This is a genomic window from Aquirufa originis (assembly GCF_042714495.1).
GTDB lineage: Bacteria > Bacteroidota > Bacteroidia > Cytophagales > Spirosomataceae > Aquirufa > Aquirufa originis.
In genome coordinates this window covers 230,687-1,153,432 of record NZ_JBBKXY010000001.1, presented here as the reverse complement: position 1 = coordinate 1,153,432, position 922,746 = coordinate 230,687, and the positions used below count along the sequence as shown (strand labels likewise).

Annotated in this window: 798 protein-coding genes, 15 tRNA genes, 2 other RNA genes and 1 pseudogene (2 of these 816 only partly in view); 414 read left to right on the top strand and 402 right to left on the bottom strand. The window is 41.4% G+C overall.

Features of this window, described 5'->3' with window-relative positions:
• Nucleotides 1-665: the 5' portion of a Gfo/Idh/MocA family oxidoreductase gene (locus SKC35_RS05050; protein ID WP_377978339.1), read on the bottom strand. The gene continues 370 nt to the left of window position 1, outside the view; only the first 665 of its 1,035 coding nucleotides appear in the window; it begins with the start codon at nucleotides 663-665; the stop codon falls past the left edge of the window.
• 47 nt (nucleotides 666-712) lie between these two features.
• Here SKC35_RS05050 and SKC35_RS05045 point away from each other — a divergent pair, with 47 nt between their 5' ends.
• Nucleotides 713-1,723, top strand: coding sequence for a glycoside hydrolase family 43 protein (locus SKC35_RS05045; RefSeq protein WP_377978338.1), 1,011 nt, complete (start codon nucleotides 713-715; stop codon nucleotides 1,721-1,723).
• 49 nt (nucleotides 1,724-1,772) lie between these two features.
• Here the strand turns inward: SKC35_RS05045 and SKC35_RS05040 are convergent, their stop codons facing one another.
• Together SKC35_RS05040 and SKC35_RS05035 are read right to left on the bottom strand one after the other, a co-directional pair.
• A complete protein-coding gene (locus tag SKC35_RS05040) occupies nucleotides 1,773-2,765 on the bottom strand; it encodes a sugar phosphate isomerase/epimerase family protein (protein ID WP_377978337.1) in 993 nt (330 codons plus the stop codon).
• 83 nt (nucleotides 2,766-2,848) lie between these two features.
• Nucleotides 2,849-4,357, bottom strand: coding sequence for a serine hydrolase domain-containing protein (locus SKC35_RS05035; RefSeq protein ID WP_377978336.1), 1,509 nt, complete (start codon nucleotides 4,355-4,357; stop codon nucleotides 2,849-2,851).
• Between the two features lie 37 nt (nucleotides 4,358-4,394).
• Here SKC35_RS05035 and SKC35_RS05030 point away from each other — a divergent pair, with 37 nt between their 5' ends.
• Nucleotides 4,395-5,744, top strand: a complete 1,350-nt coding sequence (locus tag SKC35_RS05030) for an ATP-binding cassette domain-containing protein (protein WP_377978335.1) — start codon at nucleotides 4,395-4,397, stop codon at nucleotides 5,742-5,744.
• Here the strand turns inward: SKC35_RS05030 and SKC35_RS05025 are convergent.
• A complete protein-coding gene (locus SKC35_RS05025) occupies nucleotides 5,730-6,947 on the bottom strand; it encodes a M24 family metallopeptidase (protein WP_377978334.1) in 1,218 nt (405 codons plus the stop codon). The genes SKC35_RS05030 and SKC35_RS05025 overlap by 15 nt on opposite strands.
• Nucleotides 6,948-7,021: 74 nt before the next feature.
• Here SKC35_RS05025 and SKC35_RS05020 point away from each other — a divergent pair, with 74 nt between their 5' ends.
• Nucleotides 7,022-7,993: a glycosyltransferase family 9 protein gene (locus SKC35_RS05020; RefSeq protein ID WP_377978333.1), complete on the top strand. Its 972-nt coding sequence runs from the start codon at nucleotides 7,022-7,024 to the stop codon at nucleotides 7,991-7,993.
• A 2-nt stretch (nucleotides 7,994-7,995) separates the two neighbouring features.
• Here the strand turns inward: SKC35_RS05020 and SKC35_RS05015 are convergent, their stop codons facing one another.
• The 3 genes from SKC35_RS05015 to SKC35_RS05005 are packed head-to-tail and all read right to left on the bottom strand — an operon-like array spanning nucleotide 7,996 to nucleotide 9,508.
• Complete coding sequence (locus SKC35_RS05015) at nucleotides 7,996-8,967, bottom strand: type II toxin-antitoxin system HipA family toxin (protein ID WP_377978332.1); 972 nt, start codon at nucleotides 8,965-8,967, stop codon at nucleotides 7,996-7,998.
• Nucleotides 8,968-9,294 carry a HipA N-terminal domain-containing protein gene (locus SKC35_RS05010; RefSeq protein ID WP_377978331.1) on the bottom strand — a complete coding sequence of 109 codons (327 nt, stop codon included), beginning with the start codon at nucleotides 9,292-9,294 and terminating at the stop codon, nucleotides 8,968-8,970.
• Nucleotides 9,269-9,508: a helix-turn-helix domain-containing protein gene (locus SKC35_RS05005; protein WP_377978330.1), complete on the bottom strand. Its 240-nt coding sequence runs from the start codon at nucleotides 9,506-9,508 to the stop codon at nucleotides 9,269-9,271. The genes SKC35_RS05010 and SKC35_RS05005 overlap by 26 nt, the downstream gene beginning before the upstream one ends.
• Nucleotides 9,509-9,706: 198 nt before the next feature.
• Between SKC35_RS05005 and SKC35_RS05000 the strand changes: the two genes are divergently transcribed.
• Nucleotides 9,707-10,051 carry a 7(1) septoil knot domain-containing protein gene (locus tag SKC35_RS05000; protein ID WP_377978329.1) on the top strand — a complete coding sequence of 115 codons (345 nt, stop codon included), beginning with the start codon at nucleotides 9,707-9,709 and terminating at the stop codon, nucleotides 10,049-10,051.
• 100 nt (nucleotides 10,052-10,151) lie between these two features.
• Here the strand turns inward: SKC35_RS05000 and SKC35_RS04995 are convergent.
• The 3 genes from SKC35_RS04995 to SKC35_RS04985 form a co-directional block, all read right to left on the bottom strand.
• Nucleotides 10,152-10,224: transfer RNA gene (locus SKC35_RS04995), tRNA-Thr, on the bottom strand.
• Nucleotides 10,225-10,285: 61 nt separating this feature from the next.
• Nucleotides 10,286-12,106: a DUF349 domain-containing protein gene (locus tag SKC35_RS04990; RefSeq protein ID WP_377978328.1), complete on the bottom strand. Its 1,821-nt coding sequence runs from the start codon at nucleotides 12,104-12,106 to the stop codon at nucleotides 10,286-10,288.
• A gap of 19 nt (nucleotides 12,107-12,125) precedes the next feature.
• Nucleotides 12,126-13,607 carry a glycine--tRNA ligase gene (locus tag SKC35_RS04985; protein WP_377978327.1) on the bottom strand — a complete coding sequence of 494 codons (1,482 nt, stop codon included), beginning with the start codon at nucleotides 13,605-13,607 and terminating at the stop codon, nucleotides 12,126-12,128.
• Between the two features lie 120 nt (nucleotides 13,608-13,727).
• On the opposite strand from SKC35_RS04985, the gene SKC35_RS04980 reads away from it, so the two are divergent.
• Nucleotides 13,728-14,594 (top strand): carbon-nitrogen hydrolase, encoded by an 867-nt coding sequence (locus SKC35_RS04980; protein WP_201738107.1) that lies wholly within the window; start codon nucleotides 13,728-13,730, stop codon nucleotides 14,592-14,594.
• 192 nt (nucleotides 14,595-14,786) lie between these two features.
• On the opposite strand, the gene polA is transcribed toward SKC35_RS04980, so the two are convergent.
• The gene (polA, locus tag SKC35_RS04975; protein WP_377978326.1) at nucleotides 14,787-17,612 is read right to left on the bottom strand and encodes a DNA polymerase I; all 2,826 of its coding nucleotides are present in this window, start codon (nucleotides 17,610-17,612) and stop codon (nucleotides 14,787-14,789) included.
• A gap of 62 nt (nucleotides 17,613-17,674) precedes the next feature.
• Here polA and pdxH point away from each other — a divergent pair, with 62 nt between their 5' ends.
• The gene (gene pdxH, locus SKC35_RS04970) at nucleotides 17,675-18,310 is read left to right on the top strand and encodes a pyridoxamine 5'-phosphate oxidase (protein ID WP_377978325.1); all 636 of its coding nucleotides are present in this window, start codon (nucleotides 17,675-17,677) and stop codon (nucleotides 18,308-18,310) included.
• 128 nt (nucleotides 18,311-18,438) lie between these two features.
• Here pdxH and bshB1 read toward each other — a convergent pair whose 3' ends face one another.
• From bshB1 to trxB, 3 genes are read right to left on the bottom strand one after another with little or no spacing between them, the layout of a single operon-like run.
• Nucleotides 18,439-19,134, bottom strand: a complete 696-nt coding sequence (bshB1, locus tag SKC35_RS04965; RefSeq protein ID WP_377978324.1) for a bacillithiol biosynthesis deacetylase BshB1 — start codon at nucleotides 19,132-19,134, stop codon at nucleotides 18,439-18,441.
• Between the two features lie 5 nt (nucleotides 19,135-19,139).
• On the bottom strand, nucleotides 19,140-20,249 hold the full coding sequence (locus SKC35_RS04960) for a peptidoglycan DD-metalloendopeptidase family protein (protein WP_377978323.1): 1,110 nt from the start codon (nucleotides 20,247-20,249) through the stop codon (nucleotides 19,140-19,142).
• Between the two features lie 9 nt (nucleotides 20,250-20,258).
• A complete protein-coding gene (trxB, locus tag SKC35_RS04955) occupies nucleotides 20,259-21,197 on the bottom strand; it encodes a thioredoxin-disulfide reductase (RefSeq protein WP_130896941.1) in 939 nt (312 codons plus the stop codon).
• Nucleotides 21,198-21,312: 115 nt separating this feature from the next.
• Here trxB and SKC35_RS04950 point away from each other — a divergent pair, with 115 nt between their 5' ends.
• Both SKC35_RS04950 and SKC35_RS04945 read left to right on the top strand, forming a co-directional pair.
• Entirely contained in the window at nucleotides 21,313-22,575 is a 1,263-nt protein-coding gene (locus tag SKC35_RS04950; RefSeq protein ID WP_377978322.1) for a cation:dicarboxylate symporter family transporter, read from the top strand.
• Between the two features lie 6 nt (nucleotides 22,576-22,581).
• A complete protein-coding gene (locus SKC35_RS04945; protein ID WP_377978321.1) occupies nucleotides 22,582-24,855 on the top strand; it encodes an NADP-dependent malic enzyme in 2,274 nt (757 codons plus the stop codon).
• Here the strand turns inward: SKC35_RS04945 and SKC35_RS04940 are convergent.
• Together SKC35_RS04940 and SKC35_RS04935 are read right to left on the bottom strand one after the other, a co-directional pair.
• Entirely contained in the window at nucleotides 24,852-26,384 is a 1,533-nt protein-coding gene (locus SKC35_RS04940; RefSeq protein WP_377978320.1) for a M61 family metallopeptidase, read from the bottom strand. The two genes, SKC35_RS04945 and SKC35_RS04940, sit on opposite strands and share 4 nt — an antisense overlap.
• Nucleotides 26,384-27,592 (bottom strand): ABC transporter permease, encoded by a 1,209-nt coding sequence (locus SKC35_RS04935; protein WP_377978319.1) that lies wholly within the window; start codon nucleotides 27,590-27,592, stop codon nucleotides 26,384-26,386. The genes SKC35_RS04940 and SKC35_RS04935 overlap by 1 nt, the downstream gene beginning before the upstream one ends.
• A gap of 82 nt (nucleotides 27,593-27,674) precedes the next feature.
• On the opposite strand from SKC35_RS04935, the gene SKC35_RS04930 reads away from it, so the two are divergent.
• Complete coding sequence (locus SKC35_RS04930; protein ID WP_377978318.1) at nucleotides 27,675-28,793, top strand: exo-beta-N-acetylmuramidase NamZ family protein; 1,119 nt, start codon at nucleotides 27,675-27,677, stop codon at nucleotides 28,791-28,793.
• A gap of 52 nt (nucleotides 28,794-28,845) precedes the next feature.
• Entirely contained in the window at nucleotides 28,846-30,369 is a 1,524-nt protein-coding gene (guaA, locus tag SKC35_RS04925) for a glutamine-hydrolyzing GMP synthase (protein ID WP_377978317.1), read from the top strand.
• Between the two features lie 224 nt (nucleotides 30,370-30,593).
• On the opposite strand, the gene pepT is transcribed toward guaA, so the two are convergent.
• On the bottom strand, nucleotides 30,594-31,862 hold the full coding sequence (pepT, locus tag SKC35_RS04920; protein ID WP_377978316.1) for a peptidase T: 1,269 nt from the start codon (nucleotides 31,860-31,862) through the stop codon (nucleotides 30,594-30,596).
• Between the two features lie 135 nt (nucleotides 31,863-31,997).
• Here pepT and SKC35_RS04915 point away from each other — a divergent pair, with 135 nt between their 5' ends.
• Entirely contained in the window at nucleotides 31,998-33,260 is a 1,263-nt protein-coding gene (locus SKC35_RS04915; protein WP_377978315.1) for a citrate synthase, read from the top strand.
• Between the two features lie 84 nt (nucleotides 33,261-33,344).
• Nucleotides 33,345-33,782, top strand: a complete 438-nt coding sequence (locus SKC35_RS04910; protein WP_377978314.1) for a septal ring lytic transglycosylase RlpA family protein — start codon at nucleotides 33,345-33,347, stop codon at nucleotides 33,780-33,782.
• Here SKC35_RS04910 and SKC35_RS04905 read toward each other — a convergent pair.
• A complete protein-coding gene (locus SKC35_RS04905) occupies nucleotides 33,706-34,353 on the bottom strand; it encodes a 7-carboxy-7-deazaguanine synthase QueE (RefSeq protein WP_377978313.1) in 648 nt (215 codons plus the stop codon). The genes SKC35_RS04910 and SKC35_RS04905 overlap by 77 nt on opposite strands.
• Before the next feature lie 54 nt (nucleotides 34,354-34,407).
• On the opposite strand from SKC35_RS04905, the gene SKC35_RS04900 reads away from it, so the two are divergent.
• From SKC35_RS04900 to SKC35_RS04870, 7 genes are read left to right on the top strand one after another with little or no spacing between them, the layout of a single operon-like run.
• Nucleotides 34,408-34,638, top strand: a complete 231-nt coding sequence (locus tag SKC35_RS04900) for a hypothetical protein (protein ID WP_377978312.1) — start codon at nucleotides 34,408-34,410, stop codon at nucleotides 34,636-34,638.
• A complete protein-coding gene (gene nadE / locus SKC35_RS04895; protein WP_377978311.1) occupies nucleotides 34,635-36,518 on the top strand; it encodes an NAD(+) synthase in 1,884 nt (627 codons plus the stop codon). The genes SKC35_RS04900 and nadE overlap by 4 nt, the downstream gene beginning before the upstream one ends.
• A gap of 19 nt (nucleotides 36,519-36,537) precedes the next feature.
• Nucleotides 36,538-37,305 (top strand): type III pantothenate kinase, encoded by a 768-nt coding sequence (locus tag SKC35_RS04890; protein WP_377978310.1) that lies wholly within the window; start codon nucleotides 36,538-36,540, stop codon nucleotides 37,303-37,305.
• 4 nt (nucleotides 37,306-37,309) lie between these two features.
• Entirely contained in the window at nucleotides 37,310-38,353 is a 1,044-nt protein-coding gene (locus SKC35_RS04885) for an agmatine deiminase family protein (RefSeq protein WP_377978309.1), read from the top strand.
• Nucleotides 38,344-38,985, top strand: a complete 642-nt coding sequence (locus tag SKC35_RS04880) for a hypothetical protein (RefSeq protein ID WP_377978308.1) — start codon at nucleotides 38,344-38,346, stop codon at nucleotides 38,983-38,985. Before SKC35_RS04885 ends, SKC35_RS04880 begins: the two co-directional genes overlap by 10 nt.
• Nucleotides 38,986-39,033: 48 nt before the next feature.
• On the top strand, nucleotides 39,034-41,283 hold the full coding sequence (locus SKC35_RS04875; protein WP_377978307.1) for a peptidylprolyl isomerase: 2,250 nt from the start codon (nucleotides 39,034-39,036) through the stop codon (nucleotides 41,281-41,283).
• A 7-nt stretch (nucleotides 41,284-41,290) separates the two neighbouring features.
• On the top strand, nucleotides 41,291-42,649 hold the full coding sequence (locus SKC35_RS04870; protein ID WP_377978306.1) for a peptidylprolyl isomerase: 1,359 nt from the start codon (nucleotides 41,291-41,293) through the stop codon (nucleotides 42,647-42,649).
• Between the two features lie 253 nt (nucleotides 42,650-42,902).
• Here SKC35_RS04870 and SKC35_RS04865 read toward each other — a convergent pair whose 3' ends face one another.
• Genes SKC35_RS04865 through SKC35_RS04855 form a run of 3 tightly spaced genes read right to left on the bottom strand, consistent with a single transcriptional unit; the run spans nucleotide 42,903 to nucleotide 45,444 of the window.
• Complete coding sequence (locus tag SKC35_RS04865; RefSeq protein ID WP_377978305.1) at nucleotides 42,903-43,697, bottom strand: thymidylate synthase; 795 nt, start codon at nucleotides 43,695-43,697, stop codon at nucleotides 42,903-42,905.
• Nucleotide 43,698: 1 nt separating this feature from the next.
• Nucleotides 43,699-44,136, bottom strand: a complete 438-nt coding sequence (locus tag SKC35_RS04860) for an OsmC family protein (RefSeq protein ID WP_377978304.1) — start codon at nucleotides 44,134-44,136, stop codon at nucleotides 43,699-43,701.
• A gap of 3 nt (nucleotides 44,137-44,139) precedes the next feature.
• Nucleotides 44,140-45,444: an alkaline phosphatase D family protein gene (locus tag SKC35_RS04855; protein ID WP_377978303.1), complete on the bottom strand. Its 1,305-nt coding sequence runs from the start codon at nucleotides 45,442-45,444 to the stop codon at nucleotides 44,140-44,142.
• A 40-nt stretch (nucleotides 45,445-45,484) separates the two neighbouring features.
• On the opposite strand from SKC35_RS04855, the gene lysA reads away from it, so the two are divergent.
• On the top strand, nucleotides 45,485-46,717 hold the full coding sequence (gene lysA / locus SKC35_RS04850) for a diaminopimelate decarboxylase (RefSeq protein WP_377978302.1): 1,233 nt from the start codon (nucleotides 45,485-45,487) through the stop codon (nucleotides 46,715-46,717).
• Between the two features lie 286 nt (nucleotides 46,718-47,003).
• On the opposite strand, the gene SKC35_RS04845 is transcribed toward lysA, so the two are convergent.
• On the bottom strand, nucleotides 47,004-48,434 hold the full coding sequence (locus SKC35_RS04845) for a circularly permuted type 2 ATP-grasp protein (RefSeq protein ID WP_377978301.1): 1,431 nt from the start codon (nucleotides 48,432-48,434) through the stop codon (nucleotides 47,004-47,006).
• Between the two features lie 149 nt (nucleotides 48,435-48,583).
• Here SKC35_RS04845 and SKC35_RS04840 point away from each other — a divergent pair, with 149 nt between their 5' ends.
• Nucleotides 48,584-49,051 carry a methylated-DNA--[protein]-cysteine S-methyltransferase gene (locus tag SKC35_RS04840; protein ID WP_377978300.1) on the top strand — a complete coding sequence of 156 codons (468 nt, stop codon included), beginning with the start codon at nucleotides 48,584-48,586 and terminating at the stop codon, nucleotides 49,049-49,051.
• A gap of 13 nt (nucleotides 49,052-49,064) precedes the next feature.
• Nucleotides 49,065-50,732, top strand: a complete 1,668-nt coding sequence (locus SKC35_RS04835; protein WP_377978299.1) for a PHP domain-containing protein — start codon at nucleotides 49,065-49,067, stop codon at nucleotides 50,730-50,732.
• On the opposite strand, the gene SKC35_RS04830 is transcribed toward SKC35_RS04835, so the two are convergent.
• The gene (locus tag SKC35_RS04830) at nucleotides 50,729-51,451 is read right to left on the bottom strand and encodes an LOG family protein (protein ID WP_130923166.1); all 723 of its coding nucleotides are present in this window, start codon (nucleotides 51,449-51,451) and stop codon (nucleotides 50,729-50,731) included. The genes SKC35_RS04835 and SKC35_RS04830 overlap by 4 nt on opposite strands.
• Before the next feature lie 68 nt (nucleotides 51,452-51,519).
• Here SKC35_RS04830 and rpiB point away from each other — a divergent pair, with 68 nt between their 5' ends.
• Nucleotides 51,520-51,963: a ribose 5-phosphate isomerase B gene (gene rpiB / locus SKC35_RS04825; RefSeq protein WP_377978298.1), complete on the top strand. Its 444-nt coding sequence runs from the start codon at nucleotides 51,520-51,522 to the stop codon at nucleotides 51,961-51,963.
• Between the two features lies 1 nt (nucleotide 51,964).
• On the opposite strand, the gene SKC35_RS04820 is transcribed toward rpiB, so the two are convergent.
• A complete protein-coding gene (locus SKC35_RS04820) occupies nucleotides 51,965-53,332 on the bottom strand; it encodes a DUF6427 family protein (protein WP_377978297.1) in 1,368 nt (455 codons plus the stop codon).
• Between the two features lie 101 nt (nucleotides 53,333-53,433).
• Here SKC35_RS04820 and rbfA point away from each other — a divergent pair, with 101 nt between their 5' ends.
• Together rbfA and SKC35_RS04810 are read left to right on the top strand one after the other, a co-directional pair.
• Nucleotides 53,434-53,829 carry a 30S ribosome-binding factor RbfA gene (gene rbfA / locus SKC35_RS04815; protein ID WP_377978296.1) on the top strand — a complete coding sequence of 132 codons (396 nt, stop codon included), beginning with the start codon at nucleotides 53,434-53,436 and terminating at the stop codon, nucleotides 53,827-53,829.
• A 5-nt stretch (nucleotides 53,830-53,834) separates the two neighbouring features.
• Nucleotides 53,835-55,082: an ABC transporter permease gene (locus tag SKC35_RS04810; protein WP_377978295.1), complete on the top strand. Its 1,248-nt coding sequence runs from the start codon at nucleotides 53,835-53,837 to the stop codon at nucleotides 55,080-55,082.
• Here SKC35_RS04810 and SKC35_RS04805 read toward each other — a convergent pair.
• From SKC35_RS04805 to SKC35_RS04785, 5 genes are read right to left on the bottom strand one after another with little or no spacing between them, the layout of a single operon-like run.
• Nucleotides 55,060-56,298 (bottom strand): dicarboxylate/amino acid:cation symporter, encoded by a 1,239-nt coding sequence (locus SKC35_RS04805; protein ID WP_377978294.1) that lies wholly within the window; start codon nucleotides 56,296-56,298, stop codon nucleotides 55,060-55,062. The two genes, SKC35_RS04810 and SKC35_RS04805, sit on opposite strands and share 23 nt — an antisense overlap.
• Nucleotides 56,295-56,750 (bottom strand): hypothetical protein, encoded by a 456-nt coding sequence (locus SKC35_RS04800; RefSeq protein WP_377978293.1) that lies wholly within the window; start codon nucleotides 56,748-56,750, stop codon nucleotides 56,295-56,297. Before SKC35_RS04800 ends, SKC35_RS04805 begins: the two co-directional genes overlap by 4 nt.
• Nucleotide 56,751: 1 nt before the next feature.
• Nucleotides 56,752-57,024: a hypothetical protein gene (locus tag SKC35_RS04795; RefSeq protein WP_377978292.1), complete on the bottom strand. Its 273-nt coding sequence runs from the start codon at nucleotides 57,022-57,024 to the stop codon at nucleotides 56,752-56,754.
• Nucleotides 57,021-57,692 (bottom strand): hypothetical protein, encoded by a 672-nt coding sequence (locus SKC35_RS04790; protein WP_377978291.1) that lies wholly within the window; start codon nucleotides 57,690-57,692, stop codon nucleotides 57,021-57,023. The genes SKC35_RS04795 and SKC35_RS04790 overlap by 4 nt, the downstream gene beginning before the upstream one ends.
• 21 nt (nucleotides 57,693-57,713) lie before the next feature.
• Nucleotides 57,714-58,877, bottom strand: coding sequence for a class I SAM-dependent methyltransferase (locus SKC35_RS04785; RefSeq protein ID WP_377978290.1), 1,164 nt, complete (start codon nucleotides 58,875-58,877; stop codon nucleotides 57,714-57,716).
• 64 nt (nucleotides 58,878-58,941) lie between these two features.
• On the opposite strand from SKC35_RS04785, the gene SKC35_RS04780 reads away from it, so the two are divergent.
• The 3 genes from SKC35_RS04780 (at nucleotide 58,942) to truA (ending at nucleotide 62,767) form a co-directional block, all read left to right on the top strand.
• Complete coding sequence (locus tag SKC35_RS04780; RefSeq protein WP_377978289.1) at nucleotides 58,942-59,514, top strand: nucleotidyltransferase family protein; 573 nt, start codon at nucleotides 58,942-58,944, stop codon at nucleotides 59,512-59,514.
• Between the two features lie 251 nt (nucleotides 59,515-59,765).
• Complete coding sequence (gene purL / locus SKC35_RS04775) at nucleotides 59,766-61,997, top strand: phosphoribosylformylglycinamidine synthase subunit PurL (protein ID WP_377978288.1); 2,232 nt, start codon at nucleotides 59,766-59,768, stop codon at nucleotides 61,995-61,997.
• Nucleotides 61,998-62,002: 5 nt separating this feature from the next.
• Nucleotides 62,003-62,767 (top strand): tRNA pseudouridine(38-40) synthase TruA, encoded by a 765-nt coding sequence (truA, locus tag SKC35_RS04770; protein ID WP_130923176.1) that lies wholly within the window; start codon nucleotides 62,003-62,005, stop codon nucleotides 62,765-62,767.
• Here truA and radA read toward each other — a convergent pair.
• The gene (radA, locus tag SKC35_RS04765) at nucleotides 62,739-64,118 is read right to left on the bottom strand and encodes a DNA repair protein RadA (protein WP_377978287.1); all 1,380 of its coding nucleotides are present in this window, start codon (nucleotides 64,116-64,118) and stop codon (nucleotides 62,739-62,741) included. The genes truA and radA overlap by 29 nt on opposite strands.
• A 103-nt stretch (nucleotides 64,119-64,221) precedes the next feature.
• Here radA and SKC35_RS04760 point away from each other — a divergent pair, with 103 nt between their 5' ends.
• From SKC35_RS04760 to SKC35_RS04750, 3 genes are read left to right on the top strand one after another with little or no spacing between them, the layout of a single operon-like run.
• Nucleotides 64,222-64,860: a porin family protein gene (locus SKC35_RS04760; protein ID WP_377978286.1), complete on the top strand. Its 639-nt coding sequence runs from the start codon at nucleotides 64,222-64,224 to the stop codon at nucleotides 64,858-64,860.
• An 8-nt stretch (nucleotides 64,861-64,868) separates the two neighbouring features.
• A complete protein-coding gene (gene pheS, locus SKC35_RS04755) occupies nucleotides 64,869-65,894 on the top strand; it encodes a phenylalanine--tRNA ligase subunit alpha (RefSeq protein WP_130896900.1) in 1,026 nt (341 codons plus the stop codon).
• Nucleotides 65,895-65,902: 8 nt separating this feature from the next.
• Nucleotides 65,903-68,881, top strand: coding sequence for a protein O-mannosyl-transferase family (locus tag SKC35_RS04750; protein WP_377978285.1), 2,979 nt, complete (start codon nucleotides 65,903-65,905; stop codon nucleotides 68,879-68,881).
• Nucleotides 68,882-69,058: 177 nt separating this feature from the next.
• On the opposite strand, the gene dnaJ is transcribed toward SKC35_RS04750, so the two are convergent.
• Complete coding sequence (dnaJ, locus tag SKC35_RS04745) at nucleotides 69,059-70,219, bottom strand: molecular chaperone DnaJ (protein ID WP_377978284.1); 1,161 nt, start codon at nucleotides 70,217-70,219, stop codon at nucleotides 69,059-69,061.
• A 6-nt stretch (nucleotides 70,220-70,225) separates the two neighbouring features.
• Complete coding sequence (locus SKC35_RS04740) at nucleotides 70,226-70,735, bottom strand: nucleotide exchange factor GrpE (RefSeq protein ID WP_377978283.1); 510 nt, start codon at nucleotides 70,733-70,735, stop codon at nucleotides 70,226-70,228.
• Between the two features lie 102 nt (nucleotides 70,736-70,837).
• Between SKC35_RS04740 and queG the strand changes: the two genes are divergently transcribed.
• Nucleotides 70,838-71,755: a tRNA epoxyqueuosine(34) reductase QueG gene (queG, locus tag SKC35_RS04735; RefSeq protein WP_377978282.1), complete on the top strand. Its 918-nt coding sequence runs from the start codon at nucleotides 70,838-70,840 to the stop codon at nucleotides 71,753-71,755.
• A 31-nt stretch (nucleotides 71,756-71,786) separates the two neighbouring features.
• Here queG and SKC35_RS04730 read toward each other — a convergent pair whose 3' ends face one another.
• Nucleotides 71,787-72,809 carry a GntR family transcriptional regulator gene (locus tag SKC35_RS04730; protein WP_377978281.1) on the bottom strand — a complete coding sequence of 341 codons (1,023 nt, stop codon included), beginning with the start codon at nucleotides 72,807-72,809 and terminating at the stop codon, nucleotides 71,787-71,789.
• 150 nt (nucleotides 72,810-72,959) lie between these two features.
• On the opposite strand from SKC35_RS04730, the gene SKC35_RS04725 reads away from it, so the two are divergent.
• The 3 genes from SKC35_RS04725 to SKC35_RS04715 are packed head-to-tail and all read left to right on the top strand — an operon-like array spanning nucleotide 72,960 to nucleotide 78,488.
• Nucleotides 72,960-77,006 carry a two-component regulator propeller domain-containing protein gene (locus SKC35_RS04725; RefSeq protein ID WP_377978280.1) on the top strand — a complete coding sequence of 1,349 codons (4,047 nt, stop codon included), beginning with the start codon at nucleotides 72,960-72,962 and terminating at the stop codon, nucleotides 77,004-77,006.
• A gap of 1 nt (nucleotide 77,007) precedes the next feature.
• The gene (locus SKC35_RS04720) at nucleotides 77,008-77,973 is read left to right on the top strand and encodes a zinc dependent phospholipase C family protein (protein ID WP_377978279.1); all 966 of its coding nucleotides are present in this window, start codon (nucleotides 77,008-77,010) and stop codon (nucleotides 77,971-77,973) included.
• Complete coding sequence (locus tag SKC35_RS04715) at nucleotides 77,973-78,488, top strand: metallophosphoesterase family protein (protein WP_377978278.1); 516 nt, start codon at nucleotides 77,973-77,975, stop codon at nucleotides 78,486-78,488. Before SKC35_RS04720 ends, SKC35_RS04715 begins: the two co-directional genes overlap by 1 nt.
• Here the strand turns inward: SKC35_RS04715 and mnmA are convergent.
• On the bottom strand, nucleotides 78,481-79,623 hold the full coding sequence (gene mnmA / locus SKC35_RS04710) for a tRNA 2-thiouridine(34) synthase MnmA (protein ID WP_377978277.1): 1,143 nt from the start codon (nucleotides 79,621-79,623) through the stop codon (nucleotides 78,481-78,483). The genes SKC35_RS04715 and mnmA overlap by 8 nt on opposite strands.
• A 108-nt stretch (nucleotides 79,624-79,731) precedes the next feature.
• On the opposite strand from mnmA, the gene SKC35_RS04705 reads away from it, so the two are divergent.
• The 3 genes from SKC35_RS04705 to hemF are packed head-to-tail and all read left to right on the top strand — an operon-like array spanning nucleotide 79,732 to nucleotide 83,816.
• A complete protein-coding gene (locus SKC35_RS04705) occupies nucleotides 79,732-80,319 on the top strand; it encodes an N-(5'-phosphoribosyl)anthranilate isomerase (RefSeq protein ID WP_377978276.1) in 588 nt (195 codons plus the stop codon).
• A gap of 1 nt (nucleotide 80,320) precedes the next feature.
• Nucleotides 80,321-82,933, top strand: coding sequence for a transglycosylase domain-containing protein (locus tag SKC35_RS04700; RefSeq protein ID WP_377978275.1), 2,613 nt, complete (start codon nucleotides 80,321-80,323; stop codon nucleotides 82,931-82,933).
• Nucleotide 82,934: 1 nt separating this feature from the next.
• A complete protein-coding gene (gene hemF / locus SKC35_RS04695; RefSeq protein WP_377978274.1) occupies nucleotides 82,935-83,816 on the top strand; it encodes an oxygen-dependent coproporphyrinogen oxidase in 882 nt (293 codons plus the stop codon).
• A gap of 55 nt (nucleotides 83,817-83,871) precedes the next feature.
• On the opposite strand, the gene SKC35_RS04690 is transcribed toward hemF, so the two are convergent.
• Nucleotides 83,872-84,270 (bottom strand): hypothetical protein, encoded by a 399-nt coding sequence (locus SKC35_RS04690; RefSeq protein ID WP_377978273.1) that lies wholly within the window; start codon nucleotides 84,268-84,270, stop codon nucleotides 83,872-83,874.
• 17 nt (nucleotides 84,271-84,287) lie between these two features.
• Nucleotides 84,288-85,337, bottom strand: coding sequence for an o-succinylbenzoate synthase (locus tag SKC35_RS04685; RefSeq protein ID WP_377978272.1), 1,050 nt, complete (start codon nucleotides 85,335-85,337; stop codon nucleotides 84,288-84,290).
• 68 nt (nucleotides 85,338-85,405) lie between these two features.
• On the opposite strand from SKC35_RS04685, the gene lpxK reads away from it, so the two are divergent.
• From lpxK to mnmE, 7 genes are read left to right on the top strand one after another with little or no spacing between them, the layout of a single operon-like run.
• Nucleotides 85,406-86,410 (top strand): tetraacyldisaccharide 4'-kinase, encoded by a 1,005-nt coding sequence (gene lpxK / locus SKC35_RS04680; protein WP_377978271.1) that lies wholly within the window; start codon nucleotides 85,406-85,408, stop codon nucleotides 86,408-86,410.
• Nucleotides 86,411-86,419: 9 nt separating this feature from the next.
• Nucleotides 86,420-88,372 (top strand): putative porin, encoded by a 1,953-nt coding sequence (locus SKC35_RS04675; RefSeq protein WP_377978270.1) that lies wholly within the window; start codon nucleotides 86,420-86,422, stop codon nucleotides 88,370-88,372.
• A 23-nt stretch (nucleotides 88,373-88,395) separates the two neighbouring features.
• On the top strand, nucleotides 88,396-88,884 hold the full coding sequence (locus SKC35_RS04670) for a gluconate 2-dehydrogenase subunit 3 family protein (protein ID WP_377978269.1): 489 nt from the start codon (nucleotides 88,396-88,398) through the stop codon (nucleotides 88,882-88,884).
• Between the two features lie 8 nt (nucleotides 88,885-88,892).
• Entirely contained in the window at nucleotides 88,893-90,599 is a 1,707-nt protein-coding gene (locus SKC35_RS04665; protein ID WP_377978268.1) for a GMC oxidoreductase, read from the top strand.
• On the top strand, nucleotides 90,599-93,421 hold the full coding sequence (locus SKC35_RS04660; protein WP_377978267.1) for a PD-(D/E)XK nuclease family protein: 2,823 nt from the start codon (nucleotides 90,599-90,601) through the stop codon (nucleotides 93,419-93,421). The genes SKC35_RS04665 and SKC35_RS04660 overlap by 1 nt, the downstream gene beginning before the upstream one ends.
• Nucleotides 93,422-93,464: 43 nt before the next feature.
• The gene (locus SKC35_RS04655; protein ID WP_130896881.1) at nucleotides 93,465-93,749 is read left to right on the top strand and encodes an SCP2 sterol-binding domain-containing protein; all 285 of its coding nucleotides are present in this window, start codon (nucleotides 93,465-93,467) and stop codon (nucleotides 93,747-93,749) included.
• Nucleotides 93,750-93,752: 3 nt separating this feature from the next.
• Nucleotides 93,753-95,114 (top strand): tRNA uridine-5-carboxymethylaminomethyl(34) synthesis GTPase MnmE, encoded by a 1,362-nt coding sequence (gene mnmE / locus SKC35_RS04650; protein WP_377978266.1) that lies wholly within the window; start codon nucleotides 93,753-93,755, stop codon nucleotides 95,112-95,114.
• Between the two features lie 244 nt (nucleotides 95,115-95,358).
• Here the strand turns inward: mnmE and SKC35_RS04645 are convergent, their stop codons facing one another.
• Both SKC35_RS04645 and SKC35_RS04640 read right to left on the bottom strand, forming a co-directional pair.
• Nucleotides 95,359-96,789, bottom strand: a complete 1,431-nt coding sequence (locus tag SKC35_RS04645; protein ID WP_377978265.1) for an AAA family ATPase — start codon at nucleotides 96,787-96,789, stop codon at nucleotides 95,359-95,361.
• Between the two features lies 1 nt (nucleotide 96,790).
• Nucleotides 96,791-97,900, bottom strand: a complete 1,110-nt coding sequence (locus SKC35_RS04640; protein ID WP_377978264.1) for a vWA domain-containing protein — start codon at nucleotides 97,898-97,900, stop codon at nucleotides 96,791-96,793.
• Between the two features lie 57 nt (nucleotides 97,901-97,957).
• On the opposite strand from SKC35_RS04640, the gene SKC35_RS04635 reads away from it, so the two are divergent.
• Nucleotides 97,958-98,623: a spheroidene monooxygenase gene (locus tag SKC35_RS04635; protein WP_377978263.1), complete on the top strand. Its 666-nt coding sequence runs from the start codon at nucleotides 97,958-97,960 to the stop codon at nucleotides 98,621-98,623.
• Nucleotides 98,624-98,770: 147 nt separating this feature from the next.
• On the opposite strand, the gene SKC35_RS04630 is transcribed toward SKC35_RS04635, so the two are convergent.
• Entirely contained in the window at nucleotides 98,771-99,112 is a 342-nt protein-coding gene (locus SKC35_RS04630; RefSeq protein ID WP_377978262.1) for a P-II family nitrogen regulator, read from the bottom strand.
• An 18-nt stretch (nucleotides 99,113-99,130) separates the two neighbouring features.
• Entirely contained in the window at nucleotides 99,131-100,384 is a 1,254-nt protein-coding gene (locus SKC35_RS04625) for an ammonium transporter (protein ID WP_377978261.1), read from the bottom strand.
• A gap of 101 nt (nucleotides 100,385-100,485) precedes the next feature.
• On the opposite strand from SKC35_RS04625, the gene SKC35_RS04620 reads away from it, so the two are divergent.
• A complete protein-coding gene (locus tag SKC35_RS04620) occupies nucleotides 100,486-102,369 on the top strand; it encodes a family 20 glycosylhydrolase (protein WP_377978260.1) in 1,884 nt (627 codons plus the stop codon).
• Nucleotides 102,369-103,028, top strand: coding sequence for a DNA/RNA non-specific endonuclease (locus SKC35_RS04615; protein ID WP_377978259.1), 660 nt, complete (start codon nucleotides 102,369-102,371; stop codon nucleotides 103,026-103,028). The genes SKC35_RS04620 and SKC35_RS04615 overlap by 1 nt, the downstream gene beginning before the upstream one ends.
• Here the strand turns inward: SKC35_RS04615 and SKC35_RS04610 are convergent.
• Both SKC35_RS04610 and kduI read right to left on the bottom strand, forming a co-directional pair.
• Nucleotides 103,020-104,885, bottom strand: coding sequence for a glycoside hydrolase family 88 protein (locus SKC35_RS04610; RefSeq protein WP_377978258.1), 1,866 nt, complete (start codon nucleotides 104,883-104,885; stop codon nucleotides 103,020-103,022). The genes SKC35_RS04615 and SKC35_RS04610 overlap by 9 nt on opposite strands.
• Nucleotide 104,886: 1 nt before the next feature.
• Nucleotides 104,887-105,717 carry a 5-dehydro-4-deoxy-D-glucuronate isomerase gene (gene kduI / locus SKC35_RS04605; protein ID WP_269001645.1) on the bottom strand — a complete coding sequence of 277 codons (831 nt, stop codon included), beginning with the start codon at nucleotides 105,715-105,717 and terminating at the stop codon, nucleotides 104,887-104,889.
• A 65-nt stretch (nucleotides 105,718-105,782) separates the two neighbouring features.
• Here kduI and SKC35_RS04600 point away from each other — a divergent pair, with 65 nt between their 5' ends.
• The 11 genes from SKC35_RS04600 (at nucleotide 105,783) to SKC35_RS04550 (ending at nucleotide 115,930) form a co-directional block, all read left to right on the top strand.
• Complete coding sequence (locus SKC35_RS04600; RefSeq protein ID WP_377978257.1) at nucleotides 105,783-106,490, top strand: hypothetical protein; 708 nt, start codon at nucleotides 105,783-105,785, stop codon at nucleotides 106,488-106,490.
• Nucleotides 106,480-107,229 (top strand): tRNA (adenosine(37)-N6)-dimethylallyltransferase, encoded by a 750-nt coding sequence (locus tag SKC35_RS04595; RefSeq protein ID WP_377978256.1) that lies wholly within the window; start codon nucleotides 106,480-106,482, stop codon nucleotides 107,227-107,229. The genes SKC35_RS04600 and SKC35_RS04595 overlap by 11 nt, the downstream gene beginning before the upstream one ends.
• 65 nt (nucleotides 107,230-107,294) lie before the next feature.
• Nucleotides 107,295-107,382: transfer RNA gene (locus SKC35_RS04590), tRNA-Ser, on the top strand.
• 62 nt (nucleotides 107,383-107,444) lie between these two features.
• The gene (rsmI, locus tag SKC35_RS04585; RefSeq protein WP_377978255.1) at nucleotides 107,445-108,116 is read left to right on the top strand and encodes a 16S rRNA (cytidine(1402)-2'-O)-methyltransferase; all 672 of its coding nucleotides are present in this window, start codon (nucleotides 107,445-107,447) and stop codon (nucleotides 108,114-108,116) included.
• Nucleotides 108,117-109,220: an Lnb N-terminal periplasmic domain-containing protein gene (locus tag SKC35_RS04580; RefSeq protein WP_377978254.1), complete on the top strand. Its 1,104-nt coding sequence runs from the start codon at nucleotides 108,117-108,119 to the stop codon at nucleotides 109,218-109,220.
• Nucleotides 109,221-111,413, top strand: coding sequence for a carbohydrate binding family 9 domain-containing protein (locus SKC35_RS04575; protein WP_377978253.1), 2,193 nt, complete (start codon nucleotides 109,221-109,223; stop codon nucleotides 111,411-111,413).
• Nucleotide 111,414: 1 nt separating this feature from the next.
• Complete coding sequence (locus tag SKC35_RS04570; RefSeq protein WP_377978252.1) at nucleotides 111,415-112,428, top strand: threonine aldolase family protein; 1,014 nt, start codon at nucleotides 111,415-111,417, stop codon at nucleotides 112,426-112,428.
• Nucleotides 112,429-112,467: 39 nt separating this feature from the next.
• A complete protein-coding gene (gene rhaM, locus SKC35_RS04565; protein WP_377978251.1) occupies nucleotides 112,468-112,782 on the top strand; it encodes an L-rhamnose mutarotase in 315 nt (104 codons plus the stop codon).
• Nucleotides 112,782-113,873 carry a glycoside hydrolase family 88/105 protein gene (locus SKC35_RS04560; protein WP_377978250.1) on the top strand — a complete coding sequence of 364 codons (1,092 nt, stop codon included), beginning with the start codon at nucleotides 112,782-112,784 and terminating at the stop codon, nucleotides 113,871-113,873. The genes rhaM and SKC35_RS04560 overlap by 1 nt, the downstream gene beginning before the upstream one ends.
• A 62-nt stretch (nucleotides 113,874-113,935) precedes the next feature.
• Nucleotides 113,936-114,484: a hypothetical protein gene (locus tag SKC35_RS04555; RefSeq protein ID WP_377978249.1), complete on the top strand. Its 549-nt coding sequence runs from the start codon at nucleotides 113,936-113,938 to the stop codon at nucleotides 114,482-114,484.
• A 60-nt stretch (nucleotides 114,485-114,544) separates the two neighbouring features.
• Nucleotides 114,545-115,930, top strand: coding sequence for an aminopeptidase P N-terminal domain-containing protein (locus tag SKC35_RS04550; protein ID WP_377978248.1), 1,386 nt, complete (start codon nucleotides 114,545-114,547; stop codon nucleotides 115,928-115,930).
• 54 nt (nucleotides 115,931-115,984) lie between these two features.
• On the opposite strand, the gene ssrA is transcribed toward SKC35_RS04550, so the two are convergent.
• Nucleotides 115,985-116,353, bottom strand: a transfer-messenger RNA (tmRNA) gene (gene ssrA, locus SKC35_RS04545).
• 25 nt (nucleotides 116,354-116,378) lie between these two features.
• Nucleotides 116,379-116,849, bottom strand: a complete 471-nt coding sequence (locus tag SKC35_RS04540) for an Lrp/AsnC family transcriptional regulator (protein WP_223130819.1) — start codon at nucleotides 116,847-116,849, stop codon at nucleotides 116,379-116,381.
• Between the two features lie 204 nt (nucleotides 116,850-117,053).
• Here SKC35_RS04540 and ald point away from each other — a divergent pair, with 204 nt between their 5' ends.
• A complete protein-coding gene (gene ald, locus SKC35_RS04535; protein ID WP_377978247.1) occupies nucleotides 117,054-118,139 on the top strand; it encodes an alanine dehydrogenase in 1,086 nt (361 codons plus the stop codon).
• On the opposite strand, the gene SKC35_RS04530 is transcribed toward ald, so the two are convergent.
• From SKC35_RS04530 to SKC35_RS04520, 3 genes are read right to left on the bottom strand one after another with little or no spacing between them, the layout of a single operon-like run.
• On the bottom strand, nucleotides 118,134-119,426 hold the full coding sequence (locus tag SKC35_RS04530; protein WP_377978246.1) for a TolC family protein: 1,293 nt from the start codon (nucleotides 119,424-119,426) through the stop codon (nucleotides 118,134-118,136). The two genes, ald and SKC35_RS04530, sit on opposite strands and share 6 nt — an antisense overlap.
• A gap of 4 nt (nucleotides 119,427-119,430) precedes the next feature.
• A complete protein-coding gene (locus SKC35_RS04525) occupies nucleotides 119,431-121,014 on the bottom strand; it encodes a DHA2 family efflux MFS transporter permease subunit (protein ID WP_377978245.1) in 1,584 nt (527 codons plus the stop codon).
• Between the two features lie 4 nt (nucleotides 121,015-121,018).
• Complete coding sequence (locus tag SKC35_RS04520) at nucleotides 121,019-122,056, bottom strand: HlyD family secretion protein (protein WP_377978244.1); 1,038 nt, start codon at nucleotides 122,054-122,056, stop codon at nucleotides 121,019-121,021.
• 83 nt (nucleotides 122,057-122,139) lie between these two features.
• On the opposite strand from SKC35_RS04520, the gene SKC35_RS04515 reads away from it, so the two are divergent.
• Nucleotides 122,140-122,631, top strand: a complete 492-nt coding sequence (locus SKC35_RS04515; protein WP_377978243.1) for a MarR family winged helix-turn-helix transcriptional regulator — start codon at nucleotides 122,140-122,142, stop codon at nucleotides 122,629-122,631.
• On the opposite strand, the gene SKC35_RS04510 is transcribed toward SKC35_RS04515, so the two are convergent.
• From SKC35_RS04510 to alaS, 4 genes are read right to left on the bottom strand one after another with little or no spacing between them, the layout of a single operon-like run.
• The gene (locus SKC35_RS04510) at nucleotides 122,628-124,058 is read right to left on the bottom strand and encodes an ATP-dependent DNA helicase (RefSeq protein ID WP_377978242.1); all 1,431 of its coding nucleotides are present in this window, start codon (nucleotides 124,056-124,058) and stop codon (nucleotides 122,628-122,630) included. The genes SKC35_RS04515 and SKC35_RS04510 overlap by 4 nt on opposite strands.
• Before the next feature lie 8 nt (nucleotides 124,059-124,066).
• The gene (locus tag SKC35_RS04505) at nucleotides 124,067-124,666 is read right to left on the bottom strand and encodes an aminotransferase class IV (RefSeq protein ID WP_377978241.1); all 600 of its coding nucleotides are present in this window, start codon (nucleotides 124,664-124,666) and stop codon (nucleotides 124,067-124,069) included.
• Nucleotide 124,667: 1 nt separating this feature from the next.
• Complete coding sequence (locus SKC35_RS04500) at nucleotides 124,668-125,633, bottom strand: aminodeoxychorismate synthase component I (RefSeq protein WP_377978240.1); 966 nt, start codon at nucleotides 125,631-125,633, stop codon at nucleotides 124,668-124,670.
• A 5-nt stretch (nucleotides 125,634-125,638) separates the two neighbouring features.
• Nucleotides 125,639-128,263: an alanine--tRNA ligase gene (gene alaS / locus SKC35_RS04495; protein WP_377978239.1), complete on the bottom strand. Its 2,625-nt coding sequence runs from the start codon at nucleotides 128,261-128,263 to the stop codon at nucleotides 125,639-125,641.
• Nucleotides 128,264-128,347: 84 nt separating this feature from the next.
• Between alaS and SKC35_RS04490 the strand changes: the two genes are divergently transcribed.
• Both SKC35_RS04490 and dprA read left to right on the top strand, forming a co-directional pair.
• Nucleotides 128,348-128,710 carry a MerR family transcriptional regulator gene (locus SKC35_RS04490; RefSeq protein WP_130896854.1) on the top strand — a complete coding sequence of 121 codons (363 nt, stop codon included), beginning with the start codon at nucleotides 128,348-128,350 and terminating at the stop codon, nucleotides 128,708-128,710.
• Nucleotides 128,711-128,735: 25 nt separating this feature from the next.
• On the top strand, nucleotides 128,736-129,803 hold the full coding sequence (gene dprA / locus SKC35_RS04485; protein ID WP_377978238.1) for a DNA-processing protein DprA: 1,068 nt from the start codon (nucleotides 128,736-128,738) through the stop codon (nucleotides 129,801-129,803).
• Here the strand turns inward: dprA and pyrE are convergent, their stop codons facing one another.
• The gene (gene pyrE / locus SKC35_RS04480; RefSeq protein WP_377978237.1) at nucleotides 129,804-130,442 is read right to left on the bottom strand and encodes an orotate phosphoribosyltransferase; all 639 of its coding nucleotides are present in this window, start codon (nucleotides 130,440-130,442) and stop codon (nucleotides 129,804-129,806) included.
• Nucleotides 130,443-130,534: 92 nt separating this feature from the next.
• Between pyrE and SKC35_RS04475 the strand changes: the two genes are divergently transcribed.
• A complete protein-coding gene (locus SKC35_RS04475) occupies nucleotides 130,535-131,215 on the top strand; it encodes an NUDIX hydrolase (RefSeq protein ID WP_377978236.1) in 681 nt (226 codons plus the stop codon).
• On the opposite strand, the gene coaD is transcribed toward SKC35_RS04475, so the two are convergent.
• Nucleotides 131,207-131,665, bottom strand: coding sequence for a pantetheine-phosphate adenylyltransferase (coaD, locus tag SKC35_RS04470; protein WP_223130807.1), 459 nt, complete (start codon nucleotides 131,663-131,665; stop codon nucleotides 131,207-131,209). The two genes, SKC35_RS04475 and coaD, sit on opposite strands and share 9 nt — an antisense overlap.
• A complete protein-coding gene (locus SKC35_RS04465) occupies nucleotides 131,652-132,257 on the bottom strand; it encodes a DUF3822 family protein (RefSeq protein WP_377978235.1) in 606 nt (201 codons plus the stop codon). Before SKC35_RS04465 ends, coaD begins: the two co-directional genes overlap by 14 nt.
• A gap of 87 nt (nucleotides 132,258-132,344) precedes the next feature.
• On the opposite strand from SKC35_RS04465, the gene SKC35_RS04460 reads away from it, so the two are divergent.
• A complete protein-coding gene (locus tag SKC35_RS04460; RefSeq protein ID WP_377978234.1) occupies nucleotides 132,345-133,961 on the top strand; it encodes an ABC-F family ATP-binding cassette domain-containing protein in 1,617 nt (538 codons plus the stop codon).
• A gap of 52 nt (nucleotides 133,962-134,013) precedes the next feature.
• On the opposite strand, the gene SKC35_RS04455 is transcribed toward SKC35_RS04460, so the two are convergent.
• From SKC35_RS04455 to queA, 5 genes are all read right to left on the bottom strand, one after another.
• Entirely contained in the window at nucleotides 134,014-135,636 is a 1,623-nt protein-coding gene (locus SKC35_RS04455) for an NADP-dependent glyceraldehyde-3-phosphate dehydrogenase (protein ID WP_377978233.1), read from the bottom strand.
• 300 nt (nucleotides 135,637-135,936) lie between these two features.
• Nucleotides 135,937-137,118, bottom strand: coding sequence for an MFS transporter (locus SKC35_RS04450; RefSeq protein WP_377978232.1), 1,182 nt, complete (start codon nucleotides 137,116-137,118; stop codon nucleotides 135,937-135,939).
• Entirely contained in the window at nucleotides 137,118-139,493 is a 2,376-nt protein-coding gene (locus tag SKC35_RS04445) for an efflux RND transporter permease subunit (protein ID WP_377978231.1), read from the bottom strand. The genes SKC35_RS04450 and SKC35_RS04445 overlap by 1 nt, the downstream gene beginning before the upstream one ends.
• A 3-nt stretch (nucleotides 139,494-139,496) precedes the next feature.
• Complete coding sequence (locus tag SKC35_RS04440; protein WP_377978230.1) at nucleotides 139,497-140,162, bottom strand: 2-C-methyl-D-erythritol 4-phosphate cytidylyltransferase; 666 nt, start codon at nucleotides 140,160-140,162, stop codon at nucleotides 139,497-139,499.
• Between the two features lie 20 nt (nucleotides 140,163-140,182).
• Nucleotides 140,183-141,235, bottom strand: coding sequence for a tRNA preQ1(34) S-adenosylmethionine ribosyltransferase-isomerase QueA (gene queA, locus SKC35_RS04435; RefSeq protein WP_130896843.1), 1,053 nt, complete (start codon nucleotides 141,233-141,235; stop codon nucleotides 140,183-140,185).
• A gap of 120 nt (nucleotides 141,236-141,355) precedes the next feature.
• On the opposite strand from queA, the gene SKC35_RS04430 reads away from it, so the two are divergent.
• Nucleotides 141,356-142,645 carry a cryptochrome/photolyase family protein gene (locus tag SKC35_RS04430; RefSeq protein WP_377978229.1) on the top strand — a complete coding sequence of 430 codons (1,290 nt, stop codon included), beginning with the start codon at nucleotides 141,356-141,358 and terminating at the stop codon, nucleotides 142,643-142,645.
• Here SKC35_RS04430 and SKC35_RS04425 read toward each other — a convergent pair.
• Nucleotides 142,621-143,412: a DUF3108 domain-containing protein gene (locus SKC35_RS04425; RefSeq protein WP_377978228.1), complete on the bottom strand. Its 792-nt coding sequence runs from the start codon at nucleotides 143,410-143,412 to the stop codon at nucleotides 142,621-142,623. The genes SKC35_RS04430 and SKC35_RS04425 overlap by 25 nt on opposite strands.
• Before the next feature lie 126 nt (nucleotides 143,413-143,538).
• Between SKC35_RS04425 and recA the strand changes: the two genes are divergently transcribed.
• The gene (recA, locus tag SKC35_RS04420) at nucleotides 143,539-144,597 is read left to right on the top strand and encodes a recombinase RecA (protein ID WP_377978227.1); all 1,059 of its coding nucleotides are present in this window, start codon (nucleotides 143,539-143,541) and stop codon (nucleotides 144,595-144,597) included.
• Between the two features lie 52 nt (nucleotides 144,598-144,649).
• Here recA and dnaA read toward each other — a convergent pair whose 3' ends face one another.
• Together dnaA and SKC35_RS04410 are read right to left on the bottom strand one after the other, a co-directional pair.
• On the bottom strand, nucleotides 144,650-146,080 hold the full coding sequence (dnaA, locus tag SKC35_RS04415) for a chromosomal replication initiator protein DnaA (protein ID WP_377978226.1): 1,431 nt from the start codon (nucleotides 146,078-146,080) through the stop codon (nucleotides 144,650-144,652).
• A gap of 272 nt (nucleotides 146,081-146,352) precedes the next feature.
• Entirely contained in the window at nucleotides 146,353-147,192 is an 840-nt protein-coding gene (locus SKC35_RS04410) for a diacylglycerol/lipid kinase family protein (RefSeq protein ID WP_377978225.1), read from the bottom strand.
• A gap of 69 nt (nucleotides 147,193-147,261) precedes the next feature.
• Between SKC35_RS04410 and SKC35_RS04405 the strand changes: the two genes are divergently transcribed.
• On the top strand, nucleotides 147,262-147,666 hold the full coding sequence (locus SKC35_RS04405; protein WP_377978224.1) for a MaoC family dehydratase: 405 nt from the start codon (nucleotides 147,262-147,264) through the stop codon (nucleotides 147,664-147,666).
• A gap of 51 nt (nucleotides 147,667-147,717) precedes the next feature.
• Here SKC35_RS04405 and SKC35_RS04400 read toward each other — a convergent pair whose 3' ends face one another.
• Complete coding sequence (locus tag SKC35_RS04400; protein ID WP_130896836.1) at nucleotides 147,718-147,897, bottom strand: histone H1; 180 nt, start codon at nucleotides 147,895-147,897, stop codon at nucleotides 147,718-147,720.
• A 176-nt stretch (nucleotides 147,898-148,073) separates the two neighbouring features.
• Nucleotides 148,074-149,312 (bottom strand): aminotransferase class I/II-fold pyridoxal phosphate-dependent enzyme, encoded by a 1,239-nt coding sequence (locus tag SKC35_RS04395; protein WP_377978223.1) that lies wholly within the window; start codon nucleotides 149,310-149,312, stop codon nucleotides 148,074-148,076.
• 127 nt (nucleotides 149,313-149,439) lie between these two features.
• Between SKC35_RS04395 and ggt the strand changes: the two genes are divergently transcribed.
• The gene (gene ggt, locus SKC35_RS04390) at nucleotides 149,440-151,122 is read left to right on the top strand and encodes a gamma-glutamyltransferase (protein WP_377978222.1); all 1,683 of its coding nucleotides are present in this window, start codon (nucleotides 149,440-149,442) and stop codon (nucleotides 151,120-151,122) included.
• Here the strand turns inward: ggt and SKC35_RS04385 are convergent.
• The gene (locus tag SKC35_RS04385; RefSeq protein WP_377978221.1) at nucleotides 151,116-151,817 is read right to left on the bottom strand and encodes a VIT1/CCC1 transporter family protein; all 702 of its coding nucleotides are present in this window, start codon (nucleotides 151,815-151,817) and stop codon (nucleotides 151,116-151,118) included. The genes ggt and SKC35_RS04385 overlap by 7 nt on opposite strands.
• 1 nt (nucleotide 151,818) lies before the next feature.
• Nucleotides 151,819-153,405 (bottom strand): peptide MFS transporter, encoded by a 1,587-nt coding sequence (locus SKC35_RS04380; RefSeq protein ID WP_377978220.1) that lies wholly within the window; start codon nucleotides 153,403-153,405, stop codon nucleotides 151,819-151,821.
• Nucleotides 153,406-153,502: 97 nt separating this feature from the next.
• Between SKC35_RS04380 and SKC35_RS04375 the strand changes: the two genes are divergently transcribed.
• Genes SKC35_RS04375 through lepB form a run of 5 tightly spaced genes read left to right on the top strand, consistent with a single transcriptional unit; the run spans nucleotide 153,503 to nucleotide 157,699 of the window.
• On the top strand, nucleotides 153,503-154,282 hold the full coding sequence (locus SKC35_RS04375) for a ParA family protein (RefSeq protein WP_130896832.1): 780 nt from the start codon (nucleotides 153,503-153,505) through the stop codon (nucleotides 154,280-154,282).
• A gap of 10 nt (nucleotides 154,283-154,292) precedes the next feature.
• Nucleotides 154,293-155,213 carry a ParB/RepB/Spo0J family partition protein gene (locus tag SKC35_RS04370; RefSeq protein WP_377978219.1) on the top strand — a complete coding sequence of 307 codons (921 nt, stop codon included), beginning with the start codon at nucleotides 154,293-154,295 and terminating at the stop codon, nucleotides 155,211-155,213.
• The gene (locus SKC35_RS04365) at nucleotides 155,213-155,818 is read left to right on the top strand and encodes a DUF5683 domain-containing protein (RefSeq protein ID WP_377978218.1); all 606 of its coding nucleotides are present in this window, start codon (nucleotides 155,213-155,215) and stop codon (nucleotides 155,816-155,818) included. Before SKC35_RS04370 ends, SKC35_RS04365 begins: the two co-directional genes overlap by 1 nt.
• Nucleotides 155,819-155,820: 2 nt before the next feature.
• Nucleotides 155,821-156,534 carry a 4-hydroxy-tetrahydrodipicolinate reductase gene (gene dapB / locus SKC35_RS04360; RefSeq protein WP_377978217.1) on the top strand — a complete coding sequence of 238 codons (714 nt, stop codon included), beginning with the start codon at nucleotides 155,821-155,823 and terminating at the stop codon, nucleotides 156,532-156,534.
• A gap of 1 nt (nucleotide 156,535) precedes the next feature.
• A complete protein-coding gene (gene lepB / locus SKC35_RS04355; RefSeq protein WP_377978216.1) occupies nucleotides 156,536-157,699 on the top strand; it encodes a signal peptidase I in 1,164 nt (387 codons plus the stop codon).
• Nucleotides 157,700-157,732: 33 nt separating this feature from the next.
• Here lepB and SKC35_RS04350 read toward each other — a convergent pair whose 3' ends face one another.
• Together SKC35_RS04350 and SKC35_RS04345 are read right to left on the bottom strand one after the other, a co-directional pair.
• Nucleotides 157,733-158,914: a class I SAM-dependent rRNA methyltransferase gene (locus tag SKC35_RS04350; protein ID WP_377978215.1), complete on the bottom strand. Its 1,182-nt coding sequence runs from the start codon at nucleotides 158,912-158,914 to the stop codon at nucleotides 157,733-157,735.
• 18 nt (nucleotides 158,915-158,932) lie between these two features.
• Nucleotides 158,933-159,817, bottom strand: a complete 885-nt coding sequence (locus SKC35_RS04345; RefSeq protein ID WP_377978214.1) for a zinc dependent phospholipase C family protein — start codon at nucleotides 159,815-159,817, stop codon at nucleotides 158,933-158,935.
• A 51-nt stretch (nucleotides 159,818-159,868) separates the two neighbouring features.
• Between SKC35_RS04345 and rpsT the strand changes: the two genes are divergently transcribed.
• Entirely contained in the window at nucleotides 159,869-160,126 is a 258-nt protein-coding gene (gene rpsT, locus SKC35_RS04340) for a 30S ribosomal protein S20 (RefSeq protein ID WP_223130782.1), read from the top strand.
• 74 nt (nucleotides 160,127-160,200) lie between these two features.
• A complete protein-coding gene (locus tag SKC35_RS04335) occupies nucleotides 160,201-160,875 on the top strand; it encodes a JAB domain-containing protein (RefSeq protein WP_377978213.1) in 675 nt (224 codons plus the stop codon).
• Between the two features lie 147 nt (nucleotides 160,876-161,022).
• On the opposite strand, the gene hisB is transcribed toward SKC35_RS04335, so the two are convergent.
• Entirely contained in the window at nucleotides 161,023-162,135 is a 1,113-nt protein-coding gene (gene hisB, locus SKC35_RS04330; protein ID WP_377978212.1) for a bifunctional histidinol-phosphatase/imidazoleglycerol-phosphate dehydratase HisB, read from the bottom strand.
• A gap of 57 nt (nucleotides 162,136-162,192) precedes the next feature.
• On the opposite strand from hisB, the gene SKC35_RS04325 reads away from it, so the two are divergent.
• The gene (locus SKC35_RS04325) at nucleotides 162,193-163,410 is read left to right on the top strand and encodes a hypothetical protein (RefSeq protein ID WP_377978211.1); all 1,218 of its coding nucleotides are present in this window, start codon (nucleotides 162,193-162,195) and stop codon (nucleotides 163,408-163,410) included.
• A gap of 152 nt (nucleotides 163,411-163,562) precedes the next feature.
• Entirely contained in the window at nucleotides 163,563-165,386 is a 1,824-nt protein-coding gene (locus SKC35_RS04320) for a DEAD/DEAH box helicase (RefSeq protein WP_130896821.1), read from the top strand.
• A 30-nt stretch (nucleotides 165,387-165,416) separates the two neighbouring features.
• Here the strand turns inward: SKC35_RS04320 and SKC35_RS04315 are convergent, their stop codons facing one another.
• Both SKC35_RS04315 and apaG read right to left on the bottom strand, forming a co-directional pair.
• Nucleotides 165,417-165,788, bottom strand: coding sequence for a hypothetical protein (locus SKC35_RS04315; protein ID WP_377978210.1), 372 nt, complete (start codon nucleotides 165,786-165,788; stop codon nucleotides 165,417-165,419).
• Nucleotides 165,788-166,174 carry a Co2+/Mg2+ efflux protein ApaG gene (gene apaG, locus SKC35_RS04310; protein ID WP_377978209.1) on the bottom strand — a complete coding sequence of 129 codons (387 nt, stop codon included), beginning with the start codon at nucleotides 166,172-166,174 and terminating at the stop codon, nucleotides 165,788-165,790. The genes SKC35_RS04315 and apaG overlap by 1 nt, the downstream gene beginning before the upstream one ends.
• 16 nt (nucleotides 166,175-166,190) lie before the next feature.
• Between apaG and SKC35_RS04305 the strand changes: the two genes are divergently transcribed.
• Nucleotides 166,191-166,883, top strand: a complete 693-nt coding sequence (locus SKC35_RS04305; protein ID WP_377978208.1) for a uracil-DNA glycosylase — start codon at nucleotides 166,191-166,193, stop codon at nucleotides 166,881-166,883.
• Between the two features lie 83 nt (nucleotides 166,884-166,966).
• On the opposite strand, the gene SKC35_RS04300 is transcribed toward SKC35_RS04305, so the two are convergent.
• Both SKC35_RS04300 and SKC35_RS04295 read right to left on the bottom strand, forming a co-directional pair.
• Nucleotides 166,967-167,263, bottom strand: a complete 297-nt coding sequence (locus tag SKC35_RS04300) for a DUF4286 family protein (protein WP_377978207.1) — start codon at nucleotides 167,261-167,263, stop codon at nucleotides 166,967-166,969.
• Nucleotides 167,260-170,202: an FAD-binding and (Fe-S)-binding domain-containing protein gene (locus tag SKC35_RS04295; RefSeq protein ID WP_377978206.1), complete on the bottom strand. Its 2,943-nt coding sequence runs from the start codon at nucleotides 170,200-170,202 to the stop codon at nucleotides 167,260-167,262. The genes SKC35_RS04300 and SKC35_RS04295 overlap by 4 nt, the downstream gene beginning before the upstream one ends.
• Before the next feature lie 137 nt (nucleotides 170,203-170,339).
• On the opposite strand from SKC35_RS04295, the gene SKC35_RS04290 reads away from it, so the two are divergent.
• A complete protein-coding gene (locus SKC35_RS04290; protein ID WP_377978205.1) occupies nucleotides 170,340-171,575 on the top strand; it encodes an ABC transporter permease in 1,236 nt (411 codons plus the stop codon).
• An 88-nt stretch (nucleotides 171,576-171,663) separates the two neighbouring features.
• Here the strand turns inward: SKC35_RS04290 and mdh are convergent, their stop codons facing one another.
• Nucleotides 171,664-172,599, bottom strand: a complete 936-nt coding sequence (gene mdh / locus SKC35_RS04285; protein ID WP_223130771.1) for a malate dehydrogenase — start codon at nucleotides 172,597-172,599, stop codon at nucleotides 171,664-171,666.
• Between the two features lie 97 nt (nucleotides 172,600-172,696).
• On the opposite strand from mdh, the gene SKC35_RS04280 reads away from it, so the two are divergent.
• From SKC35_RS04280 to SKC35_RS04230, 11 genes are all read left to right on the top strand, one after another.
• Nucleotides 172,697-173,116 carry a YkvA family protein gene (locus tag SKC35_RS04280; protein ID WP_377978204.1) on the top strand — a complete coding sequence of 140 codons (420 nt, stop codon included), beginning with the start codon at nucleotides 172,697-172,699 and terminating at the stop codon, nucleotides 173,114-173,116.
• 61 nt (nucleotides 173,117-173,177) lie between these two features.
• Nucleotides 173,178-173,381: a Sec-independent protein translocase subunit TatA/TatB gene (locus tag SKC35_RS04275; protein WP_315857617.1), complete on the top strand. Its 204-nt coding sequence runs from the start codon at nucleotides 173,178-173,180 to the stop codon at nucleotides 173,379-173,381.
• A gap of 78 nt (nucleotides 173,382-173,459) precedes the next feature.
• The gene (gene gatA / locus SKC35_RS04270; protein ID WP_377978203.1) at nucleotides 173,460-174,875 is read left to right on the top strand and encodes an Asp-tRNA(Asn)/Glu-tRNA(Gln) amidotransferase subunit GatA; all 1,416 of its coding nucleotides are present in this window, start codon (nucleotides 173,460-173,462) and stop codon (nucleotides 174,873-174,875) included.
• Nucleotides 174,865-176,163: a lytic transglycosylase domain-containing protein gene (locus SKC35_RS04265; RefSeq protein WP_377978202.1), complete on the top strand. Its 1,299-nt coding sequence runs from the start codon at nucleotides 174,865-174,867 to the stop codon at nucleotides 176,161-176,163. The genes gatA and SKC35_RS04265 overlap by 11 nt, the downstream gene beginning before the upstream one ends.
• Nucleotides 176,164-176,165: 2 nt before the next feature.
• Nucleotides 176,166-176,753, top strand: coding sequence for a Holliday junction branch migration protein RuvA (gene ruvA, locus SKC35_RS04260; protein WP_377978201.1), 588 nt, complete (start codon nucleotides 176,166-176,168; stop codon nucleotides 176,751-176,753).
• A gap of 81 nt (nucleotides 176,754-176,834) precedes the next feature.
• The gene (gene sov / locus SKC35_RS04255) at nucleotides 176,835-183,851 is read left to right on the top strand and encodes a T9SS outer membrane translocon Sov/SprA (protein ID WP_377978200.1); all 7,017 of its coding nucleotides are present in this window, start codon (nucleotides 176,835-176,837) and stop codon (nucleotides 183,849-183,851) included.
• Between the two features lie 60 nt (nucleotides 183,852-183,911).
• The gene (gcvH, locus tag SKC35_RS04250) at nucleotides 183,912-184,292 is read left to right on the top strand and encodes a glycine cleavage system protein GcvH (protein WP_377978199.1); all 381 of its coding nucleotides are present in this window, start codon (nucleotides 183,912-183,914) and stop codon (nucleotides 184,290-184,292) included.
• Between the two features lie 45 nt (nucleotides 184,293-184,337).
• Nucleotides 184,338-185,630, top strand: a complete 1,293-nt coding sequence (locus tag SKC35_RS04245) for a dihydroorotase (protein ID WP_377978198.1) — start codon at nucleotides 184,338-184,340, stop codon at nucleotides 185,628-185,630.
• Nucleotides 185,620-186,141 (top strand): hypothetical protein, encoded by a 522-nt coding sequence (locus tag SKC35_RS04240; protein ID WP_377978197.1) that lies wholly within the window; start codon nucleotides 185,620-185,622, stop codon nucleotides 186,139-186,141. The genes SKC35_RS04245 and SKC35_RS04240 overlap by 11 nt, the downstream gene beginning before the upstream one ends.
• A gap of 2 nt (nucleotides 186,142-186,143) precedes the next feature.
• Nucleotides 186,144-186,689, top strand: a complete 546-nt coding sequence (locus tag SKC35_RS04235) for a DUF4199 domain-containing protein (RefSeq protein ID WP_377978196.1) — start codon at nucleotides 186,144-186,146, stop codon at nucleotides 186,687-186,689.
• A 1-nt stretch (nucleotide 186,690) separates the two neighbouring features.
• Nucleotides 186,691-187,380 carry an ABC transporter permease subunit gene (locus SKC35_RS04230; protein ID WP_377978407.1) on the top strand — a complete coding sequence of 230 codons (690 nt, stop codon included), beginning with the start codon at nucleotides 186,691-186,693 and terminating at the stop codon, nucleotides 187,378-187,380.
• Here the strand turns inward: SKC35_RS04230 and SKC35_RS04225 are convergent.
• From SKC35_RS04225 to SKC35_RS04205, 5 genes are read right to left on the bottom strand one after another with little or no spacing between them, the layout of a single operon-like run.
• The gene (locus SKC35_RS04225; protein WP_377978195.1) at nucleotides 187,373-187,975 is read right to left on the bottom strand and encodes an ABC transporter ATP-binding protein; all 603 of its coding nucleotides are present in this window, start codon (nucleotides 187,973-187,975) and stop codon (nucleotides 187,373-187,375) included. The two genes, SKC35_RS04230 and SKC35_RS04225, sit on opposite strands and share 8 nt — an antisense overlap.
• 6 nt (nucleotides 187,976-187,981) lie before the next feature.
• Entirely contained in the window at nucleotides 187,982-188,752 is a 771-nt protein-coding gene (gene lpxA, locus SKC35_RS04220) for an acyl-ACP--UDP-N-acetylglucosamine O-acyltransferase (protein ID WP_377978194.1), read from the bottom strand.
• A 10-nt stretch (nucleotides 188,753-188,762) separates the two neighbouring features.
• A complete protein-coding gene (locus tag SKC35_RS04215; protein WP_130896800.1) occupies nucleotides 188,763-190,157 on the bottom strand; it encodes a bifunctional UDP-3-O-[3-hydroxymyristoyl] N-acetylglucosamine deacetylase/3-hydroxyacyl-ACP dehydratase in 1,395 nt (464 codons plus the stop codon).
• Between the two features lie 8 nt (nucleotides 190,158-190,165).
• Entirely contained in the window at nucleotides 190,166-191,173 is a 1,008-nt protein-coding gene (gene lpxD / locus SKC35_RS04210; RefSeq protein ID WP_377978193.1) for a UDP-3-O-(3-hydroxymyristoyl)glucosamine N-acyltransferase, read from the bottom strand.
• 40 nt (nucleotides 191,174-191,213) lie between these two features.
• Nucleotides 191,214-192,458: an HD domain-containing protein gene (locus tag SKC35_RS04205; RefSeq protein ID WP_377978192.1), complete on the bottom strand. Its 1,245-nt coding sequence runs from the start codon at nucleotides 192,456-192,458 to the stop codon at nucleotides 191,214-191,216.
• An 87-nt stretch (nucleotides 192,459-192,545) separates the two neighbouring features.
• On the opposite strand from SKC35_RS04205, the gene SKC35_RS04200 reads away from it, so the two are divergent.
• Nucleotides 192,546-192,619: transfer RNA gene (locus SKC35_RS04200), tRNA-Ile, on the top strand.
• Nucleotides 192,620-192,662: 43 nt separating this feature from the next.
• Here the strand turns inward: SKC35_RS04200 and SKC35_RS04195 are convergent.
• Nucleotides 192,663-193,916, bottom strand: coding sequence for an NRAMP family divalent metal transporter (locus tag SKC35_RS04195; protein ID WP_377978191.1), 1,254 nt, complete (start codon nucleotides 193,914-193,916; stop codon nucleotides 192,663-192,665).
• A 90-nt stretch (nucleotides 193,917-194,006) separates the two neighbouring features.
• On the opposite strand from SKC35_RS04195, the gene SKC35_RS04190 reads away from it, so the two are divergent.
• Nucleotides 194,007-195,149: a hypothetical protein gene (locus tag SKC35_RS04190; protein WP_377978190.1), complete on the top strand. Its 1,143-nt coding sequence runs from the start codon at nucleotides 194,007-194,009 to the stop codon at nucleotides 195,147-195,149.
• 4 nt (nucleotides 195,150-195,153) lie between these two features.
• Nucleotides 195,154-195,669, top strand: a complete 516-nt coding sequence (locus tag SKC35_RS04185) for a T9SS type A sorting domain-containing protein (protein ID WP_377978189.1) — start codon at nucleotides 195,154-195,156, stop codon at nucleotides 195,667-195,669.
• Here SKC35_RS04185 and SKC35_RS04180 read toward each other — a convergent pair whose 3' ends face one another.
• Nucleotides 195,670-197,757: an outer membrane protein assembly factor BamB family protein gene (locus tag SKC35_RS04180; protein WP_377978188.1), complete on the bottom strand. Its 2,088-nt coding sequence runs from the start codon at nucleotides 197,755-197,757 to the stop codon at nucleotides 195,670-195,672.
• A 109-nt stretch (nucleotides 197,758-197,866) separates the two neighbouring features.
• On the opposite strand from SKC35_RS04180, the gene rhaT reads away from it, so the two are divergent.
• The 7 genes from rhaT to SKC35_RS04145 all read left to right on the top strand — a co-directional run bounded on the left by rhaT (nucleotide 197,867) and on the right by SKC35_RS04145 (nucleotide 206,842).
• A complete protein-coding gene (rhaT, locus tag SKC35_RS04175; RefSeq protein WP_377978187.1) occupies nucleotides 197,867-198,919 on the top strand; it encodes an L-rhamnose/proton symporter RhaT in 1,053 nt (350 codons plus the stop codon).
• Nucleotides 198,919-199,935: a GntR family transcriptional regulator gene (locus tag SKC35_RS04170; protein ID WP_377978186.1), complete on the top strand. Its 1,017-nt coding sequence runs from the start codon at nucleotides 198,919-198,921 to the stop codon at nucleotides 199,933-199,935. Before rhaT ends, SKC35_RS04170 begins: the two co-directional genes overlap by 1 nt.
• Before the next feature lie 118 nt (nucleotides 199,936-200,053).
• Nucleotides 200,054-201,457: a 3-isopropylmalate dehydratase large subunit gene (gene leuC, locus SKC35_RS04165; RefSeq protein WP_377978185.1), complete on the top strand. Its 1,404-nt coding sequence runs from the start codon at nucleotides 200,054-200,056 to the stop codon at nucleotides 201,455-201,457.
• Between the two features lie 21 nt (nucleotides 201,458-201,478).
• Entirely contained in the window at nucleotides 201,479-202,069 is a 591-nt protein-coding gene (leuD, locus tag SKC35_RS04160; protein ID WP_130923267.1) for a 3-isopropylmalate dehydratase small subunit, read from the top strand.
• A gap of 25 nt (nucleotides 202,070-202,094) precedes the next feature.
• Entirely contained in the window at nucleotides 202,095-203,588 is a 1,494-nt protein-coding gene (locus SKC35_RS04155; protein WP_377978184.1) for an alpha-isopropylmalate synthase regulatory domain-containing protein, read from the top strand.
• Between the two features lie 11 nt (nucleotides 203,589-203,599).
• On the top strand, nucleotides 203,600-204,673 hold the full coding sequence (leuB, locus tag SKC35_RS04150; protein ID WP_130896789.1) for a 3-isopropylmalate dehydrogenase: 1,074 nt from the start codon (nucleotides 203,600-203,602) through the stop codon (nucleotides 204,671-204,673).
• 72 nt (nucleotides 204,674-204,745) lie between these two features.
• Complete coding sequence (locus tag SKC35_RS04145; RefSeq protein ID WP_377978183.1) at nucleotides 204,746-206,842, top strand: S9 family peptidase; 2,097 nt, start codon at nucleotides 204,746-204,748, stop codon at nucleotides 206,840-206,842.
• A gap of 96 nt (nucleotides 206,843-206,938) precedes the next feature.
• On the opposite strand, the gene SKC35_RS04140 is transcribed toward SKC35_RS04145, so the two are convergent.
• On the bottom strand, nucleotides 206,939-208,003 hold the full coding sequence (locus SKC35_RS04140; RefSeq protein ID WP_377978182.1) for a M42 family metallopeptidase: 1,065 nt from the start codon (nucleotides 208,001-208,003) through the stop codon (nucleotides 206,939-206,941).
• A 137-nt stretch (nucleotides 208,004-208,140) separates the two neighbouring features.
• Here SKC35_RS04140 and pfkA point away from each other — a divergent pair, with 137 nt between their 5' ends.
• Nucleotides 208,141-209,115 carry a 6-phosphofructokinase gene (gene pfkA / locus SKC35_RS04135; protein WP_377978181.1) on the top strand — a complete coding sequence of 325 codons (975 nt, stop codon included), beginning with the start codon at nucleotides 208,141-208,143 and terminating at the stop codon, nucleotides 209,113-209,115.
• On the opposite strand, the gene SKC35_RS04130 is transcribed toward pfkA, so the two are convergent.
• Nucleotides 209,112-209,858: a YdcF family protein gene (locus tag SKC35_RS04130; RefSeq protein WP_377978180.1), complete on the bottom strand. Its 747-nt coding sequence runs from the start codon at nucleotides 209,856-209,858 to the stop codon at nucleotides 209,112-209,114. The genes pfkA and SKC35_RS04130 overlap by 4 nt on opposite strands.
• Nucleotides 209,859-209,899: 41 nt before the next feature.
• On the opposite strand from SKC35_RS04130, the gene SKC35_RS04125 reads away from it, so the two are divergent.
• Entirely contained in the window at nucleotides 209,900-211,288 is a 1,389-nt protein-coding gene (locus SKC35_RS04125; RefSeq protein WP_377978179.1) for a DUF4369 domain-containing protein, read from the top strand.
• A 2-nt stretch (nucleotides 211,289-211,290) separates the two neighbouring features.
• On the opposite strand, the gene SKC35_RS04120 is transcribed toward SKC35_RS04125, so the two are convergent.
• On the bottom strand, nucleotides 211,291-211,824 hold the full coding sequence (locus SKC35_RS04120; RefSeq protein ID WP_377978178.1) for a septal ring lytic transglycosylase RlpA family protein: 534 nt from the start codon (nucleotides 211,822-211,824) through the stop codon (nucleotides 211,291-211,293).
• 153 nt (nucleotides 211,825-211,977) lie between these two features.
• Between SKC35_RS04120 and SKC35_RS04115 the strand changes: the two genes are divergently transcribed.
• The gene (locus tag SKC35_RS04115; RefSeq protein ID WP_223130737.1) at nucleotides 211,978-212,295 is read left to right on the top strand and encodes a DUF3276 family protein; all 318 of its coding nucleotides are present in this window, start codon (nucleotides 211,978-211,980) and stop codon (nucleotides 212,293-212,295) included.
• Nucleotides 212,296-212,385: 90 nt separating this feature from the next.
• The gene (gene ychF, locus SKC35_RS04110; RefSeq protein WP_377978177.1) at nucleotides 212,386-213,489 is read left to right on the top strand and encodes a redox-regulated ATPase YchF; all 1,104 of its coding nucleotides are present in this window, start codon (nucleotides 212,386-212,388) and stop codon (nucleotides 213,487-213,489) included.
• Between the two features lie 7 nt (nucleotides 213,490-213,496).
• On the opposite strand, the gene SKC35_RS04105 is transcribed toward ychF, so the two are convergent.
• Genes SKC35_RS04105 through SKC35_RS04095 form a run of 3 tightly spaced genes read right to left on the bottom strand, consistent with a single transcriptional unit; the run spans nucleotide 213,497 to nucleotide 218,154 of the window.
• The gene (locus tag SKC35_RS04105) at nucleotides 213,497-214,723 is read right to left on the bottom strand and encodes a type IX secretion system plug protein (protein WP_377978176.1); all 1,227 of its coding nucleotides are present in this window, start codon (nucleotides 214,721-214,723) and stop codon (nucleotides 213,497-213,499) included.
• Nucleotides 214,724-214,727: 4 nt separating this feature from the next.
• Complete coding sequence (locus tag SKC35_RS04100) at nucleotides 214,728-216,593, bottom strand: ABC-F family ATP-binding cassette domain-containing protein (RefSeq protein WP_377978175.1); 1,866 nt, start codon at nucleotides 216,591-216,593, stop codon at nucleotides 214,728-214,730.
• A 1-nt stretch (nucleotide 216,594) separates the two neighbouring features.
• Nucleotides 216,595-218,154 carry an FMN-binding glutamate synthase family protein gene (locus SKC35_RS04095; RefSeq protein WP_377978174.1) on the bottom strand — a complete coding sequence of 520 codons (1,560 nt, stop codon included), beginning with the start codon at nucleotides 218,152-218,154 and terminating at the stop codon, nucleotides 216,595-216,597.
• Between the two features lie 92 nt (nucleotides 218,155-218,246).
• On the opposite strand from SKC35_RS04095, the gene SKC35_RS04090 reads away from it, so the two are divergent.
• From SKC35_RS04090 to SKC35_RS04070, 5 genes are read left to right on the top strand one after another with little or no spacing between them, the layout of a single operon-like run.
• Nucleotides 218,247-219,326: an Ldh family oxidoreductase gene (locus tag SKC35_RS04090; RefSeq protein ID WP_377978173.1), complete on the top strand. Its 1,080-nt coding sequence runs from the start codon at nucleotides 218,247-218,249 to the stop codon at nucleotides 219,324-219,326.
• 1 nt (nucleotide 219,327) lies between these two features.
• A complete protein-coding gene (gene mltG / locus SKC35_RS04085; RefSeq protein WP_377978172.1) occupies nucleotides 219,328-220,362 on the top strand; it encodes an endolytic transglycosylase MltG in 1,035 nt (344 codons plus the stop codon).
• A gap of 1 nt (nucleotide 220,363) precedes the next feature.
• Nucleotides 220,364-220,777 (top strand): acyl-CoA thioesterase, encoded by a 414-nt coding sequence (locus SKC35_RS04080; RefSeq protein WP_377978171.1) that lies wholly within the window; start codon nucleotides 220,364-220,366, stop codon nucleotides 220,775-220,777.
• Nucleotides 220,770-221,684, top strand: coding sequence for a YihY/virulence factor BrkB family protein (locus SKC35_RS04075; protein WP_377978170.1), 915 nt, complete (start codon nucleotides 220,770-220,772; stop codon nucleotides 221,682-221,684). The genes SKC35_RS04080 and SKC35_RS04075 overlap by 8 nt, the downstream gene beginning before the upstream one ends.
• A 1-nt stretch (nucleotide 221,685) precedes the next feature.
• Nucleotides 221,686-222,309 (top strand): L-threonylcarbamoyladenylate synthase, encoded by a 624-nt coding sequence (locus SKC35_RS04070; RefSeq protein ID WP_377978169.1) that lies wholly within the window; start codon nucleotides 221,686-221,688, stop codon nucleotides 222,307-222,309.
• On the opposite strand, the gene SKC35_RS04065 is transcribed toward SKC35_RS04070, so the two are convergent.
• Nucleotides 222,306-223,190: a lysophospholipid acyltransferase family protein gene (locus tag SKC35_RS04065; RefSeq protein ID WP_377978168.1), complete on the bottom strand. Its 885-nt coding sequence runs from the start codon at nucleotides 223,188-223,190 to the stop codon at nucleotides 222,306-222,308. The two genes, SKC35_RS04070 and SKC35_RS04065, sit on opposite strands and share 4 nt — an antisense overlap.
• 51 nt (nucleotides 223,191-223,241) lie before the next feature.
• On the opposite strand from SKC35_RS04065, the gene SKC35_RS04060 reads away from it, so the two are divergent.
• The 10 genes from SKC35_RS04060 to SKC35_RS04015 all read left to right on the top strand — a co-directional run bounded on the left by SKC35_RS04060 (nucleotide 223,242) and on the right by SKC35_RS04015 (nucleotide 232,770).
• A complete protein-coding gene (locus SKC35_RS04060; protein ID WP_377978167.1) occupies nucleotides 223,242-223,838 on the top strand; it encodes a WbqC family protein in 597 nt (198 codons plus the stop codon).
• Between the two features lie 65 nt (nucleotides 223,839-223,903).
• Nucleotides 223,904-226,477: an ATP-dependent Clp protease ATP-binding subunit gene (locus tag SKC35_RS04055; RefSeq protein WP_377978166.1), complete on the top strand. Its 2,574-nt coding sequence runs from the start codon at nucleotides 223,904-223,906 to the stop codon at nucleotides 226,475-226,477.
• Nucleotide 226,478: 1 nt separating this feature from the next.
• Nucleotides 226,479-227,225 carry a 3-oxoacyl-[acyl-carrier-protein] reductase gene (fabG, locus tag SKC35_RS04050; RefSeq protein WP_377978165.1) on the top strand — a complete coding sequence of 249 codons (747 nt, stop codon included), beginning with the start codon at nucleotides 226,479-226,481 and terminating at the stop codon, nucleotides 227,223-227,225.
• A gap of 61 nt (nucleotides 227,226-227,286) precedes the next feature.
• Nucleotides 227,287-228,543: a DUF4403 family protein gene (locus tag SKC35_RS04045; RefSeq protein ID WP_377978164.1), complete on the top strand. Its 1,257-nt coding sequence runs from the start codon at nucleotides 227,287-227,289 to the stop codon at nucleotides 228,541-228,543.
• A gap of 21 nt (nucleotides 228,544-228,564) precedes the next feature.
• Nucleotides 228,565-228,919, top strand: an RNA gene (rnpB, locus tag SKC35_RS04040) — RNase P RNA component class A.
• 90 nt (nucleotides 228,920-229,009) lie between these two features.
• The gene (locus SKC35_RS04035; RefSeq protein ID WP_377978163.1) at nucleotides 229,010-229,690 is read left to right on the top strand and encodes a 30S ribosomal protein S16; all 681 of its coding nucleotides are present in this window, start codon (nucleotides 229,010-229,012) and stop codon (nucleotides 229,688-229,690) included.
• Nucleotides 229,691-229,754: 64 nt separating this feature from the next.
• The gene (gene rimM, locus SKC35_RS04030) at nucleotides 229,755-230,291 is read left to right on the top strand and encodes a ribosome maturation factor RimM (RefSeq protein ID WP_377978162.1); all 537 of its coding nucleotides are present in this window, start codon (nucleotides 229,755-229,757) and stop codon (nucleotides 230,289-230,291) included.
• Nucleotides 230,281-230,955, top strand: a complete 675-nt coding sequence (gene trmD, locus SKC35_RS04025; RefSeq protein ID WP_377978161.1) for a tRNA (guanosine(37)-N1)-methyltransferase TrmD — start codon at nucleotides 230,281-230,283, stop codon at nucleotides 230,953-230,955. Before rimM ends, trmD begins: the two co-directional genes overlap by 11 nt.
• A gap of 1 nt (nucleotide 230,956) precedes the next feature.
• A complete protein-coding gene (locus SKC35_RS04020) occupies nucleotides 230,957-231,871 on the top strand; it encodes an EamA family transporter (RefSeq protein ID WP_377978160.1) in 915 nt (304 codons plus the stop codon).
• Nucleotides 231,868-232,770 (top strand): alpha/beta hydrolase, encoded by a 903-nt coding sequence (locus SKC35_RS04015; RefSeq protein WP_377978159.1) that lies wholly within the window; start codon nucleotides 231,868-231,870, stop codon nucleotides 232,768-232,770. Before SKC35_RS04020 ends, SKC35_RS04015 begins: the two co-directional genes overlap by 4 nt.
• Here the strand turns inward: SKC35_RS04015 and SKC35_RS04010 are convergent.
• Nucleotides 232,758-234,155, bottom strand: a complete 1,398-nt coding sequence (locus tag SKC35_RS04010; protein ID WP_377978158.1) for an APC family permease — start codon at nucleotides 234,153-234,155, stop codon at nucleotides 232,758-232,760. The genes SKC35_RS04015 and SKC35_RS04010 overlap by 13 nt on opposite strands.
• A gap of 240 nt (nucleotides 234,156-234,395) precedes the next feature.
• Here SKC35_RS04010 and SKC35_RS04005 point away from each other — a divergent pair, with 240 nt between their 5' ends.
• The 8 genes from SKC35_RS04005 (at nucleotide 234,396) to SKC35_RS03970 (ending at nucleotide 244,682) form a co-directional block, all read left to right on the top strand.
• On the top strand, nucleotides 234,396-234,965 hold the full coding sequence (locus SKC35_RS04005; RefSeq protein ID WP_377978157.1) for an RNA polymerase sigma factor: 570 nt from the start codon (nucleotides 234,396-234,398) through the stop codon (nucleotides 234,963-234,965).
• Between the two features lie 271 nt (nucleotides 234,966-235,236).
• Nucleotides 235,237-238,224: a SusC/RagA family TonB-linked outer membrane protein gene (locus SKC35_RS04000; RefSeq protein ID WP_377978406.1), complete on the top strand. Its 2,988-nt coding sequence runs from the start codon at nucleotides 235,237-235,239 to the stop codon at nucleotides 238,222-238,224.
• A gap of 11 nt (nucleotides 238,225-238,235) precedes the next feature.
• Complete coding sequence (locus SKC35_RS03995; RefSeq protein ID WP_377978156.1) at nucleotides 238,236-239,903, top strand: RagB/SusD family nutrient uptake outer membrane protein; 1,668 nt, start codon at nucleotides 238,236-238,238, stop codon at nucleotides 239,901-239,903.
• A 69-nt stretch (nucleotides 239,904-239,972) separates the two neighbouring features.
• Complete coding sequence (locus tag SKC35_RS03990) at nucleotides 239,973-241,007, top strand: DUF6807 domain-containing protein (protein WP_377978155.1); 1,035 nt, start codon at nucleotides 239,973-239,975, stop codon at nucleotides 241,005-241,007.
• Between the two features lie 68 nt (nucleotides 241,008-241,075).
• A complete protein-coding gene (locus tag SKC35_RS03985; RefSeq protein ID WP_377978154.1) occupies nucleotides 241,076-242,500 on the top strand; it encodes an MBL fold metallo-hydrolase RNA specificity domain-containing protein in 1,425 nt (474 codons plus the stop codon).
• A 29-nt stretch (nucleotides 242,501-242,529) separates the two neighbouring features.
• Nucleotides 242,530-243,486, top strand: coding sequence for an acetyl-CoA carboxylase carboxyltransferase subunit alpha (locus SKC35_RS03980; protein ID WP_377978153.1), 957 nt, complete (start codon nucleotides 242,530-242,532; stop codon nucleotides 243,484-243,486).
• Between the two features lies 1 nt (nucleotide 243,487).
• Nucleotides 243,488-244,120, top strand: coding sequence for an HAD family hydrolase (locus SKC35_RS03975; protein ID WP_377978152.1), 633 nt, complete (start codon nucleotides 243,488-243,490; stop codon nucleotides 244,118-244,120).
• A complete protein-coding gene (locus SKC35_RS03970) occupies nucleotides 244,110-244,682 on the top strand; it encodes a 1-acyl-sn-glycerol-3-phosphate acyltransferase (RefSeq protein ID WP_377978151.1) in 573 nt (190 codons plus the stop codon). Before SKC35_RS03975 ends, SKC35_RS03970 begins: the two co-directional genes overlap by 11 nt.
• Here SKC35_RS03970 and lpxB read toward each other — a convergent pair.
• Nucleotides 244,658-245,740: a lipid-A-disaccharide synthase gene (lpxB, locus tag SKC35_RS03965; protein WP_377978150.1), complete on the bottom strand. Its 1,083-nt coding sequence runs from the start codon at nucleotides 245,738-245,740 to the stop codon at nucleotides 244,658-244,660. The genes SKC35_RS03970 and lpxB overlap by 25 nt on opposite strands.
• Before the next feature lie 2 nt (nucleotides 245,741-245,742).
• Nucleotides 245,743-246,162, bottom strand: a complete 420-nt coding sequence (locus tag SKC35_RS03960; RefSeq protein ID WP_377978149.1) for a 6-pyruvoyl trahydropterin synthase family protein — start codon at nucleotides 246,160-246,162, stop codon at nucleotides 245,743-245,745.
• Between the two features lie 115 nt (nucleotides 246,163-246,277).
• Between SKC35_RS03960 and rfaD the strand changes: the two genes are divergently transcribed.
• Entirely contained in the window at nucleotides 246,278-247,243 is a 966-nt protein-coding gene (gene rfaD / locus SKC35_RS03955; RefSeq protein WP_377978148.1) for an ADP-glyceromanno-heptose 6-epimerase, read from the top strand.
• Here rfaD and SKC35_RS03950 read toward each other — a convergent pair.
• Genes SKC35_RS03950 through SKC35_RS03935 form a run of 4 tightly spaced genes read right to left on the bottom strand, consistent with a single transcriptional unit; the run spans nucleotide 247,224 to nucleotide 252,937 of the window.
• Nucleotides 247,224-248,207: a glycosyltransferase family 2 protein gene (locus SKC35_RS03950; protein ID WP_377978147.1), complete on the bottom strand. Its 984-nt coding sequence runs from the start codon at nucleotides 248,205-248,207 to the stop codon at nucleotides 247,224-247,226. The two genes, rfaD and SKC35_RS03950, sit on opposite strands and share 20 nt — an antisense overlap.
• A gap of 1 nt (nucleotide 248,208) precedes the next feature.
• Nucleotides 248,209-249,492, bottom strand: a complete 1,284-nt coding sequence (gene hemL / locus SKC35_RS03945) for a glutamate-1-semialdehyde 2,1-aminomutase (RefSeq protein ID WP_377978146.1) — start codon at nucleotides 249,490-249,492, stop codon at nucleotides 248,209-248,211.
• Nucleotide 249,493: 1 nt separating this feature from the next.
• Nucleotides 249,494-251,281, bottom strand: coding sequence for a membrane protein insertase YidC (yidC, locus tag SKC35_RS03940; RefSeq protein WP_377978145.1), 1,788 nt, complete (start codon nucleotides 251,279-251,281; stop codon nucleotides 249,494-249,496).
• 6 nt (nucleotides 251,282-251,287) lie between these two features.
• The gene (locus SKC35_RS03935; protein WP_377978405.1) at nucleotides 251,288-252,937 is read right to left on the bottom strand and encodes a CTP synthase; all 1,650 of its coding nucleotides are present in this window, start codon (nucleotides 252,935-252,937) and stop codon (nucleotides 251,288-251,290) included.
• Nucleotides 252,938-253,040: 103 nt separating this feature from the next.
• Between SKC35_RS03935 and SKC35_RS03930 the strand changes: the two genes are divergently transcribed.
• Genes SKC35_RS03930 through nspC form a run of 4 tightly spaced genes read left to right on the top strand, consistent with a single transcriptional unit; the run spans nucleotide 253,041 to nucleotide 259,240 of the window.
• The gene (locus SKC35_RS03930) at nucleotides 253,041-256,361 is read left to right on the top strand and encodes a UvrD-helicase domain-containing protein (protein ID WP_377978144.1); all 3,321 of its coding nucleotides are present in this window, start codon (nucleotides 253,041-253,043) and stop codon (nucleotides 256,359-256,361) included.
• On the top strand, nucleotides 256,354-256,842 hold the full coding sequence (locus tag SKC35_RS03925) for a C40 family peptidase (protein WP_377978143.1): 489 nt from the start codon (nucleotides 256,354-256,356) through the stop codon (nucleotides 256,840-256,842). Before SKC35_RS03930 ends, SKC35_RS03925 begins: the two co-directional genes overlap by 8 nt.
• Nucleotides 256,843-256,893: 51 nt before the next feature.
• A complete protein-coding gene (locus SKC35_RS03920; RefSeq protein WP_377978142.1) occupies nucleotides 256,894-258,108 on the top strand; it encodes a saccharopine dehydrogenase family protein in 1,215 nt (404 codons plus the stop codon).
• 1 nt (nucleotide 258,109) lies between these two features.
• Nucleotides 258,110-259,240, top strand: coding sequence for a carboxynorspermidine decarboxylase (gene nspC / locus SKC35_RS03915; RefSeq protein ID WP_377978141.1), 1,131 nt, complete (start codon nucleotides 258,110-258,112; stop codon nucleotides 259,238-259,240).
• Between the two features lie 3 nt (nucleotides 259,241-259,243).
• Here nspC and SKC35_RS03910 read toward each other — a convergent pair.
• The 11 genes from SKC35_RS03910 to SKC35_RS03860 all read right to left on the bottom strand — a co-directional run bounded on the left by SKC35_RS03910 (nucleotide 259,244) and on the right by SKC35_RS03860 (nucleotide 269,728).
• Nucleotides 259,244-259,317: transfer RNA gene (locus tag SKC35_RS03910), tRNA-Ala, on the bottom strand.
• A gap of 1 nt (nucleotide 259,318) precedes the next feature.
• Nucleotides 259,319-259,840, bottom strand: coding sequence for a hypothetical protein (locus tag SKC35_RS03905; protein WP_377978140.1), 522 nt, complete (start codon nucleotides 259,838-259,840; stop codon nucleotides 259,319-259,321).
• Between the two features lies 1 nt (nucleotide 259,841).
• Entirely contained in the window at nucleotides 259,842-260,894 is a 1,053-nt protein-coding gene (gene hisC, locus SKC35_RS03900; protein ID WP_377978139.1) for a histidinol-phosphate transaminase, read from the bottom strand.
• Between the two features lie 2 nt (nucleotides 260,895-260,896).
• Nucleotides 260,897-262,159 (bottom strand): histidinol dehydrogenase, encoded by a 1,263-nt coding sequence (gene hisD, locus SKC35_RS03895; protein ID WP_377978138.1) that lies wholly within the window; start codon nucleotides 262,157-262,159, stop codon nucleotides 260,897-260,899.
• A gap of 2 nt (nucleotides 262,160-262,161) precedes the next feature.
• Complete coding sequence (gene hisG / locus SKC35_RS03890) at nucleotides 262,162-263,025, bottom strand: ATP phosphoribosyltransferase (protein WP_377978137.1); 864 nt, start codon at nucleotides 263,023-263,025, stop codon at nucleotides 262,162-262,164.
• A 57-nt stretch (nucleotides 263,026-263,082) separates the two neighbouring features.
• Nucleotides 263,083-264,705, bottom strand: a complete 1,623-nt coding sequence (locus SKC35_RS03885; protein ID WP_377978136.1) for a 2-oxo acid dehydrogenase subunit E2 — start codon at nucleotides 264,703-264,705, stop codon at nucleotides 263,083-263,085.
• A 74-nt stretch (nucleotides 264,706-264,779) separates the two neighbouring features.
• A complete protein-coding gene (lepA, locus tag SKC35_RS03880; RefSeq protein WP_377978135.1) occupies nucleotides 264,780-266,567 on the bottom strand; it encodes a translation elongation factor 4 in 1,788 nt (595 codons plus the stop codon).
• Nucleotides 266,568-266,642: 75 nt separating this feature from the next.
• Nucleotides 266,643-267,932 (bottom strand): aminopeptidase P family protein, encoded by a 1,290-nt coding sequence (locus SKC35_RS03875; RefSeq protein WP_377978134.1) that lies wholly within the window; start codon nucleotides 267,930-267,932, stop codon nucleotides 266,643-266,645.
• Between the two features lies 1 nt (nucleotide 267,933).
• Nucleotides 267,934-268,698: a class I SAM-dependent methyltransferase gene (locus SKC35_RS03870; RefSeq protein WP_377978133.1), complete on the bottom strand. Its 765-nt coding sequence runs from the start codon at nucleotides 268,696-268,698 to the stop codon at nucleotides 267,934-267,936.
• A gap of 61 nt (nucleotides 268,699-268,759) precedes the next feature.
• The gene (locus SKC35_RS03865; protein ID WP_377978132.1) at nucleotides 268,760-269,515 is read right to left on the bottom strand and encodes a 3-keto-disaccharide hydrolase; all 756 of its coding nucleotides are present in this window, start codon (nucleotides 269,513-269,515) and stop codon (nucleotides 268,760-268,762) included.
• A gap of 69 nt (nucleotides 269,516-269,584) precedes the next feature.
• Nucleotides 269,585-269,728 carry a hypothetical protein gene (locus SKC35_RS03860; protein WP_201737843.1) on the bottom strand — a complete coding sequence of 48 codons (144 nt, stop codon included), beginning with the start codon at nucleotides 269,726-269,728 and terminating at the stop codon, nucleotides 269,585-269,587.
• A gap of 91 nt (nucleotides 269,729-269,819) precedes the next feature.
• Here SKC35_RS03860 and hisS point away from each other — a divergent pair, with 91 nt between their 5' ends.
• Nucleotides 269,820-271,181 carry a histidine--tRNA ligase gene (gene hisS / locus SKC35_RS03855; RefSeq protein WP_377978131.1) on the top strand — a complete coding sequence of 454 codons (1,362 nt, stop codon included), beginning with the start codon at nucleotides 269,820-269,822 and terminating at the stop codon, nucleotides 271,179-271,181.
• On the opposite strand, the gene pgi is transcribed toward hisS, so the two are convergent.
• Both pgi and SKC35_RS03845 read right to left on the bottom strand, forming a co-directional pair.
• Nucleotides 271,182-272,828, bottom strand: coding sequence for a glucose-6-phosphate isomerase (gene pgi, locus SKC35_RS03850; RefSeq protein WP_377978130.1), 1,647 nt, complete (start codon nucleotides 272,826-272,828; stop codon nucleotides 271,182-271,184).
• Nucleotides 272,829-272,927: 99 nt separating this feature from the next.
• Complete coding sequence (locus SKC35_RS03845; RefSeq protein WP_130896731.1) at nucleotides 272,928-273,563, bottom strand: peroxiredoxin; 636 nt, start codon at nucleotides 273,561-273,563, stop codon at nucleotides 272,928-272,930.
• Between the two features lie 417 nt (nucleotides 273,564-273,980).
• On the opposite strand from SKC35_RS03845, the gene SKC35_RS03840 reads away from it, so the two are divergent.
• Nucleotides 273,981-274,445, top strand: coding sequence for an Lrp/AsnC ligand binding domain-containing protein (locus tag SKC35_RS03840; RefSeq protein ID WP_130896730.1), 465 nt, complete (start codon nucleotides 273,981-273,983; stop codon nucleotides 274,443-274,445).
• A gap of 76 nt (nucleotides 274,446-274,521) precedes the next feature.
• On the top strand, nucleotides 274,522-275,970 hold the full coding sequence (gene sufB / locus SKC35_RS03835; RefSeq protein ID WP_130896729.1) for a Fe-S cluster assembly protein SufB: 1,449 nt from the start codon (nucleotides 274,522-274,524) through the stop codon (nucleotides 275,968-275,970).
• Nucleotides 275,971-275,972: 2 nt separating this feature from the next.
• Here sufB and SKC35_RS03830 read toward each other — a convergent pair whose 3' ends face one another.
• Nucleotides 275,973-276,812: a 1-aminocyclopropane-1-carboxylate deaminase/D-cysteine desulfhydrase gene (locus tag SKC35_RS03830; protein ID WP_377978129.1), complete on the bottom strand. Its 840-nt coding sequence runs from the start codon at nucleotides 276,810-276,812 to the stop codon at nucleotides 275,973-275,975.
• On the opposite strand from SKC35_RS03830, the gene SKC35_RS03825 reads away from it, so the two are divergent.
• Both SKC35_RS03825 and SKC35_RS03820 read left to right on the top strand, forming a co-directional pair.
• Nucleotides 276,805-277,836, top strand: coding sequence for an RluA family pseudouridine synthase (locus SKC35_RS03825; protein WP_377978128.1), 1,032 nt, complete (start codon nucleotides 276,805-276,807; stop codon nucleotides 277,834-277,836). The two genes, SKC35_RS03830 and SKC35_RS03825, sit on opposite strands and share 8 nt — an antisense overlap.
• Nucleotides 277,829-278,281: a GNAT family N-acetyltransferase gene (locus tag SKC35_RS03820; RefSeq protein WP_377978127.1), complete on the top strand. Its 453-nt coding sequence runs from the start codon at nucleotides 277,829-277,831 to the stop codon at nucleotides 278,279-278,281. Before SKC35_RS03825 ends, SKC35_RS03820 begins: the two co-directional genes overlap by 8 nt.
• Here SKC35_RS03820 and SKC35_RS03815 read toward each other — a convergent pair.
• From SKC35_RS03815 to SKC35_RS03755, 13 genes are all read right to left on the bottom strand, one after another.
• A complete protein-coding gene (locus SKC35_RS03815; RefSeq protein WP_377978126.1) occupies nucleotides 278,276-279,283 on the bottom strand; it encodes a GntR family transcriptional regulator in 1,008 nt (335 codons plus the stop codon). The two genes, SKC35_RS03820 and SKC35_RS03815, sit on opposite strands and share 6 nt — an antisense overlap.
• A gap of 10 nt (nucleotides 279,284-279,293) precedes the next feature.
• Nucleotides 279,294-280,607, bottom strand: coding sequence for a sugar porter family MFS transporter (locus SKC35_RS03810; RefSeq protein WP_377978404.1), 1,314 nt, complete (start codon nucleotides 280,605-280,607; stop codon nucleotides 279,294-279,296).
• A 59-nt stretch (nucleotides 280,608-280,666) separates the two neighbouring features.
• On the bottom strand, nucleotides 280,667-281,515 hold the full coding sequence (locus SKC35_RS03805) for a helix-turn-helix domain-containing protein (protein ID WP_377978125.1): 849 nt from the start codon (nucleotides 281,513-281,515) through the stop codon (nucleotides 280,667-280,669).
• Complete coding sequence (locus SKC35_RS03800) at nucleotides 281,512-282,645, bottom strand: MFS transporter (RefSeq protein WP_377978124.1); 1,134 nt, start codon at nucleotides 282,643-282,645, stop codon at nucleotides 281,512-281,514. Before SKC35_RS03800 ends, SKC35_RS03805 begins: the two co-directional genes overlap by 4 nt.
• A complete protein-coding gene (locus SKC35_RS03795) occupies nucleotides 282,645-283,175 on the bottom strand; it encodes a 5' nucleotidase, NT5C type (RefSeq protein WP_377978123.1) in 531 nt (176 codons plus the stop codon). Before SKC35_RS03795 ends, SKC35_RS03800 begins: the two co-directional genes overlap by 1 nt.
• A gap of 64 nt (nucleotides 283,176-283,239) precedes the next feature.
• On the bottom strand, nucleotides 283,240-284,871 hold the full coding sequence (gene groL / locus SKC35_RS03790) for a chaperonin GroEL (protein WP_130923324.1): 1,632 nt from the start codon (nucleotides 284,869-284,871) through the stop codon (nucleotides 283,240-283,242).
• Between the two features lie 29 nt (nucleotides 284,872-284,900).
• Nucleotides 284,901-285,179 (bottom strand): co-chaperone GroES, encoded by a 279-nt coding sequence (locus SKC35_RS03785; RefSeq protein WP_223130676.1) that lies wholly within the window; start codon nucleotides 285,177-285,179, stop codon nucleotides 284,901-284,903.
• Between the two features lie 132 nt (nucleotides 285,180-285,311).
• Nucleotides 285,312-285,629 (bottom strand): preprotein translocase subunit SecG, encoded by a 318-nt coding sequence (gene secG, locus SKC35_RS03780; protein WP_377978122.1) that lies wholly within the window; start codon nucleotides 285,627-285,629, stop codon nucleotides 285,312-285,314.
• A gap of 2 nt (nucleotides 285,630-285,631) precedes the next feature.
• A complete protein-coding gene (locus SKC35_RS03775) occupies nucleotides 285,632-286,159 on the bottom strand; it encodes a hypothetical protein (protein WP_377978121.1) in 528 nt (175 codons plus the stop codon).
• A 1-nt stretch (nucleotide 286,160) separates the two neighbouring features.
• On the bottom strand, nucleotides 286,161-286,667 hold the full coding sequence (locus tag SKC35_RS03770) for an LptE family protein (protein ID WP_377978120.1): 507 nt from the start codon (nucleotides 286,665-286,667) through the stop codon (nucleotides 286,161-286,163).
• The gene (locus SKC35_RS03765) at nucleotides 286,645-287,931 is read right to left on the bottom strand and encodes a sigma-54 interaction domain-containing protein (protein ID WP_377978119.1); all 1,287 of its coding nucleotides are present in this window, start codon (nucleotides 287,929-287,931) and stop codon (nucleotides 286,645-286,647) included. Before SKC35_RS03765 ends, SKC35_RS03770 begins: the two co-directional genes overlap by 23 nt.
• Nucleotides 287,925-289,340: a tRNA (N6-isopentenyl adenosine(37)-C2)-methylthiotransferase MiaB gene (gene miaB, locus SKC35_RS03760; RefSeq protein ID WP_377978118.1), complete on the bottom strand. Its 1,416-nt coding sequence runs from the start codon at nucleotides 289,338-289,340 to the stop codon at nucleotides 287,925-287,927. The genes SKC35_RS03765 and miaB overlap by 7 nt, the downstream gene beginning before the upstream one ends.
• 52 nt (nucleotides 289,341-289,392) lie before the next feature.
• The gene (locus SKC35_RS03755) at nucleotides 289,393-290,046 is read right to left on the bottom strand and encodes an ABC transporter ATP-binding protein (RefSeq protein WP_377978117.1); all 654 of its coding nucleotides are present in this window, start codon (nucleotides 290,044-290,046) and stop codon (nucleotides 289,393-289,395) included.
• 95 nt (nucleotides 290,047-290,141) lie between these two features.
• Here SKC35_RS03755 and sucC point away from each other — a divergent pair, with 95 nt between their 5' ends.
• From sucC to SKC35_RS03730, 5 genes are read left to right on the top strand one after another with little or no spacing between them, the layout of a single operon-like run.
• Nucleotides 290,142-291,332 (top strand): ADP-forming succinate--CoA ligase subunit beta, encoded by a 1,191-nt coding sequence (sucC, locus tag SKC35_RS03750; RefSeq protein ID WP_130896713.1) that lies wholly within the window; start codon nucleotides 290,142-290,144, stop codon nucleotides 291,330-291,332.
• Nucleotides 291,333-291,335: 3 nt separating this feature from the next.
• Nucleotides 291,336-291,947 carry a fumarylacetoacetate hydrolase family protein gene (locus SKC35_RS03745; protein WP_377978116.1) on the top strand — a complete coding sequence of 204 codons (612 nt, stop codon included), beginning with the start codon at nucleotides 291,336-291,338 and terminating at the stop codon, nucleotides 291,945-291,947.
• A gap of 1 nt (nucleotide 291,948) precedes the next feature.
• On the top strand, nucleotides 291,949-292,389 hold the full coding sequence (bcp, locus tag SKC35_RS03740) for a thioredoxin-dependent thiol peroxidase (RefSeq protein WP_269006303.1): 441 nt from the start codon (nucleotides 291,949-291,951) through the stop codon (nucleotides 292,387-292,389).
• A gap of 9 nt (nucleotides 292,390-292,398) precedes the next feature.
• A complete protein-coding gene (locus SKC35_RS03735) occupies nucleotides 292,399-293,256 on the top strand; it encodes a transketolase (RefSeq protein WP_252622924.1) in 858 nt (285 codons plus the stop codon).
• Between the two features lie 10 nt (nucleotides 293,257-293,266).
• Nucleotides 293,267-294,220, top strand: a complete 954-nt coding sequence (locus SKC35_RS03730; RefSeq protein WP_377978115.1) for a transketolase family protein — start codon at nucleotides 293,267-293,269, stop codon at nucleotides 294,218-294,220.
• 3 nt (nucleotides 294,221-294,223) lie between these two features.
• Here SKC35_RS03730 and tamL read toward each other — a convergent pair whose 3' ends face one another.
• Entirely contained in the window at nucleotides 294,224-296,491 is a 2,268-nt protein-coding gene (gene tamL, locus SKC35_RS03725; protein ID WP_377978114.1) for a translocation and assembly module lipoprotein TamL, read from the bottom strand.
• On the opposite strand from tamL, the gene SKC35_RS03720 reads away from it, so the two are divergent.
• Nucleotides 296,480-297,244, top strand: a complete 765-nt coding sequence (locus SKC35_RS03720) for a TrmH family RNA methyltransferase (protein ID WP_377978113.1) — start codon at nucleotides 296,480-296,482, stop codon at nucleotides 297,242-297,244. The two genes, tamL and SKC35_RS03720, sit on opposite strands and share 12 nt — an antisense overlap.
• Here the strand turns inward: SKC35_RS03720 and SKC35_RS03715 are convergent.
• Together SKC35_RS03715 and SKC35_RS03710 are read right to left on the bottom strand one after the other, a co-directional pair.
• Entirely contained in the window at nucleotides 297,221-297,964 is a 744-nt protein-coding gene (locus SKC35_RS03715; RefSeq protein WP_377978112.1) for a queuosine precursor transporter, read from the bottom strand. The two genes, SKC35_RS03720 and SKC35_RS03715, sit on opposite strands and share 24 nt — an antisense overlap.
• Nucleotides 297,961-299,172, bottom strand: a complete 1,212-nt coding sequence (locus SKC35_RS03710; protein WP_377978111.1) for a pyridoxal phosphate-dependent aminotransferase — start codon at nucleotides 299,170-299,172, stop codon at nucleotides 297,961-297,963. The genes SKC35_RS03715 and SKC35_RS03710 overlap by 4 nt, the downstream gene beginning before the upstream one ends.
• Before the next feature lie 60 nt (nucleotides 299,173-299,232).
• Between SKC35_RS03710 and SKC35_RS03705 the strand changes: the two genes are divergently transcribed.
• From SKC35_RS03705 to pheA, 10 genes are all read left to right on the top strand, one after another.
• The gene (locus SKC35_RS03705; protein WP_377978110.1) at nucleotides 299,233-299,907 is read left to right on the top strand and encodes a hypothetical protein; all 675 of its coding nucleotides are present in this window, start codon (nucleotides 299,233-299,235) and stop codon (nucleotides 299,905-299,907) included.
• Complete coding sequence (locus SKC35_RS03700; protein WP_377978109.1) at nucleotides 299,908-300,444, top strand: hypothetical protein; 537 nt, start codon at nucleotides 299,908-299,910, stop codon at nucleotides 300,442-300,444. It begins immediately after the preceding gene.
• 11 nt (nucleotides 300,445-300,455) lie between these two features.
• Nucleotides 300,456-301,388, top strand: coding sequence for a phosphoribosylaminoimidazolesuccinocarboxamide synthase (locus SKC35_RS03695; protein ID WP_377978108.1), 933 nt, complete (start codon nucleotides 300,456-300,458; stop codon nucleotides 301,386-301,388).
• A gap of 1 nt (nucleotide 301,389) precedes the next feature.
• A complete protein-coding gene (locus tag SKC35_RS03690; RefSeq protein ID WP_377978107.1) occupies nucleotides 301,390-301,815 on the top strand; it encodes an STAS domain-containing protein in 426 nt (141 codons plus the stop codon).
• A 200-nt stretch (nucleotides 301,816-302,015) separates the two neighbouring features.
• Nucleotides 302,016-306,584: a glutamate synthase large subunit gene (gltB, locus tag SKC35_RS03685; protein WP_377978106.1), complete on the top strand. Its 4,569-nt coding sequence runs from the start codon at nucleotides 302,016-302,018 to the stop codon at nucleotides 306,582-306,584.
• 6 nt (nucleotides 306,585-306,590) lie between these two features.
• The gene (locus SKC35_RS03680) at nucleotides 306,591-308,090 is read left to right on the top strand and encodes a glutamate synthase subunit beta (RefSeq protein WP_377978105.1); all 1,500 of its coding nucleotides are present in this window, start codon (nucleotides 306,591-306,593) and stop codon (nucleotides 308,088-308,090) included.
• A 63-nt stretch (nucleotides 308,091-308,153) separates the two neighbouring features.
• Nucleotides 308,154-308,240: transfer RNA gene (locus tag SKC35_RS03675), tRNA-Ser, on the top strand.
• A gap of 11 nt (nucleotides 308,241-308,251) precedes the next feature.
• Nucleotides 308,252-308,325: transfer RNA gene (locus SKC35_RS03670), tRNA-Pro, on the top strand.
• 63 nt (nucleotides 308,326-308,388) lie between these two features.
• Nucleotides 308,389-308,462 (top strand) — tRNA-Arg (locus tag SKC35_RS03665).
• A gap of 110 nt (nucleotides 308,463-308,572) precedes the next feature.
• A complete protein-coding gene (pheA, locus tag SKC35_RS03660; protein WP_377978104.1) occupies nucleotides 308,573-309,649 on the top strand; it encodes a prephenate dehydratase in 1,077 nt (358 codons plus the stop codon).
• On the opposite strand, the gene SKC35_RS03655 is transcribed toward pheA, so the two are convergent.
• Genes SKC35_RS03655 through SKC35_RS03620 form a run of 8 tightly spaced genes read right to left on the bottom strand, consistent with a single transcriptional unit; the run spans nucleotide 309,641 to nucleotide 315,380 of the window.
• A complete protein-coding gene (locus tag SKC35_RS03655) occupies nucleotides 309,641-310,561 on the bottom strand; it encodes a bifunctional riboflavin kinase/FAD synthetase (protein ID WP_377978103.1) in 921 nt (306 codons plus the stop codon). The two genes, pheA and SKC35_RS03655, sit on opposite strands and share 9 nt — an antisense overlap.
• Nucleotides 310,545-311,234, bottom strand: coding sequence for a tRNA pseudouridine(55) synthase TruB (gene truB, locus SKC35_RS03650; protein WP_377978102.1), 690 nt, complete (start codon nucleotides 311,232-311,234; stop codon nucleotides 310,545-310,547). Before truB ends, SKC35_RS03655 begins: the two co-directional genes overlap by 17 nt.
• Nucleotides 311,222-312,010 carry an undecaprenyl-diphosphate phosphatase gene (locus SKC35_RS03645; protein WP_377978101.1) on the bottom strand — a complete coding sequence of 263 codons (789 nt, stop codon included), beginning with the start codon at nucleotides 312,008-312,010 and terminating at the stop codon, nucleotides 311,222-311,224. The genes truB and SKC35_RS03645 overlap by 13 nt, the downstream gene beginning before the upstream one ends.
• Nucleotides 312,010-312,213 carry a DUF3098 domain-containing protein gene (locus tag SKC35_RS03640; RefSeq protein ID WP_130896694.1) on the bottom strand — a complete coding sequence of 68 codons (204 nt, stop codon included), beginning with the start codon at nucleotides 312,211-312,213 and terminating at the stop codon, nucleotides 312,010-312,012. Before SKC35_RS03640 ends, SKC35_RS03645 begins: the two co-directional genes overlap by 1 nt.
• A 1-nt stretch (nucleotide 312,214) precedes the next feature.
• Nucleotides 312,215-313,099 carry a cell division protein FtsX gene (locus tag SKC35_RS03635; RefSeq protein WP_377978100.1) on the bottom strand — a complete coding sequence of 295 codons (885 nt, stop codon included), beginning with the start codon at nucleotides 313,097-313,099 and terminating at the stop codon, nucleotides 312,215-312,217.
• Nucleotides 313,100-313,101: 2 nt separating this feature from the next.
• Complete coding sequence (locus SKC35_RS03630) at nucleotides 313,102-313,671, bottom strand: bifunctional nuclease family protein (protein ID WP_377978099.1); 570 nt, start codon at nucleotides 313,669-313,671, stop codon at nucleotides 313,102-313,104.
• Between the two features lie 43 nt (nucleotides 313,672-313,714).
• A complete protein-coding gene (locus tag SKC35_RS03625) occupies nucleotides 313,715-314,644 on the bottom strand; it encodes an electron transfer flavoprotein subunit alpha/FixB family protein (protein ID WP_377978098.1) in 930 nt (309 codons plus the stop codon).
• Between the two features lies 1 nt (nucleotide 314,645).
• Nucleotides 314,646-315,380, bottom strand: coding sequence for an electron transfer flavoprotein subunit beta/FixA family protein (locus tag SKC35_RS03620; RefSeq protein WP_377978097.1), 735 nt, complete (start codon nucleotides 315,378-315,380; stop codon nucleotides 314,646-314,648).
• A gap of 51 nt (nucleotides 315,381-315,431) precedes the next feature.
• Between SKC35_RS03620 and SKC35_RS03615 the strand changes: the two genes are divergently transcribed.
• Nucleotides 315,432-315,740 carry a tetratricopeptide repeat protein gene (locus tag SKC35_RS03615; protein WP_377978096.1) on the top strand — a complete coding sequence of 103 codons (309 nt, stop codon included), beginning with the start codon at nucleotides 315,432-315,434 and terminating at the stop codon, nucleotides 315,738-315,740.
• Here the strand turns inward: SKC35_RS03615 and SKC35_RS03610 are convergent, their stop codons facing one another.
• The gene (locus tag SKC35_RS03610; RefSeq protein ID WP_130896689.1) at nucleotides 315,741-317,627 is read right to left on the bottom strand and encodes a DNA topoisomerase IV subunit B; all 1,887 of its coding nucleotides are present in this window, start codon (nucleotides 317,625-317,627) and stop codon (nucleotides 315,741-315,743) included.
• 246 nt (nucleotides 317,628-317,873) lie between these two features.
• Here SKC35_RS03610 and SKC35_RS03605 point away from each other — a divergent pair, with 246 nt between their 5' ends.
• Both SKC35_RS03605 and SKC35_RS03600 read left to right on the top strand, forming a co-directional pair.
• Nucleotides 317,874-319,112 (top strand): ABC transporter permease, encoded by a 1,239-nt coding sequence (locus SKC35_RS03605; protein WP_377978095.1) that lies wholly within the window; start codon nucleotides 317,874-317,876, stop codon nucleotides 319,110-319,112.
• Between the two features lie 71 nt (nucleotides 319,113-319,183).
• Nucleotides 319,184-319,267: transfer RNA gene (locus SKC35_RS03600), tRNA-Leu, on the top strand.
• Between the two features lie 35 nt (nucleotides 319,268-319,302).
• Here SKC35_RS03600 and SKC35_RS03595 read toward each other — a convergent pair.
• Nucleotides 319,303-320,778: a xylulokinase gene (locus tag SKC35_RS03595; RefSeq protein WP_377978094.1), complete on the bottom strand. Its 1,476-nt coding sequence runs from the start codon at nucleotides 320,776-320,778 to the stop codon at nucleotides 319,303-319,305.
• 14 nt (nucleotides 320,779-320,792) lie between these two features.
• Here SKC35_RS03595 and SKC35_RS03590 point away from each other — a divergent pair, with 14 nt between their 5' ends.
• Complete coding sequence (locus SKC35_RS03590; protein WP_377978093.1) at nucleotides 320,793-321,548, top strand: ATP-binding cassette domain-containing protein; 756 nt, start codon at nucleotides 320,793-320,795, stop codon at nucleotides 321,546-321,548.
• Here the strand turns inward: SKC35_RS03590 and SKC35_RS03585 are convergent.
• On the bottom strand, nucleotides 321,532-322,302 hold the full coding sequence (locus tag SKC35_RS03585) for a TatD family hydrolase (RefSeq protein ID WP_377978092.1): 771 nt from the start codon (nucleotides 322,300-322,302) through the stop codon (nucleotides 321,532-321,534). The two genes, SKC35_RS03590 and SKC35_RS03585, sit on opposite strands and share 17 nt — an antisense overlap.
• Nucleotides 322,299-322,910 carry a polysaccharide deacetylase family protein gene (locus SKC35_RS03580; RefSeq protein WP_377978091.1) on the bottom strand — a complete coding sequence of 204 codons (612 nt, stop codon included), beginning with the start codon at nucleotides 322,908-322,910 and terminating at the stop codon, nucleotides 322,299-322,301. Before SKC35_RS03580 ends, SKC35_RS03585 begins: the two co-directional genes overlap by 4 nt.
• 11 nt (nucleotides 322,911-322,921) lie before the next feature.
• Here SKC35_RS03580 and ruvC point away from each other — a divergent pair, with 11 nt between their 5' ends.
• On the top strand, nucleotides 322,922-323,497 hold the full coding sequence (gene ruvC / locus SKC35_RS03575; protein ID WP_377978090.1) for a crossover junction endodeoxyribonuclease RuvC: 576 nt from the start codon (nucleotides 322,922-322,924) through the stop codon (nucleotides 323,495-323,497).
• On the opposite strand, the gene SKC35_RS03570 is transcribed toward ruvC, so the two are convergent.
• Nucleotides 323,490-325,409 (bottom strand): thioredoxin domain-containing protein, encoded by a 1,920-nt coding sequence (locus SKC35_RS03570; RefSeq protein ID WP_377978089.1) that lies wholly within the window; start codon nucleotides 325,407-325,409, stop codon nucleotides 323,490-323,492. The two genes, ruvC and SKC35_RS03570, sit on opposite strands and share 8 nt — an antisense overlap.
• Before the next feature lie 45 nt (nucleotides 325,410-325,454).
• Here SKC35_RS03570 and SKC35_RS03565 point away from each other — a divergent pair, with 45 nt between their 5' ends.
• Genes SKC35_RS03565 through SKC35_RS03550 form a run of 4 tightly spaced genes read left to right on the top strand, consistent with a single transcriptional unit; the run spans nucleotide 325,455 to nucleotide 331,648 of the window.
• The gene (locus SKC35_RS03565) at nucleotides 325,455-327,017 is read left to right on the top strand and encodes an NAD(P)/FAD-dependent oxidoreductase (RefSeq protein WP_377978088.1); all 1,563 of its coding nucleotides are present in this window, start codon (nucleotides 325,455-325,457) and stop codon (nucleotides 327,015-327,017) included.
• Between the two features lies 1 nt (nucleotide 327,018).
• On the top strand, nucleotides 327,019-327,582 hold the full coding sequence (locus SKC35_RS03560) for an NUDIX hydrolase (protein WP_377978087.1): 564 nt from the start codon (nucleotides 327,019-327,021) through the stop codon (nucleotides 327,580-327,582).
• 11 nt (nucleotides 327,583-327,593) lie between these two features.
• The gene (locus tag SKC35_RS03555) at nucleotides 327,594-330,335 is read left to right on the top strand and encodes a DNA gyrase/topoisomerase IV subunit A (RefSeq protein WP_377978086.1); all 2,742 of its coding nucleotides are present in this window, start codon (nucleotides 327,594-327,596) and stop codon (nucleotides 330,333-330,335) included.
• Entirely contained in the window at nucleotides 330,335-331,648 is a 1,314-nt protein-coding gene (locus SKC35_RS03550; protein WP_377978085.1) for an MFS transporter, read from the top strand. The genes SKC35_RS03555 and SKC35_RS03550 overlap by 1 nt, the downstream gene beginning before the upstream one ends.
• Here SKC35_RS03550 and SKC35_RS03545 read toward each other — a convergent pair.
• Entirely contained in the window at nucleotides 331,635-332,558 is a 924-nt protein-coding gene (locus tag SKC35_RS03545; RefSeq protein WP_377978084.1) for a LysR family transcriptional regulator, read from the bottom strand. The genes SKC35_RS03550 and SKC35_RS03545 overlap by 14 nt on opposite strands.
• A 109-nt stretch (nucleotides 332,559-332,667) precedes the next feature.
• Between SKC35_RS03545 and SKC35_RS03540 the strand changes: the two genes are divergently transcribed.
• Nucleotides 332,668-333,216, top strand: a complete 549-nt coding sequence (locus SKC35_RS03540; RefSeq protein ID WP_377978083.1) for a peroxiredoxin — start codon at nucleotides 332,668-332,670, stop codon at nucleotides 333,214-333,216.
• Nucleotides 333,217-333,264: 48 nt separating this feature from the next.
• Nucleotides 333,265-333,837, top strand: coding sequence for a carboxymuconolactone decarboxylase family protein (locus SKC35_RS03535; RefSeq protein WP_377978082.1), 573 nt, complete (start codon nucleotides 333,265-333,267; stop codon nucleotides 333,835-333,837).
• A 48-nt stretch (nucleotides 333,838-333,885) separates the two neighbouring features.
• Here SKC35_RS03535 and SKC35_RS03530 read toward each other — a convergent pair whose 3' ends face one another.
• Together SKC35_RS03530 and rpe are read right to left on the bottom strand one after the other, a co-directional pair.
• Nucleotides 333,886-335,907, bottom strand: coding sequence for an OmpA family protein (locus tag SKC35_RS03530; RefSeq protein WP_377978081.1), 2,022 nt, complete (start codon nucleotides 335,905-335,907; stop codon nucleotides 333,886-333,888).
• A 4-nt stretch (nucleotides 335,908-335,911) separates the two neighbouring features.
• Nucleotides 335,912-336,574 carry a ribulose-phosphate 3-epimerase gene (gene rpe, locus SKC35_RS03525; RefSeq protein ID WP_377978080.1) on the bottom strand — a complete coding sequence of 221 codons (663 nt, stop codon included), beginning with the start codon at nucleotides 336,572-336,574 and terminating at the stop codon, nucleotides 335,912-335,914.
• 74 nt (nucleotides 336,575-336,648) lie between these two features.
• Here rpe and ligA point away from each other — a divergent pair, with 74 nt between their 5' ends.
• Genes ligA through SKC35_RS03505 form a run of 4 tightly spaced genes read left to right on the top strand, consistent with a single transcriptional unit; the run spans nucleotide 336,649 to nucleotide 340,272 of the window.
• Complete coding sequence (gene ligA / locus SKC35_RS03520) at nucleotides 336,649-338,646, top strand: NAD-dependent DNA ligase LigA (RefSeq protein ID WP_377978079.1); 1,998 nt, start codon at nucleotides 336,649-336,651, stop codon at nucleotides 338,644-338,646.
• Between the two features lie 2 nt (nucleotides 338,647-338,648).
• Nucleotides 338,649-339,542, top strand: coding sequence for a 4-hydroxy-tetrahydrodipicolinate synthase (gene dapA, locus SKC35_RS03515; RefSeq protein WP_377978078.1), 894 nt, complete (start codon nucleotides 338,649-338,651; stop codon nucleotides 339,540-339,542).
• Between the two features lie 6 nt (nucleotides 339,543-339,548).
• Nucleotides 339,549-339,851: a Dabb family protein gene (locus tag SKC35_RS03510; RefSeq protein ID WP_130896670.1), complete on the top strand. Its 303-nt coding sequence runs from the start codon at nucleotides 339,549-339,551 to the stop codon at nucleotides 339,849-339,851.
• Nucleotides 339,832-340,272, top strand: a complete 441-nt coding sequence (locus SKC35_RS03505; protein WP_377978077.1) for a heavy metal-binding domain-containing protein — start codon at nucleotides 339,832-339,834, stop codon at nucleotides 340,270-340,272. Before SKC35_RS03510 ends, SKC35_RS03505 begins: the two co-directional genes overlap by 20 nt.
• Here the strand turns inward: SKC35_RS03505 and SKC35_RS03500 are convergent.
• Both SKC35_RS03500 and SKC35_RS03495 read right to left on the bottom strand, forming a co-directional pair.
• Nucleotides 340,238-341,620 (bottom strand): alpha-L-fucosidase, encoded by a 1,383-nt coding sequence (locus SKC35_RS03500; RefSeq protein ID WP_377978076.1) that lies wholly within the window; start codon nucleotides 341,618-341,620, stop codon nucleotides 340,238-340,240. The two genes, SKC35_RS03505 and SKC35_RS03500, sit on opposite strands and share 35 nt — an antisense overlap.
• A complete protein-coding gene (locus SKC35_RS03495; protein WP_377978075.1) occupies nucleotides 341,620-344,046 on the bottom strand; it encodes a M14 family zinc carboxypeptidase in 2,427 nt (808 codons plus the stop codon). Before SKC35_RS03495 ends, SKC35_RS03500 begins: the two co-directional genes overlap by 1 nt.
• A gap of 83 nt (nucleotides 344,047-344,129) precedes the next feature.
• On the opposite strand from SKC35_RS03495, the gene fucP reads away from it, so the two are divergent.
• The 10 genes from fucP to SKC35_RS03445 all read left to right on the top strand — a co-directional run bounded on the left by fucP (nucleotide 344,130) and on the right by SKC35_RS03445 (nucleotide 353,529).
• On the top strand, nucleotides 344,130-345,455 hold the full coding sequence (fucP, locus tag SKC35_RS03490; RefSeq protein WP_377978074.1) for an L-fucose:H+ symporter permease: 1,326 nt from the start codon (nucleotides 344,130-344,132) through the stop codon (nucleotides 345,453-345,455).
• Nucleotides 345,455-345,790, top strand: coding sequence for an L-rhamnose mutarotase (locus SKC35_RS03485; RefSeq protein ID WP_377978073.1), 336 nt, complete (start codon nucleotides 345,455-345,457; stop codon nucleotides 345,788-345,790). Before fucP ends, SKC35_RS03485 begins: the two co-directional genes overlap by 1 nt.
• Nucleotides 345,787-347,436, top strand: coding sequence for a UxaA family hydrolase (locus SKC35_RS03480; protein WP_377978072.1), 1,650 nt, complete (start codon nucleotides 345,787-345,789; stop codon nucleotides 347,434-347,436). Before SKC35_RS03485 ends, SKC35_RS03480 begins: the two co-directional genes overlap by 4 nt.
• A 113-nt stretch (nucleotides 347,437-347,549) precedes the next feature.
• Nucleotides 347,550-348,290 (top strand): SDR family NAD(P)-dependent oxidoreductase, encoded by a 741-nt coding sequence (locus SKC35_RS03475; protein ID WP_377978071.1) that lies wholly within the window; start codon nucleotides 347,550-347,552, stop codon nucleotides 348,288-348,290.
• Nucleotides 348,291-348,294: 4 nt separating this feature from the next.
• Nucleotides 348,295-348,969 carry an SGNH/GDSL hydrolase family protein gene (locus SKC35_RS03470; protein WP_377978070.1) on the top strand — a complete coding sequence of 225 codons (675 nt, stop codon included), beginning with the start codon at nucleotides 348,295-348,297 and terminating at the stop codon, nucleotides 348,967-348,969.
• Nucleotide 348,970: 1 nt separating this feature from the next.
• Nucleotides 348,971-349,810 (top strand): fumarylacetoacetate hydrolase family protein, encoded by an 840-nt coding sequence (locus SKC35_RS03465; RefSeq protein ID WP_377978069.1) that lies wholly within the window; start codon nucleotides 348,971-348,973, stop codon nucleotides 349,808-349,810.
• Nucleotides 349,807-350,640, top strand: coding sequence for an amidohydrolase family protein (locus SKC35_RS03460; RefSeq protein ID WP_377978068.1), 834 nt, complete (start codon nucleotides 349,807-349,809; stop codon nucleotides 350,638-350,640). The genes SKC35_RS03465 and SKC35_RS03460 overlap by 4 nt, the downstream gene beginning before the upstream one ends.
• Nucleotides 350,637-351,419 carry an SDR family oxidoreductase gene (locus tag SKC35_RS03455; protein ID WP_377978067.1) on the top strand — a complete coding sequence of 261 codons (783 nt, stop codon included), beginning with the start codon at nucleotides 350,637-350,639 and terminating at the stop codon, nucleotides 351,417-351,419. Before SKC35_RS03460 ends, SKC35_RS03455 begins: the two co-directional genes overlap by 4 nt.
• On the top strand, nucleotides 351,416-352,480 hold the full coding sequence (locus SKC35_RS03450) for a D-TA family PLP-dependent enzyme (protein WP_377978066.1): 1,065 nt from the start codon (nucleotides 351,416-351,418) through the stop codon (nucleotides 352,478-352,480). The genes SKC35_RS03455 and SKC35_RS03450 overlap by 4 nt, the downstream gene beginning before the upstream one ends.
• A complete protein-coding gene (locus SKC35_RS03445; protein WP_377978065.1) occupies nucleotides 352,471-353,529 on the top strand; it encodes a dipeptidase in 1,059 nt (352 codons plus the stop codon). The genes SKC35_RS03450 and SKC35_RS03445 overlap by 10 nt, the downstream gene beginning before the upstream one ends.
• Here SKC35_RS03445 and SKC35_RS03440 read toward each other — a convergent pair.
• Genes SKC35_RS03440 through SKC35_RS03410 form a run of 7 tightly spaced genes read right to left on the bottom strand, consistent with a single transcriptional unit; the run spans nucleotide 353,526 to nucleotide 361,486 of the window.
• Nucleotides 353,526-354,242 carry an SDR family NAD(P)-dependent oxidoreductase gene (locus SKC35_RS03440; RefSeq protein WP_377978064.1) on the bottom strand — a complete coding sequence of 239 codons (717 nt, stop codon included), beginning with the start codon at nucleotides 354,240-354,242 and terminating at the stop codon, nucleotides 353,526-353,528. The two genes, SKC35_RS03445 and SKC35_RS03440, sit on opposite strands and share 4 nt — an antisense overlap.
• 1 nt (nucleotide 354,243) lies before the next feature.
• Nucleotides 354,244-355,959, bottom strand: a complete 1,716-nt coding sequence (locus SKC35_RS03435; protein WP_377978063.1) for an IlvD/Edd family dehydratase — start codon at nucleotides 355,957-355,959, stop codon at nucleotides 354,244-354,246.
• A complete protein-coding gene (locus SKC35_RS03430) occupies nucleotides 355,952-356,590 on the bottom strand; it encodes a hypothetical protein (protein ID WP_377978062.1) in 639 nt (212 codons plus the stop codon). The genes SKC35_RS03435 and SKC35_RS03430 overlap by 8 nt, the downstream gene beginning before the upstream one ends.
• Nucleotides 356,583-357,731, bottom strand: coding sequence for a MalY/PatB family protein (locus SKC35_RS03425; RefSeq protein WP_377978061.1), 1,149 nt, complete (start codon nucleotides 357,729-357,731; stop codon nucleotides 356,583-356,585). The genes SKC35_RS03430 and SKC35_RS03425 overlap by 8 nt, the downstream gene beginning before the upstream one ends.
• A complete protein-coding gene (locus SKC35_RS03420) occupies nucleotides 357,721-358,491 on the bottom strand; it encodes an N-acetylmuramoyl-L-alanine amidase-like domain-containing protein (RefSeq protein WP_377978060.1) in 771 nt (256 codons plus the stop codon). The genes SKC35_RS03425 and SKC35_RS03420 overlap by 11 nt, the downstream gene beginning before the upstream one ends.
• A gap of 1 nt (nucleotide 358,492) precedes the next feature.
• Nucleotides 358,493-359,818: an MFS transporter gene (locus SKC35_RS03415; RefSeq protein ID WP_377978059.1), complete on the bottom strand. Its 1,326-nt coding sequence runs from the start codon at nucleotides 359,816-359,818 to the stop codon at nucleotides 358,493-358,495.
• 6 nt (nucleotides 359,819-359,824) lie between these two features.
• Nucleotides 359,825-361,486 carry an alpha-amylase family glycosyl hydrolase gene (locus SKC35_RS03410; protein WP_377978058.1) on the bottom strand — a complete coding sequence of 554 codons (1,662 nt, stop codon included), beginning with the start codon at nucleotides 361,484-361,486 and terminating at the stop codon, nucleotides 359,825-359,827.
• A gap of 194 nt (nucleotides 361,487-361,680) precedes the next feature.
• Here SKC35_RS03410 and pgmB point away from each other — a divergent pair, with 194 nt between their 5' ends.
• Both pgmB and SKC35_RS03400 read left to right on the top strand, forming a co-directional pair.
• On the top strand, nucleotides 361,681-362,328 hold the full coding sequence (gene pgmB, locus SKC35_RS03405; RefSeq protein WP_377978057.1) for a beta-phosphoglucomutase: 648 nt from the start codon (nucleotides 361,681-361,683) through the stop codon (nucleotides 362,326-362,328).
• 80 nt (nucleotides 362,329-362,408) lie between these two features.
• The gene (locus SKC35_RS03400; RefSeq protein ID WP_377978056.1) at nucleotides 362,409-364,682 is read left to right on the top strand and encodes a family 65 glycosyl hydrolase domain-containing protein; all 2,274 of its coding nucleotides are present in this window, start codon (nucleotides 362,409-362,411) and stop codon (nucleotides 364,680-364,682) included.
• 139 nt (nucleotides 364,683-364,821) lie between these two features.
• Here the strand turns inward: SKC35_RS03400 and SKC35_RS03395 are convergent, their stop codons facing one another.
• Nucleotides 364,822-365,820, bottom strand: coding sequence for a fatty acid desaturase (locus SKC35_RS03395; protein WP_377978055.1), 999 nt, complete (start codon nucleotides 365,818-365,820; stop codon nucleotides 364,822-364,824).
• Nucleotides 365,821-365,980: 160 nt separating this feature from the next.
• On the opposite strand from SKC35_RS03395, the gene dnaK reads away from it, so the two are divergent.
• Nucleotides 365,981-367,873 (top strand): molecular chaperone DnaK, encoded by a 1,893-nt coding sequence (gene dnaK, locus SKC35_RS03390; RefSeq protein WP_252622848.1) that lies wholly within the window; start codon nucleotides 365,981-365,983, stop codon nucleotides 367,871-367,873.
• Between the two features lie 78 nt (nucleotides 367,874-367,951).
• Here the strand turns inward: dnaK and SKC35_RS03385 are convergent, their stop codons facing one another.
• The 11 genes from SKC35_RS03385 to SKC35_RS03335 form a co-directional block, all read right to left on the bottom strand.
• Nucleotides 367,952-368,716, bottom strand: coding sequence for a DUF3050 domain-containing protein (locus SKC35_RS03385; RefSeq protein ID WP_377978054.1), 765 nt, complete (start codon nucleotides 368,714-368,716; stop codon nucleotides 367,952-367,954).
• 1 nt (nucleotide 368,717) lies between these two features.
• Nucleotides 368,718-369,686, bottom strand: coding sequence for an XdhC family protein (locus SKC35_RS03380; RefSeq protein WP_377978053.1), 969 nt, complete (start codon nucleotides 369,684-369,686; stop codon nucleotides 368,718-368,720).
• Entirely contained in the window at nucleotides 369,683-370,756 is a 1,074-nt protein-coding gene (locus SKC35_RS03375; RefSeq protein ID WP_377978052.1) for a cysteine desulfurase family protein, read from the bottom strand. Before SKC35_RS03375 ends, SKC35_RS03380 begins: the two co-directional genes overlap by 4 nt.
• A 66-nt stretch (nucleotides 370,757-370,822) precedes the next feature.
• Nucleotides 370,823-371,167 carry a 50S ribosomal protein L20 gene (gene rplT / locus SKC35_RS03370; protein WP_130896642.1) on the bottom strand — a complete coding sequence of 115 codons (345 nt, stop codon included), beginning with the start codon at nucleotides 371,165-371,167 and terminating at the stop codon, nucleotides 370,823-370,825.
• 80 nt (nucleotides 371,168-371,247) lie between these two features.
• The gene (gene rpmI, locus SKC35_RS03365) at nucleotides 371,248-371,442 is read right to left on the bottom strand and encodes a 50S ribosomal protein L35 (RefSeq protein ID WP_130896641.1); all 195 of its coding nucleotides are present in this window, start codon (nucleotides 371,440-371,442) and stop codon (nucleotides 371,248-371,250) included.
• Between the two features lie 89 nt (nucleotides 371,443-371,531).
• Nucleotides 371,532-372,092: a translation initiation factor IF-3 gene (gene infC / locus SKC35_RS03360; RefSeq protein ID WP_130896640.1), complete on the bottom strand. Its 561-nt coding sequence runs from the start codon at nucleotides 372,090-372,092 to the stop codon at nucleotides 371,532-371,534.
• 80 nt (nucleotides 372,093-372,172) lie between these two features.
• Nucleotides 372,173-374,113 (bottom strand): threonine--tRNA ligase, encoded by a 1,941-nt coding sequence (gene thrS / locus SKC35_RS03355; protein WP_130896639.1) that lies wholly within the window; start codon nucleotides 374,111-374,113, stop codon nucleotides 372,173-372,175.
• Between the two features lie 59 nt (nucleotides 374,114-374,172).
• Entirely contained in the window at nucleotides 374,173-375,063 is an 891-nt protein-coding gene (locus SKC35_RS03350) for a hypothetical protein (protein ID WP_377978051.1), read from the bottom strand.
• Nucleotides 375,054-376,448: an aldehyde dehydrogenase family protein gene (locus SKC35_RS03345; protein WP_377978050.1), complete on the bottom strand. Its 1,395-nt coding sequence runs from the start codon at nucleotides 376,446-376,448 to the stop codon at nucleotides 375,054-375,056. The genes SKC35_RS03350 and SKC35_RS03345 overlap by 10 nt, the downstream gene beginning before the upstream one ends.
• 2 nt (nucleotides 376,449-376,450) lie before the next feature.
• The gene (locus tag SKC35_RS03340; RefSeq protein ID WP_377978049.1) at nucleotides 376,451-377,209 is read right to left on the bottom strand and encodes a hypothetical protein; all 759 of its coding nucleotides are present in this window, start codon (nucleotides 377,207-377,209) and stop codon (nucleotides 376,451-376,453) included.
• Nucleotides 377,210-378,220 carry an AMP-binding protein gene (locus tag SKC35_RS03335; protein WP_377978048.1) on the bottom strand — a complete coding sequence of 337 codons (1,011 nt, stop codon included), beginning with the start codon at nucleotides 378,218-378,220 and terminating at the stop codon, nucleotides 377,210-377,212.
• Nucleotides 378,221-378,305: 85 nt separating this feature from the next.
• Here SKC35_RS03335 and SKC35_RS03330 point away from each other — a divergent pair, with 85 nt between their 5' ends.
• Genes SKC35_RS03330 through SKC35_RS03310 form a run of 5 tightly spaced genes read left to right on the top strand, consistent with a single transcriptional unit; the run spans nucleotide 378,306 to nucleotide 382,507 of the window.
• The gene (locus SKC35_RS03330) at nucleotides 378,306-378,752 is read left to right on the top strand and encodes a DUF2452 domain-containing protein (protein ID WP_223130595.1); all 447 of its coding nucleotides are present in this window, start codon (nucleotides 378,306-378,308) and stop codon (nucleotides 378,750-378,752) included.
• A 7-nt stretch (nucleotides 378,753-378,759) separates the two neighbouring features.
• The gene (menB, locus tag SKC35_RS03325) at nucleotides 378,760-379,584 is read left to right on the top strand and encodes a 1,4-dihydroxy-2-naphthoyl-CoA synthase (RefSeq protein ID WP_130896633.1); all 825 of its coding nucleotides are present in this window, start codon (nucleotides 378,760-378,762) and stop codon (nucleotides 379,582-379,584) included.
• 2 nt (nucleotides 379,585-379,586) lie between these two features.
• Nucleotides 379,587-379,991: an EVE domain-containing protein gene (locus SKC35_RS03320; RefSeq protein ID WP_377978047.1), complete on the top strand. Its 405-nt coding sequence runs from the start codon at nucleotides 379,587-379,589 to the stop codon at nucleotides 379,989-379,991.
• Nucleotides 379,992-379,993: 2 nt separating this feature from the next.
• Complete coding sequence (locus SKC35_RS03315; RefSeq protein WP_377978046.1) at nucleotides 379,994-381,598, top strand: hypothetical protein; 1,605 nt, start codon at nucleotides 379,994-379,996, stop codon at nucleotides 381,596-381,598.
• Nucleotides 381,599-381,601: 3 nt separating this feature from the next.
• Complete coding sequence (locus tag SKC35_RS03310; protein ID WP_377978045.1) at nucleotides 381,602-382,507, top strand: class I SAM-dependent methyltransferase; 906 nt, start codon at nucleotides 381,602-381,604, stop codon at nucleotides 382,505-382,507.
• Here SKC35_RS03310 and SKC35_RS03305 read toward each other — a convergent pair.
• From SKC35_RS03305 to SKC35_RS03295, 3 genes are all read right to left on the bottom strand, one after another.
• Nucleotides 382,504-383,394: a bifunctional 5,10-methylenetetrahydrofolate dehydrogenase/5,10-methenyltetrahydrofolate cyclohydrolase gene (locus SKC35_RS03305; RefSeq protein WP_377978044.1), complete on the bottom strand. Its 891-nt coding sequence runs from the start codon at nucleotides 383,392-383,394 to the stop codon at nucleotides 382,504-382,506. The two genes, SKC35_RS03310 and SKC35_RS03305, sit on opposite strands and share 4 nt — an antisense overlap.
• Before the next feature lie 4 nt (nucleotides 383,395-383,398).
• Nucleotides 383,399-385,888, bottom strand: a complete 2,490-nt coding sequence (topA, locus tag SKC35_RS03300; RefSeq protein WP_377978043.1) for a type I DNA topoisomerase — start codon at nucleotides 385,886-385,888, stop codon at nucleotides 383,399-383,401.
• A gap of 95 nt (nucleotides 385,889-385,983) precedes the next feature.
• Nucleotides 385,984-388,272: a DUF5686 family protein gene (locus tag SKC35_RS03295; RefSeq protein WP_377978042.1), complete on the bottom strand. Its 2,289-nt coding sequence runs from the start codon at nucleotides 388,270-388,272 to the stop codon at nucleotides 385,984-385,986.
• Between the two features lie 179 nt (nucleotides 388,273-388,451).
• On the opposite strand from SKC35_RS03295, the gene SKC35_RS03290 reads away from it, so the two are divergent.
• From SKC35_RS03290 to SKC35_RS03280, 3 genes are all read left to right on the top strand, one after another.
• The gene (locus SKC35_RS03290) at nucleotides 388,452-390,716 is read left to right on the top strand and encodes an aconitate hydratase (protein WP_377978041.1); all 2,265 of its coding nucleotides are present in this window, start codon (nucleotides 388,452-388,454) and stop codon (nucleotides 390,714-390,716) included.
• Between the two features lie 65 nt (nucleotides 390,717-390,781).
• Entirely contained in the window at nucleotides 390,782-391,723 is a 942-nt protein-coding gene (locus tag SKC35_RS03285; protein ID WP_377978040.1) for a ribose-phosphate pyrophosphokinase, read from the top strand.
• Between the two features lie 61 nt (nucleotides 391,724-391,784).
• Nucleotides 391,785-392,351 carry a 50S ribosomal protein L25/general stress protein Ctc gene (locus tag SKC35_RS03280; RefSeq protein WP_377978039.1) on the top strand — a complete coding sequence of 189 codons (567 nt, stop codon included), beginning with the start codon at nucleotides 391,785-391,787 and terminating at the stop codon, nucleotides 392,349-392,351.
• A gap of 84 nt (nucleotides 392,352-392,435) precedes the next feature.
• On the opposite strand, the gene SKC35_RS03275 is transcribed toward SKC35_RS03280, so the two are convergent.
• On the bottom strand, nucleotides 392,436-394,622 hold the full coding sequence (locus tag SKC35_RS03275) for a sodium-translocating pyrophosphatase (RefSeq protein ID WP_377978038.1): 2,187 nt from the start codon (nucleotides 394,620-394,622) through the stop codon (nucleotides 392,436-392,438).
• Nucleotides 394,623-394,688: 66 nt separating this feature from the next.
• A complete protein-coding gene (locus SKC35_RS03270) occupies nucleotides 394,689-397,211 on the bottom strand; it encodes a DUF5686 and carboxypeptidase regulatory-like domain-containing protein (protein WP_377978037.1) in 2,523 nt (840 codons plus the stop codon).
• 89 nt (nucleotides 397,212-397,300) lie between these two features.
• Here SKC35_RS03270 and SKC35_RS03265 point away from each other — a divergent pair, with 89 nt between their 5' ends.
• Nucleotides 397,301-398,506, top strand: a complete 1,206-nt coding sequence (locus tag SKC35_RS03265; protein WP_377978036.1) for an aspartate aminotransferase family protein — start codon at nucleotides 397,301-397,303, stop codon at nucleotides 398,504-398,506.
• Here the strand turns inward: SKC35_RS03265 and trxA are convergent.
• The 3 genes from trxA to SKC35_RS03250 all read right to left on the bottom strand — a co-directional run bounded on the left by trxA (nucleotide 398,503) and on the right by SKC35_RS03250 (nucleotide 403,155).
• On the bottom strand, nucleotides 398,503-398,826 hold the full coding sequence (gene trxA / locus SKC35_RS03260) for a thioredoxin (protein WP_130896622.1): 324 nt from the start codon (nucleotides 398,824-398,826) through the stop codon (nucleotides 398,503-398,505). The genes SKC35_RS03265 and trxA overlap by 4 nt on opposite strands.
• Nucleotides 398,827-398,898: 72 nt before the next feature.
• Nucleotides 398,899-402,465 carry a DNA polymerase III subunit alpha gene (gene dnaE, locus SKC35_RS03255; RefSeq protein ID WP_377978035.1) on the bottom strand — a complete coding sequence of 1,189 codons (3,567 nt, stop codon included), beginning with the start codon at nucleotides 402,463-402,465 and terminating at the stop codon, nucleotides 398,899-398,901.
• Nucleotides 402,466-402,471: 6 nt separating this feature from the next.
• On the bottom strand, nucleotides 402,472-403,155 hold the full coding sequence (locus tag SKC35_RS03250) for a DUF2461 domain-containing protein (RefSeq protein ID WP_377978034.1): 684 nt from the start codon (nucleotides 403,153-403,155) through the stop codon (nucleotides 402,472-402,474).
• 119 nt (nucleotides 403,156-403,274) lie between these two features.
• Here SKC35_RS03250 and trpS point away from each other — a divergent pair, with 119 nt between their 5' ends.
• Together trpS and SKC35_RS03240 are read left to right on the top strand one after the other, a co-directional pair.
• On the top strand, nucleotides 403,275-404,246 hold the full coding sequence (trpS, locus tag SKC35_RS03245; RefSeq protein ID WP_377978033.1) for a tryptophan--tRNA ligase: 972 nt from the start codon (nucleotides 403,275-403,277) through the stop codon (nucleotides 404,244-404,246).
• 3 nt (nucleotides 404,247-404,249) lie between these two features.
• Entirely contained in the window at nucleotides 404,250-404,795 is a 546-nt protein-coding gene (locus SKC35_RS03240; protein ID WP_377978032.1) for a phosphatase PAP2 family protein, read from the top strand.
• On the opposite strand, the gene SKC35_RS03235 is transcribed toward SKC35_RS03240, so the two are convergent.
• Complete coding sequence (locus SKC35_RS03235) at nucleotides 404,768-405,763, bottom strand: acyl-CoA reductase (RefSeq protein WP_377978031.1); 996 nt, start codon at nucleotides 405,761-405,763, stop codon at nucleotides 404,768-404,770. The two genes, SKC35_RS03240 and SKC35_RS03235, sit on opposite strands and share 28 nt — an antisense overlap.
• Nucleotides 405,764-405,874: 111 nt before the next feature.
• Here SKC35_RS03235 and SKC35_RS03230 point away from each other — a divergent pair, with 111 nt between their 5' ends.
• From SKC35_RS03230 to SKC35_RS03220, 3 genes are all read left to right on the top strand, one after another.
• A complete protein-coding gene (locus SKC35_RS03230) occupies nucleotides 405,875-406,222 on the top strand; it encodes a 4Fe-4S dicluster domain-containing protein (protein WP_377978030.1) in 348 nt (115 codons plus the stop codon).
• A gap of 491 nt (nucleotides 406,223-406,713) precedes the next feature.
• Complete coding sequence (locus SKC35_RS03225) at nucleotides 406,714-407,856, top strand: outer membrane beta-barrel protein (RefSeq protein WP_377978029.1); 1,143 nt, start codon at nucleotides 406,714-406,716, stop codon at nucleotides 407,854-407,856.
• 27 nt (nucleotides 407,857-407,883) lie between these two features.
• A complete protein-coding gene (locus SKC35_RS03220; RefSeq protein ID WP_377978028.1) occupies nucleotides 407,884-409,230 on the top strand; it encodes an ammonium transporter in 1,347 nt (448 codons plus the stop codon).
• Nucleotides 409,231-409,467: 237 nt separating this feature from the next.
• Here SKC35_RS03220 and mtaB read toward each other — a convergent pair whose 3' ends face one another.
• Together mtaB and SKC35_RS03210 are read right to left on the bottom strand one after the other, a co-directional pair.
• A complete protein-coding gene (mtaB, locus tag SKC35_RS03215) occupies nucleotides 409,468-410,778 on the bottom strand; it encodes a tRNA (N(6)-L-threonylcarbamoyladenosine(37)-C(2))-methylthiotransferase MtaB (protein ID WP_377978027.1) in 1,311 nt (436 codons plus the stop codon).
• 89 nt (nucleotides 410,779-410,867) lie between these two features.
• On the bottom strand, nucleotides 410,868-411,881 hold the full coding sequence (locus SKC35_RS03210; RefSeq protein WP_377978026.1) for a glutamine synthetase beta-grasp domain-containing protein: 1,014 nt from the start codon (nucleotides 411,879-411,881) through the stop codon (nucleotides 410,868-410,870).
• Between the two features lie 239 nt (nucleotides 411,882-412,120).
• Between SKC35_RS03210 and SKC35_RS03205 the strand changes: the two genes are divergently transcribed.
• The 4 genes from SKC35_RS03205 to SKC35_RS03190 all read left to right on the top strand — a co-directional run bounded on the left by SKC35_RS03205 (nucleotide 412,121) and on the right by SKC35_RS03190 (nucleotide 416,464).
• Complete coding sequence (locus SKC35_RS03205; protein WP_377978025.1) at nucleotides 412,121-414,328, top strand: glutamine synthetase III family protein; 2,208 nt, start codon at nucleotides 412,121-412,123, stop codon at nucleotides 414,326-414,328.
• 6 nt (nucleotides 414,329-414,334) lie between these two features.
• Nucleotides 414,335-414,910: a hypothetical protein gene (locus SKC35_RS03200; RefSeq protein WP_377978024.1), complete on the top strand. Its 576-nt coding sequence runs from the start codon at nucleotides 414,335-414,337 to the stop codon at nucleotides 414,908-414,910.
• Nucleotides 414,911-414,913: 3 nt separating this feature from the next.
• Nucleotides 414,914-415,618: an RsmE family RNA methyltransferase gene (locus tag SKC35_RS03195; protein ID WP_377978023.1), complete on the top strand. Its 705-nt coding sequence runs from the start codon at nucleotides 414,914-414,916 to the stop codon at nucleotides 415,616-415,618.
• Between the two features lie 84 nt (nucleotides 415,619-415,702).
• On the top strand, nucleotides 415,703-416,464 hold the full coding sequence (locus tag SKC35_RS03190; protein ID WP_377978022.1) for an acyl-CoA desaturase: 762 nt from the start codon (nucleotides 415,703-415,705) through the stop codon (nucleotides 416,462-416,464).
• Between the two features lie 46 nt (nucleotides 416,465-416,510).
• Here SKC35_RS03190 and SKC35_RS03185 read toward each other — a convergent pair whose 3' ends face one another.
• On the bottom strand, nucleotides 416,511-417,767 hold the full coding sequence (locus SKC35_RS03185) for a dihydrolipoamide acetyltransferase family protein (RefSeq protein WP_377978021.1): 1,257 nt from the start codon (nucleotides 417,765-417,767) through the stop codon (nucleotides 416,511-416,513).
• A 4-nt stretch (nucleotides 417,768-417,771) separates the two neighbouring features.
• Entirely contained in the window at nucleotides 417,772-419,022 is a 1,251-nt protein-coding gene (locus SKC35_RS03180; protein WP_377978020.1) for a competence/damage-inducible protein A, read from the bottom strand.
• 44 nt (nucleotides 419,023-419,066) lie between these two features.
• Here SKC35_RS03180 and gldC point away from each other — a divergent pair, with 44 nt between their 5' ends.
• Together gldC and SKC35_RS03170 are read left to right on the top strand one after the other, a co-directional pair.
• Nucleotides 419,067-419,420: a gliding motility protein GldC gene (gene gldC, locus SKC35_RS03175; protein ID WP_130896605.1), complete on the top strand. Its 354-nt coding sequence runs from the start codon at nucleotides 419,067-419,069 to the stop codon at nucleotides 419,418-419,420.
• Nucleotides 419,421-419,422: 2 nt separating this feature from the next.
• A complete protein-coding gene (locus tag SKC35_RS03170) occupies nucleotides 419,423-420,457 on the top strand; it encodes a thioredoxin family protein (protein WP_377978019.1) in 1,035 nt (344 codons plus the stop codon).
• Here SKC35_RS03170 and SKC35_RS03165 read toward each other — a convergent pair whose 3' ends face one another.
• From SKC35_RS03165 to SKC35_RS03150, 4 genes are read right to left on the bottom strand one after another with little or no spacing between them, the layout of a single operon-like run.
• Nucleotides 420,458-420,646, bottom strand: a complete 189-nt coding sequence (locus SKC35_RS03165; protein ID WP_130896603.1) for a DUF6728 family protein — start codon at nucleotides 420,644-420,646, stop codon at nucleotides 420,458-420,460. It abuts the gene before it with no gap.
• Nucleotides 420,647-420,649: 3 nt separating this feature from the next.
• A complete protein-coding gene (gene ispG, locus SKC35_RS03160) occupies nucleotides 420,650-422,635 on the bottom strand; it encodes a (E)-4-hydroxy-3-methylbut-2-enyl-diphosphate synthase (RefSeq protein ID WP_377978018.1) in 1,986 nt (661 codons plus the stop codon).
• 30 nt (nucleotides 422,636-422,665) lie between these two features.
• Entirely contained in the window at nucleotides 422,666-423,868 is a 1,203-nt protein-coding gene (gene gluP / locus SKC35_RS03155) for a glucose/galactose MFS transporter (RefSeq protein WP_377978017.1), read from the bottom strand.
• A 4-nt stretch (nucleotides 423,869-423,872) separates the two neighbouring features.
• A complete protein-coding gene (locus SKC35_RS03150; protein WP_377978016.1) occupies nucleotides 423,873-425,225 on the bottom strand; it encodes a Gfo/Idh/MocA family protein in 1,353 nt (450 codons plus the stop codon).
• Between the two features lie 80 nt (nucleotides 425,226-425,305).
• On the opposite strand from SKC35_RS03150, the gene SKC35_RS03145 reads away from it, so the two are divergent.
• The 3 genes from SKC35_RS03145 to SKC35_RS03135 are packed head-to-tail and all read left to right on the top strand — an operon-like array spanning nucleotide 425,306 to nucleotide 427,091.
• The gene (locus SKC35_RS03145) at nucleotides 425,306-425,728 is read left to right on the top strand and encodes a 6-pyruvoyl trahydropterin synthase family protein (RefSeq protein WP_377978015.1); all 423 of its coding nucleotides are present in this window, start codon (nucleotides 425,306-425,308) and stop codon (nucleotides 425,726-425,728) included.
• A complete protein-coding gene (folE, locus tag SKC35_RS03140) occupies nucleotides 425,688-426,389 on the top strand; it encodes a GTP cyclohydrolase I FolE (RefSeq protein ID WP_377978014.1) in 702 nt (233 codons plus the stop codon). The genes SKC35_RS03145 and folE overlap by 41 nt, the downstream gene beginning before the upstream one ends.
• A 3-nt stretch (nucleotides 426,390-426,392) precedes the next feature.
• Nucleotides 426,393-427,091 carry an SDR family NAD(P)-dependent oxidoreductase gene (locus SKC35_RS03135; RefSeq protein WP_377978013.1) on the top strand — a complete coding sequence of 233 codons (699 nt, stop codon included), beginning with the start codon at nucleotides 426,393-426,395 and terminating at the stop codon, nucleotides 427,089-427,091.
• On the opposite strand, the gene SKC35_RS03130 is transcribed toward SKC35_RS03135, so the two are convergent.
• Nucleotides 427,088-428,074, bottom strand: a complete 987-nt coding sequence (locus SKC35_RS03130) for a cation diffusion facilitator family transporter (protein ID WP_377978012.1) — start codon at nucleotides 428,072-428,074, stop codon at nucleotides 427,088-427,090. The two genes, SKC35_RS03135 and SKC35_RS03130, sit on opposite strands and share 4 nt — an antisense overlap.
• Before the next feature lie 26 nt (nucleotides 428,075-428,100).
• Between SKC35_RS03130 and SKC35_RS03125 the strand changes: the two genes are divergently transcribed.
• Complete coding sequence (locus SKC35_RS03125; protein ID WP_377978011.1) at nucleotides 428,101-428,655, top strand: NUDIX domain-containing protein; 555 nt, start codon at nucleotides 428,101-428,103, stop codon at nucleotides 428,653-428,655.
• On the opposite strand, the gene surE is transcribed toward SKC35_RS03125, so the two are convergent.
• Nucleotides 428,626-429,393, bottom strand: a complete 768-nt coding sequence (gene surE, locus SKC35_RS03120; protein ID WP_377978010.1) for a 5'/3'-nucleotidase SurE — start codon at nucleotides 429,391-429,393, stop codon at nucleotides 428,626-428,628. The two genes, SKC35_RS03125 and surE, sit on opposite strands and share 30 nt — an antisense overlap.
• 37 nt (nucleotides 429,394-429,430) lie before the next feature.
• On the opposite strand from surE, the gene SKC35_RS03115 reads away from it, so the two are divergent.
• Nucleotides 429,431-429,907: a GNAT family N-acetyltransferase gene (locus tag SKC35_RS03115; protein WP_377978009.1), complete on the top strand. Its 477-nt coding sequence runs from the start codon at nucleotides 429,431-429,433 to the stop codon at nucleotides 429,905-429,907.
• Here SKC35_RS03115 and SKC35_RS03110 read toward each other — a convergent pair.
• Nucleotides 429,888-430,754 (bottom strand): nucleoside phosphorylase, encoded by an 867-nt coding sequence (locus SKC35_RS03110; protein WP_377978008.1) that lies wholly within the window; start codon nucleotides 430,752-430,754, stop codon nucleotides 429,888-429,890. The genes SKC35_RS03115 and SKC35_RS03110 overlap by 20 nt on opposite strands.
• Nucleotides 430,755-430,795: 41 nt before the next feature.
• Here SKC35_RS03110 and SKC35_RS03105 point away from each other — a divergent pair, with 41 nt between their 5' ends.
• The 3 genes from SKC35_RS03105 to SKC35_RS03095 are packed head-to-tail and all read left to right on the top strand — an operon-like array spanning nucleotide 430,796 to nucleotide 433,081.
• Nucleotides 430,796-431,236, top strand: coding sequence for a hypothetical protein (locus tag SKC35_RS03105; RefSeq protein ID WP_377978007.1), 441 nt, complete (start codon nucleotides 430,796-430,798; stop codon nucleotides 431,234-431,236).
• Between the two features lies 1 nt (nucleotide 431,237).
• Nucleotides 431,238-431,582, top strand: a complete 345-nt coding sequence (locus SKC35_RS03100; RefSeq protein WP_377978006.1) for an iron chaperone — start codon at nucleotides 431,238-431,240, stop codon at nucleotides 431,580-431,582.
• Nucleotides 431,579-433,081, top strand: coding sequence for a serine hydrolase domain-containing protein (locus SKC35_RS03095; protein WP_377978005.1), 1,503 nt, complete (start codon nucleotides 431,579-431,581; stop codon nucleotides 433,079-433,081). Before SKC35_RS03100 ends, SKC35_RS03095 begins: the two co-directional genes overlap by 4 nt.
• On the opposite strand, the gene trhO is transcribed toward SKC35_RS03095, so the two are convergent.
• Both trhO and SKC35_RS03085 read right to left on the bottom strand, forming a co-directional pair.
• Entirely contained in the window at nucleotides 433,072-434,061 is a 990-nt protein-coding gene (gene trhO, locus SKC35_RS03090) for an oxygen-dependent tRNA uridine(34) hydroxylase TrhO (RefSeq protein ID WP_377978004.1), read from the bottom strand. The genes SKC35_RS03095 and trhO overlap by 10 nt on opposite strands.
• Before the next feature lie 36 nt (nucleotides 434,062-434,097).
• Nucleotides 434,098-434,180, bottom strand: a tRNA-Leu gene (locus SKC35_RS03085).
• Nucleotides 434,181-434,252: 72 nt separating this feature from the next.
• On the opposite strand from SKC35_RS03085, the gene SKC35_RS03080 reads away from it, so the two are divergent.
• Nucleotides 434,253-434,621: a DUF3127 domain-containing protein gene (locus SKC35_RS03080; protein WP_130896587.1), complete on the top strand. Its 369-nt coding sequence runs from the start codon at nucleotides 434,253-434,255 to the stop codon at nucleotides 434,619-434,621.
• Between the two features lie 131 nt (nucleotides 434,622-434,752).
• On the opposite strand, the gene SKC35_RS03075 is transcribed toward SKC35_RS03080, so the two are convergent.
• Nucleotides 434,753-435,202 carry a GNAT family N-acetyltransferase gene (locus tag SKC35_RS03075; RefSeq protein ID WP_377978003.1) on the bottom strand — a complete coding sequence of 150 codons (450 nt, stop codon included), beginning with the start codon at nucleotides 435,200-435,202 and terminating at the stop codon, nucleotides 434,753-434,755.
• On the bottom strand, nucleotides 435,183-436,142 hold the full coding sequence (locus SKC35_RS03070; protein ID WP_377978002.1) for a PhoH family protein: 960 nt from the start codon (nucleotides 436,140-436,142) through the stop codon (nucleotides 435,183-435,185). The genes SKC35_RS03075 and SKC35_RS03070 overlap by 20 nt, the downstream gene beginning before the upstream one ends.
• A 103-nt stretch (nucleotides 436,143-436,245) precedes the next feature.
• Between SKC35_RS03070 and dnaB the strand changes: the two genes are divergently transcribed.
• A complete protein-coding gene (gene dnaB / locus SKC35_RS03065; RefSeq protein ID WP_377978001.1) occupies nucleotides 436,246-437,835 on the top strand; it encodes a replicative DNA helicase in 1,590 nt (529 codons plus the stop codon).
• Between the two features lie 159 nt (nucleotides 437,836-437,994).
• Here the strand turns inward: dnaB and rlmD are convergent, their stop codons facing one another.
• Entirely contained in the window at nucleotides 437,995-439,416 is a 1,422-nt protein-coding gene (gene rlmD / locus SKC35_RS03060) for a 23S rRNA (uracil(1939)-C(5))-methyltransferase RlmD (protein WP_377978000.1), read from the bottom strand.
• A gap of 91 nt (nucleotides 439,417-439,507) precedes the next feature.
• Here rlmD and SKC35_RS03055 point away from each other — a divergent pair, with 91 nt between their 5' ends.
• The gene (locus SKC35_RS03055; protein ID WP_377978403.1) at nucleotides 439,508-440,314 is read left to right on the top strand and encodes an SDR family oxidoreductase; all 807 of its coding nucleotides are present in this window, start codon (nucleotides 439,508-439,510) and stop codon (nucleotides 440,312-440,314) included.
• Between the two features lie 60 nt (nucleotides 440,315-440,374).
• On the opposite strand, the gene SKC35_RS03050 is transcribed toward SKC35_RS03055, so the two are convergent.
• Nucleotides 440,375-440,761, bottom strand: coding sequence for a cyclic nucleotide-binding domain-containing protein (locus SKC35_RS03050; RefSeq protein ID WP_223130544.1), 387 nt, complete (start codon nucleotides 440,759-440,761; stop codon nucleotides 440,375-440,377).
• A 130-nt stretch (nucleotides 440,762-440,891) separates the two neighbouring features.
• Between SKC35_RS03050 and SKC35_RS03045 the strand changes: the two genes are divergently transcribed.
• The 9 genes from SKC35_RS03045 to SKC35_RS03005 are packed head-to-tail and all read left to right on the top strand — an operon-like array spanning nucleotide 440,892 to nucleotide 449,326.
• Nucleotides 440,892-443,309, top strand: coding sequence for a heavy metal translocating P-type ATPase (locus tag SKC35_RS03045; protein WP_377977999.1), 2,418 nt, complete (start codon nucleotides 440,892-440,894; stop codon nucleotides 443,307-443,309).
• A 57-nt stretch (nucleotides 443,310-443,366) separates the two neighbouring features.
• Nucleotides 443,367-443,522, top strand: coding sequence for a cbb3-type cytochrome oxidase assembly protein CcoS (gene ccoS / locus SKC35_RS03040; RefSeq protein WP_223130542.1), 156 nt, complete (start codon nucleotides 443,367-443,369; stop codon nucleotides 443,520-443,522).
• On the top strand, nucleotides 443,519-445,645 hold the full coding sequence (gene ccoN / locus SKC35_RS03035; protein ID WP_377977998.1) for a cytochrome-c oxidase, cbb3-type subunit I: 2,127 nt from the start codon (nucleotides 443,519-443,521) through the stop codon (nucleotides 445,643-445,645). The genes ccoS and ccoN overlap by 4 nt, the downstream gene beginning before the upstream one ends.
• 4 nt (nucleotides 445,646-445,649) lie before the next feature.
• Nucleotides 445,650-445,835 (top strand): hypothetical protein, encoded by a 186-nt coding sequence (locus tag SKC35_RS03030; protein ID WP_377977997.1) that lies wholly within the window; start codon nucleotides 445,650-445,652, stop codon nucleotides 445,833-445,835.
• Nucleotides 445,836-445,842: 7 nt separating this feature from the next.
• Nucleotides 445,843-446,586 (top strand): cbb3-type cytochrome c oxidase N-terminal domain-containing protein, encoded by a 744-nt coding sequence (locus tag SKC35_RS03025; protein WP_377977996.1) that lies wholly within the window; start codon nucleotides 445,843-445,845, stop codon nucleotides 446,584-446,586.
• 2 nt (nucleotides 446,587-446,588) lie between these two features.
• Entirely contained in the window at nucleotides 446,589-446,801 is a 213-nt protein-coding gene (locus SKC35_RS03020) for a YgaP family membrane protein (RefSeq protein ID WP_223130538.1), read from the top strand.
• A gap of 35 nt (nucleotides 446,802-446,836) precedes the next feature.
• Nucleotides 446,837-448,222, top strand: a complete 1,386-nt coding sequence (gene ccoG / locus SKC35_RS03015; protein ID WP_377977995.1) for a cytochrome c oxidase accessory protein CcoG — start codon at nucleotides 446,837-446,839, stop codon at nucleotides 448,220-448,222.
• Complete coding sequence (locus tag SKC35_RS03010; protein WP_377977994.1) at nucleotides 448,215-448,661, top strand: FixH family protein; 447 nt, start codon at nucleotides 448,215-448,217, stop codon at nucleotides 448,659-448,661. Before ccoG ends, SKC35_RS03010 begins: the two co-directional genes overlap by 8 nt.
• A complete protein-coding gene (locus SKC35_RS03005; RefSeq protein WP_377977993.1) occupies nucleotides 448,661-449,326 on the top strand; it encodes a sulfite exporter TauE/SafE family protein in 666 nt (221 codons plus the stop codon). Before SKC35_RS03010 ends, SKC35_RS03005 begins: the two co-directional genes overlap by 1 nt.
• Here SKC35_RS03005 and SKC35_RS03000 read toward each other — a convergent pair.
• From SKC35_RS03000 to SKC35_RS02990, 3 genes are read right to left on the bottom strand one after another with little or no spacing between them, the layout of a single operon-like run.
• Complete coding sequence (locus SKC35_RS03000; RefSeq protein ID WP_377977992.1) at nucleotides 449,316-450,371, bottom strand: response regulator; 1,056 nt, start codon at nucleotides 450,369-450,371, stop codon at nucleotides 449,316-449,318. The two genes, SKC35_RS03005 and SKC35_RS03000, sit on opposite strands and share 11 nt — an antisense overlap.
• A gap of 4 nt (nucleotides 450,372-450,375) precedes the next feature.
• The gene (locus tag SKC35_RS02995) at nucleotides 450,376-451,581 is read right to left on the bottom strand and encodes a PAS domain-containing sensor histidine kinase (protein WP_377977991.1); all 1,206 of its coding nucleotides are present in this window, start codon (nucleotides 451,579-451,581) and stop codon (nucleotides 450,376-450,378) included.
• A gap of 32 nt (nucleotides 451,582-451,613) precedes the next feature.
• Nucleotides 451,614-453,725 (bottom strand): penicillin acylase family protein, encoded by a 2,112-nt coding sequence (locus SKC35_RS02990; RefSeq protein ID WP_377977990.1) that lies wholly within the window; start codon nucleotides 453,723-453,725, stop codon nucleotides 451,614-451,616.
• Nucleotides 453,726-453,829: 104 nt separating this feature from the next.
• Here SKC35_RS02990 and SKC35_RS02985 point away from each other — a divergent pair, with 104 nt between their 5' ends.
• From SKC35_RS02985 to SKC35_RS02935, 11 genes are all read left to right on the top strand, one after another.
• Nucleotides 453,830-456,229 (top strand): TonB-dependent receptor, encoded by a 2,400-nt coding sequence (locus SKC35_RS02985; protein WP_377977989.1) that lies wholly within the window; start codon nucleotides 453,830-453,832, stop codon nucleotides 456,227-456,229.
• Nucleotides 456,230-456,237: 8 nt separating this feature from the next.
• Nucleotides 456,238-459,591: a HEAT repeat domain-containing protein gene (locus SKC35_RS02980; protein ID WP_377977988.1), complete on the top strand. Its 3,354-nt coding sequence runs from the start codon at nucleotides 456,238-456,240 to the stop codon at nucleotides 459,589-459,591.
• 16 nt (nucleotides 459,592-459,607) lie between these two features.
• Nucleotides 459,608-459,955, top strand: a complete 348-nt coding sequence (locus SKC35_RS02975) for a hypothetical protein (RefSeq protein ID WP_377977987.1) — start codon at nucleotides 459,608-459,610, stop codon at nucleotides 459,953-459,955.
• A gap of 75 nt (nucleotides 459,956-460,030) precedes the next feature.
• Nucleotides 460,031-462,511 carry a YbcC family protein gene (locus SKC35_RS02970; protein ID WP_377977986.1) on the top strand — a complete coding sequence of 827 codons (2,481 nt, stop codon included), beginning with the start codon at nucleotides 460,031-460,033 and terminating at the stop codon, nucleotides 462,509-462,511.
• A 7-nt stretch (nucleotides 462,512-462,518) separates the two neighbouring features.
• Nucleotides 462,519-464,384, top strand: a complete 1,866-nt coding sequence (locus SKC35_RS02965; RefSeq protein WP_377977985.1) for a proton-conducting transporter transmembrane domain-containing protein — start codon at nucleotides 462,519-462,521, stop codon at nucleotides 464,382-464,384.
• Nucleotide 464,385: 1 nt separating this feature from the next.
• The gene (locus SKC35_RS02960) at nucleotides 464,386-465,963 is read left to right on the top strand and encodes a SulP family inorganic anion transporter (RefSeq protein ID WP_377977984.1); all 1,578 of its coding nucleotides are present in this window, start codon (nucleotides 464,386-464,388) and stop codon (nucleotides 465,961-465,963) included.
• A 10-nt stretch (nucleotides 465,964-465,973) separates the two neighbouring features.
• A complete protein-coding gene (locus SKC35_RS02955; RefSeq protein ID WP_377977983.1) occupies nucleotides 465,974-466,135 on the top strand; it encodes a hypothetical protein in 162 nt (53 codons plus the stop codon).
• A gap of 84 nt (nucleotides 466,136-466,219) precedes the next feature.
• A complete protein-coding gene (locus tag SKC35_RS02950) occupies nucleotides 466,220-467,527 on the top strand; it encodes a glycoside hydrolase family 30 protein (RefSeq protein ID WP_377977982.1) in 1,308 nt (435 codons plus the stop codon).
• The gene (locus SKC35_RS02945; RefSeq protein WP_377977981.1) at nucleotides 467,524-468,888 is read left to right on the top strand and encodes a Gfo/Idh/MocA family oxidoreductase; all 1,365 of its coding nucleotides are present in this window, start codon (nucleotides 467,524-467,526) and stop codon (nucleotides 468,886-468,888) included. The genes SKC35_RS02950 and SKC35_RS02945 overlap by 4 nt, the downstream gene beginning before the upstream one ends.
• A complete protein-coding gene (locus SKC35_RS02940) occupies nucleotides 468,888-471,353 on the top strand; it encodes a PIG-L family deacetylase (protein WP_377977980.1) in 2,466 nt (821 codons plus the stop codon). Before SKC35_RS02945 ends, SKC35_RS02940 begins: the two co-directional genes overlap by 1 nt.
• Complete coding sequence (locus SKC35_RS02935; protein ID WP_377977979.1) at nucleotides 471,353-473,410, top strand: penicillin acylase family protein; 2,058 nt, start codon at nucleotides 471,353-471,355, stop codon at nucleotides 473,408-473,410. The genes SKC35_RS02940 and SKC35_RS02935 overlap by 1 nt, the downstream gene beginning before the upstream one ends.
• A gap of 1 nt (nucleotide 473,411) precedes the next feature.
• Here the strand turns inward: SKC35_RS02935 and SKC35_RS02930 are convergent, their stop codons facing one another.
• Genes SKC35_RS02930 through SKC35_RS02915 form a run of 4 tightly spaced genes read right to left on the bottom strand, consistent with a single transcriptional unit; the run spans nucleotide 473,412 to nucleotide 477,203 of the window.
• Nucleotides 473,412-474,266 (bottom strand): 3-hydroxyacyl-CoA dehydrogenase, encoded by an 855-nt coding sequence (locus SKC35_RS02930; protein ID WP_377977978.1) that lies wholly within the window; start codon nucleotides 474,264-474,266, stop codon nucleotides 473,412-473,414.
• On the bottom strand, nucleotides 474,263-475,252 hold the full coding sequence (locus SKC35_RS02925; protein ID WP_377977977.1) for a phosphotransferase family protein: 990 nt from the start codon (nucleotides 475,250-475,252) through the stop codon (nucleotides 474,263-474,265). Before SKC35_RS02925 ends, SKC35_RS02930 begins: the two co-directional genes overlap by 4 nt.
• Nucleotides 475,252-476,442, bottom strand: coding sequence for an acyl-CoA dehydrogenase family protein (locus SKC35_RS02920; protein WP_377977976.1), 1,191 nt, complete (start codon nucleotides 476,440-476,442; stop codon nucleotides 475,252-475,254). Before SKC35_RS02920 ends, SKC35_RS02925 begins: the two co-directional genes overlap by 1 nt.
• Before the next feature lie 2 nt (nucleotides 476,443-476,444).
• Nucleotides 476,445-477,203 (bottom strand): glucose 1-dehydrogenase, encoded by a 759-nt coding sequence (locus tag SKC35_RS02915; RefSeq protein WP_377977975.1) that lies wholly within the window; start codon nucleotides 477,201-477,203, stop codon nucleotides 476,445-476,447.
• Between the two features lie 74 nt (nucleotides 477,204-477,277).
• On the opposite strand from SKC35_RS02915, the gene SKC35_RS02910 reads away from it, so the two are divergent.
• Entirely contained in the window at nucleotides 477,278-478,234 is a 957-nt protein-coding gene (locus SKC35_RS02910) for a zinc-dependent alcohol dehydrogenase family protein (protein WP_377977974.1), read from the top strand.
• Here SKC35_RS02910 and SKC35_RS02905 read toward each other — a convergent pair.
• The gene (locus SKC35_RS02905) at nucleotides 478,223-478,576 is read right to left on the bottom strand and encodes a hypothetical protein (RefSeq protein ID WP_377977973.1); all 354 of its coding nucleotides are present in this window, start codon (nucleotides 478,574-478,576) and stop codon (nucleotides 478,223-478,225) included. The genes SKC35_RS02910 and SKC35_RS02905 overlap by 12 nt on opposite strands.
• Nucleotides 478,577-478,634: 58 nt before the next feature.
• Between SKC35_RS02905 and SKC35_RS02900 the strand changes: the two genes are divergently transcribed.
• The 3 genes from SKC35_RS02900 to SKC35_RS02890 all read left to right on the top strand — a co-directional run bounded on the left by SKC35_RS02900 (nucleotide 478,635) and on the right by SKC35_RS02890 (nucleotide 485,511).
• Nucleotides 478,635-479,822, top strand: a complete 1,188-nt coding sequence (locus SKC35_RS02900; RefSeq protein WP_377977972.1) for an AraC family transcriptional regulator — start codon at nucleotides 478,635-478,637, stop codon at nucleotides 479,820-479,822.
• 101 nt (nucleotides 479,823-479,923) lie between these two features.
• Entirely contained in the window at nucleotides 479,924-480,430 is a 507-nt protein-coding gene (locus SKC35_RS02895; protein WP_377977971.1) for a T9SS type A sorting domain-containing protein, read from the top strand.
• Nucleotides 480,430-485,511, top strand: coding sequence for an FISUMP domain-containing protein (locus tag SKC35_RS02890; protein WP_377977970.1), 5,082 nt, complete (start codon nucleotides 480,430-480,432; stop codon nucleotides 485,509-485,511). The genes SKC35_RS02895 and SKC35_RS02890 overlap by 1 nt, the downstream gene beginning before the upstream one ends.
• Before the next feature lie 54 nt (nucleotides 485,512-485,565).
• On the opposite strand, the gene SKC35_RS02885 is transcribed toward SKC35_RS02890, so the two are convergent.
• Complete coding sequence (locus SKC35_RS02885) at nucleotides 485,566-486,369, bottom strand: ThuA domain-containing protein (RefSeq protein ID WP_377977969.1); 804 nt, start codon at nucleotides 486,367-486,369, stop codon at nucleotides 485,566-485,568.
• Complete coding sequence (locus tag SKC35_RS02880; RefSeq protein ID WP_377977968.1) at nucleotides 486,366-487,736, bottom strand: M20/M25/M40 family metallo-hydrolase; 1,371 nt, start codon at nucleotides 487,734-487,736, stop codon at nucleotides 486,366-486,368. The genes SKC35_RS02885 and SKC35_RS02880 overlap by 4 nt, the downstream gene beginning before the upstream one ends.
• 213 nt (nucleotides 487,737-487,949) lie before the next feature.
• Here SKC35_RS02880 and SKC35_RS02875 point away from each other — a divergent pair, with 213 nt between their 5' ends.
• A complete protein-coding gene (locus SKC35_RS02875) occupies nucleotides 487,950-488,669 on the top strand; it encodes a DUF4197 domain-containing protein (protein ID WP_377977967.1) in 720 nt (239 codons plus the stop codon).
• Between the two features lie 76 nt (nucleotides 488,670-488,745).
• Complete coding sequence (locus SKC35_RS02870) at nucleotides 488,746-489,357, top strand: pyridoxamine 5'-phosphate oxidase family protein (RefSeq protein WP_377977966.1); 612 nt, start codon at nucleotides 488,746-488,748, stop codon at nucleotides 489,355-489,357.
• A 19-nt stretch (nucleotides 489,358-489,376) separates the two neighbouring features.
• Here the strand turns inward: SKC35_RS02870 and SKC35_RS02865 are convergent, their stop codons facing one another.
• From SKC35_RS02865 to SKC35_RS02855, 3 genes are all read right to left on the bottom strand, one after another.
• Entirely contained in the window at nucleotides 489,377-490,144 is a 768-nt protein-coding gene (locus SKC35_RS02865) for a hypothetical protein (RefSeq protein WP_377977965.1), read from the bottom strand.
• Between the two features lie 23 nt (nucleotides 490,145-490,167).
• Nucleotides 490,168-491,436 (bottom strand): fibrobacter succinogenes major paralogous domain-containing protein, encoded by a 1,269-nt coding sequence (locus tag SKC35_RS02860; protein WP_377977964.1) that lies wholly within the window; start codon nucleotides 491,434-491,436, stop codon nucleotides 490,168-490,170.
• Nucleotides 491,437-491,680: 244 nt separating this feature from the next.
• Nucleotides 491,681-491,753: transfer RNA gene (locus tag SKC35_RS02855), tRNA-Lys, on the bottom strand.
• A gap of 173 nt (nucleotides 491,754-491,926) precedes the next feature.
• Here SKC35_RS02855 and SKC35_RS02850 point away from each other — a divergent pair.
• Complete coding sequence (locus SKC35_RS02850) at nucleotides 491,927-492,628, top strand: hypothetical protein (protein WP_130896475.1); 702 nt, start codon at nucleotides 491,927-491,929, stop codon at nucleotides 492,626-492,628.
• A 3-nt stretch (nucleotides 492,629-492,631) separates the two neighbouring features.
• On the opposite strand, the gene holA is transcribed toward SKC35_RS02850, so the two are convergent.
• Nucleotides 492,632-493,678: a DNA polymerase III subunit delta gene (holA, locus tag SKC35_RS02845; protein ID WP_377977963.1), complete on the bottom strand. Its 1,047-nt coding sequence runs from the start codon at nucleotides 493,676-493,678 to the stop codon at nucleotides 492,632-492,634.
• A 98-nt stretch (nucleotides 493,679-493,776) separates the two neighbouring features.
• Between holA and SKC35_RS02840 the strand changes: the two genes are divergently transcribed.
• On the top strand, nucleotides 493,777-494,289 hold the full coding sequence (locus SKC35_RS02840) for an FKBP-type peptidyl-prolyl cis-trans isomerase (protein ID WP_377977962.1): 513 nt from the start codon (nucleotides 493,777-493,779) through the stop codon (nucleotides 494,287-494,289).
• A gap of 293 nt (nucleotides 494,290-494,582) precedes the next feature.
• On the opposite strand, the gene SKC35_RS02835 is transcribed toward SKC35_RS02840, so the two are convergent.
• Entirely contained in the window at nucleotides 494,583-495,041 is a 459-nt protein-coding gene (locus tag SKC35_RS02835; RefSeq protein WP_377977961.1) for a deoxycytidylate deaminase, read from the bottom strand.
• A 33-nt stretch (nucleotides 495,042-495,074) separates the two neighbouring features.
• Nucleotides 495,075-495,148, bottom strand: a tRNA-Met gene (locus tag SKC35_RS02830).
• Nucleotides 495,149-495,306: 158 nt separating this feature from the next.
• Between SKC35_RS02830 and SKC35_RS02825 the strand changes: the two genes are divergently transcribed.
• The 6 genes from SKC35_RS02825 to menD all read left to right on the top strand — a co-directional run bounded on the left by SKC35_RS02825 (nucleotide 495,307) and on the right by menD (nucleotide 502,331).
• On the top strand, nucleotides 495,307-495,699 hold the full coding sequence (locus SKC35_RS02825; RefSeq protein ID WP_377977960.1) for an START-like domain-containing protein: 393 nt from the start codon (nucleotides 495,307-495,309) through the stop codon (nucleotides 495,697-495,699).
• Between the two features lies 1 nt (nucleotide 495,700).
• A complete protein-coding gene (locus SKC35_RS02820; protein ID WP_377977959.1) occupies nucleotides 495,701-497,140 on the top strand; it encodes an LptF/LptG family permease in 1,440 nt (479 codons plus the stop codon).
• Nucleotides 497,141-497,214: 74 nt separating this feature from the next.
• Nucleotides 497,215-497,490, top strand: a complete 276-nt coding sequence (gene rpsO / locus SKC35_RS02815; protein ID WP_377977958.1) for a 30S ribosomal protein S15 — start codon at nucleotides 497,215-497,217, stop codon at nucleotides 497,488-497,490.
• Nucleotides 497,491-497,605: 115 nt separating this feature from the next.
• A complete protein-coding gene (pnp, locus tag SKC35_RS02810) occupies nucleotides 497,606-499,759 on the top strand; it encodes a polyribonucleotide nucleotidyltransferase (protein ID WP_377977957.1) in 2,154 nt (717 codons plus the stop codon).
• Between the two features lie 63 nt (nucleotides 499,760-499,822).
• Nucleotides 499,823-500,686: a sigma-70 family RNA polymerase sigma factor gene (locus SKC35_RS02805; protein ID WP_109323139.1), complete on the top strand. Its 864-nt coding sequence runs from the start codon at nucleotides 499,823-499,825 to the stop codon at nucleotides 500,684-500,686.
• Between the two features lie 34 nt (nucleotides 500,687-500,720).
• Complete coding sequence (menD, locus tag SKC35_RS02800) at nucleotides 500,721-502,331, top strand: 2-succinyl-5-enolpyruvyl-6-hydroxy-3-cyclohexene-1-carboxylic-acid synthase (RefSeq protein ID WP_377977956.1); 1,611 nt, start codon at nucleotides 500,721-500,723, stop codon at nucleotides 502,329-502,331.
• Here the strand turns inward: menD and SKC35_RS02795 are convergent.
• Nucleotides 502,317-503,060 carry a tetratricopeptide repeat protein gene (locus tag SKC35_RS02795; RefSeq protein WP_377977955.1) on the bottom strand — a complete coding sequence of 248 codons (744 nt, stop codon included), beginning with the start codon at nucleotides 503,058-503,060 and terminating at the stop codon, nucleotides 502,317-502,319. The genes menD and SKC35_RS02795 overlap by 15 nt on opposite strands.
• 74 nt (nucleotides 503,061-503,134) lie before the next feature.
• On the opposite strand from SKC35_RS02795, the gene SKC35_RS02790 reads away from it, so the two are divergent.
• Nucleotides 503,135-503,572, top strand: coding sequence for a peptidylprolyl isomerase (locus SKC35_RS02790; protein WP_223130496.1), 438 nt, complete (start codon nucleotides 503,135-503,137; stop codon nucleotides 503,570-503,572).
• Nucleotides 503,572-503,808 (top strand): hypothetical protein, encoded by a 237-nt coding sequence (locus SKC35_RS02785; RefSeq protein ID WP_130896454.1) that lies wholly within the window; start codon nucleotides 503,572-503,574, stop codon nucleotides 503,806-503,808. The genes SKC35_RS02790 and SKC35_RS02785 overlap by 1 nt, the downstream gene beginning before the upstream one ends.
• On the opposite strand, the gene SKC35_RS02780 is transcribed toward SKC35_RS02785, so the two are convergent.
• Nucleotides 503,805-505,568, bottom strand: coding sequence for a M61 family metallopeptidase (locus tag SKC35_RS02780; protein WP_377977954.1), 1,764 nt, complete (start codon nucleotides 505,566-505,568; stop codon nucleotides 503,805-503,807). The genes SKC35_RS02785 and SKC35_RS02780 overlap by 4 nt on opposite strands.
• 157 nt (nucleotides 505,569-505,725) lie before the next feature.
• Here SKC35_RS02780 and SKC35_RS02775 point away from each other — a divergent pair, with 157 nt between their 5' ends.
• Genes SKC35_RS02775 through trmB form a run of 6 tightly spaced genes read left to right on the top strand, consistent with a single transcriptional unit; the run spans nucleotide 505,726 to nucleotide 514,054 of the window.
• Complete coding sequence (locus SKC35_RS02775) at nucleotides 505,726-508,590, top strand: tetratricopeptide repeat protein (RefSeq protein WP_377977953.1); 2,865 nt, start codon at nucleotides 505,726-505,728, stop codon at nucleotides 508,588-508,590.
• Between the two features lie 5 nt (nucleotides 508,591-508,595).
• Nucleotides 508,596-510,260 carry a TonB-dependent receptor gene (locus SKC35_RS02770; RefSeq protein WP_377977952.1) on the top strand — a complete coding sequence of 555 codons (1,665 nt, stop codon included), beginning with the start codon at nucleotides 508,596-508,598 and terminating at the stop codon, nucleotides 510,258-510,260.
• 2 nt (nucleotides 510,261-510,262) lie between these two features.
• Complete coding sequence (locus tag SKC35_RS02765) at nucleotides 510,263-511,243, top strand: HU domain-containing protein (protein ID WP_377977951.1); 981 nt, start codon at nucleotides 510,263-510,265, stop codon at nucleotides 511,241-511,243.
• Between the two features lie 3 nt (nucleotides 511,244-511,246).
• On the top strand, nucleotides 511,247-512,119 hold the full coding sequence (locus SKC35_RS02760; protein WP_377977950.1) for a hypothetical protein: 873 nt from the start codon (nucleotides 511,247-511,249) through the stop codon (nucleotides 512,117-512,119).
• A 7-nt stretch (nucleotides 512,120-512,126) separates the two neighbouring features.
• Nucleotides 512,127-513,383 carry a bifunctional folylpolyglutamate synthase/dihydrofolate synthase gene (locus tag SKC35_RS02755; RefSeq protein WP_377977949.1) on the top strand — a complete coding sequence of 419 codons (1,257 nt, stop codon included), beginning with the start codon at nucleotides 512,127-512,129 and terminating at the stop codon, nucleotides 513,381-513,383.
• An 11-nt stretch (nucleotides 513,384-513,394) separates the two neighbouring features.
• Complete coding sequence (gene trmB, locus SKC35_RS02750; protein ID WP_377977948.1) at nucleotides 513,395-514,054, top strand: tRNA (guanosine(46)-N7)-methyltransferase TrmB; 660 nt, start codon at nucleotides 513,395-513,397, stop codon at nucleotides 514,052-514,054.
• A 50-nt stretch (nucleotides 514,055-514,104) separates the two neighbouring features.
• Here the strand turns inward: trmB and gap are convergent, their stop codons facing one another.
• Complete coding sequence (gene gap / locus SKC35_RS02745; RefSeq protein ID WP_377977947.1) at nucleotides 514,105-515,097, bottom strand: type I glyceraldehyde-3-phosphate dehydrogenase; 993 nt, start codon at nucleotides 515,095-515,097, stop codon at nucleotides 514,105-514,107.
• A 503-nt stretch (nucleotides 515,098-515,600) separates the two neighbouring features.
• Here gap and SKC35_RS02740 point away from each other — a divergent pair.
• The 6 genes from SKC35_RS02740 (at nucleotide 515,601) to SKC35_RS02715 (ending at nucleotide 520,576) form a co-directional block, all read left to right on the top strand.
• Nucleotides 515,601-516,419 carry a 2,3,4,5-tetrahydropyridine-2,6-dicarboxylate N-succinyltransferase gene (locus SKC35_RS02740; protein ID WP_377977946.1) on the top strand — a complete coding sequence of 273 codons (819 nt, stop codon included), beginning with the start codon at nucleotides 515,601-515,603 and terminating at the stop codon, nucleotides 516,417-516,419.
• A 44-nt stretch (nucleotides 516,420-516,463) separates the two neighbouring features.
• Entirely contained in the window at nucleotides 516,464-517,312 is an 849-nt protein-coding gene (locus tag SKC35_RS02735) for a CvfB family protein (protein WP_377977945.1), read from the top strand.
• An 83-nt stretch (nucleotides 517,313-517,395) separates the two neighbouring features.
• Nucleotides 517,396-517,881 carry a helix-turn-helix domain-containing protein gene (locus SKC35_RS02730; protein WP_377977944.1) on the top strand — a complete coding sequence of 162 codons (486 nt, stop codon included), beginning with the start codon at nucleotides 517,396-517,398 and terminating at the stop codon, nucleotides 517,879-517,881.
• Nucleotides 517,882-518,055: 174 nt separating this feature from the next.
• On the top strand, nucleotides 518,056-518,523 hold the full coding sequence (locus SKC35_RS02725; protein ID WP_377977943.1) for a pyrophosphohydrolase domain-containing protein: 468 nt from the start codon (nucleotides 518,056-518,058) through the stop codon (nucleotides 518,521-518,523).
• Nucleotides 518,523-519,200, top strand: a complete 678-nt coding sequence (locus SKC35_RS02720; RefSeq protein WP_130896525.1) for a response regulator transcription factor — start codon at nucleotides 518,523-518,525, stop codon at nucleotides 519,198-519,200. The genes SKC35_RS02725 and SKC35_RS02720 overlap by 1 nt, the downstream gene beginning before the upstream one ends.
• A gap of 2 nt (nucleotides 519,201-519,202) precedes the next feature.
• A complete protein-coding gene (locus SKC35_RS02715) occupies nucleotides 519,203-520,576 on the top strand; it encodes a sensor histidine kinase (RefSeq protein ID WP_377977942.1) in 1,374 nt (457 codons plus the stop codon).
• A gap of 278 nt (nucleotides 520,577-520,854) precedes the next feature.
• Here the strand turns inward: SKC35_RS02715 and SKC35_RS02710 are convergent, their stop codons facing one another.
• The 6 genes from SKC35_RS02710 to SKC35_RS02685 all read right to left on the bottom strand — a co-directional run bounded on the left by SKC35_RS02710 (nucleotide 520,855) and on the right by SKC35_RS02685 (nucleotide 528,285).
• Nucleotides 520,855-522,300, bottom strand: coding sequence for a tetratricopeptide repeat protein (locus tag SKC35_RS02710; protein WP_377977941.1), 1,446 nt, complete (start codon nucleotides 522,298-522,300; stop codon nucleotides 520,855-520,857).
• Between the two features lie 49 nt (nucleotides 522,301-522,349).
• A complete protein-coding gene (gyrA, locus tag SKC35_RS02705) occupies nucleotides 522,350-524,944 on the bottom strand; it encodes a DNA gyrase subunit A (protein WP_377977940.1) in 2,595 nt (864 codons plus the stop codon).
• Nucleotides 524,945-525,058: 114 nt separating this feature from the next.
• Complete coding sequence (locus tag SKC35_RS02700) at nucleotides 525,059-526,081, bottom strand: LacI family DNA-binding transcriptional regulator (protein ID WP_377977939.1); 1,023 nt, start codon at nucleotides 526,079-526,081, stop codon at nucleotides 525,059-525,061.
• Nucleotides 526,082-526,129: 48 nt separating this feature from the next.
• Nucleotides 526,130-526,486, bottom strand: coding sequence for a dihydroneopterin aldolase (folB, locus tag SKC35_RS02695; protein ID WP_377977938.1), 357 nt, complete (start codon nucleotides 526,484-526,486; stop codon nucleotides 526,130-526,132).
• Nucleotide 526,487: 1 nt separating this feature from the next.
• Entirely contained in the window at nucleotides 526,488-527,357 is an 870-nt protein-coding gene (locus tag SKC35_RS02690) for a DivIVA domain-containing protein (RefSeq protein ID WP_377977937.1), read from the bottom strand.
• A gap of 43 nt (nucleotides 527,358-527,400) precedes the next feature.
• Nucleotides 527,401-528,285, bottom strand: coding sequence for a WD40 repeat domain-containing protein (locus SKC35_RS02685; RefSeq protein WP_377977936.1), 885 nt, complete (start codon nucleotides 528,283-528,285; stop codon nucleotides 527,401-527,403).
• 58 nt (nucleotides 528,286-528,343) lie between these two features.
• On the opposite strand from SKC35_RS02685, the gene SKC35_RS02680 reads away from it, so the two are divergent.
• Entirely contained in the window at nucleotides 528,344-528,943 is a 600-nt protein-coding gene (locus SKC35_RS02680; protein ID WP_377977935.1) for a 4'-phosphopantetheinyl transferase family protein, read from the top strand.
• Here SKC35_RS02680 and SKC35_RS02675 read toward each other — a convergent pair.
• Nucleotides 528,935-529,768 (bottom strand): transglutaminase-like domain-containing protein, encoded by an 834-nt coding sequence (locus SKC35_RS02675; RefSeq protein ID WP_377977934.1) that lies wholly within the window; start codon nucleotides 529,766-529,768, stop codon nucleotides 528,935-528,937. The two genes, SKC35_RS02680 and SKC35_RS02675, sit on opposite strands and share 9 nt — an antisense overlap.
• Before the next feature lie 81 nt (nucleotides 529,769-529,849).
• On the opposite strand from SKC35_RS02675, the gene galE reads away from it, so the two are divergent.
• From galE to rfbA, 3 genes are read left to right on the top strand one after another with little or no spacing between them, the layout of a single operon-like run.
• A complete protein-coding gene (galE, locus tag SKC35_RS02670; protein ID WP_130896414.1) occupies nucleotides 529,850-530,863 on the top strand; it encodes a UDP-glucose 4-epimerase GalE in 1,014 nt (337 codons plus the stop codon).
• Nucleotide 530,864: 1 nt separating this feature from the next.
• On the top strand, nucleotides 530,865-531,920 hold the full coding sequence (gene rfbB / locus SKC35_RS02665; protein WP_377977933.1) for a dTDP-glucose 4,6-dehydratase: 1,056 nt from the start codon (nucleotides 530,865-530,867) through the stop codon (nucleotides 531,918-531,920).
• A 1-nt stretch (nucleotide 531,921) separates the two neighbouring features.
• A complete protein-coding gene (gene rfbA / locus SKC35_RS02660; RefSeq protein ID WP_377978402.1) occupies nucleotides 531,922-532,782 on the top strand; it encodes a glucose-1-phosphate thymidylyltransferase RfbA in 861 nt (286 codons plus the stop codon).
• Nucleotides 532,783-532,787: 5 nt separating this feature from the next.
• Here the strand turns inward: rfbA and chrA are convergent, their stop codons facing one another.
• The 5 genes from chrA to SKC35_RS02635 are packed head-to-tail and all read right to left on the bottom strand — an operon-like array spanning nucleotide 532,788 to nucleotide 536,556.
• A complete protein-coding gene (gene chrA / locus SKC35_RS02655) occupies nucleotides 532,788-533,954 on the bottom strand; it encodes a chromate efflux transporter (RefSeq protein ID WP_377977932.1) in 1,167 nt (388 codons plus the stop codon).
• 3 nt (nucleotides 533,955-533,957) lie between these two features.
• The gene (locus tag SKC35_RS02650; RefSeq protein WP_377977931.1) at nucleotides 533,958-534,926 is read right to left on the bottom strand and encodes an isopenicillin N synthase family dioxygenase; all 969 of its coding nucleotides are present in this window, start codon (nucleotides 534,924-534,926) and stop codon (nucleotides 533,958-533,960) included.
• Between the two features lies 1 nt (nucleotide 534,927).
• Nucleotides 534,928-535,602: a superoxide dismutase gene (locus SKC35_RS02645; RefSeq protein ID WP_377977930.1), complete on the bottom strand. Its 675-nt coding sequence runs from the start codon at nucleotides 535,600-535,602 to the stop codon at nucleotides 534,928-534,930.
• A 16-nt stretch (nucleotides 535,603-535,618) separates the two neighbouring features.
• The gene (gene recR / locus SKC35_RS02640) at nucleotides 535,619-536,224 is read right to left on the bottom strand and encodes a recombination mediator RecR (RefSeq protein ID WP_269006414.1); all 606 of its coding nucleotides are present in this window, start codon (nucleotides 536,222-536,224) and stop codon (nucleotides 535,619-535,621) included.
• A complete protein-coding gene (locus SKC35_RS02635; RefSeq protein ID WP_130896409.1) occupies nucleotides 536,224-536,556 on the bottom strand; it encodes an ATP-dependent Clp protease adaptor ClpS in 333 nt (110 codons plus the stop codon). Before SKC35_RS02635 ends, recR begins: the two co-directional genes overlap by 1 nt.
• A 51-nt stretch (nucleotides 536,557-536,607) precedes the next feature.
• On the opposite strand from SKC35_RS02635, the gene SKC35_RS02630 reads away from it, so the two are divergent.
• Complete coding sequence (locus tag SKC35_RS02630; RefSeq protein ID WP_377977929.1) at nucleotides 536,608-538,065, top strand: sodium:solute symporter; 1,458 nt, start codon at nucleotides 536,608-536,610, stop codon at nucleotides 538,063-538,065.
• On the opposite strand, the gene SKC35_RS02625 is transcribed toward SKC35_RS02630, so the two are convergent.
• Both SKC35_RS02625 and SKC35_RS02620 read right to left on the bottom strand, forming a co-directional pair.
• A complete protein-coding gene (locus tag SKC35_RS02625; protein ID WP_377977928.1) occupies nucleotides 538,042-539,391 on the bottom strand; it encodes an alginate export family protein in 1,350 nt (449 codons plus the stop codon). The genes SKC35_RS02630 and SKC35_RS02625 overlap by 24 nt on opposite strands.
• 84 nt (nucleotides 539,392-539,475) lie before the next feature.
• Nucleotides 539,476-539,547 (bottom strand) — tRNA-Glu (locus SKC35_RS02620).
• Between the two features lie 128 nt (nucleotides 539,548-539,675).
• Between SKC35_RS02620 and glgB the strand changes: the two genes are divergently transcribed.
• Nucleotides 539,676-541,574, top strand: a complete 1,899-nt coding sequence (gene glgB / locus SKC35_RS02615; RefSeq protein ID WP_377977927.1) for a 1,4-alpha-glucan branching protein GlgB — start codon at nucleotides 539,676-539,678, stop codon at nucleotides 541,572-541,574.
• 202 nt (nucleotides 541,575-541,776) lie between these two features.
• Here the strand turns inward: glgB and SKC35_RS02610 are convergent, their stop codons facing one another.
• Nucleotides 541,777-542,184 (bottom strand): DUF2721 domain-containing protein, encoded by a 408-nt coding sequence (locus tag SKC35_RS02610; RefSeq protein ID WP_130896405.1) that lies wholly within the window; start codon nucleotides 542,182-542,184, stop codon nucleotides 541,777-541,779.
• Between the two features lies 1 nt (nucleotide 542,185).
• Nucleotides 542,186-543,010 (bottom strand): orotidine-5'-phosphate decarboxylase, encoded by an 825-nt coding sequence (pyrF, locus tag SKC35_RS02605; RefSeq protein ID WP_377978401.1) that lies wholly within the window; start codon nucleotides 543,008-543,010, stop codon nucleotides 542,186-542,188.
• Nucleotides 543,011-543,076: 66 nt separating this feature from the next.
• On the opposite strand from pyrF, the gene rfbC reads away from it, so the two are divergent.
• The 3 genes from rfbC to SKC35_RS02590 are packed head-to-tail and all read left to right on the top strand — an operon-like array spanning nucleotide 543,077 to nucleotide 545,107.
• Complete coding sequence (gene rfbC / locus SKC35_RS02600; RefSeq protein WP_377977926.1) at nucleotides 543,077-543,616, top strand: dTDP-4-dehydrorhamnose 3,5-epimerase; 540 nt, start codon at nucleotides 543,077-543,079, stop codon at nucleotides 543,614-543,616.
• Nucleotides 543,617-543,641: 25 nt separating this feature from the next.
• Nucleotides 543,642-544,184: a bifunctional pyr operon transcriptional regulator/uracil phosphoribosyltransferase PyrR gene (pyrR, locus tag SKC35_RS02595; protein WP_223130465.1), complete on the top strand. Its 543-nt coding sequence runs from the start codon at nucleotides 543,642-543,644 to the stop codon at nucleotides 544,182-544,184.
• Between the two features lie 2 nt (nucleotides 544,185-544,186).
• Nucleotides 544,187-545,107, top strand: coding sequence for an aspartate carbamoyltransferase catalytic subunit (locus tag SKC35_RS02590; protein WP_130896400.1), 921 nt, complete (start codon nucleotides 544,187-544,189; stop codon nucleotides 545,105-545,107).
• Here SKC35_RS02590 and SKC35_RS02585 read toward each other — a convergent pair.
• Nucleotides 545,080-546,078 (bottom strand): glycosyltransferase family 9 protein, encoded by a 999-nt coding sequence (locus tag SKC35_RS02585; RefSeq protein ID WP_377977925.1) that lies wholly within the window; start codon nucleotides 546,076-546,078, stop codon nucleotides 545,080-545,082. The genes SKC35_RS02590 and SKC35_RS02585 overlap by 28 nt on opposite strands.
• Before the next feature lie 68 nt (nucleotides 546,079-546,146).
• Here SKC35_RS02585 and SKC35_RS02580 point away from each other — a divergent pair, with 68 nt between their 5' ends.
• The 3 genes from SKC35_RS02580 to mtgA are packed head-to-tail and all read left to right on the top strand — an operon-like array spanning nucleotide 546,147 to nucleotide 549,301.
• Complete coding sequence (locus tag SKC35_RS02580) at nucleotides 546,147-547,376, top strand: M16 family metallopeptidase (RefSeq protein WP_377977924.1); 1,230 nt, start codon at nucleotides 546,147-546,149, stop codon at nucleotides 547,374-547,376.
• A 4-nt stretch (nucleotides 547,377-547,380) separates the two neighbouring features.
• Nucleotides 547,381-548,496, top strand: coding sequence for a radical SAM family heme chaperone HemW (hemW, locus tag SKC35_RS02575; protein ID WP_377977923.1), 1,116 nt, complete (start codon nucleotides 547,381-547,383; stop codon nucleotides 548,494-548,496).
• A 25-nt stretch (nucleotides 548,497-548,521) separates the two neighbouring features.
• Nucleotides 548,522-549,301 (top strand): monofunctional biosynthetic peptidoglycan transglycosylase, encoded by a 780-nt coding sequence (mtgA, locus tag SKC35_RS02570; protein WP_377977922.1) that lies wholly within the window; start codon nucleotides 548,522-548,524, stop codon nucleotides 549,299-549,301.
• Here the strand turns inward: mtgA and SKC35_RS02565 are convergent.
• Complete coding sequence (locus SKC35_RS02565) at nucleotides 549,296-549,613, bottom strand: MGMT family protein (protein ID WP_377977921.1); 318 nt, start codon at nucleotides 549,611-549,613, stop codon at nucleotides 549,296-549,298. The two genes, mtgA and SKC35_RS02565, sit on opposite strands and share 6 nt — an antisense overlap.
• Nucleotides 549,613-550,185 carry a DUF3109 family protein gene (locus SKC35_RS02560; protein ID WP_377977920.1) on the bottom strand — a complete coding sequence of 191 codons (573 nt, stop codon included), beginning with the start codon at nucleotides 550,183-550,185 and terminating at the stop codon, nucleotides 549,613-549,615. The genes SKC35_RS02565 and SKC35_RS02560 overlap by 1 nt, the downstream gene beginning before the upstream one ends.
• 58 nt (nucleotides 550,186-550,243) lie before the next feature.
• On the opposite strand from SKC35_RS02560, the gene SKC35_RS02555 reads away from it, so the two are divergent.
• Nucleotides 550,244-551,164 carry a lytic transglycosylase domain-containing protein gene (locus SKC35_RS02555; RefSeq protein ID WP_377977919.1) on the top strand — a complete coding sequence of 307 codons (921 nt, stop codon included), beginning with the start codon at nucleotides 550,244-550,246 and terminating at the stop codon, nucleotides 551,162-551,164.
• Here SKC35_RS02555 and SKC35_RS02550 read toward each other — a convergent pair.
• Both SKC35_RS02550 and SKC35_RS02545 read right to left on the bottom strand, forming a co-directional pair.
• Nucleotides 551,141-551,779 carry an O-methyltransferase gene (locus tag SKC35_RS02550; protein WP_377977918.1) on the bottom strand — a complete coding sequence of 213 codons (639 nt, stop codon included), beginning with the start codon at nucleotides 551,777-551,779 and terminating at the stop codon, nucleotides 551,141-551,143. The genes SKC35_RS02555 and SKC35_RS02550 overlap by 24 nt on opposite strands.
• Nucleotides 551,779-552,549 (bottom strand): class I SAM-dependent methyltransferase, encoded by a 771-nt coding sequence (locus tag SKC35_RS02545; protein ID WP_377977917.1) that lies wholly within the window; start codon nucleotides 552,547-552,549, stop codon nucleotides 551,779-551,781. Before SKC35_RS02545 ends, SKC35_RS02550 begins: the two co-directional genes overlap by 1 nt.
• Before the next feature lie 90 nt (nucleotides 552,550-552,639).
• Between SKC35_RS02545 and rlmB the strand changes: the two genes are divergently transcribed.
• Nucleotides 552,640-553,434: a 23S rRNA (guanosine(2251)-2'-O)-methyltransferase RlmB gene (gene rlmB, locus SKC35_RS02540; RefSeq protein WP_377977916.1), complete on the top strand. Its 795-nt coding sequence runs from the start codon at nucleotides 552,640-552,642 to the stop codon at nucleotides 553,432-553,434.
• Here rlmB and SKC35_RS02535 read toward each other — a convergent pair.
• Entirely contained in the window at nucleotides 553,431-554,180 is a 750-nt protein-coding gene (locus SKC35_RS02535; protein WP_377977915.1) for an SDR family NAD(P)-dependent oxidoreductase, read from the bottom strand. The two genes, rlmB and SKC35_RS02535, sit on opposite strands and share 4 nt — an antisense overlap.
• A gap of 81 nt (nucleotides 554,181-554,261) precedes the next feature.
• Between SKC35_RS02535 and pth the strand changes: the two genes are divergently transcribed.
• Both pth and SKC35_RS02525 read left to right on the top strand, forming a co-directional pair.
• Entirely contained in the window at nucleotides 554,262-554,822 is a 561-nt protein-coding gene (gene pth, locus SKC35_RS02530; RefSeq protein WP_377977914.1) for an aminoacyl-tRNA hydrolase, read from the top strand.
• A 248-nt stretch (nucleotides 554,823-555,070) separates the two neighbouring features.
• Nucleotides 555,071-555,529, top strand: coding sequence for a hypothetical protein (locus SKC35_RS02525; RefSeq protein ID WP_377977913.1), 459 nt, complete (start codon nucleotides 555,071-555,073; stop codon nucleotides 555,527-555,529).
• Nucleotides 555,530-555,759: 230 nt separating this feature from the next.
• Here the strand turns inward: SKC35_RS02525 and metG are convergent, their stop codons facing one another.
• Nucleotides 555,760-557,790, bottom strand: coding sequence for a methionine--tRNA ligase (gene metG, locus SKC35_RS02520; protein WP_377977912.1), 2,031 nt, complete (start codon nucleotides 557,788-557,790; stop codon nucleotides 555,760-555,762).
• Nucleotides 557,791-557,915: 125 nt separating this feature from the next.
• Between metG and rpsU the strand changes: the two genes are divergently transcribed.
• Complete coding sequence (gene rpsU / locus SKC35_RS02515) at nucleotides 557,916-558,110, top strand: 30S ribosomal protein S21 (protein ID WP_130896373.1); 195 nt, start codon at nucleotides 557,916-557,918, stop codon at nucleotides 558,108-558,110.
• A gap of 37 nt (nucleotides 558,111-558,147) precedes the next feature.
• Nucleotides 558,148-559,017 (top strand): tyrosine-type recombinase/integrase, encoded by an 870-nt coding sequence (locus tag SKC35_RS02510; protein WP_377977911.1) that lies wholly within the window; start codon nucleotides 558,148-558,150, stop codon nucleotides 559,015-559,017.
• Here the strand turns inward: SKC35_RS02510 and SKC35_RS02505 are convergent.
• The 6 genes from SKC35_RS02505 to SKC35_RS02480 all read right to left on the bottom strand — a co-directional run bounded on the left by SKC35_RS02505 (nucleotide 559,014) and on the right by SKC35_RS02480 (nucleotide 565,138).
• Complete coding sequence (locus SKC35_RS02505) at nucleotides 559,014-559,949, bottom strand: homoserine kinase (RefSeq protein WP_377977910.1); 936 nt, start codon at nucleotides 559,947-559,949, stop codon at nucleotides 559,014-559,016. The two genes, SKC35_RS02510 and SKC35_RS02505, sit on opposite strands and share 4 nt — an antisense overlap.
• A 1-nt stretch (nucleotide 559,950) precedes the next feature.
• Nucleotides 559,951-562,413 (bottom strand): bifunctional aspartate kinase/homoserine dehydrogenase I, encoded by a 2,463-nt coding sequence (gene thrA / locus SKC35_RS02500; RefSeq protein ID WP_377977909.1) that lies wholly within the window; start codon nucleotides 562,411-562,413, stop codon nucleotides 559,951-559,953.
• A gap of 65 nt (nucleotides 562,414-562,478) precedes the next feature.
• Nucleotides 562,479-562,994: a DUF421 domain-containing protein gene (locus SKC35_RS02495; RefSeq protein WP_377977908.1), complete on the bottom strand. Its 516-nt coding sequence runs from the start codon at nucleotides 562,992-562,994 to the stop codon at nucleotides 562,479-562,481.
• Between the two features lies 1 nt (nucleotide 562,995).
• On the bottom strand, nucleotides 562,996-563,397 hold the full coding sequence (locus SKC35_RS02490) for an ExbD/TolR family protein (protein ID WP_223130447.1): 402 nt from the start codon (nucleotides 563,395-563,397) through the stop codon (nucleotides 562,996-562,998).
• A gap of 4 nt (nucleotides 563,398-563,401) precedes the next feature.
• Nucleotides 563,402-564,154 carry a MotA/TolQ/ExbB proton channel family protein gene (locus SKC35_RS02485; RefSeq protein ID WP_377977907.1) on the bottom strand — a complete coding sequence of 251 codons (753 nt, stop codon included), beginning with the start codon at nucleotides 564,152-564,154 and terminating at the stop codon, nucleotides 563,402-563,404.
• Nucleotides 564,155-564,208: 54 nt separating this feature from the next.
• A complete protein-coding gene (locus tag SKC35_RS02480) occupies nucleotides 564,209-565,138 on the bottom strand; it encodes a Ppx/GppA phosphatase family protein (RefSeq protein WP_377977906.1) in 930 nt (309 codons plus the stop codon).
• Between the two features lie 86 nt (nucleotides 565,139-565,224).
• Here SKC35_RS02480 and SKC35_RS02475 point away from each other — a divergent pair, with 86 nt between their 5' ends.
• Nucleotides 565,225-566,628 carry a tetratricopeptide repeat protein gene (locus SKC35_RS02475; RefSeq protein ID WP_377977905.1) on the top strand — a complete coding sequence of 468 codons (1,404 nt, stop codon included), beginning with the start codon at nucleotides 565,225-565,227 and terminating at the stop codon, nucleotides 566,626-566,628.
• Between the two features lie 77 nt (nucleotides 566,629-566,705).
• On the top strand, nucleotides 566,706-569,534 hold the full coding sequence (locus tag SKC35_RS02470; RefSeq protein ID WP_377977904.1) for a M16 family metallopeptidase: 2,829 nt from the start codon (nucleotides 566,706-566,708) through the stop codon (nucleotides 569,532-569,534).
• Nucleotides 569,535-569,600: 66 nt separating this feature from the next.
• On the opposite strand, the gene SKC35_RS02465 is transcribed toward SKC35_RS02470, so the two are convergent.
• From SKC35_RS02465 to sufC, 6 genes are read right to left on the bottom strand one after another with little or no spacing between them, the layout of a single operon-like run.
• Nucleotides 569,601-570,014 (bottom strand): BrxA/BrxB family bacilliredoxin, encoded by a 414-nt coding sequence (locus SKC35_RS02465; protein WP_130896355.1) that lies wholly within the window; start codon nucleotides 570,012-570,014, stop codon nucleotides 569,601-569,603.
• 33 nt (nucleotides 570,015-570,047) lie between these two features.
• Nucleotides 570,048-570,359 carry an iron-sulfur cluster assembly protein gene (locus SKC35_RS02460; protein ID WP_223131844.1) on the bottom strand — a complete coding sequence of 104 codons (312 nt, stop codon included), beginning with the start codon at nucleotides 570,357-570,359 and terminating at the stop codon, nucleotides 570,048-570,050.
• 31 nt (nucleotides 570,360-570,390) lie between these two features.
• Entirely contained in the window at nucleotides 570,391-570,807 is a 417-nt protein-coding gene (locus SKC35_RS02455; RefSeq protein WP_130923847.1) for a SufE family protein, read from the bottom strand.
• The gene (locus SKC35_RS02450) at nucleotides 570,807-572,033 is read right to left on the bottom strand and encodes a SufS family cysteine desulfurase (protein WP_377977903.1); all 1,227 of its coding nucleotides are present in this window, start codon (nucleotides 572,031-572,033) and stop codon (nucleotides 570,807-570,809) included. Before SKC35_RS02450 ends, SKC35_RS02455 begins: the two co-directional genes overlap by 1 nt.
• Before the next feature lie 2 nt (nucleotides 572,034-572,035).
• Nucleotides 572,036-573,247 carry a Fe-S cluster assembly protein SufD gene (sufD, locus tag SKC35_RS02445; protein WP_377977902.1) on the bottom strand — a complete coding sequence of 404 codons (1,212 nt, stop codon included), beginning with the start codon at nucleotides 573,245-573,247 and terminating at the stop codon, nucleotides 572,036-572,038.
• 1 nt (nucleotide 573,248) lies between these two features.
• Nucleotides 573,249-574,001, bottom strand: coding sequence for a Fe-S cluster assembly ATPase SufC (sufC, locus tag SKC35_RS02440; RefSeq protein ID WP_377977901.1), 753 nt, complete (start codon nucleotides 573,999-574,001; stop codon nucleotides 573,249-573,251).
• A gap of 150 nt (nucleotides 574,002-574,151) precedes the next feature.
• Between sufC and SKC35_RS02435 the strand changes: the two genes are divergently transcribed.
• A complete protein-coding gene (locus tag SKC35_RS02435; protein ID WP_130896345.1) occupies nucleotides 574,152-574,478 on the top strand; it encodes a HesB/IscA family protein in 327 nt (108 codons plus the stop codon).
• A 7-nt stretch (nucleotides 574,479-574,485) separates the two neighbouring features.
• On the opposite strand, the gene SKC35_RS02430 is transcribed toward SKC35_RS02435, so the two are convergent.
• Nucleotides 574,486-575,094 (bottom strand): Maf family protein, encoded by a 609-nt coding sequence (locus SKC35_RS02430; RefSeq protein WP_377977900.1) that lies wholly within the window; start codon nucleotides 575,092-575,094, stop codon nucleotides 574,486-574,488.
• Nucleotides 575,095-575,204: 110 nt separating this feature from the next.
• Here SKC35_RS02430 and SKC35_RS02425 point away from each other — a divergent pair, with 110 nt between their 5' ends.
• The 3 genes from SKC35_RS02425 to SKC35_RS02415 all read left to right on the top strand — a co-directional run bounded on the left by SKC35_RS02425 (nucleotide 575,205) and on the right by SKC35_RS02415 (nucleotide 577,101).
• Entirely contained in the window at nucleotides 575,205-575,669 is a 465-nt protein-coding gene (locus tag SKC35_RS02425; protein WP_377977899.1) for a MarR family winged helix-turn-helix transcriptional regulator, read from the top strand.
• 12 nt (nucleotides 575,670-575,681) lie between these two features.
• Nucleotides 575,682-576,257, top strand: coding sequence for a YceI family protein (locus tag SKC35_RS02420; protein WP_377977898.1), 576 nt, complete (start codon nucleotides 575,682-575,684; stop codon nucleotides 576,255-576,257).
• Between the two features lie 214 nt (nucleotides 576,258-576,471).
• Nucleotides 576,472-577,101: an NAD(P)H-dependent oxidoreductase gene (locus SKC35_RS02415; RefSeq protein WP_377977897.1), complete on the top strand. Its 630-nt coding sequence runs from the start codon at nucleotides 576,472-576,474 to the stop codon at nucleotides 577,099-577,101.
• 48 nt (nucleotides 577,102-577,149) lie between these two features.
• Here SKC35_RS02415 and SKC35_RS02410 read toward each other — a convergent pair whose 3' ends face one another.
• The gene (locus SKC35_RS02410) at nucleotides 577,150-578,589 is read right to left on the bottom strand and encodes a CCA tRNA nucleotidyltransferase (RefSeq protein WP_377977896.1); all 1,440 of its coding nucleotides are present in this window, start codon (nucleotides 578,587-578,589) and stop codon (nucleotides 577,150-577,152) included.
• A complete protein-coding gene (locus SKC35_RS02405) occupies nucleotides 578,590-579,144 on the bottom strand; it encodes an L-threonylcarbamoyladenylate synthase (RefSeq protein ID WP_252622664.1) in 555 nt (184 codons plus the stop codon).
• A gap of 113 nt (nucleotides 579,145-579,257) precedes the next feature.
• On the opposite strand from SKC35_RS02405, the gene argS reads away from it, so the two are divergent.
• Genes argS through SKC35_RS02385 form a run of 4 tightly spaced genes read left to right on the top strand, consistent with a single transcriptional unit; the run spans nucleotide 579,258 to nucleotide 583,949 of the window.
• Nucleotides 579,258-581,027 (top strand): arginine--tRNA ligase, encoded by a 1,770-nt coding sequence (gene argS, locus SKC35_RS02400; protein WP_377977895.1) that lies wholly within the window; start codon nucleotides 579,258-579,260, stop codon nucleotides 581,025-581,027.
• Between the two features lie 46 nt (nucleotides 581,028-581,073).
• On the top strand, nucleotides 581,074-581,655 hold the full coding sequence (locus SKC35_RS02395) for a glutathione peroxidase (RefSeq protein WP_377977894.1): 582 nt from the start codon (nucleotides 581,074-581,076) through the stop codon (nucleotides 581,653-581,655).
• A gap of 1 nt (nucleotide 581,656) precedes the next feature.
• A complete protein-coding gene (gene menA / locus SKC35_RS02390; protein ID WP_377977893.1) occupies nucleotides 581,657-582,565 on the top strand; it encodes a 1,4-dihydroxy-2-naphthoate octaprenyltransferase in 909 nt (302 codons plus the stop codon).
• Between the two features lie 31 nt (nucleotides 582,566-582,596).
• Nucleotides 582,597-583,949, top strand: a complete 1,353-nt coding sequence (locus SKC35_RS02385) for a tetratricopeptide repeat protein (protein WP_377977892.1) — start codon at nucleotides 582,597-582,599, stop codon at nucleotides 583,947-583,949.
• A gap of 34 nt (nucleotides 583,950-583,983) precedes the next feature.
• On the opposite strand, the gene SKC35_RS02380 is transcribed toward SKC35_RS02385, so the two are convergent.
• Nucleotides 583,984-584,757, bottom strand: coding sequence for an AMP nucleosidase (locus tag SKC35_RS02380; RefSeq protein ID WP_377977891.1), 774 nt, complete (start codon nucleotides 584,755-584,757; stop codon nucleotides 583,984-583,986).
• A 67-nt stretch (nucleotides 584,758-584,824) separates the two neighbouring features.
• Between SKC35_RS02380 and SKC35_RS02375 the strand changes: the two genes are divergently transcribed.
• The 4 genes from SKC35_RS02375 to SKC35_RS02360 are packed head-to-tail and all read left to right on the top strand — an operon-like array spanning nucleotide 584,825 to nucleotide 589,145.
• A complete protein-coding gene (locus SKC35_RS02375; RefSeq protein WP_377977890.1) occupies nucleotides 584,825-585,268 on the top strand; it encodes a type I restriction enzyme HsdR N-terminal domain-containing protein in 444 nt (147 codons plus the stop codon).
• On the top strand, nucleotides 585,265-586,857 hold the full coding sequence (gene pafA, locus SKC35_RS02370) for an alkaline phosphatase PafA (protein WP_377977889.1): 1,593 nt from the start codon (nucleotides 585,265-585,267) through the stop codon (nucleotides 586,855-586,857). The genes SKC35_RS02375 and pafA overlap by 4 nt, the downstream gene beginning before the upstream one ends.
• 4 nt (nucleotides 586,858-586,861) lie before the next feature.
• Complete coding sequence (locus SKC35_RS02365) at nucleotides 586,862-588,172, top strand: UDP-glucose dehydrogenase family protein (RefSeq protein WP_377977888.1); 1,311 nt, start codon at nucleotides 586,862-586,864, stop codon at nucleotides 588,170-588,172.
• A 1-nt stretch (nucleotide 588,173) separates the two neighbouring features.
• Nucleotides 588,174-589,145: a UDP-glucuronic acid decarboxylase family protein gene (locus tag SKC35_RS02360; protein WP_377977887.1), complete on the top strand. Its 972-nt coding sequence runs from the start codon at nucleotides 588,174-588,176 to the stop codon at nucleotides 589,143-589,145.
• A 224-nt stretch (nucleotides 589,146-589,369) separates the two neighbouring features.
• On the opposite strand, the gene SKC35_RS02355 is transcribed toward SKC35_RS02360, so the two are convergent.
• Nucleotides 589,370-592,732: a TonB-dependent receptor gene (locus tag SKC35_RS02355; protein WP_377977886.1), complete on the bottom strand. Its 3,363-nt coding sequence runs from the start codon at nucleotides 592,730-592,732 to the stop codon at nucleotides 589,370-589,372.
• Nucleotides 592,733-592,988: 256 nt separating this feature from the next.
• Here SKC35_RS02355 and selD point away from each other — a divergent pair, with 256 nt between their 5' ends.
• Genes selD through purS form a run of 6 tightly spaced genes read left to right on the top strand, consistent with a single transcriptional unit; the run spans nucleotide 592,989 to nucleotide 597,087 of the window.
• Complete coding sequence (selD, locus tag SKC35_RS02350) at nucleotides 592,989-594,026, top strand: selenide, water dikinase SelD (protein WP_377977885.1); 1,038 nt, start codon at nucleotides 592,989-592,991, stop codon at nucleotides 594,024-594,026.
• Nucleotides 594,026-594,787, top strand: coding sequence for an alpha/beta fold hydrolase (locus SKC35_RS02345; RefSeq protein WP_377977884.1), 762 nt, complete (start codon nucleotides 594,026-594,028; stop codon nucleotides 594,785-594,787). Before selD ends, SKC35_RS02345 begins: the two co-directional genes overlap by 1 nt.
• Complete coding sequence (locus SKC35_RS02340; protein WP_377977883.1) at nucleotides 594,784-595,482, top strand: SAM-dependent methyltransferase; 699 nt, start codon at nucleotides 594,784-594,786, stop codon at nucleotides 595,480-595,482. Before SKC35_RS02345 ends, SKC35_RS02340 begins: the two co-directional genes overlap by 4 nt.
• A 2-nt stretch (nucleotides 595,483-595,484) precedes the next feature.
• Nucleotides 595,485-596,126: an MBL fold metallo-hydrolase gene (locus SKC35_RS02335; RefSeq protein WP_377977882.1), complete on the top strand. Its 642-nt coding sequence runs from the start codon at nucleotides 595,485-595,487 to the stop codon at nucleotides 596,124-596,126.
• Nucleotides 596,123-596,836, top strand: a complete 714-nt coding sequence (gene pssA, locus SKC35_RS02330) for a CDP-diacylglycerol--serine O-phosphatidyltransferase (protein ID WP_377977881.1) — start codon at nucleotides 596,123-596,125, stop codon at nucleotides 596,834-596,836. Before SKC35_RS02335 ends, pssA begins: the two co-directional genes overlap by 4 nt.
• On the top strand, nucleotides 596,836-597,087 hold the full coding sequence (gene purS, locus SKC35_RS02325) for a phosphoribosylformylglycinamidine synthase subunit PurS (RefSeq protein ID WP_130896307.1): 252 nt from the start codon (nucleotides 596,836-596,838) through the stop codon (nucleotides 597,085-597,087). Before pssA ends, purS begins: the two co-directional genes overlap by 1 nt.
• A gap of 4 nt (nucleotides 597,088-597,091) precedes the next feature.
• Here purS and SKC35_RS02320 read toward each other — a convergent pair whose 3' ends face one another.
• From SKC35_RS02320 to kdsB, 4 genes are all read right to left on the bottom strand, one after another.
• A complete protein-coding gene (locus SKC35_RS02320) occupies nucleotides 597,092-597,448 on the bottom strand; it encodes a CoA-binding protein (RefSeq protein WP_377977880.1) in 357 nt (118 codons plus the stop codon).
• Entirely contained in the window at nucleotides 597,448-598,401 is a 954-nt protein-coding gene (metF, locus tag SKC35_RS02315; RefSeq protein WP_377977879.1) for a methylenetetrahydrofolate reductase [NAD(P)H], read from the bottom strand. Before metF ends, SKC35_RS02320 begins: the two co-directional genes overlap by 1 nt.
• Nucleotides 598,394-602,152, bottom strand: a complete 3,759-nt coding sequence (gene metH, locus SKC35_RS02310) for a methionine synthase (protein ID WP_377977878.1) — start codon at nucleotides 602,150-602,152, stop codon at nucleotides 598,394-598,396. The genes metF and metH overlap by 8 nt, the downstream gene beginning before the upstream one ends.
• Nucleotides 602,153-602,216: 64 nt before the next feature.
• Nucleotides 602,217-602,969 (bottom strand): 3-deoxy-manno-octulosonate cytidylyltransferase, encoded by a 753-nt coding sequence (gene kdsB, locus SKC35_RS02305; RefSeq protein ID WP_377977877.1) that lies wholly within the window; start codon nucleotides 602,967-602,969, stop codon nucleotides 602,217-602,219.
• 64 nt (nucleotides 602,970-603,033) lie between these two features.
• Between kdsB and SKC35_RS02300 the strand changes: the two genes are divergently transcribed.
• The 5 genes from SKC35_RS02300 (at nucleotide 603,034) to SKC35_RS02280 (ending at nucleotide 607,275) form a co-directional block, all read left to right on the top strand.
• Nucleotides 603,034-603,693, top strand: coding sequence for a hypothetical protein (locus tag SKC35_RS02300; RefSeq protein ID WP_377977876.1), 660 nt, complete (start codon nucleotides 603,034-603,036; stop codon nucleotides 603,691-603,693).
• Nucleotides 603,680-604,540: a septal ring lytic transglycosylase RlpA family protein gene (locus SKC35_RS02295; protein ID WP_377977875.1), complete on the top strand. Its 861-nt coding sequence runs from the start codon at nucleotides 603,680-603,682 to the stop codon at nucleotides 604,538-604,540. The genes SKC35_RS02300 and SKC35_RS02295 overlap by 14 nt, the downstream gene beginning before the upstream one ends.
• Nucleotides 604,541-604,699: 159 nt before the next feature.
• Nucleotides 604,700-605,482: a TIGR02757 family protein gene (locus tag SKC35_RS02290; protein WP_377977874.1), complete on the top strand. Its 783-nt coding sequence runs from the start codon at nucleotides 604,700-604,702 to the stop codon at nucleotides 605,480-605,482.
• Nucleotides 605,473-606,351 carry an aldose 1-epimerase gene (locus SKC35_RS02285; protein ID WP_377977873.1) on the top strand — a complete coding sequence of 293 codons (879 nt, stop codon included), beginning with the start codon at nucleotides 605,473-605,475 and terminating at the stop codon, nucleotides 606,349-606,351. Before SKC35_RS02290 ends, SKC35_RS02285 begins: the two co-directional genes overlap by 10 nt.
• Before the next feature lie 33 nt (nucleotides 606,352-606,384).
• Nucleotides 606,385-607,275, top strand: a complete 891-nt coding sequence (locus SKC35_RS02280) for a DUF3078 domain-containing protein (protein WP_377977872.1) — start codon at nucleotides 606,385-606,387, stop codon at nucleotides 607,273-607,275.
• Here SKC35_RS02280 and SKC35_RS02275 read toward each other — a convergent pair whose 3' ends face one another.
• A complete protein-coding gene (locus SKC35_RS02275) occupies nucleotides 607,276-608,166 on the bottom strand; it encodes a Ppx/GppA phosphatase family protein (RefSeq protein ID WP_377977871.1) in 891 nt (296 codons plus the stop codon).
• Nucleotides 608,163-608,444, bottom strand: a complete 282-nt coding sequence (locus SKC35_RS02270; RefSeq protein WP_377977870.1) for an iron-sulfur cluster biosynthesis family protein — start codon at nucleotides 608,442-608,444, stop codon at nucleotides 608,163-608,165. The genes SKC35_RS02275 and SKC35_RS02270 overlap by 4 nt, the downstream gene beginning before the upstream one ends.
• Before the next feature lie 64 nt (nucleotides 608,445-608,508).
• On the opposite strand from SKC35_RS02270, the gene porX reads away from it, so the two are divergent.
• A complete protein-coding gene (porX, locus tag SKC35_RS02265) occupies nucleotides 608,509-610,074 on the top strand; it encodes a T9SS response regulator signal transducer PorX (protein ID WP_377977869.1) in 1,566 nt (521 codons plus the stop codon).
• A 2-nt stretch (nucleotides 610,075-610,076) separates the two neighbouring features.
• On the opposite strand, the gene SKC35_RS02260 is transcribed toward porX, so the two are convergent.
• On the bottom strand, nucleotides 610,077-610,748 hold the full coding sequence (locus SKC35_RS02260) for a cell division ATP-binding protein FtsE (protein WP_377977868.1): 672 nt from the start codon (nucleotides 610,746-610,748) through the stop codon (nucleotides 610,077-610,079).
• Nucleotides 610,749-610,766: 18 nt separating this feature from the next.
• Nucleotides 610,767-611,423, bottom strand: a complete 657-nt coding sequence (gene fsa, locus SKC35_RS02255) for a fructose-6-phosphate aldolase (protein ID WP_377977867.1) — start codon at nucleotides 611,421-611,423, stop codon at nucleotides 610,767-610,769.
• 180 nt (nucleotides 611,424-611,603) lie between these two features.
• Here fsa and SKC35_RS02250 point away from each other — a divergent pair, with 180 nt between their 5' ends.
• The 3 genes from SKC35_RS02250 to SKC35_RS02240 are packed head-to-tail and all read left to right on the top strand — an operon-like array spanning nucleotide 611,604 to nucleotide 613,585.
• The gene (locus tag SKC35_RS02250) at nucleotides 611,604-612,305 is read left to right on the top strand and encodes a tetratricopeptide repeat protein (protein WP_377977866.1); all 702 of its coding nucleotides are present in this window, start codon (nucleotides 611,604-611,606) and stop codon (nucleotides 612,303-612,305) included.
• A gap of 1 nt (nucleotide 612,306) precedes the next feature.
• The gene (locus SKC35_RS02245) at nucleotides 612,307-612,663 is read left to right on the top strand and encodes a transmembrane 220 family protein (protein WP_377977865.1); all 357 of its coding nucleotides are present in this window, start codon (nucleotides 612,307-612,309) and stop codon (nucleotides 612,661-612,663) included.
• A 1-nt stretch (nucleotide 612,664) separates the two neighbouring features.
• The gene (locus SKC35_RS02240; RefSeq protein WP_377977864.1) at nucleotides 612,665-613,585 is read left to right on the top strand and encodes a sugar phosphate isomerase/epimerase family protein; all 921 of its coding nucleotides are present in this window, start codon (nucleotides 612,665-612,667) and stop codon (nucleotides 613,583-613,585) included.
• A gap of 53 nt (nucleotides 613,586-613,638) precedes the next feature.
• Here the strand turns inward: SKC35_RS02240 and SKC35_RS02235 are convergent, their stop codons facing one another.
• The 5 genes from SKC35_RS02235 to SKC35_RS02215 are packed head-to-tail and all read right to left on the bottom strand — an operon-like array spanning nucleotide 613,639 to nucleotide 621,152.
• A complete protein-coding gene (locus tag SKC35_RS02235) occupies nucleotides 613,639-614,370 on the bottom strand; it encodes a LolA-like protein (RefSeq protein ID WP_377977863.1) in 732 nt (243 codons plus the stop codon).
• Nucleotides 614,371-614,404: 34 nt separating this feature from the next.
• Nucleotides 614,405-615,619, bottom strand: coding sequence for a TCR/Tet family MFS transporter (locus tag SKC35_RS02230; RefSeq protein ID WP_377977862.1), 1,215 nt, complete (start codon nucleotides 615,617-615,619; stop codon nucleotides 614,405-614,407).
• 23 nt (nucleotides 615,620-615,642) lie between these two features.
• The gene (locus tag SKC35_RS02225; protein WP_377977861.1) at nucleotides 615,643-616,521 is read right to left on the bottom strand and encodes a sugar phosphate isomerase/epimerase family protein; all 879 of its coding nucleotides are present in this window, start codon (nucleotides 616,519-616,521) and stop codon (nucleotides 615,643-615,645) included.
• 36 nt (nucleotides 616,522-616,557) lie between these two features.
• Entirely contained in the window at nucleotides 616,558-617,292 is a 735-nt protein-coding gene (locus tag SKC35_RS02220) for a PI-PLC domain-containing protein (RefSeq protein WP_377977860.1), read from the bottom strand.
• Nucleotides 617,292-621,152: a pyruvate carboxylase gene (locus SKC35_RS02215; RefSeq protein ID WP_377977859.1), complete on the bottom strand. Its 3,861-nt coding sequence runs from the start codon at nucleotides 621,150-621,152 to the stop codon at nucleotides 617,292-617,294. Before SKC35_RS02215 ends, SKC35_RS02220 begins: the two co-directional genes overlap by 1 nt.
• 186 nt (nucleotides 621,153-621,338) lie before the next feature.
• Here SKC35_RS02215 and pdxA point away from each other — a divergent pair, with 186 nt between their 5' ends.
• The 8 genes from pdxA to SKC35_RS02175 all read left to right on the top strand — a co-directional run bounded on the left by pdxA (nucleotide 621,339) and on the right by SKC35_RS02175 (nucleotide 631,855).
• The gene (gene pdxA, locus SKC35_RS02210; protein WP_377977858.1) at nucleotides 621,339-622,337 is read left to right on the top strand and encodes a 4-hydroxythreonine-4-phosphate dehydrogenase PdxA; all 999 of its coding nucleotides are present in this window, start codon (nucleotides 621,339-621,341) and stop codon (nucleotides 622,335-622,337) included.
• A complete protein-coding gene (locus SKC35_RS02205) occupies nucleotides 622,330-623,250 on the top strand; it encodes an NAD(P)-dependent oxidoreductase (protein WP_377977857.1) in 921 nt (306 codons plus the stop codon). Before pdxA ends, SKC35_RS02205 begins: the two co-directional genes overlap by 8 nt.
• Nucleotides 623,247-625,688: an endonuclease MutS2 gene (locus SKC35_RS02200; protein ID WP_377977856.1), complete on the top strand. Its 2,442-nt coding sequence runs from the start codon at nucleotides 623,247-623,249 to the stop codon at nucleotides 625,686-625,688. Before SKC35_RS02205 ends, SKC35_RS02200 begins: the two co-directional genes overlap by 4 nt.
• Nucleotides 625,685-626,173, top strand: a complete 489-nt coding sequence (locus tag SKC35_RS02195; RefSeq protein ID WP_377977855.1) for a tetratricopeptide repeat protein — start codon at nucleotides 625,685-625,687, stop codon at nucleotides 626,171-626,173. The genes SKC35_RS02200 and SKC35_RS02195 overlap by 4 nt, the downstream gene beginning before the upstream one ends.
• Before the next feature lie 113 nt (nucleotides 626,174-626,286).
• Complete coding sequence (locus SKC35_RS02190; RefSeq protein ID WP_377977854.1) at nucleotides 626,287-628,026, top strand: hypothetical protein; 1,740 nt, start codon at nucleotides 626,287-626,289, stop codon at nucleotides 628,024-628,026.
• Between the two features lie 71 nt (nucleotides 628,027-628,097).
• The gene (locus tag SKC35_RS02185; RefSeq protein WP_269006470.1) at nucleotides 628,098-628,526 is read left to right on the top strand and encodes an FKBP-type peptidyl-prolyl cis-trans isomerase; all 429 of its coding nucleotides are present in this window, start codon (nucleotides 628,098-628,100) and stop codon (nucleotides 628,524-628,526) included.
• Between the two features lie 3 nt (nucleotides 628,527-628,529).
• Nucleotides 628,530-630,968, top strand: a complete 2,439-nt coding sequence (locus SKC35_RS02180; protein ID WP_377977853.1) for a YfhO family protein — start codon at nucleotides 628,530-628,532, stop codon at nucleotides 630,966-630,968.
• Nucleotides 630,965-631,855, top strand: a complete 891-nt coding sequence (locus tag SKC35_RS02175) for a YicC/YloC family endoribonuclease (protein WP_377977852.1) — start codon at nucleotides 630,965-630,967, stop codon at nucleotides 631,853-631,855. Before SKC35_RS02180 ends, SKC35_RS02175 begins: the two co-directional genes overlap by 4 nt.
• Before the next feature lie 219 nt (nucleotides 631,856-632,074).
• Here the strand turns inward: SKC35_RS02175 and SKC35_RS02170 are convergent, their stop codons facing one another.
• Genes SKC35_RS02170 through SKC35_RS02145 form a run of 6 tightly spaced genes read right to left on the bottom strand, consistent with a single transcriptional unit; the run spans nucleotide 632,075 to nucleotide 639,852 of the window.
• Complete coding sequence (locus SKC35_RS02170; RefSeq protein ID WP_377977851.1) at nucleotides 632,075-632,938, bottom strand: EamA family transporter; 864 nt, start codon at nucleotides 632,936-632,938, stop codon at nucleotides 632,075-632,077.
• A gap of 1 nt (nucleotide 632,939) precedes the next feature.
• Complete coding sequence (hemH, locus tag SKC35_RS02165) at nucleotides 632,940-633,950, bottom strand: ferrochelatase (protein ID WP_377977850.1); 1,011 nt, start codon at nucleotides 633,948-633,950, stop codon at nucleotides 632,940-632,942.
• Nucleotides 633,951-633,985: 35 nt separating this feature from the next.
• Nucleotides 633,986-635,134: a DUF4249 domain-containing protein gene (locus SKC35_RS02160; RefSeq protein WP_377977849.1), complete on the bottom strand. Its 1,149-nt coding sequence runs from the start codon at nucleotides 635,132-635,134 to the stop codon at nucleotides 633,986-633,988.
• 1 nt (nucleotide 635,135) lies between these two features.
• Nucleotides 635,136-637,541, bottom strand: a complete 2,406-nt coding sequence (locus SKC35_RS02155; RefSeq protein WP_377977848.1) for a TonB-dependent receptor — start codon at nucleotides 637,539-637,541, stop codon at nucleotides 635,136-635,138.
• A 56-nt stretch (nucleotides 637,542-637,597) separates the two neighbouring features.
• Complete coding sequence (locus SKC35_RS02150; protein ID WP_377977847.1) at nucleotides 637,598-638,686, bottom strand: complex I subunit 1/NuoH family protein; 1,089 nt, start codon at nucleotides 638,684-638,686, stop codon at nucleotides 637,598-637,600.
• Complete coding sequence (locus SKC35_RS02145; RefSeq protein WP_377977846.1) at nucleotides 638,686-639,852, bottom strand: trans-sulfuration enzyme family protein; 1,167 nt, start codon at nucleotides 639,850-639,852, stop codon at nucleotides 638,686-638,688. Before SKC35_RS02145 ends, SKC35_RS02150 begins: the two co-directional genes overlap by 1 nt.
• Nucleotides 639,853-640,019: 167 nt before the next feature.
• Between SKC35_RS02145 and SKC35_RS02140 the strand changes: the two genes are divergently transcribed.
• From SKC35_RS02140 to SKC35_RS02120, 5 genes are all read left to right on the top strand, one after another.
• Nucleotides 640,020-641,387: a 3-keto-disaccharide hydrolase gene (locus tag SKC35_RS02140; RefSeq protein ID WP_377977845.1), complete on the top strand. Its 1,368-nt coding sequence runs from the start codon at nucleotides 640,020-640,022 to the stop codon at nucleotides 641,385-641,387.
• Nucleotides 641,388-641,395: 8 nt separating this feature from the next.
• On the top strand, nucleotides 641,396-642,721 hold the full coding sequence (locus tag SKC35_RS02135) for a Gfo/Idh/MocA family protein (protein ID WP_377977844.1): 1,326 nt from the start codon (nucleotides 641,396-641,398) through the stop codon (nucleotides 642,719-642,721).
• Nucleotides 642,722-642,992: 271 nt separating this feature from the next.
• Nucleotides 642,993-643,766, top strand: coding sequence for a PASTA domain-containing protein (locus tag SKC35_RS02130; RefSeq protein WP_377977843.1), 774 nt, complete (start codon nucleotides 642,993-642,995; stop codon nucleotides 643,764-643,766).
• Between the two features lies 1 nt (nucleotide 643,767).
• A complete protein-coding gene (locus SKC35_RS02125) occupies nucleotides 643,768-644,067 on the top strand; it encodes a rhodanese-like domain-containing protein (RefSeq protein WP_377977842.1) in 300 nt (99 codons plus the stop codon).
• A gap of 1 nt (nucleotide 644,068) precedes the next feature.
• A complete protein-coding gene (locus SKC35_RS02120) occupies nucleotides 644,069-644,341 on the top strand; it encodes a rhodanese-like domain-containing protein (protein ID WP_377977841.1) in 273 nt (90 codons plus the stop codon).
• On the opposite strand, the gene miaA is transcribed toward SKC35_RS02120, so the two are convergent.
• The 3 genes from miaA to SKC35_RS02105 all read right to left on the bottom strand — a co-directional run bounded on the left by miaA (nucleotide 644,330) and on the right by SKC35_RS02105 (nucleotide 647,095).
• Nucleotides 644,330-645,235: a tRNA (adenosine(37)-N6)-dimethylallyltransferase MiaA gene (gene miaA / locus SKC35_RS02115; protein WP_377977840.1), complete on the bottom strand. Its 906-nt coding sequence runs from the start codon at nucleotides 645,233-645,235 to the stop codon at nucleotides 644,330-644,332. The two genes, SKC35_RS02120 and miaA, sit on opposite strands and share 12 nt — an antisense overlap.
• A gap of 2 nt (nucleotides 645,236-645,237) precedes the next feature.
• On the bottom strand, nucleotides 645,238-646,539 hold the full coding sequence (locus SKC35_RS02110; RefSeq protein ID WP_377977839.1) for a DEAD/DEAH box helicase: 1,302 nt from the start codon (nucleotides 646,537-646,539) through the stop codon (nucleotides 645,238-645,240).
• A gap of 76 nt (nucleotides 646,540-646,615) precedes the next feature.
• Entirely contained in the window at nucleotides 646,616-647,095 is a 480-nt protein-coding gene (locus SKC35_RS02105; RefSeq protein WP_377977838.1) for a hypothetical protein, read from the bottom strand.
• Nucleotides 647,096-647,169: 74 nt separating this feature from the next.
• Between SKC35_RS02105 and SKC35_RS02100 the strand changes: the two genes are divergently transcribed.
• Genes SKC35_RS02100 through acs form a run of 3 tightly spaced genes read left to right on the top strand, consistent with a single transcriptional unit; the run spans nucleotide 647,170 to nucleotide 650,752 of the window.
• The gene (locus SKC35_RS02100) at nucleotides 647,170-648,642 is read left to right on the top strand and encodes an MFS transporter (protein WP_252622576.1); all 1,473 of its coding nucleotides are present in this window, start codon (nucleotides 647,170-647,172) and stop codon (nucleotides 648,640-648,642) included.
• Nucleotides 648,642-648,860, top strand: a complete 219-nt coding sequence (locus tag SKC35_RS02095; protein ID WP_252622574.1) for a DUF6814 family protein — start codon at nucleotides 648,642-648,644, stop codon at nucleotides 648,858-648,860. The genes SKC35_RS02100 and SKC35_RS02095 overlap by 1 nt, the downstream gene beginning before the upstream one ends.
• Before the next feature lie 2 nt (nucleotides 648,861-648,862).
• Nucleotides 648,863-650,752, top strand: coding sequence for an acetate--CoA ligase (acs, locus tag SKC35_RS02090; protein ID WP_377978400.1), 1,890 nt, complete (start codon nucleotides 648,863-648,865; stop codon nucleotides 650,750-650,752).
• Between the two features lie 288 nt (nucleotides 650,753-651,040).
• On the opposite strand, the gene SKC35_RS02085 is transcribed toward acs, so the two are convergent.
• Both SKC35_RS02085 and SKC35_RS02080 read right to left on the bottom strand, forming a co-directional pair.
• Nucleotides 651,041-652,711, bottom strand: coding sequence for a sodium/sugar symporter (locus tag SKC35_RS02085; RefSeq protein WP_377977837.1), 1,671 nt, complete (start codon nucleotides 652,709-652,711; stop codon nucleotides 651,041-651,043).
• Nucleotides 652,712-652,772: 61 nt separating this feature from the next.
• The gene (locus SKC35_RS02080) at nucleotides 652,773-654,302 is read right to left on the bottom strand and encodes an NFACT RNA binding domain-containing protein (RefSeq protein ID WP_377977836.1); all 1,530 of its coding nucleotides are present in this window, start codon (nucleotides 654,300-654,302) and stop codon (nucleotides 652,773-652,775) included.
• Between the two features lie 43 nt (nucleotides 654,303-654,345).
• Here SKC35_RS02080 and SKC35_RS02075 point away from each other — a divergent pair, with 43 nt between their 5' ends.
• From SKC35_RS02075 to SKC35_RS02065, 3 genes are read left to right on the top strand one after another with little or no spacing between them, the layout of a single operon-like run.
• On the top strand, nucleotides 654,346-654,930 hold the full coding sequence (locus SKC35_RS02075; protein ID WP_377977835.1) for an IMPACT family protein: 585 nt from the start codon (nucleotides 654,346-654,348) through the stop codon (nucleotides 654,928-654,930).
• Nucleotides 654,927-655,748, top strand: a complete 822-nt coding sequence (locus tag SKC35_RS02070; RefSeq protein ID WP_377977834.1) for a fumarylacetoacetate hydrolase family protein — start codon at nucleotides 654,927-654,929, stop codon at nucleotides 655,746-655,748. The genes SKC35_RS02075 and SKC35_RS02070 overlap by 4 nt, the downstream gene beginning before the upstream one ends.
• Nucleotides 655,748-657,106 carry an aldehyde dehydrogenase (NADP(+)) gene (locus SKC35_RS02065; protein ID WP_377977833.1) on the top strand — a complete coding sequence of 453 codons (1,359 nt, stop codon included), beginning with the start codon at nucleotides 655,748-655,750 and terminating at the stop codon, nucleotides 657,104-657,106. Before SKC35_RS02070 ends, SKC35_RS02065 begins: the two co-directional genes overlap by 1 nt.
• A 275-nt stretch (nucleotides 657,107-657,381) precedes the next feature.
• Here SKC35_RS02065 and SKC35_RS02060 read toward each other — a convergent pair whose 3' ends face one another.
• The 6 genes from SKC35_RS02060 to SKC35_RS02035 form a co-directional block, all read right to left on the bottom strand.
• Nucleotides 657,382-657,954, bottom strand: coding sequence for a hypothetical protein (locus tag SKC35_RS02060; RefSeq protein WP_377977832.1), 573 nt, complete (start codon nucleotides 657,952-657,954; stop codon nucleotides 657,382-657,384).
• Between the two features lie 6 nt (nucleotides 657,955-657,960).
• Nucleotides 657,961-658,557, bottom strand: coding sequence for a hypothetical protein (locus SKC35_RS02055; protein ID WP_377977831.1), 597 nt, complete (start codon nucleotides 658,555-658,557; stop codon nucleotides 657,961-657,963).
• Nucleotides 658,554-659,189 (bottom strand): hypothetical protein, encoded by a 636-nt coding sequence (locus SKC35_RS02050; RefSeq protein WP_377977830.1) that lies wholly within the window; start codon nucleotides 659,187-659,189, stop codon nucleotides 658,554-658,556. Before SKC35_RS02050 ends, SKC35_RS02055 begins: the two co-directional genes overlap by 4 nt.
• Complete coding sequence (locus SKC35_RS02045; protein WP_377977829.1) at nucleotides 659,170-660,390, bottom strand: hypothetical protein; 1,221 nt, start codon at nucleotides 660,388-660,390, stop codon at nucleotides 659,170-659,172. Before SKC35_RS02045 ends, SKC35_RS02050 begins: the two co-directional genes overlap by 20 nt.
• 400 nt (nucleotides 660,391-660,790) lie before the next feature.
• Nucleotides 660,791-663,391 (bottom strand): ATP-dependent chaperone ClpB, encoded by a 2,601-nt coding sequence (gene clpB, locus SKC35_RS02040; protein ID WP_377977828.1) that lies wholly within the window; start codon nucleotides 663,389-663,391, stop codon nucleotides 660,791-660,793.
• A 112-nt stretch (nucleotides 663,392-663,503) separates the two neighbouring features.
• On the bottom strand, nucleotides 663,504-666,671 hold the full coding sequence (locus tag SKC35_RS02035) for a PAS domain S-box protein (protein ID WP_377977827.1): 3,168 nt from the start codon (nucleotides 666,669-666,671) through the stop codon (nucleotides 663,504-663,506).
• Between the two features lie 72 nt (nucleotides 666,672-666,743).
• Here SKC35_RS02035 and rsmA point away from each other — a divergent pair, with 72 nt between their 5' ends.
• Genes rsmA through SKC35_RS02015 form a run of 4 tightly spaced genes read left to right on the top strand, consistent with a single transcriptional unit; the run spans nucleotide 666,744 to nucleotide 669,736 of the window.
• On the top strand, nucleotides 666,744-667,526 hold the full coding sequence (gene rsmA / locus SKC35_RS02030) for a 16S rRNA (adenine(1518)-N(6)/adenine(1519)-N(6))-dimethyltransferase RsmA (protein WP_223130364.1): 783 nt from the start codon (nucleotides 666,744-666,746) through the stop codon (nucleotides 667,524-667,526).
• 50 nt (nucleotides 667,527-667,576) lie between these two features.
• The gene (mgtE, locus tag SKC35_RS02025; protein WP_377977826.1) at nucleotides 667,577-668,953 is read left to right on the top strand and encodes a magnesium transporter; all 1,377 of its coding nucleotides are present in this window, start codon (nucleotides 667,577-667,579) and stop codon (nucleotides 668,951-668,953) included.
• Between the two features lie 4 nt (nucleotides 668,954-668,957).
• Nucleotides 668,958-669,407, top strand: a complete 450-nt coding sequence (dtd, locus tag SKC35_RS02020; protein ID WP_377977825.1) for a D-aminoacyl-tRNA deacylase — start codon at nucleotides 668,958-668,960, stop codon at nucleotides 669,405-669,407.
• 2 nt (nucleotides 669,408-669,409) lie between these two features.
• Nucleotides 669,410-669,736, top strand: a complete 327-nt coding sequence (locus SKC35_RS02015; RefSeq protein WP_377977824.1) for a nucleotide pyrophosphohydrolase — start codon at nucleotides 669,410-669,412, stop codon at nucleotides 669,734-669,736.
• Here SKC35_RS02015 and SKC35_RS02010 read toward each other — a convergent pair.
• Nucleotides 669,733-670,392 (bottom strand): hypothetical protein, encoded by a 660-nt coding sequence (locus tag SKC35_RS02010; protein ID WP_377977823.1) that lies wholly within the window; start codon nucleotides 670,390-670,392, stop codon nucleotides 669,733-669,735. The genes SKC35_RS02015 and SKC35_RS02010 overlap by 4 nt on opposite strands.
• A gap of 150 nt (nucleotides 670,393-670,542) precedes the next feature.
• Between SKC35_RS02010 and SKC35_RS02005 the strand changes: the two genes are divergently transcribed.
• Genes SKC35_RS02005 through SKC35_RS01995 form a run of 3 tightly spaced genes read left to right on the top strand, consistent with a single transcriptional unit; the run spans nucleotide 670,543 to nucleotide 673,935 of the window.
• Nucleotides 670,543-671,430: a hypothetical protein gene (locus tag SKC35_RS02005; RefSeq protein WP_377977822.1), complete on the top strand. Its 888-nt coding sequence runs from the start codon at nucleotides 670,543-670,545 to the stop codon at nucleotides 671,428-671,430.
• Nucleotides 671,431-671,446: 16 nt separating this feature from the next.
• Nucleotides 671,447-672,691, top strand: a complete 1,245-nt coding sequence (locus SKC35_RS02000) for a DEAD/DEAH box helicase (protein ID WP_377977821.1) — start codon at nucleotides 671,447-671,449, stop codon at nucleotides 672,689-672,691.
• The gene (locus SKC35_RS01995; protein ID WP_377977820.1) at nucleotides 672,691-673,935 is read left to right on the top strand and encodes an alkaline phosphatase family protein; all 1,245 of its coding nucleotides are present in this window, start codon (nucleotides 672,691-672,693) and stop codon (nucleotides 673,933-673,935) included. The genes SKC35_RS02000 and SKC35_RS01995 overlap by 1 nt, the downstream gene beginning before the upstream one ends.
• 295 nt (nucleotides 673,936-674,230) lie before the next feature.
• On the opposite strand, the gene SKC35_RS01990 is transcribed toward SKC35_RS01995, so the two are convergent.
• The 3 genes from SKC35_RS01990 to SKC35_RS01980 are packed head-to-tail and all read right to left on the bottom strand — an operon-like array spanning nucleotide 674,231 to nucleotide 684,707.
• On the bottom strand, nucleotides 674,231-675,148 hold the full coding sequence (locus SKC35_RS01990; RefSeq protein ID WP_377977819.1) for a hypothetical protein: 918 nt from the start codon (nucleotides 675,146-675,148) through the stop codon (nucleotides 674,231-674,233).
• 2 nt (nucleotides 675,149-675,150) lie between these two features.
• Nucleotides 675,151-683,766 (bottom strand): LamG-like jellyroll fold domain-containing protein, encoded by an 8,616-nt coding sequence (locus tag SKC35_RS01985; protein WP_377977818.1) that lies wholly within the window; start codon nucleotides 683,764-683,766, stop codon nucleotides 675,151-675,153.
• A gap of 47 nt (nucleotides 683,767-683,813) precedes the next feature.
• Nucleotides 683,814-684,707, bottom strand: coding sequence for a tail fiber protein (locus SKC35_RS01980; protein WP_377977817.1), 894 nt, complete (start codon nucleotides 684,705-684,707; stop codon nucleotides 683,814-683,816).
• Nucleotides 684,708-684,877: 170 nt separating this feature from the next.
• Here SKC35_RS01980 and SKC35_RS01975 point away from each other — a divergent pair, with 170 nt between their 5' ends.
• Nucleotides 684,878-685,936, top strand: a complete 1,059-nt coding sequence (locus SKC35_RS01975) for a helix-turn-helix domain-containing protein (protein ID WP_377977816.1) — start codon at nucleotides 684,878-684,880, stop codon at nucleotides 685,934-685,936.
• A 56-nt stretch (nucleotides 685,937-685,992) separates the two neighbouring features.
• Here SKC35_RS01975 and SKC35_RS01970 read toward each other — a convergent pair.
• The 5 genes from SKC35_RS01970 to rpoN form a co-directional block, all read right to left on the bottom strand.
• Nucleotides 685,993-686,066: transfer RNA gene (locus SKC35_RS01970), tRNA-Arg, on the bottom strand.
• 74 nt (nucleotides 686,067-686,140) lie between these two features.
• On the bottom strand, nucleotides 686,141-686,917 hold the full coding sequence (locus SKC35_RS01965; protein ID WP_377977815.1) for an enoyl-CoA hydratase/isomerase family protein: 777 nt from the start codon (nucleotides 686,915-686,917) through the stop codon (nucleotides 686,141-686,143).
• Nucleotides 686,918-686,920: 3 nt separating this feature from the next.
• Nucleotides 686,921-687,214, bottom strand: coding sequence for a HigA family addiction module antitoxin (locus SKC35_RS01960; RefSeq protein ID WP_377977814.1), 294 nt, complete (start codon nucleotides 687,212-687,214; stop codon nucleotides 686,921-686,923).
• Nucleotide 687,215: 1 nt separating this feature from the next.
• Entirely contained in the window at nucleotides 687,216-687,497 is a 282-nt protein-coding gene (locus SKC35_RS01955; protein WP_377977813.1) for a type II toxin-antitoxin system RelE/ParE family toxin, read from the bottom strand.
• A gap of 67 nt (nucleotides 687,498-687,564) precedes the next feature.
• Nucleotides 687,565-688,992, bottom strand: coding sequence for an RNA polymerase factor sigma-54 (gene rpoN / locus SKC35_RS01950; protein WP_377977812.1), 1,428 nt, complete (start codon nucleotides 688,990-688,992; stop codon nucleotides 687,565-687,567).
• Between the two features lie 133 nt (nucleotides 688,993-689,125).
• On the opposite strand from rpoN, the gene asnS reads away from it, so the two are divergent.
• From asnS to SKC35_RS01925, 5 genes are read left to right on the top strand one after another with little or no spacing between them, the layout of a single operon-like run.
• Nucleotides 689,126-690,556 carry an asparagine--tRNA ligase gene (gene asnS, locus SKC35_RS01945; RefSeq protein WP_377977811.1) on the top strand — a complete coding sequence of 477 codons (1,431 nt, stop codon included), beginning with the start codon at nucleotides 689,126-689,128 and terminating at the stop codon, nucleotides 690,554-690,556.
• A 10-nt stretch (nucleotides 690,557-690,566) separates the two neighbouring features.
• Complete coding sequence (locus tag SKC35_RS01940) at nucleotides 690,567-690,908, top strand: diacylglycerol kinase family protein (RefSeq protein WP_377977810.1); 342 nt, start codon at nucleotides 690,567-690,569, stop codon at nucleotides 690,906-690,908.
• A gap of 12 nt (nucleotides 690,909-690,920) precedes the next feature.
• The gene (locus tag SKC35_RS01935; protein ID WP_377977809.1) at nucleotides 690,921-691,586 is read left to right on the top strand and encodes a DUF4290 domain-containing protein; all 666 of its coding nucleotides are present in this window, start codon (nucleotides 690,921-690,923) and stop codon (nucleotides 691,584-691,586) included.
• Between the two features lie 6 nt (nucleotides 691,587-691,592).
• Nucleotides 691,593-692,900 (top strand): UDP-N-acetylglucosamine 1-carboxyvinyltransferase, encoded by a 1,308-nt coding sequence (gene murA / locus SKC35_RS01930; RefSeq protein WP_130923522.1) that lies wholly within the window; start codon nucleotides 691,593-691,595, stop codon nucleotides 692,898-692,900.
• Complete coding sequence (locus SKC35_RS01925) at nucleotides 692,900-694,258, top strand: MATE family efflux transporter (protein WP_377977808.1); 1,359 nt, start codon at nucleotides 692,900-692,902, stop codon at nucleotides 694,256-694,258. The genes murA and SKC35_RS01925 overlap by 1 nt, the downstream gene beginning before the upstream one ends.
• Before the next feature lie 138 nt (nucleotides 694,259-694,396).
• Here the strand turns inward: SKC35_RS01925 and SKC35_RS01920 are convergent, their stop codons facing one another.
• From SKC35_RS01920 to SKC35_RS01890, 7 genes are all read right to left on the bottom strand, one after another.
• On the bottom strand, nucleotides 694,397-695,398 hold the full coding sequence (locus tag SKC35_RS01920; RefSeq protein WP_377977807.1) for a M43 family zinc metalloprotease: 1,002 nt from the start codon (nucleotides 695,396-695,398) through the stop codon (nucleotides 694,397-694,399).
• 21 nt (nucleotides 695,399-695,419) lie between these two features.
• Nucleotides 695,420-695,824, bottom strand: a complete 405-nt coding sequence (locus SKC35_RS01915) for a hypothetical protein (protein WP_377977806.1) — start codon at nucleotides 695,822-695,824, stop codon at nucleotides 695,420-695,422.
• The gene (locus SKC35_RS01910; RefSeq protein WP_130896221.1) at nucleotides 695,821-696,348 is read right to left on the bottom strand and encodes a hypothetical protein; all 528 of its coding nucleotides are present in this window, start codon (nucleotides 696,346-696,348) and stop codon (nucleotides 695,821-695,823) included. Before SKC35_RS01910 ends, SKC35_RS01915 begins: the two co-directional genes overlap by 4 nt.
• A gap of 268 nt (nucleotides 696,349-696,616) precedes the next feature.
• Nucleotides 696,617-698,023 carry a dihydrolipoyl dehydrogenase gene (gene lpdA / locus SKC35_RS01905; protein WP_377978399.1) on the bottom strand — a complete coding sequence of 469 codons (1,407 nt, stop codon included), beginning with the start codon at nucleotides 698,021-698,023 and terminating at the stop codon, nucleotides 696,617-696,619.
• A 46-nt stretch (nucleotides 698,024-698,069) separates the two neighbouring features.
• On the bottom strand, nucleotides 698,070-699,602 hold the full coding sequence (gene odhB / locus SKC35_RS01900; protein WP_377977805.1) for a 2-oxoglutarate dehydrogenase complex dihydrolipoyllysine-residue succinyltransferase: 1,533 nt from the start codon (nucleotides 699,600-699,602) through the stop codon (nucleotides 698,070-698,072).
• A 10-nt stretch (nucleotides 699,603-699,612) separates the two neighbouring features.
• The gene (locus tag SKC35_RS01895; RefSeq protein WP_377977804.1) at nucleotides 699,613-702,342 is read right to left on the bottom strand and encodes a 2-oxoglutarate dehydrogenase E1 component; all 2,730 of its coding nucleotides are present in this window, start codon (nucleotides 702,340-702,342) and stop codon (nucleotides 699,613-699,615) included.
• A 251-nt stretch (nucleotides 702,343-702,593) separates the two neighbouring features.
• Nucleotides 702,594-703,487 carry a type IX secretion system membrane protein PorP/SprF gene (locus tag SKC35_RS01890; protein ID WP_377977803.1) on the bottom strand — a complete coding sequence of 298 codons (894 nt, stop codon included), beginning with the start codon at nucleotides 703,485-703,487 and terminating at the stop codon, nucleotides 702,594-702,596.
• Between the two features lie 87 nt (nucleotides 703,488-703,574).
• On the opposite strand from SKC35_RS01890, the gene htpG reads away from it, so the two are divergent.
• Nucleotides 703,575-705,392 carry a molecular chaperone HtpG gene (gene htpG / locus SKC35_RS01885; protein WP_377977802.1) on the top strand — a complete coding sequence of 606 codons (1,818 nt, stop codon included), beginning with the start codon at nucleotides 703,575-703,577 and terminating at the stop codon, nucleotides 705,390-705,392.
• Nucleotides 705,393-705,446: 54 nt separating this feature from the next.
• Here htpG and SKC35_RS01880 read toward each other — a convergent pair whose 3' ends face one another.
• Entirely contained in the window at nucleotides 705,447-705,797 is a 351-nt protein-coding gene (locus SKC35_RS01880) for a T9SS type A sorting domain-containing protein (RefSeq protein WP_377977801.1), read from the bottom strand.
• 51 nt (nucleotides 705,798-705,848) lie between these two features.
• Nucleotides 705,849-707,384 carry an OstA-like protein gene (locus SKC35_RS01875; protein ID WP_377977800.1) on the bottom strand — a complete coding sequence of 512 codons (1,536 nt, stop codon included), beginning with the start codon at nucleotides 707,382-707,384 and terminating at the stop codon, nucleotides 705,849-705,851.
• A gap of 56 nt (nucleotides 707,385-707,440) precedes the next feature.
• On the opposite strand from SKC35_RS01875, the gene tilS reads away from it, so the two are divergent.
• Complete coding sequence (tilS, locus tag SKC35_RS01870; protein WP_377977799.1) at nucleotides 707,441-708,775, top strand: tRNA lysidine(34) synthetase TilS; 1,335 nt, start codon at nucleotides 707,441-707,443, stop codon at nucleotides 708,773-708,775.
• 209 nt (nucleotides 708,776-708,984) lie between these two features.
• Here the strand turns inward: tilS and porD are convergent, their stop codons facing one another.
• Genes porD through SKC35_RS01830 form a run of 8 tightly spaced genes read right to left on the bottom strand, consistent with a single transcriptional unit; the run spans nucleotide 708,985 to nucleotide 716,737 of the window.
• Complete coding sequence (gene porD, locus SKC35_RS01865) at nucleotides 708,985-709,887, bottom strand: type IX secretion system protein PorD (protein WP_377977798.1); 903 nt, start codon at nucleotides 709,885-709,887, stop codon at nucleotides 708,985-708,987.
• Between the two features lie 26 nt (nucleotides 709,888-709,913).
• Complete coding sequence (locus SKC35_RS01860) at nucleotides 709,914-710,240, bottom strand: DNA-directed RNA polymerase subunit omega (RefSeq protein ID WP_130896211.1); 327 nt, start codon at nucleotides 710,238-710,240, stop codon at nucleotides 709,914-709,916.
• 48 nt (nucleotides 710,241-710,288) lie between these two features.
• Complete coding sequence (locus SKC35_RS01855) at nucleotides 710,289-711,179, bottom strand: outer membrane protein assembly factor BamD (RefSeq protein WP_377977797.1); 891 nt, start codon at nucleotides 711,177-711,179, stop codon at nucleotides 710,289-710,291.
• A gap of 18 nt (nucleotides 711,180-711,197) precedes the next feature.
• Nucleotides 711,198-712,949, bottom strand: coding sequence for an ABC transporter ATP-binding protein (locus SKC35_RS01850; RefSeq protein ID WP_377977796.1), 1,752 nt, complete (start codon nucleotides 712,947-712,949; stop codon nucleotides 711,198-711,200).
• Nucleotides 712,936-713,100 (bottom strand): FeoB-associated Cys-rich membrane protein, encoded by a 165-nt coding sequence (locus SKC35_RS01845; RefSeq protein ID WP_130923534.1) that lies wholly within the window; start codon nucleotides 713,098-713,100, stop codon nucleotides 712,936-712,938. The genes SKC35_RS01850 and SKC35_RS01845 overlap by 14 nt, the downstream gene beginning before the upstream one ends.
• Nucleotide 713,101: 1 nt before the next feature.
• Nucleotides 713,102-713,902: an inositol monophosphatase family protein gene (locus SKC35_RS01840; RefSeq protein WP_377977795.1), complete on the bottom strand. Its 801-nt coding sequence runs from the start codon at nucleotides 713,900-713,902 to the stop codon at nucleotides 713,102-713,104.
• Nucleotides 713,902-715,995, bottom strand: a complete 2,094-nt coding sequence (locus SKC35_RS01835) for a carboxy terminal-processing peptidase (RefSeq protein ID WP_377977794.1) — start codon at nucleotides 715,993-715,995, stop codon at nucleotides 713,902-713,904. Before SKC35_RS01835 ends, SKC35_RS01840 begins: the two co-directional genes overlap by 1 nt.
• Nucleotides 715,996-715,999: 4 nt before the next feature.
• Nucleotides 716,000-716,737, bottom strand: a complete 738-nt coding sequence (locus SKC35_RS01830) for an FKBP-type peptidyl-prolyl cis-trans isomerase (protein ID WP_377977793.1) — start codon at nucleotides 716,735-716,737, stop codon at nucleotides 716,000-716,002.
• Nucleotides 716,738-716,990: 253 nt separating this feature from the next.
• Between SKC35_RS01830 and atpA the strand changes: the two genes are divergently transcribed.
• The 6 genes from atpA to SKC35_RS01800 all read left to right on the top strand — a co-directional run bounded on the left by atpA (nucleotide 716,991) and on the right by SKC35_RS01800 (nucleotide 722,317).
• Nucleotides 716,991-718,571, top strand: a complete 1,581-nt coding sequence (gene atpA, locus SKC35_RS01825) for a F0F1 ATP synthase subunit alpha (protein ID WP_377977792.1) — start codon at nucleotides 716,991-716,993, stop codon at nucleotides 718,569-718,571.
• 12 nt (nucleotides 718,572-718,583) lie between these two features.
• A complete protein-coding gene (gene atpG / locus SKC35_RS01820) occupies nucleotides 718,584-719,462 on the top strand; it encodes an ATP synthase F1 subunit gamma (RefSeq protein ID WP_252622502.1) in 879 nt (292 codons plus the stop codon).
• Nucleotides 719,463-719,521: 59 nt separating this feature from the next.
• A complete protein-coding gene (gene hflX / locus SKC35_RS01815) occupies nucleotides 719,522-720,796 on the top strand; it encodes a GTPase HflX (protein ID WP_269006517.1) in 1,275 nt (424 codons plus the stop codon).
• Between the two features lie 45 nt (nucleotides 720,797-720,841).
• Nucleotides 720,842-720,913, top strand: a tRNA-Arg gene (locus tag SKC35_RS01810).
• Nucleotides 720,887-721,186 (top strand): hypothetical protein, encoded by a 300-nt coding sequence (locus SKC35_RS01805; RefSeq protein WP_377977791.1) that lies wholly within the window; start codon nucleotides 720,887-720,889, stop codon nucleotides 721,184-721,186. The genes SKC35_RS01810 and SKC35_RS01805 overlap by 27 nt, the downstream gene beginning before the upstream one ends.
• A 12-nt stretch (nucleotides 721,187-721,198) precedes the next feature.
• Complete coding sequence (locus SKC35_RS01800) at nucleotides 721,199-722,317, top strand: hypothetical protein (RefSeq protein WP_377977790.1); 1,119 nt, start codon at nucleotides 721,199-721,201, stop codon at nucleotides 722,315-722,317.
• Here the strand turns inward: SKC35_RS01800 and SKC35_RS01795 are convergent.
• Nucleotides 722,314-723,012, bottom strand: a complete 699-nt coding sequence (locus tag SKC35_RS01795) for a 6-phosphogluconolactonase (protein ID WP_377977789.1) — start codon at nucleotides 723,010-723,012, stop codon at nucleotides 722,314-722,316. The two genes, SKC35_RS01800 and SKC35_RS01795, sit on opposite strands and share 4 nt — an antisense overlap.
• A gap of 265 nt (nucleotides 723,013-723,277) precedes the next feature.
• Between SKC35_RS01795 and SKC35_RS01790 the strand changes: the two genes are divergently transcribed.
• The 7 genes from SKC35_RS01790 to SKC35_RS01760 are packed head-to-tail and all read left to right on the top strand — an operon-like array spanning nucleotide 723,278 to nucleotide 732,133.
• The gene (locus SKC35_RS01790; protein ID WP_377977788.1) at nucleotides 723,278-723,943 is read left to right on the top strand and encodes a hypothetical protein; all 666 of its coding nucleotides are present in this window, start codon (nucleotides 723,278-723,280) and stop codon (nucleotides 723,941-723,943) included.
• A 2-nt stretch (nucleotides 723,944-723,945) separates the two neighbouring features.
• Entirely contained in the window at nucleotides 723,946-727,617 is a 3,672-nt protein-coding gene (locus tag SKC35_RS01785) for a hypothetical protein (protein WP_377977787.1), read from the top strand.
• A gap of 4 nt (nucleotides 727,618-727,621) precedes the next feature.
• Entirely contained in the window at nucleotides 727,622-728,392 is a 771-nt protein-coding gene (locus tag SKC35_RS01780) for a fibrobacter succinogenes major paralogous domain-containing protein (RefSeq protein ID WP_377977786.1), read from the top strand.
• Nucleotides 728,393-728,398: 6 nt separating this feature from the next.
• Nucleotides 728,399-729,073, top strand: a complete 675-nt coding sequence (locus SKC35_RS01775; protein WP_377977785.1) for a peroxiredoxin family protein — start codon at nucleotides 728,399-728,401, stop codon at nucleotides 729,071-729,073.
• A gap of 54 nt (nucleotides 729,074-729,127) precedes the next feature.
• A complete protein-coding gene (locus SKC35_RS01770; RefSeq protein ID WP_377977784.1) occupies nucleotides 729,128-730,204 on the top strand; it encodes an efflux RND transporter periplasmic adaptor subunit in 1,077 nt (358 codons plus the stop codon).
• Nucleotides 730,204-731,457, top strand: coding sequence for an ABC transporter permease (locus SKC35_RS01765; protein WP_377977783.1), 1,254 nt, complete (start codon nucleotides 730,204-730,206; stop codon nucleotides 731,455-731,457). Before SKC35_RS01770 ends, SKC35_RS01765 begins: the two co-directional genes overlap by 1 nt.
• 1 nt (nucleotide 731,458) lies before the next feature.
• Nucleotides 731,459-732,133 carry an ABC transporter ATP-binding protein gene (locus SKC35_RS01760; RefSeq protein WP_377977782.1) on the top strand — a complete coding sequence of 225 codons (675 nt, stop codon included), beginning with the start codon at nucleotides 731,459-731,461 and terminating at the stop codon, nucleotides 732,131-732,133.
• A gap of 196 nt (nucleotides 732,134-732,329) precedes the next feature.
• Here SKC35_RS01760 and SKC35_RS01755 read toward each other — a convergent pair whose 3' ends face one another.
• From SKC35_RS01755 to SKC35_RS01665, 19 genes are all read right to left on the bottom strand, one after another.
• On the bottom strand, nucleotides 732,330-733,493 hold the full coding sequence (locus tag SKC35_RS01755) for a helix-turn-helix domain-containing protein (protein WP_377977781.1): 1,164 nt from the start codon (nucleotides 733,491-733,493) through the stop codon (nucleotides 732,330-732,332).
• A gap of 66 nt (nucleotides 733,494-733,559) precedes the next feature.
• Nucleotides 733,560-734,579 (bottom strand): acyltransferase, encoded by a 1,020-nt coding sequence (locus SKC35_RS01750; protein WP_377977780.1) that lies wholly within the window; start codon nucleotides 734,577-734,579, stop codon nucleotides 733,560-733,562.
• On the bottom strand, nucleotides 734,580-736,676 hold the full coding sequence (locus tag SKC35_RS01745; protein WP_377977779.1) for a xanthine dehydrogenase family protein molybdopterin-binding subunit: 2,097 nt from the start codon (nucleotides 736,674-736,676) through the stop codon (nucleotides 734,580-734,582).
• The gene (locus SKC35_RS01740; RefSeq protein WP_377977778.1) at nucleotides 736,673-737,134 is read right to left on the bottom strand and encodes a (2Fe-2S)-binding protein; all 462 of its coding nucleotides are present in this window, start codon (nucleotides 737,132-737,134) and stop codon (nucleotides 736,673-736,675) included. The genes SKC35_RS01745 and SKC35_RS01740 overlap by 4 nt, the downstream gene beginning before the upstream one ends.
• 4 nt (nucleotides 737,135-737,138) lie before the next feature.
• Nucleotides 737,139-739,721 (bottom strand): 3-keto-disaccharide hydrolase, encoded by a 2,583-nt coding sequence (locus SKC35_RS01735; protein ID WP_377977777.1) that lies wholly within the window; start codon nucleotides 739,719-739,721, stop codon nucleotides 737,139-737,141.
• A 4-nt stretch (nucleotides 739,722-739,725) separates the two neighbouring features.
• Complete coding sequence (locus tag SKC35_RS01730) at nucleotides 739,726-740,982, bottom strand: Gfo/Idh/MocA family oxidoreductase (RefSeq protein WP_377977776.1); 1,257 nt, start codon at nucleotides 740,980-740,982, stop codon at nucleotides 739,726-739,728.
• 32 nt (nucleotides 740,983-741,014) lie between these two features.
• Complete coding sequence (locus SKC35_RS01725) at nucleotides 741,015-742,205, bottom strand: GDSL-type esterase/lipase family protein (protein WP_377977775.1); 1,191 nt, start codon at nucleotides 742,203-742,205, stop codon at nucleotides 741,015-741,017.
• Nucleotides 742,202-743,695: an MBOAT family O-acyltransferase gene (locus SKC35_RS01720; protein ID WP_377977774.1), complete on the bottom strand. Its 1,494-nt coding sequence runs from the start codon at nucleotides 743,693-743,695 to the stop codon at nucleotides 742,202-742,204. The genes SKC35_RS01725 and SKC35_RS01720 overlap by 4 nt, the downstream gene beginning before the upstream one ends.
• A complete protein-coding gene (locus tag SKC35_RS01715; RefSeq protein WP_377977773.1) occupies nucleotides 743,670-744,521 on the bottom strand; it encodes a hypothetical protein in 852 nt (283 codons plus the stop codon). The genes SKC35_RS01720 and SKC35_RS01715 overlap by 26 nt, the downstream gene beginning before the upstream one ends.
• Entirely contained in the window at nucleotides 744,522-744,968 is a 447-nt protein-coding gene (locus tag SKC35_RS01710; protein WP_377977772.1) for a glucosaminidase domain-containing protein, read from the bottom strand.
• A 19-nt stretch (nucleotides 744,969-744,987) separates the two neighbouring features.
• A complete protein-coding gene (locus tag SKC35_RS01705) occupies nucleotides 744,988-745,485 on the bottom strand; it encodes a LutC/YkgG family protein (protein ID WP_377977771.1) in 498 nt (165 codons plus the stop codon).
• Nucleotides 745,482-746,825, bottom strand: coding sequence for a lactate utilization protein B (locus SKC35_RS01700; RefSeq protein ID WP_377977770.1), 1,344 nt, complete (start codon nucleotides 746,823-746,825; stop codon nucleotides 745,482-745,484). Before SKC35_RS01700 ends, SKC35_RS01705 begins: the two co-directional genes overlap by 4 nt.
• Nucleotides 746,818-747,531: a (Fe-S)-binding protein gene (locus SKC35_RS01695; protein ID WP_377977769.1), complete on the bottom strand. Its 714-nt coding sequence runs from the start codon at nucleotides 747,529-747,531 to the stop codon at nucleotides 746,818-746,820. Before SKC35_RS01695 ends, SKC35_RS01700 begins: the two co-directional genes overlap by 8 nt.
• Nucleotide 747,532: 1 nt before the next feature.
• Complete coding sequence (locus SKC35_RS01690) at nucleotides 747,533-748,816, bottom strand: FGGY-family carbohydrate kinase (protein WP_377977768.1); 1,284 nt, start codon at nucleotides 748,814-748,816, stop codon at nucleotides 747,533-747,535.
• A gap of 1 nt (nucleotide 748,817) precedes the next feature.
• Nucleotides 748,818-750,089, bottom strand: coding sequence for a sugar isomerase (locus SKC35_RS01685; protein WP_377977767.1), 1,272 nt, complete (start codon nucleotides 750,087-750,089; stop codon nucleotides 748,818-748,820).
• Nucleotides 750,090-750,095: 6 nt separating this feature from the next.
• Nucleotides 750,096-752,174: a bifunctional aldolase/short-chain dehydrogenase gene (locus tag SKC35_RS01680; protein ID WP_377977766.1), complete on the bottom strand. Its 2,079-nt coding sequence runs from the start codon at nucleotides 752,172-752,174 to the stop codon at nucleotides 750,096-750,098.
• A 53-nt stretch (nucleotides 752,175-752,227) separates the two neighbouring features.
• Complete coding sequence (locus tag SKC35_RS01675; RefSeq protein WP_377977765.1) at nucleotides 752,228-754,558, bottom strand: alpha-L-rhamnosidase-related protein; 2,331 nt, start codon at nucleotides 754,556-754,558, stop codon at nucleotides 752,228-752,230.
• A 54-nt stretch (nucleotides 754,559-754,612) separates the two neighbouring features.
• A complete protein-coding gene (locus SKC35_RS01670; RefSeq protein WP_377977764.1) occupies nucleotides 754,613-755,935 on the bottom strand; it encodes an amidohydrolase in 1,323 nt (440 codons plus the stop codon).
• A gap of 7 nt (nucleotides 755,936-755,942) precedes the next feature.
• Nucleotides 755,943-756,866: a sugar phosphate isomerase/epimerase family protein gene (locus SKC35_RS01665; RefSeq protein ID WP_377977763.1), complete on the bottom strand. Its 924-nt coding sequence runs from the start codon at nucleotides 756,864-756,866 to the stop codon at nucleotides 755,943-755,945.
• 74 nt (nucleotides 756,867-756,940) lie between these two features.
• On the opposite strand from SKC35_RS01665, the gene SKC35_RS01660 reads away from it, so the two are divergent.
• Complete coding sequence (locus tag SKC35_RS01660) at nucleotides 756,941-758,185, top strand: replication-associated recombination protein A (protein ID WP_377977762.1); 1,245 nt, start codon at nucleotides 756,941-756,943, stop codon at nucleotides 758,183-758,185.
• On the opposite strand, the gene SKC35_RS01655 is transcribed toward SKC35_RS01660, so the two are convergent.
• On the bottom strand, nucleotides 758,160-758,813 hold the full coding sequence (locus tag SKC35_RS01655; protein WP_377977761.1) for a thiamine diphosphokinase: 654 nt from the start codon (nucleotides 758,811-758,813) through the stop codon (nucleotides 758,160-758,162). The genes SKC35_RS01660 and SKC35_RS01655 overlap by 26 nt on opposite strands.
• A gap of 1 nt (nucleotide 758,814) precedes the next feature.
• Nucleotides 758,815-759,288, bottom strand: a complete 474-nt coding sequence (moaC, locus tag SKC35_RS01650) for a cyclic pyranopterin monophosphate synthase MoaC (RefSeq protein ID WP_130923563.1) — start codon at nucleotides 759,286-759,288, stop codon at nucleotides 758,815-758,817.
• An 83-nt stretch (nucleotides 759,289-759,371) separates the two neighbouring features.
• On the opposite strand from moaC, the gene SKC35_RS01645 reads away from it, so the two are divergent.
• The 4 genes from SKC35_RS01645 to SKC35_RS01630 are packed head-to-tail and all read left to right on the top strand — an operon-like array spanning nucleotide 759,372 to nucleotide 763,760.
• A complete protein-coding gene (locus SKC35_RS01645) occupies nucleotides 759,372-760,508 on the top strand; it encodes a molybdopterin molybdotransferase MoeA (protein WP_377977760.1) in 1,137 nt (378 codons plus the stop codon).
• Nucleotides 760,509-760,514: 6 nt separating this feature from the next.
• A complete protein-coding gene (locus SKC35_RS01640) occupies nucleotides 760,515-761,528 on the top strand; it encodes a dipeptide epimerase (RefSeq protein ID WP_377977759.1) in 1,014 nt (337 codons plus the stop codon).
• On the top strand, nucleotides 761,525-762,529 hold the full coding sequence (locus tag SKC35_RS01635) for an aminotransferase class I/II-fold pyridoxal phosphate-dependent enzyme (protein ID WP_377977758.1): 1,005 nt from the start codon (nucleotides 761,525-761,527) through the stop codon (nucleotides 762,527-762,529). The genes SKC35_RS01640 and SKC35_RS01635 overlap by 4 nt, the downstream gene beginning before the upstream one ends.
• Nucleotides 762,522-763,760, top strand: a complete 1,239-nt coding sequence (locus SKC35_RS01630; RefSeq protein WP_377977757.1) for a serine hydrolase — start codon at nucleotides 762,522-762,524, stop codon at nucleotides 763,758-763,760. The genes SKC35_RS01635 and SKC35_RS01630 overlap by 8 nt, the downstream gene beginning before the upstream one ends.
• Here the strand turns inward: SKC35_RS01630 and lgt are convergent.
• Nucleotides 763,757-764,584 carry a prolipoprotein diacylglyceryl transferase gene (gene lgt, locus SKC35_RS01625; RefSeq protein ID WP_377977756.1) on the bottom strand — a complete coding sequence of 276 codons (828 nt, stop codon included), beginning with the start codon at nucleotides 764,582-764,584 and terminating at the stop codon, nucleotides 763,757-763,759. The genes SKC35_RS01630 and lgt overlap by 4 nt on opposite strands.
• 324 nt (nucleotides 764,585-764,908) lie before the next feature.
• Between lgt and SKC35_RS01620 the strand changes: the two genes are divergently transcribed.
• Genes SKC35_RS01620 through SKC35_RS01595 form a run of 6 tightly spaced genes read left to right on the top strand, consistent with a single transcriptional unit; the run spans nucleotide 764,909 to nucleotide 771,018 of the window.
• Entirely contained in the window at nucleotides 764,909-765,481 is a 573-nt protein-coding gene (locus SKC35_RS01620) for a hypothetical protein (protein WP_377977755.1), read from the top strand.
• A 24-nt stretch (nucleotides 765,482-765,505) separates the two neighbouring features.
• Nucleotides 765,506-766,261, top strand: a complete 756-nt coding sequence (locus SKC35_RS01615) for an NIPSNAP family protein (RefSeq protein ID WP_377977754.1) — start codon at nucleotides 765,506-765,508, stop codon at nucleotides 766,259-766,261.
• Between the two features lie 4 nt (nucleotides 766,262-766,265).
• Nucleotides 766,266-769,262: a PVC-type heme-binding CxxCH protein gene (locus SKC35_RS01610; protein ID WP_377977753.1), complete on the top strand. Its 2,997-nt coding sequence runs from the start codon at nucleotides 766,266-766,268 to the stop codon at nucleotides 769,260-769,262.
• Nucleotide 769,263: 1 nt separating this feature from the next.
• Nucleotides 769,264-770,157 (top strand): hydroxypyruvate isomerase family protein, encoded by an 894-nt coding sequence (locus tag SKC35_RS01605; RefSeq protein ID WP_377977752.1) that lies wholly within the window; start codon nucleotides 769,264-769,266, stop codon nucleotides 770,155-770,157.
• Nucleotides 770,158-770,209: 52 nt separating this feature from the next.
• Nucleotides 770,210-770,503, top strand: coding sequence for an autorepressor SdpR family transcription factor (locus tag SKC35_RS01600; RefSeq protein WP_269006554.1), 294 nt, complete (start codon nucleotides 770,210-770,212; stop codon nucleotides 770,501-770,503).
• Nucleotides 770,504-770,514: 11 nt separating this feature from the next.
• A complete protein-coding gene (locus tag SKC35_RS01595) occupies nucleotides 770,515-771,018 on the top strand; it encodes a hypothetical protein (protein ID WP_377977751.1) in 504 nt (167 codons plus the stop codon).
• On the opposite strand, the gene SKC35_RS01590 is transcribed toward SKC35_RS01595, so the two are convergent.
• From SKC35_RS01590 to SKC35_RS01580, 3 genes are read right to left on the bottom strand one after another with little or no spacing between them, the layout of a single operon-like run.
• Nucleotides 771,019-772,278 carry an MFS transporter gene (locus SKC35_RS01590; protein ID WP_377977750.1) on the bottom strand — a complete coding sequence of 420 codons (1,260 nt, stop codon included), beginning with the start codon at nucleotides 772,276-772,278 and terminating at the stop codon, nucleotides 771,019-771,021.
• A complete protein-coding gene (locus tag SKC35_RS01585) occupies nucleotides 772,259-773,002 on the bottom strand; it encodes a hypothetical protein (protein ID WP_377977749.1) in 744 nt (247 codons plus the stop codon). The genes SKC35_RS01590 and SKC35_RS01585 overlap by 20 nt, the downstream gene beginning before the upstream one ends.
• Complete coding sequence (locus SKC35_RS01580; protein ID WP_377977748.1) at nucleotides 772,989-773,801, bottom strand: MOSC domain-containing protein; 813 nt, start codon at nucleotides 773,799-773,801, stop codon at nucleotides 772,989-772,991. The genes SKC35_RS01585 and SKC35_RS01580 overlap by 14 nt, the downstream gene beginning before the upstream one ends.
• A gap of 117 nt (nucleotides 773,802-773,918) precedes the next feature.
• Between SKC35_RS01580 and SKC35_RS01575 the strand changes: the two genes are divergently transcribed.
• The gene (locus SKC35_RS01575) at nucleotides 773,919-775,226 is read left to right on the top strand and encodes a TolC family protein (RefSeq protein WP_377977747.1); all 1,308 of its coding nucleotides are present in this window, start codon (nucleotides 773,919-773,921) and stop codon (nucleotides 775,224-775,226) included.
• On the opposite strand, the gene SKC35_RS01570 is transcribed toward SKC35_RS01575, so the two are convergent.
• Nucleotides 775,197-776,999, bottom strand: a complete 1,803-nt coding sequence (locus tag SKC35_RS01570; RefSeq protein WP_377977746.1) for an ABC transporter ATP-binding protein — start codon at nucleotides 776,997-776,999, stop codon at nucleotides 775,197-775,199. The genes SKC35_RS01575 and SKC35_RS01570 overlap by 30 nt on opposite strands.
• 130 nt (nucleotides 777,000-777,129) lie before the next feature.
• Between SKC35_RS01570 and nusB the strand changes: the two genes are divergently transcribed.
• From nusB to SKC35_RS01540, 6 genes are read left to right on the top strand one after another with little or no spacing between them, the layout of a single operon-like run.
• Nucleotides 777,130-778,251 carry a transcription antitermination factor NusB gene (gene nusB, locus SKC35_RS01565; protein WP_377977745.1) on the top strand — a complete coding sequence of 374 codons (1,122 nt, stop codon included), beginning with the start codon at nucleotides 777,130-777,132 and terminating at the stop codon, nucleotides 778,249-778,251.
• Between the two features lies 1 nt (nucleotide 778,252).
• Nucleotides 778,253-778,549: a YtxH domain-containing protein gene (locus tag SKC35_RS01560; RefSeq protein WP_130896156.1), complete on the top strand. Its 297-nt coding sequence runs from the start codon at nucleotides 778,253-778,255 to the stop codon at nucleotides 778,547-778,549.
• 1 nt (nucleotide 778,550) lies between these two features.
• Nucleotides 778,551-778,991 carry a DUF1573 domain-containing protein gene (locus tag SKC35_RS01555; RefSeq protein WP_377977744.1) on the top strand — a complete coding sequence of 147 codons (441 nt, stop codon included), beginning with the start codon at nucleotides 778,551-778,553 and terminating at the stop codon, nucleotides 778,989-778,991.
• A 4-nt stretch (nucleotides 778,992-778,995) separates the two neighbouring features.
• Nucleotides 778,996-779,295, top strand: a complete 300-nt coding sequence (gene yajC / locus SKC35_RS01550; protein WP_223130280.1) for a preprotein translocase subunit YajC — start codon at nucleotides 778,996-778,998, stop codon at nucleotides 779,293-779,295.
• Between the two features lie 2 nt (nucleotides 779,296-779,297).
• Entirely contained in the window at nucleotides 779,298-780,734 is a 1,437-nt protein-coding gene (gene coaE / locus SKC35_RS01545; protein WP_377977743.1) for a dephospho-CoA kinase, read from the top strand.
• A gap of 39 nt (nucleotides 780,735-780,773) precedes the next feature.
• On the top strand, nucleotides 780,774-782,492 hold the full coding sequence (locus SKC35_RS01540; RefSeq protein ID WP_377977742.1) for a DNA polymerase III subunit gamma/tau: 1,719 nt from the start codon (nucleotides 780,774-780,776) through the stop codon (nucleotides 782,490-782,492).
• Here the strand turns inward: SKC35_RS01540 and SKC35_RS01535 are convergent.
• The 10 genes from SKC35_RS01535 to SKC35_RS01490 form a co-directional block, all read right to left on the bottom strand.
• Nucleotides 782,489-783,736 (bottom strand): glutamate-5-semialdehyde dehydrogenase, encoded by a 1,248-nt coding sequence (locus SKC35_RS01535; protein ID WP_377977741.1) that lies wholly within the window; start codon nucleotides 783,734-783,736, stop codon nucleotides 782,489-782,491. The two genes, SKC35_RS01540 and SKC35_RS01535, sit on opposite strands and share 4 nt — an antisense overlap.
• On the bottom strand, nucleotides 783,736-785,388 hold the full coding sequence (locus SKC35_RS01530; protein ID WP_377977740.1) for a CotH kinase family protein: 1,653 nt from the start codon (nucleotides 785,386-785,388) through the stop codon (nucleotides 783,736-783,738). The genes SKC35_RS01535 and SKC35_RS01530 overlap by 1 nt, the downstream gene beginning before the upstream one ends.
• On the bottom strand, nucleotides 785,389-788,406 hold the full coding sequence (locus SKC35_RS01525; RefSeq protein WP_377977739.1) for a BamA/TamA family outer membrane protein: 3,018 nt from the start codon (nucleotides 788,404-788,406) through the stop codon (nucleotides 785,389-785,391).
• A 34-nt stretch (nucleotides 788,407-788,440) separates the two neighbouring features.
• Nucleotides 788,441-789,415, bottom strand: a complete 975-nt coding sequence (locus SKC35_RS01520) for an NAD(P)/FAD-dependent oxidoreductase (RefSeq protein WP_377977738.1) — start codon at nucleotides 789,413-789,415, stop codon at nucleotides 788,441-788,443.
• Nucleotides 789,402-790,088: a (d)CMP kinase gene (gene cmk, locus SKC35_RS01515; RefSeq protein WP_130896147.1), complete on the bottom strand. Its 687-nt coding sequence runs from the start codon at nucleotides 790,086-790,088 to the stop codon at nucleotides 789,402-789,404. The genes SKC35_RS01520 and cmk overlap by 14 nt, the downstream gene beginning before the upstream one ends.
• Nucleotides 790,081-790,773, bottom strand: a complete 693-nt coding sequence (locus SKC35_RS01510; protein ID WP_377977737.1) for an alpha/beta fold hydrolase — start codon at nucleotides 790,771-790,773, stop codon at nucleotides 790,081-790,083. Before SKC35_RS01510 ends, cmk begins: the two co-directional genes overlap by 8 nt.
• A 1-nt stretch (nucleotide 790,774) precedes the next feature.
• Nucleotides 790,775-792,019, bottom strand: coding sequence for an ATP-dependent Clp protease ATP-binding subunit ClpX (gene clpX, locus SKC35_RS01505; RefSeq protein WP_377977736.1), 1,245 nt, complete (start codon nucleotides 792,017-792,019; stop codon nucleotides 790,775-790,777).
• A complete protein-coding gene (locus SKC35_RS01500; RefSeq protein ID WP_377977735.1) occupies nucleotides 792,019-792,726 on the bottom strand; it encodes a ClpP family protease in 708 nt (235 codons plus the stop codon). Before SKC35_RS01500 ends, clpX begins: the two co-directional genes overlap by 1 nt.
• Before the next feature lie 135 nt (nucleotides 792,727-792,861).
• Nucleotides 792,862-794,202 (bottom strand): trigger factor, encoded by a 1,341-nt coding sequence (locus SKC35_RS01495; RefSeq protein ID WP_377977734.1) that lies wholly within the window; start codon nucleotides 794,200-794,202, stop codon nucleotides 792,862-792,864.
• A 69-nt stretch (nucleotides 794,203-794,271) separates the two neighbouring features.
• Nucleotides 794,272-794,356, bottom strand: a tRNA-Leu gene (locus SKC35_RS01490).
• Nucleotides 794,357-794,541: 185 nt separating this feature from the next.
• Here SKC35_RS01490 and SKC35_RS01485 point away from each other — a divergent pair.
• Nucleotides 794,542-796,203, top strand: a complete 1,662-nt coding sequence (locus tag SKC35_RS01485) for a sodium:solute symporter family protein (RefSeq protein WP_377977733.1) — start codon at nucleotides 794,542-794,544, stop codon at nucleotides 796,201-796,203.
• Here the strand turns inward: SKC35_RS01485 and SKC35_RS01480 are convergent.
• Both SKC35_RS01480 and SKC35_RS01475 read right to left on the bottom strand, forming a co-directional pair.
• Nucleotides 796,160-796,738 (bottom strand): peptidylprolyl isomerase, encoded by a 579-nt coding sequence (locus SKC35_RS01480; protein ID WP_269009018.1) that lies wholly within the window; start codon nucleotides 796,736-796,738, stop codon nucleotides 796,160-796,162. The two genes, SKC35_RS01485 and SKC35_RS01480, sit on opposite strands and share 44 nt — an antisense overlap.
• Nucleotides 796,739-796,785: 47 nt before the next feature.
• On the bottom strand, nucleotides 796,786-797,994 hold the full coding sequence (locus SKC35_RS01475; protein WP_377977732.1) for an MFS transporter: 1,209 nt from the start codon (nucleotides 797,992-797,994) through the stop codon (nucleotides 796,786-796,788).
• A 271-nt stretch (nucleotides 797,995-798,265) separates the two neighbouring features.
• On the opposite strand from SKC35_RS01475, the gene SKC35_RS01470 reads away from it, so the two are divergent.
• The 3 genes from SKC35_RS01470 to SKC35_RS01460 are packed head-to-tail and all read left to right on the top strand — an operon-like array spanning nucleotide 798,266 to nucleotide 801,624.
• The gene (locus tag SKC35_RS01470) at nucleotides 798,266-799,405 is read left to right on the top strand and encodes a Gfo/Idh/MocA family protein (protein ID WP_223131839.1); all 1,140 of its coding nucleotides are present in this window, start codon (nucleotides 798,266-798,268) and stop codon (nucleotides 799,403-799,405) included.
• 7 nt (nucleotides 799,406-799,412) lie between these two features.
• Nucleotides 799,413-800,558 (top strand): Gfo/Idh/MocA family protein, encoded by a 1,146-nt coding sequence (locus SKC35_RS01465; RefSeq protein ID WP_377977731.1) that lies wholly within the window; start codon nucleotides 799,413-799,415, stop codon nucleotides 800,556-800,558.
• Between the two features lie 13 nt (nucleotides 800,559-800,571).
• A complete protein-coding gene (locus tag SKC35_RS01460; protein ID WP_130896138.1) occupies nucleotides 800,572-801,624 on the top strand; it encodes a sugar phosphate isomerase/epimerase family protein in 1,053 nt (350 codons plus the stop codon).
• Nucleotides 801,625-801,664: 40 nt separating this feature from the next.
• Here the strand turns inward: SKC35_RS01460 and SKC35_RS01455 are convergent, their stop codons facing one another.
• The 15 genes and pseudogenes from SKC35_RS01455 to SKC35_RS01385 all read right to left on the bottom strand — a co-directional run bounded on the left by SKC35_RS01455 (nucleotide 801,665) and on the right by SKC35_RS01385 (nucleotide 821,871).
• Nucleotides 801,665-802,093 carry a hypothetical protein gene (locus tag SKC35_RS01455; protein WP_377977730.1) on the bottom strand — a complete coding sequence of 143 codons (429 nt, stop codon included), beginning with the start codon at nucleotides 802,091-802,093 and terminating at the stop codon, nucleotides 801,665-801,667.
• A gap of 48 nt (nucleotides 802,094-802,141) precedes the next feature.
• The gene (locus SKC35_RS01450; protein WP_377977729.1) at nucleotides 802,142-803,650 is read right to left on the bottom strand and encodes a vanadium-dependent haloperoxidase; all 1,509 of its coding nucleotides are present in this window, start codon (nucleotides 803,648-803,650) and stop codon (nucleotides 802,142-802,144) included.
• Between the two features lies 1 nt (nucleotide 803,651).
• The gene (locus SKC35_RS01445) at nucleotides 803,652-804,536 is read right to left on the bottom strand and encodes a hypothetical protein (protein WP_377977728.1); all 885 of its coding nucleotides are present in this window, start codon (nucleotides 804,534-804,536) and stop codon (nucleotides 803,652-803,654) included.
• Between the two features lie 11 nt (nucleotides 804,537-804,547).
• Nucleotides 804,548-805,648 (bottom strand): hypothetical protein, encoded by a 1,101-nt coding sequence (locus SKC35_RS01440; RefSeq protein WP_377977727.1) that lies wholly within the window; start codon nucleotides 805,646-805,648, stop codon nucleotides 804,548-804,550.
• Between the two features lie 76 nt (nucleotides 805,649-805,724).
• Nucleotides 805,725-806,243 (bottom strand): hypothetical protein, encoded by a 519-nt coding sequence (locus SKC35_RS01435; protein WP_377977726.1) that lies wholly within the window; start codon nucleotides 806,241-806,243, stop codon nucleotides 805,725-805,727.
• A 17-nt stretch (nucleotides 806,244-806,260) separates the two neighbouring features.
• On the bottom strand, nucleotides 806,261-808,219 hold the full coding sequence (dnaG, locus tag SKC35_RS01430) for a DNA primase (RefSeq protein ID WP_377977725.1): 1,959 nt from the start codon (nucleotides 808,217-808,219) through the stop codon (nucleotides 806,261-806,263).
• Between the two features lies 1 nt (nucleotide 808,220).
• A pseudogene (locus SKC35_RS01425) lies at nucleotides 808,221-809,457 on the bottom strand (NupC/NupG family nucleoside CNT transporter).
• A gap of 24 nt (nucleotides 809,458-809,481) precedes the next feature.
• Nucleotides 809,482-811,770 (bottom strand): polyphosphate kinase 1, encoded by a 2,289-nt coding sequence (gene ppk1, locus SKC35_RS01420; RefSeq protein ID WP_377977724.1) that lies wholly within the window; start codon nucleotides 811,768-811,770, stop codon nucleotides 809,482-809,484.
• A 1-nt stretch (nucleotide 811,771) separates the two neighbouring features.
• Nucleotides 811,772-811,990 carry a hypothetical protein gene (locus tag SKC35_RS01415; RefSeq protein ID WP_377977723.1) on the bottom strand — a complete coding sequence of 73 codons (219 nt, stop codon included), beginning with the start codon at nucleotides 811,988-811,990 and terminating at the stop codon, nucleotides 811,772-811,774.
• A 1-nt stretch (nucleotide 811,991) separates the two neighbouring features.
• Complete coding sequence (gyrB, locus tag SKC35_RS01410) at nucleotides 811,992-813,962, bottom strand: DNA topoisomerase (ATP-hydrolyzing) subunit B (protein ID WP_377977722.1); 1,971 nt, start codon at nucleotides 813,960-813,962, stop codon at nucleotides 811,992-811,994.
• A gap of 94 nt (nucleotides 813,963-814,056) precedes the next feature.
• Nucleotides 814,057-815,580, bottom strand: coding sequence for a bifunctional phosphoribosylaminoimidazolecarboxamide formyltransferase/IMP cyclohydrolase (purH, locus tag SKC35_RS01405; RefSeq protein WP_377977721.1), 1,524 nt, complete (start codon nucleotides 815,578-815,580; stop codon nucleotides 814,057-814,059).
• 55 nt (nucleotides 815,581-815,635) lie between these two features.
• Complete coding sequence (locus SKC35_RS01400; protein ID WP_377977720.1) at nucleotides 815,636-816,799, bottom strand: glycoside hydrolase family 88 protein; 1,164 nt, start codon at nucleotides 816,797-816,799, stop codon at nucleotides 815,636-815,638.
• A gap of 118 nt (nucleotides 816,800-816,917) precedes the next feature.
• Entirely contained in the window at nucleotides 816,918-817,682 is a 765-nt protein-coding gene (locus SKC35_RS01395; RefSeq protein ID WP_377977719.1) for an SDR family oxidoreductase, read from the bottom strand.
• A 2-nt stretch (nucleotides 817,683-817,684) separates the two neighbouring features.
• A complete protein-coding gene (locus SKC35_RS01390) occupies nucleotides 817,685-818,980 on the bottom strand; it encodes a glycoside hydrolase family 88/105 protein (protein WP_377977718.1) in 1,296 nt (431 codons plus the stop codon).
• Nucleotides 818,981-819,039: 59 nt separating this feature from the next.
• Nucleotides 819,040-821,871 carry a PQQ-dependent sugar dehydrogenase gene (locus tag SKC35_RS01385; RefSeq protein ID WP_377977717.1) on the bottom strand — a complete coding sequence of 944 codons (2,832 nt, stop codon included), beginning with the start codon at nucleotides 821,869-821,871 and terminating at the stop codon, nucleotides 819,040-819,042.
• Nucleotides 821,872-822,087: 216 nt separating this feature from the next.
• Here SKC35_RS01385 and SKC35_RS01380 point away from each other — a divergent pair, with 216 nt between their 5' ends.
• On the top strand, nucleotides 822,088-822,513 hold the full coding sequence (locus SKC35_RS01380; RefSeq protein ID WP_377977716.1) for a YybH family protein: 426 nt from the start codon (nucleotides 822,088-822,090) through the stop codon (nucleotides 822,511-822,513).
• Between the two features lie 234 nt (nucleotides 822,514-822,747).
• Here SKC35_RS01380 and SKC35_RS01375 read toward each other — a convergent pair whose 3' ends face one another.
• From SKC35_RS01375 to SKC35_RS01330, 10 genes are read right to left on the bottom strand one after another with little or no spacing between them, the layout of a single operon-like run.
• Entirely contained in the window at nucleotides 822,748-823,353 is a 606-nt protein-coding gene (locus tag SKC35_RS01375) for a low molecular weight phosphatase family protein (protein WP_377977715.1), read from the bottom strand.
• 1 nt (nucleotide 823,354) lies between these two features.
• Nucleotides 823,355-823,873 (bottom strand): ArsI/CadI family heavy metal resistance metalloenzyme, encoded by a 519-nt coding sequence (locus tag SKC35_RS01370; RefSeq protein WP_377977714.1) that lies wholly within the window; start codon nucleotides 823,871-823,873, stop codon nucleotides 823,355-823,357.
• A 1-nt stretch (nucleotide 823,874) separates the two neighbouring features.
• Nucleotides 823,875-824,210 carry an ArsR/SmtB family transcription factor gene (locus tag SKC35_RS01365; RefSeq protein WP_130923603.1) on the bottom strand — a complete coding sequence of 112 codons (336 nt, stop codon included), beginning with the start codon at nucleotides 824,208-824,210 and terminating at the stop codon, nucleotides 823,875-823,877.
• Nucleotides 824,211-824,269: 59 nt separating this feature from the next.
• Complete coding sequence (locus SKC35_RS01360; protein WP_377977713.1) at nucleotides 824,270-825,475, bottom strand: DUF3570 domain-containing protein; 1,206 nt, start codon at nucleotides 825,473-825,475, stop codon at nucleotides 824,270-824,272.
• Nucleotides 825,476-825,477: 2 nt separating this feature from the next.
• Entirely contained in the window at nucleotides 825,478-825,687 is a 210-nt protein-coding gene (locus tag SKC35_RS01355) for a DUF4266 domain-containing protein (RefSeq protein WP_377977712.1), read from the bottom strand.
• A 16-nt stretch (nucleotides 825,688-825,703) separates the two neighbouring features.
• Complete coding sequence (locus SKC35_RS01350) at nucleotides 825,704-826,618, bottom strand: FAD:protein FMN transferase (protein ID WP_377977711.1); 915 nt, start codon at nucleotides 826,616-826,618, stop codon at nucleotides 825,704-825,706.
• 1 nt (nucleotide 826,619) lies between these two features.
• Nucleotides 826,620-827,024, bottom strand: coding sequence for a thioredoxin family protein (locus SKC35_RS01345; RefSeq protein ID WP_377977710.1), 405 nt, complete (start codon nucleotides 827,022-827,024; stop codon nucleotides 826,620-826,622).
• Entirely contained in the window at nucleotides 827,024-827,602 is a 579-nt protein-coding gene (locus tag SKC35_RS01340; RefSeq protein WP_377977709.1) for a Rieske (2Fe-2S) protein, read from the bottom strand. The genes SKC35_RS01345 and SKC35_RS01340 overlap by 1 nt, the downstream gene beginning before the upstream one ends.
• 1 nt (nucleotide 827,603) lies before the next feature.
• Nucleotides 827,604-829,022: an amidohydrolase gene (locus tag SKC35_RS01335; RefSeq protein WP_377977708.1), complete on the bottom strand. Its 1,419-nt coding sequence runs from the start codon at nucleotides 829,020-829,022 to the stop codon at nucleotides 827,604-827,606.
• Nucleotides 829,019-829,858 carry a diacylglycerol/lipid kinase family protein gene (locus SKC35_RS01330; RefSeq protein WP_377977707.1) on the bottom strand — a complete coding sequence of 280 codons (840 nt, stop codon included), beginning with the start codon at nucleotides 829,856-829,858 and terminating at the stop codon, nucleotides 829,019-829,021. The genes SKC35_RS01335 and SKC35_RS01330 overlap by 4 nt, the downstream gene beginning before the upstream one ends.
• A 40-nt stretch (nucleotides 829,859-829,898) precedes the next feature.
• On the opposite strand from SKC35_RS01330, the gene SKC35_RS01325 reads away from it, so the two are divergent.
• From SKC35_RS01325 to SKC35_RS01310, 4 genes are all read left to right on the top strand, one after another.
• Nucleotides 829,899-830,615 carry an SDR family oxidoreductase gene (locus SKC35_RS01325; RefSeq protein ID WP_377977706.1) on the top strand — a complete coding sequence of 239 codons (717 nt, stop codon included), beginning with the start codon at nucleotides 829,899-829,901 and terminating at the stop codon, nucleotides 830,613-830,615.
• Nucleotides 830,616-830,689: 74 nt separating this feature from the next.
• Complete coding sequence (locus SKC35_RS01320) at nucleotides 830,690-832,000, top strand: MFS transporter (protein ID WP_377977705.1); 1,311 nt, start codon at nucleotides 830,690-830,692, stop codon at nucleotides 831,998-832,000.
• Nucleotides 831,997-832,938: a carbohydrate kinase family protein gene (locus SKC35_RS01315; RefSeq protein WP_377977704.1), complete on the top strand. Its 942-nt coding sequence runs from the start codon at nucleotides 831,997-831,999 to the stop codon at nucleotides 832,936-832,938. Before SKC35_RS01320 ends, SKC35_RS01315 begins: the two co-directional genes overlap by 4 nt.
• A gap of 45 nt (nucleotides 832,939-832,983) precedes the next feature.
• The gene (locus SKC35_RS01310) at nucleotides 832,984-834,861 is read left to right on the top strand and encodes an alpha-amylase family glycosyl hydrolase (RefSeq protein WP_377977703.1); all 1,878 of its coding nucleotides are present in this window, start codon (nucleotides 832,984-832,986) and stop codon (nucleotides 834,859-834,861) included.
• Nucleotides 834,862-834,937: 76 nt separating this feature from the next.
• Here the strand turns inward: SKC35_RS01310 and SKC35_RS01305 are convergent, their stop codons facing one another.
• Together SKC35_RS01305 and SKC35_RS01300 are read right to left on the bottom strand one after the other, a co-directional pair.
• Nucleotides 834,938-835,828 (bottom strand): sugar phosphate isomerase/epimerase family protein, encoded by an 891-nt coding sequence (locus tag SKC35_RS01305; protein ID WP_377977702.1) that lies wholly within the window; start codon nucleotides 835,826-835,828, stop codon nucleotides 834,938-834,940.
• Nucleotides 835,829-835,885: 57 nt separating this feature from the next.
• Nucleotides 835,886-837,799: an alpha/beta hydrolase fold domain-containing protein gene (locus SKC35_RS01300; protein WP_377977701.1), complete on the bottom strand. Its 1,914-nt coding sequence runs from the start codon at nucleotides 837,797-837,799 to the stop codon at nucleotides 835,886-835,888.
• Between the two features lie 32 nt (nucleotides 837,800-837,831).
• On the opposite strand from SKC35_RS01300, the gene SKC35_RS01295 reads away from it, so the two are divergent.
• Nucleotides 837,832-838,902 (top strand): Gfo/Idh/MocA family protein, encoded by a 1,071-nt coding sequence (locus tag SKC35_RS01295; RefSeq protein WP_377977700.1) that lies wholly within the window; start codon nucleotides 837,832-837,834, stop codon nucleotides 838,900-838,902.
• Nucleotides 838,903-839,107: 205 nt separating this feature from the next.
• Here SKC35_RS01295 and SKC35_RS01290 read toward each other — a convergent pair whose 3' ends face one another.
• A complete protein-coding gene (locus SKC35_RS01290; protein WP_377977699.1) occupies nucleotides 839,108-841,153 on the bottom strand; it encodes a S9 family peptidase in 2,046 nt (681 codons plus the stop codon).
• A gap of 57 nt (nucleotides 841,154-841,210) precedes the next feature.
• Here SKC35_RS01290 and SKC35_RS01285 point away from each other — a divergent pair, with 57 nt between their 5' ends.
• Nucleotides 841,211-843,241 carry a M13 family metallopeptidase gene (locus tag SKC35_RS01285; RefSeq protein WP_377977698.1) on the top strand — a complete coding sequence of 677 codons (2,031 nt, stop codon included), beginning with the start codon at nucleotides 841,211-841,213 and terminating at the stop codon, nucleotides 843,239-843,241.
• A gap of 160 nt (nucleotides 843,242-843,401) precedes the next feature.
• On the opposite strand, the gene SKC35_RS01280 is transcribed toward SKC35_RS01285, so the two are convergent.
• The 13 genes from SKC35_RS01280 to SKC35_RS01220 form a co-directional block, all read right to left on the bottom strand.
• Nucleotides 843,402-845,804, bottom strand: coding sequence for a S9 family peptidase (locus SKC35_RS01280; RefSeq protein WP_377977697.1), 2,403 nt, complete (start codon nucleotides 845,802-845,804; stop codon nucleotides 843,402-843,404).
• 62 nt (nucleotides 845,805-845,866) lie between these two features.
• Complete coding sequence (locus SKC35_RS01275; RefSeq protein WP_377977696.1) at nucleotides 845,867-847,348, bottom strand: RagB/SusD family nutrient uptake outer membrane protein; 1,482 nt, start codon at nucleotides 847,346-847,348, stop codon at nucleotides 845,867-845,869.
• Between the two features lie 9 nt (nucleotides 847,349-847,357).
• Nucleotides 847,358-850,510 carry a SusC/RagA family TonB-linked outer membrane protein gene (locus tag SKC35_RS01270; RefSeq protein WP_377977695.1) on the bottom strand — a complete coding sequence of 1,051 codons (3,153 nt, stop codon included), beginning with the start codon at nucleotides 850,508-850,510 and terminating at the stop codon, nucleotides 847,358-847,360.
• Between the two features lie 236 nt (nucleotides 850,511-850,746).
• Nucleotides 850,747-852,177: a SusD/RagB family nutrient-binding outer membrane lipoprotein gene (locus SKC35_RS01265; RefSeq protein ID WP_377977694.1), complete on the bottom strand. Its 1,431-nt coding sequence runs from the start codon at nucleotides 852,175-852,177 to the stop codon at nucleotides 850,747-850,749.
• Between the two features lie 21 nt (nucleotides 852,178-852,198).
• Nucleotides 852,199-855,402, bottom strand: a complete 3,204-nt coding sequence (locus SKC35_RS01260) for a SusC/RagA family TonB-linked outer membrane protein (RefSeq protein ID WP_377977693.1) — start codon at nucleotides 855,400-855,402, stop codon at nucleotides 852,199-852,201.
• A 141-nt stretch (nucleotides 855,403-855,543) separates the two neighbouring features.
• The gene (locus tag SKC35_RS01255; RefSeq protein WP_377977692.1) at nucleotides 855,544-857,175 is read right to left on the bottom strand and encodes a RagB/SusD family nutrient uptake outer membrane protein; all 1,632 of its coding nucleotides are present in this window, start codon (nucleotides 857,173-857,175) and stop codon (nucleotides 855,544-855,546) included.
• Nucleotides 857,176-857,214: 39 nt separating this feature from the next.
• Nucleotides 857,215-860,394: a SusC/RagA family TonB-linked outer membrane protein gene (locus SKC35_RS01250; RefSeq protein ID WP_377977691.1), complete on the bottom strand. Its 3,180-nt coding sequence runs from the start codon at nucleotides 860,392-860,394 to the stop codon at nucleotides 857,215-857,217.
• 236 nt (nucleotides 860,395-860,630) lie between these two features.
• Nucleotides 860,631-861,932, bottom strand: a complete 1,302-nt coding sequence (locus SKC35_RS01245) for a gluconate:H+ symporter (RefSeq protein ID WP_377977690.1) — start codon at nucleotides 861,930-861,932, stop codon at nucleotides 860,631-860,633.
• Between the two features lie 39 nt (nucleotides 861,933-861,971).
• The gene (locus tag SKC35_RS01240; protein ID WP_377977689.1) at nucleotides 861,972-862,841 is read right to left on the bottom strand and encodes a sugar phosphate nucleotidyltransferase; all 870 of its coding nucleotides are present in this window, start codon (nucleotides 862,839-862,841) and stop codon (nucleotides 861,972-861,974) included.
• Nucleotides 862,838-863,893: a GHMP family kinase ATP-binding protein gene (locus tag SKC35_RS01235; protein WP_377977688.1), complete on the bottom strand. Its 1,056-nt coding sequence runs from the start codon at nucleotides 863,891-863,893 to the stop codon at nucleotides 862,838-862,840. The genes SKC35_RS01240 and SKC35_RS01235 overlap by 4 nt, the downstream gene beginning before the upstream one ends.
• 1 nt (nucleotide 863,894) lies before the next feature.
• A complete protein-coding gene (locus tag SKC35_RS01230) occupies nucleotides 863,895-864,284 on the bottom strand; it encodes a group III truncated hemoglobin (protein ID WP_377977687.1) in 390 nt (129 codons plus the stop codon).
• On the bottom strand, nucleotides 864,284-865,597 hold the full coding sequence (locus tag SKC35_RS01225; protein WP_377977686.1) for a vanadium-dependent haloperoxidase: 1,314 nt from the start codon (nucleotides 865,595-865,597) through the stop codon (nucleotides 864,284-864,286). The genes SKC35_RS01230 and SKC35_RS01225 overlap by 1 nt, the downstream gene beginning before the upstream one ends.
• 59 nt (nucleotides 865,598-865,656) lie before the next feature.
• Entirely contained in the window at nucleotides 865,657-866,820 is a 1,164-nt protein-coding gene (locus tag SKC35_RS01220; protein WP_377977685.1) for an NAD(P)/FAD-dependent oxidoreductase, read from the bottom strand.
• Between the two features lie 90 nt (nucleotides 866,821-866,910).
• Here SKC35_RS01220 and SKC35_RS01215 point away from each other — a divergent pair, with 90 nt between their 5' ends.
• From SKC35_RS01215 to SKC35_RS01205, 3 genes are read left to right on the top strand one after another with little or no spacing between them, the layout of a single operon-like run.
• Nucleotides 866,911-867,672, top strand: coding sequence for an alpha/beta fold hydrolase (locus SKC35_RS01215; RefSeq protein WP_377977684.1), 762 nt, complete (start codon nucleotides 866,911-866,913; stop codon nucleotides 867,670-867,672).
• A 7-nt stretch (nucleotides 867,673-867,679) separates the two neighbouring features.
• Complete coding sequence (locus tag SKC35_RS01210) at nucleotides 867,680-868,318, top strand: CBS domain-containing protein (protein WP_377977683.1); 639 nt, start codon at nucleotides 867,680-867,682, stop codon at nucleotides 868,316-868,318.
• Nucleotides 868,318-869,199 carry an NAD kinase gene (locus SKC35_RS01205; protein ID WP_377977682.1) on the top strand — a complete coding sequence of 294 codons (882 nt, stop codon included), beginning with the start codon at nucleotides 868,318-868,320 and terminating at the stop codon, nucleotides 869,197-869,199. Before SKC35_RS01210 ends, SKC35_RS01205 begins: the two co-directional genes overlap by 1 nt.
• 138 nt (nucleotides 869,200-869,337) lie before the next feature.
• Here the strand turns inward: SKC35_RS01205 and mutS are convergent, their stop codons facing one another.
• Complete coding sequence (gene mutS, locus SKC35_RS01200; protein ID WP_377978398.1) at nucleotides 869,338-871,968, bottom strand: DNA mismatch repair protein MutS; 2,631 nt, start codon at nucleotides 871,966-871,968, stop codon at nucleotides 869,338-869,340.
• 73 nt (nucleotides 871,969-872,041) lie between these two features.
• Between mutS and SKC35_RS01195 the strand changes: the two genes are divergently transcribed.
• From SKC35_RS01195 to pgeF, 3 genes are read left to right on the top strand one after another with little or no spacing between them, the layout of a single operon-like run.
• A complete protein-coding gene (locus tag SKC35_RS01195; RefSeq protein ID WP_377977681.1) occupies nucleotides 872,042-873,799 on the top strand; it encodes a GMC family oxidoreductase in 1,758 nt (585 codons plus the stop codon).
• 1 nt (nucleotide 873,800) lies between these two features.
• A complete protein-coding gene (locus SKC35_RS01190) occupies nucleotides 873,801-874,424 on the top strand; it encodes a gluconate 2-dehydrogenase subunit 3 family protein (RefSeq protein WP_377977680.1) in 624 nt (207 codons plus the stop codon).
• The gene (gene pgeF / locus SKC35_RS01185) at nucleotides 874,414-875,157 is read left to right on the top strand and encodes a peptidoglycan editing factor PgeF (RefSeq protein WP_377977679.1); all 744 of its coding nucleotides are present in this window, start codon (nucleotides 874,414-874,416) and stop codon (nucleotides 875,155-875,157) included. The genes SKC35_RS01190 and pgeF overlap by 11 nt, the downstream gene beginning before the upstream one ends.
• Here pgeF and SKC35_RS01180 read toward each other — a convergent pair.
• The 3 genes from SKC35_RS01180 to SKC35_RS01170 are packed head-to-tail and all read right to left on the bottom strand — an operon-like array spanning nucleotide 875,134 to nucleotide 877,705.
• Nucleotides 875,134-875,856, bottom strand: a complete 723-nt coding sequence (locus tag SKC35_RS01180; protein WP_377977678.1) for a peptidase associated/transthyretin-like domain-containing protein — start codon at nucleotides 875,854-875,856, stop codon at nucleotides 875,134-875,136. The two genes, pgeF and SKC35_RS01180, sit on opposite strands and share 24 nt — an antisense overlap.
• Nucleotides 875,857-875,909: 53 nt before the next feature.
• The gene (locus SKC35_RS01175; protein ID WP_377977677.1) at nucleotides 875,910-876,749 is read right to left on the bottom strand and encodes a phosphatidate cytidylyltransferase; all 840 of its coding nucleotides are present in this window, start codon (nucleotides 876,747-876,749) and stop codon (nucleotides 875,910-875,912) included.
• A gap of 5 nt (nucleotides 876,750-876,754) precedes the next feature.
• Entirely contained in the window at nucleotides 876,755-877,705 is a 951-nt protein-coding gene (locus SKC35_RS01170; RefSeq protein ID WP_377977676.1) for a CPBP family intramembrane glutamic endopeptidase, read from the bottom strand.
• 33 nt (nucleotides 877,706-877,738) lie between these two features.
• Here SKC35_RS01170 and dusB point away from each other — a divergent pair, with 33 nt between their 5' ends.
• Together dusB and SKC35_RS01160 are read left to right on the top strand one after the other, a co-directional pair.
• Complete coding sequence (gene dusB, locus SKC35_RS01165; RefSeq protein ID WP_377977675.1) at nucleotides 877,739-878,734, top strand: tRNA dihydrouridine synthase DusB; 996 nt, start codon at nucleotides 877,739-877,741, stop codon at nucleotides 878,732-878,734.
• Nucleotides 878,734-879,609, top strand: a complete 876-nt coding sequence (locus SKC35_RS01160; RefSeq protein WP_377977674.1) for a DMT family transporter — start codon at nucleotides 878,734-878,736, stop codon at nucleotides 879,607-879,609. Before dusB ends, SKC35_RS01160 begins: the two co-directional genes overlap by 1 nt.
• Here the strand turns inward: SKC35_RS01160 and SKC35_RS01155 are convergent.
• On the bottom strand, nucleotides 879,598-881,382 hold the full coding sequence (locus tag SKC35_RS01155; RefSeq protein WP_377977673.1) for a family 43 glycosylhydrolase: 1,785 nt from the start codon (nucleotides 881,380-881,382) through the stop codon (nucleotides 879,598-879,600). The two genes, SKC35_RS01160 and SKC35_RS01155, sit on opposite strands and share 12 nt — an antisense overlap.
• Nucleotides 881,383-881,427: 45 nt before the next feature.
• Between SKC35_RS01155 and SKC35_RS01150 the strand changes: the two genes are divergently transcribed.
• The 3 genes from SKC35_RS01150 to frr are packed head-to-tail and all read left to right on the top strand — an operon-like array spanning nucleotide 881,428 to nucleotide 883,457.
• On the top strand, nucleotides 881,428-882,123 hold the full coding sequence (locus SKC35_RS01150; RefSeq protein WP_377977672.1) for a fatty acid desaturase: 696 nt from the start codon (nucleotides 881,428-881,430) through the stop codon (nucleotides 882,121-882,123).
• 54 nt (nucleotides 882,124-882,177) lie between these two features.
• Nucleotides 882,178-882,888 carry a UMP kinase gene (gene pyrH / locus SKC35_RS01145; RefSeq protein ID WP_377977671.1) on the top strand — a complete coding sequence of 237 codons (711 nt, stop codon included), beginning with the start codon at nucleotides 882,178-882,180 and terminating at the stop codon, nucleotides 882,886-882,888.
• An 8-nt stretch (nucleotides 882,889-882,896) separates the two neighbouring features.
• Nucleotides 882,897-883,457, top strand: coding sequence for a ribosome recycling factor (gene frr, locus SKC35_RS01140; protein WP_130896083.1), 561 nt, complete (start codon nucleotides 882,897-882,899; stop codon nucleotides 883,455-883,457).
• Nucleotides 883,458-883,486: 29 nt separating this feature from the next.
• On the opposite strand, the gene SKC35_RS01135 is transcribed toward frr, so the two are convergent.
• The gene (locus SKC35_RS01135; RefSeq protein ID WP_377977670.1) at nucleotides 883,487-884,347 is read right to left on the bottom strand and encodes a patatin-like phospholipase family protein; all 861 of its coding nucleotides are present in this window, start codon (nucleotides 884,345-884,347) and stop codon (nucleotides 883,487-883,489) included.
• Between the two features lie 61 nt (nucleotides 884,348-884,408).
• Between SKC35_RS01135 and SKC35_RS01130 the strand changes: the two genes are divergently transcribed.
• Nucleotides 884,409-885,383 carry a polyprenyl synthetase family protein gene (locus tag SKC35_RS01130; RefSeq protein ID WP_377977669.1) on the top strand — a complete coding sequence of 325 codons (975 nt, stop codon included), beginning with the start codon at nucleotides 884,409-884,411 and terminating at the stop codon, nucleotides 885,381-885,383.
• A 46-nt stretch (nucleotides 885,384-885,429) separates the two neighbouring features.
• Here the strand turns inward: SKC35_RS01130 and SKC35_RS01125 are convergent, their stop codons facing one another.
• Nucleotides 885,430-888,030, bottom strand: a complete 2,601-nt coding sequence (locus SKC35_RS01125) for a TonB-dependent receptor domain-containing protein (RefSeq protein WP_377977668.1) — start codon at nucleotides 888,028-888,030, stop codon at nucleotides 885,430-885,432.
• A gap of 101 nt (nucleotides 888,031-888,131) precedes the next feature.
• Here SKC35_RS01125 and SKC35_RS01120 point away from each other — a divergent pair, with 101 nt between their 5' ends.
• Genes SKC35_RS01120 through argH form a run of 5 tightly spaced genes read left to right on the top strand, consistent with a single transcriptional unit; the run spans nucleotide 888,132 to nucleotide 892,905 of the window.
• The gene (locus SKC35_RS01120; protein ID WP_377977667.1) at nucleotides 888,132-888,683 is read left to right on the top strand and encodes a GNAT family N-acetyltransferase; all 552 of its coding nucleotides are present in this window, start codon (nucleotides 888,132-888,134) and stop codon (nucleotides 888,681-888,683) included.
• Nucleotides 888,684-888,731: 48 nt separating this feature from the next.
• Entirely contained in the window at nucleotides 888,732-889,706 is a 975-nt protein-coding gene (locus tag SKC35_RS01115; protein WP_377977666.1) for a Rossmann-fold NAD(P)-binding domain-containing protein, read from the top strand.
• A complete protein-coding gene (gene argB, locus SKC35_RS01110) occupies nucleotides 889,706-890,488 on the top strand; it encodes an acetylglutamate kinase (RefSeq protein ID WP_377977665.1) in 783 nt (260 codons plus the stop codon). The genes SKC35_RS01115 and argB overlap by 1 nt, the downstream gene beginning before the upstream one ends.
• Nucleotide 890,489: 1 nt before the next feature.
• Complete coding sequence (locus SKC35_RS01105; protein ID WP_377977664.1) at nucleotides 890,490-891,560, top strand: M20 family metallo-hydrolase; 1,071 nt, start codon at nucleotides 890,490-890,492, stop codon at nucleotides 891,558-891,560.
• A gap of 4 nt (nucleotides 891,561-891,564) precedes the next feature.
• Nucleotides 891,565-892,905, top strand: coding sequence for an argininosuccinate lyase (argH, locus tag SKC35_RS01100; RefSeq protein ID WP_377977663.1), 1,341 nt, complete (start codon nucleotides 891,565-891,567; stop codon nucleotides 892,903-892,905).
• On the opposite strand, the gene SKC35_RS01095 is transcribed toward argH, so the two are convergent.
• Nucleotides 892,883-893,467: a riboflavin synthase gene (locus tag SKC35_RS01095; RefSeq protein WP_377977662.1), complete on the bottom strand. Its 585-nt coding sequence runs from the start codon at nucleotides 893,465-893,467 to the stop codon at nucleotides 892,883-892,885. The genes argH and SKC35_RS01095 overlap by 23 nt on opposite strands.
• A 46-nt stretch (nucleotides 893,468-893,513) precedes the next feature.
• On the opposite strand from SKC35_RS01095, the gene SKC35_RS01090 reads away from it, so the two are divergent.
• Nucleotides 893,514-894,113: a DUF1684 domain-containing protein gene (locus tag SKC35_RS01090; RefSeq protein ID WP_377977661.1), complete on the top strand. Its 600-nt coding sequence runs from the start codon at nucleotides 893,514-893,516 to the stop codon at nucleotides 894,111-894,113.
• On the opposite strand, the gene SKC35_RS01085 is transcribed toward SKC35_RS01090, so the two are convergent.
• The 3 genes from SKC35_RS01085 to SKC35_RS01075 are packed head-to-tail and all read right to left on the bottom strand — an operon-like array spanning nucleotide 894,106 to nucleotide 897,608.
• Nucleotides 894,106-894,810, bottom strand: coding sequence for a head GIN domain-containing protein (locus SKC35_RS01085; RefSeq protein WP_377977660.1), 705 nt, complete (start codon nucleotides 894,808-894,810; stop codon nucleotides 894,106-894,108). The genes SKC35_RS01090 and SKC35_RS01085 overlap by 8 nt on opposite strands.
• A gap of 50 nt (nucleotides 894,811-894,860) precedes the next feature.
• On the bottom strand, nucleotides 894,861-897,257 hold the full coding sequence (locus tag SKC35_RS01080) for a PspC domain-containing protein (protein WP_377977659.1): 2,397 nt from the start codon (nucleotides 897,255-897,257) through the stop codon (nucleotides 894,861-894,863).
• A 12-nt stretch (nucleotides 897,258-897,269) separates the two neighbouring features.
• Nucleotides 897,270-897,608, bottom strand: a complete 339-nt coding sequence (locus SKC35_RS01075; RefSeq protein WP_223130201.1) for a PadR family transcriptional regulator — start codon at nucleotides 897,606-897,608, stop codon at nucleotides 897,270-897,272.
• Nucleotides 897,609-897,746: 138 nt separating this feature from the next.
• Between SKC35_RS01075 and SKC35_RS01070 the strand changes: the two genes are divergently transcribed.
• The 4 genes from SKC35_RS01070 (at nucleotide 897,747) to porT (ending at nucleotide 901,371) form a co-directional block, all read left to right on the top strand.
• Nucleotides 897,747-898,952, top strand: a complete 1,206-nt coding sequence (locus SKC35_RS01070) for a sensor histidine kinase (protein WP_377977658.1) — start codon at nucleotides 897,747-897,749, stop codon at nucleotides 898,950-898,952.
• On the top strand, nucleotides 898,953-899,879 hold the full coding sequence (locus SKC35_RS01065) for an AEC family transporter (protein ID WP_377977657.1): 927 nt from the start codon (nucleotides 898,953-898,955) through the stop codon (nucleotides 899,877-899,879).
• A 71-nt stretch (nucleotides 899,880-899,950) separates the two neighbouring features.
• Nucleotides 899,951-900,688 carry a bifunctional demethylmenaquinone methyltransferase/2-methoxy-6-polyprenyl-1,4-benzoquinol methylase UbiE gene (gene ubiE, locus SKC35_RS01060; protein ID WP_377978397.1) on the top strand — a complete coding sequence of 246 codons (738 nt, stop codon included), beginning with the start codon at nucleotides 899,951-899,953 and terminating at the stop codon, nucleotides 900,686-900,688.
• Entirely contained in the window at nucleotides 900,685-901,371 is a 687-nt protein-coding gene (gene porT / locus SKC35_RS01055; RefSeq protein ID WP_377977656.1) for a type IX secretion/gliding motility protein PorT/SprT, read from the top strand. Before ubiE ends, porT begins: the two co-directional genes overlap by 4 nt.
• On the opposite strand, the gene SKC35_RS01050 is transcribed toward porT, so the two are convergent.
• Nucleotides 901,372-902,280, bottom strand: coding sequence for a DUF4249 domain-containing protein (locus SKC35_RS01050; RefSeq protein WP_377977655.1), 909 nt, complete (start codon nucleotides 902,278-902,280; stop codon nucleotides 901,372-901,374). It abuts the gene before it with no gap.
• 1 nt (nucleotide 902,281) lies between these two features.
• Nucleotides 902,282-904,651 carry a TonB-dependent receptor gene (locus tag SKC35_RS01045; protein ID WP_377977654.1) on the bottom strand — a complete coding sequence of 790 codons (2,370 nt, stop codon included), beginning with the start codon at nucleotides 904,649-904,651 and terminating at the stop codon, nucleotides 902,282-902,284.
• A 154-nt stretch (nucleotides 904,652-904,805) separates the two neighbouring features.
• Here SKC35_RS01045 and SKC35_RS01040 point away from each other — a divergent pair, with 154 nt between their 5' ends.
• Together SKC35_RS01040 and nagB are read left to right on the top strand one after the other, a co-directional pair.
• The gene (locus SKC35_RS01040) at nucleotides 904,806-905,021 is read left to right on the top strand and encodes a helix-turn-helix domain-containing protein (RefSeq protein ID WP_269011816.1); all 216 of its coding nucleotides are present in this window, start codon (nucleotides 904,806-904,808) and stop codon (nucleotides 905,019-905,021) included.
• 4 nt (nucleotides 905,022-905,025) lie between these two features.
• Complete coding sequence (gene nagB / locus SKC35_RS01035; RefSeq protein WP_377977653.1) at nucleotides 905,026-906,927, top strand: glucosamine-6-phosphate deaminase; 1,902 nt, start codon at nucleotides 905,026-905,028, stop codon at nucleotides 906,925-906,927.
• Nucleotides 906,928-906,929: 2 nt separating this feature from the next.
• On the opposite strand, the gene SKC35_RS01030 is transcribed toward nagB, so the two are convergent.
• From SKC35_RS01030 to SKC35_RS01020, 3 genes are all read right to left on the bottom strand, one after another.
• Complete coding sequence (locus SKC35_RS01030; RefSeq protein WP_377977652.1) at nucleotides 906,930-909,851, bottom strand: FAD-binding and (Fe-S)-binding domain-containing protein; 2,922 nt, start codon at nucleotides 909,849-909,851, stop codon at nucleotides 906,930-906,932.
• A gap of 3 nt (nucleotides 909,852-909,854) precedes the next feature.
• On the bottom strand, nucleotides 909,855-910,499 hold the full coding sequence (locus tag SKC35_RS01025) for a lysoplasmalogenase (RefSeq protein WP_377977651.1): 645 nt from the start codon (nucleotides 910,497-910,499) through the stop codon (nucleotides 909,855-909,857).
• A gap of 81 nt (nucleotides 910,500-910,580) precedes the next feature.
• Nucleotides 910,581-913,031, bottom strand: a complete 2,451-nt coding sequence (locus SKC35_RS01020; protein WP_377977650.1) for a ribonucleoside-diphosphate reductase subunit alpha — start codon at nucleotides 913,029-913,031, stop codon at nucleotides 910,581-910,583.
• Nucleotides 913,032-913,565: 534 nt separating this feature from the next.
• Between SKC35_RS01020 and SKC35_RS01015 the strand changes: the two genes are divergently transcribed.
• From SKC35_RS01015 to SKC35_RS00995, 5 genes are all read left to right on the top strand, one after another.
• The gene (locus SKC35_RS01015) at nucleotides 913,566-913,805 is read left to right on the top strand and encodes a type B 50S ribosomal protein L31 (protein WP_130896059.1); all 240 of its coding nucleotides are present in this window, start codon (nucleotides 913,566-913,568) and stop codon (nucleotides 913,803-913,805) included.
• Between the two features lie 72 nt (nucleotides 913,806-913,877).
• Nucleotides 913,878-914,957 (top strand): hypothetical protein, encoded by a 1,080-nt coding sequence (locus SKC35_RS01010; protein WP_377977649.1) that lies wholly within the window; start codon nucleotides 913,878-913,880, stop codon nucleotides 914,955-914,957.
• 26 nt (nucleotides 914,958-914,983) lie between these two features.
• On the top strand, nucleotides 914,984-916,114 hold the full coding sequence (locus tag SKC35_RS01005) for a DNA polymerase III subunit (RefSeq protein WP_377977648.1): 1,131 nt from the start codon (nucleotides 914,984-914,986) through the stop codon (nucleotides 916,112-916,114).
• Nucleotide 916,115: 1 nt separating this feature from the next.
• A complete protein-coding gene (hemC, locus tag SKC35_RS01000; protein WP_377977647.1) occupies nucleotides 916,116-917,042 on the top strand; it encodes a hydroxymethylbilane synthase in 927 nt (308 codons plus the stop codon).
• A complete protein-coding gene (locus tag SKC35_RS00995; protein ID WP_377977646.1) occupies nucleotides 917,039-917,950 on the top strand; it encodes an SDR family oxidoreductase in 912 nt (303 codons plus the stop codon). The genes hemC and SKC35_RS00995 overlap by 4 nt, the downstream gene beginning before the upstream one ends.
• Here the strand turns inward: SKC35_RS00995 and obgE are convergent.
• Nucleotides 917,942-919,036: a GTPase ObgE gene (gene obgE / locus SKC35_RS00990; RefSeq protein WP_377977645.1), complete on the bottom strand. Its 1,095-nt coding sequence runs from the start codon at nucleotides 919,034-919,036 to the stop codon at nucleotides 917,942-917,944. The two genes, SKC35_RS00995 and obgE, sit on opposite strands and share 9 nt — an antisense overlap.
• Before the next feature lie 13 nt (nucleotides 919,037-919,049).
• A complete protein-coding gene (locus SKC35_RS00985; protein ID WP_130896053.1) occupies nucleotides 919,050-919,619 on the bottom strand; it encodes an adenylate kinase in 570 nt (189 codons plus the stop codon).
• Nucleotides 919,620-919,713: 94 nt separating this feature from the next.
• Between SKC35_RS00985 and SKC35_RS00980 the strand changes: the two genes are divergently transcribed.
• Nucleotides 919,714-920,436, top strand: a complete 723-nt coding sequence (locus tag SKC35_RS00980; protein ID WP_377977644.1) for a nitroreductase family protein — start codon at nucleotides 919,714-919,716, stop codon at nucleotides 920,434-920,436.
• Here the strand turns inward: SKC35_RS00980 and priA are convergent.
• Nucleotides 920,433-922,746 carry the 3' portion of a replication restart helicase PriA gene (priA, locus tag SKC35_RS00975; RefSeq protein ID WP_377977643.1) on the bottom strand. It continues 170 nt past the right edge of the window, so the window shows 2,314 of its 2,484 coding nt (coding positions 171-2,484); its start codon lies beyond the right edge, outside the window; its stop codon occupies nucleotides 920,433-920,435. The genes SKC35_RS00980 and priA overlap by 4 nt on opposite strands.

The following is a 922,746-nucleotide window of genomic DNA, read 5'->3' as shown; positions in this document are numbered from 1 at the left end:
CGCAGGGACGGATAATACAAGAGAATCTCGAACAAGTCGATGACCTCTGTACCCGGTCTAGTCTTGCGTAAATCCGCAAAGACGTGAGTAGGTTTTCCAAACAAGTGTAAAGCTTGATCGATTAAATGAGGCCCTAAATCGGTCACGATTCCAGCACCAGGACCTGCATCTTCTTTATGTCTTTTAGGGGACATGAGTGGGTTGTAGCGGTCAAAATGAAACTCAGCTTCGACGATATCGCCTAAAACACCTGATTCGTGTACCTTTTTCAAGGTTAAGAAATCGGAATCCCAACGGCGGTTTTGGTAAACAAATATCTTTTTATGTACTTCTTTAGCTAATGATACGAGCTTTTCTGCCTCAGCCGCGTTGCAAGTAAACGCTTTCTCCACCACGATGTGCTTTCCCGCTTTTAAGGCAGCCATAGCGTATTTGAAGTGAGAATAGATGGGGGTATTGACAATCACTAATTCAATTGATGGGTCTGCTAAAACAGCTTCCATCGAATCGAAGGAGGTGGAATCAGGATAGGCATTCTCAATCGTTTTCTTGGAGCGTTCCCAAGATCCTCGTAAATTGAATCCAGGATGAAGCTGAATAAATGGGGCGTGAAAAACGCGGCCAGACATTCCAAAAGACAGTAAAGCGGTTTCGATCGGTTTCATAGAAGTAAAAATAAACAATTCAGACCTTTAAACATAAACGATATAACATGAAAAAAATACTCGCTTTAAGCCTATTAAGTTTAACTGCACTAGGACAGTCGAAGCCATTGGTTTCGCATATGTTCACCGCAGATCCATCTGCCCACCTATTTCAGGGCCAAATTTACATTTATCCTTCACACGACATCGATGCCGGAGTAAAGGAAGATGATTTAGGGAGTCACTTTGCGATGAATGATTACCATGTATTATCTCAAAAGACTCCTGCAAGTCCGGTGGTAGACCACGGTGTCGCTTTAAAGCTGGAAGATGTGGCTTGGGCATCCAAGATGCTTTGGGCTCCAGATGCAGCTGAATCGAAAGGAAATTATTATTTGTATTTTCCTGCCAAAGATAAGGAGGGGGTTTTCCGTATTGGAGTAGCTTCTTCCTCAAAGCCAGAGGGCCCATTTAAAGCAGAGAAAGAGTATATGAAAGGTTCGTTCAGTATCGATCCTTGTGTGTTTAAAGATAAAGACGGTACGTCTTATCTGTATTTTGGCGGAATCTGGGGAGGTCAATTACAACGCTGGAAGTCGGGTACTTATGGTGCTACAGATGAGTCGCAACCAGCCAATGGTCAGCCTGCTTTGATGGCCAAAGTAGCTCGTTTAGATGCGAATATGAAGCAGATGGCTGAGGCGCCACGTAATGTGCAGATTTTGGATGAGCAAGGCAAGATTTTATTGTCAGAAGATCACGATCGCCGTTTCTTCGAAGCTGCTTTCGTCCATCAATACCAGGGGAAATACTATTTCTCTTATTCTACTGGCGATACGCATAACATCGCTTATGCCACAGGAACTAGTCCTTATGGACCATTTACCTACCAAGGGGTTATCTTAAAGCCGGTGAAAGGCTGGACGAACCACCACTCGATCGTAGAACAAAATGGCAAATGGTATTTATATTACCATGACGTAGAAATCTCAGGTAAGACTCACTTAAGAAATATCAAAGTGACTGAGTTGAAATACCGACCAGATGGTAGTATTGAGACGATAGATGCATATAAATAAAAAAAGGGGCGCTTCACATTGTGAGGCGCCCCTTTTGCAAGCATATATATTAAGCTAGTATATTCTTAGCATACGCCACGCATTTCTTCACTTCTTCTACTGCTGTAGATCCTGCCGGAACTTCGTATTCTAGTTCAACTGTCGCAGGGAATTTATACTTATTTTTCTTCATTAACCTCAACAACTCTTTCAAAGGAGTGTCGCCAGTACCCCAAGCTAGGTTTCCAGCGCCATGTTCTTTCGATGTGCGGTCTTTAATGTGCATGCTGGATATGCGGTCGTGTTTCGCTTCGATAAAGGCAATCAACGAAGCAGTCGTGTGGGGAGCTCCTACGGCGATGTAGTGACCTGCATCTAGGTTGATGGAATTGTATTTGTTTTGGGCCAAAGCCTCATCATATACGGTATCTTTCACCTGTGTATGGGTATGGTAACCAAAGTAAATCTTATGTTTCTCTCCCAAAGCACCCAAACGTTGTGTTTGAGCAGCAGAAGGTAATTCTAAGGTAACCGATTTAGCGCCTAATACTTTGGCTGCGCGTAAAGCGGACTCTACCTCGGCATCTGAGTTTTTCTCGCCAAAGGCATTCGGCTTGTAGGCGTATACGGAGATGCCCGCGTCATCAAGCATCTTGCGCACTTCCTTGAATTTATCCATGGAAACAGATTCGCGCCAAGCTGCCACGTCTTTTTGGTATTGTGCTAGTGCAGCCTTTTGTTCGTCGGTTAAGGTAGGGCGGGGCTGACCTGGTGTCCAACGCATCGGAACCGGATTTGCCGGACGACCTGCGTAATCTTCCACAGCATCTCCCATTAATTCAATGGCTGAAACGCCTGATTCTACACAGTATTGTATGATTTGTTTGATGTCTCCCGGCATGCCGCGGAAAGAATACGTTATCGCGCCTATTTGAACGCCACCAAAAACGGAGTTTGGTTTCGCGAAACTAAAGGACGAATTTGATGCCCATAAAAGGCCTAAAGAGGCGAGTGAGCCCGCCGCCAAAAACTGACGACGTGAAGGGTTGTTGTTATTTTTCATATTATAATAGGTTTCTGGTTACATTTTACGAATATATCTTTTAAATCATATCCTTGTGGTCAAATTTTGCGACGAAATCCCGTTTATTTCCGTTGCGGGATTTTGATTTCATTTTGGGGTTCAAATGAATTGATCACGGATACTTGATCGCCTTTCAGCGTAATCGTCCAATGGTGAGGACTTTCGAAATACAATAAGGTGATCTCCAACGTCTCCGAATCCACCCAGCGATACGATCCAACGTAATCAAATGGGGCTTTTTTCGCTAAATCGACTCTAGCTGCTCTCAGCATGTAAGGGCCCACTAGGTTAGACTTTCCCGTAGCCCAGGAACCTTGTGCCAGTTTAAATTCGTGCTGTGTGGAATCTTTGGTTGTAATGGTTAACGTCCCTTTTGAATCGACCTTAAACTGGCGAAAATCCAGTGGGTTAGTTCCTAATAAATAGCTTTTCGTAGGCAAAGCCGCTTGTAGGCTAGAAACTGGTGCTTTAATTTGTCTGCTAGCATTAAACGCGGCAAGCGCCTTTAATCCTGCAGGGTTAGCAGGTAAAGCTTTGGCTTGAAACGCTGGCAATAGGTTTTTCCAAACCTGGTTCAAATCATCCGGTAAATCCTGAGATTCTGACGTGATAATAAGCACTGCATCTTGCTCTGGCATCATCAAAATATACTGTCCATACGCTCCATCGCCTCTGAATGCCCCATTTCTAGAGCGCCAAAATTGGTAGCCATAGCCCTGCAACCAATCCGCATATTGCCCGTTGGCCTTTTTGTCTGCGCTCGCATCCGGTTCTTGGTCGATGTGCTTGCGAGTCGCTTCTTCCACCCAGGCTGCTGGCAAAATCTGCTTGCCTTCGAATTTTCCTTTGTTAAGATACAATAAACCGAGTTTAGCCATATCTTCTGTCTTCACACGGATGCCCCAGCCACCTACATTGATGCCTTTTTGGTCTGATTCCCAGTCGATACCGCTGATGTGCAATGGATCTAAAAGGCGTGGTTTTAAATAGTCCAACGTCGTCATTCCTGCCACTTTTTGGATAATCGCAGACAACATATAGGTGGCTAAAGTATTGTATAAAAACTTAGTGCCGGGTTTATGCGCGATAGGGTAGTTCAAAAATCCACGCACCCAATCGGGTGAAAAGACAATCACACTACGTAGAGGCTCTTTTTCGTGACCAGCAGCCATGGTTAAGAGGTCTTGTATGCGTAGGTCGGCTAGGAAGGGCTTGTCTTTCAAATCAGCATGTTCTGGGAAAAAAGAAAGGACTTTATCTTGTACCGTAAGTCGCTTTTCGGCCACGGCAAAACCGATGGCGGTGGAGGTCCAGCTTTTGGAAACACTGTACATGCTGTGTTTTTTATCTGCAGCAAAGGGCTTCCACCAAGCCTCTGAAATCACTTTTCCGTGGCGTATCAGCATATACGAATGCAATTCGTGTTTGTCTGCGGAATAGCCCTCGATGAATTTGATGATGGCTTCGGAAGACACGCCTTCTGCTTCTGGCGTGCTGTGTGGTAGAGATTGGGCAAGGATAGTAAAACTACACAGGAACAAGAGTCCGGAGAGGAATGAGGCTTTTTTCATCGAATAGGTTTATTTTTGTTAAAAATAGGAAATATTCTTGGATAATTGCCTCGCTAAAATTTCGGACGTTTCGGTCTCCCTTGGAGCTAAACCCGTCGTCTCATCGATCTCTTTTCAGATTTTATCTGGCCAAAAAACGGCCATCGTAGGACCGATGGGATCCGGGAAGACCTCTTTGGCAAAAGCCTTAGCCGGACGATTGTTTAGAACGGGCGAGGTCTTTTTTTCTTCGCGAAATCCAGAAAAAAGAGCCTATGTAATGCTCGTCGAACAGCAACATCAGTTCAAGAATCGCAGTAACCTCTCTGAATTTTATTTACAACAGCGTTTTAATTCTTCCGATTGCGAGGATGCCTATACGGTGGAGGAGGAATTAGCTGGATTGGCATTAGGGGATTGGGTCTCGGTTTTTGAATTAGAAAGCCTATTGAAGCGCCCCTTAATTCAATTGTCCAATGGTGAGAATAAGCGCCTTCAAATCGTAAAATCGCTGGCTTACCAGCCGGATTGGTTGATTTTGGACAATCCCTATGTGGGTCTAGATGTAAAGGGTCGGGAAATTCTCACCAAAGGATTGTTATCGCTGGACTCGAAAGGCATACAATTCATACTCGTTTCCTCGCCAGGCGATGTGCCTGATTTCATTAATCAGGTGATTGAATTGCCATTAACACAAGATGCCCCAGCGAAACCTGAACCTTTTCTGAGAGCTTTAGAAGCTTTCGAGGTGGCGGTAAAAATGGAAAAGGTGCAGATCAAATACGGATTGAAAACCATTTTGAGCGATTTCAACTGGAAAGTGAATAGGGGAGAGCGCTGGGCGATTAAAGGTCCGAACGGGGCAGGGAAGTCTACTTTGATTAGTTTAATTACGGCGGATAATCCGCAGGCATATTCACAGGATATTACGCTGTTTGATCGAAAAAGAGGGACAGGGGAGAGTATTTGGGATATTAAACGTAAAATCGGGTATTTGAGTCCGGAGTTGCATTTGTATTTTAAGGAGGGCGGTTCTTGCTTTTCGGTAGTGGCCTCTGGTTTGTTTGATACGCTTGGGTTGTTTAAGCGTTTAACCGAGGAGCAATCGGATCAAGTGAATCATTGGATGCAAGTAATGGGCATCGCTCATTTGAAAGAGAGATCCTTCTTGCAGATTTCGGGTGGAGAGCAGCGTATGGTGTTGATCACGCGTGCTTTGGTCAAGAATCCAGAACTCTTGATACTCGACGAGCCATGTCAAGGACTAGATCGTGTTCAAACAGAGCACCTGAAGTCAGTAATAGATTATTTAGCGGAAAATTCAGACATGACCTTGCTGTACGTCAGTCACTATGACCGCGATATTCCGTCTTGCGTGAATCAGGTGTTGGAATTAAAACGGTTCTGAGATGGATTTGCTTGGATTTGAGAACCATTTAGGGCCATCCGCCGTCATATAGGCACAATCCTCTAAACGTACGCCAAATTCCCCGGGAATCGCAATCGTCGGTTCAATACTGAAACACATGCCTATTTCTAGTGGCGCCTTGTTCCCTTTTACCATATTACCCCATTCGTGCCCACTCATTCCGATTCCGTGACCAGTCCGGTGTGGTAGACCAGGTAATTTATAATCAGGGCCAAAACCTGCGTCAATCAATACTTTACGCGCAGCAAAATCTACGTTTTCAGCCGGTGCTCCTAATTTAGCCGCCTCGAAACCCGCTTGTTGCGCCTTTTTCTCTAGATCCCAGATCTGTTTTTGTTTCGCGCTAGGTTCCCCAAAAACAACGGTCCTTGTTATATCAGACTCATATCCTCCCACGCTACATCCGCAATCTAACATCACGACATCGCCTGATTTCAAAATCTGTTTTCTCGAACTTCCATGTGGAAACGAAGTCGCCACCCCAAAAGTAACCGATGCAAAACCGTGCATCGCACCTTGCTCTGCGTGAGCTTGAGCGATCTTCTGGGAGATTTGGCGAGGTGTACAACCAATTGATAAAGCCGCAATTCCGGCCTGGATAGCCTTAACGGTCGCATCGTTCGCTTTTTGCATCAAGGCAATTTCTGTCGCCGATTTAATGATTCGACATGGAATGGTGATGGGATCTGCACTCACGAATTGAAAGCTAGCATCTGATTTGCGCAATCCATCGAAGATGAAGAAACGACAGAATTCATCGATACCTATTTGGCCCTTCTGAATACCCATTTTCCTTAAGCTAGCAGTAGTTAAGGCAAAAGGATTCTCATCTTCCTCCCAGGTATGCACTTTCGTACCCGCTGGAGTCATTTCAAGAAACCGATCTTCCTCAAAAGCTGGGCAGATAAAAAATGGATCACCTTTCACCGGAATAATGGCTAGCATCGAACGCTCGGATGGATGCCAGCTGATGCCCGTGAAATAATTCATATTAATCCCTGCGTCTAAAATGATAGCCTGAATTTGCTTCTCCGCCATTAATTTCTGCGCTTTAGTTACGCGCATCTTGCGTTCTTCCGCACTGATGGGGGTAAATTCGATAGGCGCAAAAGCCGATGAGGAGGATTTTAAAGAAAGGGTAGATGCCAAAAGGCCTCCCTTGATGAAGTTTCTACGTTGCATAGCTAAATTTAAAATAAAACATTTACAATAGAAATTCTCCCGGGATGAATTAACTTTAAATTCAGAATTTACCTATGCGGCTACTTTTTATTCGTTTCTCGGCCATTGGCGACATCGTTTTAGCTTCTCCAGCCTTGCGTTGTGCAAAGCAGCAGATTCCCGGTGTGGAGATTCATTTCTTGACGAAGAAGTCGATGAAAGCCGTTTCAGAGGCGAATCCTTATGTGGATCAGTTCCATTATTTCGATAAAGATCTTTCGGCCACCATCCAAGAATTAAAGGCCTACAAATTCGATTACATCATTGATTTGCACAAGAATCTGCGCAGTTTGCGGATTCGTTTGGCTTTAGGCGTTCCCTATTTATCGTATAATAAGCTCAGTGTGGAGAAGTTTTTGTTGACTAAATTCCACCTGAATAAAATGGCCGATCGCCACATTTCCTTGCGCAGCGTGGATACCTTAGCACCATTAGGGGTTGTCTACGATGGAAAAGGTTTGGATTATTTTGTGCCATCTGAGGTTAAGGAGCCTACTTTTTTCCCAGAAGGCTATGTAGCTTTAGTCATTGGTGCTTCGTATGCTACGAAGAAATTACCTTTGGATTCATTACGGGCGTTGTGTGCACAGATTCCGCATCCGATTGTATTAATAGGAGGCAAGGAGGAGAAGGAAGATGGTGATACCTTAGCTTTAGGGGACCCATCGCGTATTGTAAATACTTGTGGCACATATTCTCTACATGAATCTGCTTTGATGGTTGCCAAAGCCCGTGTCGTCATCTCGCACGATACCGGTATGTTATACATTGCATGTGCCTTTGAGAAGAACGTAATCGCGATCTGGGGAGCTACTTCTCCCGCTTTGCAGGTGGAGCCTTTGATGCCGGTGGATTCGAAAGCGCAGGTTTTCCAATCCATTGTTCCTGATTTAAGTTGTCAGCCTTGTTCAAATTTTGGAACAAAGATCTGTCCTAAAGGCCATTTTGCTTGTATGAAAAAGCAGGATTTGCCGGAGATTGTAAGGCAGGTGGATAAAATGTGGTAATGCTACGTGTATTTCAATCGTTTCAACCGTCCCTGGTAACTTTGGTAATAGTTTTTCTGAGCACTTTCTTCTAGAAAAGAGCGTCGAATCAACGTTTCAATAGCTGCAGAATTCTCAAGCATTTGGGAAAGAATTCGTTCTACCATTTTTTCAGGGATATTCGCCATTTTTCCCAAGTGTATAAACTGATTGATTAATTTTCCCTGGTATTGCGCCTTCGGATATAAGCCACCTAGTAAGGCAAAATCGCTATCTGCGATATGTAATTGAGAATTCAATAAATCATAGGCCGGGCTCAGAATGTAATCGCCATCCACTGTTTCTAGTAGGGAGAAATTCTTTAAATGGGCATCTCCATTCGAAAACAGGTAATTAAACAAGATGATTTTAAATAGTTTAGGAGCCTCGGTGGCATAGGCAGGCACATATTGCTGCATGATTTGGAACAATTCGAGGTAATTTCCTTCGTATTTGTAATTCGCCCCGTGTGTTTGAGGTGTTCTGTTTGCCAAAACCGCAAAGTCCTCTTTCCCTCGTTTTAGTCCAGCTTCATCCCGATCAAATCGTTTCGTCAAATAGGCCATTTCCCCATTTTGGAAGAAAACAATCCCATTCTCTGCCGTATCTATTTGAAAAACCTGTTTAGCTATCTGCATCGTCAAATGCTCGTTTGCAGGCATCAGATGCTTGTTTTTACCCAAAGCGGGAACCGGCTTTAATAGGTAATGTCCATTTTCACCTGGTTTGGCTAAACGCAATTTATTTTTCTCTAATACCATCGAATACTTCTCTTGCGAGCCAGAAATGGACATAATGGTCCTATTTTCAAAGAAAATCGAAGAATTAGCTGGTGAATTGTAGGCTAATAGGTGATGGACCTTATGGTTCGAGAAAAGTCGTTGAATGGCGGAACGACTGTAGGACGCATTCCCCTCTGCAAGCGTACAAGGACAATAGGTAAGTTGCGTCTGCATTTATGGAATCGACTGTTGTACGGTGATTGCTCCACTAGTATCAAATTGAGCGGTATTTAGTAATATGCCAAAAAGATTAGCCGGATCAATTTTCTTGAATTTGCACACCGCCTGTTTGTTCGCTCCCTCTGGTAATAAATGGAAAAAAGGAGGGAATAGGTGAGGGGAGCTGAACTCCACTTTTGACTTGGGCATTGTCAGACTAATGGCAGGTTTACTTTTGTCTTCTAGCCAAGTTTCAACATACCGAAAATGAAAACTTCCGTTATCTAACTGGCTTAAAATTCCGGCTGGCTCGTCCTTAAAAAGTATGGTGGTCGACCTCATTGTCTGCGTTCATTTTTTTGATTTCCAAACGTATTTCTAATCCTAAAACATCGGCTAATTTTTGAATGGTTTCTAAGGTTGGATTTCCTTTTCGGCTCTCAAATTGTTTAACCGTTCTTAGGCTAACACCAGATAGCAATGCAAGGGTTTCTTGGTTCACTTGGAGCGTGATTCTACGCTTTTTGAGCGTTTCTATGATATCTTGTTGGTGCATTATAATACTCTTTTGTGTGTAATTTTTGGTTTTTACTGCCTCGTTCGGATTATTTTGTGCAATATAGTGCACTATTTTATGTAATTAATCAATTTTGATAGATAATTCTTTTTTAGCGTTTAATTAGTACTTTTAGAGAGAGAATTCTTCTATTGAAGATTTCCAAAAATTGCTAAATCAAAGAAAAATAGACTAGCTATGACAACCAATTCATTCTTAACTCTTTTTGTGTTTTTACTCCTAAGTTCATTAACTACTAAAGCTCAAAAAATCTTTTCTGTCGATTACGAAAATCAAGCTGATGTTAAGGTTTTTGTAGTCAACTACGAGAGTCAAGCGGACTTAAAAGTATTTAAAGTCAAATACGAAAATCAGGTTGGTAATAATAATGGCAAGTGGTTTTTTACCAACTATGCAAGTCAAGCTAAGAAGAAGATTTATTTCGTTCGATACGAAAGTCAAGCTGATTTGAAAGTGTATTTTGTTGATTATGAAAATCAGGCTGGATGGAGAAATCCATCGAAACAGCATTTATTATACTAGATAAAATGTCTAGTTATATTGTTCAACAGGCAAAGGTGTCCTGAATTACTCTAGAAACTGTTTAAAACAAAAAAGCCCGACATTACTGTCGAGCTTCTTGAGCCTCCTATCGGGATCGAACCAATGACCTACTGATTACAAATCAGTTGCTCTACCAGCTGAGCTAAGGAGGCGCATTTCGGTTTACAAAAGTAGTGTTATTCTCCTAAATCGCAAAACCGAGTGTGAAAAAAATTAACTTTTTTTCAGTTTTTCTAATTCTTTTTCAGCGGCCTCAATTTTCTTTTCTACCTCCGCACGCAGTTTATCGCTGTTTTTAGACTTCGCAAAGAATTCTAAGTTATTGGTTAACACGGCGATATCATTTTCCAAGGCTTGGATTTTCTTGCGCGCATCTGGGGAAGCCGATTTTTTATCTTCTCCTCCTGCATTTGCTTCCGAAGCCAATGATTTTAATTCAAAACCCCATGCAGCCAGTTGCTCTTTCGGTTGTGTGCGTGCTAAATCGATCAAAGCATTCCACGTCGTGCGGAAACTTTCTTGGATCGCTTTCACATTGTTACGAGGTACGAAGCCGATGGCATCCCAAGCTGCTTTCTTTTCGCCTAAGGTAGCTAATAGGCTAGGGTCCTTAAGCATGGCCTCCATCTCCTTCAATATCGCTTGCTTCGCTTCTAAATTGCCTTCGAATTCCACATCCTTCGCATTCTTGCCCTTTTCACGAGTTAAATTGAAGTAGGCGTCACACGCAGCCTTGAATTTCGCGTAGATTGAATCTTTTTGTTTCTCCGGTACGTGACCGATCTCTTTCCACTTTTTCTGTGTTTCGATAACCATTTGGGTCACTTCAGGAGTGATGGTGCCTGTTTCTACGATACCGTTCACCTGGTCGATCAATAATTGCTTCGCAGCTAAGTTAGCCTTGCGCTCTGCGTCGATTTTCGAGAAGAATTCGCTCTTGTGTTTGAAGAAGGTTTTTAAGTCAGACCAAAAGTTGTGACTCACTTCTTTTCCTCCATCACGTGGCAATCCACCTTTCAAGTTATTCCATTGCTCTTGTAGCGCTAATACCGCTTTGGAAGCTTGGTTCCATTCGCTGATGTTCGCGGCAGTGAAACTAGCATAATGCTTCATTAAGTCGCCGATCTCGCGTTTTACTTTCAGGTTTTCTTCGAAAACGTGCTTTTGGGCATCTTGAACAGCTCTTTTTTGTTCAAAAAGTACATCCAATGATTTCTTCACGCGCGTCCAAAGTGACTCATTATCGTCTCTGTTCGCTGGTCCAATGTGCTTGTACTCCTCAAAAAGCTCTTCCGCCTCTTTTAATAACTTCTGTAAAGCTCCGCCTTTTGAAATCTCTGCTGCTAAAGCTTCTAGTTTAGTGGCAATACCTTCTTTGGCCTGTAAATTCTTCTTGCGATCTAATTCTAATAGTTCGAAGAAAATGCTTCTATTGCTGTAGAAACGGTCCACTAAGGCATGATAACTCTGCCAAAGCGTCTGATTCATCGGCCCCTGCACACTGCCTAACCCTTTCCACTCTTCTTGAATTTTCTTGAAGGCTTTAAAACTCGCATTCACGTGCGCCGGATCCGAATTATCATCCGAGTCTACTAAAGTTCTTAATTCATTAATTAAACGCGTTTTTCCTTCGAGTGCCTTCTCTCTTAATTTCTCCAAATTAGAGAAGAATGCCCCTCTTTCCGTACGGATAAAGGCTGAAATGGCGTCGATTTGTTGCGAGATTTCATCCCCTTTGAAAGAGAATCCTTCTTCAGAATCTTCGTTAGTAGACTTAAATGCAGCTAAAGCCTCAGCGCGTTCGCCTTGCTTGATCGCTTCCCAAGCGGTTCTCACTTCCTTGGTTAATTCGTCTACTTTTTTGAAGTTCGCCGATGAGGCGCTTGCTTGAAGAATGGCTTTCAATTGCTCATAGAAGGCAAGAATGCTTTCTTTTGTTGCTTTTGAAAGGTCTAAAACCGGAAATTCTACGGCCTTTTCTTCCACTACAGGAAAAACTAATTCTTCTGCTGGATTGCTCTCTTCGGTGATCATAATCGTCGTTGTTTGCGTTTTAACTTAAAAGTTTTTCAAAAATACGCTCCATCGATACAGCATAACCAATTTTCTCTTTTAGGTCTGCTATAGAAATGCGCTCTTGGGTCATCGTGTTGCGATCGCGAACGGTCACGGTGTTGTCTTCCATGGTTTGGTAATCTACCACCACACAATACGGTGTTCCAATTAAATCTTGACGGGTATAACGCTTGCCTATGGCGCCACCATCGTCATATGTTGTATTGAAGGCAAATTTAATGCTGTTTGTTATCTCTTGTGCTTTCTCTGCTAAACCATCCTTCTTCACTAAAGGAAGAACGGCTACTTTCACCGGAGCTAAAGCCGGGTGGAAATTTAAGAAAACGCGTTGTTTTTCTTGCTCTCCTTCGCCCACCGTCTCTTCTGTATAGGCATTGCAAAGAATCGCCAAGAATAAACGATCAGCCCCTACGGACGTTTCTACTACATAAGGTATGTAATTTTCGTTTATTTCTGGGTCAAAATACTGTTGTTTTTTTCTCGATAAATCCTGGTGCGCCTTCAAGTCGAAATCCGTTCTCGAGTGGATTCCTTCCATTTCTTTAAAGCCAAACGGGAATTTATACTCAATATCCACCGCCGCATTTGCGTAGTGCGCTAGTTTATCGTGATCATGAAATTTCAAGGAAGTAGCCGGAATTCCTAAGGCTAAGTGGAACTTCATACGTGTTTCTTTCCACTTCGCATACCATTCCATTTCCGTGCCAGGGCGAACGAAGAATTGCATCTCCATTTGTTCGAATTCCCGCATACGGAAGATGAAATTACGTGCAACGATCTCGTTACGGAAAGCTTTTCCGATTTGGGCAATGCCAAAAGGAACCTTCATTCGGCCCGTCTTCTGTACGTTCAAGAAGTTCACAAAGATTCCTTGAGCCGTCTCTGGACGTAAATAAATTAAACTTGCATCCTCTGAAACCGCGCCTACCTGAGTAGAGAACATCAAATTAAATTGACGAACCTCGGTCCAATTAGCCGTGTTCGAAACCGGACACTTAATATTTTCATCGATAATGATTTGGCGAACTCCCTCTAAATCCCCTGCATCTAAGCATTTCGCCATCTTTTGTAATAAAGCCTTCGCCTCTGCCTCTTTTCCTTCGTCCTCTAATTGTGCCGCTCTTTCTTCTAATAAAGTATCAGCACGGTAACGTTTTTTAGAATCCTTGTTATCAATCATCGGATCGTTAAACGAATCCACGTGACCAGAAGCCTTCCAAGTCAATGGGTGCATAAAAATGGAAGCATCAAGGCCTACTACGTTGTCATTCAACATCGTCATCGCCTTATACCAAACCGTTTTTAAGTTATTCTTTAACTCGACACCGTTTTGACCGTAATCATATACCGCTTGCAAACCATCATAAATCTCCGAAGAAGGAAATACGAAACCATATTCTTTCGCGTGTGAAATAATATCCTTCAATGCCGAGGCGGTATCCTGTTTTTTATTTTCCATTAAATCAATTTTTTTCAATCGTATTAGATTGCAATTTACCGAAAAGAATCAAAGAATGAGGCTTGCAACGTGTTTTTTCTTAATTTTGCTTCGATTAACAAGGTAAAAACCAAGATATTGATGAAAAACGTTTCCTTCGCCTTAATTCAGCTATCCTGCAGCACAACTGTTTCAGAAAACTGGCAAAAAACGATTAGCTCGATTCGCGACGCCGCCTCTAAGGGCGCCCAAGTGATTTGCTTGCAAGAATTGTTCAAGTCGGTCTATTTCTGTTACGAAGAAAAGCAGGATTTCTTTGCTTTGGCAGAGGCGATCCCGGGACCATCGACGGATGAATTAGGTGCTTTGGCAGCCGAATTAAACGTGGTTATCGTCGCCTCTCTTTTCGAAAAGCGTGCGGCAGGTCTTTACCATAACACCACAGCGGTCATTGATGCGGACGGGAAATACCTAGGTAAGTACCGTAAAATGCACATTCCAGACGATCCAGGCTATTACGAGAAGTATTATTTCACGCCAGGCGATCTAGGATATCAGGTTTTTGAGACGAAGTTTGCCAAAATAGGCGTACTCATCTGCTGGGATCAATGGTATCCTGAGGCAGCTCGTTTAACGGCTTTGCAAGGAGCAGAGGTGTTAGTCTATCCAACGGCTATCGGTTGGGATTTAGAGGAGAAAGACGGTGAAATCAACCGCGAACAATACCAAGCATGGCAAACGATCCAACGCTCACATTCGGTCGCTAACGGCGTTCCAGTCGTTTCCGTGAATCGCGTAGGAACCGAAAATGGCCAACAATTTTGGGGAGGTAGTTTTGTCTCTAACGCCTTCGGTCGTGTGATCTTCCAAGCCTCTCACGATCAAGAAGAAATTGCTTTAGTAGAGGTAGACGTTGATTCAAGCGAATATTACCGTAGAACCTGGCCTTTCTTTAGAGATCGCAGGATTGATTCGTATGGTGGGATTACGGAGCGGTTTATTGACTAAAATCAAAGCACAAAGAATAAAGCACAAAGAATAAAGTTTGCATCGCCTGCGGCGATAATTACATGAAGTGTTTATATTTCTATAACATAAAAAGAGCGGCATTTGCCGCTCTTTTTATTCCATCTTTATTCTTTATGCTTTGTGCTCTATTCTTTAAAAAAGCTTCGCTTTTTAAAAGTTGCTTCGCAACTTTTAATGTGCTTCCAGCCAATTCTCACCCACACCAATTCCAGTCTCCATCGCGACGCCTAAATCCATGGCTTCGCACATGATCTTATTGATTTGGGTTTTTAGGTAGTCGACTTCGTCTTTGTGTGCGTCGAACACAAGTTCATCATGCACGGTTAAGATCATTTTCGATTTCAGGTTTTCTCTTTCGAGGAAATCCTGGATTTGAATCATCGCCACTTTAATCATATCGGCTGCTGAACCCTGGATAGGGGCGTTGATGGCATTGCGTTCTGCAAAACCACGCTCGTTCATATTAGCAGATAAAATATCGCGTAGGTAGCGGCGGCGACCCAAAACGGTTTCGACGTAGCCATTTTCGCGGGCGTCGGCGATGCTTTGGTCCATAAAGGTCTTCACCTTAGGGAATTCAACGAAGTATTGATCGATGATTTCCTTTGCTTCCGTGCGTGAAATGGCTAATTGAGCCGCTAGTCCAAAGGCCGAAACGCCGTAAATAATCCCAAAGTTCACCGTCTTCGCCTTGCGACGCATGTCAGATGTAACTTCTTCTAAAGGGACATGGAATACTTTAGCAGCAGTCGCTTTGTGTACATCAAGTCCGTTATTGAACGCATCAAGCATCGATTCGTCCTTGGAGAAGGCAGCCATGATGCGCAATTCGATTTGGGAATAATCGGCAGATAAAATCAAGTAGTTTTCATCGCGTGGGATGAAGGCCTTGCGGATCTCACGACCACGTACGGTACGGATTGGGATGTTTTGTAAGTTCGGATCCTTCGAAGACAGACGACCTGTAGCGGTGACTGCTTGCATGAAGGACGTGTGTATGCGGCCTGTTTTAGGCGAAATTAGGGCCGGTAGGGCATCCACGTAAGTTGATTTCAATTTCTGTAATTCGCGGAAGTCGAGAATTAAAGAGGCGATTTCGTGTTCCGCTTCTAGTTTAGATAAGACCTCTTCACCAGTCATGTATTGACCAGTTTTAGTCTTTTTCGCTTTAGGATCTAGCTTCAGTTTTTCAAACAAAATCTCGCCTAATTGCTTAGGGGAGGCGATGTTGAATTCTTGGCCAGCTGTGGCAAATATCTTCTCTTGTACGGCTTTGGAATCTGCTTCTAACGTCTTCGACATCTCTTGTAAGAAAGGTACGTCAAGGTTCACGCCTTCGCATTCGATAGTGGACAAAACGCGGGCTAACGGCATTTCTACCTCGTGAAGTAACTGAACGGCTTTCGGGTTTGTCGTTAATTGTTTGTCCAGGAATGGCTTTAATTGTAGGGTTATGTCCGCATCTTCAGCCGCATATTCCTTGATCAAGTTTAGCTCCACCTCGCGCATATTGCCTTGTTTGGCGCCTTTTTTGCCAATCAAGTTTTCGATGGACATGGGCTCGTAGCTTAAATAGGCAAGGGCCAAAGCGTCCATTCCGTGGCGTTTCTCCGGTTCGATTAAGTAATGTGCGAGCATAGTGTCGTAAGTGGCACCTTTGATTTCGATGCCATAGTTGCGCAAGACGCTCATGTCGTACTTAATGTTTTGGGCAATTTTGATGGTAGATTCTTTGGCAAAAATACCCTTGAATAAATCTGCCTGCGCCTGGCAAGCCGCCGGATCTTCTGGGAACGGCACATAAAAGGCCTCGCCCTTGCGGTAAGAGAAGGACATCCCCACTAATGCGGCTTCGATGGCCACCAAACTCGTTGTCTCCGTATCAAAACAGAAGGAATCCTGGCGATCCAAGAAGCTAATCAATGACTTAATCGCGTTCTCGCCTTGCACTAAATGGTATTGGTGCGCGGTATTACTGAGATTTGAATAGCTGGTTGTGCTAACCTCTTCTTCCTCCTCGGTATCAAGAGTTGTAGCGGAGGAAGGAGCAGGTGATCCAAACATATCCATCTGGTTCGCATCCACTTTAGGCGAGGCTTTCACCTTTGCCACAACTGGTTCGTCCTCTCCCAAAATTCGCTTACGCAACGTTCTGAATTCTAATTCTTCTAACAAAGGCTCTAACAGCGCGCGGTTAGGCGGCGTTGCTTTTAATTTTTCCTCTTCATATTCGACAGGCACTTCGAGCATAATACGGGCCAAATGCTTTGACAAAATCCCTTGCTCGCGGAAATTGATCAAGTTTTCTTGCAATTTGCCTTTCAATTGATCGGTGTTATCTAGTAAGTTTTCTAAAGAGCCAAACTGCTCGATGAGCTTTTGTGCCGTCTTTTCACCCACACCCGGAATACCCGGAATGTTATCCACCGCATCGCCCATCAAACCCAGCATATCGATCACTTGGTCGACATTGGCGATGTTCCAACGTTGGCAAACCTCCTTTGGCCCTAAAACCTCTACACCTTTGCCCATAAAGGCAGGTTTGTACATCTTAATTCGCTCCTCCACTAATTGCCCGTAATCCTTATCTGGGGTCATCATATAAACTTCAATATCCGGATTCGCCCGCACCGCTTTCTTCGCAATGGTTCCTATCACGTCATCCGCCTCGTAGCCATCTAAAATCAACATGGGAATATCCATCGCCTCGACTAAACGCTTTACATAGGGAATCGCAATCGTAATATCCTCCGGCTGTTCCTGGCGCTGCGCCTTGTAGGGAGTGTATTCGATATGACGAAAGGTCGGTTTAGGTGTGTCAAAAGCAACCCCTAAATAGTCTGGTTTTTCCTTGTTAATAACCTCTAGGATCGTATTTGCAAAGCCAAAAACGGCGGAAGTATTAATTCCCTTCGAAGAGATTCGAGGTGTTTTAGCAAAAGCAAAATGCGCGCGATAAATCAAAGCCATCGCGTCAAAAAGGAATAATTTTTTCATGTAATTCAGCTATATTTGGGGATAGAGATTGCCTTTGTAAAGATAACAAATATCATCGACTTATGAACTTAGCTGACCTGCGCCTAAACTACCAAAAAGGAGAATTACACGAACAACATGTACATCCCGATCCTTTTGCTCAATTTGCAACTTGGTTTAAAGAAGCCCAATCTGCAGAGGTTCCTGAGCCTAACGCCATGTTTTTAAGCACTCTAAGTGCCACAGGTCGTCCATCGGGTCGCATCGTTTTACTGAAAACGGTCGATCATGGATTTAGCTTTTTCACCAATTATGAATCCCGCAAAGGCCAAGAATTAGCCTTCACTTCGCAAGCTTCGATTACCTTTTTTTGGGGCGAGTTAGAACGCCAAATCCGCATCGAAGGCCACGTCGAAAAACTCTCCGTCGAATTATCCACCGCGTATTTCCATTCTCGTCCGCGCGAATCTCAATTAGGCGCTTGGGTATCGGAGCAAAGTGCCCGTGTAGATTCCCGTGAAGTTTTAGAAAAACGCTATGCTGAATTAGCGGCTGAATACGAAGGCAAAACGATTCCTAAACCAGATCATTGGGGCGGATACCGCCTAGTTCCAGATTATTTTGAATTTTGGCAAGGTAGACCCTCTCGTTTGCACGACCGTGTGGTGTATGATGCTCGGGAAAATGGGGAATGGGAGTGTTATCGGGTAGCGCCTTAAAAGCGGCTCTAGCCGCTTTTAGAGAGTATAGATAGTAGAGTATAGATAGTAGATTAAAGAGCATAGATAGGTGAGTGTAGATTCATCAGAGAACCCATCTCTACTCTCTACTCTATACTCTATAATCTCTACTCTAATATCGTCTTCTCCAACGTCTTCTGACTCTGAAAGCCTTCCCCATACTTCACCCCAATCTTGTGCCCCATCTCCATCGCGCGCGCTTGGATGAAATTTAAAAAGTCTGGGCTAGAGATGTAGGAAGCCGGTTCAGCAGAATTAGGGTCAAAGAATTGACTCTTAAATGCACGGATAGCGGCTTCTTTCTGATCCCAGTGAGCTGTGATGTCAATCACGAAATCAGGTTCTAAATAGCGGTCTTGAATGTAATGGTAGACTTGTTTGGGTCTCCAGGCAGGAAGGTCGCCGGTTTTGATTTGGCGTAAACCTGATAAAAAACAAGCATCAATCGCTAATTGGGCACCCTTACCGTGGTCTGGATGACGATCCTCTAAAGCGTTCGCAAGCACCACTTCTGGTTGATATTTGCGAATGATTTCGATGAGTTTTAATTGAGTTTCTTCGTCATTTCTAAAGAAACCATCACGGATGCCTAGGTTTTCGCGGGCATGAATGCCTAAGATTTGAGTGGCATCAGCGGATTCTTGCAGACGTATTTCTGGAGTTCCTCGAGTACCTAGTTCTCCATGGGTGAAATCGACGATTCCTACTTTTTTACCTGCGGCAATATGAGAAATAATCGTTCCAGCGCAGCTTAATTCAGCGTCGTCTGGATGTGCAGCCATTACGAGGATATCTAATTTCATAGCAATTAATGGATGCGAATTCGGCGCCCAGCTCGGATAACCGAAGAGCTCTTCATTCCATTTAACTTCTTCAATTTAGCAATCGAAACACCGGTACGTCTAGCGATGGCACCTAGGGTGTCACCTTGACGAACTTTAGTCCAGGCCTTTGTTCTCGAACGTACTTTATCTCCTACAGCACCGTATTCGTTTTTCAAGGAAAGGGAACGAATATCAAAGGAGCGAGCCGTTAAAATAATGTGATCAGAAACGGGTTCGAATGGACTGAAGTTATAAACGTTCTTCGGGTTCATCGGATTACCCTCATAGCGCGTCTCAAAGTGCAAGTGTGAACCAGTGCTTCGTCCGGTACTACCTCCCACACCGATCTGATCTCCTGCTTTCACGATGGTTCCCGGTTCTGCGCCAGGAGAGGCAAGGTGTGCATACAAAGTTTCAAATCCGTTGTAGTGGCGCACTAACACGTAATTTCCATAACCTGAACGGTCGTAATGACTGACGCGGACAATGCCGTCAAATACAGAGAAGACTGGATAACCTGTCTCTAAGTCTAAATCTACACCGGCGTGTAAACGTCCCCAGCGTGGTCCAAATGGACTGGTTTGTTTAACTATCTCTAAGGGTGCTGCCCAATTACGTCCAGCTGCTGTGTTGTATAATTCGATGTCGACAGGCTCGTCAAATTCTTTGGCATCAATATCATAAGGGTCAATAATTTTTGTATCCCAAATCGCGAAATAAGACGCCACCGAAACAAAATCCTCTGTTCCTTCGGGTGCCGCTTCTTCCTCAATCTCCACGATCAGATTCTCGCCTTCGTCGATGGACGTGGTATCGAAATTGCTAATACTTGCGTTTAGTACCTTGATAGGTTCAAACTTACGTTCTTGCATCTCAGAGCCAGCCGTCACCCCTACAGATTCCGTCTCATTTCTGAATTGCAAAGGGGGAAGTTCATCTAGTTCATCCTTCTTCTTGTTCTTTTCTTGGAAAAGCTGGGAATTGGATTTGACTTCGATTTCTGTTTTTTTCTTGAATAAATTCCGCTCTTGTGCCTTCAGACCAAAGCCCGATAGCAGCAGAATACATCCAAAAACATAGGTAATTAACCTCATAAGTCTAAATTAATGTAAGTTGTTCGCGGCTAACCAACGTTCCGCGTCCAATGCCGCCATACAACCGCTACCTGCAGCCGTAATCGCTTGGCGATAAATCGTGTCTTGTACGTCACCGCAAGCGAAAACGCCTTCGATATTCGTACGAGCACTCCCTTTTTCTGTGAGTAAATACTCTTGAGCATCCATCTCTAATTGTCCTTTGAAAATAGACGTATTAGGCTGGTGTCCAATCGCAACGAAGAAACCAGTTAAGGCAATTTCTTCAGTCGCTTTAGTCACATTATTCACGATGCGAATGCCGGTTACCCCGTTTGCATCGCCTAAAATTTCTTCTGTTTCTGAGTTCCAGTGAATCTCAATCTTCGGGTTATTCTTCACGCGCTCTTGCATAATCAAGGAAGCACGCATTTCGCCACGACGAACAATTAAATGTACTTTGGTACACAAATTCGCTAAATAACTCGCTTCTTCCGCAGCAGTATCTCCTGCGCCTACAACGGCTACTGTTTGGTTACGGTAGAAGAAACCATCACATACGGCACAAGCAGAAACGCCCAAGCCATTAAATTTCGTTTCTCCTTCTAATCCTAACCATTTCGCACTAGCACCTGTCGCGATAATGACTGCATCCGCTTCGATTTCTGTCGATTCATCAATCCAAACCTTCTTAGGAGAGGAGGTGAAATCCACCTTAGTCGCCATTCCGTAACGTACATCAGTTCCAAAACGCTTAGCCTGATTCTCTAAATCGATCATCATCGCTGGTCCATCAATGCCATTCGGGTAGCCAGGGAAATTATCTACTTCAGTCGTAGTCGTTAATTGTCCTCCAGGTTGTCCACCTTGGTACATCACTGGATGTAAACCAGCACGTGAGGCATAAATAGCAGCGGTATATCCGGCTGGGCCAGAACCGATAATTAGGCATTTGATTTTTTCTGACATCTGTATTTTTATCGAAAGGGAATGAGCCTACAAAATTCGGGAAATATAGGCAGAAACACAAGCGGTGATTTTTCTTAATAATTCTTACATTTGTTTGTCAACCGAAGCTAAACGAATGAAGCAACTAAATATTTTCCAGAACCTAACTTTTTGGGTTTTATTGTCTATTCTTATAGGGGTCTTTGTGGGACATTTTGCACCTGATTTAGCCTTGTTCAAGGTGATCGAATCGAAGTTCAGCTACAATTTGTTAGGTGCTGAATTAAGCTTTGGACCTACGCTGAGTGAAGTTTTCAGTGGCGTCTTTATTAGCTTGGTGAAGCTTTTTATCAACCCCATCATCTTTTTGACGATTTCTTTAGGGATCGTGAACATGGGAAACCTGAAAAAGGTAGGTCGTGTGGGTGGTAAGGCCTTATTGTATTTCGAGGTGGTGACTACGATTGCCTTATTCATCGGATTAGCTGTTTCTACCTTCATTGAACCAGGAATCGGTGTCATCAGGGACGATATAGCCGGTGGAGATATTTCTAAGTATACACAAAAAGCAGCCGGATTCTCTTGGATCGGCTTTTTAAAGGAAAGCTTTACCGTTCAGGTTTTAGGTTTCTCGATCTTCTTTGGGATCTTTTTGAATTATGTCAAAGGAAAGGCGAAGATGATTGCCGGGATGCAGCAGGCTTCGCATTGGGTGTTTAAAGGATTGAAGATTGTGATGTATTTAGCGCCATTGGGAGCGTTAGGTGGGATGGCTTTTACCATTGGAAAGTTTGGGATTCATTCTTTGGTGCCTCTAGCGAAACTAATGCTGACCGTCTATGTGACGATGGCGATTTTTGTTTTTGTGGTCTTAGGTTTGATCATGCGTAACTGTGGAGAGCGGATTTGGGCGTTTTTGGGCTATATCAAACATGAATTGTTGGTGGTATTAGGCACTTCGTCTTCTGAGGCTGCCTTACCTTCTTTGATGCATAAACTGGAGAAAATGGGTTGTTCGAAGTCCGTGGTGGGCCTGGTGGTTCCGGCGGGTTATTCGTTTAACCTCGATGGTACGAGTATTTATTTATCGATGGCCACCTTGTTTTTAGCCCAAGTTTATGGCGTACATTTGTCCTGGGAACAGATGCTTACCATTGTGGGTATTTTGATGGTGACCTCTAAAGGAGCCGCCGGCGTGACAGGCAGTGGCTTCGTCGTTTTGGCATCCACCTTAAGTGCGTTGCAAGTGATCCCAGTTGAGGGTCTTGCTTTATTATTGGGAGTGGATCGCTTTATGTCAGAAGCGAGAGCGATTACGAATTTTATTGGGAATGGAGTGGCGACGGTTTGGATAGCGAAGCACGAGGGAGAATTTGAAAAAGAACAATCAACAAATTAATCATATATGTCTATTTCATCCATTTTAAGACAAGATGCGCTCGAGTATCACGCAGGAGGGAAACCTGGTAAAATTGAAGTAAAACCGACGAAATCGACGGCGACTCAGCGCGATTTGTCCTTAGCGTATTCGCCAGGTGTGGCTGAGCCTTGTTTAGAAATTGCAGAAAATGTAGAGAAAGTCTACGATTATACGGCCAAAGGGAACCTAGTAGGCGTTATCTCAAACGGTACTGCCGTTTTAGGTTTAGGTAATATAGGCCCAGAGGCAAGTAAGCCCGTGATGGAGGGGAAAGGTGTTCTTTTCAAAGTTTTCTCTGATATCGATGTATTTGACATCGAATTAGCCGTGACGGATCCAGATGACTTTGTGGATACGGTGGCTCGTTTAGAACCGACTTTTGGCGGGATTAATCTAGAGGATATCAAATCACCTGAATGCTTTGAGATCGAAGAGAAGTTAAAAGCGCGTTTGAAGATTCCCATCATGCACGACGATCAGCACGGAACGGCGATTATCTCGTCTGCGGCATTGTTGAACGCCTTGGAAATCGTCGATAAGAAAATTGAGGAGACTAGGTTTGTGATTTCAGGTGCGGGGGCAGCGGCTATTTCGTGTGTGAAATTGTATTTGAAGCTCGGTGCGCGCATCGAGAATTTCTATATTTTCGATAAGGATGGATTAGTTTCGGAAGACCGTCCAGATCTGAATCGCTATCTAGCCCCATTAGCGGGTAAGGCGGGTAGAAATACCTCTTTAGCTGAGGCGATGAAAGGAGCGGATGTGTTCCTTGGCCTCTCAGTAGGAGGAATCTTGAAGCCAGAGATGGTGGCGACGATGGCCGCGAATCCCATTGTATTTGCGATGGCGAATCCTACGCCGGAGATTGGTTATGAAGATGCGAAGGCGGTACGAGATGATTTGATCATGGCGACAGGTCGTTCTGACTTCCCTAACCAAGTGAATAACGTCTTAGGCTTCCCTTTCATCTTTAGAGGAGCCTTGGATGTGCGTGCTTCAGAAATTAATGATGAGATGAAACTGGCGGCGGCAAAGGCTTTGGCCTGCTTAGCGAAGAAACCGGTGCCTGATATTGTGAATTTAGCTTACAATGAGAAATCGTTAAGCTTTGGTCCAGAATACATTATTCCAAAACCAGTCGATCCACGTTTAATCACGACGATCTCGATGGCTGTGGCAAAAGCGGCCATGGAATCCGGCGTAGCGACGAAGCCGATTAAGAACTGGGATGTATATGAGAATCAGCTAGCGAAACGATTAGGCTTAGATAACCAGGTGATGAAGTTCATCTTGAAGCGTGCGAAGTCGAATCCGAAACGGATTGTTTTCGCTGAGGCGGAGAACTTGAAAGTATTGAAGGCAGTTCGGGAGGTCTTAGACGCAGGAATCGCTAAGCCGATTCTATTAGGTCGCAAAGCAAACATTGATGCGATCTGCGAGGAGCACCACATCGATTTAGGGGATATTGAGATCTTCGATTTCAAACACCCCGATAATGCAGCCTTATTGGCTGAATTTGCGGAGTTATTCTACGAGAAGCGAAAGCGCCGTGGCTTCACGAAATGGGAAGCAGAAAAGCAGGTGCGTAAGAGTAATTACTTTGCAGCGATGATGTTAGAAACGAATCGCGCAGATGGAGTTATTTCTGGTTTGACTAAAAACTATCCAGATGCTATTCGTCCTGCCTTGCAGATCATTGGTAAGAAGCCTGGTGTGACCAAAGTGGCGGGTATGTACTTGTTATTGAGTAAGCAAGGTCCATTATTCTTTTCGGACACGACAATTAACTTCTCGCCTTCGGTTGCAGATATTGTCGAGATTACGGAACTGACTTCTGAGGCAGTAGAACGCTTTAATTTAAAGCCAAAGATGGCGATGCTATCTTACTCGAACTTTGGTTCAGCAGACGGAGACGATGCGTTGAAAATGCGCGCAGCGACGGCTATTTTGAAAGAGAAGCATCCAGACTGGGTAATAGAAGGGGAGATGCAGGCACACTTAGCCTTTGACAAGGAACTCAGACAACAAAACTATCCATTCGCGACCTTAGGGAATGATACAGCGAATACGCTTATTTTCCCTAATCTATCTTCAGCGAATATTGCCTATAACTTGTTGAAAGAAGCGGCAGACATCGAGTACATCGGGCCTATCTTATTGGGATTGCGTAAACCAGTTCACGTCTTACAATTAGGGGCCTCCGTTCGCGAGATCGTGAATATGGTCGCAATTGCGGTGGTAGAAGCGCAGACAGTCTAAAAATGCAACCAAGCCTGTCTCATCTTCAATTGAGATGGGCTTGGGTTTTCTTTTTCCCTGAATTCAATTTTCTTCCGGTAGCCATACGAAAAGTTCATTCTGTCCGGTAACAAGGGACCGAAATCCATACCAATCGTGGATACCAATTCTTCCAAGGGTAATTTGTTCCCTTTACTCACAAAGCGGTCAAAGAATTCTCTGACGGCCAGCACTTTTGTCGTCCTCTCTATCAGTTCAAACAATTCTTCATCTTGGAAGGATTTGGTAGGGCCGTATTGAGCGGCTAAATCACGCATCATTTGTTGGGTACCGTAGGCGCCATTCGTTTCCTTGCGCAAGAGTAGATCGAGGCAGAAGCCGATGAGTGCCCCTTTTTGGTATACATTCCCGTATTCATCCTTGTATTTATCCAGTGCTCCTAAACTAAGCTTAGTGAAGGCCAGCGAGGGAATATAATCATCATTTGCGCGGTTCGCCTTTTCTGTCATGGACTCCATAAACTGCTCTATAGTAGTCAGGCCGCCCTGCAATTGTGTATGGTGCGCCGCATATTCCGTCAGACCTTCATAGAGCCAAAGGTGGCGGGACATTTTGGGCTTTTGGAAATCAAAATTCCCAATCTCTTCCGAATGAAAGTTTAACGGCGTTTGAATGTGAAAAAATTCGTGCGCGCTCACATCGCGTATCGTGCTGCCCATCGTGGAGATATTGTATTCCGGCAGGTAGTAAAAAGAGGATTTCGAATGTTCTAAAGCCCCATAACTACCAGTCTTTAGGTGCGTCGACATCACGACTAGGAAAGCGTAGTTTTTGACAGGGAAAGTGCCACCTAAATAGGCTTGCTGTGACTTCAATAACGGAAGGATTTTCTCCGCAATTTGGGCGGCGCGAATCACTTGATTGGGGGAAAAGACCGAAATCAGGATGTCTGCATCACCTACTTTTAGCATAGCCGTATCCGGGTGAGCGACTAAGATGGGCGCATCTGTTAGGCTTTGGTAAGAATCTGCTACATAAAAACCCTTTACTGATTCGATAGATGAGGAGGCTAACATACCTACAGGTACTTTTAGCTGTAGAGAAACAGGCATTTTCTCTCTACCTTTCACATAGCCTACTAAAGCGTGGGTGTTCAGCGCAAAGAGCGTGTCTTCTTGAAAGTTCGTTCCCGCCGGCTCGAAAATGTATTTGCCATCGATTTCAGGACTATCCCAGGTGTCATCTACCTCGTAGCTGAGGCGAGAGGCCCCGTCAATGTGAAATGAGTTGATGTCTTTTTGTTTCACTTTAACCGATTTCCCAGTGGCATCAAAGGCTTGCAGGTTACTCACATAGCGGCCAAAATCATAAATAGCATAAGTGCCCGGAACGATTTTAGGGAAGCAGTATTCCTTTGCGCCTGCTGGTAATTGAACTTCTACCGTCAATCGATCCTGTTGAAGTCGATTCAAGTCAATGGAATAGCGGAGGCTATCTTGTGCAGATGAACTGTAAACAAAGCACAACAGTAAAAGGAGTTTTTTCAACATTAATTCTTGAAGTTGAGCGCCTCGGAAGGCTGGATTTTAGTAATCAACAGGGTAGGGATCGACATCATAAAGCTCACTAAAAGAATGGTAAGCCCATTCACAATTCCCCAAGTCGCTAGATCCCATTCGATAGGAACACTACTCATATAATAACTTTCCGGGTCCAATGGGATCAGCTGGTAGGTAGATTGTAGATAGCAGAATAGAAAGGCGATACTGTTTCCGATGAGCAATCCGCGCACTAAGATAAATAAACCATTCCACCAGAAAATGCGGCGTATCTGTGCAGCGGAGGCTCCCATTGATTTTAAGAGTCCTACCATGGGAACGCGTTCCATGATCAGTACCCAAAGCGTAGCAATCAGATTAAAGCAGGCCACCACAAAGAGGAGGCTAATGAATATGACAATATTTCTGTCGAGCATCGTCATCCAGTCAAAAAGTGCTGGATAGATCTCGGTTACGGGTTGTATGCGCCATTCAGGTGGCATGGTTTTAGCCAGCGCATTTGTTTTTGCTTCTAGATTCTCTTTGCTTTTAAAGAAGACCTCATAAGTGCCTAGTGAGTCAGCTGTCCAGCCGTTCATCTTTTGAACCCAATCCCGATCAGCTAGAATAAATATTTTATCCAATTCCTCTAGTCCCGTTTCATAGATGCCCGCGACTTTCACTTTACGCGGTCTCTCGGGAGCGCTAAGGAAATAGAGGATCAGCGAACCATTGGTTTTGACCTTTAATTGTTTGGCCAAAGCCTCACTTAAAATAACCTCCTGTGGACCATTCAGGCTATTAGATCCACTAATGATATTTTTCTGTAATTGCTTCGCCGGAAGATCTTTCCCAATTCCCTTTACGACAATACCGGCTAATCCTTCTTTCCCCACAATAATGCCAGGCCTTTGCACATGGGCTTGAATGTGATCAATCTCCGGGCGCTGTACTGTTTTAGTTTCCCAATTTCGATTACGCGTCAAAGGACTTTCAGCTAATGAACGATTACCCGATATCTGAGAAATGCGCGCATCCCCGGAAAAGCTGGTCAATTTGTCCTGAATGGTCGTCTTAAAACCAAAAAGAATCGCAAATGCCACCAGAATAATCGCCGTTCCCACCGCCACCGTCCCGATGCCCACATAGGTCACCGTCTTAGAAAAGGAGGTGTCCTGAGTTTTCCGAATACGCCTAGCGACAAAAAGAGGGAAATTCATTAGATTTGATTTTCAATTCTGAACCGCAAAGAAAACACGAATGGGGCGTAAATCAAATAGTATTGTCTTATTGTTCAGCCTTATGGCTTTTATAGGATTTGGTCAAAAAACGCTCATTCCAGGCGCCGCACAATTCCCCGCTTACTTGCCAGCCCTAAAAGGCAAACAAGTTGCCTTAGTAGTTAATCATACCTCCGTGGTAGGGAAGACGCATTTAGCCGATACTTTATTGTCACTAGGCGTATCAGTGAAGAAGATTTTTGCTCCAGAACACGGTTTTAGAGGTACGGCAGATGCTGGTGCACACATTGATAATGAGGTCGATCGCAAAACAGGTCTTGCTCTCATTTCTTTGTACGGTAAGCATAAGAAACCTACACTAGAGGATTTGCAAGGGATTGATGTAGTTCTATTTGATATTCAAGACGTAGGTGCGCGTTTCTATACCTATTCGTCCACTTTGCATTATGTCTTAGAGGCTTGTGCGGAGAATAAGGTGCCTTTAACGGTTTTGGATCGCCCGAATCCGAACGGCCATTATGTCGATGGACCCGTGCTCGAAAAGGCGCAGGCGTCTTTCGTGGGCTTGAATCCGATTCCGGTCGTGCACGGATGTACGCTAGGGGAATTAGCGCGCATGATTAATGGGGAAGGTTGGTTAGCGAATAGTGCCAAAGCCTCCCTGAATGTCATTCCTGTCGAAAATTATACTCACGCATCTCCAGTCCATGTGGCCATAGCGCCCTCGCCTAATTTACCAAATGATCAATCTATCGCCTTGTATCCATCCCTTTGCTTATTTGAAGGAACGAATGTAAGTATCGGAAGAGGAACCGATTTACAGTTTCAGGTAGTCGGAACGAATATCGCCGGCATAGGGGATTATACCTTTACGCCGGTACCAAAGCCAGGCGCGATGGATCCTCCTCTAAAAGATCAGAAATGTTATGGGTATAATCTGTCTACCTTGCCAGCTCGGAACCTAGGCTTTAGTTTGAAATACCTCTTGTATTTCTACACTAAATCAGGTTTAGGGGAGAAATTCTTTACATCGCCTTCTTTCTTTGATAAGCTAGCGGGCACGGATCAATTACGTTTAGCCATCATTGCGGGTAAAACGGAGAAGGATATTCGGGATTCTTGGGAGCCAGGATTAGTTCAATACCGAAAAATGCGCCAAAATTACCTGCTTTATCGTTAGAATTAGGCAAAAAATTCCGACATTTGCCGTTTATTTTTAAGCAAAAACAAACATGGCGGAAAAGATCCTTATACTTGATTTCGGTTCTCAGGTGACCCAATTAATTGCGCGTCGCATCAGAGAAGCGCAAGTCTATTGCGAAATACATCCTTTTAATCACATCCCAGAAATCGATGAGTCGGTGAAAGGAATTATCCTTTCAGGTAGCCCTTGCTCGGTGAGAGATGAAGATTCTCCTCGCGTAGATTTAAGTCTGTTTGGTACTTTACCCATTTTAGGAATTTGCTATGGAGCGCAATTGTTAGCGCACCAGGGCGGAGGCTCCGTTCAAGCATCGGGTCACCGTGAATACGGTCGTGCCCACATGACAAGTGTAAAGGAGAGTCCATTATTAAATGGCTTATCGGCGACAGGTCAGGTTTGGATGTCACACGGCGATACCATTATGGAATTGCCGTCTGAATATGAGTTGATCGGTTCGACCGAGACCGTTCGTGTAGCGGCATTTGCCCACGTTTCTAAGCCGATTTTCGGTATTCAATTCCACCCGGAAGTGACTCACTCGACGGAAGGAAGTATTTTAATCAAGAACTTTATCGTAGGAATTTGTGGCTGCGCACAGACGTGGACATCGGATTCTTTCGTAGATAGAACCGTTTCAGAGTTACAGGCCAAATTAGGGAATGACAAAGTCGTGCTAGGTCTATCTGGCGGGGTAGATAGCTCAGTGGCTGCGGTTTTATTACACCGTGCGATTGGCAAAAACCTATATTGCATCTTCGTGGACAATGGTTTGTTGCGCAAGGATGAATTTGAACAAGTTTTGGCATCCTACGAAACACTCGGCCTAAACGTGAAAGGAGTCAACTCCAAACAACGTTTCTACGACGCCCTAAAAGGCTTAACAGATCCAGAAGACAAGCGCAAAGCCATCGGAAAGACCTTTATCGAGGTATTCGATGAGGAGGCTCATTTAATTGAGGGCGTTTCTTGGTTAGGCCAAGGCACGATTTACCCAGATAAAATCGAATCCGTTTCCCTAAAAGGACCAAGTGCAACCATCAAATCGCACCACAACGTGGGTGGCTTACCTGATTTCATGAAGTTAAAAGTGGTAGAGCCATTAGATGCCTTATTCAAAGATGAGGTGCGTTTAGTGGGTAAAACCTTAGGTGTGCCTAAAGACATTTTAGGCCGCCACCCATTCCCTGGTCCAGGTTTAGGTATCCGTATTCTAGGCGATATTACGCCTGCGAAAGTAGATATCTTACAAAAAGTGGACGCTATTTTCATCAATGGTTTGAAGGAGGATGGTTTGTATGACCAAGTTTGGCAAGCAGGCGCTATCCTTTTACCTATCCAATCCGTGGGTGTCATGGGGGATGAGCGTACGTATGAGCAAGTTGTTGCTTTGCGTGCTGTTTCTAGTGTGGACGGAATGACTGCCGACTGGTGCCATTTACCTTATGAATTCTTAGGTCGTATTTCGAATGAGATTATCAATAAGGTCAAAGGCGTGAATCGCGTGGTATATGATATTTCGAGTAAGCCGCCGGCTACGATTGAGTGGGAATAAATTGTTGTGTGTGTTCGAAAATGTGCTGCGCAATATTTTCAGAGTAGAGATTATAGAGTAAAGAGAAGAGATAAATACAAAAAAAGGATCTAAGTAGATCCTTTTTTTGTGCGTGTAATCAAAAACATTTCTGAATTTATCGCCGAAGGCGATTCCATATCTCTACTCTCTACTCTCTACTCTCTACTCTCTACTCTCTACTCTCTACTCTATAATCTCTACTCTCATTTCGAACGCTCCACGAACAAACTAACGAGATAAAGCACCGTCTCCGTCGCCTTCTGCATATCTTGCACTGAAACCCATTCTTGTTTGCTATGGAACGCGTGTTCGCCTGCAAAAATGTTAGGGCATGGTAAGCCCATAAAAGTTAAGCGAGATCCGTCGGTTCCGCCGCGAATGCTGGTTGTCTCCGCTTTAAGCCCGGCTAATCGCATGGCTTCCATCGCTAGGTCGATGCATTCTGGGTGATCTACTAGAATCTCGTTCATGTTGCGGTATTGCTCCGTTTGGGTATAGGTGGCAGTGGAATTCGGGTATTTGCGCAAGACCATTTCCGAAATCTGTTGAATGATGAAGCCGTATTCGCGCAGTTTTTCCGTTTCAAAATCGCGGATGATGAATTCGATGGTTGCTTCTTCCACACTGCCTGATATGTCCGTGGGATGAATGAAGCCTTCTTTTCCTTCGGTGGTCTCGGGGCTTAGGCGGTCTTTGGGTAGTGTGTTGACGATTTCTGCGGCTATTTTCAGGGCGCTTTCCATACGGCCTTTGGCAAAACCCGGATGCTGAGAAATGCCTTGAATTTTTACAACAAATCCATCCGCAGAGAAGGTTTCATTCTCTAAATGCCCGCGCTTTTCGCCATCTAAGGTGTAGCCGTATTGGGCATTAATCTTCTCCATATCCACATGATCCGTACCGCGACCGACTTCTTCGTCCGGTGTGAAAAGAATCGTGATGGGGCCGTGAGGAACCTCCGGATGTGCTGCATAAAAGGCAGCTACGTCCATAATTTCAGCGACTCCGGCTTTATTATCTGCCCCTAAAAGCGTCGTTCCACTGGCCGTGATGATATCATTGCCGATTTGTTCAGCTAAGTCTGGGTGTTCGTTTAATCGAATTACTACGGATGGATCGTCTGGTAAAACTAAGTCTTGTCCATGGTAATAAGGATGGATAAGCGGTTTTACCTGCTCGCCAGAACAATCTGGAGAGGTATCCATGTGGGCACAAAAACAAAGGCCAGGTACTTCGTGAGGTACATTGGAGGCAATGTGCGCATAGACATAGCCAAAATCATCTAGGTGTGCATTGGAAATTCCGAGGGAATGAAGTTCCTGAACCAAAACCTTTCCTAGATTTTTTTGTTTTTCTGTCGTGGGGCTGCTGCTCGAGTGGGGGTCGGATTGGGTGTCTATTTGGACATAATCAAGAAAACGATCTTTCGATGTGAAGGCATATTTTTGGATCAATTCCGAGAGCTGCGGCATAAAAATGGATTTATATTGAAATATTAGAAGAATTAATTGTCTTTATTGAATTTATTTCTGTTGGATTTATAAAGGTAATACACCTTTCAGAATTACGTATTATCTTAGTGCCTTGAATTTTATAAGCTTACAACTATGTCTCAAAATGCTGTGATTAACCTCGATGGCCAATCGTTCGAATTACCTACTCTAGTAGGAACTGAAAATGAAAAGGCAATCGACATTGCGAAACTTCGCGATTTATCTGGATACGTAACGTATGATCCAGGTTACAAGAACACGGGTGCAACAAAAAGTGCGATTACTTTTTTAGATGGCGAAGAAGGAATTCTAAGACATTGTGGTTATAGCATCGAAGAGTTAGCCGATAAAGCTAGCTTCTTAGAAGTGGCTTATTTATTATTAAATGGCGAATTGCCTACACAATCTCAATTAGATGCGTTCGAAGCTGATGTGAAGAAATACACGGTGACGAATGAAGTTTTATTGAAAATTGAACAAGTTATTCCGACTTCTACACACCCAATGAGCGAATTGTCAGCTCTAGTAGGTTTAATGGAAGGTCAATATAATCCAGCTGAAACGAAAGAAAACATCTTACGTTTGATCGCTGCCTTGCCTATTTTCGCGGCATGGAACTACAAGAAATCAATTGGCGAAGCATTAGTGGCTCCGGATCAATCTTTGGACTATTGCTCTAACTTCTTGAAAATGATGTTCGCTAAACCAGGCGAAGATTACAAAGTAGATCCAATCGTTTCTAAGGCATTGAACAAATTATTAATCTTACACGCAGATCACGAGCAAAACTGCTCTACTTCAACGGTTCGTTTGATTGGTTCTTCTCACGCTAGTTTATTCTCTAGTATTTCAGGTGGTATCCAGGCATTGTTTGGTCCATTACACGGTGGAGCGAACCAAGCGGTGATTGAAATGTTAGAAGAAATCAAGCAAGCGGGTGGTGATACGTCTAAGTTTGTGGCTATGGCCAAAGATAAGACTTCGGGCTTCCGTTTGATGGGCTTTGGTCACCGTGTTTACAAGAACTTCGATCCACGTGCCCGTATTATTAAGGTAGCAGCGGATGATGTGTTAACAGCTTTGGGCGTTAAGGATCCCGTTTTAACGATCGCTCAAGAATTAGAGGCTGCGGCTTTAAGTGATGAGTATTTCGTTGCTCGTAAATTATACCCGAACGTAGATTTCTACTCAGGGATCATTTACCGTGCTTTAGGCATCCCTACGGATATGTTTACAATCTTATTTGCGATTGGGCGTCTTCCAGGTTGGATTTCTCAACACCAAGAAATGATGACAAACAAGGAGCCTATCGGTCGTCCTCGTCAAATCTACGTAGGTTCTCCTGCGCGTGCTTTTGTTGATATGGCGAATCGTTAATCTCTTTTTCAATAGATTGAAAAAGCCTCCGGTTTCGGGGGCTTTTTTGTTTTACGGGGAGATTCGACCTAGCTTTGTATCCTTATGCGGATACTATTTTTTCTATTTTTCAGTTTTTCTGTTTGTGCTCAGGTGCAAAAAGGGCAGGCGTCTTTCTACTCCAATCGATTGAAAGGACATCGGACGAGTAGTGGGGAGAAGTATAATCCAGCTAAATTCACAGCGGCACATCGAAAGCTGCCTTTTAATACGTGGGTGGAGGTGTATATGCCCAAAACAAAGAAGACCACCTTCGTTCGAATCATCGACCGTGGTCCACATAGCCGCAAGCGAATTATTGATGTATCGAGGGCTGCGGCTAAAGATTTGGGATTAATTCCCTACGGTTTTTCAACGGTACACATTAAAACAGTGACCGAGAAGTCGCGTATTGATTCCTTGAATGCTATGGAATCTGCAGAAATTTATGAGTTTGAACCGAAATCCGCCACGTCGGATTCGCTTTCACGAAATCCACAATAAGGGGATTCATTTGTTCTTGCTTGGACCACTCGGGTTGCAAGTATAATTCCGCCGATTCAGGTAGTTTTTCAGCCCATTCTTGAGCCCAAGGGATATCAGAAGGGTGATTGACCACGACTTTAAGTTCGTTCGTAATCGCTAAAATACCTTCATTAGGGGCTTTGAATTTTTTAGGGGAGAAACAAATCCAATCCCAATTTCCGGTAATAGCCGTTGCGACACCGGAAGTTTCGATATGGGTTCTAAATCCTGCTTCTTGTAGTGCTTCGGTTAAAGGACCTAAATCGTGCATCAACGGTTCACCACCCGTGATAACCACTAATCGGCCTGGATTCTCGAGTGCTTCAGCCACTAATGTTTCGACAGTTTTTACTGGATGCGTATCTACTGGCCAGGATTCCTTCACATCGCACCAATGGCAACCCACGTCACAGCCACCTAAACGAATGAAATAGGCAGCGTGTCCCTGGTATTTACCTTCCCCTTGCAGGGTGTAAAAAGATTCCATTACTGGATAGGTAAATTCGGCTCTTTTTACAGCGGTTTTTATATCTTTGGGGTTGGATTGCATTAGGACTTGAATTGAATGACAAAATTAAGTCTAGAATTGTAATTTAACTAATCGATGAATCCAACAAACGCAAAAAATCGACTTTTTCTTGCTGTAGGGCTAGTAGGCACGTTGTGCTTGTTATCCGCTTGTTGGTCAGCTCGTTGTCCGTATCAAACGTGTCGCGTCAAAGTCGAACACCGCCACGGCGTAGGTTATTACCGTCCGAATGTGGCCTTTTCTTGGATGTGGACTCCACGTTACAAGCATATTCGCGCCGATCAATCTAAAAAGAAACCCAGATGAAGCAGAACGTCGTTTTATCCGCGGGATCGCTGAATCAATTACCCTTAGATTGGGAGGGAAATCGCTTACGTATTTTGGCGGCCATCTCTCAGGCTTCTTCTGAAGGATCGTCTCTTTTGTGTTTGCCTGAATTATGTATTTCTGGTTATGGCTGCGAGGATCAGTTTTTAGCGCCTTTTACGGCCGCTAAATCGTGGGAGTCACTCGAGTTGATCGCTACAGAAGTTTCGGAAATGGTCGCTGTCGTGGGTTTAGCCTTGCCTTTTGAAGGAGATTTATACAATGTCTCTGCCATTTTAGCGCAGGGTAAAATTCATGCTTTGATCCCCAAACAATTTTTGGCGGATGATGGCGTGCATTACGAACCGCGTTGGTTTAAACCTTGGCCTCGAGGGCAGCGGAAAATATACAGGGGAATCCCATTAGGGGATTACCGTATTCATTTTAATGGAATCACCTTAGGTATTGAGATTTGCCAAGATGCTTGGGAAGGGGAGAAGCGACCGGCTTATGATTTAGCACGTCGGGGCGTTTCGGTGATTTGTAATCCCACGGCCTCCCATTTTGCGTTTGGTAAAGCAGAAATTCGAAAATCATTAAGTATAGAAGGCGCTAAGATTATCAACGGCGTTTATTTATTTGCGAATTTACTGGGCAACGAAGCGGGTCGCATCATTTTCGATGGCGATGCCTACATTGCTCACCAGGGGGCTATTTTAGCTCAAACACCTCGATTCTCCTACCAAGATTTCACCCTGGTTTCACACGAAATTACTCTAGATAAAAGAGAAGATAGTGGAGATGATGTGGTTTCGTTTGAAATTTATCTTCCAGAAACGCATGCAATTAAAACGTCCGAAGTCCCGGCTTGGGAAAGGTCAGAAACAAAAAAAGAGGAAGAGTTCTCACATGCCGTAGCCTTAGGTTTATTTGATTATTTACGTAAATCTCGCTCACAGGGATGGGTTTTATCTCTTTCTGGTGGAGCTGATTCGTCTGCCATTGCTTCACTTTGTGCGTTGAGTATTCAGTATGCAAAAGAAGAATTAGGTTGGGAAGGTTTGAAGCAAAAGCTACATTATATTCCTTTGACTACGCCAGATAAAGCGATGTCTGAATTATTAACGACCATTTATCAGGGAACCGTTAATTCCTCCCAAAATACACGTGATTCTGCTCGTGAATTGGCAGAATGGATCGGAACGCAACATTATGTGATTGAAATAGATTCGATTGTTCAAGGTTACCGAGGGCTTATCGAAGGGGCCATTGGGCGTTCTTTGACCTGGGAACAGGATGATATCACTCTCCAAAACGTACAAGCCCGCGTCCGTGCCCCTAGTGCCTGGATGCTCGCTAATATCAAAAATGCCTTATTACTCGCGACGTCGAATCGCTCGGAGGCGAGTGTGGGTTATGCAACCATGGACGGCGATACGTCGGGTTCGATTTCACCTATTTCTGGTATTGATAAGAGTTTTGTGCGGACTTGGCTGCTTTGGTTAGAGGCTCAGGGCTTTAAGGGACTGCATTTAGTGAATAGTCTAGAACCGAGTGCGGAATTGCGTCCTCTGTCTGAAAAGCAGGTCGATGAGGAGGATTTGATGCCTTATCCGATTTTAAATACGATTGAACGATTAGTATTTTATGATTTATTGTCGCCCCACGACTGTTTAGAAGAGGTGAATAAGCGCTATGGTGCTGTTTTTGCCAAAGAGAAGCTCGAAGAATTCGTTCGCCGATTCTTCCGTCTTTGGGCGCGAAATCAGTGGAAAAGAGAGCGCTATGCGCCTGGATTCCACGTGGACGATTACAGTTTAGATCCCAAGAGTTGGTTACGCTTCCCGATTTTGTCTGCGGGATTGGAAAAAGATATATAAACAAAACACGAACAAGGAGATGTTATTAGTTGTGGATGTGGGGAACACGGATATCGTGTTTGGTTTTTATGAAGATCAAACCTGGAAAGCAGTTTTGAGAACGCCTACGCACCAGCCATGGAGTGCAAATGGGGTAGTGAATTGGATTAAGAAGGAGTGGGCATCAAGAGACTTAGGTGAAACTTTGCCTTCTTTAGCTTTAGTATCCTCTGTAGTACCTTCTATTTCGCCTCAAATACAACGCGGATTAGCCTTATGGCTAGGTTACGCGCCAGCTGTCATGCGGCCAAAATTATATGAGGCCTTACCTATTCAGGTTATTGTTCCAGATGAAATAGGCTCTGATTTAGTGGCTAATGCCGTTTATGCGCACGAAAACTATAAATCGAATGTACTAATTGTGGATTTTGGAACTGCCTTAACTTTCACTTTAGTCAATGCAGAAGGTAAAATGGAGGGCGTTTCAATTGCGCCTGGTTTGAAAACCGCAGTGAAGTCCTTGTTCTCTCAAACTGCCCAATTGCCCGAAGTTCCATTGGAAATGCCCGAATTTAACCTGGGCACCGATACGGTTTCGGCGATTCAAGCGGGGATCCTATGGGGCTATGTGGGAATGGTGAAGGAGATGATCAGTCGAGTAAAAGAAGATAAAAAGGGAGATTTGAAGGTGGTTGCAACGGGTGGTTTATCCTCGATTTTGACCCCATTAGCCTCGTATTTCGATGAGGTAAATAAATTAATTACGTTAGAAGGTTTGCGCCTGATTGCCGAACGTTTAAAAGCCTAAGAAGATGTTTCCGAAAGATCAAGGATACTTTTTTCCTGCCGAATGGCATCCACACCTAGCTACTTGGATTACTTTTCCGCATAACGATCACTCGTGGCAGGAAGAGAAATTAGGACAGATGTACCCAGAATATTTTGCCTTAATCAAGGCGATTTCTGAAGGAGAACAGGTGCGAATTAACGTCAATTCCGCTGCTTTGCAGGCTTTTGTGGAAAGTCAATTGCCTGTGTATGGAATAGATCCAGCAAAAATCGAATTTAATGTTCAACCCACAAATGATGCCTGGTGCCGCGATCACGGGCCAGCTTTTTTAGTCAAAGAAGGAAGTGCCGAACGTTTAGTCGTGAATTGGGAATACAATGCGTGGGGAGGCAAATATCCGCCATTTTTGGATGATAATGCGTTGCCTGCGACTATTGCGAAACGTTTATCATTGCCATCCGCTACTCCGGGTATTATTATGGAGGGAGGATCGGTAGACTTTAATGGAGCAGGTACGGTTTTAACAAGTCGTTCTTGTTTATTGAACCCGAATCGAAATCCTCACCTAAGTCAAGAACAGATCGAAGACTATTTGAAAAACTACTACGGCGTTTCACAGGTGCTTTGGGTATCGGATGGAATTGTGGGGGATGACACGGATGGTCATATTGATGATACGGTGAGATTTGTGAATGTAAATACGGTGATCACGATGGTGGAACCGAATGTGGAGGATGAAAATCATGCGGTTTTAGCGGCTAATTTGGCAGAATTAAAGCAAATGACGCTTCTAGATGGCTCGCCTTTACAAATTGTAGAGATTCCCATGCCGAATGCTGTGGTGATTGATGGTTTTAGGGCTCCAGGGTCTTATGCGAACTTTTATATATGTAATGCAGGAGTTTTAGTGCCTGTTTTCGATTGTCCACAAGACGAAATTGCCTTAGGAATATTGCGTCAATTATTCACGGATCGTCCAGTGATAGGATTGTCGGCGAGGGAGATTATTTGGGGGCAAGGCAGTTTTCATTGTTTGACCCAGCAAGAACCAGCGCCGTGCGTATAATTCCTTTTCTTTTCTTGATTACCTTGTTTTCTTGTGCTCGAAAACCTTTTGTTCAACCGGTTTCAACTCCGGAGGATAAAAACACGCGGGTATCATTGAAAACATTGTCAGTGGTTAAGACGCAGGAGGTTTTAGGGGATGAATTAGTATTAGTAGGTGCTTTGGGCATCATCGAGAATGGGAAACTCATGCCAGTTAAGGTATTCTCTTCTTATCTTGGGAAAGTAAAGAAGGGACAGGTCATTCGATTAGATACAATTAAAGCGTTGGGAATACGTTTACATGCTGGCCAAAAAGCTAGCTTCCAACTTTCCCTCTTTGAGATCGAAGACTACCAGCCCACGAAGAAATGGGTAAATCGGTTTAATTCGGTGAGTGGGGTATTGGCTTTGCCTTTGGCCTTCACTTCCCCCGAAAATCCAGTAGCCTGGTTTTTATGGGGAATGAAAGCCGGGTCTTTAGGGCTGGATTGGGTAAGTGAATTAGATATGAAAGACCTTTTAGGTGTCTCAGAGACTCAATGGGACTACGATTCAGCCGCTTCCACTATTCGCACCGGCAAATGGGTAGGTGGTCGAAAATTCATCGATGCCTATGAATACCGGTACCAGATTCAAATTAACGTAGATTAACCGTTTTTGTCGGGGATTATTCGTAATTTTGTTAGCTTATTTTTAAGAATGAAGGATTTAAAATTATTTATTGGATTAGTCTTGTGTTTGCCTTTCGCGAGTTTCGCGCAGAGTGCATCGCCCATTCAGATTGGTCCTAAGAAGATATCGGCAGAGAGTTTTCTGCAAGTGTACAAGCCATTAGTCGAGTCTGATAGTATCACGAAAGACAATCAAGCGGCTTTTTTATCTGATTACATCGATTACCAATTGAAAATCGTAGCAGCGGAACAAGAGAAATTTGCTGATCAACCAGACTTTAAGGAAGAGTATGCAAGTTTTAGAAAGGAATTAGCTACGCCTTATTTGGTGGATATGCCTACGTTAGATATGCTCGTTAAGCAGGCTTACCAGCGGATGAAGGAGGAAAAGAAAGTAAGCCAAATCTTGGTCAAACTGGGAGATAATGCAAGTCCTGCAGATACCTTAATTGCTTTTCAGAAAATTGAGAATATCTACCAAAAGTTAAAAGCGGGTGAAGATTTCGCTGCGTTAGCATCCCGTTTTTCAGAAGATGAGATGTCAGCTGCAAAAGGCGGAGTTTTAGGGTATATCACCTCACTTCAAACGGCGTATGATTTCGAAAATGCCATCTATTCGATTGGGATAGGGGAATATTCAAAACCATTCCGTACAGCCAGTGGCTACCATATCGTGAAGATCTTGAATCAACGTCCTAATTCAGGTAAGATTCGTTTAGCTCATATTATTGTGTCTGCTGCGGTGGATGCGCCTACGGCTTTGCAAGTAGAGGCTAAAAAGAAAATTGAACAAGTGGAAGCCTACCTAAAGGCGGGTGAAAGTTTCGAATTAGTTTGTAAGAATTATTCGGAGGATCCTTATTCTAGAGGTCGTGGGGGAGAGATTAGACGTTGGTATTTTTCTTCTGATTTAAGTGAGGAATTGCAAGATGCTTTATTTGGATTAGAGCGTTTAGGAGATCTTTCTAAGCCTATCCGGACGAATTTAGGCTGGCAATTATTTAAGTTGTTGGATAAAAAACCACTCTTGACATTTGAGGATATGTCAGAGTTTATCAAACAAAAAGTACTGACAGATGCGGATCGCCAAGGTTTGATCAAACAAGCTTTTATGAAGCGTGTTCGCGTAGAGAATAAAGTGATTGTGCAAGAAGCAACTAAGAAATCGGCTTTTGAACGTATGAACGTAGAAAGAACAGGATCTGAGCCATTTTTGCAAGAGCCTATTTTTTCTGTTTTAGATAAAACATATTCGGTAGGTGATTTTTATGCACACGTTCAAGCTCAGCAAAAGAGACGGATTAAATCACTTGGTTATTTGCCTGTGGTTTCGGAACAATCGTATTTAGATGAGTTGATTGAGAAGGAGACGTTGAATGCGGAGGAAGCAAATTTAGAAGGTAAATACCCAGCGTTTAAAGAGCAGATGGCTGACTTCTTAGAAGGAAGTTTATTTAGCAAGATGACGGATCGGGAGATTTTCGAGAAGTCGTTAGACTCTTTAACCCAGGCTAAATTCTATCAAGCGAATAAGGCGGCTTTTGTGATGCCGGCGCGTGTAGAAGCGAAATTGGTAGTAGCTGATACACAGAAAACGTTGAAAGAAGCTTTGGACTTATTGAAAAAGTCACCTTATCCGATGAATAAGAAGTTTGCGGATCTTTCTTTTGGTTTAAAGGAATCAAAGTTAGAGGAATCATCTACTAAATTATTAGCGGAACTATTCCTGACCATGGCGAAGAATGTGGACTATGTCGTTGAAATTTCAGGACACCGCGATGCTTCAGAAGAAGATAGTTTGTCTGAAGCGCGTATTAATAAGGTCGTTTCTTATTTAAATGCCAAAGGAATTTCTTCCCACCGCATCATTCAAAAGGATGAAGCGAACTTAAAGGCTGCTTCTAAAACAGTAAAAACAAAAAATGCACGCGTTTCCTTCCGTTTCTTCTCCTCGAGTATGGACGATGTTGTGAAACGTTTTAATGCCCTTAAACCTGAGAGTTTAGAAGCGAAAGAAGGGTATTTCAAAAAAGGTGTCTCTCCTGTGATCGATGCAATTGAATGGACGGTTGGTCCTAAAAACTATGAAGCTGCAGGTAAATTCGCCTTTGTAGAAGTGAAGAAAGTGGAACCTGAGCGTTCACGCTCTTTTGAAGAGGCGAGAGGTTTAGTTATTCGTGCCCTTCAGGAGCGTTTAGAAAAAGAATGGGTTGCGAAATTAAAGCAACAATACCCGGTAGAGATTAACCAGGTGGAATTAGAAAAATTACTGAAATAATAGAAATATGAAATTGACTCGTTGGGTTTTAGGGTGGTGTTTGGTGTTAGGGAGCTTATCTGCGTTTGCGCAAGAGGAAGCGAACAAGAATGTGTTAGATCGCATCATTGTGAAGGTTGATAATTACTTCATTTTGAAATCTGAGGTGGAGAATCAGTACCAACAATACATCACAAGTGGACAAGCGAATACGCCTAATCGTTGCCAAATTTTGGAAGGTTTAGTCGTAAACAAATTAATGCTTGCTAAAGCAGAAATCGACTCGGTTATCGTTGAAGATAAGCGTATAGAAGCGGAATTGAATAGCCGTATGGAGCAAATGGAAGGCCAATATGGATCAGCAAAGAACATCGTAGAAGCCTATGGGAAATCCATTGCGACCTTAAAAGAAGATTTACGTTCTTCCTTAAAAGAACAATTGACGGGCCGTAAAATGCAAGATAAAATCACGGATGATGTGAAAATTACACCTAAAGAAGTGGCCGCTTTTTTCAACGAAATCCCCCGCGACTCATTACCTTATTTGCCTGCAGAAGTGGAAATTAGCCACATTATTCGCATCGCAAAGCCGAACAAGAATCAGAAGGAAGAGTTATATGCGAAGTTATTGGATTTCCGTCGTCGCGTAGAGAAAGGGGAGAGTTTTGAGGATTTGGCCAAAGTACATTCAGAAGATTTAGGATCAGGAAAACGAGGTGGAGATTTAGGATTTGCTAAGCGTGGAGCCATGGTTGCACCCTTCGAAGCAGCTGCTTTGCGCTTAAAGCCCAATCAAATGTCAGATGTAGTAGAGTCCGAATTCGGATTTCACTTAATTCAATTATTAGAAATCAGAGGTCAAGAATACCACGCACGTCACATCTTGTTACGTCCTGATTACCAAAAACTAGATTTGACAGAGCCAACGAAATTCCTGGATAGCATTCGTGTACTTGTTCAACGTGATTCAACTACGTTTGAAAAGGCCGCTAAGGAATTCTCAGAAGACAAAACCACACAGGATGCCGGCGGTGTCATTATGGATGCGACAAACGGAGGGAATCGTTTAGCCTACGACGGAACAATGGATCCAGCTTTATTCTTTGCCTTGGATTCCATGAAGGTAGGAACAATTTCTACCCCAATTCCTTTCCGTACAGATGATGGTCGCTCTGCAGTGCGTATTTTGTTTTTCAAAGCAAAACACCCTCCACACTTTGCTAACTTGAAGGATGATTACCAAAAGCTATCTCAAATCACGTTGTCTCGTAAAAAGAATAACGCCATCGAAAAGTGGTTTATGAAGGCGAAAGACGATGTGTTTATCTTTATTGATGAGGAGTTTAAGGATTGTAAGATCTTAGAGGATGTGCAACAGCGGGAGTAATCGAGATTAGAGATAATAGAGTAGAGAGTATAGATTATAGAGAGTAGATAAGAGAGTATAGATTTAAAGCACAAAGCATAAAGAATAAAGTTGGCATTAAAAAAGGGAGCGAAGCTCCCTTTTTTAATATGTATGGTGAAAAATTTATTTCTGAATTCATCCCCGAAGGGGATTCGAACTTTATTCTTTGTGCTTTATGCTCTATGCTTTACATCTATACTCTATGCTCTATTATCTATACTCTATAATCTAATTACACAGCTACAGGCGCCTTAATCCCCGGATATGGATCATATCCTTCCAGCGTAAAGTCTTCGTATTTGAAATCCAAAATATCCTTCACCTCAGGATTGATTTTCATTATAGGTAATGCTTTGGGAGTGCGCGTTAATTGCAGTTCCACTTGCTCCATATGATTGCTATATAGGTGAGTGTCACCACCCGTCCAAATAAAATCACCTAGACCTAAATCACATACTTGCGCCATCATCATCGTCAATAAGGCATAAGAAGCGATGTTGAAGGGAACTCCCAAGAATACGTCTGCGGAGCGTTGGTATAATTGGCAAGAAAGTTTTCCGTTTGCCACATAGAACTGAAAGAAAGCATGGCAAGGCATTAAAGCCATTTTAGGCAGGTCTGCCACGTTCCAAGCACTTACAATGATCCGACGTGAGTCAGGGTTCTTTTTCAATGTTTCAACAGCCTCTTTGATTTGGTCGATCACTACGCCATTTGCGCCTTCCCAGCTTCTCCATTGCTTTCCATAAACAGGACCTAGGTCGCCGTTTTCGTCTGCCCATTCATCCCAAATACGCACACTATGTTCAGTTAAATAGCCAATATTCGTTTCGCCTTTCAAGAACCATAATAGTTCATGAATGATCGACTTTAAGTGTGTTTTCTTGGTAGTTACTAATGGGAAACCTTCCTCTAGGTTAAAGCGCATCTGGTAGCCAAAAACACTCGTCGTTCCCGTTCCTGTACGATCAGATTTGAAGGTGCCGTTTTTCTTAATGTGAGTTAATAAATCTAAGTAAGCTTGCATATTAGGCTTCGAATTTTTCTCCGTTTAAAACGAGGGTATGAGTGATTTTGGAGCTAGGCTCTAATTGAGCGGTAGCTGAACAGTATTTGTCCATCGACATTTGAATCGCTTTTAGGGCTTTTGAGCCGTCTATTTGGCCTTTTAATTCAAATTGGATGTTGATTAGACGGAAGGGTGTTTTCTCCGTTCCTTCGATCTTTTCGCGATCGCCTGAAACACGGATTTGGAAGTCCTCTACGATTTGACGTTGCTTCTTTAAAATAAGGATAACATCAATGGCCGTGCAACCACCTAAGCCCATTAAAAGTAGCTCCATCGGACGTGCGCCCGCATTGTGACCGCCAATACCTTCCGCCGCATCGATGTGCACGGGGATGGGAGAGGAGCCTTTTGCCTCAAAATGAAAATCTTGATCTAAGCGATTTAATACTACTTCCATGGCTTATTTTAATAAATTGGATTTCAGTTCTTTGGTCCATAATACCTCTCCTTTAACGTTGAAAAGGGTTATGGTTAACGTGCGGTCCTTCAACGGGCCCGTCACTTCAATTTTAGAAAAGGCTCTCTCCTGTACCAAAGTCCCAGGAACCAAGGTCTCGTTATAATCTAGCTTTACCGCATCGGCCTTTCCAGCCGTCATCGGAGAAACCGTCAAGTCATACAAGGGATAAGTACCTTCGCGCTCTAATTTGTTCAAATCAGAGATATGACGATCGCCTGTGAAAAAGAGGACTCCTGGAATCTTACGGTTCTTTAATTCTTTCAACAAATACGTTCTCTCTGCCTCGTAATTCGCCATGTTTTCGAATACTTTGGCAGGGCTAACGACCTGACCTCCGTTGACGATGATTTTAAAACTAGCTCTAGATGTGGACAATTGATCTAATAACCAAGTCATTTGTTTAGCACTCCAGTAGTCCTTGTTGGGGTCATTTAATTCGTTTGGTGCCTTATTCCACCGGTCATCCATCAAAAAGAACTCCACATCTGCCCATTGGAATTTTCCGGTAATGCCTTCATTCGGGAAGGCAAAATTTGGATTGCCCCAATACATTTTGAACATCTCTAAAGAAGTGTATTTCAAAGGGAATGAGCGATCTGCATCATTTGGACCGTAATCGTGGTCGTCCCAAATCGCGTATTGATGTACACTTCCTAACAAGGGTTGAATTGATTTAACGGCACGCGCATGATCATTCCGGTGTATCATTCCCGTTCTCGTATAATCCGGTTCGCGGTAATAAAAATTATCACCTCCCCATAACATGAAATCAGGTTTCTTCGAGTACATCGATGTATAAACCTCATCTGCGCCACCATAAGGACGTCCAGGGCGATCGGTTGCTTCTTCGTTTACATAGTTACACGTTCCAAAAAGGAAAGAGAAGGCAGGTGGATCATGACGGTATTGCCAAAGTTCCTGTGTTTGGAATTCCAATGGATAATCAAAAGCCATTTTTTTGCCATTCACCAGTACCTCGTATTCGTATTTTTTACCCATTGTTACCTCATCAGCGATGATTCGTGCAATGAAAGCAGTTGTTTTCTCGGTATGTACGGGATCCGTCTTATGTATTGTTTTATCACCCTTCTCCCAGTATTGAATGCTCACATCCGCTGGTTTCTCGGTTTGTACCCAAACTAAAACTTCCTTCATTTCAGAATAGCCTAACATCGGTCCACTCTTGATCTGAGCACTCGCTAAAAGCGGCGCTACAAGGAATAAGGCGATTAATATTCTTTTCATATTCGTTAGATTAGTATCTTTGTGGCTTACAAATTTCGCTATGGCATATTATTCAATTCAGAACATTCCTTTAACAGATTTGGCCAAAGAATTTGGTACTCCACTTTATGTATACGATGCTGACAAAATTAGGGAAAAAATCTCGGTTTTGAGGAGTGCTTTTGAAGGAATTGACTTGACCATTAAATATGCGGCAAAGGCGAACACGAATTTATCCATTTTACGCCTAATGCGCGAGAATGGGGTCGATATGGATGTCGTATCACCACAAGAATTAGAGCTCGGTTTAATTGCCGGATACGAAGGATCTAACATTACGTTTACTCCCTCTGGAGTTCATTTTTCAGAGATTGAATATGCGGTTTCTAAAGGTGCCATCGTCAACCTCGATAATTTATCGGTCTTAGAAAAATTTGGACAAACTTATGGTTCTTCACAACCATGTTTGATTCGCATTAAGCCGCACGTTTTTGGTGGGGGAAATGAGAAGATTATGACGGCGCATCCGGAATCGAAATTTGGTATTTCGATTCACCAAAAAGCCGAAATCCTAGCTATCGTCGAGCAATACAAAATCAACGTAATCGGTTTGCACCAGCACACCGGTTCTGATATTAAAGATGGAAAGACGTTCGAGCAAGCTGCTTCGGCCCTTTTTGACTTTGCTTATGACTTCAAGGACTTGCAAATCATCGATCTAGGTGGTGGATTCAAAGTTCCTTATTCTCCAGAAGATCCAGGAGTAAATATGCAAGAAGTAGGCCAAATCATGAGCAACGCCTTTCGTGCCTTCTGTCAAAAATACGGTCGCGAATTGCGCCTTTGGGTAGAGCCGGGCAAGTTTTTAGTGAGTGAGTCAGGCACATTCTTAACAGAAACGAACGTTGTAAAACGCGATCCAGTAAAAACCTTTGTAGGAATTAACTCAGGTTTGAATCACTTGATACGCCCCATGATGTATGGTTCTTACCACTACATTTTCAATGCTTCGAATCAAGATTCCTCTAAGCAAGAAGACTATAGAGTGACAGGATATATCTGTGAAACGGATACGTTTTCATTTGACCTTAACGGCAAACAAAACGAACGTTTATTAAATGAAGTAAAGGAAGGCGATATCATTGCCTTAGCGAATGCAGGGGCCTATGGATTTACGATGGCCTCGCATTATAACTCGCGTTTCTTACCTGCTGAGGTATTGTTGGATGGCGGTGTTGCACGGGTGATTCGGAGAAGAGAGACTTTAGAGGATATACTACGTAATCAAGAGTAGAGATAGGAGAGTAGAGAGTATAGATGTAGAATCAAAAAAGGGGCATTCGCCCCTTTTTTGATGGAGTGGGGTTAGTTGGCTGTGGACAGTGTTCAGTGGACAGTCTCTACTCTTTGCTCTCAAATCTCTACTCTCAAATTTACTGACAACTACCCACTGTCTACTTCCCCTGATATGTATTGATTATTCAGCGGCAAAATTATTTGACCCTTTATTTTTTCTAGATATGTAGTAGGTTTTCGGGTTCTGAATCATTTGACCTGTCGACGATTCAGAACCCGAAGACCTAATACATAACCCACGTATCCTTCGACCCACCCCCTTGCGAAGAATTAACCACAAGCGAGCCTTTTCTCAAAGCTACTCGAGTTAAGCCGCCTGGCATCACATTTACCCCATCTCCATACAGAATATAGGGTCTGAGATCCACGTGGCGACCTTCCGCGTGATCCTCGATTAAGCAAGGAACGCGAGATAAGGAGATCGTCGGTTGGGCGATGTAGTTCCTAGGATTGCTAAGGATGAGAGCTTTGAACTTTTCTTGTTCTTCCTTGGTGGATTTTGGCCCAATTAACATACCATAACCACCTGCCTCATTCGCCTCTTTAACTACTAACTTTTCGATGTTAGCTAGTACATAGTTGCGGTCCTCTTCTTCAGCACAAATGTAGGTCTTGACGTTTTGAATAATCGGTTCCTCGTTTAAGTAGTATTTGATGATGCGAGGTACGTAGGCATAAATCACTTTATCGTCCGCTACGCCGGTTCCTGGGGCATTCGCTATGGCTACTTTTCCATTTTTATACACTTCAAAAATGCCTGGAATCCCGATCATGGAGTCTGGATTAAAGACGGTAGGGTCTAAAAATGTATCATCGATGCGTCGGTAAATGACGTCAACAATTTGGAAACCTTTCGTGGTCCGCATTTTGACATAGCCCTCATGTACGACTAAATCACGCGCATCGACTAACTCCACGCCCATTTGTTGGGCAAGGTAGGAATGTTCGAAATAGGCGGAATTATAGATTCCTGGTGTCAATACTACGACGGTCGGATCTGGTCGATCGCTGATGAATCGCAGCATTTCTAATAACTTATTTGGGTAATCAGAAATAGGTCTAATTTGCGTCTTTGCAACGACTTCTGGGAAGGTTTGCTTTAACAGTTCCCGGTTTTCCATCATATACGATACTCCGGATGGGCAGCGAAGGTTATCCTCTAAAATCATGTATTCCCCATCACTTCCACGAATTAAATCCGTTCCAGTGATATGGATATAGATGTTTTTGGCAGGCTTTATACCAATACAAGGCTTTAAAAAGTCTTTCGATGAGTTGATGACTTCGGCGGGAATGATTCCGTCTTTGATGATTTTTTGGTCGGAATAAATATCATTTAAGAATAAATTCAAGGCGGTAATGCGTTGAATTAATCCTTTCTCAATTTTCTCCCATTCCTTTGCCTCTACGATACGCGGTATGATATCCACCGGCATGATGCGCTCGGTTCCTTCGTTCTCTGCGTAAACGTTAAAGGTGATTCCCATGGCCATTAAGGCTCTTTCTGCGGATTGTTGACGGCTCAAAAACTCCTCTTTGCTGAGTTGTTCTACGCGTTCTTTGAAGTGTTCATATCCGAAACGGACACTCCCGTCTGCTTCGAACATTTCATCGAAAAACCCTTCCGGGTCGTAGTTATTAAAGGAGAAATTCATGGTATAATGTGTTAAAATGCTTGATATGATTATAATTTAGAATTTAATTTTTGTTTTGATTTTCCAAAACAAAGTTAATTTTCAAAATTTCCAATAATAGCCTCTTAATTATTGGAAATTTACCATTTTTTGTGGGAAATTGAAGTCTTATGTTACACTCAGAATTTTATTTCTCTAGTCCAATTGGCATTTTACGTTTGGAATTAGCAGATGCAGGTTTGCGCTCTTGTACTTTTGTAGAAGAGGAAGGAACAGCAAATGAAAATCATTCGATTGATATTCAGCTGATTAAAGAAATTTTACATACGTACTTTGAAACAGGTATCCTACAGGAATTTCCCATTGATCCAACCATCGGAACACCCTTTCAGCAAAAAGTCTGGACGGCCTTGAAAGATATCCCTACAGGGTCCACTGCTACCTATGCTGAAATTGCGAAACGATTAGAAATGCCCAAAGGAGCGCAGGCGGTAGGGAATGCCAATGGCCAAAACCCGATTTTACTCTTTCATCCTTGCCACCGTGTCATTGGATCTACCGGTAAACTCGTGGGATATAGTGGAGGATTATGGCGGAAGGAATGGTTGCTTGCAAAGGAGGGAGCCACTTTATTTTAGATTATATTTGTCTATGGATAATGATCAAATCGTCGACGCGCTCGAGCTACTTGTTAAGCTTTGGGATTTACATGGCGTAAATGAATTCAAAAGTAAGAATCTAGCTTTCGCCGCGCGTGGCCTCGATAAATTTCCGGGTTTAATCTCGTCATTGCCGGAAGTGGAATTACTCGCTATTCCAGGGGTGGGTAAAGTGGTGGTTCAGATTGTTAAAGATGTGGCCGCTACAGGAACGTGTCTTGATTTAGAACAGATCATTGAACAGACTCCTCCTGGTTTACTGACCTTATTGAAGATAAAGGGCTTAGGTCCTAAAAAGGTAAGAACGATTTGGCAGGAATTACAAATAACTGAAATTGATGATTTGTTAGAGGCATGTGAGGATGGGCGTTTAGCGAATCTCAAAGGATTTGGTGGCGCAGTGGTGGAAAGTGTCACGCTGAATATCCATTTCATTAAATCAAATTCCAGCAAATTGCGTATCAATAAAGCGCAAGATTTAGCGGATGAAATCGCACAAGAACTCAAGACTTTTTTCTCTACAGTATCCATTGCAGGGGAGTTGCGCCGAAATTGTGAAGTGATTAACTCGCTGGTATTTTTAGTGGAGACGGATGATTTATTTGGAGCTTCAGGGCTGCTGCAATCAGTAGATAGGTTAGAAGAGGATCTGAAGGAATCATCTCCTTTTACTTGGAGAGGTTTCGCAAAGGGTCATTTGATTCCCATCGAAATTCACTTTGCTTCTGCTGGAGAATGGGTGACAAAATTATTTGCTCTGTCAGCTTCGCCGGAGCACTTGGCTCATGTTCACTTTTATGAACGATTTGAGGGAAAAGAGTTCAAAGAAGAATCAGAGATCTACACCTCTCAAACTTTGCCGTTTATCGTTTCTGAAATGCGGGAGGGTTTACAGGAATTTGATTGGCACGCAAAACACGGTGAAAAGGCGTTAATTCAATACGCCGATTTACGCGGTTGTTTGCATAATCACTCGACCTATTCCGATGGAAAAAATACCTTGACTGAAATGGCTGAAGCCTGCCGCGATTTAGGACTAAGTTATTTCGGGATTGCAGATCACTCGAAATATGCAGCCTATGCGGGTGGTTTGAAAGAGGAGGATGTGCAACGTCAGCACGAAGAAATAGATCAATTGAATACACAGTGGTCCGATTTTCAGATTTTAAAAGGAATTGAATCGGACATCTTGCCCGATGGGAGTTTAGATTACGAGCCTTCCATTTTAGCCTCGTTTGACTATGTAGTGGCCTCCGTACACGCTGGCTTAACGATGGATTTAGAAAAGGCGATGCCGAGGGTGATCAAAGCGATTGAAAATCCCTATACGTCTATTTTAGGCCATCCTACTGGCCGATTGTTGCTGGCAAGACCAGGTTTTCCTTTACAGATGTCCAAGATCTTAGACGCTTGTAAAGCAAACGGGGTGAGCATCGAATTAAATGCGAGTCCGTATCGATTAGACCTAGACTGGCGTCACATCTACGAAGCCATGGATAAAGGGGTTTTTGTCTCTATCAATCCAGATGCCCATGCCATAGCCGGTTTACTGGATATGGAATGGGGAGTCAAAGTGGGGCGAAAAGGAGGTTTATTAAGAGAGTTGACTTTGAATGCTTTGTCTTTGGCAGATATCAAACACTTTTTCGCTAAAAACTAGAAATTCGGTTTCAGTAAATACTTCGCATAGAAGTCGTCGATTACGCGCACGGCCTCTGTGGGAGTGTCTACTAAAGCAAATAGTTCCAAATCTTCCTCATGGATATTTCCTGCGGCGACCATCGTCTTTTTCATCCAGTCGATTAAACCACCCCAATACTCTTTTCCCACTAAAACTACTGGGAAACGCCCTATTTTGTGAGTTTGAATCAGGGTCAAAGATTCAAACATCTCATCCAACGTTCCGAATCCTCCCGGCATGATGATAAATCCTTGCGAATATTTCACGAACATCACTTTGCGCACAAAGAAGAAGTCGAAATTCATATTTTTATCTGAATCGATATAGGGATTCGGGGTTTGTTCAAAGGGTAATTCGATGTTTAAACCCACACTACGGCCTCTTTCACTGGCGGCACCTTTGTTACCCGCTTCCATGATTCCGGGGCCACCACCGGTGATGACACCGTATCCGTGGCGTACTAATTTCGCCGCAATCTCTTCTGCTATCTTGTAATAAGGGCTATCTGGGCTGGTTCGTGCAGATCCAAAAATGGAAACGCAGGGGCCAATTTTAGATAATTTATCAATTCCCTCGACGAACTCGCTCATGATTTTGAAAATACGCCATGACTCCTCTGATTTAATCTGAGCCCAGGTTTTGTCGCCAAAAGCTTGTTTGATTTTCTCTTCTTCCTCTTTCCAGTTATTCTCCGTCATATTTTTAAATTTGTTTCCTAAATGTAGGACTAATCCTTTTACCTTTGCAAAAAATAAATCACAATTTCATGAATACTCCTTTAAGTTTCGCAGTAGGCGGTGACCACGCTGGTTTTGATTACAAGAATGATTTAATCGCTTTTTTAGAGGCCAAAGGCATCTCTGTAAAAGATTGCGGTACCTTTTCAGCTGATTCTGTGGACTATCCCGATTTTGCACATCCAGTGGCAGATGCGGTAGAAAAAGGGGAGGTGAGTTTTGGTTTATTATTATGTGGAAGCGCAAATGGTGTAGCCATTACAGCAAATAAACACCAAGGTATTCGTGCTGGCTTAGCTTGGAATACAGAAGTAGCCGCATTAGTCCGTCAGCACAATGACGCGAATGTGCTTTGTCTTCCCGTGCGTTTTATCTCTTTAGAGGAAGCGAAAGCTTGTTTACAGGTGTTTTTAGATACACCATTTGAAGGTGGTCGTCACCAAGGTCGTGTGAACAAAATTTCTTGCTGCTAAGCTATTTCTTCTTGTACAATTTAGGACTCACTAGTACGTATTGTTGGGTGATGTAGGGGAGGTGTTGGCCTATTTTGGCAAAATACCCTTCTGAATCATAAATGTAAGTAGGCTGATCCTTGACGAAGTATTCTTGCACAATAATGACGTTTTTATACGAATCTAATTGGCTTAATAGGGGTTTCGCTAAATCCCAGTTAACAAAAGGTCCAGCCATTTGATTGTGCAGGTATTCCTGAATTTCAGGCCCTAATATGAGTAGTTTTTGGCCGCTTACCGGAATTTTGTTGGTTCTATTATTTGCGATTTCTAAGCCTGTTTGATCTTGTTTCGCTGTGAAAAATACGGCGATAATTAATAATACAAATGTTAATTCCTTTTGCCAATTTTTCTTGATGAGGTAAAATAGGTTCAGACCAAAGTAGGCCAAAGGAGGAAGTAGCAGAACAAAATTAATCCGATTATAGGAAGGGAAATTCGCTATCGAAATGAAGCTGAAGAAGAACCAGATAATGGTTGTTTGTTGTGCTTTCTGAGCATGTGCCCTGATTTTAGGGTTCCCTACGACCTTGTACAAACCCCAAATTCCTATCATAATCGCGGGAGCAAAACTGAATAGCACCAATTTGCTTTCCTGCCAAGAAATCAAATGAAAGGTAAAGGCTGAATCGCTATAAACTTGCCATAAATAAGGCAAGTTTCCACGAAATGAAAAGACTAAACTAGCGATTGTAATAATAACTAGGTAACCGATTAATACTAAAATCATTTGTCTAATCGATACCCCTGAGTAGAATAATAAACTCAAAATTGCCCAAGGTAATAACCAAAAATAGGCTGGAAAAAGAAGGGTTGCTGTGGCTAAATAAATTCCGACTAAAAATACCCGATCATTGACTAAAAGGGTTTTCTGTTGTTGAATAATCTCTTTCCAGGCTAATAGAATAAAGGTTAATCCCAGTAAAGCAGGATCAGGAACGTGAAATTCCGAGGATAAATGGAATAGCAATAAATACACACCGAAGGCAAGTCCGCCTAATTTAGGCATCAAATCAAATTGAGCAATCGTCTGATGAAAAAGGTAAGCTTGTGTCGCGATGAGAAGGAAGGCGACATAGGGATTATAGGAAAGTGGAATGGAAAGAAAATCAAGTAACTGATAAAACCCTGTCGCAAAAGGTCCCGTATTGTCCCGAATGTCTTTGTATAGGCGAAATCCTTGATTTAGTTTTTGGCCAATTAAATAGTTTTTAATCTCCCATGGGAAATAAGTAAATCCCTGCTGAGTATGCAGAAAAGCAAAAAGTCCACCCAAAACCATAAAGAGTAGGAGGGAAATCAGACTATTGGATTTAATAAATTGTAACATATTTGGCTAAACGAAGCCCTAAATTACGGTGATTCCAATTATTATTATGAAATTTGCAGGTGTTTTTTGAGATAAAAAGACCTAGAAAATAGAGAGCAAGCATGGAAACGAAGCGTCAGCAAAAATTTGGCCGTCAAATACAGAAGGATTTAAGTGATATTTTTCAAAAAGAATTTAAAATGCTTTTTGAAAATGGCATGGTGACGGTGACCGAGGTGAAAATCAGTCCAGATCTTTCCGTGGCTCGATGCTATTTGAGTTTTTTACTAATCGATGATCGCGAGGCGGTGATGGATCAGATAGAACTTCAAAACAAGGCGATTCGTAACGCCTTAGCTAATCGCATTCGCAAGCAAGTACGTATCATTCCAAATTTAGTCTTCTTCTTAGATGACACAGCGGCTTACGCGGCTAAAATTGAAGCCTTATTCGAAGGTTTAGTGATTCCACCAGCTGAGGGAGATGTTCCTAATCGAGTGGCAGACGAAATTGATTAATCAAGATGAGCGTTTCCTTATTTGTTGCGAAAAGGTATTTTTTTTCCCCATTTAAGGCGAGTTTTATCACCTTAATTTCCCGTATTTCGATGATAGGGGTAGGGGTGGAAGTCATGGCTTTGGTCCTTATTCTATCTGTTTTTAATGGATTAGAAGATTTCCAAAAAGGCCTTTTTAAAACCTTTGATCCCGATTTAAGCATTGTTTCAACTTCTGAAACGCGTTTTTCCTTGAGTTCAAATCAAATTCAACAAATTGCTTCCGTTTCTGGTGTAAAATCAGTCCAATCCATTTTAGAGGATCAAGCGCTAATTCGGTATAATGGTAAGCAATTAGTGGTCACCCTAAAAGGGGTTGACGCCTCCTTTATAGCCTCTAAGCGCTTAAAAAATCAATTGGTAGATGGAGATTACCTAGTTGAGTACGATGGACATCCGTTTGGGATGGTGGGTGCAGGTGTATATATGGCGATGGGGATGAATTTTGAGGATATTTACCACCCTATCGAGGCGTGGTATCCGAATCAAAAGGCTTTGGCAAAATTCCAAGTGACCCAAGACGCGGCGAATCAAAAAGGCTTTTTTCCTTCAGGAGTCTTGCAAGTAGAACAGTCCTTTGATAATCAGATGATTTTAGTTCCCCTGAATTGGATGCGTGAATTGACCTTAGCGGATTCCACTACGGTGTCTCGTTTTGAGATTATGTTAGCGGAGGGTGTACTAGAGACAGATGTTCAATCTGCCATTCAAAAAATAGTGGGCGGAAAATTCCAGGTTCAAACGCGTGATCAGCAACATGCTATCCTATTGCGGGCCATTAAAATCGAGAAACTTTTCGTGTTTATTTTGATGGCCTTTATTATGGGTATTGCCTCCTTTACGCTTTTTTATGCCCTTTCTTTATTAGTCATTGAAAAGCGAAAAGACCTCCGAACCTTATTAGCGATGGGCATTACACAGCAGCAATTGTTGCGCATTTTTCTATCTGTAGGACTATTTATTAGTTTTTCTGGAGCGGTTGTGGGTATGTTGCTTGGTTTTGCCTTGGGCTGGATACAACAAACGTTCGGAATTATCCCTTTAGGAATCCCGAACGCTTTAATTGATGCCTATCCCATTCAAATGGAATGGTTTGACTTTTTGATGACTGCTTTAGTGGTGATGGTGATCACCTTTTTAGCTTCGATTATCCCAGCTCGTAAAGCCGTTCAAATGACCTTTGATCAGAAAATTAATCTGCCAAAGGCGGATTAAATTCTCCTTCCCATTTAGAAACCACACACGTAGCAACGCCATTCCCCGCTACCGAGGTCACCGTTCTACCCATATCTAGGAATGGATCCACCCCTAATAATAAGGCGATTCCTTCCGCTGGAAGATTGAACATTGTTAAGGTTCCTGCGATAATTACTAGTGAGGCGCGAGGAACGCCCGCTATACCTTTGGACGTAATCATCAGAGTCAATAGCATCGTAATTTGTTGTTCTAAACTTAAATGAACGCCATAAGCTTGCGCAATAAATCCGGTCGCGAAGGTCATATATAACATCGACCCATCCAGGTTGAAACTGTATCCTAAAGGCAATACAAAGCCTACAATACGTCTGCTACAACCGAATTTCTCCAAAGCTGCGATTGTTTGAGGGAAGGACGCTTCTGAACTTGCTGTCGAGAAAGAGATCAATAAGGCCTCTTTTAGCTCCTTTAATAGTTTCCAATAGTTAATACCGTTCACCAAACAAATGATCCATAAGATCACGACCGTGAAGAATAATAGACCGCCCATGAAGCAGATCATCAAATAACCGTAGCTAATCAAAATGCTCAAACCTTTATTCGCAACCACAGTGGTCATCGCTGCAAAAACCGCGTATGGAGCCACTTCCATTACATAATTCACCATCTTAAAGATGACCTCCGCTAAGTTTTCAATGACGTTAATTAAGCGTTTCCCTACTTCACCGATGGAGCCTAAAGCGACACCGAAGAAAAGAGAGAATATGACGATTTGAAGGATTTCGTTTTCTGCCAAAGCCTTGAAAAAGCTATCTGGGAAGATATGTAATATGAAATCTTCCATTGTTTTAGCTTTGGAAGCATCAATACCCGTTTCTGTGCCAGAGGCCGGTTTAGGCCAACTTTGCAAACTACCCGGTTGGGTGATGTTTACAACCACAAGGCCAGTTACTAATGATAAAATAGTCGCAAAATAGAAGTAACCGATGGTTTTTGCTCCAATACGACCAACAGCCTTGAAGTCGCCTAGTTTCGCGATTCCCACGACAAGGGTACAGAATACCAAGGGACCTACAATCATCTTGATTAGGCGAAGGAAGATCTTGGAAACGATTTGAACTTTAGCCCCTAAATCGTGGCTAACTTCTGGCGCAAAATAAAGGAAAAAGAACTCTCCCAGCACTAAGCCTAAGATAAAGCCAATAATAATTTTATTCGTTAAAGTTAATTTCATAGTGCGTTGACGAGGGATAAATACTTTTTATAAAATGGTTTTCTGTAGAAAATCATTCCCCAAAGAAAGGGGAAAAGAAGGTAATTCAAAAATGCATAACGGGTATCAAATGAAATTTCATCGATAATTTCACAAGCATCTTCGGAGGTTTTCTTAACTCGATGCTTGTGTTGCCAATACTGTAAACCAAAGGGCATTTTGACTCCTTGGTCGATAAAATACCATTCATCGTCCGTTTCTTTGTCTTCAATGATAAGTGAACTCCAGGTGACTTTCATGAAAACTAGGTTAATGACAAGAATGACATTATCGTCTTTCTTGCAACCATCAAATCGCTGCAAAGCGACTGAAGGGAAGGGAGGAGATAATTTAACTAGCAATTCAGCAGTAAAAAGTTCTTTTACGTGGCTAACTGGAGCCTGAATAGGAGTGGAAATGGAGTAGGATAGCATATTAGGCTACCAAGATTTTTAACAAGGTCGCAAAAAAGGTTTTAATACCTAATGCCACATAGTTAGACCAACCTGTGCTTTCCTCAGAAGCTTCTGGAGAATCTTGCTCTGTTGGAGTTTCGCTAGAAACTACTTTTGAGGGATTCGCAGTTGCCATTCTGGCTGTTGAGTCAGTTTGAATCGTTTTTGCTTTCGGATTAAGTGCAGAATATTCCACTCTTCCAAAGTTGCAAAATAGTGATATCGTGAAAAGCGCGATGATCAGTTTCTTCATTTGATTTTTTGTTTCGCAGATTCAACGGCTGCTTTTTGAACAGCAATTTCCTCTTCTTTCGTTTTTTGATCGACTTTATTCTGAACCTGATTCGTTAAAATCTTTTCTTTTTCGATTTTTGCCTCTTTTAATCGCTCTTCCAAATTGTTGATTTGGCGGGCATTAGAGTCTAATTCACGGATTAAACGTTCCGCCTGTTTGCTATTCTTCGCTTGAGCTGAGATCAACTCAGCTAATTTGTTTTCCTCGATTCTTACCGCTTCTTCTAATTCCACGATTTTGATAAAGTCCTCCATCCAAGTACTTGTCTCACTCAATTTTGCGTGTCCTGTTTGGATGTATTCGTCCGTTCCTGTGGCAATGGAGACGAATAATTTCACTTTCTTATTCTCTTCTGATACTTTAGAAACTAGTACTAAAGGACTATCTGAGATACCTGCTATCTTGATGTCTGAACTAGAGAAAGTTCCATTTTTTCCCTCGATCACCTTACCAAATTTGCTCAAATAAGCTTTCCAGCTTGCTCTCGCGTATTTTTCTTGTGTATTAACGAACGTGTAAACTCCTTCTTTCTTCGATTTATCTACTTCAGACATTCCGGAGAAAACTTGAGCTGACGCATGGAAGGCAAAAGCAGAAAAGAAAAGTAGGATAGCGATCTTCTTCATAAGGTTAAATTTTTATTAAAGTTAGGAGATTTTTTTAGCTAGGACAACCTTGTTTTTGTTTGCTTGATCTCTGAAAGCGAAAAGAGTCAATTCCCCTCCATCTTTCAATTGGAATTTCTTCCGTATTTCATCGGCCTTAATGGGGAAATTTCGAGTGGAAATACTCGCTTTTCCCGCAGGCAAAACAGTTTGAATCCATTTTTTTTCCAAAGGTCCCACTGCTAAAACCTCAAACGTCCTCCCAGCGTAATTAGTATGTAGCTCCGTTGAAGTATACAAATGAGTATTAGGTGCTATTTTCTGCAAACCTTCAGCTACAGATTTAAAGAATCCAGCTTTCAGCACACCCGCGTGGGGTTCATATAGGTAGTTTGAAACAGGGCCGAAGTTGCAAATGCTTGCAGATTCAATTGATTTTTTACGCTCAACTAGCAGCGAATCGGCTTGAGATAATTCGATTACTTCGATGGTAGGATCTTCCGATGAATGCGCAGTCTTCAAAAAGAGCAACTCTTTCACCTCGTTTTTAACGCAGACAATATAGATTTTTTCGACCCCTTGTAACTCCTTGATGGCCCGATCTAAATCCAATAAAGGACTCGTTTTTATCAATAAACTGGTTTTATTGTTGATATAGGGGATTAATTCAAGTGCATTAGGTTCGCAATCTTGTAATAGGACGACTTTGTTGCCAGCGCCATCTCTTCGGGCGGGATCTACATAAAGGAAGTCGAATAATTCCGCACTCTCCGAAAGCCAATTTAAGCTGTCACTCGTGTGATGCTGGATTTTTCCTGCCCTTAATACGGAATGGTTAAAAGCGGTGATTTTAGTAAGATCATCCTGTCTTTCGATATAAGCGACCTCACAGCCTGTTTGTGCGAATGCATAACTGTCTAAGCCCATTCCTCCCGTTAGGTCCACGACTTTTCCGTGCAGTAGCGAAGCCTTAAAATGTGCTGTGTCTTCTGAGGATGATTGTTCTAATGCCAAAGCAGGAGGGAAAAATACCCTTTCATTCGCCACCCATTGGGGCATTTTGTCCTTGAGTTTTTGTCTGGCTTTGATTTGGCCCACTAAACGAGGAACGTCTAAATCGGGGTATTTTGCTGCTTCTAGGGCAATCGCAACCGGATCCCTGTGTAGGTTTTCTTGAATAAATTGGATTTCGTTTTCTAGAAGCATTCCCTAAAATTAGCACCTCTGCTTTAATAATTTTTATTTAAATTAGTGAAATTCAACAGAACAGATGACCGGATTAATATTAGCGGCGGGCGCTTCGTCCCGTTTAGGAGAAGCCAAACAATTATTAGTGTATCAGAGCCAAAGCCTTTTAGAGCGGTCCATTCGCCTCGCTTTTAGTGTTTGCAAAGAGGTTCAAGTCTGTTTAGGTGCTGAAGTGGATCAATCCATTCGTATCATCGAGAAATTACAAAAGGAGTTTCCTACTTTATCTTTTGTTCAGGTTGAACATTGGGACAAAGGAATGGGGGAGTCATTGGCAGTGGGCTTGAAAACGATTGATTTTTCCAAAGATGTCTTAGTGCTCTTGTGTGATTTGCCTTTTTTGACCTCTACTCATCTAAAGAATTTGACTTCAATGGCTAATCCTAATAGAGCCATTGTTGCCTCATTTCAAGGAGTGAATTCTCCACCGGTATTAATTCCAACTTCATTGCGTCCTTTATTTAATCGTTGGAGTGGGGACCAGGGTTTGGGCAAATTTTGGCGCCAAAATCCAATGCTCTGCGAAATCATTCACTTTTCTGATAAATTCCGTGATGTCGATGTTCCGGAGGATCGGGAGTATTGGGGGATTTAAAGAAAGTCGCAGACTTTCTTTAAATCTAAAGCACAAAGAGTAAAGCACAAAGCACAAAGTAGGTATTCGCTTCGCGAATGACTTTAGAAATGTGTTGTTACAATTTTTTTTCCCTACTCTTATTATAAAAAATGGGCTTCAGCCATTTTTTATTCCAAATTTATGCTTTGTGCTCTATGCTTTATGCTTTAATTTTTATGCTCAATGCGTAAGATTTCCTATCTTTACATTTCAATTTTAAACTCAATTAAGTGGAATCAATCGGAACCCTTCCCACCGTCGAAACAGCCAAAAAATTAGGATTATTGCCCGAAGAGTATGATCGCATTCAGGAGATTTTAGGTCGCAAGCCTAATTTTACCGAATTGTCGATTTTCTCTGTTATGTGGTCTGAGCACTGTAGTTATAAGAATTCAATCGTTTGGTTGAAGACTTTGCCTAAAGACTCACCACGTATGTTAGCGAAAGCGGGTGAGGAAAATGCCGGTTTGGTTGATTTAGGAGACGGTTTAGGTTGTGCTTTTAAGATTGAATCACATAATCACCCATCTGCTTTAGAGCCTTACCAAGGTGCGGCGACAGGGGTGGGTGGTATCAACCGTGATATTTTCACGATGGGTGCGCGTCCGATTGCGCAATTGAATTCTTTGCGTTTTGGTAATATTGATTTAGCGAAAACGAAGTGGTTAGTGAAAGGTGTGGTGAAGGGGATTGGTGATTATGGTAATGCCTTTGGAATTCCTACCGTGGGTGGTGAGGTTCAATTTGATGATTGTTATAATGTGAATCCGCTCGTAAATGCGTTTTCAGCGGGTATATTAAAAGTAGGTACGCAAGCGTCTGCTATTTCCTATGGCGTGGGTAACCCGGTGTTTATCGTGGGTTCTGCGACGGGAAAAGATGGAATTGGTGGGGCAAGTTTTGCCTCGGAAGATATTACGGCGAAGTCATCTGAGAAATTACCTGCGGTTCAAGTAGGGGATCCATTCCAAGAGAAATTATTGTTAGAGGCTTCTTTGGAAATCATCGAAGCCGGTTGCGTGATTGGTATTCAAGATATGGGTGCAGCAGGTATTATTTGCTCGACGTCTGAAATGTCTGCGAAAGGAGAACACGGAATGATTATTGATCTTTCTAAAGTTCCTACACGTCAACCGAACATGCAGCCATTCGAGATCTTGTTATCTGAGTCTCAGGAGCGTATGTTAATCGTCGTGGAGAAAGGACGTGAGCATGAAGCGAAACGTATTTTTGATAAGTGGGATTTGAATTGTGAGCAAATTGGTACCGTGACGGATACAAAACGCCTTGAATTCTATCAAGATGGCGTTTTAGTGGCGGATGTTCCTGCAGATGATTTAGTATTAGGTGGTGGTGCTCCGGTATACCACCGTGAGTACAAAGAGCCTGCTTACTTCCAAGAATTCAAGAAATTTAAGTTAGATTCTGTAGCTGATTTGCCTAAGGAAGAATTGCCTAAGGCTTTGAACTACATGATGAATCACCCGAACATAGCTTCCAAGAAGTGGGTGGCTCAACAATATGATTCATCGATTGGCCGTGCGAATCGCAATACCAATGCACCATCGGATGCAGCGGTTGTGAAAGTACACGGTTCTCAAAAATCCATTGTTATCACCGTAGATTGTAATTCACGCTATGTAAACGCAGATCCGGAAGAAGGAACTGCGATGGCGGTAGCGGAAGCGGCTCGTAACATTGTATGTTCAGGTGGTGTGCCGGTGGCGATTACGAACTGTTTGAATTTTGGTAATCCATACGTTCCAGAAGTATACTGGCAATTTGTGGGTGCAATCAATGGCATGAAGAAATCGTGTGAGGCATTCGAAACACCCGTAACAGGTGGTAACGTTTCCTTCTACAACCAATCTTCTGACGAAGGTCCAGTTTTCCCGACGCCTACGATCGGTATGTTAGGTATTTTAGAGGATCCTGCGAATAAGATGACTTTGGACTTCAAAAAAGAAGGGGATGCCATCTATTTAGTGGGTGAATCTGTGAATGATATTGCGTCATCAGAATATGTGTATTCATACAAAGGGATCAAAGCAACTCCAGCACCACATTTCGATTTAGCAACAGAACAAAAGGTACAAAAGGCGATTTCAGCTTTAATCACCAATAAATTAATTGAATCAGCTCACGATGTGTCTGATGGTGGTTTGTTAGTAACATTAGCGGAATCATCATTCCCTCGTGGTTTAGGTTTTAACGTTACTTCAGATGCGGCGATTCGCCAAGATGCATTCTGGTTTGGAGAAGCGCAATCACGTGTGGTCGTTTCAGTAGATGCTGCGAAGAAAGCCGCTTTTGAAGCTGCTTTGCAGACTCAAGGCGTTCAATTCTCAGCTCTTGGAAACGTTCAAGGAACAGATATGGTGGCTGATGGTGCTGTTTTGAGCTCTGTCGCTGCTGCGTATCAATCCTTTGATACAGCACTAGAAACTGCTTTAATGAAATAAGTAAAATGAGCCGCTATCTACTCGCTTTTTCGTACGATGGCGGCTCTTTTCATGGCTACCAAATTCAGCCCAATGCAACGACGGTTCAGTCGGTTTTGCAAGACAAATTAAGTTTATTACTCGGTTCACCGCTTGAAATTGTAGGAAGTTCTCGTACAGATACGGGAGTGCATGCTCATCAGCAGTTTGCTCACTTCGATTTGCCTTCTGGGAAAACGGTGAAAGAAAACTGGGTATTTCGGTTAAACCGAATGTTGCCTGACTCTTTAGCGGTTCAGGGAATTTACCAGGTAGCGGATGATTTTCATGCGCGTTTTGCAGCCCTTTCGAGGACCTATGAATACCGTATTAGTCCTGTGAAGAGTCCTTTTAATGCGAAATTCGCCTATCGTTTCGGTGTCGAATTAGATGTAGATGCGATGAATGAGGCAGCTTCACTATTTTTTCAACACACAGATTACCAATGTTTCTCGAAAGTTAAGACTGAGGTAGCGACCTTTGAATGCACTATTATGCAGGCTTCTTGGGCTTGGAGAGGAGAAGAACTGGTGTTTACTATTCAAGGAAATCGTTTTTTGCGTGGAATGGTAAGAGCTGTGGTAGGTACGCTACTTGAAGTAGGCCAAGGGCGCTTGAATAAAACGCAATTGCAAGAAATTTTAGACTCGAAAGACCGCTGCAAAGCCGGTCGTGCCGTTCCAGCTCACGGATTACATCTCTTAGAAGTGGAATATCCGGCGACTATTTTTGACGCCAAATGTGCAGGATAACATCCAATAAGGTCGCTGCTGATTGTACTTTGATTTTATTCGGTTTATAATTTAAGCCCTTCAGATTGTACTTGCTGATCCAGATTTCCTTAAAGCCTAATTTTTCCGCCTCAGCGATTCGCTGATCTATCCGAGTTACAGAACGTAATTCCCCACCAAGTCCAACCTCTGCTGCAAAACAGATGGATGAATCGATGATTTTGTCCTCATACGAAGAGACTAGGGACATACAAGTAGCTAAATCCAATGCTGGATCGTCCACGCGTATTCCTCCCGTTATATTCAAGAAAACGTCTTGTGTCGCTAATTTATAGCCGCCTCTTTTCTCCAAAACGGCAATCAACATACTTAGTCGTTTGCCATCGTAACCGTTCGCGGTTCTTTGCGCATTCCCATAGGAGGACGCACTCACTAACGATTGAATTTCCACTAAAAGAGGACGATTTCCTTCCATCAGCGTACCGATGGCGATTCCAGAGGAAGGTTCATCGCGTTGCGATAAGAGGATTTCTGATGGATTAGTGACAGGTCGCAATCCACTCCCTAGCATTTCGTAGATCCCTAATTCAGAAGTCGAGCCAAAACGATTTTTAGTGGTACGTAAAATGCGGTAGATCATATGGCGATCTCCTTCAAACTGCAAAACGGTATCCACGAGGTGTTCAAGGACTTTAGGACCGGCGATGGAACCTTCTTTGGTAATGTGACCTACCAAAAAGATGGGCGTCCCACTTTCTTTCGCAAAACGCATTAATTCCAAAGCACATTCTCGTATTTGAGAAACAGAGCCAGGACCTGACTCTATTTGGTCTGAAAACAAAGTTTGTATCGAATCAACAATGATTAATTCGGGCTCAAGGTCAACTAGGTGCCTAAAGATCGATTGCGTATTCGTCTCCGTTAGAATATATAAGGAGTCAGATTTTGCCGCTAAGCGATCCGCTCTTAGTTTAATTTGTTGTTCCGATTCTTCCCCTGTGACATATAAAACACGCGTTTGGGTTAAGGAAAGGGCTACTTGCAATAAAAGGGTTGATTTACCGATGCCCGGTTCTCCACCGATTAACACTAAGGAGCCAGGAACGATTCCACCTCCTAAAACTCGATTGAATTCAGGGTCAGAGCAAGTAAGTTTAGGGAGGTTTTCGAAGCTGACTTCATTCAATAACTTAGGCTTCGCGGCTGATTTCGGACTTCCTTTGGTCTTCCAAACTTCCGCCGGATGGTTAGTTGCTTCCACTAATTCCTCCACGAACGTATTCCATTCTCCACAAGAGGGACACTTACCTAACCACTTCGGCGCGGAGTGACCACACGATTGACAGAAAAAAGACGTTTTAGCTTTGGCCATTTGGGGGAGGAATATTTATGCTCAAATTTACGCTTTGATTTCGTTTTTTCTTTTTTTTCGGATGAAAAAGGATAATTTTACAAGTTAATAAAACACAACAGCCATGAAAGCTCTAAAATCATTGATGACGATGACCCTTTTAGTGGGTATCCTATCTGTAGCCACAGCTCAAAAGCACTCTCGTGCGGATTATTTCCGAATTGGAATAAAGGGAGGGGTAAATCTTTCCTCCGTCAAAGTGGCTAGCCTAAGCGCTAATTTAGAAAATAAGACGGGTTATCAATTAGGTGCATTTGCGCGCATTGGCCGTACTGTTTTCTTACAACCGGAAGTGTATTTTGCAGCTAAAGAAGTGAATGTAGATGTCCTCAATTCCCTAACAACGAATCAGGGTGTGGTAGGATTTTCTCAAAAATCATTGGACGTACCATTGCTTCTAGGAGTCAAATTAGGACCCTTACGTGTGATGGCCGGACCGGTGGCAACATATGCCATTTCTGCTTCCACCAATCCTGACGCGGCAGTTAAATCCTATTTCTCTGGGACTACTCAAGAGATTATCAATCGCTCTAGCTTTTCATATCAAGCAGGCGTAGGTTTTGATATTTTGAATTTATCTCTAGACTTACGTTACGAAGGTGCGATGTCAGAATTGAATAATACGGTAGCCGTTCCTAACGGATTTAACTACTCTCAAAAACCAAGTTATTACCAGGCGACTATTGGTTTCCGCATTTTATAATTACACAAATGAATGAACAAATAAAGGCTCTTCAGGCCGAAATTGACGCTTTTGTTATTTCGAATGAAGGCGAATTAGACTCTTTTCGTAACCAATTTGTCGGACGAAAGAGCCGCTTAGCATCTCTTTTTGATGAGTTGAAAAATGTGCCAGCAGAGAATCGCCGGGAGGTAGGTCAAGCCTTGAATGGGTTGAAAAATTCCGCGGAGACAAAGTTCGAAGAGGCTCAAGAAGCTTTTGCAGGTAATACAGCTGACTTTGAGGTTCCCTCTGATTTAACCGTCTATAACCCGATTTCGCAAGGAAGCCTTCATCCGTTGACGAAGGTGAGAGCGCGTATTTTGGAGATATTTAACCGGATGGGTTTCTCGGTTTCTGATGGACCGGAGATCGAAACGGATTTCTATAATTTTACCGCTTTAAATTTCCCAGCGAATCACCCGGCACGAGAGATGCAAGATACCTTCTTTATTGAAAAAGGGGCAGGAGAGATACAAGATGACGTTTTATTGCGCACGCACACCTCTAACGTGCAGATTCGTTTAATGCAACACCAAAAGCCACCGATTCGCTCGGTGATGCCGGGTCGTGTCTATCGAAATGAGGCTATCTCAGCGCGCGCCCATTGCCTTTTCCACCAAGTGGAAGGGCTCTATGTGGACGAGCAAGTAAGTTTTAAAGATCTGAAGGATACCTTGTATCATTTTGCCAAAGAGATGTTTGGGAAAGACACGAAAGTGCGTTTCCGTCCGTCTTACTTCCCCTTCACAGAGCCTAGCGCTGAAATGGACATCACTTGTTTATTGTGCAAAGGCGATGGTTGCAATGTGTGCAAAGGAGCTGGTTGGGTAGAGATTGCCGGTGCTGGAATGGTGGATCCGAATGTATTAGAAAATGTGGGAATTGACTCGAAGAAATACAATGGCTTTGCTTTTGGAATGGGTATCGAGCGTATTACGATGTTAAAATACCAGATCAAAGACTTACGTCTATTCACGGAGAATGACGTGCGATTCTTAAAACAGTTTAATTAATCTGACCTATGTGGAGTTTTAAAAAGTTGAATAATTGGACGGGTTGGGGAGTTTTCCTGATTGCGCTAATTACCTATACGATGACAGTGGAGCCTACGGCCTCTTTTTGGGACTGTGGAGAGTTCATCGCCTGTGCCTACAAATTACAAGTACCTCACCCTCCAGGGGCCCCTTTGTTCTTATTGTTAGGACGTATGTTCTCTTTGCTAGCCCTGGGTGACGTTACAAAAGTGGCGTATTGGGTGAATATGTTGTCAGTTTTGAGTAGTGCCTTGACTATTTTATTCTTGCATTGGACCATCGTGATGATCGGTCGCAAGATGATCAAGAAGTCGTTTGAAGACTTGAATGCGAATGAGCGTTTTGGTTTATTGGCTTCCGGTGTGGTAGGATCTTTGATTTACACGTTCTCTGATACGTTTTGGTTCTCAGCAGTCGAAGCAGAGGTATATGCGATGTCGTCCTTCTTTACGGCGATTGTGGTTTGGGCGGCGTTTAAGTGGGAGTTAGTAGAAGATAGAGCAGAATCAAATCGTTGGATTTTGTTCATTGCCTATTTAGTGGGATTGTCGATTGGGGTCCACTTGTTGAACTTAGTGACGCTTCCGGCCTTGGGTTTATTGTATTATTTCAAACGCTATGAGAAGCCTACGTTAACCGGTGGGGTGATTTCGATTTTAGTGGCTCTGTTTATTCTAGGCATCATCAATTCTGGCATTATTCCAGGTTTGCCTAGTTTAGCCTTCCAATTTGAGTTGACTTTCGTGAATACCTTGGGATTCTCGTATGGTTCAGGAGCGATTGTTTTCTTGATTTTATTGATAGCTGCGGTGGTTTTTGGGATACGTTATTCGTATGCCAAAGGAAAGGAAGTACTCAACGTAGCCCTCTTCTCCTTCGTCTTTTTACTGATCGGTTATTCTACCTATACGGTAGCATTAGTGCGTTCAGGTTATAATACGCCTATTAATGAGAATGATCCGAGTAATATCTTAAACTTTTTAAAGTACCTAAAACGCGAGCAATATGGCGAACGTTCGTTAATCTATGGCCCTGTTTATACGGCTGAAGTGACGGGATACAAAGAAGGAGCAGAGACACCCATTTATAAGATGAAAGATGGGAAATACGTAGAATACACGAAGAAACCGGTGTATGAATACGATAAGACCCAAATGATGTTATTACCTCGCGTTTATTCTAATCAGGCGAATCACGTGAAGCTGTACCAAGAGATGCTTGGGATCCCAGCAGGAGAGAAACCTAGTTTTGGTAAGAACCTAGAATTCCTATTTACGCATCAATTAGGGCATATGTACATGCGCTATTTATTGTGGAACTTTGTGGGTCGCGAAAGTGATTTCCAAGATGCTTGGGCGATTAATACGTTCGAGGATAGCTCGAAATTACCGGACATTTTACGCAACAATAAGGCGCGTAATAATTACTTCTTCTTACCGATCATCTTCGTACTACTAGGGTTCTTCTATATGCTTCGCAAGAACGATAAGGACCTTTTGGTGACGATATTAATGTTCGTATTAACCGGAGTTGCCTTAACCGTTTACCTGAATTCGCCACCTACAGAGCCGCGTGAGCGGGATTATATCTTCGTGGGTTCTTTTTACTTCATGTCGATTTGGGCGGGATTTGCGGTGATGCAGATACTTGAGTTTATTCAGAAGTTTGTGAAAGCAGATAAGGCCAAATGGGCGATTGCTGCTTTATTAGGTTTAACGGCTCCGGCGATTTTGGCTCAACAAAACTGGGATGACCATGATAGAAGCGGTCGTGTACACCAAATTGATTTTGCTAAAAACCTATTGAATTCTTGCGCACCTAACGCGATTCTATTTACGGGTGGGGATAATGATACGTTCCCGCTTTGGTACGTACAAGAAGTCGAAGGATTCAGAACAGACGTTCGTGTATGTAACTTGTCCCTTTTAGGAACAGATTGGTACATTGATCAAATGAAGCGCAAGACCTATGAATCACAACCTTTACCGATTCTATTGTCTAAGGATCAGTTAATGGAAGGAGTAAATGACCAGATTTTATTCAATCCCAAAGAAGGTTTGACTGCGATGTCTTTACCGGACTATTTGGACTTATTGCATAAAGACAGCCCTTCTATCCAGGAGCAAACGCAATTAGGCGAAACGATCAACACCTTGCCTACAGATTCGGTGGTGATCCCAGTAGATATCGCTGCGGTGGCTAAAACGAATTGGTTCCCTAAGCAATTTGTTCCTTACATGTCACCAGCGCTAGGTTGGAAATTACCTTCGCACAACATCTACAAAGGGGAATTGATTCAATTAGAGATCATTTCAAACAATGCTGTCTCTGGCTGGAAACGTCCGATCTATTTTGCATCTACTTTGCCTAATGACCAATACTTAGGTTTGAAGGAGTCGATGCAATTAGAAGGTTATGCGTATCGTTTGATGCCTTTCAAGATTCCAGGCGCGAATGATGGCTATGTAAATACCCAAATCATGTCTGACAACATCTTGAAAAAGATGTATTGGAAAGGCCTAGATAATGATAAGATCTATTACCATGGTGATTTCTACCTAGGTATTCCTTCGGTAACAGCTCGCTTAAGCGTGTACCGTTTAGCAGATCAATTAGTCCGCGAAGGAAATTACGCTAAGGCTAAGAAAGTTTTGGATTATTTAGACCAAAAAATGCCAGATAAAGTCATTCCTTACGATCAATTCTCCGCTTCGATGGTGGAATTGTATATTGCTGTGGGTGATGCTACCTCTGCGCTTAGAATTGCAAAACGCATGGTAGATCGCGATGATCAATTATTAGATTACTACTTAGATGGCCGCTATGCATACCACGAACGTGATGTACAAATTGCCATTTACGAAATGAACTTAGTGGTCTCTGCGTTAAAGGCTTCGAATGTGAATCCTGCGAAATACCAGGCATTAGAGGCGAAGTTTACGAAGCAGATGGGTAGATTGCAATAATGTATAGAGCATAAAGCATAAAGAATAATGATGGAATAAAAAGAGCGGCATTTGCCGCTCTTTTTATGTTTCAGTAATCAAAACACTTCATGAAATCATCGCCGAAGGCGATACAAACTTTATTCTTTGTGCTTTATTCTTTGTTCTTTGTTCTTTGAAAAAGAAAGCCTCTTTTTTTTAAGAGAACATATCCCTCACCTTGTGAAAGAATCCTTTCTCCGCTTTCCCAGGTTGTGGGGCGAAGTTAGGGGAGGCACGGAGTTTTTCTAATAATTCTGTTTCCTCTTTACTTACTTGCTTAGGTGTCCAAATATTCACGTGCACTAATTGATCACCTACTGAGTATCCATTTAGTTCTTTGATCCCTTTACCTTTTAAGCGTAAGATTTTTCCACTTTGCGTTCCTGCGTCTAAGGTAATCTTTGCTTTTCCACCGATGGTAGGAACTTCTACTGACGTGCCTAAGGCAGCATCCACAAAGTTTACGTATAAATCATAGATCACGTTGTTTCCATCGCGGTGTAATAGATCGTGTGCTTCTTCTTCAATAACAATGAGTAAATCACCGGCTACGCCACCACGAGGAGGAACGTTTCCTTTTCCTGACATTGAAAGCTGCATGTCGTTTGAAACGCCAGCAGGTATTTTGATCGGGATGATTTCTTCTTCTAGCACACGGCCTTCTCCGAAGCAGTCGCCACATTTTGCACCTACGGTCTTACCCTCTCCGCTACAGTGAGGACAGGTAGAGGAAGTGACCATTTGGCCTAACATGGTTTGTTGTACTTGACGAACTTGACCAGAACCTTGGCAAGTGCCGCATGTTTTCAAGTCAGTTCCGTTTTTAGAACCGTTACCGGAGCAAGATTTACAAGCTACGTGACGCTTCACCTTGATTTTCTTTTCTACGCCATTGGCGATCTCTTCTAGATTTAGCTTCAATTTGATTCGAAGATCTGTTCCTCTACGTTGACGTCTTCCGCCGCCACGACCTTGGTTAAAGAAGCTTCCGAATGGACTTTCATCTCCACCACCAAAAATATCTCCAAACTGAGAGAAGATATCTTCCATATTCATACCGCCACCGCCAAAACCTCCGCCAGCAGCGCCACCCATTCCAGCGTGACCGAAACGGTCGTATTGTGCCTTCTTTTGGGAATTACTTAATACCTCATAGGCTTCCGCTGCTTCCTTGAATTTTTCTTCTGCCTCCTTGTTATCTGGATTCTTGTCAGGATGGTATTTTACCGCCATTTTGCGGTATGCCTTCTTGATCTCGTCTTCCGATGCGGATTTAGAAACTCCTAATATCTCGTAATAATCTCTTTTTTGCGCCATTATCTATTAATTTCCAACCACCACTTTCGCAAAGCGGATGACCTTTTCATTCAATGTATATCCTTTCTCAACTACTTCGACCACTTTACCTTTTTCCTCTTCAGAAGGGGCAGGGAATTGCGTGATGCAATCGTGGATTTCTGCGTCGAATACTTCGCCTTTAGCAGGTAATTCTTTCAATCCTTTGGATTGTAAAATGTTACCGATCTTCGTGAAGATTAATTGCGTTCCTTCGGAGATTTCTCCTTCGGGTGCGTTGGCTAACGCACGCTCATAGTCATCGATGACAGGTAATAAGTCAACGATTAAACGTTCCGATGCGGTTTGGATGAGTTCTATTTTCTCTTTAGCCGTACGTTTACGGAAATTTTCGAAGTCTGAATACAGGCGAAGGTATTTCTCCTTCATCTCTGCTAATTCATCGACAGGAGCTGTTTCTTCCGTTTCTGGGCTTGTTTCTTCTGTTTGATTGATAATTTCTTCCTCAGGCGTTTGTTCGTTTTCTTTCTTTTTCATGGTACAAAATTACGATTGCGAAATCCTTCATACAAATTCAATACCAAAAACAATTTTCTGACACTTTGGCATAAATGAAATGACCTTTGTAATTTTAAACAAATGTCAAAAAGTCCAGCAGAAATTTCCCGTCTAATTAAGGCCAAAGCTCAGTCTTTCGGTTTTGCCTTTTGCGGTATTTCAGAAGCTGGATTTTTAGAGGAAGAGGCGCCGCATTTAGAAGCCTGGTTAAACTCGAATCAACACGGTGAAATGGCCTACATGGCGAATCATTTCGATAAGCGCCTTGATCCAAGAAAACTGGTGGATGGATGTCAAACTGTTGTTTCGCTCGTATATAATTATTTTCCAGCTCAAGAAATCGCCTTCGACCGCTATAAAATTTCGAAGTATGCTTACGGTGAAGATTACCACCGGGTCATCAAAGACAAGATGCAAGAGTTATGGGATGATTTGCAGACGGATCTAGGGGAATTTTCGGGGAGGATGTTTGTGGATTCGGCACCGGTTTTAGAAAAAGCGTGGGCGAAGAAGTCTGGTTTGGGTTGGATAGGGAAGAATGCGAATTTGATAATTCCGAAAAAGGGGAGTTTTTATTTCCTAGCAGAGCTGCTGATTGATTTACCTGCTACAGCAGATGGGCCTATCAAAGACTTTTGTGGTACCTGCACACGTTGTATCGACGCTTGTCCTACAGAGGCTATAACGCCCTATGTGGTGGATGGGAGCAAATGTATTTCCTATTTTACAATCGAATTAAAGGATCAGATGCCGGCCAGTTTGCAGGGGGATTTTCAAAACTGGATTTTTGGTTGTGATATCTGCCAAGATGTGTGTCCTTGGAATCGCTTTTCGAAACCACACAATGAACCGAGATTTGATACGAATTTACACGATGTCGATTGGGAGGGATTGTCTGAAGAAGTTTTTCAGACCTTATTTCACTATTCTGCGATAAAGCGTACCAAGCTGAAAGGGATTCAACGAAACATCGATTACGTGAAAAAAAAGAGGCCGTGAAACCACGGCCCTTTTCAAGCAAAATAAAACCCTAAAGTGATAGTCTTATAATCAGGCTCGGTTCGATGACTTCTGCCGTTTTTTGATTGGATAGGATCATTTCGGCCGCTTTTTGGCCTAACTTCTCCGGATGAGTACTCACCACGGTGATTCCTCCGGCTATTATTTCCTTAAAGGGATGATCATTCAAGGAAATGATGCCAATATCTTGACCTAAAGTCCAGTTCTTTTTCTCCGCGTATTTGATAGCCTGGAAAAGATCGGTATCCGACAAAGTGAAATAAATCTCCTTTTGTTGAAAATCGTCCTCTTCTAGGCCATCTAATACTTGGAATTTCAATGAATTCGATTCGCAGAATTCACTACACGCATTGATTAATTCAGGATCGAAGTATTCGTCTTCGCTTAACACTAAATTAAGGCTGCGGTACTTATTAAACAGGTTTAGTTGGGTATTAAAAATCTTTTTAAGCGATGGGTTAGGTGGGCAGATGAGACTGGAGTGACGGATGGTTCCGAAGTTTTGGTCCAATAAAATCAAGCGATCCCCCGCTATTTTCTGTAATATTTTCACCGTTTCCTCATCCTCATCGATTAAATGCGGTTGAATTAGGTAGTAATGGTAATTGCCTAATTGTTGTCCGATGATTTCTTTAAACTCTCTAGGCTTGTATTGGTAGGTATAAATATCCACCATCACATTTTTGCCAAAATGATCGAGAAACGCATTGTACAAGGTTTGGTTTGTTTCTGTCATCCGACCGATCAAGAAAAGGACTTTCGTCTTTACCTTCAAGCTCGATTCAGAGATGAAATAACCTTTGCGGAAAATGGACGTGATCGCACCCATTTTATGTAACTCGGTATAGGCTCTTTCCACGGTGTCGCGGGAAAGGTAGCATTCTTCCGAAGCCTCATTAATGGAAGGCAATCGCTCGCCAGGTTTTAATTCTCCCATCTCAATATCCTGCAAAAGTGAATTTACTAATTGCTGGTATTTAGGAAGTTTATTTCCTGAATTCTTTACGTTAAATGAAACAAATGTTTTATTCATGTCGAAGAAAAATTCTTGTCCCAAAATTACTCTGATGGCATGGTGTAGCATAGGACGAATCTTTCAAATTCGAGGACAATTCTTGCAAATAGGTATTTCAGGACAAATCCGTCCAATTTCCTGGTATAATTCCCTAATTTTAAGATTCGAATGAAAAGGCTATTTTTCTTCCTGGCTTTGTACAGTGTTTTGAGTCTTCAGGCTCAAAAGCAGACGCGCTATGAACGTTTAAGTACGGCTTCTGGATTATCCCAAAGTTCGGTTTACAAGATCATTCAAGACAAGAAAGGCTTTCTTTGGTTTGCGACGGGCGATGGTTTGAATCGCTACGATGGGCATAATTTTAAGATTTATCGAAATGATCCGAGTGATTCGAAAACCCTCAGTGGGAGCGAGATTTTTACTGTTGCGCAGGATGATTTGGGTAATTTGTGGGTAGGGACGCGTAATTCTGGGTTGAATAAGATTGAATTAGCGACGGGTAAAATTACACGATTTTCGAAAGGGCCTACCGGGCAAGATTTATCCAACTCTAATATTCCAAGTATTCTCAATATAGGTAAAGGCAGAATGGGTGTGGCTGTTTTAGGGCTGGGTTATTTGGTCTACGATATTCGTACGAATCAACTAATAAGCGCTGAATCAGAATGGAAAAATACCATTGTAAAAGAAGTGGTTCGGCTGTTCAAACACTCGTCGGGCACTGTTTGGATGGGTACCAGGACTGGTTTTTTAGTGTCTCAATTAAATGCGCATAGTTTTATTCCTTATCAATTTGGTGCGAATAATAATCGGGTTCGTGCCTTATTTGAGACAAAGAATGGGGATATTTTGGTGGGAACGGATGGTCGTGGTATTTATCGATTCACGCCCAAGACCCAGCAATTCAAAGTCGTTTTCTACCAAGCCTCTGACCCTTTATCCCGTCAGAATATTGTGACCTCAATTGCCAAAGACGCGCTACAAAATCTCTGGATCGGAACGGATAACGGGGTGTATAAGCTGAATGGAGAAGATTTTAAATCCTTTACGAATATTCCCTCGAACCCTGATCCTGAATTAGGGCTATCTTCTAATTCTGTGATGAGTCTTTTTACGGATGCGAATCAGAATACCTGGGTGGGCACTTGGGAGGCAGGATTAAATATATCTTTTTTCCAAAAACCTCGCTTTGCCGTCCTCCGCTACAAACCCAATACACTACAAGGTTTACTCAGTAATAAGGTAAGTACCTTGCTAGCAGATGGTGACAAAGGGGTTTGGGTAGGAAGTAATGTGGGTTTATCCTATTTCAATCATAAATCAGGGCAGGTAACGCACTACCTCCAAAGTGCTTCCAGTAATAAGTTGAATTCCACAGAGACCTACGATGTGAACTTTATCCATCCTTCGGGTGATGGAGGGGTTTGGGTAGGTTTATGGGGTAAGGGGATTAATTTATTTACCAAAGACCACCAGCTGAAGGATTTTCCTTTCAAACCCGGTGTTAGAGAAGCGAATTTTAATACCCTCGAAAATTTTAATTCGGAGTTTCTTCTAGGAACGCAAGGGATGGGAGTAGTCGCTTTTAATCCATTGACGAAACAATACCGAGTGCCTTTTGCGGATTTAGGGAAATCCAATTTCTTGAATAAATCAATTGCGGCCATTCGGGTTTTGAATGGAAACGAGATTTGGGTGGGTACCGTGGGTTTTGGTTTGTATGTTTTGGAATTGAAAACAGGGAAATTGCGCCATTATGTGAAATCGGCTGAGGCGGGGGCCTTGAGCTATAATCACGTGAATAAAATATACCAAGATCGGCAGAAACGGATTTGGGTGATGACGCAGGGTGGAGGTTTGAACCAATACCTGGGACCTGAAAAAGGATTTAAGGTGTACACAGTAAATGATGGTCTGGGAAGTAATTCCTTACGTGGTTTAGTGGAGGATGCCAAAGGGGATATGTGGTTTAGCACCAATGGAGGGATATCGAAGATGGATGGAAGGACTTTGAAATTTGTCAATTTCGAAGAAGCGGATGGATTGCAAGGGAAAGAATTTATGACGAATGCGATTGCGAAGAATAACCAAAACTGGTTGTTTTTTGGTGGCGTAAATGGACTGAATTACTTGAAATCAGATAGTCTGCGGATGCGATTAGATGTGCCTCCGGTCTATTTTACAAAACTAAAAATCTTTAACAAGGATGTGGAAGCAGGAGAAGAAAATTCTCCACTGACCTACGATATCTTGTCCACGAAACACCTGGTTTTGCAGCCGGATCAATCGGTATTCAGTTTGGATTTTGTGGCTTTGGAATACCAGAGACCTAAAAACAACCGCTATGCCTATTATTTAGAAGGCTTTGAAAAGGAGTGGAATCTCGTGGGTACGCAGCGCTCGGTGACCTATACAAACTTGAGTCCGGGGGATTATACTTTTAAGGTGAAGGCGAGTAATTCGGATGGTATTTGGGCAGAAAAACCCTATGAATTAAAGATTACCGTATCGCCGCCTTGGTACCGCACGTGGTGGGCATACCTTCTCTATGCATTTCTATTAGTAGCCATTATTTATGCCTTTATTCGCGAGGTTCAAGTGCGTGAGGCCTTTAGAACTGATTTGCGTTTAAAAGAAATCGAGAAGGAACGTATTCAGGAATTAGAGCAGGTGAAGACGCATTTCTTTACGAACATCTCTCACGAATTGCGGACACCTTTAACCCTCATTACCAGTCCATTAGAAAAGTATTTTATCTCGAATGCGAGCCTGAATAAAGACCAAAAGACGAAGATTAATTCGATTTACCAGAATGCCCAAAAGCTACTGAGACTCATCAATCAGCTACTTGATTTGTCCAAAATCGAATCCGGAAACGTCCAACCCGTCGTGGAGAAGCACGATTTGATTCGTCAATTGCATTCGATCAAACAAAGCTTCGATGCCTATGCTCAACAAAAGCAGATTAAATTGAAGTGGGACGCACCGGTGGAATCTTTATTCGTGTACTACGATGCTGATATCATCGAAAAATGTGTCACGAATCTATTATCGAATGCCTTTAAATTCACTCCAGAGGAAGGAATCATTGGTATTCGTTTGGAATTGCACAAGGTGTACCAAGGCACAACAGAATCTATTAAACGCGTTTCAATTCACGTTTCTGATACAGGAAAGGGAATTAGTGCGGAACATATTCAGCATATTTTCGACCGCTTCTACCAGATTCCTGAGAAAGTGGATCGTGTGGGAACGGGAGTAGGACTTTCCCTTTGTAAAGAATTAATGGAGGTGCACCGCGGTTCGATTGAGGTACAAAGTGACCTGGGAGCCGGTTCTGATTTTAAAATCCACTTTCCTGTTACGCTGGAAGCCTTTGATCCGGCGTGGGTGAAGTCTGGGTCGAAAGAAGTCAAAGAGTCAATAAGTCAAAAAGTCGACTCAGCGCAGGTTATTCAACAAGAGAAGCAGATCCTATTAATCGTAGAGGATCACACCGAAATGCGGGCCTTTATTCGCGAGATTTTTGAAGGAACCTTCCAAGTGATAGAGGCAGATCGAGGAGAGACTGGCTTAGAAATGGCCTTGACTTATTTGCCAGATGTAGTAATAACGGATTGGATGATGCCGGGAATGTCAGGGGTGAATTTGTGTAAAGCGATTCGTAAGAATGCAAAGACGAGTCATATTCCAGTCGTTATTTTGACCTCCAAAAGCTCTCAAGAAAGCCAAATCGAAGGAATGCAGTCCGGCGCGGATGATTTTATTTCCAAACCATTCCACGCGGATATTTTGGAATTAAGAGTGGCTAAATTACTGGAAGCCAAAGAGCGTCTGCGCAAAAGCTGGCAAGAATCTGTTCTGAATCAAGATTTACAGAAGGAAGTCATATTTGAAGATGAATTCCTGTCTAAAGCAACGCAGGTCGTCATAGCCCATCTGGATGAGGTGGATTTCGATGTGGAGCATTTGGAACAGGCAATGGATATGAGCAAAATGCAACTGTATCGTAAATTGAAAATGTTAACTTCGCTGGCTGGAAACGAATTTATTCGCTCGATTCGTTTACAACAGGCTCGATTGCTATTAGAAAAAGGTCAATGGAATGTGTCTGAAATTGCCTACCAAGTAGGATTTAATGACCCAGCCTATTTTACGCGTGCCTTTAAAAAACAATACGGATTCGCTCCTAAAACATTCCTTACTAAAAAATAATATGCGCAAATTATCCCTTGTTCTTGTCTGTGGCTTCTTGGTTTCTTGGGGCTTTTTAGCTCACAAAACCCTTCAGCAGATCGCTATTTACCCTTTGCCGGCAGATTTAGGTCTGTTTTTCTATGCAAATCAGGACTACATTGTACAGCAATCTATTCGTCCTGACGTGCGCCGTAAAGATGATAAGACGGAGGATTCGAAGCATTATTTGGATATGGATGCGAACGTATTTGGTCCTAATTACCGGACAGACATTCCCCATGATTTTAAACAAGCTGTGACGAAATATTCTTTTGACAGTTTACGCAAAGAAGGTTTAGTGCCTTGGGAAGTGAATCGCGTTTATGGTCGTTTAGTCAATGCATTTAAGCAGGAGATGCGTGATTCTGTCTTATTTTATGCGGCTGATTTAGGCCATTATGTATCAGATGCGCACGTTCCATTGCATACCACAAAGAATCATGATGGTCAATTAACGAACCAAAAAGGGATGCACGTGCTGTGGGAATCGCTTGTTCCAGAAGCTCAATTAAAGAATTACGCCTTATATCAACCTCAAGCGGCATCTTATATTGCCAAACCTCAGGATTTTATCTTCCAGGTCTTATTAGAGTCACACGTGATGCTACCGGATATGTTTAAAGCCGAAACAGAAGTTCGTCAGGCTTTAGGGGAGGAGAAGTCATTCAAAATGGTGGAGCGTTACGGCAAAACACAGCGTTATTATACGGATGAATTTATTCAAGCCTATGGTGCTAAGTTAGGTTCTTCGATACAGGCACGTATGATTCAATCCTCTCATCGAGTGGCGTCCTTTTGGTATTCTGCTTGGAAAGATGCGGGTTCACCGGCTTGGGTGACGAAGGAAATTAGCGCTGAGAAGAAGGCGGCTTTTGAGTCAGAAAAAGCACTTTGGAAGTCTAATACCTTGATTTCAACGGGTCAACTACTCTCTTTGCACAAATAATGCAGCAAATTTTAGTCCTTTCTGATACCCATTCCTATCTCGATCCGCGTTTGATTCCACACGTGGAAGCATGCGACCAGATTTGGCACGGGGGTGATTGGGGTTCGGTGGCGGTGGCTGATACCTTGATGGGTTTTGGGAAGCCTGTGTATGGAGTGTATGGGAATATCGATGACCGGACGATTCGGAATATGTTTCCCAAAATCGCTCGATTCGCCTGCGAGGAAGTAACGGTCGCCATGACGCATATTGCGGGAGCGCCCTCTTCCTATAAACCTGATGCTTTAGAGACTTTTTCGATGGGAATCCCGATGATCTTTGTCTGTGGTCATTCCCATATTCTTCAGGTAAAAAGGGATCAAAATCGCAACCAGATGCTCTTTTTGAATCCAGGCGCGGCAGGTCAACATGGATTTCACCAAGAGCAAACGGCCCTACAATTTAAGATTGACGGGAAACGCATATTTGATATGGAGATGATTCAAATGCCCCGTATTCACACGAAAATTAAGTAGTCTGGAAAGATTGGATATTTTCAAAGACGCTACCTTTCTGGTAGGACTTTAAAATCCAACCACCACCCACGACATCATCGCCCTCATAAAATACGGCCGCTTGACCTGGAGCAATTCCGGAAACATCAAAGGCGAAATCTACTTTAATTCGATCACCTTGCTGCTCAATGTGTCCAGCGGTTCCGGCATCTTTATAGCGCACTTTGGTGATGGTTTCAATTCCTTCTGCAGGAATAGAATCGTATTTTTGTAGGTTTAATTGACCTACCCACATCCCCGTGCGGTTTAAATCCTCTACTTTGCCAATCACCACTTCGTTCGTCTCTTTGCGAATTTCGATGACAAAGGCTGGATAGCCGAAAGCCTTTCCTAAGCCTTTTCTTTGGCCCACCGTATAAAAGGGATAGCCCTCGTGTTTACCGATGATTTTTCCTTCCGTATCGATGAAATTTCCGCCTTTCACTTGTTCCTCTAATTCAGGAACGCGTCTTTTTAAGAATCCGCGGTAATCGTTATCCGGTACGAAGCAGATCTCGTAACTCTCCGACTTATTCACTAAATCCACAAATCCACGCTCTGTCGCCATCTCACGAATACGTGCTTTGGTCAAATGACCTAAAGGTAAAATTGTACGGGCAAGACTCTCTTGTGAAACACCCCAAAGCACATAACTCTGGTCCTTCAAAACGTCTACGCCTTTGGAAATAATATGACGGCCATTTTCCTGACGAATCTGAGCATAGTGGCCTGTCGCAATAAATTCGCAACCTAATTGATCCGCACGGCGCAATAAAGCATCCCATTTAATGTGCGTATTGCACATCACGCATGGATTAGGCGTGCGACCTTCAATGTATTCATTCGTGAAGTAATCGATAACCGAATCACCGAATTCTTCTCTAATATCTAAAATGTAGTGGGGGAATCCGAGGGAAACGGCGATGTGACGTGCATCATTGATGGAATCCAAAGAACAGCAGCCTGTTTCCTTTTTATCGCCACCAGAGCTGGCGTAATCCCAGGTTTTCATCGTCATTCCGATGACCTCATAACCTTGTTCGTGTAGTAAAACAGCTGCGACCGAGCTGTCAATTCCGCCGCTCATAGCGACTAAAACGCGTCCTTTTTTCTCCATATTTGCTGCTCAGGTTCAATGCCTGACGAAATTATGCTGCAAGTTACGGCTAATCTTTGTAAATACGTGTACAAAGCGTATTTTTGCTCTATTATACAAATACCGTCTATGTTAAAAACGAAAGTCAAAGTCAGTTCGATTGAAAATCTCTCCGATGCCCGTTACTGTGCAGGAATGGGAGTGGAGTGGTTGGGTTTCCCATTGGCGATGCCTTTAGAGAAATTTGTGGAGATTCGTAACTGGTTAGCTGGTGTTCAAATCGTAGGGGAGTGTGCAGGATTGAAACCGGAGGAAATAAAGACCTTAGTTGCTTCGCATCAACCTGATGCGATTGAGATTGATTCAAAAGTGAATCTGGTGTTGATTCAAGACATTGATTTACCCAAAATACTGCGTGTAAACATAGATACAGATAATTTACCGGCTCTATTTGCCTCTGCGGCGCCCTATGTGAGTCACTTTTTATTAGTGGGCGAGGGGCCAGAATCTTTGCAGGGTATGGAATCTTCGATTGAGATTTGGGCGGCACAATATTCGATTATTCTTGGTTTAGACGTTCCAGAAGAAGATTTAGCCGATTGGGTGGAGCAAACATCTATACAAGGAATCGGTTTAATGGCAGGAAAAGAAGACAGACCCGGTTTTCGAGATTTTTCTGATTTAATGAGTATCTTGGAAAAATTAGAAATTGACTAATATGCTAGCAAACATCAAAGAGAAATATGCTCAAGGAAAAGCGTTCGTTTCTGCGAAAGTGTCCGCTTTATGCTTGTTATTGTTAGCGGGTTTCAAAAAAGCAGTAGGGGAGCGTATTTACAGCATTTGTGTAGGCTATGTAGTTTTAGGGCAAGTTTTTGTTCAAACGCAAGGACGCAAATTGCAAGCCTATTACGATTCCAAAGTAGATAAGACAACTCCTTATTATAAACCCATTGTAAAAGGATATAAGTTCTTTGCTAAATCAGCCTTATTTGTGTTGGTTTATTTATTAGTCATTGAGACTAATTTCTTCTTTTTAACGGGGGAAATGCCTAGCGTCGATGATTTGCAGAACCCGAAATTATCCCAAGCCTCCGAGATTTATTCAGCGGATGGAGTGCTATTAGGCAAGTTTTTTGCAGAGAATAGAACGCCAATACGCGATTTTAATCAGATTTCACCTTACTTAGTGAAGGCCTTAGTGGCGACGGAAGATGCGCGTTTTTACGAGCATACAGGGATTGATTTTCAAGCTTGGGCGGGTGTGTTAGTGGGTATTGCCAAAGGAGGCGATCGTGGGGGTGGAAGTACCATTTCACAGCAATTAGCGAAAAATTTATTCAAAACTAGAACGAAGAAAGGCTTTGTGAAGACGGGTCTTTTGGGCTATATTCCAGGATTAAACAAGTTGATTTATAAGTCCAAAGAATGGGTCACTGCCATCAAATTAGAGCGTTTTTATACCAAAGACGAGATCATTTTATGGTATCTGAACACTGTAGATTATGGCAATAATGCCTACGGAATCAAGGTGGCTTCGAAAACCTATTTCAATACTTCTCCGGATAGTTTAAATATCCAAGAGGCTGCAATTTTAGTAGGTTTGCAGAAAGCGACGACGACCTATAATCCGAAGCGGTACAAAGGGAAGCCTTTGGCAGAAAACAAAGCCTGGAAGCGCCGTAATGTCGTTTTAGCCCAAATGGTGAAAGCAGGATACTTACGCAAAGTAGATTATGATTCACTAGCCGTTATGCCTATCGAGTTGCATGAAAATGAGGAATCTCCTTATGATGGCACAGGAAATTATTTCAAAGTCGCTGTGGCGAAATACTTGAATGAGTGGGCAGAGAAGAATGATATCGAATTAGATTTGTACCGGGATGGCCTAAAAATTGTGACGACGATCGATTCGAAAATGCAGATTTATGCAGAGGAATCCGTGGAAGAAGGAATGCGGGCTACCCAAAAGAACTTTGATAATCACTGGGCAAACCAGAATCCGTGGGTAGGCGAAAACGGTCAAGAAATACCTGGCTTCATCGATACGGTGGCGAAACGAACAGAATATTATAAGTACTTATCTGCCCGTTTCCCCAAGAACCCTGACTCCGTTAAACACTACATGAAAGATGTGAAGCGCGATATGTGGGTGTATTCACGTAACTCGATGGGTGAAGAAAAGCGCACGATGAGTGCCTATGATTCTATCCAATATTATAAGAAATTCTTGCAAGCAGGTATGATGACGATGGATCCATTTACTGGGCATATCAAGGCCTGGGTAGGCGGTTTGGACTTTAAATATTTCAAATACGATCACGTTAAACAAGGTCGTCGTCAACCAGGCTCGACGTTTAAACCATTCGTGTATACCTCTGCGATTGATGGTCCTAAGGATCTATCGCCTTGTTATATGATGCGTGATGAACCTTTCGAAATCGAAGTAGAGAACGCAAAGGGAGAGAAGGAAATGTGGCGCCCTGGCAATGCAAATGGCAGTTTCTCAGGTAGAGAAATGCCGATTAAGCGCGCTTTGGCCCAAAGTATCAACTCCGTTACCGCTCGACTTACGAATGAAGTAGGGGCGGATACTGTGATGTATTATGCCAAGAAAATGGGGATAAAGAGTCCATTAAAAGCGGTTGCTTCGATCGGTTTAGGCTCTTTTGATGTCAATCTCTTCGAAATGATAGGTGCCTATTCTGCCTTTGTGAATGAAGGAATGCATGTGGAGCCTATGCTTGTTCAAGAGATTCAAGATCAAAATGGAAAGGTATTACAACGATTTGATCCTACGATGGAGCAAGTGATTCGGAAGGAATCAGCACAATTAGTTCGCTATATGCTGGAGGGTGTCATTCACGAAAGTGGAACCGGTAGCTCTTTATTGTATGGGGAAGGGGATATTTTATTGCCTAAGGACAATCGCTATGCCCGTGTTTTCGCTGGTAAAACAGGGACAACATCGAATCATTCCGATGGCTGGTTCATAGGGATGTCGCATAATTTGATTTCTGGTGTTTGGGTAGGTGGAGATGATCGATCGATTCACTTTAGAACGGGTGCTTTAGGGGAGGGTTCGAAAACGGCCTTGCCGATCTTCAAGCGCTTTATGATTAAAGTGGTCAAAGACCCAATGTTAGCGCAATACCGCCCGGAACCATTTGAAAAACTAGATCGCCGTGTGGTGAAGAAGGATTTTGATTGCTCAAACGGTTCTTATGCCTTGCCAGATTCGCTTCAGGTCTCTGATGCTGAATTGGATTCGATGAATGCCTTATTAGATGATAATGCAACCGCGTCAGACTCGACGGGTTCTCCTCAGTAAAATGAATAAACACGATATTGCAGCCTATTTTCAGGGCTTACAGGATAGGATTTGTGCAGGAATAGCTGCGACAGATGGAGTGGCTTCTTTTAAAGAGGACAAGTGGACTCGGGCAGAAGGTGGTGGCGGAAGATCACGCGTTTTAGCTAAGGGAGGAATATTAGAAAAGGCGGGTGTGAATTTTTCAGCTGTTGAGGGTCCATTACATCCGAAGATGGTCACCAGCCTTAATGTAACAGAAGAAGTGGAATTCTTTGCCACCGGAGTTTCCATCGTCATGCATCCGGAGAATCCTTGGGTACCTATCATCCACATGAATGTGCGGTATTTTGAGTTGAGTAATGGGGAGTTTTGGTTTGGTGGTGGCATTGATTTAACGCCTCATATCATCATTCCGGAACAAGCAAAGTGGTTTCACGAGCAATTGAAAGCCGTTTGTGATCGATTTGATTCGAGCTATTATCCGAAATACAAAACCTGGGCGGATGATTATTTCTACAGCCCACACCGGGAAGAGACACGTGGAATTGGAGGGGTTTTCTTCGATTATATCAAAGGAGATAGAGAAACGGTGTTTGAGTTTGTCAAAGCCGTGGGCGAATCCTTTGAGCCTATTTATAGTCATTTAATGCGATTGAATGCATCGCGGGAGTTTACGAAAGCGGAAAAAGAGTTTCAATACATTCGCCGCGGACGTTACGTTGAATTTAATCTAGTTCACGACAGAGGAACGAAGTTTGGTTTAGAGACGAACGGAAGAACGGAATCGATCCTGATGAGTTTGCCTCCGATGGCGGCTTGGGAATACATGTACGATCCGAAGGTGTTTCCGGAAGGTCAGAAGACTTTTGATCTATTGAAAAAAGGAATAAACTGGATATAAAAAAAGGGGCTCAACGAGCCCCTTTCTATTTATTCTGCTTCCCAGACAATATAGTTTATTCTGTTTCCCAAACAATATCGATGCCTTTAGGGGTCATCAATAAAACGCGGGTAGGAGCGGGTAACAAGACTAAGCGAGCGTTTGCAACTGGATCTTCGATCCATTCTACTTCAACGCCTTCTTTCTTACCAATTTCGATTTCGCCATCAGCCGTTTCCACGAATTTCTTTGCTAAATAGGCCGTAGGTAATAAAACATCCGATTCTGGGCAGTGCTTTAAATGCACTTTCTCCAAAATGTCTTCTAGTTGATCTCCGTATTTCTCATTGAAATCATCTTCCAAATCGTGTAGCATTTCCTCTACATCATCGTAAGTATCATCTGAGTAGTTCAATTTGCTCAATTCTAATCGCTTTTCTAAGATGGCGATCATCGCCTCATCAATCGTATTCATTCTAAACGGATTTGTTTTTACAAAGATAGGGGCTGAAACGGAGATTCCCTTGGAAATGTGGGGTCAAAAAGAATATTTCCTTTTTCGATCGATAATCCAGAGGCAAAATTATTCGTGTAGAGTTGCCCAGTTCCTAAGCCTTGTGGAATTTTTACGTCATAATCACCCGTTAACTGAGCGATAGCTTGTAATCCGATGTTGGATTCCAAAGCAGAGGTGATCCACCAATCTTTTCCCTTTTCGGTAGCCCAATTGATCCAATCCCGGGTCGCCTGAATACCTCCTAAAAAGCTAGGTTTAAGTATGATGAAATCAGGATTAATAAAGTCTGCAATGGATTTGTCTTGCATTCCGATCAGTTCCTCATCAAGGGCAATCGGGAGTATTTGTTGAGCAACGAGCCTTCGCATTTCTTCGGGCTGACCAGCTTTGATGGGTTGCTCGATCGAATGCAGGTCGTAAGCGGCTAATTTCTCTAGTTTATAGGGTGCCTCAGCAGGTGAAAAGGCCCCATTTGCGTCGACGCGTAAAATTAATTGTTCTGCAGAAAAGCGAGAGCGAATGCTTTTCAAAAGCGAAAGCTCGGTTTCAAAATCGATCGCACCGATCTTTAATTTAAGGCAAGAATAACCTTGTGCTAATTTTTGTTCGATTTGCTTGCGCATAAATTCGTCACTGCCCATCCAGATGAGCCCATTGATGGGTAGAGATTTTTCTCCCTGAGCAAATTTATTGGTAAATGGCGCGGCTAAATCGTGGTAAGCCGTTTCTAAGGCGAATCGAAAAGAAGGTTGTTCGAAAGGGATTTCAGCAATCCATTCCTTTATGTCTGTCGGTAAGGATAACCCTTGAAAAGGCTCTAAAGCTTTTTCAAAAGCAGCAGCACAATCTTCTGAAAATTCAGGACTTAATCCGAACAAGGGCCCAGCTTCTCCAATGCCGCATCGAACGCTATCCGAAAGTTCCACAAAATAGGATTTCTTTTTCGTTAAAACGCCGCGCGATGTTCCTGCTTCGAAATGAAATAGGAGTTCGTGCGGATGAAATCGGAGGCTGATTTTGGACATCCTGCAATTTATTATTTTCTATTCGATTTTGTGCCCTCCCGTATTATTTTTAGCTTTAAGGTTATTATATGAAGCAGCTAATTACCATTCTTCCGTCCTTGCTTTTTGGCCTGATTACCTACGTCCGGAATAAGCTCTATGACAGGGGAATTTTGCCGTCTACCTCCTTTGATAAACCGCGCATCATTGTGGTGGGTAATTTGTCGGTAGGTGGAACAGGGAAGAGTCCTTTCGTTTCCTATTTGGTCCAAAACTGGCGAGGAGACGATCGATTAGGGATTTTAAGTCGTGGGTATGGGCGTAATACAAAGGGTTATAAAGATGTTCACGTGGATTCGACGGCGGAAGAGGTGGGCGATGAACCTTTGGCCTATAAAACTTTATTTCCTGAACTGCCTGTGGTCGTTTGTGAAAATCGGGTGAAAGGAGTTCAGCAGATGCCTGAAGTGGATGTGCTTTTATTGGATGATGCTTTTCAACATCGCTCGATAAAAGGGTCTGTCAATTTGGTTTGTTCTACCTTCTCTCAGCCCTTTTATAGCGATTCTATGCTGCCTCAGGGTCGTTTACGGGAGTCTGCTAAAGGAATTAAACGAGCAGATGCGGTGATCGTGACGCGCTGTCCGGGTATTTTAACGAAGGAGCAAAAATCGAATTTTGCCCAAGGCGTTTTACGGAATACCAAGGAGGAGAAACCGATCTTTTATACGAGTGTCCGTTATGGCAAGCCGCAAGGTCCAAGGGAATATTTACCGAGTAAATGGTCTTTATTTGCCGGAATTGCAGATCCAAAGCCCTTTTTCGCCTATGCAACCTCCTTAGGTCAGATTCAAGAGGAGGTGATATATGCTGATCACCATCGTTTTACGGAGATCGAATTGTTAGAGTTAGAGCAACAGGCCAAAATGATGGCAGGAGATGAGGGTTTTTTAACGACTCACAAGGATTATGTGCGTTTAAAGGCCGAATTAGCGCAATTGCCTAATCTAGCGAACCACTTGTATTATTTGCCAATGGAAATGTATTTCATTGATCAGGAAGAACAGTTTTGGGACTGGTTGGGAAAAAACTAAATTTGTAGCGTGAAGTATAGACTGATTTTTCTTCTTATTTTATGGGGTATTTCGCCCGCTTTTGCACAGACTTTGCAGTCTGCCGGCGGAGCGACAGATCGGAATTCTTTCCCTGATCCGATGGCGCCCAAAGATCCGAATGCACCTAAGCCCGTTTCAAATGGGAAGTCTGGGCGTGCGGCTTTGGACGACTCCACTAAAATGCTCTATGGACCTCAAACGATGTCCTATTTTAACGAAGAAGATGTGTTAAATGGGCGAGGAGCAAAAAAATCAGTTGATACGAGTTTACACCTATTTCATCGCTATTTATTTCAGGAGAGATCGGGCTTTTTAAAGGCTCATTTAGGGAATGAAGGAACGGCGGTTCGGAATATTTTTGTCAATAAACCAGATCAAATAGGGACTCAATTAGGCTATAATGCCTATATGCCCTATGCTTTTGCAACGGATGAGGTGAAGTATTACCAATCAAAATCTCCCTATTCTGATATTGAATATTATTTAGGAGCCGGGGGGCAAACGCGGTTAAATTTTACATTCGCGCGAAATGTGGATTCGCTTTGGAATATGGGTTTTGAGATTCAGAGGCAGGTTTCGGATAAGTTTTTGACCGATTCGAAATACAAATCAGGGAATCAAACTTTGACTGAGCAATGGGGTGTATTATTCCAGACTAATTTCAGAACGCGTAATAACCGGTATCGACTTTTATCCCATTTAAACTATTTTGATCAAGGAATTCAAGACCAAGGTGGATTGCAATTGTTGAATGGCTTAGATCCGACTACGGCTTTAAATTACACGGATAACGGAGCATTATTTGCCACTTCAGGAGTTCAGTCCAATGATTCTTTTATCAAATTCCATTTTTACCACGAGTTCATCGGTTTTAAAGGACTGCAATTCTTTCAGCGCGTAGATGTAGAAAATCGGACTGCGAAGTTTAAGGACCTTAATTTTGCCACGAATCTGACTAAATCATTTTACTCGAAGAATTATGGAACGCAAACGGATTCCTTGTACAATGAGAATCAATGGCAATCCTACGCGCATCAAACGGGTATAAAAGGAATATTTAGAGGTTTTACTTACCGGACGTATTTCAAACAGCGCTATTGGGATGTGAATAACCCGATGGCAGGTTTGCAAAAGAATCGTTTAGAAAACTACGTGGGTCTGTTTTTGCAACAAAAATTCAATGACAAGATCGACTTTACCGCAGATGGAGAATATTTAGTAGGATCCGATTACCGCCTACAGGCTAGCTTTATTTCTCCGTTTTTTCAAGTTAAGGCGAGTCGCACTTCAGTGAGTCCTTCGATCGCTCAGAATTGGACTTATAATGCTGCTTTTCGATGGAATCAATCGTTTGATAATGTCCTATTTGATGAGTTAACAGGAACCTTAGATCTTCATACTAAAAACGTCTATTTCCGTCCAACCGCGACGATTCAACGCATCGCGAATTATGCCTATTTTGATACCTTATCTACCGCTAAGCAAGCGGCTGATGCGATAGGCGTATTTAGAACAGGATTTTCAGCAGGAGGGACCTTCAAGCGGTTTGAATGGTCTGCCTTGGTCTTAGCCAATACAAAGACAGGACCAGATGTGATCAGGATGCCAAGTTTGGTAGCCAATGCGAATCTTGCCCTGAATGTACAGTATAAGAAATTGTTGTATATGCAGTTTGGTGTGGATGTACAGCATCAATCGGCCTATTTTGCAGATGCGTATATGCCTACGATCCAACAATTCCATCTGCAGGATCGCTACGAAATTCCGGCTTTTGTTCAGGCAGATGCCTATGTGACTTTACGTATTAACCGAGTTCGACTTTTCTTTAAAATGCAGAATGTAACGCAAGGATTGTTAAATTCGAATTACTATACCGCTTACTTACATCCGGCTATGGCTCGTTCCTTCGGTTATGGAGTTCGTTGGCTATTATTTGATTAAAATACAATAAACCTAGATAAATTATGAAATCGATTTCTCGCAGAAATTGGGTGAAAGGAATGGCGCTTGCTACGTTAGGCAGTGTTGTTTTTACAGATCTCAAAGCAGCTAATGCGCCCAGCATTCAATGGAGCGCTGATCAAGACCAATTATTACAAGCTTGGATGGGAGTTATCATTCCTGAATCCAGTATTCCTGGAGCCGTTTCCTTAGGCGTTCCTGCCTATGTGAAGGTGATGCTCCGCGATTGCTATGAGCCTGCTACCTCTACCACATTGATGAAGGTTTTAGCGGCTTTACCATCTATTGAGAAAGTTTCTGAGTCTGAAAAGGAGCAATTGTTTTTCCAAATCGAACAAGGCAAACAAGGTTCAGATGCACAGAAAGCCATGGCCACGTTGAAGGGCCTGACGATTCGCGGTTATATGACCACGGAATACGTGATGGTGAATCACCAGAATTATGTGATGGCACCTGGATTTTTCAATGGCTGTGAACCTCTTAAAAAATAAACCGAGCGATGAATATTTTAACTAATGCTGAAAAACGTACGTATGGTGCGATTGTGATAGGTTCTGGTATGGCGGGCGGCTGGGCTGCCAAGGAATTTTGTGATAAAGGAATTAAGACTTTGGTGCTCGAAAGAGGCCGTAAAGTGACCCATAATGAAGATTATCCGACGACTTTGTTGAGTCCTTGGGAAATGGAACATAGAGGGCAATTAACGAAACAGGAAATTGATGAGAATCCCATCATTTCGAAGTGTTATGCTTTCAGAGAAGATGCGAAGCACTTTTTCGTAAAAGATGCAGAGCATCCATACATTCAAGATAAACCATTTGATTGGATCCGTGGTTACCAAACTGGAGGAAAATCACTTCTATGGGCGCGTCAAACACAGCGTTGGTCTCAATTAGATTTTGATGGTCCAGCGCGTGATGGATTCGCGGTGCCGTGGCCGATCACTTACAAGGAAATAGACCCTTGGTATTCCTATGTGGAGCATTTCGCTGGTATTTCGGGTAATAAGGATGGATTGGATTCCTTACCGGATGGCGACTTTTTACCTCCGATGGAATTAACCTGTGTGGAGAAACATTTCCAAAAAGAGATGAAACGTTTGTATGCAGATCGCCACGTCATCATCGGTCGCTGTGCTCACTTAACGGAGCCTCGCGATATTCATATTCAACAGGGACGCGGAACGTGTTTGGGACGTAATTTATGCCAAAGAGGTTGCCCATACGGTGGTTATTTCAGCGCCAATTCGTCTACGTTGCCTTGGGCTGCGAAGACGGGTAATATGACGTTGAGAACGGATTCCGTAGTTCATTCGATTATCTATGATGATAAAAAGCAAAAAGCGGTAGGAGTTCGCGTCGTAGATGCGCACACGAAAGAGATGGTGGAATATTATGCGAAGGTGATTTTTGTAACAGCAGCTGCGATTAATACGAATTTGATCTTATTGAATTCGAAATCATCACGCTTCCCGAACGGATTAGGAAACGACAGCGGTCTATTAGGAACGCACGTAGCTTTCCACAATTACCGTGCTTCTTTGTCTGCGGAATACGAAGGATTATTAGATTATAAAACATCTGGTGGTCGTCCTAATTCAGGTTATATTCCTCGTTTTAGAAACCTATACAAGCAAGAAACCAACTTCTTACGCGGTTATGCGGCGGGGATGAGTGGTGGAAGAGGAACGCACGCTGACCAAAGTTCAGTAGGTGAAAGCTTGAAGAATTCCTTATTGAACCCGAAATGGTCGAACTGGTACGCTGGATCGCACATGATGGGGGAAACGATTCCGAAGGAAAGTAATAAAGTGACTTTGGACGCCACCAAAATAGATGCCTGGGGAATGCCTTTGCTACATATGGACGTGAGCTATGATAACAACGATGATTTGATGGTCAAAGATTTTATCGATCAATTCACCGAAATGTACGAGAAGGCCGGCTTCAAGAACATCAAAACCCGCGATTCACACGCTCCCGCTGGATTAGATATCCACGAGATGGGCGGAGTGAGAATGGGATCCGATCCGAAGACGTCTCTTTTAAATAAGTGGAATCAACTGCACCACGTCAAGAACGTGTTCGTGACGGATGGAGCTTGTATGACCTCTACCTCTACCCAAAACCCATCGCTAACGTATATGGCCTTCACAGCCCGCGCGGTAGATTTTGCGGTGAAAGAAATGAAAAAAGGAAACCTGTAATGCAAACATTTTTAGGTAAAACGGCTGATCACCTCTTCCATGCTCATGGTATGGAAGGGCTGAAGGATATCGCCGTGGTGATGCCCTCGCAACGGGGTATCCTTTACCTGAAGAAGGAATTAGCGATCAGGGGTGATCGACCTTTTTTGTCTCCCTCTTTCTTTACGATTGAGGAATTTGCGTTGCAGATGACGGATTCGGTTTTAGAGGATCCGATTGACTTGTTGATGGAGGCCTATGCCTGTTTCAAGGAGGTTGATTCGAAAGTTGATTTTGATCGTTTTGTGACCTGGGGGCAGATGATGTTGAAGGATTTCGATACCCTGGATCTGTATTTAGTGGATCCATCGGCCTTGTTTTCCTTTCTTTCTGAAGCTAAATCGATTGAGCGCTGGGGACAAGAATATGGTCAAGATCATGCAGATGAGTGGATTACGGCTAATACGCAGGCTTATTTCAAATTATATGATTCACTTTTAGAGGTCTATATTCGGCTGAAAAGTAGGTTAGAATCGAAGGGAACTACCTATCGTGGACTCGCTTATCGCAAACTAGTGGAGCTGTTAGAGGCGGGTAAATCACTCGGTTTTAAACAAATTTATTTTGTTGGTTTTAATGCACTCTCTAAATCAGAGGAGACCATCATTCGTTTGCTATTGCGGGAGAATGTGGCACAGACGCTTTGGGATGCAGATGAATATTATGCCAAAAGCAAGCATCACAGAGCCGGTAACTGGCTAAAAACCTTTGCGAATCCGGCGGATCCAGCCTATTTATCGCGCGGTCCTTTTCATTGGATGGGACGGGATTTGTTAGAAAAGCCCAAAGAAGTGGAGATTGTGGGTTTAGCGAATCCATCGGCCCAGATTTTTGTGGCTTTGGAGCAAATTCGCGCTTGGCAAACCGAACATGGAGATTTGGAACAAGTGGCCCTAGTGTTAGGGGATGAAAGTCTTCTAGACTCTTTATTGCCTTATTTGGGGGAGTTTAAAGATCGCTTAAATATCACGATGGGCTATTCGTTAAAGAAGGCTCAAGTGTTTTCATTGATCGAGATGTGGTGGTCCTTGGTGCCATTTGAAAAGTACCCAGTTTCATTGTTGAAAGCGTTGAAAGAACATCCGTTGATGTCTTCTATTTCGTTACCTAAATGGAAAGAGACTGATTTGTATTTGTCCAATGTTCCGGCAGGTGGAAACCTTTTTATCCCAACCTCTTCGAGTTTTCAGGACTGTTTAAAGTCGCTTATTCGACTGCTGACGGATATTTTATACAAGACTGATAAGGAAGATTGGGATGCGGAATCGCAGGCCATTTTGCAGGCTTTGACGGTATTAGATAAGTTAGAAGTGATCGCTCAGGCGAATCCCTATATTACAGTTAAAAGCGGCCAGGCACTTTGCAAGCAGCTTTTGCAGCAGCAAAAAATGACCTTTGAAGGGGCGGAGAATCGGTCCTTGCACGTGATGGGGCTTTTGGAAACACGAACCTTGGATTTTGATCGGGTGATTGTTTTATCGCTCAATGAGGGAAGTTTGCCGGGAACGCGTAAGCGTGAAAGTTTGATCCCCGTTGATATTGCAAATATGGCGGCCTTTTCGCTGCCCACATTTACGCAAGCGGATGCGGTAACGAGTTATCACTTCTATCGTTTGCTTCAGCGGCCTAAAGAAGTAATGCTGGTCTATGTGCAGAATGATTCGTCATCAGCAGAAGTAAGCCGTTTTATTCGCCAGATTCGGTATGATTGGGCCAAAAAGAATCCACATTTAATCCTGCGTGAACCAATAGTCAAATTCAGTTCGAATGAGGAGAAAAATCCAGAAATAGCCTTGCGCATTGAGAAAACGCCTGAGCTTATCGCTGAAATAAAAGATGTTTTAGCTCGAAGAGGACTGTCTCCTTCTTCAGTTGCTATGTTTGCCAGCTGTTCGCTTAAATATTATTTCTCCCAAATAGTCAACCTGCAACAAGAAAAACAGCGAGACGATGAAATGTGTGCGGATGTGTTTGGGACCTGGGTACACAAGGTGCTGGAGTTACTTGATAAACAAATGATCGCTTCAGGTGGTTTTGAGGATGGTCTTACCGTGGCACAAAAGAAGGCTTTAATCGAACCTTTGTTAGCAAAGGCGATGGAAGAGATCAAGGAACGGGAAGGAAATTTCGAAGTAGAGAAAGGCTTTAATTATGTGTTGCAAGAAGTCGCTAAAACGTTGCTAGGAACTTATTTTGATCAATCTGCTGCTTGGTATGAGGAAAGAATCCAATTACTTGCCGTAGAAGAAGAAGTGAATACGGTACTTTCAGTCCCAGTGGGCACTGAAATGTGGCCTGTGAAAATGAAAGGCCGGATTGATAGATTAGATCTAAAAGGAGGATCAGTCTTGCGAATTGTCGACTATAAGACGGGGAAAGTGGTGAAGAAAGATGTGGACGCAGGCGATAGTTTGGCGGATACTTTGAGAGATGAGGAACTAAAAGCCAAACTTTTCCAGTTGTGGATGTACAAGTTTTTAGTGACGAAGGAGTTGCAAAAGGCGTCGTCGGAAAGAAAGGAGTTTTTACAAGGTTTGGAAGTAGATCGAATTAGCATTCAACCCGGTATTATTTCCTTCCGGAATTTCGACGAAAAGGTTTTGTCTTCGCCACTCGAATTTACGGAGGGTGAGTCAGTCGCTGATTTTATCCAAGAATCAGAAAAGCTAGTAAAGTATTGGGTAGAGTCGCTCTTTTCCCCGGATCAAGCCTTCGAGAAAACGGTGAATATAGACCAATGCACTTATTGTGATTTTACCGCTATTTGCCATCGAAACGTGTAGTTTCAGTAAAATGACGTAATTTTGACCCATAAATTGATATAAAATGACATTTCAAGAAATCAACGAACGTATTATTGCCTTAGCTGCCCAAAAAGGCGGCCAAGGTGTTTCATTCAAATTCGCTTTCCCAGGTGGAATCATCGTCGTAGGTGCGGATGGAGCTGTATCCAATGAAAATTTGGATTCAGATTGCACTATCTCTACCACAGAGGAAACATTCACTTCGATCTTAAACGGCGAATTAAATTCTATGATGGCTGTGATGACGGGTAAAGTGAAAATCTCTGGCGACATGTCTGTCGCAATGAAGTTGACGAATTTATTGTAATCGATGAACTTTACGGATACCATTGTTGCCTTAGCGACGCCTGCAGGGGTAGGAGCGATTGGCGTAATACGTCTTTCTGGAGATCGAGCCATCGAGATCGTGAATGCCGTTTTTAAGCCCAAAGATCTATCCACTCAACCTACTCATACCATCCATTATGGTCGTATTGAGTCTGCTGGTCGTGTCTATGACGAAGTGGTTGCCAGTTTATATATCGCACCTCGTTCCTATACGAAGGAAAATGTGGTCGAAATTTCCTGCCACGGTTCCCCGTTCATCCAAGAGAGTATCCTTCAATTGTTTGTAGAACACGGGGCTCGCTTCGCTCGCCCCGGCGAATTTACCCAGCGCGCTTTCCTAAACGGAGCCTTCGACCTAGCCCAAGCCGAAGCGGTAGCAGACGTCATCGCTGCCGATTCTGCCGCTGCCCAAAATGCCGCTCTACATCAATTGCGTGGCGGTTTTTCGAAAGAATTAGCCGCCTTGCGCGAGGAATTAATCCATTTCGCTTCCCTAATTGAATTGGAATTAGACTTCGGTGAAGAGGACGTGGAATTCGCGGATCGCAAGGATTTAGAAGCTCTGGTTAATCAATTATTAACGAATATCCGTCCACTCGTTTCCAGCTTTAGAGCCGGAAATGCGGTGAAGAATGGGGTAGCAACTGTCATTGTGGGGAAACCTAATGCTGGCAAATCGACCCTTTTAAATGCTTTATTAAACGAGGATCGTGCCATTGTCTCTGATATCGCAGGAACTACCCGCGACTCCCTCGAAGACGAATGGACTTTAGGCGGAATCAAATTCCGATTAGTGGACACGGCAGGTTTGCGTGAAACTTCTGATGTTATTGAAGCGCTAGGAGTGGAGCGAACGCAGGCTTGGGTGAAGAAAGCCCAAGTGGTCATTTATATGGCCGATGCGACATCTGAAACGCCTGAAGGACTCGCGGCTGGCGTGGAAGCATTGGGTGCGCTCGATATCCCTGTGATTAAGTTGTTGAATAAGGTAGATCAAATTGCTGACCCTTCTGCATTTGTATCTGCCATTCCGGATTTGATTGCTATTTCTGCCAAAAACCGTGACGGCCTAAACAACCTCGAAACCGCTTTATTAAACGTGGTGGGATTAGATCAAGTAAGCACGAATGGAACTTTAGTGACGAATCTTCGTCACTACCAGCAATTATTACAAACCCAAGAAACCTTAGAAGGCGTCCTTAATGCTTTACAGATCGGTTTAACAGGCGATCTTATCGCACAAGACCTTCGTTATGCCTTACATCATTTAGGCGAGATAACGGGGCAGATTTCGAATGACGATTTGCTGAAGAATATCTTTGGGAAGTTTTGTATCGGTAAATAATTTCTGCTCCGCAGAAATTATTTACTAAAGAATAGAGCACAATGCACAAAGAATAAAGTAGGTATAAAAAAAGAGAACGAAAATCGTTCTCTTTTTTTATGGTATTTTTTAACAGATTAGAGATAAGAGAGTATAGAGAAGAGATTTAGTTTGATGACTTGTTTGGGATTTGAGTTCCTACTTGCCATTCGTAAAAAATATGACATAGGCCATTTTTAAGAATGGCAAGTGGGAATCAGACTAATTAAAACAAATCATTAAACTTGAATCCATCCGTCAATCTCTCCTTCCCCAGTTTCTGATACTCCGCTAACGCCCACAACACAAATTCCTTCAAGAACAACTTATCCGCCGCCTCAACATTCGGTTGATAACGAACAATCAAATCCTCTAAAGGCTTAATCTCATTCAGCGTCGAAGCATAATCCGCCGCATTGCATTCATCATACAATACAACGCCACCTTCAGCGTAGACTGCTTCCATTAACGTAGCATAAGGACTCTCTTCAATTTTCTTAGATAGCTTTTCGATTTTAGGGAATAAACCGGGAAAGAATGATTTGATGGCTGAACCGATCAATTGTTCAGCCACAAAAGCTGCGCCTTCTTGTTCTCCCTCATACACTAATTCTACTTTTCCTGTGATGGCTGGGATGATGCCCATGAAGTCTGCCAAACGTACAGTTGTCGATTTCTCGCGATTTAGCAAGGCACGTCTTTCCGCCGTACTCACTAAACTCTCAAGCATGGAGATACTCATACGTGCGCTGACACCACTTTTGGAATCAATATATTCACTTTCTCTCGCCTCAAAAATGATTTGTTCTAACAAATCGTAAGCTAAATTTGGTACATAAACTCGATCCGATTGAGCCGCGTTAATGCGGGCCTCCTGAGATGAAATCTTGCGTGCAATCGCAATCGTTTCTGGATAATGGGTCAAAATTTGAGAACCAATACGGTCTTTCAAAGGAGTCACAATGCTTCCTCTGTTCGTATAATCTTCTGGATTTGCAGTGAAGATGAATTGAAGATCTAGAGGTAAACGTAATTTGAAACCACGGATTTGGATATCGCCCTCTTGTAAAATGTTGAATAAGGCTACCTGAATACGTGCCTGTAAATCTGGAATCTCATTAATCACGAAGATGCAACGATTAGCTCTCGGAATCATCCCAAAATGAATCACGCGGTCATCTGCATACGATAATTTCAAATTCGCCGCCTTGATCGGATCCACATCGCCAATTAAATCGGCTACTGTCACGTCTGGAGTAGCTAATTTCTCCGCAAAGCGATCCGAACGGTGCAACCACGCAATCGGTGTCGCATCTCCTTGTGATGCAATTAAATCAATCGCGAATCGGGAAATAGGCGCTAAGGGATCATCGTTAATCTCCGAACCAGCCACGTAGGGGATGTATTCGTCTAACAAATTAATCATTAAACGAGCTAAGCGTGTTTTCGCCTGACCGCGTAAACCCAATAAGTTGATATTATGGCGAGACAAAATCGCGCGTTCTAATTCTGGAATAACGGAGTTTTCAAAACCATGAACGCCCTTGAAAACGGTCCTTCCAGCCTCCATGTGTTTAATCAAGTTGTCTCTTAATTCGTCTTTAATCGATTTGCTTATGTAGCCTGAGGCCTTTAATTCGCCTAAATTGTTGATCATCTTATTTGAGTCTTTTCTTTCTATTCGTTTCGTAATCTTGGAAAATCATTTCCCCTAAGCCTTTTAAGCCCGTGTAAAAGGCTTTTCCCTGGTTTGCTTCGGTAAATTTGTCTACAAATTGCTGCAGGTAGGAATCCCTAGCAATCATAAACGTGGTAATCGGAATATGTAATTTTCGCGCCTGAGCCGCCTGCGTGTAACATTTCTCCGTTACATAAGGATCTAGGCCATTGCTGTTCATATAATAGGTCCCGTCTTTTTCTCGAACACAGCTCGGTTTTCCGTCGGTAATCATAAAAATCTGTTTGTTGGTATTTCTTTTTCGGCGCAGAATATCCATCGCTAATTGCAGTCCAGCCACCGTATTCGTATGGTATGGCCCCACTTTCAAATAGGGGATATCCTTAATGGAAATGCTCCAGGCATCGTTTCCGAAGACCAAAATGTCGATGGTATCTTTGGGATAGCGGGTTGTAATCAATTCTGCCAAAGCCATCGCCACCTTCTTCGCCGGAGTAATCCGATCCTCGCCATACAGAATCATGGAGTGGCTGATATCAATCATCAAAACCGTGCTCATCTGGGATTTGTATTGCGTGTCTTCCACGACTAAATCCTCCTCCGTTAACTCGAATTCGCCTATCCCGTGATTGATTTGGGCGTTTTTTAGACTCTCCGTAAGGGAGATTTTCTCTAAGCTATCGCCAAAATGATAGGATCTAAATTCCCCCGTCATTTCATCTCCCTGACCTGAGGCCTTGGTTTTGTGATTACCAGCCCCACTTTTATTTAAGTTTCCGAAGATGTTTTCCAATGCTGTTTGGCGAATCGCCCGCTCTGTTTTGGCCGTAATCCCCATCCCAGAACCGCCATTTTCATCGATTTCCTCCCTAATATACCCTTTGGCCTTTAAATCCTCAATGAAATCTTCAATCGTATAAGTCTCATCCGTCAGCTCGTATTCTTTGTCTAATTCGCGCAACCACTCGATTGCCTCATCAAAATCCCCCGACGTATGCGTGATTAATTCCTTGAAAATCCCGAAAAGCTTATCAAAAGGGGAGATGCTCTTCTCCTCGAATTCCTTAAAATAAAATCCCTTTTTACTCATGTCTTTTAAACCCTAATAGCGCTTTAATTGTTCAAATAAACAGCTAAATTTGATAAAATGAGTGACCAAATAATTTCTTTTCGATTTTTATCTTTCCAAGGCTTCGCTAAGAAGCGCTTTGCCTTCGCAGAAATGGGTCGCTCATTCGTTCAAAAATGGGAATCAAACGGCCTATCTTTTGCAAAACATTTAGGAGTAGGCGCGGGCAATGGCTTCTCTATTTGGCCTGATTTTTCTTCCTATGCTTTCCTCGGTGTTTTTGATAACCAAACAGCATCAGATCATTTTTTCAAAACTAATACACGTTGGTTAAAACTGTCGTCGCATTCATCAGAAACGAAAGGTTGGGACGCTGTTGCTATTAAAGGCCACGGAACTTGGAATGGATCGAATCCCTTTTCCATTGTGGAGGATCCCGGGAATGGTCCCCTTTTAGTGATGACCCGCGCCAGTATTGTGTGGTACAAATCCCCCATTTTCTGGTTCTATGTATCTCACGCGAGTAAATACTTGGAAAATCGGGCGGGTTTGTTGTTTGCCAAAGGCGTAGGCGAATTCCCCCTCATCGAACAAGCTACGTTGAGTCTTTGGGAATCTTCTGAAAGCCTAGATTCCTTTGCTTATAAAAGTAAGGAACACGCGCCTATGATTAAAAAGACGAGGAAGATTGGGTGGTATTCGGAGGAGATGTTTACTCGATTCAGAGTAATTTTGGTTTTATAATTTCAAAAATGGGCTGCGCCATATTTTTCAAAATTATAAAATCAAAATTCTCTAAACTTGACACAACTCTTTAATCATTTCACGAGTTCATCTTTACTCTATACTCTATACTCTCTAATCTAAAAAAGGGCCTAAGCCCTTTTTTTATTATCGAATTGCTTCAATCCCCCTCGTCCTCGTCCGGATACGAATCGCATCCTGGACATCATAAACGAAGATTTTGCCATCTCCCACATTGCCCTCTGAGGCATTGTCTAGGATGACATCTAAGCATTTTTCGAGGTTCTCGTCACTTACGATACAGATGATCATGACCTTTGGCAATAAGATCATCGACTTTTCTGTACCGCGGTATATTTCTGAATAACCTTGTTGTAAACCAGCTCCACGAACAGGAACTACGGTCATACAAGGGATATCGGCATCGATCAAGCCTTTTTGAATAGCTTTTAATTTCGATGGTTTTACAATGGCTTCTACCTTTTTCATATCGTTTTTATTTAGCTATTATTCAAAAGTTGTGTATGCTTCTACTCCAAATTCAACGGCATCAATACCCGCAGATTCTGCTTTGTGACTTAAGCGAATACCCATCGTCTTTTTCAAAGCCATGAAAATAGCATACGTCGTAGCAAAGGAGAATACGCTGATGACGGAAACGCCGATTAATTGGGTGATGAATTGAGCGCTCTCACCGGTGATGAATAAGCCATTCTTTTGGGAGAATAAACCTACGGCAATCGTGCCAAAGAATCCGTTCACACCATGTACCGCAACTGCACCCACCGGATCATCCACTTTCATTTTGTCTACGACCACTACCGCGATATCGACGATCGTACCTGCGATGAAACCAATAAGCAAGGCTGAGTCCGGTGAAACGACGTTACAACCCGCTGTGATAGCCACTAAACCCGCCAAAACACCATTAATCACCATCGTAATATCCACTTTCTTATAGCGAATAAACGTGTATAACATCGTGGCGATACCACCCGCTGCTGACGCAAGAAATGTGTTAGCCGCCACAGAACCGATTAAATCCCATTTGCCTACAGCCCCTAAAGTAGACCCTGGATTAAATCCGAACCACCCGAACCAAAGGATAAAGGCGCCTACCGCTGATAAAGTCAAATTATGGCCCGGAATCGCATTAGCCGTTCCGTCTTCGTTGTATTTTCCAAGACGTGGTCCTAAGACTATCGCACCCGCTAAAGCTGCGAATCCACCCATCGCGTGAATGGCTGCGGATCCAGCGAAATCGTTAAATCCACGTAAGGCTAACCAGCCGTTTGGATTCCAAACCCAATTAGCGGCTAAAGGATATAAGACTGCACTGAAAATGGCTACATAAATAGCATATGACCACATTTTCATGCGCTCAGCTACACCACCTGAAACAATGGAGATGGCAGCCACGGCAAAGCCCATTTGGATGAACCAGAAAAGGGAATTAGAAATAGTCAAACCTAAACCTAGGTCTCCTTCCATAATTCCAGTGTCGAAAGCCCAGTAGCCATTCGATTTACCATAGGCAATTCCGAATCCGATTAAATAAAAGGCTACACCACCGAACATAATGTCGATCATTACTTTGGCAATAATACTAATGGCATTCTTTGAACGGACGAATCCAGCCTCTAGAAGGGCAAATCCTCCTTCCATTTGGAAAATAAGAGCGGCACATAAGGCCACCCAAACCGTATCAATAGCGTGTGTGAGTTCCACTTGCTGAGCAGCAAGCGTGGCAGTTTCATTCATGGTTTTGTGTTTTGTATATAATGCTTCGTTTGCAAAAATAGAAAACGATTTGGAATATTCTGCATTTTGATGGAACTTTAACCTTATACAAAAACCTATTTATGAAAAAAATCATTGCACTCTTTTGCCTAGGCTTAAGCTTCGTTTCATCCGCACAAATCCCATCGATTATCCCCATTCCATCACAGGCGGTATATCCTTCCGGGAAATTCGTTTTACCTGCTGCCATTTCGATTTCAGGTCCCTCTGAAGTCCAACTGAAAGTGGGATATGCGACTTTGGTTGGTAAGCTGAAAAGCGCCACAGGGCGTTCAGTTACACTAAAATCCTCAGGTACAGCATCTATTCAACTGCAAATCGTGAACAACGCTAAACTAGGAGCGGAGGGATATGAAATGCAAGTGAATGCGAAAGGAGTTGCCATCAAGGCGAATAAGTCTGCTGGTTTATTCTACGGAATTCAAACGCTAGTACAATTACTGCCTAAAGAAATTGAATCAAAAACAGTCGTTAAAGGAGTAAACTGGTCGATTCCCTACGCACAAATTACCGATACGCCTCGTTTCGCTTGGCGTGGCCAAATGTTCGATGTGGCTCGTCATTTCTTCACTAAACAAGAAGTGAAGCAATTCATCGACGATATGGTAGAATACAAATACAATATTTTGCATTTCCACTTGACGGATGATGAGGGCTGGAGAATCGAGATTAAATCCTACCCTAATTTGACGAAGAAAGGCGCCTATAATGTGAAGAAAGTAGGTCGTTTCACGACTTTCTCTAAGCCTGAGCCTAATGAGCCACGTAATTATGGTGGTTTCTACACGCAAGAAGATATCAAGGAATTGGTCAAATATGGTCAAGATCGTTTCGTCAATATCGTGCCAGAAATTGATGTGCCTGGTCATTCGATGGCGGCCGTTGCGTCTTATCCAGAACTTTCCTGTACCCCAGGTGCAGATAAATATGAAGTGATTTCAGGAGAGCCTTTCATTGATTGGTCACATGGACATCCAGAGGCTTTACAGGATAACACGCTTTGTCCGGCGAATGAGAAGGTCTATACATTTTTAGACAAAGTGATGGGCGAAGTGGCCAGCCTATTTCCCTATGAATACATTCACATGGGTGGCGATGAGTGTCCTAAGAACTATTGGGACAAAAATCCAGAGATTTTGGCTTTGAGAGCACGCGAGGGATTGAAAAATTCGCAAGAGGTGCAAGCCTATTTTGTGCGTCGATTAGAGAAGATTATAACCTCTAAGGGTAAGCGCATGTTAGGCTGGGATGAGATTTTAGAAGGCGGAGGATTGCCAAAGGGAACGGCTGTTATGTCTTGGCGTGGCATCGCCGGCGGTGTAGAAGCGGCTAAATTAGGTCACGAAGTGGTGATGACACCTAATAATAATGTCTATGTGGATCTAATGCAAGGTGATAAAGCCATCGAGCCGCCTGTCTATAAAACTGTTAGATTAGCTGATTCGTATGCCTTCAATCCAGTTCCGGCGGGTGTGGATGCGAAATTAGTGAAAGGTGGTCAAGCGAATATGTGGTCAGAGCAATTGTTCAATTACCGCCATTTGCAGTACATGATGTGGCCTCGGGCGCTAGCCATTTCTGAATCTCTTTGGTCCCCAAATGAAAACAAGAATTGGGATAATTTCACCGGGCGTGTGGAAGATCACATGGCGCGTTTTGACGTAGCAGATAAGAAATATGCTCCATCGATGTACGAGGCCATTGTGAATGTGAGCAAGAATGCAAAAGGTGAATTATTCGTGGAATTAAAGAATGAAATCTCGGGTTTAAAGATTCACTATAGTTTTGATAACTCCTATCCAGATAATCATTATCCTTCAGCATCCGGTTTAGTAGCAGTGCCAAAAGATGCAGAACTACTGCGCGTCGTATCGTATCGTGGAAATAAAATGGTAGGTCGTACGATGAATATTTTACGTGCAGATTTAGAAAAAAGAGCTAAATAATGCTTTTAAACTTTATTTTTAGCTTATTATTATCAGTAGGGGTGCCCAATATTTCGGGCGCCTCTTCTGCTTCTACGACTAATTACCTTTCGGTGAAGAAAGGTTATGTGATGTCTTATAATGGGGTAGAGGGTAGAGCGAATTGGGTGGGTTGGACATTGAAGGCTAGCGATGTAGGTCCAGTGGATCGTACGAATCGCTTTATTCAAGACGAATCTTTTCCCGGAGGATTTAAGATTGTGGATGAAAAGGATTATAAACATTCAGGCTATGATCGGGGGCATTTATGTAATTCTCAAGATCGGACTTCTACACAATATTTAAATGAAGAGACCTTTCTGATGTCCAATATGGTTCCGCAAACGCATGAATTAAATGCGGGGCCATTTAAGATGCTGGAGGAATATTGCAGAAAGCTTGCGATTAAAAAAGGACAGCATCTATTAATCTATTCAGGTGGCATAGGGGCTAAGGATCGATTATTTTCAGGAGTTATCGTTCCAGCCTATTGCTGGAAAGTAGTGTATACACCAGACAAAATCTGGTGCATACTTTTTCCAAATGAACGAGTTTTGAACAAAAATTGGCAGACCTATGCGGTGCCTTTGGAAACCCTAGAGAAAATGACAGGTTTTCGCTTTCCGAGGAAATTATCGTAGCATGTAGATCGCTAGTTTCTTAGCCGCTAGGAAATTCTCATATTCTAATGGCGTTCTGCGGTTATTCGTGTATTCCGTGTATAACCATGGATCACCTAATGCAAACACTTTTCCTTTACCCACTTTTGCGGTTGCCATCACGACGTGGCCTAGGTGATTCACTAAAGGCTTCGCATTACCGCTTAACTTTAGCGTTGTAATCTCTTTGATATAGACCTTTTTAATCGGGTCAAAAACTTCGTTGCCTGCCGGTATCATTACAGCACCTTGCTCCCAGTTGCGACCTTGAACGAAATTCAAGTTAGGAGCGACGAATTCGATGCCAAAACGTTTAGCTAAGATATTAAACTGAGGAATCTCGCAGTTCGTCGTGTCGTTCGCTAACAAGATCAAATTTCCACCAGCTTTTACCCAAGCCTCTATTTCATCTGCAGCCTTAGCCGTCATGAAATTAGGCTTCGCCGTTTCCTTGTAGCTATCTGGATCCACAATGATGTAAACAGAAGTTCCTTTCAAGTTCTCCCGCGTAGGAGAGGCTCCCAAGGTATCTAACGTAGCGCCTAATTGTTCGAATTGAATGCCCCATTGGTTGAACCCAGAGTCCTTGCGATCTTCCCAAGTATAGTGGAAGCGATTGCCGTTTTTAGTCTCGTGGTTAAAGAAATAGTCTAAAACGACTTTTTTGCCGGCACCAATGGATAGTTCTTTCGCGATTTCCATCTCTAATGACGCTAGGATAAAAGGCCCCGCGCCTTTTAAATCATCTGTACGCGTAGGTTCGCTCAAATAGTAGTCATATGAGCCATCGCGGTATGGCACACCTCCTAAGCCACCCACCGTGACCGTTTTCTCTAAATGGATATAACCCTCCGCGTCTTTGGTGATGAATTCTTTCAGGATTCCGGCGTATCCTTTCTCCGCGTTTTTGCGGAATGAAGCAGGTAAATAGCCTTTTCTAACTCCCTTAGCGAAGGCATAAACGAACATGTTCGAACAAGATGCCTCGAGATAATTGCCTTTCTTGTCCGGATATCCTGGTAATTGATACCAAACACCTGAAGTAGGATCTTGAATCTTTGCGATGGCTCCTGATAATTGATTTAATTGTTGGATGAGGATTCCTCGAGATGGGTGATTCTTAGGCATATAATCCAGTACATCAACTAAGGCCATCACGTACCAACCCATCGAACGACCCCAAAAATTAGGCGAATGTCCGTTCGATTTGTCCGCCCAAGGCTGTGCTTTGGCTTGATCGTAGGCGTGGAATAAAAGTCCAGTCTTCGGATCAATCGCGCCTTTGTACATCAACTGGAACTGCTTGACGATGTCTGCCCAATTGTCTTGTTGTGTGATTTGACCGTATTCTGCATAGAATGGCTCTAGCATGTAGAGTCCGTCTAACCACATTTGGTTCGGGTATCTTTTCTTATGCCAAAATCCTCCATCCGCATCTCTTGGTTGTACCGAAATCTGCTTTCTTAATAAATCAGCGGCCTTTTTGTAGCGCTCGTCGCCTAATTCTTGGTACAGATACAGGAGCATCCGTCCCGTAGTGATATTATCAGAATTGAATTCATCAAAATGGTAGGTGCGAATATTACCATTGGCATCTACGAAACTGTCGATGTTCTTTTTAATGTAGTTAAAGTAGGTGGCGTCACCGGTTCTTTGGTAAACATGCTCTAAAGCTTTCAATACCAAACCTTGCTCATAATCCCAGCCCGCCGGTTTTCCCACTTTCACCGTAATGGAATCGGTGTGGGTATGCATAATGGACTTGGCCATCAGCTCGGAGTAATTTTGGGCTGAAACCGCGGTGCTTAACCCTAACAATAGAACGATCAGTTTTTTCATGTTAACGTAATTCAGAAATTTCTGCGAAATCCATATCGGTATAATCCTTGTTTTCACCCGCCATTCCCCAAATAAAGGAATAATTTTTTGTACCCGCTCCACTGTGAATCGACCAGGGCGGCGAAATAATAGCTTGGTGGTTATGCACCCAAATATGCTTGGTCTCCGTTGTTTCGCCCATCAAATGCAATACAGCGTGACCTGGTGTTACATCGAAATATAGATACGCTTCCATTCGGCGGTCATGTACGTGTGCAGGCATCGTATTCCAAACCGAACCCGGTTCTAAAATCGTCAAACCCATCACTAATTGACAGGATTGAATCCCCTCGTTGTGAATGTATTTATAAATGGTGCGGTGATTGGATGTTTCTAAACTACCTAAAACCACTGTGCTCACCTGCTCGCGATCTAATTTTGCATTCGGGTAATTGGCGTGTGCTGGGGAAGACAATAGATAGAATTGCGCCGGATTATCCGAAGATTCCGAACTAAAGCTTACCTCTTTTACACCACGACCCACATATACAGCCCCTAATTTATCGATGGTAAATTGTTCTCCATCCGCAGTCACCGTTCCTTTTCCACCTACGTTGATAATCCCTAATTCACGTCTTTCAAGGAAGAAATTGGCCCGTAATTTTTCGGGATTAGGTAGGTGCAACGTGTTCAATACAGGCATGGCTCCACCGATGATCATGCGATCATAAATAGTATAGGTTAATTGTATCTGATCCGCGTGAAAGATCTTCTCAATTAAGAAATTATCTCTGATTTCTTGGTTTGTAAAGGTGGAAACCTCTTTTCGGCTCGCCTCAAATCTATAGTCCATTCTAATATGTTTTTTTGTTTTCAAAGCGCTTTTGCGCCTAATTCTACTGTATATTTACACGTTTTATGCCAAAAGAGTTCCCACATACCCTCGCTCATTTCTTACTTTCGATCGGTTTTCAATCGATGGGTGGTGACTTATGGCAACAAGAGGAGTCAAAGGTACGCGTAAAAGCGATGCCAGGAGAAAGCCAGGAGGGTGATATTTGTATTGGTGAAGATCAATGGCTCATGCGACGCTCCTCTATTGAAAAACATATAATTGCACGCGTGAAGTCTTTACGTTCCGTTTTTGCACGCGATACCCGTATCGTTCCGATTGATGCAGAGACGGCACGGGAATTTTTAGACAAAGAACACGTAAAGGGTTTTTTAAAAGGTTCTAGTTATTTAGGTTGTATCGTTCCACCTCATCGGGTTTTTCGGGGGATTGAAAGTTCGTATACTTTCGAGGGTCATCCACTGCTAGCGGTGGCGGTTTTTGGGAAATCATTGGTGATGAAAGAGCCAGACTTGGAAGGTTGTTTGTCTGGCGAACTTACTGAAATTGCCACTTTATCCAGCATTCGTCTCGTAGGAGGTTTGACGAAATTCTTACAGGCCTACAAAGATTTGTATCCTGAAACGCACAATGTGATGACCTACGTGGACAAGGAATGGAATACGGGCAAAGGTTTTTTGTCAGCAGGGTTCACTAAAATAGGAGAGACGGCCCTCATTCCATTAGGAAACCGCATGAATAAAGGGAATTTAAAATTACGTTATGTCTACTGATCAGAAGCTTATCGTTTTATTGGGGCCCACAGCTAGCGGTAAAACGGCGTTAGCCGTAGAACTTGCGTGCGCCTTAGATGGAGAAATCATTTCAGCAGACTCTCGCCAAATTTACCGTCGCCTCGACATAGGCACTGGAAAAGACTTAAAGGAATATGGTTTCATCCCCTATCATCTAATCGATAGCCATGAAATAGGAGAGGCCTTCTCCGTTGCCCATTTCCAAAAGGCTGCTTTTGATGCAATAAACGACGTTTTTACGAGAGGGAAACAACCCATACTTTGTGGCGGAACAGGGTTGTATATAGAATCATTACTAGCGAATTACCAATTCTCTCATGTGCCTCATTTCTTATCTGAACCTTTAGACATTCAATTTAAGTATACCGTTTTCGGACTAAACCCATCCACAGAAACGAGAAGAGAGAAAATAAGCACTCGTTTTCAGGCTAGACTGAAAGAGGGGATGTTAGAGGAAGTCCAGCAGCTTTTATTTGATGGGGTCCATCCAGATGAATTACGTTGGATGGGCTTGGAATATAAATGGATCGTGAATTACATAGAAGGAGTGATTACGAAAGAGGAATTCCAAAAAGGCCTAGAAACGGCCATCCACCAGTTTGCTAAACGCCAAATGACCTATTTTAGAAAAATGGAGCGGGCCGGAATTGAAATTAATTGGATTCCGGATACCCTTGATTTTCAGGCTAAAAGAGATTATATCTTGAATTTTATCTAAAATTTTGAAGGAGAGTATTGCAAAATCTGGAAAAACGCCTTACTTTTGCAATCTCTTAAGGAGACAGAGAGTTGGCAGAGTGGTCGATTGCGGCAGTCTTGAAAACTGTTGACTGTTACAGGTCCGGGGGTTCGAATCCCTCACTCTCTACCAGAGCGAAAAGCGAAACGAAAGTTTCGCTTTTTTTGTTTCAGGTCATTTAATTAAATTTCGGAATGAAATTATACCTCGTACCTACCCCCATTGGGAATTTAGAAGATATCACGCTGCGTGCCATTCGGGTGCTGGGAGAGGTGGACGGGATTTTAGCGGAGGATACGCGCAATTCAGGACAACTACTGAAGCATTTAAATATCTCCAAACCCTTGTATTCCCACCACGCCCACAATGAGCACTCTGGTGTTCCAGGGGTGATCAAGATGTTAAAGGAAGGAAAATCATTAGCCTTAATTTCGGATGCAGGAACGCCGGGTATCTCTGATCCAGGCTATTTATTAGTGAAAGCATGTGTAGATAATGGCATTGAGGTGGAATCATTACCGGGCGCAACGGCTTTTGTTCCGGCGTTGGTTAATTCTGGTTTTCCAACAGATCGTTTCGTTTATGAGGGTTTTCTACCACACAAAAAAGGGCGTCAAACTCGATGGAAAGCATTAGCAGAAGAAGAGCGAACAATCGTTTTATATGAATCGCCACATCGCTTAGTAAAAGCCTTAGAGCAAATAATCGAATTTATTTCTGCTGATCGACCTGTTATGGTCGGTCGGGAATTGAGTAAAATGCACGAACAAATGGTGCGAGGTACGGCTACAGAAGTATTAGCCTATTTTACGGCGCATCCAGATAAAGTGCGAGGTGAAATTGTGATTGTTATTGCTGGAAAATAGATGAAAAAGATCCTTTTATTTTTGTTGATTTCTTTGACTGTAAAGGCTCAGTTGAGTTCTAAGGCTGAAGTGGTTTTAGTAACCGTCGCACCAGGAAAGGAATTGCATTCGGCTTTTGGCCATACCATTCTCTGGGTTAATGATCCGATGAATGGAATTGATCGGGCCTATAGTTATGGTACTTTCGATTTTAAGACGGAAAATTTCTACTTGAAATTCTTAATGGGCACCCTGCCCTATACCATCTCTGTTCATTCGATGCAGGATGAATTTAATTACAACGCGCAATATGAAAAGCGTGGAATGATTGCCCAAAAGCTTCAGTTAGATTCTCTTCAGAAAAACGCCATTTTTCAAGCATTGGAAACCAATTTATTGCCTGAAAATAGGGAGTATGCCTACAAATTTTTCTATGACAATTGCTCTACGCGGATTCGAGATGTAATCGAGCGGAATGCACCCGGAAAATATCATTGGATTCAGAATCCATCTTTAGAAGGTAAATCATATCGGGATTGGATGAATAAATACCTTGCGCGCAATTCCTGGGTGACCTTGGGAATGAATTTAGCTTTGGGGATTCCATCTAATGTAAGCGCGACGGCCTCACAGGCGTGTTATTTGCCGGATAATTTGGCGTCAGCTACTAATCTGGCTAAAGGACTTTCAGCTAACCCGGTGACGTTATTTGATGCTGAAGTGTCAGAGGAAGCAGGTTTTGATTTCACTGGACCCTATGTGATTTTAAGTGTGTTAATCGTATTATTGGGGTTAGCGACCTATAAAAAACGATTTTCATACGCTGCGGATGTGGCTTTATTTAGCATTATCGGTTTGTTAGCTTGGTTCATTTTCTTTTTAGGAACGGCCACTAATCATGAGGTGATGGCATGGAATCCGGCTTCACTGATGCTTTTTCCATTGAATTTTCCGTTGGTTTTTTGGTTTGCTAAGAACCCGCTTAAATGGAAAAAGTACCTACAAGTAATTAGTGTTTTGTGTCTAATAGGCCTTATTTGGTCTAGTATTCAATTCGCTCCCATGGTATTAGTCGGATTACCTATTTTTATACGATTGTGCTATTTATCCTTCATCAAAAAATAAATGCGTTATTACTTATTACTCTTCATCTCCTTTTGTGGTTTTTCACAGGAGGTATTTAAGCCATTAGAACAACGGAAAGAAATTCAGCCGTTGAAGATTGAACGCGTCTTGAAAGCGGATGGACATTTAGATGAGGCAGAATGGGTAAAGGCTCCAGCGGTGAATGTAGACTTTCAGGTAGAGCCTTTTCAAGGACGTAAGGCCTCTTTCAGTTCGACTGTTAAACTACTGTATAATCGGCAATTTTTGTATGTGGCGGCTATATTACAAGATAGTATAGGGAAGAATAGCTACCGAGCACCTAATTTGAAGCGGGATTATGCTTTTGTTGAAAATGACCTTTTCGGAATTGCTATAGATGGGTTTAATGACAAGCGTAATGCGCTCGTATTGCAAGCAAATGCCTATGGTGCGCAACGTGATTTATTATCCTTTGATGATCGAGCTTTTGATATTGATTGGGATGGTTTATACAGAGTAAGAACGCATCGTTCGGATTCTTCTTGGGTAGCAGAATTTGCCATTCCTTGGCAAACCTTGCGTTATCCCAAAACGGATGGGAATAAGCCTCAGGATTGGGGTATAAATTTTTTCCGGGTGCGACGATCAAGTAATGAATTATCGGTTTGGTCGCCACATCCCCGGTCGATGAGTCCGTTGCGTATGGATTACGCGGGCAAGTTAACTGGGATTATTCCTCCACCACCCACGGCTACGAATATTCGTTTTATTCCCTACTTTTTGCAGGTATCGAAGAATTCGGAAGGCACCGAAATAGGGAATTCTACTACCTCGGAATTAAAATTAGGTGGCGAAATTAAGTGGGCAATCAGTCCTACTTCCGTCATGGATTTTACCTTTAATACAGATTTTGCTCAAGCGGATGTGGATAGACAAGTAAATAACATCTCTCGTTTTTCAGTCTTCTTCCCGGAGCGACGTCAGTTTTTCTTAGAGAATGCCTCGCTTTTTTCAGCAGGTTTAGCCCCTGTTAATGAGGTGGTAGGTGGTTCGATGTACATACAACCCTTCTTTAGTCGGACAATTGGTTTAGATCAAAACGTGAATCCCATTGCCATTACGGCTGGAACTCGTTTTGTTTACCGTTCTGAAAAACGCAATTTGGGTGGAATTTATATGCGCCAAGGTGAGGGCGATGGTGATCCATTTACCAATTTTTTGGTGGCACGTTATTCCGAGAATTTTGGCAAGCAAAATAGGATAGGAGCGATTGTTACCACAAAATCTTCCCCCTCAAACGTCGCTACAACTGGGGCTGTAGATGCCTTTATTCGCTTCAATGATAAATTCTCGTTTAGTGGAATGGGTACTATGACGCAGGATTCGCGGAATAGTCAACAGGGATTTGCGGAGTATGGCCAATTTCTGTACAAAGACAATTTAGTGACCTTATATTGGACGCATACAGTCGTTTCAGATGATTACAATCCTGAAATGGGATTTGTTTCCAGGAAAAATGTTTTATCGAATTCCCAAGGTGTCGATTTTAATGTGCGGGGTAAATGGCTGCCTACATTTATTCGATTTTGGCAACCAGGGGTTTATACCGAAGTATACCACAGCCTAAAGACAGGGAATATCGTGGAACAAAAATTAGTTTCTGGTCCTCTCTGGTTTAATCTGCAGAATGGGGGTATCCTTGGGGGCTATATTGATGCAAGCGTTCAAAACTTGGAAGAGGATTTTAATCCAGTGGGCATTCGCATTAAACCGGGTTCGTATCGTTATTTTAGAAAAGGCTTTTTACTGGCAAGTGATCCTAGTGCGAAATATTCGGCCTCTACAGAATACGGTTGGGGTGGATTTTTTGATGGATCTCTGCAAAACGTGGATGCTAAATTTCGGGTAGCCCCTATCCCACATTTAAATGTAGGTTTGTCTTGGAACTGGAGCAAATTTGAAGACGTAGGTGTGGCTCGTGAGACGAAAGAAGTCAACTTGTTGATTTTGGAGACACGCATGGCCATCAATCCTCGATTGCAATTAATAGGCTTTTATCAGAAAAATACGACGGATAATTTGAACTCGGTGAATATGCGTTTGGCCTGGGAATACCAGCCTTTATCTTATGTATATCTAGTGTTTAATACCTTGAATTACCAAGGTATGGATGCTACCCAACAGAAGCAACAAAGTTTTTTAGCTAAATTATCCTTTCTAAAGCAGTTTTAACATGAAAATTGAATTACGCAGCGATACCTTTACTTTGCCCACCGCTGGAATGCGCGAGGCGATGTTTTCCGCACCTTTAGGGGATGATGTTTTTGGAGAGGATCCCACGGTAAATGCCTTGGAGGAAAAGGTGGCGAAATTATTCCAAAAGGAAGCCGCGCTTTTCTGTGTTTCCGGAACTCAATCAAACCAGATTGCCATTTCAGTTCATGTTTCCAAAGGCCAAGAAGTCATTTGCGACGAACTTTCTCATATTTACTTGTACGAGGGTGGAGGAATTATGGCGAATGCGGGTGCATCAGTCAAATTATTGAAAGGTGATCTAGGCCGTTTGAATGTAGGTCAAATTAGAGCAGCCATCTCCCCGGATGATATTCACGCCTGCGAAAGTCGTTTAGTCAGTTTAGAAAATACCGTTAATAAAGGCGGAGGGAGTATTTATACCTCTGAAGCCTTACAGGAAATCTCTGATTTTTGTCGCTCTATTGATGTTCCTTTGCACTTGGATGGAGCACGTATTTTCAATGCCATCGTTGAAACAGGTCAAACTCCTGCCCAATTTGGCGACTGGTTTGATACGATTTCCATCTGTTTGTCTAAAGGTTTAGGAGCTCCCATCGGTTCTATTCTTGTCGGTTCTACAGACTTTATCAAGAAGGCGAGACGGGTGAGAAAGCGTCTTGGTGGAGGATGGAGACAAGCGGGATTACTAGCTGCCGCCGGAATTTACTCCTTAGATCATCAAGTAGAACGTTTGAAAGAAGATCATGCACGCGCAAGAGTCATTGCCTCCGTTTGTGAGAAACTTCCTTGGGTGAAAGCCATTCTTCCTGTTACTACTAATATTGTCATTTTAGAATTACAAGCGGGATTAGCTTCAGTAGATAAAGTGGCTGAATTAAAGGAATTGGGGATTTATTGTGCTCCCTTTGGCCCTACTTATGTACGTTTTGTGACACATTTAGGATTTGATGATGCGGCATTGCAGGCATTTACAGAACGTATTTCTGAGTAAAATTAGCGCGATTTCGTCTTATATAAGAAATCAATTCTTATGCAGCGAAAGGCGTTTAAAATGTATTTGCTGCCGGGTCATTCGGCAGAATACAAAAAGAGACATGATGAAATATGGCCTGAATTAGGGGCCTTATTACATCAGGTAGGTATCCAAAACTATTCCATTTTCTTGGATGAAAGTACACGCACGCTTTTTGGCTATTTAGAAGCTCCAGATTTAGCTGCACTCGATTCTCTTCCGGCACAAGAAGTGATGAAAAAATGGTGGGCCTATATGGCAGACATTATGGAGACAAATCCAGATCACTCACCCGTTTCAATTGATTTAACACCTGTCTTTTATTTCGCCTGATGAAGAAATTATTTTTTCTCCTACTACCATTAAGTGTTTTCGCCGCTAAACCGGATCGCACTCAGGTCTTGCAACATATGCATGTAGCTAAATCTTATTTCCAAACTGTTTGGCCAGATGTAACGAAAGTAATTGTGAGTCCTGACAAGACGCGTCCATCGAATATTTGGACGCGTGCCGTCTTTTATGAGGGCATGCTAGAATTGTACAAATTGGATCCTAAAGCGTCTGATTTAAAATACATGGAGGATTGGGGCGAATTCCACCACTGGTCTTTGCGCAATGGATTGAAGACGAGAAATGCGGATGATCAAGCCTGTGGTCAGGTTTATTTAGACTTATTCGACTTGAAAGCAGATTCTGCTCGCATCAAACCCATTAAGGAGAATATTGATAATATGGTTGCGACTGATAAGTCGAATGATTGGTCTTGGATAGACTGTCTTCAAATGAGCATGCCTGTTTATACGCGATTAGGCGTCCGTTTTAAAGAGGACAAGTATTTCACTAAAATGCACGATTTGTATGCGGACACGAAAGCTCATTTATACAACCAGCAGGAGCATTTGTGGTGGAGAGACAAAGACTTCATTCCTCCCTACAAAGAACCGAATGGCACAAATTGCTATTGGTCAAGAGGTAATGGATGGGTTTTTGCGGCCTTAGCGCGCACGCTCGATTTGATGCCGACGAATGCGCCTCACAGGGCGGAATACGTGAAAGATTTCCAAGATATGGCGGCTGCCTTATTGCCTTTGCAGCGCAAGGATGGTTTTTACAACGTAAGCTTGACGGATGAATCTAATTACGGTGGACCAGAATTGACGGGTACTTCTTTATTTGTTTATGGTATGGCTTGGGGAATTCGCTCTGGTTTACTTCCGGCATCCAAGTATCAAAAGTCGGTTGATAAAGGTTGGATGGCGATTGATTCTTGCGTGCAGCCGAATGGTTTTTTAGCCTACGTTCAGGGAACAGGTAAGGAACCTAAAGATGGTCAACCGGTGACAAAGGCATCTGTGCCTAATTTCGAGGATTTTGGGGCAGGTTGTTATTTATTAGCCGGTTCAGAAATCTTGAAAAGCAAATAGCATATTTTTGATAGAGTTTTGTATTTTTTTCTTAATTTAGCCGTTCAATCAATCATATAACAATGAAAAAAGTCATTATTGGCTCTTTAGTGGGCGGTCTGATCATCTTTATTTGGCAGACAATGTCTCATGTGGCGTTGAATTTACATGAGCCTGTTCAGCAATACACAGCAAAACAAGATACGATTCTACATTTCTTAAATAAACAAGAATTAGCACCCGGCGGTTATATTTTGCCTCGCATGAGTCATAATCAGTCGATGGAGGAGTTGGAAGGATTTACTAAGTCGATAGCAGGTAAGCCTTGGGCTCGTGTGATTTATTACTCTTCTTATAAAACGGATATGACGATGAATATGGTTCGTGGCTTTGCTGTGGATGTATTGATGGTTTTTTTACTCGTTTGGATTATTTCAAAATTGAAGATTCCGCGTCGTTCTACAATAGTGGGTGTTTCGATTGCGATTGGCTTTATGGCCTTTTGTAATACCTCTTACACGGAGCATATTTGGTACCCGGTATATGATTTACGTGCTCAATTGATTGATGCTGTGGTCGCTTGGGGACTTTGTGGTTTTTGGTTGAGTCGTTATTTTGGCCAAAAAAGTTAATCCAAAGGCTCCATCTGGAGCCTTTTTTCTTATATTGCTATTTCAAATATCTATTATTCAATGAAAATCAAACACCTCATCATCGGATTGTTCGCGACTTTGTCATTGCAATCTGCTATTGCTCAAGATTATCCAACAGATTATTTAAGCCCAGAATTTCACGCGGGTCGTCGTGCTGCCTTTAAAGAGAAAATGTCTGACAAAGGCGTGGGTATCTTTTTTGCATCACAAACACGTCAGCGTAGTAATGACACCGAGTTTCAATACGCGCAAAACAAGAATTTCTATTATTTGACCGGATTAGAAGAGCCAAACGCTGTTTTATTATTGTTCAAGCAACCCGTAACTCTTTTAGGAAAAACAGGAACTGAATTTATTTTTGTCCAAAACCGTGATCCTTTCAAGGAACTTTGGACGGGTAAAATCTTAGGAACGGAAGGATTTAAGGCGAAAAGTAAAATGGAAAATGTGTTCATCAATGATCAATTTACGAGCTCATCCATCTCGTTAGCGGGAGTAGATTCTGTCTATACGTTATACCGTACAGAGGGTATTTTTGCTAAATACAAAGCCAAAGAGGATCCTTTATCTCGCATGGCCTCGCTAGTGGATAGTTTAGTGATCTCGAATGCTAAGCCTTTGGCCGCTAGATCTACGATGAATACCTTAAGAACCTTACGTGGCATTAAATTACCTGAAGAGATTGCTCTTATTCAAAAAGCGGCTTCTATCAGTGTTTTAGGTCATAATGACGTGATGCGTGCGGTAAAACCAGGTATGAAAGAATACCAGGCTCAGGCAATCATGGAATACCATTTCAAAAAAGAAGGTTCGGAGTACCCTGGTTATAATAGTATTAATGGGGCGGCTGAAAATGCCTGCGTTTTACACTATATCACGAATTTGAAAACCATCAAAGACGGTGAATTATTATTAAGTGATTGCGCGGCAGAATACCACGGATATTCAGCAGATGTTACGAGAACGGTTCCAGCGAATGGAAAATTCTCAGAGGCACAGAAAGCCTTATATGAAATCGTTCTTGCAGCTCAAGATGCTGGAATTGCAGCTTGTAAAGCAGGTGCACCTTTCAGCGATGTGGATGCAGCGTCTCGCGCTGTGGTGAATGCAGGTTTAATTAAATTAGGTATTGTGGCGAATGAAAAAGAAGCACGTACCTATTTCCCTCACGGAACTTCACATCATTTAGGTTTAGATGTGCATGATTTAGGACCTCGCGTTTTAGCAGCAGGAGTGGTGGTAACGGTTGAACCAGGTATTTACATTCCAGCAGGAAGTAAGTGTGATAAGAAATGGTGGAACATCGGTATTCGTATCGAAGATGATATTTTAATCACTGAAAAGGGAAATGTGAATCTTTCTCAAGGTTCTCCTCGCACGGTGGCAGAAATTGAAAAAATGGCAGCTCAGAAGAGCGTGTTTTAGTCTTTCCTAGGTACATTAAAAAAAGCCCCAAGAAATTGGGGCTTTTTTATTATCTGGTGGAATCGGAGGGACTCGAACCCTCGTCCAAACCTAGAGAACTGATGCTTTCTACACGTTTAGATTTGATTTATTTTCGATGTTAGATAGGTTCAGATCAGACCTTACCTAACACTTATCCTCTGGATACTACTGAACCGTTAGAGAAATCGGATTCAGCGACTCTGCATGTCGACGCTCAGAATCCCCCGTCGGCAGAGTTTGGACAGGGCTGAACGATGGCAATTGGTTAGTCTATCAGACTAAGCAGCCATGGCATACGAAGTATTGCCAGCTATAATTCGAAGGTTTTTTTAACAGGAAATGCCTACAACTCCCGACGTGCTTACAACCGGACTACATAAGCTGTCAAAACCGGTCGATCCCCAATAGAAATACAAAGATACAAAATTTAAACGGGCAATGCAGTCGTCTGTTTAATTTCATCCATCACAAACAAGGTACTGATGTGTGCGACTGACGGCAAAACCGCTAGTTTTTCTTGGTAAAATTGATTGTAACTTTCTACATCCGCACTCACAACATTTAAATAGTAGTCAAAGTTCCCTGAAACTAAATGGCAGGAGGTTACCTCTGGGAAGTTGAGTATCGCTGCTTCAAATTCACTAAAGTTCTTCCGGTTTTGTTTCTCGAGTGTAACCTGGCAATGTACGAGTAGACCAAGGTTGAGTTTCTTGCGATTCAATAGCGCTACATAGCCTTGGATATACCCATCTGACTCCATTCGCTTGATTCGATCGTGGGTAGGACTGAGGGATAAGTTTACTTGCTCAGAGATCTCCTTGAGGGTTTTTTGACTATCGTTTTGGATGATCTGTAAGATCTTGTGATCTAATTCATCGAGGTTTGTATTTTTTGCCATAAAGTTTTCGGTTTTCTGGTTCGAAAAGCGATAGTAATCTTATTTTTTATTGCATAATCGAATTTATGAAGTAAATATTACTTATTATTTATCATTATGCAAGATAATTTATTGTCCTGTCTATATTTGTAGTGTATTATACTTCATCAAAGGTAAAGGCCAGCGGAATTTTTTCGGTGGCCTTTCTTTTTAAAACCATACGTTATGATCATAGGTGTCCCTAAAGAAATTAAAATTCAGGAGTTTCGGGTAGGCTTAACTCCGGCAGGTGTTCAAGGTTTAACGGCAAATGGACATCAAGTATACGTCCAGGCAAGTGCAGGCGAGGGCTCTGGCCTTTCAGATGCCCAATATAAAGAGGCAGGTGCGGTTATTTTAGCAACAGCTGCTGATGTATACGCCATAGCGGATATGATTGTGAAGGTGAAAGAACCTTTAGCAGCAGAATTTCCGCTGATTAAAAAGAATCAAATCCTATTTACTTATTTCCATTTCGCTGCATCTCGTGAATTAACTTCTGCGATGCTAAGTTCAGATGCCGTATGTATTGCGTACGAAACCGTAGAATTAGCAGATCGTAGTTTACCTCTATTAACTCCGATGTCAGAAGTGGCAGGTCGCATGGCGATTCAAGTGGGAGCTTTTTATTTAGGTAAACCTCAAGGCGGAAAAGGTAAGTTATTAGGCGGTGTGCCTGGGGTGAAACCAGCGAATGTACTTGTACTAGGTGGTGGAGTAGTAGGAACGCAAGCGGCGAAGATGGCGGCAGGATTAGGTGCGAATGTGACGATTATGGACACGAATTTAGCGCGTCTTCGTTATTTGGATGAGGTGATGCCTGCTAATGTGTCCACTCAGTTTTCTACTTCTTATGCGATTCAAGAAGCCTTGCCCTCAGTGGATTTAGTGGTAGGAGCTGTTTTATTACATGGTGCCAAAGCGCCTCATTTAATCAAACGCGATGACTTAAAGAAGATGGGACCTGGTACGGTTTTAGTGGATGTTGCGGTGGATCAAGGTGGATGTATTGAGACTTGTAAACCTACGACGCACGAGAATCCGATTTATGAAATGGATGGAATCGTTCACTATTGCGTGGCTAATATGCCTGGCGCAGTGCCACAAACTTCTACGATGGCTTTAACGCAAGCGACATTGCCCTATGTGCATCTGTTAGCTAATCTAGGTTGGACAGAGGCTTGCATCCAAAATGAAGCCTTAAATAAGGGATTGACGATCTATGATGGTAAACTATTCCATCCAGGCGTCGCGGCAACCTTTAATTTATAGTTCCCAAAATTTAACGCCCTGCGTTTTTAACAGGTCCAATTGTTGGAGATTGAATTGAAATTTAAAATTCTCCTCCTGCAATTGGGCTTCTTCTAATAGGTTTTGGATTTGATCTAATTCCAATTGCTTAATCGTTCCCTCTTTGTAACGAGCTTCTCCTAGCTGATAGGCATATTTCGCCTGATCAATCACTTTTTTCTGCGTAGCTAATTTGTCCTGAATTAGGCTCAAATTCGCTTGTCCTTGACGTAATTCATACGCAAGTTTTGTTTGGGTATCATCTTTTTGGAAGGCGATGCGTTCTTGTTGGATTTTGGCCAAACTCTGTTGCATGCTTGCTCTTTTTCCTGAATAGATCGGTACAGTTAGTTTAATGCCTACCAAAGAATTCAATTTGAAGTCATCCTCAAACGCAGGAACCTCCCCATTAATGCGGGGCAAATATCCATTGCGTACTCCAAGTGTGGCAGAACCGGCCAGGGTAGGAGTGCTCGCTTTGCTTTGGATAGCAATCTCTTGTTCAAATACCGATTTCTCTGCTTCTAAACTTAGGATAGAGGGGTGTTGATCGATGCCACCTTTTGTTGTGTTCGCTTGTAAGATAGCTTTGATTTGTTCTTTGAGCCCTTTTTGACCGCTTTGCGTTTGCAAGAAATCGATCAATTTATCGATTTGTGTTTCGGTCTCGGTGATTTTTGTCTCTTGGTTTTGTGCGCGAATGCGCAGTCCCATTACATCTAATTCCAACGCCTCGCCTAATTTAATTTGGTTCTCTACAATCGCTTTGTGCGAATTGATACGGCCTAATTCAGCCTTTTGAATCGTGACTACGTTTTGTAAAAAGAGAATTTGGTGGTATACCGTCGCGATTTGGAAGGCTAATCCAAAAGCCGTTTGATCAATCTGCGTTTGAGAAAGACGTGTTTCTAAAAGAATCTTATCAATGGTTGATTTGTTTTTTCCCCAATCATATAGCGTTTGGCTAGCCACAAAATTCGTATTATAATTCATGTTTGGCTGAAATTGCAATACAGATGGTACTCCTCCAGTGGCAAAGGTAACTTTCGAGACAGGATCAATACGCGTTATGCCCGCCTCATATGCGACTATTGGTTTTGCATAAGAGCCTTGTATTTGCGTCTTGATTTCTCCCGCTTGTAATTGTGTTTTTTGCGCCTTTATAATAGGAGAGTAGGTCAATACCTGCTGAACAAGCGTATTCAACTCTCTATTCGTCTGAGCTTGAGCTGTCAAGGCTAAAAGTGTTAATAGGGCAATTTTTCTCATATGATTAATGGGCCTCTTCACTGGCCTTTAAAATTTTCTCGATGTCTTTTTTATCCTTCTTGGGCGTTTTGATTAAGAAAACGAAAGGAAATATTAGGATGAAAATGATGGAAACTAAGCGGAATGTGTCCAAATAAGCTAAGTAATAGGCTTGCTTAGTTACCGCCATATCAATCTGCTTGTAGGCCATTTCGCCGGCACGAGCAATCTCGCCTGTTTTCTGGGCCATCGATTGCGCAATTCCTTGGAATCGCTGCTGGAATAATGGATTTTCAGCCGTTACATTCGCTAGTAAATCGGAACGATGTTGTGCAGCACGAGTTGTCGCATAATTATTAGCCACAGCAATACCAAAAGCACCACCCAGCTGTCGAATCATATTGGTCAAGGAGATACCTGAGGCATACTCATTTGGCTTTAAACCAGCCACAGCCTGATTAATTAAGGGCATTTGTAGACAGGCAACTCCGATGACGCGGAGCATCTGCATAGGGAAGAAATCCCAGCGTCCCATTTCGCTAGTCGATTCACCACCGATAAAACCGAATACAATGTAAATCAAAATCCCAAATACCATGAAGGGAAGTGGTTTTGCGCCTTTGGAAAGTGCACGACCGATAACAGGGAACAAAAAGACCCCTAAAAAGGTAGGAACCATTAAAGATAATCCTGTTTCCGTAGGCGTTAATCCATTAATGCGTTGCACCATAATTGGATAGACGAACACGGAAGTAAACAAACCGAATCCACCCACTAACGTGAAGATGGAACTCATGGTGAATGTTTGGTTTTGGAAAATACGAATATTGACGACCGGAGATTTTGTGTGTAATTCGCGGTAAATAAAGGCAGCAAGGCCACCCACGAATAAAAAGGCGCAAATATTAATCAAGCGAGAATCAAACCAGTCTTCTGATTCTCCCTTTTCTAACATGAACTGTAAACCACCCACGGTTACCATTAACAACAATATTCCCGGATAATCGATCGCCATATTCTTTCGATTGGCCCCTTCGCCTTCCTTTCGGTCGATGTAAACCAGTGTTAAGATCACAGCAATGATACAAATAGGGATATTCACTAAAAATATATCCGACCAGTGGAAGTTATCCACTAAATATCCTCCTAAAACAGGTCCTAATGAGGGACCTAAGATGATACCCATTCCAAAGAATCCAGAGGCCATAGGCCGATCTTCTGGTTCAAAAGCATCAAACAATATGGCTTGTGAAGTGGATAGGAGGGCTCCACCACCAATACCTTGGATGAAGCGCCAAAAGACTAATTCCCACAAGGTTTCACTCATCCCACAGAAATAAGACGCGATACCAAATAGAATCATCGATCCGAGGTAATAATTCTTTCGGCCAAAATACTCCCCTAAGAATCCTGTCATCGGGATAATCACCACGTTCGCGATGGCATAACTCGTAATGACCCACGCGATATCCTCAATCGTAGCTCCTAGTGCACCAGAGATTTGGTTCAGGGCCACATTGACAATGGTTGTGTCCAATAACTCCATCACGGCAGCCGTGATGGTCGTTAAAACAATAATAAATTTGGCAAATCCTTGCGGGCGCTCCATGAAATTAGTTCAATGGGATAGATACTTCTAAAGACATACCTGCGCGAAGCATGGATTTGTACTTAGCTAGATCCGAAATTTCAATTTTAACGGGAATACGTTGGGTTACTTTCACGAAGTTACCTGATGAATTATCCGGAGGCAAAAGGGATGTTTTAGCCCCAGTTGATTCAGAAATAGAAATGATTTTTCCCTTCATTTTCTCTTTAGGGAAAGCGTCAATCGTTAATTCCGCTTCCATTCCAGCGTGTAATTTTTGAACTTGTGTTTCCTTAAAGTTCGCAACCACCCAAAACGTATTATTATCTACGATTGTCATTAATGGTTGGGATACCTGAATGAATTGTCCAGGTTCAATCGATTTCTTTCCGATTCTTCCCGATACTGGAGCTGTAATCGTATAGTAATTCAACTTTAATTTTTGCTGAGCGATCTTCACTTCTTTATTCTTAACTAAGTTCTCAGCGCGTTTAACAGCGGATTCCTGAATCGCTAATTTTGATTTAGTACTATTTAGTTCATCTATAGAGCCAAAATACTTGATATTAGCTAACTCAACTTGATCCTTCGAATCTACAAACTGTTGGTGTGTAATAGCCTTAGCTTTTTCTAATTCGCCATTGCGACTCAAATCTCTTTCTGCTTTATTTTTCAAATACTCGGCCGTTTTTACTTGCGCTTGTTGTGCTTGAATCGCTTTTTGAAGACTGGTAAGGTTGGCTTTCGCAGCGGTTACATCGATATTCGCTTGATCTAAATCAACTTCCATCTCAGATAAAGCTAGTTTAGCCTCTTCCTTATCGATTTCGACTAAAACGGTACCCGCTTTCACCATTTCATAATCATGAACGCTTACCGATTTCACAAAACCAGAAACGCGTGGCAATACAGGAACAAAATAGGTTTCAATTTGTGCGTTGTCTGTGTCTTCGTGCGTGGTCGCGTAGCGGTATTTACTAATTCCATAATAGCCTCCTAAAAGGACTACTAGGGCTAGAATAATCTTAGGTAAATTCTTTTTAGGTTTCTGCGTATCTGTCATAAGAATGGATTTGATGATAAAGTTAGCTTATTTTTCAATAAAGTCAATTTGGTTGACTAAATTTCTTGTGTTAATTTTGTGTTATGAAAGAGAACCGGGAAGAATCGGAAATGTTTTTAACTCGCCTGTTTGCGAAGTCTTACCGCGTTATCAAGTCGTTGAATGCCCATTATTTGGCAGAAATGGGCTACCAAGACTTCAAAGTGGGTCACGTGATGGTGATGATGAATCTGAAAGAGGAAGGGATTACCGCGGCTGAAATTGCGAAAAAGGTACACGTTTCTAAACAAGCGATTAGCAAACTGGTGCACGAATTAGCGGAGAAAGGCTTTTTGATGAACTTGAAACACCCAGAAGATTTGCGTGCAACCCTCATCCATACGACAGTGGCGGGAGAACAGTTTTTATCGGCTTTGCATGCTTGCCGATTGAAAGTGGATCAGGAATTATCCCAAGTCATCGGAACCGATAAGTTAGACCAAATCAGGACTGCTATTGAATCCATGTTATTGCATTACGAATCCAACGCTTATTTAGATTCAGAGAGCGAGTCTTTTGCGAATTCAAAGCTCTAGAAGAAGCGTTCGTGAAAGTTCACGAGAAAAATTTCATGACTTGCCCGTGTTATGGCGGTATATAACCAACGCAGGTATTCGGCGTCGATTTGATCCTCTTTTAAATAGCCTTGATCCACAAATACCGCAGCCCATTGTCCACCTTGTGATTTGTGAACAGTCAAAGCGTAGGCGAATTTCACTTGTAAAGCATTCAAATAAGGGTCTTTCCGAATGGCCTCTGTGCGTTCCTTTTTCTTAGGCATGTGCGCATAATCTTCGCAAACAGAGTCATACAATTTCTTATTTGCCTCTCGTCCCAGAGCAGATTCCGTGGAATGCAAGGTCTCTAACAAGATTTTAGCCTCAATGGGTGGATGGTCTTCATAATCGCAAAGTCGCAAGGAAACATCTAAAAATCGCTGTCCGTGCATTTCTTCCTCCCGTTTGATCTTCATAATCTCCACAAAATCTCCGTTTGCTAGAAAGCCAGCTGGTGAATCCTCTTCTAACCAATGGTAATTATTGCGAACAATCATCAGTAAATCGCCACTTGAAATTTCGTCTTCTTGATATAATATCGTTCTTCTGACAAATTCATTCAGCTGAACAGCACTTTTATTAGATCGGGTCAACAAAATCGTTTCTTCCTTCCCAAACTTCTTATACGCATAATGCATCCCATCTTCCATCTTTTCTCCAGTCATCCGGAAGATGTCTTTGAAGGATTTAGTATTGAATTGTATCGCAGTTGAATTGGCTAATAGAAGTTGCCTTAAAGCAGTTGCATTGTATAATATACCCGAATCAATATCTTGACGCATGACATCAATTAACTCATGATCTAGCACTTCCATGTGGAATTCAGAGGAGATATAATCCCTGGAAAGGGCAGGAGAGAGGCTTTTTCCGACAGGTGGCAACTGTGCTGTATCTCCTACGAAGATCAATTTATTGCCCGTATGGCCATTCTCTGGGTTCGTAAATACGTATTCGATTAAATCGGTTAACAAGCTATTCGTCCCAAAATCCGACTCATCTGTAATCATTGACGCCTCATCTACGATAAAGACCGTATTGGTGGCATAATTATTCATTCGCTGAAAACTCAGTGCTCCTGAATGAGGATTACTTACTTGACGATAGATCTTTTTGTGGATAGTACTCGCTTTTTTCTTAGCATAATTAGCCATTACCTTAGCAGCACGACCGGTAGGAGCCATTAATTGGGTTTTATAACCAAAGGCAGGCAATATTTTGATTAAGGTCGAAATAACAGTAGTCTTTCCCGTACCGGCATAGCCTTTGATAATGAAGGTCAAAGGGGCCCATTCGTCTTTATTGAGTACAAAAGTGCTTAACTTTTGGAACAACGATGCCTGAGATGGCGTAGGTTCAAAAGGGAACTTTTGGTGCAATAAAAAACTGGGACTTTTATCCGTGGACATACTTCAATTTATAAAATAGAATCGGCTACTGAAAGTGAATTTTCCATTGATAATGGTCGGAATACATTGATTAAACACACGCGTTCATAGGAGGCTAATTCCTTCACTAAAATATCAGTTTCTTCTATCTCTTCTTCAATGATTAAACGAGCCCTTGTCGTTCCCCAGTGCAATGGATCTTCTGGCGTATACCAAATACCCTCTTTCAAAAACGCTAAATTCGCCATACTACAATCTTGTATTTTTCCGTCCTTCACGAAAATCACTTCATCTGCTTCAGGATGGGCCTTTAAAAAGGTTTGGAAAAAACCTCTCTCGCTCCATTTAAAGCCATAATCGATTTCGCCGGTGTCTACAAACGCGAAACGTTTAATCTCTTTTTTCGTGTAAGGTAAGATTTCAATCGTTTCAGGATCCTCTTGGTAGGTGATTCGTAAACGATGTGTTCCCGTTGCTGGTAAAGTTTGTGTTGAAACGAGTTCTTCCACGTCAAAGGGTTCCCATTCCGGGAAAAATTGGTCGAAAGTTTCATTCACCCGCATTTGATGAAAATCAAGATGCTGCGCTTTTCCGTCTTGTATACAAATGGTTTCGAGGAAGGAGAACATATTAGAAGGGGAGATATACTTTTTGGATTAATTCGTCGTATTCTTTTTTAACATCTGAAAATACGGTGATGCCGCCGCCACTTTTAAAAACCAGTCCATCGGATTGTTTTTCGATAAATCGAATCATCACTCCGGAATTGAACGATTTACCATCAAATTTACCCATAATTCCGGTATAAAATCCGCGGTCGTACTGTTCGGCATCCTGTATGAGTTTCATCGTCGCTTTTTTAGGAGCGCCCGTAATCGATCCAGCCGGTAATAATTCTAACAGAATCGAACCATATTTTCCACGCAGTTCGGGTACTATTTCACCGCTTATTTTGGATGACATCTGCCAAAGTTCCCCCGTATTTGTTTTCACGCGTTCAACGTATTGGTATTTCTCGACACGTATAGGAAAGGCCACTTTGCTCAAATCATTACGAATCAAATCCACGATGGTAGCATGTTCTGCTTTTTCTTTAGGATCATTTTGTAAATGAGACGCAGAAGTTTGTTCACTTACCTCTAGTGTTCCTTTCATGGGAAATGAGGATATTTCATTTCCTTGAATGCGTACGAAGGTCTCCGGAGAAAAAGAAGTGAAGTGATCTCTACAAATTATTTTATAGGGAGCGTCCGCTCTTTGAAATATCTCAGGTAAGGTAAGAGGTGTTTCTATGGGTGTCTCTGTCGTTAAATTCAAGAGAAAAGAATCACCTCTTTTCAAACCAGCTTGAACCTGATTAAACTTGGCCGAATAGGATTCGAAAGAAAGTGGACTTTTAGTAAATGCAACCGTTTCAGACGTTAATTCAGCTGCATCAAATTCAAAAAGTATTCCTAAGTCTTTCGCCTCTTCTTCAGATCCTGCCCAGGCATTTTCCAGTGAATAATCGACTAAAAAGACAAAAGGAATCCCCTTCTCACCCCAAAGGTCCAATTGTTTGGCTACCTGTGCAAAGGGCAAAAAGGGGATTTTCATAGAATTTAGGCTATATACGATGGCGCTAAACTCAATAATTTCGGTATACCTGCTGGATTTTGACCACCTGCCGTAGCCAAGAAGGGTTGTCCACCTCCGCCACCTTGCACTTCTTTCGCTAATTCACGAATGATTTTGCCGGCATCTAATCCTTTGCTATCTACTAAGCCTTTCGAAATGGAGATCGCTAAACTAGCTTTCCCTTCGATTTCAGTCGCTAAGAGCACGAACAAATTTTCTTGGTTTTCTTGTAAATCGAAAGCTAAGTTCTTTAAGGCATCTGCAGTAGGAGCGGATACTTGTTTAATAATCGAGTTAACTGGTCCTGCCACGATTTCTTTCAGTAGGCTATTTTTTAAACCCGAAATTTCTTTCTGTTGGTAAGCAGCAACCGTTTTTTGTAGTGCAGAATTGCTTTCAATTAAGTTAGCCACTGCCTTAACTAAATCTTTCGGTGCTTTCAACAAGTCATTGATCTCACTTAATAAGACTTCTTGTTCGCTTAATAATTCATAGGCCTTTTGAGAAGTGATGGCTTCAATACGACGTACGCCCGTAGCTACAGAACTTTCAGAAGTGATTTTAAATAAGCCAATTTCACCTGTAGACGGAACGTGTGTTCCTCCACAAAGCTCAACCGAGAAGTTCTTGTCAAAAGTGATCACACGCACAAAATCGCCGTATTTCTCGCCAAATAAGGCCATAGCCCCTTTGTCTTTTGCTTCTGCAATAGGAACGTTACGTTCTTCTAACAAAGGGATGTTCTCTGCGATTTTGGCATTCACAATCTGCTCGATTTGCTTAATCTCTTCATCCGTTACTTTTTGGAAGTGAGAGAAGTCAAATCGTAATAAATCCTCGTTTACTAAGCTACCTTTTTGCGCTACGTGCTTACCTAATACTTCTTGTAAAGCCGCTTGCATCAAGTGTGTAGAACTGTGGTGGTGCGTAATAGCGCGACGACGTAACGTAGCAATGCTCGCCTTCACAGGCTCACTCGCTAAGTTTTCAATACGCGCATCTGATAAGATGTGTACGATCAAATCATTCTCCTTCTTCGTATCAATCACAGGAAGAGAAATACCTGATGTAGTGAAAACTAAAACACCGGTGTCGCCCACTTGTCCACCGGATTCAGCATAGAAAGGAGTCGTTTCTAATACTACTTTGTATTGAACTCCAGCCTTATTTTGAATCTTTTGGTATTTTAAAACTTGGGTATCTGTCTCGTTCGAATCATATCCGATGAAACTTACCTCATCCCCCTCGTTCACGATGACCCAATCTTCAGCACTAGCGCCTGCATCTTTACGTGAACGCTCTTTTTGAGCTTTTAACGCAGCGTTAAATCCAGGCTCATCGATATCCAAACCTTTTTCTCGTGCAATTAAGGCGGTTAAATCAACCGGGAATCCATAGGTGTCATTTAATTCAAACACATCATCTCCGGATAAGACTTTGCCTGAGCAATCTTCCATTAATTTGTCTAAACGAACTAATCCGGAAGACAAAGTACGTAGAAAGGATACTTCCTCTTCGTATATCACTTTACCCACAAAGGCTTCTTGTGAGATTAATTCATCAAATACGCCCTTGAATTGTTGTGCTAATCCAGGGATTAATAAGTGCAAGAAAGGCTCTTTAAAGTCTAAATAGGTATATCCATAACGCACCGCACGACGCAAAATACGACGGATGACATAGCCTGCTTTATTGTTAGAAGGCAATTGTCCATCTGCAATCGTAAAGGCGATGGCGCGAATATGATCAGCGATTACGCGCATTGCGATGTCAGCCCATTTTTCGTCTCCGTATTTCTTACCGCTTTTCGAAGCGATATATTGAATAGTGCCTTGGAAAACATCCGTATCATAATTCGATTGCTTTCCTTGAATCGCCATACAAAGACGTTCAAAGCCCATTCCTGTATCTACGTGTTTGTTCGGAAGCGGTACCAAAGAACCATCTGCCATTCTTTCAAACTGCATAAATACGTTATTCCAAATCTCTACTACTTGAGGGTGGTCCGCATTCACTAGGCTTTTTCCTGGAATCGAATCTACTTCGTCTTGATTTCTGAGGTCAATATGGATTTCAGAACAAGGTCCACAAGGTCCTGTTTCACCCATCTCCCAGAAATTATCTTTTTTATTACCATAAATGATGCGATCCTCGCCCACAATGGCCTTCCAAATATCGAATGCCTCTTGATCAAACGGAACACCATCTTTTTTATCACCTTCGAAAACCGATACATAGATGCGGTCTTTCGGTAATTTAAATACCTCCGTTAATAATTCCCATGACCAAGTAAGTGCCTCTTGTTTAAAATAATCGCCAAAAGACCAGTTACCTAACATCTCAAACATCGTGTGGTGGTAGGTATCAAACCCCACATCCTCTAAGTCATTGTGCTTTCCTGACACTCGAAGGCATTTTTGCGTATCCGCGATTCTTTTTGAGGGCGGAGTACCGTTGCCTAAAAAGAAATCTTTGAATTGCGCCATCCCCGAGTTGTTAAACAAAAGGGTAGGGTCATTTTTAGCCACCAAAGGAGCAGAAGGAACAATTAAATGGCCTTTAGATTGAAAGAAATCCAAAAATTGTTGACGTATCTGAGAAGAGGTCATGCGTTTTATTGTAAAATGAATGGAACCTTTGTATTTTTACTAAAGGAGTCCTGATAAATGGAATCACAAAATTAAGTCTATTTTTTGAAGAAGCCCATTTTGGGTTTAAAATTATTGATGGAATTAAGCAAGCAATATTATTCAATTTCGGAGGTAGCGGCCATTTTCAAGGTGAACACCTCTAAGATTCGCTATTGGGAGACTCAATTTCCTCATTTGTCACCCAAACGCGCAGGTTCTGGTATCCGTAAATATACCCCTGCAGATATTGAAAAAATCAAGGTTTTGGTTAGTTTGATCGATGAAAGAGGCTTGACCATTGAAGGAGCTAAGCAAGCATTGAATTTCAAAGGCAAGGAAAAAAATCCTAATCAAAACATCATTAATCAACTAACTGATATTCGTGATTTTTTACAAGGGATGAAGGCCGATTTAGACATGGAATAAGCGTAGGTTTCGGAAAATTACTCCGATGAAAACCACTTATTCCTTATCCGTTTACCAAATCGCCTTAACCTATCTTCCTGAGGTTGGACCTGTAAAAGGTAAAAAACTAGCTTCCCTATATCCTGATTTATCCGATATTTTCCGATTAGCTTCCTATCAATCATTTGCAGCGGAAGCCTTGCGAGAAGCTGAAAAGACGGTTCAAATTTGTGCAGAAGATCAAATTCAAATTCTTTATTTCGAAGATCCTGACTATCCACAGCGAATCAAAGATGTCTATGATGCCCCTCTAATTCTCTTTAAGAAAGGGAAGGCAGATTTGAATGCCCACCGTATTGTGGCCGTTGTGGGTACTCGACATGCAAGTGATGTAGGGAAAAAGGTGACGGAGGAGCTAGTTCAGTCCGCTATCAAAGATGAAGTTATTTTAGTGAGTGGTTTTGCCAGAGGAATAGATATAGCCTTGCACAAAGCCTGTCTTAAATATAATGTCCCTACCATTGCTGTTCTTGCTGGAGGATTTCGTCATATATACCCGCAGGAGAACGCGATGTATGTGGAGCAGATTTTAGCTAATGGAGCATTACTATCTGAATATGCTCCTCATATTCCTCCGGCAGCTTATTATTTTCCAGTCCGAAATCGCATTATAGCCGGCCTTTCAGACGCCACAGTGATCGTAGAAGCGGCAGAAAAAGGAGGAGCCCTAATTACTGCTGATTATGCGCTTAACTATCATCGGACTGTTTTTGCCGTTCCAGGTAGCTTGAATAGGCCTTTTTCGAAAGGTTGTAATCTATTGATTCGAAACAATAAAGCCACGATTTATACATCGTGGGATGACTTTATGCTAGAATTGAATTGGGAGCAAGCAAAAGATCGATTGGCATTAAATCCAGCGCTTAGTCAAAAACTATTCACCTTACATGAATCTACGATCATTTCTTTATTGCACCGGGAAGGACAATTATCTTCCAATGAACTTTTGCAACGATCAGAAATTCAGCAAGATGAACTAGCGCTTATTCTTCTGAATCTAGAATTAAAAGGAATGTTACAATCGACGGATGGTGATGGCTATATGCTTTCCTAATTATTTTCGCCAGGTACTAGGAGATACTCTCCAGTCTTGTAATGTCATTAATTGGGTCTCTGTCACATAATCTAATTTGACAGCTTCTTCAATTAAGGCATTGTAATCACTTAACGTATACAGGGGAATGTTGTGGTTTTTAAAATTGTCGGCTGCTATTTCGAAACCATAGGTAAAAATGGCTACCATGCCTAATACTTCTACACCGGCTTCTTTCAGAGCATCTGCCGCTTTTAAAGAACTTCCACCTGTGGAAATAAGGTCTTCAATGAGAACGACTTTTTGGCCTTTTTCGATTTTACCTTCAATTTGATTTCCCATTCCGTGTTTCTTCGGTTCAGGACGGACATAACAGAAAGGTAAGTCTAAATAGTCGGCTACTAACGCTCCCTGTGCGATACCGGCTGTTGCTACACCAGCGATAATGTCTGCCTGTGGGAAATAGGCTTTTACCGCAGCAGATAGGCAATTTTTGATGTAAGTACGCACCTCAGGAAAAGACAAAGAAACGCGGTTATCGCAATAAATGGGAGAATTCCAGCCAGAAGCCCATGTGAACGGTTGATCCGGTCGCAATTGAATCGCTTGGATCTTTAATAGGTGTTGGGCAACTTCTTGAGGAATTGTCAAATTTTGCATAAGGGTGGTTTCTGAATTTATATTTACAAAAATAATTTATTCAGTCTATCTTTCACTATTTAATTCTATTTTTGCCTCACAAAATTGAAAAGATGGTAATTTTTATTGATGATCGACCGATCAGAATTGTGAAGAAGAAAGAGTTGGGAGAAATGCCATCTAAAGAGGATTTTGATTTGGTCCTAGACGCTAGATTGTCCCCTTTGAAGGTGGAGAATTTCAGTGGTCATACGTGTATCATTAATGCGAGTACGGAACAGGTAGAGAAAATACTGATGAATTTGCATGCCAAATCAGGTATTCATTTTCACGCCCTTTACCTTATCGTTGATGACCGCAAGCTGTTTAAGCAGAAGATTGTCAAAATGTATCAGCTGGTGGAAGCCGCTGGAGGAGTAGTTGTTAACCAGGATAAGGACGTTTTGTGGATGTATCGTTTGGGTAAATGGGATTTGCCTAAAGGTAAATTAGAAAAGAACGAAAAATTCGAAACCGCTGCCGTTAGAGAAGTAGAAGAAGAATGTAATGTGAAGGCAGAATTAGGTGATAAAGTCTGTACGACTTACCATACCTATACGCATAAGAATAAGTTAGTGTTGAAAAAGACACGCTGGTATGCGATGAAAACAAATTTCACTGGAAAGCTGATACCTCAAACAGAAGAAGGTATTGAGAAAGTGGAGTGGTTAAACGAAAAGAAGCAATTACAAGCCTTGACGAATACCTATTCATCGATTCGTTACGTCATCGAAAAATTCAAGAAATTAGTCTAAAGTATAAGGCAAGTATTGGTCCACTGGACTTCCGTAGCGATGTAAATCGCGGATGATAGTGGAACTGATTGGTGCTAAATGAGGCGAGGTAATTAAGAATACCGTCTCTAATTCATTGTGAATGTGTCTATTCACCTGAGAAATGGAGTTTTCGTATTCGAAATCTGTCGTATTGCGCAATCCTCTGATGATAAACTTTGCACCATATTCATGTGCCACATTCGCTGTCAAGTTTTGATACGTAACGACTGAAACAGGCTTTCCTTCAAAAGTCTTGCGAATGTAATCTTCCATTTTCTCTAATGGGAAATAGCGTGATTTGGACGAGTTTTGGCCTATGCCTATAATCACTTCATCAAATAAGGCCAAAGCTCTTAGGACGATATCTTCGTGTCCTTTTGTAAAAGGATCAAAAGAACCAGGGAAAAACGCTTTTTTAGGATTGGACATAGGGTATTTGATAGAGTGATGCGTCAGTTATTCCCTCAGATCCGTTTACTAATAGAGGAGGATATAAAGTCCAATTTAAGGAAAACGCGTCCCTGATGGATTGTAAATAAAAGGCTAATTCGATCGCTGATTCAAAAGGAAATACATTGGCTAATTGCAATTTGTTTCCTTGATATAAACTCGCAAAAGCTAATTTTCCTTGAATAAATAAGTTCAATTGCTGATCGTTGCGTTGTAAACAAGCGGCTAAGCTATGGGTATAAGTAATTCTTGCATAGGAAAAATGAGCAGAAATATGGTCTTTCCAATCACTTGGAACTAAGAAAACTAAATTAGCCTCTTCTGATGGAATAGCTTGTTGCTGGATTTCTTTGCCTACTAATGTGTTTTCACCCAAGGCCTTTTCTAAGAATCCTAACCGATAGGTGGGGGAATCAAATGTATTCGGAATTAATAGAAAGTGTTCATTCGCGATTTCAATATGGACCGATGTAATGCGGCTATCCTTTTTCGGATGAGCGAGTAATTGCTCCCGGAAATTCTCTGAGTTTAATCGGAGATGTAAGGTTTCGGCCGAATTTGTGGGTTCCATAGTCTTTAATTCGTTTCGAAATTGCAAAAAAAATATGATAATCGGTGCCAAAATTAGTAATTTTGCACCCTATTTAATCCAGCTCCTATGTTGCAAGTATCTAATGTGTCCCTTCGTTTTGGGAAAAGAGTCCTTTTTGAAGAAGTTAATATCAAATTTACTGAAGGTAACTGTTACGGTTTAATCGGTGCCAATGGTGCAGGTAAATCAACCTTTTTGAAAATATTATCAGGCGAAATCGAATCTCAAACTGGTTCTATTTCGATGAATCCTGGTGAGCGTATGTCGATTTTGAAGCAAAATCACTTCGAATACGAAGAGGTAGAGGTATTGCAAACGGTGATTATGGGAAATAAGCGACTTTATGACATTATGTTAGAAAAGGATGCGATTTACTTAAAAGAAGACTTCACTGAGGAGGATGGAAATAAAGCGGCGGATTTAGAAGCTGAATTTGCCGAATTAAATGGTTGGGAAGCAGAATCGGAAGCTGGTTCTTTATTGGGTGGTTTAGGTATTTCAGCTGATCTACACTATACTTTATTGAAAGATTTAAATGGTTCAGATAAAGTGAAAGTCTTATTGGCTCAAGCTTTATTTGGTAACCCAGATATCTTGCTGTTAGATGAACCTACGAATAACTTGGATATTGATTCCATTTTGTGGTTAGAAGGTTATTTGATGAACTTCAAAAACACGGTGATTGTGGTTTCTCACGATCGTCACTTCTTAGATAATGTGTGCACGCACATTGCTGACTTAGATTTTGGCAAAATTCAATTATACGGTGGTACGTATACCTTCTGGTATGAGTCTTCACAATTAGCAGCCCGTCAACGTACGGATCAGAATAAAAAGACCGACGAAAAACGGAAGGAATTAGAGGAGTTTATTCGTCGTTTCTCTGCTAACGTAGCGAAATCGAAACAAGCGACTTCTCGTCAAAAAATGTTGGATAAATTACAAGTGGAAGATATCAAGCCTTCTTCTCGTAAATACCCATTCATCAATTTCAAACCTGAAAGAGAGGCGGGAGATCAATTATTGAGTGTAGAAAATTTATCAGCTACGACAGATGATGGTACTCCTTTATTCACGAATTTATCTTTCACGATCAATAAGGGAGATAAAGTGGCCTTGCTAGCCAAGGATTCTTTGGCGATCACTGCGTTATTGGATATTTTAGCTGGCGAAAATACGAAATACACAGGTGAGTATAAATGGGGGGTAACAACTACTCAGACGTATTTGCCGAATGATAATGCCCAATACTTTGAAGATGATTCCATGAATCTAGTCGATTGGTTACGTCAATATTCCGTAGAGAAAGACGAAAGTTTCATTCGTGGATTCTTAGGACGGATGTTATTCTCCGGTGATGAAGCTTTGAAAAAATGTACCGTCATCTCAGGAGGGGAGAAACAACGTTGTATGTTCTCTCGTATGATGTTATCAGGTGCGAACGTGCTTTTATTTGACGAACCTACTAATCACTTGGACCTAGAATCCATTACCGCTTTGAATAATGGTATGATCGAATTCCCAGGAACGATGTTGTTCACATGTCATGATCATCAATTGACTGACACGGTGGCGAATCGCGTGATAGAAATTGGTTCTAAAGGTCATTTGGATAAATTAATGACCTACGATGAGTTCATTACTGATCCTACAGTAAAAGCTCAGAGAGCATCACTTAAATAAAAAAAAGGCCAGCACGAAAGCGCTGGCCTTTTTTTGTGTGCTTATCAACTGATTACAAAATAAACCTTGTCGATAAGAAATTCGATTGTTGGTTCTCTACAATCGCATTCACGATGTCTTTGTTCGACTGAGTTGCTTTAGTAGCGACAACAGTACGAATCGAGAACGAACGTAATGCGGCTGTAACAGAAAGCGTTCCTTCTGCAGAATCCTTACGACCTGTGAAAGGGAAAGAGTCTGGCCCACGTTGGCATTGCGCATTAATGTTCACACGCGAAACTTGGTTCACTGTCGCATCGATTAATTCCGAAATTTGGTTGACATCCGTCCCGAAAATCGCCACTTGCTGTCCGTGTGACGATTCGTGGATATAATCGATGGGCTCATCTAAGCTTTCGAATGGTACAACGGGTACCACTGGTCCAAATTGCTCTTCATGCCAAACCTTCATTTTGCTGTTAACTGGATACAATAAGGCAGGGAAGAAGATGGATTTGAAGTTCTCTCCTCCATGTTCGTTCATGACTTTAGCACCATGTAGTTTCGCATCTTCGATCAATTCAGTTAAATAAGCTGGCTTATTCGGCTCAGGAAGTGGGGTGATTTGAACGCCTGGTTCCCACATCATACCTAATTTAAGCGCTTCGATTTTCTTCGCTAAGCCCTCGTTGAATTTATCAGCAAGTGATTTATGAACAAAGATGATTTTTACCGCAGTACAACGTTGTCCGTTAAAAGAAAGCGAGCCTAATAAACACTCATTAATGGCAGAATCTAAGTCTGCACTTTCCGTTACGATCGCTGCATTCTTCGCATCTAAGCCTAAAATGGCGCGTAAACGGTTAACTTTCGGGTGCATCTTCTTTAATTTATCAGCTACTTTAGATGATCCAATTAAAGTCAATACATCGATTTTTCCTGATTCCATTAATTGAGGAATGATGGAGTTTCCACGTCCGTATAGTGTGTTGATCACACCGGCTGGGAAAGAATCTTTAAATGCCTCTAATAATGGGTAGTGTAATAAAGTACCATGTTTCGGTGGTTTGAATAAAACGATATTTCCCATGATTAAGGCTGGGATTAGGGTCGTGAAGGTTTCATTCAACGGATAGTTAAATGGTCCCATACAAAGTACCACGCCTAATGGGGAACGTCTTACTTGCCCGATAATTCCTTCTTCGATTAAGAAAGTAGAAGAAGTACGATCGATATCTTTTAAGGCACCAATCGTATCATAAATATATTGAACCGTACGGTCAAATTCTTTCTGTGAATCGCCTAATGATTTACCAATTTCCCACATTAATAACTTGACCACTTCGTCGCGCTTTTGAATCATCTTTTGGGTGAATTTCTCCACGCATTCGATTCGTTGTGCCACCGTCATAGACGGCCACTCGCCACGGCCATTTGAATAAGCTTTTACACCAGCGTACAATACTTCCATCGCATCTGCTGCATCCGTGATAGGATAGGAGCCGATTCGTTTTTGTTCAAAACCTTTGTCTGTTTTTACGTAGATAGGTGACCAAACGTCTTGCGTTTTGCCTTTCCACTGGCGCATTTCTCCATTGACCAAATACTCTTTTTGTTCGATGGGTTGAGTTAGATCGTATGCTGAAGGGATTTCTTCCGCGGATGGGAAGAGGTTTTGTAAATTGTTTTCTGGCATTGTCTTTGTTATAAATTTTTACAAATTTCCGGATTTAGTACATTTCAAATAAAAGACAGAATCAATTATTTAAATAGTACAATGTTTTTCCGGTTATTTACTAATATAAAGACATCGAATGGGAAAGATTACTCCTTTTTTACAGGATATTTTCTTCGGATTTTATTGATAATGAACTTGTTTTGTTCGGTGAAACTGGCGGGATGCAAAAGAATGAAGGTGTCTGACCAGTTTTGAAAGAGGGACGGTTCAGCCGCTGAAAAACTAGCGGAGCAGATGTTTTTTTGAGTTAGGTATTCGCTAAATTCCATAGGTCCAATTTCGTTTTTTCGTCCACAATAAAAGAAACGCTAACAAAGATAATAAGGCTGCTAATAAAAAGGGAATGGGGATTTGGCTCGCCACTCCTTGGTAAATTTCGCCTGAAACATAGGCGCCTATGCCTATTCCTGCCTCTAAGGCGATATACATCGTTGCCATAGCGCGACCCATGTGATTTTTGTCGCCTAAGTCATTGGTCCAGGCTGCCAAAGTAGGCGTGTTGAAGCCCCACGCAATTCCATAGATAATAGCTGAAATAATTAACAAATAAGAATTCGCTGCAAATACGAGTAAAAACATCGATACGCTTAACATAAAGCAACCAAATATTAATACAGGAATTCGTCCATATTGATCCGACGCTTTGGAAAAAAAGAATCGGATTACAATGGAAGAAACGGTGTAAATGGTAAAATACAAGCCTTTATTTGTCCAGCCTACCACTTTAGAAGTATCAGGAATAAGGGTAATCATAGCTCCCGCGGAAAAGGACACAAACAACATCACCCAAAATACAGGGATCACTTTAGGCTCAAATACATCTTTCCAGCCAATGCGAAAAAGGGATAGACTGAAACGAGATTTCATCGCCTTAGGCAAGGTCTCTTTCATGCGACTCACTATTAGAATAGAAGCAAGAGCAAAGACGGAGGAAATGTAAAACATTTGGTCTAAACCATAAGTCGAAGCTAAGAAACTACCTATTGCAGGTCCAATGGACATTCCCGTAGCCGTGAAGATTCCTAAGCCTCCTTGTGCTTCCCCTCTACGGTCTTCTGGAATGATATCAGCCACATAAGCAGCCGTTGCAGTTGGTTTAGTCCCTGTAGACATCCCGTGAATGAACCGTAAGAATAAAAACCCTTGGACAGTGTGCATTAGCGGATAGAGTCCTCCACAGATAAAACAAACGAGTGATCCGAAGGCCATAATGGGAATTCGCCCAATATGATCCGTTAGTTTTCCAGAGAAGGGACGTGAAAAACCAGCCGCGAGCGTGAATAATGCGATGGTATAACCGATATACTCTTTACCTCCTAAACTCGCCAAATAATCCGGCAATTCCGGAATGATCATAGAAAAACTAGCCGAAAACAGAAAGTTACTTAAGCAAAGTAATAAGAATGATAAGGTGTATAGAGATGGCTTCGCGGATGTCATTAAAGGTCTTCTTCTAAGATGGTGGCGATTTCCTTTTTGTTTAATCCTAACAAGAAGGCTGGTAATAAAATCAAGTTACAAATCATCGCCATCAGCAGAGTGACCGAAACTAGTATGCCTAATGCCTGCGTTCCCTTAAAAGTAGATGCCGTGAAGATAAAGAAGCCAAAGAACAGAATCATCGCTGTGTAAAACATAGAGACCCCCGTTTTTAAAATGGTTGTTTGAACTGCTTTCTGAACGTTTTGGTTATTCTTAGCCCATTCTTCTTTGTAGCGCGTTAAGAAATAAATCGTTCCATCACTCGAAATCCCGAAGGCAATAGAGAAGATTAAAATGGTACTAGGCTTTAAGGCAATGCCAAAATAACCCATTAAGCCTGCTGTAATAATCAAAGGTATTAAACTCGGTAGGGTAGAGATCAACACCATTTTCCAAGAGCGGAATAAGAGCGCCATCAAGATGCAGATCAAGATAATGGCTGTAATGGTACTTTCAATTAAGTTGACTTGCAAGTACTCTGTTTGGAACGCATAGATGACAGAATTGCCTGTTACATTAGCTTGGTAACCCCTTTTATCGCCCTTAGGGAGTAATTCGCCGGTCTCAATATCGGTTCTAAAGATGCTATCGATTTTAGGCTGAATCTCATCGAATAATTGTTTTGTTCGAACGGTTCCGGCATCCTGCATTTGGAAACTAATCCGAGTGAAACGTTTGTCTTTATCGATAAAACCGGCAAATAAGTTGTTGTTTTTACCATCTAAACTCGATTGAAAGTCCTTTAGCTTGGCTAATTCATCAATGCCTGGTAAAGTGAAGTATTTGGGATCTCCACCTCGGTACACTTGGTAGAGGTATTTAGTGGCAGTTAAAATGGAAAGCCCTTGGGTGAATTCAGGATACTTAGCGACTAATTTTTCGGTTCGTTTGATTTTGGCCAAAAGTTCCGGCGTCAACGCTCTCCCTTTTTCAAACGCATCGATATTCACCTCAAAAGGCATCACGCCTTTAAAGCGATCTTCTACAAACTTTAGATCGGTATAGATGGCATTATCACGAGGTAAGTCGTCCACAATATACCCCACGGCTTGAATTTTACTCAGTCCATAGAAGGAAATAACTAAAACAATCGAAATAAAACCATAGATAAACTTTCGGTGATGTAGCACCCAAATATCCACACGATTCAAGAATTTATTCACTCTCACCGACTCAAAATGCGCTAAATCTTTCTGCTGTGGAGGAGCTAAGAAACTAAAGAAAATAGGAATCAATACCAGCGAAACAAAGAAGGTGATCATCACATTTAACGCAGCCACAATCCCAAACTCAACTAACAAAGCGGATCCCGTAAAGGCAAAAACCCCAAAACCAATCGATGTAGTCAAATTAGCCAAGAACAATGTTCTGCCCACTTTCGAAGCACTTTCGATTAAGGATTCTTCCTTGCTTTTACCTGATAAATAGGTTTCATGGTACTTGTTTAAAAGGAAAATCACATTCGGAATTCCGATAACCACAATGAGTGGAGGAATTAAACCAGATAGAAGCGTTATCTTAAATCCGAAGAATACAATCGTCGCTAATGAAGCCACAATGCCCACTAAGACCACGATATTCGCGAAGAATACGACTTGGAATGAGCGGAAGAAGAACAACAAGATTAAGGATGTCACCAAGATAGCTAAACCCAAGAACAGGCTTAATTCCTTCGTTACCTGGGAGGTATATTCGGTACGAATGAAAGGCATACCCGTCATATGCACCGTATGCTTCATTTTTACTTGGTATTGTTCCCCTAGTGCTTTGATTTTTCTGACCAAAGTAATGCGTCCCTTGTCATTGATGACCTTTTGATCTAATGTAATCAAGAGTAAATGCGTCTTCAGGTCTTCCGTATAAAGGAAGTTTTTGTAGATAGGTAAGTGGTCTAATTTGGCTTTAAAGGCTGCTAAATTGCTTTCATCAAGCACCAAAGTACTATCTAACAAGGGGCGCGTCTTGAATTTCTTCTCAACTGTATCAAGGTATAATTCGGGTAATGTCGCTAGGGAAAGTACATTCTTGATGCCCGCCTGCTTTTTGACCTCATTACTTAAATCTCGCCATGCTTGAAATTCTACTGGGCTAAATATTTGAGGATTTTCGACCGCAATAACCATGACAGCGCCATCCTCACCATATTTCTTTTTAAATCCTTCGTAGAGTTGAAAACGCTCATCTGAAGCAGGAAGAATCTTCGCTAATTCATAACTTAGTTGGATTTGGCTCGCCTTAAATCCTAAGCCAATCGTCAGTAAAAGAATGAATCCTAAAAGGGGAAATTTATACTGTAGGATACTTTTGCCAATCCAATTCCAAGCGTTTTTCATAGATTATTTCATTAAGACCTCAGCTAATAACAAATCCTCCGGAGTGGTGATTTTGATATTTTCATACGATCCTTCTACTAGGTTAATTTGTATTCCCAAAGCTTCCACTACACGCGCATCATCAGTGAAATCATCCGAATATTCCTGCATAAAGGCCTCTTTTAGGTCTTTAACAGAGAATATTTGAGGTGTTTGTATCAAACGTATGGAATCTCGGTTCAGATGTTCGAATCTTTTTTTATCAGCGGAATAAAACCGAACAGAATCCTTTGAAGCAACAGCCAAAACCGCATTTCCTTTTTCAGAAGCTGCTTGAAAGCTTGAGCTGATCAAAGCTGGATCTATCAAAGGCCTCACACCATCGTGAATGGCAACCATTCCGTCCTCTGATAAGGTTTGAATTGCCTGTTGGCTACTTTGGAATCGGGAGTTACCTCCAGCGACTAAACGATGCGGAATAGCAGGCAATCCGGCTATTAGCGTTTCCCAATAGGAAAACTGATCAACTGGTAATACCAGAATTATTTCTGTGGTAGCATCTGCCTGGTAAAAGGCAGCGATGGTATGGTATAAAACGGGTTTGCCCTGTAAAAGCAAAAATTGCTTAGGGACCGCACTCTGCATACGCTGACCGGAACCCCCTGCGACAATAATGGCATATTTTTTCAAAGCAAACCCGATTATTTCAATTAGATGATTAACATCACGTCACCATACGAGAAGAAACGGTATTTCTCTTTAATGGCTTGTTTGTACGCTTCTGTGATTAACTCGTGACCACCAAATGCCGATGCCATCATTAATAGAATCGATTCTGGAAGGTGGAAATTCGTTAATAAAGCTGTAGGGATTTTAAATTCGTAGGGAGGAAAGATGAATTTATCTGTCCAGCTATTAATAGGCTTTAGGTGGCCACTAGCTGATACAGAGGATTCTAATGCCTTCATAACGGTTGTTCCTACCGCTAATACTTGCTTTTTATTATCGATTGCTTCGTTCACAAATTTGCAAGTCGAATCGTCGATCATAAAGTGTTCTGAATCTGTTTTGTGTTTGGTCAAATCCTCAACATCTACTTGACGGAAAGTACCTAAACCGACGTGCAAAGTAATAGGAGTGAACTGAGCGCCGTTTAATTCCATACGCTTCATGACAATCTTCGAGAAGTGTAAACCCGCTGTAGGAGCCGCCACCGCACCTACGTGCTCTGCATAAATAGTTTGGAAACGATCGCGGTCATCTTCAGTCGCTGCTCTTTTGAAGCGAATCTCGTCCGGAAGTGGTGTTTCGCCTAATTCGTGGATCGCTTGCATTAAGGCATCATGATCACCATCATACAAGAAACGAATGGTCCGTCCACGAGAAGTAGTATTGTCGATCACCTCAGCCACAAGGTCTGAATCACCAAAATACAATTTATTACCTACACGGATTTTACGTGCTGGATCTACTAATACGTCCCAAAGACGGTGTTCTCTATTTAATTCTCTTAATAAAAAGACCTCGATTTGAGCTCCTGTTTTCTCTTTGTTACCGTATAGACGTGCAGGGAAAACTTTTGTATTGTTTGTCACTAACACATCACCTTCGCCGAAATAGTCGATGATATCTGTGAATTTCTTATGTTCAATCGTCTTATTCTTCCGATTAACCACCATCATACGCGCATCTTCGCGATTCTCGGTAGGGTTAAGGGCAATTAAATTTTGGGGTAAATCAAATCTGAATTCAGATAATTTCATTCTCAGCGGGTTTGAATTTTTATAATCTACAAATATACCATATTGAAGGGGGGCTTGTCAAGGTAAATTTTTGAAACAATCTAGAATCTGCGTAGTTTACCGCTTTAAGATACATAGAGGATGAAAAAAGTTTCCATATTTTGGTTTAGACGTGATTTAAGAATCGAAGACAATGCAGGATTATTCCAAGCTTTGTCCGAAAAAGATCCCGTCCTTCCTCTCTTTATTTTTGATACGAATATCTTAGATCGTCTTCCTTCTAAAAAAGATGGGCGAGTTGAGTTTATTCATCAATCAATTACTCAGCTGAATAAGGCGATAGGAGGTCATCTTTGTGTGAAATACGGTAATCCTATTGATATCTTCAAAGAGTTATTGAACGAATGGGATGTGGCCCGTATCTATACCAACCACGATTACGAACGGTATGGCTTGGATCGCGATGCAACAATAAGCTCGTTAGCCAAAGAAAAACGGGTAGAATTCAAAACGTTTAAGGATCAAGTCGTTTTTGAGAAGGATGAGGTTTTGTCAGGTGCTGGTACCCCCTACACCGTATTTACGCCTTATTCGCGCAAGTGGAAAGCCTTATTAGCCGGAATTGTTCTGCCTAATTATCCTTCCTCTACTAGCACAAATTATATTTCTGAGACGTTTAGCATTCCCTCCTTAACTGATATTGGTTTTCAGCCATCTGGTTTACATTTCCCTCAGGCCATTGTGGCAGATGAGTTGATTAAATCCTATGCTCAGGACCGTGATTTTCCTGCCAAACCAGGTACGTCCAGACTCTCGGTGCATCTACGTTTTGGAACGGTGTCGATTCGTTCTTTAGTTCGTCAGGTTTTGGGTAAGTCAGAAGTATGGTTGAATGAATTGATTTGGCGAGATTTTTATTTTAATATCCTTCATCATTTTCCCCACATATCTGACCGACATTCATTTAGAAAGGAATACGATCGAATGAATTGGCGCAATAACGAAGAGGAATTCAAGGCCTGGTGTGAAGGAAAAACAGGTTATCCGATTGTGGATGCCGGGATGCGGGAATTGAATGCCACTGGTTTTATGCACAATCGAGTGAGGATGATTGTGGCGAGCTTTTTAGTGAAGCACTTATTGATTGATTGGCGCTGGGGCGAAGCCTACTTTGCGGAGAAACTGTTAGATTTTGATTTTGCTGCGAATAATGGGGGATGGCAATGGGCAGCGGGTTCCGGTTGTGATGCGGCTCCTTATTTTAGAGTGTTTAATCCCACTTTGCAAACGCAAAAATTCGATCAATCTTTGGCCTATATCAAAAAATGGGTCCCTGAATTACAAGAATTGACCTATCCAACTCCTATTGTCAACCACGAGTTTGCGCGCGGTAGAGTTTTAGCGGCTTACAAAGAAGCTTTAGGGAAATAGATTTTCCTACCTTGAATGCTGTAATCGATTAAGTCGATGGTCAAGAATCCTATTTTTAAGTTCACTTGCACTTTTAATGGCACCTGGTACTCGTCATCGCTGATCCATAAACGAATCGCATCCTCCTCTTTGAACAAATTGTTCTTAGGCAAAAGTATATTGGTTTTAATGCTCGATCGTTTCCCTGCTTCCGTTTCAATGGTTTCCTTCGCTTTCACCACTAATACTAGTTCATAAATTTTACTATCTACTAATACCTGCGCGGACCATCTAGAGCCTGGTTTCTTGTCTGCCACGGGTTTACTTCGCAAGAAATAATAAGCGGAAATTAGGTCTAATAAATCTTTAGGACCTGCCATCGTGGTGGTGACGGGTTTGTTTTGAGGGGAGGTGATTTTCGCAAAACCTTTGTCCATTTGATACAGAACGGTTTCCTCTTTGCGGTATCGTCCTTCGCGTTTGCGCATTTCTGTCCTTAAGGGTAATAGGCTTTCCGAATCTATTTGAGCAGACCAATAATCGCGTAAGGGACTAAATAATTCAAGTACTCCAGTCGTTTTACCTTCAATTTCTACCTTTCTAACGGTTTGATTCCCTAGCACACTTGTTCCTGAGCTACTTTTTATGGTCGCTTCTGCGGCATTGATAAAGCCTAAGTGAATGCTGTATTTTAGATTTTCTCCAGCAATCAGCGACTTATTTTCCTGAGCCGAAAGGCTCAAAAAAGTAAACAAGAATAGAAAAATAACAAGAGTCTGATTTTTCATGCCAATGCACAATTTATTATCAATTGTTTGTATAAAAAATTAGGGGTAATTTTCTATTTTTGTATAGGCCAAACGATAAAACAAATATAGTCGATTGCCTCATAAATTTTTAGATAAAAAACGAAAATGGCGAAACAAGCTAGTGATGCGCAAGGCCTAGCGGCTGAAAAGTTAAAAGCTTTACAAACTACGTTAGAGAAATTAGATAAAGCTTACGGAAAAGGTACCGTTATGCGTTTATCAGACAGTAAAGTGATGGATGTTCCTGTAATATCAACAGGCTCCTTAGGATTAGACTTAGCCTTAGGCATTGGCGGTGTACCTAGAGGTCGTGTCGTAGAGATCTATGGTCCAGAATCTTCTGGTAAAACTACTTTAACCCTTCATATGATAGCAGAAGCTCAAAAAGCAGGAGGTTTAGCTGCTTTTGTGGATGCGGAACATGCTTTTGATCGCTCTTATGCAGAAAAATTAGGTATTGATTGTGAGAACTTGCTTATCTCTCAACCAGATAATGGTGAGCAGGCCTTAGAAATTGCAGAACACTTAATCTCTTCTGGAGCCATCGATATCATAGTGATTGACTCAGTGGCTGCTTTAGTGCCTAAAGCAGAGATTGAAGGGGAGATGGGGGATTCTAAAATGGGTTTACAAGCTCGTTTGATGTCTCAAGCCTTACGTAAATTAACAGGAACGATTAATAAGACGGGCTGTTGCTGTGTTTTCATTAATCAGTTACGTGATAAGATTGGGGTCATGTTTGGTTCTCCAGAAACGACCACGGGTGGTAATGCTTTGAAATTCTATGCTTCGGTACGTTTAGATATTCGTCGTGCAGGTCAAATTAAAGAAAGCGCAGATTCGATCACCGGAAATAGAACTCGTGTGAAAGTTGTGAAGAATAAATTAGCGCCTCCTTTTAAAGTAGTTGAGTTCGATATTATGTATGGCGAAGGTATTTCGAAAGCGGGAGAAATCCTTGATCTAGGAGTGGATTTAAACGTCATCGATAAATCGGGTTCTTGGTTCTCTTATAATGGAAACCGTTTAGGTCAAGGTCGCGATGCGGTTAAAGACTTAATTAAAGATAATCCAGAATTAATGGAAGAGTTAGAGGCTAAAATTAAAGATAAGGTCAAAGTCGATGATAGTGCGCTTATAGATAAAGACGCGGTAGCAGAATAAGCTTGAATTTACTGGTAATAAAAAAGCGGCTAATGAAAATTAGTCGCTTTTTTTATGATTGAACTCCTTTGAGATTAAATCGGGTAAATAGGTTTCGGATGGTCTTTTCGACACTTTGATCTGTTTCCATCGCCTCTGAGATAGCTTGCACAGCATGTATGACGGTACTGTGATCTCTTCCGCCAAAATGGTAGCCAATCGACTTTAATGGTAGATTAGTCAATTCTTTAAGCATATACATCGCAATTTGACGCGGGAAAACATTTTCCTTCTTGCGGCATTTACCACGTAAAGTATCGAGATCTACATCAAAATGGTTTGTAACCACATCTAAGATACTTTCTACACTTAATTCTTTCTCTTGTTCGTTAACAATGCTTTTCAGAGTAGACTTCGCTAATTCCAAATCTATTTCCTTGCGCGTCAAAGAAGCCTGTGCCATGAGGGAAATTATCACGCCTTCTAATTCTCGAACGTTCGTTTGAATCGAATGTGCTAAATACTCTAACACATCAAAATCGATTTGAATCCCATCTTCTTGCAATTTCTTTTGGATAATGGCAATTCTGGTCTCAAAATCTGGTTGTTGCAAATCAGCCGTTAAACCCCACTTAAATCGAGAAAGCAAACGATCTTCCATTCCAGCTAAATCTCTTGGAGCACGGTCTGAAGAAAGTATAATTTGTTTTCCCGATTGGTGCAGGTGATTAAAGATATTAAAGAAAGTCTCTTGTGTTTTCTCTTTTCCGGACAAGAACTGAACATCATCAATGATTAACACATCTACTTGTAAGTAGAAATTAGTGAAGGCTTCGATGGAATTATTCCGGATGGCATTTACAAATTGGTTCGTGAATTTTTCAGTAGAAACGTAAAGAACAAATTTTTCAGGGTAAGAATCTTTAATCTGATTACCAATGGCTTGGATTAAGTGCGTTTTGCCTAAACCTACACCACCGTAAATCATCAATGGATTAAAGGCTGTTAATCCAGGTTTGTTAGCAACAGCCATGCCCGCAGCGCGCCCTAGGCGATTGCAATCTCCTTCGATGAATTTGTCAAAAGTATATTTTGGAATTAAATAAGAATCTAATTCTAAAGAATCTAAGTTTTTTAGTTCAAAAGGACTCTTTGCTGGGTTAGGGAAGTTTGCTGCTTTCGCATTTTGATTTTGAGATTGATTAGTCGGAGGAAGATTGAATGTGATGGGAGGATTCTTGCGATCACCTTTATCCACTACAATGGAATATTCTAACATTCCTTGACGGCCAATTGTTAAATCGATAGCCTTTCTCAAGTCTGAAACGTGCTTCTCCTCTAGCCATTCATAGAAGAATTGAGATGGTACTTGAATCAATAAGGTGTTGTTTTCAAATTTAAGCGGAACGATGGGTGCAAACCAAGTTGCGAAACTTTGCTCTGAGATATCATTTTTGATGATATTCAGACAATTATTCCACAAGTCTCTAACTTCGAGTTGCATTAATTTTATGGGTCAAACAGTTCTCAGGGCGAATTTTAAAGGAATTCACCTTAGCTTAAAGTTTATAAGTTTTAAATGGTTCTTATTTAAGAAAACGACTAATTTTTCTCAAGCGGGGAGACAAAAATAGTAAAATAAGATGTCGTTCCAAATTTGAAATCGAAAATAAATCCAGTTTTTTTTAGAAAAAAAAAGCCTCAAAATTTGCTTCTAAAAATTGTTCAAAATTAGTGTGGTTTAATCATTCATTAACTTGAAAAAGTATAACAAAATTATTTAACCACTAGAAGAGATGAGGGTAGTATTGTAATCTCGATGGTTCCCAATTCGAGTAAAAGACTTTCGCCATCCAGATGGTAGGGAATTCCTTCAGGTGCGTTAATGTGCAGTGATTTGATAGTTGAGATCGTTACTAACGGGTTGTTAGGTAGATTTTTACGAAATAGACTTATTCCAAGATTGACTAATGACCAAATAGATCCAGGTTTTACCTGTATTGCTTCTAATTGTCCATCTTGTAAGTCAGATTCAGGTGAAATGTAGGCATTGTTTCCGAACTGATTCGCGTTTGCGACTGTAAAGGAGAATACAGTTCCTTTTTCTTTGATTTCAATTACCTGGTATTTGCTCAATGTCACAAGAGTCGAGTAAATGTAATTAAAGAATCCACGCTTTCCTCTCAGAGCAAAATGGGCTGCAACATAGGCATCGAATCCTATTCCTGCAGTGCAAAAGAAAGGGCGATCATTCCATTTTCCTGCATCTATCGATATAATGGAACCGTTAATAGCTCGATCTAGCGCTTTATTAAAAGATAGTGGGATATCTAAATGCCTTGCTAGCCCATTTCCAGATCCCATCGGAATAATACCTAAGGGAATGGAAGTATGTAAGAGTGCGGAAGCCACTTCATTAATGGTACCATCACCTCCAATCGCAATGATTCTATCTGCACCCTCTGAAATGGCCTGCTTTGTCAATTCAGAGGCATGGTTCATTCGCTCTGTTTGCCAAACTTTGGAATCAGATATAGCCCGCAATTTTGCAATTATTCGTTCCCTTTTTTGCGAAGAATTGGTTCCTGCGTTTGGGTTAAGAATAAAATGAATCATGAGTTTAATTTAAATATGCACAAAAATAGAATCAAATTTTGGTTTAATTTTACAAAAAATGATCAATCTATGTTAGAAGTTGGAAACGCGTATGAGATCGAATTCTCATTTACACAGGAGCAAGTCAATGATTTCTGTAAAATATCAGGAGATTTTAACCCCTTGCATTGGGATGAAGCCTATGCAGCTACTACCCCTTTTAAAAAGCCAATTATTCATGGCGCTTTAATTGCGAGTGTTTTTTCTCGCGTGATGGGAATGGAGTTTCCGGGAGAAGGAAGTGTGTATTTGAAGCAAGTGTCTGAATTCAAGCGTCCTTTGTTTGTAGGAACAACCTACAAAGCAAAATTCGAAATTGTGAGTACAAACCCGGCTAAACATACAGCTGAAATCTCTACTCAAGTATTCGAATTAGAGCGGGGAAAAATAATGGTGGATGGAATGGCATCAGCTATGCATGCAGAACTCTTTTAGACAAAAAAAAGCCCGATGAATATCGGGCTTTTTTTATCAAGAGGGGAAAAATTATTTTCCTGAGTTTTTCTTGTCTTGAACTTCAGTACGAATTTCTTGTGCTAAAGTCTTCAATTGTTGTAAACCACCTCTTACGCGAGTACCAGCTGCTTGATTTCCTTTATCGTAGAATTTTTCGAAATCTCCTTCTAAAGATAAAATTAAGTCCTTTACTTGTGCAAATCTACTCATGATAATTTGTTTTTTAGGTTGTGTAAATAATATTAGATTGTCTTTATGCCCTTAAATGAGCTTTAATAAGCGAAATTTAGTAAAAAACTTGTTGTGTGCAAATTAAAATCAAGAAAAAACAGAAAAAAAATTCAAAAAAGTACAATTTTTTCTTATTTAACCGTTAAATCAATCAATTATTGCGCGTAGTAGCCTGATTTCAATCTTTCTTGCACTTCAGCAAAGCAATTGCAGGTATATTCGATATCTGCTAAGCTATGAGAAGAGGTAGGAATGATTCTTAACATGATTTGGCCCTTAGGGACTACCGGATAAACGACAATACTACAGAAGATACCCATGTTTTCGCGTAAGTCACGTACTAATTTTGTTACTGCAGCGATATCATAATCACCATGTAAGAATACTGGAGTTACTGGAGATTGAGTTTCTCCGATATCAAATCCTTTCTCTTTCAATCCTTTTTGTAAGGCACGGACATTTGCCCATAGGGTTTCTCTTAATTCGGGATGTTTTTTAATCAACTCCAAACGTTTCATTCCACCGATCACAAATGGCATAGGTAATGCTTTTGCATAGGTTTGAGAACGCATATTATATTTTAAATACATGATAATTTCCTTAGGAGCGGCAACGAAGGCTCCGATTGCAGCCATGGATTTAGCAAAAGTGGAGAAGTATAGATCAATCCCTTCAGTACAATTCAAGTATTCGCCTACTCCTTTTCCATTGTCACCCATGGTTCCAAAACCGTGGGCATCATCTACTAACATACGGAAATTGAAGTCTTTTTTCATCTCCACGATCTTGTCTAAAGATCCTACTTTACCAGACATCCCGAAAACACCTTCCGTGATTACTAAAATACCTCCACCAGTTTCATTTGTGATTTTAGTTGCACGCTCTAAGTTTTTACGCAATGAATCCATGTCATTGTGGTTGAACTTATAGTATTGTCCCATTTTAGCTTTGTGAAGACGAATACCATCAATTAAACAAGCGTGAGATTCTGCATCATAGACAATTACATCTTTGTGGTCAACCATACATTCAATGATGGACATAACGCCTTGGTAGCCGTAGTTAAGCAAGAACGCGTCCTCTTTTCCAACGAATTCAGCCAATTGACGCTCAAATTCTTCGTGCTCATCTGTATTACCTGACATCATACGGGCTCCCATAGGGTAGGCTAAACCGTATTTCGCCGTTGCTTCAGCATCTGCTTTTCTAACTTCTGGGTGATTCGCAAGTCCTAAATAGTTATTTAAAGACCAGTTTAACATTTCTTTGCCCATGAAGGTCATCCTTGGGCCTAATTCACCTGTTAATTTTGGGAATGAAAAATAATGATGGGAATAATGGGCATGTGCACCGATCGGCCCCATGTTATTAGCTACCTTCTCGAAAATATCCACTGTTAGTCTACGTTTTATTGAAAAATTCTTTAAATAATCACAAAGTTAAATTATATTTTTATTATCGCAATGTTAGTAAATCATCGGATTCTATTAATTTGTCATTTCATTTCAAAACATCCCTAAAATGACTAAGTATTTTCTTCTTGTTTTTTTTTCCTATTCACTTTTAGCTCAAACTACGCAAAAGCCTTTAATCGAAGGAAAGCAAGGTATGGTAGTATCGACCCATCCTGCTGCCTCTGAAATTGGTTTATCCATTTTGAAAAAAGGGGGTAATGCGATTGATGCAGCGGTGGCAGTGAATTTTGCCTTAGCTGTTTCACATCCATCCGCTGGAAACATTGGAGGTGGAGGATTTCTCGTTTATCGGGATAAATCAGGAAGTGTAAAAGCCTTAGATTACCGAGAGAAAGCGCCATCTGCTGCAAGTCGAGATATGTATTTAGATGCAGAGGGTAAAATTATTCCAGGTAAAAGTATGACAGGTATTTTCTCCGTGGGTGTTCCTGGTACTGTAGCAGGGATGCAAGAAATGCACGCTAAATTAGGTCGCTTGCCATGGAATGAACTCTTACAGCCTGCGGTAGATTTAGCGAGAAATGGATTGGTTTTAACGGAGAAAGAAGCAAGGGGTTTAAATCGCCAAAGAACGGAGTTTATGAAAGAAAATCCGGGAAAGAATTACTTATTATCCGCAGAGGGAAAAGAGTGGAAGGTAGGTGATTTGTTAGTTCAAGGCGATTTAGCGAATACCTTGGAATTGATTTTAAAGAAGAAGGCCAAAGGTTTTTACAAAGGCCAAACTGCGCGTAACATTGTGAAGGAGATGAAAGCGCAAAACGGCATCATTTCGAAGAGGGATTTACGACATTATCAAGCTGTTTGGCGTACACCTATCAAGAGTCAATACAAAAATTACCAGATTATTGGTATGCCGCCACCCAGCAGTGGAGGAGTAGCCTTAGCGCAATTATTACAAATGGTGGCACCTTATTCGCTTAAAAAGTGGGGTCCTACCTCTGATTCGACTATTCAGGTGATGGTAGAAACGGAAAGACGTGTCTATGCAGATCGTGCGAAATGGTTAGGAGATCCGGATTTTGTTAAAGTTCCAGTCAATGAATTAATTGATCCTACGTATGCTACATCTCGAATGTCATCGATGAATTTTAACCAAGCGACAAAGAGTGCTGACATTCAGGCAGGCGCTTTTCCAGGTTATGAAAGCCCAGAAACAACGCATTATAGTATTGTAGACGGTGAGGGAAATGCGGTTTCGATTACCACTACCTTAAATAACTCTTATGGTTCTAAAGTATTTGTAGGTGGATCTGGTTTCTTGTTAAATGACGAGATGGATGATTTTTCTGCCAAAGCTGGTGCTCCCAATCTGTATGGTTTAATCGGTTCCAAGGCCAATGAGATTCAACCCAACAAGCGCATGCTTTCTAGTATGACTCCTACGATTGTAGAGGAGAATGGTAAACTGAAAATGGTGGTTGGGACTCCAGGTGGTTCTACGATCATTACCAGTGTATTCCAAGTAGTCTTGAATACCTTGGAAATGGGGATGAATATGCAGCAAGCGGTAGAATATCCTCGTTTCCATCACCAATGGATGCCGGAGAAAATTACGTCAGAACCGAAGCGTTTTTCGGAGGAACAACAAATTCGCCTTCAAACGAAAGGCTACACCTTTGCGCCTGTTTCTGCAATTGGTTTAGTAGAGGGAATTTTAGTGTTACCGAATGGGAACCTGCAGGGTGGTGCAGATTCCCGTGGGGATGATACCGTGTCTGCCTATTGAAATAAGGTAGCGACGAAATAGGCGGCAGCAGCGGCTGCCGCACCTATAGAGGTTACTTTTAATGATCCGATGATGGGGTTTTGGCCCGTTACTTTACTCTTAAAGTAGCCAAATACCAACAAGGCTAAAATAGTTACTTCGGCAGAATAGAGTAAACCGTCCTGCGGTTTCTCTACGTAGAAATAGGGTAGAAGTGGAATGAAACCTCCCACGATATACGAAATACCGATAGTTAAAGCGGAATTTCGAGCGCGATTAGGATCTGGTCGTTCCAGACCTAATTCGAAGCGCATCATGAAATCGACCCACTTGTCTTTGTCTTTGGAAATACATTCAACGACGATCTCCTGTGCCTCAGGGCTTAAACCATAATCTTCAAATACATCTCTGATTTCTTGTTTTTCTCTTTCAGGCACGCGTTCTACTTCGTCGTATTCGCGTTTCAATTCTGACTCGTAGTGTTCTTGTTCGGTTTGGCCTGCTAAAAAACCGCCTAGTCCCATCGCGATAGAACCGGCAACAATTTCTGCAATACCAGCTGTTGTAACGATGTTTGCAGAAGCAACAGCTCCCGAGAGTCCAGCCGCTAAGGCAAATGGAACTGTCAATCCATCTGACATTCCTATGACTACATCTGTGATGAAATCGGAACTTTTTAGATGTTGTTCGTGTAAATGATGATCGTGTGAATTCATATTATCGGATGCCGTGCATCATACGTTTAAGAGGACCATTGGCAAGGCCAAACAAAATTATAGAGGCAATTCCGGCCATTATTACAAATACTATGAAAAAATCATAGAGGTTTTTAATCTCAAACCCTAAGAAACTAGGGAAAACGGTTTGGCCTACTACCGCGGTTGCTGGAGGTAATAAGGCTCCTAAAGTACCCGATAAAGCATATCCAGCCGCATTGGCTAAGAACCAAACACCCATCAATAAAGAAGAGAATCGTTTAGGCGCTAACTTAGATACTAAAGACAATCCGATGGGTGAAAGACTTAGTTCGCCCATCGTGTGGAATAAATACATGATGAATAACCAAATAACCCCTAGTTTATCTGTACCCAGGTTCTTCACTTTAAGCGCGATGATTAAATATCCGATCGCTAATAGCATCAGTCCAATGGCTTGCTTACCTGGCGAATTAGGTTCGATTCCCTTTTTAGCAAGGCGCATCCAAAGCCAAGAGAAAGGGAAGGCTAGGATGATGATGAAGAAGGAATTCGCGTTCTGAACGGAACTTGGCGGTAACATAATGCCAAAGAAATTCAAATCCGTCTGCTGGTCTGCAATAAAGGTTAAGGATGATCCAGCTTGCTCATAAGCCGCCCAAAAGAAAATGACAAAGAAGGCCACAAAGTACATCACCCAAATTCGATCTCGTTCAATTTTGGTTAAGGTTTTGTCCCTCATGATCAAGAAAGCTAAGCTGATTCCCGCTGAATAGATAACTGGATAAATCCAGTCTTTTATCGGATTTGCCACTTCAGTGACGAATAAATAATGAAATCCGATGATTAGACCAATAAATAAGGCGCTGGAAATAATGATTGATTGAGTCGAGAACTCTGCTTTTTCAGTCTCCGTATCGGCTGTTTTATTCTCACTAAAGGTAGGAGCTAATCCAATTTCACTTCCATCAGGAGCTTTTAAAAACACTCCTTTTAATAAAATGAATAAAATGGTACCTACTAACATCGCTGCTCCTGCTGCTAAAAAGCCCCATTTGAATGCTTCAATTACGCGAATGCCATCCACTTTTACATCCCCTAACCAAGGGCAAATAAGCATTCCTAGCATCGCACCGGTATTGATACCCATATAGAAGATGGTAAAGGCTGCATCCAAACGGCTATCGCCTTTTTCATACAACTGACCCACCATGGAAGAAATATTCGGTTTGAAGAAACCATTGCCTATAATCAAGAATAATAATCCACCCCACATTAAATTCGTAGCGAAGGGAACATCTAATGTAAATGAGCTGGCTGAACTAAATAATAAGAGTTGACCAATAGCCATCGATAATCCACCACCGATAATACTGTTGCGATTGCCTATGTAGCGATCCGAAATATATCCACCTAGCATGGGAGTTAAATAACTGAGCCCCAAGAATCCACCATATAAAATAGCGGCTTCATCTTGTTTAAAGGAAAGGGCGCTTACTAAAAAGAGGGAAAGTATAGCCCGCATTCCATAAAAATTGAAACGCTCCCACATTTCCGTGGAATAAAGAAAATAAAGTCCTTTAGGGTGAGAAGTACTGTTTGATGACATATAGGTTTGCTGAATTTTTGATGACAAGATACAAGAAATTCGAGATAGATGTGAAACCTTTTTTGTAATATTGTTAATTCATTTCGTTAAACATCCTATGGGCAAAACAATCGCGATTGCAAATCAAAAAGGGGGAGTAGGGAAAACAACGACAGCCATTAATTTAGCTGCCAGTTTAGCTGCTTTTGAATTCAAGACCCTATTGATCGATGCGGATCCCCAGGCTAATTCCACTTCTGGATTAGGTTTTAACCCGAAAGAAGTGAAAAATAGTATCTACGAATGTATGGTGGGGCTTTCTACCGTTCAGGATAGTATTCTACCTACCGAAGTTCCTTTTTTAGATATCATTCCATCTCACATCGATTTAGTAGGTGCGGAGATTGAAATGATCAATCTGAACAATCGGGAACGGAAGATGAAAGAAGCTTTAGAAGCGGTAAAGGATCAATATGATTTCATCATCATGGATTGCTCTCCTTCCTTAGGTTTAATTACCATTAATAGTCTTACTGCTGCGGATTCAGTGATTATTCCTGTGCAATGTGAGTACTATGCGCTGGAAGGTTTAGGTAAATTACTGAATACCATAAAGATTATTCAGTCGCGTTTGAATACCGCATTAGTGATTGAAGGGATATTATTAACGATGTACGATTTGCGTTTGCGCTTATCGAATCAGGTGGTTAATGAAGTGAATTCTCACTTTAAGAATATGGTTTTTGAGACGATAATTCCGCGTAATATTCGTTTGTCTGAATCGCCTAGTTTTGGGGTTCCGGCTATTTTACACGATGCAGATAGTAAGGGTGCGATTAGTTATTTGAATTTAGCCAAAGAGATTATTCGTAAGAATGGTTTATTAGTGACCATCTAGGTACAGCAATATGAGTGCAAAGCAAGAAAATACAAAGAAGAGAACGGGTTTAGGTCGTGGTTTAGGTGCTTTATTAGAAGATTCTGATGGAGGTGGCTTACAAGCACGTCATCCATCTGATTTCGCAGGAAGTCTGGAAGGAGTGAACTTAATGGATGAGATTGCCTTAGAATTAATCGAAACCAATCCCTTTCAACCACGTGAATACTTTGCTCCAGAAGCTTTACAAGAATTAGCGGAATCGATTCGCGTGCAGGGCATTATTCAGCCCATTACGGTGCGTAAGGTTTCTGCCAAAAAATACCAATTAATCTCTGGCGAACGTCGTTTTCAAGCGTCTAAAATTGCTGGATTAAAGACCATTCCGGCCTATGTTCGGACGGCTGACGATCAACAAATGATCGAAATGGCCTTGATCGAGAACATTCAAAGGGAGAACCTAAATGCCATCGAGATTGCTCTTTCCTATAAGCGATTAATGGAGGAATGCGATTTAAAGCAAGAGGATTTAGGAGCTCGTGTAGGGAAGAATCGTTCTACGGTAACGAATTATATGCGTTTGTTGAAATTACCACCGCATATTCAAGTGGCGATTCGGGATAATAAATTATCAATGGGTCACGCTCGTTGCTTAATTTCTTTGGAAGACACCGCTTTGCAAAATGCATTATTCCAAAAAGCCATAGCTGAAGATTGGTCTGTTAGACGTCTAGAAGATGCTGTTCGCCAATCAGGTACGATGGATACACCTACGCCTGGAACAGCCTCGGTCAAAGTTTCAGCTCAGGAGCTTCAAACTTGGCAAGCCACCTTGAAATCTTTTTTCAAAGCACCCGTTGCTTTGAAAATCAATGAAAAAGGAGAAGGAGAGATCAAGTTAAGTTTTAAGACGAAAGAAGAGCTTTTAACCATTCTTAACAAAGTTCAATAATGTACTTTCGGTACTTCCTGCTAGTTTTGTTGATACCGTTAGGCCTGCACGCAAAGGATGTGAAGGATTCGGTTCAATTGAAACCAGTGGTGAAAGCTGTATCGAAACCGTATAAAATCATTCCGCGACAAGCCACGCTTAAGTCCTTAATGATCCCAGGTTGGGGACAATTGTATAATAGACAATACTGGAAATTACCCTTAGTGGCTGGCGCATTTGTATCTCTTGGAATGATTGCGAATTGGAATGATGTTCGATACGCGAAATATAGAGAGTATTATTACCAAGTTTCTACTCACGTAGATGACCCTTCTTATAAACCACCTACCACGGTAGCGGTTCCTTATGAGGATGGGACCATACGGGATTTAGATGTCAATCAGTTAAAGCGATTGACGGATGGATACCGCAGAAACCGGGATTATACGTACATTGGGATGGTTTTAGCGTGGACCTTAAATGTGGTGGATGCGAATGTAAGTGCTCATTTGAAAACATTTGATGTGTCAGATGATATCAGTTTAAAGGTGAAACCGACAGTTGATTACCAGCCTTTTTCCCAAAGTTTGGTATCCGGACTCACTTTAACGTTTAATTTTAAATAAAGATGAAGATAGTATTAATCGGCTATGGTAAAATGGGCAAAGAGATTGAACGCATAGCGTTAGGTCGTGGTCATTCCGTCGTAGCTAAAATAGATGTAGATAATCAAGCCGACTTACAGGCTTTAACTTCTGCTGATGCTGATGTGGCCATTGAATTTTCGAATCCAGCTTCCGCTTACACGAATATCTTGACTTGTATAAACAAGCAGATCCCTGTGGTTTGTGGTACGACGGGTTGGTTAGAAAAGAAGTCAGAAGTGGAGACTTTGACGAAAGTAAAAAATTCTACTTTCTTCTATGCTTCTAACTATTCAATCGGGGTGAATTTGTTTTTTCGATTGAACAAAATGATGGCTCAATTGATGGCTCCGCACAAGGAATACGATATTTACACGAACGAGATACATCATTTAGAGAAGAAAGATTCACCTAGCGGGACGGCTATTACGATTGCTGAAGGTATCATAGATGCCTATGCAACGAAAGATAAGTGGGTGAATAATGAGATTCCAGCTGCGAATGAGGTGGCGATTTGGTCACAACGCGAGTCAATTATTCCTGGTACGCACACAGTTAAGTATATTTCCAAAGTAGATCAAATTGAAATGACTCACGAGGCATTTAGCCGCGAGGGATTTGCCTTAGGCGCTGTGATTGCAGCGGAATGGGTTCAAGATAAAAAAGGAGTCCTAGGTATGGACGATATGTTAAAATAAGATGAAGGAAACGAAAGAAACACCTAAAAAACAAAAATCGGCATTCAGAGAGTGGCTGGATTCAGTTGCATTTGCTGTGGTAGCAGCCACTTTAATTCGCTTTTTTGTATTCGAAGCCTATACGATTCCAACTCCTTCAATGGAAAGTTCTTTAATGGTAGGAGACTTCTTATTTGTGAGCAAGTTACACTATGGGGTGCGCACACCTAAAACGCCTTTGCAATTACCTTTGACTCACCAAAAGATTTGGTTTACGAACATTCCTTCGTATTTACGTTGGCTTGATTTACCTATTTACCGTCTTCCTGGGTTCTCTTCAGTGAAGCAAGGCGACGCGGTAGTCTTTAATGTGCCTAATTTCGAGGAGGATGGTGATGCGCCGGTTGATTTACGTACGTTTTATGTGAAGCGTTGTGTGGCGACTCCGGGTGATGTTTTGGAGGTTCGCGACCAACAAGTAATCGTCAATGGAAAAGCGATGGAAAATCCAGAACGGATGCAGCATCCTATTTTCATGAAAACGAAGGAGAATTTAGACGAGAAATTCTTCGAAGCTTATGGTATTCGCAATGCACCTGACGCGAGCTATGACTCAGCGGATTGGTTGCCCTTAGCGGAACCAGATTCGCAAAATGTGCTGTGGGGTTATAAATTGAATACGTCCAAAGCAATGATGGATGAGATGCAAGCACTACCTTTCAGCAAAACGTTTGATACGAATTTATTCAAAGATCCTAAGGGTGTAACCTTTGTGGATATTTTTCCGCACGATACCACTTTATATAAATGGAATCGTGATTTCTATGGCCCGTTAAAAGTACCTGCAAAAGGTTTGAGAGTGCCTATGACTCCAGGAAATGTGGCTTTGTATAGCGAAGCGATTCAGAAGTACGAAGGAAATAAGAATGTAGTGGTTAGCGGATATCAAATTTCGATTGATGGTAAGGCCATTACTTCGTATACCTTCAAGCAGGATTACTATTTTATGATGGGTGATAATCGCCATAACTCGGCTGATTCACGCTTCTGGGGTTTTGTACCTTCAGATCATATTGTAGGAAAAGCGTTCTTTGTTTGGATGTCGATTGACGCGAACAAGTCTTTATTCTCTTGGAAGTTTTGGGAGATTATACGCTGGAATCGACTATTTAGATTCGTAAACTAACAAAGAAGGCAGCTTTCGAGCTGCCTTCTTTGATTATAATACCTTCAGTACAAATCCCTTCAAGTAATTACTTTCCGGGTGAAAGAGGTTGATCGGGTGATCAGGTGATTGTGTCATTTGGTGAATCACTTGGATTTCACGACCTACTGAAATCCCGGCAGCCACTAGCATATTGTAAAACAAATCGCGCGTGATGACTTGAGAACAAGAATAGGTGAAAAGCAAACCATTTTTCTTGATTTTCTTTAACGCTAATTCGTTGATCTTTTGATACCCTTGAAGTGCTTTGTGTTTCGCATTCATTGATTTAGCAAAGGCAGGTGGATCTAATACGATAATGTCAAATTCGTCTTCATTGGCCTTTAAATAGGGTAGGGTTTCTCCTACGATAGCTTCGTGCTGTAAACTTTGCATCTTGTTCAACTCGATATTAGCGTTGACTAAATCGATGGCTTTAGCTGAGGCATCTAAAGAGATGACAGAGGCAGCTCCAGCCTCTAGGGCATATAATGAGAACCCGCCAGAATAACAGAAGGTATTTAGTACCGATTTGCCTTTTGCATATTTTGCTAAAAGGGCTCTATTTTCGCGTTGATCGATGAAGAAACCGGTTTTTTGGCCGGTAATCCAGTTGATGGAGAAGGAGATTCCATTTTCTTTGACTGTGTAAGGAACCGCTACTTCGCCAAATAAGTATCCATTCGTGCAATTTTGTGCATATTCAGTGGGCAATGTCTCCCGGCTTTTATCGTAAATAGCTTTAATCTTCTTGCCTAATACTATTTTAATGGCTTCTACAATTTCATCTCGATCGCGGTGCATACCGATGGTGTGTGCTTGAAAAACAAGCACGTCTTTGTACAAATCCATAATCAAGCCTGGGCAGCCATCACCTTCTCCGTGAATGAGGCGAAAGGCATTGGTTTTTTCTAATGGCAATAAGGCGCGTAGATCCCACGCATTTTGAATGCGCTTCTCCCAAAACGTACTCTTCGATTCAATTTCTTGGAAAGAGATGATTTTTACGGCAATACTTCCATTGTGGTAATGACCTGTTCCTAAGAATTCGTCTCGTGAACTAAAGACGCTAACCCAGTCCCCATCTTGAAGATTGGGGCTTTGTTTTGCAATAGCTCCAGAAAATACCCAAGGGTGAAAACGTTTGACCGGTGCGTCTTTCCCCGGCTTCAATTGAATAAAAAGAGTGGATTTCATCCTGCAAAATTGCAAAATTTATTCGAAAGATGGTTGTCCGGCAGTCAACCAAGCTGAATACCATAAATCTCCCACGTGTTGAACAGCGGCTAAAAATCGAGATTCAATCTGCCTTTTTAGTGCCTTATGGTACGCTAGGCTATATTTTAGGCTTTGAATTTTGACCAAGGCTTGTCCTTTTTGCTCAAAGCTATATTTTTCACCTTCTTTTAATTCAGCACTTACTTTGGAAGCCATTGAAAATAAGAGTGGTAATTGTTTGTGCGAAGCAAGTACCCACGTCCAAGCGCTATGTTGTACATCCGGAATGAAGGTGGCGGGTCCACTAAATTGATCTAATTGATTCCCTAAGATTTCGGGGATGCGTGATTCCCAAAAACTGTGCAGGCCACCTTGGCCAGTTTTTTGGCCATCATAATTCGAACTCGTGTGCAAAGGAACATGCGAATCCGCCACGTAATGACCTAATTCTGCAGATAGCTTGATGATTTGCAGTGTATCCTTTTTTAGGAACGCCTGAATTAACCGTTGATAGACAATGGGAATATGCCAAGGAACAATGCCGTGCTTTCTCAATGAATCTTCCGATTTTTTGCGTAGCATTTGTTCCCAAGAACTAAAACTAACTTGATTCAAATCGTATTGATCTAAATCGATATAATGCCGAGCGGCTTCTTCATCTAAGATATATCGTCTTGAATCCGGTAGAACGGCAAGCTCTTGTAACTCTTTTTGATGTCTTCGGTAAAAAGAATGTAAGGGGAAAGGTAGGGTATAGGTTGCCAGTAAATTGATTTTTCGATGGCCAAAGAATCCCCAGGTGCTATATGTTTCTGCGTGTACCGCTATAGAACACAGAATAAACATATAAATTTTAAGGTAGCGCTTGTTATTTAATTTCATATTGGTTACTTTTGCATTTCAATTTTGTAAAAAGAGAATTTTATTTAACAGATGGCAAATCATAAATCAGCACTAAAGCGTATCCGTTCTAACGAAGCAAAGCGTTTACGTAATCGTTACCAACACAAATCAACTCGTACATTAATCAAGAAATTGAGATTGACGACTGATAAATCAGTGGTAGTAGAGCTTTTCAAACAAGTTTCTTCTTCTTTGGATAAATTGGCTAAGAAAAACATCATCCACAAGAATAAAGCTGCTAATCAAAAATCTAAATTAGCTAAGTTAGTGAATAAAGTAGCTGCTTAATTTTAGATTACCAAGATAGTGATAAACCCCTCCACAAGAGGGGTTTATTCGTTTATATGGGTTACCTTTCTTGAATGAAAATCGCCAAGAAAGAGGATATGCCTCGGGAGAAGTTAGCTCGATTAGGAGCAAGTGATATGTCGTTAGTTGAGATCTTGACTATACTCATAGGTTCTGGTTTTGCAGAACATTCAGCATCAGATTTAGCACACCAGTTAATACATGCCATTGATGGAGACCTGTGTGTTTTAGCTCGCTATAATTCATTCGATTTTAGAAAATTAAAGGGAATTGGTCCTGCGAAGGCTGCTTTATTAGTGGCAGCTTTAGAATTAGGCAAAAGGCGTCAGATGTATGAATCTAGTTCTAAGCTAGTGATTCGGAATTCCATTGATGCGTATAGTTTAATAAAGCCTTATTTAGCTGATTTGATCCGAGAAGAGTTCTGGGTATTTCACCTTAATAGAGCCTCTACCGTCGTATTAGCAGAGAAATTAAGTATGGGTGGTGTTTCTGGAACTACAGTAGATCTTAGGTTATTGTATAAGTCTGCCTTAGAACGATTAACCTCTTCTATTATTCTCGCGCACAATCACCCAAGCGATCAAATGCGACCAAGTAAGTCAGACGTGGATTTAACGAAGCAAGTCGTTGCGGCAGGTAAGATATTTGATATTGATGTGGTGGATCACCTCATCATAGGGTCGTCTACTTTTTATAGTTTCGCAGACGATGGGAAATTAAACTAAAAGAGAGAGGATTATTTTCCTCTCTCTTTATAGATTTTTTGAAGTTTAGCACCTACTACAATTGAAATTGCGAATAAGATGATAAAAAACGCTGCTCCTGAATATCCCATTGTATTGTTATTTAATGATGCAAATTTACAAATTATTTTAAAGAAGTCCTTTGGTACTTGGCAAAGAATCTAAATTTTTTCGATCGCGGTTTACGGCAATTTTGATGGCTTTAGCAAAGCCCTTGAAAATGGCTTCAATTTTATGGTGCTCGTTATCGCCTGTAGCTTGAATGTTTAGATTACATCTTGCTCCGTCTGAGAAAGATTTGAAGAAGTGGAAAAACATCTCGGTAGGCATTTCTCCAATCATTTCGCGTTTGAAACTAGCCTCCCAAACCAACCAATTACGTCCAGAGAAATCAATGGCTACTTGTGCTAAACAGTCATCCATGGGTAATAAAAAACCGTAGCGTTCTATTCCTTTCTTGTTCCCTAATGCTAAGGCAAAAGCCTCACCCAAAGCTATACCCGTATCTTCAATGGTATGATGCTCATCAATATGTAGATCACCATGTACTTTAACCGCTAAGTCGAGATTACCGTGTTTCGCTATTTGGTCTAACATATGATCGAAAAAGCCTAAGCCTGTTTCGTTCTTTGCAACACCTTTTCCATCTAAATTTAAATCGATGGAGATTTTTGTCTCGTGAGTATTGCGTTCGTGTAGGACACGTCTAGCGGGTAAAAGAAAAAACTCGTGAATGTCGTTCCAATTCGCACATTGCAAGGCTGTATAGGGTTGTAATTCAGTAGGGATTTCTAAATCACCGATGAAAATACCTTTGGCCCCTAAATTCTTCGCTAATTCAATATCTGTCAAACGATCCCCGATGACGAATGAATTCGCTAAATCGTACTCATTGGAAAAATATTCGCCTAATAAACCAATTCCTGGTTTGCGTGTAGGCTTATTCTCGTGAGCAAAACTACGGTCAATGTGAATTTGTTGAAAGATGAGACCTTCCGATGCGAAGATATCTAACATCTTTTGGTGCGCTGGCCAAAACGTTTCTTCCGGAAAAGAATCCGTTCCTAAACCATCCTGATTAGTCACCATCACTAATTCGTAGTCAGTAATCGTGTCTATTTTCTTTAGATTAGAGATAACCCCTGGCAAGAAGGCAAGCTTTTCAAAGCTATCCACTTGTTGGTCAATTTTAGGTTCTTCAATTAAAGTCCCATCTCTATCAATAAATAACACCTTTTTCATCTTACAAAGGTAAGCAAATAAAAAAAATAAGGTAATTTTGTGTTAGAAATAATCCATATGAGCCAGGTTTTTACATTAATCACACCCGAAGAAAAAGCATTTTTTGCAAAGCGTCTTGCAGATCTTTGTACAGAGAAGCAGGAGAAGGTGCTGGAATTGATTCCTGCCTTCGAAGCGGTTGTTTTAGGGAGTGTGTTAAAGTTATTCCGAAATCGGATTCGTTTCAATGCGCTCTATAATTTTATGTTAGCGAAGTCCGCTCCTGCGGATGATGTAGCTAAGTTATTGAGTTCAGGGAAGGGGATGCCGGATTATGAGGCGATGTATCGCTTTGGTGAAGGAATGATGGGGATTCTTTTACCTGATAAAAAGAGTGCGATTGCCACCTTATTAGGAGGTCAATTAGGGGCCAAAAGTTCCACCATCATTAAAGGTTTAACCTTGAGTTACGCTCTATACGGTTATCGATTAAAAGAATTTGATTATGACGCGCTTCGTGATTTTAAGTCTTTCGGGGAGTATTATCAGCCTGCTACATCCGATTTTTATGCCTTAACCCCTGCCAAAATACAGGTTGCTTTGATTGATATCTTGGTTTTAAATGACGTGTTAAAAGGGGATTCATTTGTTTTTGATGAGCCATTTGTAGCGGTAGATGATCGCCCTGCACGTAATTATAAGTTGATCGCAGGTGTGATTGTTGGAACCTTAGTGGTGGCAATCGGTTTGTTTTTTGCCTTAAGAAGCGGTGGAACAGATGAGATGGTAGAAAAGGAGGATGCGGATCAAATTATTCCAATCGATAGTTTAAATAAATTGAATGATAGTTTAACGAAGGCGGTGGTTGATTCAGCAAAAGCAACCAATGATTCCTTAGTTTCGTTGGCTTGGCCAGATGGTAAACCTTTTCAAGTTCCTAAGGAGTCTATGGTGGTTGCATTTCATGCCTATATGACGGATTCAACAGTTGTTACACCTTTGGAATTAACGTGTACCGAGCTTGATTTTAGTGATAAGACGGAATTATTAGCTTCTCCTAAAACCTATTTATTCAAGCAAATTGCCTCTGGAATGAATAAATTCAAAGAGGTAGATGTGCAGATACAAGTTGCTTCTGAAAAAGGGGCAATTGTAGCTAAAGAACACGCTTATGTGGTAAAGAATCGCTTAGTAGGTGAGGGCTTAAATCAGAAGCGAATTACAGTCGCTACTTTGCCTAATTCCTCGAATAATCAAATCATTTTTAGCTTTAAGAAGCGTTCTTCATTAAAATAGTACAATTTTATTGGATGCTACTTTAATAAACAGTACTTTTGTGCTTTGTTTATTAAATACATCCGCAGGAACTCTCTTTTTCCCTTTATTCAAAGGCTATCGGCAGGAGTTAAATTACGGATGTGTTCGGGCATCGTAATTAAATATATCAAATGAGTGAAAAAATTCGCTTCGATTCGCTTCCATTGTCGGAAGGAATCCAAGAAGCAGTAAAAGAAATGGGCTTTGAGTTTGCTTCTCCCATCCAATCAGAAGCAATTCCTTTCGTCATGGAAGGTCGTGATGTCATCGGTCAAGCGCAGACAGGTACTGGTAAAACAGCCGCGTTCGGTATTCCGATGATTGAGCATATTGTTCCTTTTGAGAAGTATGTTCAAGCAATCATCTTATGTCCTACGCGTGAATTAGCGGTTCAAGTTTCTGAGGAAATGAAGAAGTTGTCTAAGTTTACGAAGGGTGTTTGGGTGACGACGGTATATGGTGGAGATTCCATCGATCGTCAAATTAAGTCCTTGAAAGCAGGGGCTAACATCGTGGTGGGAACACCAGGTCGTGTCATCGACTTAATCGAGCGTCGTGCGTTGAAATTAAATCAAACATCGATGATCGTTTTAGATGAGGCGGATGAGATGTTAGATATGGGTTTCCGTGAGGATATCGAAAGCATTTTGGAAGAAATTCCGAATGAGCGTCAAACAGTCTTGTTCTCAGCTACTATGTCTAAGCCGATTATGGCTTTGACAAACCGCTATTTAACTAACCCTAAGTTAGTGAAAGTAGTGAAGAACGAAATTACGAACGTGAACATCGAGCAATTATACTACGATGTGAAAGGACGTGCTAAGATGGAAGTGACGACTCGTTTGATCGACTTCTATTCGTTGAAATTAGTCTTGATTTTCTGTAATCAAAAGAAACGTGTGGACGAAGTAGTGGAAGAATTGATGTTGCGTGGATACGCGGCTGAAGGTCTTCACGGTGACTTACGTCAATCACAACGTACCCAAGTAATGAATCGTTTTCGTGGAGGAAATGTGAGTTTCTTAGTGGCGACGGATGTGGCAGCACGTGGTTTGGACGTAGATAATGTGGATGCCGTAATCAATTACGATATTCCATTAGATGAAGAATATTATGTACACCGTATCGGTCGTACAGGTCGTGCCGGTAAGTCTGGTAAAGCATTTACTTTAGTAGTAGGAGCAGAACGCAACCGTTTGCGTGATATCATGAACTATACGAAAGTAAAGATCGATAAAGGAGTGATTCCTACGTTCTCTGACGTTGTTGGTGTGAAAAAGGGTATGTTTATTGATCGGGTAGGTGCTACGATCGCTGAAGGCGGTTTAGAGTTATTCGATGATGCTTTACCTAATTTCCAACATGCTGGTTTCACTGTGGAGCAAGTAGTGGCTGCGTTAGTGAAGATGAACATGGGTGTCGTGAAGAACGAGTTCGGTGATGAAAATCTCGAAGGCGATATGGAACGCAGCTCACGTAAATATGGTCGTGATGAACGCGGTGGTGGCGGCGGTCGTTTCGAAAGAGGCGGTGGCGGTGATCGTTGGGGCGGTGGAGATCGTGGCGGTGATCGTCGCGGTGCAGGCCGTTTCGAAAGAGGTGGAGATCGTGGCGGAGACCGCGGTGGTCGTTTCGAAAGAGGCGGTGATCGTAACTCAGCTCCTCGTGGTCCTCGTGTGGATCGCGATGGTAAGCCTTACAAATCAGATGAAAATATGGTACGTTTAGTGGTGAACATTGGATTTAACGAAAAAATCTCTCCATCGAACATCGTGGGAGCTTTTGCCGGCGAATCAGGTATTCCAGGAAACGTATTAGGTCAAATTCAAATCGAGAACAAACACACGTTTGTGGATGTACCGAAAGAATATGCGAATGTCGTATTAGACAAAATGAGCGGCGCCCAAATTAAGGGTAAGCGAGTGAATGTCGATATTGCGAAAGCAGACAAATAATCAAAAGGGGCTCAAATTGAGCCCCTTTTTTTATGCCATTTTGCGTAAATAGAAATGTTGTTTAGGACAAACGGGCTTAAAGAATAATAGCCCTAGGTCAAATAGATCAACGGTCTGAATCACCGATTCATTTGAATGTAATTCATTCCAGACTTTCTCTTGGCTGTGTGGCTTCTCAAATAAAAGGATGGTATTTTGAGGTATTTTGGTAATATCCATATAGGATTGAATTTCTACTATATTACAATCAGCATAGCGATGCGTTAGTGCCTCTTTTAATTGAGAATATGTTAGTTCCCTTTTCAAATAGGGATTGAGCACTTCACAATACAAAGTATAAATGGATGGAGAGTGTAATCCGTGTGCCGTTTGCGCCTTGAAATAGAATTGTAAGCGATTCATTAATTCAAATGGTAGGCAGGGATGAGTTCAAAAGCGGGTATTTCCACTTTGAAAGTAGACTGATCCTCTAAATTCAAAAATACATAGTAACCACTCATTTTACCGATCGAGGAGATTAGTGGACAACCCGACGTATAAGTGAAAGAATTTCCGGGCTCAATAATGGGCTGTTGACCTACAACGCCTAATCCATTAACCGTTTCTTTTGATCCAATTCCGTCTACAATCTCCCAAAATCGACTCACCAATTGTCCCGGTTGATTACTTAGATTTTTGATTGTAATTTGGTAGGAGAAAAAATGCTTGTACGGCGGATTTAGCTCAAATTCAGGTAGATGCGTCGTATCTACTGAAACTAAGAATCCGTTTGAATATGCTTCGGTCATCCTTTGAATTAGAATAATGAATAATGTAGCTGTAAAATTAGCCGAAACTTTGAATAATGATTGGAAAATGGTGTTGAATTCCACCATTTCTGAGGCTTATTTTCAAGACTTAGGGTTATTTCTAGAAAAGGAGCTTATTGCTTACGCTATATTTCCTCCCATAGATCAAATTTTTGCAGCTTTTCAACGCTGTAGTTTTGAACAAACCAAAGTAGTTATTATTGGTCAAGATCCTTACCATGGTGCAGGTCAAGCGCAAGGTTTATCCTTTTCTGTTCCTCCTACTTTTCCTTTGCCACCTTCGCTTCGTAATATCTACAAAGAACTTTACGATGATTTGAGAATCATTCGAAATGACGGGGATTTGAGAAGCTGGGAGGATCAAGGTGTTTTACTACTGAATGCGGTTTTAACGGTTCGTTCTGGAGAACCTAATTCACACGCTAAACAAGGCTGGGAGGAATTCACTCAAGAAGTCATCCAGATTTTAAATGAAGAGAAAGAAAACGTTGTTTTTGTTTTATGGGGTGCATACGCCCAAAAACTAGCCAATTACATTGATTCACAGCGCCACTTCATCATTCAAGCAGCTCATCCATCGCCATTATCGGCTAATCGAGGTGGATTTTTTAAGACGAAGCCTTTTTCGAAGATTAATCAATACCTTACAGAGAGTGGCCAAGAGGTGATTGATTGGGGACGAGATTAGAGATAAGAGAGTATAGAGTAAAGATATTGTAAATAATGATTTTTCACTCGCTACTCTATAATCTATAATCTCTACTCTATAATCTACACTCTCTTCAGCTGACTCGGAAAGTACACATACTGATTCGCAAATTCCTTTTGGAAAAATCCAGATACGACTCCTTCGATAAATTCCTTGTGTTCTTCTTCGAATTCGGGTAACCAGCATTGTAAGGAGTAACCGTTCGAATCAGGCTCTTGATGTGAACTGATTTCAAATAAATGAATTTGATCGATGAAGGCTTGCTTCTCGATTTCTGGCATTATTATAGTTTTTAAGGCTCTTAATGCAGTTTCTGTGATGCTTGGCTCAATGAAGAGTGATATGTTGTATTGTATCATTTTAGGGCGTTATATAGGATTTCTGCCGTATGGAAACCTGTTTGTTCGATACCATCTTTGATTTGGTGTCTACAGGAGGTTCCGTTGCTGGCGATGATGCTTTTAATGGGTTTATTTAACAAGCGAGGGAAAAGGACCAGATTCGCGATTTGTTGAGAAATTTTATAGTGTTTTTTCTCGTAGCCAAAAGATCCCGCCATTCCGCAACAGCCCGTAGGTAATAATTCTACTTCGTATTGAGATGGAATGGTCAAAGCGATGCGGGTTGCACTTAATCCGGCAATGGATTTTTGGTGGCAATGGCCGTGTAAGAGGATTTTTTGCTGTTTGCCGTGGAAGGAATCGGAAGTTATTCTTCCTGCTTTGAATTCACGTGCGATGAATTCGTCGATTAAAAGGCAATTCGGTTTTAATTGTTCCGCTTGTTCGCGTTTATCAGCATCAACAAGAGAAGGAATTTCATCTCTAAAGGTTAATAGGGCGCTTGGTTCAATTCCAATCAAAGGTTGATCACTCGAAATGAGATCTGCTAATTGGTCTACATTAGCATTGGCTAACGCTTTAGCTTCGATTAACATCCCTTTGGAAATAAAACTTCTTCCCGTCACTATCCCTTTAGGAATCTGAACCCCGTAGCCTAATTGGTTTAATAATTTGACGGTCTTTTGACCTAATGGAACCTCATTGTGATTAGTGAATTCATCTGCTAATAGGTAGACAAATCCATTTTCATAGGCATCTTGTGGGTTTTTCTGCGCATAACGCTCAAACCATTTTTCCAAGCTGGTAAATTGTACCGTAGGTAGACTTCGTTCGATGGAGAATCCCATCGCTAGTTTTACTAAGCTAGACGTCAAGGGGAATTCAACCATAAAATTATACAAGGGAGCTACATAACTAGCATAGCGTTGCAGGGTAGGGAAATGTCCGATTAATTTCGTGCGTAAGGGCACTCCATTTTTCAAATACGATTGTTGCAGCGTCTCTGCCTTTAATTTACCCATGTCGACGCCGGAAGGGCATTCGGTTTGGCAGCCTTTGCAAGATAAACATAAGTCTAAAATCTCGTGCAAAGCCGGGTTACTGAATGTTTCTTCTTTAGGCGAACTTAAGAGCTGTCTGAGCATATTCGCCCTTGCCCGGGTGGAATCTTTTTCTTGCAAACTGGCCATATAACTAGGGCACATCGTGCCGCCACTTAAGGCTGTTTTCTTGCAATCTCCAGAACCAGAGCATTTTTCAGCGAGACCTAAGGGGTTTTTCCAAACTCCATAATCAAAGAAATAAGTCGGTTCAGCTGCTTTTTTATCAGTAAAACGGAAGGCGGTATCCATAGGAGGACTATCCGTTATCTTACCTGGATTAAAGAGGTTTTGGGGATCAAATACGTGCTTAATCTCTTTGAAAAGACTATATACTTCTTTGCCCATTAATGTGGGAATGAATTCGCCGCGTAAACGACCATCTCCGTGTTCTCCACTTAATGAACCTTTGTATTTCTTCAGTATTTCAACCGTTTCTGTTAATAAATGACGGAAAATGGCGACACCTTCAGTGCTCTTTAAATTAATGAATGGTTCAATATGCAATTCTCCTGCTCCTGCGTGCGCATAATAAGCCGCATTCGTATCGTACTTCGCGAGTAATGCTTGTATTTCTGCTACATAAGCAGGTAAATCCAATGGATCAACTGCGCAGTCTTCAATTAGATTAACGGGATGTGTATCTCCCTCAAGGTTTCGGATTAATCCGAGGCCAGCTTTTCGGATGTCCCAACCTTTGGCAATCTCCTGACCAAATAAAGTGGGATAAGCGTAACCTAAATTTTGCGACTTCAATTGCGTAATGAACGCTGAAACCTGATCTTCTAAGGTAGCTCGATCTGTTGAACGGAATTCCACCATCAAAATGGCGGCAGGATTTCCTTCCATAAAATCGCGGTCTTTTTCGAAATTCGGATGACCTTCCGTAAACGAAAGGATGTAATCATCCACTAATTCTGAGGCAAGTATCGGATGCTTTAGGGCCTCAATATTGACTTGCAGAGATTCTTGCAAGCTTTGGCAATGGATACAAACAAGCGCTACTTCTGGTTCTGGAAGATCCAATAAATTCAATTTCATAGCGTGAACAACCGCCAATGTTCCCTCTGATCCCGCCATTAATTTGGAAAGATTGAATGGTTCTCCATCCGGATTAAAGGGTTGCATTTCCAACAAAGCATCCAAAGCATAGCCCGTATTTCTACGTTTAATGGACTTTTTAGGAAACTTCTCTTGAATTAGCGTTTGAATCTCCGGGTTATTGAGCATCCGATGAATCTCTCGATAAATCTTGCCCTCTAAATTTTGTAGGGTCGTCTTATGGTAGAATTCCTCTCTAGTTAAGGGATGTGTGTGAATTTCTGTACCATCGGATAAAAAGGCACGTGTTTCCAAAATATGATCACGTACTGACCCCCAAACAATACTATGTAATCCACAACTATTATTTCCGAGCATCCCACCTAGGAGCGCGCGATTTGCCGTCGATGTTTCTGGACCAAAAAACAAATCAGCCGAAGCTAAATGTTTATTTAAATCATCACGGACTATCCCAGGTTCTATCCAAACCGTTTTCTCTTTTCGGTTTAGTGATATAACTTTACCTAAAGCAGAAGAGATTTCCATTACGATACCTTCACCTACCACCTGGCCTGCTAATGAAGTCCCAGCTCCTCTCGGTATTAAGCCGGTCTTTGCTTGACTGGCAAATTGAATAAGGCGTTTGATATCTTTAGCAGTGGATGGAATGGCCACTGCCGCTGGTTTTACTTGGTAAACGGAGGCATCTGTCGAATAGATACGTTTGGCTATTTGCGAGGTTTGGCTCTCGTCAAAAAACAGCTGACCCTCAAAATGGTCTTTCAATAAACGTACTTCGTAATTGCTCCAGCTCATAATTCCAAAAGGAAAAGTGAAATTACAAAATCCAATCTTACCTTCATATTGCCATTCAAAGTTTATACGCTCTGTTCATAAAAAGGAAGCGTATTTCTAGGGATTAATTTTCTAAATTTGAATTCTAGCAAAATCCTATGAAGTTTTTAATCCAAGTTTACGAGAGTTTGATCTTTGCCTATCAGGCATTGCGTTCGAATTTAATGCGCACCACTTTGTCGCTTTTAGGCGTTAGTGTGGGGATTTTTGCCATTGTTGCCGTTTTCACGGCAGTCGATTCCTTGAATAAGAATATTCGTTCTGAAATTGATTCATTTGCCGGTTCTGGGGTATTGTACGTAGGTAAATGGCCTTGGATTATGCAGAATAACTATCCTTGGTGGAAATATTTGAATCGTCCGGAGATGAAATACACGGAGTTTCAATTCTTGAAAGATAATTTGAAGTCAGCAAAAGCCATTGCGATTATTGATAATGGACGTTCTGCTTCAGCTACCAAGGGAAGCTCAAGTATGGATGTGAATATGACTGGTGCAAGTTATGATTACAACCAAATCACGAGTGTACCTGTTCAGTTCGGGCGTTATTTTTTGCCGATTGAATCAGAAAATGCGTTGAATGTGGTTATTATTGGGGCCAAAGTCTCAGAAAATCTGCAAGCCACCGTTGGTGATCAAATCAAGTTAAATGGAATTAAATTCCAGATTATAGGGATTATCGAGAAGAAGGGGAATGATTTGTTGAGTTTTGGCGGAACTCCTGATGAGAAAGTATTTATCCCTTACTCGACTTTTTCTGCTGTATTCCAAAAAGACAAACCAGCTCCAGACATTGCCATCAAGGCAATGGATGATGATTTAGGTCAAGAGAATTTAGAAGGGGAGGTTACCGGTTTAATGCGTTCCTTACGTTCAATTAAGCCTAAACAAGAGAGTAATTTTGCTGTAAATCGCTTAGATGGCTTGAATCAATTTTTTGATGGAATCTTTGCAGCATTAAATGTAGCTGGAGCCTTAATCGCAGGATTCTCTTTACTCGTGGGTGGTTTCGGTATTGCTAATATTATGTTCGTTTCAGTTAAGGAACGCACCAATATTATTGGTATTCAAAAGTCTTTAGGAGCTAAAAATTATTTCATCCTATTCCAATTCCTTTTTGAGGCTGTGTTCTTGAGTTTGATTGGAGGATTAGTAGGAATTGGACTGGTCGTCTTACTCACTTTGATTCCGCAAGATGCTTTGCCACTGGTGCTTTCAATGAAGAATATTGTGACGGGATTATTTATCTCTAGCTTTATCGGAATTCTATCGGGAATTATCCCGGCTTGGGTAGCCGCTAAGATGGATCCTGTGATCGCGATTCGATCTAAATAACTGTCCACTGCCGACTGCCCACTGTCTTATATGCGAACAAAAAAGCCTCTCCTAAACTAATAGGAGAGGCTTTTAAATTACTGGGTAATTATAGTGACAAGGTATCCAATACCGAGTTCATATTACGAACTGCATCAGCTGATTTATTGAAAGCAGCTTGCTCGTCAGCAGTTAATTTATAATCAACGATTTTCTCCCAACCATTCTTGCCTAAAACGACAGGAACGCCTAAACAGATATCTTTTTGGCCATATTCTCCATCAAGAGATACGCAACATGCCATGATTTTCTTCTCATCACGAACGATTGCTTCAACTAAAGCCGCTCCAGCAGCACCTGGTGCATACCAAGCAGACGTTCCTAATAAACCTGTTAGCGTAGCTCCACCTACCATCGTATCAGCCACCACTTTATCTAAAGTCGTGTCATCTAGAAATTGAGAAACTGGAACACCGTTGTAAGTCGCTAAACGCTTCAATGGAATCATCGTTGTATCTCCGTGGCCACCGATAACAGTACCTGAGATATCATTGATAGATACATCCATTGCTTTCGCTAAATAGCATTTAAAACGTGCTGAGTCTAAAGTACCACCCATACCAATGATGCGGTGCTTGTCTAATCCAGCGACAGATTTAGCTAAATACGTCATCGTATCCATCGGGTTAGAGATGATCACGATAATCGGGTTTTTCGAATATTTTAAGATGTTTTCTACCACACTTTTCACGATTCCAGCATTCACCCCGATCAACTCTTCACGAGTCATACCTGGCTTACGAGGAAGTCCTGAAGTAATTACCACTACATCTGAGTTAGCTGTCTTTGTGTAATCATTCGTAGAACCGATTAAAGTTGTATCAAAACCTAACAAGCTAGCTGTTTGATACATATCTAATGTTTTACCTTCAGCGATACCTTCTTTGATATCTAATAAAACTAATTCATCTGCCAATTCTTTTCTGGCAATGTTGTCAGCACAAGTTGCTCCTACAGCACCTGCTCCTACTACTGTGATTTTCATTGTTATAATTTTTGGTAAGAATGATTCAAAAAACGATACAAAAATACGACAAATCCTTAAATGATTTCATTATATTTAAGCATTAATCGAAATTATTATGTCACAATCAGGGACTTGGGTGAAGCGAATTGTGGACTCCCGTTTTTTTAAGGAAGCAATGGAAAAGAGTGAAGAGCTTTTTTCTCAGAACAAAGTAGGATTACTCAGTTTATTGCGAAGAGCTTTAAAAAAAGTACAGGAAACTGCCTCTTCTAGTAATTTGACAGTAGTGAAATTATTGAATCGCTATATTATCCTCTTTAGCGAATTAATTAAAGCTTATGTGCAAGGATCTTATACTAAGTTACCTTTAATAACGTTAGTTAAAATTACGGCTGCTTTACTTTACTTTGTGATGCCTTTTGACTTTATTCCTGACTTTCTACCCTTGGTAGGTTTTGCGGATGATTTAGCGATCGTAGTTTGGGTAGGAAAAGCGATCAAAGAGGAGTTAGATGAGTTTGAAAAACATCTTTAAATACACGAATAATTAACCTTTTTTAAATATATTTACGAAAATTTAGACAAAACACGATATGATGAATGCAAGCATATTATTATTTTTAAATAGCCTTGGTGGTGGCGAAATGCTATTGATTGGCTTATTGATTTTGTTATTTTTTGGAGGGAAGAAACTTCCAGAATTAATGAAAGGCCTTGGAAAAGGTATTCGCGAGTTTCAAAATGCGAAGAATGATGTAAAAGATCAAATCAACAAAGAGTTAGACGATACGAAAGAATAAGTCTATTCCTTTACCCTATATCTGCATAGTTGAAGAAATTCAACTATGCTTTTGTGTTTATACAGATTCCCTTTTTTAATGAGTAATTCCAATCAACCCTATGCGATAATCAGGGAGAAATTGTTAGCGGGTGAGCTATCGGTTTCTGCTATTGTCGCTGGCCATTTACAACAAATTCGTACACATAATACGTCGTTGAATGCTTTTTTGGAGGTGTATGAGGAGGAAGCGACGACTCAGGCGGCTTTAATTGATGCTAAATTAAAGGCTGGTTCTGCCGGTAAGTTAGCAGGATTAGTCGTGGGGATTAAAGACTTACTTTGTTACGAAGGGCATCATTCGTATGCGGGTAGTAAAATATTGAATTCCTTTAAATCTACTTTTTCAGCCACAGCCGTTCAGCGTTTATTAGATGAAGATGCGATTATCATTGGTCGTCAAAACTGTGACGAGTTTGGGATGGGGAGTACGAATGAAAACTCTGCCTTTGGGCCAGTTATGAATTTCGCTAATCCGGCTTATGTGGCTGGAGGAAGTTCTGGCGGTTCGGCAGTTGCCGTTCAGGCAGGAATGTGCCAAGTTTCCTTAGGAACTGATACAGGTGGATCTATACGAATGCCTGCCGCTTTTTGTGGCGTAATCGGTTTGAAACCCACGTATGGATTAGTTTCTCGTTGGGGATTAATTGCTTATGCGTCTTCTTTTGATTCGATAGGGCCGATTGCAAACTATGTTTCGGATGCAAGATTAGTATTAGATATCATTAAAGGGGAGGATGGCCAAGATAGTACGTTGAGTTCCAAAGTTCCAGCAGCTACACCAGGTACTAAGCGCATCGCTTACATTAAAGAAGTCGCGGAGCATCCTAGTCTTCAGCCAGAGATTAAAGCTGCGTTTGAAGTGCAAGTCGAGAAATTAAAGGTTCTTGGGTACACGGTTGAAGGAGTGGATTTCCCTTACATTGATCAATTGTTACCTACCTATTACGTTTTAACTACGGCTGAGTCGAGTTCGAATTTATCCCGTTTTGATGGGGTTAAGTTTGGTCATCGGACGGCTAATCCGGTTGATTTGATGCAGCTGTACAAGCGTACGCGTCAAGAAGGTTTTGGTGCTGAGGTACAACGCCGTATTATGTTAGGAACCTTTGTATTAAGTGCGGATTATTATGATGCGTACTATACTAAAGCGCAGAAAGTACGTCGATTAATTCAGGATAAAACGCTTTCGATTTTATTGGATTATGATTTTATCATCTCTCCTACGACTTCGTCTACTGCCTATCGTTTAGGGGAGAAGACATTGGATCCTATTCAAATGTATCTAGGTGATTTGTTCACTGTACAAGCGAATGTGGTAGGAATTCCGGGATTATCGATCCCAATGGGATCCGATTCTGCTGGTTTACCCATGGGTTTCCAATTAATGACTAGTCCTTTCCAAGAGGCTAAAATGTTAGATTTAGGTGAATTACTAAGCAAAGATGTGGTATAGAGTTATACTTTTTTTCTGTTTGATTATTTCTTCTATCTCCTTTGGTCAAGTCACAGGGGCGTATCAACCTGCCTATGATTTAGTTCAAATTGATTCATTGGCCAAAGTAGAGCAAGGTGGCCCACCTGTTTTCAGCATTGATCCTGGTTTAATTCAAGAAAGATTGAAAAAGCTGGAGAATGAAATCCCGCTTAATTACAACATCATTACGCACCAATTTGTCGAGATTTTCGCCTTTAGAAAAGCGAGTTTCACACAAAGAATGCTAGAAAGAAAGGATATCTATTTCCCTCTTTATGAGAAGTATTTGAAGAAATATGGCCTGCCAGATGAATTAAAATATTTGTCTTTAATTGAATCTGGTTTAGAAAATAAGGCTATTTCGAATAAAGGAGCTGGTGGATTATGGCAATTTATGCCCTATACGGCACGAGGCGATTTTGGAATGCGGGTAGATCAGTATATCGATGAGCGTTTCGATGCAGAGAGAGCGACTGATGCGGCTTGCCAGTATTTGAAAAGACTTCACAAGACTTTTGGTGATTGGCATTTGGCGCTCGCGGCCTATAATACGGGTCCTTCTAATGTGAAAAGAGCGATGCGTCGCTGCGGGGGAGCGAATGATTTTTGGGGTATTTATGCCTGTTTACCTGCTCAGACTAGGGCTTATGTGCCGCAGTTCATTGCGATTACATATATGATGAATTTCCATTGGGATCATTCGATACAGCCGGAAAACTGGGTGATTGATATTCCGAAGGATAGTATTTTAGTGAGTGGGTATTTGAATTTAAATACGCTTACTCGGTTGACAGGTTTCTCTTTAGATACCTTAAAGCGATTGAATCCGCATATCATATCACATTTTTTACCGAAGAACTCGAATAAAGTTAAAGTACATATTCCTACGAGCCGTTTTGCTTACTTTAAGCAGAATAGATCTCTTATTTTGGATTCTTCACGGGTAGATCTAACAGCTCCTGATTCAGCGGAGATTGATACGAATGAAATAGAAGAACCTAACCCGATAGCTCAGCGACATACGTATCGAGTAAAAAGTGGGGAAACCTTATCACGCGTAGCTCGCAAATTAGGTTTGAGTGTATCCGAATTGAAGCGTATAAATCGCATCAAGGGTTCTAAATTAAAGAAAGGGCAAACGCTAGTTTACTTCAAATTAGCTAAAGTATCAAAGAAATATAGCAATCGAAGCACCTTTAAGAAACGTAAAAAGACTTCTCGTAAAAAGAAAAAGACTACATCTAAAAAACGCCGTAAACGGAGGTAATTATGATAGCTTATTTAAAAGGTAAATTAGCCCACAAAGATCGTGTGCACGTAATCATTGATGTGAATGGGGTAGGCTATGAGGTGAAAATCTCCTTGCAGACTTATGCGTCATTAGCAGATGGAGAAGAGAGTTGTAAGCTTTTTACTCATTTGCAAGTAAAAGAAGATTCGCACACCTTGGTGGGTTTTCATTCCATGGATGAAAAGCTGTTGTTCCTGGATTTAATTTCTGTTTCAGGGATTGGTTTAAGTACAGCTTTAGTGATGTTATCGTCCTTTTCTTCCAATGAAATTCGTTCAGCGATTATGAATGAAAATATTGCCTTGATTCAGTCCATCAAAGGAATTGGATCTAAATCAGCTCAGCGGGTTATCTTAGAATTGAAAGATAAATGCAAGAAAGATACGCTATTTGTCGAAGCAGGATTGGCTTCACACGATGCGAATTATGGCCACAAACAGGAAGCTTTAGCTGCTTTAGTTACTTTGGGTATTCCTCGCACGGCAGCAGAAAAGAGTCTGGACACTATTTTGAAGTCTAATCCGGATGCAACCGTTGAAAATTTAATCAAGTTAGCCTTGCGATAATTGTATTCGACCGATAAACATAGCTATTCCGTCTGGTTTCCCTTCATTCTTGGGCTTGGAATAGTGTTGTCTTTTTCGAGTTTGGCACAAGTAGATTCGGTAGCTAAATCGGGTAAAAAACCAAGATTAAGTCTCAAGAAACCGAACCGAACTACAGGGAAGTCTCCTTTTTCAATTTATTCTTCGAAGTCCCAGCTCCATTATTCGTATGAGACAGATCCTAAATTAATCATTCAGAAGGATGCGACGGGTGCTGCGGAAATCAGTGATTTTAATACATTTAATCAAAAGCAAAATCAGGAAGTCAATCGGAGTTTTTGGAGATCCTATTCCAAAAGTTTAGATGGTTCGAGTAATCTTAAATCACGCGGACTTTTCCCTAAAATCGAATTGCCGCCGGCGATAGATCGAATTTTTGGAGGTACCGAAGTTTCCTTTAAGCCCAATGGTTCTCTTTTGCTTGATGTCGGTTACATGGGGCAATTTGTCGATAATCCGGCAATTCCCGTCCAATTACGCTATGTTGGAAATCTCTTTTTTAATGAACAGGCTCAGATTAATTTCCAAGGAAAGATAGGGGATAAGTTAAACATGAATGTCAATTTTGACACAAAGGCGAGTTTTAATTTTCAGAATCAACTTAAGTTAAATTGGAAGACGCAGGAGGAGGATATTCTCCAAAACATTGAAGTGGGAAATACCTCCTGGACTTTGAATTCGCAGTTAATTCCAGGTATTCAGAATTTGTTTGGGGTGAAAACCTTATTGCGTTTTGGAGCCTTGGATATGACAGTCGTGGCAGCGCAGCAACGTTCAAAGCAAGATTGCATTACACTGAAAGGAGGATCGCAAGGGAAGAATTTTGAAGTGCGAGTGGATCAGTACGATGAGAATAGGCATTTTTTCTTATCATCTTATTTCCGAAACAATTACGAAAGGGCCTTGAAAAACCTTCCCGTTATTTCTAGTGGTATTACAGTGACGCGTGTTGAAGTGTACGTTACGAATCGAACACAGAGTACGGAAACGCTCCGAAATTTAATTTCACTATATGATCTTGGTGAAGCGAGTCCTTACAATAACGCGAATCCGGTTTTTCAGCCGATCAATCCCACGAGCCCTGTGGATAATAAGGCGAATGGGATGTATGCAAAGCTTTTGGCAGATCCTAATCTGCGTAAATCGAATGAGGCTACGGATCGCTTAGAGACGACTTATAATTTGAAACGTGGAACCGATTTTGATGTGCTGAAAGGCGCTAAACGTTTGACGGATCGTGAATTCAAGTTCAATCCACAACTCGGCTATATCTCTTTAGTGGCTCCTCTGCGTAACGATGAGGTGTTAGCTGTTTCTTACGAATACACTTTGAATGGCCGAAAATACAAGGTAGGGGAGTTAACAGAGGATTATCAGGCACGTCAAGATGATGAGGTGTTGATTCTTAAAATGTTGAAATCGAGTACGATACGGAATAATTTGAATTCGAGTAGTACTGGTAAACCACATCCAATGTGGGACTTGATGATGAAGAATATCTATTCCTTGAATACGTCAGCCTTAACAAAACAGAATTTTCAGTTACGTATTGTGTACAAGGATGACGCGACAGGGATTGATAATAGTAACCTAATTGAGGGGACGAATTTTAAAGATATTCCACTCGTTAAGGTCTTAGGCCTAGATAAATTGAATTTTGCAGGCGATCCTCAGCCAGATGGGAATTTTGATTACATCGAGGATATTACGGTAGACTCCAAAGCGGGAAAGATTATTTTCCCTGTTCTGGAACCCTTTGGGACCAATTTACGAGCCAAGTTTACATCTGCTGAATCCAATTTAGTGGATAAATACGTGTACGATAAATTGTACACCGGAACGCAAACGGATGCAGCCCAAATATCTACGAAGAATAAGTTTTTTATCAAAGGTACCTTTCAGTCTGGCTCCGGTGGAGATATCTCTTTGCCTTTTGGTGTGGAAGCTAAATCAGTGACCGTAACGGCAGGAGGACAATCCTTATCTGCTGGAACAGATTATATCGTGGAGCCACAATCAGGGCGTGTTAAAATAATTAATGAAGGGGTATTTTCTTCTGGTAGGGAGATTAAAGTATGTTATGAGAAGCCTGATCTTTTCTCTAATCAAATACGCACACTTTTAGGTACCCGATTGGACTATAACTTGGGTAAGAATATCCATTTAGGTGCCACCATCCAAAATATGTCCGAAAGTCCGCCTGCCTTTTTCCGTCGTGTCGCGATGGGCAATGAGCCGGTGAACAATACGTTGTTAGGCTTCGATGCTACCATACTTCAGAATTCACAAGGTATTACACGTTTCTTGGACAAATTACCTTTGATTTCTACCAAGGAAACTTCAGTGATTGATTTCCAAGGAGAGTTCGCGAAACTGATTCCGAATGTAAACGATCGAGTGCAAGGAAATGCCTTTATTGATGATTTCGAAGCTGCTCGGGTTATTTATAACTTAAGTTCTCAGGCAAACCTGTGGAAGTCTGCAGCAACTCCTAAGTCCTATGTGTTAACAGGAAATAAACTAGCGGCCGGTTTTAACCGCGCTAAAATTGCCGCCTATACGGTCGATGCGAGTATTTATGGTCAAGGAGGTTTTGCCTTAGATGTTCCGGGTTTAGATCCGGCTAAAGTCAATACTTATGCCTATGAACGAGTAGTTACTCCGAAAGGATTATTCCCCAATAAAGACTTCGCCAATAACATTACCAATTTGCCTATTGGAGTCTTAGATGTAGCCTATTTCCCTTCAGAGCGCGGTTTGTACAACTTTAATCCGAATTTATCTCCGTATGGTTTGTTACCAACTCCTGCCTCTAATTTTGGAGCGATAACGCGTGCCATCAGCTCCGATACGGATTTTGATAATGCGAATGTGGAGCAGATTGAATTTTGGTTAATGGATCCGTTTATTGGCGGGGAAGCCGGTAAAATTCGAGATGGGGTATTCAATAAAAACAATGAAACGGGGGGTAAATTAGTTTTCCATCTAGGAGATGTGTCTGAGGATTTTATTCCAGATGGCTATTCTAATTTTGAGAATGGTATTCCAGCAGGGGAGAAAATCACCTCAGGGACAGGAAAGAATGTGGAGACGACCGATTGGGGTTTAGCGCCTTCTCGTCAGTTTGTGATTAATGCTTTTGATAATTCCGCAGGAAGGGAAAAGCAAGATATCGGTTTAGATGGTTTGCCTAACAAGTCAGATGATGCTACAGCTGTGACGGAGACGACACATTTCAAAGCGTATCTGGATCAAATTAAGGGGAGAGTGTTGGATGCTTCAGCCTTGGCCAAAATCCAAAATGACCCAGCCGCCGATGACTTCGATTACTATTTGAATCAAAAATTCAATGGAATGGAATCGTTGATTCAACGGTATAAAAATTACCTAGGGATGGAAAATAATAGCCCAACAACGGCTAATCCATCTAATACGAATTTCACAGAGGCCAATAGTATGCTTCCGGACCGGGAGGATTTGAATAATGACAATACGGTCAATGAAAATGAGGCTTATTTTGAATACGAGGTGGATTTGAAACCTAGTAGCTTACAAATTGGGAGTGGATTTGTGGTGGATAAAATCACAGAGGGTGGCGTAAATTGGTATTTGTTCCGCATTCCGATTAAAGATAAACGCAATTATAAAACACCTGCGGGCGAGATTAACTCGTTTAAATCGATTCGTTTTATGCGGATGGTTTTGAAGGAGTTCCAAGAACCTGTCGTGTTGCGTTTTGCTCAATTACAACTTTCTGGATATAGTTACCGTAAGTTTGTGGGGGAATTAGATAAGCGAAGTGGTCAGGATTTGCCGGAACCTTACGATGCAAAATTCCGTGTCTCGAGTGTGAATATTGAGGAGAATGGTCCTGCTAATAAAGGGGAGAGCGCTATTCCTTATGTGGTTCCACCTGGATTTGTTCGTGATCAGGATATAACGACGATTAACAACGCACGTCTGAATGAGCAGTCAATGAGTCTTTGTGTCGATAATTTAAGACCAAATGATGCAAGGGCAGTGTTTAAAAATACTTTGTTTGATTTTATTAATTACAAGCGTTTGAAGATGTTCGTTTCGATGCAAAGCCCAGATGCGATTAATGGGCAGGTGAGTGCATTCTTAAGAATAGGTACAGATTTGACGGATAATTATTATGAAATTGAGAATACGGGTTTAACGCAGACGCAGAAAGGGCAAAGTTTAGATACCGAAATTTGGCCGATGGAGAATGAGTTTGACATCGAGTTTGATTTAGTGAAGCAAGTGAAGACGGAACGGGATAAGCAGGGTAAGAGTCTCAACGAGCGATTTACGATGATTGTGACGAGTTCTACGGGTAAGACGTATAAGATTACGGTGATGGGCCGCCCAGATCAAAGTGCCACTATGGTGACGATGATTGGCGTTCGAAATACGAGTAACACGAATAAATCCTTCTGTATTTGGGTGAATGAATTGCGGGCGTCTGGATTCGATCAGACGTCTGGTGAGGCAGCCATTGGTAAATTTGGGATCAAGTTAGCTGACTTGGGTACGATTCAAATGAATGGTAGTTTTAAGAATTATGGTTTTGGAGGAGTTCAGGCCAAAATCTCAGAACGCAGTCGCGAGAATAATCTGGAGTATGGTATTACAGCGAATTTGAATTTAGACAAACTCTTGCCTAAAAAATGGGGCTTCAAAATCCCGTTTTTTATCACCTACGACCGCCGCAATATTTCGCCGGAATTTGATCCATTTGACCCAGATATCTTTTTGCGAAACTCGATTCAGAAATTTAGTTCAGAGGTAAAAAAACAATCCTATCTCACCTTAGTGGAGGATAATACGGAACGCAAAGGCTTTAATTTCTCTAATGTGAAGAAGAGTAGAAATGCCCAAGCTAAGAATAGCTATCCATGGGACTTCTCTAATTTCACCTTTAGTTATGCGTACGCTGAAATGTTGCGAACGAGTCCATTAATAGCGGAATACAGTCAATTAAGCCATAAAGGGAGTGTTCTCTATGCGTATACAAGTTCATCACGTTTCTTAGAACCGTTTAAGAAAGCTAATCTCGATCTTATTAAGGATTTCAATCTGAATCTGGTTCCCTCTTCCTTGATGGTTCGCTTAGATATGGATCGCAGTTTCATTAAGACCCAAATGCGGAATGCGGAATTCACTACGCTTGGTGTGGCCCCTCAATTTGAGAAATATTGGTTCTTTAATCGACAATATGCGTTGAATTGGAATTTAACGAAGAGTATGGTGCTGAATTATAATGCGCAGGTGAATTCGATCATAGATGAACCGATTGGTGACTTAGATACGCAAGAAAAGCGGGATTCAGTGATGATTAGTTTACGGGCTTTAGGTAGGGCCAAAAGCTTTGATCAACAAGCCGGTATGGTTTGGCGATTGCCTCTACAGAAATCGGTTTTGACCGATTGGATGAACGCGGACTATACTCATAGAATTGGCTATAATTATTACGCGAACTCCTTTGATATTAGGGATTCATTAGGCTTGCCATTTGGAAATATTATCAAGAATACGAGAGAGCAGGCTATTAATGGAAAGATTGACTTTGTTGCTTTGTATAATCGAGTAAAGGCCCTGCGTTGGGCAAATAGTCCTCGTTCGTTTGGAAAAAATATAGCGCGTAATCCGGGTGATGAAGAAGATATTGTGATTCCTGCAAAAGGTGCTCTTAAATCTATTACCCGTTTATTGTTAACGCTTCGGGGTATTCAAGTGAATTATGCCATCAATGAATCGACTACACTTCCTGGTTTTATGCCCAATCCAGGTATATTAGGTATGAATGCACTTAATCAGGCTCCTGGTTTTGATTTTATCGCAGGGGGACAGGATGATGGAATTCGATTTAAGGCAGCGGAAAATGGCTGGTTAACTCGAAGTACGGTTCAGAATACCCCATTCACTCAATTGCGTACGCAGAAATTGACGTATTCGACTCAGTTAGAGCCTACGAAAGATTTACGCATTCAGGTAGACGGAAATTATAATAAAGGTGATAATTACCAGGAGTTTTACCGTCCAGAGGTCGCGAATGGTCCTTTCAAATCTCAAAGTCCGATTCGTTCAGGGAACTATTCGATGTCATTCCTGTCCTTTATGACAGCATTTTCTAATCCTGAAACGGTTTTTGAAGAGTTTAGATCCAATCGCTCTGTCTTATTATCTCGTCTGAATCGTACGAAATCAACCGAGATAGGAACCTACAATCAGAACTCCCAAGATGTATTAATTCCTGCTTTCTTTGCGGCTTATTCAGGTGTTTCCGCTAATACGGTCAAGTATTCACCTTTCTACGATATCCCTTTGCCTAACTGGAAAGTGGACTATAATGGTTTGAATTTATTGCCTGGTATTAAGAATAAGTTTGCCTCGTTTACGATTTCCCATATGTATTCAAGTACGTATAATGTAGGGAACTTTGTTTCGTCTTTAGAGTATGGACAATTTGCAACGGACTACATGAATTTAACATTGAATAGTTTGTTGTATCCACTTTCATCCCGCTTTGACCCGGTAACGAATACATTGATTCCGGTGTATGTCATGAGTACGATTTCCTTTGTGGAACGTTTTTCTCCGTTGATCGGTGTGAACGCAGTGACGAAGAGTAAAATCTCTTTGCGTTTGGAGTATAACCAAGATCGTAATGTGGGTTTAAATTTAGCAAACTCCCAAGTAGCAGAATTAGCCAATAAGGATTTTACGGTGGCGGTAGGATTTACTAAATCCAATATGTTGATTCCGTTCAAAATTAACGGCCGTGCCGTTCGATTACCTAATGACTTACGTTTCAATATGAATCTAACGATTCGAGATACCCGGACTTTGCAGCGAAAATTAGATGCAGAGACGATCGTGACACAAGGTTTTGTAAATTTCCAATTCCGTCCACAACTGAGTTATAATGTGAATAACAAATTAACGGTGACAGCTTATTTCGATAAGATGATGAATAATCCGTTGGTTTCTAATTCCTTCTATCGGTCTACTGTGGCAGGAGGTTTTCAAATACGGTATAGTTTAAGTGAATAATCTAAAATCGTTTGCAAAAAATCGAGATTTTAGTGACCTTTGTAAGCAAATAATAATCATATGAATTTTCCAAGCGAATTAAAATATACTCAAGAACACGAGTGGATTAAAGTTGATGGCGATGTAGCTATCGTAGGTATCACAGACTTCGCTCAAGGCGAGTTAGGCGATATCGTTTTCGTAGAAGTAGAGACGGTAGGTCAGACGATTGCGAAAGACGGTGTTTTTGGAACAGTAGAAGCGGTTAAGACGGTTTCAGATTTGTTCTTGCCAGTAGCTGGAGAAATCGTAGAATTCAATACAGCTTTAAACAACAGTCCAGAATTAATTAACTCGGATCCGTACGGTGATGGTTGGGTTGTGAAAATCAAAGCGGCTGACGCTGGTGATTTATCCCAATTGATGGATGTAGAAACATATAAATCCTTTATCGGACATTGATTTTAAAACCCTGTTAATCAGGGTTTTTTTATAAGCCAAAAACAAATGCGGATCTTATTCAAACAGATTTTAATTCAGGATAGCCGTTCTTCCTTTTACGGAAAGAAAGTGGATTTACTAGCTTCTAACGGTCAGTGGGTAGAAATTGCGCCACAGATTCAAGTTGAGGCTGATCTAGTTATATCTAACAGCGATCTACAATGGTTTCCTTCTGTAGTCGATCTTCGTGTTCATAATACCTTGCCAGGTGGGGAACACAAAGAGGATTGGACTAGTTTACAAGCGGCGGCTTGGAAGGGTGGGGTTTTAGACTTTTTGCTTTTACCTACAGGTGATCCAGTGCCGCAGCAACCAGAAGCAATTCAGTTTATATCGGGAAAATTAGCAGGTTCTGGTGTATTAGCTTATCCTGCTGCACCGCTAACGTTAGGGAATAAAGCGGAGAACTTTAGCGATTTGATGGATTTACATCAGGCTGGAGCATCTTGGTTTAGCCATGGTGCGGGTGCATTGCAAGACACAGATTTAATGTTAAAGTGCCTGCAATATTTGCAGCCTTTAGCCGCGAAAGTTATTTCACGTCCAGATGTAAAAGGTTTATCCTTATTTGGCCAAATACATGAAGGACTTCAAAGTACGCTCTTAGGTTTAAAAGGTATCCCAGTGCTTGCAGAAACGATGCATGTGAAGCGCGATTTGGATTTATTGGCCTATGTGATGCAACATTCATTTGGCTTGGCTAATCCGGATTTCTCCCTCCATTTTTCTTGTATTTCTACAGCAGAGTCAGTTAGATTGATTAGTGATGCTCAGAAGGCAGGATTACCTGTGACAGCAGATGTCGCGATCTACTCACTTGTTTTTACAGAAGACGCAGTTTCTGATTTTGATACCTTGAAAAAGGTTAATCCTCCTCTAAGGACTGAATCTGATCGTTTAGCTTTATGGCAAGGTTTGAAAGACGGGGCAATTATGGCTGTCGTTTCAGATCACCATCCAGTTGAAGTGGAAAATAAAGAATTGGAATTCGATCAAGCTTCTTTCGGTACGATTGGCTTAGAAACGTTAGCATTAACCTTTATTGACGAAGCGAAAAAACAAGGTCTAACGAAGATTGATAATTATTTATCTCTCGGTGCTGCCGCTTTCTTAGGAATTCAGTTGCCTGAATTGAAGATAGGAGAGACGATGAAAGGTTTCATTATTGTAGCAGATTCACACGTATACACAATCAAAGAAATTGTTTCTAAATCCAAGAATTCGATTTTTATTGGACATACCTTGAAATATAAAATACTAGGTGTATTTAATGGATTAAATTATTCTTATGGTCAATAATTGGTTTGCCGAAATAGGTCGTTTTGTTCTATTAGCTTTGTTATTTGTCCTTTTATTGCTGGCATATAGTTTTATCCTGCAACAATTTGACATTATACCCATAGGTGGTAAAAAAGCACCTACGTATGTTTTTCTGTTGTTTTTTCAATGGTGGTATGTCACACGTTTTCCGAAACGTAACGGTGGTGAAAAGAAGCATTTTTTAGTCTATTTTACGCTTCAATACATCTTGATAATTATTACAGCCCTATTTAGCGCTTATTTTCTTTATTACTTCTTTCAATCTCCTAGCGGAATACAGATGCTAGACGCGTATATTCAACAGAGTTTGTTGGAATTGAATTCATATAAAGAAGTAATTGTCAATCAAGAAGGTGGCGAGTATTATAATCGATTGCATGCAGGAGTCAAATCAATAGATGCTTATAGCATTGCGAAAGATGATTTTGCCCAAAAGATTGCTTTGGGATTCCTGCCTAATTTGTTAATTTCATTGTACTATAAAAAATAAGTATGGAAAACACATCTGAATCAACTGCCTCATCATCTATTATCGCCTTAAAATACGGCTTCATTAATGGATTATTAAGTTTCCTTTTTTCAACGCTTGTTAACGTCATGGGATGGGCTGAACAATTTCAAGAATCCATTAGCTGGATTTCTACCGTTTGGTCATTGGTATTATCTGTTACAATCTCTTATCTCTGCTTACGTGAATATAGAGAGCAAAACGAAGGCTATATCAGTTATGGCCAAGGTTTAGGTTTAGCTACCTTACTGGGTGCGATTAGCGGTTTAGTAGCTGGTGGATTTAATTACATTTATATTCAGTTTATTGACAATACAGTCATTCAGCGCCAAATGGATATCGCCAGAGAGCGGATGGAGGATCAAGGCATGAGTGCAAGTCAGATTCAAAGTGCGGAGGAGATGACAGCTATGTTTATGAACCCAGGAATGCAGTTTGTTATCGTTGTTATTATGAGCGTAATTTTCAATTTCTTATTAGGTTTAATTGTTTCCGCTGTAGTGAAACGTGAAAAACCTGTCTTTGAATAAGATGTTTACTCTTTTAAAGAAAGACGTGTTGGCTTTTTTTAGCTCTTGGATGGGCTGGGGAACCATCTCGTCTTTTTTTATTTTAATGGGTGTTTACGTTTGGGTGATAGATGGAAATCTGCTTGATTACGGATTTGCAGAGTTAACGGTTTTCTTTGATTTAAGTCCTTGGTTTTTCCTATTCTTTGTTCCTGCTCTTTCTATGAATAGTTTTTCTGAAGAAATGGATCGAGGGACATTTCAGTTACTTCGTTCTTTACCAATATCGACTAATCAAATTCTATTTGCGAAATTGGGTGCCTTGGCCTTTATTGTTTTGATAACCTTGTTACCTAGTGTGATTTTCATTCAAACTATCTCGGTATTGGGTTTGCCTGAAAATAATTATGATTCTTCCTTGATTATAGGAGGTTTTATAGCTTTGTTTCTGCTGGTTCTTTGTTTTGTGGCAATGGGTTTATTTGCCTCTAGTCTAAGTAAAAAGCAGCCTGTGGCTTTTATTATAGGACTTGGAATGAATTTTGTCTGTTGGCAAGGAGCTAAGGAAGTACGCTTGGACTTTATAGATTTGTCCTCTCATTATAACCGAATGAGTATGGGAGTATTAAGCTTTAGTGACTTACTTTTCTTTGTAGGATTTATTACACTACTAGTAGGTGTGATTCGTCTAAGACTCAGATTTCTTATTTGAAATCTTGAATGGCTATTTTCTCGTGGCAAAATTCAATCTCTCTCGCCTCGTTGGAAGCAACAATGATTAATTTATGTCGCTGTTGTTCCAGTCGATTAAAGAACCAATTTTTAGCTTGTTCATCAAAATTCGTTGTCGGTTCATCTAGCAAAAGGACTGGTCTGTCTGAAAGTAGGGCAAAACCAAGTTTGATTTTTTGACGCATACCCGAAGAATAGTTCTTGATTAATTTAAATCTACCCGGCTGTAAGTCAATGAAATCCTCCAGTAGTTCTAAAGTGACTGAGGCAGGCAAGTACTTGTTTTTGACCAAAATATCTAGATGTTCCGGTAATGTATATTCTTCAATCAACTCGACATAGGGAGCCGCATAAGTAATTTGACTATAGACAAGCTCTGCATCTATACCGACCATTTCTACAGTTCCTTTATTAGGTAAAGTAAATTGAGCGATTAATTGAAGTAAAGTGGATTTTCCAGATCCATTCGGGCCCGTGATGGCGTAGGAATTACCGGATCGAAAAGTATAGTTGAATTGACGGATGACAAATTCCTGTCTGAACTTTTTAGAAAGATTTTGAACAAGAATTTCCATCGATTATTAGCCTTTCATGATACCCCGCTCTGAATTTTTAACGAAATCTAGAATTTCATTTCTCTCCGTGGTATTAGGTAATTTTGCTTCAATTTCAGCTAAAGCAGCATTCGTATTGAGTCCTTTCAAGTATAAATATCGATAAGCCTCTTGAATAACACTTATTTGTTCATCCGTGTAATTACGACGACGCAAGCCTACGGAATTAATACCAGCATAACTTAATGGTTCACGGCCTGACTTTGTGAAAGGAGGGACATCTTTTCTAACTAAAGAACCACCTGAAATCATTACGTGTTGCCCGATGGTAGCGAACTGGTGTATAGCAGTCGATCCTCCAATAATGGCAAAATCTCCAACTGTAACATGTCCAGCCATTTGTACGGCATTCGCTAAAATACAATGGTCTCCGATAAAGCAATCGTGAGCCACGTGAACATAGGCCATAATCAAGCAGTTTTTGCCAATGACCGTTTTCATCTTATCTGTAGTTCCGCGGTTGATGGTCACACATTCGCGAATGGTAGAATTGTCACCAATTTCAGCAGTCGTAGTTTCTCCTCCAAATTTTAAATCTTGAGGAATGGCGGAAATAACGGCACCTGGGAAAATGCGTACATTTTTACCAATGCGCGCACCCGGATAAATGGTTACGTTTGATCCAATCCATGTTCCTTCACCAATTTCTACATCTTCATGAATAGAAGTGAAAGCATCGACACTTACATTAGCACCGATTTTAGCTTTAGGGTCAATATGAGTTAATTGATGAATCATATATAAAATCTTACGATTTACGTACTAAACTAGCAGTCATTTCTGCTTCACAAACTACTTGGCCAGCTACATAAGCCTTACCAATCATTTTAGCGATACCTCTGCGAATAGGTGCTTGAAGTTCACACTTAAATATGATTGTATCTCCAGGGATTACGCTTTTTCTAAAGCGACAATTTTCAATTCCCACTAAATAGGGCCAATAATTCTCTGGGTCTTCTACTGAGCTCAATACAAGGATACCACCTGTTTGCGCCATAGCCTCCACTTGCATAACTCCTGGCATAACTGGATTGTTTGGGAAGTGACCCATGAAATAATTTTCATTCATCGTCACATTCTTTACACCTACTACGCTGTTGTCATCCAAATAAATGATTTTATCAATCATTTGGAATGGATACCGATGAGGTAAAAGTTCATATACGCGTTCATGCGTGAAAATAGGAGGCTGCTTTGGATCGTAGGTAGGTACTTTGTTCTTCTCCGCGTCTAACATCAATTTCTTGATCTTACGCGCTAATTCTACGTTAGAAGCGTGACCTGGGCGTGATGCTAAAATTTGCGCCTTGATAGGGCGACCTACTAAAGCTAAATCTCCCATTAAATCCAATAACTTGTGGCGAGCCATCTCGTTATTAAAATGCAAGTTAGTATTGTTCAAGATACCCGCCTCTTTAGAAACGGAAATCTTCGGTTTACCTAATACCTCTGATAAATGGGCTAATTCAGACTCTGAATAGTCTTTATCTGCAATGACAATGGCATTATTTAAGTCTCCGCCTTTGATTAAACCTGCTTTATATAAAACCTCTAATTCATGTACGAAACAGAATGTTCTACACATGGAGAAGTCTTTCTCAAATTGAGAAACGTGGCTTAGGTTAGCGTGTTGACTAGAAAGGAATTTTGAATTATAATCCACCATTACCGCCATACGGTAGTCGTTTAATGGTAATGCGGCTAATTCAATTCCATTTTCTAAATCCTTGTAACGTACTTCTTCAGTCAGTTCGAAGAATTTACGGTGTGCATCTTGCTCTACAAGAACTGCGTCTTTTAACGCCTCTACAAATTTGATAGAACTACCATCCATAATCGGAGGCTCTGGTCCATCTAATTGGATTAAAATATTGTCTACTTCTAAACCAACAAGAGCTGCTAATACGTGTTCTACCGTATTGATTCTAGCTCCATTGTGCTCAATGGTTGTTCCGCGTGATGTATCTACGACGTAATCTACATCTGCATCTGCGATAGGTTGACCTGGTAAATCAACACGTTGGAATTTGATCCCGTGGTTTGCAGGAGCAGGTAAAAAAGTCAGGTTGGCAACTACGCCAGTATGCAAACCTACACCAGATAGGGTTACAGCTTTGGTAATAGTATGTTGCTTATTGTTCATACGCGATATTAAGATTCTAATCGTTTTAATAAGTCCGGTAATTGACGTAATAAAGCATTACGTTTCAAATATTCACTATTAGGGGAGGCCGGAGTTCCACCTAATATTTGTCCTTCTTTTCGAACTGTTTTAGTCACTCCTGATTGGGCGGTTACAATGGTTTTATCAGCAATACTTATATGTCCTGCTACACCTACTTGACCGCCGATTAAGCAGTTTTGACCTATTTTAGTCGAGCCAGATACACCTGTTTGGGCTGCAATAGCCGTATTTGCACCCACTTCCACATTGTGGGCAATTTGAACTAAGTTGTCAATTTTTACTCCTTTTTTGATCAAGGTAGAACCCATGGTTGCTCGGTCTATGGTAGCATTCGCGCCAATACTTACGCCATCTTCAATGACCACATTACCTAATTGAGGAATGGTTGAAAAAGTGCCATCTGCTTGTGGTGCAAATCCGAATCCATCTGATCCGATTACTGCATTCGCATGAATAGTACAATTGTTTCCAACTACGGTATCATTATAAATAACAACACCTGGATAAATGACGCAATTGTCTCCGATAGAAACTTTATTTCCGATTGTAACATGCGCAGCAATATACGTGTCCTTTCCAATCGTAGAGCCTTTGCCTATACTAGAAAATTGGCCTAAATATAGATTTAGACCTGTTTTTGCATCATCAGCAATGTAACTAGGTTGTTGAATTCCTGTTTCTTTTACACTCGTAAACTCTTGGTATTTTTGGAGTAAAATAGTGAAGGCGGAGTAGGGGTCTTTAACCTTGATTAAAGTCGCTAAAGGCTTTTCTTTTAAGACTAAATCAGCTGCAACGATGATGGCTGTAGCCTTAGATTGATATAGATAGGATTCGTATTTAGGGTTTGCCAAAAAGGAAATACTACCGGTTTTACCCTCTTCAATTTTATTAAACATACTTATACTTGCTGAACCATCGCCATCTACTGTTCCTTGAATTAATTGGGCTATTTGATCAACAGTAAATTTCATTCGGTCAAACGATGTTTAATAATGGCAATGAGAATTTCCATTAGCTCAATTCTCCTTGCAAATATACGCTCTTTGGACAACAAAAATAGTATTTTTTTACAATCTTGCTTAAAGCCTGTATGGTCGGTAAATCAGATGCTTCGAGTAACTCGACCACTTGACCTTGTTTGTCGACCATTTTGATAGTGTTATCGCCCTGTACGTAGGCAGCATTAGAAGTTGAACCTTCTACGACGAAGTAGGATAATTCCTCGTCGGTTATTCCATATTCTCGTTTGATGTTCTCTTCAATTTCGACTCTTTTTGCTTTAGGAATAGGTTGAGAGCCTAATTTGCAGGTGAATAATTTTCTTGCCAAAAAGTGTGTACACAAATGCTTTAGTATTTTATCGCTTGCATTTTTCCATTCTTTTATGGCTGCCCACACGTCATGATCATCTAATTCGGTGAAGGCAATAAGAAGACTTTCTTTGGTTGAAAATTCCTCCCATGTATAGGTACTTTTCAAGAAAGTTTTCAAGGGAGTAGAGCAAGGTAATTTTTGGCCTTCAGAAATTAAAAATTTAGCCCGACGTAAAATTTGAATTAACATCGTTTCAGCCGCGATTGCCGTTTTGTGCAAATACACCTGCCAATACATTAATCGACGCGCCATTAAGAAATTTTCAGTGGAGTATATCCCTTTTTCTTCAATGACCAATTGCTCATTATTTAAGTCCATCATGCTTAATAAACGTTCAGAGCCTATAAAACCTTCGCGTACACCCGTATAAAATGAATCTCTGCTTAAATAATCTAAGCGATCCACGTCTAATTGTGAGGAGACTAGTTGATGAAAGAATTTACGCGGATATTTATTTTCAAAAATTTCAATGGCAAGGTTTAATTTGCCCTTAAAATGTTGATTCAATTTAGCCATTAATAGGGTAGACACATCTTCGTGTTTTACTTCATTTAATAGGGTGTATTCCAAAACATGCGAGAATGGTCCATGACCAATATCGTGTAATAAAATGGCGATTTCTGCAGCTTCTTGTTCCTCTGTGGAGATTGAATACCCTTTAGCTTTCAAGTTGTCTAATACTTGATCCATCAAATGCATTGCTCCCAAGGCGTGATGAAATCGGGTATGATGTGCACCCGGGTAAACGAATTCTGCTAAACCTAATTGTTTGATACGTTTAAGTCGCTGAAAATAAGGGTGATCAATCAGTTCAAGAATTAATGGATTATTGATTTTTATAAAACCGTAAATCGGATCATTAATAATTTTAGTTGGGTACATGGGAGATTCTTTTCCGAAATTTAGCTAAAAAGGTTAGTATTCCTTAATTTTGTGCCACATTGAATTCCGTAAAAGGATGTACAATGCGGACTTGTAGCTCAGTTGGTTAGAGCATCTGACTCATAATCAGGGGGTCCATGGTTCGAGCCCATGCTGGTCCACATTTTTTTTACCATACTCTCGATAAGGGAGTATGGTTTTTTTTTATCCTATAAATTCCAAATAGAGTAATGTGCCAGCTGCCAATGTCATAATGAATAAAGCTGCGAATCCCAACACATTGGACAATTTCGAATTGGTATTATCCCCCATAATTTCCTTGTTATTAGAAATATGCAGAATGATGGCGATTAAAACAGGTGCCGTCATTCCGTATAATATAGCGGTATATATTAAGGCATCAATGGGGGATATACCTATATAATTCAAAGATAGGCCCACTAATAGAGAGAAGGCGATGATGGAATAAAAACCTTTAGCCTCATGGAATTTCTTATTTAATCCTTGTTCCCAACCAAATGTTTCTGTGAAAATATACGAAAGTGATCCACTTAAAACTGGAATCGCAATGAGACCGGTTCCAATAATCCCAATAGCAAATAGTAAATAGGCCATATCTCCTGCTAGAGGTTTTAGGGCCAAAGCAGCCTGTTCTACCGTATCTATTTGATGAATTCCACTTTTAAACAATACCGTACCCGTCGTTAAAATGATAAAATACATGACAAATCCGGAGAATCCCATGCCAAAATCAACATCCTGCTCCATTTCATGAATAATTTTTTTATTGACGATTATTTTTTTGTGAACATTCATTTCTTCCACTTCTACTGATGCCTGCCAGAAGAACAAATAAGGCGAAATCGTCGTACCTAATATGCCTACTAAAATAGCGATGTATTCTTTAGTGAATTGAATATCAGGTACTAGTGTTGCTTTAATGATTTCTTTAAAATCTTGTTCGTATAAAAAGGGGACAATAAAATACACTACCATGACAATACATAAGTACTTTAGAATAGCTGCAATTTTCGCGTATGGAAGGTAAATAATCAGTCCTAATAATAAAAGGGTAAATAGTACGCTGAAATAGCTTTGGTCGATAGCTGGAAATAATAAGTTCCCTACGGCTCCCATGCCCGCAATGTCTGCCCCAATATTCATCACAATGGCAGGGAAACTAAAGAGTAACATGAGGTATAAAAGGGGTCTCGGATAATGCTTTTTTAAAGTCCCTGTTAGGCCTTGTTTTGTCACTAATCCGATTCTGGCACACATCTGTTGAATGGCGGCCATCAAAGGGAAGGCTATTAAAGCTGTCCAAAGTGTTGATAACCCAAATCCCGCCCCGGCTTGAGAATAGGTGGCTATTCCAGATGGATCATCATCACTTGCTCCGGTGACTAAGCCTGGTCCTAAAAGTTTCCAAAAGCGGGTAATCTTTAATTTTAGTTTCATAATACTTTATCAATATAGTGGTAATTTACTAAGTATGGATTTTGAATCATTATAATTTTGTACATTACATTTATATCTAACCACTTCATAATGCTGTTTCTGTTTCAGTCGATTTTTGTCATGACGCTATTTACTAGTTTTATGACACCTTCGATCATCTTTCTGAAATCACGTGGTACGTTATTCGCAAATCCGAATATCTATCTTGCCATCTTGTTTTTTATCTCTGGTATTTACTGTTTGACCGTCTATTCGATGTCTCTAGGGCATAGTTTGTTGTTTACGGTGTTGTTATACGGCAATTTTTCTTCTATTTATTTTCTGATTGGTCCACTAGTGTATTTTTATCTTCGAAGTTTGCGTACAGGATCTACACAGTTAAAAGCTAAAGATTTATGGCATTTTATCCCCTTTATCCTGGTGTTCTTTGACACGATTCCCTATTATATCTCTCCATATGCCTACAAAGTAGAAGTAGTTAGGCAGGTATTTAGCGATTGGACTTCGATGTTTCGTATTCGCTTAGGTTTTGTCTTCAATGCAGCGCAATTATATGTTCTAAGGCCACTTTTACTAAGTTTTTATACCATCTGGGGAATCAATTATCTGAAGAGAAATCAAGTGTATTTTTTTAAGGCTACTAATTTGGGCAAGTGGCTACTCTTGTTTTTGTCCTTTCAATGGTTGGTTTTTGTGGGTATGAGTTCTGTTTTTTTCGGTGTATGGTTAGAGAATACTGTGGGTTTTACTTGGTTGAATCACCCGAGTGCAATTAAGTATTTATCCTTGGTTGCCTACATGGTGATGGTTTGTACTTTGTATTTCTTTCCACAAGTAATTTATTTAAATGCAGATCGATTTAAGCGTATATTAAATCCTCAGGAAGCTTATTGGTGGAAGATGGATCAGGCGATGAATGATTGTTATATATTTGATAAACCTTTTTTGAACCCCAATTTGACTTTGGATCAATTCGGGGAATTAGTCCAAAAGGATAGTAGAGAATTGCGTGATTTTTTCGAACTTTATCTTTTCACTAACTTTACCGATGAAATGAATCGTTTACGTGTTCAGTTTGCGAAGAAGTTAATAAAACAAGGATGCTTACAGAAAGCGTGTTTGCAGAATTTATATAGTGATTCTGGTTTTGCCTGTTCTGATGATTTGGAGTATTTGTTTACGGAATTTGAAGGTCTAAGCATAAAAGAGTTTATTTCAACATTAAAAAAATAGCGTGATGAAAAGTGTGTTAATGACGATTGTCCTTTTGTGCGCAGTGCAAGTGGTTTATTCCCAAAAAGTAATAAGTTCTGCCATTGGAGCGGGAGGTGCTACAACGGTGGTTGATGGTAAATATTATTCTCAAATCATAGGTCAACAAAGTGCGGTGACTGGTACATCTTCAAACGGGGGGGTAGTTGTTCGTCAAGGATTTAAGCAGCCATCTTTGTTAGAACGTAGTATTGCCGCTTCTGGGATTAAGTTGAATGTGCAAGAAGAAAATCCAATTACTTATACCACATTTCCCAATCCTTTTATCGATAAATTAACGATTGGTTTCTCTTCACCTAGTACCAAACCAACCTTTGTAGCCATTTATGATCAATTAGGTTCAGTTATTTACCAACACATCTACGAGGCTCCCATTAAGGAGATTGTATTTACAGACTTTTCTGGTATTCGGGTGGGCAAATATGTTTTGCACGTGATTTCAGCTGGAAAACCTTTTGCGACTACGATTGTAAAAGAATAATTAGAGGCTAAAGGCAATGTATTTATTCCCTTTAGGAGTTCCTAATTTCGTTCCTCCACAGGCGATGACAATAAATTGTTTTCCATTCACTGCATAGGTGGATGGTGTCGCGAAAGCTGCTGCAGGCAAGGTAATTGTTCGTAGCAGTTTTCCTGTTTTACTAGCATAGATGCGCAATTTTCCATCTTTGGCAGCACCAATAATGAGTAATCCGCTTGCCGTCACGATTGGGCCACCATAATTTTCAGCACCCGTTCCAGTGATCCCTTGTTTAGCTAACGCTGGTTCATCGCCAAAAGGTATTTTCCAAACGTATTTACCTGTATTTAAATCGATAGCATTTAGGGTTCCCCACGGCGGACTGAGTGCAGGTAGTCCTTTTGCGTCTAAGAATTTGATATATCCTGTCATTTGGTAAGGTGATACATAGCTATTAGAAGTTTTAGAAGCTACTTCTTTAGGCAATTCGTCGTTGATAAATGATAGAATATGATCCTTTTCCTCTTTAGATAGATGGTTGAATCCAGGCATCATCCCTTTCCCATTGTTGATTATCTGCTGGATATACGTTTTTGATTTTTTTGAGGAAATGCCTACTAAGGTAGGATAACCACTGAAGGGGTTTCCTTTTTTATCCGCGCCATGGCATGATTGACAATTCGTTTGATAAATTTTTTCACCTGGATTTAAACTGTTTTTTTTTGTGGGTACCATCTTTTGAATCCAAGCCATTTCATTACTATTCACATAAAGAATACCGTTAGGGTCAGCCGCTGCACCTCCCCATTCTCCACCTCCATCAAATCCAGGTAAAATAAGATTTCCTTTTTCACTTGGGGCTGCGTGCCAGCTTTTGTTTAAAGAAGCCAAGGTGTTGATTAATTCCTCTTTATTCTCTGAATAGGGGTTAATGTCGTTATGCTGTATTTCTGAAGATAATCTAGCGTAAGGCTTTGGTAAAGTGGGGTAGGGCTGTGTTAGCCAGGCTTTTTCCCCTTTTAATGCAGATCCCATTACTTTTTTTTCAACGATAGGGAAGAGGGGTTTTCCACTAACCCGATCAAAAAGAAAGACGAATCCTTGTTTGGTTATTTGGGCGACTGCAGGAATTTTTTTACCCCGGTGTGTTACTGTGATCAAATTAGGTGGGGCTGGTAAATCGCGATCCCAAAGATCGTGGTGGGTTGTTTGGAAATGCCAGAGCCGTTTACCTGTTTTAGCATCGAGGGCAATGAGGCAATTGGCAAATAAGTTAGCCCCCTTTCTGTTTCCGCCATAAAAATCGTATCCTGCTGAACCGGTAGGTACAAATAGGATACCTCTTTCGTTATCGACTGCCATCCCTGCCCAGTTATTGGCAGCCCCAGTATGGGTGTTTAAATAGGCATCTTTTGGCCAGGTAGTATACCCTTTTTCTCCTGGGTAGGGAATCGTATGGAAGGTCCAAACTAATTTTCCAGTTAATACATCGAAGGCACGAATATCTCCAGGGGCTGCATCAGCTCCTTCAGATAGGCGAACTGGCATAATGATGAGGTTATGGTAAATGGTGCCTGGTGTATTAGAAATAATAAATTTAGAAGCGGCAATGGCTGGTAAGCCTAGGTGTAAGTCGATTTTTCCTTGTTCACCAAAACTAAGAATAGGTTTTCCTGTCTGAGCATCTAGTGCCCAAAGATTAGGACCTGCTGTATATAAAATGCGTTTCTCAATCCCATTTGTCCAAAAGCTAACTCCGCGCGAAGTACTGGCCCAGTTTTTTAATGGATCGCCAAATCGCCAAATTTCTTTACCTGTCGAGGCGTCTAAGGCAAAAGCTTGAACAGTGGAGCTTACTCCATAAAGTACTCCTTGGGTAATCAGTGGATTTACCTGCATTTGGCCTGAATCCGGAAGATTATATTCCCAAGCTTCTTTCAGCTGATCGACGTTATCGGCTTTTATTTGCGTCAATGTAGAATAGTGGTTGCGATCAGAACCACCTAAATACGCCGCCCAATCGGTTAAATCAGCAGGTTTAAGGGCTAGTATGATGATTAGAATAATTAATTCAATGAAATAAAGTACTTTCCTAGGGTGACTAAGCATAGTTCAGGATGATTATTAAACTAAATTCGGAAGCTGATATTCCAAATCTATCATTATTTTAGGTAATATTAGAAACCTTTTGACTTTGAAATTTATAAACTAACTAAATATGGGTTCTATACTAGGTCTTTTCTTTCATTCCCTTGGCGGTTTCGCCTCAGGATCATTTTACATTCCTTACCGTAAGATTCAAGTGTGGTCTTGGGAAAGTGCTTGGTTAGTGGGGGGAGTATTCTCATGGTTGATTGTCCCAGTTGTGGCGGCCTGGCTCACCATTCCGGACTTTATGGGAATTATTCAATCGATTGATTCGGACACCTTTTTCTGGACTTTTGTTTTTGGGTTATTATGGGGAATTGGAGGTTTGACCTTTGGTTTAGCCATGCGTTATTTAGGGATGTCTTTAGGGATGTCTATCGCCTTAAGTTTGTGTAGTATTTTCGGTGCCTTAGTTCCGCCTATTTACCGGGAATTAGCTGGAGTGGAAGGTGATACGATTTCTCATATCGTAGGAAGTACAGGTGGACAAGTGGTTTTATTGGGGATTTTAGTCTGTGTTTTTGGGATTTTTCTTTGCGGTAAAGCAGGAATGATGAAAGAGAATGAGCTATCTCAAGAGCAGAAGCAAGAAACAATTAAGGAGTTTAGTTTGACCAAAGGTTTGATCGTTGCTACGATTTCTGGACTTTGTTCGGCTTGTTTTAATTTTGGCATTGAAGCAGGTAAGGATATGGCAGACGCTGCGGTGGCTAAAGGCTGTGATCCCTTGTTCCAAAACAATGTCATTTTTATAGTTGTGTTGTGGGGAGGATTTTTAACAAACTTCGTGTATTGCCTGTATTTGAATTTTTCAAATAAGACTTTTGGCGATTATGTAAATGCTTCAGCGCCACTTCGCATGAACTACCTTTTTGCCGCTGTGGCAGGAACAACCTGGTTTTTACAATTCTTCTTTTACGGAATGGGGGAGAGTAAATTAGGAAATGGTGCAAGTTCTTGGATTCTACATATGGCTACTATTATTATGACTTCTAATTTCTGGGGACTTTATTTCAAGGAATGGAAAGGAGTTTCGTCTACCACGATGCGTACTGTAATCGGAGGAATTGTGGTGATCCTTATTTCTGTTATCATTGTTGGGATCGGTAACTCTATTCACTAATGTTGCAACTGATTCAAATCGATGAATTTTCCTCTACGCCTAAGTATCGACAGTTAGCGAATGCCATTATTGAAGGAATTCAACAGGGAAAAATACATAAGGGCGAATTGCTTCCGTCGATTAATGAAGTCAGTTTTGAGCATTTTATGGCTCGGATCACGGTGGAGAAGGGGTATAATTACCTCAAACAGCAAGGAATTATAGATTCTGTTCGAGGAAAGGGTTTCTATATTAAGGTAGATGAAGTGCCTAGGAACCTACGTATTTTTCTTTTATTTAATAAGTTAAGTGTTCACAAGAAAATCATTTACGATGCCTTTGTTAAGGCGATTGGAGACCAAGGGTCTATTGATTTTTACATTTACAATAACGATTTTAATCTCTTCAAAAAGATTGTAGATAGTCGCGATCGAGATTATACGCACATGGTATTGATTCCTCATTTTATGGAGGGAGAGGAGATGGCAATTGATTTGATTAATTCTTTGCCCAAAGAGAAGTTGGTTTTATTGGATAAGTTGTTGCCCGGAATTCAAGGGAAGTTTGGAGCGGTGTATGAAGATTTTGAACATGATATTTACCAAAGTCTACAACAAGCCAAAGAATCATTAGCCACTTACCAGCAAATTCGGCTCGTTTTTCCTACGCAGAGTTATTATCCCAAAGAAATCGTTCAAGGATTCATCAATTTTTGCCGGGATTATGCCTTTGAATATGAGGTGGTGGAATCTCTGAGCGATGTTTCACTGGGTTCAGGACAAGTATACATCACGGTGATGGAGGATGATTTACTAATTTTATTAGAGCGGATTCGCAACGAATCGTTACAATTAGGGAAAGAAATAGGAATTATCTCGTATAACGAAACGCCTATTAAGCGTTTGTTATTTGATGGTATTTCAACGATTTCGACGGATTTTGAAATATTGGGCCGAAAAGCTGCCGAATTGGTTCTTTCTAATGAGCGGGTCAAATGGCAAAACCCCTTCGTTTTTATTTCCCGCGCATCCCTTTGACTTGCATAATATTTGGCAATATTCTACTTTAACAGCCAATTTGCTTTGCATTTTTGCAAAAAAAACGCCATTTTTGTAGCTTAATTATAATTAAAGCGCCTTAAAACTAATTGATATAATGAGCAATTCCCCAACAACCTTATTTGATAAAGTCTGGGATTCACACGTCGTTCGTAAAATTGCTGATGGTCCAGATGTATTTTTCATTGACCGTCATTTTATTCACGAAGTGACATCCCCTGTTGCCTTTTTAGGTCTTGAAACACGCGGTATAGGTGTATTATTTCCAGAGCGTACGTTTGCGACTGCGGATCACAACACGCCTACGATTAACCAGCACTTACCCGTTGAAGACCCTCTCTCTGCGAATCAATTATTGCAATTAGAGAAGAATACAGCGAAATACGGTATTTCTCACTGGGGTTTAGGCAATCCTAAGAATGGTATTGTGCACGTGGTAGGACCAGAAAATGGGATTACCTTGCCAGGTATGACCATCGTTTGTGGTGATTCTCATACGTCTACTCACGGCGCTTTTGGAGCGATTGCTTTTGGTATTGGTACTTCAGAAGTTGAGATGGTGCTATCCTCTCAGTGCATTATGCAGCCTAAGCCTAAGAAAATGCGTATTAACGTGAATGGAGCTTTAGGAAAAGGTGTTACGCCCAAAGACGTTGCTTTATACATTATTTCTAAATTAACGACCTCTGGTGCTACGGGTTATTTCGTAGAGTATGCAGGAGATGTGTTCGAAAAAATGTCAATGGAGGGCCGTATGACGGTTTGTAATTTATCTATTGAGATGGGTGCGCGTGGAGGAATGATTGCTCCAGACCAAACAACATTTGACTATATCGAAGGTCGTGAATTAGCCCCTAAAGGCGCTGATTGGGATGCCCAATTAGGCTATTGGAAAACGTTGAAGACGGATTCCGGTGCTACGTTTGATGAAGAAATTACTTTTCTAGCTTCAGATATTGAGCCGATGATTACCTACGGTACAAACCCAGGAATGGGAATGGGTATCTCTAAGCAAATTCCGAATGCGGATGACGTAGAGGGTGGAGTAACGACCTATGAGAAGTCTTTAGAATATATGGGCTTTGCTCAAAACGATTCCATGATTGGTAAGAAAGTGGATTATGTATTCATTGGTTCTTGTACGAATGGACGTATTGAAGATTTTCGTGCCTTTGCTTCGATTGTCAAAGGTCGTAAAAAGGCAGATCACGTAACGGCTTGGGTAGTACCAGGTTCTCATATTGTGGAAGCACAGATTAGGGAAGAGGGTATTTACGATATTTTGACTGAAGCAGGATTTGCCCTTCGTCAACCAGGATGTTCTGCTTGTTTAGCGATGAACGATGACAAGATTCCAGCTGGTAAATATGCAGTGAGTACGTCTAATCGTAACTTCGAAGGTCGTCAAGGACCGGGTTCTCGTACCTTATTAGCGAGTCCATTAGTCGCTGCGGCGGCTGCAATCACGGGTGTGGTAACAGACCCTAGAGAATTTTTATAAGATCGATTAAATAAAAGCAATATGGCTTACGATAGTTTTAATGTATTAAAAAGTTCCGCAGTACCTCTTCCGATTGAGAATGTGGATACAGATCAAATCATCCCGGCTCGTTTCTTGAAAGCGACGGAGCGTACAGGTTTTGGTGATAATTTATTTAGAGATTGGCGTTATGATAAAAACGATGCTCCTAAGGCTGATTTCGTTTTAAACAACCCCACTTATTCAGGTAAGATTTTAGTAGGCGGTAAGAACTTTGGTTCTGGGTCTTCACGTGAACACGCCGCTTGGGCAATTTACGATTATGGCTTCCGTTGTGTGGTTTCTTCTTTCTTTGCTGATATCTTCCGTGGAAATGCCATTAACGTAGGTGTTTTACCGGTTCAAGTTAGCCCGGAATTTTTACATCAAATTTTCACCGCAATAGAGGCTGATCCGAAAGCGGAATTAGAGGTTAGTTTACCTGAGCAAACGATTACGATTGTAGCGACTGGCGCGTCTGAAAAGTTCGCCATTAACGGATACAAGAAAAATAATTTATTGAATGGATTCGATGACATCGATTATTTACAAGCGATGAAGTCGGAGATCAGTACGTTTGCTGAAAACCGCTAGTCTTTTGAAACGCCACATAGAAATAATGGATACGACCCTTCGCGATGGGGAACAAACCAGCGGAGTATCGTTTTCAGCCTCAGAAAAGTTAACTATAGCTCAATTACTTTTGACCGAATTAAAGGTAGATCGTATTGAGATTGCGTCAGCGCGTGTTTCAGAGGGCGAATTTCAAGCGGTAAAGAAGATTACTTCTTGGGCCGCTGCGAATGGATTTCTAGATAAAGTGGAGGTATTAACTTTCGTAGATGGAGGAACATCCGTTCAGTGGATGTTAGACGCCGGAGCTAAAGTGATGAACTTATTGACCAAAGGCTCGCTAAATCACCTAAAGCACCAACTAAAGAAGACGCCAGAGCAACATTTTAAGGAAATAGCAGAGACCATCACCTTAGCTAAGTCGAAAGGCTTATCGGTGAATGTATATCTAGAGGATTGGAGCAATGGGATGCGCAATAGTGCAAACTATGTGTTTCAATACTTAGATTTTTTGGCTACACAACCAGTGGAGCGCGTTTTACTCCCAGATACCTTAGGGATTTTAACTCCTTACGAAGTATCGGATTTCATTAAGCAGTTAATCGCAAAGTATCCGAACACTCATTTTGATTTTCACGCACACAACGATTACGATTTAGGGACGGCGAATGCCTTAGAAGCGGTTCGTTGCGGCGTTCACGGTTTGCATTTAACGGTGAATGGAATGGGTGAACGTGCTGGAAATGCACCATTAGCTAGTGTTATTGCGGTTTTGAATGATTACCAAACGGATGTGAAAACCTCTGTTTGCGAGAAGTCTTTATACCGTGTTAGTAAATTAGTGGAAACTTTTTCTGGTTTCCGTATTCCTGTGAATAAGCCGGTGGTGGGAGAGAATGTTTTCACTCAAACGGCGGGTATTCACGCAGATGGAGACAAAAAGAACAATCTATACCATAATGATTTGATGCCAGAACGTTTTGGCCGTGAGCGTAAATACGCTTTAGGAAAGACGTCTGGGAAAGCCAATATTGAAAATAATCTAGCTGCCTTAGGTATTCAGTTGTCTGATCAGGATTTGAAAATCGTGACGCAGCGAATCATTGAATTAGGCGATCGCAAAGAGGTTGTCACTCAAAATGATCTCCCTTACATCATATCTGATGTGTTAGATAGTAATACGATAGAAGAGCGAGTTCAGGTGTTGAACTATGTCTTGACACATTCGAAAGATTTACGTCCATCCGTTACCTTGAAGATTTCGATTGATGGTGAAGTATTTGAGGAGCACGCTCAAGGTGATGGCCAATATGATGCCTTTATGAAAGCATTAGGCATTATCTTCGAGAAGCATGGTAAGATACTTCCTGTCTTGAAGGATTATGCGGTGCGTATTCCACCTGGCGGGGATTCAGATGCGCTTTGTGAAACGATCATCACCTGGGCAGATGGAGATAAAGAGTTAATTACGAGAGGTTTAGATTCTGACCAAACTGTTTCAGCGATCAAGGCCACTCAGAAAATGTTAAATTTGATTTAATAAAAATAATAATGGCGAAGAAGCATATTTTAATTGTTCCAGGTGATGGAATCGGTCAAGAAGTAACCGAAGTAGGAAAGAAAGTATTAGAGAAAATTGCGGCAAAGTTCGGTCATGATTTTACCTATGACGAAGCATTAATTGGTCACGTGGCTATTGAAGCGACGGGGGATCCGTTGCCAGCAGAAACGTTGGAAAAAATGAAAGCGTCTGACGCGGTTCTTTTTGGGGCGGTAGGTCACCCGAAATACGATAATGATCCATCTGCAAAGGTTCGTCCAGAGCAAGGATTGTTAAAAATGCGTAAGGAATTAGGTCTATACGCGAATCTTCGTCCGATCAAGTTATTTGATGAATTATTAAGTGCGTCTAGCATTAAGCCTGAGATTTTAAAAGGAGCGGACATTTTGTTCTTTCGTGAATTAACTGGTGATATCTATTTTGGTGAAAAAGGTCGCAAAAACAATGGCGATACAGCCTATGACGTGGCAGAGTATAGTCGTTACGAAGTTGAACGCATTGGTCGCAAGGCATTTGAAGCAGCACGTACACGTAAGAAGCATTTAGTTTCTGTTGATAAGGCAAACGTGTTAGAGTCGTCACGTTTATGGCGTGAAGAGATCCAAAAATTAGCGTTGGAATACCCTGACGTAACAGTGGAATATCAATTCGTTGATGCTACAGCGATGTTGTTGATCAAAGATCCGAAGCGTTTTGACGTGGTGGTAACTGCAAACTTATTCGGTGATATCTTAACAGATGAAGCATCTCAAATCGCTGGTTCGATGGGTATGTTAGCTTCCGCATCTATTGGAGATGGGACAGGTGTTTATGAGCCAATTCACGGTTCTGCACACGATATCACGGGTAAAGGCTTAGCAAATCCAATGGCGTCCGTTTTATCTGCTGCTCTTTTATTAGACATTTCTTTCGGAATGAAAGCGGAGTCAGAAGTAGTTATCAACGCGGTAGACCAAGTATTAAAGAAAGGTTTCCGTACAGGCGATATCGCTGATGCGACGACAGATAAATCGATGATTTTAGGAACCGATGCTATCGGAGAGGAAATCTTGAAATTGATTTAATCGAATTAACTCGTATTTTTATGCTCAGTGTCCTGCGATGCTGAGCATTTTTTATACCTAGACATTTCATCTATGAAACACCTGTTCTTATTACTCTTCGCATTTAGTGTTTTAGGCCAAAACCCTAAAGAGAAAATCCAAGTCACGGATTTATTAAAAATCAAGACCGCTGGAAAGCCTCTAGTTTCTCCTAAAGGAAATCAATTCATCTACACCGTTACTTCGATTGTGGATGATCCCGATAAAAAGAATGATTTTGTGTACCAAACGCATTTGTATCTCGGTAATCTGCAAACAGGGGAGTCACGTGCCTTAACCTCAGGAAAGAATTCCATTTCTTCACCCATATGGAGTCCGGATGGAAGCAAAATTGCTTTTACACGCGATATGGGATCTAAATCTCAGGTGTACTTGTTGGATTTAGCAGGAGGGGAGCCGCAGGCTATTACTAACTTACCTTTCGCGGTTTCCAATCCAGTTTGGTCTGCATCTGGACAGGATATTTATTTTCAAGGGTCCTTTACGTTGAAAGAGTTTTTGGTAGATTCTGTTTACAATAAAAAGGGTTTAGTCCCCTCTTGGACTTTTGAAAAACCCATGCTTTCAGGAATAGCTAAGAAATCTAAAGCCAATCCTAATGGAAATTTAGACGAAGTTAGATCCTATTTAGCTCAAAACGAAGTTGATAAGAAGGCGAAAGTCATTAATCGCTTGAATTTCCAAGAAGAAAGTACAACCACTTCAGAAATCTATTTACCAGCCTATTTTAAGACGAGTTTGACCGGAAAGCCTGTTTTGCTGAACAACCCATTCCAGCGTTGGTCAGATGTTGAATTCGCTTCAAATGGTATCTACTCAGTAGTGCCAGCTGATTCATTGGCTCACCCTGATAAAGTATTGGATTCGTATATTGGTTTTGGGTCAAAGGTGATTTACCAAAAAGCTGGATATAAGATGTCCAATTTGACCTTATCTCCTTCTGAAAAATGGTTGGCCTTCCAAGAAGCTAAATCAACTGGTGTACAAAATGCGGTGCTACAAATTATATCTGTGGCAAATCCTTCTCAAATCACTAAGGTCCCCATCGATCGCGTGATTACTCAGGTGAAATGGTCTTCAGATGAGACTAAACTTTATTTTACTGCACAAAATCAGGGTGGTGCGCCACTTTACGTATTTGATCTATCTTCTAAACAGGTAAAGCAACTAACGGATAACAATACGGGTATTTTGGGATTTGATGTAACTACTTCAGGTTTTGTGTATGCCAAAACAGGAATCGAAAATCCGTCTGAAATTTACCTACAAACTACCGATTCGGAAAGAACTTTTACTTCGTTAAATACAGGTTGGTTAGCTTCTAAAAGTATCGTTCGTCCGGACAAGCATTCCTTCACAAATAGCAAAGGCCAAAAAGTGGACTATTGGGTAATGAAACCTGCAGATTATGAATCTGGGAAGAAATATCCAGTTGTGTTAGAAATTCATGGAGGTCCTTCTGCCATGTGGGGAACAGGTGAGGCAAGTATGTGGCACGAATTTCAGTATTATGCTGCCAAAGGAATGGGTGTAGTCTATGCGAATCCTCGTGGCTCAGGTGGTTATGGGTCCGATTTCTTAGCGGCTAATGTGAAGGATTGGGGTGCAGGACCTACTGCTGACGTAATGAAAGCCTTGGATTTAACCCTTGCCGAAGGTTGGGCGGATACAACACAACTTGCCGTTACAGGTGGTTCATATGCGGGTTACCTCGTTTCATGGATTGTAGGCCATACGAACCGCTTTAAGGTAGCTTGTGCTCAACGAGGCGTTTATGAATTATCAACGTTTATGGGTGAAGGAAATGCGTGGCGATTAGTGCCCAATTATTTTGGAGGTTATCCTTGGGAAAAAGCAACGAAATCTATTTTAGATAGAGAATCGCCTTATACCTACGTGCAAAACATCAAAACGCCTCTGTTAATCTTCCACGGTGAAAATGATTTGCGGACTGGTGTTATCCAAAGCGAAATGCTGTACAAAAGCTTAAAAGTATTAGGTCGTGAGGTGGAATATGTCCGTCATCCGGGTGGAACACACGAATTGACACGCTCTGGTAATAATCGCCAGCGCATTGATCAGATGTTGAGGACGTATGAGTTCTTTGCGAGGTATTTGAAAATACAGTAGAAGATAATAGATAATAGAGTATGGAGTATAGATAAAATTAACGATCTCTACTCTATACTCTATTATCTCTACTCTGAGATTTTATTTAAACCGTGTTTAATTAAAATAACGCCAATCCTCTCCACCCTTCACCTTCAACAAACACTGATAGATTAAATCAATCACCGCATTCATATCGTCTTTTGCGATGGTTTCTACCGTCGTGTGCATATACTTCAATGGTAAACTGATTAACGCTGAAGCAACGCCTTCTGTGGCGTAAGCAAACGAATCCGTGTCTGTTCCTGTAGAGCGAGATACGGCTTGTCTTTGGAAATCAATCTTATTTTTTTCTGCTACATCAATAATGAAATCCCGCACATTATTCTGAACGGCTGGTCCATAACAAATAACCGGACCTTTTCCACAAGCCATATCACCCTGAGTCTTTTTGTTATACATAGGTGATTGCGTATCGTGTGTCACGTCAGTAATGAATGCCAAATCAGGCTTCAAACGACGAACTATCATTTCCGCCCCACGTAAGCCAATCTCCTCTTGAACGGAGTTAACCACATAAAGTGTGTAGGGTAGGGTGATGTTATTTTCTTTCAGTCTTCTAGCGACCTCAGCAATCATATAACCGCCTATTCGGTTGTCTAAGGCACGTCCGACTAAGTATTTTCCGTTTAATTCCATTAAACCATCTTCGAAAGTAACAACAGTTCCCACGTGGATCCCCATTTCTTCTACCTCCTTTTTATTTGCAGCACCACAGTCGATGAAGATGTCTGCGATGGCTGGTGCTTTGTCTTTGGCAATATCTCTCACGTGAATAGCGGGCCACCCAAAAATCCCTTTCACCACTTTATCTTTCGTGTGAATATTCGCCCGCATGGAGGGAGCAATCAAGGCATCTGATCCGCCATTGCGACGTAAAAACAGATATCCATTATCATCTATATAGTTCACAAACCAAGAAATTTCATCTGCATGAGCTTCGATTACCACTTTGTAGGGTTGTCCAGGATTGATCACACCCACAGCCGTTCCGTAGGTATCAATGATCTTTTCGTCGATGAAAGGTTGAATATAATCTAACCAAATTTTTTGTCCACTCGCCTCAAATCCAGTGGGTGAGGCATTATTTAAATAGGAGTACAAAAATTCGTTTGCGTTCATAGGTGCTTTGATTTAATATGAATAGGTCTCAAATTTACGTTTTTATTACATTTTTAATACCAAAATTCGAGGTAAAAACAGAGAAAGATTGTATTTTTGAAAGAATAAAGAGTCTAAGAAATTATACGATACAAGAGATGAAGAAAATAGCTGTATTTACGTCAGGTGGTGATGCCCCAGGAATGAATGCTTGTATTAGAGCAATTGTTCGTGGTGCTGCGTACCATGGAGTGGAAGTGTTTGGGATTGTAAGAGGTTATAATGGAATGATTAAAGGAGATATTATTCCTTTGAATTCTCAATCTGTTAGTAATATTATACAACGGGGTGGTACAATTTTAAAGTCAGCCCGTTCGAAGGAGTTTATGACTGCAGAAGGTCGTAAGAAAGCCTATGATAAATTACAAGAATTAGGTATTGAAGGCTTAGTGGCTATCGGAGGTAATGGTACATTTACGGGTGCTGAGATTTTCTACAATGAGTTTAAGATACCCACGGTAGGTGCTCCAGGAACGATTGATAATGATCTTTATGGAACTGATTACACGATTGGTTTTGATACAGCTGTAAATACTGCCTTAGATGCAGTGGATAAAATTCGTGATACTGCTGATTCACACGACCGCGTGTTCTTTATTGAGGTAATGGGCCGTGATTCTGGTTATATTGCTATTCAATGTGCGATTGCAGGTGGAGCTGAGTCAGTGATGATTCCAGAGAATTTGACGTCGGTTGATGAGATTTCGGCAATTCTTCAAAAAGGATTTGACAAGAAGAAATCTTCTTCGATTGTCATTGTTGCAGAAGGGGATGAAGAAGGGAATGCACAGATTGTTGCTAAGAAAATCAAGGACAAAATGGGCGAGAATTTAGATATTCGCGTTACCACTTTAGGCCATATTCAACGAGGAGGTATTCCTACAGCGTCTGATCGGATTTTAGCTAGTCGTTTAGGATTAGGAGCTTTGGAAGGTTTATTACGTGGGGAGAAAAATGTGATGGCAGGTGTGGTTAATAATCAATTGATTTATACGCCTTTCCACGATACGATTACAAAAAAGAAACCAGTTTCTGAAGATTTAATTCGTATGGTTGAGATTTTGTCTACCTAGGCAAAACCTACAATCTTATAAATGACGTAACCCGCCATTTCTCTGATTAATTCAGCGAATTTACTAAGGTTACGTTCTTGAGGAATAATTAGATCTAGGATACCTGAAGGGGTATCCTTTTTCTTTATGTCAGCAGGGAAATCATCCACGTTAAATCCTTCCTTTATATAACATGCTTTGGCTCTTGGCATATGCATGGCAGAAGTAACTAATACCATTTTTTCTTTTAGGTACGGTTTAAGCATCTGTTTGGTATAGACTGCATTTTCGTGTGTATTTCGAGCACTCTCTTCTAAAACGATATCTTCCGGTTTTACACCCATTGCAATTAATAACTCCTTCACCTTCTTGCTTTCTTGTGTTTCATCGATCTTAAGGCCTTTAATGTTGACGTTTCCTCCGGTGATTAGCAGCTTTTTAACGATGCCTTTTTTGTACAATAATAGAGGTTGAACAAATCTATCGGCCGTTTCGCCTGTTCGATAGCCTTCCCCTGCGCGCATCATTCCACCTCCTAAGATGATGCACCATTGGTAGTTTTGGGACAATTTGACTTGAGGACTTTCATAGGCCAAATAACACTGGTTGACAAACCAGCCATTACTACAGAGAATTAGGGTGCCTATAATGATTAAAATGAAGCGTTTCGTGTACTTACTAAAATAGGCGACCCCTAGCAGGATAAATATCCAACAAAGTGGTTGAAGGAAAAAGTCGATTATTTTAGATAGGATGAAAAACATTGTAAATTTGAAGGTTGGTAATACAAATTTATTCTAATCTTATGAAAGTAATCGGTACTCTTCTTTTTATTTTCTTGTTTGCCATTAACGCTAATGCGCAATATGAAATTAAGGGTAAAATAAAAGGTCTCTCTAAATCTGAGGTGTATTTAGCTCACTACTTTGGCTATAATCAACAAGTCATCAAAGATACGGTAATGGCGAATGAGGATGGAGAGTTTGAATTTAAAGGTGCTGAAGTATTACCCAAGGGATTGTACCTCATATCCTTTCTCAAATCAAAGTACATTGATGTGGTGATGGAGGATCCTCATTTTTCTTTATCCTTGGATACGACCGATATTTTGAAGACCATTACCTTTGAAAATTCAGCTGAAAATACTGCTTTTTATGCTTTTCAGCGCAAGATGAATGACCTTTATTCGCGGATTAATCAACCTACACTGTCATCTATTGCTAGAAAGAATTTACAAGCTGAAGTGCAGCAATTTCAACAGCAATGGAAAAAGGCTAATGCCACTTTGTTCGTATCTAAACTCATTGAATCTTCCTTTGATCCAGAAATACCTGCCTATAGGGGAGAATTACGGTCAAAAGCAGATACGACTAAAATGCAGATGTACCAGTACCAATATTATAAAAAGCATTATTTTGATGGGATGGATTTAGGAGATGAGCGCATGGTTCGCACTCCTTTTTTACAACGTAAATTAGAACGTTTCTTTAAAGATTTAGTCATTCAGGATCCAGATTCCATTTCAAGGGAATCAGATTTAATTCTACAGAAAGCCAAGGATATTGAGGTGCGTCGCTACATCATCTATAAAATTGCGAGTACGTATGAGAACAATCCTATTTTAGGAACGGAAGGCGCATTTGTGCATTTAGCAGAGAAATACTACATAGGGGAACCTGCTTTGTGGGATACGAGTACGGTAAGGAGAATGAAAGAACGATTAGCGATTATTAAACCATTGCTTGTGGGTAAATCATTTCCTAAGATGCATTTAACTGATATTGCAGGAAAGGAAATTAATATGGCTTCATTACCTTTTAAATACACGGTTGTCTTTATTTACGATCCAGAATGTAGTCATTGCAAACAAGAAGCACCTAAATTAGCCGCTTTGAATGACTATTTTAAAAGTAAAAATGTAGGTGTGGTCGCAAGCTCTATTGTACGAGATAAAGCAGCTTGGAAAAAATTCATATCGGAATTTAAGATAAATTCTTGGATCAATGGAATTGATATTCACTTAAATCCGCAGACTGGTAAAGAAGAATATTATACCGATTTTAGAAACACATTTGATGTCTATTCCACACCAGTGGTTTATGTGCTTGATCAGCACAAAAAAATCGTGGGTAAACGAATACCGGTGGAAAATTTAAAAGACTTTATTCAGTACTTAGAGACAAGACGTAAATAAGGTTATCGCTTTATATATTTCTTATTGATGTACTTTTTATGTTTGACGTTCTTCTTCATTTTATAATGCGTCTTGTATTTTAGACGTGATTTTTGGTAGAAGTTTCGGCTGAATTTTGGAGTACTTACTAAGGATAATTTTTGATAGGGGATCAGCATTAATTCATTCTCAAATCCAACTACCTTTATTTTCACTCGTACCAGACCAATTTTCTTTAAGTTTAATTTTTTCGCAGCGGCTTCTGATAAATCTATGACGCGCCCTTTTTTGTATGGTCCACGATCATTAATTCGAACAATCACGCTTTTGCGATTAGCTAGGTTAGTTACTTCCACTAATGTATTGAAAGGAAAACGCTTGTGTGCAGCCGTTAATAAGGTCTTCTTTAGCTTTTCTCCACTGGCGGTTTTTTTGCCATAGAATGAGTTGGCATAAAATGAGGCAATTCCTACTTTTTCATATCCTAAATCCTGTGAGAAAGCATTTAGAGATAAAAATGTGCAAATCAATAGTATTATTGATGGTATTTTTATCATTAAAAAGTTAGATGATGATTGTAAAGATGTAGGTTTAAATTGGGAATTAAAAATCTAGAGGTTTATAGGCACATCTTAATTCTATTGATTTTTTTTGAGTGAATGAGAATAAATAGTAGATTTACACATTGTGAAACTATAATTTAAATACCAGTGGAAGAAAGAGATAGAGAAGAATTATTTTCTAAGCGTATTCGGGCAGGAAAGAGAACGTATTTTTTTGATGTGAAGTCAACCCGTTCTCAAGATTATTACATTACAATCACAGAAAGTCGCCGTCATCAGAAAGAGGATGGCTTCGTTTATGAGAAACATAAGATGTTTTTGTACAAAGAAGATTTCGATAAATTTGTAGAAGGATTAAATGAGGCGGTTAATCACGTGAAGACAGAATTAATGCCTGATGTAGATTTCTCTTCATTTAATCGCGATGAAGATGAATTTGGGAACAGTGAGTTGAAATGGGAGTAATTATCCTTAAAATATTCGAAAAAGCCTCTGAGAAATCAGGGGCTTTTTGATTTTTAACCGTACTTTTGTGCTTTCATTTTTAAAATTACTATGGGATTAACTTGTGGAATTGTCGGATTGCCTAATGTGGGTAAATCAACTTTGTTTAGTGCTATTTCTTCTAATAAGGCAGAAGCAGCGAATTATCCGTTTTGTACAATTGAGCCGAATGTGGGAATTGTAACTGTGCCGGATAATCGTTTGAACGTATTAGCTGAATTAGTTAATCCAAACCGCATTTTGCCTACTGTAATCGAATTTACTGACATTGCGGGTTTAGTGAAGGGGGCTTCAACTGGGGCAGGTTTGGGAAACAAATTCTTAGCAAATATCCGGGAAGTAGATGCAATTATTCACGTCGTTCGTTGTTTTGAAGATGAAAATATCGTTCACGTAGAAGGCCGTGTAAACCCTGTAAGTGATAAAGAGATTATTGATTTAGAATTGCAAATTAAAGATTTGGATTCAGTAGATAAGAAGATTTCTAAAACAGAACGCGCTGCTAAGGCTGGTGATGCTAAGGCAAAAGCGGAATTGGCTGCATTGCAACAGTTCAAGGCAACCTTAGAAGAAGGTAAATCAGCTCGTACGGTGGTAATGGATGATGAGCTTCGTCAAACGGCTATTGGTGATTTATATTTATTGACTGATAAGCCTGTGATTTATGTGGCAAATGTGGATGAAGCATCGATTGCGGCAGGAGGAAATCAATACGTGGACCAATTGAAGGCAAATGTTGCTCCAGAAAAGGCTGAAGTTGTGGTAGTCTGTGCTGCACTAGAAGCTCAAATTGCTGAAATGGAAGATTTGGATGATCGTGCCATGTTCTTAGAGGAATATGGTTTAAAAGAATCTGGTTTAGATAAATTAATTCGTAGTTCGTACCACTTGTTAAACCTGATCACCTATTTCACTGCGGGTGTACAAGAAGTACGCGCGTGGACTATTCAAAAAGGGTGGAAGGCACCAGCAGCTGCGGGTGTAATTCACACCGATTTTGAACGTGGATTTATACGTGCTGAAGTTATTAAGTTAGCAGACTTTGTGGCGTATAAAACTGAAGCAGGATGCAAAGAAGCTGGTAAGTTAAGTGTAGAAGGTAAGGAATATGTGGTGCAAGATGGAGACATTATGCACTTCCGCTTTAACGTATAAACACTGACTACTGTCCACTGATTACGGTAGTATACCCCACCAGCGAATCATATCTTGTTCCTGGTTTTTGATAATAAACGAGTACCTCGTAGAGGTTTTCGGTTTGAGCATAATTTCCCTCTAATGTCACATTAGGGGGATTTTTGCTTTTAAACTGGTAGTTGTATATGCCTTGTTTTAGCATTTGGGTATTTTCTAGAAAACCAGTAGAGGGGTTTAAGCTTAAGGGGGCGTTTAATTTAAAATCATTGAATCCTCCTACCACATAAACGTCTTGTATTGACTCTGATGGCTTTAATCGAAAGGTGCATTCTACATAGTCAGCCTGTAATGGATTTTCTCTATTTTCATAAGATTCAACTACATATGCGCCATTTAAATCATTTCTTTGAACGTATGGATATAATCCTTGCGCTTGCTCTACTTGTGCTCTTAAGACGTTCATTTTTTCTCCTGTGACGATTTGATCTACGAAAGAAAGTTTTTGTTGGGAACTGCGAAGATCTATAAGTCTGAATTCATTAGAGCCAGCAAAGGCGTTTTCTTGGCCAAAGAAGGGGAATGTTAAGCTGTTTTCGTGAAGATTAAATTGGCCTTCAGGTAATTTTTTAAGCAAGTTCTCTGATTGGTGGTTTTGGCGAACTTGGATACTTAGCTGCTCGTCACCGGCAAAGTTCAAGTTAGGGGGAATGTGTAGTTTGAAATCGACGGTTTGATGGCTGGCACGTAAGGTATTGGTTTTGGCATACGAAAAAGACGTCTGCACTTTCACCAGTTGTTCTGCTACGGAAAATCGAACACAAAGAACTGTATCACGCTTATTCCGTTTATTATACACCATCGCTATGTAATTTCCACTGACTTTTAGGCTTGGAATAGGAACGGCATAGTGTAAATAGGGAACTTTGGTTCCCACGGAGGAAGATGGATTCCGTAGCGGAATATCGTTGAAATCTTCCAAATATTCTATGTCGGAAAGTGGGGAAGGTTTCCAATCCGCTTGGCAATGGATTACTCGGAAATAATAGGACGGATAGGAGAGTGCTAAATCATCGAATTGTAAGGTCGCCTCGGATAAAGAACCTAAATTCAGTACAACATTCGGATGAAGGAATCTGTCGGATGTTTGTATAAACGCCGTTTGAATATTTGAATAATGTGTGCGAGTAACAATTTGGGAGAAAATCGAAAAAGGAAGACCTAGAAAAAGCAACAGCGAGATATAGGTCTTCATTTTTTTAGATTAATGCTTCCCACGCTGTGGTTGTGTTAGATAAATTCGCTTTTTCAGCTGCGAGTGACGCTTCTAATTGCTTTAGGCCTGCGTAATCAGCTTGATTCGCTAAATCGACCATTTGGGCTTCAATAGTTGCAATACGATTTTCGATTTCCATAATTTCAGCCTCTAGCTTTTCTATTTGCTTAGCTTGATTAGGTGTTTTGGCTTCTACAGGAGCTAACTCGGGCTTTGCTTTAAGAGCTGCTTTTATAGAAACAGGTTTTGATGTTTCGCGAGTAGCCATCCAAGTCTCGTATTCATCGAATGAGCCTGGATATTCTTTGATTTCGTGATCCTCGATGTACCAAATCTTATTGGCAATATTACTAACGAAATAGCGGTCGTGGGAAACGACTACATAGGTTCCTTCGTATTGTTGTAAGGCTTGAATCAAGATATTCACCGATTGCATATCCAAGTGATTGGTAGGCTCATCGAGTAAAAGGAAGTTCGCTTCCGAGATTAATACTTTAGCCAATGCCACACGTGATTTCTCTCCTCCAGAAAGCACCTTGATTTTTTTGAATACTTCTTCTCCAGAAAACAAGAAACAACCTAATACCGATCGTAATTCCATATCGGTTTTTGTCGTCCCTGTGCCTTTTAATTCATCTATTAAGGTATTTTCTACCGTTAAACTCTCTAGTTGGTGCTGTGCGAAGAAGGATTCGATTACGTTGTGTCCTGTTCTTCTTTCACCATCTATTTGTTCCGTACCTGAAATGATACGCAATAAAGTCGACTTTCCTTTTCCATTTGCACCGATCAAAGCAATTTTATCACCTCTATTAATCGTAGCAGAAGTATTCTTTAAGATAACCTTTTCTCCAAATGCCTTAGAAATGTGTTCTAAGAATAAGATGAAACGACCGGGTTCTGTCCCAAAGTTAAATTTGAAATTCACCTTTGCTTTTTCATCTATCACATCATCTATGATATCGATTTTATCTAATGCTTTTACGCGCGATTGTACTTGTCTAGCTTTAGAAGCTTTGGCCTTAAAACGCTCGATAAATCGCTCTGTCTGGCGAATTTGAGATTGTTGGTTCTCAAATGCCCCTTTTTGAATCTCATTCCGGAGCGCTTTTTCTTCCATATAGAAAGAATAATTACCAGGATATAGGGTGATTTTAGCGCCAGAAACTTCAGCAATATTATCAATGGTGCGATCTAAGAAATAACGATCGTGAGATACGACCACAATAGAACCTTCATAATCATGTATGTATTTTTCTACCCATTCGATAGACGGTAAGTCCAAGTGGTTAGTAGGCTCATCCAGTAGGAGTAAGGCAGGTTTTTGTAATAATAACTTGGCTAACATGACACGCATACGCCAACCTCCAGAAAATAGTTTCAAAGGACGATCTAAATCGCTCGTGCTAAATCCTAAACCTTCTAAGATTTCCTCTGTGCGGGATTGGATCGTATAACCATCCAAACGTTCGAAATCTTCTTGCAGTTTAGCTAATACATCGATGTCTTTGTCCTCATAATTTGTTTCCATTTTATGAAGGACCTTATCAATATCTTTCTGCAGTTCTAATTGCTTCTCAAAAGCCTGCATGGCTACATTCAAAATGCTGTCATCCGTTTGATAGGACAATAGATCTTGGTTTAGGAAACCAATGGTGCAATCACCAGACTTAGATATGGTTCCGCCATCAGGTGTGTATTCACCGGAAATTAGGCGTAATAAAGTAGATTTACCGGTACCATTAGCACCAATTAAACCAATTTTAGTCTTAGGCTTGATGTGTAAACTAGCTCCTTCGTACAAGGCGCGACTTCCGAAATAGAAGTTTAAATTCGATATTGATAACATATTACAAAGATAGCCGTTTTCTTGCATTTAGACCACCCAAATGCGGACATTTGACTAATTCTTCTAAACCAGAATAGCTTATTTCGGTTTTGCTATATCCTAAAGCCTTTGAAAGTGCCATCGTTCTGTTATTATCACCCATGGACCATTCAATGTCATCCATCGTCATTTGAGTAGGATGTTCGTAACCGCAGGCGTGTGTTATTTCTGCGATTTCTTTGACTAAGGTATAGTGATAGCGGTAATAGCGCTCACTTTTTAGTGTGACATCAATACCGGCCTGTAACCATTTATTCGAAGTGGCGATACCGGTAGGGCAGTGGTTTGTATGGCATTTTTGGGCTTGTATACAGCCAATCGACATCATGGCTTCGCGAGCAATGTGAATACTATCTGCTCCCATCGCAAAGGCCATTAAGGCTTTCTCCGGGAAGCCTAATTTACCAGAGGCAATAAAGAAGATCTTATCTGTTAGGTTATGACGTTGGAATATTTGGTAGACCTTCGCAAAAGCAAAGGTAAAGGGCATCGATACGTGGTCTGCAAATGCATGTGGAGCAGCACCTGTACCTCCTTCACCGCCATCAATGGTGATGAAATCAGGACCTTTACCGTGTTTTTCCATGTAGGCGGCTAATTCTTCCCATTGCTCTAATTTTCCGATCGCAGATTTGACTCCTACGGGTAAACCTGTCGCTTCAGCCATTGATTCAATAAAATCCACCATCTCTGGCACAGTAGAGAATTCTGAGTGAAATGCGGGTGAAATAGCATCTTTATCCATCGGAATATGGCGTATCTCCGCAATTTCTTTGTTGATTTTAGATTTAGGAAGCATTCCTCCTTTGCCTGGTTTAGCTCCTTGCGAAAGCTTTAATTCAATGGCTTTAATGCATGGATTTTCTTCGACCTTTTGCTTTAATTTATCCATCGAAAAGCGGCCATCTAGTTCTCTAACACCAAAATAGGCAGTACCAATGTTTAACATCACATCGGCACCGTTTTGGTGATAGGGTGATAAGGATCCTTCTCCTGTATTGTGATAGCAACCAGCTAATAGCGCGCCTTTATTTAATGATTCCACTGCTTTTGCGGAAAGAGAACCGTAGGACATCCCAGAAATATTAATGATGGAATAAGGGCGAAATGGTTTTGCTCTCTTGTGGTATAGTCCAATAACTTTAGCCGCAGGCAGTACCCCTGGATTTTGATGGTATAAATGTTCCTTGGATGGATTGAAACCCATCATCGCATTTTTAATGAAAATATACCCAGGAGAACTGAAATCTTGATCCGTTCCAAAACCTTGTAAATTATTCTCATTCTTCGAGGACGCATAAATCCAAGAGCGTTCTTGGCGATTGAAGGGTAACTCTTCGCGGTTGTTCGCAACGATGTATTGTCTTAATTCTGGCCCAATGCGCTCCAGCCAATACCTAAAATGTCCCACGATAGGGAAATTATGCGTGATGGTGTGGCTTTTTTGGATGAAAATGTCACGAATGATGACAAGGATAGCCATGAGTGCAATCCAAAACCAAGCGGATGTTAATAGGTTCATAGTTTTTTGTTGAAATAGTGATTCAAATTTAGGTGCATTTTGGCAATATTATTACCAATAGTTCTAATTATCTTTGTGGTTTAGTTTATACTATGCAGGCAGATTATCATTTATTAAAAAAATATGTGGCCTCTGTTTTTACAGCCATCGGTTGTAGTGAACAGGATGCGGCTTTGGCTTCAGACGTATTAGTCTCCGCGGATGCGCGAGGGATTGATTCGCATGGTGTTGCCAGATTAGCCGGCTATGTTCGTCTTTTCGATAACGGAAGGTTAAACACCAAGCCCCAGGTCAAGATTTTACATGAAACACCCTCTACTGCTACGTTAGATGGAGATCGTGGTTTAGGCTTGATTGTGGCTCCTAAGGCCATGGAAATTGCCTGTGAAAAAGCGGCTCTAGCGGGTACCGGTTGGGTGGCAGTCCAGAATTCTAATCACTTCGGTATTGCAGGTTATCATGCGATGAAGGCATTGCCTTCCCAAATGATCGGTTGGGCAATGACGCACGCCGCTCCTTTAGTTACGCCTACTTTTTCGAAGGAGAAATTATTAGGAACGAATCCCATTGCCGTGGCTATTCCTGCGAACGAAGAACCAGCTTTTGTGGCTGATTTTGCATCAACCGCTGTGGCTTATGGTAAATTAGAGATACTTCAACGCAAAGGTTTGGACACTCCAGATGGCTGGGTGCAGGATGCTAATGGGGATCCTTGTAATGATGCTTTTGCGATTAAAAATGGAGGAGCTTTATTGCCGTTGGGTGGTGACCGTGAACACGGATCACATAAAGGGTATGGTTTAGGTGCCATTGTTGATATCTTATCTGGTGTTTTGTCAGGGGCGAATTTTGGTCCTTGGGTACCTCCATTTGCGACCGCTGGTTTTATGCAAGCGGGAGAAACGGTAGGAAATGGAACAGGGCATTTTTTAGGTGCAATGCGTGTGGACGCTTTTAGACCTGCGGAAGATTTTACAAACGATATGGATAAGTGGATTCGGCGTTTTAGATCTGCCAAAGCCGTGGAAGGGAAGCAAGTGCTTATACCAGGTGATCCAGAACGCGAATTAGAAGCAATTCGTCGAGTAGAAGGAATTCCTTTATTAAAACCAGTAGTAGAAGATTTACAATCCTTAGCCTCTCGTTTTCAGTTAGATTTTAAATTAGATTAATATGGTTTCAAATAAGCGTCTCAAGATTTTCATTTTGGTTTTCAGTTTAGTTTCAGCGATGTTTTCCTACTACGTTTGGCAGGTATTCAAAACACCTAATTTCCGAGTAGAGGCAAATCATCCTTTTGAATTGTTCATTCCTAAGAATTCGACCTACAAATCGGTATTAGATACCCTGAAAAAACACGATTTAGTGCGTGATCAATTAAGTTTTCGTTTCCTAGCGAAAGTGTTAAACTATCCAGAAAAAGTGCGTCCGGGACGTTATATCATTCATAGTGAAATGGGGAACTGGGAATTGCTACGTAAACTAAGAAATGGTCGTCAGGATGCGTATAAAGTGGTGATTAATAACTTCCGATTAAAAGAAGACATTGCTGGTAGAATTGCCCAACAAACGGATTATGATTCAGCCGCAATTTATGCTGTATTAGATTCCACGGAACTCATGCAACAATGGGGATTTACTTCAGAAACGAGTCCTGCTATTTTCGTTCCGAATACCTATGAGGTTAACTGGACCACTTCATTTCCGGAATTTTTAGGGAAAATGAACAAGGCTTATGTGAAGTTTTGGACATCAAAACGCAAGGAGGAAGCGCAGAAATTAGGGTTGACACCTATTCAGGTTTCTATTTTGGCCAGCATTGTCTATGGTGAATCTAAAAACCCGAAAGAGCAAGCGCGTGTGGCTGGGGTATATTGGAATCGTTTACAAGCTAATATGCCTCTTCAAGCTGATCCAACCGTGGTTTTTGCTTGGAAAGATTTTACGATTAAACGAGTTACGAGTAAATATACGGCGCTTAATTCGCCTTATAATACCTACAAGAATACGGGATTGCCACCAGGACCAATTTCGATTGTACCTAGTGACGTAATTGATAAGGTCTTGAATTTAGAGCACCATCAGTATATTTATTTCTGTGCCAAAGCTGATTTTTCAGAGAACCACGCTTTTGCTGTTACCTATGAGGAACATATGCAAAATGCGGCGGATTACCAGAAAGCTTTAGATCAAAACAAAATCCATTAATATGCTCTCTCACCAGGTTTCGTACCGCGTTTGTTATGCAGATACCGATCAAATGGGGTATGTGTATTATGGAAATTATGCCCGTTTTTATGAAATAGCGCGGGTAGAAACCTTACGAAACATTGGAGTTAGTTACAAGGTGTTAGAGGATGCAGGAATCGGTTTGCCGGTATATGAAAATTACTCGAAGTACCACGCCCCAGCTTTGTATGATGATTTATTACGAATTGATTGTACGTTAATCAAAATGCCCTCTGCTCGCATCGAATTTGAGTATAAGATTTACAACCAAAGTGAGGCCTTATTACATGAAGGGAAGACGACTTTAGTCTTTATGGAATTAGCCACAAAGAAAGTGGTGAAAGCACCGGAGTGGTTGATTACGGCGATTTTAGATAAAAGAAGTGATGCTTAGACGGGTTTGGAGAGAAATTCAGGTGTTTTGGAAAGATTGCGAGGAGCATTATATCCTGGCTAGAATTCTGACGATTTTATACCAGAAGATTTTTCATTTTGACATTGATGTGCGTGCGGCGGCAGTGGCCTATAATTTTACCTTAGCGGTTTTTCCCACGATTATCTTCTTGTTCTCCTTGTTAGCCTATATTCCGGTAGATAATTTTGATATCAAGATGGTGAATTTTTTGAAGTCATCCATACCAAAAAATCTCCAAAAAGATTTCACCGAATTACTCTTAGATTTGATTCGAAAAAAATCTGGGGGAGTTTTGTCATTTGGATTTTTATTTGCCTTATATGCTTCTACGAGCGGTATTCAGGCATTAATTCGTTCTTTTAATTTAACGTATAAAACAAAAGAGAATCGCGGAATTTTCAAAGAGCGGGTGATCGCAGTCTCCTTAAATTTCTTGTTAACCTTTGTATTAATTACTGCGTTTTCTGTCTTTATTGTGGGTAAATTAATGATTGGTTATTTGAAAGGGAAGGGGCTAATAGATTATGATTTCAATTTCTACATGTTGAATATTTTGACCTACTTTCTCATATTCGCCATTTTCTTTTTAACCATTTCGATTATCTATTATTACGCTCCTGCGATCACCAAACGCTGGAAATTCTTTAATGCAGGTTCTATTACAGCCTCGGTATTAACCATATTAGTGACGAATCTATTCTCCTATTATTTAGTCAATTTTGCTAGTTATAATAAGGTTTATGGTTCCATTGGATCTTTAATTGCATTGATGGTTTGGTTGTATTTCATCGCCTTGATTTTACTGGTTGGATTCGAAATCAATGCAAGTATTGATCAAGTGAAAGAAGAACAAGAAGAAACAGAAACGGATTATTTTTTCGAATAATATGGCAGAGCTCATTCGTCTTTACGACAAGAATAATAGTCAGGCAACTTTAGACCTGATTGTGAAAGCATTGGAAAAGGATGCTGTTATAATCTATAAAACGGATACGATGTATGCCTTAGGCTGTCACATCGGATCGACAAAAGCGGTTAACCGTATTTGTGAAATTAAATGTATTCAAGCCTCTAAGAATCGCTTTTCCTTTATTTGTTCGGATTTAAGTTCGATTGCGAATTATGCTAAAGTATCTGATTTTGCCTTCAAAACCCTGAAACGGTTCTTGCCTGGCGCTTTTACATTCGTTTTGCCTGCTAGTTCAAAGGTACCATCTGTACTAGTTCAGGGAAAGAAAACAGTAGGTATTCGTATACCAGATTATGAACCTATTCTGTCGATTGTAGCCTTATTAGGGGCGCCTTTGTTAACGACTTCCTTACCACATGGCGATTTAGAAGTAGAAGAGTATACCGATCCTAGTTTGATTATAGATCGATGGGGACACGCTGTAGACTTAGTATTAGATGGAGGATTCGGAGGTTTTGTGCCTTCTAGTGTGGTGGAAATTTCGGAGGATGCCTTTGAAATTATTCGGGAAGGGGCGGGAGATTGTTCTGAATTTAGTTAAGACCACTTCAGGCTTAATTTGTCAGGTTTTGTGTGCTTCCAGCGTCTGTGAGACCATAAGTATTGTTCTGGGTAGGCGATGATAGACTTTTCCAAACGTCGCGCAAAGCGTTCAATGATTTCACCAGGAGCTAATTCATCAAAAGGGACATTCGCTAACAATTCGTAGGTCATGGTATATTTTCCTCTCTTTTTACGAATCAATTCTGCGAATACCACAGGGTATTGATAATCTCTTGCGAAACGCTCCATTCCGGTAAAGAAGGCGGTGTCTTGGTGTAAAAAAGTAGTCCAATAAGCACTTTCAGGTTTCTGTGGAGCCTGATCCGCAGCTAAACAAATGACACGAGGAATATCTTTACGTTCTCTCGTTAATAAAACCGATTCTCTTTTTTCTAATAAAACCACGTGCCCAAAACGCGATCGTACCTGTTTTGTAAATTCGTTGAACGTCGGATTGTTTAGTTTTTGGTAAATCACATCGTGCGGATTCTTACTCAGTGCTAGGCGGTGTATGGCCCATTCCCAATTTCCTTGATGACCTGCTACTAATATGACGGGAATTCCTTTTTTAATAAAATCCGTCACAACGTCTTCATTTTTGATTTCAAATCGATCAAGCATTTCATCTTTGCTAATCGACACCCCTTTAAAAAACTCGACTAATTGATCTGTTAAATACCCATAAAATCGGTACGTAAGTTTGCCTAATTCTTTATCAGAAAGTGTTGGGAAGGACTTTTTCATATTGCCCTGAATCACCTTTTTTCTGTAGGGAATGAGGTAATAAAATAAGAAGGTGCAAAAAGAGGCGAATCCATAAAGTACCGGTAGAGGTAATCTTCCAATAAGTTTGTACAGAAACAGGGGAGACGCTTTCATTCTTATTATCTTTGTTCTTTCGTTTTACAAATATCCGATTTATTTTTGGGAATGCACATTGAGACTCATTATTTGCCTAGCTTAGAATATATGACGCTTCTGTTACAGCAGCCGTCCATACTTTTCGAGGCCGAGGAAAATTTTCCTAAACAGACTTATCGAAATCGTTGTTTGATTTTAGGCGCAAATGGGGTGGAGCGATTAACTGTTCCGGTGATTCATACATCCGGAGAGAAAACTAAAACGAAGGATACGAAGATTGATTATTCCCAAAATTGGATGAAGCAACACCAAGGGGCTATTCAAGCAGCCTATGGAAATGCACCTTATTACGAATATTTTGAGCCATATTTACGCCAAATCTTTGCAAAAAAAAGGTTTTTTTTAGTAGATTTAAATATTGATCTCTTGAGCTTTGCTTACCGCATTTTAGATGTTCCTCTCGTATATGAGAAGACGCAAGAATTTGGGGTTTATGATGGTGATAGTGAATATGATCAAATAAGTGCGAAAAAAGACTGGACAACGCGTTCAATCTATCAAAATAGATCTTATCGACAGTGTTTTGGTACGGAATTTGTTCCGAACTTGTCGATTTTAGATTTATTGATGAATCACGGAAAGGAGTCTTTGACTTTTTTAAAATAAAAAGGGAACAATTTAGGGGCATACATGGTTGATGCAGGTAAGTTGTACGAAATTAATAGAACGATATGGAGGCTAAATTTTCGAATAAAGTGAAGGCAGTCATTTCGCTAGCGCGGGAAGAGGCATTGCGTTTAGGTCACGATTACATCGGGACAGAACACTTGATGTTAGGGATGATTCGAGATGGACAAGGTCCAGGGATTGATTTATTATTGCGTTCTGGTGTTTCTTTGGATTCTTTACGCCAAAGCATCGAACACTCTACCGCTTCCACCACACGTTCTTCTTTTGATCGTGAGAATATGTTGAATATTCCCTTAACTAAGCAAGCAGAGAAGGTGTTGCGTTTGACGTATTTAGAGGCTAAATACTTTAAGACAAATGTCGTAGAAACGGATCATTTATTAATGGCCGTTTTACGTGATGAAGATAATGTGGCGACGCAGATTTTGGAGAAATACCAGGTATACTACGATTTAATTAAAGAAATGGTGGAATTCCAATCAGGTAATGGCCAGGGAGCCAATCCGAAAGCAAGTTCAGATACGGATGATAATGACGATGATTCACGTTTATATAGCGCAGGATCAGGTTCGACCGGTGGAACAGGTGCAGGTAATGCAACGGGATCTAAACCAGGAGAAAAAAGTAAAACACCTGTTTTAGATAATTTCGGTCGTGATCTGACGAAAGTCGCTGAAAACGGCAAGTTGGATCCGATTGTAGGTCGTGAGAAAGAGATCGAACGTGTGGCGCAGATTTTATCGCGCCGCAAGAAAAATAATCCTATTTTAATCGGTGAGCCCGGTGTGGGTAAAACGGCCATAGCGGAAGGCTTAGCCCTGCGGATTGTTCAGAAGAAAGTTTCCCGTGTCCTTTTTGGCAAACGTGTCGTAACGCTTGATATCGCATCTTTAGTGGCTGGTACGAAATACCGTGGTCAATTCGAAGAGCGTATGAAAGCGGTGATGAATGAATTAGAGAAATCGACAGACGTAATCTTGTTTATTGATGAGTTGCACACGATTGTAGGTGCTGGGGGAGCATCTGGTTCGTTAGATGCTTCGAATATGTTCAAGCCTGCTTTAGCACGTGGGGATATTCAAGTGATTGGTGCCACTACCTTAGATGAATACCGTCAGTACATTGAGAAAGATGGGGCTTTAGCTCGTCGTTTCCAAACGGTAATGGTAGATGCAACCACAGTCGAAGAAACCATCGAAATTTTACATAATATTAAGGATAAATACGAGGATCATCACCATGTAATCTACACAGACGAATCCATCATTTCTGCGGTTAAATTATCTGATCGTTATATTTCAGATCGTTTCTTGCCAGATAAAGCGATTGATGTATTAGATGAAGTAGGTGCTCGTGTTCATATTTCGAATATTAATGTACCAGAGGATATCGTTGCTTTAGAAGGCCAAATCGAAATCGTGAAGAAAGAGAAGAACCAAGTGGTGAAGTCTCAGAAGTACGAGGAAGCGGCTCAATTGCGTGATCGGGAGAAGAAATTAATCGATCAATTGGAACAATCGAAAGCGGCTTGGGAAGAGGATTCGAAGAAGCAGAAATTTACCGTGACAGAAGAGAATGTCGCTGAAGTAATTGCTCAGATGACAGGTATTCCTGTGAATCGTGTAGCGGCAAAAGAAGGCGAGAAATTATTGCAGATGGAGGAACAACTTTCAAAGCAAGTAATTGGTCAGCCAGATGCGATTAAGAAATTGGTAAAAGCCATTCAGCGTACGCGTGTAGGCTTAAAAGATCCGAAGAAACCGATTGGTTCATTTATTTTCTTAGGCCCAACGGGAGTAGGAAAGACGGAGATGGCTAAAGTTCTGGCGACCTATTTGTTTGACAAAGAAGATGCTTTAGTGCGTATCGATATGAGTGAGTACATGGAGAAATTCAGTGTATCTCGCTTAGTAGGAGCGCCTCCGGGATACGTGGGTTACGAAGAAGGCGGTCAGTTGACTGAAAAGATTCGTCGTAAGCCATATGCGGTCGTTTTATTAGACGAGATAGAAAAGGCCCACCCAGATGTGTTTAACTTGTTATTACAAGTTTTAGATGATGGTATTTTGACAGATGGCTTGGGTCGTCGCGTTGATTTCAGAAATACGATTATCATTATGACTTCTAATATTGGGGCACGTGATTTGAAGGATTTTGGATCAGGTATCGGATTCTCTACGAAGTCTAAAGTGGATAACTTGGATGAATACGCGAAGACAACCATTCAAAATGCGTTGAAGAAAGCTTTCGCACCTGAGTTTATTAATCGTCTAGATGATATCATCGTATTTAACTCGCTAGAGCGTCCTGCCATCCACCAGATCATTGATTTGATGCTAACGAAGTTGAAAACACGTTTAGCAAACCTTGGTTTCGAAGTGGAACTAACAGAGAAAGCGAAAGACTTTATGGCGGATAAAGGCTATGATCCACAGTATGGAGCAAGGCCGTTAAATCGTGCCATTCAGAAATATTTAGAAGATGCCTTAGCCGAAGAAATTTTGAAAGGTGCCTTAGCTGAGGGTGAATACATTGTGGCGGATTTTGAAGAGGGGGCTGATGCCTTGACTTTGGCCAGAAAAATAAGAAAAGAATTAACCAAACAAAAAAAATAATATGTCATTAGTACAAAACAAAGTCGTTTTAGTGACAGGTGCCTCTCGGGGTATCGGTCGGGCTATTGCGACAACTTTTGCCAAAGCAGGCGCTAACGTTGCATTCACTTATTTGTCTTCGGTAGAAAAGGGTCAAGCATTAGAACAAGAATTAGCTGCTTTTGGTATTACAGCCAAAGGTTATCGTTCAGATGCATCCTCGTATACAGAGTCAGAGAAGTTAGTAGAAGATGTGTTAGCTGATTTTGGAACCATTGATGTATTGATTAATAATGCTGGTATTACGCGTGATGGTTTGTTAATGCGTATGTCTGAAGAGCAATGGGATGAGGTGATTCGGGTGAATTTGAAATCTATTTTCAATTTAACGAAAGCGGTAACGAAGCCTATGATGAAAGCGAAGTCTGGTTCTATCATTAATATGACTTCGATTGTCGGTATTAAAGGAAATGCAGGGCAATCCAATTATGCTGCCTCTAAAGCTGGTATTATTGGTTTTACAAAGTCAATAGCACTTGAATTAGGTTCACGTAATATTCGTTGTAATGCGATTGCTCCAGGTTTTATTGAAACGGAGATGACCGAAGAATTAAATGAGGCAGCTATTGAAGAGTGGACAAAATCTATTCCAATGAAAAGGGGAGGTCAGGCAACAGAAGTAGCGGATGTTTGTTTGTTCTTAGGTTCTGATATGTCTTCTTACGTTACAGGTCAAGTAATTTCAGTAAACGGTGGTTTATTAACCTAGTTTATAATTTATACATATTTAGGCCTCAGTCTTTTCGTTTAAGATTGAGGCTTCTTTTTTTATGAGAATATATCTTTTATTTCTTCTAGTCTTTATCTCCTCTTGTGCTAAGACCATTGTTCCTGCGCAGATTGCTGAAAAGGCAGTTTATGTAGATCGTTTTCCTTCGATCAAGCCTGGATTAACGACAATAGATTTTTCCCTTTCTTATGATAGTTTATTTGCTTTAAGTCAATTGAAGCCAGGTTCTGTACTTTACCAAAATTCAGCTGGTTCTTCTACGATTGATTTTCCTTTAGATGTGCGATTATTAGCACCCATTCAATTGCAAGCCATTCAAAAGGATCACATAAGTTTATCTTTGCCAGTTAGGATGGTGGCTAAACCGGAACTTGTAGGAATATCTGCTGGTACTGTTTCGGGTGATTTAGCGATGAAAGTGCAATTGAAATGGAATCTAGCGAGCATTAACTCCTTGCAGGTGAAAGAAGTGGCCTATGACTACCAGTGGATCCAAAAACCTTCGGTGAAAGTGATGGGTTTCCCGGTAAACGTTTCTGGTGTGGTGGATCAACTCTTGAATCAAAAGAAGGCGCTGATTTTAGCCCAAATGCAAGAGCAATTAAATGCTTCGATCAAGAAAATAGCGACCAAACCTTTTGCCTTTCAATCGTTTTTTACGGATTCGCCTTCTGGGTACCGGATAGAACCTGCCGCTAGTTCTGCCTTGGATTTGCGCGATTTGAGTTTTGATCAAAGCAGCATCAAAGGTCAATTGCGGTATATGGGTGGATTTAAGGTGGTTTCGGGTCAAAACAATCCAACGACTTTGTTAATTCCAGTGAAGGATTTACCTGGTGCTGGAAAGCCGATGCTTCCTTTTCAATTTCAATTATCTGGGCCTGAATTAATGGCAGCCATTAAAGAGAGCAATCCTACCTGGAAGGGAAATGGCGCATTTGTGTTCCAAAAGGAGGGCTTAGGCTTTCAACTAGCTCAATTTAAAGGTAAATCATCCCAATTAGTTATCAATTTTGATTTTGTGATTTATCCAGATAATTCCGTGGGAATACAGCTAAAGGAAACACGACTTCAAGGTCTATCTTTTCCTGCTTCCTTATTTAAGGGACGCATTCAAAAGAAATTGCAATCACAGGCGGCAGCTTTCCGTTTTCAATCGAAGCAAATTCTTAATCGTCTTCCTAGTTCGATTACTCTAGCAAAAAATGGTCGCGTTCGTTTTCAAAAGATCTATTTCGATAGTAGCTCCGTGTTATTTGAGGGGGCTTTTGAGGGGAATTGGTCTTTGGCCAAATAAAATCCTACCTTTGCATCAGAGAAAATAGACTATCCTATCGCTTTTTAAAGAGGAAAGTCCGAACAACATAGAGCGGCGTGCTTCCTAACTGGAAGGGGAATCTTCGGATTCAACAGCAAGTGCCACAGAAAATTACCGCCTTCGGGTAAGGGTGAAAAGGTGGGGTAAGAGCCCACCGCTGGTTTGGTGACAAAACAGGCTTAGGTAAACCTCACGCGTTGCAAGATCAAATAGGCTAGCTGCCGAAAGGCAAAAGGGTGGCTCGTCCGATGCTAGTGGGTAGATTGCTACAGGTAAACAGTGATGTTTACTGAAGATAAATGATAGGACGGTGGGTAACCACTGACAGAATTCGGCTTATCGGTTTATTTTCTCTATTTCTTTGTTTGAAATGAATGCAAAATAGTTTAATTTTGCAGACTATTTATAAACCCGGGGGACGAGATCCCTCACAAACCCATATCTAATGGCTGTTAAAATCAGATTAGCGCGTCGCGGACGCAAAAAGTTAGCAATGTTCGATGTAGTAGTTGCGGATGCTCGTGCACCACGTGACGGACGTTTTGTTGAAAAAATCGGAACATACAATCCTAACACCAACCCAGCAACTGTCGTTTTAAACGAGAAACAAGCAATCCAATGGGTATTGAACGGTGCTCAACCAACTGACACAGTTCGTGCAATCCTTTCACACAAAGGAATTATGTATGCGAAACACTTACAAGTAGGTGTGAATAAAGGTGCTATCACGCAAGAACAAGCAGATGCGAAGTTCGAGGCTTGGAAAGCAGAGAAAGAAGTATCAATTCAAACGAAAGCAACTACTTTACAACAGTCTAAAGCGAAGTCTAAAGCGGCTCGTTTAGAAGCTGAAGCTAAAGTATCTAGCGCTCGTGCTGAAAATATTGCTGCAAAAAACAAAGTAGCTGAAGAAGCTTTAGTGGCTAGCGTAGTAGAAGCTATCAACGAAGCGGAAGAAGAAGCTACAGGTGTAGAAGTGGACGAAGTAGTAGCTGAGGCTCCTGCTGCAGTTGAGGAAGCGCCAGCAGCTGAAGAAGTAGTAGCAGAAGAAGCTCCTGCAGTAGAAGCAGTGGAGGAAGCTCCAGCAGCTGAAGAAGCAGCAGAAGAGGCTCCAGCAGCTGAATAATTTTTGATTTCATGTAGAATCATACAAATTTGTTCTCAAGTTTGTATGATTTTTTTTTGTACCTATGGCAAAAACTGAATATTTCGAATTAGGAACCCTTTCTAAACCGCATGGTTTAAAAGGAGCATTTCACCTTTATTTAGATGTAGATGATCCGTATGAGTATGAGGATCTAGATGCGATCTTTTTACAGCAAGGCAATGAAATGGTTCCCTACTTTGTGGAGGATATCCAGATTCGAGATAATTTGAATTTGATTACTTTGGAGGGGATTAACTCTCTAGATGCTACGAAGGATTTAGTAGGCTTAAAGGTATTTTTACCTCTTTCTGCTTTGCCTAAATTAAAAGAGGATCAATATTATTACCATGAGGTAATTGGTTATCAAGTAGTCGATAAAAACTTAGGTGAATTAGGCACTGTGAAGGAGATTTACAGTACCGGTGCGCAAGATGTGGTGGTGATGATTTACCAAAGCCACGAAGTCCTTATCCCTTTAATCGATGCCATTATCCCTAAAGTGGATAAAAAGAACCAAATCGTTCACAGTATATTGCCTGATGGACTATTAGAAGTTTATACACAAGAAGATGCGGATTGATATCATTTCAGTAGTTCCAGCTTTAATGAATAGCTTTTTTGAGCATTCTATCTGTGCGCGTGCCGCTAAGGCTGGGCTTGTTGAGGTGGTATTTCATGATTTACACGACTTTTCTGAGAAGAAGCACAAACAAGTGGATGATTATCCGTTTGGCGGTGGTGCAGGTATGGTGATGGCCGTGGAGCCTTTGTCTAAATGCATAGAATTTTTAAAGTCGGAGCGTGCATATGATGAGATCATCTATTTTAGTCCGGATGGTATCGTCTTAAAACAAGGTTTAGTGAATCAATTAAGCCTAGGCGAAAATTTGTTATTTATCTGTGGTCACTACAAAGGAATCGATGAGCGTATACGAGAGAAGTATGTGACGAAAGAGATTTCGATTGGTGATTATGTTCTTTCTGGTGGAGAATTAGCGGCAGCCGTTACGGCTGATGCTATTATTCGGTTGATTCCAGGAGCCATAGGGGACGAGAGTTCCGCCTTAACTGATTCATTCCAGGATGGCTTACTTGCACCTCCTGTGTATACGCGTCCTGCTAGTTTTGATGGGATGGATGTGCCTGAGGTATTATTGTCAGGTCATGAAAAGAAGATTGAAGAGTGGCGTCACGAGCAAGCTGTTTTGCGTACGCAGACTAGAAGACCTGATTTATTAGATTAATATGAATAAAAAGGAATCCATTTCGCTGGTGACGATGTTAGCGCTTGGAGGCCTATACCTAATTTGGGGTAGCACCTTTCTGAGTGTTCGGATCCTGTTAGAATTTCTTCCACCTTTAGTCATCTCCTTTTCGAGAAATTTAGTCGCTGGTTTACTCTTTTTAGCGTGGTCAATTGTAGGAGGCCATTGGCAAAAATTGTCTCTTCAGCATTGGAGAGTTCATCTGTTAGCTGGTGTTCTATTAATTACCTTAGGCAATGGTTTTATGGCCTTAGCCGGACAAACCATACCCTCTGGCTTATCGTCAGTTTTTATGGCAGTAGGGCCACTTTTATTGATTATTTTCTTTTGGATTTCAGGTCGAAAGCCTACTAATCGTAAGCTGTTAGGAACCTTAATTGGTTTTGTGGGAATCATCTTGTTAGCTTCTCAAAAGAATTTAGCGATTCCAGGAAAGGAAATTGACTTTTACCGAGGAATGGGCTTTTTATTAATTGCGGTTGTTGCGTGGAATTTAGGCGTCTTTTACATTCAGTTTATGAAAGCCAATACCTACCATTTTACACAGGTTTGCGGGATTCAAATGACGACTGGTGGTCTTATACTGCTTGGAATAGCGTTATTTCGGGGTGATGCACAATCCGTCATTATTTCAGAACTGCCATTGAAAGCTATATATGTTTTTATCTATTTAGCACTCATTGGTTCGATGGTTGGTTTTGGATTATTTGGTTATTTGTCCAAAGCGCTAGATGCTACGTTGGTCTCTACTTATACGTATGTGAATCCGATTATTGCATTGTTTTTGGGTAATATTATTCTTGGTGAGTCTTTAAGTAGTATATTGTTAATCGCAAGTAGCCTTATTTTATCAGCTGTCTTGTTAATTACTACGGAAAAGACCTCATCTAAATGAAAAAATTAATCCTCTTTCTTCTTTTTGCCTCACCGATTATGGCACAAGATTTTCTTCCTCTCTATCCTGCTGGTATCCCTAATTCAAAGCCCGTAGCGAATAAACAAAAAGCGACTAAAGGTGCTGATGGGATTGAGCGTATCTCAGATGTTACTGTTCCTACCTATCGATTTTTTCCTGCCACTGGTTCTGGTAAATTGACAAGTTGCGTAGTGATTTGTCCGGGTGGTGGTTACCGTATTTTAGCCTCATCACACGAAGGATATGATATTGCCGCTAAATTCAATGAGATCGGGGTTTCCGCTTTGGTGTTGTATTATCGTTTACCCACTGATTCTGCGCAAGTCGAGAAAAAATACGCTCCGTTGCAAGATGCTCAATCTGCCATTGCCTTAGTTCGTTCGAATGCGGATAAATGGAATGTGGATCCTGCCAAAGTAGGCATCATGGGTTTCTCTGCAGGAGGGCATTTAGCTGCCACGGCATCTACACACTTTACTAAAGACTATACGGGTGTACTCGCTGGTGCTAATCTTAGACCTGATTTTTCGATCTTATTATATCCAGTCATCTCCGTTCGTTCTTTCGGACACGGTGGGTCTTCCCAAAATCTCTTAGGAAAGAATCCTAGCGAAGCGGATGTAGCTCTTTTCTCAAACGAAGAACAAGTTACTGCTGAAACTCCTAAGGCTTTTTTAGTACATGCTGCTGATGATAATGCAGTTCCTTTGAAAAACTCGCTACTTTATGCAGAGAAATTAACGGCGAATAAAGTTCCCGTTGATTTGCATGTTTACGCAAAAGGTGGTCACGGTTTTGGACTAAACAATAAAACCACAAGTGGGGACTTGTGGTTCGATCGTTTAATTACTTGGATGAAAGCAAATCAATTGCTCTGAGTTTTCTTCATGACAAAGTAGAAGGGAATACCTAATAGCACAATTCCTAAACCAATGGAAGAGGAGAGTGTTTTCACCCATAATAGGTTTCCAGCGATTCCTACTAATAATAGTAAATAGCCACTGAAAAGCACCTTTTGTAATAGGGGTAATTCATTTTGCATGATTCTTGTTTTGAATACGGACGCTACCGTTAAGAAGTAGAATATTAAAATCGCAAATACGGTAAAGTCTAATAGCGCCCCATAAGATCCTGAGAAACACAAAAGAATAGCCCAAAGGCCTTGGATACCTAAGGAGTATACGGGCACATCTTTGTCATTCGTTTCAGCCGCTTTCTTAAAGAATAAACGGTCATTCGCCATCGCTTGGAATAAACGTCCTCCCGCTAAAATGATTCCGTTATTACATCCAAAAGTAGAAATCATTATAAATACGGCCATCACTAAGGCTCCTATGCCACCTAAAACGGTTTCTAATGCAGCCGCCCCAAGGCGATCCTGTGTGGCAAACATAATACCGCGCGCATAGCTATTGATACCATCTAGTTCTCCTTGTAAAGGTAGAATGCTTAGGTAAGCCATATTAGTCAGCAAATACAAGAGGCAAACGAGCGCAGAACCATAGACTAAGCCTTTGGCAATCGTCTTCTTAGGATCCTCAAAATCAGCACTCGCAAAAGTGACATTATTCCAAGCGGATGAAGAGAACAAAGGTCCGATCATGGCTACTCCGAACAGTGAAGCTAATTCCCATCCTCCGATGGAGTGTGATGTAGTAGTCGTAGCATCAATGGTGAATGGTTCAGCAAAGAATCCTTCAAAGTGAATCCAATCATTTTGTACGCCCACATATAAACCTATAATGATTAGGATTATAATGGCTCCGATTTTGGTAATCGTAAAGATATTTTGAACTAATGACGCAAACTGTACGCCACGGCTATTAATATAGGTTAAAAGCGCGATGAGCGTTGCCGCTAAAATTTGCTGTGTCGTAATATAATCACCTAAAATGGGCGTATCGTTCAGAATACCTGGGAAAATAAAGCCAGCATAGCGAGCGAAGGCAACAGCCACAGCAGCGATAGTACCTGTTTGAATCACTAAGAAGGTTGTCCAACCGAAAAGGAAGCCAATTAAGGAATTATAAGACTCCTTTAAATAGATATATTGACCACCTGTCTTAGGGAATACAGAACTTAATTTACCGTAGGCATAAGCGCCAGTAATCGTTAAAAAAGCAGTTAATAGCCACGTTCCAAACCAATAAATAGGGGAGCCAACCGATCTCGCCACTTCAGAACTAACTAAGAAGATACCCGAACCGATCATCGATCCCATTACTAACATCGAGGCATCTAAGGTGTTTAATTTTTTATTCATAGAGGTGTTTATTGATTAAATACAATTCCTGATTTTAATCAGAAATTCAAAGAAACGATTAAAATCTCTGATTTGTTTGCTGTCTTTTGAACTTTTTTCGATTGTAAACGTTTCCGTAAACGTTTACGGAAAAAAATTAAATATTTTCTTTGATTTTTTATACAATTATCGTTTATATTCCCTGAGTAGTATTTGTCAAATGATAATAGATATATCTATTGTGCAATTTTAGATTGATTTATGAAGAAGTCCATTAATGAAGTAGAAGTTTGGGATCAGTTTAGAGGAGGTGATCAGCAGGCATTTGCCCTATTGTATTCTCATTTTGTGCAACCATTATATACGTATTGCATGGGAATTACAAGCGATAAGGATCTTATAAAAGATTGCTTGCACGATTTATTCGTGGAAATTTGGAAAAACCATGCCAGTTTAGGTCCTACGACGAGCGTTAAATTTTATTTGATGGCCTCCATAAAGCGTAAAATTGTGCGTCAATTAGAATCTCAATTAAAAAATCTTAATCACCATGAGGCGTATAAATACCAGTTCATGGAAGATACTCCTTCTCCCGAAAGACAGTTAGTTATGGTAGAAGAGGAGCGTATGTCGTATACATTGATGTATCAGAGCTTGAATAGGTTATCTAAGCGTCAAAGAGAGGCTATTTCGTTAAAATATTTCGAAAATATGGATACGGATCAGATTTCAGAAAAGATGAATATTAATACTCAATCGGTTTACAATTTAATTTTCGGAGCTCTGCGAGTAATGAAAGAGCAAATGTCCATGCGTGCATTTGCTTGTTAATATTGAATAATTGTAAGATATATTTGAGTAAATCTTATAGGTATTGTTCTTTTCAGCGTATATAATCTTAATAAGATTGAAATGTTATCGAAAAGAATGAGCTGGCTAAAGAGATTAAAAATAGTAAATAAGTACCCAATTAAACCCTTAAGACTATCCCAACAAGAATGCAAAGCCTTGTGGGAAAGGATCCAAATGACTTTGCAAACAACTTAATTTCAATTAACCTATGAGAAAAAAATTACTTTCCAAGGTGCTCCTTAGCGGTATAATGCTGTTGTTGAGTATTCAAATTTTTGCCCAAGATCGGACGGTCTCAGGTAAAGTAACGTCATCTGACGATGGTTCTGGTATTCCTGGAGCTAGTGTTTCTGTAAAAGGTACTTCTAAAGGAACTTCGACAGATATGGATGGAAATTATAAAATTACTGTTGGTAATTCAGCGGTTTTAGTGTTTTCAGCTGTTGGAACAAATTCACAAGAAGTTTCAGTAGGTTCTAAGACACAAATCAATGTGGCTTTGAGTGCTGATACTAAATCATTACAAGAAGTTGTGGTTGTTGGGTATGGTACACAAAAGAAAAGCCAAATGACAGGTGCGATTTCTTCTGTTACTTCAAAACAAATTACTGAAATGCCGATCACTAACTTAGGTCAAGCGATGCAAGGTCGTGTAGCTGGGGTTGACGTAGCGCAATCAGGTTCGAAGCCAGGAACAGTACCTAAGGTATTAATTCGTGGTCGTCGTTCATTTAATGCTGGTAATGATCCGCTATATGTCGTAGATGGTATTCCTCTTTCAGGTGGTTATGAAGATATGAACCCGAATGATGTGGCTTCAATGGAAATCTTAAAAGATGCATCGGCGACAGCGATTTACGGTGCTCGTGGTGCTAATGGGGTAGTTTTAATTACGACAAAGCGTGGTTCTAAAGATGGTAAAACGGTTATCTCCTATGATACCTATGTAGGTTCTACTCAAACGTTAGATAAGATCAATTTATTTACTGGTGCAGAATATGCTGAGATGAAGCGTGAATCTCGTCGTACAATCGGTACTTATAAAGATGCAAATGGAAACTTAGTTCCTACAGGAGTTATTGATGCTTATGCAGATTCCAAGTTGTTTATTGCGGTTGAATTAGATGGTATCGCTAAAGGTCGTACGACTGATTACCAAGATTTAATGGTAAAGAGAGGAATCCAAATGAACCACGCTTTAGGTGTTCAAGGAGGAAACGAGAAAACTCAATTCTCTATCAATGGAGGTTATTTCCAAGATAAAGGGATTATCGAAGGTTTAGATTTCACTCGTTACTCTTTCCGTGCTAGTGTAGATCACCAAGTAAATAAGTCCTTAAAAGTAGGTGCGTCTTCTTATGTGATGTATGCTGAAACAAATGGAGCAAACTTAAATCCTTACGGTTTCTTGTTATCTCAAAATCCATTAGCGAAAGCGTATGATGATAGCGGTAACTTGATTTTCCAACAAACCGATGATGCGTTATTAACGAATCCGTTAAATGAAATCGTACCAGGTGCAAAAGTAGATAACACGAAGAAATACCGTGTTTTCAATAGTATTTACGCGGAGTTGCAATTAGCGAAAGGTTTGAAATACCGTGTAAACTTTGGTCCTGACTTTACAATTACTCGTAATGGTCGTTTCAATGGTGCGTTAACGAATGATATCAAAGGTGGAAATCCTACGGCTACGACAGATAACCGTTTCGGCTTTAACTATACATTAGAAAATGTATTGACATATAATAAGCAATATAAAGATCATAACATTGGTGTTACTTTATTACAATCAATGCAACGTGATAATTATGAGCAATATACACAGAGTGTAATGGGTGTTCCTGTAGAATCTCAATCGTATTTTAATTTAGGTAATGCTTCCTCTATTCAAGGAGTAGGATCTAACTTAATCCAATGGACGATTGCTTCTTATATGGCGCGTGTTAATTATGATTACAAAGGAAAATACTTATTGACTTTGACAGCTCGTCGTGACGGTTCATCTCGTTTCGGTGAAAACTCTAAGTGGGGTAACTTCCCTGGTGTAGCTCTAGGATGGAATTTACACCAAGAGAACTTCATGAAAGATTTAACTTGGTTAGATGAATTAAAGGTTCGTGCTTCTTATGCGCAAGTAGGTAACCAAGGTCTTTCTCCTTACCAAACTGTTGGTTTAGAAGGTCGTACATCCTATGCATGGAATAATACAGCTGCTTATGGTTACCGTCCTAACACAATCGGTAATGCGGATTTGAAGTGGGAAACTTCTACCTCTCAAAATATTGGTGCCGACTTCTCTGTACTAAGAGGGCGTGTTGCAGGTAGCTTAGAATATTACCAAACAAATACAACGGATCTATTATTATCAGATCAATTGCCTACTTCAACAGGTTTCGCTGCCGTTACTCGTAACGTAGGGGAGACGATGAACCGCGGTATCGAGCTTTCGTTATCAACTGTTAATATTGATGCGGCGAATGGTTTCAAATGGAATACAGATTTCACATTCTACAAGAATACAGAAGAAATCGTTTCTCTTTACAATGGAGCTAAAGATGACGTAGGTAACCGTTGGTTTATTGGTAAGCCATTGAACTCGTACTATGATTACCAATATGCTGGTATCTGGCAAACAGCTGAAAAAGATAAGGCAACAGCTATGGGCTTTACAGTAGGTCAGATTAAAGTTCAAGACACAAACAATGATGGTAAAATTACCGCAGATGACCGTGTCCTATTAGGTTCAGATGTTCCGTCTTGGACAGGTGGTATCACAAACCGTTTCTCTTATAAAGGATTCGATTTGTCATTCTTCATCTTTACACGTCAAGGGCAAATGATCGTTTCTAAGTTCCACCAAAACTCTAACTACCTACAAGGTCGTTACAACCAAATCAAGGTGGATTACTGGACTCCTAACAATCCAAGTGCTAAGTATCCTCGTCCTAACTTTAACCAAGAGTTCCCGGCATACAATACAGCGATTATGTATTTCGATGGTTCATTCATCAAAGTACGTAACATCAACGTTGGTTATACATTCCCAGCTAAGACAGCTGCTAAATTAGGCTTGTCTTCTTTACGTGTATATGCTAGTATTCAACAACCATTTATCTTCTCTAACTATCGTTCGAAAGAAAATGGTGTGGATCCAGAAACATCTAACGGTAACGTAGATAACAACGTAACTCCGGCTACTTCAGTTTCTACGTTCGGTTTAAATATTAAATTTTAATCCCTGAAATAATGAAAAGTTTATATATCAAAAATTCATTAAAATCATTAGGTATTGCTTCAGCGATTATGTTGGGTACTGCCTCATGTAGTGATCTACTGAAAGAGACAGTGGTTTCTTCCATCAGTAACGATTACATTGCTACGACTCCAGGATTCGTAGCTGCTACCAATGCTGCTTACACACCGCTTCGATCATTCTATGCCACTGAGCGTGGATTAACGATGTCAGAATATGGTACTGATATTTACAGTGCTGGAGCGGATGGTTCGTACAAAGGTTTTCACTTTTATGATTCACAATTAACATCATCTGTGGATATCTTAGCTCAATTGTGGGATGAAACTTACAAAGGTATCAACACGATTAATGCAGTAATTGATCGTGCTCCGGCAGTAACAGGTATCACAGATGCGGTTAAAGCAACACGTGTGGCAGAAATGAAGTACTTGCGTGCGCATTACTACTTTATTTTAGTTCAGCAGTTTGGTCCATTAGATTTACGTTTAAAGGAAACGACTGGTCCTACTAAAACAGCTGTTCGTGCATCTGAGCAATCAGTTTACAAGCAAATTGAAGCTGATTTGTTAGCGGCGATTCCAGCATTACCGGCTGTTAAAGCAGCAGGAGATTTTGGTCGTGCGACTAAACCAGCAGCTGAGAATCTATTAGCTAAAGTTTATTTAACACGTGCTTCTTCGAAGTTTGCTGAATCGACAGATTATGCAAATGCAGCTACTTTGTGTAATTCAGTTATTGCTAATTATGGTTTTAAATTATTACCTGATTTCGCGTCTGTATTTGATCAAGCTAATCAAGTGAATGATGAAGTAATTTTCTCCGTACAGTATACGTCTGATCCATTAACCAATGGTTTTGTTGACAATCAAGGAAATAAGCTTCACTTATACTTTGGTATGCAATATGATGTTCAACCCGGAATGCAGCGTGACGTAGTGAATGGTCGTCCATTCAAGCGTTTAAAGCCGACTTCTTACTTATTGAACACTGTTTTTGCTGATCGTGTTAATGATACACGTTACAATAAAACGTTTAAGGATACTTGGTTATCAAACAAGCCGGGTACTTATAATACAACGTTTGATGGATCGAAAGCTTCAGTAACCTATAAAGCGGGTGATACGACTATTTTCATCCCAGGGTATGAAATGACTTTAGCAGAACGTGCAGCGAAGAAATACCAAGTATTAGTTCCTAGCTTATACAATTACGCATTGTTCCCTACTTTGAAGAAATTCTTCGATCCACTTCGTCCAGATATGACGTATGAGAATGGTTCACGAGATTATTTCGTACATCGTTTAGCTGATACCTATTTGATGTTAGCTGAAGCTCAATTCAAATTAGGCAAGCAAGTGGAAGCTGTAGCAGCCATCAATATGGTTCGTGTTCGTGCTGCAGCTGCAGGTAAAGCAGATGCGATGAAAGTAACAGCCGTTGACATGAATTTAATCATGGAAGAACGTGCTCGTGAATTGGCTGGTGAGCAAACTCGTTGGATGGACTTAAAGCGTTGGAACAACTTAGTGGAGCGAGTTAAACTTTATAACACAGATGGAGCCGTAGGGGTTTCTGACAGACACTACGTTCGTCCTATTCCTCAAAAGCAAGTGGATCTATCTGAAAATGGTGGTTTCCCTCAAAATGCAGGATACTAAGATTAATTTGATTTCTTAATTTAGATTCCGAAGGTCTTATGGCCTTCGGAATTTTATTTAATAAGCACTATGAAAAAGTTATTCACTTTGTTTTTAGGTCTTTGCAGTTTTGCAACCCTTGCTCAAAATCTGCCGGTTACCTTTAAAAATGGCAAAACATCAGTTGATGTTTCGATTGGAGGCAAACTTTTTACATCCTATTTTTTTCCTGGACAAGATGTTTTAAAGAAAGCGGTATTGTTTCCTTTAATTTCTGCCCATGGTACAACCATTACTCGTGGCTATCCAATGGCTCCTCGTGCTGGTGAACGCGTGGATCATCCGCACCATGTGGGAATGTGGTTGAATTATGAAGATGTGAACGGGTTTGACTATTGGAACAACTCAACAAATATTATTGCCTCACTACAGAATCATAAGATGGGAACTATTGTTCACTCTTCCATTGTAAAACAAGATGCTAAGTCTGGAACCTTAGTGGTATCAGCAGATTGGATAGACAATGATGGAAAGGGTCAAAAGGTGTTGCTAGAAAAGACAACCTACGTTTTTTCTGGCACGACTGATTCTAGAACAGTAGATCGTATTACTACTTTAACGGCTGTTGCAGACCAGGTTTTATTCAAAGATGTGAAAGATGGTATGTTTGCCATTCGCGTTGCTCGTCAATTAGAGATACCTTCGAATAAGCCAGATGTATTCACCGATGCGCACGGTGTGGAGACAAAAGTCCCTGTAATGGATAATACGGGCGTGAATGGTGACTATTGGAGCTCAGAGGGAGTGAAAGGGGAAGCAGTATGGAGCACGCGTGCTAAATGGATGAATTTGCATGGGGAAATGGATAATCATGCTATTTCAGTTACTATATTTGATCACCCCGCTAATGTGTCTTATCCAAGTTATTGGCATGCACGTGGTTATGGCTTATTTGCGGTGAATCCTTTAGGTGCTACAGTATTTAGTAACGGCAAAGATGAACGTAACTTAACCTTGAAAAAGGGTGAATCTGTATCCTTTAAATATCGAACATTGATTTCTGATCGTTTAAATACGAAAGAAGAATTAGACAAAATTCAAACGGAATTCTCCACTGTCAAGTAATTTTTAAGAAAATACTCTTATTTTTGTAAGGTAAAGGGGGCTCTTGTAGCCCCTATTTTCTTTATTCTATGCAATTATCCTTTTTAGGAGCCGCCAGACAAGTCACAGGAAGTATGTTCTTGTTGCAATTGGAAGATGGCTATCAGATATTAATCGATTGTGGAACGGACATGGAGCGTAAGATCGACTTCGATGAGCCGGTTGAGCAAAAATCTTTTTTCCCTTTCGATGCCTCACTAATTAACTTAGTGATTCTTACTCATGCACACATTGACCACTCTGGTAATATTCCGATGCTATATCGGGAAGGGTATGAAGGTCAAATTCTTTGCACACCTCCGACAGCAGATTTAGCCGAATTGTTATTAATGGATTCCGCTAGTCTTCATTTGCGTCGTTTGCGTGCTGCGCAAGGAGAGAGCCGGAAGAAACATAAACAGATGGATCGCTTACTTCGTAAAGGAGATCTATATCTTCAAAAGGATGTGGAAAATGCGATGGAAAATTTTGTGACGCTACAATTTAATCGCAAGTTTATTGTTTTCCCTGGTCTTGAAATTACTTTTGTGCCTGCTGGTCACTTACTTGGGGCTGCGCATGTTTTGATTTCAGTTACTGAAAAAGGGGAGACTAAAACCATTGGTTTTAGTGGGGATATCGGTCGTGCTAACTACCCTTTACATATTGATCCTCAACCTTTTCCGGAGGTGGATTATTTAGTTTGTGAAACTACTTATGGAAATCGAATTCATGAGGATAAGGACAGTCCGATGGATGCTTTAGGGAAAGTGATTAAAGAAACCTGTATTGATCGTCCTGGTCGATTAGTTATTCCCGCTTTCTCAGTAGGTAGAACCCAAGCAGTTTTGTATACATTAAATAAACTAATTGAAGAGCGTAATTTTCCAGCGGTTCGCGTATTTACGGATAGTCCGATGGGACGTAGTTCTACAAAGATCTATTCAAAATACTTATCGTATTTAAATCCTGAGGCACGAGAATTCCATAAAGAGAATGATGAGTTGTTTGATGTAGATAATTTGGTCTTTCTCCAAACTGAAAAGGAAAGCAGAGCAATTCGTGATTACCGAGAACCTTGCATCATTATCTCGTCATCAGGTATGATTTCTGGTGGCCGTGTGGAACAACATATTGCAGATAATATATCTAATACATACGCAACGATTCTATTGATTGGTTATACAGCTGAAGGTACTTTAGGTCGTCAGCTTTTGGCTGGAACGGATATGATAGTCGTAAAGGATCGTGAGTATAAAGTGAATGCACAAATTCGTAAAATTGATGTCTTCTCTGGTCATGCGGATCAAACAGGTTTATTAGATTTTGTGAAACAACAGAAGCCCACTAAGTTAAAAAAGATATTTCTTTCACATGGGGAAGAAGAAAGTATGCTTGAATTCTCCTCTATTTTAAATGGATTAGGATTTAATGACGTTATTTTGCCTCAAAAGGAGGACGCTTTCGAGCTTTAATTTTATTTTTGTATTAAAATTTACGCCTTATGAAAACATTATTGGAATTTGAAAAGCCGATTGCGGAGCTTGAAGATAAACTGATTGAGATGCGCAAGCTTGCTTTAGAAAATAATGTCGATGTGACAGCTGCTGTGGCATCTTTGACTGATAAGATTTTAGAATTGAAAAAGGAAACATTTTCGAATTTGACTCGCTGGCAGCGAGTTCAACTTTCCCGTCATCCAGATCGTCCTTATACGTTTGATTACATAGAGCATCTGTGTGAAGAATTTATTGAAATTCACGGTGATCGTAATGTGGGAGATGATAAAGCCATGGTAGGTGGTTTTGGAACAATTGATGGGGAGATGTCTGTGATGTTTATTGGACAACAAAAGGGGCGTAATACGAAAGAACGTCAGTTCCGTAATTTTGGAATGCCTAATCCTGAAGGATATAGAAAAGCGCTTCGTTTAATGAAAATGGCGGAGAAGTTTAACAAGCCTATTGTATGCCTAATTGATACTCCAGGAGCATTTCCTGGTTTAGAAGCGGAGGAAAGAGGTCAAGGAGAGGCAATCGCACGTAATATTCGGGATATGTTCATGCTTAAAGTACCTGTTATTTGCGTAATTATTGGCGAAGGAGCTTCTGGTGGTGCTTTAGGTATCGCTGTGGGTGATCGCGTCTTAATGATGGAAAATACCTGGTATTCCGTTATTTCTCCTGAGTCTTGTTCCTCTATTTTATGGAGAAGCTGGAATTACAAAGAACAAGCGGCTGAAGCCTTGAAATTAACGGCTAACGATATGTTAGCGAACAAATTAATTGATGGTATCATTCCTGAGCCTTTAGGTGGGGCACATCTTCATCCGGAAGAGGCTGCTGCGACCTTGAAAGAAGTTCTTAAAAGGGAATTAGCTATTTTATCTGCGATTGACCCTGCTACGCGTATTTCACAGCGTATAGATAAGTTTGGAGCGATGGGAGAAGTGATTGAATAAGATGGCTGCTCCTAAAGCGATCATTTTTGATTTAGGTAATGTTTTATTGCCTATCGATTTGTCCTTGACTTATGAGGCATTTTCAGCTTTTTCTTCCTTAAGTTCGTCAGAAATAGCATCTGCCATACTGGAACATCAGTTATGGGTTTCCTATGAAGCTGGGAAGCAAACTGATGCAGAATTTCGGGGTTTTCTGCGTGAACAACTTGATTTAACGATTTCTGATGCGGACTTTGATAACGCCTTTTCTGCTTTATTATTAGACTTCCATACGGGAGTGTACGAGTGGATAGCTTCTCTTAAATCTCAATTTCATTTAGTTCTTTTAAGCAATACCAGTTCTATACATGCAGAGCGATTTACTAAAGTATCCTTAGGCCCTGAAGGACAAAATCTTTTCAGTCTTTTTAATCATGTGTATTATTCATTTGAAATGGGGCTAGTGAAACCTGATTTAGCTATTTATCAACAGGTTTTGGACGAACAAAGATTTTCTCCAGAAGAGGTATTGTTTTTTGATGATAATGTGGCTAATATTAATTCCGCTAAATCAATGGGTATTCAGTCATTTTTAATTGATCCTACTCGTTCCTTTATACAAATCCAAGAAATCTTAAATACTTATGTTAGTTAGTAGTCCTGTTTTCGATGTGTTATTTAAATTAGCCGGCTGGAAATTAGTAGGCGAGGTGCCGCGTGATTTAAAGAAAGCGCTAGTCATTGTCTGTCCACATGCTACATGGAAAGATTTCATTGTAGGTTTAGGAGCTCGTTCCTTACTTCGTATTCCCATTTTATTCTGGGGTAAAAGAGAGTTGTTTGATGGGCCTTTTGGAGGGATATTTTCTTGGTTAGGTGGGTATCCGGTGAATCGGGGTACAAAATCTAATCTAGTTGATTCCATCGTGGATATTTATAATTCGAAGGAATCCTTTTATGCGGTGTTAGCACCGGAAGGTACGCGTAAAGATGTCCAAGAATTAAAAACAGGTTTTTATTATATCGCTGATGGTGCTAAAGTCCCTTTAATCATGATTGGTTTCGACTTTGTGAATAAGGAAATAAAAATTCGTGAGCCTTATTATACGACAGGAGATTTCCAAAAAGATAAATTGGATATCGCGCGTTATTACCAATCGATACCGGGTGTTCAAAAATCGTGGATTAAGAATTATTTAGCTGAAGCAGCTGAATAGATTAATTCGGCTGTTTTTTTCGAGGCACCTGCGTTACCTACTAATTCCTGTAGGTTTTTATAATCTTCCTTTTGTTGTTGATAGGCGTTTCCCTTCGTTAATAATTCTCGCATCCAGGCTGTCATGTGGTCTACGGAGAATTTGGCTTGAATTAATTCGGGTACAGCTAGTTTGTCTAGAATGATGTTGACGAGGGAGATGTATTTAATTTGGATAACTATTTTTGCCAAAGAGTAAAATACCCAATCCGTCTTATATACCACAATCTGTGGTGTATTTAAAAGTGCTGTTTCTAAGGTTGCTGTTCCTGAGGTAACAATAGCCATTTCGGCTTGTTGTACTACATCATAGGTTTGATCAAATAGAACTGGGATGTTCGTTTGGTATAACTCTTTCCAATCAGATATTCCAGCAATCACAAATGATAAATCAGGATTAGCACTAGCTAATTGCTCAAATAGGGGTAAGGCTGTTTTGATTTCCTGTTTTCTGCTTCCTGCTAATAAGGCAATGTATTTTTGACCCTTAAGGCTGAACTGCTCATTAGGAATAAAAGCCTGGATGGCATCTTGAAGTGGGTTACCTACATAGGTAGTAGGGATCCCAGCGTCACTAAATAGCTTGAGTTCGAAAGGGAAGATTACATACAGGTGATCTATCCATTTCTTGAGTTCATCTACTCGACCTTTATTCCAAGCCCAGACTTTAGGCGCAATGTAGAAGTGCGTTTGAAACCCCTTTTTCTTAGCTATTTTAGCCGCCTTTAAATTGAATCCACCATAATCGATAAAGATGATTGCGTCTGGTTGAAAAGTGTCTATTTGTTCACCAAAGGTCTTGAATAGCCCCTTTAATCGTTGTATGTTTTGAATAACTCCTAGGATGCCCATAATCGCTAATTGATTATGGTGTATTAATAGTTGAGCACCCTGATCTTCCATTAAATCACCTCCCCAGGCTTGAATAACAGCATTCTTATCCAATTCTTTGATTTCTTGGATAAGATTAGACCCGTGAAGGTCTCCTGATTTTTCTCCTGCTAAGATGAAATATTTCATACTTATTCTCCGAAGTATTCGACCGAATTTTTATTCGTTTCGATTAAGTGAATTTTATGTAGAGTGGCTGAAGTCGATGTCTCCTTAATTTTAGGCGCTAGAATCTTCCAAAATTCCATCACAAGAATCTCACAACTAGCTAGTTTTCCTAGCATAAAGTCGACGTCTAAATTGAGGTTTTTGTGATCTACTTTATCTATAATTTCTACCTTAATTAAATCGCCTAATTGTTTGAGATCATACACAAATCCGGTGTCAGGATCAGGTATACCTTTGACCGTTACGATCAATTCGAAATTATGACCATGCCAGTTATTATTGGCACAAGGACCAAATACTTCAAAGTTTTTTTCTTCTGTCCAGGCTGGATTGAATAAGCGATGCGCTGCGTTAAAATGTTCCTTGCGGATGACGTGTACCATTGTTTTCAGTTTTGATGGAGGGACCCTGGGAAAACAATAGCAGAGTTCCAATTATTGTACAAAGTTAATAAACCTTCCGGGAATCTGTGTAAATTTGTATTTAAATCCTACCCATATGATCATTGTTACTGGCGCCGCAGGCTTTATTGGAAGTTGTTTAATTCAGAAGTTAAATGATTTGAAGTTTCGATACATTATTGCGGTGGACGATTTCTCTAATGAGGATAAGTACCGAAATTTAGCGGGAAAGTCTATCATGGAGCGGGTTGATCGCAAGGATCTATTTGGTTGGTTAGAGAAAAATAACAGGGAAGTGGAATTCTTTTTTCACATTGGAGCAAGAACGGATACGACTGAATTTGATACGAATATCTTTGATGAACTCAATTTAGATTATTCCAAGAAGGTTTGGAATGCCTGCGTGGCTTACCAAATTCCCTTAGTCTATGCTAGTTCAGCGGCCACCTATGGTTTAGGTGAATTAGGCTATGACGATAACGAAGCCTTAATCCCTTCCTTAAAACCCTTGAATCCTTATGGAGATTCAAAGAACGACTTCGACATCTGGGCATTACAGCAAGAGAAGAAGCCATTCTTCTTTGCAGGTTTGAAGTTTTTTAATGTGTATGGTCCTAATGAATTTCATAAAGGACGTATGGCATCGGTTATTTGGCATGCTTATCGTCAAATTCAAGCCAATGGAACCCTTAAATTATTTAAGTCACACCGGGATGATTACCAAGATGGAGAACAGATGCGTGATTTTATTTATGTGAAAGACTTAATCGATGTGTGTGTATTTTTAATGGAACATCGCAAGAACTCAGGAATCTATAATTTAGGTACAGGGAAAGCTAGATCATTTAATGATTTGGGTAAAGCGACTTTCGCAGCTTTGGGATTAGTGCCAAACATCCATTACATTGATACGCCTGCCGATATTCGAGACAAATACCAATACTACACAGAAGCCAATATGGCTAAATTGCGTGCTATAGGTTTTACGAAGGCGTTTACGAGTCTAGAGGAAGGTGTAGAAGACTATGTGCAAAACTACTTAGCTAAGCAGCTGTACTATTAAACATTTTCTTCAGCCCTTCTTCCGCGAATCCCTTGCCATAGGCGAATAGTTGAATGTTCGCGGCAAAGATGGACAGCGTAGCAATTTTGATGCTTTTCGTACTCATAAATGCAGCGATAAAGATCAATAAGCTATACGCAACTATTCCTGCTAATAAGATCAATCCATATACGGGTATTGCTAACAATGCAATTCCGGTTAGTACGTAATAACTAAAGAATAGGAATGGGAAGAAATGTACCGCCTTCAGCTCTTTAGGAAAGAATCGACTAATGTTGATACGCGCTCTTCCAAAGAAATGTAATTGTTTATAGAATTGTCTAAAGTCAGTTCTACGTTTGTGGTAGATGAAAGCATTAGGTATTAAGCCGGACTTGAATCCCAGAGAGATACACCGAATACTGAATTCAATGTCTTCGCCCATACGGGTGATTTTAAAACCTCCTGTCGCTTCATATACTTTCCGGGAGATTCCCATATTGAAACTGCGAGGATGGAATTGGCCACCAATGTTTTTTTCTTTTCCTCGAATACCACCTGTGGTAAAAAAAGAGGTCATGGAATAGCTGATGGCTTTTTGGATAGGAGTGAAGCTGGGATGATCCTGATCTGGACCTCCAAAAAGATCTAATCCTTCTGCTTTCACCGCTTTGTCTACTTCCGTTAAATAGGTGGGCTCTAAAAGTGCGTCTGAATCGAGAATGATGAAGTAATCTCCTTTGGCACGCTCAAATGCATAATTTCGGGCGAAACCTTGACCTCCATTTTCTTTGACATAATAGGCTAAGGAGAATGCCTCTTTATATTTTTCAATGATGGCCGAAGCATCTTCTGTTGATCCATCTTCAATAACGACCACTTCAAAATCTTTGAATTCCTGCGTTTGAATACAAGCTAACAATTCGTCTAACTCTTGTGGACGGTTGTAAACAGGAATAATCAGGCTGTAGGCCGGCGTTTTCATCTTATAAGGAACGAAGCGTTGCTTTACTCGCTGAAATGATTTGATCGTATTCTGAATCGCCTAGAGCAGCTGATAAGAACCAAGATTCATATTGAGATGGCGGCAAATAGATACCTTTATCCAACATGCCTTTGAAATATTTACCAAATAGGGCAGTATCTGATGTTTTAGCATCACTAAAATTGTTTACGGCTTTGTCAGTAAAGAACAAAGTAAACATGGATCCGATTTGGTTGATGGTATAATTAAGACCTAATGTCTTCAAATCTGCACTTAAAGCTTCTTTTAAGGCGGTACCCCGCTGCTCTAGAGCGGCATATACTCCCGGATTCTCTGTAATTAGGTTTAGCATAGCTAAACCAGCCGTTGTTGCTAATGGATTTCCAGATAGTGTTCCCGCCTGGTAAACAGGACCAGCTGGTGCGATCATATCCATGATTTCTGCTTTTCCACCATAAGCGCCTACTGGAAGACCACCACCGATAATCTTTCCTAAGGTGGTTAAATCGGGTTGAATTCCGGCTAAGCCTTGGTATCCGGCTGCTGAAAGACGGAATCCCGTCATTACTTCGTCGAAAATGAGAAGAGCTCCGTATTGCTTGCACAATTTTTGAACTCCTTCTAAATAACCTTCTTTTGGGATCACTAATCCCATATTGCCCACAACGGGTTCTATGATGATGGCTGCTACTTCTGTAGGATTTGCTTTGAAAAGAGTCTCTACGCTTTCTAAATCATTGTAAATAGCAGTCAGAGTATCCCTTGCCGTAGAAACGGTAACACCTGGACTATCTGGGGTTCCTAAGGTGGCAACGCCAGAACCAGCTGCAATGAGGAAGGAATCGCCATGACCGTGGTAACAGCCTTCCATTTTAATGATCTTATCTCGTTTTGTGTAAGCTCTAGCTAAGCGAATGGCAGCCATGGTAGCTTCCGTTCCAGAGTTTACTAAACGAACCTTTTCAACGGAAGGAATCATCGAAATGATTTTCTCTGCGATCAATACCTCGTTATAGGTAGGAGCACCAAAAGAAAATCCATTACTCAACGCACCACGAACCGCTTCTTCAATCACTGGATGCGCTTGCCCAAAGAGCATAGGACCCCATGATCCGATTAAATCAATATACGAATTCCCGTCTACATCGTGTAAATAAGCACCTTTAGCCGATTTGATAAATACAGGATTTCCACCTACTGATTTGAAGGCACGAACAGGAGAGTTAACTCCGCCTGGAATTAATTCTTTCGCTTTCTCAAAATAGGCTGTGCTTAGGGTATTCATCTTATTTTTTCTTCGGATTCTTTGTTGTTGCTTTTTGTTGTTCTTCCATCGTCTTCAATTGGGTTTGAAGGTATTGAGAGAACTTTGATTTTTTAGGACCACCACCCGCAGCAATTTTCTTGCGATTCTCATCTAACAAGGCCTTGATCTTATCCTCATTCACAAATTTGCGAATCGCTAATTGTTGACCAATCGTTACTAAGTTCGATACGAAATAGTAGAAACTTAGCCCAGCAGGGAAGGAGTTCATTACAAACATGAAGATAACTGGGGTTACATAAGCCATCATTTTCATGTTGATCGGTTGACCCGGTTGATCTGGTGTAATTTGGTTGTTATAATATCCATATGCTAGTTGTGAGACTGTCATTAACAAACAGAATAAACTAACATGTGAACCATAGAACGGAATATTGAATGGTAGATTTAAGAATGAATCATACGTAGATAAATCGTTGGCCCATAAGAATGATTCTTGGCGTAGGTTAATCAAATTAGGGAATAACATGAATACCGCCATTAAAACAGGCATAGTAGCTAGTACAGGAATACAACCACTTAAAGGATTAACGCCCACTTCGCCGTATAATTTCATCGTTTCTTGTTGCACGCGGGCCGCATCGTCGCCAATCTTCTCTTTAATTGCCGCAATTTCTGGAGCCAAAATACGCGTCTTAGCCATAGAGACGTAAGATTTATACGTTAATGGCAATAATGCAGTTTTAATGATTAAGACTAAAACAACAATTAACAAACCGTAATTCGAAAACAAACTTTCTAGGAATCCGAATAATGGAACGAAAATGTATTTCGTAATCGGCAATAAGAAATCATAACTCAGTTTGACGTTCTTACCAAAATTAGGTGCTTCAACCTTATTGACAATCGAATAGTCATTAGGCCCAAAGTAGAAGGTGAAATTTGATTTGCCTGCCGATAGATCTTGTGCTGAAGCTATGATCTGCGCATCTAAGGTTTTAATGTTGACAGAATCTGTCAAATTAGGTGTTGCAGTTAAAGACGCCGATTTGAAAGCGAATCCTTGAGGAATTAAACCTGAAAGGAAATACTTTTTCTTGAAGCTTATCCATTTCGTGCTTTTGTCTAAATTCTCATTTGTAACCGAGCTAGGATTCTCAGATAGGTAATCAAATTCCTCATCTTCGGTCAATAAATAATTGATAGTAGCTTTACGCTCCTCGGTGATATCTTTCTCCGTTTGATGAACTTGCTCTTTCCAATGAATGAAATAATCGCCACCGGTTAAAGCAACCGATTTGGCATCTAATTGGTAATCTAATAGAAATCCTGATTCAGGTAATACATAGCTAGATGAAATGGCTTGACCATTCGCTAATGCTCCTGTAAAGCTCACTTTGTTACCTGATTGAACCCCTGTAAAATCAAGATTAGAAACCTTTACCTTGCCTGCAGCAGTAGGTAATTCAACACTGAACTCATCTGATGCAGCGTTATACAAGTATAATCCGTCTGACTTTCCTACATTGAAATTGGCATAGCTTTTGTAGTTCTTTAATTGAACAGAAACTAGCTTAGCTCCTTTGGAAGATACCTTAACGATGATATCATTGTTCTCCAAGGTAAAGATTTGTTCTTGCTTAATGCTAGAATCAATCGATACCAATTTGGCAGTATCCTTCGGAATAATGGCTTTTTGAGTTACCGCTTTAGCCTTTACCGCAGGAACTTCTTTAGGGGCAAAGAAATATTGGTAGCCTAACAGCATACCCATAATTAATACAATACCCGTGATGGAATTTCTATCCATGATTACTTATTTTGAATTTTTGATGAATGGAACAGCGTGTTGATGCGCTGCCTTAACAAATTGTACAAATAGGGGAGACGGACTTTCAACCGTCGATTTATATTCTGGGTGAAATTGAACACCCACAAAGAAAGGATGATTTTCAATTTCCACGATCTCTACCAAATTCGAATCAGGATTAATACCAGAAGTAACTAATCCAGCCTTATGGAATTGATCTAAGTAATCGTTATTGAATTCATAGCGATGTCTGTGACGCTCCTGAATGGATGTTTTTCCGTAGATTTTATAGGCCAAAGTTCCTTTTTCAATCTTACAAGGATAGGCGCCTAAACGCATCGTACCGCCTTTTTCAGAAATATCCTTTTGTTCTAACATTAAGTTAATCACCGGATCAGGACTTTCTGGGTTCATTTCAAACGAATGTGCCTCTGATAAACCCATTACATTACGAGCAAACTCAATAACTGCGCATTGCATACCTAAACAAATACCTAAGAAAGGAATTTTGTTCTCACGAGCATATTTGACAGCGTTGATTTTTCCTTGAATACCTCTTTCTCCAAAACCTGGTGCCACTAAAATACCATCTAAACCAGCTAATGTTTCTGATACATCTTCCGTATCCATTGTTTCAGAAGAAATCCAATTCAAGTTTACTTTGATGTCATTTGCAGCTCCGGCGTGAATAAAGGCTTCCGCAATGGATTTATAAGAATCTTTTAATTCTACGTATTTACCAATTAAGCCGATATTGATCTCGAACTTGGGATTTTGTAATTTGGAAAGGAAACTAGTCCAGTTCTTCAAATTAGATTCCTTATCATTATAGATATCCAACTTGTATAAAACGCGGCTATCTAAACGTTCTTCTTTCATTAATAAAGGCACTTCGTAGATAGTAGATGCATCTCTTGCCTCAATTACATCCGCTTCAGACACATTACAGAATAAGCCGATTTTCTTCTTCATTTCCTGAGGAAGAGGGTGCTCTGTACGACAAACTAAGATATCAGGTTGAATACCTGACTCAGATAATTGCTTCACACTATGTTGTGTAGGCTTGGTTTTTAATTCACCAGCAGACGCTAAATAAGGAATTAAAGTTAAGTGAATGAACAAAGTGTTCTTTTCACCTAAATCCCATTTTAATTGACGAGCTGCCTCAATAAATGGCAATGATTCGATATCACCTACGCAACCACCAATCTCCGTAATAACGATATCAAACTTACCTGATTCGCCTAAGAGCATAATATTGCGTTTGATTTCATCAGTAATGTGAGGTACCACCTGTACGGTTTTGCCTAGATAATCGCCACGACGTTCTTTGGTAATGACATTATGATATATACGACCAGTGGTGATGTTATTTGCCTGACTAGTAGGCGTGTTTAAAAAACGCTCGTAATGGCCTAGGTCAAGATCCGTTTCTGCTCCATCATTCGTCACATAGCATTCGCCATGTTCGTATGGATTCAGTGTGCCTGGATCGATGTTGATATAAGGGTCAAACTTTTGGATTGTACAGGTTAGACCTCGCGCTTGAAGTAGCTTCGCTAAAGACGAGGCAATGATGCCTTTTCCTAACGAGCTTGTTACACCACCCGTAACAAAAATGAACTTGGATTTCTTGGGATTCCCTTTACCAGACATTGATAGAATTGTTGATTTGGTTACGGGAAACAAAGATAGGGAAATAAAAGCATACCGAATTAATCCTATTTTTATTTTATCTTGCATTCTTAATAGAATTTCGATGAAACCTCAACAAATCACCCTCTTTTCTGCCTCAGCCGGATCAGGTAAAACCTATACCTTGACGATTGAGTATATTAAGATGGCGCTCTCAGAGGTAGAATCGAAGGGATATTTTCGTCGTATTTTGGCCGTTACATTTACGATCAAAGCGGCCGAAGAAATGCGCCAAAGAATTTTACATTTTTTAGCTGGGATGGCAGTTTATCCTGCATTTGATCAGACTTCCCCCGCAGAACAATCTAAAGTCTTATCCATTATCGATAAGGTTCAAACAGAATTAGCAGAAGACGGTATTCATTTAACAAAAGAACAATTAGCGGAGAGGGCGGGTACCACCTTGCAACAAATCCTTCAGGATTATGGATTATTCTCTGTGATGACGATTGATTCGTTTGTCCAAAGACTTAGCGCATCTTTCATCGACGAATTAAATCTGCCTAGTCAATACGAGGTGTTATTAGATTCGAATGGATTAATTCATGAGCTTATTAATCGGCTATTAGATCAGGTTAATAGTACAGGAGATGCCGAATTAAGCGAGTTGATTTTGTCGTTTGCAAATCAAGAAGTGGCAGAGGGTCGAAATTGGAATCGAATGCGGGATAGCTTGCACGGATTTTTGAAGATTTCCTTAGAAGAGAAATTCTTAGCAATTGAGCCGCATCTGGCCCTTTTTCAAGTGAACGACTTCTTGCGTTTGGAAGATCAATTACGTGGTTTACTGCATCAGATGTTAGGCGAGGTTAAATCGGTAGCTGATTCGTTTATTCAGATTATAGATTCGCTCGGTTTTCCAGATGCCTTCTATTATTATGGAGGGACTGGTCCAGTGGGAAATATGCGGTCCTTTTTGCGCAATCCTGAAATAGCAGATAAAGCCTATTCTAATTTCAAAAAAGCAATTGATGGGAATTCGTGGACTTCCGCTAAAGCGATTGGAGCAGATAAAGCGATAATTGAGCAACATGCAACTGAATTAAGTGATTTAGGTAGTCAATTTATTGAATTGCAGTCCCTTTATTGGAAGCGTTACCGGTTCTTACATTGGGTATTGAAGGATTTGAAAAAGTTAGCTTTATTAAATCTGATTCAGCGCGAAATGCGTGCTTATCAACAGGAAAATTCGGCGATTCCTATTTCGGAGTTTTCTAAAAGAGTCTATGAAGTGATTTCTCAAGATCCCATTCCATTTATCTATGAGAAGTTAGGCGATCGCTATTTCCACATATTTATCGATGAGTTCCAGGATACCTCCATTTTGCAATGGAAGAACTTTATGCCTTTAGTAGAGAATGCAACTTCGGTGGGGAAACGTAGTTTATTAGTAGGAGATGCTAAGCAATCCATTTATAAGTTTAGGGGAGGGGAAGTTAGTCTAATTGCTTCTTTGGCCACTCAGGACCCTTCTTTAGTGGCGGATCATTTTACGGAAGAATCGCTGGATGAACAGCGCTTTGATTATTTGCTACATCAAATTGGCCCTAAAGCGCTGAATGATAATTACCGCAGTGCAACGGAAGTCGTTGAGTTCAATAACCAATTCTACCACTCCTTGGTCGAAAATGATTCAGTACTTGCCTTATGTCCCTTAATTTCGCCACTTTATGGAGCTAATTTAAAGCAAAACCCGAAGGTGGCTTCTTCGGACTTCAATGGAAAGGTAGATTTGTTAGTCTACCACAAGTCTAAAGAGACCTTTGGTTTTACGGAACCCGAAAACGAATTCATGTTTGAGCAGGTGATGAATCTGATTCAATATAATCGAAGTATTGGATTTAGGTATCAAGATTTGGCGATATTGACGCGAAAGAATAAACATTCGCGTTACTTGGCTCTGCGTTTGAAAGAAGAGGGGATTCCAGTGATTTCTTCAGATTCGCTATTAGTACATTATTCGCCGGTAGTTGGTTTTGTTTTGTCCTATTTAGCTTTGTCTGAGCATCCCAAAGAATCCCTCTATTTATATGAATTGATCTACCAGTATGCAGAAATAAAGGGTCAGGTTGTTTCTGCCACTGATTTAGTCTTTGTCGAGCAATTATCTGGTGATGCTTTTGAAAAGGCATCACTTTATTTTCAAACTAAGCATATTCAGGTTCCTGTCTTTTCAGATTTATTGCGATGGGTGTATGATTTAGTTTCTGGTTTTGATTTATTGAATGATGTAAGTGGCCAAGAATACTTGTGGAAGTTTTTAGATGTATTGAATGAATACGTTTTATTAAAAGATAAACTTGTCGCAGGTTTCTTGCAGCATTTTAACCAGAACCGAAACTCGTATTGTATTTCGAGCTCAAATCAAGACGATGCTGTAACGATTTCGAGTATTCATAAGTCTAAAGGATTAGAATATCCGGTGGTGATTCTTCCTTTTGTAAATTGGACATTCCAAGCTGACTCTGAGAAGATTTGGTATGAAATGGGTGAGGAGGAATCAGAAGATTTACCAATAAGCAAAGATTCGAATTTGAAACATATTTACGGACGGGTAAATTCTGCTGAGATTTTGCCATACCCTAGCTTAGTTCAGCAAACGCAAAAAGAGAAAGAAGCCATCTTCCTAGATGCGCTAAATATGCTCTATGTGGCCACTACGCGTCCAAAACAATCATTGCATTTACTTTTAACAGTACCAGATCCTGATTTACATTCCAAGACGATTTCAACGTATACAAATTCCGTCGGTCGGTTTGTTTACGATTACGCACAAGAAAAGTCAGATTCAGCTGAAATACCAACCTATTTGCAAACCACGACAGCTTGGAACGCATCTTATTTTGCCTTTTCAAATACACCCGTTATTCCATCTTTAGAGCACGCAGACCTACCTAATTTGGAGAAATACGTTCAAATTTCGTTAGGAAACGACGTATCACCCGTATCACTTCGGGTGAATTCTGCCAAAGCTGATTTGTATACAGCGGCTTCAAAGAAGCGTGAAATTGGGAATCAATTACACGATTTGTTGGCTCAATTGTCTGATATGGATGCTTGGGTGAAGGTGAAGGCGAAATCTAAAATAGACGTATCTTCTTTAGATGCTCTTTTTGAATTAGATGAGGTATGTGCTTTTTTTGCTAAGGATATATTAGCCTTTAAGGAAGTGGATTTATTATGTCCAGACGGAAAGATCATTCGTCCGGATCGTGTGAATAAAATAGGAGAGGCCTTGCAGGTGATTGACTTTAAAACGGGTAAACAAAAACCAGAACACCACGATCAAATTAATCGCTACAAGCAAACCTTAGTGGATATGGGTCATCAAGTAACGCAGGGAGTTTTAATCTATCTTGAAACCAAAGAATTAGTCTATGTATAAGCGTTTACTTTTTTTTGCGATGTTAGTGGTTTTGTTAGACTCCTGTTCTTTTGTCAAACGGATTTTTCATCGATCGGGCTCGTCCTATTACAGTTCCTCAGAGCTGAAAGATATTATCAAGGAGGCGAAGAAATACAAAGGGGTACCTTATAAAACGGGAGGAATAGATAAAAAAGGGATGGATTGTTCCGGACTGCTTTTCACGGCTTATGCTACAAATGATTTTTCGATTCCCCGTGTATCATCGGACCAAGCAAAATTTGGAGAGGAAATCAAGTTGAAAGACATACAATTAGGGGATTGGGTGTTTTTTGCTACTGGAAAGGTGGGACTCATTAATCACGTAGGTTTAGTGACCAAAGATCGTCCAGCCATTAGCTTCATTCACGCCAGTACTACATATGGTGTTCGGGAGGATTTGTTGTACCAAAAGTTTTGGCTAGATCGAATTGTCAAAATTATACGTCCGTATAAAAATTAATATGGTTTTTAGCCATTGATGTTCTATTTTTGCATTTCTTTTTAAAATGCTATGTCTAAAAAAATCGTAATTATTGGTGCTGGTGGCGTTGGAAATGTAGTCGTAAAGAAATGCGCGATGAATCCTGCTTCCTTTTCTGAGATCGTTCTAGCTTCTCGTACTTTATCTAAATGTGATGCCATTGCCGCTGAATGTGCTGCTATTGGTTTACCTACTGCCGTGAAAACACGTCAGGTAGATGCAGATAATGTACCTGAATTAGTGGCTTTGTTCAAAGAAGAAAAGCCCTTCTTAGTTATCAATGTGGCATTGCCTTATCAAGATTTAACGATTATGGATGCTTGTCTTGAGGCAGGTGTTCATTATTTAGATACGGCGAATTACGAGCCTAAAGACGTAGCTAAATTTGAATATTCGTGGCAGTGGGCTTACCAAGAGAAGTTTAAGAAAGCCGGATTAATGGCTTTATTAGGCTGTGGCTTTGACCCAGGTGTAACAGGTGTTTATACGGCTTATGCGAACAAGCATTATTTCGATGAGATGCATTATTTAGACATCATCGATTGTAACGCAGGAGATCACGGAAAAGCGTTTGCTACAAACTTTAATCCAGAGATTAATATCCGCGAGATTACGCAAAAAGGTAAATACTGGGAGAATGGTGAATGGATTGAGATCGAGCCGATGTCGATTCACAAACCTATCGATTATCCAAACATTGGACCGAAAGAATCGTATGTCCTTTATCATGAAGAATTAGAGTCACTTACAAAGAACTTCCCTACGTTGAAGCGCGCGCGTTTCTGGATGACCTTTGGTCAAGCCTATTTAACGCACTTAGAAGTACTTCAAAATGTAGGTATGACTTCGATTGCACCGATTAAGTTCAAAGGAATGGATATCGTTCCATTAGAGTTTTTAAAGGCTGTTTTACCAGAACCAGGAACCTTAGGTGAAAATTATTCTGGCCAAACTTCTATCGGTTGCCAAATCAAAGGAATGAAAGATGGCAAGGATGCCACTTATTATGTTTGGAATAATTGCCACCATGCAGATTGTTACCAAGAAGTTCAAGCACAAGGTGTTAGTTATACCACTGGGGTTCCAGCCATGATTGGTGCTTCCTTAATGATTGATGGTTCTTGGTTTGCTCCAGGCGTATTTAATGTGGAAGAATTTAATCCAGATCCATTTATGGAATTGTTGAATATTCACGGTTTACCTTGGGATGAGCAACATAACATCACTTTACCTCACGAATATTAGTATGTCGTACTATCCTTCGATTCCATCTCCTTGTTATGTATTGGAGGAAAATTTACTGGTTGCTAATCTTGAACTGTTAAAGCGTGTTCAGCAAGAAGCAGGTATTGAGATTATTTGTGCGTTGAAAGGATTTTCTTTTTACCACGAGTTTCCCTTAGTAAAGCATTATTTAGCAGGAGCCACAGCTAGTTCCTTACACGAAGCGCGATTAGCTTTTGAGGAAATGGGCGTGAGGCCTCATGTGTATTCTCCTGCCTATTTAGAATCGGAATGGGAAGAGCTTGCTTCGTATGCGGGTCATATCACGTTTAATTCTTTGAATCAATACAATCAATACAAAGATCGTGCTCACGCTGCGGGAATATCTTGTGGATTACGTATTAATCCTGAATATGCGGAAGTGGAGACTGATATGTATAATCCCTGTGTGGCTGGTTCACGCTTAGGCATTCGTCGCTCTGATTTAGGAGATTTGCCGGCAGGTATTGAAGGATTGCATTCGCATACTTTATGTGAAAATGATTCCTTTGTTTTGGAGCGTACTCTTGCCGTAATTGAGGAGAAGTTTGGCGATTTGTTGCCTAGCTTAAAATGGTTGAATTTAGGCGGTGGCCATCTAATTACAAGAGCTGATTATGATGTGGCACATTTAATTGGATTATTAAAAGGATTTTGCCAAAAATACCCTAACCTACAGATTATTCTCGAACCTGGTTCAGCTGTAGGCTGGCAAACGGGTTTTTTAAAATCAACGGTATTGGATATTGTCGAATCTGCTGGTATTACGGTGGCTATTTTAGATGTATCTTTTGCGGCACATATGCCAGATACGTTAGAGATGCCCTATAAACCTCGGATAAGAGGAGCGAATTCAGAACCTGAAACAGGTAAGCCCACGTATCGTTTTGGCGGTATGACATGTTTAGCAGGTGATTTCTATGGCGATTATTCGTTCGAAAAGGAATTGCAAATAGGGGATGAAATCATTTTAGAAGATATGATTCACTATACAATGGTGAAAACAACTACATTTAATGGAGTTAACTTACCTAGTATCGGTAAATTAGATAAAAAGGAGCAATTCCACTTATTGAAATCTTTCGGATACGAGTCCTTCAAAGACCGTTTGTAAGTGTGGAGAAGATCGGTCTCGAACCGACGACCTCTTGCATGCCATGCAAGCGCTCTAGCCAACTGAGCTACATCCCCATTAAAAATTGACTTTTACGCCTACACCACCCTGAATGTGTAGAAAAAATGGATTAGGTAATAATTCTGAATACATCCCTAGTTCCGCAAAGAAAGAGAGATTGGGTGCATCAATAGGAAAGTATTCCAGTCCAGCTACTCCAGCTGCACCTAAACCTCGTTTTGTTTCTGGGAAAACAGAATTATTGGAGAATAAGTTTCTAGACACAAACTGAGGTCCTGCTCCATAATAATAATGTAAATCTGAATTGACTAGGGTAGGTCGATGCCATAAATACAAGGCATTCATGGAGAATCCGATGTTTTGGAAGGAGCCGTTTTGATAGGAGCGATTAGTGCCCCAAAGTCCGCCATAGGTGCCAAAATTAACTTCAATTGCATTTTTTCCACTAGGTAGATAGCGCTTAATCATAAATCCACCGGGCTCGCCCACTCTAAATCCAGCCGCCCAATCCTTCATTTGTGCCTTTACAGTAGTAAGGCTACAAAGTAGAATCAAGATAAGAAATAAGCGTTTGAACATATTAAGCTTTGTAAAACTGGTTGATTAGTTGAACTAATTTATCGTTTTCTTCTGATAACCCAATCGTAATTCGTATAGAATCTTCACATAAGGCGACAGAACTCCGGTTTCTAGTGATTAATTTCGCCTCAATCAAATAATCAAAAAGGTCGTTAGCCTGTTTAAAATGCACTAATATAAAATTGGCATCGGAAGGATAAATTTGAATAACCCCTGGAACGTTTATGAGTGATTTTTTTAATCGGTCGCGTTCGGAAAGAATTGATTTAACTGATTCATTTTTAAATGATACGTTAGATAGTGCTTTATAAACTATCTCCTGCGTCGCTCCACTAATATTATAGGGTGGCTTTATTTTATTCAACAAGCTGATAATGGTAGGATGTGCAAAGGCCATACCTAATCGCAAGGAAGCTAATCCATAGGCTTTGGAAAGCGTCTGCATCACAATGACCTGAGGGTATTTCGCTAATTCTAAAATGAAACTAATTTCATCAGAAAAGTCAATGTATGCTTCATCAATGATAATAAAACCTGATTTAAAAGATTCTATTAACGTATAAATATCCGAACGATTCAATTTATTCCCGGTCGGATTATTAGGCGAACAAAGAAATAACAAACGCGTATTTTGATCAACCGCCTGTAATATTCCCTCCACATCCAATTGATAATGCTGCGTTAAGCTTACCTTACGCTGCTCGATATGGTTAATAGAAGCGCTCACCTCATACATGCCATAGGTAGGAGGGCACAAGATAATATTATGTACACCTGATTGACAGGTCATGCGCATGATTAAATCGATGGCTTCATCTGATCCATTTCCGAGGAAAATTTGATCCGTTGAGCAGGATTTAATTCCAGCTAACTGCTCTTTAATGGCTAATTGTAAAGGATCTGGATAGCGATTCCAATTTTCAGATACTCCTGAACCTAATGGATTTTCATTCGCATCTAGAAACACTCCTTCTTTACCTTTGAACTCATCTCTTGCTGATGAATAAGGTTTTAGGTTCCAAATATGGGGCAATATGAAGTTTTCGAAATTCATACTTAGCTTAATCTAATTTTAACGGCATTCGCGTGAGCTTGTAATGATTCAGCTTCAGCCATATCAATAATAGTCTTACCTAATTGCTCCAAACCTTGCTTAGAGATGGATTGTAAAGTAATTTTCTTCGTAAACGAATCCAAATTAACACCAGAATAAGCTCTCGCAAATCCATTCGTAGGTAATGTGTGATTGGTACCTGAAGCATAATCTCCAGCAGACTCAGGAGTATAATGCCCTAAAAAGATAGATCCTGCATTACGAATGTGGTCTGCAAATCCCTCGGCATTGTCACAAGCTAAAATTAAATGTTCTGCAGCGTATTCGTTTAATAAGTCAATGGCTTCTGCTGAAGTATTTACTAAAACAAATTTTGAATTAGCCAACGCTTTTTCAGCTAAGTCTTTTCTAGGTAATTCGGCTAGCTGAAGATTGATTTCAGCGATCGTTTCTTCCACGATGGAGTAAGATGTACTTACTAAAATAACTTGTGAATCTGATCCGTGTTCTGCTTGTGATAGTAAATCTGAGGCAATGTAAGCTGGATTAGCTGTTTGGTCTGCATATACAGCTACTTCTGATGGACCAGCTGGCATATCGATGGCTGTTCCTAACCGATTCGCATACATCTTGGCAGCAGTGACGTATTGATTTCCTGGACCAAAAATTTTATACACTGCGGGAACGCTTTCTGTACCTAAGCTCAAGGCAGCAATAGCTTGTGAGCCGCCTACTTTAGCCATCTTAGTTACGCCACATAATTTAGCAGCGTAGAAAATAGCGGGGTGAGTAGCAGGAGTACAAAGAACCACTTCTTGACATTCTGCGATACGAGCTGGAATGGCTAACATCAAAACCGTTGAAAATAGGGGAGCTGTTCCTCCAGGAATGTAGATACCCACTTTATCGATGCCAGTGGACTTTTGCCAACACACCACACCTGGATTAATTTCAATTTTATTCGGAACTAACTTTTGTGCCGCATGAAAGGTATAAATATTAGCATAGGCATGATCGATTGCCTTTTGTAATGTTATATCTGTTTTTGAGGCTAAATCCTCCATTTCTGCGGCCGTATACAGAATATCTGTAATCTCTCTCTTTTCGTAGGTTGCAGTTAATTCACGTAAGGCTTGATCGCCTTTCGATTTAACTTGGCTAAAAACGTCAGAAATTAAGGCATCTAATTGTCCCTGCTCTAAAGCCGGACGCTGACATATAGCGGCATAATCTAAACGAGAAGGATAATTGATTTGTGTAAACATGATTAAAGAATCATTTTTTCAATTGGTAATACTAAGATACCTTCAGCACCTGCATCACGCAGGTTTTCAATGATATTCCAAAAGTCATTCTCCTCAATCACCGAATGCAAAGAGAACCAGCCTTTCGTAGCTAATGGCAATACCGAAGGAGATTTCATTCCCGGTAATAAAGCAGTCACTTTATCAATGTTTTGCTCTTGAACGTTTAAAACCACATATTTCGCATTTTGGCCTCTTTGAACCGAGTCAATTCTAAATAATAACTTGTCTAAAATAGCCTGTTTCTCGGATGATAAGGCCGTGTTAGCAATCATCACAGCTTGGCTTTGAAAAACCGTAGCCACTTCTTTAAGACCATTGCTTAGTAGCGTACCTCCAGTAGAAACGATATCACATATGCCTTCTGCGAGTCCGATAGAAGGGGCTATCTCTACAGAACCTGAGATCTCGTGCATTTCTGCCTTAACACCGTTCTTTAATAAGAATTGGCTTGTTAGATTGGGATATGAAGTAGCGATGCTTTTCCCCTCGAACTGTTTTAAATCGGTATAATTCTCACCTCGTGGAATAGCTAAAGAAAGGCGACATTTAGAAAAGCCTAATTCTTTAACGATAGCTACTTTGCGCGTATGCTCCATTAGCACATTCAAACCTACTACGCCTAAATCAGCCACTCCATCTTCGACATAACCTGGAATATCATCGTCACGTAAGAAGAGAAATTCAATAGGGAAGTTGCTGGAAATGGAACGAAGCTTAGAACCGCCCGACTCAAATTTAATGCCACACTCCTTAAATAATTTCAACGAGTCATCGCTTAGGCGTCCTGACTTCTGTACCGCAATTCTGATATTGTTTCTGCTCATCGTATTTAATCTAAAAAAAGCAAGCCTCGAGGTTATTCGAGGCTTGCAGAATCAATTTTATAAAAACATTTTGATTGGGTCCTCTAGGTATTGTTTCAGGGTTAACAGGAACGCAGCTCCAGTTGCACCATCTACCACGCGATGATCACAAGTCAATGTTAATTTCATAACGTTGGTGGCATAGAATTGACCATTTTTCACACCTACCGTTTCTTTAATTCCACCCACAGCTAGAATACAAGATTCTGGTGAGTTAATGATAGAGGTAAACTGATCAATACCGAACATACCTAAGTTAGAAACAGTAAACGTGTTACCTTCCCAATCTTTAGGTTGTAATAATTTGCCTTTCGCCTTAGCGCCTAGATCCTTAGCTTCTGCAGAGATTTGTGCAATCGATTTTTCAGAAGCAAAACGGATAACTGGAACTAATAAGCCATCTTCTACTGCAACAGCCATACCGATATGTACATGTTTGTTGACACGGATACGATCTTCCATCCAGTACGAATTTACTTTCGGGTGTTTCGCAAGAGATAGGGCAGTAGCCTTAATCACCATGTCGTTAAATGAAATCTTCACGGGGAATGTTTCATTCATGCTCACACGTGCTTCCATCGCTTTGTCCATATTGATTTCCATCGTTAGATAGAATTCTGGAGCGCTGAATTTAGATTCAGATAAACGTCGTGCGATGGTTTTACGCATCTGGCTGTTCGGAATATCTTCGAAGCTTTCTACTCCTCCAGTGAAGTTCGCATTTGCGCCACCTGAATTAGGATTGTATTCTTCTACGTCAGCTTTCGTGATACGTCCACCTTCACCCGTTCCCGTGATCCAGTTTAAGTTATACCCTTTTTCTTTTGCCAAAGCACGAGCTAAAGGACTAGCCTTTAATTCTGCACCTGGTTTAGATGCTGTTTTTTCTTCTACCACCGGAGCTTTAGTTACTACAGGTGTTGGAGCACTTGCTACCGGGGCAGCCACAGGAGCTGCTGGCGCTGGAGCAGGAGTACTTGCTTTAGGAGCCGCTTCTGCATCTAAGATTAACTGGAAATTAGCACCCGGCTCACCTACAATGGCAATAATACCATCTACGATGACACCTTGTCCTTCTTTAGCACCGATATATAAAAGAGTACCATCTTCATAGTTCTCTAATTCCATTGTTGCTTTATCTGTTTCTACTTCCGCAATGATATCTCCATTCTTGATTACATCGCCTACGGCTTTTAACCACTTAGCGATGACACCCTCTATCATGGTATCACTCATTTTAGGCATACGAACTGCCACAGCTTTTACACCACTTAAATCAATGGCAGGAGTTGCAGCTGGTGCTTGTGCTACTGGTGCAGCTGTTGCGGCAACAGGTTCAGATGCTACTGGAGCAGGAGATGTAGCAGCTGCAGGTGCAGCTAATAGTGCTGAATAATCTTCACCTGGTGTACCTACGATAGCAATAATTCCATCAACAGGGACCGCTTCGCCTACTTTTACACCGATATATAATAAAGTACCGTCTTCATAATTCTCTAGTTCCATCGTCGCTTTGTCTGTCTCGACTTCCGCAATGATGTCACCTGATTTAATAACGTCACCTTCTTTTTTTAGCCAATTAGCGATCACACCTTCTAACATCGTGTCGCTCATCTTGGGCATTCTAATAATTTCAGCCATCTTATTTTGTTTGAAAGTTTAAAATTACGCTTTAAACCCTGTTTTTAAAAATTTTATGTGATAATTATTCCGTATTAATCTAGTTTAAGAACGGCCATAAATGCCTCTTGTGGAATTTCTACGTTACCCACTTGGCGCATCCGTTTCTTTCCTTTCTTTTGCTTCTCTAATAATTTACGTTTACGAGAGATGTCACCACCATAACATTTGGCCAAAACATCCTTACGCAACGCTTTTACCGTCTCACGAGCAATAATCTTCTGCCCAATCGCCGCTTGAATCGCAATTTCAAATTGTTGTCTAGGGATCAATTCACGTAATTTCTCACATAAACGTTTGCCCCAGTCATACGCCTTGTCCCGGTGTACAATAGCTGATAAAGCATCCACTTTGTCACCATTTAACATGATGTCCAGCTTCACCATTTCACCTGGTTCGTAATCTTTGTATTCGTAATCTAGGGAAGCATAACCTCTCGAAATCGTCTTTAATCGATCAAAGAAGTCAAATACTACCTCAGATAAGGGCATATCAAACGTTAATTCAACGCGATCCGTTGTCAGATATATTTGGTTGACTAAAATACCCCTCTTATCCATACAAAGGCTCATAATCACCCCTGTATACTCGGATTTGGTAATAATTTGTGCCTTAATATAAGGCTCCTCAATAATATTAATCAAATTGGGTTCTGGCAAATCAGCTGGAGCAGAAACCCATAATAATTCATCTGCGGTAGTAATCACTTTGAACTTTACCGATGGAACAGTGGTAATCACTGTCATATCAAACTCGCGTTCTAGACGTTCTTGCACAATTTCCATGTGCAACATGCCTAAGAAACCACAACGGAATCCGAATCCTAAGGCAGCCGAAGTCTCTGGCTCCCACACTAAAGAGGCGTCATTTAACTGAAGCTTCTCCATCGCATCGCGCAAATCCTCGAATTCTGAAGTTTCTACTGGATAGATACCGGCGAAAACCATCGGCTTTACTTCTTCAAAACCTTGGATAGCAGAAAGGGTAGGATTAGCAACATGTGTAATGGTATCACCCACTTTTACTTCTTTAGCCTCTTTAATACCTGAAATCAGATAGCCTACGTCACCGGTTTTGATGATTTGTTTGGGTTCTTGTTCTAACCCAAGCGTACCAATTTCATCTGCGTAATATTCTTTACCTGTATTGATGAACTTTACTTTATCTCCTTTTCTGATTTCCCCATTATACACACGGAAAATTACTTCGATACCGCGGTAGGAATTAAAGGTAGAATCAAAGATTAAGGCTTGTAGTGGCGCTTCTGGTTCACCTTTGGGAGCAGGTATACGGGCTACTACCGCATCAAGGATATCTTGAATACCAATTCCTTCCTTACCAGAGGCGTGAATGATATCTTCTTTTTTACAGCCAATTAAATCGATAATTTGGTCTGAAACCTCCTCCGGCATCGCGCCAGGTAAATCGATCTTATTTAATACTGGAATGATTTCAAGATCATGACTAATTGCTAAGTATAAATTAGAAATAGTCTGCGCCTCAATACCTTGGGATGCATCTACAATTAACAATGCACCTTCGCATGCCGCAATGGAACGGGATACTTCGTAAGAGAAATCGACGTGTCCTGGCGTGTCAATCAAGTTAAACGTATACAATTCCCCATCTTTAGGGTATTGCATTTGAATCGCGTGAGACTTAATGGTAATACCGCGTTCACGCTCTAAATCCATATCATCGAGCAATTGATTCATCATATCGCGCTTTTGAACGGTATTGGTGAATTCAATTAATCGATCGGCTAGTGTACTTTTACCGTGGTCGATATGGGCAATGATGCAAAAATTACGCAGGTGTTTCATATAGAATTATTTCTCCTTAGGGCTTCCCCTTAAACTAAGCTACAAATATAGCCAAAACAAGGCATTTAACCCGTTTTATTGATTCATTAATTCTTCAATTTCCTCCCAATCTAACGGAATATTCTTCATCAGATTGATATTCGTACCTGATTGAATGACTAGGTTGTTCTCTAATCTTATTCCTAATCCTTCCTCTTGAATATATATACCGGGTTCACAGGTAAGAACCATTCCTTCTTGAAAAGGTTTGTATTTATCCCAAACATCGTGTACATCTAACCCTAAATGATGGGCAACTCCGTGCATGAAGTATTTTTTATACAGTGGATTAGCCGGATTTTGTTTTTCTAAGTCAGCACGAGAAAATAAACCTAGATCGATTAATTTCCCTTCCATGAAGCGCTCGACCTCTTTTTGGTAATCTACCCAAAACACTCCCGGTTGCATTATTTCAGTAGCATAATTCAAAACAGCATGCACCGCTTGATACACCTGTTTCTGACGAGGGCTAAAACGGCCATTTACTGGAATCGTACGGGTCATATCCGCATTATAATTCGCATAAGAGGCTCCTACATCTAATAAAAGCATATCCCCGTCCTTACACGGAAGCGCATTATCGATGTAGTGAAGTACACATGCATTAGCTCCAGAAGCAATGATGGGCGTATAGGCAAAGCCTTCTGATCGATTACGCGTGAATTCGTGAATGAATTCTGCTTCAATCTCATATTCAGTTACACCTGGTTTAGTGAAATTTAAAACGCGTCTAAATCCTTTATCCGTAATATCACAAGCCACTTGCAGTGCCTGTAATTCTTCCGGTTCTTTTTGCATACGCAAATCACTCAAAATAGGAGCGAGGCGACCTATGGTGTGATTAGGATACGTATTTCTTATATTTATACCTAAGCGAGCATTCTGCGTCTGAACTACTGAAGCATTACGTAAATGCTCATTATCAGTTAAATAGATATGATTTGCAGAGTAAACTAAGGTTTTTAGAAGTGATTCAAAATTAGACGACCATTGGATGTTCTTAATCCCTGAAGTTTGAGTCGCCTCATCTTTGGTATATTTATGTCCTTCCCAAATTTCAATTAACTCAGATGTCTCGCGCACAAAGGCGATTTCTCTCCATTGTGCTTCTGGAGCATCCGGATACAAAATTAAAAAGCTCTCTTCTTGATCTAAACCAGATAAGTAAAACAAATCACTGTTTTGTCTGAATCCCATCGTCCCATCGGCATTCGTGGGCATGATGTCGTTGGAACTAACAACCACGATGGATTTAGGGGGTAATTGTACGTACAATTTGGCCCGATTCTTTTTAAATAATTCAGCTGAAAATGGAGTATATCTCATCTTATTTGCGACAAACGTAAATAATCTCTTCTAGTGGCAATGCCATTTTTTGGCTTTCTGCCAAACCTAATTTCTCAATTAAATTAACAGGTTCTACGGTAAATCCAGACTTTTCTAACTGTGTACCGTAATCACGTCCATAGATACGCAAATGGTCATCTTGTAAGAAATGAATTTCGCGTTCCCGTGGATCTGTGATGCTCGCGTCTTCATAGGTTGTTGCCAGATCATATCTTTGAGGACTTTGGCATAAAGCAAAACCAGTAGGTTTTAATACCCGTCTGATTTCCTGCATACAACGAACATCGTCTTTCACGTGTTCTAAAACGTGATTACAGAATACCGCATCGAATGTGTTGTCTTCGAATGGAATATCATGTAAATCCATTTTCACTTTTGCCAAAGGGCTTTCGATGTCAGCTGTAATGTATTGATCACCTAAATGCTTCTCAAAACGCTCGATAAAACAATATTCTGGTGCGATATGCAATAATTTAGGCTTATCTGTAAAAAAGGTCGTCTCGTTCTTTAGATATAAATACATTAAACGATGACGCTCTAAACTTAAGCAGGATGGGCAAAGTGCATTTTCACGCGGCGTTAACCGGCCATAAGGCAAGAAATGACGAAAGGAATGGTCACAAACTGGGCAATAAACCTTATTCCCGGTTAAGAAAATACTGTATATTTTGATGAGTCTGTGGGCAAATAATTGAATGAATTTTCTCGGGATAAATCGTAAAACCCAGCTAATGATGTATTTCATAGAAACAAAAAAAGGGAAGGCTTTTATGTTGAAAACCTTCCCTTCAAAATTAAGAAATTAATTACATTTTTCTTAACCAAATATTACGGAAGCTTACTGCGTTTCCATGGTCCTGTAAACTAATAGGTCCAGGTCCGTGAACTGGATTCAAAGGCTGTCCAATATATTCAGTCGTTCCTTGGATCTTCGTGTGGTTTTGCACTACAATGCCATTGTGAATCACTGTTACATACGCTGGTGTTTCAATTCCCCCATTTGTGGTGAATACAGGAGCGGTATATATGATATCGTAGGTATTCCATTCCCCCATTTTAGAGGTTGCATTGACTAAAGGAGGTGTTTGCTTGTAAATGGCCCCTGCTTGACCATTGCGGTAAGTCGGGTTTTGATACGAGTTCATCACTTGAACTTCATACATTCCTTGCATGAATACACCACTATTTCCTTTTCCTTGGCTTTTTAACGTTTCAGGTTCGATAGGGGATTGCCATTCGATGTGCAATTGATAGTTAGTGAATTTCTCTTTAGTAGAGATATTTCCCTTGCCACCTACGACGGTCATCTTTCCATCAGCTACTTTCCAAGCTGCAGGTGAGCCATCTTTTGCTGATTCCCAATTATCTAAATTTTTACCATCGAATAAAACAATCGCATCGGATGGAATGGCTCCAGGAGTTACTACAGTAATGCTTGGTTCCCAATATTCCGTGTCATTCGGGTTTGTTGGATTTACTTTTACGTGGCGATGATCTTGTGCAAGTGTTAACGTTGCTGAACCCAAAAGTAGGGCTGAGATGGCAAATAATGTCTTTTTCATTGTTGAATAGGATTGGATTGAGCATAAAAAAACCGGCATAAACCGGTTTAAATATAAAGAATATAATTCTTATTTAGCAAAGCTAGCTTTAATAGCTTCTACATCAACTAACTTGATGATAGGTCTTGCTTTTAAAATTTTGATAGCTGCAACCTTGTTGTTAGCTACTGCTTTATTTCTTCTGTCTTTACGTTTTAGTCTAGTTACTGCCATGTCTTTGATAATTTGGTTTGCAAAAATAGCTAAAATCGACTATTATCAAAAATATTATAGCATAATTAATTAAATTTGTTTTTTTAGAAATATGCAGAAACCAGCAAACGCACGAGGTACAAGGGATTTTGGTCCTACAGAAATGGCAAAACGTAATTACGTTTTTGACATCATAAAGACTCATTTTCAGGGATTTGGCTTTCAAACAATTGAAACTCCAGCTATTGAGAATTTGTCTACCTTGACGGGAAAATATGGTGAGGAAGGCGATCAATTGCTATTTAAAATTTTGAATAGCGGTGATTATTTATCCAAAGTTTCACCAGCTGACGTTGATGCTGGTTCTAAATCATTGACTTCTAAAATCTCTGAAAAGGGTCTTCGCTACGATTTAACAGTACCTTTTGCACGATTCGTTGCCATGAATCGTAATGACTTAGCTTTTCCATTCCGTCGCTACCAAATTCAGCCGGTTTGGAGAGCAGATCGTCCGCAAAGAGGTCGTTACCGCGAGTTCTATCAATGTGATGCCGATATTATTGGATCGGATTCTTTAGTAAATGAGGCTGAACTTATTGCCTTATTTCAATCGATTTTCAATTCATTGAAGCTTCGTGTTAACTTATACATAAACTCCCGTAAAATTTTAGCGGGTATCGTAGATAGCTTAGGGGAAAGTGCACGTTTTGTAGCCTTTGCCGTTGCCTTAGATAAACTAGATAAGATTGGTTGGGAGAATGTAGCGAAGGAATTGATTCAGAAAGGGTTTACAGAAGATAAGACAGAGGCTATTAAAGATTTAGTTTTGTTTGAGGGATCGAATGAAGAGAAAATCGCGAAACTAACTACGTTTTTTGACACGAATGCCACAGGTTTACAAGGTTTATCAGAAATCACAGAGGTCTTATCCTTATCTGAAACCAATGGATTCTCATCCGATAATCTTGTTTTTGATTATAAATTAGCCCGAGGCTTGAGCTATTATACCGGTTTGATCTATGAAGGTAAAGCGGTTGATCTTCCTTTTGGATCTATTGTGGGCGGAGGTCGTTACGATGATTTAACGAGTTCTTTTGGATTACCTAATATGTCAGGAGTTGGAATCTCTTTTGGTATCGAACGTATTTTGGATGTCATGGAAGAATTAAAGCTTTTCCCTGAAATGGCAACTAGTGCAAGTGCCATTCTTTTTACCTATTTCGATGAGACTGGACGCAAAGCCAGTTTAGGAATGGCCAATGAATTACGTAAAGCAGGAATTCCGGCGGAAGTTTATCCAGATATTGCCAAAATCAAAAAGTCGTTCGAATTCGCAGACAAGAAAAAAATCGCTTATGTCGCTGTGATAGGGGAGTCTGAATTGAAAGAAGGAAAAGCGAATGTAAAGGATATGAAAAATGGAGAACAGAACCTGCTCTCCATCTCTGAAATGATTGCTTTGTTGAAAGCTTAATTACCTCCAAGCCTTGAATTGATTAATCAATCCGTTCGTAGAAGAATCGTGGGAATTAATTTTCTCTTCATTCTCTAATTCTGGAAGGATTGAATTAGCTAATTGCTTTCCTAATTCTACACCCCATTGGTCGTAGCTAAAGATGTTCCAAATAACTCCCTGAACAAATATCTTGTGTTCATATATGGCAATTAAAGAGCCCAATGTAGCTGGATCAATTTGTTTTACTAGGAATGAGTTAGTGGGTTTATTTCCTTCAAACACCTTAAATGGCGCTAATTTCTCAATCTCAGCCTCGCTCAAGCCAGCTTTTTGTAATTCAGCAACAACTACTTCTTTCGACTTCCCATTCATTAATGCCTCTGTTTGAGCAAAGAAATTAGACATCAATAGAGTATGGTGATTTCCTATTTTATTGTGTGTCACTGCTGGAGCAATAAAATCAGCAGGAATTAATTGTGTTCCTTGGTGAATTAACTGGTAGAATGCGTGTTGGCCGTTTGTACCTGGTTCTCCCCAAATTACTGGACCAGTTGCGTAGTTAACTCGTTTGCCAGCACGATCAATCGTCTTTCCATTTGATTCCATATCTCCTTGTTGGAAATAGGCAGCAAAACGGTGCATATATTGGTCATAAGGCAAAATAGCGTGTGTTGGTGCATTAAAGAAATTCACATACCAAATACCCAACAAACCTAAGATCACAGGAATATTACTTTCGAAGGAAGCTGAAGCAAAATGGCTATCCATGGCTTCAGCACCCGCTAATAGTGCCTCGAAATGTGTGTATCCAACGGATAAACAGATAGATAATCCAATCGCAGACCATAAAGAATAACGTCCACCTACCCAATCCCAAAACACAAACATATTTGCTGTGTCTATTCCAAATTCAGCCACAGCCTTTGTATTCGTAGATAAAGCTACAAAATGCTTAGCAACCGCTACATCGTCTTTAGCCGCTGCTAAGAACCAATCTCGAGCAGAGAAGGCATTCGCCATCGTCTCTTGCGTGGTGAATGTTTTAGAAGCAATTAAAAACAAGGTTGTCTCTGGATTGACTTTCTTTAAGGTCTCTGCTATGTGAGTTCCGTCCACATTACTAACAAAGTGTACGTTTAATCGTGTTTTATACGGTTTCAAGGCTTCTGTCACCATGACGGGACCTAAGTCAGAACCACCAATACCAATGTTTACTACATCCGTAATTTCTTTACCAGAAAATCCTTTCCAAGCACCTGAGATAACTTTCTCAGAAAATTCTTTCATCTGTGCTTTAACAGCTTGAATCTTAGGAATAATATTTTCTCCATCCACTAATACGGAAGCGGAAGATTTAGCTCTCAATGCCGTATGTAAAACCGAACGACCCTCTGTTTGATTAATCTTATCCCCTGAAAATTGCGCTTTGATCGCCTCTTCTAAGCCACATTCCTTTGCTAACTGTAATAAAGATTGAAAGCTCTTTTCATCAATTAGATTTTTCGAATAGTCGAAGAAGATGCCGTTAAATGTTTGTCTATAGGTAGCTTGTCTATTGGAATCGCCTGCAAATAACTGTGCGATGGTGGTTGAAGCTAAACGAGTTTGATCAGATAAGAGTGCTTTATAGGCAGCAGTAGAAGTAAAATTAATCGTTGATAACATGCGGATTATATTAATGAGCTACAAAAATACGGTTTTATACTAAAAAATGCCAAAATCCACAGCTAATGAATTTTGGCATTTAACTTAGGCAAAAACCGATTATAAATTCGGTTGTGGTGTTTTACGTAAATAAGGTTTAACCGAAGTAAATCCTTTAGGGAATTTAGCTACGGCATCTTCATTAGAGACAGCTGGAACGATGATCACATCGTCACCATTCACCCAATCAGCAGGCGTAGCTACTTGGTAATTAGCAGTTAATTGTAAGGAATCAATCACACGCAGAATTTCTGTGAAATTACGTCCTGTTGAAGCAGGGTAGGTAAGTGTTAATTTGATTTTCTTATCTGGCCCAATGACAAATACTGAACGGACGGTTGCTTTCTCAGATGCATTCGGGTGAATCATATCGTACAATAAGGCTACCTTTTTCTCTGGATCTGCGATGATGGGGAAATTCATTTTTACCGAATTTACTTCTTCAATATCGGGTACCCATTTATTATGAGATTCTAAGCTATCCACTGAAATAGCAATTGGTTTTACGTGACGTTTTTGGAATTCACCATTTAAAAGAGCCGTTTTGCCTAATTCTGTGGTACATACAGGAGTGAAATCTGCTGGGTGGCTGAATAACAATACCCAAGAATCTCCGATGAATTCGTGGAAGTTAATGTGACCTAATGTTGTATCTGCACTGAAATCTGGTGCGATATCTCCTAATCTTAATGACATAATGTTAGGGGTTAAATAGTAAAACTAGATTGTCTACCAAATTTATAGATTATTGGACAATAAAAAAAGCAATCCTAAAATAAGATTGCTTTTAACATTACACTTCATCAACAAACTAAAAACCAAATTAATTAAAATGCTGTAGGAGAAGGATTCGAACCTCCAAGGTGCAGTTAGCCGCGACACAGAACTGATTTAGTGGTCAACCCATTATGCCGTGTTTATCCTGAACTCACCACCCCCGAGACAGGAGGGCACGTCTGCCAATTTCATCACCCTACAGTGAAAATTATTACCTTTGCAATAATTAGTAGGACAAATATAAAAGGAGAATTTTAATTTTTCAAAATTTTTCAAAAAAAAATGTCTTTTTTTGCATAATTCTTAAAGCGAACCTGAAATAATTACGAAAATTCAATGGAAAAGAAGTTTGAGCTTGATCCTCTAGATTATAAAATACTGGAAATTTTAGTGAAAGACGCGAATCTTCCCTATACAGAAATCGGTTCACGCCTAGATGTGTCTGGTGGTACGGTTCACGTACGCATGAAAAAGATGGAATCTTTAGGGATTGTAAAAGGAGCGCAATTACTCATTGATTATTCGAAAATAGGGTGGGACATTACCGCATTTTTAGGCATCTATTTAGATAAGAGTAGTTTATATGAAGATGTGGCCAAACAGTTAGAACAGATCCCTGAAGTGGTTAATATTCATTATACGACCGGTATTTATTCCATTTTTGCCAAAATTATTTGCCGCGACACCCAACATCTTCGCGAAGTATTACATGATAAGATTCAGCGCGTTACAGGTATTCAACGGACAGAAACCTTTATCTCTTTGGAAGAAAGCTTAATCAGAAATACACCTTTATTTTAGTTGTTTAGATTTATTCTAAACTAAGTCTATTTTTCTCCAAAATCCTTTTGTAATTTTGTATTCTAAATGCAAAATGATGGCAGAGAAAGTAGACGATATTTTACAAGAAGTAACTTCAACCGATTATAAATATGGGTTTGAGTCTCATTTCGAGACAGACGAAGCCCCTATTGGTTTAAGTGAATCAATCATTCATTTTATTTCAGAGAAAAAGAATGAACCAGATTGGATGTTGGAATGGCGATTATCCGCCTACCGTTACTGGAGAACGTTAGCCGAGCCAGATTGGGCTAATCTATTGTATACTCCTACGAAATACGATGAATTGAAATATTATTCAGCACCTGTTCAAAAGAAGCAATTGAATTCATTGGATGAGATTGATCCAGAATTACGAAGAACTTTTGAGAAACTAGGTATTTCATTGGACGAACAAAAGCGTCTTTCAAATGTGGCTGTGGATGCTGTTATTGACTCTGTTTCTGTAGCTACTACTTTTAAAGAAACATTAGCAGAGAAAGGGGTGATCTTTTGCTCTATTTCAGAAGCTGTTAGAGAACATCCAGAATTAATCAAGAAATATTTAGGATCAGTTGTTCCAGTGAAGGATAATTACTTCGCTGCGTTAAATAGTGCCGTATTTTCAGATGGTTCGTTCTGTTATATTCCTAAAGGCGTTCGTTGCCCAATGGAATTATCTACCTATTTCCGTATCAATGCATCTGGAACTGGTCAATTTGAACGCACCTTGATCGTAGCGGAAGATGAATCGTATGTTTCGTACCTAGAAGGTTGCACAGCACCTATGCGCGATGAAAATCAATTGCACGCAGCAGTAGTTGAAATATACGTTCACGCAGGTGCTGAAGTGAAGTATTCAACGGTACAAAACTGGTACCCTGGCGATAAAGAAGGAAAAGGTGGTATTTATAATTTCGTTACAAAACGTGGAATTTGTGATGGTGCGCATTCAAAGTTGTCTTGGACTCAGGTAGAAACGGGTTCTGCAGTGACTTGGAAATACCCATCAGTTATCTTAAAAGGGGATTATTCGATTGGTGAATTCTACTCCGTAGCAGTAACTAATAATTACCAACAAGCGGATACCGGCACTAAAATGATTCACTTAGGGAAGCATTCTAAGTCCCGTATTGTTTCCAAAGGTATTTCGGCAGGATTCTCTCAGAATTCGTATCGTGGTTTAGTGCAAGTGGCTAGAAAAGCGGATGGATCTAAGAATTTCTCACAGTGCGATTCATTATTGCTAGGAGATAAGTGCGGTGCACATACATTCCCCTATCTTGAGGTAAAAAATAATACGGCATCTGTTGAACACGAGGCTACCACTTCCAAAATTGGAGAAGATCAAATCTTTTATTGCAACCAGCGTGGTTTAAGTACCGAAACTGCGATTGCTTTAATTGTGAATGGCTATGCTAAAGAAGTTTTAAATCAATTACCAATGGAATTTGCAGTCGAAGCACAAAAACTTTTAGCTATTTCATTAGAAGGTTCGGTAGGATAGTGTTATTTAACTCCTCCGGTATGGATGGCCACTAGTTTCGTATTCGGAGCTATGTGGCCATTTTTTATGTGTTCCGATAAGGCATAAAACATCCGACCTGTGTAGATAGGTTCGATGGAAATACCGTGTTTCTGATAGAATTCAGCACAAAACAGATCTAATTCATCATTCTGTTTAGCATATTTACCAAACACATAGGCATCTTCTATGTTCAAGTTGTTAGGCAGTGAATGCGCCTCTATTTCTGTTCGGTTATTTAATGTCAACACACCTATCACCGGTTTCTTGGTATGCTTTGCGATTCCTATAGCAGTAGCTCCCGTTCCTACTGCCGTATATATTAAATCACAGGCAGGAAGCTCATCAACAAGAACTTCCATCCCTTGAATCGCTAATTCGCCAAATCCACCCTCTGCAATGACAGCGTAATTTTCATAAGCAGATGGAATGGGTTTAGAGCGATAGTCCGTTCTCGAGATAAAATGCAATTCCATTCCCCAAGCATTCATTTGGCTTAAATAGGTATTACTATCGATTGTTAGCTCTTCTCCTCGGATAATACCTACCGTAGAAATTCCTAGAGAATGGCCAGCAAAGGCGAGTGCATACAAGTGATTCGAATAGGCTCCACCAAAACTTAATAGGCCAGAATGGGTGCTAAATGAAAAGGTTTGGAGATAATTTTTTAATTTGCGCCACTTATTTCCCGATATGATGGGATGGATGAGGTCGTCTCTTTTGACAAACACCTGAATTCCTTTTGAATTCCAGCATTCATCTAAAATCTCTTGTGTCGGAGACGGTAAGTCTAACGCGTTAAATTCGAAATTTGCTATGTCCATTGATCCAGAAATGAATGCTCCTGACTCCGAAGAGGAAGATGATTTATTTGAGCATTTTAATTTCACCGTTGACAAAGGTCAGCAATTACTCAGAATCGACAAATATTTGATGATTAAAATTGCGGGTACTAGTCGCAATAAGATTCAAGTGGGCATCGATGCTGGATCAGTGAAAGTAAATGGGGGATTGATCAAGTCGAATTACCGCGTTAAGCCCTTAGATACGATTTCAGTATCATTCGCAACTCCTCCACGTGATAAAGAAGTCTATCCAGAAGATATCCCTATCGATATTATTTACGAAGACGAACAATTGATTTTGGTCAATAAGTCTCCTGGAATGGTGGTACATCCTGCGCAAGGTAATTGGTCTGGTACGCTGGTGAATGGTTTATTATTTCATTGCCAAAATCTCCCAGGACAAAAAGACATTCGCCCCGGCCTGGTGCATCGGATTGATAAAGATACATCGGGTATTCTGGTCATTGGAAAAACGGAATTTGCACTCAATTTTTTAGGTCAACAATTCTTCGAACATAGTATCGAAAGAACCTATTATGCGATTTGCTGGGGAGTTCCTAAAGAATTAAAAGGGATCATACGCAGTAAGATAGGTAGAAGTCCAAAAGACCGTAAGATTCAAGCTATTTTTCCAGAAGACTCTGAGTACGGTAGAATTGCGATTACGCACTATGAGGTGATGGAAACATTTGGTTTCGCTTCTTTTGTGAAGTTTAAACTAGAAACGGGAAGAACCCATCAAATCAGAGCGCATTTTCAATCGATTGGACATCCTTTGTTTTCTGATTCGACTTATGGAGGCGATAAAATAAGGTATATGTCATCGATGGCCGGTTATAAAGCCTTTATTGACAATGCTTTTAAAATTTGTCCTAGACAAGCCTTGCATGCCTATTCGTTAGGTTTTGTTCATCCTACAACGAATGAATTTATGCAATTTGAACAGGAAATACCCGAAGACTTTTTAAGCCTTTTAACTAAACTAAGAGCCATCAATGGATAAGATAGAAATACGTAGAGCCCAAAAAGAAGATATCGGCTTAGTTCGAGATTTAGTGATGGAGTTAGCCATTTTTGAAAAGGCTCCAGAAGAAGTTAGTTCCACAATCGATGATTATGTGGCTGAAGGTTTTTCAGATAATCCTTTATTTTTTGCTAATCTCATTTATCTAAATGGAGAATTAGGCGGATTTTCACTTTGGTATTACCGCTTCTCGACTTGGAAGGGTAGACGATTTTATTTAGAGGATTTGTATATCAAAGAAAGTTTCAGAGGCAAAGGATTAGGTAAGCGCTTAATTATGGAAGCGATTGAAGAAGCAAAGCGTACAAAATGCACTGGGATGATGTGGCAAGTATTGGATTGGAATCAGACAGCCATCGACTTTTATAACACGTTAGGCGTAAAAATGGATGCTGGCTGGCTCAATGTACATTTAGATCTATAGGGATCCGCGATCGATAAAATAGAATTCGTTCGACTCGCGCCCTTTCTCCCGATTAATAATCATTTGTGCAGCTCTTTCTCCCATTTTATTAAAATCATTGGAAATGACAGATATGCCTTCGGCGATGATTTCCTTTAAAGGTGTGTCATCGTAGGAGATGATCCCTATATCTTTTCCGACCTTTAATTTGTTCTTTGTAGTCCAGTTAATCATCTTGATCAAATCATACTCTCTAAAGACGATATAGGCTTGGTTAACCTGCAATTCATAGTCATCATCTAAATCCGGAATGATATCAAATTCTAGATCATTCTCCGTGCAGAATTGAGTAAAACCCTGGATAATCCCATCAGGTGTATATTGGAAGCTTTTAGAGCTTAATACTAAATTGATTTGTTGGTATTTCTTTACTTTCTCTAATGAGGTAGTAAGCCCCTGGTAGATATTGGATTCGAAATTTTGGTAGAGAATAGAGTAATCATCACTAAACTCCTTCACATTAATATCTAAGACTAATAATTTGTCTTTTGGTATTTTAGAAACAATTCTTGCTACGCTTTTATTAAAATGGGGGAGAATAATGTAATGATTGTATTTTCCCAAATTATTGGTGATTAGCTCCTCAAATAATTCTATATCGTGGTAGTGGAAAAATAAGTTGTGACTAACATCTTCACCTAAATTCTGAATAATACTTTCATACAAGATCTCTTTGTAGGGCGTCAAAGCATCCATCAGAATAAAAACGCGTAAGGCATTTTTCGTGTTTGTACTCGACACATAAAATCCCTTTCCATGATGGGAACTAATCAATCCTTTTTCGCGCAAATCATCATAGGCCTTCGTTACGGTCATACGAGCCATGTTGAATTCACTAGCCACTTTGTTAATAGATGGCAATTGCTTACCATGCTCTAATAAGCCGGAATTAATTCCATCGATGATACCGTCAATTAATTGCTGGTACTTCGGTTTGCTACTGTTGGGATCGAAATATATCATAAGAACACAATTAATGCATTATTACCTGCTTTTCAATATCTTCTAAATTAGCGCCTTTGGTTTCTGGCATCATGAAAGCCACATAGGCTAACTGTGCCACCATCATCACCGCAAAAAAGCCAAAGATTAATGGCCCACCATAACTTTCCGTAAACAAGGGAAAGAAATTAGCAACTAATGCTGCAAATACCCAGTGGGTTAATGATCCCCAGGCCATACCTGAAGCTCTAACGGAATTCGGAAATATCTCAGAAATAAATACCCAAATAACAGATCCTTGACCTATTGCGTGAGAGGCAATAAAGGCAAATATGTAAATAGGGACGAACGTATACGATTCAGTATAAAAGGCGTATGCAATCAAACTAAGGGTTATAATGTAACCTACAGAACCTATGAACATTAAAATTCGACGGCCCACTCGATCTATTAAATACCAACCTAATAAGGTGAATAACAAATTAGCAATACCAATACCTGCTGTGGACAACAAGGCGCTTTCCTTTCCTAATCCCGTTAATTCATAAATTCGTGGCGCATAATAGATAATAGCATTGATACCAGACATTTGGTTAAAAAATGCAAATAAAAAGGCTAAGGTCAAAGGCCAAACAAACTTACCTGAAAACAGGCGCTCTTTTTCTGTGCTTTGTTTGGCATTATTTTGAATACGTAGAATCGTCTCCTCCGGATTCGGATCTGCTAATTCTAATACTTTGCGCGCCCCTGCTAAATCATTGCGCTTAAGCAATAAAAACTGGGGAGTTTCTGGCGTTAATAAAATAAGAATGGAGAATAAAAGGGAAGGAAGTGATACAACGCCTAACATAATGCGCCAATCGTTTTCAATCCCTTGAATGAAATAATTAGAGACGTATGCGATCAAAATACCTAATACAATATTCAACTGAAATGAAATAACCAATTTCCCTCTGTGCTTCGCTGGAGCAATTTCTGAAATATAAATAGGGGCCACTACAGATGAAGCACCAATGCCAAGACCACCTAAGAAACGGAATAACATGAACAAATTAACGTCTGGTGCTATTGCGGCCCCTATGGAGGAAATAAAAAAGCTAAGACCTATCCAGAATAACGTCTTTTTTCTTCCAAATAAATCCGCTGGAATTCCTCCTAAAGCAGCCCCAATAACCGTTCCATACAAGGCAGCAGCAATAGCTAATCCATGTGTGAATGAGTCTAATTGCCACAATTGTTGAATGGCAAGTTCCGCGCCAGAAATAACAGCAACGTCCATTCCAAAAAGAAGACCGCCTAAACCTACTGTAATAGACCAGAAAATAACGTGTTTATTCATAGTGATATTTGTTCCATACAAAAATTAGAAAATTTTATGGTATATAAATTGTAAAAAAAGGACAATTATGAATTCTTATGAAAAATCGATGTATAATGAAGTAAATGTTCGGGAGAAATGTATTGTTTGAACTCATCAATGAATTCAGAATCCTTCATATCAAAGAGGCTATTCTTTAAATTTTTAGGTGTTTTTCCCGTATACTTTTTAAACTCATTGATAAAATGAGCGGAATCATAGTAGCCTAGCTGATCAGCCAAGTCTTGGCTTTTTATATCTTTCGTTGACGCAAATAAGGCCAGGGATTGATTAATGCGCTTAATTTGGACGTATTCCTTTGGACTAATACCAATAACTTCCTGAAACAAACGAGATAGCGTTTTATAGGAACTTTGTAGGGTATTTGAATCACCCTCTAGATCTTGAAGCATCAGTAATAATTTCAAATACTTTTTGGCCTGCTTCTCTATCAAATGACTTAATAGATATGCCTCCATTAGCTCACATCGTTCATTAAAACTCATTTCCTGATTTAGAGCTGGCAATTCTTGGAAAAGAATGGAAGCCTCTGTACTGATATTGTTTGTAGCAGAGATAGCAGTTGGCAAAAACGCAAACAAACCACCAACACGGAACTTTACACCAAAAATATGTATACCGGGTTGGTGCTTATAAAAATTAGGAGCTTGGTGCAATCCTTCTAGTTGAATACCATTAATCTGTTTAAAATCGTCAGTATTGGCATGTGAACGATAGTAATCCTTACCAAAAGAATAAGTCAAAACAGTTTGATCCTCTGGAAATATCGTTTCGATATCATAGGGTATAATACCCGTATCCTCCACCTGTTTTTCCCACAAGTGGTCTACAAATGGTGCTAAAGCCGCAGAAGGTTTCCGGTATTCGATGATCATTTTTTATTTGCCCAAGTTTTGGAAATAAACGCTGCTAAGAATCCTAAAACTACAATTAGAAATAAGGCTTTATCCAATCCCACAAAATCAGATAGATAACCAATTAATACAGGACCTAATAAAAATCCTACATAAGCAATCGTCGACACTCCAGCAATGGCAATAGAAGGCATAATTTCTTTCTGATTTCCCGCTTGCGAATAGATTAATGGGACTATGGTAGAGATTCCGATTCCGGTTAAAAAACAACCACCTATTTTAAGGTAAATGGAGGGAAATAAAAGCGTAAGCAACATCCCAAAGCCTATTAAAATACCATTTAAAATCAATATGTTCGATACGCCATATTTCAAGGAAATTTTATCTCCTACAAAGCGTCCTAATACCATCGCCGCAGCAAAGAAAGAAAAACCAATCGTAATAGGAAAAGGGGAATCAGGGCTGTATTCTTTAAAATACAAGGAGATCCAATCCGCCATAGCCCCTTCACATAACATGCCACAAAATGCAATAAAGGAAAGAATAATCAGGTACGGACCTAAATTTAAGATAGAGGATTTTGGTTTTGACTCATCATGTACTGGTTTATCTGTTAGCAGATTCGGAAAACTGAATGGAATTAACAAAATGTTAGATAGGGCCACTAAACTAAAATGTTCCGTAGTTGTGAAGTGTTCTTTCTCTAAAATGCCACCTAAAAAGGCACCTGCCATTAAACCTATGGAAAACACCGCATGAAAGGACGACATAATAATCTTGTTCATTTTCGCCTCTAGACTGACTACTTGGGTATTCATCGCGATATTCATAATATCACCTGCCATTCCAAAAAAGAAAAGACCAACAAATAGGGTAAACGGTGAATTCATCAGACTTAGACCAGGAATCACAATCACATACATGGCAACAGCCATTATGCAAATCCAGCGAGAGGCGTACTTAGTTAATAACCAGCCCGCAATGGGTAATGAAACCAAGGATCCTATAGGTAAACCCATCAAAACCGTCCCTAACTGTGCATCTGATAGACTTAAAAACGATTTAAAATCTGGAATACGCGTAGCCCAAGTGGCGAAATTTAAACCACAGATAAAAAATAAAATACCAATACTAAAACGCAATTTCTTCATTAATCTAACAATAATTTCTCTACTTCCTTCCAATCATTCACTCGCTTAAAATCGTCTATATGCAGATTATGGGGCGCCGTAAATAGGAGAGGTGTACCCGTAAAAGTATGTAAATTCTTTTCATGATCATCTATGAGGTAATCTGCTTGAATCATATGTTTGTGTCCACAGAAAACGATATGCTTCCAAGTGATAAAAGGAAAATATTTTTCCATCCACACTAATTTCTCTTTTAAGGAATTAGGGAATTCAGTTGCCGCAGAAACGATGAAAACTTCATAGCGTTCCGTTAATTTTTTAACTACTTCAATGGCATCTTCATTCACTGGAATATGCTCAAAGAACCCAGGTTCCCACAAAAATGAATTATTAGCTAAATAGTGGCCATAAAACTCTTCTTTAACAGAAGAACTCCCGGTTAATAGCTCCTCATAGGTGTAATTTTGATTTACAATCTGATTAATACGGTCAATAATAACGTGTGTGGTTTTAGCCAAAACGTCATCCATATCTATGGCAATTCTTTTCATACTTTCTTATTCAAAAAAAAACTCCCCAAATATGGGGAGTTTTCAAGGATTAATCTAATTAAAATTACATCATTCCACCCATTCCACCACCACCTGGGCCATGTCCATGAGCTGGTTCGTTTGCTGGTTTGTCAGCAATTACACATTCTGTTGTCAACAACAAGCCTGCGATAGATGCTGCATTTTCCAATGCTAAACGTGTAACCTTAGTAGGGTCAATAATACCCGCTGCGATCATATTTTCATATTTGTCTTCGCGTGCATTATAACCGAAATCATCTTTTCCTGCCTTTACAGCATTGATTACTACAGAACCTTCACCACCTGCATTCGCAACGATAGTACGTAAAGGTGATTCAACTGCCTGACGGATAATGTTGATACCTGTTAATTGATCTTCATTCTCGCCTTTTAATTTATCTAAAGCTTGGATAGCGCGAATAAGTGCGACACCACCACCAGCAACGATACCTTCTTCAACAGCGGCACGAGTAGCATGCAAAGCATCATCTACACGGTCTTTCTTCTCTTTCATCTCTACTTCCGTAGCAGCACCGATATAAAGAATAGCCACACCACCTGATAACTTAGCTAAACGCTCTTGTAATTTCTCACGATCGTAGTCAGATGTTGTGTTCTCGATTTGAGCTTTGATCTGATTTACACGATTCTCGATATTGTCTTTAGATCCAGCACCATTTACAATAGTCGTATTGTCTTTGTCAATGATTACTTTTTCTGCTTGACCTAAATATTCGATCGTTGCATTCTCTAATTTGAAACCTCTTTCTTCTGCGATAACAGTACCGCCAGTTAAGATCGCGATATCTTCTAACATCGCTTTACGACGGTCACCGAAACCTGGAGCTTTAACAGCAGCCACTTTCAATGCACCACGCATTTTGTTAACAACTAAAGTAGCTAAAGCCTCTCCATCCACATCTTCAGAGATGATCAATAGGGGACGACCTGTTTGTGCTACGGCTTCTAATACAGGAAGTAATTCCTTCATAGAAGAAACCTTCTTCTCAGAGATTAAAATGAATGGTTTTTCTAATTCAACCTCCATTTTGTCTGTATTCGTTACGAAGTAGGCAGATAAATAGCCGCGATCAAACTGCATACCTTCTACTGTTTTTACTTCAGTTTCAGTACCACGAGCTTCTTCTACTGTAATAACACCTTCACGACCTACTTTCTCCATAGCTGAAGAAATCATCGTTCCGATTTCAGAATCATTGTTTGCAGAGATCGTTGCTACTTGAGCAATTTCTTTAGACGTTGTGATCGCACGAGATTGTTTTTTCAAATCAGCTACGATTGCATCTACTGCTTTCTCAATACCGCGTTTCAAATCCATTGGATTAGCGCCAGCAGCAACGTTTTTAGAACCAATTGTGTAAATGGATTGAGCTAATACAGTAGCAGTTGTTGTTCCGTCACCCGCTTGATCAGCTGTTTTAGAAGCAACCTCTTTTACTAATTGAGCACCCATGTTTTCCACAGCGTCCTCTAATTCAATTTCTTTTGCTACCGAAACACCATCTTTAGTAATGGAAGGAGATCCGAATTTTTTATCAATGATAACATTACGACCTTTAGGTCCTAAAGTTACTTTAACCGCATTTGCAAGGGTATCAACCCCTCTTTTCATCTTTTCGCGCGCTTCGCTATCGAAAAATAATTCCTTTGCCATATGATTTTGTAATTAATGAATTGTTAAAATTATAAAACTGCAAAAATGTCAGACTCACGCATGATCAAGTAATCTTTACCGTCAATAGTGATTTCTGTACCAGAGTATTTACCGTACAAAACTGAATCACCTACTTTAACAGTAATAGGCTCATCTTTCTTTCCATTTCCTACCGCTACGATTGTTCCTTTTTGTGGTTTCTCTTTCGCTGTGTCAGGAATAATGATACCAAATGCTGTTTTTTCTTCAGCTTGAGCTGGTTCTACAACAACCCGATCCGCTAAGGGCTTAATACTTAAATTTGACATGTGTTATAAATTTAATTTTTAAATTAGAGATTATACATCCATGCGAACATGGTACAAAGGCTCATACAATAATAATGCCAAAACTCATTGCTGAAATTTTGGCAGTATTAGTAGGATATAATGAGGTGAATTCTATTGCTTAGGCGCTACTGGAGCAGGAGCAACAGGTACCGTTTTAGTAGCTGCTTTTTCTACGTTTACAGAAGTACTTGTTTCTTTTGTATCAGATAAAGTGAAGTTAGTCACTAATACCAATACCAAAATAGCGATAGAGAATCCCCAAGTTAATTGCTCAACTAGGTCACCTGTCTTTTGAACACCAAACATTTGTGTAGCTCCAGAAGAAGAAAACTCTCCACTAATACCACCACCTTTCGGGTTTTGTACTAAAATAAGCACAACTAATAAGGCAGTAAAGATAACAATCAATGAAATTAATAAAGTAAACATATTTATTCTGTTAGTAAATTTTGTAATTCTAAAATTCGAGATGCAAAGTAAAGTCTTTTTTCAGGTTTAATCAAACTTAACTTCTCATATAATTCTATCGCTTGTAAATATTTACCTTGCTTTGTTAATAGAATAGCCACCGTCTCAGAAACAGGAAGACTGAATTCAACGGCCGACAAATCTTCTTGTGGAGCATCATCCAGCTCTGATCTCTTCGGTTTTGCAAGAGATGGTTGATTCAAAATAAATTGATCGATTAATGAATCTTGTAAGGCTTTGATTTCTTCAGCAGGTACTTGTTCAGTAATATCAATTTGTTCGTCTGAAATATCAAAGATAGAGTGAAAATACTGTTTGCGTTGAGAGGATTGAAGCGCTATTTTCTGTTGTTTCAAAATTGAAAAGCGTTCATTCCAATGTAATAAGTAAAAATAGGGATAAAGCAATTTATCCTGATTCAGCTCCGACTGATCTGATCGATCGATTTTGTTCAATAAGAACCAAAGCCTTTGTGCTTTCGACGTTTCCATATTACCAGTCCCCCGCAATTTTGTTAAACAAATCTAAGATAATTTGATCCACTAATTTAGGAATTAGGGCTTTTTCTACCTGTGTCAAGGTTTGGCTCTGCGGAAAATCTTGATAAAAAGAGAATTCCTGTTCAAAATTCTTATCCTCATCTAAACGATTTGTTAACCGAAATTGAACTCGTAAAGTTATACGGTTTAAGCCAGCCTTATCATCACCAGTAGGAGCCTGAGGCGTTAATTCATACCCTACAATACTTCCTTCTATTAATAGATCAGGATTCTTATTATTAATCTTTAAAGAGGTATTACGCTGAAAGTACTCTTTTAACTTTTCATTTAATTCTAAACTAAGGTTCGCCGGTCCGCCTGCTGTTTCCATACGGATATTGCTTACCTGGATAGTCTTCAAATTAGGATCTAAACTAGCCCCTTTGAAACTGTAGCAGGAGGATAATCCAATGAAGGACCCGACGATAACACACAGATTAATCCAGTTCTTCCAAATCATATTGCTTGATTTTACGATATAAAGTACGCTCAGAGATGCCTAAATCTTTGGCTGCATACTTACGTTTATTCTTATTCTTCTTTAAGGCTCGGATAATGATTTCTTTTTCTTGTTTTTCTAAGGATAACGTCACATCATTAGCAGGTAAGATGACCTCTTCATAATTCGAATCAATGGGTTCATCTTCATATTTCATCTCCTCTTGCTCGTGTACAGGTAAAGATAATCCAGAAGGGGTATTACTCACTTCTGGATGATTTCTAACATCTTCGAAGATGGCCATATTATCGTGTAGGATCTCATACGCTTTGGACTGATCAGATTCCACTACTTTTAATAAGATCTTTTTCAATTCTGTTACATCTCGCTTTAAATCAAACAAGATTTTATACAGAATCTCTCGCTCATTCATTCCCTCAGGTCCGGAAAAAGCATCTGATTTAACAACCGAATTACCTAATTTGGGCTCATTGAAGTCCAAATAATATTGTAATTGCAACTCATCAATGATTCGATCACCTAATTCTAAAACAGATATTTGCTCTGCTAGATTTTTTAATTGGCGAATGTTACCAGGGAAACGCTGTTTTTGAAGCAAATCTTTTGCTTCTTTCGTTAACATGATCGGTTTTACTCGATGTGATTCCGAAAAATCAGTCGTAAACTTCCTAAAAAGCAATTCAATGTCATCTCCGCGTTCACGCAAAGGTGGAACGTAAATAGGAACTGTACTTAATCGATAATACAGATCCTCTCTGAATTTCCCTTTTTCAATGGCCTGCTGTAAGTTGAGATTCGTGGCAGCCACAACGCGTGCATTGGTTTTTTGAACTTTAGATGAGCCTACACGGTAAAACTCCCCATTTTCTAACACACGTAACAAGCGTGCCTGAGTACCTAAGGGCATTTCAGCAATTTCGTCTAAGAAAATAGTTCCCCCGTCGGTTACTTCAAAATATCCCTTGCGCGCTTCGATAGCTCCTGTAAAAGATCCTTTTTCATGCCCAAATAATTCGGAGTCAATCGTTCCCTCTGGGATTGCACCACAGTTTACGGCAATGAAGGCTCCGTGCTTCCGCTTTGAAAGGGAATGAATAATTTTAGAAAAGGATTCTTTACCTGAACCACTTTCACCCGTAATCAATACAGTCATATCTGTTGCGGCTACTTGTTCCGCTACAGAAATGGCACGCAAAAGGGCAGGAGCATTCCCAATGATCCCAAAACGTGCTTTTATACTGGCAAGATGACTATTATCTAGCATAATTCACCTAATAAAGTTCCTGATGTACAATGATTTACATTCACAAAAACATAATCTCCTTTAACTTCGTTTCCTTTTGGAAAAACGACTACTTTATTTGAATCTATTTTTCCAAAATGGTGTAGTTTCGATTTTTTTGAATCTCCCTCTACTAAAACTTGTACCTTTCTACCTACCCACATTTCATTGCGATTAGCTGAATGTATACGTTGTAAATCAATGATTTCCTGTAGACGACGCATCTTCACCTCTTCTGGCACATCATCTGTTAATTTCTTCTCGGCCGGTGTTCCTGGTCGCTCAGAATAAGCAAACATATATCCAAAGTCGTATTCCACATCAGCTAATAAAGACAACGTATCCTGGTGATCTTCTTCTGTTTCTGTACAGAATCCTGCAATCATATCTTGGGAAACGCCGCATTCTTCGCCTAAGATGTTCCGAATAGATTTAATTCTATCTAGATACCATTCCCGAGTATACGAACGCTTCATTAATTCCAAAATGCGATTACTTCCACTTTGAGCGGGTAGGTGAATATTTTTACAAATATTATCGTACTTCTTCATCGTGTACAATACTTCATCCGTGATATCTTTTGGATGAGAAGTGGAGAAACGCACACGTAATAAAGGATTGACTATGGCAACTGCTTCCAATAATTGGGCAAAATTGACTAATTGACCCTCTTCAGAGGTCCATTTATAGGAATCTACATTTTGGCCTAATAAAGTTACTTCCCGGTAACCTTGTTGGAATAATTTCTCACATTCTGCGATAATTGATGGTAAATCACGTGATCTTTCGCGTCCTCTCGTGTAAGGAACAACGCAGAAAGTACACATATTGTCGCAACCGCGCATGATACTGACCATAGCAGTTACACCATTTGAATTTAGTCGAACAGGTTCGATGTTGCCGTAAGTCTCCTCGCGAGAAAGGAAAACGTTGATAGCTTTTTGGCCATCTGAAACTTCATCTAATAAAGCAGGTAAATCACGGTAGGCATCTGGGCCAGCGACTAAATCGACAATTTTCTCCTCATCAATCAATTTGGTCTTCAAGCGTTCCGCCATACAACCCAAAATACCCACAGTTAATGCGGGATTCTTCGCTTTCAAATGAGTAAATACTTGCAAGCGATGGCGAATCTTATGTTCCGCATTTTCGCGAATGGCACACGTATTTAATAAAATGGTGTGGGCTTCTTTAACGTTAGATGTCGTAACGTAACCGTTTTCTTGTAGAATAGAGGTGACGACTTCGGAGTCTGCAAAATTCATTTGACAGCCATAACTTTCGATATAGACCTTTTTTCCAAAAGAGTTCTCTGCCACCTGATCTTCCGAAATTCTCGGAACATCCAAACCCTCTTTCTCTTCCTTCGTCAGTACTTTTAAATCTTGCATTTTACAATCAATGAAATTTAGATTGCAAATTTATGACATTTTGGCAGTAATTCTATTCGATTCTACCGGAATTTAGATAAATAACCTGATCAGAATGGGAGGTTAATTTCTCATTGTGCGTAACCATGATTATCCGTTGTTGCCAAACCGCTTTTAATTCAACAAACAGAGCATACAATGTTTCTGCATTCTTATTATCCAAATTACCTGTGGGTTCATCCGCTAACAAGAGGGTAGGGCGATTAATCAAAGCGCGGGCAACCGCTACTCGCTGTTGCTCTCCACCTGATATTTGAGAAGGTAATTTTTGTAAAATAGGCTGAATTCCTAGCGTCTGTACTATCTTATCAAATAAGGCCAAATCTTCTTCATCCAATTTACCACCTTTAATAAAGAGAGGGAACTTGATGTTTTCTTCACAAGTAAACTCGCCTAATAAATGATGAAACTGAAAAACGAAACCTAGTTTATGATTTCGGAAGGTAGCTTGATCTTTTTCTGATAGCGCAGCATAATCAATCCCATCTAAGTATATCTGACCAGAATCTGCTTTCATTAATAAGCCCATAATCTGTAGAAGCGTACTTTTACCTGAACCAGATGGGCCTAAAATACTGACCATTTCAGACTCCTTTACTTGTAAAGAGATATTGTCTAGAATTAATTGAGTTCCATAACTTTTGGAAATATTTTTTAATTCTAACATTTTTTTGTCTTTTTTTTAGAAAATACGAATGAATGACTGGTTATTTAATATTTACGCAAATAAATAGTAATTTCACGAAATTAAAATTTTACTAAATGAATATTCACGAATATCAAGCGAAAGAAATCTTAAAAGGTTACGGAGTGCGCATTCAAGAAGGAATTGTGATTGACTCTGTTGACAACGCTATTTCAGCGGCTGAGCAATTAAAAGCTCAGACTGGTACAGGATGGTTTGTTGTTAAAGCTCAAATTCATGCGGGTGGCCGTGGAAAAGGGGGCGGTGTTAAACTAGCTAAAAGTTTAGATGAAGTAAAAGAGCGTGTTTCTCAAATATTGGGAATGCAGTTAATTACGCATCAAACTGGTCCTGAAGGAAAGAAAGTTAACAAAGTTTTAATTTCTGAAGATGTGTATTATCCTGGCGATTCTGAGCCGAAGGAATACTATTTATCGATCTTATTAGACCGCGCTAAGGCTTGCAATGTGATCATGGCAAGTACAGAAGGTGGAATGGACATCGAAGAGGTAGCGGAGCATAGCCCAGAAAAAATCATTAAAGAATGGATCGATCCACGTGTAGGTCTACAAGACTTCCAAGCACGTAAGGTAGCCTTTGCTTTAGGTTTAAGCGGTGTTGCTTTGAAAGAGATGGTTAAATTCATCCAATCATTGTACCGTGCCTATGTAGAGACTGATTCATCTATGTTTGAAATCAACCCAGTGTTGAAGACATCTGATGATAAAATTTTAGCGGTAGATGCCAAAGTAAACTTAGATGATAACGCTTTATTCCGTCACAAAGACTTAGCAGTTTTACGTGATATCGAAGAAGAGGATCCATTAGAAGTAGAAGCATCTGAAAATGATCTTAACTACGTTAAATTAGATGGTAACGTAGGTTGCATGGTAAACGGAGCTGGTTTAGCGATGGCTACTATGGATATTATTAAATTATCTGGTGGCGATCCCGCTAACTTCCTTGATGTAGGGGGTGGAGCAAACGCGAAAACAGTAGAAGCTGGTTTCCGCATTATCCTACAAGATCCCAATGTAAAAGCAATCTTGATCAATATCTTCGGTGGTATCGTTCGTTGTGATCGCGTTGCAAATGGAGTTGTAGAAGCGTACAAAAACATTGGTGAGATTAATATCCCTATCATTGTTCGTCTTCAAGGAACAAATGCAGAAGAAGGTGCTGCGATCATTAATAACTCTGGCTTGAAAGTATTCTCAGCTGTTTTATTAAAAGATGCCGCTCGTTTAGTATCAGAAGTATTGAAATAAGCCATGAAAATTATTTGCATCGGTCGTAATTACGTAGATCATATTACTGAATTATCGAATGAAAGGCCTACTGAACCGGTGGTCTTTTTAAAGCCTGATACGGCTTTAATAGATGCAAATAGTCACTTTTACTATCCTAAATTCTCCTCTGATGTTCATTACGAACTTGAGCTAGTATTTAGGATAGGCAAAGTGGGCAAAAATATTGAAGCAAAATTTGCACACAAGTACATCGATTCTTACGGCTTAGGAATTGACTTTACAGCTAGAGATGTACAGAGTAAATTAAAGGAAAAAGGACTTCCGTGGGAAAAAGCCAAAGCCTTTAATGGTTCTGCCTTTGTTAGTGCAATGCAGCCTTTTGAACCTTCCATTCTGGAAAACCCTATTCACTTTACGTTGCACAAAAACGGAACATTAGTTCAAGATGGAAATTCTGAATTGATGATTTGGAATGTAGCTGAACTTATTGAAGAAGTCTCCAAGTATTTTACGCTAAAGACAGGTGATTATATATTTACCGGAACACCTGCGGGTGTAGGTCCTGTAGCCGTCGGAGATGTATTGACTGGGGCATTAAAAGGTTCTCCCTTATTTGAATTAGCAATCTCTTAATATGAAACTACAAATAGGTAATGCGGCTCCTACCATTTCCATGGTAGACTCAGATGGAAACAATTTTGCTATCCCTAGTGGAAAGAAAATAGTCTTGTATTTTTATCCCAAAGATAATACACCTGGTTGTACTGCTCAGGCCTGCAATCTGAATGAAAATCTAGATGCACTTCAAGCCAAAGGTTTTCAGGTAGTAGGAGTGAGTATTGATACCAACGCTTCTCACACCAAGTTTAAAGCAAAATATAATTTAGCTTTCCCTCTTTTATCTGATCCAGAACATCAATTAGCGGAAGCTTTTGGTGTATGGGTTGAGAAATCGATGTACGGAAAGCAATATATGGGCGTAGCAAGAACTACGTTTATCATCGACGAAAACGGAATTATTATTGACATTATCGAAAAGGTGGATACGAAGAACCACAGTTCTCAAATTCACTAATCACCTACCATGCAAACACAAGAAATACAAAAAATCAGCTCTCAGGTTCGTAGAGACATTTTAAGAATGGTTCACGGTTGCCAATCCGGTCACCCAGGTGGATCATTAGGTTGTACAGATCTTTTAGTGGATCTGTATTTTAGCACGATGAATCTGAAAACAGATGCTGCCGGAAAAGTAGTGTTTGATATGGATGGAACGAATGAGGATTTATTCTTCTTATCTAATGGCCATATTTCTCCATTAATCTACAGCGTGTTAGCTCGTCGTGGTTATTTCCCTACGGCTGAATTAGCTACGTTTAGAAAAATTGATACCCGTCTTCAAGGACACCCAACTCCACACGAGCACTTAGAAGGTATTCGTATTGCGTCAGGTTCGTTAGGACAAGGTCTTAGTGTGTCTATCGGAGCTGCACAAGCAAAGAAATTAAATGGTGACAAGTCTACCGTTTTCTGTTTAATGGGTGATGGGGAACAAAATGAAGGCCAAGTATGGGAAGCTGCGATGTATGCTCCTCATCACAAGGTGGACAATTTGATTGCTTTCATTGATGAAAATGGACAGCAAATTGATGGTCCTACAGAGAAAGTAATGAGCAACCGTGATTTAGAAGCCAAATACAAAGCATTCGGTTGGAATGTGATGCGTATGGACGGTAATAATGCGGTGGATATACAAAATACGCTAATTAAGGCCAAAGCTGAATTAGGAAAAGGATCTCCTATCATGATTATCATGAAAACAGAAATGGGTGCTGGTGTAGACTTTATGATGTATTCACATAAATGGCATGGTGTAGCACCTAACGACCAACAATTACAAGACGCATTAGCGCAATTAGAAGAAACTTTAGGCGATTATTAATTAGATAGAAATGGCATTATTTACCTACGAAACAAAAAAGGATACACGCTCGGGTTTTGGAGCAGGTATGGAGTATTTAAGTCAGCATAACCCTAAAGTGGTCGCACTATGCGCTGATTTAATTGGTTCATTGAAATTAGAAGGATTTATCAAGAATAGCCCTGAGCGTTTTTTCCAAACGGGTATCGCGGAAGCGAATATGATTGGTATTTCAGCTGGTTTAACTTTAGGCGGTTTTATTCCGTTTGCAACTACGTTTGCAAACTTTGGAACAGGTCGTGTTTATGACCAAATCCGTCAATCAGTGGCTTATTCTGGAAAGAATGTAAAGATCTGTTGTTCACATGCTGGTTTAACGCTAGGAGAGGATGGAGCAACGCATCAAATCTTGGAAGATATTGGTTTAATGAAAATGCTACCAGGAATGGTAGTTATTAATCCTTGTGATTACAACCAAACTAAGGCAGCTACGATCGCAATTGCCGATTACGAAGGTCCAGTATACTTACGTTTTGGACGTCCTGTGGTTCCGGTATTCACACCAGAAGATCAGAAATTTGAAATTGGTAAAGCTTTGCATTTAGTAGAGGGTACTGATGTAACAATCTTAGCGACCGGTCACCTAGTATGGGAAGCCATTCAAGCAGCCGAGGCTTTATTAGAAAAAGGTATCAATGCGGAGGTAATTAATATCCACACGATTAAACCATTAGATGTTCAGGCTATCTTAGCTTCTGTTAAAAAGACAGGATGTGTAGTTACCGCTGAAGAACACCAATACAATGGTGGATTAGGTGATTCTGTTGCGCAATATTTGGCAATGAACCATCCAACGCCAATGGAGTTCGTTGGGGTGAATGATTCTTTCGGAGAATCAGGAAAGCCTGCCGAATTAATGGAAAAATATGGTTTAAATGCGGAAGTTATCGTAGCGAAAGCAATCAAGGTAATGGCACGTAAATAATCCTTAAAAAGGATAGCCAATTCCAATATTAAATTCAATTGGGTTTTGTCCTCCTTCGAAAGAAGTTTGTGGCAGAACCCATTTTTGATTTACAGGGTTAGCTGGATTAATGACTTTAGTGGCTAAATCAAGGCGCAATAAGAAAAAGTCAAAATCCCAGCGAAGGCCAAAGCCCGTTCCCACTGCAATCTGATTATAGAAATCACTCAAATGAAATTGGGTACTAGGATCCGTATTTCCTTGTGTCATATTCCAAACATTACCTGCATCCACGAAAAAGGCTCCGTTTATTTGGCCAAATAAAGGGAATAATTTAAATCGATATTCGAGTGAGGATTCTAATAAGATACTTCCTGGCTGTTCCACTAAGTTAGAAGTAGACACATAAGATCCGGGGCCTAAACGGCGCGGTTTCCAAGCTCTAACACTCGAAGGGCCTCCTATGAAAAAGTTCTTCTCATAGGGCAACTGGTAGTCATTTTCATCTCCATAAGCATAGGCTACGCCGCCTAGTATTTTAAAAGCGATTTGAGATTTCTGATTACGACCTAGCATTTTATATTTGCGGTAATCCAAATTCAATCGTAAAAAACGGTAAAACTGTATATCCTGACCACTATTCAGCAGGTCTGTCACGAAACTGAATTTATGACTGGGCAATAAATTTAAAGTTGAACCTCCTGATTCAAGCCCTAGTTGAAAAATTTTTCCATTTTTTAGTTCGTTACTTGGCAGTAAATCACGATATACATATTGAAACGAAATACTACTAACGAAACTGGGATTAAAGCTTCGATACAAGTTATTTCCTTTTAATTTAAGTTCCTCCAAATAGCCTTTAAATGCATCAGAGGTGGCTGTCTCAGGGTATATAGTATTTAATAAATTGAGATTGACGAAGGAAAAAGTAAAGAAGCTATATTCACTTTTTTGCCAAGTATAGCGCTGAAACAAATTCAAATTGGTTCGTTGGTATTCCGGACGATTAATAAAATCAAAACCAACTCCTACAGAGGTCTTTGCCCCGTAATAGGAACCTAATTTACCTACCATAAACTGAGGTAAGTGAAGAGTAGGGAAATTAATGGATGCAGACATATTCAATTCAAGATTATTTCTTGTGTCTGTCGTATTAATAAAGCCTGATTGTGCTTCGTACCCAATTCTAGTAGAGAAATCGAAATAATCTAAACTAGAGAATAGGCGTCGCACTTTGAACGAGTTCGTTAGAAAGGGACCTGGAATTCCTCTAAATACACTCCCCCCTAATTCGGAACTAAAATTATACTTCTCGTTTTGGAACAATTCAATTTTAGGAAACAACCTAGTTCTCGTGGTATCGAAACGAATTGAAACCGTTTTAAATTGATCCGTCAGGTAAATATTCTTTAAACTTTGGTTAAACAAATCAACCGAATACAAATCATCCTCATGTAAATTGATCAATTTAGCCAGACTTTTCAATGGAGGATGTTCAGCTGGATTTCCAAATGGATCTGAGATGCTAAATTCCGGAACGCCTATGCGGTAAAGGCGATCATAATTTGCAATTATAGAATGATTTTTAAACTCTGGTATTTTATAATAGAGTGAGATACGACGGAGAGTTGTGTCCTTTATATCATTAATTCGTATTCCCACAGCATCTGGAGAGAAATAATAATACCCTTCATTACGCAAATGATGACTTAATTGTTCCTTCTCCTTTTTTAATAAGGCTAAATTTAATCGACCCATTGGTCGAATGATACTATTTTCTTTAATGTAAGAATTAACGTGTTCTGCTAAAATGGGATTATCAACCGAAAGTGAGTCCTCTTTTGTGAAATAACTCGGTTCTCCTTCTTTAATCTCAAAAGTTACATTAACTAAATTAGCTATCGAATCTACATTCGAATTTATCCTGGCTTTTAAGAAGCCATTTTCTCGATAATAGCGTTCGATTTGCACCTTGTTTGTCATTAGCCATGCCGAATTATAACTAGGGTTAGGAGACTTTAAGAATTGAATGAAACTAGGTTTAATTTCAAGAGAATCTTTTCTTTTCCTTTTAATGCCCAGATAAGTGTATAATTTTGCAGGCAGTAATCGGCGATATGAATTCTTAACGCCCATTACATTGGTGCGTAATTCGGCTTTAGAAATTTGGCGATTACCCGTTAAGTTAATTTGATTTATAACCGGACTCGGGATCTCAAAGGAGTGGTATTGACCACAAGAAATGAGCCCTATACTGAGGATAATAAAACCGATAATTGATTGATTCTTCAAGAGATGCTAACTAATAAACAAATAAAGTTAATTAATTCCCTACATTCTAAAAAAGGAAGAAAAGAGAATGATTTATTTTTAGTGGAAGGGGAGAAGTCTTTACTTGAATTAATCAAATCTGACTTTGTAGTTGAGTTCTTTGTATTAAGTGAGAGCCAGCCAGAATTAGTCAGTATAATCACCCAAGTTTCAAAAGCTCAAGTATATCTTTTAGAAGTAGAAAATATTCAAAAGCTAAGCACCCTAGTCAACAATCAAATAGGGCTTGCTGTGGTACAACAAAAGAAATTTCCTCCATTTATCATTCAAGACCGGTATACTATCGTACTTGATGGGATTCGTGATCCAGGTAATTTGGGAACTATTATTCGTATTTGCGATTGGTATGGCTTTAAGCAGCTTGTACTTTCGGAGGATTGCACCGAGTTTTATAATCCCAAAGTGATTATTTCAACCATGGGTTCATTCTCGCGCATCGAATTTACCTATGTTGATTTACCTACTTTTTTCAAAGAAAACCGGGAATATAAAAAGATTGGAGCTGTTCTGAATGGCAAAAATATCCATCACTATCAGTTTCCAGATAAGGGCTTTATTATTTTAGGAAATGAATCCAATGGAATACGGGAAGAAATAATGGAAAGCTTAGATGAGCGAATTACCATTCCAGCCTTTGGTGGAGCAGAATCTTTAAACGTAGGTATATCAACTGCCGTGATTGCGGATAATCTAAAGCGCTTTATCCTTAGCTAGATACTTTTCAATTAACCAATGAGCTAGATAAAGTACAGGCGTAAAAAGAATGGCAACGATGAATTTGTAGAAGTAATTATTGAATGAAACATTCATCCATTGCGCAAACGTCCAATTCCCAAAAGCATAGAAAGCTATACCAATTACTAACACGCTATCTATTAATTGTGAAATCAATGTGGAGCCTGTAGCTCTCAACCAAATTTGCTTAGAACCTGTCCTGGATTTAATCTTTTCAAAAACGACTGCATCAATAATTTGGCTCACTAAAAAAGCGGAAAGAGACCCTAAAATAATGCCTAAACCTTGACGAAAAATTCTCACAAATGCTGAATTGATATTAAAATTTTCTGAACCCTTGTTTACCTCTACCCAAAAATCCGCTGGTACTAATAAAGTCGCTGTATAAATAATTAGGAAGGAAAATGCGATAAATAGGGCAGTGGTGAAGGAAATAAAACGGACTCCTTTTTTTCCGAAATAATCATTAATAATATCCGAAGTAATAAATACCAAAGGCCAATTTAAAGCTCCAGCTGTTTGATTTAAATCCCAATAATCACCCCAAGGTGTTGCCCAGTGAAGAGGCGAAAAACCCAAAGTACGTTCAATACTAACAATCTTCACACCAATTATCTCCGCCACGATTGCATTCGTTAAGAATATCCCAAAGAGGAATATAAACAACTTTTGTTTGCGAGAGAATTCGTTAAAGATCATTTGCGGTAGTTTTCGAAATGAAGCGCAATTTTATCTAAAGCTACACCTAATTGCTCTACGTGGGGAAGAAATACGATCCTAAAGTGATCCTTTCCTTTGAAGTTAAAACCTTGACCACCTACCACTAGAATTTTTTGTTCTTCTAGTAATGACATCACAAAATGGTTATCGTCTTCAAAATTGAATTTAGTTAAATCTATTTTAGGGAATAAATACAAAGCCCCTTTAGGCTTAACTGCGCTTACACCGTCAATGGCATTAATACGTTCGTACGCAAGGTTCATTTGACGGTTTAGGCGGCCTTCTTTGGCCACTAAATCATTAATGGACTGATAGCCACCCAATGCAGTTTGAATTCCATATTGTGTGATCACATTCGCACAAAGTCGTGTACTAAATAAAAAGTTTAAACCCTCAATATAAGATTTCGCTTTATGTTTTGCCCCTGTTAATATCATCCAACCGCCTCTAAAACCAGCAGCTCGATAATTTTTAGACAAACCACCCATGGTAATAATTAAAATATCATCAGATAGACCCGCAGCCGTGTGATGTGAAGTCCCATCATACAAAATCTTATCATAGATTTCATCTGCAAATAAAACTAATTGATGTTTGGCAGCTAGGGCCACCACTTGTTTAACTGTTTCTTTAGAATAGACAGCGCCTGTAGGGTTGTTCGGATTAATTAAAACGATAGCTCTTGTCTTGGAGGTAATTTTAGCTTCCATATCCACAAGATCTGGAGCCCAATCATGGGCCTCATCGCAATTATAATGCACTGCTATACCACCAGCTAAGCCTGCTACAGTTGTCCAAAGTGGATAATCTGGGGAGGGGATGAGTACTTCATCATCCGTATTTAAAAGAGCGGTCATCACTAAAGAAATCAACTCGCTAACACCATTTCCAATGTAAATATCTTCTATCAAAATATTCTTGACACCTAGATTTTGGTAATACTGCATAACTGCCTTACGCGCAGCAAATAAACCACGGGAATCAACATATCCCTGTGCATTTCGTATATTTACGATAATATCATGGACAATCTCGTCAGGTGTCTCAAAGCCAAAGGCGGCGGGATTCCCAATATTTAATGAAGTGATTTTGTAACCCTGGTTTTGAAGAGCTAATGCTTTATCGTATACAGGCCCACGAATTTCATATTTTAGGTGATCGAGACGCTTACTTTTTAATATATCCATGCTATTTTTGATAGAATTGTAAAAATAGCAATTTAATTTTAATTGAATTTACCCCCTTTTATGAATTTAAAAGAAATAGGTATTTTATTGATCGGATTATTTCTAGGCTCATCTTTATTGATTGCCTATAAATATTATGTTGCTAAAGGTAAGGTTTTCCAAATCTCCAGAGTTTTAGTATTTAAGTATATTCTTCGTTTCATACTGTTAATCTCCTTTTTGTTGCTCTGTTTTTACGCTATTAATTTAAAGCAAAATAAGGACTCAATAGGCCAAAAAGCGGGCTCAACGCTATTCGTCATTTCCGACAATAGCTCCAGTTTAACCTGGAACTCACTTAAAGATAAAGTCTACGAATTGCCAGAAAATGCAAGCTATAGCCTAGTTATGTATGAAGAGAAGGCTAATCTATTCCTCCAGGTAATTCCAAATACGAACCGAGAATCATTCTTGAATTTAATTGAACTGGCAAACGAACCTAGCTTGAGGCATCCTAAACGGCGTTTCACAGATCGCCTTACATCGCATCCTAAAGTGGATCAATTTGAAGTTTATGTATTAAATAAGAATCAGTGGCAAACCATCACGAATAATAGTAGCCATTCTTCTTTATTTTCTACAAACAGCCTCAATAGCTGGATGGGAAACACTTATCTACTGGTATATTTAGTAGTTTTGATACTTGTTTTACTATTTATTGATATTGTATTTACAGCTAAAGCCATTAAAATTTAGATGTTTTCCACCTTATTTTATATTTTTATGCTGTTCTATGATGGTCTATTCGCTAAATCATCGGAAGAGTATAATGCCCAAATTGTGCAATTGAACAAGCAAATTACGTTGCATCAATATGAAAAGGCTTTACTAAATGCACAATCGATTCAACACTCCTCCATTTTTACAAATCCAGAAATAGAACATTTGATTGTCGTTTTAGAGTTAAAGACACATCTAAATACAGCAAAGTCTTCTAACATTTTGATCAAAGACCATAGCGTGAATAATGATATATTATATAGCTATTTTATGGCTATGAAAGGTGAAACGAAAAATGGATACTCGGATTTACATAAATCAATCATTGAAAATGGCAATGTGGATACCCTCGTGAAAGCATTCGAATTGTACGCAATCAATTTTCCTCAGAATAAATTAAAGAAACAAGCTAGTTCAGCTCAAATGATCAGCCAAACTCAAAAAATAAATACACAAGAAGCTTTATCTTTACTTGATTTAATGAAGAAGAAGCAAAAAAATCTTATCTATTAATTAGCCCAACCATGAATCCAGCACCCTATCAATTCCCTAATCAAACATCCTTTTACAAAGGAAAAGTACGTGATGTGTATGGAATAGGAGATCATTTGTTAATGATTACATCAGATCGCATTTCTGCATTTGATGTAGTATTACCTAAATTAATTCCATTCAAAGGCCAAGTGTTAAATCAAATTGCTAGTTATTTCTTACAAAAAACCGCAGATATCGTTCCTAATTGGCTGTTAGCTACCCCGGATCCTAATGCTGCTTACGGTTTAAAATGCGAACCATTTGCCATAGAAATGGTAATTCGCGGTTATTTAGTGGGACATCTTTGGAGAGAATACAAAGCTGGTAAACGTGTTGTTTGTGGTGTTACATTGCCAGAAGGACTGGTGGAGAATCAGCTATTACCTACACCCATCATTACGCCCACGACGAAAGCAAGTGAAGGTCATGATGAAGATATCTCAGTTGCGGCAATTATCGAGCAGGGTATCGTTTCAAAAGAACATATGGATGAATTATGTGCTATCACGCATCTTTTATTCCAAAGAGGCCAAGAAATGGCTTCGGATAAGGATTTGATTTTAGTGGATACCAAGTATGAATTTGGCCTTTTTAATGGGAAGATCATGTTAATGGATGAAATTCATACACCTGATTCATCACGCTATTTTTACAAGGAACCTTATGCTGATTTATTTGCCAAAGGAGAAGCTCAAAAACAACTTTCAAAGGAATTTGTCCGGGAATGGCTAATTGCTAATGGTTTTCAAGGAAAAGAGGGGCAAAGCATTCCCACTATTACGGATGAATTCGTTCAGCAAATTTCCGAGCGCTATATTTTATTATTTGAAGAAATTACCGGCTTAACATTTCATAAAGAGCCACAAGAAGATATCTATAACCGTATTTTTAACAACACAATCCAGTATTTGCAACATGTCTAATATGAATTCATTTCAACTCGAACAAAACGAAAGTTATGCCGTTATTGATTGGAAGGCTGAACAATTAGGAACCGCTAATTCAGAAGAATTAGAAAATGCCATTCGTCTTTTATTTAAAAAAGACTATGCTAATATGATCTTAAACATCTCTAAAATAGCTGAATTGGATGGATATGGTGTCTCTGCAATCCGCAAAGGAACCAAAATTTGCACAAACGAAGGTGGCTTATTTGTCGTTGTGACAAAGGATGATGGTATTGCGGAGCGTTTAGACACAGCCAAAATTGAAAATTTAACCTTATTAAATACGGTTCAAGAAGGTGTTGATGCTATCTACTTAAATGACCTTGAAAATGAGTTCCAAGATGAGGACGATACAGAGGGAGAGAGCGAATTTGGAGAGTCATATGGAGAGGATTATGATTAAAATTGCACTATAGCAAGATTTTTTGTGTTGCATTTCTGATTATTCAAATTCCGAAGAATATTTTGTCTATAGATCGTTTTGCCAAATTTATTTTTAATTAAATTTGAAATTAGGTATATTATCTATCTGAAATGACTTCACAATCAGGTTCAGTTATTTTCGATTTATTATTATTTATATTAGAATATTTATAGTTTCCTATGAGAAATCCGAATGAAGTAGGTTTGTACAGAAAAGAATTTGAACACGATGCGTGTGGTATTGGATTTGTTGCCAGTTTAAAAGGTATCAAATCGCATCGCATTGTTCAAGATTCCATCAAAATGTTGATTCGTATGGATCACAGAGGGGCTTGTGGTTGTGATCCTAATTCAGGTGACGGCGCAGGTGTATTAGTGCAACTACCTCACGAATTCTTCTTAGAAGAAACGAGTTCTTTAGGATTTGCTTTACCTTCATTAGGTAACTATGGAGTAGGGATGGTCTTTTTCCCTAAAGACGAAACGCTAATTAAAGAATGCAAAGAAGTCATTGAGCGTAAGGCTAAGAAATTAGGATTACGTATTTTAGGTTATAGAATAGTTCCTGTAGATAATTCGGAAATCACAGGAGCAGATTCAGGCAACGCAGAGCCGTCTATTCAACAATTATTTATAGAAAGACCGGCAGATTGCGCGACTGAAATTGATTTTGAAAGAAAGCTTTACGTTTTCAGACAATATGTATCTAAGTTGTTAAACGAAACAATTGCAGGATTAAACAACAAGTTTTATTTTGCCTCTTTGTCTTGCCGTACCATTATATATAAGGGTATGTTGACAACCATGCAGGTTCCGGGGTACTTCTTGGATTTATTCCAAGAGAACTTTACTTCGGCTTTGGCCATCGTACACTCCCGTTTCTCTACCAATACCTTCCCAGAGTGGAAATTAGCTCAACCATTCCGCTTTATCGCACACAACGGAGAGATCAATACCGTAAAAGGTAACTCATCTTGGATGCAAGCGCAATCCGCTTTATTCTCAAGCAAATACTTTACTCAAGAAGAATTAGACATGATTCTTCCAGTATGTAGTTTAGGACAGTCCGATTCTGCGATTTTAGATAATGCTATTGAATTATTGTATTTAACGGGACGCTCTTTACCACATGTCATGATGATGTTAATCCCGGAAGCGTGGGATGGTAATGAGAGCATGGAGAAATACAAAAAGGATTTCTATGAGTACCATGCGGCGATGATGGAGCCTTGGGATGGTCCAGCTAGTATCTCGTTTACGGATGGAAAAATGATTGGCGCTACATTGGACAGAAATGGATTGCGTCCATCTCGTTATTGGGTAACGTCAGATGACCATGTTATCATGGCTTCAGAAGCAGGCGTATTAGATTTAGACCCAGCAACGATTGTTTCTAAAGGACGCTTACAACCAGGTAAAATGTTCGTAGTGGACATGGAGCAAGGACGTATTATTCCAGACGAAGAATTAAAAGAAAAAATTTGCCAACAACAACCGTATGGAGAGTGGCTGGTTAATAATAAGATTCGCGTAGAAGATCTTCCAGAAGCCGGTTCCGAGTACAGACAACCGAAGGCGATCGAGCTAGTTTCTAGACAACAAATTTTTGGGTTTACAACCGAAGATATCCGTATCGTTTTAGCTCAAATGGCTGAAACTGGTAAGGAAGCATTGGGTTCCATGGGTATTGATACACCTTTAGCGGTTTTATCTGAGAAGGCTCAACACTTATCCTCTTATTTTAAGCAATTATTTGCACAGGTTACAAATCCACCGATTGACCCAATCCGGGAGAGAATGGTAATGTCGCTTTTGTCAGATATCGGAGGTTTATCGAACTTGTTAGAAGAAAGCCCTTCACATTGTCGTCAAATTGAGATTCAACAACCTGTTTTGCGTAACAAAGAGGTGGAGAAAATTCGTTGGATTGACCATGAAAATTTCCAAACGAAATCGATTCACATGACTTTCCGCGCTTCTGAGGAGGAAGGAGTGTTAAAAAAGGCTTTGGATCGTATTAATCAATACGCTGAAGATGCTGTGGATGATGGTTATTCAATTATTTTATTGACAGACCGTGGAATTGATAGCTCACATGCGCCTATTCCATCCTTATTAGCCTTGGCATCTGTACACAATCACTTGATTCGTACGAAGAAAAGAGCGAAGGTAGGTATCATTATCGAAGCAGGTGATGTGTGGGAAACACACCATTATGCTACGTTGATCGGTTACGGTGCTAGTGCGGTAAATCCGTATATGGCCTTTGAGACGATCAAAGCCATGAAAGATCAAGGATTTGTCAATAAAGACTTGAGCTACGATAAATTAGAGTACAATTACATCAAAGCCGTTAATGGGGAATTATTGAAAATCTTCTCCAAAATGGGTATCTCTACTTTGCAGTCTTACCAAGGAGCTCAAATTTTTGAAATTCTAGGTTTAGGTAAAGAGGTAGTAGATACGTATTTCAGTGGATCTATCTCTCGTATTGGTGGAATTAGCTTAGATACAATTGCCAAAGAAGCTCTAATTAAGCATACTTCTGGTTATCAATTGCGCAAGCAAGAGTCGCCTAAATTAGAAGTAGGTGGTATTTACCAATGGAAACAAAGAGGAGAGGAGCACTTATTCAATCCAGCAACGATTCACTTATTGCAGCAAGCTACGAAGCAGAATGACTATTCTGTGTACAAAAAGTATGCGCAATTAATTGATGACCAAAGCAAAAAGTCCATCACCTTACGTGGTTTATTGAAATTCAAATCAAGTAAAGCGATTTCGATTGATGAAGTAGAGCCGGTTGAAAATATTTTAGCTCGTTTTGCTACGGGTGCGATGTCTTTTGGGTCGATTTCGTATGAAGCACATACCACTTTAGCTATCGCTATGAATCGTATTGGTGGTAAATCAAATACTGGAGAGGGAGGAGAAGATCCGATTCGTTTCGAAAAGATGGCGAATGGTGATTCAATGAATTCAGCTATTAAGCAAGTGGCTTCAGGTCGTTTTGGTGTAACGGCGCATTATTTAACGAATGCAAAGGAACTTCAGATCAAAATGGCACAAGGAGCGAAGCCAGGTGAAGGAGGTCAATTACCAGGACATAAAGTAGATGACTGGATTGGTAAAACTCGTCACAGTACGCCAGGAGTAGGTTTAATTTCACCTCCTCCGCACCACGATATCTATTCAATTGAAGATTTAGCACAATTAATCTTTGACTTAAAGAATGCGAATAGAGCCGCCAGAATCTCTGTAAAATTAGTTTCTGAAGCGGGTGTAGGTACAATCGCAGCCGGTGTAGCGAAAGCACATGCTGATCACATTTTGATCGCTGGTTATGATGGAGGTACTGGAGCATCTCCTTTGTCTTCGATTCGTCACGCTGGTTTACCTTGGGAACTTGGTTTAGCTGAAACGCACCAAACCTTAGTAAAGAACAAATTACGTGGTCGAGTAACTATTCAGGCGGATGGTCAAATCAAGACTGGTAAGGATATTGCGGTAGCAGCCTTATTAGGCGCAGAAGAATTTGGTGTAGCCACCGCAGCATTAGTTACCGCTGGTTGTATTATGATGCGTAAGTGTCACTTGAATACTTGCCCAGTAGGTGTGGCTACTCAAAATCCAGAATTAAGAGCATTATACACGGGTCAAGCAGATCACGTCGTGAATTTATTCCATTTCTTAGCTCAGGAATTACGTGAGATTATGGCTGAATTAGGCTTCCGTAAATTAGAGGAGATGGTGGGGCGTGTGGATCTTTTAGAAATGAAAGATTTATCAGGACACTGGAAGTTCAAGAACTTAGATTTAAATCCTATTTTAGCGCCTGCAGCTTTATCTGAAGGTGTTGCTGTCTTCAAGTCAGAAGAACAAGATCATGGATTAGCCGATCAATTAGACTGGCAGTTATTAAAAATAGCTCAACCATCCATTGATAAAGGAGAAAAGGTAACTGGAGAATTAGATATCATTAACGTTAATCGTTCAGTAGGAACCATCTTATCGAATGAGATCACGAAGAAATATGGTGAAAAAGGTTTGCCAGCTGACACTATTCATATCAAGTTTAAAGGAACGGCTGGACAATCATTTGGAGCATTTTCGGTGAAAGGTATCAAATTCGAAATTGAAGGAGATGCGAATGACTACATTGGTAAAGGACTTTGTGGGGCAACTTTAGTGGCGTATCCATCCCCATTAGCTTCATTCAAAGCGTCAGAAAACTCTATAGTTGGAAATGTTTCATTCTACGGGGCTACATCTGGTGAAGCTTATTTAGCAGGTATGGCTGGCGAGCGTTTCTGTGTTAGAAACTCAGGTGCAAAAGTTGTAGTAGAAGGAATTGGAGATCACGGTTGTGAATATATGACAGGTGGTTTGGTCATTATTTTAGGTAATACTGGCCGTAATTTTGGTGCTGGTATGTCTGGTGGAGTGGCCTACATATTAGACGAACAAAACACCTTCGATGCGAAAGTAAATCGTGAGATGGTAGAAATCACTGAATTAACGCCTGAAGACAAAAACATCATTTTGATGTATTTGGAAAAACACGTAGCCTTAACGGGTTCTGTAAAGGGTAAACTAGTCTTTGATAATTTCAACGCATTAGCAAGTCAATTCAAGAAAGTGTTGCCGGTGGATTATAAGAATGCCTTAAGTTCTAGAAAACTGAGCATCTCAGATGTGTTAAATGACAAGGACAAAGTGTATCAAGATATTAAAGTAGATTTAAAATAAGATAGAATGGGTAAGCCTACAGGATTTTTGGAAATTGACCGCAAATTAGCTCCTAAAAGAGCAGTAAATGAGCGTGTGAATGACTACAAAGAAATTGAACAATTAAATACTACAGCCGACACAGAAGCGCAAGCAAGTCGTTGTATGGATTGTGGTACACCATTCTGTCATAATGGATGTCCGCTAGGGAATATTATACCAGAATTCAATGATGCGGTATATGAGCAAAATTGGAAGTATGCGTATGATATTTTAAGTACAACTAATAACTTCCCTGAATTTACGGGACGTATTTGTCCTGCTCCTTGTGAATCGGCTTGTGTATTAGGTATTAACAAACCAGCAGTCGCTATTGAATTGATCGAGAAATCAATCATTGAAAAGGCTTATTCAGAAGGGTGGGTTGTTCCATTTGTTCCTAAAACGCGTACAGGTAAGAAAATAGCTGTAATCGGTTCTGGTCCAGCGGGTTTAGCTGCTGCAGCGCAATTAAATAAAGCTGGTCACTTAGTTACGGTTTATGAGCGTGCAGATCAAATAGGTGGTTTATTACGCTACGGTATTCCAGATTTCAAATTAGATAAATCAGTGGTTACTCGCCGTGTAGAAGTAATGAAGCAAGAAGGTATTACCTTCATTACTAATGCTAATATCGGAACCACGGAGAAGCTAGCTAACCTAACGAATGATTTTGATGCAGTTTTAGTAGCTACAGGAAGTACGACTCCCCGTTTTATCACAGCAAAGGGAAATGACGCCATTGGTATTTATCCTGCGATGGAGTTTTTATCGCAGCAGAATAAGCGAAATGCGTCTATTGCGTTAGAAGTAAACCACAAAGGAGAGAAATATGCTAATACAGATATTCATGCCAAAGGAAAGCATGTAGTCGTAATAGGCGGTGGAGATACTGGTTCTGATTGTGTAGGGACTTCTAATCGCCACAAAGCTGCTTCCATTACTCAGATTGAAGTAATGCCTAAGCCTCCAGTGGCTAGAGCAGAAAACACACCTTGGCCTAATTGGCCTAATATGTTGCGTACTTCAACTTCTCACGATGAGGGAGCGGAGCGTCTTTGGTCTATTTCTTTACAAGAATTTATCAAAAATGATAAAGGCGAGCTAGAAGCTTTACTCATTGGTGACATCGTTTATAATATGAAGGATGGAAAAATGGAGCAAGAAGTACTTAATATCAGAAAAATTCCATGTGATTTAGCTTTAATTGCGGCTGGTTTTTTACACACGGATCACACAGGTTTATTCGAGCAATTAACAGCGATGGGAGTGAATGCAGATGAGCGTGGTAACCTGGTCGCTAATGCATCTTATCAATCTGATAATGAGAAAGTTTTCATTGCTGGTGATGCACGTCGCGGTCAATCTTTAGTGGTTTGGGCGATCTCTGAAGGACGTGAAGCAGCTAGAAATATCGACTTGTTTTTAATGGGAAAAACAAGTTTAGAAGGTAAATCTATTTCCAGTTTTGATGTAATGGCGAAATAATTTTTTCGCCATTTATTTCATTTAATAAATATATTTACTACATTTGTGCTCTCTTAAATGCTAGGAGAGATGCCTGAGAGGCCGAAAGGACATGTTTGCTAAACATGCGTACTGGTAACGGTACCGAGGGTTCGAATCCCTCTCTCTCCGCAGTCAATTTTCGGGGTGTAGCGTAGCCCGGTATCGCGCTTGGTTTGGGACCAAGAGGTCGTAGGTTCGAATCCTGCCACCCCGACAAAAGTCAATTTATGAGGACGTGTTTTACACCAATTATAAATTGACTTTTTATTTTGATTAAGGTTCCGTAGCTCAGTTGGATAGAGCAACTGCCTTCTAAGCAGTAGGTCTTTGGTTCGAATCCAAACGGAATCACACAGTACATCTAGCATTAACGAAAAGGATTTATTCAAATCCTTTTTTTTATTTCCCTTCCTAAAATCTGCTAAAATTCGTAAATTGAACTAATTAGCACAATTTTACGCATGAACATACCTGAATTAAGAAACAAAATAGATCACATTGATGATTCGATTCTTTCCCTATTAGTGCAAAGAATGGAGTTTGTAGAGGGGATTGGTAAATTAAAACGAGAATCTAATTCAGTTATCTACCATCCAGATAGAGAAAAAGAAATCATTGATCGTTTAGCAAATCAATACACGGGTAAATTGAAGAAAGAAGCTATCGAGGCTATATTTCTAGAAATTTTTGGTGTATCGCGTAATTTAGAATTACCTGAAATTATTTGTTATTTAGGGCCTGAAGGTAGTTTTACACATCAGGCGGCAGAAAATCGTTTCGGTGCGGTAGCTGATTACATCTCGTTGCCTTCTATTAAATCTGTTTTTGAATCTGTAGAAACAGGTCGTGCAAAATACGGTGTGGTTCCCATTGAGAATAATCAAGAGGGGATGGTAAAGGAAACGATGGATCTTTTAAATGAAAAGAATTTATTCGTCATATCAGAAATTATTATTCCAGTTAACTTCTGTTTGGCCTCTAAGCATAATGGAATTCAGGGCATTAAAAGGATTTATTCGAAAGACATTGCTTTCCAACAATGTAAAGGCTTCTTAAACGACTATTTCTCTGGCCAGGAGGAAGATTTCTTTGTTCAAGTTGATTCTACCTCACGTGCGGCTAAATTAGCCGTAGAAGAAGAGGATGGAGCTGCCTTGTGTTCGCATATCGCTGCTAAGATCTATTCTTTACCTATTTTGTTTGATAACATTCAAGATAACGATGCGAATCAAACGCGTTTTTTCATTATTTCCAAAGTCGAAAATTTGAAGAAAACAGATAAGGATAAGACCAGTTTGGCTGTTAAGCTAAAGAATGATGACAAACCAGGAGCTTTACTTTCTCTTTTACAAGATTTTGAGAGTAGAGGTATCAACTTATTGAAAATAGAATCGAGACCTCAGAAGGACACGAATGAATTTAAATTCTGGTTCTTTATTGATATTGAAGGCAATAAATTAGATCAAAAAATACAAGAATTATTAACGAAAAGAGGGGACGAAATAGTCTTCTTGGGTAGTTATATGAATTTATGCTAAATACAATTTAGCCCAAGTTAAATCAGCGGCGATTTGATTCTTTAATTCTTCAAAGGAGTCAAATCGCTTCTCAGATCTGATTTTTTCCATAAATCGAATCTCAATTCCTTGCCCATAGATATCACCATCAAAACCTAAGATGTGTGTCTCGATGTGTATGCCTTCATCTTTATTCAACGTAGGACGGTAGCCCATATTTGTTAAGCCAAAATAGGTACCCTCTTTGATATGCACTTCGCATAAATAAACTCCTAATTGTGGAATGAATTTATTATCCGCGTTTAACGACATATTTGCTGTAGGGAAACCGATTTTCCGGCCATTCTGATTCCCATGAACCACAATGCCAGAAATAGCAAAGTAGTGGCCTAACATAGCTTTGGCCTTTTGTACTTCTCCTTCAGATAGGTACTTTTTGATTTGTGAGGAACTAACAATTACCTCATCCACTTTTGCTACATCAATGGAGATGGCCTCTAATTCAGTGCTAAAATGCTCCTTGATATAAGAAATAGAACCTTCTCTGTTTTTACCAAAATGATTGTCATAGCCTAAAATCACTTTTTGTGCTTTTAGACGATGTACTAAATGTTCTTGAATAAACAATTTTGCGGGTAATTCGACGATATAGGCATCAAATGGAATGATAATCACATAATCGATTCCTAATCCCTCCAATGCAGCAATTTTCTCCTGCATGGGCATCAATAATTCATTACGCTTTCCTGTGAAATGATCCGCGGGGTGATTTGAGAACGTAATGACACAGGTCTTAAGATTTGCCTCCTTAGCTGCAGTTAAACAGCCCTGTATCACCTTCAAATGACCCAAATGCAAGCCATCAAACATACCGATAGTCACAGCTGTAGGCGAATCAATCGAAACCGTATCAAAACTATAAAAGCACTTCATGTAATTCGCTGTTAAAAGTGGCTACCTCCTGTGCTTTGTCTAAACCCCAATCACCTATTTTTGTTCGAAGCAATTCACTCATATAAGCTCCTGATTGGCATTTAGTGCCGAAATCTCTAACGATACTCCTAATATAAGTTCCCTTACTACATTCAATCTCAAAGCTAATCTCAGGAAAATGAGTTGCATCAATTTCCATTCGATACACTTCCACTTCCCTTATCTTAATCTCTAATTCATCTGCACTTACGCCATTTCGCGCATGCGTAAATAAACGTTGTCCATTGAGTTTAATCGCAGAATAAATAGGAGGGACTTGCTGAATAGTACCTAAAAACGTTTGACGAACATCCTCTAGTAGACTGGAATTAATATGATCAATTGGATATTCCCCGTCAAACTCGGTTTCTAAATCAATGGAAGGTGTGGTTTTACCCAAAACTAGTTTGCCAGTATAAGTCTTCGGAAGAGATTGGAAATAATCAATCTTCTTTGTGTATTTACCCACACACATGATTAAAATACCGGTCGCTAATGGGTCTAACGTTCCTGCGTGACCTATCTTTTTAAATCGACCCATATTCCGAATCTTCTTTACCACATCGAAAGAAGACCATTCTCTAGGCTTGTTAATCACATAAAACTTATCTTGAACTTCTATTAACTCATCCACAGGTACACACTTAATAAAAGACCAACAATAATGCGATAGTATCCAAATAATTTAAAACCATGTTTTTTTACAAATCCGACCATCCAATGGATGGTTAGAAGTGCCACAATAAAACTAATCACTGTGCCTATTCCCAAAAATTGAATATGTTCTTTCGTAAACAACACATCAAAGTCGTGGCGATAATCCAATAATTTCTTAGCACACGCTCCTAAAATAGTAGGTATACCTAATAGAAATGAATATTCAACAGCTGCGGAATGACTAAGACCTAAAACGCGTCCACCTACGATAGTTGCACCAGAACGGGAAACCCCAGGAATCATGGCTATACATTGAAATAAGCCTATTTTGAAGGCTTTTAAATAGGAAATGGCGATAATTTCTGTTGAGACTGCTTTAGAAGGCAACCAAGCATCTATTCGGATAAGAATGAAGCCTCCTACGATCCAAGACCCAGCTATAAACCAATAGCCTTGGAAAAGCGCTTCTAAGAAATCATCCAACAAAACACCTAAGATCACCGCTGGAATAAATGAAGCAATAATCGTATAATAAATGGATAATCCAGAAGCAAATAATCGTTTGAAGTAGAGGAACGGGACAGCAGCAATAGCACCTAATTGAACGAAAACAGTAAAGAAATTAAGAAACTTAGAATTTTCAATTCCTAACAAATTTTCAGACACAATTAAATGAGCCGTAGATGACACAGGTAAGAACTCCGTTAAACCTTCTACTAAACCTAAAATGATCGTTTTAAGAATCTCTGTCATTAGCGTTTCCACTTAAAAAGGGAGAACACTGGAATAATGATCCCAACTAAAACCAGAATAGGACCAAGGGTTAGGCCCAAAAAGCCAAAGCCAAATTCCTCTTTATCTAAGGTCATCACAAAAAAACCAACCAACATAATTCCTATACCTAGTAAGAGAATTTTGATGTCTTTAGCCCCTAATGGCATATTTGATTGACTCATATTAAAATAGGTTTGTATGTTGAATTTTTAAATATTTTGAAATAGAAAAGAAGGAAGCCATTAAACTGAATAGGGTACAAAAACCTACACAGACTAGGACTAATTGAACTTGATTGTTTACTTCGAAAAATAAGGAAGATATCTCAGGAATCGATGTAGAAAAATAATAGAATGCACCATCCGCTAGCACGAAACCTATCAGTCCACCTAAGAAACCAACTAATAAAGCGTTCAATAAGTAGGGCTTTTGAATAAATCCATTCGTACTACCTAGCAATTGCATCGTCTTTATCAAAACACGGTTTCCATGGATATGTAACCGGATATTATTGGCTAATTGAACATAAACAAACAAAACTAATAGGACGATTAAAATCAAACCTACATAACCCACTGCCTTAATTTTGCCTAATAAGGAACCGATGAATGTATTCGGGTAAGTCACTTCGTACACTTCGGGTCTTGTTTGAATTTCTGTTACAATCTTTTTAAAGGAAGCTTCGTTTTTAAATTCTTCCTTTATCCCTAAAATCAAACAGTTTTTAAATGGATTTTCTTCCCCTAGAAGGGTTTGGTAATCTTCTTGTGAAGATTTAAGGAATTCAGAAGCAATCTGGGCTTTGGACTTAAACTCTAATTCAGGCTTCAACTCCTTTTGTCCTAAATAGGGGCGAGTTTTGAAATAAGTGATCGTAGTAGCTAAATCAGCAGTGGATAAAGAATCGCTCAAATAGACATATACCTTCATCTGAGACTTTATTTCGTCTCCCCACGACTTTACGCTGACAAACAATTGAAAGAATAACGCAAGAATAAAGGCCAAACTCGCCATTGAAATCACCAAGGTTAACTGGGTAGATTGTGGACGGCTTTTAGAATATTTCATATTTATAATTTTTCAATTTCATCTCGTAATTTGGCAGCCTCTTCATAGTTTTCGTCTTGCAGGGCTTTCTGTAACAATCCATCTAATTCGGCCTTAGATCGAACAACAGGTGCCTTCTCTAACACATCAAGATCATCCTCTAATTCATCCAAAAATTCTTCCTCCGGAATACAAATCTCATGCAACAACTTTTCAGATATTAGAATGGGAATGTCTAAACGGATGGCCAAAGCGATGGAATCTGACGGCCTCGCATCTACTTGAAAAGTCTCTCCATCTTTGTATACTTCCAGATTCGCATAGAAAATACCATCTTTAAAATCCGTTATTAAGACTTTTTGAATAGATACATTCGAATAGGAAAGGAGATTAACACACAAATCATGCGTTAAGGGACGACTGGTCTGTATTTTTTCCAAATAAACGGAAATAGATTGCGCCTCTTGACTTCCAATCACAATCGGAAAACGCAAGGATTGCGCATTATCAGACTCTAGTAAAAGAATGTAGGAGCTAGCACCTACAGAACTAGGGTTAACCGATAGAATACGCAAAGGAACAAACTCTTTCAAAGGCCTATATTAAAACACAAATGTACCAATTAGACCGCTAATTTTAATGAGATTGAAGCTTTTTTGTTAACCTTGGAAGTATATCATTCACATCACCCACGATTCCATAGTCTGCGTGTTTAAAAAACGGTGCTTCTGGGTCATTATTAATCACTACTACGATACGCGAACCATTTACCCCAGCTAAGTGCTGAATGGCACCAGAAATACCACAAGCGATATACAAATTAGGTGAAATCTTAACGCCGGTTTGTCCTACGTGCTCATGATGAGGGCGCCAATTTAGATCAGATACGGGCTTAGAACAAGCGGTTGCAGCTCCTAGAGCTTTGGCCAAATCCTCTACAATAGTCCAGTTACCTGGATCTTTTAAACCACGACCAGCACCCACCACTAATGCGGCATCAGGCAAAGGTATAGCGCCAGTAATCGGTTTTAAGGCAAGAATAGAAGCTTTGCTACCTGATGCATTAGTTAAAGTGGAAACAGAACTAATCGATTGATCTCCATACGCTGCATTACCACTAAAATCAAAATTGCGATTCAAGCTGAAATAAGACGCAGATTCCGATGTCACTGTTAACGAAGCCTTACCAGAAAAGATCGATTTACTAATAGTGAATTTTCCTGCCGAATAAGTCAATTGCTGAACGCCTGAAATCATTTCTTGAGATGAACTTGCAGCTAATAGGCTTAATAAATTATCGACTTGAATAGATTTTATCCCAAATACCGTAAAACCCTCTAGTATTTCCGCTAATGGTTCAATGGAAGACGAATCTGCCCACAATCCCTCAGATAAAGTGATAACCTCCACCGATTTTGAAGATGGAACCGCACTAAATTTCACTTCGCCCACAGCTAAAAGTAAAATGGATTCTGGAGAGAAGGAGGATAAAAAAGAAAGTAATTGAATAGAAGTTTCAGATAACTGACCTTCTTTTGTTTGAGCAATAATAGCGACCTTTTTCATCTTATAATACGTTTGTCTCAGTTCTTAATAAATCAATTAATTGCTCTGCATCTTCTGCTTTAATCATCTTGTTCTTCCGAGCTGTTTCAGCTATCTCTGCTTTAACAATCTGAATTTGACTTGTGGTTTCCAAAGGCAAAACCACTATTTCTTTCGTACGGGCTGTCATAATACCGCGCATGGAAGGAATCTTCCACTCAGCAATGGGTTCTTGACAACCCAAAACAGCAGGTAGGGGACAAGAAACCTCCATTTTACCACCATCCATCTCCACTTCTAATTTTAAACCATCACCAGCCACATCTAAATGCATCACCGGGTTAAAATGGGTATACCCTAAAGCTCCCGCCACTAAACCATGGACGATTCCAGAATTATAATCAATGGACTCTTTCCCCATCAAAATTAAATCCATCGGATTTTGTTTCACATAGGATACAATGGCATTCGCAATCTGAGCCGAAGTAGTAGGATTCCCATCCACACGTACAGCTGAATCTGCCCCCAGAGCTAAGCATTTACGAATAAGTGCTTCAGATTCGGAACCACCTACGTGCAAAACAATGACTTCTGCACCATTACTTTCCTTTAATTCAATAGCTCTCGAAAGGGCATAATCATCGTAAGGACCTACGATAAATGTTAATCCTTGGCTACTAATTTGGGAGGTTGATGGATCTATTGCTATTTTTGAGGTAGTGTCTGGGACACAGGAGATACAGACTAGTATTTTCATGGCAGATTAAATTGTTATGCAAGCATACTAATTTGTTTTTAATTTAGCAAAATGGATCGCAAAGAATTTATTAAAAATGAGATTAATCAAGATCCAACGGATCCGTTTAACCACTATCTATTAGCGATAGAATTGTATAAAGAAAAGGCTATTGAAGCGTCTTTTGAGCAGTTTGAACGAATCATTACAGATTTCCCAGACTATATAGCGACATACTACACCTACGCGAACGCACTTCTAACTGAAATCAAGGAAGATAGAGCAGAAGAAATAATACGATTAGGGATAAAGGAAGCAGAAAAAAAAGGAGCTACTAAAGCCTTGAAAGAACTTAAGCAACTCCTTGAATTGAATTTCTAATTACCCTAATAAAACCTCTTCCAAATCTTTTTCCACAACGAGGTTGTCAATGATGAATTTTTGGCGTTCAGGTGTATTTTTACCCATGTAATAGGTTAGAAGTTGCGGAATGGTAAAATCTTTTTCTAGAATCACTGGCTCTAGCTTAATATCTTCACCAATAAAGTTCCCGAATTCCTCAGGCGAAATTTCACCCAAACCCTTAAATCGCGTAATCTCAGGCTTAGGCCCTAAAGCTTCGATCGCATTGCGACGTTCTTCATCAGAGTAGCAATAACGCGTTTCTTTCTTATTTCGAACTCTAAATAGGGGAGTCTCTAAAATATACAAGTGACCATTACGCACTAAATCAGGAAAGAATTGCAAAAAGAAGGTTAAAATAAGCAACCGAATGTGCATACCATCCACATCGGCATCCGTCGCAATGACAATCTTATTATAACGTAGATTATCTAAGGAATCTTCAATATCTAATGCATGTTGCAATAGATTAAACTCTTCATTTTCGTAGACTATCTTTTTTGTTAGGCCAAAGCTATTCAATGGCTTACCTCGTAAACTAAATACCGCCTGCAATTGAACATCACGTGATTTAGTGATACTTCCAGAAGCTGAATCACCCTCCGTAATAAACAAAGTAGTGTCGTGACGAGTCTCCGATTTCTCATCCGACAAGTGTACACGACAATCCCTTAATTTCTTATTATGTAAGTTCGCTTTCTTCGCACGTTCATTCGCTAATTTCTTGATACCAGCAATATCCTTACGCTCACGTTCTGATTGTAAAATACGCTTTAGTAAAGCATCGGCAGATGCTGGATTTTGGTGCAAATAATTATCTAATTCCGTCTTCACAAAATCCCCTACAAACGTACGAATCGAGGTAGAGTTTGAATCTGGTGAAATAGTCGTACTTCCTAATTTCGTCTTCGTTTGAGATTCAAAAACGGGTTCTTGAACCCGAATCGCAATGGCTCCCACGATACTCGCACGTACATCCGATGGATCAAAGTCTTTCTTAAAAAACTCACGTACCGTTCTTACAATCGCTTCTCTAAATGCTGCTAGGTGAGTACCACCTTGGGTAGTATTTTGTCCGTTTACGAAAGAGTAATACTCCTCTCCGTATTGGTTATTATGCGTGATCGCTAACTCGATATCGTTTCCTTTTAAATGAATAATGGGATACCGATTTTCCTCCGCATTCGTCTTTTTAGAAAGTAAGTCGAAGAGACCATTTTGGGAAAAATACTTCTCTCCATTAAAATTAATGGTCAATCCCGCATTTAAATAGGCATAATTCCAAAATAAGGAATCTAAATACTGCGGGATGAAATGGTAATTCTTAAAGATGGTATTATCTGGCTCAAACTGAACGTGCGTTCCACTTTTCCCATTCGATGCTTCGATGCCAGGAGATTCAGCGGTTAATTCACCCTTACAAAACTCAGCCCACTTCGTCTGGCCATCCCGATAAGATTGTACCTTAAAATAATTGGATAGCGCATTCGTAGCTTTTGTACCTACTCCATTCAGACCTACAGACTTTTGGAAAGCACCTGAATCATATTTACCACCCGTATTGATTTTGGAAACGCAATCGATCACTTTTCCCAAAGGAATACCCCGACCGTAATCACGCACTTCAACCTTGTGATCAGAGATTTTAACGTCAATAGACTTCCCATTTCCCATCATGTGTTCATCAATAGAGTTATCCATAATCTCTTTTACAAGAACATAGATACCATCATCGACCGATGAACCATCGCCTAATTTACCGATATACATACCCGGACGAAGCCGAATGTGCTCTTTCCAATCTAGGGAACGAATACTATCGTCGTTATAAATGGGTGCGCTTTGTTGATTTTCTTCCACTGACATAATTTTACACTAAATTATCAAATAGTTCGCGATTAAGAAAGAGGGAGGATTGAATTAATTGAGCCCAAAAAAGGACTAACGGATTAAAAGCCTGTTTCATTGGTTTTTATTGCTGTGAAAAAGAGGATAACTTGCGGTTGCTTTGCAACAGTCGTCACAGTGTGACTTAGTCGCCTTCGGCTTAGTCATCGCTACGCGATTTAGTCAAATAGTCGCCGGAAAAATCCGGCTTAGTTAGAGAGTCTTATGAATGTAAAAGAAAATGTATTAGAGGGTTTACGTTCCATCAAGGGTAACCTGTTAAGAACGGTATTGACTGCACTCATCATATCCTTAGGAATTACCTCTCTTGTGGGAATTTTAACTGCCATTGATGGAATCCAGAGTTCAGTAGATAATTCTTTTTCTGGTTTAGGAGCTAACTCATTTGATATCCGTAACCGACCAGCGATGCAGGTGAGACGCGAGGGTCAAAAGGATAAAAGATTTAAGAACATTGATTACCGCCAAGCATCGCATTATAAATATTTATTTTCTCCTAAAGGTAAAGTATCCTTAAAGACGAATGTAAATAATAATGCGATTGCGAAATATGCTTCCAAAAAGACTAATCCGAACACCCGAGTCTTGGGAATCGATGAAAATTTCATGGAATTAAAAGGCTATAAAGTAGGAGCGGGGCGTAATTTCTCTCCTAACGAGCAACTGAACTCCATCAACGTATGTATTCTGGGTGTCGATGTCATTGATCAATTATATGAGAAGGAAAGTCCAATAGGAACAGAAATTATTGTTTCTGGTATTAAATTAAAAGTAATAGGTGTTTTAGAAAAGAAGGGAAATATGATGGGAGGAGGAGATGATCGAGTGGTGGTTGTTCCTTTAGAAACGGGCCGAAAAATGGCAGTGGGACGTAACTTAACATTTGACATCACCACATCATCCGCTAAAATCAATAACCTTGATGACTTTATGGAAGAAGCTCGGGGAGCCATGAGAAAGGTTCGAATGGATCCAATCGGAATGGAAGATTCTTTTAGTATTGATCGTTCTGATTCCATGGCAAAAAGTTTCGAAAGCATTACAGGATCTTTACGTATTGGTGGTTTTGTCATAGGTTTCATTACACTTCTAGGTGCCGCCATTGCCTTAATGAATATCATGATGGTTTCTGTCAGCGAAAGAACGCGTGAAATTGGTATTCGTAAATCACTAGGAGCTACACCAGGACGTATTCTACAACAATTTTTGATTGAAGCGATTGTGATTTGCTTATTAGGCGGAATAGGAGGAATCATGTTAGCTATTCCGATTGGAAACTTAATCGCTCAGGCCATTAGCTCTGGGGCAGCTAGCTTTATTATCCCTTGGTTATGGATGATGACTGGTATTATTATTTGTATTTTAGTTGGCTTATTTTCAGGAATTTATCCAGCTTTCAAAGCCTCTAAGATGGATCCTGTGGAAGCTTTACGTTACGAATAAAATAGAATTTGTGTTAAACACATTTGCGAAAGCAAATCATTTAGCCTAGTTTTGCATTGCAATTTTGAATTGCCCAGATGGCGGAATTGGTAGACGCGCTGGTCTCAAACACCCGTGGGTGCAAGCCCGTGCCGGTTCGACTCCGGCTCTGGGTACAAGCCTCTCAAGCAATTGAGAGGCTTTACCTTTTTTAAGCGGGTAGGTTATTCTTCCAAACACCATAAGCATCCGCATAGGCATTCATTAAATTTGTATCAGGTTGAATTGTTTTCAAGACTTTGATATGACTCACTGCTTCGTCTTCATTAGCATAATAGCCTACACCTGCACCCGCGCCTAAAGCCGCACCAAAAGCTCCATCTGATTCCAATAACTCAACCGAGGCACCGGAAGCATTCACAATGGCTTGTGTGAATAACTCACTCAAATACATATTAGCTAATCCTGCCTTTAATTTCTTAGGCTTAACGCCCACGTTACCTAGCAATTCTATACCATAGACCATTGAATAGGCAATACCCTCCTGGGCTGCGCGAATAATATCAGCTGATTGATGGCGATTGAAATCTAAATGCTGAAAACTTCCACCTAAGGTTTGATTTTGGAAAATACGCTCCGCTCCATTACCAAAGGGCATACAAACTAGACCACTTGTTCCAATAGTTGCTTTTGCACCTAACTCATTCAGTTGAGAATACGATAAAGAAGGAAAGAAATTCTGCTTCACCCAACGGTTTAAAATACCCGTACCATTAATGCACATTAATACTCCTACACTTGTTTTAGTAGCTGAGTGATTTACGTGGGCAAACGAATTGACGCGATTTTCTGTATCAAACTTTAATTCATCCGAAATACCATATACCACTCCCGAGGTACCTGCCGTAGTGGCTATATCACCTGGATGTAAAACTCCTAATGAATAGGCGTTATTCGGTTGATCTCCTGCTTTATAGGTCACTTTCGCATGAGAACCTAAACCTAATTCAGAAGCTACGCTAGCAGTAATCGTGCCGTGATCTGAAAACAAAGGATGAACAGGAGGGAAGATTGTTTCTGGGAATCCGTAATAAGCCATTAAGTCTTTGGCAGGATGTGATTCTTTAAAATCCCACAATATACCTTCTGAAAGGGCAGAAGCTGTTGTGGTGAAAGTGGAGGTAAAACGACCTGCAATAAAATCACCCGGCAATAATACCTGCGCGATTTGTTCAAAAATGGCGGGTTGATTCTCTTTTACCCAGGCTAATTTAGCGGCAGTGAAATTACCAGGGGAATTAAGGTAATGACTTTGGCAAAATGACTCTCCTAAGGCTTTATAGGCCTTTTCTCCAAAAGGAGTGGCGCGAGAATCACACCAAATAATAGATGGACGTAACACCTGAGCCTCTTTATCTACGACAACTAAACCGTGCATCTGATAGGATATACCAATAGCTCCGATGTTTTTAGGGTCATACAAACCCGTAGAATTCGCTTTTAAAATAGCCTGCTTTACACAAAACCACCAATGTTCCGGGTCCTGTTCTGCAAAACCGGGTTGAGGGGAAGAAATCTCATTTTCAACCTCTGGATAAGAAGTAGAATAAATTAATTGTTGGTTTGCTGCATCAACAATACTAACTTTAATGGAAGAAGTTCCCACATCAATTCCGCACAGAATCATTTTAAATAGGTTTAATGTTAAAAATCGGCATAAAGAAACACCAAGTTACTAGTCATTTTGCTTTATCCAATATTCAAATAAAGGTAAAATCAGGCGAAATCTACGCATTAATTGGAAAAAGTGGTTCGGGAAAAAGTACGATTGCTAGCCTATTAGTGGGTTTAAAATACGACCCAGAGTATTCAATTAGCATAGATTCAAAGGAATTAAATGATGGTTTGGATCGATTAATTCCGCAATTCAAAAAAGCAGGCTTTGTCCCACAAACCCTCCATTTAAAGCCTCATCACAGCGTGTACAATTATGCCCAGGTATTATTCCAATACCTACCTAATGCACAACAGGATGCTGTGATTACGAAATACCTCAAACAATTCTATTTGATAAAACAAAAAGACACGAAAGTGGCCTCTTTATCAGGTGGAGAGAGGCAGAAACTAGCGCTATTGGAGGCCATCAGCCAACCTATTTCTTATTTGGTTTTGGATGAGCCATTTAGTCAATTAGATACGGAACAAAAATTAGAATTCTCTCAAATAATAGCTTCCGTAGTTAATGAGCGGGCTATTCCTTGTATTTTGATTAGTCATGATTTGACCGATATACTACAATTAAGCCATTCCGTCGGAATTATGGAGAATGGGAGATTAGTATTTCAAGGCTCTTGGACAAAATTTAAGGAATCATCTAATTCCGTGGTCTTGAGACTAAAAAAAGCGATTCTTGACTGGGATTATCAAATGAAAGGCCTAATTAATAACCTGAGATAGCTTTTAATTGCTGTGCATTCTGATTTGTTTGCCCCACCAAATGTTCGAGGGAAACCTCATATAAATCAGCCAATTTTTGAGCGATAATCGGGATATGCTTAGGTGAATTAGGCTTTCCTCTGAAGGGTACAGGACTTAGATAGGGAGCGTCAGTTTCTAATACAATTCGTGACAAAGGTATATCTTTAATATCCTCAAATAGCGTCGTGTTTTTGTAGGTTATAACACCTCCAATACCCAAATAATAGCCTAAATCTGTTAGAACCTTGGCTTCTCTAGCGTCACCAGCAAAACAGTGAATAATTCCTCCTAGGCTCTTGAACTCAGGTAACTTAAGCGTTTTAATTAAATCTGCATACGCTTTTCTACAGTGGATATCTACCCACAAACCAAGATCTAATGCCCAATGACATTGTTGTTTAAAGGCATCCATTTGTTGCTCTGCAAATGTCGTATCCCAATAATAATCTAAACCTATTTCACCTATCGCTAGCACCTTAGTTTGCTCTAACTCTTTTTTAAGCACACCTAGCTCTTTCAAGTAATTTTCTTTCACATAGGTAGGATGCAATCCGATCATAGGAAGAACAAAATCAGGGAAATTATCACTCAATTTCTTCAGATCTACCCAAGATTCTGAGTCACAATTAGGTAACCAAACTTCAGATACGCCGGCGTCCTGAATCTCCTTTAAGTGAAATGTCATATCATCTTGAAAATGAACATCATACAAGTGCGCGTGTGTATCAATCATAGGGCGGATAAAACAAAATTTTGTTCTTTACAATAACGAAGAATAACAGGTAAAATAACCTGTAAGTGGGGGAAAGCTTTGACACTATCGTGCATCACCACAACAGCACCAGGTTTTAATAAAGGAAGAACCGATGTTAGGATTGCTGAAGAAGTTAATGAGGCATTGTAATCCCCCGTTAATACACTCCATAGAATAACATTTTCCATTTCAAGGTACATCTTACGTGTAACACGTCCGTAGGGAGGACGAAAACCAATGGATTTAATATGTTGCTGCTCAAATACCTTTTCACATATCTTGAAGTCTTCCACATAAGCCGCATAATCCATTTTCCAAGCATTACTATGGTTCATGGTATGATTTCCGATGCTATGACCGGCCGTTTGAATGCGCTTCGTTAAAGCAGGATTAGAAAGCACATTCTTACCAATGCAAAAAAATGTGGCCTTTGCATTGTATTCGTTCAAGCATTCTAGGACAAAATCCGTAATTTCAGGAGTTGGTCCATCATCAAAGGTTAAATAAATCTGACGATCATCTGCTTTTGACCACGTAAAACGCGGTAAAAGGGCAGGAACGAACGACGGAATTTGATGAATAAACATACAGAGCTTTAATGACGCAAATTAGCACTTCCTCTTCAGAAAAAATAATCTTAGGCATTGATCCAGGTACGCGTTTCCTTGGTTACGGATTATTGCGTATTACGAATGATAAGGTAACTGTGTTGCAGTATGGTGTGCTAAATTTGACCAAATACACGACACAGGGAGCTAAATTTTTGAAGATTCACGAGCGGGTATTGGGCATTATTGAAGAGTTTTTACCTGATGAAATAGCGATTGAATCTCCCTTCTTTGGAAAAAACGTTCAGTCGATGTTGAAATTAGGGCGCGTGCAGGGAATGGTGATGTCTTTGGCCTTCTCTAAATCAATTCCAATTGCAGAATACGAACCTAAAAAGATCAAGCAATCTGTAACAGGGAATGGAAATGCGTCGAAAGAACAAGTCGCAAAAATGGTGGAGATTATAGGGAACATTAAGTTAGATGCCAAAATGCACGATGCTACGGATGCCCTCGGAATCGCCATTTGCCATCATTTCCACAATAAAAACATCAGTTCTACGCTCAAAGGAACGAAGAAAGGCTGGGGCGCATTCGTCACTGAGAATCCGGAACGAATTAAATAAGTTCAGATAGCTGTTTATCTACCTCTTGCAAGGTCGCAACAGGGGCAAAGCAATAATCTCCCACACATAATAAATAGACCTCTATTTCATCCGAAGGAACAAAAACTAGTTGATCTTTATCGATACACCAGTCAAAACCGACTAATCCATCAATATTCCCTGCATATTTCAACATCGCCTTGGGATGCTCCATCCATTCTGAATAAATACGCAACCAGTTCGCAAAATAAGCGGGATGAGCCATGGCTCTTTCAAGTATCTGCGATAACATCGCACGACCTTGAAGTGTATAATCAGCTTTATTTTTCAGTATTCCCATCCATAAGAAAGCTTCACATAACATTGAATTAGACGAAGGCATCACCGAATCCATTACTTCCACCTTTTCAGCAATTAAATAGTCTGCCTTTTTCGACCGGTATTGATATAACGCTAATTCCGGATGAGCAAAATCATCGCATATTATCTGCAGCAATTTGTCAGCTTTCTCTTTGTAGGATATATCCGAACTCAACAAATAAACTTGTATATAGGCCAAAACCAAAGCCGCCACATCATCTAAAAAAGCGCCAATAGGCTCACGCGAATACTGTGCCTGATGTAACCAAAGATTATCTTTGTTCAAATGCATTTCAATGGCATGCAGTAAATCCAAAGCACTTTGTAAATCCTCTTTTCGACCAAAAACTTGATATACTTCTACAAATGCTACCACTAATTGAGCATTCCAAACCAAGACTTCCTTTGTATCTGTCCCTGGTCTTATCCGCGTAAGCCTTGCAGCCCGTAAAACCTCCATCTCTTTCTCAAAATGCGCATTTAAAACAGGAGATGATTTGAATAAAATATTGCGTCCATCTTCCCAATTCCCATTCTTTGAGATGGAATAAGTCTTTAAGAATTCTTCATTATTCAAGGCAGCCAATTCCGCATGAGACCAGGTGTAGAATAATCCCTCTTCTCCCTCTGAATCCGCGTCTAAAGAGGAATAATACAATCCGCGAGGAGAAAGTAACTCTCTCTTTAAAAAGGAAATCGTATCAAAAATAACCTCTTGGTACAGCGGATTACGCTCTCGCTTATAGGCTTTCGTGTAGGCAGACAATAATTGAGCATTATCATAGAGCATCTTTTCAAAATGCGGACAAAACCATTCCGAATCTACCGAATACCTCGAAAATCCGCCACCTACAGCATCATAGATTCCTCCTTGAGCCATTTTCTCCATCCACGTTTTTTGAAGAATAGGTAAACCTAATTCAACAGATAGAGAACTGGGAACCGAATACAAAAACTGAATTAAAGAGGATAGAGGGAATTTTGGCGCTTTATTAATACCCCCAAAAACAGGGTCTAAAGCCGATTTAATTTTAGTCAAAGCAGCAGGAATAATTACAGCCGTTTCAGCTAAATCCGAATGAGCAAAGAACGAGGCATTTTCAGAAAGACTTTCGGCGAAACCATCCGCTGATTTAGCTAAATCTTCCCGATTGTTCACGAAAGCATTGTGAATAGAGTGAAGCAGCTGTATCCAATTAGCTTTTTTAAAATAAGTCCCGCCGTAAAAAGGTTTTTGGTCTGGTAATAAAAACACATTAAGTGGCCAACCGCCATTCAATCCCATTTGATGTAATGCCTCCATATACACCATATCCACATCCGGTCGTTCTTCCCTGTCTACTTTAATATTCACAAAGTATTCATTCATGATAGCTGCTACTTCCTTATTCTCAAATGATTCGTGCTCCATCACATGGCACCAATGGCAGGCAGCATAACCAATACTGACTAAAATGAGTTTGTCTTCCTTTTTTGCTCGTTCTAATGACTCAGGACCCCAAGGCTCCCAATGTACCGGGTTGTTTTTATGTTGCAATAAATAGGGGGAAACCTCTGCGCCGAGCTTATTCATCTGAAATAGTCAAAATTGATTCGTAAATTTGCACAAAATACTCGTATGATTGACCAAAGAGACTTCGTTCTTAGCCCAGATATTGCGCATTCGCCTGAAAAATTAGCCAGTTTTTTAGCGGCAGAAATGGGAGAGGCGTATCTAGCGGCTTGTACCTATCGCATCGAAAAGAGGTCAATCGACGCTCGAAGCAGACAAATTAAAGTAAATCTTCGGATTGGTTTTTATGAAAAGGGGCATGATTTCAGCCTTTCTGCTCAATTACCCACCTTATCAAAGGACGCTAAAAAAGTCATCATCATTGGATCTGGCCCAGCGGGATTATTTGCGGCGATAGATTTTGTCAAAAAAGGAATCAAACCCATCGTTTTAGAACGCGGCAAAGATGTGCGTGACCGTAGAAGAGATTTAGCAGCTATAAACCGCTTTAATTTAGTAGATCCAGATTCCAATTACTGTTTTGGAGAGGGTGGCGCTGGTACTTATTCGGACGGTAAATTATATACGAGAAGTACGAAACGTGGTGATATCAAAGGGGTTTTAGAGACATTTGTGGCTCATGGGGCTCATAGTGACATCCTTTTTGAGGCTCATCCACACATAGGCACGAATAAATTACCCGGAATTATTGCCTCGATGCGGGATGCTGTCATTGCAGCGGGTGGAGAAGTACAATTTAACCACCGAGTAGTTGACTTTTTAATCGAAAATAAAGCAATAAAAGGGGTTATATGCTCCAATGGAGTGGAATTCCTAGCAGACCGATTATTATTAGCTACGGGACATTCTGCCCGTGATATATTCCAATTATTGCAAAATAAAGGGGTAGCTATCGAAGCTAAACCTTTCGCGATAGGCGTTCGAATTGAACATCAGCAATCTTTTATAGATCAAGCCCAATACAAGGTAAAACAACGGCCCGAATACTTACCACCGGCTAGTTTTAGTTTAGTAACGCAAAGTACATTCCAAGGTGTTCAACGGGGTGTATTCTCGTTCTGTATGTGCCCAGGTGGATTTATTGTTCCCTCTGCCACCTCTCCTAATCAAGTAGTGGTCAATGGCATGTCCCCATCCAGACGTGATTCTAAATATGCGAACTCTGGCATTGTAGTTAGTATTGTTGAGGAAGATTTAGCGAGATACAAGGAATTTGGGGCTTTGGCAGGGATGCAATTGCAAGAAGAATTAGAGCAAAAGGCTGGTAGTATAGTAGGCGGGTCCCAAAAAGCGGTATCCCAATATACCCTCGATTTTATCCAAGGAAAAGCAAGCAAGAGTTCGCATCCTACCAGTTATGTACCAGGATTAGAACCAGGCGAGATGCGGGAATTCTTACCTGATTATATCTCTGAACCTTTGGCCCAAGGATTCCAAGATTTCAACAAGAAAATACCCGGTTTCTCTTCCAATTTAGGCCAAATCATCGGATTAGAGAGTAGAACATCCTCCCCAGTCAAAATACCACGCGATAAAGAAACGTTGGAACATCCGGAGATAAAAGGTTTGTATCCATGCGGTGAAGGTGGTGGATATGCGGGAGGTATCATGTCTGCAGCTTTGGACGGAATACGATGTGCTGAAGCAATTGCAAATACGTTGTTGTAAAATGAAAGAATTCGAACCTTTCAAGCAGATTTACAAACAAATCCTTCAAAAACCGGAGATCAAAGACAACGCGAAACAGGCAGCAGTCGCCGTTCTATGGATCGAAATCGACGAACAAGAACCTCATCTTATTCTTATCGAGCGTAATCAGTATGATGGTCACCACAGTGGCCAAATGGCACTGCCAGGCGGAAAAATGGATCCAACAGATCAAGATTTACGGGAGACTGCAGCCAGAGAAGTGTTAGAAGAAATAGGAGTGGAGATCGATTCAACTTCTTTAGAATACATCACAGAGCATTGGATTCACGTCTCTAATTATTGGATGACGGCATTTTCGATTCGGATAAATAAAAAGCTCTCTTACGATTTAAATAAAAGAGAAATAAATCGTATTTTTGAAATACCTGTATCCTTCTTTCAAGATTCAGCTAATCTACAACCTTTTGAAGTTAGCTACGATGGAAATAAGATCCTGAGTCCATCCTTTGTGTATGAGGGGAATTTGATTTGGGGAGCTACAGCATTAATCATGTACCAACTCTTCCATGCGGAAGATAATTAGCTATAATTACTATGAGTGAAACAGCGGACGGCGCACTACAGAATCAGATTGCGGTAGCAGGGATGTATGAGAATTGGTTCTTAGAATATGCTTCTTACGTTATTTTAGAGCGTGCAGTTCCAGCCGTTGAGGATGGCTTGAAGCCCGTTCAACGTCGTATTTTGCACGCATTGAAGGAAATGGACGATGGCCGTTTCAATAAGGTCGCGAATGTCATCGGTCAAACGATGCAATACCACCCACACGGGGATGCTTCTATCAATGATGCGATTGTTAATTTAGGCCAAAAAGAGCTCTTATTTGATTGCCAAGGTAACTGGGGAGATAACCGCACCGGCGACAGTGCTGCAGCGGCTCGTTATATCGAGGTACGTTTATCCAAATTTGCGAGTGATGTTGTTTTTAACAATCAAACAACTGAGTGGCAGATGTCCTACGATGGACGTAAGCGTGAACCCATTACCTTACCGATTAAATTCCCACTCTTACTAGCTCAAGGAGTTGAAGGTATTGCCGTAGGTTTAGCTACGAAGATTATGCCCCATAATTTCTGTGAAATTATTCACGCATCAATCGACATATTAAACAATAAGAAAGTGGAGCTTTATCCTGATTTCCTTCTTGGTGGAATGATGGATGCTTCTAATTATAACGATGGACTACGCGGTGGAAAAATCCGTATTCGAGCTAAAATCGATGAATTAGACAAAAAGACACTTGTCATTACGGAGATCCCTTTCACAACGACGACGACTTCCTTAATTGATTCCATCATTAAGGCAAATGATACGGGTAAAATCAAGATCAAGAAGGTAATTGATAATACAGCCAAAGACGTTGAGATTCAAATTCAATTAGCACCTGGTATTTCACCGGACGTTACGATTGACGCCTTGTATGCCTTTACCGATTGCGAGGTATCTATTTCACCTAATGCCTGCGTGATTATCGAAGATAAGCCGCACTTTATGGGTGTAGGCGAAATACTACGCGTTTCTACCAACCAAACAGTTGATTTACTACGTCAAGAATTAGAGATTCGCAAAGGGGAGTTGATGGAAAAAGTGCTTTTCAGCTCTTTGGAAAAAATCTTCATCGAAAACCGCATCTACCGAGACATAGAAGAATGTGAAACTTTTGAATTAGTCATTCAAACCGTTGATAAAGGCTTAGAACCTTATAAAAAGGACTTCTACCGCGAAATCACCGAGGAGGATATTCTTCGCCTTTTAGAAATCAGAATCAAGCGTATTTCGAAATTCGATAGCTTCAAAGCAGACGAATTAATGAAACGTTTATTAGACGAATTAGCCGAAGTAGAAGATCATTTAGCGAACTTGATCCGTTTCGCGATTGATTACTTCAAGAATCTATTAGCTAAATACGGAAAAGGGAGAGAGCGTCGCACGGAGATCAAGAACTTTAATACCATTTCAGCCACTGTCGTTGCTGCAGCGAACCAAAAATTATATGTCAACCGCGAAGATGGTTTCATCGGTTACGGATTAAAGAAAGACGAATACGTAATGGATTGCTCGGATATCGATGATATCATCGTATTCCGATCTAACGGTACCTGTGTCGTGACTAAAGTACAAGAAAAGGTATTCGTGGGTCGCGACATCATCTACTGCTCTGTCTTCAAGAAAAACGATGATAGAAAAGTCTACAACGTCGTTTATTTAGATGGCAAGTCTGGCACTTCCTACGTGAAGCGTTTCAAAGTTACTTCGGTAACTCGTGATCGCGAATACAAAGTGAGTAGCGATAATGCGAAGTCAAAGCTTACCTATTTCTCCGCAAATGAAAATGGAGAAGCAGAAATAATCCAAATTAGTCTAACCGCAAATTGTACGGCAAAAATCAAGCAATTTGACTATGACTTTGCGAAACTAGCGATTAAAGGCCGTGAATCCTTAGGAAATATGCTAACCAAATATCCCGTTCGTAAAATCACGATGAAATCAGCGGGAGTATCCACCTTAGGTGGGGTGGATATCTGGTACGACCCTACGATCGGTCGACTAAACCGCGATGGACACGGAGACCATATCGGTAATTTTGAACCGAATGATAGCATTCTTGCTATTTATGGATCAGGTAATTATGAGTTAACCAACTTTGAGTTAACAAATCGTTACCCGGCTGAGGAGATTATGTATTTGAAGAAATTTGAGCCACAAGCCATCATTTCAGCAGCTTACTTCGATGGATCTAACAAGACGCATTTAATTAAACGTTTCCATTTAGAAACAACATCAATAGATAAGAAATTCTTATTCATATCGGATCACAAAGCAAGTAAACTAATTGATGTTACAGATAATTATGCCCCTAACGTGCAGATTAAGCACAAACCAGACGGTAAGACGAATGAATTAGAAATCATACCAATCGATGAATTAGCTGAAGTCAGAGGTTGGAAAGCTTTAGGAAGTAAGTTAAATTATCCGAAACTAGTCGAAGTTGTTTTCCTTTCAACGGAGGAGGAAGCTCCAGTCGTTGAAAAGGCACCAGATGTACCTGAACCTGTAGAGATGGAGGAAGCAGAGGAAGTGGAAGAGGTAGCAGAAACCGTTTCAGTGGCCACAGAAACACCAGCAGAAGCCACTTCAGAGGAGCCCGAATTCGTAGTCAATTTCCCCGAAGAGAAACCCGAGGAAGAGAAGACTTCTGTAGAGGAAAAGAAAGAAGATGATATTCCTTTTGAAATCAAAAACCCTCCTAAAGGGGAACAATTAGGCTTATTTTAATGGAACAGAAGCTGAATAATCCGAAAACATTGAATGCCTGGGCCTTTTACGACTGGGCCAATTCAGTGCATTCCTTAACGATTACATCAGCCATTTTTCCCATTTATTTTCCTTCCGCAGCGATTACATTAGGTAGTGTCACGCCTGGAATGATTTCCATTTTAGGTTTCGAACTAAGCAATACGGTTGTTTTCTCTTATACTATTTCCGTTGCCTTCTTAGCCTTAACCATCTTAATGCCTTTCCTATCGGGCATAGCGGATTATACCGGCGCAAAGAAAAGCTTTATGCGATTCTTTTGTTATTTAGGTTCTTTCAGCTGCATAGCCTTATTCTTTTTTAGCAAGGGCCATTACTACATTGGAACGCTCGGATTCCTATTTTCCATCATTGGTTGGGGAGGGAGTATGGTATTCTACAATAGTTTCCTGCCAGAAATTGCTACCCCTGATCGTTTTGATCGCCTAAGTGCAAAAGGATTTACACTAGGTTATATTGGTTCCGTTTTATTATTGATACAAAATCTAACGATGCTCCTGAAACCCGAATGGTATGGTGGAATAGGAGGCGAAATGGCGGCGCGAGTTTCCTTTTTAACCGTTGGATTATGGTGGTTACTATTTGCCCAAATCCCTTTGCATTACCTTCCTGATTCCATTGCCAAAGAAAAAGACCAGAAACAATGGTGGTTAGGAGGCTTCAAAGAACTTCAAAAGGTGTTTAAGGAGGTAATGGTAAATAAGGAAATCAAATTATTTCTAGTCAGTTTCTTCCTATTTAATATGGGTGCTCAAACAGTAATGTATTTAGGTGCTTTGTTTGGAAGTCAAGAATTACATCTACCAGAAGATGCCTTAATTATTACAATTCTATTAATTCAGTTAGTCGCTATTCCGGGTGCCTATTTCTGTGCACGATTATCAGGATGGGTGGGTAACATAAAAGCGCTAGGGTTAATCGTCTTTGTTTGGATATTTGTATGTGCCTATGCCTACACCGTAACCTCGCAATTTAATTTCTATTTATTGGCTACCGCTATTGGATTCGTGATGGGAGGCATTCAATCGAATAGTCGCGCTACTTACGCCAAATTATGTCCAAAAGGGGAGAAGGATACCGCCTCCTATTTTAGTTTCTATGATGTATGCGACCGAATGTCAACGGTGATAGGCACGTTTATGTTTGGCCTAATTATTCAGTTAACAGGTAATATGCGGATTAGTATATTGGTTCTGACCTTTGTTTTTGGCGCAAGTTTATTATTCCTTAGACCCCTTTTGAGTAGCGCAAGGGCAAAAGTTATATGGGGATAATGTTTCGTTCCTGCGCCTGTTTCCATGAATCAGGTATATGAGCTAATATTTCAACCTCTAATGCCTTTACAATGGCTTTTCTAGAATACGAAATAGCGTGTACCAGCGCCACTTCTCTAACGGGCTTAGGCTCAGGCAAACTATACACTTTTTCCTTCAACTTGGGATCCAAGTAATCCACGAACATTTGAGGTATGATAGTTTGGCCAAAGCCTTGATCAGCTAGACGCACAATCGTTTCCATACTTCCCGTTTGATACGTCATCTTAGTGCCCACTAATGGGCCTGAAGGTAAATTACAGATGGAATTCACTTGACTACTTAAACAATGACCTTCCTCTAAAAGCCACAACTTAGAGGGATCTAACGTCGATTTCAGCTTCGAACCATCCTCTTCCCATACATTAGAGTACAAGAATAATTCCTCATAATAAAGCGGAATTTCTACTAAAGAATCATTTAAAGGAGTAACCAGAATACCAATATCTATTTTACCTTCTTGAATGCCTTTCTTGATATTAGCAGTCGTGGTTTCTGCGATACGAATCGTTAGATCTGGGTATTTCAACTGAAAATCCGCTAGAAACTTGGGCATTAAATAGGGAGCAATCGTAGGAATGACACCGATGGAAACAAAGCCATTTACTTGATTTGACCAACCTTTGGAAAGAGAAAGAATCGAATTACTCTCATTTAAGATCGCACGTGCTTTAGCAATAACCTCTCTAGCTTCTAAAGTAGGTACTAGAGGTTTCGCCTTGCGATTAAAAAGGGTAAGGTTTAATTCATCCTCTAACTTTTGCACCTGCATACTCAGGCTGGGCTGAGAAACACAACAATAATCCGCTGCTTTGGAAAAACTTTGCAAATCAGCTAAGGCCACAATGTACTCTAATTGAGTTATCGTCATAGTATAAATAAAAACTATACAAATATAGAAAATATAGATTTGACTAATAACACTTTAATCAAGATCTTTGCATCACAATTTAACAAGAACAATAAAACAACCAATACAAATGGCAAATCACATGTTAGGATTAGGAAGTCAATTCCCAACTTTTTCAAAAACTGCAGTCGTTTCTTTAGAGCAAGGAAAAGAATTTTCAACAATCACTTCAGAAGATCACAAGAAGGACGGTAAGTGGTTAGTAATGTTCTGGTGGCCAAAAGATTTTACTTTTGTATGCCCTACAGAAATCGCTGAATTCAACCGCCGTGCAGGAGATTTCGCAGATCGCGATGCTTCTTTAATCGGAGCTTCTACTGATTCTGAATTCGTTCACGCAGCTTGGAGAAGAGATCACGACGATTTACGTGGATTAAAATTCCCTATGTTAGCGGATACTTCTAAGAGCTTAGCAGAAGAATTAGGCATCTTAACAGAAGGAGAGAAAGTAGCCTACCGTGTTACGTATATCGCTGACCAAGATGGTGTTATCCGTTGGGTATCTGCCAATGATCTTTCAGTAGGTCGTAACGTAGACGAAGTAATACGCGTATTAGATGCGTTACAAACAGACGAGCTTTGCCCATGTAACTGGAAAGCTGGAGACGCTACATTATAATCATTTCTTTAGCCCCAGGATTCCCTGGGGCTATTAAAATCAACAACCATGAGTGAGACAAAAGACAACTTATTGGCGGAGATCAATATCCCTGCCACAGAATCGTTTGCCCTTTTAGATACCCTTGATGCAGCAGATCACCGCTATATCAAAGATCTTAAAATCAATGTTTCGAATGCCTTACGCGCTCAAACGTTGACAGAAAAAGAGGCTATTCTATTAGCCTTAGCGGTTTCTGTGAATCAAAAGCACACGAGAACGATTGATTCCCTAACAGAACTAGCGCTTAGCAAAGGAGCAACGGATGCAGAGATTATAGAGATGCACGCTTTAGTATCCTTATTGAATGCTAACAACATTTTCTACCGATTTAAGCACATGGTAGATAAAGAGTACTACAATACGGCACCAGCAGGTATTCGTATGTCGATTATGATGAACCCTGTTTTAGGCAAAGAATTCTTTGAATTAGCTAGCTTAACGGTTTCTGCGATTAACGGCTGTGAAATGTGTGTAACTTCTCATGAGCAATCGGTGAAGAACCACGGAGCTACAGAAGCGCGTATTTTAGATGCCATCCGTCTAACGGCGATCATTAAGAGTTTGATCGTACTTTTATAATAGTAGTTTTAGGTTGAGTGAAATAGGGGGGAGCAATCCCCTCTTTTTTTATTCCAAAGGTATAAGGGTAAATTCCACTCTCCGATTACTCTTTCGGGTATCCTCTAATAGGTTATTGGCCAAAGGCTTCGATCCGCCCCATCCCTTCGTTTGAATGCGATTCGCATCCACTCCTTTAGAAATTAAATAGGCCTTTACGCCCTCAACTCTTTCTACAGATAACTTCAAATTATCATTCCAATCACCTTGGTTATCGGTATGCCCCTCTAATAGCAAGGCATATTGCGTATTCTCGGATAAAATGGAAATAATCTTCTCTAATTCAGCTTCAAAACCGGGCTTCAATTCTGACTTCCCTTGATCAAAAACAAGATTAGAAAATGCATAAGCCTTATTTTTTTCTACCGTTTGAAGGAAGAAATTGCGATTGACTAACTGAAAATTGGTGGAAGAGGTGAAGTCAAAATTCTCCATTTTAGAGAAGAATCCCTGTTTCTTAATTTGAACCGTAAAGGGCTTTTTCGCTGGCCACATAAAGCTATAATCACCTACATAAGGGTCATAATCAACGGAGAGCGTATCCACGGGATTTCCTTTTGCTTTAATGACGATTCGCGCCGCCATTGGCTCCTTGGTCTTTTGATTAATCACCTGGCCTGTCATTTGAATTAAGGTCAAAGGCTTCGCTTTTTCTGGAATCTTGATACGGAAAATATCTTCCGCGCCCACCGAGTTCTCAGTGGAGCTAAAATAGGCAAAATCACCTTTGGCCGAAACGGAGAAATAACCATCCCACTGAGGCGTATTCACAATAGGGCCTAAGTTTTCTGGTGCCGACCAATTTTGCCACGTATCATCTAATCGACGAGATAAAAAGATATCATTATTGCCATAACCTACGTGACCACTGGAGGAGAAGTACATCGTCACTCCATCAGGAGCAATAAAAGGGGTAGATTCCGCTTCACCCGTATTAACGACAGGGCCTATGTTTTTCGGTTCTGACCAGGAATCATCTGCATTCAAAAACGAAACATAGATATCCTTTCCACCATATGAATCTTTGGTTTCAGTGGTCATTAAGAGTACTTTACCGTTAGGCGCTAAGGTATATTCAGAGAATTCTGATTTATTCTTAAAGTTGACGATTTTCAAGGCTTTTGGAAAACTCCATTCACCTGTTCGTAATAGAAAGGAAAAAGAAACGCCTTTTTCCATCGTCCCGTCTTTTCCGTAGACATTGTTTAATAACAACGTCTTTCCGTTAGGTGTAATGCCGCAAACTGCATTGTTTTCGTCATTATTGATGGGAGCGGGAAACAGCGTAGCTTTTGACCAAGTACGATCAGGCTGCCAATTAGACACCCAAATATCCTGGTTCTTGTTAGCTCCTAAATTATCAGGATGCTTCCAGCGAGTGAAATAAAGCTTTTGGCCATCAGGGCTAACGACAGGACAAATCTCATTAAACTTCGAGTTAATAGCGTTTCCTAGGTTTTCACGTGCCTGAAAGGCATTCGCATCAGTGGTTAATTTCAAAGAAGACTCGATAGGTTCATCGCTATCAGAGATACCAATAGCATCAATTTGGGAGTATCCTTTCACCCGTAATGAATTAAAGGAAATCTTGATGCCCTTTAATTTGAAACTCGTTTTAGTAGGAAGCCGAATCGTCGTGACTTGCGAATTTGAAGTTGCATATCCGGGAGAAAAAGCACGCAAAGGATAAATCTTATTATTCTGATCTAAACCATCTACCGAAGTGATGCTACCAGCCCCAAAATTTTCAAAGATGGCTATTTGCTTCACCGCCATCGTTGTATCAAAACTTACTAATAGGTATTCTCCATCCGGACTGTCAGCGGTCATGGATTGCCAAGCACTAGGAGTGGCTGACATTTTGGGATATTTACTAGGACGACCTAACGCATGTAATGCACGGTATTCCCTTCCTAACAAAGGATCTTTGTATTCACTTGAAACGGAAATAACCTGAGAAGCCCATTTTACTTTTTGGGCAAAAGTAAGGGTGGAAACAAAAATCAACAAGATGCAGATTCTGACACCCATCAAATTAATTCGCTACAGACAATAATTCAGCAATGGTTGCCTTCGGATCTTTAGACGCAAAAACGAAACTTCCTGCCACTAACACATCTGCACCAGCCTGGTATAAATCCGCTGCATTCGCCATCGTAACGCCACCATCGATTTCAATCTTCAAGGAGGCATTTCCAGCCTTTGCTGCCATTTCAGCTAAACGCTTCGTTTTATTAATCGCATTTGGAATAAATTTTTGACCTCCAAAACCAGGATTGACTGACATAATCAAGGCTAAATCTAAATCTGCAATGATGTCTTGGTAAACTTCCACTGGAGTACCCGGATTAATGGCCACACCCGCTAAGCAACCGGCGTCTTTAATCTGCTGAATCGTACGATGTACGTGAGGACAAGCCTCATAGTGAACGGTGATGACTTTGGCGCCTGCCTTGGCAAACGTCGTGATATATTGCTCGGGCTTTTCGATCATTAAATGAACGTCAAGCACTTTAGTTGCCACTTTATTTATAGCCTCCAATACCGGAAAACCAAAAGAGATATTAGGAACAAAAACCCCATCCATCACATCAATGTGAATCCAATCAGCTTTAGATTCGTTCAACATTTGTACTTCAGAACCTATGTTCAAAAAATCACAGGCTAAAACCGAGGGGGCGATGATCAAATTTCTCATACAACAAAGGTATAAAATATTCCTAAACCTTGTTTCTCGCTTGATTCCAATTGAATTAAGTTTTAATTTCGATTATGGATATAAATCAGCGGATGAATGAACTCATTGAGAAGATCAATCTCTATAATGAGGCCTATTATCAACAGAATGAAAGCATCATTTCGGATCAAGCATTCGATCAATTACTCGCTGAATTAATCCAATTAGAACAAGCCAATCCACTTTTTGCTCGTTCAGATAGCCCCACTCAAAAAGTAGGCGGCACCATCACCAAAGAATTCAAATCCGTCACCCACCAATTCCCGATGTTATCCTTAGGGAATACCTACAATGAAACCGATTTACGGGATTTTGATGAGCGGGTTAAAAAAGGGTTAGAAGGAGAGAAATTCGAATACGTATGTGAATTGAAATTTGATGGGGTAGCCTTGTCGTTTTGGTATTCGAACGGAGTATTACAAAAAGGGGTGACACGTGGAGATGGAACGAGGGGTGATGATATTACAGCGAATGTAAAGACCATCAAAAGTTTGCCCACCCGCGTCAATTCAACTATTTTACCTTCGACTTACGAAATTAGGGGTGAAGGCTATATGCCCATTACCTCTTTCGACCGAATTAATGCGGAGAAGATTGCCAAAGGAGATCAACCTTTAGCTAATCCTAGAAATGCCGCTTCCGGAACTTTCAAAATGCAAGATTCAGCAGAGGTAGCTAGAAGGGATATGGAATGTTTTATCTATTCCTATTTAGGTAATGAAAATCCATTCAATAGCCATTCCGAAGCCTTAGAACACTTGAAATCAGTCGGTTTTAGTATTTCCCCTACGTACCGTGTTTGCGCATCCATTGATGAGGTATTAACCTATATCGAAGATTGGGCAGAGAAAAGAAATGATTTACCCCTGAATACGGATGGTATTGTGATCAAGGTCAATGATTTTGGACAACAGGAACGTTTAGGTTTTACAGCCAAATCACCTCGCTGGGCGATTGCCTTCAAATACCCGTCTGAAATCGCACGTACACGCATCAACTCCGTTTCGTATCAAGTAGGTAGAACCGGAAATGTGACTCCAGTTGCTAATCTAGAGCCTGTTTACCTAGCAGGCACCGTCATTAAACGCGCCTCTATTCACAATGCGAATGAAATGGAACGCCTCGATTTGCGAGAGGGAGATACCGTATTCATCGAAAAGGGGGGAGAGATCATTCCTAAAATAACCGGAGTCGATACTTCAGCTAGAAAAGAAGGAAATGCCTTTGCGTTTCCACATCAGTGCCCTTCATGCGATACTGAACTTATTCGTTTAGAAGGCGAAGCAAATCATTATTGTCCAAACGACACCGGCTGTCCACCTCAAATAAAAGGGAAAATCGAGCATTTTATCGCACGCAAAGCCTTGAACATAGAAAACCTAGGAACTGAAACGGTCGACTTATTATTTGAAAAAGGGATCGTTCAAAACATAGCAGATTTGTATGATTTAAATGCAGAGAAATTCATCGGTTTAGAGGGATTTCAGTCAAAATCGATTCAAAACATACTTTCCAGCGTAGAAAAATCAAAGCAAATCCCGTTCCGTCAAGTGTTATTTGGATTAGGGATTCGACATGTAGGAGCAACCATTGCGGAGAAACTAGTGTTACATTTTCATTCCCTAGAGAATTTGATGCAGGCTAGCCTAGAAGATTTAATCGCTGTTCCAGAGATAGGGGAGCGGATTGCACTCAGTGTACAGGAATACTTTTCGACTTCCGAAAATAGGGCAATCATCGAGCGACTAATACTAGCCGGAGTTCAATTTTCAGAAGAAATATGCGAAATAGTTTTAGAAACAACGGCTTTGGACGGCAAAACTTTCGTAATTTCGGGAGTATTTAGCCATTTCGATCGAGATGGCTTAAAGGCAAAAATCATCGCTAACGGCGGAAAAGTCGTTTCCAGTATTTCTGCCAAATTAGATTACCTAGTCGCCGGCGAAAATATGGGGCCTGCTAAACTAGAAAAAGCGAATTCATTATCCATACCAATTATCTCGGAGGACGAGTTTATAGCCCTCCTTTCTTAATTATGCAATCATTACCTAAATTTCACGGCGTTGCGCCAGCTTTAGTTACTCCCATGAACGAGGATCGTTCTATTAACTGGGATGGCTTAACGAAATTAATTCAACACGTGAGCAACGGAGGCGTGGATTATTTAGTAGTTCAAGGAACAACAGGGGAATCTGCCACTACTACGGCAGATGAGAAGAAACAAATCGTTTCTACCATTCAAGAAGCGAATACGAAGAACTTACCCATCGTCTATGGATTAGGTGGAAACAATACGGATTCATTAATAAACCAAATCAAACAAACGTCATTTGAGGGTATTGATGCCATTTTATCCGTTTGTCCCTATTATAATAAGCCGAGTGCAAGAGGTGTAATCGCTCATTATGAAGCAGTTGCTGATGCTTGTCCAGTTCCGGTGATTATGTACAATATACCAGGAAGAACAGGCATTAACATGTCTGCTGAAACGGTATTAAAGCTTTCAGAACACCAGAATATCATTGGGATTAAGGAGGCGTCATGTATCATTGAACAATGCATGGAAATTGTCTACCACAAATCAGATGATTTTTTATTAATCTCAGGTGATGATGTTCAGGCAGTACCTATTATTTCAATCGGAGGGGTAGGTGTTATGTCCGTGATTGCGAATGCATTTCCGCAACAATTTACGACGATGATTCACCACGCATTGGCAGGGGATTATCGTTCAGCCCAAAAAGAATTAGGCAAATTCCTGACCATCGACCCGTATTTATACGAAGAAGGGAATCCTGTGGGAGTGAAGAAATTATTAGAGAATCAAGGTTTGTTTGGTGCTCAGGTCCGTTTGCCACTCGCTAGCGCATCTGCAGAATTAGGAAAAAAATTAGCGCAAATTAGCGCACAAGAAGGATTAAATAAATAATAAAATATGTTTGTACACATTGTTAATTTTTGGTTAAAAAAAGGGTTAAGCGCTGAAGATATCGCGCTTTTTGAAGCAGGCGTTCAGTCATTAGCTGACGTAGAAACGGTGGATGTATTTAGCGTAGGGAAACCGGCTAAAACAGATCGTCCAGTAATCGATCGTTCATACGATTATTGCTTATTAACAACATTTGAAGAGGAGAAAGGGCACGATTATTACCAAACTGCACCTATCCACTTAGAATTCATTAAAAACTGTGCCCACCTTTGGGATAAAGTATTGATCTATGATTCAGAAAGCATGTAAACTTCTTATCGTATTATCCGTGGTAGGATGCTCTAAACATGTCCAACCTACTACGTATTATTCGAATGATTTTAAAAATGGAGGCGTAGAGCGCCATGATGGCTTGGGCTTTGAAGTTCCAGTGAAATATGATATTGATGTATTGTATTTTAATGATCATCCAAAGCAAAGCTATGAGGACATCGAAACCATCAAAATGTCAGGGGAGGTTCCATTAGAGGACAAGCAAACCCAAAATGGAAAAATGCTTTACCGCGGTAACCACCAGGACAAAAAGCAAGAAATCTTGCGTCAGATGGTCGAGAAGGCCAAAGAATTAGGTGCAACTGCCCTAATAGACGTTAAATATTCCGTTTATAGCACGCAAACAGCAAACGGCTTTACCTTTACTGGAAAAGCGGTTCGTTACGTGTTGAAATAAACCGATAAGCTTCTAAATTAGAAATTAAAACAGGACCTCTAGATCCTGTGAATCTAATTTGGAAGCTTTTTAGTTTCCGCTCTTTAAAGGTAATCATCCGCTTGTGACCGATCGTTCCCGCTTTAATTACTTCCTTATTACCCAATTCATCGACCAATTCCACTTCGAAACTACTCACGCGCTGCCCTAAGGCAATAGGCTCTTGGAGCATGATGTTGTTTATGCTTAAAGGGTTTTTCAATTCAACGCGAATATCCTTCTTTTTAGGAGATGCCATCCAAAAGGTCGAGTTCTTTCCATCGAGTAGTGGATCATTCGTATTTTTCTTTAATAGATTAACAAGTGATTTTGTGCGAATCGCCGCAAAGCCCATTAAGGAAGCTGAATCATTCTCATGAATTAATCCTCGCGTATCCACCGGAATATTCAATAAAAGATTGGCATTGCGCCCTACCGAGGCTGCGTAAATCTTTAATAAAGAATCAGGTGTCTTGACCTTATTGTCCTGATCGGGATGATAATACCATCCTGGACGAATAGAAACATCCACTTCTGGAGAAACCCAATGCGTCCCATTTTCTTGACCATTTCTATAATTGTCAAAATCAGGACATCCTGGATAGATCTTATCGCGTAAAATAGGGCTCCACATCGTGTCATAAGCGTAACCCCTTTCATTTCCAACCCAGCGAATGTCCGGACCAGCGTCGGAGAATTGCACTGCAGTAGGCTGGTATTTATTTACCATCGAATGGAATAGATTCCAATCATAAACTTGCTTCTTTCCATTGGGTCCCTCGCCATTAGCGCCATCGTACCAAAACTCAAAGATAGGGCCGTAGTTGGTCAATAATTCCTGCTGCATTTTGGCATAAACCTGATTATAATCATCCGTTCCATAAGCAGGATGGAAACGATCCCAAGGGGATAAATAGATCCCTAGTTTTAAACCATATTTTTTACACGCTTCCGATAATTCCTTCACCACATCTCCCTTACCATTCTTCCAAGGAGACTTAGCCACAGAATGTGAAGTATATTTAGATGGATAGAGGGCAAAACCGTCATGGTGTTTAGCTGTCAAAATCAATCCTTTCATACCGGCTTTCTTGGCAATCCTTGCCCATTGATTACAATCTAACGCACTTGGATTGAATGAAGCAGGACTTTCTTTTCCCTCACCCCATTCGACATTTGTAAACGTATTCATATTAAAATGGATGAATCCATAATACTCTAATTCCGACCAAGCTAATTGCTTTGCAGAAGGAACAGGGTAGACGAAAGCTACCTTTTGAGAAAATAGCGAATAGCTTATAAGAGCAAAGAATAGCGTGAATCTTTTCATTAGAATTCAGTATAAAGGAAGCAGTTTTCGAAAATGGTTTGACCTTGATTAGGAATCGCACGGAATAATGGGTTGAAACCAAACCAAATGATTTTCCCTTTATCCACTTCTTTAACACCTAACAGTAAGGAATTTGCAAGTTGAGCTTTCTTATTAGCCCCTACAAAACCCATCATCTTCGGCTTTGATGAAGTTTTTAACACAGGTGTAAAATCCTTCGGAAGCTTAACGAAATCACTCACTTGATTTAGGATATAAATCGATGACTCATTGATTCTAAAGGCTAATGGATGAGTCTTTTCCACTTCCACTTGCAACATATTACCCGAAGTGCTATTAGACAATTCAGCTCTCTCACGCATCGCATAAGTCGAAGTGTGTTTAGCGGTATCTTCTTTCGCCACTAAATCCTTATCATCTAAAATCTTACGAGCACCTTCCATCAAGATTAATTTACCGCCTTTTTTCACCCAATCAGTTAATAGAATTGAATTCGTATTCGATAAGGCGGCATGCTTTCCATCAGGATAAATGATGTGCGTGTAATTGAACAAATTCGACTTAAATAATTGCGTCGACGGGATGAATGAGGGCTTAAATCCGTATTTCTGCGTTAAAAAATAGGCTAGTTCCCCTTGTTGATTTACGTCGTTTGCTGGATCGACTACTACGGCAATTTTAGGGATGAAGATGGATTTGTAGTGGGTAGAACCAAGGTCGTAGCTTGTTTTAGAACGGTAGGAGTCAAGCGTATTAAAACCTATATTAAGCTTTTCCATATCACTAAAAAACTTAATTCGGTCATCATTTTTCACATTAGAAAATGAAATAATTATTTCTCCATTTTGTACATCTGAAAAAGTAACTAAAGCGCCTATTTGAATGGCCGATTGAATTATTTTTTGAGTTAAGGATGGAACTTTAGGCATTGCAAAATAGGCTACATGTGGTGTAGTATCGCGATTTAATAACCATTCACCCTCATGATCTTTCACCTCCGCAAAAACATTTTCATTTACTCCATAGGCCTTTATGCCATTTAATTGAAATAGATTCCATGCAGTGATATCATAGGTCAACGAATCTTCTAAGACGATAGTTGGATCCAATAAAGCTTGAACTAAAGGAGCAGATGGCTGTTTGGCAGGAATTAATAATCCAATTAACTTATCAGATATCGCAACCTGCTTTTGAATAGAATAATCATATGCTTGAATAGGCTTCAAAACACCCATATTTTCCAAATAGGTGATATTATTTTTCTCTAATATTTGAATGAACTCCTGTCCTTTTTCTAATTCCTTTTCCGGCACAAAATAATAGGCAAACTTATTCGTCGGATTCGTTCTCGACTTATCATGTACACCATAAAACGAAGCTTTCAAACTTTCTGCATTTGCTAAAGACCATTCGACTAAATTTAGTGCCAAAGCCGAATGGTGCTTCACTCGATCCACAAGGGAAATAGTATCGCCGTCACTTTTGGCAGAAATCAATCCCCCTCTAATTCCCCCTTGCTCTAAAGTCATTCCTAAAGCACCATTCAAGACAGGATAGGTGTCTCCATAGCCTGGGTACAATAAATCATACACTTCAGAAGTGAAATAAGGCCATTTCTTTTCATCGAATAACTTCGAAAAAGATCGACCTACGCTTTCTTGTAAATCCTTAGTTGACTGAGCAATAAAATTCAAATAAGGCTTCGCTGCCGGTGGAAAATAATACGAATGCTGGAAGCTTTGCTCGTGAAAATCCGCATGCATCATGGGCATCCAAGAACGGTAGAACTTCAAACGCTGTTGCGTTTCTTTCTGAGTCTGCCAAACCCAATCCCGGTTTAAGTCAAAGGAGAAATGATTATAACGTCCTGATGTAATTCCCTCATAATGCTCTTGATCATTTGGATCTGGATTTCCGCCTGAGATATAATTCCGGCGATTGTATTGCGTCACATACGCATCACGACCATCCGGATTAATGCAAGGATCAATCAAAATGACATAGGGAATGGATTTATTGGGTTTGGAAATCAAAGCATACAAGGTATTCAAAGCCGCCTCGCTTCCGGCCGCTTCATTTCCGTGCACATTAAAAGATAAATTAATAATCACTGGAAGTGAAGAATCCGCTTTTTCACCTTGAATACGCTTTTGGTGATTTTGCTGCACTTGCTCTAGCGTAACGCCTGTAGGTAGATTCGCGATAAGCATTTGGCCTTGTTCGCGCCCTTCACTGGTTTGACCATACACTTGCCATTGTGCTAAACCATTACTTTGAGAGGCCAAATAACGACTATAGGCTACAATCTGATGGTGATAGGTAAATTTTGAACCCATAGGGTAGCCTAAGAATTCTTGAGGCGACTTAATCTGCGCTGAAAGGCTAATACTACAAAGGGTAAGGAGGATGGCAAAGTAATTTTTCATTATGTCAATTTGGTTTGCAATAAAATTAAATAAAAGGCGGTAAATTAAGCAGTGTTTTGGCTTTATAAATAAAATAATTCATCATGGCATTACCTCTAAACGAAGATCAACCTACATTAAAGAATTCGGAATCTACCTCGTACACGATTCCACTTATCTTAGTCACTAGCTTATTCTTTTTATGGGGACTAGCTAACAGTTTAAATGGCTCCTTAGTTAAACAATTCCAAACTGCACTCGATTTACAGCGTTGGCAAGCCAATATCGTGGAGACTGCCTTTTATTTTGGCTATTTCGCGATGGCACTACCTGCCGGTTATGTGATGAAGAAAATGGGCTATAAAGCAGGAATCCTAATGGGCTTAGTCCTATATGCAGCCGGTTCTTTTTTATTTTACCCAGCAGCAGAAGTACGTATTTATGGCTTTTTCTTAGCTGCCTTATTCTTAATGGCTTCAGGAATTGCCTTTTTAGAGACAGCTGCAAACTTATATGTGACGGTATTAGGGGATCCTAAAAAAGGAGATTTCCGATTGAACTTAGCTCAATCCTTTAATGGTATGAGTATTATTTTAGGACCCATCATCGGTGGATTATTCATCTTCTCTGAGAAAGAATACACGCGTGAAATGATTCAGGCGCTTCCTGTTGCAGAAGCAGAAGCCATTCGGGTAAGCCAAGCCGCTTCTGTACAAATGCCTTATTTAATTATCGGAATTGTGGTAGCATTAGTTGCCATCCTATTTGTATTTACTAAAATGCCTGAATTACAATCAGCAGAAGAATCAAAAGGCAAAGTAACTATAGCCAGTTTATTAAAGCGTAAACATTTGGTATTAGGGATATTAGCGCAGTTTTTAAATGTAGGGGCACAGGTTTCACTTTGGGGAAATTTTGTGGATTTGAAATTGGATTTAGCGAAAAACGACAATTTGTGGATTGTAGATAAAATCTACCAAATATCAGATACGATGAGCCCCACGCAGATCGCCAGTTTCCATGCTTCCTTTGCTTTTATCTTGTTTTTACTAGGTCGATTCTTAGGGACTTATTTGATGGGAAGAATAGCCTCCAATAAAGTACTAGGTGTGTATGCAATCGGTGCCGTGATTTCTGTAGCCGTTGCGATGTTTGGAGGTGGACTAGCTGCTTTATTGGCCTTAATCGCTGTTTATTTCTTCCAATCGATTATGTTCCCAACCATTTTCGCCTTGTCTTGCAAAGGCCTTGGAGATGGATCTAAATTAGCGTCTTCTTTAATCATTATGTCCATTGTAGGTGGGGCACTTGTTCCACCATTAACCGCGTCTTTATTCAAAATAGGAACGGTAGCCGCATTGAGCGTACCATTAGTATGTTTCGCTTATATCGTATTTTTCGCTTACAAAGGATATGAAATCAAAAACTAATGCAACGATATATCTTATTTCTAGACTTGAAGGATGACCCTGAATTAATCAGGGAGTATGAGAAATACCACGAGTCCATTCCTGCTGAAATTGAAGAAAGTATCGTGTCATCTGGCATAAAATCGATGCAAATCTTTCGTTTTGAAAATCGTCTCTGCATGGAAATTATTGCGAATGATAACTTTAGTTTTGCCCAAAAAGGGGAGATGGATTCCCTTAACCCAGCCGTACAAGCCTGGGAAACCTTAATGTTAAATTACCAAAAAACAATCCCAGGAACTCCAACAGGAGCCAAATGGGCACTTGCCCATACGATTTTTAGCCTACCAAAATGAGCCAAACATTCTTACAAATTAACCAGACAGACAATTTACTTGTTGCCCTACAGGATCTTCCTAAAGGAAAGATTATACAACATAATGGAAATGAAATTACGCTTCAAGATGATATTGCAGCTAAGCATAAATTCACCACTGAAGCTATTGCAAAAGATGGCAGAGCAACCATGTATGGCGTTTTAGTAGGACTTGCTAGTCAAGATATTCCCAAAGGTGGACTCATTCACACCTTCAATTTACATCACGCTGCCACTGATTTTGTCGGAAAACAAAAAGAGTATGAGTGGACGGCACCTGATGTATCAAAATTCCAAAACAGAGCATTTAACGGCTATCACCGCGCGGATGGTCAAGTGGGAACTCAAAACTATTGGTTAGTTATTCCCTTGGTTTTCTGCGAAAACAGAAATATCGAATTATTAAAGAATGCGTTCTTAAATGGTTTGGGCTTTCAAAAAATGGACCCATTCACTCAAATGGTCCAACAATTAGGTAAGCAACTAGCTGAAGGAAAAGCGCTAGAAATAGACACAGCTTCTTCTGCCTCCGTTTTAGTTCATAAATCATCCCAATTCCCGAACGTAGATGGTATCAAATTCTTAACGCACGAAAGTGGATGCGGCGAAAATAAAGATGATTCCTTAAATCTATGCGCTTTGTTAGCGGGTTATTGCCTCAATCCGAACGTAGGTGGTATCACCGTGTTGAGTCTTGGCTGCCAGCATTCTCAAATTGAAGTATTTAAAGAGAAGTTGAAAGAGAAAGATCCGAACTTCTCTAAGCCATTATACATCTTCGAGCAACAACAAGATAATGGGAGTGGTGTAGAGAATATGCTGAATGAAGTGATTCTGCAGACATTTAAGGGTCTGGTGGAAATCAACAAACAAACCCGTAAACCGGCTCCGTTATCGGCTTTACGCGTAGGTGTTAAATGTGGTGGATCTGACGGATTCTCCGGAATCTCCGCTAATCCAGCCATTGGACATACCGCAGACTTAGTCGTAGGATTAGGTGGAACGGTGATGATCGCTGAATTCCCTGAATTATGTGGTGTCGAACAAGAACTTCAAAATAGGTCAGTGACTGAAGAAATCGCTGACAATTTCGGTTTCTTAATGCGCGAATATGCAAGACGCGCTGCCTTGGTAGGCGCAGGTTTTGATATGAACCCATCTCCAGGTAACATCAAAGATGGTCTCATCACAGATGCGATCAAATCTGCTGGAGCCGCTAAAAAAGCAGGTTCTTCACCTATTGAAGATGTGTTAGGCTATGGCCAATATGTAACCAAGAAAGGGTTAAACCTTGTTTGTACTCCTGGAAATGATGTATTAGCCACAACTGGTATGGCTGGTGCTGGTGCAACGATTCAATTATTTACCACGGGCTTGGGAACACCTACTGGAAATCCAATCAGCCCAATGGTGAAGTTATCAACGAATTCCAAACTAGCTGTGAAGTTGCCTGAAATCATCGATATCGATTGTGGTCCTATTATTTCAGGAGAAAAATCGGTAGAGCAAATGGGTGAAGAAGTATTAGAATACATCATTCAATTAGCCTCTGGAGAGATTAATACAAAAGCGATGGATTTAGGACAGGATGACTTTATGTTCTGGAGGAGAGGGGTATCGCTTTAAATGGTGAATGGTGAATGATAGATTATAGAGTAGAGAGTATAGATAGTAGATGCGCATCCTTCGGACTCATTCCCTCCGGACTACTGATAACTGTCCACTGACAACTGATTATTATGTTCAAACTAACTAACAAAAAAGTCCTCATCACCGGCGGATGCTCCGGCATCGGACAATCCATTGCGCTAACATTCTTAGCACAAGGGGCGGAGGTGCATGTTTTGGATTTAAAGCCATCTGCAGAACCTATGCCGGATGAAATCACCTTTCATCAAGCTGATATAACTTCACTAGAAGCGGTAGAGGCCATTGCTGCAAAGTTGAAAACGATAGATATCTTAGTCAATAATGCGGGGATTCCGCAGATTGGAAATTTGGAGAAAACGAGTCCATCGGACTTCCAACGCATCTTTGATGTCAACGTAAAAGGGGCTTACCATTGTATGTATGCTTTTATTCCAGCTATGATAGAACAGAGGTCGGGGGTTATTTTAAATATGGCCTCGGTGGCAGCCTCGGTGGGAATTCCAGATCGTTTTGGGTATTCGATGACAAAAGGAGCCATCAAATCGATGACTCAATCGGTGGCGAAAGATTACGTAAAACAAGGGATCCGTTGCAACTGTATTTCACCAGGAAGAGTGCATACACCGTTTGTGGATGGGTTTATTGCCAAAAACTACCCAGACCAGCAAAAAGAAATGTTTGAAAAACTGTCTGCTACTCAACCGATAGGTCGAATGGCAAAACCTCAAGAAATTGCTCATTTAGCCTTATATTTATGTTCCGATGAAGCCGCTTTTATCACAGGGTGTGATTATCCAATCGACGGTGGATTCATTTATTTAAACAACTAAACCTATGAACAAACAACTGATTTGCCTGTTATTAGTTTTGGGAACCTCTTTGAGTTCATTCAAGAAAGACGGTCCTAAGCGTATTATTTTCTTTGGAGATTCCATCACTCAAGCGGGAGTAGGAAAGACCGGGTATATTACCAAAATGACCGAAATGATTACCGCACAAGGCCTTTCGAATCAGTATGAATTAATCGGAGCCGGTATTGGAGGAAATAAAATTTACGATTTATACTTACGCCACGAAGAAGATGTGGTCGCTAAGAATCCACAAATAGTCATTATTTACATCGGCATTAATGATGTTTGGCATAAAACAAGTTCACGTACAGGAACGGATGCGGACAAGTTTGAAAGATTCTATAATGCTTTAATTAAGAAGATTCAAAAAGCTAATGCTCAAGTAGTTATCTGTACACCTACAGTGATCGGAGAGAAGTTTGATAACTCAAACGAAAACGATGGGGACTTAAATGCTTATTCAGCCATCATCAAGAAAATCGCTAAAGACAATAGCGTACAATTGATCGATTTGCGCAAAGCCTTTATGGACTATGAGTCTAAAAACAACATCGAAAACAAGGCGTCAGGTATTTTAACTTCTGACCGTGTTCACTTAAATGAAACAGGTAATCAGTTTTTAGCTGATACGATGTGGGACGTTATTAAAAAACTATAGCATGAAGTTAGCAAGAATCGGAAAAGAGGGGGCTGAAAAGCCCTGTATATACCAAGATAGGACCTATTATGACGTGTCATCTCGTTTTACAGATTTTAATGAGTCCTTTTTTCAACAGAATGGCTTAGCAGAATTAGCTAAATTGAATCCTACTGATTTTCCTATGATTTCCGGACGATTAGGTTCTTGTGTTGCTAGACCGAGTAAAATAGTGTGCGTAGGCTTAAATTACGCGGATCATGCCAAAGAAACGGGCGCTGAAATTCCGAAGGAACCCATTTTATTCTTCAAGAGCACGACAGCCCTTTCTGGGCCCAATGACGATATCATTATCCCCAAAAACTCGACAAAGACAGATTGGGAAGTAGAATTAGCCATTGTAATCGGTAAAAAGGCCTCCTATGTTTCGGAAGCCGATGCCTACGATTATGTGGCGGGTTATTGTTTGCATAATGATCTATCTGAACGGGAATATCAATTAGAACGTGGTGGAAATTGGTCAAAAGGGAAGGGATGTGATTCCTTTGCGCCTTTGGGACCCTATTTAGCGACAAAAGAAGAAATTGCAGACGTACATCAATTAGGAATGTGGCTAGATGTAAACGGCAAACGTTTCCAAACGAGTAGCACAAATCAATTAATCTTTAACGTACCCCAAGTGGTTTCCTACATCTCTCAATTTATGACTTTACTTCCTGGGGATGTAATAAGCACGGGTACGCCCCACGGTGTGGGTTTAGGATTCAATCCACCGATCTATTTAAAGCCAGGAGACGTAGTTACCTTAGGAATGGATGGCTTAGGTGAACAACAACAAACAGCTATAGCCTATCAGGGATGATTGATGCACATCAACATTTTTGGAATTACAACGAAGAACGGGATACCTGGATAACACCAGAGATGTCCGTTCTTCGAGCTGATTTTTACCCAAACTACAGCGAACCGCTATTCAAAGACCAAGGTTTTACAGGCTGTGTAGCTGTTCAAGCTGATTCCTCAGAAGAGGAGACCTTATTTCTCCTGGCACTTGCCGAACAAAACGAATTCATTCAAGGAGTTGTGGGTTGGGTGGATTTACAAAGTACAAATATCGAAGACAGACTTGCCTATTTTTCCCAATTTGAATCAATCAAGGGATTCAGACATATTGTTCAAGGGGAAAAAGACCCTGATTTTCTGGCTAGAAAAGAGTTTCTCCGAGGTGTTAAAACCCTTGCTAGCTTCGATTTAAGCTATGATTTATTGATTTATCCGCATCAAATTACTTCGGCCATTGCTTTTTGTGAAACCTGCGATGAGCAAAAAATCGTGTTAGATCATTTGGCCAAAGCCCCACTAAAATCAGGGAATATCCAAGAATGGAAGAAGGAAATTCAAGCATTCGCTAATTTATCACACGTTTCTGCTAAAATTTCAGGGATTGTGACGGAGGCAGCAGATCAGTCTTGGACACAGGATCAAGTAAATGAGATTGTGGAGGTGGCTTTAGACGTTTTTGGTCCACAGAGACTACTGATCGGAAGTGATTATCCGGTTGTTTTAGTCAATTCAACGTTAGAACGCTGGGTTGCTTCATTTCAAGAAGCGCTTAAAGGGTTGAACGCGTCTGAAAAAGAACTAATTTACCATCAGAACGCTATCGAATTTTATCAATTAGAAACACTATGAATTTAGGATTAAGAGAGAAAGTGATTATTGTGACTGGTGGAGCCAAAGGTATAGGAGAAGGAATTTCCGAGTCTTTGGCCTTAGAATCTGCCATGGTAGCCATTGTAGGAAGAAACGAGGCAGATAATCTGCGTTGCATTGAAAAAATTCAAGCGACTGGCGGACAAGCGTTTTCCTTCGTGGCTGATTTAAGCAATCCCTCTGAATGCCATCAAGTAGTAGAAAAAGTGGCTACGATGTTCGGAAAAATTGATGGATTAGTCAATAATGCAGGTTTAAATGACGGAGTAGGCCTAGAAACAGGAAATTACGAAAAGTTCATCCAATCCATTAACGCGAATTTGACACACTATTTTTTGATGGCTCAAGCGGTGTTACCTTATTTGAAAAAAAGTAAAGGGGCAATCGTCAATATCGGGTCGAAAACAGCAGAAACAGGACAGGGAAATACCTCAGGATATGCTGCCTCAAATGGCGGACGCAATGCCTTAACGAGAGAATGGGCGCTAGAATTGCGTGATTATAACATTCGAGTGAATTCGGTCATCGTGGCTGAATGTTATACGCCTATGTATGAAAAATGGATTGAGACTTTAGAAAATCCGAAGGAAAAATTAGCCAGTATCACCAGCAAAATACCTTTAGGTCAACGAATGACCACAAAAGAAGAAATAGGGGATATGGTCACATTTTTGATGTCGCCTAAATCAAGTCATACCACTGGACAGATCATCCATGTAGATGGGGGCTATGTTCACCTAGATCGTGCGATTTCATGAGAAATTTGGACACATTTGAAAGCCCTGGATTAATCGTTTATCCTGATCGGGTAAAACGTAATATTGCCAAAGTCATTGAAATGGTAGATGGCAATCCAAATCGATTACGTCCACACATCAAAACACATAAGACGAAGGAGGGAAACGACTTACTATTAGCAGCAGGTATCACTAAGTTCAAATGTGCTACCATTGCAGAGGCGGAACTTTTAGCCCTTTCAGAAGCACCAGACGTGCTTATTTCTATGCAATTGATCGGACCTAATTTGGAAAGATTTAAGGAATTAGTCGCCCATTATCCTAAAACGAAATTCTCCTCTATCGTAGATGATGCCTTTGCCGCTTCTGAACTGAACAACATTTTTGCAGACCATACAACAGGAATATATGTTGACCTTAATATGGGAATGAATCGGACGGGTATTACACCCGATAAGGCTTTGGCTTTGATTCAACATATTCAAGCGTTACCTAACGTCACGTTGCGAGGCTTACACGCCTATGATGGCCATATTAGAGACAAGGTTTACGAAGACCGTGCCAAACACGTGGAAACTGATTTCAGCTCATTCTACGAACTTCTAGAGCACTTAAACCGTCCTGATCTAGAATTAGTCGTATCCGGAACCCCTAGTTTTCTCGTGCATCATAAAAATCCCCAATTTACCTGCAGTCCTGGAACTTTTATCTTTTTCGATGCAGGTTATGCGGCCTTATTTCCAGAAAACACCTTTGAATTTGGAGTAGAGATTATCGCTAGAATCATTTCAAAACCCACAGATACCACTATTTGTCTCGATTTAGGTCATAAATCGGTGGCGGCTGAAAATCCGATAGATAATCGCGTTCGCTTCCTGGATCATCCAGAATGGATTTTAAAGTCTCAAAGTGAAGAGCATGGAATCGTAGAAGTAGGTGATAATTCGCCATATTCCATTGGTGAAATTGTCCGAATGATACCTTACCATATTTGTCCTACGGTTAATCTACATTCCCATCTTCAAGTCATTGATGGTGGTTTATGGGAAGTGAAAGCTAGAAATCGCAGATTATGCTATTAATCGACGCCCATTTAGATTTAAGTATGAACGCGCTTGAATGGAATCGTGACCTGCGCGCTCCTATTCAGGAAATCAATGATCGGGAGAAGCATTTATCGGATAAACCTGATCGTGGCAACGCTACCGTAAGTTTAGACGAATTACGAAAAGGGAATATAGGCATCGTTGTGGCCACTCAAATAGCTCGCTATGTCGCCCCAGATTCCACATTACCCGGTTGGAATAGTCCCGAACAAGCCTGGGCACAAACGCAAGGCCAATTAGCCTATTACAAAGCATTAGAGAGAACAGGAGATCTTCGTCCTATTCGAAATAGATCCGAATTACACGATCATTTAACCCTGTGGGAGTCTGATAAACACACTATTGGCTATATCTTGAGCCTAGAGGGCGCTGATTCTATCGTTTCACTAGAGTATGTAGAAATAGCCTATGCATCTGGTTTACGTGCCTTAGGTCCAGCTCATTATGGTCCGGGACGTTATGCGCAAGGAACGAATGCCACGGGCGGTATTGGCGTAAAGGGTCGTGATTTATTGCGTAAGATGATGGATCTACACATCATTCTGGATGCGACACATTTATGCGATGATAGTTTTTGGGAGGCGATGGAATACCACCAAGGTCCGGTTTGGGCGAGCCACCAAAACTGCCGAACCTTGGTAGATCACAATCGTCAATTCAGCGATGAACAGTTGAAAGAGATTATTTCGCGCGGAGCGGTCATTGGAATGCCGATGGATGCGTGGATGATGGTACCTGGATGGGTGAGAGGAGAATCAACTCCATTGAATAAAAATGTAACCCTTAACACACTCATAGATCACTTAGTGCACGTTTGTGATTTAGCTGGTAACACAAATCACGTGGGATTAGGGACTGATTTAGACGGAGGGTTTGGTAGAGAACAATGTCCAGCAGACATTGAAACCATTGCTGATTTACAAAAACTACCTGAATTATTATTGCAACGCGGATTTTCTGACGAAGACATCGTCAAATTCTGCCACCAAAACTGGCTTGATTTCTTAGAAAAGGCCTGGTCCTAGGCTTTGGGTGGGGGACTTATACTTGTCCAGCCACCATCCACGATTAATGTTTGACCTGTGATATGCTTCGACTTGTCACTCAAAAAGAAACAAACAGCTTCTGAAATATCTTGAACATCTGCAGGCTTACCTAACGGAGTAAGTCGACTCCATTCTTGCAGATAATTCGCATCTTTCTCCGTTCTTTCGGTCATCGTAGCACCAGGTGAAACCGCATTGATGCGAATTTGAACAGGAGAGAGGTCGATGACCAAGTTTTGGACTAACTGATTCAATGCCGCCTTTGTCATCCCATACGCCGCTAAATCTGGATGTGCCTGATGACCGGTGACAGATGATGTCACCACAATGGAACCAGGATTACCCGCTATACGGATGGCCCTTGCCACTTCTTGAATCAAGAAAAAAGTCCCCTGAATATTTAAATCCAGTAAAGATTTCATGGAGGATGGGCTATAATCCCAAAAACTACCAAAGGTCGTCACCCCCGCATTACAGACACAACCAGCTAAATCACCGGGTAATGTTTGCGCATAGGCCACTAACTCTTGGATAAACTCGTAAGAACTAACGTCACCGGCCTTAGTATAAGGCCCAGATAAAAGAGTGGAATCAATGTCATTCATGACCACTAAATGCCCCTCCGCCATCAATTGCAATGCAATTTGATGCCCGATCCCTTGGCCAGCTCCAGTGACGATATACACTTTCATACTAATGTGAATCGCGAGTTACGATAGATCCTGAACCACCTTTCAAGAAATCGAAATCAGCTCCTTGATCCGCTTGTTCGACGTGATCGATGAAAAGACCTACATAACCACGAATCGTTTTAGGCTTCTCTAAAGGTTGTGCTACTTTACGAGCGGCTAATTCTTCCTCTGAAACTTCCCAATTTATCGTTCTATTTTCGACGTCTAAGGCAATGTAATCCCCATTCTGAACCCAATTCAATGGTCCACCAGCGGCGGATTCAGGAGAAACATGAAGAATAACCGTACCAAAACCCGTACCACTCATTCTACCATCAGAAATACGAACCATATCTTTGACTCCTTTTTCTAACAGCTTCTTCGGAATTCCCATATTACCTACCTCTGCCATCCCTGGATACCCTTTAGGCCCCACATTTTTCAAGACCATCACCGAATTTTCATCGACTTCTAATTCAGGTGAGTCAATTCGCGCGTGGTAATCTTCAATATTTTCAAAAACAACAGCTTTTCCTCGGTGCTTAAATAGCGCTTTTGAGGCTGCAGATGGTTTCAAGACAGCACCATTGGGTGCTAGGTTTCCACGAACCACCGCTATTCCTGAATCCGGTTTAAACGGAGCATCAAAAGTAGAAATGATGGAAGGCTCGTAAATAGGGGTATTATCAATGTTTTCGCCCACTGTCTTGCCATTTACCGTCACGATAGACGTATGCAAATGTTCCTTCATTTGATTCATCAAAGCAGGAAGACCACCTGCATAATACAAGTCTTCCATAAAGTGCTCTCCTGAAGGCTGGATATTAGCCAAAAGCGGAATATTACGAGAGAATTCATCGAAATCATCCAGTTTCAAATCTACGCCTAATCGACCTGCAATAGCCGTTAAGTGAATAACAAAATTGGTCGAGCCACCTGTTGCTGCATTGACGCGAATGGCATTTTCGAAGGCTGGACGCGTTAATACTTTGGACATCTTCAAATCCTCATTCACCATCTCCACAATACGACGACCAGAATGCTGTGCAAGCACTTTTCTACGGACATCTGCCGCTGGAATGGCCGCATTTTGTGGTAAACTTAAACCTAAGGCTTCCACCATCGTCGCCATCGTAGACGCCGTACCCATCACCGCACAATGACCTGGCGTTCTAGCCATACAGGCTTCGGCTTCAATAAATTCTTTCTGCGTTAACTCTCCAAGTTTATATGCTTCAGCGAAACGCCAAACATCAGATGTTCCAATTTCCTTCCCCTTAAATTTCCCTTTCATCATGGGTCCACCAGAGATCACCAACGTAGGTAAATCGACACTACAAGCACCCATCACAAGAGAAGGGGTTGTTTTATCGCAACCGCACATCAATACAACACCGTCAATAGGGTTCGCACGAATGGATTCCTCCACGTCCATACTCGCTAAATTGCGGTACAACATCGCGGTAGGTTTGATTAAGGTTTCGCCCAAAGACATCACCGGAAACTCCACGGGAAATCCACCCGCCTCAATAATTCCTTTCTTCACAAATTCCGCTAATTCCCTGAAGTGTGCATTACAAGGTGTTAATTCTGACCAGGTATTGCAAATACCAATCACTGGTTTCCCTTGGAAATAATCATCTGGGATACCTTGATTTTTCATCCATGCCCGGTAGATAAATCCATCTTTACCGGTCTTTCCAAACCACTGCTGCGAACGCAATTCAACTTTACTCATCTTGTTTTTCTAGGTCTAAGGTTTTAGAGAGAACAAAACTTCCGTCCGCTCCATATTTATAATAACAAGCGCGAATCCCCGAAGAGATATCCGCATAAGGATCATTTTCATAGCCAAAAGAATGCACGATGGCCGCTTTTTCTAAATACAAACTATCTGCCCCCGCATAGCCTAAACGCTGCCGGCCCATAACCGAAGGAAATCGAATAGCCCTAACATTCCCACTTTCATATTCAAAAGCAAAAATTCGGTAATTATTACCCTGCCACCCAGCTACCCAAAATTCTGGCTTCTCATTTCCATTCAAATCAGTGGCCAAAACGGAGGATGCCTTGAAATTAGCTACATTTTTTTCTAACAGAACCGTGTGGCTTTTCTCCAATCGAATTATTCCAGCATCTACAGTAAGCGTAAAGTCTTCGAAGGCAGATGTCAACTCAGAAGCCCTAGTTTTCGACACGGTGTCATCCACCGCTATCTGGGCCAATGAATCACCATATGCCTTAACCACATCCACATCTGTTATCTCTGTTTCTTCTGGCTTGTCATCTAATTCTCCTATGTACACGAAAATGTAGGTTAAAAAGCCTAATAATAGCACGAACAAGAAAAACTTCAACAGCTTAGCCATTTGTGATCGATTTCATGCGTTCAATTGCTTTTTCTAAAACCGCTCGTGGACAAGCAAAATTCAGCCGAATAAAACTCCGACCCTTGAATTGCTCCCCACGTAACACGTGAACACCAGCGTCCCAACAATTCTTTTGGAAATCACCCAATAAAGCTTCATCATATTCAATCCAGGCTAAATAGGTCCCTTCCAGAGGCTGCATAGCTAAACCAGGAGTAGAACGCACAAAATCTAAGAGCAGATCATGATTCGCACGTAAATAGGGCAGAAGCTGCGCTAACCACTCTTCCCCATGAGCATAAGTTGCTAACATCACTTCAATACTATGTCTGGATAGCATGGAGAAGAAGCCAGCGGAAGCTTTGGTGAATTTATCTCGAAGTGAAGCATCGGGAATGACAGCAACAGCACCACCTAATCCTGCTGTATTAAACGCCTTAGAGGTGGCGAAGAAACTAATGATAGGCTGTTTTTCAAATCGACCAATCGAAATGTGCTCCGACTGAGGATATAAGCGCAAATCAGCATGAATTTCATCAGAAACGATGGTTACATTGTATTTGGCACAAAGATCCACCATGCGTAAGATTTCTATTTCATTAAAAATCGTCCCACCTGGATTATGTGGATTACACAAAAGAAAAACTTTCGGCCCTTTTTGAAGGCCTCGTTCGAAATCTTCAAAATCATAGGTCCAGCGATCGCCTTCCTTAATCATTTCAAACGTAATCAGTGGACAATTAACCCAACCGGCCACTAAATGAAAGGGATGATACACAGGAACCGCGGTAATGATTCCTTCCTTCTCATTGGTTAAGGCCGCGCAAGCAGCCGTAATTCCGGGCACAATACCAGGAATCCAAACTTGTGAATCAAGCGAAGTAGACCAAGCGTAATCGGTTTCAATTTTACGCTGAGCCGCTATTTTTAACGTTTCAGGTACGATAGAATAACCTAGAATTCCGTGAGCAGTGATACGATCTAATGCCTGTAAAATTTCATCTGCCACCGGAAAATCCATATCTGCCACTGGCATGGGTAACATGTCAAGATGCGTAGGGTAAGTCACATTATCCCATTTGAACGAATGGGTTTGATGGCGATCAATAATTTGGTCGAAATTGTATTGTTTAATGGGCATATTCCGGTCTAAAGACATTAAATCCTATCATTGAAGGATGATTCTTTAAATATACGGAAATTGATTCAACTGATTGACACACTTTTCGGCGATCTTGAGAAGCGTGGACTAAATAATATTGACCCTTTTGCTGGCGAATAAAGCCTACATGTTGGTAATCAAGGTCTTTCCGTTTTGAAACAAAAGCAATCACATCACCAGATTGAAGGTAAGAAGACACGTGGGAAAAGGATGCACTAGGAACATAAGTCATTGGCCCTAAATCTTTTTCCATTTTCTGAATGTCAGGGAGCACAATCATTCCCTTTTTAGGGGCCAAAAATTGCGACAAAAAATCAATATTTTTAACTGCTAAAACACGGTACAAAGGAGGAATAACCTGTTTAAACAAACCTTTGTCCTCCATTTGAAGAAATGTAGCGCTCAAATAATGATTTCTATTTTCAAAGGAAATAGGCTTTCTGGCATAACGAATCCGCTCTAATTCACGAAGGAATACGGAATCAACTCCTTTGGAACGGTATAAACTCCACACATTCTCCACAAAGGTCACGCAATCAAAACCAGAAAAATCCACGACAAACTTCTCCGGATTTTCCTTTGATAAAGCATGAGAGGCATAGGGAAGGCCATAAAATTGCTCAGCAATCAACAAGGGATTACGCTTTTCTCGCGCTGCTTGAATACGAGGTAAAACTGCCGAAGGAATTACCTGAGAAAAAGCGATGAAAGGGAAAAGCAAAAATACCCAGAACTTCATACTAAGCCTTCTCCTTTATCCACAATACGCTAATCGAACCAGCGATAAAGAAGAAACCTGCTACCACGATTGCGAAAATGGCATTACCACCGTACACGTGTTTCACCAAAGATCCTCCAATGATACCACTAACTATTTGAGGTAACGTTATGAAGAAATTGAAGATACCCATGTAAACGCCCATTTTAGACATCGGAATGGAACCAGCTAAAATGGCATAAGGCATCGCTAAAATAGAAGCCCAAGCCATTCCCACACCCACCATACTGAATATCAACATCTGTGGATCAGAAATGAAATAAATTGAAATTAATCCCAAACCACCGGCTATCAAAGAAACCGCGTGCGTCGCTTTATTTCCAATTGACTTCGCAATACGTGGTAAAAAGATGGCATAAACAGCTGAAACCGCACTATAAACACCGAAAATAATACCCACCCAGTTGGCCGCATTTTGGAATTCAGGAGAACTGTGATCATCCATCGGTAATCCATAAACGTGGTGCGCAATCGCAGGGGTAGAGAATACCCACATAGAAAACAAGGCAAACCAAGAGAAGAATTGAACCACACCTAATTGGCGCATCGTGAAAGGCATTTCCTTGATGTAACGGAAAACAGACCAAATGGAATCTTTAGTCCCTTCTTCCTCAAAACCCATCGCCTCGCGCTCTGCAGGAGAATATTCCTTAGTTGTCGCAATCGTCCAAACAATCGCTATAATAAACACGGCTGCCCCTACATAAAAACTATATAATACGTTATCAGGAATTTGGCCTGCAGCCGCATCTTTTGAAATACCGAACCAGTTACCAAACATATACGGTAACCAAGAACCCACTACCGCTCCAATTCCAATCAAAAAGGTCTGAATCGAAAAGCCTAGTGTATTTTGTTCTTCCGGTAAATTATCAGCTACTAACGCTCTAAATGGCTCCATAGCCACATTAAATGACGCATCCATCATCATTAAAATACCCGCGCCCACAATCATAGGTGGGATAAAATTAGCTAATGCCCCAGCATGAGGGAAAAAGAACAATGCCGTAGCAGCCAGAATTGCTCCTGTTAAGAAGAAAGGTTTTCTTCGACCTAATCCATTCCAAGTTCGGTCAGAATAAAATCCAATAATCGGCTGAATAATCATTCCTGTTAAAGGCGCAGCTAACCAAAACCAAGATAATTGCTCCACATCAGCACCGAAGTTTTGTAGGACACGCGAGGCATTACCGTTTTGTAAGGCAAAGCCGAACTGAATGCCTAAAAATCCGACACTCATGTTAAAGATTTGGCCAATACTTAAACGCGGCTTAGTAAATGTTTTCATAGGTTTTTATAGTGAAATAATGATCGCTGAATTAGAGGAAATTTGAATACGATTTCCTTCGACTTTTCCCGCTTGAGCAGCAGGAGGGACGAACGATTTGATTGTTTTAAGCGCGTAGGATTTAATTCCCATCATATCCAAGGCTAAAGCAGGGATTTCGATGTTGAAATCGTGATTCACAGCATCAAAATTACAAATGATTAAGTTGCGACCTTTATCTGTATAGCGTAAATAGGCATATACTTTATCTTTTGGATAAGCCGCATTCTGAGCGTATTGAAGATCAAAGAATTTTCCTTTTTGAATCACTTCGCTCGAATTAATCCACGCTAACAATTCGCTGTAGAATGAATCAATTTCTTTTTCAGCCGCCGTTAATTTTCCTCCGTCAAATTTTCCTCCATTTAGCCAGCGCTGGTGCGTATCCACCCGGTAGAAGTCAAACATCGTCGTACGATCGTCTGCCTCATTAAATCCTTCGATTTCCTGCGCTTTTTCCCCAAACTCCTGACCAAAATAGATCATTAAAGGTCCATCGTGCATACTCGCGGTCAATACCATACCCGGAATAGTCGACCAAAAATTAGTTGCCGCAAAGCCTGGTGAATTCAAACGTGTTTCATCGTGATTCTCCAAGAAACGTAACATATGGTTCGCAAAATCACCAGATTCCTGTTGCCAAACACGGGTAATATCGGCAGTAGTCGCGCCAGATTTCTTTTCCATTAAGTGGCGAATACCGTCATAAAGACCCACTTTATCATACAAATAGTCAAATCCTCCTTTGAAAATGTAATTACGGTATTCTTGTGGATTATATATCTCAGCAATAAATACTACGTCAGGATTTAAGGCCTTCACTTTTGGTATAGCATAAGCCCAAAACTCCACAGGAACCATCTCAGCCATATCACAACGGAAACCATCCACCCCATTTTTAGTCCAATACACTAGTACATCCGTCATTTTCACCCACGTATCCGGAATCGGATCAAAATGCGTCTGATTTCCGTGTTGTAGATCGACACCGTAGTTCAACTTCACCGTTTCAAACCAATCGTGAATCGATGGCTGGGCAGAAAAAACATTGTTACCACTGACTTTCGCAGGGATTTCAATGTAAGGAACAGTCACCGGAATGGGCGGATTCACCCCCGTCGGAATGGTAAACTGAGTACCTGGTAAATAGTAGAAATTATTGGAAGGAGAGAAGGAGAGGTCTTTGTTATCGTTTTGGCCAAAATCAACCACACCCGCCGGTTTCTGATCCGAATGATACACTCTGGCTAAGTGATTTGGTACAAAATCTAGGACTAATTTTAAATATGCTTGATGGACACGATCTAACATAGCAGAAAACTCTTGCATCCGTTCTGCCGGTTTATCGGCTAAAAAAGGATTCACATCATAATAATCCTTAATCGCAAATGGCGAACCAGCGCGACCTTTGACTACCTGAGGATGATCTAAAGGCGATCCGAAAGCGGAAAAATCCTCCATCGTCGCATGCTCTAAAATTCCCGTCGTATATAAATGGGAATAACCTTTCTTTTTCAAGGCTTGTAAACCCTTCATAGATATATCCTTGAACTTCGTTACTCCATTCTCTGCAGCAGAACCGTTTCTTTTGACCTCCCTATTTTGATTTCCCCAAAGATGAAACATCATTTGGTAAACAACATGTTTATCAGTTTTTACGGATTTCTGAGCCATAAGAGGATACATTAAGAAGGCGGACAATAGAACAAGATAAAATTTACGCATATAATTTAAAATAAACTGTCTAGCACAGCAGAAAAAGGTTTTTTGGCAGATGTAAATGTAATAATTTTGCTAATCTTTAAAACAATCCCTACTTAAATATGTCTTACAAAGCCTGCCTTTTTGATCTCGACGGAGTATTAGTTGATACAGCGATTTACCACTTTCAAGCCTGGAAAATGCTAGGAGAGAATTTCAACTACCAATTAACAGAAGAGCAGAACGAACAATTAAAGGGCGTTTCCAGAGTAGAATCCCTGAATCGCATTTTAGATTGGGCTTCATATTCCGCTACAAATGAGCAAAAAGAAGCTTGGTTGAAAGAGAAAAACGACAACTACCTACACTTAATCTCGAATATGAATCCGTCCGAAATCCTTCCGGGTGTGGTGGATTTTTTAGGCCAAATCAAAGCAGAGGGCTATAAAATCGCTTTAGGTTCCGCTAGTAAAAATGCGGAAATCATCTTAGAAAAGACAGGATTAATGTCTTGGTTTGATCTAATCATCGATGGAAATAAAGTAAGCAAGAGCAAACCAGACCCAGAAGTGTTCTTAAAAGGTGCCGAAGGACTCGGTTTTACGCCAGCAGAATGCATCGTTTTCGAAGACGCCCAAGCTGGGGTAGAAGCTGCCATAAATGGGGGAATGAAAGTCATTGGAATAGGAGAAGCGTCAGTATTGAGCGATGCTAACAAGGTAATTCCGAACTTTATCGGAATAAAATCAGCTGATTTGCTTCTTTTTTAAAGAAACAGCCTAGCACAGAAATGTCCAAAATTTACAATTTTCTATTTTTGTGACATTGTCCTAATTACCTAATAAACTGAATGAAGCAATATCTTAAAATAGATGAATGGAAAGTCATTGAAGACCAATTCCATCCTGCCTACAACGAAATCACCGAATCCATCTTTTCTCTCGGCAACGGACGAATGGGGCAAAGAGGTTCATTTGAAGAAACTTATACAGGTAAAACCCTTCAAGGAAATTATGTAGCGGGCGTCTATTATCCAGATAAGACACGTGTAGGTTGGTGGAAAAATGGGTATCCAGAATATTTTGCCAAAGTATTAAATGCCGCTAACTGGAATGGTCTATCTATCCAAATCGGCGGAGTAGAGGTCGATTTACACACGAGTGAAATCCATTCATTTTACCGTGAATTGAACATGAAGGAGGGTTATATCCTTCGTACCTGCGAAATCACGCTTTCGAACGGGAAACGTGTAGCCATCGAATCCGTTCGCCTAAATAGCATGGCAGATGATGAATCAGGTGTCATTTCCTATTCTATCACACCACTAAACTTCACCGAAGACATTCAAGTAAAAGCCTTTATCGATGGAGACATCAAGAATAAGGACTCGAATTACGATGAAAAATTCTGGGATGAGGTAAAAGTGGGTTCGAATTATGTTTGGTCCAAAACCAAGAAAACAGGCTTCGAAGTAATTACCGCTCAACAAATTGAAATTCAGACAAACGGTCATAAAGTAGACGCAAAAGCTACCTCTACAACCCGCGAAAAATACAGTGAGCTTGCTTACACGCTATCAGCTAAGCAAGGAGAAAAATTAACTATCATCAAGTATGCGGTTAATATTAGCTCCGAGAATCACCCAACAGCGTCCTTTGAAAAGATCGCCTCAGACTATTTAGCCCGTATTTCAACGAAAGGTTTTGACCAAATGTTGCAAGAACAAGCGGCAGCTTGGGCAACCAAATGGGCCATCAACGATATCATCATCTCAGGTGACGCATCCGCTCAACAAGGCATTCGTTTCAATATCTTCCAAATGAACCAAACCTACACAGGGGAGGACGATCGTTTAAATATTGGTCCTAAAGGCTTTACTGGTGAGAAATACGGCGGATCGACCTATTGGGATACAGAAGCTTATTGCATTCCATTCTACCTAGGTACCGCTCCGGCAAAAGTTTCTAAAAACCTATTAATCTACCGTTGGAAGCAATTAGATCGCGCCATTGAAAACGCAGGTAAGCTAGGCTTCAACAAAGGAGCTGCCCTTTATCCGATGGTGACGATGAACGGAGAAGAGTGCCACAACGAGTGGGAAATCACCTTTGAAGAAATCCACCGTAACGGAGCCATCGCCTATGCGATTATGGATTACGTGAATTACACAGACGATCGTAAACACTTAGTGGAATACGGTTGGGAAGTGTTGGTCGGAATCGCACGATTCTGGGCTCAACGCGTAAACTGGTCGGAAGACAAGCAGAAATACGTCATGTTAGGCGTAACAGGTCCTAATGAATACGAAAACAACGTAAACAATAACTGGTACACGAACTACATCGCCACCTGGTGTTTAAAATACACGCTTGAAGTTTACGCAGAGATTCAAAAGAATTACCCTGCAGAAGCGGCTGCTAAAATTACTTCAACAGCTTTCGCGAAAGAGGAAGTAGCGCAATTCCAGCACATCATTGAAAACATGTATTTCCCACGCGATGAAAAACAGGGAATCTATTTGCAACAAGATGGTTTCTTAGACAAGGTAATCGCGCCCGTAGATACCATTACAGCAGAAAGACCGATCAACCAAAAATGGTCTTGGGATCGCATCCTACGTTCTTGCTACATAAAACAAGCGGACGTATTACAAGGAATTTATTTCTTTGAAGACGATTTTAGCCTTGAGGAATTAGAGCGCAATTATAATTTTTATGAGCCCATCACGGTACACGAATCCTCGTTAAGTCCTTGCGTTCATAGCATTTTAGCCGCTAAACTAGGCAAAGAAGACAAATCATACGAATTCTACACACGTGCCGCACGTTTAGACTTAGATGATTATAATAATGATACAGAGGATGGCTGTCATATCACGAGTATGGCCGGCACCTGGATGTCCATCATTAAAGGTTTTGGTGGAATGCGCTTAAAGGATCACACCCTGCATTTCAATCCATTTTTGCCAAAACAGTGGAACGAATTCTCCTTCAAAATCAACTTCCGCGCGAATCAATTAAACATCGCGGTTAAAAAGTCGGGAGTGGAGATCACTAACTTGGCTGGACCAGAGTTGACGGTGTTTGTGCATGGAGAATCAAGACTACTCGAGAGTATAGATTAGAGAGTATAGAGAAGAGATAAACTATCTCTACCATAAACAAAAAGGGAGCAATTGCTCCCTTTTTGTTTATCCACATCTATACTCTCTACTCTATAATCTCCACTCTACTATCTCTTCTCTCTACTCTATAATCTATACTCTATTTTAATAGCTCTATATCCGGCATCGATTGATCCGTCAATGGAACCCCGTCACGTTCTTTACGCGCAATACGAGAATACAAGCCTATTTCTTGTGAGAATAGGAAGGTAAAGAATAGCTTCACAAAGGACGTATGGTATTTCAAGTTGTCATAAAACTCAGGAGCGGCCGCCTTTAACTTTGGCAAATTATTCCAAGGCACAGATGGCATATCATGGTGTTCATTATGGTAACCCACATTCATATTAATGCCGTTCAGATTTCCATAATACGAATACGTCTCTTGGTTCTTGTCTAACACTAAGAAATGCTCCTGGATCCAACGTGCTCCTAAAGGGTGTAATCCCACAGAAAATAGGAAACTTAATCCCATATAGGCTAGTGCTGACCAACCCCAGAAATACACAATGATCGCATCAAAGGCTATTTGAGCCATAATATTCATGATTACTGGACGATCAAACACCGCTAATTCGATACAACGCATCGTACGAATGCCTTGAAAGAAAGGGAACAACAATAACCAGATCATCTTACCGATGAAATAATTATCGATCAATTTAGCCTCCCAATAATCCGGTAAATCTGCATCTAATTCATGAACTCCCTGAAAAGCATGGTGCTTTAAATGGAAATTCTTGAAAGAAATGGCTGTAGGAAAGAGGGAAGGGAAGTTAGCGATGATTCCCGCTAACACATTCCAAGAATTCTTTTTGAAAATCAAATTGTGCGCAGACTCATGAATACACACAAACAACGTATGCGTCGGGAAGGCTCCAAAAATCCAAGCCACACCTACAATCGCCCACCATGGATAATCCTTGATGAAATAGGCCATAGCAATCTGCATACCTACACAGGCTAAAATCCAAACGAAGGTCATCGGATTCTTTCCGATTAAATGCTTCACCTCAGGATGTGCTCTCACAATGGCACGTGTACGCGCTCTATGCGGTTCTGGGCCTTCTACCCAATTAAAATCTTTTGATTCGGACATAATTGTCTACTATTTAGTATGCAAATATACCACATATCGCCATTTTTTCCGTTAGCTCACTGATTTTAAATCAAAAGGTGACAATATGTCATAAAAGCCTTTGGCCATCTCAAATGGCACATTCCTTGTATAAATGCTGTCAAAATATTTAAAAATAATCATGGGAAAAATTATTGGAATTGACTTAGGAACCACCAACTCATGTGTGGCGGTAATGGAAGGGAACGAGGCAGTCGTTATTGCAAACTCAGAAGGTAGACGTACGACTCCATCGATCGTTGCATTTTTAGAGAACGGCGAACGTAAAGTAGGTGATCCTGCGAAAAGACAAGCGATTACAAATCCACAGAATACGATTTCATCTGTGAAGCGATTCATGGGTAAAAAATATTCAGAGGTTAGCTCTGAACTTAAAACGATTTCTTACTCGGTAGAGCAAGGAAATAATGATACACCACGTGTTCGCATCGGTGATCGTTTATATACTCCACAAGAGATTTCTGCGCAGATTTTGACAAAAATGAAGCAAACTGCAGAGGATTATTTAGGCCAAACCGTAACCGAAGCCGTTATCACCGTTCCAGCTTACTTTAATGATGCAGAGCGTCAAGCGACGAAAGAAGCAGGCCAAATCGCTGGTTTAGAAGTAAAACGTATCATCAACGAACCTACGGCTGCTGCACTTGCTTATGGCGTAGACAAAGGTGGTAAGGATATGAAGATTGCGGTATTCGACTTAGGTGGTGGTACGTTTGACGTATCCGTACTTGAATTAGGCGATGGCGTATTCGAAGTAAAATCAACAGATGGCGATACACACTTAGGTGGAGATGACTTTGACCAAGTAATCATCAACTGGTTAGCAGAAGAATTCATCGCTGACGAGAATATCGACTTGCGTAAAGATCCAATGGCTTTACAGCGCTTAAAAGAAGCGGCTGAAAAAGCGAAAATCGAATTAAGTTCTAGCGCTGCAACGGAAATCAACTTACCATACATTATGCCGGTAGATGGTATCCCGAAACACTTAGTACGTTCTTTATCAAAAGCGAAATTCGAGCAATTAGCAGATAGCTTAATCCAGCGTACTTTAGAGCCTTGTAAGCGTGCGATGAAAAACGCAGGTTATACGAACTCGGATATCGATGAGGTCATCTTAGTAGGTGGTTCGACGCGTATTCCACGTATTCAAGAGGAAGTGGAGAAGTTCTTTGGCAAAAAGCCTTCTAAAGGAGTTAATCCAGATGAGGTGGTTGCGATTGGAGCTGCTATCCAAGGTGGAGTATTAACAGGAGAGGTGAAAGACGTGTTATTATTAGACGTTACTCCACTTTCATTAGGTATCGAAACAATGGGTGGTGTATTCACGAAATTAATCGAGGCTAATACGACGATTCCTACGAAGAAGTCTGAAACCTTCTCTACGGCAGCGGATAACCAACCATCCGTAGAATTAAACGTTCTTCAAGGTGAGCGTCCAATGGCGAAAGATAACCGTTCATTAGGCCGTTTCCACTTAGATGGTTTGCCACCAGCACAACGTGGTGTACCTCAAATCGAAGTAACATTTGATATTGATGCGAATGGTATCTTGAACGTTTCTGCCAAAGACAAAGGAACAGGCAAAGAACAAAAAATCCGTATTGAAGCATCTAGCGGCTTAACGGACGCGGATATCGAGAAAATGCGTAACGAGGCGAAAGCAAACGAGGCATCGGATAAATTAGAAAAAGAAAAAGTAGAAAAAATCAATCAAGCAGATGCGTTGATTTTCCAATCGGACAAGCAATTGAAAGAATACGGTGAAAAATTATCGGAAGGAAATAAAACAGCGATCGAAGGTGCTTTGGCAGAATTAAAAGTGGCTCACGCTTCTCAAGATTTAGCTGGTATCGATGCTGGATTAGAAAAATTAAATACGGCTTGGACTGCGGCATCTCAAGAGATGTATGCGGCAGGAGCTGAAGCAGAAGGCGGTCAAGCAACTCAATCAGCAGATTCAAATGGATCTGACGGAGGAGCGGAAGACGTTTCTTTTGAAGAAGTAAAGTAAGCCTAAGCGGTAAAGTAGAAAAGCCCGATCTGTGATGGATCGGGCTTTTTTTATGCCACATCTTTACTCTCTACTCTCTTATCTATTATCTACAATACCGTCCCACAACTTCAGCCTCACCTGCAATGACTTCACCGCAGCCTGAGTCGCTTTCTGCCACTTAGACTCATCGTTACCACACAAATGTTCCATCATCTTATAGGCTAACTCACTGTGGTGACCACCATCTACTTCGATATGGCGTTCTAAGTAATACACTAAAGTTTCTACTTTATCCGGTGAATCTCTTTTCAATTGATCGACAATGACTTGAAACATTTCCGGAATAATATCTTCTCTTCCAAATGTAAATATGGCCGCAATTTCTTCAATTCCTCGATTTTGAATCGAAGAAAAAGTAAACGTCAAGAAAGCCTTAACAGATTCAGGGATATTGGCTTTAGGGATTGCGAGCAACAATTCGTCCAAATTCGCGAAAGATCTTAACTCATGTAAGAAAGGAGAGGGCATAAACGACAATTCCTCCATCGCTCTTAAGTAAAGTTCAAAATGGCTGATGTAAACACCATTTTGATCCACATCGGACTCTTCCCCTAATACAATCTCATTGATTAAATAACGAACTTCTGCTGGGCCTTTGGGATTCCAAGGCACATCAACAGAGGTAAACTCCTGTTGCAACTTCTTTACTAGGGACATAAAGTCCCATACAGCGAAGACATGGTGCTTCATAAATACCTCAAGTTCTGCGGTACTTTGAATAAAGGAATTGATTGGATGATGCACTAAGGCATCACGTAAAGGGGAAATTTGTTCTTTTAGGCGGTTGATTTGTGTACTCATATTATTCGTGAATGGCGCGATAACGTAAAATTAATCGCTGACCGTTTCTGTTATTTTTAATTGATAATATTTCTGAAATAATGGAGATAGCAATCTCTTCTGGTCCTTCCGCACCAATATCCAAACCAATCGGTGTCGAAATAGGTAATAGCGTAACTAAATCCTGCTTGAAATGGTTTTGGAGCTTTTCAAATCTTTTCTTGGGTCCTAGGATTCCTACATAGGCCGGTGTAACAGGAGCGGAGAGCAATTTTTCCAAAATCTTTACATCCTTTTCCAAATCGTGCGTCATCATCACCAGAAAATCAGAAGATTGTACAGGCCAAGAATCTTCATAACTATAGCGTCCCTGAACAGTTAGATGCGATGCCATTTTGGACAATATCCCTACCCAATTCACGCGCCAAGCCAATCCACTCGCTTGCTGAATAAATCCTTGCGCATCAAATTGATTCCCAAAGACCCAAACCGTCATAGGCACCGGCAAATACTCCGTAAAGACGTCATCCGACCATTTACTTCCATGTGAGGCAGAGGCATCCTCTAATTCAATCTGAAAATCGACTGAAAATCGCATTCTCAATGTATGCGCATCATTTCCATCTAAATGACTCTTTAAAGCTTCGACAAGTGCATTAATTTGATCTTGATATGGATTAATATGAATTTCAATGACTCCTTGACAACCTAATCCAATGCCTAAGGCAAACGGGTCTTCCTCGCGGGTGTCATAGGTTATCGTTTTATAGCTCTGCGAAAACATGGCCAATTGTGCCTTCTTCAAAATATCCCCCTCTAAACAACCCCCAGAAATTCCTCCCCACCAGTTCCCATCTTCTGCGATTAGCATTCTCGCTCCTGGACGACGGTAGGCGCTACCCTCCACACGAACCACGGTTGCTAAGACAAATTTTAAACCAGCTTTTTGCAAATCCTTTACTTGCTGAATGACCGTATAAAGTTCTTTCATAGGAGTTTGGGTAAATTTTGGGAAAGGATTTCGCATACACGATCAATTTCCTTTTCTGTGGTAAAATAGCCTAAACTAAATCGACCACTCGCTAAGGCATCCTCATCCGAATAACCTAAGGCTTTCAACACGTGAGAGGGTAATTCCGTCTTTGCATTACAAGCTGAACCATTCGAAAACGCTAAGCCGTTTAAAACTTGAAACATCCGTTCCCAATCAGCCCCTTTTAGCGTAAAATTAAGAATGGATGGAACGGAATTTTCAGGAGAATTAATCAATGGGAGGTAACTAGAAAGGCGCTCTTTGGCATTTTGGTAAAAAGAAGCCTTAGAAAGCCATTCAGGGATCAGCTCTACAGCTTTTGCTAAGCCTACAATTAATGGAACTGGTAAAGTACCAGGACGTAAACCTCGCTCTTGCCCGCCACCATATGAAATAGACTGTAAAGGAACTCGGGCAACTAAAGCACCGATTCCCTTAGGCCCATAAATCTTGTGGCCACTAAAACTTAAAAGATGGGGCAATTTAGTCAGCGAGAGTTTTCCTATGGCTTGAGTTGCATCTGTATGGAAACAAATACCTCGAGCTTCACAGAGGCGCAATACCTCCTCATAGTCTAAAATAGTCCCTACTTCATTGTTGACTAACATCAGAGAAATGAATATCGTCTCTGGACGAATGGCATTTTCAAGTTCCGCAATATCCGTCAAATAAGTCACCGACCAACCTTCGACCTCTAAGGCATGAAACACCTCTAATACAGCCTTGTGTTCCATAACACTCGTAATGAGGTGTCCTTTCGGCTTTCCTTGCAGAAAACCACGTATTGCTAAGTTAATAGATTCAGTGGCGCCGGATGTAAATACGACTTCGGAGGGTTTTACTTGAAAATAGGTTGCTAATGTTGCACGAGACTGATCCACCGCTTCTGCGGCTCTCCAACCATACAAATGGGCAGATGAACCTGCATTTCCAAATACTTCTGTAAAATAGGGGAGCATAGCCGAAAGCACCTCCGGGTGAACCGGAGTAGTCGCTGCATAATCAAGGTAGATCGGCTGATGCATCATAGGACAAATATAGGCACAAAAAAAAGCCCCGAAAAATTCGAGGCTCTCTTTCTGTTTAAACAAGAATTACTTCAAGTTCTTCACAACTGCTTTGAAAGCTTCTGGATGATTCATCGCTAAGTCAGCTAAAACTTTACGATTTAAAGTCATTCCAGATTTATTGAATTTACCCATGAACGCTGAGTAAGAAAGACCTTCTTGACGAGCTGCTGCATTGATACGTTGGATCCATAAACCACGAAAATCTCTTTTCTTAACTTTACGATCACGGTATGCGTATTGCAAACCTTTCTCAACTTTGTTTTTTGCTACTGTCCAGACATTTTTTCCGCGACCGTAGAATCCTTTCGCTAACTTAAGGATTTTCTTTCTTCTAGCTCTTGAGGCTACGTGATTGACACTTCTTGGCATAATTTTTTGTTTTTTGAAATGAGGCGAATCGGTTGATTACTTGAGCCTTCTTTCTGGTTTAACAATAACTTAAATTCTAATTAAAGACCTAACAATAAGTTAACGCGGTCCATATCAGATGGGTGAACTAAAGTAGCGTGAACTAAATTACGCTTTTGTTTAGTTGTTTTTTTAGTTAGGATATGGCTATGAAATGCGTGTTTACGCTTAATCTTACCAGTTCCCGTTACTTTGAAACGTTTTTTCGCTCCAGAGTTAGTTTTAATTTTTGGCATTGTTTGATAATTATGTAAAAATTAAATTTTGAAATTTGGAATGCAAAAGTAATGAAAATTACCCTATAATTCCAGCATCCGTATAAAAATTATTTCTTGATGGCTTTAGGGGAGAAGATGATGCTCATACGCTTACCTTCTAATTTTGGCATATCGTCTGGTTTACCTACATCTTCTAAACCTTTAGCGAAATTCAAAAGCAACATTTCACCACGCTCCTTAAACACAATCGTTCTACCCACAAAGTGTACGTAAGCTTTCACTTTAGCACCTTCTTTTAAGAAATTAACGGCATGTTTTAATTTGAAATTGAAATCATGCTCATCCGTGTTAGGACCGAAACGAATCTCTTTAATGACCGTTTTCGTAGCATTGGCTTTGATTTCCTTCTGTTTCTTCTTTTGATCATACTTGAATTTAGCATAATCGATGATCTTACAAACAGGAGGAACTGCTTTAGGAGAAATCTCCACTAGATCTAAATTCTGAGCTCCAGCTAATTCCAAAGCCTTAGCAAAGGGATAAACTCCCACTTCAATATTCTCGCCTACTAAACGAACCTCTTCTACACCACGAATTAACTGATTGATGCGGTAAGGCTCTTCTTCTCTTCTGTTTCCTCTGTAATTGTTATTCGGGCGTAAAGCCATAAAATAAAATGGGTTTAATATTATTAAATCGAAAGCTAAATCAAAATTAACGCAAAAGCAAGCAAAAAGCGCATAAGCTCCTATTTTTCATAGGTTAAGGACTGGATTTCTTCTTGTGCCATCGCGATGAAAGCGTCCAAAGTCATCGATCCCACGTCACCGTCACCTTTCTTACGAACACTTACAATGCCTTCCGCTTGTTCCTTTTCACCTACTACAATCATGAAAGGCACTTTAGCGATTTCCGCATCGCGAATTTTACGCCCCATCTTTTCATTCCGGTGATCTACATACCCACGTAAATCTTTCTCTTGTAAGCGTAAGTACAATTCGTTCGCATAATCCTCGTATTTCTCAGAAATAGGAAGAACAGCGATTTGATCCGGTGATAACCATAAAGGGAAATTACCCGCTGTATTCTCGATTAAGATAGCAACAAAACGTTCTAATGAACCAAATGGTGCACGGTGAATCATGACTGGACGGTGTTTCATATTATCTGAACCCGTATATTCTAATTCAAAACGTTGTGGTAATTGATAATCTACCTGAATGGTACCTAACTGCCACTTACGACCCAAGGCATCTTTCACCATAAAGTCAAGCTTAGGGCCATAAAAAGCCGCCTCACCGTATTCAATTACGGTAGGTAAACCTTTGGCTTCTGCCGAACGAATAATCGCTGACTCAGCGCGATCCCAATCTTCATCGTTACCGATGTACTTTTCTCTGTTCTCTTTATCACGCAAAGAAACTTGAGCTGAATAGGAATCAAAACCTAAGGCTTTGAACACATATAAAACCAAGTCAATTACCTTCATAAACTCGTCCTCTACTTGATCAGGACGACAGAAAATGTGCGCATCATCTTGAGTAAAGCCTCTCACACGCGTTAAACCGTGCAATTCACCACTTTGCTCATACCGATATACCGTACCAAACTCTGCTAAACGCAAAGGCAAATCCTTGTAAGAACGAGGCTTTGTCTTGTAAATCTCGCAGTGGTGAGGGCAATTCATTGGTTTTAAGAAGAATTCCTCATTTTCATCCGGCGTACGAATGGGTTGGAAAGAGTCCTTTCCGTATTTCGCATAGTGACCAGAAGTCACATATAATTCTTTGCTCGCAATGTGCGGTGTAATGACAGGAGAATAACCCGCTCTTACCTGCGCGCGACGTAAGAAATTTTCTAAACGCTCCCGAAGTAATGTGCCTTTAGGTAACCATAATGGTAGACCCATGCCTACTTTCTCAGAAAAGGCAAACAATTCCATTTCCTTACCGAGTTTACGGTGGTCACGGCGTTTGGCTTCTTCTAATAAGGTCAAATATTCTTCTAATTCTTTCGCTTTAGGGAAAGTGATCGCATAAATACGCGTTAATTGCTTCCGTTTTTCGTCGCCGCGCCAGTAGGCTCCAGCCACAGAAAGTAATTTGACGGATTTAATAAAACCCGTGTTAGGGATGTGTGGTCCACGGCATAAATCCGTGAAATTACCTTGGTTATAGAAGGTGATCGAGCCATCAGCTAATCCATCAATTAATTCTAATTTGTATTCGTCGCCCTTCTCTTGGAAATAAGAAATGGCATCAGCCTTAGAAACAGACGTACGAACATATTCATTTTTCGTACGTGCTAATTCCAGCATTTTATCTTCGATCGCCTTGAATTGATCTGAACCAAATTCTTGCTCTCCTAAGTCGATATCGTAATAAAAACCGTTTTCAATAGCTGGCCCGATACCGAATTTGGTACCTGGATACAAAGCCTCGATCGCTTCTGCTAATAAGTGAGCAGATGAATGCCAAAAGGTCTTTTTCCCATCTGCATCATTCCAGGTTAACAATTGTAAAGCTGCATCTGCTTCAATAGGAGTGGAGGAATCCACTACTTCGCCATTTAAATTAGCCGCTAACACGTTACGTGCTAAACCTTCTGAAATAGACAAGGCTACTTGAAAAGGAGTGATTCCATTTTCAAATTCTCTTACTTGTCCGTCGGGAAATGTAATTTTGATCATTCTAAAAAATTTGTGCAAAGGTACAAATTAAGGCGCAATGTATTGAAATGCGCACCTGATTAATTTTGAGATAAAGAATCTGACGAAACAGCCAGTGAATCTGAAGTAGATTCTGCGCGCTTGATAGGTAATAAACCTTGTTTGGCCAAATCAAAATACACCAATTCCGCTTGCAAGGATTTCGTTTTAGGATATACTTTAAGCACTTGTTTATAGACCAAAGCCGCCTGAGTATATTTTTTCATTTTAACCAAAAAACGAGCCCAATACCGCATAAAATAGGGATCCATCGGGTATTTCTTCAAACTAGCTAAAATGAGTTGCTGGTAGCGCAAGGAGGCAAGCTCTTGTAAAGCCTGATCATAAAACACATAGACTAAAGGTGATTCATCTGCAGGCTTAGTATCCATCAAAGTATAAAGTCGAACAGAATCAGAAACGGCAAAATCTTTCACCGCTTTTAACCTCGCCTTGTCAGAGATAGGTAACAGCTCAGCGTTCATTTTCTGGAGATAATACCTTCCTAAACTCATCTGATTGGTGGCAAAATAGTTTTCTGCTAACAATAGACTGTTTTGAGGGGAATTCCATTCCGTAATTTCGACTAATTTCGCCCGATCAATAGACGTTGAATAATCCTCCACTTTTTGCTTAATCTGGGCTGAAAGTGCCAAATAGGCGGGCTCGCCGGGGTTATCACGCAATGATTTCTCTACATCTTGATCAGCTAAACCATACGCGTGCAACATCAAATAATTCTTTGCTCGCAAGTAATAGAGATTCGCACTCGGCTGATCTTCCAGCTGAAGTGTTAGAAATTGAATATTTTTCTCTGCTTGCTGACCCGTAGCGATTGCTCCTTGATCGGGAATTTTTTCACCCTTTGAATCGGGTGAACTTTGGCAAGACCACATGAAAAATAAACCAATAAAGAATAATCTTACAGCCATTTTAATACAAAATCAATCATCCAGCGCACTTTCACGCCATAAGGAGGATAGAAATTCTTTAATAGATTTGTTCGTTGAATGACTACTGATTTTTGGTTAGAGAACTCGACAAAACCATAATGACCACCAGATTTACCAATTCCAGAGTGATTCACACCCCCAAATGGCAATTCATTATGTCCAAACTGGATCAAACAATCATTCACCACCGACGTTCCTGAACTCGTATGATCTAAAATATAGTGATTAAACTCCGTGCTGGTCGAAAATACGTACAAAGCGAGTGGCTTGTCACCTTGGCGAATGTTTGCCGTCACCTCAAATTCATCTTGATAGGACATTACCGGTAGGATAGGACCGAAAATCTCTTCCTGCATGATGCGCATATCCGGTGTACAGTTTATCAATACAGTAGGCTCAATAAAGCAATCGTCAGCATCTGTATTTCCACCAAACAATACTTTTGCCCCTTTCTCCTTCGCATCCTCTACTAGCGAAACGATGCGATCAAAATGACGTCGATTGACGATTCGGGCATAATCTTTACTTTTGGCTACGTTTTTTCCGTAAAAATTTTCAACTGTCGCTTCTAGCGCCTTCAAAAACGAGAAGTAATTCTTTTCGTGTAGATATAAGTAATCTGGAGCGATGCAGGTTTGGCCATTATTCAAGAACTTACCCCAAGCAATCTTCGCTGCCGCTTCCTCCACATTCACTTCTGGGCCCACAATTGCTGGAGATTTACCACCCAATTCAAGCGTTACAGAAGTTAAATGCTTGGCAGCCGCGGCCATCACCACTTTCCCAATGGCTGGACTTCCTGTAAAGAAGATGTGATCAAATTTTTGCTCTAATAAAAAGGTAGAAACACTGGCATCCCCCTCAAAAACAGCTACTTCACTTTTATCAAATAAAGACGAAATCATCTTTTGAATAAATGCCGCAGTGGCAGGGCTTAATTCCGACGGCTTTAAAATGACCGCATTACCCGCCGCAATGGCGTGTACTAAGGGGCAAATCGACAGATTAAAAGGGTAATTCCATGGAGAAATAATCAAACAAAGACCTTTTGCTTCGTATTGTACTAATCCTTTCGTCCCTAATAACATTAAAGGGGTTGAAACCGATTGAGGTTTCATCCAAGATTTCAAATGCTTGATGGTGTGGTTGATTTCTCTCTTCACACCTAGCATCTCAGCAATCACAACCTCTGAGGCGGGCTTCTTAAAATCAGCATACAAGGCATCACATAATTCCTCTTTATGTTGCATCAAATAGCTTTCGATTTTGCGCAATTTCGATATGCGATCCGAAGCAGATGAGGTAGATAAACGCAATAAAGCGGATTTCTGTAGATGTAAAACGTCTAAAATTTGATTTTCCATAGCTAAAAAATGAACTGTAATTTCTCTTCTAACTCGTCAAAATAATAATTGTTTCCACTCGGTTTACGCAGTGAATGACCCGCCACATACCACAAACCATCTCCAGGATATACGGCTAAACTAGCGGTTTTACAGTTCTGATTTGCCTTATCTGCAGAAAATTCTGCGATAAATACGTGGTTCATTAAATCTTGTAATTCATCCCAATTAGCAAACGTTTTCTGTCCTTCTTCGCTGTCTTGATACGTAAAACTCAAGGAGGCAAAAGACATTTCTCCTTCGATTTTGCGCCAATTACCTTTGCGATCCATAAATTGAAATCCTAAATAAAGGGGTAATTCGCGACCATCGATTTCGAACATCGCTTGCATGAATTCTTGAATTAACGATTCCTGAGGCTCTAAATACAAGGGCACGTTGGGTGTTGTGTCATTCGCTTCCAGTGTAATAAAAGGCTCCTGGTCTTTAGGGGAGCAAGATCCTGTCACATATTCTTGGAAAGCAGACATCAAACGATCTCGCCAAACCAAAGGCAATTCACCTTCATAAGTCCAGCTATCATCAGGCACTAAACCATCCGCAATTAATTCTTCGCGCGAAAAATCCGAGCGATCAATGTATTGAATTTCAATCGCCACCGAGGGCTTGTCAGTATCAAATTGCAAAAAAGAAAATACAGCTTCTAAATGGTAAGGCGCTGGCACATTAATGGGCGACTCATAGAATAGCTTGAAGCTGCGGGATAATTTATTCGGGTTCATCTAAAGGGAATTAAGATACAAAGCTACGGTTTTCGCCGTATCAATTTTAGCACTCGCGGTTTTAATAAAAGAAGGAAGGCAAATGATTTCTTTGGGAATCTCTGCAGAACTGAGCAGCCCCGGCTCTACAGAAAATGACATAGGCATGGAGGATTCCAAAAACAAAACCAATTTATTTCCCCAAAAAGCATCAGGGATTCCTGCTACAAACAGGGGCAAGGAGGTCAAAGAACGATACACCCGTTCTATTTTCTCTGGCTGTAACTTGATACCTCCGGAATTAATGACGCGATCTAAACGTCCTTTTAAGACAAATTGACCCTCTGCCACCAGTTCAACCACATCCCTTGTCTCCATCCATTTGCTTTCGGTCACCAGAGCACAAATCAATAAACAATCGTCGTCATTCTGACCTATTTGGACACCCGGCAATGTGTGAAAATAAGACTGATTCCAAGTCCGATAGGCAATATGGGAAACCGTTTCTGTCATACCATAGGTTTCATAAACAGGAAAACCGTAGTCTTTTCGCAAGCTATCTGAGACAGATGCACCTCCTAAGAGAATACCTTTTGCTCGTTGAAAATAATCAGTGAGCTGTACTCCGGATTCTATCATTGTCGCCCACTGAGTAGGCACAAATGACGCTAAATGAATGTCTTGGGGAGGAATTTGGCTTAAGGGGTTTTGGCAAGGTTCGACTAAAATCAATGCTAAATCGTGTACTAAAGCACGTACTAATACCATCGCGCCAGCTATATAGGTAGGAGGAAGGGATAATAATGCGACATCACCTTTCTCTAATTTCAACCAATCTCCGGTCATTTTCGCAGAAAAATAGAATCGTTCCCTTGAAATAACTAGGGCTTTAGGTTCTCCCGTAGAACCCGACGTATGAAAGGTGAATTCCGTTTGACCAGCGCGCCATGCCTGGCAAAAGGCAAAGACTTGTCGCTCAAATTCTGTTTCAGCAACAGGGAAATCCAAGAAGAGTGAAGCCAGGTGGCGCATATAATTAGAGAATCTTTCCAAAATTAACCAAACATTCTCTAATTTCGTAGGTTAATAAAGGTACACCCTTTAGCAAGCCCCATTTATGTCAGAAGAAGCATTTTTTAATCCCATCAATCCTGATAAAGTAGCCGAAAATCCTGGTTTACTACCGTATGCTCATACAGCAGGAGGAGCGGTTATTAAACCGGACGACATGGGTAAGGTGAAAGGACGTTCTATGCTAGCCATGCGCCAGCAAACGGATCGCCAAATGAACCAGTTGTATGAACAAATGGAGGTTTTGGCACGGCAAGCGAAATTATTAGCTGACCGAAAAGAAATATCCGAGCGCATTTATGATGCTGCCATGGGCTTCGAGCCGATCATTAGCGAGACCTATTATTTGTACGAAAAGGAGAATGGAGCAGACTTGCTTTCTCTGGTAGCACCAGAAGAATGGGGCCGGTCGTTCAAATATAGCCGCTTTTTAGCCAAAGTAACATTATTAGCCGACCACACGTGGGAGGTAGAATACAACGAATCTAACTAATACATTTATGATTTCATCATTCCCTTGGGAAACCATCAAAACCTACGAGGATATCTTATTTCAATTCTATAATGGAATTGCTAAAATCTCTATTAATCGCCCACACAAACACAACGCATTTACGCCATTAACGGTACAAGAGATGTCTGAAGCGATGGAGTTAGCGCGTCAAGATACGCGTGTAGGTGTGATTATTTTAACAGGAGAGGGAGGCAAAGCCTTCTGTTCTGGTGGCGATCAAAGCGTTCGCGGAGATGGTGGATATGTCGGAAAAGATGCGGTCCCACGCTTAAATGTATTAGATCTTCAACGTCAAATCAGAACGATTCCTAAGCCCGTAGTGGCCATGGTGGCTGGCTGGGCGATTGGTGGTGGTCACGTTTTACACGTCATCTGCGATTTATCCATTGCGGCAGAAAATGCCCGTTTCGGACAAACAGGACCTAATGTAGGTTCTTTTGATGGAGGTTTTGGTGCTTCTTATTTAGCACGTGTCGTAGGTCAAAAGAAAGCAAGAGAAATCTGGTTACTTTGTGATCAATATGACGCGTCAGACGCGCTTCAAATGGGATTAGTGAATAAAGTAGTTCCTTTAGAAGACTTGGAAAAAACGACGGTGGAGTGGTGTGAGAAGATTTTGGAAAAAAGTCCTTTAGCGCTTCGCATGTTGAAATCTGCGTTCAACGCGGAATTAGACGGTCAGGCGGGTATTCAAGAATTAGCCGGTAACGCGACACTCTTGTATTATTTATCAGATGAGGCCAAAGAAGGGAAGAATGCCTTCCTCGAAAAGCGTAAACCAGACTTCTCTAAATTCCCTAAATTCCCCTAAATATGAATTATTGGTTAGTTAAATCTGAACCGTTCAAATATTCTTGGGATGATTTCGTTAAAGAGGGGAAATCTGTTTGGGATGGCGTGCGTAATTACCAAGCTCGGAATAATATGATGGCGATGAAAAAAGGCGATTGGGTCTTTTTTTACCATTCAAACGAAGGTATGGAGGTCGTGGGTTTAGCAGAAGTACAAAAGGAACATTTTCCTGACCCCACCACGGAAGATCCGCGCTGGGTAGTAGTAGAATTAATTCCTATTAAAAAATTCGCTAAAACCGTTACGTTGAAAACGATGAAAGCTGACGATCGCTTATCCGGTCTAGCACTCATCAAACAATCTCGTTTATCCGTAACGCCCGTCGCAAAAGCAGAATTCGATATTATTTTAAGCCTAGCTGAATAAAGATGAAATCGATCCGCCTACTTATTGCCTTAACACTTTGCACTTTAACTGTATTCGCTCAAGAAATGAAGCGAATTGAAATCCCCACAGCAGGACAGCTAGAAACCTTTTCCATTCCTTTAGGGGAAAAAGGGGTCATCGTGTTAACACAATTAGGCAAATCAGAATTCAATATTCGCAAGTTTAATACGAATCTAGAACAAGTTTGGACGAACCAGGGAAGTATAGAAGGCAATCTTGATTTTGTCACACATTGTTATGACGGAAATCGCCTTTATTTATTGTTCAGTCGCTTTAAAAGCAATAATTATTACATTGTCCGTGTTAACCCGACCGACGGAAAAATAGAAAAATTCCAAATTTTCTCCGTCGAAAAAATGGAGATTTCGAACTTTAAGGCACTGAATCAATCTCTATTTATTGGAGGAATCGTCAATAATACGCCTGTCATTCTTTTCACCAATTTGAGCGAGAAAAGAACCCGCATTCTTCCAGCCGTTGTGAATGGTCAAGCGGAAATCCAGTCGATGGATTTAGATACAACACAGCAGCAAATCAATGTGGTGTATTCGGTAGGCAAAAAAGCAAAGAACTTTCAATTGCTATTAAAGTCATTTGATGAAGATGGGAATCAATTAGGACAGATTACGATGAATCCAACAGACGAATTCGCCCAAATGAATGCTAAATCGACTCAATTAAATGATTCATTACAAATCGTGGTGGGCACCTATGGGCACAAAAATACCATCGGTTCCTCTAAAGGGCCAAGTTCTCAAGGATTGTATTTCAGTTCTTATTTAGATGGCGATTTACAGGAATCTAAGTTTACTAGTTTCACCCAGTTTACGAACTTCTTTAATTTCTTAGGTGAAAAGCAGAAGAATAAACAAGAGAAAAAGATTAAATCGAAAGAAGAAAAAGGGGAGGAGCTTCGATTGGATTATCGCTTATTAATGCACGAAATCATTAAAAAAGGAGACCATTATATCGTCGTAGCGGAAGCCTTTTATCCGGATTATAAATATGTGAATTATTCTCCTTTTGGTGGAACCTTAGGAATGCTAGGTGGCGGACTCTATTCTCCTTGGAATATGCTCTATAATCCCTACCGTTGGGGCTATGGAAATTACGGATTGTATTCGCCATTTTCGAGCTATTATAGCCCTTGGGGATACAGAGGATACAATTCTTATAGTAATTCACAGCAATTTGATGGATGGATTTATACCCATGCAGTCATCGCAGAATTAGATGAAAAAGGTAACGTATTGTGGGATCAGTCAATCGATTTGAATAACATCAAAGAGGATAAGTTGATTCAAAAAATAAAGACTTCTCTTCATGGAGATATGTTGACTTTATCTTACCAAAGAGGGAACAACATCATCTCTAAATACATCAGCGCACAAGGTCAATCTGGCGATGAAAAAATACAGGAATTAAGTACACAAAATGAAGGCGATAAAATCCGCCGTCAAGAAAAATCAGATCTTAATTATTGGTACAGCAATAACTTTATTGCTTCAGGCAACCAAACCATTAACAATTCAGAGGAAGGAAGACGCTCCGTGTATTTCCTAACTAAAATCCCATTGAACCCCTAAAATTTGAAAAATTCAGCTTCTATTGCCATTGAAACTCCCGCATTTTGGGGTAAAAACTACGAATTAATTGACTCCGGTGGGTTCGAAAAGCTCGAGCAATTTGGGGCTTTTGTGGTGAGACGTCCAGAGCCGCAGGCTGTTTGGCAAAAATCTCTTTCGGAAGAATTCTGGGTAAGTAAGGCGAATGCTTATTTCAAAAAAGAAAAGGGAAGCAATGAAAGGGGTGTTTGGGAAGTAAAGAAAGGCGTACCGGATAAATGGTTTATGCCGTATCAATCAGAGACTTTGGATTTGAATTTCAAGATTTCTTTATCCTCCTTCAAGCACGTGGGTATATTTCCAGAGCAAGCGTCGAACTGGGAGTTTTTGGCAAAAAACATTCCTTTGTTAAAAACACCTAAACCTAAAATCTTAAACTTATTCGCCTATACGGGTGGTGCTAGTTTAGCCTGTAAGCAGGTAGGTGCCGATGTCACACACGTGGATTCGGTAAAACCCGTTTTATCCTGGGCGAGAGAGAATATGGAAGTCTCCAAGCTTGACAATATCCGTTGGATGGCAGAAGATGCACTTAAATTCGTCAAACGCGAAGCCAGACGAGGAAATTTCTACCAAGGTATCCTGTTAGATCCTCCAGCCTACGGACGCGGTCCTGAAGGGGAAAAATGGGTACTAGAAGAGCAAATCGATGATATGTTACGATCTGTGAAGGAGATATTAGATCCGAAAGAACACATCCTTTTAACGAATGTCTATTCCTTAGGCTTCTCAACCTTGGTTGTTGAAAACTTAATGAAGGGTATTTTCAATGTACCAGAAAAGGCAGAATCAGGAGAGATCTATTTGAATGATGAATACGATAAAAAACTCCCCTTAGGAGTCTTTTATCGATATCTATATCAGTCTTAGTTTTTCGGATAAATCACGCCTTTAGCAGCTAGAAGCGTGTTTTTCATCAAAGATACGATGGTCATCGGACCTACACCTTTGGGTACAGGAGTGATGTAAGAACATTTAGGGGCTACGTCATCGAAATCCACATCGCCTTTTAAAGCAAAGCCTGATTTCTTTGTCGCGTCTTCTACTCGCGTTAAACCTACGTCGATCACAACGGCACCTGGTTTAATGTGAGCAGACTTAATAAACTCTGGTATACCCAATGCCGCAATAACAATATCCCCTTGAGAACAAATTTCTGCTAAATTAGTCGTTCTAGAATGCGTTAAGGTAACCGTGCAGTTACCCACCGGGTGATTGCGCTGCATTAAGATGGACATGGGTAAACCGACGATTTGAGAGCGACCTACTACCACACAGTGTTTTCCAGCCGTTTCTATTTTGTAATAGGCTAATAAATCCAATACCCCTTGTGGAGTAGCGGAGATGTAAGCTGGTAAACCTTTGGCCATACGACCAATATTGATCGGGTGGAAACCATCAACATCCTTAGACGGATGAATCGTTTCCATCACTTTATCTGGATTAATGTGCTTTGGAAGTGGTAATTGAACGATTAAGCCATCCATGTCCGGATTGTCATTCACTTTTTGTACTTCCGCTAACAAATCAGCTTCAGAGATCGAAGGGTCAAAACGCAAGAGGGTAGAGGCAAAGCCTAATTCCTCACAAGACTTCACTTTATTCGCTACATAGGTCTCAGATGCGCCGTTATTTCCTACGAGGATGGCCACTAAATGAGGAGCTTTTTGGCCCGCTGCGACCATTTGTTTTACTTCTTCACCGATCGCGACTTTCATCGTTTCAGCGACCATTTTTCCATCAATAATCTGACTCATATGCTTATTTTTTTCGTGCTTTCTTAGGTGCAGGAGCCGCGTCGCCAAGAGCTAAACACTCCTCTAATGTTAAATCGGCTGGTTCAGTTCCTTTAGGGATTTTCACGTTGCGTTTACCGATTTGAATATAAGGCCCGTACATACCGTTTACCACTTTAACCGTTTCATTTTCGGCAAATTCCTTAATGAATTTATTCGCTTCCACTTTACGCTTCGCTTCGATTAATTCAATCGCACGAGCTTGATCAATGGTAGCTAAATTATCCGTTTTAGCTAAAGAATAGTATTTGCCATTGTGTTTCACATAGGGACCAAAACGGCCTTTGCCCGTCTCAATCAATGAATCTTCAAAGTATCCTAAACCACCAGCTTCTGCATCCTTCAAGGCTTGGGCAATCACGGCAATCGCTTGATCCATTTCAATCGTGAACGGATCGTGGGTATCTGGCAAACTCGTAAACTTACCATCATATTTAATATAAGGACCTAATTTTCCAGCACCGATAATCACTGGCATATCGTTGTGAATACCTACTTCGCGAGGTAATTTAGGGCGTTCTAATAAGGCCAAAGCTTCTTCAAAAGTCAATGTACTTACTGCTTGCGTCTTCGTTAAATTCGCAAAGACTGGCTTTTCTTCCTCAGAAGATTCACCTAACTGTACAAAGGGACCAAATTTTCCTAAACGAACCGAAACTAATCGTCCCGTCTTCGGATCTACGCCTAATTCTCGTCCACCTCCCACAGAACTGCGGTTGATAGACTTAGAATCTTCAATCGTTTGATGGAAAGACTTATAGAAGTTCTTCATCAAAACGGTCCACTCTAATTTACCTTTGGCGATGTTATCAAATTCATCCTCCATTTCCGCGGTAAACGTATAATCGACCACGTTTTCAAAGTTCTCAACTAAGAAATCCGTTACGAGAGTTCCGATGTGCGTAGGAAATAATTTCGCTTTTTCTGTACCCACCGTCTCCGTTGCCTTATTCCCAGCAATTTCGTTGTTCGAAAGTACCCAAGTTTGGAATTCACGTTCTCTACCCGGACGATCTTCTTTCACGACATAGGCACGCTTAATGATAGTCGAAATCGTAGGAGCATAAGTCGAAGGACGACCGATGCCTTTTTCTTCCAAAGCCTTCACTAAACTCGCCTCCGTATAACGTGGGGCGGCTCTCGTGAAACGCTCTTGGGCTTTCATTTCGTCTAATTCTAATACTTGACCGACGTTCAAAGGAGGCAACATATCTTTGTTCTCATCCTCATCCTCGTCATCTTTCCCTTCTAAATAGGCCTTCAAGAAACCTTCAAAAGCAATCACTTCTCCTTGGGCAGATAGAAGCTCAGGAGTGGTTGAAATATCGATCAAAGCGGTCGTTCGCTCAATTAAGGCATCTGCCATTTGAGACGCAATCGCACGCTTCCAAATTAACTCATATAAGCGCTTCTCGCGCGCATCACCTGTGATGCTATGGTTCGCAAAATCCGTTGGACGGATGGCTTCGTGAGCCTCTTGCGCACTTTCTGATTTGGTTTTAAATTGACGGCTATAGTGGAATTTAGCGCCATAAGCTGATTCAATTTCCGCTTTCGCCTTATCACGCGCTTCTTGCGATAACATCGTAGAATCGGTACGCATATAGGTAATGCGACCTGATTCGTAGAGTTTTTGAGCGACTGACATCGTCGTAGCTACCGCAAAACCTAATTTACGAGAAGCCTCTTGTTGCAAAGTAGAAGTAGTAAAAGGAGGAGCTGGGGATTTTTTCGCCGGTTTCGTTTCTAAGCTTTTGATGCTAAACGCAGCGCCTACACATTTTTTTAAGAAGTCTAATGCGTCATTTTCTTTGGCAAAAGCCTTCGATAATTCAGCTTTCAATACTTTCCTACCTGGAAGATCAAAATGAGCGACTACTTTAAAGGTAGCCACCGCCTCGTGATTTTCGATTTCACGCTCACGCTCTACGATTAAGCGAACAGCCACAGATTGTACACGGCCGGCAGATAAACCTTTCTGCACTTTAGACCAAAGCACCGGAGATAATTCGAATCCAATCAAACGATCCATAATCCGACGAGCCTGCTGCGCATTCACTAAATCCATATCAATGGTACGTGGCTGCGTGATGGCTTGTAAGATAGCAGGCTTCGTAATTTCGCGGAAAACAATGCGTTTCGCGTTATCTTTTAATCCTAATGCCTCTTTTAAATGCCACGAAATCGCTTCTCCTTCGCGGTCATCATCCGTTGCTAACCAAACTTCCTCAGATGATTTCGCTAGACTTTTTAACTCAGAAATGACTTTGGTCTTGTCCGCAGACACCACATAGGTGGGAGCGAAGTCATTATCCACATCAATGGCCTTATCTCCCTTGATAGGCAAATCACGTACGTGACCAAAAGAAGACTTCACCACGAAATCCTTTCCCAAATATCCTTCTATGGTCTTCGCTTTCGCAGGAGACTCAACGATGACTAAATTTTTTGCCATTGTGTTGGTTAAAAAATGAAATTCTTAAAATGACCTCAAATATAAGGGCTCTAAATTTAACAAAGGGGCAAAATTCGCCGAAAAGCTAAAAAAAATTATTCTGGGATATTTCCGATGCGAATTCGTGAATTGATATTCACCCGAAATCCGATGTAACTAAATTGACCATTAATGAAGTTAGCAATCGCCTCTAATCGAAAGACTTTAAACACGCCATCAAGTCCGTAACCTAGTTCGTTATAGAGTAAATTTTGATTCTGGACATAATTCGCATTGGCGATCAAGACTTCCTTTACATAGAGCTTTTTCATGCCTAATAAAGGCTTTAACCATAGATTAGAAAACTGAAAGAAGCTCAATGCTTCGACATAAGTTCCAGCCGTAGAATTAGCATAATGATTCACATTCAATCGCTGATTCGTACCAGAAGTAAAGTTTTGGTAATAACCAATTAAACGCTCAGAGGCCAGCATTTCACCCGCCTGAATCAAGTTTAGACTCCCGTTGTAATGTTTGTAATCAATAAAATAGGTCGGTTTATTTCCAATAAACGTCCCCGCATTGATTAAAAGCCCCATCTTAATCCACGGATTCACTTCTATATTGTGCAGATACGACAATTCAACTTGATTAAAATCAGTCGAGGACCCACCCACGTCTTTCCAACCCGCACGGTATTTCGCTAACAACAGGGGAGAGGATCCCCAATCTGTCAGACGTCTGTTGGCTCTGTAACTTTGAGTCAAAAAGGGCCTAAAACCAACTTGTAACTGAGTTATAAAGGATTGATGAGTCGCAAATCCTTCCTGGGTATACTCTGAATTCGTCGGATTATTTGGCTTAAAGTCGCGATTCAAGAAGTTAATCCAATAATAATCCGTTGTGTTATCCATCTGTGAACGTTCCGAATATTCGATTAACGATTTCAAAAAGAAGCGTGCAGAAAACCGTTTGGTAAAATTCAAGGAAGTGAATTTTGACCGATAAATCTTCATTTGATTGTTTTTTAACAATAGCGTAGATAGTGAATTCATCTCAGGAGAAATCGTATTCTCCGGATTATATTGCGCCACATAATCACCATTAGTCAGGGCTAAATCGAAAGAATCACCTCGATAGCGTAATCTAACCAGACCAGAATTACGGTTTATGCCAAAAGCTCTCCGCCCTAAAACTTCTGCCTCTAACATATGGTAACGAGACCAACGCTTTCTGAAAACTAAACCAGAGTTAGCTACAAATCCTTCTACTGTATTAAAATTAGAATCAAAAACCGGGGATTTATAATAGATCTCAAATGGATAAAAATCACGCTTGAATTCCCCGAAATAAAAGGACTTACTCAAAATTAACTGAGATGGATTAAATGGTGTTACTTTAAAACTATCAATCACTACCTCTCGGTTCTTCATTCCCGGAACCTCTGTGAAAAATGCGGGATTCAATCCTGTATTTGTTTCAGCCGATTTGTAATAGACTGAATCAATCATCACTAAATTAGACGTAGGTCGCTGTTTCCATTTACGCAATAAGGAACCATGCAAATTGGTCAAAAACTGGTTCGCAAACGTCTCATCAAAAGCTACTGCCGAAATGTTTAAAGTTTCTTTTGCATTTTTGGGCTCTTCAAATAGACTAGCTTCAAATTTCCATTCTGCAGGTTTACCTATCGTTTCTTGATCCCAAACATATTCCCCATCACTCCCCAATAAACCTGCTAAGAGTCGAATTTGACCCTTTTTAGGGATCCATTTTCCTTGAAAGCCTTGGTGCTGCAAATCAAATAAATAATCAATCGCATCAGCAAATACAGCCCCTTCAAATCGCACAATCCAACCCGCTTCATCTAAGGTCAATGTTCCCTTAAATAAACGGTCGCGACGTATTTTAGGCTCTACTTGAAATTGATAGCAAGCTTTACCTTCGACTAAGGTGTCTCCTTTAAAATTAAAATGGTAGTAGGATTTCGCTTGATAACTCAAAGGTGAGACGCAGGAAGTTCCCACATAATCTTGGTAAAAATCTGGCCAAAGAAAAAGCGTGGGTTTCGTATACTTCTTATGAAAAGTCTGAACAGATTCAATGCCGTGGATTAATTGGTTCAAATGTCCCACCTGTACTTCAGATATGGTTTGATTCCCATACCATTGCCCCATTTGAATACCTTCTTTCGCAGCTAATCTCTTGCGAGCAATACCAATAACCTGATTAAATCGTGCCTTTTCTTGCACCTTAACCCGCATCTTAAATGAACCAATGGACTTGCCATGTTCCTCAGCGGAACTCAAAGCTTTATCTAGTATGGAAGCAGGAGAGAGGGATTGCGCTTGACTTTCATTTGGAACAAAATGAAAAAAACATCCAATCAAAAGCAATATTTTCAAATAGTTCAAGCGATCTGGATCTTAAAATGTTCAAATAGTTCTATTATAAATAGGTTAAATCAAGCAATAAAACAAAGTTCCTAATAATTCCCTAACAAAGGAAATGTTCTCATAAAATAGTGGCAAAATTGAAGCTAATCTATTAATTTTGTGAACATTTTTTACCAAACACTTTTACCATGGCCTTTGACATTGAAATGATTAAAGCTGTTTACGATCGCATGCCGGCTCGCATTGCTGCGGCTCGTGCGTTAACAGGTAAACCGCTTACGTTAACTGAAAAAATTCTTTATAGCCATTTATGGGAAGGTACAGCCTCTGCTGCTTATGCAAGAGGAGCTTCTTATGTTGATTTTGCACCAGACCGTGTGGCCATGCAAGATGCAACCGCTCAAATGGCCTTATTACAATTCATGCAAGCTGGACGCCCACAAGTGGCCGTTCCATCTACCGTGCATTGTGATCACTTAATTGAAGCAAAAGTAGCCTCTACTACGGATTTAAAAGTAGCAGTGGATAAAAATAAAGAGGTTTATGACTTCTTATCGTCTGTTTCAGACAAATATGGTATCGGTTTCTGGAAACCAGGTGCAGGTATTATTCACCAAGTAGTTTTAGAAAACTATGCTTTCCCAGGCGGAATGATGATCGGAACGGATTCACACACGGTTAACGCGGGTGGTCTTGGTATGATCGCCATCGGTGTAGGTGGAGCAGATGCTTGCGATGTCATGGCAGGTTTAGCTTGGGAATTGAAGTTCCCGAAACTAATTGGTGTTAAGTTAACTGGTAAATTAAACGGTTGGACGTCTCCTAAAGACGTAATCCTTAAAGTAGCAGGTATCCTAACGGTAAAAGGTGGAACGGGTGCGGTCGTTGAGTATTTTGGCGAAGGTGCAACTTCTATGTCATGTACTGGTAAAGGAACGATTTGTAACATGGGTGCTGAGATCGGTGCTACGACGTCTACTTTCGGTTACGATGCTTCTATGGCGCGTTACTTAGAGTCGACTGGACGTGCTGATGTCGCTGCTTTAGCGAATGGCGTTAAGGAACACTTAACGGCTGATCCAGAAGTGTATGCTCACCCGGAGAAATACTTTGATCAAGTTATCGAAATTGATTTAGATACATTAGAGCCTTATTTAAATGGTCCTTTCACTCCAGATTTAGCAACGCCTATCTCTAAAATGAAAGAAATGGCGGAGAAAAACGGCTGGCCTACAAAAATCGAAGTAGGACTAATCGGTTCTTGTACTAACTCTTCTTATGAAGATATCGCACGTGCAGCTTCTTTAGCGAAGCAAGTAGCTGCGAAAGGATTGAAGACGAAAGCACAATTCACCATCACACCTGGTTCTGAATTAGTTCGTTACACCATCGAGCGTGATGGTTTCATTTCGACATTTGATTCTATCGGAGCTACGGTATTCTCGAATGCTTGTGGACCTTGTATTGGCCAATGGGCTCGTCCAGGTGCAGAAAAAGGGGAGAAGAACACCATCGTTCACTCTTTTAACAGAAACTTTGCAAAACGTGCAGATGGTAACCCTAATACGTTTGCTTTCGTAGCTTCACCAGAAATGGTGACTGCATTAGCGATTGCGGGTGATTTAACCTTTAATCCATTAACAGATACGTTAACAAACGAAAAAGGAGAACAAGTAAAATTAGACGCACCTACGGGAGACGAATTACCTAAATTAGGTTTCGCTGCGGAAGATGCGGGCTATCAAGCTCCTGCAGCCGATGGTTCAGGCGTTCAAGTGAAAGTTTCTGTTACGTCAGATCGTTTACAATTATTAGATCCCTTCGCAGCATGGGAAGGTTCTGACTTGAAAGGTTTGAAATTGTTAATTAAGGCCAAAGGTAAATGTACTACGGATCACATCTCGATGGCAGGTCCTTGGTTGAAATACCGTGGTCACTTAGATAACATCTCGAATAACATGTTAATCGGAGCGGTGAACTTCTATAATGAGAAGACGGACAACGTGAAGAATGCATTAACAGGTGAATATGGTCCAGTTCCTGCTACTCAGCGTGCTTACAAAGCAGCTGGTGTAGGAACTATCGTAGTAGGAGATACAAACTACGGAGAAGGATCATCTCGTGAGCACGCAGCGATGGAGCCACGTCACTTAGGTGTTCGTGCCGTTTTAGTGAAGTCATTCGCTCGTATTCACGAAACTAACTTGAAGAAACAAGGGATGTTAGCCTTGACTTTCGCAAACGAAGCTGATTACGATAAAATCCAAGAGGATGATTCAATCAACATTGTAGGTTTAGGAAGCTTTGCTCCTGAAAAATCATTGACGATTGAGTTAGTTCACGCGGATGGTAGCTCAGATAGTTTTGCTGTGAACCACACGTACAATGAGCAACAAATCGAATGGTTCAAAGCAGGTGGTGCCTTAAACATCATCCGTGCATCTGTAAAATAATTTGAAATAGGGGCAAAATTGCTTAATTTTGCCCCTTATTATAAAAAATAAGCCCTAACAATCCCATGGCAGCGATTAACGCAGTTAAAATATTTTCTGGTTCTGCATCTAATTATTTAGCAAAGGATATTGCTAAGTATTATGGAAAAGATTTGGGCGCTGTAACCACTTTAAAGTTCTCAGACGGTGAAATGTCACCTAGTTTTGATGAATCAGTTCGTGGTTGCGATGTTTTTATTATTCAGTCTACATTCCCTACGGCGGATAATTTAATGGAGTTATTATTGATGATTGATGCCGCTAGACGTGCGTCAGCTCACTATGTGACTGCTGTTATCCCGTATTTTGGTTATTCACGTCAAGATCGTAAAGATCGCCCACGTGTAGGAATTGGAGCGAAATTAATTGGTAATTTATTGACAGCAGCTGGGGCTGATCGTTTAATGACGATAGACTTACACGCTGGTCAAATTCAAGGCTTCATGGACTTCCCAGTAGATCACTTGGAAGGAAATGCCATCTTCGTTCCGTATTTGAAATCATTAAATTTAGAGAACATCCTATTCGCATCACCCGATGTGGGAGGCGTTGTTCGTACGCGTAATATGGCCAAATTCTTCAATGCGGAGATGGTTATTTGCGATAAGCACCGTAAACGTGCTAATGAAATTGCTTCGATGCAATTAATTGGAGACGTAAAAGGGGCAGATGTAGTCTTAGTCGATGACTTAATTGATACCGGTGGCACTTTGTGCAAAGCGGCTCAATTAATTATGGACAAAGGAGCTAATTCAGTAAGGGCGGTTGTCACCCACCCGGTTTTATCAGGAAAGGCGTATGAGAACATTTCTAATTCTGTTTTGACAGAGTTATTAGTAACAGATACGATTCCTCAGAAACAAACGTGTGACAAAATAAAGGTACTTTCAGTCGCTGAGCTTTTTGCCAAAGCGATTGGTCGTATCCGTGATCACGAATCTATCAGTTCATTATTTATTAAATATTAATTTCAACCGTTTCTAGGGGATAGCCAATGTGCGAAAGACTAGAAGCATTAACAAAAACAAGATGAAAAAATTAGAGATTGTAGGGTTTAAAAGAGCGAATCTCGGTACGAAGAGCGCAAATGATTTACGTAACGAAGCAATGGCACCATGTGTATTATACGGTGGTTCTGAGCAAGTTCACTTTGCTGTTCCAATGATCCTTTTCCGTGAATTATTATATTCAGCGGATGTGTACGAAGTTGAATTAAACATTGAGGGTACGAAATACCGTGCGATCTTACAAGATGCACAGTTCCACCCAGTAAATGAGATGATCTACCACGTAGACTTCTTAGAAATCCAAAAAGGAAAAGCAATCAAGATTGCTGTGCCTATTAAAGTAATTGGAAATTCTCCAGGTGTTATCAAAGGGGGTAAAATGGTGCAAAAATTACGTAAAGTAACTTTACGTGGTCAAGCAGAAAACATTCCTGATTTCGTAACAGTTGATATTTCTGGTTTAGACTTAGGTCAAACTGTTAAAGTAAATAAACTACAAGTGGAAGGATGTGAGATCTTAAATCCAATGTCTAACCCTGTAGCAACAATCGATATCCCAAGAGCATTAAGAGGTAAAATCAACGCTTAATTTCTTAAACGGATTCACAGATTGATAGATAAAGAAAAAGCCCCGCAAATGCGGGGCTTTTTTAATGCCTATAGATATAGAAAACTATTTCTTTGCCACAATCGCTTTCACGATAGGAGCTTTCTCCATCTTCGTTGCAGAAGCGTGATCGTTATCTCCTACGTGAATGTAAGGAGCAATCACTAAAGAAACAATGGACATCAATTTAATCAAGATGTTCATAGAAGGGCCTGATGTATCTTTGAATGGATCACCCACGGTATCACCCGTTACAGCCGCTTTGTGTGGCTCTGAACCTTTCTTATACGTTTGACCGTCGATTAAAACCCCTTTCTCAAATGATTTCTTAGCGTTATCCCAAGCACCACCTGCATTTGATTGGAAAATACCCATCAATACACCTGAAACGGTTACACCCGCTAATAAACCTCCTAATACTTCTGGTCCCATGGTAAAACCAACGATAACTGGAACGGTTAAGGCAATCGCACCTGGAAGGATCATTTGGCGAATAGAGGCTTCAGTAGAGATTGCTACACACTTCTCGTATTCTGGTTTTGCTTTGTATTCCATAATACCTGGAATCTCGCGGAATTGACGACGAACTTCGTTCACCATTTCCATAGCTGCTTTACCTACTGCTGAGATACATAATGCAGAGAAAATGAAAGGAATCATTCCACCTACAAATAAACCAGCTAAAACATCTGCTTTATAAATATCGATGTGGCTAATACCTGCGATACCTACGAAGGCAGCAAACAAAGCTAATGAAGTCAAGGCAGCAGAAGCAATAGCAAAACCTTTACCCGTTGCTGCCGTAGTATTTCCTACCGCATCTAAATTATCTGTACGATCACGCACTTCAGAAGGCAATTGAGCCATTTCCGCGATACCACCTGCATTATCTGCAATAGGTCCAAAGGCATCAATCGCTAATTGCATAGCCGTAGTAGCCATCATACCTGCAGCAGCAATCGAAACACCATAAATACCAGCAAAGTGATAAGAACCGATAATACCAGCCGCTAAAACTAGAATAGGTAATACCGTAGACTCCATACCTACCGCTAAACCACCAATGATGTTAGTCGCATGACCAGTACCTGATTTTTGAACGATTGAATCAACTGGACGCTTGCCCATAGCCGTATAGTATTCTGTAATGATTGACATTAAAGTACCTACTACTAAACCGACGATAATCGCATAAAACACATCCATTGAAGTGAATGTTGTACCACGAAGTGTTAAATATTCTGGTAAGATGTTCTTTACTAAGAAGTACGATGTTACAAAAGTAATCGCGATAGAAGTGTAGTTACCTACGTTCAATGCATTTTGAACGGATGAAGTTTCGCTAGAGATACGAACAAAGAAAGTAGAAACTAACGAAGCTAATAAACCTACACCTGCAATTAACATCGGTAATAAGACTGGAGAGAAACCTCCGTAATTATCTGTTACCGAAATTTCTTGACCTAATACCATAGTCGCTAAGATAGTCGCTACATAAGAACCAAATAAATCGGCTCCCATACCTGCTACGTCACCTACGTTATCACCTACGTTATCAGCAATAGTGGCAGGGTTACGCACATCATCCTCAGGAATACCTGCTTCTACTTTACCTACTAAGTCAGCCCCTACGTCAGCTGCTTTCGTATAGATACCTCCACCTACACGAGCAAATAAAGCAATAGACTCAGCTCCTAAAGAGAAACCAGCTAATACTTCGATCGCCGTTTTCATCTCAACTGAAGTCAATGCTTGACCTTGTGCGAAGATTTGGTAGAATGCAATAAATAAACCGCCCAAACCTAGGATAGCTAAACCTGCTACACCCATTCCCATCACGGATCCACCAGTGAAGGAAACATTCAAGGCTTTCGCTAAAGAAGTTCTAGCTGCTTCAGCCGTACGAACGTTCGCCTTTGTAGCTACGATCATACCGATATAACCTGCGGTAGCAGAGAAAACTGCACCAATTAAAAAAGCTACGGCAATTAGAGGGGAGGAGTGAATCGGATTATCCGGTGTTCCCTCTTGTGAACCTAACCAAGCTAATAAAATAGCGGTTGGGATCGCGAAATATGTTAAAATTTTCCATTCTGCTTTTAAGAAGGCAATCGCACCATCTGCGATATAACCAGCCAACTCTTGCATTTTTTCATTACCGGCATCCTGTTTAGATACCCAGTTAAACTTCCACGCTGTGTACAGCAATCCTACTAAACCAAAAGCAGGAACTAAGTAAACAATTTGATTCATAAAGGTTGATTTAGATTATTCCAAAAAAATTTAGCACAATTTAGGTAAATGTGTGCAAATAAACAATTAGAAAGGCAATCTGACTAGAACTTTCCATTTTTCAGGCACTACATTTCCTACCGGATAGACTAAATCTAATCCTAAAATTTTACCAATACCTGTTAGCCCATAACTAAACTCTTGGTAATGAATAACTTGAGAATTAACAGCAGTCTGAAGATAGGAATAACCTACTTTTTCCTTAAGCCCATAAAGAGATAAAAAAGGGTTTTGAGTGAGGATAAATTTCCTAGGTTCCCAAGTTATGAATGCTTTTAGATGATCTCCCGAATTCGAAAGGGTATAGTAGGGTAAAGTTAAAAAACTCGATTCACCTGAAGACACTAGCACTTCATTTCCTTTAAAATGTTGGTAATCGATTAAAAGAGATGGCTTATGAAGGAAATGAGCAGCTGAAATACGGTAATTAATCGATCCCCAATTCGCTAAAGGAATTCGTTGAGAAACTTGAAATGAGACTTTACTATAGGCATCATCTCCCTGTGCTTGCTCAAAGGTGCTCGTTATAGTAGGCCCCGATTCGTTCGATAACCACCTGGATCCATTGTATCTTCTCCATGTCGCGAAAGGCTGATATCTAATTAAAATGGAGCCATACACTTGTTTACTCGTTGCAAAAGGGAGTCCATTTGACTCAAATTGACGCTCTTTATGGAACAATCCATTTTCCTCCTGATTCACCAGACTTGTGCGAGATCGCAACTCCAAAACCGTGTTCACATTCCACTTAGCATTCAATTGTAGTGCATAAGAGGCCTTAATGAAATCTTTTTGGTATAACTTGATATAATTCTGTGACAAGAATAAGGAATAGAAAAGATTAACAGCGGAAGAAATGGGCTCTGTTGAATTAACTTGTTCAATGGTAGAACCTCCGGCTAATTGCATTCTTTGACGGTTTTCATCCCAATTTCGCTCCACATAGGCCATCCCGTTCCACGCTTTTCGAGAAAAAGCATAGCGAACATCGAATCCTGTCCCCCAATAATCCGCCAAGCGATAGGTATGTCGGTAATGCAAACCTCTGCCTACTGAATATCCATCTACAGCCGTATAACCCGGCTGAAAACCACTGAGCGTTAATCTAGCCCCTAAGCCTTTTTGACCGTAATTATATACGCGACCACCCCAAATATCCCTATAACGGAATCTTGGCAAGGCATTCACCGAGTCCTTTAAGCGTTTCTTTTCGTCTTGTACAGATAAGCTATCTGCCTCTTTATATCCTTTAACCTCTGCTTCCGTTAGTGGAACCTGACGTTCTGCTTCCCAATATTCCTCTTTTTTTACGGCTGCTGATGAATCTACGGTGATGGTATAATCTGAACTGAACTCTTCTTTCTTCTCTTCCTTGTCAATTTCTTTCAATACCTTCTTAAGCTTTTTTCTAGTCAATTCTTTACCTAGAGCCAGTTTAGGAGTTGTGATTTTTTCTCTATTGATTTCTTTCGCCCAATCCTTATGTAGACGTTCCTCAATAATGGTAGGTTTTACCACAAAAGCAGGGTTCACCTTGATGGAGTATTCTTTCACCTGGGTGATATACCGGAAGGTTGCCCCAAAGCCCATCGCATCAAAAGTGACATTCACGTCATAATTGACTGGCATCCAAACGCCTTGAAAAAGTGCATTTTGCTGTTGAAACGTATAATACCCTTGTGAATTACGAAAAGCTAAACTGAAAGAATAAATACTCCAGGTATCTTCTACTATGGAGAGAGTACCCTCAAACAAATCATCTGAGGTTGATTTAGGCTTGACTTGAATCTTGGAAACCGTTTGGCCATTCAACTGAAAACTACCTAAATAAGCGAATTTATAGAAGGAGAAAGCAGAAGGGGAAATAGGGGATATCAAAGAGCCCCACACCTTAGGTTGGTAAAAATTCGTTTGCGTGATTCGTAAATTAGGCGCACCAGAGTTTTTCAAAACAGCGGGAAGGTTGTTCCGATTCGACAAAACTTTCTCATCAATCTTGTTAGGTCGCGTGTAAGTAATCTGATTAATTCCCTCTAACACATACGTGGAGCCTACTTTAATACCTGCTTCCTTTTCCATCTTCTTTCCCACGAGGGCATTCATCACCTTAGAAATAGAAGTAATTTTACCTGCTCCTTTGACATAGCCTTTGGCGGTGTATCGATCAATCTCTTTTAAGTGAAAAGGAGCCATGGAGAGCATCCGGCGCATCATACCGATAGCTGGATCCTCTTTTAATCCGCCTACATTGACATCCTGTAGGGTTATGGCCTCTTCAGAAAGCGCCACATCGAGTTTTAAATCCCCCATTATTGAAACTGTATGCACTTTAGGTGTGTGGCCTAAGAAACGAAAAACCACCTCGTGCTCGCCTTTAGGTAATTGTATGGCGTATTTACCCTCCTCATTAGCCAAGGTTCCTTTATTTAGATCAGTCACCCAAATCGACGAAAAAGGCATCAATTCGCCTTTATTGGACCGAATGACGCCGCTAAGTGTTTGAGCCTGAAGGCCTATACAGGTACATAAAAGGAGTAAAAGTGGTTTCATAAAACAAAAGTAAACGAAAGGCGCTAATTCAATTGAATATTTTGACGAACGGCGAGCACTTAACAAGAATTAACGTAATTTTGTAAGCTATGGGATTCACGCATCGACAGCTTTTCCAGAAATTTATGGCGCCCACCTCGGACGCACCTTTGGCATTAGAAATAACTAAAGCGGAAGGCGTTTATATGTATGATGCACAGGGAAAATCTTATATGGATTTGATCTCAGGAATTGCCGTTTCGAATGTAGGACACCGAAATCCAGCGGTAGTTAAAGCCATTAAAGACCAAGTGGATGCCTATATGCACTTAATGGTATATGGTGAATATATCCAAAGTCCTCAAGTACAACTCGCTGAAGCATTAGTTAAATCCACCGGATCCGAACACTTAAATCAAGTCTATTTCACGAATTCAGGAACCGAGGCTGTAGAAGGGGCTATGAAATTAGCGAAACGCTATACCGGCAGAACCGAGTTCATCTCTTGTTTTAACGCTTACCACGGCGCCAGCCAAGGTGCTTTGTCAATAGCAGGTGATGAGAATTTCAAAAATGCCTTTCGTCCCTTGTTACCCGATATTCGCCATATTCACCACGGCGTCGTCGAGGACTTAAAACAAATTACGGAAAAAACAGCCGCGGTCATTATTGAGATCGTCGCAGGGGAGGCCGGTGTTAAAACGGCTTCTGCTCCTTATTTCCAGGCATTACGCAAGCGATGTGATGAAACAGGTACCTTGTTGATGGTGGATGAAATACAATCGGGTTTTGGCAGAACGGGTACATTCTGGGCTTTTCAACCGATGCATATCGTTCCTGATATACTACTCACGGCGAAAGGAATGGGAGGAGGAATGCCGATAGGGGCCTTTTTAGCCAATGAGGAAGTGATGAAAACCTTGAGTTTTGAGCCGGTATTAGGTCATATTACCACTTTTGGAGGACATCCCGTTTCTTGTGCAGCCTCATTAGCTACTTTGCGCTATATCTTGGATGAACAGTTAATGGCTCAAATACCGGTTAAAAGCGATCTATTCAAAAGACTGCTACAACATCCCATTATTCACGAAGTGAGAGGCATCGGGTTTATGCTAGCGGTGGAGATGCAGGACTTTAATACAGTGAAAGCCGTGATTGACGAATGTATTCTGAATGGCCTAATCACCGATTGGTTTTTGTTTTGCGATAATTCTCTGCGAATTGCTCCGCCTTTGACCATTACAGAAGAGGAAATAAAAATAGCCTGCAACATCTTGTTACAGGCTATGAATAAAGTCTATTCGCTTAAAAATTAAGCGTGCTTTAATAAAGTTTCAGCTAAAACCGACTTAGGGATATTTCCTCCTACTAAACGTTCTACCATTTCACCCTTTTTGAATACCATCAAAGTAGGGATAGAGCGAATACCTAAAGAAGCAGGTACAGCTGAATTTTGATCTACATTCATTTTTGCTACAATCGCTTGACCTTCTACATCTCCCGCTAATTCTTCCACGATTGGTCCGATCATTTTACATGGGCCACACCACTCTGCCCAAAAATCTACTAAAACTGGTGTATCAGTGCCGATTAACTCTTGAAAATTAGCATCTGTTGCCTCTACGTATTTTCCCATTGTTTGATATATTTTATAAAATTCAAAATTAAAACAAAACCGGCAGAACAATTAGTTCCCGGAATAAATTTTTTACGAAATTAACTTAAAGCCCACGTTGTCAAGCTCTTTAAGTTCAGAAATCAAGCCTTTACCGATGCTAACCTGCATTTTACGCGATAAAAAATCCATTCCGATTTTCTCGTGCTCGTCATACACCTCTAAAGTCAATTTCTTATCGCCTTTATTTCGCTCTAACGTCTCTTGTAATAAATCCAATAACGCAGGAGTCAAGCGATTTAAGTCTAAACGTAATTTGATCTCTTTTGTTCGATCGGATAAGATTTCTGACAATAATTCGATGGATTGGATCTTAAAGACCATTTGATCCATGTGGCGATTCTTTAATTGATACGATCCATTAATGAATAACAATCGATCCTGTGCTATAAATCGTTCAAACTGGATGTAATCTTTCGAGAATAAGGCAAACTCGTAGTTACCCGCATAATCTTCAATAGTGAAAATCATAAACTGATTTCCGTTCGCAGAGGTTCTAACGTTTACTTTGGTAACGATTCCGGCAAAAGTCTGTGCTACATTCGGACGAGCTTCTAATTGACCCGTATTCGAATTACAGAAATTAGCGATCTCTGTTTTGTATTCGTCCAAAGGATGGCCAGAAATATAAACGCCCACCACTTCCTTCTCATTCTTCAATTGCTCCATCACAGACCAAGGCTCAGCAGTAGGGATCTTAGGTTGAGCGATGTCATTACCCGTTCCAGCTCCTAATTCACCAAAAAGAGAGGCCGTTGCTTCTGCCTTCAATTCTGCCATACGAGACGAATAGCGAACAATTTTTTCAATAAAATTCGTATTATCCTGTGAATCGATAGCAAAATAATGTGATCGAGCGACTTCAGTAAAACAATCAAATGCGCCAGCAAGTGCGAGCGATTCTAAACTCTTCTTGTTTACCTGACGAACATTGATTCGAGAAACGAAGTCAAAAATATCCTTGTATTCTCCGTTTTTCTGACGTTCTTCCACAATTGCATCGACTGCCGCATCACCCACACCTTTGATCGCACCTAGTCCGAAACGGATTTGGCCTTTCTTATTCACCGCAAACGAGCGAGAGGATTCATTTACATCCGGAACTAATAAAGATAAGCCCATCCGCTTGCACTCATCCATGAAGAAGGTGATCTTCTCAATATTACCTAAAGAGTTCGAAAGTACCGCCGCCATAAACTCTGGCGGGTAGTTTGCTTTCAGGTAACCTGTTTGGTAAGCCACTAAACCATAGCAAGTTGAGTGGGATTTGTTAAAGGCGTATTGAGCAAAAGCTTCCCAGTCCGTCCAAATTTTATCCAACTTGTCCACGGGGTGATTATTCGCCGCTCCGCCTTCCATGAACTTACCTTTCATCTTATCGATGGTGGCTTTGTCTTTTTTACCCATCGCCTTACGAAGCACGTCAGCGTCACCCTTCGTGAAATTCGCGAGCTTTTGGGAGAGAAGCATTACCTGCTCTTGATACACCGTAATACCGTAGGTATCGCTCAAATACTCCTCCATTTCTGGTAAATCGTATTCAATCTTCTCGCGACCGTGTTTACGGGCAATGTAATTCGGAATATAGACCATCGGACCTGGACGGAACAAGGCATTCATCGCAATCAAATCCGAGAATTGATCGGGCTTCAGATCACGCAAGTGTTTCTGCATCCCAGGGGATTCAAATTGGAAGGTACCGTTCGTTTCGGCTCTTTGGTATAATTCGTAGGTTGTTTTATCGTCCAAAGGAAGATCATCCAAGATGATCGTCTCATTGTGGTTTTGCTTGATTAAGCGAACGGCCTCTTTCAAGATGGAGAGGGTTTTTAAGCCCAAAAAGTCCATCTTAATTACCCCCGCATTTTCAATCACCGAACCGTCGTATTGCGTAATCAAGAGACTCACGTCTTTTGAAGTAGCCACCGGCAAAATATCCGTTAAATCAGAAGGTGCAATGATGATACCCGCCGCGTGAATACCTGTTCCACGAACAGAACCCTCTAAAATCAGCGCATTCTCAATTACAGTAGCTGGCAAACCACCAGCTTCCTTAATACGACGCAATTCCTTTACTTGCTCTAATTCCTCTGGATTAAGGCCTTCCTTATCGGCTAAACTCTTATCACCCGTCAAAGCCGCATTGAAAATACGGTCTAGCGTAATTTTCGGTTTCTCTGGAACCAGTTTCGCTAAGGCATTGGATTCCTGCAAGGGGAGGTCTAGAACGCGTGAAACGTCCTTAATGGACATTTTCGCGGCCATCGTACCATAGGTCGCAATGTGCGCTACTTGGTTTTTACCGTATTTATCTACGACATAGTCGATCACTTTTTGGCGGCCTTCATCATCAAAGTCCGTATCAATATCGGGCAAGGACTTCCGATCAGGATTCAAGAAACGCTCAAAAAGGAGATTGTACTTAATGGGGTCAATGTTCGTAATTCCCAAACAATAGGCCACCACAGAACCCGCTGCGGATCCACGACCTGGACCCACATAAACGCCTAAATCACGTCCAGCACTAATAAAATCAGCTACAATTAAGAAGTAACCCGCAAAACCCATCGTTCTGATGGTATGTAACTCAAAGCGCAAACGCTCTTCTACCACCTGGTCAATATCGATGTAACGCTTTTTCGCGCCCTCCATCGTGATGTGCTCCAGATAATCATCTTGACTTAAGAAAGTAGACGGGATTTGGAAATTAGGCAACATCACGTCTTTCGTGAGTTTCAGTGTCTCCACTTTACCCACAATCTCATTCGTATTATCAATCGCCTCAGGAACATGTGACCAAAGTTTGGTCATCTCCTCCGTCGTCTTGAAGTAAAACTGGTCATTATAGAAAGCAAAGCGCTTTCCTTTCATATCAAAATCACCTTCAATATCCTTGTAAGTAGGAGTAGCCTGCTTTTCTCCGGTATTAATACACAAGAGAATATCGTGTGCGTTGGCATCTTTTTGGTCCAAATAATGACTATCATTCGATGCAATCACCTTGACATTATACTTCTTCGCAAAACGCAACAAGACTTCGTTTACCGTCTGTTGCTCTGGAATAAAGTGATTCTGTACTTCGATGTAATAATCTTCGCCAAACAAATCCAACCACCACTTAAACTCTTTCTCCGCCGCTTCTTCGCCATCGCGTAATATCGCCTGAGGCACAGAGGCACCTAAACAACAAGTCGTAGCGATTAGGCCTTTGTGGTATTTTAAAACCAGTTCCTTATCAATCCGAGGGTATTTAGAATACATTCCCTCCATGAAGCCTAAGGAACATAATTTGACCAAATTCTGATAGCCTTCTGGATTCTTCGCTAAGAACAATTGATGATAGCGCTTATCCTTTAACTCTTTCGTAAAAACCTGCTTGTGGCGATCATTCACTAGATAAAACTCACAACCCACAATCGGTTTCACCCCTTGCTTTCCCGCTTCGGCTACAAATTGAAATACCCCAAACATATTCCCGTGATCCGTAATCGCTACAGCGGGCATATTATCCGCTTTCGCCTTTTTAAACATAGACGAAATCTTAGATGCACCATCTAAAAGGGAAAACTGGGAATGGTTGTGCAAATGCGAAAATTGCATAGGGGTTTATTCTTTTATAAAAGGTTCTTTTTCAAAAAATACGGCATTCAAGAAGTCCAAAAAGGGCTTCAATACTTTGGCATCCTCAATTAATTGCTTTGTAAAGTCTGGCGAACCTATTTCTTTGTCCGTGTATTTCTTCCAGAAAAACAATTGTTTCTTCTTCAGTAATTCTGCCTCTGGATGATCCGCCTCGAATCCCTTAGGGATTCGTACCAAACTTTCACCCACTTCCTCACCAAAAACAGAAACAAACGTAGGATCCTGAATGATTTTACGCAATCCTACCGCATTATAATCGACTTCTTGGCGAAACGCCGCTAATTGTTCCGGCGTAGGGGAATACATACCTCCACCTAAAAAGGAAGCACCATTAGGTTCAATATGTACATAATAGTCCATCAAACCAGACTTTCGACCACCTTCTGAAAAACTGGCCGAAAACCACGTTTTATAAGGAGCCTTGTTCTTCGAGAAGCGCACATCCCGGTAAATTCGGTAGGAGCAATGCTTCAGCAAAACGCCATCCATATTCTCAAAATCCGCAAACTCATCTATTAACTTTGTCGTCCAGGCGTCAAATCCTTTTTTCTCTTGCTCATACACGGCTTTGTTTTCCGCAAACCATTCGCGCGTGTTGTTCACACGGAGCTCACGCAAAAAGGCCAATAGGCTAGGAGAGAGGGACATCAAATAAGGGGTGAATTTGCAAAAACGAATTTAGCGAATTTAGCTCGAATGCCCAAGCACAAATCGCTTGGAGTTATGGTCTATTTTCCTGATTTTTGCATAAATTATTTAGACAAGCTATGCGGATCTTAACGGGCATTCAGGCCTCAGGAAAGCCCCATTTGGGTAATATTTTAGGGGCAATTATGCCAGCGGTTGAACTTTCAAAGCAACCTGGCAATGATTCCTTTTTATTTATTGCAGACTTACATACGCTAACTTCTTTGAAGGATGGCGAAAGTATCCGCAGTAATACCTTGTCGATTGCGGCAGCTTGGCTGGCTTTTGGCTTTGATACGGAGAAAAATTACTTCTACCGCCAGTCTAAATTAGCCGCTTACCACACCGAATTAATGTGGTATTTGAATTGCTTTACGCCTTTTCCTATGCTGGCGAATGCACATAGTTTCAAGGACAAATCGGATAAATTATCCGATGTAAACGCTGGCTTATTTACCTATCCCGTTTTACAGGCGGCAGATATCGTATTATATGATGCACAAATTATCCCAGTAGGTAAGGACCAAAGACAGCACATTGAAATGACCCGCGACATTGCAAACTCTGTGAACAAGCGTTATAACAAAGACATTTTCGTCTTACCAGAAGCGCGTATTAACGAAGAGGTAATGACCATACCGGGCTTAGACGGCGCTAAGATGAGCAAGTCCTTGAACAATTACATTGATATCTTCTTGCCTGAAAAGGATTTATTGAAGCAGATCAAAAAGATCGTGACAGACACCACTCCATTAGAAGAGCCTAAAAATCCGGATAACGATATTACGTTCAAACTTTACCAATTAATGGCTTCCCCAGCGCAAGTGGCAGAAATGCGTGCGAATTACGAAGCGGGCGGTTATGGGTATGGTCATGTGAAACAAGCCTTGCACGAATTGATGTTAGGCTATTTCAAGGAGGCAAGAGAGAAATTCGATTATTTCATCGCACATCCAGAGATCATTGAAGAGAAATTAGCGATAGGCGAAAAGAAAGTTCAACCAATTGCTGAAGCTACCATCGCTCGAATTCGCGCTGAATTTAAATTCTAAGCTATGTTTCCGTCCTGGGATGCCCATTTATTTCGGTTGATTAACGAGGCTCACCAGCCTTGGTTAGATGGACCGATGGAAATCATTTCAGGTAAATTGACGTGGATTCCACTCTATGGACTGCTAATTTACTTTTTATATAAGCAGTATAAATCGGAATGCTGGAAATCCGTACTCTATTTAGTAGCTAGTGTTGCAGTAGCCGATCAATTCAGCTCCAGTCTTTTAAAACCTCTATTTAAACGCCTTAGACCCTGTCATGTTGACGAATTTCAATCGTGGATTCATTTACCGGCAGGTTGTGGTGGGCAATTTGGCTTTTGCTCTTCCCACGCAGCGAATTCCTTTGCGATTGCCGTCGGTTTTTATTTGTTGACTAAGAATAAGTCAGCGGGTGTTGCCCTGATTCTTTGGGCATCCATCATTTCTTACAGCAGAATCTATTTAGGCGCCCATTATCCGTTAGATGTAGTTATGGGAGCATTAGTGGGCGGAATAGGGGCGTGGGGGCTATTTAAAGCCTATGAAAGGTTAATCAAGAAATCATAAGTATCGACTCCATCTGCGAAATCATCGAGGGCTGGGTGTTGACTTTGGCCAAAACCAATCTCTAAACCTACTTTACACTGAATTTTCTCCTCGCGCTCCTGAATCCAGGTTAGCAAAGAAGCATCATCAGAATAACGATGTACATATAAAACGCCCACGGGGGAAACTAAATCATCATTCTCCGTCACTAATAGATTCCCTAAATCAAAATGCGGAATCTGGTTCAATAAGAATAAGGTGCGGTGGTATTGAAAGTTATTGGAGTACTTCGAATGATCTAAAACCCACGTTTCTTTCGTCAGTTCATCAAATAATGGGGTCAAATCATAAGTCGCCGGAACCGCAATCGTCGAAACGTTTCTGCATCCTAAACCATAATAAGTAAAGATGTCTTGCGCCAAACCCTTGAAATCTTCCTGAGTCTCATTTCCCTTTAGCACCGCTAAAGAACTGCGATTCTTCCGAATAATATGCGGTATCGTGGAGAAATAATGGGCAAAATACCCGCCTGAAAAATCACTTCCTGTTGCAATTACCGCATCCATTCCTTGTAACCGCTCAATAATACTCACTGGCACTGCTGTATCAAACGATTGCATCGCCAGCACATAAAGTTGCATCAAGGCCTTGTCTTGTGAACTCAGTTTCAAAGAGGCTTGATGTCCTGAAGCTAGGACCATTAACACATCGTGCAAACCCACAGCAGGTAAATTACCCGCCAAAACGATCCCTACATTCTTTGATTCAGCTGCTTGAACAGGATGTTTTGCATAAAATTCCTCCCAGGCTTGCACCGAAAAGAATTGCTCTTCAATCGACTGCATCGCATGGCGAACCAAGGTTTCCGAAAACCAAGGATTCTCATTTACCGATCTATCTATAAATAGTTCAATTTTTTCTCGATTCGATTCATCAGAAAAAAAAGCTTTTAGGAAAGAAATAAGCTGTAAAAAGGAAGCCTTTGGCATAATTGTATAGATTTTACCCTACAAAGGTCGAAATTTTTTCCGTTAGTCCATATAAATTATATACTATTCAAATTTATGTTCGTAAATTGCGGAATCAAACAAAAATAGGGTATGGCAATTATCATAACAGACGAATGCATTAACTGTGGGGCTTGTGAACCAGAATGTCCAAACACAGCTATTTATGAAGGTGGTGTAGAATGGACTTGGGCCGGAGGTACTGCTTTAACAGAAATTGAACTAGAAGATGGTTCATCAATGGATGCTAAAACACCCGTGGAACCTGTTTCAGAAGAATTCTATTATATCGTTCCTGATAAATGCACAGAATGTACTGGTTTCCACGAGGAGCCACAATGTGCTGCGGTTTGTCCAGTTGATTGCTGCGTACCAGATCCTGATCACGAAGAAGATAACGAGACTTTATTAGCTAAGAAGGCGTGGTTGCATGCTGAATAATTAAAAGCTTCGCTTTTAATTTAGATTATAGAGAATAGAGCATAAAGTATAAATAAGGATGGGGCTTCGGCCCCATTTTTTATGTCCATACATTTCAGGAGACCATCGCCGCAGGCGATTCCAACTTTATTCTTTGTGCTTTGTGCTTTATTCTTTCATTTCAAGAAGCCATCGCCGCAGGCGATTCCAACTTTATTCTTTGTGCTTTGTGCTTTATTCTTTAAAAAAGACAATCGACTCCCAACTAGCGACTCTTGACTAATATTATATTTTTCCAAGAAGCAAATATGCGTGTTCAATTTTTACCCTATTATATTTCCATTTTTGCAAAATCATCAAAAATAGGTTTAATTTTTAACCACTTTTATCTACTTTTTTGCAAAAAGCCGAAAAATAGGTTAAAATTTTGTTGCAAATATTTGGAAAGTACAATTTAAGGCTTCATCTTTGAATCGTAATCAAGCATTTTTTACTTTTAAACAACAGCCCACATGAAAAAATCGATCCTAACAGCCATTTTTGCCGCAACAGCATTTTGTGGATTTTCCCAAGAAAAAGAAGCGGAAGCTCCGAAGTTCACTTTTTCAGGTTACATTGATTCATACTATATGATGAATTTCAATAGCCCGACTAACAGAAGTAACTTAGGTGCATCTGGATACGAAAGAGCTTTCGACCAGAAGTCAAGTCAATTCTCTTTAGGACTTGTTCAAACGAAATTTGGATACGCTACTAAATCTGCCGATGTAGTGGTGGATTTAACATTCGGACCTAATGCAGACCTTGGACAATATGGTAACGTAGTGGGACCATTAGGCGTAGGAAAAGCAACAACAGCTTTGGCCATCAAACAAGCCTATTTTAACTGGAAAGCAAGCGATAAATTAACCCTGACGGCAGGACAATTTGGAACACACATCGGATACGAAGTAATCGACGCACCGATCAACTACAACTATTCACTTTCTAACCTCTTCAATAATGGACCGTTCTATCATATTGGTGCTAAAGCGAATTACGCATTCTCTGACAAATTTTCTGCCATGGTTGGATTGGTCAACAATGTGGATAATTTAAATGACAACAACGCCTCTAAAGGTTTTATCTACCAAGTATTCACTTCGCCAGCAGCAGGTTGGAACTTATATGTAAATGGTATTAGCTCAAACGAATCAGCTCCATTATCTTCAGGAAAAGATGATTCAGGTAGCTACAACTTGTTAGACTTAACAACATCTTACCAAATCACACCTAAATACCTATTAGGAGTTAACGCAGCTTATGGATCACAAACGGGTGATTTCCAAGGTGGCGGAAACGTAGGCGACAGCAAAACATGGGGTGGAGTTGCCCTTTACTCTAACTATGCTTTCTCTGATAAATTTAGCTTAGGTGGTCGTTACGAAGTTTTCGATAACACAGCTGGTGCGCGCGCTTTACGTGCAGCTGATGGATCAGGAACTGATGTTAGCTCTTTGACATTAACAGCTACATTCACAGCCGCTGAAGGGCATTTATTAATCAAACCAGAATTACGTACTGACTCTTACAAAACAGCTCAATTCGTAGATGGCGATGGTAAAGATCAAAAATCTCAAACAACTTTAGGCTTGCACTTCATCTATAAGTTTTAATTATATCCACCCTTAACATTTAAAAACATGACGACACAAAAACCAACCTGGATCCCGTTATTAGTTTTATTAGCGGTAGCCGTCCTTGCATTGTTCACAACTTCTGTTCCTGGTGCTATGCCTACAGAAGGATTAGACACAGGTGATACTGCCTGGATGATTGTAGCCTCTGGCTTAGTTTTATTAATGACACCTGGATTAGCTTATTTCTACGGTGGAATGGTCAATCACAAAAACGTGATCTCAACGATGTTACAATCGTTCATCGCCATGGGAGTTATCTCGGTGATTTGGATTGTTTTCGGCTTCTCTTTAGCATTCGGTGACTCGTTAGGTGGCTGGATCGGTGACCCTAGAACATTCTTCATGTTCAATGGCGTATTTGATCACAAATTATCTTTAGGATCAGCTGATCAATTGAAATTCACTATTCCTTTCGCATTATTCGCATTTTTCCAAATGAAGTTTGCCGTTATCACTCCAGCGTTAATCTCTGGTGCGTTAGCTGAGCGTATTAATTTCCGTGCTTTTGTTCTATTCATGGTTCTTTTCTGTATCGTGGTTTATGCTCCATTAGCACACTGGACATGGCACCCAGATGGTTTCTTATTCAACTTAGGCGTATTGGATTTTGCAGGTGGAACGGTTGTTCACATGTCTGCAGGTTGGGCTGCATTAGCTGGTGCTTTATACTTACGTCGTCGTAAGTCTCACATCGAGTCTAATATCTTACCTCCAGCTAACATTCCTTACGTATTATTAGGAACAGGTTTATTATGGTTCGGATGGTTTGGTTTCAATGCAGGTTCTGCCGTAGGAGCAAACGGATTAGCCGTAACAGCTTTCGCAACCACTCACGTAGCGGCTGCAGCAGCAGGTTTATCTTGGATTCTATTTGATGTAACTCGTGGCAAGAAAGTTTCTGCCTTAGGTTTCTGTATCGGTGCGGTGGTAGGTTTAGTAGCTATTACACCAGCATCTGGTTTTGTAACAGTTCCTGTTGCGATCTTCATCGGTGTTGTTGCTGCAATCGTATCTAACATTGCTGCACACTGGAGAGCATCTTCTAACTTAGATGATACGTTAGATGTATTCCCTTGCCATGGTTTAGGTGGCATGGTAGGTATGTTGATGACAGGTATTTTCGCTACCACTGCTGTAAATGCTGCGGTTGTAGAGCAAGGTTTATTCTACGGAGAAACTGCCTTATTCTTAAAACACTTATTAGCCTTAGCAATCGTTTCTGCTTTTGCATTTGGCGCTTCTTATATCCTTTTAGTGATCACGGACAAAATTATTCCATTACGTGTGAACGAGGAAGAAGAAAGATTAGGTTTGGATATCTCACAACACGATGAGTCGTTAGCTGAGTAATTCAACAACAGCAAAGCCGCAAGTAATGGTTCTTGTGGTTTTGTTTCAATCAAAAAGTCGGAGGCCTATGGTTTCCGACTTTTTTGTTTTGCGCCGTCGGCGCAAAACAAAAAAACAGATAATAGATAAGAGAGTATAGAGAGGAGATAAGAGAGAATAGATTATAGATAAGAGATGAAAAAAGGGCAAATGCCCTATATCTATACTCTCTACTCTATACTCTATAATCTATACTCTCTACTCTAAAACTACCCCCAACATTTCACCCGCCTCATTCAGCGACTTATAACGAACTTGCTGAACGGTATTGATTTGCAATGGATCAAAAGGCACGACTACGCGAACGTAGTTTTCAGAAAAACCTTCCATCGTACCAGGTGTAGCCGATTCCTCGAACAAAACTTGACCTTTTAAACCGGATTGGGATTCATAAAAAGCACGACGCTTTTTATCCGATAAGATATGTAACATCTTCGAACGCTCCGCTTTTTGCATACCATCCACTTTAGGCTTGATATCTACCGCATAGGTATTAGGACGCTCAGAATAGGGAAATACGTGTAAATAGGAGATATCTAAACCATTCAGAAACTCATAGGTCTCTAAAAATAATTCAGGGGTTTCTCCTGGATGACCCACAATCACATCTACACCGATACACGCATTGGGCATTACTTCTTTAATAGAAGTAACACGATCCACGTATAATTCTCGCTGATAGCGACGCTTCATTAGACGCAAAACAGAATTCGATCCTGATTGCAAGGGAATATGAAAGTGAGGAACAAACTTAGTAGATGAACCTAGAAAAGCTATCATCTCCGAAGTCAATAAATTAGGCTCTATGGATGAAATACGGAAACGCTGAATGGATGACTTCTCTTCAATTGCTTGAACAAGCTGAAAAAAGGTTTCTACACGCTTTCCGTTTTGAATGCCAAAATCACCAATATTAACACCTGTAAGGACAATTTCCTTGACACCTTTGGCAGCAATCTCTTCAATTATTCCCAACACTTTCTCTATCGTATCCGAACGGGACTGGCCACGAGCCAAAGGAATCGTACAATAAGAACAAGGATAATCGCAACCATCCTGCACCTTCAAGAAAGTACGCGTGCGATCATTCACAGAATAGGACGCATGGTAATCGAGATCGTAGCGGATCTCTGAGGCAATTAACTTAGGTAAATCCGCAGATTCACGATTCAAATAGGGGGGAAGCAAGGTAGGCAATTGAAACTTCTCATTCGCCCCTAACACTAAATCCACACCTGGAATAGCCGAAATTTCTTCTGGTTTCAATTGGGCATAACAGCCAATAATCACAACAGTCGAATTCGAATTAACTTTCTTCGCTTCTCTTACTACTTTTTTACACTTCTTATCTGCCTGTTCCGTAACGCTACAGGTATTGATGACAAACAAATCGGGTTGATCCTGAAACTCTGCGCGCACAAAACCCATCGACTCGAGAGATCGAGCGATGGAGCTGGATTCGGCAAAATTTAATTTGCAACCAAGAGTGTAAAAAGCGACTTTTTTCATACCTGAAATCAGGATGCAAAGGTAAAACAAAAATGGCGGGAAAACCCGCCATCTTGTCTATAAAAGTATATAAATGCTTAATAAATGTATTATACTTTAGCAGTCTTAACCGTCTTGATAATACGAGCAGCCACTTTGTATGGATCTGCCGCTGAGTTCGGACGACGGTCTTCTAACCAACCTTTCCATCCTTTTTCTACTGCTGCGATAGGGATACGAATCGATGCACCACGATCCGAGATTCCATAAGAGAAATCGTGGATAGAAGCTGTCTCGTGCTTACCTGTTAAACGCATGTGGTTGTCAGCACCATACACCTCGATGTGTTCTTTCACAAATGGAGCGAAAGATTGACAAATTTTATCGTATGCTTCTTTATTTCCTGCTGTACGTAATACGGTGTTAGAGAAGTTAGCGTGCATTCCTGAACCGTTCCAATCTAATTCACCTAGAGGCTTGCAGTGCCAGTTGATCGAAACACCATACTTCTCACCTAAACGCTCTAAAATATAACGACCTAACCAGATTTCATCACCTGCTTGCTTAGCACCTTTAGCGAACATTTGGAATTCCCATTGTCCAGCTGCTACCTCAGCATTAATACCTTCAATATTTAAACCTGCGTCGATACACAAGTCCATATGCTCTTCAATAATCTCACGACCATACGCGTTGCTTGCGCCTACTGAACAGTAGTAAGGTCCTTGAGGTGCTGGATACCCATTTGCTGGGAAACCTAAAGGCTTGTTTGTTTCTGGATCCCAAAGGAAATACTCTTGCTCAAAACCAAACCAGAAATCGTTATCATCGTCATCAATCGTAGCACGACCATTTGACTCATGCGGAGTTCCGTCTGCGTTTAATACTTCACACATTACTAAATAACCATCACGGCGTGCTGGATCTGGGCAAACATACACTGGCTTCAATAAACAGTCAGAAGAACCGCCTTCCGCTTGTTGAGTAGAAGAACCATCGAAAGACCACATATCTAGGTCTTCTAATTTGCCGCTAAAATTGTTCTCAATTTTAGTCTTAGAACGTAAACTTTGTGTTGGCTTGTAGCCATCCAACCAAATGTACTCTAATTTTGATTTAGCCATGATTTTTAAACTTGATTTTGAAACAAAAATACTTTTTTAGGAATTCGTATAGCAAAAATATACCACTTTTTAGGAAAAACAATAGTTTAAGCCAAAAAATCCTACAAAAACAATCGACGATTTCGCAAAAACTCAAAAAATCCAAATTAAAAACGGAAAATTCAATCCTACTTTTCATTTTTTGGCATTTTTTATCCCATCACAATTCGCTATTTTTACCTAAGAATTAAAATCTTCATATGGCAATCACTAGATTTAAGGCACTTGAGTTAGCTCAATCCCGCACAGGAACTCCAGTAAAGCTTCCTACAGAAAAAGTTTCGGACTATTATGGTAGCATGACCTTCAGCGATGAGGTGATGCGTTCCCTATTATCACCAGAAGCTTATTTAAAGATAAATACCGCTATCCAAACGGGTTCTAAGATCGATCGAGATGCGGCAGATGAAGTAGCTGCAGCGATGAAATCTTGGGCTATTTCAAAAGGAGCCACTCACTATACACACTGGTTTCAACCTTTAACAGGTACCACCGCAGAGAAACACGACTCCTTCTTTGACATTGATTTAAGCAATGGAAAAGCAGTAGAGAAATTCAAAGGCTCAGCCTTAGTACAACAAGAACCAGATGCTTCTTCTTTCCCTAATGGTGGAATCCGTTCTACTTTTGAAGCACGCGGGTATACGGGTTGGGATCCATCTTCGCCAGCCTTTATTATGGAGAATGCGGCTGGAACGGCCACTTTGTGTATTCCATCTGTCTTTGTTTCGTACACAGGGGAAGCTTTGGACTACAAAACACCTTTATTAAAATCCATTGAATTAGTGGATAAAGCGGCTACCGCTGTTATTAAAGAATTTTTTAACCGCGATGTCAGCAAGGTCATCCCAACACTAGGAGCTGAGCAAGAATATTTCGTGGTAGACGAAGCCTTATTTAATGCACGTCCAGATCTTGTGATGGCAGGACGTACGGTTTTCGGCCATGCACCAGCGAAAGGACAGCAATTAGAAGATCATTATTTTGGATCTATTCCAAACCGCGTGAATGCCTTCATGGTAGACTTCGAAATCGAGGCACTTAAATTAGGTATGCCCGTGAGAACGCGTCACAATGAGGTAGCTCCAGCTCAATTTGAGGTAGCGCCTACCTTTGAGGAAGCGAACTTAGCCTGTGACCACAATGCCTTATTGATGGATTTAATGTCCAAAGTGGCCTCTAAACATAAATTCAAAGTCCTATTCCACGAAAAACCTTTTGCAGGTATTAATGGATCAGGAAAACATAACAACTGGGCATTAGCAACAGATACAGGTATTAATTTATTAGCACCGTCATCGAAGCCTAAAGAGAACTTACGCTTCTTGACATTCTTCGTTAATACGTTGAAAGCGGTACATGATCGCGCTGATTTATTGCGTGCATCAATCGCGTCAGCAGGAAATGAACACCGTCTAGGTGCCAATGAAGCGCCTCCAGCCATCGTTTCTGCTTTCTTAGGGAGTACGATGAGCCAAGTTTTGGACGATATGGAAAACATGGATGGCCTGGATGAAATTCAATTAGAAAAAGGGGACAATGTCTACCTTAAATTAGGTATCAATAAGATTCCTTCCTTGATCTTAGATAATACGGATCGAAATAGAACGTCTCCATTTGCCTTTACAGGAAACAAATTCGAATTCCGTGCGGTAGGATCCTCTGCAAACTCTGCAGCACCGATGACCGTATTAAATACGATTGTAGCTGACCAACTGATCAAATTCCGCAAAGAGGTGGAAGAGGTTTTAGAGAAAGGCGTAAAGAAAGAATTAGCCATCATGGAGGTGCTAAAGCGCTACGTGAAAGAGTCTAAAAACATCCGTTTCGAAGGTAATGGCTATTCGGACGAATGGGTAGAAGAAGCGGCTCGACGTGGATTGTCTAATTTAAAGACAACGCCAGAGGCTTTAGCCGTATATGCTCGTCCAGAATCGATTGAATTATTCACGAAACACGGTATTTACTCGAAAGAGGAGATGCATGCACGTCATGAGATCGAGTTAGAAAACTACGTAAAGAAAATTCAAATTGAATCTCGCGTGATCGGTGATATGGCCATTAACCATATTGTTTCGACTTCTTTGAAGTATCAAACGCAATTAGTAGAGAATGTGAAAGGCCAAAAAGAAATAGGCATCGATCCTCAATACTATGCGCCTACGATCGAAATGATCAAAAAAATCTCAGAATACACGTCCTCCATCGTTCGTCTACAAAATGGCATGACAGAGGCGCGTAAGGAGGCGAATAACATCGAAGATTTAGAGGAAAGAGCTGTATTGTACAGCACAAAGGTGAAAGGCTATTTCGAAGAGATTCGCTACAGCGTCGATAAATTAGAACTAATTATCGATGATGATGAGTGGCCATTACCGAAATACCGTGAATTATTGTTAATCAAATAAACCCAGATGTCAACTAACACAAACCCAGGCTTTGACCCAGCAGAAATTGCAGCCTTAAAAAAGCAATGTGAAGCAGAGAAACGTTCTTTTGTCTATATTTTAGACGAAGACCTGCCATCTGGAAACGAGCGAGAAATGGTTCACATCCAATTTGTGGGTCAATTCGAGAAACAAGAGGTCATTTATGATGCGATTGTTTGTACCCTGCAACTACACTACTCCAGCTTATTATACGAAGCAGCTGAAAGAGAAATCATTCAGCAATATCCATTGTATGTTCCTTTAGAGAACCGCGATGAAAATTACGAGCCTAATGAGGAATTAGACGAGGAGGTAGAAATGTTAATCCTAGAGGTGATTGAAGATCTAGAGGAAAACGAAGAAATTAAAGTAGCGGAATACATCGAGATCGATCCAGAATTCGAATATGGGGTTAGTATTGAAACTGCCTTATACGTCCCTGCTTTAGATGACGAAATGTTGTCTCAATTCGTACAAGACTTTAATGGTAACACCCTAAGCCTTGATCCATCACTTTATACCTTTAACTCAGACGATGAGGACGAGGATGAAGACGAATAACACATGAGTATAGCCGTATTTTACGCTCCTAATGCAAAGGATTCCTCTTTATTATCTGAAGAGGAATCCTTTCATGCTATACGGGTATTGCGGTTAAGAGTAGGAGAGACGATTCATCTGTTAGATGGTCGTGGCTCTAAATTTAGTACGTCCATTTCTTCGATTGAAGGTAAAAAAGTAGCATACGGCCCCTTAGAAGTGATCGAATCTGAACCGGCACCAGCTTACACGATTCATCTATATGTCGCTCCCACGAAACAAATGGAACGAATGGAATGGATGGTGGAGAAATGCGGGGAATTTGGAATACATGGGATCCACTTCTTTGCCTCTAAGAATTCGGAAAGGAAAGAGATCAAACTCCAGCGTTTGGAGAAGACAGCGATTTCGGCTTTGAAGCAATCAAAGAACTTGTATTTGCCTGAAATTACGGGCTTACATACGTTTAAGGAAATTGCTGCGAAGGAGGGAGGAGAAAAATTATTTGCCTTTATTTCGAATCCGCCGGTTACTGTATTAATGAAAACAGCCGCAAAAAATAAAGAATACCACGTAATCGTAGGCCCAGAGGGAGACTTTACCCCAGAAGAATCTGATGTATTGTCCAAAAATAATTGGAAACCTTTTAGTCTTGGAAAGTCCATTTTGCGTACGGAGACGTCTGGAATAGCGGTTTGTCACGGTTTACACCTCTTAAATTCTGACTAAAATCAGTTATAAAACGCGAATGCAGGTTAAAAGAGAAACATTTGCTTCGTAACTTTGTTAAATCATTATAATCTCAATTCTATTATGCAATTAGTACTCCCGGCTTTCTTCATACATTGGTATGTTTCCTTATTTAGCCAAACTTTTTTCCTACACCGTTACTCCGCTCACAAGATGTTTTTGATGAGCAAGTTTTGGGAAAAATTCTTCTATTTCTTGACTTACTTATCGCAAGGTTCATCCTTTTTAAGTCCTCGTGCTTACGCGATTTTACACAGAATGCACCATGCATTTTCTGATACAAAAAAAGATCCACACTCTCCGATGTTCTCAAGCAACGTATTTACGATGATGTGGAAGACGAAAAACATCTATAATGCCGTTTTAAACAGAGATCAAAAGGTGGAAGAACGTTTTGAGCACGATTACCCTGTCTCTAAAACGATTGAAAAAATTGGGGATTCATGGATTTCTCGTTTAGGCTGGGGAGTAGCTTATGCCTCTTTATACATCGTTGGATTTGTTTATTTCGATATGCACTGGGCCTTTTTCTTCTTATTACCAGTTCACTTTTTGATGGGACCGGTACACGGAGCTATCGTAAACTGGTCAGGACATAAATATGGCTACCAAAACTATGACAACCACGATCACTCGAAGAACTCGTTAATCTTTGACGTAGTGATGATGGGCGAGTTGTTCCAAAACAACCACCACAAACTACCAAACCGTGTTAACTTCGCTACGAAATGGTTTGAATTTGATCCGACTTATCCGATGATTAAATTACTAACGCTATTAAGAATCATCCGACCGAATGTAAAACCGGCAGATGCTAAATTCTAATACTTATATTCTTTAAATGAAAAGAGCCTCAATTGAGGCTCTTTTTTTATATATCTGAATCTAAACTAAACTTCTCCAAGTAATCTGACACCCGCTTCACGAATCCTCCACCTAGCGAACCATCCACCACTCGGTGGTCATAGGAATGGGATATGAACATCTTTTGACGGATGGCAATGACATCTTCGCCTTTGTCGTTTGTAATGACGGCAGGTTTCTTTTCTATCACCCCAAAGGCTAAAATACCTACTTGAGGCTGCACAATAATAGGTGTACCCATTAAATTGCCAAATCCGCCAATATTAGAAATCGTAAATGTTCCACCTTCTAAATCAGCAGGTTTCAATTTATTTGCTCTAGCTCTAGCTGACAAATCGTTTACCTTTTGCGTCAATTCAGCCAAGGTCATTTTATCCACCTCATGAATAACGGGCACAATTAAATTACCATTAGGCAAGGCAACAGCCATCCCGATGTTTATTTGAGCGTGTTGGACGATGTAATTTCCCTCTACGGAAATAAGCATACCTGGAAAATCTTTCAAGGCGTCCGCAGTGGCTTTAAATAGGAGTGGAGTGAAAGTTAATGCTTCCTTGTATTTGTCTTGAAAATCTTGCTTCACCTTAGCACGCCAATTCACCATATTGGTCACGTCAGCTTCTAAGAAAGAGGTAACGTGGGGTGCTATGCGTTTAGAATCCAACATACGCTCAGAAATCATCTTCCGCATGCGATCCATTTCGATCACTTCGTCACCGGGTAGACGCATTCCAGCTCCTTGACTCAAGGTTCCGGATGAAATCATGCGCTTCGAATTTCGAACCGCAATATAATTCAACACATCTTTCTTAGTGATACGACCATCTAGCCCAGAACCAGGGAGTTGGTTTAATTCTCTTTGGGATACATTCTCCGACTGACAAATCTGCTTAATCAACGGGGAAATCCAGGGATTGGTCGATTTCTCTGAACTTAATTCGGTAGGTGCAAGACTCAAATCGATTAACGCAGACATGTTTTCATCCAATGAAAAAGAATCAGACGTATTCGCACTACCACTTTCCACCGCATCTATCACACAAATCGCCTTTCCTATAGTCGCGACAGAACCCACAGGCACTAAAATCTTCTGTAAATAACCTGCCACGGGCGATGGAACTTCCGTATCAATCTTATCAGTGGCCACTTCTAGAATGAAATCATCCGCTTCCACATAATCTCCCGGCTGTTTTAACCAATTTAAAACAGTTGCCTCCATGATGCTTTCACCCATTTTGGGCATGATAACCTCTATAATAGCCATAGAATTAGCTTAAATCGTTTAATAAATATTTACGTAGCAAATTTACGCACGCTAAAGAGCTTAGGTAAATGTTTTGCATGCGGGTTCCTCCTAACGTTAACTTTCGGGTAATAACGCCTGTTGGATGTGCCAAAGCAACCCAAACTGTCCCTACCGGTTTTTCCTCAGTCCCACCGTCTGGTCCAGCAATGCCTGAAGTGGCTAAAGCGTAGGTAGTTCCGAGTCTTTTTTGAACACCCTGCGCCATCGCTTGAATACACGCTTCTGACACTGCACCATCAGAAGCTAATATCTCCGATGAAACACCCAATTGATCTATTTTAACTTGGTTCGCATAGGAAAGAATTCCTCCCACGAAATAGGCGGAACTTCCTGGATTCTGAGTAAACTGATGAGCTAAATGTCCTCCAGTGCAACTTTCAGCTACAGACAAAGTGGCTTTTTGATTGATTAATAATCGTCCTACTACCTCAGCCAGCTCATCCTTTTCATATCCAAAAATATACGATTGGATTAATGGATTCACCTTTTGCAACTCCACTTCAACCTCCTCTTGCAAACGGCTTAAATCATCCCCCACAGCCGTTAAACGCAACTTAACGATCCCCATGGAGGGTAAATAGGCCAATTTGATATGTTCTGGTAATTGCAATTCCCAGCTCTCTATCAATTCCGACAAATAAGATTCACCTATTCCAACAGTCTTTATGACCTTATGGTAGATAACGGGCATATGGAAATGTTTAACTAAACGAGGAAGCACTTCCTGCTCCATGATATTTTTCATCTCATAAGGAACACCAGGCATAGAAACCCAGATGACACCTTTCTCATTAAACCACATGCCGGGTGCCGTACCTTGGCTATTGCGTACAAATTCAGCTTTAGTTGGCAAAAGAGCCTGATCCCGATTAATCGCTGATAATTCCCGACCACGTTTGGCAAAGAATTCAGTAACGTCTTGTAAGGCTTCTGAATGCATAGCTAACTCACAGCCAAAATACTCCGCAAGGATCTTTTTCGTCAAATCATCCTTAGTAGGACCTAGGCCTCCCGTGATGAAGACAACATCCGCACGTTGTGCGGCTTCTGTAAGAATCTGAAGTATTTCTGATTTTTGATCACCTACGGATGATTTCCGTACGGTTTTGATCCCTAATTTATCCAATTCAAGACTGATCCACTGCGTATTGGTATCCAGGATTTGCCCGTATAATATCTCATCTCCAATGGTAATAATTTCAGCCTTAACCATTAATTTTCCTTAATTTATACGAAAATACGATTAATTTTACATCCATGAAACATTCTGAAATCAATTTTAAAATACAATTAGACGACCAAAATATCCCAGAGCAAATCTCTTGGTCAGCAACTGATAATCCGAACGAGGGCATCGAAGAAACGAAAGCCATTTTAGTCGCGACTTGGGATCCTTATCACAAAGGGACGTTGACTTTACCGCTTTGGACAAAAGATATGGAAGTGTTAGACATGAAACGTTTCTTCATCGAAATCGTAGGAACCGTAGCAGATGCATCCTTACAAGCCACAGGCGATAATTTCTTCGCTCAAGAATTAGAGGCCACCTGTCGCACGCTATCATCGCATTTACAGAAAGAAATCGTAGCGTTAGAAAAAGGCGCAAAATAAGTATGAAAAAAATACTCCTATTCCTGATATTACCCTTTTTAGGATTCTCACAAGGCATCCAATTCAGTTTGGCTTCCTCTTTACAAGAAGCTAGAGCAGAGGCTATCAAGCAAAAAAAATTGCTTTTCATGGAGATTTATGCCCCAGATTGCCACATTTGCAATTCCTTTAAAGGCGTATTTACCCAGCCAGCAGTAGGAGCGGTCTACAACAAGAACTTTGTCAATTTTCAATTAGATATTCGCAATCCAGCGAATCAAATGGCCCTAAAGCAGGCAGGAATCATTGTAAATGCGACGCCCACGTTTGTTTTCTTTGAACCTAAGACGATGAAAATTGTTCAGGCGAGGATATTTGGAGAAAAGGAGAATTCAGTCGGAATGGTTAACGGCATTGGAACGAAAGCGGCTAATCCGGCTGAGCAAGCAGCTCAATTCCCTAAGCGTTTGGCAGCAGGAGAGAAGAACCCTGGTATGTTGTTGAATTACGCTGAGTTTGCACGAATCACCGGTGATACGCTAGCAAATATCAAGGCCATGAATGCCTACATCGCTTTAATAAAGCCGGCGCAATACAGTTCGCAATCTACTTTCAATTTAATGCAAGTAGCCTTAATGAGCCACAATAATCGCTTATTTGATTATTTCATTCGCAATTTGAATTACTATAATTCCATATTTGACCCATCAGTGGTGCGCATGATTTATGAGAATATCTTCCAAATTACCTTAACCAGCTCACGAGCTACTCAGTTAGGCGATGCGGGTATTTCAAAATTGAAAGTTCAGATGGCTAAAACTGGACTAGATCGTTCGAGTATCGTTCGAAGAACATGGATGGTAGAGTCTGATATGCTTTTCAAGCAACGAAAAGCTTCGCAAGCAATGAAGGTAATCGATGAACTAATTAATTCAATGCCAGGCGCTTTAGGACCTAAAGAGAATCAATTCTTGTGTGATTATGTCAAAGGCAAAACAAAGGACGCCGCTGCTTTGAAAAAAGCAAAGTCTAACTGGTGCCTTTACGGAACGAAATAATTAGCGAATAAACGCTCGATAGGTCATTACGATCAAACAAACGATAAACATCAAGATCGAAATCTTGTTAATCGTATGCATTGCGCGGATATTAAAGTTTGCAGGAGCGCCTGGCTTGGGTTTTTGGAAGACACGAATGAAATACGTGAAAACTTCACCCACTTTGAATTGTTCTCTTAATCTGCTCATAGTCTAGTCGTTTACAGAAGGCTCACGCCAATCTCCATTTTCTTTTATTAATGTGATTAACTCATCCACCGCAGAAACGGCTGGAACTGATTTTTTCACTACTTCTTGCCCTTTGTAAAGCGCAATTTTATCTTTTCCTATTCCTACATAGCCATAATCTGCATCTGCCATTTCTCCCGGACCATTCACGATGCAACCCATAATCCCAATCTTGATGCCTTTTAGGTGATCCGTTTTTTGGCGAATCATTGCTGTCGTTTCTTGCAAGTCAAATAAGGTGCGACCACAAGACGGACAAGAAATGTATTCTGTTTTAGAAATACGCATTCTACTCGCTTGTAGCGTTCCAAAATTCGTCGAATTACACAAGGCTTCTTTATTCTTCGAATGCTTCATACTCAAGAGTAATCCATCCCCTAAACCATCAATAAACAAGGCACCACCATCCGTGGGAGCGAACAATTGGAATTGATCATCAGAAACAGAGGTATAGTTTAAATGAATAATGACTGGATTCGTAATGCCCTTTTCGATCAAATGAAAGAAAGCACGGCGAATTGCCGACATTTGATGCGCATTTGTAGAATGAAGAACAATAACTGTCTTTTCATCAAAAGAATCAGCGCCTGCCACTAAGTCTGCAGCGTCTAGGGAAACGAAATTTAACGTTGTATGCTTTTGAGCGGCAGTTTGATAGGCTACATAGTCAAATAAAGGATAGACATAGTCAGAAGGAGTCCAAACCGAAGCATCCTGAATTTGACGTAAGCCATTAGGTAACATAAAATCAAGTGACTGCTGGCCTGTATAAATAAAATCCGCTCCTAAATCATTCATCGCCCATTTATCTGGCTCTGGCAAATAGAAGTGACCTATCGATTTTAAATCTGCAATCGTAATAGTTGACTTAGTTGAGAAATCAGCGATTACACGAGGCACTTGGTGTCCACCCATCGAAAAAATTTCTGAAGTCTTTCTTCGCGAATGCGCAAAAGGATGAATAGGGGAGTCAAAAGTTACAGAATCCCCAGAAAATAGGGATATAGGATCCTGAGACGCTGCGCGAGTATCATACCGACGGACTAAATCTTGTGCTACGGGAATTTCAAATTCCGGATCTTCTGTCAATGAAACACGAATCGTATCACCTAATCCATCCTCTAATAAAGTGCCAATCCCTACAGCCGATTTAATACGACCATCTTCACCATCACCGGCTTCTGTTACCCCTAAGTGCATTGGATAGGCCTTAAATCCGCCATCCTTTAATTTTTTACTCAATAAACGGTAGGCTTCCACCATCACCTGTGTATTCGATGATTTCATCGAAAGCACGATATTGAAATAGTTTTCATCCTCACAAATACGTAAGAACTCTAAAGCCGATTCCACCATACCGTGTGGTGTATCACCATAGCGACTTAAAATACGATCTGAAAGCGAACCATGGTTCGTTCCAATACGCATCGCAGTGCCATATTCTTTACAGATTTTGACTAATGGAAGGAATTTATCCCGAATACGGTCTAGTTCTGATGCATAGGAAGCATCGGTATAATCAATCGTCTCAAAGCGCTTTTTATCCGCGTAATTACCTGGATTGATACGCACCTTTTCCACTATTCTAGCAGCCAATTCAGCTGCGTTAGGGGTAAAGTGAATATCAGCCACTAAAGGTGTGGTGTAACCGCGTTCCCGAAGGCCTTTGCGAATATTCTCGAGATTTTGAGCCTCTTTTACAGATGGAGCAGTAATGCGAACTAATTCACAGCCCGCATCGATCATTCGAATGGATTGCTCAATGGATCCTAAAGTATCCATCGTATCCACCGTCGTCATGGATTGAATCCGAATCGGAAAATCTGATCCTAAATAAAGATCACCTATTTGCACTGGGATAGTCATGCGTCTTTCATACGCATACAGCGATGAAGCGTACTGATTTCCATCAGCAATAAGAGGATCCGTCAAATTCAAAGTGTTAGACATAGTAGAAACAAAATGCAAAAATAGGCAATTCTACTTCCAAGAACTCTTTTTATGACCAATTGTTGCGTAATAATAGATAAAAATATAACAAGGGATTAAAATAAGATAAGCGCTTTGCGTATTCCCGATTTTGTCCGCTATTTTACCATATAACAAAGGCATTAACGCGCCACCAGAAATCATCATAATGATAAAGGCACTACCGATTTTGGTAAACTTCCCTAATCCATTAATCGCCAAAGGCCATAAAGCAGGCCACATCAAGGCATTCGCTAATCCCAAGAGCGCTAAACACAAGACCGAGTTAAATCCGGTAAAAGTAATCGCCCCAATGGAAAACACTACACCCAAAATAGCCGAATAGTTTAGAGCTTTTTGTTGACTTAAGTATTTAGGAATAAAGAAGATACCTATGACATACCCCGCTAACATTCCATACAAAGTATAGGTGGTAAAGCTTTTGGCAACATCCTGACTAAATCCTTGAGAAACTCCGTAATTAATAATCGTATCACCAGCAATCACTTCAACACCTACATACAAAAAGAATGCTACCAAGCCTAAAACAAGGCTCGGGTAAGCCCATACGCTTGCCTTTGCATTTCCGGCTTCCTCCACGGTTTCCTCCGCTTCTACTTCAGGTAAAGAGGAAAACCACACCCAAACCGCTAATACCACTAAAACAGCAGTCATAATTCCGTAAGGCATAATCACGATGGCTAATTTCTCAGATCCACCCACAGCACTAGAAAGAAACAATCCCCCGAAAATAAACTGGCTCAAAATACCCGCCACCTTATTGCAAATCCCCATCACGGAGATTCTTTGTGCTGCTGATTCCGCAGGTCCTAGGATCGTTACATACGGATTAGAAGCCGTTTGTAAGAGCGCTAAACCCGTACCGATCACGAAAAGACCAAATAAAAACATGGGATAATTGGCCATTTGAGCGGCAGGAATAAATAAGAGAGTACCCACAGCCATGGCTAATAAACCCATTGACATCCCTTTTTTAAAGCCTGTTTTTGCTAAAACCCAAGAAGATGGAATCGCCATCACGAAATAAGAGATGAAGAAGGCGAAGGTAACTAGGAGTGAGTCGAAGTTATTTAATTGAAAGGCATCCTTAAAAAAGGCAATTAAAACCGAATTCACCCAGGTCACAAAACCGAAGACAAAGAAGAGAATACCGATTATTAATAGAGGTCCGTTAACGTTTTTTGATTGGTTCATAGGTTTAGTATTGATCGTTTAAAGCAAAAATGGGTTGATTTTTTTTCCATTTACCGCGTGTAAAATCAGGTATTGGGATAGGAGCGGAGCCCTTCTTAATTGATTCTTCAGAAAGTGGCGCAATAGCAGACCAAGCCGCCGCATCATATACGTCGATTGGTGGAGCTACTTTCGCCTTAATTGCCTCGATAAAGGCTCTTAACACAAAATAATCGATCCCTCCGTGGCCTGCATTCTCCGCATCCGCTGCGTGTGCTTTCCATAAGGGGTGATCGTATTTCTCTAAATAGGGCTTGGCTTCTTCCCAGCGATGCGCTTTGGGCGAAACACCTTCGATATAGATCGATTTATTATCTTCCATCCATAAACCTTTCGTTCCTTGAACTCGGAAGCCTAAGGAATAGGGACGTGGGGAATTCGTATCATGTGTAATGAGAATGGTTTCCCCATTGACACATTTGATCATCGTTTGGACGATATCACCGCATTTGAAATCCACTTTCGCATTTGGATGATCCGCGCCTCCTTTTTCTACAATGTAATTATGTAGTCCCAAAGCAGGAGTAGCCATCGCCGTTAGATAAGCAAACTGATTTCCTCTATTGATATTTAACATCTCCGCCACCGGTCCTAAACCGTGTGTTGGATACAAATCTCCATTGCGATCGACAGAATGTTGGGTACGCCATTTGGCCTCAGAAAAACCTTTCTCCCCAAACTCCACACCGCCACCATAGGCCTGTTTTCCATCATTAAATTTCACTTCACGCAAATCGTGTTGGTAGCCACACTGTACGTGATTAAGGGTTCCAAACATCCCTTGGCGAACCATATTCAAAGTCGCGAGTACATCCCGACGATAACATACGTTCTCTAAAATCATACAATGAGAACCCGTTTTCTCGTACATATTCACGAGATCCCACGATTCTTTCAAGGTAACCGTCGCAGATACTTCTACGCCCGCATATTTGCCTTGCTTCATCACTTCTAAGGCCATCGGTACATGCCATTCCCAGGGAGTCGCAATCACCACGCCATCGATATCAGTGCGCTTCGCTAAATTTTCAAAATCTTTTTCTGTCTTGCCATAGACCGCAGGAGCGGGGCGTCCTTTATCAGAAACCATCTTTAAAGCGATATCAATAGCTTTAGGGTCAATATCACAAATGGCTACCACCTCGACATCTGGTCGATACATCGCCATTTCGAGGTGATTTTGGCCTCTTAATCCCACGCCAATAAAACCTAAACGCACTTTTGTTTGTTCTTCTGGTAGCTGTCGTAAGAAAGTGGGGAATAAAGCGGTACCTGAGGTATATACTAAGGAATCAGAGATAAACTTCCTTCTTTTCATTTTGTTAATGATAGGTCTAATATGTGATATAAAGATGAAATTTAAGGAAAATACTTTAAATTTATAAGAATTTAGAAAAAATGACTGAAGCCCCTCGCGTTACCGTATTCCGAAAAGAACATTTCAATGCTGCGCACCGTTTGCATAATCCACTTTGGACAGCAGAGAAAAACAAAGAAATTTTCGGTTTATGTAACAATCCGAACTACCATGGACATAATTATGAAATTATTATTCAGGTAACCGGAACAATTGACCCGGAAACGGGTTATGTAATCGATACGAAGTTTTTATCAGATTTAGCCCAAACAGAAGTTTGCAAAAAATTTGATCACAAGAATTTAAATTTAGACGTAACTGAGTTCGCTAATTTAAATCCTTCCGCTGAAAACATCGTCATGGTGATTTACAATAAACTAAGGGCTAAACTCCCTTCTAAATTAGATTTAAAAATCAGATTGTATGAAACAGAAAGAAATTTCGTTGAATTCCCTGCTAATTGATACCGACCGTTTCTTGTTAACTGACGAGGAAATTGGAGATAATCATGTAGCCACCTCTATCGAAACACCGATGAGGGAGGATGCTTTTGATCTTTCTGATTCTGAGAAAATAGCCATCATTGAATCACATTTCCGTGAAATCATGTTAACCCTAGGTTTAGATTTGACTGATGATTCTTTACGTGGTACTCCTAAGAGAGTAGCTAAAATGTATATAGAGGAAATCTTTAGTGGTTTGAACCCCGCTAATGAACCTAAAATAGCCTTATTTGAGAATAAATATCAGTATAATGAAATGCTGATCGAAAAGAACATTTCGTTCTATTCTAATTGCGAGCATCATTTCGTACCTATTATGGGTAAGACGCACATTGCGTACATTTCTTCAGGACAAGTGATTGGCCTTTCGAAGTTGAATCGTATTGTACAGTTTTATGCCAAAAGACCTCAGGTTCAAGAGCGTCTAACTATGCAAATTGCGAAACATCTTCAAAGAGTCTTGAAAACAGATCACGTAGCAGTATTCATCGATGCAAAACACTTGTGTGTTTCTTCCAGAGGTGTAAAAGATGAGGCTACGTCGACCATTACTTCCTACTATGGAGGTAAATTCCAAGAGGACAATACTAGAAGAGAATTCTTACAATCCATTCAAGCCTAAATCATGGGAAAATACGTTATTGTTGGGGCTAGCCAAGGAATTGGTGAGTCCATTGCTACTGCTTTGCTTGCTGCTGGTCACGAAGTGATTAACTTCTCAAGAAATCCTTCCTCCCTGTCTGGCGTAGTAAACTATACTTGGGATGCGTTAGTAGCGGATGATTCAGCTATTGCTGCCATCACTGGACCTATAGATGGAATCGCCTATTGCCCGGGAAGTATTAACTTGAAACCATTTCACCGCTTGACTTCGGCAGATTTTGAGAAAGAATTTCAGATCAACGTGTTAGGTGCAGTTCGTGTCATTCAAGCACTATTACCTGCATTGAAACAGTCTCAGACCTCATCTATTGTCCTTTTCAGCACCGTGGCCGTTCAAACAGGCATGGGCTTTCACGCTTCGATTGCGAGCGCTAAAGGAGCTATTGAAGGTCTGACTCGTTCCTTAGCAGCGGAATTAGCAGCAAACAAGATTCGTGTGAATGCCATTGCACCCTCCCTAACTCAAACTCCACTAGCAGGAGCACTATTAAATTCTCCAGAGAAAATCGAAGCAGGTGGCAAAAGACATCCACTAGGACGTGTGGGGCAATCAGAAGACGTAGCTAATCTAGCGGCATTCTTATTAAATCCAGCCAATTCATGGATTACGGGACAAATTATCGGGGTAGACGGAGGAATCGGGTCCCTAAGAACAAATTAAGAACGAGCTAATTTTTCGTTAAAATGTTTTTGGTTTAAGGCCAAATTCATTTGATTCCATTCTATTTTCTTCGAAAATGGTACTTTTCTAATCGCACAATCAGCGATCGAGCAATGACTACAACACTCATCTAAACAAGGATCCGCGTGGACGAATATCTCCACGTGGGTAGCTTGTAACGCGCCTAACATTTCCTCAAAGCCGTGAATTTCTTCATGTGTTCTGTGTAAATCCCAATAACGCGGCAATGTCAAGTGGCAATCGATATGCAAATCACCGCCATATTGTTGGACGCGTAGATTATGTAGATCAATCCATTCTTCTTTTTTATTAGCTACCACCCAGTCCGTCACTTTTTGGAATAAGGCTGGGTTTGTTTCATCCATTAAAGCCGCCACTGATTCTCTAATTAAATGCACACCTTGCCAGCACATAAAACCAGCGAATAAAAAGGATGCCACAGAATCAACCCAAAACCAGTGGGTAAAATAAGTAAGCGCCAAAGCAGCAACGACTAAAATTCCATTATAGGCATCTAAACGCAAGTGTTTACCATCTGCGATCAGGGCAGGAGAGTGGGAGGAACGACCTTTTTTAACTAAAAAATAACCCATTAAGCCATTTATGCCGGCAGAAACAAAAGAAACAGCCATACCCACATCTAAGCTCTTCAACTCAGGAGATGAATACAGATGCTGAGACGCATGTAAGAATATGTAGGCAGCAGCTAATAATATGAGCACACCCTCTAATCCAGAGGCAAAAAATTCAATCTTCCCATGACCATACGGATGGTTTAAGTCCTTAGGTAAAGAGGCTAAATAGATCGAATAGTAGGCAAAACAGGCGGCAACTACATTGATAATCGACTCTAACGCATCTGTTAATAAAGTCGTGGAACCACTCGCATAGTAAACCGCAAACTTCGCTGTCATGATAAGTACCGAAACGATAAAAGAAAGAAGGACAAGCCGCTGTTTCATTAAGACAAAGATAGTATTTTTACCGGATGGAAACGGAAAACAATCCTTGGAAAACACTAAATCAAGAAACGGCTTACGAGAATGCCTGGATTAGGGTAGAACACCATGAAGTCTTGAATCCGGCCGGCAATCGCGGTATTTATGGGAAAGTCCATTTTAAAAATACGGCTATTTCCATTGTGGCCATCGACGCAGAGGGTTTCACGTATTTAGTAGGTCAATACCGCTATACGCTGAATGCCTATTCTTGGGAGATTCCGGAGGGTGGTTGTTCTATCGAATCGGGAGAATCTACTTTAGCCGCTGCTAAACGTGAATTATTAGAGGAAACAGGACTTGTAGCCACAGAGTGGACAGAGCTAGGGGAGGTGTATCTTTCGAATTCGGTGAGCGATGAAAAAGCGGTGATGTATTTGGCCCAAAACCTCAGCCAACATCAAGCCTGCCCAGAAGAAACCGAACAATTAAAAATACGTAAGTTACCGTTAAAAGAGGCGATTGAAATGGCTCAAAATGGCCAGATTACTGATGCCTTGAGCGTGTTGACGCTCCTAAAGGTCCCAGCTTTGCATTTGCTTTAATTCATCATAATCTGTCAAATCATATTTGACGGGTACTATGCTGACATAATTTTCTGCTAAAGCATCTAGATCGGTGTTGTTATTCAAATCCTCGTTGTGCAAATCTCCATCCATCCAATAATAGGGCTTACCATACGGATCTTTTCGCTCTTCGAAACGCTCTCTAAAGATGGCATTTGCTTGTTTTACCACTTTTATACCTTGTAATGGTAGCGAAGAATGCGCCGGGAAATTTACATTTAAAGTGAGTCCTTTAGGTAATCCGTGAACTAACACTTGTTGACAAATTTTGATAATATAATCGTGGCAATGGGAGAAGTCCGCATCTGACGCAAAATCACAAAGGGAGAATCCAATAGCCGGAATGCCCTCCATGGCTGCCTCGATGGCCGCAGACATGGTTCCTGAATACAATACCGCAATCGAAGCATTCGAACCGTGGTTAATACCCGAAACGACTAAATCAATTTTTCGACCTTTTAGAATTTGGTGTTTACCTATCTTCACACAATCGGCTGGAGTTCCCGAGCATTTGTAAGATTGAATATGGTCACCAAAATCATTCGTTTTCACCACGCGCAACGGCTCACCCAAGGTTATCGCATGACCCATACCGGATTGATGCGTATCAGGAGCGACCACTACGACTTCGCCCATTTCGGACATGATTTCCGTTAGAACGCGGATACCTTTGGAATAGATTGAATCGTCGTTTGCGATGAGAATAAGTGGCTTCATATGTTGCTATTTTGACTGCAATTTACAAATTTTGGCTATGATTTTACGCAAAGCGACGCTCGAAGACATTCCCCTCATTCAAGAAATTGCAGAAGAAGCCTGGAGACCCACCTATGGCCATATTTTAACAGAGGAGCAGACTTTGTACATGATTCCGATGATGTACAATACGGAATTAATTAGCGCGCAAATTCATTTGTTCTCCATATTAGAAGTAGACGGAAAAGCGATCGGCTATTGTGCTTTCGAAAAGACATCCGATAAAGACGGTAAATTACATAAACTCTATTTACGACCATCCGTCAAACAAAAAGGCGCTGGAAGTTTTATTATCGCACAGATTAGTCATCAAGCTCGATTGATGGGACTCACATCTATCTATTTAAACGTCAACAAACATAACTCCGCGGTAGAATTTTACCTAAAGAAAGGTTTCATCAAAGACCGTGAAATGATCCTAGACATAGGCAACGGCTATGTGATGGATGATTATGTTATGCGATTAATGCTATAGCTTTTTCGATCAAAGATCGAATTTGTCCCTCCGGATCTTTCGAAAATTCGTTCGTAATGCGATTTGCTAAAATGGCATTCAATGAAATCATTTCGTGCCCCATAGCTCCCCCAAAAGCGTAATAGGCTGCCGTTTCCATTTCGATATTGGTAATTTCTTGGTCACCTAGCTTAGCGGCAGCGACTTTTTCTAGAAAATCGGGCCTTATCGAATGCATTCGAATCGTACGACCTTGCGGTGCATAAAATCCTGGTGCCGTTAAGGTAACGCCATTAAATGCATTCAACGACGCAAATTGCGCGCAAAGAGAGGCACTAGCTTTGGCTGCATACAGCGGCAATGGATAATCAATTGCTGAAGTCCAAGCGGCTAAAACATCTTCAGCTATCGACATAGCAGATTCAAAACCGTAGAATTGGGCTAAATTATCAAATCCGATTGCTGCAGTCGAAATTAAAATCGAATCCACTGGAATATGGGACTGAATACTTCCTGATGTACCTATTCGAATGAGCTGCAAGGATCTTTTTTCAGATTTCTCGAGACGCGTTTGAAAATCAATATTGACCAAAGCGTCTAATTCATTCATCACAATCTCCACATTATCCGCACCAATACCGCTGGATAATACACCAATCTTTTTACCCCTTAAAACGCCTAAATGAGTCACGAATTCCCTTTTATGAACGATTTCAGTGACTTCATCGAAAAAGGCAGAAACAGTGGGAACACGCTCTGGATCACCCACTAAAATAAGGGTATCCGGAATTTGATCAGGCCGTAAGTTCAAATGATAGGAACTTCCATCCGGATTAATAATCAAGTCTGTGGGAGAGAAATAGGTCATGCGCAAATTTATTGATAATTTTCCAATGTAATAAGTCATTCATGAAAAGCACCAAGTCTCAAATACAAGCAAATCTGCGTTCCATTTTGGAAAATACGTTAGAAGAAGCTCGTAGAGAGTATCTTTTAGCTAAAGAATCCCGCGATTCTGATACAAAAAGTAGTGCCGGAGATAAATTTGAAACCGGTCGAGAAATGATGCAGCGAGAGATGGATAAACTAAGTGCTTTGGTAGATAATACACTTAATTCGATTGCCAAATTAGACAGAATAGCGGATTTGCCAGCATCTATGGTCATTTCAGAAGGTAGCCTTATAGAGACAGATCAAGAAACCTATTTTATTTCCATTGGATACGGCAAACTGGATTCCATTTACGCCATTTCCATTGAATCACCACTTGGAGTCGAATTAAAGGGCAAAAGAGTAGGGGATCGCATCGAAATGCGCGGCCGAATAATCACCATTAAACAAATTCATTAATATGGAAGAATACATTATGACCTTTCCGGAGGCCACACAGAAAATTTTAATCGAAGTGCGTGATGCAATTCGTTCGGTCGTACCGGAGGAAACGGAAGAAACGATGTCTTACGGGATGCCCACCTTCAAGTTAAATGGCAATTTAATCCACTTTGCGGCCTGGAATAACCATTTAGGTTTTTATCCAACACCTAGCGGGATTAAGAATTTTGTACAAGAATTAGCTCCCTACGAGGGTTCAAAAGGAGCGATTAAGTTTCCGTATCATTCGCCTATGCCTTTGGAACTCATTAAAGAGATTACCTTATTTAGAGTTCAGGAGAATTTAGCCAAAAAGAAACGATGAAAAAACTCCTATTCTGTCTCGTTGCGGCAACTTTCAGCCTCAGTGCTCAAACGAATGAAGAAAAGATCCATTCATTCATTCCCACACTTGATTCCTTATTTAAACAACAAGCGAACCTTTCAAAAATGCCTGGTCTCGTTTATGGAATCGTATATAATGGCCGCTTAATTCATTCGAATGCACTAGGTCTAGCTCAAATCGAAAATGGTGTAAAAGCCGACAAGATGATTGATTTTCGCATTGCTTCGATGTCTAAAAGCTTTGCGAGTATGGCCATTCTTCAGCTGAGAGATGCAGGTAAATTACGCTTAGACGATCCGGCTGCGAATTACATTCCGGAATTAAAGTCGACTAAATCTCTGACAAAAGATGCTCCTGTCATCACCATTCGTCATTTATTAACCCATGCGGCTGGATTTCCAGAAGATAATCCATGGGGCGATCGCCAATTAGGCATTTCAGATGAAACCTTCAAAGCGATGATCAAAAAAGGAATCACCTTCTCTACAAACCCAGGTATTAGCTATGAATATAGCAATATGGGATTTGCGATGTTAGGTTTGATCATCAAAAACGTGAGCGGTCAAAGCTACCAATCTTACATCCAAGAACACATTTTCAAGCCCTTAGGAATGAATAATACCTATTGGGAATACAGCGAAGTTCCGGCAAACAAATTAGCCTATGGATACCGTTGGTTAGATAATAAATGGGTAAAACAACCCATGGAGCACGATGGAGCCTATGGTGCGATGGGGGGATTGATCACTACTTTGGAAGATTTCAGCAAATACACTGCTTTGCACTTATCTGCCTGGCCAGAGCGAGATGAAACAGAAAAAGGCCCACTTAAACGTAGTTCCTTACGAGAAATGCAATTCCCATGGAACATCAGCGGGTTTAATCCCAAATACACGTATCCAATTGGCCGAATCGGTAGTTCCTTTACTTCGTATGGCTATGGCTTAAGCTTCTTACAAGATGATCAAGGAAGACGCTCTGTGGGACATTCAGGAGGATTACCTGGTTTTGGAAGTAATTGGCGGATTTATCCAGATTATGATTTAGGCATCATCTCTTTCGCGAACGTGACCTATGCACCAGCGAGTTTTATCAACCTTAAAGTGCTAGATTCCCTAATTTCTTCAACTCAGCTGAGTCCACGTAAATTACCGGCATCTGCTATTTTAAAGCAAAGACAATCCGAACTAGTTCGACTTTTGCCTGAATGGAAAAACGCGACTGAAACGGGGATTTTTGCCGAAAACTTCTTTTTAGATTATTTCCCAGAAAAGTTAGCAGCTGAAGCAAAGGCTATTTTTGGAAAAATAGGAGCCATTCGATCCATCCAAGAAATCGAACCAGAAAATAACCTGAGAGGCACCTTTCGGATCGATGGAGAAAAAGGGAGTGCAAAAGTATATTTCACCCTAAGTCCTGAAACTCCGGCGCTCATCCAAGAATACCATATTCAAGAAATAAAAAAGGCTCATAATTGAGCCTTTTTTTGTTTTTCTATTTTCTCTGTCCGTTTAAAGGACTTGAATCCTAATTCAGGAGAATAACCTACTGAGTTTTTGGAATAATATCCTTTCTCATTGTATGGGCGCTTCCGCGGATGCTCTTTACATTCAGGAGAACAGGCACCTTCCATCTCTTTAAGACAGGATGGGCAAATAGCTAAATGCTCATTGCATTCCGGATTCGCACAATTTACCATATGATCAGATTTCGTATGGCAGACATGGCATTCAGATACAATCTCCGGATTCACCGAATTAACCGGCGTCGCTACTCGGTTATCAAAAACATAGCATGAACCATCAAAATCCTCGCCACCTTCTTCTAGACCATATTTAATGATACCTCCGTGCAATTGATAGACATCCGTAAATCCTTTTTCAATGAGATAGGCAGATGCTTTTTCACACTTAATCCCACCTGTACAATAGGTAATGACCTTTTTGTTTTTCAAATGCTCAATTTCCTGCACATGATCAGGTAAATCACGCAGATTCTCCATATCAAAGGTGTAAGCGCCTTTGAAACGACCTAATTCGTGTTCGTAATTCGAACGCATATCAACCAAGACGACATCTGGGTCATTCTTCAATAATTGCTTGAATTCTTTCGGCTTCAGATGCTTGCCAGTTCTAACGCGAGGATCGACCCCTAAATCAGAATGCACAATTTCATTTTTAACGCGAACGTGTAATTTATTAAACGTATGTGCTTCATGATAATCGATTTTGAAGTCAAAATCTGATCCAGCAAAAATGGGATCAATTTCTAACCATTTCATGTAAGCATCGCAATCCGCTTTTAAACCAGAAACGGTTCCATTCAAACCCTCTGCTGCGACGATAATACGTCCCAAAAGGTTATTCTCAATACAAAAAAGGTGATGTTTTACTCGGTACTCTTCCGGATTCGGAATAGGAGTATAGTTATAGTAAAGCAATACACTGTAAGGTTTCATCTTCAACATGATTTACAGATTAAACAAAAAATTAAGTGACGATGGGGAGATTCGAACTCCCAAACCTTAACGGCACTACCACCTCAAGGTAGCGTGTCTACCAATTTCACCACATCGCCAAAAACGGTTAGTAAAATTACCAATTATTTACTTACTTGCCAACAATTACGGAACTCAAAAAAATTAGTACAATGGCTTTAGAAATAAGCGGAAAATTAATCAAGAAATTACCTGAGGTTACAGGAACAGGTAAAAACGGTACCAACTGGATCAAACAAGAATTTGTGATCGAAACACAAGATCAATACCCTAAAAAGGTGTGTATGTCAGTTTGGGGAGATAAAACACAAGATTTAACGCCAGTTCAAGAAGGTGAAATCGTTAAAGTGCAATTCAACGTAGAATCAAGAGAATACAACGAGCGTTGGTATACAGAAATCCGTGCGTATCGCTTAGATCGTACTGGTTCAATCCCAGCAGGAGTGGAGCCTACACCGGCAGCAGGAGGATATCAATTCCCTCCATTAGCGGCTGAGAGTGGGGATGATTTGCCATTCTAGAAATAGGAGAGTATAGATCATAGAGTAGAGAGAATAGAGAAGGGGCCCTAAAGCCCCTTTTTTTATTGATAAGTCCGGAGGAAATGAGTCCGTAGGGGAAAAATCACAATCTATAATCTCTACTCTATAATCTATACTCTCTTATCTAGCGCCATTGCCTGATGCACAATATCCGCCTCAATAAACGTATCTCCATAAGGCTGAAATCCTAAAGAAGCATACAAAGGCATCACAGAAACTTGAGCGTGTAAATAGTAATAATGGCAATCGGGATATTCAGCAGCAGATTCCGCAAAAATATGCTGAATAATTAAAGAAGCATAGCCTTTACCGCGGGCTGACTCCAACGTAGCGATTCGCTCCACCTTAATTCCTTTTTCTGTTTTGCGGTATCGACCCGTTGCCACTGGTGTGGCGTCTTCAAACAGTAAATAATGTTTGGCTACTGCATCTAACTCATCGAATTCCTCAGACGGCAAGCACTTTTGTTCTTTGACAAACACTTCCGTCCGAATGGCAAATACCTGTTCGATTTCTTCCGGACTAATCGCCTGAATGATCTTATTTTTCTTGCTTTCCATATGCCTCGATGATTTTACGCACTAAACGGTGACGAACGACATCTGAACCGTCCAATTCGACAAAGGCAATCCCATTAATTCCAGAAAGGATGCGTTCTGCTTCTCCCAAACCAGACGTTTGGTTTTTAGGTAAATCCACTTGGGATTTATCGCCTGTAATAATCGTCTTCGATTGGATACCCATACGTGTCAAAAACATCTTCATTTGCATGGAGGTGGTGTTTTGAGCCTCATCTAATAAAATAAAAGCTTTATTTAAGGTACGTCCGCGCATATAGGCCAAAGGCGCAATTTCAATCGTCCGATTTTCTAAATAGAATTTCAATTTCTCTGCTGGAATCATATCATCCAACGCATCATAAATAGGACGCAAATACGGATCAATTTTCTCTTTCAAATCACCTGGTAAGAAACCAAGATTTTCGCCTGCCTCAACAGCTGGACGCGTGATGATGATTTTCTTTACTTCTTTATTCTTCAATGCTTTCACTGCCAAAGCCACTGCGGTATAGGTTTTACCCGTACCGGCAGGTCCAATCGCAAAAACGATGTCATTCGTGGTAGCAGCATCAACGAGCTTACGTTGGTTCGGAGTTTTGGCCTTAATCACAATTCCTTTATTACCAAAAAGAAGCACGTCTTTATCCTCCACCCACGGTTGTTCTGATTCCTCACCCGTCGGATTTAAAACCGAATCGATATAGGCTTGCATATGTTTTTCCGTGAGGGTAGCATGCTTGTCCAAATGGGCCACGCATGAGTTCACAATCGCTTCTACTAAAGCAATCTGATCGTTCGATCCGCGAACGGTTAATTGTTCGCCACGGGCAATGATTTTGGACTGAGGAAAGGCGTTAGTCAACAAATTGATATTTGCGTTTGCAACGCCTAAAAAGTCAATTAGAGAGACCTCTGAGAGGGAAATTATTTTTTCTAACAAGTAAAAATGGGTTTAAATCGTATGGGAGTAAAAATAAGAAATTCTTGAAATTTAATATCTTCCTTTATAAGATAATTTTGAAAATTTAACGTAAAATTGTGGTATGGAATCTAACACCCCTTCATCCATTTATAAAAAAGGAAATCAGTCTGCTGGCATTCGTTCACAGACAGGACCCACTCGTTTAAGCGATTTGGGGCTAGGAAAATTACCTCCACAGGCGGTTGACTTAGAAGAAGCCTTACTAGGTGCATTGATGTTAGAGAAAGAACCATTAGCAAACGTCATCGAATTATTAAAACCCGATTCTTTTTACAAAGAAGGACATCAGTTAATTTTCGAGGCGATTCAAGGTTTATTCCAAGCTTCTCAACCCGTTGATTTATTGACGGTTAATAATTACTTGAAGCAAAATGGCACTTTGGAAAAAGCAGGTGGCACCAGCTACTTAGCGCAATTAACTTCGCGCGTTAGTTCGACATCGAACGTTGAATTCCACGCCAGAATCATTATTGAGCAATATTTAAAGCGTCAGCTCATCCAAATATCCTCCGAAATCCAACGCCTATCCTATGAGGACACGTCTGACGTGTTCCATTTGCTGGATAAGATGGAGCAGGAGCTTTTTACCATCGCAGAATCCAATATCCGTAAGAATTACGAAAGTATGTCGGATATCTTGAAGAAGGCCGTGGATGAATTAGAGAAGAAACAACTCCAAAAAAGTGGTTTAACTGGTATTCCGTCCGGATTTACGGACTTAGACCGTTTGACATCTGGCTGGCAACGACAAGAATTAATCATTATCGCGGCTCGTCCAGGTATGGGTAAGACGGCCTTTGTCGTTTCGGCTTGCCGTAATGCTGCCGTCGATTTCAATCATTCAGTGGCCTTATTCTCCCTAGAGATGAGTGCTGTTCAACTCGTTAATCGTATCATTTCTGCAGAAGCGGAAATCGAGGCCGATAAAATCCGTAAAGGAAAATTGGAGCCACACGAATGGCAGCAATTGCATACGAAAATCAATAAATTATTCGAAGCGAATATGTTTATTGATGATACGCCAGCCTTATCGATTTTGGAATTAAGAGCGAAATGTCGTCGTTTAAAAGCCCAAAAAGGCATCGACCTCATCGTCATCGATTACTTACAGCTAATGACTGGTGATAGTTCGGGTAAAGGAGCCAGCGGAAATCGCGAGCAAGAAATCGCCCAAATTTCCCGTGCTCTTAAGCAATTAGCCAAAGAATTAGATGTGCCCGTAATTGCCCTTTCCCAATTGAACCGTTCTACAGAGACACGTGGAGGAAATAAGAAACCTCAACTTTCTGACCTTCGTGAATCTGGAGCCATCGAGCAAGATGCCGATCAGGTAATGTTCATCTACCGTCCAGAATATTATGGCATCACGGCGGATGATCAAGGAAACTCAATAACCGGAATGGGAGAGATCATTATGGCCAAAAACCGTTCGGGTTCACTCGATAGTGTTTGGCTGAAATTCATTGGTAAATTCACCAAATACTGTGATTTAGATTTCCAACCGTTCTCAAACAATGAAGGGGGTAATTTCGACTTAAGTGCACTAGGTGATCAAACATCCGCTTTTGAGTCAAGCAATGATTCTGTTTTCAAAGGAAGTAAGATGAATTTACCGCCGGAAGATTATGATCCGTTGAACACTCCTTTCTAGATTAGAGAGTATAGATTAGAGATAAAAAAAGGGCGATTAATCGCCCTTTTTCCATTTCAGAGTAGTAAGAATAGAGTTAAATTAGGCATTAGAATATTTTATTTCGCGGTTCAAGAAATTATTGCGCAGCACAATTTCGGAATCGCGTAATGAAATAATCTAGGCTCTAAGTTTCAACCTCACAATATTCTCCACATGGTGCGTCTGCGGGAACATATCCACCGGATGAACCACATCTACTTCATAGGCAACATCCAGTAAGGCTAAATCGCGGGCTTGCGTAGCCGGATTACATGAAACGTAAACGATTTTCTTTGGTTTAACGGCTAAGATTTGATTCACCACATCCAGATCCATTCCTGCACGAGGAGGATCGGTAATAATGACATCTGGCGCGCCGTGGATAGCAATAAATTCTTCCGTTAAGACTTTCTTCATATCACCGGCAAAGAAGGTTGCATTTTTAATGCCATTTAATTCGGCATTAATTCGTGCATCTTCCACGGCCATCTCGACATATTCGAGTCCGACAACTTTAGACGCATGTTTCGCTAAAAATAAACCGATAGTTCCTGTACCTGTGTACAAGTCATATACGTTTTCATTTCCTTGCAAATCAGCGTATTCACGCACTAATTGGTATAATTTTAGGGCTTGCTTGGCATTGGTTTGGAAGAAAGATTTCGGGCCTATTTGGAACTTCAAATCCTCCATTGTTTCGACCATAAAAGGTTTTCCGTGGTAGCAAACGACTTCTAAATCATGGAAGGTGTCGTTCCCTTTTTGATTAACCACATAATTCAAAGAGGTGATCATTGGGAATGTTGACTTCAAGTATTCCATTACCTTTTGAATTTCCTCTTCCGTGGCATAAGCGAACTGGACGGTAACCATCCATTCGTTGGTAACCGTATTTCGGATAATCAAATTACGTAAAGCTCCTTCTTGTTGATTTTTTAATTCATAATAGGAGATGTCATTTGCGTCAGCGAAATCACGTACTCCATTGCGAATGGCATTGGAAGGATCAGGTTGCAAGTAACAATGATTGACGGGTAAAATCTTATCAAAACGGCCTGGAACATGGAATCCAAGGGCATTCATCGATCCTAAATCTTCTTTACCGATTTCATCTTCCGTTAGCCAGCGGGCGCAAGAAAAGGTAAATTCTAATTTATTGCGATAATAATAAGTCTCCTCAGAACCTAGAATGGGTTGAAATTCGGGTAATTTCACTTTAGCGATGCGGGTCAAATTATCTTTGACTTGTTGCGCTTTAAAGGCGGTTTGAGCTTCGTAAGAAACGTGTTGCCACTTACAACCGCCACAAATGCCAAAATGGCTACAGGCTACGTCTGTACGGTGTTTGGAAAGTGGCTGAATATTGATGGCTTGGGCTTGTTTGAAGCTTTTTTTGGACTTCAAAATACGTAAATCAGCAATATCGCCAGGAGCGACAGCACCTTGAACAAAAATCACTTCATCATTTACTTTGGCAATACACTTTGCCTCTGCGGCAAAATCCAAAATGGCAATTTGTTCCAACACCACTGGGGCTTTCTTTTCTTTTTTCTTACTCATGCTGCTAAAAATGTGCACAAAAATACGGCTTTATGTGGGCAAGCCAACCAATTCAAGATAAAACATTAACTTCGCGATGAAATTAATTCACATGAAGAATCAAGTAGTTATCATCACGGGAGCTAGTTCTGGAATCGGAAAAGCATTAGCCTTTGAATACGGCAGAAAAGGAGCTCAAATCGTTATCACGGGTAGAAATGAGCAGAATCTAATCGCTGCCGAAACAGAATTACAAGCGGCAGGCATAGCAGCTAAAGGTATTGTCTGTGATTCCGCGTCTGAAGAACAAACACGAGCTATGGTAGATCAGGTAATGCTATTATATGGCAGAATTGATCTATTAATCAATAACGCAGGAATCTCCATGCGATCGATGTTTGAGACCGTTGATTTAAAAGTGTTGAAACAAGTAATGGACATTAATTTCTGGGGAACAGTCTACGCCACCCATGCCGCTTTACCACATATTAAAGCCGTAAAAGGTGGAATCATTGGTATTTCTTCCATCGCAGGTTACCGAGGACTTCCTGTTAGAACAGGCTATTCTGCCTCCAAATTCGCGATGAATGGTTTCTTAGAAGCCTTAAGAACAGAGCTAGTAGAAACGGGTGTTCATGTATTAGTTGCTTGCCCAGGATTCACCGCTTCCAATATCAGAGCGGCCTCCTTAAATAGTGAGGGAAAAGTGACAGGCGACTCGATGCGTGATGAGGGCAAAATGATGTCCGCGGAGGAAGTGGCTAAACGCATTGCTGAGGCTTACGAATCAAAGAAGAAGACCTTAGTACTCACTTTCCAAGGCAAATTAACCGTATTCTTAAATAAATGGATGAATGGATTTTTGGACAAAATGGTCTATAATACTCTGAAAAAGGAAAAGGATAGTCCCTTAAAATAAAGCTCCCTTCCGCTAAAAGCAAAAGGGAGCCAAAACCCAATTAAATACCACTCTAAACCTCTATACCGTAGCGTACTTCTGCTGAACCTTTTTTAGAAGTTCGTTTAATTCTGCTTTTTTATACTCAAAATAGGGAAGGGCTAAATCGAATTCATCGATCAACTGCTTGAAATACTTCCGCTCAAAAACCAAAAATTGTGAATAACTCGACGTCATAGCGGAATACAAATGCTTTTTCTCTTCGATTGCTTCCTCAATTCCAATAAAAACACCTTTCCGATCGATGGTCACAAAGCCAGCCGGTCCTTCTAACACGAGGCTGCCTTCTTGCAGGTAAAATACAAATTCTGCTTTTTGGCCTTGACGAAATAAATATTCATCAGGCAAGTAGCGGAGTTCGATTCCACTGGCTAACACTTTCCGTTCCGTATCTGAAAAATTGTTCATTGGCTTAAATAATAAGGCGAAATTAGATGGAAGTAAGGTTTCAATACCTGACGTTCATCAGTTTTCTTCGTGTTATTTGTCACGAAAATCAACCGTGAATCTCCGGAAATTTGAACATTAGATTTTAAACATGTACACAGAGGTTCTCGAAGAGGTAATATGCTATCATTGTGGAGATGAATGTTCAGAAACGCCTATCATTCATCAAGAAAAGACTTTTTGTTGCCATGGTTGCGAACAAGTTTACGAGTTACTGAATGATAATCAACTAGATGAATATTACAACTGTGATCTTAATCCGGGCATTTCTCCTACAGACAAGAATTTTGATTTTCTAAACAACAAAGCATTCAGGGATCGCTTAATCACCTTTTCGAATGCAGATTTTTCCAAAGTAAGCTTCCACCTGCCAGCCATTCACTGCCGTTCTTGCCTTTATCTACTAGAAAATCTGCAAAAATTGAATCCGCAGATTATTAAGACAAGTTTGAATTTTGGGAAGAAGGATTTAACGGTTTGGTTTAAAGAAGATCAACTTAGTTTAGGTGCCTTAGCCACCTTAATAGCAAGTTTAGGGTATGAACCGCATATTTCGAATGCAGAAGAAAAACCGCAAAATAATGATCAAAAAAAGCTATTTCTTAAGCTTGGAATCGCCGGTTTTTGTGCGGGAAATGCGATGCTATTTAGCTTTCCAGAGTATTTAGGCATTGACGATGGCTCTCTTCAAGCTCTATTCGGTTACCTGAATCTAGCTTTGGGTAGCGTGGCCGTATTCTATTCCGGTTCGGATTATTTTAGCAATGTCTATGCGCACCTCAAATTGCGCAAAATGACCATTGAATTACCCATTTTACTGGGTATTCTGGTAGGATATGGTCGTAGTGTATTTGAAATTATATCGCATACGGGTGCCGGCTACATCGATTCCGTTTCAGGCCTGATTTTTTTCTTATTAATAGGGAAGTGGTTCCAGCAAAAATCCTTTGATTTCCTGTCGTTTGAACGCAATTACAAAGCCTATTTCCCATTAGTGGTCACAAAAATCGCGAATGGCAAAGAGGAAACAGCACCCTTGGAAGAGATTCAGGTGGGGGATCGTTTATTGATTCGAAACCAAGAAATAATTCCTGCTGATGCCTATTTATTAAAGGGCCAAAGTCAAATGGACTACAGCTTTGTCACCGGCGAAAGCGAATTAATACCTATTCAAGCAGGTCAATCAATTTATGCAGGTGGCAAACACGTAGGAGAGGCCATCGAAATTCAAATCAGCAAAGAGCTGAACCAGAGCCATTTAACACAGCTATGGGAACAACAAGCCTTTAAAGATCCGAATCACAAAACAGAAAACTGGGAGAACTTTGCGAACCAAGTGGGGATGTATTTCACCGTGATACTGTTAAGTCTAGCCACGATTGCGGGAATCTATTGGTTCAATGTGGATCAAAGCCGCTGGTCAAATGCGGTGGTGAGCATTTTGGTCATTGCCTGTCCTTGCGCCTTGGCTGTTTCGTATCCTTTCGCTTTAGGACACGGAATTAGGTGGCTAGCCAAGTTTAACTTTTTCGTAAAAGACATTCAAACATTCGAGCGAATGGCCCAAGTGGATACCTTGGTTTTTGACAAAACAGGCACGCTAACCTTGCAAAGTCAACAGGAACCTAGCGTTCATTTCAACCGTGATTTGAACGATACCGAATGGAACGCTATTTATTCACTCGTATTTCAATCCACCCATCCACTTTCGAAGCAGGTCAAGAAATTCCTACAAAATCGGAGTATTATTCCCTTGACCGAATTTAAAGAAATCAGTGGAAAAGGGCTTCAATCGTCATTTGATGGCTTATTTGTCCAAATTGGAAGCGCTAAATACACGTTGAATAAACTCAGTATTCCAGAGGGTTTTATCAGTTCTGAAACACGCTTGTTCGTTTCCATCAACCAAGAGCCCATCGGATTTATCGAATTTCCATGGGAAAATAGACCAGGGGTGGAGGGAATGTTGCATAGTTTAAGACATCAATATGAAGTCCATTTGATTTCAGGGGACAAAAAAGAACATGCAGCACATTTATTGGATTGGTTTGAAAATCAAGATCACGTAAAATTCGAATGTAGTCCTTTAGAGAAGATGGAATATATCCAAGCACTTCAAAAACAAGGAAAAATCGTAGCCATGATAGGGGATGGACTAAACGATGCAGGGGCTTTAAAACAGGCAGCTGTAGGTATCGCCGTGTCAGATGACCATCTGCATTTTACCCCGTCGTCTGATGCCATTTTAAAGGGATCCGAATTGCCTCGATTAGGAGAGTATATGCGCTACTCGAAATTTGGCCTACAACTCATCAAAGCTAGCTTTTTACTATCCTTAGTCTACAATGGATTTGGGTTAAGCTATGCGATTCAGGGGAATTTATATCCTTTGATAGCAGCCATATTGATGCCGATTAATTCCATCAGTATGTTAGTCATTGCGACCTGGGGAATGAATTGGAAAGGACAGCTGTTATCCCGTTCTAAAATCAGAATAAAAGCTGAGTAAAGTCAGGTTTTACGAAGGGCTTTGTCCCGAAATTGCAACAAATAAAATGCGTAGACAATGGAAATAATGTACCTAATGATCGGATTAAGCCTTTTTATGGCCATCGGATTTGTTATTGCCTTTGTCTGGTCCATTAAAACGGGACAACAAGAGGATTTAATCACTCCAGCGATGCGCATTTTACAGGATGACCAAAAAACAAACAAACTATGAGTACAAAATCTACCACATTAGAGCAATTTTATTACGACAATAAAATCGTTCGAAATTTCTCCATTGCTACCATCGTTTGGGGTGTTGTAGGGATGCTAGTGGGTGTGATAATCGCCACACAACTTTTTGCACCTGCCGCAAACCTGACACAATATGGCACTTTTGGCCGCTTACGTCCATTGCATACGAATGCAGTGATTTTTGCTTTTGTGGGTAACGCCATTTTTGCTGGGGTCTACTATTCGCTGCAACGTCTTTTGAAAGCGCGTATGTTCAGTGATTTCTTGTCCAATTTTCATTTCTGGGGTTGGCAATTAATCATTGTAGCTGCAGCGATCACCTTACCGTTAGGAATTACGACATCACACGAATACGCGGAATTAGAATGGCCTATCGACATTGCGATAACCTTGGTTTGGGTGGCGTTTGGCATCAATATGTTCGGAACGATTTTTAAAAGAAGAGAGCGTCACTTGTATGTGGCGATTTGGTTTTACATCGCGACGTTCATTACGGTGGCTGTATTGCACTTGACGAACTCAATGCAATTACCTATATCGCTATTTAAATCCTATTATGTGTATGCGGGCGTCCAAGATGCCCTGATTCAATGGTGGTATGGTCATAATGCGGTGGCGTTTTTCTTGACGACCCCATTCTTAGGGATGATGTATTATTTCTTGCCAAAAATGGCGAACCGTCCGGTCTACTCATACCGTCTTTCTATTTTACACTTTTGGGCCTTGATCTTTATCTATATCTGGGCTGGACCTCACCACTTGTTGTATTCGTCATTGCCAGATTGGGCACAGTCTTTAGGGGTTGTTTTCTCGATCATGTTAATTGCTCCATCATGGGGTGGTATGATTAATGGTCTTTTGACTTTACGCGGTGCTTGGGATCAAGTACGCGAGAATACGTTATTGAAATTTATGGTGGTGGGTATTACTTCGTATGGTATGGCTACTTTCGAAGGACCGATGTTATCCTTAAAAAACATTAATGCCATTGCCCACTTTACGGACTGGATCGTTGCACACGTGCACGTAGGAGCTTTAGGCTGGAATGGTTTCTTGACATTTGCGATGTTGTATTGGTTAGTTCCTCGCATCTTCCAAACAAATTTGTATTCAGAAAAATTAGTCAAAACCCACTTCTGGATCGGAACGATTGGTATTGCCTTTTATGCTATCCCTATGTACATCTCTGGTTTCACACAAGGGATGATGTGGAAACAGTTCACCGCAGAAGGAACTTTGCAATATGGTAACTTCTTAGACACCACTTTGCAATTATTGCCAATGCACATGATGCGAGCATTGGGAGGAACCTTGTACTTAACGGGAGCTATTTTAATGGCATTCAACTTGTTCAAGACCATGGCGCAAGGCACTTTGTTAGCGAATGAGAAAGCGGAAGCTGCTCCCTTAGCCATCATCGAGGAGAAACACGAGAGTGATGGGCACTGGCACCGTTGGATTGAAAAACGCCCTATTCAGTTATTAGTGGCTTCTTTAGTGATGATTTTAGTAGGTTCTTTGGTCGAATTAGTTCCTACGTTTATGGTCAAATCAAACGTTCCTACGATTGAATCGGTGAAACCATATAGCTCTTTAGAGTTAGAGGGACGTGATATTTACATCCGCGAAGGTTGTGTGAGTTGTCACTCTCAGTTAGTTCGTCCTTTTAGAAGTGAGACGGAACGCTATGGAGAATTCTCTAAATCAGGAGAGTTCGTTTACGATCATCCATTCCTATGGGGATCCAAACGTACAGGACCGGATTTGCATAGAGAAGGTGGTAAATACCCTGATTCTTGGCACTATCACCACATGAGAGAACCGAGTAGTATGTCACCTGGTTCGATTATGCCTAATTATGCTTGGCTATTAGAGCAAACGTTGAATACGTCTCAAACGCAGGATAAGTTAGCTGCCATGAAAAAATTAGGTGTACCTTATTCTACAGATGAGATTGCTAATGCGGTGAAAGATCTGAATACGCAGGCGAAAGCGATCCAAGCTAATTTAGCTGCAGAGAAAATTAAGGTAAGTCAAGACAAAGAGATTATTGCTTTGATCGCCTATTTACAACGTTTAGGTACAGACATTTCTAAAAAATAAGCGCATGTTTAAGCAATTTATATCAAACATACCAGGAGCAGATAATTATATGATTTTCTCGCTACTGATTTTTTTGACATTCTTCGTATTAGTAGGGGTCTACTTACTGTGGATGGACAAAAAGCACCTCGTAGAAATGGAGCAAATGCCCTTTAACGAAGGTAATAACCTAAACAAGAACTTAAAATAATACGATTATGTCAGTTACTGTTGTTGAAATTTGGTTAGTGAGTATGATTCTGATGACTGGAATTGTCATTTTAATTGTAACACTACAATTGCATGTGGCTTTGAAAAAACTAGCCGATAAAGCTTCCCCTGTACCGACGGAAAAGCTAAGCTGGTGGGATGGTTTCACAGGTTTAAAACCATTGGAAAAAGAAAAAGACCTCCTAATGGAGCATAAATACGATGATATTGCGGAATTAGATAATCCTACACCGCCTTGGTTCATGTATTTATTCTATTTAACGATTCTTTTCGCTGTTGTGTATGGTCTGTATTACCATGTTTACCAGGATGGCAATATTCAAGAAACGGAATATAAAACCGAGGTAACAATTGCTGAAAAAGCGAGAGAAGAGTACATGAAGAAGTTTGCTAATTCAGTAAACGAGGACAATGTGACGGTGGTTAAAGAGGCTAAAGATTTAACAGAGGGGTCTCAAATATATTCTACAAATTGTGTAGCTTGTCACGGTGATAAGGGGCAAGGTGGCGTGGGACCTAACTTAACGGATAAGTTTTGGATTCACGGTGGAGATGTGAAGGATTTATTTAAAACGATTACCCATGGTATTCCTGAAAAGGGGATGATTGCGTGGAATAAGACGTTAAATCCGTTACAAATTCAGAAAGTTGCCTCTTTTATTCTGACGCTTCAAGGATCTAATCCTCCAGGTGCGAAAGAACCACAAGGAACAGAAACTAAAACTCCCTAATTATGAAAAAGAACGTAGGTAAAATGGATAGAATCTTTCGATTAGCGATCGCAGTAAGTTTAGCGATTCTTGCATATGCTAAAATCATTCCCGCTAATCTCGCCTTAACGGTTTACATTGTAGCGGTGATTATAGCCCTAACAGGAATATTTAGATTTTGCTTACTCTACAAACCTTTTGGATTGAGTACCTGCCGAGAAAAATCTCCATTTTAATCTTAAAGGGGTCCGGCAACGGACCCTCTTTTTTTATGTCACAATTCAATTTAGATAATGATGATTACCGGAACCATCTGTACAATCAGACTAAGGACGGGAAACGCCTTTGGATCTATCCAGGTCGCATTATCGGTCAGTTCTATCGCCTAAGAACGTATTTCTCCTACCTTTTATTAACGCTATTATTCGGTTTACCCTGGATTGAATACAAAGGGAATCCCATTTTTCTGTTTAATGTATTAGAACGGAAATTTATCTTTTGGGGTGTGCCGTTTTTTCCACAGGATTTCCATTTAGTCGCCTTAGGACTTGTAGCATTCCTCCTGTTTGTCAGTTTGTTTACCGTATTATTCGGTCGCATTTGGTGTGGTTGGGCGTGCCCGCAAACCATCTTCATGGAAATGTTGTTTCGGAAGATTGAATACTGGATTGAGGGAGATGATAAAGCGCAAAGAAAACTAGCAGAATCCCCTTGGAATACAGAGAAGATCTTGAAAAGAGGAACTAAGCATACCTTGTTCGTTCTCTTGTCATTCGCTATTGCGAACACCTTTTTGATGTATATCATCAGCAAAAAAGAATGGCTAAAATTAGTTACAGAGTCGCCCATGGATCACGTAGTAGGTTTAGTTGCCATTCTAATTTTTACCGCGGTATTTTACTTTGTTTTTGCCCGGTTTAGAGAAATGGTTTGTATGGTTATTTGCCCCTATGGTAGGCTGCAAGGCGTATTATTGGATAACAATTCCATTCTGGTTCAATATGATCATAAGCGGGGGGAACCGCGCGGAAAAGGGGACGATAAAGGCGCCTGTATCGATTGCCATTGGTGTGTTCGAGTTTGTCCTACCGGAATTGATATCAGAAATGGCAGTAATCAATTAGAATGCATTGGATGCACAGCGTGTATCGATGCCTGTGATATGGTGATGGAAAAAACTCATCAACCTACCGGATTAATTCGCTACGATTCTTTGAATGGGGTAAACGCAGGACAAAAACTTAAGTTTACTTTACGGATTGGAGCATATAGCACCGTTTTGGCCTTGATCATCGCGGGCTTAGCCTATATGTTAGTAACACGGACTAATTTTGAAACCACACTGCTACGTACGCCAGGAATGATTTTCCAGGTGGATGAAAAAAGCCATGAGGTAAGTAATTTATACCAAATGGAGATTTTGAACAAGTCGATGGAAAAGCAAAGCTTTAGAATAGAAGCGCCTGAGCCTTTTAAAATTGTTTGGGTGGGAAAACCTATTAATTTAGTGAATCCGGGAAAAATGACAAAAGGGGAGTTCTTCCTGCGTATCAAAATAGGTAAATGGAAGAATGGGGAGAAAGTTCCGGTTCGAATAACCGAAACAAGTGGAAAAGAAGAGATTATCAAAACCAGTTTTATACAACCAGATGAATAAATTTAGTTTTAATTGGGGACATGGGATTATTGTCACCTTTGTACTTTTTGGGGCATTTATGGCCTATTTCTATGTCAACATGTCCAAAGAATCTATCGAACTAGTGGGCAAAAACTACTATGCGGATGGACAGGCATTTCAACAGAAAATCAATGAGCGGGAACAAACTGCGGCTTTAACAACTAAGGCTAGTTTAGCATTTTCAGCGGATTATCAACAAGCCAAAATTCAGTTCCCTGCTTCCATTTCAAAAGGGAGTTTAGTTTTTTACCGACCATCCAATGCCAACCTAGATAAAATAGTACGTATTTCTGCCGATTCGACTGGCCTAGCACTTATCCATACGCCCTTTTTAGTCAAAGGTCCTTGGAATGTTAGTTTAACCTGGGAAAAAGACGGCAAAAGCTACATCGAAGAACAGCGAATCCAAATTCCTTAATGCATACTTGGTATTATACTTTTCTCATCGGTTTAGCCGGAAGCTGGCATTGCTTTGCGATGTGTGGACCTATTGTGGCTCAAATTAACGCGCGGGGGAAATCACCTGCTAGGATGCTGCTTTATCCACTTGGTCGCATTTTCATATATGGCGCACTGGGTTATTTTGTAGCTGGAATAGGATCCATCTGGCTATTTCCCAATCTATGGTCTTATTATTATGTGCTGGCAGGTATTTTTATACTCCTTATTATTAGCCAAAACATAGGAGAGGGGCCTCTGTCTTTTTTACATCAATCGATTGGGAAAAAATTACAGAAAATAGGAGCTAAAATGGGCCCAAGTGGCTATTTTGTCTTAGGAATGGCTAATGGACTATTACCTTGTGGTCTCGTGGTAGCCGGTTTAAGCGTGGCGTTGATTCAACCTAAACCTGTATACGGAGCTTTTAGCATGGTAATTTTAGGTATTGCGACCTTGCCAGCGCTTCAGCTTTACATTTGGGGATCCTCCAAATTAAAGAAAAAACCTATCTTTCAATACCTAGGATGGTTCGTAGCAGGAATACTACTATTTAGGGGAGCTTGGGGCATCGGAATGGCCTATTCTGACTACTTAGCCCATTCGAGTCTTAGTCCAATTATCTGCCACCCCTTTAGTATTTAAGCTTAGCTAGACCTTCAATATTTTTCAAGGTCATTTCGCCTCCTTTTACATCCAAGTAGCCTTCTTTTTTAAAGTCACTTAAAGTTCGAATGACTGATTCGGTGGCTGTTCCCACGCGAGAAGCGAGATCTTCGCGCGAAAGTTTAATCACCAAAGGTTCGGACATAGAAGTCCCGTAAGTTTGTGCTAATTCGACTAAAACCATCGCCACCCGCATGCGTAAACTTTGGTAAGCCATTTCGACCATCAGCTTTTCGTTCTTCAACAGATAGCTCGTTAAGGACTTTCTGAAAAATACCTCCAAATGGATATTCTCCTTAATTTTCTGTAGGAATTCGACAGCCGATACACTGATGATTTGGGATTCTTCTAAGGCTTCCGCACTTTCACGGTAAGCTTGATTTTCCAAGATGTCAACAAAGCCAAAAAATTCTCCCTCTTGAATGAAAGAGGTAATAAAATACTTTCCGTCCTTGTTTGTGTGATACGTTTTTACTTTTCCTTTGGCCAAATAATACAAGCGAATCGGGTGATCGCCTTCCGAATAAATGACCTGTTTTTTTGCATGAGTCTGCGTCTTCTTTTCACCTTCCCAGGTAGGAAGATCTAAAAAAACCAATGCTTCCTGTACAACCGCAACCTCTGTAGCCGATTCTTTCAGCGCTATAATCGGTTTTGATTTCTTCAATCGCGCTTCAATCGCGCGCAATAATTCCACTTCTTGAAAGGGCTTCGTCAAATAATCATCCGCTCCCATTTCCATTCCTTTGCGCATATCAGCGCGATCGGTTTTAGCCGTTAGAAAGATAAAGGGAATAGAAGCTAATTCAGGTTGACTAGAGAATACCTGCAATACGCCAAATCCATCTAAATTAGGCATCATTATATCACAAATCACCAAATCTGGATTCCAAGTTCTAGCTAACCTAACCCCCTCTAAGCCATCAGAGGCTGTCTCTACGGTGAATCCAGATAATTCTAACAGTTCTGCTGTATTCTCTCGAATATCCACACTGTCTTCAATGATTAATAGGCGCTTGCTCATACTGTTATCTCATGGGAAACCGAATATGCAGCTCAGTTCCCTTATTTAATTCACTTTTAATTTGCACACTTCCACCCAATAAACGCATGTAGCGATCCACCAAGTGCAATCCTAAACCCGTTCCTTGAATAACGGTGGCATTTCCACCACGGAAAAAGCGTTCAAATAAATGCTTTTGATCCTCCTCACTAATACCAATACCTTGATCAATAATGGTAATCAAAACTTGATTCGTTTGTTTCTCCACTTTCAGGATGATTTCCTTCTGCGAGAATTTCAAGGCATTAGACAAACCATTAAAAATCACTTTACGGAGAATAGAGGCATCTTGAAAACAGCTAAAATCAGAGGCTAACTCTAAACGAATTGCTTGCTGATACGTACTAAAATCCGTAAGAATATCTTGTAAAAAATCTCGAAGGGTAAATTCAGTTGGATGAATTTCTAATTTTCCATCTTCTAATTTACCCACAGATAAAAACTCCTCTAAAATCTCCGTCAAATGACTAACAGAGGACTTAATACGATTAATATGTTGTTCTCTTTTAGGTTGATCCTCCGCTTTAGCATATTTTTCAATCAGCGTAGCGGAACCCAAAATAGACGTCAATGGTGTTCTAAATTCGTGGGAAGCCATCGAAACAAAGCGGGTTTTCAAATCCCCTAGCACCTTTTCCTTTTCTAAGGAAATTTCAAGCTCTTTTGCATTGACCTCTAACTTGTCCAAGGTATTTTGAAGCGCCTGTGTTCTGGCGGCTACTTCTTGCTCTAAGGTTTCGTTTAGCTGATTGATCTGCTGATTTTTTAAGATCAACTCCATCTCCACTTTACGCTTTAAAGTCACATCGCTCACGAATGCGATGTAATGCATACTATCGCTGGCTTTAAAGTGACTTAAGGAAATCTCGATAGGGAATAAGGAACCGTCTTTTCTTTTGGCCTTTAAATCTAAACCAATCCCCATGGGACGAGAAATAGGTTTTTCATGCCCTAAATTTTCCAAATGACCATGGTGACGATCTTTCAAATGATTAGGGATCAATAAGGAAATATTTTCACCCACTAATTCTGACGTTTCGTATCCAAAAAGTGTATCCGCAAAACGATTAGATAGAATAATTTCAAATTGAGAATTCGTCACAATGATTCCAATAGCCGCCTCTTGAAAGATGGCTTCAAACTCGAATCCGGCTTGTATTTGATTAGGCATTTGACTGAAATTTGATATAAATATAACCTTTTTTAAGGATGATAAGAAACGACTGCGTGCTTCAATACGTCACTTTTATAAAAATAAATATCCTTAAATTTCCCCTCGGCATACATCTGACCTTGATCAAAGAAGTGCGGGGAATTTTGGTTACCATTTTGACCGCCTGCTAACAGCGAATAGGCCTTAATTTTAGGGCCAAATTCCACCGCCGCAATAAAACTGTTTCCATTTACCCCATACCATTTTTTCGAACCTTGAATCGATCGACTCGTGTAAGAGGGTAGCTGTCCCCAAGCGGAAGAGGTAAAGGGTACGGTAATACTCGCTTTCGAATCATCCATTTGCAAGGCGTCACCATTCGAAATACGTTGAAAGCGATTTAATTCGCCCCAGGCAACCCGCCATGTGCCAAAATCCTTATTTAAATCCGCTAGAACTTCTCTTAAGGCTTGAACCATTTCTGATTTAGCCCCCGATTTCGCATAGCTCTCCATATTTTGAACAACCTCCGTTTCACCTCCAAATTGCTTTGGCTTAGGAATTTTAGGCATAATCTTCAGTCCCCAACGAATGGCGATAGTTTGGGCAATTGAACTCGCCGACGCATTATAATCCCATTTTTTCAATTCTTGAACTACCTCGGCTAAATCCGATTCTTGGCCGGCCGCATTAATAAGTGCGGGCAGTAAAGTTTCGAAAGCCATCAATCGGCGATCATATCCTAATCCAATCAAACTTTGTAAATCCAATTTGCCCGTTTGAGAGAACAATCGAACCGCATTGCGATCACGGAAATTTTCCCCGTCTGGCGCCATATAAACGGGATAATTAGTGCGAAGCGGACTCGAAGTTCCTGAAACGGTAAAAGGAGTAGAGTTGCAATTTTGAATCCAACCAGAGGCGGGATTGTATACGTGAACAATTTCATCAACGGAATGTAACCCCTTCCAATCGATTTGACTCGAGGAGCCATCCTGTGGAACTCCCCAGTCTTTTGAGCTGTCTCTGCGCGGAACGTAATTTCCGTGCCAATAAGCAATATTGCCCATATTATCTGCGTAAACCGTATTATTCGAAGTATTCGCCCGCATCTCCATCACACGTTTGTAATCTGCCAATCCTTTCGTTTTCGTGCGCAACCAACTTTGCATTAAACTCTTTCGAGCTCTGTTATACGAGCGAACCGAGATCCATTTCCCATTTCTAGCCGCTAAAACAGGACCTCGGTGGTTAAAATAGGCCTTGATTTTGCGTGATCCTAAGGTGATTATTTTCGTTTGAAAAGGAATCCATTTGCCATCTAACAGGTATTGCATCTGTCCGTTCCGCGAGCGTGTTGTCTCTACATAGGCATCCGCTACATCGACTTCAGAGGAGGTATGCATCCAACCATTATACGGATTAAATCCTTGATAGACAAAGAATTGACCCCAAGTCACTGCACCATATACTGATAAACCTTCTTCACTTTCTACGTGTACTTCGGGACGGAAATAAAAGGTCACGTGCGGATTAATATAGAGTAAAGAATGACCGGATTTAGAGAGGGCAGGGCCTACTGCGAAGCCATTCGAACCCGTTAATTTTTCGTCTGGAGTTTGGTATTTCACACTAGCGACTTGAGCTGGTAAACCATAAAACAAAGCTGTTTCTTGTTCTGTCACATCTCCAGTAGAAATGGCTCCAATGGATCCATCGGTCCATAATAGGGGAAACCAAGGTTCAAAATGGGTGATTAAACGAGGCTTAACCTCTGGGTGTTTTTGTAAATAATAATTAATTCCATCCGCATAGGCATTCAAGAGTTTTTTAAGCCAAAAAGGTGAGGTTAAGTATTCTGCTTTGGCCTCTTTCTCATCAATTAACAATTTAATATAGAGGTCATACGCTAATTCCTTTTCTCCTTTAACCTCTGACATACGACCCAATTTCTCGATGTAATTCATCTCTACTCGGGCGAAATCATCCTCACATTGCGCATACATTAATCCAAAAACGGCATCCGCATCCGATTTTCCATAAATATGTGGAATACCCCATTCGTCCCGATGGATTGTCACCCGCTTCGCTTGCGACTCAAAAGAGTTTGCATTCACCGTGTAAGAAAGGAAAAGTAAAATGAGGGATAATATATTTTTCATAGCTTGTTTTTAGTCAGATAAAAATAAGAATAAAATCGGGTCAGGAGGGTATAAACAATGTAAAATTGTCTTTCTAACTTACAAGAATATTCTAAACCTGTTATATGAAAAACGTTCGGCTTCTTCCGATACTACTCTTATTGTGCGTTTCCAGCCTTTTTGCCCAAACAAAAATTAAAATTCAAGGGGAAGTGAACGTCCCATTTTCTAGCATTCGTCTTTTTAAAGGTACTTCACTGGTGACTGGAACGATTGGAAATGAAAAGGGAAAATTTGTAGTCGAAGTAGCACCAGGAACGTATGACCTATTGATTGAAAGCATTGGTTATGAAGCTTTGAAGATGGCTAATCAGTCATTTACAAGCTCCATTAATTTAGGAACAATTAGCGTCAAGGAAAGTAATCAGACCTTGAATGAGGTAGTGGTGAAGGGCCAAAAAGCCTCCATGGAACTCAACCTCGATAAACGAATTTTCAATGTAGGAACAGATTTAGCGAATAAGGGGGCAACAGCGTCTGAAATTCTAGGAAATCTACCATCCATCCAAGTAGACCCAGAAGGAGCGATTAAACTGCGAGGAAGTGATAATGTCCGGATTTTGATTGATGGAAAACCCTCCACTTTAGCTGGAATCAATGGTTCCTCTGGCTTGCAATCCTTGCAAGGGAATCTCATTGATAAAGTAGAAATCATTACGAATCCTTCTGCACGTTATGAGGCTGAAGGAATGGCCGGGATTATCAATATCGTGCTGAAAAAGAACCAAAACCAAGGTTTCAATGGCGCCATAGAAACGACGACAGGGTATCCGGAGAATTTTGGCGGAACAGCCATCGTGAATTACCGAAAAAACAAATTCAACTTCTTCATCAATTATGGTGTTTTCTACCGTAGAACACCTGGAAGAGGCAGTATTTACCAAGAGGTGTATACCGGAAAACAAACAAATTATTTAGAACAAAGGTCTCAAAACAATGTTACGGGATTAGTGAATAACGTGCGTGGTGGAGCCGATTATTTCTTCAACGATAAAACAATTTTAACGGCGTCCTATATCTTCAGACGTACAGATGTGCAACGAATAACCGATTTTAATTACCTGGATTATAGAGGAAATCTATTCAATTTATATAGCGACACATATCGCCAACAAGATGAAAAAGAGGCAGAACCGAATGGAGAATATGCCCTCACTTTCAAAAAAAGCTTTGCCAAAAAAGGAAAAGAATTTAGCGCCGATTTACGCTACTTAGATTATTGGGAAAGATCAGATCAAACCTATACTCAAAATGGAAAGAAACCAGATGGTTCCGCCTTTCCTGAACTAACCAAGGTACAAAAAGCTTTAAACGACGAATTTGAACGCCAATGGATTCTACAAGCAGATTACGTAAACCCAATTGGTAAAGACGCTAAAATTGAGATGGGTCTTCGCACCAGTTTCAGGAATATGATCAATGATTATATTGTGACAGAACAACAGCCATCCGGCATCTTTACAATCATTCCGGGTTTAAGAAACGTGTTTAATTACAAAGAGAATATCTCCGCAGCTTATGTCATTTTTGGAAATAAAATGAAGCAATTCTCCTACCAATTCGGGTTAAGAGCGGAGACCACCGATATCCAAACTGAACTAGAGCAAACAGGGGAGAAGAACCCTAGAAATTATGCTAATTTGTTCCCTAGCGCACATTTTACCTACACGATAACACCGGATAACTCCTTTCAATTAAGTTATTCCAGACGCGTCAGAAGACCTACCTATAATGATTTAACTCCCTTTGTTACCTTTTCTGACAACCGAAACTTCTTCTCTGGAAACCCCAATTTAAATCCTGAATTTACCAATTCATTTGATTTAGGAAACGTACGTTACTTTGATAAGGGAAGCATTAGCTCGTCTCTTTATTACCGCCAAACCTTTGGCAAAATCGACCGATTCAGAACTGTCGATACCTTGGGATTTGCTAAAACCTTACCCGTTAATTTAAGTGACCAGCAATCGATGGGGGTAGAAATTGCTAGTTCATATACCTTTACCAAAGCCTACAAAGCAGATTTAAGTTTTAATGCCTTTAGAGCAATTACCGACGCTACCAATATCAATGCCGCCTTTAAGAGTGACACCTATTCTTGGTTTGTTCGACATAGTTCCCGCATTAAACTAGGCTCAGTGGATTTACAACTGAGAGCAAATTACGAGGCACCTCAACAAACACCGCAAGGAACGCGCGGGTATATTGCCTGGGCTGATTTATCTGCTTCAAAAGATATAATGAAAGGAAACGGAACACTTAGTTTAAGTATTTTAGATATATTTAGCTCTCGAATTAATCGCTACGAATCGCGTTTCTTAGAGCCCAAAGATGGTTCTGGCTTTTACACTCGTGGGGAATCCCAAGGGCGATTAACTTCACTTAATTTGACCTTTAATTACCGATTTAAAACGACTAAACAGGCTGCGAAGCAACGCCGCAGCTTAATGGACGAAGAAAATTAATAACACCAATGAAAAGAATCATTCTACTTTCTTGCACCGCTTTAGCGCTTTTTTCTTGTAGCAAACAAGGCAAAGACGACACCTACAAGATCATTTACGAAGATCAGACAAAGGTGGTCGAAAATGCGAAAGCCATCAAGGAAAAACAGCCTATAAAGCTTATTCCGGGTCTTAAAATCGATTTATGGGCATCTGATTCCCTTTTACAAGATCCGGTAGCCATCGCGGTAGATGATAAAGGAGCTATTTTTGTCAATAGTACGAATCGTAATAAAGGGTCCGAATTTGACATCCGAGGTCACCGGGATTGGATGACTGAATCGATCGGTTTTCAAACCGTGGAAGATCGCCGTGCTTTTTTACACCGTACGTTTGCCCCGGAAAATTCGGCTAAAAACACATGGTTAGCGGATATGAATGGCGATGGTTCGCATGATTGGTTGGATTTAAAAGTAGAGAAAGAAGAAATCTACAAAGTAGAAGACTTGAATGGAGATGGCTATGCAGATCAATCCACGCGCGTTTTCAACGGCTTTAACGAAGAAGTGACGGATGTGGCCGGCGGTTTATTAGTACGCAAAAAAGATGCTTTTGTGGCCATTGGACCTGATTTAATGCGTCTTAAACACAAGGGGGGACAATGGACTAAACCGGAATCGATTTCGACGGGTTATGCAGTTCACATTGGTTTTGGTGGTCACGGAATGTCAGGTTTGACGGAAGGCCCGGATGGAAAAATCTATTGGCAAATCGGAGATATTGGTGCGAATATCACGGCAAAAGATGGTAAACAATACAAAAACCCAAACTCAGGCGTGATCGTACGTTCGAACCCTGATGGTTCTGAATTCGAAGTATATGCGAGCGGTTTGCGTAACACACACGAATTCGTTTTTGATAACTATGGTAATTTAATTAGCTCTGATAATGATGGAGATCATCCAGGCGAAAGTGAGCGTTTAGTGCACGTGGTGGAAGGTTCTGATGCCGGATGGCGCTCGAACTGGCAATATGGAAAATATACTGATCCACGTAACAACCAGTATAAGGTTTGGATGGATGAGAAGTTATTTGTCCCGCGTTGGGAAGGCCAAGCAGCCTATATCATTCCACCAATTCGCAATTTCCACAATGGTCCTACGGGGATGCTTTGGAACCCAGGAACGGCTTTAGGGAAGCGCTGGACCAATAAATTCTTTTTAGTCGAGTTTGTGGGAAACGCGAATATGTCCCATATCTGGTCCTTTGACTTAAAGCAGAAAGGGGCTTCATTTGACTTCAAATCAGAAGAAGATGTGGTGAAAGGGATTTTGACTACCGGTATCCGTTTTGGTCCTGAGGGAGCATTATACGCGTCTGATTGGATTTTTGGATGGGATACCAAGAACTATGGTCGCGTCTGGAAAATCGATGTAGACGAGAAAGAGAATGATTTGAAAGCGGAACGAGAGCAAACCAAAAAATACATACAGCAGGATTATGCGAAACAAAGTTTGACGCAATTGTATGACTTGTTATTCTACGCAGATCAACGCGTTCGTTTGAAGGCACAATATGAAGTAGCGGAAAGAAAGGCAAGCGCTATTTTCGTGAAAGCCGTTCAGCAAAAAGAGAATCAATTAGCTCGGGTTCATGGTATTTGGGGATTAGGCCAAATCAAGGCAGCGACTGCTATTCAGCCACTTTTAGCGGATACAGATGAAGAAATCGTCGCACAAGCTGCCAAAGTCTTAGGGGATATTTTCGATGCGTCAGTAATTGATCAATTGATTCCATTAGTAGCATCAACTAACCCGCGTGTTTCTTTCTTTGCAGCACAGGCTTTAGGTCGCATTCGTTCTGAGAAAGCCATTCCTGCCTTATTGAAATTAATCGAAACGAACGCGGACAAAGATTTGTATTTGCGTCACGCAGCGGTTTTAGCCTTAAGCAGAATAGGGCAAGCGGAACCAATGTTAGCTTTGCAAAATTCACCAAATCGTTCTTTGCGAATTGCGGCAGTATTAGTTTTACGTCGTTTGGCTCATCCAGGAATTGCGGGATTCCTACAAGATTCAGATGAATATATCGTAGCGGAAGCTGCGAGAGCGATTAACGATGATGAATCCATTCCAGGAGCTTTGTCAGCTTTAGCGGCGACTTTAGCTGATTCGCGCTTGAAAGAAGAGGTGATCATTAGAAGAGCCATCAATGCATGCTTACGCGTGGGATCAGCGAAAGAGATTGATCTATTGATTGCTTATTCTGAAAGAACGGGAATTCCTGAATCTTTGCGTGCGGAAGCCATCGCGACCTTAGGTTCTTGGGCAAACCCATCGGTGATGGACCGAGTGGATGGTCGCCACAGAGGTGTTTTGGAAAGAAATCCAGCTGATGTAATTGCGCGTATTCAACCTAAAATCCCGGGATTCTTGGCTTCTGAAAATCCAGACGTCTTAATTGCAACGGCTAAATTAGTAGCTGAACTACAGTTAAAAGCGTTTACGGAGATTGAGATCAACCTTTTCAAAAATCATCCCAATGCGAAGGTAAGGGCAGCTTTATTGAGTTCTTTGGCAGAACTTCAAACACCTCAATTAGCCTCGATCTTAGAAAAAGGTATCAGCGATGAGGACAAAAATGTCCGAGGTATCGCCTTAAGCAATTTGAATAAAATTGAACTAAGTGCCGCTGAATTACCAGCGATTACAAAACCAATTTTCGAAAAGGGATCTCTATCAGAACAGCAATTTTTACTTCAAAGTATGGCCAAAATGAAGCCGGCAAACACTTCCGCCATTTTAGCTGATTTAATTCAAAAAATGGTCGACAATCAATTGCCATCAGGGATTAAATTAGACCTAATGGAGGCAGTAGAGGCAAGTAATGAAGAGAAATTAGTGGCTAAATTAGACGCCCTAAAAGTGAAAGGGACTTTAACAGATGAATTCAAAGAAGCGTTGTTTGGCGGATCTGTTACTGACGGACGAAATATCTTTAATTATAATTCAACCGTACAATGCGTACGCTGTCATATTGTAGGGGGTGAAGGCACGACAGTAGGACCTAATTTAAAAGGAGTGGCTTCTAGATTGACAAGAGAGCAATTGCTACAGGCCTTGATTGAGCCGAGTGCGCGCATTTCTCCAGGTTACGGTACAACGAATTTCGTATTGACGGATGGACAAGAAGTTTCAGGTTCCATTATTTCTGAAACAGAAGAACTCGTCCAAGTAAAAACAAACGATGCGGAACCTTTGCGCATTCCAGTAACCCGCATTAAATCAAGAGAAAATTTGCCTTCAGGTATGCCGCCTATGGGGTCATTAATGAGTAAAAGAGAAATTAGGGATGTCGTTGAATATTTGTCATCCCTAAAATAATCGTATATTTGTTTCTATGAAGCTTAACAAAATCTATTTGTTGTTCATCTCTCTCTTGTTTTTGACGTCTATGGCGTCGAAAGTACAGGTAGATGGTGTACAAGCTTCTATTCAGAAAGATCAAACCCAACATTTCCATAAAACTGAGTCGACTGACTACGGTTTTATGGATTTTTTATTCGAAGAGGATACTACGGAAAATGAGGAAGATAATCTATTCACTCCTTTTACCCTAAGTCATTTCCCTTCCATTTTATTTCCTGCTAAGAATACGTTCAAACGTACGTGTTTTAGTATCACAACAAAAGCATTCGCTTTTTTAAAAACACCTATTTTCTTGACTTTCAGAAACATTAGGTTGTAGAATTCCCCCTTTCTAACTATCGTTAAGCGTACTTTTATTCAATCTGCCTATTATTGGTTTTGATCTTATTATTCTATGCATATATCATTTGATGAGCATCATGTGATTCATGAACTGAAGCACTTTTTGCCAGCACAAGCTCCATTAATGGACTTTGTGCATCATAATACGTTGCATGCTTTCCAAAACCTTGGGTTCCACGAAGCATTAGCGACTGCGCATGTAAAACTAGGTTACCAAGTCTATTTCCCATTAGAGACCTTTCGATCGATGTATCAAAAAGGGCGAATCTCAGATGATGTTTTAGAAAGCGTTCTAATACAGAAAAAAGGAAATGCGGAAGCCTGGAAGGGTAAATTACTCTTTGGAGAATATCCTAGCATTGAACCTGGACGAGTGGGAGCCTTACGTGGAATTTGGAAAACAACATTTGGAATCGACTTGGATTCCTTAGTACATCCTACCTTATTTCGAATCATTGGTAGCTTTTTAGACCAAGGTATTTCCATCTGGAATTTCCCTTTAGAAGGCAAATCCTTTTTAGAAGCGATTCGCACACTTGAAAGCACCAGTTTCGCGAGTATTTTCTACAATAAGGAAACGAAAAAACTCTTATTGGATCCTGAATTGAGTATAACGGACTTGCTTAAGAAAGTTGTGGGGGATAAGGAAGAACTGTATGAGCAGTATTTATACGATCAACAGTTTTCTCATCAGGGATGGTCAGGAATGGTTTCTACCGTAGAGGATTTACCTCAGACCTTATTGGATACCCGTCTGATTAAGTTGGAAGACTTAATTCTATTTGAATTATTGTTAGAGTTTGATGCGCTGAACTATAAGTTAAAGCAATCCTGGTCTCCAATTGGCCATTTCGCGACAGAGAAAATTATTCCCTTGCATGATCCGATTGGTTATTCGGAGAAGTTGGATGTGTTGAGCCTTTGGCAAGAAGCTTTTGAATGGACCTATTATGACCAGGTTTTAAAAGGCTTGCAAATGGAAAAGGTGGACTCCATTAAACCGCATTCGAAAAGCTTCCAAGCGATGTTTTGCATTGATGACCGAGAATGTTCGTTTAGACGTCATTTGGAGGCATTAGATCCAGCCTGTGATACCTATGGAACACCGGGATTCTTTTCTGTGGAGTTTTTCTATCAGCCGGTAGGAGGTAAATTTTATACCAAACTTTGTCCCGCTCCAGTTACCCCTAACTACTTAATCAAAGAGGAGGGAAGCGAGAAAAAGCTAGGAACTGATCTCCATTTCTCGAAGCACAGCCATAATTTCTATACGGGATGGTTATTTAGCCAAACACTTGGATTTTGGTCTGCTGCCAAGCTTTTCGTTAACCTATTCAAACCGTCGATGAGTCCTGCGACTGCGTCTTCATTGAAACACGTAGATAAATTCTCGACCATTCGGGTGGATTACCAAGCGATGGAGAATGGACTTCAAGTAGGGTTCCAAATCGAAGAAATGGCGGTAAGAGTCGAAAGTTTGTTAAAAAGTATCGGCTTAGTGGACAATTTTGCCCCTATCGTTTATGTGATTGGACATGGAGCTAGCTCAGTGAACAATCCCCATTACGCAGCCTATGACTGTGGTGCATGTTCTGGACGTGCTGGATCAGTCAATGCCCGCGTGATCAGCCAGATGGCGAATAAACCAGAGGTGCGTGCGATTCTAAGTGAAAAAGGGATTCATATTCCGGAAACGACGGTATTCGTGGGAGGTTTACGTGACACGACTCGCGATGATGTCGTTTTCTACGATGAACAAATCACGTATGCAGATTATAAAATCAAGCACGCGGATCACGTAAAATTATTTGAAAAGGCTTTAGATTCGAATGCCAAAGAACGTTCGAGACGCTTTGAATCCATCAATACGTCAGCGAAAGCAAGTGACATCCATGAGAAAATCAGAACCCGTTCTGTATCCATCTTTGAGCCTCGTCCAGAACTAAATCACGCAACAAATGCCTTGTGCATCGTGGGTCGAAGAGAATTATCGAAAGGCGTTTTCTTAGATCGCCGATCGTTCTTGAACTCCTTTGATTACCGCGTAGATCCCGATGGAACGTATTTATTCAACATTTTGAAAGCAGCTGCACCTGTGTGTGGTGGAATCAATTTAGAATATTATTTCTCTAGAGTGGATGGCGAGAAATTAGGCGCAGGGACGAAGTTACCGCACAATGTGATGGGACTTTTTGGGGTGGCCAATGGAATCGATGGTGATTTAAGACCCGGTTTACCTGCTCAGATGACCGAAGTTCACGACCCGGTTCGTTTGTTGTTGATCGTGGAGCACTTCCCTGAAATTGTATTGAAAACCATCCAAAAGGCCGAAGAAACCTATGAATGGTTCATCAATGACTGGGTGAAACTCGTGTCGATTAATCCAGAGACGAAAGAGTTGTCTGTATTTGAAAAAGGGGAGTTTAAGCCTTACGAACCGCTAACAAAGGATATCCAAGAGATTGATAATTTGGATGAATTATTAGCGTCGTCGCAAGAAAATTTTCCTGTGTATCTACTCAATCAAAATTAATCCAACCATGAATTTAACCCTCCATTTATTTATCTGGGTGCCTATTTTCGGCTTTTTGGTGAGTTTAATTTTACCAAAAAAGAACGAGACACTCATTTCTGTTACAGCCTTTAGCACCTTAGCGATTCAATTAAGTCTCGCAACAGGATTCATCGCTTATTGGCTTTTTACTGGCGCTGAGACGATACAAATCAATGACATTATCCTCTTTAAAAACGAGGAATATGTCTTCCAAATTGATTTTCTATTCGACAAAATAACAGCGGTCTATTTGCTTGTGGGAGCCATATTAACCTTTATGGTGACCTTGTATTCTCGCTATTATTTACACCGCGAAACAGGGTATAAGCGCTTTTTTAACACCACACTCTTTTTCTATATGGGTTATTGTGTGACAACGCTTTCTGGCAACTTAGAGACCCTTTTCATCGGATGGGAAATCCTCGGCATTTCGTCTTTTTTACTGATATCATTCTACCGCGAACGTTATTTGCCGGTGAAGAATGCGGTGAAAGTATTCTCTATTTACCGTATCGGCGATGTGGGCATTATTTTAGCGATGTGGGCGAGCCATCATTTATGGGGCCAAAATATCACGTTTTTCCAATTGAATAATGCTGAACTTGTACATGAGCATTTGCAAACGCACAGTGTCATCGGAGTATTTATTTCTTTGATGTTTTTACTATCAGCCACGGCAAAATCAGCTCAATTGCCTTTTTCGTCCTGGTTACCACGTGCAATGGAAGGACCTACACCGTCTTCGGCTATTTTTTATGGTTCGCTTTCGGTGCATATCGGGGTCTTTTTGATGTTAAGAACGTTTCCTTTTTGGGAGAATCAGACGTCTGTACGTATTCTAATAGCAGGATTAGGCTTATTGACGGCTTTAGTGGCAACTGGAATTGCCCGAGTTCAATCATCGGTAAAAAGTCAGATTGCCTATGCCTCCATTGCGCAAATAGGTTTGATCTTCATCGAAGTTTCGCTTGGGTTTGAAAAATTAGCCTTGTTCCATTTCGCGGGTAATGCGTTCCTACGAACCTATCAATTATTGGTTTCGCCATCCGTGGTTTCCTATTTGATCAGAGAACAATTCTACCATTTCGAGCCACGGTCTAGTTCGATTGAGCGCTTATTGCCTACAAAATTGCGCAATACCTTATACGTACTTTGTTTGAAGGAGTGGAATTTAGATTCGATGTTGTACCAATACCTTTGGAACCCAATGAAGTGGGCTGGCAACAAATTGAATTTCTTAAATGGAAAACGGTTGATGGCCTATTTTGTACCGGCTTTTGGCATCAGTTATTACCTGATCAACGAAAACCAAATGAATGAAACTGCCTTGCACTGGCTACCCGTATTTTTTGCAGGAATAGGCTTAGTGCTCGTATTTAAATCCTTTACACAACGCAGGAGTATTCGTTTAAGCTGGATATTAGTGATCATGAACCATTTCTGGATTGCCTTAGCCATTTCATTAAATGAGAAATTTGATTCTTTCGAGTCAGTGCTCTATTTAAGTGGAATTATGGTAGCTGGGCTTATTGGATACCTTTGCTTGCAACGTTTATTCCAACAAGAAGGCAAAATGACCTTAAATCGTTTCCAAGGATTATCAGAAAACCATCCTAAAATTGCGCTAATCTTTTTGTTAGCGTGTTTAGGCCTGACCGGATTTCCGATAACACCCACGTTCATAGGAGAGGATTTAATCTTTTCACACATTCACGAAGATCAATTTTTACTCGCAGGCATCGTTTCACTTAGCTTTATCCTGGATGGATTAGCCGTGATCCGTATTTATGCCCGCATTTTTATGGGTCCTAATTATAGAACCCATGCCACCTTTTCAAACAGATATTTTTAAGATGAAGAATATACCTAAAGACGGCCTAGCCGGATTAAAAGAGAACTATGCGTCAGACGCAGCCTCTGGATTTATTGTTTTTTTATTAGCGCTTCCCTTAAGTTTAGGGATTGCTAAAGCATCGGATTTCCCTCCGATTATGGGTTTACTTACCGCCATCATTGGGGGTATCGTTGTCAGTTTATTTAGTGGATCACGTTTAACCATAAAAGGACCTGCAGCTGGATTAATTGTGATTGTGGCGGGAGCTGTAGCTGAATTTGGCGGAGGAGAACAAGGCTGGCACTTAGCCCTAGGAGCGATGGTGGTAGCGGGTTTAGTCCAAATCCTTTTCGGGGTATTCAAACTGGGCAAATTAATGGATTTCTTCCCCCTTTCTGCCGTACACGGTATGTTAGCAGCGATAGGGTTAATTATCATAGGCAAGCAGATTCCAGTATTTTTAGATGTGAATCCGATTCTTGCAAAAGGGAAGGAGCCATTAGAATTATTCGCGTCTATTCCCGAATTTATTGCGAATTGGGATCCCAAAGCGACTTTAATCGGTGCGATCAGCTTAGTCATTATGATGGGATGGCCGTATATCAAGAACCCGTTAATTAAAAAAGTACCTGCCCCTTTAGTCGTTTTAGCAATCGCTATCCCCGCAGAATTATTGATGGATTTCCAAATAACAGAGCCCAAATACGCCCTTGTTCACATCGGTAATTTAGTGGATAATATTAAATTCAACGCCTCGTTTGAGGGTTTCGCTCAAACGGGAACTTTTATCAAGTTTGTGATTATGTTTGCCCTAGTGGGTACTTTGGAATCCTTATTGACCGTCAAAGCCATGGATATGTTAGATCCCTACAAACGTAAATCAGATGCGAATAAAGATTTGATTGCCACCGGTATCGGGAATACATTGGTCGCGTTTTTAGGTGGTTTACCAATGATTTCAGAAGTAGCGCGTTCCTCAGCGAATATTGCTAATGGGGCCAAAACACGGTGGGCAAACTTCTTCCACGGATTCTTTATTTTAGTATTCGTCTTATTAGCCGCTCATTTAATTGAGTTAATCCCGAATACAGCATTAGCAGCCATGTTAATTACGGTGGGTATCAAATTAACACACCCGAAAGAATTCATACACACCCTGGAAAAAGGAAAAGAGCAACTGTTGATTTTCCTTGTGACAATCATTTTCACTTTAGGAGTGGATTTACTAGTGGGAATTGGAGCTGGTATTTTGACTGAAATACTAGTCAATCTATTCAACGGCAAACCTTTAAAAGCCATCTTCAGCGCACCTACAGAGGTTTCATTCACGGATGACGCTTACCTTGTCGAGATTTCTGATGCCGCGGTATTCACGAATTACTTGGGAATCAAACGTAAACTAGAAGCCATCCCATCCGGATTCAATGTAACAATTGACCTTTCCAAAACGCATCTTGTCGATCATTCGGTGATGGAAAATTTCGAGCACTTTAAACACGATTATGAACGTGGTGGTGGCACAGTGACTCTGGTTGGGCTAGATTCACACAAATCGCTTTCTGGTCACAAGGCCGCCGCGATGAAACGGAAAAAGTAGTCCGGAGGGAATGAGTCCGGAGGGAATGAGTCCGGAGGGAATGAGTCCGGAGGGAATGAGTCCGGAGGGAATGAGTCCGGAGGGAATGAGTCCGGGACCTTTTTTACTACGGACTTCGGACTATCGACTTCGGACTATCGACTTCGGACTACCTGACTTTTTGACTCCCTGACTCTTTACCTAACAATAAACCGCCCCTAAAAAAGGCGGTTTATTTTTTTGTAAATAATCGATATCTTTAATGAAATTTAAACCTATGAAAAAACTAGTGCTGCTGCTAAGCTTGCCTCTTTTCTGTTTTGCCCAAACAGAAACCTTTCTTAGCCTTCCTAAACAGAAATCCTTTTTTCAAAAGACCGATCAACTTTCGAGTGATTTCAGTGGGGCAAAGATTGTCCTTCATCCGGAACAACGTTTCCAAAGCATCGATGGATTCGGATTCACATTAACTGGCGGTAGCGCTCAATTAATTCAAGCATTAGAACCCGCGAAAAGAGCGGCTTTACTGCAGGAGCTATTTGGCAAAAACGGAATCTCCGTTTTGAGAATCGGCGTAGGGGCAACAGATTTAGACGCAACTGTTTTTTCCTATGAGGACAAGCCTAAAAAATTCAGTTTAGAACCCTCAAAAGCCGATTTGATTCCCGTTTTACAACAAATTATAGCCATTAACCCAGCGATAAAATTAATGGCCACACCTTGGTCTCCACCCACCTGGATGAAAGATAATGGGGAGAGTAAAGGCGGATCACTTTTGGAAAAGCACTATACAAATTATGCCAATTACCTTGCCACCTACATAGAAAAAATGGCGAATGAAGGAATTACTATCTGGGCATTAACTCCCCAAAACGAACCACTTCATCCAGGCAACAATCCAAGTATGTTGATGACATCTGAAATGCAGGCGAATTTTATCAAAACAGCTTTAGGCCCTGTATTCAAAAAACGAAAAATCACTACCAAAATCATCGTCTATGATCATAATTGCGATCATCCAGAATACGCCATTGACTTATTAAATGACCCAGAAACAAAGCAATACGTAAGTGGGTCAGCCTTTCACTTGTACAACGGGGATATATCAGCCTTAAGCAAAGTGAAGGCGGCGCATCCAGATAAGGACCTCTATTTTACCGAACAATGGACGGGGTACAAAGGTGATTTTACAGGCGATTTTATGTGGCATGTGAAGAATGTCATCTTGGGCGCGGTGAATAACCACGCAAAAACGGCCATAGAATGGAATTTAGCGAATGATCCTAGCTATGGGCCTCATACACCCGGAGGTTGCACCGAATGCTTAGGTGCGCTAACCATCTCAGGTCAGGATATTATTCGCAATCAATCTTATTACATTGTTATGCAAGCGGCCAGATTTGTGCCCGCTGGCTCTGTACGTTTAGGAATCGATGTACCGGAAGGAATTCAGGCCGCAGCTTTCAAGCGTCCAGATGGAAAAACAGTATTATTAGTCCAAAACGAGGGCCGCAAAAAGAATCTGAGTGTAGAAAAACTAAACCTAGAAATACCGGCTGAATCAGTCTTAACGATCATCCTATGAAAAACTTTAACATTAACCGCAGACATTTTATGAAGGGGGCATCGGCTGCATTGGCTATGTCAACTTTTGGCGCTTACGGATTAGATTTAGTTAATCCAGCAAGACCTTATCGTGTAGCCTTAATTGGTACCGGATGGTACGGTAAGAGTGACTTATTCCGATTAATGCAAGTGGCTCCTGTAGAGGTAGTTGCCTTGTGTGACCCAGATCGCAATCAATTAACAGAAGCGGGAAGGCTTGTAGCGGCACGTCAAAAATCACGCAAAACGCCCAAATTATACGGGGATTACCGCCAGTTATTAAAGGAAAACGAATTAGATATCGCCATTGTGGGCAGCCCAGATCACTGGCACGCCTTACAGATGATAGACGCAGTAAAGGCAGGAGCACACGTCTATGTTCAAAAGCCTATTTCGGTCGATGTGCTAGAAGGTGAGGCGATGGTCGCTGCCGGTAGAAAATACGGCAAAACAGTGCAGGTAGGAACTCAACGAAAAAGTACACCGCACTTGATTCAGGCTAAAAAGGAGATTATAGATAAAGGCTTGTTAGGCAAAGTAGCACATGTAGAAATGTATTGCTATTACCACATGCGCAATAATGGAAATCCGCAAGTCCAGGCCGTTCCAGACTATTTTGATTACGAAATGTGGACGGGACCTGCGCCATTACGTCCTTATGATGGTTTACCGCACACTCGCTGGTGGAGAACGTTTGAGGAATATGGAAATGGAATTATGGGTGATATGTGCATCCACATGTTCGATACGGCGCGCTGGATGCTGGATTTAGGCTGGCCTAACCGCGTGAGTTCAGAAGGAGGGATCTATGTCCAAAAAGAGGGCAAATCCAACATCCCTGACACACAAACGGCCGTTTTTGAGTACAATGGGTTGAATTGTGTTTGGCAACATAGAAGCTGGGGAACTCCTCCAGATCCAGAATATCCGTGGGGTTTAACTATTTACGGCGAAAAAGGAACGCTGAGAATGAGCACGATGAAATATGATTTCACGCCTACAGATCCTAAAGGAGAGAAACTGCACATGGATGTGGTCTATGAAAAAGAGAAATATCCAGAAGATTTAAAAGAGGATCGCATCGAATTAAATGCGGCACCAGCCACGCGTGGACACATGCTTGATTTCTTAGCTGCCATCGACAAAAGTTCGAAACCTATTGCAGATATCTCAGAAGGACATATATCTACCGCATCCTGCATTATGGCGAATCTTTCGATGAAACTTGGGCGACCTCTTTCCTACGATCCAGGAACGAAAACCGTGTTAAATGACCCAGAAGCGACCGCTTTACTAGGAAGAAATTACCGTGGACCATGGAACAGAAACATGTTAAGCTAATGAAAAAAATAATCCTTTTGGCTTTACTAGCCATTCCTGCCATAGCACAACAGCAGCGTACATCCGCTCAATTAGGTGAAGACTTACAAAAATTACGGGTCTTGGGATCCGTCTTGCATGTAGCCGCACATCCAGATGATGAAAGCACACATATGTTGACTTGGTTTGCCCAGCAACAACATTGGGAGACAAATTATTTTGCTTGCACCAGAGGAGATGGGGGCCAAAACCTCATCGGAGACGAGCAAGGCGTGCCCTTAGGATTAATAAGAACGCAGGAATTACTAGCGGCCAGGAGAATTGACGGGGCTAATCAATATTTCTCGCGTGCGTTTGACTTTGGTTTTTCGAAGTCGACAGACGAAGCTTTGGCGTTTTGGGATAAGCAATTGATTCTAGCAGACTTAGTTTGGGTCATTCGCAAAACACGTCCTGATATCATTTTCACACGTTTTCCACCGGATGCACGCGCGGGCCACGGTCATCACTCTGCCTCCGCGGCATTAGCCATTGAAGCTTATAAAGCGGCAGCAGACCCCAAGATGTTCCCGGAACAGTTGAAACAGGGTGTGGATGTTTGGCAGGCAAAGCGTTTGTTATGGAATACCTTTCGTTTTCCGGGATCTACCGGTAATTCAACCATCTCAGATTCTCAATTTAAAGTCAACATAGGCGATTATTTGCCTTTTTTAGGACAAAGCACCGGCGAACTAGCCGCTTTTAGTCGTAGCCAACACAAATCCCAAGGTTTTGGCTTTGCGGTAGACCGTGGAAGAAGCACCGAATACTTCGCCACTTTAGGCGGTGATGCTCCCAAAGAATACTTGTGGGATGGCGTAGACGCTTCATGGAATCGAGTGAATCCAACCATAGATGCACTTATCGTACCCATCATCAAAGGCTACAATCCAGCGAAACCTTACGAGAGCATTTCGGCTTTGATCAGCTTAAAAAAATCCATTCAAGCGCTTCCTTCAAGCCCGTGGACGCAGAAGAAAATTGCAGAAATCAATGCTTGGGTAGTCAATGCTGCAGGGATTTACCTCGGAGCTACGACTTCACAAGGCATGGTTGCCATAGGAGAGAAGCTTCCTATTAAGACGGAATTTATTGTTCGCGCACCTATAAACGTGGAAAATGTCAACCTTTCGTTTGCCGGAATTGATACTACTTGGAACGGTAAGTTGGAGCCCTATAAAAAATATCCATTCAATCGCAGTATTACGGCCTCCGCGCCCATTACGCAACCTTATTGGATACAAGAAGCGAAAACCACGGGACACTTTAATGTCAGTGATCAACAAAAAATTGGTCAGGCGAAAGTAGATCCTGCCTATACGGCAAAAGCGACTTTTATGATTCAAGGGGAAGAATTTTCCCTAGAGAAACCCGTACAAGAATTGATCATCGACCCAGTGAAAGGGGAGATCTTGCAGCCTATCGCCGTGACTCCGAAAACGGTCTTTAGTTTGAGTTCAAACGTGGTCTTACTCCCTAAGGGTAGCAAGGCAACGAAAACCACTAACCTCTCCATCACCGCTTTAGGGGGATTAAAGCCTGGAAAAATCGAGGTAAAGTTGGGACCATCGGTTTTGGCAAACATCCCATTAAAAGACGGAATGAAAGCTGGGGAGAAGCGCGAATGGCCTATTTCCTTCAATGAGGCATCTGTACCGCTAGGTAAACTATCGAGCAACATTCAACTGCATATCACTTCTGGAACCGACAATTGGGTGGATTCCTTGAATTTGCAAACCATCGAATACCCACATATTCCGACCCAACGCTATTTCACACCCGTGAACTTGAGCATATTGCACATCGACTTCGCAAAAAAAGGGAATCGATTAGGCTATATCAAAGGAGCCGGCGATAAAGTCCCAGAGGCATTAAAGCAAATGGGCTACGAGGTGGACTTCTTAGCGGAGAAAGACTTAACGGCAGCGAATCTGCAGAAATACGATGTGGTTTTAACAGGCGTGCGTGCTTACAATACGAATGACTATTGGGAAAACGCCTATCCCGAAATCATGAAATACATCGAAAACGGCGGCAATTATGTGGTACAATACAATACCGCTAGTTTCTTAGGCCCGATGAAGTCGAGTATGTCGCCCTATCCCTTATTAGTGTCGCGTAACCGAATTACGAAAGAAGAAGCGAAGCCGGAATTCCTGCTGCCTACTCATCCGCTATTGAATAGCCCTAATAAAATAAGCGAAAACGACTTTACGGATTGGATTCAAGAACGCAGTATTTATACCGCCGAAACAACTGACCCTCATTTTGAGTTTCCACTTGGATTTTCGGATCCGGGTGAATCCCAAAACAAGGGAAACATCGCTGTAACCAAATTCGGAAAAGGTCAATTCATTTATACCGGATTGGTCTTCTTCCGGGAATTACCGGCAGGCGTTCCAGGTGCCTACCGTTTACTAGCTAATTTACTCGCAAAACCTCACTAATGAAATTAAAACTACTAGCTCTTTGTCTGATTACTTTTTGGGCAAATGCCCAACAACCTCTTATCCGCAAGGATAAAATCACTATCGCGCGTGATACCTACGGGGTGCCTCACATTTTTGCCCCTACGGATCCGGAGGTCGCTTACGGTTTAGCCTGGGCGCATTCAGAAGATGACTTTAAGACGATACAGACACTTATCCTCACGGGTAAGGGCAAATTAGGCACTGCCTTAGGAAAGAAAGGCGCTCCGGTGGATTTTGTCTTTGGCTTATTGAATACGCGCAAGGTGGTCGATCAGCAGATTAAGTCGATGGATCCTAAATTCTTGCAACTCGTGCAAGGGTATTTGATGGGTCTTGAGGCCTACGGGAAAGCGCATCCATCAGAAGTGGTGAACAAACACGTGTTTCCCATTGCTATCGAAGATTATATCGCAACGACGATGTTCTCCGTGGCGATTTTCTGTGGAGTAGATAAGGCTTTACCCAAAATCCTCGATGGCTCCATTCCTTCACTTCCCGGCTTTACAGGGGAAGGAAGTAATGCCTTTGCCATTAAGAGCTCGAAATCGGCTACTGGCGAGCCGATGTTAGTCATTAACGCGCATCAGCCCATCGAGGGCGCTACGGCTTTCTACGAGGCGCATGTGCAGTCTGAGGAGGGTTGGAATATCTTGGGAGGTTTATTCCCAGGTGGCCCATTGATCTTCCACGGAGTGACGCCTAATCTAGCTTGGGCGCATACGGTGAATTTCCAAGACAAAATCGACGTCTATCAATTAAAGACAGACAAAGCGCATCCGGGTCAATACGAAGTGGATGGCGAATGGTTGCCTTTGGTAAAGAGAAAAATAAAGCTGAACATCAAAGGAATTCCTTTCCCCGTTTCTAAGATGGCCTACGAATCGATTTATGGCCCCACAGTGAAATCGCCCAAAGGAGGTTATTTCTCCTTACGTCTTCCGTCTCTAATGGATGCCGGCGCTCTTCAGCAGTGGTACGCGATGAACCGCTCTACGAACTTCACGGAATTCAAGGCGGCGTTAAACCAGAATCACCTGCCTATGTTCAACATCATGTACGCAGATAAGGAGGACAATATCTTTTATATCTCGAATGGAAAAATGCCGTATCGTAATGCCAAATACAACTGGGCCTCCACACTACCAGGAAATACGCGGGAGACACTTTGGGAAAAATTCAAACCGCTGAATGAATTGCCTCAGCACTTGAATCCAGCGGCTGGATATTTGTTTAACACGAATCACTCGCCCTTTATGGCTACGGCGGTAAACGAGAATCTGAATCCAGCGAATTATGACAAATATGACGGATACGAGACTTACCACAATAACCGTTCACAGCGGGCAAAGGACCTGATCGATACCTACGACAAAATAGGCTGGGAAGATTTGAAGCGCATCAAGTTCGATCGTCAATTGCCTGCGAAGATTTTATATCCCTATGGATACGATGCTTCAGTACTTTTCACGCTAGATGCGGCTAAATACCCGGCCTTAGCGACCATCATCAAAGGCTTGAAAGAATGGAACCACGTAACCAATATCGAGAGTGTGGGCGCCTTGTATTATAACATTGCCTATTATGGGGCATCTAAAATAAGACATACGGCTTCGAAAGATCCTTTGACAGAATCCGAAGCTGTGGAGCTAACTCAATACGTGCATGATTTCTTGATGAAGCACTACGGCCGTTTGGACGTGACGCTAGGGGAGTTCCAACGGTTGAAAAGAGGAGATCAAGATTGGCCACAAGCCGGAATGCCGGATGTGTTAGCGGCGGTGATGTCTGAGCCCATGGGCGAATCACAACGCAAAATGAATAGCGGTGATGCCTACATCGGTTTTGTGAAGTTTCCTACAGGCGGAGGTTTGCCACTGATTGAGACGGTGAATACCTTTGGCGCTAGTTCACATCCTGAGTCGAAGCACTTCGCGGATCAACGCGAACTGTATCAGGCTCAGAAGACAAAGGTGATGACTTTGGACAAAGCCGAAATATTAAAAAATGCAGAACGGATATATCAACCGGAATAAGTTATTTTAAAAATTCAGGATCTTTATACGCAGGGGCAGGGTATTTGTAAAATCCTTCCCCTGTTTTTTCTCCTAGCTTCCCAGCGTCGATATAGGTCTTCAACAACGCAGCAAAAGCTTGCGAACCTGCATCCTCCAGGTTATGCGTCACATGCCAGGCCGTATCTAATCCGATCGAGTCCAGTATTCCAAAAGGTCCCATGGGCATATGGAAGTTCACCATCCAAGATTTGTCGATATCTTCGATGCTCGCGATTTCTTTGGTTCTTAACTTACCCGCTGCGCCTATCACGGCCATCAGCATATAATTAAATACATAGCCCGGATTCTCTTTTCTCACGATCACGGGGACTTGTTTCAGCGCTCTGCCAAAATCTTCTAATAGACTCACCACCTCTTCAGACGTACCAGGATGCGGCATGATATCCACCACTTTCGAATAAAACACATCATGGAAATGAAACGCACAAAATAGGGAAGGGCGATCCACCGAGTCCACTAACATAGACGGCAATAAATAGGAGGTATTCGTCGTAAAAATCGTCTTAGCCGGCGCTAAGACGGAAAATTGTGCCCATACCTGACGTTTCAAAGGCAATTCCTCCGTCACGGATTCCGAGATAATATCCGCATCTACAACGGCCTCCGCCGCATCTGTTGTGAATTTAATCTTCGCGATAATTTCATCCGTCAGCGAAAGTGATCGAAGAATCTTAGTCATCACTTTCTTCGAAGCCACAAAAGCCTCCGCATTTATGTCATAAACAGCTACCTGAAAGCCTGACAAGGCTGCCTGTAAAGCAATTCTCGTTCCTAAAGTTCCGGCACCTAAGATGCACACGTTGTTGATTTTCATATGTTACCTGTTTGAATAGAGGCGATCGCTTTTCGGCCAGCGGCCTCCACGACTTGATTTAAAACACTAAAACGCGGGTCTTTCGAATACCCTAAACTAAAACGCTGGTAGATCTGCTGAGCGATGGTGGCCACTTTACATAAACCAAACACATAGTAGAAAACCATATTACTCATATCGCGCCCCGTTTTGGAGGCGTAATAGTCAATCACCTCGCGGCGGGTAAAATTCCCCGGCACATAAGACAGATTAAACATCTTCAAAATATCTTCATCTCCAGCCTCCGCCCAATAGGCCAAAGTCGTTCCCAAATCCATCAGCGGATCACCTACGGTCGCCATCTCCCAATCCAACACAGCTTGAACTTCTCCTGATGCAGAAATCACTAGGTTATCGTATTTGAAGTCATTGTGAATGAAGGCGACGTCAGAGCTGGAAGGAAGCGCAGAATAGAGCCAATCAAAGGCTTCTTCAATGGTAGTTACCTCCGAAGTCTTCGCCTTTTGGAAACGTTCAGCCCAGCCTTGCACCTGTCTTAACGCATATCCCTCCGGTTTCCCTAAAGCTCCTAGGCCTGAGTCGGCTAATTCCAGCGAATGCAAATCGATTAAGAAATCGAGTGCAGACGTCGAGAGTTGCCGAAAAAATGCCCCAGTAGCTTCCGCTGGCGGACGATTTCTAATGATCATGCCATCCACTTTCTCCATGAGGAAAAAAGGAGCCCCTATAATCGACTCATCTTCGCAGGCTGAAATAGGATGCGGCATCTTCGTATAACCCGCCTTTTCCAAAGCCTGCAATACCCGAAACTCGCGAATCATATCATGGGCTTTGGCGATTTTTAAACCGTGAGGTGGTCTGCGCAATACATACGTAGAATCTCCTGCAACTACCTGATAAGTCAGATTCGAGAATCCGCCCGGAAAAGCTGTAACCTCCACCGAAGGAACGCATAAATAAGCGGGTAATTTTTCAAAGCCTTCCATTAGCCCTTCCGTGATTTTAAAATGCTCTTAGCTAAAACCGATTTATGCACCTCATCGGGCCCATCATAAATTCTAGCCCCCCGTTCATGGCGGTACCAAAACGATAACAACGTATCATCCGTGATTCCTAAAGCTCCGTGCACCTGGATCGCCCGATCGATCACTTTCATCAATACATCTGAAACATAGAACTTGATGGTGGATATGTCTTCTTTGGCCACCTTAGCACCGTATTTCTCGATGATGTGTGCGGTATTTAACACCAATAAGCGGGAAGCTTTAATTTCTGCCGCGCTTTCTGCAATCCAGTTTTGAATCGTTTGTTGCATCGCAAGTGAATGTCCTGGATTTAACTCGCGCTCTAGAGCTCTGTCGCACATCATACCCAAAGCCCGCTCACAGATCCCAATCCACCGCATACAGTGGTGAATACGACCAGGCCCTAATCGAACCTGCGCTAGCGTAAAACCTGATCCCTCCGTTCCAATCAAATGAGACACCGGCACCCGGCAATTCACAAACTCCACCTCACTGTGTGACAGGTAGTCTTCGCCCTCATCTCCCATAATGGGAATGTTTCGAATCATTCGATAGCCTGGATTATCCAAAGGCACCACAATCATACTCGCCCGTTCATACTTATTTTCAGCCGAAGGATTCGTCACCGCCATCACAATCGTAAAGGAAGCCCCATCTGCAGAGGACGTAAACCATTTGTGTCCATTGATCACATATTCATCCCCTTCAAGTACAGCAGTGGTTGACATATGCACGGGATTACTTCCCGCATGTTCCGGCTCCGTCATCGCGAAACAAGAACGAATTTCACCGCGCTCTAATGGTCGTAAATATTTCTCTTGTAAGAAAGGAGACGCAAATTGATGCATCAACTCCATATTCCCGATATCCGGTGCATTGCAATTAAATACGTAATGTCCCAAAGGACTCGTCCCTAACACTTCAGAAATCGAAGCGAAGTCCACTAAGGATAAACCTAGCCCTCCATGCGAAACGGGCAGGTGAGGGGCGAACAAGCCCTCTTCTTTTGCTTTAGTGCGCAGTGCTTGCAGTGCAGGCAAATGAGCCCTGAAAGAACCATAGATGGCCCCTTGCTCTAAAGGAATGATGTATTTCTCGAGGAATGCTCGGTAACGAGGTACTAATTCTAACGCTTTATCTGAAACAAACATAGTTAAATGGTTAAACCGCCATCAGCGGTAATGACTGCGCCTGTCGTGTAAGAAGCTCCTGGCGACGCGAGGTATAAGGCAGTAGCACCGATTTCTTCTGGCGTGCCTATGCGTTTAATAGGTAATTGACGAAGCGTATGTTGAAGTATTTTATCATTGGACCAAAGCGCCTCCGAAAACTTCGTCTTGATCAAGCCTGGACAAATGGCGTTCACGCGGATATTAAAATCGCCCCATTCTTTGGCAAAAGCCTTTGTCATTGAAATAAGCGCCGCCTTACTCACACTGTAAATCCCTAAACCTGGCTCCGGTGATATACCACCCACCGAGCTAATGTTAATCACCGACGCATTAGTCGATTTTTGCAAATGAGGCATACATAGACGCATTAACTCAAATGGAGCCTTCAGGTTCACATTCATAATCTTATCGAAAGCATCCAGCGTCGTATCGTGAATAGGGCCAAAAGTGGGATTAGTCGCCGCATTATTCACAAGAATATCGATTTGACCATATTGTGCAATCGTCTCTGAAACTAAATGAGCCAATTGATCCATCTTTCCCACGTGGCACGCAATGCCTGTCGCCTCATATCCTTTGTCCCGCAATTCCTGGGCTAACTGATCTAAGGTAGGTTGGTCCCGACTACTGATGACCACCTTCGCTCCAGCCTCCGCAAAAAACTCCGCAATACTGAATCCGATTCCCTTGCTAGCGCCCGTAATGAGGGCTACTTGATTCTTCAATGAAAATGCCTGCATATTCTAGTCTATTTTTAAACAATTTAAAGAAATAATATGGTAATTTACGCTACCAACCCTGGAAAAAACACACTATGAAACAAGTCGTATTTCACGAAACCGGATTACCCGAAAATGTCCTTCAATTAGAAGAAATCGCAAAGCCTACACCGGCGGCAAAGGAAGCGCTCATTCGCATCACGGCTCGTAATATCAATCCATCGGATATGATGTTTGTACAAGGTTTGTATGGCATTACACCTAAACTTCCCAGTAGTGCAGGGTTTGAAGCTTCTGGGGTGGTAGAGGAATCGGCTACTTTCCCTAAGGGAACCCGCGTACTATTTACCTCTGTAGGTACCTGGAAGGAATATACCTGTGTGCCGGATGCGGGATTGATTCCCATTCCAGACGGTATGACAGATGAGGTGGCTTGCCAGGCATTCGTGAATCCGGTGACGGCTTATGGGATGTTAGAGACATCTGGTTTGCAAAAAGGGGGTTCTTTATTGATTACGGCCGGGGCATCTGCCTGGGGTAAAGTCGTGATTCAATTAGCGGCGATGCGTGGTATTCATGTCATTGCTACGGTGAGGCAAGCAGATCAGAAGCAAACTTTGTTAGATTTAGGCGCTACGGCGGTCATTGATGTCGCTACCGATAGTTTGACTAAAAAGGTAAGAGACATTTTCCCGGAAGGAGTGGATTATGTATTTGATGCGGTAGGAGGGGATCAGGGGGCCAAAGCCTTGAATTGCCTTAAAACTGGTGGAAAGATGCTTGTTTTTGGCCTATTAAGTCAAGAACCGATTCCCTTAAATTCTGGTGTATTAATCTTCAAAAAACTAAGTGTGGAAGGCTGGTGGTTGAGCTCGTGGTGGGAAGAATTAGGATCAGCAGGCATTCAAAAAGCGATAAAAGCCGTTTTCTCTTTGTTGCTGAGCCAAGAAATCAAATTGGATATACAGGCAACTTATCCTTTGGAACAATTCAAAGAAGCTATCATTGCTTATCAGACGCCGGGAAGAACGGGGAAAATACTATTGATGTAAAGAATCAGACTCTACAGGCTGATCATCGGGTTCGTGGGTATTTCGGCCATCCGTCTGAATACCATCCCCGATCACCTCGTAGGAAAGTTGGTCGCCCGCGCGTGTTACCTCCAGATTGTACAAGAAAGTGCCCTCTGGCTCTTTGGTTTTCAATACGCCCGTATAAAGCGAATCACTCTTTTGAACTAAGGAAACGTCCAATACATTCACACCCGTAACATGCTCTTTTTGAAGATTTTGCAACCACAAATCGCGTACCTCTGATTCGATTTCAGCAGACGATTTTTCACAAGAATTTAAGACGAACACGGAGGCCAAAGCCACTAATAATACTCTAATCATGGTGCAAAAATGGGCATTTTTCGCGAAAAAAGGAAAAAGAAATTGCTACATTTGATGCATGATTGATTTACTGGATTTCATGGATGCTGGTATACTCTGTGGTCTTCTCACTGTGTATATTTTGCTATTCAAGAAAAATGCCCTTCGATCATACTCCGATTATTTGTTATCTGTTTCCATCTTATGCCAAATCTGGGCCGTATCACTTTTCTTATTTGTTTTCTCCGGCTCCATTCAGCAGTTTCCTTATTTGTATAGAACTGCCGCTCCATTGACCTTTTTAGTGCCTCCTTTAGGATATCTGTATGTGAGAAGTGTGTTATACAATGAAAAGAAGTGGCAATCACTTGATTTTCTTCACTTATTACCCTTCCTGTTTTTTATCATTAATTATTTGCCCTTTTTCTTGAGTCCACTAGAGTACAAAGTAGAAATTGTGACGAAGACGATTCAGGACAAAAACTTTGGTATAGAGAAACAACTAGGTTTTTTACCTGAGAGTGTTTTCTACTTGTTCAGGCCGATTCAAGCTTCTCTGTATTTAATCTTCCAATGGCGCCTCATTGTCACCTTTACTAGAGATAACCCTGATCAAACGATAAAAGATCAAATCAACCGCGTAACGCGATGGCTAAGTATATTCACTTGGGCAACCTCAGGATTCCTAATCGCCTTTTTCATCGTTCTTGTCCTCTATTTTACACAGGAAAATTTATTTACAAGCACAGAACTTACGCTTATCCCTAATATCATTTTAGCTATTTCGCACTTTGTCGTATTTACGTATTTACTCATTAACCCTCAGGTATTGACGGGTTTACCTTTCATTCGTTACAAAGAAACGCCTTCCAGTCTCGTAGATAATGAAACCGTTAAGGTTCCGTTTATCCTTGAAAATTATTCGAAAGAGATCAAAAAATTAGAGAAGTATTTCCAAACCCAAAAAACCTATCTACAGCCTAACTTGGCTATTAGTCAAGTCGCAGTGGAAACACAAATTCCTAATCGAGACCTGTCTTATATTATCAACAATTATTACCAAAAGCGCTTCAATGATTATTTAAACGAAATGCGCTTAACTCATTTCCTGTCGCAAATTGATGCGAACACATTGGACAACTTAACCATTGAAGCCATCGCATTTGACTCTGGTTTTTCTTCCAAATCCTCTTTCTACCGTGCGTTCAATCGCTTTTACGGATGCACCCCATCTGAGTACCTAGAAACGCTAAAAACGCCTAATTAAACTGTTTTTTGTTTCATCTTCCGAACTTGGGACTCCTGTTTTTAAAATGGAACAAATTTCTCTCTGGCTAAATCGTAGATTTAATTTCTGTTCTACGATACATGTTTCGACTCCTTATCTTTTTTTTAGTACTTGGTTGTTTTAGTACCTCTGCTCAAAGCATCAGTCCTACGACGATCAATGTGGGTGGAGCGGCCAGTAAATCCCTTGACTACAGCATAGGCGAATCTGCTTCCATTGCCTATTTCCAAACCACCAATCAACTCAGTTTAAGTTCCGGTTTCATCCAATCCTATACGCCGTTAGTAACAGGCATCGTAAATCGGGTTTTCGAAGCAGGAGAGGAGTTCGTTCTTTCACCCAATCCAGCCACCGAATATGTTCGACTTAAGGGTGCTTTATCTAAACCTGGATTTGTCGAATTTCACTTAATAGACCAGCAAGGTCGCATTCTTGATACCTATCCAGCCACTTATTATATTAATTACCTCGAAAAGGAAATAAACATCTCCCATTTACAAGGAGGCACTTATTTCATTCGATTGATCTATTCGTCCTCAGACGATCTTAAACAAGCTATATCATTCAAATTCAGTAGAATAAACTAATGAAAAAATTCCTTACGTTCCTTTTATTATTCGTTTCTGTCCTAGCCTTTTCCCAAAACAATGGCATCAACTTCCAAGGCGTTGGCAGAAACTCCTCAGGTGCTGTTTTAGCCTCTCAAAAAATCAGCCTCCGCTTCACAGTCATTCAAGGCTCAGAAACAGGATCAGTGGAATATGTGGAATCAAAAGAAGTCACCACAAACGCCCAAGGCATATTTTCTGTAGTCATAGGTGATGGAACCCAAATCTCAAAAACCGGAAACTTCACAGACATCAACTGGAAAATCAACCCCAAATTCTTAAAAGTAGAAATGGATCCCGCTGGAGGAACCAGCTTTGCAGCCATGGGAACCACCCGTTTACAATCTGTACCATTCGCCCATTACGCAAATGGAGTTAACGCAGATAATGTAGATGGCGTGTTATCTGCTTCCAAAGGAGGAACAGGCGTGGCTTCTATCTCGGCTTTGAAAACAGCTTTAGGTGTAGATCAAATCTATACCACAGCGGAAAAAAATAAACTTGCGGCCGTGAGTGGTACGAATACGGGAGATCAAGATTTAAGTGGATTAGCGACCATTAGTCAACTATCTGGTAAAGCTAATACGGTAGACTTGGCGCTTAAAGCGCCTTTAGAGTCTCCTACTTTTACGGGCTCAGTTTCTGGTATTACCAAAGCAATGGTAGGGCTTTCTAACGTAGAAAACACAGCTGATTTAGCTAAACCGATTAGCTCAGCGACCCAAACTGCATTGGATTTAAAAGCATCAACTACAACTTTGGCAACAAAGGAAAATGCTGCTAACAAATCAACAGCCACGAATTTAGGGGCAGGGGCAACAAGTGATATTTTATTCCCGACACAAAAAGCAGTGAAGACCTATGTGGATGGACTTGTAAATTCTGGTGGAGTACAAGATGGAGGAATATTAACCAGACATCTAGCAGATTTAGCAGTAACAAACGCTAAAGTGGCTACTGGAATAGACAAGTCAAAAGTAGGATTGGGTAACGTGGATAATACAGCGGATGTAGATAAACCGGTTAGTACGGCAACTCAAATAGCATTAGACACAAAAGTTTCATCAAATAATTTTTCAACAACAATTGCATTAAAAGAGAACTCACTCAATAAATCAATAGCTATTGATTTAGGAGGACAATCAACAAGTGATATTTTATTCCCATCCCAAAAAGCTGTAAAAAGCTATGTTGACAATAATAGTATTTCCTCTTTAAATGGATTAACGAGTGCTATACAAACATTTTCAATTGCAACAACTGGTAATAGTCCTGCGTTTCAGTCTGCTTCAGCTATTCATACTTTAACTCTGCCGTTAGCTTCATTTCCATCTGTTACTGCGGGTTTAATTGCCAAATCTGATTTTGATAAATTTTTTAATAAGTCTGACTTTAGTGGTGACTATAATGATTTAGATAATAAACCTACCATACCAGCTGCACCTGTACAATCAAATTGGCTTCAAACTGATAACTCGAAGCTTGATTTTATAAAATTTAAACCGATATTATCCACAGTTGCTCACACTGGAAACTTTGATGATTTATCAAATAAACCCGACTTAGCTTCTTTGGGAGGAGTACCTCAAAATAGAAAAATCACAATTAATGGTACCTCATTTGATTTGACATCAGATAGAACATATGAAATTGCCACTGGAATTAGCACTATATCTCTCCAATCAAATGTAACAGGTATTTTGCCACTGGCGAATGGGGGAACTGGTTCCAGCACCAAGAATTATGTTGATTTAACAAATTCACAAACTATTCAGGGTGTTAAAAAATTCAATGACCCGATTTCAATCGGAACTAGCACCCCTGAACAAACCGCAATTGTGGATATTAATTCCACTAATAAAGGTTTTTTGCCTCCTAGAATGACCTCTTCTCAAAGAGATGCAATAATAAACCCTGCTATCGGTTTGACGATTTTCAATTCTGACACCAATTGTCTCGAATGGTGGATTGGAACAATTTGGTATAATGCATGCGGAAATGCACCAGTTTCAATAACTACAAACGGAAATGGTGCGGTTGTTATCAATAATTGTTCAAGTGGCGATGGTAATAATATTTCTCCCAATAATGTCGTTAATCCTCAAATTACTTATCAACAACTTAATGTGACAGTTACTCAATCTGGTTCTTACACATTTATTGCTAAAAACAATGGAATTACCTTTTCTGCTATTGATAAATTCGACCCTTATATGGTTGGAACGACTAGAGATGTGTATTTAAGAGCGACTGGAACACCGACTAATCCAGGAACATATACTTATTCTTTATCTACAAGCCCTTCTTGTTCTTTTACTAGAACAGTAAATACTACCTCTTCTAATGGAACGGCCGTAATATCAGGTTGGACATCAAGCGTATCATCATCTGGAAGTTTAATGCAAAATTCACAAGTTTCAGGAGTTACTCAAACCTTAACGGCAACAGTTACAACACCTGGTACTTATAATGTGCATGCTGAAGCAAATGGTATCAATTTTGATAAATCAGGAACTTTCGCAAATACAGGAACATATAACGTAGTATTAACCGCCTCTGGAACACCTTTAAATTCAGGAACTTACACGTTTACTACAAATACAGATCCAGGTAAATCTTTTACTAGATCAATTTTATCACCTACTTCAAATGGTACATCAGTAATTAATTCTTGGACTGATGGAAGTAATAGTATAGGCAGTTTATATGTGAACGAAAATGTGAGCGGTGTTTCACATACGCTAATTGCAGATGTTGCTTCAGTGGGTACTTATACAATTACCACAAACTTAAATGGTATTACTTTTGCTGGATCCGGCACATTTACTTCTACTGGAAATCAAAATGTCATCTTAACAGCAACAGGCTTACCAAGTACAGATGGAAATAATATTTTTACCATAAATACAATACCATCAGTTAATTTTGGAAGAATGGTACAAGTAAACCCTACCTCTTTTGGAACTGCAGTAGTTTCCCAATGGGTGTGTTCAACTGGTTCAACAGGAAACATGATTGTTAATAGTACGATCTATAATACAACACAAACGCTTACAGCTAATGTTACAAGAATAGGGACTTACTATGTTAATGCGGTTAGAAATGGTATCACTTTTGCAGGAACTGGTACATTTGCTGGAACTGGTTCACAAACAGTTATATTAACCGCAACAGGGATTCCCACAACAACAGGTTCTAATACATTTGACATCAACGTCTCTCCAAGTTGTTCATTTAATAGGGAAGTTTTTGTTCACCCATCAAGTAATGGAACCGCGGTTATTTCTGAATATTCCGCAAACACATCCATAGGAACACTAACAGCAAATTCAATCGTATTTGGAGTAGGTCAATATATTACAGCAAATGTGATAACTTCTGGTACTTATTCTATATCTACAACAGTGAATGGTATTACTTTCTCAGCATCTGGAGTTCTAACAAATACTGGTTCGCAATCCATTACTCTGTCTGCGTCAGGTACTCCAAACTCAGTAGGAACAAACAACTTTACTTTAAATACGTCTCCCAATTGCTCATTTAATCGAATTATAAATGCCCAACCATCTTCAAACGGCACTGCAATTGTTAATTCATGGACAACGGGCACCACAACAGGAGAAATGTATTTATCAACACCCATTACTGACTTAACCCAAACAGTCATAGCTAATGTAACTTCTACAGGAACCTATGCTATTTGGAGAACTATAAATGGTGTAACTTTTTCTAGTTCAGGTACATTTGCAGGAACTGGTTCTCAGACCGTTGTGTTAATAGCATCTGGTACACCAAACACCTTAGCAAATAACAATTTTAGTTTAAATACAACACCTAATTGTACATTTACAATTACATCAATGTCCTATTCAAGTAATGGCACAGCAGTAATCTCCGGTTGGACAAATGGTCAAGGATTTGGCAATATGTTTGTGGGCGAACAAGTGAGTGGAGTATCTCAAACTCTTATTGCAAATGTAACATCTGCAGGATCATATGCAGTTAATGCTAATTTAAATGGAGTAATATTTAGTGCCTCCGGTACATTTACAAATACTGGATTTAAAACAATAACTTTAACAACTTCCGGTACTCCTGAAGACTCAGGTATCATACCATATACGATAAATACAAGCCCAAATATCAGTTTCAATTTTACGTCAATTTCAAAAACTAGTAATGGCACAGCAATTCTTAGTAATTTAAGGCTTGGTAATTCAAATGGAGATTTATTACTCAATACCTTAACAAGTGGCGCATCTCAGGTAATATTAGTAAATGTTGATAAGATTGGGACTTACAACATCTCTTCTACAACCAATGGAATTACTTATTCGGCTTCTGGAAATCTTAATAGCACAGGAGACAAAGCAATTACCTTGAGTGCAAGTGGTACCCCAACCATTACAGGTGCCTACACTTTTGAATTGAATATAACACCTACTTTAAGATTCTCAAAAGACATCTTAGTCAAAATAGGAACCCAGTTATGGACTTCAAAAAACTTAGATGTCTCCACTTATGCTAATGGAGATCCAATTCGTTTTGAAACCGATGATTACACTTGGTCTCAATTACAATGGAGTAATACAGGGGCATATACCTATTATTTCAATGATCCGAATTACGCTGGATTTGGCAAACTATATAACTGGGCTGCAGTTAATGATCCTAGAGGTCTTGCACCTGAAGGATATCACATACCTACTATAGATGAATGGATAACACTCATGAATTACTTGGGAGGAGCTCGCGTAGCAGGGGCAAAATTAAAGGAAACAGGATATATTAATTGGGCATCTCCTGTTGATTCAAATCAAGCTACTAATAGTATATCTACAAATAATAGTAGTGGATTTACAGCACTTCCCGGAGGAATGAGAAATTTTAATGGAGGGTTTTCTTCCATTAATTATTTTGGATATTGGTGGTCATCATCTTTTTATAATGAAGGTATGGACGCTCATAGTATATTTTTAGATTACAATCGCTCCTCTTTTGGAACAACTCAATCATTACAATCCATCGGTGCATCGGTAAGGCTAATAAAAAATAACTAAACAAAAAGCCCCAATACTTTCGAATTGGGGCTTTTTGTATGAATAATAATAATCCTAAAACCTCAACACATCATCTTTCCCCGTCGCGAAAGCCTTCGAGTAATCGATTTTGCGAACCTGCCCAGCGATGTAATTAATCCCTTGCAACAAATGATTCAAGTAGGTCGGTTCTTGATAGTTTTCTTTCGCGTGGCCTAGGGTGGTGACCCAGATGTGGCCGCCTTGGAAGTGTTGGGTCCAGACCGCTGGGAAATAGTCCCCATAGACGCCTTTGTGTTTTGTGATGAGTTCTTTTTGAGACGGGTCTAAGGTAGTCACGTCATGCATCATTAGTGTTTGGATGCCGGGGTAAAGTTCAAAGCCAAAATAGCACTCGTCTTCTTTCGTCCATTTTGAGGGGACACCTTGTAGGGATGGGTGGGATGGGGCGATGTTGATGACCGAAAAGGGTTGGAACTTGGCATGCCAAGAGAAAGTTTCACCTACCATCGATTTGAACCAGCTCCATTTGCGTTCTGTGCCCGTTACCGAGTGCACACCTACGAATCCGCCACCAGCTTCGATATAGCGGCGGAAAGCGACGCGCTGAGCGTCTGTGTCGAAGACGTCGTTGTTAGTGGAGGTGAAGATGATGACTTTGTATTTGGCCAAATTCTGTTCTTCAAACACCCCTGGATCAGCCGAAACATCAACTTGAAAGCGATTTTCAGCGCCTAACTTCTGAACTGCAGCCACGGCTGAGGGAATGTTATCGTGCACATAGCCAGGGCCATTTTTCGTGTACACAAGAACCGAAAAAGAAGTCTTTTGCGCGAATGTAGCAAAAGCAAAAAGCAGAAATAATGTCGTCAATCTCATTTTACGCCGTATTTATCAATTAAATAGATGATGGCTGCCATATTCACGGCGCCTAAATGCAATTCTCTTTTGTTCACGTTTTCGAACACATCCGTTTTTGCGTGGTGCAGATCGAAATAGCGTTGGCTGTCTGGGATAAGTCCAGCCAAGATGGATTCTTTATTGATGCCGGCCATCGGGGCAATGTCCGTACCGCCACCGCCAAAAGTAATCTCAGAACCATAAGGTTTTAATAGGGGAGTCCAGGTTTGAAATCTGGCGAATTGAGCAGGAGGGGCCGTAATTCCAATGGAACGAGGAGTGAAGCCACCCTCATCACTTTCGATGACAAAAATGTGGTTTTCTTTGTTGATTTTAGCTTGGTTCGCATATTCCTTGCCACCGCGCGCGGCATTTTCTTCGTTAGCGAATAGGACAAAACGGATGCTACGCTTTGGTTTATAGTTTAACGCTTTCATAACGCGCAATACTTCCATCGTTTGGACGATACCGGCGCCGTCGTCGTGTGCGCCCTCATTTACATCCCAGCTGTCTAAGTGACCGCCTAACGTGATGTATTGTTCTGGAAATTCAGATCCGCGGATTTCTGCAATTACGTTGTTGTCATCCGCATCTGGTAGGAAGAAACCGTAAGTTTGAACTTGGGCTTTGATGGTTCCTTTTTTGGCCAAAGCATACAGCATCTTCGCATCATTCGGACCTAAAGCAACCGCTGGAATCTTCGGATATGCTTCATCATAACTCATACTACCCGTGTGTGGCTCATTATCCGGCGCTGTACTCAAGGAGTGAATTAACACCGCCACTGCACCATATTTTGCAGCTTTACTCGCACCAGAACGGCGAAAAGCGCCACTCTCGCCATACGCTTTAAACGTCTGAATCTTCGTCGGATCAAAAACACTGTGGAAATAAACAATCTTGCCTTTCACCTCTTCCTTACGCTTTTCAAGTTCATCAAAACTAGCTAAAGCAATCACATCTGCTTCAATTAATCCATTCGATCCCAGTGAATTTCCTAAGGCCAAAGCCGCCAACGGCTGCATTCTCGCCTCACCATTCACCCCCGTAATCGCCACAAAATCATTCCCACCTCGCTTCCAATTAGGCGTCTTGCACGGCTGCAGGAACACTTTATCTGGACCCATCGCCTCTAAACTTTTCTTCCCCCAAATCACCGCATTCTGTGCCTGCGGAGAACCGGCTAAACGCCCACCAATCTTTTTGGTTAACTCATACAATAAGTCATAAGCCTTTCCGTTCGTCATAATCTCATCAGACATCTTCTTGATGAACAGACTATCGACATTGGATTGTGCGTTAGAAAAGAGGGGAAGGAGTAATAAGGGTAGGAAACGTAATTTCATAGTCGGTTAATAAATAGTGATTTTAAAGATAGTAATTATTCGGTAAATTTAGTTGCTAGTAAGTAGTCCGGAGGGAATGAGTCCAAAGTCCGAAGGAAAAGAGTCCGAAGTCCGGAGGGAATGAGTCCGAAGGAAATATTTCATACGATCATCCCCGCAGGGGATACCAACTTTATTCTTTGTGCTTTGTGCTTTATTCTTTAAATTGATATCATGAAAAAATTCCTAGTTCTCTTCGTGTTGTTTTCGACTCAGACAAAAGCTCAATCCTTCCAAGGCCTCCTCAAAAAAGCCACTGAAATCGCTTCAGGCGCCACTAAAACAGGCTTAAGTTCAGATGATATCGCCAACGGCCTAAAAGAAGCTTTACGTGTAGGTGCCGAAAAAGGCTGCGCAAACCTGGCTAAACCAGATGGATTCTTCAAAAATGCTGCCCTTAAAATCCTCATGCCACCAGAAGCCGCTAAAGTCGAAAGCACTCTCAGAAGTGTGGGCTTAAACCAAATCGCGGACGATTTCATCCTTAGTATGAACCGCGCGGCAGAAGATGCTTCAGCGACCGCTGCACCCATCTTTGTGAACGCTATCAAACAAATAACCATTACGGATGGGCTGACTATTTTACGAGGCGACGAAACAGCAGCTACATCTTTTTTGCGCTCAAAAACCGCTTCGGAATTGAAATCCAGTTTTAATCCCATCATAAAAACATCCTTAGACAAAGTAAACGCCACCAAATACTGGGAAAGAGCCATCACAGCCTACAATGCCATTCCATTCAGTAATAAGAAAATCAACCCTGATCTAGGTGCCTACGTTACAGAGAAGGCGATGGAGGGAATCTACAGCGAAATAGCAAAACAAGAGAAGGATATCCGTGCGAATCCGATGGCACGGACGACTGAGTTGCTGAAGAGAGTGTTTGAAAAGTAAGGGTAAGTGGTGAATGGTAAATGGTGAATGAGGTGTTTTCATAACATTACCCTAACTATATAGTTAATTTAATGGTATGGAAAATAATAGAATCAATTACATCGATTACAGTTTAAACGATCTGGAACAGGATTGCTGGAATAGATTAGTCACGGGTGCCAAGAAAAGCAGAACACCCTTTCATACGCCTAGTATAGCGACTTTAGCTAATGGCGAAGTGAGTTTACGAACCGTTGTTTTACGTAAGACTTTACCCACCGAGAGAGAATTGCGTTTCCATACGGACATCAGAAGCCCTAAATGGAAAGAGTTAATACATAATCCTTCTATAAGCGCGCTATTTTATGATTCCGAAGAGCGCATTCAATTACGCGTGAAGGGGAAGGCGGTTTTACATCATACGAATGATTTGACGGCCAAAGCCTGGCAAACCACCTCTCTTTCCAGCAGAAAATGTTATTTAACGCTCCACAGCCCTTCTAATTTTGCCGATTCATCGACAAGCGGACTTTCAGAAGACATCGAACAAGAGAACTTTACACTAGCAGAAAGTGAAGTGGGTTACGAAAACTTTGGCATTGTATCCATACATGTTCAATCGATCGATTGGTTGTGGCTGAACCATGCGGGACATAGAAGAGCTTTCTTTGATTATAGCAAAAATACATTTAAATGGATGATACCATAATTAATTCACTTCTGATTAATCATTTTCCGGATACTTTTTCTTTCGGCCTAGTGAATCTAATTTTCTTTCCGGTCCAATTTGTCAAGTTTCCAGAGCTGTCCATAAAGGAAAATTCGATTTCATAATTGTAGCCTAATTCCAAATTGAATTCACCTGAGCACATATCGTGTCCAACCATTATCTCATTTCCCACAGGATTAATATAAAATGTTGTTTTTTTCTTTGAAATCAGATCTTTTAAAGTTGTTTTCACAATTAAGTCGGGAGTGTCAGTCGCAGGTTTGCTAAAAATGGCAAACACTTCAGGGCCGCATCCATAATGAACAAAAGTCTTTCTAATTAATTTGGGTTGGGTCAAAATTTGAGGTTTTTCAATATCTTTCAAAGCTAAGACATGATAAGAATAGGGTTCAGTTTTGCGGGTAGACCTATTAAAATTCCCCAATTGTTCATATTCAGGTAAGTTGTCAATGAGTATTTGATAATCTTGGCCTGGGACTAATTCAGTTTCAGGTTTTAATAATGCTTGGGTTAAGTAGAATTGTCCAACATTGGTTTCATTAACCAATAATTTAATTTTGGTATCTCCAGATTTAAGATACACATCGTATTTTTTATTGAGTCCTAGAATTACTTCTTGACTTGCTCCATAACCAGTAATGATAAATATAGAATTTTGCTTAATTGTTTTACTTCCAGGATAAACATAAATACCATTGAAGGTACAGTCAGCAAATGCTGAAAATGTCACCAAAATAACTAGAAAAAGTGCAAGTACTTTTTTCATAAGTAGAAACTAATCTAAGAAAATTATTCCTTAATACATCTTACTGAAGCTCCTGTTGCTTTAACTGCTAAACCAATTTCAGCTCCAGTGCCTATTGATGTAAATCCGATTCCATAGGCATTAGTTAAATTAGTATAAGGAGTACTTGACCAATAGAATCCAATGTTTCCTTCACCTTGAACAATGCCTTTAACACTATCTCTTATACCTGCCAAAGGTAGTTTTAATGGTGATTCATACCCACTTTTTGAACCCCAACTTTCTATTTCTTCTTTCCATTCACGAGTTGTGGGTACTCTAAATCCTAAAGGACAAACGTTATTATCTCCACCATTCATAAGACCATTCCAAAGGCTATTTCTTGGAACAATAAGCCAATCCCCCCAAGAACTATTGCTTGATATAAAAGAATTATTTAAACCATACTCAGCATAAACTAATGATTGGGATATGGGTGAATCTCTGATTTGATGTCCATCTGAAGATCGTCCCCATTGGTATAGGTAGCCAAATGATTTAGTATCTGAGATGGATGTTGAAACATTAATTGCTCCCAAGTTTTTATCTAACCAAATTCTGCCTGTAGCAGAAACCACAGTTTTATAGTCTGGCTCAGGTAATGTGGTAAACGTTACTTCTTTTCCATAAGTGATACCTTTAGCATTTTTGGCATAGGCTTTGTGTGAATATTTAGTATATGATCTTAAATTTGGAATAGATTTTAAAAAGTCACCAATTCCTGAACCGACTTGAATTGAAATTACTGATCTGACCATTGAACCATCATAACCACCATCATACTCCGTAAGCAAAAAACCCCTCTCCAAAATACTTGCACCCCCATCGTTTATAATACTGCCATTTAAAGTGACTGAATAGAACAATAAGTTTTGAACTTCACCAGTTGATACTGTCGGAGGGATAAAGTCTAAAGTCAAAAAATAAAGTGTATTACCGTATGCTATTCCCTGATCATTTATTGAATAGGATCTGAAATAGTATTTTGTATTTACAAGTAGATTTGAAATTGATGCATTAAAAATTCCTTTACCCATTCCTGAGGTAACCTTTGAATCATTAATGGTAGGTAATGAATTAGAGTTACTAAAAACAAAACCTCGTTCTTTCACTGCAGAGGAACCTTCGTTAACAACTTCTCCATTCAATGTTGCTTTATCTATTTGAATGTCAGTGGCATCAGAAGTGATACTTTGTGGCTGTTTCAGTTCCTCTTGCTTGCAACCTATCATCAATAGACTAGCATAAAGAATGAATAAGTGCCAGCGTTTCATAATCGACAATTTGACGTTTATAACCTTTTAAATAGAAAATTAGACAATTAAAAGTACAGAATTAATAATAAAATACAATTTGAGTAGACCTAAACTACAACGAAATGAAGTAATAATGTGTTATAAGTATAAACCGAGCCAAAAGAATCAATACAAAAGGGGACAAAAGAGTGCCTAAAAGGCATAAAAAAACTCCGAAATCGTTAGAAATCGGAGTATTTAGTGCTATTAACTAGCTAGGAAGTGATCCCGCTGGGATTCGAACCCAGGACCCATACATTAAAAGTGTATTGCTCTACCAACTGAGCTACGGAATCATTCAAGCCGAAGCTTGGTATATAAAAATGGTTCACTCTGGAACCGAAAGGAAGTTCAACCACTGGTTGACCTTCGTTTGCAAAAGAGTAACTTTTTCCCCTTATTGCGGTGCAAAACTAGCACCCTTTTTTAAATAATGCAAGCCCTTTCTCTAAATAAAATTATATTTCTTGTGATTTTTTCTTTTGGTTTTGGCCAAAGAGCTTATTCCCAAATAGATAGAAATCAACTCGCATTAGCAGATTCTTTGTTTAAGGCGAATAGACTTTTGCGTGCGGAGAAAATTTACGTGTCCCATTTAAAGACCAAACCGCGCGATTCCGAAAATATTAAATTAAAACTGGCCTATATCGCGAAAGCAAAAAACGATTGGTTGAAAGAACTTTACTATTTATCTAGCATACAAGCGACGAATGCGCGGCCAGAAATATCGAAGCGTTTGGAGGAAATAGGAGAGAAGCAGGGGCTAAATGGCTTCAAGATGAGCCTTTGGGATCAGATTTATTGGCTTTACTTTAAATTCTTCCCATTCCTGCTAGGTTTCCTCTTATTGATAGCCTTATATGGGGCTGGAATTTTGACCTATTCCGTCTTTCAAAAGAAAGTGATACGCAGCAGTCAATTCACCTATTTAATCCTTTACATCGCATTTATTGGGCTATTTGCGAACTTTCCGGGCTTTTTAAATTATGGGATTATTACCAAAGACAAGTCTTACATGCGCGACTTTCCGTCATCTGCCGCACCGGTGGAGCGTCTTTTAAAGAAGGGAAATCGGATTAATTATTGGTTTACCCGTGATATTTGGGTGTATAGCCTGATTGAAAGTCAGCAAGGATACGTGAAGGAAGATGACTTCTTGCCTATTAACTAGAATCTAGAGGTGCAAAATTTGGAAACTTAAGTCCAAAATGATTTCGCGGTCCGTCTCCGCACTGCCGATAACCCCTTTTACTTTTAAATCTGCGTTCTTCACTGCTTCAATAATACGAACGACCTTCGCCAAAGGGTAATTTCTCGCCGCTGTCGTATAATCACGGACGAAATAAGGGTTCACTCCAATCAGCTTCGCAATCTCCCCGTCAGAGACATTTCCCACATCGTGGACCTGCAATACTTTAGAAAAGAAGTTAAATAACAAGACCAGCATAGGTGCGGCAGGATTCTGCTTGGCGTTTTCTGCAAAGTGGAAAGCTATTTTCTGCGCTTTTTCGGTGTTGCGCTGGATGATCGCTTTTTGGAACTCAAAATAATTGTATTCCCGGCTAATACCGATGTATTTCTCCACCTCTGCAGAGCCTACCTCAGCACCCGCTGGCACATTCACAGCTAATTTATCCGCCTCGTGCGCCATCCTAGACAAATCCGCACCCACATAAGAAACCATCAATTCGACCGTAGAAGGCTGAATTCTGATCCCTTTTTGGCCCAAATAATCTACTAACCAAGCACCCAATTTATCTTCCGACACTTTCTTCGATGTGACAATCACACCGTGCTTCACTAAGGCAGAAAACACTTTTGATTTATCAGAAAGCAAGGATTTAACAGTCAAAACCAGTAGGGTAGAAGGCGTCGGATTCGCACAATAATCTTCCCAAACCTTCAAATCATCATCTTTGGCCTTCGCATTTTCCTTCGCTTTCGCCATCGCCTCTATGAACGCCGCCTCCTTCACAATCACGACCTGACGTTCCGCCATCATCGGATACCGACGCGCCGTTGCAATAATAGATCCTAGACTATGATCTTTGCCAAAAAGGACAAATTGATTAAAACTTTGCTGATCCTCCGACAACACCTGCTTTTCAAAAGCATCCACCAGCTGATCAATCAAATAGGGCTCATCACCATGCAATAAATAAATAGGAGCCAGTTTTTTCTGCTTAATATCCTTTAAAACTTCTTGAGCGCTCTGTTGCATAGGTGAATTTAGTTAAACAAAAATAGGCAAAAGCAAAGGGATGGAAAAATATCTCAAGTATTTCCCGTAGGTTTGCAGGCAAAAAAACAGCTCAAACCATGTCAATTGCAAAAAATAACGTCGTATTCATCTCGTATCAACTAGCTTTTCCAGATGAAGACGGACAACCAGATGTCGTAGAAATCGTAGACGAAAAAGAACCAATGGTTTTTATTCACGGCCTTAGCGGCTTACCTGAAGCGTTTGAAAAGAACCTTTTGGGTCTTTCGATCGGAGATACATTTGATTTCAGCATCTCAGCGGAAGACGCTTACGGTAACATCGATCCTAACGCGATCATTCAATTACCTACCTCTATTTTCCAAGCTGAAGGCCAAACGGCAGACGATATCCTTCAAATCGGAAACTTCATCCCGATGACGGACGACCAAGGAAACCGCATGCAAGGTTTAGTCGTTTCCATCGAAGGAGAAACCGTTACCATGGACTTTAATCACCCATTAGCTGAGAAAACCTTGATGTTCCAAGGAAAAATCATCCATATCAGAGAAGCTACCCCAGATGAAATTGCCCACGGCCACGTGCATGGGGAGGGGGGAGTTCATCATTAAAACAAAAGGGGATCGAATTCGATCCCCTTTTGTTTTAAAAGAGTAGAGAGAATAGAGTAGAGATTATAGATAATAGAGTAGAGAGAAATAATCCGATTCTAATCGTTTGCGTATTATCTATGCTCTATACTCTCTAATTTATTCTCTAATAAACATCCATCAAAAAAGGGATCGAAATTCGATCCCTTTTTTGATTCCACCTTTATTCTTTGTGCTTTATTCTTTATGCTTTATATCTATACTCTATTATCTATTATCTCTACTCTCGTTTCATATTCAGAATTATAGCTCGGCTATAATTCTGAATATGAAACTACTTCCACCCCGAACTTCCTCAAAAAGTCAACTCCCTCATCAGACGCCAAGCCTTTATAGGCCGCATAGGAATTCAAGAAGATCACTTTCTTAACCTTCATGCTGTAAATAATACGCGCACAAGAGATGCAAGGGGATAGAGTCACGTAAATCGTAGAGCCCTCTACGGAAACACCATTTTTGGATGCATATAAAATCGCATTTTGCTCTGCATGCAAGGCTAACGAGCAACTTCCTTTGGAATCGCGGGGACATCCATCCTCACCAAATTCATCATCACAGTTGTGCGTTCCAGCGGGAGGCCCGTTGTAACCGATCGAAATAATGCGGGTATCTTTGGTTAATACACAACCCACTTGAGCGCGGGTGCAATGAGAACGAAGCGCCAGATTCTGAGCCAGTTCCATAAAGATTACATCAAACGAGGGCTTTTTCATAGGCATAAAAAAATCCCATAAAGGGATTTTATGTAGCGGGGAGCAGAATCGAACTGCCGACCTTTGGGTTATGAATCCAACGCTCTAACCATCTGAGCTACCCCGCCAAATTATGGTGCAAAGGTAAGCGTTCCGTCCGTAGAACACAAATATTTTCACAATACTTATTAATTTTGCACAGGATTTGGGATTTAGCCCAGAGTTAATACCTTTGTTTACAGGTAGTTTTACAAGTAGTTATACAGGTTAATTTATCCCCGTTCATATGTCACAAACTCCATATACTTTTGAATATGAGATCAAAGCATCGCCTAAAGTGCTTTATCCTTACCTAAGTGGTCCATCCGGATTACAACAATGGTTTGCTGACAAAGTAATCGTAAGAGGAAGCTCTGAATTGCATTTTTACTGGGATAATGAAAATCATCCAGCTTTGGTTTTACCTGGAAAAGCCAATAAATCAGTCAAATTTGATTTTAAAAGAGGAGATTCAGAACCAGGGAAGCACATTATTGAATTGAGTCTGGATGTAAGTGAAGTTTCGAATACGACCTATCTAACGGTAATTGATGGGGCATCGACCTTTAAAACGGATGCGGATGCAGAAGAATTGTGGGATTATTTAATAGACAAGCTGAAAGAAATAGTAGGGAGTTAGGATGCGTAAGATTGATAAATTAGTACTGCAGGCGTTTTTTGGACCATTTTTTTTGACACTTCTTGTTGTCATCTTTATTTTCCTGTTGCGTTTAGTGTTGTTTTACTTTGCTGATCTCTTTGGCAAAGATTTAGGGGCTTTTGTATATGTGGAGTTATTTTTCTACTTCTCATTGATTACGATTCCCTTAGCGATGCCGTTGTCGGTATTGCTTTCTTCTTTGATGACTTTTGGAAAATTAGGTGAGAACTTTGAGTTGACGGCACTGAAGAGTGCAGGGATCTCGATTTTCCGCATTATGCGTCCTATTTTAACAGTAGCGGTATTTTTAAGCCTCTTTATGTTTTGGTTTATGAACGTGGCTTTGCCTTGGGCAAATATCAAAGGTTGGAGTTTATTGTATGACATTAAGACAACGAAAACGACGTTGAACATCAAGGAAGGGATTTTTTACACGGATTTGACCGGCTATTCCATAAAAGTAGGGAAGAAGTACCCAGATAATAAGACCCTTAAGAACCTGATTATTTATGATCACACACACAATGACGGGAATCGCCATGTGACTTTGGCGGATTCTGCGCTGATGTATACGATCATGAACAAACGCTATTTAGTGTTTGAGCTGTTTAATGGGAAGGATTACTTAGAAGATGCAGATCAGGGTTCAGTGGTGAATCCAACGGAATTAGCGGTGCATGATTTCAAGAAAAGTAAGGTGGTGATGTCGCTAGCGGTGTTTGACCTCCAAAAAACGGACGAACAGCAATTCGCCCACCACGAGATTATGCGCAACAATAACCAGCTGGCAGACGATGCGGACTCGCTGACGAATACGATTACGATAGTGAGACGTGGATTTTTTAAGTCCTCTGCGGTGAATTTCCTATACCAGGTGACTCCAGTGAAGAAAACCTTGCAATTTTTCAAGAAGTCAGATTGGATTAAACCTCGCTTAGCAAAAGGATTGGCAGTTAAAAACCCCATTCCTTACGATTTAGCGGCGCAGCAAGCGAAAAATATGATCACCTCAGGCGAGACGAATAAGGCCATTTTAGAGGATTATGAATCAAAATTAAATAAGACGAATTTAGAGTGGCACCACAAGTTTACGAACGCGATTGCCATTTTGGTGATGTTCTTGATCGGGGCACCGCTAGGAGCCATTATTAAGAAAGGTGGATTCGGTGTGCCGGTCGTGGTCGCGGTTTCCTTCTTTATATTACTCTATATATTGACGCAACAAGGAGATAAGATGGCCAAAGAAGGCGCCTTAATCATCCAGATAGGGGCGTGGCTCGCGAACGGCATATTAGCTTTAATAGGAGCCTACTTCCTAAAGATTGCCTTAGCAGATTCTCGATTGTTCGAAACGGACTTCTATCGAGTGGTTTGGGACAGACTAAAAAGTAAATTCGTGCGAGTTAAAACAGAAGCCTAGAACATTTGTTTCTTAGCAAGAAAAAGAGTACTTTTGCAAATTCAATAAATATTTTAAACTTAAACTGGTAAAAGATGTATTTGTCACCTGAGAAAAAACAAGAAATTTTCGAAACAAAAGGGAAAGCAAAGTCTAAAATCGATACTGGTTCTTCTGAATCGCAAATTGCGTTATTCACTTACAGAATCAACTATCTGACTGAGCACTTGAAGAAAAACAAGAAAGACCACAGCACACGCTTAGGACTTTTGAAATTAGTAGGTAAGCGCCGTAGCTTACTTGATTATCTAACACGTACTGATATCACACGTTACCGTGCGATCATCTTAGAATTAGGTATTCGTAAATAAAAAAATCAGGGCTTCATTTCGGTGGAGCCCTATTTTATTCCCCCGCTGTAAACGTTTGAATCGTTCAAACAAAACTTAAATCACGCGAGGTTGCGTGAAATTTATTCAGAAACGTATGTCATTTAACATCATTACAAAGCATATTTCAATGCCCGACGGCAAAGAAGTCTCGATTGAAACAGGCAAATTAGCCAAGCAAGCGGACGGAGCAGTCGTAGTCAAATCAGGAAATATGATGTTGTTAGCTACTGTAGTGGCTAACAAGGAGGCCAAAGAAGGAGTTGATTTCCTTCCTTTATCAGTAGACTATCAAGAAAAATTTGCGTCTAATGGACGTATTCCAGGATCATTCTTAAAAAGAGAGGCTCGCCTTTCTGATTACGAAATCTTGATTTCTCGTTTAGTAGACCGCGCATTGCGCCCTACTTTCCCAGATGATTACCATGCAGATGTTCAAGTATTAATTAACTTGATCTCAGCAGATTCAGAAGTATTACCAGATGCATTTGTCGGTTTAGCGGCAGCTGCAGCTTTGGCCGTATCTGATATTCCATTCAATGGACCTATCTCAGAAGTTCGCGTAGCGAAAATCAACGGTGAATATAAAGTAAACCCAAGCGTTAGCGAATTAGCAGGTGCTTCCTTAGAATTATTAGTGGCGGCAAACGCAAACGATATTTTGATGGTAGAAGGAGAAGGAGACGAAGTTTCTGAAACCGAAATGCTAGAAGCTTTACGTATTGCACACGACGCGATCAAAATCCAATGCGCTGCATTGAATGAATTGACCGTAGCTTGTGGCAAGACAGAAAAACGTACGTATTCACACGAATCACACAATGAAGAATTGCGTGCTGAATTGTGGAAAAACTACTACGAGAAATACTTAGCAGTTGCAAAATTAGCGAATCCGAAGAAAGACGAGCGTAAAGCTGGTTTCAAAGCGATCGTTGATGAATACATTGCTTCTTTGCCTGAGGGTCACTTAGTGAGCCTTTCAATGGCAAAAACCTATTTACACGATATCGAAAAAGAAGCTGCTCGTCAATTAGTATTGCAAGAGCGCTACCGTTTAGATGGTCGTAAATTGAATGAAATCCGTCAAATCACCTGTGAAGTAGATTATTTACCTACTCCTCACGGTTCGTCTGTTTTCACTCGTGGTGAAACTCAATCCTTGACTACCGTTACATTAGGTACGAAAATGGATGAGCAAATCATCGACCAACCAATGACACAAGGGTACAACAAATTTATGTTGCACTACAACTTCCCAGGCTTCTCTACAGGTGAGGTTAAACCAAACCGTGGGGTAGGTCGTCGTGAAGTAGGTCACGGAAACTTAGCGATGCGTGCGATTAAGAAGGTTTTACCTAAAATGGAAGACTTCCCTTATACCTTACGTATCGTTTCTGATATCCTAGAATCAAACGGTTCGTCTTCGATGGCGACAGTTTGCGCAGGTACTTTGGCCTTAATGGACGCAGGTGTAAAAATTAAAGCTCCAGTGTCAGGTATCGCGATGGGATTAATTTCTGATTCAAAAACAGGTAAATACGCTGTATTATCTGATATCTTAGGTGATGAAGATCACTTAGGCGATATGGACTTTAAGGTAACAGGTACTGAAAACGGTATCACCGCTTGCCAAATGGACATCAAAGTACAAGGTTTATCTTACGAAGTATTAGCGGAAGCGTTAACACAAGCGAAAGAAGGTCGTTTACACATCTTAAACGAGATGAAGAAGGCGATGCCAGCTGTAAGAGAAGATTTCAAACCTCAAACTCCTCGTGCTACGGTTATCAAGATTATGAAAGACCAAATCGGATCCGTTATCGGACCAGGTGGTAAAGTCGTTCAAGATATCCAAAAACAATCAGGTGCAACCGTTACGATCGAAGAAAAAGAAGACGGCGGATACGTTAGTATCTTCTCTTCTAACGGAGATGCGATGGCGAAAGCGGTAAGTATGGTTCGCGGAATCGTTACTTTACCAGAAGTAGGAGAGGTATATGAAGGAAAAGTGAAGAATATTCAAGCCTTCGGAGCTTTTGTGGAATTTTTACCAGGTAAAGATGGTTTATTACATATCTCTGAGATTTCATGGGATCGCATCGACACGATGGACGGTGTTTTCAAAGAAGGAGATAAAATCAAGGTTAAATTAGTCGAAGTAGATAAGAAAACGGGCAAATTCCGTTTATCTGCTAAGGTTCTTTTACCTAAGCCAGAAAAACCAGAGGCTCCAGCTGCTTCAGCTGAATAATAAAAATGTTTATCCAAGCGTCGCGCATTCGTGCGCGACGCTTTCATTCTGTTGTAAGATCTTATGAGACAGCTAAAAATTAGCAAACAAATTACCAACAGGGAAAGTCAATCGCTGGACAAATACCTTCAAGAGATCGGTAAAGTCGATTTATTGACTCCGGATGAAGAGGTAATCCTCGCGCAGAAAATCCGTGATGGGGATCAATTGTCTTTAGAGCGTTTAACAAAAGCGAACCTTCGTTTCGTGGTATCGGTTGCAAAACAATACCAAAACCAAGGTCTTAGCTTAGGTGACTTAATTAACGAAGGAAACTTAGGTTTGATCAAAGCAGCACAACGTTTTGATGAAACTCGTGGATTTAAATTTATCTCATACGCTGTTTGGTGGATTCGTCAATCGATCCTTCAGGCTTTAGCAGAGCAGTCGCGTATCGTACGTTTGCCTTTGAACAGAGTAGGTTCTTTGAACAAGATTTCAAAAACATTCTCTGAATTAGAGCAAAAATTCGAGCGTGAGCCTTCACCAGAAGAATTAGCAGAGGTTTTAGAGATCTCAACCGGCGAAGTAGTAGATACCTTGAAAATTTCAGGTCGTCACGTTTCTATGGATGCACCTTTCGTTCAAGGAGAAGAAAACTCCCTTTTAGACGTATTAGAGAATGATTCTGAAGACAAGCCAGATTCTGGTTTGATCAACGATTCCCTTCGTCGTGAGGTACAACGCGCTTTATCTACCTTAACTCAACGTGAGGCGGATGTCGTTACTTTGTATTTCGGTTTAAATGGCGAACACGCAATGACTCTAGAAGAGATCGGCGAGAAATTTAATTTAACGCGTGAGCGTGTAAGACAAATTAAAGAGAAAGCGATCCGTCGTTTACGACACACTTCTCGAAGCAAAGCACTAAAAACATATCTTGGATAATTTTTGAAAGCCTCTTATGAGGCTTTTTTTTGCTATGGCATTTCCAAAAGGCATCATCGAACTAGTAGACTCTTTATACCAACAAGGTGTAAATGAGGCGGTTATATGCCCAGGATCCCGAAATGCCCCCTTAATGATTGCCTTAACCCGCCACGGCGGTTTCAAATGCTACTCCATAGCAGATGAACGTTCGGCTGGATTTTTTGGCCTAGGAATCGCCCTGAAAACAGGACGTCCTGTCGTTATTTGCTGTACCTCAGGCTCAGCCGGATTAAATTTTGCTCCTGCTGTAGTCGAAGCCTTCTTCCAAGAAGTTCCGCTGATTGTTTTAACAGCAGATCGTCCCAAGGAATGGATAGGCCAATGGGATGGACAGACAATTTACCAAGAGAACCTATTTGGAAAGCACGCAAAGGCCTTTTTTGATTTTGAAACGGATGATTGCTCTGCTGCTCCATTGACTGCTTTAGCGGAACCCAAAGGCCCCGTGCAGATTAATGTGCCGATTAGTGAGCCGTTTTATCCGGAGCCAGGTTTTGTCTTGGAAAAAAGTGAAACTTTTTCCCTGCGACAAAACCTGTCAAAGCACAAAGCACAAAGCACAAAGAATAAAGTTAACTTTGCCTATTTCAACCAAGAAATAGCCTCTGCTGATAAAATTCTAGTGACCGTAGGTCAAATGGAAGACAATTTGATCTTCGAAACGCTTTCTGCTTACGGGATTCCGGTGATAGGCGATGCGACTTCGAATTGTGGCAGTACGATTGCGCACGATTTGCTCTTAGCCGACGAATCAGTATGGCCAGCCTTACAACCTGATTTGCACATTCACTTCGGAAAATCATTTGTTTCGAAGCGAATTAAACAGTTTTTACGCACTCACAAGCCGAAACAATCGTGGCTCATTCATCCGAATCCGATAGGAAAACCGGATCCATTCTTGTGTTTAACTCACGTCATTAATACAGATGCTGAAAGCTTTATAGAAGGTGTTGAATGGACTACTAAATCTTGGAACACCTGGAATTCCACTAATATCACTTCATTGCAAGCTAAATTCTTCGCCCAACCCAATTGGACGGAGTTACATCTGTATAACCAAGTAACAGAGGCGATTGAGCTAGAATCAGCCGAAGTACATATCGCTAACTCGCTAGCTGTCAGATATATTAATTGGACTTTGGCGAAATTTACGAAAACGAAAGTATTCTCGAATCGAGGCACTTCTGGAATCGATGGATGCCTAAGTACAGCCGTTGGAGCCGCTCAAAAAACTGATAAATTAAGCATTTCCATCATTGGGGATGTGGCCTTTCAATACGATCGCAATGCCCTTTGGAATAAGTATATTCCTTCAAACTTGCGCATCATCGTCTTTAATAATGGGGGTGGGGGCATTTTCCGCAACCTCGAAGGAGCAAAAGACCTGCCAGAACTCGATGAATTTATGGAAACGCGTCAAGGGTTTACCGCTGAAAATACAGCCAAGGACGCTGGAATAAGCTATTATTCTGCATCGAACCCAAGTGAATTAGACCTCAACGCTTTCCTACATAACCAAGGTCCTGCGCTGTTGGAAATTCACACGAATTCTATCGAAAATGCGGCAGAATTGAAAAAGTATATGGCCTTATTTAAGGCTTGATTTAGCCTGAATTTTGGCCCAATTCTTTAAATACAACGCATTTTGGGGATCCTTTTCCAACGCTTTCTTCACATAAGAAGCAGCTAAATCCCATTGCATTCGCTGAATAGCCAGGTAACCGAGGTTATTATTCAAAAGATCTTGGTATTTACCTGACTTCAAGGCTTTCTTGAAAACCGCTTCCGCTAAATCGATTTCATTCATCTCTTGCAAAACCACGCCCTTATTAATCAAGGTTTCTACTGAAGTCGAATCAAGTGCTAAAGATCGGTCATAGGAAGATAAAGAACCTGATAAATCGGCCTTTTGAAGTAAAATATCACCTTTTAAGGTCCAGTTAGCGGCAGAATCAGGAAAAATTTTAACTAACGTTTCCACTGCATTTACGGCTTCGTCCGATTGCTGTAAGGTTTGCAGTATTTCAGCCTTTTTGAAGAGGGCAGGGGCGAATTTTACATCTAATTCCGTCGCCTTAGAAAAGTCCGCTAAGGCCTCGTCATTCTTTTCCAAAATTTGGTACACTAAACCCCGGTTATAATAGGCATCCGAGAAATCAGGGCGTTTGGCAATCGCCTCCGTATACCATTTAATGGCCTCGTGGTACTCTTTTTCTTTCCATTTCGCATTTCCACGCAAAAAGAAGGCGCTCGATTCACGTTTTTCTTCCTCGGAAGAGCTTGAGCAAGCAAAAAACAGGAATGTAGTCAGAAAAAGGAAAACGTATTTCATAGGGCTAAAAGAAAGTTCAATATAAATAATTCAAATTTCATTCGCATCTTTGTAGCTTAATTAAATGTAAAATTATGGCATACGCAGAAATGTTAACCGATAAAGGGTTAATGAAAATCGAATTCTACACAGAGGATGCACCTATCCACGTTAAAAACTTCATCGACTTAGCTGAAAAAGGCTTTTATGATGGAATTACTTTTCACCGCGTCATCAATGATTTCGTGATCCAAGGAGGTTGCCCAGACGGAACTGGAGCAGGTGGCCCAGGCTACACGATTCCTTGCGAATTAACAGGAAACAACCAATTCCACGATCGTGGCGTTTTATCGATGGCTCACCGTGGACCTAACACCGGTGGTTCCCAATTCTTTATCTGCCATTCACGTAACAATACGGCACACTTAGACCGTAAGCACACGTGTTTTGGAAAAGTAGTAGAAGGATTAGAGGTAATCGATTTAGTACGTGAAGGAGATAAAATCCAAAGCGTTAAAATCATTCAAGACTAATGCATTTTATCAAGGAAATAAGCCATCCACAGATGCGAATCTCCCTTTTTGAATGGAATTCGAAATACATCGTGAAGTTTGAGACTCCGCACCTAGAGCAGAGCTATAAGTATTCCGTGATGGACTTTTCTTCCCAAAATGAAATAGAGGAGCTGGTATCCAGCTCCTCCTTTCAAGATTTCGTCTTACAGACCTTTAAAAACATGTATGCTGAAATGGCCAAACAGGCTGATTAATTCCCGCCTAACCATTTATGGCGTAATTTCAATTGCGCTTCCGTAGGTGTTGCCTCTGATTCAATTACAAAAGACTTTAATGGTGTTTGTTGTACGGCCACTAAGAACGTACGCTCCATTCCATCTCTTTTAACAGAGAATACTAAAGAATCACCCGGTTTCTTATCAGCTAACAATTTATCGATTCCTGGGAAATCAGCCCCATTCACTTTCAATACTTCATCACCTACGTTAAGGCCTGCCACATAAGCTGCTCCACCTTTGTATACCGAATTAACGCGACCAGCTGCAATACCAACTCCTATGTAAGGAACCGTTTTAGCTACATTTGCATCTGAAAATTGATAGCCAAAAGCCTTGAACATAGCCGAATAAGCCGGGGTCTTCACTCCATAAATATGCGTTTTAAAGAACTCAGAAGCAGATACACCCGCCACTTTAGTGAACGCGTCTTCTAATTCCTGATCCGTAAAACCACGACCTGCTTTTAGGTAATAGGTTTGGTACAAGAACTTAAATACATCGTCCAGGCATTTAACACCCTTTGTTTGCTGAATGATCCACATATTCAATACACCACCTAGTAAAGAACCTTTGTCATAGTAAGAGACAGACGCATTACGTGAGTTTTCATTAGGGCGGTAATACTTAATCCACGCATCCCAGCTCGATTCCGCCGCAGATTCCACTTGATTACCCGGTGTATTCTCCACACCCGCTATTTCATCGCCTAACGCCTTTATATACTCGGCAGTCGAAACCATACCAGTACGTTGATTAATCACATCTGCATAATAGCTCGTAATACCCTCTGAGAACCATAAATTGTGCGTGTAGTTCTCGTTTTCATAGTCAAATGGCCCTAGCGCTTTGGGACGAATACGTTTTACATTCCAAAGGTGGAAATATTCGTGCGCTAACAAATTCATAATTCCTTGGTAGCCTTTCGTCGTTTCATAATTAGAACGAGTCACTTGGCAAGTCGTGGAGTATAAGTGCTCTAGACCGCCACCACCGCGATTTAAGTTGTGAATGATAAACAAATAATGATCGCAAGGATGTTCGCCCACTACTTTCTGCGCTTCTTCCGCCATCTTCTGCACATCTGCTAAGAATTTAACTGAATCCACTTTAGCAGGGCCGTAAAAGGCAATTTGATGCGGAATATTGTTCACTTTGAAGTCCCAAACCTTGTGATTCCCAATCTCGATAGGGGAGTCGATCAATTCATCTAGGTTCTTCGCCACGAAATTAAATCCACCCACATTTTTCAGGGCAGTAGAAACTTTTTTGAAGTCTTTGTGCGGGACAATCGTCAATTCCTGAGGCTGAGCTGCAAATTTAGGGGCATACATCAATACACTTGCCGGGTTAATATAGCCATGTGCATCATCTAAGAAAGAAGTACGAACAGACATTTCATACGCATAGACGCGATAATGCACAGAAACTTGCTTTAATCCTGGGCTTAGAGCGATGCGCCAGGTATTTTTGCTAATCTTCGAAATAGCGACTTTAGATCCATTTGATTCAGCGCTAACCGATTCTACGTTTTTCGCAAATTCTCGAATTAAATAGGAGCCAGGCGTCCAGGCTGCCATTTTAAGATCGAAGTAGGAGGTCTCTTTGCTGACGTCTACCGTCGTTTTCACCTCAAAATAATGAGAGAAAGGTTCAGGCATACTGATTTCGTGTTTAATCGGTCCGGCAAAACAGCCAAAAGACAAGAGAACACTAAGGAATAGTAGTTTTAAATTCATTTTGTTTTTTGTTGAGAAATAGATTTTGGTAAAATTATAAAAATCAGCCGTATAGTCTAGCATATGCTATTTTTTTCCAAATAATTCTAAATGACGGGACAATTAATTCACATAAAAATCGTATTATTGTTTAGTCGTGACTATTGACAATAAACCTATGGTATTTAAATCTTCCTTTTACTGCCTCGTCCTATTTTTATCCCTTCATTTCTCGTCTTTTGCGCAGCAATCTCTGGCTTTTGAGAGCAATCAGATACATTATAGTTTAGGCAAAGAGTATTTTGAGGCACAAAACTATGTCGCAGCTCGCGAAGAATTCGCGAACTTTTTAGGCAGACAAACGGATGTACATAAGAGTGAAGTGATTTTAGCAGAATACTACCAAGTATTGTGTGCACTTTATTTAAATCAACCCGAAATCGATGTCTTAGGCTATCATTTCAGCTTAAATCACCCGAATTCACCACAGAGCAATGTATTATTCAGAAAAATAGGCTTGTATTTCTATGATGTAGCTAATTATACAAAAGCGATACGCTACCTCGAAAATTCATCTTTAGGAAATGTAGAAGCCCGCTATAAACTAGGCGTTGCCTATTTTGAGACTAAAGATTTCGATAATGCCCTTGCCTTATTTAATGAAGTAAAAACGGACCCAGACGAAGAATATGCCTTCTCAGCGGCTTATTACGCAGGTGTGATTCATTACCAACAAAAGAATTACCTAGAAGCCATTGCCGACTTCAAAAAATCCAATGGACATTCGAAATACCGCAAAGATCTGCCTTATTGGTTGATCTCATCATATCAACAAACGGCACAATGGGACGAATTATTGAAATATGCGGAGCCCATCCTTTCCACTCACCCCGATTTAGCCCTATTAGTTGCAGAGGTTCAATTTAAGAAAGGATTGTATGCTAAGGCAGCAAAGAGCTTCAGCGATTATTTAAAAGAGCATAAAAACGAAGCGGCCACTTATAAAAAAGGTTTTGCCTTATATTCCATCGATAAATACGAAGACGCAATTCAATCAATCAGCGGATTATTAAAATCAGATTCACTAGGTCAGAAAGCCTACTATTTACAAGGATTAGCGCAGTTAAAGTTGGGTAAAAAAACGGAGGCAGCAGAATCTTTCAATCAATCAGGCGCTTTAGCTTTTGATCCTAATCAACAAGAAGAAGCCCAATTCAAGTCCATCAGCATCGCTATAGACTTAGGAAATTGGTTGAAAGGGTTGAAGTCGATTGCGCAATTTGGCAAAACCTATCCATCAAGCTCCTTTACAGCAGCTTACCAAAGTTTCGCCGCAGATGCTATCCTAAAACTGCCTGAATTAGCACCAGCCACCGATTTTATGAAATCTGGAGTACCCGTTTCAGAAGAATTGAAAGTGGCTTACCAGACGTTAACGTATAATCTGGGTATCAAGGCATACAATAAAGAACAATACAAAGAGGCCATTTCCTACTTTGACAAAGCAATTTCACAAGGCGCTAATCAAAGTGTAACGGATGAGGCTTCGTTTGGAAAGGCAGAATGTCTATCTCAATTGAAAGACTTTGAGGCTGCCATTTTAGTCTATAAACCCTTGCTTTCTGGCAAACATTCGGCTGATTTCTTACAAAGAAACCGCATTGGGATTGCGTATGCCTATTTCTCCGTGAAGGATTTCACGAATGCGAATACGTATTTCAAGACTTATGTGGATCAATTAAAGGCGAATCCGAATGGAAAAGCGAATGCAAACGCCGTTCTACGTTTAGCTGACACTTATTTAGTAGCTAAAAATTACACAGAGGCCTTGACTTATTATAATCAAGCCATTGAAAATGCGAAGACGGAGAAGGATTATGCGATGTACCAAAAAGGAATCACGCTAGTCTACCTTGAACGCGATGCAGAAGCAAAGGCGACGTTCCAGGCTTTGAAAAAGTCATTCCCTAATACGAAGTTTGGTGATGATGCGAGTTTCCAAGAGAACTTGATTTCCTTCCGCACAGGCAAATATGCGGAAGCCATTGCAGGCTTCACTGATTTGATCAACAATCAACCGAATAGTCCTTATTACGCTGAATCCATCTTAAAAAGAGCGCAATCGTATTCTAACTCGAAGCAACCAGAGAAGGCCATTACAGATTACAAGGTAGTGATCGAGAAATACTCGAAAGAGGCTTTCGCGAAAGATGCGGTGGCGGGTTTACAAGAGGAATTGAATGAAGTAGGTCGCCCAGAAGAGATGAGCGCTTATTTGAGCATCTATCAAAGCGGTAGCCTAAACGAAGAGGAGAAGACTGATTTAGAGTACCAAGCGGCGAAAGGAATCTATTTAGGCGAGAAATACGATAAGGCCATTGAGCCTTTGAAGAAATTCGTGGAGCATTTCCCAGCAGATGAACGTGTTTCAGAAGTAACCTACTTAATCGCGGATGCAGCAAATCGCTCAAATAATAAGTCAATGGCTTTCCAATTCTACAAAAAGGTCATCGAACAAAATGTACACCCATCCTTGAATTCGGTGATTACAAAGGTGGCTGATATCGAATTTGATTCTGCAGCTTACAGAGAAGCTATCGGCCATTACCGACTATTGAAGGAGAAAGGAGTCGATTCGACTGTTATTCAACGTTCAAACAAGCGGATTTTAGAGTCCTTCATTCAATTAAAAGAGCTTGATTCAGCAATGATTGCTTATGCAGAATACCACACGCTTGCTGTAAAAGAAGCTGAAGGTTTAGAAGAAGCGGCAGTTAAATTCTTAGATATCATTCAATTGAATAATGCGAAAGGTAATTATGCTACATCGAATGAGATGATTTTAGATAAATTCAGAAATGAATTTGCAGAGGTTTCAGATGCGACGCTAGGGAAGGTCTATTTGATTTTGGCCAAAAACCTATTCGAATTAAAGAACCTAGCTCAGGCGAAAGCTACCTTAAAATCCATTATTGACAATTCAGAGGACAAAGAAAGCGTAGAAGCTGCTAAAGCCCTTTTGAAAATCTATTTCCCTAAATAATGCATATGAGATTCCCATCCAAAATCGTTTTAGCGTCCTCTTTCAGCCTGATTTCCATCTTAACCTATGGTCAACAGAAAAAGGAAGGTACTATCCAAAATGAAGAATTTGTCACGGAAAAAGTGCGTAAAATTGAGGTACAGCCCACAATGAGTCGTTCATTTGAGGCCTTGAATGAAATTCCGGACTACAGCAAAGACCATCAAGTTGATTTTAATTTTGACCTTTCTAAGCCGCAAGCACTTGTTTTGCCCAGCATTCAAACGAATGTGTTAGGCCCAAGAACAGGAGAGGAGCTAAAGTCACCTTATGCCTCGATAGCGAAAAATTCGATTAAAATCGGAGCTGGTAATTACGGACACACTTTATTGAATGGACATTTTGGCTATAATCCTACGGCCAAAGAATTGCGTGGGTTGTACATCAATCACGACGCAAACTCGATTGGACCAACAGATAATGCCTTTTCGAGTCGCTCAGAGAATGAAGTGAAAATTTACAGCCAATCACTTTGGTCTAAAGCCTTATTGAAAGGTTCATTGGATTACCGCCGTATCGCAACGAATTTTTACGGCAAAGAAAGCATACTTGCGAATACGCCTGAGGATGCTTTTGGAGTTCATTACGATCAGATTAAGTTCAATGGAGATATTTATAGCCAAACAGAAGGCAAGAAATTCTCCTACCAGGCTGGCACCGAATTCTCCTCTTTAGCCGGAAATTTAGCCCCTAAAGAGTGGATGTCAGCTTCTTACGTAAAGGCAAATTATGCGATTTCGGAAGGATTATCACTTCGTATCAATGGAGATGCCATCTTATCCAACTTTACGAGCAATACGTCAACTAATCGCAATTTCTTCCGCTTGAAACCAAGTTTATCCTATGATGTTTTACCACGTTTAAACCTGCAAGCGGGCATTAATGCAGTACAAGAGGAGGAATTGAGCATTTACCCAAGTGTTCAGGTTCGCTTCCGTGCGAATGACTTCATTCGTTTATTCGCTGGATTTGAAGGAGATACACAGTTTAATTCCTACCACAGTAGCTTGTTAACCAACCCTTGGCTTTCTCAATCCATCACCTTACAAAATACCCAACAAAAATGGGCCGTATCGGGTGGTTTAACGGGAACAAACGAGCGCAATGTATCTTATGAATTGAAAGCTACGTATGGAGAATATGCTAAAATGGCCTTCTTCACAGCTTCAGCAGCGGACCTATCGCAATTTGATATCCAATATTCTACTGCAGATGCAGTCGTATCGGTACTTTCCCTACAAGCGAATGTGAAGATGACAGTAACGGATAAAATCCAGTCAGACTTACAAGTGGATTATACGAATTACGGAAACCTGGGTAATTTCTTATACGCCTATCACCGTCCTAATATCCAGATCGCATGGAGAAATACCATCGCAGTGCTTCCTAAATTCAAAGTTTCGCCAGAAATCTATTATGTAGGAGGACTATATGGCTTTAATCCAAGAACCCAAAAGGCGACTACATTGGATAACATCTTGGATCTCAATGTAAAAGGGGAGTATGCGATTACAGAGAAATTGACGGCTACTTTATCCGCAAATAATATATTGGGAAAAAATTACCAGCGATATTTATTTTATCCAACACAAGGTTTTAACTTTACAGCAACTCTCGCATATTCATTTTAAGAATGACTGAATTTTATACCTTTCTTGAGCAATTACTTTACGAACACGAATGTGTGATTATGCCACAATTTGGTGGATTCGTAGTGAATGCACAAGATTTTCAGTTTAATGCCAAAGAGGGTAAGATCTATCCCAAAAGAAAGTGCGTCGCTTTCAACGAGAAGCTAAAAACGGATGATCGTTTCTTAACGACGGAATGGGCTAAAAAACAGTCTATCTCGCAAAAAGAGGCTTCAATTGAAATAATAGCCATTTCGAAGGAATTAAAATCCCAAATATCCACTCAAGGTTATTTGACTATAGGAGAATTAGGAGCGTTTACCTTGAATTCGGAAAACCGCTTATCATTCTCCCCAAATCCTGATTTCAATGCGGATTTGTCCGTTTTCGGACTATTTCCAGTGGGCTTGGGACACGCATTACCTAAAGAGAAAAAACCTGTGCTCGAAGTGGTGCCGGTGGCAGAAGATCTTCCAAGTTATACTCCAGAACCTTCACCTATCAAGGTAAGCAGGTCTACTTACGTTTATGCGCTAATTGCCTTTATCATAGGAGGTTTGGGTGCATTCTTCCTAACGGAACCCGCTAGCAATCAATCGCAGAGTTCTTTAAATCCGATTAAAATCGAGAAAAAAGTAGCTGCTCCTGTAGCTGTTGCAGCACCTGCAGTTCCATCTCCAATTCAGATTGATACTATTCAGAAAGAAGCCATCGCTGCACCCGTTCTTGAAGAGACACCAGCAGATCAAGATGTCATCTATTTAGTAGCCGCCAGTTTTCAATCCTTAACACAAGCGGAGAAAGGCCTAAAAGAGTTTAAATCGCGTGGTTTTGATCAAGCGGAGATTATCTTAAAGAACGAGCAGACGAAATTTTACCGCATTAGTCTAGGTACAGAGCATTCGATGGATGCGGGTTATGCCAAAGCTAGTGAATTAAAAGCGTCCAAGAAAGTAGACATTTGGGTGTATAAGGCGCTATAAGATATGAACCAACGCATCGAACAACAAGCAATAGAACGCAAAAACCAACGCAAAGCCTTGGCGATCACAATCGTGATTCAAGGTTTGCTGTTCTTGTTGTTTTGGTATGCAAAAATCTGGTCAGCAGAAGAAATGAAGCTGGAATTGCCAGAACCTGGATTCGAAGTGAATTACGGAACAGATGACGAGGGTGGCGGAAATGTTCAGTCCTATAATCACGCGAGTGATTTGCCCAATAACGACGAATCACAACCAGCGGAAAAAGAAACCGAAGTAGCTTCAGTTACCAAAGCCAAACCGACTCCTAGCTCGAAGGAAACGGTCATTTCATCCGTGGTTAAAAGCCCTGTCAGCATTTCTGAGAATACCAAAAAGACTACTACCGTTTCGACGAAGCCTACTCCTGAACCAGTCGAAAAAATCGATGAGGGTGCTTTATTCAAGAAGAAAACAACCAGTAACGGTACTCGAGGCACCAATCCAAATCCAGGAGGAAATTCCAATGGACCAGACGCCGGAAAAATTGGAGATAAAGGAAGCCCGAACGGCAAAATCAATAATTCGACGAATTACTCAGGTAATGGCGGAAGCGGAGAGGGTTCAGGTTCCTCATCTGTGAATATTTCAGGCTGGAGAATTGCTAATCGTCCTAATGTTAAAGATGATACGGGTGAAACAGGTATGATTCGATTCACGATCAAAATTGATGAAGACGGAAATATTATCAAATTAGTGATTGCGGAGAATTCATTCTCTAACTCTTTGGCACAGAAATACAAAAGAGCCATCGAAAAATCTAAATTCATCAAAACGTCTTCAGGCCTAAGCCCGAAAGAAGCGACCGGGTCTATCACCTTCCGCGTAGGAGAAAGATAGGCATCTGATGAATTATTCCGAGTCCATTTCCTTTTTGTATGCACAATTGCCGGTATTTCACCGGGAAGGCGCTAAAGCCTATAAACCTGGTTTAGGCAATATTGAAGCACTTTGTAATCTCATGGGGCAACCGCAGGATTCATTTAAGTCCTTGCATATTGCAGGTACGAATGGAAAGGGGAGTTCCTCCCATTTTATGGCCTCTATTCTTCAGGAACATGGTTACAAGGTGGGATTATATACTTCACCACACCTGCATTCCTTTACAGAGCGGATTAAAATAAATGGTATTCAGGTCGCAGAAGAATGGGTGGCTGATTTTGTCACGAACCATCAAAATCTGATTGAAACTGTGCGCCCGTCTTTTTTTGAATGGACCGTCATTATGGCCTTCACCTATTTCAAGGAACAGCAGGTCGATTATGCAATCATTGAAACGGGCTTAGGCGGTCGATTGGATTCAACGAACATCATTTCACCTTTGGCTTGCCTGATCACGAACATCAGTTTTGACCACCAAGATTTATTGGGGGATACGTTGGAAAAAATTGCATCAGAAAAGGCTGGAATCATTAAATCTCTGATTCCGGTTACGATCAGTGAAAAACAGCCGGAAACGTCTGAGGTTTTCCTTACCAAAGCTTCCTCCGTAAATGCCCCATTACAATTTGCTTCAGATGTTATTAGCGCTGTAGATTTCACTTTCACAAGCCCCACTTCGGGTGAAATGAAAGTAAATAGCCCTTATAAAGGTCATTACCAGCAAAAAAACATACGTGGTGTTTTGGCTTGGTGCGAGCAGATTCAATCCATCATTCCTCTAGAAGCGGCCAAAATCAAATCCGGAATTGAGAAAACCCGAGTGAATACCGGTTTACAAGGCCGCTGGGAAATTTTAGGGGAAAGTCCTAAAATCATTGCGGATACCGGACATAACAAAAGTGGCATAACGGAGATTATGCAGCAAATAAAACAGGAAGCTTTCGATCATTTGACCATTATTCTAGGGATGGTGGCAGATAAGGACATCGCTTCGGTTTTAACCTTATTTCCGACAGAGGCCAGCTACTATTTTTCCCAAGCAAACAACCCGAGAGCGATCTCCGCTTTAGAACTTCAAAAATTAGCAGCAACTAAAGGACTGAATGGCAAAGTCGTTCCTTCCGTAAACGACGCCATTGCCCTGGCAAAATTAAATTCTAAACCTTCAGATGGGATTCTCATCTGTGGATCTACCTATCTCGTAGGAGAAATTACCTTTTAATTCGCGTACCCTTGAGCAGAAGAAAAACAGCCAAATACAATCTCGCCATCGCTTTAGACAATGTCATCCAAAGCCCGAAACCTATTTTCGGAACCTTGGCTGGTAAATGGAAATCGGATTACTTTAAAAACGACAGCTCATTAGTTTTAGAACTGGGCTGTGGCCGAGGAGAATACACCAATGGCCTAGGTAAACTATTCCCCGATATGAATTTCATCGGAGTTGATGTCAAAGGGGATCGTTTAGCGCAAGGAGGGAGAGCAGCAAAAGAACTTGCATTAACAAACACCGCGTTTCTTCGCATCCATATGCAAGAGATTGATGAACAGTTTGCAGAAAATGAGGTCGACGAAATTTGGATTACTTTTCCTGACCCACGTCTTCGCGATCGTGATGAGAAACGCCGCCTCACTTTTCAAACCTTTCTTAATCGCTACAAGAAAATCTTGAAGCCTGGCGGCATTCTTCACCTAAAAACAGATTCCTTGCCTTTCTTCGAATTTTCTGAGGGCTCGCTAGCAGAAAATGGATGGGACATCATCGTCAAGACGAATGATCTATACACATCCGAATGGATGGACGATCACTTCGGGATCAAAACACGCTTCGAGGAGATGTTCTACGAAAAAGGATTTAACATCAATTACCTCAGAGCGATAAATAAGCAATAAAAAAAGCCTCTCAGATGGAGAGGCTTTTTCATTTATATCAAATTGGTTGATTAACCTACGCGAGCGATCAAATCTGCTGCACGAGATGAATAACCAAATTCGTTATCATACCAACCTACGACTTTCACTAAGTTACCCATCGCTGTTGTTAACTTAGAATCTAAGATACAAGAGTGTTGGTTTCCGATGATATCGATAGAAACGATTTCATCTGTCGTGAATTCTAAGATACCTTTCATTGGGCCATCAGCAGCAGCTTTCAAAGCAGCGTTGATTTCCGCAACCGTTGCGTCTTTCTTCAATACTACCGTGAAATCAGTAACTGATCCATCTGGAGTAGGAACACGCATCGCGTTACCATCTAATTTACCTTTCAAATGAGGTAATACTAAACCTACCGCTTTAGCAGCACCTGTAGATGTAGGGATGATAGAATAAGCTGCAGCACGAGAACGACGTAAATCGGAGTGAGGTGCATCTTGTAAGTTTTGATCCGCTGTATAAGCGTGAACGGTAGTCATGAATCCTTTTTCGATTCCAAAAGCATCGTCTAACACCTTAGCCATTGGAGCTAAACAGTTAGTTGTACAAGATGCGTTAGAGATAATTGTCATATCATCTGTCAATGTATAATCATTAACACCTAAAACGACTGTAGGAATATCACCTTTAGCAGGAGCGGAGATAATTACTTTACGAGCACCAGCCACTAAGTGTTGACCAGCACCTTCTTGATCGATGAAACGACCAGTAGATTCTAAAACAACATCGATTCCTAAAGCACCCCAAGGTAATTGCTTAGGATCACGTTCTGCAAAAGCCTTAATCACGTTACCATTAACAGTAATGCTGTCTGCATCAGAAGTAACAGTACCATTAAAACGACCATGAACTGAATCATACTTTAGTAAGTGTACCAAAGTAGCGTTGTCAGTTAAATCGTTAATAGCAACGATTTCCACATTTTCTTTTTCCAACAAACGACGGAAAGTAAGTCGACCGATACGACCAAAACCATTAATAGCAACTTTAATTTTTTTCATTGAATAAATTAATTTGATTTCATACAAAGACCAAATATAGCATTTAAAATGTATTATTCCAAGAGCAATAGGATAAAATAAACCCAATTAAACGTTTACAAGGCCTATTTTACAAAAGTAAATCAGGATATTTTAATTTAGCAATAGTGCTAATTAAATGATTTTTAAAGAAAAATCGCATGGATACGTTTTTTATTCAAACTTTTTTCGCATATTTGTATAAGAAATAAATGCTCCAGATCGATGGGGTAGGAGAGTGACAGAATGTCACTTGTCTTTTTAGCTAATTTTCTAGCAAGTTTTACCAAAATATAATTTTGCGTCAATATACAACTGATTGATAATCAGCTAAATGACTTATTAAAGTTCAAGTTAAATTTACCGGACATTTCCAGCCTTTTTTCGCACTCATCGTCAGTAAGCGTCGATTTTATTTCCACTGATCTGGGGAAGCCAAGCCTTTTTTGATTAATTTGCATCTTCATTTATTGCATATCATTTTTATGAATTCATTAGAAAAAAGTATTGTAGCTGCCTGGGACAACCCAGAGCTTCGTTCGAAGGCTGAAACCATTGAGGCGATTGAAAAAGTCGTAGACTTAGTGGATAAAGGAGAATTGCGTACCGCAGAACCTAAGGCTGATGGTAGCTGGCAAGTAAACGAATGGGTAAAGAAAGCGATCGTGATGTATTTCCCTATTCGCCAAATGGCCGTTTCAGAAGTGGGCATCTTCGAATTCCACGATAAAATGAAGTTAAAATCAAATTACAAAGAGTTAGGTGTTCGTGTTGTACCTCCTGCAGTGGCCCGTTATGGTGCATTTTTAGCTAAAGGAACCATCCTAATGCCTTCTTACGTGAATATTGGTGCTTACGTAGATGAAGGAACTATGGTAGACACGTGGGCTACGGTTGGATCTTGCGCTCAAATCGGTAAACATGTACACTTAAGTGGTGGAGTAGGTATCGGTGGCGTATTAGAACCACCTCAAGCTTCTCCTGTCATCATTGAAGACGGAGCCTTTATTGGTTCACGTTGTATCGTGGTGGAAGGTGCACATATTGGTAAAAAAGCCGTTTTAGGCGCTGGAGTTACGATAACAGGCTCTTCTAAGATTATCGATGTTTCAGGTCCTGAGCCGGTGGAATACATCGGTTATGTACCAGAAAACTCGGTTGTCATTCCAGGTAGTATCCAAAAGACCTTTGCAGCCGGAACGTATGGCGTACCTTGTGCCTTAATCATTGGTAAAAGAAAAGAAAGTACAGACTTAAAAACATCGCTTAATCAAGCATTAAGAGAGAACAACGTAGTCGTTTAGTTAATAACAAGAATAAATGCCCGGTTCACAGCCGGGCTTTTTTTATGGAAAATGAATTGAAAATTGGTGAATACAATCACCTTCGTATTATCAAAGAAGTACCTTTTGGCCTCTATTTAGATGGTTACGAAGATGAAATCCTATTACCCTTGCAATACGTTCCAGAAACGTATGAAATCGATTCATCGATTGATGTATTTATCTACCGTGACTCGGAAGACCGTATCATCGCCACTACCTTAAAACCCTATGCCACCATTAAGCAATTCGCTTATTTGGAGGTTAAATCAGTTACACCGCTGGGTGTATTCTTAGAATGGGGATTAGCAAAGGACTTATTTGTTCCCTTCAGTCAACAATACCAAAAAATGGTGGTAGGCAAATTCTACCTCGTTTACATTTACCTAGATGCACAAACAGATCGCATCGTCGCATCAGCCAGAATCGAAAACTTCTTACCCGCCTTCATAGAAGATGAGGAGAATCGTTTTGCACCTGGTACAAAAATAGAAGCTGTTCCATTTGAATACACTGACTTAGGCATTAAATGCTTAGTTGACAATTGTAAAATAGGGATGTTATTCAAAAATGAAATATTTACAAATGTAACATTAGGTCAAAGTACATTTGTCTACATCGAAAACCTACGCGAAGACGGACGCCTGGATTTACGTTTGGAACCAGTGGGACGTGTACGTTTGGATGCACAAGTGGAGAAAGTATTGCAGGCAATTAAAGATAACAAAGGCGTCCTATATTTACATGATAAAAGTCCTGCTGAAGATATATATGATCAGTTAGGTATGTCTAAAAAGGATTTCAAGAAAGCGATTGGGGGATTATACAAAAGTAAACTGATTGCATTGCATTCTGATTGCGTGTCACTTTTGTAAACTCTCTTATTGTTGCCAAGATTTCTATTTGTAAACTTGATTAGATTGTTTAAATTTGTAACCTATTAATCAAGTTTACAAAAATGAATCTAAGCGCTAAAATAGAATTGTTAATTCAAACTAAGAAGTTAAGTGCCTCTCAGTTTGCAGATACCTTAGGAATTCCTCGCAGTAGTATCTCTCACATTCTCTCAGGAAGAAATAAGCCTAGCTTAGATGTCGTACAAAAGATTCTCATCGCCTTCCCTGAAATTCCCGCGGAAGAGTTATTAGATGATAAACGCGATTTATCTATTTCGGCACCCACTCCTAAAGCAGCTCCTTCTCCGATCGCATCAACTCCATCACTTTTTGATGCCATTATACCTAGCGCGCCAGAATCGCCTAAAAATAATTTACCTGAACAAACGATCGTACAATCGAATCTCAGACGCCCTAGAGAAAGTAGCCCAAAAGCAAGTCAACCAGTAGTGACAGCACCTACCACTACCGCTCATCTCGCTAAAAAGATTGAACGAGTACTGATTTTTTATACAGATGGCACTTTCTCTGAAAGTAAACCTCAATAAGTGAGATAAGAATTGTAAACAAAAACAGGACTTATCCACAGAAACCTTTTGAGTTATCCACAAGTTATCCACACTTGTGCACAATTGTATTTTCAGTTTTCCACATTTTCCACAAAGAACGCTTATTGCTAGAGACCCATTAATTGTTTAATTTTAATAAATTGAATACATAAAATGGAAAAACTAGACTCATTGAACCAGGTGGCTCAATTCCACACGACCTTTGGAGCCCCTATACTTACTCAACCCACCATACCTGCTGCAGAACGTTGCAATCTACGTGTTAGCCTCTTGGCAGAAGAATTAGATGAATTGAAAGAAGCGATTGCTGCAAATGATTTAGTAGAAGTAGCTGATGCACTTTGTGACCTTCAATATGTATTATCTGGGGCGGTTTTAGAGTTTGGACTAGGTGAAAAATTCGTCGAATTATTCAATGAAGTACAGCGTTCAAATATGTCCAAAGCCTGTGCATCCTTAGAAGAAGCAGAATATACCGTGAAATTCTACCAAGATAAAGATGGTACAGAAGCGGAGATAAAGGAAGAAAACGGTGTTTGGAAAGTGTATCGGAAGGCTGACAATAAAGTATTAAAATCCATTAATTACTCTCCAGCGGACTTGAAATCCATTCTAAAATGATCAAAATACTCCTCATAGAAGACGAACCTAAAACTGTTCAATCCCTGAAACAAGGATTAGAAGAGAACAGCTATGAGGTGGAAGTGGCCTATGACGGAACCATCGCGAAGCAATTAGCCTTGCGAAATAATTACTCCTTAATTGTATCTGACATCATCATTCCAGGTATCAATGGCCTTGAATTATGCAAACAATTAAGAGCAGAGGGAATTCAGACGCCTATCTTGATGCTGACGGCATTGAGTACCACAGATGACAAACTGCTTGGTTTTGATGCTGGTGCAGATGATTATTTGGGCAAACCATTTGATTTTAAGGAGTTTTTGGCCCGAATCAAGGCTTTATTAAAACGTTCATCACAAACTCAATTAGATGCACAAGTGTTGAAATTCGCTGATTTAGAGATGGATCTCATCAGTAAATTAGTCACGCGCTCTGGGCAATCCATTAATTTGACTTCTAAAGAGTTTCAATTATTGGAATACTTCCTTAGAAATCAGGAAATGGTCATTTCTAAGGCTCAAATAGCCGAGAATATTTGGGAAGTAGAGGATGAAAATAGCTCTAATTTGATCGAAGTATATGTCAATTACTTACGTAAAAAGGTCGATAAAGGCTTTGCAAGTAAATTGATTCACACCCAATTTGGTAGAGGATATATCCTTAAAAACGAATAATTATGCAGATTAGATCCAGGCTGACCTACCAGTTTACCTACCTCGTTTCTGCGATTTTATTCGTATCCTATTTTGTCATCTATATATTTACGCAAGAGAATTACAAGGACAAATTTTATAGCCGTTTACGCCAAAAAGCGAACACTACGGCCCAGCTATTGGTCAATGTAAACCAAGTAGACTCCAAATTAATGGGGATCATCGGGCAAACTAACCGCGATTTACTATTCCGGGAGAGTATTTTGGTCTACGATTTATGCAACGAGCGGATCTATGCCTCGAATGACAGCATCAACCTTCATATAGATGTAGACCTCATTAAACAAGTTCGCCAAAAGCAAGAAATACGCTTTCAACGGGAAGATATCGAGGTTCTTGGTACCGTTTTTGCCACTCCACAGGGTCGTTTAGTCGTCTTTGCGGGGGCAGTGGATCAATATTCGGCGGAGAATGCGAAAGATTTAAAGAACATCCTCATCGCCTTATTTCTCTTATTTATCCTCATCGTAGTACTCTCAGGCTGGTTTTTTGCCGGTCAAGCAGTCAATCCGATCTCTGAAGTTATCCAACAAGTTGATAAATTATCACCCAAACGCCTGGAAGAACGCCTCAAATCGCCTGATTTTGAGGACGAAATAGGGAAGATGGTGTCTACTGTCAACCGCTTATTAGAACGCATTGAGAACGCCTTTAAATTGCAAAAGACCTTTATTGCGAACGTTTCGCATGAATTGAAAAATCCTTTGACAAAAATATCCTCTCAATTAGAGGTAAGCCTTTTAAAGGAAAGAGAGACAGGGGATTATAAAAATACGATCAGCTCCGTATTAGAAGACACACAAGAATTAGCCGCGATTACGGAATCCTTATTAGAATTGAATAAACTTAGCTTATCTGACAGCCAGGCAGGATTTAATGAATGGAGAATCGATGAAATCCTTTGGGAAGCAAGAAGTTTAACCCAAAAACTAAACTCCGCCTACAAAGTCAACATCGATACCTCACATATGCCGGAAGACGAGGAAATGCTGTTAATCAAGGCGGATGACAAACTTATCTTAACGGCTCTTAAGAATTTGATGGAGAACGCTTGCAAATTCAGCCCGTCAAAATCGGCACAAGTTAGCTTCAAGAACTCTGGAAATTCCATCCAAATTTTCGTAAGAAACGAAGGAAAAGGCATCCCAGCGAATGATTTACCGTATATCTTCCAACCGTTCTTTAGAGGCGAAAATACGGCGTCCTCCAAGGGCTACGGCATTGGCTTATCACTAGTCGAACGTATCGTACAATTACACAATGGCCAGATATCAGTGGTTTCGGTACCGGATTCCTATACGGAGTTTACGGTGAGCTTCGCAGTCGCTAGTCGATAGTCCGGAGGAACTGAGTCCGGAGGAACTGAGTCCGAAGGAAATGAGTCCGGAGGAACTGAGTCCGAAGGAAATGAGTCCGGAGGAACTGAGTCCGAAGGAAATGAGTCCGGAGGAACTGAGTCCGAAGGTTTAGATTAAAGAGTTAAGAGTATAGATTAATGACTTACGACTCCGGACTATTTCCCTTCGGACAAATTGTTATATAATTTATATTATGTTAAATAGGTTATAAGCCATAAGAAAAGGGCCACCTATTTCTAAGTAGCCCTTTTTGATTCTTATTTCTCTAACTCAGCTAATTTAGCCTCGTTTTTCAATTCACGATAGACTTGCTTTAAAATTTCTTTCAAGTCTTCGTCTTTCTTTACTTTAAAACCACGCTCGAAATACGGTAAAGCCTCGTTGTATTTAACCGCTAATTTAGCTTCTAAATCCTTCCCAGTCTTCTTGTATTCGTTCATATCCATACTGTTAACTTGACGCTTGATTTCAACCGCATCGTTGTAGTAGTATGCACCCATTTGGTATAATGCGTCATAATTCGTTGGATCAACATCTAACGCTTTTGTGTAGTAATTAGGCAAATTCGCACGAATTTCCTTCACTTTAGCTGTTAATTCATCAATTTTAGCTTTGTTTGCAGCAGCATCCCCTGCTGCAGCTTCTGCTGCTGACTTTTCTGTTTGGATTCCTTTTTGAACTTCAACTAAATCCTTTACTTTGGTTTCTAAACTAGCCACTTGGCTATTAACTGAAGCTTTTGCTTTCGGTGTTGTAGCTGACTTTAATTTCGCTTTTGTACGCTTTACTTCGTCTTGGAAAGCAGAAATTTGATCATTTTGAGCCGCTAAACGGCGATCTGCCTCTTGTACCTTGTATGATTTGTCTTGAATCTTTCTGATCTCCTCATTCAAGCCAGAAACCTTGTTTTCGTATAATAAACCTAGGTTTAACCAAGAAATACCGTCTTTAGGATCGTTAGCCGTAGTTTGAGTCAATTGAACAATCGCTTGATCGATGCGGTTGAATGCAATTAACATATTGAACCTCTCCCCTTTCAGGTCTTTGTTTGAAGGATAAATAGCGATGGCTTTTTCGATCAAACCGATCGCCTTGTCCTCTTCTTTATTGTTCTTGTAGATTTGAGACAAACCGTACAAGATAGCTAAGTCTTTTCCTCCGATAGTCAAATACTTCTCATAAGCCGCTTGCGCAATTTTGTCTTCTTGGCAAAGTTGAGCTGTAACACCTGTATACATCGCCGTAATCGTGTCATTAGGCGCTACTTCAGATGCTTTAGCCATATAACGTAGAGAAGCTTTGTAATCTTTCCCTTGGTATTTCACCACACCCATATTTAAAAAGGCATTAGAGAATTTCTTGTCGACCATCATTTGGTCAGCTTCTTTTGCTACAGAACCTTTTTTACCTTCTTTCGTATCTAATTTGATCGCCTCATTAGCATATTCCAACGCTTGGAAAGCTGCTTCTGGGTTAGTTAACGCGAAAGTAGAATCTGGGAAAGAAGCTAAATCCAAATAAGCTTGTGAACGAGTCAACCATAAACGAGCCTTTGTAGGAGCCTTTTTAACGTCTTCGTCAGATTTTTTGATCGCTTCGCTAATGTTTTTCTTTTGCGCATCAACTAGTGCTTTTTCTGCTTGGCCAAATGAAGCATTCATCGCCAAAGCCACCGTAAACAGGGATAAAAGTAGTTTTTTCATTGTTTTATTTAATTAAAAAATAGCCCAGACTTTCGTCTGGGCTCAAGTATTATTCTTCAGTTAATTCTTCTGAGGCTGCTTCAGATGCGGTCTCCTCCCCTCCCTCTGGAGCTTCAGTAACGGCATTTGTAGTATCCACTACTCCTTCTGTTAACTCAGCACCTTCTAAAACCTCTACCTCTTCTGGCTCCGGCTCTTTTTCGATCTTCGTTACAGATGAAATCTCATCAGATTCATTTTTCAAGCGAATTAATTTAACCCCTTGTGTATTACGTCCCATCACGCGAAGTTCTGCAACGCTTGTACGGATTAAGATACCCGCTTTGGTAATAATCATCAAGTCATTGTTATCATTCACCTCTTTGATAGCGACTAGATTACCCGTTTTCTCCGTGATATTCAAGGCTTTAACTCCTTTACCACCGCGGTTTGTTAAACGGTAATCTTCTACTTCTGAACGCTTACCAAATCCTTTCTCTGATACCACTAACAATTGTTGTACTTCCGGATCAGAAACGCAAACCATACCTACTACTTTCTCCGTAGGAATGTCCTCATCGATCCAAATACCCTTCACACCGGCTGCTGAACGACCCATTGGGCGAACGCGTGTCTCTTCGAAACGAACAGAACGGCCTGTGTTAGTCGCAATAACGATTTGGTTGTTACCATTCGTTAAGGCAACGTCTAATAGACGGTCTCCTTCGCGGATGGTAATGGCGATGATACCATTTTGACGTGGACGAGAATACGCCTCTAACGACGTTTTCTTGATCGTACCGTCTTCTGTACACATCACAATGAAGTTATTATCTATGTAATCTGGATCAGAAATTGATTTCACATTAATCACGGCTCTAATCGTGTCTCCATTCTCGATATTCATCAAGTTTTGGATAGGACGACCTTTAGAAACCTTAGACCCCTCTGGAACCGCGTAAACACGTAACCAGAAACATTTACCGCGCTCTGTGAAGAACAATAACCAATTGTGCATCGTTGCAGAGAACAAATGCTCCGTGTAATCATCGTCTTTCGTCGCAACAGCACGGGAACCTACGCCACCACGTGATTGTGAACGGTATTCTGTGATCGGTGTACGTTTGATATAACCTTGTGCAGAAACGGTGATTAACATCTCGTCATCCGCAATCATATCCTCTACAGAGAATTCTTCATCCGTCATGTTGATTTGCGTTCTACGCTCATCGCCGTAACGTTGTTTGATATCCGTTAATTCGTCTTTGATGATCTGTAATTGACGTTCAGGTTTGGCCAAAATATCTTCCAAATCTTCGATCAATTTCATAATCTCCGCGAACTCATTCATGATCTTATCGCGCTCCATTCCAGTTAAACGCTGTAAACGCATCTCCAGGATAGCCTTCGATTGAAGTTCAGATAAGTTGAATTTAGACATTAAGCCTTCTTGAGCCGCACTCGGATCTTTCGACTCACGGATTAACTTGATTACGGCGTCTAGGTTATCTAGGGCAATAATGAAGCCTTCCAAAATATGTGCACGCTTACGTGCCTCACGCAAATCGTATTGTGTACGACGTACGATAATCTCATTTCTATGCTCTACAAAGTGGTGAATCAAATCTTTTAGATTCAACATCATAGGGCGACCTTTTACTAAGGCTACGTTATTCACCGAGAACGATGATTGTAAAGCCGTATGCTTGTACAGGTTGTTCAATACGACATTCGCTACCGCATCACGCTTTAAATCGAATACGATACGCATCCCTTGACGGTCAGACTCATCGCGAATCTCTGAAATACCTTCGATCTTTTTGTCATTCACTAAATCAGCACATTGCTTGATTAAGGAAGCCTTATTAACCATGTAGGGAATTTCCGAAACAACGATCTGCTCTTTACCTGTTTTAGACGTATCAAAAGTCGCGTTTCCACGCACCACGATACGACCTCTACCTGTCTCGAATGCATTGCGAATACCCTGAACACCATAAATAGTACCTCCCGTAGGGAAATCCGGTGCTTTGATGTACTGCATCAACTCAAGAATCGTGATATCACGGTTGTCGATATAAGCAGAAATACCATCTACTACCTCGTTCAGGTTGTGTGGCGCCATATTCGTCGCCATACCTACCGCGATACCCGAAGTACCGTTCAATAGTAGATTAGGGATCTTAGCGGGTAAAACCGTAGGCTCCTCTAGGGAATCATCGAAGTTAGGCTGAAAATCAACCGTTTCTTTGTTCAAATCAGAAAGCAACTCATCCGCAATACGCTTCAAACGAGCCTCCGTATAACGCATCGCTGCCGGAGAATCACCATCCACGGATCCAAAGTTACCCTGGCCATCCACTAAAGGATAACGCAATGACCAATCTTGGGCCATACGCACCATCGTGTCATACACGGAAGAATCACCGTGTGGGTGATACTTACCGAGCACCTCTCCGACAATACGGGCTGATTTCTTATACGACTTGTTGTAGCTGACACCCAACTCCTCCATTCCGAACAAGACCCTTCTGTGAACTGGCTTCAATCCATCACGTACGTCTGGAAGCGCACGAGATACAATAACTGACATCGAATAATCGATGTACGCTCCCTTCATTTCATCTTCGATGTTGATAGGGATAACATTGCTTTGTAATGACATAAATACTGTTTTGATTCAAGAGAAAAACACAGCAGAAAGCGGTATTTTTCAATAGAACAAATATCTTAAATTATGCCTATTTTTCCAAGAAAAAAAAGGACTAAAATGAGGGGATTATTTTTTGCGAACGGAAGATTCCCGTACAATCAATTTTGTCTTCAAAACTTCCACTCGAGGGACTGGATTATCTGTTTTGTGCTCGATTTGTTCTAACAATAATTCAACCGATAAACGGCCTATTTCTTCCAAAGGCTGTGCAATAGAGGAAATCGTAGGAGAAACTAAGGAGCAAATAGGTTCATTATTAAAACTCACCATCTTAACTTCGTTAGGAACCGAAATATTCAACTCTCTTAAGGCAATTAAAACCCCAATGGCTAATCGATCTGAAACCACTAAGATACCGTCAGGACGATTTGGCTCTTTCATCAGTTGATGCGTCTTCGCAATGGCAGAATCTTGGAAGTAATCACTATGAATTATCAACGAAGGATCAGATTCAATTCCAGCCTCTTGAAGAGCGCGCGAATAGCCCATTCTTCGCTGGTTACTCACTGAAACGTTCTTGGGCCCGGCTAAAAAAGCAATGCGCTTACATCCATTCTCAATTAAGTGTTTAACGGCTTCATAGGCTGATTGCTCATTATCCACCATCACCTTAGAGGCATCAATTTCTTCACTATCTCGGTCAAAAAAGACAAGTGGAATTCCCCTGCGTTGCAAACGGGTCAAATGATCAAAATTCACCGTTTCACGGGATAAAGAAATAATTATTCCCTCGACTTGTGAACGAGAAAGGTTTTGAATGTTCGTTAACTCACGCTCAAAGGATTCTTGCGTTTGAGTGATCAAAAGGGAATATCCGGCAGCGATGGCGGCATCCTCCACCGCTTTCACTACCGTCGAAAAGAAATAATATCCTAGATCTGGAACAATAAGACCGAGTGTTTTGGTCTTGGATTTAACTAAACTGGTGGCGAGGACATTAGGCTGGTAATCAAGCTCTTTGGCAAGATCCAAGACTAATTTCTTCGTATCTGGATGAATATCCGGCAAATCACGTAAAGCCCTGGATACGGTCGCAACGGAGACTCCCAGCTGCTTGGCAATATCTTTGATGGTAACTTGGTGACGCATTCGTTTAGGTTAGCTTCTCCAAAAATACACAATAAATGTTTACAAAATTCAATCGAGGCGATAAACGACAGTACTTCGTCCTGCTGAGACACCCATAGGAGGATTTTCCTTCGAAATTTGCACTAAAACGGCAACTTCTTGGCTTAATTCAGCTCTGATTTTTTGAGCAATCGTTTCAGCTACTGTTTCTAATAAATCCACCGGATTAGCCATCACCTGCTTGCAAATGGTGTAAATCCGCGAATAATCGATGGTATTCGCGATATCATCTGAAAAATTAGGCTGCGATTCCGATTCGACTAGCACATCCAAGGTATACCAATTCCCTAAAATTCGCTCCTCCGGATACAATCCGTGAAAAGCAAAAATACGTATGTCATCGATAGAAACTTGGTAATTCGCCATCTTAGTTAATCTCCCCTACTTTACCACGTGGACCGGATGATTTTGCATAAGCTTCTAACACCTTATTTAAGGTTGGTAAACCTTCGTCAGATACGGTTTCCAAAGTGATTTTAGGCTTAGGACCGCGTTTAGCAGCTGGCTTTGCGGCCTGCACTTTCGGCTTAGGACCACGTTTTGCTGGAACAGCTTTGGGCTTAGTAGGAACTGCCGTTTTAACTGCCTTAGGTTTCGCAACGGCCTTTGGTTTCGCGACTTTAGCTTTCTCAGCTACTTTTGGCTTCTTCACCGACGGCTTCGGCTTATTTTTCACGCCTGGCTTGCGACCTCTTTTAGCCGCTGGAGCAGCAATTGTATCGATGGAAGCCACTGGCTTCACTAATTCGGTAGCGTTCCATTGGGAAATAGACCCTAATGTTTGCTCCGCTATTTGCTTTAATTGCGCCGCTATTTCCTTCTGTGCCTCTTGCAAATTACGCAATTGGCGCTCTTGTTCCTTTAATTCCTGACCAGCTTGCGCTAGGGTTTGTTTACGCTCATTTTCGGATAATAACGCCTGCTTTTGAGCCTCTGTTTCTGCTTTCTTTTTGATAGCATCGGCCTCCTTTGACGCTTTATCTAGGATTCCTTTTGCTTCTTTCTCCATCTTAGCCGTGAAGTTTTGCTGACTTTCTTCGGCTAATTTCAACGCTCTAAATAAACTGGATTCAATTTCTCTTAAACGAGCCACTTCAGCTTCTAAATCAGCTACTTTCTGATTTGATTTAGCCAAAGAGTTTTGTGATTCGGTCTCAAAGTCCTGTACACTTTGAACATAAGCGTCTACTTCTGAGACATCATAACCGCGAAAAGATTTCGAAAAAGAAGCTTCCAATATTGTTTGATTTAGATATATAAACGCTAAAATAGGAAATTATTTAGTGAATTTTCCAAATAGAAAGATTTTTATCGTCTGATGCTGATACCAGCAAATCGTCGAATGAAGACCAGATTAGTTTATTAACCGAATTCTTATGTCCTCCGTGTCTGGAAGCATCTAGTACTTTGCGCAAGGTTAAGGTCTCACTCTCCCAAACTTTCACCGTCTTATCCATACTGGCCGTCGCAAACCATTTCCCATCCGGAGAAAACTGTATATCGTGAATAGCATATATATGCCCAATCACTTCGTTTAGAAGCTGAAAATCCTCACTCCAACGCTTGATTCGCGCATCTTTGCCTACGCTGTAGAGTTCCCCTCCCCTGCTTTGGAGCGAAAAAACAGACGATTCATGCGCCTTGAATGAGTGCACTAATTGAAAAGTAGTGTCAAAAACACGAATAAATCCATCCGAATAGCCTACAGCCACGCGATTATCCGCTAAAACGCAGAAACAACGAACGCTTGTTGAGCTGGCTTTGATATGTTTTACAACCGATTTTGTTGCGATATCTACCACGGTAATCAATCCCCCATTATGCCCAATCCAAGCATTAGAGCCTACAAAAGCAATAGAAAAAATGGATAAACCTTTCGTCGGAATAGCAAATACTTGAGACTGATCATCAACCTGAATTCCTTGGATTCCCTCGTAATTATGGCCTATCCATAAGATTCCGGTTGCATCCAGCTTCATCGCATAAACGGAACCCTCGATTTGGGCAATTACTTTACCCAGATCTGGTTTTGCCAGATTCCATTGCACTACCCATCCATCAGATCCCGCCGAATAAAACAGGGAATCAACACCCTTTTCCAGCGAATAAACTGGTCCACGGTGCCCTGAGAAGGTATCAATACGTTCAATTTGTAGCGTACTCAAATTATTTCCATCGATTTAGCTACAAAAATGATAATTTTACGTTCAATTATTCCCTTTTATGCCCCAAATATTTTCAAAAATTAGCGCTGACAATTTTCAAATTTTGGTTTGGAAAATCGAAGAGCCCTTCGCTTTTTTTGAAACATTCCCAGCATCCTGGTCCACTCCTACTATTGAAAATCCGATCAAAAAACTGGAATCCATTGCGGCAAGGTATTGTTTGCATCAGCTTTCACCTGAATTTGAAAGCCTAGTTCTCGTCCAAAACGACCGTAATAGACCTTATTTCCAAAATTCAGAATGGCACATCAGCCTTACCCATTCCTATCCTTATGTGGCAGCGGCCTGTTCACCTGAGAAACGCATCGGAATTGATCTGGAGAAACCGGGTAGAAATATCGAGAAAATTGCCCCACGTTTCCTATGCCCCGCGGAATTAGCCAAGTGGAAAGATGCCTCAAATCTGCTGACTTTGGCATGGTCTGCAAAGGAATCCATCTATAAAGCGGTGGGTAAACCTGGACTTTCGTTTCAAAAAGAAATGGAGATATTCGATTTTAATCAAAATCCGTGCAAAGCGCAGATTTCTACCAAGGAAGAGATCGCTATCTATTGGGAAGAATTCCCGGAATTTAGCCTGACTGTTGCCTTAATCTAATAGATCAATCAGATCCGTTAGTTCATCCTTGTATTCCAGCTCTCCTGCTTTTTCATAAGCCATCAGTAAATTGCGAATGACACGGCGGATGATTTCTAAATTAGTGCAAGGATTATAATAGATCTCGTTAGGGGTCAAGTTCAATTGAGCAATATAGTTATCAATATCTATCTTATTGAAAATCAATCCTTTGTTAAATACATTGATGTAAAACTGCAAGCCATTTTGCTTGTAGGTCAACACGAAAAGATTAGGCAGATTCACGCCATAAACAGGTAAACCTAATTTTTGGGCGACCCACATATAAATAACACAAAGGCTGATGGGATTCCCTTTTTTAGAGGACAACACATTGTTAATGAACGAGTTATTGGCTGCATGAAAATTCTTCGAATTCGGACCGAACTTCAATTGATCAAACAACACCGTGTTCAAGACCTTCACTTGGTCCATTGGGTGTAATTCCTCCCGCATTTGTGGCCAAACCTCATAATATAACTGATCCATTTCCACTTTTAACTGCTCAAAAGTATAGTCAGGATAGCGGTAAGTCGCTAAAATCCACATTCCCTCTAATAAATCCATTCCTCCTGATTCCTTCCAAAGCTGTAAACGAGTCTTCACCGATTGCCATTGGAAATCGTGAATCAAGTTTTCAATTTTGGTTTGGAGAATTGGATTTAAGCTCTCAGTCTCCCATTCCGATTCTAAAACCGGAATAATCGAGGGTCCTAAGGTCCGAATTTGCTGCTCTACCATAGTCACGACTTCCTGATCAGAATCGTCTAATAAATGAATCATGGCTTTAATGGCAGCTTCCGTCATAGAGAACGTATATTTTTGACAAAATTAAAGACATTTGGCCTATTTTCCCCTAAATTTGTCTTTAATTCTTATCATTTACGTATGCAAATTTTAATTACGGGAGGAGCTGGATTCATTGGATCACATACCTATGTGGTTTTGAAAGAACACGGTTACACCCCTATTATCGTAGATAACTTCTCCAATTCTTCGAAAAAGGTCATTAAAAACCTAGAAATCATCACAAAAGAACCGGTGATTTTCGAAGAAGGCGATGTCAACCATCCGGAGACCTACGATCAACTATTCAAGAAATACGATATTAGAGGAATTATCCACTTTGCCGCTTCTAAGGCAGTAGGTGAATCAGTGGAGAACCCCTTAAAATACTACCGAAATAACGTAGCGTCAACGGTTCTCCTTTTAGAAAAAATGGCCGAATACGGTCTTTCAAACCTAGTATTCTCGTCATCTTGTACGGTATACGGTCAACCAGAAACACTCCCAGCCACGGAAGAATCGCCAGTTCAACCGGCGACCTCCCCTTATGGCAACTCGAAGCAAATTTGTGAGGAGATTATTCGCGATACGGTAGCAGCGTCTTCAGCGTTAAAAGCCATTGCTTTACGTTACTTTAACCCCATTGGGGCGCACGAATCGGCCTTAATTGGGGAATTACCCATCGGACCTCCGGCAAATTTGATTCCGTTTTTAACACAATCGGTAGCAGGTTTACGTGGGCCATTACAGGTATGGGGAACGGATTATCCTACTCCGGATGGAACAGCGATTCGCGATTATATTCACGTAGTGGATTTAGCGGGGGCGCATGTGAAAGCTTTGGCCCACTTAATCGACGGAAAATCAACCAAAAACTACGATTTCTTTAACATCGGAACAGGCCAAGGGAGCTCTGTCATGGAAGTTATCACCGCTTTCGAAAAGGCGACTGGTAAGAAAGTTCCGTATGAAATCAGAGACCGCAGAGCGGGAGATATTACGGCGGTTTATGCCTCAACAGATAAATCGAACCAGGTTTTGGGTTGGAAAACACAATTTAGTTTAGAAAAAGCCTTGCAAGACGCCTGGAAATGGCAAGAAGCAATCAATCAATAAGATGAAAAAATTAGTTATCACCGGCGGTGCCGGATTTATTGGATCGCACGTGGTTCGTTTGTTTGTGAACAAATACCCGGATTACCAGATCTACAATTTGGATGCCTTGACGTATGCAGGTAACCTAGCAAATAATGAAGATGTGGCGTCTGCCCCTAATTACCACTTCATTAAAGCGGATATCACGGATGCGGAACATATCGACGCCCTTTTTGCAGAACATCAATTTGATGGCGTGTTACACCTAGCTGCGGAATCACACGTGGATCGCTCCATTACGGATCCTTTGGCGTTCGTCAGAACGAATGTCATCGGAACGGTGAATTTATTACAAGCCGCGAAGAAACACTGGGCAGGAAAAATGGAGGGCAAGCGCTTTTACCACATCTCTACTGATGAGGTATATGGTGAGTTGCACGATCCGAAGGAATTTTTCTTAGAAACAACGTCTTACGATCCACGTTCGCCCTATTCAGCATCAAAAGCGAGTTCAGACCACTTCGTTCGGGCTTACCATGAAACCTATGGTCTACCTACGGTGATTACGAATTGTTCGAATAATTATGGGCCAAATCACTTCCCAGAGAAGTTAATCCCCTTGATGATTCATAACATCATGAACAACAAACCTCTTCCTGTGTACGGAAAAGGCGAAAATGTACGCGATTGGTTATTCGTGATTGACCACGCACGTGCGATTGACTCGGTATTTCATGATGGAAAAATAGGCGAAACCTATAACATAGGTGGCTTTAATGAGTGGAAGAACATTGATTTAGTCCATTTATTGTGCAAAATTATGGATGAGAAATTAGGTCGTACAGCAGGAACATCGGTTCAATTAATCACCTATGTGACGGATCGTGCGGGTCACGATTTGCGCTATGCGATCGATGCGAACAAGATAATGAAAGAATTAGGTTGGGAACCTAGTTTGCAATTCGCTGAGGGTTTAGAGAAGACCGTGAATTGGTATTTAGAGAATGAAAAATGGTTAAATGATGTCACTTCAGGTGATTATCAGAAATATTACGAAAAAAACTACGCAGGCAGATAAGATGAAAGGAATTATTTTAGCGGGTGGATCCGGAACGAGATTACACCCATTGACTTTAGCGGTTAGCAAGCAATTAATGCCGGTTTATGACAAGCCGATGATCTATTACCCCTTGTCTATCTTGATGTTATCGGGCATAAAAGAGATTTTGATCATCTCTACACCGCACGATTTACCTCATTTCGAAAAGTTATTAGGCGATGGATCCCAAATCGGCTGTCGTTTCGAATATGCCGTTCAACCAGAGCCGAACGGTTTAGCGCAAGCGTTTGTCATCGGAGAAAAATTCATTGGAAAAGACAAGGTTGCCTTGGTTTTAGGCGATAACATCTTCTATGGTTCTGGCTTGAGTAAGTTATTACAAGCGAACAATGATCCGTCTGGTGGCGTGGTTTACGCTTATTCAGTGAACGATCCAGAGCGTTACGGCGTGGTGGAGTTCGATGCAGACAATAAAGTGATCTCGATCGAAGAGAAACCGGAGAAACCGAAATCGAATTACGCTGTTCCAGGCTTGTATTTCTACGATAATGATGTGGTGGAGATTGCCAAAAACATCGCCCCATCCCCTCGCGGAGAATACGAAATCACGGACGTGAACAAAGAATACTTGAAGCAAGGACGTCTTTCGGTGGGTATTTTGAACCGCGGAACAGCTTGGTTAGATACAGGTACTTTTGCGTCCCTAATGCAAGCAGGTCAATTCGTTCAAGTGATCGAAGAACGCCAAGGCATGAAAGTAGGCTGTATTGAAGAGGTTGCCTACAGAATGGGGTACATCGATAAAGCGCAATTAAAGAAAATCGCTGAGCCACTGGTGAAAAGTGGTTATGGACAATACCTATTGAATTTAATCGCCTAATCGGCTTATATACCTAGAATTCCCGCTATCAACGCTAATCCAAACAGCAAGATGGCGGGAATTTTTGTTTTCTCTGCTAGCACAAAAGCTGCCGCTACGATTCCAAGAGAGACAAATTGCGCATCTACCACCATAGGCTTTGTAAAGGTAAATACCGCCACCAAAGTTAATCCCACAGAAGCGGCCTGAATACCCGCTAGAGAGGCCCGAATGAAGCGATATTGCTTCAATTGCCCCCAAATTCGAAACACAAAGAAGATCAAAAAAGTCCCCGGCAAAAAGATTCCCAACGCACCGATGAGAGAACCCGCCAATTCACCTAGCAGACCATAGTCCTTCATCAACAAGACCCCCAAATAAGACGTAAAGGCAAATACTGGACCGGGAAGCGTTTGCGAAAGAGCCATTCCCGTCAAAAAGGCGTCTGAACTAATTAACTGTTTAAACTCGACAAATTCGGTGTAAAGAACAGGAGCCAGAATATGCCCTCCCCCAAAAACAAGGGATCCATTCCGGTAAAAATTTTCAAAAAGTCGAATAGGGAAATATTCCGTGAAATGGCCTAAAAGTGCCAAAAAAAGCAAAAAAACCCAATATAAATGAAAATTAGCCCAAGGAATGACGAATTTATGTTTGGTTTGGCGAGGGAAATCTTTATAGTTCAGCGACGAAACAATTCCTCCTAAAACAAGTACTAAAGGGAAAATATAGGGACTGTGAAAAGCGATCCCTAAAAACAAGGTCACGAGTAGAATGATGACATACATAGGACCAGTGATGACCTTTTTGGCCATATACCATCCCGCCTGCAAAATCAAACCAATACCTACTGGAAGAACGTAATGAAGAATCGAATTATTCCGTAAAAAAGTCATTCCGTAGGCTGCCAGGGTCATGATAAGTACCGCCGGAGTGACCCAAATAAACAAAGTGAGGTAAGCCAAAGAAGCCCCACCCCGCTTCAAACCGATCGCTGTGATCATTTGAGTCGAGGTAGGGCCTGGTAATACGGAACAAAGCGCTTGAATTTCAAACAACTCTTCCTCCGTTAAATAGGCTCTTTTCTTGACTAATCGATCTAAAAAGAGCGCAAAATGCACTTGAGGACCCCCAAAAGAGGTGCAGGCTAAAAGCAAGACATCCCACAGGAAATCCAGGTGTTTTAGCCGCATGATTTATGCCTTTTTAAGTCCTAATTCAATCAATCGCTCATTCAAAAACGCCCCCGCTGTCATGTCCGTATAGATTTTTGGGTATTCCGTCGAAACGCAAGATGGTAAACAAGTCAAATCCATTTCAGAACGCGGATGCATAAAGAAAGGGATCGAATAACGAGATGTACCCATTTTTTCACGCGGCGGATTCACAACGCGGTGAATCGTCGATTTCAATTTATGATTCGTCAAACGATCTAACATATCTCCTACATTCACCACTACCTGATCCGGTAAAGCTGTAATGGGAATCCATTTCCCATCCATACGCAATACTTCTAAGCCTTCCGCAGAAGCACCCATCAATAAGGTAATCAAGTTAATATCACCGTGTGCCGCCGCTCTCACCGCTCCTTCTGGCAAGGAATCAGGATCTAGAATTGGGAAATAGTGAATCGCACGTAAAATGGAATTACCGTTTTTCACACGGGATTCAAAATAGTCTTGTGGCAATTCTAAATAGAGCGCAATCGCCTGCAAAAGTGCTTTCCCAGCTTTCTCTAAAGTTTGGTAGGCTTCCACTGTGTTCTTTTCGAAATCAGGGTATTCCGCTGGAAAAACGTTCGCTGGATATTCAGACCAAACGGAATCTCCATCTTCCTTGTGCGGTTGACCCACGTGGTAAAATTCCTTTAAATCAGGCACCTTAAAGCCTTTAGCCGTTTCTTTTCGTTTCCCGATATAGCCACGCTGGCCTGCAATTCCTTCTATTTCATAGGTTTGCTTCAGCGAATCAGGCGATTGAAAAAACTGCTCTACATCCGAATACAGCTTTTTCGTAAAGTCATTCGACAATCCGTGACCCTTAATCGCCACAAAACCAATCGTGTTGAAGGCAGCCCCTAAATCTTGTACAAATTTCGCCTTGCGACCAGCTTCTCCCGAAAGGAAATCCGCTAAATCCAACGAAGGAATTTCATCTAATAACATCTTATTTAGTAAAGTTTGTTGATACAAAGTCCCAGTTAACTAGGTTCCAAAACGCCGCGATATAATCCGCACGCTTGTTCATGTATTTTAAATAATAAGCGTGTTCCCACACGTCTAAGGCTAAAATAGGTTGACCTTTTACTTCCGCCACATCCATCAATGGATTATCTTGATTAGGCGTCGAAGAAATCACTAGTTTTCCTTCTTTCTTGATTAACCAAGCCCAGCCTGATCCAAAACGAGACGTTGCAGCTTTCGTGAATTCAGCCTTGAATGCATCAAAGGAGCCAAAATCAGCCTCTATTTGCTTCGCTAAAGCTGCAGAAGGTTTAGAACCTTTGGCAGGTCCTAACACATTCCAGAAAAAACTGTGATTCCAGTGTCCTCCCCCATTGTTGCGCACGGCAACTGGTTGAGTAGAAACGGTGGCTAAAATCTCTTCAAGCGATTTAGTCGCAGCCGGTAAAGCCTTGTTTAAATTATCTACATAGGCCTTGTGGTGACGGTCGTGGTGGATTTCCATCGTTAAACGATCGATATGAGGCTCTAACGCATCAAAAGCATAAGGCAAGGCTGGTAAACTAAAAGAATCGGCTACAGGAGCTGAAAAAGAGGGCAACACCACGCTAGCACCTGCAAGGACTAGGGATTGTTTCAGAAATTCGGAACGTTTCATCGTTTTTCGGTTTATACTATTCGTAAACAACTCGACCTACTATACTTCGGCCTAGTGTAATCTCGTCGGTATACTCTAAATCGCCGCCAATGGGAATACCACGCGCAATCGTGGATAATTTGACGGGAAACTCTTTTAGCTTTTTAGTCAAATAAAAAGCCGTCGTATCCCCTTCCATCGTGGGACTCAAACCTAAAATCACTTCACTCACTTTCCCAGAGGCAACACGCGCCACTAAGGATTCGATCGTCAAATCACCTGGGGAAATACCCGATAAAGGGGAAATAATCCCGCCCAAAACGTGGTATAGGCCCATAAACTGGCCTGTATTCTCAATCGCTAACACATCGCGTAGATCTTCCACCACACAAATGATACTTTCATCTCGTTTATGACTGGCACAAATGCCGCATAAATCGCCATCTGAAATCATGTGGCATTGTGGGCAGTATTTCGTCTCCGTTCTGAGTTGAACTACCGCGTGGGCTAATTGCAAAGATTGGGCTTCTGGGCGCTTTAATAAGTGCAAAGCGAGGCGCAGTGCTGATTTTTTACCGATGCCGGGCAGTTTGGAAATCTCTTCCACGGCTTGCTCAATCATCTTCGAGGGGTAATTATTCATTAGGCGCTGGCTTCTATTTCTGCGGAAATTCCTCTACGGCAAATCTCATTGCGCATAGCTACTAATTCGTCAAATCCACCGGTTTTCACGCCGCATTTCCCTCTGAAATGAATCTGTAAGGTACATTGCTCCGCTTGTTGTGGCGTGTGTTCACACACTTCAATTAGCGTTAAAATGACATATTCAAAGGAATTGACTTCATCATTGTAGACAATCAGCTGATGAGCTTCGATCACCTCTTCCTCTACGAGGGTCGATGTGTCTTCTTGCCATTTTTCCTGATTTTGAAAAGAAAAAGGTAGACGATAAATACTATCTACACAGAATTCCATATTTTTGATGAATTTGAAATCAAATTTAAAAAAAAATCCGTTCCAAACCTTATGTCTGTACAATTAGCTGGAGGAATTCTTGCCCTCTATTTTGGCCTGCTGTTAGCGATCTCCTATTTTACCTCGAGAGGCGCTGATACCCATGCATTTTTTACAGCTAATCGCGAGTCGCCTTGGTGGCTAGTAGCCTTTGGGATGATTGGAACGTCGATTTCTGGTTTAACCTTTATTTCGGTGCCAGGTGCTGTGGGAAAAACCTATTTCACTTACTATCAGGTTATTTTAGGCCACTCTTTTGGTTATTTGACTATTGCACTGGTTTTAATGCCCTTGTATTACCGATTGAATCTGATTTCCATTTACGGATATTTAGAAAAACGCTTTGGTTTTTGGTCCTATAAGACCGGTTCTGCCTTCTTTTTATTGTCTAGAACAATCGGTTCTGCCGCTCGTTTGTACCTAGCAGTTAACGTATTGCAAATTGCGATCTTCGCCCCTATCGGCGTACCCTTTATCGTGACTGTATTCGTTTCGATCTTCTTGATTTGGCTGTATACGCACCGCGGAGGGGTTAAAACGATTATTTGGACGGACACTTTACAGACCCTATTCTTATTGATTGCGTTGTTCATTACGATTGTTTTAGTGGGCCAAAAAATGGACATGAGCATCCCTGACATGATCCAACAAGTCAGTGCAAGCAAGTATTCGCATTTGTTTGAGTGGGATTGGAAGAACCCCCATTTCTTTGGGAAAGACTTCCTAGCAGGCGTGTTCATTGCCATCGTTATGACGGGATTAGATCAGGATTTGATGCAGAAAAACCTGACCTGCAAATCGATCGGAGAAGCACAGAAAAACATGTTCTGGTTCTACTGGGTACTTCTTTTCATTAACATCTTGTTCCTTTCTTTAGGTGCTTTATTATACATTTATACGGCATCTAAAGGAATCGAAGTACCCACAAAAACAGATGAATTATATCCGATGTTAGCCTTAGGTGGTGAATTTGGGACCTTAGCTGCTGTCACCTTCTTATTAGGGATTATCGCTGCTTCCTATGCTAGTTCTGATTCAGCCTTGACGGCATTAACAACCTCTTTCTGCATCGATTTCTTGAGTATCGAGAAGTTCAAGGAGGAAAAACAAAAGAAGATGAAGCATTTCGTGCACATCGGGTTTTCTGCTTTGTTTTTCGTCGTGATTGGCTTATTCCACATCTTCAACACCTCTGAATTGATTGCCGCGGTATTCAATTTAGCGGGTTATACTTATGGGCCCTTGTTAGGCTTATTCTCGTTCGGTTTGTTTACGAACTATTCCATCCGGGATAAATGGGTGCCATTGATCTGTGTGCTTTCGCCTATTATTACGTTTGTATTAGAATCGCAGGCGCAGAGTTTATTTGGTGGATTTGGATTCGCAAAATTGATCTTGAACGGGGCGATTTGCTTCGTGATGTTGTGGATGATTCGAGACAAAAACCTAGAAACGGTACACGTTGCGTAAGGCGTAATAGTGGACGTTTTGGCCTGTGCCTGTCTCTTTTAAATAGTCTCCTGCTGTGCAATAACCTAGTTCTAGCTGAAAGCTAAAGTGTTTCGTGGGAAAAAACTGAGCATCTAAGGCATAAATGTTACAGATATCTGTAGCAACACTTCCTACGTTTTTACCTAAAATAGGCCTTGCGGGGGTCATATTAGGCGTAAAAATACCATCAGCAGTACTCTCTCTAGTCACAAAGGAAGCCCTACCCGTCACTAACCATTTCTTGAAGTCTTGATACCGAATGTAAGGGCTAAAATTCCACGTATTAGTGATATTTAAGGCGACGGTTTGGCCAAAAGGCGGTCTCGCAAACAAAGTATTAAACGTATTCAATTTTGTATCTGTTCCCGAACGATCTCCGGGCACATAATTCCCAGAAAATCCGACATAAAATGCCTTTTTAAGGGCCACATTAAAGTCCCAAACACCCATAAAGGCTGAGATAGACAGGTCATTAAATTGACCCGTTTGGCCCGCTAATTCAATATCGTAATTCCAATTTCCTGGACTAGAAAATGATCGTAAACCAAACGTATGACGCTTTTCCAAGCCACGCTTGAACTGATATTCCCGCAAATCACTCTCGAAATAAAAATAATAGGGTTCAAACTGCATTCTTTTTTGAGTCCGGTAATTCGCATAAAGTCCACCCAGAATCTCATCTGTGGGTTCATCGTCAAAAACACCTGGTTTAATGCGTATTGGATGCGAAACGAAAGCATCCCACTGTAGATTCTTCAGTTGGTATTTTAGATTAATACCATAAAAAGGCGTTCTCGTATTAGGTCCCTCTCTCGTAGCCACAAATCGCTCTAAACCATACGAGTATTCCTGCTTTCCAACCCGCAATTTGAATGGCTTTGCCAAGGGAATATCGACAAATAATTGATGTAGCGATAACACATTCTGATCCAATTGTCCCGTAATAGGATTGGGATTAAAGAAACGTGCCGTACTGTTTAGTTGTGTAAATACCCGAAATCCATAGGGCAATTCAAGATTCGCATGCAACATCGTACGATGCATTAGCTGATAGGGGCTCTGCGTGACAAAATCCGAAGGCACCTCCCCAAAATTAAAATGCGTATAGGACTGGTATTGTTCTCGCCACTCACCTCCGAAGCTCAATCGAGCATGATTCCCTAGGCGAATTTCTTTCAAATAATCCACCGCTTCCTTTTTCAGACTATCATTTTTCAAGGCAGAAAAATTATCATCAAAACGCAAACGAGCAATTTGCTGAGCAGAAAGGGAGAACGAAAGGAAGAGGAAAAAGAAAAGTCTCAAGGGCGAATAACAGATTCAAAAGACAAATGAAGGCATTAAAAACAAAAAAACCACACGTGCTGTGTGGTTTTTTGCCTACCGAAGTAGTCCGTACGGGAATCGAACCCGTGTTTCATCCGTGAAAGGGACGTGTCCTAACCCCTAGACGAACGGACCATTATTTATTTTGGTGGCACAAAGGTAGGCTTTTCCCTTTTATATTCAAAACTACCAGGCAAAAAAAGACTAATTATTTTCTAATTTATTTTCGCTATTTTAGCCTAAACATTGAAGCAGAACCCCTTATGGCGAACGTACACCCCTATTCTCGATTAACTGATTTCGACATTGCCCTTTTCTTAAACGGCAAACATACAAGACTTTATGAGAAATTAGGGGCTTTTGAAATAGAGCACGATGGGACAGTAGGAACCTTTTTTGCAGTTTGGGCTCCGAACGCGAAAAATGTGTTTGTAACAGGTAATTTTAATTTTTGGGACCGCTATTCGCATCCTTTATTTCCTCGTTGGGACTCATCTGGCATCTGGGAAGGCTTCATTCCGGGGGTAAAAACAGGAGAAACCTATAAATATGGTATTGAAACGGCAGGTGGGGAATATGTAGAGAAATTAGATCCCATGGGCTTGTATTGCGAGGCTCCACCTAAGACGGCGAGTATCGTTTGGAATACCTATAAAGAGTGGAAAGATACCAAATGGCAAGAAGTTCGGGCTTCTAAAAATGCCCTGAATGCTCCAATGTCTATCTATGAGGTGCACTTAGCCTCTTGGATGAAAACGCTAGAAAATGATTACCTGACTTATGACGATTTAGCCATAAAACTGGTGAATTACGTCAAAGAAATGGGCTTTACACACGTGGAATTTATGCCAGTGATGGAATATCCCTATGATCCATCGTGGGGCTATCAAATCACGGGTTATTTTGCTCCTACGGCACGTTTTGGCGATCCTCAAGGGTTTATGCGATTAGTGGAAGCCTTTCATCAGGCAGAAATTGGGGTGATTTTAGACTGGGTTCCCTCCCATTTCCCAGGCGATGCGCATGGGTTATTTAACTTTGATGGCAGCAGTGCTTACGAGCATCCAGATCCGAAACGCGGTTATCACCCGGATTGGAAATCCTATATCTTCGATTACGGAAAAAACGAGGTTCGTTCGTTTTTAATGTCAAATGCCTTTTTCTGGTGCGATCGTTACCACGTGGATGGATTACGCGTGGATGCGGTGGCGTCTATGTTGTATTTAGATTATTCTAGAAATGATGGAGAATGGGAACCTAACCAGTTTGGTGGCAACCATAACCTAGAGGTTATTTCTTTCTTACAAGACTTAAACAGTCATATATACGGTGAATTCCCCTATATCCAGATGATTGCCGAGGAGTCCACGAGCTTCAATGGGGTGACGAAGCCCGTTCATATGGGCGGATTGGGTTTTGGCCAAAAATGGATGATGGGTTGGATGAATGACACCCTACGTTTCTTCCATAAAGATCCGATTTACCGTCAACATCACCTGAATGAGCTGACATTCTCCCTCATTTATGCGTTTACAGAGAATTTCTGTCTACCACTTTCGCACGACGAAGTAGTCTATGGTAAAGGCTCCCTTTTGACTAAAATGCCCGGCGATGATTGGCAGAAGTTTGCGAATCTACGTTTGCTTTTAGCGGAGCAATTCACCCATCCTGGTTCTCATTTATTGTTTATGGGTGGGGAATTTGGCCAAAGAGAGGAATGGAATCATACCCAAAGCCTCGATTGGCACCTGACAGAACAACATTCCCACAGAGGAATTCAAGAGACCGTAAAAGCTTTAAATCAACTTTACCGTTCAGAACCTGCTTTTTACAGCAAGCAATTTGATTACGAAGGCTTTGAATGGATTGAATCAAATGACCAAGGTAATTCCGTCATTTCCTATATCCGAAAAGGAGAAACAGCGAAGCAACAAGTGATTGTGATATTGAATCTTACACCAGCACCTCGCGATGGATACCGGATAGGTGTTCCACTACCTGGGGTTTGGAAGACCCTATTCAATTCTGATAAGGAAGAATTCGGCGGAAGCAATTACCCTGTTTCAGGTGCTACAATGACGGAAGAAATCAACTGGCAAGGGAAAGCATTCTCAATCGCGATCAACCTCCCTCCTCTTTCTGCGCTTATTTTAAAGGCATAAGATGCGAAAAGGCTAGAAACAATAAAGACTCAGAAAAATTCCGAGCCTTTATTCAATCCGCCTAAGTAGTATTTTTAATGACCTAAGTCATTCAAAATCTTCGTTTGTATGAAATGTAATTATTGTATACAAAAGTAGTAAATATTTTATAGGCGGAAAATATTTCGATAGTTATTTTTTACTATTCAGATAAAAAATAGCATTATTTCCTCTTATTTATAATTTCTTCCATATCTGAGAGTTCCACTTCGAGTGCTTTAGTGGAAATCGTTATCTCCCAAGCACTTAGCGCTAGGGAAATACTCATACCTAAAAGGCCGATTCCAAAAAACCAACGAGCTATTAACTGTTGGTTCATAAACAACAGAAACATACACACCACGCTTAAAATCAAACTCACGATGGCTATAATCTGCATCCGCTGAATTAGTTTCATCCGCAATCGCAGGTTATCAATTTGCATGCGAATCGCATCGTCCGGATTTTGTTGAAATTTTTCGTGTAAACCACGAATCAACGAAGCCATCGACATAAAGCGATTTGTAAAAGCGATCATCAACAAGGAAACTGTTGAGAATAATAAGGCGGGGGTACCGATGCTTAATTCCATGTTATTTATAATATTGATCTAGTAGTTGATTCATTTCTTCTTGCACTTTTTTCGCCTCTCTGGCGGCAGAAACCCAGGTATCATCCCCTGCATAAATGATGCCACGAGAGGAATTCACGAGTAATCCTACTTTATCATTCATACCAAATTTGGCCACATCAGACAGACTTCCACCTTGCGCTCCTACACCAGGAACCAGGAAGAAATTATCAGGAGCAATTTCACGGACTTTGGCAATATAATCCGTCCTCGTGGCTCCTATCACAAACATTAATTGATCTGCATTTCCCCATTCCATCGATTTACGCATGACATGTTCGTAAAAAGGAACACCCGTTTCGTCTTTTAATTGCTGAAAGTCGTTACTACCCGGATTAGAAGTCAAAGCCAAAAGAATCACCCATTTATCTTCAAATTGCAAGAAAGGACTCACCGAATCCTCGCCCATGTAGGGTGCAACTGTCACAGAATCGAAATCAAAACCGGCACGAGCAGGCTCAAAAAAAGTTTGAGCATATTTCGTAGCCGTATTTCCAATGTCTCCACGCTTCGCATCTGCGATAGAAAATACGTCTTTAGGCATATATTCCATCGTTTTCTGCAAACTTTCCCAACCAGCAGGCCCTAAAGCCTCGTAAAAAGCGATATTAGGTTTATAGGCCACCGTATAAGGCAAAGTGGCATCGATAACAGCTTTATTAAAGGCAAAAATGGGATCTTTTTCCGTCTTAAAACGACTTGGAATTAATGAGATATCGGTGTCCAAACCGACGCATAAAAAGGATCTCTTTTGTTCAATCTGCTTAATTAATTCCGCTGAATTCATGTGAAAGAAGGAAAATAGGATTAATTTTGCCACAAATCTATCCCTTTCCCTGCCAAAAAACAATTTATGGAATTCATTAAGCATCGTTTATCAGGAGTCATCGAGTGCATACCAACAAAGTTTTATGACGAACGTGGATTTTTCTACGAATCCTACAACCAAAAGCGTTTTGCTGCGAATGGAATCCCCGAAGATTTTGTGCAAGACAATTATTCCTTTTCTACCAAAGGCGTATTGCGCGGCTTGCATTTCCAACATAATCCGAACGGTCAAGGGAAATTAGTGCGTGTAATGACGGGGAAAGCTTTAGATGTGGTGGTGGATTTACGCAAGGACTCCCCTACCTTTGGACAGCACGAAAAATTCGTTTTGGACGCAGATAAAGGTAATATGTTGTATGTACCCATCGGTTTCGCTCATGGTTTTATCGCCCTAGAGGAGACGATTTTTGTATACAAATGCACCAATTTTTGGAACAAAGAAGCAGAATCAGGGATTCGCTGGAATGATCCGAAATTAGGGATTGAATGGGGCGTTGAAAACCCAATTGTATCGGATAAGGACCAAATTCTACCTGATTTTGACCCCAATCATCCGATTTTTTAATTAAAATTTTGATATCTTTGCATCAATGACTCGCAAGCTGATTTTATCAAGCCCATTACTCGAAATAACCATCTCTCGGTTGTGTCAAGAGCTCATTGAAAATCAAATCAACGGTGTTGAAACGGTAATTCTAGGCTTACAGCCGCGCGGAATCTTCTTTGCAGAACGTATCGCGAAAGAATTAAGTAAACACCTTGAAAAAGCCCCTAGTGTAGGAAAAATAGACGCTACGTTCTTTCGCGACGATTACCGCCGTAGAGAAACCGTATCGCCTAATTCAACTGATGTCCCCTTTTTAATCGAAAACAAGCGTGTTATCCTAGTAGATGACGTGTTAGCCACAGGCCGAATGGTGCGGGCGGCGCTGGATGCGATGAATAGTTTTGGGAGACCGGCTAAAGTGGAATTATGTGTCTTAATCGACCGTATTTATAATCGAGATTTGCCGATTAACGCAGATTACGTGGGTAAAAGCGTCAATACCTTACCCACCGAAAAAGTACTCGTAGAGTGGACGGAACAAGGCCACGAAGCGGACAGAATTTGGTTAATTCCTCAACCTGAATAATTATGTTAAAGTCGCCACACTTATTAGGAATCAAAGATCTGGATGAAGAATCCATTCAATTGATTGTTAAAACGGCCAGAGAATTTAAAGAGGTTCTGAACAGACCCATTAAAAAAGTTCCTTCTCTACGCGATGTGACGATTGCCAACATCTTCTTTGAAAATTCCACCCGTACCCGATTATCCTTCGAATTAGCCGAAAAAAGACTTTCTGCAGATACCATTAACTTCTCGGCCTCAGGCAGTTCGGTAAAAAAAGGTGAAACATTGCTTGATACGGTCAATAATATCCTAGCGATGAAAGTGGATATGATCGTGATGCGCCATGCAAGCCCAGGTGCGCCTCATTATCTAGCCAAACATATCAAAGCAAATATTGTCAATGCAGGCGACGGAACGCACGAGCATCCGACCCAAGCCTTATTAGATACGTTCTCTCTACAAGAAAAACTGGGTGATTTAGCTGGCAAAAAAATCGCCATTATCGGTGATATTTTGCACTCACGCGTAGCCCTTTCCAATATTTACGCCTTGAAAAAGCAAGGAGCAGAAGTTCGCCTTTGTGGACCTAGCACTTTGATTCCGAAGCACATACAAAGTTTAGGTGTAGAAGTTTCTCACGACGTGAAGAGTACCTTAGCTTGGTGTGACGCAGCAAACGTGCTTCGTATCCAGTTAGAAAGACAACAAATCAAATACTTCCCAAGTCTTCGCGAATACTCACAGTTCTTCGGGATCAACCGGGCAATGCTGGAGGAATTACCGAAAGAAATCGTTTTGATGCACCCTGGACCGATTAATCGCGGGGTGGAATTAAGCTCTGATGCGGCGGATTCTCCGCATTCCATCATTTTAGATCAGGTAGAAAATGGTGTGGCAGTCAGAATGGCCGTCCTTTATTTACTTGCTTCGAGAGCTTCGTAAGCCAATAACATTTTTTGGGTAGAGATGTGATTTCCGCAGGCATAATGGCCTAGCGGGCAATTTTTCTTACCGTGATCTCCACAAGGACGACAATCCAATTTTTCTGATACCTCAATGATTTGACTTTGATCCGCTAAAGGGCCAAAGCCAAAATCCGGAATCGTTGAACAGAAAAGAGCAACTGTAGGAACATTCACAGCCGAAGACAAATGCATCGGACCTGAATCATTGACGAAATTACCTTTACTTTGGGCAAAAATAGACGTAGACGCTAAGAGCGCATGTTTTCCTGTTTCATTAAAGATAGGCCAACCCGGGCAGGCTTGCTCAATCTCATCAGACAAATACTTTTCGTTAGGTGAACCCATTAATACAACTGCCTGATCACGAGGTAGTAAATGGATAAAATCGATCCACTTCTGAATGGGTAAACGCTTCGTCTCCCATACACTTCCGGGGGAAATACAGATGTAATTTTTAGCGGGAGCTGGTACCTGCGAAGGATTCAAAAAAGGTTTATACACCTTCTCCCCTAACCAATCGCACAATAAAGCCGTATTTCGTTCCACTTCATGGATGCCATTACCGAAAGGATGCGGATAAGCTTTCGTAAAAAACCAGGAAAGTGGATTTTTTGCAAATCCCATCACCTGCTTTGCTCCTATCATCAGACTTAACAAACCCATCCCGAAGAATCGCTGCACTACGAAGACTTTATCGAAGGATTCTTGCTTCAAATTAGTGCGTAAATCAAGCCAAGAAGCCCGTTTATTGGACTTATCATAGCTCCAAACGCGCTCCAAGCAAGGGTGTGTATAAGCTTGAAAAATAGACTCATTCCCTTTTCGAACTAACAAATGAATGGCCGTTTCAGGGGATTCTATCCGGATTTTCTCCAATAATGACGTTACTAATACCGCATCCCCGAGGAAAGCGGTCTGAATAATTAACACCTTGGACACTGGATTCATAGAAGAAAAGGAAGCGATTAGCCATAAAATTACTTATTTTTGGGACATTTTTCACCAAAACCCCATTTATGAATTCCATTCACCTGCATACCCTCTCAAACGGAATCACGGTGGTGCACAGACAAGTGCTTCACACAGAGATCTCGCATTTAGGGATTATGTTAGACATTGGAAGTCGAGATGAATTAGCGGGAGAAGAGGGTTTAGCGCACTTTTGGGAGCATATGGCCTTCAAAGGGACGAAGAAAAAGAACAATATGCAGATCATTAACCGCCTCGAAGTTTATGGCGGGGAATTGAATGCCTACACCACCAAAGAAAAAATCTGTTTCCACGCCTCCATTTTAAGCCCCTATTTCGAACGGGCCTTAGAACTATTAACTGACATTACATTTGAATCCGTGTTTCCTGAAAAGGAATTAGAGAAAGAGCGTTCGGTCATTTTAGAGGAGATGTCGATGTATTATGACGCTCCTGAGGAAGCGATACAGGATGATTTTGATGAATTATTATTTCCCAATCACCCCTTAGGCGTCAATATTTTAGGAACGACAGAGACGGTTCAGGCTTTCCAAAAAAAGGACCTCGAATCCTTCATTGAACGTAATTTAGACACTTCCCGAATCGTTTTTTCATCGATTGGGAAATTAGACCCAACCAAAGTATTTGCTTGGGCAGAAAAGCATTTAGGTTGTATTAAAGCGAAGAAGCAAATCGTGAAACGCCTTGCTCCCTCACCGATGATCCCTCAAACTAAAGTCATCAAAAGAGGCATCACACAGTCCCACGTGGCTTTAGGGCGTCAATCCTTTGCCATTGAAAACCCGAATCGACTTGCTTTCTTCCTGCTAGTCAATCTATTAGGTGGTCCGGGGATGAATTCCTTGCTAAATGTTTCGGTACGCGAACGGCATGGCCTCGTTTATTCCATTGAAGCTAATTTGACTTCCTTTTTAGATTCAGGTTATTGGGCCATTTATTTTGGAACAGAGCCTAATCAGGTGAATAAATCCTTGAAATTGATTCATAAAGAGTTTGCCAAACTGCAAGAAAAGGAGTTAACCGCACCTCAATTGAATAAGATTAAAAGTCAATTAAAGGGTCAATTAGCGATGGCGGAAGAGGGAAACCTCAATTTCATGTTGATGATGGCCAAGAATCTCTTAGATCGAGAGAAAATTGAAAGTTTAGACGAAATTTTCGAACAAATTGACCTCATCGACAGCGCGCATATTCAATCGCTGGCAAAAGAAATGCTCGATCCAGCTACCTTGAGTTGTTTGATTTTCGAACCTTAATTCAGTGCACCTCTACCTCCATATCCCCTTTTGTAGGCAAGCCTGTCATTATTGCGACTTCCATTTTTCGACCAATACGAGCCGAAAAGAGGAAATGGTCAACGCCTTATGTCGAGAAATAGCTGCGCAGAAAGACTATTTAAAAGGTGCCGAACTACAAACGATTTATTTTGGTGGAGGTACTCCATCTCTTTTAAATGCGGGTAATTTAGATTTGTTATTCAATACCATTCGCGGTTACCACACCATAGCTAACGACGCGGAGATTACCTTAGAGGCGAATCCAGAAGATTTAACATCTGACTATTGCGAAATGATAGCTTCTAAAGGAATCAATCGCCTGAGTATCGGAATTCAATCCTTTCAGGAGAAAAACCTAATCTTGATGAATCGAAACCACCAGGCATCCGATTCGATTCAAGCGATTCAGAATGCCCAAGAAGCAGGGATCAGCAACATCAGCATCGATTTGATCTACGGCATTCCTGCTAACTCCGAAGCAGAATTAGCCGAAGATCTAGAAAAAGCCACCTCGCTGGGAGTACAACACATTTCAGCCTATAGCTTAACGGTGGAGCCTAAAACGGTTTTTGGCGTTCAAAAAAAGAAAGGGGCTTTTCTGGAAATACCGGATTCCGCGATGGCAAACGCCTTCAACCAGGTCCGCGAATATTTAGAATCCAAAGGTTATGAGGGCTACGAAACCTCTAATTTTGCCAAAGAGGGCCATTATTCTATCCACAACACGAGTTATTGGCAGCAAGAGCCGTATGTAGGTATTGGACCTTCCGCCCATAGTTTCAATGGCCATTCTAGGCAATGGAACGTGGCGAATAATGCCAAATACATGGCCTCAGGTCTCGCATTAGCAGAGAAAGAAGAACTCAGCCCAGCCGATCAACTCAATGAATACCTGATGGTCCGCTTAAGAACAAAATGGGGTATCGACCTGAACTATGTGCGGGAGAGCTTCGAAAAAATGGGACATCCCTATCCTGAAAAAGAATTTCAAATCTGGGTTTCTCAAGGTTTCGCTCGAATTGAAAATGACAGTTTAATACTAGTAGGCGAAGGAAAATTAATTGCCGATCTATTAAGCAGTGATATTTTTGTGGTCTAAGCCCTTTTTGTAATTTTACCATCCTATGGCAAAGCGAATCGAATACGATAAGAAATCTCCTATTCCATCCAATGGAAGTAAAAAGTTTGAACGCTTAGCGAAGAAAAGCCCCAAGAAACGCACTTGGCTCAAGAAAATCGGCTTTTTCTTCCTTTACTTATGGATTTTCAGCCTGTTTTCGGTCGTATTTCTCAAATTCTTCCCAGTCTATTTTACGCCTACCATGGCTTCTCGAAAAATCGATGCGTTGTTAGAGGGAAAACCGTCCAAGATTCATAGCCAATGGAGCTCGTATAAGGAACTAGATAAAAATGTAGCTATTGCAGTTATTGCTTCAGAAGATCAGGCTTTCCCTGATCACCACGGATTCGATTTTGATGCGATGTGGGGTGCGGTAAAGCACAATATGAAGGGCAAAAAAATCCGTGGTGCGAGCACCATTTCTCAACAAGTAGCCAAGAACGTCTTTTTATGGCAAGGTAGAAGCTATATCCGAAAAGGCCTGGAAGTCTACTTTACATTCTTGATTGAATTGATCTGGGGCAAAGAACGCATTTTAGAGGTTTATTTGAATGTGGCTGAGACGGGACCGATGACTTTTGGGGTTGAAGCGGCCTGTAGACAATATTATGGACATAGCGGATCTGAGATTTCAGCCTCAGAAGCGGCTAGGATTGCAGCGGTTTTACCGAGCCCAAACCGTTTTTCCATCGAGCATCCATCGGCTTATGTACGCAAACGTACCTCAGCGATTCAACGCCAAATGAGAGGTTTAGGGGGTAAAAACTACCTGAAAAATCTATAACAACTCGACGGAAGGATCCCAGAAATGGTTGGAGAATTGTTGAATTTGATCGTTTTTGATCGTGAGGCCTTCTGCTTCTAATAATTCTTGCATTCTATTCCCACCAAAAAAATTCTTCCCAGTCAAAACACCATTGCGATTTACAACACGATGCGCAGGAATGCTCGATTGACCGTGCGATGCATTCATCGCCCAGCCCACTAATCTAGCACCTCCTTTGGAACCTAAATAACCAGCAATAGCACCGTACGTCGATACTTTGCCGGGAGGGATCAACGCTACTACCTGATAAATTGCCTCAAAATCAGCCATTATTCTTCTTTACGCTCTTCAATTTCTTGGCATAACTCGGCATACCATTTCTCCCCAAATTTGCGAATCAAAGGCTCTTTCAAAAACACATAGATGGGAACACCTAAGGACGCACCATTCGAACATGCATCTGAACAGATAGACCAACGATCGTAATTTAAGGCCGTATAATCGGCTAATTTAGCTAAACGAATCGGGTACAAATGACACGAAATAGGCTTTCTGAAATCCGTTTTACCGGCAAAATAAGCTTGCTCGATACCGCACTTTAAATAGCCTTTATCGTCATATAAAGCATAGGCACATTCTCTTCCTTTGATCACTGGTGTAGAAAAATCACCGTCGTCATCCTTTACCCAAGCACCCGATTTTTCAATTTCTTTTAACCCTATTTCGGATAAAAAGGACTTGATATCGTCTTGAATTCGCTCTAAAATCTCTAATTCGTCTTCCTCTAATGGAGCACCTAAATCGCCCTCTACGCAGCAAGCGCCTTTGCATTTGGCTAAATCACACACGAAAAATTCGTCTGCTACATCGGAAGAGATTACCGTATCGTCAATTAAAATCATCTGCTTATTTTTGAACCACAAAGGTACATATTATAGTTTATATAGGTAATTTTACACTATGAAATCCCTTTGGATACTTTTATTAATACTTTTATTTTGTTTACCAGTTTTTGCCAAAACCGAGTTTCCCGACTCCCTTTTGATCGGAAACGTAAAGGTATTCATTCATCCTTCTGCTAAATCCATCCTCGAAACAGAGCAAAAGCGCTTAGGCAGCAACAAGAAATTTGTGGAGAGTATGAAGGAAAAAATGCGCTTTTATTTTCCTGTCATGGAGCCTTTATTACAATCAGCAGGCATTCCCAATGAATTCAAATACTTATCAGTTCAAGAGAGTGGATTAAATCCGATCGCAGTTTCGAGCTCGCAAGCCGTGGGATATTGGCAATTCAAATCAGGTACTGCGACAGATGTGGGAATGAAGGTGAACGCGAATGTGGATGAACGCAAGCACATTATCGAGGCCACAAAAGGCGCTGCGAACTATTTCACCCGCAATAATCGGGTATTAAATAACTGGGTGGGGACACTTCTCTCCTACCGGGTGGGTTTAGGAACGGCGAAGAAAACGTCCTATGTGATGGATTGGGTGGGAAAATCAGATATTCAGGTGGATTCAAGCACGGATTGGTATGTGCTGCGTTTTTTAGCTTACCAAAAATTCTGGGCAGATGAATTCAAAAAAGATGATTCTTTAGGTATTCAGCCTGTTAACCAATCTAAACTGATCTGTTACGATAATTCCTGCGGCAAAAACTTGTATGAAATCGCGGATGAACTAAATGTTAGCTACGATGATTTGAAGAAATACAATCCGTGGATCTTGAACGATTACGTGCCTAGCGATAAGAATTACATCATCTACCACCCGTCTACTGTTACCTTCTTTGATAACTCCATTCAGATCCCTGAGATTTTACAGCCAGCCGATTTTCTTTTACCGCCTAAAAAGAAGTTAGATTACCCGCAGAAGGAATAATCCATCCCGGATAGGAAGTAGTAAAGGCTCTACACGCGGATCATTCGCCACTTTGGTATTGAAATCACGCAAGGCTTGTGTCGATTTGTCTTTAGCCGCTTCCTCAATAATTTTACCGCTCCACAGCACGTTATCCACTAAAATAAGTCCTCCTGGACGCATTTTGCCGATCACTAAATCAAAATACAGCGCATAATTACGCTTATCCGCATCGATAAATACCAGATCAATGGGACCTTCAATGCCGGGAATTTCAATAGCTGCATCCGCGATTCGGTAGTCAATTTGCTCTTTATAAGCAGATCGATCAAAGAATGAACGAGTGAATGTTTCCAATTCTTCGTTCACATCAATCGTAATCAAACTACCACCTACTTTTAAACCTTCCGCCATACAAAGGGCAGAATAACCCGTATAAGTACCTATTTCTAGGATGAGAGAGGGTTGATAGACTTTGGCAATAAAGGACAAAAAACGCCCCTGTAAATGACCCGAAAGCATCCGAGGCTGCAACACCATTGCGTGCGTCTCCCGAACTAACTCCTTTAACAAGTCATTTTCTGGCTCCGTGTGCAGGCGTGCATATTCCTCTATTCCTTCGTCAATGAATTCCATTATTTAATCCCTGTGTAGAAGAAGTCCAATGAATTGTCAGGATCCTGGCTAAGGAAATAATCATCCACCTGAATCGATGAAACAAGTGAATTATTCGACTTAGACATCGATAAGCGACTCATGCGATTCGCGATATCATAAGGTACCTGTAACCAGGTTCTTGGTAATTTATATTGTAGATTAAAAATATCAAATCGAGTGATTTTCTTCACAGCAACCTTATTTTCTTCGTAATAATCCATTACTTTTTGATTTCCGTGCACCCCTTCCGTAACAACCTCAGAGAAGTGTTTCTTCATCAAGTCACGTAATTCTGGCGCCAAATATTCGCGTACGTGCCACGGATTGCGTGTTAAGGAGAATTTCTTGTTCACAGTCGTCAAATACAATTTTCCGCCTGGCTTTAACACGCGAGCCGCTTCCGCTAAGAAGAAATCATCGTTTTCGATGTGCTCGATCACTTGAAAAGTCACCACATAATCGAAATGATTCGATGGCAAATCCTTTAATGGAGGTAAGAACATATCGATAAACTTGAACTTAGGATAAGTCTTCGATAAACTCTCCATCAATTCAGTATTCTTATCCACTCCCGTATAGTCACTTACCGCGTCGGCTAATACACCCACACCACGTCCTGTGCCGCATCCTATCTCTAATACATTGCCAGAAAGTAATTGGCTAACGTGGATATAAGGATACAATAAACGTTGGTGAACGGGATTATCTGAAGGAATATCAGAGGATGCGATTTCGGTAGTTTTATACATTCTAATAAAGTTAAGAGACAAAGGTAAGGAATTATCTAGCTGAAATGTTAAAAAAAATGTCGACCTTCGTGCAAAATTTCAAGCAACATCGTGTCAGAAGAAAACGCATCAAGACCCCCATTTAAGAGACCATTTAGACATTTTACAGCTCCTGTAACAGACAATAAAGAGTTTGTGTTTGGGGTGCAATCTGTTTTAGAAACCCTTCGTTCTGGGAAAGAAATTGATCGTTTATTAGTCCAAAGAGAGCTTGGAAACACCGAAATCCTTGATTTAGCTAAAGAAAAAGGCATTCAAGTACAAAAGGTACCTTTGGAAAAATTGAACCGCATTACGCGTAAAAATCACCAAGGAGCCATCGCTTTCGTCTCTGCCATTCACTATGCAAAACTAGAGAATGTTATTGCAGATACCTTTGAGAATGGCGAAATACCGTTTATTTTGATTTTGGACCGCGTTACAGATGTCAGAAACTTTGGTGCGATTGCACGTACAGCAGAATGTGCGGGTGTTCACGCGATTGTTTTACCTTCTCGTGGAGCCGCTCAAATCAACGCAGATGCGATGAAAACTTCGTCTGGCGCCTTGAACTTTATTCCCGTATGTAAGGAAGACAGCTTAATCCAAACGATTGACTTCTTACAAAACTCAGGATTGCGCGTGGTAGCTTGTACAGAAAAGGCGAAAAGCACGATCTACGAAATAGACTACAAAGATCCGATCGCCATCATCATGGGATCAGAGGAAGACGGAATCACAGACGAAATCATCCGCAAATCAGATGAGATCGCTAAAATCCCTCAAGCAGGTCAAGTAGGATCCTTAAACGTATCGGTTGCAGCGGGTGTCATCATTTTTGAGACCGTTCGCCAACGTTCTATTTAATTTTTTCGAAGAATCTGGAAAGCTGACGCTTGCGCTGTCGGCAAAATAGTCACGTCCGCAATGTTGACGTGCGCAGGAGCTAAGACGATATAGCGAATCAATTCCGCCACATCTTCTGCCACTAAAGGTTCGTATCCGGCGTAAACCGCTTCTGCTTTCGATTGATCTCCTTTGAAACGCACTTCAGAAAATTCGGTAGCCACCGCTCCCGGAGCTACATTGGAAACTTTAATGCCAAATGGATTTAAATCCTGGCGCATTCCCGCCGATAATGCTTCAACCGCCGCTTTAGACGCACAATACACATTGCCATTCGGATAAGTTTGCTTTCCTGCAATCGAAGATAGGTTAACGATATGACCTGATTTTCTATCGACCATTCCTTTTATTACTTCTTTCGAGACATATAATAGGCCAGTCACATTCGAGGCCATCATCGCGTCCCAATCTGCTACGTCGCCATCTTGAATAGCGGACATCCCGTGTGCATTACCCGCATTATTAATTAAGACATCGATATTTTTCCACTCTGCCGGAAGTGATTCAAACGCCTGGATAACAGAAGGTTGATTACTCACATCAAACGTTAAAAGGATGGAATTAACAGCCAAATTTGCCTGTAATTCTTCCAAACGTTCTTTTCTTCTACCACACAGGATTAATTGAAAACCTTCTTTAGCTAGGGATTGAGCAGTGGCGCGACCGATTCCGGAACTCGCACCTGTAATGCAGGCGATTTTTTTCATAGGAATAAATTTACACGAAGGTAAGCGCAAAGAGGTGTTCTAAAAAATTTGAGCGTAATTTGTATCTAAATTCAATACCCTATGAACTTTTTAATCGTTGGATTGGGCAACATAGGCCCGCAATATTTATTTACACGCCATAATATAGGATTTATGGCGGTGGATTTTTTGGCCAAACAAAAGGACCTCAACTTCAAAACCGATCGACTAGCCTCTATCGCTTCCTATAAATTAAAAGGACACACGATCTACCTGATCAAACCCACTACGTTCATGAACCTGAGTGGCAAGGCAGTGAATTACTGGCTATCCTACTATAAGATCGAAAAGGAGAACATGCTTGTTTTAGTGGATGACTTGGCTATTCCATTCGACACCTTGCGCCTAAAGCCCAAAGGATCATCCGGAGGACACAATGGACTTAAAAGTATCGAAGGCGTTTTAGGAGGTACAGAATACCCTCGTTTACGTATGGGAATCGGGAGTGATTTTGCCAAAGGAAGGCAGGCCGATTATGTCTTAAGTAACTTTTCTGAGGCCGAATTAGAGACAATCCCCTTTATTTTGGACAAAACCGCGGAGATAATAGAAACATTCTGCGTTGAAGGACTCACTAAAACAATGAACAAATACAACCAATGATTGTACTTTTTAAAGAATCTTTGAATTTTTCCGTAATTTTCAATTAAGAATTATTCAGATGATTTGAAATACTAAGCCAAATATTATTCTGAAATAATCAAATAATTATACATATAATTCTGATTTTAAATTAAAAATCAGAATTTACTGAAAAATTAAACCTAAAATAGACTAAAATAAAGTTTTGCCATATTGAAAAAATGCAATAATTTTGCATCGTTGATTTAGATAATAAATATAACAAAAATATGAAGAAGACATTATTATTAGCTAGCTGTTTAATTGGATTAAACCTAGTTGCGGTTGCCGGAGAAGAAGCACGTTCATTTAATCGTTCAAACGATTTATCAGTAAAAACAGAAACATTATCAGAAGTGATCACCTCGTTGATTCGCAAAGACGCTCAACTGAAGAGTGCAAGTACTGCGAGTTTGACTATATCGATTTTAGAAGATTTCCAAAATAACAAGACTGAGTTCTTAAAAGCTTCTGAGTCAGAAAAAGTGGTTTTCAATCAAACCATCAAAACTATTTCTGAACAAGGTCAAAATTTTTCAGACACCAAGACGTTAAACTGGATCAAAGAAATTAATCAAACAGCTAAAAAGATCAACCTAGTGTGGTCAATTGTAGGCACTGAACCCGTTATCGATACTAATTTTGATAACAGCTCAGAACAGCAAGAGCACTTGATTGTTATGTTATAAGTAGATTGTTAGTAGTTTTCATAGTTAAATAGGTTTAGAGGTAATCAAAAAAGGTGAAGTTTTTAACTTCACCTTTTTTTTATTTTTTTTGCACTAAACTTATAAAATATCCACTAAAGCATTATATTTGTATAAATTTTCATAGTTAAATAGGTTTAGAGGTTAAACAAATAAGGCCAGAAGTTTCTTCTGACCTTATTTTTATTTTATACCACCCTGAAAATGAGGACCTAATTAACAGTCCCTCCATTCCAAATTTGTTTGTTAGGTTGTACTAATGCCAGACTTCCGTCTGCATCTTCTGCCATCAAAATCATCCCCTCACTCTCAATTCCCATCATTTTACGCGGCGCTAGATTTGCTAAAAAAGTCACCTGCTTACCTATAAGATCTTCAGTCGCAAAATGTTCTGCAATACCAGATAGGATAGTTCTTGTCACAAAACCATCATTCACCTGAAGCTTTAACAGCTTCTTACTCTTCTCCATCTTCTCTGCCGCAACAATTTCACCGATGCGTATATCCATTTTGGCAAAATCATCAAAGGCCACCGTCTCTTTTAATGCTGGCACCGTTTTAGTGGCTAATTCCATCTGCGCTTTTGTTTGAACTAATTTATCTACCTGCTTTTGAACCGCTTCATCTTCTATTTTCTCGAATAACAAGCCCGGATTTTTTAAGGTTGTCCCTGCAGCAATCACCTCAAAATCACCAATACTTGACCACTCAAAGCTCTCCATACCTAGCGCAGTACGCAATTTCTGAGCACTAAAAGGTATAAATGGCTCTAATGCAATACTCGCCTGAGCGACTAATTGCACCGCATAATTCAAAACCGTTCCAGCCTTCGCCGGATCTTCTTTCATGATTTTCCAAGGCTCCGCTTCCGCTAAGTATTTATTACCTAATCGAGCAATCTCCATCGCTAACACAAGTGCATCGCGGAATTTATAATTTTCTAATGCTACCGCTAGTTTAGCTGGAATTTCAGCCACCGCCGCCATTAAATCGGCTTCTAATCCTGTTCCTTCACCTTTAGGAGGCACTACAGAACCGAAGTTTTTATCAATTAATACAAAAGCACGGTTCACGAAATTGCCTAAAATGGCGACTAATTCGGAATTATTTTTGGTCTGAAAATCAGCCCACGTAAAATCAGCATCCTTCGTTTCTGGACTAGAAGCCGTCAACGCATACCGCAACACATCCTGCTTGCCCGGGAAATCCACTAAATATTCATGTAACCAAACCGCCCAATTACGCGAAGTAGAAATCTTATCCCCTTCTAGGTTCATAAATTCATTCGCCGGTACCTGATCGGCTAATTGGTAGCCTCCGTGCGCCATACACATCGCCGGGAAGATCAAACAATGGAACACAATATTGTCTTTCCCAATAAAATGCACGATGCGGCTATCCTTCGCCTTCCAATACGTCTCCCATTCTGGCGTTAATTGCTTTGTCATCGATATATATCCGATGGGAGCATCAAACCACACATAAAGCACTTTGCCTTCCGTATCTGGCAAAGGAATAGGCACACCCCAGTTTAAATCACGCGTCATCGCACGTGGCTTCAAGCCTTCTTGCAACCAGGATTTAACCTGACCCGTCACATTCGACTTCCATTCTGGGTGTGAGTTAATGTATTTTTCTAATTCTGGCTGCCATTGATCCAAGGGCAAGAACCAGTTTTTAGTCGGCTTCAATACTGGCTTAGAACCACTTAAAGCCGATTTAGGATTTAATAATTCCGTAGGAGAAAGCGTCGTCCCACACTTTTCACATTGATCGCCATAGGCGCCAGGCTGCTTACAGGAAGGACAATCGCCCGTGATGTAGCGATCCGCTAAGAATTGTTTCGCTTCTTCATCGTAGAATTGCTCCGTCACTTCCTCGATAAATTTCCCTTCGTTGTATAATTTCAAAAAGAACTCTTGGGAAACCTCGTGGTGAACTGGATCCGAAGTACGGCCATAGATATCAAAGGAAATGCCAAATTGCTCGAACGAATCCTTGATTTCATTGTAATAATAATCAACTACTTGTTGGGGTGTTTTTCCTTCCTTCGCAGCCTTAATCGTAATAGGCACACCGTGTTCGTCGGTTCCAGACACGAAAATCACATCCTTTTTCTGCAAGCGTAAATAGCGCACATAGATATCTGCAGGCAAATAACATCCAGCCAAGTGACCGATGTGAATAGGTCCATTCGCATAAATTAACGCTGCAGTAACGGTTGTCCGGGAAAAGTCTGACATAAAAATCTTTAAGATGAAAGCACAAAAATAGGCAAAAACATTCATTGAAATAATCGATTCACCTATTGCGCATCAAAAAAATATGATTATCTTTGCACACAATTTAAAAAAACAGACAAAAGAAAATGTTAATTATTTCGATAAAAGAGAACGAATCAATTGATAAGGCTTTAAAGCGCTTCAAGAAGAAATTTGAAAAAACAGGTGTAGTGAAAGAACTACGTAGAAGATCTGCTTTCGAAAAACCTTCTGTAGGTCGTCGTAAAGAAATGATTCGTGCTGCTTACAAGCAAATCACTTACGGAAATATTAATAACTAATTTCCTATACAATCTTTAAAGGAATTGACTAATTTCGATGATGAATCGTGAATTAGTCAATTTTTTTTTGGACCACCTGTCCATCGAAAGGCGCCTCAGTTCGCACACAATTACCTCCTACTCCACTGACTTAGAACAGTTTACCGCTTTCATCGCTCCTACGGAGCTATCTCATGTTCAAGCGTTAACCATTAGAAAATGGCTCATCAGCTTATCCGATGATTCCATCCAAAACCGCAGCATTAACCGCAAATTGGCCACACTTCGTACCTTTTATAAGTACCTTTTGCGTTCGGGAAAAATAGCAGAAAACCCGATGACCTCTATTCGGATGGTCAAAACCACGAAGAAAATACCTCAATTCGTACGTGAATCGGAGATGGAAAACCTGGTGAATAATCAAAAAATCGCCACTAATTTCAGCGAAGCCAGAGACGAACTCATTCTTTTTCTGCTCTATGGTACAGGAATACGATTGGCAGAATTGATTTCCTTGCAAAACAACCAAGTCAATCTAGCGGCTAAAACGATCAGAGTAATCGGAAAACGAAATAAGGAACGGGTGATTCCTATACCAGGACTACTCATCGACTTAATTGCAACGTATCGCAGCTTCTGCACGGTAGAACACACCCATTTATTACTCACAGATAAAGGAGAACCCTTATATCCGATGTTTGTACAACGCTTGGTGAAGAAAAATTTAGGGGAATATAGTCAGCTAGAGAAACTTTCACCACACGTATTGCGCCATACCTATGCGACACATCTTTTGAACAAAGGGGCTGACTTGAATGCTATTAAGGAATTGCTTGGGCACGCTAATTTAGCTGCTACGCAGGTATATACCCATAATTCGATGGAGAAAATGAAGGCCATCTATTTACAAGCGCATCCGAAGGCCTAATCGGCTAAAACAACTGGTCCTTTTTGGTTGATTTGAGAAACATATTGCTCTGATCCAATACCCAAGGCGGCAAATTCTGCGGCCATCGCTTTCGCTACTTTTTGGGCGGTTTCTTCTCCTTTAGATAAGGCAAATAACGAAGGTCCAGAACCTGAAATGGAACAACCTAGCGCACCGCTAGCAATCGCAGCAGCTTTTACTTCCGCAAAACCAGGGATCAAGATTGCACGAGAGGGCTCGATGATCACATCGACTAAGGAACGACCAATGAGCTCATAATCGGGCAATAGTAACCCTGCTACTAGTCCGGCAACATTCCCCATTTGGGTGATGGTAGTGGCCAAAGAGATTTCTTTATCTAAAATTCCGCGCGCATCTTTTGTATTCACCTCGATTTGCGGGTGGACAATACTTGCGTAAAGGTCTGCAGGCACGGGCACTTGAATGATATCTAAGGGATCGTATGAACGAATGACGACAAAGCCTCCTAAGAGCGAAGGACCTACGTTGTCTGCGTGCGCGGAGCCGCAGGCGACGCGCTCACCTTCCATTGCGAAGGGCAAGAGGTCTTTTTGGGATAAAGGGCGGCCCATTAATTCATTTGCTGCAAAAACGCCCGCAACTGCTGAAGCTGCTGAAGACCCTAAACCGGAGCCTAAAGGCATATCTTTATGCAGCGACAATTCAAAGCCTTGGTCTTCACGACCGATGTGTGCTAAGTATTTTTGGATGGCAATACCGGCGGTATTTTTTTCAACTGCTTTAGGTAAACGGCCATCGTCGCCTGTAATTTCTTTAATGAGAATACCCGGAGTTGATTTCTTTTCTAAAACAACCTCATCCCCCGGGTGATTCACGGCAAAGCCGAAGATATCAAATCCACAAGCCACATTAGCTACCGTCGCTGGAGCATATACACGTATCTTTTCCATATTAAGCGAGATGACTACCGATGGATACAATATCTGCAAAAACACCTGATGCAGTCACTTCAGCACCCGCTCCAGGCCCTTTGATGACCAAAGGACGATCATGGTAACGTTTGGTTGTGAAGGCGATTACGTTATCTGCTCCATCCATTTGGTAGAATGGATGTGCGGGTCCAACTGAACGCAAACCAATAGTGATTTTTTGATCTTCTAAACAAGCGATATAGCGTAGGACTTCGCCTTTTTCTGCAGCCTCGTTGACTAATTTCTCAAAGAAATCGTTTGCCTTATCGATCTCCTCAAAGAAAGCATCTACCGTAGGAGCTGCCTCACAAGCTGGTGGAATGATCTTTTCAATCGTTATATCCGAGAATTCTAATTTCAATCCAATCTCGCGGCTCAAAATTAAAATTTTACGTGCCACATCCATCCCACTCAAATCTTCTCGTGGATCCGGTTCGGTATATCCTTTTTGCTTCGCGGCTCTTAATACCTCTCCAAATGACTTGCCGGGCTTAAATTGATTAAATAAGAACGATAAAGTTCCCGAAAGTATCCCTTCAATTTTCTCAAAACGATCTCCAGAAGCGATCAACCCTTGCAAGGTATTAATCACCGGCAAACCTGCCCCTACATTGGTCTCATACAAGAACTTAACTCCTTTAGCCAGAGCAGTTTGATGCAATTGCGCATACAAATCATAAGGCCCTGAATTCGCGACCTTATTCGGTGTTACCACTGAAATATTGGATTGAAACAAACCTAAGTAATTCGTATAAATCTCTTTATTCGCTGTACAATCTGCAAATATGGAATTAGGTAAGTTTAAAGCCTTAATTTGAGCAATAAATCCAGCTAAATCGGTCGGTTCTCCTACGCTATCTAATAAACTCAAGGCTTGACCTAACTCGATTCCCTCCTCTTTAATTAGTTGCTTGCGGCTGTTCGCGATTCCGGTTAAACGAATCTTAATGCCTTTGTATTTGGCCAAATAATGTTCCTGACCAATAATTTGCTCGACTAAGGTCTTCCCAATTAAACCTGCCCCTACGAGATAGAGGTGTAATGTTTTAATCTGAGAAAAGAAGAACGTCTCGTGAATGACATTCAAGGCCTTAGATAGGTCTTTGTTTTCAATCACCACCGAGATATTTAACTCAGAGGAACCCTGCGCCGTAGCGACAATATTGATCCCATTTTTTCCCAAAGATGAGAACAACTTTCCACTCACACCGGTATGCTTGCGCATTCCCTCACCCACTACAGCTATAACTGATAAGTCTTTTTGGATATCAATTCCCTCAATGTCACCCGCCGTCATTTCAGTCGCGAATTCTTTTTCTAGTATTTTTCTCACTTTATCTGCCACAGAAGGATCGATGGCAAAACAGATGCTGTGCTCAGAAGAGGCTTGAGAAATCAAGACAACTGAAATTTTTTCGCGCGCTAAAACCGTAAATAATTTGGCAGAAACCCCAGCTACTCCGATCATCCCTGAACCTTGTAAATTAACTAACGCAAGCTGGTCAATCGACGAAATTCCTGTGATAATGTAAGGACTTCCTGTAGGCTCTTTACTAACCACTGTTCCTTCAAAAGAGGGGTTAAAGGTATTTAGTACCCGAATCGGGATATTCTTTGCGAAAGCAGGCTGTAAAGAAGGAGGATAAATTACTTTAGCGCCAAAATGTGTCAACTCCATCGCTTCCGCATAAGAAATCGAAGGAATGGTAAAGGCTGATTTCACTTTACGGGGATCGGCCGTCATCATTCCATCCACATCCGTCCAAATCTCGATCTCTTTTACTCCTAAAGCTGCTCCAATCACCGAAGCAGTATAATCAGATCCACCGCGACCTAAGGTAGTAGTCTCGCCCTTAGCATTAGAGGCAATAAAACCAGTTACTAAACCAATTTTACCCTTATTCGCTTCGAAATAACTAGAAATCAACGGATTAGTCAGGCCAAAATCTACTTCGGAATGACTAAAAATACTATTTGTTTTGATAATCTCCCGTGCATCTACATAGAAAACCGGTAGACCTTTTTGTTGTAAAATCGCAAAGATTAAGTACGTCGATAAACGCTCACCAAAACTAACCAACGCATCAGACGTCTTGGGCGAAATCTCCTTAACCAAGTTAATCCCTTTCAACACATCGCGCAATTCATTCACTAAAGTACGCACATGAGCAATCACTTGACTTTGTCCAGTTACCGGAATAAAGTGCTTAATTACCTCAAAATGACGTGTTTCAATCGTCTCAATCAGTGTATTTACCGTGCTTTTCGGCTGAGCCGCTAGGGTGCCCGCTTCCAACAAATGATTGGTCACACCGCTCATCGCAGAAAAGACAACAGCAAAATCAGAGGAGGATTTTCCGTTTGACTCGATAATCGCCAAAACGGATTGAATGCTTTCGATGCTTCCACAACTGGTCCCACCGAATTTTAGGATTTTTTCCATTAATTAAGAAAACAAAATGATTCTCAACTCTACAAACAGCTGAGATATAGGACAAATATACGATTTTAGGCCGTATTTTGCCCAAGAATTCGGTGTCCTTTTCGTTTTCTTTTGGTCAAATTCCGATAATTGTCACTTAAAACCGAAATATTTCCATCTACCTCGAAGATAGCTAAGTTCACTTCGGCAATTTCTTCCACGCCATGCTCCCGAACTACCGCCTTTAATTGTTCAATCGTAATGGAAGCATCTTTTAAGCCATTTTCCTTTACGACGCCATCGTAAATTAACAAAATGGGTTCTCCATCAATCGCCTTACTGATTTTAGTACTATTATTCGTCACCCATTTGAAGGCATAATTCATGATGAATAATGCCAAAGCAGCCACTAAGCCACCCTCTAAACTCGTATCATTCCCTACCATCGCCGTCTGCACGGAATTCGAGATTAATAAGATAAAAACCACATCCACCACCGATAATTGCGCAAATTCTTTCTTCCCAAAAACACGAATAGCCGTTACGATGAACACGTAAACGGCTATTGATTTGAGGGCAATGATTACATAGCCTTCCATCATTCTATTTTTTCTTTTCCGCAGCCATCACCATCGACAACTTTAATTTAGCTGCCAGGTCATAGATATTGGTTAATTCTTGTACTGTTTGATTACGATCCATTCGTACGACTAAAGTCACCGCTTTTTTTGTGGTTACTTCATTCGTTAGCTCTGTTTCTAAATTCGCAACATCTACTAAACGATCATCGATGTAATAGTTCAATTTTTCGTCCACTGTTAATCGAATCACTTCATTTGCAGGCGTTGGCATTGGTTTTGCTGTTTCTGGCAAAAGCAATTTGATCGCATCCGGAGAAGCGAGTGTCGATATCATTAAAAAGAACATCAATAAAAAGAAAAGGATATCTGCTAAGGCTCCTGTTTCTACTTCCGATGCTTCTCTGGCTCTTTTTCTGAAGTTCATCGAATTAGGCTTTAGTCGCTGGTTTGTGAAGAATATCTAAAAAATCGATCGCCGTAATTTCCATTTTATTAATCGTACGATCAATCATCGTCGTTAATAACGTATACAATACATAGGCAATAATACCTACAATTAAACCAGAAGCTGATGTCACCATTTTCTCATAAATACCACCTGCAATCGTTGAAATATCGATTTTATTAGAGATCGAGATATTGTGGAACGTACGAATCATACCTGTTACCGTTCCTAAGAATCCAAACATCGGAGCAATACGTGCAATCGCACTTAGAATCCCTAAATTCTTCTCCATATTGTAGATTTCTACTTTGGCCTTATTCTCAATCGCCGCTTCTATATCACGGATTGGAGAACCTAAACGAGATAAACCTTTTTCCAAAAGCTTCGCAATCGGATAAGAAGTCGCTTTGCAAAAATTAATCGCCCCCTGTACATTCCCTGCCTGCAACATATCGTTGATTGTGTGCAAGAAGTTCTCATCTAATTTTGCCGTCTTACGGATATATAAATAGCGCTCTATGAACAAGAAAACGGCCGCAGCAAACAAGAAACCGATCGGATACATCACATATCCCCCTTTTCCTAATAAGTCTAACACCGAAAATTCTTCTACGACTACTTTAGTAACCTCTTGAACCGGACCAGAAGCATTAACAATAGAATCTGCCACAGCAGAAGATAGGGAATCGACGGTAACACCCGCCTGGAGTAAAATAGTTGCTAGCGATAAAGCCATAGGATGAATTGATTAATCTTATTTACTACAAGTTTACACTTTTTTTTTGAAATTCTAAGGCTGACTTACGGAAGATTGGAGTTCGGTAAACCAAAATCCTTCCTTCAAACTATAGGACGAAAACCAAAGCTCCTTTATCTCCAATTCCCGAAGCACTTTCTCCACTAAAAAAGTCGCATAGGGAAATATACTCGCCCTAAATGCCTTCATTCCTGGATAGCCCACCCGATCTTCATAGGGCAAAGCATCTAAATTAGTTTTGTGCTGCAAAAATGTGTGAACATCTAATTTACAAGAAGCAGGGGCTGCTCCTACTCTATTTTCTATATCTAATATTGTTTCAAAAGCCCCAGCCGCTCCAATTAAAACCGTCGGTTTAGCCTCACGACAAGCCTCCAAAAGCGGGATCATTTCCTTAGATACATATGCATCTAATTCAGTTACAACCGAAAGATTAAACTCATTGTCCACTGAAAATAGCGATTTCAAACGCAATCCTCCTATTTCCAAACTCACCCGATACAACACCTGATGTCCTCTGAATAGTATAAACTCCACACTTCCTCCGCCTATGTCCATCACCAAGCTCGTTTTCTCCCAACGTTCAGGCAAAGAATTTCGTATGCCGGCATAAATATATTCTGCTTCTTGAATGCCATCAATGATGCGAATGTGGATCCCTAATTCGTTAAAGACTCGGTCCAGAAAAGCACTTGCATTAGAGGCTCGGCGCAGAATGCTCGTCCCGATGGCATAAAAATGGGTTAAATCACCTCCTTTGGCCTGAAAAACCTCCTTAAATTCTGTCAAACAAACCAATGCACGATCCATTGCATCTACCTGCAATGTTACCTCTTCCATCGCCCCCATACCTAAACCGACGGGGCGCTGCAAGTGCTCCTCTACATGAAAGGCAGCTAAGGGAGAAATCAATAATTGAAAGGTGTTCGTACCGAGGTCCGCAATGGCGCAGATTTTTGACATTATCAGATGTTTGGAACAAAATTAAGCCGAAAAGGCGTTCAAGAATAAATAATATTCATTATTTTAGTAGAAATGTATCCTAATAAATGCTAGATCCCGAATTCGACGAGAATAAAGAAGACATCCAATCTTCCGTTCAACGGTACGAGAACATGTTGAATCAGCAAGAAAACGCGTTTTTCGATGCAGAAACCTTGGAGCAAATCGCAGAACACTATTTTGTGCAATCGCGTTTTGACCAAGCATTAGAGGCCGTGGATTTGGGCCTAAGTCATTACAGCTACTCGCTGGAATTAATTACCCTGAAAGCACAAATATTAGGCGAAATGCAAAAGCCGGAAGAGGCAATGGAGTTAATTGAAAATGCCATTTTGCTCTTCCCGAATGATATCGAATTAACGCTCGTTAAAGGTTATTTATTAAGCCAATTAGGCCAACACGAAGAATCGATCCAACTTTTTTTAGCCTCCCTTGACCGCACGGAAGAAAAAGACGAAGTCTATTTCCGTATCGGATTAAGCTACCAAGCCTGGGGGAAACCTCGCGAGGCGGTAGATATGTTGAAGAAGTGTTTGGAGATGAATTCTGAAAATGAAAATGCGCTAGTGGAACTCGCAAATTGCTTAGATGAAATAGGCAAAATCGAGGAAAGCATCCCCTATTACAAACAATTCATCGACGCCGATCCCTTTTCTTTTACAGCATGGTACAATTTAGGTATAGCCTATTCGAAGCTAAAGCAATTTGAAAAGGCCATCGATGCCTATGAATATTCTTTGGCGATTGAACCTACGTTTGGCTCCTCTTTATTCAATTTAGGGAATACCTACATGAATATTCAGGAGTATGCGAAGGCGGAAGAATCTTATCAGCTTTGTTTAAAATACGATGATCCGAATCCGGAACTTTATTGTTGTTTAGGCGCTAGTATTGAGCGTCAACGTCGTTTTGACGAGGCTTTAACTCACTACAAAGAGGCGATTAAGGTCGACCCTCTTTGGGATGAAGGCTATTATGGTCTAGCCGTTTGCTTGACTGAACTGGACAAATGGTTTGAGGCCTTGCATTTTCTGAAGAAAGCACTGAAATTAAATGATACGAATCCTCTGTATTGGACAGGTTTAGCGGACGTAGAGGCCTACCTAGGCAATCCTGTGTCTTCTGATGAGGCTTATGCCAAATCCGTAGATCTAGACTCCTTCTTCGCTCCCACTTGGGTGAAATGGGCGCAATTGCACTATGATTTGAATGACTTCGAGAAGTGTGCCGAAATAATGCTTTCTGCCATCGATGAACTTCCGGAAGAAGCGGACCTCTATTACCGCGCGGCCATCTTTTTAATTAAAGAGGGGCAATTCAAGGAGGCCTTTCATTTCTTAGAATCTGGACTTCTTTTAGATTATGATAAGCACGAAATTATTTTCGAATATTTCCCTAATATGGAAACACAAAAGGCTATTTACAAGTTAATTCAGCAATACAAGAAATAATTTTTGCCGTTCATCATTTTATCAATACCTCTGATTTAATTAATTTTTAATTTTCGATTCTCAAAACAAAATACCCTATGAAGAAAATTATTCTATCGGGTTTACTGCTTTGTCTTTTGCAACCTGCAATAGCTCAGCCTAAACCTACTCCAACCACTCAAAAGGCATCCGCTAGCCTTCCCATACCCGAAAAGGTAACGGAAGCGGAAGGAATTACGGAATACAAATTAGCCAATGGCTTAAAAGTATTATTATTTCCAGACCCATCGAAGCAAACCATTACCGTTAACATCACCTATTTAGTAGGTTCTCGTCATGAGGGCTATGGTGAAACAGGTATGTCCCACTTGTTAGAACACATGGTGTTCAAGGGAACAAAAGAAAAACACAAAGAAGTAGCAAAAGAGATCTCTGATCATGGTGCTCAATTCAACGGAACTACTTGGTTAGATCGCACAAACTACTTCGAAACATTCGCTTCAACAGATGAAAATCTAGATTGGGCTTTAGATATGGAGGCTGATCGTATGATCAACTCACGTATTGCGAAGAGCGAATTAGAAACCGAAATGACGGTTGTTCGTAACGAATTCGAACGTGGCGAGAATGATCCAGGTAGTGTCTTAATGGAGCGTATCGTTTCTTCGGCTTTCTTATGGCATAACTATGGTAACTCCACTATCGGTGCTCGTTCTGACATCGAAAAAGTGCCTATTGAAAACTTACAAGCTTATTATCGTAAATACTACCAGCCAGATAACGCGGTTTTGTTAGTGGCAGGTAAGTTTGACCCAATTAAAACATTAAAGTTAGTCAACGAGAAATTTGGCATTATTCCACGTCCTGAGCGTGTTTTAACACCTACTTTCACGGCTGAACCTACCCAAGATGGAGAAAGAGAAGTGTCTCTTCGCCGCGTGGGTGATGTGCAAGTAGTAGGTATGGCCTACCATATTCCTTCTGGCTTACATCCTGATTATGTGGCGGTAGATGTGATGGCTGATTTATTAACAGATGCACCATCTGGACGTTTATACAAGGCGTTAATTGACACGAAGAAGGCAAGTAGCCAATTTGGATTTTCCTTCCAATTAAAGGAGCCGGGGTTGATTTATTTCGGCGCGGAAATTTTAAAAGAGAAATCTGTGGACTCTGTTCGTCAGATTATGTTTAATACCATTGAGAATTTTGCCAAAACTCCTCCAACTAAGGAAGAAGTCGATCGCATCAAGACCAAAGGCATTAAAAATATTGAGTTATTATTAAACAATGCACAACGTGTGGGCGTAGGTCTATCAGAATACATCGCACAAGGTGATTGGCGTTTATTATTCCACACACGTAATCAATTAGAGAAAATAACTCCTGAGGATATTCAGCGTGTGGCAGCAGCTTACTTCAAATCTTCTAACAGAACATCTGGAACTTTCTATCCTACCGAAAAACCAGAGCGTGCAGAGATTCCAGAGGCGAAAGACGTAGCTACGATTTTAAAAGACTTCAAGCCAAAGGCAGCAGTAAGCCAAGGTGAGGCTTTTGATCCATCTCCAGCAAACATTGATTCACGCACGAAGACGGAGAAAATCGGTGGAGTTCAATTAGCGCTATTAGCGAAGAAAACACGTGGTAATTCAGTTTATGCGCGTATGACTTTACGTTTTGGTGATGAAAAATCATTAATGGGAACAGTGACAGCGGCTGACTTAGCAGCTGACATGTTAACAAAAGGTACAGCCAAACACACGCGTCAACAATTCCAAGACGAATTAGACAAGTTAAAAGCGCGTGTAAGTATTTCTGGAGGTGCTACTCAAGCAAACGTTTCTATCGAGACAACACGCGAGAATTTAATCCCAGCGATGAAATTAGTGGCTGAAGCATTGAAGCAACCCGTTTTCCCAGCAGCAGAATTTGACAAATTAAAGCAAGAGAATTTAACCGCTATCGAAGGCCAAAAAAGTGAGCCACAAGCGAAAGGTTCAGAAGCCTTAGGTCAATTAAGAGCTGGTCACTATGATAAGAAGGACGTTCGTTACCAACCGACTATGGCGGAACAAATCACTAATTATGGGGCAGTCAAATTAGAAGAGTCGGTTAATTTCTACAAGAACTTCTACGGTGCATCGAATGCTACCTTCTCTGCAGTGGGTGATTTTGATGAGAAAGAATTGAAAGATTTAATTACAGCTGAATTTGCTAACTGGAAGTCTCCGAAGCCTTACAAACGTGTAGCAGAGGTATTTAAAGAAACAGGTGGCAAGGCGATTTCGATCGAAACACCTGATAAAGCGAATGCTTTCTTCTTAGCTTACCAACCATTGAAAATCTCTGATAGCGATCCAAATTACGCTGCCTTAGAATTATCAAACTATATGTTAGGTGGTGGTAGTGGCTTAAGCTCTCGTTTAATGAACCGTATTCGTCAAAAAGACGGTTTATCTTACGGTGTAGGCTCACAATTCGTGGCTAGTCCTTTAGACCAAAGCGGCGCGTTTATCGGCTATGCAATCTACGCACCAGAGAACTTAGCGAAGCTTGAGTCTGCTTTCAAAGAAGAAATTGAAAAAGTATTGAAAGAGGGTTTCACTCAGAAAGAGATCGACGAAGCGAAAAAATCTTGGTTACAATCTCGTCAAGTGACTCGTTCTCAAGACAATGCTTTAGTAGGAAGCTTGAACAGCAACTTGTTCTTAGGCCGTAATATGAAATGGTCTGAAGAATTAGAAAACAAAGTGAAGAGCTTAACTCCAGCACAGATTCAAGAGGCTACTCAGAAATCAATCGACTTATTGAAGATGTCCTTCATTAAAGCGGGTGACTATGAAGGTGCAGCTAAGAAAATGGCTGACAAAGCTAAAAATAGTACGTCAGAATCAGGAGCGATGGGCGGTGCGCCTAAGCAATAATCCTTTCTGAAAGGTCATAAAAAAAGGGAGCTCCTGATGGAAGCTCCCTTTTTTATGGTATTGATATTAACAAAACTCGTCAAATACACCTTCTAAGTGACCAGCAATCATATCTGCCGAACGACCTTCAATATGGTGACGTTCTACGAAATGAACTAACTCACCATCTTTGAATAACGCAATAGAAGGAGAAGATGGAGGGTAAGGTAAAGTATACTCACGTGCTTTTTGTACCGCTTCTGGATCTACACCCGCGAAAACCGTCACTAATTGATTAGGCTTCTTCGCTGATGAAGCTACCGCGTGTTTCACACCTGGACGAGCTGTAGAAGCCGAACATCCGCAAACTGAGTTGAAAAATACCAAGGTAGTTCCTGGTTTTGCCATTACGTCTTCCACTTCTGAAGCTAACTTCAATTCTTGGAAACCTCCGGCAACGATATCCATCCGCATAGGATGTACTAAATGTTCTGGATACATATATTTTTATATTAGATTTTAAATTAAACGCAATTACATAAAACCAAGTTCCAATTTGGCCACTTCAGACATCATATCCTGTTCATAAGGAGGATCAAATGTTAATTCTACAGAGACTTCCGCAATACCTTCAATCTCTCTTACCGCTTTCTCAATATCCACCGGAATACTTTCCGCAGATGGGCAAGAGGGCGAAGTTAGAGTCATTAAGATATATACGTTATTTACTGGAAAAATCTTGATTTCATAGATTAATCCGAGCTCGTACACATCTACTGGAATTTCTGGGTCATAGACAGTTTTAATCGCCTTCACCACTTTTTCCTTTAATTCTACCTCATTCATTTGACTTGAATTTTCCATACTAAATAATCGCTTAAGAGAAGGCCAACGCATAATGTTGCATTTGTTTTACCATGGAAACTAATCCGTTTGATCTGGTTTGGGCCAAATGCTGGCTCATTCCAATTTGCTCGATAAAGTACAAGTCCGCAGCCAAAATCTCTGCTGGTGTATGATTCGATAACACCCGAATCAGCATCGAAATCATTCCTTTAACGATAATGGCCTCTGAATCTGCTTGAAAAACGACTAAATCACCTTGCTTTTCGGCATGTAACCAAACACGGCTTTGGCAGCCTTTAATCACATTTTCCTCCGTTTTAAAGGCATCTGACATAGGCGCTAACTTCTTACCTAGGTCAATTAAATATTCGTATTTATCTGCCCAGTCTTCAAAAAGACCGAACTCTTCAATTAATTCTTCTTGTATCTCGTTAATTGGCTGTCCCATTATCCTAACATCTGTAAGGTTTTCTCTAAACAAAGTACAAAACGATCGATCTCCTCGAACGTATTGTAAAAAGCGAAGGAGGCACGGCACGTTCCCACTAGCTCGTAGCGCTGCATCAACGGCTGCGCACAGTGATGTCCGGTACGAATCGCAATGCCAAATTTATCTAATAACACCCCAATATCTTGTGGGTGAACTCCGTCAATCACGAATGAAATAACGGCTATCTTATCAGGAGCCGTACCCACGATACGTAATCCTGGAATCGCTTGCAATTTCTGTGTAGCATAGGCTAAAAGTGCCTCTTCTTGCGCGGCTAAGGCTTCCGAAGGAATAGCCTGAACATAATCTAGAGCAGCGCCAAAAGCAATCACATCCGCAATATTAGGCGTTCCTGCCTCAAATTTATAGGGTAATTCGTTATAAGTCGTACCCGAAAAACTCACCTCTTTAATCATCTCCCCTCCTCCTTGGTAAGGCGGCATCGACTCTAATAAATCACGCTTCCCGTACAACACTCCCACGCCCGTAGGCCCAAAAAGTTTGTGCGCAGAAAACACAAAGAAATCCATATCCAACGCTTGCACATCTACGGCTAAATGCGCGACAGATTGTGCCCCATCAATTAACACCTTAGCCCCTACTTCATGTGCCAAAGAAATAATCTCGACAATGGGATTAATCGTTCCAATTGCATTAGATACGTGATTGACTGCGACTAATTTGACTTTAGGATTCAATAAAGCTTTATAAGCTTCGATATCTAAAACACCGGCATCACTCACAGGGATCACTTTGATCTCTGCCCCTTTTTCCTCCGCAATCATCTGCCAAGGCACAATGTTCGAGTGGTGTTCTAGGTTAGAAACAATGATTTGATCTCCTTTTCCAACGTTAGCACGTCCAAAAGTTTGGGCAACTAAATTAATCCCTGCTGTCGTCCCCGAAGTGAAAATAATCTGATCTGTGGAAGGAGCATTCAAAAAGGCCGCTAGCTTTTTTCTAGTCAACTCATAAGCGGTTGTCGCACGTTCCGCCAAGGTGTGAATACCTCGGTGAATATTCGCATTATCCTGCTCATAATAGGCTGAAAGCGCATCGATAACGGCTTTTGGCTTTTGAGTGGTCGCTGCATTATCAAAATAAATCAAAGGAGCCTTGTTCACCTGTTGATGTAAAACAGGGAAATCCGCTCTAATTTGATCTATATTTAATGTTTCCGCCATGATTAAATCGCTAAGGAAGTCTGGATTTTTGTAATAATTTTATCTGTCAAACGCAACTTCGTTTCCTCGTGTGTTACGCGATCGATTACCTCTTGAACAAATGCGAGTAACAATAAAGTTCGCGCGTTCGCTAAAGAAATACCTCTTGAACGTAAATAGAATAAAGCTTCTTCGTTCAATTGACCTGTCGTCGTTCCATGGGAACATTTCACATCATCCGCCCAAATCTCTAATTGAGGCTTCGTATTCATCGTAGCACGAGTGGAAGCAAGAACGTTTTTGCAACTTTGGAAAGCATTGGTCTTCTGAGCATCTGGACGCACAAAAATCTTACCATTAAACACACCCGTTGCGTTTCCTAATAATACGCCTTTGTATAATTCGTGTGATTCTGAGTTCGGTTTGCGGTGATCTACAACCGTGTGAGAATCCATTAATTGATCTTCTCCTGGTACGTAAAGTCCATTCAAATTCGAAACTACCTTTTCACCATCGCTGTAGAAATGCAGGTTATTACGTAAATAAGCCGCATTCAGGGAGAATGTAAACAAATCAACCTGACTATTGGAAAGCTGCGTGATAAACGTATGATCGATGTGAGTCGTGTTTTGGGCCAAATCTTGCTCTTTCACATAGGTCAAATTTGCCTTCTCACTCACATATATTTCTTGTACAAAATTGGACAAAACTTCCGCTGAACCCGCTTTAGTAAAGGCGCGCTCGATCAAAGTCAAGGATGCGTCTGCTTCTAAATAAACGATTAAACGACTTTGAACCGCTGAGGCTTTTGCCACAGATAAAATATAATCGTGTGTAATCGCCTGATCAACTGAAACACCTGCTTTTACCCACAAAACCTGTGTATTTACCACAAGCGCTGTGTTTAAATCGTATAAGGAGTTCTGATCTAAAATAGGCAAACGCTGCTCCCATGTAGCTGCAATCGTTGGATTAGCAGCTAAAAAAGCATCAAATGATATGAATTCTACCCCTGCAGGCAATGCACCATGAAAACTAGTATTCCCATTTTGCGTTTGTAAACTCGCCGAGGAGGTTTCATTTAAAGGAGCAGGAGTCCAATCTAGGTCTTTTTCATTCCATGATTTCAAGGACGCATACTTCCATTCTTCCCATTTGTTGGTAGGAAATCCTTTGGCCTTAAAACGCTCTAAAGCCTCTTTCTGAACCGATGACGTTAATTCTGTATACAACATCTTATTCTCCTAAAGCTGAAATAATCCAATCATATCCACGCTCTTCTAATTCAAGCGCTAATTCTTTTCCACCTGATTTCACGATCTTTCCTTTGTACAATACGTGTACAAAATCAGGAATGATGTAGTCCAAAAGACGTTGGTAGTGTGTCACCACAATCGTCGCATTGTCTGGGGATTTCAATTTATTCACTCCTTCTGCCACGATACGCAAAGCATCAATATCCAAACCAGAGTCCGTTTCATCTAAAATGGCCAACTTAGGTTCTAAGACTGCCATTTGGAAGATTTCATTTCTTTTCTTCTCTCCACCGGAGAAACCTTCGTTTAGGGCACGAGACAATAAACTTTGGTCTATATTCACATAGCTCATCTTCTCTTTGAACATTTTCAAAAATTGAACAGCGTCCAAAGGATCCTCGCCACGGTATTTGCGAATTTCATTTACCGCTGACTTCATAAAGTTCGTTGTAGACACCCCTGGAATTTCCACTGGGTATTGAAAAGCAAGGAATAAACCCTCTGCTGCACGTTCTTCAGGAGCTAAATCCAGTAAATCTTTTCCGAAAAATTCAACGGATCCTCCAGTAACTTCGTAGTCTTCACGTCCTGCTAAAACGGACGCTAAGGTCGATTTACCTGATCCGTTGGGTCCCATAATGGCGTGAACCTCACCGGCTTTGATTTCTAAATTAATCCCCTTCAAGATTTCCTTCTCCCCTATTCTCGCTTGTAAATTCTTTATTGAAAGCATGGTATATGTTTTTAATCTGCAATTGAAACACAAAATTAAGACCAATGGTTTTGAAAAACTAGACTTTATTTAGATTCACTCTAAATAAAGGTTTTTTTTATCAAAAAAAGGGCTACTTTTGTATCAGATTTTCATCAAAATACGACCACCATGCTTACGATAACGGATTTAGCTGCCAATAGAATCAAGGAATTACGTTCTAAAGAAGGTTTAACGGAGGAATTCAACATCCGTGTAGCCGTTGAAGGTGGTGGCTGTTCAGGCCTTATGTATAATTTGGATTTTGCGGCAGAAGCTCAACCAAACGATATGATTTTCGAAGACAAAGGCGTGAAAGTGATGGTAGATAAGAAATCGATCCTCTACCTTGCTGGAACTGAATTAGACTTCTCTGATGGATTAAATGGTAAAGGTTTTCAATTCAAAAACCCGAACGCGAGCCGTACGTGTGGATGCGGAGAGAGCTTCTCCATCTAAGGCTTATTTATCTAATAAATAACTGTTTGCCGTCTAAAATATAGGGTTTCATTAATTGATACACGTCAAAAATAGGCAATCCCATTACCGTGTAAAAAGAGCCCTGAATGGATTCAATTCCCACCATCCCTAAGAAATCTTGCACTCCGTAAGATCCTGCTTTATCTAAGCATGATCCTTCTCGTACGTAGAAATCAATTTCCCAATCCTCGAAAGTCCTGAATTTAACTAAGGCCGAATCTGCTTTGGTAAACAAACCCTGAGGAGTGTGTAATGCAACCCCTGTGACCACTTCATGCGTTTTTCCAGACAATTGCTGTAACATGTAGATCGCCTCCGATTTATCTTGAGGTTTATTCAATATATCCTTTCCTAAAATCACCACCGTATCAGCGGCTAATACTAAGGCATTCGGGGAAATTCGTGCTAATTCATTTGCTTTTCTTTCTGCCAAATGTACCGGCACCTCTTGAGGCTTCATCTCAGCTGAAAAGGATTCATCAACATCACTAGGTAAAACGGAGAATTCGAATCCGGCGGAACGCAAGATCTCTTTTCGACGGGGAGAATTAGAAGCAAGAATAAAGGGATATTGAAGGGATAAAGATGTCTGCATGTCCAAAAATAGCCCAAAAATTAAAAATATCAGGGTTTTGATAGAAATAAATTTATTTTCCCTTGTATTTAATGTAATTACATTTAATTTTACGACATCAAATTTTCAACATGGGCATTTCCGAAGATTTAAAACAATCAAAATTTCCATCAGAAGCTTCTAAAGCCGTTGTAAACGCCATCTATACAGGCAACTGGATCGTTCAGCAACAACAGGAATTATTGAAACCTTTCGGACTTACGGTACAACAATATAATGTACTTCGTATTCTTCGTGGACAACAAGGAAACCCAATGACCGTTTTAGCCATCACAGAGCGTATGCTGGACAAAATGTCCAACGCCTCTCGCCTGGTGGATAAATTAGTAGAAAAAAAACTAGTGCTTCGTCGTGAATGTCCTCAAGATCGAAGAGCAGTAGATGTATTGATTTTACCAGCTGGACTGGATTTATTAACCCAAGTAGACCAAGTCCAAAATGACTGGGGAAAACATTTCGACGCTTTAGGAGTTAAAAGGCTCGAAGAAATGAACCAAATTTTGGACGAATTTAGAACCGTATTTTCTCACAATTAAACAATAAATTATATGAAATCTGTAAAAGTAGTTATTGCAACTTTGGCATTAGGCCTAATCACTTTCGCTGGTGTAGCTGCACCGAAAGTAGTTAATGTAAACAAGACAGCTAGCTCTATCGCTTGGTTAGCTAAGAAAGTAACTGGAGAGCACAATGGTACAGTAGGTATCTCTGCTGGTGCTTTGAGCATTAACGGAAACAAATTAGTAGGTGGAAACTTCACAATTGATTTAAAAACAATCAAGGATTTAGATATCACAGATGCTGGTTATAATCAAAAATTCATCGGACACATCACTTCAGGTGATTTCTTCGAAATCGAAAAATTCCCAACTGCCTCTTTCGTAATCACTAAAGTAGCTGGAAACCAAATTACTGGTAACTTGACAGTAAAAGGAATCACAAAATCAATCACTTTCCCAGCTGAAATCGCTGTAAAAGGTGGTAAAGTTACTGCAAAAGCAAACATCACAATCGATCGTACTGACTTCAACATCAAATACGGTTCTAAGAAATTCTTTGAGTCGATTGGGGATAAGGCGATTTTTGATGATTTCGCTCTAACTGTATCTTTAGTATCTGAGTAAATTTCAAAGGGTAATCTTTAAAACTGCCTTACGACAATGTTTTATACGATTACCCTTTAAAATTTTCTCTCTACTACCCTAACTCTCTCGCTCTCTCAACTGTGAGAAGGTGTTAAAGAATTTGAATTATTTAATTCGATAAAATTTAAGGCTTATTCGCAGAAAATAGATCAAAAGCTATTTTCTCTATAATCTCCACTCTATAATCTATAATATGTCTTTAATCGACTCATTATCATGGCGCTACGCCACCAAAAGAATGACTGGAAACAAAGTTTCCGCAGAAAAAATTGATTCTCTATTAGAAGCAATCCGCCTTTCAGCATCAGGTTTTGGTTTACAACCTTACAAAATTTTGGTTATTGAAAATCCAGAATTAAAAGCAAAAATCCAACCGATCGCCTATGGTCAACCTCAGGCGGTTGAATCGTCACACTTATTAGTTTTTGCAGCATGGAATGATATCACTGAAGCACAAATCGACTCTTTCATCCAATTAGTGGCTGATACACGTGGTCTTTCGGTGGATATGCTAGGAGATTACCGCGGAGCAATTGCTGGTTCACTTTTAGGTCGTCCTGTAGAAGCAAAAAGAAACTGGGCGGCACGCCAAGCGTATTTAGCGATGGGAACTGCTTTAGCAGCGGCTGGCGAATTACAAATTGATTCCACTCCAATGGAAGGTTTTATTCCTGCTCAATTAGATGAATTATTGGGTCTAGAAGCGATGGGCTTACATTCTGTATTGATGCTTGCCGTGGGTGAGCGCGATGCAGCGAATGACTTTATGGCAACTGCGACTAAAGTTCGTTATGCAAAAGAAGATCTAGTGATCAACTTATAATAAACATCTGCTTAAGAATGTGAAAAGGCTCCGAATTCGGAGCCTTTTTTATTGAATTTCGGCGAGAGAAACGACTGGTTTTAAGTCCAGCTTCCTACCCTCTTCTATGAGTAGATCCCAGCCTGAGGCCAATTCATTTCGAATGATTCCTTCCAGAACGGCTTCGCGCATCGCAATTTTAATCAAGCCAATTTCGCGACCAGGACCAATATCGAAGACTTGCATGATGATTTCGCCAGAGAAAACAGGCTGAAAATTACGAAGCGAATCGCTTTCCTCTACCTCTTTTAGTTTTTGCTCAACAATATCGAAATTACGTAGGTAACGTTTCACTTTATCGCCGTTTTTCGAGGTAATATCTGCCCGGCACAAAGTCATCAAAGCTTCCAATTCCTCTCCTGCCTCGAATAAGAGGCGACGTAAGGCAGAAGCGGTAATTTCCTCTTTCGATAAAGCAATGGGACGTAGATGAAGACGCACTAGCTTTTGGACTAGCTTCATCTTCTCGTTTAGCGGCAATTTCAAGCGTTTGAAGATGTTCGGTACTTGGCGTGCACCCATTTCTTCATGGCCGTGAAAAGTCCAGCCTTTGCCTTGGGCGAAACGTTTAGTTTGCGGTTTGGCAATATCGTGTAAAATCGCTGCCCAGCGCCACCAAAGGTCGTCGGTATTTTCGGCAATATTATCTAAGACCTGTAAAGTGTGGTAAAAATTATCTTTGTGCCCCTTGCCATCTTCTGTATCCACGCCTTTCAGCTTCATAAACTCAGGGAAAATGATCGGGAGAATTTCACAGGCATCAAGCAAAAGAAAACCGTAAGACGGTTTTTTACAGAGAATCATCTTGTTCAATTCATCTGAAATGCGCTCCATCGAAATAATCGATAAGCGATCTTTTTCTGTTTTTAGGGCTTCAAATGTTTCAGGTAATATATCAAATCCGAGTTGAGCTGCGAAACGAACCGCACGCATCATCCGAAGTGGATCATCTGAAAAAGTAATGCCGGGGGCTAATGGGGTGCGAATGATTTTGGCTTTTAAATCATCGAGTCCATTAAAAGGATCCAATAATTTGCCCCAATTCACCTTGTTCAATTGAACGGCCATTGCGTTGATGGTGAAATCGCGGCGGTTTTGGTCGTCTTCTAAAGTTCCCTCTTCCACTACAGGCTTACGAGAATCTCGATTGTACGACTCTTTGCGTGCGCCTACGAACTCTAGATCCCAATCATCGACTTTGATCATCGCCGTGCCAAAATTCTTAAAAACAGACACAGCGTGCTCAGGCAAATCAAATTCTTTGGCTACTTCTAGGGCTAAATCAATGCCAGAACCGATGCAAACCACATCAATATCCTTGCAATCCCGGCCCAAAATCGCATCCCGCACATACCCTCCAATGACGTAACTATCCACCCCTAAACGATCCGCTGCTAGGCCAATCTTAGAGAATATCGGATCTGCTACAATCTCCTTCCCTTCTTTCATCTATCCTCTGATTAACTTATAGTCGCCATGAAGGCCTAATTGCACAATTTTACTCGCCTTTTTAGCGGGTCCCTCTCCTGCTGGATTTTTTAAAACCCCATCAACGCCAGTAACAATAGAAGGCGCAATTCCGGCAAAATTAAGTGGTGAAGGCTCTCCTGAAAGATTCGCCGAAGTGGAAACTATCGCACGTTGGTAGCGGTAAATCAATCCTTTACAAAACTCATCTTTGACCAAACGAATAGCAATACTGCCGTCTGGTGCTAATAAAGAGGGGGAAACATTTTTTCCTTTGGGATAAATAATCGTCAAAGGATCCTCCGCAAATTCCACTAAATCCCAAGCGAGATCTGGCACCTGTTCCACGTATTCGCTCAGTTGCTCGATTTTAGAGATCAAGACTATCAAACCTTTAGATGCAGGCCTATTTTTTAGTTCCAAAATCTTCTCAATGGCTTGCTCATTTCGAACATCACAGCCTAAACCCCAGATTGTGTCGCTAGGATACAACAGCACGCCTCCTGATTTTAAAGTTTGAATTGCCTCGTGGTACATATTTTGCATAATAAGGGCAAAGGTAAGATTAATTTATTCATTTCTGAGCATGAGAAGCAAGGTTTAGAGTGAATTTAGCTACCTTTGCAGATTGATAAATCAGAGCCATTTAGATGTCAAACATTCAACAAACATTACAGCTAGAACTAGCGAAAGGATTAAAAGCCCTCTTTCAAATCGAGGTGACCGAAATCGCGTTACAAGAGACCAAAAAAGAGTTTGAAGGCGCTTACACCTTAGTTGTTTTCCCTTTCACTAAGCAAGCCGGAAAAGCTCCTGCATCCATTGCGACGGATTTAGGGGAATATATGTTAGCGAATTGTTCCATCGTGAAGGCTTATCAAGTTGTTCAAGGATTTTTAAATTTATCCATTCACGATTCCGCTTGGTTAGGTTTATTAGCCAGCGTAGCTTCTGATAAAAATCCATTCCAAATTGAATCAAAAGGCGAAAAAGTACTCATCGAATACTCCTCTCCTAACACGAATAAACCCTTACATTTAGGCCATTTACGCAATAACTTTTTAGGTTTTTCTGTGGCACAAATCTTAGCCGCAGGTGGCTTTGAAGTTGTTAAAACCAACTTAGTGAACGACCGCGGCATACATATTTGTAAGTCGATGTTAGCTTACCAGCTTTTTGGCAATCAAGAAACGCCCGAAACGTCTGGACTAAAAGGCGATCATTTAGTGGGTAAATACTACGTGGCTTTCGATGTAGCTTACAAGGAGGAAATCGCAGCATTAAAGGCTGGCGGTTTGGACGAAGAACAAGCTAAAAAACAAGCTCCTATCCTACTGAAGGCACAAGAAATGCTTTTGAAATGGGAACAAGGTGATGAAGAGGTGATGAACTTGTGGAATACCATGAATGCGTGGGTTTTCGCTGGTTTTGAGAAATCCTACCAAACGATGGGTGTTTCATTCGATAAAATCTACCGCGAATCCAATACCTATTTATTAGGAAAGCAATTAGTAGACGAAGGATTAGCTGCGGGTGTATTTTTCCAAAAGCCTGACGGATCGGTTTGGATCAATTTAGAGGCTGAGGGACTAGATGAAAAACTGGTGTTACGTAAGGACGGAACTTCTGTATACATCACCCAAGATATGGGAACAGCCCAATTGAAATACGAAGATTTCAAAGCAAATCAATCGGTTTATGTAGTGGGTAACGAGCAAGATTACCACTTCGAGGTGCTATTCCATATTTTAAAGAAATTAAACAAGCCTTTCTCAAAAGGCAACTTCCACCTTTCTTATGGCATGGTGGATTTACCAAGCGGAAAGATGAAGTCGCGCGAAGGAACGGTGGTAGATGCGGATGATTTGATGGCTGAAATGATTCAAACGGCTAAGGACCGGACCTTAGAATTAGGCAAAATCGATGGCTTCACGGAGGTAGAATCGAACGAATTGTTTCATAACCTGGGTTTAGGTGCCTTGAAGTATTTCTTATTAAAAGTGGAACCGAAGAAACGCATGTTATTTAACCCGGAAGAATCTATCGACTTCCAAGGCAATACAGGCCCTTTCATTCAATATACACACGCTAGGATTTGCTCGATTTTACGTAAAGGAGGAAAGATTACAGCTGTTTTGACCGATTCCGAATTAGCCGAATCGGAACAAGAATTAATCTATTTATTAGGCGAATACAAGGCAAGTATTTCACAAGCGGCGGCGAACTTTGCTCCTTCGGTCATCGCTAATTATGCCTACGATTTAGCGAAGACTTTTAATAAGTTCTATAATGAATTAAGTATTCTATCAGAGGAAAATGAGGTGAAGCGAAACATTCGACTTACCTTAGCTGAGCTGACAGGAAAAACAATTCAGCATGCTACGTCGTTATTAGGTATAGTTTCACCTAATAGAATGTAATTTGAAACGTAAATACCTTTACCTCACCTTATTAATCATCATTATCATGATCGCAAGTTTTATGAAAATCGGATCGTTATTAACGGCTTTGGCCCTCCCATTCACTCAAAAAACCGTCCTAAACAGACCAGAAAAAATGGAAACTCCCGCTGCAACTACCAACTTCCATTCCTTCAAAATGAAAGGAATCGATGGAAAAGAGATTGATTTCTCTCAATTCAAGGGAAAGAAAATCATCGTATTAAATACCGCGTCTAAATGCGGATACACACCACAATACGCTGATTGGGAGAAATTCCACAAAGAAAACAAAGACATCGTTATTTTAGGCTTTCCCGCCAATGAATTTGGCGGACAAGAGCCTGGATCTAATGCTGAAATTTCGTCATTCTGCTCATTAAACTATGGCGTTTCCTTCCAAATGATGGAAAAAGTCGTGGTAAAAGGATCCGAAAAATGTGACTTATATCAATGGCTTTCAGACAAATCGAAGAATGGTTGGAATGAAAAAGAGCCAAGCTGGAACTTCTGCAAATACGTGATCAACGAGAAAGGCGAATTGCAAAACTTCTTTGCTTCAGGTATCAAGCCAAACAGTCCAGAATTTTTAGCTGCTATCGGAAAATAAGATGAATAGATGGGTAGACGCGGCAAGACCTAGAACCTTACCGCTTGCTGTTGGAAGTATTTTATTGGGCAATTTTCTAGCGTTTGCTAGCGGAAAATTTGATTTCTTGATTGCCTTACTAGCGACACTTACTACCCTATTATTACAAATCCTATCCAATTTTGCGAATGACTTAGGCGACTTCTCGAATGGAGTCGATAACGCAGACCGCAAAGTAGCGTTAAGAGCCGTTCAAACTGGAAAAATCAGTCAACAAGAGATGAGAACTGCTGTGATTTGGACAGCGGTTCTTTCTTTTATATCAGGCATCTCCTTATTATTTTTCGGACTAAAGAATGCCACACTAGAAGTATGGGGCACTTTTCTAGGCCTAGGCCTAGCTGCCATTGCCGCTGCCATTGCCTACACGGTAGGTAAAAGACCTTACGGTTATATGGGACTAGGGGATATTTCGGTGTTTTTGTTTTTTGGACTAATCGGAACGGTGGGGACCTATTATTTACAGACCTATAGCCTGGATGTAGCCATTTTCTTGCCTGCATCCGGATGTGGCTTTTTATCTGTGGCGGTATTGAATTTAAATAATTTACGGGATATCGATAATGATATCAAAACGGGTAAAAACTCGATTCCCGTTCGAATTGGTAAAACTTTCGGGTTTTATTACCAAAAAGCACTCTATATAATCGCCATCGCTTGCTTCTATGCCTACCCTTTCGCAGCTGGAATAAAAATAGGTGTCAACCAACAATTACTAATAGTGGGAGTTTATCCCATTATTCAATTATTCCGAGAACTTCACTCCGGAATGACTTCTGCACAAATTGATCCCTATTTAAAAAAGACAGCTTTGAGAACGCTGTTTTTGATCCTTGTTTTTGGGGTGATTCAAATTTTAACAAGCCAGTAATTTCGCTTATTTTTACAAAAAATAAGTTCCTATGAAATTCAAAGTGGGCATTCTAGCCTTCGCCTTATTGGCTTGCCATTTCTCCTTATCAGCACAAACGGCTGAGATCAATCATTTAGAAATTGGATTAAACCAGAATAAAACGGGAAATTACGCGGACGCCCTACGTAACTTTAGCCTTGAAATAGAGAAAACGGCAGCTAATCCGAATCCCATTGCCTTTTATAACCGAGGTTTTGCCAAATACAATTTGAAGGATTTCCAAGGGGCTATTTTGGACTTCAACAAAGCGCTGGAACTAAAATCGAATTACTTCGAAGCCTTTATCGCACGTGGTCAAAGCTTTAGCAAACAAGATAACCACCCCTTAGCGATTCAAGATTACAATGAAGCGATACGCTTGAATCCGTTGGAAGGAACAGCCTATTTGAGTCGTGGTATTTCCAAAAACAAACTTGAAAACTACCGCGGTGCCATTACCGATTTCAATAAATCACTCGAATTATTACCTGATTACGCCCCTACCTTAGCCGTAAGAGCCGATAGCAAATCAAAATTAGGCGATTATGCCGGAAGCATTGAAGATTACAATAAAGCCATCGAAATCACGCCAAAGCGTACCAATTACTTGTCTGGACGTGCTTTCGCCAAAATGAAAATAGCCGACTTCAAGGGTGCTTTGGCGGATTTCACAGAAGTAGTAAAATTGAGTCCAGAAAAATCAGAGGAATGGTATTATTCCGGCTTATGCAAAGCGCAGTTGGAAAATTACCGAGGCGAAAATGGGGAAAAAGGAGCGCTAGAGGACTTCAACAAGGCCTTAGAATTAGATCCAGAAAATATTGAAGCGATGTATGGCCGTGGATTCGTGAAAGCCAAATTAGGCGACCAACGCGCAGCGATGGAAGATTTTACGAAGGCGATCGAATTTGGGAATAATGAAAATGCGAAGATTCTTTACACCGCTAAACTAGGCAAAATTCAGCTAGACGAAATCCGGAACGGATTAGTAGATCGTACGAAAATGAGTGATATGAGTGCTGGAAGAGCAGAGGTATTTTTCCACCGCGGTTTAGCCAAAGCAAAAACGGGCGATCCGAAAAGTGCCATCGATGACTACAACCGCGCTATCTCCTTCCATCCCACTTACGCAGACGCTTATTTTCAACGCGGTATTGCTAAATCGAGTCTAGGGGACCAACGAAACGCCATTCAAGATTGCAATAATGCCATCGAATTAAATGGAAAATTCGCGGAAGCCTATTTCATTCGCGGCATCATCAAACTGGCATTGAACGATACGACAGGCTGCTTGGATTTAAGCAAAGCGGGTGAACTGGGTTATGCTGCTGCTTATAACGTGATACGAGATTATTGTAACTAACAAAAAAGGCCTTCCATTCAGAAGGCCTTTTTTGTTAATCAAATCGTAAGTGTTTGACGGACTCACCGGAATTCGCAAGTTCCTCAAGTGCATCGATACCGATTTGAAGGTGCTTGTCGACAAAATTAGCCGTCACCTTCTTATCACTGGCATCTGTTTTCACCCCATCCGGTGTCATCGGGTTATCTGATACTAGTAAAAGAGCTCCATGGGGTATTTTGTTCTTGAAACCCACGGTGAAAATGGTGGCTGTTTCCATATCAATACCCATTGCCCGAATATCCGATAAATAGGTCTTGAACACTTCATCGTGCTCCCAAACCCGGCGGTTTGTGGTATAAATTAAACCGGTCCAATAATCTAATTCGTGTTTTTTAATCATGGAAGAAACCGCGCGTTGCAACCGGAAGGAAGGTAGGGCGGGCACTTCTTTGGGCATATATTCATCCGATGTCCCTTCTCCTCTCACAGCAGCAATCGGAAGGATTAAATCTCCCAAGGCTAAATTCTTCTTCAATCCACCACATTTCCCTAAAAAAAGGACTGCTTTAGGGCTGATGGCGGATAAAATATCCATCACCGTGGCGGCCATGGGAGAACCCATTCCAAAATTGATAATCGTAATATTATGTGCCGTAGCCGTCTGCATGGGGCGATCGTGACCCTTTATTTCCACTCCAAATTTCTCCGCGAACATATCCACGTAATTCTTGAAATTGGTTAATAATATATACTGTCCAAAATCCTCCGAATTCGTGCCCGTATAGCGGGGTAACCAATTCTGTACAATTTCCTCTTTCGTTTTCATATTTATACACTCTGTTGTGATGAATTAATTAAGCAAAAAGATTAATTTAGAGCTTATATTGATAAAGATGATCACATCTCCAGAATTAAACTTAGTCTTTCCTGCCTATTCACACAAAGTAAAGAAAAAGGAAGGAAAATTGTATATTTTTGAAGAGATCACGAAAAAATATAGATTACTAACCCCAGAAGAATGGGTTCGGCAACATTGCTTACATTATTTAGTCAATGAATTAAACTACCCTGCCTCTTTATTCCAAATAGAAGGAAGTATGAAGGTGGATCAATTCAATAGACGAACCGATATTCGGCTTTTTAAGAACAGCGGAGAGGTTTTTATGCTGATTGAATGCAAAGCACCTCATGTTGAATTAAACTTAAGCACCTTACAACAAATAAGTCAATACCAAAAAATACAAAAAGCAGAATACCTTGTCATTACAAATGGCCTAACGAACATTATACTACATCATTCAACAGAAATCTTAACCGAATTCCCCTCTTATCTATGAAAAAGGTTCTTCTTGTTTTCCTAGGAATACTTTCGTTCTCTGCTTTGGCACAGAAAAAACCAGCCTTAGTGGTAGGTATCGTCGTGGACCAAATGCGCTACGAATATTTGAATAAATTTTATGATCGCTATTCGGACAAAGGTTTCAAGCGCTTGATAAAAGAAGGCATCAATTGCACTGATAACCATTATAATTATGCCCCAACAGTCACTGCAGCGGGACACGCGAGTGTCTATACGGGCACCGTTCCTGCGGTTCACGGCATTTTGGGAAATGATTGGATCGAAGTGGCGAATGGCAAAAAAATGTACTGTGTAGATGATTCTACCGTACAAACGGTGGGTAGCAAAAGCAAAGCGGGACTAATGTCACCGAAGAATATGTTCACCTCCACGATCACCGATCAATTAAAGATGGCGCAAAATTACAAGTCAAAAACCATCGCCATCGCCTTGAAAGACCGAGGTTCCATTTTACCCGGTGGGCATACGGCGGATGCTGCTTATTGGTACGATTCGGCAGATGGCTATTGGATAACGTCTTCTTTTTATACCAAAGAATTACCGACTTGGGTACAGAAATTCAATCTAGAAGGTCGTCCACAAAAATACATCAACCAAGGCTGGAATACGTTATATCCAATCGCTACCTACACGCGTTCTGCGGAGGACGATAGCCCATACGAAAGTAAATTGAGTGGGGAGAAAGCACCAGTATTTCCACACGATTTAAAAGGAGGAAATGCACTGGAGGTCCTTCGTTCGACACCATATGGCAATAATCTAACGAAAGATTTCGCGATAAAGGCGATTGAAGAAGAGCATTTGGGTAAAAATGGAACCACCGATTTCTTAGCGATTAGTTTCTCCTCAACGGATTACGTGGGTCACTCTTTTGGACCGCAATCCATCGAATTAGAAGATACGTATTTGCGATTGGATCAAGATATTGCGGACATATTAACGCATTTAGATGCCAAATTAGGCAAGAATCAATACCTCGTTTTCTTAACGGCAGACCATGCTGTAGCTGAAATCCCTTCTTACATCAAAAGCAAACGCTTACCGGGTGGATCATTTGATAATGGAAAGGCCCTAAACGAGGCAAAAGCGGCTTTAAAACAGGAATTTGGAGACGTTGAACTGATGGCAGGAGCGGATAATTACCAAATTTACTTGAATCACGCGAACCTAGAGCGATTACATATTTCGAAGGAGGCTGTGGCAAAGGTTTTGGAGAAATCATTTAAAAACCAAGCGGGATTCGCCGAATTAGTCGATATGAGAGCGGCTGGATCAAGTCCCATCCCCGCACTTTACCGCGAAATGATCATCAACGGTTACAACCAATCACGGAGCGGCGACTTTATGTATTTATTGAAACCACAATGGTTCTCCGGCTACAAAACAGGCACATCGCATAGCACCGTTTACGCGTATGACACCCACGTTCCCTTGTTATTTTTTGGCTGGAACGTAGCACATAAAGAGATCAACCAAAGAACACACATCAGTGATATTGCCAGCACCTTAGCCAATTGGTTAAAAATCAACGAACCGTCTGGAAGTATCGGAAAAGTTATACAGTAATTATATGAAAATAGCCGTTGTAGGAACTGGATACGTAGGTTTAGTCACTGGAACTTGTTTCGCAGAAACAGGAAACCAAGTGACTTGCGTAGACATCAATCAAGAAAAAGTACAGCAAATGCAGGCTGGGAAAATTCCCATTTACGAGCCTGGATTAGATGATTTATTCCAAAGAAATACCCAAGAAGGACGCCTTCATTTCACCACTTCTTTAAAAGAGGGTATTGAGGGAGCAAAAGTCATTTTCCTTGCTTTACCTACCCCGCCAGGTGCCGATGGTTCCGCAGACTTAAAATACATTCTACAGGTAGCTAATGACTTAGGCCCCATCTTATCTGATTATACCGTTATCATCGATAAGAGTACAGTTCCGGTGGGAACGTCAGATAAAGTACGGGCTGCGATTGCGAAAAATGCTACAGTCGAATTCGACGTGGTTTCTAATCCTGAATTTCTACGCGAAGGCGTGGCAGTAGAGGATTTCATGAAGCCTGATCGAGTGGTGATAGGCACCCAATCTGATCGTGCAAAAGACTTAATGTCCCGCTTGTATGCGCCTTTAGTTCGCCAAGGAAATCCGATCATCTTTATGGATGAAAGATCTGCGGAGTTAACTAAATACGCAGCCAATGCCTTTTTAGCGACCAAAATCACTTTCATGAACGAGATCGCGAACTTGTGCGAGCTTGTAGGCGCGAATGTGGACGAGGTACGCAAGGGAATCGGAACCGATTCACGAATCGGGAAACGCTTCTTATTTGCAGGTATCGGTTATGGTGGAAGTTGTTTTCCTAAGGATGTACAAGCGCTGGCTAAAACTTCCGCAGAGAACGATTATGAGTTTAAGATTTTGGACTCGGTGATGAAAGTGAATGAAAACCAAAAAACTAAACTCATTCCTCACCTGGCGAAACATTTCAAAGGTGACTTAGCGGGAAAGAAGATTGCGATGTGGGGTTTGGCATTCAAACCTTATACCGATGATATCCGGGAGGCACCTGCGCTATACAACATCGATGCTTTACTTGAATTAGGAGCATCCGTGAGTGCCTATGACCCAGAGGCGATGGGCCACGTGAAGCAATTAATGGGCGATAAAATTACCTTTACCAAAAATCCATACGAAGCTTTAGAGGGCGCAGATGCTCTTTTAATCGTCACAGAATGGCCGCAATTCAGAACGCCAGACTTCGATCGAATGGATAGTTTATTGAAGAATAAAGTCATTTTTGACGGCAGAAATTTATACGAATTAAACCAAATGCAGGAACTAGGCTACACCTATTATTCCATTGGCCGCCAAACCATACACTAATATGAAACGAATTTTAATCACCGGCGGAGCTGGATTTCTAGGATCTCATTTATGTGATCGATTTATCAAAGAGGGTTACCACGTAATCGCCATGGATAACCTAATTACAGGTGACCTCAAGAACATCGAACACTTGTTCAAATTAGAACACTTTGAATTTTACCACCACGATGTTTCCAAGTTCATCCACGTTCCGGGTAATTTGGATTATATCCTACACTTCGCCTCGCCTGCCTCTCCTATCGACTATTTGAAGATTCCGATACAAACCTTGAAAGTGGGATCACTCGGAATCCACAATTGCCTAGGTTTAGCCCGCGTTAAAAAAGCCCGCGTTTTGATCGCCTCTACTTCCGAAGTATACGGAGATCCAAATGTACATCCGCAACCTGAGGAGTATTGGGGAAATGTGAATCCCGTGGGACCCCGCGGCGTTTATGATGAGGCCAAACGCTTCCAAGAAGCAATGACCATGGCGTATCATACTTACCATGGTTTAGAAACACGTATTATTCGCATTTTTAATACCTACGGTCCTCGCATGCGACTAAACGATGGTCGTGTATTGCCTGCATTCATCGGACAAGCATTACGTGGTGAGGATTTAACGATGTTTGGCGATGGTTCTCAGACACGTTCATTCTGTTACGTAGATGATTTAGTTGAAGGCATTTATCGTCTCTTATTGAGCGATTATGCGCAGCCTGTTAATATTGGAAATCCGGATGAGATAACGATCAAGGAATTTGGTGAGGAAATCATCAAATTAACGGGAACCTCACAGAAGCTGATCTCCCTACCATTACCAACTGACGATCCCAAACAACGTAAACCAGACATCACAAAGGCCCGCAGCATTCTAGGCTGGGAACCCAAAGTGAGTCGTGCTGAAGGATTGAAGATTACCTACGATTATTTCAAGTCATTGAGCAAGGACGATTTGTTTCGAATGGCGCATCATAAAGAGTTTTAAAAAAGCGAGGGCTAAAATTGTGCTTTGCAATAATTTTGTGCCCTCGCTTTTTTTAAAACTTCTGGGAACTATACAAACAAAAAAGGCGCAATCTGCGCCTTTTTTGTTAACCAAATCTATACTCTCTACTCTAATTAGACTAGCGACTGTCGACTAAAAAACAAAAGGGAGCAAATGCTCCCTTTTGTTTTGACTTAAAACTTAATTGGCAGAGCCAATTAGTTTTAATTGAAGATATAACGTACACCAAACTGTGCTTGCCATCTTGAAGTCAAACCAAAGCTACGTTGGAATGAATCTGTCAATGGCACAGATGATGTTGGGTTACCTGTATAACGGTAAGGGAATTGGAATACTGGCTTACCAGTAGTCGCATCATTACCTGTATAAGATAATAAACCAGCACGCAATGGAGTTTGTGCTAAGCCCCATTGAGCTGAAGCATAGTTACCAGCGTTAAATACGTCTAATGTAAATTGTAAGGTATTTTTCTTGCCACCTACTTTGATGTAAAAATCTTGAATGATTTTGAAGTCAAAGTTAGCTTGCCAAGGTAATTCAGCACCATTACGTTCTGCATATTGTCCACGACGAGAGTTCAAATAAGCATCTTGAGAGATGTACTTATCTAAATCAGCCCATTGTTGAGCAGCTGTGTAAGTGAATGTTTTAGACACATCGTAAGATACCGCTAAATCTTTCAATTGAATTTCTCCTTCACCACGTGGAATGTACATTAAGTCGTTAGCTGTTTGACCATCACCATTCATGTCACCAGAATACGTGTAAGAGAAACGACCTGCTGGAGCAACTGAATAAGTAAATCCAAAAGTTGTTGCTGCTTTCTCGCTTAAGTAATTCAATTTATATGAACCATACGCGTTGAAACGGTGTGCTTGCATGTAAGAAGAATAAGACGCTACGTTTTCGTTAGGATCACCTGACACTACGCGATCTCTCCATTGTGATTGAGCGATAGAACCACCATCATTCACTGAACGAGAATCAGAGTTAGTATAAGATAATGACGCAAATAAACCATTGTCAAATGCTTTCGATACTGTTGCTGTTAAAGCATAAGAATAACCTAATTGTGTATTCTTGATAACGATTGCATCAGAGATATTTGGATTTAATCCATTATTACCTGCTGCTGGAGCATTGATACCTTTTTGAGCACCGTAGATTTGGTTGTTCTTAACAGAACCCGGTACGCCAGTAGTTCCTAACATGTAATAAATAACACGGTTATCAGCACCTACTGCCTTCACTTTTGAATCTGGTAAGTTTACGTTTTCTAAGTAAACTGCATTGATATCTTTTGTGTAGATTCCTTCTACTGAAACTAACCAACCATCCCCTAAGCTCTTATCCACCGCTAAGTTAGCACGGAATACTTGAGAGAATTTGAAGTTAGGATCTGTTACCGCTAAGTTATAAGACGTAGGGATAATAGAAGTAGAAACAGCCGGACGGTAAGCATCTACGTTAACTGTGAATGGACGGTTAGTTGGGTTAGAGATAGCCTCTGAACCGAATAACACACCATTGTTAGATAATTGGTTAGATAACCAAACGTAAGGAACACGACCAGAGAAGATACCTAAACCACCACGAACTTGAGTCGTTTTGTCATCTTTCACATCCCAGTTAAATCCAAAACGTGGAGACCATAACGTCGTAAAATCAGGGAATTGATTTGTTTTCAATACCGTGTTATTACGGAACGTTAAGCTTGGAACATACGCATTGTTGTATTTCGCATCATCAGCAATAGGGAATGAAGTACCGTCAGCACGTAAACCGAACGTTAATTTCAAGCCTTTAGCCGCAGTAATTTCATCTTGTGCATACAATGAAGTTGTATTACCCTTCATTTCCGCAAATGGGAAAGATGAGTAGTTTGACCATTGTTGAGAATATTTCAAGGCGTTAGAAACACCTGTCGTAGCCGACTTAATAAAATCATCTACTGATTTAAACTGGTAAGCACCGTAATAGTTAGGAGCGAAACCGTTGCTGAATGAGTTCATTTCAAAGGCAGCACCTAAAGTGAATACGTGATTTCCTGCATAATACGTTAAGTTATCTGATGCCTGGAAGATATCAGAGTTCAAAATATTGTTAGCAGAGAATGGTTCGAAACCAAAGGCTGTTAACTCATTTGAGTTATTGTTACCGATATCAACTGTAGGGAACGGAGTGTTGTTTACAGGAGATTGACGGAAGTCACGCATTTGGGTATAACCTACAGTTAAGTTATTCGCTAATTTGCTTGAGAACGTAGAGTTCAATTCAGCAATGTACGAATCCAAGTTGTTGTTGATACGGTACAAAGAACCTTGGAAAGGTAAAACCGTAGGTGACGGAGCACGACCACCAGTTAATGAACCAGAAGAAGAAGGACTTACATCTGAATAAGAACGTAAGTAATTGTACTTCAAATTAAACTTGTGCTTGTCAGAAATATTCCAGTCTAAACGAACATTCGCTTTTTGAGAATAATTTTCTTTATCCCAGTTTTCGTAAGCACCTGGATTGTAGTTGTACTTAGTCATCAACAAATCTTTGATTTGATCTAACTGAGCTGCGGTTGCAATAGACTGGTTACCTGCAGTAGATCCCGGACGAGAAGCTACATAGTTAGAACCTGGCTGCGTTTGCAATTCTTGCTCAAAAGAAGCGAAAACAAATAATTTGTTTTTGATGATAGAACCACCGATACGACCACCGAATTGACCTCTTTGGAATTTACCATATTGGTTAGTTACATCTCCGATTTTGTTACCTACTTGGTTTTGGTCTGTACCAAAATAGTAAGCAGAACCAGTCCACTCATTTGTACCTGATTTAGTTACAACGTTGATGTTAGCACCTGTTGCCATACCTTGACGAACGTCATAAGGAGCAATTAATACTTGGAATTGATCAATCGCGTCTACAGAGATTGGAGAAGCACCAGCTTGACCACCAATCGTAGGAGATAAAGCGAACGCATTGTTAAAGAACGCACCGTCTACCGTTACGTTATTGTATAATGCATTACGACCAGCGAAGTTCAATCCGTTTGCACGTGGATCTAAACGAGCAAAATCACCTAACGAACGGTTTAACGTAGGTAAAGTAGTGATAGAGCTGTTAGAAACCGTAGTAGCAGCACCCGTACGACCTGAGTTAATCACAGAGGAACGAGACGCAACCACCTTAACTTCTTCTAGTTGAGCTTGGTTTAATTCTAATTTGAAGTTTTGACGAAGTTCTGAAGCTAACGTCAAAGAAATACCTGATTGAACAGACTCTTTGTAACCTACGAAAGAGACAGTCACTTTGTAAGGACCACCTACACGCATGTTAACGATGTTGTAACGACCATCTCCACGAGTGGATGCACCGTAACGAGAACCCGTAGGTTCGTGAATTGCGATTACCGTAGCACCTGGTAATCCTTCACCTTTTTCATCCACAACAGTACCCGACAAAGCGGATGTTGTAGACCCCTGAGCAAAGGCTTGCCCAACAGGTAGTGCCATCACAAGCGCAAAAAACGCTCCTAATAACACTGATTTAGTAATAAACCTTCTCTGCATAAATTTGGAATTTAGTTATATAATAATTTGAGAAATGATAGCACAAAATAAACGAGAAAAATCAAATACTCCAAAATATCTCCAAAAAGTATTTTAGCCGAAATAGCGGTAATTCGTTGATATTTAGGACTAATCTTTAAAAAACCTGTAATATCCTAACAGCTGTAGCCTCTTATAGTCCTATAAATCGCATTTATTTAACAGAAACTTAATTTTTAATTATTTAAAGAATAATTTTGTAGCCTAATATTATAAAATGTCAGAAAATATCAAATTAACTTCTTTTAGCCACGGCGCAGGTTGCGGATGTAAAATATCCCCTCAGATTTTGGACCAAATCCTTAAATCAGACAAACCGAAGGCCTCCCATCCCCTCTTATTAGTCGGAAACGAGAGTCGTGATGATGCGGCGGTATTTGATTGGCAGAATGGAGAGGCTGTTATTTCGACGACGGATTTCTTTATGCCGATTGTGGATGATCCATTTGATTTTGGAAAAATTGCAGCGACCAATGCGATCTCTGATATTTATGCCATGGGCGGAAGTCCTTTGATGGCCATTGCTATCCTAGGCTGGCCGATTGATAAATTAGCTCCTGAAATCGCCGCTCAAGTATTAGAAGGTGGACGCGCGGCTTGTGCCGAAGCAGGAATCCCATTGGCTGGTGGTCATTCGATTGATTCCCCTGAGCCTATTTTTGGGCTTGCGGTTACTGGAAAGGTGCGCAAAGAACATTTAAAACAGAATGATACGGCCACAAAAGGCTGTATGTTATACTTAACGAAGCCATTGGGCGTGGGTATTTTATCGACAGGCCAAAAACGAGGCATTGTTAGTCCTGCCGATTTAGCTCGTGCGGTAAAGCAAATGAGCACGTTAAATTCATTTGGAGAAAAGCTTGGACCCCTACCTTATGTTACCTCTTTAACGGATGTGACTGGTTTTGGTTTGTTCGGACATTTAGTGGAAATGGCAGATGGATCTGGTTTAAGTGGGAAAATTGCGTTCGAAAATCTACCTCTATTACCAAATATAGATCATTATTTAGACCAAAAGTGCTTCCCAGGTGGAACAGCTCGTAACTTGGCGAGCTATGGTGACCGTTTGAGCGAGGAAATTTCTGAACGCCAACGCTATATAGGGGCGGATCCACAAACTTCTGGAGGACTATTAATCGCCGTGGAAGCGGAACATACGGCTGAATTCGAAGCATTCGCACTGGAGAATGGATTTGAACTAAGTCCAATTGGGGAATTAACGGAACGCAAAGAAAAAGCCATTTACTTAGCCTAATGAAATTATTCTATCGCGCACTTGGTGAATCGGGCACGCCGGTTATTATTCTACACGGCATTTTTGGGACCTCCGATAATTGGTTGGGTTTTGGAAAAGCCATCTCAGAAAATCACCGCGTATTTTTAGTGGACCAAAGAAACCACGGACAATCGCCCTGGGGAGACGAATTCAATTACGAGGTAATGGCGGCGGATCTGTTGGAATTTATAGAGGAGCATCAATTAGAAAACCCTATTTTAATCGGCCACAGCATGGGGGGCAAGGTAGTGATGCAGTTTGATTTATTACACCCAGGCATCGCTTCTCGCATCGTGATTGTTGATATCGCACCTAAATTCTATCCGGTGCACCATACGCACATTTTGGAAGGATTAAACAGCCTAGATTTAACGACACTGGAGAGTCGCCAAGCTGCAAATGATCATTTGAAACGCTTTGAAGAAAAAGAAGGCGTTCGTCAATTCCTTTTAAAGAATCTATATAGAAACGCAGAACAGCAATTTGCGTGGCGAATTAATCTAAAAGTAATCACCAAAAACATTGATGTCGTGGGGCACGAATTATTCGTTCCTGCTGCCTCGAATACGGAAACGTTATTCATCAAAGGAGCTGATTCGCATTATATTCAACCCGAGGACGAGCGATACATTGCGGAAATTTTCCCTAATTTTGAACTTGTAGAGATTCCAGGGGCGGGCCATTGGGTGCAAGCGGATCAACCAGAGCTATTTCTACAGGCGCTTCAATCGTATTTATGAAAATTTTTCTCATCCCCTGCCCGATTGCAGAAAACACGTCTTCCGAAGTCCTAAGCCCTCAAATCTTAGCGGCTCTTCAGCAGACGACACATTTTTTAGTTGAAAATGTGCGAACGGCCAGGAGATTCATCAGTGAATTGAAACTAGGAATCCAGATAGATAACTTGGTTTTTGAGGTATTAGACAAAGATACTCAGTCTAAAACGGTCACTGATTTTTATAAAAAACATAGTTCAGTCGAATATATCGGCGTTATTTCTGAAGCAGGTTGCCCTGGCGTGGCGGATCCAGGAGCTTTAGCCGTTTCCATTGCACAGCAACAAAACATCGAAGTCATTCCGTTAGTAGGCCCCTCTTCTATCCTATTAGGATTAATGGGGTCTGGTTTTTCAGGCCAAAGCTTCGCCTTCATCGGCTACCTACCCATCGATAAAGCTGCCCGAATTCGCAAAATCGAACAATTAGATCGAGATGTGACTAAATGGGGACAAACACAAATCTTTATTGAAACACCCTATCGAAACAATGCACTTCTTGAAGATCTAATTGCACAATGTGCACCAGATTCCCTAATTTGCATTGCCTGTGACATAACCGCGCCCACTGGTTTTGTCCAAACAAAAAAGGCTAGCGACTGGGCAAAAGCGCAACCTGATTTGCACAAAAAACCTTGTATATTCCTTTTAGGTAAATAAATATGATCTTTCACCAAGCTTTCACTTTAAATCCATTTCAAGAAAACACCTATATCATTTGGGATTCCCAGGGAATAGGCATTATCGTAGATCCAGGCTGTTATACCTACGAAGAGCGCCAAACATTGAAAGCATTTATCGAAGAGAAAGGCATTAGACTAACTCATATCTTAAATACGCACGCACATATCGATCACGTGCTAGGTGTGGAATATTTTAGACAAGAATTCAAAATTCCTTTTTACCTACATCCGAAAGATGAACCACTATTGAAAGATGCGGCGAATCGGGCGCAAGTGTATGGATTCCCGCACTACCAACCCTCTGAAGTCGATGTTTGGTACGAGGACAACCAAGTATTAAACATTGGTGAAATGGAAATCAAGATCTTGTTTGTACCGGGGCACGCTCCAGGTCATGTGGCTTTGTTTTTTGAAAAAGAGGGCCTTTTGTTTGATGGAGATGTGTTGTTTAGACGAAGTGTGGGCAGAACAGACTTCCCACTTTGCAATCACGCTGATTTAGTACATAGTATTCAAACGCAATTATATACTTTACCTGATTCGACGATTGTGTATCCTGGACATGGAGGAAGCACCACCATCGGAGAGGAGAAAGTATCAAATCCTTACGTAAAAGCATGAAAAAAGAAATCCCTAACCTATTAACGCTAGGTAATTTATTAGCGGGTTGCATCGGACTTTGGTTCGTGATGCAAGGCGATTTAGTGAGCGCCTCCTATTGTATGTTCATCTCCCTTGTCTGCGATTTTTTCGATGGATTTTTAGCGCGCGCCTTGCAAGCTTATTCTGATCTAGGTAAAGAGTTGGATTCTTTGGCGGACATGGTCTCTTTTGGGGTTTTACCTGCCTTTATTCTATTTTCTTTAGTAGAGCAAAGCTGCGGAACGCAATGCACGGTAGGTCTATTTGGATTTTATAAGCCCTTTATGGTGTTTGCTTTGGCTTTAATGTCTGCTTATCGTTTAGCCAAATTCAATATTGATACCCGCCAAAGTGATCAATTCATCGGTGTCCCTACACCAGCCAATGGTCTATTAATTGCGTCTTTACCCTTAATTCTACATTTCCAGCCAGAATACAGTGCCTATATTTTATCCTTTAAAGGCCTGTTGATTTATGCGGTGGTGATGAGTTACCTGTTAGTCTGCGAATTGCCCTTGCTAGCATTTAAGTTCAAGACCTGGGATTGGAAAAGCAATCAAGTAAAATTCATTTTCCTTATTTTTTGCATTGCTGCCCTTGTTATGCTTAAATTTGCAGCAATTCCGGTTTTAGTGATCGCATACATCCTCCTTTCCGGCCTTATTTTCCTTTTAAATCCAAACAAATAATGAAATTCTTAGCTGAAATCAACGTAATGCCTCAAAAAGAAATCCTTGATCCTCAGGGAAAAGCGGTACTTATTGGCTTACAAAACTTAGGTATTAACCAAGTGGCAGGCGTTCGTATTGGCAAGCACATCACATTAACGGTGGATGCAGCTTCTGAAGCTGAGGCGAATGAGGTAGTAACTAACGCTTGCAAGAAATTGCTAGCGAACTTGATTATGGAGGAATTTGAGTTTACGTTGACAGCTCAATAAGAGCCTAAAACTGGCCTGTATGCAATAAAACCAGCGTGCAGGCCTCTTCTACTTCTATTCCCCTTTTCAGTAAGGCTTCCTCCAGCACCGGATTTTCAGTGCCTGGATTGAATATTACCCTTCTAGGGTTTATTGATTGTAAATAATCAATTAGTCCGTCCTGATTCGCAGGACCTACGTACAAAGTAACAGTGTCGATATCTTGCAATAAAGGTTGATCCTGCTGAATGGTTAAGCCCAAAACCTCCCCTTTTTTAATTCCTACTAAAAAGACCTCGTGTCCATGCTGCAAAAGTAATTCCGTAGCGATATAGGCATATCGACTGGGATTTGTACTCGCACCATAGACTAAGACCTTCATTAGAATAATTTTTCAGCGATAGCGCGCACGCTATCAGATTTACTCATCGTATAGAAATGCAAGGCAGGCACACCAGCTTGGATCAACTCTTTCCCTTGTTGTACTGCCCATTCAATTCCTAATTGCTTAATAGCCGCATTATTAGCACATTTACGTGCTTCAGAAACAAATTCAGCAGGAATCTCTAAATGGAAAATCTCCGGCAAGATATCTAATTGACGTTCCGTCGCTAAAGGCTTCAAACCTGGAATGATGGGAACATGAATCCCCATCTCGCGGCATTGCTGAACGAATGCAAAATACTTCGCGTTATCAAAGAACATCTGGGTAACGATATAATCTGCCCCGGCATCCACCTTTTGCTTCAAATAACGAAGGTCCTGATCAAAGGAAACAGCATCAATGTGCTTCTCCGGATAACCAGCTACGCCGATACAAAAATTCGTCGGCAAAGACTCTGTTTCTTCGTGCAATAAAATACCTTGATTCATCGCCGCTACTTGCTCCACTAATTCGTTAGCATAGGCATGACCCCCAGGTTTAGGCACGAAATGGGCTTCGCCTTTTTCTTGATCACCTCGTAATAAAAGGGCATTCTCGATACCTAAATAGTGTAAATCGATTAAGAAATCCTCTGTTTCTTCTTTCGTAAATCCACCACAAATCACGTGCGGAACAGCTTCGATTTGAAAACGCTGCATGATAGACGCACAGATCCCTAAGGTTCCGGGACGCTTGCGAATAGGAATGCGTTTAGAAACGCCATCCACGACTTTATCAACATATTCCTCTCGGTGATACGTCACCTCGATAAACGGTGGCTTAAACTCCATCAAAGGCTCAATGTGCGACATTAATTCGCCCAAATGTTGGCCTTTCATCGGTGGAATGATCTCAATCGAGAAAAGTGATTTTCCCGCCGCTTCCTCAAAGTATTTGGTAATCTTAGTCATAATTTAATACGGGGCTTAACCATCTTTCTACGTCGTCTAGGGACATTCCTTTGCGCTTCGCATAATCTGTTACCTGGTCTTTGGCAATCTTACCTAAACCAAAATACGTACTCTCCGGATGAGAGAAATAGAATCCAGACACCGCTGAGGCCGGATACATCGCATAACTTTCCGTTAATTGAATCCCGATCTGCTTCTCCGCATCCAATAATTCAAATAAACGCTTCTTCTCCGTGTGATCTGGACAAGCCGGATAACCCGGTGCCGGACGAATACCGTCGTATTTCTCAGAAATCAAGTCTTCGTTGCTTAATGTTTCATCAGCCGCATAACCCCAATATTCCTTACGCACGCGTTCGTGCAATAATTCGGCGAAAGCTTCCGCTAAACGATCCGCTAAAGCTTTGACCATAATTGAGTTATAGTCATCATGCTCTTTTTCGTATTTATCTAACAGCGCTTCAATTCCCAAGCCAGTCGTCACCGCAAAGGCACCGATATAATCCGTCTCACCCGAGTTTAAAGGAGCGATAAAGTCGCTTAAACAACGGTTAGGAAGCGTACTTGCTTTTTGGCCTTGCTGACGCAAATGGTGCAACCACTGGCTCTTGTCAGAAGATTCGTCTTTGGGTTGAATCTCGTAGGAAACCTGTTTATGAGAACCGTGTTTCTCGCAAGCAACCTCTAACGCCTTCTCCACGTAATCGTGTAAGATAATATCATCTCCAAGCGAGTTGGCCGGGAAAAATCCTAAAGCCGCCTTCGCCTGAAGCGATTTATTCGCAATAATCTCTTTCAATAAAGCCTGCGCATCATCGAATAATTTCTTCGCCTCTTTCCCTACCACTTCGTTATCGAAAATACGCGGGTATTTTCCGGACAATTGCCAAGTCGAGAAGAAGGGCGTCCAGTCGATGTATTTTGCAATTTCCTCTAGTGAATAGTCTTCAAAATACTTCACGCCCAAGAATGACGGTTGTTTCGATTTAAATCCAGTCCATTCAATGCCACTCGATTTTGCACGGGCCTGATCGATGGACAAGTAATTTTTCTCTTGCTGACGAGCGGCGTGAGCCGTTCTTAATTCAGCATATTCCGTTTTAATCTCATTAAAGATTTCTTGAGAGGTCAATTCACTTTGCAATAAACGACCTGCTACGGGCACGGAACGGGACGCATCTAACACGTGAATCACGGGTCCTGAGTAGTGAGGATCAATTTTCACCGCGGTGTGGATACGGGACGTAGTGGCTCCACCGATTAATAAAGGCACTTTGAAACCGAGGCGCTCCATTTCTTTGGCCACATACACCATCTCATCAAGAGACGGCGTAATCAAACCGGATAATCCGATGATATCCACATTATGCTCCTTCGCCGCAGCTAGGATCTTATCGCATGGGACCATCACACCGATATCGATCACTTCATAATTATTACATGCCAAAACCACACCCACAATATTCTTTCCAATATCATGCACATCGCCTTTCACCGTCGCCATCAAGATCTTTCCAGCCGATGAACTCTCCCCGCCTTCTTTCTCTGCTTCGATATAAGGCAATAAATAGGCCACCGCCTTCTTCATCACACGCGCTGACTTCACGACCTGTGGCAAGAACATTTTTCCTTCACCGAACAAATCTCCCACCACATTCATTCCATCCATCAGCGGACCTTCGATCACCTGAATCGGGCGCTCCACTAATTGACGCGCTTCTTCTACATCTTCATCAATGAATTCGGTCAAACCTTTAATCAAAGCGTGCTCTAAACGCTTGTTTACCGGATTCTTTCTCCAAGCATCATCAACAACTTGCTCTTTCCCTGCGGACTTAACCGTTTCGGCATATGCCACTAATTTCTCTGTCGATTCTGGATTGCGATTCAATAAAACATCCTCGCACAAATCGCGTAATATCGTATCGATATCATCATAAACGCCTAATTGACTAGCATTTACGATACCCATATCCATACCCGCCTTAATCGCGTGGTACAAAAACACGGTATGCATTGCCTCCCGCACTAATTCGTTTCCGCGGAATGAGAAGGAAATATTCGAAACCCCACCCGAAACTTTCGCGTGCGGCAAGTTTTCTTTAATCCATTTTGTTGCCTTAATGAAATCAACCGCATAATTATTATGCTCCTCGATTCCCGTCGCAACCGTTAAAATATTCGGGTCAAAAATGATATCCTGAGCCGGAAAACCTACTTTATCGACTAAAATATCGTAAGCACGTTGACAAATCTCAATCCGACGTTCGTATGAATCTGCTTGTCCTGTTTCATCAAAAGCCATCACAACCACTGAGGCGCCGTACATTTTCACTTTGTTCGCGGATTCAATGAATTTCCCCTCCCCTTCTTTCAACGAGATCGAGTTAACCACCGATTTACCTTGTACGCATTTCAAACCCGCTTCAATTACTTCCCATTTCGAGGAGTCAATCATAATCGGTAAACGAGCGATATCTGGCTCAGCCATCAATAAATTCAGGAATTGAGGCATCATTTTCACGCCATCAATCATCCCCTCATCCATGTTGATGTCCAAAATCTGCGCACCACCATCTACCTGCTCACGAGCCACTGCAATCGCTTCTTCAAATTTCTCCTCGCGAATTAAACGCGCGAATTTCTTCGAACCCGTCACGTTACAACGCTCACCTACGTTCACGAAATTCGTTAATTCCGTAATCTCTAAAGGCTCGAGACCCGATAGCTTTTGATTCACATTTTCTTCCGGAATCACGTGCGGCTTGTGCTTTGCTGCCACTTCCGCAATCGCTTGGATGTGCGCTGGCGTAGTTCCGCAACAGCCTCCGATGATGTTCAAAAAGCCGTTTGCTAAGAAATCATCGATGATAACCGCCATTTCAGCTGGGGATTGATCGTATTCACCCATTTCGTTCGGCAAGCCCGCATTCGGGTGAGCAGAAACTAAGAAAGGGGATTTATCGTTCAAAGTCTTCACGTAGGGACGCATTAAATCCGCACCTAAAGCGCAGTTTAAGCCCACTGAAAGCAAAGGCATATGAGAAACTGAAGTCAAGAAGGCTTCCGTTGTTTGGCCGGATAAGGTACGCCCTGAGGCATCCGTAATCGTTCCAGAAACCATCACTGGCAAATAAGGCTTGGATGGATTTTGCTTGAAATATTGATCAATGGCAAACAAGGCTGCCTTCGCATTCAAGGTATCAAAAATGGTTTCCACTAAGAGTAAATCAGCTCCACCGTCGACTAAACCACGTATTTGTTCCGTGTAGGCTTCCACTAATTCATCAAAAGTGACCGCTCTATAACCTGGATCATTTACATCTGGAGAAAGAGAAAGCGTGCGGTTCGTTGGTCCGATGGAACCAGCTACATAACGGGGCTTGGAGGGATCTTTGGCCGTAAATTCATCCGCTACTTCACGGGCAATTTTCGCTGACTCGAAGTTTAATTCATAGACCAGATCCTCCATGTGGTAATCTGCCATCGCGATGGAAGTCCCGGAGAAGGTATTCGTCTCTGCGATATCTGCACCAGCTGTAAAGTATTTCGCGTGAATTTCCTTGATCACATCCGGACGCGTGATGGACAACAAATCATTGTTTCCTTTCACTTCGTGCGGGAAATTCTTGAAGCGTTCGCCGCGGTAATCCGCGTCCGTTAAATTGTATTGTTGAATTAAAGAACCCATCGCGCCGTCAAGAATTAAAATCTTTTCGCGCAATACGTCTTTTATCTGTGGTCTTTGCATAAGTATAATCGAATCTTTGACAGATGTTTATGCCAAAAATCTAGCAAATATACCGCTTTTCAGCCTAAATGAGGCCCATTTTTTGAATTTTTTCGAGATCTTCCGGGGAATCAATACCTATCGTTTCAAATTGCGTTTCGATGGCCTTAATTCGAATACCATTTTGAATCCAGCGCAACTGTTCTAGGGATTCTGCCAGCTCTAAAGAAGTAGGCTTAAGTGCACTTAAACCAGGCAAAATATCGGCCCGATAAGCGTATAAACCGATATGCTTAAAAAAAGTATGTTTATTTAACCAATCCGATGGCTCCACCCCTCTTAAAAAGGGAATCGTTTGGCGCGAAAAATAAAGTGCATGGCCCTCTTCGTCGCGAATCACTTTAGGCGTATTGGTATTAAATAGGGTTTCAACGTCTGTTATCTTTTTTATAAGGGTCAAAATGGGAGCATCAGATGCAAATCCAGCAGCGACTTCCTTTAATTGCTCTGGCTCAATAAATGGCTCATCTCCTTGAATATTCACCACATAATCGACCGTTTCACCCAAACGACTCAGCACTTCGGCACAACGATCTGTGCCCGTTAAATGCGTTTCAGCTGTCATCATCACTTCTGCACCAAAAGCTACACTCGCATCAAAAATACGTTGATCATCCGTCGCAATGACAATTCGATCAAAGCCTTCTACCGCCTTTACTCGTTCGTAAGTTCGCTGAATCATCGGTTTTCCACCTAGATCAACAAGGGGTTTTCCAGGAAAGCGAGTGGATGCGAATCGAGCCGGAATAATCGCGACCACCTTTTTGCCGTGCATCATATTATTTACGTATTTTCGGTAGATTTTTGCCAAATTTGCACATAATTTCCAAACATTCGACCCTTTGCCTGCATTTTTCGAACATTCCTTTACCGAACCAATCTGGAGTATCCGCTTCTGGGGAAAACCAGAAAAGCCACAATTATGGGTGGAAACAAGAGGATTGCAAGAGGCATTTTGGCATTCGATCGATTTAGCGACTAAAAAGGTTTACCTTTTAGGAAAAGCTCCCTCTGATTATGCCCAATTAAACTTTGTACAAGGTTCAGAAAACGAGGCGATCTTTATCAAATTACAGCTATCAAAAAACCCGGGTATAGAGTCGATACAAACCTATTCGCTCGATCCTCTGAAGTTATTGAAAGAAGAAAAATCACGCCCAATTAACCCAGAAAACGCCTTTTCTTTTCAAGTACCGCAGCACTACGAAGAAAGCCAAGACTATTTTAAAGACTTCCAAACCTTTTTCCAGCAGCAATTCAACGAAACGATTGCAAAAGGAATAGATTATTTTGAAGGTGAGGATAAGCTACTTTTTTCTTATTATCTTTACGATAATGGCTGGAAAAACTACCTTCGGGTGTGTGATTTAGCCTTTAACACGATCCTATTAGAACAGATCGCTGAAGGAGATACCATCGGATACCAAACCTTTACGTTACTCAATGAACAATTGATTTTTGTGAAGGATAAACTGAAATTGAAGATTTATGAAAAATTATAAACTAACCTTACTAATCGCCTTTTTATTTGCATTGCAGTTTTCTACTGAGGCGAACACCCTTGATTCATTGGGCTTAAAAAAGGAGAACAACAAGACTTTTTTATTGTTCAAAGTAGGTCCCAAGCAATCCCTATTTTCGATCCTAAAACGGTATAATTTATCGTTAAGCGAATTCAAATCGGCTAACACCGATGTTCAAATCCCTGTCAAAACGGGCGAAATCGTTTATATCCCTTTGCATTACTTAGAAGAAAGCAATCCAGCCCCTAAAGTAGTGGAAGAAAAAGCAGCAGAATCCCCGAAAGAGGCAGAAATTCACATCGTGGCACCTAAGCAAGGTTTGCTTTCTGTAGCGAACATGCACAAGGTAACGATGGCGGAATTGCGTAAATGGAACAATTTGACTTCCGATCGCTTGCAAGAAGGTCAACGTTTAATCGTTTCAGATCCTGCTGGATCGACTTCCTCTATAGCAGTAGATAAAAGCAACTTATTACCTGCGAAAGCGGCAGCACCCACAGCACCAACCCCTACTGAAACCGTTGTCGCTCCCGCTAAAGAAAAAGGCCCTGAAGACATCAAAAAGAAGATTGAAACAGGGATTGCGGAACTAATCGACGTACCTGACAATTCCGGAAAATTCTTAGCCTTGCACCGCACCGCTCCTATCGGAACCTTAGTATTGGTTAAGAATCTAACAAACAACCAAAGTATTTGGGTGAAGGTCATTGGTCGTTTACCAAACGGAGATAACAAAGTGATCATCAAACTTTCCCCGAAAGCTTTTGAGAAATTGAATGCCGTTGATAAGCGCGTTAGAGCTGAAATCTCTTATTTATTGCAGTAATATGAACAAGAGAAAAAGGCCTATCACCGCAGGTCACGTTATTTTTGAGATATTCTTTATTCTTTCTTACCCCTTTATTGCGGCGTTTTCTGTTGCGGTAACGGTATTAGTTTGGATATTCTCCCTTCCCTCTCGTTTAGTTGCCCTATTTAGCCGAAAATGATTTCAGAAAAAATAGCGTCCATCTTAGACGAGAAATTCGCTTTTTTCAATCATCCGCGCTTCATCGAACACGATCCCATTCAAATTCCGCATCGCTTTAGTCGCTTGCAAGACAAAGAGATTATGGGTTTTTGGGTAGCTATTTTAGCCTGGGGGCAGCGCAAAACGATCCTTCAAAATGCGCAAACGCTCATCGATTTGATGGATGGATCTCCTTATGAATTCATTTTAGGACATCAAGCCAGTGATTTAAAGCGCTTTGAGCATTTCAAGCACCGGACTTTTCAATACCCAGATACGCTGTATTTTATTGATTTCTTCCAAAGGCATTACCAAAACAATAATTCCTTAGAAACGGCGTTCAACCTAGGTTTGAAAGCGGAAGACGTAAGCGTGGAGAATGGACTAAATGGATTCTACGATTATTTCTTTCAATCCGAATGGGCTCCAGAACGTACGAAGAAGCACATTGCTTCTCCTCGGAAAAATTCGGCCTGTAAACGCATTTCAATGTTTTTGCGCTGGATGGTGAGAAAAGATCAGGCAGGAGTTGATTTTGGACTGTGGAACACGATTAAACCTTCCCAATTAGTTTGCCCACTCGATGTGCACGCGATGCGAACAGCCGCTCAACTGGGTCTAATGAAGGAGGAGAAGGCGAATTGGAAAACGGCTTTGGCCCTCACAGAAACGCTACGGGAACTGGATCCAAGCGATCCTGTCAAATATGATTTTGCCCTCTATGGAATGGGCATCGAAGATAAAACACTATGGAAATAAAAAATGCAAAAACGGGCGATTACCTGGTTATTGATACCCAGACGGGAGCGAGTTTAATCGAATTACACTTATCAGGAATTTCACTCATTGATTTGCCGGGAAGCTCCGACCATCCTTTAGCCAGCAACCCATACCACCCCAGCGCCTTATTAACCCCCTGGGTAAATCGAGTTCGTAACGGAAACTATTCCTTCAAAGGCAAAAATTACCAATTACCCATCAACGAACCCGCTTTAGGGAACGCCATTCACGGTTTATTAGCAAGAGCACCGTTTACCCTAGTGCAACAATCAGAATCGTCTGTCACATTAGAACAGGCATATAAAGGTGAGGAGCCGAATTACCCCTTCCCATTCACATTCCGATACAACTACACATTAACGGATGTAGGGGCATTAGAAATAACTTTCGAAGCCCAAAACACAGGAACCACTTCCATGCCCTTCGCCTGTGGCTGGCACCCCTATTTCAGCTTCCCTAATACGACGGTAGCTGATTTATCCATTAAATTCCATCCTATCAGCCGTTTTTTATCGGACTCACAAATGATTCCCTTGAAAGAGGAAAATTTACAAGGTCAGACCAAGTTTATTTTTAGTCAGGAAAAAGTGGACCACGTCTTTCGACTAGAACCTAAAGAGAAACACATCACCGAATTTATCGACCATAAACACCAACGTTCACTCTTTTTAGAGCAATCTTCCGTTCAATTCCCATTCCTAGTTGTCTTTCAACCGGAAGGCTATACATCGGTGGCCATTGAACCGATGACCGCCAATACAGACGCTTTTAATACAGGTGATGGGCTCATTGAATTAGCACCACAAGAGGTCTTCTCAGGACAGATCCGTTTATCCATAGGAAAATAGGCCATTCATTCAGGTTTTTTGTACCTTTGTCAAATGAAGTTTAATTTGCTGTTCATATTGTTGTTTTCAACTGCTTTTGGGCCCGCATTTGCGGAATCTAAGGCAGATTCGACGGCAAACAAATGGAAGCAAGTCATGACTTCAGGCATCAACCTAAATCAGTCAAGTTTCAGCGATAATTGGAAAGGTGGTGGGACAAATACCTTAGCGATTGGCTGGTATTTGAATCACAGTGCAAACGTTTCGAATGAATCATGGCGTCTGAATTCTGACCTGAATTTGCAAGTCGGATTTCTCCAAAACAGAACCCAAAGTCTCCGTAAAAATATCGACCGCATTGCATACGAATTCAAGGCTGGTTACCGTATAAGCCCTAAATGGGACTTTTATGGATCAACTAACTTCCAGACGCAATTCTTCAATGGTTATGACTATGGCAAGAAAAATAAGGCTGGCGTTCCGGTGGACTCCTTGATTTCGAGTCTTTTTGCTCCGGCCTATTTGACATCCTCCATGGGTTTAGAATACCACCCTGATAAATCATTTTATACGCGAATCGGTATTGGTTCATTACGCCAAACCTTTGTCTTCGATCAAGCCATCTCCAGAGCCGGATTATATGGTCTTGAGAAACCTGGTGACAACATCAGAAATCAGTTTGTTTTTCAATATTTAGTCAATGTAGACAAAGATGTATGGGAAAACATCAATGTAAAAGCACGTTACTCCGCTCTAATAGACTATTTTAGACTTACCTTATCGAATAGCATTGTGCATCGCTTTGATGCAAATGTGACGATGAAGGTAAATAAATATGTCAGTACTAATTTACAAATTGTATTATTCCGCGACTATGACCAAGATCCTGACTGGCAATTCTCTCAAATCTTGTCGATGGGTCTCGTATACCGCATCGAAAAATAATTACTTCTTTCGGTTTAAATAACGGTCATATAACATTTGAAGTATACCATCTTTTAAGCCTAAATCAGGCACTAAAATCGTTTTACAGCCTCCTAATTCCATAGCCGTCAAATAGATCGAAGCCGCAGGAACAATTACATCCGCCCGGTCCGTATTTAAACGCAATTTATTCACCCGATCTTCAAAAGAGAACGAACCCACATAGGCTGCCATTTCAAATAAGGCATCAAATGTCATCGACTTTTCCTCTGGGGCTGGCTTCGACAAATTGAACAATTTGGCAATATTACCTCCCGTTCCAATTGCCTCAATATCACCTGAAATCAATTCTTTTTGCTGCGAAATCCAATTCTTCATCTTCTCCCAATCTCCCTCTTTTTCCGTTCCCTCTAGTAGACGCACCGAACCAATTTTAAAAGACTTCGAGGCCAATTTTTCGCGGTGACGGTATATATTCAATTCTGTACTACCTCCACCCACATCGATATGTAAGTAGTTTTTCTTCGGATGTAAAGATTGAACCACCACATCATTGATTAATTCCGCCTCCCGACTTCCATCAATTAATTGGATTTTCATGTCCAAAATCTTGTGAATTCGCGTAATTATCTCGGATGAATTAGACGCCTCGCGCATCGCTGAAGTCGCACAAATCGCGTAATCCTTCACTTCATGCAAGTCCATCAATAATTTATAGGCGTGCATTAATTTGAAAATACGCACTTCTGACTCAGGCGAAATCATCCCATCACTAAATACATCATGACCTAAACGAAGAGCAAAACGCACATATTCAATTCGCTTAAAACTGATAACCCCCTCATTTTCCAATACACTGGAGATTTGAAGACGTGCGGCGTTTGAACCGATATCTATGGCTGCAAATTTCATATTTTAGGGGGTTTATGAAGGTAAAAACCATTGCCTTGTACTTCGTAAGAAATTTCTGTACCTAGGACAAATAATAATTCTCTTCGATCAATAACGACAGGGATATTTTCAATCAAATACTCCTCATCATTTTCTGTTTTAGTGTCAAAACCAAGGACAAAAGTTCCTCCACAGGTTCCTCCACGCATTCCAACCCGAAGAAAAGGCTCTGGGAACGTAATCAAACGCAGGTTTTCGACGGCAGATTCCGTCAACTGAACTGGAGGATCTATTAACATGTATTAACGAGGATGTCGATGTAAAATTAGCTAATTTTAGGCTTGAAAGGTAAACAAAAAAGCGATGACGTATAAAATACTTTGGGCAGACGATGAAATCGATTTATTGAAACCCTATATTTTGTTTTTAGAGAGCAAAGGATACGAAGTTTATACGGTTAATTCTGGCGCTGATGCACTCGAGTTAGTGGAAACTCAGAAATTTGATATGTTATTCTTGGATGAAAATATGCCAGGAATGTCCGGATTAGAGGTTTTGTTGCATATCAAAAAAATCAGACCTAACCTTCCAGTCATCATGATTACAAAATCGGAGGAAGAAGAATTAATGGAGGACGCCATCGGCTCCAAGATCGCCGATTACCTGATCAAACCACTGAATCCGAATCAATTATTGCTATCTGTCAAACGAATTTTCGATAAGAAAAGACTCGAGGAGGGAAAAACGAATATTACCTACCAGCAAGAGTTTTTGGCTTTATCCATGCAATACCAGGATCATTTGAATGCCAAAGAGTGGTCCGACATCTACGAAAAGCTTGTCTATTGGGAACTCGAAATCGACACGACAGAGAACAAATCGATGGCCGAGGTTTTGAACAACCAAAAAAATGAGGCTAATGCCCATTTCAGTAAATTCATTGAGAATAATTACGAGGATTGGTTACAAAAACCCGATGCAGAAACACCGATATTATCTCATTTAATGCTGCGCAAGCACGTTTTTCCCAAGATTAACGACAAGAGTCCGCTCTATTTTATATTGATCGATAATTTGCGGTTTGACCAGTGGAAAACCTTGGACAAATACATACAAGAATACTTTCAATTAGAGTCCGAAAGCAAGTATTATTCCATCCTACCTACGACAACCGCCTACGCCCGAAATTCCATTTTTGCGGGGATGATGCCATCCGAAATCGCCAAGAATTATCCAGATAAATGGGTATATGATGTAGGGGATTCTGAAGATGAGGAGGGTTTCAATAAACACGAAGAATTTTACTTGCAGGAGCAATTGAAGCGTTTGAAAATCAACGCTAAAAGCTCCTATCACAAGATTATTCACCAATACCAAGGAAAGCAATTAGTCGATAATTTCAACAAATTAGCCACCAATGACTTGAATGTCATCGTCTACAATTTCGTAGATATGCTTTCGCATGCACGAACAGATATGGCGATGATCAAGGAATTAGCTCCAGATGAGTCAGCTTACCGGAGTTTGACGGCGAGCTGGTTCCAGCATTCTCCTCTTTTTGATTTATTAAAGAAGATTGCAGAGAAGAAGGGGCGCGTCATAATCACCACTGATCACGGGATGATTCGAGTTCAGAATCCAATTAAAATCGTGGGGGATCGGAATACAAACACCAATTTGCGCTACAAACAAGGGAAGAATCTGAATTGGGATAATGCGAACAAGATGATGGTTTGTCGTAAGCCGGAGAACATTTTCTTGCCAAAACCGAACGTCTCGACTACCTATGTTTTCGCTAAAGAAGACAATCTATTTGCTTACCCTAATAATTACAACCAATACGTAAACCACTACAGAAACACCTTCCAACACGGCGGCATCTCTTTAGAGGAATGTATCATTCCGGTGATTTACTATACGGGAAAATAGGATTATAGACTTGCAACTGGGAAGATTTTACCCCCTTCGCATTTTAGGATTTGGCCTGGAACCTTGGCCATCGTATTGTAGTCGTGACTCGCCATAATGATGGCCATTCCACTCTGGTTCAACTCCTTGAATAATTGCATAATTTCCAAAGAGACCTCCGGATCCAAATGACCTGTAGGCTCATCAGCAAGCAATAAAAGGGGATTATTCAAAATCGCACGCGCGATACAAATACGTTGTTGTTCTCCACCTGAAAGACGGTGAATACGTTTAGAAATCGCGGAACTCATTCCCACACGCGCTAAAACCTCCTCGATTTTAAATCGAATTTCGTCTTTGTTCGTGTGACCTGTCGCCTCTAAAACGAAGGACAAATTCTTCTCCACATTGCGATCTGTCAACAATTGAAAATCTTGGAAAACGAAACCTAATTTACGTCTTAAGAAAGGCACTTCTGAACGCTTGATGGTATTCAATGAATAACCCGCCACCGAGGCTGTTCCAGACTCAAGTCCAATTTCCGCAATAATACTCCGAAAGAAGGTACTCTTTCCGCTACCCGTTTTACCAATTAAATAATAAAAATCCCCCTCATTAATCGTTAAATTAATGTCTTCTAGTGTGTTAACACCTTCTTGTGAAATACTTACTTGTTCAAAAGATAAAACAGACATAAAAATCGCCTAGGTTAATTAAGAATTTGCTTTTGCGTGATCCGCTAAGAATTGCGCTAAACCATTATCCGTTAATGGGTGCTTTAACAACGCAAGCATGGCAGACAAAGGACCTGTCATCACATCAGCCGCAGCTTCAGCACACTTAATGATGTGCATTGGGTGACGAACAGAGGCCGCTAAGATTTGCGTATCAAATTCGTAGTTATCGTAGATCAAACGAATTTGTTCTATCAATTCGATACCATCAAATGAGATATCATCTAAACGTCCAATGAAGGGAGAAACGTAGGTTGCACCTGCTTTAGCAGCTAACAAAGCTTGACCAGCAGAGAATACAAGCGTACAATTCGTTTTAATCCCTCTTTCAGAAAAATATTTCAAGGCCTTGATACCGTCCTTGATTATGGGAATCTTTACTACGATTTTATCGTCCAGCTCCGCTAATTCTTCGCCTTCACGAATCATTCCTTCATAATCTGTGGCGATTACTTCGGCAGAAACATCTCCGTCTACGATATCACAAATCGCTTTGTAATGACGTAACACGTTGTCTTTTCCGGTGATTCCTTCTTTAGCCATTAAGGAAGGGTTAGTCGTAACACCGTCCAAAACACCTAAATCTTGTGCTTCTTTAATTTGCGCTAAATTCGCTGTATCGATAAAAAATTTCATAGGTCAGATTTTTATAACAAAAAAATGGCAAATTCACCGCTACGACCGACCTACCCTTGCTTCGATCAAGACCTGGGGGATTCAGCGGGAGCTGGTAATTTGCCATGACAAAGATGACAAAAAAGCAGCTTTTTTCAAAATAAATATCGTTTTTTTGGAATAGCCCCTTAACTTTAAAATATGAAAAAATGGATTCTATTGGTAAGCCTTGGGTTTGCTTGGGCATGTTCCACTTCTGGAGAGGCTTGGTTAGACGAAGCGAAAGCTCGTCTTAAGAAAGGAGAAACGGTTTCTGCCAAAGAAGCCCTTCAAAAAGCGATTGAGAAAAACCCCGGTTTAGCAGAAGCCTATAACCTACAAGGGGTTATTCTATTCCAAGAGAAAAATTACCCAGAGGCAGAAGCGGCCTATCGCAAGGCCATTGAATTAAAACCTTCACTATATACAGCTCAATTGAATTTAGGGGCCGTTTTAATGGAACAAGGCGTTTGGGATAAAGCCTTAGCTCCTACTGATAAAGCCATCGCTTCCCAACCAGATTCGAGTGCAGGATATCTCCAAAGAGGGATCATTCAGGCAGCCTTAGCGCAACCAGCGAAGGCCACAATTGATTTCACACAAGCCATAAAATTGGCTCCTAAAGACATAAATGCCTATTATAATCGAGGAAATATACTGTTCCAAGAGGAAGATTATGCCGGTGCCATAGCTGATTTTGCGAAGGCAGCGGAAATTAACCCTGAATTTGGTAAAGCTTATTATGCGCTAGGACTTAGCTATATCAAATCGAAGCAAAACGACAAAGCCTGCCTCGCTTTTCAACAAGCACAAAAATTAAACTACCCGGGTGCCTCTGAAGCTGTTAAAAACCTATGTAACTAATATGAGAAACGTACAATTCATTCTTGGAGGTTTTTTCAGCCTCGTTTTTTTACTATTTACCTATTGGCAATTCAATGATCCGGACCCCATTTTATGGGTTCCTGTTTATGCAACTGCAGTTTATACTGCATTGCAGGCGATGCGTGGCAAAACGAATCCTGAACTCTTAATCGTGTTATTTGGCTTATCTTTCTTTGCTGGAGTGCAATTATGGGTCGAGATGACGGCTTGGGAAGGATTTTTGACGGACGGCTTAAGTATGAAGACGCACAATCAAGAATTAGCACGAGAAGCGGTAGGCCTTTGGATTGCGTCAGGTTCTTTTGCTCTTTTTTATGGATTAGCTAAACTGAAGTAACATGTTAGATCTAGGTTTTGTCTCCGCTATACTCCCGAATAAAAGTCTTTTTGAGGTCTTAGACTATGCACAACAGCAAAAATTTTCGTGTGTAGAAGTGATGTGTTGGCCATCCTCCTCTGCAGATGCGCGCAGGTATGCGGGTGTTTCGCATATTTCGGTAGATCAATTATCCACGGAGGATCTTTTAGCGTTAAAATCGAAATTAGCGCAGCATCCGGTCAAAATATCTGCACTTGGTTATTATCCAAATCCATTGGACCCAGATGAAACACAAGCTGCTTTTTACCGCGAACATATCAAGAAAATTATTAAAGCGGCTGCCGTTTTAGGCATTTCGCGTGTGAATACCTTTGTAGGCCGCGATTATACGAAAAATATACACTATAATATCGGTCGCTTTGCGGAGGTTTGGCCGGAGATTATTGCTTTGGCTGATTCTTTACAGATCAAAATAGGGATCGAAAACTGTCCCATGTTCTTTACGGATGATGAGTGGCCAGGTGGGAAGAATTTGATGACGACGCCTAAAATTTGGGATGAATTATTTACGATTATTCCGTCGTCGAATTTTGGCCTAAATTATGATCCCTCTCATATGGTCTTCCAAATGATGGACTACACCTACCCTATCTATCACTATGCGGAACGGATTCACCACGTACATTTAAAGGATGTCAAAGTGTATCCGGAAAAATTGAACCGCGTAGGAATTTTAGCAAATCCACTCGAATACCATTCCCCTAAAATTCCAGGACTAGGCGATATACAGTGGGGTAAGTTCATTTCTGCTTTAAACGACGTCCGTTACCGAGGTCCCATCGTGATTGAAGTAGAGGATAAGGCATACGAAGGTTCAGAAGAGGATATCGACAAAGCGATCCGAAGCGCGAGGAATCACATTCAACAATTTTTACCCTAAAAAAAAGGGCTTCATTTCTGAAGCCCTTTTTTAATGCAGCGAAAATCGCTCGATTATTTGCTCGGTTTTGCGAAGATGGCCGCATCGATTGTTGGATTAATTTCCACCGAAACCGTTTCTACTGTCATCATTCCTCCCATTGGATTAGCTGTTTCAACAGTATACGGAAATGCTAAACCGTTCACCATTTTATAGTTTGAAAAGCTAACTTCTGAATCTATTTCTTGACCGTTCGCTTGTACTTTTGTCTGAGTTTTTACCACAAAATTAGTAGCTGTGGAAACATAGACCTTGCTGTCTTCACCTGATGGTTTAGTTACCGTCAATAGATATACATCAGCTCCATCCAATTTCTCTTTAGAAACTAACTCAATCTTATAGCCGTCTTTTTTAGCATTCGTTAAAATCGATCCCAAAGTCTTTTGAGAACCTGCCATTTTCACTTGATCAGCTGGCATATCTTCTGGCTCGCCTGTTCCGCCCATCATCGCAGGACGATTCATCCAACCTTTGTCTCCATCAATAACCGTAATGATTTTATTACCCATTACTTCTACCTCTTGACGAAAAGACTTACCAATAATTAAGGAAGTTTTACTATCAATATCCATCCCTTGTACGCTGAACTTATTTTTCACTACTGCCGTCTTAACAGTAGCCCATTTATCAGCACCACCCATAGCAGCTTCGTGCTTGGCTAAAATTTCTTCTGTCGATTGAGCAGAAGCAACAGAGGCTACTAACATTCCTGCCACTAGGCAGATTGATTTAATCATTGTTTTCATGATATAGGGGTTTATTTTTCGAAAGATAGTAAAATTATTGAGCTTTCTTTGGAATGGAACGCATAACGATAAACCATCCAACCAGCACTAAAATAGCGGCCATAAAAAAGGCGGCTCCAGGGAATAAAATAGGAGCTCTTTCAGAGGCAAAATAGGCAAATAAATTGGAGGCCAAAAGAGGGCCAAAAATGGTCGTAATAGATTGTAAACTAGTCAATCCACCTTGTAATTCACCCTGTTCATTGGGACCTACTTGTTGCGTAATCAAACTTTGAAGGGCAGGCCCAGCAATTCCCCCTAAGCCGAAAGGAATCATAAAGGCATACATCATCCAAGACTTCGTCGCATAGGCAAACATAAAGAAACCAATTCCGTATAGGAGTAGCCCGTAGGAGATGGCGCGTATTTCACCCAGTTTTGGCATAATGATACGAGCTAAACCTCCTTGCACTATGGCTACAATTAATCCCACAAAAGCTAATGAATATCCTACTTGATCAGGCGTCCAACCAAATACCTTCATCGTAAAATAAGACCAAGTGCTGGGATGTACTTGACCAGCTAATTGAAGGCAGAAAAATCCTCCGACTAGACCGGCAATGACTGGATATTTTGTTAAGTTTTTTAGAGATCCTAAGGGATTCGCACGACTAATATCAAAAGGACGGCGATTCGATTTGGCAAGCGATTCAGGCAAGATAAAATAGCCATAAATACCGTTTATCAAGGTTAAACCAGCGGCTGCAAAGAATGGAATACGATCTCCATAAGAGGCCAGCATCCCCCCTATCGCAGGCCCGATAATAAATCCAACCCCAAAGGCGGCTCCCACCACCCCAAAGTTCTTCGCCCGATCTTCTGGCTTAGAAACATCTGCGATATAGGCTTGCGCTGTGGTAAAACTCGCACCTGTAATTCCAGACATAATACGTCCGATGAATAACCAAAGGATATTAGGCGCAAATGCTAAAACTAAATAATCAATCGTGAAGCCGAATAAAGAGGCTAAAATCACTGGACGGCGACCTATTTGATCTGATAATCCCCCTAAAACGGGTGAAAACAAAAACTGCATAATAGCATAAGAAGCCATTAACCAACCTGCGTATTGAGAGGCAACGGAGATATCTCCACCCACAAAACCTTTGATAAGGTTAGGTAAAACGGGGATAATTAAGCCGATTCCGAGAACGTCAATTAATAAAGTGATGAAGATAAATCCAATTGCAGGATCCTTTTTGCTCGCCATTTGATTCTAGATTAGGCTGCAATTTAAGAAAAAGGATATTGAATTTTACCTTTTAAAAATTCCTTACTCGTTTCGGCACAAGATAAGGGTGTTTTACCGGCATCTGGAACGGCATCTAATTCGACTATGGCGAAGCCTTTGAAGTTGATTTTGTCCAAATTAGCAAATACCTCCTCTAGGTTCACTTTACCTTGCCCTAATTCGACGAAACGGTAGCGAGGCTCGGTTTGGCGCACATCTTTTACGTGTAATGAATGTAAAACTTTACGGTATTTCAAAACGGCATCCGCCGGATTACCACCTCCTTGGAAATAATGAGCTACGTCTAACAATAATTTGATTTTAGACGAATCCATGTGATTCACGAGTAATTCTACTTCCTCTGGCGTTTCTCCAAACTGGTCCATGTGGTTATGGTACGTAGATTGAATACCTATTTCTTTGGTTTTTGCACCGATTTCGTTCATGACTTCTGCTAAACGAATAAGGTCTTTCTCCTCCGGCTTCACCCCTTTCTTGCGTAAGGAATTGGTTAATTGAATTGACGTTCCTCCTAGGGCTTTTACGAAAGCAGCGTGCCTAACGTGCTGGGCGATGGATGCCTCTACTTTGGCTGGATCAATCTCCACATTGCCGCTCGAAAACATACATAATTGCAAGCCTGATGAATCTAATAAAGCTTTTAAAACGGAAGGATTATCCTTGTATTTTGAGAAAGAATTCGCGCGCAACTGTATCCCCTTGAAACCCAATGCTGAAATTTCTTGAATCGCCTGCTCATCTTGTCCGCCCCAAGTGATGGCAGAATAACCTAAAGAATAGGATTTTTTCGCCGTAAAAAGAGAGGAAACTGGAAGTGTTGTAGCCAAGGTAATGGCCAAAAATTCGCGTCTAGTTGTCATAGGAGGAGGTTTTGATATAAAAGCCTCACCTACAGCTTATTTACTCTCGCTGAATTTCAAATAATCCGCTAAAAGGCTCAACTTATCGGTACCGATGTAATCCACGCCGATATCTAACAAGGCTTGATACCCTAAAAGAGAATCTGGCGTTGCCCAAAGACGCACTTTTCTGCCATTTGCGTGAACCTGTTCGACGTAATTCTTGAGCTTTTCTTTCAAAGAAGTAGGTATAGGTCCCTGCCCAGCCCAAAAGCCAAACTTCAACATTGATTCACTCTCTAATACCACTTTATTCGTAGGAAAACGTTCATCAGAGCGTCCATCAAAGGTGATCCAAGCGGGTGATTCGATGTATTGCGAGGGTTTAGGACGGTTTCCAGAGATGACAATCCGAAAGCCTTTTTGCTGAATGATTTCTGCGTGTGGCTTCAAGGCGGCAATAATCAAGGGCAAAGTGGAATCTGCAGAGGTCTTCGAATCAATTAATAATTGGTGAAAATTTCCTTCTTTATTAGCTTTCAGAACGCGAATAATGGGATCGATGTACAAATCTTTCAAATTGCGATTCAAACTCAGTTGATTCCGTTCGTGCCCCACTAATAATTGGCCATTCACCGCATACACATCCGCCTCAATGGAGCCAAAACCTAGCTGAAAAGCGTTAAAAAATGGCCTTTCGTGTTCGTAATCATTGTGTGCGTGCGCTTTTAACAACGGACTCTGCGCCTGTAAAGCGAATGATAACAAACAGAAAAGGGCGATTTTTTTCATTAGCCTTTCACATAATCCCCAGACGCGATGCGCGTTTTTGGATCGATTTTCTTGTTGTATAGATACGCATAGGTTTCGATTTCCTTGCCTTTCAAGTTTACTTTCACCTGCTCGCGAACGAATAGACTTTCGGCTGGTTTGTCCGTATTGAATTCTTCGTATTCGTCTAAAACGTTCAACAATTTGATGGTATTAGACAATAAATACAATTCACCTATTACTTGATCTTTCGCGTCTTCTGACGGAATAATACCCGGATAATCAGCTACTTGGTACATCTGACCTTGGTAAGTTGCCATGCCGATATAATCCGAATTACGTGCGATTAAGCGGTGTAAATCGTTTCCACAGTCGCGGCGCAAGGTTCCATAGACGAATAAATATTCCTCTACGTCTGGTTCTGGTAGTTTCGCTTCTTCCAAAGTCAATACTAAATCCTCTTGCTCTACCACCGTTCCTTCAGTCAATAACACATTACCGATAATTCCTTCAAATGGTGCCGAAACAATTGATTCCATCTTCATCGCCTCGATCACGTATAGTGGAGCATTTAATTTCACTTCGTCGCCTGGTTTCACCAAAATACGAGATAAACGCCCCTGCAATGGGGCACCGATGTCGCCTTTTACTTTCGCTTTTGCGTGTTGCGCACGTTCGACTTTGACGTTTTTGTCCAAAATCTTAATGCGGCGCGCTTGGCCATTTAATTCAAAAGTAACGTTACGTAAACCCGACTCGTCTGGCTCAGACATATACAAGAACTTAACGATAATCGTCTTGCCCGGCTCGATGGTAATCATTATCTCTTCATCCTGCTTCAAACCATAAAAGAAGGCTGGCGTGGGAAGGGCTGACAATTCGCCGAATAAGGCCGAATTCTTATAATAGTCTTCGTAGACTTTCGGGTACATTTTGTACGATAAGTAATCGAAGAATCCGTCTTCAGCCTCTGGGAATTTCTTCGTGAAGGACTTGAAGTCAGCGTCGAAGTCGATGGGTGCTAAATGGTCGTTTGGACGACCTTCGATAGCGTGTTCTCCTTTTAAGATAATTTCCTGTAACTGTTTAGGGAAACCTTGGTAAGGCTGGCCTAAACCGCCTTTGAAGAAGTCTTTGACGGATTCAGGGAAGGATAAAGTAGCGCCTTTGGCATACACATCTTCCGCCGTTAACGAATTCGCGGTCATAAAGATCGCCATATCCCCCACCACTTTCGAGGATGGAGTTACCTTCACGATATCACCGAAAAGCGTATTCGCCTCCGTGTAATTGCGCTTCAATTGCTCGAACTTGTCGCCCACGCCCAACGCAATCGCCTGACCACGCAAGTTTGTGTATTGTCCACCCGGAATCTCATTATTGTACACCTCAGCCGTTCCGGCTTTCAATTCGGATTCGAATGGCGTATACATTGTACGCACCGCTTCCCAATAATTCGAATATTCGTTTAACAGGTCTAAATCCAGGTCAGATGCTTTCGCGTGACCTTGCATCATCGCAACTAAAGAGTTCAAATTAGGCTGTGACGTCAAACCGGACATCGCCCCTAAAGCACCATCCACGATATCCACACCGGCTTCAATGGCCTTTAAATAGGTCGCTGATTGAACAGAGGCCGTGTCGTGCGTGTGCAAGTGAATGGGTAAGTCGACCGCTTTCTTCAATTCGGTGACTAATTTTTCTGCTTGGAATGGACGCAAAAGACCAGCCATATCCTTAATCGCTAACATATGAGCGCCGGCATCTTCGAGCTGACGCGCCATATCGATGTAGTATTGCAGATTGTATTTTTCGTTTGTAAAGACGTCACCCGTATAGCAAATGGCAGCTTCAGCGATGCCCGGCGTGCGTTCCCGAACGGCTTTGATCGAGACTTTCATCGCATCAATCCAGTTCAAGGAATCGAAAATACGGAAGACATCGACTCCGGCTTCCGAGGATTTTTCCACGAATTTTTCAATCAAATTATCTGGGTAAGCAGAATAACCTACCGCGTTTGAACCGCGGAAAAGCATTTGCAATAACATATTGGGCATTGCTTCGCGGAATTCTTGCAAACGTTTCCAAGGAGATTCTTGCAAGAAACGCATCGCCACGTCGAAAGTCGCACCACCCCAAACCTCCATCGAGAACAATTGAGGGAAGGATTTCGCAAAACCGTCAGCTACAGCTAACATATCTTGGGTACGAACACGGGTGGCTAAAAGCGATTGGTGTCCATCGCGGAATGTCGTGTCCGTGAAATAGATTTGCTTCGCGTCGCGGATGTGTTTCGCAAATTTCTCCGGACCCATTTCAGTCAATAATTGTTTGTTTCCTTTCGGGTATTCCGCCATCGGATCCACATACGGGATAATTGGAGTGCGGAAAGGAGCCGTTGGCTTCACTTTCACATCCGGATTTCCGTTAACGATTACTTCTCCCAGGTAGCGAATCGCCTTTGTAGAGCGGTCGCGCGTGGGTTTGAAATTGAATAACTCCGGGTGGTTCGCAATGAAAGGCACCGTGCAGTGGCCTTCTTGGAAGACTGGGTGCGTGATTACGTTACGTAAGAACGGGATATTGGTTTTTACGCCACGGATTCGGAATTCGGTCAGCGCGCGGTTTAATCGTTCGGACGCACCGCGAAGCGTACGTCCTTTGGCAGACACCTTCACTAACATCGAATCAAAATAAGGGGAAATTTTTACCCCTGGATACGAAGATCCTTCGTCTAGACGAATCCCGAAACCAGCTGCATTTCTGTAGGCGATGATCGTTCCAAAATCCGGTTTAAATCCATTTGCTGGATCTTCTGTCGTGATACGGCATTGAATTGCAAAACCTTTTAGCGGAATGTCCGCTTGGTTTTGGATGAAAATACCTGGATCGGATAACTTGTAATTTTGGGCGATTAGGATCTGTGTGCGGACAATATCGATGCCTGTCACCTCTTCCGTAATCGTATGTTCTACTTGAATACGCGGATTTACCTCGATGAAATAGATATTTTCGTCTTTATCGACCAAAAACTCCACCGTTCCCGCGTTATAATAGTTTACGGCTTTACCGATGGAAAGCGCGTAAGCGTATAATTTCTGTTTTGTTTCTTCTTTTAGACCAAAAGAGGGGGCAATTTCGACCACTTTTTGGAAACGTCTTTGTACCGAACAATCCCGTTCGTACAAATGCACCAAATTTCCGTGCTGATCTCCTAATAATTGTACCTCGATGTGCTTCGGATCATCGATGAATTTCTCGATGAACAAAGTATCATCTCCAAACGCATTTTTCGCCTCATTCTTCGCCTCTTGATACGCTTTTTCTAGCTCTTCTTCCGTTCTAACTACGCGCATTCCTCGTCCACCACCACCGGCAGCCGCTTTTACCATCACAGGGAATTTAATGCGTTTCGCTTCGGATAGAGCCAAAGAATAATCAGCTAAATCCCCTTTCGAATCCTCAATCATAGGAACATTGGCCTTCAATGCAGCCACTTTAGCAGCTACTTTATCACCCAACGCGTTCATTGCTTCCGGTGAAGGACCCACGAAAACGATTCCTTCTTCTCTACAACGTGTCGCCAACACCACGTTCTCCGACAAAAAACCATACCCTGGATGGATAGCGTCGATTTTCTTCGATTTACACAAAGAAATCAAGCCCTCGATGTCCAAGTAAGGTTTTAAAGGCTCGTCGTCTTTACCGATTTGATACGCTTCATCCGCTTTATAGCGGTGTAAAGAGTAGCGATCTTCGAACGTATATACAGCAACAGTCCGAATACCTAATTCGGAAGCAGCACGCATAATTCGGATAGCAATCTCACCGCGGTTAGCGATCAATAAACTAGAGATTTTCTTAACGTATGATTTTGGCATAATCAATAAAATAAGGGATTCTAACAAAAATGCTAAATATATTGTGAAAATCGCATCGAATACCGCATTTTATTTGGGAAAACTTAAAAAAATACCATATTTATTGGGTTCGTTACCAAGAAAAATAATTCTACCGCCTTCGAACGATTTTTCTTAACTTGCAGGTCGAACAAAAAATTGCTTTTTATGAAACCTATCATCGGCATTACGTTAGGAGATTACAACGGAATCGGACCCGAAGTAATCTTGAAATCCTTAGCCAGTCCTCGCTTGCTAAAGTGGTGTACGCCTGTGATTTATGGTTCAGCGAAAGTATTGGATTTTTACCGCCAAAAATTCGAATTAAAAGAATGGTCCATCGCCGTGATCCAAGAAGCTTCCGAGGCCAAATCGGGTGAAAGCTTTGTCATCAACTGCTGGGACGATGCCTCTACCGAGGTAGAACCCGGAAAAGAGACCAAAGAAGCAGGGAAAGCAGCTTTTGATTGCTTAGAAAGAGCCGCAAACGACTTAGATCGTGGACTAATTTCCGCGTTGGTTACCGCTCCTATCAATAAACACAACATCCAATCTGAGGACTTCAAATTCCCTGGACATACCGAATATTTAACCGATCGTTTCGAAGCAAAATCGTCATTAATGATGATGGTATCTGATGGATTTAGAATGGGCGTCGCTACTGGCCACATTCCTCTATTAGAGGTTTCCAAGGCATTAAGTGCCGATTTGTTGCGCACAAAAATCACCTTATTCTTGAAGAGTTTAAAGGAGGATTTCTCCATTGACAAACCGCGTTTAGCTGTGTTGGGCTTAAATCCGCATGCAGGTGAATCAGGACTTTTAGGACAAGAAGAATTAGAGATTATTCAACCAGTAGTGGATGAATTTAGAACGAAAGGCAACTTGGTTTTTGGACCTTATCCGGCGGATGGTTTCTTCGGAAAAGCGCAATTCAAGGAGTTTGACGGCGTTCTGGGTATGTACCACGATCAAGGTTTGATTCCGTTCAAATACATCGCTTTTGACTCTGGTGTGAATTTTACAGCCGGTTTGCCAGTTATTCGTACCTCGCCAGATCATGGTACGGCTTATGATATTGCGGGCCAAAACGTAGCCGACCCAGGTTCTTTCCTTCAGGCCTTATTTTTAGCATTAGATCTCGTAAAAAACCGAATGAATGCGTAAAGTGTTGATTGTCGACGAGGTTCATCCTTCGATGGCAGAAGGGCTGACGAATTTGGGATTCGAGGTGGAAACACGCACCGATCTTACTTTGTCAGAGTTTGTGTCGATTTTGCCGGCTTATGACGGATTAGTCGTTCGCAGCAAGTTCAAAATCACGGCAGAAATTCTGACTGATACCACATTAACTTTTATCGCTCGAGCAGGCGCTGGGCTAGACTTATTAGATGTCGATGCCTGCCTATCTAGAGGAATCGCAGTTTTCTCTGCCAATGAAGGAAATTCAGACGCGGTGGCGGAACACGTTATTGGACAGTTATTATCGCTAGCACACAAACTCCATACGTCAGATACCGAGGTGCGGCACGGATTATGGGAAAGAGAAGGAAATCGGGGTTTTGAACTCAAAGGAAAGACCATCGGTATCATCGGATATGGAAATATGGGTAAAGCCGTCGCTTCGCGCCTTGCATGTTTCGGGATGAGCATTTTAGCCTATGACAAATACGCCCCATCGGCTGATTATCCAGCGACGATGGAACAGCTTTTTGAACAGGCTGACATCTTGAGTTTACATATTCCCTTGACTTCTGAGACGCGTGGATTGATTTCCGATGAGTTTATAGACTCATTCAAGAAGCCCATTTTACTGATCAATAGTTCCCGAGGACCTATTGCACCACTCGAACCATTATTGCACGGATTACGCTCTGGTAGAATCAAGGGATTGGCCTTAGATGTGCTGCCAAACGAAAAGTTATCCTCTTGGTCTCCTGTAGAAAAAGAATTATTCGCTGAAATCGCCGCCTATCCAGCGACCATTTTCAGCCCACACGTAGCGGGTTGGACGACGGAAAGTTATTATAAAATCAACGAGGTATTACTCGAAAAAATAAAGTTGCATTTTTCTCTATGAATTACCCCGTAAATCTTGCCGAAAAACTGGGTTTCAACCAGGTAAAAGAGGAAATTAAGCAACTTTGTTTAAGTCCGATGGGGCTAGAATATGCCGATAAAATGCGCTTTTCAGATCGTTTCCCTTTAGTCAAGCAATGGGTAGAACAAGTCGATGAGATGGGCCGCATTTTGGGCGAGCACGGTGGCGAATTCCCGCAGACGGATTACTACGACTTACGGTCTTATCTAAGTCCATTGCAGCTGGAAGGTCATTATTTATCGGCGGATGAATGGAGGGATTGGCAACGGGCCTTAACGGTTTTGTATGAAACCATCCGTTTCTTTGCAGCTATTGATTCTGCTGAATACCCAGAAATACACAAAATCACCCAGCATTTTCTCGCCAAAGGCGCAGAAAGCGATGGAGATTTCAGACAAATCATTCCGATTATTCAGGATTTAGACCGCGTATTTGATGTAAACGGTCAAATCAAGGAAACGGCCTCCCCTGCTTTAGGCGATTTACGTCGCAAGCGAATTGCCGAAGAGCAAGGACTTCGTAAGAAACTCGACTCCTATTTAAGCCAAGCCTATAAAGAGGGCTGGGTGAGCAAGGATTTCTCGTTAACCTTACGTAATGGCCGAATGGTGATTCCACTAGCGGCGGAGCACAAGCGGAAGATCAAAGGTTTCGTTCAGGATGAATCGGACACCGGGAAAACGGTCTTTTTAGAGCCCGCTGATGCGCTGGCGATGAACAATGAGATCAAATCCTTGGAATCAGCTGAGCGTCGCGAGATCATCCAGATTTTATCGAAACTATCAGATCGAATTCGTCCCTTGACACCCTTTTTAGCCCACGCCTTTTCGTGGCTAGGGTTAATTGATTTTATTCGGGCCAAAGCCCTATGGGGAAGTGCTCACAAAGCCATCAAACCTACGTTTATTCAAGATAAACCGATCGTTAATTGGACTGATGCGCGTCATCCCTTATTGGAAAAATCGCTCGAAAAAATTGGTAAGAAGATTAAACCACTGACCATTCGATTAGAAGATGACCGCCGCATTATGGTCGTTTCAGGTCCCAATGCGGGAGGTAAATCCGTAACATTGAGCACAGTAGGTTTATTGCAATACTTATTCCAATCCGGATGTTTAGTGCCATTAGCCGAAGGTAGCACGATGGGCTTCTTCTCCCAACTCTTTTTAGATATGGGGGATGAGCAAAATCTAGAAAACGAATTAAGTACCTATTCGTCTCACTTAAGTAATATGCGGCACTTCTTGCAGCACGTGAACGAGAACACGTTGATTTTGGTCGATGAGTTTGGTACGGGAACGGAGCCCTCTTTAGGAGGTGCGATTGCGGAATCCATCTTAGAGAAACTAGCGGATAAAGGGTGCTATGGAGCGATAAATACCCACTTTGGCAACCTAAAAAGCCTAGCAGATCGCCAAAAAGGACTTTTCAACGCCGCGATGCGTTATGATACCGAGCACTTGGAACCTCAATTCATCTTGGATATGGGAAAACCGGGTAGTTCGTTTGCCTTTGAAATCGCTCAGAAGATAGGTTTACCGAAAGCCATCATCGAAAATGCGCGAAAGAAATTGGGCAAGAAGCAGGTGGATTTTGACAAATTATTGCTGGAAACGGAGACGGAGAAGCAGATTTGGGAGAGTAAAAATGCTAGTTTAGCACTCGCTAATGAGCAGGCACTTTCCATCAAGGAAAACTACGAGCGCCTGAAAAATCACGTTCAGGAAGAGCAAAAGGCGATGCTGAATGCGGCGAAAGCCGAAGCGAAAAAGATCATCCAAGAGGCGAATCAACGCATTGAACAAACGATTAGACAAATTCGCGAGAAAGAGGCTGATAAAGAGAAGACGAAGGAATTACGCGCGGATTTAGAGCAATTTGTACAGAAAGAACTAAAAACGGTGGCCCCTTTGAAGGTCGTTTCAGAAACACCCGGAATCGTTTATGCTAACTCCCCTATCGCTGTGGGTGATTGGGTAGTAATTAAAGGGAGTGGTGACGAACCTACTTTGGGACAAATCATGGAACTCAAAGGGAAAGACGCTGTTATTTCTTTAGGAGCCATTCGCAGTACGATCAAACTGAATCGCCTCCAAAAAATCGTCGCACCTAAACAGCAAAAGAAAAGTACAGCGCCTCTTCGTGGCATCGATATCAACGATCGGATGGCGCAATTCCAGCTCAAACTGGATATCCGTGGGAAACGCGGTGAAGAAGTTTATGTCATTTTAGACCAATATATCAACGATTGCCTCCTACTAGGCGTTCCAGAAGTTCAAATATTGCACGGAAAAGGAGATGGAATTTTACGAACTTTAATTCGCGAACAACTACGTCGATACCGAGAAATTAAAAACATCACTGACGAACACGCAGACCGTGGCGGTGCGGGAATCACCATCGTTACTTTTAAATGATCCGATTATTTGCCTCTCTTTTTGCCCTCTTTTTATTGAGTAGCTGCATGTTACAATATGCCGCTGGTCTCACGCAAATACAACAAGAAAAATACAAAGAAGCGACGTATAACTTTTCAGTGGCTTTAACAAAAGACCCTAAAAACCCCGAAATCTACTTCGCAAGAGCCTTTTCACGTGGATCGATGGAAGAATACTCGGGTGCCATTTCTGACTTAACCAAAGCCATCCGCCTCGATTCCACGAATGCGGATTATTATTTCTACCGAGGCTATTTCAAATCCAAACTAGGGAACGATAAAGGAGCCATCAAAGACTTCTCTAAATCAATCATTCGCTACCCTTATTATGGAGAAACGTATTATAATCGGGGTATTAATCTGATGCACCTTGGCCTGATTGATGATGCTTGCCTAGATTTTAAGACGGCGATTGAGTTAGGGGATACGCTTTCGTTGAAGTACCAAGCTTCGCTTTGTAGATAAGAGAGTAGAGATACTTGACTTATCTCATTCTAGCGTATGATTTCCATCAGTTATCCCCCTCCATCGCTAGGGTAATTTTGCAAGGCTTTTATATAGCCTCCAAAATTTTCCAGATGAACTCAAAATCAAATCATACCTTCCATATCCCCGTTATGGGATTAGCATTTACGGTGGACTCCCCTATTAAAGTGGCCCGTTTTGGCATTTCCTCCGTCCTCTCCTTAGCAGAAGATCGCCTGATCGAAATGATGCGAAAAAAGTATAGCGAATTAGCCGGAGATGACTACCAACCCATAGGACCTAATGTGGAGGATTACCGGGCGAAAAGGATTACGAGTTACCTAAATCTAATCCATCGTATCGTGCAGAAGCAGTTCAAAACCTTACAGCAAGAAGCTTTTGGAGAAGGAAATGAAATCGACCAGTACTTTGAGATGTTGCCCACCGATTCAGTTCTACGGGCCTCTTACACGCAACTATTGAAAACGGATTGCCCCACTAAAAAGGGGATGTTAGCGAATGAATTAAGGTCAAAAATGCAGCCAGGAAGCATCGATGTAAATATTATGACCAAATTGGATAAAAGTAATCCAAGCCCGAATGGGGATATAAAAGAAGAAAATTCCGATGCGGTGGCGGCATTAAGAGGCTATGCACTCAGTGAGTTACGTAATTCATCTCTTGTTTTTTCAGCGGGCATGAATCCCCGTTTATTTAATTATTTAGAACAATTTGAGGATTTCCAAACCGGTAAAAAGAAGGTTATCGTCAAGGTGACCGATTTTAGATCGGCCTTGATTCAAGGGAAATATTTGGCCAAAAAAGGCATTTGGGTAAGTGAATTTCGCATCGAATCAGGATTGAATTGTGGTGGACATGCATTTGCGACAGATGGGTATTTGCTTGGCCCCATTTTAGAAGAATTCAAAACAAAAAAACAAGAATTAATCGACACGATGTTCTCCCTTTTTCAAAAAGGAGAGAAAGCTCCCGCCATTAAAATTTCTGTACAAGGGGGCATCGGAACGCACGAGGAGGACCAATTATTACACGATTATTATGCGGTAGACAGCACCGGATGGGGCTCACCATTCTTATTAGTTCCTGAAGCGACCACGGTGGATGAGGAAACGATGCAATTGCTTGCTTCATCGAAAAAAGAGGATATTGTTTTAAGCAAAAGTTCTCCCCTCGGCGTTCGATTTAATTATCTAAAAGGCACTTCTGGCCACAAAGAGCGCTTAAATCGGATAAAACAAAACAAGGCAGGAAGCCCTTGTACGGAAAAACATTTAGCTTTTAATACCGAATTTACGACGGAACCCATTTGTACCGCATCGAAAAAATACATTCAACTAAAATTAGCGACACCGGAAGGACAAGCAAAAAAAGAAGAGATTTTAGCCAAAGAATGCCTCTGCGTAGGGTTAAGCAATTCTGCAGCTATCGTCAATAAAGAATCATTTGTCAAAAAACTAACCGCCGTGACCATGTGTCCAGGTCCGAACATCGCCAATTTCTCCCAAATTGTTTCCCTTAAAACCATGCTTGATCATATCTATGGTCGCATCCAAGATTTGACGAAAGAGAGTCGTCCACACCTATTTTTGGCAGAACTAGAACTCTATGTGAACTTCCTGGTAGAATCAATCGAAGAAGAAATCAATACGGAGACTTGGGCTAAACGGACGAAATATTTCCAAACTTTCACCGCAAATCTGCAATCAGGAATCGAATACTATAAAACCGTACCAGCCTTAGCGAAAAAGTCATTCCTGAATACCTTAGAAAGCATGGAAAACGAATTGCATTTTATTCAACAAAAATACACGCTTCAGACCATTGAATCGTAGGCCAAAGGCTTGGAAAGGCTACAAATTTTCGTGTTATTTGTAGCTTATTTTCCAATTTATAACGATTCATTATGTCTATTGCAAAAACCGGCGACAAGGTTGCCGTACACTACACTGGTAAACACACCGACGGTGCTATTTTTGACTCTTCTGTAGGAAGAACACCCCTTGAATTTCAATTAGGTTCAGGCATGGTCATCAAAGGTTTTGATGATGGCGTGACTGGTATGACCATTGGTGAGAAAAAAACCGTTGTTATTCCGGCAGCTGAGGCTTATGGCGAGCATTCTCCAGAAAACACCGTTACCTTAGAGCGCGCTCAAATTCCTCCTCACATTGAATTAGAATTAGGTGCTTCTTTATCTATGCACCAAGATGGTGGTCATGTGGTAGAAGTGGTAATCACTGATTTAACAGATTCTCACGTTACCTTAGATGCGAATCACCCATTAGCTGGTCGTGATTTAACATTTGAACTTGAATTAGTATCGATTTCATAAACTATGAAAATTAATTTGCGCTCCTTTGCCCCCCATGGGATTGTCCTTTTGGGTTTCCTATTGATTGCTTTCATCTATTGTGGACCGGTTCTGCAAGGGAAAGTTTTGATTCAACATGATATTCAGCAAGCCCAAGCGGCGGCACAGGAGAGCATTCAATACAAAGAAAAAACCGGTGAGGATGCCTGGTGGTCGAACTCGATGTTTGGCGGGATGCCCACCTACCAGATTTCAGGATCGTATCCGTATTCGATTTCTGCCAAAATAGGTTCTTTCATTACCAATCTACTTCCCAGCCCCGTGAATTTGCTTGTCCTTCAAATGTTAGGGATGTATATTTTACTTTGGGCGATGGGATCCTCCCCTATTTTAGGCTTTGCCGGAGCTGTATTCTACGCCTTTGCGACCTATAATATGGTCATTATTCCTGCAGGTCACACCTCTAAAGTAATTGCTTTAGCCTACGCTCCTATCGTTTTAGCAGGGGTAAAATTAGGCTGGGGTAATCGAAAATGGCTAGGCGTTGCCCTATTCACATTGGGAATGGCTTTAGAATTATACGCTAACCACGTCCAAATTACGTATTACCTTTTCTTCATCATTGGTTTTTACCTCCTTTATACCCTTTCGCAAGCCATCAGCCAAAAGACCGTTGCCGACTGGTTCAAACGTGGATTATTGCTGGGTTTGGGTTTAGTTTTAGCCTTAGGAACGCACTCGATGCGTCTTTGGAATAACTATGAATATTCGAAAGAAACAACGCGTGGTGCCTCCGAACTAAGTGCGAATAAATCGCGTGGAGATGGTTTAGACCAAACCTACGCCTTCGATTGGTCCTACGGAATTGCGGAAACGGGCACCTTATTGATCCCCAATTTTATGGGAGGAGCTTCTGCGGGAGATTTGGGTGGAACGGCTTCGAATACCTACCAAACGATGTCTAACGCGGGTATTCCAGACGAACAAGCTTTAGGATTTGTCGAAAAAGGCCCTGCTTATTGGGGAGAACAAAGCTATACCGCAGGCCCAGCGTATGCGGGAGCCTTAGTGATCTTCTTGTTTTTGTTTGGGGCATTCTACATCAAATCAGCCGAAAAGTGGTGGATTATTGGATTCACAGCCTTATTTATCACCTTCGCTTGGGGTAAATATTTCTTCTTTAATGGAATTCTATTCCAATACTTCCCGCTGTTTAACAAGTTCAGAGCCATCACGATGGTGCTTTCCTTTGTGCAATTAGGCTTTGTAAGCTTAGGTATTTTAGGCTTGATTCGATTCATTCAGCAAAAATCAAGCTGGTCTGAAATTAAAAAGCCGTTGTTATATGCCGCCGGATTAAGTGGCGGTCTTGCCTTGTTTTTCGGGATGGCGCCGGATTTATTTTTTGATTTTAAAGGACCTAATTTTGGCGGAGCTTTGATTCAAGATACCGCTTTGAATAACCAGATCTGGCGCTCCATTCAACTTGACCGAATCGAATTATTCCAATCGGATGCCTTCCGCAGTTTCTTTATCGTATTGATCGGAGCAGGCATTTTATGGGTGGCAAGTACGGGGAAAGTTAAAAAATCGATTTGGTTAATCGCCTTAGTGCTATTGGGTATTTTTGATTTAACTCCGGTGGCGAAACGCTATTTTGGCAAAGATTTCTTTGTTTCCAAAGCCACACTAGATGAGCAAATCTTACCTACACCAGCTGATCAAAAGATCTTACAAGATACCACCCATTACCGTGTGGTAAATGTGGCAACGAACTTTATGAGCGATGCGACCACCTCTTATTACCACCAATCGTTAGGCGGATACCACGCCGCTAAATTGCGTCGTTACCAAGAATTGATCGAGAAACAGTTCACAGGCAATCCGGGACAAATGAACATCCTGAATATGCTGAATACGAAATACATTTTGAGCCCTGATTCAACTGGTCAATTAGCCCCTCAAACGAATCCAGGTGCTTTGGGCAACGCTTGGTTGGTATCAACCGTAAACGTCGTTCCTACAGCGGATGACGCCTTGAATGGAATCGGCAAAATCGATCCGAGCTCTGTAGCTTTAGTAGAACAAAAAGATGCCGCTTACGTACCTACCGCCACATTCAAGACGGATGGCAACATTCAATTGACGGAATACAAACCGAATCACTTGTCCTATACATCTGACTCGAAGCAAGCAGCGTTTGCTGTGTTCTCGGAAATCTATTACCGCGGAAACAAAGATTGGAAGGCTTATATCGATGGCAAAGAAACGAATCACGTGCAGGCAGATTATGTATTACGTGGCTTAGCGATTCCTGCAGGGAAACATACCATTGAATTTAAGTTTGCCCCCGTTTCAGTTATTACGGGAAATAAAATTGACTTAGGGGCTTCCATTGCGATGCTATTATTTATTGCATTCGCTTTTTACCAAGCGGCTAAGGCCAAAAAAGAAACGATATGATCTACTCCATGACGGGCTTTGGAAAATCCCAAAAAGAACTCCAAGACCTGCAAATCCGTGTTGAAGTTAAAAGTCTGAACTCGAAGTTTACGGATATATTTTGCCGTGTTCCTAAATCGCTTTCAGCCAAAGAAATCGATATCCGCAATTACCTCACGCAGCAATTAGAGCGCGGTAAAATGGAGCTGAATCTGCATCTTCAAAAGAACAACGAGAACGTTGAACAAAGCATCCTTCCACAAGGTCAAATAGCCACCTATTTCACAGAATTAAAGCGCTTTGCCACTGAACTAGGCATCTCGAACATTGACGAAAATGCCTTGTATTTACAGGCTATGTCGATGCCAAGTTTGAACTCTTCGGATCATTCACAAGACAACGAAGAGGAAATCGAAGCACTTTGGAAAGTAGTTTTTGAAGCCGTTCAAGAAGCGGTAAAAGAATGTAAAGAGTTCCGTGCCCGGGAGGGAAAAGTCGTGGAAGACAAATTCCGGGAATATATCGCTGCCATCAAATCTGGATTAGCGCAAGTTTTAGAGCAAGACAAAATCAGAATGCCGGGTATCCGTGAACGGATGCGCAATGCCCTTTTGGAACTTGGTTTGAAAGAAGATTTCGATAAAAACCGCTTCGAGCAAGAGGTGGTATATTACATCGAGAAGTTCGACATCTCCGAAGAAAAAGTACGCCTAGCGACTCACCTAGATTACTTCATTGAAATTCTAGAAGAAGGAAACGGAAAAAAACTAAACTTTATGGCCCAAGAAATTGGCCGTGAGATCAACACCATCGGCTCGAAAGCAAACGATTCAACTATCCAGCGTTTAGTCGTAAATATGAAGGATGAGCTGGAGAAGATTAAGGAGCAAACTGCAAATGTGTTGTAGTTGCTTCGCAACTACAACACATTTGCTTAGTCATTGCTTCGCAATTTAGTCAATGAGTCGCCTACGGCTTAGTCCGAAGGAAAGGCACAAAGAATAAAGGTGAATGTTGCTTCGCAACGATGTGTGAACCATTTCATAAACTAAAAGCTTCAGGAAGAAATTAGAGTTGATTATGTTGTAATACATAAGAGAATTATTGCGCAGCACAATTCTCGTGTATTACAATATAATCAACGCAATTCCAGCACATCCTAACCCTATCCCCACCCACTGCTTGTTCGTCAACTTTTCTTTGAAGAAAACCAAAGCGGTAACTGCACTTAAGAGAATTACCCCTAGATTATAGATAGTCAATACCACCGCGCCATTTTGTTGGTAAGCATCTAAAGCTTTTAACAGGAAATAGAACGAAAAGAAATTAGGAAGACCCAAAGGAATAGCTGCTAAAACAGATCTTAGAGACCAGGTAACCCCACCAGTGATCGTCCAATACACCAAAACAATCGCAGAAGTAGCCATTGAACCGAGTAAAAGCATCAAGGTAAAGGAAATACTTCCACCCACTTGCTGAACGATGGCCGCATTGAGATAATTAAAAGCTGTATTTGTGATTCCATAGGCCACAAAAACGGCGACCAAAGCCCAAATAACTGGCTTTTGGATAGAACCTGCACCTGATGGACTGCAGAAATAGATGGCTGCAAATGATAAAAGAAGGCCCGCAATTACAGATAAAGTCAAATCTCCACCTGTCTTCCAAATGAAAAGATTCACCATCACCGGAATCACTAAGGAGATATTATTCGCTAGAGACGTGGGCGCCATTCCATTTTTAACGGTCGAATAGCCTGATAATAAGAATGTAATCACAAAGCCAATTCCAATGCCCAAAATCCCCAAAGAATAACCTGCAGAAGGCCAATGAAAGGGGATCGCATCCATTTGATGAAAATAGCCGGTTAGAAAACAAACGGGATAGTTTAATAAAATGGCAATGCGTGTATCGATATTGAATTTTGCGTGGGCACGAAAATTCACCAGTAGCAAAACCGAAAATACGATGGTTAGAATTAAATACAGCATCTTATGAGTTCTTTACTAAGTCTTCTAACAGAGCCACATACTCCGGCGAATTATTTAAACTTTCGACTAATTGCCAATGCTCTCCACCCGCCTCTTCGAATAATTCTTTGTACTCCTCGCCTACCTCAATCGTTGTTTCTAAACAATCTGCCACAAAGGCAGGGGAAAAGGCTAAAATCTTCTTCTTACCTTCCTTAACGAGCTTCTTGATGGTTTCATCTGTATAAGGTTGTAACCAAGGGTCACGTCCTAAACGGCTTTGAAAAGCTGTCCCAAAAGTTCCTGGTTTCAATCCCATTTCCTTCGCAATTAAACGCGTTGTCTCGTGGCATTGTGCCCGGTAACATGTATGGTTCTTCTCGGTGATGCTTTCACAACAAGTCCCAAAAACACAGGTATTCTTTGTGATATCTCCTTTGCGAATGTGGCGCTCAGGAACTCCGTGATAGGAGAATAAGTAGTAGTCGAAGTCAACTTCTTTTTGGTAGTTCGCGGCTTTGTCTGCGAAGTATTTGGCAAAAATCGGATGCTGGTAAAAATAGCTCACCATCGAAAGTGATGGCATAATTTGCCAATCAGACATGATTTCCATCACACGCTCATAAACCGAACCCGTGGTAGCTGAAGCGTATTGTGGGAAGAAAGGAATGACGATTAATTTCTTCAGACTAGCCTTTTGCATTTCTGACATGACCGACTTTAAATCCGGACTTTGATAACGCATGGCTAAACGAACCATATAGCCATCACCTAAAGTTTCCGCTAGGGACGCACAAACATCTTCTCCATAAAATTTCAAGGGAGAACCGCGTTCTTCCCATAATTCTTTATAGATTTTCGCAGATTGAGGGGCTCTAAATGGAGCAATGATCCCATTCACTAACAAGTAGCGGAATGGATAAGGTATGTCGATAACACGACCATCCATCAAAAACTCCCGTAAATACTTACGTACACTGGGGGTACCTGGATCATCTGGAGTTCCCAGATTCACTAATAAAACACCGATCATAGTTCTAATTAAAGCACAAATTTGTGCCTAAAAAACTAGAATACCCAACCTTCTGGAGTAATTTTTGTTCTGGTAGGCGATTCGACACAAGGTGCCTTATCCTGACATCCCACAGATCCTGGAGGGCAAGCATAAGTATCACCCGGAATCACCGAAACAATGGGCAGTTCTCCCACAGGAATATCCTTTCTACGGTCAATTATAAATATTTTCTTACGCACAGAAAACACGTTAAAAATACCTAATACCCGTTCAGACGGAGTCGTCAAAGATTTGATATTTAAACTAAAACGCGTTTCAGCAGGCACATCAAACAAAGAACCCGAAGACTGTACTTGTGAAATTAAGGATTGATAAAAGGCAAACGCATTTTTAGTGATTGAACGTTGTTCTAAACGGAAATAATAGGGGGTCCAATTATCGAAAGGAATACGTGCTACTTGACGCCCTACCACACGCTGACCATTCGTTAACACGTCCGAGAATACATTCAAATCATTATTAGTGGATATATCCCAGCAATTTCCGTCGCACATATAATTCAAAATGGCATCATTCGGGAATTTAGGTTGAACGCAATCTAATTTCTTAAAGTCAAATTTTCCTCCATCCGTACATGTCGCACAGAAACCAATTTTCTCAAAATGCTTCCAGTTCCAAAGGTAAAAATCACCTTCGGTAGGCAAGTCTTTAAAATCCAAATAAACAGTAAATCCCGCACGGCGAACGTCTACTTTGGAATATTGATCGAAGGTCTCAAAACGCGTAATCGCATTTTCAATCTCCGGTACTGCCTTCATAGTTTCAGCCGTACTTTCATAGGTCTGACCAGTTAACATCTTCACATTTAACTTATAGGTAGAACCTACCGCTCCTTTAAATCCTGTAGGAGGATAATAGGTTCCCAAAGGAATCCCCTCGGTAAAGGGTGTTTTGTTACCATTTTGGTCTGTCACAAAAACAACCGCTTTTGAAATAGGTAAGGCTAATTGAGATTGCAAACGGTTAGATGAACTCGTTAAACGCACCTTGCTTAACTCGGGATCGTCCGAAATATCCGCTTCAATGGTAGTAAATGAAGTTGCATCGATTTGGACAAAATCCTTAATAGGATTCACGCAGGCCCATGTCACTACGCCAAGCAGAAACAGGTAAAAAAGTATATTTTTAGGAGATAAAGACATATTACAAGAATTTGAAATTGTAGGTTAACGAGATAAATGGAGAGGCGAAAACGCTTAATTCATAAGCTCTCAACCCATTCTTAGTTGATTTGAAGAAGACGGAGTAAGGGTTTTGACGACCATATAAATTATAGATCGTAAATACCCAGCTACCTTCCCAGCGTTGCTTTTTCATGGAAGGATTATTTATCGTCCAGGAGAAATCTAAGCGGTGGTAATCTCGAACTCGGTCATTATTGCGTTCCGCAAATACCGGAAATTTCTTACCCCCAATCTCATACGATCCAGAGGGAGAAGAGAATGGACGACCCGTATTATAGGCAAATGTAAAGGAGAAACTGTGGTGCGTCGTCGGTTGAATATTCAACATCATATTAAACGTATGCGGCTTGTCATAATTCGTGGCAAACCAATCTCCTCCGTTGATTGCTTGTACCTCAGGATAATCCCCTATCATTTGGTTGAAGGCACGCGCATAGGTATACGATACCCAACCAGAGACTTCCCCTTTCTTCTTTTGGACCATCAATTCCATCCCATAAGCCTTACTTTTCCCCGAAATCAATTGCGTTTCAATGTTCGGATTCAATTGAAGATTAGCACCTGAGACGAAATCCAACGTATTTCTTACGTCTCGATAATAGGTCTCAATAGAAGCCTCATAGACATTTTCATTGAAGGTTTTAAATAAACCTAAAGACAGAAAATCACTCTGTTGTGGCTTAATAAATGTATCTGCTGTCTTCCAACGTGACGTAGGCAAAGGCGTAGTGTTATTCGATAATAATTGGAAAAATTGCTGCTGGCGATTATAGCCAAACTTCATGGTCGTATTTTCCGCCAACGAATATTTCATGGTCAAACGGGGCTCAAAACCACCATACGAAGCCATCACTTCACCATCAGCATACGTCGTTTTCTTAACAATCGAATTCAACGAGGGAACTTGACCCGGCACATATTCATTAATTGACCCTGCTCCCATTCGGTAATATTGCGAATAGCGAAGACCGGCTTGCACCGTGAATTTGGGACTAATCGTCCACTCGTCATCCGCGAATAGTCCTAATTCATAGGACTGCTCTAAGGGCAATTTAACGGTCGCAACTCTCGAAACAACTCCCTCATTCAAATTACCCGGGTCGATATCATAGCGTGTTCCTGTTATACCAAAGTTCATTTTATGGTTTTCACGGGGCTGGTAATCGAAACTAGCCGTCAAATTGCGGTACAAGATCGAAGATTTCAAATCAATCGTATTTACCGTATCCGGTGCAAATGTCTTAGTGGAATAATCCGTCAAGGACCCACTCACCATCATGTTTAACTTAGGAGAGAAATAGTGATTCCAATGCACTGCCACATTCGAGTGTCCATAATTAAAGGACGTTTGCTTTGCGACCACGTTTTCAATACTAAACAAAGAATCTACTCGGTAGTAATCGTGGCTTAAATAGGTAGAAAGCGAAATGGTGTTTTTCGTATTCGGACGGTAGAAAACCTTCGTCGCTACATCGGAGAAGTTAGCGCGCAGGTTTTTCAAATAATCCGGTGCAAACCATTTAAACATAAAGTCGTTCACAGAAAGACGTCCTGCCACTAAAACAGATAATTTTTCCTTAATGATGGGAATTTCAGCCATCACCCGATTTGAAACTAAACCAATACCGCCTTGCATTTTGAACTTATCCGTATTCGGTTCGATCATTTTAATGTCCAAAACCGAAGCGGTACGACCACCAAAACGAGAAGGAACTCCCCCTTTGTATAATTCTAAATCCCGAATCGCATCAGATGCAAAGACCGAGAACAAACCAAACATGTGCGTCGGGTTAAAGATGGGGGTATCATCGATGTAAATTAGGTTTTGGTCCACATTAGAACCCCGAATATTCAAGCCATTCGCACCTTCACCTACGGAAGAAACGCCAGGAAGCGATTGTAAACTGCGAATCACGTCGACTTCTCCCATCATCGTAGGCAATTTCTTGATCCCTTTTAAACTAAGTACGGTTACACCTAAAGAGGGTGTTTGAATATCCCGCTTTGTGGCTGCAGAAGAGACGATTACCTCTTCTAATTGCTTCGTTACGTTATTTAATTCGACATTTAATTCAGTATTTGCTTTGATGTATATTTTCGTACGGTAGGGATTATAACCTACATAACTGACTTTGATCACCCATTCACCATAGGGTACGTGCACTTTATAGTTTCCTGAGGTATCCGTAGTTACGCCTGACTTTTTAAAATCAACAGAAATATCAGCACCTTTTAATGGCTCGCCTGTAGAGGCATCGATTACTTTACCGAAAATGGCCGGAAGAGAGGTCGTTTGTGCAATGCTTTGATGCGAAAGGACAAATAAAAGTCCAAGGCAAAAGACTCTGGGTAAGAGTTTGATCATATAAAATAGGTTAACAGACGCAATTCTGTAAATAAACAAAAAATAAAGGGGATTCCTTACATGAGTAGCGACCAAAGCGCAGAAATAGCGACGAAAATCAGGGCAAAGGGGGTCAGCACTTTCCAACACAAATACATTAACTGATCTACCCGAAGACGAGGTAGCGTCCAGCGAACCCACATTTGAATAGCAATCAAAATATAGGCTTTTAACATCAGCCAAACAAAACCAATCACGGTAGCATAAATCGTACTAGGCTCACCATTCGTCCAATCCGCTAAACGAACAGATCCGATATTAGGCAAAGGAGAATACCATGATCCCCAGAATAAAATAACGCCCAAGACACTCACCAAAAGCATCATTCCATACTCAGACAAGAACAAAAGTGCCCAGCGCATCCCGGCATATTCGGTATGAAAACCACCTACTAATTCTGATTCAGCCTCTGGAATATCAAATGGCGCCCGATTCGCTTCTGCTAAGGATGCAATGAAATAAATGATGAATAAGAAGAAAAACAAAGGCATCCGCACCACATTCCAGCTTAAGAAACCGCCAGCTTGTGTCACATCAATACCCAATCCTTTTAATCCGAACAGGTATTGAGGTTCAGCAGAGAATATTCCTTGCTGCACTGAAATCTCCTGCAAATTCAAGGAGCCAGAAATTAATACGATACATAAAAGTGATAATCCCAAAGGGATCTCATAGGAGACTAATTGAGCCGCAGAGCGAATTGCGCCTAATAAGGAATACTTATTATTGGAAGTCCATCCCGCTAATAAAATTCCCAAACTATCTAAGGAAACAATCCCCATCAAAAGCATTAAGCCCATCTCTGTTTGGCTGCCTTGCAAGAAAGTGCCAGAACTCAACGGAATAACCGCAAATGCGCCAAAAACGGACAAGAAAATAATCCATGGCGCAAAGAGAAACAAACGTTTTTGGGCGTTTTCAGGGACGATATCTTCCTTTTGGAATAACTTCAATAGATCCGCGAAAACCTGGAGCAACCCCCATTTCCCCACCTCCATGGGCCCTAATCGATCCTGCATAAACGCAGACAGCTTCCGCTCCACGTAAACGCCTATCACGACATTTACAGTTAACAAAAGCAAACAAACGATCAGAGCGATCCACATTAGCTAATCTGATTTAGGGCTTGTAAGAAATCTGCTTTTAAATCTTCAATAGACTCTAAACCTACCGCCACGCGAACTAATCCATCCGTAATGCCTAAAGCTGCTTTCTCTTCCGCTGGTAATTTAGAATGCGTTGTAGAAGCGGGGTGCGTGATAATCGTACGTGTATCTCCTAAATTAGGTGAGATGGAAGCGATTTTTAATAGCTTACTTAAAGCCACCACCTTTTCAAATCCACCTTTTACATCAATTGTAAGAATTCCTCCGCCGTACTTCATTTGGCGTTTCGCTAATTCATATTGTGGATGCGATTTTAAATAAGGGTATTTGACGTTATTTAAGGCTTTATGTCCTTCCAATGCTTCCGCTAGAGCCATCGCATTCTCCGAATGCTTCTGCATTCTTAAATCCAATAATTCCAAACTCTTAGACAATACCCACGCATTGAATGGGGACATCGATGGGCCCGTATGACGCGCAAAGAAGCGAATCTCGTCGATATATACTTTCTTGCCACAGATGACACCACCTAATACTCGGCCTTGGCCATCTATGTATTTGGTCGCTGAGTGAATCACTAAATCAGCTCCTAGATCCAATGGTGTTTGTAAAATAGGGGTCGCAAAGCAGTTATCTACCGCTAAAATCAAGTCTTTCCCCTCTTTCAAAGCCGCTAATTCTTTTAAATCAATCAGCTCTAAACCCGGATTAGACGGGGATTCACAGAATAAAAATTTCGTATTAGGTTGAATAGCCGCTTTCCACGCATTGATATCGGCACCAGGAACGAAGGTGCATTCGATACCCCATTTCGCCGTAATCTTCGTTAAAATCTGAATGCAAGAACCGAACAAGGCATTCGACGCGACCACGTGATCGCCTGCTTTTAAAAGACCAGCCATCGAAGCAAAAATCGCCGCCATCCCAGTAGAAAAGGCAATGCCATCCTCCGCATTCTCTAGCATATTCATCTTTTCTACGAACTCATCCACATTCGGATTCATGTAGCGAGAATAGATATTACCCGCCATTTCATCCGCGAATATCGCTCTCCCCTGCTCCGCATCCTCAAATGTGAAGCTAGAAGTCAAGTATAATGGCACCGAATGCTCTCTGTTTTGAGATCTTTCGGCTTGAATACGAATGGCTTTAGTCTGTTTTTGCATAGTCATCAATTATTAATCTACAAAAATAATAGAATACTTAGTAAAAATGCTTTCCCTTCCTGACTATTTTCCTGACCTGATTTCACCCCCTACAGAAACTAAATTATTTTAAGATAATTGAGTAAATTTCGTAGAACTAAGCCTTGTAAAGAAAACAAAAAACAACTATGAAAAAATTGATTATACCCTTTTTAAGCTTGTTTTTAGCGATCGGATCGTTTCAGGTGCAAGCTCAAAAATGGACCAACCTATTCGACGGTAAAACCTTCAAAGGTTTCAAGCAACTCAATGGACAAGCTAAATATGAAGTAAAGGATGGCGTGATGGTGGGAACTACCGTGGCGAATACACCAAACTCCTTCATGGCCACGGAGCAGGAATACGGTGATTTTATCTTGGAGTTCGATGTCAAAGTAGACAACAAAATGAACTCAGGGGTTCAATTCAGAAGTTTATCCATCCCAGAATACCAAAATGGCCGCGTTCACGGATACCAAGCTGAAATCGACCCTTCGACAAGAGGTTGGTCAGGCGGAATCTATGATGAATCACGCCGCGGATGGTTAGCCCAAAACGAACTGAAACCAGAGGCAAAGAAGGCCTTTAAATTAGGGGATGTTTGGAACCATTACCGCATCGAAGCCATCGGAAGTACGATCCGCACCTGGATTAATGACATTCCCGTTACCTATTTAGTGGATGATATGACGGCCAAAGGTTTTATCGCCTTCCAAGTACATGCCATTTATGCAGAAATGAAACCGGGGATGCAAGTGATGTGGAAAAACATCCGTATTCAAACGGGAAAAGAGATGCAACCGCGTCCTTTGGACAATAGAGTAGTTGTTGAGAATTATACCTTAAACAATGTATCTCCTTTAGAGCAAGCACAAGGTTTCCGTCTATTATTCAACGGAAAAGACTTAACAGGATTCCGTTCAGCGTTCAAGACGACGGCTCCTCCATCGGTTTGGACGGTAGAAGACGGTACGCTTCACGTGAATAGCTCTGGTGGCAAGGAATCAGGAAATGGCGGTGATATCTTAACGAATGACAAGTTCTCTGCTTTCGAATTAACGTTTGATTTCAAACTAACGGAAGGCGCTAATTCAGGTGTGAAATATTTCGTGAACGAGTCATACAATTCAGGCATGTCAGCGATCGGCTTGGAATACCAAGTGTTAGACGACGCAAAACACCCAGATGCGAAACTTGGAACCGTAGGAAACCGCACATTAGCGAGTCTATATGACATCATCCCATCGAACAAAATTGATGGTCGCTTCCAAAAGAAAATAGGCGAATGGAATCAAGGACGTATCATTGTGTACCCAAATAATATCGTTCAACACTGGTTGAATGGATTTAAAGTGATCGAATATGAGCGCAAGAGTAATATCTTCAAAGTGTTAGTGGCACATAGCAAGCATAAAGTGTGGGATGGTTTTGGAGCGCAAGATTCAGGCCCAATCCTTTTCCAAGAGCACGGGGATTCCGTATTCTATAAAAACATCAAAATCAGAGAAATTAAATAAACCATCCTATGGAAAGAAGAGAATTTTTACACAAAGGTGCCCTAGCTTCTCTAGGTACTTTAGCCTTTAGCCCAAAATCGTACAGCAAGATTCTTGGCGCAAACGACCGCGTTCGCGTGGCTTGCGTGGGTTTCTCTGATCGTCACCGGGCGTCGCATGTGCCTCCTTTTAAGGCTTTGGCCAAAGGAATGAACTTCGAAATGGTCGCTCTATCTGATCTATGGAACCGCCGTAGAGATGAAGGAAAAGCCTTTTTAGAGAAAGAATTAGGTGGAACTATCCAAACCTACAGAAATAATGAGGAATTGTATTCTGCTAAAGGAATCGATGCCGTTTTCATCTCAACTGCTGACTTCCAGCACGCTTTACATACCATCGAGGCTGTAAAAGCAGGTTGCGATACCTATACGGAAAAACCCTTAGCTGAAACGATGGAAGATAACCGCGCTGTTTTAAAGGCAGTAAAAGATTCTAATAAAATCGTCCAAATCGGTTCACAACGTCGTTCAGGCGAAAACTACTGGGCTGCAGATGAATTCATCAAGTCAGGTAAATTTGGCGATATCAAAATGGTAGAATTGATGTGGAACGTCAATCAACCGGGTCGCTGGAGACGCCCAGAATTAACGAGCATATTAAAAGAGTCAGATATCGACTGGAAACGTTTCTTAATGAATCGTCCAGCAGACAAATTCGACCCACGTAAATACCTAGAATACCGTCTATTCTGGCCGTATTCATCTGGAATCCCAGGACAATGGATGTCCCACCAAATCGACACCGTACACTGGTTCTCAGGTTTAAAACACCCGAACTCAGTTGTCGCGAACGGTGGAATTTACCAATGGAATGATGGCCGTGTCAATGCGGATACGATGACAGTTGTATTTGATTATGGCCAAGGAAGTAAAGGCTTCCAAGTTCAATTTACGTCACGCTTCTCTAATGCAGCTGGTGGAACGAAAGAAATTTACTACTCAAACGGTGGCGAATTAAACCTAGACACGAATACGATCTCTCCTAACGGAGGTCTTCGTGAGCGCGAGGCCAAAGCGATGGGCCTACAAGCGAACTTACTACCTACCATGAAAATCGAAGGGGCTAAAGTAGCAACAGACGCAGATACAGGTGGAGATATCCTAACATTCAACCACGTGAAAAACTGGATGGAATGTGTTCGTTCTCGCAAAACACCTAATGCTCCTATCGAAGCAGGTTACCAACATTCAATCGCAACCATCATGTCGAATGCGGCTTATCGCACAGGACAACGCGTTACTTTCGATGAGAAAACGCAAGAGGTAATGGCGGGAGATAAAGTGTTTAAGTACTAGTCGCAAGTCCGAAGGGAATGAGTCCGGAGGATATTTAGAGTAGAGATTATAGAGTAAAGAGTATAGATTTTTTCAAAATGGGGGCGCAAGCCCCTTTTTTGTTACGTAAAATTTTGATTAGAGAGAATAGATAATAGAGTAGAGAGAGGAAGAAAATGAATAATGGAAGTGGGTTAAAATGCAAGAAATTATTGCGCAGCACAATTTCTGCATTTTGAATCCAATTCTATAATGATTTTATTATCTTGCACCATATTAGATTTCTCCCTCTATGGCAATCATTTCAACTAAATCAAAAAAGGACTTCTACCTGCACGTCGCCATCTTAGTGACGTTGTTTTTAGTACTGTTTTTTGCCTTCTTTTTTGTGTATTTACCCTGGAGCACTCATCATGGGGAGACCATTAAAGTTCCTAATTTAAAAGGAATGTCGATGGAAAAAATGGAGGAATCAGTTGATGCGAATAATCTAGAATACGAAATTTCGGACTGTACATTTGTGGCAGATAAGCCACCTTTGACGATTTTGTCGCAATATCCATTGCCGAATGCCTTAGTAAAATCGGGACGCAAAATCTACATTACGATTAATTCAGAAACGCCTCCTACCATCAGAATGCCTAATTTAATTGGCTTGTCGGTACGAAGTGCGGAACAACAATTAATTATCGCGGGATTGAAAAAAGGGATTGTGCATCAGGTGAATGATCCACGCTTGAAAGAGGTGATTGATATGCAGGCTTTGGGTCGTAAAATAGCGGCAGGCAATAGTATTCCCAAAGGAACTGAAGTGGATTTGTATATCGGAAATGGAACGGCAGATGCGGAGATTGAATTACCCGATTTGATTGGGAAGCCTTTAGATGAGGTGTCGATTATTTTAGCAGGAATGAATTTAAAATTAGGCCACGTGACTTACGAGGCAAATAGTGATTTAACAGCAGGAACCGTATTCAAACAAACCTGTGCGACTTGCGATGGAACGAGTATTCATCCGGGTGATACGATTGATGTTTGGGTAGTAGGTGACGGAAATAACGAATAAGATGGATATTACAATTGAAGAATTAAAAGAGCGAATGGACAAGGGTGAAAAACTGAACTTGTTCGATGTGCGCGAAGAGTATGAATTTGATGAGTTCAACATTGGGGCGACTTTGATCCCATTAGGTGAATTGCCTGATCGTTTAGAGGAAATTGCTCATCTGAAAAACGAAGAAATTTTAATCCATTGCCGTTCAGGCGCTCGTTCTGGACGTGCTGCAGCTTATTTGACAGCGGAAGGCTACGCGAATGTACGCAACGTGTTAGGCGGAATGATGGCCTGGCAAGCAGCTGGCTACTAATATGACTGCCGCTGAATTCAAAGCTGAATTAAATTATGTAAACCTCCTAGATATACGGACTCCCAGAGAATGGGATGACTTTAATCTGGGAGGTTTTCACGTTTCATTGGATACGCTTTTGGAGCGCATCGATGAAATTTCAAAAGAGAAAAACTGGGTGATTATTTGCTATAATGGGACGCAGAGTTTGATTGCGGTGCGTTTACTCAAGGCCAAAGGCTTCACGCACATCGACCACCTCGAAGGAGGTCTCGAAGCCTATTTAACCCTCTAATTGTTTCAAAACTTCTACGAAGGCATTCGAAGGATGCAAATAGGTAAACTCATCCTGATTTCTGAACCAAGTCATCTGTTTCTTGGCATAATGACGGTTATTACGCTTTAGTAAGCGAACCATTTCCTCTTCATCGTATTCACCCCGAAGAAAAGCATATACTTCTTTGTAGCCTAAGGTTTTCAAGGCATATAAATGTTGCTTATCCTCGAAAGTACGTGCTTCATCCACTAAACCAGCCGTGAGCATTTGATCCATTCGTTGATCGATTCGCGTATACAACTCTTCTCGCGGCCGTTCTAGACAGATCTTAATGACTTGGAAAGGTCTGGCTGGTTTTTGAGCTAATCGAAATTCAGAATAGGGTTTCCCAGTGGAAAGGCAGACTTCGAGGGCCCGAACGACACGCTGTGGATTTTTGGCATCCACCTGAGCGGCATAAATGGGATCTAATTGCTTCAATTCGGTATACAAGGCCCAAAGTCCTTCTTTTTCCAAACGACTATTAAGCGTTTCGCGCAAGGCTAAATCAGCTTCTGGCATTACATCCAAACCCTCCATCAAAGCTTTCAAGTATAATCCGGAGCCGCCAGTAGCGACTACAACATCGTGCTTTTTGAAGAGTTTCGTCAATAACTTCATCGATTCCCGCTCGAAATCACCCGGAGAAAAATAATCCTCCACCGAATGGGAATCCACAAAATGGTGGGTTATCCCACCCTGCTCCTCTGCAGATGGCTTTGCTGTTCCGATGGAAAGTTCGCGGTAAAATTGACGGGAGTCCGCCGAAATAATGTCCGTCTGTAGGTGCTTCGCTAAATCCACACAAAGTGCGGTTTTACCCACAGCTGTGGGACCTACGATGACGAGCAGTATTTTATTCGATTTTTTCAAAATCAATAGGTATTTTTCTTTCCGTACCATTTACGGCCAGAACTTGCCTTATCGAAAGAACGAGCGGGCTTGGCATCTTTAGCTGCAACTGCTGGAGCACCCGGACGAGAACCACCGGCATTACGTGATTGGCCTTGCGGTTTTTTGGCCGCTTTCTCTACGTGCAATACTTTCATCGGGTATTTATGCGCTTCCACTACTGGAATCTTCTTCCCAATTAATTTCTCGATGTCCTTCAAATACGCTTTCTCTTCGATATCACAGAACGAAATGGCCGCGCCTTTTGCTCCGGCACGACCAGTACGACCGATACGGTGAACGTAGGTTTCAGCGATGTTCGACAATTCGTAATTAATGACAAATTCTAATTCGTCAATATCAATTCCACGAGCGGCGATGTCGGTAGCGACAAGAACGCGCGTCGTTTGAGCTTTGAAGTTTTTAAGCGCCGTTTGGCGAGCGTTTTGGGACTTATTTCCGTGAATCGCTTCCGCCTTAATGCTAGCCTTCAAAAGCATTTTAACCACTTTGTCCGCACCGTGTTTTGTACGGGTGAAGACTAAGGCTGTTTTAATCGAAGTATCTTGTAAGATGTCAAGCAATAGATCGTTCTTATTGCCTTTATCTACGAAATAGACTGACTGATTAATGATCTCAACGGTAGACGAAACCGGTGTTACGGAAACGGAAGCAGGGTTTTTCAAAATACTTCCCGCTAGTTTCACGATTTCTGGTGGCATCGTAGCCGAGAAGAAAAGCGACTGGCGTTTGTGAGGCAAGGCCGCTAATAATTTCTTCACGTCGTGAATGAAACCCATATCGAGCATACGATCAGCCTCATCTAAGACGAAATATTCTACGTCTGCGATCGATAAAAGGCGTTGGTTCATTAAGTCCAAAAGACGACCAGGCGTCGCAATCACCACATCAGCGCCGCTGCGGATGGCTGAGACTTGGGGACTTTGGCCCACTCCTCCAAAAATAACCGCATATTTCAAGTCCGTATGACGCGCATAGGCTCTGAAACTTTCACCGATTTGAATCGCTAACTCCCTTGTAGGAGTCACGATCAAGGCGCGGATTTTCTTATTTTTTTGGAACGATTTGTTCTCTTCTAAAAGTTGAATGATGGGCAACGTAAACGCTGCTGTTTTACCCGTACCCGTTTGGGCGCAACCTAATAAATCCGTGCCACGAAGGACAATGGGGATTGATTGGGCTTGAATAGGTGTGGGATTTGTATAACCCTCTTCTTTGAGCGCCTTTAAAATAGGCTCAATGAGGTGCAATGATTCGAATGACATATAACTGTATAAAGATGTGTTATGAGCAATGAAATAATAACAAACATCCTCATAATGTGGCGCAAAGGTACGCCTTTTATTTCACAGATTCGTTTAAATGACCTAATGCCACTAAAACCTGCTTGATCTCCTCCCCTTTTTGGGTACCAATTAAAACCGCTTCACCTTCTTTAAAATTCAATTGAAGACCCACATTTCCAGCAGTGTTGTACACTAGGCCGTTACCCTTAAAACTGTATTTTATACCCCAGCCGCCATATTCCATCAAAGGGCTGTACGTTCTTACATAGGAAGCAGAAATAGTATCCCAAGCAAAGAATTTCTCTTTAAAGTGGAATGGAAAAAAGCGCACGTAGATGCCCTCAGCAGTAATGCGGGTTGTTAATTTCATTTGCCAAAACAGCAAAGGCAATAGAATACCTATCCCAAATGAAACAAAAACGGCAGCGTCTGTTTGTGGTGGTGCGGTTATGATGGAATAAACCATCGAAGACCAAACGCCCACTAGAATAAGCCATAACCACCATTGGGTGAAGCGTTGTGTTTCGGTATACATAAGCAAGAATTTTAACTCAAATTTAGCAGAATTAGGGAGAAAATGATAGATTTGCTACAACCTATTTAATACTAATGACAACCAAAAAACAAAGCCTCGCCTATATCATTAGTGCGTCGTCTGTCGGTACCTTAATTGAGTGGTATGATTTCTATATTTTTGGCAGCCTAGCTACGGTTTTATCGACCAAATTCTTTCCAACTGATAATCCCACCGCCGCCTTTTTAAACACCTTAGCAACTTTTGCCGCCGGTTTTGTAGTGAGACCATTTGGAGCCTTAGTATTCGGACGATTGGGCGATTTGATAGGTCGTAAATATACCTTTATGGTCACCCTGATGTTAATGGGAGGCGCCACTTTTGCGATTGGCTTAATCCCCTCTTATGCCACTATCGGAGCTTGGGCCCCTATTTTAGTGTTAACGCTACGTCTTTTACAAGGACTTGCTTTAGGAGGAGAATATGGTGGAGCCGCAACTTATGTGGCGGAACACGCGCCCGCAGAAAGACGTGGATTTTTCACCTCTTGGATTCAAACAACTGCCACACTAGGTCTAGTTATTTCCTTGGCCGTTATTATGGCCACTAGATCATCTATGAGCAAAGAAGCATTCGATGACTTTGGCTGGAGAATTCCCTTTCTTGTTTCTATTCTAATGGTGCTCGTCTCGCTGTTAATCCGTAAAAACATGGAGGAGTCTCCTATGTTTGCTAAGGCCAAAGCAGAGGGAAATATTAGCAAAAACCCCTTGAAAGAATCTTTTGGCAATAAACTAAACCTGAAATATGTTCTCTTAGCCCTTTTCGGGGCTACCATGGGACAAGGTTTGGTTTGGTACACGGGCCAGTTTTATGCTCAAACTTTCCTCTTAAAAATCTGTAATCTGGATGATATTCAAACGAATACCATTTTAGTCATTGGGCTTTTGTTAGGAACACCTTTATTCGTGATTTTTGGTGCATTATCCGACAAAATAGGTCGCAAAGGCATTATGATGGCGGGGATGATTATAGCCGTTTTGTCCTATCGCCCCATTTTTGATCAAATGTACAAAACAGTGGATGTGACGAATAAAACGGTAGTTCCGGGTTCAGAAAAGATGACATTAAAAGGTAAAACGACGACTATTACAAAAGAATACACGGATGGAAGTTCGTATAAAAATGTCATTACGGAAGTTTCACCGGATAAAACGGAATCTAAGATTAGCATTAAAATAAACGAGAAAGACCAGTGGACTTTAGTCGGCTATGTATTTTTCTTGATTTCTTTCGTGACGATGGCCTATGGTCCCATCGCCGCCTTTTTAGTAGAAATGTTCCCTACCAAAATTCGATATACCTCGATGTCTTTGCCTTATCACATTGGAAATGGTGTTTTTGGTGGATTAATGCCAGCCATTGCGACCTTTTTAGTTTCGAATGCACAAACGGCGGGAGTCGTGCAAAAACCTTATTTGGAGGGATTAAACTACCCTATCGCTTTAATCAGCGTCTGCGTAGTCATAGGAATTATATATATCAAATCAGCTAAAAAAGCAGCCTAATGAACCTTATTAAACGCATTTTAGGGATAGTTTGGATCGGTCTAGGAATCGGTGCAGGCATTTATTTGATCTATTTTCAAGCGGTTCCATTGTGGGCCAAAGGTGGGAACGACCTCGTCCCTGCCATTATTTACACCTTTGTTTTAGCACCCCTTATTTCAATTGGAATGAGCCTTTTTGGCTTTTATGCCCTTCAGGGAGAATTTGATACTATATAATGATGAGAATTACGAGCCTAGCAGATTACCAAAAAACGTATGAATTAAGCGTGCGAGAGCCTGAAAAATTTTGGGCAGGCATCGCAAATCAATTTGATTGGATCAAACCATTCACGAAAGTGTTAGACTGGAATTTTGATGATTATTCGGTCAAATGGTTTGAAGATGGCCAAATGAACATCACCGCCAATGCACTAGATCGCCATTTAAAAACGATTCCAGATCAAGCAGCCATCATCTACGAACCAAACGAACCCGGCGATGAGGCCATCACCTTAACCTACCGCGAATTACACGCGAGAGTGTGTAAGTTCAGTAATGTATTGAAAAACCAAGGCGTCGTAAAAGGAGATCGTGTTTGTATTTACATGCCCATGATTCCAGAACTAGCTATCGCTGTTTTAGCTTGTGCTCGAATTGGAGCCATTCACTCGGTAGTTTTTGGCGGATTTTCAGCTCAATCCATTGCAGATCGCATCAATGATTCAGAATGTAAAGTGGTAGTCACTACGGACGGAGCTGTTCGGGGTAACAAGACCATTCCGATGAAAGAAACGGTGGACGATGCTTTAGTATCTTGTCCATCCGTAGAAAAGGTAATCGTAAAAACACGTACAAAAACACCTGTTTCCATGATAGGTGGTCGTGACCTTTGGTGGGAGCAAGAAGAAAATGAAGCGACAACAGATTGCCCGGCTGAAGCTATGAATGCAGAAGATCCTTTGTTTATTTTATATACTTCTGGATCTACTGGAAAGCCTAAAGGCGTTGTCCATACTTGTGGTGGCTATATGGTCTACACCGCCTATACCTTTGCTAACGTGTTCCAATACAACCCTGGAGAAGTCTTCTTCTGTACGGCTGACATTGGCTGGATTACGGGTCACTCCTATTTAGTGTATGGACCTTTATTAAATGGAGCGAAATCCATTCTTTTTGAGGGAATTCCTACCTATCCGGACGCTGGACGCTTCTGGGATATCATTAAAAGACATTCCGTTAACATCTTCTATACAGCCCCTACAGCGATTCGTTCGTTAATGGGTTTTGGAGATGAACACATCGAAGGCAAAGACCTTAGTTCGCTGCGTGTTTTAGGATCTGTGGGTGAACCATTGAATGAAGAAGCGTGGCACTGGTATAATGACAAAGTAGGTCATGGCAACTGCCCTATCGTCGATACTTGGTGGCAAACGGAAACAGGTGGACTAATGATCTCGCCAATCGCTGGCATTACTCCATTAAAACCGGCTTTCGCGACGTTACCTTTACCTGGCGTTCAACCCATACTGGTGGACGAGAATGGCAAAGAAATCACTGGAAATGGCGTAAATGGTAATTTGTGTATCAAATACCCCTGGCCATCGATTATTCGCACCACGTATGGTGATCACGAGCGTTGCAAATCCACTTACTTCTCCACCTACCCAGGTTTATACTTCACTGGAGATGGATGTATGCGCGACGAAGATGGATACTACCGCATTACAGGACGTGTAGATGATGTCATGAACATCTCTGGCCACCGAATCGGAACAGCCGAAGTGGAAAATGCCATCAATATGCACACGGGTGTCATTGAATCCGCTGTCGTAGGCTATCCGCACGATATTAAAGGCCAAGGCATTTATGCCTATGTTATTTGCGAACACCCGACCATCAATGATGATTTGACCCGCAAAGATATCTTAGCGACCGTTACACGTGTGATTGGGCCTATTGCCAAACCTGACAAGATTCAATTCGTGACAGGCCTACCTAAAACGCGTTCCGGCAAAATCATGCGCCGTATCTTACGCAAAGTGGCTGAGGGCGATACGACAAATTTGGGAGATACGTCTACGTTGTTAGATCCGGGAGTGGTGGATTCGATTATCAGCGGAGCATTGTAAAAGAGCTCCGCTCTTTTACAATGCTCCGCTGTAGAGTAGAGATAATAGATTAGAGAGTAGAGATTTAAAGCACAAAGAATAGAGCACAAAGCATAAAGGGGGAATCGCCTGCGGCGATGAATTCAGCAGTGTTTTGACTGGCTACTGTCCACTGACGACTGACGACTAAAAAAAAGGGATCGAAATTCGATCCCTTTTTTTACGTGCTATTTAGTTTAGAAAGCATTTTGGGTAAGCATTCACAAAATTATTGCAAAGCACAATTTTAGAATGCTTACACGAAATGACTTACCAAAAATACGTATACAATGCCACAATCCCCATCACCACAATAACGGCACCAAGGATAAAGGTAGGCTCGAGTTTGAACATTTTGGCATCAATATCTAAACCTTTCGGATTGTTCTTACTTTCTGGATCAGCTAAAGAAATTAACACCATAGAAACCACACAGAAGATAAATACCCAGCCCATACGGTCCATAAATGGAATCATGTACACATCTCCATCTAAGAATGCCGTGTAGAAAATACAGTCATTTACGCCAGTCCAAGTAGGAATATATTTCGATAAAACAGAGAACGTTACCCCTCCAATAAGCGCAAATAAAGCGGCATTTGAAGTCGTTCTTTTCCAAAAGAAACCTAAGATAAACAAGGCGAAAATACCTGGAGAAACATATCCTGTGTATTCTTGAATGAACTCAAAACCTCCTTTTTTGTCGATACCCATAAATGGCGCAATCGCAATCGCTAATACCATGGCACCTACTACCGCTAGACGACCTACTGATACTAATTGTTTCTCTGTCGAATTCGTATTGATGTATTTCTTGTAGATATCTAAAGTGAAGATTGTTGAAATAGAATTCAACTTACCTGCCATAGAAGCCACAACTGCAGCAGTTAAGGCAGCAAATGAAAGGCCTTTTAAACCAGCAGGCAATAAGTTCAATAACACCGGATAAGCGCTGTCTTGGTTGATTACACCATCCTTTAACATCTCTTGCTGGAACATGCCGTCTTTGTGTAATAGATAAGCCGCGATACCTGGTAAAACCACAATGATCGGCATTAACATTTTTAAGAAAGCCGCGAACAAGATACCGTTACGTGCTGTAGGAAGATCAGCACCTAAGGCACGTTGAGTGATGTATTGGTTACATCCCCAGTAGTTTAAGTTGATAATCCACATACCACCGATTAATACCGTAAGGCCTGGAAGAGATGGATAATTCGCATTATCCTTGTTTAAAATCATGTGGAAATGTTCTGGGGCTTTGGTCATCAAATGATTCAAACCACTCATCACACCTTCGCCACCGAAGTGATCTGACACCATTTGAAGGGCCAAATACGTCGTTGCTAATCCCCCTAAAATCAAGAAGAACACCTGAATAACGTCTGTAAATCCGATTACTTTCATACCACCTAAGGTGATAATTACGGCAAACACAGACATTGCAATCATACACATCGTGAAGTCTAATCCTGAAATTGTCGTCACCGCAAGGGCTCCTAAGTATAAAATAGCCGTCAAATTAACCGCGATGTACAACATCAACCAGAAAACGGCCATGATTAAACTAACCGTAGGAGAATAACGTTGCGATAAGAATTGAGGCATTGTGAAGATTTTATTCTTCAAATAGATCGGCATAAAGAAGATCGCCACAATTAAGAGTGTGGCTGCTGCCATCCATTCGTAGGTAGCGATGGCTAGACCCAGTCTGAAACCATTACCTGACATTCCGATAAATTGCTCTGCGGAGATATTGGAAGCAATTAATGATGATCCAATAGCCCACCAGGTTAATGAACCTTCGGCTAAGAAGAAGTCATTCGAGTCAGATAATTCGGATTTTTTCTTGTTGTAAATCCAATAGCCGTAACCAGCTACTACCACGAAATAAAAGAGAAATACGAGGTAGTCGAGTGTTTGTAAACCGTTTGATTGCATAGAGTTTTAATGTTAATTAAGGTCTTGAATTGACTAAATTAACCTTTTTATCGGAATTGTACTAATTCCAAAGCTCCGGTTTTACTAAAACAACCTCTTCCTCGCGGTCTACGATGACCATACCGGGCAGTAAATCCTTGGTCTTTCGAACGTATTTTTTTGACGTAACGATAACGGGACAAAGGGATTCCGTTTGTCTTTTGGAGAAATAAGCCGCTAAACTTGCTGCCTTTTCGATGACGAAGGCAGGAACCGTTTTATTTTGTGGATTGCGTACGATGACGTGAGAACCCGAAACATCTCTAGCGTGCAACCAAATATCCTGCTTCTTCGCATATTTCAGCGTTAAGAGATCATTATTCTTCGCATTCTTCCCTACCCAAATCACCCAACCTTCTATCTCAAACTGCTTAAATGGTAATTCTTCGGCGGATTTCTTGTCTGTGGCTAAGGCTAAAAAAGGTTTCAAGCCTTTTCGTGTTTCGACTAATGCTAAGGCAATTAATTTATCTGAAATTTCAGCGATTTCCTGCTGCTTACGCGCAATATTTTCTTCCCAATGCGCGAGTTCTTTGGAAAAATTCTTTCCCTTTCGGTAATAATTCTCCGCATTCGCGGCCGGACTCAGTGTTGAATTTAACTTAATCGTGATGGGTTGATTTCGGTAAAAATCTTCTAAGACTACCTTGCTTTCGCCCTCTGGAACTAGGTGTAAAAAAGCCATCAAAATATTACCTATTTCTTCGAATGGCACATTGGTCTCTCGAATCACCTTTTGTTTCTCTAGCTCTTGCAGATAGAGTTGAGATTTCGCCAAATTACGTTCCAAGCCCTCCTGTATTTGTCTTTTCTCCCGCGTGAACTCCCCTACCGAATAATGCAACACATAGAATTGATTCAAGGCAGCAATGGGATCCGTCGTTTGGAAAAGCGGATCTGAAGAGGGCGGAAATAAGGTAAAAACAATGCCTTTAGCTGTGGAAACCACATAAAAATTCCCTTCATCTAGGATTTGAAGCATTCGTTGCAATAGAGCCCAACGGTCTTTCAGGTATAGGTTTTCATATCCTTGCGCTGCAAGCCAGGCTTGCCCTTCTTTACCCAGCGTGGGAAAGAGAGGGAAATATTCCCCATCAGCCGTCTGCAAGGCCTCAAAACTTTGATCGATGGAACGTGAGATGGAATTTAAAGCCAGCTCATCGTCTTTTTTGAGGCGTTTTTGGAATTGAGAATCATATTCTCCGTCTCGATATAAAATCAAGTTTGCTCGATTCCCAAAAAGCTTAAATACAAGTACATAGTTGCCTAGAAAATGAATCCCGAAGGCGCGTTCATTTTCGTACATCTCCACTTCTTGGACTTCGGCTAAAAGTAAATCAGAGAACAGGTCGATAGAATTTCGGCCAGCACGGTGGAAAGAATCGGGGAATTGAAGACTGGAAAACTGGGGACCGAGGGAGCATTTGATGTAGAAATCGTCACCATTTTGGCGTTCAAAACCTAATACTAATTCATCCTTCTCCTGAGAGAAACACTGTTTTAAGCGCGCATACATCAATATCTGACGCAAATGCGTGGATAAAATCCGCAAAAAATAATAGTTATTGTGCATCGCTTAGCCTAAATTTATCCTTATGTCATTGATACCCGACTCCTATCTCACGATCGCAAAACCAGCTGAAGGACTTTACAAAGATAAAGGAAGTAAATTCATCAGTTGGGCATATCCGGTGAAAGATTTGGAAGAAATCAAAAGCCATTTAGCTTCTTTGAAAGAAGCACATCCGAAAGCACGCCACATTTGCTATGCCTATCGTCTCGGATTTACCCCAGAAGAAGCTAGATCAAACGATGACGGAGAACCGTCCGGAAGTGCAGGAAAGCCCATTTTGAATACCATTCTTTCTCAAAATCTGCATTATGTGTTGGTGGCAGTCGTTCGGTATTTTGGTGGTACTCTTCTAGGCGTACCTGGACTCATTCAGGCCTATAAAGAAGGGGCAGTCGATGCGCTAGAACAGGCGGAGATTTATGAGAAAGAACCCATGAAAATCCGCAGCATTCAGTTCAGCTATGCACAGATGAATGAAGTGATGAAAATTTGCAAAAAACACCCGATTACGATAGTAAATCAGGAAATTGATAACCTTTGTACCTATGAATTGACGTATGCATCTCGCCATGCGGCCGAGATTGATGCCTCGCTTGATAACCTATGAAATCGTATAAAATTTATTTAACCTCGGCTGGAATTCAGGTGCAGGATCAGCAAGGGCTGGTTTGCTCGGTTCCGGGAAATTGGGATGAATTTATTAATCAGTCCCAGCTATTTCAACATTGCGCTTCCCTGAATTTCCAGGAGGCCAAAATCGAAACTCCACTATGCCCTATCGATTCACAAGAGATTTGGGCGGCTGGCGTGACTTATTTGCGCAGCAAAGTCGCACGAATGGAAGAGTCTAAAGAATCCGGTGGAGATACCTTTTACGACAAGGTGTATGACGCCGAAAGGCCTGAAATATTCTACAAAGGTAATCGCTTGCGGTCCGTAGGGCCAGGTGGAAAGGTGCGGATTCGGAAGGATTCTTTTTGGAATGTGCCAGAACCGGAATTGACACTTTTTGTCAATAAACTCGGAGAATTAACGGGCTACAGCATTGGAAACGATATGAGTTCTAGAGACATCGAGGGCGAAAACCCTTTGTATTTACCGCAGGCCAAAGTCTATGACGCCGCCGCCGGCCTCGGACCTTGCTTATTAGTGACCGAAAAACCATTGGCGCCTAACACCATCATCTCAATGGAAATCATCCGAAACGGCGAAAGCGTTTTCCAAGGCGACACCGAAATCTCCCAAATGAAGCGTTCACACGCCGAATTAGTAGAATATTTAACCCGCGAAATGTCCTTCCCATCAGGCGTCTATTTGATGACGGGCACTTGCATCGTCCCGGATCCGCCTTTTACCTTGCAATCCGGAGATAGCATCCACATCACGATTGAACCTATTGGAACCCTTATACAAACTGTTGCCTAATGAATTATTCAGACGCTTCGATTGCAGAAATCGACTCAGCCATAGCAGCCGCAAAAGCCGCATTTCCTATTTATCGCCGGATTTCAGATGTTAATCGTGCTGCCTTCTTAGAAGCCATATCCCGCGAAATCATGGCCTTAGGTGATGAATTAATCCAAAGCGCCTGCGCAGAATCTAACCTCCCAGAAGCAAGAATTACAGGAGAAAGAGGTCGCACCACAGGCCAAATTCAAGCCTTCGCAGACTTCATCTCTAATCCTGCTTGGAAAAAAGAAATCCACGATCCTGCTCAGCCGGACCGTGCACCTTTACCTAAACCGGATTTATTTCAAACCCAAATCCCACTAGGTCCTGTGGCCGTTTTCGGGGCAAGTAACTTCCCTTTAGCCTTTTCAGTGGCAGGTGGAGATACGATTTCTGCGCTGGCTGCCGGTTGCCCTGTCGTTTTCAAAGCACACCCTGCTCATCCCAAAACAGGGGAATTAGTAGGCTCAGCGATTTCTAAAGCAGTCGCATCTTGTGGTTTACCTGCTGGCGTTTTCGCCTTGGTTCACGGTTCATCGAATGAAGTGGGTTCTCATTTAGTGCAGCACCCAGCTATTCAAGCAGTAGGTTTCACAGGATCATACCGAGGTGGAAAAGCCTTGTATGATTTAGCCGTTCGCAGACCTCATCCCATTCCTGTCTATGCGGAAATGGGTAGCGTGAATCCAGTTATTTTATTATCGAACAAAATCGCCGAAAATCCAGCAGCTCTAGCAGCTGGATTAGCTGGTTCGGTTTGCCTAGGCGTGGGACAGTTTTGCACGAATCCTGGTTTACTCATCTTGCAGAAGAAAGATGCTGCTTTCCTTGATTTGCTGGCAGCGGAATTAGTCAAATTACCATTGGGCACATTTTTAACGCCCGGAATCGCAGCGGCTTACACTTCCGGCGTTGCTAACCTTGCAAAACACGCAAAGAAATTGACCTCGCGCGAGCTACCTTCCCCTGCCCTATTTGTGGCTGAGGCTGCTACTGCCAATCACGCTATTTTAGAAGAAGTTTTCGGGCCTTGCACCGTGGCTATTTTAGTGGAGGATGAATCGGAATTGTTGACGTTTATTGAATCAATGGACGGACAATTAACGGGAACTATTCACGGAACCAAAGCTGAAATTTCAGAAGAACTAATAGATACTCTATTACAAAAAGTAGGCCGCCTCTTATTCAACGGTTTCCCTACAGGCGTGGAAGTTTCAGGTGCAATGGTGCATGGAGGACCTTTTCCTGCGACTACGGATTCTCGCAGTACGAGTGTGGGAACGCAGGCGATTTATCGGTTTACGAGGATGGTTTGCTTGCAAAATAGAGTATAGATTAGAGAGTATAGAGCACAAAGAATAAAGCACAAAGAATAAAGGTGGAATCAAAAAAGCGGCAATTGCCGCTTTTTTGACGTTCGCTATTCAACCTATTCATTTAATTGAAAAATAGATGAAGACATCCTAGGAAAGCACAAAAACACATTTGTTAATTTTGCTCGCCAAAAACCTCGAACTAGGAAGAATACAAATTACATCATGGATTAATTAACAATAATTTCTGGTGGTGGAACTAATCCTTTTCTAATGGCTTCTTCATAACTACTTCCTTAAATAAAAGTTAATTCTTGATTAATGCCCTTCACATTATAAAGTGCAGCATCAATCATAGTGCTGTAGTTAACTAATTGAGCCTCTAACCTGACTAGTTCAGCACCACACTTATGATCATAGCATCCATATTTATATCCCTTTGAGAGGTATTTAAAGAAATACCAATGCTCCTTTTGGCGTGCATTTTTTGCAGGTTTCAGAAACTTTCCAGAAGTCTTTATGATATTATTTAATATACTCTCATGTGTTGAATCCACCAAAGTGCCGAAATAGACAATATCTTTTTCGTGAATTTTGCCTTTAGAATCTACTTTAAACAGGTAAAGTCCAATATCTGAACGACATGATGCATTTTGAGAAGAAAGATAGGCTCCTATAGTTAAATCACTAATTAGCAATTGTCTTGAACTATCTTCAGTTAGTTTAATGGCTGAATTACCTTTATAGGTAAAGGGTCCACTTAATTTGGTTTTACTGTATTGCCCATTTACCAAAAGAGGAGAACAGAAAAAAACAATTAATAAAATCATTAATAATACCTTAAACAACCTGTGATATATTTCTTGCATATGAATCTAAACGCGTTTATGTAACTCCAAAAAGGTTATATATTTGGGGGAAACTGATAAGTTATCATAGATTGTATTGATGGCCGACCAATAGAATTGTTCGTTATTTTCTATTTGTTTTAGAATCTCAATTGCAGCTTTGTCATTGCATTTTGAAGAATCAGCATAAATAGAAAATTTGAAAATATACCATTGATTTAATTTTAATAAGGATTTACTTTGGGGCTTTAAAACCCAAGAGATTGATTTTATATTGGCAATAATTTCATCTTTAGTCGAATCTAATAAAGTGCCCATATATTTAATCTCTTTAGCACTTACTTTTCCTTTGTTGTTTAATTTAAAAATGAATATACCAATCTCATTATGGCAAGATGTATTCAAATTAGTTAAATGGATTTTATGTATTAAGTGTTGAATTAAATTATTGTTTGATTTGTCAAATGATATTTTAGATAAAGGGGTATTATTCTCAAGGGATAGTTGCATTAAATTTGTGCTTTTCTGACCGAATAATACTTTAGGAGAAAACCCTATTAAAAAAATGAGAGCTAAAGCCTTCAAGGGGAATGATTTCATGGGAAAAATAGCTGTCGATTTCATAAAAAATATTTTGGGACGTGACGTTTTCTAAGTTTTCTTTTAACACTTTCCTCATAATTACCACAAACAAGTCGAGTGAAATTACTATCGGATTTAAGTATATCTTTTACTATAATGCTGATTGTAGAACTTAATGTGTTTCTCTGATTGGATAATTCCCATGTTGTATTAATAACTTCTTTTCCACCACAGTTTGAGTCATACCCAACAGAGAAATATTCAATTAAATACCAGTGGTATTTTTTTAAAGATTTGTCTTGATATATTTTATATTTCCCTGAAGTCAATTTAATATTAGAAATTATATCATTCCGCGTAGAATCCAACAAGTCCCCAAACCATTTTATGCCATTGGGGTCTATATTACCTGTTGAATTTACTTTGAACAAAAAAAGCCCTACTTCTGAAAAACAAGATGGTTTACGTGTTGAAAAATAAATGTTTTTGGTTACGTCATTAATTAAAAGCTTGTGCGAGCTATCTAAGGATATTTCTCGCGTTGAATTTCCTTTGTAGCTATAATTTGCGGCTTTATTTTTTTTATAAGTTTGGCCACAAATTAAGTTAGAAACTAAAAGCATTATAGCCGTAAAATACTTTACCGAATTAATTTTACTTACAATATGTTCCATCTATCTTATTTTTAAAATTTTCAAATATTTCATCAACCGTATCTTGTACTCTGCTATCTAAATTTATGTAATAGGGTGTGAATTCCAAACCGGTTAGTCTTAATGCTTCAGCATCTAGTTTTGACACTGTTGGAAATCTTTTCATTAAAATTTCACTTAGTAAATTTAAATAATGGGCTGATGTCATCGTATTATGTTGTATATCGTTATCCCAAACCTCTTTCTTAGTTGTTCCTAAGTAGGCATGAATTATTTCATGATATAATACAAGTGCCATTAATTCATTTGAACATGATGGTAATATATTTAAATTTAATGTTATCAAAGTCTCATTTTCATTTATGGCTTTTGTTTGAGCAAATCTAGACGATGGTAGGTTTCTAGATTCTGTAAAGTAAATTGTTTTGGGCGGTTTTTTGAAATATTTAACTATGCCACCTAAGTCATATTTAGAATTAATTACACCATTTATAGCTTGAATTAAACATTTATTTGTTACATTATTACCAATCGAAAAAAGTAACGCTTCAGAGGGATCAAAATTTATATCATATGAATCACTTGATGGAGCACCACCTCCTCCACCAAAAAACGAAGGAATTGAAGGATTATAGCTCCCTCCACCTTCACTGTAAATGATGGGGATATCTGCCAACGTCCCTTCCATGGGCAGTCTCTGCCCAATACAATATACATCTGGAAGTTGCACATTCATCTCTTTTACAGTTGATCCATCAAGTTCATTTTTTTTCCTCGGTTTTGCAACCCTTTTAGTTTTGGTCAAAACACCATCACGAATTACCTCATCAAACAGGTTAAGCACCTGGATGTTAATACGAGTTTCATCTTTTGGAGTATAAAGTTTGTAAAATCCTTTTTGGATACCGTTTTCGGAATAAATAATTAAATCCTTCATTCCCGCTTTTGACATCACAGGTATTTGGTAAGCTTGTGAGCTGTCTGGCATTGCAAAGGGTATGGTATATTTCCATAAAACGGGCTCATCAATAGAAGTCATTTTATTGAAAGCATACCATTGTCTTAATTCTTGATATGGCTCTGATGGCTCCATCAAAGCCTCCTTACTACACGAATTCAACAACAAGAGAGATAATAATCCGATTAACAGTTTGAAAAAACTTTCAGGGGTTAAATGAATAACTCGAAATTCACTTGAGGTAAATGGTACTTTGTTTTCCATAATAAAAGATGTTTTTATCTCGATTTTAGCTAGGCCAAAATAGAGGATAGGTGAGAATCATCCATACGTTGGATGATTAAAACAAATTATTAAGGGGTAGAACAGTATTATTGGAACAGAAAAATTTCAATAATAAAAGGCGATAAATGCAGACCTAAAATTCAAAATTGATTAAGTCTCTAGGTCGAAATTAGATTTTTTTTGTAAAAAAACAATTTAGAAAGAAAAAATCTTAAAAAATAAAAGTTCAAAGATCAAAGTTGGAATCCCCTGCGGGGATGACTTCAGAAATGTTTATCAGTATCAGCTACGACGCAGCTAACATCCTAAACGTCAAAAAAGCGGCAATTGCCGCTTTTTTGATTCCAAATCTATACTCTCTACTCTCCTCTCTCTACTCTTAAATTTCCACCTCCACGTTTTCAAAACTCAACTCCCCCTTCGCATCCAACTCCATCATCACCGCTGAATCTTTCACGATTTTTCCTGACAAAATAGCCTTAGACAATTCATTCAGCACCGCTTTTTGAAGCACACGTTTCATCGGACGACCACCGTAATTCGGGTCATATCCATCTGTTGCGAGTTTGTTCAAGGCTTCCTCTGAAGCTTCCAACGTGATATTTTGTTCTGCTAAACGCTTTTGAACCTCCTTGAACTGAATCGCCAAAATTTTACGTGCGTGCTCTAAGGTCAATGGTTCGAACAGCACGACTTCATCGACGCGGTTCAAGAATTCAGGACGGACTACTTGTTTCAGTAATGTCATTACTTCTTCTTTGGTCTCCTCTAAAATCAAGGCATTATTCCAGCCTTCCATCTGAGCCATTTTCTCTTGAATCAAGTGGCTACCGATGTTAGACGTCATAATGATGATCGTGTTCTTAAAGTTCGCGGTGCGACCCTTGTTATCTGTTAATCGCCCCTCGTCTAATACTTGTAATAAGATGTTCCAAACGTCTGGATGCGCCTTTTCGATCTCATCCAATAACACGACCGAGTAAGGTTTGCGACGAACGGCCTCTGTTAATTGACCACCCTCATCGTAGCCCACGTATCCCGGAGGCGCTCCCACTAAGCGGCTTACCGCGTGGCGTTCCTGGTATTCTGACATGTCGATGCGGATCATCGCGTTCTCGTCGTTGAATAGGTAGGAGGCCAAAGTCTTGGCTAATTCCGTCTTCCCCACCCCAGTCGTACCTAAGAAGATGAACGAACCGATCGGACGCTTCGGATCTTGCAATCCCGCTCGAGAGCGGCGCACCGCATCCGAAACCATTTCGATCGCTTGGTCTTGACCTGCTACACGTTTGTGCAGCTCATCTTCCAAATGCAATAATTTCTCCACCTCCGTTTGCAACATACGGCTCACAGGAATTCCAGTCCATTTTGCTACGACTTCGGCAACATTTTCAGCTGTTACTTCCTCTTGCAGCATCGAATTCTCTCCTGCTGGCTGTGCTTGCATATCTTTTAACTTCTGTTCCGACTCAACTAAACGACCATAGCGAATTTCGGCTACCTTGCCGTAATCGCCTTGACGTTCCGCTTGTTCCGCTTCTAGTTTCAAGCGATCGATCGTCTCCTTCTCGGCGCGGACCGCATCGAGCACGGATTTCTCTGCTTGCCATTTGGCCTTCAAGGCATCCCTTTTCTCTGATAAATCCGCTAAATCACGGGATAATATCGTTTCTTTCTCCTTGTTATTCTCACGGCGAATCGCTTCGCGCTCGATTTCCAGTTGCATAATCTTGCGCTGGATGTCATCGATTTCCTCCGGAACGGAGTCGATTTCGAGGCGCATTTTGGCAGCCGCTTCATCCATCAAATCGATCGCCTTATCGGGCAAGAAACGATCTGAGATGTAGCGGTTAGATAATTCTACCGCCGCGATCACCGCGTCATCCTGAATACGCACCCCGTGGTGCAATTCGTACTTATCCTTGATCCCGCGAAGAATGGAGATCGCATCTGCCACATCCGGTTCTTCCACTAAAACGGATTGAAAACGACGCTCGAGGGCTTTGTCTTTCTCGATGTATTTTTGGTACTCTTTCAAAGTCGTGGCACCGATCGCATGCAGTTCCCCACGCGCTAAGGCTGGTTTTAATAAGTTCGCTGCGTCCATCGCTCCTTCGCCTCCGCCGCCTGCACCGATCAAGGTGTGGATTTCATCGATGAATAAGACAATTTCTCCGTCAGAGTCGGTTACTTCTTTGATGACCGCCTTTAAACGCTCCTCAAATTCCCCTTTGTACTTGGCCCCCGCGACTAAAAGTCCCATATCGAGCGACATCACGATTTTGGATTTCAAGTTTTCAGGCACGTCTCCAGAGACGATACGTTGGGCTAGACCTTCTACAATAGCGGTTTTACCTACGCCTGGCTCCCCTAAAAGGATGGGATTGTTTTTCGTTCTGCGGGATAATATCTGCAAGACACGGCGAATTTCTTCGTCACGTCCAATGACCGGATCGATTTTTCCGGCTTTCGCTAATTCATTTAAATTCTTACCGTATTTTTCCAAAGACTGGTAAGTACCTTCTGCATGTGGATCGTTCACTTTTCTATTTCCTCTTAATTCTGTGATGGATTTCTTGAAATTTGCACTATTGATGCCCAGGGACTTTAATAGGTCTGCAACGGCATCTTTGGATTCGATTAGAGCGAGAAATAAAATCTCTACGCTGACATACGAATCGCCAAATTCAGTTTTCAAAGCCTCCGCTTTCGTCAATACCTGCTGTAAAGCATTGCTCGCATAAGGCTGAGCGCCTGATACTTTCGGGTAAGAAGAAAGGATGGATTGTAATTTCTCTTGAATTTGTAGAACAGACACGCCATTCTTCTTTAAAAGAAAGGCGGATGTTTGGGTGTCGTCTTGCAAGATGGCTTGCAAAAGGTGACCCGTTTCAATGGCTTGCTGGCCATTCTGGCTAGCGATTTCCATCGCGTTTTGAATAATATGTCCAGCTTGTGATGTGTAATTATTGTGGTTCATATCGGCTAGGTTTTCCCCCTACCTAGCAAATGAATACCCAATCGATATATTCGGAAAAAATGGCATTACATTTCGCAAAACGAAAAGAGAAAACACGCCAAAATGGCGCATATTAGGCGAATTTGGCTTTAATCGCGTCTTCGAAATTCTTTAAAGCAATTTGCAGATCGACAATCTCGGTGGCGAATTGGGTGAAATCGCAGACTTTGGCCTTCAATTCGATCTTTTCACAAATCGAATGCACCTGCGCGGCACCTAAGGTACCTGAATTTCCCTTTAAGGTATGTAGTTCGGATTGAACGCCTTTGCAGCTTCCGCCAGCATGAGCTGAAATAGCAGCCGCAATCTGTTCTTTGGCCTCCGCGATAAACTCTTCTAACATACTTTGAACAAAGGCCGGATCTCCACCTACTGCATCCGAAAGCGAGGCTAATACCTCTTCATCCACCACAAAACCTGTAGACACCTCGGCCTCCTGAATGACGCCATGTCCCTCGGACACCCAGCGAGCCACCATCGCAATGATTTGCTGCGCTCGAATCGGTTTAGCTAAATAATCATCCATTCCGGCTGCCAAGAAGCGCTCGCGATCTTCTTTCATCGCATAGGCCGTCATCGCCACGATAGGTGGTAAAGCGGCTAAATTCAATGCTTTCAGGCGACGTGTAGTCTCCATCCCATCCATTTCTGGCATTTGAATATCCATCAAGACCAAATCAAAATTCGCGTCTTTTTGCAATAAACCAATGGCTTCCTGGCCACTGGAGGCCATCAAAACCTCACAACCCGCCTTCATCAAAATCTGACTCGCTACCTTGCGATTCGTGGCATTATCGTCCACTAACAAGACACGCGCATGTACAGAATGCAAAGTCCCTGAAATCGACAAATTCTCCTCTTTCTTCGTTTTCGCCGCTAAAGCCGAATCCCCGATCGCGAGTTTAATCCTAAACCAAAACGTACTTCCCTTTCCTTCCACAGATTCCACCCCGATATCACCTTCCATCATCTTACAGAATTCTCGAGAAATCGCTAATCCTAAACCAGTGCCGCCATAATTCTTCGAAGTGGAATTATCGACTTGTTGGAACGCATTGAAGAGCTTTTCTAAATTCGTAGGACTGATACCAATCCCCGTATCCGAAACCCGCACTTCTAATTCAGTCGCATCGGAAGAAACCGAAATAGGCTTCACTGTAATCGAAACGGAACCATTCTCTGTAAACTTCAGCGCATTTGATGTAAGATTCGAAAGAATCTGTAATAAGCGCGTCTCATCTGCTTTGACATAGGCGGGCACTTTATCGTCTAGTTTATACGAGACTTTATTCCCTTTCTGATGCGCTAATGGCGTAAATAAGGCCATCAAGCGATCGAAAACATCCTCTAGCAGAATATCCATAGGATGTAAGACCATTTTACCGGCTTCGATTTTGGCCAAATCCAGAATATCATTCAAAATATGCAATAGCGTCTCCGACGACTTGCGTATCGTTTGTAAATAATCCCGTTGTTCTTCCTCCAGCGGTGTATCGCAAAGCAAGTCCACCATCCCGATCACCCCATTCATAGGTGTCCGAATTTCGTGCGACATATTCGCCAAAAACTGTTCCTTCACCTTCAACGAGTGCTCCGCTTGTTCGCGGGCTTCCACCAATTCTATTTGGTACTTCTTAATATCCGTAATATCCCGAGCGATACCAGAAACTTCTGAGATTATTCCCTGGTCTAAAATGGGATTCAAATAAATCTCTAACCAGCGATCCGTCCCATCTTTCTTATTCAGAAAAAGCTCAAAGTGCTGTTTCGTACCTCTAAACGCTTGTTTATAATGCTCCTCCATCGCCTTGCGTTGCTCCGGCGCCATCATCTTGAATCCCATCGTCTCCGAGCTGAAATTCAATTGTGGCGTAAACCCCAGTTCTTGCTGCAATAAGTCCGCATAGTCGTGGTTAAAGCTCATCAATAGTAAGCGTTTATTCACAGACCACATGAGGTGAGACGAACTTTCGAAGATGGAATTTAATCGAGCCGTTTCTCTGGCCAAAGCCTCTTCCGCCTGCTTCCTCGATATCGCAATGGCCACTTGCCCCGAAATAAAGTCCAATAACTCTAAATCTCGGTTCTCGTACTTGTTCGCCCGCTCATAGGACTTTACTCCAATGATACCCGTCACCCGATCACCGATGCGGAGGGGAACACAGAGCATAACTTTGGGAACCACCCCATACAAGTAAATCTTCTTCTCTGCCGCTAACTGATGGATCTCATCATCGTGCAAGATCAAAGGCTTATTCGCCATCAAGGCATATTCCGTCAAGCCATTCCCTAGGCGGCGCTTAGTAAAGTGCACCCGGGAATTAAAGTACTCATCGATGTAGTAAGGGAAATAAATATAGCTCTTCCCCGGATCGTATTGCGCGATGAAGAAGTTCTTCACGTCGATCACCTCGCCTAATTGCTTGTGGATGTTCACAAACAGATCATCCAGATTCGAGGAATTGATCGCAACTTGGGAAATGGAGGAGAATAATTTATTCGCCCGCTCCGCCCGGACTTTAGCCGTAGAGTTGTGAAGAATACAACGATAAGCGGTAGGCACACCCCGTTCGAATCGGCAAGTCACTGAACCAGACACATACAGCCGGCGTCCGTCTTTACGCTTGAATACGGCTGTAAATTCTGGAATGTCTTCCCCTTTCGATAACGCATCGAATTGCGCTTGTGTCTGGTGTGCAAACTCGGGATGAAGTACATCCTGTATTTTTAGATCTTTGGCTTCCTCCTCCGTGTATCCCATGGTTTCTAACCAAGCACGGTTCACGAATAGGAAACGACCGGTCACCCCAGTGATTTGGATGAGGTCGGTGGTATTGTTAATTAAGTCTTGTAATTGGGCATTAGAGCGGGAAAGGGCTTCCGATACTTTCTTCTTCTCGCTGACATCCTCCCCTATGATACTCAGGAAATTATCGCTCACCACAGTAGAAGCGACTTCTACCCATTTGATGGCCCCTGATTTCGTTTTATAATTCCGTTCGCGTTCTTCGAATAGACCTCCGGTCTGGATGGCTTTGTCAAAAGAGGTTCTTCGTATTTCACTTTCGCCATCTGGAACAAGGGTAGAAAAGAAGTCCATTCCATTTAATTCCCCCGGCTTGTACCCTAGCAATTGGTGCGTGTAGGCATTCGCATGCGAGATAGTTCCATCCAGCGCCATTACGATGCCAAAAAGCTTCAGGGAATCCAATGTTTTAATCAGGGCCTGCCTATCCTCCATGCCTTTAATCGAAAATTTTGCTTAAATGTACAAAAAAGGGCTTAATTTTACTCCTTAAACCCCAGAGACCCGGTGCAAGTAAGAGCAAAAAAGAGTTTAGGACAACATTTTTTAAATGATTTAGACGCGGCAAAGCGCATCGTAGATGGCTTGCAGCCCGCTGGAGCCTATACGAAAGTATTGGAGATTGGGCCGGGGATGGGTGTGTTGACACAGTTTTTGGTCAAAAAAACGGAATACGAAACCTCCCTCATCGAAATCGACAAAGAGTCCGTGGACTACCTGCGTAAGAACTACTTAGAATTTACGGGTCCGCGTCTAATCGATGGCGATTTCTTGCGGTATCCATTGGAGAATATTTTTGGCGAAGAAAAATTCGCCATCGTGGGCAACTTCCCCTATTTCATTTCGACACAGATCTTTTTCCGCATTTTGGAATACAAAGACCAATGTATCGAAGTGGTGGGCATGCTGCAAAAAGAAGTAGCAGTGCGCCTCGCGGCAAAACCAGGCAATAAGGATTACGGCATTCTAAGTGTACTATTACAGGCCTTCTACGATATCGAATACTTATTCAGCCTAGGACCGGAGGTATTTACACCTCCTCCCAAAGTTAACTCCGGCGTCATTCGTTTAGTTCGAAACTGGGACAAAAAACTAGAATGCGATCCAGCGAAATTCAAGTCTTTAGTAAAGATGGCCTTTAACCAACGTCGAAAGACTTTGCGTAATGCCCTCAGAGCCTTGCAATTACCTGAACATCCATTGCTCAGCAAACGTGCCGAACAATTAGGTGTCGCTGAGTTCACCGAGTTAACGATTTTATGGAAAGATAATGGCTACCTAGGCGCTTAATCGATCTATTTTTACTAATTTGCGCTGTTTCATCTAAAATCCCTCACACCATGGAAGAAGTTAACCCAAATCACCTTCCGTTTGAACTAACTAAAGAGTTCATAGAGGACATTCGCCTGCTCATAGAAAATCAGGAGAATGAGGGTATTTTATTGAAGCTAGACGGCTTATTCCCTGCGGACATCACGCACATCTTAATCGAGTTAACGACGGAAGAAGCGAAATACATTGTGTTATTAATAGACACAAAAATCGCCGCCGAAATCATCTCTACCCTCGATACCGATGACCGCAAGAAATTCTTAAAGAACTTTACCTCCAAGGAAATCGCGCAATACATTAACGTGATCGATTCCGATGATGCGGTGGATATTCTCAATGAACAACCGGTCAAAGTACGAGAGGAAGTGATCGCACTACTGAAAGACCGCGAACAGGCCCGTTTCATTATCGATTTAATGCATTACGACGAAGACTGTGCTGGTGGTCTAATGCAGAAAGAGTTAATTAAGATTAACATCTCCCAAACCGTGACCGAATGTGTCGAGGAAATCCGCAAGCAAGCGGAGGACGTGGAGAAAGTGTATTCGGTATACGTGATCGACGACGATGGAAAGTTATTAGGGACGGTTTCCTTAAAGAAAATCATTTTAGCGAAGCGTGGTTCTAAGATCGCTGACGTCTACGAAGATGATGAAATTGTTTCGGTTCAAACCTATGCCTCCGGCGAGGAAGTAGCCGATTTAATGCAGAAATACGATTTAGAGGCCATTCCGGTGGTTAATATTCAAGGCCGTTTACTAGGCCGCATTACCATTGATGACGTGGTCGATTTCATCACAGAATCTGCGCAAGAAGATATTCAAGTCATGGCCGGTATCTCGGAAGACGTGGAAGAAGATGACTCCGTGTGGTTATTAGTGCGTTCGCGTCTGCCTTGGTTGATTGGTGGCATGGTGGGCAGTTTTTTAGCGGCCAAAATCATTGATCGGTTCGACGATACCATCTCCCTTTTACCTGCTATTTCTGCCTTTATTCCTTTGATCGGTTCGACTGGCGGTAACGTAGGCATACAGTCCTCTTCGTTAATTGTGCAATCCTTAGCAGATAAAAGTGGCTTAGATACCACGTTATGGAAACGTCTTCAGAAAGTGCTATTAGTGGCCCTCATTAACGCGTTAATTGCGGCGATATTCGCATTTGGATGTTCTTTATTAGTAGATTCAGGCCAAATCATGTTATCCATGACCGTTTCCATCTCACTTTTCGCGGTGGTAATGCTGGCTAGTTTAATGGGTACCATAACCCCCTTGGTATTAAATCAATTAAAGATTAATCCAGCGGTGGCGAGTGGTCCCTTTATCACGACGACGAACGACATTCTAGGCTATGGAGTCTATTTCATGATCGTCTACTTACTCCTGTAATCTCATGATTGCCGTTATTCAACGCGTAAGTCAAGCTACATTGCACATTGAGGGTGCATTGCAGGCTTCCATTCAACAGGGCTTTGTTGTTTTACTAGGCATTCACGTGGACGACACGCCGGAAGATGTGGCTTATTTAGCTGGTAAAATAGCTGGATTACGGATTTTCTCTGATGAAGAGGGAAAAATGAATTTGGATTTACAGGCCATTCAAGGCGAAATCTTATTAGTGAGTCAGTTTACCCTATATGCGGCGACTCGCAAGGGGAATCGCCCTAGCTTTTTAGAATCCGCCAGACCTGAACAAGCGATTCCGTTGTATGAATTGATGATTAAATCCTTGTCAGACAAAGTAGGTAAACAAATCCAAACCGGCGTCTTCGGAGCCGATATGCAAATCAACTTGACAAACGATGGACCAGTTACCATCATCATCGACTCTAAAAACCCTTAATTATGACGATTTCTAACGCGCAGCAACAAGTAGATGAGTGGATAAAGACCGTAGGGGTTCGCTATTTCAGCGAATTGACGAATATGGCCATGTTGACGGAGGAAGTAGGAGAAGTCGCGCGTATTATTGCGCGTCGTTATGGGGAACAATCCGAGAAAGAATCGGACAAGAACAAGGACTTAGGAGATGAAATGGCAGATGTGCTATTCGTATTAATTTGTCTAGCAAATCAAACCGGCATTAACCTAGAAGAGGCTCTGAAACAGAACCTCTTAAAGAAGACGGAACGCGATGCGGACCGCCACAAGAATAACCCTAAATTAGCTTAGCGAACCGGTATTTGGCTAGATTGAATCTTCTTCGCAATGCCTTTCCCCTCTTCTTTCGACGGGATGTAAGGCTTCAAAATCGTAATTTGCTCTAGTACCGGATTCATTTGCTGAATAGCAGGATGACGCACATCAAATTCTGCCTCACCAGACACTTTATTGAATTCTTCTACGGAGATATTTTGGCGCTTATTACGGAACGAAGCCAAATGAGTCAAGGTGCTATCACCCGCTAATTTACCTCCCTCCCAAGAAACAACAGAGCCACCGTGTGCCCAACCAAATCCCGAGATCGTAAAATTTTTCGTATTCAACTTCTCCACCTCTTGTAAAGGCAAGCCAAGATATAAACCAGAAGCTGTTTTCCAAGCAGAACTTTCGCCTTGAATACTTACATCTGAAATTTTGCCTTCGTGAAAGAATACATTGGCTTGCTTAGCCGTTCCGGGGAAAAGAATGGCTCCTTTCAGCGTATCATCCCCAGAAACAATGGAAGTGTCTAGAATAACTGATTTAGTCCCGTATTTGGCAATGAGGCCTTTAGCATCCACACAAGTTAATACTTCATTTAAGTTCTCAGTGGGAGTGCTTACTTCTGAGTTAGATCCACAAGAAGCCAATAAGGCCAATGACAATAGGAGAATGATTTTTTTCATGGTGACAGAATTATACCTAAAATTACCGAAGCTTCAGGACAGAAGCAAGTTAGAAATATTCCAAATTAGCATCGCAAAATAATTCCAAGCTCTTAACGTTTATCGAATAATGAGTATATTTGTTTTTGACGTCAATAAATGCTGCATCCTATGCTTCGAAAAAGTTCTCTACTCCTCCTTATCTTGTTAGCTTTTAGTTCAGCTACTCAAGCACAATTTTGGAAAATTGGTAAAAAAGGAGGAACCGGTTTCAAAAGAACGACATTTAATCCACATACTTCGATTGGTTTTGGGGCAGGTAGCTCGCATTATTACAGCTTGACGGACGAATTAACGATGTTTAATCGCCTAGTAAATGACCAAAGCCGTTTCAATGTAGGTGGTCATTTAACCCGACACGTCAGCAAGAACTTTTCGATTAAAGGAAATTTGAATTATATTCGCTTAGCGGGTAATGATTATACGTTTGACAATTCAGCACTACTTCCTAAGACACCTGATTTGCGTTTCCGATTTAGAAATGACATCGTGGAGTTTGGCCTTTCTGGGCTATTAGAATTAAACGGTAATCAGCAGAATTATCTAAAGCGTAACAGATTCTCACCCTATTTATCCGCTGGAATTGCCTTGGTTTCTACGAATCCAGAGCTTTATCAGTTGGATTCTTTAGGTGGTGCTGGTATCACCGGTGCCTCTTGGCGGAATTATTCTGACGTGATAGCCAGTGATTATCCGACAAATCAGATTCACAATTACAATGAAACAATTCCATCTATTGGATTTTCTATTCCAGTAGGAGTAGGTTTCCGTTATCGGTTGAATGACTTTATGGATTTTGGCTTTGAGGCTAGCTTACGTACGCAACTAGGTAATCTTTTTTCAGCGCCTAAAAACCAACCAGCACAAACGGAGCTGACCACGAAACTATTAATTCCATCGGAATATGCGACGAACTTAGTCGATCATTATTTTGTTACCCAATTTCAGTTAATCTTCCATTTAGATCGAAGCATTGATTGTCCACCTATCAGAAGGTAAAATAAACACACATACTTTGACATTTGAAGAACTCGGGCTCAGCCCACAAATTTTAGACGGTATCAGTTCCATGGGATACAAGACCGCTACGCCGGTTCAATCCCAAGTTATACAACCCATTTTAGCGGGCCGCGACATTTTAGCCTCAGCCCAAACCGGAACCGGCAAAACCGCCGCTTTCCTTTTGCCCATCATCCACAAATTAATTACCGAACCTCATCCCGAGGATCACATTAATGCCCTAATCATTGTTCCTACCCGCGAACTAGCGATTCAAATCGCCGGAAATATGGAAGGTTTAGGCTATTTCACGAATGTGAGCTCGATAGCCATTTATGGTGGAGGGGATGGAAATTCCTTTACGACAGAGAAAACGGCTTTAACGAGTGGCGTTGATATCGTGGTGTGTACCCCAGGTCGCATGATTGCCCACTTGAATATGGGCTATGTGAACCTAAAACACTGCAGTTATTTAGTGCTCGACGAGGCGGATCGCATGCTGGATATGGGATTCTCAGATGATTTAATGAAGATCATTTCGTTCTTGCCTGAAAAGCGCCAGAACCTCTTATTCTCCGCAACCTTTGCGCCTAAGATGCGGACTTTGGCCCAAAAACTATTGCAAAATCCGGTCGAAATCAATATCGCCGTTTCGAAACCCCCAGAGCAAATCGTTCAGGAGGCTTTCGTCGTATATGAGAAGCAAAAGAGTCCGCTCGTGAAGCACCTGTTGAAGTTACAAGATTATACCCGCGTGATCGTTTTCTGTTCCAAAAAGCAAAACGTTAAATCCCTGACGGCTGACCTAAAACGCGCGCGTTTCTCTGTAGAGGAAATTCACTCGGATTTAGAGCAAGACGTTCGCGAGCAAGTATTGCAAGATTTCAGAAATAAGAAGACGAAGATTTTAGTGGCGACGGATATCTTAAGCCGTGGTATCGACATCGATGAAATTGAATTAGTCATTAATTACGACGTGCCAAATGATGGCGAGGATTACATTCACCGCATCGGTCGTACCGCACGGGCACAGACGAAAGGAACGGCGTATACGTTCATTACGGAGTCTGAACAACGTAAGTTTAAGACGATCGAAGATCTGTTAGAGAAAGAAGTAACGAAAGCGGCGGTACCGGAGGAATTTGGGGAGACACCTGAATACAATCCAGCTGCTCAAAAAAGTTCTTTCGGTGGATATAAGGGCGGGGGCAAATCTGGTGGAGGAAAGTCCGGTGGAGGAAAATTTTGGAAAAAGAAGTAATGAGAATACTCGCTTTATTATTGTTTTTTAGTCTTTCAGGCTGGGCGCAAGATACGACCCAACACATCATTTCAGGCCGTTCGAACGCAAAGATTCAACAAGAAAAGCCTTATGTTATCCTCATATCTGCGGATGGATTTCGGTCCGACTTTTCGCACAAATACGAGGCGAAATTCCTGCAATCGAAAGAAACTTCCGGCGTAAAGGCAAGCTATATGCAGCCCTCTTATCCGTCTTTAACTTTCCCTAATCACTACAGTATCGCCACGGGTTTATACCCAGCGCACCACGGCTTAGTGGACAATACTTATCTAGATGTAAACTCTGGCCAAGAGTACCGTATGTCCAACAAGAAAATGGTGGGCGAGGGAAAATGGTATGGAGGAACGCCGCTTTGGGTACTTGCTGAAAAACAGCAAATGATGGCCGCTAGCTTTTACTGGGTGGCCTCAGACGCAAATATTCAAGACACCTACCCCTCGTATTATTATATATACAACGAGGTCATCGATATCAAAACACGCATTGCACAAGTCAAGCATTGGCTTTCCTTACCCGCAGATAAGCGTCCGCATTTAATCACGTTCTATTTCCCAGAGGTGGATCACGACGCACACGAATTTGGCCCAGAAGACCCACGCGTTAAGAATTCGGTGCAATTTGTCGATCAGGCCATCGCTGATTTAGAGGCTGCGCTTGCTCCCTTAGGCCTGCCCATCAACTTCGTTTTTGTCTCCGATCATGGGATGAAAGAAGTGGACAATGTGAATACGATAAGCAAACCGGCTCCATTAAATACCGCGGCGTTTCAGGTGCCTTGGGGCGATGCTTTGTTGCATGTGTATGCCAAAGATCCATCGAAAATCGATTCTACCTACCAGGAATTGAAAAAGGATACGCGTTTTACTACTTTTCGGCTAGATGAGACACCGGCATATTGGCATTACCGTAAATCAGATGATCGCTTTAACCGTTTAGGGGATTTATTATTAGTTCCCAAACTTCCGCAAGTATTCAACCTCTCTACGCGCAAAACCTCAAAGGGCAAACACGGTTTTGATACCGCGCTTCCCGAAATGCGCGCAAGTTTTCAGGCCTGGGGACCCGCCATCAAATCTGGAATTCAACTGGAAGGATTCGAGAATGTGAATGTTTACCCTTTTGTGGCCAAAATCTTAGGATTAAGTTATGATCCTAAATCGATCGATGGGAACATCAAGGCTTTACAAAAAGCGTTGAAATAAGCTCTATTACCCAAAAATCTCCTCCAATAAAAAACATGAGAGGCAATAGTTTTCGAAATGTATCGGACTGGTGAAATCTAAAAATAAGGTTATCCAGTCTTTTGTATTGTAGCGTACCATTTCGATGGTATACTTATTTATTTCAAAAAATCGTTTTCATTTCAAGGCACTAATTCGAAATCACCCTGTTCTACGCTGGTACAGGGGGTTTCCTTCTCACATCCCAGAAACAACAGTAGAGGAGAAATGAAAACAGCAATCTTCAGATATCTTTTAATTTTTTCCATACACTAACTTATTTTTCTTTCAGTTTAATCTCGATGACTTTGCGTTCGTTTCCAATAGAAGCGATATAAGTACCTACTCCTACCTCAGGAAAGAGCGCCATGCCGTTAGAAACAATTTTATTCGAGACTTCTTTCCCGTTCTCCCATAATTGGACTGCCATTCCTTCTTGTTTTGAAACCACTTTTATAGCTCCTGGTGCAGAGCAAACTGCATCTTTCTTATAAAACAAAGCGGCATTTGAAATCAAATTAACTTGAATTAGATAGTTTTTCATTTCAGACTCATCTTCCGAAAGGACAACATAAGAAACGACAGTAGAGAAATCCTTAGTCATTTCGCCCGATTTTTGCTCGATTCCTTTTTCGAAAATTTTAGCTCCTTTACTTAGCGTAAAAACGGGCTTTAAAGCTGATCTAGTGAAATTTTCAGATATAGCGATTTGTATTTTTTCACCTGAGTTCACAGTTGAAATGGAAGGCACTTGTGAGAAATGGAATGAAACTAGTTCGGCTACCTTATTTAAAGCAGGTTCAGCAATACTGTACGATTGCGTGAGATTACCTTTGTGTTCATTAATCGTAAATGGGATTGATTTTGAGACTACGGTAATTTTGTTTTTGGCTTTATCATACAGTTTGAACGTAATTTTTTCGCCTTGTGTATTTGAAAAAATCGTTAAATAGGCATAGTAGCTGTTTTTACTCTGAACATAGGTTAATCCGCTAACTCCACGGCACTCCTCCCCTACAAAAGCCCCTACTTTATCTTCTGGGCCTATTAATTGAGTTCCATCTAAATTCAATTTCGCTACTAAAGTCATTGTATGCTGAAACTCATTTTCGTTCACAACCCAATCAGGTGAACTAACAAATAGCGAGTTGATGCTCAGAAAGAAAATCAGAAAAGGCAATTTCTTTTTATACATCATTAACGTTTTATGACCTTTTGGTATTGAATTTCCGTGCCTACCTTAAATTCTACAATATAGACACCACTCGGAATAACAGGTTGTATTTCCATTTGATTAAAACCTTCATTAAGCTCTACAATCCTATCATATACCGTTAATCCCATGGAATCATAGATTGTAATTTTAGCTCGTTCGCTCTTGTTTCCTAGGTAAGTCAATTTCAGTTGAGCAGTAAACGGATTAGGGCTTAAACTAAAACGGGAAGCAGCTAATTCAATAAGAATAGGTCTCGACAAACTACCCAATATAGCATTAGGGACAAATTGAATTTCTTTTGAAGTGGCTTGTTGCTCTATTCCAGTTCCAATAAAAGCCGTCAATAATTCAGTGGTATCTCCATAAATGGAAATAAACGCTACATCTTCTCCATTGATGTTTTGGACAAGGCCGTTCCCCCTTAGTTCACCGTTTTTAGTCAGAAAGGATACCGTTTGGAATCCTGGGGGAAGTTTTGCGATCAAGCTCATAGAGTTTTCAAAGCGAGTAAAATCGACTTGCGGTAGAGAAAGCCCGCCCACCGTTTTACGTATTGACTGATTATCTTGAAAGGCGACACCCTTCGAATTTTTGGCATTATCTACATTCAAATAACTAGGATAGTTAACTGATTTTGCCTCAGCAGACTTAAACATATAACCCACTCCCGCTTTCATAAAGGTTAACGTTCCTTTCCAACCTATGGGATTCGTGTAGATGGCAAACTCAGATTGAGACTTTATCAAATCACCTTCTACAGGTGTAAAATTTGCTAAAGCTTCCCCTACAGGGACATTTTTTGAAACAACATACGGTAACCAATTCCAATTCGGGGTTAAATTAAAATTCCAAGTAGCTAAATCCACAGGAATACCTTTGATATTTAAATTTTGAGAGTTAGCTAATTTCACTTTATACATTTTGTCCAGCTTTATACCTCCACTAGCGCTTATTCCTCCTGTCCAGCCGTTGGCTGTAGAATCGAGGGTATTCAATTCATACGCATCAAATAAGGCTGGCGAATTCGACTGAACTAAATCGGAGGTCGCTAATTTCAATGTTTGGGTTAGCCTGTTTAAATTACTAAATCGTAAGTCGTTGACATTAAATGATGTCCAGGTCCAACCTTGATTAAAGGCTATTTGCTGTCCCGTAACGGCTGTATTTCTAAAAATAACAGGAGTTGAATAGGTCCCTACTATTCCGTCTTGGGTGAAAGCCAGTACGTTTTGATTATTGATAGTGGCCTCTTTTAACTTACCATCCGAGGCATCCCAAATATAAAACACTACAGATTCAGGAATTACCACATTACTATAGACTGTCAGGTAGACTACGTATTCATTAAAACTAGGATCAAATTGCACATTAGCCATCCCACGCACTTCCCCATTGACAATAGCGACTATTTTATCGTAAATATCGTCCGTAAATACACTATCCAGCTTTATTCGACCGATGACATTCATCGAATGGGTGTATTTGCTCGGGTCTAATTTAAGTATAGGCTCTTTCGCTAACACTCTTACATCCAGTTGGATCTTATTGTAATAACCTGAATTTGAAATCAATTCCAACACCGTATTGTAGTCTCCCACAGCTAAATTAGGATCCACCGTTGCTTTAAAAGTCTGTGATGTGTTAGGCGCTAAAGTTCCAGACCTTGGTAAAACAGTCAACCAGCTGGGAACATCTAGGCTGTAGGTTTGGGCTACTCCCCCTTGATTAATGACCGTAATATCAAAAGTCAACGGTTCATTCGTTCTTTTCATTAGGTTGACGACTTCACTTTGTCCTTCGATGAACCATTTAATGGGATTCTTCGCAATATAAGCTGTCCAAGTGATAGGGGAAGCTTGACTATTATCCGCTAAATCATTTACATTCGAAACGGTGATCGTAGCGACCTTGCCTTCCACGCTGGCCCAATCAGTGATACTGGGTTTAAGAATAATCTCATCCGCATTAATCACAGCGTCCACAAACACCGATTCGGTTAGCCTATATTGCTTTATACCAGGAGCCACATCCGTGTAACTCTGTGCGCTGTTCAATTTAGCATAGGTACTTGTTTGGCTAAATGCATTGAACGGATAAAAGTATTTAGGGCCTTTATCTAGATACGTGGCAGGTTTATTAAAGGTAGCGTATAGAAGTAAACCCGTACTAGAAACATTTACTTCATGGTAACGATCTGCTTTAATTTGTTCCGCAGTACGAGCTGATTTCCAAAAGGAAAGTTCATCTAACTGTCCACTAAAAAAACGCGTATAATCCGTAGATCCATCTATCCTTTTTATAGCTTGCGCACCTAGCTGTATCGTACTTCCATTAAAGCCACCGAGTTCGTTACTTGGATAGGTGGCGGTCTCTTTACCATCTATATACATCCTGAGTGTCCCATTTCTTGTTAAACTCAGCGCAATATGGTGCCAGGTGTCATTATTCACTGGGATAGAACCGAAGGAATACGTTTTAGATTCTGCTTTCAAGTCTAGTCCACCCGTTGAATTGAGGACTAATGACCATTTATTTCGATATCCATTACTCTCGATGGCATCAGAAGTATCCTCAAAACCATTCGATAACAAAGTACCCAAAGTCGTTTGATTTGTTTTCATCCATAAAGAAAGGGTTGCATCCATTTCTTTTGTGATCACAACTCTAGAGACAGAATCTAACTTTAAATAGGACAAACCATCAAAATTGTAAGCAGTGCCTTTAGGGAAAATATCCCAATTCACGTTTTCTAAGGTCAGATGCTTATACCTAGCTAAATCATTTGCAAGCGTTCCATTGCCTTCATTTAGAGGCCAATAACCAATTAAACCTGGCTCATTGCCACTAAAGGTTGAATTCATGTTTATTGCTGCTTGCTCTCTGGAGATGGCTTTTTTCCAAAACCGCAAATCGTGCAAATTCCCTTTGAATGAATTCCCCCCTAGGGAAATGGGGTTAGGGTTCGTAAAATTCAACGGGTTAACAAAAACATTCCATGTTTTAAGTGTGCTATTTTCAATGATACTTAGCTTTTTAGTAGCTGCCTCATAAGAAAGTGCATAGAAATTAAAGGTGCTATCCTTTGCGATGGGCGTTCTCAAAGATTGACCACCAATCGTATACTGTAGATCATTATTAATCAATTCAATTTTGATCCCTCCTTCTTGACTTAATAAAGTAGAAGTACCCATCGGACTTCTATTATTTAACCAAAACTCGATACTAAAATCACCTGTTGTAAGGGCTGGTTTCTTGATAGTGGCCACATTACTCTCTCCGTTAAATGCTAGAGAAACTTCATGAGCGACAGGCAATTGGTTTGTTTGGACTAAAAATTCAAAATTAGTAACCGTCCCATTTTTCTTCACTGGCTCATTAAAACGAAGCGTAATATCATCCCCTATGTTCAATATGCCATTCTTAGGAGTAGGCGTACTGAATAAAACGGGAGAAGATAGATCTACTTTACCTTCTATTATCTCAGACTCAAAAGTGGTACGATTAGTGCAACTAGAGTGAGCCCTTATTTCATAAGTCCCATTGGCTAAACCTGAACTTACAATATCCCAACCAAAAGTCATCTCAGGGCCATTAAGCCATTCCACATCATCTTCCCCTCCAGCCATAGCGGCATTCGCTTCGGACTGATTTTTATAATAGGTCCTTAATCCTTTCCAATTAGAAGTACCTTTCAATCGATAATCTACATTAATTTGCTTGAAATTAGAGAAATCGCGATTATAATCCCCAATCTTAATGTAAACAGGCTTCGTTTGATTACTCACTAAATTGTCAACCGAATTATTTTTATTGAGTAACCAATTCATATCAGGACTTAAAATTCGAACAGGGGTACACGCTGGAACGAAATTGGCTGACAAGAGTACCGTATCGACTGCCTGCTCATCACAGGTGGATTCAAGTAAAACACGAATGTTATCATAACTAAATTGATCTTGCTTTACTTTTTTAAGGGTTAATGTGTAGGTAACGGTTCTTCCCGCAGGAATGTTAATTAAGGTACCATTCGGTTCGATATTGATGAGGGCGTTATCAGGATTTGAACTTTGATCCACCATCAGTTTAAAAACAGCGTCTTTTTTGACCGTACTTGCATTACTAAGTTGAAGTACAAATTCCGCATTACGACCTTCATACATTCCAGAAACGGAGCGATTTAGCACCGTAATATCCGGCCGTTCCAAGGGCATAGTCGCCACAGAAAGCGCGACACTTTCTGAGGCGCTAAGAGGAACTATATTAGTCGCCAAGTTAGTTACATTAGGGTGATTTGGCTTATAAAAATGAGACAATTCTGCCCCTTCAAATGGACAAGATGTTTCGCCTCCTTTTGTAATAAATAAAGGTCCATTCCCATCAAACGCATTGATTACATCCACACTTAACAAGTTTCCTCTATCGATATCTCGGAGTGTATAGTTAATCGTCGTTGATTCATTATTTACGTCTTCAGACGAACTACTATTTCCGGAGCCAGATGAATTAACCGTATTCATTTCAAATCCAGTTTCATTAAAAGCGGCACCAAAGGCTAAAGCAACAGATTCATCCAATTGCACTTGATACGAAAGCGTATTGGAGGTTAATTGTTCAATTTGAGTACCCTTCGTAATTCCTCCTACGCCAGCATCTAAAGAGATATTTTCATAAAAAGTACTATTTAATAAATCTTTCAATTTTTTGCCTGTGGCAGACAATTTTGAGGTAGCAGGATCTTTTAAGGTTTCAATGATCGCATCTAAAGACAACCGTAACGAATCCTTGGACTTAAATGCCTGGTATTTAGCTAATTCATTATTTAATATGATTTTTCGCCACAAGTTGATGGAGGAATTATAGGCATTTCTGGACAAAACTCCGCCGGCATTTTCAGTCAACGTCCCATTGTCTATTTGGGTGATAATACTTTCGTATTTAGGAATTAAATCCGTCAAAATAGTTCGTTGAGAATAGACAAACATCGTTTTTTCAGGCGCCTCATTAAAATACATCGCCTTATTTACGTTAGGGTACAAGACGGCCGAAACGCTGCCATTTTTCACGGGAATTGCTAGCGCTGCATTATAGGTGGTAGCTAAGGTTAATTGATCATAGGTGCCATAAAATTGATTGGCAGATGAGCCAATATACAAATCGGCATCGCTACCCACCCAATCGGGATCATCACTGGTAGAAATGGATTGGTTAAAGGAATACGTGTTCGTAACGCTATTTCCATCCGTCGAGGTTTGAGCCATGGAAACTCCTGAGGAAATATCGTTCGTTATTTGCGTTTCCATAACGGGACCCAATAAACCTCCTCCCACGCTTAATTTAAAACCTAGAGAGATGGTGGCATTTAATTCATTGGCATTATTCGAGCTAGACGAGTTATCTTTCGTAAAACTAAAAGTGGATCCTTTTTCAATGGTTGCCGAACTATTCGAACCTGGTGGATCACGTAACACAAAATCTGGCAATTCTGGACCAGCCGTTACAAATGTTTGGGAGCCATCTGCCACACCGCCTAACACAATTCCTTGCTGGTAATACGCATTGTCGATAGGTTTCTCTACCCCATTCAACGAATAATTTAACTGGAGCGTTCTTTTATACAACGTACTGGAATTGGTATTCGGATTCCCCCCTTTAAAACGATAAATGGTTATACTCGGATCAGAAGCCAAAACTTCAAATCGTTCACTGTTAGCTAATGCCAAATTATTCGTAGCGACTATACTTCCACCCTCCACAGGAACAGAACTTACCTGAGGATTTGCTACACTCTGATCATAGTTATAGTAATTTTCAAGCCCTTGAATCCGAATGGAATAATCAGCGAATTGTGTGTAAATGGGCACTATTGAAGCCGAATAAGGGACTAATGGCTGAAGTGTATAGGTAGTCGAACCTACTTTAATTTCAGAGTCGGCAGTCTGACTAATGACATTGTGTATAGGCGTGGCTATATGAGTAAATTTTAATACTTCATGGTAGGGCTCGCCTGTAATACTGGTGTCTTTAGCGGTATAAGTAGGGTATTGTAGTGGTTTAATGGTGGTATAATTCAATGTCCTATCCTGACTAAGCAGTAAGGCATTATTAGGACTTTTACCACTTAAAAATATTAGATCATTTTTTGAGAGCTGGTAACTCAAGGGTAACAATTTAACCCTAAATTCACCCGTTTCGCTATTGGTTGAAAAAGTAGTTTGATAGTCTCGCGTAACACTTGTGGCTCCAGCTGGGAGATGACCTAACTTAATACTCGCTCTACCAATATTATTAAAGGAAGTGTACACTTCAGATTGAGAAACTTGATTTTCATCCGTGTACTCATGTATTTTTCTTCCATTCTCCCCAAAACCAAGCGGCATTCCCGCTTGCTTTAATCCACCTACTACTCGACCCACAACGGTCACTTTAGTCGTATCGATAAAAGTGATAGGCTCATCCCTATCCTCGAAAAAATCCTGATAGGTATTGATATAGGTCGTATCTTGATTCACGACTGATCTTGTCCTGGCCGGATACCGGCCTTCTAGGTCAAAGGTATGACCACTTTTTACCACACTAATTGCATGCTTTCCGATGGGAACTTCAATCGTAAATTGTCCATTGATATCCGTTTGAATAGGAACATTATTCGCATCGATTGCCGGTGTATTGTCGATATTAACATAGGCTCCAGGCACAGGAATTTTTGCATACCTATGAAGTTCTTGGATAGTACCCCCTGAATTTTTCACTGCCCAATATTCTCCTTTTTGATAGGTCAAATTGCCTTTTACATAGGCATTATAGGCTTCATCGTCTTTAATATCTCCGGTAATTGCGGCATCTAAAGTGGACGGAAAAACCCCGCGACTATCATACACCACTTGTCCTTTAAAGGTAAAGGAAGATTGATCAATAAAATCGACATTATTCACTACGGTAGACCCTGAGCCTAAAAATGACAACTCTTGTTTAGGATTAAATTCATGCCTTCCTAAAGTAGGAACAATGGTATACGTGTCGCCCAGACCACTGTAGGGTACTGAAGAAATCACATAATTACCAAATTCGTCTGTCACCCCTAAAACTCCCAGTTGCGTACTGGATGGAATATTCGTGATTTGATCCTCACTATTCGCCCAAGAAGGAGCAACCGGGGAATGACTTAATTTAGCATTATTCCCATGAAAAATCAGTCCGGTTTGAGCTAAGTCATAGGCATAATCCCCTGATCTTTCATTTGCTCGGATGTAGGTATTAAAATGAGCCTCATTTCCTTTCAAATAGCGACGAAAATCTCGCTGAATTTGAGCGGGTGTTAAAGCCGTTTCCCAGATTCGCAATTCATCAAAATAAGCCTCTTTACCACCCCCTATTTTAACACTAGTCCAAGTAGGTCTACCCAGGACATACGTGAATTTGTCTGCATAATTATTATTCGAATAAGCTACATTAACTGAAGCCGTGGCCGAGTTCAAATCTAAAATTGCATTCATTTTAGCCACATAGGCTGCATTAATTAAACGTCCATTAATATAGACTTCCGGAATTTTATTATCCCGAATAACAAAACTGATATGCGTAAAAGAGGACAGTAGCGAACTGATGGGAATTAACCTATCATCCCCTTTATTGTCAATTTCACCACTTGGAATATAATGACTTATACTTAGGTTCGTATGAAAAGCATCTACATAGAGGACATCGTTAACAATTCTCAATTTAGTAGGATAGACATCTCCATTATCCATGTATAATTCAAACAGCTTTAACTCATCACCAGCAAAGGAAGCGGTGGGCTTTATCCAAGCTTGAAGTGTAACAGAATCTTGTAATCCTCGGTATAAATTGGGAATAGAGATATAACTGTTTGATGGCACTTTTAAGGAACTACCATACAAGGTATTACTACCTGTAGGCGTAGCAGAAACTAGCACATCTTTTACGGGGTTACCACCTGCATAAGCGATATTCCCGGTAATAACTCCAGTAGGATTACGGTAACCTATACCCGTTATGAAATTAGAATAGATAATTTCCAAACCCTCTACCTCAACCCCTTTGGCCAAAATCTTATACCGGTATAACTTGCCACCCTCCACATTAATATCAGAAAATGTCCCTACATCACCTGCTAAGGTTTTTAAGGGTCTACCCCAATCTGGGCTTTCATTCGTTACATCCTCTGTCCGGTAAACCGTAATATTGATAATTCTTTCTTGATTCTTCTTAATGTCCCAATTGATTTCAATACGATCACTAAAATATCCCTTAGACACACTAAATGCATCTTCAGAAAACGTATTATATCGATAACGCACGCCCCAGGGGAAACCTAAATCCTTCACATAATTTTGGGTGGATGGCAAAGCGGTATTAGCTCCTTTTGTTAAGCCTACATAAGGCATACCAGACAGTAAAGCGACACTCTTAATGAAATAAGTGGAATCTCGTCCATTCACTACTTTCAAAATAGGGACCGTTATATTATCCTTTCTAGACGCAGTCGCACCTATAAACGTTTTTATAGTCGATTTCTCTTGGGCAACCAGAAGAGGAATACTGACTAGCAAAAGAAGGAGCGAAAGATAAAACTTCATCAGGTTATTATTAGGTAGAACAAATGGGAACGGATCAAAAAGAAAAATTATATTTTGATAATATAGTTTACCCCAAAGTTGATAGGGCGAGTTTCCAATGCTGATCCATTCACTGCTGATTCCCCATTCACACTGTGCGCATGACTAGCAGCCGTATTTGTTGGTAAAGATCTATTATTCGGACCAGTAGTATCCCTAACCAATCCATTCGAATTACTACCACCATTACTATTAAAATCATCATTTCCAAATTCTAGGATATGATTGTGAGCGCCACCATTACCAGTAGTCAGGGCAATAGCATGAGAATGCGCTTTCACATCATCCTGTTGAACTGCTTTTAATGCTGGCCCCTCTTTACCAGGATAAGCAGTTTGACCACCTGCTCCACGTAAGAACATGCCTTTCAAATTAGGCGTATTGGCACCTGCTAAGGCCTTTAAATTATCATAATAAGATCCGCTCGGAATCGCTGATCCATCACACAACAACCAACCAGACGGGGCATTTGTGCCAATAAATGGCATGATTGAGCCCGTGGGAACGCCGTTTTGCGCGAAAACGGCATAGGGTACGCTTCTTAATTTTTCATCGGAGAAAACAACATTACTAGTACTCACTTTCAAATATGATGCGTTGTTGCTAATTAGGTTATATTGATTTTGATCGATATCTAAAACGTAGGAGAAAACGCCAAAATTATCCGTTTTGACCGTAGCTAAAGCCGTTATAAAAACGGTAGGTGTCGTAGAAGATCCCAGTAAATAGTATACTTCAAACTTTAAATTCAACTGATCAAAATTCGCTAAAGCCTCATTATTGACATCTCTAGCGATTCCTTGAATGGACATTCCAGAGGATGTGACACTCGTTTGAGCATTCAGAAAATGGGTGCTTAAAAAGCACAATAAGACCAAAAAGAGGGAAAGGGATTTTTTCATGAATTGTAGTTTAAATTGAGAATCACTACAAATTCAAAACTTTTAATAGAGGATGAAATACCCTACAAACCGGGCATCCATTATCGTGTCACATTGTGTATATTTGACACATGTTTTTACACATAACATCTTTACTTGTTGGGTTCTTGTGTCTTTTGCTAGTACTCCTCATGCTAGCGAATGTCCGATTTAATCAGCAGAAAAACATTTACCTCATCATTATCTTATTTATCGTAGGTGCACAACGTTTTATTCATGCTTTTGAAGCATTACAATTAACCCATTTAACCTACAGCCCTTTAAAAATCAGACCCATCATTGGACTATTTATTATTCCAGTTTATTACCTGTTTTTCAGAAGGCTAATTTTAAATAAAGTAGAAGTAAAAAAAGAAGTCATCCATTTTATTGCCCCTTCACTCTTCTTATTTTTTGATTTGTTTTTTAAACAGTATTCGGTAAGCTACATGGTGTTTTTATTTTTTTCAAGCGCCTATTTTCTAGGTATCATAGGGCTTATGAGGGGATTATTCAGAAAAAGAACCCGAAATATGCTGGAAATGAAAACGAATAAAGCTGTCAGAAATTGGGCTACTATCATGACGATTATCTCCTTCATGTTAGTTGTATCGTCGAATTATTTTTTGTTTAGTGCAACTACTGTAAAAATAACTTTAGTCGATTTTTATGGCTACTCTTCCTTTCTCTGGCTAGTTGCCCTTTTGTATCTGCTACAAAATCCGGTGATCGTTTTTGGAGAAAACAACTTGATTAAACAAATTTCGGTAAGTCAAACACAAGACTTTTTGATTTGGAGAGTTAAACCCACGGTCAAAATTCAGGAAAAAGACAAGGTACTTCATGTTCAATTGATACCTTCAATAGACGCGACATTGCTAAAAATTCAACAACTGCAGGATACGCCGGACGTTTTAAAAACTAAAAATTTAACAGTCGAAACGATAGCAAAAGAGTTAAAAATCCCTAAAAGTCATATCGCTATCTTGTTCAAATATTACTGCCTTTATTCCGTAAACGATTATATAAATCTGATAAAAGTTAAGTATGCTATCTCCTTAATTAATTCAGAATTTTTGAACAATTATACGATTGCACATTTAGGAGACCACTGTTTATTTAAGTCAAGATTTACCTTTTCAAAGAATTTCAAAAAGTTCATGGGAATGTCAGTAACGGAATACGTGGTATTACACACGAACAAAATTTAGCGCTACTTTTTAAAACGAAAAAGACCTACACATTTATGTAGGTCTTTTCATTTCTGTGGTCGCGTAGGGATTCGAACCCCAAACCTTCTCATCCGTAGTGAGATGCTCTATCCAATTGAGCTACGCAACCATTGTCCTTTCGGGATTGCAAAGGTAGAATTTCTTTGGCAAAATGAAAAACTATCCTCTAAAATTTTCTAAAAATTATTTCCCTTTGAAGTGAGGAGCCCTTTTCTGCATAAAGGCCGTCACCCCTTCCGCAAAATCTTCGCTTTGTCCTAGAATCGTTTGCTCTTCGGCTTCTGAGGCAAGTGTCGCTGCTAAATCCTGATTATAAGCGCGTTGTAAACTACGTTTCATCAACGAAATCGCTAAGGTCGCTTTTTTCGAAAAGGCCAAAGCCACCTCATGCACCTTCCCTTCCCAATCAGCCCCTGAAACGACCTCAGCCACTAAACCTATCTCCTTCGCCTCTTTTGCCCCCACCTTTCTACCGGTAGTCGCTAAATCAAACGCCCGGTGATAGCCCACAGACTGCATTAAAAAGGCGGTAGAACCCGCATCCATGGCTAAACCTATTTGGACAAATAACTCAGAAAAATACGCATCCTCATGAGCAATGAGGTAATCACAGGCTAATGCCAAACTACAACCGGCACCCGCAGCGACCCCATTAATCGCTCCGATAACGGGTTTATTTAAACTACGCAAGGCGGTAATCATCGGGTTGTAGGTGGAACGCAACACATTCCCCAGATTCGGATCACTCACACCAGACTTCAAATCTGCCCCAGAACAAAAGGCTTTTCCCTCTCCCGTGATCACTAAAACGCGCACCTCGTCATCGATTTGCGCGGCTTCGGCTACTTCCCTGATTTCGTGAATTAAACCTGCGTTTAAGGCATTATAAACCTCAGGACGGTGTAAAGTCAAGGTCCAGATGGGACCGTTGCGGTGGAGCTTTAAAAAGTTGAAAGTCATAGCCTATGCAAATTCATATTTACGAATTAAATCAAATTCATTTTTCTTTAATCTCAATTCCTCTTCAATATCAAAATCATCCTGCAAACCCATCCAGAATTTCACAGAATTACCAAAAAACAAAGACAAACGCAAGGCAGTGTCAGCTGTCACACGGCGGCGACCTTTTAATATTTCTGAAATACGTGTTTGAGGTATATTAATTTCTTTCGCTAAGCGATAAGCAGAAATACCAATAGGAACTAGAAATTCCTCTAATAAAACCTCTCCAGGGTGTATGTTTTTCAAGTTTTCCATATCAATGATAATCTACAATTTCTACTTCTTCTGCTGAGTTATTTATCCATTTGAAAATAATTCGCCACTGATCGTTTATGCGAATACTATAGAATTCAGATGCAGAACCAGAAAGCTTTTCTAATCGATTTGCAGGTGGAATTCGCAAGTCATTTATATTCACTGAGGCTTGAATCATACGTAATTTTCTACGCGCAATCTCTTGAATTTCAAATGGTAAGCGTTTTGACCTCTCTCCATTCCAAATTTTTAAAGTTTCTTTAGAACCGAAGGATTTGATCATACTGACGTATCACGTTACTAACTCCAAAGGTAAGTAAATTACGGTGAATTCCTAATCAAGAAACTGATTATAAATGTTTCCTTAACCTCGCCACCGGAATTCCCAGCTGATCGCGGTATTTAGCCACGGTTCTGCGTTTCACGACAAAGCCGCGTTCGAGTAATAATTGCTCCAAATCCTCATCTGAATGCGGTTCCGAGCTCGGTTCTTGTTCGATGATCTCGCGCAAGATGTTCTTCACTTCACGGGTAGAGAAATCCTCACCAGATTCATGGGTGATACCTTCGGAGAAGAAGTATTTTAGGGGATAGATACCAAAATCTGCTTGCACTGACTTCGCCGAAACCACCCGAGAGACGGTGGAAATATCCATTTCGATCATGGCGGCGATTTCCTTCATCTTCATTGGCTTTAAAACGGACTCATCTCCCGTCAAAAAGAAATCATATTGCCTCGCAACGATACTCTCCATGGTTTTCATCAAGGTACCTTGGCGTTGCTGAATGGCAGAAATAAACCAAGAAGCAGAATCTAATTTGTGTTTGATAAACGTAACAGCCTCTTTGATATCTTTTTGCTGCTTGTCGCCTTTGTCGTAAGTCTGCAACATCTCTTGGAAAGCGCGGGAAACACGAAGTTCAGGAGCGTTTTTACCGTTGATTTTGATTTCTAACTTCCCGTTTTGATTCGTGATGATGAAATCAGGCTGTAAGTAAGGGGCGATGGGCGCGTCATCGCCACCACCTGGTTTGGGATTCAAATGGGTGATGACTTGCATCGCCTTTTTGAGCTCCTCTTCTGTGATGGCTAGTTTGGTCAATAAAATGCTGAAGTGCTTTTTGGAGAACTCCTCAAAAAAATCATCCACTAAACGTATGGCCATTAGATGAGCTGGCGCGTCTGACTCTCTGCGGTGCAATTGCAAGGAAAGGCATTCCTGTAAGGTACGAGCGGCAATACCGGCTGGATCCAAAGACTGCACTTTGAACAAAACTTGTTCTACTTCGTCGTAATCGGTTTCAAAACCCTGTGTGAAGGCGAGATCGTTCACGATGCTTTCAATGTTTCGGCGCAAATAGCCGTCCTCTTCTAAGGAGCCGATGATTTGCTGGGCAAGAATTTCTTCACGCTCGGTCCGAACGACGTAACGGATCTGGTTCAATAAATACTCTTGGGTGCTGGATTCGGTGGCCAAAGGGCGTTCCCGCGTCTCCTCATTCGGATCATACGAATCCCCGGCCATCTTGTAACCGGCATAGTCATCTTGCAGGTAATCCCCCACTTCCATCTCCTCTCGCTCTAGATCATCTAAGGTTTCTCGGGGTTCTTGCTCCTCATTATGATCTAAACCTTCTTCTAAGGCCGGATTATCCTCTAATTCCTCCTCGATCCTAGCCGCTAATTCTGCGGTAGGAATCTGCAACAACTTGATATACTGTATCTGTTGTGGCGAGAGGTTCTGTTGTTGATTCTGTTTTAAGGATAATCCCTGCATTGTCTAAATAATCTACACCAAAGATAAGCCGATTTTTAATTACAAATAAATAAAATAAATCGGTTTTTTATCCGTATTTTTGAGGGTTATTGCCTCTATTGAGGCCTTTTTATTAATAATGCCCGAGTCATTTATGCAAATCAAAGAAATACTAGGTTTAACACCCACGCAGCAAAGCATCGTCGTGAAAGGATGGGTTCGTACGAAAAGAGTTTCCTCTTCTGTCGCGTTTATTGCGATCAATGATGGGTCGACCATCCACAATATTCAAGCAGTGGTATCCGAGGGAACAGTTTCAGAAGAAACGTTGAAATTAGTGACTACGGGATCTTGTATCGCCGTTACTGGTAAGTTAATTGCCTCACAAGGACAAGGCCAAAACGTAGAAGTGGAAGTCGTTTCCATCGAGGTGTATGGAACGGCAGATCCAGAAAAATACCCTTTACAGCCTAAAAAACACTCATTAGAGTTCTTACGCGAGATTGCACACTTGCGTCCTCGGACCAATACCTTCTCTGCGATATTGCGTGTTCGCCATGCATTGGCCTACGCGATTCATACCTATTTCAACAATAACGGTTTCTTCTATTTACATACGCCCATCATTACGGGATCGGATGCAGAGGGAGCTGGCGAGATGTTCCGCGTGACGACTTTGGACCCTATCAATCCTCCGTTAACGGAAGAGGGAAAAGTGGATTACAAAGAAGATTTCTTCGGGAAAGAGACGAATTTAACGGTTTCAGGACAATTAGAGGGAGAATTAGGAGCGATGGCTTTGTCCAAAGTCTATACATTCGGACCTACCTTCCGCGCGGAAAATTCAAACACTACCCGCCACTTAGCGGAGTTCTGGATGATCGAGCCAGAAGTAGCTTTTAATGAATTAGTAGACAACATGGATTTAGCGGAAGACTTCACTAAATTCTGTATCAAATACGCCCTAGATCACTGCGCAGACGATATTGCATTCTTAGAAAAGCGCTTAATCGAAGAGGAAAAGAACAAAAAGAAAGAAGAGCAATCGGAATTAAGTTTGTCAGAGAAATTACGTTTCGTGACAGAAAATGAATTCGAGCGTTTGACCTATACAGAAGCAATCGACATCTTGTTGAATTCAAAAGCGCACAAAAATGGTAAATTCGTTTATCCAGTGGAATGGGGAATCGACCTCCAGTCCGAGCACGAGCGTTATTTAGTAGAGAAACACTTCAAAAAACCGGTGATTTTAACGAACTACCCGAAAGACATCAAAGCCTTCTATATGAAGCTAGATGAGGACGGGAAAACGGTACGTGCGATGGACGTTTTATTCCCAGGCATTGGAGAAATCATCGGTGGATCGCAGCGTGAAGATGATTATGCGAAATTATTGCAACGCACGAAAGAGGTGGGTATCGAAGAAGAATCCATCTGGTGGTATTTAGAAACGCGTCAATTCGGTTCTGCACCACATGCTGGTTTTGGACTTGGATTCGAGCGTTTAGTGTTATTTGTGACGGGTATGAGCAATATCCGTGACGTGATTCCTTTCCCACGTACACCTAAAACGGCCGAATTCTAAGATGTTTGGTTTGAAGCACGCCATCAATGGACTAATCGAACTCATCAAAAATGAGCGCAATGCGCGTTTTCATTTGGTGAGCACGGCTGTCGTGATTTATGTGGGCTGGAAAGTGGGTTTCGAGGCGTCGGAATGGCTTTGGATTTCCTTAGCGGTAGCGGGCGTTTGGGTGGCAGAATTGTTGAATACCTCTTTAGAGCGTATCACCGATCTAGTTTCGCCGGAGCAGAGTGAATTAGCGAAGAAGGCCAAAGATTATGCCGCTGGAGCGGTTCTAGTGATGGCTATTTGGGCGGTTATCGTCTTTTTACTCGTCGCTGTCCCGCGCATTATACTGAATTTAATGCTTTAAGAGCACAGAAATATGAAAGAATACGGATCAAGTGTTCAAAAATTAGTGAATTATATTTTGACCATTGCGGATGAAGAGCAACGGACGAAATACTCATTTTTGATGGTAGAGGTGATGAAACAAATTCACCCGAATATGAAGGACAATACCCAAGACTACACAAAAAAATTGTGGGATGATTTATACATCATGTCGAATTTCGAATTGAATGTTCAGGGCCCCTTCCCATCTCCATCTCCAGAATCGCTAGGTAAAGCACCGCGTAAAGTGGCGTATAACCAGCACAACTTGCGTTTCAAGCATTATGGCCGCAACGTCGAATTATTAATTCTTCGTGCCATCGCTGAAGAAAAAGTAGAAGACAAGAAAATTTTAGTCGCGTACATCGCCCGCTTGATGAAAGGTTTTTACGTAACCTGGAACAAGGAATCGGTGGACGATGCGGTGATTTGGCAAAACATCAAAGAGATGTCGGAAAACCTATTAGGCACCATCGTAGACGAGCTTTCGCAAGAGGGATTAGGTCACGCTAAGGTGGCAAATAACGCTAGAAACGCCTATAACGCGCCGGAATACCCGAACAGCAACAACAATAACCGGAACAACAACTACCGGAAGAATAACTTCAGAAGCAACAATAACAACAACCGAAATAACAATTTCCGTAAAAATAAGTAATCAGTTATGGCATCATTTAAAGTAACCGGTGGCCGCCGTTTAAAAGGAGAAATTACTCCTCAAGGAGCAAAAAACGAAGCATTACAGATCTTGTGTGCCGTGGTTTTAACAGCAGAGCCTGTAACCATCCACAATATCCCGAACATTCGCGACGTCAATCAATTAATTGATTTATTAGGCGATATGGGCGTGAGCATGCGTCGTTTATCGGAATCCAGCATTGAATTTGATGCCTCTCAAGTCAACATTGATTACTTAGATTCAGATACGTATAAGAAGAAAGCGGCTGCGCTTCGTGGCTCGGTGATGCTTTTAGGACCTACTTTGGCCCGCTTCAAAAAAGGACGTATTCCTTCCCCCGGCGGAGACAAAATCGGCCGCAGAAGATTGGATACCCACTTCTTTGGCTTCATGAAATTAGGAGCTAAGTTCAATTATAGCCCAGAAGATGGCGGAATCTACGAGGTGGATGCGTCACAATTACAAGGTGCGTATATGTTATTAGACGAAGCGTCGGTAACGGGTACGGCGAATATTTTAATGGCTGCCGTTTTAGCCAAAGGAAAAACAACCATCTACAACGCCGCGTGCGAACCTTATTTGCAACAATTGAGCAAGATGTTGAACCGCATGGGAGCGAAAATCTCCGGTATCGGATCTAACATGTTGATCATCGAAGGTGTAGATGTATTACACGGAACAGAGCACACGATGCTTCCAGATATGATTGAGATCGGTTCATTCATCGGCTTAGCCGTGATGACACAATCAGAAATCACGATCAAAAACTGCCAAATTCCTGAATTAGGCATCATTCCTGAGGTTTTCAAAAAACTAGGTATCAAAATGGAATTCCGTGGCGATGATATTTTCATCCCCTCTCAAGAGCATTACGAATTAGAAAACTTCATCGATGGGTCGATGTTAACGATCTCAGACCACCCGTGGCCAGGATTCACACCCGACTTATTATCGATCATTTTAGTGACGGCGATTCAGGCCAAAGGAACGGTCTTAATCCACCAAAAAATGTTCGAATCCCGTCTATTCTTCGTCGACCGTTTGATCGAAATGGGTGCCCAAATCATCCTTTGTGATCCACACCGCGCTACGGTTGTTGGATTCGATCGTAAGCAAACGTTAAAAGGAATCCGCATGTCATCTCCTGATATCCGTGCGGGTGTTTCCCTGTTAATCGCGGCAATGTCAGCGAACGGAACCTCTATTATCGATAACATCGAACAAATCGATCGCGGTTACCAAAACATTGATACACGCCTAAATGCCATCGGCGCTGAAATCGTACGTATCTAATGTCTCTTTTCCCTAAAATCAAACAGACCGTCCAATTGGCCTTACCTATCGTGGTAGGCGAATTGGGCGTGATGCTTATGGGCCTTGCGGATACGATTCAAGTAGGCCAAATGTCCACCGGTGCCGCCGAAAGCCTCGGTGCATCTGGCATGGCGCAGTCTATATTTTTCACTATTGCGGTTATAGGAATCATTTGCATACAAATTGTATCCCCCATGGTTTCTAAAGCTGTGGCTGAGGGTGACAAAACGGAATGTGGAAATCTATTGCGCGCAAACCTGCGAGTAGCCACCTTTTTAGGCTTAATCACCATCCTGATCACCTACATCGTTAGTTTAAACTACGACTTATTTGGTCAGACAGCGGCTAACAAAGCCTTGACCCTTCCCTTCTTAAGTTTAATATCCATATCCGTTTTACCCATATTCTGGTTCATCGCCTTAAAAAGCTTTATGGATGGATTACAACGGACTACCGTAGGGATGACAATTACCATCATCGCATTGGCTTTAAATGTATTCGGAAACCATTTGTTGATCAATGGTTTGTGGGGACTACCAGCCTTAGGTTTATTCGGATCTGGCATTTCTACCTTGCTGTCCCGTTTATTCATGGCGGGAACATTAGCTATTTATGTATTTACTAAAGAAGAGTTCAAGCCTTATCTGCGTAAAGGACATGTACATGTGGTCAAGAATGTCTTAGAGAAAAATATACTTCGCATCGGAATTCCTTCTGGAATGCAAGGTTTCTTTGAGATTGCGACTTTTGGCATGGCTGTAGTGATGATGGGCTGGATTTCAGTTACGGCTCAAGCAGCTCATATTGTGGCTATTAATATGGCTTCCATTACGTATATGATGGCTACAGGGATCGCTGTGGCAGGTGGAATTAATGTAGGAACTGCCATAGGCGAACGAAACCGCGCAGGAATCATCGAGTCTGGGAAAGCAGCGTTAATCCTTTCCTTATTATTCATGGGTGCTTGTGCCTTGTTGTTTTTCTTCGGCCGCGAATACCTGGTCCGGGGTTATACACAAGAATTACCCGTGATTGCAATTGCAGTGACCTTAGTCGTTTGGGGTGCCATATTTCAACTATTTGATGGCATTCAGGCCGTTTCACTTGGCTTATTACGTGGATTACAAGATTATAAAATCCCTACGGCCATTACCGTTATATCCTATTGGGGAGTCGGAATTCCACTTTGTTATTATATCGGTATTTATGAAAAAGTAGGTGCGGTAGGCATCTGGGTGGGCTTAACAGCTAGTTTAGTTTGTTCGTCTGCCCTGCTTTCATGGCGCTTTTATGTGAGGGCGAAGAAGGTGAGGTTTGAGGAGTTGGAGGTAGAATAAATTTCAAAGTTCAAAGAGCAAAGTTCAAAGATGGTATCGCCTCCGGCGATGGATTTAGTATTTAAAATAAATACGCAGAATTATTTCTTCAAACCATACTAATATTCTGAAAATACTTTAACATATAATTAAGGCTTTTTAGTCAATAAAAAATACTCTTTCTGTTTTAAAATCTAAAAGTTTACCATCTTTCATAAATTCGAATCGAATAATTTTAACACCTCGCTTTAGTCCTTTAACGTCTATAAATAACTTATTACCATTTATAAATTGTTTATTTTTAAAACTTGTTTTAACATCAATAGACTTTTCAATATCAAAATCTTTTTCATCAACAATTGAAATGGTTTGGGGCAAAACATCCACATTTATTGTATTGTCAAATTCAATAATCATTTGATTTTGAATACTTGCAGTTGAATATATCATATAACCAGATTGCGTTGCAAAAGTAATATTCCTGGTAGAAGAACCACAAATATTTGACGCCGAAACTGTAAACATCATATTTTGTCCAGAGCTTGGTTGAATCCATGCATTAATATTTTTGACACCACTAATTCCCCACCAAACACTTGATGTATTTGGCACCCAGCTCACGTTAGTTGTCAACAGATTTGGAAATAAATTTGTATTAATGGTATGATATCCCGAAGGAATACTATTGAAAGTATTAACAACTACACTTCCATCCCTTGTCATACTTTGCAAATTAGGAGTTGTTTGCGTTTGGTAAACTACATCAATTTGACTAGTATTTAAATTATATCTCATTAAATCAACTTGCATTGGAGAAAAAATAGACATACAATTCGGAGTAGTATAAGACATAAAATTTGTCATTTGTGATGTGGGATTAGAACTAATTCCGCATGAAGAACAAGAAGTAAAAATACAGGAAATAGGATTTATACATGATTGATTCTGTACATTATCAATTGAAGTATCAGAAAGGCCATCATCTCCATTATTCTGAAATGTATGAATTAACCCAAAACAATGACCCATTTCATGAGCAACAACTTTACCAGACGCTAATTCATAATTTATTGTCGAGTTAGGATCACAATGAGTAATCGCCCGAATTCCTCCTATTATTAACATTTTTTTATTTTCAGAAGGCACAAATCCTGCAGTCATTTGGCTATTAGATGGCAATACTTAAATATTAATACAATTGTTTTGAAATGAGTTTAATGAATTTGTAATTATATTAGAAGCGATTGCCTCTTTAGGCGTGCTTGAATTACTTAAATAATCATCTGCCCATCTTCTTGAACCAGAAAGACTAAAAAATATACCATACGAATTAAATGAACTATTGAGATTTGAAATTATGGTATTATCGATTGAATTAGAATACCCATTTCCTGAATTTCCATCTATCCTGTGTATATAAACATTCACAAAATAGATTTTACAAGGTTGAGGTGTGGGAGACAATATTAATGATTTTAAATTAATTGCCTTTAAAGGTGAAGGGGTGTAACAAAAACTTTGGCCAAAAATAAAAACTGAATTCCCTAATAAGGTAGAAAAAAGTAATAGAATCTTAACTATTTTCATTTTGAACATTTATTTAAAATTGAAAACCTGACATTATAAAGCTTCTGATTGTAAAAGTTTAATACCTCCTGTCTAGAAGTTGGATAAGGTGTAATCTCTCGTATTACAAAAATTAAATTGTTAAATGAATAATACCAATGGCCATAGCCTTCGACCAAACAATTCACTGAGGGGAATTGAAATTTTTTATATCCATAGCCTAAACCTAAATCAAATAAAGGTAATGTATACTTTATATCATTTCTACTTAATCTAAGTAAAACATCAGAGGACATATCACATGAAGTTTCACCCAAATAGCAACCACGACTAATTCTGACTACTTCAATTTCAAGAAAATCATCATTTAAAGGTATATTTATTTTTTCCCCTACTTTAAGTTCAAGATTTAAGGAATCTCCTACAATTTTTAAATTTTGAAAGACACTTAACGAATCATTTAAACTTTCATCAAAAGAGGATATCCCTTTTCTACATCCAAGGCAAGTAAATAAAATCAAAAGAAGAAAATTTACTATTTTCATACAACCTTAAATCGCTTAAAATATGATTACATTCCTTCAATTTAAAAAAATAAACACAAATAATTATATTATTTTAGCGAATAATTACAAAATTTATTATTCGCTAAAATTCAAATTACTCTATTAATTTATAAAAATTTAAAATTAGAAAAATAGCAACAATAAGGATTTTAAGTAATCAATTAAATCTAAAAAATCAAAAAAGGCGCAATTTGCGCCTTTTTTGATACCAACTTTATTCTTTGTGCTTTATGCTCTATGCTTTAAATTAAGAGTGAATCGAACGCTTCGCCGTAGCCGCTAAACAAGCCTCTTTCATCGCCTCCGTATACGTCGGGTGCGCATGAGACATGCGAGCTACATCTTCAGCTGAAGCACGGTATTCCATCGCAACGACTGCTTCCGCAATCATATCGGCTGCACGAGCTCCGATGATGTGAACACCTAAAATCTCATCTGTTGTCGCATCTGCTAACACTTTACACACGCCATCCACATCTCCTGATGCAATCGCACGACCTAAAGCTTTGAAGGGGAATGAACCTTCTTTGTATGCGACACCAGCTGCTTTTAATTCTTGTTCTGTTTTTCCCACAGAAGCCACTTCAGGCCATGTGTAGACAACACCTGGAATTAAATTGTAGTTGATGTGTGGTTTTTGACCGGCAATCACTTCCGCAACAAAGGTTCCTTCTTCCTCCGCTTTGTGGGCTAACATCGCACCACGTACTACGTCACCAATCGCATAAATGCCTGGAACCGAAGTTTGAAGCGTGTGCTCATCTACTGCCACACGGCCACGCTCATCTGCTGTTAAACCAGCCGCAGCTAAGTTTAAACCATCAGTATAGGGACGACGACCGATACAAACTAGACAATAGTCACCTTTGATTTCGACTTCTTTTCCAGCGGAATCTTGTGCTTTCACCGTTACTTCTTTGCCTTTAACGGCTGCGGAAGTCACTTTGTGTGAAAGGTAGAAATCGGCGCCCATTTTGGCAATTGACTTCTGTAATTCTTTTCCCATCGTCTTGTCCATCGTCGGAATCATGCTATCCGCAAATTCAACGAAAGAAACCTTAGAACCTAGACGCGCATAAACCGACCCTAATTCAGCACCAATTACTCCCGCACCGATCACAATTAAGTGTTTCGGAACTTCTTTCATTTTTAAGGCCTCCGTCGATGTAATGATGCGCTCTTTATCCACCGGAATAAAAGGTAAGATCGTCGGCTTAGAACCGGTTGCGATGATAATATTTTTAGCGGAGATCACTTCGGAAGAACCATCTTCTTTGGTCACTTTCACCGTTTTAGCGGAATCAAACGAACCCAAACCGTGGAAAGTCATGATCTTATTTTTCTTCATCAAATACGAGATACCTGCATTCAAATTCGAAACCACACCTGCTTTACGCTTGATCATTTGGCCCATGTTCACCTTCGGTTTCGTGATATCGATCCCATGTTCCTCGAAGCTATGAACGGCATTGTAATAATGCTCAGACGAGTCCAAAAGCGCTTTGGAAGGAATACATCCCACATTTAAACAAGTTCCACCCATCACGGCATATTTCTCAATGATGGCTACTTTGAAACCTAATTGAGCCGAACGGATTGCCGAAACATATCCACCAGGGCCAGAACCAATAACTACTACATCAAAATCTTGCATATAGGCGATTGAAAGCGAATAGGCCCCTAAAGGCCTATTCAATTGATTAAATATCTAATAATAAACGAGCTGGATCCTCTAAAAGTTGCTTTAAGCGAACTAAGAAGCTAACCGACTCACGACCATCGATAATACGGTGATCATATGAAAGTGCTAAATACATAATAGGACGGATGACGATTTGGCCATCTACCACTACTGGACGCTCTACGATATTGTGCATACCTAGGATCGCCACTTGCGGTGCGTTAATAATCGGAGTCGATAACATCGAACCAAATACACCCCCATTCGTAATGGTGAATGTACCGCCACTCATTTCCTCTAAGCTCAATTTGTTTTCACGTGCCTTACCTGCTAAACGAACCACTTCTGATTCGATTCCAGCTAGAGACAAGTTTTCTGCCGAGCGAATGACAGGAACTACTAAGCCTTTTGGCGCAGATACCGCAATCGAAATATCACAATAGTCGTGGAATACGATTTCGTCTCCATCAATTTTTGCATTTACAGATGGGTACTCTTTTAAAGCCACACAAACTGCTTTGGTGAAGAATGACATAAAGCCTAAGCCTACACCGTGTTTCTCCTTGAATTTATCTTTGTATTTACCGCGAAGATCCATCACAGGCTTCATGTCCACTTCGTTAAACGTCGTCAACATCGCTGTTTCATTCTTCACTGCCACTAAACGACGAGCCACTGTCTTACGCAATGAGCTCATTTTTTCGCGACGTGTACGTTCTGAAGACGCTGCAACTGCCGGAGCAGAAGCTGCTGGAGCCGGTGCAGAAGCTGGCTTAACCGCAGAAACCGCATCCTCTTTCGTGATGCGACCACCTACGCCTGAACCTGCTACCGAAGCAGCGGAGATTCCTTTTTCATCTAATATTTTCGCTGCTGCTGGAGATGGGTGACCAGCTGCATAAGTCGCATCCCCAGAAGAAGCTGGAGCAGATGGCGCTGCTGCTGGAGCCGGAGCGGCCGCAGCTACTGAACCTCCTACGGTGATTCTTGCCAAAATACCTCCAATAGGAACTACCGTTCCTGATTCAGCCACGATTTCTAATACACCCGCTGATTCAGCTGGCAATTCGAACGTCGCTTTATCTGATTCTAATTCGCAAAGTACTTCGTCTAAAGAAACGCTATCCCCTGTTTTCTTATTCCAAACAGAAACCGTCACTTCCGTGATCGACTCCCCTACTGCAGGAACTTTTACTTCTAAAACAGACGTAGGACCCGCCGCTGGTGCAGGAGCTGCTGCAGGTGCTGGTGCTGCTACTGGGGCAGGAACTGCTGCTACAACAGGAGCGTCTGCGACCTTAACCGAAGCCGTTGCTCCACCTGCTTCAATCGTACAGATGATTGCGCCGATCGGAAGAACATCGCCTTCTTTCGCCACAATATGCAACACACCTTCCGCCTCTGCAGGCAATTCAAAGGTCGCTTTGTCCGATTCTAATTCGCACAAAACCTCGTCTAATTTCACGTGATCGCCTTCCTTCTTATTCCAAGTAGCAACGGTCACTTCTGTAATCGACTCGCCCACAGCGGGCACTTTCATTTCTATAGCCATAATAATTCTATTATTCGAATGCTTTGTTAATTAGGTTTGCTTGCTCTACGCCGTGAACTTTCAAGAATCCAGTCGCAGGAGAAGCGGATTTTTTACGTGCTACTAAACCTTTGAATTTAGACCAGCCAAATTCACGGATCACATACGACCAGTAGCCCATGTTTTCCGGTTCTTCTTGCACGAAGAATACATCTGCGCCTTTGTATTTCGCTAATTCTGCGTCTACTTGCTTCGTAGGGAATGGGTGTAATTGTTCCAAACGTACAATTGCTACATCCTTGCGCTTATCTTTTTCTTGGCGATCCAAAAGATCAAAGTATACTTTACCTGAGCAAAGTAATACCTTCTTCACTTTGGCCTTATCTGCATAACTATCACCGATCACCTCTTGGAATTTACCTTTGGTAAACTCTTCCATAGGCGAAACCACTTTCGGGTGACGGAAGATGGACTTAGGCGACATCACGACTAATGGCTTGCGGAAATCCCAAGTCAATTGACGACGTAAAGCGTGGAAAATATTCGCTGGCGTCGTTAAGTTCGCTACGATCATATTGTTTTCCGCAGCTAACTGCAAGAAACGCTCTGGACGTGCATTCGAGTGCTCTGGACCTTGTCCCTCATACCCGTGAGGCAATAACATCACTAAACCATTCTGTGTACCCCACTTCGATTCATGTGACGAAACGAATTGGTCAATCATGGTTTGAGCGCCATTGGCGAAGTCACCAAACTGTGCTTCCCAAATAACTAAGGCGTCTGGATTCGCTAAGGCATAACCAAACTCAAAACCTAATACGCCGTACTCAGAAAGTAAGGAGTTATAAATCTGCGCTTGCTCTTGACCCTCTTTGATGTGGTTTAACGAATTGTAGTTCTCATTTGTGTTCGCGTCGTGTAATACGACGTGACGGTGAGAGAACGTACCACGTTGCACATCTTGACCAGATAAACGTACTGGTTTGCCTTCTAAAAGAAGTGAGCCATAGGCTAATAATTCAGCCGTAGCCCAGTTTAATTGGCCTTTCTCGAAATAGCCTTTGCGATCTGCAATTACTTTTTCGATTTGCTTTAAGGCAGTAAAACCTTTTGGCAAAGAAGTCAAGGCTTTCGCTACTGAATCAATCACCTCTTTCGAGATCGCCGTTTTAGGAGACGAATCGAAATCCGTTTCGTTCGAGAAACGAAGCGCTGACCAGCGGTTATCTAATTTCAAGGGAACATACGGTGGGCTCACTTTTTGCTTCACCATATCTAAACGAGCCTGTAATTCTGCTTTGAAAGCAGAATCCATTTCTTCGGCTAATTTAGCCTCAATCTCGCCGTTCTTGATTAATTGTTGTGTGTAAACCTCGCGTGGGTTTGGATGATTCGTGATGTTCGCATACAACGTAGGCTGCGTAAAACGAGGCTCATCTGATTCGTTGTGGCCATTACGACGGTAACAAACCATATCCACAAATACATCGCGGTTAAATTCTTGACGGTATTCTGCCGCCATACGAGACACAAATACTACCGCTTCTGGATCATCTCCATTCACGTGGAATACCGGTGCATCGATGATTTTAGCTACATCCGTGCAATAAATCGCCGAACGAGCATCTTCAAAGTCTGTCGTAAAACCTACCTGGTTATTGATCACAAAGTGGATCGTTCCACCTGTCCCGTAACCCTTTAATTTCGCCATCTGAGTTACCTCATATACGATACCTTGACCGGCTACCGCCGCATCTCCGTGAATTAAAATAGGTAATACTTTATCGTAATCTCCCTTATAATGCGCATCTGCACTCGCACGGCAGAAACCTTCTACTAAGGGATTCACCGCTTCTAAGTGTGATGGATTAGGAGCTAATTTCAACGAAATCTCGCTTCCTTTAGGAGAAATATGCTTGCTTGAATAACCTAAGTGGTATTTTACATCACCATCCCCGTGAATTTCATTAGGAACATTTCCTTCGAAACCATCAAAGATTGCTTCGTATGATTTGTGCATGATGTTTGCTAACACGTTCAAACGCCCTCTGTGCGCCATCCCGATCATCGCCTCCTTCACACCTGCATCAGCTGCCACATTGATAATCGCATCTAAACCGGCAATAGTGGATTCACCACCTTCTAAGCCGAAACGCTTTTGGCCTAAATATTTAGTTCCTAAGAAGTTCTCAAAAACAACGGCCTCATTCATCTTCTGAAGAATGTGCTTTTTCTCCTCAAACGTAGGCTTGAAAGAAAGGGCTTCCTTCTCGATTTTATTACGTAACCACTCTTTTTGCTGTACGTCGCGGATATACGAATATTCGAAACCCACCGACCCAGCATAGATTTTATGTAAAGCTGCCTGAATCGTGCGTAAAGTTGCCGCACCTAAACCCATAAAGGATCCCGCTTGAAAAACGGTATCTAAATCCGCATCAGACAACGAATAATCCGCCAAATCTAAACGTGGCTTGCGATCCTTGCGCTCACGCACCGGGTTAGTTTTAGATAATAAGTGGCCTCTTGATCGGAAAGCCTTGATTAAGGAAATAACCGCCATTTCCTTCTGAACGTGGCTTGAATCAGCAGAAACAGCGCCCGCAGGTGCTCCCTCGCCTAACCAGGTTTGAGAAAAGTCGAAACCTTTGAAGAAATCTCTCCAAGAGCTATCTACCGAATTGGGATCTTGTTTGTACGCCTCATACAAGTCAGCTATGACTTGCGTGTCGGCATTGGCTACGTAGGAAAATGGATCCATAAGTTAATTTTCTAGGCTTTAGGCCAAAGAAATGTTTCAATGTTTTGGTTTAGTACAATCTTAACAATCTATAAATGCTAAAATCTACGCAATTTACTATTTGCTCCGCAAAATACCCCTAATTATTCGTGGGTTTTTTAGCTATAAGTGCACAAATTTCTGAGGAATTTTATCCATTGTAAAAGCACCCTAAAATTTCTTTAATAATTTCAATTTTTTCCTCTAAAATCACCAATAATTAGCCTATTCTTTTAAGGTCTAAATTGACCTAATTTCCCCAAGCCAAAATCGAGGTCATAACGGAGGAAAATTTGATGAAAACCAGACGCTTCACTCGAAGTAGTCGAACCAAGTGTCGATACATTTTTGCCTAGAAAATCATACGAATAACCAACTCTGAAATTCAAACCTAGCGGTACCTCCAGCGAACCTAAAAATGCTGGATCACCAAACTCCGAGCCCGTCTGCTGGTACCACAATCCTATCCCCAGCTTTTCTTGGTACCAAAATACCGCATTGAAATCCACTTTCGTCTGCAGATCCTTTCGCAAAACGGTTCCCACTTTCAGTGTATGCAAATCACCCACCGGGAAATAATAAGAGGCCTGCACATATAGAGGGGCATCTCCGAGGCCATCAAAACGATTAGTTGGCTTCGAAATTCCCACCAGCAAGGCTTCTTTTCGATAGGTCGCCCCTATCCCGATACTCCCTAAAAGCTCACTCGAACCCGATTTGCCTAAAATGGGATATTGATTCACCCCTAGATTGACACCATAACTCAACTGATTCCCTCTCCCCCAATGTTCATGCTTCGAGACGACCACCGCTAATCCTAGATTAGAGGAAATCATACCTGAGGGAGTCGCATACGATTGATCTGTATTGTATCCCAAAAATCCCAAGCCCCAGCTCCCCTTTAGCAAAGGCATATCAATGCTCATCAATTGTTGTGAGGACGAGGCTCCTCCGATGGTTTGAAAGAGAGGTTTTTTGCGAAAAATCCCTTTGGCAGAAAAAACCTTCTGCGCTCCTGCATCCGCCGGATTAATGGCTAATGGGAGAAATGGATAGGCCATTCGTAAGGATTCCTGCTGAGCGTTTACAGCGAATGAAAGAAATATAAGTAAGGCAAGTTTCCTCATAAAAGCTGACAATGTGACACCTCCCGCTTTCTTGGAATTAAAATTGCAAAAGGATGCCCAAATGTAGGATTATTAATTTTAAAAAATATGAAAGAAACAGGTAACATCTCCATTCACACCGAGAACATTTTCCCCATCATTAAGAAATTTCTCTATTCGGATCACGAGATTTTCCTTCGTGAGCTAGTTTCAAACGCCGTAGATGCGTCCCAAAAAATCAAGCGCCTAAGTTCCATTGGTGAATTTAACGGCGAATTGGGAGAACTGAAGGTGAAAGTTAGTTTTGACAAAGACAAAAAGACTATCACGATTTCTGACAACGGTATCGGTATGACCGCAGAAGAAATCAAGAAATACATCAACCAAATCGCCTTCTCTGGGGCCACTGAATTCGTAGAGAAATACAAGGACCAAGGAGATGACAAAGGTATTATCGGACATTTTGGTCTAGGTTTCTATTCTGCCTTTATGGTGGCGAAAGAGGTCGAGATCATCTCAAAATCGTACCAAGAGGGTTCTGAAGCCGCTACTTGGAAGTGCGACGGTTCTACCGAATACACGATCGGATCAGCCAAAAAGAAAACGCGCGGAACAGATATCATCTTGCACATCGCTGAAGACTCAGAGGAGTTTTTAGAGGAGTTCAAATTAAAGTCGATCTTGGAGAAATACGGCAAGTTCTTGCCGATTGAGATTGAGTTTGGCGATAAGGTAATTAATAACCCGAACCCGATTTGGACTAAATCTCCTTCTGATTTAACAGACGAGGATTACTTGAAATTCTACGAGGAATTATACCCTTTCCAAGAGAAACCTTTGTTCTGGATTCACTTAAATGTGGACTATCCGTTTAATTTAACGGGTATTTTATATTTCCCTAAAGTAAAGAACGAGATGCAATTGCAACGCGAAAAAATCTCCCTTTACAGCCGTCAGGTATTCATCACCGATGAGGTCAAAGACATCGTTCCTGAATTCTTGATGTTATTGCACGGGGTCATCGACTCACCCGATATTCCATTGAATGTATCTCGCTCGTTCTTACAAGCAGATTCGAACGTGAAGAAAATCAACTCGTACATTACGAAAAAAGTAGCAGATAAATTAGCGGAGTTATTCAAATCCGATCGTCCAGCGTTCGAAGAGAAATTCGCAAACATCGGCTTATTCATCAAGTACGGAATGATCTCGGATGAGAAATTCTTAGAGAAAGCCAAAGATTTTTGTCTAGTTCAAGATACGAATAACAAGTATTTCACGTTAGACGAATACAGTGAAGAGGTGCAAGCTGCCCAAACAGACAAGGACGGAAACAAGGTTTATTTGTATACCACCGACGTCGAGCAACAAGATGCCTTTATTCAATCCGCCCAAAACAAAGGTTATTCAATCATTAAATTGGATACCCTGATCGACAGCCACTTCATTAACACGATGGAGTCTAAATTAGAAAAGACGCAATGGAAGCGTGTAGATGCTGATGCGGTCGACAAATTAATTGATACAGGGATTACCCTAGAAGCGATTTTATCTGATGCTCAAAAAGAGAGTGTGAAGAAAGTCTTCGAAGAAACCATGAATGACAAACAAAAAGTGGTAGCCGTAGAGGCAATGTCACCCGATGAATTACCTGCCATCGTCACTCAAAACGAGTTTATGCGCAGAATGAGTGATATGTCGAAGACCGGCGGTGGCGGTATGGGCATGTTTGGAGCGATGCCAAACACCTATAACATCACCATCAACGCAAACCACCCATTGATTAGTAAACTAGCTGATTTGAAAGACGAGAGCGAACAAAAAGCGCTAGCGAAACAAATCTCTGACCTAGCTTTATTATCGCAAAATCTATTAACGGGGGCTGATTTGACAGCCTTCATTAAGAGAACAGTGGGAGGTTTTTAAGAGTTATTAAAATGCCCCAAATCAAAAGAGCCGCTAATTATGCGGCTCTTTTTTTTATTGCTTACGCACCATCAACTTCTTTGTGGCGACAGGTTTACCATCTACGAGCAGCTGGTACATATACAGTCCACTATTCAATTCACGCAAGGATATTTTAGCGCTGCGATCCTCTTTATCCAGTTCGACTTCCTTTACCACTAATCCTAACACATTATAAATGGCAATTTTGACCTCTTGGTTATTGCCCGAAAACTGGTAATCTACCAAGGCATATTCAGCAGCAGGATTGGGATACAAATGAGAAACAAAAATGCGATCGCCTTGAAATAAATAAGGATCATTCTTAAATCCTACCAAAGTGGCCAGGACTAAAATTAAAGTGATATGTCGCAATACTATTTTCATTCTCAAATCGTTGAGACGAAATTAGTATAATTTCAGACCGCTCAGTACTTTTTAAGGTTTTTTAACAAGGACTTGGTATTCCACCCGTTTCAGAATGGTTTGGAGGGATGGCTTTTCGGAGATTCTCCAGCGGAATCCATCTAATTCTTGCAGGTCACCTTTCCATTCTTTGGGAGGCACGAACTTAGCCTCTGGCTTCGTGATAAAGGCAATCTTCTTCACCTTATTATCTTCAAAAAACAAGTTCATTCGACTACATTCCACACGATTCAATCCAGTGGTTACTTTCTTATCATCGATGACATAATAGATACTTTCTCCATTCCCCTCCACATTCACCCGGTTTAATTTAGAATCTTCTTTGAAATGCACCCAGACTTTCCTTCCCTTAATCTGATTGTAGTGGTTCGCTGAATCGATAGAGATTACAAAAGACTTGCCACGCAAACGCATTTCCTTTAGCTTTTGATTCCCCATAAACAAGGATATGGAGTCGGCTTGGGATTGAGAATCCTGGGTCCAGAGAATCGGTTTTTGGTAGAAATGAATGATCGAATCCTGCACATTATACCCTAACGAATCACATCTGCCAGAGAGGTCTGATTTGTATATGAGGACATTTTTGTAGGCAAATAACTTTCGAATCGAATCCTTTTTAATGTTAACAGAAACTAAAGTATCCGCTGTCAAATACAGCGTATCTTTCTCCATAATGTTTTGCATCCACGCGTGGCCATAAACCCGAGTGATACCTGTCTTACCAGCATAACGGCCATTATCCCCTTTCAGGATTACTTTTTCTTTTTGGCTAACGAATTCCACCTTTCCTTTTGCCACACCTATTTGGGTAGGAGAATCGTAAAATAAGGTATCCGCCGTCAGAATATATTCGTCGGTTTTTGCCGTCGAACGACCCGTAAAATTCGACACTTTTGTGATCGTATTGTAGAAGCCGCGGCTGGTAATGACGGTATCCTTTTTCGTCACAATTTCCGTGGGTGCGATAAAAAAGGCTTCCTTAGAGAGCGTGTTGTATTTCAGTGAATCTGCTTTTACGGAGCCTCCTTCTTTATCGATGACGCGAACCTTCTCTTTAAATAAAAAATTCTTAGTCGTGGTATTGTAAAAGCCTTCGCGACTCGTCAGGGTAGATTTTTTATCGATGATCTTAGCTCCTGAATGATAGATGGCCATTTTAGAGTTTAAATCATAGTCTAATTTGGGCGTATTTAAGATAATCGTATGATCATCTAATTTCACCCGGCCGCTGATATAGGCCTGGCGCATATTGCCATTGTATAAAGCCGTATCACCCGTAATGGTTACCGTATCGGCTTGAATGATGCGCACGTGGCCGTAAGCTTCCACGTTATTCGTGGTAGAGTTCAAAACGGCTTGATCACAGGAAAGCGTGGTCGTACCTTGTTGCAATAAAACGCGACCTACCAGGGTTTTTCGCATGATTAAATCCTGTTGCATTCCATTCAAACTATCCGCTCGAATGACTTGCAAAAGCTGCCCCTGCGCTTGTGTTAAAAACGACAAACTCAGAAGAAATACCAGGAAAATCCAACCTTTGTAACGCATCTTGAAATTGAATCGCTAATTTCGTAGCTCCATTGAACACGCAATTTACCATTTTTATGCTGGAAGATTTTATCCATTTTGTCCAAAAAGAGAATTTATTCCAACCCGACCAGAAAATTTTGATCGCCGTTAGCGGAGGAATTGACTCGATTGTATTGAGTAAGCTTTTTTCTTTGGCCAAATTCAAATTTGGAATTGCCCACGTCAACTTCAGCCTTCGGGGTGAAGAATCGTTAGCGGACGAGGTTTTCGTGAAGAAATTCGCCAAAACCCTTAAAGTCCCTTACCACACCATCTGCTTCGACACGAACGCTTTCGCCGCTCAGGAAAAAATCTCCACCCAAATGGCCGCGCGCATTTTGCGCTACCAATGGTTCGAAGAAATCCGCGTTAAAGAGGGTTACGATTTTATTGCAACAGGTCACCACCAATTAGACAGCGCGGAAACGATGCTCATTAATCTAGTTCGAGGAACTGGAATCGCCGGTTTTCATGGTATTCCCGTTAAATCAGGGAATTTAATCCGTCCCTTATCATTCGCCAGCCAAGACGCTATTTTTGACTTTGTAGTCGCTCATAAACTGGCATGGCGGGAAGATTCATCCAATGAATCGAACAAATACCAACGCAATTTCATTCGCCACGAAATAATGCCCAAGTTCCAAGAACTGAACGCTAATTTCGAGCAAACCCTCGCAGCCACTAGCTCAAAAATCAAAGGAATCGAGGCCTGGATGCAAGAAGAATTGCAAGCTTTTATCAGCGAAAACAGCTCGATTGATGCAGCTGGGAATATAACGGTCAAAATACCTTCATTAACGCCAAAAAGCACCGTTTTACTCACTGAACTATTACTCAGCTACCACTTCAATTCGACCTCCATCGAAGCCATCTTACAGTCGGATAAAGTGGGTGCCATTTTTGAATCTCCTAGCCATAGTTTGAATATCGATCGTGGTCAATGGATTTTAACACAGAAAAGTCAAGCGGATTATAAACCCATTGTCATCTCTGAAGAAGATGAAGTCATTCAACTGGGAAACCAAGAATTGCACATATTCATTGAAGAACGAACCGCAGACTGGAAAGCGATCACAGATCCGAATGTCGCCTGCCTGGATGCAGACACATTAGACTTCCCTTTAGAAATCAGAAAAGTACAAGATGGGGATTGGTTTTGCCCTTTAGGGATGAATCAAAAGAAGTTAATCTCTGACTTTCTTACGGACAAGAAAGTGCCATTAGCCATTAAGAAAAACACCCAAATCCTTTTAAGTAAAGGTTCTGTTGCCTGGATCCTAGGGCAGCGAATTGATAATCGAAATAAGGTGACGGATAAGACGGAGTTGGTGGCTGTTTTTGAATTGAAATCCTCACTCGAAAAGAATTAAGCTGAGGCATTTTAAATAACAATTTGAAAATTGTGCTGCGCAATAATTTTCTGAATTGCTTTTTAAAATACTCTCAGCCAAACAAAATTTCAGGTTCTAGAATTTCAATCAAAAAACCTCTTTTATTTCTTCGGACTAATTTGTTGCGAAATTTATTCTTTATGCTCTGTGCTCTGTGCTTTATCGCAGATTATTAAAATAGCCGGAGGCTATTTTAATAATCTGCGATATGCCTCCGTCCTAATCGGATCCAACGTACTTAAATAAGTAAAAGCTTGCTGGCGTTCTGCCGGCAGGGCTTCGTCGAGAAGGGAAATAATTTCTTCTGATTTGGCATCAAAAAAGACGCGAATACTTGCGGCACCAGGACGTAAAGAATTAATTTGACGAATCGATTTTAAAATTTCAAGAATACCTTTTCTGGCTGCATCCGGGTTGTCCCCCATCTTATCCAAATAGAGTCGATGGTAATCATAGTTTACCTCCCGCATAGTCTGCAAATTCTGATTAATCAAGTTCTCCGAGACCCCCATTCTGCTACGCACGTCAGAGATGACACCCCAACCAGAACCCGAGTTTTGAGCTAGATTAGTCAGATTATTTAACTTTTGAACGAAAGGATCTCCTCCTTTTGGGGCAAAAGAATCATACGAATACGCTAATCCCAAATAGGCATAATAAGCCATCATTGAGCTTAAATTATCTGAAAAGCTATTATCGTTATACGTGATGGGCGAGCCTAATTGGTATTTGAAATTGAAATTCTTGTCCACTAAATTCAATAAGACCGTTTCATACGAAGTACCAAAAACTGGCCGCAAAACTTGTACTCGGGCAGTGGCCTCAATGTCTCCTTGGGCGGAGGACTTCGTTAATAGTAAATTGATATTTAATTTGATTTTTTCTTCGGGCGCAAAATTATCAGATGACCATCTACGGCCATTCATAAATTCCTGCATCGTTCGTTGTAATTCAGCGTAGACTTGAGAACCGCCTCGCTGCTGGTCGAGCTGTAATTGCTCTGTACTGATACTAATAGAAGTTAAAAGTTCTTGAGCTTGAACAGCCCAAGAACTTAAAAGGAATATCAACAGAAATCGAATTGATTTCATGATCGATCTATTAAAATCAAAGATGACTAGTTTTCAGTTGTACCTTCTTCGCGGTTTCTGAAATCTACTTTATCAGCTAAAAAATCATCGATAGCTAAAGCAGAAGGCTTAGGCATACGCTCATAGTACTTTGAGATTTCGATTTGCTCGCGGTTCTCAAAAATCTCTTCTAAATTATCTACAGAAGAAGCGAACTCAGATAATTTACCTGATAATTCTTCTTTCATCTTGCTTGAAATCTGACGTGCACGTTGTCCTACGATCGAAATTGATTCGTATACGTTACCAGTTTTAGCAGCGATCTTATCTACATCACGTGTAATGATGGATGGATTTGTTGGAGTCTTAGACATCTCTATATAATTTAAGATTGCAAATTTAACGTTAATTTTTAAGAAATACTATTGAGGGCTCGTAGCAATTTTCGAAGTATTCGACTTCTCTTTTTCCTGCAGGGCCTTGTATTCTGCTTCTAATTTGGCGATTCGGGTTACCTCATTTTGGCTTTCCGTATACCATTTTTCAGCTGTTTTCAAGAACGAACTTTGTGGGTATTTATCAATGAATTCTAAATAGAACTTCAATACTTCTTCGTAACGCTCCTTTTGTTTGAATTCGACAGTACTTTTTGCCAAATCAAACTGGGAAACTACCTTGAAATAAGCCATCTCCTCATTGTAATCAGAATCTGGGAAGTCACGCTGGAAATTCGTAATCTCAATAACCGCTGACTTTAATGAAGCTATGTTGAATGGTGAAGTCTTATAATACAACTTCGCCTTTTCATACGCTTTCTTCTCTAATTTCTTACGCAGATCCTTGATCATCAAACTGCAATCCTCGCGGTATTTTGAATCTGGATAATTGTTCAAATAGCTTTGCAATTCGTTGATAGCAGATAAAGTACCTGTTTGATCTAAATTAAAGTTAGGAGAATCTTTATAGAGTGAAAAAGCAGCCATATAGATAGATTCTTCGGCAAATTCAGAACGAGAAAAGACCTCTGAGAAACGCTTAAAGTGGGTATTCGCAACGGTGTAATTCGCCAATTCGAAATCACATTTGGCCTGGTAAAAAGTAGCCATCTCCTGCGTAGAATCACCCGTTAATAGTGGCAATACCTCATCAAACAGGATTCCTGCTTTATCAAACTCTTTCTTTTTGTAATAATCGACTGCCGCTTTGTATTTCGTAGGTACGTTTGCGCTCTTTCTGAACTTCTCAAACTTTCCACACGCACTTAAACCGATTAAGGCGACTAAACAAACAAGTATTTTATTTTTCAAATTCATAAGCCCGCAAAGATACGTTTATTTTCTGAATTGTAGGTGATAGAGTTGCGCATATAAACCATCTAAAGCCAATAATTCATCTTGCGTCCCGCGCTCCTTAATTTCCCCTTTGTCCATCACTAAAATTTGGTCTGAATTCCGAATGGTAGACAGTCGATGGGCAATCACCACGGCCGTACGTCCTTTCATGAGGGTTGAAATCGCTTGCTGAATCAACACTTCCGTCTCAGAATCCACGGAGGACGTAGCTTCATCTAAGACAATAATCTTCGGGTTATGGACCAAAGCACGTACAAAAGAAATCAACTGCCTTTGTCCCACACTTAACGTAGCGCCACGTTCCTTCACCTCATAATCATAGCCACCTGGAAGTGAAAGAATAAAATCATGGACACCCACCGCTTTCGCGGCTTCTACCATTTTATCCTGAGTGATCGACTCATCACCTAGATGAATATTGTAGGCAATCGAAGAACTAAATAAGAACACATCTTGTAATACCACCGCGATGTTTTTGCGCAAAGAGCCTATTTCGTAAGAGGTCAAAGGAACGCCATCGATATTAATCTCGCCGCTTTGGCAATCATATAAACGACCTAATAATCCTATGATAGACGACTTACCCGCTCCTGTCGCTCCCACAATAGCGCAGGTTTTCCCCGCTTCCACTGTAAAACTCACGTTTTTGACTACCCATTCTGGCTCCTGATATGCGAAAGTGACGTCCGAAAATTCAATTTTTCCTTCGATGTGATCCGCCTGAATGGTTCCGTTATTTTGAATATAATCCGTCGAATCTAAGAGCGTTAAAATGCGCTCCGTCGACACTATCCCCATTTGCAAGGTATTGAAACGATCCGCTAGCATGCGAATGGGACGGTAAAACAAGTTGATAAACATGATGAACGCGGTCAAGGTCCCCACTCCCATCTCCTCCTTCACAATATAGGTCGACGCCGCCCATACTACTAAACCTGTACCGATCGCCGCAATGACATCCGCCACCGGAAAGAAAACCGAATAGGCCAAAATACCCCGAATATTGGCATCGCGGTGCTCTTCGTTAATGCGGTTGAATTTCGCTAATTCTTGCTTTTCGGCGTGGAACATTTGGACGATTAACATCCCAGAAATATGTTCCTGAACAAAGGAATTTAAATTTGCTACAGCCGTTCGAACCTCGTTGAACGACTTCTTGATATATTCCTTGAATACATAGGTCGAAAAGACCATAAAAGGAACTGTCGCGATGATGATTAAAGTCAAGCGCCAATCCGCATAAAACATCACGCCTAAAATCAAGAATAATTGTAGTAAATCACCCGCAATGGAGGCTAATCCCTCTGAAAACACATCATTCAGTGTTTCAATATCTGACACCGTTCTCGTCACTAAACGCCCAATAGGCGTCGCATCAAAAAAGGCTAATCGCAGATGAACGATCTTCTCATACAACTGAATGCGAATGTCGCGGATAACGGTTTGGCCTAAATAACCCGCTAAATACGAAGTAGAAAATTGCAAACCTGTTTGCAATAAGAGGGCTCCCAGCATCCAACCTAGCATACGTACTAAATCGGACGCGAAAGTCAAGCCTAGGTAATTATCTAGGGTATAGCGTATAAGCAATGGTACAACAGGAGAAATTCCTGCCATACAGAGAATCAAAAACACCAGAAACCAAAAGCGAAAACGGTAGGGCTGAATAAAGCCATACAAACGTTTAATGATCTGAAAATCGAATGTTTTACCGGAATTAGCTTCTTTCACTGTTCATTTTTTCGATGGAGGAAGAAGCCGCGCAAGTACCACAGCCTTTGGCACAGTTTCCTGCATTCTTACCCCAAAACTGATTGTATACCAGGCGAACTAAATAAACGAGCGCCGCAGCAAATACCAAAAAGATGATCCCGTTTTCCATATTAATCAAACCACTTAGACTGCAAAGTTCCTAAAAATTCCGAGAATATGGGACCTGCACCAATAATTTCACCCGTAAAAATAACGTCTTGGCCACCCGAAAAATTGGTCACCATCCCTCCAGCTTCTTCGATAATGATTTTACCTGCAGCGACATCCCAGGGCTTCAGATTTGCCTCAAAAAAGCCTTCAAAACGACCGCAGGCCGTATACGCTAAATCAATGGCTGCCGCACCCATGCGTCTTAAACCGTGCGAGGAACGCATTAGTTCCTTCAATAAATCTAAATAACGGTCTTGGTAGGAGAAATCATAATAGGGAAATCCGGTGGCTAATAAAGACTTAGACAAAGAATTTTCAGGAGAAACCTGAATGGGTTTGCCATTCAAATGCGCTCCATGTCCCTTCACCGCCGTAAATAATTCATCGCGATTCGGTTCATAGATTAAACCTAGAATAGGTTGTTTATTCAGGATCAAACCCACTGAAACCGCAAATACCGGCAGCTTATGCAAGAAATTCGTGGTGCCATCTAAAGGATCAATCACCCAATAATACCCATCCCCTACCTCGTCGTAATTCGACGAAGTTTCCTCCGCGATAAAGGCCGCTTCCGGAAAAATAGCAGAAAGCCCTTGTTTTAATTTCGCTTCAGCCTGCTGATCCACAAACGAAACTAAATCGTTCGTTCCTTTATAGATAATGTCCGAACTCGAAAACTGCGATGATTGCTGCAGAATCCATTGACCGGTTTCTCGAACCAGCTGCGAAGATTCTACCAATACATCGGTTAACGCTTTCATTATTTTTTAGCCACTGGTTTTACACTTGCCAAAGGTCCTTTCAACCAATCCGCGATAATCTGTTGCGTCTCTTTCAAATACGCATCTTTCGCGTGCTTATCTTTTTCTTTGGAAACCAACTTCGTGTCTTCCGTTTCAGCGCCCGCCATCACTTCCATCACAGCAGCTGCCTCATCTGGTTTTTTCTTTTGGTCGTCTAATTCCTTCTTGCGCTTATCATATTGCAAAGCAATCGAATTCGTTTCCTTCAATTTCTTCCAACGCTCTAAATCCTCTTTCAATTTCAATAGTTCAGGCTTCGTTTTCAAGCGATTTTGGAAAGCTACTTGTAATGATTTAACGGTCGCTGGATTTACTTTTCCCGTCTTCGTAAACGTCGTAGAACGAATCATATCCCAAGGCAACGCACTTGGCTGTGAGCTTTCGCCAAATTCCTCCGCAGAGAAAGCAGAGGGCAAAGCGAAATCAGGGCTCACGCCTTTGTGTTGCGTCGAACTTCCGGTAATACGGTAGAATTTTTCCAACGTGATTTTCAATACACCTGGATTTTCCTTCTCAGAACGAACGAAACGACTTAAATCTAACACGCTTTGAACGGTTCCTTTACCGTAAGATTGCTCCCCTACGATAATACCACGTTGATAGTCTTGAATAGCTCCTGCGAAAATCTCCGAAGCAGAAGCAGAGAATCGGTTGATCAAAACAGCCATAGGGCCGTCGTAAACTAACTCCGGGTTTTCATCATTTTCTTGGGTGATTTGGCCAGTTGATTCTTTTCTTTGAACCACCGGCCCAGAAGTAATGAATAAACCAGTTAAATCAACGGCTTCAATCAAGGATCCGCCACCGTTATTACGTAAATCAATTAATAAGGCATCAATACCTTCTTTTTTGAACTCTACTAAAAACTTGCGTACATCCGCCGAAGTCGATTTAAAGCCTGCCTCATTATTGCGAGCACCTTCGAAATCACGGTAGAACATTGGAATGGTGATTAAACCGATTTTGATGGTTTTGTCGCCTTGTTTTTGGAACAAAATCTCCTTCTTTGCCGTCTGTTCTTCTAATTTAATCTTCTCGCGGACGATGCGCACCTCTGTGGTAGGAGAACCCGTCACACCCGAGGCTGGTAAAATCTTTAAGCGAACAACGGTTCCTTTCGGACCACGGATTAATTTCACCGCATCATCCGTAAACCAACCGATGATATCGACAAATTTCCCATCCTCTCCTTGCGCTACACCTACAATACGGTCTTTCGGATTCACTTGCTTACTGCGATAGGCTGGTCCACCTGGAACTAAATCCACAATGCTCACGTAATCACCTTCTAGACGAAGCGTAGCCCCTATTCCTTCGAAACTTTGGGACATATCCTTGTTGAATTCTTCCGCCGCCTTCGGGATCATATAAGTTGTATGCGGATCAATACTTTCCGTGTAGGCATTCATAAAGACTTGGAAAACGTCTTCTGATTTCGTTTTGGCCATATACTTTTCCGTCCGCTTGTAACGCTCCTTTAATTCCCGTACTGACGTAGTGTCTGCCTTACCACCTATTTTCCAATCTAATAATTGACGTTTCAAATCTTTACGCCAAAAATCATCCAACTCAGACTCCGATTTTGCCCAAGTCGCTTTCTCGCGGTTTGGCTGGTAGGTTTCATCTAAGGTAAAATCTGTTGGCTTATCCAATTGTGCCGTGATGAACGCATAGCGCGCTTTCATCCGCTTTTGGTATAGATTATAAATCTGGAATGCTGGAGTTAAATCTCCTAAATTCAACGCCTCATCGATTGCAAAACGATACTTTTCTATTTCATTGATATCCTCCGCTAAAAAGAACACCTTATTCGGGTCTAATTGCTTGATGTAGGAATCAAATATCTTCGAAGACAAGGAGTCATTTACCGGCACCTTGCGGTAATGGTAATTGCTCAAAATCTCGAACACCTTGCTTTCCACTTTACGCTGCAAAGCGGAAGGCTGCAAATCACCCTCCTGGTAATTGATTTGATTCTGCAGATCAGAACCGTGCATAAACCAAACAACCAATAAGGAAAGCGGGATGAAAATAGGAAGTATCTTCTTCATAGATTTATTTTTCAATCTCTAATAATTCCACTTCAAAAACTAAAGCAGAATAGGGCTTGATCGTTTGACCACCGCCACGAACACCATATGCGAGGTTTTGGGGAATAAATAATTTGAATTTAGAGCCAACTGGCATTAATTGTAAAGCCTCAACCCAGCCTTGAATCACACCGGTCACCGGAAATGAGATAGGCTCACCTCGTTGTACCGAAGAATCAAACACCGTGCCATCGATTAATGTTCCATGGTAATGCGTTTTCACTTTATCAGTGGCTACTGGCTTAGGACCCGTGCCTAACTTCATGATTTTGTATTGTAAACCAGATTCGGTTACAATGATGGAATCTTTCTTTTTGTTTTCTGCCAAAAACTTCTCTCCCACCTCTTTATTAGGCAAAAATTGCTTCGATTGTTCCAAAGCTTGGGCCTCTTGATTCTTCATCATATAAGCTGAAACGACGTTTTGGCATTCTTGTTCTGTCATTTTCAAAGCACCACCTTGGGTAGCTGCCTCAAAACCTTTGGCCACCATCGCTGGATTCAAAGTCACTTTTTGAGACTTGAAATTCTGTGCCACTAACACACCCACAGCATAAGAAACCGAATCCACTTGATTCGCAAATTCTTTTACGGGCACTTTCGTTAGAGAGACTGTTAACTTCGGCTTTGTTTTAGGTTTCACTTGTGCAATGGAAGTAAATGCAGCCAAACTAGCTAAAAGGGTCAAAAATTTAATTTTCATAAAATAGAGAATTGATTTAAAAACAAAGGTTCGAAGATAAGCAAAAATGCCTCTTTTTCAAGAATTTTAACGGCATTTAACAGTTGGTTTATCAAGTAGAAAAAACTCATCTTTAAAAAGTCTTATGATTAACGTCTTTTTTTGTAATAATTATGGGAATATTGAAATTTCCTAGCTAATTTTGCACCCGAAATTTGATTCAAAATAAATAGTTTAAAAATCAGTTTAAAATTATTAAACCCCTCCATTTTATATGGCATCAGTAAGACCAGATGAAGTTTCAGCAATTTTAAGGGAACAATTATCCCAAGCTAAAACTGTCGCAGAACTAGAAGAAGTAGGTACCGTACTCCAAGTGGGTGATGGTGTGGCACGTATTTACGGCCTATCTAACGTACAAGCAGGTGAATTGATCGTTTTTGAAAACGGTCTAAAAGCATTAGCCTTGAACTTAGAGGAGGATAACGTAGGTGCTGTATTATTAGGCGACTCTAGCTCAGTTAAGGAGGGTGATACCGTAAAAAGAACAAACTTAATTGCCTCTGTTAAAGTAGGAGATGGCATTTTAGGTCGCGTAGTGAACACCTTAGGTGAGCCTATCGACGGAAATGGTCCTATCGCAGGTGAATTATACGAGATGCCTTTGGAGCGTAAAGCACCCGGAGTAATCTTCCGTCAACCCGTTACAGAACCATTACAATCAGGTATCAAAGCGATTGATGCAATGATCCCAGTAGGTCGCGGACAACGTGAGCTAGTAATCGGTGACCGTCAAACAGGTAAAACAGCGGTTTGTATCGATACAATCATTAATCAAAAAGAATTTTACGATAAAGGAGAACCCGTTTTCTGTATCTACGTAGCGATTGGTCAAAAAGCTTCTACTGTGAAGCAAATTGAGCAAACTTTGCGTAAAGCAGGTGCGATGGATTACACCGTTGTTGTTTCAGCTTCAGCAGGTGATCCAGCTCCGATGCAATTCTACGCTCCCTTTACAGGTGCAGCGATCGGTGAATTCTTCCGTGATACAGGTCGTCCAGCTTTAGTCGTTTATGATGACTTATCGAAGCAAGCGGTAGCTTACCGTGAAGTTTCCCTTTTATTACGTCGTCCACCAGGACGTGAGGCGTATCCAGGTGACGTTTTCTACCTACACTCTCGTTTATTAGAGCGTGCAGCGAAGATTAACAACTCGGATGAGATCGCTCGTAATATGAACGACTTACCAGAATCGATCAAACACTTAGTGAAAGGTGGCGGTAGCTTAACAGCTCTTCCGATCATCGAAACACAAGCGGGTGACGTTTCGGCTTACATTCCTACGAACGTAATTTCGATCACCGATGGTCAAATCTTCTTGGAAACAAACTTGTTCAACGCAGGTATTCGTCCAGCGATTAACGTAGGTATCTCGGTATCTCGTGTAGGTGGTAACGCGCAGATCAAGTCAATGAAGAAAGTAGCGGGTACGTTAAAATTAGATCAAGCTCAATTCCGTGAATTAGAGGCTTTCTCTAAATTCGGATCTGACTTAGATGCTTCGACTAAATTAACGATCGATCGTGGTCGCCGTAACTTAGAAATGTTAAAGCAACCTCAATTCGCACCACAACGTGTGGAGGAACAAGTTGCGATGATTTATTTAGCTACAACTGGTAACTTAGATAACGTGCCAGTAGAAAAAGTTCGTGAATTCGAACAAGATTTCATTCAAGTATTACGTGCGACAGAAAATGATACGTTAGTAGCATTAGGTCAAGGGAAATACGATGATGCCTTAACCGCTACCTTGAAGCGTGTAGGAAATGAAGTAGCAGCTAAGTACAAAGCATAAAATTAGAATACTATGGCTTCCTTAAAAGAAGTAAGAAATAGAATTGTATCCGTTAACTCGACGCAACAAATCACGAAAGCTATGAAAATGGTTTCCGCTGCGAAGTTGCGTCGTGCTCAGGATGCAATCCACCAAATGCGCCCTTACGCTCAGAAATTAGCGGAAATGATTGCAACGGTTTCTGCTCAAACAGAGGCGGGTGCAGAGAATCCTTTCACAGAAGTGCGTGAGATTAAACGTGCATTAATCATTGTAGTAACGTCTGATCGTGGACTTTGCGGCGCATTCAATGCGAACGTAGGAAAAGCGACGATGGCTTTAGTACAAGAGAAATATGCAGACTTGAACGCGGCTGGAAACGTAGAGGTTTTGGCCTTAGGAAAAAAAGGAGGAGAATACCTTTCTCGTCGTGGATTTAAAGTGAATGAAGCTCACGCTGACATTTTCACACGATTAAATTTTACGAATGTGCGCGAAATCGGTGAAGTGGTATTAAACGCGTTCACAGAGAAGCAATTCGATGTAGTAGAGGTTCTTTTCAACTATTCGAAAAACGTAGCGACTCAAATCATCCAAACAGAGCAATTACTTCCTTTAGTAGCCTCAGAATCAGGCGAAAAAGCAAGTTCTGTTGATTACATTTTTGAACCATCTGAGGAAGAAATCATTTCTGAATTAATTCCAAAGTCAATCAAATTATCTATCTTCCGTGCCCTATTAGAATCAAATTCTTCTGAACACGGTGCTCGTATGACAGCGATGGATAAGGCGACTGATAACGCAGGTGAATTAATTAAAGCATTGAAATTAGAGTACAACCGTTCACGTCAAGCAGCCATTACGAAGGAAATCTTAGAGATCGTAGGGGGTGCAGAGGCGCTAAACGCATAAGTATAACAGCTTACCTAACAAGAAAGCCTTTCTTTGCAGAAAGGCTTTTTTTAGCTAAAATGAAAAATAACGTAATTCACAGCACGGATGAGGAGCAAGAAACCGCTGTCTTAGTAGCCGTCACCTCTCAAAAGCAAACGGCCGAGCAAACGGCAGAATACCTCGCGGAATTAGCATTTCTAGCTTCTACATCAGGTGTTTTGACCTTAGCCACGTTTACACAGAACTTAGCCAAACCCGACAACCGCACCTACGTGGGAAAGGGAAAATTAGATGATATCATTGCCTATCTAGTTGCAAAAGATGTGGACATGCTTATTTTTGATGACGACCTAAGCCCGTCCCAGGTCCGTAATATCGAATATGAAATCTCGCTTTTAGGCAAAGAGATGAAAGTATTAGATCGGAGTTTACTCATACTCAATATTTTTGCCCAAAGAGCAAAAACACTTCAGGCCAAAACGCAAGTAGAACTCGCGCAATACCAATACATGTTACCCCGATTGACACGTATGTGGTCTCACCTTTCGAAACAACGGGGTGGCGTAGGTATGCGTGGCCCAGGTGAAAAAGAATTAGAAACGGATCGCCGTATTGCAAACGATCGCATTTCGTTTTTGAAAGATAAATTAGAACACATAGATAAGCAATCGTATACGCAACGTAAAAATAGGGACCGAATGGTTCGCATTTCACTTGTGGGCTATACAAACGTAGGCAAGTCTACATTGATGCAAAAATTAGCGAAAGTGGATGTTTTCGCCGAAAACAAACTATTCGCTACAGTCGACTCCACCGTCCGCAAAGTAGTTTGGGAAGGCATTCCTTTCTTATTAACGGATACCGTAGGTTTTATTCGTAAGCTCCCTACCCTCCTAATAGAATCCTTTAAATCGACTTTAGATGAGGTGCGCGAGGCTGATGTCTTATTACACGTGGTTGATATTTCTCATCCGAATTTTGAGGAGCAAATCGAAGTCGTTCAAGGAATCCTGAACGAAATGGGCGTAGGTGACAAACCAACCATCCTAGTCTTTAACAAAATCGACCTCTTCCCTGTCGAAGATATTTTCTTTGAGGGATCCGAAGTGGGCCTAGATGGCGAGCCAGAATTAAGTAAAATGGACCGGGTGACGGCCTTTTTGAAACGAACACACTGGCAAACCAATACACCTAAAACCGTTTTCATCTCCGCAGAACAACGCAGTAATTTAGCCGAACTTCGCGAGACGATTATGGACACCCTAAAAGACAAACACATGCAGATTTTCCCCAACTGGTTAGAAGGAAATCACTTGATGGGGCATAGTGATGGGTATAACCCAGAGCAATAGCTCTGGAAAGCATAAAGTATAAAGCATAAAGAATAAAAAAAGATTGGCGCTGTAGTTCAACGGATAGAATAGGCGTTTCCTAAACGCTAGATGCGGGTTCGATTCCCGCCGGGGCCACATGACGCGAAGCGTCAGTCCGGAGGGAATGAGTCCGGAGGCAATAGGCAGTCATCGCTTCGCGATTCAGTCACGACTGCGTCGTTTAGTCGCCTTCGGCTTAGTCCGGAGGACAAACATTTCACGAGGTCATCCCCGCAGGGGATTCCAACTTTGTGCTTTGTGCTTTGCTCTTTGTTCTTTGAAGACGCGCAGCGTCAAACATTTCACGAGGTCATCCCCGCAGGGGATTCCAACTTTGTGCTTTGTGCTTTGCTCTTTGTTGTTTTGTAAATAATAAATTACTTGATCCATCAACTTTACACACGCATTAGTGATTTACCTGAAACTTGGGATCAGGTATCGGATTCGTGTATTTTCTTGCAGCGCCGGTATTTAGGGGTTTTGGAAATATCAGCCCCTGCGAATATGCGCAATACGTTTGTGGGGATTTTTGAAGGAGAAAAATTAATCGCCACGTCTTTATTTCAAGAAATAGATTTAGCACAATTGAATAGCTTTGGCGAAAGGGATCACTTTTTTATAACCAAGATTCGGAATTTCTTATTCCGTCAGTTTGCCTCTAAATTATTGATTGTTGGAAACAATTTGTTAAGTGGCCAAAATGCCTACAGCTGTTTGCCCGATGCGAATGAAAAAAAGGTACTGGAAAAACTGAAGGAGATTTGCCTTCTTTGGCCCAATAAACCTCATTTGACTATTTTCAAAGACTTTACAGAAGCGCAATTAAAACCATTTGAAATACCTGCCTTTTCATCTGAATATCCGTTTAGCTCTCAACCCAATATGGTTTTCGAGATTAATTCTACGTGGAAAACAGAGGAAGATTATGTGTCGGATTTGACCAAAAAATACCGAGATCAATTTAAGCGATGTCGTAAGAAAGGAAGCTCTATACGGACTAAAGAATTGAGTCTAGAAGAAATCTCACAAAACGAAGAAACAATCTATTCTCTGTATTTGCATGTAGCACAAAACGCCCCATTTAATACGTTCATTCTGCCTGAAAGACATTTTTCAGTTTTCAAAAAACAACTGGGTGAAGACTTTATTCTTCGCGGCTATTATGAAAACGAGCAACTCGTGGGCTTTACCACTGTCATTCGCCACGGGAATGAATTAGAAACTTATTTTTTAGGCTATGATGATTCGATTCAGCGGGAGAAAATGCTCTACTTGAATATGCTGTATGACATTATCAACTGCGGCATTTCACAGGGTTTTGAACGAATCATTTTGGGAAGAACAGCACTTGAAATTAAAAGTTCAACAGGAGCTATTCCGGTACAATTGAACGGTTTTATGCGCCATTCGTATGCCTTAGTTCACCAAAATCTGAGCTGGATATTCCCTCTACTAGAACCTGAAGCCAACTGGACTCAACGCCATCCATTAAAAAATTAAATCGCCGAAGAATCGATTAAGCACTCCACATTAGGGTGCATCCATAAAAATGATGCGGGACAATCAGTACCAATTTTACGCTCCATAATCCGTTTAACCGCTTCTTGCTTTCCCTTTCCGGTAATCAAGAAAATGATTTTCTTGGATTGCATAATTCCCTCCATCCCCACACATAACCCATAAGCAGGTTCCTCTCCAGCAGATAAAGCAGGATCGTGAGCAATAGTGGATTCCGCTAAAATGGCTTTATGAAAATCAGGATTCAAAACCTCTGCAGGCTCATTAAATGCAATATGTCCGTTTTTTCCTAGGCCCAAAATACAGATATCTAATGGCCCGTTCGCTTGTATGAATTGACTTATTCGCTTACATTCAGATTCTACCACTTCAGGAGCAGTGTCAAAGGAAGTATATCGGTCGTTTGAAATTTCCAAAGGACCTAATAAATGCTTTTTCAAATAGGTTTCACAGGAATCTGGATGACTTAAGGGGATTATACCCCATTCATCCATTTTAATTACCTGCATTTTAGAATAAACCGCCTTTTCCTTGGCCATCTCTGCGTACATCCCTGTAGGACTTCCGCCGGTCGCTGCGCAAAACATCAATTCAGGATTTTGCTTCACTTCTGATGCAATCAAATGTGCCGCTTTTTTACTCAGCGCAGCATAATTTTCAAGGTAGGTAATTTTCATTGTCCAAAATTTAAGTAGCAAGTTACCAAATAAAAAACAGATCATTTTAGTCCTATAAAATTAATTAATTGGAATCCTAATTGAAAAATGAGATTATCAGTTTACTGATAATTTATCAACTTAATACAATAAAAAATGTATCCAAATTGACCCCAAATGCCTATTTTAAGGAATTATCAGTTTGTAAATAATTTATGTTATAACGCTTTTAAAACCTTTTATGTAGCTTGCTTTAGCCTTTGAAAGAATGCCTAACCACGAAAAAATGATTCCCATTAAATACCTAACCCCTCTCTATACCTTCCTACTTATCTGTATAATTCCAATTTCAAAGCTTTCAGCCCAAGATTGGAATTATCAGATAGGTTTGAATTCTGCTAATTTCAGATTTCAAAGTCCAGCAGGTATTGCTCAAAACTCCTTCCAACCAGACGCCGGCTTGCAGCTCTCGATTCTTCGAAATGATCGCCTTGTCGATTCGGCTAAAACAAAGAGTGCATTTGTGCGTAAACTAAACTACCAAGTGGGAATTGCTATCAATCAGTTTAATTCCTTTGGAGAGACACAAAACGTCCCATTTACTTATTCTTCTACCTATGTGGGACTTAAGCTAGGCTTAGGAATGAAATCACATGTAGGCAGAGGTGTGAGTCTTTCTTACAATGGAATAATGCAGATTAATCAATTGGTTTTAGGATCCCAAAAAATGGGAAATCAAGTATATAATCTACAAGGGAATAAGCAATTTGATCGAATTCAATGGCAAATAGGAGGTGAAATTAAGCTCGCAAAACAAATAAATGACCATACCGCCATTTTCGCCTACTTTTCAGAGGCTTGGCAATTGAATACGATTCAAAAAGACGGTAGTCAGTTCGCGATTAATCCAGTTTCATTCGGTTTTGGTATCCAATACTCTCCCCTACGATAGCTATGTATAAAATATTCTACACAATCCTATTTATAGGGATTTCACTAGTTTCTTTTGGCCAAAAAACGGGCATTAATTACCAAGCGGTGATTTTAGACCCTAACCCAATATCAATGCCTGGAAATAACTACAACGGGCAACCTCTTGCGAATACAGCTATTCAATTGAGATTTAGTCTTTTATCAGGAACGCGAGTAGATTACCAAGAAACGCAATCTTTTCAGACAGATGAGTATGGACTCATTAATGTCGTCATTGGAAAAGGAATTAAAATCTCAACAAGTTCATTTGATGATATTCTTTGGACAGACACGCTCAAAACACTTCAAGTAGAGGTGAAATTTCCATCCGCTTCTATTTATACTGAAATAAGTCGTAGTTCCCTACATTACAGCCCTTATGCGCTATATGCGAAGTCCGTGGACTACCTCAATGTGAAAGGAACACCTACGAAACTTTCTGCGTTCCAGAATGATGCAGGCTTATTAAATCAAACCGATTTAACCGCTTTAAGACTAGAGATTAAAAATCAAATTGATCAAATAATTTTAAATGATGTCCCATTAGCATCTGCCATTTTACCTGGTAAAATAAAACTTTCCGGTGATTTGAGTGGCCTTGCGACCGCACCGCTCATTAAGGAAAACGCGATTACACCAGAAAAAATTATCAATGGGGCTGTACATAGTTCGAAGCTACGCGACTCGAGTGTAGTGGATCAAAAGATTGCCTTTGGCATTAATCCAGCCAAAGTTGGACTTGAACTTGTCGATAATACATCCGATCTAGATAAACCCATTAGTCATGCAACGCAATTTGCGCTTGATACTAAAGCGACAAGTAGCGCTTTAGCTTTAAAAGCAAATACATCAGATTTAGATTTAAAAGCGCCTCTGGCATCTCCCACTTTTACGGGTAATGTATCTGGAATTACAGCCGCCATGATAGGACTTTCAGATGTAAATAATACCACAGATGCGGCTAAGCCAATTAGTACGGCCACTCAAGCTGCACTTAATTTAAAAGGAACAGTCAAAAAAGTAAATGGTATTTCTCCAGATGTCAATGGGAATGTAGTCATTTCCCTAGGAAGAAATTATACTGGATTGTATAATGGAGGAGTATTTGTTACGAGCGCTCCACCAGTAGATGGGGACGTGTTCATTGTCTCTACTGATCCAGTAGGCGCAAACAATGGACGAACATTCATTTATCTAAATCCAGATTGGAATGAAATTACAAATAACATCGGAACGACTGACGCTAGGTATGTGCAATTAGCGGGAAGTACGATGCAAGGTGATTTACTTTTCCCTTCAGGAAAAAAAATAACTCTGACTGATTTACCTACCATTTCGACAGATGCAGCCAATAAGGAGTATGTCGATGCATCAAAAACATTGGACGCTACAACCTTACTAAATGGAAAAATAAGACTAGCAGGAGATTTAACGGGTACAGCAGCTAGCCCAGAAATTGCAGTAGGAGTTATTACAAATGCGAAAATAGCCTCTGGAATTAGTGCATCTAAGGTAGGTTTAGGGAATGTAGACAATACATCCGATTTAGCAAAACCTATCAGCACGGCGACCCAAACAGCACTCGATTTAAAGGCGAGTATTACCTCTGTGAATTTAAAAGCAAATACAACTGACCTTGCCCTAAAAGCAGACATATCGGATGTAAACTTGAAAGCACCTATCGCCTCTCCTACCTTTACAGGCACTGTTTCAGGTATCACATCCTCGATGGTAGGTCTTTCGAATGTAAATAACACGTCTGACCTCGCTAAACCAATCAGTACCGCCACGCAATCCGCCTTAGATTTAAAAGCTACGAACACGGATTTGGCTTTAAAGGCTAATGAGACCGACTTAGCACTTAAGGCAGACATCGCTGACCTAAACCTAAAAGCCCCCATTGCTTCACCCACCTTTACGGGTAATGTTTCAGGGATAAGCTCGTCTATGGTAGGCCTCGGAAACGTAAATAATACGACTGATTTAACTAAACCCATTAGTACCGCCACCCAAACTGCCCTGAATTTAAAAGCTAATATTACTGACTTGGAAGCAGGTTTAGCCATTAAAGCAGGTACCGCTTCTCCAACATTCACCGGGATCGTTTCGGGAATTACAGCAAGCATGGTAGGCTTGGGGAATGTAAATAACACTTCCGATGCCAATAAACCAATTAGCACCGCCACACAAACGGCTTTAGATTTAAAAGGTACCGTTAAAAAAGTAAATGGGGTATCCCCTAACGCTGCTGGAGAAATCGCCATCTCCCTGGGTCGTAATTATACTGGTGTTTACAACAATGGAACATTTACAACAAGTGGTACGCCGGTGGAAGGTGATATCTTTATCGTCTCTGGCGATCCAACTGGATCGAATAATGGTCGAACCTTTATTTATGTGAGTACGGTATGGAATGAAATAACGAATAATATTGGAACAACAGATGCCCGCTATGTTCAATTAGCCGGTAGCACTATGCAAGGGAATTTAATCTTTCCAACTAGCAAAAAAATCACCTTAACAGACTTGCCAGCTCTCAGCACTGATGCTACGAATAAGGCCTATGTAGATGCTTCGATTACGATAGATGCGACCTCATTGGTGAATGGAAAAATTAGACTAGGGGGAGATTTATCAGGTACGGCCGATAGCCCATCCATAGCTTCAGGAGCCATCACTGATGCTAAAGTAGCCATCGGAATTAACCCCACTAAAGTAGGCTTAGGTAATGTGAATAATACGAGCGATTTACTAAAGCCCATTAGCACAGCCACCCAAACAGCCTTAGACACAAAAGCGAGTAGCGCTTCATTAGCTTTAAAAGCCCCTTTAGATGCTCCTACATTTACGGGAACTGTCTCTGGGATCACGAAAACAATGGTCGGCCTCGGTAATGTCGATAATACAACTGACGCCTTAAAACCAATTAGTTCGGCAACACAGGCAGCAATGGACTTAAAGGCTAGCATTACTGCACTTAATCTGAAAGCCAATGCGACTGATCTCGCACTAAAAGCGGATATTACAGATCTAAACTTAAAAGCGCCTATTGCGTCTCCTACGTTCACAGGACTCGTTTCAGGGATCTCAAAAGCGATGGTGGGTCTAACTAATGTAGACAACACGACAGATCTACTTAAGCCCATCAGCACAGCCACACAAACGGCGCTAAATCTGAAAGCTAGCTTAACCGGAATTGAGACTTTGACTAATAAAACATTAACTGCTCCTACCCTAACTTCACCGGTACTAGGAACACCAGCATCAGGTACTGCTACAAATTTAACTGGCTTACCATTGACAACGGGCGTAACTGGAACTTTGGCAGTGGGAAATGGAGGAACAGGTGCCTCAACGATAACCGGAATCGTAAAAGGAAATGGAACCTCGGCCATGACTGCTGCGGTTCAAGGCACTGATTTCAGTTTAGTTCGAGAGGTATCAGATGAATATACGGCGACTCTAGGTCAAACTGCTTTTACTTTGACCCAGACAAAATCCAGCAATGCACTTATAAAACTCTATATCAATGGGGTGCGCATTTCGAAAACAGCCTTCAGCATATCTGGAACGACTTTCACCTATATTCCGGCAAATAATGATGCATATACCTTACTGGCGGGTGATCGCATACAAATTGATTATTTCTATTAACACAATGAAAAGAACACTCTTCTTTCTTTTTATACCTTTTTTGAGTTTTGCTCAATTAACTAAAACGGGATTTCGGCATACCAATCCAAATCTTTACCTAGACTTTAGTGGTAGAATTGGGAGCGGGAAAGGTTTAGAACGATTTGGAAAAAAAACCCTTTCCTTTGTGTGCGGAAATACACTGACTATTGTTCACTCTATATCAAATGGAGTGGCGCCAGAAAACAAAACAGTCACCTATGGCACCGTTAGTTCAAGTCTAAGTGGTTCACAAAAATGCTGGATTACACAAAATCTAGGATCAACGAATCAAGCCATTTCAGAAACGGATGCCACAGAGACTGCCGCAGGTTGGTATTGGCAATTCAATAAGAAAAAAGGATATAAAAACAATGGAACAACGACTTCCCCTAGTTTTCCTACATCGAATACGAATACAGAGACAGTGAATTGGGAGGCTATCAAAGATCCATGCACACTTGAATTAGGTGCAGGATGGCGTGTTCCAACTGTTACTGAGTGGACTAACGTGAATAGCTCCAACTTGAGAGCTCAAGCCTACGCAGGCGCTTTAAAAATGCATGCTGCAGGCTACATAAGTACGGGAAGTTCGACTACATTAACAGACAGAGGATCGAAATTTTTTTACTGGAGTTCTACTTCCAATGATGTTAGCTATGGAAAAGGCTTGGTTATTTATACGACACAGACTTACAATCAAATATCCAATAATGACAAAGATGCAGGTCTTTCCGTTCGTTGTATTCGAGATTAATCGAACATGAAATACCTCTTGCTTTTCCTTTCTTTTTCTCTATTAGCACAAAATCACGTAAGGGTCATACCTGTATATGGCCAACCACAAGCAAAACGCATTTCCATCGAACAAGTCGTTCTCCATATTCGAGATCTAAAAGCAAAATCAGCTAGTAAATACGGAGAAGCTGTAGATTATTATTACAAAAAAATTGCTTCAGCAGGCAAACTTCAGTGGATTGAAAAGCTTGAAGAATTCAGTCTTGACCCTGATTGCCCCGCAAAACTAAAGTCTAAAATCAACGAACAAATTCATCGTATTCGCACGTTACAAATAGGTGAAAAAGTACCAGAGATTCAGGCAGAAGAATTCCTACTTTCACAATACATTTTGGACAAACCCGAGGTTCTTTTACTATTTTACAGCCCCTCTTGCTTTCATTGTACCGAGTTACTGGTCGATTTAATCCCCTATTCAGAAAAAAAGCAATTACCTGTAATTGCCATCCAGATTGATCAAGATATGAATCCATGGACCTTCCCTACACACTGGAAAACGATTAAAGCAGACGAAAAGGTGCGAAAAGAGTATGGCGTATTCTCCACTCCTAGCCTATTTCTAATCCAAGGAAATAGCATGCGAATTAGTGGCATTCCAGAGAACTTGACTGAATTAAAAGATTTCGAACATCTATTTTAGAATAAAATGATTAGCATCATTCTAATGTGTTCCTTTTTTGGGTAATTTACGACTATGAAACATGTAGTTATTTTTGCCATTGGGATTCTTCTTTTCTCCTGTGGAAAGAAACAAGAAACTAGCCTTCCCACTTTAGGGCCCATCACTGAATCTATCTATGCCTCTGGCGTCTTGAAGACGACAGATCAATACCAGGCTTTTGTAACGGTGAATGGTATTATTAATGAAATTTTGGTTCAAGAAGGAGATTCCGTACACATCGGCAGTCCATTGTTAACCATCACAAATGAAACGCAACGATTTAATGCTGAAAACGCAGCATTAGCCGCTAATTTCAACGAATTTTCTGCAAATCAAGGAAAATTAGATGACGCTCGATTACTCATAGAAACTGCCAAAAATAAATTCAGAGTTGATTCTTCCCTTTATTTTCGTCAAAAAAACCTTTGGAATCAGCAAATTGGAACTAAAGTGGATTTTGAATTGAAAGAATTAGCCTTCCAGACATCTAAGTCGAATTATTTATCGGCCATTCAGAAATACAAAGATTTAAAACGAGTGTTAGAATTTAGCTCATCACAGGCGAAGAAGAATCTACAAATTTCAACGAACCAAGCACAGGATTTCACCTTGCGATCTAAGACGAATGGCATTGTCTACAGTTTATTAAAGACAAAAGGTGAAATAGTGACTCCCCAAACGCCGATTGCTGTGATCGGAAATTTCAGGGATTTCGTATTGGAATTGCAAGTAGATGAAAACGATATATTACGAGTTTCTAAAGGGCAAAATGTTGTAGTAACTTTGGACAGCTACAAAAAACAAGTGTTCGAAGCGAAGGTGACTAAGATCTCGGAAATAATGAACGAGCGCAGCAAAACATTTTTAGTGGAAGCTAAATTCACGAAGGCTCCACCTAAATTATTCCCTAACATCACCTTTGAGGCAAATATCTTACTAAGTCGAAGAGAAAAGGTAGTACTAATACCACGAAATTTCTTAAAAAATGATTCAATTGTCACCTTGGCTTCTGGCGAAGAAAGAGTGGTAAAAATCGGATTAAAAGATTTCCAAAAAGCAGAGATTTTATCTGGATTGAAAGCCACAGATGAAATCGTAAAGCCGAACTAATGAAATTTAAACTCGTCTATCAAGTTGCCTTTTCCTTGTTAATTGCACGATGGAAGCAAACGCTAGTCGCTGCGATTGGGGTGACGATTAGTATTACGATGTTTATCACCGTGCTTAGCTTTATGTCCGGACTTAACGATATGCTAGATGGATTAATTACAAACCGGACTGCTCACGTAAGGATTTACAAAGAGATTCAAATTTCAGATAAGCAACCTGCCGATTTCTTGAATCCCTTAGGTCACAATTTCGTTTCTTCGATTAAACCGAAAAACGAATTATTAGGGATTAATAACAGCAAAACGATCATAGAGGCAATTAGAAAAGATGAGCGTGTATTAGGAGTTGCCCCTAAAATAAATGCACAGGTATTTTACAATGTGGGGGCAGTGGATTTAACTGGAGCGATTTTCGGCATTGATCCGGTAGAAGAAAATCGCCTATTTAAGTTTAGCGATTATGTGACTTCAGGTAATTACATTGATTTAAAAAACATACCGAATAGTATCGTTTTAGGCAAAGGCGTGGCTACGAAAATGATGACAAATGTGGGGGATGTCATCCAAGTGACTACTAGCAAAGGAGATCAGGTGGCACTGCGGGTTGTAGGCATATTCCAATCCGGTATACAAGATTTAGACAATGTCCAAAGTTATTGCTCCCTTAGCACCACGCAAAAACTACTGGGGCAACCTAGTAATTACATCACAGACATTCAGGTGAAATTAAAAGATATACTGTGGGCTCCTGAAGTGGCAAAGGAATACCGAAGAATTTATGAATTAAATGCTGTGGATATTCAGACAGCAAACTCCCAATTTGAAACGGGTAGCTCTGTCAGAACGCTCATTTCCTATGCCGTGGGAATTACCCTATTATTAGTGGCTGGATTCGGGATTTACAACATTTTGAATATGATGATCTATGAAAAAATGGATTCCATTGCCATCTTGAAAGCGGTGGGATTCTCCGGGAAAGACGTGAATAAGATCTTTATTTCGATTGCATTGAGTATTGGTATTTTTGGCGGACTGATGGGACTTTTAATGGGATTTGGATTATCATCACTCATAGACCAAATTCCCTTCAACACGGAATCACTTCCCACAGTCAAAACATACCCCATCAATTACAATCCAAAATTCTATTTCATCGGTGGAACGTTTGCCATTGTTACCACCTATTTTGCAGGCTTCTTCCCTTCTAGAAAAGCGAGTGGAATCGATCCTGTCATCATCATTAGAGGGAAATAATATGAACAAGGTTGTACTTGAGGCAAAAGAAATCACGAAATACTTCCACGATCCTGTGACCGTGAAGATATTAGATAAGGTTAGCTTCCAGCTGAAGCAAAGCGAGTTCGTATCCGTAATAGGGAGATCAGGATGCGGCAAATCCACCTTACTTTACATTTTATCCACTATGGATACGGACTATGAAGGTGATCTTCTAATAGATGGTATTTCGATGCGGGACAAAAAAGAGGGAGAACTTGCCATCGTTCGAAATGAAAAAATCGGATTCGTATTTCAATTCCATTACCTGTTGAACGAATTTTCTGTCCTTCGCAACGTGATGCTACCGGGCCTAAAGCTGGGGCAATTTTCAGAAAAGGAAATCGAGCATAGAGCTTACGAAAAACTAAAGATTTTAGGCATTGAGAAAGAAGCATTGAAAGACCCCAACCAATTATCAGGAGGTCAAAAACAACGGGTAGCCATTGCTCGTGCTCTAATCAATGACCCCCTACTAATAATGGGTGATGAACCGACAGGAAACCTCGATAAAAAGAATTCTGAAATCGTATTCAACATCTTTCAAGAATTAGCAGAAGAGTATAAGCAGACTTTATTAATTGTCACTCACGATAATGAATTTGCAGCTAGAACAACTCGGATCATCGAAATGGAAGACGGGCATATCAAATAAAAAAAAGGAGCAAAGGGTCATTAACCCTCGCTCCCTGCATTCATCTGTTCTATTATTATTTCTTAGTGGTTAGGCGCTATCAGATTCGCTTAAACAATATTAAGATTAAAGAGGGAAAGAAAAGAAGATTTGGACAGTTGTATGTTCCATTTTCGAAAATCCGAACAAACCACATCAAAAAACTACCAAAATAGCCTTAATTACTAGCTTTTCTTTCAGCATAAGCAGAGGGAGATTCCCCCACTAATTCTTTGAAGTTCACAAAAAAGGTAGTCCTAGATTGAAAACCGGACTCTAAACCAATCGCTTCCAAGGTAATTACCTTGTCTTTTCCTGCATCGATTAATTCCTTCGCATGTCGAATCCGCCAGCGCATTCTTTGCTCCAAGAAATTAGACTGCTGTGTCTTTCTAAAGTAATAATTGAAATGATGCACGGGAATATCTAAGGAGGCAGATAATTGAGCTAACGAAAACGTTGCTTTTAAAAAGGGCTTATACTCCTCTAAATACAAATCCAACTTCGTCTCGATTTCAATCAGTTTTTCTGGAGACAATTCGTAATTCGGAATTTTCAACTTAGCCTCTCGCTCTGCATGGATGTAAGGTGCGTATAAGAATTCAGGAAAATAAAAGACGCTTAAAGAGAGGACAAGATAGGACCCAAGTCCCAAGTAATTCCAAGGTGAATTTCCTTGATAGGTTAATTTAAATTGATTCGAACTTGGGAGAATTAAAAAGAAATAAGTTAAGAAGAGAATGAGAAGAATTTGAACGAGTAAAAAACCTGGAATCCAATAATGCAGAATGAAATTTTTCGTGTTTCGAGGGCGAAAGCGGAAATAGATTTGGCAGCTATAAAATACATAAAGGCTACTGAGAAGTAACTTGACATAAAAATGGAAACGAGTTGAAAAGAAAAAGCCCAATTGCTGTTTCACTAACTCGTGAATATCGAATTTAATTAATTCCGCAATGAGTATTTTATGCGCAAACGAAGTTAGTGAATAGGGCAACATGTCCAACACCTGAATGAAAAAGGGTATCAGGTGAAGTAAATCCTTAGGTCTTAACACTACATTTTCCCTCACCATCCCTCGCACATAGAAATAGGCTAAAGGGTAAAGCAAATAAAAGAACGCATCAAAATTCCCAAAAAGCACAGCTACAATTTCCACATGCCATTCAACGAAAAGGCAGTAGTGAAGTAGCGTGAATAAACCAAAAATAAGGAAATAGAAAAAAAGGAAACGCTTCGGACTTTTAAAGAAAGGTCCGGAGGATTTTAACAGTAAAAGCAGGATAATGAAAAAGCTCATGAACACAGCAAGACTGTGTCCAAACTTATAAATTTCGTGCATTAAAATGGTTAGGTATGAGTGGTTACAGGTATTCTAACGAATGTACAAAAATACCCCCACAATCAATCAACCCGCTACGTATTTAATCAGGGGTATTTTCCGTAATACCCAAACGATTCCGCCCGAAATCAACAGACAAGCCAATGCGGTCAATGGCACCGCGATACTTGGGTGAAGCATTTCTCCATAAACACCTGCTTTGGCCAAATAAAACAATACAATAATATGTACTAGATAGATACCATAGCTGTGAGAACTTACCCAATCGCGAAAAGGGGTCAGAATGCGAATATCAAGGTTTTGGTACCTGAAAAACAAGAATAAACCTGCTGTTGCTAAAACAACGCTTGGCGAAAAATTAGCATACAACAAGCCGTAAAACTTTCCACTTTCCGCCGTAAAATAATAGGACCCAACCATCGTCCAGAGCGTACCTATTAAGAAAATAACGAAAGCCTTCCCCTTTATTCCGGAAGAAAATTCCTTTGTACTCAGGTAATAACCTAGTACTAAATAGCCCACATAGCCGGTAAAATCCGTTAATGCGACTGGTAACTTCAGATAAGGAAAATGTGGGTTATTAAACAAGATTGTCAAGCCCCAAATGCCCAAAAAATACTGAATATGCGATTCTGGAGCTGATCTAATCCAACGACCAATGATGGGGATAAACAAATAGATCCCAATGATCATGTAGATGTACCAAAAATGGTAGGAAGCGCCATTAAAATATTGTTGCCCTAACCAGTTCAATCCTTCCTCTAGACCAAACGATTTTCCACGCAATCGGACCTGCCAATTAAAGATTGAAAAGATCAAATTATAGAAGAGAAAAGGCAAAACGATGCGCATAAAACTCTTCTTCAAAAAAGGTCCAATCGCTTCCTCGCGAGGCAATAATAAAGCGCCAGATAACATGACAAAAATAGGCACCACATAGCGATAACCCCCATTGTACAGATTTGCGAACCACCAATGATCAGCCGGAACCTTCGTGAATCGAAATAATATAGTTGCCGAGGCGTGAATTAAAATCACCCCTATGGTTGCATTTACACGAAGATTGTCCAGCCAGGTTATTTTCATCTAGTTGAACGGCTGTTTGTAATGGCGTTTCTTAGTCGCCGCATAAATGGCATTGGCAATCGAGCCACCGGTGGGAGGCAAAGCCGGTTCGCCTAATCCTGTAGGAGCAATTCCATTATTCACAAAATGCGCATCAATCACTGGAATTTCATTTCCGCGAATCATCCGGTAAGCATTGAAGTTAGAAGGACTGGCTACCCCTTTTTGGAAATTTAATTTAGCAAATAGGGCGTGTCCCATTCCATCAATGATGGCTCCTTTTACCTGATTTTCAGCGCCACTCAAGTTAACAACCTCACCACAATCAGTTACAGCCGTTACTTTCGTGACTTTTGGCTTGCCTTTTTCGACTTTGACTTCTGCGATTTGGGCCACATAGGATAAGTGAGAATAATAGACGCTAAATCCTTGGTGCACACCTGGTTTTTTCTTCCATTGCGCCTTTTCAGCTACTTGCTTGATCACTTCTTCAAAGCGAGCCGGCTCATAGGTGATTTTACCGACTGGTTTCGTTTTTACTTTTTCCAAAAGGGCTAAACGCATCTGAATCGGATCTTTTCCAGCGGCTTCTGCCACCTCATCCAAGAAGGCTTGTTCTGCATAGCCCAAGAAGTTCGTGATCGGCGCACGCCAAGGTCCGGTGGATACGGCAGATTTTTGGTCAATCGATTCAATCAACACATTCTCAATGGCTCCCACTGGGAAATTATCTTGTCTAGTCGAATTACCCGCATTTAGGCCTACTCCTCTCAAAGCAAAGGCGATAATTTCCCCATTTTTATCTAATCCTGCTTTAAAACGATAACGAGCCGCTGGACGGTAGGTTCCGCCTGACATGTCATCTTCTCTGGTCCACATTACTAAAACAGGTTTCTTGATCATGCTCGACAATTCAGCCGCTTCTAGCACAAAATCATTGCTTAGACGACGGCCAAAACCTCCCCCCATTTTGGACAATTCCACTTGAATTTTATCCACCGGAATTTTCAATAAATCCGAAACAGCTTTTTGTGCCGGTTGCGGAACCTGTGTAGGACCCGCTAGTAAAACAGAATCCGCCTTAACATCTGCAAAGAAATTCATCGGTTCCATGGGAGAATGGGAGATGAAAGGACATTCGTAAGTCGCTTCGATTACTTTAGCCGCTGAGGCGATGGCAGCAGCAAAATCGCCGTCTTTACGCATTACCTGTGCCTTATCGGATTTCATTCCTTCGTCGAACCAGTTTTGGTGGGTACCATTGCTTTCCAAAGGCACATCAGAACCATAATCACAAGTCAAGCTAGCGCGGGCTTGCAAGATGGCGTAGGTACTCTCACCTACAATGGCCACTTTGTTTTTAAACGAAACTACCTCTAAAATCCCTGGCATTTTCTTTACATCCTCCGCCGAAAACGATTTCAACGTTGCCCCAAAAGGTGGACGCACGATTTGGGCAAAAACCATCCCAGGTTTACGGATGTCGATCCCAAATAAAGGCTTACCAGTAACTACATTTTTATTATCAACGCCCTTGACGCGCGTTCCAATAATCTTATAATCTTTACGATCCTTAAATGTGACCTCAGACGGAACAGGCAATTTAGAAGCCGCTTCGGCAAGAGAACCGTAGGAGGCTTTTTGGCCTGCTGGACCTAATACAAATCCCTTCGAGGTTTTGCATTGCGTCACATCCACTTTCCATTGATCTGCTGCCGCTTGCAACATCATCTTCCGCACGGTGGCGCCAGCCTTTCTTAAGCGCTCCCAAGAGTGCTTCAATGCGCCACTACCTCCTGTCAATTGACGTTCGAATTGTTTTGTATCTAGATTCGCTTGTTCTACTTGAACCTGCGCCCAATCTACATCTAATTCTTCAGCCACTACGACGGGGAAAGCCGTTTTAATCCCTTGTCCAATTTCTGGATTGGGAGAAAATAAGGTGACTTTGCCCAAGCTATCGATCGACAAAAAGGCATTAAATCGACCCGCACCTGTGACCACTTCCATCGCGGAAGTCTCTGCGGAAGCTTCGGCTGAAAACCAATCAAAACCTAAGGTAAAAACACCTGTAAATAAGGCGGTTTTTTGAATAAAATCTCTTCTCGACGTTTTCATTTCTTGATTTTTTTAGAGGCTAATTTTACGGCTTCCTGAATACGGTGATAGGTTCCACAACGGCAAATATTGCCGGACATACCGTCCACAATTTCCTGTTCTGTGGGATGCGGATTCTTTTTCAAAAGACCCGCAGCGGTCATGATTTGACCTGCTTGACAATAACCACATTGGGGGACATCCAGCTCATCCCAAGCCACTTGAACCGGGTGTTTTCCGGCAGGATCCAGTCCTTCAATCGTGGTAATTTGTGCATTTGACACGGCAGAAATAGGTAATACACAAGAACGCGTCGGTTCTCCATTGACCCAAACGGTACATGCTCCACATTGAGCAATACCACAACCATACTTTGTTCCTAATAGAGACAAATGATCTCTAAGCGCCCATAATAAGGGGGTATTTGGATCAATGTCCAAAGAGACCTTTTTCTTGTTAACTGTGCAATTGATAGCCATATTTCTATTTTTTCTTACTCAATTCTTTGATTCTAATATTTCTAAATTTCAAAGGAGAACCATGTCCTAAAAACCCGATATGGCCTGATTTGTTTAACAAACCTGGATGTTCTTTGTGATCAGCCGTTCCTTCTTTCGTGGCCAACGCAATATCCCCGTCTAGAATAACTTCTCCATTTAAAATTACTTTGATTTTATTTCCTTGAGCGATTACCTCTTCTTCGTTCCACTCTCCCACCGGTTTTAAAAAACCTTGCTTCGCCGGAATGATTCCGTAAACGGAACCGTGGTATTGATAAGGTTGAAGTTTCGCATACATGGGCGCTGTATTGTCCAAAATCTGCAATTCCATACCCACATAAGCCGCGTCTCCCTCTAAAGGTGCACGAATGCCTAAGCCATTATTAGCCCCTGGCGTTAATTGAAAATCGAATTTGAGATGGAAATCACCGTATTCTTTTTTGGTATACAAATTACCCTTTCCTCCACGAGTCGGATCCACCACTAATTCGCTATTTGAAGGGAAATAATCCGTCGTATTTCCGGTCCAATTAAATAGAGAGGACCCATCAAATAAGGCAGTAAAGTCTGTTTCTGGAGCCACATAGGCAGTCGCTGGCTTCAATTCTTTCACATAAATGTTACGGTAAACGATGTGATTTCCGTGGGCTTGCAATTCTATCGCGTCTTTGACAAAAATAGGAAGCTTACGATCCCAATAATTTTCTAAAAGCACGTCATTCACCACTAATTCACCATTTAGGTATACCGTTACCCGCTCGCCTTTCATGATGATACGGAAGGTATTCCATTCATTGATCGGATTATCCGCCACTTTTAAAGGGTTACGCGGGTTTGTTTGGTTATTATACAAACCTCCAGAACCTACCTGAGCCCCCACATTTGTCCGTGAAATGTCCCAAATCTGCACTTGAGGAGATCCCCTCAAATAAATGCCGGCATCTCCCTCTTTTTCGATTTTCCAATCCACATACATTTCAAAATCTTGGTAGTCTTTCACCGAACACAAATTGTCACCGTGCCCTGTAAAATGAAGCTCCTCTCCTTTCGCCTCCCAGCCTGCATGCATGATCTTATCAGCTTTCACCTGCAACAAGGCTAGGGTATCTGCGGACAATTGTCTACGCTTCACTGGATTAGCTACAAGTCCCTTCCAACCACGTAAATCTTGTCCATTATACATCGTATAAAAACCACGATCAGCTATTTTAAAGGCGTCATTCAGTTTCTCGCGAACAGCAGGATCGGAAATTTGCCAAAACACTTCTTGCACCCACTCCCTTGTCATTTGACCTCTAAAATCAGGATTAGAAAGATAGAGAGCCGCTAAACCATCGGCTGCGATTTGGCGTACATTCGGATCCTGTAATCCGAGATACAGCGTACGCATCGCGGAAAGAGAATTGCATTTTGCCAAACCCTTAAAGATCTGCTCCCGCGTCTCTAAGTTCGATGTTAAATCCAATGCGTTACGGTAGTTCAGCACTTGCTGATCTACATTTTTAAACAACTTCGCATTGATCCGTGCAAAAGCGCGAATGGCTTCTTCGTTATTCGTTTTCTTGGCTTCAGCATACAACCAGCCTAGATTTTCCACTTCTTGTACAAAAGGAATCCAATTGACTTTTTGACTAGCCTTCAGAGCGAAGGCGGTAATTTTACTATTTAACGTACCATCTTGCCTTGTAATAGATGTCATCGCTTGTTGCAATGACTTCACCTCATTCGGCAATTCGGAAAACCCTAATTTCCCCGCTATAATATCAAAATCAGCTACACTAGCCCAATAAGGTAAGGCATAGAATCCAACTGCGCGAGTGGATAAATTTGATTGCACAGAACGCCAAACCAAAGGCTTTACTTCCGGCCATTGACGCGAAGATCCAAACACAAGTAATACTGATTTTTGAGCTAGACTGGCATTTTCATAGTTCGCTAAAGCCTTTTTGAAGAAGTCATTTGCCTTAAGAGATGTACAAAAATCGGCTATTTCAAGCGTCGATTCTGTAGATGAGGCTAATTGTGCCCACACCGTCGCTAAATTATTTACGCCGCCCACCTGCAACAAAGCCAAGGCTTTTTCCTTCACATAACCTGCAGGCATGGCTGGAATAGCCCATGCAGCTTTATAGATTCCTACCGCTTTTACAAATGCCTGGGCGTGCGTTGCATCCCAAGATTTACTCGCTACTTTTAAAGCATTTACATCGCGCGCTGTGCTCAAATAGTTCTTCAGAATAAAAGCCATCACTTGCGGTCTTGATGCTGCGTAACGCTGTAACCAAACCGCTGCATCCAAATGTGCCATGGTTTTCATCTCTGCGTTTTCCGTCAAACCAATCGCTAAATAGGCCAGCAATTCCGCTCTGTTTTTCGAGATGGCTTGGATATAGGATTCCGTCACTTGCGTGGGATCATAGGCACCCTTTAGGGCATAAGCCGCTGATTTCAAGCTCACAAAGTCGCCTTTCTCTGCTAGAGAACGGAGGCGATTTTGTTCTACCCGGCTCGCATCTTGCGCGAACACCGTGGTACCGATCAATAAAAATAGGAATAGATATCTCATCGTTTTATAAAATATAAGGTGCGCGCATCGGTTGATCTATTAGGCGATTTGCCTCGTCATCCCCCACAATGACTTGATTGATGGGGTCAAATTTCAAGTTGCGGTGCACGCGCATCGCGATTAAACCCAGGTTAATTAAGGTGCAAGAACGGTGTCCATTTTCCTCATTCAAGGCAAATTTCTTACGATTCTTAACCGAATCGACAAAATCCGTTTGCTGCATGACGGGATCCGGGAATTCAGCTAGTTTTTTCGCCAAATCCGGAATATCGGACTGCATATTGCGGTATAATTTCCCTTTAGGTCCTTCGATATAAGCGACTTTTTCGTCTTTGGCTTCGCCGTCTAACACGATTTGGCAGCCATCCGCGTACGTATAAGTAATGCGATTAAAGATACCCACGGCGTCTTTATCCTGCACGGGTGCATCCACTTCGATGTACACCGGTGACTCGTTATCTTTTCCCAGCATATATTGGATAGGGTCCAAATAATGTTGCCCCATATCTCCTAGCGCACCTCCATCGTAATCCCAGTAGCCGCGGAAGGTTTGGTGAGTGCGGTGAACGTTGTATGGTTTGTAAGGAGCGGGTCCTAACCAGCTCTCGTAATCTAATTCCAAAGGCACCGGTTGCGGCGTCAAATCCGTCTTCCCAACCCAGTAAAATTTCCAATCAAAACCGGTATGCTTACTCACCGTAAACTTCAATGGCCAGCCCAGAAGTCCAGAATCCACCACTTTTTTCATCGGCTTCACCGTGGTATTCATTCCATAAAAGTTTCCTTCAAAACGGAACCAAGTATTTAATCTAAAAATACGCCCATGCTGCTGAACGGCTTCTTTGAGGCGTTTACCCTCCCCGATGGTTCGGGTCATCGGCTTCTCGCACCAAATGTCTTTCCCCGCTCTCGCCGCATCCGCCGCCATAATTCCGTGCCAATGAGGCGGAGTGGCAACGTGAACAATATCTACTTCGGGCAATTGAATCATTTCCCGGTAATCGTGGAATGATTTAACCCCTTTTTCTACTTTATCTAATCCAAGCTGCAGGTTTTTCTTGTCCACATCGCAAAGCGCTACGACCCGCGTTCCCGCATAAGGTATGTGTCCACGACCCATTCCTCCGGTTCCAATAATTGCTTTTGTTAATTGATCAGATGGCGCTAAAAAGCCCTTTCCTAATACGTGGCGTGGCACGATGCTAAATGCAGCCAAACCTAGAACAGATTGTCCTATAAATTTCCTTCTTGAAAATGACATAGATTAAACAGGTTTTGCACTAAATATAGGAATTATTTAGGAATTCCGATGCTGACTGTGTGCTGATTGACCTGATTTTGCAAACTTTCGATTGCGGCTTGATCACCCCAGGATTTGAACAAGGACAAAACAAATAATTTTGCCTGCAACTGATACCCCTCTTTCGTTAAATGCAATTGATCCTTCAGGAAACAACCATTTTTTACCCATTCTGCACTTGAACCAAAACCACCCATCACCTGATTCAAATCATAGTACGCAGCGGGCAATTCAGACAAGGTTTGAACGACCTGCTGCTGAAATTTGGGGATGCGTTTCTGGCTGCGCGTATCGGGTGGACTGGTGAAAAGAAATACCGTTTCAGGGGATTTGGCCTTCACATCTTGCATAAATTCGGCTACCGCCTGGCTGTAGGTTGCTGGATTCCAGTTTGCATTATAGGCTTCATTAGTTCCAAAGGAGCAGATCAGTAGATCCGGCTTTAGGAGTTCAATTTGGTCCAAAGCTACATTCCCTCGAGACTTCAGATGCGTAAACTGCGCTCCAGCCACGCCTAAATCTTGGTAATCGATACTAGTTTCATTGGACAAAATCTCCACCCCGTGTAGCGTAAATTCATCTTGATTTGAAGCGCTTTTATGAAGACCTAGGGTAAATTGACTTACTTTAGTATAGCTTTTAAAATCCCAATAGGCCACGTTTCCTTGGTAACCACGTTTCTCTAAAATAAATTCCAGTCCTACATCTGGAATCATCGCGCAAGAATCTGAATGAGTCCAAACCCGAATCTGATTCAGCGTAGCCAGGGAATCCTTCAACGTAAAGGTGATTTGTGCGGTACTATCACGCGTAGAAACGGCATAACCTGATAAGCCAATATTCTGACCCGTTGATGACTTTAGAATAGATGTTCCTTCCCAGCGACCCATCGATTTGGATTTTAGGACACGGCCATCGACACTTTTCGCGAGACTGTAGGGGAATTGAATTCCTTCCGTTTTCACTCCCAATAGTCGTTTAATCTCACCAGAGAAATGACCAATTTGTATGTGTGAATCCCCCAGATGCAGGACTTTCAAGGTTCCAGACTTCCATTTAGTTGCTAATGCGGCTACGTCTACATCTCGCTGAATGACGTTGCAAGAATGACAGACTTGAGTGGAATCCACTTTGGCAAAAAGAGGAAGCGATAACACCCAAAAGAGCAGAAATACATACCTCAAAATTGAAAGTAGATAAAGGGTTGCACCAAGGTGTCGCGGAATTGAATGATTAATTGCAGGGCCGCTAATAAGAAGAAAAACCAAAAGAAGGAAGGCACGTAAAATGTTAATTCAAATGCTTTCCGCTTCCAATTTTCGGGAATTATTGTCCAAGATAAAAGGGCCACGAGTAAAATAGCTAGTTCATTTCGTGAAAACCAGAAACCAACAAAATCAGTCTCAGAAGTCGCACTGGCCATTTGATTCAGCACTAACAATGCCGTATCGAAATCACGCGCCCGGAAGAAAATCCAACAGAAAGTGACAAAGCTAAACGTAAAAATGCCGCCTATTAAGTCCATCCATTTGCCTTCCGGAAGGTATTTATGGACCGCCTTATGAAGTGCCAGCGCTAATCCGTGCGCAGCTCCCCAGCAAACAAATTGCCAACTAGCCCCGTGCCAAAAACCACCCACTAACATCGTGATCAACAAAAAAAGATAGGTATTCAATGTCCCTTTTCGATTTCCACCTAACGGGATATAGACGTAATCGCGCAGCCAGGTGGAGAGGGAAATATGCCACTTGCGCCAAAATTCCGTCACATTCGAGGATCCATACGGATTTTCAAAATTCTCCTTCAAGCGATAACCTAACAATAAGGCTAACCCTATGGCCATATCAGAGTAGCCGGAAAAGTCAAAATAGATCTGAAAACTATACGCTAGTGCACCCAACAGATTCTCTCCACCCGTATAAAAGGACGGGTTCTCAAATACCATATCCACGTATTTTCCCAGGTAATCTGCAATCAATAATTTCTTGATCAGTCCAGTCACAATCCGAAACAAACTTTCTTTGTAGCGGCGAGCATCCAGGTTTTCTGGGGAATTTATTTGGCCTAAAAAATCCTTCGCACGAACAATCGGACCCGCCACCAAGTGTGGAAAAAAGGTCATGTAAAAAGCATAATCGAGGAAGCTTTTGGAGGACCGAATCTCGCCTCGGTACACGTCCACGATATAGGAAATCGACTGAAAGGTATAAAAAGAGATCCCGATAGGCAGAAACAAATCCACCGGCTCGAAGTGCGTCAATAAGAGCCAATTCGTGTTCTCTAAAATGAAATTAGGGTACTTAAAATAGAGCAAGAAAGAAAGGCTAAACAGAACGGCGATGCTCATCCAAATTTGCTTTGAATTGCCTTCGGACCGTTCGATTCTGCGAGCAAAAAGGAAATCCACCACGATTTGGAAGACAAAAAGGGCTAAAAATGGGCCGCTCGATTTATAGTAAAAGAATAAACTAAAGGCGATTAAATAGATTTTACGCAGGGCATTTTGGGTAAAAAGGAGTGCATAAAAAAAGAGAAAAATCCCGAATGCAAACAGGAATGAAAACTCCGTAAAAAACCAAGGCTCTTTCGTGGAATACAGCATGAATTCACGAAGGAGCTGCTCAAAAGGGATCAACCCAAACGCCTGCTTAATAACCTCTATAATCTGCTGCATTTAAAACAATTGCTTTGTATTTTTTAGGATAGCCAAACCGCGTTGGAGGCATCATCCTAATCTTCCAACGACTCGATTCCTGCAACCAATTAGCTACATTCCCCATCCAAATGCGGTAACCTGGCAACGAAGGATGTCTGCCATCTGTCGCTTTCGGTAAAACAAGGTGTTTAGAAGAGAAAAAAGCAGCGGAATCAGCTACTGCTTGAAAGGCATCCGTCACCACGTAATCATAGCCCCAATTCGTTGGTCCAATCCAAGCATAGGGGATTCCGCTCAGGCGTTTATGAAAACCTTTAGCTAGGGTTTTTCGAGTCACATAATCCTTTGCTAAAACTTCATTTAGGCCAAATAAAACAAATACGAAACTGGGACGATAGCGTTTGATAATCTTGGAAATCGTATCGGATTTCGCAAAGTTCAAGGAAGTGGCAGACGCCCACTCGACGGTGGCGACGAGTTTGTGGCCGTTGCTTTGGCAATAATCATTCAATACATTCTTCATCCCACCGGCTTCTGAATCACCTATTAACAATACCCGGTGCTGCGTGGAATCATCCACACTCGAGTCCGGCAAAATGGGCTCAGGAATGGCAGAATACACCATTTCTGCGGTATCTGCAGGGACGACATAGGTGGGAATGGTATCAACTTTAGCTACCTCGATAATTTCCGAAACCTGTTCCGCGGGTTTTTCTATCTCAACTAACTTCTTGATTTCTTGATCCGCAAGCAAATAAGTGTTGGGGATATAACTGTACAAATACAGCGCAGAACACGCTATAATGAAACAAAGAGCCGCCCAAAACAGATAAAACCTTTTCATCTAATCAATCAACGTAAAAGATTTCTTCATTAACCGAATCCAGCGTTTCGCATTCGCCGCATAACGCGCCTTCGCCATTGCCCGCGTCCATTTCATCGGATCCGGATTCCCTTTCAAGTTTGTGTAGTATTTTTTGCTAGCCAAAACCTCGCAAAAATCCACCATACTATCCTCTGGGCGCGCATAATGTTTGAAACTAGACTTCTTTTTACGCGAATATTTACCGCGCAATCCAAAGTAATTATGCTGCTTTATGGATTGCTTAGACTGACCAAAACCGGATTCACAAATCCCCACCCCAACAATTAATTTCGAAGGAATCCCATACACTTGAGACAAGGAATCAATGAAGGGTTTGTAGCGTTGGATTTTCTCCTGCGTGCCTTGAAAGGCTTGCGCTGAAAGCTGGAAAAACAGGACAATAAAAAAGAAAACAATGGGCTTCATACGAAGCAAAAATACAAAATTAAGCGCGGATTACCACGGTCAAACTACGGGCACCGTGTGCCCCAATCACGAGCGATTGCTCAATATCTGCGGTCTTCGACGGACCGGCTAAAAACAAACCGAAGCTCGAGTTCGGCTTTTTTAGTTCCTCATAAGCGGCATGCATATTCGGAACTATTTTAGAAACGTTGATCACTAAATGTTGGCAAATGAATGGCGCCACCCGATGCGGTAAGGCTTCCTCCGTCAACCAAATCGCCCCATTTTCCGCGACTCCAAATTCGCCATCGATTTCCAATACTTCCACTTCGGCTAAACTCAAACCTTCTAAGGTTTTGTCATATCTACGCCTACTTGGAAATTCGATTTCCAATGCTTCGGCGGTCAAAACACGCGCTCCTACCACCTCCAAAGCAGCTTTGAAATCAAAATCTTCCGACGCCCCTTTAAAGTCGCCTGGATGACTTATTTCGCTTTGCACGTGAATTTTCCCTAATATTTCTTCTCTTGCGCTCATCGTTTCTTGTACCATTCTTGAAAACTCTCCTTGGGTGCTTCTGGCATCTCCCGCTGTTTGTACCAAGGGTTTAATCGGGAATTGAATAGGGGTGCAAATCTCCGCAGGAGCGACCCTCCTATTCGATAAATCGCCGGATGAGCTAATGTGAATGCCATCAGCTTCATGCCTATCGTTTTGCCTACTGGAGCTAATCCTGCCGCCATCAAGTCTTGACGCCAAAACCACAATTGCTCATGGATATTTATCTTCACCGGACAGACATTGGAACAAGAACCACATAAAGTGCTCGCAAAAGGTAAATCAGCATTGGCTTTCTTGTCAATATTAGGCGCTAAAATGGAGCCGATCGGCCCTGCCACCGGCTGATGGTAACTATGTCCACCACTTCTTCTGTACACCGGACAGGTGTTAAAACACGCCGCGCAGCGGATGCATTTCAACGAATTCTTGTATTTCGGATCCGCGAGTTGCCGTGTACGGCCATTATCTAACAAAACAATATGCATTTCCTGACCTTCGCGTGGTTGATGAAAATGCGAGGAATAAGTAGTAATCAATTGACCTGTGGCGCTGCGTGCAAGCAATCGTAAAAACACGGCCAGATCCGCTCGTTTAGGAATAATCTTTTCAATACCCATGCAGGCAATATGGACTTTAGCCAAATGTGCTCCCATATCCGCGTTACCCTCATTTGTGCAAACCACAAATTCGCCCGTTTCAGCAATGGCGAAATTCACACCGGTGATGGCTACATCAGAGGCTAAAAAATGGCCACGTAAATGTTGGCGGGCTGCCTCCGTTAGAAACTGTGGATCTTTATTACCCTTAGGCGTCCCTAAATGCTGATGGAACGTCTCGCCCACATCCTCTTTTTTCAGGTGAATAGCTGGTAATACAATGTGACTAGGTGCTTCCTTACGAAACTGCACAATGCGTTCTCCTAAATCGGTATCCACTACTTCGATGCCTTTGGAAGCCAAATAATCATTGAGGTGGCATTCCTCCGTCAGCATCGATTTACTCTTCACTAGGACTTTAGAACCCTGTTCCGCAATAATCTGGTGAACGATCGCATTATGTTCCGCTGCATCTGCCGCCCAATGCACATGTATTCCATTCGCTGTCGCTTTCGCTTCGAAGGCTTGCAAATAGCTGCCTAAATTCGCTAAGGTATGATCTTTGATTTGAGAGGCGTGTTCACGCAGGGCTTCCCATTCGCGCAATACCATCGCGGCCTTATCGCGCTTTTCACGCACAAACCACAAGGTTTCATCATGCCAGTCGGTCCGTTGAGCATCCGCAATAAATTTCTCCGAAGCTTCTGCGTGACTAATCATGATTCAATATTTCTACGATGTGTTTTACCTGAACTTTAGAACCTTGGCGACGCAAAATCCCCTCCATATGCATCAGGCACGAAGTATCCGCTCCCACAATATATTCCACTGCATTCGCATCGTGTTCCTTAATTCGGTCCTGCCCCATCTTCACCGAAACGGCTTCTTCAGTAACACAGAAGGTTCCACCGAAACCGCAGCATTCATCAGCCCGTTCAGGTTTTAAAATTTCAACACCTTCCACTAGTCCCAATAGATCTTCTAATTTCGAAAAAGGCTTTTCATTGCGCTCTGTCATGGAACTCAAACGTAAACCACGTTGTCCATGGCAGCTTTGGTGCAATCCGACACGATGTGGGAATTTTGCAGGCAAGGAAGTTACCTTCAAAACATCCGTCAAAAACTCACAAATCTCGTATACCGATTTCCGGATTTTCTCCGATGGATGATGCTCTTTTAGATGTAATACGCAAGAACCGGATGGCCCCACGATGTAATCAAAACCGACAAAATTGTTAGTAAAATTAGTATCGCAACCCTCCGTGGAGGATGCAAAACCGGAATTGGCCATCGGTTGGCCGCAACAAGTTTGGTCTTGCGGTACAATGACTTCGCATCCCAGTTTCTCCAACAATTCCAAACTCGCCACCGCTACTTGCGGATAGAATTGGTCAATGTAACATGGAACAAACAGGGCAACGCGCATCCTAATAACGTTTCAATTGAATTAAATTTTGGGGTAATTCCCCTTCGTAAACCAATAAAGCAGCCCCTAAAGCACTCGCTTGGGCAACTTCTGCGGCATACACTTCTACATCTGGAAAGGCACGTGCTAGTAAGCGCATGTACCATTCGTTTTTACTAAAACCGCCATCGACAAGCAATTGTTTGACCGGTGCCTCTTTCAGCAACAGGTTCAAACTACAGATTTGTTGACCTACCAAATCTACCATGAATTGGTCATATGCCGAAGCCAAATCCGGAAAATCATTCAAATCACGTGAGGCGAAGGCTGATTCAAAAACGGAAGATGCTTTCGGTTTTAATTCGAACACTTCGTTTGAAAATTTCAAATCGGTAAATGATCCGCCAAAATGCTGTTCCATCCGAGCCACCTGCTCCTCATGAAAATGCCCTCCAAATAAGCGAGAAGCCTTCACCGGTTTTCCATTGGGTTGCAAATAACACAAGACATCTTGTTCTAATTCCGCAGCGCTTAACGGAGATTCATTGAAAGGATGCATCGCAATGCACCAGGTACCGGTCGACAAGAGCACAAATTTCTCCGAAACCGTGCGCAAATAAGGTACTAAAGCTGCAGAGGAATCATGTAGACCGAACCCATAATTTATTCCATCCATTTCCATACTAGACTCGCTGGCTATTGGAGCTAATTTATCTTCAATAAGGGAAACCCAGGGATGGTATTGCCCCTTGTCAAAATCCCATAAAGCGGTGTGGCAACCGATGGATGTAATCTCTGATAAAAACTTACCCGTAAAAAGGGAAGCTAAGTAATTAGGAAAATGAAAGGCTTTGAATACCTCCGACCAAAAAGGCTTTGAACGTGCTGCGTATACTTGTAGACCTGAATTCAAATTCCCTAAAATGGGCGATGCCGTTTTGCGCGCAAATTCCGCTTCTCCTCCAAAATCTGCATAGGGAAAAGGCGCGGAAGCTGGTTTCAAATAATTATACATGGGCGCCACCGGCTCCCCCGTTCGATCCACATACACAAACGAAGCGCCATAGGCAGAAAAATTCAAGCCGATGAGTTCGAATTCAGGTATTTGGCAAAATTCTGTAAACGTGGAAACAATCCATTGTTGAAGTGCGGGCAAATCCTCGCAAGGAAATCCATCCTCATCCACCATCTCCGCAAAATGCTGTTGTTTCTCGAACACAATCTGAAACGAAGTATCCCACAGAAAGACCTTTTTATTCGTCTTTCCTATGTCAAATACCGCGATGACAGGTGTTTTAACACTCATATTACAATCCCGTCGCTACCGTTTTCGCACCACGTGCCTTGATTAATTGATCGCGCATTTTCTCCTGACGGAATAAGGCAATGGGATCCAAAGCTCCGCCTAATTCCAATCGTGCTTGTGCCACTAATGCGCGTACATCCGTACGGAAAACAGCCTGTAAAATCTCTTGGCAACGCACTACATCATTTGCTTCACGTGCTGCTTCTAAGGCTGCACGATCTATTAATAATGCTTGAGCATAGGCGATTTGAATCGCTTCCACCGATTGCAATAAATCTTCTAATGGATCTTTTACATTGTGTGAGGCGTCGATCATCCATCCTAGGTCTTTCGCATGATTCATTCCTTTCGCGTCCATCCCGTCCACTAATTCATTGAAGATTAAGAACAACTGATATGGTTTAATTGAGCCTGCCGTCAAATCATCATCGCCATATTTCGAATCGTTGAAGTGGAAGCCGCCTAATTTACCCTCCATCAACAAGATCGAAACGATTTGCTCGATGTTCGCATTCGGTAAATGATGACCTAAATCGACCAAGGTCTTTGCTTGCGGCCCTAATTTATTCACCATTGAATACGAAGCACCCCAGTCACCCACGGTCGTCGAATAGAAGTTCGGCTCGTAGGCTTTGTATTCCAAATACAAAGACCAGTCGGCAGGTAGCGCCGCATAAATCTCCCGTAAACTATCCACCGTGCGCTCATAGGCATGACGGAAGTTCAACTGACCTGGAAAACAAGAACCATCAGATAACCAAACGGTCAATGCCTTAGATCCAAGTTCCACCCCGTGCTTAATTACCTCTATGTTATGATCAATCGCCTGTTTCCGAGTCGCCGCAGAAACATGTTGCAAGGATCCGAATTTATAGGAATGCGCTTGAACCGCTTGATCTTGAAAGGTATTTGAGTTCACTGCATCGAAAGCCAAACCATGTTGGGCAGCTAGCGAACGAATCGCAGTAGGGTCCGTAGGGATATCCCAAGGAATGTGCAAAGAAATCGCGCCGGATGACTGATTCAAGGCATGCAATAAACCCACATCCGCGATTTTTTCCTCCAAATTACGAGGTTCGCCTCCGCCAGAGAACCGACCGAAACGCGTTCCTCCCGTGCCTAAGGCCCAAGAGGGAATCGCAATTTGAAAATCCTTTAATTTCTGCAAAATGCCAGCTGGCAAGTTCACCTCGGATTTCAAGAAATCCAATCGGCGGGTATGTTGGGCTAATAATGCCTCGTTATGATTCGAAATATTCATCTTTGTGCTCATACTATCTTATCTTAAAAATCCTGCAGCCACACCGCCATCCACGTTCAAGGCATTTCCCGTAGACTTATTCAATAAGCCTCCCACGAATGCGAAACACGCGTTTGCTATATCATCCGGCAAAATAGATTCGTTCAAAAGGGTCCGTTTCGCGTAATAGGCTGGCAATTCAGCCACGGTGATGCCATAGGCTTTGGCACGACCTTCGGCCCATCCACCTGCCCAAATATTGGAATCAGCGATCACCGCATCTGGATTCACCGTATTCACCCGGATATGATCCGGTCCTAATTCCGCGGCCAATAAACGTGTCATGTGTGCCTGCGCTGCTTTCGCACTGCCATAACCCACATTATTAGGTCCCGCAACAAAAGCATTTTTTGAGACGATGTTCACGATGTCGCCACCTAATCCCTGCTTGCGCATCACGGCAATCGCCGCTTGCGAAACCAAGTATTGACCCTTCACTAAAATGTCATACAATTTATCCCAGTCAGCCTGCGTATGCTCCAAAATCCCTTTCGAAATCGAAATTCCCGCATTATTCACGATCAAATCTACCCCACCAAAATCCAAACAAGCCTGCTTCATCGCCACCTCGATTGACTCTTGATTCGTTACATCGGCAATTACCGTGGAAACCACATCTTTCCCGAATAAGCCAACAAATTCTGCTTTCGCCTCCGCTAAACGATCAGCGTTCACATCATTCAATATCACGCAAGCCCCTTCTTGAGCCATCTTTTTGGCAATCGCCTTACCGATTCCCCCACCGGATCCAGTCACAAATGCGACACGGCCAGATAAGGCTTTTGGTTTTGGCATGCGCTGCAATTTAGCTTCCTCTAACAACCAATATTCAATATCAAAAGCTTCTTGACGTGGCAAGGATGTATACGACGAAATCGCCTCCGCTCCACGCATCACGTTGATAGCATTGGTGTAAAATTCAGCTGCAACGCGGGCGGTTTGTTTGTCTTTGGCAAAGGTAAACATCCCCACACCTGGGTATAAAATCACGACCGGATTCGGGTCACGCATCGCCGGTGAATTCGCGTGCTTGCAAGAATCATAATACGATCCGTACATGATGCGGTAATCCTCGAATAAAGGAGTCAAGGCTTCCACAGAAACATCCGATCCCAAAACCAATGGCGAAATTTTCGTCCGCAAGAAGTGATCCGGACAAGAGGTACCTAGGGGTGCCAAACGATCTAAATCATTCGAATTGATGAATTGCAACACGCGCTCATCGTCGGAGAAGTGTCCCACCATTTGAACGTGCGACGAACAGAACCCACGAAGAACAGGTGCTAAGGCAGCAGCCTTCGTTGCACGCTCTTCCGCAGAAAACGAAGACATCCGTGAACCGCCAAAAACAGTAGCCGTTTTCGACTCAATGTATTCCGCACATTTTTCAATGACCTCTAAGGTATTCACATAGCATTCGTACGAGGTATCGCCCCAGGTAAACAAACCGTGCGAACCCAACATGATGCCACGCAATTGTACACCACGTGATGCGGCCTCATCTAAACAGGCTTTTAATTGCAAGCCTAAATCGAAGCCTGGGCGTTGCCAACCTACCCAGCCGATTAATCCGCCGAAAAGATCTTTCGTGATTTGCTCCCCATCTTTCGACGCAGCAATCGCAATGGCGGCATCGGGATGCAAATGATCAATGTGTTTGAATGGCAAGAAGCCGTGCAAAGGCGTGTCGATGGAAGGGGCTTTGGACGACAAATCAAAGATGCAATGGTTGAACAATTCCACCATCTCATCTTCGTGTTCCAAACCGCGGTAGACATTCGTTAACGAACGTAAACGATCCACGTACAAGGCTGCGCAGCCTGACTTTTTCAAGGTGCCAATGTCGCCACCGGAACCTTTGATCCACATCACTTCGGTTTCTGAACCCGTTAACGGGTCTTTATCCTGCAATTTCACCGAGGTATTTCCCCCGCCATAATTCGTGATGCGTAAATCCGCCCCTAAAATATTCGAGCGGTAGATGAATAAGTCGACTTCATTCCCCGCGAGTGCCGCTGCTTTAGCGTCGTCCCAGAGATAAGATACGTGTTTGTACATGGTTCTATTTTTTTCTTAAAACTACAGAGGTTAAAGCGGCTAACCGTCCTATCCTACCTAGGGATAGTCAAATTATTTATCCCGGCTTTTAAGGGGTATTTCTTTCCTTGCCAAACAAAGTTTCCACTGACCGTCCCCGGCAATGTAATCGAAGCACTTCCTGGTTTGTATTGCACCTGAATTTCGCCTTGCGGATGCGGCACCACTCCTTCGACTTCCTTAAGCTCGCCTAGTTGTGGCTCAATCTTCACCTTCGCAAATGCCGGCGCATCGGAATCTACTCCTAAGACGATGCGGAAGAATTCGATGTTCGGACTAGAGCCCCAAGCATGGCAATCAGATCGCGAGGTAGAAATGTCAGAAGTTTCTGCCCAAGTCGTCAATCCCATATCGATATTTTCTTTCCAGATAGAAAGCCATTTCAAGTAGTCGTTGCCCTTTCCTGCTTTGGCCAAAGCTAAATGTAGATAATACTTAAAGTAGATCGTCGCCTGCGCCATATTTTTATCAGCTAGCAATTTATCTGCCACACCTGCAGCCGGCATTCCCGCTAAAATCGCTAACGAATTAGCATGCTGAGAAAATTTATCATGAACCTCCGTATCTGCATATAATCCGCGGCCTGCATCCCAATAAAGGGCGCTCAACACAGGTTTTAAGGCTTTCACTTTCGCCTCGTATTTAGCCGCCATTTCTGGATAGCCAAAATGCCGTTCTAATTCAGCCGCATTTTGCAATACCCACATATACTGAAAATCGATCACTGCCGAACGACCCGAAGGTCCTACCGGCGCAATTCCCCGTGGCCAAGCATTTACCCAGTCCGAAAACGTCCAATAGGGAATGTTCTGCAAGGTCCCATCTGCTCCTTCGAAACGGGCAAAATAATCCAAGATGCCGCGCATGCCGGCCAATTTATTTTTCAAGAAAGAAGGATCTTTTCCATAACGCAAATAATCATGCAACATCCCGATGTACCACAAGGAGAACGTCGGAATTTGTTGGTGCAAATCTGTCGGATAGCGACTTAAAGTTATGCCCTCCGCGATGCGCGAATGATCCATGTGATCCAACGCTTGACGCATTAAACGCTCGTCTCCCGCGTAATATAGGCTCACAAGCGCCTGTATCCGTGCATCACCGATGTACTGCAATTGTTCGTAATAGGGACAATCCATATAGGTTTCCATGGCACACAGACGTGCTGTGCGGAAACCCACATCGAGTAATTGGGGAATTAATGGATTATCCGTTTTCAGCGACGCTTTTGCCTGAAACGGGAATCCCGTAAACACACTCTTGAAATCCTGTAAAGTCAAAGCCTCCGCTTCTGTCTTCACCGTCAAACGAACATAACGAAACGTTCGGTAAGTCATCGATTCAAACGTATGGTCAGCCCCATCAGCAATAAGACTGTCTTTACGTCCTAACCAATATTTGTTATCGATCTCATTCCGATTGCCTTTGTGATTCCCATTCTTCGTCGTAGTGCTTAGCGCTTTCTTTTCATAGAGTCCCTCCGCGTAGGTGAGGCCAATTTTGGCATCTTTCCCTCCGCTAAACTTTAATTGGGGATAGGCATTCGTTAAGACCCCTTGATCAATCCAAAGGTCCACCGAAGAGTTTGCTGGCACCACAAGCGATTTCCCATGGATTAAGTCTCCCTCCCCTTTACGAATAGCCGCAAACCGTTGTTCCTTCATTTCCATACAAGGAATCGCAGATGGATATAGCATCCAGCCACGCGCGTCGATGGACGCCCCTTTCGTTAAACCAGGACCTAACGATTTCGCACCGATAAATGGCGACCAACCTTTGGCATAGTCTTGTAATTCCCCCGCACCTGCCACATAATAGCCTGGGACGCGAACGGCCAATGGACTTACCCCTATATTTTTAGCCACTTCCCAGCGAACGTTGGTATTGAATGCGTCAAAAGCCTCCTCATCAGACTGCAAAATAAATCCCGTCGCATAAGATATTTGAGCTTCGGACTTTCCTTTCCCCTCATTCCAAACCAAAGCCTCCACGGTATTCACCCCAGCCTTCAAGTAAGGAGCAATGTCAAGTGTCTCAAAGTTCCAGAAATACAAATCCCCTCTCGCCGGACCAGCAGACACCCAGGTCCCATTCACATATAGTTTATAGCGATTATCACCGGAAACGTGAATAATACATTTCTCTGGCTTAGCTAACAAAGGGACCTTGTGTTGAAAGCGGTAAACCCCGTAGTCTTTCAACCCAACTAAATTATAGGCGTTCGCCGAATTTTCTGCATACGTTATCCAGGAAGCCTTCCAAGGTTTATTCCAAAGTTCTGGTTTCAGGTTTTGGGTATAGACTGCAGGTCCTACAAGTAAAAGGAATAGGAGGATTTTTTTCATCGGTTTAGAAAGTATTCGTAAAAAAAGAGACGCGGCAAGCGCGTCTCTCAAAATCTATTTCTTTTTCTTTGGTAGCGCCATATCCATATAGTCTACGACCAAACTACTCAAGGCTTTCACCCCCACTTGGAAATGACCTTCATCTAAATGAAAGTCTGGCGTGTGGTGTCCAGCTACTTCATCCGCTTTCTTATTGTCTGGTCTCGCTCCTAAAAAGAAGAAGAAGCCAGGCACTTTTTGTTGGAAGAAAGAGAAATCTTCCGCACCTGTATGAGCAGGAACGGTTCTAACGCGATCTTTCCCGTTCACCCCTTGCAAAGTAGGTAACATTTTTTCTACTAGTTCCGGATTGTTATAAGTCACAGGATAACCTGTTCCGATGTTTACATCTGCTTTACCTCCTCCACTTTCTGCGATGTTTGTCGCAATGTCCTTAATGCGTTGGTGCACTAATTTGCGCTGTTCTACTCCAAAAGTCCGAATCGTTCCGATCATATGCGAAGATTCTGGAATGATATTTTGGCGAATTCCACTGTGAATGGCACCTACTGTCACAATGGCTGGATCTTCTGTAATATTTACAGAACGCGAAACGATGGTTTGCAATCCCATCACGATTTGAGAGGAAATGACAATTGGATCGACACCCGTCCAAGGACTCGCGCCATGCGCTTGCTTTCCTTTGACTTTAATGTCTAGTTGATCAACGGCTGCCATCGTGGCACCTGGCTTGTATTCAATTACCCCATTATCAGATCCAGAGGCAATGTGTAATCCAAAAATAACATCGACTTTCGGGTTTTCTAAAACACCCTCCTTCACCATTAATTCAGCACCCGCTAGAATCGTCTCTCCTTTATCGTTGTAAACTCCTTCTTCAGCTGGTTGGAAAATGAATTTTACCGTACCCGCTAAATTCGCTTTTTCAGAGGCCAAAATTTCCGCCACCGCCATCAAAATAGCCACATGAGAATCGTGTCCACAGGCGTGCATCACGCCCGTTTTTTGGCCATTAAATTCTGTTACTACTTTCGACTTAAAAGGCAAATCTCCACGCTCTGTTACCGGCAAACCATCCATATCAGCACGTAATGCTACGACAGGACCCGGCTTTCCGCCTTTCAAAATACCCACCACACCCGTGATACCCACTTTCTCCTGCACCTCGATGCCAAGAGAACGTAAATGTGCGGCCACAATACCTGCAGTACGCACTTCTTGGTTACCTAGTTCAGGATGTTCGTGGAAATCCCGTCGCCAAGCAATGACCTTATCTTTTAAGGCATCGGCTTTTTGAGCGATCGCTGGTTTTAAAGAAGATTGTGCATCCGCTAAAAAGGGTGCAGCTAATAGTAATCCTAAGGCTAGTTTTTTCATTTGTTTCTTATTTATATCCCCATCCGCGCATAATCGCGATGTTTTCTTTCATACAATCCAATGGCTGCAAACCTTGGTACGCTTCTTGTTCAATGATAAAGTGTTTTGTACCACCTTCCTTATCGCCTAATTTAACTAAGGCTTGTACATCAATTTGGCCAGAACCTTTCCCTAGAACAGTTGATTCGAATTTCTCATGTCCTGCCGACGAAGGCACCTCGTCCTTCACGTGCATCGACACGAAACGACCTGGGAATTTCTTCATCACTTCCGCTGGAATACCACCACCGTTGATCATATTACCTATATCTAACTGTTGCGCTACGAGCGTAGGATCCGTGTTATTCAACATGATGTCATATAATAATTCTCCCTCTAATTTCTCCGAGAACTCAAAATCGTGATTGTGGTAGCCGAATCGCATGCCGGATTTTTGGCATAATTCCCCTGACTTATTAAAGATGTCCATGTACTTCAACAATAAGTTTTTATCCTTGCGAATCCCCATGTCGATGGACGGACTAATCACTAATTCTTGACCCATAACCGCGGCATCTTCTACGGTATATTTCCAAAGATCAGTAAAGTCATTCTTCGCATCATCCCAGTGCAGTTTACCCATCACCGTATGACCTGAAGGCATTTTCATCCCTAAATCATCCAGACGCTTTTTGAATTCCTTCGCCTCCCAACCGTAAAATTTACGACCAATGTAGTTTGCATGCTCCACATATTTATAGCCCATTTCTGCCAAAGCATTCAAGGTAGCTTGTGGATCTTTGCGCATATCATCGCGCACGGAGTACAATTGTACCCCTACTAATTTCTTGTATTTAACCGCTGCTAAAGCTTGCAATGTAGGGGAAGCAAAGGCTAAAGCCCCCAGTCCCATCGCAGAATTGCGCAAAAAGGAACGTCTAGATTGATTCATATTTGATAGGTTTATTTAGAACTTCAAGCTACAAATTCTATTTCTATTTTACAAAATTCACGTAACTTCGAAAGATGATGCAGCCTCTCGCAGAACGAATGCGCCCCACTACCCTGGATGAATACATCGGCCAAGAAAAGGTCGTGGGTCCGAATGCGCCTTTGCGAAAAGCGATTGAGGCGGGGCATTTGCCGTCCTGCATCCTTTGGGGACCTCCTGGCGTAGGGAAAACGACGCTTGCGACTTTATTATCTGGCGCCTTGAAACGGACTATTTATTCGCTTTCTGCGGTACAATCTGGCGTAAAGGAAGTTCGGGAGACCTTGGAACTAGCGAAGAAGAACCGGATGTTCGAGGCGCAATCGCCCATACTATTCATCGATGAGATTCACCGTTTTTCCAAATCCCAGCAGGATTCCCTCTTGAATGCGGTGGAGAAAGGGATTGTTACCTTAGTAGGCGCGACCACAGAAAATCCCTCTTTTGAGGTTATATCGGCCTTATTATCGCGTTGCCAAGTCTATGTGTTGGAATCGCTTTCGAATAAGCACCTACATACGATGCTTGACAAAGCGATCGCCACCGATTCGCTTTTCAAGGATAAAAAAATTACCCTAACGGAGACTGATGCCTTATTCCATTTTTCGGGTGGTGACGGTCGTAAATTATTGAATCTTTTCGAGCTATTAATTACTACCGAGGGTGGAAACGAGCTAGAAGTAACGAATGCCTTAGTCACTGAACGATTGCAAAAGAACCTAGCGCAATACGACAAAGATGGCGAGCAACATTACGATATCATTTCTGCGTTTATCAAATCCATCAGGGGATCTGATCCAGATGCGGCGGTCTATTGGTTAGCGCGGATGTTAGCGGGAGGAGAATCCTTGGAATTTATTGGAAGACGTTTGTTGATTCTTGCCTCAGAAGATATCGGATTAGCTAATCCCAATGCGCTTTTATTAGCCCAATCTTGCTTTGATTCCATTCGAGTGATCGGTAATCCGGAGTCGAGAATCATTTTATCTCAGACGGTTATCTATCTAGCCACTTCGCCCAAAAGTAACTCCGCCTACAACGCCATCAACAAAGCCATGGCCTATGTAGAACAAACGGGGGATTTGCCCGTGCCATTGCATTTACGCAATGCGCCTACGCGGATGATGAAAGATTTGAATTATGGAGCTGATTATAAATACCCACACGATTTTCCGGGCAATTGGGTGGAGCAGAATTACTTTCCAGAGGTTCCTTCGAGACCGGTATTTTACAAACCGTCTGAACAGGACAAAATTAATCGTGGCACTCCATCAAAATAAGCGCCCCACTCTCGTACGAAATTTTTACTATTCCATCTACACGAGCTTCATTGCTTGAACTCGTCTGAGTTCCAAGGCGCAACACAGGGTGGTTTAAATCGTAGACTAAACCGGATGATTTTACTTGAAATGCTTCACCATAAGGCATGAGTGACAACGGAGTTCCTGCTGGATACCACTTTTCAAACGTAGGAGGTAATAAATAAGACGTTGAATAATCGTCAAAGAACAAAATCTTCAATTTTCGGCCATAGCGCACTAGCGAATGAAAATTATTCAGCGTGTGATCCATGCGCTTTCCAGACGCCCAAACGACATTGACAGCCGGATAACCCTCCTCCAGTAAATATTCAAAGGCCTTTTCTAAATCGGTCAAATTTTGGTCCGGCGTATGTACCTTTTTTAAGGGATAATCACTGTAATCAGCTGCCTGCACATGATCGAAGTCGCCTAACCAGACGTCTACTTTGATGCCTAGCGAAATGACTCTCTCCAACGCCCCATCCAGAACCACCACAGTCGGTGACCATTCCAATAATTGTTCCACCAAATCCAAGGAACAAGCCTCCCCATTCGCGATAATCAGCGCGGGTTCTTGTTTGTCTCGAATGATGTGGTGAGAAGACATATTAGGCTTTGAAATCGGACTTACCGCCGGATTTTGAGATCAGTTTAGTTTCTTTAATGACGATACCTTTGGAAACCGACTTACACATATCGTATACTGTCAGGGCTGCCACAGAGGCACCTACCAGGGCTTCCATTTCCACTCCTGTTTTGGCCTCCAAACGACAAATGCAGGTAATCACGATCTGATCCGCTAACACTTCCGTCTCAAACTTGCAGGAGTCTAATCCTAAGGGATGGCATAAAGGAATCAAATCAGACGTCTTTTTCGCAGCCATCGTACCGGCAATCACTGCGGTTTGAAGAATGCTACCTTTCTTGTTTTGCCAACCGGCTGCCTCGAAATGCTGCACAATTTCCGCCCCTAAATACACAATGGATTGGGCTTTCGCCTCACGAACCGTTTCGTTTTTCGAACTCACATCCACCATTCCTGGGGTGCCGTCCGATTGCAGGTGAGAAAAGTCAATAGACATAGCTGATTTGAAATTTAGAAGACAAAAATACGGGAGAATTAGCAAAAAATAGCGAAATTTAACAATTACGTAAAACAACAAACATGATCAGCCCATTAGAAGCCATTGAACTCCTTAAAAACATTACCATTCCTTTTCGTACCGAAAAACTGCCTTTAGCGAAAACTTTAGGGATGAATATTGCCGAAAAAATCGTGGCAGATCGTGACTTCCCTCCTTTTGACCGGGCTATGATGGACGGAATTGCTGTCAAAGATATCTCAGCTCCTACGTGGAAAATCGAGGGTATGTTATTTGCAGGAGAACCGGTGAAAGCGATCAAAAAGATGGATGGTTCTTTGGAAATCATGACGGGCGCTACAGCACCGCGTGGTACGGAAGCCATCATTAAAATCGAGGACTTAAAAATTGAGAAAAAAATAGCTACTTACATCGGTAAAACACCTTTAGAAAAAGGCCAATTTATTCACCTTCAAGGGGCTGATGCACCAGCTGGTTCCGTTTTAGTGAAGAAAAGAACGAAGATTGGGCCAGTGGAAATTGCGATCGCAGCGACCGTGGGTAAAGCCCATATTGAAGTAGAATCGAAGCCTCACGTACACATATTCTCCACAGGAGACGAGATCGTAGGTTTGCACGAGACACCGAAAGATCACCAGATTCGCAGTTCGAACGTAATGATGTTGAAGTCGGTTTTATTGTCCAAAGGTTTCAAGGCTAACTCAAGTCACCTACCTGATTCTGCGGAGAAAATCAAAGCCAATATCGATAAGGTGTTGGAATCAAATGACATTATTTTATTATCAGGCGGCGTTTCAGCAGGCAAGAAGGATTTAATTCCGAGCGTATTAGCGGAAGCTGGATTCGAAACGGTATTTCACAAAATCAGCCAAAAACCAGGCAAGCCAATGCTTGTCGCTACTCGCTCCGATGGAAAAGTCGTTTTTGCTTTCCCTGGCAATCCGATTTCTACGCTGACTTGCTTCTGGGTCTATTTCCTTCCTTGGGTATCTGGGGATTGGGCTGAATACAACGTAAAAGAAATCAAATTCTTACCTAAACCGTCTGCGGAGCTAGACCAATGGATCCCGGTAGAGAATGGAGAAGTGTTAGCGCATAATGGTTCAGGCGATTTGATTAGTTGGTCTCGTGCGGATGGATTAGTTTGGCAAAAAGCAGGCGATAAAGCGAAGAAATTGCCCTATATTCCACTCAAATAAGCCCGTATGGAACTGAAACTACATACTTTCGATTTGCCTTTAAAGCACACGTTCACGATTACGCATGAATCGCGTGACGTGCAACCTACGCTGATTGTGGAGTTGAGCTGGCATGGAAAAAGTGGTTTTGGGGAAGCGACGGAGACGCCCTATTATGGGGTGACGATGGCGAAAATGAAAGCGCAAATCGAGTCAATTCTCGATTTGTTGCCACACGATATTTTACCGCATCCGAGTGATTTTTGGGCGATGATGTCCAAAACTCTATTAGACGAACACCCTTTCGCTCTTTGTGCGTTGGATGTGGCCTATTGGGATCTGTGGGGAAAGACGCACAACAAACCGCTGTATGAGATTTGGGACCTAGACATCTCGAATAATCCGATTACGGACTACACGATCGGGATCGATACGGTAGAGAAGATGGTGGCCAAAATGCAGGAGACTCCCTTTCCCCTGTATAAAATCAAATTAGGTACGGATGACGATTTAGAAATCGTGGAAGCCCTACGAAGAGAAACAGACGCCATTTTTCGCGTCGATGCCAATACCGCCTGGACACCAGAACAAACGATATATTTTGCCCCTGAATTAGAAAAACTGGGAGTAGAATTCATCGAACAACCTTTGAAAGCTGATAATTGGGAGGGGATGAAGCGCGTATTCAAGGAATCTACCTTGCCCATTATTGCAGATGAAAGCTGTATTTTGGAGTCTGATGTAGAGAAATGTGCAGGTTATTTCCATGGCATCAATATCAAATTAATGAAATGCGGTGGCTTAACGCCTGCCTTGCGTATGATCAAAAAAGCCAGAACCTTAGGTTTAAAAGTCATGGTGGGCTGCATGACGGAATCGACCATCGGATGCTCTGCCATCGCGCAACTACTTCCCTTGCTGGATTACGTTGATATGGATGGCTGTTTGTTAGTAGATGATCAAATTTCGACAGGTATTACCATCGATTTTGGCGTGGTTTCTTATGCTAATTTACCCGGAACTGGAGCTTCTTTGCTATGAGTTATTCGTTAATAGAAAATCACATCCCGGGCCGAAAAATCACCTTTGAAGGAACTGAATACTTGTGGTTAGGAGGCACTAATTACCTAAATATAGGATCACATCCGACCTTTCAAAAAGCCTTAGCAGAAGGAATTGAACACTATTCCCAAAACTTCGGCAGCTCGCGTCGCAACAATTTACAATTCACGATTTGGGAGGATTTCGAACGCGCCCTAGCCGCTTATTTTCAAGTAGAGGCGGCTGCACTATGTTCTTCTGGCTTAGCTGCCGCCCAAATCGCAGTACAATACGTCCAACAAAAAGGCTTAACCCTAAACCTAGCACCTCAGGCACACCCTGCCTTGTGGCGCCACCCACATACACCCTTCGCTGGAAGCTATAAAGATTGGATATCCAGTCATCAAAAAGGCCAAATCTTAGCTTCTGATGGCATCGGATCTCCTTGGATAAACACCTTCGATTTCTCTTTCGCCACGACGATGGACCCGAGTAATTATTTGATCGTAGACGAGTCACATCGCGCGGGAATTCAGGATATTCACATTCCGTGTACTCGCCATCTTTTGCAAACCGTTTCGCTCTCCAAAGCTTTCGGATTACCCGCTGGTGTCATTTTAGGTTCGGCGGCAGACATAGAGGAGATCAAGAAAGATTCGTTCTGGGTGGGTTCATCACCCCCTAATCCTGCCTTTTGTTATGCTGGATTGCAATCGATGGAGGCTTATCAGGAGCAAAGTCTGAAAAGCAAGGCTTTAGCTGATCGATTCGCGAATAACCTTAAGGGATTTGATGCCCCAGTGACCTATGAACCGGGTTATCCCGCATTCTGTTCCAAAGCTCCAGCCTTATTCGAACACCTCAAAACCGCTGGAGTTTTAGTGAATCATTTTGCCTACCCAGACATCACGGCACCTCCTGTCTGTCGTGCCATTTTACCAGCCTGTCTCACTTTAGCAGATATTGACACCATCACAGATGCCATCAAAAGCTATGCGTAAAATCCTTATTATTCTATTAATAACCGAGTTGATCAGCATGAGTACATTCGCTCAAAAACCCGCCAACATCCTGGAGCAATTATTGCTATCTAACCCAGATAAATTCAAGAAATTGACGGACAACCCGGAAAAATACCGCCTCCAAATCCTTTACACGCAAATTGATCGCGATGCAAAGAACAAACCGACGCTGACCACCTATTCTTATCGCTCAGATTCGAATGAATATTTCTATCCTGCTAGCACCGTGAAATTAGCGGCGAGTGTTTTGGCCTTAGAAAAACTGAACGCATTAAAAATTGATAAATCTACCACCTTTCAAACCCTAAAAAACCGACCATCACAACTCGAAATTAAGACGGATACCACGGCAAAATCAGGTTTACCAAGTGTGGAACACTACATTAAAAAGATTTTATTAGTCTCCGATAATGAGGCTTATAATCGCCTGTACGAATTTTTAGGCCAGCGGCCATTCAACGAAACGATGCGCTCGAAAGGGTTTAACGGGGTTAGACTTACCCATCGTTTACAAACTCCTCTCCCTCGCTTAGAGAATCAATACACAAACCCAATAAACTTGTTGGACGCATCTGGCAAAGTCATCTACCAGCAAGCAGAAGCCTGTAACGACAAACCCTATAGCGCGGCAGCTCCTATTTTGATAGGAAAAGGAACCATGAATGAGGCGGGTATGGTGGAAGACAAACCCTTGGATTTTAGCCTAAAAAATGCCTATCCATTGCAGGCACAACATGATTTCCTTAAAAGACTCCTGCTTCCAGAGGCATTCCCAGCAAAAGATCAATTCAATCTCAAAAAAGAAGATTATGCCTTTCTTTACCGTTATATGTCGATGTATCCGACGGAATCGAAAGATCCAATTTACAAAGATGAGTTCGCGACTTATTGCAAATTCTTGTATTATGGATCAGAAAAAAATGCCTCTTTGAATCCTTCAATCCGCATTTTCAACAAGGTGGGCGATGCCTATGGATTCCTATTAGATAATGCCTATGTAGTAGATTTCGACAAAAAAGTCGAATTTATGGTAACCGCGGTTTTGCTTTGTAATGAAGACGAGATCTTCAATGATGAGAAATACGATTACGATACGATCGGATTTCCCTTCTACAAAAACCTAGGTCAAATTATCTACGATTACGAGGTAAAGCGCCCCAAAAAACACTTACCTAATCCAGATTACCTTCGTTTCAACTACGCTAATTAAGCTTTACGCTTAGCATACCAAAGTACTCCAATCCCAAAAAGGACAGCTGGAATGGACAAGATTTGGCCCATATTCAAGGTCAAACCATTCTCAAATGAACTCTGATTTTCCTTCAAGAATTCATAAAAGAAGCGAAGTGTGAAAACGAAAATCATAAAAATACCGGTCAATAAACCCGCTGGTGTCTTTCCTTTTTTCTGATTCCACAAATACAGAAGTATAAAAAACAAAAATAGACATGATAATGCCTCATACAATTGAGAGGGATGGCGAGGTACAACAAAGGCAGCTAAGCCACTCGGATTGAACTCATAATCCCGTAAAAACTTGAATCCCCAAGGCAAATCAGTCGGTTTCCCAATGATCTCTGAATTCATCAAATTCCCGAAACGGATAAAAAAACCAGCTAACGCCGCCGCAATAACAATCCGATCGGTCACATACAAATACGATTGCTCCTTATTTTTTCTAGTGTATAAATAGAAGGCAGTAAAAAGACCAATGGCAGCTCCGTGGGAAGCTAAACCAGAAAAAGGTGGCGTAATCATTTGAATAAAAAACCGAACAGGATCTGCTAAAAGCAAGGGAAATTCATAGAAGAAATAATGTCCCATTCTAGCTCCTGCTACCGTTCCTACCATCGTGTATAATAATAGTTGATCGGCTTGTTCGACAGGTCTACCCTCCTTTTTGAACATATAACTTACGACCTGAAATCCAGCCAAAAAGGCTAAAGCAAAACATAATCCGTACCAACGGATAGGGAATCCTAAAAGGGTGATAATAGTCGGATCAGCGTTCCACTCAATAAATAATAAGCTCATAGTATTCTAGTCTTTCGACCAAAATTAAACATTATTTCTTTGAGTTCTTTACAAAAACTTGGATAGTCTTTTTAATAAATTTCGCGGGATATAAGCGATGAGGAAAGCCTAAAGACATGGCTTGGAAACTACAAAAAACGAGTAATAAAAGAAGTAATTGACGTTTTTTCATTATTGCTTGCTGAATCTTTTACAAAGATATAAAACAAAAGGTACTTTGCAATACAAGGTACTATAAATTATCAATTAACTAATAATTGCTCTTATAGATGCCTTCGAAAATCAAAAGGTTGCATATCCCAGCCTTTTTTATGTTCTTAGAGTATGCAAAACATTGAACCTTCCTTCCAATGGGAATCGATTTATGTCGCGGCGCGCGATAAAAAATCCCCCTTCTTTGGCAGACATTATTCTGAAACGACTTACGAAAATGATATTTATGGCTACTATATCCATCCACTTTGGGATGATATAGGCTCAGAAACACTATTTTGTAAGATTCTTTACACGGATTACACGGCAAAATATACGATCATTGAATTGTTTGGGGAATGGAATGATACCCTCCATAATGATGTGATGCATTTGAAGCGTACGGTGGTCGATCATTTTGTTGATTCAGGTATTAAGCACTTCATTTTAGTGGGGGAAAATGTGTTGAATTTTCACGGCTCTTTTGAAGATGATTATTATGCAGAATGGTTTGAGGATGTGGAAGATGGCTGGATTGCGGCGATGCATTTTGCGCCTTTTGTGGAGGAAGAATGGGCCAAATATAAGATTGATTACTACCTGAATTTTGGCGGAAACCTCCAAATTCCGAACTGGAGAACGCTAAAACCGGAGATGATCTTTTTTATGATTGACAAACTATTGAAAAGACGATTAAATCCGTAAATTCGTACAAACCTATTATACCTTATGAAAAAATTATTCCTTTTGACCTTGCTGTGTGCAGGTCTATTCTCTTTTGCCGTTAACGCGAAAAAAGCAGACCCCCGTTATTTCGAAATGCGCATCTATTATTGTCATCCAGGCAGATTAGACGCATTAATTCAACGTTTTACGAATCATACGACTAAAATTTTCGAGAAACACGGCATGACAAATGTGGGCTATTGGATTCCTACTAATAACACAGAAAATGCTCTTTATTACATTTTAGCTTACCCTTCTAAGGCGGATCGCGATTCATCTTGGAAGCATTTCAGCAGTGATCCTGAGTGGAAAACAGTTTCAAAGAAATCAGAAGAAACCGGTAAAATTGTTGCAAAAGTGACTAGCATATTTATGAATGCGACAGATTTTAGTCCTAAAATCAAGCCTTCAGGCGGTCCAGTGGATCAAGTATTTGAATTACGTACGTATTCACAATTGCCAGGCAGAAATCCGGCGATTTTAGCGCGATTCAAAGATCACACGATGAAAATTTTTAAATCGCACGACATTAAAAACATCGCGTACTTTACGACTATCGAAAAGGATCCAGCTATTCAAAGTAAATTAGTTTATCTAGTGGCACATCCATCAGAAGAGGCTGCGAAAGCGAATTGGGGGGCATTTGTTAACGATCCAAAATGGAAGCAAGTGTCTGCTGATTCTGAAAAAGATGGCAAAATTATCGAGAAAATCGAGTCGATCTTTATGACCCCTACTACCTTCTCTACTATTCGTTAAGAAAATGAAAATCGTTAAAAAAGCACCGCTCCTATTCCTAGGTGGGATTATTAGCCTTGTTAGCTTAGGTATCCCTAAAATGGTTCAGCCGAAAAAAAATACTGCTGATTCCGTTCAAACAAAGGTATCTACGCTACAAGTACCAGAAGGACTAGAGGTAAAACCTTTTGCGGCAGAACCGATGCTGATCAATCCGACGAATATTGATGTAGATTCGAAAGGTCGGGTTTGGTTGTTAGAGGCTTATAACTATCGACCTGGAATCAATGGAAATCCGATAAATCCACAAGGAGATCGCATCGTGATTTTAGAGGATACGAATGGGGATGGACAGGCAGATAGTCGGAAAGTATTTTACCAATCGCCTGAGCTTAACGCGCCTTTAGGGATCGCGGTCTTGGATTCGATGGTCATCGTGTCACAGAGTCCTTACATTTGGAAAATGTTCGATGATAACCGAGATGGCAAGGCGGACCGCAAAGAAGTATTGTTCTCCGGTATTGGGGGTGATCAGCACGATCACGGGGCACACGCGTTTACGTTTGGGCCGGATGGAAAATTGTATTTTAACATCGGAAATGAAGGAAAGCAATTGTTGGATGCCAAAGGTAATCCTGTCTTGGATCAAGATGGAGACCCCATTGGACCCAAGAAATACCGCCAAGGAATGGTTTTCCGTTGCAATTTAGATGGAAGCCAAGTCGAGGTTTTAGGGCATAATTTTAGAAATAATTACGAAGTGGCGGTGGATTCCTATGGGGCACTTTGGCAATCAGATAATGATGACGATGGGAACAAAGGGGTGCGGATTAATGCCGTTTTCGAGCACGGAAACTACGGTTATGTAGATGAAATGACGGGTGAAGGCTGGTCTGTAAACCGGACGAACATCGAAAAAGAGATTCCTTTACGTCACTGGCATTTAAATGACCCGGGCGTGGTACCTAATTTATTGCAAACAGGTGCTGGATCTCCTACGGGGATGATCATTTATGAGGGTAATTTATTGCCTTCCATCTTCCAAAATCAAATGATTCACACAGATGCGGGCCCTAATGTGGTTCGCTCGTATTCTACTACTCCCTGGGGAGCTGGTTATGAAGCTAGAATCAACAATCTGATTACTTCGCGCGACCAATGGTTCAGACCAGCGGATGTGGCGGCAGCACCAGATGGCTCCCTTTTCATCGCAGACTGGTACGATCCAGGCGTGGGTGGTCATCAGGCGGGGGATCAGGCCAAAGGTCGTATCTACCGAATCGCCCCCAAAGGACACGCGTATAAAAAAACAAACTTTGATATAAGTACGCCCGAACTAGCATTTAAAGCGCTAGAGAATCCTAACTTAGAAATCCGCTTTCTAGCCTTTCAGGCTTTGAAAAAAATGGGGACTAAGGCTGAATCCGTATTGGAAAATGAATTCAACACGAATGAAAATCCGCGATTTAGAGCGCGTGCATTTTGGGTATTGAATCAAGGATCACGTTCGAATGAATTCATTCTAAAAGCGTTCGATCAAGCAAACCCTAACCTGAAGGCGATGGCTATTCGGGCAGCAAAGCAGAAACCTTTCACGGAATGGTCTACTCTAGCGGCTAAAGCGGCAAAAGATCAACACGCCTCTGTTAGACGTGAATTAGCCATCGCCTTGCGCCACCTTTCTGGAGAGGAAGTGAATAAATTATGGGCGAGTCTAGCGATGCGCCATAATGGTACTGACCGTTGGTATCTTGAAGCTTTAGGAATTGGAGCGGACGGAAACTGGGACGAGCGTTTTGCAGCTTATGCAGCCTTAAAGCCCGAGAATTCGAAGGGATATGCGGATGTCGTTTGGCGAGCAAGAACAGAGAAAGCGCTTCCTGCTTTAATCGAATTGATTGGAAACACGAAGTCCCTAGCCTATTTCCGTGCCTTGGATTTCATGCCAGGTGAACAAAAATCTGAGGCTCTATTTGGGCTTATCAAAGGTAAGTTTGCTACCGATGTCACCGCACAATTAGAGGCCGTTCGCCATATCAAACCCGCCTACATTGCTTCACATCCTGAAGTAAAGTCGATGCTTTCTTCTTTGCTGAAGCAAATCAATGGCAAACCTTATCTAGAATTAGTCGATTACTACCAATTAACAGAAGAAAGCCCACGGGTTTTAGGGATGATTTTAGCTGGGACGGAATCTTCTAAAGCGGGGCAAGTAGTGTATAATTTGCCTGGAGGTGCTGCATTAATCCGGTCAAAATTCTTCACGGGTAAAGAAGCGGAACAACTAGCATTAATTGAGATGTTGCGCTGGCAAGGGAAAACAGAATCTGCGCAATTATTGTATGAGGCCACAGCCAATCCTAAATTGAGTAAAGCAGTCCAAATGCAGGCCGCACGCGTGATTGGAAATGCCTATCCAACAGAAGAATTTGTCTTAGACTTATTAGAGAAAAAGAAATTCACGAACGCATATATTCCTTTGGTGGTAGAAAGTCTTCAAAAGGCATGGAGAAAGTCCATTCGAATGAAAGCAAATAGTTATTTAGACAAACATCAAACTGAGACCAAAAAAGCGCATCCAGCGATGGCTGAATTAATCAACATGTCAGGTGATGCGGTGAAAGGAAAAGTCGTTTTCACGAATTCATGTACGATGTGCCACCTGGTTAATAATGAAGGAATTGATTTTGGACCTAAACTTAGTGAAATAGGTACGAAATTATCAAAAGAAGGTATGTATATGTCCATTTTACATCCGAATGCGGGGATTGGATTTGGGTATGAAACCTTTGAGGTAAAGACTAAATCTGGAGATACGTATCAAGGGATCATAGTTTCTAAGAACGAAACAGATATTGTATTGCGCATTCCAGGTGGAATCGTTAAAAGTTTTAAAACATCTGCTCTAAAATCCTACAAACAATTACCGGAGTCCTTGATGCCGGAAGGTTTGGCAGATGGAATGAGCACGCCTGAATTAGTTGATCTAATCGAATATTTATCCACTTTAAAGAAGAAATAAGATGAATCGCCGAGATTTTGCCTCGATCTTAGGAGCTAGTTTGCTGATCCCCTCCTTTTCAAAAGGATCTACATTGGTTCGAGAAAAACCCTTTGAATTGAATTATGCGCCGCATTTTGGGATGTTTAAAAACCATGCTGGGCCTTCTGAACTAGATCAACTTCAGTTTATGTACGACCAAGGGTTCACGGCTTTAGAGGACAACGAACTAATGGAGAGGCCGGTGGCTTTACAAGAAAAAATCGGGGAGAAATTAGCCAAGCTCAACATGAAAATGGGCGTTTTCGTGATCAAATTCGAAGGCTTCTTTGATAAGCAAACCATGACGACAGGCAAAAAGGAATGGACCGATTTATTCCTGGCTTCTTGCAGAAAAGCGGTAGAAACTTCGAAACGAGTGAATGCGAAATGGGCAACGGTAGTTCCAGGAAATTTCACTCGTGATCTTCCGATGGGAATTCAAACAGGACACGTGATCGACAACCTGAAACGCGCGGTTGAAATCCTAGAACCTGCTGGATTAACGATGGTCTTAGAGCCTTTAAGCGATAATTCAGACTTATTTTTACGCTATTCAGACCAAACCTATAGCATTTGTCGTGCGGTGGCCTCCCCTTCTTGCAAAATCCTATTCGATATGTACCATATGCAGCGAAATGAAGGTAATCTGATTGCCAACATGGACAAATGCTGGGATGAAATTGCCTATTTACAAATAGGGGATAATCCTGGACGTAAAGAACCTACGACGGGTGAGGTGAATTACCAAACTATTTTCAGACATATAAAACAAAAAGGATATTCGGGCGTTTTGGGGATGGAACACGGAAATTCAAAGCCTGGAAAGGACGGAGAACTCGCTTTGATCGATGCCTATCGTAAATCCGACGTCTAAAATTTGCATTTCTGAATTTTAATTTAGACATTCGCTTAATTATCTAATTAAGATGGACGCAAAATTCAAAGCAATCAACGATCCTACCCGGAGAGAGATCTTGCAATTCTTAGTCAATGGCCCTCAGAACGCCGGACAAATTGCCAGTCAGTTTGATATGAGTAAACCGAGTATTTCGCATCATTTGGATCTATTAAAACAGGCCAAACTGATTCAAGCGGATAAAAAGGGGCAATTCATCGAATACAAACTAGACAAAACTGGATTTGAAGTTATTCATGCCTGGTTTAAAACGTTCTCTACCTACTTTGAATTCCCTAAGCCTAAAATTAGAATCGAAATATAATCTGTTTTACTATGTCTCTTCACCTGCCCAGCACATTCCAATTTATACAGTCACATCTACCCACTAACACCAAAGGACTTGGAATCACCACTCTTTCGAAGCGTAATTTCTTCCAATCCATCGGTGATTTTTTTGCGGAGAAATCAGGCAAACAACGTGTTTCCTATGTGGCTGTAGGAGATGATTTTATCACGCAATTGCATTTCCAAGGAGAAGATTTAATTGCGGAGAAAACGATCCAATTAGCTCAATTAGATCATTTTTATGTATCAGAAGGCCAAACACCGGACGGAATCATCCACCACTTGTCATGTGATGCAACCGTTATTATATCAGCGAAGAAATCAGAAGATCACCACATCAAAATTCTCCCTTGCTTATTAGGTGAAAACGCGAGTAATGTGCAAGCAATTCAAAGTATTCAATGGGCACAAGAATCGAAGAAGGCTTTGACTGAGATATTGAAAGGGTGGCCAGCACAAATTGCGAAACAAAAAGAGGAAGCTAAAGCTTAATTATTCAGAGACTTTTTCATCTACTTTTAAGTCAAACAACTCTTTCGAGGTGATAGCCACTAGGCTGACGAGCACCATCGTCACGCCCGCTCCTATCAAAACGGAAGGAACGGCCCCAAAAACCTTAGCGGCCACGCCTGATTCAAAGGCCCCCATTTCATTCGAAGTGCTGACGAAAACGCCATTTACGGAGGATACGCGCCCCCTCATTTCATCGGGAGTATAGAAACGTAATACTGTTTGACGAATCACTACAGAGATTGAATCGAAGGCGCCAGTAAAGAAAAGCGCTGTCACCGAAAGCCAAAAATTCGTCGATAAGCCAAATACAAAAGTGGCTAGGCCAAAACCAGCAATCGCTAAAATCAGATTCCTCCAGGCGTGTTTTAGTGGAGGAAAATAGACCAACGTAACCATCGTCACTACAGCACCCACCGAAGGAGCGGCACGTAAAATCCCCAAACCCTCCGCTCCTACTTTCAAAATGTCCTCTGCAAAAATGGGTAATATGGCAATTACGCCTCCAAATAGCACCGAAAACAAGTCCAAGGAAATCGAATAGAGAATGATTTTCGTTTTGAATACATAGGCGATTCCCTCGCGTAAACTATGCCAAATCGATTCATGATGAACCGTTTTCACAGGAACTGGCCGATTATCTATTTGGAAAATACAGAACATCACGCCCAGCAATAAAGCAATCACCGTGATCAAGGATCCTGATAATCCGGCGTAAGCATATAAAAAACCTGCCACACCTGGCCCTAAAATGGACCCTAATTGCCAGAAAGAACTATTCCAGGTGGCGGCGTTGGCAAAAACCTCTTTAGGCACCAGGAATGGGTTTAAGGATGAGGCGGCAGGGCTGAAAAAACCTTTGGAAAGACCAATGATGAAAATAACTGCATAGATGGAATAGATATGGAAATCTTGATCAGCAGATTGTAATTGCGTACTCGAATATAAGAGGAAGACTGAGGCTGCAATAATCAAGGAAAGCGTCACCTGCATAATCGTTTTCTTATCCCGATTATCCGCAAAATGACCGCCAAAAAGCACCAAGGAGATAAAAGGCACCGCTTCCGCCAATCCAATCAATCCTAAAGCCAGTGGATTATGCGTAATCTTATAAATCTCGTAGGCCAAAACTACTTCCTGAATCAACAAGGCAATCGTAAAAAGCGTATTCCCCGTCACATAAGCCCGAAATTCTGGAAATTGTAAGGCTTTGTACGCGTCTTTATGTTGAAAAAATCCCATGCAGCAGATAAATAAGTGGACTCCAAAACGCTAAATCACCCAGCAAACGCTTTTCATCTGAAAGAGACAAGCGAGATAATAGGAACGTTAAACCAAATGTAACCAAAAAAGGCAAGACGAGGAAGATTTCCTGAGTCGCAGCATAAATCCCGCTCAATAGACCCACCAGAATCCATTCCGTTTTCCGTAATCTTCGCGCATAGAAATCACTCGATGAGTCGATTAAGTTAAAAAAACAGAGGTTATGATAGGCTAAGGCGACAAGTGGTAAAACGAGAAGAACAGCTCTAGGTTCGCGAACCCACACCACTAATCCTACTCCTAAAGCATATAAAAGAGCGGTAAACAACTCCTTTTCAAGGCGCAACCAGCCTTTATGCCAAGCAAATCCATAAAACATAACGAGAAGCAGCAATACAAATCCAGCCAGCAAAACATCAAGCCGTTGAAAAGGCAAAAGACAGGCAATGGCAACACCCAAAAGGCCAATGATCAACCTATAGAACTTGCGGTGCCTTACATGCATTTGATGACGTTCATCCTGGGCGGGATGAAAAATATTGTCCACTTGGCGATCCAACAAATACAAGAACCAAACGACCAAGGCTAAAATAACACCTTCTTGAACCAGCGGAAAAGTGTGAAAATATACTCGATACAGGAAGCATTGGTATAAAATCGCACCAATCACCACTTCTAAAGATAGATTCTTAATAAACAGCATCTTTCGATTGAATAACTTGAATCTCCATTCCAACCTTAATTTTTCCTGTAGAAATAGGAACAAATTGCTGACCAAAATATACTTTATGATTTAGCGTCCGGAACGAAGCTAAAGTCTTCAACATCTTTTTATCTGATTCGCCTGTCAATGGATCCACGTTTACGAGGGGACAACGGGCACAGGGTTTGGCACCTGAAAGAGAGACCTCTCCTATTTTTAATTCAGCCCAGGTATCTTCCACAAAGGGCTCTGGAGATGACACAATGATATTCGGCCTAAAACGTAGCTGATCTATAGGTTCTCCTACATGCTCTTGCAAAGAAGTATAAGAACCTGCACTGACTAAAAGTACCGGCAAAGAATCCGCAAAAGAGGTGTTTTTCGCAATTTCCGTCTGGTATTTCGCCTTCATCACCCGTGGCTTTTCCGACGAAATCCGAACAAGCTTTACTTCTTCAGACAATGCAGTTGAAAACCAATCAGACCAACCCTCCAATACCTCACGAGCTGGCAACTGATCCTCCCAAATTTCGACAGGAATCCAAGAACCTAAGACAGGCTCCCAAGTCAATTCCTTCTCTAATCCGGAGGCTGAGTCTTTGACTATAAAGCCCTGAGCAGACTCACTTAAAACAAATCGCGTCAATTCAGGTCGAGTCCGTTGGGTGATAAATTTTCCACCAGCATCCACTAACATAAAACGACGATCGCCACGCAATCCTTCCTTCTCCATCACGGATTCGCTTAATGAAACAGCGCCTAAAGACTTAATGGGATAGATATAGAGATGCGTGACCATAAAACAAATGTAAACTTTTCTGTGCAAAAAGCCTTATGGGTGCTTATAGGCTTTGGGCTTCCTATTGTGACTTGATTTTGTTAAGTTTGTTTTATTGATTGTCTGTAACCTATACCTATGAAACCATTTCGCCTAGCCTTATTCGTTCTTTTGTCCCCTATTGCGGTACAAGCTCAACAAATGTTGACGTTGGAAGACGCGATTCAACAAGGGATAACGAAGCAGTATTCCATCCAAATTTCAAGACAAAAAGAGCGTATTGCAGCAAATGAAAACAGCCTAGGCAATGCTGGTTTTTTTCCGACTATTACAGGAACGGCTACTAAAAATTATACTATTTCCGGGATTGATCAATCGTTTTTTGGTGGAGTAAGAGCTCCTCTCGTGCAGTCTGGGGTTAATTCCAATTCTGGAAATGCGGGTGTGGCCATGGCTTGGACCTTGTACGATGGACAAGGGATGTTTATCCTACGTGACCGCTATAAAGAATTACAAAACTTAGGGGCGAAACAAACAGAATCGTCGATTGAGAACTTGATTGCCTTGATCTCCTCTACCTATTACGATATCATTCGCCAAAACTTACGCGTAAATAACTTTAAAAAAGGGCTAGAAATCTCCAACGACCGCCTCAAATTAGCAAAGGACCGTTATGAAGTAGGTCAAGGATCAAAAGTGGATTATTATTCCGCGCAGGTGGATTTCAATGAGGACAAAGCCCTTTTGATCGCGCAGGAACAATCTTATACGAACACGAAAATCGGATTTAACACACTTTTAGTGAAAGACTACAAAACGGATTTTCAAATTGTTAATACCATCGATTTGCTTCCGAAACTAAAATTGAGCGAACTAAAAATGAGCGCTTTATCGCAAAATCCCACCTTGATCGGGGCGATTTTAAGTAAGAAAATCAGTGACTTAGACACGAAAAATATTCAGAGTCAACAGAAGCCGCAAATCGACTTACTTGCGGGTTATGCATTGAGTAATGTGGCGAATGGCGCGGGTTTTGGGGTGGAGAAAGGAAGTAGTGATGTGTTCAATTACGGTTTAAGAGCAACCATCAATATCTTCGATGGCTACAACCAGAAACGCAAGATTCAGAATGCAAAAATCAATGCTGAGATTGCTGCGTTGCAAATTGAAGATTTGAAGAATGCCTTATTGTCTACTTTAGAGAAGACCTACGTGACCTATGAGAATTCAATGAATCTAATTCAATTAGAGACAGAAAATTACACCATTGCGAAGCAAAACATTGACATCGCCTTTGATCGGTTCAAAGTGGGTATCGCCACCTCTTATGAATTACGTGAGGTACAACGCAATGCGGTGGCTGCGGAGACGCGTTTAATTGAGGCAAAATACGCAGCAAAAGCAGCCGAAATTGAATTAATTCGTTTGAGCGGAAACCTGTTGTAATTCTTCGTTGAGTTGCTGTTGGTACAATTCGAAGTAAAGCGTTTTGTGCGCCATCAAGTCATCATGGCTACCACTTTCGACGATTTGGCCATCTGCTAAGACAAAGATGCGATTCGCTAAGCGCGCAGAGGAAACGCGGTGAGAAATAATCAACGACGACTTTCCTACCGTCACCTGCTTTAAATTTTCCAAAATCGTATGTTCCGTATGGGTATCTACTGCAGATAAACAGTCGTCTAGAATGAGCATCTTCGGGTTTTTAGCCAAAGCACGTGCAATCGACACCCGCTGTTTTTGACCACCTGAAAGCGTGATTCCCCTCTCTCCCAGAATCGTCTCGAATTGATCCGGGAACTCCATAATATTCGTATAGACATCCGCTTGCTTTGCCGCCACTTCGATCGCCTCTTGCGTCAAGGCATCATTACCGAAGCGAATATTTTCTGAAATACTCGTCGAAAATAAGAATACATCCTGCGGTACAAATCCCACAAAAGAACGCACCCAGGCCATATCCCAATCTTTCAAAGAGATGCCATCCAATAAAATCTCTCCAGAGCTCGGATCATAAAAACGCGCCATCAACAAGGCGACGGTCGATTTACCGGAACCCGTTTGGCCTAAAAGTGCCACCGACTCCCCTGCCGAAATCATCAAATTCACGTTGTTTAATACCAAGCGATCAGAACCTGGATAGGCAAAACTTACGCCTTTGAATTCCCAATTCCCAATTATTTCTTGGCGAATTTGCTTGCCAGTGGTCAATTCGGATTTGGCCTCTAAAAACTCATTAATCCGCTTCTGCGAAGCTGCAGCCCGTTGAATCTGCGAACTGGTCCAGCCCAAAGCAGTCACTGGCCACGTTAACATAAAGACATACATGATGAATTCTGTGATATTACCCACCGTCATTCGACCGGCAATCACTTCCTGCGAACCAATATACACCACTAAAATTGTGGAAAAGCCCACCAATAACGCGATCAAAGGCGTAAAAAGGGAATCCACCTTGACTAAACCGAGCGATTTAGTTCGGTAGGCTGAGGACGCCTCCGTAAAAGCATCCAGCGATTTCTTCTCCCTGACAAAGGACTTCAACACCCGAATCCCCGAAAATGCTTCCTGCGCAAAGGTTGAAATCTGTGACAATGCAGCCTGAATCTCTTCTGACTTACGAATGATCACCGAATTCACATAATAGATACTAATTGACAAAATGGGAAGCGGCATTAAGACGTACCACATTAATTTCTGGTTTACTTGCCACATTGAATAGATCACGAGGATGAACACCGTAATTAAATTCAATCCGTACATGATGCTAGGACCCACATACATCCGTACTTTTCCCACATCCTCCGAAATGCGGGCCATCAAATCGCCCGTATTTTGTTGGCGATAGAAGGACAATGGCAAGGTTTGATAATGCGTATAAATTTCGTTTTTCAATTCAAACTCGATGTGACGGGACATCACGATGAGGGTCTGGCGAACTAAAAAGAGGAAAACACCTTTTAATATGGCCATTAAAATAATCAAGCCACCGTAGAAAAACAGGGTAAAACCGAAGATTTCGTAAAAGGCTTTTTGGAGGCTAAATCCTTTAAAAAGGAAATAAATGTTGATGGTTTCCGTCACTAAATCAAGTGCATAACGCACTAATTGAGCGGGAAAAACCCCAAAGAAATTCGAAAATAAGGTAAAGATAATCCCCAGGAAAAGCAGCCATTTGTACTTCCAAAAATACTGATTGATGTGACCTAATGCGCCCATATAAAGATTAATTGACTACAAAGATAGGACCTTTATCAATTAAAATTCTTAATTTTAGGATTCAAAACAAGACGCTCTTTTATTTCGGATGGTTAACAGGAGATTACTACGTGTCAAAGCATTTCAACAATTGTATGCTTTCTATACACAAGAACGTGCCCAGTATCAATTAGCTTTTGATGGTTTAGCGACCATTTTTCAGCCTGATTTATCTTTAATGGTGGCAAAAGAGGACCAAATGCCTCGTTTAGAGGGCCTGCGACAACTTGCCGAAATTCAATTAAAAGAGTATTTCCAAGAAATTACTTCCGAAGAAACGATTCCTCCAGAAGCGCAAGATGCGGCTCAATCTGTCTATAAATTGTATCAAGCCAACGTGAAGCAAATCGCGAAAAAGTTGAAGCAAGATATGGTAACAGAGGTCGAATCGATCAATAAGCAATACCTGAAAATCTTGTATTATTTGCAGCAATTGCCCTTAATCGCGCTTTGGGATGAGAATAGACGTTTGTTAGAGAACAACACGAAGACTTCTCTTTTGGCAAAAAACAAGGTCTTGTATATTCTTTCCAAATGGGGTGATTTACAACGTGCCTTCGATAAGAACCACATCGGCTGGTCTGAAGATGAAGAAAATTTAATCAAGAAATTATTTATCGAAAACATCTTGACGGATGAAACCTTCTTAACTTACCTTCCTACTGCGGGTAAAAAGTTTGAAGATGATTTGGCCTTCGTCGTATATGTATTGAAAAATTTCCTTTTAAAACACGAGTCCATGACGGAGTATTTTGAGGAAAAAGATTTAAATTGGTCTTTGAATAAGGACGTGGTGAAGAGTATGGCGAACAAGACCTTTAAGATAGAGGCTTTGGAAGACCTAAGTTTACAACCACTCGCCATCCAATGGGAAGACGATAAATTATTCTTTGAGGAATTATTCGATTACAGTGTTTCGGAAGACAAGCAATTAAGTGCTTGGATCGGGGACCAAACGAAAAACTGGGAGTCAGATCGCCTAGCGGTGGCCGATTTTATCATTCTTAAAATGGCATTAGCTGAGATGGTAAAATTCTCCAGCATTCCAGTAAAAGTGAGTATTAACGAGTATATCGAACTAGCGAAAAACTATTCGACCCCTAAGTCTGGCCAGTTTATTAACGGTATTTTAGACGTAGTTTCGAATCGCCTAGTTCACGAAAAAGTGATTACTAAATCAGGTCGAGGATTAATCGACATAGCTAACAAATAACATGAGCAAATCATCTAGATCTTTTTGGGCTTTTGTAGTAGGCGCTGCTGCAGGAGCTGTTGTAGGTATCTTATACGCTCCAGATAAAGGAGAAAATACCCGCAGTAAATTATATTTCCAATTGAACAAATACCGTGATCAATTAAAGCAATTGATTAACGATATCGTGGATGGAAAAGAGGTTATCGAGACTTCTGCGAAATCAGAAGGCAAAAAAGTGGTTCAAGACGCGAAAATCAAAGCAGAGAAATTGCTAGAGGACGTAGAAAAAATGATGACTCAGATTAAGGCCAAATAAGATGCGTTCTATTCTCCTTTTTTTCTGTCTATTCGGGACCTTGTCCTGCACAAACCAGCAAAAGGAGGCAAACAATGCCACAGAGAATGCCATCCCAGCAGCCTTAAAACCGAGTGCAGAAAAACACCCCATCCTGAAAGTGGATAATTCCTATGTTTCTTTAGGACGTTTAGTAGAAGGAGATAGTGTTTTTCATACCTTTAACTTTAAGAATACGGGGAATTTGCCCTTGAAAATTATCTCAGTAAATGCCTCATGTGGTTGTACCACGCCTAAATGGAGCACAGAGGTGATTCAACCCGGTAAAAAGGGATTCATTCGCGTTAAGTTTGATTCGAAAGGAAAAGAAGGCAAATTGCAAAAAACCATTACCGCCTACTGTAATACGCTTCCCGCGGAAAACAGAATGGCATTTAAAGTAGAAGTATTACCTAAAAAATAAACACATGTTATTATTACAAGCACAGAGTCCAGCGTACATGCAAATCATCCTTTTCGGAGGTATTTTCGTTGTATTTTATTTCTTCATGATTCGTCCACAACAAACGAAGGCGAAAGAAGCGAAGAAATTTATTGAAGAATTGAAGACAGGTGACAAAGTGGTGACCATCGGTGGTGCTCACGGAACGGTTGTCACGATTCGCGAAAAGACGATCGTAGTCGAAGTAGATTCAAGCAAAGGTGTTCGTATGGTTTTCGAGAAAACGGCGATCTCTAAAGATGCTTCATCTCGCTTAGAAGAGTAATTGTGAATACAGGCCTGAAACCTTTCATCGGAATTACAGGCGGAATAGGATCCGGCAAATCAACCATTTGCCGGATTTTTTCGTGTCTAGGAATTCCGGTTTTCGAAGCAGACAAAGTGGCGCGCGAAATTTGCGAGAAGGATGCAGCGGTAAAGGAAGCCATTATCGCCGAATTTGGCCCTAAATCCTATCTTACAGATGGATCTTATAACCGGGCTTGGATTAAAGGCTTGTTACAAAAATACCCAGGTGATGTCGCACACCTCAATGCCATCATACATCCCGCCGTTCGTTCACAAGCTTCAGAATGGATTTTAAATGCCCCAGAAGCCCCATTTTGTTTATACGAATCCGCCCTCATCACACCGCGCACGAAGCCTGATCACATCACCCAGATGATCACCGTGGATTGTCCCTTACCGGAGCGCATTCAGAATGTCCAAAAAAGAAGTCGTATGAGTTATATGGAAACCATGCAAATAATCGATTTACAACCGCAACCTAAAAACTACCTTTGGGGAGCTGATTTTGTGATTCAAAACGGGAAGAACGACCGCGTATTTCCTCAAGTAATGAACATATTGAAAGCCTTTACTTGTTTTGTGCTTTTGTTAGCGGGCCCAGCGGCTTCAGCGCAATTTACTGCCTCCCCTGGGCAGCTAAAGGCCATGACTTTCAATGTGCGATTAGACACCGAATCGGATGGCGCAAACCAGTGGAAATACCGCGCGAAACATTGCGGAGAATTGATACGCTACCACCAAGCAGATATTATCGGATTACAGGAAGCATTCTTACATCAAATCACGGATTTAGAGAAGGAATTACCTGGTTTTGGGTGGTTTGGGAAAGGTCGTGATGATGGGAAAGCCGAGGGAGAATTTTCAGCGTTAATGTACCGGAAATCGAAATTCAAATTGCTTCAAGAGAAAACATTTTGGTTATCAGACTCTTGTGACAAGGTAGGTTTTGGCTGGGATGCGGCCTGCCGCCGCGTGGTCACTTGGGGCCAATTCCAGGAGATCAAAACAGGTAAAAAATTCTTTGTATTCAACACCCATTTTGATCACTTAGGCAAAGTGGCTCGCAGAGAAAGTGCGAAGCTGGTATTGCGTAAAATTGCTGAAATCGCGGGTAAATCTCCGGTGATATTAACAGGTGATTTCAATGCCACACCAGATGACGAGCCCATACAAGTGTTAGTAGACACAAAAAATCCTGCGCACGTTATCGATGCAGAGAAGATTAGCCAAAATGGCCATTATGGACCATACAGCTCTTTTAATGGCTTCTCAAAAGAACAAGAGGGCAAGCATATTGACTATATTTTTGTCAAAAATGGGCCTTCAGTCTTACAGCATACGACCCATAGCGAAACATGGGACAATAAATATCCTACGGATCATTTCCCGGTGAGCGCGGTGATTAGAATCCCCTAAAGCATTTGGGAATTATCCCTTAAAAAGGTAAATTTGATCATGGAAAATTTTATCGTTTCAGCGCGTAAATACCGCCCTACTCTATTCGATTCAGTAGTAGGCCAAAGTCACATTACCACCACCCTTAAAAATGCCATCAAGTCTAATCACTTAGCACAGGCATTCCTATTTTGTGGTCCGAGAGGAGTAGGTAAAACGACTTGTGCGCGTATTTTAGCAAAGACCATCAATTGCCAGGATTTAGGTACAGATGGGGAAGCGTGTGGTAAATGTACTTCTTGCCATTCTTTCCAAGAAAATACTTCATTAACGATTCACGAATTAGATGCCGCTTCGAATAACTCCGTAGAGGATATTCGGAACCTAATCGATCAAGTTCGCTATCCTCCGCAAAACGGCAAATACAAAATCTACATTATTGATGAGGTTCACATGCTTTCAGCTGCTGCCTTTAATGCTTTTTTAAAGACCTTAGAAGAGCCACCTTCCTATGCTATTTTTATTCTAGCGACGACGGAAAAGCACAAGATTTTGCCTACGATTCTATCGCGTTGCCAAATCTTTGACTTCAACCGCATTCAATGGAAAGATATGGCCTCACACCTTTCTTCCATCGCGGAAAAAGAAGGAATTTCGGCGGAACCAGCGGCTTTAGAATTGATTTCCATCAAAGCGGATGGCGGTCTTCGCGATGCCCTTTCCATGTTTGACTTAAATGTGACATTCTCCACAGACAATGCGCTGAGACACGCGGATGTGCTGGAAAACTTACACATACTAGATAGCGATTATTACTTCCAATTAACGGATTTCTTTGTGAATCAAAACCACACGGACGCTCTCGTTTTATTAGATGAGATTATGCGCAAGGGTTTTGATGGCCAGCAGTTTATCGCCGGTCTATCAGAGCATTTCCGTAATTTGTTATTTGCCAAAGATCCTAAGACGCTTGCCTTAATGGAATTAAGCGAAGAGAATCGGGAGAAATTTCAAGCGCAGTCGGCGAAAACGTCTGCGTCCTTCTTATTATCTGCGATGAACCTTTGTTCTCAATGCGAGATTCATTACAAAGCAGCGAAGAACGCCCGTTTACACGTGGAATTAACATTATTGAAAATCAACTATTTGCCGTCGGTTTACCAACCTTCCGCATTTCAACCTGCGGTGGAGGGTGGCGCCGGAAAAAAGTCTGAGTCTAAACCGATAGCTGTGGCTGCGGTTTCGGCTGCTCCAGTGGCTCCCGTACAAGCAGCACCCGTACAAGTGGTCTCTGCTGAAACATCCCCTAGACCCACCAGTCACGGATTACGCAGTGCCAAGAAAGTGGTTAGTACTGGTCAAGCCGAACATGCAGCCGAAGTCATTGCGCAGGGAAAAGTTCAAAATGAGCCCTTCACTTTTGAAGAACTTCATTTTGTCTGGACTCAAATCGCACAAGGTTTCAAACAGGGTAATTTCATCAATAAATATGTCATGATGAATCGCGAGATTAGTCTTGTCGATTCCATTATTCATATCAAGGTAGAAGGCGAGGTTCAAATGCAGCAGTTTAATGACTCGCTGAAACTGGAGTTGTTAGGCACTTTACGTGAGAAACTGAAGAATGATGCCATCGATATCAGTTTAGACCTGATAGCTGGGGAAGTTTCGGACAAAAAGATGATTTATACGCAATCAGATAAATACGATTTCTTATCTAAAAAACACCCTATTCTTGTCGAAATGAAGCAAAGAATGGGATTAGATCACGAGTTTTAGCGGATTTGGCCCTGACCAATTCCAATCCATTTCTCTGTCACTAGTTTCTCTAAGGCGAAGGGGCCTCGGGCATGAAGTTTTTGGGTAGAAATACCAATTTCAGCACCTAAACCAAACTCTCCACCGTCCGTAAATCGCGTTGAAGCATTCCAATAAACGGCTGCAGCATCCACGGTTGATAGGAAAAACTTCGCTTCTGCCTCATCGCTTGAGACAATCGCTTCTGAATGTCGAGAAGAGTAGTTCGAAATATGTTCGATGGCCTTAGGCATATCGTTAACTACTTTAATCGAACAAGCAAAATCTAAGAATTCGCGACCGAAATCTGATTCTACCGCTTTTTCTAAGTAGGGATATGAAACCTGCGCTAAGGTTTCGAAAGCCGCGTCATCAGCATATATTTTAACCGAATAGCTCTGCATAGGCGATGCCACTAAGCGAAGAAATTCCGCCGCTATCGACTGATGCACTACGATGGTGTCTAATGAATTACAAACAGAGGGACGTGAAACTTTGGCATTCACAACAATGTTAACTGCCATTGCTAGATCAGCTGAGGCAGCTACATAGGTATGGCAAACGCCGGCGCCTGTTTCAATCGTAGGCACTAAAGATTCCTTGCGAACCCGCTGAATCAAGGCCTCAGAGCCACGTGGAATAATGACATCAATATAGTTGACCGCTGTCAAAAGTGTCGTCACATGCGCACGATCAGTTGGCATCAAATAGACCAAATCTGTCGAAAATCCGTGTTTTTCAAGCGCGAGGTGGATCAAATGAACTAAAATGGTATTCGTGTGAAAGGCATCTGAACCACCTCGTAAAACGACGGCATTTCCAGAGCGAATACAAAGCGCGGCTACATCAATCGTTACATTAGGTCTAGACTCAAAGATCACCCCTACTACTCCCAATGGCACAGTAATTTTAGTCAATTCCAAGCCATTCGGAAGTGTTTTATTCGACAAGACCTGACCCGCTGGATCTGGCAATTGCATTACAGAGAGGACGCTTGAAGCTAAAGCATCTAAACGCTCTTGTGTCAACAGGAGTCGATCCCGCATCGGATGATCGAAGGCCAATGCATCTACATCCTCTTGATTTTCTTGCAAAATTTTAGCCGTATTCTCTCGAATCAACTCAGCTAAACTAGCCAACACCCTATTACGCAATTCTCCACTTGTCATCGCAAGAGATGAAGCTGCAAAACGGGTGCGTTGAAATTGGGCTATAATAGAAGACATTAGCGTAAAATTTTGATTTGCTGGACGGCGCCGCCCTCTGTTGTCCAAGAGAACAGGTAGGTTCCCGCAGGAAATGCAGACAGATCCAACGATTGAATCTGCTCTCCTGACCCAAAATTAGCGTTTTTAGGGGACATAATCATCCGCCCCATTGCATCCGTGATAAAGTAAGTCACAAGTGATGGTTTATCTAAACTGAATTTCCATTGAAATAGTCCAGAAGTGGAAGGATTGGGATACACGATGGCTGAGGTATCTTCTTCACGCATAGCTAAAATAGGGCTATCAAAGACGACCATTTGCGCATCTAACCAAACCAGACGTCCTTGAATCCAGTTTTTCAACCAATTCACTTCATCGCTCAAGGTAGCTCCTACATAATAATTAGGCCAGATCTTTTTACCCATTAAAGGGTATTTTTGAAAATTCCTCGTCAACGGATCCTTCAAAACGACCTGCGCTGAATCAATGGTAGCAAAAAGGGTGTTCGTATTCAAAAAGCTAGACCGAACCGTCTTCCAGCGCGTTGCCAAGGCTTTACGAAAACTCGCATCCTGCATTAATTTATTCCACCAAAAAGGTACTTGCCAATAATCGTTTTTGCCCCCATCATTCTCCATCGCCTTATACACAAATCCATCGGTCTTCCAACCATTCAAATAATCCGCATTACCTAAAGCGATATTAAAATCCCAGGCGGGCCCCATTTTGATCTTACCTCCTAAAGATTCTTTGTCTTTGTACAGATAGGTACTTAAACGATATCCATCAACGTTCCTAGTGGCTTCATTTAAAATAAAATAATTCACGAAGGAGGAAACGTCTATATAATCCCGGAAGCTCGCCTTCGGATCATTCATATCCTCCGTCATCAATTTATTTTCCCAATTATTGATATAATCACGGATGTAAATCAATTGCTGTTGAGTAATAATGCCGTATTGGGGATATTCGATTTGAAATTCACATTTTTGGGTAGCGGTAATACCGGAGGTATAATTGCTTTTCCAAGAGGAAGATGGAGAACCGCTGCTTTTATCAATTTTCAGCAAATAGCCACCCGTCACATCGTCTCCCGCGTTTTCAGTGGGATATAAATCAGAGATAGGCACGCGATTCTTCCCCTGTTTGACTTTCTCCATTAAGACGTACACCCCACGGTATTCATCGTTAATAATTAGCTCCACAAATTTCGCTTTACTATGCAATAAACCGATACGTCCCGCCAAACTTTGAGCAATAAAATCACGCATAAAGGAGCGGTCATTATAGGATGCGTTCAATACCCAATCCGTTTCTTCTGGCATTTGAAGAAGCGATAATTTCTTCGCTTTGACACCCGTAGAATCGGTCCACAGTTCAATACCATAAGGCTTTTTTACTAAGCCCGGCAGGAAGTAGAAATCTGCTTGCGAGGTAGATCCTCGGAATTCCACCCCTGCCACAGTAGAGATCGTGGGCGTAGAGGATACTTGATTTAATTGACCCGGACCATTATCAAAAATTTCCATTTGAACCGGGATTTTGGGCTCATCCTGAATGACACGTGTTTTGGTATTAAACCGAACGATGGGGAGATTAGAGACGCTGAGACTTTGGGAATACAGAAAAGAAGACCACAGCAACAGAAGACAAAGCAGGTTTCTTTTCATCTAAAAATCGTATCCAAGTGTTAAGTAGGTAACAGGAGATTTCACTTCCTTATTTTCTAGGCCAAAGGCATAGTCGAATTTTACAAAATAACCGAAAACAGTAGCTCGTGCACCAAACCCATACCCAACTAAGAACGGATTGCGGTAATCTGTCACCGTAGACTGGAAAGGATTCGTTTTTCCACCGTACACATTCGTATTAAATCCATTCGTTTTCGCGAAAGGACTCGAACCAGACCAGGCTGTCCCTACATCGGTAAAACCTACCAATTGAACTGAATTAAGTATGGATGATGATTCGATAGACATCAACGATTTTACCGGCACTCTTAGCTCTACATTCAATAACAAATGGCTGTTACCACTTAACTTATTTAATGCAAATCCACGAAGAGGAGCCACAAATTGACTCATAAAGACATCTCGATGCGCTAAATTGGCTAATCCCAATGGGGACTCTTGCGTCCGTGTTTCTTGCTTATTTAGCAACCAATTCTCCATCCCCCCTAACATTGTCGCTTGTGTTTTCGAACCCATTTGATGAGAAGCAGAAATGCGAGTGGCTAGATAAAACGAATTCGATAGCTTCTTGTAATAGCGCGCATCGACTCCTAATCGTACAAAATCGCCGGTATTCACGAGATCTTTATGTGCTTCCGCTGAAAAGTCTAGTCGCATTCCGGTCCGAAGGTTATCCCCTGACGCCACCGTATTATCAAATACATAGTTTATTTGTGTTCCAGCGTAACCCGAATAATCTTCGGGAACCGTCAAGGAATATTGAGAAAATAGGCGATTCGTCGAATACATTCCCGTGACAGACAATCGACTTAACAAATTGAATGGATAGGTTGCCGTTAAAGCAAAACGATTGAATCGAATCTTTTGGGCATCGGTTTCTGTATCTTGACCTAGGACCTTTCTGTCATATCGAAACTTCCAATCTAACTTATTCGCTAGATAACTATATTCACCCCAAATATCCGTATTACGTAAATTCGCCGTCAAAAAGGCACCCGCTTTAAACAAATGGTTTTCTAATAAGTCATTCGCTTTTACTTCATAGGCATAACCTATACCACGAATTGGATCTGACCTAAACTGCCCCTCTGAACTATTCATTACGAAAGAATTTTCGTAATCTAGAGGTCCTATCAGCTTGCCCGGTTCGCGTTTCAAACGAATACTTTGCTGCCTCTCTAAACGTGCACGTCTCGTTTTTTTAGCTAGATCAGTTGACTCTGAAACAACCGGGTCAACCGAGTTAACTACTATCGGATCAACGATGCTCGGAATCCAAGCAGAATTAGTTAATTCATCCACACTTGACCAGGTATATCGGCCAATTTTGTCCGCCAAAATCATGCGCTCTCTACTCGAAATTCCGGTAGGGGATAATTCAAAATTTTCCCATGCAACGGAACGCAAGGCCATTTGTTGAAAAGTAGTATCAGGCAAATGGAAGCGAATAAGACGGTTCCCATTGCTTTGAGCTTGTAAAAAATAAGCCACCGAATCTGAACGAAATTGAAAATTAAATACCTTTCCAGAAGTAGAAAACAAACGCGTAGGATTCTCAGGCTCATCAGGACTCCAGACAAAAGCTGACGTAAAAGGAGCAGCAGGAGCCGGTAAAGAGTCAATATAACGATCTGTCAAATACAGAATTCTATTATCCGGCAACCAATGAGCTTCCGTTTCATCAAAGGCATCCTTTGTCACCGGATTCAAACGATTTCGTTTTAAATCATAAATCCCTACATCCACCTGGCCCTTTTCCATTACTCGAACGAGCATTTTAGTCCCATTCGCCGACATGTCCATCTCTAAATAGGACAGGTTCGCAATCTTCTTTTTATCCTCCCCTTTCGCTTTTCCTGCCTTATCTACCGTAAAATTCTTCATCCATGAATAGCCCTGGTCAGCATACAAAACAGCTAAGGAATTCTTGCCATACCAAGAGAGCAAAGGACCCTTACCCTCTGAAATGCGGTTCACATCTTTTAAGCCGGATTGTAAAATAACCGTTGATTTCGCTTGACCAATCGTGTGTAAATGAACACTATAACGCCCAGCATCGTCACTCACCCAAACCTCGTGAGATCCATCTGGACTCAAGCGATACGAATGCATGACCGTGGGAGTCTGCGTAAACTCATCACTAGAAAATACCTTTTGAGAATTCACTTCCAGTTGCTTGGCATCATTCAAATAATAATCAAACCAGTCCTTTAAGAACTTCGAAAAAGGCTTGCGAATGGTACTCGCAATACTAGATTGTTCACTGCGAATGATTCGTGTCAAATTCAAGATATTGCCAATCGCTTGCTTCCCATAAATAGAGGCGATATAGGCCCAGATCGATTGTCCGAGCAATTCTGCCTCTTTACCTTTTGCCAAAGGGAGTTTGCGTATCTTATTTTCAGAGATGATTTGATAGGTAAAACGGCGCATTTCAGGAGAATCCCCAGAAGCGATATATGCGGCAATACCCTGCATATACCATTCGGATACATTTAACAGAAAAGAGCTTTGTAACACATCCTTTACACTACCACCATACAATAAATCGTGTAAATAAATAGCCGCCACTTGTTTTGTTAATGCTTGCTTAAAAGCCCCCAAATTATCCTTGAACGCGATTTCTATCCGAAACTTAGCTACGTTTTCTTGTTCAACTTCTTTCGCGTTAGCCAGCGAAATACCCCCATTGCTTTGCAACCAGGTTTCGTGATTCGGGTAAATAAATAACTTGATTTTTTGAACAGGCGAATAGGAGATTAGTTCTGTAACGCGAACAAAATCGGATTCTAAATAGGCCAAAGTAGATTTAGCCAACGCCTCATTTTTATCTAAATAATAGACCTCGAAATTAGAGCTGCCTACATATTTCCAAGCAAATTTCTGGTATTGTATCCGGTGATTTTCTGAAATCCATTGCGACCCTTGTGCTTTGAGCTGTATACTGCCAAAGATCAAGACAAACACTACCGCGATAAAAGAGGTAAAATTGCGCATTAGGTCAAAAGACTTTAAAACCAAATTTACTGATTTAAACGGAAAATAAATGATAAAATCGACGAATTGATACCTCCGGGTGAACAGTTGATTTTTCGAGGATTTCATCGGTCCATTGTTTGGCAAAATAAGGCATCAAAGAAACCCCTTTCGAACCAAATCCATTGAAAATACCGGCATCCACCTGTGAATGAAATCCCACAAAAGGCCTTCGATCCTGAGTGGCGGGCCTAATACCCGTTTTTTGCTGAACCAATTCAAAATCCTCTACACCCATCAAAGCTAATTTCTTCGTCAATTCCTCCAACGCCTCCGGTGTAGTCTCGTTTGTAAACTCCTTCCAACCATAGGTCGCACCCACCTTAAAATGCCGAGAACCTAGCGGCACAATAAATCCATTCTTGTTCAAAATATAGTCTTCAGGTGGCTCATCCGAAGTAATCTCCATCAACTCGCCTTTAGCCGGCAAGAAAGGTAAGCTAGCCCAAAGCGGATTTTGCTGCCCGTGAAATCCCTCGCAAAAAATCGCCTGATTTCCAGTGTATTCTGATTCGACGAGCAAACCCTTCGAAGCGAAATATTCACGAGAAACGCGTAACAGAGTAACCACATCTACCCAACCAGCCTTCTCCACCCAAACTCCAGTTGACTCCCAACGCAGATATCCATGGTGAATCTGGTCTTTTCTTTCTATTAGCCAGCTCCTCATCTCCTCATTGGCAAAGGGACGGAAAAGTGGCATCGGGTAAAAAAAACGCGTTTCTAAAATCGCCTCTAAGCGCGGGTAAAATTCAAATAGATAAGGAAATAATTCGTCCGCCAGCCAAGTCTGTTCTAATTTCCGACCCGTTACTGGGTTGAAAATTCCACCGGCTGCTTGAGAGGAATTAAAATGAGTGACAGGGGAATCCCAAATCTCAAAGGAAATTCCAGCCTCCAAAAAATGGTGTGCTAAAATAGTGCCAGCTAAACCCTGGCCTACAATGATGAAGGGTTTATCGTTTTTCACCTTGCACGCGACGAACGTGATCTAATACGAATTCAACTTGCTCATCCATCGTACGATAAGAGGTATCTAAATCGATGGCATCAGCCGCACGCTTCAATGGTCCTTCGCTGCGATTCGAATCAATCTCATCCCGTTTGCGCAAGTTTTCAATAATCTCTTCCAAAGGAAGATCTTCACCTTTTTGCAAAAGCTCTAATTTGCGGCGTTGAGCGCGAATATGTGGCTCAGCCGTCATAAATATCTTTAATTCAGCTTGAGGAAAAACGACCGTTCCGATGTCACGACCATCCATCACGATAGCTTTCTTCTCTCCCATCCGTTGCTGTTGAGCCACCATCGCATGACGAACCTCTGGAATAGCGGCCACTTGGCTCACTAAATCTGAAATGTACATTTTGCGAATCTCCCCTTCCACATTCTCCCCATTCAAAATCGTATCTGAAGCCTGCTTCGAAGGATTAAATTCAAATGTTATCTCGACATGAGCTAACGCTTCTTTCACAGCTTGCAAATCTGCTGTATTCACTTGTTGACGGTGAAAATACAGCGCCACCGCGCGGTACATCGCTCCGGTATCTAAGAAAGCATAATGTAAAGCCGCTGCCACGTGACGGGCTGTTGTACTTTTTCCACAAGAAGAGAAGCCATCTAAGGCAATGATAATATCAGACATGTACAAATTGATTAATGGCCTCGGCAACAGCCTTTGGCGCTTCGTAGGTTCCTTGATGGCCCACGTTTGGCAAAATTACAACCGATTTCTTTACAAAACGAGTAATGGACTCTGGAGAAATCAAGGCGTCTTGCTCTCCCATGATAAAAAGGAATGGAATATCTGTCGTTTGAACAAAAGTCGTAAAATCGCTGTGATCCCTCATCGCTTTGGTAGCTGCAATTAAGCCGGCTGCGGGCAAATTTCGGTACCTCTCTGCTAAAGTAGCTATCAGCTCCTGAGATACGGTAGCAAATAAATTAGGCAAGAAAGGCCCTATAAAAAACGCCGTACCCTTTTTTTCGAGTAAATCTGCTGTTCTATCTCGGTTGATTTTCTTTTCCTCCGTGTCTGCCACAAAAGTGGAATGTAGCATCACCACTTGCTTCACACGATCCGGAAATTGAGACGCTATCTCTAAGGCAATGTAGCCGCCCATCGAATGACCGACCAGGATAAAATTGGCCTCTGAAGGCAATTGAGCAACTATTTTTCGCGCATAATCTGCTAAAGTGGCGCAATCAGTCCATTCTGCATACGCAGGACAAATAGTGGGAAATGGCCAGGTGTGGAAAGGCAAAAAGTCTGCCCACACCCGTTCATCTTCTCCAAAACCATGCAAAAATACAAGCTGAGTAGCTAGCATATTAAGCGACCACTTTCATTTGATGGAATACCGTTCTTTCGAACTTCGATTTCGCATAATTCAAATCCACCTCAAATTTCTTCATTTCCGACTGAGACGGAATTTCATACATGGCATCTATCATCACCGCTTCCATAATGGAACGCAAACCACGTGCGCCTAATTTAAATTGCATCGCTTGTTCTACCATATACACCAGTGCGTCTTGCTGGAAAGTCAACACAACCCCTTCCATCTCGAAAAGCTTCTCGTATTGCTTCACAAGTGCATTTTTAGGCTCCGTTAAAATCGATAACATAGCTGTTATATCCAATGGATTCAAGTAAGTAACAACGGGAAGTCGACCTAATAATTCAGGAATTAGACCAAAGGATTTTAAATCTTGCGCCGTCACATACTTCATGATCTGGTCCTTCTCGAATGATTCGTGGAAGGTATCATCTCCCGAGAAACCAATCGGGCGAGAGTTCAAACGCTTCGCGATGTGGCGATCGATGCCATCAAAAGCCCCACCACAGATGAATAAGATATTCTCCGTGTTAACGGCGATCATTTTTTGGTCTGGATGCTTACGCCCCCCTTGTGGCGGTACGTTCACAATAGACCCTTCTAATAATTTCAAGAGCGCTTGTTGTACCCCTTCACCCGACACATCACGAGTGATGGACGGATTATCTGATTTACGCGCAATTTTATCAATTTCATCAATGAAAACGATGCCACATTCGGCCTTCTCCACGTCATAGTTTGCAGCTTGCAATAGACGTGTCAAAATCGTTTCCACGTCCTCTCCCACATAACCCGCTTCCGTAATCACGGTCGCATCGGCGATACAGAAAGGAACTTGTAATTTTTGGGCAAGTGTCCGAGCCAAATACGTTTTTCCCGTACCGGTCTCCCCTACCATCAAGATATTCGATTTTTCGATCTTCACATCATCATTCGAAGGAGCCTGCATCAAACGCTTGTAGTGGTTATAAACCGCTACCGATAAATGCTTTTTCGCCTCTTCTTGACCAATGATATATCCGTCTAGGAATTCTTTTAAATCCTTCGGTTTCACTAATTCAAACGAATGTTTCGTGCCTGCTTTCGCTGCAGCCGCCACACCCATCTCCTCTTTTACCACCTCATAACCTTGCGTTAAGCAATTATTACAAATGTGGCCATCGATTCCAGATAACAATAAACCCACCTCGTTTTTAGGACGACCGCAGAAAGAACAACTCGTTTTTTTACTAGCCACTAGACAGTTCTCGTTAAAATCTCATCAATTAAACCATATTCTTTCGCCTCTGCTGCTTTCATCCAATAATCGCGATCTGAATCACGTTCGATATCTTCGAAAGATTTACCTGAGTGTTTTGCTAAGATTTCGTATAATTCTTGGCGAATTTTCACGATTTCACGCGCTGTAATTTCGATATCACGTGATTGACCTTGCGCACCACCTGATGGTTGGTGAATCATCACACGTGCATGCTCTAAAGCAGAACGCTTTCCGGCTGCGCCACCAGCTAATAAAACGTCGCCCATCGAAGCTGCAAGTGAAGTACAAACCGTAGCCACTTCTGGACGGATGTAGTTCATCGTATCGTAGATACCTAAACCTGCGTAAACAGATCCGCCTGGGCTATTGATGTACATCACAATGTCTTTCTTCGCATCCGTAGATTCCATAAACAACAATTGTGCGACAATGATATTGGCCATATAATCATCCACCGGAACACCCATAAAGATGATGCGGTCCATGATTAGACGAGAGAATACATCGATTTGAGCAAAACGCATCGGGCGTTCTTCAATGATGTATTGTGTCATATCTTCGATTTGGTGCATCGGGCGACTGCCGATGTTATTCATATATTGATCAACCGCAAGACCGTTCAAACCTCTGTGGTGAACCGCGTACTTACGAAACTCTTCTGATGATAACTCCTTTGGATACATAGATTTCAATGTTTAAAAATCAAATTTAGACTTTTTTAGAATTTATACTACCTAGAACACAAATATAAGAACCTTTGTTCACAGAAAACCCCGCAATTTGCGGGGCTTCCAAAAAATAGCAGGACAATGTTAAAATTAAAGCGCTGCTGCGATTTCTTTAAACTTGTCTACATCGATTTTCGTCACTTTGTGAGGAACATTCGCTACAATCGCAGCAGATACTTTGTCTGCGAACGCTTGGTTGTATAAGTTCATGAAGTTATCTGACTTCGACTTATCGCTCAAGTAACCCATCGCGATTTTCTCAATCATTTCTTCGATACCTGGCTCGTTAGACGATAAATAACCGCCAAACTGTGCACGTACCATATCTTTCGCTTTCTCTACTACCTCTGGATATTCCACTTTCACGTCGAATTTCTCAGCGATTTCGTTCTTGATCAAGTTCCAACGCATATCTTTCTTCACATTATCAAAATCTTGATCGATTTGTTCTGCTGTGAATTTACCCTCGTTGATACGGATTAACCAAGTGCGTAAGAATTTCTCAGGTAAGTCAATCTTAACTGCGTCTAAAATTGCTTTCTCCGCGTCAATACGCAATAAGTATTCAGCCTCACGCTTGTAGTTCTCTGTAACGATTGTTTCTACTTGCTCGCGGAAAGATTTCTCATCTGTCGCTTTTCCAGCCCCTAATACTTTATCAAAAAACGCTACGTTTAATTCCGAAGGAACTTGACGCGTGATATCTTCCACTACGAACGAAACCTCTCCTTTCAAATCAGCTACTTCGTCTTCTTTCTTTCCAGTTGCTAAAGCTAAAGCTTTCGCATCTACGAAAACTTTATCAATCGCAAATTTCAAGGTATCGTCTTTTTTCGCACCGATGAACACTTTCTTCGACTTATCGTTGATGGCGTGCATGGGGATCGCAGATTTCTCTACCCAGTCACCTTGTGTAAAGGTTCCGAAAACTAAATCACGGTCTTCAACAGCATCTGGATGTGTTTGATCGCCAAATTGCTTCTTCAAGTTTTCAATCGTTTCTTCGATTTCTTTCTTGTCTGCTTTGATTTCGTACGAGTTGATAGCTTTGATTTTGGCCAAATCCACCGTAAAATCTCCGTGGAAACCTAAATCATAGTGGAACGTAAATTCCGTATCTTTTTCCCAGTCGATTGCATCTGCCTCTTCTACAGCTGGCAAAGGCTCACCTACTAGGTTCAATTTATTTTCTTTGATATAATCAGAAACTTCATGACCTAACATGTGGTTGATTTCGTCTACTAGAGCAGATTGACCATATAATTTCTTCACAAGAGCCGCTGGAACCATACCTGGACGGAATCCTTTGATGGATGCTTTCTTGCGATAATCTTTCAATTTTGCCTCTACTTTTTCCGCGTAATCTGCTGGAGATACGACTACAGTCAAACGACCTTCTAAATCTCCTGCCTTGTTAAGTGAAATGTTCATTTGTTCTTATTTATAATTAGCCTTTAAAATAAAACCCTCAAAACCTTTTTGGTGTTGAGGGCTTGCCATTGGTACGGGTGAAGGGACTCGAACCCCCATGCCTCGCGGCGCCAGATCCTAAGTCTGGTATGTCTACCAATTCCACCACACCCGCGAATTTGGAGTGCAAAGGTAGTCAGCAATTTTAAAAATTCAAAAGCTTTTAAATATAAATATTGGATTAACTTTGGGCAAAAATAAACCTCCTATGAAATTCAGTCGCTGGTATGTGGCATTAATTGTATTCCTATTAGGAATCATTGCGACATTCATCTACTTAACTGAAACCTTTAAGTAGCTATGCAAGCACTCGATTGGATCGTTTTATTGGCTACGATTGGTGGAATTGTTGCCTATGGCAGCTGGAAAGGAAAGCAAACGAAGCATTCCTTACAGGGTTTTCTGTTAGCAGATCGAGAACTTCCCTGGTACCATATTTTACTTTCCGTGATGGCCACGCAGGCTTCAGCGATTACTTTCTTATCCGTTCCAGGCCAGGCATACCACGATGGAATGCGTTTCGTGCAGTTCTATTTGGGTTTACCTATCGCCATGATTATCCTGTCGGTGACCTTTATTCCGCATTATTTTTCGCTTAAAGTATACACCGCCTACGAGTTTTTAGAGAATCGTTTTGATGCCAAAACCCGGGTGCTCACCTCCCTCCTCTTCTTAATTCCGCGTGCCTTGTCTACGGGTGTAACCATCGCCGCCCCTTCCATTATCCTCTCTACTTTATTAGGATGGGATTTAACCTGGACCAATGCCGTGACAGCGGCTATCGTAACCGCCTATTGTATGCTGGGAGGATCTAAAGCCATTTCCTACACTCAAATGTTGCAAATGGCCGTTGTTCTCGTCGGGATGGTTTTCGTGGGGGGGTATATTGTTGCGCAACTTCCGGACGAAATCGGCGTGAAAGAGTCTTTGCAGATTGCGGGTAAAATGGGCAAAGTGAATTTGATCGATTGGAAATTTGACTTGAATAACCGCTACAATATTTGGTCTGGGATCATAGGTGGCTTCTTTTTACAGTTGTCGTATTTTGGAACGGACCAAAGCCAAGTAGGCCGCTACCTTTCCGGCATTTCTGCAGGAGAGATCAAAAAAGGACTTTTGATGAACGGATTCCTTAAGATTCCGATGCAGTTCTTCATTTTATTAGTGGGCATTTTAGTATTTACCTATTACCAATTCAACGCCCCACCTACTTTCTTTAACAAGAACACCGAGGCGGTTTGGGCTACAGTTCCGGGACATCAGGCCATTGATCAGGAGAAAGGGGCGATTTTCGAGGCTAAGAAATCCGCCATTCTACAAAAGGATTATTCCCGGTTGAATGACTTGAACAAGCAAGCAGCTGCTACCCAAGAAAAAGCGGTAGCCCTTTTAAAAGCGGCAAAACCGAAGACAGAGGCTCAAGACACAAATTACATTTTCTTGCACTATATCATCAATCAACTTCCCATCGGGATTGTGGGTTTCCTCATCGCGATGATATTGCTGTCGTCGATGGGCTCGATGGCTTCGGCTTTTGGGTCCTTGACTTCCACTTCAATGGTGGATATTTATGAACGATTTATCGCGCCAGATCGCGGAAATCAGCATTATTGGTGGATTTCCAAAATCATCACCTTAGGATGGGGTATGCTTTGTTTAGTCGTCGCGACTTTTGCGGTGAATATGGGAAGCCTGATAGAAGTGGTGAATATTCTAGGTTCTTGGTTTTATGGAACCATTTTAGGCATTTTCCTATGTGCCTTCTATTTGCCTAAAACGACGGGGACGCAAGTTTTTATTGCCGCGCTTATCGCTGAGGCTTTCGTGATTTATGCTTGGAAAGTAGAGTGGATGGCCTTTCTTTGGCTAAATGTATTAGGCTGCCTATTAGTGATGGCGATTGCCCTTGTATTAAGTCTTATTTCGGGTCCAAAACAGACATCGAAAACTTCACCGGAATAACCGGTTTCTCGTCGAATGAACGCTCCTTTTTAATGGAGTCGACTACCGCCATTCCTTTGGTGACTTTGCCAAAAACCACGTATTTCCGATAAAAACGACGGGCTTGTTCGGAATCTGTCACAATGAAAAACTCGGTAGGTGACGAGGATTGAAGTGGATTCCCTTCATCATAGCGAGCCATCGCAATAGTTCCTCTTTCAGGTCGCAGCTCATCCAAATACTCCGCCGGAACCAAGTAGTTCAAGCGATCAAAATACTCTCCTCCGCCCTGTATCCCAATCTCATACACATTGCGGTAGAAGTAGCGGTCTTTGAAATAACCCATCTTCACCAGGCGGATAAAGTTCACGGAATGCAAAGGTGTTCGATCATCTAACTCAAGTTCGAAGTCCCCTAAACGTGTTTCTACCTTTATCTTGCGCTCTGTGTTTTGAGCTGCCTGGGCCTGCAATTCCTCCTTGACTTTGGCAGGATCAATCCGCCAATTAGGCTTGCACGCAAAAATCAAGAAAGAGAATAAGATCAGGTAACGCATAAAAAAAGGGGGCCTTTCGAGCCCCCTAAATTAAATAAAATTCTAGACTAAGCGTGAGATGCTTTCTTTCCGAAGAAATAAAGACCTGCAAAAGCCACAATCAAGATCGATGGAAATAACACCATTTGCGCCATTGTTGCTTGACCTGCAACTAATGCGACTGCATCACCTGTCATTGTCTTAGCAGCCTCAGCGGTATTGGCATCTAACCAAGAACCGATGATAGGTTGGAAGATTGATGTTGCAAACATACCCATACCACCCATAATCGAAAGACCAAAAGCGCCTGTCAATGGAATGTTTTCTGCTACATAACCGATCATAGTTGGCCAGAAATAGCATACACCTAAGGCGAAGATAATCGCTGAAACGTAGACCATATTACCTGTAGCTCCGCTCATTAAGTAAACACCAACTGCGGTTAAAATAGCCGAAACTAATAATACGCCACCAGCATCTAATTTGTGAACAATAGGACCTGCGAAGTAACGACCTACGGCCATTAAACCTGTTACGATCGCTAATATGATCATTGGACTAGCTCCTGCTTGACCCATAATTGGCCCGATCCATTGTTCCGGACCGAATTCCGAGATCGCTGTTAAAGCCATACAAGCTAGCATAAACAAGTAGATAGGAGATAACATCGCTTTGAAGTTTTCACCTGTCGAAGCACCACCTTCTACTTTCGCTACTGGGAATGCTTGACCATAGAATAAATACGCATAAATAACCGCTGGAACTAAGATAGCCGCGATTTGCAATTGCCAGCCCATGTTGTTGTCTGTCATAAATTGAGACAACAAAGTCGCGATAACGATACCGCCTGGGAACCACATATGGAAACGGTTTAACATTTTAGTCTTGTCCTTTCCTTCAAACATATCAGAAATCATCGGGTTACAAGCAGCTTCTACCGTACCATTACCGAACCCTACGAAGAAAGTAGATAATAATAAAGTCCAAAAACCACCTGAGAAAATCGTCATAATAAGACCAATCACGTGCGTAAAGAACGCCACCCAAATGATTTTTTTAGGCCCTAAGACATTGTATAAAGGTCCTCCGATAATCATCGCGATAGGGAAACCTAGGAAAGCCATTTGGTTTACGTAACCTAATTGCTCGTTATCCAATTGGAAACTAACTCCTAGCTGAGTTAAAACACCTGCACGAATCCCGAAGGCCATAGAAGTGGTGATGAGTGCAAAACATGACGCCAAAAATAATCGATTGGCATTAACCGTTTGATTCATAATTGTTTGGGGTTTAGATAAATAGTTTAGATTGGTTATTCTTAAAAAAATTAAATTCTTCATTGGAAAAATCGTAACAAAAAAACAAAAAGTTTTTCGGATAATGGCATCTGGAGGCAATTATTTTTACGATTATCTCAAAAAAAGAGCGATTTAGAGGCTATAAAACCAAATTTTGCTCTATTTTTGTAACATATCTAAATCTATAATAATTATGATTCAAGGAGGTTCTGCTACACAGGCAAAATCACGCCAAAGTAGGAAAATCAGAATGGGAATGATCGGCGGAAGTCAAGAGGCTTTCATCGGAGCAGTTCACCGTCGCGGTTCCCAATTAGACGGAGAAATCGAATTAGTTTGCGGCGCATTCAGTTCTAGCGCAGAAAAATCAAAAGCCACTGGCGAAGCTCTTTACCTCCCAGAAAACCGCGTTTACGGTTCGTATGAGGAGATGATTTTGAAGGAAAAAGAATTGCCAGAAGGCGAGCGCATGGATTTCGTTTCCATCGTAACTCCTAATCACGTACACTTCCCAGCCGCTAAAATGGCGCTCGAAAATGGATTCCATGTTGTTTGCGATAAGCCAGCGACCTTGAACTTAGCGGAAGCGAAAGAATTGAAGAAAATCATTGAAAAATCAGGCTTGATTTTTGCTTTGACCCATAATTATACGGCTTATCCGATGGTGAAAGAGGCGAAACATTTAGTGGACTCAGGTCAACTAGGCGAAATTCGCAAGATCATCGTAGAATATCCACAAGGTTGGTTAATCGACTTAGTAGAGGCTACAGGCCAAAAACAAGCAGCTTGGAGAACCGATCCAGCGCGTTGCGGTGCAGCAGGTGCCATTGGTGACATTGGAACGCATTGCGAGAATTTGATCGAATACATCACAGGATTACATATTAAAGAGCTTTGCGCGGATCTGACGATTTTCGTGGAGGGCCGCATGCTAGATGACGATGGCAATATCTTAATCCATTATGATAATGGGGCCAAAGGTATTTTACATTGCTCGCAAATCTGCAACGGTGAAGAGAACGACTTCAACTTCCGTATCTATGGAAGTAAGGCGGGGATTACATGGCACCAAATGGAGCCAAATACGATGGTGTTTAGGACGCGCGACGAAGGAGCGCGGATCATTCGTACGGCCGTAGGCCAGCTATCTCCTGCCGCTAATGCGCATACACGTCAGCCAGCTGGTCACCCAGAAGGCTATGTGGAGACTTTTGCGAACATCTACCGCAATTTTGCTTTTGCATTAAGAGCAAGATGGGAAGGAAAAGCGCAGGATCCTTTGTACGATTTCCCAGGAATCGACGAGGGAATCATGGGAATGGCTTTCATCGAGAATGTGGTGAGATCATCCCAAGACAATACAAATAAGTGGACAAAATTTGAACTATAATATAACCATGACTAAAATCAAAGTTGGAATCGTAGGAACCGGTTTTATCGGACCCGCACATATCGAGGCATTACGCCGTTTACCTAACATTGATGTCGCTGCGCTTTGCGAAGTGACTATCGAATTAGCCGAAGCGAAAGCAAAGCAATTAGGCATCGGCCGTTGGTATACATTTGAAGAACTATTGAAGCAAGAAGATATCCAATGTGTGCACATTTGTACGCCTAACTTCTTACACTATTCTCAATCGAAAGCAGCTTTATTAGCGGGTAAACACGTGGTATGTGAGAAACCTTTGGCAAAAGACCTACACGAAGCAGAAGAATTAGTCGAATTAGCGGCTAAAACAGGCTTAGTGAATGCGGTTCACTTCAACCTGCGCTACTATCCATTAGTGCGTCAAATGAAGACGATGCGCGAGAAAGGCGATTTAGGTGAAATCTATTCGATCATGGGTAGCTATCTACAAGATTGGTTATTCTACAACACGGATTATAACTGGCGTTTAGAGCCGGACAAATCTGGTGATTCACGCGCTATCGCCGATATCGGATCTCACTTATTAGACGTCATTGAATACATCACAGGTTTGAAAACAGTCGAAGTAATGGCTGATTTCAACACGGTTCACAAAGTGCGCAAGAAGCCTTTGAAGCCAGTAGAGACGTATTCAGGCAAAATGTTGCAGCCGGAAGACTATGCGGATGTACACATCAATACAGAGGACCATGCGAACGTTTTATTACGTTTTGACAATGGAAACCGCGGTTGTGTAACGGTATCTCAAGTTTCAGCAGGTCGCAAGAACCAATTGAAATTAGAGATTTCAGGTTCAAATAAGACATTCGCGTTTAACTCAGAGTCCCCTAACGAAATGTGGATTGGTAATAGAGATCAAGCGAATCAGGTGTTGATGCGTGATCCTTCTTTGGCCTACCCTGAAGCAAGTGCCTTAATGACATTCCCTGGTGGACACAACGAAGGTTTCTCTGATACATCGAAGCAATTATTCAAGGAAGTATACGCCGCAGTAGAAGCTGGCAAGCAACCAGAAAATCCGAAATACCCTACTTTTGCAGACGGATACCGCGAGTTATTAATTTGCGAGCGCATCTTAGATTCGACGCGTTCTCAAAAATGGGTAAAAATCTAAACCTTCAGAACATATGAAAACGATTCAAGGGCCAGCGATCTTTTTGGCACAATTTATGGGCGATGAAGCCCCATTTAATACCTTAGACAGCATCACAACTTGGGTAGCCTCTTTAGGTTACAAAGGAGTGCAAATTCCGTCATGGGATTCACGTTGTATTGATTTGCAAAAAGCAGCAGAATCGAAGACTTATTGCGACGAAATCGTAGGAATGTTAGCTGCCAAAGGCTTACAAATCACCGAATTATCCACTCACCTTCAAGGTCAATTAGTCGCGGTTAACCCAGCTTACGACCTTGGTTTCGATGCATTCGCTCCGGATTCTGTGAAAGGAAATCCCAAAGCACGTACCGAATGGGCAATCCAACAATTAAAATACGCAGCTAAAGCGTCCCAAAACTTAGGTTTAAACGCACACGCTACTTTCTCTGGTGCTTTGATGTGGCACACGGTATATCCTTGGCCTCAACGTCCAGCTGGTTTAGTAGAGCAAGGTTTCAAAGAATTAGGTCGCCGTTGGTTACCGATCTTAAATACCTTCGATGAATGTGGAGTAGATTTATGCTACGAGATTCACCCAGGGGAAGATTTACACGATGGCGTAACATTCGAAATGTTCTTAGACGAGGTTAAAGGTCACAAACGCGCAAATTTATTGTACGATCCGTCTCACTTTGTGTTACAGGCTTTGGACTACAAACAATACATCGACTTCTACCACGAGCGCATCAAGATGTTCCACGTAAAAGACGCTGAGTTTAACCCAACAGGAAAACAAGGGGTGTACGGTGGTTACCAATCTTGGATTAACCGCGCAGGCCGTTTCCGTTCTTTGGGCGACGGGCAAGTCGATTTCAAAAGCATCTTCTCTAAATTAACCCAATACGGATACGACGGATGGGCCGTTTTAGAATGGGAATGCTGTATCAAAGATCCTGTTCAGGGAGCTACAGAGGGTGCGCCGTTCATCGCGAGCCACATCATCAAAGCAACCGAAAAGGTCTTCGATGATTTCGCCGGAACCGGAGCAGACGAAGAGTTCAATAAAAAGATCTTAGGTCTTTAAGTAAAAAGCCCCTGACAAGTCAGGGGCTTTTTTTATCCACTTACGCTTCCTCTCGAAAGACATAAATAAACCATGCCGCGGATAACAACACCACGTTCTTGATAATGTATTGACCGGTCAGGGTTAGCGAGAAAAAAGATTGCCACGTATCTTCAACCAAAAATAATACCGGTAAAAAAGTCGTAAACAAATGTGCTATCATCACCCAGAAGGCGATTTTAGTCAAACGAGGAGACAACCACAACATTCCAATCGCACACTCCCCTATGCCTAAAATCAACAGGAACGTCTGAATGCCCATGAAGGGCTCTAACGTAAGATTGAAAAGCTTCGTTACTAATCCTTCTGCCGGAGAAGTACCTAAGACTTTTAAAAATCCAAACCAAATATACACCACCGCGATCATCGCGCGGTTTAACCAAGCTGCCGTAACAAGGGCTTGGAGGCGTGTTTTGCTAATAGTTACCATAGTGTAAAAGTATTTATTGAGAATAAATCAAAAAATGACCTTAGTCAATTAATTAGCCCCATCTGATTTCGCTCGTTGCACGGCGTAATCACCAATTGTCTTTCCGTGTTTTCCACCCATCGTACAATCCACTCGGAAGTGAATCAACCCATAGACGCGAGAATCAGAGGCCTGTTGTGCATTCGCCATAAAGGTATTCGCCCTATCCGGAAAAAAGTCTGCTAATACAGCTGCTGCAGCAAATGAGAAGGTCGAGTGACCTGACGTATAACTAGGAAAATTAGGCAACCCAACAGAGGTCTTCAAATCGAACTGTTGAGGACGAGGACTATAATAAAAATATTTTGTTTCCCAGCAAGCCACACCTGCATCCATCAAAGCCGTTCCTACATAAGCTAACATACGCGCCATCCGAACCTCTGAGTATTTTGCGTCTACACCCGCTTCACACGCATAGCGATGCCAGTGCCCTGGTGGCGTATAAGAACCTGGACCATCAGCCCAGTAATTTGCGATAGCCGCTTGCTCTCTTGTTTGAGTTTTGTTAATTGTCTGCAATTCCGCTAAATCTTTATTGAACGCCTCTGAACCTGGCAAATAAGGAATAGCGGGGCGAATCGACTCCAAGGTGGTTCTGTCAAAATTCCACGTTTTTACCGCACCATAGTTTGGCAACATCGGCGGTCTTGCGGGCAGTTCTTGACTCGCCCAAACCGTCGTAAATCCGAGTGATTTTGCATGTGCGATCATATCTGGTACAATCGATTGGTTATTTGAAGCGCTCATACCATCCGTTTTCGCTCTAGCCATTACCTTAGCTGCTACAGCAGCACCTAAATTAGCCCCTGCAATCACGTCCGAATTCACATTTGTTTTAGCCCAAAGCGGTACATTTTTAGCTTCCGCTAATTTAGCCGCTAAAAAGGGTCCCTCACCTGGGAACATCGCTAATAAAATCACATAACTCGCTTGAGCCACCACCGCATCTTCAGATGGATAAGCTGGTAAAGTCGAAACCGGCAACAAAGGTTTAATAGAGGCATCCAAAACAGATGGTGCAGGGCGATTGTATTGGTATTTATACTTCCAGGCGCTGACTAAGGCATCGTATTGCGCCACACTTAGATAAGCTAAAGCTCTAGCGGTGTAAGGTGGATTTGCAAAAGGAAATTTAGGGTCTGCCAAAGGGTCTGCCGCATTCGGCACCGGATAAACACCGGCCGCGTTCGCAGCTGGTGGAATGTTATATCGAGCTGCTAATTCTCTAGCAATTTCATTCCAACGCAATACCGCTCCAGCACCCCAATAGAGTACCGCTGCTTTTTGAGAAGCCGTCACTTCGATGGACTTTAACGAATCTACTTCTTTCTTATAAGCTGCATCCGAATTTAAGGCAGGCACAACCACTTCCGTGGGATTAGTTAATATAAACGTTTTCCAGTTACCGGCCGCTTCATCGACTTTAGCTGGAGAATAGGGTTCGATAATCGATTCAGAGACCGATTTATCACAGGATACTAAACCTAGTAGTATCCATAAACTTAACATATATCTCATCTTATTTGACTTTAAAAAGGTATAATAAACCAATGGAAACGGTCGTACTTTGACCCACATTTTGGCCATCGACTACATAGGCAACGCGCGCATTCACCCCAATGGACTTAGGTTGGTATTTTACATACATTCCCACAGTAGTCATCGTCATATCATTCGTCAAGAAAGGCATATCATTCCGGCGAATGTCATCCCCTTTTGTACAAGAAAAATGTTCAGCAAAAAGTTCGATCTGGTTATCTTTTTTCAGATAGCCCAAACGAAAAGCCGCATCAAAGGCATCCGGTACGGCTACCTGATTAGTTTGATACAACTTAGAACCCGCTAAATACGAATCACGATCAGCTTTCACCTGACTTCTAGCCTGATAAGCAATCGAAGAATTAACATATAAATGCTTGGGTAAAGCATAAGATAGCATTCCGCGGACAACGAGCGTTTTTGCCCCTAACCCAATCGACATGGGCATAAAATCCGGGACATAATTCGTAACCGGGACACTGAATCCCAACACACCATGAGCTGTAATACCATGATAAGCCTTCGATTTTGTTTTAACAAAAAAAGAGGCATCCTGAAAACCTTGCTGGCCCATTAAATTGCCTTGACTTGCCTCTGTCTTAACATAGGGCACCATGGCAATCACATTGATGTCCCTAGTAATTCCATAGGCAATCATTGCCGTAGCCGATTGAGTTGTTAATCGGCCAATATTTGGATTATCACGTTTTAATCCATTTTCCCAATATTGGGTCCATGAACTATTGCCATAAATTAAGGCACCGCAAGCTAATTTTTTGTTCATATAGATAGCGTCATGAGGCATTTGTGCTTTTAATTCGACGAAACCTAGTAAACAAAGTAGTAGTACAACGATCTTTTTCATACTACTGTAATTTAAAAACGGTGTGTTACCGTAGCTGAAATAAAATAGTCTGCAAAGGCTGCATCCCCATGTTTGTTATTCACCCAATCGTTTGCACTCTTAATACGGTTACGCTGAGTTGCGATAGGTAAGGACACGAACAACGTGTTTTTTGCTGTCGAATAACTAATCCCTGGTTCAATCGAGAAGATATAACCTGGACGACGGAAGCCATCTGAATCACCAATTAAATCATAGGCTGGAACACCTTCAATACGTGCACCTAGGGTTGCTCCGATACCTGCTTTGGGAGCCAAAGCATAATTCAAACCTAAACGACCTGCATACTGATCTGACACCGACATATAGTGGACCATTTCATCTGTTACGGCTTTGTCTGGCGCAACGTTAGAGGCACTATTTACATTTTTTGGATTTGACATATAGAATCCATTGTAATACAAAGAAGTGCGGTTAAATAATTGCTGGTATCCTTGAATCTCCAAGTTAATACCTACACCACCATCACCTAGTTGAATCGATTGATCTACCGCTTTTGTCACCGTATAATCAGATCCATCTGATTTACGGCGATGAAATTCGTCTTGCACATTCCAATCTCCAGTAGGCAATTTGACCCCTAATCCAACTGACAAATTACCCTTCATGTGCTTCAAAGGATCTAATACCCAATAAGACGCCGTAATACGTGCATCGCCTATTCCGTTAGCAACGGTTCCAAAGCGTTTCTGCGCTGGATTTCCTGAAACGGCATTACCATAATGCTCGTACATCGAACTTCTGTAATTGAAACTCAAAGGCAAGTTTAAAGCTACCGAAAGGCGATCCGTTACCGAATAGCTTACCCCTAAATCAAAACCTTGCTGATCATTGATTACGTTTGTACCTGCCGCTTCACGAGCTGGCTGGTAATCTGCTCCTACGTAATGTTTATAAGAATGTAGGGTTCTAAAACCTAAAGAAACTTGCCATTGGCCTGGGTGCATCATCGAATTCGAGTTTGCACCTGTACCCACTGAGCAGCTCATATGACGAACCGCTACACAACCTTGACCTAAAGAACTAGTCGTAATTACTCCTACACAAAGGAGTGCTAATAAAATATTTTTCATTTTGCTTAATTTTTTAAATAATACACGATATCCTGGGACAGATTTGTCCTAGGCTAAAAAGGGAATCAAAGAAAAATTAAGCTTGCCGAGGCGGCGAGAAAAAATCAGACGAGAAGTCTTTGGTAGATAATATAGAATAAATAGGTGCCTCTATCGAAACAGGCCATTCCATAATATAGAATACCCAGCCTGAAGACTGAGCACAATATTCTTTCACAAGGGTATTGATTAATTTCGTTTTAGAGGGAGTAGAACCAGGCTCATCGGTCAGGTGTTCATTTACCTGTTCTGCTAAATCAAAGAAGTTTTCACGTGCATTTCGGTCTTTCACCATCACCGTTACCAAGGTGTCATTTTCCACCTTACGCTCCTTCATTTCGTAGAATTCATCGCCTTGGCGAACAGAACCTTCTACTTCTTCTGAAGAAACCCAATCCGTTTGATAAGGTAAATTGATAGGGATTTTTACGACTACCGTCTCTTCCGTTTCTGGATCAACGGCAACCGTATTGCCTTCTGATAAATACTGCAACGCGAAACCACCTGCTTGGTAAAGCAGCACAGAGAATAGCATTATGGCAAGTATTTTTTTCATTCAAGAGCAAAAATAGGCTATTTTTCGATGACAGTGCCTAATTCTTGAGAAATATTTTTCTGAATCTCCTTCAACCGGATGAATTCAAGCAAAACCTCGTCCATTTCCGCCGCATCTGCTTTCAACGAATCCAATTTGCTTAAGATCTCCTGCAAATGTTGGTCATTGTACACTTTTCTAAGGCGCAATACATTCTTATAAGCTAAATCCTCTAACAATTCTTCATCCGTATTCACCCGAATCTCATGCTTGTCTTTCCATTCAGAAGACAATGCATGCTTTTCAGAGGAGATATTAATCGAGAAAGATTGAATCTCTTCGTCCGTATGGTGCAGGAAGAAATCAGGTTTAGGAGCACGTTGAGCTCCAAATTCTTGCTTACAAAGGTCGAGAATACGAATAAACAAAGGGGTTTGGAAAACAGTACCTTCTAATTCATCAATCAAATAATGTACGACTGTTAAACCCGGAGCCTTTTCGGGATTGATTTCTAAATGCCCATAATTAATCAATAACCGTACACATTCTAATTCTTGATAATAGGCTAAATTCTGAACTTGCGCCGGCTCGTCCTCATCAGCGAAAGTTGGCTCAATCAATTGACGCACCTCCGCATACTGTTGTGCGGATATTTGCTGCGGATCTTGGCTCGCGCCCTTCATCTTTTTCAGCTGAATCTTATTCAATTCTGCTAAAAGCACGTCCTCATCCATCCGCATCATCGTCGCCGTCTTTTGAAGAAAAAGACTACGTTGAATGGCATCCGGTATTTTTGAAATGGATTGAACCATTTCTTTGATCATTTCGGCTTTCTTGAAAGGATCGTCGCCTGCTTCTTCTTTGAACAGATTCGCTTGGAACGAAATCACATCCTTTGCTTCTTTCTTGATGTAGTCAATGAATGCCTCAGAACCGATCTTACGCACAAAGGAATCCGGGTCATTTCCTTCCGGGAATACGACTAAATTCACCTGCAAGCCCTCCTCTAAGATTAGATCCATTCCACGCAAGGCTGCTTTAATCCCAGCAGAATCACCATCATATAATACGGTAACGTGCTGAGTAAAGCGACCAATTAACTTAATCTGTTCAATGGTCAAAGACGTTCCTGATGACGCCACCACGTTTTTAATTCCCGCTTGGTGAAGAGAAATAACGTCAGTATAGCCTTCTACTAAATAGCAAACATCTTTTGCCCGAATCTCATTCTTTGCTTGTGAGATACCATATAAAGTGGCTGACTTATGGTAAACTTCCGTTTCTGGAGAATTCAGGTATTTCGCCTGATTCTTTGCGTCGTTGCGCAGAATACGAGCACCGAAAGCGATGATTTTCCCCGACACATTGTGAATCGGGAAGATAACACGGTTACGGAAGCGATCGTAGACCTTACCATCGTCATTCTTTTGGGTGACTAAACCCGCTTTTTCAATGATTTCCTGAGAAAAACCCTGTTTTAGGGCCGCCTTCAAGAAAGCATCCCAGGCTTCTGGGCTATAGCCTAAATCGAATGATTGAAGCGTGGCATCAGAGAAACCGCGTTCCTTGAAATAAGGCAAGGCGATGGATTTCCCTTCGTCTGTATCGTATAATTGTTTTTTGAAGTATTCTTTCGCGTATTCGAGGATGATTAAAAGACTTTCGCGCTCGTTTTGACGAACGAGCTGGTCGTCGGTCATTTCCTCTTCTTGGATGTCGATACCGTATTTTTTGGCCAAATGACGTAAGGCCTCTCCATAACCCAGGCCTTCCATATCCATAATGAAACGCACAGAATCACCGGCTTTACCACAACCAAAACATTTGTAAATTCCCTTCGCTGGGGAAATAGAAAAAGACGGCGTCTTTTCTCCGTGGAAAGGGCAGCAAGCCCAATAGTTCGCGCCTTTCTTCTTAATCGTTACATAATCCCCGATCACGTCTGCCACCGCAGCCGTTTGCTTTATTCGCTCGACGGTTTCGGGATCAATGCGCATATTACAATAATAAACCGGCTAACGTTGCTGATAAATAAGAGGCCAAAGTACCTGCAATCAAGGCTTTAAAGCCTAATTTCGCTAAATCGGAACGACGAGATGGAGCTAATTCTCCGATACCACCGATTTGGATAGCTACCGATGAAAAATTCGCAAAACCACATAAAGCAAAACTCGTAATGGCGATCGTCTTCGGATCCAAGGTTGCTTTCAAATGCACCATATCTAAATACGCGACGAATTCGTTCACCACCATTTTCTTACCCATCAAGGCTCCTGCCACTTCAATATCCTGCGCGGGAACGCCCATTGCAAAGGCAAAAACAGAGAATACCTTTCCTAAAATCGTGTTCATCGATAATTCGGGATAGTTGATCCAAGCACCGATGTGTCCTAATCCTAAATCCACTAAGGCGATCAACGCAATAAAACCGATCAACATCGCGATCACATTCATCCCCACTTTTAAACCCTCACTCGCACCTGCCGCGATCGCATCCACTAAATTCGCGTGCGTCTTAGACAATTCCAATTTCACTTCTCCTTCTGTCTCCGACTTCTCTGTTTCTGGGAACATAATTTTAGAGATCACTAAAGCACCCGGTGCAGCCATCAAACTTGCCGCTAATAAATAGGCTGCTGGAACTCCCAAGGAGATATAAACGGCCATTACACCACCCGCGATGCAGGCAAATGAACCTGTCATCGAAGCCATGAGCTCCGAATTCGTCATGTTTTTTAAATAAGGCTTGATCATGATTTGTGCCTCTACCTGGCCTACAAACGTAGATGCCACATTCGAAAGCGCCTCTGCCCCACTCACACCCATTAACCAATGAACGCCTTTGCCTATAAAGGAAACCACCCGCTGGAGTATGCCTAAATGGTAGAACATATTCACTAATACAGATACAAAGATGATCGTAGGAACTACTTTAAAGAAGAAAATATAATCGTTTCCCGGACCAAATGCTGATCATCAAATCGCGATTCACCAGGGATCCAAACACGAATTGTGCCCCTTTATCTGCTTGACCTAATAAGGTATTAATGGAATCACCTAACCACTGAAAGAGGTTTTGGCCTGTCTCGGTCTTTAAAATAAACACCGCTAACAACACTTGCATTAAAAGACCTACGCCTACCGTCCGGTAATTGATTGCTTTTCGGTTGTTCGACATCAAAAATGAAACGCCCAAAATCAAAACGATACCGAGCAATCCTGTAAATCTTTCCATGTGTTGTTTGTTGGTGTAATTCGCCTATTTTGTTTCTAGTTTCGTATCTAGGCTAATTGTAAATTTATCAAAAGCTAATTCGGCAACCAAATCCTCGTCTTTGATTTCGTAAAATTTCGTGTGGATATCAAATGGATCATCACTCTCGATTTTCCAATAAGTGCCATCCTCCTGCATCTCATAAGAGTTCTTGGTATCTCGAAGATTCCAATCTAAGATGGTAATAGCCAGATTCTTCGCGCGCGTATTCACTAATTCAAATAAGGATTCAATACGTCGGTCAAAGCTTCGAACCATCACATCCGCACTACCTCCATAAATTTTAGGATCGCCGGCATTGTGGAAATAATACAAACGTGTATGCTCTAAATACTCTCCTACAATCGATTTAATGAAGATATTCTCTGATAAACCTTTGCGTTGTGGACGAATACAGCAGATACCTCGCACAATCAAAAGCACCGGCAAACCTGCTTGAGAAGCTTTGTAAAGCGCCTCCATGGTCTTTAAATCCTGTAAAGAGTTAATCTTCCAACAAACTCCGGCCGGCAAACCTTGCTGATGATTTTTCACCTCATTTTCGATCATCTCGATCAAGCGATTCCGCATATCACGCGGCGCCGTAATTAAATGCTCGTAATGCGTAGGCATCGAGTGCCCCGTGATAACATTGAAGAACTCGGAGATATCTTGCGTAATCCTAGTATCCGTTGTTAAAAGGCCAATATCTGTGTATAATTTGGCCGTATCCTCATTGTAATTTCCAGAGGAAAGGTGAGCATAACTCACCACGTGATTGCCCTCGTTCCGAATCACTTGCAACAACTTTGTGTGCGTTTTCAATCCCGGAATACCATAAATCACGAAGCAACCCGCTTTCTGCAATTTCGTTGCTTCCTTGATATTGTTCTCCTCATCGAAACGCGCCTTCACCTCAAACAAGACCGAAACGTGTTTTCCTTGTTCAGCCGCACGTAATAAAGCACTCGAAATACGGGAGTTTTTAGAAATACGGTACAAGGTTATCTTAATCGCTAATACTTTGGGATCATCCGCTGCCTGTTCTAATAATTGAATGACAGGTTCGAAGTTGTTATACGGATGATGCAATAAAATATCACCGCGTTTAATGGTATCGAAAATATCATCAATCACCACCGATTTCAGGCCTAAAGCCGGAACCACAGCTGGATTTACAGCCATTTGCGTCTTAAATTCAGCGTGTTTTAAGATTTGCCAAAAAGACGTAAAATCCAAAATTGAATTTTTGACAAAAATATCCGAACGGTCTAAATTCCAACGCTTTAACATTTCTGTCAACAAGAAATCCGAATGGAATTTCTCCACCTCCACACGCGTCACTCGACCCAAACGACGGTCCTTGATCTTCTTCTTCACCTCATCCACAAAATCCGTATCTGAATCCTCGTGTTCCACTAAATCAAAATCTCCATTACGTGTGATGCGGAACAAAGTCGTCGATTCAATTTCCACATTGCGGTACAAAACTTGCAAATGGTGGCGTATAATCTCTTCAATCGGGATAAATAACACTTTATCTTCCCGTTCAATCACGTAGAAACGCTTTAAATTCAACGGAATCTGCACAAAAGAGATCTTTTGTTCCTTCTCGTTTCGCGTCTTTTTCTTGTCTGAAAGGCCTACCGTTACAACCCCAAAAATTAAGGTCTTCGCTAGCAAACTCGGGAACGTGTGCGTATGATCGAACACCATCGGGGTCAGCATTGGGTAGATCGTCCGCTGGAAATAGGTCGCAACCTCTTCCTTTTCGTCTTCGTCTAAATCATCTAAGCAAGCTAATAAAAGCCCATTTTCCGGAAATAAAGGCAAAATTTCCTCCATGAAAAGACGGTGCTTTTCCTGGGTAAACTCCTGCGCATCGTTAATGATGGCCTGCTTAAAAGGGACCTCACGCAATCCACAATAATCCGTTCTTTCTTTCCCTAAATCAATGTAATTATACAAGGAGCCCATTCGGATGGTAAAGAACTCATCCAAATTAGAGGCCGTAATCGCTAAGAATTTCAAGCGATCAAAAAGTGACTTAGACGTATCACGTGCCTGATCCAAAACGCGTTCGTCAAACTTCAACCAGGACAAATCCCGGGAGATGAACTTTGATTTCGCGATGGTATCGTTCGACTTTTGGGTCGACTTATCCACTTTCCGATTTTGCTCGCGTGGAGCCATCAGATTAATCTTCCAATTCGTAGGCGTAAGTAATGACAAAAGATTCCCGGCAAGGGAATCTTTTGACTCTTCGTGTTTCAGTATTTTATCTAATTCACTCATATTATTCTGTAGGAACTTGATTTTTGATGGCTTGATAATCAGAACCCAAACGCCCCATTTCAGTGGCCAAGAATTTCTGAAGTTCTAAATTAAACAAGCGTTTGTCCTGTTCTGTTAAGGAATTGTAAAAGTCTTTCAATTCTTGATTGATCTTTTGCTTTTCCTCCAGCGTCTCTGCGTGAATGCCACGCAAATGATACGACTTAAAATCAAAATTCATTCTAAACGTCTACTTTAGCGTATTTAGCATTCTTCTCAATGAAGTCACGACGTGGCGCTACTTCATCTCCCATTAACATCGAGAACAATAAATCAGCTTCGATCGCAGATTCAACCGTCACTTGCTTCAAGGTACGAGATTCCGGGTTCATTGTCGTTTCCCACAATTGCTCCGCGTTCATCTCTCCAAGACCCTTATAACGTTGTACGCCTACGTTGTCTTCTTTTCCACCACCGGCTAATTCTTGAATCGCTTGGGTACGTTGATCTTCTGTCCAAACGTAACGCACTTGTTGTCCCTTTTTCACTTGGTACAACGGAGGTTGTGCGATGTAAATACATCCGCGATCTACTAATTCACGCATATAACGGAAGAAGAACGTTAAAATCAAGGTACGAATGTGACTACCGTCAACGTCCGCATCGGTCATGATGATCACCTTGTGGTAACGCAATTTATCCATATTCAACGCACGCTCATCTCCATCTTTTCCGAAAGAAACGCCTAGCGCCGTAATCATATTCTTAATCTCTTCGTTTTCGTAGATACGGTATTCTTGTGCTTTCTCTACGTTCAAAATCTTACCACGTAAAGGCAAGATCGCTTGGAATGCACGGTTACGGCCTTGTTTCGCCGTACCACCCGCTGAGTCCCCTTCGACTAGGTAGATCTCACAAGTTTCTGGATCTGAATCCGAGCAATCGGCTAGTTTACCTGGCAACGAGTTCGAACCTAAAACCGTCTTACGTTGAACCATTTCACGCGCCTTACGAGCAGCGTGACGCGCTTGAGCAGCTAAGATTACTTTGGCTACGATTTGACGAGCCTCTTTCGGGTGCTCTTCTAACCAAGACTCTAACATATCAGACATCGCTGCAGAAACGGCACCAGATACCTCGCCGTTACCTAATTTTGTTTTTGTTTGGCCCTCAAACTGAGGCTCCGCCACTTTCACCGAAATAACCGCTGTCAATCCTTCGCGGAAGTCATCCCCTGCGATATCAATCTTTAATTTATCTAAGGCACCTGACTTATCTGCGTAATTTTTCAACGTACGAGTCAATGCACCACGGAAACCCGCTACGTGCGTACCACCTTCAATCGTGTTGATGTTATTGACATACGAAACTACATTCTCTGTGTAAGACGTATTGTAAACCATCGCCACTTGAACCGGAACGCCATTCTTATCACCTTCCATGTAGATAGGCTCAGAAAGCAATGGCTCACGCGTAGAATCCAAGAACATAACGAATTCGCGAAGACCTCCTTCAGAGAAGAATTCTTCCGTTTTCGCTACGCCATTCTCATCTAATTCACGCATATCCGTTAATTGAATACGAATACCCGCATTCAAGAAAGATAATTCACGTAAACGACCCGCAACTGTTTCGTATTTGTATTCTGTCACCGTGAAAATCGTCTCATCTGGCTTAAATAATACCGATGTACCTGTACGATCTGTTGTTCCTACCTCTTTTACTGGGTATTGCGGAACCCCGATTTTATATTCTTGTTGGTAAATTTTACCATCACGGCTATAAACCGTTACTTTTAAATCTGTCGATAAGGCATTCACACAAGAAACACCCACACCGTGTAAACCACCAGAAACCTTGTAGGTATCTTTATCGAATTTACCACCGGCGTGAAGCACCGTCATTACTACCTCTAGAGCAGAACGCTTCTCTTTTGTGTGCATTCCCGTAGGGATACCACGACCGTTGTCTTCTACTAAGATGGAATTGTCCGTATTGATCGTCACTTTGATCATATCGCAATGACCTGCTAACGCCTCATCAATCGAGTTATCAACAACCTCCCAAATCAAGTGGTGAAGACCTTTAAAGCCGGTATCACCAATGTACATGGATGGACGCTTACGAACCGCCTCTAAACCTTCTAATACTTGAATATTATCTGCACCATAATTTGCCCGATCCTGAGCTGATGTATCTTGTGCTTCTGACATAATGTAATTTAATGTGTGTTAAAACGAGCTTTTTAATCGCCCGGAAATACTGTTGATTAGTAACCTTAAAAATATAAATTTTAACTGAATAATCCTAATGTTTGAAGTGACGAATTCCCGTCATGACCATGGCTAAATCATTCGCATCGCAATAATCGATTGAATCTTGATCCTTTATCGATCCGCCAGGTTGCGTAACAGCCACAATACCCGCATTTCCTGCAATTTCAACGCAATCAGGGAATGGGAAGAACGCATCCGAAGCCATCACCGCACCGTTCAAGTCAAATTCAAATTCCTTTGCTTTATCGATTGCTTGCTTTAAGGCATCTACTCGAGAAGTTTGACCCACTCCAGAAGCTAATAACTGACCGTCATTCGCTAAAATAATCGTATTCGACTTCGTATGCTTACAAATCTTTAAAGCAAACGCTAGAGCGCGCTTCTGTTCATCTGTAGGAATGCGTTTCGTTACCGTTTTGAAATCTTCTACACCTTCCATCTCTAAGTCCTTGTCTTGCTCTAAAACACCGTTTAACAAGGTCTTGAACATTACTTTAGGGAAAGCAACTTGGTTGCGCTTCAATAAAATACGGTTTTTCTTTGTCTTTAAGATCTCCAAAGCCTCCTCCGTAAAGTCTGGCGCAATCAAAATCTCACAGAATAAAGGGTTGATCGATTCTGCCGCCGCTTTGTCCACGGTATTGTTGGTGGCTAAAACACCACCAAAAGCCGAAATAGGATCACAAGAAAGCGCCTTATCGTAGGCCTCTTTAACGGTTATTCCTGTCGCCACGCCACACGCATTCATGTGCTTGATGATCACGAAAGCCGTTTCAGCAAACTCATCTAATAGAGATAGACAAGCATCTACGTCTACTAAGTTATTGTAAGACAATTCCTTACCGTGTAATTTATCAAATAGCGCCGCTAAATCTCCGTAGAATTTACCTTGTTGGTGAGGATTCTCTCCATAACGTAAGCCGTGCGCTGGCAAGGTCGTGTAGTTAGCTAAATCAGCTGTTTGGCCTGCAAAATAACGTTGAATCGCTCCATCGTAATGAGAGGAAACCTGGAAAGCTTTTCCTGCAAAGCTTCTACGCTCCTCCAACGAAGTCGAAGTAGAACCGTGTGCTGCAAAAATCGCCGCCACCTCCGCATATTGATCACGAGAAGAAACGATTAATACATCGTTAAAGTTCTTCGCTCCACCACGGATTAAAGAAATACCACCAATGTCAATTTTCTCAATAATATCTTCATCAGAAGCTCCAGATGCTACTGTTTCCTCGAATGGATACAAATCCACCATGACTAAATCCAAAGCAGGAATGTCGTATTGTTTGGCCACCTCTACGTCAGACGCTAAGTCACGACGGTGTAAGATTCCACCAAAAACCTTCGGATGTAACGTCTTCACACGACCACCAAAGATCGACGGATATCCCGTTAAATCTTCTACTGCAATCACGGGAATACCTAATTCTTCGATGAAAGACTGCGTCCCTCCCGTAGAATAAAGTATCACTCCGTTTTTATGAAGTTCTTGAATGATGGGCGCTAAACCGTCCTTGTAATAAACCGAAATTAAGGCTGATTGAATTTTCTTAACTGACATGGGGCTTGATAAAAAATGAAGCCTCAAAGGTACGAAATTCAGCCCAAAAAGCCGTTTATTTTTTAGCCATTTTTTGGTAGCGCAACAAGCCTTCTAAATAATAGTAATCCGCATAGATTAACGGCACATCAATCTCTGAATTCAAAGATTTCGCTCCCACGCAATGCTTGATTAAGAAGTGATTATTTTCTCCCAAAGCCGCACGGTACGCTGGCGACGAAAGTGATTCCAACATCTTCACCGCATCTGCGTAATAGCGCTTGCCTTTTTCTCCTGAATAGGTACTCAATTCTAGCAAGGCAGACGCCGCAATCGCACCTGCTGAAGCATCACGCTCCTCACTGGGAATGTTAGGCGCATAGAAGTCCCAATACGGAATCTTGTCAGCCGGCATATTCGGGTGATTCAAGTAAAAATCAGAGATTTTTTGCGCGAAGTCGAGGTATTTTTTATCTTTCGTATTGCGGTACATTTCTACGTAGCCATACATTGCCCAGGCGTGTCCACGCGTCCAAGTAGACTCGTCTTGGTAGCCTTGGTGTTGTTTTTTGGCCAAAACCTTTCCGTCCACATCATAGCAAATCACGTGATAACTCGAATAATCCGGTCTAAAATGGTTCTTCATCGTGTTATCCGCGTGAATAATCGCAATCTCCTTAAAACGCGGATCCCCTGTCTCACGAGACGCCCAGAACAACAATTCCAAGTTCATCATATTATCGATGATCACCGGATATTGATAGCCTCCTTTGAAACCATTCCAAGACTTAATTAAGCCGATTTTGGGATCGAAACGCGTCGCTAAAGATTTGGCAGACTGAATCAATACCTTCTTGTATTCCGGATCTTTTGTTAAACGCAAACCGTTCCCGAAAGAATCGTACATCATAAACCCTAAATCGTGCGTCCCTGTATTGAACTGCTCTTTCTTCACTGCCGCCGTCCATAAACGCGCTGCTGATTCCCATTTTGGGTCTTTGGTCTTTTCATATAGGAACCAAAGTCCGCCCGGGAAAAACCCTGAACACCACCACTTAGAGGGTTTGTTACTATAGGTTCCATCGTGGTTTGCCGAATGAATCGTTGTGCTCGTATCCGGTCGTGCCGCTAGCATCAATTGGTATTGCTGTCCAGCTAGAGCAATTTGTTTATCCACATCGATTTTCTGAGCGAAAAGGGAGGTGGAGATTAATGCGAATAATAGAGTTAATTTTTTCATAGGTTTAGTTTAGAGATTATAGAGTAGAGAGTATAGAGTAGAGATTGTAGAGTGTAGATAAGAGATTATTTATCTCCTCTCTCTACTCTACAATCTCTACTCTATTATCTCTGCTCTCCTACCTTCCCATCCAGCCGCCATCAACGGTCAAAATGGTTCCGTGTACGTAATTAGATGCTTCGGAGGCTAAGAACACCACCGGACCCTTAAAGTCCTCTGGTTCTCCCCATCTTCCCGCCGGAATTCGTCCTAAAATAGATGCGCTACGTTCTTTATCTTCGCGCAATGCCGTCGTATTATCGGTGGAAATATAGCCAGGAGCAATCGCATTCACATTCACTCCTTTACCAGCCCACTCATTCGCTAAGGCCATCGTTAAACGGGCAATACCGCCTTTGCTAGCAGCATATCCGGGAACGTTGATGCCGCCTTGAAAGCTTAATAGAGAAGCCGTAAAAATAATTTTTCCACTGCCTTCAGCGATCATCCGAGAACCGATTTCGCGGCTCAAAATAAACTGAGATGACAGATTGACTTCTAAAACCTCATCCCAAAACTCATCCGAATGTTCCGCTGCCGGATTACGCAAAATGGTTCCTGCGTTGTTCACTAAAATATCGATACGAGGATAGTCAGCTTTCAACTGTTTGATGAAAGCATACAGTGAATCGCGATTTGAGAAGTCAGCCTGATAAGCTTTGAATTTGCGACCTAAAGCCTCCACAGCTTTGGAAACCTGAGAACCCGACAATTCTAAATTAGCCGAAACCCCAATAATATCTGCTCCTGCCTCCGCTAAACCAAGCGCCATCGCCATTCCGATTCCTCGCTTACAACCCGTGACTAGCGCTATTTTTCCTGTTAAATCAAAACTATTTTTCATAATTATTTCAAATGTACGGCAGAATCATTGATTTGGTAAGTGTGATGTTTCACTAAATCCATCATTGCCGCGCCGGCTAATAAAACGGGACCATAGCCGTGTGCCGCAAATGGTGAAATTGGGCGGTGATAGTAGAAAGCAGGATCCCAGGCTAAACCTGTTCCCACGCAAGTCCCTTCTACTTGTCCCTTTTCGTTTACTTTCGTATTGACTGCATTCCAACCTAAAATTGCTGCCGGACCGTAAGTTTTAGGGTCGAGCCAGCCTTTGTTTATGCCTTTGGCAAGAACATAAGTATAAATCGCCGTACAAGATGTCTCTAAATAGGAATCATTTTTATCCAATAATTGATGCCAAAATCCCGTCCCATCCTGCAAGGCCATCAGCCCTTTCAAGTGGTTTTTCAATTGGGCCAAAATCTCCAGACGTGCCGGATGATTCGCCGGTAAATATTCCAATAATTCGCAGTTGGTCAACAAGGCCCATCCATTCGCTCGTCCCCAATGAAATTCCGGGTGCTCAGTGGCATCCACTAAATAACCGTGCATATAAATATTTTGGTTCGGATTGAACATCCGTTTGCGGTAGGCATTGAACTGAAAAACTGCCTCCTCATATTCCCCTAACTGCAATAAGGCCGGAATGGCCATATAAACATCGTCTAGCCACATCGTGTGGTGTAATGGACGAATCCGCACCAAAGTGCGATCAGGCAAACGGTGCTCTTCTTTCAAGATAAAATCCGAAGCACGCTTCGTGATGTAAGACATATCGGTCGTAAATCCGGCTTTTTTCGCCTTAATCACCGCCATTCCCATCGCTCCGATGTCATCCAAAGCACGAGGGTGAACTAAACCTTTCAATACGTGTGATTGTTCCGCTGGAATCTTTATAGCTTCCGGAACACCCGAATTAATCAGATTCAAGCGATTAAAAACATAGTTTTTGTATTTCTCATCTCCGGTCACTTCCGTTAAAGCCAGCATTCCTGAATAAGTCACGCCCCATTCGTACGAAATCGGACGAAAATCTCCTTTGCTAAATAAGGTATTTGCGTTATATGTTTTCACTTCTGCGCCGGACGTCTTATCCACAAAACGATTAGGGGTCGCCGTTTCTAAATAAGTGTAGACGCGGTCGATGGTTTTTTGGATATTTTCAGCCGTAGGCGCACCGTATGGCGTTGGATAATCTGGTTGTAATGCGTGGAGAGGCGCCGTGGCATCGGAAGCGGTGGTGATGTTTTTTTGGCCCAATAAGGAGCCAGAAATCAACAACAAAATTAAGGTATAGCGCATAAAAAAGGGGTCCTCTCTATTAAAGCAGAGAGGACCCCAGAATTACTATAATTAAAAGACTATTTTTTCATTTCAATACCCGAGATCTGCACGACGATTTGTTGTTCGGTTGCTTTCGGGTTTACTGCCACAAAATACAGATCATGTGATCCAGATATGGCTTGGATGGCTACTTTTTGGGCAGATGGACCAGACATTCTTCGAGGCGCTTGACCTGCCGGTGCCGCTGATGCTGCAGGTGCAGCAGGCGCTGAAGCTGGCGCAGCTACTCCTGTTCCCAGTGGAGCACCCTTTCCTGGAGCTGAAGCTGGAGCAGGCCCACCAAATCCACCTTGTGACACTTCGATTGGTGCTGTTTGGCCAATGACCGTTCCCGTAGGAGAATCCAAGCGAATTTCGATTACACCACCCGCTGCGTTAGAACGCGCTTGTGCTGAAGCTGAAATTTCGATGGTCGAGATACCTGTTAAATCTAAATCTTTGTAGCCTAAGTGTGGATTTTGACCCACCATATTCGTCGAACGACCTGGCGTGATTAACTGCAAAATGCCTTTCGTCATATCTGCTTTCTCCACGTTCAAGGCTGGGTGACGCAAGAACAACCATTTCTCCGATTGAACCGGTGCCATCTTCTTATTTCCTTTATCTAAGTAAGTCGCGCGAACCACGAATACCCCTTTTGAAGACGATTGATCCGCTGGCTTTTTCAAACCTAAGGTTCCTGAGGTGGCGATGGCATTACTTGCTTTGGCATCTCCTAAACTCAAGATATAGTTCACCATCGCTTTCGCATCTGCTTTCGAGATATTCGGGTGAGCAGACATCGCGTGTTCGCCCCAAACGCCCATTCCACCAACAATTACCTTGTCAGAAAGTTTCTCCACCATATCTTGGCCTTTGTACTTCTCAGCCACTTCTTTGTAAGATGGCCCTACAGAACGTACAGACATTTGGTGACAAGATTTACAATCACTCGCATTGATCAAGCGAAGACCAGCCGAAGCGAATAAATCGCTGTCAGCTTTGCGGTGCGATTGCGCCATCTCGATCGGATCGTAACCCGACGCAACATAATCCACGGTAGCTGCCACAGCCTCAGCTGCAATGCCTTTACCTAATGATCCGTCTTCTTTATCTTCTACTTTCACTTCGTATTTCAAAGGCTGCCCCTCGAAATAGAATGATTTGTTTCCTTCCACCGCGATATCCACTACTGGCGCTTCGTTACCTACTAAGATTTCCAAAGAAGCCGTGTTCGATAATCCTTTCGGATCTGCCGCCTTCAAAGTCACTTCGTATTTACCCGCATCTCTCAATTGCAAAGTCGGATTAGCACCCGCTAAATTCTTCACGAATTTGCCGGCTTTCTTGACTGTCCACGTATACGTCAACTTATCTCCGTCGAAATCTTTCGTTCCATCTGCAGATAAAGTCGTTGTGAATGGCGCAGCACCCGCTTTCTTAGCTGAAGAGGCTTCCACATACGGCTTGCGGTTTCCGCCTTGGTATTCAATCTTCACCAAACGCGCATTTTCGTTTCCGCGGAACCAAGCTGAACCATATTCTAGAACATATAAATCTCCCTCAGGACTGAAGTCCATATCGATCGCAGAACCAAAAGTCGTAGAGGGCATAAAGCGCTCCATCGACTTATAATCTCCTTTTTCATCTAACGTAACCGACATAATCCAGCCACGCATAAACTCCACGATCAACCATTTTCCTTCATAATAAGCTGGGAACGCACGTTTCGCACCTGCAAAATCCGCCTTTCTAAAGACTGGACCACCCGTCGCTGAACGACCTGATGAACCTACTAATGGAAACTCATCCGAAGTTCCATACGGATACCAAATCATTGCCTTCGTTGCCGCTGGCAATTCACGTAAACCGGTGTTATTGGGAGATTCGTTCACTGGAGCCGCTGGATTGAATTTAGGTCCAATCGCCATCGTCTCAAAGTTTACATCCGCATAGGCTTGGTTATTTCCGATGAAATAAGGCCAACCATAATAGCCTGGACCTTTGGCCTGATTAAATTCATCATAACCACGCGGACCTTTTTCTGAATCTACCGATGCATCTGGACCTACTTCGCCCCAATACAAGAAACCTGTTTTAGAATCGATGCTAGGTCTCCAAGGATTGCGGTGACCCATCGTATAAATTTCTGGCTTCGTCTTAGGCGTACCTGGCGCAAATAAATTGCCTTTTGGAATCGTATACGTGCCATTCGCCTCTGGGTGAATGCGTAAAATCTTTCCGCGTAAATCATTCGTATTCGACGCACCGCGTTGATCATCCCAATACGCTTGACCTGGACGCTCATCGATAGGAGCATAACCATCTGAATTACTGTTACTTGTATTATTTCCTACGGTTAAGAACAGGTTTCCTGATTTGTCAAAAACCATTCCACCACCTGTATGGCAGCATTCCTCACGCTGTGTAGGAACCTCCAAAAGCACTTTTTGTTGCTCTACTAATAACTCATCCCCACGCAATTCCATACGCGCTAAAATGTGTTTCGTCTCCGTTGGATGTGCATAATAAAGGTATAACCAGTGGTTTTTGCTGAAGTTAGGGTCCAAAACAATACCCATCAATCCCTCCTCTGCCACACGCTCTTGACCCAAACGGTTCTTGTATTTCGTGTTGACATTTAAGTGAGCGATTGTCTTCGTCTCTTTGGTCTTCGTATCATAAGATTTCACATCTCCCTTGCGTTCCACAAACAGGATACGTCCATCTGGCAAAAAGGTAAACTCCATGGGTTCATCTAATTTGTCTACCAAAACAGACTTCACAAAACGATTTTCATCGGGGGCCTGCGCAAGCGAAGAAAGCACAGGGAAAGCCAGTAAAATGGCTAGCGTAATTTTCTTAATCATAGGTCTAATTTATTATTCTGCAAAAATGATACAATAATCGGATTTTAAAAATTGTTAGGTGGAAAATGAGACGAAATCCCGGAAAAGGGAGAGTATAGATTAGAGATTATAGAGTAGAGAGTATAGAGTATAGAGTAGAAATATATTTTCAGACTTCGGACTCATTTCCTTCGGACTTTTTATCTTTACTCTCTACTCTATAATCTCTACTCTAATATGAAAACACTCCTCTACCTCCTCCTATTAATCCCTTCCCTCCTTTTCGCTCAAACAAATAAAGACGAAAACGAAATCAAGTCTGTCCTGCAAACTCAGATTAAACGGTGGAACAAGGGCGATATCGAGGGTTTTATGGAATACTACGAAAAATCCCCTGACCTAAAGTTCATTGGAAAAGCTGGCGTCGTGTCTGGCTGGGAGGCTACTTTACAGCGCTATTTAAAATCGTATCCCAATCGCGAGACGATGGGCACGTTAGATTTTGACATTCAAGAAGTAGATATTACAGCAGGAAAAACGGCTTGGGTATTAGGCCGCTGGCATTTGACAAGACCGACCGTGGGTGATGTGGGTGGCTATTTTACGTTGTTGATGAAAAAAGTGAAGGGGAAGTGGCTGGTGGTGAGGGATCACACTTCGTAAGATTATAGATTATAGAGTAGAGAGTAGAGATGGATTAAACTTATCTCTACTCTATAATCTCTAATCTCAATTCCTCCGGACTAGTAACTAGTGACCACCGATGTCCGGCTCCACGTACTTCAGATTAAGAGAGATGAAGAAAGATTTACTGTTTGCAAGCTAATTTACAGGTATTTCGCGAAAATATTTCGAAGGACATTTTCAGAAATACCTGTAAATTAACTGCAAAGAAATCTAGATTGTCACCCGCGAAAACACATAAAACATTTCCCCCGCAATCTGCCTCGACCTTGCATCGTATTGCGCAGCCTCCTCAGAGGTGTCATCAAAGGCTTTGGGGTCCTCATAACGAACCGGAATGCGAGCTTCGGCACCTGGAATGAAAGGGCAATTTTCGTCTGCATGCGAGCAGGTCATCACCGTCGCAAAAATGCCGTGCGGGTTGATAACGTCATCATACAATTTCGAGAAAAGAATGATGGGACGTGCATCCTGCGTATGCAGAGCGAAATAGATCGGATTGGAATGTCCGTGTTTAGAGACAATGAAACCCATTCGTTCTAAAGACGCCACGGTGCGTTCATTGCAGGCGGTAACCTCTACCCCTCCAGAATAACATTGGGCGGGGATTTGGAAATAGTCTGCGGCGGTTTGGGCCCAGACTTGCGAGAATTGGGAGCGACGCGAGTTGTGCGTGCAGATAAAATTCAGGCGAATCGGCTGCTCTTTTTTGCGTTTGTCTTTGATGTAATCAATCAAGACTTGTAGTATTTCTCGGCGCTCGGTTGGGATTTCGAGGGAGAGAATTTGGTCCAAATTTTGGTTTAATAGTTCCTTCATCTTAGCAACATCCTGAGCCAGGAGTACAAGCGTTTGCGGCTTGCACTTCGGCGATTTTTAATTTTAGTTTTTCTTCAGCCACTGCAACTGGCGGCATGCAACAAGCTGAGGCATCCTGTTCAGCGTAGTGTGGATCATTGAATTCTGCGTCTTCGTGGAAATAATAGACTTCCCATTGAACGCCATCAGGATCTGTTGCCCAGAATTTGTCTTGAACGGCGAAGCAGCAGGATGTCCCTATTTCTTCTTTGGAAACAATCCCTAGTTTTCTAGCCACTTCTAAACGGGCATTCATCTCTTCCGAAGTTTCTACTTGAAAACCTAAGTGGCCAAAGTTTGCCTGAACGCGCTCTGGATTTTCGATAAACGAGATAATCAAGGAGGGACTATCTAACACATATTTCGCATAACCCGGCTTCACTTTTGTGGCTGGTTGGCCGAAAAAAGTGGAGTAAAAATTCACTGATGCCGCTAAATTGCTGACATACAGGGAGACGTGCATTCGTGGAAAAGTGGACATATTAACAACAGTTAGATTTTTGTGCGACAAAATAATGTTCGAAAAACTCCCCAAAAAGCTGGCTAAATTCTGCCCACTTTTCTGGGTTAATGCAATAACAAACCGAGACGCCTTCAATCGTTCCTTGGATAAAGCCCACCTCTTTCAATTCTCTCAAATGTTGAGAAACGGTGGCTTGGGCTAGACCTAGTTCTTGGACTAAATCTCCGTTGATACAGGTATTGGATTTCACCAAATACTGCAAAATAGCGACGCGTGCAGGATGTCCAAGCACTTTGGCCATCTGAGCAATCGCATTTTGTTCTTCTGTAAAGAGGTCTGTTTTGGTAATTCCCATTTGTTTAATTATTACATTGCAATATTACGATGAATGGAGTAAATAAAAAAGGCCGAAGCCTATTTTATTTTAATATGAACAGTCACACTATGACCCACCATTCCATTCGAACGTGAATAATAACCATAACGAACCTCCAATGCATTCCAGTTAGGTATCCCTAAAATCCCTCCAGGAGTAGCTAAGCGTAATCCAGCTCCTACAAATTGACTGGTAAAAGCAGACAAATCGTAATCGGAAGTGTAGAACGATTCAGAAATCAGGTGTTCCGCATAAGGTTTGAAATACTTCACGGCTGACTGGGCATTGAATCGGTAAAAAGGACTGATCGAGAAGAATGGAGTCACTTTAAATGGAACTTCTAAATTGGCTGTATGAGCGGTCATCCCCCAATCATCTACATAGGCGCGGTAGAAGGCGCGAATGACTGTTTGGTCTCCCATAAAATAACTCAAACGCAATCCAATAGGTAGTTTAAATCGAGTTCCAGGTAATTTTTCCAGTGTCTCATTCCCGTTTGTGAAGTACACCCGATGAAAAGGCGTGCTCAATAAACCTTCCTGGTAACTAGGCTCGATAATCGCCATCACTTGAAGGCGTTGATTGATTACTTGAGATAGGCCAAAAGAGGCGTTAAACGAATTTCTAGGCTTATAATCAATACCCCGCTTATCGCCTTCCGCCCCAGAAGGATAGGTCGCTGGACGTAATTCAGCAGGCAAAATGGCCATGTAGGTATCATAAAATGCACCTACTTTGAAGGTAAACTCCGTGTTTTTATCTTTCGTTAGAGCGGCATAATTAGCCGAGAATCCGTGTGATTTATAATCGTATTCAGTAGAATAGGAATAGGACAATCCATGCGTGGTGCGTGTTTGATCATCTTTTACAGACCAAGATAAACTGGGGTAAATGTGCGTATCTTTTCGTGAGGCAGAGGAAACCGTTAAAGGATCAATGTTGTCCGAGGAAGCTGACGTATATTGATCAATATTCATGTCCGCTGTAAAGCTATGCGTCCGATTTTTTCGATCTAACTTAGATAATCGGATCTCAAAAGAACTTGCTAAATCGGTTAATTTCTCCGTCCCAATTCCACCTGTAATGGCAGAATTATGACCATCTTGATCATAATATCCTGCCACTAAATTGATTTCTTCGATCTTTAGAGCCCGTTTTTTATAGGCTAAAGAATCTGCTTCCTGGGCTTTCGCTCCTTGTAGAAAGGAATAATATAAACCGATGGCTAAAATAATTTTCTTCATCCCTAGTTACAACCGCAGCCTCCTCCGCTTTTACCACCGTTTGCGCCCGAAGCACCTTCGCGGTACAAATAAAAACTTTGTTCGAATTTTTCGCTTTTGCGAGCGGATAATTCCATCTCAGAATCGTTGATACGGCTCTTTTGGAATTCTTTTACACGCACGCAACTGGTGAAAGCTACGAGTGTAAGTAAGAAAAATAACACTTTTTTCATCGGGTTAACAGTTTATTTAAGCTCGAATCGAATCCGAGGAGTAAATCACATTTTCATCACTTATCATCAAACAGGCTACGCCTGCCAGCTGGTTAATCAAATCCAAACCTACCTCCACTCCCATCACCGCAATCGGTGTAGTCAGGGCGTCAGCTAATTCAGCAAACGGTGCAAAAACAGTCACACTTTTGATGCCTCTGATGGGAAAACCCGTCTTGGGATGAATGGTGTGGGAATATTTGACCCCATCTATCCAAACAAATTTCTCATAATTCCCAGAGGTTGCCACTGCTGCATTTTTCAAATCGAATTCAGCAATGATCTCTTTAGGTGAATCTGGATTCGAAATTCCCACAGTCCAGCATTTACCATCTTCCTTAACTCCCCACGCATGCATGTCACCTGATGCGTTCACCACTCCATTTTCAAATCCTTCGGCTTGCAAAACTTGCTTCGCGCGATCTGCGGCATACCCTTTCCCAATCCCCCCAAAACCAATCCGCATTCCTTTTTCCCTCAAAAAAACAGTACCCTCTTCCAGGACAATATTCCGATAATCAATCAACCCCACCGCTTTAAATGCCAGTTCGGCGGAGGGTAGCTGGGTCATTTTTTGGTCAAAATTCCACAGACTTTTATCTAAGGAACCATAACTCAAATCAAAAGCTCCCTGTGTCAATTCAGAGATGCGCCCAGCTCTTTCAATCAAAGCATAAACTTCTTTGTCCACTTTCACCGGCTTTATTCCGGCATTTTGATTGATTTGATTCGTTTGCGAATCATCCGAAAAGGTGGTCAATAAAGCTTCGATTCGCTTAATCTCCGCAATCGACTTTTCGATTGCTTGTTCCGCCTGTTCTATTACAGAGGAGACCACTCCGATATCGAAGCGATTTCCCATTAATATTTCCGTGCGTTGAACTAGCGGCATCTTATCGAAAGGCTTTTATCTCCGCAATAAATTGCTCCTTATTACCTTGGTAACCTTTCCATTCACGCACTATTTTGCCTTCTTGATTTAACAAAACCGTCAATGGAAATTCCCCATTCGGATTGTATTTCTCTGCCAAAGCATCATTCTTATCCTGCTGCTCTTTAGGCAATTGATTCTTTTTTAATCGGGGAAAATCCGCACGTAATAGAATGAGATTTGCTTCCGCGAATGCCGTAAATTCCGATGACTCAAACACATCCTTCTTTAACTTAATGCAGGGCCCACACCAATCGGAACCCGAAAAATTTAAAACAATGAGCTTGTGCTGTTGAGCGGCTTCGGTTTTGGCCTGTGAAAAATCTCCAAGCCAGGTTAGTAAAGAAAATAGAATTGCTGTGATCATTAGGCGAATACAACTAAAGTTTTACCATCATTGGCGGTACGATAAACTGTTAAACCTCTACTGCCCAAGGTATTTAACCCTGTTCCTGTGAGCGAGAAACGAGCTCCATGGTCTGTACAATAAAATTCGTTTTGGTTAAAAATAATGCGTTGTCGAGGCTGGTGAGTGCATAAGTTTTGTGCGGCAACGTATTGTCCATTGGAAACATTAGCCACTACAATAGACCCATTCACAATGACATATCCACCATTTGTTTTTAAGGTAGTCGCCGCTGCTGCCGTTAAATCGACTTTCACTAGGAAACTTGTAATCGTATTTAATTGATCCGTAGTAATTAAACCCGACAAATTGGTAGTTGTAACCGTACTTGGACCTGTTGTAGTCGTGGGATGCTCCACAACGGGAGCCGCGTTCGTACTATCCAGTGATACAACAGGCTGACCTTTCGAATTCACAATCAGCGAATCCAAAATGGCATCTTTCTTCACCGTGCAAGCACTTACCACAGCCATTAATGCGGCTCCACTAAATCCCATTTTACGGAGAAATTCGTAACGGGAATATTTTTCGTTTTTCATACTAATCTCTATAATTCAAAGCCGGCTTGCGATCACCTAAAAGAGCCTTGTATTTGAATTCAGCTCCTTTACGCTTCGACCATTCTGCTTTTGCCGCATCGATCAAGGCGGGATTTTTAAATAAATCCATGGCCGTTCCTGCGATCGTTTTCGCAGCCACCATCATCCCTTTTTTACCGATGCTGGTACCACCGGCAGCTACTGCTTGCCAGCTATGCGCGGTCGTCCCTGGAACCCAAGTCGCAGTTCCTAAACCAATCGTAGGAACTACCCAACTCACATCCCCCACGTCAGTTGAGCCTCCGCCACTTGGATCTGGACGACCCGGAACCACGGAAGAAGTGGACGCTAAATCCGTCTGCAACATGCCTGGAGTTTGTTGAATTTGTTTAGCGAAAGCTAACTCGGTTGGGTTCAAGGTATATCCTCCCACCGTTTGCAAGTTCGAATTCATCAGTGCGGCTAACTTTTCGTTTGGCAAAATCTCATACACCCCACCGATTACTTCTAATTCATAACGAGTTCCTGTTCCTAAAGCCGCGCCTTCCGCCGCTTTTTCCAAGCGATTCCACACGTCCATCACGATATCGCGCTGCGGAGAACGCACGTAATAATAGACCTCTGCATAATCTGGAACGATATTAGGAGCCTTTCCGCCATTCGTAATGACATAATGAATACGTGTAGAAGACGGCACGTGTTCGCGCATCATATTGGCCATAAAGTCCATGGCCTCCACCGCATCTAAAGCTGAACGTCCTCTTTCTGGAGAGGCTGCGGCATGCGACGAAAGTCCATAGAAGCGGAATTTGCCTGTTTTGTTTGCCAAAGATGAACCCGTCGAAACCGAATTCGCATCGCTCGGGTGCCAGTGCAACATAACATCTGCATCATTAAATAAACCTTCCCGAACCATATATACTTTTCCGGACCCACCCTCTTCCGCCGGGCATCCGTATAATTTGATCGTTCCTTTCCCTCCGGTTTCCTTTAACCATTCTTTTACGGCAATAGCTGCTGCAGACGAACCTGTCCCAAATAAATGGTGACCACAAGCATGCCCAGAGGCCCCTCCTAAGGAGCGTTTAGTGGGAATGGAATCTTGTGATAAACCCGGCAAAGCATCGTATTCAGCCATGATACCGATCACGGGTTTTCCTTGACCATAGGTCGCCACGAATGCAGTAGGAATTCCTGCTACTCCTGTTTCAATCGTAAAACCAGCTTGTTTTAGGGTTTCCTGCAAAAGCGCAGAGGATTGTTTTTCTTTATATCCGACTTCGGCGAAGTTCCAGATTTTCTGTGCGATCGCACTGTAATGCGATTCTTGTTGTTGAATTCTCGCTAAGACTTTCTTTTTGTCCGCGTCTTGTGCAAACGCTTGTAGACTAACTAAAGCGAATAAGAGTATTTTTTTCATAATTGAGGTACAATGAACTTAAATTTAGCAGGAAGAACTTGGAAATCAAATTGGTCTGACGTTTGGACTTCTCCGTCTACCTGGGCGCTGAGGACGCGACTGGTTTTGATGCTGATCTTTTTAGTTTGCGAAAATTCCACAATAGGTAAATTTACATGCTTCCCTGATTGTATAATGGGCATGTAATAAAGCCGCTTCCAAACCGGTATCGGTTGACAATATAATACATCGAGCAGGCCATCTTGAACTGAGGCTTTGGGGAAGAAATGAAAACCTCCACCTGCCCTAGAAGAATTGAAAACCATGCAGAGGAATACCTCGCGGCCGCCTAGAATTTGATAGGTCTTAAACTTTAATAAATTAGGAATAGCGGCTAAATAATAACCCAGGCCACCTTTAAAGTAGCGAATGGAATCCATCGATTTCAGCACTTCTCCCTCGATTCCAATACCCACGCCATTCAAAAATAGTTGCCCATTGCAGTCACCGGCATCGAATGCTTCCACGTGACCAGCTAATACCGCATCTACATGTGCGCGTCTTGATCGATCTCCATATAATTTCCAATAAAAATCATTACCCGTACCACCTTTAAACAGCGCTATCGGAATAGCTAGAGAACGGTATTTATTCACAAAATAATTAAATGTTCCATCGCCGCCCATCACCCAAACTTGATCAAAATCACTTAGCTCAGATGGCCATTCTTTGGTAAAAAGCTGAATTTCCCAATCCGATTTCTCTACCTTTACGGTCTCGATAACCCAAGAAAAATAGTCCGCAATGGCAACAGTCTTTTTTAGGGGATTGACAAGAAATGCTATTTTTTGACTCATAATCATAGAATTGTTTAAATTTAACATAAAATAAATCAATATGTCAAATTCACTTCCCACTGCCATCATCACCGGAGCCTCTCGTGGAATAGGCCGCGCCCTCGCTTTATTGCTTGCAAAAAACAACTTCCAATTAAGTTTGGTGGCACGAAATAAAGGGGAATTGAAAGACCTGGCGGCAGAAATTACCGAGATTGGACACCGTCCCCTGTATTTCGACGGGGATGTTTCTGATGAGGCGTTTGTCTCAGATGCAGTAGAAAAAACGGTGCATACCTTTGGACATATTGATTTTGTAATCAATAACGCGGGGATTGGGGCTTTTGGCCCTACTGAATCCTATACTGCAACCCAATGGGATCAGGTATTTGATACGAATGTAAAAGGGACTTTTTTGTTTTGCCAAAAAGCCCTGCCGCACCTAAAAGCCGCTAAAAAAGGCCATCTCATCACGATTGCCTCTGATGTGGCGAAACGCGTTTTCGATGGCGGATCGCTTTATTGTGCCTCTAAATATGCACAACACGCTTTCACTGAAGCCTTGCGTAAAGAGGTTAGACGAGACGGCATCAAAGTAAGCACGATTTATTCTGGATTAGTCGATTCCCATTTTCACGCGGATCCTGCCGGAGATCCATCTCACGCAGGTTGGTTGAGCCCGGAAGATATGGCGAATAGCATCTATTATGTCATGAACCAGCCAGCACACGTAGTGATCGATGAATTGATGATTCACCCCCTAAATCAAGAATATTAGGGTCAACAGTGTAGGACAGTTTGCAGGTAAAGGGCAGAATAGTTAAATTTAATCTACTAATAAACCTATCAGACATGTCCTTACGGAAACCCACTTTAAGTTTTAGCCAGATTGTCAACATGAATGTTGGCTTTTTTGGTATTCAATATAGTTTTGGATTGCAGCAAAGTGCGGTGAATCCTATCTACGATTTCTTAGGAGCAAGTCCTGACGAAATCCCCTTATTAAACCTAGCTGGCCCGGTGACGGGTTTATTGATACAACCTTTTATCGGTGCGATGAGCGATAGCACCTGGCATCCTCATTGGGGTCGCCGCAAACCCTATTTCTTCATAGGCGCTCTATTGTGTAGCATTTGCCTTTTACTGTATCCATTCTCGTCTTCTTTATGGATGGCCGCGAGTTTATTGTGGATCTTGGATGCCGGAAATAATACCGCAATGGAACCTTACCGAGCTTTTGTCGCAGATAAATTAAATGACGATCAACAGCCGACAGGCTTTCAGATGCAGAGTTTTTTCACGGGTTTTGGCCAAACCTTAGCCAACCTATCCCTCTTCATTTTCCCGATGATCTTCATCGGAAAAACTGGTTCACTTCCTACTTGGGTCTATGCTTCGTTCTTTTTAGGGGCCGTTTGTTCCATAGGATCCATCTGGTGGAGTATGCACACCACTACGGAAATTGAACCGACAGCTGAGGAATTAGCCGAGATTCGTTCGCGCAAAACGAGCGTTTTAGAATCCATTTTTGAGATATTTCACGCGATCGGGGAAATGCCCAAAGTAATGTGGCAATTAGCTTTAGTGTACTTATTCCAGTGGTATGCCTTATTTTGTTATTGGCAAAATTCCTCGAAGAGTATCGCCTTGTCTGTTTGGAACGCAACACCGAAGGACAATCCGGAATTGTATGAAAAGGCCGTTTCTTGGACGGGTTTAGTGAATGGCTGGTATAATATTGTCACCTTCTTGTCGGCTTTAGCTTTGGCTGGTTTTGCAAAGAAATATGGTGCCAAATCCGTGCACATGATTTGCCTCATTTTGGCTGCAGCGGGTTTCCTCGCTTTCCCTCACATCGAGAATAAAAACCTTTTATTCTTCGCGATTTCCGGCTTCGGAATTGGTTGGGCAAGTATGATGGGAATCCCTTATCTACTAGTGGTTAGCGATATTCCTAAGGAGCGTTACGGAGTGTATATGGGTATCATCAATATGATGATTGTGATCCCGATGATTCTACAAAATCTATCATTTGGCTTTATTTTAAAGCATTTTTTAGACAACGATCCCAGAAATGCGATTACCTTTGCAGGAGCTTTATTAGCCATTGCAGCCCTAGCGACTGCCTTTATTCAACCATCCCCTTCTAAACAATCCGCATGAGTGTCATTTGTATAGGCGAAGCCTTGATTGATATGATTTGTACTGACAAAGGTTCTAGCCTATCAGACGGTCAAAATTTCTTAAAAAAACCAGGAGGAGCTCCTACGAATGTAGCTGCAGCCATCGGCGCCTTGGGTGGCGAGGTGAGCTTGAGTGCGAAAGTGGGGAATGATCCTTTTGGTCGCCAAATGATCTCAGTGATGCAAGATTTCAACGTGAATACAAAACACGTTCACTTGGACCCTCGGACCTTTACGACTTTTGCCTTCGTTTCCTTACTATTAGATGGAGAACGTGATTTCGTTTTTAACCGGGGCGCAGATGCCGAATTAACGGAGGCTGAAGTAGCGGCTATTGATTTAGCAGGTGTGAACATTGTTCACTTCGGATCGGCGACAGCCTTCTTAGCTGGCCCTTTGAATGCGGCGTATTATGCCTTGAAAGACCGGGCGAAAAAAGACGGCAAAATCATCAGTTTTGACCCGAATTACCGCCATTTGTTGTTTGGCGACAAAATACCGTCCTTCATTAAGCAAAGTCTACTCTTCTTGAAGGAAGCCGATTTTACGAAGCTTTCGGATGAAGAAGCGATGTTAATCACAGAAACGGAGACCTTAGAAGAGGCGACAGATACATTATTAAGCCTATGTCCAGGCGTATTCGCCATTACCTTAGGAAAAGAGGGCACGCTATTGGGTTTGGCAGGTAAAACCTATATCATTCCTAGTATTCCGGTGAAACCAGTCGATACGACGGGGGCTGGAGATGCCTTTGTGGGAGCTGTGCTTTATCAATTAGATGGTTTAAATATCCAAGACCTTGATTTTGCTGCTTGGAAAAAGATGGTCGAAAACGCGAATAAGGCCGGTGCCAGAACTTGTGAATACCTAGGCGCTATGGAAGCGTTCAAGAACTTAAACAATAGTATTTTTAATTAATAGACTGTGTACAATTCCGCTCTTCAAAAACAGGCGAATGCGCTTGTGAAATCATATAAAATTAAGGACGCTGGCTTTCAAGAACGTTTGACAGCTAATTTGGATGATATTCAACATCATTTCAGAGCGATCTACGGGGATAGTCCTTTGTTTAGCGATTTAATCCAAACTATTTTTCAAGCCTATACGGATCGCAGTCCGGAGCTAAAAAAGCGAGATGAAGCCAAGGCGAAGAAAGAAGAGAATTGGTTTTTGAGCCAAGATCTGGTGGGAATGAGTTTATATGTGGATCGTTTTGCTGGAAAAATCACCGATTTACCCGCTAAGCTTCCCTATTTAGAGAAGTTAGGCGTGAATTTTCTTCACCTGATGCCCTTGTTCAAAAGCCCAGAGGGTGAAAGTGATGGCGGGTACGCAGTAGAAGATTTCCGTGTGGTGGAAGAGAAATTAGGGACGATCGAAGATTTACGCGAGTTCCAAAAGGCCCTGCAACAAAAAGACATGTACTTGATGATCGACATCGTGTTAAACCACACGTCGCATCACCACGAATGGGCTAAGCTCGCGAAAGCAGGAATTAAAGAATACCAAGACTATTTCTACATGTACGACGACCGTCGCATCCCTGATGCGATGGAAGAAACGATGCCGGAGATTTTCCCAGAAAGTTCTCCAGGAAGTTTCACGTACGACGAGAAAATGGACAAATGGGTGATGAGCGTTTTCCACCACTATCAATGGGATTTGAATTATACGAATCCCAAAGTCTTCGTAGAAATGCTAGCGAACGTATTTTATTACGCGAACCTAGGCGTAGACGTGGTGCGCATCGATGCGCCGGCTTTCATTTGGAAACAAATGGGAACTGCCTGCCAAAACCTTCCAGAAGCCCACCAATTATTGCAATTAATTAAGATGTGCGTTGAAGTGGCAACACCAGGTATGGCCATTTTAGGCGAAGCCATTGTGGCTCCAGCCCAGATTATGGAATATTTTGGAACAGGTCGTTTCGCCACACACGAGTGCGATTTTGCCTATAATGCTACTCAAATGGCCGTTCAATGGGATGCATTGGCGACCGGCGATATCCGCGTGATGCGTACCGCGCAAAACGAGTTAGTACGCAAACCGAAAGGCGCGACCTGGTTAACCTACACCCGTTGCCACGATGATATCGGCTTAGGTTATGACGATTGGATGATCGAGCAATCTGGATTTAATCCCTACGATCACCGTTCCTACATTAAAAACTATTACAGCGGTGGCATCGAATCCCCAGCCACTGGAGCCTTATTTGCGGTAAATCCGAAAACACAAGATGCTCGACTTTCTGGTTCTTTAGCCTCCTTATGTGGTTTAGAGAAAGCCATCGCCTCTAAAAATGCTGCAGCTATCCAGACTTCCATCGACAAAATAACGATGATGCAAGCGCAAAGCCTATTTGTAGGAGGTGTACCTATGTTGTTCTATGGCGATGAAGCCGCTTACACAAACGATTATACGTATTTACAAGATCCAGGTAAATCATACGATAACCGCTGGATGCACCGCCCAATTATTGATTGGGAAAAAAATGAGGCAGTCGACCAGAAAAATACCGTTGAAAATCAAGTATTCTCAAACCTCCAGAAACTAATCAAGCTGCGTAAATCACTGAAAGTGGTGGCTGACTTGAAAAATATTCACTGGTTAGAGGTGCACAACAATTCGATCATCGGTTTTGAGCGCTACCTGAATGGAGAGAAAGTCTATTTCTTATTCAACTTTAGTGCTGAGCCACAAGAGGTGACCTATTATATGTTAGGTGCATTCGGAGAACGGGCGACAGTTATGAAAGACTTATGGTCAGGCAAAACGGTTCAGATCGGGATGGATCACGATCATTTGGCTTTTGCGCCCTATCAGTTTTACGTCTTAAAATAAAAAAACATCCCCTAAAAGGGGATGTTTTTCCAGAATCAAAATTCAATCATTAAACACTAAAAAACCGTTAGGCGGATTATAAAATGGCGTCCAAAGCCTTCTTGCTGATTCGAAGGCTTTCGAAAGCGTCTTTCGGGAAATCGTGTTCTACAAAGAAGTGCTCTAGGCCTCCTGATTTAGCCGCATCAAAAATGCGCTTGTAGTTCACCACACCCTCTCCCACTGGGAGAATATTTTTAAATTCTGAGTCGAAGTCTTTTATATGACATAGAGGGAAACGGCCTGGATGTTGTTTGAACAATTCCACGACATCCACTCCAGCCTTTGAAGCCCAACCCAAATCCAATTCAAATTTCAATAAGTCGGCAGGAACTTGAGAGGCGAATACGTCGAAAGGTTTTGCGCCTTCTACCGCTTTAAATTCTGCATCGTGGTTATGGTAACAGAACGTAAGTCCTGCTTTCTTTGCTAATTCTCCTGCTTTGTTTAAGAATTCCACCGCCTGAGCAACTTCTTCTTTTGTATCAATCGGAATATTGGCGCACACGAGGTATTTTACACCTGCCTCCGCTGCATTATCCACCGCTTGCTGCGCATCATCGCGCAAATTAATCATCTTAGGGAAACGCGACATATCCATTCCTGGACGAGGTTTCAAGGGTGCTCCCACCACGTGGTGTGAAACCCAATTCAAGCCTAAATCCTTGTTCAAGGCCATAAACTCTTTGCCTTTCATCCCATAAAAACCGGGTAACATCGAGAAAGCTGATTCAATCTCCGAATACCCTAGTTCCGCAATCTTCTGCAAATTCCCTTTTACATCTTGGTCAAATTTCCCAAAAAAGGTAAACAACTGAATACCCACCGGACGATTGGTAAACGATTGTGCAGACAAGAAACGAGGTGCTAAAACGCTAGCGGCTAGAAAAGCGCTAGACTGCTGAAGAAATCTTCTTCTCGAATTCATAGTTGATAAGTTTAGAGGTAACAGATCAAAGTTAATGTATTTTAATGATACAATAAATTATTTTTTCCATTTTTCTCCAAAAATCGTCTTGAAGGTCAACTCACTAGCCTTTACAGGACTATTATTTTTATGCCAAGCAAAGTCGCCTCCATCCTTATGGCAATCCACATAATACACGCGATGACCCCAGTTGAGCACTCGATCGCCCGATTGGTAGATAGGTGCGTCCGCCATATTCTTATCAAAAGAACAGTTCATAAGATAAAATTGTGCTTCGCGGTGGTATCGGCCTAATTTATACCCCGGATCCCCAATAAAACGACAATTTTTCAAAACGGTCTTCGCCCCTACTTCTCCTGAACCATCGTGCCAAATCGCCGCACTCGTATTATGGCACACAAAGGTGCAATTCTCAGCCAAGGCGTAGCCTCGCGGACAATACAAATCTACTCCCCCTTCGATCAAACAGTCATTCAAGTAATACATCCCCGCATTCACGTCCCATGGACTTACGGTATCACCGCCACCTGATCGAATCGTGCAATGTTCGAAAGACAATCGGGTGGCACCGGGCATCGTACGAACTGCAAATTGATGCCCATCTACACGGACGATCTTCTCCCCTTCTTTCTCTCCCTTTTCCCTTGGTAAAGCATATTTTTGGACCGTGGTGGTCGTCTCCTTTCCCGCCTCGTTCAAACAGGGAATCGTCACATCCTTCGTCGCCGTGAATCCATATTCATTCATAATGGTCATATTCCGAAATGACAAATCCTGCCCTTTGATATTCAACACTCCAGCACCATAATCATCGGGATTTGAACAACGCCAAATATCCCGCGCAATCGTCTCCCGCAACACCACGCCATCCCTGCTTTCCCCTATAAATGACAAATGGTGTTTCAAAGAATCGATGAATACCTTTTCTTGGTAATTGCCATTTTTAATGAAAATCTCCTGACCAGGACGAGCCACATCTACTGCGGATTGTATCGTCTTGAAATCGGTTCCCACCACTAAACGTTTGCGCATAAAACGATCCATTCGGTCCACCACCTGATTGAACCAGTGATTCATTAATACGAACGTATGATGCGAATTTTCGAACGCATAATACTCCGTATGAATGCCAAAATCGGCCATTTTCTGCCTAAAATCGTCACGCCCTGCATGCATCCGCTCATCGCTCGAATTTAAGAATAATACCGGCGGATCGCCTTTCGTAACATGGCTCAAAGCGGAACCCTCCTTCCAAATAGCTTCGCCCTCTACCTTATTATACCCAAAATAATGGGTCGCTGCTGAGATACGTTTGCTATCATCTCCCTCTCCTGATTCCGGGTGAATAAAAGCCAATATCCCGTCGATATCAATGGTCCCGGCTAATTTGACTCCTTTGCCGTAGGTATTTTCATCTTGAACGGAACCTAGTAGCGCAGCCATTTGGCCCCCTGCTGAATAACCTCCCACATAGATTTCTCCCACATTCTGGCGTTTCGAAACCCAATGCAAGGCAGCTTGTGCATCAAGCATCGCAGCAGGGTATAAAGCTTCCGTAGATAAACGGTATTCGACTAAAAAGACCCGATATCCGCGATCTGCTAAAGCTTTTGCTAAAGGAATATGTTGTGAACGATGCCCCGTTCTCCAGCCGCCGCCATGGAAAAATACGAGCGTAGGTAGCTTGCGAGTGGCTGAGACCGCATATTCATCTACCACTAGTTTCCTTGATCCTATCACTTTGTACACTGAACTTTGCTCTTTGCTCTTTGTACTTTGATAATCCGCTAGGCGAATGCTAGGATCCTGTTTTGAAGCCATTCTCAAAGCTGAATAATTCGTAAAGGACGTATCAGGCTTGCCTGTAATGCCTGATTTGTTTTGGGCCTGAAGACCCATAGAACCTAGTAGCAAGAAAATAAGGAGAATGCGCATAATTTGTAAAGGCGAAGATTCGATTATTCTAATCATTCTTCCTAATTTACGATTCTAAATCGATTAACATGAAAAATATACGCGTGCTCGTGGTGGGTTGCGGAAACATGGGAGCCTCTCATGCGAAAGCCTATCAGAATGTAGCCGGATTCGAAATCTGTGGACTCGTTTCCCCGGGAAATAGCAAAGAAGCATTAAATGAAGCATTAGGTGGGGGCCCAAAACTCTACAGCGACTATTTTACCGCCCTTGCGGATTCCAAACCAGATGCAGTTTGCATCTCCACTTACCCAGATACCCACGAAGCCTATGCCATCGCCGCATTAGAAGCAGGTTGCCACGTTTTCTTAGAGAAACCGATAGCGGATTCGTTAGCGGGTGCTATTCGGGTAGCGGAAGCTGTAAAGAAAAGTGGCAAAAAACTCGTAGTGGGCTATATTTTACGCCATCATCCGTCTTGGATTAAGTTTATCGAGATTGCGAAGACAATGGGAAAACCGTTGGTCATGCGCATGAACTTAAATCAACAATCCCACGGCTACATGTGGGATGTGCACCGTAATTTGATGAAATCGCTAAGCCCTATCGTCGATTGTGGGGTGCACTATATCGATGTCATGTGCCAAATGACAAGATCCAAACCTCTTCGCGTTTCGGCCATCGGCGCGCGAATGACAGAAGACATTCCGGCAGGCAATTATAATTACGGTCAACTTCAAATTCACTTCGAAGATGGATCCGTGGGTTGGTACGAGGCAGGCTGGGGTCCCATGATCTCGCAGAATGCCTATTTTGTGAAAGATGTGTTTGGGCCCAAAGGCTCGGTTTCCATCGTCGCAAAAAATGCTGGTGGCGAGGGCAAATCCGATGATGTAGAATCACACACAAAAACAGAATCCCTACGTGTACACCACGCAGACATCGATGCTAAAAACGAATTCACGAAAGAAGACGAATGGGTTAACCTTACGGATGAACCGGATCACCAAGGTCTTTGCGATCGCGAGCAGGCCTATTTCCTACAGGCCATCAACGATAACATTGACCTGACGGATCACGTAGAGGATGCCGTAAATAGTTTACGCATCGCTTTTGCCTGTGATGAATCGGTGAGGACGGGGGAGATGGTGAGGTTGTAGTCCGAAGTCCGAAGGAAGGGAGTCCGGAGTCAATAGGAAGGGAGTCCGGAGGGAGGTAGTCCGAAGTCCGAAGGAAGGGAGTCAAGAGTAAGAGAGCGATACTAATTTTTACTCATTTCCTCCGGACTATTTCCCTTTAGACTCATTCCCTTCGGACTATTTAAAATAAAAAAAAGGTCTCGAATTTCATTTCGAGACCTTTTTTTTATTTTAAATACGTCGCTAACCAACCCTGAATTTCCGAATAGTGGAACTTCGAATTGTCAGGATTTAGGATCCAGTGGTTTTCGCCTGGGAAGACAATTAACTTGCTTGGGATTTGAAGACGTTGGTGAATGCTCCAGTTTTCCAAGGTATTGTTGATAGGAACACGGAAATCGTTTTCTCCTACCGTTAATAACATGGGGGTTTTAAAGTTTGCCGCGAAGCGCATCGGATTTTGTTCTTTCCAGGTTTTTGTCGGTACCCAAGGTGCTCCTCCATTCATCAATTCTCTACCCCAAATCACATCCGATGTCCCCCATTGCGCCTCCGAGTTCACTAAACCGGCGTGTGAGATTAAGCATTTGTAATGAGACGTAGTCGCTTGCATCCAATTGGCTAAGTGTCCGCCATAGGATGCTCCGCCAGCGGCTTGTTTGGAGCCATCGATATAAGAAAAGCGTTTGATGGCATCTGCCGCCGCTTCTTGGATTTCTTGGCCAGGACCTTTGAATGGGTCAAACTGAATATCCTGAGCGAATTTCTCGCCATATCCTACTGATCCCGTATAATCTGTCATCACAATTACATAGCCTGCAGATCCTAAAATGTAGGGATTCCAACGGTACCCAAATACATCTTTGAACGAACTGGCTGGACCACCATGCATTAAAACGAAAAGTGGATATTTCTTCGATGCATCGAAACCAGTCGGCTTTAACACCACCGAACGAATCATTTTACCTCTGGACGATTTAGTCCAAATCACATCCGGCTTTTGTAAATCCAATCCTGCTAAAACAGCCTCATTCGCTTTGGAAATGGCTTTCAATGAACCATTTGCTGAGACCCAAACCTCTGGAGGGGTCGCAACGTTTTGGTATTGATATGCAAAAACACGCGTATTAGAAGACAAACTTAGACCTGCATAAGATCCTGTTTCAGCCCCTAATACAGGTTTAACTGAACCATCGGTCACTGAAATCTCAACGATTCGATCCACTCCTTGATCTTCGATGCTAGCGAAGATGGAGGAACCAGCTATTTCCATATCATTGATGGGACGATCGAGGGTGGCGGCTAGCTCTTTTTTGGCAGACAAAGAAGACGCATCAAAGCGGTAAATGCGGTTCAAATAATACAATTTATTACCGATGGCTGACCCCGTAGCAAGGAGGTATTTCCCATCTTCGGTGAATTCAACAGAACCATAATCTGTCTCATCATTGACTAAAACCGTTTCTTTACCACCAGCTAAACTCACCGAATAGATATTCGATTTTGCCGATTGATACGCAGTAGTGTTGTATTCCGTAGTTGCCGTAAACACCACTGTTTTACTGTCAGCACTGAAGTTATAAGAACCTAAACGGAAACCTGGAAAATTCACGAGTGATATGTTAGCCATTAAATTCACCGGCTTTGAACTTGACTTTAGGTCCATCGTGAAGATATGACCTTGTTTTTCATCTAACCAAGAGTCCCAATACCGAACCGGGAACGATTGATAGACACGTGCTTTGGTTTTAATTTTCTTCTTTTCCTCTGCTAATTTCTTACTAGCAGAGTCCGTGAAAGCAGTAGGGAAAACGCGGCTCGAGAATATAATGCGTGAGCCATCTGATGAGAATTTAACATCACTTACTCCGGTGGAAAGTGTGGTCAAACGTTGGGCCTCACCGCCAGCTAACGGTAAAACATAAAGTTGCGGGGCTTCATCTCCATCGCGTTTGGCGATGAAATAAATCTTATCTGAAGTGGCAGACCATTGGTAATTATCTTCGCCGCCTTTTGAATTAGTTAATTTTCTGGGCTCCGAAGAACCATCCGTAGCAGCAATCCAGAGGTCAGAAGTTTGCTCTTCCAGATTATAAGAGGTTTCGATGCGGGAATAGATGACGTAGCGACCATCGGGTGAAATTTTAGGAGCACCTACTTTCTTCAGCTTGATCATGATCTCATGTGACATGGGTTGAGTCATGGGCTTTTGGGCGTCCACAGAGAGGCTAAATGCTAAAAAGCAGGACAGTAGTAGTAACAATTTCTTCATATAGGTAGTTTAGATTCAGTAAATTAATTAATTTAATGTCACATCAACCTTTTTCAAATGAAAAATAATTACTTACAACTCGTCCTTGCAGGCTCATTGCTATTCAGCGGCAGCCTTCATGCACAAGAAAAACCGGGAAAATTTATTGACCGCGACAACATGAACCTGAGCGTAAAAGCGGGCGATGACTTCGTAGAATATTCCAATGGACCTTGGGTAAAAAGAAATCCTATTCCGGCCAAAGAAACACGCTGGGGCGCTTTCAACCAATTGCGCGATTTCAACATCAATGCGATTAAAACGATTTTAGATGAGACCAAAGGCACGAAAGCGGCCGCAGGTTCAGTCGAAAGAAGAGTCGCTGATTTCTATGCAGCAGCGATGGATAGCTTAGCTATTGAAAAATTAGGCTACACTCCTATCCAAGCAGACCTACAACACATAGCTGGGTTACAATTCAAGTCACAAGTAGTGACTGAAATCGCGCGCTTACGCTCTTCAGGCATTGCTTCTCCTTTATTTGGCTTCTACATCGGTCAAGACCGCAAGAACGTAGAAAAAATGGTACCGCAATTAGGACAAGGAGGAACTTCACTTCCAGACCGCGATTACTATTTGAAAAACGATGCACGCAGTGTAAAAATTCAAGAAGCATTCAAGAAATACGTAGCGACGTTGTTCACTTTAACTGGAACACCGGAGGCGCAAGCAAAAGCAAATGCTGAAACGGTATTCCAATTAGAGAAGAAATTAGCGGAAGCGCAGATGGCTCGTGTCGAAATGCGCGATCCTTACAAGACTTACAACAAGTTTGCGTTCGCTGATTTCAATCAAAAGACACCTGCCTTCAACTGGGCATTGACTTTCCAAGACTTTGGCACATCTGCTCCTGATTCTATTCTTGTAGGTGCACCTAAATTCTTCGAGGCAGCGAACAAATTATTGATCGAAACACCTGTAGACACTTGGAAGACCTATTTAACATGGAATGTTTTGCGTAGTAGCGCAGGCTATTTAAGCTCTCCATTCGTGAAAGCGAGCTTTGCGTATTCACAAGTATTATCTGGCCAAAAAGTACAAGCCCCAAGATGGCAACGTATGTCAGCGATGACGGACGGAACTTTAGGTGAATTATTAGGTCAATTGTATGTAGCTAAATATTTCAAGCCAGAAGCAAAAGCAAGAATGATCGAATTAGTGGCTAACCTACGTAAGGCATTCGCTGTGCGCATCAACAAATTAGATTGGATGAGCGCGGAGACGAAAGAAAAGGCTTTGGCCAAATTAAACGCATTCACGCCTAAAATCGGGTATCCTGATAAATGGAAAAACTACGATGGTTTAGAGATTGCTGCTAACGAATACTATGGTAACATCCGTCGTGCAGGTGCTTGGGGCTTCCAAGAGAACTTAGCGCAATTAGGCAAACCAGTGGACAGAAGCAAATGGGGCATGACGCCACCAACAGTGAACGCCTACTATAGCCCAGTGATGAACGAAATCGTTTTCCCTGCAGGTATCTTACAATTCCCATTCTTCGCTGCTGACGCAGATGATGCAATCAACTATGGTGGAATCGGTGCCGTAATCGGTCACGAAATGTCACACGGATTCGATGATTCGGGTAGCCAATACGACAAAGACGGTACCTTACGCAACTGGTGGACTAAAGACGACTTAGCGAAGTTCAAAGCGAGAACAGAACTATTAGGCAAGCAATTTGATGCATACACTGTTCAAGACACGATCCACGTCAATGGTAAATTAACGATGGGCGAGAACATCGGTGACTTAGGCGGCTTGAATATGGCCTATGAAGCGTTCAAAATGACGAAGCAAGGAAAGTCAACGAAGAAAATCGATGGCTTCTCTCCTGATCAACGTTTCTTCTTAGCATGGGCACAAGTTTGGAGAGGTTCCTCACTTCCAGAAACGGAAGCACAACAGGTGTTAACAGATCCTCATTCGCCTAACCAATACCGTACCATCGGTGCTCCAGTCAATATGGATGCTTGGTACAAGGCTTTCGATGTGAGACCGAGCGATAAACTGTATAAGAAGCCGGAAGATCGGATTAAGATTTGGTAAGCTTATTAGATAAGAGATTATAGAGTAAAGAGTAGAGATGGCGGCCCTGCGGGCCGCCATTCTTTTTAAAGCACAAAGCATAAAGCATAAAAATGCTGCGTATATATAAAAAAAGAGGGCGCCCCTACGGGGCGCCCTCTTTTGCTTCATTTTTTCCGCCTTACTTAACGTATTTTTCTAACCATTGGAATTGCTCCCAAAGCAAGTGTAAAACGTTTTCTTTCCCTCTGTAGCTATGCGCTTCGTAAGGTAAGTAGACAAAACGAGTCGTTCCTCCGTTTCCTTTCAAAGCTGCGTATAAACGCTCGGAGTTGATCGGGAATGTACCGGTGTTATCATCTTGCTCGCCGTGCACTAATAAAATCGGTTCTTTGATTTTATCTGCGTAGCTGAATGGACTCATTTCATAGTATAATTGCGGAGCTTGCCAGTAGGTACGGTCTTCGTTTTGGAACCCAAAAGGAGTCAACGTACGATTATAAGCCCCACTGCGTGCGATACCTGCTTTAAATAAATCCGTATGCGCTAATAAATTTGCGGTCATAAAAGCACCGTAACTGTGACCACCCACGGCCATACGCTTGCGATCACCCACGCCTAATTGAACTAAATGATCAATCGCAGCCGAAGCATTTAAACGTAACTGATCTACGAAATTATCATTCGGCTTTTTAGAAGCATCCGTCGACACAATTGGCATCTCCGCATTGTCTAAAATCGCGTATCCCTGAGTTGCGTAATAGATCGGTGATGCCCAGCTAAGTGTTGTAAAGCGATCCTTACTACCGCGAATCTGCGCCGCATCTGCCGCTGAATTAAATTCACGTGGATAAGCCCAAATCAATACCGGCAATGGACCATCTTTCTCTTTGTTATAGCCTTTAGGCAAATACAAATCGCCCGTTAAGTCTACGCCATCCGCCCGCTTATATTTGATTTTCTCCTTGGTGATACCTACTAAATTAGGATAAGGATTTTCAAATTGGGTCAAAGCCTTATCCTGTGCTGGATTTAACAAGTGCTTGATAAAATAGTTTGGCACCTCCGTCTGGGATTCCTTTCTGCTTAAAACGATCAGTTTGTCTGCATCGATCACTTCCTCTACTTGTTCAAAGTAGCCTGGTTTTGCGCGCCAAATAATCTCATTCTTCTTCGTCGCTAAATCAAACTTGGAGATAAATGGTAGATCTCCTTGATCCGAAGAACCCACCGGGTTATTCATCAAAATTTTAGTACCGTTATCCGTCAATTGAATCACATCGCGACCTAGAGCATTTTTTGTCAACACCGGACTGCCTGGATTTTTGTAGGCATCCGTTAAATTACGCTCGTACAAAACTTCCATCGTTCCATCCGCTGGAGAATATCGACTTACTTTCGATGTCTGCTTTCCACGTAATACTTCCGTGACTAAAGCCACTTTCGTATTTCCCCAAATCACCCCAGCATAACGGGTCTTCGTCTTGAATAATTCTTTGGCCTCCTTTGTAAAGGGAGCAGACAAGGAATAAACCGCATCGTGAAACTCTACTTGCTTCTTAATAAAACCACTATCTAATGGCATCGCATAAACTAAGGAAGCGGGTTCATCATCACGCCAATCAAATCCACGCGGCACATTTTGCACGTTATCATTTCCGGCTGGAGCACTCTCAGCAGAGGGAAGCTTGGCAATTTCTTTAATGGTTTTTCCGTCCAAATCTAGTACTTTCACCGTCGTAGGGAAACCATAAGCCGGTACCGCATACGAGAAAGGTTTGGCTACAGAACGCGTTAAGATGTACTTTCTGTCCGGTGACAATTGAAAGGAATTGAATAAAGCAGGCTCCCCTATTTTCTTATTCACACCATTCTTATACACGACTAATTGTGCCTCTGCGTAATAGGAGAATAAACTCTCATCGTAAGGCGATTTAATTAAATCCTGGAAAGTTGGTCTTGGTGCCGCTTTTCCTACGTTCTGCTGAATAGTAGGTCCTTTAGGCGTAATAGGGCGTTTAGGCGCTCCGTCTGCGTTATGCGTAGTCACCTTGTAAAGAATTGTTTGGTCGTCCACCCAAGTGAAGGCATTTCCCAACACTTGATTTAAAGGAGCGCTATTGATACGCGTCACTTTTTTCGATGACAAATCAATGACATACAAATCCACTCCATTCACCTCAGTTTGGGCAAACGCTATTTTGGTTTCCGACGGATTCCAAGCGATTGATCCGGCAGCTAGGTTTTTAGGTAAACCAGTGATTTCTACTTTCGCTCCAGTGCGAATCGTTTGCAAGGTAATGCTACTGATGGGACTTTGGCGAGACGGAGAAAAATTCAAGGGATTCAAGCGAAGACCTGCAATTTTCATCTCTGGTTGACCTAATTCCTCTACCGTAGGATAGGAATTACGACCTAATAATAACAAGTATTCTGCTTTCGAATCAATCCGAACTAAGGGAGTAGGTTTCGCTAGCAATAAGTCCGCTATCGCTTTAGGAGGTAACTGATAGGAATCGTCCTGCGCGAACGAAGTAGATAAAGATAGGACGCTAAGCGCCACAATAAGCCATGTTTTTTTCATAGGATAGATTTAAACAAAAAAAGGTGGCTAATAAATTAGCCACCTTTAAATTACAAAATAAATTATAATGGATTTTGTACGATCGCTGGATTTGCATTAATCTCACGACGAGGAATTAAGAATTCCCAACGCACATCACCCGGAGCCACATCAAATAACAAGGCAACTGATGCAATCGCATTCGTTCCATTTCTATTTAATGCTGCATTTGTACGCTTCAAGTCAAAGAAACGGTGCCCTTCCCCCCAAAGCTCAATACGACGTTGCAACAAAATTTCATTAATCAATGCTACACCTGTCTTCGTCGACTTTACATAACTTGCATCACGTGTTTTAACTAAATCAAATAACACTTGAGTAGCACCTGCCGCATCATTTAAACGAGCTTTAGCTTCTGCTTCGATCAAATACATTTCCGCGGCCCGCATGTACGGAACATCGCCCTGTGCAGAGGTTGATGGAGTACCAGGTAATCTAAATTTCTGATTCAAAAATTTAGGACGAACACCCCCTGGAGGAACGATTGAGTTCGCAGCCGTTGGCGTTTCAACCCACATTTTTGACCTGATATCCGTTGTTGGAATCTGAGCATATAACAGGTTATTAATCACTTTAGGGTACGTTCTAATAACAGTTGAGTTATAGTTACAAGAAATGTACGAGTGATATGCACCGAAATATTCCGTTTGATCTTCTAAGTGATCAAAGCCCCACATCCACTCTGAATTAGTCAAATCTTGGAATCCATCAGTATACATAGTAGCCGTCATCGGAGTATAACCTGCACGTGCCTCAGCCGCGAATTTAGCCGCATTCGTCCAATCTTGCTGAACGAGCGCAACTCGCGCCTGTAAGCCTTTGACCACACTTAAATTAATGTGTGATTTGTTCAAACGTGAGGTGGTTAATAAGGCTGCTGCGTCTGCTAAATCTTTGTTGATCTGAGCGTATACCTCTTCTACTGTATTACGTGGCTTTCCTTCTGTAGTAGGTTCTAAAACCAAGGGCACGCCTAATTGAGCATTAGGCTTAGCCGACGCATCATAACGCTTTCCGTATAATTGTACTAAGTTGAAATAACCAAAAGCTCGCAAAGCTAATGCTTCACCTTTCAAGGCATTGCGATCAGCCGCAGGGCCTACTGCTTTGTCAATATTAGCAATTCCGATATTTGCGTTACCGATGATTCGGTAATACAATTCGTATGGAAATTGCGCCATCGTATTCACGTCAGAACGGTGTGCTGTCCAACGCGTCTCCCCTACGTGCCATGAAGCAGCTGTAGTACCGATAATCATATCCTCTCCCATGTGATCTAAAATAATCATCATCGCAGGATGACCCGAGTGACCTTGAGAACTCAAATAACGAACGATAAACGAACGGTAAATACCATTAATGGCTGCAGCCGCATTCTTAGTAGTAGAGTAAGCTGAACCTGCATCAATACTAGCCGTAGGGGTAGTATCTAAATACGTTTCCTCGCATGATGAAAGTAATAATGCGAAGACGAGCGAAAAGTAACCTAAATATTTCTTTTTCATGATTCTATATTATAAAGAGAATGATAGACCTAATACTAATGACTTCGCAGGACTGTAAACATTACTTGTTGTTCCTCCAAAGTTCTGCTGAACGTTCATTCCACTTCTACGTGATAACATTAAGAAGTTTTCTCCACTTACATACACCTGTGCGTTGTCGATTTTTAAACGATTCATTAACGACTTAGGTAAACGGTAAGATAAAGTTACGGTACGAATATTCATAAAACTTCCATCAATTAACCATCGGTCAGAGGCCGCATCGAAGTCAGCCGTACGGCCATTATCCATACGAGGCACGTCTGTGATATCACCCGGATTTACCCAACGCTTCAAGATATCCACATGCTTCGCATTGTGATATCCTGCTCCCATTAATCCTGCATAAGCAGCATCATACACCTTTCCACCTAATTGATACACCATCAAAGCAGTTAATGAGAAGCCTTTGTAACGAAGTGAGGTATTTACTGATCCTGTTAAATCTGGAATAGAAGTACCGTTATACCAATAACGTGCATTCGCAATGTTGTTAGTCAATGTATCTCCGTTTGCTGTAATTCTAGAGTTAGAAGCTACATAAGAGATCGCACGGTATTCCGCTACACCCGTCTCTGGGTTAACGCCTTTATACTCGCGTAACCAATAATCATAAAGAGAGCTACCTTCTTTTAACTTCTTAGTCCCATCAATGATTTCCTTACTTTCTGCAGGCATCTTCGTGATCTTATTCTCTAATTTAGTCGCGTTCAAATCGATATTCCAAACGAAGTCTTTCGTACGAACTAAATCTCCTGCTAACTGTAATTCGATACCCCGGTTGTACATCGAACCGATGTTACGTGTCTCTGTACCAATACCAACTGATAAAGGGAGAGGCACTGCAAAGATCAAGTTAGTCGATTGACGATCGAAATATTCCACTGTACCGGAGATTCTGTTTTTGAATAAACCGAATTCTAAAGCCACATCAAATGCCGTATTTGTTTCCCACTCTAAGGATTTGCTTCCTAAAGAGGATTGTAAAATACCTGGCTCTGTCGCATTATTCCAACCCAATGCGTATAATGGCTGCCAAGCGTAATTGCTGATACCGCCATCGTTACCAGTTTGGCCCCATGAGCTTCTCAATTTCAAGTTATCGATAAAAGTCAATTCCTTAATGAAATCCTCTTGATCTAAACGCCAAGCAGCAGAGGCAGAGTAGAAGTTACCCCAACGCTTGTCTTGATAGAACTTAGAAGATCCATCTCGACGAGCTGAGAACGAAACGAAATATTTCGAATCATAATCATAATTCAAACGAGAGAAGTAACCTTCTACACGACGTGTATCATACTGCGATGTTAAGTTAGTTGTTGTCGTAAAGTTGATCAACTCATAATTACCATCCAAAATTTGTTGTGAACGGGAACCATCTAAGCTATTACTAACTAAATTATAATTTTCATGACCTACTAAGGCGTCCACATTGTGTTTTCCAAAAGAGTGGTTATACGTTAACAACTGTGATAAGTTGTAATTTGTAATATTCTCAAACGTGTTTTGGGCACGACCCGCCGGAGCACCATCACCGATTTCTGGGTTACCAAATACGATTGTATTGGCATTCGTAATATCAACACCTACACTGTTTGAAAACTTGAAATCTTTCAAAAAAGTGATATCAGCAAATCCACGACCTCCAATTAAATTTCTACGGAAGAAATTTTCATTTAATTCTGTCTCAGCCACCACGTGACGTCCACCGTATTGAGGACGATTTGATAAACCAAGAGCACTTAGATTACCATAATCATAACGGCGATTTCCATTCTCTAATTTCAAGAATGAACCTGGGTTTGCCGGATCATAGGCATAAACTGGGTAGATAGGTGCCATTCCACGAGTAAAAAAGAATGGATTCACAAACGAAGTTCCACCATCAGCCGTAGACTGATTCGAAGTAGTTAAAGTGGTATTCATGTTAGCACCCACTTTTAACCAATTGTTCATTTGACTGTTCACGTTCAAACGAGCAGTAAAACGATCGTAATCAGATTTGATTTGATACCCTTTATCATTCAAATAAGAAACGGATAAGAAATAGTCTGATTTTCCATTTGATCCATTGAAGTTAGCGCTCACTTCATCCCGAATACCCTGACGCATTACTGCCTTTTCCCAATTTAAATCATCCGCATTATAAATCATTTTGGCATTCGGATTCAATTTTCCATCTGTACCAACTAATTCAGCGAATGGCACATTGTACACGTTATAACCTGTACCTACGATTGCACCTAAACCAGCTGATGCAGTGGCATTGGCTGTAGCAATAGCTACTGGGCTAGTCGCACGGTAAGCTAAATTGTTACGATTTGACTCCCACATTAAAGGATAATAGTCAGCAGCACCTACGCGATCATATTCTGGTAATGCACGCGTATTAAAACCTTTTGTATACTTAATGTTGATCGAATTTTTTCCTTTCGAACCTTTTTTAGTTGTAACCATTACAACCCCATTCGCTGCACGAGCACCATAAAGAGCGGTTGAAGCCGCATCTTTCAATACGGTAATCGACTCGATATCGTCATTATTTAAATTAGCGATACTAGCTGAGTAAGGAACACCATCCACTACGTACAATGGATCATTTGAAGACGAGATCGAACCAAAACCACGAATACGTACGGAAGGGGAAGATCCTGGCTGGCCGGAAGTTGTTGTGGTAGTCACACCAGGTGCAATACCTTCCAATGCTTGGCCGATGTTCGTAATAGGCCTAACACCTAATTTCTCTGCACTTACTTTAGCAGAAGAACCCGTAAAGGAAGCTTTCTTCGCTGTACCAAACGTAGTAATAACCACTTCGTCTAAAGTTGAAGTAGTAGAAGCTAGAGAAACATTAATTACTGTTCTATTACCAACTTTGATTTCTTGTGGAGCGTAGCCCACAGAACTAACAATGATCACTGCATTCGAAGGCACCGTTAATTTAAAAGCACCATCCACATCCGTGTTAGTCCCTTTATTAGTCCCTTTTACTGCAATATTTACCCCTGGCAATGAAGAGCCATCATCTCCAGTCACCTTTCCAGTGATGGATCTGTCTTGAGCAAACAATGGAACCATTGCCATAAGCCACAAGACCATACTTAATAGTAGCGTTTTTTTCATAATGAACATTTTAAAATGAAGGATAATGTTATGAACTTCAAATATATTGTTTAAGTTTTAAGCAAAACAATTAAACAATTATATGTTTAGTATAAAAATTATTTATGCAAAACAAAAACATAGGCTAAATAAGCTATGAAGGCCAATTTATTCATTAATAAAGTTTATCGGAACGCACTAACAAAAAAAGGCGACCCTTGCGGGTCGCCCTTTTTAATTCGTTCTAAAAACTACAATTAGTTTTTATCCCAGAACAACTTCGTAGTTACCACGTCACCACCGATTGCAGAAGCAGCCGCTGTGTAGTTAGCACCATTTAAAGTTTGCTCGTTAGCTGGGTAAGAGAAACGAGTTGGGAAGCCAGACTTCGCATTCACTGGAGTAGCGATTTTAGGGAAATCTAAACGACGCAATTCTGTCCAACCTTCGTAAGGACGGTTGTAAAGAGCGATCCACTTTTGAGTGGCGATCTTCTCTTTCCAATTCCCAGCAGCAGTTGTATAAGCAACAGCAGGTTGAGCTAAATAAGCATCAGCCTCTGCTTGCGTTCCACCCCAATACAAGATAGAAGCAGTGATTGCCTTGTTGTAGTGAGATTCTGCAGTACCAGCTACTGTGTAACCACGTTCAGCAGCCTCAGCACGTAAGAATTCAGTTTCAACTACGTCAGCAAATACGTAAGGATCAGCCGCAGCGATCACCTTAGCACCCGCACGAGAGAAATCAACGAATGTATTTGCTTTTCCAACGATACCACCAGCATAAGCACCAGCGTTATTTTTAGAGAAATACAAACCAGTACGTGGGTCATTCCATCCTAACAATTTATCCATTAAGTCTTTCGCAGCGATGTAATCTTGACGACCACCAGTTACGATATCAACGTATAATGGGTTTTGGTTAGGAGAAGCTGATTGGTAAGTAAACAAACCATTGTTAGCTGCAGCAGAAATCGCGCCAGCATCAGAAGCTTCTACTGCAGATTTAGCAGCAGCAGCATTTTCGTCAGCAATGATCATACCTAACTTCATACGAAGTGTATGAGCAAACTTAACCCAGTTAGAAACAGTTCCTTTGTAAACTAAATCTTCACCTGAGGCAAAACCAGCAGCTGATGTATTTAGTTTAGTAATGTCTGAGTTCAAACGAGCTAATAAATCCGAGTGGATTGTTTTTGCATCATCATACTTAGGGAACAAGTTTGTTGGTTGTAATGCTTCTGTGTAAGGAACATTGCCAAAAGTATTCACTAAGATCGAATATGTATACACTTGCATGATGTCGATGATGGCTAATTTATTAGCTTTCTCGCCTGGAGTTAACGATGCATCTGCATTGATTAACTTAGCAGCTTCAGCATAATCAGCTAACACATCACGGTACATCGTAGTCCACCATCCTTGAGGGATAGCACGTGTATTGAAGTCATATTGCGCTTCATCTTGGTATACAGCCATAGCCCAGTGGCTAACTGTAAAACGGAACACGTTTGTGTTCACACTAGCAGACGCTAAAGAACCAGCAAGGGTTCTCGTAGCATTCGAGAACAAGGTCGGAGCTGGAACAGCTGCTGGCCTTTTAGTCTCGATATTTAATTGAGAGATATCTTCTGTACAAGCTGAGAATAATAACAACAGCGGTACAAAAACTTTTAACATATTTTTCATCTTTACGAAAATTTAGGATGATTAAAATAACAATTTAACGTTAAATCCAATCGATCTTGTTGTTGGATATGCACCTGATTGATATCCTTGGATATTACCAGAAGACAAGTTTTCTTCAGGATCTGCGTAAGGAACATATTTTTTAATGATCCAAAGGTTACGTCCGAAAACAGACACATCCACACCTTTTACGCCACCTAATTTAGCAACGATAGATTTTGGTAAAGAATACGTCAAGTTAGCCTCACGTAATTTGATATAAGACGCATCGTAAACGAATGCAGCAGCTGGGTTATAAGCATAACCATACGTACCGTACTCATTTTCAACACGGATATCATTAGGAGTACCGTCAGCTTTCACACCTGGCATAATTACACCACCACCTTCAGCGATTGTGTTACGAGATGGATTACCTTTATCGTTCAATGCAGCAGATTCAGCATAAACCCCAGTTGCAGCACCATAGTACTGATCTAGTGAGAATATGTTACCACCTTGTTTCACATCGATTAAGAATGAGAATGAAACGTTCTTGTATTTGAATGTATTATTCAAACCACCGATCCAATCTGGGTTCATGTTACCGATGTTGTTCGTAGTAGTAGTTGAAATAGCGTAACGACCGTTAGATTTAACAGACTTTTCGCCATTCACTAATACCCAAGTCTTTCCTTGTAACACACCGTAAGGTTGTCCTACAGAAGCGTTCAATGAAACACCACCTTGGAATGAACCTAATTGTAAGTTTTGAGAACCACCATATAAGCTCAACACCATTGATTGATTCTTAGTCCAGTTAGCGTTCACGTTCCATGAGAAATCAGCCGTCTTGATTGGTGTAGCATACACGCTTAATTCAAAACCTTTGTTTTCGATGTTACCAGCATTCACATAAGAAGAAGAGAAACCTGTTGCTGCAGAAACAGATGCAGGTAAAATTTGATCTAATGTATTTGATTGGTAATACGTCGCATCAAAACCTAAACGGTTTTGTAAGAAGGACATTTCTAAACCGATCTCACGAGATTGAGTCTGCTCTGGTTTCAAGATTGGGTTGTTTTGTGTACTAGGTACAGAGAACAAGATCGTTGAACCAAATGGAGCTGGTTGATCGTACACGTTTTTGATCGCACCCCAAGGAGCATCATTACCTACAGTCGCCCAGTTAGCACGTAACTTACCTGAAGTCAACCAAGGAAGATCTTGGATATGGTGAGAGAATAACCAAGAAGCTGAACCTGAGTAGTAGTTGTATTGGTTATTTTCAACTGGTAACGTAGAAGACTTATCACGACGAACTGTACCATCTAATGTTAAGAAACCTTTGTAAGTTAAAGTTAAACCTCCGAACATACCGAATACCTCACGTGGAGAATATCCTTCAGATGCTGCAGCCACTGTACCTTTAGAGTTAGCTACAGAATATAAACCTGGAACGATCAAACCACCGTTAGTAGCTGCTGAGATCGCACGAGTGTAAGACTTACGTAAGTTCAAACCAGCTAAGGCTTTCACGTTTAAATCTTTAATTACATCTTTATCAAAGTTAGCCATTAAGTCATAGTTCGTTTCGTTAAACGTACGATCTAAACGAGAATAACCAGCTGTTGCTTGAGAACCTGAAGCAGTACGCTCTTCTTGTAATTCATTATACGTATCTACTGTGATACGACCTAAGAATGCTAAGTAAGATGTTGCTTTGTAATCTAATTGAGCATTTCCGAAGATACGAGTACGTGTATCAGTCTCGTAGTTTTGGAAACGAGTCCAATAGTAGTTATCTGTGTAGATTGGTTTTAAACCAGCTGCAGTTGAAGGATCACCCCAGTTCCAAGTAACGTTTTGGTTGTTACGGAAATAAGCAGTTTTTTGATCTTGGATATCCACGTTAGTTTGGTACCACTGACGGAAGTTTTGGTTAACGTTACCTCCAGAATAACCTGAACCGTAACGACCTTTACCATCTACGATAGAGAAGTTAGCTACAGCTTGCGCAGTTAATTTATCACTTACTTTATAAGAACCACCCATATTAACGATGTTCTTAGTAACTACTGAGTTAGGTAATGTACCACGCTCTTCGTTACGCGTAAATCCTAATTTATACGTACCCTTATCATTAGCACCATCTAACATAATGTTAGTGTTGTTAGAGATAGCCGTCTCATAGAATGTTACTGGCGTGTTTGCTGCAGCAGACCAAGGACTAGTTTTCATGTAGTTAGGACCCGCTGGATCAAATGAATCCCAAGTATAAACTGGACGTCCGTCAAATTTAACACCGTAAGAAGCATCTTCTGCTGTAGGAACAACGTAATCTTTTACGCCATCACCGTTTGCATCAAAATACAAGAAACCATCTTTTTGGTATGGATCAGAGTAACCAGCACCGTATTGGTTTTGGTAAGTAGGGAAAGTTGACTTGTCAATTGTTCCTACTGTTAAACCAGCGTTAATCGTTAAACCTAAACCACGCTTCGCTTTCTTAGTTGTGATCATGATCACACCATTCGAAGCACGAGAACCGTAAAGAGCAGTTGCAGCAGCACCTTTCAATACTGTCATGTTTTCGATATCATCTGGGTTAATATCAGATGCAGCGTTACCGTAATCATAACCACCACGACCTGTTTGTTGGTTACCAGAGTTTTTGTTTGTGTTATCGATTGGCACACCATCTACTACGAATAGCGCTTGGTTGTTACCAGTCAAAGATTTGTTACCACGAACAACTACGTTAGTAGAACCACCGATCGCATTACCTTGGATGATTTGTAAACCCGCTACTTTACCAGATAATGCTTGAATCGCGTTACCGGTACGTACACGTGTTAACTCTTCTCCCTTTACTTGCTGAGCAGCGTAAGGCAATGAGTTTTTTGTACGAGTAAGACCCAAAGCTGTAACTACAACCTCGTTTAACTCAGACGCATCTGTCGCTAAAACTACGTTGATTGAACTTTGGCTTCCTACTGAAACCGTTTGTGGCTTGTAACCCACAAAGCTAAAAGTGATTGCAGCACCATCACCTACTGTGATTTTGTAAGTACCATCCGCTGCTGTGGTTGTACCACGAGATGAACCTTTTAGGCTGACACTAACTCCCGGAAGAGCCGTACCATCCTCTGAAGCCGTAACCTTACCGGTTACTTGCCTTGTTTGAGCTATTAATGAACTGAAAACAGTCATCATCAACACCCCAATGAGTAATAGTTTTTTCATGTTGTTGAGTTTAATTAATGAAAAAATAATAGAATAATTTTGGCAAATTAGGAGTTTTCCAATATAAATGCAAACTATTTAACCAAAAAAAAGAGGCACCATCTCATGACAGTGCCTCTTTCAAATAGAATTTTAGTATTCTTATTTAGGATTTTTAGTAGTTGCAGAACCTGCGCCAGCTGGATTGTTAGCTAACTCATTATCTGGAACATCCCAGTAATCTAAATAACCATACTTGATGGTTGCGTTTGTAGAGATAGATGAACCATCTTTAGAAATAACCACCGCACCTGTGCGACCGTTATCCAACACACCCCAACGACGTGCATCATAGAAAGATAAACCGCGGAAAGCTAAAGCCGTACGGCGCTCTTTACGCAATTCTTCTTTTACTACAGCAGCGTTAGTAGAAGTGATCGCAGCAAGACCAGCACCTTGGTAAGTACGAACTGCATCGATACTTGCCGCAGCACCCGCTACATCACCTTTCCATAACTTCGCTTCTGCTTTCATCAACTCGTTTTCTTCGTAAGAACCTAACAAGAAGATTTCAGCGCTACCAGCCGTACGGTTAGAGTAAACATAGACACCAGCTAAACCAGTACCTTTATCTACAATCGCCCAACGCGTATTGAATGCATTTCCACGATCCGCATTTCCAATCCAAATTGGATATTGCTTGAAGTTTTGCGCTAAACGCTTATCTCCTACATTGAAATCTTGGATTAAACGCTCAGAGATTTTGTACGTATTTCCTGAGGCATTAGAACCTACTGCACGAGAAGCTACGTTGTAGTTAGAAGCTCCGAAGATATCTCCATTTGCATTCGTATTACCAGCAAATACTGGATCAGAAGCACCTACACCTGCGTTAGTTAACGTCAAGACCGCATCCCACTGAGCAGCAGTCATTGTTGCTGTCGTGTTGTTTACCAAAATATTACGCGCCTTCATCGTGTTGATGTTCTTGATCCACTGTGCTGAAGTAGGAACTGCTCCTTTAGCTGTTTGGAAGAAATCAGGAATTAAAGCGGTAATAATCGACGCGAAATCTGCTGATGCACCTGAAGCTGTAACAGCTGTAGCTGCTTTGTCAAAGTTAGACGTTGCTTCTGCGATGATCGCCTCTTTCGTTACATACGTATTGTTTGTAGTCGAAGGAGTATTAATAATCAAACCTGCATAGTACATAGAACCAATGCGAGAATAAGCTAAACCTTTCCAAGTATACGCCCATGCTTTGATCGCATTTTTCTTAGCCGTTGCATCACCTGTAAATGTAGTCTTATCTACTGCATCTAAAATAGTGTTACACGCATTGTTCAATTGATACATCAACGCCCACTCGTGGAAACCTGGGTTACCGCCTTGTTGTGCATTCGTATTAATAGCGCGCAATAACGTCTTTTGCACCGCTGGATTGTTCGGATTTGCTACCTGAGTACCATTATCCAAAGTCACCATGTCTGGAGCAGACAAGTTATTCATGTACGTATTTGCAGCCTCAGCTGAAACAACGTCACCCATCAATTCGTGAATACCTACCACACCATTGTAGAATGCTCCTACAACACCATCATAGTATTTATTACCTGCAGAGGTAAATCCGTTTTTGTAAACAGACCCTTGTGCTAATGCCACAATACCTGCTTCAGATGCTGCCGTTGCTGGCGTAGGCTGATTAGGGTTTTGTACATCTAATTGATCCTTACACGACATCACCGATCCAGCTAAAAGCAGAAAGGAAAGCGCGGTTATTTTTATATTTTTCATTTTTTTCGAATTTAAATAATACCTTTTTCTATTCTGAAATTAGAAACCAATGTTCAACTGTACTTGGTATGAACGTTGATTTGGCATTGTATTGTGATCCGTTCCACGATCCCAAGCAGAGTTATTAGAACCAGAAGAAATTTCTGGATCCATCCCTGTATAGTTCGTTAACGTATACAAGTTACGTCCAGAAGCTACTAATTGTAACTTACGGAATCCTTTGATGCCTAAGGCTTTCACTAAATCAACACCTACTGACAAATTACGTAAACGTGCGAAAGAAGCATCTTCGTAGAAGTAGTTCTTCGTACCGTTACGTGAAACCTCTGCATATACCCCACGGTAGAATGCGGACCAAGCACCTGTTTCACCATTGATTGTGATTGGCTGTTGGTAATCAGCGTGGATACCATCACGGTACATCCATTCTTTCGTTTGGTTGTAGATGTGAGCACCTTGAACTAAATCAACTTGTAGGTTGAAAGTTACGATTCCTTTGTACGATAATTCATTGATGAATGAAGCATTGAATGCTGGGTTAGGATCACCAAAGCTATATTGCTTCGTAGAGAAGTAAGGAGCCTTTGTCGACTTCTTCACTACCCATCCGTTACTAGCTACTTCATATAAGCCACGGTTAGCTTCAGCGATTGCTGGCGTACCATCTGGTAATAAAGCATCTACGCTATGAACTCCATAGAAACCATATAATTGGCCGATTTTTTGACCTGCTTTCAATACATAACCTGTAGAACCAGCAGAAGAAGTAACCACTACTTCAGCACCACCACGAACGGCTGTGATTTCAGAAGTTTGCTTTCCAAAGTTCGTTGTAAAGTTCCAAGTCCAATCTGCATCTTTGTAGATTTGCGCATTTAAACTCGCTTGGATACCATTAGAAGCTAAAGAGAACGCGTTATCTTTCACTGTACCTACACCTGAAGAAGGAGCAGCATCTACGTTAAAGATCGCATTGTCAGTAGAACGCTTCCAGTATGAACCAGATAAGTTAACACTGTTTAACCAAGGAGATGATTTTCCTAAGTTCAAACCGATGTCTGTACCAATTTCTAATTCTTTAGAGATCTCTACGTTCAACGCTGGATTTGATTGCGTTAATGGGAAAAAGAACGCATTTCCACCACCAATTACACCTGTGTTTAAGGTAATATAACGGTCAAATGCATTTGGCTGGATACCTGCCTCACCGTATGCTGCACGGATTTTGAAATCTTCCACTGTTGTGCTAATCGCTGAGTTTTTGAAAATTCCTAATTCAGAGATACGTAAGTAAGCATCTCCACGAGGGAAGGTTTGCGGAGTAGACGCAGCACCGAAGGCTGACGAGAAATCCGTACGGAAACCAGCAGATAAACCACCGTATGTACCGTAATCTAAACGTTGCGTTGCTAAATAACCATAGGTTACAAACGGTGTTCTATAATCCGTCACTACTTTCGTTTCAGCCGCTTGAGACGTGTTGAAAGGAGTATAGTTTGGTAAACCAATACCATATGAACCGTATGACGTATTGTAACGATTTCTGTAGTCAAATGCTACTTGAGTCGTTGTACGTAATGGAATGTTGATATTGAAATCTTTTTGGAAATCTGTCTTGAAGTAAGCAGATGCTAAGAAGTTTTGGAAAGTCTTAGTCGATTGGAAATTAACAATCTCACCATTTGCATCATTACCGTTGTAGTAAGAATACCAGTATTGTTGATCCATTACGTTTTTGTTACCTGATTGGTTCAAATACGTATATTTCTCAGATTGTGTTTGGTAGTTAATACCATATTTCGCGTCTAAAGTAACGAACTTGTTCACCTCGTAGTTTAAGTTCAAGCTTTGGTTCACATCAATCGTGTTGATCAAAGATTGCGTATAAGCATTAACGAAGTTAGGGTTAGCACCATTCACACCTACTGCATCACCAAAGTATACAGGGTAGTTACCATCCTTATCTTTGAACTCATAATCAGCGAATGGACGAGAGTTAAATACAGAGTAGATAATTGAACGACCAGAAGCATCGTTGATTGTGTTCTTAGTATACACTAATTGTGTAATTGAACGCAATTTCAAACCTTTTGCTAATTCAAAACCTAAGTTAGCCGTTAAGTTCGTACGATTTAATCCACCGATGTTTTTGAATGGACCTGCGTTATCTGAATTAGATAGCGTTAATGCATAGTCACTTTTTTCAGCACCACCAGAGATCGCTAATGAGTTATTGTAGTTCGTAGTTGATACGAAGAACTCCTTGAAGTGATCATTGTATAACAAGTTTTTGTCATAAGGCTTGTTGATCAAGACCGTAGGATCTGTCGAAGCGAAAATTACGTTCTCTCCATAAGAACCATACACTGGATCTAAAGCTAAAGGTTGGCCTGAACCACCGATTACTTCATTGTTTGCATTCGTTTTGAAACCGTGCATTGTTGCTTTACGCACATTACCCACGTTCAAAGGAGTACCTGTAATCACGGATGAAGAGAAGTCAATGTTTACTTTACCTGACTTACCTTTTTTCGAGAATAATTGAATTACCCCGTTCGCACCTTGCGCACCGTAGATCGTTGCAGCAGCCGCACCTTGGATAACCTCTACTCTTTCAACCACGTTTAAGTCGATTGAATTTAAATCAGTAGAACCTAATTCGATACCATCTAATAAGATCATCGGTGTAGTACCACGGTTAATTGTGTTAATACCACGCAAAACGATATTAACTGGTTGACCTGGCATACCATTTCCAGAAGAAATCTGAGCACCCGCGATTTTACCTACTAAGGCTTGATCTACAGAAGCACCAGGAACTGATGGTAAGCTTTTTGCCGTAATGGCTTGTACGTCGATCGCCGTTGAACGCTTGTCAATGGCAGTACCCGTACCTGTTACGACAACTTCAGATAGTTGACGAGAGTCAGTAGCTAACTTCACGTTAATTACTGATTGATTTCCCACAGTGATTGTTTGTGGATTTAATCCTACAAAAGAGAAAACTAATGTAGCTGAACTCGGAACAGATAGGGAGTAATTTCCCGATACATCTGACTGCGTTCCTTTGCCTGTTCCTTTAATAGAAACAGTAACACCTGGAAGACCAGAGCCGTCCTCGGCCGAGGTCACCTTTCCTGTTACTTTTCTATCTTGAGCGAATAAGCTCGCTACCGATAGTAGAGTAAACAGCAAAGTCATGAGTAAATTTTTTTTCATGAACATTTAAGTTAGGGTTGAAAAAAGTTGTTGATAAATAAATCAATCGTACGAAAATTAACGAAATGTTAATAAACAAACAAAAAAAAGATTGAAAATGACGAATAATCAAACGTCAAAATGGGAATATTCCCGTTTTTATGCTGTAAAACAGTTGATTAAGCGTACAATATTTGGATAAATACAAAAAAACAATCAAATGATAAATTTTGTATTTTTTTGATACAATAGGCTTTTTACAAGAATTGATTCAAAATCATCACGCCTACAAGTCCACTAATCGATACAATTGTCTCCATTAAGGACCAAGATCGTAGGGTTTCTTTGACTGTTAAATTGAAGTATTCTTTAAATAGCCAGAAGCCTGTATCGTTCACATGAGAGAACATCAGACTACCTGCACCGATACTCAAGACCATTAAGTTAGCGTTTACGCCGCCTGCAGCCACTAAGGGGTAAATCATTCCCGCTGCGGTTAAGCCTGCAATCGTGGCAGAACCCAAGCAAACGCGAATAATCGCCGCCATCATCCAGCCTAAAACAAGCGGATGAATAGGTAGGCCACCTAAGTAGGACGCAATTTCTTTACTGACACCAGAAACCAATAGAATCTCTTTCAAGGTTCCTGCACCCGCAATGATCAAAAGAATCATGGCTACGTCTTTTACCGCCTCTCCATAGACATTCATCACCTCTTCTATTTTCTTGCCTCTACGTATACCTAAGATATAGGTAGCCACTAAAATGGCCACTAACATGACCATCGCTGGATCAGCGATAAATTTCACTACAGGAGAATCCGGCAATTGAACTTCGGCGATGGTGGTGCCTACTAATAAAAACACAGGAAAAAGGGCTGCAATGAAGCTGGCCGTTTTACTGGGCAGATTCGTTTCATCTACTTCAGCTGCTGCGAATGATTTTAAGGGTTTGACGGGGAGATGGGCCAAAGTTTTGGCAAAAATAGGACCCGCCAAAATAATCGCCGGAATCGCCACCATCATTCCCAGCATTAACGTTTCCCCCATATTCGCGTGAAACTGAGCTACCAAAGCTGCCGGCGACGGATGCGGCGGCAAAAACCCATGTGCCACAGACAAAGAGGCCATCATAGGAACGCCTGCCATCAGCGGTGGAATCTTGTATTGCTGTACTAACGAAAAGATCAGTGGAATCATCAAGACAAATCCCACGTTATAAAACAAGGGAATCCCTATGACGAAACCCGTCAGCATCAGCCCCCAGGTAATATTTGAAAGCCCAAAAAGATCGATTAAAGTACCTGAAATCTGTTTAGCAGCACCTGAGGCCGCCACCAATTTTCCCAGCATCGCCCCTAAAACGAGAATCACGACCAAAGATCCGAGTGTATCTCCCAACCCTTTTTGGATGGATTTGGCAATATCAGGAAGCGGCAAACCAAAGCAAACGCCCGCAAAAATACTTACGAGCAAAAAGGATATAAACGAATTGACCTTCCAGTACGTGATTAACAGTACTAAAAGGCCAAGACTAGCAATTACAATCAATAAAGTCATAGAGTGAATAGGTTATCACTCACAATTTAGCATTATGGTTTAGAAATCGCCATACGTTTCCTCTAAATATTTCTGCATCACTAAGATATCCTCTTTAGAAGTTAGGTCTGGCACATTCTCTGCTAAGGGAATCGCGAAGAACCCTTTGCCCTCCCCTTCACCGAACATAACCACAGATGTAGGCAATTCTTTTTCGTTGCGTACCGCGTGGAATGGGGTTTTGGCCAAATAAGGCAAGAACGTACTCGCTTCAAACACAAAAACATTCATACTCACGCCCAAGCGACCTTGCTTCGCCATTAATTCTTCCGCCTGCTCTTTCGTAGGCTTCTCGATAATCTCTAACAAATAACCCTCTGCATCGGTGCGAATCAAGGCAAAAGCCGAAATACGTTCCTCTGGATACAATAAACTATCGCGGTGATACGAAATCAAGGCTTGAGGAACTTCTGATGCCCAAAGTGTCTTCAACGCATTCACCGAATACAAGTTATCTGAATTACACACGATCACGCGACCCGTTTGCCAATCCACGTGCTGCGATAAAGCCTGATATACTGCATCTGCCGTACCCGCTGGCTTTTCGCGATCCGCCGCAATTTGCTGGCGTGCGAAGACGATTTTCATTCCCCAAGTCGCGTCTTTTGCCATTAATGACTCACAATATTCTTGCGAAACGCTATCCGTCGGATGTAATAATAACATCACTTCTTCGATACCCGCTAAATGTGCATTATATAATTGGTAATCAATCAACGTTTTGCCATTCTTCCCTACTTGGATCATCCCTTTGGTCACCGCATTCGCCTGTGCCACTAATTTCGGGTCTAAATCACTGTTCTCCTCCGCTAAGGCTTTCTTCATACGAGAGGCCATGCCACCCGCTAAAATCAATAATCTCTTTTTCATTTTATTTTCGTTGTTCCTTTATCTACTGTAATAATATAGGCCTTCCCTCCCGCTTTCTCGATCGCCGCAACCACTTTTTCTGGATTATTAGGGGCATAAGCAAACATGCATCCGCCACCACCTGAACCGTTTATTTTTCCTCCCAAAGCTCCTGCCTCCAAAGCTGCCTGAATCATTCTATTGATCTTAGGAGTTGAAATTCGTTTATGTTCCCGCAAATTTACTTGATGTTCATTTAATAAAGAACCTAATTTTTCATCAGACCAAGCGATTTTACCTTCAAACATCGCCTTTGCTTCTAGTAACAAATCACGATCACTAATATTCGATTGCAAAAGCACCCATTCGTCCTCTGTTAACAAGTCGCGGTACTTCGCAGGATCATTTTCTGTCACTAAATCAAAATCCGGGTATATCGCCTGAATTTTTTTCATTCCACCTAACATCCCAAACTTCACATGGCTCAGAATCCCCAAGGTATCCTTTGGCTCTTCCGAATCCCCTAGAACAAAAGTTCCTAATTCCCTAGCATAGGTTTCTATGTGAATTTCTGGCACAGAGGCTAAATAAATCACATTCCCTACGGCAGTAGAATATTGGTCCATCATCCCACCAGGCTCAGAAAACTCAAGTACTTCTGCTTCGTAGGTGATTTCACCTACCTGCTTTTGGGTATATCCTAAATTGTATATTTCGTTTAAAAAATTTACCCATGAAACGAGCAAAGCGGACGAACTAGACGTCCCGGAATTGATGGGAATATTGCCACTCACCGTTAATTCCAAACCTTTGTCTAAGCGATGTCCCTTGCGGTGCAATACGTTTAACACACTCTTGAAATAGTCACGTTCTTTTGTGTAGGCTAAGGGATAATTTAATTCGAATGTTTCTTCCCCTCCCACATCTGGCAATGAAAAATGCACGATGTTATCCTCTCTAAAATCACCCTCGATTTGAATGCGTTTCGATATCGCGGCTGCAATCACAGGCAATCCTAAATAATCTTGGTGTTCGCCAAAAAGACAAATACGGCCCGGGGTTGATACAATCATCTTATGCAGGGTGATTCGTTAAATAATCCAATTTATAGGCCCACGTGGCTGCGATGTTTTCAGCCTTCGTAATCGCCTCTTCTGTCTTAGGTCCTTCGAACAAATCGCGTAGTGTTTCTCTGAACATCCCCAGCCAACGCTCGAAGTGAGCCGGCGTAATGGGATGGATCTGATTGATCTGCAAATGCGGTCGCATGGGCGCTCCTTGGTAGGAAGTCCCCTGAAACAACAACATCTCCCAAAAATCATACATTTTAGGGAGATGCGTCGAGAAATCCACGTGCATCACTTCCATGAAAACCTTTCCTACTAAATCATCTGAGGGCATTTTAGCATAAAATGCATCCACAAATGTTTTAATATCGGCTTTAGAAGTGATGTCGTTTTTCATTACTTTATTTTCACTTTAGCCAGCAATTGGTTGGCTACTTTCGCCCCTTGAATCACACCTTGGTCTAAGGCTGGACGGAAGTGAATCCCTCCATACAAACGAGACACAGAGGCTTCGTCTGCGGCTTGTTTAAACGAAGTAAATTTACGTGGCGGCAATCCATAAGGGATCTCCGTAGAATCATTAAAGGCCACATTATCCCCGTATAATTTCGTCAATACCGTAGCAGCCGCACTTGAAATAGTACTATGTCCAGAAGTGTATTCTGGGAACGGTGGAGTCTGCAAAATCGGTATCCATTTTTTATCGATACTATTATTGATGACGGTCTCCGGACGAATTCTCACGGAACGGTATTTCTCATCCCAACACGAAATAAATCCATCAAAAATAGACATCGAAGTCATCACAAAAGCCTCTGCCACTTGAACATGCGACTTCTTTAATTGACGAGAAACTTGACCCACAATTCCCATCCAGTGTCCACCAGGGGACATCTTCTTGGTAGCAAACATTGCGTGACCTGTAATGTTCATTTTGAATGGATTGCAGTCCCAGAAATTCGCAATATTACGTTGCTCTTCAGTCAAATTTTTCACCGTGTTGTAGGATTCCATCACTTCTTTGTAATAGGGAGTTCCAGGCGTTAAATCAAACTTAGATGGCACTGGAGCCTGAAACTGAGCTGAAGAATCAAGACCTACGGGACGAATTTTAGTCCAGAATGGTTCCACTGCATCCATATAGGCAGGAGGAGTAGGAGTCCAAGTTCCAGGATCATTCGTCACGGTAAAACGAAAACCACGCGTTTGTTTGTAATTATCTTTTGCTGCATATTTAAACACAGATTCCGCAATCGAATCACCTAAAGCAATCGAACGCTCATACACATCATCCGGAATACCCGTTGCTCTGTAATCTTCTTCTAATTTCTGATCAAATTCATCGTATAATTCTTGTGCAAAAGTCAACTTCTTCCCCATCGTCAAGAATGCACGAGTGGAAGCCAATGGATAGCAATATTCCTTGCCTTTTTCTGGCTGAGCGACCTTCTCGAAACCATTGATTTGGCCTACTAAGGATTTATACCCTTTTTCTCCATGAATAGCTGCCTCGTACCCTGCAATACTAGCGTACATGTAAATACGGGATGAAACGGGAGGAGCAAAAATATCGTGAATGATACTTTCAGTTAACATCACTTCCGCACGAATTAAGAATTCAGGATTGGAAGCCGCTTTTTGGTAGTCTTTGTTCGAGCTAGAACAAGCTGCTACGAACAATACAGCGAAAAGGAAGATAATTTTTCTCATGTAGGGTTTGATTAACCTCACAAAGGTACGAAAATCAAGCATAATTTGACTGACGAAAATCAGGATCTAGCCAAAATTTCTTCAGCCGCTTTCCTACCCGAATGAAGCGCTCCTTGCAAGGACGGAAATTCCAAATAATCTCCAGCTAAAACGATGCCATTAGCGGCATTCTTTACAGCCTCATAGGTATCCACTTTTTGTAAGGAATGCGGAATATCAAAGCTTTCAATAAGGGTTAATTTTAGCCCAGGTAATTGCTTTTCTAATGCCAATTTAACGTCTTTTTCCGTACTGACTTGTAGGCTAGTCGCGGAATACAACGCTTTTCCGGTAGGTGCTAAAACAGGATTCACATCGGTCAAACAGGTAAAATGGAGTAAGTGTTGCTCTCCTACCAAGCGCAATAAGGCCGGTTCTCTTTCAGTCTTTTTCGCTGAAAAATAAAACGTTCTTGAGGCTAAGGTTTCCGGCGTCTGTAAACCCAAAATCTTCGCCGCCACCGGTAAATCTACCGCTAAAATAACGGCCTCCCCTTTTATAATTTCACCCGATTTCAGGGTGATAGTTGTGGGCGAAATAGCGACAATTTCTTGATTTAATTTTAGTTTATCTGTAGGCAACGATGAGGCCATTTGATCTGGTATCGCCTGCATTCCACCCGTTGGAATCGCCGCATTTCCATACAAAAACTGTTGCAAATAATAGAAAAACAAAGACGCCGGTTGAGTCAGCGTTTCTTGCAAAAAGACGCCTTGAAAAAACGGAATCAAAAATTCATTCTTAAACCGATCTGAGAACGTGTAGGATTCAATTAATTCTTGCGTTGTTTGCTTATTGTTATCTAAAGCAGGCACATCCCCCTGCAACCTAAACCAAATACGGGCCAGTGAAAATACATCTTTGAAAGTGAGTATATCCGAGGAAAATAATTCAAACGGGCGACGGAGAGGATTAAAAAATAATTGATCTTTCATCATAGCACCCGACTCAAAAAAATGGAGATTAAGTGCAGTCAAGTCTAGTGAGCGTTGTACTTCCGGATAAGAGGTTTGTAAAACTTGAAACCCACGGTCTAAAATAAATCCATCTTTTTCGAAAGACGAAACACGCCCACCAACCTTGGCTTGCTTTTCGAACAAAATGAAGTCTCTGCCGTTTTGGTGTAAAATATTGGCGGCCTGTAAACCCGCAATTCCAGCACCGATAATTAAGATGGGTTTCATAGATAAATTATATTTTTTAAAACACTGCAAAATTAAAATTGTTTAACATTCTTTTTATTAAATTGCAGTTTATAAATACAAAATTCCTGAATGGAGTACCTAATTAAGGCAGAAGGAGAGTACCGTTACATCGACGAAGGACAGGGTGAAACCCTTTTATTACTTCACGGATTGTTCGGCGCATTAAGCAATTGGGCTGGAGTAATTAATCACTTCAAGTCAAATTATCGAGTCATTATTCCGCTGATGCCCATTCATGATATGCCGATTCGGGAAGCAGGTTGTGAAGGATTGACGGAATTCATCGAAGGATTTGTCGCTTTTAAAGGGCTTGATAAGTTCAGCGCTATTGGCAATTCATTAGGTGGCCACGTTGCTTTGATTTACACCTTACGCCACCCAGAAAAGATTCAGCGTTTAATTTTAACAGGTTCATCAGGTCTTTTTGAAAACTCCATGGGCGGCTCTTATCCGAAGCGAGGGAATTACGAATACATCAAAGAACGCGTAGAATACACTTTTTATGACCCTAAAACGGCCAGTAAAGAATTAGTGGATGAGGTTTTCGAAATTACGAATAGCATCCCTAAAGTGATGCGTATTATTGCCATTGCAAAATCAGCGCAACGCAATAATATGGCCAAAGATATTGTACATATAAAGGCTCCTACCCTATTAATTTGGGGATTAAATGACACTATCACACCGCCAGAAGTGGGACATGAATTCAATCAATTAATCGAGGGATCTACGTTACGCTTTATTGACAAATGCTGTCACGCTCCTATGATGGAACGCCCAGACGAATTTAATACGATATTAACGGAGTGGTTAAACCAAAATCCAGTCTAATATGTTAATGCTCTCACACCTAAACTACGATTTACCGGTGTTGCGATTGACAGATTCAGTAGCAAAGGCACTGAAAACGTTGCGCGCACAGGGCGTCAATGCTTTAGCAGTGGCAGAAAACAAGCAATATATCGGCTTAGTTTCCTTAGAAATTTTAAGCCAGGCATTATCTCCTGAGCAATTCTTATCTGACTTGAAAAATCATTTTTCCAGCTTCAAAATGGAAGAAGAGGAAGATGTCTTAGCTAGTTTGCCATGGTTCGATGAACCGAGTTGCGATATCATCGCCATTACAAATGCAGATAACCAATTTAGAGGGTATTTGACCAAAACTGAAGTAGGAAACCTCCTGTTGAATTCAGGCGTTGAAAATAAAAATGGGGGCATTATCCGTATACCATTTCAAGCATCTCGTGATAGTTTGAGCACGATTATACGAATTATCGAAGAGGAAAATGGTTTTGTAGTACGCAGTTTTTTCCAAGAACCCAATGTTGTTTTGCAGGTTCAAACAGAGACCTTCGGTAAGATTATATCCAATTTGGAAAGACATAGCATTTTCATAGAAAAAGCCTTTGTTTTTGGCGAGCAATTAGAAGTAGATCAGGATCGTTTTGATCATTTAATGCGTTTTATTGACCTATAATGAGTGTACAATTAGCCATTCACGGAAAGACATTTTCGGCTGAAACTAAGCCCTTGATGGAGAAAATGTGGGCGGATATTTGTGCCAAAAACTGCCAACCCATCCTCTCCGATTTTTTCAAAAATCACCTCCTAGAACATGGTTTCTCTGTCGCGGATGTGCCCAGCTATTCTACTGAAAAAGGACTAGAGTCCGCGGACATGGCCTGGAGTATTGGAGGAGACGGAACACTATTGGAAACCTTAACTCAAATAGGTGCCAAAGAAATCCCCATCTTAGGTATCAATACGGGACGATTAGGCTTTTTAGCCACCCTATCTCCCCCCGAAATCAGTTCTGCATTAGACACGGTTTTACAAGGAAATTTTCGCATCGAAAACAGAAGCTTGGTTTCCGTTGAATCCGAGGTTGACTTTTTTGATGGCAAAGGTTTTGGCCTAAATGAAGTAGGTATTATGAAGACCGACACGTCATCGATGATTACCATCAAAGCTTTTGTAGACGGCAATTATTTAAACTCGTATTGGGCTGACGGACTAATCGTTTCTACAGCCACCGGATCTACCGGTTATTCATTAGCTGTGGGAGGCCCTTTAGTTATCCCGAGTTCCGATATTTTTATTATTGCACCCATGAGCCCGCACAATTTAAACGTGCGTCCGCTCCTTGTTTCTAGTTCAGCTGTGTTAACTTTTGAGGTAAGCTCTCGAAGCAAAAACTTCCTTATTTCGCTGGATTCACGTTCAAAAGTAATTGACAGTCACTTCAAAATCGAAGTCAAAAAAGCCCCATTCTCGGCAAAATTAATCAAAATTCCAGGGGATGATTTCTTGCAGACGCTGCGGAGTAAGTTGAATTGGGGGTTAGATGTTCGCAATTGATTTTATTCATTCAAAAATGCGCTGCGCGATATTTTTCAAATGAATAAAATGAATTGCGCTCCCTACTTAAAAGAATAAAGATTTGATTTAAATTTTAATTCATAAAAATATTGCGCAGCACATTTTTAGAATTAAAATTTAAAGCAATCTTTTAAGCTCATTCAACTTCAACAACGCCTCAATAGGCGACAACGAATTCACATCTAATTCCTTTAATTGATCCTCGATTTTCTGAAGTCCCTCCGGAATTTCAGCGCCAAACAGACTCATCTGGTAGTTAGCCTTGGGCATCTCTTTTAACTTATCAATGTTGTCTTCTAACACGTGATCTTTCTCCAGATTTTGAAGAATTTCGTGTGCACGTAATACGAGTGAAGTAGGCATCCCGGCTAATTGAGCAACATGGATACCAAAACTATGGGCACTTCCGCCTGGCAATAATTTGCGCAAGAAGATGATTTTATTCCCTACTTCTTTCACCGAAACGTGGAAGTTTTGAATGCGCGGGAAGTCTTGAGTTAACTCGTTTAATTCGTGGTAGTGGGTGGCAAATAAGGTTTTGGCCTTGTAAGACGGATGATTATGCAAGTGTTCTGCGATCGCCCACGCCATTGAAACGCCATCATATGTTGAGGTTCCGCGACCAATTTCGTCCAATAAAACGAGGGAGCGAGACGATAAATTATTTAAAATCGCTGCCGTTTCCGTCATCTCGACCATGAAAGTGGATTCGCCTTTGGATAAGTTATCTGAGGCTCCCACGCGCGTGAAAACCTTGTCCACTAAACCCAACGTCGCGGATTCAGCCGGAACATAAGATCCCATTTGGGCAAGCAAGACGATCAAGGCTGTTTGACGCAATAGAGCTGATTTACCCGCCATATTGGGACCCGTAATCATCATTATCTGTTGCGTTTTATCATCTAAATAGATGTCGTTCGGGACATAATTTTCGCCGGCTGGCAACTGTTTTTCGATGACTGGGTGACGACCACCTTTAATATCGAGAATTTCCGATTCGTTCAAAGACGGACGAACATAGTTGTTCTTCTTCGCCACCGTAGCAAAGGAGGCTACTACATCGAGTGTAGCAATCCCCAGCGCATTCTGCTGAATCTGAGTTATATACCCTAATGCTTCAGACACTAATTCTTGGAATAGACGGAATTCTATAACGGATATTTTATCCTCCGCGCTCAGAATTTTCTCCTCGTAAATCTTTAATTCTTCCGTGATATAACGCTCTGCATTCACTAAAGTCTGCTTGCGAATCCACTCGGGAGGAACACGATCCTTGTGTGAATTTGTAACCTCTAAATAATAGCCAAAAACCTTGTTATAAGAAACCTTCAAAGAAGTAATTCCGGTGCGTTCAATTTCGCGCTTTTGGATATCAGCTAAGAAGTTCTTGCCCGAACTAGAAAGCCCGTGCAATTCATCTAATTCCGCTAGATAGCCACTTTTAATCATCCCCCCTTGGTGCATTAACACCGGTGGATCTTCGCGCAAAATCGTGTCAATTTTCCCTACTAAATCCGCGCAAGTATCTAGGCTGTTCGCTAGACCTGAAAGGCTCGGCGACGTAGACGCTGACAACAAGGTTTTAATCTCTGGAATCTGTTGCAAGGCCTTCTTCAAGGCATTTAATTCACGCGGATTGATGCGACCTGCGGCGACTTTGGAAATCATCCGCTCTACATCCCCTATCGGTTTTAATAAATCCGAAACTTGATCCAATAATGTATCCGAGGCAAGTAAACCCGCCACGCCTTCTTGGCGTTGTTCGATCGTTTTTAAATCTTTCAAAGGCAATACCAGCCATTTACGAATTAAACGACCACCCATTGCCGTCAACGTTTGGTCGATGAGCGCGATTAAGGGAACTCCACCCTCTTGAGTCGGATGAATTAGTTCCAGATTTCGAATCGTAAAACGATCTAACCAAACGTATTTATCCTCCTCAATGCGTTGAATTGAAGAAATATGACCGATCGCGCGGTGCTCTGTTTCGGCTAAATAATGTAAAATGACTCCAGCAGAAATAATGCCGAGTGGACTATTTTCAATCCCAAAACCCTTGAGGTTTTTGGTCTTAAAATGTTGTGTTAAGAGCGGATAGGTGAATTCGTGAGTAAAAATCCACTCCTCCATCGTAAAGCTGTGAAATTGTTCTCCAAACGCATCGATGAAAGCGCTGCGGTGTTTTTTGGGATACAAAATCTCGGCCGGCAAGAAACTTTGGACTAACTTCTGAATATAAGCCAAAGGACCCTGTGAGCACATAAATTCCCCCGTCGAGATATCCAGTAAGGCAATTCCGTAGGTGGCCGATTTTTCCTCTAGAGAAATAGCCGCCACGTAATTATTACGCTTATTATCAAGCACTTGATCATTAAACGAAACACCCGGTGTCACTAATTCCGTTACCCCTCGCTTCACAATTCCCTTGACGGTCGCCGGATCTTCTAATTGATCACAAATGGCTACTCGCTCGCCTGCGCGGACTAATTTAGGTAAATAGGTGTCCAATGAATGGTGTGGAAAACCCGCTAATTCCGCATCGGCATTTCCATTATTACGGCGCGTCAAAACTATCCCTAAAATTTTAGAGGCTTTCACCGCATCTTGGCCAAAGGTCTCGTAAAAGTCCCCCACCCGGAACAATAATATGGCCCCTGGGTATTTCCCCTTGATTTGATTAAACTGCCTTGAAAGTGGGGTTTCCCCTTTTTTCAATGGCTCCTCTCCGATGTCTGCTTTCCGTGCCAAATATTTCTTTTCTAATAATGACAAAAATAAACCAAATTTTCTATTTTTGATTTCTCTAAACCAGATTAACAAAATGATTAACTCCTCTATTTACATTAAATCTCAACAAGAGGTTTTCGATGTAGTGATCGTAGGTTCCGGTGCGGGTGGCGGTATGGCTGCACACACGCTGGCAAAAGCTGGAGCAAAAGTGTGCATACTAGAAGCTGGGCAGCCTTTTGACCCGGCAGATCCGAAAGACATGACCCAAATGAAATGGCCCTACGAATCGCTTCGCCGTGGAGCGAGTTCATCGCTACGTAATTTTGGCGATTTTGACGCTGCTTATGGCGGCTGGGACATCGAGGGTGAACCTTACACACGTAAAAATGGAACAAAGTTTGATTGGTTCCGCTCCCGAATGGTGGGTGGTCGCACGAACCACTGGGGACGTATTTCCTTACGTTTTGGTCCAGATGATTTTAAAAGAAAAAGTATCGATGGCTTAGGCGATGACTGGCCGATCGGATATGATGATATGAAGCCTTATTACGATAAGGTAGACCAAATGATTGGGGTTTTTGGCACAAATGAAGGCCTAAGAAATGATCCAGATGGTTATTTCTTGCCTCCTCCTAAGCCTCGTCTTCATGAATTAATGATCAAAAAGGCGAACAAAGCCTTAGGCATCCCGACCTATCCGTCGCGTATGTCGATGTTAACAAAACCGATTAACAACGAGCGTGGTTCTTGCTTTTATTGCGGACAATGTAACCGTGGTTGCTCTGCCTACGCCGATTTCTCGTCGTCATCGGTATTAGTAAAACCAGCTGTCCAAACCGGAAATACGACTTTACTTCCCTTCGCGATGGCGCGAGAAGTACTGACTGATCCAGTGACAGGCTTAGCAACGGGCGTTTCTTATGTGCATACGGGCACGATGATGGAATATTCTGTCAAAGGAAAAATCGTTGTTTTAGCTGCCTCTGCTGGTGAAACAGCTCGTTTATTATTGAATTCAAAAAGTGCACGCTTCCCTAATGGTATCGCTAATTCCAGCGGTGTCGTAGGAAAATACATCAATGACTCCACTGGAGCTTCTCGTTCCGCGATTATTCCGTCTTTATTTGACCGGAAACGCTATAACGAAGACGGTGTGGGTGGTATGCACGTATATACGCCATGGTGGTTAGATAACAAGAAATTAGACTTTCCGCGTGGCTACCACATCGAATACGGTGGTGGTATGGGAATGCCTAACTATGGTTTCGGCTGGGGAATCGAAGGCTTAAACGGGAAAGAGAACTTTAACCGCGATGGTATTAAGAAAGCAGCCGGCGGATACGGAGCGACCTTGAAAGAGGATTATCGCCGTTTCTATGGTGCTTACGTCGGTTTTGCAGGACGTGGAGAACCTGTGCCACGCGAGGACAACTATTGTGAAATTGATCCGAACGTCGTAGACAAATTTGGTATCCCTGTGCTTCGTTTTAATTACAAATGGAGCGATTACGAGGTGAAGCAGGCCAAACACATGCAAGACACCTTCGAAGAGATCATTCACTCGATGGGTGGAGAGGCTTTAGGCAAGAAACCAGGTGCAGAAAATAACTACGGGTTAGCTGACCCAGGTCGCATTATTCACGAGGTAGGAACCGCTCGTATGGGTAACGATAAGAATACGTCGGTACTGAACTCGAACTGCCAAGCACATGACGTGAAGAACTTGTTCGTAGCGGATGCCGCTCCATTCGTTTCTCAAGGAGACAAAAATGCGACATGGACGATTTTGGCCCTATCCTTACGTACCTCAGAATACATTATCGATCAACGCAAAAAAGGCAACCTGTAAGATGAAAAGAAGAGACTATTTAAAAAATATGGGCTTAAGTTCACTGGGCTTAGCCGTTTTCAATCCCGATGAAAAAGCGATTGAGAATTTAAATTTGGGCAAAGTTCCGGTCAAAAGACCGAACGGACGTACGCAAGACGAGGCGGAACAAGAAGCGGCACTAAAAGCGGAAGTATTCTTGAACGCACACGAATTAGCGACGATTACGGTGCTATCTGACATCATCATTCCGGCAGATAAGAAATCTGGCAGCGCCTCTCAATCCGGCGTAACCGCCTTTATCGAGTTCATCGTCAAAGACAAAACGGAATTCAAGACGCCTATGCGCGGTGGATTACGTTGGTTAGATGTAGAATCGAATAAGCGTTTTTCTAAAAACTTCATCGATATTACGCCCAAACAGCGGATTAACATCGTAGATGATATCGCTTACCCAGGTAAAACGCCTAAACACTTAACGCAAGGAGAATCATTCTTCACCTTGATGCGTAATTTAACCGCAACCGGATTCTATACCTCTAAAATCGGTATCGAAGACCTCGAATACAAAGGAAACACACCTAATCAGTGGGCCGGCGTTCCAGACGAAGTGTTAAAACAATATGGTTTAAGTTATGACGCCTAGTCGTTTCGTTAGACCCACTATTTTCCAATCCATTCCAGGCCTCGTGGCGGGTGTTAGCACTCGCCACGGCGGCTTAAGTAAAATTCCTTATTCCTCTTTAAACGTAGGCGTTCACACCAATGATGCACCTGAAGTCATTGAACAGAATCTTTCTCTTTTATGCGCTGATTTAGGCATTTCACCAGCGGATTTAGCCCGCTCCTACCAGGTACACGGCGATAAAATTTGGGTGACAGGCAGAGCCGGATATCAATCCGGATTCGATGCAATGATTTCTGTCCAACCCGGAGTTTTTGCGGGAGTGGGAATTGCGGATTGCACGCCTATTTTATTAGCCGACCCCGTTACGCGCGTTTGTGCTGCGATTCATGCCGGTTGGAAAGGAACTGTTGCACAAATTGTGTACAAAACAGCTAAACGCATGATGGAGAACCGTGGATCAAATCCTGCAGACATTCTGGCTTACATAGGCCCATGTATTAGTTTGGGACATTTTGAGGTGGGTGATGAAGTGGCTTCTCAGTTTGATACAGCCCTTAAAACGCGTAAGGGAACTAAATGGCACGTCGATTTGAAAGCGGCGAATGCAGCTCAATTATTAGCACTAGGAATTGAGCAAATCGAAATCGATCCAGCCTGCACAGTGGAAAACAATGCGGATTTCTTTTCACACAGAACAGAAAAAGGGGTTACGGGTAGAATGCTTGCCCTAATTGGTTTTCAGGTTGCGTAGGAACATTTGGCGATTCAAATTCTCTTTAGGCAAGAACTCATAGGCCTTTTTGTAATCCTTACGCTTTAAATCCCCATTTTTCACAGACTTAATGAAGCTAATCCAAGCGAACGGGTTTGTTAAAGCTAACATAGGGCTATTGAAGAAACTTTTATTGGCCTGAGATGAAATCATCATATCAGAAAAATTCCTAAAGTTCGAGGAAGCTCCCATACCAGCTTGCAGGGCAAAAACGTTTAATTTTGACTGTTCCAGGTTATTACGAGCGTTATCTCGCTGTTGTGCGTCCCGTAATTGCATCGCTAAAAATGCCTGTTTGAACTCTTCTTCGCTCGAATGAGGAAACACTTTGACTTCGCGAAGCATCGTTGTCATCTCTTCCATCGGAATAATCACCTGGTGCACTAATTCCGTGTCACGCGGCACGATATAGTATTTTTTCTTGTAGCCTATGTAGGAAATCACCAAACTATCGCCGGGAAAAACATACATATCTACCTGCCCGAAATTATCACTTAAAGCACCGCGACCCGCTTGTGGATTAAAGATATAGGCCAAAGGAAGGAACTCTGAATTACTCGAAGCCACTACACGTCCCTGAAACAACACTGTTTTGTCCTGCCCTTGCGAAAAGGCAGTTAGAGATAGCAGGCAGAAAGCCAGCACACCTAACACACGAACAGCTAACCGTTTTTTCATAAAGCCGAAATTAAGCAAAAAAAGAATTCGATGCTGTTAAAGCCTGTTAATGCTTAGAGTTTTGGAAATAATTTCAAGAAAGTGATAATGAACGGAATCGATAGCAAAAGCCCATCAAAGCGATCTAAGAAGCCCCCGTGTCCCGGAATCGTGTCTGCCGAATCCTTGATATTGATACTGCGTTTGAAAAGAGATTCCACTAAATCACCATACGTACCTGCCACCACTATGATGATACCGATGCCAAACCACTGCCACGACTCGTAATTCGTGTAATACATCGATAAAACATAAGCAACGATCATCGCCGCGATCAAACCACCAATACTTCCTTCCCACGATTTCTTAGGGGAAACGCGTTCGAATAGTTTCGTTTTACCAAATTTAGTACCCGCAAAATACGCCCCAGAATCACTTGCCCATAATAAGAAAAGGCAACCTAATATGATTTGAGGATCGTATGTTTCGTTTTTCAGAAAGGCTAATACCGTCAATAAAGCAAAGGGAAGCGCCACATAAATAATCCCTAGAAAGGTATAAGCGATGTTTTTGAAGGGCTTTTCGTCTTTGGCATTATACAGCTTAATGAAGAAAATCAAAGCTAATAAAGGCGATAAAATGTAGTAATTCGAGTAAGCAATCTCCCCTTTCTCAATAAAAAAGGTCAACAGATGGAGCACAACGCCGCAAAAGGTTCCGTAAAAAGTTAGCGGTAAATTATCGCTGATACTTCCCACTAATTTGTAGAATTCCAGTTGCGCTGCAACCCCGATTAACAGGAACAAACCCAAAAAAGTATAATCACTAAACAGCACACAAAAAAGCAAAAACGGCACCGCAATGATGGCTGCGATCACGCGTTGTTGCAAATTAGACATCTCTCGTAAACTCATAAATCTTATTTTTCTAAGCGCATGCTGTGCAGGCGACGTATGTAAAACACTACTAAGACGAAAGAAATCACCACTGACCACCAAGGCGTAATTTCTCCTAATTTCTCCGGATCTACTGCAATTTGTTTCTGCTGATACATATACTGCATCGTCAGCGTCCAGCCATTATTGAACAAATGGGCCACGATTGGAATCCAGATATTGCGGTTCCACACATACAAATACCCAAAAAAGGCACCCAAAAATAAACGCGGAAAGAAGCCAAAAAACTGAAAGTGAATAAAGCTAAAAATGCCCGCAGACACCCAAATCGCCACATGATGATTACCCGTATACCGCTCAAAAAGCGACTGTAAAACACCTCTAAAGAACAATTCCTCCCCTAAGGCCGCTAATCCAGCGATGACCGCTAATCCAATCGCGAAGTCCATAGGACTATGAAAATCGATTAAAAATTTCGTCAATTCCGCTAATTGCGTTTCCGAGGCACGCATCCATTTCTCCGTCTCTTCAAAGCCAGCAGGCAACACTATGGATTCATTCCATTGAATAATGTATTCTAAGAGCGGCATTCCCACTAAAATAGTGATGATTGACCATAAAAAGATACGGTAATCAGGACTAGAATTACTAGAAAGGGAATTTAAATCACGCTTTTCAGACCAACGCAAATAAGCCCATGAACTAGCTACGAAAGTAAATAAAGCGGAAAACCACTGCAAAGCCATCATGGCGCGGAAGGCTCCCTCATAGTTTTGGGGATGAGCCATGAAATCTAGCACTGATTTTTGAAATTGATTTACGTCTTGTGTAGGAAAACCCACAATTAAAACGACGGATAATAAACCAATAAATTGGCCGATAAAGCCTCCTAACAGGAAAAATCCGAATAATATTAAGATTTTGGACAGCAATCCGATGTAACGTTCGGGGCCTTGAAAATTGTTATCTACCATAATGCTCGTAAATTTACGGAATTTTTAATCAGAATGGTAAAGATAGGTAACATCGAGCTTGGCTCATTTCCATTGCTATTAGCGCCCATGGAGGACGTGTCAGATCCGCCTTTCCGTGCGGTTTGTAAAGCGAATGGCGCTGATTTGATGTATACCGAATTTATTTCATCCGAAGGACTGATTCGAGATGCCGCAAAAAGTGTTCAAAAGCTCGATATTTTCGAATACGAACGCCCGATTGGGATTCAACTTTTTGGTAGTTCCATCGAGACGATGGCTTCGTGCGCAGAAATCGCCACGAAAGCTGGTCCAGATTTAATTGACATTAATTACGGCTGCCCCGTGAAACAGGTGGCCTGCAGAGGTGCTGGAGCCGCTTTATTGCAAGACATACCTAAAATGGTGGCGATGACCAAAGCCGTTGTAGATGCCACGCATTTACCGGTAACCGTCAAAACACGCCTTGGCTGGGATGATTCAACAAAAAATATTGAAGATGTGGCTGAACGTCTTCAAGATATTGGAATACAAGCTTTAACTGTTCACGGAAGAACACGTGTCCAGATGTATAAAGGTGCTGCGGACTGGGAATTGATTTCTAAAGTGAAGAAAAATCCGAGAATCAAGATTCCTATTTTCGGAAATGGCGACATTGATTCGCCTGAAAAAGCCAAAGAATACCGCGATCGCTACGAAGTGGATGGCATTATGATCGGACGTGCGTCTATCGGCTATCCCTGGATTTTCAATGAGATTAAACATTATTTAGCCACGGGGGAACATTTGGCCCCTCCTACCCTTCAACAACGTTTACAAGTTTGCCTCGATCACCTCGACTTCTCGATCCGCTGGAAAGGAAATCATGGAGGAATCGTCGAAATGCGCCGCCATTACGCGAATTATTTCCGCGGCATGGACCATTTCAAACCTTTCAGAACTCGTTTAGTCACTACCTATGAATTCGAAGAAATCAAAGGAATTCTAAACGAAATCGCAGCGCATTACGCTGGAGAACCCTTACACGCCTAATGGAAAACAAGCAAAAATCACCCGTATTACTCGTCATCTTAGCCTTTACGGCCCTATCCTTAATCTGGGGAAGCTCTTTCATCTTAGTGAAGAAAAGTTTAGTCTATTACAGCTCACCGCAAGTGGGTGCTTTGCGCATATTTGCTGCCTTTATTTTCTTTATTCCCGTGTTTTTAAAACAAAGACATGAGGTAAAAAAGGAACATTGGAAGAGCTTTTTATTAGCCGGTTTAACGGGAAATTTAATCCCGGCCATCTTGTTTTCTATTGCCGGAAAGCATTTGACGTCGGCCTTGTCTGGCATGCTTAACGCCTTCACTCCCTTATTTACCTTGATCGTGGGAATTCTCTTGTTTAAACAGGGTTTCCAATGGCGCCAGATGGTGGGGATTATACTAGGAATCGCCGGTTGTTTCGGCCTGATAGTGGGTGGAGAAGGATTTAATGTGGACTTTAATTACCACGCACTTTGGGTGGTATTAGCCACTTTCTTGTACGGTTTTAATCTACATATCGTGAAGACCAAATTATCTGGATTAAATCCCTTCACGTCTACCGCGGGCATCTTTATGGCGATTGGACCGCTTTCATTGATCCTATTAGCCTCCACTGGATTCTTCTCACAAGCCATCGAATGGTGGCCGTTTTTAGCCGCTTGTTCATTAGGCGTTTTCGGCTCTGCGATCGCAATGGTTTTATTCAATCAATTGATCAAATGGACGAACGCGATTGTGGCCAGTTCCGTCACCTACATCATTCCGATCGTAGCCGTAGGTTGGGGCGTTTTCGATGGAGAACAAGTATATCTTTCACAAGTGGTTGCGATGATCGTGTTGTTAATCGGGGTTTACGAAATCAACCGATCAAAGGCTTGATTTTGATTCGATTATTTTTGATTCAATAATGGGTCCGCGCTCCCCTATGCCATTCTCGTTGAAAGCTTCAATTTGGAAATAATAGGTCTTGCCGCGGTCCATGGATTTGAAATAATATTCATTTGTCCCAAAAACCTGCACTGACGTGTACATTTTATCCGGCGCGATACCTGAATAAATGACATAACCCGTCGCATTCGGCTTTTGACCCCATTTCAACCAGGCACTGCGCGAGTCGTGTTCTCCGCGCAAAACCAACAGATCCTTGATGACACCCGGCTTTTGGCCATGACCAAAACCAAAAGCCCGAATCCCAGAAATCGCAAATTTCCCCGCCGCCATATGGTGATTTACCAGTTTAAGGTAACGCACCTCTACTGACTTATGAAGCTCGACATAATCGTGAGGAATGTCCGTTTTGTTTGTAGACTTATCGATAATTATCTCCCACTTCTTGCCATCCTTGCTTCCTAACACTTGGTACTGGTGGTAGATGCCATTCATCTTCCCCAGGAAACTCGAATCCACATCTTGATCCGCATAATTTAATTGCAAGGCTTTTAACGTAGAAACCTCGCCTAAATCGGTCTCAATCCACTCCCCTTTTTTCGATGAAGCCGCAGACCAATAGGTTTTCATTTGCTCATCCACCGCAAAATTCGCGGAATAACCCGGCAAACTCGAAGATACGCGCACCGGTTTATTATAATTCAACAGCATCCATCCCGTAAATAATTCAGACGGTTTGTCTACTTTTTTCGTGGGAATATAGTGCGGATAATCTCCATAAGCCGTATTCGTAAACATGATTCCGTCTTGATCAAAATACGTAGGCCAAAGTCCTAACCGACGCTCAAAACTATTCTTCACCGCAATGGTAATCGTAGAAACATGCCACCAGTTGCCATATTGCCCCTCAAAAGTTGCACCATGCCCGGCACCACGTGTAAACCCACCCGGTTTGAACGAAAAAGGATTGTGCGCTTGGTAGGTAAATGGCCCCATCGGATGATCTGCCGTATACACGCCATCGCCGTAGGCAGAAAATTCCGTCCCCGGAGCGCCGTATTGCAAATAATATTTTCCCTTGTATTTATTCATCCAGGCTCCCTCCATAAAGGGCTTTAAGAACGTATTGTCTTGGTATTCCCCAAAACGCTCCCAGCCATGCAACTCATCATTCAATTTAATCAAGTCCTTGCGTTCCCCGATCGGCTGCAAGGTCTTCCGGTCTAACTCCTGACCATACATGGGATAAAAATTACTCGAACCGTGGTATAAATAAAGCCTGTTGTCGTCATCTAAAAAGAAAGCGGGATCCCAGGCACCAGCGGTAAAAGCATGAACAGCTTCTTTCCAAGTATCCGTTTCCGGTTTTTGGGAATACCAAAGCGTAAAATCTTTTGCATAGGTAGAACCTATCACTAACAAACTGTCGCCCAAGGTAAGGGTCGCTGGCGCACACAATTCATCATACACTTTGTGGTAAGGTTGCAAGAAACGGCGAGAAACAAAGTTCCATTGTAGCATATCCTTGCTCCACCAATAGCCCCATTGATTTGTGGAAAACAAGTAGTATTTGCCTTTGAAATACGAAATCACGGGATCTGCTGTAGCTCGGTGTCGCCCCTGTTCTGAGAAATTAGGAATAGGAGTAAATCCGTAATCCAAGTTCATCGGGTTACAATAAGTGGATGGCAATGAAGCGGTTTGCGCTCCGGCTGGAAAAGTAAAAGACAAAATAAAAAGCAACAATGCTGGAACAATTTTCATAGTTTTGAGGTCATATAGATGCCAGACTTATCTGGCTCAATTTCGATGAACAAAGTAAGTAAATTTCAGGGAATTATTTGGGCTGCGGTGTTGATAACACTGTGGAGCGCGAATTTAGCCTATTGTATAGACGCTGATTTCAGCTGGTCTGACCCTTGGATTTACGTCGCCATCCTTATTCAAACGCATTTGTACACGGGCTTATTCATTACTTCACATGATGCCATTCATGGAGTAGTTTATGCAGAAAATCCTCGCCTAAATCACGCAATCGGACGTTTCTGCACGATACTTTTCGCTTTTAATGATTACGGTACCTTGCGGGCAAAACACCACTTACACCACGCCCATGTGAATACAAACGAAGATCCAGACGTACACCAAGGGCCTTTCTTGCTTTGGTGGTTCAAATTCATTTGGCAATACGTGACTTGGAAACAGGTGCTAGCTATGGCGATTACTTACAATGTGTTGAAGATCTGGTTTCCGATGTGGAATTTGATCTTATTTTGGGAAGTGCCCGCGATCTTGAGTACGCTGCAATTATTTATTTTTGGGACCTATTTGCCGCACCGAGGTGAACATGCAGCGGACAACAAACAACAATCCAGGAGCCAAAGCAAAAACCATATTTGGGCGTTTATTTCGTGCTACTTTTTTGGCTACCATTTCGAACACCATGCGCAGCCTTATTTGCCTTGGTATAAATTACCCAAAGCCAAGGACGAAAGCCTTGCCTAGACCTAGATTTTTCCTAAATTTGCATCGCACAAAATCGACATAAACGAGCTCCTCATGAAAGAACCTAAATACAAACGCATTTTACTAAAACTTTCAGGCGAATCTCTTTCGACAGATGGAGAAGTGATTGACCCAACTATTCTTGGTCAATATGCCGCTGAAATCAAAAAGGTGCATGATTTAGGTGTAGAAGTAGCAATCGTAATCGGTGGAGGAAATATCTTCCGTGGCGCGAGTGCTGCTAAAGCAGGAATTGATCGCGTACAAGGCGATTACATGGGCATGTTAGCCACTGTAATCAATGGAATGGCGGTACAGGCTTCTTTGGAAAAACAAGGATTGTACACGCGTATGATGACTGCCATCAAAGTAGAAGCGGTTTGCGAACCTTTCATTCGCCGCCGTGCGATGCGTCACTTAGAAAAAGGACGTATTGTGATTTTTGGAGCAGGAACAGGTAACCCTTATTTCACGACAGATTCGACTGCCTCTCTTCGGGCCATCGAAATCGAAGCAGATGTGGTGTTAAAAGGAACACGAGTTGATGGTGTTTACACTGCTGATCCAGAGAAAGATGCGACGGCGACTCGCTATACGCATTTGAGCTTTTCGGAGGCGATCTCTAAAGGATTGAAAATTATGGATACCACGGCATTCACTTTATGCCAAGAAAATAACGTACCCATCATCGTGTTTGATATGAACAAGGACGGGAACTTAGCTGCCTTAGTATCGGGTGAGGATGTAGGAACATTAATTAGTTAATTGATAAAATGGAAGAAATCGAATTCTATATTGACGCAACAGTCGAAACCATGGACGGTGCGATCAAGCACTTAAACATTGAATTATCTAAGATTAGAGCTGGTAAAGCGAGTCCATCCATGTTAGATGGATTAACCATCGATTATTATGGTATGCAGACGGCTATTTCAGGTGCTGCTTCAGTCACCACTCCAGATGCGCGTACGATTGCGATCAAGCCTTTTGAGAAAGGAATTTTCGCTGAAATCGAGAAGTCTATCCGCAACTCAAGCTTAGGTTTGAATCCAATGAACGATGGCGAAATCATTCGTTTATCAATCCCTCCATTAACAGAAGAGCGTCGCCGTGATTTAGTGAAGCGTTGCAAGCAAGAAATTGAAGTCGCTAAGATTAATATCCGCAATGCCCGTCAAGATGGAAACAATAGCATCAAGAAATTAAAAGGTGATGGCGTCTCGGAAGATGCGATCAAGGAGGCAGAAGACAAGATCCAAAAGAAAACGGATGCCTACATCGCGAAGATCGACCAGGTCTTTAACGAAAAAGAGAAAGACATCATGTCAGTATAAATAGAAAGCCTCGAAATTCGAGGCTTTTTTTATAGTTCTAAACCCAAGGCATAACCCGTTTCAAGCATTCTGCGAATGTCCATTTTCGTAAAACGTTGGATATCGATGCTGAGAGGTTGCTTCGGTCGAATAATCGTTAGTTTCACTTCCGAACGCTGCATTCGAAGGTCCGCATTCAAAATCTCATTGACCGCAATATCCATCACCCGATCGACTAAGGCTAATAGATCCCCTGAGTCAAAATCCCCACCTTCGATCATCTCCGTGTGACAGGCGATCACTACCACTTCTTTAGCACCATCATTGATAGCCTTTTGCAAGGGCGCCACGTCCCGCAAACCTCCATCCAGGTAAGATTTACGCTTCTCTCCCTCAATCTTCACTACAGGCATCAAAATGGGCACAGCAGAGGAGGCCATTAAGTAGTCTTGGAAATTTTCAAAACTAGGATCTACATAATGCATCGCCCCTTCCATGATATTTACCGCACCTACTTTTAAGCCCACTGGACTCGCATGTAAATTTCGAACCTGTAATACATCGGATAAAAGATCTCGCAAAGGACTCGTATCCACTAATCCTTCGAACTTCTTCGTTAAAGCCGTCCATCCAAGCTGAAAAATGTTAAATGGCTTAGATAAGCATTCTGGACGCGTAATGCGTCGCTCCCAAAAATCCCATAAATCCTGCGCTGCCTGCGGATAGGAAATAGGTAAGTCTGAATTTGCTTGCTGGCCAAACTGGTTCACTAAATAAGCCGCATTTAAACTTCCCGCAGACACCCCATAAATAGCATCCGGTTGATAACCTTTCTCAAAAAGTGCCTTGATAACACCCGCTTGAAACGCTCCTTTGACGGAACCACCCGCTAAGACTAAAATCTGACTCATAATACCTTATTATCCACAAATCTGATTAAATTTACACAATTTACTGATTCAAACAATCCAAATGTCCTACTCCATTTCTTCCATTCAAGCGCCCATCGATGATTCGATGAAAGCATTCGAAGGGAAGTTCAAAACTTTTATGAAGACAAAAGTGATGTTGCTCGACACCATCATGCATTATATTGTCCAAAGAAAGGGAAAACAGATGCGCCCGATGTTCGTCTTTTTAACGGCAGGATGCATGGGAGAGATAACGGAGAAAACATTCAGGGGCGCAGCACTCATCGAATTATTACACACCGCAACATTGGTTCACGATGATGTTGTAGATGATTCAAATTACAGACGCGGATTCTTTTCCATCAATGCGATCTGGAAGAATAAGATTGCCGTTTTAGTGGGTGATTACTTACTTTCTAAAGGCTTATTACTTTCTGTGGAACATGAAGATTTCGATCTATTAAAATCCGTTTCCACCGCCGTTCGCGAAATGTCCGAAGGCGAATTATTGCAAATCGAAAAAGCGCGAAAACTGGACATCACAGAAGACGTCTATTTTGATATCATTACCAAGAAAACGGCAACTCTAATCGCCGCTTGCTGTGCGGTCGGATTTCAATCTGCCGGCGCTGATGCGGAGATGGTAGAGAAAGCGCGTTTATTTGGAGAGAAAGTAGGCATTGCTTTCCAAATCAAGGATGACTTGTTTGATTATGGCGATGCGGAAATTGGGAAACCTTTAGGGATCGACATCAAAGAAAAGAAGATGACCTTACCGCTGATTTATGCCCTCCAAAACACCGACAATTCGACAAAAAAGCACATCATTCAGCTGATTAAAAAAGAATCAGAGGATTCTATTAAAGTGCGCGAGGTCATCGAATTCGTTAAATCTACGGGAGGTTTGGCCTACGCCAACCAAAAGATGAATATAATCGCGGAGGAAGCCCGTGCGATCTTAGCGACCTTCCCAGCATCTGAATACCGTAACTCGTTGGGCGATCTGATTAGCTACACGATAGAACGCAATAAATAAAAAAAGGGAACCATTTCTGATTCCCTTTCTCTCCTATCCTTAGTGATTAACGTGGGCCTCCGAAGCCTCCTCCGCCACCACCCATGCGCATTCCTGGCATACCCATTGGTTGTTGTGGAGCTGCAGGAGCTGCATCACCTTCGCCTTTTGTATCGTCGTTATTCACTGATTTCTTTTTCTTCGTAGGACCAAAACTCATTTTACCAATACGATAAGACAAGTTAATCTTAAAGTTCATATTACGCATCGTGTTCTCGCTCAATTGGTAAATCGAGGCGGTCTTCGTTTCGTTACGCATCACAAATCCTTGAGGAGTCAAGAAGTTCTCTGCCCCGAAACCGATACTTCCCTTCTTGTTTTTGAAGTCCTTCTTAAAGCTCAAGCTATACATCCCAAAACCTCCTTGAGAACCTTGTAATTGAATTTGGTTCACGCGGTAGAAAGAGAAGATTTGCGCACCCCAACCATTCCCGATGTTGTAGTTACCGAAAATACGGAAGTTAGATTGTAAACCTTCGTTGCTCGCATTTAACAATGGATCCGGTACATTATTCTTCAAGACCATGTAAGACAAGTCTCCACCCCCACCAATCATCAATTTGTTAGACAAGTTCATGTTGATATTAATGTTCATACCATACGCATCTTCGTTACCGATGTTACGCGTTGTCGTTTTCACGGTATCTCCTTTTACTTCGCGGATACGATTGATCGATCCCGTAGTATTACGCACAAAGAAAGCAGTGGAGATATACGTCTGCTTCACAAACTTGCTATATGAAATCTCGTAGTTGTTGGTGTATTCTGGGGCCAAATTTGGATTACCCACCGAGATGTTCAAAGGGTTAGTGGCGTTCACGTTCGGGTTCAAGTTTTCGATACCTGGACGTTGAATACGGCGGTTATAAGAGAATCTCCACGTACCCGATTTGAAGGTCTTCGACATATTGAAACTAGGCACTAAAACGCCATAAGGAGGGATCACGGTATTTTGGCCTTCTTTCTTCAAGAAACTAGCCGTAATATCTGTGTGCTCATAACGAGCGCCTGCCTTGATGCTCCACTTGTTTTTTGTTGTCAAGGTATAGGAACCATACGTTCCCCAAATGTTTTGATTGTAATCAAACACGTTTGTTGGCAAGGTAGCTGTATTCGCTGGCGCATAAATACCATTCGCTCCAGCAGTGAAGGATTTATAATCTGAGGTCACATTACGCAAGATCCCTTTTCCTCCGAATTCAAATAATTGATTCTTTGCGATTGGTGTTTGGTAATCCATTTGGAAGGTAGCCTCCTCATTATAAGACGTATTCTCATTCTTAATTGAATTCGTAATTTCACTCATCGTCGAATTCGGATTCATAATCAAGTTAAAGAAATCGTTCGCACGGTTGTTACGGCTATACATTGATAAGATCGAGAATTCCTTTTGTGGTTTCTCAAAGGTATGCGTGTAATCGATATTCAAATCTACGTTAGCTGACTCATCTAATGAATTTGTGTTACGTAGAGACGAAACCGAACCATTTCTGATTTGCTGCAAGCCATCTTGCCAGTTATTTCCATTACGCAATCCAAAACGTACGTTTGAGGTAATCGAATTGTATTTATTAATATCCCAATCAAAACCTAATTGGTAGTTACCAAACAAACCTTGACGACGCGTTTCTGCCGTTTGAATGTTTGTCGTTTGCAAGCCATTGTTCGTCGTGATCTGAGTACTTTCAAATTTACCATTCACGTTGTATTCTGAACGACCAAAACCACCCAAAGATAATCCCCAAGTCTTGTTCCTAAAGTTTCCATTCAAAGCCAAGTTTGAACCTCGAGCACCCACTGAGGAGTCAAAAGAAAGCGTCAAGCCTTGTAAGGTATTTTTCTTCGTCACGATGTTAATAATACCCGCTGAACCTTCTGCATCGTATTTCGCAGATGGAGAGGTGATAACTTCCACCGTTTTAATCATATCCGCTGGAATCTGCTTCAAGGCATCTGTGATACTAGAAGCCATGATGGTAGAAGGCTTGTTATTGATTAAGACCTTCACATTAGTCGAACCACGAAGGGATGGGTTACCATCCAAATCCACAGAAAGCATCGGTACTTTTTTCAAGACATCTGTTGCATCGCCACCTTTATTTGAAGCATCTTTCTCGGCATTGTACACCGTGCGATCAACGCGTTCTTCAATCAAGGCACGTTGTCCTTCCACTGTCACTTCAGATAGCATCTTAGAACTAGGTTGTAATTTGATCACCCCTAAGTCGTGGTCGTCATTCTTTTCTGACACAGATACAAAAACCGTTTTGCTTTCATACCCGATGAAAGAAACGACGATTTTATACGATCCTACTGCGACTTTGTTCAGCGTAAATTTACCTACACCGTCAGCCACGGTACCGTCTACTGGTTTATTTGTCTTGGTATTGATTAGGGCCAAAGTGGCGAATTCCACTGGCTTTGAATCCGTCGAATCCAATAAGAATCCGATGATTTTTGCACTTCCTTTAGAAGCAGCTTGCGCTGTTCCTGGAATCACTGTCTCTTTCTTAGGCGCTGCACCAAAACCGCCCATTCCACCAGGAATCTGGGAAATAGCTGTTAATGATAAACTCATTAGTGCGAATAGCGTAATTAATTTTTTCATTGTTTGTTGTTTAAACATCTTCATTTAACGAATGCAAAATTTGTACATTCTATTTAAAGGCCTTCTTTTTTGCGACCAAAAAGGGTAATTTGTAGTCCAATATGATCATCCCTATTCAGACTTCTCGGCTTACTATACTCCCGCTAACGAACCAGTATTTGCGAGTTTGGCATCAATCGGGGCGCAAAGATCTGGAAAAAAGGCTAGATCTACAGCATAACCCTTGGGAAATGGAATTGTTCTATGAGCAGGAAACCAGGCAAGCCTTACGCGATTATTGGATTCCTCAGACGGCAAAATTTCCTTTGGATTTCTACTGGTACACAAATTGGGAAATAATCCTCAAATCTTCGTCCTGCTCTGTGGGGGGAATCGGTTTTGCGGGATTGCCAGATGATCAGGGGACTACCGAGATTGGTTATGCCTTAGACCAGAAATTCAGAGGACAGGGAATAGCTACAGAAGCGGTGCAGGCCTTATGCGATTGGGCTTTTCAAGATTCTGGATTACGTATTATTCGCGCGGAAACACCGGTGAACAATGTTGGGTCGCAACAGGTTTTAGAGAAAAACGACTTCCAAAAAACAGGGGAGAAAACACTGGCACTCGAAAACCCCATGCAAGTTTTCACCTGGGAACGCCTTCGATACTGATCTTTTTCAGTAATTTTACTGAATTGCCAATGTTAGACAGCTAAAAGCATGCAAAATTTCACTTCGGTTAAAGACGCTTACAATATTCAAAACTTAGTCAATGAGGCTTTGTTGATGAAGAAGACCCCCTATGCGGATAAGCACATTGGGAAAAACCGTACGCTCGGTTTATTATTCTTCAATGCCAGTCTTCGCACGCGCCTTTCTACCCAAAAAGCTGCTCAAAACCTCGGAATGGAGGTCATGATCATGAATGTGGGAGCCGATTCGTGGCAACTCGAAATGAACGAAGGCGTCATTATGAATGGTGACAAGGCGGAACACATTTCAGAGGCCGCCGCTGTCGTAGGCTCGTATTGCGATATTGTAGGGGTGCGTAGTTTCCCTGGTTTAGTAGATAGAGAATTAGATTATAGCGAACAGGTATTGAACCAGTTCTTGAAATATACGGGACGTCCGTTTCTTAGCTTGGAGTCAGCGACTCGCCATCCTTTGCAGTCGTTAACGGATTTAATTACAATCAACGAGTTCAAGACCGTAGAGCGACCTAAAGTAGTGTTGACTTGGGCTCCACACGTGAAAGCTTTGCCGCAATGTGTGCCTAATTCCTTCTCGGAATGGATGAATCACGCTGACGTGGATTTCACGATTGCTCACCCTAAAGGCTATGAATTAGCGCCTGAATTCGCTGGAAATGCGAAGATTTGCTACGACCCTAAAGAGGCGTATGAGGGTGCAGATTTTATTTATGCTAAAAACTGGTCATCCTACCAAGACTACGGAAAAATACTTTCTTCCGATCCCGCTTGGATGGTAGATGCCGCGAAAATGAGCCTGACAAACAATGCCAAATTCATGCACTGCCTTCCGGTTAGACGGAATTTAGTGGTCGCTGACGAGGTGATCGATTCCCCTAATTCGATTGTGATTCAACAAGCGGGTAACCGGGTTTGGGCGGCACAGGCTGTTTTAAAGGAAATGATTTTAACCATCATGAGAACGGAGAGCCCGTATTTATTCTAATGTCTGCTAAACCCACCCTTCAAGTAGTTAAAATAGGCGGGAATGTCATCGACAATCCATCCGCCCTGGCTAGCTTTTTGCAGGACTTTGCTTCTTTGACTGGCCCTAAATTGCTGGTGCACGGAGGTGGTAAGATTGCCACTCAAATGGCAGCTTCAATGGGCATCGAGAGTCAAATGATTGAGGGCAGACGCGTGACTGACGAAGAAAGCCTTCGTATTGTGACGATGGTTTATGCAGGTTGGATTAATAAATCGATTGTGGCCGAATTACAAGGATTAACTTGTAATGCCTTGGGCTTAACTGGACCGGATGGCAGAATCGTGTTATCGAAGAAAAGAGCTGCCACACCCATTGATTATGGTTTTGTAGGCGATATTGTTTTAGTGAATGCTGATTCCTTGTCAGGATTAATTGCGGCAGGATTCTCTCCCATCTTTGCTCCGATTACGGCAGATGCAGCAGGTCAACTATTGAATACGAATGCGGATACGATGGCACAGGCTTTGGCTATAGCCCTCAGTTCAACATACGACGTTACGTTAACATATTGCTTTGAAAAGAAAGGCGTTTTAATGGACCCTACTGACGACGATTCGGTCATTAGCTCCATCAATCCAGCCTCATTTATAGACTTAAAAGAAAAAGGAATCGTCTCTGCGGGGATGATCCCGAAATTAGATAATGCCCTTAAGGCGATCTCTGCCGGTGTTTCCGTGGTGCGTTTATGCCACGCAGATAACTTGCAGAAAACCGAAATAGGAACAAAAATAAGTGCTTAACATGTACCAAGAAAGTCAATTTCTAGCCGCGAAAGACCTATTAGCTCAGCTAATAGCCTGCCCATCCATGAGTAAGGAAGAGCAAGGGACGGCGCAGATTTTGATGGACTTTTTCATGGCGCAAAATATTCCAACGAATCGTTTAGGCAATAATGTGTGGGCTACTAATTTGCATTTCGATGCGTCTAAGCCTACCATTCTATTGAATTCCCACCACGATACGGTGAAAGCAAATGCGTCATGGACCTTTGATCCATTCAAAGCGACGGAGCAAGAGGGGAAACTGATTGGTTTAGGTTCAAATGATGCAGGTGCGAGTTTGGTTTGCTTAATCGCAACTTTTGTTTCATTTTACACAGTAGAAAATCTGGATTTCAACCTGGTTTTAGCCGCTACCGCGGAGGAAGAAATATCGGGAACGGGTGGAATTGAAGCCCTTTTGAAATCAGAGGATTTACCTCGTATCGATTTTGCAATCGTGGGCGAACCCACGGATTGCGCGATGGCGATTGCGGAAAAAGGCCTGATGGTGGTGGATGCGAAAGTGAAAGGAATTGCAGGGCATGCAGCTAGAAATGAGGGGGTGAACGCGATTTACTTGGCTTTGGAGGATATACAACACATCCAAAATCATTCTTTTGCAAAGGTTTCCGGTTTATTAGGACCTGTAAAAACGACGGTAACCGTCATCAACGCAGGCAAACAACATAACGTGGTTCCAGATACTTGCGATTACGTGATCGATTGCCGGGTGAATGAATGTTATTCGCTAGAAGAAGTTCTGGCAGAATTAAAAACCATCGTTCAGGCCGAATTAACGCCTAGATCGATGCGTTTAAACTCCAGCAGAATGGAGGAAATACATCCGATAGTGCAAGCGGCAAAAGCTTTAGGGATCTCTTTATTCGGCTCTCCTACCCTTTCCGATCAAGCTTTATTACCGATCCCATCAGTCAAAATCGGTCCCGGACACTCCGGCAGATCGCATACGGCAGACGAATATATTTTCTTGGATGAACTGAAACAGGGCATCCAAACCTATCAAAATCTCCTTACCACCCTAAGCATTTAAGATTGTGGCAAAACTTTGGCAAAAAGAAAATCAGACGACAGACGCTAAAATCGAGAAATTCACGATTGGGAACGACCCCGTGTACGACTTGCAATTAGCGCGCTATGATGTGCTGGGTTCCCTGGCTCACATCACAATGTTAGAGAAAGTAGGTTTGCTGGGTGCGGACGAATTAGGCCCTTTGTGCGCTGAATTGAAAGCTATTTATGCCCAAATCGAAGCCGGAGATTTTACCATCGAAGACGGAATGGAAGATGTGCATTCCCAAATCGAATACTTATTAACGCAGAAATTAGGCGATCAGGGTAAGAAAATTCACGCCGGACGTTCTAGAAACGACCAAGTTTTAGTGGATTTGAAATTGTTTATGCGAGCTGAAATCCAACACATCGCTGATGCGGTGGAGCGTTTGTTTGACTTATTAATCGCGAAAAGCGAAGCCCATAAAAACGATTTATTACCAGGTTACACGCACTTGCAGATTGCGATGCCCTCGTCTTTCGGACTTTGGTTCGGAGCTTATGCTGAGAGCTTAGTAGAAGATATTGAATTACTAGAAGCGGCCTTCCGCCTAGCTAATAAGAATCCGCTGGGTTCTGGTGCGGGTTACGGATCGTCCTTCCCTTTGGACAGAAAATACACTACGGAATTATTAGGTTTCGAATCGCCGCACGTAAACGTTGTGAACGCGCAATTATCTCGTGGGAAGACCGAATTATTTGTCTTAACGGCCATTGCACAGATCGCCACGACGCTGAGCAAATTAGCGATGGATGTGTGCTTATACAATTCCCAAAACTTCGGCTTCATCGAACTACCTAGCTCTTTAACGACAGGAAGCTCCATTATGCCGCATAAAAAGAATCCAGACGTCGCGGAATTATTGCGTGGTAAAGCCAACAAGTTGAAGGCATTACCGAATCAATTACAGTTATTGACGAGCAACTTACCTTCAGGGTACCACCGCGAATTCCAATTAACGAAGGAATTGTTGATGCCGGCGATTGAGGAAATTTTGGACGGCTTAGAAATCACCCACTATATGGTGAGCCATCTGAAAGTAAAAAAAGACCTGTTAGTGGATTCGAAATACGATTTATTGTTCTCAGTAGAAGAGGTGAATAAATTAGTCGTGCAAGGGGTTCCGTTCAGAGAGGCCTACCAAATCGTAGGTAAAAAGATCGAAGACGGTGCGTTCGATGGCAGCACACGCGAAATCAATCATTCGCATTTAGGCAGTATTGGCAATTTAGGTTTGGCAGAAATTCAAGACCAAAAAGAAATCGCTTGGAAGCGTTTTGGCTTTGACAAAGTCAATAAGGCTATCGCTGCATTAATTTCTTAATATACTTTCCTAGAATATCGAATTCTAAGTTCACTCGATCACCTACGCTTAGTTGATGAAAAACAGTGTGTTCGTAGGTATAAGGAATGATGCAAACGGTAAAGGAATCATCCTGCGAATCTACCACCGTTAAGCTGGTACCATTCACACAAATGGAGCCTTTTTCCACCGTCACGTGACCACTAATTTTTGGATAGCTAAAGCGGTATTCCCAACTTCCATTCTGATCATTTATCTCTGTACAAATTCCCGTTAAATCCACATGACCTTGTACGATATGCCCATCAAAACGCGCATTTGCGGCCATGCAACGTTCTAAGTTTACTTTTTGGCCTATCTTTAAATCCCCCAAATTCGTCTTCTGCAAGGTCTCATCTATCGCCGTTACGCGGTATTGCTCTCCTTGAATCTCCACGACAGTCAGACAAACCCCGTTGTGTGCGAGTGATTGATCCACCTTTAACTCTTGCGTAAATGGACACATGAACCAAAATTCCACATTCGTCCCTTTTGCTTCTGTCTTTACCAGCGATCCCATCGCCTCCACAATACCTGTAAACATCTGATTTATTTGCTAATTTTACGTACCCAAAATTACACCCATTCCCATGAAATTCAACAAATGGTTCCTCTTTCTGATTCCCATCATCGCAATTCTCGCCTATTTTAGCATTCCTACGGCGAAACCAGTCGAAGAAACGGGAGCAGATGTGCTGAAAATCCGTAGCGATAAAGATGAAGCCTTTAAAAGTGGAGAGGAATCCCCCATTAAAGATAAAGCGACCTTCAAGGGTTTGAAATACTACTCCTTCAACAAAGATTACATCGTCGACTTCGTCTTAGAAAAAGCGGAGAAAGCGAAAACGGTAGAATTAAAAATGACGGATGGAACCACCGAAAAATTAATATTATTCGGAAAAATAAAAGGGGAAATAGGTGGATTCAGCATTTCTTTAACCTTGTATCAACACGAAGACGGAAATTTCTTCCTACCCTTTAAAGACAAAACCGCCCCCACAGAAACCTATGGAGGCGGACGTTTTCTAGATTTACCCCTAACAAATGTAAAAAACAATCGGTTGCGGGTGGACTTTAATCTAGCTTATAATCCCTATTGCGCATACAACGAAGATTTCGCCTGTCCCATTCCTCCCGCGGAAAACACCCTCCCGATTCGCATCGAGGCAGGTGAAAAACTTTTTAATTAACCTGATGTAGCGATGCTGCACCAGATAGGTCTTTGTTAATTATTGGACTCCCTTTGTATTTTACGTGAGAAGCACCAGAGGCGTCTACTTTCAAGGATTTCTGAACGTGCACTGAAGCGCTGCTTGCACCAGAAGCTTCCACATCTACATTACGTGATAAGAATTCTAAAGCCTTTAAGTGACTGGCACCAGAGGCTTCTACCTTCAAGTAATCAGATTGTCCTGTGATTCTACAATCAGATGCACCACTTAATTCAATCTTCAATTTATCGGTTCTAAGGGCTTCAGCTGATCCTTTAGCCGCTCCTGAGAATAATAAACGCATCTCCTCTTCATTTGAAAATCCTTGCAAGTCTACTTTGCAGGCACCTGTAAATTCACCACTCTCAAGTCGAGGTAGCGTAATATTAATGACCACCTTCGATCGGTTATTATTCCAACTCCACGTCCAATTAGTTCCATACCCAATTTCTAATTTACCAGCGGATGTGGTAACCTCTAAATCTTCGATATCTTTTTCACGCCCCGTAATGGAAACGGCATAAACACTTCCTTTGTGAACGTGCACCTCGAACGCACTCCCTAACTCGATGGATTTAAAATTAGCTACTTTGATTTTTTTGGTAACTACCGCAGGATCTGCGAAGGAACTAAAAGCGACTAAAAAGGCGGCGAATAAAGACAAGATTTTTTTCATAGATTTTTTAATTTGTTGCTAGATGCTGACGTTTTAAAAAAGGTTGCATGTTATTTTATCACATTCCATTTATAACTCACGCCACTGCTCATTTTATTGGAGAATTTCGAACTCTCATATTTTTTCCCTTGTACCATTTTAGAGACATTTGCCTCTATTTTGGCATATTTATCGATAGACACAAAGGCTTTTTCTACAACGAAATCTCCCGCATTTAATTCCGCAGAATCAAACACACTGGCGTTCAATTGATCTCCCCCACCTTTCAAGGTAAGCGAATGAAAACCACGTAAAATCACATCCATCTTAGCCGAAGTGAAACCTTCGATTTCCGTGCTAGCATTGCCGCCTAATTCCACTTTAGTCAATTCAGGCACCACAATCTCTACCTGAATCCCAGGCTGAATTTTATCTAATATTAACACGTTGTTCTCTACGTGAACAGAACTCTCTAAAGTTTGATTCCCTCGGTAGATAATCTTGGGAAGATCGCCTCTAGTGATTTTGATCTGTGAAGACTCCGTGTTCAGACCTGTAATAGAACTGAAGTTTACGAGGTCTTTTGTGATCGTAAAACCTACTTTTTCGTCTGTAAAATCCTCATCCTTCGATTCGTCATCCATATGAGGTGTTCTATTCAAACAAATCAAACCCTTATCTGCAGAGAACGTCCATAGCGACCCGATAAACAAATCCTGTCCTTCCTCGTGGAAATAACCTGACTCTAGTACATTTTCCATGTAGTAGGCAAAATCACGCGTCATGCTAAATGATTTGCCATAAGGAATCATAATCTTCACTTTTAGACGTTGCGCACGGAATTTGGAATTCTGTAGACCAAAATGAGTGTCAAAACGAAGATCTTTACCTTTTTGAAGGTAATTGTACTGAATCATTTTGGCATTCGTCTCCGCCTCCTTACGCGTCAAACCTTGCGATTTTGCATACGTAATTACCTGAATCGTCTTCCCATCATAGCCTTCGATCTCAATATTCGCACGATTAAAGCGCTCTTCGTTGTAATCGTGGTTATCCTCCTCCTCCTCAAAATCAAAGGTAAATTCCTCCACTTTCTCCCCCAGCATCATTTGCCAGATCGTCTCGTTGTCTTTTTTGTCGATATCTAACACATAGGTCGTCGAATCCGAAACTGCGATTTCCTTAACCTGATTATAAGAAGCTGAACGTTGAAAATTACGTCCCACAAATGCAGCAGCAGCAAATAAACCGATCCAACCCACGATCACCATCGTGGTAGAGGCGATCTTATAGGTTTTATTGTAAAATTTACGATTCGCTAATAAGGAAACTCCTGCGATCACGATCGAAACGAAAATGGGCAAGAAGGCCATCACTAATGCTGGCACAGCCCAGAATGGGAAGTCTTTTGCGATTAAATAAAGTGGCAATGGACCCATATGCACAAGTTGACCTTGATCAATTCCCGTAAATCCAACAGTACACAATGCTCCCAAAACGATAATAAACGCAATACCCAAGATCAATAAGATGACCCCTAACAGTATTTGAATGAACCAACGGATGACGTTTAAAGGCCCTTTTAAAGCAGAGAAAACCGTGGCAAAAATGCGGAAAGGGAACAATAATACTTTAGTAATGGTCTTTTCCTCCGTCTCATCTGGCTGAATGCTATTCTTAATATTGTTCTCAATATTTTCCAAGGTGATAGGCTCACCCGTCATTTCCATCTTATCCTTCATCGTCTTAGCCTCTGGCGTAATCGCTAAGATTACGATATAAGCAATGACACCTGAGCCAAAAAGACCCACAGACAAAACCGCTAATACACGCAGTAATCCTACGTCCCAACCCGTGTATGCGGCAATACCAGCCATCACTCCTCCGATCACTTTTTTCTCTGGATCGCGGTAAAATTTGCGATATGATTTATCATCATCTGGATTCATTTCACCCGGAATGGCCGCCCAAATAATAATGTAGGCCCAGAAAACAATATTTCCTACATGGAATAAAGGGAAACTCGCGCTCAATAAGGCTAATAAGATCAATCGAACCCAAGTCACATCTACTTCAAAATAACGAGCGATACCAGCCGCTACCCCACCTAATTTCTTACGAGTGATGTCACGACGGAAAATTTTAGGAGCACCTTCTGTTTTAGGAGCGGTATATCCCTCCTTCTTATCTTCCTCCTCTTCCACTTGCTTGAAATCTGCAATGGTTCCTAAAGAAGCAATTAAAGCGTCCACATGCTCTTGTGATATAGCTTCTGTTTTTTCTGTTTCTCTAATATTCCAAAATTTCTCTGCAATACTGGATTCGATATCCGCGATAATCTCTTTCGAACCTTCGAAAGACGCGAAATAAGCGTGTATGGATTTTAAATAGGTGTCTAAAGTAGCATAGGCATCCTCTTCGATGTGGAAGACAAATCCAGCGATATTAATTGATAAAGTCTTTTTCATGTGGGGTATGGGTTAAGCCTGCGGAGAAGCGTTAGAGATTTGATTAACGGATGCTTGTAATTCATCCCAAGTCGAGGACATTTCTGTTAAGAATTCCTGTCCTTTGTCTGTTAATAAATAATATTTTCGAGGCGGCCCTGACGCTGATTCAACCCAGCGATAGTCTAAAAAACCCGCATTTTTCAGGCGGGTTAATAAAGGGTACAAAGTACCTTCCACAACCATAATTTTGGCGGAAGTTAATTCGGACAACATAGTCGAGGCATACACCTCTCCTTTTGAGATAATTTTCAGAATACAGAATTCGAGTATTCCTTTTCTCATTTGCACCTTGGCATTTTCAATATCCATCGGTTGTTTGTTTAATTTGATGATGCAAATATAGACAAGGTACTATGCAATACAAAGTACCTTAGAAAATTTATTTGTGAATTTGGATAAACGGTAGGTAATTTGTGATAAACGTACCCTTTTGAGGGTAAGAAAAGAATGATGTTAAAAGATTTTTCCTTGCCTTTAGCCTTTTACAACCGAGATACTTGGTTAAAAGTCGCCTTTTTCGCGGTCAGCGTGGTGATGGCAGGATTCTCCTTATACTTTACCGATGGTTTAGTGACGAAGCTAGAGGAACGGGAAAAACAGCAAATTGAATTGTATGCGGAAACGATTCGCTATGCGTTGACAAGTGATAATAACGCGGATATCAATTTCTTTTTCGAGCGTATTAAGAAAATCAATGAGAATAATACGATTCCCGTGATTTGGAAAGATGGTTCTGGCCATTTGAATTCGATCAATATTCCCATTCAGGAGAGTTTACCTACCGAAAAGAAACAAGAAATTTTGCAGCAAAAACTGCTAGAAATTATTGCGGAGAACAACAAACCCATCGAAATGGATATGGGTTTCCAGAAAGAATACATCTATTATGGAAACTCGAAACTGTTGAAATTATTACGTTACTATCCGTTATCACAACTACTAGTAGTCCTGATTATAGGATTCTTAGGCTATATTTTTCTATCCTATTCGCGGAGAGCGGAGCAGAATCGGGTTTGGGTGGGTTTAGCCAAAGAAACAGCTCATCAGTTAGGCACCCCTCTTTCTTCACTAACGGCTTGGGTTGAATTATTACGTAATGAGCCTCACATAAATCCGGATATTGTCGTCGAATTATCGAAAGATATTCAACGACTAGAAACCATTACGACGCGTTTCTCCAATATCGGATCAACACCGGTTCTGAAATTAGAAGACATCGAGGCCGTTATTCAAAACTTTATCAGCTACCTAAAAATTCGTATATCGTCTAAAGTGACGATCGAGATACATTCTTCTTTGGCAGCGAATCAAACCGCAAATTTGAATAAATACCTATTTGAATGGGTGATTGAGAATATTTGCAAGAATGGAGTCGATGCGATGGGTGGCCATGGTCAATTGAGAATAGAATTAAAAGAGGGCAAGAATAATCTCATTCATATTGACATCTCTGATACAGGGAAAGGTATTTTGCCTAGTAATACCTCCAAAATCTTCTCCCCTGGCTTTTCTACCAAGAAACGCGGTTGGGGATTAGGCTTAACGTTAGCCAAACGAATCATTGAGAATTACCACCAAGGTAAGCTAATCTTGAAATCAACCGAGATCAACAAGGGTTCAACCTTCCGCATTACGCTTCCTAAACCTGCCTAGATGACTGATCCTAATATCGTTTTTGGTTCTGCCCTTTGCATTATTGCAATCGGTTACGCGCTAAAAAGCGCAGGATTTATCCAAGAGCATGACGGAAAATCTTTGTCGAAATTTCTGATGCATACGACTTTCCCGGCTTTGGTTTTTTCGACTATGATTCGGGTAAATATAACTTGGGACCTCATCTACCTTCCCTTGATTGCGATGCTTTTCGGGATGTTTTTGTCCTTCACCGCTTTTCACTTATTCAAAAATACGGAACCAGAGAACCGAGGAGTAATGACAATAGGGAGTGCCGGTTTTAATCTAGGGATCTTTGCTTATCCGCTAATTGAGGGAATTTTTGGGATACAAGGATTGACCTATGCCATTATGTTTGATCTGGGGAATTCGGTGGTGAACTTCTTCGTGAATTACGGCATGGGCAACTATTTCAGTCGCGGGCCTAAAAAAGACAACATTGCCGCTCATATTTTCAAACGGATTATTTCCCTGCCTCCCTTGCAGGCGATGGTATTAGGTGTGGTGGTAAACGTGCTTCAGATAAAACTTCCCGTTTTTGCGCTAGATATCATTTCTACGATAGCCTCCGGAAATAAGCCTATTGTGTTGCTTCTAATGGGTATTTATTTCAGTGTGCGCCTATCTAAAAAATCATATTACCGTGTATTCCAAGTGTTAAGTTTGCGTTATGCCATGGGGTTTTTAGTGGGGGGTATCTGTTTTTATTTGCTGCCCTTTGACCTCGGCTTTCGCAACCTATTAATGCTCTGCCTCATTTTACCCGTGGGAATGACAGTCATCACTTATTCGGACGAATTGAATTTAAATACCCCACTTGCCGCGTCACTGGTAAACATTTCACTGGTCATCAGCTTCGCTATTATGTGGATCATGGTGACAGTTTTCCACATGAGCGCGATTTAAACGATTTTTTTTGGTAATTTTATGAAACATTGGCTTACTGAACTGGTTTAGTTCGTAACCAATTCGCTAAAATTATGGTAGTCCCTTACAAGAATCAGTCCAAAGGAAAAAAAGAACAGGTCGCAGACATGTTCAACTCCATCTCCCACAAATATGATTTTCTAAATCATTTATTGAGTGGCGGGATTGATATTATTTGGCGTAAAAAAGCCATCAAATTATTGCAAAACAAGGGTATTAAGTCTGTATTAGATATCGCTACAGGAACGGGAGATTTTGCCATTGAAGCCTTAAAAATCAAGCCAGAAAAGATCGTAGGAATTGATATCTCGGAAGGGATGTTAGCCTTCGGTGTGGAGAAAATCAAGAAATTAGGCTTAGACAACATCATTACATTACAAAAAGGGGATTCAGAAAAAATACCCTTCTCTGACAATAGTTTCGATGCAATCACCGTTAGTTTTGGGGTGAGAAATTACGAAACATTGGACAAAGGTTTGAAAGAAATGTACCGCGTGTTAAAGCCAGGCGGCCATTGCTTAATTTTGGAGTTTTCAAACCCCAAAAGCTTCCCAATGAAGCAGTTATACTCCTTCTATTCGAAATTTTGCCTACCGGTTTTAGGAAAATTGATTTCCAAAGACCCAGCCGCCTACACCTACCTTCCTGAATCCGTTCAAGCTTTTCCTGACGGCAAAGACTTCTTGAAAATTTATGAGGAATGTGGATTTATAAATACCCAATGGATCCCGATGACAGGAGGCATTTGCTCCATTTATTTAGGACACAAAAAAGCTAAAAACGCGTGAAAAAAGGTCACTTAATTGGTTTTGCTATCGCTTTCTTACTTGGCTTTAACGCCTTAGGACAAGGGAAAAAATACATTCAGCTGCACGATGAGTTTTACGACGAAAAACCGGTGCACTTTGGTTTTATGTTTGGCTTAACGTCAAGCAATTACTATGCGAATGGATTTCCAAGCGTTTTAGTAAACGATGTAACTGGTGAACCTCTTTCGCTTACTTCTCCTCGTACCTTTGGATTTCAAATAGGTGGAATCGTTAATTACGCCCTTAGCAAACACGTAGAGGTGAAATCGGGTTTAAATATCGCCTTGTACGATCGCCAAATTCAATTTGCGAATGAAGATCTGATTTCGAGAGAATCGACTTGGTTAGAGATTCCGATGTTATTGAAATTCCGTTCAGTGCGCCGCCAAAATCACCGTATGTATTTAATTTCTGGCTTAAAATTAGGCTTAGAGGCAAACGTGAAGAAAAAGAACACGGCTGTTACCGCTAATACGTCGGAATTATCGCTGGAATATGGAATCGGCTTTGAACGTTTCTACCGTTTCTTTAAATTCTCGCCTGAGATACGTGTTTCGCACGGTTTGAATAACCTATTTGTGCCTCCTGGAACGGTTAATAGTTATTCAAAATTAAGCCAATTGAATTCACACACGATTAGCTTAATTTTCAATTTCGAGTAATTACTTCAAACCTGTTCTCGCCTTTTTCGGATCTACGACTGTTTCAAGTGAACTTACAGCAGACACCCCGAACCAACCTGTCCCCTGTAATTTTGAGGCCGGATTCGTGTTCTTGATGTTCGTAGGAATATTAGCGGCCGGACGAGAGAATAAGCCTGCATTGTTAAGCTCTAAGCGCGCTTGAGAATAGAAATTAAACTCGTCTTCTGAAATCGACCAAAGTTCTACTCGGATCTTGTCGTTTTCTACATACAAAGAAGGAGAAATCGAACGTCGAATCGGCAAAATAAACATCAACCCGTCTGTCATCGCTCCTTTTTGAAAGCCTGCATCATAGACCAAGGTTAAATTGATAGGGTCGTTAAACAACACCCCGTTACGGTAAGTTTTTACGCGATAGCAATCTCCAGCGCCTCTCATGTCACGTGCATAAAACTGAGCATCATACCCATTCTTAGGGCTATCGTTCGCACCTTGACGGCCTGTTGCTTCATCATATTGATACAAAATCGAATCAATAGGTGGTACCCGATTCATCTTAGCTTTCGCGGTAACAGTTTCATTCTGCCACTTCACATTCAAGTTAAAGGTAGTACCTACATTCCCTATCGTAGGTTGTTGTACAGTCGGTTCCCACACATAAATCCCACTTAATGCCACTTTCTCCGTAAACGTGAATTGGTGACCTAAGGAATCGGAAACAATCACCTGAGCACCCCCAATTTTAGGGACAGCAGCTTGATCAAAATAGTCCTGTGAACGGGACAATATAATCTGCTGAGGCTTATTTTGATTCGTCAGATTGGCTTCGACCACGATAAAGTGATCAGAGGCTGGACTAGGCAAAGTAACAATCTCTTCACAAGATGTTAAGGCCAAAAACAAGAGGAATAAATAGATCGGCTTCATCTTAAAAGGAGAAATTATAGGTGACGGCTGGGACAAATGAGCCGATGATGGATAATTGAACTGCCTCGGTTTGAACCGAATTATCTTCATTCGGTCGCGTATAGATAGAGAATGGATTTTTCCGGTTATACACATTGTAAACGGAGAATACCCATTCTGAACTCCCTTTACCAAACAAGGCTTTCTTGTTTTTCTTCGTAGCGGAAATATCTAGACGGTGGTAATCCGGCACGCGTATATTCCCTCGAGTTCCCGGAATGGTTTGAGGATAGGCTATGCCATCGAAAATGTATTTTTGAGCGGGGACTGTGTAAGGAACTCCCGTGATGTAGGCAAAATTTGCCCCAAAGGACCATTTATCAGATAGTGAATATTGGCCCACTAAATTCAAGGTATGCGTTCGATCATAGCGATTAGCATACCATTCGTTACTATTCAGACCATCTATTTTGCGTTCAGTCCGAGCCAGCGTATAACTTGCCCAGCCAGTTAATTTACCTACATTCTTCTTTAAAAAGAATTCGATCCCATAGGCGCGACCGTCGCCAAAAAGCAAATCTTTCTCGAAATAGGGATTCAAGAAGAGGTTCGCCCGGTCTGCGTAATCGATTTGATTTTGCATATCTTTATAATAGACTTCAATCGAAGATTCGTAATTATTTCCATCCGGACCAAAATTCTTAAACAAACCCAAAGCCACCTGATCTACAATCTGTGGCTTGATATTATTCGTCGAAGAGGTCCACACATCTAATGGGGTAGACGCTGCCGTATTCGACATTAAGTGAATGTACTGTACCAGGCGATTATAGCTCAATTTCAAAGAAGAAGATTCATTACCAGTCACATTCAGCGCAAAACGCGGCTCCCAATTACCATAAGAGGCAACAACAGCGTTTGGATCAGTTTGGTTAATTTTCAACACATAGCCTGAAGGATTTTCCGTGCTAACTACCACAGGAATTCGATCATAATACTCCCCATTCAAACTCTTGTAATCATAATGCGAATAACGCACTCCGTATTGAATCGTTAAACGAGAATTGATTTTCCAATCGTGACCCACGTAAGCGGATGCTTCCACCCCTTGTTTATTCGCTTGACCAAATTCTCTTTTTTCTCCATTGGAAGTCGCGTTCGCTTTTCCTGGGGTAAAGTCATAAGTAAGTAGTTGACCGCCAAAGGTGATCGTATTATCAGGCCTCCAATAATAGGTAAAGTCAGGCTTAATACTCAAATTCTCAATGTTTGAAGTCCACTTAAAAGCATCATTCGGGCGCTTATTCTCAATATCTGAGTCTAGCATATAATCGTAATTACTGTAGAATGCAGTGGCATTCAAGAATAATTTATTCGAAAAGACGTGATTCCAACGTGTCGTTAAGGTCGTATTTCCCCAGTCAAACCCAAATCCTGTCCCAAACACATCACGACCAAAATAACCCGACATAAAGACGGTGTTTTTCTGGTTAATGGTGTAGTTTACTTTGGCCGTCAAATCATAGAAATTAAACTTAGAATTCGCATTGTTCCCGGTTAAGAAGGGCTTTGCCAAAATGTCAATATAAGAACGACGTGCCGCAACAATAAAGGAAGCCTTATCCTTCACAATAGGTGCTTCAATGGATAAGCGAGAGAAAATCACGCCGATCCCACCATTCACCTCTAGTTTCTTCGCGTTCCCCTCCTTCATCTTCACATCCAAAATGGAGGATGCCCTCCCCCCATACATCGAAGGAATTCCGCCTTTAAACAACTTAACATCCTTCACTGCATCCGGGTTAAACACAGAAAAGAAACCAAATAAATGGGATGAATTATATACAGGCGCATCATCTAACAAGACAAGATTTTGATCGACACCCCCTCCACGAACGTTAAATCCGGAGGCACCCTCACCTACCGTTGAAACTCCAGGTAATAATTGAATGGCCCGGACTAAGTCAACTTCTCCTAAAAGAGCTGGAATTTTACGAATGGTTTTAATGTCCACTTTATTGACGGACATTTCAATCCCCTTGACATTCTCATCGTTTGCACGCGCTTTTACGATGACTTCTGCTAATTCTTGTGAGTCTGCAGTTAATTCAACGGATATCTCCTGAGATTTAGGCGTGATGACAACCTCTTGCTCGCGTTTTTTAAATCCAGATGAAGAAAAAACGAGAGTATAGTTACCTACAGGGAGCGTTAAGCTATAGAAACCATAGGTATTTGTCACATTTCCCGTTTTCAGTTCTTTCACATAAACACTCGCCCCTATGAGGCCTTCACCGCTGGCAGCTTCTTTTACATAGCCACTTATGGTTGACTTCTGAGCATTTAATAACCCAGAAAAAAGCAGAAAAACAAGGAATAATAGTTTGCGCATCTTTATAAAAACCCAAAGATACGGTAATTGTTTTTTCTATCCCTCAAATTATGATAAACGGATATTTGCATAAATTTTCATTTCATCAGTAACTTATTTCCGATTTGCATTTTATATTATTATTTTCTTTACATTTGTCAAAAACCTAGCAACAATGGATTTAGTAGTATTCGGGCAAATCGTAAGAGAAAAAAGAAATGCCATCGGATTAAAACAAGAAGAATTAAGCCAAAGAAGTGGCGTAGCCATCAAAACGATTCACAGCATCGAATTAGGAAAAGGCAACCCAGCCATCAAAACAATCCTTCGCATATTTGATGCCCTTTCACTTGACCTCCTAATTGTAGCAGGTAAAAACGCAAAAAAATAAGATTATGGAACAAGAAATCAGCTTTGAACGTATTCCAACACATATTTTTTCAGACTCCGATTCAGCCTCTAAGTCTGTTGCAAAAGAAATTGCCGATCTAATTCGCAAAAATAACCAAGCTAGCAAACCTACCATTTTAGGTCTTGCTACAGGCTCCTCGCCTAAAAAAGTCTACCAAGAATTAATCAGAATTCACCGAGAAGAAGGCTTAAGCTTTAAAGATGTCATCACCTTTAATCTCGATGAATACCATCCAATGGAACCCGATTCCATCCAGAGTTATGTTCGTTTCATGAAAGAACAACTCTTTGACCATATTGACATACCGGTAACAAATTACCATTTACCAGATGGAACTTTGTCTTTAGATAAGATCCCGGAGTTTTGCCGAGACTACGAAGCAAAGATCGAGCGACTAGGTGGCTTCGATTATTATCTATTAGGTATTGGACGCAATGGACACATTGGATTCAACGAACCTGGTTCTACCATCAATTCCAAAACGCGTTTAATGACGTTAGATATCGCGACTAAGATCGATGCATCCCCTGATTTTGGAGGATTACAAAAGGTCCCTAAAAAAGCCATCACGCTGGGCATCGATAGTATCATGAAGTCGAAGAAGATTGTCTTATTGGCTTGGGGTGAGCATAAAGCGGATAGTGTAGCCAAAGCTGTGGAAGGCACCGTCACCTCTGACATCCCTGCATCCTATCTTCAATTACATCCGAATGCGTCCTTTATCCTAGATGAAACGGCGGCTTCCATGTTAACGCGTATCAAAACGCCTTGGGTTGTAGACTCCGTGAAGTGGGATCGCAATATGATTAAAAAAGCAGTAACACACCTTTCTTTGACACTTCAAAAACCGGTTTTAAAGCTTACCTCTAAAGACTATAACGAACAGGGCCTGTCCGAGCTATTGTCTTTGTATGGCCAGGCCTACGAAATTAATATCGAAGTTTTCAACTACTTACAACATACGATCACCGGCTGGCCAGGTGGAAAACCGAACGCTGACGATACGCATCGCCCAGAACGCGCTTTCCCAGCGAAGAAGAAAGTATTAATCTTTAGCCCTCACCCGGATGACGATATCATCTCGATGGGTGGAACCTTCCAACGTTTACACGACCAAGGACACGATGTGCACGTTGCTTACCAAACAACAGGTAACATTGCAGTAGCAGATGATGAAGCCCTTCGTTTTGCCGAATTCGTCGTAGACTTTAACGAAAAATTCGAAAGCCCGAACGCGAAAGCGAACCGAATCTACAAGGAGGCCATCAAGTTTTTACGCAATAAACCGGATTCCGAAATTGACATTACAGCTGTACGCGAAATCAAAGGTTTGATTCGTAAAGGTGAAGCGAAAAATACTTGTCGCTTTGTAGGTATCAAAAAAGAGAATGCACACTTCCTAGAATTACCCTTTTACGAAACAGGGACCATTCGCAAAAAACCGATTGGCGAAAAAGACATTCAAATCGTCATGGACCTGATCGAAGAAATTCAACCGCACCAAATATATGCGGCGGGCGATTTAGCCGATCCGCACGGAACTCACAAAGTGTGTTTAGACGCCATCATGGAAGCTGTGACGCGATTGAAGCACCGAGAATACATGAAGAACTGCTGGATATGGCTTTACAAAGGAGCATGGGCTGAATGGGATATCGACCAAATCGAAATGGCCGTACCGATGTCTCCTGACCAAGTATTCAAAAAGAGAATGGGTATTTTCAAGCACCAGTCTCAAAAAGATGGGGTCGTATTCCAGGGAGACGATTCAAGGGAGTTTTGGCAACGCGCTGAAGAGAGAAACCGAGCAACAGCTTCTATCTACAACGCGCTAGGCCTAGCGGAATACGAGGCCATGGAAGCCTTCGTACGCTGGAAATTCTAACCTTATTTTAACGCGGCATACAGGATCTCCGCGGCATGCTTCGCATGCCGCTTTGTTCCATCATGAATTTGATGGCGACAACTGGTTCCAGATGCCACGATATCCACCTCTTGTGGCTGAGCGCGTACTGTAGGGAATAAAACTAATTCCCCTATCTGCATTGATAAATCGTAGTGTTCTTTCTCATAACCGAAAGATCCGGCCATTCCACAACATCCTGATGGGATTAATTGCACTTCGAAATTCTCCGGTAAAGAGAGAGCCTTTTTAGCAGCTACAAGAGAGGAAATAGCCTTTTGTTGGCAATGACCATGCAATTTCATCAGCTTCTTATCTGAGTTAAATGCCGCAGATGTGATCCGTTTGGCATCCGCCTCTCTTGCTATAAATTCTTCAAGCAATAAGGTGTTTTTCGCTAATTCCTGCGCCTTCACTACCCATTCATCCGACACTAAATCCGGATATTCATCGCGGAAGGTCAAGATGGCAGAAGGTTCAATACCCACCAAAGGCGTATTTTCGGAGATCAACGATGACCATAAGCGCACATTTTGCATAGCTAGTACACGCGCCTCGTCCAGCATACCTTTGGACAAATAGGCTCTTCCCGAAATCGGATGAGGAACTGTCTTCACTTCGTAGCCTAAACGCTCTAACAACAAAACGGCCGTGCGACCTATTTCAGCATCATTGAAATTCGTGAACTCATCGACAAACAGGTAAACCGATTTTGATTGAACTGGGCTAGTACGTGCCTTTAACCAAGACCACAAAGTCTGCTTTGCCATTAAAGGCATCGTGCGATCCGGGTGGAAACCTACTAGGGCGTTAGAAATACGTCGAATGGCCGGCGTCCCCATCACCACATTATACAAGAAAGGCACATAAGAGGCTATGTTAGATAGCTTCGCAAAGTTGCCCACTAACCAAGAACGCAAAGGAAGACCCTTTTCTTTTTGGTACTGGTACAAAAACTCCATCTTCAGTTTCGCCACATCCACATTCGATGGACACTCAGCCTTACAACCTTTACAAGCTAAGCAAAGGTCCATCACTTCCTTTATCTCCTCGTGAGCAAAGCGATTAGGCTGCTCAGAGCGAGTTAAAAACTCTCTTAAAATATTCGCACGGGCACGAGTCGTTTCTTTTTCATTTCTGGTCGCCATAAAGGATGGACACATCGTCCCCCCTGAAATAGGCGTTTTGCGACAGTCTCCAGATCCATTACATTGCTCCGCATGCTGCAAAACATCTTGATCCTTGAAACGGAATGCCGTTTTAAATTCAGGAGTTTGCTGACCGGCTTCGTAACGCAAAAACGTGTCCATCGGAGGTGTATCTACGATCTTATTGGGATTAAATATTCCTTTCGGATCCCACCAAGACTTCAATTCCCGCATCAATTGGTAATTCTCCTCTCCCACCATCCAAGGAATAAACTCCCCTCTTAAACGGCCATCTCCGTGTTCCCCAGAAAGAGAACCCTTAAATTTCTTTACTAATCGAGCAATCTCCTCCGCAATATGGCGGAATTGCTGATGCCCTTCTTTCGTCTTCAAGTTAATGATCGGACGCAAATGCAATTCACCCGATCCTGCGTGCGCATAATGTACGCAATACAGGTTATTTGCTTGTAAAATCTCGTTGAATTCATCAATGAACGCTGGCAAATCATTCACGTCTACAGCCGTGTCTTCGATTACGGCCACCGCTTTTTCATCTCCTGGCAAATTAGAAAGTAAGCCTAAACCCGCTTTTCTCAAGTCCCAAACCTTCTTGACATCGCCTCCTGTCACATAGGGAAAATGGTATCCTAATCCTGCCTTACGCATGGCTGCTTCGCATGCCTGCGCTTGAGAGGCTAAATCTTCGGCTGAATCAGAACGCAATTCTACAACTAATATGGCTCCAGGATCGCCTTCTACGAAGAAGCGGTTTTGGCGTTGTTCTGGATTCGCTTTGGTACACTCTAGAATATAATGATCCATCAACTCAGAGGCAGATGGATTGAATTGCAAGGCAATTAAATTTGCCCGTAATGCTTCGTCAATGGTATTAAAATGGCCACAAACCAAACCTAAATGAGCAGGTGGCAGGGCATCTACATGTAACTTAATACGTGTGGCAAAGCACAAGGTTCCTTCGGACCCACTGATCAACGAACAGAAATTAAAAGGCGCCTCCGTTTTTTCAAAAGCTTTCGTGTTTAATAACATATCCACGGCATAGCCTGTATTTCGACGATGTATACTCGGCTTTGGAAATTCTTCGACAATATTTTCTTGGTGCTTCGGATCAGACAAGGCAGTTAGAGTTTTCTCATAAATACCGTGCAAACGAGAACCGGGTATAAGGGTTTTAATCGTCTCAAAGGGATCTTCCGCTGTAAAGTGAACCGGCGTTCCATCCGATAAATACCCTTCGACCTCTAACACGTGGTCCCTTGTGGATCCATAAACAACCGAATTAGAACCACAGGAGTTATTTCCCACCATTCCACCGATCATCGCACGGTTTGCGGTGGATGTCTCAGGACCAAAGAACAAACCATGCTTCTTCAATTCCACATTTAACACATCACGCACCACTCCTGGTTCAACCCACACATAGGATTCGGCCGCGTTAACTTCTAAAATTCGGTTGAAAAACTTGGATACATCTACTACTAATCCATTACCCACCACCTGGCCCGCTAAGGATGTGCCGGCTGTACGTGGAATCAAGGCAATAGAATGTTGGTCAGCAAATCGAATGATTTTCTCTAAATCATCTTTTGTCTCTGGAATCACTACCCCTAAAGGCATCTCCCGATAGGCTGATGCATCCGTCGCATACAAGGTCTTCATCACGGTGTCCGTGTGAAGCGACCCTTGCAAGGTGCTGCCTAAAGTAGATAGAAGAGATTCAGTGATTTGCGTCGCCATGTTTTATTTCTTAAGCTGCAATTTACACAAAGCGCTGATTAGTAGCAATTGAGCCACAATATAAGTACTCATTACCACGGTAGATATCCCCGGAAAAGAATAATAAAACTTTCCAAAAGCCAAAACACTATCCGAAACCACAAAGAAAAATGCCCCCAGTACAATCGTCTGATTCCTCAGATGAATAGCAAAGTACAGCATCGAACCCAGCGCAAACGCGTACAAGGTCACCGGAATCTTCATCCCTCCCGCTAAATGAGGGTTTAAAAAAGCTAAAAACGAGAACACATAAATTAGCACGCCGGCCAAAGGCTTTCGCGCAAAGACAGGCACCCAAGCCTCCTCGGGAGCTTGTTTAGCGAACAGGCGAATGTAGCTTAACTGCATCACCAAAAAGGAGCCTAAACCTAACTGGAAGTACAAAGGACTATCTCCTGGGAGCATCAAAAACACATCGCCCAATAAGGCAAAAATGGCTGTAAAAAAGAGGGCTGGCATGGGATTTACTTGTGCAATATGACCCATCAATAGGATCATAAGTAAAGGCTTTGTCACCAGACGAACTTCTGGATGTGACGCTAAAAGTATAGGAGACAAAAGCTCAACCACCGCATCGAGCCAAAACAGTTTCAAAAAGATATTTTTCATGTTAATCAATTTAATGTGGCAAAAAAAAATCACTCAACGCAAACGGTTAAGTGATTTTTCTTTGCTCAGATTAGGTGTGGATCAAGATCCGCAAGCCTCACAAGCCTCTGGGTTATCCAAAGAGCAAGTCATATCTGCTTTATTTTGTTCTGCACTGTTGTCAAAACTAGCCGCTGCCGCTTTCGCTGCTGCTTCTGAGTACACTAATTCAGTTTCGTTCACTAAATTCGTTTGCTCGATAGCTGGCTCTGCTTGTTTCTCCACAGTAAACTTGATCGCATCCGTTGCCGCTTTCGTACGTAGGTAATACATACCCGTTTTCAAGCCTAACTTCCAAGCGTGGAAGTGCATCGATGTTAACTTACCGAAGTTCACATCTTGGATGTGGATATTTAAACTCTGTGATTGACAAATATACGCTCCACGATCAGCGGCCATCTCTAAGATCGTCTTTTGCTTGATCTCCCAAACTGTCTTGTACAACTCTTTCAAGTTTTGAGGAATTTCTGGGATGTTTTGAACAGATCCATTGGCAATGATCAGCTTGTTCTTCATGGAATCATTCCACAAGTTTAATTTGATCAAGTCTTTCAATAAGTGCTTGTTAACGATCGCAAATTCACCTGATAATACACGACGAGCGTAGATATTAGATGTGTATGGCTCGAAACACTCGTTGTTACCAAGAATCTGGCTAGTAGAAGCTGTAGGCATTGGAGCAACTAATAGTGAGTTACGCACACCGTTCTCTACTACTTTCGTACGTAGATCTTCCCAATCCCAGTTTCCTGAAGATGGAGTTACATTCCACATATCGAATTGGAATACCCCTTTCGAAATAGGTGAACCTTCCCAAGTAGAGTAAGGACCTTCAACTTTCGCTAATTCCATGGATGTTTCCATCGCTGCGAAATAGATTGTTTCGAAGATGTCTTTGTTCAATTGTTGTGCTTCCGCCGATTCAAATGGCATACGTAACAAGATGAACACGTCAGCTAAACCTTGAACCCCTAAACCAATAGGACGGTGACGCATGTTCGAGTTCTCCGCCTCTTTTACTGGGTAGTAGTTCACATCGATGATCTTGTTCAAATTGCGTGTCGCAATCTTCGTCACATCGTATAATTTCTTGTGATCGAAACGTAAAACACCGTTTTCGTCAGCGTTCACATATTTAGGTAGCGCTAAAGAAGCTAAATTACAAACCGCTACTTCATCTTTTGCCGTATACTCAATAATCTCAGTACACAAGTTCGAAGACTTGATTGTACCTAAGTTCTTTTGATTTGACTTGTTGTTTGCGTGGTCTTTAAACAACATGTAAGGCGTTCCTGTCTCTGTTTGAGACTCAAGGATCTTAAACCACAATTCTTGTGCTTTTACGACTGTACGCGCTTTACCTGCTGATTCGTATTTCTCGTACAAGGCTTCAAATTCAGCTCCGTGCGTATCCGCTAAACCTGGGCATTCATGTGGGCAGAATAGAGACCATTCTTCGTTGTTCTCTACACGCTTCATGAATAAATCCGGAATCCAAAGGGCATAGAATAAATCGCGCGCACGCATTTCTTCTTTACCGTGATTCTTCTTCAATTCTAGGAATTCAAACACGTCTGCGTGCCAAGGTTCTAAGTATATCGCAAAGCTACCTTTACGTTTCCCTCCCCCTTGATCCACGTAACGAGCTGTATCGTTAAATACACGTAACATTGGGATAATACCATTCGAAGTACCGTTCGTTCCCTTGATATAAGAGCCTGTTGCACGGATGTTGTGGATGCTTAATCCAATACCTCCTGCTGACTGTGAAATCTTAGCCGTTTGCTTCAAGGTATCGTAGATTCCTTCGATCGAATCATCCTGCATGGTAAGCAAGAAACAAGATGACAATTGAGGCTTAGGAGTACCTGCATTAAATAGGGTCGGAGTCGCGTGAGTGAACCAACGCTCAGACAATAAATTATAAGTCTCAATGGCTGCAGAAATATCAGCTCCATGGATACCCACTGCCACACGCATCAACATATGTTGAGGGCGTTCAGCAATCTGTCCGTCTAGCTTTAATAGATACGATTTCTCTAGGGTCTTGAATCCGAAATAATCATAACCAAAGTCGCGATCATAGATGATCGCCTCATCTAATTCAACAGCATTGTTTTTGATGATATCATATACCTCTTTCGAAAGAAGGGCTGCATTCAAACCCGTCTTGGGATCTACATAGGTATACAAGCGCTTCATCGTAGCTGAGAAGGACTTCAAGGTGTTCTTATGCAAGTTAGAAACCGCAATACGAGCCGCTAGGACCGCATAATCCGGATGCTTTGTTGTCAAAGAGGCAGCTGTTTCAGCCGCTAAATTATCTAACTCAGTGGTTTTAACGCCATCAAACAATCCAGTGATCACTTTTCTGGCAACCTCTAAAGGTTGAACAAAAAATGGATCCAAGCTGTAACTCAGCTTTTCTATTCTGGCGGTGATTTTGTCAAACTTTACTGATTCGCGACGACCGTCTCTTTTTACTACGTACATGTGTATCTATCTATTATAATTTAAAAACTTTCAGAACTAGTATATAAAAAACAACCAGTAAAAATTAAGGCAAAAGATTTCCCGTGTTAAGAGAAGTTTTTTCTTAGCTTTTTGACTCCTTTTGCGCTAACAAATTGAGTGCGTGGCGGTTTTGTTTTTATGCTTTCCTAAACCAAAAATTGAAGCATCTTTGGCTGATTGTGCTCTTGGTAAAATTAGAAAAAAAGCAGCCGTCTTGCAAACTATTTTTAGCCCAAAAAAAATATTAAAAAAGGGTGTATTTGAAATACCACATGCAAACCCCCGCCTCTCAATTCATTAGCGGGATTGCTTCTTAGAAAAGTACTAAAAAAATATTTTGTAAAATTTTATCTCGCAAAAAAGGCGATGGAAATCTCTAAAATTTTGTTAAGGTAAATAGTTGGAAAATAAAATACATTCTGTAATTTTGCATCCCTTATTGTAAGGTCCAAATATCCCCTTTGGAAAACAAATGTAAACAAGACGGCAGGGAATCGTCTATTATCCATTATCATGAAAAAAGATATCCACCCAGAATACAAAGAAGTTGTATTTCACGATCTATCAGCTGATTACAAGTTTTTAACTCGTTCATGTGTTGCCACTACGGAGACCACAGAATTCGAAGGAGCTACCTACCCAGTATACAAATTGGAGGTTTCATCTCAATCTCACCCATTCTATACAGGTAAGAACGTATTGTTAGATACAACAGGACGTGTGGACAAATTCAACAAGCGTTACGCGAAGTAATTTTCCCAGCGCCCATACGAAAAGCCTTCTTCCATTTTTGGGGGAAGGCTTTTTTTATCCTAGATTTGTCCTATGCAGCTCAAGGTCTATTTATTCGAGGATTTGGCGTTAAAACACGCTCTCCAGCCACTCACACAGCACCGTCTGGTCGCTGAATTATGGGCTGGAACAAGTACCTTAGAACGCAAATGGCCTGCACGCGTTTTAAACGCTGATCAGGCGGACATTCTAGTGATGAGCGGAGTAGTTCCGACACCTTCCACTTTTCAACTTTTAAACCAGCTCCCGGCAGATAGTTCCTATGTATATGAAGGTCAGGTTTTGGCCCAAAGAGGACAAGGCACCCATCGCATAGAACAATACCTCCATTCCCTTCAACATCCAGAAGATTTGCTGGCCTACCAAGCCGAGTTTTTAAGGGATGAAATCAAGGGAAACAATCCAGTTCCTGGAAATAATACCTATATCCAGCCGAAGGACATCTACATTCATCACTCCGCTCGGGTACAAGGCAGCATTTTAGATGCCAGCAAAGGACCCATTTACATAGGAGAGGATGTCAACATCCAAATAGGAACGCTAATTCAGGGCCCAGCGGCGCTCTTAAAAGGCACAACAACGAATATAGGTGCAAAGATTCGCCCAAACACCACAATCGGCCCAGGATGCAAGGTAGGCGGCGAAATCAACCACTGCATCTTCTTCCCATTCAGCAATAAGGCACATGAGGGTTATTTAGGCAATTCGATTGTGGGATCCTTTTCGAATTTAGGGGCTCTAACGAACGGCTCTAACCTGCGTAATGATATCCAAACTGTTTCCCTATACGATTATACTTTAAAGGGACCACGAAATACAGGTTTAAAGTCTTTAGGCCAAATCATAGGCGACTATGTTACTACCGGTGTGGGAACAAATTTGAACACAGGAACCGTCATTGGGAGTCATTGCAACCTTTCGAGCATCGGATTTCCGCCACGCTACATTCCGTCCTTTAGTTATGGAGAGTATCCAGCGCTGAAGTCATTTGACTTCGAAAAAGCCTACGCCTCTGCTTGCGCTTGGATCGAATTAAAAAATCAGGAAATCCCCGAAAATCTCCGCCAAAGCATGGAAGAAATTTGGAAAGCGGACACATCTTTCCGAAATTAGTTCTTTCTTTTACAAAAGCCCTATTCATGCGATTTCAAGACATTCCAGGTCTTCAAAAAACCAAGAAAACATTGTCGCAAGCGGTGCAAAATCAACACATCGCCCATGCGCAATTATTCGTTGGTCCTCCAGGAGGAGCTCAGCTCGCGATGGCACACGCTTTTGTTACGTATTTATTCTGCACAAATAGAACTGAAACGGATTCCTGTGGTGTTTGTCCCAGTTGCCAGAAATTGCAACGCGGTGTTCACCCAGATTTAGTGTACGTCTACCCTACCGTTATCACGAAGAAAATCAAGGATGCGGAATCGGATGTATTCTTGCCCGACTGGCGAAAGTTTATTCAAGAATCCTACTTTAGAACCTTGCCAGAATGGCTTGCCTACATGGGAGCAGAGGGAAATCGCCAGGGAAATATTCCGGTGGAGGAGACTCGGAAATTAGTCCAAAAAATTAGCTTAAAACCATTTGAGGCACCATTTAAGGTAGTGATGCTTTGGAATCCAGAGACCCTGAATGCCTCAGCTGGCAATGCCTTATTGAAGACTTTGGAAGAACCACCTAGTTCGACCTTATTCATCTTAGTTTGTGCGGAACCAGATAAATTATTGACGACTATTATCTCCAGAACTCAGCGTGTCAGTGTGGGTGCTGTGGATATAGAAGATTTAACGGATTATTTAGTTCAAAAAGCGGAAATTGACACCGAAAAAGCCCATCAAATAGCCGTGAATTGCGAGGGAAATATCTCTGAAGCTTTGGAGAAATCGAACTCCGACAACTTAAGTACCACAACTTGGTTTGCCGAATGGATGCGCGCCATTTATGCCCGAAATCTATCCAAATTAGTGCAATTAGCAGACCAATTCGACGGTTTAGCTAAGGAAAACCAGAAAGGCATTTTAAGTTACAGCCTCCATATTTTCAGACAATGTTTGTACCAAATTTCGGATGCGAGCAGCCTGATCAAGTCATTAGAAAAAGAAAAGGCCTTTGTAGATAATTTCTCGAAGACCTTAAACACCGATAAAATTGCGGCGATGACGGAGAAAATCTCCGAGGTACACTACCATCTAGAACGCAATGCGCGGGCCAAGATGGTGCACCTCGACCTCTCCCTTTATTTATTACGCGTTTTCCACGCGAAAAACTCCTAATATGAAAACGATACGCATTGGTACTCGGAATTCGGCTTTGGCGCTTTGGCAGGCACACCACGTGGGTGCATTGCTCGCTACGCAGGGATTGGGCTATGAAATCGTGGCGATTACGACGAAGGGGGATCAGATTTTGGATCGTTCCCTATCTAAAATTGGCTCAAAGGGAGTATTTACAGAAGAATTAGAGGCTATGCTTTGTGCGGGTGAAATCGATATCGCACAGCATTCCGCGAAGGATTTACCCTCGCATCTACCAGTAGAACTAGAATTAATCGCCTTCACGGAACGCGAAGCGGCCCAGGATGTCGTATTAAGCCTCGATCCTGCGAAGACTTTGGCTTCTAGTGCACCTTTGCGCATAGGCACATCGTCTACGCGAAGACGCGCCTTCTTGAGCCATTTCTACCCACAGCATACCGCAGTAGAAATGCGGGGCAATCTGCAAACTCGTTTAGAGAAATTAAAAAACGGGGATTGCGATGCGATGCTTTTGGCATACGCTGGAGTCCATCGAATGGAAATGGAATCCTATATCACACAACACCTGAGCTTAGTTCAATTTGTGCCAGCGGTAGGCCAAGGGTCGGTAGCGATTCAATCTGCCGTTTCATTAGACCCCAGCATTAAAGCTGTAGTACGCAAAGCTTGCAACCATCCTACAACAGAGGCTGCCTTATTAGCGGAACGTCACTTACTTGCGCACTTAGAAGGCGGTTGTAGCGTTCCAGTATATGGTCACGCGGTCGTTAAAGACAATCAATTAACTTTGCATGCCGGCGTTCTGAGCTTAGATGGCATAGAAAATATCTATCATTCTGCGGAAGGCTCAGATCCAGCAATCCTAGGCAAAGAAGTCGCGATGGAACTCATTCATCTAGGCGCACATCAATTATTACGAAAAATCAGACAGCAATTAGGTTCATGAAAAAACGCATATTAATCACGGGTTCTAATGGTTTATTAGGCCAAAAACTAGTCGAACTATTGCGCACACAAGCGAATGTGGATTTAATCGCCACCGCCCGTGGAGCTAATCGTTTACCCGTGAGTGAAGGTTATACCTATGCGTCTTTAGATATTACTAATCAAGACGAAGTCAACGAAGTATTCGACCAATTCAAACCTGAGGTAGTGATTCACACGGCTGCGATGACGAATGTCGACACCTGTGAAACAGATCAGGAAGGTTGTGATTTATTAAACGTGGATGCTGTGGCCTTTTTAATCAAGGCTTGCGAAAAGCACAACAGCTATTTATGTCATTTGTCAACTGACTTCATCTTTGATGGAGCATCTGGCCCTTATACGGAAGAGGGCATCGCAAATCCCATCTCCTATTATGGCGAAAGTAAGCTGAAAGCAGAACAATTATTGTTTGATTCTACCATTCGATGGAGCATTGCACGTACGGTTTTAGTCTATGGCATTGTGCCGGATATGAGCCGTTCAAATATTGTACTTTGGGTAAAAAAATCACTCGAAGACGGTAAAAAAATCCAAGTCGTAACTGATCAGTTCCGCACGCCTACCCTCGCAGAGGATTTAGCGATGGGCTGCTGGTTACTTTCCAAAGACGAAGTGGAAGGTATTTTCAATATCTCTGGTTCTGATTTCTTGACTCCCTATGAAATGGCAGTCATGACGGCTGATTATTATGGATTAGATAAATCTTTATTGCAAAAAGCCGATTCATCTACTTTCCAACAAACGGCAAAAAGACCAGCTCGCACAGGCTTTGTGCTCGATAAAGCAAAAAAAGTCCTAGGTTATGCACCTAGAACTTTTCAAGAAGGTATCGCCTTAATGGCGCAGCAAGTAGCTGATTTAGTCTAAAGCTTCTGGATCTTCCATCATTTCATCCGCCATCGGATTTACCACTGGCAGATCTAAAAGAGCGGGTGCCTCTTTAATCTTTCCAAAATCTTTATTTTCGTCTAACAAGGTAGTCCAAAGCAAGTCTTTCAATTCCTGAATACCTTCTTGAGTCACCGAAGAAATCAATAAAACGGGGATATCTTTGGGTAAACTTTCACGCATTTCCTCTTCCATTTCTGGAATCGAAAGATCCATTTTAGAGACCACGATCACGCGACGTTTTCCTAATAATTCCGGATTGTATTTCTCTAATTCGCCCGTTAAAATTCGGTATTCTTCACCCCAGTTTTCTGCGTCCGAAGGAATCAAGAAGCATAAAATCGAGTTACGCTCAATATGACGTAAGAATCTCAATCCCAAACCTTTACCTTCAGAAGCTCCCTCGATAATACCTGGAATATCGGCTACCACAAAGGACTTTTCATCCCGGTATTCGACAACCCCTAATTGAGGCACTAACGTGGTGAAAGGATAGTCTGCAATTTCAGGAGTAGCAGCAGAAAGAACGGATAAAAGCGTCGACTTTCCCGCATTCGGGAAGCCCACTAAACCTACATCCGCTAACACTTTCAATTCCATCACTACCCACACATCAAGACCTGCCTCACCCGGTTGCGCGTGGCGAGGAGATTGATTGGTGGATGACTTAAAATTATGATTTCCTAGACCTCCACGACCGCCGGGAAGGACTAAAATCTTTTGGCCTTCTTCGGTTACTTCCGCAATAAACTCGTTCGTTTCCGCATTTTTCACGATGGTTCCTAAAGGCACTTGGATAAATACATCCTCTCCTTCTGAACCAGAACGACGTCCACCCTCGCCACCATTTCCACTATCAGCAATAATATGCTTTTGGTATTTCAAGTGAATTAATGTCCAAAGTTGAGTACTTCCAACTAGGTATATATGACCTCCACGACCGCCATCGCCACCATCTGGACCACCTTTAGGCACGTGTTTTTCCCTCCGAAAATGGGATGAACCGCTTCCTCCTCGGCCGGAACGTAAATTGATTTTGACGTAGTCAATGAAGTTAGATGTCATTCTATTTTGTTAATTATGCTTCGATAATAGCGATAATTTGAGAGAAAATCTCTTCAATTTCGCCAATACCATTAATTCCTGAGAATTTATTTTGAGCAGCGTAATATCCAGCCACAGGAGCTGTTTTTTCGCCGTATTCTTGCACGCGTTTGCGAATTAATTCTTCGTTTTGATCATCTGGACGACCTGAAGTCTTACCACGCTCTAATAGACGCTGGGTTAATTCCTCTTCGCTCACCTCTAACGCAATCATGTGATTAATCGCTAATTGATGACCTGCTAATAAGTTGTCCAAAGCTTGAGCCTGCGCCTCCGTTCTAGGAAAACCATCAAAAATAAAACCCGCTGCCTCTTTATTCTCGTTCAATTTATTCTCGATCATTCCGATCACAACTGCATCCGGCACCAAGATTCCTTGATCCATCAATTTCTTTGCTTCCAAGCCTAAAGTCGTACCTGCAGAAATTTCTGCACGCAATAAATCACCTGTAGACAAATGGATTAAACCGTATTTCGCAATTAATTTTGCGGACTGAGTGCCTTTGCCTGCCCCTGGAGGCCCGAATAAAACAAGATTAAGCATATAATTGTGGGTTAATTATTTCGAACCACAAAGGTAATCAAATCAGAGGCAAAAGCAGGGATTTTCTGCTATATTTGGCATAAAAAAAAGAGAGATGCTTTCAACCCAATTCGAAGAGATAATTCAGAAAAGACGTTCCAATAGACGCTACGACCCCACCGTAAAAGTGGATGATGCGATCATCGAACGCAGTTTACAACGTTCCATTTTATCGCCTAATAGTAGCAATATGCAGCTATGGGAGTTTCATTGGATCAAAAGTGAAGAAGAAAAGAAAGCATTCCACGAGCTTTGTTTAGGACAATCTGCTGCTAAAGACACCGCCCATCTGGTCGTATTTGTGACCCGTCAGGACCTGTGGAAACAAAGAGCAGCTTGGAACTTAAAATTAGTGCAAGATTCCATCGAAGGCGAACCGTCTAAAATGCAAAAAAGAGGCCTAGAATATTATGGCAAGCTTATTCCACTTTTATATCGCAACGATATCTTTGGTATTTCTACCTTCATTCGCTGGAACATCTGTTTCTGGATGGGATTAAGAAAACCGATGATGCGATTTGGTGGCACAGCGGATCAACGCGTAATGGTTCATAAATCATGTGCACTTGCCGCGCAAACCTTTATGCTTTCTATCGCAGCGGAAGGTTTTGAATCTTGCCCCATGGAAGGATTTGACGCACAACGTGTGAAAAAACACTTAAATCTGCCTGCTGGCGCGGAAATTAATATGGTGATTTCGGTGGGTAAAGGGACAGAAGAAGGAGTGTGGGGACCACGCTTTAGAGTTCCCTACGAGGAAGTCGTACACGTACGTTAATTACAGTCTACGTCTACAATAATTTGAACGCCTTTAAAAGCTGGCTTCGTGCTGAGGGTATCTAATTCCTCCCGAAGCTGCTTTTTGAAGGTGGCTAAGGCCACGCCTTTTTCCAGCTTGATGAGAATTTCCATCGCATATTGATTCCGAATGCGTTCGATCAAAGGCTTTTCAGGTCCTAGGACGCGTCCATTGCCAAATTTGGCCTTCAATAATTGACCTAAATCCTTCGCCGCCGTTTCCACATTACGTGCTTCATAATGCCGCATGACCAACTTAATCAAGCGCGTAAACGGAGGATAATGGTAGCCTTCCCGCTCGATCATTTCATCCGCATACAATTGCTCGTAATTTCCTTCTTGGATGTAGGTAAACAGGCGATGCGTGGGTTGATTCGTTTGAATGAACACTTGGCCTTGCACTTCGCGGCGGCCAGCACGACCAGCCACTTGGGTGATTAATTGGAATCCACGTTCGTGGGCTCTGAAATCCGGAAAGTTGATAATCTTATCTGCATCGAAGATAGCGACCAAGGACAATCCGTCGAAATCGAGGCCTTTAGCCACCATTTGTGTTCCCACTAAAACGTCTACCTGACCTTTCTGGATTTCTGTGATCAAACTCGTGAAGGCGGTCTTCGAACGCGTCGTGTCTAAGTCCATGCGGGCTACACGTGCATCAGGAAGGTGTAATTGCAATTCTTCTTCTAGTTTTTCGGTGCCGTAACCCATCGTTTTCAGCTGGGCTGAACCACAGGCCCCACAGCGATGAAGCAAGGATTCGTGGTGACCACAATAATGGCAACGTAATTCTTGTTCGCGGGCATGGTAAGTTAAGGACACATCACACTGGTGACAGGTCGCAATCCAATCGCAGTCCTGGCATTGGAGATAAGGGGAATAGCCGCGGCGGTTTTGGAACAATAAACTTTGCTTTCCCTGTTTCAAATTCTCCGCTAACACTTCAATCAAATCCACCGAGAATCCGCCCTTCATTTGTTTCATCCGGTTCGCATATTTCGTATCGATTAAATGCATTTCCGGTAATTGCGCCGCACCAAAACGTTCTTTTAAGACCACTAGACCATACTTATCTTGTTTGGCCTGATAATACGTTTCCATTGACGGCGTCGCAGAACCGAGCAAGACTTTTGCCTTTTGCTGGTGCGCTAAGACAATCGCCACATCCCGCGCATGGTAGCGAGGAGCTGGATCCGCCTGTTTAAAGGACGTCTCATGTTCCTCATCGATAATAATTAGCCCTAAATTCTTGAAGGGTAGAAACACGGAAGAACGAACTCCCACCACGAACGGATATTTGCCTTCCACGATGGATTTCCATACTTCCACTCGCTCGTTATCCGAGAATTTAGAATGGTAAATCCCTACCTGCTCCCCAAAAATCCGCTTCAATCGAACGACTATTTGAGTTGTTAGCGCAATTTCCGGTAACAAATACAAGACTTGATCTCCATTCGCTAAAGCTTCTTGAATCAACTTGATGTATATCTCGGTCTTTCCCGAACCCGTTATTCCGTGAAGCAATACGACATCTTTCTCTTGAAATTGACTCAAAATAGACTGGTAAGCCTTTTCCTGTGGGGCGTTCAAAGTAAAACTCGAAGGCACAAAGTTTTCATCTGCTTCGTCAAAGCGTGAAACGACTACATCGAAAATTTCGAAGACCTGGTTCTTGACTAAGGTCTGCAAGGAACTCTCTGATAACCCGGTTTGACTAAAACTATTCTTTGCTAGACCTTTTTGATTCGTTTCAGGGCTTCTTAAGACCGGAATATATTGCAAATAATGCAATAATATCGCCATCTGCTTCGGTTTCTCCTCCAGTGATTGGATCAAATCTGTCAATACTAATTTATCCTCATAAGCAGACGCTAAACGGACTTTTCGCTGCACTTTAGGCGTATAGCGGTCTTTTAGCTCATCAAAAATAATCACCGCATCCTTCCCCACTAAGGCTTTAATGAGGTGATAAGGACTTTTGACTTCGGCAAATTTGGCCAGCTCATCATAGGTTAACGCACCTTTATCTCGGATCTCTACATAGAGAGCTAACTCTTTATCTGTCAACGTTTCAGGGCTCGAAAATTCTGGATTCGCTTGTACCTTCGATTGGCTTGAAATCTTCAAACCCGCCGGCAAAGCAACCTGAAAAACCTCCCCCGGATAGCACATGTAATAATCCGCTACCCATTGAAAAAGGGCAATTTGAGAAGACGTAACCAGGGGAGCATCGTCTAAAATCTCCAATAAATATTTCGCTTGGTATTGCTTCGGCGGGTTATGGTGAACC

Excerpts from the sequence above, each read along its gene's own strand:
- SKC35_RS05045 (WP_377978338.1), top strand. The coding sequence starts at position 713 with ATGAAAAAAATACTCGCTTTAAGCCTATTAAGTTTAACTGCACTAGGA.
- SKC35_RS05040 (WP_377978337.1), bottom strand. The coding sequence starts at position 2,765 with ATGAAAAATAACAACAACCCTTCACGTCGTCAGTTTTTGGCGGCGGGC.
- SKC35_RS05035 (WP_377978336.1), bottom strand. The coding sequence starts at position 4,357 with ATGAAAAAAGCCTCATTCCTCTCCGGACTCTTGTTCCTGTGTAGTTTT.
- SKC35_RS05025 (WP_377978334.1), bottom strand. The coding sequence starts at position 6,947 with ATGCAACGTAGAAACTTCATCAAGGGAGGCCTTTTGGCATCTACCCTT.
- SKC35_RS05020 (WP_377978333.1), top strand. The coding sequence starts at position 7,022 with ATGCGGCTACTTTTTATTCGTTTCTCGGCCATTGGCGACATCGTTTTA.
- SKC35_RS05015 (WP_377978332.1), bottom strand. The coding sequence starts at position 8,967 with ATGCAGACGCAACTTACCTATTGTCCTTGTACGCTTGCAGAGGGGAAT.
- SKC35_RS05010 (WP_377978331.1), bottom strand. The coding sequence starts at position 9,294 with ATGAGGTCGACCACCATACTTTTTAAGGACGAGCCAGCCGGAATTTTA.
- SKC35_RS05005 (WP_377978330.1), bottom strand. The coding sequence starts at position 9,508 with ATGCACCAACAAGATATCATAGAAACGCTCAAAAAGCGTAGAATCACG.
- SKC35_RS05000 (WP_377978329.1), top strand. The coding sequence starts at position 9,707 with ATGACAACCAATTCATTCTTAACTCTTTTTGTGTTTTTACTCCTAAGT.
- SKC35_RS04990 (WP_377978328.1), bottom strand. The coding sequence starts at position 12,106 with ATGATCACCGAAGAGAGCAATCCAGCAGAAGAATTAGTTTTTCCTGTA.
- SKC35_RS04985 (WP_377978327.1), bottom strand. The coding sequence starts at position 13,607 with ATGGAAAATAAAAAACAGGATACCGCCTCGGCATTGAAGGATATTATT.
- SKC35_RS04980 (WP_201738107.1), top strand. The coding sequence starts at position 13,728 with ATGAAAAACGTTTCCTTCGCCTTAATTCAGCTATCCTGCAGCACAACT.
- polA (WP_377978326.1), bottom strand. The coding sequence starts at position 17,612 with ATGAAAAAATTATTCCTTTTTGACGCGATGGCTTTGATTTATCGCGCG.
- pdxH (WP_377978325.1), top strand. The coding sequence starts at position 17,675 with ATGAACTTAGCTGACCTGCGCCTAAACTACCAAAAAGGAGAATTACAC.
- bshB1 (WP_377978324.1), bottom strand. The coding sequence starts at position 19,134 with ATGAAATTAGATATCCTCGTAATGGCTGCACATCCAGACGACGCTGAA.
- SKC35_RS04960 (WP_377978323.1), bottom strand. The coding sequence starts at position 20,249 with ATGAGGTTAATTACCTATGTTTTTGGATGTATTCTGCTGCTATCGGGC.
- trxB (WP_130896941.1), bottom strand. The coding sequence starts at position 21,197 with ATGTCAGAAAAAATCAAATGCCTAATTATCGGTTCTGGCCCAGCCGGA.
- SKC35_RS04950 (WP_377978322.1), top strand. The coding sequence starts at position 21,313 with ATGAAGCAACTAAATATTTTCCAGAACCTAACTTTTTGGGTTTTATTG.
- SKC35_RS04945 (WP_377978321.1), top strand. The coding sequence starts at position 22,582 with ATGTCTATTTCATCCATTTTAAGACAAGATGCGCTCGAGTATCACGCA.
- SKC35_RS04940 (WP_377978320.1), bottom strand. The coding sequence starts at position 26,384 with ATGTTGAAAAAACTCCTTTTACTGTTGTGCTTTGTTTACAGTTCATCT.
- SKC35_RS04935 (WP_377978319.1), bottom strand. The coding sequence starts at position 27,592 with ATGAATTTCCCTCTTTTTGTCGCTAGGCGTATTCGGAAAACTCAGGAC.
- SKC35_RS04930 (WP_377978318.1), top strand. The coding sequence starts at position 27,675 with ATGGCTTTTATAGGATTTGGTCAAAAAACGCTCATTCCAGGCGCCGCA.
- guaA (WP_377978317.1), top strand. The coding sequence starts at position 28,846 with ATGGCGGAAAAGATCCTTATACTTGATTTCGGTTCTCAGGTGACCCAA.
- pepT (WP_377978316.1), bottom strand. The coding sequence starts at position 31,862 with ATGCCGCAGCTCTCGGAATTGATCCAAAAATATGCCTTCACATCGAAA.
- SKC35_RS04915 (WP_377978315.1), top strand. The coding sequence starts at position 31,998 with ATGTCTCAAAATGCTGTGATTAACCTCGATGGCCAATCGTTCGAATTA.
- SKC35_RS04910 (WP_377978314.1), top strand. The coding sequence starts at position 33,345 with ATGCGGATACTATTTTTTCTATTTTTCAGTTTTTCTGTTTGTGCTCAG.
- SKC35_RS04905 (WP_377978313.1), bottom strand. The coding sequence starts at position 34,353 with ATGCAATCCAACCCCAAAGATATAAAAACCGCTGTAAAAAGAGCCGAA.
- SKC35_RS04900 (WP_377978312.1), top strand. The coding sequence starts at position 34,408 with ATGAATCCAACAAACGCAAAAAATCGACTTTTTCTTGCTGTAGGGCTA.
- nadE (WP_377978311.1), top strand. The coding sequence starts at position 34,635 with ATGAAGCAGAACGTCGTTTTATCCGCGGGATCGCTGAATCAATTACCC.
- SKC35_RS04890 (WP_377978310.1), top strand. The coding sequence starts at position 36,538 with ATGTTATTAGTTGTGGATGTGGGGAACACGGATATCGTGTTTGGTTTT.
- SKC35_RS04885 (WP_377978309.1), top strand. The coding sequence starts at position 37,310 with ATGTTTCCGAAAGATCAAGGATACTTTTTTCCTGCCGAATGGCATCCA.
- SKC35_RS04875 (WP_377978307.1), top strand. The coding sequence starts at position 39,034 with ATGAAGGATTTAAAATTATTTATTGGATTAGTCTTGTGTTTGCCTTTC.
- SKC35_RS04870 (WP_377978306.1), top strand. The coding sequence starts at position 41,291 with ATGAAATTGACTCGTTGGGTTTTAGGGTGGTGTTTGGTGTTAGGGAGC.
- SKC35_RS04865 (WP_377978305.1), bottom strand. The coding sequence starts at position 43,697 with ATGCAAGCTTACTTAGATTTATTAACTCACATTAAGAAAAACGGCACC.
- SKC35_RS04860 (WP_377978304.1), bottom strand. The coding sequence starts at position 44,136 with ATGGAAGTAGTATTAAATCGCTTAGATCAAGATTTTCATTTTGAGGCA.
- SKC35_RS04855 (WP_377978303.1), bottom strand. The coding sequence starts at position 45,444 with ATGAAAAGAATATTAATCGCCTTATTCCTTGTAGCGCCGCTTTTAGCG.
- lysA (WP_377978302.1), top strand. The coding sequence starts at position 45,485 with ATGGCATATTATTCAATTCAGAACATTCCTTTAACAGATTTGGCCAAA.
- SKC35_RS04845 (WP_377978301.1), bottom strand. The coding sequence starts at position 48,434 with ATGAATTTCTCCTTTAATAACTACGACCCGGAAGGGTTTTTCGATGAA.
- SKC35_RS04840 (WP_377978300.1), top strand. The coding sequence starts at position 48,584 with ATGTTACACTCAGAATTTTATTTCTCTAGTCCAATTGGCATTTTACGT.
- SKC35_RS04835 (WP_377978299.1), top strand. The coding sequence starts at position 49,065 with ATGGATAATGATCAAATCGTCGACGCGCTCGAGCTACTTGTTAAGCTT.
- SKC35_RS04830 (WP_130923166.1), bottom strand. The coding sequence starts at position 51,451 with ATGACGGAGAATAACTGGAAAGAGGAAGAAGAGAAAATCAAACAAGCT.
- rpiB (WP_377978298.1), top strand. The coding sequence starts at position 51,520 with ATGAATACTCCTTTAAGTTTCGCAGTAGGCGGTGACCACGCTGGTTTT.
- SKC35_RS04820 (WP_377978297.1), bottom strand. The coding sequence starts at position 53,332 with ATGTTACAATTTATTAAATCCAATAGTCTGATTTCCCTCCTACTCTTT.
- rbfA (WP_377978296.1), top strand. The coding sequence starts at position 53,434 with ATGGAAACGAAGCGTCAGCAAAAATTTGGCCGTCAAATACAGAAGGAT.
- SKC35_RS04810 (WP_377978295.1), top strand. The coding sequence starts at position 53,835 with ATGAGCGTTTCCTTATTTGTTGCGAAAAGGTATTTTTTTTCCCCATTT.
- SKC35_RS04805 (WP_377978294.1), bottom strand. The coding sequence starts at position 56,298 with ATGAAATTAACTTTAACGAATAAAATTATTATTGGCTTTATCTTAGGC.
- SKC35_RS04800 (WP_377978293.1), bottom strand. The coding sequence starts at position 56,750 with ATGCTATCCTACTCCATTTCCACTCCTATTCAGGCTCCAGTTAGCCAC.
- SKC35_RS04795 (WP_377978292.1), bottom strand. The coding sequence starts at position 57,024 with ATGAAGAAACTGATCATCGCGCTTTTCACGATATCACTATTTTGCAAC.
- SKC35_RS04790 (WP_377978291.1), bottom strand. The coding sequence starts at position 57,692 with ATGAAGAAGATCGCTATCCTACTTTTCTTTTCTGCTTTTGCCTTCCAT.
- SKC35_RS04785 (WP_377978290.1), bottom strand. The coding sequence starts at position 58,877 with ATGCTTCTAGAAAACGAAATCCAATTTATTCAAGAAAACCTACACAGG.
- SKC35_RS04780 (WP_377978289.1), top strand. The coding sequence starts at position 58,942 with ATGACCGGATTAATATTAGCGGCGGGCGCTTCGTCCCGTTTAGGAGAA.
- truA (WP_130923176.1), top strand. The coding sequence starts at position 62,003 with ATGAGCCGCTATCTACTCGCTTTTTCGTACGATGGCGGCTCTTTTCAT.
- radA (WP_377978287.1), bottom strand. The coding sequence starts at position 64,118 with ATGGCCAAAGCTAAAACGTCTTTTTTCTGTCAATCGTGTGGTCACTCC.
- SKC35_RS04760 (WP_377978286.1), top strand. The coding sequence starts at position 64,222 with ATGAAAGCTCTAAAATCATTGATGACGATGACCCTTTTAGTGGGTATC.
- pheS (WP_130896900.1), top strand. The coding sequence starts at position 64,869 with ATGAATGAACAAATAAAGGCTCTTCAGGCCGAAATTGACGCTTTTGTT.
- SKC35_RS04750 (WP_377978285.1), top strand. The coding sequence starts at position 65,903 with ATGTGGAGTTTTAAAAAGTTGAATAATTGGACGGGTTGGGGAGTTTTC.
- dnaJ (WP_377978284.1), bottom strand. The coding sequence starts at position 70,219 with ATGGCGCAAAAAAGAGATTATTACGAGATATTAGGAGTTTCTAAATCC.
- SKC35_RS04740 (WP_377978283.1), bottom strand. The coding sequence starts at position 70,735 with ATGAAAAAGAAAGAAAACGAACAAACGCCTGAGGAAGAAATTATCAAT.
- queG (WP_377978282.1), top strand. The coding sequence starts at position 70,838 with ATGTCAAAAAGTCCAGCAGAAATTTCCCGTCTAATTAAGGCCAAAGCT.
- SKC35_RS04730 (WP_377978281.1), bottom strand. The coding sequence starts at position 72,809 with ATGAATAAAACATTTGTTTCATTTAACGTAAAGAATTCAGGAAATAAA.
- SKC35_RS04725 (WP_377978280.1), top strand. The coding sequence starts at position 72,960 with ATGAAAAGGCTATTTTTCTTCCTGGCTTTGTACAGTGTTTTGAGTCTT.
- SKC35_RS04720 (WP_377978279.1), top strand. The coding sequence starts at position 77,008 with ATGCGCAAATTATCCCTTGTTCTTGTCTGTGGCTTCTTGGTTTCTTGG.
- SKC35_RS04715 (WP_377978278.1), top strand. The coding sequence starts at position 77,973 with ATGCAGCAAATTTTAGTCCTTTCTGATACCCATTCCTATCTCGATCCG.
- mnmA (WP_377978277.1), bottom strand. The coding sequence starts at position 79,623 with ATGGAGAAAAAAGGACGCGTTTTAGTCGCTATGAGCGGCGGAATTGAC.
- SKC35_RS04705 (WP_377978276.1), top strand. The coding sequence starts at position 79,732 with ATGTTAAAAACGAAAGTCAAAGTCAGTTCGATTGAAAATCTCTCCGAT.
- SKC35_RS04700 (WP_377978275.1), top strand. The coding sequence starts at position 80,321 with ATGCTAGCAAACATCAAAGAGAAATATGCTCAAGGAAAAGCGTTCGTT.
- hemF (WP_377978274.1), top strand. The coding sequence starts at position 82,935 with ATGAATAAACACGATATTGCAGCCTATTTTCAGGGCTTACAGGATAGG.
- SKC35_RS04690 (WP_377978273.1), bottom strand. The coding sequence starts at position 84,270 with ATGAATACGATTGATGAGGCGATGATCGCCATCTTAGAAAAGCGATTA.
- SKC35_RS04685 (WP_377978272.1), bottom strand. The coding sequence starts at position 85,337 with ATGTCCAAAATCAGCCTCCGATTTCATCCGCACGAACTCCTATTTCAT.
- lpxK (WP_377978271.1), top strand. The coding sequence starts at position 85,406 with ATGAAGCAGCTAATTACCATTCTTCCGTCCTTGCTTTTTGGCCTGATT.
- SKC35_RS04670 (WP_377978269.1), top strand. The coding sequence starts at position 88,396 with ATGAAATCGATTTCTCGCAGAAATTGGGTGAAAGGAATGGCGCTTGCT.
- SKC35_RS04665 (WP_377978268.1), top strand. The coding sequence starts at position 88,893 with ATGAATATTTTAACTAATGCTGAAAAACGTACGTATGGTGCGATTGTG.
- SKC35_RS04660 (WP_377978267.1), top strand. The coding sequence starts at position 90,599 with ATGCAAACATTTTTAGGTAAAACGGCTGATCACCTCTTCCATGCTCAT.
- SKC35_RS04655 (WP_130896881.1), top strand. The coding sequence starts at position 93,465 with ATGACATTTCAAGAAATCAACGAACGTATTATTGCCTTAGCTGCCCAA.
- mnmE (WP_377978266.1), top strand. The coding sequence starts at position 93,753 with ATGAACTTTACGGATACCATTGTTGCCTTAGCGACGCCTGCAGGGGTA.
- SKC35_RS04645 (WP_377978265.1), bottom strand. The coding sequence starts at position 96,789 with ATGATCAACAATTTAGGCGAATTAAAGGCCTCAGGCTACATAAGCAAA.
- SKC35_RS04640 (WP_377978264.1), bottom strand. The coding sequence starts at position 97,900 with ATGAGTAAAAAGGGATTTTATTTTAAGGAATTCGAGGAGAAGAGCATC.
- SKC35_RS04635 (WP_377978263.1), top strand. The coding sequence starts at position 97,958 with ATGAGTGACCAAATAATTTCTTTTCGATTTTTATCTTTCCAAGGCTTC.
- SKC35_RS04630 (WP_377978262.1), bottom strand. The coding sequence starts at position 99,112 with ATGAAAAAGGTAGAAGCCATTGTAAAACCATCGAAATTAAAAGCTATT.
- SKC35_RS04625 (WP_377978261.1), bottom strand. The coding sequence starts at position 100,384 with ATGAATGAAACTGCCACGCTTGCTGCTCAGCAAGTGGAACTCACACAC.
- SKC35_RS04620 (WP_377978260.1), top strand. The coding sequence starts at position 100,486 with ATGAAAAAAATCATTGCACTCTTTTGCCTAGGCTTAAGCTTCGTTTCA.
- SKC35_RS04615 (WP_377978259.1), top strand. The coding sequence starts at position 102,369 with ATGCTTTTAAACTTTATTTTTAGCTTATTATTATCAGTAGGGGTGCCC.
- SKC35_RS04610 (WP_377978258.1), bottom strand. The coding sequence starts at position 104,885 with ATGAAAAAACTGATCGTTCTATTGTTAGGGTTAAGCACCGCGGTTTCA.
- kduI (WP_269001645.1), bottom strand. The coding sequence starts at position 105,717 with ATGGACTATAGATTTGAGGCGAGCCGAAAAGAGGTTTCCACCTTTACA.
- SKC35_RS04600 (WP_377978257.1), top strand. The coding sequence starts at position 105,783 with ATGCCAAAAGAGTTCCCACATACCCTCGCTCATTTCTTACTTTCGATC.
- SKC35_RS04595 (WP_377978256.1), top strand. The coding sequence starts at position 106,480 with ATGTCTACTGATCAGAAGCTTATCGTTTTATTGGGGCCCACAGCTAGC.
- rsmI (WP_377978255.1), top strand. The coding sequence starts at position 107,445 with ATGAAATTATACCTCGTACCTACCCCCATTGGGAATTTAGAAGATATC.
- SKC35_RS04580 (WP_377978254.1), top strand. The coding sequence starts at position 108,117 with ATGAAAAAGATCCTTTTATTTTTGTTGATTTCTTTGACTGTAAAGGCT.
- SKC35_RS04575 (WP_377978253.1), top strand. The coding sequence starts at position 109,221 with ATGCGTTATTACTTATTACTCTTCATCTCCTTTTGTGGTTTTTCACAG.
- SKC35_RS04570 (WP_377978252.1), top strand. The coding sequence starts at position 111,415 with ATGAAAATTGAATTACGCAGCGATACCTTTACTTTGCCCACCGCTGGA.
- rhaM (WP_377978251.1), top strand. The coding sequence starts at position 112,468 with ATGCAGCGAAAGGCGTTTAAAATGTATTTGCTGCCGGGTCATTCGGCA.
- SKC35_RS04560 (WP_377978250.1), top strand. The coding sequence starts at position 112,782 with ATGAAGAAATTATTTTTTCTCCTACTACCATTAAGTGTTTTCGCCGCT.
- SKC35_RS04555 (WP_377978249.1), top strand. The coding sequence starts at position 113,936 with ATGAAAAAAGTCATTATTGGCTCTTTAGTGGGCGGTCTGATCATCTTT.
- SKC35_RS04550 (WP_377978248.1), top strand. The coding sequence starts at position 114,545 with ATGAAAATCAAACACCTCATCATCGGATTGTTCGCGACTTTGTCATTG.
- SKC35_RS04540 (WP_223130819.1), bottom strand. The coding sequence starts at position 116,849 with ATGGCAAAAAATACAAACCTCGATGAATTAGATCACAAGATCTTACAG.
- ald (WP_377978247.1), top strand. The coding sequence starts at position 117,054 with ATGATCATAGGTGTCCCTAAAGAAATTAAAATTCAGGAGTTTCGGGTA.
- SKC35_RS04530 (WP_377978246.1), bottom strand. The coding sequence starts at position 119,426 with ATGAGAAAAATTGCCCTATTAACACTTTTAGCCTTGACAGCTCAAGCT.
- SKC35_RS04525 (WP_377978245.1), bottom strand. The coding sequence starts at position 121,014 with ATGGAGCGCCCGCAAGGATTTGCCAAATTTATTATTGTTTTAACGACC.
- SKC35_RS04520 (WP_377978244.1), bottom strand. The coding sequence starts at position 122,056 with ATGACAGATACGCAGAAACCTAAAAAGAATTTACCTAAGATTATTCTA.
- SKC35_RS04515 (WP_377978243.1), top strand. The coding sequence starts at position 122,140 with ATGAAAGAGAACCGGGAAGAATCGGAAATGTTTTTAACTCGCCTGTTT.
- SKC35_RS04510 (WP_377978242.1), bottom strand. The coding sequence starts at position 124,058 with ATGTCCACGGATAAAAGTCCCAGTTTTTTATTGCACCAAAAGTTCCCT.
- SKC35_RS04505 (WP_377978241.1), bottom strand. The coding sequence starts at position 124,666 with ATGTTCTCCTTCCTCGAAACCATTTGTATACAAGACGGAAAAGCGCAG.
- SKC35_RS04500 (WP_377978240.1), bottom strand. The coding sequence starts at position 125,633 with ATGAAAATCCCCTTTTTGCCCTTTGCACAGGTAGCCAAACAATTGGAC.
- alaS (WP_377978239.1), bottom strand. The coding sequence starts at position 128,263 with ATGACCTCTTCTCAGATACGTCAACAATTTTTGGATTTCTTTCAATCT.
- dprA (WP_377978238.1), top strand. The coding sequence starts at position 128,736 with ATGAAAACCACTTATTCCTTATCCGTTTACCAAATCGCCTTAACCTAT.
- pyrE (WP_377978237.1), bottom strand. The coding sequence starts at position 130,442 with ATGCAAAATTTGACAATTCCTCAAGAAGTTGCCCAACACCTATTAAAG.
- SKC35_RS04475 (WP_377978236.1), top strand. The coding sequence starts at position 130,535 with ATGGTAATTTTTATTGATGATCGACCGATCAGAATTGTGAAGAAGAAA.
- coaD (WP_223130807.1), bottom strand. The coding sequence starts at position 131,665 with ATGTCCAATCCTAAAAAAGCGTTTTTCCCTGGTTCTTTTGATCCTTTT.
- SKC35_RS04465 (WP_377978235.1), bottom strand. The coding sequence starts at position 132,257 with ATGGAACCCACAAATTCGGCCGAAACCTTACATCTCCGATTAAACTCA.
- SKC35_RS04460 (WP_377978234.1), top strand. The coding sequence starts at position 132,345 with ATGTTGCAAGTATCTAATGTGTCCCTTCGTTTTGGGAAAAGAGTCCTT.
- SKC35_RS04455 (WP_377978233.1), bottom strand. The coding sequence starts at position 135,636 with ATGCCAGAAAACAATTTACAAAACCTCTTCCCATCCGCGGAAGAAATC.
- SKC35_RS04450 (WP_377978232.1), bottom strand. The coding sequence starts at position 137,118 with ATGACATCCGCGAAGCCATCTCTATACACCTTATCATTCTTATTACTT.
- SKC35_RS04445 (WP_377978231.1), bottom strand. The coding sequence starts at position 139,493 with ATGAAAAACGCTTGGAATTGGATTGGCAAAAGTATCCTACAGTATAAA.
- queA (WP_130896843.1), bottom strand. The coding sequence starts at position 141,235 with ATGAAATTATCTGAATTCAGATTTGATTTACCCCAAAATTTAATTGCC.
- SKC35_RS04430 (WP_377978229.1), top strand. The coding sequence starts at position 141,356 with ATGAAAAAAGTTTCCATATTTTGGTTTAGACGTGATTTAAGAATCGAA.
- SKC35_RS04425 (WP_377978228.1), bottom strand. The coding sequence starts at position 143,412 with ATGAAAAATCAGACTCTTGTTATTTTTCTATTCTTGTTTACTTTTTTG.
- recA (WP_377978227.1), top strand. The coding sequence starts at position 143,539 with ATGGCGAAACAAGCTAGTGATGCGCAAGGCCTAGCGGCTGAAAAGTTA.
- dnaA (WP_377978226.1), bottom strand. The coding sequence starts at position 146,080 with ATGCAACTCGAAGTTAGAGACTTGTGGAATAATTGTCTGAATATCATC.
- SKC35_RS04410 (WP_377978225.1), bottom strand. The coding sequence starts at position 147,192 with ATGATTCATTTTATTCTTAACCCAAACGCAGGAACCAATTCTTCGCAA.
- SKC35_RS04405 (WP_377978224.1), top strand. The coding sequence starts at position 147,262 with ATGTTAGAAGTTGGAAACGCGTATGAGATCGAATTCTCATTTACACAG.
- SKC35_RS04400 (WP_130896836.1), bottom strand. The coding sequence starts at position 147,897 with ATGAGTAGATTTGCACAAGTAAAGGACTTAATTTTATCTTTAGAAGGA.
- ggt (WP_377978222.1), top strand. The coding sequence starts at position 149,440 with ATGACTAAGTATTTTCTTCTTGTTTTTTTTTCCTATTCACTTTTAGCT.
- SKC35_RS04385 (WP_377978221.1), bottom strand. The coding sequence starts at position 151,817 with ATGAATTCACACGATCATCATTTACACGAACAACATCTAAAAAGTTCC.
- SKC35_RS04380 (WP_377978220.1), bottom strand. The coding sequence starts at position 153,405 with ATGTCATCAAACAGTACTTCTCACCCTAAAGGACTTTATTTTCTTTAT.
- SKC35_RS04375 (WP_130896832.1), top strand. The coding sequence starts at position 153,503 with ATGGGCAAAACAATCGCGATTGCAAATCAAAAAGGGGGAGTAGGGAAA.
- SKC35_RS04370 (WP_377978219.1), top strand. The coding sequence starts at position 154,293 with ATGAGTGCAAAGCAAGAAAATACAAAGAAGAGAACGGGTTTAGGTCGT.
- SKC35_RS04365 (WP_377978218.1), top strand. The coding sequence starts at position 155,213 with ATGTACTTTCGGTACTTCCTGCTAGTTTTGTTGATACCGTTAGGCCTG.
- dapB (WP_377978217.1), top strand. The coding sequence starts at position 155,821 with ATGAAGATAGTATTAATCGGCTATGGTAAAATGGGCAAAGAGATTGAA.
- lepB (WP_377978216.1), top strand. The coding sequence starts at position 156,536 with ATGAAGGAAACGAAAGAAACACCTAAAAAACAAAAATCGGCATTCAGA.
- SKC35_RS04350 (WP_377978215.1), bottom strand. The coding sequence starts at position 158,914 with ATGAAATCCACTCTTTTTATTCAATTGAAGCCGGGGAAAGACGCACCG.
- SKC35_RS04345 (WP_377978214.1), bottom strand. The coding sequence starts at position 159,817 with ATGAAATTAAATAACAAGCGCTACCTTAAAATTTATATGTTTATTCTG.
- rpsT (WP_223130782.1), top strand. The coding sequence starts at position 159,869 with ATGGCAAATCATAAATCAGCACTAAAGCGTATCCGTTCTAACGAAGCA.
- SKC35_RS04335 (WP_377978213.1), top strand. The coding sequence starts at position 160,201 with ATGAAAATCGCCAAGAAAGAGGATATGCCTCGGGAGAAGTTAGCTCGA.
- hisB (WP_377978212.1), bottom strand. The coding sequence starts at position 162,135 with ATGAAAAAGGTGTTATTTATTGATAGAGATGGGACTTTAATTGAAGAA.
- SKC35_RS04325 (WP_377978211.1), top strand. The coding sequence starts at position 162,193 with ATGAGCCAGGTTTTTACATTAATCACACCCGAAGAAAAAGCATTTTTT.
- SKC35_RS04320 (WP_130896821.1), top strand. The coding sequence starts at position 163,563 with ATGAGTGAAAAAATTCGCTTCGATTCGCTTCCATTGTCGGAAGGAATC.
- SKC35_RS04315 (WP_377978210.1), bottom strand. The coding sequence starts at position 165,788 with ATGAATCGCTTACAATTCTATTTCAAGGCGCAAACGGCACACGGATTA.
- apaG (WP_377978209.1), bottom strand. The coding sequence starts at position 166,174 with ATGACCGAAGCATATTCAAACGGATTCTTAGTTTCAGTAGATACGACG.
- SKC35_RS04305 (WP_377978208.1), top strand. The coding sequence starts at position 166,191 with ATGAATAATGTAGCTGTAAAATTAGCCGAAACTTTGAATAATGATTGG.
- SKC35_RS04300 (WP_377978207.1), bottom strand. The coding sequence starts at position 167,263 with ATGATACAATACAACATATCACTCTTCATTGAGCCAAGCATCACAGAA.
- SKC35_RS04295 (WP_377978206.1), bottom strand. The coding sequence starts at position 170,202 with ATGAGCTGGAGCAATTACGAAGTACGTTTATTGAAAGACCATTTTGAG.
- SKC35_RS04290 (WP_377978205.1), top strand. The coding sequence starts at position 170,340 with ATGAAGTTTTTAATCCAAGTTTACGAGAGTTTGATCTTTGCCTATCAG.
- mdh (WP_223130771.1), bottom strand. The coding sequence starts at position 172,599 with ATGAAAATCACAGTAGTAGGAGCAGGTGCTGTAGGAGCAACTTGTGCT.
- SKC35_RS04280 (WP_377978204.1), top strand. The coding sequence starts at position 172,697 with ATGTCACAATCAGGGACTTGGGTGAAGCGAATTGTGGACTCCCGTTTT.
- SKC35_RS04275 (WP_315857617.1), top strand. The coding sequence starts at position 173,178 with ATGAATGCAAGCATATTATTATTTTTAAATAGCCTTGGTGGTGGCGAA.
- gatA (WP_377978203.1), top strand. The coding sequence starts at position 173,460 with ATGAGTAATTCCAATCAACCCTATGCGATAATCAGGGAGAAATTGTTA.
- SKC35_RS04265 (WP_377978202.1), top strand. The coding sequence starts at position 174,865 with ATGTGGTATAGAGTTATACTTTTTTTCTGTTTGATTATTTCTTCTATC.
- ruvA (WP_377978201.1), top strand. The coding sequence starts at position 176,166 with ATGATAGCTTATTTAAAAGGTAAATTAGCCCACAAAGATCGTGTGCAC.
- gcvH (WP_377978199.1), top strand. The coding sequence starts at position 183,912 with ATGAATTTTCCAAGCGAATTAAAATATACTCAAGAACACGAGTGGATT.
- SKC35_RS04245 (WP_377978198.1), top strand. The coding sequence starts at position 184,338 with ATGCGGATCTTATTCAAACAGATTTTAATTCAGGATAGCCGTTCTTCC.
- SKC35_RS04240 (WP_377978197.1), top strand. The coding sequence starts at position 185,620 with ATGGTCAATAATTGGTTTGCCGAAATAGGTCGTTTTGTTCTATTAGCT.
- SKC35_RS04235 (WP_377978196.1), top strand. The coding sequence starts at position 186,144 with ATGGAAAACACATCTGAATCAACTGCCTCATCATCTATTATCGCCTTA.
- SKC35_RS04230 (WP_377978407.1), top strand. The coding sequence starts at position 186,691 with ATGTTTACTCTTTTAAAGAAAGACGTGTTGGCTTTTTTTAGCTCTTGG.
- SKC35_RS04225 (WP_377978195.1), bottom strand. The coding sequence starts at position 187,975 with ATGGAAATTCTTGTTCAAAATCTTTCTAAAAAGTTCAGACAGGAATTT.
- lpxA (WP_377978194.1), bottom strand. The coding sequence starts at position 188,752 with ATGATTCATCAATTAACTCATATTGACCCTAAAGCTAAAATCGGTGCT.
- SKC35_RS04215 (WP_130896800.1), bottom strand. The coding sequence starts at position 190,157 with ATGAACAATAAGCAACATACTATTACCAAAGCTGTAACCCTATCTGGT.
- lpxD (WP_377978193.1), bottom strand. The coding sequence starts at position 191,173 with ATGAAATTTACTGTTGATCAAATAGCCCAATTAATTCAAGGAACAGTA.
- SKC35_RS04205 (WP_377978192.1), bottom strand. The coding sequence starts at position 192,458 with ATGTACCCAACTAAAATTATTAATGATCCGATTTACGGTTTTATAAAA.
- SKC35_RS04195 (WP_377978191.1), bottom strand. The coding sequence starts at position 193,916 with ATGAAACTAAAATTAAAGATTACCCGCTTTTGGAAACTTTTAGGACCA.
- SKC35_RS04190 (WP_377978190.1), top strand. The coding sequence starts at position 194,007 with ATGCTGTTTCTGTTTCAGTCGATTTTTGTCATGACGCTATTTACTAGT.
- SKC35_RS04185 (WP_377978189.1), top strand. The coding sequence starts at position 195,154 with ATGAAAAGTGTGTTAATGACGATTGTCCTTTTGTGCGCAGTGCAAGTG.
- SKC35_RS04180 (WP_377978188.1), bottom strand. The coding sequence starts at position 197,757 with ATGCTTAGTCACCCTAGGAAAGTACTTTATTTCATTGAATTAATTATT.
- rhaT (WP_377978187.1), top strand. The coding sequence starts at position 197,867 with ATGGGTTCTATACTAGGTCTTTTCTTTCATTCCCTTGGCGGTTTCGCC.
- SKC35_RS04170 (WP_377978186.1), top strand. The coding sequence starts at position 198,919 with ATGTTGCAACTGATTCAAATCGATGAATTTTCCTCTACGCCTAAGTAT.
- leuC (WP_377978185.1), top strand. The coding sequence starts at position 200,054 with ATGAGCAATTCCCCAACAACCTTATTTGATAAAGTCTGGGATTCACAC.
- leuD (WP_130923267.1), top strand. The coding sequence starts at position 201,479 with ATGGCTTACGATAGTTTTAATGTATTAAAAAGTTCCGCAGTACCTCTT.
- SKC35_RS04155 (WP_377978184.1), top strand. The coding sequence starts at position 202,095 with ATGGATACGACCCTTCGCGATGGGGAACAAACCAGCGGAGTATCGTTT.
- leuB (WP_130896789.1), top strand. The coding sequence starts at position 203,600 with ATGGCGAAGAAGCATATTTTAATTGTTCCAGGTGATGGAATCGGTCAA.
- SKC35_RS04145 (WP_377978183.1), top strand. The coding sequence starts at position 204,746 with ATGAAACACCTGTTCTTATTACTCTTCGCATTTAGTGTTTTAGGCCAA.
- SKC35_RS04140 (WP_377978182.1), bottom strand. The coding sequence starts at position 208,003 with ATGAACGCAAACGAATTTTTGTACTCCTATTTAAATAATGCCTCACCC.
- pfkA (WP_377978181.1), top strand. The coding sequence starts at position 208,141 with ATGAAGAAAATAGCTGTATTTACGTCAGGTGGTGATGCCCCAGGAATG.
- SKC35_RS04130 (WP_377978180.1), bottom strand. The coding sequence starts at position 209,858 with ATGTTTTTCATCCTATCTAAAATAATCGACTTTTTCCTTCAACCACTT.
- SKC35_RS04125 (WP_377978179.1), top strand. The coding sequence starts at position 209,900 with ATGAAAGTAATCGGTACTCTTCTTTTTATTTTCTTGTTTGCCATTAAC.
- SKC35_RS04120 (WP_377978178.1), bottom strand. The coding sequence starts at position 211,824 with ATGATAAAAATACCATCAATAATACTATTGATTTGCACATTTTTATCT.
- ychF (WP_377978177.1), top strand. The coding sequence starts at position 212,386 with ATGGGATTAACTTGTGGAATTGTCGGATTGCCTAATGTGGGTAAATCA.
- SKC35_RS04105 (WP_377978176.1), bottom strand. The coding sequence starts at position 214,723 with ATGAAGACCTATATCTCGCTGTTGCTTTTTCTAGGTCTTCCTTTTTCG.
- SKC35_RS04100 (WP_377978175.1), bottom strand. The coding sequence starts at position 216,593 with ATGTTATCAATATCGAATTTAAACTTCTATTTCGGAAGTCGCGCCTTG.
- SKC35_RS04095 (WP_377978174.1), bottom strand. The coding sequence starts at position 218,154 with ATGAACCTATTAACATCCGCTTGGTTTTGGATTGCACTCATGGCTATC.
- SKC35_RS04090 (WP_377978173.1), top strand. The coding sequence starts at position 218,247 with ATGCAGGCAGATTATCATTTATTAAAAAAATATGTGGCCTCTGTTTTT.
- mltG (WP_377978172.1), top strand. The coding sequence starts at position 219,328 with ATGGTTTCAAATAAGCGTCTCAAGATTTTCATTTTGGTTTTCAGTTTA.
- SKC35_RS04080 (WP_377978171.1), top strand. The coding sequence starts at position 220,364 with ATGCTCTCTCACCAGGTTTCGTACCGCGTTTGTTATGCAGATACCGAT.
- SKC35_RS04075 (WP_377978170.1), top strand. The coding sequence starts at position 220,770 with ATGCTTAGACGGGTTTGGAGAGAAATTCAGGTGTTTTGGAAAGATTGC.
- SKC35_RS04070 (WP_377978169.1), top strand. The coding sequence starts at position 221,686 with ATGGCAGAGCTCATTCGTCTTTACGACAAGAATAATAGTCAGGCAACT.
- SKC35_RS04065 (WP_377978168.1), bottom strand. The coding sequence starts at position 223,190 with ATGAAAGCGTCTCCCCTGTTTCTGTACAAACTTATTGGAAGATTACCT.
- SKC35_RS04060 (WP_377978167.1), top strand. The coding sequence starts at position 223,242 with ATGCACATTGAGACTCATTATTTGCCTAGCTTAGAATATATGACGCTT.
- SKC35_RS04055 (WP_377978166.1), top strand. The coding sequence starts at position 223,904 with ATGGAGGCTAAATTTTCGAATAAAGTGAAGGCAGTCATTTCGCTAGCG.
- fabG (WP_377978165.1), top strand. The coding sequence starts at position 226,479 with ATGTCATTAGTACAAAACAAAGTCGTTTTAGTGACAGGTGCCTCTCGG.
- SKC35_RS04045 (WP_377978164.1), top strand. The coding sequence starts at position 227,287 with ATGAGAATATATCTTTTATTTCTTCTAGTCTTTATCTCCTCTTGTGCT.
- SKC35_RS04035 (WP_377978163.1), top strand. The coding sequence starts at position 229,010 with ATGGCTGTTAAAATCAGATTAGCGCGTCGCGGACGCAAAAAGTTAGCA.
- rimM (WP_377978162.1), top strand. The coding sequence starts at position 229,755 with ATGGCAAAAACTGAATATTTCGAATTAGGAACCCTTTCTAAACCGCAT.
- trmD (WP_377978161.1), top strand. The coding sequence starts at position 230,281 with ATGCGGATTGATATCATTTCAGTAGTTCCAGCTTTAATGAATAGCTTT.
- SKC35_RS04020 (WP_377978160.1), top strand. The coding sequence starts at position 230,957 with ATGAATAAAAAGGAATCCATTTCGCTGGTGACGATGTTAGCGCTTGGA.
- SKC35_RS04015 (WP_377978159.1), top strand. The coding sequence starts at position 231,868 with ATGAAAAAATTAATCCTCTTTCTTCTTTTTGCCTCACCGATTATGGCA.
- SKC35_RS04010 (WP_377978158.1), bottom strand. The coding sequence starts at position 234,155 with ATGAATAAAAAATTAAACACCTTAGATGCCTCGATGTTAGTAATGGGA.
- SKC35_RS04005 (WP_377978157.1), top strand. The coding sequence starts at position 234,396 with ATGAAGAAGTCCATTAATGAAGTAGAAGTTTGGGATCAGTTTAGAGGA.
- SKC35_RS04000 (WP_377978406.1), top strand. The coding sequence starts at position 235,237 with ATGCTGTTGTTGAGTATTCAAATTTTTGCCCAAGATCGGACGGTCTCA.
- SKC35_RS03995 (WP_377978156.1), top strand. The coding sequence starts at position 238,236 with ATGAAAAGTTTATATATCAAAAATTCATTAAAATCATTAGGTATTGCT.
- SKC35_RS03990 (WP_377978155.1), top strand. The coding sequence starts at position 239,973 with ATGAAAAAGTTATTCACTTTGTTTTTAGGTCTTTGCAGTTTTGCAACC.
- SKC35_RS03985 (WP_377978154.1), top strand. The coding sequence starts at position 241,076 with ATGCAATTATCCTTTTTAGGAGCCGCCAGACAAGTCACAGGAAGTATG.
- SKC35_RS03980 (WP_377978153.1), top strand. The coding sequence starts at position 242,530 with ATGAAAACATTATTGGAATTTGAAAAGCCGATTGCGGAGCTTGAAGAT.
- SKC35_RS03975 (WP_377978152.1), top strand. The coding sequence starts at position 243,488 with ATGGCTGCTCCTAAAGCGATCATTTTTGATTTAGGTAATGTTTTATTG.
- SKC35_RS03970 (WP_377978151.1), top strand. The coding sequence starts at position 244,110 with ATGTTAGTTAGTAGTCCTGTTTTCGATGTGTTATTTAAATTAGCCGGC.
- lpxB (WP_377978150.1), bottom strand. The coding sequence starts at position 245,740 with ATGAAATATTTCATCTTAGCAGGAGAAAAATCAGGAGACCTTCACGGG.
- SKC35_RS03960 (WP_377978149.1), bottom strand. The coding sequence starts at position 246,162 with ATGGTACACGTCATCCGCAAGGAACATTTTAACGCAGCGCATCGCTTA.
- rfaD (WP_377978148.1), top strand. The coding sequence starts at position 246,278 with ATGATCATTGTTACTGGCGCCGCAGGCTTTATTGGAAGTTGTTTAATT.
- SKC35_RS03950 (WP_377978147.1), bottom strand. The coding sequence starts at position 248,207 with ATGAAAACGCCGGCCTACAGCCTGATTATTCCTGTTTACAACCGTCCA.
- hemL (WP_377978146.1), bottom strand. The coding sequence starts at position 249,492 with ATGAATACCCTAAGCACAGCCTATTTTGAGAAAGCGAAAGAATTAATT.
- yidC (WP_377978145.1), bottom strand. The coding sequence starts at position 251,281 with ATGGATAGAAATTCCATCACGGGTATTGTATTAATTATGGGTATGCTG.
- SKC35_RS03935 (WP_377978405.1), bottom strand. The coding sequence starts at position 252,937 with ATGTCTGGTAAAGGGAATCCCAAGAAATCCAAGTTCATTTTTGTTACG.
- SKC35_RS03930 (WP_377978144.1), top strand. The coding sequence starts at position 253,041 with ATGAAACCTCAACAAATCACCCTCTTTTCTGCCTCAGCCGGATCAGGT.
- SKC35_RS03925 (WP_377978143.1), top strand. The coding sequence starts at position 256,354 with ATGTATAAGCGTTTACTTTTTTTTGCGATGTTAGTGGTTTTGTTAGAC.
- SKC35_RS03920 (WP_377978142.1), top strand. The coding sequence starts at position 256,894 with ATGTCTAAAAAAATCGTAATTATTGGTGCTGGTGGCGTTGGAAATGTA.
- nspC (WP_377978141.1), top strand. The coding sequence starts at position 258,110 with ATGTCGTACTATCCTTCGATTCCATCTCCTTGTTATGTATTGGAGGAA.
- SKC35_RS03905 (WP_377978140.1), bottom strand. The coding sequence starts at position 259,840 with ATGTTCAAACGCTTATTTCTTATCTTGATTCTACTTTGTAGCCTTACT.
- hisC (WP_377978139.1), bottom strand. The coding sequence starts at position 260,894 with ATGAATTTCGAAAACTTCATATTGCCCCATATTTGGAACCTAAAACCT.
- hisD (WP_377978138.1), bottom strand. The coding sequence starts at position 262,159 with ATGTTTACACAAATCAATTATCCTTCTCGTTTAGATTATGCCGCTATA.
- hisG (WP_377978137.1), bottom strand. The coding sequence starts at position 263,025 with ATGAGCAGAAACAATATCAGAATTGCGGTACAGAAGTCAGGACGCCTA.
- SKC35_RS03885 (WP_377978136.1), bottom strand. The coding sequence starts at position 264,705 with ATGGCTGAAATTATTAGAATGCCCAAGATGAGCGACACGATGTTAGAA.
- lepA (WP_377978135.1), bottom strand. The coding sequence starts at position 266,567 with ATGAAACACCTGCGTAATTTTTGCATCATTGCCCATATCGACCACGGT.
- SKC35_RS03875 (WP_377978134.1), bottom strand. The coding sequence starts at position 267,932 with ATGAGATATACTCCATTTTCAGCTGAATTATTTAAAAAGAATCGGGCC.
- SKC35_RS03870 (WP_377978133.1), bottom strand. The coding sequence starts at position 268,698 with ATGAAATACATCATTAGCTGGGTTTTACGATTTATCCCGAGAAAATTC.
- SKC35_RS03865 (WP_377978132.1), bottom strand. The coding sequence starts at position 269,515 with ATGAAAAAGACATTATTTGCCATCTCAGCCCTACTTTTGGGTTCAGCA.
- SKC35_RS03860 (WP_201737843.1), bottom strand. The coding sequence starts at position 269,728 with ATGGCAGTAACTAGACTAAAACGTAAAGACAGAAGAAATAAAGCAGTA.
- hisS (WP_377978131.1), top strand. The coding sequence starts at position 269,820 with ATGCAGAAACCAGCAAACGCACGAGGTACAAGGGATTTTGGTCCTACA.
- pgi (WP_377978130.1), bottom strand. The coding sequence starts at position 272,828 with ATGTTATCAACGATTAATTTTACTTCTACTGCTGCCTATAAAGCACTC.
- SKC35_RS03845 (WP_130896731.1), bottom strand. The coding sequence starts at position 273,563 with ATGTCATTAAGATTAGGAGATATCGCACCAGATTTCAGTGCAGATACA.
- SKC35_RS03840 (WP_130896730.1), top strand. The coding sequence starts at position 273,981 with ATGGAAAAGAAGTTTGAGCTTGATCCTCTAGATTATAAAATACTGGAA.
- sufB (WP_130896729.1), top strand. The coding sequence starts at position 274,522 with ATGGCAGAGAAAGTAGACGATATTTTACAAGAAGTAACTTCAACCGAT.
- SKC35_RS03825 (WP_377978128.1), top strand. The coding sequence starts at position 276,805 with ATGTCCATTGATCCAGAAATGAATGCTCCTGACTCCGAAGAGGAAGAT.
- SKC35_RS03830 (WP_377978129.1), bottom strand. The coding sequence starts at position 276,812 with ATGGACATAGCAAATTTCGAATTTAACGCGTTAGACTTACCGTCTCCG.
- SKC35_RS03820 (WP_377978127.1), top strand. The coding sequence starts at position 277,829 with ATGGATAAGATAGAAATACGTAGAGCCCAAAAAGAAGATATCGGCTTA.
- SKC35_RS03815 (WP_377978126.1), bottom strand. The coding sequence starts at position 279,283 with ATGATATATTTCGATCCCAACAGTAGCAAACCGAAGTACCAGCAATTA.
- SKC35_RS03805 (WP_377978125.1), bottom strand. The coding sequence starts at position 281,515 with ATGATCATCGAATACCGGAAACCTTCTGCGGCTTTAGCACCATTTGTA.
- SKC35_RS03800 (WP_377978124.1), bottom strand. The coding sequence starts at position 282,645 with ATGAAGAAATTGCGTTTTAGTATTGGTATTTTATTTTTTATCTGTGGT.
- SKC35_RS03795 (WP_377978123.1), bottom strand. The coding sequence starts at position 283,175 with ATGAAAAGAATTGCCATAGATATGGATGACGTTTTGGCTAAAACCACA.
- groL (WP_130923324.1), bottom strand. The coding sequence starts at position 284,871 with ATGGCAAAGGAATTATTTTTCGATAGCGAAGCGCGCGAAAAGATGAAA.
- SKC35_RS03785 (WP_223130676.1), bottom strand. The coding sequence starts at position 285,179 with ATGTCAAATTTAAGTATTAAGCCCTTAGCGGATCGGGTTGTTGTAGAA.
- secG (WP_377978122.1), bottom strand. The coding sequence starts at position 285,629 with ATGTTTACTTTATTAATTTCATTGATTGTTATCTTTACTGCCTTATTA.
- SKC35_RS03775 (WP_377978121.1), bottom strand. The coding sequence starts at position 286,159 with ATGGAAACGTCGAAAGCACAAAGGCTTTGGTTCTTATTGAACAAAATC.
- SKC35_RS03770 (WP_377978120.1), bottom strand. The coding sequence starts at position 286,667 with ATGATTTGGAAGAACTGGATTAATCTGTGTGTTATCGTCGGGTCCTTC.
- SKC35_RS03765 (WP_377978119.1), bottom strand. The coding sequence starts at position 287,931 with ATGCTAGATAATAGTCATCTTGCCAGTATAAAAGCACGTTTTGGGATC.
- miaB (WP_377978118.1), bottom strand. The coding sequence starts at position 289,340 with ATGCAAGATTTAAAAGTACTGACGAAGGAAGAGAAAGAGGGTTTGGAT.
- SKC35_RS03755 (WP_377978117.1), bottom strand. The coding sequence starts at position 290,046 with ATGTTAGAATTAAAAAATATTTCCAAAAGTTATGGAACTCAATTAATT.
- sucC (WP_130896713.1), top strand. The coding sequence starts at position 290,142 with ATGAATATTCACGAATATCAAGCGAAAGAAATCTTAAAAGGTTACGGA.
- SKC35_RS03745 (WP_377978116.1), top strand. The coding sequence starts at position 291,336 with ATGAAAATTATTTGCATCGGTCGTAATTACGTAGATCATATTACTGAA.
- bcp (WP_269006303.1), top strand. The coding sequence starts at position 291,949 with ATGAAACTACAAATAGGTAATGCGGCTCCTACCATTTCCATGGTAGAC.
- SKC35_RS03735 (WP_252622924.1), top strand. The coding sequence starts at position 292,399 with ATGCAAACACAAGAAATACAAAAAATCAGCTCTCAGGTTCGTAGAGAC.
- SKC35_RS03730 (WP_377978115.1), top strand. The coding sequence starts at position 293,267 with ATGGCATTATTTACCTACGAAACAAAAAAGGATACACGCTCGGGTTTT.
- SKC35_RS03715 (WP_377978112.1), bottom strand. The coding sequence starts at position 297,964 with ATGATCTTTAACGAATTCTCTCGCAAACAAAAGTTGTTTATATTCCTC.
- SKC35_RS03710 (WP_377978111.1), bottom strand. The coding sequence starts at position 299,172 with ATGGATATATTAAAAAGTAAGCGTCTCGATCACCTAAAATATGAAATT.
- SKC35_RS03705 (WP_377978110.1), top strand. The coding sequence starts at position 299,233 with ATGAATTTAAAAGAAATAGGTATTTTATTGATCGGATTATTTCTAGGC.
- SKC35_RS03700 (WP_377978109.1), top strand. The coding sequence starts at position 299,908 with ATGTTTTCCACCTTATTTTATATTTTTATGCTGTTCTATGATGGTCTA.
- SKC35_RS03695 (WP_377978108.1), top strand. The coding sequence starts at position 300,456 with ATGAATCCAGCACCCTATCAATTCCCTAATCAAACATCCTTTTACAAA.
- SKC35_RS03690 (WP_377978107.1), top strand. The coding sequence starts at position 301,390 with ATGAATTCATTTCAACTCGAACAAAACGAAAGTTATGCCGTTATTGAT.
- gltB (WP_377978106.1), top strand. The coding sequence starts at position 302,016 with ATGAGAAATCCGAATGAAGTAGGTTTGTACAGAAAAGAATTTGAACAC.
- SKC35_RS03680 (WP_377978105.1), top strand. The coding sequence starts at position 306,591 with ATGGGTAAGCCTACAGGATTTTTGGAAATTGACCGCAAATTAGCTCCT.
- pheA (WP_377978104.1), top strand. The coding sequence starts at position 308,573 with ATGAACATACCTGAATTAAGAAACAAAATAGATCACATTGATGATTCG.
- SKC35_RS03655 (WP_377978103.1), bottom strand. The coding sequence starts at position 310,561 with ATGAAGTGCTTTTATAGTTTTGATACGGTTTCGATTGATTCGCCTACA.
- SKC35_RS03645 (WP_377978101.1), bottom strand. The coding sequence starts at position 312,010 with ATGACAGAGATTCTTAAAACGATCATTTTAGGTTTAGTAGAAGGTTTA.
- SKC35_RS03640 (WP_130896694.1), bottom strand. The coding sequence starts at position 312,213 with ATGAGTCAATCAAATATGCCATTAGGGGCTAAAGACATCAAAATTCTC.
- SKC35_RS03635 (WP_377978100.1), bottom strand. The coding sequence starts at position 313,099 with ATGAAATATTCTAAAAGCCGTCCACAATCTACCCAGTTAACCTTGGTG.
- SKC35_RS03625 (WP_377978098.1), bottom strand. The coding sequence starts at position 314,644 with ATGAAAAAGGTCGCTATTATTGCTCAAACAAAAGAAGGTCAGTTATCT.
- SKC35_RS03620 (WP_377978097.1), bottom strand. The coding sequence starts at position 315,380 with ATGAAAATACTAGTCTGTATCTCCTGTGTCCCAGACACTACCTCAAAA.
- SKC35_RS03615 (WP_377978096.1), top strand. The coding sequence starts at position 315,432 with ATGGATCGCAAAGAATTTATTAAAAATGAGATTAATCAAGATCCAACG.
- SKC35_RS03610 (WP_130896689.1), bottom strand. The coding sequence starts at position 317,627 with ATGTCAGTGGAAGAAAATCAACAAAGCGCACCCATTTATAACGACGAT.
- SKC35_RS03605 (WP_377978095.1), top strand. The coding sequence starts at position 317,874 with ATGAATGTAAAAGAAAATGTATTAGAGGGTTTACGTTCCATCAAGGGT.
- SKC35_RS03595 (WP_377978094.1), bottom strand. The coding sequence starts at position 320,778 with ATGATTCTGTGCGGAATTGATGTGGGAACTTCTTCCATTAAAGTTAGT.
- SKC35_RS03590 (WP_377978093.1), top strand. The coding sequence starts at position 320,793 with ATGTTAAAAATCGGCATAAAGAAACACCAAGTTACTAGTCATTTTGCT.
- SKC35_RS03585 (WP_377978092.1), bottom strand. The coding sequence starts at position 322,302 with ATGATTGATACACACGCGCACTTGTATGATGTTCATTTTCAAGATGAT.
- SKC35_RS03580 (WP_377978091.1), bottom strand. The coding sequence starts at position 322,910 with ATGTTTATTCATCAAATTCCGTCGTTCGTTCCTGCCCTTTTACCGCGT.
- ruvC (WP_377978090.1), top strand. The coding sequence starts at position 322,922 with ATGACGCAAATTAGCACTTCCTCTTCAGAAAAAATAATCTTAGGCATT.
- SKC35_RS03570 (WP_377978089.1), bottom strand. The coding sequence starts at position 325,409 with ATGAATAAGCTCGGCGCAGAGGTTTCCCCCTATTTATTGCAACATAAA.
- SKC35_RS03565 (WP_377978088.1), top strand. The coding sequence starts at position 325,455 with ATGATTGACCAAAGAGACTTCGTTCTTAGCCCAGATATTGCGCATTCG.
- SKC35_RS03560 (WP_377978087.1), top strand. The coding sequence starts at position 327,019 with ATGAAAGAATTCGAACCTTTCAAGCAGATTTACAAACAAATCCTTCAA.
- SKC35_RS03555 (WP_377978086.1), top strand. The coding sequence starts at position 327,594 with ATGAGTGAAACAGCGGACGGCGCACTACAGAATCAGATTGCGGTAGCA.
- SKC35_RS03550 (WP_377978085.1), top strand. The coding sequence starts at position 330,335 with ATGGAACAGAAGCTGAATAATCCGAAAACATTGAATGCCTGGGCCTTT.
- SKC35_RS03545 (WP_377978084.1), bottom strand. The coding sequence starts at position 332,558 with ATGACGATAACTCAATTAGAGTACATTGTGGCCTTAGCTGATTTGCAA.
- SKC35_RS03540 (WP_377978083.1), top strand. The coding sequence starts at position 332,668 with ATGGCAAATCACATGTTAGGATTAGGAAGTCAATTCCCAACTTTTTCA.
- SKC35_RS03535 (WP_377978082.1), top strand. The coding sequence starts at position 333,265 with ATGAGTGAGACAAAAGACAACTTATTGGCGGAGATCAATATCCCTGCC.
- SKC35_RS03530 (WP_377978081.1), bottom strand. The coding sequence starts at position 335,907 with ATGGGTGTCAGAATCTGCATCTTGTTGATTTTTGTTTCCACCCTTACT.
- rpe (WP_377978080.1), bottom strand. The coding sequence starts at position 336,574 with ATGAGAAATTTGATCATCGCCCCCTCGGTTTTAGCCTGTGATTTTTTG.
- ligA (WP_377978079.1), top strand. The coding sequence starts at position 336,649 with ATGGATATAAATCAGCGGATGAATGAACTCATTGAGAAGATCAATCTC.
- dapA (WP_377978078.1), top strand. The coding sequence starts at position 338,649 with ATGCAATCATTACCTAAATTTCACGGCGTTGCGCCAGCTTTAGTTACT.
- SKC35_RS03510 (WP_130896670.1), top strand. The coding sequence starts at position 339,549 with ATGTTTGTACACATTGTTAATTTTTGGTTAAAAAAAGGGTTAAGCGCT.
- SKC35_RS03505 (WP_377978077.1), top strand. The coding sequence starts at position 339,832 with ATGATTCAGAAAGCATGTAAACTTCTTATCGTATTATCCGTGGTAGGA.
- SKC35_RS03500 (WP_377978076.1), bottom strand. The coding sequence starts at position 341,620 with ATGAAAAGATTCACGCTATTCTTTGCTCTTATAAGCTATTCGCTATTT.
- SKC35_RS03495 (WP_377978075.1), bottom strand. The coding sequence starts at position 344,046 with ATGAAAAATTACTTTGCCATCCTCCTTACCCTTTGTAGTATTAGCCTT.
- fucP (WP_377978074.1), top strand. The coding sequence starts at position 344,130 with ATGGCATTACCTCTAAACGAAGATCAACCTACATTAAAGAATTCGGAA.
- SKC35_RS03485 (WP_377978073.1), top strand. The coding sequence starts at position 345,455 with ATGCAACGATATATCTTATTTCTAGACTTGAAGGATGACCCTGAATTA.
- SKC35_RS03480 (WP_377978072.1), top strand. The coding sequence starts at position 345,787 with ATGAGCCAAACATTCTTACAAATTAACCAGACAGACAATTTACTTGTT.
- SKC35_RS03475 (WP_377978071.1), top strand. The coding sequence starts at position 347,550 with ATGTTCAAACTAACTAACAAAAAAGTCCTCATCACCGGCGGATGCTCC.
- SKC35_RS03470 (WP_377978070.1), top strand. The coding sequence starts at position 348,295 with ATGAACAAACAACTGATTTGCCTGTTATTAGTTTTGGGAACCTCTTTG.
- SKC35_RS03465 (WP_377978069.1), top strand. The coding sequence starts at position 348,971 with ATGAAGTTAGCAAGAATCGGAAAAGAGGGGGCTGAAAAGCCCTGTATA.
- SKC35_RS03460 (WP_377978068.1), top strand. The coding sequence starts at position 349,807 with ATGATTGATGCACATCAACATTTTTGGAATTACAACGAAGAACGGGAT.
- SKC35_RS03455 (WP_377978067.1), top strand. The coding sequence starts at position 350,637 with ATGAATTTAGGATTAAGAGAGAAAGTGATTATTGTGACTGGTGGAGCC.
- SKC35_RS03450 (WP_377978066.1), top strand. The coding sequence starts at position 351,416 with ATGAGAAATTTGGACACATTTGAAAGCCCTGGATTAATCGTTTATCCT.
- SKC35_RS03445 (WP_377978065.1), top strand. The coding sequence starts at position 352,471 with ATGCTATTAATCGACGCCCATTTAGATTTAAGTATGAACGCGCTTGAA.
- SKC35_RS03440 (WP_377978064.1), bottom strand. The coding sequence starts at position 354,242 with ATGAAAGTGTATATCGTCACTGGAGCTGGCCAAGGGATCGGGCATCAA.
- SKC35_RS03435 (WP_377978063.1), bottom strand. The coding sequence starts at position 355,959 with ATGAGTAAAGTTGAATTGCGTTCGCAGCAGTGGTTTGGAAAGACCGGT.
- SKC35_RS03430 (WP_377978062.1), bottom strand. The coding sequence starts at position 356,590 with ATGGCTAAGCTGTTGAAGTTTTTCTTGTTCGTGCTATTATTAGGCTTT.
- SKC35_RS03425 (WP_377978061.1), bottom strand. The coding sequence starts at position 357,731 with ATGCCCATTAAACAATACAATTTCGACCAAATTATTGATCGCCATCAA.
- SKC35_RS03420 (WP_377978060.1), bottom strand. The coding sequence starts at position 358,491 with ATGAAGTTCTGGGTATTTTTGCTTTTCCCTTTCATCGCTTTTTCTCAG.
- SKC35_RS03415 (WP_377978059.1), bottom strand. The coding sequence starts at position 359,818 with ATGAAAACATTTACTAAGCCGCGTTTAAGTATTGGCCAAATCTTTAAC.
- SKC35_RS03410 (WP_377978058.1), bottom strand. The coding sequence starts at position 361,486 with ATGATGTTTCATCTTTGGGGAAATCAAAATAGGGAGGTCAAAAGAAAC.
- pgmB (WP_377978057.1), top strand. The coding sequence starts at position 361,681 with ATGTCTTACAAAGCCTGCCTTTTTGATCTCGACGGAGTATTAGTTGAT.
- SKC35_RS03400 (WP_377978056.1), top strand. The coding sequence starts at position 362,409 with ATGAAGCAATATCTTAAAATAGATGAATGGAAAGTCATTGAAGACCAA.
- SKC35_RS03395 (WP_377978055.1), bottom strand. The coding sequence starts at position 365,820 with ATGTCCGAATCAAAAGATTTTAATTGGGTAGAAGGCCCAGAACCGCAT.
- dnaK (WP_252622848.1), top strand. The coding sequence starts at position 365,981 with ATGGGAAAAATTATTGGAATTGACTTAGGAACCACCAACTCATGTGTG.
- SKC35_RS03385 (WP_377978054.1), bottom strand. The coding sequence starts at position 368,716 with ATGAGTACACAAATCAACCGCCTAAAAGAACAAATTTCCCCTTTACGT.
- SKC35_RS03380 (WP_377978053.1), bottom strand. The coding sequence starts at position 369,686 with ATGAAAGAACTTTATACGGTCATTCAGCAAGTAAAGGATTTGCAAAAA.
- SKC35_RS03375 (WP_377978052.1), bottom strand. The coding sequence starts at position 370,756 with ATGATGCATCAGCCGATCTACCTTGATTATGCAGCGACTACTCCGGTT.
- rplT (WP_130896642.1), bottom strand. The coding sequence starts at position 371,167 with ATGCCAAGAAGTGTCAATCACGTAGCCTCAAGAGCTAGAAGAAAGAAA.
- rpmI (WP_130896641.1), bottom strand. The coding sequence starts at position 371,442 with ATGCCAAAAATTAAAACTAACTCTGGAGCGAAAAAACGTTTCAAAGTA.
- infC (WP_130896640.1), bottom strand. The coding sequence starts at position 372,092 with ATGGCTTTACGCCCGAATAACAATTACAGAGGAAACAGAAGAGAAGAA.
- thrS (WP_130896639.1), bottom strand. The coding sequence starts at position 374,113 with ATGATCAAAATTACATTTCCCGACGGACAAGTAAGAGAATTTGAAAAT.
- SKC35_RS03350 (WP_377978051.1), bottom strand. The coding sequence starts at position 375,063 with ATGGCTGTAAGATTATTCTTTATTGGTTTATTTTTCATGTGGTCTTGC.
- SKC35_RS03345 (WP_377978050.1), bottom strand. The coding sequence starts at position 376,448 with ATGGAAAATCAAATTTTAGACGTTTTACATCTACAGAAATCCGCTTTA.
- SKC35_RS03340 (WP_377978049.1), bottom strand. The coding sequence starts at position 377,209 with ATGAACCCGAATAAATTATCCCGCAGCTTCAAGCTATTCTATGAGTCG.
- SKC35_RS03335 (WP_377978048.1), bottom strand. The coding sequence starts at position 378,220 with ATGCGCCACCTGGCTTCACTCTTCTTGGATTTCCCTGTTGCTGAAACA.
- SKC35_RS03330 (WP_223130595.1), top strand. The coding sequence starts at position 378,306 with ATGTCAGAAGAAGCATTTTTTAATCCCATCAATCCTGATAAAGTAGCC.
- menB (WP_130896633.1), top strand. The coding sequence starts at position 378,760 with ATGATTTCATCATTCCCTTGGGAAACCATCAAAACCTACGAGGATATC.
- SKC35_RS03320 (WP_377978047.1), top strand. The coding sequence starts at position 379,587 with ATGAATTATTGGTTAGTTAAATCTGAACCGTTCAAATATTCTTGGGAT.
- SKC35_RS03315 (WP_377978046.1), top strand. The coding sequence starts at position 379,994 with ATGAAATCGATCCGCCTACTTATTGCCTTAACACTTTGCACTTTAACT.
- SKC35_RS03305 (WP_377978044.1), bottom strand. The coding sequence starts at position 383,394 with ATGAGTCAGATTATTGATGGAAAAATGGTCGCTGAAACGATGAAAGTC.
- topA (WP_377978043.1), bottom strand. The coding sequence starts at position 385,888 with ATGGCAAAAAATTTAGTCATCGTTGAGTCTCCTGCGAAAGCGAAGACC.
- SKC35_RS03290 (WP_377978041.1), top strand. The coding sequence starts at position 388,452 with ATGGCCTTTGACATTGAAATGATTAAAGCTGTTTACGATCGCATGCCG.
- SKC35_RS03285 (WP_377978040.1), top strand. The coding sequence starts at position 390,782 with ATGGCAGCGATTAACGCAGTTAAAATATTTTCTGGTTCTGCATCTAAT.
- SKC35_RS03280 (WP_377978039.1), top strand. The coding sequence starts at position 391,785 with ATGAAAAAATTAGAGATTGTAGGGTTTAAAAGAGCGAATCTCGGTACG.
- SKC35_RS03275 (WP_377978038.1), bottom strand. The coding sequence starts at position 394,622 with ATGAATCAAATTGTTTACTTAGTTCCTGCTTTTGGTTTAGTAGGATTG.
- SKC35_RS03270 (WP_377978037.1), bottom strand. The coding sequence starts at position 397,211 with ATGAAACCACTTTTACTCCTTTTATGTACCTGTATAGGCCTTCAGGCT.
- SKC35_RS03265 (WP_377978036.1), top strand. The coding sequence starts at position 397,301 with ATGGGATTCACGCATCGACAGCTTTTCCAGAAATTTATGGCGCCCACC.
- trxA (WP_130896622.1), bottom strand. The coding sequence starts at position 398,826 with ATGGGAAAATACGTAGAGGCAACAGATGCTAATTTTCAAGAGTTAATC.
- dnaE (WP_377978035.1), bottom strand. The coding sequence starts at position 402,465 with ATGCAATTTTCGCATTTGCACAACCATTCCCAGTTTTCCCTTTTAGAT.
- SKC35_RS03250 (WP_377978034.1), bottom strand. The coding sequence starts at position 403,155 with ATGTCCCTCTCTCCTAGCCTATTGGCCTTTTTGCGTGAGCTCCGTGTG.
- trpS (WP_377978033.1), top strand. The coding sequence starts at position 403,275 with ATGCGGATCTTAACGGGCATTCAGGCCTCAGGAAAGCCCCATTTGGGT.
- SKC35_RS03240 (WP_377978032.1), top strand. The coding sequence starts at position 404,250 with ATGTTTCCGTCCTGGGATGCCCATTTATTTCGGTTGATTAACGAGGCT.
- SKC35_RS03235 (WP_377978031.1), bottom strand. The coding sequence starts at position 405,763 with ATGCCAAAGGCTTCCTTTTTACAGCTTATTTCTTTCCTAAAAGCTTTT.
- SKC35_RS03230 (WP_377978030.1), top strand. The coding sequence starts at position 405,875 with ATGGCAATTATCATAACAGACGAATGCATTAACTGTGGGGCTTGTGAA.
- SKC35_RS03225 (WP_377978029.1), top strand. The coding sequence starts at position 406,714 with ATGAAAAAATCGATCCTAACAGCCATTTTTGCCGCAACAGCATTTTGT.
- SKC35_RS03220 (WP_377978028.1), top strand. The coding sequence starts at position 407,884 with ATGACGACACAAAAACCAACCTGGATCCCGTTATTAGTTTTATTAGCG.
- mtaB (WP_377978027.1), bottom strand. The coding sequence starts at position 410,778 with ATGAAAAAAGTCGCTTTTTACACTCTTGGTTGCAAATTAAATTTTGCC.
- SKC35_RS03210 (WP_377978026.1), bottom strand. The coding sequence starts at position 411,881 with ATGGCTAAATCAAAATTAGAGTACATTTGGTTGGATGGCTACAAGCCA.
- SKC35_RS03205 (WP_377978025.1), top strand. The coding sequence starts at position 412,121 with ATGGCAATCACTAGATTTAAGGCACTTGAGTTAGCTCAATCCCGCACA.
- SKC35_RS03200 (WP_377978024.1), top strand. The coding sequence starts at position 414,335 with ATGTCAACTAACACAAACCCAGGCTTTGACCCAGCAGAAATTGCAGCC.
- SKC35_RS03195 (WP_377978023.1), top strand. The coding sequence starts at position 414,914 with ATGAGTATAGCCGTATTTTACGCTCCTAATGCAAAGGATTCCTCTTTA.
- SKC35_RS03190 (WP_377978022.1), top strand. The coding sequence starts at position 415,703 with ATGCAATTAGTACTCCCGGCTTTCTTCATACATTGGTATGTTTCCTTA.
- SKC35_RS03185 (WP_377978021.1), bottom strand. The coding sequence starts at position 417,767 with ATGGCTATTATAGAGGTTATCATGCCCAAAATGGGTGAAAGCATCATG.
- SKC35_RS03180 (WP_377978020.1), bottom strand. The coding sequence starts at position 419,022 with ATGGTTAAGGCTGAAATTATTACCATTGGAGATGAGATATTATACGGG.
- gldC (WP_130896605.1), top strand. The coding sequence starts at position 419,067 with ATGAAACATTCTGAAATCAATTTTAAAATACAATTAGACGACCAAAAT.
- SKC35_RS03170 (WP_377978019.1), top strand. The coding sequence starts at position 419,423 with ATGAAAAAAATACTCCTATTCCTGATATTACCCTTTTTAGGATTCTCA.
- SKC35_RS03165 (WP_130896603.1), bottom strand. The coding sequence starts at position 420,646 with ATGAGCAGATTAAGAGAACAATTCAAAGTGGGTGAAGTTTTCACGTAT.
- ispG (WP_377978018.1), bottom strand. The coding sequence starts at position 422,635 with ATGTCTAACACTTTGAATTTGACGGATCCTCTTATTGCTGATGGAAAT.
- gluP (WP_377978017.1), bottom strand. The coding sequence starts at position 423,868 with ATGAACCAATCAAAAAACGTTAACGGACCTCTATTAATAATCGGTATT.
- SKC35_RS03150 (WP_377978016.1), bottom strand. The coding sequence starts at position 425,225 with ATGAAAAGAAGGAAGTTTATCTCTGATTCCTTAGTATATACCTCAGGT.
- SKC35_RS03145 (WP_377978015.1), top strand. The coding sequence starts at position 425,306 with ATGACTGAAGCCCCTCGCGTTACCGTATTCCGAAAAGAACATTTCAAT.
- folE (WP_377978014.1), top strand. The coding sequence starts at position 425,688 with ATGAAACAGAAAGAAATTTCGTTGAATTCCCTGCTAATTGATACCGAC.
- SKC35_RS03135 (WP_377978013.1), top strand. The coding sequence starts at position 426,393 with ATGGGAAAATACGTTATTGTTGGGGCTAGCCAAGGAATTGGTGAGTCC.
- SKC35_RS03130 (WP_377978012.1), bottom strand. The coding sequence starts at position 428,074 with ATGAAACAGCGGCTTGTCCTTCTTTCTTTTATCGTTTCGGTACTTATC.
- SKC35_RS03125 (WP_377978011.1), top strand. The coding sequence starts at position 428,101 with ATGGAAACGGAAAACAATCCTTGGAAAACACTAAATCAAGAAACGGCT.
- surE (WP_377978010.1), bottom strand. The coding sequence starts at position 429,393 with ATGAAGCCACTTATTCTCATCGCAAACGACGATTCAATCTATTCCAAA.
- SKC35_RS03115 (WP_377978009.1), top strand. The coding sequence starts at position 429,431 with ATGATTTTACGCAAAGCGACGCTCGAAGACATTCCCCTCATTCAAGAA.
- SKC35_RS03110 (WP_377978008.1), bottom strand. The coding sequence starts at position 430,754 with ATGACCTATTTCTCTCCCACAGACTTGATTATTAATCCGGATGGAAGT.
- SKC35_RS03105 (WP_377978007.1), top strand. The coding sequence starts at position 430,796 with ATGAAAAGCACCAAGTCTCAAATACAAGCAAATCTGCGTTCCATTTTG.
- SKC35_RS03100 (WP_377978006.1), top strand. The coding sequence starts at position 431,238 with ATGGAAGAATACATTATGACCTTTCCGGAGGCCACACAGAAAATTTTA.
- SKC35_RS03095 (WP_377978005.1), top strand. The coding sequence starts at position 431,579 with ATGAAAAAACTCCTATTCTGTCTCGTTGCGGCAACTTTCAGCCTCAGT.
- trhO (WP_377978004.1), bottom strand. The coding sequence starts at position 434,061 with ATGAAACCTTACAGTGTATTGCTTTACTATAACTATACTCCTATTCCG.
- SKC35_RS03080 (WP_130896587.1), top strand. The coding sequence starts at position 434,253 with ATGGCTTTAGAAATAAGCGGAAAATTAATCAAGAAATTACCTGAGGTT.
- SKC35_RS03075 (WP_377978003.1), bottom strand. The coding sequence starts at position 435,202 with ATGGAAAGCAAGAAAAATAAGATCATTCAGGCGATTAGTCCGGAAGAA.
- dnaB (WP_377978001.1), top strand. The coding sequence starts at position 436,246 with ATGGAATCTAACACCCCTTCATCCATTTATAAAAAAGGAAATCAGTCT.
- rlmD (WP_377978000.1), bottom strand. The coding sequence starts at position 439,416 with ATGAGTAAGAAAAAAGAAAAGAAAGCCCCAGTGGTGTTGGAACAAATT.
- SKC35_RS03055 (WP_377978403.1), top strand. The coding sequence starts at position 439,508 with ATGAAGAATCAAGTAGTTATCATCACGGGAGCTAGTTCTGGAATCGGA.
- SKC35_RS03050 (WP_223130544.1), bottom strand. The coding sequence starts at position 440,761 with ATGAACAATTTTTCAGATACGGAACGGAAAGTGTTAGCCAGTGGAATC.
- SKC35_RS03045 (WP_377977999.1), top strand. The coding sequence starts at position 440,892 with ATGTACACAGAGGTTCTCGAAGAGGTAATATGCTATCATTGTGGAGAT.
- ccoS (WP_223130542.1), top strand. The coding sequence starts at position 443,367 with ATGGAAATAATGTACCTAATGATCGGATTAAGCCTTTTTATGGCCATC.
- ccoN (WP_377977998.1), top strand. The coding sequence starts at position 443,519 with ATGAGTACAAAATCTACCACATTAGAGCAATTTTATTACGACAATAAA.
- SKC35_RS03030 (WP_377977997.1), top strand. The coding sequence starts at position 445,650 with ATGTTTAAGCAATTTATATCAAACATACCAGGAGCAGATAATTATATG.
- SKC35_RS03025 (WP_377977996.1), top strand. The coding sequence starts at position 445,843 with ATGTCAGTTACTGTTGTTGAAATTTGGTTAGTGAGTATGATTCTGATG.
- SKC35_RS03020 (WP_223130538.1), top strand. The coding sequence starts at position 446,589 with ATGAAAAAGAACGTAGGTAAAATGGATAGAATCTTTCGATTAGCGATC.
- ccoG (WP_377977995.1), top strand. The coding sequence starts at position 446,837 with ATGTCACAATTCAATTTAGATAATGATGATTACCGGAACCATCTGTAC.
- SKC35_RS03010 (WP_377977994.1), top strand. The coding sequence starts at position 448,215 with ATGAATAAATTTAGTTTTAATTGGGGACATGGGATTATTGTCACCTTT.
- SKC35_RS03005 (WP_377977993.1), top strand. The coding sequence starts at position 448,661 with ATGCATACTTGGTATTATACTTTTCTCATCGGTTTAGCCGGAAGCTGG.
- SKC35_RS03000 (WP_377977992.1), bottom strand. The coding sequence starts at position 450,371 with ATGAGCAAGCGCCTATTAATCATTGAAGACAGTGTGGATATTCGAGAG.
- SKC35_RS02995 (WP_377977991.1), bottom strand. The coding sequence starts at position 451,581 with ATGCCTAATCAAATACAAGCCGGATTCGAGTTTGAAGCCATCTTTCAA.
- SKC35_RS02990 (WP_377977990.1), bottom strand. The coding sequence starts at position 453,725 with ATGAAAAATATATTATCCCTCATTTTACTTTTCCTTTCTTACACGGTG.
- SKC35_RS02985 (WP_377977989.1), top strand. The coding sequence starts at position 453,830 with ATGAAAAACGTTCGGCTTCTTCCGATACTACTCTTATTGTGCGTTTCC.
- SKC35_RS02980 (WP_377977988.1), top strand. The coding sequence starts at position 456,238 with ATGAAAAGAATCATTCTACTTTCTTGCACCGCTTTAGCGCTTTTTTCT.
- SKC35_RS02975 (WP_377977987.1), top strand. The coding sequence starts at position 459,608 with ATGAAGCTTAACAAAATCTATTTGTTGTTCATCTCTCTCTTGTTTTTG.
- SKC35_RS02970 (WP_377977986.1), top strand. The coding sequence starts at position 460,031 with ATGCATATATCATTTGATGAGCATCATGTGATTCATGAACTGAAGCAC.
- SKC35_RS02965 (WP_377977985.1), top strand. The coding sequence starts at position 462,519 with ATGAATTTAACCCTCCATTTATTTATCTGGGTGCCTATTTTCGGCTTT.
- SKC35_RS02960 (WP_377977984.1), top strand. The coding sequence starts at position 464,386 with ATGAAGAATATACCTAAAGACGGCCTAGCCGGATTAAAAGAGAACTAT.
- SKC35_RS02955 (WP_377977983.1), top strand. The coding sequence starts at position 465,974 with ATGAGTCCGGAGGGAATGAGTCCGGAGGGAATGAGTCCGGAGGGAATG.
- SKC35_RS02950 (WP_377977982.1), top strand. The coding sequence starts at position 466,220 with ATGAAAAAACTAGTGCTGCTGCTAAGCTTGCCTCTTTTCTGTTTTGCC.
- SKC35_RS02945 (WP_377977981.1), top strand. The coding sequence starts at position 467,524 with ATGAAAAACTTTAACATTAACCGCAGACATTTTATGAAGGGGGCATCG.
- SKC35_RS02940 (WP_377977980.1), top strand. The coding sequence starts at position 468,888 with ATGAAAAAAATAATCCTTTTGGCTTTACTAGCCATTCCTGCCATAGCA.
- SKC35_RS02935 (WP_377977979.1), top strand. The coding sequence starts at position 471,353 with ATGAAATTAAAACTACTAGCTCTTTGTCTGATTACTTTTTGGGCAAAT.
- SKC35_RS02930 (WP_377977978.1), bottom strand. The coding sequence starts at position 474,266 with ATGAAAATCAACAACGTGTGCATCTTAGGTGCCGGAACTTTAGGAACG.
- SKC35_RS02925 (WP_377977977.1), bottom strand. The coding sequence starts at position 475,252 with ATGGAAGGCTTTGAAAAATTACCCGCTTATTTATGCGTTCCTTCGGTG.
- SKC35_RS02920 (WP_377977976.1), bottom strand. The coding sequence starts at position 476,442 with ATGTTTGTTTCAGATAAAGCGTTAGAATTAGTACCTCGTTACCGAGCA.
- SKC35_RS02915 (WP_377977975.1), bottom strand. The coding sequence starts at position 477,203 with ATGCAGGCATTTTCATTGAAGAATCAAGTAGCCCTCATTACGGGCGCT.
- SKC35_RS02910 (WP_377977974.1), top strand. The coding sequence starts at position 477,278 with ATGAAACAAGTCGTATTTCACGAAACCGGATTACCCGAAAATGTCCTT.
- SKC35_RS02905 (WP_377977973.1), bottom strand. The coding sequence starts at position 478,576 with ATGATTAGAGTATTATTAGTGGCTTTGGCCTCCGTGTTCGTCTTAAAT.
- SKC35_RS02900 (WP_377977972.1), top strand. The coding sequence starts at position 478,635 with ATGATTGATTTACTGGATTTCATGGATGCTGGTATACTCTGTGGTCTT.
- SKC35_RS02895 (WP_377977971.1), top strand. The coding sequence starts at position 479,924 with ATGTTTCGACTCCTTATCTTTTTTTTAGTACTTGGTTGTTTTAGTACC.
- SKC35_RS02890 (WP_377977970.1), top strand. The coding sequence starts at position 480,430 with ATGAAAAAATTCCTTACGTTCCTTTTATTATTCGTTTCTGTCCTAGCC.
- SKC35_RS02885 (WP_377977969.1), bottom strand. The coding sequence starts at position 486,369 with ATGAGATTGACGACATTATTTCTGCTTTTTGCTTTTGCTACATTCGCG.
- SKC35_RS02880 (WP_377977968.1), bottom strand. The coding sequence starts at position 487,736 with ATGAAATTACGTTTCCTACCCTTATTACTCCTTCCCCTCTTTTCTAAC.
- SKC35_RS02875 (WP_377977967.1), top strand. The coding sequence starts at position 487,950 with ATGAAAAAATTCCTAGTTCTCTTCGTGTTGTTTTCGACTCAGACAAAA.
- SKC35_RS02870 (WP_377977966.1), top strand. The coding sequence starts at position 488,746 with ATGGAAAATAATAGAATCAATTACATCGATTACAGTTTAAACGATCTG.
- SKC35_RS02865 (WP_377977965.1), bottom strand. The coding sequence starts at position 490,144 with ATGAAAAAAGTACTTGCACTTTTTCTAGTTATTTTGGTGACATTTTCA.
- SKC35_RS02860 (WP_377977964.1), bottom strand. The coding sequence starts at position 491,436 with ATGAAACGCTGGCACTTATTCATTCTTTATGCTAGTCTATTGATGATA.
- holA (WP_377977963.1), bottom strand. The coding sequence starts at position 493,678 with ATGCAACAGAGCGCTCAAGAAGTTTTAAAGGATATTAAGCAGAAAAAA.
- SKC35_RS02840 (WP_377977962.1), top strand. The coding sequence starts at position 493,777 with ATGTCAATTGCAAAAAATAACGTCGTATTCATCTCGTATCAACTAGCT.
- SKC35_RS02835 (WP_377977961.1), bottom strand. The coding sequence starts at position 495,041 with ATGAAAAAGCCCTCGTTTGATGTAATCTTTATGGAACTGGCTCAGAAT.
- SKC35_RS02825 (WP_377977960.1), top strand. The coding sequence starts at position 495,307 with ATGTCACAAACTCCATATACTTTTGAATATGAGATCAAAGCATCGCCT.
- SKC35_RS02820 (WP_377977959.1), top strand. The coding sequence starts at position 495,701 with ATGCGTAAGATTGATAAATTAGTACTGCAGGCGTTTTTTGGACCATTT.
- rpsO (WP_377977958.1), top strand. The coding sequence starts at position 497,215 with ATGTATTTGTCACCTGAGAAAAAACAAGAAATTTTCGAAACAAAAGGG.
- pnp (WP_377977957.1), top strand. The coding sequence starts at position 497,606 with ATGTCATTTAACATCATTACAAAGCATATTTCAATGCCCGACGGCAAA.
- SKC35_RS02805 (WP_109323139.1), top strand. The coding sequence starts at position 499,823 with ATGAGACAGCTAAAAATTAGCAAACAAATTACCAACAGGGAAAGTCAA.
- menD (WP_377977956.1), top strand. The coding sequence starts at position 500,721 with ATGGCATTTCCAAAAGGCATCATCGAACTAGTAGACTCTTTATACCAA.
- SKC35_RS02795 (WP_377977955.1), bottom strand. The coding sequence starts at position 503,060 with ATGAAATACGTTTTCCTTTTTCTGACTACATTCCTGTTTTTTGCTTGC.
- SKC35_RS02790 (WP_223130496.1), top strand. The coding sequence starts at position 503,135 with ATGGCATACGCAGAAATGTTAACCGATAAAGGGTTAATGAAAATCGAA.
- SKC35_RS02785 (WP_130896454.1), top strand. The coding sequence starts at position 503,572 with ATGCATTTTATCAAGGAAATAAGCCATCCACAGATGCGAATCTCCCTT.
- SKC35_RS02780 (WP_377977954.1), bottom strand. The coding sequence starts at position 505,568 with ATGAATTTAAAACTACTATTCCTTAGTGTTCTCTTGTCTTTTGGCTGT.
- SKC35_RS02775 (WP_377977953.1), top strand. The coding sequence starts at position 505,726 with ATGGTATTTAAATCTTCCTTTTACTGCCTCGTCCTATTTTTATCCCTT.
- SKC35_RS02770 (WP_377977952.1), top strand. The coding sequence starts at position 508,596 with ATGAGATTCCCATCCAAAATCGTTTTAGCGTCCTCTTTCAGCCTGATT.
- SKC35_RS02765 (WP_377977951.1), top strand. The coding sequence starts at position 510,263 with ATGACTGAATTTTATACCTTTCTTGAGCAATTACTTTACGAACACGAA.
- SKC35_RS02760 (WP_377977950.1), top strand. The coding sequence starts at position 511,247 with ATGAACCAACGCATCGAACAACAAGCAATAGAACGCAAAAACCAACGC.
- SKC35_RS02755 (WP_377977949.1), top strand. The coding sequence starts at position 512,127 with ATGAATTATTCCGAGTCCATTTCCTTTTTGTATGCACAATTGCCGGTA.
- gap (WP_377977947.1), bottom strand. The coding sequence starts at position 515,097 with ATGAAAAAAATTAAAGTTGCTATTAATGGTTTTGGTCGTATCGGTCGA.
- SKC35_RS02740 (WP_377977946.1), top strand. The coding sequence starts at position 515,601 with ATGAATTCATTAGAAAAAAGTATTGTAGCTGCCTGGGACAACCCAGAG.
- SKC35_RS02735 (WP_377977945.1), top strand. The coding sequence starts at position 516,464 with ATGGAAAATGAATTGAAAATTGGTGAATACAATCACCTTCGTATTATC.
- SKC35_RS02730 (WP_377977944.1), top strand. The coding sequence starts at position 517,396 with ATGAATCTAAGCGCTAAAATAGAATTGTTAATTCAAACTAAGAAGTTA.
- SKC35_RS02725 (WP_377977943.1), top strand. The coding sequence starts at position 518,056 with ATGGAAAAACTAGACTCATTGAACCAGGTGGCTCAATTCCACACGACC.
- SKC35_RS02715 (WP_377977942.1), top strand. The coding sequence starts at position 519,203 with ATGCAGATTAGATCCAGGCTGACCTACCAGTTTACCTACCTCGTTTCT.
- SKC35_RS02710 (WP_377977941.1), bottom strand. The coding sequence starts at position 522,300 with ATGAAAAAACTACTTTTATCCCTGTTTACGGTGGCTTTGGCGATGAAT.
- gyrA (WP_377977940.1), bottom strand. The coding sequence starts at position 524,944 with ATGTCATTACAAAGCAATGTTATCCCTATCAACATCGAAGATGAAATG.
- SKC35_RS02700 (WP_377977939.1), bottom strand. The coding sequence starts at position 526,081 with ATGCGTCACCAAGTTACCATCAAAGATATTGCCAAGCAGCTGGGAGTC.
- folB (WP_377977938.1), bottom strand. The coding sequence starts at position 526,486 with ATGGCGAATTACCAAGTTTCTATCGATGACATACGTATTTTTGCTTTT.
- SKC35_RS02680 (WP_377977935.1), top strand. The coding sequence starts at position 528,344 with ATGCCCCAAATATTTTCAAAAATTAGCGCTGACAATTTTCAAATTTTG.
- SKC35_RS02675 (WP_377977934.1), bottom strand. The coding sequence starts at position 529,768 with ATGACGGAAGCTGCCATTAAAGCCATGATTCATTTATTAGACGATTCT.
- galE (WP_130896414.1), top strand. The coding sequence starts at position 529,850 with ATGCAAATTTTAATTACGGGAGGAGCTGGATTCATTGGATCACATACC.
- rfbB (WP_377977933.1), top strand. The coding sequence starts at position 530,865 with ATGAAAAAATTAGTTATCACCGGCGGTGCCGGATTTATTGGATCGCAC.
- rfbA (WP_377978402.1), top strand. The coding sequence starts at position 531,922 with ATGAAAGGAATTATTTTAGCGGGTGGATCCGGAACGAGATTACACCCA.
- chrA (WP_377977932.1), bottom strand. The coding sequence starts at position 533,954 with ATGCGGCTAAAACACCTGGATTTCCTGTGGGATGTCTTGCTTTTAGCC.
- SKC35_RS02650 (WP_377977931.1), bottom strand. The coding sequence starts at position 534,926 with ATGTTATTAGATGAAATTCCTTCGTTGGATTTAGCGGATTTCCTTTCG.
- SKC35_RS02645 (WP_377977930.1), bottom strand. The coding sequence starts at position 535,602 with ATGAAACGTTCCGAATTTCTGAAACAATCCCTAGTCCTTGCAGGTGCT.
- recR (WP_269006414.1), bottom strand. The coding sequence starts at position 536,224 with ATGAATAATTACCCCTCGAAGATGATTGAGCAAGCCGTGGAAGAGATT.
- SKC35_RS02635 (WP_130896409.1), bottom strand. The coding sequence starts at position 536,556 with ATGGAATTCTGTGTAGATAGTATTTATCGTCTACCTTTTTCTTTTCAA.
- SKC35_RS02630 (WP_377977929.1), top strand. The coding sequence starts at position 536,608 with ATGTCTGTACAATTAGCTGGAGGAATTCTTGCCCTCTATTTTGGCCTG.
- glgB (WP_377977927.1), top strand. The coding sequence starts at position 539,676 with ATGGCGAACGTACACCCCTATTCTCGATTAACTGATTTCGACATTGCC.
- SKC35_RS02610 (WP_130896405.1), bottom strand. The coding sequence starts at position 542,184 with ATGGAATTAAGCATCGGTACCCCCGCCTTATTATTCTCAACAGTTTCC.
- pyrF (WP_377978401.1), bottom strand. The coding sequence starts at position 543,010 with ATGAATTCAGCGGAATTAATTAAGCAGATTGAACAAAAGAGATCCTTT.
- rfbC (WP_377977926.1), top strand. The coding sequence starts at position 543,077 with ATGGAATTCATTAAGCATCGTTTATCAGGAGTCATCGAGTGCATACCA.
- pyrR (WP_223130465.1), top strand. The coding sequence starts at position 543,642 with ATGACTCGCAAGCTGATTTTATCAAGCCCATTACTCGAAATAACCATC.
- SKC35_RS02590 (WP_130896400.1), top strand. The coding sequence starts at position 544,187 with ATGTTAAAGTCGCCACACTTATTAGGAATCAAAGATCTGGATGAAGAA.
- SKC35_RS02585 (WP_377977925.1), bottom strand. The coding sequence starts at position 546,078 with ATGAATCCAGTGTCCAAGGTGTTAATTATTCAGACCGCTTTCCTCGGG.
- SKC35_RS02580 (WP_377977924.1), top strand. The coding sequence starts at position 546,147 with ATGAATTCCATTCACCTGCATACCCTCTCAAACGGAATCACGGTGGTG.
- mtgA (WP_377977922.1), top strand. The coding sequence starts at position 548,522 with ATGGCAAAGCGAATCGAATACGATAAGAAATCTCCTATTCCATCCAAT.
- SKC35_RS02565 (WP_377977921.1), bottom strand. The coding sequence starts at position 549,613 with ATGGCTGATTTTGAGGCAATTTATCAGGTAGTAGCGTTGATCCCTCCC.
- SKC35_RS02560 (WP_377977920.1), bottom strand. The coding sequence starts at position 550,185 with ATGATTTTAATTGACGATACGGTAATCTCTTCCGATGTAGCAGACGAA.
- SKC35_RS02555 (WP_377977919.1), top strand. The coding sequence starts at position 550,244 with ATGAAATCCCTTTGGATACTTTTATTAATACTTTTATTTTGTTTACCA.
- SKC35_RS02550 (WP_377977918.1), bottom strand. The coding sequence starts at position 551,779 with ATGGAATTCATTGACGAAGGAATAGAGGAATATGCACGCCTGCACACG.
- SKC35_RS02545 (WP_377977917.1), bottom strand. The coding sequence starts at position 552,549 with ATGTATAAAACTACCGAAATCGCATCCTCTGATATTCCTTCAGATAAT.
- SKC35_RS02535 (WP_377977915.1), bottom strand. The coding sequence starts at position 554,180 with ATGAAAAAAATCGCCTGCATTACAGGTGCGAGTTCCGGAATCGGTCGC.
- pth (WP_377977914.1), top strand. The coding sequence starts at position 554,262 with ATGAACTTTTTAATCGTTGGATTGGGCAACATAGGCCCGCAATATTTA.
- SKC35_RS02525 (WP_377977913.1), top strand. The coding sequence starts at position 555,071 with ATGAAGAAGACATTATTATTAGCTAGCTGTTTAATTGGATTAAACCTA.
- metG (WP_377977912.1), bottom strand. The coding sequence starts at position 557,790 with ATGTCAGACTTTTCCCGGACAACCGTTACTGCAGCGTTAATTTATGCG.
- rpsU (WP_130896373.1), top strand. The coding sequence starts at position 557,916 with ATGTTAATTATTTCGATAAAAGAGAACGAATCAATTGATAAGGCTTTA.
- SKC35_RS02510 (WP_377977911.1), top strand. The coding sequence starts at position 558,148 with ATGATGAATCGTGAATTAGTCAATTTTTTTTTGGACCACCTGTCCATC.
- SKC35_RS02505 (WP_377977910.1), bottom strand. The coding sequence starts at position 559,949 with ATGGAAAAGATACGTGTATATGCTCCAGCGACGGTAGCTAATGTGGCT.
- thrA (WP_377977909.1), bottom strand. The coding sequence starts at position 562,413 with ATGGAAAAAATCCTAAAATTCGGTGGGACCAGTTGTGGAAGCATCGAA.
- SKC35_RS02495 (WP_377977908.1), bottom strand. The coding sequence starts at position 562,994 with ATGATGGAAGGCTATGTAATCATTGCCCTCAAATCAATAGCCGTTTAC.
- SKC35_RS02490 (WP_223130447.1), bottom strand. The coding sequence starts at position 563,397 with ATGAACTTCAGAAAAAGAGCCAGAGAAGCATCGGAAGTAGAAACAGGA.
- SKC35_RS02485 (WP_377977907.1), bottom strand. The coding sequence starts at position 564,154 with ATGGCTTTATCGCTAGCAACTATTTTACTCCAGGCGGGTGTTACCGTC.
- SKC35_RS02480 (WP_377977906.1), bottom strand. The coding sequence starts at position 565,138 with ATGTCAAAAATCTGCGCCATTGCGGACCTCGGTACGAACACCTTTCAA.
- SKC35_RS02475 (WP_377977905.1), top strand. The coding sequence starts at position 565,225 with ATGCTAGATCCCGAATTCGACGAGAATAAAGAAGACATCCAATCTTCC.
- SKC35_RS02470 (WP_377977904.1), top strand. The coding sequence starts at position 566,706 with ATGAAGAAAATTATTCTATCGGGTTTACTGCTTTGTCTTTTGCAACCT.
- SKC35_RS02465 (WP_130896355.1), bottom strand. The coding sequence starts at position 570,014 with ATGTATCCAGAACATTTAGTACATCCTATGCGGATGGATATCGTTGCC.
- SKC35_RS02460 (WP_223131844.1), bottom strand. The coding sequence starts at position 570,359 with ATGAATGAGGTAGAATTAAAGGAAAAAGTGGTGAAGGCGATTAAAACT.
- SKC35_RS02455 (WP_130923847.1), bottom strand. The coding sequence starts at position 570,807 with ATGGGACAGCCAATTAACGAGATACAAGAAGAATTAATTGAAGAGTTC.
- SKC35_RS02450 (WP_377977903.1), bottom strand. The coding sequence starts at position 572,033 with ATGGCGGAAACATTAAATATAGATCAAATTAGAGCGGATTTCCCTGTT.
- sufD (WP_377977902.1), bottom strand. The coding sequence starts at position 573,247 with ATGTTGTATACAGAATTAACGTCATCGGTTCAGAAAGAGGCTTTAGAG.
- sufC (WP_377977901.1), bottom strand. The coding sequence starts at position 574,001 with ATGCTTTCAATAAAGAATTTACAAGCGAGAATAGGGGAGAAGGAAATC.
- SKC35_RS02435 (WP_130896345.1), top strand. The coding sequence starts at position 574,152 with ATGCTTACGATAACGGATTTAGCTGCCAATAGAATCAAGGAATTACGT.
- SKC35_RS02430 (WP_377977900.1), bottom strand. The coding sequence starts at position 575,094 with ATGCAGACATCTTTATCCCTTCAATATCCCTTTATTCTTGCTTCTAAT.
- SKC35_RS02425 (WP_377977899.1), top strand. The coding sequence starts at position 575,205 with ATGGGCATTTCCGAAGATTTAAAACAATCAAAATTTCCATCAGAAGCT.
- SKC35_RS02420 (WP_377977898.1), top strand. The coding sequence starts at position 575,682 with ATGAAATCTGTAAAAGTAGTTATTGCAACTTTGGCATTAGGCCTAATC.
- SKC35_RS02415 (WP_377977897.1), top strand. The coding sequence starts at position 576,472 with ATGTCTTTAATCGACTCATTATCATGGCGCTACGCCACCAAAAGAATG.
- SKC35_RS02410 (WP_377977896.1), bottom strand. The coding sequence starts at position 578,589 with ATGAAAGAAGGGAAGGAGATTGTAGCAGATCCGATATTCTCTAAGATT.
- SKC35_RS02405 (WP_252622664.1), bottom strand. The coding sequence starts at position 579,144 with ATGTACCACGAGGCAATTCAAACTTTAAAATCAGGAGGCGTGCTGTTG.
- argS (WP_377977895.1), top strand. The coding sequence starts at position 579,258 with ATGTCAAACATTCAACAAACATTACAGCTAGAACTAGCGAAAGGATTA.
- SKC35_RS02395 (WP_377977894.1), top strand. The coding sequence starts at position 581,074 with ATGATCGCAAGTTTTATGAAAATCGGATCGTTATTAACGGCTTTGGCC.
- menA (WP_377977893.1), top strand. The coding sequence starts at position 581,657 with ATGAATAGATGGGTAGACGCGGCAAGACCTAGAACCTTACCGCTTGCT.
- SKC35_RS02385 (WP_377977892.1), top strand. The coding sequence starts at position 582,597 with ATGAAATTCAAAGTGGGCATTCTAGCCTTCGCCTTATTGGCTTGCCAT.
- SKC35_RS02380 (WP_377977891.1), bottom strand. The coding sequence starts at position 584,757 with ATGAAAACGAAAGAGGAAATTGTACAGAATTGGTTACCCCGCTATACG.
- SKC35_RS02375 (WP_377977890.1), top strand. The coding sequence starts at position 584,825 with ATGATCACATCTCCAGAATTAAACTTAGTCTTTCCTGCCTATTCACAC.
- pafA (WP_377977889.1), top strand. The coding sequence starts at position 585,265 with ATGAAAAAGGTTCTTCTTGTTTTCCTAGGAATACTTTCGTTCTCTGCT.
- SKC35_RS02365 (WP_377977888.1), top strand. The coding sequence starts at position 586,862 with ATGAAAATAGCCGTTGTAGGAACTGGATACGTAGGTTTAGTCACTGGA.
- SKC35_RS02360 (WP_377977887.1), top strand. The coding sequence starts at position 588,174 with ATGAAACGAATTTTAATCACCGGCGGAGCTGGATTTCTAGGATCTCAT.
- SKC35_RS02355 (WP_377977886.1), bottom strand. The coding sequence starts at position 592,732 with ATGCAGAGAAGGTTTATTACTAAATCAGTGTTATTAGGAGCGTTTTTT.
- selD (WP_377977885.1), top strand. The coding sequence starts at position 592,989 with ATGTCAGAAAATATCAAATTAACTTCTTTTAGCCACGGCGCAGGTTGC.
- SKC35_RS02345 (WP_377977884.1), top strand. The coding sequence starts at position 594,026 with ATGAAATTATTCTATCGCGCACTTGGTGAATCGGGCACGCCGGTTATT.
- SKC35_RS02340 (WP_377977883.1), top strand. The coding sequence starts at position 594,784 with ATGAAAATTTTTCTCATCCCCTGCCCGATTGCAGAAAACACGTCTTCC.
- SKC35_RS02335 (WP_377977882.1), top strand. The coding sequence starts at position 595,485 with ATGATCTTTCACCAAGCTTTCACTTTAAATCCATTTCAAGAAAACACC.
- pssA (WP_377977881.1), top strand. The coding sequence starts at position 596,123 with ATGAAAAAAGAAATCCCTAACCTATTAACGCTAGGTAATTTATTAGCG.
- purS (WP_130896307.1), top strand. The coding sequence starts at position 596,836 with ATGAAATTCTTAGCTGAAATCAACGTAATGCCTCAAAAAGAAATCCTT.
- SKC35_RS02320 (WP_377977880.1), bottom strand. The coding sequence starts at position 597,448 with ATGAAGGTCTTAGTCTATGGTGCGAGTACAAATCCCAGTCGATATGCC.
- metF (WP_377977879.1), bottom strand. The coding sequence starts at position 598,401 with ATGACTAAGATTACCAAATACTTTGAGGAAGCGGCGGGAAAATCACTT.
- metH (WP_377977878.1), bottom strand. The coding sequence starts at position 602,152 with ATGCAAAGACCACAGATAAAAGACGTATTGCGCGAAAAGATTTTAATT.
- kdsB (WP_377977877.1), bottom strand. The coding sequence starts at position 602,969 with ATGATGCACGGCAAAAAGGTGGTCGCGATTATTCCGGCTCGATTCGCA.
- SKC35_RS02295 (WP_377977875.1), top strand. The coding sequence starts at position 603,680 with ATGAAAAATTATAAACTAACCTTACTAATCGCCTTTTTATTTGCATTG.
- SKC35_RS02290 (WP_377977874.1), top strand. The coding sequence starts at position 604,700 with ATGATTTCAGAAAAAATAGCGTCCATCTTAGACGAGAAATTCGCTTTT.
- SKC35_RS02285 (WP_377977873.1), top strand. The coding sequence starts at position 605,473 with ATGGAAATAAAAAATGCAAAAACGGGCGATTACCTGGTTATTGATACC.
- SKC35_RS02280 (WP_377977872.1), top strand. The coding sequence starts at position 606,385 with ATGAAGTTTAATTTGCTGTTCATATTGTTGTTTTCAACTGCTTTTGGG.
- SKC35_RS02275 (WP_377977871.1), bottom strand. The coding sequence starts at position 608,166 with ATGAAATTTGCAGCCATAGATATCGGTTCAAACGCCGCACGTCTTCAA.
- SKC35_RS02270 (WP_377977870.1), bottom strand. The coding sequence starts at position 608,444 with ATGTTAATAGATCCTCCAGTTCAGTTGACGGAATCTGCCGTCGAAAAC.
- porX (WP_377977869.1), top strand. The coding sequence starts at position 608,509 with ATGACGTATAAAATACTTTGGGCAGACGATGAAATCGATTTATTGAAA.
- SKC35_RS02260 (WP_377977868.1), bottom strand. The coding sequence starts at position 610,748 with ATGTCTGTTTTATCTTTTGAACAAGTAAGTATTTCACAAGAAGGTGTT.
- fsa (WP_377977867.1), bottom strand. The coding sequence starts at position 611,423 with ATGAAATTTTTTATCGATACAGCGAATTTAGCGCAAATTAAAGAAGCA.
- SKC35_RS02250 (WP_377977866.1), top strand. The coding sequence starts at position 611,604 with ATGAAAAAATGGATTCTATTGGTAAGCCTTGGGTTTGCTTGGGCATGT.
- SKC35_RS02245 (WP_377977865.1), top strand. The coding sequence starts at position 612,307 with ATGAGAAACGTACAATTCATTCTTGGAGGTTTTTTCAGCCTCGTTTTT.
- SKC35_RS02240 (WP_377977864.1), top strand. The coding sequence starts at position 612,665 with ATGTTAGATCTAGGTTTTGTCTCCGCTATACTCCCGAATAAAAGTCTT.
- SKC35_RS02235 (WP_377977863.1), bottom strand. The coding sequence starts at position 614,370 with ATGAAAACAATGATTAAATCAATCTGCCTAGTGGCAGGAATGTTAGTA.
- SKC35_RS02230 (WP_377977862.1), bottom strand. The coding sequence starts at position 615,619 with ATGGCGAGCAAAAAGGATCCTGCAATTGGATTTATCTTCATCACTTTA.
- SKC35_RS02225 (WP_377977861.1), bottom strand. The coding sequence starts at position 616,521 with ATGACAACTAGACGCGAATTTTTGGCCATTACCTTGGCTACAACACTT.
- SKC35_RS02220 (WP_377977860.1), bottom strand. The coding sequence starts at position 617,292 with ATGAAAAAAATCGCCCTTTTCTGTTTGTTATCATTCGCTTTACAGGCG.
- SKC35_RS02215 (WP_377977859.1), bottom strand. The coding sequence starts at position 621,152 with ATGCCAAAATCATACGTTAAGAAAATCTCTAGTTTATTGATCGCTAAC.
- pdxA (WP_377977858.1), top strand. The coding sequence starts at position 621,339 with ATGAAACCTATCATCGGCATTACGTTAGGAGATTACAACGGAATCGGA.
- SKC35_RS02205 (WP_377977857.1), top strand. The coding sequence starts at position 622,330 with ATGCGTAAAGTGTTGATTGTCGACGAGGTTCATCCTTCGATGGCAGAA.
- SKC35_RS02200 (WP_377977856.1), top strand. The coding sequence starts at position 623,247 with ATGAATTACCCCGTAAATCTTGCCGAAAAACTGGGTTTCAACCAGGTA.
- SKC35_RS02195 (WP_377977855.1), top strand. The coding sequence starts at position 625,685 with ATGATCCGATTATTTGCCTCTCTTTTTGCCCTCTTTTTATTGAGTAGC.
- SKC35_RS02190 (WP_377977854.1), top strand. The coding sequence starts at position 626,287 with ATGAACTCAAAATCAAATCATACCTTCCATATCCCCGTTATGGGATTA.
- SKC35_RS02185 (WP_269006470.1), top strand. The coding sequence starts at position 628,098 with ATGTCTATTGCAAAAACCGGCGACAAGGTTGCCGTACACTACACTGGT.
- SKC35_RS02180 (WP_377977853.1), top strand. The coding sequence starts at position 628,530 with ATGAAAATTAATTTGCGCTCCTTTGCCCCCCATGGGATTGTCCTTTTG.
- SKC35_RS02175 (WP_377977852.1), top strand. The coding sequence starts at position 630,965 with ATGATCTACTCCATGACGGGCTTTGGAAAATCCCAAAAAGAACTCCAA.
- SKC35_RS02170 (WP_377977851.1), bottom strand. The coding sequence starts at position 632,938 with ATGCTGTATTTAATTCTAACCATCGTATTTTCGGTTTTGCTACTGGTG.
- hemH (WP_377977850.1), bottom strand. The coding sequence starts at position 633,950 with ATGATCGGTGTTTTATTAGTGAATCTGGGAACTCCAGATGATCCAGGT.
- SKC35_RS02160 (WP_377977849.1), bottom strand. The coding sequence starts at position 635,134 with ATGTCTTTATCTCCTAAAAATATACTTTTTTACCTGTTTCTGCTTGGC.
- SKC35_RS02155 (WP_377977848.1), bottom strand. The coding sequence starts at position 637,541 with ATGATCAAACTCTTACCCAGAGTCTTTTGCCTTGGACTTTTATTTGTC.
- SKC35_RS02150 (WP_377977847.1), bottom strand. The coding sequence starts at position 638,686 with ATGTGGATCGCTCTGATCGTTTGTTTGCTTTTGTTAACTGTAAATGTC.
- SKC35_RS02145 (WP_377977846.1), bottom strand. The coding sequence starts at position 639,852 with ATGCAAAAACAGACTAAAGCCATTCGTATTCAAGCCGAAAGATCTCAA.
- SKC35_RS02140 (WP_377977845.1), top strand. The coding sequence starts at position 640,020 with ATGAAAAAATTGATTATACCCTTTTTAAGCTTGTTTTTAGCGATCGGA.
- SKC35_RS02135 (WP_377977844.1), top strand. The coding sequence starts at position 641,396 with ATGGAAAGAAGAGAATTTTTACACAAAGGTGCCCTAGCTTCTCTAGGT.
- SKC35_RS02130 (WP_377977843.1), top strand. The coding sequence starts at position 642,993 with ATGGCAATCATTTCAACTAAATCAAAAAAGGACTTCTACCTGCACGTC.
- SKC35_RS02125 (WP_377977842.1), top strand. The coding sequence starts at position 643,768 with ATGGATATTACAATTGAAGAATTAAAAGAGCGAATGGACAAGGGTGAA.
- SKC35_RS02120 (WP_377977841.1), top strand. The coding sequence starts at position 644,069 with ATGACTGCCGCTGAATTCAAAGCTGAATTAAATTATGTAAACCTCCTA.
- SKC35_RS02110 (WP_377977839.1), bottom strand. The coding sequence starts at position 646,539 with ATGTCATTCGAATCATTGCACCTCATTGAGCCTATTTTAAAGGCGCTC.
- SKC35_RS02105 (WP_377977838.1), bottom strand. The coding sequence starts at position 647,095 with ATGTATACCGAAACACAACGCTTCACCCAATGGTGGTTATGGCTTATT.
- SKC35_RS02100 (WP_252622576.1), top strand. The coding sequence starts at position 647,170 with ATGACAACCAAAAAACAAAGCCTCGCCTATATCATTAGTGCGTCGTCT.
- SKC35_RS02095 (WP_252622574.1), top strand. The coding sequence starts at position 648,642 with ATGAACCTTATTAAACGCATTTTAGGGATAGTTTGGATCGGTCTAGGA.
- acs (WP_377978400.1), top strand. The coding sequence starts at position 648,863 with ATGAGAATTACGAGCCTAGCAGATTACCAAAAAACGTATGAATTAAGC.
- SKC35_RS02085 (WP_377977837.1), bottom strand. The coding sequence starts at position 652,711 with ATGCAATCAAACGGTTTACAAACACTCGACTACCTCGTATTTCTCTTT.
- SKC35_RS02075 (WP_377977835.1), top strand. The coding sequence starts at position 654,346 with ATGTCATTGATACCCGACTCCTATCTCACGATCGCAAAACCAGCTGAA.
- SKC35_RS02070 (WP_377977834.1), top strand. The coding sequence starts at position 654,927 with ATGAAATCGTATAAAATTTATTTAACCTCGGCTGGAATTCAGGTGCAG.
- SKC35_RS02065 (WP_377977833.1), top strand. The coding sequence starts at position 655,748 with ATGAATTATTCAGACGCTTCGATTGCAGAAATCGACTCAGCCATAGCA.
- SKC35_RS02060 (WP_377977832.1), bottom strand. The coding sequence starts at position 657,954 with ATGCAAGAAATATATCACAGGTTGTTTAAGGTATTATTAATGATTTTA.
- SKC35_RS02055 (WP_377977831.1), bottom strand. The coding sequence starts at position 658,557 with ATGAAATCGACAGCTATTTTTCCCATGAAATCATTCCCCTTGAAGGCT.
- SKC35_RS02050 (WP_377977830.1), bottom strand. The coding sequence starts at position 659,189 with ATGGAACATATTGTAAGTAAAATTAATTCGGTAAAGTATTTTACGGCT.
- SKC35_RS02045 (WP_377977829.1), bottom strand. The coding sequence starts at position 660,390 with ATGGAAAACAAAGTACCATTTACCTCAAGTGAATTTCGAGTTATTCAT.
- clpB (WP_377977828.1), bottom strand. The coding sequence starts at position 663,391 with ATGAACCACAATAATTACACATCACAAGCTGGACATATTATTCAAAAC.
- SKC35_RS02035 (WP_377977827.1), bottom strand. The coding sequence starts at position 666,671 with ATGGAGGATAGGCAGGCCCTGATTAAAACATTGGATTCCCTGAAGCTT.
- mgtE (WP_377977826.1), top strand. The coding sequence starts at position 667,577 with ATGGAAGAAGTTAACCCAAATCACCTTCCGTTTGAACTAACTAAAGAG.
- dtd (WP_377977825.1), top strand. The coding sequence starts at position 668,958 with ATGATTGCCGTTATTCAACGCGTAAGTCAAGCTACATTGCACATTGAG.
- SKC35_RS02015 (WP_377977824.1), top strand. The coding sequence starts at position 669,410 with ATGACGATTTCTAACGCGCAGCAACAAGTAGATGAGTGGATAAAGACC.
- SKC35_RS02010 (WP_377977823.1), bottom strand. The coding sequence starts at position 670,392 with ATGAAAAAAATCATTCTCCTATTGTCATTGGCCTTATTGGCTTCTTGT.
- SKC35_RS02005 (WP_377977822.1), top strand. The coding sequence starts at position 670,543 with ATGCTTCGAAAAAGTTCTCTACTCCTCCTTATCTTGTTAGCTTTTAGT.
- SKC35_RS01995 (WP_377977820.1), top strand. The coding sequence starts at position 672,691 with ATGAGAATACTCGCTTTATTATTGTTTTTTAGTCTTTCAGGCTGGGCG.
- SKC35_RS01990 (WP_377977819.1), bottom strand. The coding sequence starts at position 675,148 with ATGTATAAAAAGAAATTGCCTTTTCTGATTTTCTTTCTGAGCATCAAC.
- SKC35_RS01985 (WP_377977818.1), bottom strand. The coding sequence starts at position 683,766 with ATGAAGTTTTATCTTTCGCTCCTTCTTTTGCTAGTCAGTATTCCTCTT.
- SKC35_RS01980 (WP_377977817.1), bottom strand. The coding sequence starts at position 684,707 with ATGAAAAAATCCCTTTCCCTCTTTTTGGTCTTATTGTGCTTTTTAAGC.
- SKC35_RS01975 (WP_377977816.1), top strand. The coding sequence starts at position 684,878 with ATGCTAGCGAATGTCCGATTTAATCAGCAGAAAAACATTTACCTCATC.
- SKC35_RS01965 (WP_377977815.1), bottom strand. The coding sequence starts at position 686,917 with ATGACTTTCAACTTTTTAAAGCTCCACCGCAACGGTCCCATCTGGACC.
- SKC35_RS01960 (WP_377977814.1), bottom strand. The coding sequence starts at position 687,214 with ATGGAAAACTTGAAAAACATACACCCTGGAGAGGTTTTATTAGAGGAA.
- SKC35_RS01955 (WP_377977813.1), bottom strand. The coding sequence starts at position 687,497 with ATGATCAAATCCTTCGGTTCTAAAGAAACTTTAAAAATTTGGAATGGA.
- rpoN (WP_377977812.1), bottom strand. The coding sequence starts at position 688,992 with ATGCAGGGATTATCCTTAAAACAGAATCAACAACAGAACCTCTCGCCA.
- asnS (WP_377977811.1), top strand. The coding sequence starts at position 689,126 with ATGCAAATCAAAGAAATACTAGGTTTAACACCCACGCAGCAAAGCATC.
- SKC35_RS01935 (WP_377977809.1), top strand. The coding sequence starts at position 690,921 with ATGAAAGAATACGGATCAAGTGTTCAAAAATTAGTGAATTATATTTTG.
- murA (WP_130923522.1), top strand. The coding sequence starts at position 691,593 with ATGGCATCATTTAAAGTAACCGGTGGCCGCCGTTTAAAAGGAGAAATT.
- SKC35_RS01925 (WP_377977808.1), top strand. The coding sequence starts at position 692,900 with ATGTCTCTTTTCCCTAAAATCAAACAGACCGTCCAATTGGCCTTACCT.
- SKC35_RS01920 (WP_377977807.1), bottom strand. The coding sequence starts at position 695,398 with ATGACTGCAGGATTTGTGCCTTCTGAAAATAAAAAAATGTTAATAATA.
- SKC35_RS01915 (WP_377977806.1), bottom strand. The coding sequence starts at position 695,824 with ATGAAAATAGTTAAGATTCTATTACTTTTTTCTACCTTATTAGGGAAT.
- SKC35_RS01910 (WP_130896221.1), bottom strand. The coding sequence starts at position 696,348 with ATGAAAATAGTAAATTTTCTTCTTTTGATTTTATTTACTTGCCTTGGA.
- lpdA (WP_377978399.1), bottom strand. The coding sequence starts at position 698,023 with ATGCAAGATTTTGATGTAGTAGTTATTGGTTCTGGCCCTGGTGGATAT.
- odhB (WP_377977805.1), bottom strand. The coding sequence starts at position 699,602 with ATGGCTATAGAAATGAAAGTGCCCGCTGTGGGCGAGTCGATTACAGAA.
- SKC35_RS01895 (WP_377977804.1), bottom strand. The coding sequence starts at position 702,342 with ATGGATCCATTTTCCTACGTAGCCAATGCCGACACGCAAGTCATAGCT.
- SKC35_RS01890 (WP_377977803.1), bottom strand. The coding sequence starts at position 703,487 with ATGAGGAAACTTGCCTTACTTATATTTCTTTCATTCGCTGTAAACGCT.
- htpG (WP_377977802.1), top strand. The coding sequence starts at position 703,575 with ATGAAAGAAACAGGTAACATCTCCATTCACACCGAGAACATTTTCCCC.
- SKC35_RS01880 (WP_377977801.1), bottom strand. The coding sequence starts at position 705,797 with ATGAAAATAGTATTGCGACATATCACTTTAATTTTAGTCCTGGCCACT.
- SKC35_RS01875 (WP_377977800.1), bottom strand. The coding sequence starts at position 707,384 with ATGCGTTACAAAGGTTGGATTTTCCTGGTATTTCTTCTGAGTTTGTCG.
- tilS (WP_377977799.1), top strand. The coding sequence starts at position 707,441 with ATGCTGGAAGATTTTATCCATTTTGTCCAAAAAGAGAATTTATTCCAA.
- porD (WP_377977798.1), bottom strand. The coding sequence starts at position 709,887 with ATGAAATCAATTCGATTTCTGTTGATATTCCTTTTAAGTTCTTGGGCT.
- SKC35_RS01860 (WP_130896211.1), bottom strand. The coding sequence starts at position 710,240 with ATGTCTAAGACTCCAACAAATCCATCCATCATTACACGTGATGTAGAT.
- SKC35_RS01855 (WP_377977797.1), bottom strand. The coding sequence starts at position 711,179 with ATGAATTTGAAAAATAAAATACTTGTTTGTTTAGTCGCCTTAATCGGT.
- SKC35_RS01845 (WP_130923534.1), bottom strand. The coding sequence starts at position 713,100 with ATGGAAAACGGGATCATCTTTTTGGTATTTGCTGCGGCGCTCGTTTAT.
- SKC35_RS01840 (WP_377977795.1), bottom strand. The coding sequence starts at position 713,902 with ATGAAAGCGTTAACCGATGTATTGGTAGAATCTTCGCAGCTGGTTCGA.
- SKC35_RS01835 (WP_377977794.1), bottom strand. The coding sequence starts at position 715,995 with ATGAAGAAGATACTTCCTATTTTCATCCCGCTTTCCTTATTGGTTGTT.
- SKC35_RS01830 (WP_377977793.1), bottom strand. The coding sequence starts at position 716,737 with ATGAAAATTAAATTTTTGACCCTTTTAGCTAGTTTGGCTGCATTTACT.
- atpA (WP_377977792.1), top strand. The coding sequence starts at position 716,991 with ATGGCATCAGTAAGACCAGATGAAGTTTCAGCAATTTTAAGGGAACAA.
- atpG (WP_252622502.1), top strand. The coding sequence starts at position 718,584 with ATGGCTTCCTTAAAAGAAGTAAGAAATAGAATTGTATCCGTTAACTCG.
- hflX (WP_269006517.1), top strand. The coding sequence starts at position 719,522 with ATGAAAAATAACGTAATTCACAGCACGGATGAGGAGCAAGAAACCGCT.
- SKC35_RS01805 (WP_377977791.1), top strand. The coding sequence starts at position 720,887 with ATGCGGGTTCGATTCCCGCCGGGGCCACATGACGCGAAGCGTCAGTCC.
- SKC35_RS01795 (WP_377977789.1), bottom strand. The coding sequence starts at position 723,012 with ATGAAAATTACCTACCTTGAAAATTATGCTGCGCTGAGTAAAAAAGCG.
- SKC35_RS01790 (WP_377977788.1), top strand. The coding sequence starts at position 723,278 with ATGATTCCCATTAAATACCTAACCCCTCTCTATACCTTCCTACTTATC.
- SKC35_RS01785 (WP_377977787.1), top strand. The coding sequence starts at position 723,946 with ATGTATAAAATATTCTACACAATCCTATTTATAGGGATTTCACTAGTT.
- SKC35_RS01780 (WP_377977786.1), top strand. The coding sequence starts at position 727,622 with ATGAAAAGAACACTCTTCTTTCTTTTTATACCTTTTTTGAGTTTTGCT.
- SKC35_RS01775 (WP_377977785.1), top strand. The coding sequence starts at position 728,399 with ATGAAATACCTCTTGCTTTTCCTTTCTTTTTCTCTATTAGCACAAAAT.
- SKC35_RS01770 (WP_377977784.1), top strand. The coding sequence starts at position 729,128 with ATGAAACATGTAGTTATTTTTGCCATTGGGATTCTTCTTTTCTCCTGT.
- SKC35_RS01765 (WP_377977783.1), top strand. The coding sequence starts at position 730,204 with ATGAAATTTAAACTCGTCTATCAAGTTGCCTTTTCCTTGTTAATTGCA.
- SKC35_RS01760 (WP_377977782.1), top strand. The coding sequence starts at position 731,459 with ATGAACAAGGTTGTACTTGAGGCAAAAGAAATCACGAAATACTTCCAC.
- SKC35_RS01755 (WP_377977781.1), bottom strand. The coding sequence starts at position 733,493 with ATGCACGAAATTTATAAGTTTGGACACAGTCTTGCTGTGTTCATGAGC.
- SKC35_RS01750 (WP_377977780.1), bottom strand. The coding sequence starts at position 734,579 with ATGAAAATAACCTGGCTGGACAATCTTCGTGTAAATGCAACCATAGGG.
- SKC35_RS01745 (WP_377977779.1), bottom strand. The coding sequence starts at position 736,676 with ATGAAAACGTCGAGAAGAGATTTTATTCAAAAAACCGCCTTATTTACA.
- SKC35_RS01740 (WP_377977778.1), bottom strand. The coding sequence starts at position 737,134 with ATGGCTATCAATTGCACAGTTAACAAGAAAAAGGTCTCTTTGGACATT.
- SKC35_RS01735 (WP_377977777.1), bottom strand. The coding sequence starts at position 739,721 with ATGAGATATCTATTCCTATTTTTATTGATCGGTACCACGGTGTTCGCG.
- SKC35_RS01730 (WP_377977776.1), bottom strand. The coding sequence starts at position 740,982 with ATGTCATTTTCAAGAAGGAAATTTATAGGACAATCTGTTCTAGGTTTG.
- SKC35_RS01720 (WP_377977774.1), bottom strand. The coding sequence starts at position 743,695 with ATGCAGCAGATTATAGAGGTTATTAAGCAGGCGTTTGGGTTGATCCCT.
- SKC35_RS01715 (WP_377977773.1), bottom strand. The coding sequence starts at position 744,521 with ATGAAAAGGTTTTATCTGTTTTGGGCGGCTCTTTGTTTCATTATAGCG.
- SKC35_RS01710 (WP_377977772.1), bottom strand. The coding sequence starts at position 744,968 with ATGAAGCCCATTGTTTTCTTTTTTATTGTCCTGTTTTTCCAGCTTTCA.
- SKC35_RS01705 (WP_377977771.1), bottom strand. The coding sequence starts at position 745,485 with ATGAGCGCAAGAGAAGAAATATTAGGGAAAATTCACGTGCAAAGCGAA.
- SKC35_RS01700 (WP_377977770.1), bottom strand. The coding sequence starts at position 746,825 with ATGATTAGTCACGCAGAAGCTTCGGAGAAATTTATTGCGGATGCTCAA.
- SKC35_RS01695 (WP_377977769.1), bottom strand. The coding sequence starts at position 747,531 with ATGCGCGTTGCCCTGTTTGTTCCATGTTACATTGACCAATTCTATCCG.
- SKC35_RS01690 (WP_377977768.1), bottom strand. The coding sequence starts at position 748,816 with ATGAGTGTTAAAACACCTGTCATCGCGGTATTTGACATAGGAAAGACG.
- SKC35_RS01685 (WP_377977767.1), bottom strand. The coding sequence starts at position 750,089 with ATGAGCACAAAGATGAATATTTCGAATCATAACGAGGCATTATTAGCC.
- SKC35_RS01680 (WP_377977766.1), bottom strand. The coding sequence starts at position 752,174 with ATGTACAAACACGTATCTTATCTCTGGGACGACGCTAAAGCAGCGGCA.
- SKC35_RS01675 (WP_377977765.1), bottom strand. The coding sequence starts at position 754,558 with ATGAAAAAAATCCTCCTATTCCTTTTACTTGTAGGACCTGCAGTCTAT.
- SKC35_RS01670 (WP_377977764.1), bottom strand. The coding sequence starts at position 755,935 with ATGAAAAAACTAGCCTTAGGATTACTATTAGCTGCACCCTTTTTAGCG.
- SKC35_RS01665 (WP_377977763.1), bottom strand. The coding sequence starts at position 756,866 with ATGAATCAATCTAGACGTTCCTTTTTGCGCAATTCTGCGATGGGACTG.
- SKC35_RS01660 (WP_377977762.1), top strand. The coding sequence starts at position 756,941 with ATGATGCAGCCTCTCGCAGAACGAATGCGCCCCACTACCCTGGATGAA.
- SKC35_RS01655 (WP_377977761.1), bottom strand. The coding sequence starts at position 758,813 with ATGTCTTCTCACCACATCATTCGAGACAAACAAGAACCCGCGCTGATT.
- moaC (WP_130923563.1), bottom strand. The coding sequence starts at position 759,288 with ATGTCTATTGACTTTTCTCACCTGCAATCGGACGGCACCCCAGGAATG.
- SKC35_RS01645 (WP_377977760.1), top strand. The coding sequence starts at position 759,372 with ATGATCAGCCCATTAGAAGCCATTGAACTCCTTAAAAACATTACCATT.
- SKC35_RS01640 (WP_377977759.1), top strand. The coding sequence starts at position 760,515 with ATGGAACTGAAACTACATACTTTCGATTTGCCTTTAAAGCACACGTTC.
- SKC35_RS01635 (WP_377977758.1), top strand. The coding sequence starts at position 761,525 with ATGAGTTATTCGTTAATAGAAAATCACATCCCGGGCCGAAAAATCACC.
- SKC35_RS01630 (WP_377977757.1), top strand. The coding sequence starts at position 762,522 with ATGCGTAAAATCCTTATTATTCTATTAATAACCGAGTTGATCAGCATG.
- lgt (WP_377977756.1), bottom strand. The coding sequence starts at position 764,584 with ATGAGCTTATTATTTATTGAGTGGAACGCTGATCCGACTATTATCACC.
- SKC35_RS01620 (WP_377977755.1), top strand. The coding sequence starts at position 764,909 with ATGCAAAACATTGAACCTTCCTTCCAATGGGAATCGATTTATGTCGCG.
- SKC35_RS01615 (WP_377977754.1), top strand. The coding sequence starts at position 765,506 with ATGAAAAAATTATTCCTTTTGACCTTGCTGTGTGCAGGTCTATTCTCT.
- SKC35_RS01610 (WP_377977753.1), top strand. The coding sequence starts at position 766,266 with ATGAAAATCGTTAAAAAAGCACCGCTCCTATTCCTAGGTGGGATTATT.
- SKC35_RS01605 (WP_377977752.1), top strand. The coding sequence starts at position 769,264 with ATGAATCGCCGAGATTTTGCCTCGATCTTAGGAGCTAGTTTGCTGATC.
- SKC35_RS01600 (WP_269006554.1), top strand. The coding sequence starts at position 770,210 with ATGGACGCAAAATTCAAAGCAATCAACGATCCTACCCGGAGAGAGATC.
- SKC35_RS01595 (WP_377977751.1), top strand. The coding sequence starts at position 770,515 with ATGTCTCTTCACCTGCCCAGCACATTCCAATTTATACAGTCACATCTA.
- SKC35_RS01590 (WP_377977750.1), bottom strand. The coding sequence starts at position 772,278 with ATGGGATTTTTTCAACATAAAGACGCGTACAAAGCCTTACAATTTCCA.
- SKC35_RS01585 (WP_377977749.1), bottom strand. The coding sequence starts at position 773,002 with ATGCTGTTTATTAAGAATCTATCTTTAGAAGTGGTGATTGGTGCGATT.
- SKC35_RS01580 (WP_377977748.1), bottom strand. The coding sequence starts at position 773,801 with ATGGTCACGCATCTCTATATCTATCCCATTAAGTCTTTAGGCGCTGTT.
- SKC35_RS01575 (WP_377977747.1), top strand. The coding sequence starts at position 773,919 with ATGAAACCATTTCGCCTAGCCTTATTCGTTCTTTTGTCCCCTATTGCG.
- SKC35_RS01570 (WP_377977746.1), bottom strand. The coding sequence starts at position 776,999 with ATGGGCGCATTAGGTCACATCAATCAGTATTTTTGGAAGTACAAATGG.
- SKC35_RS01560 (WP_130896156.1), top strand. The coding sequence starts at position 778,253 with ATGAGCAAATCATCTAGATCTTTTTGGGCTTTTGTAGTAGGCGCTGCT.
- SKC35_RS01555 (WP_377977744.1), top strand. The coding sequence starts at position 778,551 with ATGCGTTCTATTCTCCTTTTTTTCTGTCTATTCGGGACCTTGTCCTGC.
- yajC (WP_223130280.1), top strand. The coding sequence starts at position 778,996 with ATGTTATTATTACAAGCACAGAGTCCAGCGTACATGCAAATCATCCTT.
- SKC35_RS01540 (WP_377977742.1), top strand. The coding sequence starts at position 780,774 with ATGGAAAATTTTATCGTTTCAGCGCGTAAATACCGCCCTACTCTATTC.
- SKC35_RS01535 (WP_377977741.1), bottom strand. The coding sequence starts at position 783,736 with ATGTCTTCTATTATAGCCCAATTTCAACGCACCCGTTTTGCAGCTTCA.
- SKC35_RS01530 (WP_377977740.1), bottom strand. The coding sequence starts at position 785,388 with ATGAAAAGAAACCTGCTTTGTCTTCTGTTGCTGTGGTCTTCTTTTCTG.
- SKC35_RS01525 (WP_377977739.1), bottom strand. The coding sequence starts at position 788,406 with ATGCGCAATTTTACCTCTTTTATCGCGGTAGTGTTTGTCTTGATCTTT.
- cmk (WP_130896147.1), bottom strand. The coding sequence starts at position 790,088 with ATGTCTGATATTATCATTGCCTTAGATGGCTTCTCTTCTTGTGGAAAA.
- SKC35_RS01510 (WP_377977737.1), bottom strand. The coding sequence starts at position 790,773 with ATGCTAGCTACTCAGCTTGTATTTTTGCATGGTTTTGGAGAAGATGAA.
- SKC35_RS01500 (WP_377977735.1), bottom strand. The coding sequence starts at position 792,726 with ATGTATCCAAAGGAGTTATCATCAGAAGAGTTTCGTAAGTACGCGGTT.
- SKC35_RS01495 (WP_377977734.1), bottom strand. The coding sequence starts at position 794,202 with ATGAACATTTCACTTAACAAGGCAGGAGATTTAGAAGGTCGTTTGACT.
- SKC35_RS01485 (WP_377977733.1), top strand. The coding sequence starts at position 794,542 with ATGCAAGCACTCGATTGGATCGTTTTATTGGCTACGATTGGTGGAATT.
- SKC35_RS01480 (WP_269009018.1), bottom strand. The coding sequence starts at position 796,738 with ATGCGTTACCTGATCTTATTCTCTTTCTTGATTTTTGCGTGCAAGCCT.
- SKC35_RS01475 (WP_377977732.1), bottom strand. The coding sequence starts at position 797,994 with ATGAATCAAACGGTTAATGCCAATCGATTATTTTTGGCGTCATGTTTT.
- SKC35_RS01470 (WP_223131839.1), top strand. The coding sequence starts at position 798,266 with ATGGGAATGATCGGCGGAAGTCAAGAGGCTTTCATCGGAGCAGTTCAC.
- SKC35_RS01465 (WP_377977731.1), top strand. The coding sequence starts at position 799,413 with ATGACTAAAATCAAAGTTGGAATCGTAGGAACCGGTTTTATCGGACCC.
- SKC35_RS01460 (WP_130896138.1), top strand. The coding sequence starts at position 800,572 with ATGAAAACGATTCAAGGGCCAGCGATCTTTTTGGCACAATTTATGGGC.
- SKC35_RS01455 (WP_377977730.1), bottom strand. The coding sequence starts at position 802,093 with ATGGTAACTATTAGCAAAACACGCCTCCAAGCCCTTGTTACGGCAGCT.
- SKC35_RS01450 (WP_377977729.1), bottom strand. The coding sequence starts at position 803,650 with ATGAGATATATGTTAAGTTTATGGATACTACTAGGTTTAGTATCCTGT.
- SKC35_RS01445 (WP_377977728.1), bottom strand. The coding sequence starts at position 804,536 with ATGAAAAAGATCGTTGTACTACTACTTTGTTTACTAGGTTTCGTCGAA.
- SKC35_RS01440 (WP_377977727.1), bottom strand. The coding sequence starts at position 805,648 with ATGAAAAATATTTTATTAGCACTCCTTTGTGTAGGAGTAATTACGACT.
- SKC35_RS01435 (WP_377977726.1), bottom strand. The coding sequence starts at position 806,243 with ATGAAAAAAATACTTGCCATAATGCTATTCTCTGTGCTGCTTTACCAA.
- dnaG (WP_377977725.1), bottom strand. The coding sequence starts at position 808,219 with ATGCGCATTGATCCCGAAACCGTCGAGCGAATAAAGCAAACGGCTGCG.
- ppk1 (WP_377977724.1), bottom strand. The coding sequence starts at position 811,770 with ATGAGTGAATTAGATAAAATACTGAAACACGAAGAGTCAAAAGATTCC.
- SKC35_RS01415 (WP_377977723.1), bottom strand. The coding sequence starts at position 811,990 with ATGAATTTTGATTTTAAGTCGTATCATTTGCGTGGCATTCACGCAGAG.
- gyrB (WP_377977722.1), bottom strand. The coding sequence starts at position 813,962 with ATGTCAGAAGCACAAGATACATCAGCTCAGGATCGGGCAAATTATGGT.
- purH (WP_377977721.1), bottom strand. The coding sequence starts at position 815,580 with ATGTCAGTTAAGAAAATTCAATCAGCCTTAATTTCGGTTTATTACAAG.
- SKC35_RS01400 (WP_377977720.1), bottom strand. The coding sequence starts at position 816,799 with ATGAAAAAATTAACTCTATTATTCGCATTAATCTCCACCTCCCTTTTC.
- SKC35_RS01395 (WP_377977719.1), bottom strand. The coding sequence starts at position 817,682 with ATGAAAAATAGTTTTGATTTAACAGGAAAAATAGCGCTAGTCACGGGT.
- SKC35_RS01390 (WP_377977718.1), bottom strand. The coding sequence starts at position 818,980 with ATGCGCTATACCTTAATTTTGTTGTTGATTTCTGGCTCCTTATTGGGC.
- SKC35_RS01385 (WP_377977717.1), bottom strand. The coding sequence starts at position 821,871 with ATGATTAAGAAAATTACGCTAGCCATTTTACTGGCTTTCCCTGTGCTT.
- SKC35_RS01380 (WP_377977716.1), top strand. The coding sequence starts at position 822,088 with ATGAAAACACTCCTCTACCTCCTCCTATTAATCCCTTCCCTCCTTTTC.
- SKC35_RS01375 (WP_377977715.1), bottom strand. The coding sequence starts at position 823,353 with ATGAAGGAACTATTAAACCAAAATTTGGACCAAATTCTCTCCCTCGAA.
- SKC35_RS01370 (WP_377977714.1), bottom strand. The coding sequence starts at position 823,873 with ATGTCCACTTTTCCACGAATGCACGTCTCCCTGTATGTCAGCAATTTA.
- SKC35_RS01365 (WP_130923603.1), bottom strand. The coding sequence starts at position 824,210 with ATGGGAATTACCAAAACAGACCTCTTTACAGAAGAACAAAATGCGATT.
- SKC35_RS01360 (WP_377977713.1), bottom strand. The coding sequence starts at position 825,475 with ATGAAGAAAATTATTTTAGCCATCGGTTTATATTATTCCTTTCTACAA.
- SKC35_RS01355 (WP_377977712.1), bottom strand. The coding sequence starts at position 825,687 with ATGAAAAAAGTGTTATTTTTCTTACTTACACTCGTAGCTTTCACCAGT.
- SKC35_RS01350 (WP_377977711.1), bottom strand. The coding sequence starts at position 826,618 with ATGCCGCTAGTTCAACGCACGGAAATATTAATGGGAAATCGCTTCGAT.
- SKC35_RS01345 (WP_377977710.1), bottom strand. The coding sequence starts at position 827,024 with ATGATCACAGCAATTCTATTTTCTTTACTAACCTGGCTTGGAGATTTT.
- SKC35_RS01340 (WP_377977709.1), bottom strand. The coding sequence starts at position 827,602 with ATGAAAAACGAAAAATATTCCCGTTACGAATTTCTCCGTAAAATGGGA.
- SKC35_RS01335 (WP_377977708.1), bottom strand. The coding sequence starts at position 829,022 with ATGAAAAAAATACTCTTATTCGCTTTAGTTAGTCTACAAGCGTTTGCA.
- SKC35_RS01330 (WP_377977707.1), bottom strand. The coding sequence starts at position 829,858 with ATGAGTCAAAAAATAGCATTTCTTGTCAATCCCCTAAAAAAGACTGTT.
- SKC35_RS01325 (WP_377977706.1), top strand. The coding sequence starts at position 829,899 with ATGTCAAATTCACTTCCCACTGCCATCATCACCGGAGCCTCTCGTGGA.
- SKC35_RS01320 (WP_377977705.1), top strand. The coding sequence starts at position 830,690 with ATGTCCTTACGGAAACCCACTTTAAGTTTTAGCCAGATTGTCAACATG.
- SKC35_RS01315 (WP_377977704.1), top strand. The coding sequence starts at position 831,997 with ATGAGTGTCATTTGTATAGGCGAAGCCTTGATTGATATGATTTGTACT.
- SKC35_RS01305 (WP_377977702.1), bottom strand. The coding sequence starts at position 835,828 with ATGAATTCGAGAAGAAGATTTCTTCAGCAGTCTAGCGCTTTTCTAGCC.
- SKC35_RS01300 (WP_377977701.1), bottom strand. The coding sequence starts at position 837,799 with ATGATTAGAATAATCGAATCTTCGCCTTTACAAATTATGCGCATTCTC.
- SKC35_RS01295 (WP_377977700.1), top strand. The coding sequence starts at position 837,832 with ATGAAAAATATACGCGTGCTCGTGGTGGGTTGCGGAAACATGGGAGCC.
- SKC35_RS01290 (WP_377977699.1), bottom strand. The coding sequence starts at position 841,153 with ATGAAGAAATTGTTACTACTACTGTCCTGCTTTTTAGCATTTAGCCTC.
- SKC35_RS01285 (WP_377977698.1), top strand. The coding sequence starts at position 841,211 with ATGAAAAATAATTACTTACAACTCGTCCTTGCAGGCTCATTGCTATTC.
- SKC35_RS01280 (WP_377977697.1), bottom strand. The coding sequence starts at position 845,804 with ATGAAAAAAACATGGCTTATTGTGGCGCTTAGCGTCCTATCTTTATCT.
- SKC35_RS01275 (WP_377977696.1), bottom strand. The coding sequence starts at position 847,348 with ATGAAAAAGAAATATTTAGGTTACTTTTCGCTCGTCTTCGCATTATTA.
- SKC35_RS01270 (WP_377977695.1), bottom strand. The coding sequence starts at position 850,510 with ATGAAAAAAACGCTACTATTAAGTATGGTCTTGTGGCTTATGGCAATG.
- SKC35_RS01265 (WP_377977694.1), bottom strand. The coding sequence starts at position 852,177 with ATGAAAAATATGTTAAAAGTTTTTGTACCGCTGTTGTTATTATTCTCA.
- SKC35_RS01260 (WP_377977693.1), bottom strand. The coding sequence starts at position 855,402 with ATGAAAAAACTATTACTCATTGGGGTGTTGATGATGACTGTTTTCAGT.
- SKC35_RS01255 (WP_377977692.1), bottom strand. The coding sequence starts at position 857,175 with ATGAAAAATATAAAAATAACCGCGCTTTCCTTTCTGCTTTTAGCTGGA.
- SKC35_RS01250 (WP_377977691.1), bottom strand. The coding sequence starts at position 860,394 with ATGAAAAAAAATTTACTCATGACTTTGCTGTTTACTCTACTATCGGTA.
- SKC35_RS01245 (WP_377977690.1), bottom strand. The coding sequence starts at position 861,932 with ATGACTTTATTGATTGTAATTGCTAGTCTTGGCCTTTTAGTACTGTTA.
- SKC35_RS01240 (WP_377977689.1), bottom strand. The coding sequence starts at position 862,841 with ATGAAAAAGAGATTATTGATTTTAGCGGGTGGCATGGCCTCTCGTATG.
- SKC35_RS01235 (WP_377977688.1), bottom strand. The coding sequence starts at position 863,893 with ATGATTGTATCAACCCCGGGCCGTATTTGTCTTTTTGGCGAACACCAA.
- SKC35_RS01230 (WP_377977687.1), bottom strand. The coding sequence starts at position 864,284 with ATGAAAAACGACATCACTTCTAAAGCCGATATTAAAACATTTGTGGAT.
- SKC35_RS01225 (WP_377977686.1), bottom strand. The coding sequence starts at position 865,597 with ATGAGAAAAATTATCTTCCTTTTCGCTGTATTGTTCGTAGCAGCTTGT.
- SKC35_RS01220 (WP_377977685.1), bottom strand. The coding sequence starts at position 866,820 with ATGAAACCCATCTTAATTATCGGTGCTGGAATTGCGGGTTTACAGGCC.
- SKC35_RS01215 (WP_377977684.1), top strand. The coding sequence starts at position 866,911 with ATGGAGTACCTAATTAAGGCAGAAGGAGAGTACCGTTACATCGACGAA.
- SKC35_RS01210 (WP_377977683.1), top strand. The coding sequence starts at position 867,680 with ATGCTCTCACACCTAAACTACGATTTACCGGTGTTGCGATTGACAGAT.
- SKC35_RS01205 (WP_377977682.1), top strand. The coding sequence starts at position 868,318 with ATGAGTGTACAATTAGCCATTCACGGAAAGACATTTTCGGCTGAAACT.
- SKC35_RS01195 (WP_377977681.1), top strand. The coding sequence starts at position 872,042 with ATGATTAACTCCTCTATTTACATTAAATCTCAACAAGAGGTTTTCGAT.
- SKC35_RS01190 (WP_377977680.1), top strand. The coding sequence starts at position 873,801 with ATGAAAAGAAGAGACTATTTAAAAAATATGGGCTTAAGTTCACTGGGC.
- pgeF (WP_377977679.1), top strand. The coding sequence starts at position 874,414 with ATGACGCCTAGTCGTTTCGTTAGACCCACTATTTTCCAATCCATTCCA.
- SKC35_RS01180 (WP_377977678.1), bottom strand. The coding sequence starts at position 875,856 with ATGAAAAAACGGTTAGCTGTTCGTGTGTTAGGTGTGCTGGCTTTCTGC.
- SKC35_RS01175 (WP_377977677.1), bottom strand. The coding sequence starts at position 876,749 with ATGAGTTTACGAGAGATGTCTAATTTGCAACAACGCGTGATCGCAGCC.
- SKC35_RS01170 (WP_377977676.1), bottom strand. The coding sequence starts at position 877,705 with ATGGTAGATAACAATTTTCAAGGCCCCGAACGTTACATCGGATTGCTG.
- dusB (WP_377977675.1), top strand. The coding sequence starts at position 877,739 with ATGGTAAAGATAGGTAACATCGAGCTTGGCTCATTTCCATTGCTATTA.
- SKC35_RS01160 (WP_377977674.1), top strand. The coding sequence starts at position 878,734 with ATGGAAAACAAGCAAAAATCACCCGTATTACTCGTCATCTTAGCCTTT.
- SKC35_RS01155 (WP_377977673.1), bottom strand. The coding sequence starts at position 881,382 with ATGAAAATTGTTCCAGCATTGTTGCTTTTTATTTTGTCTTTTACTTTT.
- SKC35_RS01150 (WP_377977672.1), top strand. The coding sequence starts at position 881,428 with ATGAACAAAGTAAGTAAATTTCAGGGAATTATTTGGGCTGCGGTGTTG.
- pyrH (WP_377977671.1), top strand. The coding sequence starts at position 882,178 with ATGAAAGAACCTAAATACAAACGCATTTTACTAAAACTTTCAGGCGAA.
- frr (WP_130896083.1), top strand. The coding sequence starts at position 882,897 with ATGGAAGAAATCGAATTCTATATTGACGCAACAGTCGAAACCATGGAC.
- SKC35_RS01135 (WP_377977670.1), bottom strand. The coding sequence starts at position 884,347 with ATGAGTCAGATTTTAGTCTTAGCGGGTGGTTCCGTCAAAGGAGCGTTT.
- SKC35_RS01130 (WP_377977669.1), top strand. The coding sequence starts at position 884,409 with ATGTCCTACTCCATTTCTTCCATTCAAGCGCCCATCGATGATTCGATG.
- SKC35_RS01125 (WP_377977668.1), bottom strand. The coding sequence starts at position 888,030 with ATGAAAAAATTAATTACGCTATTCGCACTAATGAGTTTATCATTAACA.
- SKC35_RS01120 (WP_377977667.1), top strand. The coding sequence starts at position 888,132 with ATGATCATCCCTATTCAGACTTCTCGGCTTACTATACTCCCGCTAACG.
- SKC35_RS01115 (WP_377977666.1), top strand. The coding sequence starts at position 888,732 with ATGCAAAATTTCACTTCGGTTAAAGACGCTTACAATATTCAAAACTTA.
- argB (WP_377977665.1), top strand. The coding sequence starts at position 889,706 with ATGTCTGCTAAACCCACCCTTCAAGTAGTTAAAATAGGCGGGAATGTC.
- SKC35_RS01105 (WP_377977664.1), top strand. The coding sequence starts at position 890,490 with ATGTACCAAGAAAGTCAATTTCTAGCCGCGAAAGACCTATTAGCTCAG.
- SKC35_RS01095 (WP_377977662.1), bottom strand. The coding sequence starts at position 893,467 with ATGTTTACAGGTATTGTGGAGGCGATGGGATCGCTGGTAAAGACAGAA.
- SKC35_RS01090 (WP_377977661.1), top strand. The coding sequence starts at position 893,514 with ATGAAATTCAACAAATGGTTCCTCTTTCTGATTCCCATCATCGCAATT.
- SKC35_RS01085 (WP_377977660.1), bottom strand. The coding sequence starts at position 894,810 with ATGAAAAAAATCTTGTCTTTATTCGCCGCCTTTTTAGTCGCTTTTAGT.
- SKC35_RS01080 (WP_377977659.1), bottom strand. The coding sequence starts at position 897,257 with ATGAAAAAGACTTTATCAATTAATATCGCTGGATTTGTCTTCCACATC.
- SKC35_RS01075 (WP_223130201.1), bottom strand. The coding sequence starts at position 897,608 with ATGGATATTGAAAATGCCAAGGTGCAAATGAGAAAAGGAATACTCGAA.
- SKC35_RS01070 (WP_377977658.1), top strand. The coding sequence starts at position 897,747 with ATGATGTTAAAAGATTTTTCCTTGCCTTTAGCCTTTTACAACCGAGAT.
- SKC35_RS01065 (WP_377977657.1), top strand. The coding sequence starts at position 898,953 with ATGACTGATCCTAATATCGTTTTTGGTTCTGCCCTTTGCATTATTGCA.
- SKC35_RS01050 (WP_377977655.1), bottom strand. The coding sequence starts at position 902,280 with ATGAAGCCGATCTATTTATTCCTCTTGTTTTTGGCCTTAACATCTTGT.
- SKC35_RS01045 (WP_377977654.1), bottom strand. The coding sequence starts at position 904,651 with ATGCGCAAACTATTATTCCTTGTTTTTCTGCTTTTTTCTGGGTTATTA.
- SKC35_RS01040 (WP_269011816.1), top strand. The coding sequence starts at position 904,806 with ATGGATTTAGTAGTATTCGGGCAAATCGTAAGAGAAAAAAGAAATGCC.
- nagB (WP_377977653.1), top strand. The coding sequence starts at position 905,026 with ATGGAACAAGAAATCAGCTTTGAACGTATTCCAACACATATTTTTTCA.
- SKC35_RS01030 (WP_377977652.1), bottom strand. The coding sequence starts at position 909,851 with ATGGCGACGCAAATCACTGAATCTCTTCTATCTACTTTAGGCAGCACC.
- SKC35_RS01025 (WP_377977651.1), bottom strand. The coding sequence starts at position 910,499 with ATGAAAAATATCTTTTTGAAACTGTTTTGGCTCGATGCGGTGGTTGAG.
- SKC35_RS01020 (WP_377977650.1), bottom strand. The coding sequence starts at position 913,031 with ATGTACGTAGTAAAAAGAGACGGTCGTCGCGAATCAGTAAAGTTTGAC.
- SKC35_RS01015 (WP_130896059.1), top strand. The coding sequence starts at position 913,566 with ATGAAAAAAGATATCCACCCAGAATACAAAGAAGTTGTATTTCACGAT.
- SKC35_RS01010 (WP_377977649.1), top strand. The coding sequence starts at position 913,878 with ATGCAGCTCAAGGTCTATTTATTCGAGGATTTGGCGTTAAAACACGCT.
- SKC35_RS01005 (WP_377977648.1), top strand. The coding sequence starts at position 914,984 with ATGCGATTTCAAGACATTCCAGGTCTTCAAAAAACCAAGAAAACATTG.
- hemC (WP_377977647.1), top strand. The coding sequence starts at position 916,116 with ATGAAAACGATACGCATTGGTACTCGGAATTCGGCTTTGGCGCTTTGG.
- SKC35_RS00995 (WP_377977646.1), top strand. The coding sequence starts at position 917,039 with ATGAAAAAACGCATATTAATCACGGGTTCTAATGGTTTATTAGGCCAA.
- obgE (WP_377977645.1), bottom strand. The coding sequence starts at position 919,036 with ATGACATCTAACTTCATTGACTACGTCAAAATCAATTTACGTTCCGGC.
- SKC35_RS00985 (WP_130896053.1), bottom strand. The coding sequence starts at position 919,619 with ATGCTTAATCTTGTTTTATTCGGGCCTCCAGGGGCAGGCAAAGGCACT.
- SKC35_RS00980 (WP_377977644.1), top strand. The coding sequence starts at position 919,714 with ATGCTTTCAACCCAATTCGAAGAGATAATTCAGAAAAGACGTTCCAAT.